The organism is Anaerolineales bacterium, from assembly GCA_015075625.1.
Taxonomy (GTDB): domain Bacteria; phylum Chloroflexota; class Anaerolineae; order Aggregatilineales; family UBA2796; genus UBA2796.
The window spans coordinates 115343-831881 of the sequence record JABTTZ010000003.1; the positions used below are offsets into that span (position 1 = coordinate 115343).

The 716539-nt window shown below is 56.2% G+C and carries 597 protein-coding genes, 4 tRNA genes, 2 other RNA genes, 7 pseudogenes and 1 riboswitch (1 of these 611 only partly in view); of the genes and pseudogenes, 284 read left to right on the top strand and 326 right to left on the bottom strand.

What is annotated here, in order from left to right; translation table 11 throughout:
* From HS103_14730 to HS103_14765, 8 genes are all read right to left on the bottom strand, one after another.
* Window positions 1-98, bottom strand: partial view of a hypothetical protein gene (locus HS103_14730; protein ID MBE7514053.1) — the 5' portion only. 208 nt of this gene lie to the left of the window's left edge; only the first 98 of its 306 coding nucleotides appear in the window; its start codon is at window positions 96-98; its stop codon lies off the left edge, out of view.
* Window positions 99-131: 33 nt separating this feature from the next.
* Entirely contained in the window at window positions 132-1043 is a 912-nt protein-coding gene (locus HS103_14735) for a peptidylprolyl isomerase (protein ID MBE7514054.1), read from the bottom strand.
* 161 nt (window positions 1044-1204) lie between these two features.
* Complete coding sequence (lysA, locus tag HS103_14740) at window positions 1205-2443, bottom strand: diaminopimelate decarboxylase (protein MBE7514055.1); 1239 nt, start codon at window positions 2441-2443, stop codon at window positions 1205-1207.
* Window positions 2440-3216 (bottom strand): alpha/beta hydrolase, encoded by a 777-nt coding sequence (locus HS103_14745; protein ID MBE7514056.1) that lies wholly within the window; start codon window positions 3214-3216, stop codon window positions 2440-2442. The genes lysA and HS103_14745 overlap by 4 nt, the downstream gene beginning before the upstream one ends.
* A 163-nt stretch (window positions 3217-3379) precedes the next feature.
* Window positions 3380-4939, bottom strand: a complete 1560-nt coding sequence (locus tag HS103_14750; GenBank protein ID MBE7514057.1) for a hypothetical protein — start codon at window positions 4937-4939, stop codon at window positions 3380-3382.
* A gap of 89 nt (window positions 4940-5028) precedes the next feature.
* Window positions 5029-5388 carry a hypothetical protein gene (locus HS103_14755; protein MBE7514058.1) on the bottom strand — a complete coding sequence of 120 codons (360 nt, stop codon included), beginning with the start codon at window positions 5386-5388 and terminating at the stop codon, window positions 5029-5031.
* 116 nt (window positions 5389-5504) lie between these two features.
* Window positions 5505-6173: a response regulator transcription factor gene (locus HS103_14760; GenBank protein MBE7514059.1), complete on the bottom strand. Its 669-nt coding sequence runs from the start codon at window positions 6171-6173 to the stop codon at window positions 5505-5507.
* Between the two features lie 125 nt (window positions 6174-6298).
* Window positions 6299-7453 carry an SMP-30/gluconolactonase/LRE family protein gene (locus HS103_14765; GenBank protein ID MBE7514060.1) on the bottom strand — a complete coding sequence of 385 codons (1155 nt, stop codon included), beginning with the start codon at window positions 7451-7453 and terminating at the stop codon, window positions 6299-6301.
* On the opposite strand from HS103_14765, the gene HS103_14770 reads away from it, so the two are divergent.
* The 3 genes from HS103_14770 (at window position 7441) to HS103_14780 (ending at window position 12393) form a co-directional block, all read left to right on the top strand.
* A complete protein-coding gene (locus tag HS103_14770) occupies window positions 7441-8088 on the top strand; it encodes a hypothetical protein (GenBank protein ID MBE7514061.1) in 648 nt (215 codons plus the stop codon). The genes HS103_14765 and HS103_14770 overlap by 13 nt on opposite strands.
* 94 nt (window positions 8089-8182) lie before the next feature.
* Complete coding sequence (locus tag HS103_14775; protein MBE7514062.1) at window positions 8183-9220, top strand: hypothetical protein; 1038 nt, start codon at window positions 8183-8185, stop codon at window positions 9218-9220.
* A 17-nt stretch (window positions 9221-9237) separates the two neighbouring features.
* Window positions 9238-12393 (top strand): glycosyltransferase, encoded by a 3156-nt coding sequence (locus HS103_14780; GenBank protein ID MBE7514063.1) that lies wholly within the window; start codon window positions 9238-9240, stop codon window positions 12391-12393.
* Window positions 12394-12506: 113 nt separating this feature from the next.
* Here HS103_14780 and HS103_14785 read toward each other — a convergent pair whose 3' ends face one another.
* Both HS103_14785 and dcm read right to left on the bottom strand, forming a co-directional pair.
* Window positions 12507-14495 (bottom strand): glycosyltransferase family 39 protein, encoded by a 1989-nt coding sequence (locus tag HS103_14785; GenBank protein MBE7514064.1) that lies wholly within the window; start codon window positions 14493-14495, stop codon window positions 12507-12509.
* Window positions 14488-15594 carry a DNA (cytosine-5-)-methyltransferase gene (gene dcm / locus HS103_14790; GenBank protein ID MBE7514065.1) on the bottom strand — a complete coding sequence of 369 codons (1107 nt, stop codon included), beginning with the start codon at window positions 15592-15594 and terminating at the stop codon, window positions 14488-14490. The genes HS103_14785 and dcm overlap by 8 nt, the downstream gene beginning before the upstream one ends.
* 173 nt (window positions 15595-15767) lie before the next feature.
* Between dcm and HS103_14795 the strand changes: the two genes are divergently transcribed.
* Entirely contained in the window at window positions 15768-16142 is a 375-nt protein-coding gene (locus HS103_14795) for a transposase (protein ID MBE7514066.1), read from the top strand.
* Between the two features lie 17 nt (window positions 16143-16159).
* On the opposite strand, the gene corA is transcribed toward HS103_14795, so the two are convergent.
* From corA to HS103_14820, 5 genes are all read right to left on the bottom strand, one after another.
* Window positions 16160-17143 carry a magnesium/cobalt transporter CorA gene (gene corA, locus HS103_14800; GenBank protein MBE7514067.1) on the bottom strand — a complete coding sequence of 328 codons (984 nt, stop codon included), beginning with the start codon at window positions 17141-17143 and terminating at the stop codon, window positions 16160-16162.
* Window positions 17144-17229: 86 nt separating this feature from the next.
* The gene (locus HS103_14805; GenBank protein MBE7514068.1) at window positions 17230-17931 is read right to left on the bottom strand and encodes a DUF1461 domain-containing protein; all 702 of its coding nucleotides are present in this window, start codon (window positions 17929-17931) and stop codon (window positions 17230-17232) included.
* Between the two features lie 19 nt (window positions 17932-17950).
* Window positions 17951-20251, bottom strand: coding sequence for a PD40 domain-containing protein (locus HS103_14810; GenBank protein ID MBE7514069.1), 2301 nt, complete (start codon window positions 20249-20251; stop codon window positions 17951-17953).
* A gap of 28 nt (window positions 20252-20279) precedes the next feature.
* Window positions 20280-20999: an esterase family protein gene (locus HS103_14815; protein ID MBE7514070.1), complete on the bottom strand. Its 720-nt coding sequence runs from the start codon at window positions 20997-20999 to the stop codon at window positions 20280-20282.
* Between the two features lie 38 nt (window positions 21000-21037).
* The gene (locus HS103_14820) at window positions 21038-21475 is read right to left on the bottom strand and encodes a DUF5519 family protein (protein MBE7514071.1); all 438 of its coding nucleotides are present in this window, start codon (window positions 21473-21475) and stop codon (window positions 21038-21040) included.
* Between the two features lie 77 nt (window positions 21476-21552).
* On the opposite strand from HS103_14820, the gene HS103_14825 reads away from it, so the two are divergent.
* The 11 genes from HS103_14825 (at window position 21553) to HS103_14875 (ending at window position 31591) form a co-directional block, all read left to right on the top strand.
* Window positions 21553-21837, top strand: coding sequence for an HU family DNA-binding protein (locus HS103_14825; GenBank protein ID MBE7514072.1), 285 nt, complete (start codon window positions 21553-21555; stop codon window positions 21835-21837).
* A 137-nt stretch (window positions 21838-21974) separates the two neighbouring features.
* The gene (locus HS103_14830) at window positions 21975-22832 is read left to right on the top strand and encodes an isoaspartyl peptidase/L-asparaginase (GenBank protein MBE7514073.1); all 858 of its coding nucleotides are present in this window, start codon (window positions 21975-21977) and stop codon (window positions 22830-22832) included.
* 30 nt (window positions 22833-22862) lie between these two features.
* Window positions 22863-24143, top strand: a complete 1281-nt coding sequence (locus HS103_14835; GenBank protein ID MBE7514074.1) for an MFS transporter — start codon at window positions 22863-22865, stop codon at window positions 24141-24143.
* A 430-nt stretch (window positions 24144-24573) separates the two neighbouring features.
* Complete coding sequence (locus tag HS103_14840) at window positions 24574-26493, top strand: serine/threonine-protein kinase (protein MBE7514075.1); 1920 nt, start codon at window positions 24574-24576, stop codon at window positions 26491-26493.
* Between the two features lie 14 nt (window positions 26494-26507).
* Window positions 26508-27695 carry a protein phosphatase 2C domain-containing protein gene (locus HS103_14845; protein MBE7514076.1) on the top strand — a complete coding sequence of 396 codons (1188 nt, stop codon included), beginning with the start codon at window positions 26508-26510 and terminating at the stop codon, window positions 27693-27695.
* A gap of 21 nt (window positions 27696-27716) precedes the next feature.
* Window positions 27717-29198 carry a VWA domain-containing protein gene (locus HS103_14850; GenBank protein ID MBE7514077.1) on the top strand — a complete coding sequence of 494 codons (1482 nt, stop codon included), beginning with the start codon at window positions 27717-27719 and terminating at the stop codon, window positions 29196-29198.
* On the top strand, window positions 29198-29728 hold the full coding sequence (locus tag HS103_14855) for an FHA domain-containing protein (GenBank protein ID MBE7514078.1): 531 nt from the start codon (window positions 29198-29200) through the stop codon (window positions 29726-29728). The genes HS103_14850 and HS103_14855 overlap by 1 nt, the downstream gene beginning before the upstream one ends.
* A gap of 52 nt (window positions 29729-29780) precedes the next feature.
* Window positions 29781-30023: a hypothetical protein gene (locus HS103_14860; protein ID MBE7514079.1), complete on the top strand. Its 243-nt coding sequence runs from the start codon at window positions 29781-29783 to the stop codon at window positions 30021-30023.
* A gap of 21 nt (window positions 30024-30044) precedes the next feature.
* Window positions 30045-30782, top strand: a complete 738-nt coding sequence (locus HS103_14865) for a response regulator transcription factor (GenBank protein MBE7514080.1) — start codon at window positions 30045-30047, stop codon at window positions 30780-30782.
* Window positions 30783-30861: 79 nt separating this feature from the next.
* Window positions 30862-30940: transfer RNA gene (locus HS103_14870), tRNA-Leu, on the top strand.
* Between the two features lie 195 nt (window positions 30941-31135).
* Window positions 31136-31591 carry a DUF3291 domain-containing protein gene (locus HS103_14875; protein ID MBE7514081.1) on the top strand — a complete coding sequence of 152 codons (456 nt, stop codon included), beginning with the start codon at window positions 31136-31138 and terminating at the stop codon, window positions 31589-31591.
* Window positions 31592-31775: 184 nt separating this feature from the next.
* On the opposite strand, the gene HS103_14880 is transcribed toward HS103_14875, so the two are convergent.
* From HS103_14880 to HS103_14905, 6 genes are all read right to left on the bottom strand, one after another.
* On the bottom strand, window positions 31776-32714 hold the full coding sequence (locus HS103_14880) for an acetylxylan esterase (protein MBE7514082.1): 939 nt from the start codon (window positions 32712-32714) through the stop codon (window positions 31776-31778).
* Entirely contained in the window at window positions 32678-36244 is a 3567-nt protein-coding gene (locus tag HS103_14885) for a protein kinase (protein ID MBE7514083.1), read from the bottom strand. Before HS103_14885 ends, HS103_14880 begins: the two co-directional genes overlap by 37 nt.
* 21 nt (window positions 36245-36265) lie before the next feature.
* Window positions 36266-37855, bottom strand: coding sequence for a LysM peptidoglycan-binding domain-containing protein (locus tag HS103_14890; GenBank protein ID MBE7514084.1), 1590 nt, complete (start codon window positions 37853-37855; stop codon window positions 36266-36268).
* 2 nt (window positions 37856-37857) lie between these two features.
* Window positions 37858-38868 carry an esterase gene (locus HS103_14895; protein MBE7514085.1) on the bottom strand — a complete coding sequence of 337 codons (1011 nt, stop codon included), beginning with the start codon at window positions 38866-38868 and terminating at the stop codon, window positions 37858-37860.
* A gap of 595 nt (window positions 38869-39463) precedes the next feature.
* A complete protein-coding gene (locus tag HS103_14900; protein ID MBE7514086.1) occupies window positions 39464-40669 on the bottom strand; it encodes an NAD(P)/FAD-dependent oxidoreductase in 1206 nt (401 codons plus the stop codon).
* A complete protein-coding gene (locus tag HS103_14905) occupies window positions 40662-40925 on the bottom strand; it encodes a 4Fe-4S binding protein (GenBank protein ID MBE7514087.1) in 264 nt (87 codons plus the stop codon). The genes HS103_14900 and HS103_14905 overlap by 8 nt, the downstream gene beginning before the upstream one ends.
* Window positions 40926-41053: 128 nt before the next feature.
* Here HS103_14905 and rnpB point away from each other — a divergent pair.
* Window positions 41054-41413, top strand: an RNA gene (rnpB, locus tag HS103_14910) — RNase P RNA component class A.
* A gap of 478 nt (window positions 41414-41891) precedes the next feature.
* Here the strand turns inward: rnpB and HS103_14915 are convergent.
* Window positions 41892-44015, bottom strand: coding sequence for a wax ester/triacylglycerol synthase family O-acyltransferase (locus HS103_14915; GenBank protein MBE7514088.1), 2124 nt, complete (start codon window positions 44013-44015; stop codon window positions 41892-41894).
* A gap of 130 nt (window positions 44016-44145) precedes the next feature.
* A complete protein-coding gene (locus HS103_14920) occupies window positions 44146-45279 on the bottom strand; it encodes a patatin-like phospholipase family protein (protein ID MBE7514089.1) in 1134 nt (377 codons plus the stop codon).
* Window positions 45280-45587: 308 nt separating this feature from the next.
* On the opposite strand from HS103_14920, the gene HS103_14925 reads away from it, so the two are divergent.
* Complete coding sequence (locus tag HS103_14925; GenBank protein MBE7514090.1) at window positions 45588-46751, top strand: acyl-CoA dehydrogenase family protein; 1164 nt, start codon at window positions 45588-45590, stop codon at window positions 46749-46751.
* A gap of 273 nt (window positions 46752-47024) precedes the next feature.
* Here the strand turns inward: HS103_14925 and HS103_14930 are convergent, their stop codons facing one another.
* Window positions 47025-47153, bottom strand: coding sequence for an HNH endonuclease (locus HS103_14930; protein MBE7514091.1), 129 nt, complete (start codon window positions 47151-47153; stop codon window positions 47025-47027).
* A gap of 584 nt (window positions 47154-47737) precedes the next feature.
* Between HS103_14930 and mtnA the strand changes: the two genes are divergently transcribed.
* From mtnA to HS103_14945, 3 genes are all read left to right on the top strand, one after another.
* Complete coding sequence (gene mtnA / locus HS103_14935; GenBank protein MBE7514092.1) at window positions 47738-48775, top strand: S-methyl-5-thioribose-1-phosphate isomerase; 1038 nt, start codon at window positions 47738-47740, stop codon at window positions 48773-48775.
* Between the two features lie 96 nt (window positions 48776-48871).
* Entirely contained in the window at window positions 48872-50743 is a 1872-nt protein-coding gene (locus HS103_14940; GenBank protein MBE7514093.1) for an alpha-amylase, read from the top strand.
* Between the two features lie 79 nt (window positions 50744-50822).
* Window positions 50823-51584, top strand: a complete 762-nt coding sequence (locus HS103_14945) for a hypothetical protein (protein ID MBE7514094.1) — start codon at window positions 50823-50825, stop codon at window positions 51582-51584.
* A 7-nt stretch (window positions 51585-51591) separates the two neighbouring features.
* Here the strand turns inward: HS103_14945 and HS103_14950 are convergent, their stop codons facing one another.
* The gene (locus HS103_14950; protein MBE7514095.1) at window positions 51592-52443 is read right to left on the bottom strand and encodes a PHP domain-containing protein; all 852 of its coding nucleotides are present in this window, start codon (window positions 52441-52443) and stop codon (window positions 51592-51594) included.
* A gap of 12 nt (window positions 52444-52455) precedes the next feature.
* Window positions 52456-52731: a stage V sporulation protein S gene (locus HS103_14955; GenBank protein ID MBE7514096.1), complete on the bottom strand. Its 276-nt coding sequence runs from the start codon at window positions 52729-52731 to the stop codon at window positions 52456-52458.
* Between the two features lie 349 nt (window positions 52732-53080).
* Between HS103_14955 and HS103_14960 the strand changes: the two genes are divergently transcribed.
* The 4 genes from HS103_14960 (at window position 53081) to HS103_14975 (ending at window position 58455) form a co-directional block, all read left to right on the top strand.
* On the top strand, window positions 53081-54403 hold the full coding sequence (locus HS103_14960) for a tetratricopeptide repeat protein (protein ID MBE7514097.1): 1323 nt from the start codon (window positions 53081-53083) through the stop codon (window positions 54401-54403).
* 96 nt (window positions 54404-54499) lie between these two features.
* Complete coding sequence (gene rsmG, locus HS103_14965; GenBank protein MBE7514098.1) at window positions 54500-55219, top strand: 16S rRNA (guanine(527)-N(7))-methyltransferase RsmG; 720 nt, start codon at window positions 54500-54502, stop codon at window positions 55217-55219.
* Between the two features lie 86 nt (window positions 55220-55305).
* The gene (locus HS103_14970) at window positions 55306-57579 is read left to right on the top strand and encodes a trypsin-like peptidase domain-containing protein (protein MBE7514099.1); all 2274 of its coding nucleotides are present in this window, start codon (window positions 55306-55308) and stop codon (window positions 57577-57579) included.
* Window positions 57580-57774: 195 nt separating this feature from the next.
* Window positions 57775-58455: a response regulator transcription factor gene (locus HS103_14975; GenBank protein MBE7514100.1), complete on the top strand. Its 681-nt coding sequence runs from the start codon at window positions 57775-57777 to the stop codon at window positions 58453-58455.
* A gap of 224 nt (window positions 58456-58679) precedes the next feature.
* Here HS103_14975 and HS103_14980 read toward each other — a convergent pair whose 3' ends face one another.
* Window positions 58680-58973, bottom strand: a complete 294-nt coding sequence (locus HS103_14980) for a hypothetical protein (protein ID MBE7514101.1) — start codon at window positions 58971-58973, stop codon at window positions 58680-58682.
* A gap of 468 nt (window positions 58974-59441) precedes the next feature.
* On the opposite strand from HS103_14980, the gene HS103_14985 reads away from it, so the two are divergent.
* Both HS103_14985 and HS103_14990 read left to right on the top strand, forming a co-directional pair.
* A complete protein-coding gene (locus HS103_14985; protein ID MBE7514102.1) occupies window positions 59442-60626 on the top strand; it encodes a HEAT repeat domain-containing protein in 1185 nt (394 codons plus the stop codon).
* 122 nt (window positions 60627-60748) lie between these two features.
* Complete coding sequence (locus HS103_14990; protein ID MBE7514103.1) at window positions 60749-63523, top strand: cation-transporting P-type ATPase; 2775 nt, start codon at window positions 60749-60751, stop codon at window positions 63521-63523.
* Window positions 63524-63714: 191 nt separating this feature from the next.
* On the opposite strand, the gene HS103_14995 is transcribed toward HS103_14990, so the two are convergent.
* Window positions 63715-65649, bottom strand: a complete 1935-nt coding sequence (locus tag HS103_14995; GenBank protein ID MBE7514104.1) for a LysM peptidoglycan-binding domain-containing protein — start codon at window positions 65647-65649, stop codon at window positions 63715-63717.
* Entirely contained in the window at window positions 65646-66326 is a 681-nt protein-coding gene (locus HS103_15000) for a sigma-70 family RNA polymerase sigma factor (GenBank protein MBE7514105.1), read from the bottom strand. Before HS103_15000 ends, HS103_14995 begins: the two co-directional genes overlap by 4 nt.
* 231 nt (window positions 66327-66557) lie before the next feature.
* On the opposite strand from HS103_15000, the gene HS103_15005 reads away from it, so the two are divergent.
* Entirely contained in the window at window positions 66558-67181 is a 624-nt protein-coding gene (locus HS103_15005) for an NAD(P)H-dependent oxidoreductase (protein MBE7514106.1), read from the top strand.
* 223 nt (window positions 67182-67404) lie between these two features.
* Here the strand turns inward: HS103_15005 and HS103_15010 are convergent, their stop codons facing one another.
* From HS103_15010 to HS103_15020, 3 genes are all read right to left on the bottom strand, one after another.
* The gene (locus HS103_15010) at window positions 67405-69429 is read right to left on the bottom strand and encodes an ABC-F family ATP-binding cassette domain-containing protein (GenBank protein MBE7514107.1); all 2025 of its coding nucleotides are present in this window, start codon (window positions 69427-69429) and stop codon (window positions 67405-67407) included.
* A gap of 84 nt (window positions 69430-69513) precedes the next feature.
* Window positions 69514-70971 (bottom strand): hypothetical protein, encoded by a 1458-nt coding sequence (locus tag HS103_15015; protein ID MBE7514108.1) that lies wholly within the window; start codon window positions 70969-70971, stop codon window positions 69514-69516.
* Entirely contained in the window at window positions 70971-71306 is a 336-nt protein-coding gene (locus HS103_15020; GenBank protein ID MBE7514109.1) for a hypothetical protein, read from the bottom strand. Before HS103_15020 ends, HS103_15015 begins: the two co-directional genes overlap by 1 nt.
* 435 nt (window positions 71307-71741) lie before the next feature.
* Between HS103_15020 and HS103_15025 the strand changes: the two genes are divergently transcribed.
* The 3 genes from HS103_15025 (at window position 71742) to HS103_15035 (ending at window position 74614) form a co-directional block, all read left to right on the top strand.
* Window positions 71742-72449 (top strand): response regulator transcription factor, encoded by a 708-nt coding sequence (locus tag HS103_15025; GenBank protein ID MBE7514110.1) that lies wholly within the window; start codon window positions 71742-71744, stop codon window positions 72447-72449.
* Window positions 72446-73984, top strand: coding sequence for a HAMP domain-containing protein (locus tag HS103_15030; GenBank protein MBE7514111.1), 1539 nt, complete (start codon window positions 72446-72448; stop codon window positions 73982-73984). Before HS103_15025 ends, HS103_15030 begins: the two co-directional genes overlap by 4 nt.
* 102 nt (window positions 73985-74086) lie before the next feature.
* The gene (locus HS103_15035; GenBank protein MBE7514112.1) at window positions 74087-74614 is read left to right on the top strand and encodes a rhodanese-like domain-containing protein; all 528 of its coding nucleotides are present in this window, start codon (window positions 74087-74089) and stop codon (window positions 74612-74614) included.
* 56 nt (window positions 74615-74670) lie between these two features.
* On the opposite strand, the gene HS103_15040 is transcribed toward HS103_15035, so the two are convergent.
* The 4 genes from HS103_15040 to HS103_15055 all read right to left on the bottom strand — a co-directional run bounded on the left by HS103_15040 (window position 74671) and on the right by HS103_15055 (window position 79958).
* Complete coding sequence (locus tag HS103_15040; GenBank protein MBE7514113.1) at window positions 74671-75552, bottom strand: class I SAM-dependent methyltransferase; 882 nt, start codon at window positions 75550-75552, stop codon at window positions 74671-74673.
* Between the two features lie 104 nt (window positions 75553-75656).
* Window positions 75657-76529 carry a hypothetical protein gene (locus tag HS103_15045; protein ID MBE7514114.1) on the bottom strand — a complete coding sequence of 291 codons (873 nt, stop codon included), beginning with the start codon at window positions 76527-76529 and terminating at the stop codon, window positions 75657-75659.
* A gap of 148 nt (window positions 76530-76677) precedes the next feature.
* Window positions 76678-78660, bottom strand: a complete 1983-nt coding sequence (locus HS103_15050) for a redoxin domain-containing protein (GenBank protein MBE7514115.1) — start codon at window positions 78658-78660, stop codon at window positions 76678-76680.
* A 344-nt stretch (window positions 78661-79004) separates the two neighbouring features.
* Window positions 79005-79958 carry a YHYH protein gene (locus HS103_15055; GenBank protein ID MBE7514116.1) on the bottom strand — a complete coding sequence of 318 codons (954 nt, stop codon included), beginning with the start codon at window positions 79956-79958 and terminating at the stop codon, window positions 79005-79007.
* A gap of 378 nt (window positions 79959-80336) precedes the next feature.
* On the opposite strand from HS103_15055, the gene HS103_15060 reads away from it, so the two are divergent.
* Window positions 80337-83879, top strand: coding sequence for an AAA family ATPase (locus HS103_15060; GenBank protein MBE7514117.1), 3543 nt, complete (start codon window positions 80337-80339; stop codon window positions 83877-83879).
* A 220-nt stretch (window positions 83880-84099) separates the two neighbouring features.
* Here the strand turns inward: HS103_15060 and HS103_15065 are convergent, their stop codons facing one another.
* Window positions 84100-84690: a hypothetical protein gene (locus HS103_15065; GenBank protein ID MBE7514118.1), complete on the bottom strand. Its 591-nt coding sequence runs from the start codon at window positions 84688-84690 to the stop codon at window positions 84100-84102.
* Window positions 84687-85352, bottom strand: coding sequence for a hypothetical protein (locus tag HS103_15070; protein MBE7514119.1), 666 nt, complete (start codon window positions 85350-85352; stop codon window positions 84687-84689). Before HS103_15070 ends, HS103_15065 begins: the two co-directional genes overlap by 4 nt.
* Window positions 85353-85466: 114 nt before the next feature.
* Between HS103_15070 and HS103_15075 the strand changes: the two genes are divergently transcribed.
* Entirely contained in the window at window positions 85467-87050 is a 1584-nt protein-coding gene (locus HS103_15075; protein ID MBE7514120.1) for a G5 domain-containing protein, read from the top strand.
* Window positions 87051-87127: 77 nt separating this feature from the next.
* Here HS103_15075 and cmr6 read toward each other — a convergent pair whose 3' ends face one another.
* From cmr6 to HS103_15125, 10 genes are all read right to left on the bottom strand, one after another.
* Window positions 87128-88120: a type III-B CRISPR module RAMP protein Cmr6 gene (cmr6, locus tag HS103_15080; protein ID MBE7514121.1), complete on the bottom strand. Its 993-nt coding sequence runs from the start codon at window positions 88118-88120 to the stop codon at window positions 87128-87130.
* A gap of 5 nt (window positions 88121-88125) precedes the next feature.
* Entirely contained in the window at window positions 88126-88485 is a 360-nt protein-coding gene (gene cmr5 / locus HS103_15085) for a type III-B CRISPR module-associated protein Cmr5 (GenBank protein MBE7514122.1), read from the bottom strand.
* A gap of 7 nt (window positions 88486-88492) precedes the next feature.
* A complete protein-coding gene (cmr4, locus tag HS103_15090) occupies window positions 88493-89368 on the bottom strand; it encodes a type III-B CRISPR module RAMP protein Cmr4 (protein ID MBE7514123.1) in 876 nt (291 codons plus the stop codon).
* Window positions 89369-89403: 35 nt separating this feature from the next.
* The gene (gene cmr3 / locus HS103_15095) at window positions 89404-90549 is read right to left on the bottom strand and encodes a type III-B CRISPR module-associated protein Cmr3 (protein ID MBE7514124.1); all 1146 of its coding nucleotides are present in this window, start codon (window positions 90547-90549) and stop codon (window positions 89404-89406) included.
* Window positions 90546-92096 (bottom strand): type III-B CRISPR-associated protein Cas10/Cmr2, encoded by a 1551-nt coding sequence (cas10, locus tag HS103_15100; GenBank protein ID MBE7514125.1) that lies wholly within the window; start codon window positions 92094-92096, stop codon window positions 90546-90548. Before cas10 ends, cmr3 begins: the two co-directional genes overlap by 4 nt.
* Complete coding sequence (gene cmr1 / locus HS103_15105; GenBank protein MBE7514126.1) at window positions 92093-93010, bottom strand: type III-B CRISPR module RAMP protein Cmr1; 918 nt, start codon at window positions 93008-93010, stop codon at window positions 92093-92095. Before cmr1 ends, cas10 begins: the two co-directional genes overlap by 4 nt.
* 7 nt (window positions 93011-93017) lie before the next feature.
* The gene (locus tag HS103_15110; protein MBE7514127.1) at window positions 93018-93779 is read right to left on the bottom strand and encodes a hypothetical protein; all 762 of its coding nucleotides are present in this window, start codon (window positions 93777-93779) and stop codon (window positions 93018-93020) included.
* 64 nt (window positions 93780-93843) lie between these two features.
* Window positions 93844-94965 carry a putative CRISPR-associated protein gene (locus HS103_15115; protein MBE7514128.1) on the bottom strand — a complete coding sequence of 374 codons (1122 nt, stop codon included), beginning with the start codon at window positions 94963-94965 and terminating at the stop codon, window positions 93844-93846.
* A 12-nt stretch (window positions 94966-94977) separates the two neighbouring features.
* Window positions 94978-95358, bottom strand: coding sequence for a hypothetical protein (locus HS103_15120; GenBank protein ID MBE7514129.1), 381 nt, complete (start codon window positions 95356-95358; stop codon window positions 94978-94980).
* A 258-nt stretch (window positions 95359-95616) separates the two neighbouring features.
* Window positions 95617-97431, bottom strand: coding sequence for a chloride channel protein (locus HS103_15125; GenBank protein MBE7514130.1), 1815 nt, complete (start codon window positions 97429-97431; stop codon window positions 95617-95619).
* Between the two features lie 220 nt (window positions 97432-97651).
* Between HS103_15125 and HS103_15130 the strand changes: the two genes are divergently transcribed.
* On the top strand, window positions 97652-98212 hold the full coding sequence (locus HS103_15130) for a zinc ribbon domain-containing protein (GenBank protein MBE7514131.1): 561 nt from the start codon (window positions 97652-97654) through the stop codon (window positions 98210-98212).
* A 10-nt stretch (window positions 98213-98222) separates the two neighbouring features.
* On the opposite strand, the gene HS103_15135 is transcribed toward HS103_15130, so the two are convergent.
* From HS103_15135 to HS103_15200, 14 genes and pseudogenes are all read right to left on the bottom strand, one after another.
* Complete coding sequence (locus HS103_15135) at window positions 98223-99731, bottom strand: hypothetical protein (GenBank protein ID MBE7514132.1); 1509 nt, start codon at window positions 99729-99731, stop codon at window positions 98223-98225.
* A 111-nt stretch (window positions 99732-99842) separates the two neighbouring features.
* On the bottom strand, window positions 99843-100319 hold the full coding sequence (locus HS103_15140; GenBank protein ID MBE7514133.1) for a Na+/H+ antiporter subunit E: 477 nt from the start codon (window positions 100317-100319) through the stop codon (window positions 99843-99845).
* Complete coding sequence (locus HS103_15145) at window positions 100316-101830, bottom strand: Na+/H+ antiporter subunit D (protein ID MBE7514134.1); 1515 nt, start codon at window positions 101828-101830, stop codon at window positions 100316-100318. The genes HS103_15140 and HS103_15145 overlap by 4 nt, the downstream gene beginning before the upstream one ends.
* Window positions 101818-102162 (bottom strand): NADH-quinone oxidoreductase subunit K, encoded by a 345-nt coding sequence (locus HS103_15150; protein ID MBE7514135.1) that lies wholly within the window; start codon window positions 102160-102162, stop codon window positions 101818-101820. Before HS103_15150 ends, HS103_15145 begins: the two co-directional genes overlap by 13 nt.
* Before the next feature lie 7 nt (window positions 102163-102169).
* Window positions 102170-102679 carry a Na(+)/H(+) antiporter subunit B gene (locus HS103_15155; protein MBE7514136.1) on the bottom strand — a complete coding sequence of 170 codons (510 nt, stop codon included), beginning with the start codon at window positions 102677-102679 and terminating at the stop codon, window positions 102170-102172.
* 61 nt (window positions 102680-102740) lie between these two features.
* Window positions 102741-105221, bottom strand: a complete 2481-nt coding sequence (locus HS103_15160; GenBank protein ID MBE7514137.1) for a DUF4040 domain-containing protein — start codon at window positions 105219-105221, stop codon at window positions 102741-102743.
* A gap of 3 nt (window positions 105222-105224) precedes the next feature.
* The gene (locus HS103_15165; protein ID MBE7514138.1) at window positions 105225-105809 is read right to left on the bottom strand and encodes a histidine phosphatase family protein; all 585 of its coding nucleotides are present in this window, start codon (window positions 105807-105809) and stop codon (window positions 105225-105227) included.
* Window positions 105790-107259, bottom strand: coding sequence for a carbohydrate kinase (locus HS103_15170; protein MBE7514139.1), 1470 nt, complete (start codon window positions 107257-107259; stop codon window positions 105790-105792). Before HS103_15170 ends, HS103_15165 begins: the two co-directional genes overlap by 20 nt.
* 419 nt (window positions 107260-107678) lie before the next feature.
* Window positions 107679-108849 (bottom strand): annotated as a pseudogene (locus HS103_15175) (DUF4433 domain-containing protein).
* A gap of 137 nt (window positions 108850-108986) precedes the next feature.
* On the bottom strand, window positions 108987-109976 hold the full coding sequence (locus tag HS103_15180; protein MBE7514140.1) for a protein translocase subunit SecF: 990 nt from the start codon (window positions 109974-109976) through the stop codon (window positions 108987-108989).
* An 11-nt stretch (window positions 109977-109987) separates the two neighbouring features.
* On the bottom strand, window positions 109988-111793 hold the full coding sequence (gene secD / locus HS103_15185) for a protein translocase subunit SecD (GenBank protein ID MBE7514141.1): 1806 nt from the start codon (window positions 111791-111793) through the stop codon (window positions 109988-109990).
* A gap of 86 nt (window positions 111794-111879) precedes the next feature.
* On the bottom strand, window positions 111880-112236 hold the full coding sequence (locus tag HS103_15190; protein ID MBE7514142.1) for a hypothetical protein: 357 nt from the start codon (window positions 112234-112236) through the stop codon (window positions 111880-111882).
* Window positions 112237-112508: 272 nt separating this feature from the next.
* Window positions 112509-114185: a hypothetical protein gene (locus HS103_15195; protein MBE7514143.1), complete on the bottom strand. Its 1677-nt coding sequence runs from the start codon at window positions 114183-114185 to the stop codon at window positions 112509-112511.
* Window positions 114186-114356: 171 nt separating this feature from the next.
* On the bottom strand, window positions 114357-117368 hold the full coding sequence (locus HS103_15200) for a glycine--tRNA ligase subunit beta (GenBank protein ID MBE7514144.1): 3012 nt from the start codon (window positions 117366-117368) through the stop codon (window positions 114357-114359).
* 171 nt (window positions 117369-117539) lie between these two features.
* Between HS103_15200 and HS103_15205 the strand changes: the two genes are divergently transcribed.
* A complete protein-coding gene (locus HS103_15205) occupies window positions 117540-118733 on the top strand; it encodes a S41 family peptidase (GenBank protein MBE7514145.1) in 1194 nt (397 codons plus the stop codon).
* A 96-nt stretch (window positions 118734-118829) separates the two neighbouring features.
* Here HS103_15205 and HS103_15210 read toward each other — a convergent pair whose 3' ends face one another.
* Both HS103_15210 and HS103_15215 read right to left on the bottom strand, forming a co-directional pair.
* Complete coding sequence (locus tag HS103_15210) at window positions 118830-119732, bottom strand: hypothetical protein (protein ID MBE7514146.1); 903 nt, start codon at window positions 119730-119732, stop codon at window positions 118830-118832.
* Window positions 119732-120157: a PspC domain-containing protein gene (locus HS103_15215; GenBank protein ID MBE7514147.1), complete on the bottom strand. Its 426-nt coding sequence runs from the start codon at window positions 120155-120157 to the stop codon at window positions 119732-119734. Before HS103_15215 ends, HS103_15210 begins: the two co-directional genes overlap by 1 nt.
* 107 nt (window positions 120158-120264) lie before the next feature.
* Here HS103_15215 and HS103_15220 point away from each other — a divergent pair, with 107 nt between their 5' ends.
* Window positions 120265-121191 carry a carbohydrate kinase gene (locus HS103_15220; protein ID MBE7514148.1) on the top strand — a complete coding sequence of 309 codons (927 nt, stop codon included), beginning with the start codon at window positions 120265-120267 and terminating at the stop codon, window positions 121189-121191.
* Between the two features lie 28 nt (window positions 121192-121219).
* Here HS103_15220 and HS103_15225 read toward each other — a convergent pair whose 3' ends face one another.
* The 5 genes from HS103_15225 to acs form a co-directional block, all read right to left on the bottom strand.
* Window positions 121220-122017, bottom strand: a complete 798-nt coding sequence (locus tag HS103_15225; GenBank protein MBE7514149.1) for an alpha/beta hydrolase — start codon at window positions 122015-122017, stop codon at window positions 121220-121222.
* Between the two features lie 108 nt (window positions 122018-122125).
* Window positions 122126-122668, bottom strand: coding sequence for an ATP/GTP-binding protein (locus HS103_15230; GenBank protein ID MBE7514150.1), 543 nt, complete (start codon window positions 122666-122668; stop codon window positions 122126-122128).
* Between the two features lie 37 nt (window positions 122669-122705).
* On the bottom strand, window positions 122706-123590 hold the full coding sequence (locus HS103_15235) for a DUF4388 domain-containing protein (protein ID MBE7514151.1): 885 nt from the start codon (window positions 123588-123590) through the stop codon (window positions 122706-122708).
* Between the two features lie 118 nt (window positions 123591-123708).
* A complete protein-coding gene (locus HS103_15240) occupies window positions 123709-124554 on the bottom strand; it encodes an undecaprenyl-diphosphate phosphatase (GenBank protein ID MBE7514152.1) in 846 nt (281 codons plus the stop codon).
* A 150-nt stretch (window positions 124555-124704) separates the two neighbouring features.
* Window positions 124705-126660, bottom strand: a complete 1956-nt coding sequence (acs, locus tag HS103_15245; GenBank protein ID MBE7514153.1) for an acetate--CoA ligase — start codon at window positions 126658-126660, stop codon at window positions 124705-124707.
* Window positions 126661-126793: 133 nt separating this feature from the next.
* Here acs and HS103_15250 point away from each other — a divergent pair, with 133 nt between their 5' ends.
* Together HS103_15250 and HS103_15255 are read left to right on the top strand one after the other, a co-directional pair.
* Window positions 126794-127579 carry a hypothetical protein gene (locus tag HS103_15250; GenBank protein ID MBE7514154.1) on the top strand — a complete coding sequence of 262 codons (786 nt, stop codon included), beginning with the start codon at window positions 126794-126796 and terminating at the stop codon, window positions 127577-127579.
* Window positions 127580-127664: 85 nt separating this feature from the next.
* Window positions 127665-127749: transfer RNA gene (locus tag HS103_15255), tRNA-Leu, on the top strand.
* Window positions 127750-127826: 77 nt separating this feature from the next.
* Here HS103_15255 and HS103_15260 read toward each other — a convergent pair.
* Together HS103_15260 and HS103_15265 are read right to left on the bottom strand one after the other, a co-directional pair.
* Window positions 127827-128243 (bottom strand): hypothetical protein, encoded by a 417-nt coding sequence (locus HS103_15260; GenBank protein MBE7514155.1) that lies wholly within the window; start codon window positions 128241-128243, stop codon window positions 127827-127829.
* A 172-nt stretch (window positions 128244-128415) separates the two neighbouring features.
* Window positions 128416-129084 carry a PspA/IM30 family protein gene (locus tag HS103_15265; GenBank protein MBE7514156.1) on the bottom strand — a complete coding sequence of 223 codons (669 nt, stop codon included), beginning with the start codon at window positions 129082-129084 and terminating at the stop codon, window positions 128416-128418.
* Window positions 129085-129212: 128 nt separating this feature from the next.
* On the opposite strand from HS103_15265, the gene HS103_15270 reads away from it, so the two are divergent.
* The 19 genes from HS103_15270 (at window position 129213) to HS103_15360 (ending at window position 150347) form a co-directional block, all read left to right on the top strand.
* Window positions 129213-130178 carry an MBL fold metallo-hydrolase gene (locus HS103_15270; protein ID MBE7514157.1) on the top strand — a complete coding sequence of 322 codons (966 nt, stop codon included), beginning with the start codon at window positions 129213-129215 and terminating at the stop codon, window positions 130176-130178.
* A complete protein-coding gene (locus tag HS103_15275; GenBank protein MBE7514158.1) occupies window positions 130175-130699 on the top strand; it encodes a CopD family protein in 525 nt (174 codons plus the stop codon). The genes HS103_15270 and HS103_15275 overlap by 4 nt, the downstream gene beginning before the upstream one ends.
* Before the next feature lie 26 nt (window positions 130700-130725).
* Window positions 130726-132801 (top strand): glycosyltransferase family 39 protein, encoded by a 2076-nt coding sequence (locus HS103_15280; protein ID MBE7514159.1) that lies wholly within the window; start codon window positions 130726-130728, stop codon window positions 132799-132801.
* A gap of 7 nt (window positions 132802-132808) precedes the next feature.
* Window positions 132809-133810 carry an MBL fold metallo-hydrolase gene (locus tag HS103_15285; GenBank protein MBE7514160.1) on the top strand — a complete coding sequence of 334 codons (1002 nt, stop codon included), beginning with the start codon at window positions 132809-132811 and terminating at the stop codon, window positions 133808-133810.
* Complete coding sequence (locus HS103_15290) at window positions 133811-134059, top strand: hypothetical protein (protein ID MBE7514161.1); 249 nt, start codon at window positions 133811-133813, stop codon at window positions 134057-134059. It abuts the gene before it with no gap.
* 218 nt (window positions 134060-134277) lie between these two features.
* Window positions 134278-135288, top strand: coding sequence for a hypothetical protein (locus HS103_15295; GenBank protein MBE7514162.1), 1011 nt, complete (start codon window positions 134278-134280; stop codon window positions 135286-135288).
* A gap of 325 nt (window positions 135289-135613) precedes the next feature.
* On the top strand, window positions 135614-138196 hold the full coding sequence (locus tag HS103_15300) for an FAD-binding oxidoreductase (protein MBE7514163.1): 2583 nt from the start codon (window positions 135614-135616) through the stop codon (window positions 138194-138196).
* A gap of 10 nt (window positions 138197-138206) precedes the next feature.
* A complete protein-coding gene (locus HS103_15305; GenBank protein MBE7514164.1) occupies window positions 138207-138512 on the top strand; it encodes a DUF503 domain-containing protein in 306 nt (101 codons plus the stop codon).
* Between the two features lie 21 nt (window positions 138513-138533).
* Window positions 138534-139868, top strand: coding sequence for an ATP-binding protein (locus HS103_15310; GenBank protein MBE7514165.1), 1335 nt, complete (start codon window positions 138534-138536; stop codon window positions 139866-139868).
* On the top strand, window positions 139858-140778 hold the full coding sequence (locus HS103_15315) for a DNA-processing protein DprA (GenBank protein MBE7514166.1): 921 nt from the start codon (window positions 139858-139860) through the stop codon (window positions 140776-140778). The genes HS103_15310 and HS103_15315 overlap by 11 nt, the downstream gene beginning before the upstream one ends.
* Window positions 140775-141401, top strand: a complete 627-nt coding sequence (locus HS103_15320; protein MBE7514167.1) for a response regulator transcription factor — start codon at window positions 140775-140777, stop codon at window positions 141399-141401. Before HS103_15315 ends, HS103_15320 begins: the two co-directional genes overlap by 4 nt.
* Before the next feature lie 39 nt (window positions 141402-141440).
* Entirely contained in the window at window positions 141441-143741 is a 2301-nt protein-coding gene (locus HS103_15325; GenBank protein ID MBE7514168.1) for an SUMF1/EgtB/PvdO family nonheme iron enzyme, read from the top strand.
* 301 nt (window positions 143742-144042) lie between these two features.
* Window positions 144043-144330, top strand: a complete 288-nt coding sequence (locus tag HS103_15330; protein MBE7514169.1) for a 30S ribosomal protein S6 — start codon at window positions 144043-144045, stop codon at window positions 144328-144330.
* Window positions 144331-144354: 24 nt separating this feature from the next.
* Window positions 144355-144753: a single-stranded DNA-binding protein gene (gene ssb / locus HS103_15335; protein ID MBE7514170.1), complete on the top strand. Its 399-nt coding sequence runs from the start codon at window positions 144355-144357 to the stop codon at window positions 144751-144753.
* 18 nt (window positions 144754-144771) lie between these two features.
* Window positions 144772-145104 carry a 30S ribosomal protein S18 gene (locus HS103_15340; GenBank protein MBE7514171.1) on the top strand — a complete coding sequence of 111 codons (333 nt, stop codon included), beginning with the start codon at window positions 144772-144774 and terminating at the stop codon, window positions 145102-145104.
* 15 nt (window positions 145105-145119) lie between these two features.
* A complete protein-coding gene (locus HS103_15345; protein ID MBE7514172.1) occupies window positions 145120-146433 on the top strand; it encodes a peptidylprolyl isomerase in 1314 nt (437 codons plus the stop codon).
* A 154-nt stretch (window positions 146434-146587) separates the two neighbouring features.
* Window positions 146588-147790: a hypothetical protein gene (locus HS103_15350; GenBank protein ID MBE7514173.1), complete on the top strand. Its 1203-nt coding sequence runs from the start codon at window positions 146588-146590 to the stop codon at window positions 147788-147790.
* Between the two features lie 202 nt (window positions 147791-147992).
* On the top strand, window positions 147993-148781 hold the full coding sequence (locus HS103_15355; protein ID MBE7514174.1) for a PhzF family phenazine biosynthesis protein: 789 nt from the start codon (window positions 147993-147995) through the stop codon (window positions 148779-148781).
* Between the two features lie 231 nt (window positions 148782-149012).
* On the top strand, window positions 149013-150347 hold the full coding sequence (locus tag HS103_15360; protein ID MBE7514175.1) for a pyridoxal phosphate-dependent aminotransferase: 1335 nt from the start codon (window positions 149013-149015) through the stop codon (window positions 150345-150347).
* Between the two features lie 14 nt (window positions 150348-150361).
* On the opposite strand, the gene HS103_15365 is transcribed toward HS103_15360, so the two are convergent.
* A complete protein-coding gene (locus tag HS103_15365) occupies window positions 150362-151189 on the bottom strand; it encodes a class I SAM-dependent methyltransferase (GenBank protein MBE7514176.1) in 828 nt (275 codons plus the stop codon).
* 424 nt (window positions 151190-151613) lie between these two features.
* On the opposite strand from HS103_15365, the gene HS103_15370 reads away from it, so the two are divergent.
* On the top strand, window positions 151614-153815 hold the full coding sequence (locus HS103_15370; protein ID MBE7514177.1) for a bifunctional (p)ppGpp synthetase/guanosine-3',5'-bis(diphosphate) 3'-pyrophosphohydrolase: 2202 nt from the start codon (window positions 151614-151616) through the stop codon (window positions 153813-153815).
* On the opposite strand, the gene HS103_15375 is transcribed toward HS103_15370, so the two are convergent.
* Window positions 153790-154278, bottom strand: a complete 489-nt coding sequence (locus HS103_15375; GenBank protein MBE7514178.1) for a universal stress protein — start codon at window positions 154276-154278, stop codon at window positions 153790-153792. The genes HS103_15370 and HS103_15375 overlap by 26 nt on opposite strands.
* A gap of 204 nt (window positions 154279-154482) precedes the next feature.
* On the opposite strand from HS103_15375, the gene mnmA reads away from it, so the two are divergent.
* The 15 genes from mnmA (at window position 154483) to nuoH (ending at window position 167763) form a co-directional block, all read left to right on the top strand.
* Entirely contained in the window at window positions 154483-155583 is a 1101-nt protein-coding gene (gene mnmA / locus HS103_15380) for a tRNA 2-thiouridine(34) synthase MnmA (GenBank protein ID MBE7514179.1), read from the top strand.
* Window positions 155584-155703: 120 nt separating this feature from the next.
* The gene (gene rplS / locus HS103_15385) at window positions 155704-156087 is read left to right on the top strand and encodes a 50S ribosomal protein L19 (GenBank protein ID MBE7514180.1); all 384 of its coding nucleotides are present in this window, start codon (window positions 155704-155706) and stop codon (window positions 156085-156087) included.
* An 8-nt stretch (window positions 156088-156095) separates the two neighbouring features.
* Window positions 156096-156854, top strand: a complete 759-nt coding sequence (locus HS103_15390) for a gamma-glutamyl-gamma-aminobutyrate hydrolase family protein (protein MBE7514181.1) — start codon at window positions 156096-156098, stop codon at window positions 156852-156854.
* A gap of 16 nt (window positions 156855-156870) precedes the next feature.
* Window positions 156871-157725 carry a glutamate racemase gene (murI, locus tag HS103_15395; protein MBE7514182.1) on the top strand — a complete coding sequence of 285 codons (855 nt, stop codon included), beginning with the start codon at window positions 156871-156873 and terminating at the stop codon, window positions 157723-157725.
* Window positions 157726-157880: 155 nt separating this feature from the next.
* Window positions 157881-158237, top strand: coding sequence for an NADH-quinone oxidoreductase subunit A (locus HS103_15400; protein MBE7514183.1), 357 nt, complete (start codon window positions 157881-157883; stop codon window positions 158235-158237).
* The gene (locus HS103_15405) at window positions 158228-158713 is read left to right on the top strand and encodes an NADH-quinone oxidoreductase subunit B (protein ID MBE7514184.1); all 486 of its coding nucleotides are present in this window, start codon (window positions 158228-158230) and stop codon (window positions 158711-158713) included. Before HS103_15400 ends, HS103_15405 begins: the two co-directional genes overlap by 10 nt.
* A 7-nt stretch (window positions 158714-158720) precedes the next feature.
* Entirely contained in the window at window positions 158721-159257 is a 537-nt protein-coding gene (locus HS103_15410) for an NADH-quinone oxidoreductase subunit C (protein MBE7514185.1), read from the top strand.
* A 5-nt stretch (window positions 159258-159262) separates the two neighbouring features.
* Window positions 159263-160531: an NADH-quinone oxidoreductase subunit D gene (locus HS103_15415; protein ID MBE7514186.1), complete on the top strand. Its 1269-nt coding sequence runs from the start codon at window positions 159263-159265 to the stop codon at window positions 160529-160531.
* A gap of 42 nt (window positions 160532-160573) precedes the next feature.
* The gene (locus HS103_15420; GenBank protein MBE7514187.1) at window positions 160574-161092 is read left to right on the top strand and encodes an NAD(P)H-dependent oxidoreductase subunit E; all 519 of its coding nucleotides are present in this window, start codon (window positions 160574-160576) and stop codon (window positions 161090-161092) included.
* A gap of 9 nt (window positions 161093-161101) precedes the next feature.
* Complete coding sequence (locus tag HS103_15425) at window positions 161102-161539, top strand: GNAT family N-acetyltransferase (GenBank protein ID MBE7514188.1); 438 nt, start codon at window positions 161102-161104, stop codon at window positions 161537-161539.
* A 6-nt stretch (window positions 161540-161545) separates the two neighbouring features.
* Window positions 161546-162016 carry a hypothetical protein gene (locus tag HS103_15430; GenBank protein MBE7514189.1) on the top strand — a complete coding sequence of 157 codons (471 nt, stop codon included), beginning with the start codon at window positions 161546-161548 and terminating at the stop codon, window positions 162014-162016.
* Window positions 162006-163298 carry an NADH-quinone oxidoreductase subunit NuoF gene (gene nuoF, locus HS103_15435; protein MBE7514190.1) on the top strand — a complete coding sequence of 431 codons (1293 nt, stop codon included), beginning with the start codon at window positions 162006-162008 and terminating at the stop codon, window positions 163296-163298. Before HS103_15430 ends, nuoF begins: the two co-directional genes overlap by 11 nt.
* A gap of 38 nt (window positions 163299-163336) precedes the next feature.
* Window positions 163337-163918: a hypothetical protein gene (locus tag HS103_15440; protein MBE7514191.1), complete on the top strand. Its 582-nt coding sequence runs from the start codon at window positions 163337-163339 to the stop codon at window positions 163916-163918.
* Between the two features lie 36 nt (window positions 163919-163954).
* Window positions 163955-166444: an NADH-quinone oxidoreductase subunit NuoG gene (gene nuoG / locus HS103_15445; GenBank protein ID MBE7514192.1), complete on the top strand. Its 2490-nt coding sequence runs from the start codon at window positions 163955-163957 to the stop codon at window positions 166442-166444.
* Complete coding sequence (gene nuoH / locus HS103_15450; GenBank protein ID MBE7514193.1) at window positions 166441-167763, top strand: NADH-quinone oxidoreductase subunit NuoH; 1323 nt, start codon at window positions 166441-166443, stop codon at window positions 167761-167763. The genes nuoG and nuoH overlap by 4 nt, the downstream gene beginning before the upstream one ends.
* Before the next feature lie 89 nt (window positions 167764-167852).
* Here the strand turns inward: nuoH and HS103_15455 are convergent, their stop codons facing one another.
* The 6 genes from HS103_15455 to ligA all read right to left on the bottom strand — a co-directional run bounded on the left by HS103_15455 (window position 167853) and on the right by ligA (window position 176199).
* Window positions 167853-168914 carry a toll/interleukin-1 receptor domain-containing protein gene (locus HS103_15455; GenBank protein ID MBE7514194.1) on the bottom strand — a complete coding sequence of 354 codons (1062 nt, stop codon included), beginning with the start codon at window positions 168912-168914 and terminating at the stop codon, window positions 167853-167855.
* Between the two features lie 152 nt (window positions 168915-169066).
* Complete coding sequence (locus HS103_15460; protein ID MBE7514195.1) at window positions 169067-170194, bottom strand: glycosyltransferase family 4 protein; 1128 nt, start codon at window positions 170192-170194, stop codon at window positions 169067-169069.
* A gap of 36 nt (window positions 170195-170230) precedes the next feature.
* Window positions 170231-170854, bottom strand: coding sequence for a GtrA family protein (locus HS103_15465; protein MBE7514196.1), 624 nt, complete (start codon window positions 170852-170854; stop codon window positions 170231-170233).
* Window positions 170832-172280 carry an O-antigen ligase family protein gene (locus HS103_15470; GenBank protein MBE7514197.1) on the bottom strand — a complete coding sequence of 483 codons (1449 nt, stop codon included), beginning with the start codon at window positions 172278-172280 and terminating at the stop codon, window positions 170832-170834. Before HS103_15470 ends, HS103_15465 begins: the two co-directional genes overlap by 23 nt.
* Window positions 172281-172433: 153 nt before the next feature.
* Window positions 172434-173846, bottom strand: coding sequence for a glutamine synthetase (locus HS103_15475; GenBank protein ID MBE7514198.1), 1413 nt, complete (start codon window positions 173844-173846; stop codon window positions 172434-172436).
* A gap of 340 nt (window positions 173847-174186) precedes the next feature.
* Entirely contained in the window at window positions 174187-176199 is a 2013-nt protein-coding gene (gene ligA, locus HS103_15480) for an NAD-dependent DNA ligase LigA (GenBank protein ID MBE7514199.1), read from the bottom strand.
* Window positions 176200-176314: 115 nt separating this feature from the next.
* Between ligA and HS103_15485 the strand changes: the two genes are divergently transcribed.
* Window positions 176315-177037 carry a metal-dependent transcriptional regulator gene (locus tag HS103_15485; protein MBE7514200.1) on the top strand — a complete coding sequence of 241 codons (723 nt, stop codon included), beginning with the start codon at window positions 176315-176317 and terminating at the stop codon, window positions 177035-177037.
* Window positions 177038-177141: 104 nt separating this feature from the next.
* On the opposite strand, the gene HS103_15490 is transcribed toward HS103_15485, so the two are convergent.
* From HS103_15490 to HS103_15500, 3 genes are all read right to left on the bottom strand, one after another.
* Window positions 177142-177816, bottom strand: coding sequence for a hypothetical protein (locus tag HS103_15490; protein MBE7514201.1), 675 nt, complete (start codon window positions 177814-177816; stop codon window positions 177142-177144).
* Between the two features lie 223 nt (window positions 177817-178039).
* On the bottom strand, window positions 178040-181408 hold the full coding sequence (pulA, locus tag HS103_15495; protein MBE7514202.1) for a pullulanase-type alpha-1,6-glucosidase: 3369 nt from the start codon (window positions 181406-181408) through the stop codon (window positions 178040-178042).
* Between the two features lie 194 nt (window positions 181409-181602).
* Window positions 181603-182166, bottom strand: a complete 564-nt coding sequence (locus tag HS103_15500; GenBank protein ID MBE7514203.1) for a LysM peptidoglycan-binding domain-containing protein — start codon at window positions 182164-182166, stop codon at window positions 181603-181605.
* Window positions 182167-182756: 590 nt separating this feature from the next.
* On the opposite strand from HS103_15500, the gene HS103_15505 reads away from it, so the two are divergent.
* From HS103_15505 to HS103_15550, 10 genes are all read left to right on the top strand, one after another.
* The gene (locus tag HS103_15505; GenBank protein ID MBE7514204.1) at window positions 182757-183698 is read left to right on the top strand and encodes a prolyl oligopeptidase family serine peptidase; all 942 of its coding nucleotides are present in this window, start codon (window positions 182757-182759) and stop codon (window positions 183696-183698) included.
* A 467-nt stretch (window positions 183699-184165) separates the two neighbouring features.
* Entirely contained in the window at window positions 184166-185920 is a 1755-nt protein-coding gene (locus tag HS103_15510) for a GAF domain-containing protein (protein ID MBE7514205.1), read from the top strand.
* A 5-nt stretch (window positions 185921-185925) separates the two neighbouring features.
* Complete coding sequence (locus HS103_15515; protein ID MBE7514206.1) at window positions 185926-187662, top strand: GAF domain-containing protein; 1737 nt, start codon at window positions 185926-185928, stop codon at window positions 187660-187662.
* On the top strand, window positions 187655-188404 hold the full coding sequence (locus tag HS103_15520; GenBank protein ID MBE7514207.1) for a WecB/TagA/CpsF family glycosyltransferase: 750 nt from the start codon (window positions 187655-187657) through the stop codon (window positions 188402-188404). The genes HS103_15515 and HS103_15520 overlap by 8 nt, the downstream gene beginning before the upstream one ends.
* Window positions 188405-188740: 336 nt before the next feature.
* Window positions 188741-188956 carry a helix-turn-helix domain-containing protein gene (locus HS103_15525; GenBank protein ID MBE7514208.1) on the top strand — a complete coding sequence of 72 codons (216 nt, stop codon included), beginning with the start codon at window positions 188741-188743 and terminating at the stop codon, window positions 188954-188956.
* Between the two features lie 123 nt (window positions 188957-189079).
* Window positions 189080-189481, top strand: coding sequence for a hypothetical protein (locus HS103_15530; protein MBE7514209.1), 402 nt, complete (start codon window positions 189080-189082; stop codon window positions 189479-189481).
* Between the two features lie 175 nt (window positions 189482-189656).
* Window positions 189657-189923: a hypothetical protein gene (locus HS103_15535; protein MBE7514210.1), complete on the top strand. Its 267-nt coding sequence runs from the start codon at window positions 189657-189659 to the stop codon at window positions 189921-189923.
* 46 nt (window positions 189924-189969) lie between these two features.
* Window positions 189970-190215, top strand: coding sequence for a hypothetical protein (locus tag HS103_15540; protein ID MBE7514211.1), 246 nt, complete (start codon window positions 189970-189972; stop codon window positions 190213-190215).
* A gap of 516 nt (window positions 190216-190731) precedes the next feature.
* A complete protein-coding gene (locus HS103_15545; GenBank protein MBE7514212.1) occupies window positions 190732-191754 on the top strand; it encodes a site-specific DNA-methyltransferase in 1023 nt (340 codons plus the stop codon).
* Between the two features lie 29 nt (window positions 191755-191783).
* Window positions 191784-192887 carry a hypothetical protein gene (locus tag HS103_15550; protein MBE7514213.1) on the top strand — a complete coding sequence of 368 codons (1104 nt, stop codon included), beginning with the start codon at window positions 191784-191786 and terminating at the stop codon, window positions 192885-192887.
* Window positions 192888-192894: 7 nt separating this feature from the next.
* On the opposite strand, the gene HS103_15555 is transcribed toward HS103_15550, so the two are convergent.
* From HS103_15555 to HS103_15595, 9 genes are all read right to left on the bottom strand, one after another.
* Complete coding sequence (locus tag HS103_15555) at window positions 192895-194046, bottom strand: glycerate kinase (GenBank protein MBE7514214.1); 1152 nt, start codon at window positions 194044-194046, stop codon at window positions 192895-192897.
* Window positions 194047-194109: 63 nt separating this feature from the next.
* A complete protein-coding gene (locus HS103_15560) occupies window positions 194110-195474 on the bottom strand; it encodes a hypothetical protein (GenBank protein MBE7514215.1) in 1365 nt (454 codons plus the stop codon).
* Window positions 195471-196889, bottom strand: coding sequence for a hypothetical protein (locus tag HS103_15565; protein ID MBE7514216.1), 1419 nt, complete (start codon window positions 196887-196889; stop codon window positions 195471-195473). Before HS103_15565 ends, HS103_15560 begins: the two co-directional genes overlap by 4 nt.
* A gap of 8 nt (window positions 196890-196897) precedes the next feature.
* On the bottom strand, window positions 196898-197950 hold the full coding sequence (locus HS103_15570; GenBank protein ID MBE7514217.1) for an SIS domain-containing protein: 1053 nt from the start codon (window positions 197948-197950) through the stop codon (window positions 196898-196900).
* 156 nt (window positions 197951-198106) lie between these two features.
* Complete coding sequence (locus HS103_15575) at window positions 198107-199267, bottom strand: DUF1343 domain-containing protein (protein ID MBE7514218.1); 1161 nt, start codon at window positions 199265-199267, stop codon at window positions 198107-198109.
* The gene (locus tag HS103_15580; GenBank protein MBE7514219.1) at window positions 199264-199449 is read right to left on the bottom strand and encodes a hypothetical protein; all 186 of its coding nucleotides are present in this window, start codon (window positions 199447-199449) and stop codon (window positions 199264-199266) included. The genes HS103_15575 and HS103_15580 overlap by 4 nt, the downstream gene beginning before the upstream one ends.
* The gene (locus tag HS103_15585) at window positions 199442-200479 is read right to left on the bottom strand and encodes an ABC transporter ATP-binding protein (protein ID MBE7514220.1); all 1038 of its coding nucleotides are present in this window, start codon (window positions 200477-200479) and stop codon (window positions 199442-199444) included. The genes HS103_15580 and HS103_15585 overlap by 8 nt, the downstream gene beginning before the upstream one ends.
* A complete protein-coding gene (locus tag HS103_15590; protein ID MBE7514221.1) occupies window positions 200476-201453 on the bottom strand; it encodes an ABC transporter ATP-binding protein in 978 nt (325 codons plus the stop codon). Before HS103_15590 ends, HS103_15585 begins: the two co-directional genes overlap by 4 nt.
* 353 nt (window positions 201454-201806) lie before the next feature.
* Window positions 201807-202829 (bottom strand): 1-acyl-sn-glycerol-3-phosphate acyltransferase, encoded by a 1023-nt coding sequence (locus HS103_15595; protein ID MBE7514222.1) that lies wholly within the window; start codon window positions 202827-202829, stop codon window positions 201807-201809.
* 297 nt (window positions 202830-203126) lie between these two features.
* Here HS103_15595 and HS103_15600 point away from each other — a divergent pair, with 297 nt between their 5' ends.
* Complete coding sequence (locus HS103_15600) at window positions 203127-205001, top strand: immune inhibitor A (GenBank protein ID MBE7514223.1); 1875 nt, start codon at window positions 203127-203129, stop codon at window positions 204999-205001.
* Window positions 205002-205016: 15 nt separating this feature from the next.
* Here the strand turns inward: HS103_15600 and HS103_15605 are convergent, their stop codons facing one another.
* From HS103_15605 to HS103_15620, 4 genes are all read right to left on the bottom strand, one after another.
* Window positions 205017-206765 (bottom strand): CapA family protein, encoded by a 1749-nt coding sequence (locus HS103_15605; GenBank protein ID MBE7514224.1) that lies wholly within the window; start codon window positions 206763-206765, stop codon window positions 205017-205019.
* A gap of 158 nt (window positions 206766-206923) precedes the next feature.
* The gene (locus HS103_15610; protein MBE7514225.1) at window positions 206924-207934 is read right to left on the bottom strand and encodes a CPBP family intramembrane metalloprotease; all 1011 of its coding nucleotides are present in this window, start codon (window positions 207932-207934) and stop codon (window positions 206924-206926) included.
* Window positions 207935-208119: 185 nt separating this feature from the next.
* Window positions 208120-209247 (bottom strand): o-succinylbenzoate synthase, encoded by a 1128-nt coding sequence (gene menC / locus HS103_15615; GenBank protein ID MBE7514226.1) that lies wholly within the window; start codon window positions 209245-209247, stop codon window positions 208120-208122.
* 385 nt (window positions 209248-209632) lie between these two features.
* Window positions 209633-210073: a hypothetical protein gene (locus HS103_15620; GenBank protein MBE7514227.1), complete on the bottom strand. Its 441-nt coding sequence runs from the start codon at window positions 210071-210073 to the stop codon at window positions 209633-209635.
* A 227-nt stretch (window positions 210074-210300) separates the two neighbouring features.
* Here HS103_15620 and HS103_15625 point away from each other — a divergent pair, with 227 nt between their 5' ends.
* From HS103_15625 to HS103_15655, 7 genes are all read left to right on the top strand, one after another.
* Window positions 210301-212628, top strand: a complete 2328-nt coding sequence (locus tag HS103_15625; protein ID MBE7514228.1) for a GAF domain-containing protein — start codon at window positions 210301-210303, stop codon at window positions 212626-212628.
* 121 nt (window positions 212629-212749) lie between these two features.
* Entirely contained in the window at window positions 212750-213286 is a 537-nt protein-coding gene (locus tag HS103_15630; GenBank protein ID MBE7514229.1) for a hypothetical protein, read from the top strand.
* Between the two features lie 16 nt (window positions 213287-213302).
* Complete coding sequence (locus HS103_15635) at window positions 213303-214349, top strand: COX15/CtaA family protein (GenBank protein MBE7514230.1); 1047 nt, start codon at window positions 213303-213305, stop codon at window positions 214347-214349.
* The gene (locus HS103_15640) at window positions 214244-215182 is read left to right on the top strand and encodes a protoheme IX farnesyltransferase (protein ID MBE7514231.1); all 939 of its coding nucleotides are present in this window, start codon (window positions 214244-214246) and stop codon (window positions 215180-215182) included. The genes HS103_15635 and HS103_15640 overlap by 106 nt, the downstream gene beginning before the upstream one ends.
* A gap of 3 nt (window positions 215183-215185) precedes the next feature.
* Window positions 215186-215665, top strand: a complete 480-nt coding sequence (locus tag HS103_15645; protein ID MBE7514232.1) for a hypothetical protein — start codon at window positions 215186-215188, stop codon at window positions 215663-215665.
* A 34-nt stretch (window positions 215666-215699) separates the two neighbouring features.
* Complete coding sequence (gene ftsY / locus HS103_15650; protein ID MBE7514233.1) at window positions 215700-216581, top strand: signal recognition particle-docking protein FtsY; 882 nt, start codon at window positions 215700-215702, stop codon at window positions 216579-216581.
* Window positions 216578-217486, top strand: coding sequence for a hypothetical protein (locus HS103_15655; protein MBE7514234.1), 909 nt, complete (start codon window positions 216578-216580; stop codon window positions 217484-217486). Before ftsY ends, HS103_15655 begins: the two co-directional genes overlap by 4 nt.
* Before the next feature lie 38 nt (window positions 217487-217524).
* On the opposite strand, the gene HS103_15660 is transcribed toward HS103_15655, so the two are convergent.
* The gene (locus tag HS103_15660; protein ID MBE7514235.1) at window positions 217525-218094 is read right to left on the bottom strand and encodes a hypothetical protein; all 570 of its coding nucleotides are present in this window, start codon (window positions 218092-218094) and stop codon (window positions 217525-217527) included.
* Between the two features lie 400 nt (window positions 218095-218494).
* Complete coding sequence (gene galE / locus HS103_15665; protein ID MBE7514236.1) at window positions 218495-219487, bottom strand: UDP-glucose 4-epimerase GalE; 993 nt, start codon at window positions 219485-219487, stop codon at window positions 218495-218497.
* A gap of 106 nt (window positions 219488-219593) precedes the next feature.
* Between galE and HS103_15670 the strand changes: the two genes are divergently transcribed.
* The 3 genes from HS103_15670 to HS103_15680 all read left to right on the top strand — a co-directional run bounded on the left by HS103_15670 (window position 219594) and on the right by HS103_15680 (window position 223498).
* Window positions 219594-220508, top strand: a complete 915-nt coding sequence (locus HS103_15670; GenBank protein MBE7514237.1) for an MBL fold metallo-hydrolase — start codon at window positions 219594-219596, stop codon at window positions 220506-220508.
* A 127-nt stretch (window positions 220509-220635) separates the two neighbouring features.
* Entirely contained in the window at window positions 220636-222594 is a 1959-nt protein-coding gene (locus tag HS103_15675; protein MBE7514238.1) for a sugar ABC transporter permease, read from the top strand.
* Window positions 222587-223498 carry a carbohydrate ABC transporter permease gene (locus tag HS103_15680; protein ID MBE7514239.1) on the top strand — a complete coding sequence of 304 codons (912 nt, stop codon included), beginning with the start codon at window positions 222587-222589 and terminating at the stop codon, window positions 223496-223498. Before HS103_15675 ends, HS103_15680 begins: the two co-directional genes overlap by 8 nt.
* Window positions 223499-223627: 129 nt before the next feature.
* Here the strand turns inward: HS103_15680 and HS103_15685 are convergent, their stop codons facing one another.
* From HS103_15685 to HS103_15695, 3 genes are read right to left on the bottom strand one after another with little or no spacing between them, the layout of a single operon-like run.
* The gene (locus HS103_15685; protein MBE7514240.1) at window positions 223628-224794 is read right to left on the bottom strand and encodes a glycosyltransferase family 4 protein; all 1167 of its coding nucleotides are present in this window, start codon (window positions 224792-224794) and stop codon (window positions 223628-223630) included.
* Window positions 224791-225354, bottom strand: a complete 564-nt coding sequence (locus HS103_15690; GenBank protein ID MBE7514241.1) for a hypothetical protein — start codon at window positions 225352-225354, stop codon at window positions 224791-224793. Before HS103_15690 ends, HS103_15685 begins: the two co-directional genes overlap by 4 nt.
* Window positions 225355-225371: 17 nt before the next feature.
* Window positions 225372-225938, bottom strand: coding sequence for a hypothetical protein (locus HS103_15695; GenBank protein MBE7514242.1), 567 nt, complete (start codon window positions 225936-225938; stop codon window positions 225372-225374).
* 82 nt (window positions 225939-226020) lie between these two features.
* Here HS103_15695 and HS103_15700 point away from each other — a divergent pair, with 82 nt between their 5' ends.
* The 4 genes from HS103_15700 to cdd all read left to right on the top strand — a co-directional run bounded on the left by HS103_15700 (window position 226021) and on the right by cdd (window position 229836).
* The gene (locus tag HS103_15700) at window positions 226021-226314 is read left to right on the top strand and encodes a zinc ribbon domain-containing protein (GenBank protein ID MBE7514243.1); all 294 of its coding nucleotides are present in this window, start codon (window positions 226021-226023) and stop codon (window positions 226312-226314) included.
* Window positions 226315-226691: 377 nt separating this feature from the next.
* Window positions 226692-228026, top strand: coding sequence for a bifunctional UDP-N-acetylglucosamine diphosphorylase/glucosamine-1-phosphate N-acetyltransferase GlmU (glmU, locus tag HS103_15705; protein MBE7514244.1), 1335 nt, complete (start codon window positions 226692-226694; stop codon window positions 228024-228026).
* 5 nt (window positions 228027-228031) lie between these two features.
* On the top strand, window positions 228032-229435 hold the full coding sequence (locus HS103_15710; protein MBE7514245.1) for an HlyC/CorC family transporter: 1404 nt from the start codon (window positions 228032-228034) through the stop codon (window positions 229433-229435).
* Window positions 229436-229437: 2 nt separating this feature from the next.
* Window positions 229438-229836 (top strand): cytidine deaminase, encoded by a 399-nt coding sequence (gene cdd / locus HS103_15715; protein MBE7514246.1) that lies wholly within the window; start codon window positions 229438-229440, stop codon window positions 229834-229836.
* 193 nt (window positions 229837-230029) lie between these two features.
* On the opposite strand, the gene HS103_15720 is transcribed toward cdd, so the two are convergent.
* Window positions 230030-231076 (bottom strand): S1 RNA-binding domain-containing protein, encoded by a 1047-nt coding sequence (locus HS103_15720; protein ID MBE7514247.1) that lies wholly within the window; start codon window positions 231074-231076, stop codon window positions 230030-230032.
* A gap of 276 nt (window positions 231077-231352) precedes the next feature.
* Here HS103_15720 and HS103_15725 point away from each other — a divergent pair, with 276 nt between their 5' ends.
* The 4 genes from HS103_15725 (at window position 231353) to HS103_15740 (ending at window position 237271) form a co-directional block, all read left to right on the top strand.
* Window positions 231353-231781, top strand: a complete 429-nt coding sequence (locus HS103_15725) for an IS5 family transposase (protein MBE7514248.1) — start codon at window positions 231353-231355, stop codon at window positions 231779-231781.
* A 242-nt stretch (window positions 231782-232023) separates the two neighbouring features.
* On the top strand, window positions 232024-233148 hold the full coding sequence (locus HS103_15730; GenBank protein ID MBE7514249.1) for a hypothetical protein: 1125 nt from the start codon (window positions 232024-232026) through the stop codon (window positions 233146-233148).
* A gap of 54 nt (window positions 233149-233202) precedes the next feature.
* A complete protein-coding gene (locus HS103_15735) occupies window positions 233203-236007 on the top strand; it encodes a hypothetical protein (protein ID MBE7514250.1) in 2805 nt (934 codons plus the stop codon).
* 298 nt (window positions 236008-236305) lie between these two features.
* Window positions 236306-237271: a DUF3592 domain-containing protein gene (locus tag HS103_15740; GenBank protein ID MBE7514251.1), complete on the top strand. Its 966-nt coding sequence runs from the start codon at window positions 236306-236308 to the stop codon at window positions 237269-237271.
* A gap of 73 nt (window positions 237272-237344) precedes the next feature.
* Here HS103_15740 and HS103_15745 read toward each other — a convergent pair whose 3' ends face one another.
* The 4 genes from HS103_15745 to rseP are packed head-to-tail and all read right to left on the bottom strand — an operon-like array spanning window position 237345 to window position 241336.
* Window positions 237345-238676, bottom strand: a complete 1332-nt coding sequence (locus HS103_15745) for a hypothetical protein (protein ID MBE7514252.1) — start codon at window positions 238674-238676, stop codon at window positions 237345-237347.
* A gap of 5 nt (window positions 238677-238681) precedes the next feature.
* On the bottom strand, window positions 238682-238957 hold the full coding sequence (locus HS103_15750; protein ID MBE7514253.1) for an acylphosphatase: 276 nt from the start codon (window positions 238955-238957) through the stop codon (window positions 238682-238684).
* On the bottom strand, window positions 238958-239881 hold the full coding sequence (locus HS103_15755) for a HEAT repeat domain-containing protein (protein MBE7514254.1): 924 nt from the start codon (window positions 239879-239881) through the stop codon (window positions 238958-238960). It lies immediately after the preceding gene.
* Between the two features lie 24 nt (window positions 239882-239905).
* Window positions 239906-241336, bottom strand: coding sequence for an RIP metalloprotease RseP (gene rseP, locus HS103_15760; GenBank protein MBE7514255.1), 1431 nt, complete (start codon window positions 241334-241336; stop codon window positions 239906-239908).
* Between the two features lie 606 nt (window positions 241337-241942).
* On the opposite strand from rseP, the gene HS103_15765 reads away from it, so the two are divergent.
* The 3 genes from HS103_15765 to HS103_15775 are packed head-to-tail and all read left to right on the top strand — an operon-like array spanning window position 241943 to window position 246537.
* The gene (locus HS103_15765) at window positions 241943-244888 is read left to right on the top strand and encodes an ABC transporter permease (protein MBE7514256.1); all 2946 of its coding nucleotides are present in this window, start codon (window positions 241943-241945) and stop codon (window positions 244886-244888) included.
* Window positions 244889-245776, top strand: a complete 888-nt coding sequence (locus HS103_15770) for an ABC transporter ATP-binding protein (GenBank protein MBE7514257.1) — start codon at window positions 244889-244891, stop codon at window positions 245774-245776.
* Window positions 245776-246537: an ABC transporter ATP-binding protein gene (locus HS103_15775; protein ID MBE7514258.1), complete on the top strand. Its 762-nt coding sequence runs from the start codon at window positions 245776-245778 to the stop codon at window positions 246535-246537. Before HS103_15770 ends, HS103_15775 begins: the two co-directional genes overlap by 1 nt.
* On the opposite strand, the gene HS103_15780 is transcribed toward HS103_15775, so the two are convergent.
* Together HS103_15780 and rocD are read right to left on the bottom strand one after the other, a co-directional pair.
* Window positions 246534-247493 (bottom strand): twin-arginine translocation signal domain-containing protein, encoded by a 960-nt coding sequence (locus tag HS103_15780; protein ID MBE7514259.1) that lies wholly within the window; start codon window positions 247491-247493, stop codon window positions 246534-246536. The genes HS103_15775 and HS103_15780 overlap by 4 nt on opposite strands.
* Before the next feature lie 248 nt (window positions 247494-247741).
* Entirely contained in the window at window positions 247742-248980 is a 1239-nt protein-coding gene (gene rocD / locus HS103_15785; GenBank protein MBE7514260.1) for an ornithine--oxo-acid transaminase, read from the bottom strand.
* Between the two features lie 69 nt (window positions 248981-249049).
* Between rocD and HS103_15790 the strand changes: the two genes are divergently transcribed.
* The 7 genes and pseudogenes from HS103_15790 to HS103_15820 all read left to right on the top strand — a co-directional run bounded on the left by HS103_15790 (window position 249050) and on the right by HS103_15820 (window position 255069).
* Window positions 249050-249598, top strand: a complete 549-nt coding sequence (locus HS103_15790; GenBank protein MBE7514261.1) for a cob(I)yrinic acid a,c-diamide adenosyltransferase — start codon at window positions 249050-249052, stop codon at window positions 249596-249598.
* A gap of 103 nt (window positions 249599-249701) precedes the next feature.
* Complete coding sequence (locus HS103_15795) at window positions 249702-251690, top strand: amidohydrolase family protein (GenBank protein ID MBE7514262.1); 1989 nt, start codon at window positions 249702-249704, stop codon at window positions 251688-251690.
* A gap of 43 nt (window positions 251691-251733) precedes the next feature.
* Entirely contained in the window at window positions 251734-252387 is a 654-nt protein-coding gene (locus tag HS103_15800; protein ID MBE7514263.1) for an FHA domain-containing protein, read from the top strand.
* Between the two features lie 48 nt (window positions 252388-252435).
* The gene (locus tag HS103_15805) at window positions 252436-252672 is read left to right on the top strand and encodes a hypothetical protein (protein MBE7514264.1); all 237 of its coding nucleotides are present in this window, start codon (window positions 252436-252438) and stop codon (window positions 252670-252672) included.
* Window positions 252659-253081 (top strand): annotated as a pseudogene (locus HS103_15810) (hypothetical protein). The gene HS103_15805 and the pseudogene HS103_15810 overlap by 14 nt, the downstream one beginning before the upstream one ends.
* A gap of 136 nt (window positions 253082-253217) precedes the next feature.
* Window positions 253218-253472: a hypothetical protein gene (locus HS103_15815; protein ID MBE7514265.1), complete on the top strand. Its 255-nt coding sequence runs from the start codon at window positions 253218-253220 to the stop codon at window positions 253470-253472.
* Window positions 253473-253974: 502 nt separating this feature from the next.
* Window positions 253975-255069 (top strand): site-specific DNA-methyltransferase, encoded by a 1095-nt coding sequence (locus tag HS103_15820; GenBank protein MBE7514266.1) that lies wholly within the window; start codon window positions 253975-253977, stop codon window positions 255067-255069.
* A gap of 21 nt (window positions 255070-255090) precedes the next feature.
* On the opposite strand, the gene HS103_15825 is transcribed toward HS103_15820, so the two are convergent.
* The gene (locus HS103_15825) at window positions 255091-256005 is read right to left on the bottom strand and encodes an IS982 family transposase (protein MBE7514267.1); all 915 of its coding nucleotides are present in this window, start codon (window positions 256003-256005) and stop codon (window positions 255091-255093) included.
* Window positions 256006-256181: 176 nt separating this feature from the next.
* Between HS103_15825 and HS103_15830 the strand changes: the two genes are divergently transcribed.
* From HS103_15830 to HS103_15870, 9 genes are all read left to right on the top strand, one after another.
* Complete coding sequence (locus HS103_15830; protein MBE7514268.1) at window positions 256182-256874, top strand: hypothetical protein; 693 nt, start codon at window positions 256182-256184, stop codon at window positions 256872-256874.
* A gap of 98 nt (window positions 256875-256972) precedes the next feature.
* Window positions 256973-257215: a hypothetical protein gene (locus tag HS103_15835; GenBank protein MBE7514269.1), complete on the top strand. Its 243-nt coding sequence runs from the start codon at window positions 256973-256975 to the stop codon at window positions 257213-257215.
* A 197-nt stretch (window positions 257216-257412) separates the two neighbouring features.
* Window positions 257413-258336, top strand: a complete 924-nt coding sequence (locus HS103_15840; GenBank protein MBE7514270.1) for a restriction endonuclease — start codon at window positions 257413-257415, stop codon at window positions 258334-258336.
* Between the two features lie 310 nt (window positions 258337-258646).
* A complete protein-coding gene (thrC, locus tag HS103_15845) occupies window positions 258647-260371 on the top strand; it encodes a threonine synthase (GenBank protein MBE7514271.1) in 1725 nt (574 codons plus the stop codon).
* Window positions 260372-260376: 5 nt separating this feature from the next.
* On the top strand, window positions 260377-261630 hold the full coding sequence (locus HS103_15850) for a hybrid sensor histidine kinase/response regulator (GenBank protein MBE7514272.1): 1254 nt from the start codon (window positions 260377-260379) through the stop codon (window positions 261628-261630).
* 178 nt (window positions 261631-261808) lie between these two features.
* Window positions 261809-264202 carry an SUMF1/EgtB/PvdO family nonheme iron enzyme gene (locus HS103_15855; protein ID MBE7514273.1) on the top strand — a complete coding sequence of 798 codons (2394 nt, stop codon included), beginning with the start codon at window positions 261809-261811 and terminating at the stop codon, window positions 264200-264202.
* Window positions 264203-264403: 201 nt separating this feature from the next.
* On the top strand, window positions 264404-265273 hold the full coding sequence (locus tag HS103_15860; GenBank protein MBE7514274.1) for a M23 family metallopeptidase: 870 nt from the start codon (window positions 264404-264406) through the stop codon (window positions 265271-265273).
* A 130-nt stretch (window positions 265274-265403) separates the two neighbouring features.
* Window positions 265404-266474, top strand: coding sequence for a GTP-binding protein (locus HS103_15865; protein ID MBE7514275.1), 1071 nt, complete (start codon window positions 265404-265406; stop codon window positions 266472-266474).
* 312 nt (window positions 266475-266786) lie between these two features.
* On the top strand, window positions 266787-268709 hold the full coding sequence (locus HS103_15870; GenBank protein MBE7514276.1) for a hypothetical protein: 1923 nt from the start codon (window positions 266787-266789) through the stop codon (window positions 268707-268709).
* A 181-nt stretch (window positions 268710-268890) separates the two neighbouring features.
* Here the strand turns inward: HS103_15870 and HS103_15875 are convergent, their stop codons facing one another.
* From HS103_15875 to HS103_15885, 3 genes are read right to left on the bottom strand one after another with little or no spacing between them, the layout of a single operon-like run.
* On the bottom strand, window positions 268891-269274 hold the full coding sequence (locus HS103_15875; GenBank protein ID MBE7514277.1) for a response regulator: 384 nt from the start codon (window positions 269272-269274) through the stop codon (window positions 268891-268893).
* Between the two features lie 9 nt (window positions 269275-269283).
* Window positions 269284-270411: a hypothetical protein gene (locus HS103_15880; GenBank protein MBE7514278.1), complete on the bottom strand. Its 1128-nt coding sequence runs from the start codon at window positions 270409-270411 to the stop codon at window positions 269284-269286.
* A gap of 8 nt (window positions 270412-270419) precedes the next feature.
* Window positions 270420-275096, bottom strand: coding sequence for a hypothetical protein (locus HS103_15885; protein MBE7514279.1), 4677 nt, complete (start codon window positions 275094-275096; stop codon window positions 270420-270422).
* A 222-nt stretch (window positions 275097-275318) separates the two neighbouring features.
* On the opposite strand from HS103_15885, the gene HS103_15890 reads away from it, so the two are divergent.
* The 4 genes from HS103_15890 (at window position 275319) to HS103_15905 (ending at window position 278681) form a co-directional block, all read left to right on the top strand.
* Window positions 275319-276476 carry an amidohydrolase gene (locus HS103_15890; protein ID MBE7514280.1) on the top strand — a complete coding sequence of 386 codons (1158 nt, stop codon included), beginning with the start codon at window positions 275319-275321 and terminating at the stop codon, window positions 276474-276476.
* Window positions 276457-276972 carry a gamma-glutamylcyclotransferase gene (locus tag HS103_15895; protein MBE7514281.1) on the top strand — a complete coding sequence of 172 codons (516 nt, stop codon included), beginning with the start codon at window positions 276457-276459 and terminating at the stop codon, window positions 276970-276972. Before HS103_15890 ends, HS103_15895 begins: the two co-directional genes overlap by 20 nt.
* Window positions 276973-277047: 75 nt before the next feature.
* Window positions 277048-277695 (top strand): hypothetical protein, encoded by a 648-nt coding sequence (locus HS103_15900; GenBank protein MBE7514282.1) that lies wholly within the window; start codon window positions 277048-277050, stop codon window positions 277693-277695.
* Window positions 277692-278681: an ABC transporter substrate-binding protein gene (locus tag HS103_15905; protein ID MBE7514283.1), complete on the top strand. Its 990-nt coding sequence runs from the start codon at window positions 277692-277694 to the stop codon at window positions 278679-278681. Before HS103_15900 ends, HS103_15905 begins: the two co-directional genes overlap by 4 nt.
* Before the next feature lie 76 nt (window positions 278682-278757).
* Here the strand turns inward: HS103_15905 and HS103_15910 are convergent, their stop codons facing one another.
* The gene (locus HS103_15910) at window positions 278758-279945 is read right to left on the bottom strand and encodes an RNA-directed DNA polymerase (GenBank protein MBE7514284.1); all 1188 of its coding nucleotides are present in this window, start codon (window positions 279943-279945) and stop codon (window positions 278758-278760) included.
* Window positions 279946-280276: 331 nt separating this feature from the next.
* On the opposite strand from HS103_15910, the gene HS103_15915 reads away from it, so the two are divergent.
* From HS103_15915 to HS103_15925, 3 genes are all read left to right on the top strand, one after another.
* Window positions 280277-280996 (top strand): DUF4231 domain-containing protein, encoded by a 720-nt coding sequence (locus HS103_15915; protein ID MBE7514285.1) that lies wholly within the window; start codon window positions 280277-280279, stop codon window positions 280994-280996.
* Window positions 280993-281682 (top strand): hypothetical protein, encoded by a 690-nt coding sequence (locus HS103_15920; protein MBE7514286.1) that lies wholly within the window; start codon window positions 280993-280995, stop codon window positions 281680-281682. The genes HS103_15915 and HS103_15920 overlap by 4 nt, the downstream gene beginning before the upstream one ends.
* Window positions 281683-281743: 61 nt before the next feature.
* Window positions 281744-282544: an enoyl-CoA hydratase/isomerase family protein gene (locus HS103_15925; protein ID MBE7514287.1), complete on the top strand. Its 801-nt coding sequence runs from the start codon at window positions 281744-281746 to the stop codon at window positions 282542-282544.
* A 311-nt stretch (window positions 282545-282855) separates the two neighbouring features.
* Here the strand turns inward: HS103_15925 and HS103_15930 are convergent, their stop codons facing one another.
* Window positions 282856-283323, bottom strand: coding sequence for a WD40 repeat domain-containing protein (locus HS103_15930; protein ID MBE7514288.1), 468 nt, complete (start codon window positions 283321-283323; stop codon window positions 282856-282858).
* Between the two features lie 123 nt (window positions 283324-283446).
* On the opposite strand from HS103_15930, the gene recJ reads away from it, so the two are divergent.
* The 9 genes from recJ (at window position 283447) to HS103_15975 (ending at window position 290838) form a co-directional block, all read left to right on the top strand.
* Window positions 283447-285174: a single-stranded-DNA-specific exonuclease RecJ gene (gene recJ / locus HS103_15935; GenBank protein MBE7514289.1), complete on the top strand. Its 1728-nt coding sequence runs from the start codon at window positions 283447-283449 to the stop codon at window positions 285172-285174.
* 110 nt (window positions 285175-285284) lie between these two features.
* A complete protein-coding gene (locus HS103_15940; protein ID MBE7514290.1) occupies window positions 285285-285719 on the top strand; it encodes a hypothetical protein in 435 nt (144 codons plus the stop codon).
* A 45-nt stretch (window positions 285720-285764) separates the two neighbouring features.
* Window positions 285765-286502 carry a class I SAM-dependent methyltransferase gene (locus HS103_15945; GenBank protein ID MBE7514291.1) on the top strand — a complete coding sequence of 246 codons (738 nt, stop codon included), beginning with the start codon at window positions 285765-285767 and terminating at the stop codon, window positions 286500-286502.
* Between the two features lie 143 nt (window positions 286503-286645).
* The gene (locus HS103_15950) at window positions 286646-287401 is read left to right on the top strand and encodes an AAA family ATPase (protein ID MBE7514292.1); all 756 of its coding nucleotides are present in this window, start codon (window positions 286646-286648) and stop codon (window positions 287399-287401) included.
* Between the two features lie 3 nt (window positions 287402-287404).
* On the top strand, window positions 287405-287761 hold the full coding sequence (locus tag HS103_15955) for a carotenoid oxygenase family protein (protein MBE7514293.1): 357 nt from the start codon (window positions 287405-287407) through the stop codon (window positions 287759-287761).
* Complete coding sequence (locus tag HS103_15960; protein MBE7514294.1) at window positions 287758-287895, top strand: carotenoid oxygenase family protein; 138 nt, start codon at window positions 287758-287760, stop codon at window positions 287893-287895. Before HS103_15955 ends, HS103_15960 begins: the two co-directional genes overlap by 4 nt.
* Window positions 287896-288047: 152 nt before the next feature.
* A complete protein-coding gene (locus tag HS103_15965; protein ID MBE7514295.1) occupies window positions 288048-288782 on the top strand; it encodes a PIG-L family deacetylase in 735 nt (244 codons plus the stop codon).
* A gap of 74 nt (window positions 288783-288856) precedes the next feature.
* Complete coding sequence (gene purB / locus HS103_15970; protein ID MBE7514296.1) at window positions 288857-290257, top strand: adenylosuccinate lyase; 1401 nt, start codon at window positions 288857-288859, stop codon at window positions 290255-290257.
* Entirely contained in the window at window positions 290254-290838 is a 585-nt protein-coding gene (locus HS103_15975; GenBank protein MBE7514297.1) for a hypothetical protein, read from the top strand. The genes purB and HS103_15975 overlap by 4 nt, the downstream gene beginning before the upstream one ends.
* Here HS103_15975 and HS103_15980 read toward each other — a convergent pair.
* From HS103_15980 to HS103_16005, 6 genes are all read right to left on the bottom strand, one after another.
* Window positions 290807-292177, bottom strand: coding sequence for a hypothetical protein (locus HS103_15980; protein ID MBE7514298.1), 1371 nt, complete (start codon window positions 292175-292177; stop codon window positions 290807-290809). The genes HS103_15975 and HS103_15980 overlap by 32 nt on opposite strands.
* Before the next feature lie 149 nt (window positions 292178-292326).
* A complete protein-coding gene (locus HS103_15985) occupies window positions 292327-293106 on the bottom strand; it encodes a biotin--[acetyl-CoA-carboxylase] ligase (protein MBE7514299.1) in 780 nt (259 codons plus the stop codon).
* Window positions 293107-293112: 6 nt separating this feature from the next.
* Entirely contained in the window at window positions 293113-294513 is a 1401-nt protein-coding gene (locus tag HS103_15990) for a trypsin-like peptidase domain-containing protein (GenBank protein MBE7514300.1), read from the bottom strand.
* 439 nt (window positions 294514-294952) lie between these two features.
* Window positions 294953-296083: a glycosyltransferase gene (locus tag HS103_15995; protein ID MBE7514301.1), complete on the bottom strand. Its 1131-nt coding sequence runs from the start codon at window positions 296081-296083 to the stop codon at window positions 294953-294955.
* 12 nt (window positions 296084-296095) lie between these two features.
* Window positions 296096-297280 carry a M28 family peptidase gene (locus HS103_16000; protein ID MBE7514302.1) on the bottom strand — a complete coding sequence of 395 codons (1185 nt, stop codon included), beginning with the start codon at window positions 297278-297280 and terminating at the stop codon, window positions 296096-296098.
* Window positions 297281-297337: 57 nt separating this feature from the next.
* Window positions 297338-298486, bottom strand: a complete 1149-nt coding sequence (locus tag HS103_16005) for a hypothetical protein (protein MBE7514303.1) — start codon at window positions 298484-298486, stop codon at window positions 297338-297340.
* 329 nt (window positions 298487-298815) lie between these two features.
* Between HS103_16005 and HS103_16010 the strand changes: the two genes are divergently transcribed.
* Window positions 298816-299904: a glycosyltransferase family 4 protein gene (locus HS103_16010; protein ID MBE7514304.1), complete on the top strand. Its 1089-nt coding sequence runs from the start codon at window positions 298816-298818 to the stop codon at window positions 299902-299904.
* A gap of 203 nt (window positions 299905-300107) precedes the next feature.
* Window positions 300108-301457 (top strand): acetyl ornithine aminotransferase family protein, encoded by a 1350-nt coding sequence (locus HS103_16015; protein MBE7514305.1) that lies wholly within the window; start codon window positions 300108-300110, stop codon window positions 301455-301457.
* A 137-nt stretch (window positions 301458-301594) separates the two neighbouring features.
* Here HS103_16015 and HS103_16020 read toward each other — a convergent pair whose 3' ends face one another.
* On the bottom strand, window positions 301595-302380 hold the full coding sequence (locus HS103_16020) for a PD40 domain-containing protein (protein ID MBE7514306.1): 786 nt from the start codon (window positions 302378-302380) through the stop codon (window positions 301595-301597).
* A 17-nt stretch (window positions 302381-302397) separates the two neighbouring features.
* Window positions 302398-303621, bottom strand: a complete 1224-nt coding sequence (locus HS103_16025) for a WXG100 family type VII secretion target (GenBank protein ID MBE7514307.1) — start codon at window positions 303619-303621, stop codon at window positions 302398-302400.
* 243 nt (window positions 303622-303864) lie between these two features.
* Here HS103_16025 and HS103_16030 point away from each other — a divergent pair, with 243 nt between their 5' ends.
* Window positions 303865-304731 (top strand): alpha/beta hydrolase, encoded by an 867-nt coding sequence (locus HS103_16030; protein MBE7514308.1) that lies wholly within the window; start codon window positions 303865-303867, stop codon window positions 304729-304731.
* Window positions 304731-306554 (top strand): GAF domain-containing sensor histidine kinase, encoded by a 1824-nt coding sequence (locus HS103_16035; protein ID MBE7514309.1) that lies wholly within the window; start codon window positions 304731-304733, stop codon window positions 306552-306554. Before HS103_16030 ends, HS103_16035 begins: the two co-directional genes overlap by 1 nt.
* Before the next feature lie 42 nt (window positions 306555-306596).
* On the opposite strand, the gene HS103_16040 is transcribed toward HS103_16035, so the two are convergent.
* The 7 genes from HS103_16040 to HS103_16070 form a co-directional block, all read right to left on the bottom strand.
* On the bottom strand, window positions 306597-307388 hold the full coding sequence (locus tag HS103_16040) for a glutaminyl-peptide cyclotransferase (GenBank protein MBE7514310.1): 792 nt from the start codon (window positions 307386-307388) through the stop codon (window positions 306597-306599).
* 119 nt (window positions 307389-307507) lie between these two features.
* Complete coding sequence (locus HS103_16045; GenBank protein ID MBE7514311.1) at window positions 307508-308953, bottom strand: cystathionine beta-synthase; 1446 nt, start codon at window positions 308951-308953, stop codon at window positions 307508-307510.
* Between the two features lie 13 nt (window positions 308954-308966).
* Window positions 308967-310130 (bottom strand): cystathionine gamma-synthase, encoded by a 1164-nt coding sequence (locus tag HS103_16050; protein MBE7514312.1) that lies wholly within the window; start codon window positions 310128-310130, stop codon window positions 308967-308969.
* Window positions 310131-310276: 146 nt separating this feature from the next.
* Window positions 310277-311386, bottom strand: a complete 1110-nt coding sequence (locus tag HS103_16055; GenBank protein MBE7514313.1) for a hypothetical protein — start codon at window positions 311384-311386, stop codon at window positions 310277-310279.
* A gap of 101 nt (window positions 311387-311487) precedes the next feature.
* The gene (locus tag HS103_16060) at window positions 311488-312465 is read right to left on the bottom strand and encodes an ABC transporter permease (GenBank protein MBE7514314.1); all 978 of its coding nucleotides are present in this window, start codon (window positions 312463-312465) and stop codon (window positions 311488-311490) included.
* A gap of 26 nt (window positions 312466-312491) precedes the next feature.
* Window positions 312492-313526, bottom strand: coding sequence for an ABC transporter permease (locus HS103_16065; GenBank protein ID MBE7514315.1), 1035 nt, complete (start codon window positions 313524-313526; stop codon window positions 312492-312494).
* Window positions 313527-313662: 136 nt separating this feature from the next.
* Window positions 313663-315357, bottom strand: a complete 1695-nt coding sequence (locus HS103_16070; GenBank protein ID MBE7514316.1) for a peptide ABC transporter substrate-binding protein — start codon at window positions 315355-315357, stop codon at window positions 313663-313665.
* Window positions 315358-315496: 139 nt separating this feature from the next.
* Here HS103_16070 and HS103_16075 point away from each other — a divergent pair, with 139 nt between their 5' ends.
* Complete coding sequence (locus HS103_16075) at window positions 315497-315940, top strand: hypothetical protein (protein ID MBE7514317.1); 444 nt, start codon at window positions 315497-315499, stop codon at window positions 315938-315940.
* Between the two features lie 25 nt (window positions 315941-315965).
* Here HS103_16075 and HS103_16080 read toward each other — a convergent pair whose 3' ends face one another.
* Both HS103_16080 and HS103_16085 read right to left on the bottom strand, forming a co-directional pair.
* A complete protein-coding gene (locus HS103_16080) occupies window positions 315966-316643 on the bottom strand; it encodes a tetratricopeptide repeat protein (GenBank protein MBE7514318.1) in 678 nt (225 codons plus the stop codon).
* Window positions 316640-321091, bottom strand: coding sequence for a GAF domain-containing protein (locus HS103_16085; protein ID MBE7514319.1), 4452 nt, complete (start codon window positions 321089-321091; stop codon window positions 316640-316642). The genes HS103_16080 and HS103_16085 overlap by 4 nt, the downstream gene beginning before the upstream one ends.
* Window positions 321092-321524: 433 nt before the next feature.
* Here HS103_16085 and HS103_16090 point away from each other — a divergent pair, with 433 nt between their 5' ends.
* The 5 genes from HS103_16090 (at window position 321525) to HS103_16110 (ending at window position 325580) form a co-directional block, all read left to right on the top strand.
* Window positions 321525-322871, top strand: a complete 1347-nt coding sequence (locus tag HS103_16090; GenBank protein ID MBE7514320.1) for a CCA tRNA nucleotidyltransferase — start codon at window positions 321525-321527, stop codon at window positions 322869-322871.
* A 13-nt stretch (window positions 322872-322884) separates the two neighbouring features.
* The gene (locus HS103_16095; protein MBE7514321.1) at window positions 322885-323418 is read left to right on the top strand and encodes a GNAT family N-acetyltransferase; all 534 of its coding nucleotides are present in this window, start codon (window positions 322885-322887) and stop codon (window positions 323416-323418) included.
* A gap of 32 nt (window positions 323419-323450) precedes the next feature.
* Window positions 323451-323813 (top strand): hypothetical protein, encoded by a 363-nt coding sequence (locus tag HS103_16100; GenBank protein ID MBE7514322.1) that lies wholly within the window; start codon window positions 323451-323453, stop codon window positions 323811-323813.
* 15 nt (window positions 323814-323828) lie between these two features.
* The gene (locus HS103_16105) at window positions 323829-324251 is read left to right on the top strand and encodes a hypothetical protein (GenBank protein ID MBE7514323.1); all 423 of its coding nucleotides are present in this window, start codon (window positions 323829-323831) and stop codon (window positions 324249-324251) included.
* 150 nt (window positions 324252-324401) lie between these two features.
* The gene (locus tag HS103_16110) at window positions 324402-325580 is read left to right on the top strand and encodes an inositol-3-phosphate synthase (GenBank protein ID MBE7514324.1); all 1179 of its coding nucleotides are present in this window, start codon (window positions 324402-324404) and stop codon (window positions 325578-325580) included.
* 66 nt (window positions 325581-325646) lie between these two features.
* Here HS103_16110 and HS103_16115 read toward each other — a convergent pair whose 3' ends face one another.
* Both HS103_16115 and HS103_16120 read right to left on the bottom strand, forming a co-directional pair.
* Window positions 325647-326420 carry an NAD-dependent deacylase gene (locus HS103_16115; protein MBE7514325.1) on the bottom strand — a complete coding sequence of 258 codons (774 nt, stop codon included), beginning with the start codon at window positions 326418-326420 and terminating at the stop codon, window positions 325647-325649.
* Between the two features lie 5 nt (window positions 326421-326425).
* Entirely contained in the window at window positions 326426-327571 is a 1146-nt protein-coding gene (locus HS103_16120; GenBank protein MBE7514326.1) for a tyrosine--tRNA ligase, read from the bottom strand.
* Between the two features lie 122 nt (window positions 327572-327693).
* Here HS103_16120 and HS103_16125 point away from each other — a divergent pair, with 122 nt between their 5' ends.
* Window positions 327694-330486: a hypothetical protein gene (locus HS103_16125; GenBank protein MBE7514327.1), complete on the top strand. Its 2793-nt coding sequence runs from the start codon at window positions 327694-327696 to the stop codon at window positions 330484-330486.
* A 325-nt stretch (window positions 330487-330811) separates the two neighbouring features.
* Window positions 330812-331351, top strand: a complete 540-nt coding sequence (locus HS103_16130) for a cyclic nucleotide-binding domain-containing protein (protein ID MBE7514328.1) — start codon at window positions 330812-330814, stop codon at window positions 331349-331351.
* 294 nt (window positions 331352-331645) lie between these two features.
* On the opposite strand, the gene HS103_16135 is transcribed toward HS103_16130, so the two are convergent.
* On the bottom strand, window positions 331646-332599 hold the full coding sequence (locus HS103_16135) for an SH3 domain-containing protein (GenBank protein ID MBE7514329.1): 954 nt from the start codon (window positions 332597-332599) through the stop codon (window positions 331646-331648).
* A 129-nt stretch (window positions 332600-332728) separates the two neighbouring features.
* Between HS103_16135 and HS103_16140 the strand changes: the two genes are divergently transcribed.
* Window positions 332729-333214, top strand: coding sequence for an NUDIX hydrolase (locus HS103_16140; protein MBE7514330.1), 486 nt, complete (start codon window positions 332729-332731; stop codon window positions 333212-333214).
* Between the two features lie 10 nt (window positions 333215-333224).
* Here the strand turns inward: HS103_16140 and galK are convergent, their stop codons facing one another.
* From galK to HS103_16160, 4 genes are read right to left on the bottom strand one after another with little or no spacing between them, the layout of a single operon-like run.
* Complete coding sequence (gene galK / locus HS103_16145; GenBank protein MBE7514331.1) at window positions 333225-334406, bottom strand: galactokinase; 1182 nt, start codon at window positions 334404-334406, stop codon at window positions 333225-333227.
* A 19-nt stretch (window positions 334407-334425) separates the two neighbouring features.
* Window positions 334426-335001, bottom strand: coding sequence for a hypothetical protein (locus HS103_16150; GenBank protein ID MBE7514332.1), 576 nt, complete (start codon window positions 334999-335001; stop codon window positions 334426-334428).
* Between the two features lie 28 nt (window positions 335002-335029).
* Window positions 335030-336136, bottom strand: a complete 1107-nt coding sequence (locus HS103_16155) for a hypothetical protein (GenBank protein MBE7514333.1) — start codon at window positions 336134-336136, stop codon at window positions 335030-335032.
* The gene (locus HS103_16160) at window positions 336133-336531 is read right to left on the bottom strand and encodes a hypothetical protein (GenBank protein ID MBE7514334.1); all 399 of its coding nucleotides are present in this window, start codon (window positions 336529-336531) and stop codon (window positions 336133-336135) included. The genes HS103_16155 and HS103_16160 overlap by 4 nt, the downstream gene beginning before the upstream one ends.
* A gap of 138 nt (window positions 336532-336669) precedes the next feature.
* Here HS103_16160 and hisH (HS103_16165) point away from each other — a divergent pair, with 138 nt between their 5' ends.
* Window positions 336670-337266, top strand: coding sequence for an imidazole glycerol phosphate synthase subunit HisH (hisH, locus tag HS103_16165; GenBank protein MBE7514335.1), 597 nt, complete (start codon window positions 336670-336672; stop codon window positions 337264-337266).
* A gap of 27 nt (window positions 337267-337293) precedes the next feature.
* The gene (hisA, locus tag HS103_16170) at window positions 337294-338016 is read left to right on the top strand and encodes a 1-(5-phosphoribosyl)-5-[(5-phosphoribosylamino)methylideneamino]imidazole-4-carboxamide isomerase (GenBank protein ID MBE7514336.1); all 723 of its coding nucleotides are present in this window, start codon (window positions 337294-337296) and stop codon (window positions 338014-338016) included.
* Window positions 338017-338093: 77 nt separating this feature from the next.
* Here the strand turns inward: hisA and HS103_16175 are convergent, their stop codons facing one another.
* A complete protein-coding gene (locus HS103_16175) occupies window positions 338094-339194 on the bottom strand; it encodes a hypothetical protein (protein ID MBE7514337.1) in 1101 nt (366 codons plus the stop codon).
* 494 nt (window positions 339195-339688) lie between these two features.
* On the opposite strand from HS103_16175, the gene HS103_16180 reads away from it, so the two are divergent.
* The 4 genes from HS103_16180 (at window position 339689) to HS103_16195 (ending at window position 342982) form a co-directional block, all read left to right on the top strand.
* Complete coding sequence (locus HS103_16180) at window positions 339689-340873, top strand: glycine C-acetyltransferase (protein MBE7514338.1); 1185 nt, start codon at window positions 339689-339691, stop codon at window positions 340871-340873.
* Between the two features lie 241 nt (window positions 340874-341114).
* The gene (locus HS103_16185; protein ID MBE7514339.1) at window positions 341115-341507 is read left to right on the top strand and encodes a hypothetical protein; all 393 of its coding nucleotides are present in this window, start codon (window positions 341115-341117) and stop codon (window positions 341505-341507) included.
* A 109-nt stretch (window positions 341508-341616) separates the two neighbouring features.
* Window positions 341617-342036, top strand: coding sequence for an STAS/SEC14 domain-containing protein (locus HS103_16190; GenBank protein MBE7514340.1), 420 nt, complete (start codon window positions 341617-341619; stop codon window positions 342034-342036).
* Window position 342037: 1 nt separating this feature from the next.
* A complete protein-coding gene (locus tag HS103_16195; protein MBE7514341.1) occupies window positions 342038-342982 on the top strand; it encodes a GNAT family N-acetyltransferase in 945 nt (314 codons plus the stop codon).
* Window positions 342983-342993: 11 nt separating this feature from the next.
* Here HS103_16195 and HS103_16200 read toward each other — a convergent pair whose 3' ends face one another.
* The 3 genes from HS103_16200 to phoU all read right to left on the bottom strand — a co-directional run bounded on the left by HS103_16200 (window position 342994) and on the right by phoU (window position 345171).
* Window positions 342994-344034 (bottom strand): serine/threonine protein kinase, encoded by a 1041-nt coding sequence (locus HS103_16200; protein ID MBE7514342.1) that lies wholly within the window; start codon window positions 344032-344034, stop codon window positions 342994-342996.
* Window positions 344035-344099: 65 nt separating this feature from the next.
* A complete protein-coding gene (locus HS103_16205) occupies window positions 344100-344438 on the bottom strand; it encodes a hypothetical protein (protein ID MBE7514343.1) in 339 nt (112 codons plus the stop codon).
* Window positions 344439-344517: 79 nt separating this feature from the next.
* Window positions 344518-345171 carry a phosphate signaling complex protein PhoU gene (gene phoU / locus HS103_16210; GenBank protein MBE7514344.1) on the bottom strand — a complete coding sequence of 218 codons (654 nt, stop codon included), beginning with the start codon at window positions 345169-345171 and terminating at the stop codon, window positions 344518-344520.
* Window positions 345172-346075: 904 nt separating this feature from the next.
* On the opposite strand from phoU, the gene HS103_16215 reads away from it, so the two are divergent.
* The 3 genes from HS103_16215 (at window position 346076) to HS103_16225 (ending at window position 348793) form a co-directional block, all read left to right on the top strand.
* The gene (locus tag HS103_16215; protein MBE7514345.1) at window positions 346076-347260 is read left to right on the top strand and encodes a peptidoglycan bridge formation glycyltransferase FemA/FemB family protein; all 1185 of its coding nucleotides are present in this window, start codon (window positions 346076-346078) and stop codon (window positions 347258-347260) included.
* On the top strand, window positions 347257-348333 hold the full coding sequence (locus tag HS103_16220; protein ID MBE7514346.1) for a peptidoglycan bridge formation glycyltransferase FemA/FemB family protein: 1077 nt from the start codon (window positions 347257-347259) through the stop codon (window positions 348331-348333). Before HS103_16215 ends, HS103_16220 begins: the two co-directional genes overlap by 4 nt.
* Window positions 348334-348493: 160 nt before the next feature.
* Window positions 348494-348793: an IS5 family transposase gene (locus tag HS103_16225; protein ID MBE7514347.1), complete on the top strand. Its 300-nt coding sequence runs from the start codon at window positions 348494-348496 to the stop codon at window positions 348791-348793.
* Window positions 348794-349049: 256 nt separating this feature from the next.
* On the opposite strand, the gene HS103_16230 is transcribed toward HS103_16225, so the two are convergent.
* From HS103_16230 to HS103_16305, 16 genes are all read right to left on the bottom strand, one after another.
* The gene (locus tag HS103_16230; GenBank protein ID MBE7514348.1) at window positions 349050-349292 is read right to left on the bottom strand and encodes a hypothetical protein; all 243 of its coding nucleotides are present in this window, start codon (window positions 349290-349292) and stop codon (window positions 349050-349052) included.
* Window positions 349293-349296: 4 nt separating this feature from the next.
* Window positions 349297-349650 carry a hypothetical protein gene (locus HS103_16235; protein MBE7514349.1) on the bottom strand — a complete coding sequence of 118 codons (354 nt, stop codon included), beginning with the start codon at window positions 349648-349650 and terminating at the stop codon, window positions 349297-349299.
* 14 nt (window positions 349651-349664) lie between these two features.
* The gene (locus HS103_16240) at window positions 349665-350552 is read right to left on the bottom strand and encodes a hypothetical protein (protein MBE7514350.1); all 888 of its coding nucleotides are present in this window, start codon (window positions 350550-350552) and stop codon (window positions 349665-349667) included.
* Between the two features lie 4 nt (window positions 350553-350556).
* Window positions 350557-352200, bottom strand: a complete 1644-nt coding sequence (locus tag HS103_16245) for a DUF262 domain-containing protein (protein ID MBE7514351.1) — start codon at window positions 352198-352200, stop codon at window positions 350557-350559.
* Window positions 352201-352295: 95 nt separating this feature from the next.
* Window positions 352296-352835, bottom strand: coding sequence for a hypothetical protein (locus tag HS103_16250; protein MBE7514352.1), 540 nt, complete (start codon window positions 352833-352835; stop codon window positions 352296-352298).
* Window positions 352810-353442 (bottom strand): hypothetical protein, encoded by a 633-nt coding sequence (locus HS103_16255; GenBank protein MBE7514353.1) that lies wholly within the window; start codon window positions 353440-353442, stop codon window positions 352810-352812. The genes HS103_16250 and HS103_16255 overlap by 26 nt, the downstream gene beginning before the upstream one ends.
* A gap of 36 nt (window positions 353443-353478) precedes the next feature.
* On the bottom strand, window positions 353479-354486 hold the full coding sequence (locus HS103_16260; protein MBE7514354.1) for a hypothetical protein: 1008 nt from the start codon (window positions 354484-354486) through the stop codon (window positions 353479-353481).
* A gap of 37 nt (window positions 354487-354523) precedes the next feature.
* Window positions 354524-355423, bottom strand: a complete 900-nt coding sequence (locus tag HS103_16265; GenBank protein MBE7514355.1) for a hypothetical protein — start codon at window positions 355421-355423, stop codon at window positions 354524-354526.
* Between the two features lie 14 nt (window positions 355424-355437).
* On the bottom strand, window positions 355438-356310 hold the full coding sequence (locus tag HS103_16270; protein MBE7514356.1) for a hypothetical protein: 873 nt from the start codon (window positions 356308-356310) through the stop codon (window positions 355438-355440).
* A gap of 20 nt (window positions 356311-356330) precedes the next feature.
* On the bottom strand, window positions 356331-357995 hold the full coding sequence (locus HS103_16275; protein MBE7514357.1) for a WD40 repeat domain-containing protein: 1665 nt from the start codon (window positions 357993-357995) through the stop codon (window positions 356331-356333).
* Window positions 357996-358089: 94 nt separating this feature from the next.
* A complete protein-coding gene (locus HS103_16280; protein ID MBE7514358.1) occupies window positions 358090-359016 on the bottom strand; it encodes a hypothetical protein in 927 nt (308 codons plus the stop codon).
* A 14-nt stretch (window positions 359017-359030) separates the two neighbouring features.
* A complete protein-coding gene (locus tag HS103_16285; protein MBE7514359.1) occupies window positions 359031-360251 on the bottom strand; it encodes a hypothetical protein in 1221 nt (406 codons plus the stop codon).
* A gap of 26 nt (window positions 360252-360277) precedes the next feature.
* Entirely contained in the window at window positions 360278-361228 is a 951-nt protein-coding gene (locus HS103_16290; GenBank protein MBE7514360.1) for a GNAT family N-acetyltransferase, read from the bottom strand.
* 146 nt (window positions 361229-361374) lie between these two features.
* Window positions 361375-362025, bottom strand: a complete 651-nt coding sequence (locus HS103_16295) for a hypothetical protein (protein MBE7514361.1) — start codon at window positions 362023-362025, stop codon at window positions 361375-361377.
* Window positions 362026-362398: 373 nt separating this feature from the next.
* Window positions 362399-362569, bottom strand: a complete 171-nt coding sequence (locus HS103_16300) for a hypothetical protein (protein MBE7514362.1) — start codon at window positions 362567-362569, stop codon at window positions 362399-362401.
* Window positions 362569-363399, bottom strand: a complete 831-nt coding sequence (locus HS103_16305; GenBank protein MBE7514363.1) for a site-specific DNA-methyltransferase — start codon at window positions 363397-363399, stop codon at window positions 362569-362571. The genes HS103_16300 and HS103_16305 overlap by 1 nt, the downstream gene beginning before the upstream one ends.
* A gap of 140 nt (window positions 363400-363539) precedes the next feature.
* Here HS103_16305 and HS103_16310 point away from each other — a divergent pair, with 140 nt between their 5' ends.
* Both HS103_16310 and HS103_16315 read left to right on the top strand, forming a co-directional pair.
* Window positions 363540-365411: a protein kinase gene (locus HS103_16310; protein ID MBE7514364.1), complete on the top strand. Its 1872-nt coding sequence runs from the start codon at window positions 363540-363542 to the stop codon at window positions 365409-365411.
* A gap of 90 nt (window positions 365412-365501) precedes the next feature.
* Window positions 365502-366950 carry a tetratricopeptide repeat protein gene (locus HS103_16315; GenBank protein ID MBE7514365.1) on the top strand — a complete coding sequence of 483 codons (1449 nt, stop codon included), beginning with the start codon at window positions 365502-365504 and terminating at the stop codon, window positions 366948-366950.
* Between the two features lie 268 nt (window positions 366951-367218).
* Here the strand turns inward: HS103_16315 and HS103_16320 are convergent, their stop codons facing one another.
* The gene (locus HS103_16320; protein MBE7514366.1) at window positions 367219-367521 is read right to left on the bottom strand and encodes a Zn-ribbon domain-containing OB-fold protein; all 303 of its coding nucleotides are present in this window, start codon (window positions 367519-367521) and stop codon (window positions 367219-367221) included.
* 21 nt (window positions 367522-367542) lie between these two features.
* Complete coding sequence (locus HS103_16325) at window positions 367543-367734, bottom strand: hypothetical protein (protein ID MBE7514367.1); 192 nt, start codon at window positions 367732-367734, stop codon at window positions 367543-367545.
* Window positions 367735-367958: 224 nt separating this feature from the next.
* Here HS103_16325 and HS103_16330 point away from each other — a divergent pair, with 224 nt between their 5' ends.
* From HS103_16330 to HS103_16340, 3 genes are read left to right on the top strand one after another with little or no spacing between them, the layout of a single operon-like run.
* Complete coding sequence (locus HS103_16330; protein MBE7514368.1) at window positions 367959-369158, top strand: multicopper oxidase domain-containing protein; 1200 nt, start codon at window positions 367959-367961, stop codon at window positions 369156-369158.
* Window positions 369155-370360 carry a metal transporter gene (locus tag HS103_16335; GenBank protein ID MBE7514369.1) on the top strand — a complete coding sequence of 402 codons (1206 nt, stop codon included), beginning with the start codon at window positions 369155-369157 and terminating at the stop codon, window positions 370358-370360. The genes HS103_16330 and HS103_16335 overlap by 4 nt, the downstream gene beginning before the upstream one ends.
* A gap of 19 nt (window positions 370361-370379) precedes the next feature.
* Window positions 370380-371111 (top strand): YceI family protein, encoded by a 732-nt coding sequence (locus HS103_16340; GenBank protein MBE7514370.1) that lies wholly within the window; start codon window positions 370380-370382, stop codon window positions 371109-371111.
* A gap of 215 nt (window positions 371112-371326) precedes the next feature.
* On the opposite strand, the gene HS103_16345 is transcribed toward HS103_16340, so the two are convergent.
* From HS103_16345 to HS103_16380, 8 genes are all read right to left on the bottom strand, one after another.
* Window positions 371327-372802, bottom strand: coding sequence for an amidohydrolase family protein (locus HS103_16345; GenBank protein MBE7514371.1), 1476 nt, complete (start codon window positions 372800-372802; stop codon window positions 371327-371329).
* Between the two features lie 268 nt (window positions 372803-373070).
* On the bottom strand, window positions 373071-374099 hold the full coding sequence (locus tag HS103_16350) for a TIGR03842 family LLM class F420-dependent oxidoreductase (GenBank protein MBE7514372.1): 1029 nt from the start codon (window positions 374097-374099) through the stop codon (window positions 373071-373073).
* 159 nt (window positions 374100-374258) lie between these two features.
* Window positions 374259-375122, bottom strand: coding sequence for an acyltransferase (locus HS103_16355; protein ID MBE7514373.1), 864 nt, complete (start codon window positions 375120-375122; stop codon window positions 374259-374261).
* Between the two features lie 60 nt (window positions 375123-375182).
* Window positions 375183-375407, bottom strand: a complete 225-nt coding sequence (locus tag HS103_16360) for a type II toxin-antitoxin system HicB family antitoxin (protein MBE7514374.1) — start codon at window positions 375405-375407, stop codon at window positions 375183-375185.
* On the bottom strand, window positions 375404-375667 hold the full coding sequence (locus HS103_16365; protein MBE7514375.1) for a type II toxin-antitoxin system HicA family toxin: 264 nt from the start codon (window positions 375665-375667) through the stop codon (window positions 375404-375406). The genes HS103_16360 and HS103_16365 overlap by 4 nt, the downstream gene beginning before the upstream one ends.
* Window positions 375668-375683: 16 nt before the next feature.
* Window positions 375684-376037, bottom strand: coding sequence for a hypothetical protein (locus HS103_16370; GenBank protein ID MBE7514376.1), 354 nt, complete (start codon window positions 376035-376037; stop codon window positions 375684-375686).
* Window positions 376038-376408: 371 nt separating this feature from the next.
* Complete coding sequence (locus HS103_16375) at window positions 376409-377860, bottom strand: CoA-acylating methylmalonate-semialdehyde dehydrogenase (GenBank protein MBE7514377.1); 1452 nt, start codon at window positions 377858-377860, stop codon at window positions 376409-376411.
* Between the two features lie 86 nt (window positions 377861-377946).
* Entirely contained in the window at window positions 377947-379290 is a 1344-nt protein-coding gene (locus HS103_16380; protein MBE7514378.1) for an aminotransferase class III-fold pyridoxal phosphate-dependent enzyme, read from the bottom strand.
* 151 nt (window positions 379291-379441) lie between these two features.
* Between HS103_16380 and HS103_16385 the strand changes: the two genes are divergently transcribed.
* Window positions 379442-381124 carry an ABC transporter permease gene (locus HS103_16385; protein MBE7514379.1) on the top strand — a complete coding sequence of 561 codons (1683 nt, stop codon included), beginning with the start codon at window positions 379442-379444 and terminating at the stop codon, window positions 381122-381124.
* A 726-nt stretch (window positions 381125-381850) separates the two neighbouring features.
* On the opposite strand, the gene HS103_16390 is transcribed toward HS103_16385, so the two are convergent.
* The 6 genes from HS103_16390 to HS103_16415 all read right to left on the bottom strand — a co-directional run bounded on the left by HS103_16390 (window position 381851) and on the right by HS103_16415 (window position 387684).
* Complete coding sequence (locus HS103_16390) at window positions 381851-383008, bottom strand: glycosyltransferase (protein MBE7514380.1); 1158 nt, start codon at window positions 383006-383008, stop codon at window positions 381851-381853.
* A gap of 9 nt (window positions 383009-383017) precedes the next feature.
* On the bottom strand, window positions 383018-384031 hold the full coding sequence (locus HS103_16395; GenBank protein MBE7514381.1) for an AAA family ATPase: 1014 nt from the start codon (window positions 384029-384031) through the stop codon (window positions 383018-383020).
* Between the two features lie 3 nt (window positions 384032-384034).
* Window positions 384035-384610 carry a hypothetical protein gene (locus HS103_16400; protein ID MBE7514382.1) on the bottom strand — a complete coding sequence of 192 codons (576 nt, stop codon included), beginning with the start codon at window positions 384608-384610 and terminating at the stop codon, window positions 384035-384037.
* A 154-nt stretch (window positions 384611-384764) separates the two neighbouring features.
* A complete protein-coding gene (pfkA, locus tag HS103_16405) occupies window positions 384765-385736 on the bottom strand; it encodes a 6-phosphofructokinase (GenBank protein ID MBE7514383.1) in 972 nt (323 codons plus the stop codon).
* Window positions 385737-385897: 161 nt separating this feature from the next.
* Window positions 385898-387025 carry a DNA polymerase III subunit beta gene (gene dnaN, locus HS103_16410; GenBank protein ID MBE7514384.1) on the bottom strand — a complete coding sequence of 376 codons (1128 nt, stop codon included), beginning with the start codon at window positions 387023-387025 and terminating at the stop codon, window positions 385898-385900.
* 122 nt (window positions 387026-387147) lie between these two features.
* On the bottom strand, window positions 387148-387684 hold the full coding sequence (locus HS103_16415) for a hypothetical protein (GenBank protein MBE7514385.1): 537 nt from the start codon (window positions 387682-387684) through the stop codon (window positions 387148-387150).
* A gap of 50 nt (window positions 387685-387734) precedes the next feature.
* Here HS103_16415 and HS103_16420 point away from each other — a divergent pair, with 50 nt between their 5' ends.
* On the top strand, window positions 387735-389243 hold the full coding sequence (locus tag HS103_16420; protein MBE7514386.1) for a glycosyltransferase family 39 protein: 1509 nt from the start codon (window positions 387735-387737) through the stop codon (window positions 389241-389243).
* Window positions 389244-389668: 425 nt separating this feature from the next.
* Here HS103_16420 and HS103_16425 read toward each other — a convergent pair whose 3' ends face one another.
* From HS103_16425 to pseB, 7 genes are all read right to left on the bottom strand, one after another.
* Window positions 389669-390382: a glycosyltransferase family protein gene (locus HS103_16425; protein ID MBE7514387.1), complete on the bottom strand. Its 714-nt coding sequence runs from the start codon at window positions 390380-390382 to the stop codon at window positions 389669-389671.
* Between the two features lie 41 nt (window positions 390383-390423).
* Window positions 390424-391053 (bottom strand): methyltransferase domain-containing protein, encoded by a 630-nt coding sequence (locus HS103_16430; protein ID MBE7514388.1) that lies wholly within the window; start codon window positions 391051-391053, stop codon window positions 390424-390426.
* 18 nt (window positions 391054-391071) lie between these two features.
* The gene (gene hisF, locus HS103_16435; protein ID MBE7514389.1) at window positions 391072-391830 is read right to left on the bottom strand and encodes an imidazole glycerol phosphate synthase subunit HisF; all 759 of its coding nucleotides are present in this window, start codon (window positions 391828-391830) and stop codon (window positions 391072-391074) included.
* Between the two features lie 92 nt (window positions 391831-391922).
* The gene (hisH, locus tag HS103_16440) at window positions 391923-392540 is read right to left on the bottom strand and encodes an imidazole glycerol phosphate synthase subunit HisH (GenBank protein MBE7514390.1); all 618 of its coding nucleotides are present in this window, start codon (window positions 392538-392540) and stop codon (window positions 391923-391925) included.
* Window positions 392541-392543: 3 nt separating this feature from the next.
* Window positions 392544-393704: an N-acetyl sugar amidotransferase gene (locus HS103_16445; GenBank protein ID MBE7514391.1), complete on the bottom strand. Its 1161-nt coding sequence runs from the start codon at window positions 393702-393704 to the stop codon at window positions 392544-392546.
* A gap of 15 nt (window positions 393705-393719) precedes the next feature.
* Window positions 393720-394913: a UDP-4-amino-4,6-dideoxy-N-acetyl-beta-L-altrosamine transaminase gene (gene pseC, locus HS103_16450; protein ID MBE7514392.1), complete on the bottom strand. Its 1194-nt coding sequence runs from the start codon at window positions 394911-394913 to the stop codon at window positions 393720-393722.
* The gene (gene pseB / locus HS103_16455; protein MBE7514393.1) at window positions 394906-395952 is read right to left on the bottom strand and encodes a UDP-N-acetylglucosamine 4,6-dehydratase (inverting); all 1047 of its coding nucleotides are present in this window, start codon (window positions 395950-395952) and stop codon (window positions 394906-394908) included. The genes pseC and pseB overlap by 8 nt, the downstream gene beginning before the upstream one ends.
* Before the next feature lie 253 nt (window positions 395953-396205).
* Between pseB and HS103_16460 the strand changes: the two genes are divergently transcribed.
* Window positions 396206-399178: a transglycosylase domain-containing protein gene (locus HS103_16460; protein MBE7514394.1), complete on the top strand. Its 2973-nt coding sequence runs from the start codon at window positions 396206-396208 to the stop codon at window positions 399176-399178.
* A 107-nt stretch (window positions 399179-399285) separates the two neighbouring features.
* On the opposite strand, the gene HS103_16465 is transcribed toward HS103_16460, so the two are convergent.
* Window positions 399286-400980: a glycosyltransferase family 39 protein gene (locus HS103_16465; GenBank protein MBE7514395.1), complete on the bottom strand. Its 1695-nt coding sequence runs from the start codon at window positions 400978-400980 to the stop codon at window positions 399286-399288.
* A 211-nt stretch (window positions 400981-401191) separates the two neighbouring features.
* Here HS103_16465 and HS103_16470 point away from each other — a divergent pair.
* From HS103_16470 to HS103_16490, 5 genes are all read left to right on the top strand, one after another.
* Window positions 401192-401264: transfer RNA gene (locus HS103_16470), tRNA-Arg, on the top strand.
* A 296-nt stretch (window positions 401265-401560) separates the two neighbouring features.
* Window positions 401561-402763: a bifunctional glutamate N-acetyltransferase/amino-acid acetyltransferase ArgJ gene (gene argJ, locus HS103_16475; GenBank protein MBE7514396.1), complete on the top strand. Its 1203-nt coding sequence runs from the start codon at window positions 401561-401563 to the stop codon at window positions 402761-402763.
* On the top strand, window positions 402760-403302 hold the full coding sequence (locus tag HS103_16480; protein ID MBE7514397.1) for a GNAT family N-acetyltransferase: 543 nt from the start codon (window positions 402760-402762) through the stop codon (window positions 403300-403302). The genes argJ and HS103_16480 overlap by 4 nt, the downstream gene beginning before the upstream one ends.
* A 27-nt stretch (window positions 403303-403329) precedes the next feature.
* Window positions 403330-404724 (top strand): argininosuccinate lyase, encoded by a 1395-nt coding sequence (gene argH, locus HS103_16485; GenBank protein MBE7514398.1) that lies wholly within the window; start codon window positions 403330-403332, stop codon window positions 404722-404724.
* Window positions 404725-404980: 256 nt separating this feature from the next.
* Window positions 404981-405271 (top strand): 4a-hydroxytetrahydrobiopterin dehydratase, encoded by a 291-nt coding sequence (locus tag HS103_16490; protein ID MBE7514399.1) that lies wholly within the window; start codon window positions 404981-404983, stop codon window positions 405269-405271.
* A gap of 26 nt (window positions 405272-405297) precedes the next feature.
* On the opposite strand, the gene HS103_16495 is transcribed toward HS103_16490, so the two are convergent.
* The gene (locus HS103_16495; protein MBE7514400.1) at window positions 405298-406533 is read right to left on the bottom strand and encodes a DUF2088 domain-containing protein; all 1236 of its coding nucleotides are present in this window, start codon (window positions 406531-406533) and stop codon (window positions 405298-405300) included.
* Window positions 406534-406734: 201 nt separating this feature from the next.
* Between HS103_16495 and HS103_16500 the strand changes: the two genes are divergently transcribed.
* Both HS103_16500 and HS103_16505 read left to right on the top strand, forming a co-directional pair.
* Window positions 406735-407673: a hypothetical protein gene (locus HS103_16500; protein MBE7514401.1), complete on the top strand. Its 939-nt coding sequence runs from the start codon at window positions 406735-406737 to the stop codon at window positions 407671-407673.
* Between the two features lie 138 nt (window positions 407674-407811).
* The gene (locus tag HS103_16505; protein MBE7514402.1) at window positions 407812-409158 is read left to right on the top strand and encodes a hypothetical protein; all 1347 of its coding nucleotides are present in this window, start codon (window positions 407812-407814) and stop codon (window positions 409156-409158) included.
* A gap of 263 nt (window positions 409159-409421) precedes the next feature.
* Here the strand turns inward: HS103_16505 and HS103_16510 are convergent, their stop codons facing one another.
* Entirely contained in the window at window positions 409422-409958 is a 537-nt protein-coding gene (locus HS103_16510; protein ID MBE7514403.1) for a GNAT family N-acetyltransferase, read from the bottom strand.
* Window positions 409959-410054: 96 nt separating this feature from the next.
* A complete protein-coding gene (locus tag HS103_16515) occupies window positions 410055-413087 on the bottom strand; it encodes a DUF87 domain-containing protein (GenBank protein ID MBE7514404.1) in 3033 nt (1010 codons plus the stop codon).
* A gap of 251 nt (window positions 413088-413338) precedes the next feature.
* On the opposite strand from HS103_16515, the gene HS103_16520 reads away from it, so the two are divergent.
* The 5 genes from HS103_16520 to HS103_16540 all read left to right on the top strand — a co-directional run bounded on the left by HS103_16520 (window position 413339) and on the right by HS103_16540 (window position 418886).
* Window positions 413339-414826: a DUF1800 domain-containing protein gene (locus HS103_16520; GenBank protein ID MBE7514405.1), complete on the top strand. Its 1488-nt coding sequence runs from the start codon at window positions 413339-413341 to the stop codon at window positions 414824-414826.
* A gap of 23 nt (window positions 414827-414849) precedes the next feature.
* The gene (locus tag HS103_16525) at window positions 414850-416118 is read left to right on the top strand and encodes a DUF1501 domain-containing protein (GenBank protein MBE7514406.1); all 1269 of its coding nucleotides are present in this window, start codon (window positions 414850-414852) and stop codon (window positions 416116-416118) included.
* A gap of 246 nt (window positions 416119-416364) precedes the next feature.
* Complete coding sequence (gene prmC, locus HS103_16530; protein MBE7514407.1) at window positions 416365-417225, top strand: peptide chain release factor N(5)-glutamine methyltransferase; 861 nt, start codon at window positions 416365-416367, stop codon at window positions 417223-417225.
* A gap of 141 nt (window positions 417226-417366) precedes the next feature.
* Window positions 417367-417945 (top strand): GTP-binding protein, encoded by a 579-nt coding sequence (locus tag HS103_16535; protein ID MBE7514408.1) that lies wholly within the window; start codon window positions 417367-417369, stop codon window positions 417943-417945.
* A gap of 29 nt (window positions 417946-417974) precedes the next feature.
* Window positions 417975-418886: a hypothetical protein gene (locus HS103_16540; GenBank protein ID MBE7514409.1), complete on the top strand. Its 912-nt coding sequence runs from the start codon at window positions 417975-417977 to the stop codon at window positions 418884-418886.
* A gap of 486 nt (window positions 418887-419372) precedes the next feature.
* On the opposite strand, the gene HS103_16545 is transcribed toward HS103_16540, so the two are convergent.
* The 4 genes from HS103_16545 to HS103_16560 all read right to left on the bottom strand — a co-directional run bounded on the left by HS103_16545 (window position 419373) and on the right by HS103_16560 (window position 423625).
* Entirely contained in the window at window positions 419373-420440 is a 1068-nt protein-coding gene (locus tag HS103_16545) for a WXG100 family type VII secretion target (GenBank protein ID MBE7514410.1), read from the bottom strand.
* A 121-nt stretch (window positions 420441-420561) separates the two neighbouring features.
* Entirely contained in the window at window positions 420562-421764 is a 1203-nt protein-coding gene (locus tag HS103_16550) for an NAD-dependent epimerase/dehydratase family protein (GenBank protein MBE7514411.1), read from the bottom strand.
* Window positions 421765-421951: 187 nt separating this feature from the next.
* Complete coding sequence (locus HS103_16555; GenBank protein MBE7514412.1) at window positions 421952-423328, bottom strand: pyridoxal-phosphate dependent enzyme; 1377 nt, start codon at window positions 423326-423328, stop codon at window positions 421952-421954.
* A gap of 24 nt (window positions 423329-423352) precedes the next feature.
* Window positions 423353-423625 carry a hypothetical protein gene (locus HS103_16560; GenBank protein ID MBE7514413.1) on the bottom strand — a complete coding sequence of 91 codons (273 nt, stop codon included), beginning with the start codon at window positions 423623-423625 and terminating at the stop codon, window positions 423353-423355.
* Window positions 423626-423945: 320 nt separating this feature from the next.
* Here HS103_16560 and HS103_16565 point away from each other — a divergent pair, with 320 nt between their 5' ends.
* The 11 genes from HS103_16565 (at window position 423946) to HS103_16615 (ending at window position 434831) form a co-directional block, all read left to right on the top strand.
* Window positions 423946-424191: a hypothetical protein gene (locus HS103_16565; GenBank protein MBE7514414.1), complete on the top strand. Its 246-nt coding sequence runs from the start codon at window positions 423946-423948 to the stop codon at window positions 424189-424191.
* Between the two features lie 18 nt (window positions 424192-424209).
* Window positions 424210-425433 (top strand): glycosyltransferase family 4 protein, encoded by a 1224-nt coding sequence (locus HS103_16570; GenBank protein ID MBE7514415.1) that lies wholly within the window; start codon window positions 424210-424212, stop codon window positions 425431-425433.
* A 14-nt stretch (window positions 425434-425447) separates the two neighbouring features.
* Window positions 425448-425909, top strand: coding sequence for a hypothetical protein (locus HS103_16575; GenBank protein ID MBE7514416.1), 462 nt, complete (start codon window positions 425448-425450; stop codon window positions 425907-425909).
* Window positions 425910-427364, top strand: a complete 1455-nt coding sequence (locus HS103_16580) for a hypothetical protein (GenBank protein ID MBE7514417.1) — start codon at window positions 425910-425912, stop codon at window positions 427362-427364. It begins immediately after the preceding gene.
* A gap of 477 nt (window positions 427365-427841) precedes the next feature.
* A complete protein-coding gene (locus tag HS103_16585; GenBank protein ID MBE7514418.1) occupies window positions 427842-428753 on the top strand; it encodes an ABC transporter ATP-binding protein in 912 nt (303 codons plus the stop codon).
* A 215-nt stretch (window positions 428754-428968) separates the two neighbouring features.
* Entirely contained in the window at window positions 428969-429706 is a 738-nt protein-coding gene (locus HS103_16590) for an ABC transporter permease (protein ID MBE7514419.1), read from the top strand.
* A gap of 44 nt (window positions 429707-429750) precedes the next feature.
* On the top strand, window positions 429751-430959 hold the full coding sequence (locus tag HS103_16595; GenBank protein MBE7514420.1) for a sensor histidine kinase: 1209 nt from the start codon (window positions 429751-429753) through the stop codon (window positions 430957-430959).
* 180 nt (window positions 430960-431139) lie between these two features.
* The gene (locus HS103_16600; GenBank protein MBE7514421.1) at window positions 431140-431775 is read left to right on the top strand and encodes a response regulator transcription factor; all 636 of its coding nucleotides are present in this window, start codon (window positions 431140-431142) and stop codon (window positions 431773-431775) included.
* An 18-nt stretch (window positions 431776-431793) separates the two neighbouring features.
* Complete coding sequence (locus HS103_16605) at window positions 431794-431967, top strand: hypothetical protein (protein MBE7514422.1); 174 nt, start codon at window positions 431794-431796, stop codon at window positions 431965-431967.
* Window positions 431968-432610: 643 nt separating this feature from the next.
* The gene (locus HS103_16610; protein ID MBE7514423.1) at window positions 432611-433870 is read left to right on the top strand and encodes a hypothetical protein; all 1260 of its coding nucleotides are present in this window, start codon (window positions 432611-432613) and stop codon (window positions 433868-433870) included.
* A 37-nt stretch (window positions 433871-433907) separates the two neighbouring features.
* A complete protein-coding gene (locus HS103_16615; GenBank protein MBE7514424.1) occupies window positions 433908-434831 on the top strand; it encodes a class I SAM-dependent methyltransferase in 924 nt (307 codons plus the stop codon).
* Between the two features lie 11 nt (window positions 434832-434842).
* On the opposite strand, the gene minE is transcribed toward HS103_16615, so the two are convergent.
* Genes minE through minC form a run of 3 tightly spaced genes read right to left on the bottom strand, consistent with a single transcriptional unit; the run spans window position 434843 to window position 436738 of the window.
* Window positions 434843-435136, bottom strand: coding sequence for a cell division topological specificity factor MinE (minE, locus tag HS103_16620; protein ID MBE7514425.1), 294 nt, complete (start codon window positions 435134-435136; stop codon window positions 434843-434845).
* A 20-nt stretch (window positions 435137-435156) separates the two neighbouring features.
* The gene (minD, locus tag HS103_16625) at window positions 435157-435996 is read right to left on the bottom strand and encodes a septum site-determining protein MinD (GenBank protein ID MBE7514426.1); all 840 of its coding nucleotides are present in this window, start codon (window positions 435994-435996) and stop codon (window positions 435157-435159) included.
* Between the two features lie 58 nt (window positions 435997-436054).
* Complete coding sequence (gene minC / locus HS103_16630) at window positions 436055-436738, bottom strand: septum site-determining protein MinC (GenBank protein MBE7514427.1); 684 nt, start codon at window positions 436736-436738, stop codon at window positions 436055-436057.
* A 163-nt stretch (window positions 436739-436901) separates the two neighbouring features.
* Between minC and HS103_16635 the strand changes: the two genes are divergently transcribed.
* A complete protein-coding gene (locus tag HS103_16635; GenBank protein MBE7514428.1) occupies window positions 436902-438449 on the top strand; it encodes a PAS domain S-box protein in 1548 nt (515 codons plus the stop codon).
* A gap of 11 nt (window positions 438450-438460) precedes the next feature.
* Window positions 438461-440296: a DNA mismatch repair endonuclease MutL gene (gene mutL, locus HS103_16640; protein ID MBE7514429.1), complete on the top strand. Its 1836-nt coding sequence runs from the start codon at window positions 438461-438463 to the stop codon at window positions 440294-440296.
* A gap of 9 nt (window positions 440297-440305) precedes the next feature.
* Here mutL and ggt read toward each other — a convergent pair whose 3' ends face one another.
* The 13 genes from ggt to HS103_16705 all read right to left on the bottom strand — a co-directional run bounded on the left by ggt (window position 440306) and on the right by HS103_16705 (window position 457594).
* Window positions 440306-441919 carry a gamma-glutamyltransferase gene (gene ggt, locus HS103_16645; protein MBE7514430.1) on the bottom strand — a complete coding sequence of 538 codons (1614 nt, stop codon included), beginning with the start codon at window positions 441917-441919 and terminating at the stop codon, window positions 440306-440308.
* An 80-nt stretch (window positions 441920-441999) separates the two neighbouring features.
* Window positions 442000-443256 (bottom strand): kynureninase, encoded by a 1257-nt coding sequence (gene kynU, locus HS103_16650; protein MBE7514431.1) that lies wholly within the window; start codon window positions 443254-443256, stop codon window positions 442000-442002.
* 7 nt (window positions 443257-443263) lie between these two features.
* A complete protein-coding gene (locus HS103_16655) occupies window positions 443264-446737 on the bottom strand; it encodes a GAF domain-containing protein (GenBank protein MBE7514432.1) in 3474 nt (1157 codons plus the stop codon).
* A gap of 16 nt (window positions 446738-446753) precedes the next feature.
* Entirely contained in the window at window positions 446754-447542 is a 789-nt protein-coding gene (locus HS103_16660) for an anti-sigma factor antagonist (protein MBE7514433.1), read from the bottom strand.
* A 23-nt stretch (window positions 447543-447565) separates the two neighbouring features.
* Window positions 447566-447898, bottom strand: coding sequence for an STAS domain-containing protein (locus HS103_16665; protein MBE7514434.1), 333 nt, complete (start codon window positions 447896-447898; stop codon window positions 447566-447568).
* 66 nt (window positions 447899-447964) lie between these two features.
* A complete protein-coding gene (locus tag HS103_16670) occupies window positions 447965-448978 on the bottom strand; it encodes an endonuclease/exonuclease/phosphatase family protein (GenBank protein ID MBE7514435.1) in 1014 nt (337 codons plus the stop codon).
* 30 nt (window positions 448979-449008) lie between these two features.
* The gene (locus tag HS103_16675) at window positions 449009-450934 is read right to left on the bottom strand and encodes a TIGR03960 family B12-binding radical SAM protein (GenBank protein MBE7514436.1); all 1926 of its coding nucleotides are present in this window, start codon (window positions 450932-450934) and stop codon (window positions 449009-449011) included.
* A gap of 60 nt (window positions 450935-450994) precedes the next feature.
* Window positions 450995-452035: a L,D-transpeptidase gene (locus HS103_16680; protein ID MBE7514437.1), complete on the bottom strand. Its 1041-nt coding sequence runs from the start codon at window positions 452033-452035 to the stop codon at window positions 450995-450997.
* 48 nt (window positions 452036-452083) lie between these two features.
* On the bottom strand, window positions 452084-453142 hold the full coding sequence (rlmN, locus tag HS103_16685; GenBank protein MBE7514438.1) for a 23S rRNA (adenine(2503)-C(2))-methyltransferase RlmN: 1059 nt from the start codon (window positions 453140-453142) through the stop codon (window positions 452084-452086).
* A gap of 89 nt (window positions 453143-453231) precedes the next feature.
* Complete coding sequence (locus HS103_16690; protein MBE7514439.1) at window positions 453232-454701, bottom strand: sugar transferase; 1470 nt, start codon at window positions 454699-454701, stop codon at window positions 453232-453234.
* A complete protein-coding gene (locus HS103_16695) occupies window positions 454698-455813 on the bottom strand; it encodes a glycosyltransferase family 4 protein (GenBank protein MBE7514440.1) in 1116 nt (371 codons plus the stop codon). The genes HS103_16690 and HS103_16695 overlap by 4 nt, the downstream gene beginning before the upstream one ends.
* A gap of 1 nt (window position 455814) precedes the next feature.
* The gene (locus tag HS103_16700) at window positions 455815-456708 is read right to left on the bottom strand and encodes a branched-chain amino acid ABC transporter permease (GenBank protein ID MBE7514441.1); all 894 of its coding nucleotides are present in this window, start codon (window positions 456706-456708) and stop codon (window positions 455815-455817) included.
* Entirely contained in the window at window positions 456701-457594 is an 894-nt protein-coding gene (locus HS103_16705) for a branched-chain amino acid ABC transporter permease (protein MBE7514442.1), read from the bottom strand. The genes HS103_16700 and HS103_16705 overlap by 8 nt, the downstream gene beginning before the upstream one ends.
* A 536-nt stretch (window positions 457595-458130) precedes the next feature.
* A riboswitch (SAM riboswitch) is annotated at window positions 458131-458268 on the top strand.
* Window positions 458269-458411: 143 nt separating this feature from the next.
* Between HS103_16705 and HS103_16710 the strand changes: the two genes are divergently transcribed.
* The 3 genes from HS103_16710 to HS103_16720 all read left to right on the top strand — a co-directional run bounded on the left by HS103_16710 (window position 458412) and on the right by HS103_16720 (window position 461472).
* Entirely contained in the window at window positions 458412-458990 is a 579-nt protein-coding gene (locus HS103_16710; GenBank protein ID MBE7514443.1) for a hypothetical protein, read from the top strand.
* Entirely contained in the window at window positions 458896-459348 is a 453-nt protein-coding gene (locus HS103_16715; protein ID MBE7514444.1) for an ACT domain-containing protein, read from the top strand. Before HS103_16710 ends, HS103_16715 begins: the two co-directional genes overlap by 95 nt.
* 84 nt (window positions 459349-459432) lie before the next feature.
* Complete coding sequence (locus HS103_16720; protein MBE7514445.1) at window positions 459433-461472, top strand: PD40 domain-containing protein; 2040 nt, start codon at window positions 459433-459435, stop codon at window positions 461470-461472.
* A gap of 739 nt (window positions 461473-462211) precedes the next feature.
* On the opposite strand, the gene HS103_16725 is transcribed toward HS103_16720, so the two are convergent.
* Complete coding sequence (locus HS103_16725) at window positions 462212-463543, bottom strand: HAMP domain-containing histidine kinase (GenBank protein MBE7514446.1); 1332 nt, start codon at window positions 463541-463543, stop codon at window positions 462212-462214.
* The gene (locus HS103_16730; GenBank protein MBE7514447.1) at window positions 463521-463877 is read right to left on the bottom strand and encodes a response regulator; all 357 of its coding nucleotides are present in this window, start codon (window positions 463875-463877) and stop codon (window positions 463521-463523) included. The genes HS103_16725 and HS103_16730 overlap by 23 nt, the downstream gene beginning before the upstream one ends.
* A 163-nt stretch (window positions 463878-464040) precedes the next feature.
* Here HS103_16730 and HS103_16735 point away from each other — a divergent pair, with 163 nt between their 5' ends.
* Together HS103_16735 and ppc are read left to right on the top strand one after the other, a co-directional pair.
* Window positions 464041-464580, top strand: a complete 540-nt coding sequence (locus HS103_16735; GenBank protein ID MBE7514448.1) for a sortase — start codon at window positions 464041-464043, stop codon at window positions 464578-464580.
* Window positions 464577-467282, top strand: a complete 2706-nt coding sequence (gene ppc / locus HS103_16740; GenBank protein MBE7514449.1) for a phosphoenolpyruvate carboxylase — start codon at window positions 464577-464579, stop codon at window positions 467280-467282. The genes HS103_16735 and ppc overlap by 4 nt, the downstream gene beginning before the upstream one ends.
* 46 nt (window positions 467283-467328) lie before the next feature.
* Here the strand turns inward: ppc and HS103_16745 are convergent, their stop codons facing one another.
* The 3 genes from HS103_16745 to HS103_16755 form a co-directional block, all read right to left on the bottom strand.
* Window positions 467329-467964 carry a hypothetical protein gene (locus tag HS103_16745; GenBank protein MBE7514450.1) on the bottom strand — a complete coding sequence of 212 codons (636 nt, stop codon included), beginning with the start codon at window positions 467962-467964 and terminating at the stop codon, window positions 467329-467331.
* A gap of 151 nt (window positions 467965-468115) precedes the next feature.
* On the bottom strand, window positions 468116-468742 hold the full coding sequence (locus HS103_16750) for a nitroreductase family protein (GenBank protein ID MBE7514451.1): 627 nt from the start codon (window positions 468740-468742) through the stop codon (window positions 468116-468118).
* A gap of 119 nt (window positions 468743-468861) precedes the next feature.
* Window positions 468862-469449, bottom strand: a complete 588-nt coding sequence (locus tag HS103_16755) for a TetR/AcrR family transcriptional regulator (GenBank protein ID MBE7514452.1) — start codon at window positions 469447-469449, stop codon at window positions 468862-468864.
* Window positions 469450-469589: 140 nt separating this feature from the next.
* Here HS103_16755 and HS103_16760 point away from each other — a divergent pair.
* Window positions 469590-469662 (top strand) — tRNA-Lys (locus tag HS103_16760).
* A 58-nt stretch (window positions 469663-469720) separates the two neighbouring features.
* Here HS103_16760 and HS103_16765 read toward each other — a convergent pair.
* From HS103_16765 to HS103_16795, 7 genes are all read right to left on the bottom strand, one after another.
* Window positions 469721-470617, bottom strand: a complete 897-nt coding sequence (locus tag HS103_16765) for a tyrosine-type recombinase/integrase (GenBank protein MBE7514453.1) — start codon at window positions 470615-470617, stop codon at window positions 469721-469723.
* Window positions 470614-471309, bottom strand: a complete 696-nt coding sequence (locus HS103_16770) for a DNA cytosine methyltransferase (GenBank protein MBE7514454.1) — start codon at window positions 471307-471309, stop codon at window positions 470614-470616. The genes HS103_16765 and HS103_16770 overlap by 4 nt, the downstream gene beginning before the upstream one ends.
* A complete protein-coding gene (locus tag HS103_16775) occupies window positions 471306-472007 on the bottom strand; it encodes a hypothetical protein (protein MBE7514455.1) in 702 nt (233 codons plus the stop codon). Before HS103_16775 ends, HS103_16770 begins: the two co-directional genes overlap by 4 nt.
* Before the next feature lie 123 nt (window positions 472008-472130).
* Complete coding sequence (locus HS103_16780; protein ID MBE7514456.1) at window positions 472131-474335, bottom strand: bifunctional DNA primase/polymerase; 2205 nt, start codon at window positions 474333-474335, stop codon at window positions 472131-472133.
* Between the two features lie 262 nt (window positions 474336-474597).
* Window positions 474598-475176 (bottom strand): 3'-5' exonuclease, encoded by a 579-nt coding sequence (locus HS103_16785; protein MBE7514457.1) that lies wholly within the window; start codon window positions 475174-475176, stop codon window positions 474598-474600.
* Entirely contained in the window at window positions 475124-475540 is a 417-nt protein-coding gene (locus tag HS103_16790) for a hypothetical protein (protein ID MBE7514458.1), read from the bottom strand. The genes HS103_16785 and HS103_16790 overlap by 53 nt, the downstream gene beginning before the upstream one ends.
* Before the next feature lie 85 nt (window positions 475541-475625).
* Window positions 475626-475787, bottom strand: coding sequence for a helix-turn-helix domain-containing protein (locus tag HS103_16795; GenBank protein MBE7514459.1), 162 nt, complete (start codon window positions 475785-475787; stop codon window positions 475626-475628).
* A 146-nt stretch (window positions 475788-475933) separates the two neighbouring features.
* On the opposite strand from HS103_16795, the gene HS103_16800 reads away from it, so the two are divergent.
* The gene (locus HS103_16800; GenBank protein ID MBE7514460.1) at window positions 475934-476260 is read left to right on the top strand and encodes a helix-turn-helix transcriptional regulator; all 327 of its coding nucleotides are present in this window, start codon (window positions 475934-475936) and stop codon (window positions 476258-476260) included.
* Window positions 476261-476674: 414 nt separating this feature from the next.
* Here HS103_16800 and HS103_16805 read toward each other — a convergent pair whose 3' ends face one another.
* The 3 genes from HS103_16805 to HS103_16815 all read right to left on the bottom strand — a co-directional run bounded on the left by HS103_16805 (window position 476675) and on the right by HS103_16815 (window position 479312).
* Window positions 476675-476908, bottom strand: coding sequence for a hypothetical protein (locus HS103_16805; protein MBE7514461.1), 234 nt, complete (start codon window positions 476906-476908; stop codon window positions 476675-476677).
* A gap of 7 nt (window positions 476909-476915) precedes the next feature.
* Window positions 476916-478112, bottom strand: coding sequence for a collagen-like protein (locus HS103_16810; GenBank protein MBE7514462.1), 1197 nt, complete (start codon window positions 478110-478112; stop codon window positions 476916-476918).
* Between the two features lie 249 nt (window positions 478113-478361).
* The gene (locus HS103_16815) at window positions 478362-479312 is read right to left on the bottom strand and encodes a hypothetical protein (protein MBE7514463.1); all 951 of its coding nucleotides are present in this window, start codon (window positions 479310-479312) and stop codon (window positions 478362-478364) included.
* 400 nt (window positions 479313-479712) lie between these two features.
* Between HS103_16815 and HS103_16820 the strand changes: the two genes are divergently transcribed.
* A complete protein-coding gene (locus HS103_16820) occupies window positions 479713-480972 on the top strand; it encodes an MFS transporter (protein MBE7514464.1) in 1260 nt (419 codons plus the stop codon).
* 8 nt (window positions 480973-480980) lie between these two features.
* On the opposite strand, the gene HS103_16825 is transcribed toward HS103_16820, so the two are convergent.
* The 3 genes from HS103_16825 to HS103_16835 all read right to left on the bottom strand — a co-directional run bounded on the left by HS103_16825 (window position 480981) and on the right by HS103_16835 (window position 484975).
* Window positions 480981-481433: a nuclear transport factor 2 family protein gene (locus HS103_16825; protein ID MBE7514465.1), complete on the bottom strand. Its 453-nt coding sequence runs from the start codon at window positions 481431-481433 to the stop codon at window positions 480981-480983.
* A 110-nt stretch (window positions 481434-481543) separates the two neighbouring features.
* Window positions 481544-483337, bottom strand: coding sequence for an SH3 domain-containing protein (locus tag HS103_16830; GenBank protein MBE7514466.1), 1794 nt, complete (start codon window positions 483335-483337; stop codon window positions 481544-481546).
* Window positions 483338-483616: 279 nt separating this feature from the next.
* Window positions 483617-484975, bottom strand: a complete 1359-nt coding sequence (locus HS103_16835; protein ID MBE7514467.1) for an SH3 domain-containing protein — start codon at window positions 484973-484975, stop codon at window positions 483617-483619.
* A 164-nt stretch (window positions 484976-485139) separates the two neighbouring features.
* Here HS103_16835 and HS103_16840 point away from each other — a divergent pair, with 164 nt between their 5' ends.
* Window positions 485140-485814: a hypothetical protein gene (locus HS103_16840; protein MBE7514468.1), complete on the top strand. Its 675-nt coding sequence runs from the start codon at window positions 485140-485142 to the stop codon at window positions 485812-485814.
* A gap of 119 nt (window positions 485815-485933) precedes the next feature.
* Window positions 485934-487043, top strand: coding sequence for an aspartate-semialdehyde dehydrogenase (gene asd, locus HS103_16845; GenBank protein ID MBE7514469.1), 1110 nt, complete (start codon window positions 485934-485936; stop codon window positions 487041-487043).
* A gap of 104 nt (window positions 487044-487147) precedes the next feature.
* Here the strand turns inward: asd and HS103_16850 are convergent, their stop codons facing one another.
* Both HS103_16850 and aroE read right to left on the bottom strand, forming a co-directional pair.
* The gene (locus tag HS103_16850) at window positions 487148-487750 is read right to left on the bottom strand and encodes a DUF4203 domain-containing protein (protein MBE7514470.1); all 603 of its coding nucleotides are present in this window, start codon (window positions 487748-487750) and stop codon (window positions 487148-487150) included.
* Window positions 487751-487774: 24 nt separating this feature from the next.
* On the bottom strand, window positions 487775-488635 hold the full coding sequence (gene aroE, locus HS103_16855; GenBank protein MBE7514471.1) for a shikimate dehydrogenase: 861 nt from the start codon (window positions 488633-488635) through the stop codon (window positions 487775-487777).
* A gap of 148 nt (window positions 488636-488783) precedes the next feature.
* Between aroE and HS103_16860 the strand changes: the two are divergent.
* Window positions 488784-489134 (top strand): annotated as a pseudogene (locus HS103_16860) (LysM peptidoglycan-binding domain-containing protein).
* Window positions 489135-490408: 1274 nt separating this feature from the next.
* Here HS103_16860 and HS103_16865 read toward each other — a convergent pair.
* Entirely contained in the window at window positions 490409-491746 is a 1338-nt protein-coding gene (locus HS103_16865) for a winged helix-turn-helix domain-containing protein (GenBank protein MBE7514472.1), read from the bottom strand.
* 111 nt (window positions 491747-491857) lie between these two features.
* Between HS103_16865 and HS103_16870 the strand changes: the two genes are divergently transcribed.
* Window positions 491858-492703, top strand: a complete 846-nt coding sequence (locus HS103_16870) for a TatD family hydrolase (protein ID MBE7514473.1) — start codon at window positions 491858-491860, stop codon at window positions 492701-492703.
* On the top strand, window positions 492675-493484 hold the full coding sequence (locus HS103_16875; protein ID MBE7514474.1) for a lipoate--protein ligase family protein: 810 nt from the start codon (window positions 492675-492677) through the stop codon (window positions 493482-493484). Before HS103_16870 ends, HS103_16875 begins: the two co-directional genes overlap by 29 nt.
* Before the next feature lie 30 nt (window positions 493485-493514).
* Here the strand turns inward: HS103_16875 and HS103_16880 are convergent, their stop codons facing one another.
* The 13 genes from HS103_16880 to HS103_16940 form a co-directional block, all read right to left on the bottom strand.
* Complete coding sequence (locus tag HS103_16880; GenBank protein ID MBE7514475.1) at window positions 493515-493985, bottom strand: hypothetical protein; 471 nt, start codon at window positions 493983-493985, stop codon at window positions 493515-493517.
* Between the two features lie 100 nt (window positions 493986-494085).
* Entirely contained in the window at window positions 494086-494988 is a 903-nt protein-coding gene (locus HS103_16885; protein MBE7514476.1) for a hypothetical protein, read from the bottom strand.
* 36 nt (window positions 494989-495024) lie between these two features.
* Window positions 495025-496128, bottom strand: coding sequence for a hypothetical protein (locus HS103_16890; protein MBE7514477.1), 1104 nt, complete (start codon window positions 496126-496128; stop codon window positions 495025-495027).
* 3 nt (window positions 496129-496131) lie between these two features.
* Window positions 496132-497883, bottom strand: coding sequence for a glutamate mutase L (locus tag HS103_16895; GenBank protein ID MBE7514478.1), 1752 nt, complete (start codon window positions 497881-497883; stop codon window positions 496132-496134).
* 6 nt (window positions 497884-497889) lie between these two features.
* Window positions 497890-498546, bottom strand: coding sequence for a hypothetical protein (locus HS103_16900; GenBank protein MBE7514479.1), 657 nt, complete (start codon window positions 498544-498546; stop codon window positions 497890-497892).
* Between the two features lie 9 nt (window positions 498547-498555).
* Window positions 498556-502017, bottom strand: a complete 3462-nt coding sequence (locus tag HS103_16905) for a hypothetical protein (GenBank protein ID MBE7514480.1) — start codon at window positions 502015-502017, stop codon at window positions 498556-498558.
* Between the two features lie 3 nt (window positions 502018-502020).
* On the bottom strand, window positions 502021-502707 hold the full coding sequence (locus tag HS103_16910) for a hypothetical protein (GenBank protein ID MBE7514481.1): 687 nt from the start codon (window positions 502705-502707) through the stop codon (window positions 502021-502023).
* Entirely contained in the window at window positions 502707-503438 is a 732-nt protein-coding gene (locus HS103_16915; GenBank protein MBE7514482.1) for a hypothetical protein, read from the bottom strand. The genes HS103_16910 and HS103_16915 overlap by 1 nt, the downstream gene beginning before the upstream one ends.
* A complete protein-coding gene (locus HS103_16920; protein MBE7514483.1) occupies window positions 503439-503720 on the bottom strand; it encodes a hypothetical protein in 282 nt (93 codons plus the stop codon).
* 236 nt (window positions 503721-503956) lie between these two features.
* Window positions 503957-505438, bottom strand: coding sequence for a PLP-dependent aminotransferase family protein (locus tag HS103_16925; GenBank protein MBE7514484.1), 1482 nt, complete (start codon window positions 505436-505438; stop codon window positions 503957-503959).
* Between the two features lie 15 nt (window positions 505439-505453).
* Complete coding sequence (locus HS103_16930; GenBank protein MBE7514485.1) at window positions 505454-505990, bottom strand: roadblock/LC7 domain-containing protein; 537 nt, start codon at window positions 505988-505990, stop codon at window positions 505454-505456.
* Window positions 505991-506089: 99 nt separating this feature from the next.
* Window positions 506090-507232 carry a DNA-protecting protein DprA gene (gene dprA / locus HS103_16935; GenBank protein ID MBE7514486.1) on the bottom strand — a complete coding sequence of 381 codons (1143 nt, stop codon included), beginning with the start codon at window positions 507230-507232 and terminating at the stop codon, window positions 506090-506092.
* A 15-nt stretch (window positions 507233-507247) separates the two neighbouring features.
* Window positions 507248-509278, bottom strand: a complete 2031-nt coding sequence (locus tag HS103_16940; GenBank protein ID MBE7514487.1) for a hypothetical protein — start codon at window positions 509276-509278, stop codon at window positions 507248-507250.
* Window positions 509279-509391: 113 nt separating this feature from the next.
* Between HS103_16940 and HS103_16945 the strand changes: the two genes are divergently transcribed.
* The 4 genes from HS103_16945 to HS103_16960 all read left to right on the top strand — a co-directional run bounded on the left by HS103_16945 (window position 509392) and on the right by HS103_16960 (window position 514717).
* Window positions 509392-510816: an NAD-dependent succinate-semialdehyde dehydrogenase gene (locus HS103_16945; protein MBE7514488.1), complete on the top strand. Its 1425-nt coding sequence runs from the start codon at window positions 509392-509394 to the stop codon at window positions 510814-510816.
* A gap of 87 nt (window positions 510817-510903) precedes the next feature.
* Window positions 510904-513255: a hypothetical protein gene (locus tag HS103_16950; protein ID MBE7514489.1), complete on the top strand. Its 2352-nt coding sequence runs from the start codon at window positions 510904-510906 to the stop codon at window positions 513253-513255.
* Entirely contained in the window at window positions 513246-513860 is a 615-nt protein-coding gene (locus tag HS103_16955; GenBank protein ID MBE7514490.1) for a ComEA family DNA-binding protein, read from the top strand. The genes HS103_16950 and HS103_16955 overlap by 10 nt, the downstream gene beginning before the upstream one ends.
* Before the next feature lie 44 nt (window positions 513861-513904).
* Complete coding sequence (locus HS103_16960) at window positions 513905-514717, top strand: methyltransferase domain-containing protein (protein ID MBE7514491.1); 813 nt, start codon at window positions 513905-513907, stop codon at window positions 514715-514717.
* Between the two features lie 5 nt (window positions 514718-514722).
* Here HS103_16960 and HS103_16965 read toward each other — a convergent pair whose 3' ends face one another.
* A complete protein-coding gene (locus tag HS103_16965) occupies window positions 514723-515121 on the bottom strand; it encodes a hypothetical protein (GenBank protein MBE7514492.1) in 399 nt (132 codons plus the stop codon).
* A 139-nt stretch (window positions 515122-515260) separates the two neighbouring features.
* The gene (locus HS103_16970; protein MBE7514493.1) at window positions 515261-515485 is read right to left on the bottom strand and encodes a hypothetical protein; all 225 of its coding nucleotides are present in this window, start codon (window positions 515483-515485) and stop codon (window positions 515261-515263) included.
* Between the two features lie 273 nt (window positions 515486-515758).
* Between HS103_16970 and HS103_16975 the strand changes: the two genes are divergently transcribed.
* The 6 genes from HS103_16975 to HS103_17000 all read left to right on the top strand — a co-directional run bounded on the left by HS103_16975 (window position 515759) and on the right by HS103_17000 (window position 525541).
* The gene (locus HS103_16975) at window positions 515759-516646 is read left to right on the top strand and encodes an alpha/beta hydrolase (protein ID MBE7514494.1); all 888 of its coding nucleotides are present in this window, start codon (window positions 515759-515761) and stop codon (window positions 516644-516646) included.
* A 315-nt stretch (window positions 516647-516961) separates the two neighbouring features.
* On the top strand, window positions 516962-518263 hold the full coding sequence (gene eno / locus HS103_16980; protein MBE7514495.1) for a phosphopyruvate hydratase: 1302 nt from the start codon (window positions 516962-516964) through the stop codon (window positions 518261-518263).
* Between the two features lie 4 nt (window positions 518264-518267).
* Window positions 518268-519770 (top strand): pyruvate kinase, encoded by a 1503-nt coding sequence (gene pyk / locus HS103_16985; GenBank protein ID MBE7514496.1) that lies wholly within the window; start codon window positions 518268-518270, stop codon window positions 519768-519770.
* 325 nt (window positions 519771-520095) lie between these two features.
* Window positions 520096-521208: a hypothetical protein gene (locus tag HS103_16990; GenBank protein ID MBE7514497.1), complete on the top strand. Its 1113-nt coding sequence runs from the start codon at window positions 520096-520098 to the stop codon at window positions 521206-521208.
* Window positions 521208-522593 (top strand): hypothetical protein, encoded by a 1386-nt coding sequence (locus tag HS103_16995; GenBank protein ID MBE7514498.1) that lies wholly within the window; start codon window positions 521208-521210, stop codon window positions 522591-522593. Before HS103_16990 ends, HS103_16995 begins: the two co-directional genes overlap by 1 nt.
* Window positions 522594-522604: 11 nt before the next feature.
* On the top strand, window positions 522605-525541 hold the full coding sequence (locus tag HS103_17000; GenBank protein MBE7514499.1) for a DNA translocase FtsK: 2937 nt from the start codon (window positions 522605-522607) through the stop codon (window positions 525539-525541).
* Between the two features lie 35 nt (window positions 525542-525576).
* Here HS103_17000 and HS103_17005 read toward each other — a convergent pair whose 3' ends face one another.
* The 8 genes from HS103_17005 to HS103_17040 all read right to left on the bottom strand — a co-directional run bounded on the left by HS103_17005 (window position 525577) and on the right by HS103_17040 (window position 532539).
* Entirely contained in the window at window positions 525577-525945 is a 369-nt protein-coding gene (locus HS103_17005) for a hypothetical protein (protein ID MBE7514500.1), read from the bottom strand.
* Window positions 525942-526235 (bottom strand): hypothetical protein, encoded by a 294-nt coding sequence (locus tag HS103_17010; protein ID MBE7514501.1) that lies wholly within the window; start codon window positions 526233-526235, stop codon window positions 525942-525944. The genes HS103_17005 and HS103_17010 overlap by 4 nt, the downstream gene beginning before the upstream one ends.
* A gap of 52 nt (window positions 526236-526287) precedes the next feature.
* Window positions 526288-526785 carry a hypothetical protein gene (locus HS103_17015; GenBank protein MBE7514502.1) on the bottom strand — a complete coding sequence of 166 codons (498 nt, stop codon included), beginning with the start codon at window positions 526783-526785 and terminating at the stop codon, window positions 526288-526290.
* A gap of 94 nt (window positions 526786-526879) precedes the next feature.
* Complete coding sequence (locus HS103_17020) at window positions 526880-527707, bottom strand: PD-(D/E)XK nuclease family protein (GenBank protein MBE7514503.1); 828 nt, start codon at window positions 527705-527707, stop codon at window positions 526880-526882.
* A 415-nt stretch (window positions 527708-528122) separates the two neighbouring features.
* Window positions 528123-528944: a sulfite exporter TauE/SafE family protein gene (locus HS103_17025; GenBank protein MBE7514504.1), complete on the bottom strand. Its 822-nt coding sequence runs from the start codon at window positions 528942-528944 to the stop codon at window positions 528123-528125.
* Window positions 528932-530341 (bottom strand): MBL fold metallo-hydrolase, encoded by a 1410-nt coding sequence (locus HS103_17030; protein MBE7514505.1) that lies wholly within the window; start codon window positions 530339-530341, stop codon window positions 528932-528934. Before HS103_17030 ends, HS103_17025 begins: the two co-directional genes overlap by 13 nt.
* Window positions 530342-530536: 195 nt before the next feature.
* Window positions 530537-531805, bottom strand: coding sequence for an imidazolonepropionase (locus HS103_17035; GenBank protein ID MBE7514506.1), 1269 nt, complete (start codon window positions 531803-531805; stop codon window positions 530537-530539).
* A 29-nt stretch (window positions 531806-531834) separates the two neighbouring features.
* A complete protein-coding gene (locus HS103_17040; protein MBE7514507.1) occupies window positions 531835-532539 on the bottom strand; it encodes a hypothetical protein in 705 nt (234 codons plus the stop codon).
* 85 nt (window positions 532540-532624) lie between these two features.
* On the opposite strand from HS103_17040, the gene HS103_17045 reads away from it, so the two are divergent.
* Entirely contained in the window at window positions 532625-533758 is a 1134-nt protein-coding gene (locus HS103_17045) for a glycosyltransferase family 4 protein (GenBank protein MBE7514508.1), read from the top strand.
* A gap of 44 nt (window positions 533759-533802) precedes the next feature.
* Here the strand turns inward: HS103_17045 and HS103_17050 are convergent, their stop codons facing one another.
* Both HS103_17050 and HS103_17055 read right to left on the bottom strand, forming a co-directional pair.
* Window positions 533803-535050 carry an NYN domain-containing protein gene (locus HS103_17050; GenBank protein MBE7514509.1) on the bottom strand — a complete coding sequence of 416 codons (1248 nt, stop codon included), beginning with the start codon at window positions 535048-535050 and terminating at the stop codon, window positions 533803-533805.
* A 213-nt stretch (window positions 535051-535263) separates the two neighbouring features.
* Window positions 535264-536187, bottom strand: a complete 924-nt coding sequence (locus tag HS103_17055; protein ID MBE7514510.1) for an SUMF1/EgtB/PvdO family nonheme iron enzyme — start codon at window positions 536185-536187, stop codon at window positions 535264-535266.
* Between the two features lie 86 nt (window positions 536188-536273).
* On the opposite strand from HS103_17055, the gene HS103_17060 reads away from it, so the two are divergent.
* The gene (locus tag HS103_17060; protein MBE7514511.1) at window positions 536274-537569 is read left to right on the top strand and encodes a helix-turn-helix transcriptional regulator; all 1296 of its coding nucleotides are present in this window, start codon (window positions 536274-536276) and stop codon (window positions 537567-537569) included.
* Window positions 537570-537800: 231 nt separating this feature from the next.
* Entirely contained in the window at window positions 537801-538604 is an 804-nt protein-coding gene (locus HS103_17065) for an alpha/beta fold hydrolase (GenBank protein ID MBE7514512.1), read from the top strand.
* A gap of 109 nt (window positions 538605-538713) precedes the next feature.
* Here the strand turns inward: HS103_17065 and HS103_17070 are convergent, their stop codons facing one another.
* The 3 genes from HS103_17070 to HS103_17080 all read right to left on the bottom strand — a co-directional run bounded on the left by HS103_17070 (window position 538714) and on the right by HS103_17080 (window position 542179).
* Window positions 538714-540135, bottom strand: coding sequence for a hypothetical protein (locus HS103_17070; GenBank protein MBE7514513.1), 1422 nt, complete (start codon window positions 540133-540135; stop codon window positions 538714-538716).
* A gap of 140 nt (window positions 540136-540275) precedes the next feature.
* Window positions 540276-541583: an aspartate--tRNA(Asn) ligase gene (aspS, locus tag HS103_17075; GenBank protein ID MBE7514514.1), complete on the bottom strand. Its 1308-nt coding sequence runs from the start codon at window positions 541581-541583 to the stop codon at window positions 540276-540278.
* Window positions 541584-541822: 239 nt separating this feature from the next.
* Entirely contained in the window at window positions 541823-542179 is a 357-nt protein-coding gene (locus HS103_17080; GenBank protein MBE7514515.1) for a hypothetical protein, read from the bottom strand.
* Window positions 542180-542321: 142 nt separating this feature from the next.
* On the opposite strand from HS103_17080, the gene HS103_17085 reads away from it, so the two are divergent.
* On the top strand, window positions 542322-543002 hold the full coding sequence (locus HS103_17085) for an FHA domain-containing protein (protein ID MBE7514516.1): 681 nt from the start codon (window positions 542322-542324) through the stop codon (window positions 543000-543002).
* 74 nt (window positions 543003-543076) lie between these two features.
* Here the strand turns inward: HS103_17085 and HS103_17090 are convergent, their stop codons facing one another.
* The gene (locus HS103_17090) at window positions 543077-544258 is read right to left on the bottom strand and encodes a phosphotransferase (protein MBE7514517.1); all 1182 of its coding nucleotides are present in this window, start codon (window positions 544256-544258) and stop codon (window positions 543077-543079) included.
* A gap of 180 nt (window positions 544259-544438) precedes the next feature.
* Here HS103_17090 and HS103_17095 point away from each other — a divergent pair, with 180 nt between their 5' ends.
* The 5 genes from HS103_17095 to HS103_17115 all read left to right on the top strand — a co-directional run bounded on the left by HS103_17095 (window position 544439) and on the right by HS103_17115 (window position 550784).
* A complete protein-coding gene (locus tag HS103_17095; GenBank protein ID MBE7514518.1) occupies window positions 544439-545335 on the top strand; it encodes a trypsin-like peptidase domain-containing protein in 897 nt (298 codons plus the stop codon).
* Window positions 545335-546006 (top strand): trypsin-like peptidase domain-containing protein, encoded by a 672-nt coding sequence (locus tag HS103_17100; protein ID MBE7514519.1) that lies wholly within the window; start codon window positions 545335-545337, stop codon window positions 546004-546006. The genes HS103_17095 and HS103_17100 overlap by 1 nt, the downstream gene beginning before the upstream one ends.
* A 117-nt stretch (window positions 546007-546123) precedes the next feature.
* On the top strand, window positions 546124-546750 hold the full coding sequence (locus HS103_17105) for a sigma-70 family RNA polymerase sigma factor (GenBank protein ID MBE7514520.1): 627 nt from the start codon (window positions 546124-546126) through the stop codon (window positions 546748-546750).
* Between the two features lie 28 nt (window positions 546751-546778).
* Window positions 546779-548071 carry a hypothetical protein gene (locus HS103_17110; GenBank protein ID MBE7514521.1) on the top strand — a complete coding sequence of 431 codons (1293 nt, stop codon included), beginning with the start codon at window positions 546779-546781 and terminating at the stop codon, window positions 548069-548071.
* Between the two features lie 379 nt (window positions 548072-548450).
* A complete protein-coding gene (locus HS103_17115; protein ID MBE7514522.1) occupies window positions 548451-550784 on the top strand; it encodes a hypothetical protein in 2334 nt (777 codons plus the stop codon).
* Between the two features lie 60 nt (window positions 550785-550844).
* On the opposite strand, the gene HS103_17120 is transcribed toward HS103_17115, so the two are convergent.
* A complete protein-coding gene (locus HS103_17120) occupies window positions 550845-551642 on the bottom strand; it encodes a thioredoxin domain-containing protein (protein ID MBE7514523.1) in 798 nt (265 codons plus the stop codon).
* 109 nt (window positions 551643-551751) lie between these two features.
* Here HS103_17120 and HS103_17125 point away from each other — a divergent pair, with 109 nt between their 5' ends.
* On the top strand, window positions 551752-553068 hold the full coding sequence (locus HS103_17125; protein ID MBE7514524.1) for a thymidine phosphorylase: 1317 nt from the start codon (window positions 551752-551754) through the stop codon (window positions 553066-553068).
* Between the two features lie 30 nt (window positions 553069-553098).
* Window positions 553099-556575: a protein kinase gene (locus HS103_17130; protein ID MBE7514525.1), complete on the top strand. Its 3477-nt coding sequence runs from the start codon at window positions 553099-553101 to the stop codon at window positions 556573-556575.
* 149 nt (window positions 556576-556724) lie between these two features.
* Here HS103_17130 and HS103_17135 read toward each other — a convergent pair whose 3' ends face one another.
* Window positions 556725-558113 carry an alpha/beta hydrolase gene (locus HS103_17135; GenBank protein MBE7514526.1) on the bottom strand — a complete coding sequence of 463 codons (1389 nt, stop codon included), beginning with the start codon at window positions 558111-558113 and terminating at the stop codon, window positions 556725-556727.
* 232 nt (window positions 558114-558345) lie between these two features.
* Here HS103_17135 and HS103_17140 point away from each other — a divergent pair, with 232 nt between their 5' ends.
* The 6 genes from HS103_17140 to HS103_17165 all read left to right on the top strand — a co-directional run bounded on the left by HS103_17140 (window position 558346) and on the right by HS103_17165 (window position 565473).
* Window positions 558346-559119: a 16S rRNA (uracil(1498)-N(3))-methyltransferase gene (locus HS103_17140; protein ID MBE7514527.1), complete on the top strand. Its 774-nt coding sequence runs from the start codon at window positions 558346-558348 to the stop codon at window positions 559117-559119.
* Window positions 559120-559182: 63 nt separating this feature from the next.
* Window positions 559183-561375: a hypothetical protein gene (locus HS103_17145; GenBank protein MBE7514528.1), complete on the top strand. Its 2193-nt coding sequence runs from the start codon at window positions 559183-559185 to the stop codon at window positions 561373-561375.
* Window positions 561376-561567: 192 nt separating this feature from the next.
* A complete protein-coding gene (locus HS103_17150; protein MBE7514529.1) occupies window positions 561568-562299 on the top strand; it encodes a Bax inhibitor-1/YccA family protein in 732 nt (243 codons plus the stop codon).
* 338 nt (window positions 562300-562637) lie between these two features.
* A complete protein-coding gene (locus HS103_17155) occupies window positions 562638-562889 on the top strand; it encodes a hypothetical protein (GenBank protein MBE7514530.1) in 252 nt (83 codons plus the stop codon).
* A gap of 436 nt (window positions 562890-563325) precedes the next feature.
* Window positions 563326-563739: a CoA-binding protein gene (locus tag HS103_17160; GenBank protein MBE7514531.1), complete on the top strand. Its 414-nt coding sequence runs from the start codon at window positions 563326-563328 to the stop codon at window positions 563737-563739.
* The gene (locus HS103_17165) at window positions 563740-565473 is read left to right on the top strand and encodes a fibronectin-binding domain-containing protein (GenBank protein MBE7514532.1); all 1734 of its coding nucleotides are present in this window, start codon (window positions 563740-563742) and stop codon (window positions 565471-565473) included. It abuts the gene before it with no gap.
* Here HS103_17165 and HS103_17170 read toward each other — a convergent pair.
* The 5 genes from HS103_17170 to HS103_17190 are packed head-to-tail and all read right to left on the bottom strand — an operon-like array spanning window position 565388 to window position 570667.
* A complete protein-coding gene (locus tag HS103_17170) occupies window positions 565388-566167 on the bottom strand; it encodes a prolipoprotein diacylglyceryl transferase (protein ID MBE7514533.1) in 780 nt (259 codons plus the stop codon). The genes HS103_17165 and HS103_17170 overlap by 86 nt on opposite strands.
* A complete protein-coding gene (locus HS103_17175; GenBank protein MBE7514534.1) occupies window positions 566164-566814 on the bottom strand; it encodes a flavin reductase family protein in 651 nt (216 codons plus the stop codon). The genes HS103_17170 and HS103_17175 overlap by 4 nt, the downstream gene beginning before the upstream one ends.
* 54 nt (window positions 566815-566868) lie before the next feature.
* The gene (locus HS103_17180) at window positions 566869-568260 is read right to left on the bottom strand and encodes a DUF2791 family P-loop domain-containing protein (protein ID MBE7514535.1); all 1392 of its coding nucleotides are present in this window, start codon (window positions 568258-568260) and stop codon (window positions 566869-566871) included.
* Between the two features lie 23 nt (window positions 568261-568283).
* Window positions 568284-569594: a DUF2791 family P-loop domain-containing protein gene (locus HS103_17185; GenBank protein ID MBE7514536.1), complete on the bottom strand. Its 1311-nt coding sequence runs from the start codon at window positions 569592-569594 to the stop codon at window positions 568284-568286.
* 5 nt (window positions 569595-569599) lie between these two features.
* Window positions 569600-570667, bottom strand: a complete 1068-nt coding sequence (locus tag HS103_17190) for a hypothetical protein (protein MBE7514537.1) — start codon at window positions 570665-570667, stop codon at window positions 569600-569602.
* 579 nt (window positions 570668-571246) lie between these two features.
* Between HS103_17190 and hflX the strand changes: the two genes are divergently transcribed.
* Together hflX and HS103_17200 are read left to right on the top strand one after the other, a co-directional pair.
* A complete protein-coding gene (gene hflX / locus HS103_17195) occupies window positions 571247-572581 on the top strand; it encodes a GTPase HflX (protein MBE7514538.1) in 1335 nt (444 codons plus the stop codon).
* Between the two features lie 53 nt (window positions 572582-572634).
* Complete coding sequence (locus HS103_17200; GenBank protein ID MBE7514539.1) at window positions 572635-572907, top strand: hypothetical protein; 273 nt, start codon at window positions 572635-572637, stop codon at window positions 572905-572907.
* Window positions 572908-573132: 225 nt separating this feature from the next.
* Here the strand turns inward: HS103_17200 and HS103_17205 are convergent, their stop codons facing one another.
* From HS103_17205 to HS103_17230, 6 genes are all read right to left on the bottom strand, one after another.
* Window positions 573133-573849 carry a DUF4013 domain-containing protein gene (locus HS103_17205; GenBank protein ID MBE7514540.1) on the bottom strand — a complete coding sequence of 239 codons (717 nt, stop codon included), beginning with the start codon at window positions 573847-573849 and terminating at the stop codon, window positions 573133-573135.
* The gene (locus HS103_17210; protein MBE7514541.1) at window positions 573849-574451 is read right to left on the bottom strand and encodes a TlpA family protein disulfide reductase; all 603 of its coding nucleotides are present in this window, start codon (window positions 574449-574451) and stop codon (window positions 573849-573851) included. The genes HS103_17205 and HS103_17210 overlap by 1 nt, the downstream gene beginning before the upstream one ends.
* Window positions 574452-574455: 4 nt before the next feature.
* The gene (locus tag HS103_17215; GenBank protein ID MBE7514542.1) at window positions 574456-575925 is read right to left on the bottom strand and encodes a cyclic nucleotide-binding domain-containing protein; all 1470 of its coding nucleotides are present in this window, start codon (window positions 575923-575925) and stop codon (window positions 574456-574458) included.
* Between the two features lie 33 nt (window positions 575926-575958).
* The gene (locus tag HS103_17220) at window positions 575959-576783 is read right to left on the bottom strand and encodes a hypothetical protein (protein MBE7514543.1); all 825 of its coding nucleotides are present in this window, start codon (window positions 576781-576783) and stop codon (window positions 575959-575961) included.
* A 33-nt stretch (window positions 576784-576816) separates the two neighbouring features.
* Window positions 576817-577200: a hypothetical protein gene (locus HS103_17225; protein ID MBE7514544.1), complete on the bottom strand. Its 384-nt coding sequence runs from the start codon at window positions 577198-577200 to the stop codon at window positions 576817-576819.
* Window positions 577201-577359: 159 nt separating this feature from the next.
* Window positions 577360-581976, bottom strand: coding sequence for a DNA-directed RNA polymerase subunit beta' (locus tag HS103_17230; protein ID MBE7514545.1), 4617 nt, complete (start codon window positions 581974-581976; stop codon window positions 577360-577362).
* Between the two features lie 434 nt (window positions 581977-582410).
* Here HS103_17230 and HS103_17235 point away from each other — a divergent pair, with 434 nt between their 5' ends.
* From HS103_17235 to HS103_17260, 6 genes are all read left to right on the top strand, one after another.
* Window positions 582411-583355 (top strand): iron-containing alcohol dehydrogenase, encoded by a 945-nt coding sequence (locus HS103_17235; protein ID MBE7514546.1) that lies wholly within the window; start codon window positions 582411-582413, stop codon window positions 583353-583355.
* Window positions 583356-583402: 47 nt separating this feature from the next.
* Entirely contained in the window at window positions 583403-584692 is a 1290-nt protein-coding gene (locus tag HS103_17240; GenBank protein MBE7514547.1) for a HEAT repeat domain-containing protein, read from the top strand.
* 49 nt (window positions 584693-584741) lie between these two features.
* Window positions 584742-584840, top strand: an RNA gene (gene ffs, locus HS103_17245) — signal recognition particle sRNA small type.
* Between the two features lie 25 nt (window positions 584841-584865).
* Window positions 584866-586044, top strand: a complete 1179-nt coding sequence (locus HS103_17250) for a DUF348 domain-containing protein (GenBank protein MBE7514548.1) — start codon at window positions 584866-584868, stop codon at window positions 586042-586044.
* Window positions 586045-586211: 167 nt separating this feature from the next.
* Window positions 586212-587012, top strand: coding sequence for a ribosomal RNA small subunit methyltransferase A (gene rsmA, locus HS103_17255; GenBank protein ID MBE7514549.1), 801 nt, complete (start codon window positions 586212-586214; stop codon window positions 587010-587012).
* Between the two features lie 275 nt (window positions 587013-587287).
* Window positions 587288-588175: a hypothetical protein gene (locus tag HS103_17260; protein ID MBE7514550.1), complete on the top strand. Its 888-nt coding sequence runs from the start codon at window positions 587288-587290 to the stop codon at window positions 588173-588175.
* A 360-nt stretch (window positions 588176-588535) separates the two neighbouring features.
* On the opposite strand, the gene HS103_17265 is transcribed toward HS103_17260, so the two are convergent.
* Window positions 588536-588787, bottom strand: a complete 252-nt coding sequence (locus HS103_17265; GenBank protein ID MBE7514551.1) for a hypothetical protein — start codon at window positions 588785-588787, stop codon at window positions 588536-588538.
* 323 nt (window positions 588788-589110) lie between these two features.
* Here HS103_17265 and HS103_17270 point away from each other — a divergent pair, with 323 nt between their 5' ends.
* A complete protein-coding gene (locus HS103_17270) occupies window positions 589111-590148 on the top strand; it encodes an ABC transporter substrate-binding protein (protein ID MBE7514552.1) in 1038 nt (345 codons plus the stop codon).
* A gap of 90 nt (window positions 590149-590238) precedes the next feature.
* Here HS103_17270 and HS103_17275 read toward each other — a convergent pair whose 3' ends face one another.
* From HS103_17275 to HS103_17315, 9 genes are all read right to left on the bottom strand, one after another.
* Window positions 590239-591972, bottom strand: a complete 1734-nt coding sequence (locus HS103_17275; GenBank protein ID MBE7514553.1) for a serine hydrolase — start codon at window positions 591970-591972, stop codon at window positions 590239-590241.
* 118 nt (window positions 591973-592090) lie between these two features.
* On the bottom strand, window positions 592091-592921 hold the full coding sequence (locus tag HS103_17280; GenBank protein MBE7514554.1) for a helix-turn-helix domain-containing protein: 831 nt from the start codon (window positions 592919-592921) through the stop codon (window positions 592091-592093).
* A 296-nt stretch (window positions 592922-593217) separates the two neighbouring features.
* Window positions 593218-594768 carry a bifunctional phosphoribosylaminoimidazolecarboxamide formyltransferase/IMP cyclohydrolase gene (purH, locus tag HS103_17285; protein MBE7514555.1) on the bottom strand — a complete coding sequence of 517 codons (1551 nt, stop codon included), beginning with the start codon at window positions 594766-594768 and terminating at the stop codon, window positions 593218-593220.
* Window positions 594769-594774: 6 nt separating this feature from the next.
* The gene (locus tag HS103_17290; protein ID MBE7514556.1) at window positions 594775-595233 is read right to left on the bottom strand and encodes a GNAT family N-acetyltransferase; all 459 of its coding nucleotides are present in this window, start codon (window positions 595231-595233) and stop codon (window positions 594775-594777) included.
* A gap of 18 nt (window positions 595234-595251) precedes the next feature.
* Window positions 595252-597525, bottom strand: coding sequence for an NADP-dependent malic enzyme (locus tag HS103_17295; protein MBE7514557.1), 2274 nt, complete (start codon window positions 597523-597525; stop codon window positions 595252-595254).
* Between the two features lie 141 nt (window positions 597526-597666).
* Complete coding sequence (locus tag HS103_17300) at window positions 597667-599544, bottom strand: peptidoglycan DD-metalloendopeptidase family protein (protein ID MBE7514558.1); 1878 nt, start codon at window positions 599542-599544, stop codon at window positions 597667-597669.
* Window positions 599545-599568: 24 nt separating this feature from the next.
* On the bottom strand, window positions 599569-600408 hold the full coding sequence (locus HS103_17305) for a hypothetical protein (GenBank protein ID MBE7514559.1): 840 nt from the start codon (window positions 600406-600408) through the stop codon (window positions 599569-599571).
* 190 nt (window positions 600409-600598) lie between these two features.
* Window positions 600599-602494 (bottom strand): hypothetical protein, encoded by a 1896-nt coding sequence (locus tag HS103_17310; protein MBE7514560.1) that lies wholly within the window; start codon window positions 602492-602494, stop codon window positions 600599-600601.
* A 136-nt stretch (window positions 602495-602630) separates the two neighbouring features.
* Window positions 602631-604235, bottom strand: coding sequence for a hypothetical protein (locus tag HS103_17315; GenBank protein ID MBE7514561.1), 1605 nt, complete (start codon window positions 604233-604235; stop codon window positions 602631-602633).
* Window positions 604236-604507: 272 nt separating this feature from the next.
* On the opposite strand from HS103_17315, the gene HS103_17320 reads away from it, so the two are divergent.
* Both HS103_17320 and HS103_17325 read left to right on the top strand, forming a co-directional pair.
* Entirely contained in the window at window positions 604508-605722 is a 1215-nt protein-coding gene (locus tag HS103_17320; protein MBE7514562.1) for a hypothetical protein, read from the top strand.
* Between the two features lie 223 nt (window positions 605723-605945).
* Complete coding sequence (locus HS103_17325) at window positions 605946-607097, top strand: deoxyguanosinetriphosphate triphosphohydrolase (protein ID MBE7514563.1); 1152 nt, start codon at window positions 605946-605948, stop codon at window positions 607095-607097.
* On the opposite strand, the gene lgt is transcribed toward HS103_17325, so the two are convergent.
* Both lgt and HS103_17335 read right to left on the bottom strand, forming a co-directional pair.
* Window positions 607098-607928 (bottom strand): prolipoprotein diacylglyceryl transferase, encoded by an 831-nt coding sequence (gene lgt, locus HS103_17330; protein ID MBE7514564.1) that lies wholly within the window; start codon window positions 607926-607928, stop codon window positions 607098-607100.
* A gap of 129 nt (window positions 607929-608057) precedes the next feature.
* Window positions 608058-609905: an ABC transporter substrate-binding protein gene (locus tag HS103_17335; protein MBE7514565.1), complete on the bottom strand. Its 1848-nt coding sequence runs from the start codon at window positions 609903-609905 to the stop codon at window positions 608058-608060.
* Between the two features lie 289 nt (window positions 609906-610194).
* Between HS103_17335 and HS103_17340 the strand changes: the two genes are divergently transcribed.
* From HS103_17340 to HS103_17350, 3 genes are all read left to right on the top strand, one after another.
* Window positions 610195-611460, top strand: a complete 1266-nt coding sequence (locus HS103_17340; GenBank protein MBE7514566.1) for a glycosyltransferase family 4 protein — start codon at window positions 610195-610197, stop codon at window positions 611458-611460.
* Window positions 611457-613283: a glucosyl-3-phosphoglycerate synthase gene (locus HS103_17345; GenBank protein ID MBE7514567.1), complete on the top strand. Its 1827-nt coding sequence runs from the start codon at window positions 611457-611459 to the stop codon at window positions 613281-613283. The genes HS103_17340 and HS103_17345 overlap by 4 nt, the downstream gene beginning before the upstream one ends.
* 101 nt (window positions 613284-613384) lie before the next feature.
* On the top strand, window positions 613385-613972 hold the full coding sequence (locus HS103_17350) for a DoxX family membrane protein (GenBank protein MBE7514568.1): 588 nt from the start codon (window positions 613385-613387) through the stop codon (window positions 613970-613972).
* 438 nt (window positions 613973-614410) lie between these two features.
* Here the strand turns inward: HS103_17350 and HS103_17355 are convergent, their stop codons facing one another.
* From HS103_17355 to HS103_17375, 5 genes are all read right to left on the bottom strand, one after another.
* Window positions 614411-614662, bottom strand: coding sequence for a hypothetical protein (locus tag HS103_17355; protein ID MBE7514569.1), 252 nt, complete (start codon window positions 614660-614662; stop codon window positions 614411-614413).
* A 159-nt stretch (window positions 614663-614821) separates the two neighbouring features.
* Window positions 614822-614965, bottom strand: a complete 144-nt coding sequence (locus HS103_17360; GenBank protein ID MBE7514570.1) for a hypothetical protein — start codon at window positions 614963-614965, stop codon at window positions 614822-614824.
* A 191-nt stretch (window positions 614966-615156) separates the two neighbouring features.
* On the bottom strand, window positions 615157-616275 hold the full coding sequence (locus tag HS103_17365; GenBank protein MBE7514571.1) for a site-2 protease family protein: 1119 nt from the start codon (window positions 616273-616275) through the stop codon (window positions 615157-615159).
* Between the two features lie 232 nt (window positions 616276-616507).
* Window positions 616508-616708 (bottom strand): hypothetical protein, encoded by a 201-nt coding sequence (locus HS103_17370; protein ID MBE7514572.1) that lies wholly within the window; start codon window positions 616706-616708, stop codon window positions 616508-616510.
* A 107-nt stretch (window positions 616709-616815) separates the two neighbouring features.
* On the bottom strand, window positions 616816-617154 hold the full coding sequence (locus HS103_17375; GenBank protein MBE7514573.1) for a hypothetical protein: 339 nt from the start codon (window positions 617152-617154) through the stop codon (window positions 616816-616818).
* Window positions 617155-617733: 579 nt separating this feature from the next.
* On the opposite strand from HS103_17375, the gene HS103_17380 reads away from it, so the two are divergent.
* Window positions 617734-618381 carry a hypothetical protein gene (locus HS103_17380; protein ID MBE7514574.1) on the top strand — a complete coding sequence of 216 codons (648 nt, stop codon included), beginning with the start codon at window positions 617734-617736 and terminating at the stop codon, window positions 618379-618381.
* A gap of 219 nt (window positions 618382-618600) precedes the next feature.
* Here the strand turns inward: HS103_17380 and HS103_17385 are convergent, their stop codons facing one another.
* Window positions 618601-619839, bottom strand: a complete 1239-nt coding sequence (locus HS103_17385) for an MFS transporter (GenBank protein ID MBE7514575.1) — start codon at window positions 619837-619839, stop codon at window positions 618601-618603.
* Between the two features lie 418 nt (window positions 619840-620257).
* On the opposite strand from HS103_17385, the gene HS103_17390 reads away from it, so the two are divergent.
* The 8 genes and pseudogenes from HS103_17390 (at window position 620258) to HS103_17425 (ending at window position 630550) form a co-directional block, all read left to right on the top strand.
* Window positions 620258-621688, top strand: coding sequence for a peptidoglycan DD-metalloendopeptidase family protein (locus HS103_17390; GenBank protein ID MBE7514576.1), 1431 nt, complete (start codon window positions 620258-620260; stop codon window positions 621686-621688).
* Window positions 621689-622261: 573 nt separating this feature from the next.
* A complete protein-coding gene (locus tag HS103_17395) occupies window positions 622262-622477 on the top strand; it encodes a hypothetical protein (GenBank protein MBE7514577.1) in 216 nt (71 codons plus the stop codon).
* Window positions 622478-622496: 19 nt separating this feature from the next.
* Window positions 622497-623978 (top strand): amidophosphoribosyltransferase, encoded by a 1482-nt coding sequence (purF, locus tag HS103_17400; protein MBE7514578.1) that lies wholly within the window; start codon window positions 622497-622499, stop codon window positions 623976-623978.
* A pseudogene (gene purD / locus HS103_17405) lies at window positions 623975-625234 on the top strand (phosphoribosylamine--glycine ligase). The gene purF and the pseudogene purD overlap by 4 nt, the downstream one beginning before the upstream one ends.
* 1049 nt (window positions 625235-626283) lie before the next feature.
* On the top strand, window positions 626284-626889 hold the full coding sequence (gene purN, locus HS103_17410) for a phosphoribosylglycinamide formyltransferase (GenBank protein MBE7514579.1): 606 nt from the start codon (window positions 626284-626286) through the stop codon (window positions 626887-626889).
* Complete coding sequence (gene purK, locus HS103_17415; protein ID MBE7514580.1) at window positions 626886-628529, top strand: 5-(carboxyamino)imidazole ribonucleotide synthase; 1644 nt, start codon at window positions 626886-626888, stop codon at window positions 628527-628529. The genes purN and purK overlap by 4 nt, the downstream gene beginning before the upstream one ends.
* A gap of 5 nt (window positions 628530-628534) precedes the next feature.
* Window positions 628535-629596 carry a glycosyltransferase family 4 protein gene (locus tag HS103_17420; GenBank protein ID MBE7514581.1) on the top strand — a complete coding sequence of 354 codons (1062 nt, stop codon included), beginning with the start codon at window positions 628535-628537 and terminating at the stop codon, window positions 629594-629596.
* 24 nt (window positions 629597-629620) lie between these two features.
* Window positions 629621-630550 (top strand): glycosyltransferase family 2 protein, encoded by a 930-nt coding sequence (locus HS103_17425; GenBank protein ID MBE7514582.1) that lies wholly within the window; start codon window positions 629621-629623, stop codon window positions 630548-630550.
* 212 nt (window positions 630551-630762) lie between these two features.
* Here HS103_17425 and HS103_17430 read toward each other — a convergent pair whose 3' ends face one another.
* From HS103_17430 to HS103_17440, 3 genes are read right to left on the bottom strand one after another with little or no spacing between them, the layout of a single operon-like run.
* Window positions 630763-631599, bottom strand: a complete 837-nt coding sequence (locus tag HS103_17430) for a hypothetical protein (GenBank protein ID MBE7514583.1) — start codon at window positions 631597-631599, stop codon at window positions 630763-630765.
* Window positions 631575-632762: an anhydro-N-acetylmuramic acid kinase gene (locus tag HS103_17435; protein MBE7514584.1), complete on the bottom strand. Its 1188-nt coding sequence runs from the start codon at window positions 632760-632762 to the stop codon at window positions 631575-631577. Before HS103_17435 ends, HS103_17430 begins: the two co-directional genes overlap by 25 nt.
* Window positions 632762-633088, bottom strand: coding sequence for a helix-turn-helix transcriptional regulator (locus tag HS103_17440; protein MBE7514585.1), 327 nt, complete (start codon window positions 633086-633088; stop codon window positions 632762-632764). Before HS103_17440 ends, HS103_17435 begins: the two co-directional genes overlap by 1 nt.
* A 182-nt stretch (window positions 633089-633270) precedes the next feature.
* Between HS103_17440 and HS103_17445 the strand changes: the two genes are divergently transcribed.
* Both HS103_17445 and HS103_17450 read left to right on the top strand, forming a co-directional pair.
* A complete protein-coding gene (locus tag HS103_17445; protein ID MBE7514586.1) occupies window positions 633271-633495 on the top strand; it encodes a hypothetical protein in 225 nt (74 codons plus the stop codon).
* A gap of 17 nt (window positions 633496-633512) precedes the next feature.
* The gene (locus HS103_17450; GenBank protein ID MBE7514587.1) at window positions 633513-633779 is read left to right on the top strand and encodes a hypothetical protein; all 267 of its coding nucleotides are present in this window, start codon (window positions 633513-633515) and stop codon (window positions 633777-633779) included.
* 61 nt (window positions 633780-633840) lie between these two features.
* On the opposite strand, the gene HS103_17455 is transcribed toward HS103_17450, so the two are convergent.
* The 8 genes from HS103_17455 to rnc all read right to left on the bottom strand — a co-directional run bounded on the left by HS103_17455 (window position 633841) and on the right by rnc (window position 651018).
* Window positions 633841-636684 carry a bifunctional transaldolase/phosoglucose isomerase gene (locus HS103_17455; protein MBE7514588.1) on the bottom strand — a complete coding sequence of 948 codons (2844 nt, stop codon included), beginning with the start codon at window positions 636682-636684 and terminating at the stop codon, window positions 633841-633843.
* Between the two features lie 251 nt (window positions 636685-636935).
* Window positions 636936-640463, bottom strand: coding sequence for a hypothetical protein (locus tag HS103_17460; protein MBE7514589.1), 3528 nt, complete (start codon window positions 640461-640463; stop codon window positions 636936-636938).
* 68 nt (window positions 640464-640531) lie between these two features.
* Window positions 640532-642316 carry an SDR family NAD(P)-dependent oxidoreductase gene (locus HS103_17465; protein ID MBE7514590.1) on the bottom strand — a complete coding sequence of 595 codons (1785 nt, stop codon included), beginning with the start codon at window positions 642314-642316 and terminating at the stop codon, window positions 640532-640534.
* Between the two features lie 127 nt (window positions 642317-642443).
* Window positions 642444-643136, bottom strand: coding sequence for a hypothetical protein (locus HS103_17470; GenBank protein ID MBE7514591.1), 693 nt, complete (start codon window positions 643134-643136; stop codon window positions 642444-642446).
* 89 nt (window positions 643137-643225) lie between these two features.
* Window positions 643226-647569, bottom strand: coding sequence for an acyltransferase domain-containing protein (locus HS103_17475; protein MBE7514592.1), 4344 nt, complete (start codon window positions 647567-647569; stop codon window positions 643226-643228).
* A gap of 332 nt (window positions 647570-647901) precedes the next feature.
* The gene (locus tag HS103_17480) at window positions 647902-649320 is read right to left on the bottom strand and encodes a transporter substrate-binding domain-containing protein (protein ID MBE7514593.1); all 1419 of its coding nucleotides are present in this window, start codon (window positions 649318-649320) and stop codon (window positions 647902-647904) included.
* A 75-nt stretch (window positions 649321-649395) separates the two neighbouring features.
* Window positions 649396-650256, bottom strand: coding sequence for an SDR family oxidoreductase (locus HS103_17485; protein MBE7514594.1), 861 nt, complete (start codon window positions 650254-650256; stop codon window positions 649396-649398).
* A 24-nt stretch (window positions 650257-650280) separates the two neighbouring features.
* Window positions 650281-651018, bottom strand: coding sequence for a ribonuclease III (gene rnc, locus HS103_17490; protein ID MBE7514595.1), 738 nt, complete (start codon window positions 651016-651018; stop codon window positions 650281-650283).
* A gap of 241 nt (window positions 651019-651259) precedes the next feature.
* Here rnc and uvrB point away from each other — a divergent pair, with 241 nt between their 5' ends.
* Window positions 651260-653326 carry an excinuclease ABC subunit UvrB gene (uvrB, locus tag HS103_17495; protein ID MBE7514596.1) on the top strand — a complete coding sequence of 689 codons (2067 nt, stop codon included), beginning with the start codon at window positions 651260-651262 and terminating at the stop codon, window positions 653324-653326.
* A gap of 65 nt (window positions 653327-653391) precedes the next feature.
* A complete protein-coding gene (locus HS103_17500; protein ID MBE7514597.1) occupies window positions 653392-653916 on the top strand; it encodes a DinB family protein in 525 nt (174 codons plus the stop codon).
* Between the two features lie 64 nt (window positions 653917-653980).
* Here the strand turns inward: HS103_17500 and HS103_17505 are convergent, their stop codons facing one another.
* On the bottom strand, window positions 653981-655204 hold the full coding sequence (locus HS103_17505; GenBank protein ID MBE7514598.1) for a S41 family peptidase: 1224 nt from the start codon (window positions 655202-655204) through the stop codon (window positions 653981-653983).
* A gap of 11 nt (window positions 655205-655215) precedes the next feature.
* Window positions 655216-656442, bottom strand: coding sequence for a hypothetical protein (locus HS103_17510; protein MBE7514599.1), 1227 nt, complete (start codon window positions 656440-656442; stop codon window positions 655216-655218).
* Window positions 656443-656543: 101 nt separating this feature from the next.
* Between HS103_17510 and HS103_17515 the strand changes: the two genes are divergently transcribed.
* Together HS103_17515 and HS103_17520 are read left to right on the top strand one after the other, a co-directional pair.
* The gene (locus HS103_17515; GenBank protein MBE7514600.1) at window positions 656544-657902 is read left to right on the top strand and encodes an AAA family ATPase; all 1359 of its coding nucleotides are present in this window, start codon (window positions 656544-656546) and stop codon (window positions 657900-657902) included.
* A gap of 213 nt (window positions 657903-658115) precedes the next feature.
* Complete coding sequence (locus HS103_17520; protein ID MBE7514601.1) at window positions 658116-658949, top strand: hypothetical protein; 834 nt, start codon at window positions 658116-658118, stop codon at window positions 658947-658949.
* An 87-nt stretch (window positions 658950-659036) separates the two neighbouring features.
* On the opposite strand, the gene HS103_17525 is transcribed toward HS103_17520, so the two are convergent.
* The 3 genes from HS103_17525 to HS103_17535 all read right to left on the bottom strand — a co-directional run bounded on the left by HS103_17525 (window position 659037) and on the right by HS103_17535 (window position 660810).
* Window positions 659037-659810 (bottom strand): acylneuraminate cytidylyltransferase family protein, encoded by a 774-nt coding sequence (locus HS103_17525; protein ID MBE7514602.1) that lies wholly within the window; start codon window positions 659808-659810, stop codon window positions 659037-659039.
* 141 nt (window positions 659811-659951) lie between these two features.
* Window positions 659952-660233: an FkbM family methyltransferase gene (locus HS103_17530; GenBank protein ID MBE7514603.1), complete on the bottom strand. Its 282-nt coding sequence runs from the start codon at window positions 660231-660233 to the stop codon at window positions 659952-659954.
* The gene (locus tag HS103_17535; protein ID MBE7514604.1) at window positions 660214-660810 is read right to left on the bottom strand and encodes an FkbM family methyltransferase; all 597 of its coding nucleotides are present in this window, start codon (window positions 660808-660810) and stop codon (window positions 660214-660216) included. The genes HS103_17530 and HS103_17535 overlap by 20 nt, the downstream gene beginning before the upstream one ends.
* Before the next feature lie 845 nt (window positions 660811-661655).
* Between HS103_17535 and HS103_17540 the strand changes: the two genes are divergently transcribed.
* A complete protein-coding gene (locus HS103_17540) occupies window positions 661656-662510 on the top strand; it encodes a purine-nucleoside phosphorylase (GenBank protein ID MBE7514605.1) in 855 nt (284 codons plus the stop codon).
* Window positions 662507-664135, top strand: coding sequence for a hypothetical protein (locus HS103_17545; GenBank protein MBE7514606.1), 1629 nt, complete (start codon window positions 662507-662509; stop codon window positions 664133-664135). The genes HS103_17540 and HS103_17545 overlap by 4 nt, the downstream gene beginning before the upstream one ends.
* A gap of 69 nt (window positions 664136-664204) precedes the next feature.
* Here the strand turns inward: HS103_17545 and HS103_17550 are convergent, their stop codons facing one another.
* The 6 genes and pseudogenes from HS103_17550 to HS103_17575 all read right to left on the bottom strand — a co-directional run bounded on the left by HS103_17550 (window position 664205) and on the right by HS103_17575 (window position 671562).
* The gene (locus tag HS103_17550; protein MBE7514607.1) at window positions 664205-665755 is read right to left on the bottom strand and encodes an NADH-quinone oxidoreductase subunit N; all 1551 of its coding nucleotides are present in this window, start codon (window positions 665753-665755) and stop codon (window positions 664205-664207) included.
* 20 nt (window positions 665756-665775) lie between these two features.
* Window positions 665776-667437, bottom strand: a complete 1662-nt coding sequence (locus HS103_17555; GenBank protein ID MBE7514608.1) for an NADH-quinone oxidoreductase subunit M — start codon at window positions 667435-667437, stop codon at window positions 665776-665778.
* Window positions 667438-667461: 24 nt separating this feature from the next.
* Window positions 667462-669207 (bottom strand): hypothetical protein, encoded by a 1746-nt coding sequence (locus HS103_17560; GenBank protein MBE7514609.1) that lies wholly within the window; start codon window positions 669205-669207, stop codon window positions 667462-667464.
* Window positions 669208-669711 (bottom strand): annotated as a pseudogene (locus tag HS103_17565) (NADH-quinone oxidoreductase subunit L).
* A 120-nt stretch (window positions 669712-669831) separates the two neighbouring features.
* On the bottom strand, window positions 669832-670146 hold the full coding sequence (gene nuoK / locus HS103_17570; protein MBE7514610.1) for an NADH-quinone oxidoreductase subunit NuoK: 315 nt from the start codon (window positions 670144-670146) through the stop codon (window positions 669832-669834).
* A 129-nt stretch (window positions 670147-670275) separates the two neighbouring features.
* On the bottom strand, window positions 670276-671562 hold the full coding sequence (locus HS103_17575; GenBank protein MBE7514611.1) for an NADH-quinone oxidoreductase subunit J: 1287 nt from the start codon (window positions 671560-671562) through the stop codon (window positions 670276-670278).
* Window positions 671563-671810: 248 nt separating this feature from the next.
* On the opposite strand from HS103_17575, the pseudogene HS103_17580 reads away from it, so the two are divergent.
* The 5 genes and pseudogenes from HS103_17580 to HS103_17600 all read left to right on the top strand — a co-directional run bounded on the left by HS103_17580 (window position 671811) and on the right by HS103_17600 (window position 676852).
* Window positions 671811-672806 (top strand): annotated as a pseudogene (locus HS103_17580) (transposase).
* A 597-nt stretch (window positions 672807-673403) separates the two neighbouring features.
* On the top strand, window positions 673404-674399 hold the full coding sequence (locus tag HS103_17585) for a GDP-mannose 4,6-dehydratase (GenBank protein ID MBE7514612.1): 996 nt from the start codon (window positions 673404-673406) through the stop codon (window positions 674397-674399).
* Complete coding sequence (locus HS103_17590; protein ID MBE7514613.1) at window positions 674396-675325, top strand: hypothetical protein; 930 nt, start codon at window positions 674396-674398, stop codon at window positions 675323-675325. The genes HS103_17585 and HS103_17590 overlap by 4 nt, the downstream gene beginning before the upstream one ends.
* Complete coding sequence (locus tag HS103_17595; protein ID MBE7514614.1) at window positions 675325-676314, top strand: glycosyltransferase; 990 nt, start codon at window positions 675325-675327, stop codon at window positions 676312-676314. The genes HS103_17590 and HS103_17595 overlap by 1 nt, the downstream gene beginning before the upstream one ends.
* Window positions 676315-676339: 25 nt before the next feature.
* A complete protein-coding gene (locus HS103_17600) occupies window positions 676340-676852 on the top strand; it encodes a MogA/MoaB family molybdenum cofactor biosynthesis protein (GenBank protein ID MBE7514615.1) in 513 nt (170 codons plus the stop codon).
* 22 nt (window positions 676853-676874) lie between these two features.
* On the opposite strand, the gene uvrC is transcribed toward HS103_17600, so the two are convergent.
* The 3 genes from uvrC to cphA all read right to left on the bottom strand — a co-directional run bounded on the left by uvrC (window position 676875) and on the right by cphA (window position 682626).
* Window positions 676875-678755 (bottom strand): excinuclease ABC subunit UvrC, encoded by a 1881-nt coding sequence (uvrC, locus tag HS103_17605; GenBank protein MBE7514616.1) that lies wholly within the window; start codon window positions 678753-678755, stop codon window positions 676875-676877.
* A gap of 133 nt (window positions 678756-678888) precedes the next feature.
* Entirely contained in the window at window positions 678889-679767 is an 879-nt protein-coding gene (locus tag HS103_17610; GenBank protein MBE7514617.1) for a TerB family tellurite resistance protein, read from the bottom strand.
* A gap of 123 nt (window positions 679768-679890) precedes the next feature.
* Window positions 679891-682626 carry a cyanophycin synthetase gene (gene cphA, locus HS103_17615; GenBank protein ID MBE7514618.1) on the bottom strand — a complete coding sequence of 912 codons (2736 nt, stop codon included), beginning with the start codon at window positions 682624-682626 and terminating at the stop codon, window positions 679891-679893.
* A gap of 199 nt (window positions 682627-682825) precedes the next feature.
* Here cphA and HS103_17620 point away from each other — a divergent pair, with 199 nt between their 5' ends.
* Window positions 682826-683359, top strand: a complete 534-nt coding sequence (locus tag HS103_17620; protein ID MBE7514619.1) for a dihydrofolate reductase — start codon at window positions 682826-682828, stop codon at window positions 683357-683359.
* Window positions 683360-683386: 27 nt separating this feature from the next.
* On the opposite strand, the gene HS103_17625 is transcribed toward HS103_17620, so the two are convergent.
* On the bottom strand, window positions 683387-684571 hold the full coding sequence (locus HS103_17625) for an excisionase (protein MBE7514620.1): 1185 nt from the start codon (window positions 684569-684571) through the stop codon (window positions 683387-683389).
* 100 nt (window positions 684572-684671) lie between these two features.
* Between HS103_17625 and HS103_17630 the strand changes: the two genes are divergently transcribed.
* Window positions 684672-685997 carry a pyruvate carboxyltransferase gene (locus HS103_17630; GenBank protein ID MBE7514621.1) on the top strand — a complete coding sequence of 442 codons (1326 nt, stop codon included), beginning with the start codon at window positions 684672-684674 and terminating at the stop codon, window positions 685995-685997.
* A 45-nt stretch (window positions 685998-686042) separates the two neighbouring features.
* Here HS103_17630 and HS103_17635 read toward each other — a convergent pair whose 3' ends face one another.
* From HS103_17635 to fbp, 4 genes are all read right to left on the bottom strand, one after another.
* Complete coding sequence (locus HS103_17635) at window positions 686043-686426, bottom strand: RidA family protein (GenBank protein MBE7514622.1); 384 nt, start codon at window positions 686424-686426, stop codon at window positions 686043-686045.
* Window positions 686419-687087 carry a guanylate kinase gene (gene gmk, locus HS103_17640; GenBank protein MBE7514623.1) on the bottom strand — a complete coding sequence of 223 codons (669 nt, stop codon included), beginning with the start codon at window positions 687085-687087 and terminating at the stop codon, window positions 686419-686421. The genes HS103_17635 and gmk overlap by 8 nt, the downstream gene beginning before the upstream one ends.
* 76 nt (window positions 687088-687163) lie before the next feature.
* Window positions 687164-688249, bottom strand: a complete 1086-nt coding sequence (mutY, locus tag HS103_17645) for an A/G-specific adenine glycosylase (GenBank protein ID MBE7514624.1) — start codon at window positions 688247-688249, stop codon at window positions 687164-687166.
* 296 nt (window positions 688250-688545) lie between these two features.
* Window positions 688546-689607 (bottom strand): class 1 fructose-bisphosphatase, encoded by a 1062-nt coding sequence (gene fbp, locus HS103_17650; GenBank protein ID MBE7514625.1) that lies wholly within the window; start codon window positions 689605-689607, stop codon window positions 688546-688548.
* A gap of 106 nt (window positions 689608-689713) precedes the next feature.
* Here fbp and HS103_17655 point away from each other — a divergent pair, with 106 nt between their 5' ends.
* Window positions 689714-690640 (top strand): hypothetical protein, encoded by a 927-nt coding sequence (locus HS103_17655; GenBank protein MBE7514626.1) that lies wholly within the window; start codon window positions 689714-689716, stop codon window positions 690638-690640.
* Between the two features lie 434 nt (window positions 690641-691074).
* Here the strand turns inward: HS103_17655 and HS103_17660 are convergent, their stop codons facing one another.
* Window positions 691075-692115: a rod shape-determining protein gene (locus HS103_17660; GenBank protein MBE7514627.1), complete on the bottom strand. Its 1041-nt coding sequence runs from the start codon at window positions 692113-692115 to the stop codon at window positions 691075-691077.
* Window positions 692116-692494: 379 nt separating this feature from the next.
* On the opposite strand from HS103_17660, the gene HS103_17665 reads away from it, so the two are divergent.
* Window positions 692495-692878 carry a DUF4260 family protein gene (locus HS103_17665; protein MBE7514628.1) on the top strand — a complete coding sequence of 128 codons (384 nt, stop codon included), beginning with the start codon at window positions 692495-692497 and terminating at the stop codon, window positions 692876-692878.
* A 2-nt stretch (window positions 692879-692880) separates the two neighbouring features.
* Window positions 692881-693444 carry a TetR/AcrR family transcriptional regulator gene (locus tag HS103_17670; protein MBE7514629.1) on the top strand — a complete coding sequence of 188 codons (564 nt, stop codon included), beginning with the start codon at window positions 692881-692883 and terminating at the stop codon, window positions 693442-693444.
* A gap of 29 nt (window positions 693445-693473) precedes the next feature.
* Here the strand turns inward: HS103_17670 and HS103_17675 are convergent, their stop codons facing one another.
* Both HS103_17675 and rpiA read right to left on the bottom strand, forming a co-directional pair.
* On the bottom strand, window positions 693474-693884 hold the full coding sequence (locus HS103_17675; GenBank protein ID MBE7514630.1) for a hypothetical protein: 411 nt from the start codon (window positions 693882-693884) through the stop codon (window positions 693474-693476).
* Window positions 693884-694603 carry a ribose-5-phosphate isomerase RpiA gene (gene rpiA, locus HS103_17680; protein MBE7514631.1) on the bottom strand — a complete coding sequence of 240 codons (720 nt, stop codon included), beginning with the start codon at window positions 694601-694603 and terminating at the stop codon, window positions 693884-693886. Before rpiA ends, HS103_17675 begins: the two co-directional genes overlap by 1 nt.
* Window positions 694604-694687: 84 nt before the next feature.
* On the opposite strand from rpiA, the gene HS103_17685 reads away from it, so the two are divergent.
* From HS103_17685 to HS103_17720, 8 genes are all read left to right on the top strand, one after another.
* Window positions 694688-695158 (top strand): NAD(P)-binding protein, encoded by a 471-nt coding sequence (locus tag HS103_17685; GenBank protein ID MBE7514632.1) that lies wholly within the window; start codon window positions 694688-694690, stop codon window positions 695156-695158.
* 47 nt (window positions 695159-695205) lie between these two features.
* Window positions 695206-695862, top strand: a complete 657-nt coding sequence (locus HS103_17690) for an SGNH/GDSL hydrolase family protein (GenBank protein ID MBE7514633.1) — start codon at window positions 695206-695208, stop codon at window positions 695860-695862.
* Window positions 695863-696523: 661 nt separating this feature from the next.
* Window positions 696524-697483 carry a glycosyltransferase family 2 protein gene (locus HS103_17695; GenBank protein MBE7514634.1) on the top strand — a complete coding sequence of 320 codons (960 nt, stop codon included), beginning with the start codon at window positions 696524-696526 and terminating at the stop codon, window positions 697481-697483.
* A 5-nt stretch (window positions 697484-697488) separates the two neighbouring features.
* Entirely contained in the window at window positions 697489-698637 is a 1149-nt protein-coding gene (locus HS103_17700; protein ID MBE7514635.1) for a glycosyltransferase family 4 protein, read from the top strand.
* A gap of 61 nt (window positions 698638-698698) precedes the next feature.
* The gene (locus tag HS103_17705; GenBank protein MBE7514636.1) at window positions 698699-701062 is read left to right on the top strand and encodes a DUF2142 domain-containing protein; all 2364 of its coding nucleotides are present in this window, start codon (window positions 698699-698701) and stop codon (window positions 701060-701062) included.
* Between the two features lie 382 nt (window positions 701063-701444).
* The gene (locus HS103_17710; GenBank protein MBE7514637.1) at window positions 701445-703304 is read left to right on the top strand and encodes a family 20 glycosylhydrolase; all 1860 of its coding nucleotides are present in this window, start codon (window positions 701445-701447) and stop codon (window positions 703302-703304) included.
* A gap of 192 nt (window positions 703305-703496) precedes the next feature.
* Entirely contained in the window at window positions 703497-704594 is a 1098-nt protein-coding gene (locus HS103_17715; GenBank protein ID MBE7514638.1) for a beta-lactamase family protein, read from the top strand.
* Window positions 704595-704968: 374 nt separating this feature from the next.
* Window positions 704969-705229, top strand: coding sequence for a hypothetical protein (locus HS103_17720; protein MBE7514639.1), 261 nt, complete (start codon window positions 704969-704971; stop codon window positions 705227-705229).
* A 275-nt stretch (window positions 705230-705504) separates the two neighbouring features.
* Here HS103_17720 and HS103_17725 read toward each other — a convergent pair.
* From HS103_17725 to HS103_17745, 5 genes and pseudogenes are all read right to left on the bottom strand, one after another.
* Window positions 705505-706165: pseudogene (locus tag HS103_17725) on the bottom strand (aldo/keto reductase).
* Window positions 706098-707066 (bottom strand): aldo/keto reductase, encoded by a 969-nt coding sequence (locus HS103_17730; protein ID MBE7514640.1) that lies wholly within the window; start codon window positions 707064-707066, stop codon window positions 706098-706100. Before HS103_17730 ends, HS103_17725 begins: the two are co-directional and overlap by 68 nt.
* Before the next feature lie 20 nt (window positions 707067-707086).
* Window positions 707087-707392, bottom strand: coding sequence for an SDR family oxidoreductase (locus HS103_17735; protein ID MBE7514641.1), 306 nt, complete (start codon window positions 707390-707392; stop codon window positions 707087-707089).
* 309 nt (window positions 707393-707701) lie between these two features.
* The gene (locus HS103_17740; GenBank protein ID MBE7514642.1) at window positions 707702-708106 is read right to left on the bottom strand and encodes a VOC family protein; all 405 of its coding nucleotides are present in this window, start codon (window positions 708104-708106) and stop codon (window positions 707702-707704) included.
* Window positions 708107-708283: 177 nt separating this feature from the next.
* Window positions 708284-710068, bottom strand: coding sequence for a hypothetical protein (locus HS103_17745; GenBank protein MBE7514643.1), 1785 nt, complete (start codon window positions 710066-710068; stop codon window positions 708284-708286).
* A gap of 75 nt (window positions 710069-710143) precedes the next feature.
* Here HS103_17745 and HS103_17750 point away from each other — a divergent pair, with 75 nt between their 5' ends.
* From HS103_17750 to HS103_17760, 3 genes are all read left to right on the top strand, one after another.
* Complete coding sequence (locus HS103_17750; GenBank protein ID MBE7514644.1) at window positions 710144-710875, top strand: response regulator transcription factor; 732 nt, start codon at window positions 710144-710146, stop codon at window positions 710873-710875.
* A 61-nt stretch (window positions 710876-710936) separates the two neighbouring features.
* Window positions 710937-712664, top strand: a complete 1728-nt coding sequence (locus tag HS103_17755) for a HAMP domain-containing histidine kinase (GenBank protein ID MBE7514645.1) — start codon at window positions 710937-710939, stop codon at window positions 712662-712664.
* A 61-nt stretch (window positions 712665-712725) separates the two neighbouring features.
* On the top strand, window positions 712726-713292 hold the full coding sequence (locus HS103_17760; GenBank protein MBE7514646.1) for a hypothetical protein: 567 nt from the start codon (window positions 712726-712728) through the stop codon (window positions 713290-713292).
* Window positions 713293-713392: 100 nt separating this feature from the next.
* Here HS103_17760 and HS103_17765 read toward each other — a convergent pair whose 3' ends face one another.
* The 3 genes from HS103_17765 to add are packed head-to-tail and all read right to left on the bottom strand — an operon-like array spanning window position 713393 to window position 716390.
* Window positions 713393-714349, bottom strand: a complete 957-nt coding sequence (locus HS103_17765; GenBank protein ID MBE7514647.1) for a hypothetical protein — start codon at window positions 714347-714349, stop codon at window positions 713393-713395.
* A 54-nt stretch (window positions 714350-714403) separates the two neighbouring features.
* Window positions 714404-715255 (bottom strand): MBL fold metallo-hydrolase, encoded by an 852-nt coding sequence (locus tag HS103_17770; protein ID MBE7514648.1) that lies wholly within the window; start codon window positions 715253-715255, stop codon window positions 714404-714406.
* 28 nt (window positions 715256-715283) lie between these two features.
* Entirely contained in the window at window positions 715284-716390 is a 1107-nt protein-coding gene (gene add / locus HS103_17775) for an adenosine deaminase (GenBank protein ID MBE7514649.1), read from the bottom strand.
* Window positions 716391-716539: the final 149 nt, after the last annotated feature.

Sequence of the window (716539 nt, forward strand, 5' to 3'; positions counted from 1 at the left end):
AAGAGCAAAATCGAACACAGGCAAATAAAGACGGTCAGCCCGATGAAGACCAACGTCACTGTGTTGTAGAACCCATCGTTCCCGGATCGTGCCGTCATCGAACCCCGCCCCCTTGTGTATGCGTGTGTGTGCTAAATAAACCGCTCAATCTGCGCTTTGGTGACGAGGGCTTGCAGCCACGCCTCAAAAGCCGTCTCGCTCAGGCGAAAACATGTTTCCTGATCGATAGGACGATCTGACGCCCGTTCAAGCGTCTGGATGATATGATAACCCAACTCGCTCTTTACGGGGGCGCTGAATGTATTCATTGGTTGGGTAAAGGCGGTATCTTCCACAATGGGTTGAAGCAACTGCCCCCGCGCAAACCAACCAAGATCGCCGCCCACGTCGCGCGTCGTCACGTCCAACGAGAACTGCCTTGCTAGGGCAACAAAATCGCCGCCCTTCATCAGTTGATCGTACAATGCTTTCGCCACACTTTCCTCTAGAACGAGGATATGCCGCGCCCGAACTTGCTCCACCGCAAGGCAGGTGTTCGCTGTGACAACATCGCGCATTTTTTGGGTGATCAGCGCCGAGCGCAAAACGCCCCGAAAATCGTCCTCGCTAAGGCGATCCGCCGCCAACTGTGCCAGCCAGTTTTCGCGGTTTCCGGCAATACCGACCATCACGGCGATTTCGGCGTCCACTTCCGCCTCCGTCACTGTAATCTGCTGAATGGCTGCCGCTTGCTCAATCAACACCTGCTGGATGAGCGTCTCTAGGACAATAGCGCGAAAGGCGGGGAGATCAAGGGGCGGCGCTTCTCCGGCGAAACTTAAGCCTTCCAAACGCCGATTCGTCTCGTGATCGAGGGTGGACATCAAAATTGCTTGTCCGTTCACCGTTGCCGCAACGGGATCAGGTGTCCCTTGCGCCGCCGCCAAACGAGGATAGCCCACAATGGACACAGCGAGAAGAAACATCCCCACCCCAATCACGGCGCGGGTTAGGAAACGAACGGTCAAGGCTGAGGCTGCGATTCGGTAAAGGGTGAGATTCAAGCAGGATTACTCCCCAAAAAGGATGCGCTGGACGACGGCGCAAGTATAGCGCGGCATAGCATCCATGCAAGCGGCACTACTGCATTGCCAGAGTGCGGCACTCTATGAGCGTTGGGGGTTCTGTTCTGTCCGGTTGCCGCACCCCTTAGTGTTTACATTGTTTACAGCCCTTCCTCAAGAGCGACCAAATCATCCCATGTTTCGCGGCGACGTGCTATCCGCCACTGCCCCCCTTCGGCAACGATCTCTGGTGGGCGGGGACGGGCGTTGTAGGTTGACCCCATCACCGCTCCATACGCTCCGGCGTGCAGCACAGCTAAAATATCCCCTTCCTTCAGAGGATGGAGGGCTACCCGCGCCCGCAGCACATCGGCGCTCTCGCACACCGGACCAACAATTTGGGTGGGGATCAACGTAGAATCAGCCATACCCTGACGTTCATAAAGGGGTAAGACGCCGTGTGTTGCTCCGTAGAGCGCCGGACGAATCAACTCCGTCATGCCGCCGTCGGTGACGGCAAGGCACGCCACATCGCCTCCGCCGGGCTTTAGGTATTGCACCGTGATCAGCAGGACACCCACATCAGCAGCGATGTACCGCCCGGGCTCAAGGATCAGATGGATGGTTCGCCCACGCAGCAGGGGGCGAACCGCCTCGGCAAAGGTCTCGATTGAGGGGACGCTCTCGCCCATATAGGCAACGGGAAAGCCCCCCCCTAAATCAAGCGTGTGAAGAAAGGGGTGTGCCTCAAAAAGAGGTAAGACTGCCTGAAGTGCTTCCGCTGTTCGTGTCGCATTGCCCACCTGACTGCCAATATGGATGTGCAGTCCAGCAATATCAAGGTGCGTCCGCAGGGATTCATCCGCCAAGATCGCCTTTGCCTCGTCAAGGGCGATCCCAAACTTGGAGGCGGCGTGACCGGTATCAATGTAACTGTGGGTATCGGCGTGAACATCGGGGTTCAGGCGCAGGGCGACGCGGGGGTGCTTGCCCGCTGCTTGTGCTACCGCTGCCAAACGGCGGAATTCGCCGCTACTCTCCACGTTGATCCAGCCAATGCCCATACCTACTGCGTACTCAAGTTCGGCGCGTGTTTTCCCGACGCCAGCAAAAACAATCTGGTCGGGACGCGCCCCCCCCCGCCGCGCCCGAAAAATCTCTCCGGCAGAGACGGCATCTAGCCCGCAGCCCATGCCTACCAGCGCCCGAATCAGAGCAAGATTGGCATTTGCCTTCAGGCTGTAATGGATCTCCGCTTCAGGAAATGCCGCCTGTAAGCGGCGGACATTTTCTCCCACTCGATCTAGGTCATAGATGTAGCAGGGTGTCCCCACCGCAGAGGCAATCGCTGCCAGCGAAACGCCGCCAGCGTGCAGCACCCCTTCGTGATAGGCGATCATGACTTATCCACGTCCTTCAAAAAGGCGCGGTAGGCGGCAATGAATGCCTCTGGCTGCTCACTATGAATGGCATGACCAGCCCCTTTGAACGCCTCCAAACGGCGGATCATCTTTTCCCGTGCGGCTTGGCGGATGAACCGCTCTCCGGCAACGATGGGGTTCAACGTGTCATGCTCGCCAAGCATCAAAAACAGCGGGCAGAGGATTTCCGAGGCACGCCCCAAACTGAGATCGCCGCCCGCCTCAATCATGGCGGCGAACCCTTCCACCCACGCCCGATGCCAACTGTACACATCCTGTCCGGGATGCTTTGCCTCTAAGCTGGTGTCAAACCAACTGGGCATTTTGCCCTGCCGAGCGCGTTGGGCGGCATCCAAGCCAAACGCGCCCACAGCCCCCCATGCCATCACCGAGCGGCATAAATCAGGGCGCATAATGGGCATCAGCAGCGCCACCTCGCCGCCATCGCTAAAGCCGGCAATATGGACATCCTTCAGGCTGATTTCATCGAGAAAGGCGCACATGACGCCCGCATCCCGAAAGTAAAAATCCTGGGGAAAGGTGCGGTGGGGGGGGACACTGTTTCCATAGCCCGGGAGGTCAGGGAGAATACACTGATACTCTGGCAGGGATTCAGCAACGGAGAGTAGATCGCGCCCGACATCCGTCCAGCCATGCATAAGCAGCAGCGGACGCCCCTCCCCAACGGTTTGGTAGTAAATGGTGTGATTGAGTGCTTCGATGGTTGGCATGAGGACACCTAATGAGTTCATAATGGTCTTCATTATAGATCAAGGCGCTATCACGCCAATCTCTCAATTTTGAGGGGAAACAAAGGACGGATGGGCGGTTTCGTGCCTTGCCCCTTACCCCATTCCGTAGGAACGCCCCCTAGAGTGTCCGGCGGGCGGTGGTGTTGGAGCCGCTCAGGTCTATTTAGCCCGATTCCGCCTCGGACATACTTTCCGCAAGGGCAATCAGAGCAGATTCCGCTGCCGCCAAGCGTGTCGTTTCGCCCTCCACCCATCCGCGCAGCGCGTCTGCCAGCGCCCGCCCTTCAGCAATCATGGGCGTCACCGAGGTGGGGCTTGCCCCTCCCAGTCCCCTTCGGCTAGCGACAATGCGCAGCGGGTCCTGGGCGTCGCGGACGGCATCAGCGGGGAGGGCGAGCGTCCGCCCAATGGTTACCTGCGCTGCCGCATCAAGCGCCTCGGTGGTGAGGATCGGATCGCTCTCGGTGGGGATGCCCATCTCCAGCATGGTGCGGATCGCGTAGCCAATAACCTTATGCGCCGTGCGTGGATCAAGCCCCGCCGCCTCGCTGAGGTAATCGCCCAAATCGGTTGCCCCGCTGAAACCCGCCCCTGCCCGCGCCGACAGCCGCTCCGTGTGAAACTCTGCCCGTTTCAGAAGCCCGCTCATCAGGCTGATCACCCGCGTTGTTAGGTCAAGGGCGCGGGGGACTTCGCCATAGGGAAAGAGGCGATTATCCGGCTGCCCAGAGGGGGTCATGTTCGTAGCAATCACGCTCTGCAAAATGGTTGGGACATGCCGCGCCGCCCCGCGCACATAGGCAAGGCTGTAGGGGTTTTTCTTCTGGGGCATGATCACACTCGTCCGCGAGTGGGCGTCGGCAAGCGTCAGATAGCCGAATTCTTCGGTGGCAAAGAGGTACAAATCCTCGGCAAGGCGATCCGCTGTGACAAGCATCGCCACCGCCGCCGCCAAAATCTCTACTGGAATATCGGCTTGCCACATGGCATCCCGCGTATGGGTGATCACTCCCCCAAAGCCAAGCAGCGCCGCCACCCGCCCGCGATTCAACGCCAAGCGTGAGCCATTCACACTGCCGCCCCCCGCCGCACACTCGTTGGCGTTGGCATAGGCGCTCTGCACCCGCCGCATATCCCGACACAAGGGCATGGCAAAAGTCAGCAGGTAATGGGCAAGCGTAGTTGGGTGCGCTTTTTGGAGGTAGGTGTAATCGGGCATGAGCGTCTCGCGGTGGCGCTCTGCCAGTGTGCAGAGTGTCGCCAAGAGATCGCCCAACGCCCCCGCCAGCTTGAGCAGCCCCTCCCGCACGACAATTTGGTAGCCAACGGTGGAGGATTCCCGCCGCGCCCGCCCCGCCCGCAGCCAACCATCAAACCCCTGTTCACGCTCGGTCGGGGGCATCACCTCGCGTAGTTTCTGCTCCCGATTTGTGTAAATATCACCAAAGATGGGGTCGTAGGGAAATTCATCGGGTGGAATCGCGTGAAGAGTGAGTAGCCCTCGGAGCAACGCCGCCCCCGCATCTTGGGGGAGCAAGCCTTCTTCCTTGAGCATAATCACGTAGGCTAGGTCGGTTAGGCTCATCGCCTGATAAAGGAGCGGACCATCCCCGACCTCGTGGGCAAAGGCGGTATTTAGAAGTTCTTCGGCGGGCTGTTCCTTCAGGCGTGAGCCAACGCCCATATGCCCGCTCTGCCGTGCCTTATCGCGGTTATCGGTCATACCCCTATCACCCTGTGATCACCTTATGAGGACGCCTCGCCGGAAACGTCGTGAGGCTGTCGCTGATTGCGGCTGATAAGGGGACTATTCTAGACCGCCGCCCGCACCTCACGCAACCGTTGGAGGTAGGTTTGCAGTGTTGCGATCACCGCCTCAAAGGGGACGGTGACGTGATCGCGGTATGTTTCCACCCCTAAGTTGGATATTTCAGGGCGATCCAAGTAGATGTTGTAATAGCCCGCCCCTTCAAAATCAAGATGGACTCGTTGGCTGGTGTTGTGGGGGGAAAGCGTCAGCGTCAGGTGCGTCAAGCCCGGCTCTATATCAGCGAACATGGGCGCGTTTTGCAGCAGGGGGATCACCTTCAGCAGCGCCATGACATAGGGGGCGTAACGGGTGTTATGGAGTAAGAGATTGAGGTATTCCGTAATGCGCGACCAGTCTTTCATGGGATGTTCCTTTGCGGCAGCACAAGCGAACGGGACGAGTATATATAGCGGTTGGCTCTAGCCCGCTGTCATTCCAGCGGGAGAAAAAACGGATATAGTGTGGGGCATCAGATCCCTTAGCGCCGCAAAAAATCAATGCTGACGGTGTAACCCCGTCCATGTGCCGAGATGATGATTTTCGGGCGGTCTGGGTCGCGTTCGATTTTGCGCCGCAGGTTGCGAATATGGTTGCGGACGAGCGCCGGATCGCCATCGCCGTGCGGGTAATGCCACACCACATGAAGGAGATCAAGGGCGGTCAGATATTCCCCCCGCCGCTGGCAAAGCATATCCAGCAGATCGAATTCAGTGGGCGTTAGATCAACTATGTTGCCATCTAGACGCGCCGAACGGGAGGCTGTGTCAAGGTGCAGCGGTGGGACACGGCCCGATACCCCACGCCGCAAGAGCGCCCGCACCCGTGCCGCCAACTCCCGCCCATTGATCGGCTTCCGTAGGCAATCATCGCCACCAGCATCCAAACAGGCAGCAACACTCTCCCCATTCGATTCCTCGATCAGGCACAAAATGGGCATCCGGTTGTACCCACCCATCGTCCGCAACCGGGCGCATATGGTGGCACAGTCATAGCGCATTCCACCACTATCCACAATGGCAAGGGCAGGGGACTCGGACGGCAAGGCATCCAAGTGGAGCGCATGTCTTGTGCGGAAATCCCCTCCTAGTGATCCCTGGAGGGTTTCAACAAAAGGTTTATCCCCGCTGACGATCAAAATAGTCGCCATGCCCGTGCGTACCTCAGTGGGATTTTCCAGAGTTGGTGCAGTGTACTGTGATGCTATCATGATTTGAAGTATAGAGGATTATCCTATGCATTATTGTGAAAAGTTTGTGAATTCTAAATAGGGAATTACCCCAAAAAACGAATTCTGTAAATTTTCCCCTGCGCCACACCAATATAAAGCCAGCCGCGCCCATCGATGGCAAGCCCCGTCAGGCGATAGGGGTAAAAACTCGTGCGGATCAGCGCCGCATCAGAGGGGGTTCGCCCGGTGACGGGTAAAAAGCGTTCGCTGCGGCGGGTAGCCAGATCAAGGCTGATAATCTCGTAGCCAGCAATTTCTGGGGCGTTCCACGATCCGGCAAGGGCAACCATCAAACGCCCTTGCAGCGCCGGAAACGATGCGCCGTCATAGATCATCATGCCCATGGGGGCGCTTTGCGGGGGCAAGGTGATGAATGGCTCACCGAGGGGGTAAGGTGGCGTCCCACTCAGCGTAATTTGGTACATGGCTGCCGGAACGCCTGCGGGCAAATCGTCTGCAATGTAGAGGGAATTCCCAACCCACGCCAGATCGAAGGGGTGGCGCAGCCCCCTCGCAATCACTTCTGGCGCACCGCGATGGTCAGGATCGAGCCGCAAAAGCGCCCCGCGATCCCCTGCCTCGTCAGGGGGACACGTCTCACAGGCAACGCCCATCCCCACATAAAGCATCCCGTCAGGGGCGATCCGCACATTACCAAAACCATAGCCCGCGCCATCGGAGGGCGATTCATAGAGCGTTGTCAGCACCCCTGTGCGGCTCACAGCGAAGATGCGCCGCGTACCGCTGATATAAAAGCGATCCCGCTGCCCGTCATAGGTCAACCCATAGGGCATTTCAGGGAGATCGCCAAGAAACGTCTCCGGCGGGCTGAAATTTCCCGCCTGATCGGAGATCAGACGGGCGATACGCCGCCCGCCGGAGTCGGCAAAATAGAGTGTCCCATCGGGGGTGAAGGTCAGCGCGGCAGCCCCTACCGTCCCCGGAACTGCCCATCCTTCGGCAAGAATTTCCACACAAAGCGTCTCTGTTGGGCGGAACAGCCAGCGCACCGGATTCTCACAGGGGAGGGCAGCCCCATGAACAGCTACAGGATAGGCGCACAGGAAACCACCTAAGCAAGCCAATATGATGGCATATAGACGGCGCAGGTTCTTGTCTCCCACCAGTAAACGGGCTATAGTCTGCCCCTTATTGGCAGATGAGCATTGAAGCACTGAGGCATAGTGTGGCACGATCACGGTCTTTCACTTTCCGGGCAGGCGGGTTGGGCTATCTGGTCGCCTTCGCTGTGTTTTACCATTATGCCATTCGCCCGCGTATTTTGTCTGTAGGGGTGGAAGGCGACGAGGCGACCTGCCCACTTCCCGGCGATGCGTTTGTGACGATTCCTAGCTACCAAACGACCCGCGCCCTCACCGTTCACGCCCCGCCAGCGGCGGTATGGGGCTGGTTAGCGCAGCTTGGGCGCAAGGGGACGGGCTTTTACGGGTTGGACGCGCTCACCAACAATGGGCAGCCAAGCGCCGCCTACCTCCGCCATGACCTCCCCCCGCTCAGCATCGGCATGAGCATGGATGGCGGCTATGAGGTGCTGGACGTTTCTCCTGCCGAGTGGCTCGTTTATGGGAGCTTCGGGTTATCCACGCCCATTGGGCAGCCCATGTCGCAAACCGTGAGTTTCAACCTTACTCCCCATCCTGAAGGGACGCGGCTGATCCGCCGTGTGCGAGGGTATGTCTTGGGGCGCTTGGGGAAACCCTACAGTCGCCTCTTGGAGGTGATCGATCATTTCGAGGGGACTGTCCAAATGGACAACCTTCGCACACGGGCGGAGGTCATGGCAAGCCTCGTGAAAGCCCCCACCTCCCCATAGGAGCGATCCTAGGAGGTGACCCACTCTGATGATCCCCTCATCGTTCATTTCTCAGGTACAATGAGCGCCCATGCGAACGGAAGGCGCATGATTCATGCTCAAACTTTTCTACGCCCAACTGCCAGAATTTGCCCGCCCCACCCACCCCGTGATGCGCTACCTTTTACTGCGCGAGGGGCGAAAAGCCGGACGCGGAGCGCGGCTGCTGCGCTTCATTCTCATTGGAGGGATGGTCGGCTTGTTAGCGGCAATCAGCTATATTGTTGCCACGCGCTTTGGGCAAGGGGCGCTCCCTCGTGTGAACCCCCACGAAAATCTGTACCTTGCCTTGTATTGGGGCTTGGTGATTTTGCATGTCCTCTTACGGCTTTTTGCCCTGAACGGGACGGTGGGGGGCATTGCCGCTGAAAAACAATTTGGGACGTGGGAGACGCTGAAAGTGACAACGGATGGGGCGCTGCTGACCCTTCGGGCGCGGTGGTCGATGGTCTTTTACCGCCTCGGTCTGCTGCTGACCATTATCACCGTTGCACGGCTGGTCTTTATTGGCGTGGCGCTCTTTAACCTCGTCTCCATTCAGGGGCATTACCTCGATAACATGCTTTCTGGCACAACGCCTCTTGGACAGCCAAGCCTGATGGATAGCTCTATCCTGAGCGGTGTCCTGATCCTCGCTATGATGTTCACGGCGGCGCTGATCGCCCCCTTCACCGCCGTCGCCTTTGACGCCGCGCTAGGGACGCTGATCGGGACGTTTACACGGGGACGCATCGGCGGCTTGTTGGGGCAATTGTTCCTCATGCTGCTACGGGTTGCCATTGTCGCTTGGGCGCTGTGGGTGGGGGCGGCGGCACTCTCGCTCTCGCCCTTTCCCGAACTGCTCGCCTCGTTAAACCCTAGCGGGGGGGCATCCTCGCTGATGGGTGTCTTGGGGGCATTTTTCGGGATTGCCGAAGGCGATTTAGGCTTGACGGCGCTCCACTTGCCCCATGTCCAGCGGATGTGGGCGGATTATGATAACGGGGTCTTTATCGGGGTTGCCTTCTTGGGCTATGTCTTGCTTCAAGCGCTGCTGGCAAACCTGATCATGGCGTGGGCAGGGCGGCGGGCAATCCGCGCTGAGAAGGGGTAGGGTAGGATACAGTCACCATGTCGCAAGAGATCATCGCCGCCCTTGAAGAGCGTGTTCACGAACTGGAAAAAGCCCTTTTCCTCAGCCAAGAGGAAATCGCCCATCTCACGGAAAATGCCCTCTCCCGCGAGGATCACATCCGCCGTCGGGAAACCTCTATCCTTGCGCTGTATACCGAGATAGAGGCACTCAGCGAGGCACACGCCGCTGAACGGGATGCCCTCCAAGCGCGACTGGAGATGCTTCGTCTAACGTTGGAACAGAAAGACCTCGCCCTGAGCGAGGGGGCGTTCTACGCTGAATCCCTTGAGGCAGCGCGGTTGGAAAAAGAAGATGAGATGGAAGCACTCCGCCGTCAGCTTGCCGGCGTGACGAAGGTGGCGGCAAAACGCCACGCGCCGCCCGTCCTTCTTCCCCCTAACCGCAACCCAACGCACGACGGCTCAATTCCCGCTGAGGCAACGCTTGTTTGCACTGTTGCCGCCAAAAATTACCTTGCCGCTGTGCGCGTCTTTATGGCGTCTCTCCAAGCCTATAACCCCGCTGTTGTGCCGATTTTGCTTTTGGTCGATGAACCAGACGGGGCGTTTGACCCTGCCGTCGAGCCGTATCATATCCTTCAGGCAAAGGACATTGGCATTCCCAATTGGGATCACTTCACATTCAAATACGATGTGCTGGAACTCAGCACAGCGGTGAAGCCCTACCTGATGGAATACCTCTTTGATACCTACGATGCGGCGAACGTGATCTACTTCGATCCCGATATTCAGGTGTTCGGCAGTTTGGATCGGCTGCGGCGCGTGTTGGAAAGTTACATGTGTGTCCTGACGCCGCACATCACCGCCCCACTAACCGATGATCGCCACCCGAATGAACTGACGTTCCTTAGGGTGGGGACGTACAACCTCGGTTTTTGCGCCCTCAGCAAGCGCGGCGCGTGGCGCGATCTTCTCCGCTGGTGGCAAGAGCGACTCTACACGCAATGCACCCGCGAGGTAGACAAGGGGTTGTTTACCGACCAACACTGGATGGATTTTGCCCCCTCGCTGTTCCCCGGCGTCTATGTCCTGCGCGATGTCGGGTACAACGTCGCCTATTGGAACATTGCCACCCGTCCTCTCCAATGGGGAACAGCAGGCTACCTTGTCGGGGAATACCCTCTGATCTTCATGCACTTCAGCGGCTTTGAGCCGGATGAACCGGATTCGCTTTCCAAACATCAGGATCGCTTTCGCCTTTCCGAGCTTGCCCCGCCCTACCAAGAGTGTTTTTGGGAGTATGTAGCTCATCTGACGGCGCACGATTACTACACCACGCGCACCTATTCGTATGGCTTCGAGCGCTTCCCCGATGGAGTGCCCATCCCCGCGCAGCTTCGGGCGTGCCTGCGCACGACAGACCCTTACGGGCGGCGGTGGCAGAACCCCTATGACCTAACGGGGCGACGGACGTTTCGGGAATGGGCGACCCATCCCACACAGGGTTTTCGGTTCGTCTCGCCCCTCATGCTGCGCCTGTATGAGGAGCGCGTTGACCTTCAGCGGGCGTTTCCTGCCATTCCCGGCAGCGATGAGGAGGCATACGCCCGCTGGTGGGTGAACGAATCGGAGACGATCTCGCTCTTTCACCCCGTCTACAAGCGCCCTATCCTAGAGGCGCTGGCGATGTTCGCCCACTATACCCCCTCGGCGGACTTCATCGCCGCAACGCCCATCAGGTCCTTCCGCCAACGCCTTACCGATGCGGCAGCCTACTACCGTCGCTATCCGGTGGAGGTCAGACCGTACATCGACACGCGAAATTCCATGCCAAGCGCCTACAGCGGTCCGCGTGGGGGGGTCTATGGGACGGTCAGCCGCGCCTTGCGCCGCTTGGGTCTCATCCGTCTTGCGCGGCGCGTGATCGGGCTGCGGCTGATCCTCACCACGCGCTATTTCTTTGCCGAACGGGTCATTGATGTCCCCCACAAACCGGTGTTGTCCTCGCCGCGCCCGCCCGCACCCCCCCCACCGCCCGCAGTAGAAACGCCGCGCAAGGTGAAGAACCTCGGCATGGGGGTGAATATCGTCGGCTATGCGTACTCTGAAACGGGCGTGGGACAGCAAGCGCGAAACATGATCCGCGCCTTCGCCCATGAAAGCTATCCCCTCTCCGTTGAGGTCATTGATGATCCCGACTCAGACCGCGCCCGCAAACAAGACCGCATGGCAGCGACCTTCCCACAGGGCATGGCGCACGGCATATCGGTCTTTCACGCCAATGCCGATATGACCTATGCTGTGCGCAACATCCTTCCGACGGCAACCTACGAGGGACGTTACAACATTGGCTATTGGTCGTGGGAGCTAAGTACCTTCCCCACCCATTGGGATGAGGCATTCGCTATCTATGATGAAATATGGACGCCGAGCAGCTTCATCCAGAGCGCCGTCGCCGCCCGCAGCCCGCTGCCTATCTTTCGCACGCCGCCCTCGATTGAACCCGCCGTCCCACAGGGAATCACGCGGGATCATTTGCGGTTGCCGGAAGGGGCGTTTATCGTCCTCTTTATCTTTGATGCCTTCAGCATCTTCGAGCGAAAGAACCCTCTCGCCCTCGTGGATGCCTTTGAATCTGCCTTCACTGCCGACGAGCGCCGTTCCGATGTGCGCCTCGTGATCAAGGCGAACAATCTGCACACCATCCCTGAACAGCGGGCAGCCCTGAAAGCGCGGTTGAAGGATGTCAACGGGATTCTGTTGGAGGGCTACCTAAGCCGTGAGGAAACAAACGCTCTACTCAAAAGCTGCAACGTCTATGCCTCGCTCCATCGCAGCGAAGGCTATGGGCTAACCTGCGCCGAGGCAATGTATTGGGGGCGCCCCGTTGTGGCAACGGGCTATTCCGGCAACCTTGATTTTATGACGCCGGGCAACAGCCACCTTGTCCCCTATCGTCTTGTGCCGCTGGAGCGGGATTACCCGCCCTACGATGCGGGCGGTGTTTGGGCAGAGCCAGATAGTGCCGCCGCCGGACGTCTGCTGCGCGATGTGTTCTGCCACCCAGAGGATGCCGAACTGCGCGGCGCACAAGCCGCCGCTGACATACGGGCATGGAACAGCCCTGCCACTGTTGGCAAACTTATGGTGGAGCGCTTGCAGTTGATTCGGAGGCGGTTTGCCACAGAATGATCCTTCCTCTCCTGAGGGGGCAGGGGGTGAGGATATCTCCCCTGTGTTCAGCCTCGCGCGAACATGCGGGGCGGGGGACACTGCATGATCTCGAATGGTGAACCAAGCACGGCTCAGGGCTGCTCAAACCGAACAGTCAGGCTTTGCCCAATAACCGCCCCGCTCCCATCAACGACATTCTCACTGTAAAACGCCCGTCCATCGGGGGTATCGTCAAAGGTATATAACCCCAACTGCACCCCCTGAATCTCCCCGACGCGACTGGTATCGGCAAGGCAATACGTGCGAGTGAACAAATCGCCCACGCGCCAGTAGCGCCCGTTCCAAAATGTTCCATCCGCCTGCCCAATGCGCTCACCGGCGGCGTTCACAAAATGGACGGCAGCATTGAAAAAATCGGACTTGACGCTTGTTTTGGGCGAGGGCAGCACCCACAACGTCTCCAAACAGCCCTGTGCCGCTGCCCACTGTGTCCCTAAGAGGCGCACGCCGTTGGCAAAGCCTGGGAGCGTCGGGATCATCGTGTAGGGGCTGGTGTCAAGGCTGCCGCTGCGTTCTTCTAGGCGGAAACATGCTTCTGGTTCTCCGTTATCCAAACGACGGCGAGCAGGGAAAACCTCACCTATCCCGGCGCATCCATCGCGCAGCAAAAGCGCCCCTCCCGGCGGATAAGCATCCATGCCCTTATCAAGGAAACGCCGTTCGGGGAGATCATACAAGAGGACATTCCAAACGCTTGCTTGCTCATTGTAGCCCACGAACTGCCCATCCAACGCCGCCAAAACCTGTGTCGGGTTGTTTGCGTAAATTGCCTCCCGAACGGGCATGTAATAACCGAGGGGAATCCCAAACGCGCCCGTTGTGGCGTAGGTATTCAGGAAATTCAAGAGGGCGATCACATACCACAGGCTAAGCGTGACGACGACTGCCGCCGTCGCGCCGAACACACCCCACCCAATAAGGCGGGATCGGGCGGGAAACCGCTGAAGTATATCCCGCACCGCGCTCCCTAAAAGAATGTACGCCGCTGGAAACATCGGAATCAAATAGTGGGCATACATGGGTGTCCATGTAGGGGTGAACGCCAGCGGCGGAACAACCACCCACAACAGAAGCACTCGGTCTATCGTAGCATGGGCATCCCGCCGCCGGAGACTCCGTGCCGCAGCCCACAGCGCCGCGCCAACCACTGCCGTCGAGAGGGCATGAAAGATCGGGTAGGCGGGGGGGACTGTTTTCAGAAATTCGCCGTACATTTCTGCACCGGCAAAGGCGTGAATTTCTGCCCCGCCAATGGTCAGCCAAGCCTCTTGCCAAGCCTGAGCGCTCAGCGTCAGCGGGCGGCGCTCCCCTCGTGGGGCAAGGATGCGCCCTACCGTCTCTGGGTTGAGAAGGGATGCCCGCACTGCACCCACTGCATAGGGAAGCACCGCCAACCCCGCGAGGACGATGCTCAGCCAAAACGCCCGCGAAAGCCGCTTACGCCCTGCCCACACCATATAGAGCGTGGCAGGGATCAGGACGAACGCGGCGTAATGGATTTGTCCGGTAACTGCCAAGAGGGGTAGGTGAACCCACTGCGCCCATTTCTTCCCCTCAATAAAGCCCAAGACTCCCGTGAAGATCACCCCCACAACAAATGGCGGGAGCATCTCTTGCGCCCAGATCTTGCGCGAAAACATGACCGACCAGGGGGCGGCGGCAAAGATCACGCCGGCAAAGATTGCCGCCGTGACGCCGTAATAGCGGCGGGCAAAAAGGTAGGTAAAGGCGACAGCAATCACGTTCAGCAGCCCGATGTACTGCGTCGCCACGCGGGGATCGCTGCTCAGCAGGTAGGGCAGCGCCAAAATGTAGACATTCACGGGGGCGTTGCGCACGCCAACTGAGGAATCGATTCCCAAGAGGGGAAAATCCCGTCCGCGTGCCATGTCCAGCGCCATAAGGGAGAGATTCGCCTCGTCTTGTTTAAATTCGACCGCGCCCGGCATTCCCATGCGCAGTGCGGCAGCAAGGAGGATGATCCCAATGAAGGCGAGCCACTCAAGGCGCGTTGGGCGGGTGGTGTAGGGGGTGATTGGGTTTGTCGTTGTGTTAGTCATTGTCTACAGCGGGCAATCCCTCAAAGGCTTGGCGGACAGTCTTAAATGGTGGGCGTCCAAACAGGTCTCCTGATCGGCTGTGGGTTGGTTCGGGCAAACTCGCCTGTACATCTAGCCCTTTTTTTGTGCCAAAAAAGATCAAGCGGTGACGCTTTTGAGCATTCCCATAATAAGCAGAATTCAAGACGCGGTGATCGACGTCGTAACCTAGTTGATCCATCCTATGAAGGATGGTTTCAAGCAGTTTTCCTTTGGCAATTGCCTTCAGGTTGGAGACATTTTCCATTAGGAAAAGTGGGGGCGAAATATCCTCCACAAAGCGAAGAAATTCAAAAATGAGTTCACCGCGTGGATCATATGTTCCTTGTTGTTTTCCCGCTTGGCTAAACGCCTGACAAGGCGGTCCGCCATAGATCAACGAAATCGCAGAGCGATCAACCCCACAAGCCTCTAAAATGGTGCGGGGAGAGAGCCTTTCAATGGCTTCTTGAAAGACGCGCATGGTGTCGCCAAAGTACCCACGCAAGGTAGCACAGCGATCTTTTTCATGTTCCACACAAGCCACGGTTTGCCACCGTTCACTTCCCGCGCCACGCACCTGATGGGCGGCAACGTCCAACCCCCCTGCCCCACTAAACAGGCTGAGGGCAGAAAAGACGGCTTGTTTCGGTACTAGGTTACTAGCCACCCTCAAGAGGGCATCGAACAAGGCTCGTCCTAACTCAATTGGAACGGCATCCCCTACTTGCTGCTGAACACTAGTCACTGTTCCTTTGAACTCAAGATCATCAGGAAAACCCTGCAAGCGTGCCGCTTCGCGGGGGGTGATGAACCGATCTTCAAAAGGATGGACAAATTTGTTGTAGATATACCCCGTTACTGTCAATGAGGGTTGATCAGGATCAAGACGGATCATCCGCAAATTGGGACCGCCTTGCCGTGTCGGATCATCGTTCACATAAAACCGAAAACTGTCATGCCACAGCGCCTCAGGCAAATCCTGCATTTTTTGCCCAATCTTCAAGGCTTGGATACGACTGAGAACGGTTACCCCCGCTTTACGCGCTTGGTGGTTTGTGATTGTTTTTGGTTTATCCATAGCCCCTACTCAAAACGTAAATAAATCATTGATCCAGAGATCATGAGAGATTATTTCAGTTAGGGTGACAATACCATCAAAGAGATTATAGAACCCTTTCGTAGGGGCTTCATTCTCTGGAGGAAAGTATAATGACCCCCGAAAACGAGACCACAAGCTAAGGTGGAAAAAGTATAATCAGATTAGCTTGTGGAGGACAGGAAATAAGTGGAAAACGCAGACAACATAGCGACGAGTTCAAATTCAAAGTAGCCCTGGAAGCGAGCAAAGGGCATAAGACCGTCAACGAACTTGCCAGTGAGTACAAACTGCATCCGACTCAGATCAGCAGTTGGAAGAAACTGCTGCTAGAGGAAGGAGCAGGGGTGTTCAGCCGCAATACAAGTTCCAGGCAGCAGGAGCAGTCCGTGCGTGAGGCGGAACTTTATGAACAGATTGGGCGGCTCAAGATGGAACTGGAGTGGCTGAAAAAAAGCTGCCCAGTTCAGTTGAGAGGAGGCGTATACTGTATCGTACGCGCCGCCCCTAACGCATGGGCGATCTACTGATCCGGTCTAGCCATGCCTCACAGCCACCCCTTCTTCCGAAAGAAGTAGACCAATCCCAGGGCAATAGCAACCATCAGCCCTAAGGCGAAGGGATAGCCATTTCCCCAACGAAGTTCGGGCATGATATCGAAGTTCATCCCGTACACCCCCGCCACAAGCGTCACCGACATGAGGATGATTGAGCTTGCCGTCAGCACGCGCATCGTCTGATTCATCCGGTTGGAGGCAATCGAAAGGTAGGAATCCAACGCGCTGCTTAGCAGGTCGCGGTAGGTATCGATGCTGTCAATCACCCGGACAATGTGATCGTAGACGTCTTGAAAATAGACAATGGCTTCCAACTCAATGATCGGCTTTTCCCGCCGCAAGAGGACGTTCACCACATCACGGGCGGGGGCAACCACCCGCCGCATGGCAAGCAAATCTTTTTTCAGCGAGAATAGTTCGGGAAGTGCCTTCTCATCAAAGCTCTCGAAGATGCGCCCTTCAATGCCCTCCACCACTTCAGCAAGTTGGTCGATCACCGGAAAATAGTTATCGACAATGGCATCCATCAAGGCATAAATCACCCCGCCAATGTGATGCCCTACCACCTGATGGTTGTTTTGCCAGCGCTGCACGGTCTGCTCAACTTCGGGAATCTGCCCCTTGTGGACGGTGACGAGGTAATTTTTTCCGACAAACATCGCCACTTGACGGACGCCGATCATCTTATCTTTCGGGTCGTGTGCCGCCGCCGGGCGGTAACGCACCGCATAAAAGACGATGAAATAGTAACCCTCATAGCTATCGATCTTCGGCTTTTGGGGGTGAATGGCGTCTTCGAGGGCGAGAGGATGAAAGTTGAATACCTCCCGCAGGCGTTTCAAATCCTCGTTGTCGGCGTGTTCAATGTCGTACCAAACAAGGTTGCCCGGCTCAGCAATGACCTCTGCAAGATGATTCGGGTCGGTAATTGGGCGGGCTTCCCCCGCTGCGGTGGTCAGGATGATGTGGTGCATACGGTAGCGGTATCCCCTCCCCAACGTAGGGCTATGGCAGAATCATTCTAACATTCTTTGGCGCGGGATTTCTAGGGGGTCTGCTTTTAAACCCCGTCGTGGTCACTAGAGGTCTTTCCCACTCGCCGCCCCCACCACACCGCCCCACCGATGAGCGCCCCCGCGCCTATCGCGACGATCAGCCCTAAGCTGAGCGCCGCGTTTTGCCAAAAGGGAATCGGAAACAGGCGAATCAACCCATCCGAATAGCGAAACTGCCACGTTCCCGGCGCAAAAAAGAGATCGTGAAACCTATTGAAAAACTGATTCCAATCGATCAAGATATAAACGATCAGGGCGGCGAGGAGGATGAGTGCCAGCCCCCCCCCGCCGACCATCCCCCGCCGCAGCATTTGCCGTTTTGCCGCGCCGCCCAGCGGGAGGAGAAAAAATATCAGCACGCCCACCATGAACACCCCCAACCCCACCTGAAATGCTGTGTTCATAACGACCTTCACATCAACCATATGCCCTAGTTCACGTTCGTTGAAAAGGATCTGTCCATCAGCGCTGCTCAGGCGGCGCAGGACATCAACATCCTCCCCTGAAAGAAGGTAGTCAACGGCATTCACCGCAAACTGACGGCGTTCCTCGGTGGTGAACCCATACGGATCGGGGGCGATGTTCGGGAAGGCATAGACAAGCCGCGTGTAGGCAGGCGTCACGAGGAGGCGAATCCCGCCCAAAACAAGAAAGAGCGGGATGGTCAGGGTGAAAAATGCGGTGAGACTATGCTTTAGCCGGGTCATTGCAGGCGGGTTGTGTCCCTTAGGGTGTGCGCGAACGCGGCGTGTTTGTCGGCGGGGCAGAGCCAAAGGGCGAGGTGGGGGGTGGGGTTGCCGTTGCCCCCGGTGTTTGGAAGGGTGTCCAGGTTGGCGGTGGGCTGGCGGTGGCGGAAGGCGTGCGGGTGAGGTTCGTCCCTCCGCCCAACGATGCCCCTCCCGTCGGCGTTGGGGCGGGTGCAGAGCCATTCCCTCCCCACACAATCCCACTCGTCTCGGCAACCATCTGCCCCTCGCCAACAACGCCCCGCAGCAGCGGCAGCCACCACACTTGTGTGGCGGGCGCTTGGCGCAGCAGTTCCGTCGCCGCAACATTGTTCAGGAAGGCATCAATCAACGGCGCGGCGCTTTCCGTCAGGGTGAACAAAATGCCCGTCCCGTCAGGACTCGGTGCGATCCGCCCGATTCCGTAGCCGCGTCCGGCATAGAGTTCTTTTGCCGCGCTTTTGACCAAATCAAGCTGAAAGAGTTGGACATCGTACAGTCCCACGCGGAAATCCCACGTCCCGAAATATGCCATCCCTCGTGCCTGTTCTGTCGGCTCGTTGGCAGGGAGTTCTTCGCGCAGCGTTGACCACGCTACATAGACATAGGCGGGGTTTGTATCCCACGCCAGTGCTGTGATCGTTTTTCCCTCTGGGACATTCAGCAGGGTTTTCACCGTTTTATCGGCAACCGTGATTGCCACCAGCGCCGGCGCGGGCGAATTCACAGCGCCAAGGAGCGTCTCCCCGTTTGGGGAGAGCGCCGGAAGGTAAACAAGTTCCGCGATCTGTTCGGGAACGCCGCCCGCTGCCGGAAGGCTCATGACGCCCCGCCCGCAATTCCCAGAGATGTAGATATAGCCCGTCTTTGCCCATGCCAAGAGTGGGCGTGCTGCGCCGGTGATCGGGTAGCCCGCCTCCGCCGCCATAAGCCGCGCCGCCGGATCGGGCGAGGGCGCAGAGCAGCTCGTTTTCACCGCCCCCGCGCTGCCGATTTCGCGCACTGTCCCTGTCTCGATATTGAGCGCCCGAATCGTCCAGCTTGAGGCTTGCAGAATATTCCCGACAACAAAGGCGATCTCCCGCCCATCGGGACTCCATGCGGGTGGGTAACCGTACCCCACACTGGTGACGAGTTCCCCTGCGACGACCCGCGCCGCCCCAAAGGTGGGCGAAGCAAGGATTAGTGTGCGGGCGTTAGGGTCAATATAGGCAAGTGCGTCCCCACGCGGGGAGACGGTCACCTCGCGGTAAGGGTTTGCCGTCGTCGCCCCGCCGCTGATCGGCTTGCCCGGAAGGTCAACCAGCGTCCCCACATAGACATTCCCCCCGAAGATGTGCGCAAGAAGGGCAAGCGGGGAGGTAGCCGGGGGCAGGCGCGGCGCATCGATCACCCCCGCCGCTACCGTCGTCGGACCGAAGCGGTTCAGCATCTCGGCAAAGGCGTTCGTCCAAAGGGGGTAATCCGTCTGCGGGGCAAACTGAATCACGCGGTAGGCGTTCCCATAGGCGACGAACATCGTCACCCGAAACTGGCGAATCGTCCCATCGGCACAAGGGGCAATGTAGAAGGCGCTCAAGCCGCTGCGCCGGACGGGGGTGCGTCCGGCGGTGAATTCCGCCCGCGTCACGGCGGGGGTGTAGTCATCCAGCAGCGTGCTTGGGGTGTTTTCTCCGGCTGCACCCAGAAAGGCGGCGAACATCCCCGCCCCAGCACAAACGGGCGTTGGCGATGCCCCAAAATACACCTCACCGCCGCCGCGATCCGTCACCCGCCACTCGTTTGGGTAGGCAATGGTGTACTGTGTCGCCCGAAAGAGCGCTAGAGGGATCATCGTGGGGGTGGGCGGAAGGGTAGGCGTGAAGGTATCTTCTATCGTCGGCGAGGTGGGAAAGGTCGCCGTGATCACGATCTCGCCGCTTAGCGTTGGGGTGGCGGTTGCGCCCGCCGAAATCGCTGCACAAATGACGATCCGATCCCCGCTGCGGCTGGTGCGCATGTCATAGGTGATCGCCGCGATGGTCAGTTTGACCTTCCAACCGGGGACAATCACTTGGGCATAGTTCTCCCCAGCAAGTGGGCAGCCTAAAGAGGTATCGCTGAAGTCCGCCGCCTCATAGGTGTAGGAATCAATGGTCGTGACGGGGATTCCCAACTGACTGCTCAGGTATTGAATGAGCTTGATCAGAAGCTCTTGGGAAGGAGCGTCTTGGGCAGCGGCGCGGCTGAAGGCGGCAAAGGTGATCAGGCAGGTGGCGGCAAGGATCACCACTCGCCGTACAAGGTGTTGACTGTGGCTCATGTCTTTAGTTCGCAATCTCATCAGCGCTCTAATCATGACCACCAATGTAGGCGGCGATCATCTGCTGCCAATAGGGCCAATCATGCGCCCACCCATCCCATTCGCGCAGGGCGTTGCCAATTCCCTTGTTCCAGAGCGTTCCCGACATTTCACGGGCGCTGTGAATCAGGCGATCTTCTTTGCCGCCCGCCATGATGATGTCAATCCGCCGCATGTGTTCTAGACGGTCATGGTTGTGTTCGTTGGGGATGAACTGGATCGGATTGTTGAAATAGACATTATCATCGGAGTAGCCGCCCGTGAAACGGCGAATGTCATAGACGCCGCTCAGGGCGACGATGCGCCCCGTTTGTTCGGGGTACTTCAAGCCAAAGGTCATGGCGTGGTAGGCGCCAAAGCTCGCCCCGGTGTAGATCATGAAGGGGTTGCTGTTCTTTTGGCGGGTCAGCGGCAGCACCTCGTTGTGGATATACCAGAAATACTGTGTGTGGCGGTAGGCACGTCCGCTTGGGTGCGCCCACCGTGCGTACCAACTCTCGCTGTCGATGCTGTCGATGCAGTAAAGTTGGAGGAATCCGTTTTCGATCTGGTGGCTGAGCGTGCCGATCATCCCCCGATCTTCCCACTCGAAAAATTTCCCCATCGAAGAGGGAAACACAAGGACACGCGCCCCGGCATGACCAAACACAAGCATTTCCATATCCCGATTCAGGGACGGGCTGTACCAGCGATGATATTCACGATTCATGGCAAAAATACCCACTCTATCCATTGTGAGAGGCGGCGTTAATCCGCGTCGGTAGTGGAGTCCATTTTATCTTGTGCGATCAAGGGGCGCATTGAATCGGAGAGATTCAGGTGGGCAAGCATCGTTTTTACGTCGGCGTGAATCACCCGATCCCGCTTGATTCGTTTCTGAACATAAGCAAGCTGAAACAGCCACAAAGCCCGTTCACTGTCCCCCTCCTCCCGAATATAAAAGCTGATCCAGCCCGTTTTGGGCAGAAGATGGTGTGCCTCGGCACGCCCTTCGGCAAGCAGCGCCTCACGGATGGCACGGCTGAACAGGATGTCCACCATCCCATTGCGGTGAAAATGCCCAAGTTCAACCGCCCCCAAACGGAATTCCGTCCCCCCGAAGCGGTGGGGGGCTGCGCTGACACCTTCCCACCCGCCAACGGTTTCGCGGATCGTCGTTAGGGCGCTTATCAGATCGTTTGGCATGGAAAATCCCCTTGTATCATGTATAATCCCCAACGCACACAGCTAATGATTGAGGAGTTTTTTGAATGTCGAAGACGATTACCAAAACCGATCTCATCGCTCAGGTGGCAAAAGACGCGGACGTGACTAAAGACGCTGCTGCCACCATCGTCAACGCTATCCTTGAGAGTATTGTGGATGCGCTGAAAAAAGGCGAAAAAGTGACGTTGACCGGCTTCGGGACGTTTGAAGTGCGTAACACCGCTGCCCGCACTGGGACCAACCCGCGCACAAAAGAAAAAATTCAAATCCCTGCTGGTAAGCGCGTCAGCTTTGGCGTTGGAACCACCCTTCGTGAGGCGGTGAGCGGCAAAGGCAAGTAGTCCTACCTCAGTTTTCAGTGTTGCACCGTCCCCGACGGTAGTGAACGGCGGCTGCCACAGCCGCCGTTCATGATCGTGGCTGAAATCGTACATTCTCTAAAACCTACAACCGCTATCTTTTATGAAAGAACACACCAATGCCCATTAGTTTAATTGTTCACGGCGGAGCGGGGATGCACGCCGATGCCGATTTTGCCGCCGTTCAAGAGACCTGTTTACAAGCGGTCAGCGCCGGGCGGAGTCTGCTGCTTGCCGGAAAAAGCGCCCTCGATGCCGTCGAAGCTGCCGTGCGCGTCCTTGAAGATGCGCCTGTCTTCAATGCGGGCTATGGCGCGGTCTTGAATGCCGAGGGTGTTGCTGAGATGGACGCGCTGGTGATGGAAGGGGCGAAACACCGTGTTGGGGCGCTAGGGGCAGTGCGGCGTATCAAAAACCCCGTCTCGGCGGCACGCTTGGTCATGGAACGCTCGCCCCATCATCTCTTGGTCGGTGAAGGTGCAGAGCAGTTTGCCGCCGCGCAGGGGGTGACTCTTGTCCAGCCAGAGTCGATGATCGCCCCCAACCGCCTGAATGACCCCTTCAACGAGGGCGGTGATACCGTTGGGGCGGTGGCGCTGGACGCTGAGGGACATATTGCTGTCGCTGTCAGCACGGGGGGGATTCGGGGAAAACTCCCCGGACGGGTGGGCGATTCGCCGCTGCCCGGCGCCGGCGCGTGGGCGGATGATCCGCTTGGTGGGGCATGTTCCACTGGGTGGGGCGAGACGATCATCCGTTCCCTTTTGAGCGTGCGTGCGGTAGACCTTTTAGCAACACACCCTACGGCTCAAAGCGCTGCTGATGCGGTCATGCCCATCTTCGCCCGTTATGATGGCGATGGGGGTTTGATTATGGTTGATAAAGCGGGCGGGGTGGGCTTTGCCCATAACACACCGCTGATGCCTGTTGCTTGGTTTGAAGGGGAGATGCTCCACGTCGTTATGCGCCGATCCTAACGCACCAGTTCAGCAGGTGATGCAGCCTTCATGTCACAGATCACGCAGTCCATCACAAAGTTTATCGCCCGCCCCTCGGAAATTCCTTCGGATGTTGAACTCCACAACCGCCGCTTGCTTTATATCGAAATTCTCTTCGCTGGCGTCTTAGGCGGCGTTATTACCTTTAATGCCACCTTCGCCGTTCGCTTGGGGGCAACCAAAGAACACATTGCCCTGCTCAACAGCATCCCGGCGTTGGTGGCAGCACTGTTCAGCATCCCTACGGCGTTGTTCGTCCAGCGGCGGGTGAACCGCGAGCGGTGGATTTTCCGCAGTTTGTTTGCCTTGCGTCTGGGCTATGGCTTGTTGGCAGCCGTCCCCCTTCTGTTTGGGGCAACGCAAACGGCGGCGGTTGCTGTCGTGATCTGGATCATTCTGCTGAACATCCCGACGATCTTCTTTCAAAATGGCTTTCAGGCGCTCCTAGCAGAGCTTGTCCCCTCCGAGCGGCGGGCGATGGTCTTTTCCATGCGCACGGCTATCTGGTCAGCCGTCGTCGTCGTCACTTCCATCCTTGCTGGGCAGTGGCTGGATTGGATCGCCTTTCCGCTCAATTTTATGATTCTCTACGGCTTCGGCTTTCTTGTGGCGATGGGCAGCAATTGGCTCGTTGGCAACCTGATCATCCCCCCTCGCAAAACGACAATGATCGCCCTCTCCAAAAAAGGGCAGTCCGCCCCCGCCGCGCTCCCCACTGAACGCGCCCGCCTGACGACGCCCGTTGCTCGTTTGCTCTTTAATACCGGCATTTACCAATCCGGGTTGTGGCTTTCCAATGGCTTGTTCGCTGTCTTTTATATCGAAATCCTCCATGCCTCCAATGGCTGGATCGGCTTGAATCTGGCGGTGGGAAGTTTTGGCGTCGTGCTTGGGAATTTTCTATGGGCGCGTCTGCTGCGGCGGCGCTCTATGACGTGGGGATTAAAACGGGCGATTCTATTCACGTGGTTTTTCCCTATAGGTGTGGCAGTTTTTCCCTACTTCGATACCATTTTGATTCTGAATTTGCTGGTGAACTTGGGTCATCCGGGTGTCGAACTCTGCACGATTAGCCTGATGATGAAAGTAGGCAGCGACGAAACGCGCACCGTCTACATGAGTTGGTACAACACGGTGATCCAGATCAGCGCCTTTGTTGCTCCCCTTGTGGGGGTGTGGATCGCCCAACGCTATGGGATTCAGGTGGCATTTTTGATTGCCTCTCTGCTGCGCATCATCGGGGCGACACTTTTTTATGTTCGTCCAGTGGTCGAATCCAGCGGGGGATAGATATAGATTTTGTTGACGGTTTTGGGTCAGAACCCCTATCCCTCCCGGTTATTGCGTAGCAGTCGCCTTTCCCCGCACGCATAGAAAGGGGGAGAGATTCCCTCTCGCTGTTAGGGGGTGGGGGCAAGCCCCGAAGGGGTGGTTACTCCTAGCCCGCTGCTTTAGCGGCGGGCGCTCACGCACGGCGATGGGCGCCATGCGTTGCGCCCCTACAGGAATGACATGCCAACAGAACTTAGACACCTCGGTGCTTTGGCGTCTCTCTTAGGCTGACATAGTTACCGGACATGCCTGATAGTGAGCGGGGCTTTAAAAAACCACTGGGGCATGTCCGCAAACCTCCAAATTGCGCCTACCCTCATTACCCCTTATAATGGTCACATCATCACTCTCCCGTCAACATCAGCAATTATTCTCAGGGGTGGGCGCGATGGTTGAAACTCAAAAGTTCGCGGGCGATAACAAGCGCCCACAAGGGACAGACGGCGCTCTGCAAGTGGGCGCTGTTCTCAATAACCGCTACAAAATCACCGGCGTCCTCGGCGTCGGCGGGATGGGGTCGGTCTACCTCGCCCGCGATATGAATTTCCCAACGGTGACGCGCAACGTCGCCGTGAAGGAAATGCTCAACCTTGCCACCGACCCCCAACTACGGGAAGTCACCGTGCGCAACTTCGAGCGCGAGGCGAATATCCTTGCTGATTTGAACCATCCAGCAATTCCTAAGATTTACGACTACTTCTCTAGCCGAGATCGCGCTTACCTGGTGATGGAATACATCAACGGGAAAGACCTCGAAGCGATTGTGAACAGCGTTCAAGACTTCCTGCCCTATCCGATGGTCAAGAAGTGGACTCTGGAACTCTGCGACGTGCTGAGCTACCTCCACACTCGCGGCGAACCGATCATCTTCCGCGATATGAAGCCCTCCAACGTCATGATCGACGCCTACGGGCTTGTCCGCCTGATTGACTTCGGCATCGCTAAAGCCTTCCAGAGCGACCAGAAAAAAGGGACACAGATCGGCACGGAGGGCTACTCCCCCCCCGAACAATACAAAGGCGAGGCAACCCCCGCTGGCGATATTTATGCGCTAGGGGCGACGATCCATCACATCCTCACCCGCCGCGATCCACGCCTTGAGCCGCCCTTCAGCTTTATGGAGCGGATGGTGCGTGACATCAACCCCAACGTCCCAGAGGGGTTCGCTAAAATCATCACGCAGGCACTTGCCTATAACCCCTTAGAGCGGTTCACCAACGCCACTGAGATGAAGGCTGCCATTGAGGAACTGGACAAAATCAGCGCCCCTTCCGTCCAAACCGGGGCGCGAACCCAGTTCATCAGCGGGACGACAACCTTTGATAACGAAGTGAGCAAGGGCGGCGTCCAAGCCGTCTGGAAATTCCGCGTTGAAGATGAACTGCGTTCCTCCCCTGTTCATTACAAAGGGATGCTCTACGTCACCGCCTATGACAACAACCTCTATGCCCTGAACGCCGCTGATGGGGCATTCAAGTGGAAATTCCCCACCGAAAACGGCATTTCAACGACGCCCGGCATTGCCCCCGACGAAAATTTGATCATTTTTGGCTCGGAAGATGGTAACCTCTACGCTGTTGACCTGCGCACAGGGAAAGTTCAATGGACACACCGCACCGATGGTCCGATTCGCGGTTCGGTGGCAATCGAACATGGGCATATCTTCTTTGGCAGCGACGATGCCAAACTCTATGCCATTCGCCTCATGAACGGGCGCTTGGCATGGAAGTATGAAGGCGCTGGCGCCATCCGCAGCCGCCCCGCCGTCACTGATGATCGGATTGTCTTTGGCATTGAAAGTGGCGAAGTGATCGGGCTTGATCTCTCTGGGGCGCTGAAGTGGAAGTTTAAAGCGAAACGGGCAGTCACTGCCTCCCCGCTCATCCACGACCAAATTGCCTATGTGGGGTCGATGGACGCCCATATCTATGCGATTGACGTGCAAACAGGGTGGGGTATCTGGCGCGTCCGCACCCAAAATGCTGTCCTGTCCACCCCTGCCATCAACGGGCGGGCGCTCTATGTCGGCTCGGCAGATGGGTATATGTATGCTCTTGATGTGGCGGCAAATGGGCGTGAGTTATGGAAATACAAGACGGATGGGCAAGTCATTGGCTCACCCGTCGTTGCTGATAACCAAATCTACTTTGGTGGCATTGATACCTATATCTACAGCCTTGAACCGAAAAAGGGCAATCTCCGTTGGAAATACCAGACAAACGGTGCGATCACCGCATCGCCCTGCATTGTTGGGAACATGCTCTACATCGGCTCAACTGATAAACATGTGTACGCTTTAAACGTCTAAATTCGGGGGAATTCATGAGCCTTTTCCGCCGCCTTTTTGGTCCGCGGGACACCACCGACGACACCAAGCAGCTTCGCAAGCCAAAGACTGGGACGCTTTCCCCTGTTGTTGAGCCAAGTGGCGCCGTTGTCATCACCCCACCCGGTATGACTGTAGATACGTCTCGCCCAGAGCCCGTCGTTGCCTCGCCGGACGCCAAAACACCGATTGTGGGGACGCCCCTCACCGCAGCCAGTGCCGAGTCGCCCTTGGTTATCCCTATCACCCCCGCAGGGGCGGCGGCAATCGCCACCCCCCCGGACGGAACACCAGCAAAGCCAAGCGGCGGGGCAACCGCCGAACTTGCTGATATTTCCCATATCACTACCGAAGTTCCCCTCATCATTGGGGCAACGCGCAAACTGGAAGATGTGGTCACACCAGCGACGCCCAACCGCCACCTCATCTATGGGATGAGTACCGATGTGGGCGTCGTCCGCACGAATAACCAAGATTCCCTCTACACGATGTTCAGCACCCATATGACAACCAGCCACGCGCCGGATTTTGGGTTGTTTGTCGTTGCCGATGGGATGGGTGGGCATTTGGATGGCGAACGCGCTTCCGCCATTGCCACCCAAGTGATTGCCCAATCGATCCTGAATGAGTTTTATCTCAAGCTCATCGCCAGCAAAAATGAAGATGATCGCCCGATGATTGCCGATGTTCTGACGAATGCCGTCCTGAAGGCGAATGATGCAGTGGCAGACCAAATCCCCGATGGCGGGACGACGGTCACTGCCGTTGCCGTCCTCGGCGAATGGGCATATGTGGCGCACGTTGGCGACAGCCGTGCCTATCTGCTTACGCGGGAGGGGGCGGATCAAATCACGCGGGATCACTCCCTCGTCCAGCGCCTTATCGAGCTTGATCAACTGACCCCTGAAGATGCTCAGTTCCACCCACAGCGAAATGTTTTGTATCGGGCGTTGGGGCAGGGCGAGCAGTTGGATATTGATACTGCCACCCGCCGCCTTCCCCCCGGCTCACGTCTGCTGTTGTGCAGCGACGGCTTGTGGGGGCAAGTCCCAGAAGATGTCTTGCTCAGCTTGGTAAAAGCCTCTCCCACGCCGCAAGAGGCGTGTGATAAACTGGTCGCAGTTGCGAACGAGCGCGGTGGAAACGATAATGTTACCGTAATCCTTGTGCAAATTCCCGGCTAGCCAGAAAAGCGTGAGCGAGCGATGAGCGCATACGACCTTTATACCGTGTTAGGCGTCAACCCGAACGCGCTAGATGATGATATTCGGCGCGTCTTTCGGCACGCCAGTTTGCGCCTTCATCCTGATGTCAATAAAAACCCAGGGGCGTTAAACCAATTCAAAGACATTTCGGCTGCCTATCAGGTTCTCACCGACCCCGCACAGCGCCGCCAATACGATCAGAAGTTGACGGAAAGCACCCCCCCCCGCCAATATTTCGCCTTGCGCGTCACCCCCAGCAAGCGCACGCTCTTGGCAATGAACGAGCCGCAAGTTCTTTATCTGCTGATCGAACTCGTTCCAGACCGCACCATTGAGCGCACGAAACTGGCGACGCCCACTAATGTTGCCCTTGTTATTGATCGCAGTACCTCCATGAATGGCGTCCGCTTAGAGCGCACAAAGTACGCCGCCCACCAGATCATCGATCAACTCAGCGACACCGATGTTGTCTCCGTCGTCGCCTTCAGTGATCGCGCCGAAACGCTCGTCAAAGCTGCCCCCCTTGTCGAGAAAAACGCCGCCAAAGTCCAGGTGACAACGATGTCTGCCAGCGGCGGCACGGAGATTTTTCAGGGGCTTTCAGCCGGCTACGAGGAAATCAAGCGCTATTTGGGGCGCAATTTTGCCAACCATATCATTCTGATCACCGATGGGCGCACCTTTGGCGATGAACCCCAATGCCTAGAGCTTGCCGAACAAGCCCGCAAAGATGGTATTGGGATTAGCGCGATGGGCTTTGGCGAGGAATGGAACGATGTCTTTCTGGACCAGTTGGCAAGCGCAACGGGCGGCACCTCGGAGTACATCAAATCGCCTAGCTCTGTCGTCAAGTTTCTCAACGAGCGCATCCGCTCCTTGGGCGGTTCCTTTGCCGAACGGGTGACGCTCTCCCTTGCCCCCGACCCCGATATGAAGATCGAATCGGCGTTCCGCCTTGTCCCCAACCCCCAACCAATGAGTGTGGAGAGCGATCCACTTCATTTGGGGCAGATGCAGCCGAAGGCAAACCTCAGTGTCTTGGTGCAATTGCAAATGCCCCCCTTGAAACATGCCGGCTTTCGCAGCCTGTTACGGATTCAAGCCAGCGGCGATATTCTGTGGGATCAGCGGGCGCTCCATCAGGTGGTTGCCGATACCTCCATTGAGATCCGCGAGGATGCCGAACCAGAAGAACCACCAGTGACCATCATTGACGCACTGGGCAAGCTGACTCTCTATAAAATGCAGCAGAGGGCTGCCGAAGCGCTTGCCAAAGGCGATGTGAAAGAAGCCACCCGAAAGCTCGAAAATCTGGCGACGCGCCTTTTGGAGGCGGGTCAACAAGACCTTGCCAACGCCGCAATGAGCGAGGCACGCCGCGTCAGTCAGACGAATGCCCTTTCAGAAGAAGGACAAAAGCGCCTGAAATATGGCACCCGAACGCTCCTTCAGTCTGGGGCGAATGGAAAGGATTCGTTCTGATGAGGACCTGTCCGTATTGCGCCAGCAATAACCGCGAGGGCATCTTTTTCTGCGAAGAGTGTGGGCAAGTTCTCTTTGGCGAGAACGCCGTCACCAAAACCCACCAACTCCCGGGCGGCGGACGCACCACAAGTTTTCCCGAAGGCAGCAAAAACAATTGGGGAACAGCACGCTTCACCCGTGAGGCGGCGATCATGCTCCATATCAAGGACAACCCCACCCCCATCCAGATTAACCCAGAGAGCGAGACAACCATCGGGCGCAGCGACGTCGGCAGCCCCACCCGTCCAACGGTGGATATGACCCCTTACGGCGCTTACGAAAATGGCGTCTCCCGCCTTCATGCCGTCATCCGGCGCGGCGAGGATACGCTTACCCTTGTCGATTTGGGCAGTGTCAACGGCACGCACCTAAACGGGCAGCGCCTGAATCCCAACCAGCCCCGCGTCCTGCGCGATGGCGATGAGATTCGCTTTGGCAAGCTGACCTGTCATATCTTTTTCAAGATGGTTGAACCACACACGCCCTAAATCACCGTACAATCAGCCCTGAGTAAACAGATAAAAAGGATACTTCACCATCATGGCGATTTTGCTCTATGTTCACTTGGAAAAAACTGAACCATTTCTTTTGGAGGTAGAGGAACTTCCCAACGTCACCGATACCCTGCTCATCGGCAAGCACCCGCGCCGCTTGGACAACAAATCGGTGTCTTATATGCGTGACGATGTGAATCTCGTGATCCTCCCCTTCTCGCAGATCAGCTTTCTAGAAGTGCTGCCGACGGGTCAGGAAGAAGATATTTTCAAGCCCTTCCGCGAATAAGATTGACAAAGGCACAGGTCTATGTCTAGCAGCAAACGCGCCCCCAACCGCGAGAAACAACGTATCCTCGTCGTGGATGACGAACCACGCATGATCACCTTCATTCGGATGAACCTTGAATTGGAAGGTTTTCAGGTTGTTGAGGCGCATGACGGCATGGCTGCACTCGACGCCCTCCGTACCCAACTACCCGATCTCGCCCTGCTGGATGTTATGATGCCCCGCTTGGATGGCTTTGAGGTCTTGCGTATGATGCGCGAGTTCTCCACCGTCCCCGTGATTATGCTGACGGCAAAGGGCGAGGAAGATGATCGCGTTCGGGGCTTGGAACTAGGGGCGGATGATTACATTACCAAGCCCTTCAGCCCCCGTGAGTTGGTCAGCCGCGTCCGTGCCGTCTTGCGCCGCATTGAATCGGCGGGGACAGCGCCGGAAAACGCTGTCCTCAAAATTGATGACCGCCTCAGCGTCGATTGGAATAGGCGCGAAGTTGTCGTCGCCGGAAAACATATCAAACTGCGCCCGACAGAATACCGCTTGCTCTACCATCTGATCGAAAATGCCGGCTGGACAGTGACCCATGAGCAGCTTTTGGCAAAGGTGTGGGGCTATGAATACCGCGACGAAACCCACTACGTCCGCCTTTATGTGAATTACCTGCGCGAGAAGATTGAGGAAGACGCGGCGAATCCAAAATATATCCAAACGGAACGCGGCGTCGGCTATCGCTTTGTCGATTTCAAGCACGAAATGGCATAGTCCATAAACGGGCATAGGGCGCAGCGCGACAAAGCGCCCTTGACCCCTAAACCGTTTGCCAGTATACTTTCATCACCTTGCCGGAGTGGCGGAATGGCAGACGCAAACGACTCAAACTCGTTCGGGAAACCGTGTGGGTTCGACTCCCACCTCCGGCACAACCTAAAACACCCCCTGACCACCGCAGGGGGTGCTTTATTTTCCCCCTTAGCCAAGCGAGGGGCAGGGCATGTGCGGGCGACCTGCGGGGTTGTCCCCTCGTGCCGCATCTTGTTTTTCCAAGCCCCGTAGGGGTGGTCATGCTTAGCCCGCTGCTAAAGCAGCGGGCACCCACACAACATGAGGATCATTGTATGTCCATCTACCACCTTGCCCAATTGAATATTGCCACCCTCCGCGTCCCGACCACCGATCCGATGATCGCTGACTTCATGACGCTCCTCGATCATGTTAATGCGCTGGCAGAACAAACCCCGGGCTTTGTTTGGCGGTTCAAGACCGAAGGCGGCAGCGCTGTGGATGCGCAGTTTTTTGAAAACCCGCTGGTGATTATCAATTTCTCCGTGTGGGAGACGATTGACGCCCTCTTTGCCTTCACCTACAACAACCCTGACCATCTGGGGGTTTTCCGCCGCCGCTTGGAGTGGTTCGAGAAACACGAGGCGCCGAGCCTCGTCATGTGGTGGATTCCCGCCGGCACAACCCCGACGGTAGAAGAAGGCAAAAAACGCCTCGCCCTTCTGCGCGAAAAGGGGACAACTGCCGACGCCTTCACCTTCAAACAGCGTTTCCCGCCGCCCGCACCGTAGGGGTGCGTGGTATGCGCCCGTGTTGTCCCCGCCGCTAAAGCAGCGGGCTGAAAGTAGCCACCCCTTCGGGGCTTGGAAAGCAAAAAATAGCATCCCCTACCCCCTGTAGAGATGCATGGGATGCGCCCGCTGCCCACTCGTGCTAAAGTAGCGGATTGCGATCAGGCGATCAGGGAAAATGCCCTCACAACCATGTGGCGAGAAAGCGCATCACCTCGCCGCGCATTGCCACCGTCTCAAAATGCCCCGTCTGCGAGCGCACGAGCCGCCACGCGCCCTCTGCCCCTAGCCCCTTGTACACCTCGTGCAGGGCGGCGTCAATGCGATCCAACCCCGCTGGCGGGGTCAGCGGATCATCATTTCCGGCAAGGCTTAGGTGCGGGCGGGGGGCGATCAGAGCGTTGATCGACGCTGTGGTGAAATGCTTCAACAGCGACGGCACGTAATAGTACACGCCGTGACCATCCAACCCCCGCGCCGCGATCAGTGCCTCGAAATCTGTCAGGCAGCACAGATCAACACAGACGCGCAGCCGTTCATCCAGCGCCGCCAGCCACCAGGCCATTGTGCTGCCCATCGAAAGCCCAAGCGTCCCTATCCGCGCCGCGTCCACATCGGGGCGCGTCGTCAGGTAATCCACCGCCCGCAGCGAATCGTAGACCATCATCCCCCAGAGGGTCTGCCCCCGCCACAACATCAGCTTGAATAGTTCGCTCTCGGTTCGTCCGCGCCGTTCCCCAAAACCCCAGTGATCAAGACACAGCGCCGCATAGCCCGCGCCCGTCAGCGCCGCCGCATAGGGTGGGTTGTGCCATGCCGCTCGCCCGTTGATCAATTCCCGTTTGCCAGTCAGGTAATCGTTGCCATGCGCGTGGTTGTAAAGCAGACAGGGGATACGTCCCACCGCCTGATCGGGCTTCACAAACAGGGCAGGCACAGGCTCTACCCCGTTCAAATCAAGCAGCAGATAGTCCATACTGTACCCATCATGGTCTGTCGTTTCAAGGCACGTCGCCGTGAGTGGACGATGGCGCTCCGGCAGATCGCCCAGAAGGGTATAGAGCAGGGCGCGGGCGTCAGCGGGGGTTATAGAACCACCTCCCCGCCCGTCATTGCCAGCCATTCGCGCTGAATGTTCCCATAAAGCGGGACGCGCTCGAAAAAGGCATTCTGTGAATCAAGATCGCCCACCCCCGCCGCGTAACCGGAAAGGCGTTCATAGGCACGCTTGAGCAGCGCATCGACGCGAGAATCACCCACCGCCCGCCCCACCCGATAACACGTTAGACAGAGACGAAGAACATCATCCCCGCTGAGATCATCGCGGGCGTTCATCACCCCAATGAGCGGATCGAGTAAAGTAAAAGCGGCTTCCGCGTCTCCGCGCCGCATGGCTATCTCTGCCAAACCTCCCCGCGCCTCCCCCTCTTGAAGTGTCTGATCCGTGCCAGTGGTGATCTCCCCACTCAGGCGCAGCCCCTCCTGAAAGGCGGCTTCGGCAGCGGACAGGTCGCCACACTCAAGGCGCAGAAAGCCGATGCGCACCACGCTCAAGAGCATCAAGTGCAAGCTCATCCGTGTTTTTGCTAACGAGAACGCTTCTTCGGCATAGGGGAGGGCGCTTTCCGCTTGCCCTCGCAGCATAAGCAGTCCGGCGTAGGTGACCAACAGAAATACCTGAAGTTGCATCCCGCCCGATGCCCTTGCCAGCATCAACCCTCGTTCAAAATAGGGCTGCCCTTTTTCCAGATCACCTAACAGGCGGTAAATATCCAAAAGAGTCAGGCAGGACGCCCCCTCCCCAAAACGATCCCCAATCGAACTGTTCGCCGCATTCGCCTCGCGATAGCGTTCCTCCGCCAAGCGCAGATCGCCGCGCATCATTGCCGCCCCACCCATGACCATCAAAATCCAGCCTTCGCCCCATCGATCTCCGGCATAGCGGGAAAGGCGGAGCGCCTCGCGTGCCTTCTGTGCCGCCTCCACCACGTTTCCAATGCTGAAATCAACCTGAGCGCCGAGTGCCATTGCCCATGCCTCGGCAACCAAATCGCCGCCTTCTTTTGCCATCCTCAAGGCGGTTTGAAGATACCCCTGCGCCTCGCTGAAGCGCCCTATATCGTGCAGCGTATAACCATACGCCCGCATCCCGTTGTATTCCAGTGTCCGGTTGCCAATCTGCCGTGCCAGGGTGATCATCTCTTGGAGAGATTCAAGGGATTTTTGATACTGCCCCCCGCGCCGCAAGATGCGCCCCTCGTGGTAGCGCCCCTGCGCGACCAAATCGGGTATATTGCCCCCGCTCCCCAACTGAAACACCTGATTCGCGTGGTGCAGCGAGAGGGCGAAGTTGCCGATCATCTCATAATAGTTTGCCCACCCCACATGCATGCTGGCATCGTGGCGGGCATCCCCGATGATCTCTGCAAGGGTCGTCATCATTTCTAAATCGTTGCGCTGGGCGTCCAATTCGCCAATGCGTCCTAAGACACCCTCCCGCTGGCTAAGAATCTCAAACCGTTCGGCGTGATCGTCTGGGGGGGTTAGCGCCAATGCACGATTCAACAGGCGGATTGCTTCAGCATTCGTATAGCGTTCCGCCGCCTGCACGCCAGCGCGTTTGGCATAGTAGCGCTCTTTTTCATCGTTGCCCGCCGCCGCATAGTGATGGTAGAGAGCGGCGTAGTGCGGGGCAAGATCATCGCTATAGGCATCTTCAATGCCCATCGCCAAGTGCTCGTGAAGTCCCGCCTTTTCACCCTCCTCAAGGGCGGCAAGGACGCCTTCTCGCAGTTTGTCATGGCTGAACCGCCAGCGTTCTTCCTGAATTTCGAGGACGGCAGCCTCGGCACATTGCCCCAACCACCCCTCTGGCGCGGTCAAGCCCAACGCCCCCAACAGGCGCAAATCGATGAAGCGTCCCGCCAGCGCCGCCAAGACAAGGAATGGATAGGCATCGGCGGGGACACGCCCCAAGCGCCGCCGCACAACCGCTTGCAGCCGATCTGTGGTGATCCCCATCCGTAGCGTGACCTGCCCAATCCGATCCAACTGTCCGGCATCTTCGGCAAGGGCGCGAATGATCTCCACAAGGAAGAACACGTTCCCTTCCGTCTCACGGATGATGTAATCCAAAACGGGCGGTTGAATCCCCGCCCGCCCAATGATCGATTCTGTCAGGGCGCTGATTGTCGTCTCATCCAAACGGGGCAGGATCAGCTGTTCCATGCCGGGGAAGGCGGCGGGGAGGCGTCCTTCTTCATCGGTGCGATAGGTGGCAAGGATCACCATCCGCCGCAGGGGGGTTGTCTCCACCAGCCAGCGCAACAGATCAAGGCTGTTGGCATCCGCCCACTGAATATCATCAAGGGTGATCAATACAGGCGTCGTCTGTTTTGCCAACAGCGCAGCAAGAGTGTTGTAAAGACGTGCGCGTCCCTGAACAGCGGGCAGGTCTGGGATCACTGCTGGCGTAACGTCTGTCAGGCGCAGCACATCGGGGGCAACCTCACTGAGGACAGCAACTTCAACGGGCGTCAGCGGCGCGTTCAGCACCAAACGCCGCACGACCTCTCGCCAGAGTTGGAAGGGGGCATTTTGCTGGTCTGCCACCTCCCCTGCTGCTACAAGGATGCCTTTCACCAGCGCCCGAATACGAATTTCCCCCACAAGGCGGGATTTTCCCACCCCGCTTTCCCCGCCGATGAGCCACGCGCTGCCATCGCCGCTTTCAATGGCGTGCAGGGCGCTGCTCAGCGTGGCAAGTTGTGCCGCCCGCCCAACGAACCGCGCCGCTTGGAGAAAACTTTCGCGGGTTGCCCCTGTTTCCAGCGGCACCAAGCCTGCGGTGGCGGCGCTTAAGCGTTGGAGCGTGTCAAGCGCACCTGCCGGACGCTCCAACGGATTCTTTGCCATCAACATGGCGATCACCCCGCGCACAGCATCGGGGGCATCCACCTCAGCCATATTCGGCGTCCCAGTCAAAATCGCATCAATCAAGCCTGAGGCGGTGTCCATCTGAAAGGGATGCTTCCCGCTCAGCAGTTCATAGGCAATGACGCCCACTGCGTACAAATCGGCGGCGATGGTGGACATTTTTCCTCTGAGGACTTCCGGGGCAATGTAGGCAAGTGTCCCCGCCGCCCCCGGTGTGATCCCTTCAAGGAGGGACGCCAAGCCAAAATCAACAACCTTAACGCTCCCCTCCGCGATCAAGACATTCTGTGGTTTTAAGTCGCGGTGCAAAATGCCGTGACGGTGCAGATAGGCAAGTGCCTGCAATATCTGGGCAATCAGGGTCAGCTTTTCGGCAAGGGGGCGGTTCGCCCCGTAATCGGTGATCGTTTGCGGGCTGTCGATCACCGTCATCGTGTAATAGGGCGATCCTTCGGCGTCAAAGCCAAAATCCAACACACTGATGATGTGCGGGTGGCGCAAGCGGGCAAGCGTCTGAAACTCATGGACGAGCGTCACACGCATCGAGGTTGGAGTGTCATCTTCAGCAACGGCTTGGCTGTGCAGCCGTTTCAAGGCAACTGCTGTCCCGTTCAGTCGATCATAGGCACGAAAGACAATACCCATTCCCCCCGCCCCAAGGCGGTCTTCGATCAGGTAGCGGCGAGGTAGTTGTATGGAAGTCGTTGTCAGCGTCACAGCGGGATTCCTAAAGAAACACTACCACGAAATTTGATTCGCTGGATCGTCGCGCCCTTGCATCGCCCGCCGAATCTGCCCTTCTTTTTGGAGCGACCCATCATAGACAATCCGATCACTTTTCAACGTCCAACCGCTCATGACAAAAGGCGGTGCGGCAACCCCAGGCAGGCAGGCAAAACAATCCGCGACGATCCATTCCCCATTATAGCGGCGAGAGACGTGCGCATGTGTGGCGATGGAGTTCAAGAAAAACCCCTCGCACGAGGGATGCCCGATGCGCTCTCCAACTTGGACGATCTTCCCCGCCGGAACGCGCTCGAAGGCGGCAACATGAAGGTAAACCAGCGTCCAGCCCGTGCGCTCGTCGCCGTCCATGTCCAGATCAATGATGACGACCCCATCATCACTGCGGACGACGACGCCCGCTGCCATTGCCGTTGTCCAATTGGGCGAAACGTAGCAGTAGCCCTGGGTGAAAATCACCTCATCAGGCGGCGCGGGCGGGGCAAAATCTGCCGCGCTCCAACCCGTCGCCCGTGCATCCCATCCCCCATGCGGACCAGAGGTCAGAAACCACGTCTCTCCGGGTGGAAAGGGGAAAAGGAAATCAGGCTGGCGCAACTCTGGGGGAACAAGTGGCTCAATGGCAAGGGCGAAGGGGTCGCCAAACATACTCAGATAGGTGGTGAAGAATCCCGCCGTGCTGACATCCCTCAGCCACCCCGCCCGATCCCGCGCTGTCCGCGCAAGGAAATACTGTACGCCGACCGTCCCCCCGTTTAAATCGGGGGCGAACGCCAAACGTCCCTTATCGGGCAGTTCAAGGGCGCGAAAGCCCCGTGTCCGCCACCCATAATAGCCCTCGTTCAGTTGGTTCACCGCCCACGCTACCTGATTAAACAATCCGGCAAGGCGTTCGTCTTTATGCCCCATCGGGTAGGTGAAGGCATCCCCACGCGGGATGGGGTTCGTCAGCCACCCGCCGCGATATTCCAAAAGTGCCAGAAGCAAGCGCGGGTTCACGCTGGCAGCGCGGGCATGAAAAGCGATGATCTCCGCCCCGCTCAGGTAGCGCCCACTGACCTCCTCCGAATAGACGCGGATGAAGCCCGGTTGGTATTTCACGTAGGCAGCCACATCAAAACCCCGTGCCGCTGGTGAATTCACTAATTCGCTGTCGGGGATCAGTTTCATATTCGGCGTCATCTGCGCCGGAGTTGCCGGTAGGTAAAGCCGCTGCCCGATGATCAGGGGCGTTGTCTCGGTCAGTCCGGCGTTCAGGGCAAGCAGTTCGGGGAGGTCGATTCCATACAGGAACGCCAGTCCAGAGAGCGTATCCCCCGCCTGAATGGTGTATTCGATCACGGCGCGGGTGGGCTGGACGGTGGGATTCGGCGTTGGCTGGATGGGGATCGCGGTGGGTTGGTTGGGAGTGGGCGTGGGGCGGAAGGGATTCGGCAGTCCCCCATCCAGTGTGGGGATGGGCGTCAAGGCGGGGGTCGCCGTGACATAAACAACCTCTGGTTGGGTGATTGCACACGCCATGATCGTTGCCATCAGCGGGGCAAAGCCAACCACGATGAGGACGCCAACGCGAAACGGACGCACCCTCATGACTCCAACAGCGCCCGCACAAGGATAGGCAGCGAGACATCGTAGCGGTACTGCGTGTGGCGGTGTCCCGCCGGATAGCTCTCGTATATATGCCGGATGCCAAGCCGATCCAGCGTGCGGTGGAACAGCCGCGCCCCAACTTGCAAGTTGTATTCGTCATAGGCGCCGCAATCAATGACAAGCGCCCTCAGTTCGCGGAGACTCTCGGCGTGGGTGGGCGTTACCACCATCCGCAGCGGGTCATAGGGCAAGCAGCGCTCCCAAACGTCCTCGCGCAGCGCCCCTAGATCGTCTATGGGGAGGTCAAAGCCGAAGGGCGCAGCGGGATTCTGGGCAAGGACGCTCAACGCGGCAATGGGTGCGGCAAGGTCAAAAAACGCCTGCTGTTTCGGAGTGAGCGCCCGTGCCTCGTTTAAGAAGCCTTCCAACCCGTTGAATCCCGCCAGCAGACGATCCATTTTTGCGAATTCGGGCAGCAGCGAGAACTCAAAATAGAGATCGGCGCTGTGTGCCGCCACCGCTTGGAAAAGCCCCCGCCGCCGCATGGCAAAGACCAGCGCCGCATAGCCGCCGCTGCTGCGCCCCATCACGGCACGGCGATCCGGTAGAAGGGGGTAGCGCCCCTCCACAAAGGGGAGGATTTCCTCCAAAAGGTATGTCTCGTAATTGCCAAGAAGGGGCGAATTCAGGTGCAGCGATCCGCCGAGCGCCGTCCATGTGTCGGGCAGCACCATGACGAAGGGTGGACATGCCCCGCTCAGGATCAGCCGATCCGCTTGCTGATCGACTCCCTCGCCCCACCCTCGCCAATTCAGAAGGCTTTGCGCCGTGTTCCCGTGACTGGGGAGCATCAGGACAAGGGGATAGCGCTGTGCGGGATCGTAGGCGGGCGGCAGGTAAACGAACAATTCGCGTTCGTGCGGGTCGCCCATGCGATTCCCTTTTAGGGCGCTGCTGCTGATCCAGTGACGCTCTACGCGCCCGCGTGTAGGGGGTGAGGTGATCATGATGGGCAATTATAGCCCAAGTTCGACGCGGCTTGAAGGCAAAGGAATGCGCGGCAAGTGGAAGGGGAAAGACGGGTTTGATCCCTCCTCAGCCCCTTGTGCAAGAGGGAGCTAGGGGGTGAGGACGCATTGCCAAGCCCCGAAGGGGTGGCTGCTTTCAGCCCGCCGCTTTAAAGGCTTGTCCGGGAAGGAAAAGAAGGTATCACCCATGTACAATCCAAGACAACACCTAAAAGATTGACCAATGGCTATAGATACCTTCTTCACCGAATTATAGGGGTAGGATTTACGCAATTGAACCTCTTTACTGCATATTCATGGAAAGGGGACGTTTGAGGGGGAAACCCCCTCAAAACCTCTTTTCCCCTTTCTCCCACTGGGAAAAGCGGGTACACGCCGAAGGCGGGTCGCCGGGGGATGAGGGCAAGTGCGTAACGCCTAAGGTGATGTCCGTGAACGCTTTGCAGCGCATCGATCCGTTTCAAGCCGTTGGACGACCACCGCTCCTGCCACTTTACTGACCTAGTTACCGGACAAGACCTTTAGCTTTGGGACAAGTGGTTGGATCACCGACGTGAGAAGGCGGAGATTGTCCCTACTTCAAGATCAGCCCCGTTGCAATGAGCGCTTGTGCTTGAATTAACATGAGTGGGTGGTGACGGAACACCGCTATCAGGACTTGCCCCAGACTCATCTGCTCTAGGGGAAGTATCGAAACCGTCCGCACAAGGGCGCTCAGTTTATCGTCTTCCATCCGGCAAATCATCTTACGCAGTTGATAGAGCGCGGTGTGTTGGACGTGAAAGCGTTCGTGCCAAAGGTGTTCATACTCGCGTAATGCCACCACCGACACATCGCCTTCGTGAATCGCCTTCACTGCAACCTGAGCCGCCATCTCCGCCCCAATCATCCCTAGATTGATCCCCCCTGCCGTCAGCGGATCGGCTTGATGGGCAGCATCGCCCACCGCCATGACGCCATCAGCCACCATTCGTTTCAACGCGCCGGTTGTGGGAATCCCACCCGCCACCGTCCCTAGAATATTCGCTTTGGGAAAGTGCTTTGCCACAAAACGATCCAGATAGCCCTGCGCCGTTACCCCATCGGCAACATCTGCCCCAATGACAATGCCCACATTGGCGGCATCGTCCCCTTTGGGAAAGACCCATAAATAGCCGCTTGGCGCTTGGGCATGCCCCAAATGGTATTCGCAGAGGGTGGGTGTGATGCGCCCCCCAAGACCAACAAGAAGGTACTGAAAACCGACATAGAAATCGGACATCGGCGGGACAGTCTTTAGCCCCGCCCACCGTGCCACCTGCGATTCTGTGCCATCAGCGGCGATGACAATCTGAGCAGAAACGTTGTAGGTCTTTCCCATACTCCGCAGACGAACGCCCACCGTTCGCCCGCTGTCATCCGTCAGCAGCCCTTCGGCTTGCGTTCGTGTGCGTACCTGCGCCCCTGCCCGTGCGGCAAGGTTTGCCAAGTCCCAATCAAAAACTTTGCGGTCCACAATCAGGGTGGGTTCGGTGGGGGGCAAAATAACGAAATCGCCCTCTGGGTTGTAAACAGCATAGGAGTCAATACGGGCGTTGACCCATTTATCGTTTATATCAATGTAAGGGCGAGTAATCTCCGCTCCAATCGCCTCGGCACAGCGCACCGGAACGCCAATCTCTTGCCGTTTTTCAATCAGAAGAACGCGCAAGCCTGCTTCGGCGCTGCGCCGTGCTGCCACTGAACCCGCCGGGCCCGCGCCAACCACCACCACATCGTAAGCATCTTTTAACTCAGGCATGGGGCGACTCTCCCGGATCGTCGCCGTTCACCGTAGCGGCGGGGACTTTATGAAGGGCATGAACAGGGCACATGGCAATGCACCGCTCACAGCGCGTACAGGTCTCGTGATCGATGCTTAAATGGGCATTCTCTAAAAATATAGAATCGGGCGGGCAAACTGCAACGCACGCGCTACAGTAGTAACACAAATTGCGATCCACGCCGACGATGAAGGTGTGTTGATGGGGGTGGGGAGGGCGATTGCGCTTGAACATAATCGTTCCATCCTCAAGGTACTGTAAACCACTATCACTATACCATGATCTATTCTCAAAATGACTACGATGTACCCTTGTAAATACCTCTCCCAATGATCCCGTTCCTCTGTTACAATGGGATGGCTCAAGCTCACCTCGGTGATCGCGCCCCGTTTCGGCGGGGTGAGGAAAGTCCGCTCTCCATAGAGCGCGGTGCTGGCGAATCGCCAGGCGGGGTAACCCGACGGCAAAGTGCCACAGAGAAGTGCAGTGCTGTCGCAAGGCAGCGAGGGTGAAACGGTGGTGTAAGAGACCACCAGCGCCGCCAGCAATGGCGACGGCTAGGCAAACCCCACCGGGAGCAAGGTCAAGCAGAAGTGAGGGGCGGCTCGTCCCGTTATCAACTTCGGGTAGACTGCTAGAGGCGTCCGGGTAACCGGCGTCCCAGAGAGATGATCACCACCCTGCAAAGGGGACAGAAAGCGGCTTATCGGTGGGCTTGGGCAATTTTCACCTAGGGGCTTCTGCATAGCGTTCCCGCCGCCAAAAGGCTTGTTCGGGAACTAAGTCAATAAAGTGGCATGAGCGGTGGTGCGTCCAACGGCTTGAAACGGATCGATGCGCTGCAAAGCGTTCAGGGACATCACCTTAGGCGTTACGCACTTGTCCTCATCCCCCGGCGACCCGCCTTCGGCGTGTACCCGCTTCTCCCACTGGGAGAAGCGGGAAAAGAGGGTTTGAGGGGGCTTCTCCCTCAATCCACCCCTTTTGATGAATACGCAGTAAAGAGGTTCAATTGCGTAAATCCTATCCCTATAATTCGGTGAAGAAGGTATCCATAACCATTGGTCGATCCGTTTAGTGTTGTCTTGGATTGTACATGGGCGATACCTTCTTTTCCTTCCGAAACAAGCCTTTTCGCGGCGGGTGTAACCGGCGACTAGGGGGCGTCCCTACGGAGGGAGGGCGTCTTTCCCGCTTTCCTCAAATATTTTTCGCGCAGTTCAAGAGTTCCTGCGCCGATTGGGTGAAGGGCAGCAAACGTGGCATAGAACCTTTCACCAGTCTCAGCTTCCCACGCATAATCAGCGCGAGCGGGGCGGCTTTCCCCTTCAAAACATCGCTCCACGTGGCAAAATCCCCTTCAATGACAAAGGCAGCTTCGCCCTTTGCTTCGGCGGGCGTCAGCGCACGAGCGGCACGACACTCCCCTTTATGGAGGTCGAGGATGACCGCCACCGCTTCGGGGTAGTCTTCTTCCGGCGTGGCGTGCAAGACGAATGCTAACGACCCCGCCTCCCATCGGGTCGATGCCCGCCGGTAGGACTCGCTGGCATTGATCGCCTTCATGTAACCCTTTGCCCACCCATCGGTGAAGAGACGCGGTTTCTCCGCTTTTTCCTCTTGGGCAAGGGTGGGAGTCTCCTGATCGAAGGCGTCCCCCGATGCGGATTCCGATGCCTCCGTTTCCTCGGATCGCTCAGTGGTGGGCTGCCCATTCTGCCCATTTGCATAGCCCTCGCTCAGCGCCGCTGATCCGTCCGCAATCTCTACAGTGGTGACAGACTCGCGAGTTTCGATGCGCTCTGGGTCGCTGGTAGCTGATGAGGCGCTTGCTTTTGCCGGAACACTTTCCGGTTTCTCGATCTTTTCCGTTTTTTCCGTTCGGGTGCGGCTCAGGACGATAGGCTCCATCTCAGGGACGCCCGCCGCTGCCCTTAGCGTCTTGTACGTTTCGTAGACGAGATTCCGCAGGTCGTTCACCTCTGGAACAATCGCCATATCGGCAACAAGGGTCATGGCGATGCGCTGGTTATAGCTGGCAATCACTGTCGCCAAGCCCATTGAGGGGTTCAGCGGGAAGAATCCAAAGGTATTCAGCAGGCGGTGACCCAACAGATACATGGGGATTTGCGGACCCGCTACGTTTGTACACCACATATGGGCAGCAAGGCTAAAGACAACAGGCGCTGCCTTCCAGATCAGTGGTTGCAGCCACGATGCGGCAAGCGAGGGCATCGTCAACACCATGTCGAGCGTTGTCGAAAGGGATGAATCCTTCATGACAGTAGTGTATTCCGAAACAAGGCGCAGCCGTTCCAACGGGTCGCTCAGATTGAAGGGAATATCCACTGGCAGCACGGCAATGCGGTTGCCGTATTCTTCCTTTTCCGCCTCAGAGCGCATACTGACTGGCACGAGGACGCGCAGCGAGTCCTGCCCGCCGCTGCCCCCTCGCTGGCGGACGTATGCCTCCACCGCGCCGGAGAGAATCGTCAGCATGACATCGTTCACGGAGACTTTTCGCGCCGATTTAATCGCTTTCACTTCCGCCAACGAAAAATCTGCCCAAGCAATCGTCTGCCGTCCGCTGTTCGTCCCATTAATCGGGAGCGGGCGCAGCAGTTGCATGTTATCGCTGGCAACATTTGCCATGCCAGTGAACATCTTGCGACGGTTGTTTTTATCGCTGATTGTTGAGCCGATGGTTGAAACGTCCTCAGCAATTTTGCGGACGATTCGCCAGCGGTTGGGCAGCGATTGCAAGATAGCATCAACCACCAACTGCGGCTGGCTCGGCATGGGCGGCGGGTCGTAGACGGGCTTTCGCGGGATGGGCGAGGGATTGGGGGTCAGATCAAACAGCAGCGTAAAGAGATCAATTGCGGCCAAGCCATCAACCATGCAGTGATGAATCTTGAACAGAATCGCCGTTCGATCTCCCTGCAACCCCTCGATCAGGTGAATCTCCCACAGCGGCTTGGAGCGATCCAACATCCCCGAAACAAGCCGCCCCGCCATATCTTGAAGCTGATGCTCATCCCCCGGCGCGGGGAGTTCATGCCAATAGACATGTTTAGCGATGTTGAAATCGGGATCGTAGACCCATGTGGGCTGCCCCAAATTGAGCGGCGCTTGAACCAGTTTTTGTTGGTAGATCGGGATTTGATGAATACGGGCGTCCAACATGCGGCGGAGGGGATCGAAGGGGATTTTTCCCTCAAAGAAGGTCAACGCGCCGATGTTCATTGGCGTTTGCGGGCTATCTACGTAATAAAACGCCGAATCCACCGGTCCCAAAACCTGACCGTGTTTGCTGCGTGGCACGGCTACTTACCTCTCGTAAAAAATAAGGAAGGGCGATCACGTCTGACGATCCGCTGTGATCGTCAGATGTATCTATTGTACCTCATTCAAGCGAACACTTCGCACGCCCTTCAGCCGATCAATGGGCGTTCTAATTCCTTCGCGCTTTGGCATCGGGAAGTGGTAATGATCCCTTGCCGTTGCCGTTTGTCCCATTCCGTCCATGTTCGCGGTAGCTTGTTTCGCCCGTCACCTGCCCAAGCGCTTTCAGGGCGGCAATCTCTCCGGCATCAATCAATTTCCGTTGAATATCCGGGCTGAAGGCGAAATCTGGCGCTTTGAAAATAGCGATATCATCGGGGTCGGGGTGTATCCAGATCAGTTGTTTATGGGGGTTTTGCTGCTCATAGAGGGTGCGCCAAATGCTGATTCGTTCGTGGAAGGCAATGTTCGTCGCCTGCCGTACTACGTTCAGCCAGCCCATGTCGCGGATGGAAGTCTCGCCCTCAAGGTGCAGCGGCTGATAGGTATAGCTGATGATCACGCGATCTGCCAGCCGGACACCAATATCGGCGGAGAGCGTTTGCTTGATCTCGCCATCGATGTAATTGCGCCCCTTGATCTTCATCGGCTCGAACAAGCCCGGGATTGCCGTAGACGCCCGCACCGCCTTGTGAATAGGGACATCGGTCATGAAATCGTTCTGGTCGTCGGTGAAGTTGTAAATGCCGTTAAAGACCGCACGCCGTCCATCATCCAGACCCGTCCCCGTGACGTACAGATCGATCTCGGTATCGGCAAAATCGGTGGAGCGCAGCGCATCGCGGATCAGTGTTTCCAGCGCGGCATTATCGAAAAACCCGTCAAGGTGTTCTTGGCTGTTGATCACGGTGTCCATGAATTCCGCCACAATGTCTTTTCCAATCAGGCGTGGCAGCCCAAGCAGAAAGCGCAGTCCGGCAAGGTAGGTTGTCAGCCCCTGACGGGCAATTTCAGGCAGTTTTGCCCGAAACAACATGTTCGAGGTCAGCGTATGCACCCATGTATCGAACTTGGCAAAATAGACATCCTTCTGATACAAGGTGGCGATCATCGCGTCTACGGGAGCGCCCGTTGCAAGGAATGCGCCGATCACTGCCCCCGCACTGCTGCCTACAATGGAGGTTACTGGTTCATTGCGAAGCGCTTTCAAAACGCCGAGGTGGAAATAGAAGGCTTTGTTTGCGCCGCCGCTGAGGACGAGTGCCGTCCCCGTCTTGGGGCGAAGTTGAGGAATATCACGCATGGCGGGCAAAAAATCTCCAAAAAAACAACACGGTCTAAAGGTTTATACGCGGAAAGGTGGGACGAGTCGCACCAAAACCGCGCAACTCTGATTTGATTGTAGCATTCTATCCCGTTTCAAGAGAAATGGGCGTCACATAGTTCAATCGATTTGAGGTTTTTCCCCGCATCCCCTCCCCATAGGAATACACTGCAGCGCGTCTGCTCACCCCCTTGCCTCGGAAGGGCTATAATGGACGGGCAACGTCCTGAAAAGAATCATCAAGAGGTTTTAACGCTGCTATGGATGCACACGCCGCCCCCCTTTCGTTGAACTTACAACTTACCGAGGAACACGAGGTATTGCGCCGCACCGTGCGCGATTTCGCCAAGAAGAAAATTCTCCCCGTCGCCGCCCATTTTGACGAAACGGGCGATTTCCCTCTCGCCATCATTCGGGAAATGGGCGCGATGGGTTTGATGGGCATTGAAATCCCCGAAGAATACGGCGGTGCGGGGATGGATACCATTGCCTACGTCTTGGCGATGGAAGAAATTGCCAAAGCCGACGCCGCCACCAGCACGATCATGAGCGTCAACAACAGTTTGTTTTGCTATGCCCTTTACAAGTTTGGCTCAGAGCAGCAAAAAACATCGTACCTGCGGGCCGTTGCCAGCGGCGAAAAGATCGGTGCATACAGCCTGACCGAGCCGATGAGCGGCAGCGATGCTGGTTCGATGAAAAGCCGTGCTGTCCTTAACGAGGCGAAAACCCATTACGTCATCAACGGGCGTAAAAGTTGGGTTACCTCCGGTCCCGTTGCCGATTATGTCCTACTTTTCACCATGACCGAGCCAGACAAAGGGCATAACGGGATCACCGCCTTTTTGGTTGAAACGACGCAGCCCGGCTTTGCGCCCGGCAAAAAAGAGCCAAAACTTGGCATTCGCGCCAGCGCTACCAGCGAACTCATCTTTGAGGATCACTTTGTCCCAGTAGAGAATGTCGTTGGTGAGGTGGGCAAGGGATTCCGCATTGCTATGACCGTCCTAGACGCTGGACGGATCGGCATTGCCTCCCAAGCGTTGGGCATTGCCGAAGCTGCCTACGAAGCCTCTATCGAGTACTGCCGCACCCGCGAGGCGTTTGGTGCGCCCATCGGCACATTCCAAATGATCCAAGCGAAAATTGCCGATATGAAAACGCGCATTGAGGCATCCCGCCTGCTGATCTACAACGCGGCACTGGCGAAAGAGCGTGGCAAAACAACGGGCGAACGCTTCACTACCGAGGCAAGCATGGCGAAACTCTTTGCCAGCGAAACGGCGATGTTCTGCGCTCATGCCGCTGTCCAGATTCATGGTGGGATGGGCTACAGCAAAGAAATGCCCGTCGAGCGCTACTTCCGCGATGCGAAGATCACCGAAATTTACGAGGGGACAAGCGAAATCCAGCGCCTCGTCATTGCCCGCAGCGAGCTAGGGCTGCGCTAGGGGGCTGTCGCCCGGCCCCCGCCCCCTGTAGGGACGCCCCCAGGGGCGTCCGCCCGTCCCCTTGTAGGGGGGTTGCGCCCCGATGCCACCCATCACCATGAATTCTTAGACCCCTTGTGGCAAGAAATCGACAGGGATTGACATTGATATATCTCTCGCCTAGAATCCAATTGTTCAGTTGCCCCCGTAGCTCAGAGGATAGAGCGACGGTCTTCTCTTATGGGGCTTGATGCGAGAAATCTCATCAATGTAAGTAGTCAAATTCGGTGAAGGCTAAAGGGACAAAAGATGGTTGTCGAGTTCCCAATGATGATTGGGACATAAAGCCATCAAGTTATCAATGGCATTGATCTCTGAGAGCAAGGAATCAGGAAAAAACTCGATATAGATCGTATATGACAAACTTCGTAATGCCTGTCGTATCCACATATGGCACAACATTGCGGTTTGCTAGAGCGACGATAGAGTTGTCTCGCCCATGATCTGATTTGAGAATTAACCTGATACCTTCTTTTGCCTTGAATACTTGATAGCGTTATCGTTTCTAGTCGCCTCAGAAACTCATTTCCATGTCGTTTTGCCAGCAAGGTTTGTAGTATGTTCTACCTCTAAAGTAAGGATTGCCACAACAACCACAAGCCGCACTTTGGCTTCTTTTAGGGAAAAGACTGTTGTTGTGAGTGCTGCACATGACCTTGAGCAAAATTTCGGATTTAGTGTTTCTGTACCACAGACAAGACAATGCATACTGTCTCCATGTTAATACCGAGCCAAGTAATCGGAACAAAGGACTCATGATAGTCCTGTTTCGTTTAAAGGTGTAGAGACTAGACGGCTACCACCTAAAAAACCTTTTACGAGGGTGCATGGTGAAGGTATAGTCCACAGAGTGTGGAAACACACACAAATGTGAAACCGCAGGTCACAGGTTCGAATCCTGTCGGGGGCATATCCTCAACCCACCGCCAAAGGAGTCCTCACATCGCATGACCATCCGAACCATCGCGTGGCACGCTGGGCGCGTCCAGATGATTGACCAACGCCTTTTGCCCTGGACGTTCACTGTTAACGAATACAGCGATTACCGCGAGGTGATCACCGCGATCAAAGAGATGGTCATACGAGGGGCGCCCGCCATTGGCGCAGCGGGGGCGTTTGCCCTTGCCCTTGCCGCCCAAAGCAGCCCCGCCGCCGATCTGCCCACTCTTCGCGCCGATCTGGAAGTCCCCGCTATCGAGATCAGCGCCGCCCGCCCTACGGCGATCAATCTGAGGTGGGCAGTAGATGCCATGATGCGCCACGTCCGCACAGGCGATCACCCCACCGCCGATGCCCTCCGCACCGCCCTAGTTGCCGAAGCATGCCGCATTGCCGATGACGATGTGGCGATCAACCGCCAGATGGGGGCGCACGGCGCAGCGCTCGTTCAGCGCGGCTGGACGGTGTTGCATCACTGCAACACAGGATCGTTGGCGACGGTGGATTACGGCACGGCATTGGGTGTCATTCGCACCGCCCACGAGGACGGCAAAGAGATTCGCGCTGTGCTAACGGAAACCCGCCCTCGGATGCAAGGGGCGCGGCTCAGCGCGTGGGAACTCAACGAATATGGCGTCCCTTTCGTGATCATCCCTGATTCAGCGGCGGCGTCTACCATGGGGCGGGGGGAGATCAACGCTGTGTTCGTCGGGGCAGATCGTGTGGCGCTGAACGGTGATACGGCGAACAAAATCGGGACATATATGCTGGCGATCTTGGCGAAGGAACACGGTATCCCCTTCTATGTTGTCGCTCCAACCAGTACCATTGACCTCGCCACACCGGATGGGGACGCCATTCCGATTGAAGAACGGGGCGGCGATGAAGTCCGTCAGCCCTATGGCAATCCCCTAATCCCCGATCATTTTCCCGTCCGTAACCCCGCCTTTGATGTCACCCCTGCCCGTTACATTACCGGAATCGTCACCGAATATGGTGTCGCCCGCCCGCCGTATAACTTAGCTGCCCTCCCTCGCACCCCGTAGGGACGCCGATTGGGGCGTCCGTCCTCCCCGCCCATTCGCGCTCCCCTCCCATTCACCCTATAATGCGCCCATATCGACAGCGAAGGGGGACTCTTTATGGCAGCGGTCAATCCACAGGCATCCACCAATGGGATGGATGCTGTATTCGTCAGCATGAGCGATTTTATTTTTGGGACGTTAGCAACCGACGACCTCCGACTTGCCAGCCTCCGGCAAGCCGCCGCTGGATTGCTCCATGATCAGACCATCCTCCCCCGCGACCCGAAACCGCAGCAGCCGCTCACCATCCATGCCAGCGCCGGACCAGATGCGGCGGTGAACGATGTGTTCATCCATTACACAACCGATGGCAGCCTCCCGGAGATCGGTGGGGGGACAACGCGCACTGTTGCCGCCATGCGGGCGGGGACAACATGGGACACCTTCTTATGGGGCTATGTCCGCCATTACAGCGGTGAGATTCCCGGACAGCCAGAGGGGACGATCCTTCGCTATCGGCTCAGCGGGGTCACTGCCGATGGGCAGCGCCTATGGGCCCAAGACAGCATGAAACGCGGCGTCTTTTCGGTGGCGGTGGATCGCTACCGCGTCCCTGCGTGGGTGCAAGATGCCGTGATCTATCATATCTTTGTGGATCGCTTCGCCCCATCCTATGGGCGCGAGTTCGCCTCCCCCCAAAAACTTGATGGCTTCTTTGGCGGCACCCTGCGCGGCATTACCGAACACCTCGATTACCTTGCCGATCTCGGTGTGAACACCCTCTGGCTCTCACCGCTCATGCCTAGCCCCTCCCATCACGGCTATGATTCCACCAACTTTCGCGGCATCGAGCCGCGCTATGGGACAAAATCAGATTTGAAGGCGCTGATCAGCGAGATTCACCGCCGAGGGATGCGCATTCTTCTCGACTTTGTGCCGAACCATACCTCGAACACCCATCCCTTTTTTGAATCTGCCCTCGCCAACCCCGAATCGCCCTACGCCTCGTATTACACCTTTACCAACCACCCCGACGAATACGACACTTTTTTTGGGGTGAAAACCCTCCCCAAGCTCAACAATGATTCCCCTGCCGCCCGCCGCTATGTCATTGAGAGCGCCGTCTATTGGTTGGAGGAATTCGGCATTGATGGCTTCCGGTTAGATCACGCCCAAGGACCCAGCCACGATTTTTGGACGGATTACTACACGGCGGTGAAGAAAGCGAACCCCGACAGCCTCCATTTCGGCGAGATTGTCGAACCGCCCACCACGCTGCTCAGTTACGAGGGCGTCCTCGATGGGGTCTTGGATTTCAACGCCTTGCAAATGATCCGCCGCTTGTTCGCCTATGGGTCGCTGGATGCTGCTGGCTTTGAGCAGTTTCAGGCGGCACATGAAAATTTCTTCACAGGCAAAAACTTTTCGCGCTTTAGTTTCCTTGATAACCACGACATGAATCGCTTCCTGTGGGCGGCGCAAGGGGATACCCGCCGTTTGAAACAGGCGGCAGTCTGCCAATTCACCCTCGGCGCGACGCCCATCGTCTATTACGGAACAGAGGTTGGGCTGAGCCAGCAGCGCGATATTCGGCAAGGCGACTTTGGTATCTTGGAGGAGTCTCGCCTGCCGATGATTTGGGACGCCACCAAGCGCGATAACGACCTTCTCGCCTTCTACAAAATGCTGATCGGGCTGCGCAAAAAATCCACCGCCTTGCGGATGGGGACGCGCTCCGCCTTTTGTGTAGACCCGGCGACGGGGCGCTATGGATTCCTCAGGCGTGGCGGCTCCGAGACAATCTTGGTTGCCTTCAACGTCTCCGATGAGCCGCAGGTGATCGATCTGCCTAGCGTGACGTGGGTCGATGCCTTCAGCGAAGCGCAGGTCTCGCGGCGGGCAACCATCGAACCACGCGGCTTTTTGCTGGCAAAACAGGCAGAAAATCAGGGCAAAAAGACCGATTCGCAGACGACGAAGCAGGTTTGAGCGGGCGGTTCGCTAAGGGGTGAGGGTGAGGTAACATCTACTCTCTGTGCGGTAATCGAGCCAACCTAACTGAGGACCCATGTTCACGAATACACTGAAGGCAAAACTAAACGCGGGCGAGACGGTCTACGGACTATTTTCGCGCTACACCGATGCCGAACTGATCGAAGTGATCGGTTATGCAGCGTGGGATTTTATCGTCTTTGATGGCGAACACAGCGTCATGGAAGCCCGCGATGTGCTGGCGATGACCCGCGCCGCCGAACTGCGCGGCGTGACGCCCATCGCTCGCGTTCCTACGAACCAACCGGCAACGATCCTCCGCTTTTTGGATACGGGTGTTCACGGGATTCATGTCCCCTGGGTGAACACCGCCGCCGAAGCGGAAGCGGTGATGCGGGCGGTGAAGTACCACCCACGCGGCAGCCGAGGCTTGGCGGGCGTCCGCGCCAACGACTATGGGTTTGGTGATCCCTTTGGGGTGGCGATCCAAAAAGCGAACACCGAAACGCTCGCCATCATCCACATTGAGACGATTCAGGCGGTGGATGCCCTCCCCGACATCCTCGCCATTCCCGATCTCGATGTGATCTTCATCGGACCCAACGATCTCGCCCACTCAATGGGCTTGGCGGGGCAGTTGGCGCACGCGGAGGTGGTCGCCGTGATGCGCCGCATTGCCGACGCCGTGACGAAAACAGAGAAGAAATTGGGGATCATGGTACGCGATGGGGCAGGGGCGCGGCAATGGCGCGATTGGGGCGCACGGTACATCACCGTCAGCGTCGAATCGCTGATCATGCCCGCCTTTCGCGGCTACCTGAACGATGTGCGGGGCTAGACTCTGGTTAAGGGATCACGCCGCGCTGCCGTAGGAGCGTGATCACGTTCAAATCGTTTGGAAACGCCACCGAGCCGATCCGCGCTTTGCCATCCCCTTCACGGCGGTGGAAATCGCTTCCGACGGTCATCCATAGGTTGTGTTCGGCTGCTTTTGCCCGCAGTTCGTTAATCAGCGAGGCGGGGTGTTCGGGGTAATAGACTTCCACCCCGTCCAGCCCCTCACTGATCATTTCCGCTAGGTAGGGGCGATAATCGCTGTACCGTCCGGGATGCGCCATGACCGCCACCCCGCCCGCTTCGTGAATGGCACGGATTGCCTCGGCAGAAGGCAGCGGGTGATGGGCTTCATAGGCGGGCTTACTATCGCCAATGTAGCGATCAAACGCCTCTTGGATTGATCCCACATGTCCCAAACTGAGCATCGCCCGTGCAATGTGGGGTCTGCCCAAGACAGATCGCCCGCCACCTTTTTCGGCAATGCTTAGGACATTCTCAATGGGGACGGAAATCCCCATCCGTTCAAGGTTGTTCAGAATCCGCACGACGCGGCTGACACGAGCATCGCGCAATTCGTTCAAAAGGCGACTCAACGCTGTATCGCGCAAATCGACAAAATAGCCCAAGATATGCCGATCTGCCCGTGTATCCTCGGCGCTCAATTCGACGCCGGCAATGACCCGCAGAGGCGTTCCCTCAGCGGCGGCTTGCGCCCGTGCCACACCATCCGTTGTGTCGTGGTCGGTGAGGGCAATCACATCGAGTGCATTGGTCAGGGCGATCTCAACCACCTCTTCGGGGGTATAAACCCCGTCTGAGGCGGTGCTGTGCATATGAAGATCGATCCGTAGAGAGGGCATAAGATGCGGGAACTACTCCGTGACAATGCGTGGTTCAATGATCAATCGCAGCGCGGTGCGCTCTTGTTCCTCAATGATCACTTCTGTAAAGTAAGGGATGCAAATGACATCAATCCCGTCATCAGCAAGATAGCCCCGTGCAATGGCAGCCGCCTTGATCGCCTGATTGACCGCCCCAGCGCCAATTGCTTGTATTTCCGCCCGTTTATGTTCACGTACTACCCCTGCAATTGCCCCGGCAACTGCCGTTGAGCGAGACCGCGCAGAGACTTTAATAATATCTACCATGAAATGTCCTTCCCTCCGCACCAAGTCCACCCAACTAATGTAGTGTACCTTGAACTTTATCACAAGGGCGAATTTCAAGGGAGGGCAACTTATCCTGTTAGGGATTAACATCTAACCATAACTAGGGTGGTTGACATTCTAACCCGCCATCCCGCCCGCCCCCCCGTAGAGACGCCCCCTGGGGCGTTCGCGCCCCACCCCCCTCAGCCCTGTTCTACAGGGGAAGGGGACAGAGAGGTCGCTCCTGTTCCCCCTTGCCCATCCCTTTCATGTTTCTTTCTAGGGCAAGCGGCGGTACACTTTGACGATCCGTTAATTCTTAACGTGCCACATGCCGAGGTCACCGCCCATGACGAACGGAACATCCGAACCCGACCCTCTAAGTGAGGTAAAGACATGCCTCAGCCAAGCACTCCAAAGCTATCGCAAAGTCAATCTTGATGATGGGATCGCCCTTTGCCGCCGCGCCATTGAGCTTGCCGTAGCAAGCGCTGATCCAACCCGCGATGCGCTCATCGATATCGCCCGCCGCCGGATCGTTGAATGTTTGGATCGCGCCAACCGCTTTGCCGAGGCAATTCAAGAAATTGAGGTGTGGACTGCCGCTACCCCCCGCACCGAGGGACGCGCCGAAGCGCTGGCGCTTCGGGCACGGCTCACCTACCGTCAGGGCGATCCTGTTGGGGCGCTGCGCTATATAGAAGAAGGGATTCGCCTTGCTGAGGCAGTCTCCTACCAACCAGGGATGGGGATGCTGCTCCGTATTCGCGCCGACCTTCTCTGGATGCAAGGGAACATCGAGACGGCGTTGGGGGTGGCGCAACAGGCGCTTGCCATTTATGAAGGGCTGGATGATCTTGACGGGCGAGCGCGAACGCTCAACAGCGTCTCGGCTGTCTATCACATGATGGGCAACCACCACCGCTCAATCAAATATGCCCTCCGTGCGGTCTCCATCCTTGAGGCAATCCAAGATGTCACCGGACTGCGCGTTGTCTACAGCAACCTCGGGGAATCGTACCAGCGCTTGTATGCGATGGAAAAAGCGTTGTATTACCACGAAAAGGCGATGGCGCTAAGCGGTTCTGCCGTCCATGCTGACCTGATCCGCAATTTGGGTGTTGATCTCGTCGCCGTTGGGCGTGTGGAGGAAGGTCTGGGACGCCTCCGCGAGGCGCTCGCCATTTCGCGCAATATCAAAGAAAACGACATGATCATGCAGTCCCTTCACAGCCTATCTGAGGCACTGCTTGGCACAGGGGCGGTGACAGAGGCGCACAGCTTGGCACAAGAAGCGCTCGATATGGCAACGCCCATCAATGCCCCCCGCCATATCATCCGGGCGCGGCTGAACTTGGGACGGGCGGCACACACGGCGGGCGAGAAAGAGAAGGCACAAGACCACCTTCATGAAGGGTTTATCGTCGCCCAAAATGCCAATGACAAAACGATGATCTGGCAGGCGCACGCCGCCCTTGCCGAGGTGTTGAGCGCTGATCAGCCAGAGATTGCCCGCGTTCATGCTGGCATTGCCGCCGATATGATCAACATCATGCTCAATTCAATTGAGGACGACGCCCTTCAACAGACCTTTCGCACCGCGCCGCCCATCGCCAAAGTCTTAGGGATGATCGCCCCGCCGCGACGCACACGCCCGTTGACGACGTACTAGGGCGGGGTTATGCAGGCGCATACCATGCGCCTCTACACGGGGGGGTTTGAAAACGATAGTAGCAGCCACGCGCAAACAGTGATAACGTTTCAACCTATGCAACTTGAAAAACTGACAGCGGCTGCCCGCGATATGTTTGGGGTTGACCTCTCGGCGGAACAGCGGACGGCATTCGCCCTTTATGCCGAGGAATTGATCGCGTGGAACAAGGCGCGGGCAAACCTCACAGCGATCACCGATCCAGAAGGCATCGAAATCCGCCACTTCCTTGACTCGCTGTCCATCCTTCGCGCCGTGAACGTCCCTCCCAACGCCCGCGTGATCGATGTCGGGACGGGAGCGGGCTTTCCGGGTCTGCCGCTGAAGATTATCCAGCCAAGCCTTCAGCTTGCCCTCTTGGAGGCAACGGGGAAAAAGATCGCCTTTCTGGAACATCTTGTGGGGGCGCTGAAGATCAGCGGTGTCTCGTTCGTTAACCTGCGGGCGGAGGAAGCCGGACAAGCAGCGGCGCACCGCGAAAGTTACGATCTTGTCTTGGCGCGGGCAGTGGCGCATATGCCAATCTTGGTCGAATATCTGCTGCCGCTGTGCAAACTAGGCGGCAAGTGCATCGCCATGAAGGGTGAGAGCGCCATTGCCGAGGCGCACCATGCCGAAAACGCCCTCCGTGTTTTGGGAGGAAAATTGCTGAACGTTCATCCGGTGGAACTCCCAGGCGTTGCCGAGACTCATTACCTTGTCGTTTTTGGCAAGGTGGCGGCAACCCCGCCGGGCTTTCCCCGCAAGCCGGGGATACCAAGCAAAAAACCACTGTAGGAAACCACTGTAAACTATCATCAATGCGACTTCTTGCAAGGTGGGGATTCCCCCCCAACAACAGCCAACAAAGGTACGGAGGGTTCATGGTTAGGCTCATTAGGCGTGTGTTTTTGGCGTGGTTGGTGATTGTCAACCTCATCATACCCCTTCCTACCCAACACACCCACGCCCAGAGCGCCTTTGACCCCGAAAACACCCGCCGTGCCACTGTCCAGATTTTACAGGTGTTCACCAACCCTGTCGGGGCAACGGTCATCACCTGTGTGGGGTCGGGGACACTCGTCAGCACTGACGGGTTGATCCTGACAAACGCCCATGTGGTGCTGCCCATTGGCGGCTGCCGCTCAGAACGGCTGATTATCGCCCTCACCATTCGCTTGGACGAAGCGCCCGTACCCACCTATTATGCAGAGGTGGTCAATTACAACATTGGGTGGGATTTAGCCGTCTTGCGCATCACCGATACGATTGATGATCTCCCTGTGAATCGGGCGGCGCTAGCACTCCCCTTTGTAGAATTGGGCGATTCTGAGGCGGTGCGCTTGGACAGCACCCTTGAATTCGTTGGCTATGCGGCGCCCGAACGAGAGGCAACGGCGGAGGCGGTGAGCAGCATTGTGCGCGGTACAGTGAGCGGCTTCACCGCCGAGGCACGGGTGGGAAATCGGGCATGGATCAAAACCCGTGCTGCCATTCCGGGCGGCATGACGGGGGGCGGCGCTTATGACATTACGACGGGGCACTTGATCGGTATTCCCACCGTTGAACCGGTCAGCAGCGGCGGCGCTGAGGGGGAACAGCCCACTTGCCGACGTATTCAGGATTCTAACGGCGATGGGCGTGTCGATACAAACGATGTATGTATTCCGGTCAGCGGCTTTATCAATGCGATGCGTCCTGCACGTCTGGCACGCGGACTGATCCTCGCCGCCCGCTTGGGTATCACCCCCGACTTTCAGCAGCCGCTGACCCTCGGCGGGCAGCGGGAGGGCGATCCGACCTTTGCCCGCCTGTTTTTTGCCTCTGGCGTTGATCTGGGCGGGATGCCAACGACAATTGTTCAAGCCGTCCCAACGGGAATCAGCAGCCTTTACCTCTTTTTTGATTACGCCAACATGACCGATGGGATGATCTACGAGATGCGCGTCCTGCGCGATGGGCTTGCCGACCCCACCTTCAGTCTTGCGCCAGCAACATGGAGCGGCGGCGGAACGGGCTTGTGGTACATCGGCAGTACGGCGCAGGTCTATCCCAACGGGGAGTATGAGTTTTTGTTGTTTATCGAAGGGGTGCGCGTTGCCTCGGCTGCTATCAGCGTGGGCGGTGTGGCAGAGGCACGCCCAGAGTTTTCCAACATTGTCTTTGGTGTGCTGAGTCTGGAAAATCAATTGGTTAGCGCAGGAAACGTCCTCCCCGTCAGCCCGACAATTAACGCCGAATTTGCCTACAACAACCTCCGTGATGGGCTGACATGGCGGCAGGTGTGGTATTTCGACGGCTTAGAGATTGCCAATGGGGTTGGCACATGGACGGGCGGAGCCAATGGGAAACTTGCCGTGAACGCCAGTGGAACACCCGAAATACCTCTTCAGGCGGGGCGCTACCGTCTTGAACTCTCTATTGAAGAACGTCTAGCGGCGACGGCGGATTTTATCATGGCGGGGGCGCAGATTGCCTATAACACAGAAATTTTCACGAACCTGACCTTTGCCACAGAATTGAATGGACGTGGTGAGCCAAGTGGCGTGGTCGGAACAACGCTCCCCGACACCGTTCAACAGATGTACGCTCTCTTTGATTGGCGTGATGTTGCCGTTGGAACGCCCTTCACATGGCGCTGGACAGTGGATAACAATCCCCTCTTTGAAGTTACTCAGCCATGGCAAGAATCCTTGATCGGATCGCAGGGGTGGGTGCGCCTGACTGCGCCGGCCCGCTTGCCAAGTGGCTCATACAAGCTGGAACTGTTGCTTGCCGGCGAAGTGAAGGGCGCGGTGACGGCACGGGTGGGTTTGGGACAGCTTCCGGTAGAGATTTTCCGTGTGGCAGAAGGGGCAACCCTGCGCGGGACAATCCTTGATGCGGAGACGAAAGCGGGAATTTTCGGGGCGACAATCATTATCCTTAAGGTGGAGGTCGATGTCCGCGACTTCACATGGCAAATGTCCGAGGTGTATGGGATCGCTTTCACCGATTCGGAGGGAAATTTCGCCATGACCACTCCGCTTGTCCGCGAGGAAATCTATAGCATCATTGTCACAGCGGGGGGATACCTCCCGATGGCGTCGGATGGTTTAGCTGTTCCCCAAGACCCAAACACACCCTTTGAACTGCGATTGGAGATGAATCGCGATTGACGCGAACCGCTTGCGGGGGATGGCGGACAGGGTGGGGCATATGATGCACCCCTATGCATCCCTATCTAGAAAGAGTCATCGCACAGTCCGATCTTGATCGTTAACATAGGATGATCTAGAGTTGGATGCGCTGGCTTTGAACAGCCCATAGGTAACTCTATTTCGACACATTCAGAGGTAGCCAAGACCCCATTCGTGAACATTCTAATCCTCGGTGATGATGTAAAATCGGTCAACATCCTAACCTTCATCCTCCGCCAAGAGGGTTATGATGTTTCCAGCATTGTTGATCCGGCACAGATTGAACGGGTGTGGACGGATCAACTAACCGACTTATTGATCCTTGATGAGGCAGAGATCGACGGGAATTTGATCCGGCAAATTGAGATGATTCGGGGGGGATCGTCAGTGGCGATGATGCTGCTCTCGCCGCCTGTTGATGAATATGACCTAATTAGTGCTTACGAAGCGGGGATTGATGATTTCCTCGTTAAGCCTTACAGTTACCAACTCTTTCTTGCCCATGTCAACGCTCAACTGCGGCGGGCGCGTACTGTCCCTAGCTCGCTTGTTCCCAATCTGACAGCGGCGAATGTCAGCCTTGATCCCGAACGACATACCGTCACGCTGCCCAACGGGAATTCAAAACAGTTGACAAACCTTGAATTTCGCCTAATGTACAGCTTGGTCGTCAACCGAGGGCATGTCCTCAGCACAGAAACCCTCATAGAGAAGGTGTGGGGGTATACGGGCGAGGGAGACAAAAACCTGCTCAAGAGTTTGATTAGTCGTCTGCGCAGCAAAGTGGAAACCACCCGCGACCCAAAACTGATCACCACCGTCCCCGGTGTTGGTTATATGTTCAGCCCCGATTAATCTGGAGAGCGAGTAGCCCAATGGAGCATCCCTACATGGTGCGGGGTATTAGGTTCTGTTGAAATAGGAAACCCAGTGATTCTACCGCTAAAAAGCACTGGGTTGAGATCAATCATTCCTTAGGAGCTTGAACACTATAAATGACAGAGCAGAATGCCCCTTTCCCCCATCAGGCTTGAGGGGGAAAGGGTGCTAGTTCACCGCGCATTCTGGTAGGCTTCTCGTTACTGCACTTCTGTGGGCGCAGAGACCTCCACCATGCCTTTCAAAATGCGTTCCAGCGCCACCGTATGGCTGCTCCAGCCGTGAGTCTGGAAAAATTTTGAGGTGCAGTGCCACCGTCCGTTTTCATAGGTGACGGTGTGGGTGTTGTTATCCCCTTCAAAATTTGCTGTAAACCGTGTAAAAGTGACCCGCTCTGGCTGTTGGGTATATTTCTTTGCCTTTTCCACTTGGCTGATGCTGGCAGACCCTGCCGCGCTTGGCTTGCTCCCGTCGTGGCTGACGGGCGTGATCATGTCTTTCAGAATACCTTCTAAGGCAACGGTGTGGCTGCTCCAGCCGTGCTGTTGAAAGAAGCTCGATGTACAGCCCCACAACCCTCCATCATAGGTGATCGTATGGGTGTTGTTATCGCCCACCATGCGTACTTCAAAGGCACTAAATTTGATCCGGTGGCGCTCCTCAGCGTAAAATTTCGCTTTGGCGATCTGCCCGATCATCCCGTAGTCCATGATTACCGACTCCTTTTCTAATGGTCTATGCCAAACGCAATGCCGTTCTACGAACACATTCAACCCACACCAAGCCAACTCAACAAAAAAGGCACGGGGCGTGTTGCCTCCGTGCCTTTCAAGCGTTCACCGTTACAATCAGTGATGATTTATCGGGAATCCTCATAAAAAACCTGCATAAATTACTTTTTACACCATTAAGAGGAGTATAAGGCAACTTTAAGGGCGAGTCAAGCAAAGGGGCTGGCAAGGATGACAAACGACACACCGATCAATGACATCACCGGATATGAGCCACGCCTTTCCGAGGCACACAGCCAAGAGGGAGCGCGGCGGCTCTCCCTGCGGGCAATAGCGACCATGCTCAACACGCTCCCCCCAGAGTCGATTGCGCTGGATGTGGCAGAGGCGGCGCTGCGCAGCCCATCCTTTTTCGTCCGTTATGGGGCAGCATCGTTGTTGGAAAAACGAGGGGATCGGGATGCACGGTTGGTCTTTGAGCGCGTCCTTTCCAATGGTGAAACGCCGGCACGGGCATCGGTGGCGCGGCACTTGGGAGGCTTCAGCTACAGCAGCATCCAGCCCCTCATAGAGCGAGCGCTAGGCGACCCTGAAGAGGCTGTGCGCGAAGGCGTGATCTATTCCCTGTGCGAGATAGGCGAGCCGCACGCCTATGAACGTCTGGCGGCGGCACTTGAAAAGGAGACCGATAACGTCCGTTTTGCGGCGGCGTGGGGGCTGCGCGAAAATGGCGACCCGCTGGCAGTTCCGGCGCTGGCAGCGGCATTGAAGGCAAGCGACCCTGATATTCGGGTTATGGTCTTGGAGGCATTGGGCGTCAACGGCAGCCCGCAAGCCATATCGGTAACGCGAGCGGCGCTCCTTGATCCCGATCCTGATGTGCAGTATGCGGCAGCGCTCACGCTGCTTGAACTAAGCGGCGAGTATGCCCTTCCCGAACTGATCGCTATGATCGCGGAGTGGCGGGGAGGCGCACGAGAGGCAATTTTACGCGGCTTGTTCCATGCGACGAATTATTTAGGGATTGACCTCACCAACAACGACCAAACCCCAGAGTTAATCAACGTTCTGCGCACAGTCTTGGACGATCCCGATCCCACCCCACGCAAGGCGGCGGTTTGGCTGCTCTCGTGGATTCGTGTGGCGGAGACAACCATCATGATTGATGATCTCTATGAACGGGAGGACGATCCGGCGGTGCGGGCGCATATCGTCCGCGTCGCCGTTAGTCTGATGACCCCGCGTGCCGAGGCAATTTTAGAGGCGGCGCTAAACGCTCCACAGGAAATCGTCCGCGATACGGCGCTTCAGATTATGGCGGCACGGCGGACGGGAAACGTCTCCACCTTTGACGAGACGGATACAAAGCGGCACGGCTTGCTCACCCCGCGTTTGGGCGATGAGGAGATCGGCTGACGGTGTAACGCCACATATTTCACCCATTTTTGGGGTATTCATTTCTCGTCTTAGCGGGATTCAGGTATCCTTAAGGGATTATCTTCTTGATATACCCTAGTACAAGCAGGCTATTCACAGTTATGACTCACCAACCATCCACCCCCCTTCCAGCCACGATGGATAGTTCAATCGCAGCACAGCCCATCTTGCCATGGTGGGCTTTTTCCGAGGAGGAGGTGATTGCCCAGCACGCCACTGATCCGATAAACGGCTTGACCGATGCCGAAGCCTCGACACGCCTTGCCAAATATGGCGAGAACGCCCTCCCCGAAGAAGAAAAGGAATCCTTCCTTGCCAGCCTGATTGACGCCCTGACCGATCCATTGGCAATCGTCCTGACTGTCGCCGCCATTTTGAGCGCGGGGATTGGCATTGCCCAAGGAGAACCGGATAAGCTCCAGCAGGCGGGCTGGATCATGGGTATTGTTGTCTTTATGACAATCATCGGTTATGTGGTGGATCGTTCCGCCGACAACGCCCTTGCCAAACTTAAGGAAATGCAGCAAATCCCGGCGCACATTGTCCGCAATGGGAAGCGCATTGAGATCAACGCGGAAAAGGTTGTCCCGGGTGATGTGCTGACCCTGAAACAAGGGGATCGCGTTCCGGCGGATGCCCGCATTATTCAGGCAACCGATGCCACAGCGGGGGAAGCCGTCTTAACGGGCGAACCGGAAACGGAAAAGCATACGGGCGTCCTTGAAGAAGAAGCGCTGATCAAAGATCGGAGCAACATGCTCCATATGGGGACGTTCATCGAAGGCGGTGATGTGCGGGCGGTAGTCACCAACACGGGCATGGCAACCGAATTTGGCAAGATTTACAAAGAACTTCAAGAGGCGGAAAAGACGGATACGCCCCTTCAGCGGCAGTTAGAAAAACTAGGCAATTTCATCCTCGTGGGGACGCTCGTCATCTGCGTCCTTGTTGTCCTGATCTATGTCGTTGTCCAGAAATATGCTATTTTGGATGCGCTGATTGTTGCCGTTGCCCTCGCCATTGCCTTCATCCCCGAAGCGCTCGGCGCGATCATCACCATTGCTCTTGCCCTCGGTGTGCGCGAGATGGTCGGCAAGAAGGCGATCATCCGCAAGCTGTACGCGGCAGAGGGGCTTGGCTCGGTGAGCATCGTCTGTACAGATAAGACGGGGACGATCACCTTCAACAAAATGACGGCGACGCACGTCTGGACGCCCGATACCGGAGAAGTGCGTCTTGAGGCGGCGGAGATCAAGAACCGCTCGAAGGAATTCAGGCGGCTGCTGGATGTTGCCCGTCTGTGCAACAACCTGAAAGATGGCACAGAGCGGGCGCTAGGGAAGCTGGCGGAGATGGCGGGCTTTGTGATGAACGAAGAACGCTTGCTCAGCCGCGTTGGACTCGTCCCCTTCAACAGCGCCCGTAAGATGATGAGTACGCTTGACCACGACGGCGACGGGACGCACACCCTCCATGCGAAGGGGGCGCCGGAAGTCCTCTTGTATCGCTGTGCAACGGTCATTGAGGGTGGCAAGGCAATCCCGCTGACGGACGACAAACGCAAACGCATTCAGGTTCAGGTGCTGCGCTTTGAGCGCGAAGGCTACCGTGTTTTGGCATTTGCCGAACGGGAATTTGACGTGCTGCCCCCGGAAGTAAACGACAGCGTGGAGGAAAATCTGGTCTTTGTGGGGCTAATCGCCATCTCCGACCCGCCGCGTAGTGAGGTGAAACAAACCGTCCAACATCTGCGCGAGGCGCACATTACGGCGAAGATGATCACTGGTGACAGCGCTAATACGGCGCTTTCCATCGCCCGTGAGGTGGGGATTGTCTCTGCCGAGGCAACCTCGCACGATGTCATTGACGGGGTAGAAATGCGCCGCTATACGGAAAAGGGCGCCGACAACCTGACCCCAGAGGAACTTGCCCGCCTTGTCAAGACGAATGTCTATGCGCGTGTCTCCCCCTCGGACAAAGTGACCATTGTGCGCGGCTTGCAGCGGGCAGGGCACCTGACGGCAATGACGGGTGACGGTGTGAACGACGCCGCAAGCCTGAAACAGGCGGATGTGGGCATCGCTATGGCGGATGGGACAGAGCTTGCCAAAGAAGTGAGCGATGTGATCCTGACCGGCACATACAGCGCAATTGGGGCTGCCGTCCAAGTGGGGCGGACAATTCTCTACCGCGCACGGCTGTACATTCACGCCCTACTCAGCACGAACGGGTCGGAGGTTGGGGCGTTCATTGTGGCGGCATTGGCGGGTTTCCCCGTCCCGCTGACGGCGATTCAACTGTTGGTGATCAACCTGCTTGGCGATTCGTGGCTGAGCATTGCCCTTGCTGCCGAGAAAGAAGAACCGGATGTCATGCAGCAGCCGCCGCGCCCCTCGACAGAGCCAGTGATCACGCGCTACATGTGGTTCAGCATCGGCTTGCAGAGCATCGTGGTGACGATTTTGCTGACAATCACCTTCCTGATTGCCCGCAACTACACGCGCTCGATTGGGCTGGCGGATACCGATGGGGTGGCGCTGGCAATGCAGCAAACAGCAACCTTCACCATGTTCATGATCCAGAAAATTCTACGGAGCGCCTTCACCGCCCGCAGCTTGCGCTTTAACCTGTGGGAAATTGGCGTGTTTAGCAATCGCTGGAGTTTGATTGCAGCAGTGATCACGATAGGGATTGCCTTCGCCGCGATTTACATCCTCCCTGTTGGGATGAACACGGCGGCGATGGTCTTGTTCCCGACGTTGTTCCTCTTGGGGTTGATCCCGCCCATTGTGGAGGAAGCGGTCAAATTTGGGCGGAAGTTCTTTGTGAAGCCGTTGGTGGTGACGGTAGTTCCCGCCCCCGCACAGAAGGCGTAGGGCGAGGTAGGGTGGAAAGGGCGACCTCGTGTGGTCGCTCATTCCACCCGCCGCTACCTAAAGGGAGGGCTGAAATCAGCCACCTCTTCGGGGCTTAAAACCCCATTCACCGCACCCGTCTTACCCCCTTCGCCTATGTACAGATTGAGGAGGTTCTGTCTTTATGCCCCAGAGGATCGCCTCGACAAAGCTCACTCCCCCACTTGCACCGTGAAGGATGCCTCTACTCCCGCCGCTGCGCCGTAGACCGCCACTGTATAGCGCCTACCTGCTTTCAGCGGCACACCGAGCAGTTCAGGATCACGCCCCGCCCCGCCATCACGATCCATGCAAAAGACCTGATCGTAGACATGGCAGCCGTTCACATAACTTCGGTAGAGGTTTGTCCCCTCGTTTAGCTCGATGAAAAGAAGCTGTAGATCAGCATTCCCTTCGGCGCTTACAGTGACTCCATACTCTCCATCGCGTTCGGGGGTGAAGGTGTAGAGCGCCACCGGGCGGTCTGTCGTCAGGTTGCCCTTGACGGGCGTTTCAGCGCGAAGGGTAGGAATGTTGGTGAACTGATACAAACTCAGAGTGAACTGCCCTTCTGTCGAAGGATCGTTCGTCGTGACCTGAAGAACCACCTCATCACCCGCTTTTGCGTGGAGGAACACACCATATTCATCGACAGGCATGGCGTCACCGGCAGAGCCGCCCCCCCCACCACCGCCGCCACTGCCACCTTGTCCGGGAGCGTTGACCGAATAGCCAAGATCAATGAGGAGCGGGTGATTGGTCGTCTGGAGCAGGGCAAAGACAAGCCCTTCTGCCTCTGCCCGTGTGGTGAAGGTGATCTGGGTTGAACCGGGGGCAAACTGCGCTTGGTATGTGCTGTTCATTCCCATTGAGATGACCTGAGGAGGGGCGATGGGGGCGGTGGCGCTGATGATGCAGTTCGGAATGATCACCTGCTGTCCAACCTGAAGTGGGCTCGGATACATTCCCTGAAGAAAATCGATCGTCACGCCGAATTGGGCGGCAATAGAAATCAGGGTGTCGCCCGCCTGAACGGTGTAGACACAGTTCATTCCTGTTGCGGGGTTGCCGCTGATGGGCGTCGCGGTGGGGAGAGCGGTTGCCATCGGGAGCAGCGCCGCCCCGCCAAGCGTTGTCAGGGTAAAGGTTTCGGCATTGTAGATGAAGGTGACGCCTGTTGGGGCGCTGGCATAGCTACCATCAGGATTCAAGGCAATCGCGGTGACCCCGTACTGTCCTGAGGTGGGCAGTATCGAAACATGAAAGGACGGCGAGGTGGGGTAAACCCCCGAAAGGATCGTCGTTTGGGATGCGGCATCGGTCAGCCACAAGTAGACTGTTGCGGGGAGCGGCTGCGGAACAACCCGTCCAATGCCTTCTATCCTCATAGGAATGGTGAAGGTGTTCTCTGCCGGATTTGTCTGTAGGATAGGACCAAGCGTGATCCGTGCTGTACCCGCTTCAAGGATGGGCGCGGGGAGCGTCCCGCCGCTGATGATCACCGTCCCGCCGGGGACAACCGTAGGCGGTAAGAGGGTAGCAAAGGGTGTTGAGGTGGGCAGAGGGGTGGGCGTTGGTGTGGTTGCCTGCCCCGCCGCGCCGGGGAGGGTCTGCCCCCGCCCGTCTTTCGGGCGAGGTATGCCGGAGAGTGCCGCCGCGCCGAACAAGATAAGAGTCAGGGCTGCCACAAGGGAAAGGGTGAACGCGCTCCCTGGGATGTGCGCACGACGCGCATGTGGTGCGCTTGGTGATGGGTAGGCTAAAACGGTCATGGGATTATCCTTAGCTAAGCCCGCTCGTGAGTCGTCCATGTAAAGGGAGGGGTGACCAACGTGGTTTGTTGTGTTCCTCTCCCCTGACGAAGGCGGAATCAGGGCGGGGGAAGGTTGATGTTGTGCTGCCTTATGAAGGGCGTGCAGCCAAAGCGCCGTCTGCTTGCTTGGCGTCAGGGCTGCCGCACCCGCCTCGGTAAGCGCCCGCGCCATCGCCGCCACCGCCGGATCAAGTTCTGACGGGGGAGCGGTGTTTAGGTCGTGGCGCAAACGGTCTAGGTAAGCGTCCAAAGCGATCTCTGCGATCTCTTGGGCGCGAGTGTATTTCTCAGTCATTCATTCCTCTCCTCCACGCCAAGAGTGTCTCGATAGCGATCCCGTAAGGTGCTGATGATCCGGCTGAGCGCGGTACGCACCGTGCCGGGACGTTTGCCGATCACCGTCCCGATTTCCTCGGCTGTCAGCCCCCCTGATACCTTCAACCAGATGAGTTCTTGCTGCTCATCGGGAAGTTGTGCAACCAACGCCCGTATTGCGGCGCTCTCCAGTGTTTCGATCACCACCTGATCGGGGGGCGGTGCCGGGTCGGGGAGCACCTCTGCCGCGCTGAGATCGGCAGCGGGGTGACGCCCACACTGTTTGTGATGGTTGATCACGGTGTGGCGGGCGATGGTGAACAGCCACGCCGCCACCCCACCCCCACGATAGCTGACCAGCCCGGTGAGGGCGCGGGTGAAGATGGTGCTGGTCAGATCATCCGCTTCGTGAGGGTCGCCCACCCGCCGCAGGCAGTAGGCATAAACGCGCTTGGCGTAGCGCTCGTAGATCGGCGCAAAATGACGCAGATCGGTGCGAGCGGCATGGAGGATTGCCACCTCGTCAAGGGGTGGGGGGGCGGGGGATTCCTCCATCCGTTCCGCCTCCGCGTCCCTCAGGTAAAAGCGCTTCAGTGGAAAGCGTGCTGCCGTGCTGATAGGTCGTCTCCCTTCGGCGTGCCGTCGGTTTTTGAACACGTGTCTACCCTTTAAGACAACCTTTCCGCAAAAATGTTACAAAGATGAGAGGGGATTGGAAGATAATTTTTCGATCTAGCAAAAGTGCCAAATGAATCGTGTAAGGCACTTGCTATACTCATCTGCGGTCATGAAGGGATTGAGATTCGGCACGATAGACGCATCACCACGATTCATCGCTCCCCCCCCGCAGACAAAACTCTCGATCCCCATTTTCGTAGGGGGATAGTCATGGAACTCCTTCATCTAGTGGCAACGCCACGCACCGGTCATTCAAACACGCTTCGGATTTCAAACGCTTTTATTGAGGCGTTGATCGGGAAATACCCCGATCTAACGATCACGACGATGGATTTATTCCATCACGATGTGCCAGCCATGGCGGGTGATAAGATTGAGGCAAAGTATCTGCTGATGCAAGGCAGCGCGATCAAACCCTCCATGACGACGACATGGACAGAAATTGAGGGGTACATCGCCGGGTTCATGCGGGCAGATATGTACCTGATCAGCGCCCCAATGTGGAATCTTGGTATCCCCTTCACCCTCAAATACTACATTGATACGATTGTTCAGCCCGGGTATCTGTTTAAGTACCTTCCAGACGGTACGCCGGTTGGCTTAGCAAAGGGGAAAATGGTCATTGTCAAGACCTCTGGCGGGGATTATTCCGCCCCGCCGATGAATCAATTTGACTTCCACGAGCCGTATCTGAAAGGAATTTTTGGCTTTTGTGGGATTCGGGATATTCATGTGATTCGGGCGGGGTTGATGGATGTGAATCCTGATTTGCGGGAAAAGAGCCTCTGCCACGCTATTGAGGAGCAGATTCCGGCGGTATTAAAGCATCTTTAAGGCACTGCTTTCACAGGGGGTGTTGGGGCGATTCCTGTCTGGTCGCCCCGCCGAAGCGAGTTAAGATTACCCCTCTCATAGTACGATTTTTAGGTCAACCCCTCACCCCCTAGTCCCCTCAATCCGCCGGGCGGAAGGGGGTGGGGTCATTATGGTTAGGCATCTTCACCCGAATTTACGGATAGGCGCTTAGTATTGGCGATCACGCTACTATTCTGCCTCTTCACCCCTCTGCCAGCGCCGACCACTCCGCCATTTTTTCGTCCATCACCGCATGGGCATCGTTGTAGGCGGCGCTCAGCGTTCGCACCTGATCAATGTTCCCCGCTGCGCTAGCTGCTTCCAACTCAGCAGTCAATTGAGCAATCTCTGTCTCCAGTTGGGTAATCTGCGCCTCTGCCGCTGCAATGCGCTTCTCTCGTTCGCGGGGGGATAGCTCTTTCCCCTTTCCCTGGGTGCCATGATTTCCCTGAGCGCCGTTCGTCGCGCTGATGCCCTTCCCCATGCGGGCGGCTTTTTCCGCCTCGCGCCGCGCCTCGCGCAGGGCAACGTACTCTTGGTATGTCCCATCAAAGGGGGTGAACATCCCCGGCTCCACAGCCCAAATTTGCGTGGCGAGGGCGTCAATCAGGTAGCGATCATGGCTGACCAAGAGAATCGTTCCCTCAAAGCGATCCAACATCGCTTGGAGAACTTCTTGAGCGGGGATGTCCAAGTGGTTCGTCGGCTCGTCTAGGAGCAGCAGGTTTGCCCCTTCAAGGGCAAGTTTCGCCAGCGCCACCCGCCCGCGCTCACCGCCGCTGAGCGTCTCAATGGGGCGAAACACATCCTCTCCGGTGAACAGGAAATTGGCAAGATAATCCCGTGCCTCGCTGATTGGCAGGTTGCGCACCGTCAGCAGTTCGTCCAAGATACTCCGTTTGGGGTTCAGGCGTTCGTGAGCCTGTGCAAAATACCCCATCGTCACCTGTGCGCCGCGCTTGCTCTCCCCCGCGAGGGGGCGCAGTTCACCGAGGAGTGTCTTGAGGAAGGTCGATTTTCCCACGCCATTCGGTCCGATGATCGCCGCCGTCTCGCCTCGGTAGAGTGTGAGATCGGGAACGGTGAACAGGGCTTTCTCGGCGCTATAGCCAACCCGCAGTCCTCGTGTCATGAGGACTTTATCCCCACTGCGCAGGGTCGATTTCATGGTCAGGCGCAAACTGGATGATTGCGGGCGAACGCTTGCCGGCTTGAACGCTTTGATCGCCGTTTCCGCCTCGGCAACGGTGAAGGTGCGCACCCCACCGATCCCCGTCTGCGACCAACTTTTTGCCGCCTTGTAATCCACAACGCCCATCTGCTGAATGGCGACTAAATCACGGCTCAGACGGCGCAGGCGCCCATATGCCTGCGCATTGGTCGAGGCGCGGACGATGTTCTTTTTGATGTAATCAAGCTCACCCAGCAGCCGCGCCCGTTCTACCTCAAAGGTTTCCATCCGCTGCTGCCAGCGTTCTTCCCGTTGGCGAAGGTAGGCGCTGTAGTTCCCCTTGTAAGATTCGACAACGCCCCAATCCAATTCCCAAATCGTTGTCACAACGCGATCCATAAAGTACCGGTCATGGCTGACGACAAGGAGCGCACCCTCCCACGAATTCAAAAAGGATTCCAGCCACTCTACTGCGGCAATATCAAGGTGATTTGTTGGCTCGTCTAAGATCAGCAGAGATGGTTTTTCGAGGAGCAAACGGGCGAGGAGGGCGCGGGTTTGCTGCCCCCCCGAAAGCGTTTGAAGGGTGCGTTCGTAATGCTCCGCCGTGAAGCCCAACCCTTGCAACACGTGGCGAATGCGCGTTTCATAATCGTAGCCGCCCGCCAGATCAAAGGCGTGTTGCACTTCCCCATAGCGGCTGAGTAGGTCAGCATCATCAGGGCGTTCTGCCATCTCATGAGCAAGATCGACAAGCTGCGCCTCTTGCTGGCGTATCTCTACAAAGGCGGTGAGCATTTCTTCCCAAATGGTGCGGTTGCTGTCGAATTCGGCACGCTGCGGAAGGTAGCCCATGCTCAGCCCTCGCGCCCGTGTCACCGCCCCGCTCGAAGGGGTATCCAAGCCGATCAAGATGCGGATCAGGGTCGATTTTCCTGCCCCATTCGGACCCACAAGGGCAACCTTTGCCCCATGTGGCAGGTCAATATCGAGATCGGTGAAAATGTCGTCGGCGCCAAAGGCTTTGCTCAGATGGGTTGCTTTTAGAATAGACATAGGGATAGAGACATTAACATCATGCTTAGAATCACGGGGTTAGGATAGCGTTCTCGTTCTCGTGTCTATTCTACCTCACCCTGTCTAGCCGAAGCGCCGCCCATGAATTGCCCGTTCGTCAAGGACTGCCCCCACATCGTCCGCCGAAGTGAAGGGCAGCATGTCGATCCATACGTTCGGGTAACGGTCTGCGATCTGCGCCCGCAAGAAGGTGGACATCTCCGGCGCGGTGAGAATCGTCACCCCAACGCTTTTTTCGTGGGGGATGTTCGCTAGGTACTCCACCGAGGGGAGGATCGTCGGCTTGAAGCGTTCCCAATAGGCACGCCCTCGCTGGAAGAACCACGCCGGGCTGAAGCCGGGAGCGAGGATCAGAAAATGGTAGTTGGGCGACCCGTGAATTGGACCCGGACCACGCTGCACGGCGAGAGGATCAATCCCGCCGAGGGGATCAAGGGCTGGCACGCTTTTGTAACGGGGGGGCGTCTGCGCCAAGCGGGGGACCGCCGGCAGCACCCCGCCCGGATTGGCGAAATACTCATCTTCCTTCCACAGAGTAACCCCAAAAAACCATGGGGGAGCGGAATCGACAATCCAATTGAACATAGCAACCGTCGCCTCCCCGTGACTGTGCCACGTATAACCCGGGAAGCGCGTATCTAGCCGATGGTGATCGCCCGCCGACATCGGGACGGGCGTCAGCCCGCCTTCCGTCCCCACGACAGGGATCGCCCCGCCACCAAACATGGTCAGAAACTTGTACATGAAGGCATGACCCATCCCACACAAGCCGATGGGGTCGCCGTTGGGCTGGTCGGGCGGACCGGAATAGGCGGTGAGACCAGGTTTATCCATTTGGGTGATTGGATCATAGGGGTATTCAAAGCGCCAGCCGCCCTCATTGGCATTTTGCGCCCCCGCCGGGCGCGGATCGAGCGGACCCGCCCCTTCCTGATAAAAGTGGTTGTAAAAGTAGGGGTGTGTCGCCACCCACAGCCCATTATTGGCAATAGCGCGGAAGCGATCAAAGTGGTTATCGGCAAGGTAGAGCATCATTGCGTTGAGCCAGCCGGGGGCATCGTAATGCCGACCAATCGATTCTGAAAGCGCCGGAAATGCCGGATAGCCCCCCATGTTGATGATGATCTCGGCAAAGTTCAGCCAGTTCATCATGATCGGGATGATTGTCCCCGCCATGTCGCGGTAATCGGGCAAAAAGCCCTCTTGCCATTCGTTATCGAGATTCGGCTCGTTGTAAAACTCGAACCAACGCACACCAATGTTGTAATAGGCACGCCAAATGCCGACCAGATCGTTCGTTGGGGCACCGGCACCAAAACGCGGACGCCAAACACGCACAATCGGCGTGATGTTTCGGCGCAGCATCTCTTGGACGTTATCAAGGTAGTCGGGACCAATGGTGACCAGTTTTGCCCACCCCATCCCCGTTTGGCTGAGGGCGTCAATGCTCATTCGCGAGGCGGCGCTGAAGTTATGCATCCCGCGTGGGTTGCGCGACCATTGATATTCATTCAAAAGCATTAGGAAGATTCCTCTAAAAGACCAAAACGCTGCCCAAATTCTGCCCGTCCATCGAGCGTCAATTTCAGATCGCGGACGACATCGTACACCAGCGGATCAAGCTCAAGGCGGGGAAAGCGCTTTTTCACCTCCGCCAGCACCGTAGGGGCAAGATCGCGCCGCATAAGAACGGTCAGCACCGTCCGTTTCCCTCGCGGCAGATGATCGATCAGATCAAGGGCGCTGATGACGATGGGGCGAAACCGTTCCCAATAGTGCTGCGCCGCGTCAAAGAGCCAATCAGCGCTGAGCGCCGCTGGAAGGTAGAGAAAATGATAATCAGGAGCTTTTGCCACGTGCTGAGCCTCATCGTTGCTAGATAGTAACGGTTATAGCGGGTTATCGCTTCTTTGGCGATTCATCGCTTGGGAACAATTTTTTGATGCGCACGCGCTTAGGGATCGCCTGTTCGATTGCTCGATTGATCGAGAAGGTATGTTTCCAAACTCCGAAGGGGGGACTGAGAGCAACCGTCCTATTAAACCTAGACGTTACACAGTTGCCTCATCCCCCTCACCGCAGAATTTCTCCCCTTTCCCTGTGTGCGGGGAAAGGAGACGGGGGATAGGAGTTCTTCTAGAAATTTTCTTGACGAACTACGCACGTTACGTTGCACCATTGGTTTATTAAGGGAGGGATCATCCAAACACGCAGCCTGATTCCCACCTGCCATCGTTCTGCCGCCGTTTTGCCATACAATTGATCTATCCTACGCTTGGAGGATTCGTGATATGGCACAGCGCATTTTGGTGGTGGAGGATGAACCGGGAGTTAGCAACCTGCTGGCATACAACCTACGAAAAGCGCACTATGAGGTAGAACTTGCTGTTGATGGACGCCAAGCCCTTGCGATGGTGCGCAGCGCTATGCCTGATCTGATTGTGCTTGATCTGATGCTGCCGGAGATGGACGGGCTTGAGGTCTGCCGCGAAATCCGCCGGACAAGCCACGTCCCGATCATCATCCTGACTGCACAAGGGGAGGAGATTGACCGCGTGGTGGGGCTTGAATTGGGTGCGGATGATTACGTCTGTAAGCCGTTCAGTGTCCGAGAACTCTTGGCGCGGATAAAAGCCGTTCTGCGCCGCCTTCCTGATCTGCCACAAGCCTCTTCCCAACCACCCGCAGCTGTCTCCGTTCAAGGCACGTTACGCCTTGATGCCGAGCGGCGTGAGGTCTTTCTAGGGGATACCCTTTTAGACCTCAGCAAATTGGAATTTGATCTGCTCCACTGGCTGCTGATGCATCCGGGCAGGGTCTTTACCCGTGAGGAACTGTTAGAACAGATATGGGGCTACGCTTACACAGGGGATACCCGCACCGTTGACAGCAGCATCAAACGGCTTCGGTCCAAACTACGTGCCGCCGATCCCCGTGTGGATTACCTTGTGGCAGTGCGCGGTATTGGCTATAAGTTCAGTCAGGAGGACGGGGCATGATCTCTTTGGGGCGTCTGCTAACCCTCAGCTATTTCGTGATTGTCCTGCTCAGCTTTGCGCTGATCGCGCCATTGGCTTGGGTATTGTTGGAACAAACCTATCTGGAGACGCAGCAGGCGAACATTTTGGCGCAGGCGCGTCTGGCTGCCCAAGCGGTGCAATCTGCTGCACCGCCCCCCGCCATCCCCTACTCGCAGTCGGCAAACATTCTGCCTGGTATTCACACGCACATCATCGACTCAGAATCAGGCAAGGTCTCCGATCAACCTCTGCCCGGCATTTATACGACGATGCTTGCCGAGGAGGGTCCGGTACTCATTGCCTTACAAAGTGCGCCAAAGGTCAGCCAAGCAAATATCGCGCCGCTTCCCCCACTGGCGCAAAACAAATCGGGGACTCTCTCCCCGCAAGAACTATTCAGCCGCCCTGAAATTAGGGTAGCCTTCGCCGGGCAGCCTGCCACCGCTATTCGCGCTGTCCTAGATGGGCGGCGGGTGCTGTATGCCGCCGTGCCGATAATCGCTGCGGAAGGGGACATCACTCGCATTGTCTATATTGCCATGCCGCTTCCGCCAAGCGGTTGGGCGGCGCTTGCACCCTCTGCCCGCTGGCAGATCGCCGGACTTATCCTGTTAGTTCTGCTGCTGACTGCTCTTTTGGGGTGGGGGTTTTCGCGGGGGTTGGCGCGTTCGCTACGGCAGATCAGCAAGGCGGCAAACCACGTAGCAGCGGGCAATCTCAACGAGCATCTGATCACCAATTCGGCTGTCTCCGATCTGCGTGCCTTGAGCCGCGCCTTTAATGAGATGACGGAAAGTTTGCGCCGTGCTGACCACATGAAAATGGCATTTGTAGCTGATGTGAGTCATGAACTGCGCACCCCGTTAACGGTGATCAAGGGGACGATGGAAACCTTGCAAGATGGCGGAGTGGATGACCTTAGCGCACGAGAGGGATTCCTCAGCGCCGCTGCTGAGGAAACCGAGCGGCTGATCGATCTGGTCAATGGGCTGCTCACCCTTGCCCGCGCCGATGGCGGCGGCTTGAATCTGCACCTAGCGGCGCTTAATCTGACTGCCCTAGCCCAAACGCGGGTAGCTCATTTTCAAGGGATTGCCGCCAAGAAAGGGATTCGCCTGAGCGTCCGTCCGCTGTCGATGCACGCTACCGATCAACCGGTCTGTGTATGGGCGGATTCGGGACGGATTACACAAGTTCTTAATAATCTGCTGGACAATGCCCTTCGTTATTCCCGACGGGGGGATTCCGTTGAGGTGGTCGTTACGCCGGGGAAAACGCAGGTCACTTGCGCTGTGGTGGACAGTGGGCAAGGGATTGCCGCCGCTCACCTTCCCTTTTTATTCAACCGCTTCTACCGCGTGGATGGCTCGCGGAATCGGAATTTGGGCGGCAGCGGGTTAGGTTTAGCCATCAGCCGTGCGATTATCGAAACGCACGGCGGGACAATCGGCGTCCAAAGTCGTGAAGGGGAGGGGACAACCCTAACGTTCATCTTACCAACGCCACCAACATGAACGCCATCAACCTGTTCATGAAGTGTGCTTCTGCTGCCCTCAGGCTGCCTTCATCGTTAGCTAGGATGGAGCAAAAGATCATCTAGCAGCAGGAGCAACCCGATGATTCCCCGATTTTTCCTTGTGGCATTGGTGATGATGAGTGTTTTCAGCTTTATCCGCATCCATGGCGAACAAGCCGATACGCTGAACCCCGCAATTGATATGAATGGCTATTTGAGCATTTCGGAAGAAGCCGCCCGGCACCGTGAACAGCGACGGCTTTCCGAACGCGACTTTATTGAGATGAGCCGTGAGGCAGGAACGGTGATCCTTGATGCCCGCAGCAAAGAACGTTACGATGAACTGCATATCAAAGGGGCGGTCAACCTGAGTTTTTCCGATATTACGGTGGAGAGTTTGCAGCGGATGTTCCCAGACCGGAACACGCGCATCCTCATTTATTGCAACAATAACTTCTTAGGGGCAGAACAGCCCTTCCCCTCGAAAATGGCTACCGCCTCGTTGAACCTTTCCACCTATATCGCCCTGTACACCTATGGCTATCGGAATGTTTACGAGTTGGGACCGCTGATTGACATCGACGCTTCGATCCTTCCCTTTGAAGGGACGTGGCTTACCACGCGGTAAGCTCGCAGCTTTAGCGGCGGGCGATATGAGGGGTGCGGACGCGCCGTAGCGCGTCCCTACACTCGTTTTGCCAAGAGACGAATCCATTTCCCCTTGTGGCTGTAGCGAAAGTGCTGGAAATTCCAGCGCTCTAAAAAGCGGGGCGGTTGGGCTAAGAGACGCGCTTGTACGCGGCGGGTTAGGTTTTGAAGGCGGGTATCAGAGACCCCGCAGAGGGAGACCTTCACGATAGCGAATCCCCCCCGTTCAAAGAGGCGCACCAATGATTCTTGCGTATAGAAGACGAGATGAGGGGCGTCATCAAGGGCGGCGGCAATGTGGGTATCGTTGGGGACTTCGCAAAAGATATACCCAGTGGGGCTTAGGAGCGCCCGCACCTGAGCCAAAAAGTGATGCGGATTGGGCATGTGTTCCAACAAATGGGAAAAGGCGATCAGCGACCATTCCCCCTGTGCCTCGCGCAGATGATCCAAGATCGTATGCCCCTGTGCGGTGAGGCGGGCGCGGCTGTGGGTGTCCAATTCCACCGCCGTTGTCGCCACTGTGCCGCGCCGCTGCACCTCATCAAGGAAGAAGCCGTACCCCGCTCCCACATCAAGGCAGCGCTCAAAAGGGCGGGTGCGGCGATCTTCGCCCGCACTGTAGTGTTCGATGAAGTCAAGTTGGGCGCGTGCGCGTGCCATCATCCCATCCCATGGGTTATTTGTGTCCTCAAGACGGCGGTCACTCTCGTGCGAGCGGTAGGCAGTTGTATAATAGGTGTCAAGCGTCGCTTGGGTCGGCATGGGGTGAGCAAACGACACACCGCACGCCGCACATTGGACTAGGGTCAACGCCCCAAAATAGTCAACATCCGCCGCTTTTGTGGTTCGGTAGGGGCGCAGTGCCGCCGTGTTGGGCGATTGGCAAACAAGGCAAGGCGTGGATTCAGGTGTCATTGGTATAGTTCACCAAATTCTCAATGGGGTTGCAACGCAATCTAAAGGGCGATGGGTGCGGGCGCTCCCTGTAATTGCCCTACATCCACATAAATTATAAAGGACTACTCCTGCCCCTCACCAAAAGCCCCACTAAAATCCTCTTTGGTGAAGCCCTTCGCCACCTCACCCGTTGTTGCATAGCGATAGAGCGCCGCCTGAAAGACCGCGCTGAGCGCCCCGGCAAGGATCGCCAACGCCCCATAGATGAGCAGCAGCAGTGTTGCCCCTAACACCGTCAAAATACCAGAGCGTGCGCCGAAGATAATCACAATCATGGGCAGCCCCGGAAAGACCGCCAACGCCAACGCAATGATCCCAAAGGCGGCGGAAATGCTGAGCCGTGTTTGGAGGTTATGTCCCCACGCCTTTCGTAGCAGGCTGACGCTCCGTTTCAGAGCCTCTATGGGATTCAGTTTTTCGGTAACGAGGATGGGAATCACCAGCGTCGTGGCGACACCCCACGCCGTCCCCCCCAGCACCGCTTGTACGCCTGAGCCAATACCTGTGCTGCGCTCCTCTTTGAGGAAGCGCATAACCATCCCCACCGAGCCAGCCATCAGCCCATAGCCGAGGATTGACCGAAAGCGCTCACGGGCAACCTTCAGTCCGTCCTCCAACCTGGGGTTACCCCCCTCCAAGCGGATGAGCGCCGCCCCAACGAGCGCCGCATTGGAAAAGACGACGATCACATAGGTGACGATATAGAACAGAATCACGACGAACAGGGTCGTCAGGATTTGCCCTAAGGTGATCGTGTTCCGTGTGGCAATGTTTTGGAGCAACCCTGAGCCAAAAAGGGGCAGGGCAAAGACGATGATAATGGCGATGAGCGCCCCACCAGAGATGAGCGGGAGTGCCAGTAGTTCAGGGTCTTTGCGCAGCACCTCGGCGCTTGCCTTAACCAACATCCAACTCCGGCGAAAGGTTTGGATCATGGGGATGCGTCCCTTCGGGTATAGAGTCCTTCGAGAGGGACTAGTGTAGCCGGAACGCCTCCATCTCACCATGAGTCCCCATTCGTAGGGACACGCTCTCGCACATTCGCCTGATCCCGCCACAAAAAGGGTGCATCGAAGGTGCGGGTTAATTCCCTCCCAGACTGCCCTCCGGCAGCACAGGGGGAATCACCTTATGGTTCACGGTGACGGTCGGCGCACCGCCCACCGTCACCGTCAGCGGGACGACAAAACGATAGCTTGCCGGAAAACACAGCGACTCATTGACCGCCTCGCAGTAGAATACATCAGCATCCACCGTTACCTCAGCGCTGCCTTCTTGGAAGGTCACTGGCATGGTGACGGGTTCTTCTGGGGCGAGAATCATTCGGTTGTTCTCTGTTGGGGCAACGCTGACGATGGGTGTATTCGTATAGACCACCATCCGAAAGGGCGCTTGCCCGTTCATTTTATAGCCTTCGGGAAGGGTGATGTTCACGACAACCGTCCCCGCACCGGGGGCGGCGGTGACCGGATCAAGGCGGAACACCTCCCCGAAAAACTCACCCGGACTGCTTGTCCCTGCCCCACCCGCAGCGGAGGCGTCCTTCAAGAGAGCGGTTTCGTCGGGAAAGGTGAGTGTGGTTGTTTGGCGGGTGGTTAGATCAATGATGCGGATTAGGCTGTTGTTCGTATCGGCAACGTAGAGTTTCCCCGCCGCATAGCTGATCCCGCCCGGTTCGTCAAACCGCGCATCTGCTCCCGTTTGCCCATCCTGAAAGCCCGCCTCGCTGCCCGCAAAGGTCAGGCTTTCCCGCGTTGTTGGGTCAATGACCTTGATCTTGCTGTTGTAGGTATCGGCAACGTAGAGCTTGCCATCTTCGGCATAGACGACACCGAGGGCGTGTTGAAGGCGCACAGCGTCACCCACGCCATCGACATCGCCAAAATCGAACAAGCCCGTCCCAACAAGGGTTGTCACACCGCCCACCGCCGGATCAAGTGCCGCCCGCCGAATCGCACTTGCTTCAGAATCGGCAAAGTAAAGGTACGTACCGTCAGTCGTGATCCCGCTTGGTTGGGCAAGAAGACTCTCGCGGTGAACGCCGTCCACCAAGCCTTCCTGCCCGCTGCCAACAAAGGGCTGCACCTCGCCAGCGGCAATGTCCATCACCCACAACTGATGATGCCCCGCCATGGCAATATAGAGTTTCCCTCCATAGAACACAACGTCCCAGGGGGAATTGAGGGGCGTTTCCAGCGCCGCGCCGCCGCGCAGACGGGATTCAAAGGTGTTCGCCTGCGTCCCTGTGCCAGCAATGGTCGTCACCGCACCTGCCGCCAGATCAACAGCGCGAAGGGCGTGGTTGCCCGTATCCGCAACGTAGAGTATCGTCCCATCCAGCGCCATGCCGTGCGGGTAATCAAAGCGTGCTGTGGCGTAATCGCCGTCGGTGAATCCCTCCGCCCGCCCCCCGATCACCGCTTGTACGGCATAAGTATCCAGCGCAGCGACGATGAGGCGGTTGTTGTTGCTATCTGCGATGAACAGACGGTTTCCAAGCGGGTCGGCAAGGACTTTGCCGGGGAAGGCAAGCGCGGTGGCAGCCCGTTTTTCTGTTTCGGGGTTCAGGGGCAGCGCCGTGCGGTTGATTTCCCCTAGGGCGTCGAACTCGGCAATCATGTCCGCGATCACCGGTTGCAGCGCATCGTACACACCTTCGCCACTGTAATAACCGAGAACTTTGCCACGTGGATCAATCAGCATGGAGGTGGGCCACGCCCGTACCGCGTAGGTTTGCCAAATGACGAACTCGTGATCGTTCACGACAGGGTGTTCCACGCCATAGCGCTGGACAATGCGGCGGATGTTCTCTGTTTGCCCTTCGTTCTCAAACTTTGCCGAATGAACGCCGATCACGACAAGTTCGCTAGGGAATTCTGCCTCCAACCGTTTCAGATCGGGGATGATATGGATGCAGTTGATGCAGCCATACGTCCAGAAATCGAGCAAGACAACTTTCCCCCTTAGCGCCCGCAAGGTGAGTGGGGCATCAACATTGATCCAATCCATGCCGGCGGGAAATTCGGGGGCGTTTACCTTGCCTGCATAGCGTTGGGCGGGGGTCATTGTTGGCTCTCCTGTGGGGTTATCTTGCGCCCGCATGGGCGTCGCGCTGGCAATGAAGAACAGGCTAATCAGGCAAAAAAGGGCAAGAGGAAAGGCGATCCAGCGTTTCATACGATTCATGGGATAGTCCACACTAGGCGATTAGGGCAGATAGCGAGGATTATACAAAACGTACATGAGCCTATGGTGAATATCCGCGCTGAATGACACATCGCTACGGGGCGGGCGGATGTGTAGGGGAGACCCTCTAACCCCTGCCTCTTGCCCCCCTTGGCGGTCTGGGGGGCAAGAGGGCGAGGGCGTCTTTCAGCCCGCTGCTGTCGCGGCGGGCGCGACAGCATTAATTAACGCCGAGGCGGACGCCCACCACCACCGGGGGGCGGGGGAGGTGGGTTACCACCACCACCGCCGGAAGGCGGATTACCCCCACCCGGTCCCCCCGCCTGCCCACCGCCGCCAGCGTTACCCGGGTTCATCGGCGCATCGCTACCGCCCGTCGCCGTGCCGTGGTAGCAGCCCATAAAGTAGGGGAAGGTTGCCGTTGCAAAGTAACGGTAGCTGCCATCAGGCATCATCATCCCATTGCATTGATCCAGATCGCCTGAGCCAGCAACATAGCTGTGTGCTTCCCACGCCGCCTTCACATTCTTCGTCCGCTGCCAACTGCTGCGCACCACCTGCACATTTGTACAAGCGGCATCGGCGCAGAGGTAGGGGGCATAAATGGCATAGCCATCAAAGCTATAGCCGAGAATCTTATTTGTCGGTTTCCCTTCAGCAGGGAGCAAGCAGACGGGCTGCGCATGAAGGTGATAGATACCCCCGGGCGCGGTATGCCCCCCACAAAAATCGAGCAGCCCATCGAGATACGGATCGCCAAAGCCCAAGTCTTGCGCCTCGTTCGGACCGGTGATCATCATCCCGTTGATCGCCACCGCGACGGATCCCAACAAGGGAAGTTTCCCCGGCGTCGCCGCGACGGTGGGAGTCAAGGGGATGCGGTAGGTCAGATTTTGCGCTTTCAGTGCGTTCGGCGTGATCTGTACGAACTCGTAATTGGGAATCCCGTTGGAACGGACGGTCATCATCGCCTCATCACAGGTGACGCTCAGTTCCGGCGCGGGGTAGCCCTTCGGTTGGTAGGTGGAGACATCCAAAAACGCCCCCGATGGACATTCAGCAGCAGCGGGAAGGGGATCGCCAACGGAAACGACAGGCGCGACGGCAAATGCCCCGCTTGGCACAGCAGCCCCCAACAAGACAACAACCACAATAGTAAGCCAACGTTTGCGGATCATGAGAACACCCCTTCTGATACCCCTATGAAACGGATAAATACTGCGTATGAGTGTATGGTGTTTGAGATGAAGATGTGATGAAGATTGTGCAAGGGATGTATTGCCGAGGTGTAGCAATGGTGTTGCAAAGTGATCTGAAACCTGTAAAAAAAGGAACACCAGACGGGATTAAGGCGTCAGGTAGTCAACCAAAACCGCCGTCGAGGGTACACCCCGCTGCGGCGGATGGTATGCGCCCATGGACATCGACTCCCAATCTGGGGATAGAGTGTCTTTTAGAAATCTTCCTGACAATCGCTAGGATCATAAGACAATACGTTCCTCTGTATGCATCCTCATGTAGAATACTCTTATGCCCGTTGAAGGTTAGGGATATTCATGACCGCTCTCGCTGCCACCAATAACCTTATATCTATTGCCGATATTCGCTATCGCCGTCTCGAAAAAATTGGCGAGGGCGGTATGGGGACGGTCTACCGCGTCTATGATCGGCTTTCTAACAAGGTCTTGGCGCTCAAGACTGTCTCCACCGCTGGCGAACAACACTGGATGCACTCCCGTTTCTCCACGAGTGATCGCACCGATAGCCAAACCAGCCTACGCCTTGCCCTTGCCCACGAGTTCCAAACGCTTGCCTCGCTGCGCCACCCGAACATCGTCAGCGTGACCGATTACGGCTTCAACACCGACAAAAACGCTTACTTCACGATGGAAATTCTGGATGGCGGCGAAGACATTGTCACCGCAGCGGGGAAAATACCCCTCGCCGGACGGGTTAGCTTGCTGATCCAGATGTTTGAGGCGCTTGCCTATGTCCACCGCCGAGGGCTGCTCCACCGCGACCTAAAGCCAGCAAATGTCCTCGTCTTTGAGGGCGTTGTAAAGGTCATTGATTTTGGGCTGTCCGTCATGGGCGATGCCGAGAGCGGCACATCGGGGACGCTCTACTACATGCCGCCCGAAATGCTTAGCGGCTTGCGTGCCTCGGCAGCCTCTGATCTCTATGCAGCGGGCGTTATTGGCTATGAAATGCTCACCGGACACCATCCCTTCCCTACCGAGAGTCTTTCGACATTCATGGTGGCGGCGCTCAGCGAACTGCCCGATCTGCGCGAGATTGATCCCGCCCTCCAAGACATTATCGCCGTGCTGCTCAGCAAAATGCCCGCAGACCGCCCCGCCAGCGCCAGCGAAGTGATTCATGCTTTGCGCGTCGCCTTTCCCGATACAGCGGCGGGCATTGCCGAATCGATCCGCGAGAGCTACCTGCAATCCGCCCCTTTTGTTGGGCGGGCGGAAGAACAGAACAAACTATTCACGGCTATGGAGGAATTGCTTGGCGGGCGCGGATCGGCGTGGCTGATCGGCGGCGAGAGCGGGGTGGGCAAATCGCGCTTGCTTGACCAAGTGCGTGTGAGGGCGCTCATTGCCGGGGCGCTTGTCTTGCGCGGTCAGGCGGCAAGCGGCGGGCGGATGCCTTACCAAACATGGCGCGATACGCTACGCTGGTTGGCGCTGCTGACTGATCCCAAGACTTTAGAGGCAAGCATCCTCAAGCCGCTTGTCCCCGATATTGACATGCTTCTAGAGCGCCAGATTCCCCCCCCACCGCCCCTTTCGCCCATCGCCGCCAAAGCGCGGCTCATAGCGACGATCACCGATATTGTCAGCCGCCAACCCTACCCGATTGTCCTGATCGTTGAGGACGTGCAATGGGCGGGGGCGCAAAGCCTCGATTTGCTGAATGCGTTTGTCCGCCTGAGTGCCTCGCATCCTTTATTGGTTTTGGGCAATTACCGCGACGACGAAGCGCCGCAGTTGGCAGTGCAGTTGGCGGCAATGCACCACCTAAAGTTAGGACGCCTTCTCCCCGCCCAGATCACCGCCCTAAGCCGTGCCATGATCGGTGAGGTGGAACAGATGGATCACGTCCTTGAACTCCTTCAGCGGGAGACGGAAGGGAATGTCTTCTTCCTTGTGGAGGTTGTCCGGGCGCTGGCGCTGGAAGCGGGTGATCTGAGCAAGATTGGTGAGCGCACCCTTCCGGCGCATGTCTTTACTGGTGGGGTGAATAAACTGCTTGAGCGGCGCTTGGCGGCGCTCCCTTTGGAGAGCCGTCATTTGCTCCGGTTGGCGGCAGTGGCGGGGCGGGCGCTTGATCTCGATGTACTGCGCGTTATGAGCGATCCTAAGTGGCTGGATCATTGGCTCACACTCTGTCAGGATGCAGCTGTTTTAGAATATCATGAGGGGGCGTGGCGTTTTGCCCATGACAAACTCCGCGAGAGTATCCTCCGTGAGATGGACGTGGATCAACTGAGCGCCTTGCACCGCCGCATTGCCGAAGCGATGCAAAAACGTTATGGGGCGGATACCGCCCATGCCTCTAGCCTAGCCTACCATTGGGGCGAGGCGGGCGACCTTCCCAAAGAGGGGTATTACGCCGGACTCGCTGGCGAATATGCCTTGCAAAATGGCGCGTATCAAGAATCTGTGGTGTTTCTAGAAAAGGCGTTGAATCAAGACGTTACTCTCACCCCCGACCCTGAGCAGCGCAAACATCTTCCCCGTGCGGAGCGGGAACGTGCCTTAGGGCAAGCATATTATGGGTTGGGAAATCTGGGAAAGGCGCGGGAGCATGGCTCACAGGCGCTTCTTTACTTGGGGCGGAAACTCCCCGAAGGGCGGGGGGGGGTCTCAGCGCTGATCCGTGCCTTTGCGCGGCAGTCTGCGCACCGCATCGGAGTCATCCCAAAAGTGCTGGGAGAGGTACGCCCCATTCACGAAGCGGTGCGCGTCTATGGCTTAATTGGGGAAATTTCCTATTTCACCGCCGAGCCACTTCTGGGGGTGTACTGTGTCTTGGGCATGACGAACCTTGCCGAGTCCATTCCGCCGACGCCAGAGCTTGCCCGCGCCTATGTGAACATGGGCATTGCCATGCAATTGATTGGCTTTCCCAAACGGGCGCGGCGTTATGTAGAGCGGGCGCTGGAGGTTGGCACAGGGCTGAGCGAAAAAGCAATGTATGCGCAGGTCTTAAACCTTGCCGGCGTCTGGCATGTGGGAATGGGCGAATGGGCGGAGGCGCAAACCTATTTTGAGAAGGGGCGCGATCTTGCCCACGAGATTGGAGACCGCCGCGAGTGGATTACCTCGTACACAACACTTGGCGTCATGTGCCACTATCAGGGACGCTACCACGATTCAATGCTCCTGAACAGCACTGCCTACGAACACGCCACCCAACTGGGCAACAAGCAGCAGCAGGGGTGGGGCATGTACACGAAAGCGGAGAGCGAATACCGTTGGGGACGCTTTGCCGAAGCGCTCAAAAGCTATGAAAAGTCGATGGAATACGTTGTCGGGGATATTCGCCGCTCGTCCGAAGCACGGGTAGCGGGCGGGCGGGCAATCTGTTACATGGGGTTAGGGGATTACGACAGCGCCATCCGTGAAGTGGAACAGATGCGCAGTCTATTAGGGAAAACCAGCCCAACGGTCTATTCCATGCTGGATGCCTATTCCAGTTGGGGCGATGTTTATCTGCGCTTGGCAGAGAGAGCGGAAAAAGCGGGCGAAACACCGTCCCCTGCTCATCTTGAACAGGCGGCAGCGGGCTGCAAACTTCTGAAGCGCTTTGGCAAGATTTACCCCGTTGGGCGGGCGCGGGCGAGGCTTTGGGCGGGGCGCTATGAGCGCTTGGTTGGCAAGCGAGATACCGCGCTGAGTGAGATGCTGGAGGCGGCAGCAGATGGAAAAGCTCTGGCAATGCCCTACGAGGAAGCATTGGCGCGGTATTACGCGGGGGTGTTTGGGTCGCCAGATACCCGTCAGCAATTGCAAACAGCACAAGCGATCTTTGAACGGCTTGACGCACAGGCAGATGTGGCAAAATGTGCAGCAGTATTGGGCGCGTGAGGCGGGCTGAGGCGCGGGGCTAAAAGGCATGTCCGTAACCGGGTCAGCCTAAGAGAGACGCCAAAGCACCGAGATGTCTAGGCTCTGTTGGCAGTGTCATTGGGCTAGGGGTAACCACCCCTTCGGAGTTGCCCCCACCCCATAATAGAGAAGGCATCTTTCCCCCTTTCCCTGTCTACGGGAAAAGGGTGCAAGGGGGAGCGACCCGATAGGGTCGCCCCTACTCTGTCAGCGCTCGGTAGGCACGCATTGCCGTGAAGCCCCGCCAGCGCATGACGGGTGGGGAAAACAAAAAACCTGAGCGCGACATAGCGATTTTCACGACGGGATCAAAGGGGGAAAGACGATCCCTATCGGTCAGTTTCAGATGGATGTAGCTGCGCCGCGAATCATAGAGCAGCCACACTGACGCCGGATCGCGCACCTCCGTATGCACGGCGTCGGGAGCGCCCCAATCGCGCAGGACATCGTACATGGGGTAGGGTTGGACGAGAAAGACTGTTGTGATCAGTTCCCCCGCGTTCCCAATGTAAATGACGATGCGCTCCCCGGCAAAGACAACCATCCGCTCTCCGGCGATCTCTTGCACCGTCTGACGGGCTGCCGGATGGCGCTCGACAAGCTGTACTGCTTGCAAAAACGAACTGTCGAACTGAATTCCAAACAAACAGAAACGGGCACAGACTGCCCCATTGGGGGCGGTGAAGATGGGCTGAGCGAGGGTGTTGCGGCGGGCGAGGGCGATTCCTCCGCCAAGTGCCGCGCTGAGGACGATCAGCAGTGCGGCGAGGAAGGCGCTCAGGCGTTTCATGGATAGGCGGCGGTTATCAAGTAAAGCCGCAGCTCGCGGAAACCACCCCAGGGGACGGTGGCAAGCAGGATGCCTCGCCATGCCTCGTTGAACATCGGTTGGGTGCTGATGCCGAGGAAGGTGAGCGGGTCGGCGGGGTTTAGGCGGTCGGCGGTGGCGTTCCCGCTGAGGACGACGCCCTGTGCTGGGTAAAAAAGACGGACGTGCCGCCGGTTTTGGCGGGCAAGCTGAAGCTGATGCGGCGTTCCAATCTGGGCGAGGGCGTGTCCAAAGGTGGCGGCGTGAAAAAGCGGGGCGGCGTCCGCAGGGAAGGAGAGGCTGATCGACCCTACACGGTTGTTTTCCCCTTGCAAAATCGTGATATCGAACGCCGCACCGTGAAAATCGAGCAGAGCGCCGCCAGCACGGGCGTTCACGCTGCCATAGCGGGTCAGTGGGTGCGCCCGCAGAAGTCCCTCACTGGCAAGATAAGCGGTTTCTCCGGGGATGATCCCAAACAGGCACAGCGCCGCGCAAGGCTGCCCATTGGCGGTGGTGAACACGGCGGCGAAATCAGGCGTGAGGCGGCTGCCGATGACCCGTGCGGCAAAGGTCATGCCGAGCAAGGCGAAGGCGAGGCTGATGGTGAACTTGAGCAAACGTCCCATGCCAATCATGAGCATACCCATCATAACCCATAGGGGGAGTATGCCACGCCTGCGAAGGGAGGGGAAGGGGGCAATGTGCCTCTCCTCAATGGGTGGTGAAATGTCCGCCCTTTGTGTACACTTTTTTCTATGAAACACTCCCTTGTTCTCCCCTTTATTGCCTTGCTTGTGCTGCTTGCTGCCTGCGATAACAGCACGGATGCCAGCGCTATTCGCGTGCGGGTGCGCGTCGATGGCACAGAGCGCGTCCTCACTAGCAGCGAATCAATGTCTGTGCGCCAGCTTTTACAAAAAGAAAACATCCGCACCGGCGACTTGGATCGGCTGAACCCCAGTGATTTCACGCCTATTTTGGACGGGATGGTGATCACCATTGTCCGCGTGGAAAACCGCGCTGAATGTCTGGAAGAAGATATGCCCTACGCCACCGAGACGATGAAAACGCCTGATCTACCGCCCGGCGATTCCCGTGTCTTGCGTCCGGGCGTCAGCGGGCGCAGCCGTGTCTGTTTCGATGTCATTTTGGAGGACGGCGTAGAGAAATCACGGGCGCAGAGCAGCCGCACCATCTTGATCCCGCCAACGAGTCAAATCTTGGCGGTGGGCGTCGATAGCTCCCGTATTGAGCCGCGCCCTATCGTCGGGCTAATCACCTATCTCAGCGGGGGGCAGGCGCGGTACATCACCGAGAGCAGCACGAATCAAGGGACGCTTCCGACGGGCGGGGCGCTGGATGGGCGGGTGTTCGCCGTCTCCCCGTCGGGGCGGCAGCTTCTCTACACACGGACGCCCGACGAGGCGGATCCGCGCTTGGCAAACACGTTGTGGCTGCTGTTGGACAGCGGTAATCCGAACAGCGAGCCGATTCGCCTGATCTTGGAGAACATCCTGACGGCGGATTGGATTCCGAGCAAGACCTTCACCTTCAGCTATTCGACGCTCCAGCCGCGCAGCGAACCGCCCGGCTATCAGGCGCTCAACGATCTGTATGTCGCCCGTGTGGACAGCACAAACGGGCGCATCCTCCGCGCCGACCCAATCATCAAGCCGAATCCGCTGACGGTCTACGGCTTGTGGGGGAATCGCTTCGCGTGGTCGCCCGATGGCGAGCGCTTGGCTTGGGCGGGGGCGGAAGGGGTAGGGGTAGTTGACCTGACGAGCGGCATTTACGAGAAGGTGATTTCGTTCTCCGTCTACACGACAACGCTTTCCAACGGCTGGCTGTGGCTGCCCAATGTGGCGTGGTCGCCGGAGGGGGCGTTCCTAACGGCAAGCGTGCATGGAGCGCCGTTGGGGGAAGAAAGCCGCGAGACGAGTCCGGTCTTTGATATTGCCGCCGCCTCCGCCGATGGGGGGATTCGCGTTCCTGCCCTACGTCCCAAAGCGGGGATGTGGGCGTCGCCCGTCTATTCGCCCGCGCCGCGTGGGGGGCTTGCCTACCTTCAGGCACGCAGCCCGATTGATAGCGTCAGCAGCGAGTACGATCTGGTCTTAGCGGATCGGGATGGGAGCAACCCAAAGGTACTGTTCCCCGGCGCGGGGAAGGCGGGTATCCGCCCGCTGGAGGATGGCAGCGATCTGGCGTGGAGTCCCGACGGGCGCGAGATGGCGGTGATCTATCAGGGGGATATTTACCTTGTTGATGTAGAGAGCGGGCGGGCGACGAGCGTCACGGTGGTGGGCAACGCCAGCCACCCACGTTGGGTGCGTTAGGGGAGGGGGCGCAGCGCTGCGCCCCCGATTGGGTCATTTTTTCTTGCTGGTATCAATCTGCTGACAGAGGAGGGCGTTTACTTCGGAAGTACATTAAAGACGCCGTACCCCGCTGCCGTTTTCGCCCCAATGCCCAACTCATTGAGCGCAGCTTGCAGCCATCCTGTGACGGTATCCAGCGGGGGGGTATGCCCTTTCCGCGCCGCAACCGCAAAGGCAAACGTGACACCATGGGTGACGGTCAGGAAGGGGACAGGAACAGGATACTCGGCATCGTGCGGCGCCCCATTGCCTTGATAGTAGCTGTTGAAGTGCGGCGTCATCACATCAACCTTAAAAAGCTTTCCTTGCTTGGGAAGCCCTTCGACCCCGGCGATAACTGCATCGAAAAAGACGCACGTTCCGGCGGCATCTTGGCTGCCAAACACCTCGGCATAGGCGCGTGCAGCGGGATCATCCTCAAGCCCCTTGCGGTCAAGCTTAGAAACAGCGTGTAGAAGCTCTCCCCACATTTTCTCCCGATCTTCTTTCACACCTGCCAATGCCGCGTCTAAGAGATCAAGGTGGGAAGACAATTTTCCCTCGTTTAACTCTTTGCTGTTGAGCAGGGAGATATTGAACTGCGCGGCAATGGTGAGCAGCGCATAGGCGCGGGTCAGTCCCTTAAGGGCGCTGCCCGGGATGATGGGCAGACCACAGACGTGCTGTACGGTCAGCCCAAATTCCATCGGACCCTTTCCGCCCAAACCGACAATCAACCGTCCTAACGAACGTGCCGTAAAGCGTGCTGCTCCTTGCGTTCTTTGCTGCCAACGGGCATACTGCGCCTTGAGGAGGGTTTGCCATGCACTGTTGCGCCCCAAATCAAACTGCTGGCAAACCACCTCCTGAAGCCAGCCATCGCGGTATTTCCGTTTGTCGCCCTTATCGTTGGGACGCCAATTCAGATTATTCGTGATTGCCTCCTGTGGCACATAGCGCCCCAAAAGTAAACTGAGGTTCACGCATTTCCCAACCCTGTCGTCGTTGATCAAGCCTCTGGAGTCTTCGGGGACAAGATAGGTTGCCATCGGGTTCACTCTTGCCCTTCAGCAAAGCGTTTTAGCCAGAGCAGATAGGCAAGTACTTCCGCCGTCGCCCGGCGGTAGTCTGCGGTGTTCTTCGTCAGCAGGGTTTCCAAAAGGGTTTGCCCTTGCCAGCCAAGCTCTTTCAAAACCCATGAGGAAAGGTGCCTATTCAAGGCGTTGTGTTCGTCTTTTCCTTTTGCCTGAAGAAATGCCAACGATGCTCCCAAACCATCCCGTTGGACGTTTGCGGCGAATCCTTTCACCAGTGAGGGGTATTCCTTGATCTTTTTGGCGCTCTGAACATCTTTCCAGGCTTGTGCTGCCCGCTTTTGCTGAAGGGTTTGTTGGTTAGAGGGTTGGTTCGTCATAGCAGCCTCACTTTACCCAACGCAAGGCAACCATGCCCTGCCCCGTCGTTTCATCACCGCCTAGTTGAATCCCTGAAGGCACAGAGGTGGTGAGCCAATTAGACACATCACTGCTGGTTTTCAAACGATTGCTGCTGCCGCGTGGTTTACGCGCCACAATGTGACTGAATAAAAGGGAATCCGCTGGCAGCGACTCGGTTGTCCACAAAGCGCCATGGGCAACGGTTTTTGTCTCCACCTCCAGTTTAACATGGGTAGCAATTTCGGTGCTGTTTTGCACAAAGTCGCGGAAGGCGTTATCCGGCAGCAGAACAAGACTGCTTTGAACTTTCTCGTGCCAATAGCTGTAGGCATCCCCGGCGGGAAAGGCGTTCTGCGCCAGCCATTGGGCAACCTTTGTTAGTTTGGCGTCTTCCTTAGCCGCAAAGGCGAACTCCTCTAAGACGACATGCCCATTGGCATCGACGGCTTTACCCGAACGCAGTGCCTTGTCTTCCTCCAACGCGCCAAAGGTGAAATCCGGAAGCCCTTGCGCACCCACTGCTTGCAACGAGCGCCCCAAACGGGAAAGGGCAAGCGGACTAGTCACATAGGCGAAGATGCCCACCAATGAACGCACCGGAAAGAGCGCGATCCGCGCCTCGCCCACCGAGATTGCCCCGGCGTGATCGGCGGCGTTGTTCGTTTCGGGACCAAACACAGTGTTCACCTCGTTTGTATCTGTGGCTTGGCTGCGTAAGGCGCCTTTCACGCCGCTGCCTTGCACAATAGGAAACTGCGTCGCCCGCTCGCGTTGAATGGGCAGGTCTACGGTGGAAACGCTCGATCCCGTCCCGGCATGGAGCGGGGACTCGGTATAGAAAAACAAGACCAACGAGTTCATTGATTAAATTACTCCCTCTGATCGTTCAGGATGATTTACCACGCGGACAGGACAAATCCACCATAGCCCATAGCGCCGTAATCTGGTTCACCGGGCGGCGTCTCGGTAAAGGGGCGGGTGAAGGGCGCTGCCCCCTCAAAGTAATAAACAGTGCCAGCGGGGACGAATGCCCGCATCGGTTTCGGTTTTTTCTGCGCCAAATCCCACCCACTGATGGAAATCGGCTTGCTGACGAGGGCGCTGACTAAATGAGCATCTGGACCAACCCATGTTTCCCAACCCGCCTCGGCGGGGTACCACCCCCCGGAAAAATAGGCAGGGGTGGTCAGAATAACCTTGATGCGCCCCGGACGTACCGAGGGAAAGGCTGGCGGCGGCGGCACTTCGCGGTAGAAGGCACTGCGCCCCTCCCCACCTATTAGAAAAACCCCCGGCGTCAGGAGTTTGACCGCCTCATCATTGATGCCAATGAGCAGCCCCACCTGATCATCCGGTGCTTTTGTTAGCGGACGGACGAATTCGGCGCTGTAGAGCAGCCCTGTCTTTGCTTTGCGGATATCGTGCGCCATGCCTAAGCCAATTTTTTCCTCGGTGTGAACGAGATCAGCCTTTTTGTGAACGGTGGTGGGGGTGCTGCCTTTTAGATATGCCTGTACGTCGTTTTCGTCCAACCACCCCTCCACTGGCTTCCACTCAAAGGGATTTCCCTCAGAGTCACTGCCCGCCAGTGGGGAGACAGGATGCCACTGATCAAAAGGAAGGTTGGTGACCCCTTCCGGCACAGTTTCAACCGCTGGTGCGGCAATGCTGTAGACGAGTGATTTAGTCGTTGAGTCCTCCGCCTGCATCAGGTCGTTGGGGGCGGGCAAAAGCCGACTCACCTTTCCTTTCACCGATCGTGCGATATAGGGTCCGGCAAGGGACAACGCCCCTAACGAAGCGAAATGATCATTACCTCCGGGCAGCCCAATCGCTTTTATCAGCGCCGGATCAACACGACCCTCCTTGTACGCCTCAAAATCAACGCCGGCTTGCTCAAGGATGCTGGTGCGGATCACGCCCGCTATCGTCTGGGGATAGGGGGGAAAGACACTGCGGGCAACAAACGCCTGCCCCGCCGCAAAGGGGCGCGATTCACGGAACATCCACACATCGTGCGCTTCTAAGAACAACCACTTCATGAGCGTACCCCTCCTGAGGCAAGCAGCCGCGCCAAGATCAACCAAGCGCCCAAGCGATCCCATCCCTGCGCCTCGCCAAGTGCGGCAAGTTGAGGGGCAAGATCATTGATCCGCTCTTTCATATCCCCTGCTTTGCTGCTGATGCGGCGTTTCAACAGGCGGCGCAGTTCCGCTTCCCGTGCTTCGGGAGGTAGGGCAGTGTTCCCTTGCGTTGGAAATGCCTCAGCAATGGTCAAGATGTCATAGCCAATGCTGGATGAAAGCCAGTCCTGTTCGCGATCAAAGGCACGTTGCAATTGTTCCATCAAGCCGCTGATCTGATCCCACTTAGCGCCCATCGCTCGGATCGCAGTGGAGCGGCTGTCCCGAATGACCACCGCATCGCGCCCAAAGTCATTTTTGGCGCTCTTTTCCGCTGCCCGCGCTTCATCCATGACACTATCAAGGGGGAGGTGCGTTTTCATGAGGGCAATGCCAGCACTAGCGGTGACTGCCCCGTTCATTACTTCGGCAAGAGCAAGGCGCAGTTTATTGGCGCAAGGGAGCGCCGTCTTCAGCGGCAAAAGTGCCAAAACATCATCGCCCCCGGCGTAAATCAGCACGCCCTTGTGTTCGGTAACAATGTCGGGAACAGACTGTTGAGCAAAGACGGCAAGATTATAGGAAATTTCCTGATGTTTGGCTTTTGTTCGGCATTGGGAAAGCGTTTTTCCCATGCGATCCCCGTCCATATGCAGCACAGCGAGGTAGAGCGGTGTCTCCTCGTCTTTTTTAGGCGGCGGCGCACCAGCACGGGCAACACGTTCCACATCGGCAATGCCTTCAATGGTGCCATCTTCACCACGCAGATCAGGGACAGCCCACTGCCCCACGCGCTTGATCAGCGCCAGCGCCCCAAGCTGCTCATTTTTGCGGATGACCATATGATCATCCCTGCCATCAGGACTCCAATAACGCTTTAGAGTCTCCGCATTACGGAGGGTATCCCAGAACTTGCCATCGTTGGAAAGTGCTGCCCCTGCCCCCGTGAGGGTGCATTTGAATTCCGCCACATCGTCCAACTGGGTGAAATTCCGCAGTTGGCGGCGGATCGCCAGTGCCTTTGATGCCTGTGTGTAAGAGTTTCCATGCTCTTGGGGATCATACGGAACACACACCCAGAAGCATTCCAGCCAGTCCTTCGTCTGTGCCTTGAAGCGATTTGTCCATTCGCCATCCCCCAAGCGATCCCACAACCACTGCTCTACGCGGTTGACAATCTCCTCAAGCCAATAGGTGCGGATTGCTTTCTCCACCTCTGCGCCCAGTGTGCCATCCTCACTGAGGAAGGCGAAGCGATGCGGAATAGCACGGGGAAGGTCGCCCTCCCCATCCATCGCCGGGAAAATCATCGTCTCGCTGGTGACCCCGCGCTGTTGGGCATGGCGAATGCCAGCACGGGCAAGCAGGCTGAGCAAGCGGCTGCCGACGTACAAATCCTGGGTGCGCCGCGCGGCGGCAATGAAAGACTGCACGGGTCCAATTTGGAACAGGTACAAATGGGTCATTTCAATTCACCTCCCCATACGGTCTCCCCATCCCAAAGCTCAGTCGCATCGCGCATAAAATTGTTTAGCACCTTCCAATCAATGGGCGATCTCTGAACTTCAGAGCGCATCACGGTAAGGATAGGGATATAGTGCTTCCCAACTTTGCGCATCTGGGCGATCAAGGGCGAGGCACGCCGCCCCTGCATGGCGTAACCAAAATTCCGCTCAGCGTTGCGGTATTTCTCTGTGCGGAGCAGCTTTTGGAACAAATCGATCATCAAGGGCTGCCATTCCCTATACTCGGTTGTCTTGCCCACAATCACCCAACTATGCTGAGGATGTAGGGTGGGAAAGGGTGGGGGTGGGACGCTTTGTGAAGGGGAATTCTTGATGAAACTCTGAAGGTAATATTCCATAGACGCGATTAGCTTATCGGCAGAGGAAAAATCCACGATCTCGCGATTATTGACATTATCGCGATTATTGACATTAAACGCCCCAAACATGCGCCGTGAACGCTTGCCAAGCCCTCCCAACAAAAACCATGTATAGAGCGCCCGCTGGAAGGCATTGGGGATCTTTACGCCGGGACGGGTGACCACCTGAAGATCGAACGTTTGCCCCTGTTTAAATGCCTTTGCTAGCGATTTTCCATTGCTGCGGTGGGGGAGCATGGATGTCTCAACGGTTTCTAGGCGGTTCATTTCATACAGGCGAATGGACACCTGCGATCCCCGCTCCGTAGAGCCGAACACGTTTCTTTCCCGCTCACGGAGCGTTTCTAAGTTGGCGTCCTTCGCCCCTTCAATGGCGCGAAACCAGTAGCGAAGCTGCCCCCGCACAGAGGCGGCACGCAGTTCCGGCTCTTGTTGATATGCCCCATAGAGAAAAAGGGGTGACGTTATCCCCAACGGATGATTTTCGGATGCCATAAGGCGGTTACTCCCATCCTTTCATAATCTTGATCAACGCCAAGCGCACGTCGCGGATTTTCTCCCCAAAGTCAAAGACCGTGCGCACGGTGTCGTAAATGATTTGCAAATGGTTTTGCACCGTCTTGATCGACAGCACCAACAAATCCGCAATTTGCTGGTCGCTGTAGTCCTCGTGCGCCGCCAGCGCATTGGCAACCCGATGCTGAGCGGGCGTCAGCCGCGAGAGCAGCATCTCTTTGCGGTTCAGCCGCCGCCGCAGATGCTCAGTGATGTCCTCGCGGGTGAGCGCCTCCAACGTTGTTGGCGCAAAACGCGAGGGCAAAAAGGGCAGCGCCGCCACCTGCACTCGCCCCCGATCTGCGATGGGGACATGGTAAGCATTCGTCGCCATGATGTCTTTCGGCGTCAGCACCGTCCACACCTGATCATATTCATCCAGCAGCAGCGAGGCGGCGTAGACGGCGTAGACGCTCATCGCTTTGCGCCCGCCCGCCACCATTAGATGAATTGTGTACTCCTGCTGTTTGTAGGCAAGCAGCGCATCCAGCACGCCGTAAAAATACGCCTCGGCGGAGGAATCATCCTCAATATCCAGCAGCGGATTCCCGCCGAGGTCATAGATTTCATGGCTGTCCACAGGCAGTTCCGGGTAGGCGCGGGCTATCTCTGCCTGCAAATCGCGCAGTGGCGCGGCAATGCCCGAACGTTCCGGGTCGGTGTGCAGCAGCCCGATCCGTTCATAGGTGTAGCGTTCCCAGGGCGTCAAAGGCGACGGTCACTGCCTGCGGACGCTGCCCAATAGTGGCAAGGTGAGGTGGGGCATGAGGAGGTCACTGCTCCCAGTACAGTTGATTCAATTGATCGGCTGCCCATGCCAATTGCTCAGCAGTGGGTGATTCCACACTCGTGAGGATTTCAAACCGAGCGCCATAATCGTTCCGGTATGTGCCAACAAGTTTCCCTTCGTAGGCATAGAAATCCCCTTTGATGGCTTTTTGTTTGTGATAGGGGAGCGAATGGGCGGTTTTGATCCATGCCACCTCTCGACAGACTTTTTCGACAAATGGTTTGAAGCCATTGGGGTAGTGATCATCACGGAAGCGAGGGGGCGTTTTTTCTCCATCTTTGACGGGCGGCAGTTGACGGTCACGAGGGTAGGCCGCCCGAAACCCGGTCAGGTAAATTTGCCCAACAGCGCCTAATCCAAAGACATTCTCGCCATCAATTTCGTATTCTTCAAGCAGCACACGAATCTTGTCGTCAAGTTCGTGAATCTCATTCAGGGTGAGCGTGTCGTTGCGCTCAAAACGGGCAAGTAACCCAGCATTCTCCCCCAAGATGCTGTAATCAAAGGAGATCGGCATCGGTGGAATGGTGATGATCTCAGAAAAACGCTCATGCCGGTACAGGACAGGAATACTTAATGCCTGCCCAAAAACAACGGCAATAGCGATTTGCGCCTTGTAGCCGCCAGTGGCGTCAATGATGATCCTCTCGGCGCCATATTTCTCAACCAAATCCCCAATTTGCCTCACCAAGTTCCGCAGCCCAAATGTCCTGAACCGTGCGGGGTTTTCATCCTGAAGCCCTTCAATAGGATAAGAATCCACGCTTTGGATGTCCTTGAGACCGCGTTCGATGTAGTAATTCTCTAGGAGCTTGCCCATGTTTTTGCCATCTTCGGTATCCGAGACTAGAAAACAAAGATGGTTTAAGGTGACCCGTCCGCGCCTCACTGCCTCGTCAATGGAGTTGATCTCTGCGCCGCAAATGCGTGCCGCTGGCGGAATTTTGACTAGTTCGCTGGCAAGCCGCGACCACTGTTTTGCGGCTAAGTGTTCCTTCAATATGTCGTGGGTTTCTTTTGAAATTCCGTTCCCTTCATTGAATTGCCCTTTGATATTGGCAAAAAGGCTTGTTCCAACGGTGCTGATTAGGCAATTTGCGGACATGTAAAAGATCCTTTAGCGCCGCGCACGGGCGGCATTCCGAACGGAATCCAAATTGATGATCTCTCCAACCTCAAACGTACTTACCACCGCCCCCGCCACTGGACGTAGCCGGATAATCGTGGGAAAGCGCCCCATCCGTCCGTGCAGTTCCGCCAGCACAATAGCGGTGATGAAATTCAGCGCGGGTGGCACAATCAGCCACGCCTCTTTTTGCCACTCGTCGGGGGTGATCGCCAAATCATCGATCATCGTTACAACTTGTGGGGTGAATTCTTTTTCTAGATCAAACTGAACGCGCACATCCCGTATTTCCTGTGCTATTAACTCCGTTAATGTCTCAAGTTGATGTATTTGTGCATCGGTTAAAGGATGTGAAAAATTAATCACTTTCATAGGAATGTCTACTATTCCGTGCAATGTTTGCTTGCTATAAAGGATACCATTCCAATCCAGTATCTCACAAATAGACCTTCAGCACATGGGTATTTACCCCCAAAAAACGTCTCCCTCTGGAGGGAGGGTATGGGATTAGGATATAAACCGGGGTCGCAAGCTGGATAAAGGCGAGGAGGTAGCAGCAGTAGCAGCAATGAGTTCGTTACACCCGGCAGTCTCTTGGCGGCTGCCCGGTGTAACCACAAGAGGAGCGATTTACGCTTTGGATGAGGCGCGATACAGCCACCCTGGTTCGCGCACATTTTCCTCGTGAAGGCGCTTCAACCTTGCCCCAAGAATATCTGCACGGCCTAAATAGCCGAGCAGTTTTCGGGGGTTTTCGCGGCCAACGACGGGAAGGCGTCCAATATCGTTTTGAAGCATTTTGCTTAAGGCCGTGTGTATGGTTTCGTCGGGATAGGCGACTAATAATGTGCGCGTGCCCGCATCAAGGACGGTCAGCGCCGTGCTGTCGTTTCGTTCCAGCCCGCGCAGAATATCCCCCCGTGTGATGATCCCAACAAGGCTGCCCTCTGAATCAATAAGGCTAATCCCCTGGCGATGCGTCAACTGCGCATCTCCGGTTGCGATACGTTCGGCTAATTCCGCAAGCGGCATCGTGCTGGAAACATAGGGTGCGTTGCGATCCATGACTTCGGAAACGAGAACCTGCTGCATGACATCCGCTTCGTATTCTTGATGAATGCGTAAACCGCGCCGCGCCAGCTTTTCCGTCATGATTGAATTGCGCATGAATTGCAAGGCAACCAGATCGGCGATCACACAGACGAGCATCAACGGCAAAATAGCGTTGTAGTCACGTGTGATTTCAAAAGCAAAAATGATGAAGGAGAAGGTTGCACGGGAGGCCGCACCAAAGACGGCAGCCATACCCACCAGGGCATAGGCGCCGGGAGATAGATTTGCGCTTGGGATGAGCGCGTTAACCAACAAAGCAAACGAAGCGCCCAGTGCCGCCCCAACGAGAAAGGTGGGCGCTAGAAGCCCGCCGGATGTCCCTGAGCCGAGTGTGATGTAGAGGACGATGCTCTTGAATATGATCAGGCCGAGCAGCACGGCGATGGAGAATTGGTTATTCAGGATGCCAGAAATTGTTTGATAGCCAACGCCCAGTACTTGCGGCACAAAATAGCCGATGACCCCCAGCGCCAATCCACCGATTGCCGGCCACCACATCGAATCAATGGGCAGGCGCTCGAACAGGTCTTCTACCCAGTAGAGGATTTTGCTATGACCAACCGCAAAAACACCGCAGATCAACCCAAGGATGATGTAGAAGGGCAGGCCAGAGGGAATTCCAAAATCAAGCGGGCTGACCGTGAACATAGGCCCACGCCCGATCAACCCCAAATGCACGGTGGTGGCAAGCGTGCTAGCAATGACCAGCGGGATGAATGAGCGTGCTTTGAATTCAAACAAAAGCAGTTCAATCGCTAGGATGACTGCCGCGATAGGGGTGCTGAAGGTCGCTGCCATGCCCGCTGCCGCACCACAAGCGAGCAGTACTTTTCGTTCGGCGGCGGTCACATGAATGAACTGTCCCATGATTGAGCCAATTGCGCCCCCCGTCTGAATGATTGGCCCTTCAGCCCCAAACGGCCCGCCAGTGCCGATAGCAACTGCTGCCGAGAGCGGTTTGAGGAGCGCGACATGCGGCTTAATTTTGCTGTTGTTGATGCGCACAGCCTCCATTGCTTCCGGTATCCCATGACCGCGAATTTTCGATGATCCATATTTCGCCATCACCCCAATGATTACTCCCCCGATGACAGGGACGATGATGACCAATATTCCGAGGTTGTGTTTCGCCAGGTCGGGGATTTCGGTAGCCACTCGCTGATAAAAGACGAGGTTGCTGATCAACCCAATGAGCGATACCAGAAAAAACGCGACGACCCCGGCGATGACGCCAATGATGGCCGCGAGTACGGATAGATAGACAAGGCGCAAATTAGCGCTGCGTGCAGACACATTCTCGGCCTGCGTGTCAAGATTTATGCGCTCGGACATTACCTTCTCCAACAAACCAAAAAATCGGACGATGTATCCTAATCCCTCTGACCTTTTAAGTCAATGGATAATTAGGGGGGGGAAGCGCCATCCCACCCAAAGCCCATTCCCGCAACTTTGCTGGCTCGGCTAACGTAGAGAAAGATTAGGCGATGGTGATTAAAGCGGATGAATCCTTAGTCCGCAGAACAATAGTCCGAAGTAAGATAGGGAGAGAACAATGGCAAAATCTGAGCAGCGGACGCTTCTGAGCAGCGATGGCGAATTAAACCTTGGGGAGCAGTCCGAGGTGGTCTATTGCAACGCCTGTGGCACGGCAAACGCTACCAGCGCGGCATTTTGCCGCAAATGTGGGCATAACCTTGAAGAACAAGAAGCCGATATGGTGGGCGTTGCCGCGCTTGGCTCGCGGCTTGGCATAGGGGGGAAGGCAAAGCACGATCAGGAGGCTGCCCCCGTCCGCCGCCGCAACCCGGGCGAAGACCTTCCTGTGCAGATTACGACGCTTGTCGGGGTGGCGGCAATGTCCATCACCGCCTTCATCCGTGATCAAGGCGTGGCGGTGATCCCAATCCTCATTGCGTGGATGATTGCCGAAATCGCCCGCAGCCAAAGCAAACAACCGATTGGTGGGGTCAATGTCCCGATCAACGTGACGCTCGTGTGTATCGTCACCGCTCTGTCGATGGCGGCGCTGATCACCGGTCAGGGCGCGGCGGTGATTCTGATCTCGATTGTTTGGATGATCCTCGAAATCATCCGCTCGCAGACACCCGCATAGGAACAGGGCATCAGGGGGTGCGTTGAAAAATAGCGGTGAGGGGATCGCTGTGTATCTCCTGCCACCCTTCCGTGCGGCGCAGCGCCTCCGCCAGCAGGCTGTCGCGCTCAATCACAGCGAGGGTGATTCCATACTTAGCGAACGTTGCTTCCCACCCCTGCCCTTGTGCTGCCTTTAACCATTCCCGAAGGAAAGCGTCGTCGTACAAATCCGTCCGCCCATCGACAAAAACGGGGTACTCCGGCGCGGCGAACATCAGGTAGCCGCCCCAATTGTAGCTGTTGAACAGCACCCCTTCTGGTTTGGCGCGGCGTAGAAAGTCTGCCGCCTCCACCGGCAGCGCCGCCCGTGTTGCCGCCTCTACGCCAGCCGGCAGAAGGGTCGCTGCAATCTTCAAGCCCGCGCCGAGGCACACCAGTGCCAAAAGCAGCCAATTGAGCAGGAGCATCCCCCTTCGCGCTGGACGGGGGCGTGTCATGCGCCAGCCGTGATCGGCTAACCATGCCGTCCCATGACGGGCGAGGATCGGGGTGGCGACGAGGGCGAAGGTGGAAACGTTGCGCCCCGCATAGAGTGCCATGAAGCACGTCCCGCACAGCAAGGTGAGGTCGCTCCATTCTGCCCGTTTGCCGGAAACGCCCAACGCTGTGATCGTCCCTAACAGGAGGATTAAAAAGCCCCATGTCTCCCGCCCATGAAAGTTTGGCGATGCCCACTCTTGGATGAAATCTTGCAGCGCCCCAATACCAAAGGTGCGAAATGGATAGCCCCACATCTGCGTCGTATTCGGGTTGAGGACGAGAACGACGGCGGCGATCACCGTGAACACGACAAGCCGTCCAAGCGCCGCCCACGAGAGGACGGCTGGATTTTTACTATCGAAAAGCCGCCCCAAGACCTCCCCAATAAGGAAGCCACCGATCAGGATGAAGCCTATCGAAAAGCCTCCGTGCAGATTGACCCAAAAGACCATAAAGACGGGGATCAGCCACAGCCGATCCACCTTCTGTCGTTTGTAAAGGTGCAGTAAATAAAGCAGCGCCCCGCTGAAGGCGAAGCTCATCATCTGCGGACGCGCTGACCAAAAGACCGCCGCTGCCGCTGCCCCAAAGACGATCACAAAGGCACGGATGAAGACATCGCCATCGCTCATCAGGAAGGCGAACGCCATGCCCGCCGTCGCCAGCGCCGCCGTGTAGAGCGCCAAACCCCATACACCCGCGCCCTCCGGACCCCCAAACAGATTGTAGGCGGCAGTCATGATCACCTGCGCCCCCCAACTGTGATCGATCCAAGGGGTGTTCAACCGCGTATGAGAGAAGGGATCGGTCAGCGGAATCTGACCGTTGGCAGCCATCCAATTACCTGTTCGCAAGTGCCACCACGTATCCGTATCCGTCGGGATGCGCACCGCCATAGCAAAGAGCAAGACGAATAGGATCGCCCCGGCAAGGCGGCGGGTATTCAGTGTGCCGATGATCCCGATACGCGGGCGGGTGGCTGAAGGCATTGTTGTCATAGTGCGTCCCTCACACAGATCTAAAGTAGGGACGCGCTACAGCGCGTCCCGCGTCGATTATCCGCAATGACGTTTTGTGAGCAGGTTTTGTAGTCCACCGCCCTCCCTCTCTTAGCGCAAGGTCTGCAACAAGCGCCGCTCCAACCCATCTTTGATGCTCTGCTTCATATGTGCCGGATCAGGCACATTGATGCAATGGACATACAGCACCCGCCGATCTGGGGAGATATCCACCCCCAACGTGCCGGGAGTCATGCTGAGTAGGCTGTTCAAAAGGACGATCTCCAAATCGGTTTCGGCGTCCAGCGGCAGGGCAATGATCCCGGGTTTCATCGTCCTTCGGTCACGGAACACCCATCGCGCCACATCCAATGTAGAGGTTGCCAGCAGCCACAAATAATAGAAAATAAACCCAATCCAGCGCCCTAGGCGTAGCGTGTAACTGCGTGCTTCTGGGGAGACCCCGGACAACAGCCACAACAAGAGATAGCCAATGATAAAGCCGCCCACAATATCAATCGGGCGGAGTTGCTGAAACGCCGCCCACAACAGCGCCAATAGGAGGTTCACCAGCAGCAGATTTCTCATGGAATTACCTCCGGCATGACCGCCCGAATGTATGTCTGATGGTTAATCACCACTGCCGCCGCCGAATCTGAGGCGGCAAAGAGCGAATCAGCAAACAGCCCCACAACAATCATCAAGACAACCAAGGTTGTCGCCACGCCCATCGTCACCCGCCGTGTCCAGGGGGCAGAACCGCGTGGGATCGGCGCATTTTCGGGGAGGGGCTTCCAGTAGCACTCATCCCAAATTTTGATCATCGAGTAGAAGGTGAGCAAACTGACGACAAAGCCAACAGCAACTAAGCCATACTGCCCCGCCTCCAAACCCGCCCGCAGAATCGCCATCTTCGCCCAAAAGCCCGCTAAGGGGGGAATCCCCGCCAGCGAGAAGGCGGCAATCAGAAAGACAAGCGCCGTATAGGGGTGCGATTTTGCCACATTCCCCAACTTGGTCAGGTTATACGTTCCCCGCTGCTGGTAAACTGCCCCGGCAATGAAAAAGAGTGCCGTCTTTGCCAAAATGACATGCACCATGAAGAAGATCGCCCCAGAAAGCGCAGTGGGCGTAAAAAGGGCGATACCCATCAGAAGATACCCAATCTGGCTGATGATGTGGAACGAGAGCAGCCGCCGTACATCTGTTTGGGCAATTGCGCCGAGAACGCCGGTGATCATCGTCAGCGCAGCCACCACCTGTAAGGCAGGCTGAAGGTACACGAGGTCACGCGGGAAGCACAGCGCCACCACCCGCCACATTGAATACACGCCAACTTTCGTCAGCAGCGCTCCCAAAATGGCGGTGACGGCAACCGGCGGCGTGTGGTAAGACGCCGGCAGCCAAAAGAACAAGGGAAAGACTGCCGCCTTGATCCCAAAAGCAATCAAAAACAGCGCCGCGATCACCGTTGTAATTCCGGGTGTACTGCTGTTTGCTGCGGCTATCCGTTCAGCAAGATGGGCAAGGTTCAGCGTCCCAACGACGGCATAGGTCAGACCTATCGTCGTCAGGAAGATCATCGAACTGATCAGATTCAAGGTGACATACTTCAAGCCACCAGCAATCTGCCCCCGTTCACCGCCGAGCGTCAACAAGACGAAGGACGCCATAAGCATCACCTCGAACGAGACATAGAGCGTGAACAAGTCGCCCGTGATGAAGGCGAGGTTGATCCCCATAATGAGGAAGGCGAGTAGGGGGAAAAAGGCAAAGCGCTGGCGGTTAGCGTCTATCGACGCCGCGCTGTAAATTGCGCCGGTGAAGGCAATGATGGCGGTGATCGTGATCATGATCGCGCTCAGCGGGTCGATCACGATAGCGATTCCGTAGGGAGCGTCGTATGCGCCCATGATCGAGCGCTGAATGCCCGCCTCACCAACGCGATAGAGCAGCCAAAGACAAGCGGCAAGGTTGACTCCAAAACCGACGATGGCAACCACCTGCCGCTGCGCCCGATCCCGAATCAGGCCAGAGATACCAATCCCCAAGGGAATGAGCAAAGGGAGGATAACCAGTGGGTTATTCATTCTTCCCATTCCCGATCCACTAGAGCATCCAGATCGTCGCCTCGTGCCACCTGACTCGCACGGTAAGCAAGCGTGAGGGTGAACGCCATGACACCAAAGCTGATCACAATTGCTGTCAAAATTAAGGCGGAGGGGAGCGGATCAGCCATTGTCTCTGGTGATCCCATATCAACAATGGGCAGCCCGCGCTTGCTAAGGTCGCCCATCGAAAACAAAAATAGATTTGCCCCATAGGTGAGCAGGGAAAGCCCGACAACCAGGCGGACGAAACTGCGCCGCAGCATGATATAGAGTCCCGTCGCCATCAGCGCACCCACCGTCAGGGCAAAAATCAAAAGCATCCCATCCTCACTTTCCGTCTTTTCGTTTCCCCTGATCCAGGGGGTAGCCACTGACTGGGGGCTGGGGGGGATCGTCATCTTCCGGCGTCCAGGGCTTCTCACCTTCCTCCGCCATAGCGAGGACGATTGCCGAGGTCACCCCAATTACAGTGATGTACACGCCAAAGTCAAAGAGGGCGGGTGTGCCAAGCTCCAGCTTGCCCAAACTGGGAATTTCTGGTTTTTGCCACAGTGCTGTCAAGAACGTCCCGCGAAAGATCAAGCCAAGCAGTCCGGCAATCGCGGCAATCCCGACACCAAAAAACATCGTCCGTAGAAAGTCGATCTGAATGCGCTCGCGAGTCGTCTTCGCCCCAAACGCCAACGCCAAAAGAACGATGGCGCTGGCGGCGACCAACCCGCCAATGAAGCCCCCGCCCGGCTCGTTGTGTCCGCGCAGCATGAAATAGAACGAAAAAAGGAGTAAGACGGGCGTCATGACCCGTGCCATAAAGCGTAAAAACATCGAATCGATCATGGGGTGTTCCTTTCATTCTCTGCCTCGTCGCCTTCTTCATTCTCGAAGAGTTCATCCATACTTATGTCTGTGATTCCGACGGGGTGGGCAGCGAGAAATGAAACTCCTCAGCAACAGGGACGGGCTCCAACTCGTCCAGATGGACGCCGCGCCCTTGGCGGCTTGGGCGAAAACGCAACAAGGCAGTAACCCCTATGCCCGCAATGAGCAACACCGTAATCTCACCGAGGGTATCCAACCCGCGAAAGTCAACGATGATCACGTTGACAATGTTTTTCCCCTGTCCAAACGGATAGGCGTTCTTAATGTAATAAGAAGCAATGCTCGGCGCAAGGGCGTTAGCATGGGCAACCAAGATCAATAGTGTTACCGTCAGACCAAACGCGCCGGCAACCAGCGCATCCCGAAACTGTCGGGAACGGCTCGGTTTGAACATGAATACATCAGGCAAAAAGTGAAAGGCAAGAATAAACAATGCCAGCGAAATGACATCGACCATCAGGTTTGTAAAGGCGAGGTCGGGCGCTCCAAAAATGGCGAAGATCAACGAGATCATCGCTCCCCCTAACCCCATGACGATGATCGCCGCAAGGCGTGTTGGCGCGAACAAAATACCTATGGTGTCGATGATAATCAGGGCGCAGATGATCGCCAGTTCCGGCTCAAACCCGCGCAAAGCAACCTCTCGAATCCGATCCAAACTCCCTGCATCCCAGCCTAAGGTTAGCATCACAAGGACAGTTCCCACCATGACCAACACGGCGGTGACAATGCCCTCGCGGATCAGACTTGGCTGCACGCGGTAGGTAACCGCCCGTGCTGTGTTGGGGAGCGCCGTGAAGAACAACCATTTGTAAACGCCCACCGGGTTGAATTCTGGGAGCAGCCGCAACGTGATGAAGATGCGCTGGCGAAGGCTGAAAATTGCCGCCCCAAGCCCGATGGCAATCATACTGAGGATGAGTGGAAGGTTGATCCCCTCGTAAAGCTGGAGGTCAACCGCCGTCGGCTTGCCATAGATGGCGCTCACCGCCCTAGTGAGCAGGGGCGATAGAGCAGGCAAAAACGCTAAAGGCAACGCTAGACTTAGAATGCCCGGCGTCAGCGCCCCAACCAACATGGGGATCGGGGCTTCGTGGGGATGTTTCGCTTCGCCATGCCCCGCCGGGTGATCGTCTCCGTGCGGTTGTGGGGGCGGTGGGGTGGAGCGCCGCCCCACAAAAGTATCATAGGCAATGCGCCCCGCCACCCCCACATGGAATGCCGAGCCAACAACGGCGACGACCACCCACAGAACTTGCAGCGGCGGCACAAAGGATTCCGAAAGGGCGGCAACCTTCAGCGTTTCTTTCCCCAAAAAGCCCAACAGTGGTGGAATACCTGCCATACCAAGCGCCCCAATGACCGCCGCCGCCGCTGTGAAGGGCATCGGGCGGGCGAGTCCGCCAATGGCGGCGAGCTTGTCCATATCCCGCGTTCCGGTAGCGTGATCGACACTACCAGCCACTAAAAAAAGGGCGCTTTTGTAAAGGGCGTGCGCCAACAGCCCAACGACGAGTGCTTTTGCCCCGTCTTTTGTCCCCGCCCCTTGCAGCGCTACCAAAATGCCCAACCAACTGACTGTGCTGTAGGCGAGGATCGCCTTCATATCGCGCTGACGAAGGGCAATCACTACCCCATAGAGGAAAGTGATCAATCCAACGCTGGTGATCAGTACTTGCCAAGCTGTCGTTCCATTGAGAACGACGCCTAACCGCGCCAAGAGGAACACCCCCGCCTTGACCATCGTTGCCGAGTGGAGATAGGCGCTGGCGGGTGTGGGCGCTTCCATTGCTCCGGGCAGCCAAAAATGGAGCGGGAATTGGGCGCTTTTGGCAAACGCCCCCAACGCCACCAAGGTCAGGATCAGCAGGTAGTGCGAACTCTCGCGGATCACACCCGGATTGCTGAGCAGTGTTCGCACATCAAACGTGCCAGCAGCGATCCCGATCAGCAAAACACCCGCTAACAGCGATAACCCACCCGCACCGGTGATGAGAAGGGCTTGTTTTGCCCCATCACGGGCATGTTTTTTCTCGTGTTTGAAACCGATTAGTAAAAACGAGGTGACGCTCGTCAGTTCCCAAAACATGAACAACTGCAACAGATTCCCGCTGAGAACAACCCCCAACATGGCGGTCATAAAGAGCAAGGTTAGGGTGCAGAAGCGAGTGTAGTCGCCTATCTCGTGAAAATAGCCCCCTGCATAGATCAGAATCAGCGCCCCAACCCCGCTGATGATCAAGGCAAACAGGAGCGCCAAGCCATCGGCATAAAAGCTGAGCGTGACGCCCATGCGTGCCACCCATGCCCACTCCGCACTGAGTGGATCACCGCCCACCAGCGAGAGGAAATAGACAAAAGCGAGAGCGGGGATAAGCACCACCCATCCCACCAGCCATGGTTTTTTACGGGCGGTTGTTTTGGGAACGATCAGATCAAACCCGGTAAGCGCTAGTGCGCCGAGGACGGGGGCAAAAACAGCAAGAACTAATGACGTCATCCGTTACTCCCCAATGCTCATGACACGCTCGATAATCTGCCCGTCGGGAAGGCTGACGACGACATAGGCGGGTAAACCCAGACCACGCCAAAAGGAAAAGGCGTCTATTCCCGCGAGGCGGGCGATATAGAGGCTCATCACTGTGCCATGTGTCACCACCGCTACATTCCAACCGGGGTGTGCCTCCATGATCCCGTTCAGCGTATTATTGAACCGCCGATAGGCAGCGTCTGCCGTCTCTGCGCCAAAGACAAGCTGGCTTGGATTTTGGAAAAAATGCGCAACCTGTGCCTCAAACTGCTCCACCGTATCATACCAACCAACATTTGGGCGGGCATGTTCGTGCAACCCCTCGCTCGTCTTGACTGGTTTTCCCAAATCAGCAGCGATGATCTGCCCCGTTTCCATCGCCTTGATCTCCGTGCTGGTAACGACCAAATCGGGGTAATGGGGGGTGATCCGCTTTGCCAATTGGTGACAGCGCAGCCGCCCCACGTCGGAGAGCGTCCACTGCGTCGCCTGCCAATCGGGGACGATCTTTGGATGCGAGTGGCGGATCAAAATCAGGTTACGCTGTGGCGTGTACATCACTGAACCTCTCGTACAAACGGTGTTGACGCTCGGCGGCGGCACGGTATAGGGCGTGTTTCTCCGCCGCCGGATGAATCAAAGGTAACCCCTGTTTCTCATTGGAAAGTAGAGATTGTAATCTAGTTGCCAAACAAACTGCGCCGCGAAGGGTCGCTTCACGTTCCCCCCGTTGCAAGGGGAGATTGAGTGCATCGGTGAGAATGTTCACCCACAGCGCCGATCCGCTTGGCGCACCACTGACAACCCCCACCAGATTTTTTTTGGCAAGGAAGGGGCGCATCCGATCCAAAATTGCCGCATAGCGTAAGGCAACGGCTTCTAGCGCCGCCCGCAAAAGGTGAGCGAAAGTCGTCTCCGGGGTCATCCCCATAAACACAGCGGGGGCATCGCTATGCCAGCCCGGGGCGCGTTCGCCCGTCAGAAAGGGGAGAATCGTCAGTCCGTGTGCATCGGGCGGCATCCCTTCCGCCGCTGCCAGCACGTCGGCGTCGATCCCACCGATCAGGCGATCTAACCATGCATACAGGCTGCCCACATCGTTCAACGCCCCGCCGATCAAAGATCGCGTTCGATCAACGGCATAGGCAAACAACCCCGACGGGGCGGGCGGGCATCCGGGGAGCATTAGCCGCAGCGCTCCACTTGTCCCCAATGCCACCGCAAGGCGATCCGCCGTTGTGCAGCCCGACCCCACGCTGGAGGCAACCCCATCAGCAACAAAGGGAAAGATTGGTATTCCCTCTAAGAGGCGTCCCGCCTCACCCAAAACAACCTCCCATTCAGGGCGCACGCCGATCACTGGCGCGTCAGACACCTCCGAGAAGCCCGCCGCAGTGACAGGGAGGTCGGCAAAGGTCGCCGCATCCCATGAATTTGTGCGGCGGTTCAGCAGCCCGCTCCACGAGGCGGCGCTCAGGCTAATGCGCCGGACGCCCGTCAGGGCGTGAAGCAGGTAATCGCCAAGCCCAAACCAACGCGGAATCTGTGCCACATTCTCGCCTTCGGCAAGCCACCACAAGCGAATCGGCGCATAGCTTGGGTGGGGGTAGCAGCCCGTCCGTTCGGTGTAGGCGGCGGGATCGCTGATACGTGCGGCAAAGTGCGCCCCCCGCCGATCCGCGTAGGTGTAGATAGGCGTCAGCGGATAGCCGGTTTTGTCGGCGCCGAGCAAACTGCCAACAAGGGTTGCCCCGCAGACCGCCCGTAGCGTCACACCTGCTGCCTGAGCGCGGGCAAGGATGGTCGCAAGCACCTCTCGAAAGGTGGCAAGCACTTCATGGGGGTCAACCTCCGCCCCGCCATCTGGGGAGTGGGTGAGCGTATGTTTCCGCTGTTCAGGGGTAAAACCCGCTTCGCTCCCATCGGCGTAACAGATCGTCGCCCGCAGCGAGGACGATCCAATGTCAAAAGCAAGGACAAAATCATGGGGGCTTAAGGGAATCATCATAAGCATACTGTACCCTATCTGAAAGACAACTTTGGGGGTATCTAGGAATTTTGACAAGGCAGGTGAGAGTGTACGCTATTGGTTCAGAACCTCTATCCCCCTGCCCCCTTTCCCCGCAGACAGGGAAAGGGGGCAGGGGCGGGCGGACGCCTCAGGGTTCCTCCCTACGGGGTGCGGGCGGGATGGCGCGTCAAAATATCAATATAGGCTAGGGTCTGTTGACCGTGTAATTCCCGTAGGGGCGCCATACCTTGCGCCCATCGCCGCCCGCCGCTAAAGCAGCGGGCTAGGAGTAGCCACCCCTTCGGGGCTTGGAAGGCATTGTCGCACCGGTTGTTCTACACCTCTTCACCCCAAAGGACTTTTTTGTTTGCACTTAGGGCAGCGAAAAGTGTGGCACATGTACAGGATAGGTAGGGCTACGTTTCCAACAAAAACACCCCGGTAAGCTGTTCTGGTGGAATATCTTGTTCACGTGGCAGGTAGATATACACAGGAATAGGAAGTTTTGCCATATATCGGCACAGCAAGCGCCCAACATCCTCCCACCGCAATTTTCCCTCGCCACACCCTAAGGCAGGGAGCGCCAACGAGGTGATCCCCTCTGTTTCATAGTGGGTGATAATCCATTCTAACCCGCGTTCAATCCCCTCAATATCAGAATGTTCCCGCCAGTGGCGTTTTGTTGGAAACAATAAAAACCATTTGGCGTTGTTTACCTTCCAATTGGGGCTGCCCCCTCTCCCCAAGTTCATCGTCAAGGAATGTCTCCCACTTGTAGAGATAGGGTGTTCCCATCGTAAGGGGATTCTTTTTGCTTTTGCATTGATCTTGGTAGACGACGAACACATCGGGAAATTGGTATTTTGCTCTGGAGGCAAGCCCTTTACCCATGATCCCAACCGTGTTTACACTAATCGTCAGTGTTTGCGCCTGAGAAAAGAATATATCTCCATTCACTAAGGCTAGATGCTTGGTCAGTGGAATCGTTGTATGAGGGGCGAAAAAGAGATTCGGTTCGGGCGTAACGGTGATATCTTTCTTCGGAAAGGGAAATTTTTCCCTCACGGACTGAGATGCCACATAAATTCCCTCAATAAATTTGGCAGGTATCCTGTCGGGGACAAGACATTCTGCCATGATTTTTCGCTTGGAGCCATCGTTAGAAGACCAGTACGCCTCGTCCATCAGGGGTTTATAGGTGGCAACAATGGGCAACCCTTCATTGGGCGGCAAAATATCGGAATCGCCACTGGCGGCATTTCCAGTGGTGACAAATACACCGGGCAAATTCAGGATTTTTGCAGAGATACTCAAAACAACGATTTCTTCCTCGGATAGTTCCCGAAGGACGCGGTAAAGCATTACATTTCGGGCGTGGAAATACACATTGGCGTAGTCCCATAATGAGCGATCATCAGGCATTTTCCGTTTCTGGCGCTGAGTGACGATTTGCTCATCATAGATTCCCGCAGTGGGGATATGCTCCTTCGCCACAAGCACATGTGACAAAATACCCCGTTCTAAGATGGAAGGGACATTATTGATGTGTGTGATGTAATAAAATGCTTTGGGGGCAACGTTCGCCATGTGTGTGATTGCCTTATACCTGCCACACGAACAGCCAAATTGTACATATGCTCTGTTTTGTGGCAAGCTGTCGAAGATTGTGAGAGGTATTGAATGGGGCGCCAACCCTTAAGCCAGCGCCCGGCAAACCAAATTCCTTACGCCGCACGCGCCTTGCGGTTGACAAAGGGGATTTCGCCCTTCTCCCAGGAGACGAGCAGCGGCACAGCAATGAAGATCGAACTATACGTCCCGCTGAGCAAGCCCACCACTAAGACGCCCACAAACTGCCGAATTTGCCCCCCACCAATAAGGAACATCGACAAGAGGATGAACGCCACTGCTAATTGGGTCATCAGCGAACGCTGCACCGTCTCCAAGACGGAACGGTTCACGATCAGTTCAAACGGCTCCCCGCGACGACGCGCGTCGTTTTCACGGATGCGGTCAAACAAGACGATGGTGTCTTGGACCGAGTAGCCAACGACAGTCAGCACCGCCGTCAGGAATAACGCATCGGCCTCCCAACCGACAATCAGCCCGGCGATAGACATGGCGCTGATGATCACGAGGATGTCGTGAATCATTGCCGAGAGCGCACACACCCCGAAACGGAAGGAGTTTTTCAACTGCCGGAAGGCGAAGATGATCCAGCCCAAAACGACGATGCTGGCAAAGATGGTAGCAACCAGCGCTGCTGTCGTCACCTCGCCGCCAATCGTCGGTGAGACGGTGGCATAGTTCTCGCGGAAGTGAAGCTCGTCAAAAGCGAGATTTTTCGAGTCCCCAAGTTCCTTCAAGCCGGCGGCGAGTTTATCGATTGTCGCCAGATCGTTGCCAGTGAAATTCGCCCGTACCTGCCAATTTTGGACGGTGGTCAAGCCCACCTGCTGCGCGATCACGTCTGTCAAGCCGACGTTTTCAAAGACGGTTTCAAGGTCAGTGCCAAGAACGGTGTCCGGCGTTTTTCCTTCGATAACCCGAAACTGTGGCTCAAAGAGAGTCCCGCCAACAAAATCGATGCTCAGCCGGACGATGGAACGCTCCGGGTAGGTGCGCGTTGAGATGACCATCGCCACGATTCCGGCAGTGATGACCAGCGCTGAAAAGAGGAAGTACCAACGGCGATGTTGGACAAAATTAATCATGGTCGCCTTCCTTATTGCCCAAATAGGTTCATGGTCTTGGCACGTTCGCCAAGCAAGGAGAGAAGTACATTGAGGAACACGCGGGTGACAATCACCGCTGTGAATAGGTTAAAAACCAAGCCGAGGATCAGCGTGACGGCAAAGCCGCGTACCGCCGATGCCCCAAACTGCCCACCGAAGAAGTACAAAATGGCGGCGATCATGATCGTGGAGACGTTCGAGTCGCGGATGGTGACCCATGCGCGGGAAAAGCCTAGTTCTAACGCCCGATTCAACTGCCGTCCGCCGCGTAGTTCTTCCTTGATGCGCTCAAAGATCAAGATGTTGCCGTCTACGGCGCTCCCAATCGAGATCAAGAAGCCGGTGATTGCCGAGAGAGTCAGCGTCACAGGGATGTATTTGTAGAGGGCAAAGTTCATCATCCCAAAGAGGATTAGGGCGAGGCTTGCCGCTAAGCCACCAACACGGTAGTAGAGGATCAGGAACAGGAAGACGGCGATCAAGCCGACAACACCTGCCCGCACCGAGTCATTGACACTCTCCGCGCCGAGGCTGGCGCCGACCTGCTCACGGGAGACAATCGTCAAAGAAACAGGCAGCGCACCGGAACGCAGTTGCAAGCCCAATGTCCGCGCTTCTTCAAGGGTGAAATTCCCCTGAATGATCCCCTCGCTATCAAGCTGCGCTTGGATTTCTGGGGCGCTCAGCACCTCACCGTCAAGGACAATTGCCATCGGCTGCCCAATGTTTGCACCGGTAAAACTGCCGAAGTTCTTTGCTTCTGGGTTGCCGGTGTCCAATTGGAAGTAGACGACATATTGGTTCTGCGCCTGCCCACCGACACGCGGTTCCGCCGCTTTGAGCGCCGCCCCGGTCATGATTGTGTTAAAAGGCTGTCCCGTGCAGGGATTCGTGGCACGGTTGTTGGGCGTCCCCGGTACATCGCTTGGAACAGGGGTTGCTTCAGCGGTAGGGGCTGCCGTCGTCTCCGCCGTTGCGCTTGCTGTCGGCTCGGCGGTAGCGGCAGCCGTCGGCTCATTGGTTGCCGCCGCCGTTGATGCCGCTGTAGCCTCTGACGTTGCCGTTGCTGTAGGGACTGCCGTCGCTTCTGTCGTTGGGCTTGCTGCTGACTCAGTAGCAGCCGCCGTCGCTGTCACGGCAGCCTCCGTTGTGGACACCGTTGTTGGCTGGGCAGTGTTTTCGCTGGTCGCCGCTGTGGTGGCGGCAGTTGTTGGGACAGCCGTCGCCTCCGCCGTTGTCGCAGCGGTAGCGGCTGCCGTTGCAGGGGTTGTCGCAGCAGCGGTTGCCTCTGCTGTTGCCGCTGCAGTGACGGCAGCGGTTGCTTCCGCCGTCGCCGTTGGGGTGACGCCCGTCAGACCGCGCCCCAACTGTACCTGACGATCCGTGAGGATGAACGTTCCGGCGGGGGGCATTTGCGCCGTACAGCCGCCAATAGCGCTGAAATCGACAAATTCCAAGAGCGCTGTTTGCTGAATGATGTCAATCGCTTTTTGCGGGTCTTGAACACCGGGGAGTTCAACAATCATCCGATTTGTGCCGGCGACCTGAACAGCAGCTTCCGCCACACCGAGGGCGTTCACACGGCGTTCGATAACACGCCGTGCTTCCGCCATTTGTTCGGCGGTGACGTTGACATCATCGGCGGACATAAGGACACGCAAGCCACCTTGAATATCCAGACCGAGGCGCGTCTCAATCGGACGCCCAAAGAGTCCGGGGTTAGGCAGCAGCATATAGATGCACAAGAGGGCAATGGCGGCGATCACCGCCAGCCACGGGAGGGTGTATTTTTGCATGGCAAATCCTCTGAACAAGTGTTACGAGAACAAAACGAGTGTGGATAAGACGCCCTCCACAAGGGGAGAGCATAACAAACGGAGGGTTAGCGCGTGGGTGGGGCGCGGGTCGTCGGGGTGATTCCGCTGGCAGGGGAAGGAAGGGTGATAGTCTGCGCAGTCAGGCGGGTAAATGTCTCGGTGTAGGCAAGACGCAGGGCGGATGCCCGCAGAAGGGGTGTCGGATTCGTCGGCGAGGTTGGCTTGCCGGGGAGGTCAATCCCCGCTTCGCGCAGCATAAAAACGGCAGTGGGCAGCCATGTACCGAGCGTTGGCAGCGTTTCCCCATCGGGTGTTTCGGAGGGAGCGGCTTCAGCGGAAAGTGATGGCGAATCGCCTCCCCAACGCACCACGAGAAGTGCGGCGGTGAGCATCACCAGCCAGGATCGATACCGCTTGTTCACGTTTTGCCCTACCACCCCAAAGAGACTAGCAAATGCATTTATCGAAAGGTCTTATCTACAGAGCGTTGGCAATTATGCTTGTTTGGGATGGATTGTGCAAGGGTGTGCGAAGAATCGGAGATGCCCGCCTTGACTCGTTGCGGCGTTAGGCTGTCGCCCTCAGCCCCCTAGCCCCCTTCTCCCGCAAGGAGAAGGGGGATACCACACAGACCATCACAGCGTTAGAGGCGTTTTGGGCGGGGGGGGATGAGGGCAAAAGATAATACGTTCTGTTATTTGTAACCCAACTCACGGGACGGAGTTGATGAACTTACCCAATCTAACGGTTCACTAAAATTAGAACCCTTCATAAATGGCGCATACTTACCTTCATAGCCGATAGCCTTAAGCAACATGCGGATAAGGATATCGACTAAATGGGGAATGATCGCTTCAAATTCTTGGCGTGTCTCAGGTTTATGAATGTCTTTATAACCTATTCTATGCATAGTCCTATTGCGATAATCACTTACTTTTCTGGCCCAATCATCACTATTTCCATAATACTTAGAAACCACATCACGATCCACAAACTTTAAAAGGGTTAAAAGAGCGATCAATTTATCTCCAAAGGACGTTCTCTTTTGTAGAGGTTGACTACAGACACTATCGGCAACTTTTTCAATGGTTCTACGTTCGTCGGGAGTGCTTTCTAGCTGTTTTATCTTATCAGCAGTTTCTTTGAGTATATCTTTTATGCTACGAATCTGTTCTTCCGTAAGGGATATCTTTATGGGATGTATTTTTTCTTCAATATTGTAATGTGTGAAAAGTTCATCAAAAGCAGTGAATAGATAGTAGAAAACTTGGGTAGTATCTTCGCCTGAAATGGCTAAGGCAGCATTATCTGAGGCTTTATGAATAGCGCTTTGAAGTACTGCATTTGACTGTGATGCTTGAGTCAGCAAGCGTCCAAGTCCGCCTTGATGAATCAAATCATCAATGATTGGACGCCCACGCCCGTATGTATATCGCCCCAAATTAGCGTGAATGCGGTAAACCAAACCGCCATTTTCGTCACGAAATTCAATCCAAGATGCTCCTACATGTCGCCCTGTAGCGAGACTTAATGTGGGCAATAAAACATCGGCGGGATGCGTTTCATCTGATTCAGATTTAGAAGAACATACTCCGACCATCACACTTGTTACCCCTAATCGTGCTACCCCATTGGCTAAGTCTTGTGTGATTTGGTTGTAGTCGGGAAGTCGTTCAATAAATGCAAGTTCATTATTATAACAGAAGGCAACAACAAGGCTCATCGCCGTCAAATTATGCCTTACCCACGCTTTATCTTCTTCCGAAGTCTCGGAGCTTAAAAAGTCATCTATCTTCTTCGTTACGGGGAAAATCCGCAAAGGATGTTGTTTCAAATTTTTATGATTGTTAGCTTTTATAACACCAAATGAAAGGTGCAAATTTAAATTAATACAGGGTAACATCCAATATTTTGCATTACCTTTCGATTTATTGTTTACACTATAGGTCGCCACGTCTACATATAAGCGAATCATTGCACGAATAGGATCCCATGTATAGTTAGATATCTTCTCTGAAGTTAGTTTATCTCCCTCAGTGGTCTTGAGAGTCATTGATGTGATTGAGTTATTTGTTGGTGGAGGTATAGGTATTACACACATCTCAGATGACAACTTGCTCTCTACTCGAACACCTGATATAAGCCAATCTCGGCTCAGTATAGATTGGGGTTCATTTGGTTCATTCTCATTTCCCCACTCTCTAATTTCAAGAACTACACTCATATCCCCTACATGATTAACTTCGCAAATCATTTTCCCTTCAACCCAACCTTGTGGATTAGAAAATTCAATACGACCATCACCAACATAGGTCAATGTCTTTGAAAACCATGTGCTTGGCTGCGGAAGATAATCTTGAAGATTGGTCATGATGCTTTTGATTGTCCTACGATTGCTAAGGTCTGTTTGCAACCTATCTCCCCGGCGCTAAAGCAGCGGGCTGAAAGCAGATTTTTTGATTTCTTCTGATCTCAGCCGGCTGCTTAGCACTGGGATCACGCCCTTTATCCTATCAACATCCCCTAATCTAAACTACTGCGCTTAGAACCCCTTCAGCTTACTGAGGTCGGCGCGTCCCTTTGCCAACAATCCCACATAGTGCAGCAAGGCAAGACGGTTTTCCCGCACCTCTGGAACGTTATCCATGACCAGCACCTTGTCGAAGAACGTCGTCACGGCGGGGACAATTTCCTGAAACGCCCGCAAGAAGGCGTCCACCGAGGGGGTTTGCCCAAGTGCCGTCCGCGCCGCTTTTGCCGCCTCATAAAGTGCGGCAGATTCCGCCGGAGTGAGCGTCTCTGGCTTTAGAGTTAGCCCTCCCTGATCGCGGGTGATCCGCACACAGCGGGCGAAGGAATCAAGCGTCAGCGACCAATCTGGACGGACGACCCATTTGGCAAGGGCTTGGGCGTTCAAAAGCGCCTGATAGGGCGTGTGGGCTTGCTCTGCCAAGACCGCCGCCACAACATCGTAAGGCAAGCCGTATTCCTCGCGGAGAAGAATTTCCAACCGCCCGCTGATGAAGGTCAGCACCTCGTGCTGTACCTCTGCCGTCAGCGGAAGGGGCTGTTCTGCCGCGATCACCGCCACCGCCCCTCTCAAGTCAAGGTCAAGCTGGTTGTGAATGACGGTCTGAACAATGCCCAATGCCGCCCGCCGCAAGGCAAACGGATCGGCGGAGGCGGTTGGCGCTAAACCCACGCCAAACAAGCCCACCAAACTATCGAGGCGATCTGCCAGCGCAAGCAGGATGCCCGCCGGAGTTTCCGCTAAGCGCCCACCCGCGCTCTTGGGAAGATAGCTCTCGTAGATCGCCGTTGCCACCTCTGGGCGCTGCCCCTCCAAAAGGGCGTATTCGCGCCCCATGACCCCCTCTAGGGAGGTCATCTCAACGACCATCTGCGTTGCCTGATCCGCCCGCATCAGCGGCGCGGCAAGTTCCGCCATGTGCAGCGATCCGGCATCCACTCCCAAAAGCCCGCCAAGCGGCGTGACTACGCGGATGATGCGCTGTGTTTTGTCATAGATCGACCCTAGTTTTTCCTGAAAGGTCATCGTTCGCAGCCGATCTATGCGCTCGCCAAGTGCTTTTTTGCGATCTTCACGGAAGAAGAATTCGGCGTCGGAAAAACGGGCGGTGAGGACATGCTCATTGCCCGTGATCACATCCTGAAGGTGCTGATCCGTTCCGTTGCGGACGGCGATGAAATAGGGGAGCAGCGCTCCATCCTTCCCCTGCACGGGAAAATAGCGCTGTTTCTTGCGCATCACCGTGATCAGCACATCGCGGGGGAGGGCGAGGTAGGCGCTGTTGAATGTCCCGCGCATCGGCGTGGGCTGTTCTACAAGGTTTGCCACCTCATCCAGAAGTGCCTCGTCGGGGATGATCACCCCGCCAACCTCGGCTGCCAGACGCTCAACACCAGTAAGGATCGCCCGCCGCCGTTCCTCGCGGGAGAGGATGATCCCGGCTGTGCTCATCTCGCGGCGGTAATCGCTCAGGTTGTTCACATGAATTTTGGGCGACCCTGCCGGACGTGTCCCCCGTGTGATCGTCGCGCTGTCCAAAGCGGCGTACTGAAAGCTGACGACGGCTTCACCCAAGAGCGCCACCAGCCAGCGAATTGGGCGGGAAAAGGCAATACCTGTCTCGTTCCAACGCATAGTATCTGTGAAGGTGATTTTGGCGATGAACTCTGGGAGCGCCTCGGCAAGGACTTCGCCCGCCGCCCGCCCACTCAGGCTGACTGCTGCTGCCGCATAAAGCCCCCCCTCTAGTTCGGTGGGTTTTAGAAGGATCGGGTCGATCCCTTGTTTGCGGGCAAAGCCCAAGCCCGCTGCCGTTGGTTTGCCATCCTTGTCAAAGGCAATCTCTGCACGGGGACCGCGAACAAGGCGCTCTTCATCCGGCTGCCGAGGGCTGACATTGCGGGCAATGAGGACAAGGCGGCGTGGCGTGGCGTGTATTTCGATTCCCTCATGACTCAGCCGCAGATCGGCAAACAGAGCGGGGGCGTTCCGCTCCATGTGGGCAATCGCCGTGTTCACATCATCAGCGGGGAGTTCCTCAACGCCTATTTCCAAGAGAAAGTCGGCGGCTTGGCTTGCCCCGCCCCGGCTGACCCGCGCTGTTGGCGAGGGGGATTCGCGGGCGACCAGCCATGATGTTCCATTCGTCATCAAGGGGAATTCCAAGCGCTGACGCTGTTCCAAATAGGCTTTGGAGATCGTGCGGGTCATCGCCGCCATGCGCCGGAAATAGCCCGCCCGCTCGGTGACACCAATCGCCCCTCGCGTATCGAGAACATTGAACAGGTGGCTGCACTTCAAGACATAATCATAGGCGGGAATGACCAATCCGGCGTCAAGAGCGCGTTTGTGTTCGCGCTCATAGGTGTCATAGACTGCTTTCAAGCCCTCCACATCCGCCACCTCAAAATAGTAGCGGCAGTGTTCAATCTCGCTTTGCAAAAAGACATCGCGGTAGAGAATGTCGTTTGTCCACTGAATATCCCATGCGGCGCGTTTCCCTTGCAGGGCAAGGACAATCCGTTCCAAGCCATAGGTGATCTCAACACTCACGGGGTCAAGGCGCAGCCCGCCCGCCTGTTGGAAGTAGGTGTATTGGGTGATCTCTTGCCCATCTAGCCAGACCTCCCACCCCAAACCCCATGCGCCAAGCGCCGGACTTTTCCAGTTATCTTCGACAAAGCGCACATCGTGATGATCGAGATCAAGCCCAATGGCTTTCAGGGATTCCAAGTACAGTTCTTGGGGGTTGCCCGGATCAGGCTTAAGGATCACCTGATATTGGTAGTAGGCTTGCATCCGGTTGGGGTTTTCGCCATAGCGTCCATCGTCGGGGCGAACGCTTGGCTCAACATAGGCAACGCGCCAGGGTTCGGGACCCAAAACACGCAAAAGCGTTGCCGGGTTGCCCGTCCCCGCCCCAACCTGAATATTATATGGCTGCCACAGCAAACAGCCCTGTTCACCCCAAAAGCGGTGCAGGGTCATGATCACATCTTGAAAGAGACTCGACGGTGAGGACATGCGGCGGTACTTTCCTTTCCTGTGCAGGACGAATTATAGCCGATTGTGAGCAGATATTGAGGGTAGAATACTCTCGCCCCTCTCTCCAAACCTTTAACTTGGTGTCCTCCCACTGCCCCTCAATCGATCTATAATTGATCCATCACGTTGTTTTTTGGGATTATTTAGGGCATGAAAAAAGCACCCCGCCTTATCGGATTGATCCTGGCGTTTAGCCTCGTCTTTGGCGCTGGCTATTTCGCTGGCAGCACGTCACCTGTTGGTGTCACGCAAGCACAACAACCCTCCGAGACGGAGGCGACCTTTGCCCCTTTTTGGGAAGTGTGGACTATCCTCAAACAGCGCTTTCTCTATACAGAGCGCATGGATGATACCGGTCTTATGGAGGCAGCCCTCAATGGGTTGGTCAATTCGCTTGGTGATGAGAACACCGCCTACATGAGTCCGGCGGTCTACAGTGACCTGACCAACCGCCTTTCGGGTGAATATGAAGGAATTGGGGCAACGGTGCGCAAGGACGAGAAAACGGGTGGTGTCTATATCGTTTCCACGACGCCCGGATCGCCCGCCCGTGCGCAGCTTCGACAGGGCGATATCATCCTCAGTGTGAACGGAAACGACATCACTGGGGTGACGATCACCGAGGCGGTCAGCCAAATACGCGGACCGGAAGGGACATTTGTCGAATTGAGCGTCTTGCGCCGTGAGGGTGGCGAGATCGAGACGCTTCGTGTCCAACGAGCAAAGATCAAGCGGGAGATTGTCACTGCTACCGTTTTTGAAGGCAATATCGGCTACATCGGCATCTCGTCCTTTGCCGAGAGCGTTCCTGAGGATATGGCACGGGCGCTGCGTGAGATGAACGCCAACAGCCTCAATGGGTTGATTCTTGATATGCGCAATGATCCGGGTGGGGGGTTGCAGACGGCGATTGATGTGGCGAGTTTTTTCCTTGAAGACGGCACGGTGATCATCCAGCGAGGGCGCACCAAAGAACAAACGGTGAATTGGGCAGTCTCGCGAGAGGCTATCGCCCCCGATGTGCCGCTCGTGGTGATTTTGAACCAAGCCAGCGCCAGCGCCAGCGAACTGGTTGCCGGGGCGCTCCAAGACCGGGGACGGGCAAAGGTGGTTGGGACGTACTCCTTTGGAAAGGGATCGATCCAACAATGGCTGCAACTGAGCAATGGCGGTGGGATTCGCGTCACCATTGCCGAGTTTTTCAAGCCTTCCGGCGGGGTGATCAACCATATTGGCATTCTCCCCAATGTCTTTGTCGGTTGGACGGAAGATCAGGCAGTGGACATGCCCTGGTACGATCCGCAAATCAGTGAGGCAATCATGCTGCTGCGCGGGGAGTTCTAATCGGTAAGGCATTGCGCGGGGACCTCATCTCCTTACCCCCCTTTCCATAAGGCAGAGGGGGCAAGGAGTATGAATAACCAAGGGGGGAATGGTCTATTACTGAATCACGATCGCGCTGCCCTCAATGGTCACTTGCATTTGGGCATCCGTCTTAGGAACGAGGACGTTATCAATGCGTAGGGTATAACGTTCATTGGGGAAATGCGGGGTGGATGCACCGCCACCGCGTAGGGCGATCTGCGCGGCAATTGTTGACGGAATGGTGATTTGGACTGCTCCACGTGGGGCAATGAGGTCACCGATCACGCCTGGAAGGGCGGGAAAGGTTGCCTTGATGCTCCCTTGACCTGTTCGCAGGGAGACGCCGCGAAACGCCAGTGTTTCTCCTTCAAATCCAATATCCCCATCTGTACCGATTACCGTCAGCGTTTCAAAGGTCGTTCCTTCGGGCAGAAAAAGGGTCAAACGCCCACGCCCCACCTGATCCAACAAGGGGACAGCGCTCCGCGATCGCTCAATGAGGGTGAAGGTCGCCGTTGTGCCGCTCACCTGAAAATCTGCTGTGACAAGGCTCTCTAAACTGCCCGTAAATATCCCTGTGATGCGTCTGTCGCCAGCAGGGGCGGGTTTAATGGTAATTTCGGTGCGCCCCATCGTCACTGTCGCCGTGATCGTCCTGATTTCCGGCAAAACAGTGAAAGCGATGGGTTCGCTGTAATCCTCCCGAAATTCCCCACTTTGGCGGTTATAGGCGATCACCGCAACGCCCACCACAAAGATGCCTGTCAATCCAACAGCAAGGGCGTTCCCAAAACGCACCCGCCGTCCAATCAGAAGCATCAACCCAAGCATGATGAGGATCGCCGGATAGCCTCGCCCAAGCAAATCGCCCATAACAGGCGGCAGACGGTTTAACGACGCCAACAACCACACAAATGCCGCACCGAGGATCACCACCCCCGGCACAGCCGCAGAGAGCAAATCGCGTCCACGCACCATCAGGCAATCCCCCGCAGATGTTTAACCAAGACAACAACGCCAACGAGCGCCATCATTGCCGGAGAGAGCAGATCGCCACCGCCAGTGGCATCAAGGACACCGGTTTGCTTTGCCAAGACGATGATCCCGACAAGGATCGCCAACCCACCGAGGATCAGAACGCCTTCTGGGCGGGGCTGGTGGGGTATTGGCGCTTCACCGGGGCGCACCAATGGCGGCAGATCCGCGATCCTCTGCGCGGGCATAATCACCCATAAAAGAAGGTAGAGTAAGAGGGCGAAACTGAACATCGTCAGGGAGAGGGCGGCAAACGCCGCACGCACCCACCATGCGCTAATGCCTAATGTCGCGCCCATGCCGCCACAGACGCCCCCCAAGATGCGGTTGATTTGGCTGCGACGCAGCCGAGTGCGGTAGACATTCATGAGCAGGATTGTAACGTGGAAGAATCCCCTGAGCAATGCACAGGTTCGCCCTTTTGGGTATAGTTTCCCGGCGGTGAGGGACAGCCTACGGAAAGGTGGTTATAGGCATGGTCGAAGTCGTTGCCTTAGGTGAACTTCTGATCGATTTGGTCAGCACAAAAAAAGATGTAGGGCTTTACGATGCGCCAGCCTTTGAACCGAAAGCGGGCGGCGCACCAGCCAATGTAGCAGTGGGCGTCCGGCGTTTGGGGCGAACTTCGGCATTTATTGGCAAAGTTGGCGGGGATGATTTTGGACGCGGACTGCGGCGAACCTTAGACGCGGAGCGGGTGGATACGCGAGGATTGATTGACGATCCAGAAGCGCTGACGACGCTCGCCCTTGTTTCCCACAATACAAAAGGCGATCCCGCCTTTGCCTTTTTTGAGGGAGCGCACCTCAACCTCACCCCCGCCGATTTGGATGCCGATTTGATCCGACGGGCGCACATCTTCCATTTTGGATCGGTCACGCTCACCCGCCCACCGGCAAGTACAGCAACGTTGGAGGCGCTCAAGATTGCTAAAAGTGCGCGAGTGATCACGTCCTTTGATATTAATTGGCGTCCAGCGGTGTGGCATGGCAAGGGCATTGAGGCTGCCGCAGCCCCCCTTCAAGAGGTCGATGTGATCAAAATGAATGAGGGCGAGTTAACCCTTGTCACAGGCATTGACGAACCGCGTGTCGCCTTACGGCGTCTCGATGTTCCCGCTCGTTTGGTGCTGATCACACTGGGAGAAAAGGGGTGTTTGTTTCGCTTGAAGGGGGAGGTGGGGATTGCCAATGCCCCCCAAGTGCGAGAGGTAATCGATGCCACCGGTGCGGGGGATGCCTTCACTGCGGCTATCCTCGCCGGGTTACCCTCTAATTTGGATGCGCTGAGCATGGACTCGCTGAAAGCATTAGCAACCCGCGCCTGCCGCGCCGGGGCATTGACCACCACCCGCCGAGGGGCAATTCCCGCCCTGCCTACCATTGCTGAGTTAGGCGAGTGAGGCTTAAGGGAAGGTCAACGGCAAGGAATTAAGGTGCTTTTGCCTTCAGAAAATCGCGCACATCGCGGATGAGGCGATCTGGCTCGTCCATCATCGGCATATGACCGGAGTTGTTGTACATGGCGATTTGGGCGGTGGGAACGCTTCCCTTCAGCGCCTTGCCCTGATTCGGATGGACGATGTAATCCCATTTTCCGTAAATGCCGAGGGTCGGTGTGTGAATCTTCGCCAATTCGGGGCGGAGATCTGTGCGGCGCAGGGTGCCGATGCTGGTGAAGAAGGAATGCATCGAGATTTCGTGATTCTCGCTTTTGACCATCCGGTAAAGCGCCCGCCCCTGACGGGTGGCAAGAAAACACGTTAAGAGGGTGAAGAAGTTGAGCATCGGTGGCAGTTTGAAGAGCAAGCCCGCGAGTTGGGGAACGCCAGAGAGTTTCAAGAGGAAATGGAGCGATGCCCCATGAATGGGCGAGCCAATGACCACCACCTTCACAATTTTTTCTGGGTAGCGAATCGCCGTACTAAGGGCAACGGTGCCACCCATTGAATGCCCCACCAGCGGCGCACGGACAATACCCAGATTGTCGATGAAGGAATTCACCATATCGACATAGTTATCGACGGTGTAGGTATGTCCTTTGGTTGGGTCGGATTCCCCGAATCCCCAGAAATCGAGTGCGTAGGTGCGGAATTCTTTCCCCAACGCCTCAATTGTTTGCCGCCAGACCGCCCATGATTCCATCCAGCCATGGAGCAAGATCACAGGACGCCCGCGCCCAAAGGCTTCGTAATGGATAATTCCCTGGTCGGTGACCATTGATGTCACGGGGGGGCTTCCTCGTCAGTGTTGGCTGCGCCAGCGTGTTTGGGTATGGTGGTCAGCCGAAGGCAGTAGACTCCGGCTGTGGCTTGCGTTGAACGGAGCGTTCAGCGTCTAGGTGTCCATCTCCTCAAGGATGGAGTAAAGCAGTTCTAGTAGCACCGTTTTTACCATATCCTTATCGCGTGCCACACAGGGGAGAAGTTTAACATTCTCCTCAATGCGGAGGGCAATACGGAGGTCATCAGCGGGCCACGCCTCATCAAGGTCTTGCTTATTTGCCGCCACCACATAGGGTGTTGGGGCATAGGCACGGAAGGTTTCCAGAATTGCCTTTGCCTCGCGGAAGGTTTCTGGTTTTGTGCTATCGACCATGACGACAAAGCCTAACATCCCCTCCGCTAAGATTTCCCACATGAAATCGAAGCGGCGCTGTCCGGGTGTACCAAAAAGATACAAAACGAGTTCATCGTCAATGGTGATCCGCCCGAAGTCCATCGCCACCGTTGTATCGGTTTTGACTAACGCCTCAGCCGTGCCGGGCGTCACTTCTTTCTCGGTAGAAACAACGTCAATCTCGCTGATTGAGCGGATAAACTCGGTCTTCCCCGAAGCATAGGGTCCGGTGATAACCATTTTCACGGTTTGCGTCGCCATAGTTCCTGCCCCGCTTTTCTCGTGTTTTGCCCAAAAACTAAAGGTTCTTGATCCGATCAATCAGCTTCGTGATCACCGGACGCTGTGGGGTATTTGCCACAGGCTTGGTCGGCTTCACCGTCGATTTTGGCGGTTCAGCAGGTTTCACCAATTCCACCAGCCCCGCGTTCAGCAGCCCATAGACAATTTGGCGAATTTGCATATCGGTCATGTTACAGGCTTTGGCAATCTGGCGAATCGAATTTTTGGGGTTGATGAACGAAACAACCCGCCATTCTTCTACGCCAAGCTGGATTTTCTTAAGTTTCTCGCCCGGCGCTTCGGGAAACCGCAAAGCAAAATCGAGGTTGGGAAGTTCCTTCGCCAACTGATCCAGTTCACGCATCCTGAGTGTGCCTTGAATGATCACGTTCTCCAAATCAATGGGAACGGTGATCCGTCCGGGCGGGGGCATTTCCCCTTCCTCAAAAATGAACGGCTCTTTCGTCCACGTCATGACATCATAGACAATATCCAGCGTATGCTGCTGAACGCTTTGCATAATGTCCACTTGGGAGACATAGTTGGCGTTGATCAAGAGCAGGGCAAGCGCTTTATCGGTGGCGTTTGCCGCACGTTCGCGGATCACGCGGTACTGCTGGTCATTTAATTTATTTGACTTGTGCAATACCGTAGCGAGGTGGCTATCCCGTTCGGTCATTTGGGCAAAAACTAATTTTCCCTCGCGGAAGGCAACACGGGATCGCTCTGCACCGGGAAGGACTTCCGGGCGTTTTGTCTCGCCATCGCCCATGATGATCTCTTTGCCCGTTGGAACACCAGCGAACAACTTCAGTGTGCCAGTTTTTTTGGCAAGGTTGATCAGGTGCAGCAATTGGGTAGTGTGAAGGTCTTGTAGTGTTCCCTTGAGTTGTCTGGGCATTGTGCCGTCCTTGCCTCTGCCGGGAAATTGTCCGTGTGCGCCGTGACTGTTGGCGATTATACATGCGCCCTCTACGCAAGTCAAACGAGGGGGCGCAAGCCGCGTAAGAGGTACAGGCTTACCCCACAAAGGTTGTGCTGAACAGCGCCAAAAGGATAATCACCCCGCCGGCGATGATCCGGTAGATACCAAACAGCCGAAAATCGCCGTTGGCAACATAGTGCAGCAGCCACCCCACCGCAGTGTAGGCAACGATGAAAGCAGCCACCGTCCCAACGAAAAAGAGCGGCAGATGCACCCCTACAATATATCCCTTGCGCAGCGCAGAGACTATTTCATAGACCGTTGCCACGCCAAGCGTTGGAAGGGCTAAATAGAATGAGAAAACCGTCGCCATACGACGATCTAACCCCGTCAGCAGCCCACCGACGATGGACGCCCCCGAACGGGAGACACCCGGAATGAGCGCCGCCATTTGCGCTATTCCAATGAGGAGGGCATGGCGAAAAGTGATCTTTTCGCGCAGAAAGACCGTCGGTGTCAGCGGCTTACGCTCCACCCACAACAGTACCGCCCCGCCCACCACAAGCGCGATTCCCACCACAAGGGGGGAAAACAGGACTTGCTTGATCCAATCTCGCAGTAGAAACCCAACGGCAGCAGCCGGCAGGAAGGCAATCAGAAGGTAGAGCCAAAAACGACGTGTTGGCTCGCTTTTGGGGAGTTGGCGCATTTGTTGCAGAAGATCAACACGGTAGAAAAGCAGCAAGGCGAGGATTGCCCCAAGCTGAATGAAAATACTGAAGGTATCGGCAAACGCCTTGCGATCCACCACACCGAACCCCTCCGAGGGGAAGTGCAGCACGGCACTGGCGACGATCAGGTGTCCGTTAGAGGAAACAGGCAAAAACTCTGTGATTCCTTCGACAATGCCGAGAATCAGCGCATAGAGGTAATCAATCATAATGTTCCTAGTTAGGGTTAGACTTTGAAAGGTTAGCCATTATCCCCCGCGAGGGGTAAAACCCCAACCCCTGTAGCGGGCGCAGACCATACGCCGGCGCCAACGCTCTATCGCCCGCCGCTAAAGCAGCGGGCTGAGATCATCCCCTGGCTAATCTTCGAGTGTGCTGATGTCCCCTTCGGGCAGTCCAAGCGCCCGCGAACGCAGAACACGCCGCATGATTTTGCCACTGCGCGTTTTGGGGAGCGCCTTTACAAATTCGATCTTGGCAGGGACGGCAATTGGACCGACTTCTTGCCGGACGTGATTTTTCAGATCTTCCTCAAGTTTTGAACTGCCCTCATAGCCATTGCGCAAAATGCAGAAGGCGTGAATGATGTTCCCTTTCAGTTCATCGGGCAAGCCAATGGCGGCGGACTCGGCAACGGCTGGATGGCTGACCAAGCCGCTCTCCACCTCGGCTGTGCCAAGCCGGTAGCCGCTCACTTTGATCACATCATCAATTCGCCCAATGATCCACAAATAGCCATCTTCATCGCGCCGTGCCGAATCGCCCGTCAGATACCAACCGGGGAACCGACTCCAATACTGCGTTTTGTAGCGCTCTGGATCGCCAAAAACCGTTCGCAACATACCGGGCCAGGGCTTCTTGACAACCAGCAAGCCATCCTCTCCCGTTGCGACAGAGTTTCCGTCCTCGTCAACAACATCTACCTCAACGCCTGGGAAGGGGCGCGTGGCACTGCCTGGTTTTAAGGGCGAGGTTGGGACAGGGGTGATCATGAATCCGCCCGTCTCGGTCTGCCACCATGTGTCCATAATTGGGCAGCGCTTCCCCCCGATCACCTCGTAGTACCACTTCCACGCTTCGGGGTTGATCGGCTCGCCAACGGACCCCAAAAGACGCAGCGAGGAAAGATCATGACGGTTGGGCCACGCTGACCCAAAGCGCATCAAGCCCCGAATGGCGGTGGGAGCGGCATACATCGCGGTGATCCCGTAATATTCAATGAGTTTCCACCAGCGGTTGGGATAGGGATGGGTGGGTGCACCCTCATACATAAAACTGGTTGCACCGAGGATACATGGCGCATAGACAATGTAACTATGCCCTGTGATCCAGCCCGGATCAGCAGCGCACCACCAACGGTCTTCGTCTTTTAGGTCAAAGACAAGGCGGAGCGTTGTACTGGTATAGACCTGATAGCCGCCGTGCGTATGAAGAATCCCCTTCGGTTTACCTGTCGTCCCCGATGTATAGAGGATGAACAGCGGGTCTTCCGCATCCATAATCTCGGTTTCGCATTTGGGGGAGGCGATGGGGAGGGTCATCAGGTCGTGCCACCAGAAATCCCGATCCGGCTCCATGTGAACATCATGCCCCGTCCGTTTATAGACGACAACATGTTCAACCACCGGACTGCGCCGGACGGCTTCATCGGCAATCTTCTTCAGTTCGACAATCTGCCCGCGCAACCATGCCCCATCTTGAGTGACTAAAACGCGGCTTTGGGCGTCCTCAATGCGCTCGGCTAAAGCCCGTTCGGAAAACCCGCCATAGACGACGCTATGAACAGCGCCGATCTTGGCACAGGCAAGCATAGCAATCATGAGTTCGGGAACGCGCCCCATATAAATCGTGACGCGATCCCCTTTTTTCACACCCATACTGCGGAGGATGCTCCCAAACCGGTTGACTTCTTGCCATAGACGGTAATAGCTGAACGTTCGCCGCTCGCCCGCTTCCCCTTCCCAAATAAGGGCAAGTTTGTTCCGCCGCCAGGTGTTCACATGCCTATCGAGGGCGTTCATAGCGATGTTTGTTTTGCCGCCGACAAACCATTTGTAAAAAGGCGGGTTGGAGTCGTCAAGGACTTTATCCCAACGTTTATACCAATCGAGTGACTCGGCTGCCTCTGCCCAAAACGCTAAGGGGTCACGCTCGGCACGCTCATAAAGGGCATCATAATCACTGATATATGCCTGCTTGCGCACAGCCTCGGAGGGGTAATACCACTCTTGTTGGGTGGCAGGTGCATTTGAATCCGTCACAGGAGGACTCCTTTTTTGAGACAAAAACTTTCTTAAATTCCCGAAAATCGCCATAATTTTAGGCGGGACTGAGAAGGAAGGCAACGGCAAACCTTCACCAACAAGTGACTTTGGCGAGATTGCCGAGGAAATCAAACAGTCATTCTATTTCATTCGCGGTCATTCTACATTTTCAGCGGGGGCAGGTGTGCGAATCAACTCTAGTGTTAGTTGGTGGTGGTGGTGGGTTGGCATGGGTCTTTTGGCGGTGACAGGGTGCAGTGCTGGAAATGGCAATTCGTCCACAATGCCTACCGCCACTTTGACCTTGTTTACCTTCAAGCACACTACGCCAACGCCGCGTCCCACGCTGTTTTTCCTCCGCACACCGACCCTGTATGCCACAAGTATGATGCCCTTGCCGCTCCTCACGCTTCATCAGCCAAGCTGCTATCACACGCCCATGGGCGGGATGTGGTGTTTAGGGCTTGTGCAAAACACCCTTCTTACACCGGTGGAAAGCATTACGCTGCGTGTCTATCTGCTCAATACAGAGGGCATTCCGCTTACCGATCAGACACTACAGATTGCCCACAGCCAGATTTCCCCCAAAGGGGCATCCCCTTATGGCATTCTGTTTGAATCTATCCCAACCGAAAGCCTCGGCGGTGTTGCCGTCCTAACGGGTGGGCGGGAGGTGGCTTGGCAAGTGAGTCCAACCCTCCGCGCCGATATTGTGAGCCGCGAACAACGCGAGACACTCCATCGTGTGCGTGGGCGGGTGACCAACGTTGGGCGGATAGATGCGCACTATGTAGAAGTGATTGTGACCCTCTTTGATGCCGATCGGCGCGTTACGGGCTATCGACAATGGCGACCTGCACCGGAAACCGTCTTGAGCATTGGGGCGACAGTTGACTTTGACCTAGAAGTCATCGCCTTGAGGACGGGAACGATGGAGATCACCGTCAGCGCAGAGGCGCGTCCTGGGTAGCTATTCTATAGGCAGCCACACAGCGCCCTATGTGACCTACCATTGACAACTTTTCTGCGCCGACTATAATACCAACTAAACACAAGCCGTGGTGGCGGAACTGGCAGACGCGCATGGTTGAGGGCCATGTCTTTAACGAGGTGGAGGTTCGAGTCCTCTCCACGGCACCAAAACGAACATCCTTTAGGGAAAACGAAAAAGAGCGCTTGGCGCTCTTTTTTCGTTGCGGTGATTGTGTTGGTAGCCCCTATTGCGGCGAGGTATCGGCGCGTTTCAGGTGTGCCAACATACTGGAAAGTTTTTTAGGTTGTGTGGGTGGCTCTGCCAACCCAAACGTCACCAAAAGTTCACTTTCTGTCGCTGCCACCGTCACTTTACGAATACGAGCCAAGGCATTAGCAAGGTCGTTCAATTCCACTGCAAGCACTGGACTGGAACTGACCACCCCAACCTGACCCACAAGGGGGTGTTGAAACAACCGGAAGAACAACATCTTCAGGTTTTGGTGGAGTGCCGTTGCAAAGGTCATATCAACAATCAGGGTCACAGGCGTTTTCTGCTGAAGCAGATGGGTCTGGACTGCCTGACCAACTTCAAGGGCGCTTACATGTCCATTGAGACGGACTGTGAGAACCCCTCCGATAAGAGTAACCTGCTGTGTCACGTCGTTTCTCCTTCATACCTGCACTTGATTGGAGATGACAACAAATAGTCACCAGCATGAGGCGTTGCGATCTGTGACACTACAGACAAGCATAGGTCATTTAGGCGTGGGGTGAAATAGTATCTTTGTCATGCCTCCTTCGTTTCTTCTCTTGCATTTCCTTTCTGAATTTTTAGCCCAACCCCAGACGGGCGCGGCGTTCTTCCAACTGCGCTTCTAGCGTGGCATCGGCAATCTCGTTTTCCACTTGGCTGGACAGGCGGCTGGTTGCCACCTCCAAACGAGAGTCAGCGAGATCGAGTTCTGTTTTCACTTTTTCCACAATCTGCGCGGCACGCCCATCGGAGATTTTCTCAATATCTTTGATTGAGCGGGCGGCAAGGTTCTTGCTCTTGACGAGTTGGAGAAGTGTCACGACCTGATCGCGCTGGCTTTTCAAGACATCGACCTTAGCGCCGAGGATTTGAACGACCTCGGTAAGCGTGTCGAAGGCGCGTTTTTGCCGTTCATACTGCTCTTTATAGGTATGAGCAATGTCCATCTGGTTGTTCATGCGCATCATAAGCGCCTTTGCCACACTCTCTTTGCTCGTTTTGAGTGCGGTGTCAATTTGGAGATCGAGTTTTGCCGCTTCGTCTGCTGCCTCATCGTATTTTCGCTGGAGGGTGCTGACCGTAGCCCGCAGATCGATGAGTGCCTCACGCACCATTGTCATGCTGCCTTCGGCTTGGCGAATGTACTCATCAAAGACGCCAATACTGTTCGCCTCTAATGCGCGATCCATGATACCATGAAGGGTAGCCGAGACGAGAATCCCTAGTTTTTGAAAAATAGACGCCATGTATGCGTGTTCCTTTGTGGGCGTTCGTGCCTTGCTGTCGATTGTAGCATGTCCCCTCTGCAACATACCCCCTTGAATTTCATGCTACACTCATGAGCGAGATCACGGCATTTTGAACGGGAAAAACCATGCAGATCACATTTTGGGGTGCGCGGGGGTCGATCCCTTCCCCACTGACAAACACAGACCTACGAGAAAAAATCCGCCAAGCCTTGTTTGGCGCTGTCGGGGTTGATCTGACCGATCATAAGGCGGTGGATCGTTACCTTGAACACCTCCCACAGCGCATTAGCAGCACAGCGGGGGGAAACACAACCTGTATGGAACTACGGGTGGGGGACAACCTTTTTATCCTTGATTGCGGATCGGGGATGCGCCCTTTGGGAAACCGTCTCATGCAGGGGGCATTTGGGAGAGGACAAGGTGAGGCGCATGTGTTTATCAGCCACACCCATTGGGATCATATGCAAGGCTTTCCTTTTTTCATCCCCGCCTATGTGCCGGGGAACAAGCTGCACTTTCACAGCCCTTTCCCCGATCTGAAAACCCGTTTTGCCGACCAGCAGAGGGAAATTTATTACCCCGTCTCTTTAGAATACATGCGCTCTAGCTTAACGTGGGACATTCTTGATCCCCATGAAACCTTCAAGGTGGCGGGGGTTGATGTGCGTATGATTTTGCTCTCGCACCCAGGCGGCGCATATGCCTATCGCTTTACCCACGAGGGGAAATCGATTGTCTATGCCACCGACGGCGAATACCATCGCATGGATACGGACAGCACGACACGCTATGTTGAATTTTTCAAGGACGCCGATCTGCTCATCTTTGATGCGCAGTACCGCTTTGAACAGGTCATTGAAGACCGCCGCGATTGGGGTCACAGCACACCGAAGATGGGCGCAGAATTGGCGTACCGTGCCGGTGTGAAACGTCTTGCCCTCACCCACCACGACCCTACCTCTACCGATGACATGCTTTGGGATGCGGTTGCCGAGGCGTATAGCTACCTTGCCTTCCGTAACAAGGGGCGGGCAACCCCCCAAGCAACGGAAGTGATTCTTGCCCAAGAGGGAACAACGGTAGAGGTGTGATGCTTGATCCCCTCCACATTCTCAGTCTGATCTTTCACCTTCTCGCCACCGTCATATGGGTTGGTGGGCTGCTCTTGATGACCATCCTGTTGCTCCCCGAAATTCAGGCGTTGATCGCGGCACGGAAGGATGACAACGAAACGTCAACACTGGTGCGCTTCTTGGATCGCTTCCGGCGGCGGTTCTACCCCCTTGCTAATCTCAGCTTGGGAGTCTTGATTGTCACTGGAATTTACCAGATGGAGCGCAGTCCATACTATGATGGCGTGTTGGGATTGAACAATGATTGGTCACGCGCTATATTCGTGAAACACCTTGCTGTGCTTGGCATGGTGGGCATTGGGGCAATTATGCAGTTCAGCCTCATCCCCGCCCTTGACCGCGCCGCCCTTCTGCGCCAGCGCGGAAAAGATGCTCCTGAGTTAGAACGGCTGCGGGTGCGCGAACGGCACCTAATCCAACTGAATACTGCCTTAGGTGTTTTTGTCCTGATTTGTACAGCGGCAGCATCGTCGCTGTGAACCCTCGATAAAGGATTACCAGACCTGTGTATGTTCCAAAGCGATTTATGCTCTCGCCAGGGATGGAGCGATTCATTATCCTCCTCGTCTTGCTGATCGCCGCGGCGCTGCGCATTCTCGACCTCACACGCCTTCCCAACGGCTACAACGATGAGGAAATTACCACCCTCTATTTTTCCGCCCTTGCCCGTGAAGGGGAGGTTGCCTCGTTTTACCGCCTTCCCAACGAGGAAGCCGGACGGGAGGGCTTATACCCCCTCCTCACGGCGCTAGGGGTTAATGTTCTTGGTACGGGGCGTTTGCCTTATCGGGTGATTCCTTTTGCTGCCGGGCTGCTTAGCATCGCCCTTGCCTATGCGCTCGGACGGCGCTTATTCGGCGGCACAGCGGGAATCATCGCCGCCTTAGCGCTGGCAGTCAACCATTGGCATATCATTCTTTCCCGAACAGCCACCCGCGAAAGCCTGATTTTGCCGCTTTTCTTGGGTATTTTGATTCTGACCGCAAGAGCATTTCACCTGCGCCAACAGATTACCCCCGCCGCCCCGCTGACAGCGACGTATGCCGCCTTAGGCATCCTGCTTGGGGTTGCCATTTACGTCCATTGGATCGCCTTGCTGTTTCCCTTTCTGGTCGTCATCTATGCGTTCTATTTAATCGTCACCCGCCAGCCCATCTCGCGGCGCAGCTCTGGTTATGTGATCTTCGCCTTTGTGGTGGGGGTTATCGTGGCGATTCCGTATATGGCATCGGCACTCCGCGCAACGGCACAAAGCGCTGCCCATACCTGGTGGTTGATCCGCCCAGAGAGCGTGGGAGATTTTTTTCGTTCTGCCTACAGCGCTCTGATCAGCATCGGCACGTTAGGCGACCCCAATCCGGCGCGGAATGTCCCCGGCGAAGGGCTGGTACGCATAACCGGCGTGATCCTTTTTATCTTTGGTGTTGGCGCTGCCTTGCGCATCCGCCGCAACGCGGCTACGGCACTTGCCAGCCTCGCCCTTGTGGTCGGTATGTTTCCCGATATGTGGTCACACGGGGCGCCGAATTTTGCCCACAGCACGGGCGGGCTTGCCGGCATTGTTTTGCTTATGGGCTATGGCGGTGCGGCGCTCTTGAACTGGCTTACCTATCGGGCGCGGGTGGGCTACGCTTTTGCTGCCTTGCTTTTCCTGAGCAGCGTAGGGGTCTACCTTAGTGGGCGTGAACTTTACCTTTGGGGCGAACGTCCCGATGTGAATGCTGCCTATCGGGGAGGGTTGGGAGCATTGGCAACCTACATTGATTACACCACCCCTGAACGCAGCACAACGGTTTGTTCGTTCACCCTGGGCGATCCCTCGTTGAATGCCATTGAACCCCTAACCTATGACCTATTCACCCGCGATTCGACCCTACTTCCTCTCATGGTAAACCGTCGCAATGCTGCCCTCCGCTTCAGCAATTGCCTAACCGCAGTGGCGCTTACCGATGGCGGCGGGCAACAAACAATCGCTTTTGCTGACCCCAAAGCCCCTGCCCAACTTGCTCCGGCGGTGACGGAATGGCTGGCAAATGCCCAGACAATCCCCGTGCGGAGCGCCCCCGGCGGCGGTGTTTTACACATCGACGCTCGGCAAATCGTTGCCGATACCTTTGGGCAAACAACACAGAGCATCATCAGCTATGCCCCAGAAACGGCGGGTGGGGAATTTGTTCTCGCCCCGCTTCCCCTGCGAATGGGGGGCTATCTCACCTTTCAGGGCTACCGGCTTTCCCCGCCGCCCTATCGTCCGGGCAGCACCTTGACCATCACCACCTATTGGCGGGCAGATGGCGAACAAGTGCCTGGGCTGCGGTTCTTTGCCCATGTCTTGCGAAACCCCTTCACCGAGCCGGTCTTGCAAAATGATCTTTTCGATGTTGATCCCTCTCTGCTGCGAGATCGGGATGTTTTTCTTCAGGTGATTACGATCCCCCTTCCCGCCGATTTCCCGCTTGGTGACTACTGGCTTTCTATCGGTGCGTACAGCGCCCTAGACGACAGCCGAGTCGTCGTTTATGATGGAGAGACCGTGCGCGGCAGCCGCTTGTTTCTGAATAAAATCACCGTCGCACCCTAAACTGCTGATGTTTGAACTGCTTTTTCTGGGGACATCCGCCTCTGCCCCTTCTGTCCATCGGGGCTTATCGGCACATCTGCTGACGGTTGAGAACTCTCACTACCGCTTCTTAATCGACTGTGGTGAGGGGACACAACGGCAAATTTTGCGCAGCGGGATCGGATTCAAGCGGCTGAACCGCGTCTTGATCACCCACAGCCACCTTGATCACATTTTGGGGCTTGCCGGGCTATTTTCAACACTGCTACGTTGGGAAGAATTAAGCGAATTTGAGATTTACGGCAGCCGCTATGCGCTGGATCGTGTCCATCAATTGATATATGGGATCGTCTTGCACGGTGAACCGCCACCCGTCCCCGTCCACCTGATCGACCTCAAAGAAGGGATGTTCTTTGAGGATGACCTGTTCACAGTGAGCGCCTTCCCCGTCAGTCACCGAGGACCAGGCTGTTTAGGGTATGTGTTTCAAGAAAAACCACGCCGGCGCTTCCGCCAAGAAACGGCAACAGCGCTTGGTGTTCCCTTTGGTCCTGAACGGGCTCGTTTGGTGCGTGGCGAGGCAGTGACTTTAACCGATGGGCGCGTCATTTATCCCAACGATGTATTAGATGCAGAAGTCCCAGGCGCTCGCTATATTCACACTGGGGATATTGGGCGGGTTGAGCCGATTCTGAGTCATGTGCAAGGGGCAACAGCGCTGGTGATTGAAGCCACGTATCTTGAAGAAGATGCTCTCCTTGCTGACCAATTCGGACATATGACCGCCGCCCGTGCCGCCCATTTTGCTCATCAAGCCGGCGTAGAGGCATTGATCCTCACCCATATTTCGCGCCGCAGCCGCGAACGGGACATCCTTGCTGAGGCGCAGGCAATTTTCCCCAATACCTATGTCGCACGCGATTTTGACCGCTTTTCGATTCGCAAGGATCGCCCCGTAGAAAAGCTCAAGCGAGAGCGTGCCACCGCCGAACTGAGTGAACCTAGTGACCCTCTTGAGGATGAAGTGTAGATGCGTGTGCCGTATTGCCATGTCTGCGAGAGCGATCCAACCGAAAAACAAAAATATGGGGAGAGCGGATTGGCGGAAGGAGAATATTGCCCAGTCTGTTTTCGCCCCTTTTGCCGCCACCACAGCGGGATCGTCCGCTGGCGCTGGAAGGACTCCCGCGAGGCAGACAGCGCCCGTATTTGCATCGAGTGTAAGCGGGCATATAGCCACCGCAGTTGGGATGCTGTGCGGCGGGAGTGGATTAGCTGAACGAGCCGCATTTCCCACGATATAGAGAGGGAATCTTTTTGATTTGAACATACCCTTTCTACCAGGAATGATTAAAAGACTCTATATAAGTGTTAAATCCTGTAATCACGCCAAATTCAACGCTTGCATGGAGGTTTGTGATGGAATACACTTAGAGACTGGTTGCTAGGTTTTGTCTAGAATGCAACCTCTAGGTGTTGTTGCAAGGAGTCCAAGCGATGAAAAAGATGTTTCGGCTCGCCCTGCTGGTGGTGATGATGGCGTTCATGGTGATGCCCATCCTCAGCGTGAAGGCGCAAGACTGTCCCGAAGGCGTCACCGGCGCTGATTGCGACCTGTTGACGGCAGCGGGAAAAGCTCAATATACCTCGTTCACCATTGATTCCTATACAGTGGGGATCAACGTCAAGGGTGCCCCGACAGGTGATGTCGTTGTTGATGTCAAGGGCAGCGGCGCCATTGATGGCAGCAAACTGATGCCCGGCGGCACGATGCTTACCGACACGACAGAAATCTTGAAAGCACTGCTTATGGTGCTGACGATTGACGCGAAGGTCGATGCTAGTGGGAAGAGCCAAGCGGGTACGATTGAAGTTCGCTTTGTCGATGGCGTCGCCTACTTCAAGGCGTCTATGCAAGGCGATACATGGTTCAAGGCAGATGTTGAGAAACTGCTCGCCGCTGGTGGTGGGATGGGCATGAACCCCGCCGATATGGTCGATATGGGCAGCAATGCCGCCCTCACCGAGGCGCTCAACGCCCTGACGAAGCTCTCCGGCGTTGCCACGACCACCGTCACCGATGGTCCCGAAATTGGCGGCGTTAAGACCCGTCAGTTCACGACAGAAATCAATGTCGCCGCGTTGGTCAATGGCTTGCTTGGTCCGGATTTCCGCGCCCAGTTGAAGACCCTTGCCGGGCAGTTCGGCGCTCCCATTGACGATGCGGCGTTGGCGCAGCTTTCCGGTGTGGTGACGATGTTCGAGCCGCTCTTGAAGGCGACGAAGATCAGCGCTGTTCAGTACATCGGCGTCGATGACAAGCTCGTTTATGGTGCGGATTTGATGTTCGCCACAACGGTGGACGCCATGACCGGCGCCATGTTCGGCTTGACAAACGCGCTCAGTGTGGACATTAACTTCTCGATTCGGCTTTCCGGCGTGAACAAGCCGGTCACCGTTGAGCCAGTGGCAGATGCCACCGATCTTCCCCTTCCGGGATCGAACTAAGCGTTAACAGGCTCATCTAGAAGGATAAAAAGGGGGGCAGATGTTATGTCTGCCTCCTTTTGATTCCCCTAGTCTCTCATCATTAGGACTTACGCAGTTGAACCTGTTTTCCCTGTATTCATCGAAAGGGGCAGTTTGAGGGGGCTTCCCCTCAAAACCTCTTTTCCCCCTTCTCCCTTAGGGAGAAGGGGGTAGGGGGATAAGGGCAAGTGCGTAACTCCTAATCATATACCCTGATAGCATAGTTGGAATATTAGGGAAAAGTTGGCACAACCCATGGCGAACAAAACCAATCCCCCTTCCGATGGTGTGCGAAAAAGGATGTGTGAAAGCGCCTACAGCATTTTTCAACGAGATTGTCCCCTTAGCAGTTGACAGCCCCGCTTATCACGATATACTTGCCGATGGGCAGGCGGTGGCGATCAAGGGAAACCGAACGACGCCCGTCCTTCTTGTAAGAAGGCTGGTTGCAGTTCAACCAGTGAGGGTACTGCAATCAATAATGACCACCCTAGCCGATACACTGACTACCTACGCGCCGCACCTCCCACCCGCCCTGATCACCCCCGACGCAGCGGCAGAGATGCTGCGCATCGCTGGTTACTTCCCTCATTCGCTTGCCTCGATTTTCGTCCTTGAACATCGCCTTGCTTCTGATAATCCCCAACTAGACCTATCTTTCTGCATTCGGCGCGGGGATGATGGGCTGTCTATTCTCTCTGGAGGAATTCCCGCCGAATGGCTGATCTCCCCGGCGTGGGCAGGCGCGGCGGCATTTTGCCAACGATGGGCGGATACATCCTCAACACTCCACCGCGAGATTGGGCATGTTTGGTTTGAATTCGACGCAGCGGGTGGGGGTATCCCCCAGCCCGGACTTTATTTCGGGACACCTTTCGAGGGCGACACCATGCGCCATTGGCGGGGTGATTTGGGATGGCTTACCGACGAGGCGCTTCTTCTCTTGCGTGGAGCGGCGCTTCCCGATAGGCTTGTGGCAACCTTGCAGCGTTGTATCGGGACACTTCCCGATGTTGGCGGCGAAATTTTCGAGGTGGGGATGATGCTCTCCCGCGATCCCGATTTTGTTCGCCTGTGTCTGACGCATATCCCCTCGACGCGCATCCCTGATTATTTGGCAGCAGTGGGGTGGACGGGTGATTTTGCGGCAGTGCGCCATGCCCTTTCTCTTTTAGAGGGGGCAGATTCGGTGGAACTCTACATTGATGTCGGGACGGCGCTCCTCCCCCGTGCCGGCTTGGAGGCACGCCTGACCCCCGGCAAAAGCGCGACAGCGGAAGACGCCGCCGCCCGCTGGCAAACCCTGTTGGATCGCCTTGTGGAGGCGGGTTTGGCTGCGCCGGACAAAGGGGCGGGTATGTTGGCATGGGAGGGTGCCACCACCGGAACCCTCCCCGGCGAGACAGCCCCCGCCCGTCTGTGGCGGATGATCAGCCATATCAAGATCGTCATTGCCCCGCAGCGTCCCCTAGAGGCAAAAGGCTACCTCTCCATGTTCAGCCAGCCCCTACCCCCCCGCAAGCGCCCTCCACAGGGAATCACCATTGGCAAGGATCACCCTCTTGTGACGGCACTACGGGCGGGGGTAAACGGGGAGGTCAGCCCGCCGGGATCGCTCTACGTCCGCGATTTCAGCCGCTTACAGCGCAAACCACTTGCCGTCAGCGTAAAAACAACCGCCACCGAGGATGTAATCCATACCCTAAAAACAGCCTATGCCTCGAAGTTCCCTGTTTACGTGCGCGGGGCGGGCTACAGCGCAGCGCCCATCCCCGATCACCTGATCGCCCTGATCAACAACCGTCCCCCCGCCCCCGAATTCGATCTGACCGAAAGGGGGACGGTGATCGTCAGCGGACGAACCCGCCTGAACGACCTTGAACAGGCACTTCATGGATATGGACGCTCTCTGCCCGCCTTACCCGCCTTGCAGTTTGTCTCTGTGGGAGGCTGGCTTTCCGCCGGAGGCTATGGCTTGCGCTCTCACAAGCACGGGGCGGGCATTGATTCTGTGCGCCGCTTGCACCTGATCGGTTCGGAGGGTGTGGGGCGCTGGTGTGCGCCCGATGATCCCGATGATGGGGCTGATTTATTCCGGTACGCCCTCGGCGGTTTCGGGGCATTCGGGGTCATTGATCAGGCTGAACTGCTGACGATTCCCTATCAACCCTACACAACAATGCTCTTTTACGACGATGGAATCACCCCGGTAGCCATGTGTGAAGCATTGATTTCTCAGGCAACGGCGGGGGAAAATGCCCCTGATGTCTTGCGCGGGTGGATTCTTCCTTCCGGTGCGGCGGGCTTTGGGTTAGGTTTTGAACATGCCCAACGGGATACCCTCCCTCAGTCCCTACGCCAGCGTGATCCCCTGCCCCGCGAGGAAAAAATCGGGACGTTTGAGGACTACCAACGGATCGTTCACGAGTCCGTTGCCGAACACCTTGTGACAACCCGTGAACACCACCACCTTTGGGCAGATTACCTTTTAAGTGCGGACGCGCTGCGGGTTGTCGTCACCGCCATTATGGGGCAGCACGCCGCGCTTGCACCCTATTTATACGTTGTCCGCGCTGCCGCTGTGAAGCGCCCCGCTGGACAATCACTACCCCTTGCCGCGCATCATCAGGGCAAGGCGACGGTGCAATACCTTATCGGCGTCTATGCGGATGTTCCCGCTGATGATGCGGGGGGGGGGCAAACTGTCCAAACCGCCCTCCAAACCCTTCAAGAGGCAGTGATCGAGGCGGGCGGGCAGATTGGCTTATGGGGGTATCACACGCTGAATCGGGCAGCAGTTCGCACGCATTACCCTGCTGCGGGAAGTGATATCTTTAAGACACTGCGAGGGAAGTTCACCCCTCTCATCGTTTCGGGAGTATGGTAAACTAGAAGGTATGATCATTGGCGTATGTACACTTGAACTCTACCTCCCACAATCAGAGTCCCTAAAAGATAAACGGAGTGCTTTGAAAGGCTTGATCAGCCGCCTTCAGCGTGAATTTACCGTGAGTGCAGCGGAGATCGATTTCAACGATGCCCGCCGTTCGGCATTGATCGGTGTGGCGCTTGTTTCCAACAGCGCCGTTCATGTCCAGCAGTTGCTCGCCAATCTCGTCCGCTGGCTGGAAGAAAACCGTCCCGACCTTGATCTCCTTCAGCATCGTGTTGAGATCATGCATGTTACCCCAATGACCGACTAGCGAAAGAACAGGATGCCGACCATGGCTAAAAAAGTCGAAAACGAGAAAAGCACCCTTCAGAAACTCCGCTATGAGGTGTTGGTGGATTGGGCGGCGACGGAGTGGGAACGCCTTTACCCAGGCGCACCGTTCATGGCACTATGGGCGTCGGATAACTGCGGGAACAACCGCGCCCGCGAACGAGTACAACCCGGGCGCAAACTGCGCGGCAAAGTGCGCTATACGGGGATTGAAACCCTGAACTGCCCTCACGTTGTGCCGATCAGCGATTACCGCCTGCCTGGTCCCCGCCCGCTCTTGGATGAGTCGGTTGGGGCGTGGCATTTTCAGTTCACCGGCGATGGCGGCGCTTGTTTTGGGGCGATCTACGTCAGTTCTTACTATGAGGACGGCGACAAATGCATGGTGTCTGTCGCCCTCATTCCCCCAGATCGGGTTGATCCTTGGGTGCAATTTGAAGTTCTCTGTAACCAAGCGGCGCGTCACCTTGAACGTAGTCAGCGCGTCTACATCATCGGCGGGGAGAACGGTTCCTTCAAGCCAACAGTGGAGTGGGATCAGGTGATCCTGCCGGAATCGATCAAAGCCGACCTGCGGGCGGAGATGGAAACCTTCTTCAACGAAGGCGTCGATATTTACAAGCAGTTGAACCTTGCGCCTTTCCGTAAGCTGCTCTTGGTGGGACCGCCCGGCACGGGAAAAACAACCCTCTGTGCGGCGTTGGCGAAACTCGCCCTGAATCAGAAGCGCGTTGTCGTCTACGTCTCCGGCGCGGATGATGATGGGGCGTCCTTCCGCAAGATCCACCATGCCCTCAATGTCGTCAGCGAGGCGCGTTTCCCAGTACTATTGATTGTGGAAGAAATTGATGTCTACCTGCGTAAGGAAGACAAGGCGCAAATTTTGAACGTCTTAGACGGTCTGGAATCGCCAAACAACCCGCGCGGGGCGCTGTTGATTGCCACGACGAACTATCCAGAGGTCATTGACGAGCGCATTGCCAAACGTCCGGGGCGCGTGGATCGGATTATCCACATCCCCACCATCCAAGATGGCGATCAGGCGGCGCGGATGCTCCAACGCTACATGGCGACCCAGTGGTCGGAAGACCACCGCGCTGTGGTGGACGATCTGATTGGGCAAACCGGCGCGTTCGTCCGCGAAGTGGCACTCTATGCGCGGATGCTTGCTGCGCACAACCGTGAGACAATCGTCTCGGTGAACATCCTTCGCCAGTCGGTGAACAGCCTCTCCAGCCAATTGGCAACGGGATACGATCTGCGCCCCAAGCGCGAGATGGGGTTTGGGGCAACTGCCGCCAGTGGACGCCGCCGCAACGGGACGGATGGCAACTGATCTCGCTGATGCCTTTGATCCGGCGGACGCCGAGCGCCTTCTTGCGATTGGGCTGGCGCTGACGCCAAGCGTCGGCTTGACAGTGATCAACCGGCTGCGAGCGCATTTTGGGACATTGCTGGCTGCCCACAGCGCCGCCCTGTCTGAACTTCAGAGGGTAGCGGGTGTGGGCAGTGCCTTATCCGTGCGGATTAAAGCGGTGAACCCCTCCGAGATCGCCACGTCTCTCCAGCGATGGGAAAAGGCGGGGATTCGTCTGATGATGATTGATGATTTTCACCTCCAACGCGCCTACCCCATTCCCCTTTTTCGCTTGAAATACCCCCCGCCAACTGTGTTCTTTCGCGGAAATCTGAGCAGTACGTTTATGATGGGGCGCGGCGTTGCCATTGTTGGCACACGGGAATCGACAGCGCCACTGGAACACCTTGCCTATGACTATGCCACTGTCTTAGCGAAAGCAACTATCCCCATCATCAGCGGGTTGGCATACGGCATAGATGCTGCCGCTCACAAAGGGGCGCTTGCCGAGAGGGGCTATACGGCTGCCATTCTTGGCAGTGGCATCACCGACGATACGCTCTACCCGCCAGCGCATCGCCGCTTGGGGCAGGACATCCTCGCCCAAGGTGTTCTCCTTTGCGAGGTAAATCCAGAAGCCTCTCCCGCACGGGAGACCCTTGTCTACCGCAACCGCTTGATTGCCGCCTTCAGCCGAGCGCTGATCGTTATTGCGGCGGGGGCATCTAGCGGAGCGCTTTATGCCGCCCATGCCGCCCATGACATGCATATTCCTGTTTTTGCCGCGCCACAGGGTGGGGAAGGCTGCCAAAAACTCTTGGCTGATTATGCCGATCCCCTTCCCGCTGATCCGACGGTATTTTTGGCACATCTTAATACCCGCCCATGATTCCTGATCGTTCCCTTGAGGTGCGCCTGTTCATCATCGCCGCGAATCCCTTAGCGCGGATCGGGATGGGCGCTATGGTGGAGCGTGTTGGCGGGGTGATCGTCGTGGGAGAGGCATCACCCGATCCCGATTTGGCTGATCTGATCGCTACCCACACACCCGATGCCCTCCTTTGGGATGCCGATGGCGGCGGGATCGACCTGCTCCCTACACTGGAGGGAATTCCACCCACCATCGCCCTTGTTGCTGATTCCAATCAGGCAGCAGAGGCATGGACGGTAGGCGTGCGCGGAATCATCACCCGCAGTACGCCTCCAGAGCGCATTGTTGCCGCGCTACGGGCGGTGGTAGAGGGCTTAGCTGTCTTTGACCCCGCTTTGGCTGCGGCGCTCTTTCCCTCCACGCCGCATGAATCCCCTACCACAGAGGGATTGACCACCCGCGAACGCGAGGTCTTAACTCTGATCGCTGAGGGCTTACCAAACAAAACCATTGCCGGACGTTTGGGCATTAGTGAGAACACCGTGAAATTCCATGTGAATGCCGTGATGAGCAAATTAGGCGTCCAAAGCCGCACAGAGGCGGTGGTCAAAGCCGTGCGGCTAGGATGGTTCGCGCTATAATGAGCGGTGGGCTTTTTTCTGCATCAACGGCGGTTCAGCATGTCGGACATGATTGGGCGGCGGCTCGGTGATTATGAGATCAACGGACTCCTCGGACGGGGAGGGATGGCAACGGTCTACCGCGCCCGCCAACTGAGTGTTGAACGCGATGTAGCCATTAAAATCATCAAACCCGATGTCTCCAGCAGTACCAGCCTCGAAGAATTCATCGCCCGCTTCAAGCGCGAGGCGCAGACGATTGCTAAACTGAGTCACCCACACATCCTCAAACTATTTGATTACGGGCAGTCAGATGAACTCATTTACCTTGTCACCGAACTGCTGCCCGGCGGCACGCTTGCCGACCAGATCAGACAGCAGCGGCTGACTCCGGCAGAGGCAACCACATACATCGATCAGATTGCAAAGGCACTTGATTACGCCCACAAACGGGGAATTGTCCACCGCGATCTGAAACCGCAAAATGTCCTCTTTGATGAAGATGGGAACGCCTTCCTCACCGATTTCGGCATTGCCAAAGTGTTGAATGCGGCAACATCGCTCACGAACACAGGGACGGCAATGGGGACGCCCGCCTACATGCCGCCAGAACAGTGGCAAAACCTCGCCCTTGATGCCCGTGCCGATGTCTACGCACTAGGGATCATGGTGTTCGAGATGTTGACTGGGAAACTCCCCTTCAACGCCGATACCCCCTTCCAGATGATGTATGCTCATGTCAACGAAACACCGCTCTCTGTACGTGGGGTGCGGGGTGACCTCCCCGATAATATTGAGGCAGTCATTGCCAAAGCGCTCAGTAAAAATCGGGAAGATCGCTATCAAAGCGCTGGCGCCTTTGCCGAAGCGTTTCGGATTACGCTCAGCGGAACATTTTCCATTCCCCAAGCGCCGGAGATTACCACCACGCTCCCCCCTGAAGCACAAGGGGAATCATCCTCCGCCGAGGAGGTGTTTGATTTTCCCATGCGGGGTGGGGGGCGAATTCCCTTGATTGTCGGGGTGATTGGCATCCTCGCTGTGTTTGGGATCGTTGTGATCCTCTCTGGGCGGGACGGCGGGAGTGGCGCGACGACAGCAACAGGAACGGAGCATCCCACAAGCGCGGCGAGTCTCACCATGAGGGTGGCGGCGATACAGCCTAGTGAAACTCCCACCGCCACCCCCACTGCCACCCCAACGGAGACGGGAACACCGCTCCCCATCCCGACGGCGACGATCCTCCCAACGGTGACAGTGGATAGCACCGCACCTATCGCCACACAACAGGCAATGGCAACTCAGACGGTGGTGAATCAAACACAGACGGCAATAGGTTGGACAGCCACGCCAACGATTCTTCCCTCACTCACGGCAACCTTCACCTTCACACACACCGCCTTGCCCACCCTAACCTCTGCGGCAACCTTCACCCCTACCTTAACGGCAACCTTCACAAGCACCTTTACGGCGACGCCCACAGAAACATTCACGGCGACTGCCACCCACACGGCAACGACGCTGGCGACGATCACGCCCCTGCCCACCGCCACGCCCTATTTTTCGGTGGGACGCAGCCATGCCGAATGGACGCCAATGCAGCGCACAGTTGGCGGTGTGCCTATGGCCTATGTTCCGGCGGGGTGTTTTCTGATGGGCAGCAGCGATGCGCAGATTGATGCGGCAGTGGCGCTGATCAAGCCCTTTTTTCCGCGTGTTAGCCGAGAGAGTTTCACCGATGAATTACCCCACCATGAGGTGTGCTTTAACGCGCCATTTTGGATTGATCTCTATGAGGTGACCAATGCTCAATTTGCCACCTTTGGCGGAAAAGCAGGGCGGGCAAGTGCGGCAGTGGGCGACGATTTCCCCCGTGAGTCGATCACATGGCTAGAGGCGCGAGATTTTTGCGCGGCACGCGGCGCACGTCTGCCCACTGAAGCAGAATGGGAATATGCCGCACGCGGCTCGGAAGGATGGGTTTTTCCATGGGGAGAGACCTTTGACGGGAGTCGTCTTAATTATTGTGATGCGCTTTGTGCGAATACGTGGAAGGACAGCACCGTAGACGATGGCTTTGCCGGCATTGCACCGGTGGGGCGTTATCCGAGCGGGATAAGTTGGGTGGGAACGTATGATCAAAGCGGGAATGTGTGGGAATGGGTCAGCACTATCTACCGCCCCTATCCCTACACGCCCGCTGATGGGCGTGAAGGGTTGTTGGAACTTGTTGAGCCACGCAGCCTTCGTGGTGGATCGTGGCTGAACGCTGGCGGTGACACCCGTGCCGCCTTACGGAATAGGGCAGCCACCCGCGAGGTCAGCGAGGATGTTGGTTTCCGCTGCGCCCGCGATTTTTAAGATGGGCGATGCCATGGCTCAAAGAGCGGTTCACCCTTCTTGCCAAGCTCTGCAAGGGTGGCTGAGCGCACCCTGATGTTTCACTTTGGGGATGCGTGGCAAGGATACCCCTAGCCTTTTGATCCTCGGTTTTGCCCGCCGCCGCTGCATTTCTCTGTATTCGCCCTTGCGCGGGGAGGAAACCTCATGTACACTTTCGCCGCTCATATGCCTGACGCCTGTCAGGACGCTTTCCGCCCCCAATAGCGTGAGACAACCAACGAACAGTCGGGGCAACTCCGAGGAAAGAGGATAAATTGCTATGCGTCCCTATGAATTAACGTTCATCATCGCGCCTGATGTTGACGAGCAAGGCATCACTGCCATTGTCGATCAGGTCAAGGGCTGGATCACCGCCGCCAACGGCACCCACACGAAAACCGACACCTGGGGTCGGCGGCGCTTGGAATACCCCATTGCCCGCTTCAACGAAGGTTATTATGTCTTTTTGAATTTTGACAGCGAACCTGCCGCCCTGACGGAATTGGATCGCAACCTTCGCCTCGAACAAAAGGTGATCCGCCATTTGGTCATCCGCGCCGACGTATAACGGCTAGGGCAGAGGAACGCTATGATGCTGCGAGGGTTCATCAAAGTCGAGATGCTTGGCATCCTCGGACGCGACCCCGAAATGCGTTACACCCCTAGCGGGCGTGCTGTCACCAGTTTTAGCGTTGTTGCCAGCCGAAGTTGGACAACGGCAGACGGTGAACGCCGCGAACACCACGAATGGGTGAATATTGTGGCGTGGGGAAAATTGGCGGAAATCTGCAAAACACATCTCAAAAAAGACCAGCAAGTGTATGTCGAAGGGCGCTTGCAAACGCGCCGTTGGACGAACGATGAAGGCAAACAGCAAGTTCAGATCGAAGTTGTTGCCGATGATATGTATGTGGTGGGCGAACGGCGGATGGGCATAGAGTATGCCGATGCCGACGAGAGCGCACACGACGACGGCGATTACCCATTCTAAGCGAGGAACAACCAAATCATGACCGATGATAATCGTGAACCACGCGGTCCACGCCGCTACGAAAGTGACAACAGCGAAGGTGAAGGCTACGAGAGCAGTGACCGTCCCAGTGGCGGTTATGGCGGGCGGGGTCGCCGCCGTGTCTATAACCAACGCTTGGAAAAGACGGATGTTGAACTTTACAAAGATATTGAAACGCTCCGTCGTTTCCTGACAGATCGCGGGCAGATTCGCCCCCGCCGTCAAACCGGACTGTGCGCCCGTGATCAACGGCGCTTGGCAGTGGCGGTGAAGCGGGCGCGGCATTTGGCGCTGCTCCCCTTTGTGGCTGATGGCACACGGCACGAATAAGAAAGTAGTTCGCGCATGTCTAAATCCAGAGAGAAGACGACGGCGCAGCCAACGCCGCCTAAGCCGGATGACGGACGGGTTTACAAATCCCGCGCCGAACGCGAAGCCGAGGTTGCCCGTTGGGTAATGCTCGGCATTGGCGCGTTGGTCGCCCTGATTGGCTTGATCTTGTTTGTGGCGGTTTTGGTTGACGGGGTGATTCGCCCCAACCAACCCGTTGCCTCGGTCAAAGGGGAAGGGATCAGCGCCCGCGAGTTCAACCGCCGCAACAGTTTTGAGCGCTACCTTGCTGGTATCCAGATCGCGCCCATTGCCCAAAGCCAATTTGCCTCCCAAATCCTCTCCAACCCGCAGTACGGTCCCTATGCTGATCTGTACAATGGGCTGCGCTTTCCCACCTCTGGCGGGCAGCAGACGATTGCCACTATGGTGGAGGCAAAAATCATCGCCCAATATGCGCGGGAAAACAATATCAGCGTGACCGAGGCGGAGATCGACGCTGAAATCTTCAAATACTTCAGCTTCGATCCGAATCCCTCCACCGCCACACCAACCACCGAGCCGACGCTCACCCTGACGCCATTGGTTTCCCCCACGCCGACAGAAACACCGACGCCCTCCCCCGAACCTTCAGCGACGGCGACTCCGACCTTTACCCCTTTCCCAACGGGCATACCGACAGCAACGCCCGGCGCCACTGAGCAGTTCACAACCTTTGATGACAATCGCAAGAATTACATCAAAGAGGCGACGGCGCTCTCTGGCTACGGTGAGGCGGAAATCCGCACTTACTTTGCCGAGCAAGCCCTGCGCGAAAAAGTGCGCAAGATCATCATCGGTGAGACGGCGATGATCCAGCCCCAAGTGCAGATTCGTCATATCTTGCTGAAATCGAAAGAGGAGGCTGAGGACGTGCTGAAGGCGCTTCAAGCGGGCGAACCGTTTGCGGCGTTGGCGGCGGCGCTTAGCCAAGACCCCGGAAGCCAAAACACCGGCGGCTTTTACGATTGGACGCTGAAAGGGCAATACGTTCCCGAATTTGATGACGCCGTGTGGAACGGTGAGATCGGGGCGATCCTCGGTCCCATCGACACCAGCGCGAACGGCGCTCAGTACGGTTGGCATGTGATTCAGGTCTTGGGGCGTGAAGAGCGCCCGATCACGGAATCCCAAAAAGGGCAGATCGAGGACAAGAAATTCCAAGACTGGCTGACCGCCCAACGGACAGAACGCGGGGTGACGCAGGATGACATTTTGTGGCGGACATGGGTTGCCAGCCGCCCCACACTAGAGGAGATGGGTATTCCCTCGAATCTCGTCGGACAGTAGCCGTCTGACTGCGGTATTCAGAGAAGTTCACAAAGCGCACTCGCCCAAAGCGAGAGAAGCGCGATAAGATCAGAAGGGCGGGTAGCTACCCGCCCTTTTGTATCTTTAGGGAAACATTATTTTGGGGTGAACTATCGGGAAAAGGCAACTTCCTATGATCACCGATCTGCGCCGCCGCTATAACGCCGCGTTCACCGAGGAACGCTATAACGCCTACATTGCCGACATCAACAGCGCCCTTCGCTACCCAATGGATTTCCACCTGTGCGAAACCCCGCTGTTTCTCCCCCGCCCACTGATGGCGGAACTTGTACAGGCATCGCTGAGCCTGACGCGCCTTGTCAGCACGCCGGACTACCTTGCCCGTGCCGAGAGCGCTATCCCGCCGGGTTTGAACGTCCCCGGCGAAATCCCTCGCAACCACTTCATTCAGTATGATTTTGCCCTATGCTATGGCGAGGACGGGCAGATTGTCCCCCGTCTGATCGAATTGCAGGGCTTTCCCACCCTGTTTGGCTTTCAATGGCTTTTGGCAACGAAAACCCGCGACCATTTCGAGATCGTCCGTGATCTACTCTATTACGCAAACGGGCATACGGAACAGAGCTACCTTGACTTGTTTCGGCGGGCGGTGGTTGCTGATCACGACCCCGAAAACGTCATTCTGATGGAGATTCACCCCGAAGAACAAAAGACGCGGATCGATTTTGCGGCAACGGAGAAGCTGCTTGGTATCCACACCGTTTGCCTCACAAAGGTGCTGAAGCGGGGGACGAAATTAGCCTATAAGGACGAAAAAGGGCGCGAGATTCCGATCACACGGATTTACAACCGCGTCATTTTTGATGAGCTAGAGCGCCACAACCACGATGGGCAGTACCGCCTCACCGATGAGGTTGATGTCACCTGGGCGGGACACCCCAACTGGTTTTTCAAACTGAGCAAATACTCGCTCCCACTGATCCAGTCGTCCTACGTGCCAGAGGCGCACTTCCTCAGCGATCTGACAACCCATCCTCATGATCTTTCTGATTTCGTACTGAAACCGCTCTATTCCTACTCTGGTATTGGCGTGGAGTTGGATGTCACGCCGGAACGGTTGAACGTCATTCCCCTTGATCAGCGGGGTGATTACATCCTCCAGCGGAAAATTGATTACGCTCCCGTCGTGGAAACACCCGATGATCCCGCCCGTGCCGAGATTCGGCTGATGCTGATCTGGCTTGACGATGCACCACAGCCAGAGGTGGTGGCAACCCTCGTTCGGATGAGCAAGGGGCGGATGATGGGAACGCGCTACAACAAAGATCGGCGTTGGGTTGGCTCTACATTGGCGTACTACCCCCAAGATGAATAGACGTCACTTCAAAATTTGAATTTGTCACTTGGCTCCCCTCACCTCTCCCTCTCCCACGCAAGCGGGGAGAGGGAGGGAATGAAGCCCCTCAACCCCTTGTGGAAGAGCGGGTACACGCCGAAGATGGTACACAGGGGGTACGGGCAACTCCGTAACGCTTAACAGTTAGAAGGTTAAAGATCGTTCAAGGAATAAGGAGCTTATGTCCCAATCAATCGTACAAGTGGATGCTTTCACGGATACTCCTTTCGCCGGAAACCCAGCAGCGGTGTGCTTGTTAACCGCCCCCCGCGATGCGGAATGGATGCAACATGTTGCCCGCGAGATGAATCTCTCGGAGACGGCATTTTTGTATCCAGAGGATGATGGATTTCGGTTGCGCTGGTTTACGCCTATTGTTGAGGTGCCACTTTGTGGTCATGCGACGCTGGCGAGCGCCCACGTCCTCTATGAGACGAAGGCGTTAGACGCCGCCGTCACCGCTCGCTTTTTTACACTCAGTGGCGAATTGCGTGCCACAAAAAACGGCGATTGGATCACCCTTGATTTTCCCTCTCGTCCGGTCACGCCCCGACGTTCCCCTTTCGATATTGCCGCTGCATTGGGGGCGCCCGTCCTCAATATAGCCGGCAATGACCATCAGCGATGGCTTGCCGAGGTTGAATCGGAAGAAGTGCTGCGAGCGCTGACACCGAATTTTGCCGCCATGATGGGCGTCTACGGCGTCATTGCCACTTGCCGGGCGACAACGCCCGGCTTCGACTTTATGTCGCGCTTCTTTGCGCCGAGCATTGGCATTAATGAGGACCCCGTCACTGGCGGGGCGCACTGCTCATTGACGCCCTACTGGGCTGAGGCGTTGGGCAAAACGGAGATGGTTGGCTACCAAGCCTCAGCACGGGTCGGTGTGGTACGGGTGCGTTTAGCCGACGAGCGCGTTTACCTCAGTGGACAAGCCCTTACCGTGCTGCGCGGGGAGCTTACTCTATAGCATGATCTGCTATCAATGCCGAATACTTATATGTTCCATGAGAATGTATGCCTCGTTTGGGTGGTAGTGGCACTTCCCATTTTGGCTAACATTCCTCCTGTTTACGGACAACCCGTAACGCCTTGCAAGGCAAGGTCTTTCGCCCTGCCCGACGCTGTGCGAACCTACCATTGACGTAGTCCCCTTCTCTCGCCACAATTCCTGAACGAATTTCCAAAAGGAGTTACGCTCGTGACGACCCTCTCGGTTTCGACCAACACACCAATATTTACTGTGCCGGACTCAGCCCTTGTCCCCGTCAACAGCTTCCCGGCGTCCCAAGTGCCGATTCCCCAATCGCGGATGTTTGTGATCAAACAACTTCTCGCCAAGTATCGGGAGACACATCCGGGCGTTCCCGCCTACGATGCCTCGCAAGGCGATGGGGGGGCAAGCCTGCCCGGTGTCCCAACCCATCTGTTGGAACGCGCTTTTGAACTGCTAAAACAAAATGGCACCGCCTACGATCCGCCGGTGGGGATCATGCCCTTTCGGAAGGCGACAGCAGAACAGTATTGGCGCTTTGAGGGGCAAACGGGCTACAGCGCTGAGAATATCGCCGCAGTGGACGGCGGGCGCGATGGCTTGGAAAAAATTTACGAGGCGATGATCTGGCTTGGGACGGGGCGCATCGGTGATGTGCTGCTCGTCTCCCGCGTTCCCTGGATCAGCTATAACTGGGGATCGTATGGCATCGGCTTGAATGTGCTGCTCGCCCCGGGTGATCCGGCGCACGGTTGGGAGTATACTGAGGACGGTTTGGCAGCAAGCGTTGAGTTTTGCCAAACGCACGGCGATGGGCGGCGGATTGCTGGTGTCGTGATCACCTCCCCCGATAACCCAACGGGGCGCTGCCTCACCCCCGAACGTCAGATTGCTTTGGCAAAAAAGGCGATTTCGTTGGGTATTCCCTTCGTCCTTTTCGATTGGATTTACAACCAAGTGACGGAAGGCGAACCCGCCGACATTAACAAGGTGCTGCTTGCCTTTGACGAGGCAGACCGCAAAAAGCTGATCTTCCTCGATGGCATCACCAAATCACTGGGCGGCTCGAACATCCGCAATGCCCACATTGTCGCCTCGAAAGAGGTGATCGCCTTCGTCACCAGCCGCGCCTCACACGGCGTTATGCCCAACTATTTTGGGCAAGCGGTGGCAATTGCCGCCTATGAATATGGTTTTCGCAAGGCGGCAGAGCCAATCATCGGGACAACGAATGCCAGCCGAAAAGTTGTTCGGGAGTTTCTGAAGGCGAATGGCTACCACGCCATCATTGGCGATGGCGGGTACTATGCCTTCATCGACTGCGGCGAGGCAATGGCAGCCGGAAATATCCCCGACTCGCCAGAGCTGATTGAATACATGGCAGAAAACTACGGAATCACCGCCATTGCCGGAAGTTACTTCTCCGACGCCGGACGGAATTGGATTCGGTTTTCCTACGCGCTCCCCGTCGAAACAACAAAGGCAGCGCTAGAACACTTTGATCAGGCGCTCAAGGCACTTAAGACAGGGGCACGGGCGTAAGCGTAAAGCAGACCTTACCGTTTCCAGACTACGGCAAACACTTCCCGCTGAAAAAACCATCGGAAGGGCGGCACCTTGAACGCCGCCCGTCTGACCATATCAATCACTAGTGGGTTTTGCCTTCCCTGTGGGGGAGAGTCCAACCAGACACGCCCCACAAACCCCGCCTTTGCCAATATTCGTCGCATACTCAGGATGGACTGCTCGTTAACATGGACATGTTGATTATGATCGACAAGGAAAGCGCGGGGGTCTGCCGGATAGTTTTGCCCCTGCCCAATGACGCGCCGGAATGCCCTCACAACAGGGTAGGCGTAGCGGTCATACCAGACGTTTGGTGCGGTGTGAATGATTAATTTTCCGTCTGCCTTCAAGCAGCGGCGAATTTCTAAGAGCGCGGCATGAAGTTCCCAGGGGTGGAGGTGTTCCACAACATCAAAGAGCAAAGCCCGGTCAAAGGCGGCGGTGGGAAAGGGGAGCGCTTTTGCATCTGCCTGCCCGACGCCGGTCCCCCCCACTGCGCCGCTTGTGTTGTCGATCACATCACGGCTAAGCTGGACAGCAACAGGGGCATAATCAATGCCATAGGCGTTTGCCCCTAGCCGTGCGCAGTGGCGCAAAATTTCTCCGCGCCCGCAGCCCACGTCAAGGATGTTCATCCCCGGCGCAATGCTGGCAATGGCAAAGGCAGCGCTCAGGCGGCGGGAGAGGTGTTCGCCCTCACTGGCGACAAATTCATCATACCCTTCGCAGGCGGTGAGGAAATAATCCTCTGTGTAGAGATCGGGCGAAACTGGCTTTTCGAGTTTTTGATTGAGGTCATGGTGCGTCATGGCGTCCATTGTACCGCACCGCAGACATTCCCTTCACCAATCATTTTCGCCGCAGGGCATATGTGATAAATGGCGATAGAACGTAACGTTTTAACGCCAGGCGATGCGTAGAAGCCGTTTCAAACTTTAGGGTTGTCGTTTGGCTCCCCTGACCCCTTTCCCCGTAGACAACTGAGACGGGTCGCAGGGGGATGAGAGGGCTGTTCGTATCGTCTATAAGATCGTGTCGCCCTCAGCGCAAAAAGCGGAGGGAGCAGGGTGAGAGGAAACCCCTTTGAAAATCTTGATTACTCTTTACTCCTTGCACAAGTAAGGGGTTAGAGAACGGAGGGTTCGGGGATAGCAAGATAACGCAAGGTTCATCAAGGTAACGCAAGATTAATTTTGCAAAACTGAGGCTATAATTAAAATTATAGTTTGGAGTATATGCGTTATGATCCACACTGGCGTAGAAACCTATCCCGCTGAACTCGACAAAATCTTCAAGAACGTCCCCGCTCTCACGCCTGTAGATAGGCAGTTCATTTTCAAAGCCTACGAACGGGCAGAAAAAGCCCACACTGGGGCAGTCCGTGCCTCTGGTGAACCTTTCATCAGCCACCCAATGGAAGTGGCACGCATCCTCTCCGAACTAAAAATGGATGCGCCGACCCTTGCCGCCGCCATTCTTCATGATGTTGTTGAAGATACACCCGTTGAACTCACCGCCCTTGAACATGAATTTGGCTTGGAAACTGCCCAATTGGTGAACGGGGTGACCAAGCTGGATAAGCTCCCTACCGATACGCAAGGGATGCGTGGTGGGAAAGCGGGTGATCGGGATATTGAAACGCTCCGCAAGATTTTTCTGGCAATGAGCAACGACATTCGCGTCGTTCTGATCAAATTGGCAGATCGCCTCCATAACATGCGCACGCTTGGTCACCTGAAGCCAGAAAAGCAGCAGCGCATGGCAAAAGAGACGATGGATATTTTTGCGCCGCTGGCAAACCGTCTGGGTATGTGGCAGATCAAATGGGAATTGGAAGACCTTTCCTTTCGCTACCTTTATCCCGAAGCCTACAAGATGATTGCCGATCACCTTGCCGAACGGCGGGTTGACCGCGAAAAGTATATGGAGCGCGTTAAGGCGCGTTTGAATGCGGAACTGCTGAAAGAAGGGATTACCGCCACGATTAGCGCCCGCCCCAAACATATTTACTCCATTTGGAAAAAGATGGAGCGCAAAAAGACGGGCTTTGACGAAATTTACGATGTGCGTGCTGTCCGCGTGATTGTGGAAGATCAAGCCACCTGTTATCAGGTTTTGGGCGTTGTCCACAATCTGTGGAAGCCGATTCCTAAAGAGTTTGATGATTACATCGCCGCTCCCAAAGACAACTTCTACCGCAGCTTACACACAGCCGTCTTTGATGATGAGATCGGCAGAAAGCCTCTCGAAATCCAGATTCGCACGCGAGAAATGCACGAACACGCCGAATATGGCATTGCCGCTCACTGGCGCTACAAAGAAGGGGCGCGGCACGATGAAGAATTTGAAAAGCGCCTTGAATACATGCGCCGCATGATGGATTTTGACGATGCAGAGACCAACAATAACGCGGCGGAATATGTCAACGCCATGAAATCGGATGTGTTCCGAAGCCGTGTGTATGTTTTTTCGCCAAAGGGTGATATTTTTGACCTTCCTGCTGGCTCGACACCGGTTGATTTTGCCTACCATGTCCATACTGAGATTGGGCATCGCTGCCGAGGGGCAAAAGTGAATGGGGCGCTGGTGGGCTTGGATTACGAATTAAAACCCGGAGATCGTGTTGAGATTAACACCACTAAACGGGGCGGTCCTAGCCTTGATTGGTTGAATCCAGACCTTGCCTACATTGCCACCAACCGCGCACGGAGTAAGATACGCGAGTGGTTCAAGCACCAAGGCATTGATAAGAACATCGCCAATGGACGCAGCATTGTTGATAAAGAATTAAAACGGCTTGGCTTGGGGGCAACCTCACAGGAGTCTGTCGCTAGCTTGTTCAATTTCAACCGCATGGAGGATTTTCTTGCGGCAGTGGGGCGCGGTGATATTACAGGGGCGCAGATCGCCTCCCGTGTTTTGGAAGCAGAACGGCAAGCAAAAGCGGCAAACCCGCCGGATATGCTCTCTCCCAATGCCGAACCCCGCCGCTATCCCGTCAACGATCCTGAGGGTATTCATGTTGATGGGAATCACGGCATGGCGATCAATTTGGCGCGTTGTTGTAACCCGGTGCGTGGCGATGCGATCATCGGCTATGTAACACGTGGACGCGGGGTGACTATTCACCGCTACGATTGCCCAAATAGTCCCATTAGGACAGAGGCGGAACGCTTGATCAAGGTGAATTGGGGTCCGGCAAACGGAAAAACTTACCCCGTCCCGATCATTGTCACCGCCTATGACCGGGACGGGCTTATGGGCGATGTGGGAAGCGTCGTCGCCGCTGAGGGCATTAATATGTCCTCGGTGAGCATCACCACCCGTAACAGCGTCGCCACCTTCTTCCTTACCCTAGAGTTGGAAGATATTGGAAGGGTTTCGCGCATCCTCGCCAAAATTGAACAACTCCCCAATGTTATTGAGGCGCGGCGGCGGCTATAGGGATAATCAACACTGGGCAAGGCGCACGGCGCAGCACTCCTTCTGCCACGCTCCCTAACGCCAAGCGGCTGAACCCTGTGCGCCCGTGTGACGCCATGATAACAATCTCCATGCCTCCTTCGGCAACGGTCACAATCTCGTCAATCGGGTTGCCAGCGCGTACCTCAGTGATCACCTCATAGCCTTTGCTCTGGAGCATCTCCGCCAATTGGGTGAGATAATCTCGCCGTGCAGCAACATATTCCTGATGTTTTGCCAGTGCATCCGGGGTGAACTGAACATCGATCATCCCAAAGGGCTGCGCCAATGCTGTTGCCAACGCCGAAACTTCGCTCACGGGGTCTTCGGTGACGACAGAGAGTAAATGAATCCGCCCGCCCGGTGTGGTAACCCTTGTGGCATGCTGGATGGCACTCTCGGCAAACTGTGATCCATCTAGGGTAACAAGCACTCGTTCATACATATGCCGCCTCCTCACCGTCCACTATCCTTGTGAACATTATAGTCCTAGAGATACCCGTTGTTGGTCATACGCTCATGATGACATTCGTCACCTGTGAAAGGGAAACCCCTCTTTTCCTTAATCCTTCAACCTTTTAGGTTTCCCTCTTTTCATTTGGGGGTGATCCCCCTATGATCAGCCCAAGCGTTTAGAGGAATTTTGCTGATGGGTACAAAGCGTACACGGGTGGTTGTCGCCATGAGCGGCGGCGTTGATAGCTCTGTTGCGGCAGCGCTTCTGGTGGAGCAGGGCTACGAAGTGATCGGGATCATGATGCGCCTTTGGGCAGAGGACGGTGACAAGGCTCACGGGCATAACCGCTGCTGTACGCCCGACCAAATGTCCGATGCCAACCTGATTGCCGATGCCTTAAACATTCCATTCTATGTGCTGGATACCCGCTCAGTTTTTAAGAGCGCCATTGTTCAGTTTTGGGTGGAAGGCTATGCGAAGGGTGTTACGCCAAATCCTTGCTTGGAGTGCAATCGCCATATTCGCTTTGAATGGCTACTGAACAACGCCCTTGCCCTGAACGCCGATTTTCTGGCGACGGGGCATTACGCCCGTATTCGACGCGATGACTATGGGCGTGCGTCTCTTTTAAAGGGACTGGATGAGACAAAAGATCAGAGTTATGTCCTCAGTGTAATGGGACAGACACAGCTTTCTCGCGTCATGTTTCCTATTGGGGAGTATGCTAAGCCCGCCGTCCGTGAGCTTGCGGCTAAGTATGGGTTATCTGTCGCCTCGAAGGGGGATAGCCAGGACTTGTGTTTCCTTGCTGATGGCGATTATCGACGCTTTCTGCGCGACCATAGTACAGCGTTCGTCGGTGAGCAGATCAGTACACCCGGTCCAATTCGTACCCGCGATGGGCGCGTGCTTGGGCAGCACAGCGGACTCCCCGATTATACGATTGGGCAGCGCAAGGGGTTAGGGCTTGCCACTGCCGAGCCGCTCTATGTCATTGGGATGGACAGCACTCAGAACACTCTAATCGTTGGCGAAAAGAGCGAATTAGGACGCGATCACCTCACGGCGGCGCGGGTGAATTGGATCAGCGGCGAACCACCCACCGAATCGATTCGCGCTGAGGTCAAAATTCGCTACAAAGCAGCCCCTGCTCCAGTGACGATAATGCCCCTTCCCAACGCCCGCGCCGAGGTGCGCTTTGATCACCCCGTGCGGGATATTACACCCGGTCAGGGGGCAGTCTTTTATCAGGGGGATGTTTGTTTGGGGGGTGGAATCATTGAACGCGGCTAAAACTGTGGCTAAACCTATTGACAAATAGCTTGTTCGTGGTTCGCCCTGTCCCTTCCGCTCAGCCCCTGCTATAATGCCGCTTTTGCACTAGCCAAAGAAGTCTCAGAGGGTCTAACCATCATGTCTGACACGTTGTTAAAAGCATTCGATGCCCCAGAGCGGGGCTTTCCCAAAATCGCCTCTGGCGATACGGTGCGCGTCCATGTAAAGATCATCGAAGGGGATAAATCCCGTATTCAGGTCTTTCAAGGGGTGATCATTCGCCATCACGGTGGTGGGCAGAATGAATTGTTCACCGTCCGGCGCGTTGCCAGTCACGGCGTTGGCGTGGAACGTACCTTCCTCTACCGCAGCCCGCGTATTGATAAGATTGAAGTTCTCCGTCACGGTAAAGTCCGTCGCGCCCAGTTGTACTACATGCGCAATCTAAGCGGCAAGGCGGCACGCCTGAAAGAACGTCGTTCCGACATCGTAGTAAGCACAGACGCTGGCGAGGATAGCTAAACGCTTCTATGGTTGTGCCTGTCTCAAAACGCCCGCTTATCGGGATTATTGCGGCGCTCCACCATGAACATGGGGTGGCGTTTTACGGGTTGTTGCCCGCCTATGCAAACGCAGTAGCGCGGGCAGGTGGACTACCACTGCTCATCGTCCCGACCATTGATGAGGCATCCTTACGGGCAACCTATGAACGCCTTGATGGGGTTCTCATGGCGGGCGGCGCGGATGTTGATCCAGCGCTCTATGGAATGCCCCAAAACCCCTCGGCATTTCGTGTTTATGGAGTAGATACTGCCCGCGACAGCGCCGAATCAGAGGTGGTGAAGTGGGCGTTTCGGGATGACAAACCCTTTTTGGGTATTTGCCGAGGGGCGCAGATTGCCAATGTCGCCCTCGGTGGCTCGCTCTATCGGGATATTGAACGGGAATTCCCCGGTGGTGGTGGGGTAAAACACGATTTATGGGGCGTTTTTCCCCGCGATCATTACGGACATACCATCACCCTAAACGCTGAAAGTCGCTTGGCAGAAGTCCTTGACGGGGCGACCACCCTCCCCGTGAACAGCCTTCACCATCAGGCATTGCGTGATGTCGCTGCCCCGCTGCGGGTGGTGGCGCTTGCCGAAGATGGTGTCATTGAAGGCGTTGAATCGGCAACCTCACGATTTTTCCTCGCCGTTCAGTGGCATCCCGAAGAACTGACTGAGAAAAGTGAGCCGATGCTTGGTCTGTTCAAGGCATTTGTCACCGCTGCTGGATCAGCCAGATAGGGAGTCAACATTCATCATGAGTGACCCACGTCCGATTGGTTTACTTGATTCCGGCGTGGGTGGACTTTCTGTTCTGCGGGAAGTGCGCCGCGAACTCCCCGCAGAAACACTGATCTACATTGCGGATCAGGCACATCTTCCCTATGGCATACGCCCCCTCGCTGAGATTCGCGCCCTTGTTGCCCCACTTGCTGAGCGCCTGATTGTCCACTGTGACTGCAAACTTCTCATTGTCGCTTGCAACGCGGCGAACACCGCTGCCTTGCACAGCCTTCGGGCGATGTATCCTGAGACACCTATCGTGGGTATGGAAGTTGCCGTGAAACCCGCCGCCGAACAAACCCAAACGGGAGTGATCGGCGTCATCACCACGCAAGCGACGGCGGAAGGGGAACTGCTCTCGGCGGTGGTGGATCGTTTCGCCCGCCATGTGCAGGTACTCGTAGCGGCTTGCCCAGAATTCGTCACCCTTGCCGAAGACGGCGCACCGGACACCCCCGCCAGCCGCGCCCTCATTGAGCGCACGCTTGCTCCCTTGAAAGCCGCTGGCATCGATCAACTGGTCATGGGCTGTACTCATTTTCCCTTCTTGATGCCGCTCTTGCGCACCAGTTTAGGGGAGAGCGTGAGGATAGTCGATCCTGCCCCTGCGGTGGCACGGCAAACCCAACGTGTTTTAGCGAGTTTGGAGCGCCTTTGCGACAGCGACACACCCGGAAGGACACACTACAGCACGACGGGCGACCCCACCCGTTTCGCGGCGCTCATTACCACCCTCATTGGCGAGCCACATCCTATTGTACAAGCCACCCAAACGCTCTCTCTTTCCCCCTATGGTTCACCTATATCATCCCCATCTAATTCGGGTTAAAATGAGCAGATAGGTGGGTGTTTCTGTGTCGGTTTTTCCCACAGAAACGCTGTTGACGGCATTTTGACACTTTTTGGGGGACGTGTTATCCTCGTTGATAACTTGCTCCGAATTTCTCAATCAACGAATTTACCGACCAGTCCGGGAGCGAAACCGTGCTAGATCAATACGCACCCGTAGCGGTGCTGCTTATCCTCACTACTGTTGTGGCGATTATCGTTCTCTTTATCTCGCGCACACTCGGTCCATTCAAACCCAATTCCCGCAAACTTGAACCCTATGAGTCGGGGATGGTGCCGATTGGTCCGGCGATGCGCCGGATGCCTGTCAAGTTCTACCTGATTGCCGTCCTGTTCATCCTCTTTGATATTGAAGTGATGTTCTTTCTGCCCTTTGCCATTGCCCTGCGTGAATTAGGGCTGCTGGCGCTACTGGCAATGACCATCTTTATTGTGATCCTCGAAATCGGGCATTTTTATGCGTGGAAGAAAGGGGCGTTGGAATGGGAGTAACAGCAAAGCTAGGCAATCTCGGCGTGGTCACTACCACGTTGGAATCGGTGATTAATTGGGGGCGCACAAACTCCATGTGGCCCATGCTCTTTGGCTTGGCGTGCTGCGCTATTGAGATGATGAGTACACAAGCCCCTAGCTACGACGCTTCGCGCTTTGGGATGGAATTGATGCGCCCTAGCCCACGCCAAAGCGATTTGATGATCGTTGCTGGGCGTGTCACCCGCAAAATGGCGCCCGTCTTGCGCCAACTCTACGACCAAATGCCTAGCCCAAAGTGGGTTGTGGCAATGGGCGACTGTGCCTCGTGCGGGGGTATCTTTAACAATTACGCAGTTGTACAAGGCGTTGATGAGATCGTCCCTGTCGATGTTTATGTGGCGGGCTGCCCGCCGCGCCCGGAACAATTGATTCACGGCTTGATGACCCTTCACGAGAAGATCAAGGGCGAGCGGATTTTGGATTGGGCAAAGTAACCGAACAATGACCACACAAAAGGCACTTGACCCTGTAGAATTGGCACGTCTGACCTTAAAAGAGGCGGTGCTGGACGTTATTGAATTTCGCGGGGAGACGACGATTGTCATTGACCGCGATCACATCGTAGACGCTTGCGCTTTCTTCAAAGAGACCGAAGGCTTGGAGTACATCTACCTTTCGGATATCGCCGGAATCGATTACTACCAACAAGAGCCATCGGAACGGCGTTTTGCGGCAAATTACCACCTCTATTCGTTCGCCTATAACCGCCGCCTGCGCCTGAAGGTCTACGCTCCCGAAGATGATCCGCGCATCCCCAGTGTGTCCAGCGTTTACCCCGCTGCCGATTGGGAAGAACGCGAGGCATACGATATGTTTGGGATTCTCTTTGAGGGGCATCCCAGTTTGCGGCGCGTTCTCATGCCCGATGATTGGGATGGGCATCCACAGCGGAAAGATTACCCGCTTGGCTACGAACAAGTTCAGTTCTCCTTCAATTTCGATGATATTGACCGCCTGAAGCCCTACGCGAAGGAATAACCCGTATGGTACAGAAACCCCAAATCGCCAGCGGTCATGAAGGCTACACCGAATGGCAAGGGACAGTTGCCGAATTAAAGGGACTGGTTTCCGAACGCGCCATGACCGGCGAGACAATGCTGCTGAACATGGGACCGCAGCACCCTAGCACGCACGGCGTCTTACGCTTGCTCCTTGAGCTTGATGGGGAGATCGTCGTCTCGTGCATTCCCGATGTGGGCTTTCTCCACACGGGCATCGAGAAATCGATGGAATCGAAAACGTGGGAACAAGCAATCACCATGACGGATCGCATGGATTACCTGAATCCGATGGGGAATAACCTGACCTACTGCTTGGCAATGGAAAAAATTGCCGAGTTGGACGTTCCCGAACGGGCGCAGGTCATTCGGGTGATCCTTGCTGAACTGACGCGCATCAACAGCCACCTTGTTTGGTTGGGGACTCACTGCCTCGATATGGGAGCGATGTCCGTGTTCCTTTACGCCATGCGCGAACGGGAAATGATCCTCGATATGTTCGAGATGGTCAGCGGGCAGCGGATGATGAGTACTTACTTCCGCCCCGGTGGGTTGTGGCGGGATATTCCCGCCGAGTTTGTCCCCGCGTTGGAGAAGTTCCTTGCTTATTTCCCCGCCAAAGTTGGTGAATATGAGACGCTGTTGGTCGAAAATCCGTTGTGGATTGACCGCACACAAGGGATCGGCGTCCTAACGCCCGAAGATGCCATTGCCTTTGGCTGTTCGGGTCCAACCCTGCGCGGCAGCGGGGTGAACTGGGATTTGCGCAAGGTGCAGCCTTACATGGGCTACGAAACCTACGATTTCGATATTCCCCTTGGCGAACACGGCGATGTCTATGATCGCTTCTACATTCGCGTGCAGGAACTCTATCAATGTGTGCGGATCATCAAGCAGGCGTTGGCGCGGCTGAAACCGGGACCCTTCCGCAGCAACAATCGGAAGTATGTACCGCCCCCGCGTGCCGAACTAGGGCGCAGCATGGAGGCGGTGATCCATCACTTCAAACTGTGGACAGAGGGCTTCAGCCTCCCGAAGGGGGAAGTCTACGTTGCTATCGAAAGTCCGCGTGGGGAGTTGGGTTGTTTCCTTTCCAGTGATGGGGGAAACCGTCCCTATCGCGTCCATTTCCGCACACCGTCCTACGTCCATGTCATGGGCGTGCTGCCTTTCCTTGCCAAACAGGGCTTTCTTGCCGATCTGGTCGGGATCATCGGCAGCACGGATATTGTGTTGGGGGATTGTGATCGATAGGCATTGATCGGTCTTATCTAGGGCAAACAAGGGAATACCGCTTTGTTGAAAGAAAAATATCAGGCGCGAATCGACGCCATTTTCGCCAAATATCCAGATAAACGCTCAGCGATCATGCCACTGCTGTACGTTGCCCAACAGGAATACGGTTGGGTGACGCCGGAATCGATTGTCGAGGTTGCCGATCTGTGTGAGATCGACCCAACCCAGGTGAAATCGATTGCGGGCTTTTACAGCATGTACCGCGAATCGCCCAAGGGGGCGTATTGGTTGCAGGTGTGTACCGATTTACCCTGCGCGCTGCTCGGTGCGGATAAATTTCACCATGATTTGCTTGACCATCTGGGGATTCACGAGGGCGAAACAACCGCCGATGGGCTGTTCACCGTTGAGCATGTCATGTGCCTTGCCGCCTGTGACCGCGCCCCCATGCTCCAGTGTAATTTCCATTTCCATGAACATTTAGATATGGAAAAGATGAAGGCACTCCTTGATCAGTGGCGCTCTGACGCAGCCGGTGAACCCGCCGCTGAGAACAAACCCGCCAAAAAGAAAAAGTAGCACTTGGCTATGAACGATCCGATCACCATTCGCCATCTAAGCACCGCTGATTATGAGGCGATTTGCGAGGTGTGGGCTGCCTCTGGCTTGCCCTACAAACCCACCGGACGCGAAAGCCGCGAGGCGTTCACGACACAAATGGCATCCGACGTTCAGGATGCGCTCGGCGCAGAGATAGCGGGTGAACTTGTTGGCGTCGTCCTTGCCACCCACGACAGCCGCAAGGGATGGATCAACCGCCTTGCGGTGGCAAAGAGGCATCAACGCAAGGGCGTTGGACGAGCATTGATCGAGGCAGCAGAGGCAGCGCTACGGGCAAAAGGGCTGACGGTGATTGCCGCCCTTGTCGAGCATTACAACGAGGCAAGTTTTGCCCTTTTCCAAGCGGCGGGGTTTCACGTACACGAGACGTATTACCTGAGCAAGCGCGACAGTCAGGACGTGTGAGTAGCGGTGGATGAGCAAGAAATCAGCCGAGAGGTCGTGCGGGGAACACTCGTCATCGCCCTCATCGGTGCAGCCGTGACGATTATTACCTTGCTTTTGCTGCCCTTTCCCACGGCGGCAACAGACGATATGCCGCTGACGACAATGCCCCTGTTGCAGCGCATTGGAGAGCAGGTGATAAAAGGGCAAGTCTCACCCGTCACGGCACTTGATGTAACAGCGTTTCTGGGGATTCTGGCTGCCTTAGCTTGTGCAATGGTGGCGTGGTTGAATGGCTCACGCCTTGCCCTCTTTGGTTTGGTGGCGGTGGGGGCGCTTGGCTTGGCATATGTGGCGGGCATGTCTATCCCCTTTGTGGGACCCTTGGCGGGTGTTTGTGGCTATGCGCTGATTCTGATTGGCGGAGCGCTTGGATTGGCTGTGACCGGGGACGGAAAAGACAAGGTTGAGCAACAGGAAAAACAGTATGCCGAATAATCTACTGCGCGAAAAAGACATCCCCGGCATCGGGACGTATGAAACGTATATCAAGCACGGCGGCTATGACGGGCTGAAAAAAGCACTGAGCATGAAACCCGATGAGGTGATCGCCCTCGTCAAGGATTCCAACCTGCGTGGGCGGGGAGGGGCGGGCTTTTCCACTGGGATGAAATGGAGTTTCGTCCCCAAAACGGAGGGTCCGAAATACATCACCGTGAACGCCGATGAATCAGAACCCGGGACGTTCAAAGACCGTCAAATTCTTGAATTCAACTTTCAACAGATGTTGGAAGGGACACTGATCGCCGCCTATGCTGTCCAGGCGACGGCAATCTACATCTACGCACGGGGAGAGTTCTGGGATATTGCCCCTCATATGGAGGCGGAGATCGAGAAGGCGCGGGCGGGCGGGATGCTTGGCAAGAATATTGGCGGCGGGAATTGGAGTTGCGAGGTTTACGTCCATCTCGGCGCGGGGGCGTATATTTGTGGCGAGGAAAGCGCCCTCCTTAACAGCATTGAGGGAAAACTTGGGCAGCCGCGCCCCCGCCCACCCTTCCCCGCCGTTGCTGGTTTGTACAATAAACCAACGGTGATCAACAATGTGGAGACATTGGCAAACGTTCCCCTCATCCTCGTCAATGGGGCAGTATGGTTTAAGGGCATTGGCACGGAAAAAAGCCCCGGCACGAAGATTTTCTGCATGAGTGGGCATGTGGAAAAACCCGGCAACTATGAGTTCCCCTTAGGGATCACGTTCCGCCAACTTCTAGAGGCGGCAGGTGGCGTGAAGGGCGGCAAAAAGCTGAAGGCGATCCTCCCTTCTGGGGCGTCCGGTCCGCTTCTTCCGGCGACGGATAAAGTGTTGGACACTCCCCTGACCTATGAAGATGTTGCTGCGCTAGGATCAGTGTTGGGGTCAGCCTCGGTGATCATCCTTGACGAAGATACCGATATGGTCTGGGCAGCGCTCAAGATGATCCGCTTTTTCAAGCATGAAAGCTGCGGGAAATGCACACCCTGTCGAGAGGGGACATACTGGCTGGAAAAACGCATGAGCGCTCTCTATAACCATCAGGCAGCCTCGGAGGATGTGACACTCATCGAGAGTGTCGCCACCCAAATGATGGGCAAAAGCCTGTGTGCCTTAGGTGATTTCGCCACCAGCCCAATTTTGAGCGCCTTAAAGCATTGGCGTGAAGAATTTGTTGCCTATGCCAAAGCAACAACGCCCGCCAAACCACCTGCCAAAGAGAAGGTCGTTGCCGGGCGGGGTTAACGTTCAGTCCACAGCCCATCGAAGGCATAGAAACGATCATGGATGATCCATCACCACCCCAGACGCCGAAGGTCGTCGCCGGGACGCCATATCACCAGCCGACACACACCTCGGAGATGGAGACGCGCCCGCTGAAGGCCGAAGCCCTTGCACGGGAAGTGCGTTTGATCGATGTTGAACCGCTGCCCGGGGGGGATGAGAGCGATATTATCCTTCAAGAGGATGATCAGGCAGCCCCGCAGGCTGAGCTTGAGGATTTACTGCGGTTGAGCGAACCGCGCCCTGAAGCCGACGACACAGGGAAATACCTCCCCACCGAGCGCCTGCGGAAGCCAGAATCTCCCCTGAAGGCGCGGGTGCGGACGCTCACCGAGGGAATAGCAACCCACCCCGACGCGCCTGCCAATTACGTCATTCGCGGCGAACTTCTTCTTGAGGCGGGGGATGATGAGGCGGCAGCGGCAGATTTTACGAACGCCTTGACCCGTATTGAAAAGGCTGAAAAGAGCCTCAATTGGGGGTATATTTATCAGCACCTTGCCGAACGCGCAGCGGCGGGGTTGCGGGAAATTGCCTATGGGCAGCAGCGCAGCAACAGAACAACCAAAGCAAAGCGATAACGTTCACAGGATTCCGACGGAGCGAAGCAAACACCTATGTCCGAGACCGTCAGGTTATACATCGACGGCGTTGAACACCGCGTGCCGAAGGGGGCGAATCTGGTGGACGCCGCAAAAATGGTCGGGAATGATGTTCCCGTTTTCTGCTACCATCCCAAACTTGCCCCGGTGGGTATGTGCCGGATGTGCCTTGTCGAATTGGGTGGGGCAGATTTTGATAAGGAAAAGGGTGATTTCAAGCGCACAGAGAGCGGCGAAATTGCTTTCCGCTGGCAGCCTCGCCTTGCGACGGCGTGTACCACTTTTGTCACTGATGGCATGGCGATTCGCACGACGACGGATCAGGTACAAACCGCCCGCGACGACATCATTGAATTCTTGCTGACCAGCCATCCGCTGGATTGTCCTGTTTGCGATAAGGGGGGGGAATGTCCCCTCCAAAATCTGACGATGCAGCACGGCGCGGGTGAAAGCCGCTTTGTTTTTGACGAAAAGCAGCACCTTGCCAAACATTATCCGCTTGGCGACCTGATCTACCTCGATAGGGAGCGCTGCATCCAATGCGCCCGCTGCACACGCTTTCAGGAAGAACTTGTTGGCGATGCGGTGCTGGCGTTCCATGAGCGTGGACGTCGCTTGCAGATCGTCACCACAAGTACACCGGCTTTCGACACCTATTTCAGCGGCAACACAACGGATATTTGCCCTGTTGGGGCGCTGACAACGGCGGACTTCCGCTTCGGGGCGCGTCCGTGGGAACTGACCGAAGTGCCAAGTATCTGCCCGCATTGTGCAGTAGGTTGCAACACAAGCGCCAGCACGCGGTTGGATCGGGAGGCAGGCGGTAAGACGATTGTCAAGCGCATCATGCCCCGCCAAAACGAAGGCGTCAACGAGATATGGATTTGTGATAAAGGGCGCTTTGGACACCATCACAGCCGCCATGCCGAGCGGCTTACAAAACCGCTGATCCGGCAGGGCGGGAAACTTATCCCCACAACATGGGAAAAGGCGCTCAGCGCGATTGCTGAACGCCTTGCCGCCGCCGATGGGAACGTAGGGGCAATTGCTGGAGCAACACTTTCCAACGAAGACCTCTGGGAACTGCGTGGCTTAGTCGAAGGCGTTGGTGGCACACAACTAGGCGTTTACCCCTACCGCATGACAGGCGCAGAGATCGTCTGCAAGGTCGGTTTGGGCGTTGGCTCAAACTTCAAAGATATGGGCAAGGGGACAACGATCCTCGTCATTGCCTCTGATCTTTCTGAAGAAGCCCCCGTCTGGTATCTGCGGGTGAAAACGGCAGGAGATCGCGGGGCGCAAATCATCACGGTGAATGCCCGCCCAACAGAACTGGATCGCTTTGCCAAGAAGCAAATTCGCTACAGCTATGGCGGTGAGATCGCAGCGGTGAAAGCACTGCTCGATGAAAGCGCCATAAAAGAGGCGACAAACCTCGTCATCCTCGTTGGTGGTGAGGGGCTGGATCGGGCTGGACATGCCGGTGTAATGCAGGCGGCGGGAAACGTCCTCCTCAGCACGGGGCATGTGGGGAAGGCAAACAATGGACTCCTCGCGGTGTGGGCAGGGGCGAACACGCAAGGCGCGTTTGACCTCGGCTATAGCAGCGAGGCGACGGAAGCACTCCTCAGCAATCCTCCGTCGGTGCTGTTCCTTGCTGATGCTGATATTCTCGGTGAGGATGCCGCCCATGCAGGCTTTTTAAGCGGTGCGGAGGGGGCGTTCACTGTCGTTAGCGAGTTGTTCCTCACCAAGACGGCAGCGGCGGCGGATGTCGTTTTGCCCCGTCAGAGTTTTGCCGAGCGGGACGGGACGTTCACGAATGGCGAACGTCGTGTTCAGCGCTTCTATACAGCGCAGCCTGCCCTTGACGGCACACGCCCAGATTGGAAGGTCTTTGCCGAGATCAGCAAACTTCGTCACGGGGCAAAGCCAAAACTCTCCACCGCAGCGGTTATGAAAGCAATCAGCGAGGCACTTCCGCTCTATGCCGGAATGACCTACGGCAAATTGGGAGAGGTGACAAAACAGTACCCTGATGTGGGCGGCGAGAATTTATACTACGGCGGCACAGCCTACGAGAACACGGGCGGTTTGGGCGTCCAATGGCAAACGGATGCCGATAAGGGCGAAAAGATCAGTATTGCCATGCCCGCCGTTGGGAAACTGACAAAACTGAAGGACGGCGAAACGCTGATTGTGCCGGTTACCGAACTCTATGATCGTAAGCCGACCTTCGCCGCCAGCAGCGCTCTGATGCACTCGCATATCCCCGCGCCCTATATTGTGATCAACAAGGCGACGGCTGAGGCGCTTGGTGTCACAGAGGGTGAGAGCCTGAGCCTAAGCTGTGGCAGCGTGACGGGCGAGTATGCCGTCCGTGTGGACGATGCCACACCGAAGCAAGTTGCCTATGTTGCCCGTCATTTGAACCCGAATACCCCCGCCCCTGCCACCCCGATGGTGGGCGCTCTGCGGAAAGTTGAGGTCGCGCAGCCCGCATGATTGACGCAAACCTGATCATTGAGTGTTCAGCCGCCGCCGGGTGTGGCACGCTCCGCGCCATTATCCTGAGCGTGTTGATTTTCTTCACGCTGCTGACCGGCTTTGCTTATACCACCCTTCTAGAGCGGCGCTTTATCGCGTGGATTCAACACCGTGTTGGACCGAACCGCGCCGGTCCCGGTGGGCTGTTGTTCCCGCTGGCAGATGCCGTGAAATTGTTCTTCAAAGAAGATGTGACCCCCACTGGCGCAGATCGTGTCGTTTATCTGATCGCTCCGGCGCTGAAGGTCATTCCCTCAATCTTGGTCGTCGCTGTGATTCCCTTGGGTCCGCCCATCCTCATCCCATGGTTTGATGGCTTGTGGTATCGCGTTCCCTTGCACTTGATCGATGTCAATGTGGGGGTGTTGTTCATCCTGGCGTGGCTCAGTTTGGGGACGTATGGCATCGTCCTTGCCGGGTGGGCAAGCAACAACAAGTACAGCATGTTGGGCGGGCTGCGTGCCACTGCCCAAATGTTGAGCTACGAACTGAGCATGGGAACGGCAATGGCTGTCCCCATCCTCATCACCAGTTCAATGAAGATGTCTACGATCATCGAGGCGCAAAATAACCCGCAAGTCTTTGGTTGGTTCGTCTTTCAAAACCCTGTCGCCGCCATCATCCTGATCATTGCGCTGCTGGCGGAGGTCAACCGCGCTCCCTTTGACCTTCCCGAAGCCGAACAAGAACTGACCGCTGGCTACCATACGGAATACAGCGGGATGAAATTCGCCTTGTTCTTCATGGCGGAATACATCAGCATGATCTCCGTGAGCATGATTGCGGTGGCATTCTTCTTCGGCGGCTACCACTTCTTCTTGGTCGATCAAGTGCCGATCCTGGGTCCGCTGGTCTTTATCGTCAAGGTAATCTTGTTCCTGTGCGGGATGATCTGGATTCGGGCGACCTTGCCGCGCATCCGCTATGACCGTCTGATGAGTCTCGGTTGGAAAGTCCTCTTTCCGTTGGCGCTGGCGGCGGTGGCGTGGACGGCAGTGGCACTCGTCCTCGGTGATGCACTTGGCAGCCCCGCTGTTTATATCCTGATCATGCTTGGCGCCTCAGGAATCACGTTGGGCGTGCTGTTCTCGCTGCTCAATCGATCCAAAGCAATGGACGAAGGCGAGTATGTCGTTTTGGGCAAGCGCGGTGCCGGCTGGGCAATCATGAGCATCATCGGCGGGTTAGTGGCAATTCCTGTCGGAATTTTCAAATTCCTCGGTCAGCAAGTGAGCAATGCCCAGGTTGTTCTAAAGGATGAAAAGCCTGTCAATTAACCTATTATTCGTTGAGATGGGTGACCCTGCGGGGTCGCCCCGACGCCCCCAACCGCAACCTCGGATCACTAAACCCTTTTCCCTCTGGCTTATGTCTGGCTCAGGATAAAGAGCAGAAACAGCACCCCCACCAAGCCCACCGCAACAATGATTGGCACCCAACGGGGCAGCGAATGTTCGGGGGGGAAAGGGATTGTGTCTGAGGAGAGCAGTGGCTTCGGGCGGGTTTTGTCCGAACGTCGTAACACAAGCATTGCTTTTGTTCGCCCATCAAGGGAACTGCGCGTCTCAACAAGGTGCGGGGGGAGGGTTTTTGCTCCGGCGGTTGTCCCGATTGCCGTCTCAATCAGGCTGACGGGGACGGGGCGCTTGAGAATCCCCTCGGCTGGGGTGCGTTCAGAGGGAAACTGCTGCGCATACCCGTTTGGGTCGTAGGTCAGCCCAAAAAGCGCTCGATAGGCACGCCACGCGGCGCGGAGGGTTGCCTCGTTCGCCGTCGATTCAAGGGCGATGATCTTATCATAGGCGGCGGTGCGTTCAAAGTCTCGACGTGTCTCCGCCATCCGTTCTATGGCAATCTTCCCCGCCCCTTCAGGGTCTACCTTAATCACTTGTTGAAAGAGCTTCTCTGCCGAGGTGAGATCGCTGGCGGCAATCGCTTCTTCGGCAGCAGCAAGGACTTCAAAGACGTGTATGGGAGCGCGGGCTTCTGGTTGGGAGGGGCGTGGCGGAAGGGGTGTTGTTGGGGGAAATTCACCGCGCAGCGCACGTACCTCAACACGCCCTAAGACGTTCAACACCCGTGCGAGGGCAAGATCAAGAGAGATATTCATAATATCGGTGAACTGAATCGGGCGCAAGACAGGGTGAATCTCGCATGGCTTCAGCAAAAGGGGCAACACAGGTTTGTTCAAGGCAAGGGCGTAGTGCATCTCTGCTGCGCAGTAGATCGATTCTGCGCTGCGTGGGGTAAGGGCGATCACGAAACAATCAGATCGTTCAATTTCGCTCAGAATCACTCGCCACCATAAATCCGCCCCAACCAGACGGCGATCAAACCAAATTGTATGGGGCGACTCGCTGTGGAGGCGATCCACAAGGTCGGCAATCAGTGTTCTGTCGTCACGCGAGTAGCTAATGAAAATGTTCACTGTGTATCCGGTCTTGCCCTAAACCGGATTCTAACCGAATTCAGCAAAAACGGGTGTAATGAATTGAGGTGTAGTTAACGAGAGAAGAAATTAAGCCGTAAGCCGTACACGCCAGACCCTTCTCCCAATCCTTCCTGTGCCTTAATCCTTGCTCAGGAACGCCGCTCAAAGCGCCGGTACACTTCACGGAGTTGCTTGGCAGCAGCATCCCATGTGAAGCGGCTGGCTTGGGCATAGCCGCGCTCAATCAGCCCCGCCCGTAGGGTGTCATCGCGCAGGAGAACCTCTAACCCTGCCCGGATGGAGTCCACCTGAAGGGGATCGACCAACAGAGCCGCATCACCGGCAACCTCCCCCAGTGAGGACACCCCCGCCGTGAGAACGGGTGTCCCGCAGGCGAATGCCTCTAGAATAGGCAGCCCGAATCCTTCATAAAGGGAAGGGAATGCCAATAGCCGCGCCCCCGTATAGAGCGCCGGAAGGTCGGCATCCTCGGCAAAGCCGATGAAGTGGACGCGCTCCGTCAACCCTTGTGCAGCCACTGTCGCATAAATCGGGTCTTGCAGCCAGCCGCGCCCTCCGGCAATGACAAGATGCACATCGGCAAGATCAGGCGGCAGCGCGGCAAGGGCTTCAATCAGACGGGCATAGTTTTTGCGCGGCTGAACCGTCCCCACCGCCAAGATGTAAGGCGACGCCCCGATGCGATATTTTTCGCGCAGCGCTGCCTCAAGCGCTGTTGGGCAAAATCGGGGATTCACCCCTGAATACAACACTTCAATTTTTGCTTCCGGCAGTTTGTAGAGGTCAATCAAATCATCTTTGGTGGCGTGCGAATCGGCAAGAACGTAATCAGCACGGCGGGCAGAACGCGGCACAACGACATCAAGGTAGGCTTTTAGACTTGGTGGGGCGGCTTCTGGCACGCGAACAAACGATAGATCGTGAACTGTGAGGACGGTAGGTGTGCTAGGGAGGGTGGGGGGGAGGACAAAATCGGTAGCATGGTAGAGGCGCACCCTACCAACCCATGTTTCCACAGGAATCGGCAAGCGAAGGCGATGCCAAAAGCGGAAAAACCATTCCGGCGTGATGCGCGTTGCCGCCCATCGAAAATTACCGCCAGGAAGGGTGGGGAGGGGCTTTCGACCTGCTCCCTGTACATACAAGCGATAGGTTGTTTCGCTATCCTGATGAGCAAGGGCAGTGATTAACTCGCGAACATACCGTCCAATTCCCGCCCCCTGTTCGTAGGCGGCGGTGTAATCAATCCCGATCATGGAAGGGAGTCCGTTTGGTGGCTACTGTGGACGTTTCTAGGGGGTGTCAGTCGTTGTATTTACCTTGTCCACATCGCTGTAGGTGATCTTGCGATTGGCGGCGAAGTTCCACGCAGCAACAATGACTAACGAGAGCATCACCGCCCCATTTGCTCCAATTTTGAATAAGGTTTTGTCTTCAATCGCCCATTTCATGCTGTGGGAAAAGTTCGTCACCGCATTGGCAAAGGGAACGGTCAAATTCGCCACAATGAAGGCGCGAATCGCCAACCCAATCACACTCAAAATGAAGAACATCACCAGTTGGTGAACAATGGCACGGGAACGCGAATCAGGGTATGTCCAATAGCGATTCCAAAAGAAGTTGCTGCATACAGCAACCGTAAAGCCTACCGAGCTTGCCAAGAGAACTTTGTTCGTCTCGCCATCCTGCACATGAAAAATAATCATGAGAAGGTTCGTCAGACCCAGATCGATCACCGCCCCTAAGGCGCCGACAAACAAGAATTTGATGAACCGCTCAATATCCGCTGCCCACACCCCGCCAATGCGACGGCTAAATTTGCGAATGTAGCCGTCCCGGTCATTCAGGCGGGTTAAAAAGCCGCCCTGTTTGGGTTGTGGTGAAAGGTGGGAATCATGTGCCATCGTATTCGTCACGTTCTAGAACTCTCCCGCTGTGCAGCAAGACTGTAATTAAACCAAGCATTGCCCCGATATGCAAGAATAAATTATTGACAAACAGCTTGTCGAATAGACTATGGACGGCAAGATGGACCCAAACCCCCAACAAACCGAGAGCAATGCCGCGCTCAGGGTCAGCCAAGCGAAGCGCCCGCAGCGTCAGCATGAGGTAGGCAAGCCACATCCCCACATAAGCTGCTAACCCAACGATCCCTGTCTCTGCCAAAACGTTCAGGTAGTAATTATGGGCATGACCAAGCGCCATGCTCCAATTCATGAGGGCATAGGCGGGGTAGGCTGCCTCATAGCCGCCAAAACCCACCCCCACCAGCGGATGATCATTTGCCATGCCGAGCGCTGCTTGCCAATGCGCCAAGCGTTCGATCACGGCATAATTATCATCGTTGATCGCCCGTCCGCGCACATCCTCAATGCCCGTTAGGTCTTGGGCAAAGTCGGTAATCCGCGCCACCAACGAGGCGGGCGCAAGCCCACTGACGACGCTTAGCGCAACGCCACCAATTACAAACACAAGGAGTAAAACCCCCATCCAGCGTTTTCGTGGCGCACAAAGTAATAACATGAGTATTGCAGAAGCAAAACCGAGCCACGCCCCACGACTCCACGAGACGATTAACCCGCCGCCGATGAATGCCGCCGCCGCCAATGTCAGGGCTGCCCATGCCGCAAAACGGGCATTGCGTTTTCGCCACGCCGCCGCCGCCAAACCATAGCTCATTCCTAAGGCAAGCGGGAGCGTTAGCCCCATGAATGCACCAAAGGGGTTTGGCTGCCCGAACGTTCCAAAGGCGCGAAAGTAGCGAAATTCCAAAATCCACAGATGCGGCGCACCCGACCCACCGCGAAATTGGTAAATGCCGAGCAGCGCCTGCCCTGATGCGGCGATGAGCAGCGTCCCCGCCACCCACCACCCCCCCCCCGACGAGCCAACGAGCGCCATGACGAGCAGAATTTCCACCCATTTGATCAGTTCGTTCACCGTCGCTGAGGGGGAAACCGCCCCCCACAGGCTGAGCGCCGCAGCAAACAGGAAGGCGCAGAGTGGAAGATAGACGCCCGACCAGCGCAGTCCGATGCGCCGCTGATCGGCAATGCTGCGCATAAGCCATGCGGCAAGGGTGATGAGGAGGGCAATCTGCCCCACATCAAGGGGGAGTTTCAACGCCGCTTCAGTTTCGATGAGTGTTTTGAGGGGGGCAACGATCAAGGTGACTGTCAGACCGATGCGCGGGTCAATGAGCGTGACAATCAGCAGCCCCATACCACCGATTAGGACAAGGGCGGGCAAGGGCGGAAGGAGTCCGGCGATCAGCCCAAGCCCTATGGCGGGAAGCAGCCATAGGAATGAAACCGGTGGGCGAGGGAAGTTGAGGGTTCGCATGGTTGTTCCCTAGCGTAAGTTAGATTTCTGCACAGTCCTTTCCTATCCTAACAGAAATAAAAATCCCGCCCAGTGTTGAACCACTGGACGGCGATAACAGACACCCCAAACTCTGCGTTCAACCCGGCGCGTTGGCGTCGGGGCAGGTGTGACCTAGAACTGATTCCAGAGCAGCTGATTTGCCACTTCGTGGTGGTACTGCACCTCAGGAATCTTGACCAGCGTCCCTAAGCGGCGGGCGCAGCGATCCGCTGAGGCTTCCTTAAGCGCAGTAAACTTATCCTGAAGTTCCGCGCCCAACAGTTCGCGGACGTACTTGCTGGCACGGAAGTTATCAATCGCATCATAGATGTTATCGGGCAAAATGGCGTTGCGGGCAACCTTGCCTTCTTTTCCATCCAGCCCCGTCTTGAAGAACGTATAGATCGCCAGATAGGGGTTTGCATCGGGAGCGATAGAACGCACTTCCACGCGGGCAGAACGCTCATTCCCAATCGGGATGCGCACCATCGAGCCGCGATCCACTGGCGAAGACTTGATCTGGTTCGGCGCTTCAAAATGCGGATCAAGACGGCGGTAGCTGTTCACGCTGCTGTTTAAGATCAGGCAAATGTCATTCCCAACGGTCAGAATCCGCTGGATGAAGGCGTGCGCCATTGCCGAGATTTTGTGTTCCCCATGAGCATCCCAAAACAGGTTTTCCTTGCCTTTACTCACCGACATGTTCGTGTGCATTCCACTCCCATTGATCCCGACGACGGGCTTGGGGAGGAAACTGGCGGTCATATCCAGTTTGTGGGCAACCTGCCGGCACAACAGCTTGTATAGCTGAATCTGATCAGCGGCAATGCTTGCCTCGCTGTAGCCATAGTTCATCTCGAACTGGGAAGGGGCAACCTCTGGATGGTCTTTCTCGTTGGCAAAGCCCATCGCCCGCTGAACTTCGGCGGCGGTGTCGATGAACAAGCGCAGCGGATCGCTTGGCAGCGAGTGGTAGTACCCGCCCTGTGCCACAAACTCAAACGCGCCGGTTGTGGCATATGCCTGTTCCGCATTGCGTCCCTTGAACAAGAAGCCTTCAATTTCATTGGCAGCGTTACAGGTGTAGCCATCCCGATCATAAAGTTCCTTCAGATAGCGCTTGAGGCGGGAACGCATATCCGCCGCGTAGGGTGTGCCATCTTTTTCCAAGACTTCGCTAAAGACCAACACCTTACCGGGTCCAAAGAAATCGGAAGGCAGCCAGTAAAATGCCGACCAATCCACCGCCAAACGCAGGTCGGATTCGCTCTGCGCCGAAAAGCCCCGGATGGACGATCCATCAAAGGTCAGATTGTCCGCCGACTTCAGAAGGAACTTCTTGTCGTAATCCAGCATGTGCAGCCGCCCTTCAAGGTCGGTGAAGCACAAGGTCACGGCTTTGATGCCCTTTGTATCAGCAAGGTACTTCATCCGCGAATCGCGCAGATCATCTGCCGTTTTGCGGGCAAGGCGCTCCGCTTTCGCTGCCAGATTCAGTTCTTCGAGTTCGTCGTAGGGGATTTCGAGAAAATTACGGAGAGTCATGGCGTTTTTGCTCATTTCATCCATGTCTGAGTGTGAAAAACGTCACGAGTCTACCATTGTAGAGGGTAAAGGAGTTTGGTCAGGTTGCATGAATTTCTATCGTCATTTTGCCCGAATTTTCTCCGTCAAGTTACCGAAATGGGCAAAAATGGCATAAAAGATATGCTCAAAGAGGGATATCGAAGGACGTTGTGTCAAAAACAGGGGGTGTCGCCATTATTTTTTTGATACACACAACTCCTCGGTGCATCATGGATTATGTCTTGCCCCACCATGTTGGCTGACCATCGTGTTCGTGGCGGGGGCAAACGACGCTAAATGAATGAATTCCCCCCATTTTTCAGGGGATCAATGCCTTCAACCCCGCCTCATCAAGGATTGTTATGCCTAACGCCTCTGCCTTCTCTCGTTTGCTTCCGACATTTTCACCAGCGACGACATAACTCGTCTTTTTGCTGACGCTGCCGCTCACCTTTCCGCCGTTTGCTTCGATCAGCGCTTGCGCCTCGTCACGAGTCATTGTTGGCAGTGTGCCGGTGAGGACGAAGGTTAATCCGGTAAGCGCTTCTGAGCGCATGGCGGCGGGGGTATTTGCCGTCATCGTGACGCCTGCTTCCCGAAGACGGGCGATTTTATCTCTGTGTTCGGCATCCTGAAACCATGCTACAACCCCGCCGGCGATGGACGGACCAATACCACCAATCGTTTGCAGATCGTCGGTGGTTGCCGTCATAAGCGCATCTAGGGAGGGGAAGTGCTTCACCAGCAGCTTTGCCACTGTTGTTCCCACACCGGAAATGCCCAACGCCATGAGGACGCTCTCCAGAGGACGAGTCTTTGCCGCCGCCAAACTCGTCATGAGGTTTTGTATTTTTAAGTCGGCGTAGCCCTCTAACTCGGCAAGCTGTTCGGGGGTGAGCCGAAATAGATCAGCTTCATCTTGAATCAGCCCTTTTTCCAGCAGTTGGCGAATGCCTTTCTCTGCCAACCCCTCAATATCCAAGCCCCCTTTACTGGCAAAATACTCAATCTCACGGGCGACGCGCTCTGGGCAGCGCGGGTTGCTGCAATAATAGGCAACCTCGCCCTCAGTATGTGCCACTGGTGATTGGCAAAAGGGGCAGACTGTCGGTGGGGTGATGGGCATCTCCGCACCGCTGCGTGCTTCAACGAGGGGTCCGATCACGAAGGGAATGACCTCCCCCGCCCGCTTGATCTGGACGCGATCCCCCAAGCGAACATCTTTCCGCGCTACATCCTCAAAGTTGTTCAAGGTTGCCTGTCTGATCGTCGCCCCGCTGACGAAAACAGGTTCAAGCTCGGCGTTGGGAGTGAGGACGCCCGTCCGTCCCACGCTGACGCTGACGCTGATTAAGCGTGTGGTGACCACCTCTGGGGGGAATTTGTAGGCAACTGCGCCGCGTGGGTTTTTGCCCACAACACCAAGCGCGTTGTAGGTGGCGAAATCATCAATCTTGATCACCAGCCCATCAATCTCGTAGGGGAGGCTGTGCCGCTGTCCTTCAAACGCCTCAACATAGGCGATTAGGGCGTCTAGATGATCAAAGCGGCGAATGTCCTCGCCGACGCGAAACCCAAGCGCCCGCAAAAGCGTAAGAGTCTCCCATTGGGTGCGCGGCGTTGTGCCATCGGGGGCATCAACAATCCCAAAGGCGTAGAACGTTAAAGGGCGGGCGGCAGTGATCGCTGGATCAAGCTGTTTGAGAGCACCGCTTGCTGTGTTGCGCGGGTTGATGAAGCGCGTCTCACCTTGCGCCCGCATGGACTCTTGAAAGGCTTTGAAATCGTCCTTGTGAATGACAACTTCCCCGCGCACGACAAGCGGGGAGGGCGGAACAACCTGCCCACTGGGTGGAATCTTCACGGGGACGCTGCGAATGGTGCGGACGTTCGCCGTCACATCATCGCCCGTGTACCCGTCGCCCCGCGTCGCGCCGAGGGTTAGCTGTCCAGCGGTGTAGGTCAGCGCTACCGTCAGCCCATCGAATTTCGGTTCAACGACATATGCCAGGCGTGCCGAGGTATCTAGCAGCTTATCAATCCGCGCCCGCCACGCCCGAATCTCATCGGCGGTGTATGCCTTGCCAAGCGAGAGCATCGGCGCAGGGTGGGTGATCTTTGGCAGGCGTTCATCCAGATCGCTCCCCACCCGCTGCGTTGGCGAATCGGGCGTGATGAGTTCTGGGTAAGCCTTTTCAAGGGCATCGAGTTCATCGAAAAGGGCGTCAAATTCGGCGTCCGAGATGATCGGCGTCCCAAGCACATAATAGCGGTGGCTGTGATCGCGCAGTTGCGCCCGAAGGTCTTCGGCGCGGTGGCGAAGGGCGTCCATTGTGGGGGTAGGTTGATCGGTCATTGCACCTCAGAATGGTTTGTGGCAATGGTACAATGAATTGTAACCCAATTCAAAACAGGCGTTCGGAAGGACAATCCCTGTGAACGACGATATGCGCGGTGCGTGGCGCACAAAAGCCGTTGAGGACTTTCTGAAACAGGTCTATCTGCTTGAGCAGCAGATTGCCCCTGTGCCGACAACGCTTCTAGCCGAGGCATTGAACATTGCCGCTCCCTCCGTCACCGATATGATCAAGCGCTTATCCGGCGCGGCGGACGACAAGGAGAAAAAAGAAGGGAAAAAGCCAGAGGCAATCCCCCCACAACTGCTGATCTATACGCCCTATCAAGGCGTGCAGTTGACCGATTTGGGAAAACGGATTGCCCTCGAAATGGTGCGTCACCACCGCTTGTTAGAACTTTACCTGACCCAAAAATTAGGCTATGCGTGGGATGAAGTCCATGAAGAAGCAGACCGGCTGGAACACCATATTTCGGAGCGGCTGGAAGCGCGGATTGACGATGCGCTTGGCAACCCGCAGATTGACCCACACGGCGACCCGATTCCGGCGTTGGACGGGACGATCTCAACCCAAACGCTGATCCTTCTTTCTGATATGTCCCTCAGCCGCCCCTGTGAGGTGAGCCGCATCATCGACCAAACGCCAGAAGTCCTCCGCTATTTTGCCGATCTGGGTTTGGTCATTGGGGTTGCCGTTACGCTCCACGAGCGGGCGCCGCTCAACGACACGCTCCGCATTCAGATCGGTGGGGGCGATGAACGGGTGACGATCAGCACCCAAGTGGCACGAAAAGTGTTGGTCATTTGCGGGTAGGCGTGATCCTCACCCCCCTGCTCCCTTTGCCGTACACAGGGAAAAGGGAGAAATGCTGCGGGCGGGGGGGTGAGGGCTGTCTCTTTCTATAGTTACCGTGATTGCTAGTCAGAGATGATGTTAGTCAAAGCCAGCGCAAGCAAGGTAGCGTGGGCTTTCAAGTCAAAGCCGTGGTTGGTACGAGCATGAAGATGTTGGATGCCCATCGCCTCCATTTGAGTGTAGACCGTTTCAATGCGCTTGCGATACAGCCGCAGGTCATACTCGTCGGCCCAAGAATTGGGGGTCAAATCCTGCTCCGACGCGGGCAACAGGTCAAAACTGACCGGAACCCCGTCGGAAATACAAATCAGGTGCAAGCGCCAGCCAAAGAACTTCTCCTTCTTGGTGGCGCAATAGCCACAGAAAGCCTTCCTGCGAACCTTCTTGCCGTGCGACGCTCGCGCCCGTTTGCATACCGGCAGGGGCATACTATCAATGATAAAGGCTTCGCCTTGGGTGTAGATGGCAGTCACCACGCTGATGATCCCATACAGCCAGTCTCGCAGCGCGTGCAAGCGGCGGTTGAACCGTGACACACTCAGACCATGCACATACCCCAAACGGGTTAAGACGCACAAACTCCATTCATGATGATTCCGGAAATACTTCGCTGCGATCACGCCCACCGTCAAAATCTCCGCTGCCGTGCCGGTGGCTCGGCAGTCATCGGCATATCCATACGCTTTCAGAATATCATCGATCACCACATATATCGTTACAATATACCTGTCGTTCATGTCGCTCCCTCGTTTCATGGTTGTCTGGTAACTTCCATTCTAACGAGTCCGCCATGAACGACTTCAACTAGCAATCACGATGTATGCTATAAACGGCAAGCTTCCGCAGGTTTACTGGTTAGGAAAGGTCACATTAGAAGCATAGGAGTAGTCCACCACAAAGGTAGATAGTGGTTTCACCCCAAGCCCCCTCTCCGTTTGGAGAGGGGACTCACGAATTCTCTTACTTCTTCATCACAAAGACCGCCGCCGTCCGTGCTGGCACGGTTAGGGTGGCGCTCTCCGCGTTGAAGTTGCTGCCCTTCACAACCTCATCTGTGCTGGCGGCTAAGATCGGGTGAAGCTCTAGCGAGAGCGCACCGAATGCCGTGTTTGTGTAGGATTTTTCCGCTTTCGTCACGTTGATCATAATGACCAGCGCCGCATACGGATCGTCCAAACTGCCATCGGTGTTATCCAAAACGACGACCAACACACCGGGGATTTGCTCCGTCCCTGTGTTCAAGAATTTCACATGCTTTTGGATTTCTTCTGCCGTGCGCAGCCGGAACAGGCGCGAACTCTGACGAACCGCCAGCGTCTCGCGGAAGTGATCCGCCGCCCGCAGAATGTCCGCTTTCGCCGGTTTTAGGGCGGAGTTGCCCAAAAGCGGCTGCACAATATCCCACATCTCTTTGTTCTTATCGGCAGTCGGCAAGCCCGCCCCAAAGTTGTTTGTCTCATAGGTGAAATCGAGGCGGTTAAACCAATCGCCGGAATCGTAGCTATCCCGATCCATCGACTTCGAGCGCAGCAAGTCCATCCCCGCATGGACAAACGGCACACCCTGACTGTAAAGGACGATGCTCACACCGAGGTTTTGCATCCGCACACGGTCTGCCATGCTCGTTTCGACGGGCGCTTTGTAGGCGATCATGTCCCAGAGCGTCTCGTTATCGTGCTTTTCGGCATAAACGATGTTTTCTTGGGGATCGTCGGCGTATCCGGCAGGCGCTCCGTTGTAGTCAATCTCCGCGCCGGTGACGGTCTTTCCTTCGCGGTTTTCAAACGTATAGCCGCGCAGATTGCCCGCCATGCCCACCCGAATTTGATCGGCAAAGAGCAGCAAACGGGCGAGTTGTTCGTCTGGCGTCCCCTGATCGGTGGTCGCGTTTGGATCATCCCACAAGCCGTTCACAAAGCCTTGCTTTTGCCGATCCCCAAAGGGTGATCCGCCTCGCACGGCATCCCGCAGGCGATCATTGAACGTCCCAATGCCCGTCCCCGCCATATTGATTTGGGTGGCGTTTTCACCGCGCTGGTTGTTCCCCACCTCCCCAAAGTTCCAGCCCTCACCATAGACGTAAATGGCTTTGCCGTCTACACCGCTGTTTTCGATGGTCAGCCCGTCCAGCCGTTCGCGGAGTTTGACCATGTTCGCCTTCATGTGGTGCCCCATCAGGTCAAAACGGAAGGCGTCAATTTTGTATTCCGTCGCCCAGAAAAGCACCGAATCGATCAGCAGTTTTTCCATCATCAGATGTTCAGAGGCGGTGTTTTCGCAGCAGGTGGAACGCTCGACCTTCCCCTCGAAGTTGAGGCGGTGGTAGTAGCCGGGGACGATTTTATCGAGGACGGATTTTTCGTTTTGCCCGCTGGCATTTGTGTGGTTGTAGACGACATCCATCACCACCCGTAAGCCCGTCGCGTTGATCGCCTTCACCGCCTCGCGCAGTTCAAGAATGCGCGTGGTCCCATCTGGGTTTGTGCTATAACTGCCTTCCGGCGTATTGTAATGGTAGGGATCGTAGCCCCAGTTGAAGCCATCCAACGCCCGATTGTTATTCACCAATTCTTGCTGCCGCGCCGAATCGGGCGGGAAACGCTGCAAGAGTTGGAACAAGACTTCTTGCCGTTTTGTCTTGTCTTCCTCAACAGTGGCAATATCAAAGAAGGGCAGCAGGTGAAGGTGCGTCAAGCCCGCCTTCGCCAAACCTGCCAGGTGTTTCATCCCGTTCGACTCGCTCACCGTGAAGGCGGCGAATGTCCCCCTCAGCGCCTCTGGGACGGTTTCATCAAAGATGCTGAAATCGCGGATATGGAGTTCGTAGATCACGCTGTCTTCGGGGGCGGCAAGGGCGGGCTTCACCACGCTTGCCCACCCTTCCGGCTGAAGATCGGCGTCGTTGAGGTTCACCATCTGCGAACGACGGCTGTTCATACTCAGGCTGACCGTATAGGGGTCGGTGACGCGGTTCACCTCTACCGCGTTCGTGGCGGGTGTAAAGACCGTCACCTCATAGAGAAAGTAGTGTCCCTTCCAATCGGCATCGCCCATCACCGACCAAACGCCCGTCGCTTCGTCACGGGCAAGCGAAGTGGCAATTTCGACATCGCCTGTCGAATCGGGGTAGATCAGGAGTGACACATTCCGTGCGGTGGGCGCCCACAGGCGGAGCGTTGGCACATCACCATCCCACGTCACCCCAAGCGGCACATCGGCAGCGGCGCTGTAAAGATCGTCCAAGACGCCGGGGATTTGCAATCCACTGACATCGAGGAGCGTTCCATCGGGGGCGGTGGCGGAAACGTATAACTGCCCCATCAGCAGCGGCGCGACAATCCCCCGATCTGCGCCGGGGAGGATGAGCGGCGTCAGGGCTGCCAAGTGGGGGAATTTCGCGGCGGTTTCGGCGCTCACACCCGCCTCACTGAGGACGAGGGGGAAGGTTTGCCCGCCAGCGACTTTATCCGGCTCAAGGGTCATGGCAGCGTTGGCATCGTAATGGAGCGTGTAGATTGTATCCTCTGCCGCGCCCTTTGCCTTCCAAAGGATTGTATCAAGGCTCACCCAGTGAGCTTGGTAGGTGCGCTGGCGGGGTGCGCCCTCCACATTGACAGTGATGATTTTCGTCTCTTTGTCCCACTCAAAAAAAACAGGCTTGTTATCGGTGGGGACGGTGAAGCTGATGTTTGAGCCATCTCGCGCACCGTTTGAGCCGTAATTCTCCCCCCACGACTCATTGATAGCGACTTTCATCTCGTAATCGCCCGCCTTCAAGCCCGACACAGAAAGGGTGTATTTGCCATCCCCGTCGGGGTCTTGCAACCACGAGCGTAGGCAGGAAGGATCCCAATCGCCAGCGACGCCGCTTTTGGAGCAGCCGATCTCGCTCTGATAGCTTCCCGGCGCAGTGGCAATGATGCTGTTGACATTATCGGTGATCCAGTGGGTTTTGTGGTCATAGTAGAAACTGACTTTGCTATCGCGGCTGAGGCTGAGCGTGATATTTGCCCCACCTGCCGCCGCGCCCGCACCGTAGTTTTCGTCCCATGTTTTGTTCAGGGCGGCTTTGTATTCGTAATCGCCCGCTTTCAAGTTGAACGCGGCATACCACACATCATCTTCCTCATCGTATTTAAGAAAGGTTGCTTCACACTCCGGCTGCCAATCGCCTGGGCAGCCAAGCTGTGCTTGGATCGTGCCAGCAATGGTGACGCTGGTTGGGGCGTCGCCCTGCGCGGTGACCATCCGTGCGGCGGGGGAAAACAGCCCCGCTGCCGCAAGGGATACGATCAGGAGCAGAAGGAGACCATTAAGGTAACGTTTCATGCGCTAAACTCCACCGTGTAAGAAACTGTTCGTTTGGCGTGCTGACACAGGCACGCACGCTGATCATAGCGCATGAGTGGCGTCCCGGACGAACATGGAGAAGGGGATTTAGGCATTTTTCCAGTACTTTGGGACTGAGGGAATTCTGGGCGCATGATCATGCGCCCATGAAGTCACTGAGAAGGTGGGGATCGTTACGATGCGGGCAGACGCAAACACGCTCCCATATAAAGGGCTACGCCCGGCGGGGGATTAATCCACACCAGATCGACACTGTTCGCCCCCACCAACCTTACAGCATACCAACCCTTGCTCCGCTGTGCGGCGACAAGGTGCGTTCCGGCGCTGAATATGCCGCCCTCCGTCCCATTGGGAGCATCGTAATAGGCAACGGAACGATACAGCGTGATGGCACAAGCCAGCTTATCTCCGTTTGGCGTAGGCTGCGGCGCGGCGGGTGATCCCAAACCGGGGATTGTCAAGCGCCGTCCGACGACGAGGACATTCGCATTCGTGATCCTGTTTGTGCTTTGCAAGGTGCTGAGGGTGACCCCAAAGCGGGCGGCAATGGCACTCAGGTAATCCCCTGCCGCCACCGTGTAGACATTGCCCACAAGCGCCCCTGTGGCGTTGCGACGCACCCCGCGATCATAAATGTCTGTCGGGGTAGGTGCGTTTCCACCATCCTGAGCGGCAGCGGGCAGGGGTGTCAGCGCAAGGCTGACGATGATGAATAAGGCGAGGATAAAACGAGCCATAGGTAAACCCGCGCTCCGTAGATTGCTTGTGATCATTCTATAGGAAAGACGATCTTGGCTAGGAAAAAGTTTCCCAAGCGTTGGGTGGGCGTAGGGCGTTAGTCGAAGAGGGGGAGTTGGGTGGTGGAAGGCTCACGGCGTTTTGGGGAATAGAAAACACCCAAAACAACCCATGTGTTATAGGGGAAAATTGTTCCCATAAAAAATCGGGTATCTTTTTTAGGTGAACAAGGGAAGTTTGCGGAGCGGTTTTTGTGGTTCGCCAAACAATTTGAGTTGATCAAAGAGGTTTTGCCACTCTGGTTTCCATTCTGGATCACTTGGCGTGATTTCCTATCCGGAATTCGGGTTGGGCGCACAATGCCTAAGGAGGTTTATCAACTTCATAGCGACGTTTCCACATTAGGACTTACGCAGTTGAACGTGTTTCCCCTGTATTCATCGAAAGGGGTAGTTTGAGGGAAAGCCCCTCCCCCCTTCTCCCCAAAGGGTAAGCGTGTAAATCCTACCCTTCTTTGCCCCCTCTTTTCCTATCTGCGCTACACTTCCCCTATGAAATAAGCCTTTTTAAGTGAGTATTAACCATCCTTATGAAAACGTTGCGGCGCATCGCCCTTCTGTTCGTTGTCCTTGTCGTCTTTGTTGGCTACCCTATTGTCTCGCTGCTTGGCTACAACACGCTCTCAATCAGCAACCGCAAATATCCCCCCCTAACGCCAGACATTCCTTACGAGGATGTCACCTTCCCCACACGGGAAGGCGGCTACAACGTTCACGCTTTTTATATGCCGGGTAAGCCCGATTTTCCGGCGATCATTGCCGTGCATGGCTGGCGGGGGTCGCGCCATTCCGAGAACGATATAAAACGGAACACAGCACTGGCGGGCGAGGGCTATACTGTCCTTGCCGTTGACCTTGCCGACAGCGGCGGGGACACGGTAGGCAATGGGCGACTGGCTATGGGCTATGAGGAACGTTACGATGTCCTCGGCGCGTTCGATTACCTCTTGAGTCGTGGCTTTGCCCCAGATCGGATAGGGCTGTGGGGCGTTTCGATGGGCGCTTCCACAAGCCTTCTTGCCGCACAGATTGAACCGCGCCTTCGTGCCGTGATTGCCGACAGCGGCTATACCCGCGCCGATACGATTGCCTCTGAACAGGCGGAATCCTTTGGCTTTCCCCGTATCATCGTCCCCGGCGGGATGCTGTGGGGGGTGGTCCTAACCGGAAAAGCCATCTGGACGACGGCGGCAATCGAGGCGGGGAAAGATTTCGCTGCAAACAAGCAGGCTATTCAGTTGGTGCATTGCACAACCGATAGCTTCATTGTCGTCCGCCATGCCGATGATCTGCTGGCAGCCTATCAAGCGGCGGGTGTTGACGTTGATCTTTGGAAAATTGACTGTGTAGGGCAGCAGAATCCTCCCCCCGGAACGACAAATAATCGGCACGGGATCGGCTACTTTGAGCAGCCTGAAGAATATATGCGGCGGCTGAATGCCTTCTTCGCCGCCCATCTGGGAAAAGGCTAAACCATATAGGCGGTACACGCTTTCCCTCATTTCCCTAGTAGTCCACCACATTGAAAAGGCGGGCTGACGTATGATCCCGCCGCTAAAGCAGCGGGCTGAAAACAGCCACCCCTTCGGGGCTTAAAAGGCATATCCGTATGGACTTTTCCGTCGCCCCCACCCCAAAGGGCTTTTTTGTTTGTACTTAGTAGTCCACCACACAGATAAGGAGAGATAGACTGACCCAACAACCCCACCCCTCGCCCTTCCCCGTAAACGGAGAGGAGGAAGGAATTCTCTCCCTTTCCCCGTAGACAGGGAAAGGGGGCGGGGGGCTAGGGGTTCTGAATTAAAAACGTCAACAGAACCTAACCCCCTTCTCCCGTTGGGAAAAGGGGGCAGTACCCCCACCAACCTAACCTCACTTTGCCTCAGCATGGCAATCCATTATAATGAGAGTTGCCCATCGCTTGGAGCAATCTTTCGCCATGACCGACACAACCACTACCATCACTCCGTTTGAGGTAGAGACCCTTCGCACCCTCTTGAAAGATGTCAGCGGGTTAGAGGGCATTTTGCGGGCAGAACGCTCGAAACTGCAAAAACTGGGGATGAGCCTCCCCCCGGGTACACTGGCTGGTTTGCAAGCCGTCCGTGCCGAATTTGAGGCGCTTCTAAAACACCACGAAACAAACCTTGTCGAACTCAGCCGCCTGCGTGAATTAAGCCGTACAGCCGCCCTGATCAATTCCACCCTCGATCTGAACGATGTCCTCAACGAAGTCATGGACACAGTGATCTCTTTGACCCGTGCCGAGCGCGGCTATGTCGTTCTAAAAAACCCCGAAACAGGCGAGTTGGAATTTCGCGTGGCGCGGGATGTGGAACACCGCACTATGAGCGCCGACGAACTGATCGTCAGCAAGACGGTGATCGGCGGTGTTGCCAAGACGGGGATTCCGGTCGTCACCACCAACGCCGAACACGACCCCCGCTTTGAAAACGAGAAAAGCATCGTCAACTATGCCCTGCGCAGCATCCTGTGTGTACCGCTCATCCTGAAAGGGACGATCACGGGCGTTGTCTATACCGATAACCGTGTCAAACAGGGGTTGTTTGGCGAACAAGAGATGACCATGCTTCAGACCTTTGCCAACCAAGCGGCGGTTGCCATTGAAAACGCCCGCTTGTATGAGCGCCTTCAGGCAAACATCGGGGAGATCACGGCGATCAACAACCTGCTCGATAATGTCTTTGCCTCTATCAGCAGCGGGATCATCACCGTTGATGCCGAGGGCATTATCAGCCAAGTAAACGACGCCGCCTGCCATATTCTAGCGCTGTCGTCCGCCTGTGTGGGGCAGCCAATCTGGTCGCAGTGGGAGATGATCCATGCCGAAACGCTGCGGACGATCTTGGAAGATGGCATCGATGAATCGATTGAGATCGAGGCAGAGATTGCCGGACGTGGGCTGGTCAGCCTTGCCCTTCGCCTTAGCCCTCTCTATGGCTCTGGCGAGGCGATTGAGGGTGTGGTTATCGTTGTGGACGATCTCACCGAAAGCAAACAACGCGAGGCAAAGCTAGAGGTTGTGCGCCGTTACCTTCCTCCGGCAATGGTCGATAATATCCACAGCATTGATCGGCTTGGTTTGGGTGGGGAACGCCGTTATATCACAACGATCTATGTCGATGTGCGCAATTTCAACCAACTTTCGCGGGAACTCTCTCCACAAGACTTCATGAACGTCCTGAACCGCTACCTCACCGTTGCTTCCGATGAGATCATCAAACAAACCGGCGTCATTGATAAATACATGGGGAGCGAGGTCATGGGTTTATTCAACACCCAATTGAACCCCGCCGAAACCGATCACCCCTGGCGTGGGCTGCACGCCGCCCTTAATGCGGCAGATGAGTATGTCAAGTTCTACCGTCAGCAAGGCGAACCAGATGATGCCCTTTATTTTCGGATCGGTATTCATGCCGGCATTGCTACATTGGGGAATGTGGGGAGCGAAGAACGCCGCGAATTTACCGCCATTGGGGATGCCATTAACCTCACCCACCGCCTTCTCGAAAACGCCAACACGGGTGAGATCATGATCAGCGACGAAACATGGGAGGCGTGCCGCGAACACCACCGCGCCCTGCCGCCTTATTTTAAGGTGGGCGACCCCGAACAGCTTTACGTGAAAGGACGCCGCGAACCGATCACTGTCCGGCGGATCAAGCGGCTTTAAACGCTATGCCAACCACACTAAACCTTAACATCAACGAATCCTATTCACGGATCGGGACGAATGTTCGCACTCTTGCCGGAATGCTGCGGGCGCAGCGCGACCTCCTTGCCCAACGTGGGCTTGATATTGGCAAGGAGGCTATGGAAGGGCTAAACGCCTTTGCCGCCGATCTGGACAAAGTAACCCCCGACTTGATCAAATCCATGACCGAGCTAGATCAACTGCGCGAATTGGCGCGGACGACTCAAGTGACGAGTTCTGGAATGGATGTTAATCAAGTCCTCTCCGATGTGATCGATACCGTGATCACCCTCACAAAGGCAGAGCGCGGCTATATTGTCCTCAAAAACCCCGAAACTGAGGAGTTGGAGTTCAAATTTGCCCGCAACATGCGCCAAGCTGATCTCACCGAGGACGAACTGATCGTCAGCCGGACTGTCGTCGCCCGCGTTGCCGAATCTGGGCAGGCGATTGTCTCCACAAATGCCCAAGAAGACCCTCGCTTTGCCGGATCGTTGAGCATCGCTGGCTACATGCTGCGCAGCATCCTCTGCGTGCCGCTCATCCGTAAGGGGCTGGTCATTGGCGTTATCTATGCCGATAACCGCCTCCATCAGGGTATTTTCGGGGCGCATGAGGAACAGCTTGTCAGCGCCTTTGCCAACCAAGCGGCAATTGCCATTGAAAACGTTCGCCTCTTTGAACAACTGCGGGCAACACTCGCGGATATTACGGCAATCCGTGACTTTATGGATAACGTCTTCGCCTCCATCGGCAGCGGCGTGATCACCACAGACCGCCAAGATGCGATCCAAACATTGAACCGGGCGGCGGCAAAAATACTCGATGTGCTAGAGGGCGAAGCGGCGCGTGGGCAGCCGCTCATGACCGTTTTCCCCCCTATGTACGATGGCTTTGAACGCCTGATTCACGAGGTGCGCGATTACAACCGCACCCAAGCGGTAGAAGTTGAACCTGTCTTGAGTGGACGGGGGCAGGTGAATCTCAATTTGAAACTCAGCCCCTTTAAGGATTCCCACGCCGAAACACAAGGGGTCGCCATTGTGCTGGATGACCTGACCGCTGTGAAGCAGCAGCAGGCACAGTTGAGCGTCCTCCGCCGCTATCTAACCCCTGCCATGTTGGACAACATCCAGACCATTGCCGAGTTGGAATTGGGCGGTGTGGAGCGCGAAATCTCGGTCATTTCGTGCGATGTGCGCGGCTTCACCTCCTTTAGCGAGCGTATTCCCCCCGAACAGGTCATGGCGATTGTCAACCGCTACATGACGGTGAGCAGTGATGCCATTCACGAATATTCCGGAATCATTGATAAATTCATGGGTGATGCAGTGGTGGGACTTTTTAACACGCAGTTAAATACCCTTGAGGATCACGCCGAACGGGCTGTCCTAACCGCCTTGCGGATGGTGGAAAAAGTCCGCGCCCTCCACGAGTCGCTGCCCCCCGAACAGCGCCTCAGCTATGGGATCGGCGTCCATACGGGCTTGGCAATTTTGGGCAATGTTGGCAGCCCTAGCCGTAAGGAATTTACCGCCATTGGGGAGACGCTGGAATTTGCCAAACTGCTGCAAGAAAACTGTCAGGGCGGCGAGATCATGATCAGCACCGTCACCTATGAGCGGGTGAGCAAGGTTATCAAGGCTGAGCCAGCTCTGCCGCGCAAAATGAAGGAAACGCTCGAATTTTCCATGATGTATCAGGTCAAGGGGCGTGCCTGATTCAGTGTGGGTGACTATCTTTGGCATCCGCACCACAGCGCAGACCTTTGCCGACGCCCTCAGCCAACTGACAACATGGAGCGCCGACCCCATTGGACGGCGTTATGTATGCACCTGTCCGGTCTATACCTTGATGCGCGGCGTAGACGACCCCGCCGTTGGTGCGGCGCTGCGCCACGCCGACATGGTGACTGCCGATGGTATGCCCCTTGTTTGGGTGCAGCGCCATCGGGGATTTCCCCACGCTGAACGTGTGTATGGACCCGATCTGGTCTGGGGACTCTGCGAACGGACGGCGGAATCACCCCTTCGGCACGCTTTTTGGGGCGGCTTGCCGGGGATTCCTGAACGGATGGCGGCAGTGCTGGTGAAAACCTATCCCGGACTGCATGTCGCTGGTGCGGTCTCCCCTCCGGTACGCCCCCTTGAAAACCAGCCCGATGCAGCAGTCATTACACAACTTAACGCCCTAAATGCTGATGTTCTATGGGTGGGTTTGGGGTCGCCCAAGCAAGATCAATTCATGGCGCTCTACCGCCCCTATTTAACCGCCCCCCTGCTCATTGGAGTGGGCGCGGCGTTTGATCTGATCGCTGGTGTACGCCGCCAAGCCCCCCGTTGGATGCAGCGCAGCGGCTTAGAGTGGGTATTTCGCTTGGGACAGGAACCGCGCCGCTTGTGGCGGCGCTACCTGCTCTACAATGTGCGCTTTGTGTGGCGGCTGTGGCGAGAAAAGCCCTAAATTGGCAGCTAAAACCGCTGCCTGTGTCAATTCGTAATCAACATAGATGGTATGCAGTTGCCCTCACCCCCTAGCCCCTTGTGAGGAGAGGGGGAATCAGGTTTTTGAGGGAGCTTCCCCCTCACACGACCTCTTTTGATGAATACAAGGCAAACCCCTTCAACCGCGTAAGCCCTACAACATATTCCCCCCTTCTATCTCGTCCTTTTTTCTGTTATACTGTAAAAATTGACCTCTTATGACCTCTTGTTAGTCGTAGAGAGGTGTTCGCACGAAAAATTGGTGCTTGACACCAAGGTTAGAGCCGTGTTAGAGTCACGGAGGTTGGAGTAACCCATGGCGGAAGGCAAAGATCGTAAGCAGCCTATCAACCCTCAAGCGGTGTACAGCCGTCAAGAGGCAGCGGAGGCGCTAGGGGTCAGCCTGAGTACGCTGAAGAAACTCATCAACGCGGGGCATCTCCGCGTGAGCCAACCAGACGGTATCAGGCGAATCTTCATCCGGGGCGAGAGTATTCTCGCTATGTTGGAGCAAACCGTTCTCGAACGGTAAATCCTGAAGATCGTTTTGTCCGCTGAGATCAATTCATCACTCGTAAATAGTCCCGTCAGACACTGACGAGGAACAAGCGCTAAAGAGGTAGACCAATGTTAGATAGCATGAGAGGAGGTCACGGTGGTTCGCAACATTAACACAGTTGTCACGCTTCGTGGCGACTCGCTCATGAATGTTGGTCTTATCGCCCGTCCGTTGCCCGCCAATGCCGAGGGCGGAGTCCGCCAAGAACCCACCGTCAGTGGCTTCATGGGTGGCTCGTTGATGAGTTTGCGCTCCTTCACCCCCAACGATGGAATCATCCGGTGGAATGTGGGGATGGCAAATGGCACAAGCGCCAACGCAGGCAAGACAGCAAAGACGCGCTTACCGATAAGCGACGACGATCCAAAACCAATCGTCAAGGGGTACACAAAAAAGGCATTTTGCCAGACGTACCCAGAGTTCCTTACCAATCAGCGATCCGACGTTCCGGCGACAGACCGGATGAAACGAGGGAGGCGCACACAAAGCGTGTGCTAGGGCGCTTCTCCCAGTTTCTACCCGCCGCTTCATGAGATGCAAGCAACGGGGACGTAGGATCGATGAGACCTACGTCCCCGTTTTTGTTTCTGGTCATGGGGACGTGTCAAGGCAGTGAAGACAGATACTTTCACCCGACAAGCAGCGGTGTGCAAAAACAGGGAGCAACCCAACCATGATGACGAATAGCTTAGACATTCGAGTCTTCCAAACGCTTTTCACCGAAGACCGTTTCGCCTCCCTTTTTCGGACGGTAGATCGGCTGCACGATGTCGTTTCAGAAGGCAAGCTGGAGCAGGTAACCAACCTCTCCCCAGAGGAGGTGCTAGGGTGGTTAAGAGATATCACCTATACCCTCAACGAAACCATACGCGAGTTAGAGGAAGGCGAACACCATGAGGCAGATAATCTCTACCAACGGTTGTTCAACCTTGTACCGTAGACCCACCGATAGGTGCTTTGGTTTACGGAGAGATGGAGTAAAGGTCATGCAGTTCGGTAGTCAGCAATCAAAGGAAACCCCAAGCAATATTGGCGACGGCGATGAAGGGGCTGATGAGGTGGGGCTGTGGTTTATTGAAAACCGCGCCACCGTATGCAAAGGCAATCAACGCGCCAGTCATTACATAGGGGAACGGTTGTACGGCTATCGTGCGGTGGGCAAAACAGGTTCGCAGCGGGAAAACAGTCCTCGCCAAACCAATGCCCAACCTCCTCGCAAGGAACGTCACTAGGCAAGACTATTGCCAACGTCGCAAGGCAACACGCGGCGGGTGCGTTCCAAAACGAGGCAGCACGAGACACTGTGTTAACCGTTTATCGGAACCACCCGCAGCCTGTAAAGGCGGAAACGCCCGACAGACTGCCTTGCGAACGAACAATCTCATATCATAGTCGCTTGGCGGCGACGCACCTTAATGGTAGACCCGCAGATGTGCGCTTGGGACGCGATGAACTGGTAGTATTCGCGCCCATCTGCCCGTGACGACACACGGCAACAACAGCAGCGTCAACGCCCTCCCGACCACTCAACGGGAGAGAAACAATTTGAGCCACAATGTACTCTGTTTCACGAACGACATCTGTAAACGATATAACCGGAACACCTCCGGTGGTCTGCCGAGACTTCGGGTGCGACAGCAGGGGTGTTGGCGAGCCAACGGCGGATCGCCTCCCCGGAGGTGAGCTTGGCGGGGACAGGGCGCGTGCGTCCCTGTCCCCTTTTTTTCGGGTTGCGCTATACTTCGTATATGAATGCTTCCACGCCTTTACCCTATTGTGATCAAATCATCTGTGGCGATAGTTACCAGTTGTTGGGCGATCTTCCCTCTGGCAGCATCGATTTAGTGATTACCTCGCCACCTTACTACCAACAACGTGATTATGGTGGCGGGGTGGGTAACGAGGCAACGCCAGAGGCATATATTCAGGCGCTTATGATGATCTTTGAAGCCTGTGTGCGCGTGATCAAACCAACGGGAAGCATCGTTTGGAATCTGGGTGATAAGTACGAAAAAAGCAGCTTGCTCCTCATGCCTTATCGCTTTGCCCAACGCGCAGTGGCACACACCGGGGTTAGGTTGGTGAATACAATTACATGGGTGAAGGCAAATCCAACTCCGCGCCAATTCAAACGCCGGCTTGTCAGCAGTACAGAACCCTTTTTCCATTTTGTCAAAACGGATCAGTATCAGTATTTCCCAGAAGCGTTCCAAACCAGCGCCCCAAACCCTACAATGCCCAAAAAGAATCACAACGCAGGACGCCGTATTGGGCAAAAGTATAAGGCATTGATTGAGGGATCAGACCTAACCCCGGCGCAAAAAGCAATGGCTGAAGACGAATTGGCAAAAGTCATTTCTGAGGTGCATCAGGGGGAAATTGAAGGGTTTCGGATGAAAATTCGGGGAATTCATGCTGAACCCTTTGGTGGGCAGGAAGGCGGACGGAAAATTCAATTGGAGCGGAATGGATTCACGATTATTCGTATCTATGGTGAGCCGCTCAAGCGTGATGTGATTATGACCCCTGTCGAGTCGCTTAAGGGTAACCCTCACCCGGCAACCTTCCCTACCCTCCTTGTGGAAGAATTTTTGAGGCTGCTGACAAACCCGGATGACATTGTTCTTGACCCCTTTATGGGGTCGGGAACAACCGGTGTGGCGGCTATCCAAACCCGACGACACTATCTTGGGTTCGACATTAACCCTGATTATTGTGCCTATGCAACCACGCGTATTGAAGAAACTGGGCAGCAAATTCGTCTATGGTAAGTGATGTCCCCACTCCTGAGGAGATTCTCATGGCAGCCCTTCAGCAAGCTCGTTCGGATGGGGAGAGAATGCTTGCTGCCCTGCCCTCCCCTGTTGGTGATAATCTCCGTACCCTTACCGCACATGCCGAGAGTCAAAAGGCAGTTTTGGGAGTGCTGCTTACCTCAGCAACTTACAAAAGCCTTTATCCCACGCAAGATATTCGCTACCATCAAGAGAAACTACTCAATGGCTATTCGGGGCGGACATTTGACACACGCTATACTACCCCATTCTTAAAAACATATTTTCCCCGCTATGCGATGTCCGAGTCAGCATGGTTAACTCGATCCCTTGAACAACCACACCCATTTACCATGGATTTTCCGGGGCGCATCCAACAATCCGCTGTCAAAGCTGCTTTTTTGGCATTGATCGATTATCTTGAACAGGTCCCGTCTGATGCTTTCCCCATTATTGTTGGGTTATTTGTCCTTTTGATCCGAGAGCAAGTCGCAGATGTCATGTTATCGCCAGCCGCCATTCCCACGCAGATTGGCATCAACGATATTGTTCATGTGGTTAATCAACATATTCATGCCCCTTACAAAGGTAGGGGCGCCTCACGTTTGCCTGTTTTAGCCCTTTATGCCCTGTACCGTTTAATTGTCATCGACGTAAAAAGGTATGAAGGTGTCCTTGTCCACCCCCTAACACAGCATACCGCACCGGATACGCAATCACATACACTAGGAGATATAGAACTCATTCGCCCCGATTCAACATGTTTTGAGGCGGTAGAAGTTAAACATAGAAAACCTATCACAGCCGATATGGTGAAAGCCGCATCTCAGAAGATTGGAACTCAGCGTATTGAACGGTATTACATTCTCACCACCCATACGCCCGATGTTATAGATACCGAGTCGGTGCAGCACGCGCTTGAGGAAGCAAAACGTTATAGCGTATGCCAGATTATCGTTAATGGGGTGATTCCAACCCTAAAATATGCCTTACGACTCGTTCGTGATCCAGCGCAGTTTTTACCGCACTATTCAGCCATCCTTGTCGAGGAATTTCAACGCGGTAGCACCATTAAACGTCAGCATATTGTCACATGGCAGGATATTCAACGAGGTATCATAGCCCGATAGGACATTCTCAACGTTGGGATAGGGCGTCGGTGAGCATCCCCACCTGCGCTGCTGCTGATTCTAACCATACTGCCGCCTGTGCCATCGATTCCTTCAGGGCTGCCGGATGAGGTGCAATGCCAAAGGCAGCGGCAATGCCTAGCTTCCGTAGCGCCTCTGGGGTCATGTTGAGCGCCCCACAAAAGGCGATCACAGGGACGCCAACCGCTGCTGCGGCTGACGCCACTGCCTGAACCGCTTTTCCCCCCGCTGTTTGCCCGTCCAGCTTTCCCTCACCGGTGATCACCAACGCGGCGCGGGCAATCCGTTCGGCGTATCCCAAGCGACGAAGGATCGCCATCCCGCCCGGCTCAAGCGCCGCACCAACCCCCGCCAGCCCGCCCCCAAAACCACCCGCTGCCCCACCGCCGGAGAGCATGGCAATCTCTGCGCCGAGATCACGCTGCACTATGGCTGCGAAATGGCGTAGGTTCAGTTCCAACTCGGCGCAGAGCGTTGGAGAGGCGCCCTTCTGCGGGGCAAAGGTGAACGATGCGCCGCGCTCTCCGATAAGCGGGTTATCCACATCGCACAAGATGGTGATCGACATGCCCGCCAGCCGCGCCCGTAAATCGTCCGCCTCAATCCGTGCCAGTCGCCCCAACCCACCCCCACCCAATGCAATCGAATTCCCCTCGGCATCAAGCAACCGCGCCCCCAACGCCATGAGCGCCCCCGCCCCGCCATCATTTGTGGCGCTTCCGCCAATCCCAATCAAGAGCGAACGGCAGCCCCGTTCGAGAGCGGCACGGATGAGTTCCCCCGTCCCGTAGGTTGTTGTTTGGGCGGGATCGCGTCGTGCCGGGGGGAGGATTTCCAAGCCCGACGCCCGTGCCAACTCGATGATCGCCGTTGTGCCATCGGCGACTATCCCAATCTCAGCCTCGGCAGCCTCGCCATCAGCGCGGGTGCAAGGGAGGGTGATTCGCTCCCCGCCTAACCCGTGCAGCAAGACATCCAATGTGCCATCGCCGCCATCCGCCATCGGCAACAGGTCGATCTCAAAGGGCGTCCCCGTCAGGCGGGCGGCACGTTCCAATCCGGCACGGATTGCCTCACAAGCGGCGAAGGCACTCAGGCTTCCGCGAAAGGCGTTGGGAGCAGCGGCAATCCTGATCATAGCGGCGTACATCCTTTCGTGGCTTTGTTTTGCCCACCGAAGTTCGGAGAGCAGACAAGCGCCTTAACGTGGAGCATCCTTCATGTGTTCCCATACCGCATCGGCAATGCGCCGCAGTGACTCCACGCCGCCCGCCGCCATTGCCCGCGTTGTATGGGCGCTTGGGATGTCCAGCGGGCGACGGGCGCTGATCCATGCCCACAGCGCCGCTTCGTCAGTCAAAAGCGGCTGATCGCCAAGCAGTTCTGCATAATGGACGGGGTAAGGCGGATCAAGGGGCAAACATGCCGTTGGAATACCCGCATACTCAGGAAACTGCATCGAACTGTAATCGTGGAGCGCCCCATCGGCAAAGGCACAGGTCGTTTCAAACGATTCATCGGCTGGAATCGGCTCGGCAGCACCTTCATAGGCGGCGCGGCTGGCGGGGTTTGTCGTTGAGGGGTGAAAGCGGACGAACCAACGCCGTCCTTCCGCAGCCGCTGCCCGTAGCCACCCCGCTGCTCGTTCGTGATAGGCGGGCGAGAGGTTCGGGGCAAAAAAGACGAGGGCAACTTCCCCTTCTCGTATATGGTGGCGCTCTCGGCTCTCACGGCGCTGTTCGGCGCTGATGGTGAAGGCGCGTGGCGAACCGCTGAGCGCGATTCGCTCTGCCACCACCCCTTGCCCCTTATACCATACCTGATCCACCTCTCCCCACACACAGATCGTTTTCGCCATAAGCGGATGGTGCAGCCACCCCTGCCCCAAAAAGCCGTGCTGGACAACAATGACGGGAATCTTTAGCCGTTGGGCAGCCGCCGCGAACGCCCGACTGCGCGGGTGATATTCGCTGTCCATGACGATAGCACGGGGGCGGGTCTGCATTGCCCGAAGCGCATTCTCGGCGGTGCGGAACATCCCCCACGCAATGGCGGCTTGGCTCCACAACCAACGCTGGAAGGGGCGCTGCTCCAAGCCGAAGGCGGTGGCGATGCGATCCGCACTAGGGCGTAGGTTTGTTCGCAGCAGGGCAGCGCCGTTTCGTGGGGTCAAGGCACGCAGAATGTCACGTTTTTGTGGAGGACGAAGCGTGGCTTTCTCAGTGGCGATTCCCCTTTGGCGAATCGTGTCCAGAAGGGGCGCATGTTGGGCGACGATCCGCGCATGATCCCATTCCACAATGAGCAGCGCCTCGGCGGGGGGCATCTGCGCCTGATAGGACATGCCAATGAGCGCCGTTCGGAACGCCGCCCATCGAGAAGCATGCCGATAATTGTGCGTATTTAGGCACTCTGAGAAAAACGGAAGGCGCAACGCCCCGGAAACATCATAGCCATCATACCTCCCTAGCACAATGCTCCCCGCCGCAGCGATAAACCGCGCCATGAGGTCATCCGCTTGGCGGTCATTGGGAAATTGAGGGGGTGTTGGTAAGGGTGTGGTCATAGGTAGCTGCCGATGATCCTTGCGATGCGCTCTCCGGCGCTGCCATCCAGCCTCCCCGCTTCGCGCTCGCGAATGGTGCGGCGTCCGGCGGCATCCAGCGAGGGGTTTTCCAAATAGGCGTTGATCTGGGCAATTGCCTGATCGGGCGTGTGTGCCAATCGGACGCCCCCACTGGCAACAATCGGGCGCATGTCGGAGCGATCATAGTAACGGCGGGCGGATAACCCCGCTGGCGTCTCGGCGGGCAGATCGTAATAAATCCCGACAGAGGGTTTATCGAGGATCGCTGAATCAACGAACATGGTTCCCGAAATGTTCACTTGCACATCTTGATAGGCAAGCGTTGCCAAGTGAAGGGGTTCATCCTCAAGGATCAAGCGGATCACATTTGCCTCGTGTTCGGGGCTGTTCACTGGATAGCTTGTTGGCGGCGGGTAAATGGCTACGCCCGGGTAGGTATGATGGAGCAGGGGGACATTTGCCCCAAAGCCACGCGGATGCCCCCGTACAAGCATCTGCGCTCCGCGCACGAACGTACCATCGCGCAGCGCATCGGCAAGATGCTGGACGATATGAATTTCATGGCGAATCAAGCCCGGCGTTGCCGTCGTATAGACGATCAAGGGGCGGGCGGGATCAAGCCCCACGTGCTGAAAAAACGCATCGCGGCTCAGACGGTAGGCAGGGTTCAGGTGGCGATCAAACTGCGGCGATCCGGTCACATGAATCGGCTTCCCGCGTAGTTCGGGGTACATATGGCAGAGGAACTCTCGCGTTGTCTCCGCCCAAACAAGGTAGGCGTCGGCATCGGGGAGGTGCATGATCTTTGCCGCAAGGTTATCGCGGCTGCGAATCATGAGGATCGTTGGGATAGACAGCCGCCGCGCCGCTGCCATGAGCGCCATTTCCCGCCACCCGTCCTGAGAAAACGAGACAACCACCCGCGCATCGAGGTCACGCAGAAGGCGCTCGTAATCCGCCATGATCGGGTGCGCAGAGAGCGCCGCCATAAGCGCCCGCCGCCCCGCTTGTGCCTGCCCCAAACGTCCGGCTGCCCAATAGCCCGCCATCCGCATGGCGGCGCGGGCAAGGCTGGCACGGCGGCGGAGGGGGTTCGTCAGGTTGGCGGTGGTGCTGCTTTTGCGAAAGTCTTGCCACTGAGTCGCCGGATCGTAGTAGCATTTGCGGGCGTAGTAAGTACGCTCCATAAGGCGGTAGAGCGGCGGATCGCGGCGGGGGTCAAACTCCAACAAACAGCCGATCTCCACGCCGCTTGGCGCGGTCTGCACCGCCCCGGCATATTGATGCGGATCGACCAACGCCACGACGCGACTCCCCGCAAGGCGCTCCCCAAGATTGCCATTGCGGACGTTGCGCAAGGCAAGAAAACTATCACAGCCAATCACAACAGCCATCGAAGGGCTTATCCCTTCATCAATTCGACTTCAACAAGTTCGCAGACGGCGTGCCACGCCACAAGGTGCAGTTCCTGGATGCGCGGGGTAAGCGCGGCGGGGGCGATGAAACACACCTCGCAGAGCGCCGCCATCGTTCCGCCTGCGCCTCCGGTGAAGCCAATGGTGTGCGCTCCCTTTGCCTGTGCTGCCTCCAAGCCGCGAATCACGTTTGGCGATTTGCCGCTAGTGCTGATCCCCACGACGACATCCCCCGCTTTGGCAAGGGCGCGAACTTGCCGCGAAAATACCTCCTCAAATGCCCAGTCGTTCCCGACGGCGGTGAGGATCGAGGTGTCTGTGGTCAGAGCGATTGCCGCAAAGGGCTGTGATTCCTTCAAAAAGCGCCCGACCAACTCGCCTGCAACGTGCTGCGCATCGGCGGCGCTGCCGCCATTCCCAAAGAGGAAAATCGTGTTTCCGCCGCGAATGGCGCGAATCATCATCACGGCTACGGCGGAAAGGGTGGGGATCGATTCGCTCACCAGCCGTTCGTGGGCGGCAATGCTCTCGCTAATGATCCGGCGGAATTCGCCCCTCAGGTCAAGGGCGGCGTCCTCACGAAGGCGCAGGACGAGTCGCGCCGCTTCTGCCGCTGCCCCCTCACCACCCCGCGCCTTAAGGATGCGTTTTGCCGCCGCCTGAGCCGCAGGGGTGGCGTTCGTCGGGGCAAGTCCGAGTCCGGCGGCACGGAGCGCGGGGGCGTCCCGATCTGAATCGCCCACATAACAGACAGCGCTCAGAGGGACGTTGTGTGCCGCCGCCAGTTCGGTCAGGGCGGGGAGTTTGTCCTTTGCCCCGCTGATCACGCTCTCTACACCGAAACGGGCGGCAAAGGCTGCCACCATCTCGCCCGACTCTCCGGTGAGGAAGGCAAGCGGAATTCCGGCGCGTTTCAGGGCGTGAAGGGCGTCCAAATCATGAAAGTGAATGTGTTTTGTTTCCGCTGTCTCCTGCGCGGTGAGCGCAGCGCGTCCGTCGGTGAGAACACCGTCAATGTCAAAGACGATTAGAGCGATCACAGGGTATGGGACTCTCCACCAATGGGGTTAAACCGTTGTCCACACCGTCGATAAATTCTAAGTGGACTGGTTGAAGTACCCACCTATCTTAACGCACGCTGACAAGGGGCGCATCCCTGAGGCATATTCCTCCCGCCTCATGCCCTCAAACAAAGGTTAATACAGCAGAAAATCCGCCCGTTCTGCCTGAAAGATGCGGGCAATGTCCGCCCATTCTGCTGTGATGTCCTTCACCGAGACGCCCTGATCCAACTGCCCCCGGACGGCGCTTGAGCCAATCAACCGGTCAAAATGAAACGTGCCATGCATCGAAGGCAGCCACGCGAAAGAATCAGGATACATCAGGCGGATTTCGCGGATGACTGTCAGCCATGTTTCAAACGGGTAAAATTTTGAGGTATCGGTAATATGAACATGGACACCGCCGCACGAACGCCCCGCCCATTTGCTCCCCGTTGGCTGGAAACGATGGGGGCGAAAGCGCACCCCCCCAAGCGCAAGATCATTCAGCCGATTTGCGAGGGGATAGGGATCAATGAAGCCCGCCCCCACAACCTCAAAGGGATGTGCTGTGCCGCGCCCTTCGGAAAGCGACGTTCCTTCCAAAAGGCACGCGCCCGGGTAATGCTGGACAGTGGTGAACGTTGGCATATTCGGGGAGGGGGGAATCCAAACGCGCCCAGTGTCATGCCATGTTGTCTCCCGCGTCCAGCCCTTGCAGGGGATGACAGTCAGTTTGGGAGGCGTGGCGATATAGCGGGTGTTGATATATACCGCCAACTCCCCCAGAGTCAGCCCGTGCTGGATGGGTATGGGAAAACGCCCGACAATGGACGACAGCCCGGGCTCAAGCAGCCCTCCCCAAATCGTCGCCCCACCCAATGGATTGGGGCGGTCTAGCAAGATAATTTCGACGCCAGCCGCGCCCGCCGCTTCCAAAATATAGGTCAGCGTCCAAAGGTAGGTGTAGTAGCGAACCCCCACATCTTGAATATCGCAAACAAGCGCCTCTAAGCCGGAGAGTTGGCTTGGCGTGGGGCGAAAGGTTGACCCATAGAGGCTAAAAATGGGGATTCCCGTGCGCGGATCGGTATCGTGGTGAATGTGGATGCCGTCTGGGGTTGCCGCCGCAAAGCCGTGTTCGGGGGCAAAGAGGGCAGCAATCTTCATTCCCGATGTCTCAGTGAGAATACGGTAGGTGGGAACAAAACGGGAGTCTACCGCATTCAGGTTGGTGAACAAGCCAATAACGCGCCCTCGGAGGGGGGCGAAAGCTTGTTCTTGCAAAACATCAATACCATACAGCAGAGAACTCACGAAGACTCCTTCATCCATCGCGCCACTAGGATGACAGTGATGATCAACACCCCTCCAATTATGGCACTACACAGGCTGACAATAAAGGGCGCTGTTCCCGGACGATTCATGAACATCAGAACAATGCCACCGCCGCCCACCAAAACACCAATGGCAAGATAGCCTTTCAGCGCCTCACGCATGGGGTTCGCTGTGTGCCGTAAGGAAACCATCGTGGGTGAGCGGGGTACAGGCAACCAACTGTCCGGTTTGCGGGGCGGGGGTTAGGATAGGAATCTCGCCATTGCACATCCCCGGCACAAAATATGGGCAGCGGGGGTGAAAAGCACAGCCAGATGGAATTGCCGTGAGGCTAGGAATATCCTCACTGCGGAGAGCAATTTGTTGTTTCCGGCGCGTAATGTCGGGGTCTGCTTCGGGGACGGCGGAGAGCAGCGCCCGTGTATAGGGATGGGCGGGGTGCGCGATCACCTCTGGCGTCCGCCCGATTTCGACAATACGCCCCAAATACATCACGGCGATACGCCCCTCCCAGGCAAAATACTTCGCCAGCGCCAGATCATGGGTGATGAACACAATCGCAAGGTTAAGCCGCTCCCGCAGGGCATGGAGCATTTTCAAAATGCCGATGCGGATGCTCACATCGACCATGCTCACCGCCTCATCCGCCACAATTAGGCGGGGGTTGACGGTGAGCGCACGGGCGATGCTTACCCGCTGGCGCTGCCCGCCGCTCAGTTGGTGGGGGTATTTATTGACCATATCCCCCGGCGGGGTGAGGTCAACAAGGGTGAGCAGTTCCCAGACGCGGCGGCGCAGTTCGGCACGATCCTTCACCATCCAGTGGCGGCGGAGTGGATAGCTGAGGATTTGCCCAATGGTGTGTGTTGGGTTGAGCGAGGCGAAGGGGTCTTGATGGACAATCTGCAACTCGCGGCGCAGCTTTGCCCGTGCCGCCCGCCCACGATAGGCGCTGGCTGGTTGTCCCTCAATGCGGATTTCGCCCGCCGTAGGACGAAGCAAGCCGGCGATAATCTTGCCTGTTGTCGTCTTGCCACAGCCACTTTCGCCCACAAGACAAAGTATTTCGTTGGGAAAGACCTCAAGGGTAATGTCTTGAAGGACGGGGATCACCTTGCGCTGGCGTTCAAAGGTGCGCTGCACCTTTATCAAGGAGACAAGCGGTGTTGGGGCATCGGTGATGGCGGTCATGATAACACCTTTCGGCGCGTGGCAAGTACCTGATCAGCGTGATAGCAGGCAACGCTGTGTTGTTCGCCCGTGTATTCCAGAGGAGGTGGCGTCAGCGCACATTCGGCGGTGGCAAAACGGCAGCGGGCATGGAATTTACACCCCTCTGGCGGCTCAATGAGATCAGGGGGGCTGCCCGGAATGCTCTCCAGTTTTTCCGATCCGGCGCTTAGGCGGGGGGCAGCTTCTAGCAAGCCAAGCGTGTAGGCGTGGCGTGGGTAGTAAAAGACATCCTCGACGGGTCCCTGTTCGATGATTTCGCCCGCGTACATGGTGGCAATCGTATCGGCAATTTCTGCCGCCACCGCCAGATCGTGGCTGATGAAGATGATGCTGAACTTGAATTCATCGCGCAGGCGCTTCAGTACCTCAATGATGCTGCGCTGCGTTAGAATATCGACGGCGGTAGTTGGCTCGTCCATGAGGACAACTTGTGGCTGCAAAAGCAGACTCATCGCCAACAAAACGCGCTGGCGCATCCCGCCGGAAAGTTCGTGAGGATAGGCATTGAACACACGCTGTGGGTCTAGGCGCACCTTCGCAAAAAGGGTCAGAGCGCGTTCCTTTGCCTCGCGGCGGCTTAGACCGTGCGCGTCAGCGGTGTCATAGACCATTGCCGAAATACGAATGACCGGATTCAGGCTGTTGAGCGCCCCCTGAAAGACCATCGAACATTCTGCCCAAAGGAATCGGCGGAGAGCGTCGTTATTGAGATCACGAATGTCGATCTTCTCGCCGCTGCGCTTGGTGTAGATCAGTTTTCCAGTATCAATCGTGGCATTTTTAGGCAGTTGGCGGATCAGACCGAGGGTGAGCGTGGATTTGCCGCAGCCGGATTCGCCAATCAGAGCGAGGGTTTCGCCTAAATGAAGGTCAAACGAGACGTTGCTGACGGCACGTACTCGCCCCCGCCGCGCAAGGTAGCTGACGGACATATCCTGAACGCTGAGGACAACGGGTTGTGAATAAATGGTTGAAACAGTCACAAAAAAGCACTTTCTGTAAAACGCGCTATTACGTTCTTGCCCTCACCTGCCTAGCTCCCTTCTTTTGCCGGAGAGGGAGACATTTAGGCAGCGAGGGGACATCCATCATAATACGAATGTACACTCTCCTTGATGATAACACGAATGACACCTGCCCCCCTTTCCCGTAGACGGCAAGAGGGAATATCACCCCCTTCGATGTTATGCAGTTGCCCTCGTCCCTCTCCCCCCTTCGATGTAGGGACGCCCCCTGGGGCGTCCGCCCGCCGTGTCTATGGGATGCGCAAGGCGGTAGGATGGTGTTAGCGCGTGGTGGGTTTAAGCGTGATTCCAGTGACGGCGGGATCGTTCGCCAGCCCCATAAGTCCCTCTAGGGCGTCGGAGATATCGCGAGTTTTCTCCACACCGAGGCGGTACTCAAGGTAGTCCCGCAGGGAGGGCGACTGCGTACTTTTGAGGCTGCGAATAGCAAGTTTGACCGTTGCCGGAGGGAAGCGCGTCCCCGGATAGCGGAGCGGATCGAGGGGGAGTCCGGCATTTTTGATGAAGGGATTCAACAAATTGGGCTTGGACATAAATTCCCCTAGCGCGGCACGTCCGGGGAGGTTGGTCATTTTCGGTTCACTGCCGCGCCAGACTTCTGTCCACACGTCGTAACGACGGCGCTCTTGGGTGTCATACCATTGTTGATCGGGTCCGGGGAGCAGGCGGTAAATGCGCCGCATGAGGTCGTGAGTAGCTTCTTCCAACACAGCGTCGCGCTCGGCACGGAAGGGGGTGGGGATAGGGGGAATCACCTCGCCAAAGGTGAGGCTTACTTCAGGGCGTCGAAGGCGGTAGACATCGCCCCAAATGCGGTAAACGCCGCCAATGCCAACGGGCAGAATAGGCGTCTGGGTGATCATGGAGAGGTAAACCGTCCCCGTCTTTGCATCGGTGATCGGCTTTTCCCATGTGCCGCCTTCGGGGAAAATGACGAGAATACCGCCGCCCTTTAGAATGTCTGTCATGCGCCGCACGGCGTCTAGTTCTAAGCTGGCAGCCCGTTTGACGCGAATAGTGCGACTCCAGGCAACGATCAGATTGCCGGGAAAGAGCAAACGGAAATCGCCCGGCGCGGCATACTCTGTATCGGGCGGAAGGTAGTTTCCAACGATTGCCCCATCAAAGCCGGAAAGGTGATTGGCGGCGACGATGAGCGGTCCCCGTGTGGGGATGTTTTTCTCGCCAGCGACATTCATCCGTAAGAGTGTCGTCATGTTGAACGTCACCCATGCCCGCATGACCGCTTGCATCAAGGTGATCTGCCGCGTCTCGCTTGCCATGTTGGGTCGTCCTCGCCAAGTTCTATGAATCACCCGCAGAGCAACCACGCCTGATCCTACCGGAAAAAGAGGCGTCGCGCCAAATTCGGTAAGGGTATGAGGAAACGGGCGTCTCATGGCATACTAGTAATTAACCTCATGGATAGTTATTGGTTTCACCCCAACCCCCTCCCCGTAAACGGAGAGGAGGAACGAATTCTCCCCCTTTCCCTGTCTACGTGGAAAGGGGGCGGGGGGACAGGGGTTCTTCTGGAAATCCACTGTAGCGAGGTGCTAAGGGTTAAAGGAGAAATCGCTATGCGTGTCTATCGTCGCTATCGCCAGATTGTGGGGGCTGCCCTTGTGGTGTGGCTTGCCGCTGCCGCCCTTTCGCCCTTTCCTAGCCGCGCCCAAGATAGCGCGGCGCAGCGCACCTATGCAATTTTGGAAGGGACGGACATTCCGGCGCGGGATCGCCTCTCTCTGGCGGTGCGCTTGTTGGGCATCCCGCCGGAGGCGCTTAGCCGCGTCTTGCCCCCCGAACCCCGCTACACGATTGGCGAGCGCACCGAATTCACCGCCGTTAACCTTGACACGGCGCGGCGCTTTACGGTAAAGGCGGAACTGATTTACCTAACGCCCCACACGGCAATTTGGCTTGAAGATGGTGTGAGCGTGGATCGGAAAAAATTCAAAGCGAGCGCCGATCACTTTGAGACAACCATTTACCCGCGCCTCCATGCCTTGTTTGGGACAGAGGATATACCCGGAATAGACAATGATCCCCGTCTGCACATCCTTCATGCCCATCATTTGGGGAGCGGGGTAGGGGCATATTACGACCCCGACAGCGAATTTCCCCGCCTTGTTCAGCCGGGCAGCAACGAACGGCAGATGTTCTTCGTCAACCTTGACACAATGGGTGAATTCCTCGGCGGGGAGATTTACGAGGGAGTCTTGGCGCACGAATTTCAGCACATGATCCACCACCACGCCGACCTAAACGAGAGCAGTTGGCTGGACGAAGGGTTGGCAGAGCTTGCCTCGGCGTTGGCGGGCTACGATCAGGCAAGCTACAGCGCGGCAGCCTTTCTCAGCGCCCCCAACGATTCGCTGAATGATTGGCAAGGGAGCAATATTGATTATGGGGCGGGGTTTCTGTTCACCGCCTATTTTCACAGCCGTTTTGGGGATACCCCCTTGCGGCACTTGGTGGAAAACCCGCTGAATGGGCTGGCGGGCGTGCGCGATGTGCTGAGCCTTCAACGGGGCGGCGAACTGCTGACTCTAGAAGAATTTTTTGGCGATTGGGCGGCGTCGCTCATCGTAAAGGATTACGCCCCGATCTATACGAATTTGCCCTTCAAACTCCCTCCCACAAATGCCCCACGCCTTGCCGTTGGGGTGGATCAGCCCCTCCCCATTTTGCCCTTTGCGCCCTTGCTACAGCGTGTTGATGTCCCCGCACGCTATGAATTCACGTTCAGCGGCTCGGCTACGCTCCCCTTACTGCCCATCACCATACCAGCGGGGAGAACGTTTTGGTGGAGCAACCGCGCTGATGAAAGCGAAGCGACCCTGACGCGCCGCTTTGATTTGCGTGGGGTAACCTCTGCCACACTCGTCTTTGGTCAAGGGTACATGATTGAGCAAGGATGGGATTACGCCTATGTGCAAGCCTCTACCGATGGGGGCGTGACCTGGAAAGCGCTGCCTGGAACGCGCACCGAACCGCGCAGCGATAACAACCCTTACGGAGATGCCTATAACGGCGAGGGGGTGTGGGCGACAGAGCGCGTTGATCTGAGCGCCTATGCCGGTGGAGAGGTGCTGATTCGCTTTGTTTACCTGACCGATGCGGGGACGCTCTGGGAGGGGATGGTTATTGATAACATCGCCGTGCCGGAGATTGGCTATTTTACCGATGCCGAGACGGATGATGGCGGGTGGTTAGCAGAGGGGTGGGTGCGCGTAGAAAATGTTCTCCCCACCAACTACCTGATTCAGGCAATTACCATTCGGCGCGATGGCACAACACAGGTTGACAAGGTGGTCAATGGGGGCGTGGAGGGACGCTATACGTTTACCGTTGGTGATGCGGTGGAGAAGGTTGTTTTTGTCTTCTCAAATGTGACGGAATATACAACCTTGCCTGCTGAGGGGCGTTATACGCTGCGACGGGTAGTGGACTGACCCTGTTCGGATAGGCTAGGGTTGAAGGGGGACGGCGCTAAAGACAGCGCTGAGGAAACCTGCCCGTTCTTTTTCCGTCATGGGGCGGGGACGGGCATAATCTTCGATCAAGCCGGTGAATAGCTCGGTGCTGATATGCCGCCCATTATAGATGATCAATTTATCGGCAAACATCTGCCGTGTGCCGAGGGAAAACATCTGATCAAAAAAGAGATTCCCGATCCCGTAATGAATGAATGCACCGTAAGCAAAGCCGAAGCCTTGCGGGTGGTGCGCCTGACTGCCGAGGATGACAGACGCGCCCATTTGGGCATATTTTTGGAAAAATGCCTTCTGTACGGCGGGGACGCTGTATTCATAGAGTTCTTGGTATTGGATAGTCATTACGACGAGGTAGCCAGAATCGCGCAGGCGGGGGATTTCCACCGCCAAAAACGCATCGTCACAGACGGCTGCGCCGGGGCGTTTCTCCGCTGCCCACGCGCCGGGCGGACCCACCGGATTACAGCCGAGGAAGGCGAGGTTGTTCCCGTTGTGGGTGATCAGCAGAGCTTTGCGGGCGTCGTCTGTGTTGCGTCCCCCGCCAAAATAGGGCATGTTGTTGGCGTCGTAGAGATCAAGCGAGTGGCTGAGGGCGGCTGTCCCCCAATCGTTGACGTGATTCCCCGTCAGTTCAACAACGCCAAGGCGAATCCCTTTCAGCAAATCGAAGTATTTATCCCGCGAGCAGAAAGTGAGCGAGGCAGAATTGGGGTCGGGATAGGGGCAATCGGTGGCAAAAGCAACCTCGTTGCTGGTGTGGAGGATGTCCGCACCGGCTAAAAAAGGGGCAATATCGCGGGCGGGGTAGGCGACGCCGTTGATCTCCATTTGGTAGGCGGTTGCCCGCGTCAGCGCTGTGACGCCCGTCACAATGAGGGTGGTCAGACGGCTGAGATCGCGGTTTGTGGGCAGCCAGCGTCCCGTGCTGTTGATCAATGCGGCGGCTTCGTTCACCAATGCCGCATCACCAAGCAGTCCGAAGGTTTCCTTAAGCTGCCATTGGTTCATATCAAGCGTGCTGTCAAGGATGTTCAGCCCGTCTACAGTGAGCGCCTTCAGCGTCTTGTCCAGCTTGTCATAGGGAATCATCCCCCAAGCGTTAGGCGTTCCCCAGATCGTCGTTGCCAGTTGATCAGGGGCGACAACGCGCACGGGGAAGTTTTGCGGCGGCGCCCCGTAGGTGATTGTCAGCCAATAGTAGATTGTCGCCGTCGTGACGAAAACGGGGGTTTGCCCGTTCGTTAGGTAAGAAACAGCGCTGAGATCGCCGCGCCAATAGCGCAGAATATCATTAAAACCGATATTGCCCGCCACTGTGTCAAAGCGGACGACGGGAACGTAAACCCACAGCGCCATCAGCGGGGAGGACTGCCCACCACGCAAGCTCGTAAGCTGAACTTGCACCTCGGCGCCCGTCGCGCTGCTCAGCCGCCCTTGCTGAAGGAGCATCGTCAGCGGGGTTTGCAATTCTGCCGGCACGTTGAGCGCAATGTAGGTGCGGATTGTTCCTGTGAAGGCGATGGCGGTAGGAACATCCGTCGGGGGGATGATGGCGGTGGGGACAAGCTCAGAGAGGGGGGTAGGCGGAAACGCTGGAATCGGTGTGGCAAAGGGCGCGATACCCTCTGTGGTGGGCGGGGCAAGGGTGGGCGTGGCGACCCGCGCCCCGGCACGGGCAAAGCACCCCGTCAGGCTGAGCAGCGCGACGATTAGACCTATCATGCGAAGCACCCGCATTATCGCCCCCCTTTCCAGAGAAAAACGTTAAAAACAGCTATTTTGAGGGGGCGTCCCCCTCAACCTGCCTTTTAGCAAAAAATAGGCTAAACGACGATCAGCGGCGCTTTCCGCGCCGCTTTCCGCGCCGCTTGTGAGTTCTGTTAGCGATAGCGCTGCAAGAGTTCGAGCGCCACACGGGTATAGACCAAGAGCGCCAATGGGACGTAATTGTACAAGAAGTGGCAGATGATTGCCGTCGTCGTATTGTAGCGCCGCCGCAGATGGGCAAAGCCAAGCGCGGCGACGAAGATGATCAGCGCCGCCGGAGTAAGCGTGTATTGGGTGTGGATTGCCACAAAGAAAAGCGTGGTGGGGAAAAACCCAAAGACGGGCTGAAGCGTCCCCCGAAAGGCGATTTCCTCCCCCACCGCCGCGCTGAGCGCGATGAAAAACGCCATGACCAGCGTATCGATCCCTTCGCCAATCAAAGCGCTGAGGGCGGTTTGTTCATCAAGCAGTTCAGTGGGCGTTAGCAGCGACCACAGCGTACCGGCGATATAGACGATCACAAAGAGGAAGAACGCCATGTTGACGCTCGCTCTGACCTCCCGAAAGGTCGGTGCGCGTAAGCCAAGCCGTGCCACCACCTCGCGCAGTGTTCTCCGTGTGCCAAAGCCGACCCCAAGCGCCGCTATCCCAATGAGAATTCCCATCTGGGTGAGCAGCGCACTCGGACTGATGAGACCCGTGCTGCCGCCCGTTGGCGATGTGTATTGCGCCGCCAACCCGGAAAGCCCGCCCGCCAGCGCCACCGTTAGGATACTGTTCCCCACCAAGAGAATCAGGAACACAAGCGCGGTGAGATGGAGCGGTGAGGCGGGATCGAACCCTTCGCCATTGGGGGCGGCGCCCTTTACCGGAAAAAAGCGGCTAAGGCGCACCCGCACCGCCGGATGGATGACCAGCGCTGCCCCGCCGCCGATGATCAGGGCGAGGGCGAGCGTGAAGGGCGTCCCTTGCGTCGGCAGAAAACCATAAACGGCGACGAACACAACGGTCACCCCAAGCAAGGCGGCGGTTAAGAGGCGGCGTGCGCCCTCACTTCCCCCTTCGGCATGGTTGGCGAGGATCACAAGCGCGGCAAGAATGGTGAGTATGAGATAAAGCGGCATGAGGAGGATTGTAGCGCAGAATCGGGGGAGTCGGTGGGGTTATATGGCGATCATTTTCACCGCGCCCCGTCACGCCCAACTCGCCACCACCGCCGGAGGAAGGGATAATGGGGGAGGGTGGGGTTAAGGATCGCCGCCATTCCCCTCAGCCCTCACGTGGGTTGAGGGGGAGGCAGGGCAAGGGCTTACGCCAGCGCTGCGTAGTTTGCCTTTGCCTCAGCAAGCCGCGCCGCATTCACCTGAACGCCCAAGCCGATGGCAGTCAGCACATCAATCGTTGAGTCCTCTTGATTCAGTTCAAAAATTTCCTCGGTAAGGTCGGGATCATAGTAACGCTTTGTCGCGCTAAGGTCGCTTGGTAGGGTGACGCCCGGGAGCGACGCCAACGCCAAATTTGCCGAACGCCCAACCCCTGTCTCCAACATCCCGCCAATCCATAGCGGGACACCGTTCTCGTAACAAAAGGCGTGCAGATTGAGCGATTCCATCAAGCCCCCTACCCGTGCCGATTTCAAATTAATGATTTTCCCCGCCCCGATCTCAATAGCAAGCCGCGCATCGTCCGTGTTATGGATGCTCTCATCAAGGCAAATTGGCGTCCCAATTTGGGGCTGAAGTTTGCTGTGCTGGTAAATATCCATATGACCAAGAGGCTGCTCGATCATCATCAAGTTCAAATCGTCCATCTGCCTGAACAGCGGAATATCGCTCAGGGTATAGGCGCTGTTAGCATCTGCCATGAGCAGAATCGTTGGGTATGTCGTGCGCACCGCCCGCAGCAGATCGATATCCCACCCGGGTTTGATCTTCAGCTTGATCCGCCGATAGCCTTCGTTCAGTCGTTTTTCGATGATCGCCAGGGTCGCCTCAATGCTCGGTTGAATCCCGATGCTAACGCCTACCTCGGCGCGGGTTTTGCGTTCCAACCCCCCCCCAAGCTCCGCCAAAAGAGCGCCGAGAGATTGCCCCCGTTCCGTCGCTACGGCTGCGTAAAAAGCAGCCTCCAAGCCCATCCGCGCCATAGGGTGTCCGCGATAGGCACGCAAGCCGCTTAGATTGCGCTTGCCAATCACAGCGGGGATGAAGAAATCGCCCAGAATGTGTTCCGCTGTCCCAATCGTTTCGTAGCTGTAGCCGGGCGACCACGCCGCAACAACCTCGCCCCATGCGGCAACGCCGCTTTCAAGGGTGAGTTCAAGCAGTGTTGCCGCCCGCAGCGAATCGCGCTCGGCATCGTTGCCAAAACTGGTGATCAAGACTTCCACCATCGGCATGGCAATGTGATGCATTGTGACGCTTTTGATGGGAGACATCGATTCTAAAAGAGGAATCATTGAGGGTATCCTTACTATTGGGTTTAATACACAGACCGCGCTGATGAGGTATATATAGCGAATTAACGTAAAATTCCCCGTGTGGGGGTGGGAATGCCCCCACACGGCATCATTTTCCCTGCCTACAAGGCTTGTCCACGAACTAGGGTGTGTTGACGTGCAACCTCAGTGATCCCGCCCGCGCCTTCGTAGTCCGCGCTTTCCCCCCCCTTTCCCTGTCTACGGGGAAGGGCGACTGCTGCACAGTAACCGGGGGGGGATAGGGGTTCTGAACCAAAACCGTCAACACAGCCGAGTTTGGTCACTTTTGAGGTTGAGGGTTCCCCTTCTTGGCAGATGCTCCTTTTCTAGTTGTGGACACGCCTTACAACCCCAAGCGTCCCTTTAGGTCGCTGAGGAATGCGCTTTCTGCCTCGGAAATTTTCTGCCCACTGCCAAAGATTCCCCCACCAGCGGCACTGGCGAACCGTTCTGCCAGTTCATAGATGAACTGCTTCACCTGCTTGCCTTGCTCGCCACTGTCCTTCAAAATACCATCCAACCCACCAAGTGCTTGGGTGGTTTGCAGCACATCGAAGTGCTTCACGTCAAAAGATTGTCCCATCTCCCCAATTTGGTCGGGGAGCGCCTTCAACAAGCCCTCAACGAGAGCATTGCCCTTGAATTTTTCCTGCGCTTCGGAGAGAAATTTTCCCAATGCCCCCGCCTCGCGGAGCTTGCCAACTAGCCCCGCATCACCAACCTTCATCAGGCTGCCGAGAACAAGCTGAACGATAGGGATGATCTGCGCAATCGTCTGATCCATGAGGGTATTCCTTTCCTGTGAAATTACCATTCATAGTGGGAATCATAGAGCAAGTGAAAAAAATATGCGAGTGACGTTTCACCCTCTTTCATTGTGATTATCTTAACGATCTTCCTGCTATCGTCTTTTGCTTTACGACACCTTTGTGATCGACATTCAGTTGAATTCTTCCTATAGTGATAGGGAGTTCGATGAAAAACGCTTCATTGCCTTGTGGAGAGTCCATCATGGCACTATCTGCTACCAGCCCTATTCATACTCAGGAACAGCGCCGCGCTCGCGATTTGGAGACCGTCGCCCGTCTCAGCTTAGCGGTGACGACGATTCTGGATCGAGATACCTTGCTCCAGACCGTTTCCAACATGGCGAAAGAGAGTTTCAACCTGTACCACGCTCATATCTATGTCTATGAGGAAAAAACACGCCAGCTTATTTTGGCAGCAGGGGCGGGCGAAATCGGGCGAATTATGAAGGCGGAGCGGCGCTCGATTGCACTCGATCATCCTCATTCGATTGTGGCACGGGCAGGGCGGACGGGGACAAGCGTCGTCGTCAACGATGTCACCCAGTCATTGGACTTTTTACCTAATCCACTTCTTCCTAATACCCGCGCAGAGCTTGCCGTGCCGCTTATGGTGGGGCAGCGTTTGTATGGCGTCTTGGATGTGCAATCGAGCGAAGTCGATCACTTCACCGATCAAGATCGCCAAATCAAGACCATTTTAGGATCGCAGATTGCCGTTGCTCTCCAAAACGCGGAAACCTTTCAACAGATGCAGGCGGAACATGCCCTTGCCGCAGATCGGCTGAAAACGGCGCACGTATTAAACCGTATCACGACAGAAATTCGCGATGCGGAAAATGAAGAGCGTCTGTTTGAGATTATCCTCACCGAGCTTCTCAACACATTAGGGAGTGATAACGCAGTATTCTCCCGTTACAACGCTCAGGCAGATACATGGACTGGTTATGTTGGCGCAGGGGCAGGCATGACAAGCGCACAGGCAAAGGGATTCACCGCTCCAGGGGGCGATTACCCGCATGGCATAGAGGCGATCACCAGTAAGACGGTCATTGCCATAGACAATGCCAGTGTCTATGCAGACTTTTCCCCTCGTTACCTTAAAGAGGGCGACACTGGCATCAAATCGGTCTTGGTCATTCCGGTGCTCTCCGACGAGAGTGTATTCGGAGCAATCTTTCTGAATTTCACGACGAACGCCCATCTCTTCACCGAAGATGAGCGTCTTTTCGCCCACAGCGTGACTGACCAACTTAACCTCGGTTTGGAGCGGCGAAAAGCAGAAGAAGCCCTTGATCAGCGTGCCATTGCCCTCGCAACGGTGGCACAGGTGAGCGCGGCAATGACCCAGATTCTCGATCTGGACGAACTCTTAGATCAGGTCGTCACCCTGACGAATGACCAGTTTGAACTCTACCACTCGCAAGTGTATCTTTTGGATGAGGCAGGGGAGAATCTTGTCCTTACCGCTGGATCGGGCGAGGCGGGGCGTATCATGCGCGAAAGACACCACGCCATTACCCTAAACAATCCTATTTCGATTGTGGCGTTGGCAGCACGAGACTTGCGCAGTGTTGTCGTCAATGATGTTCATGCCTCTCCCACCTTTTTGCCCAATCCCCTGTTGCCCAAGACACGTGCTGAATTGGCGCTGCCTTTGATTGTAGGAGATCGATTGATCGGCATTTTGGACGTTCAGAGGGAAAGGAAAGATGCCTTCACTCATGATGATGTCGTCGTCAAATCGACCCTTGCCGACCAAATTGCGGTTGCCGTGCAGAATGCCACGCTCTACCGCGAACAAGTGCGTACCGCCGAAGAAGCGCGTAAATTTGACCGCTTGAAGAACGAGTTCCTCGCCTCGATGAGCCACGAACTGCGCACGCCGTTGAACTCGATCATCGGCTATGCAGAGGTGATGTTGGATGGCATTGATGGCGAACTGCCCTCCGAAGCGGTGGAAGATGTACAAGCGATCTATGGCAGCGGCAAACACTTGCTAGAGATGATCAACGATATTCTTGATCTGGCAAAAATCGAGGCGGGACGCATGGAGCTTGACCTCGAAACCGTTGATCTGCGGACGGTGACTCAGGAGGTTTACCGGACAGCAACGATCTTGCTCAAGGACTCTGTTGAGCTAGAGATGATCTTTCCTGTGATGCTGCCACCTGTCTATGCAGATAAGATTCGCCTGCGCCAGATCTTGCAGAATCTTGTCAGCAACGCAGTGAAATTCACCGACGAGGGCGAGATTCGCATCAGCGCCGAGTATGACTCAGTGGGCGGGCGGGTGATCACCCATGTTCGGGATTCGGGCATTGGTATTGCTGCCGATAACCTCAGCGCGATTTTTGAGCAGTTCCGGCAGGTGGATGGCTCATCGACACGGCGGGCAGGCGGAACGGGCATGGGATTGGCAATCACCCGCCGCTTGGTGGAGATGCAAGGGGGTGAAATTTGGGTGGAAAGCGAACTAGGGAAAGGGACGCTTTTCTCCTTTAGTATGCCAATTGCGGCGAAGAAGGTATAAAACACCCCCAGGAGAGGGCGCAGGGCTAAAAGGCTTGTCCACAACTAGGTCAGCCTAAGAGAGACGCCAAAGCACCGAGGGGTCTAGGCTCTGTTGGCAGTGTAATTCTCGTAGGGGCGCCATGCCGTGCGTCCCTACGGAGATCACAATCTCAACACTCCCTAGCCACACGCCCCGCTTGTGCGATAAAATACACCGTCAGGAATACCGTTTGCTGCCACAGCTTTTCGATTGGGGGATTATTTTCGTGAAACGTGCTATACCGCTGCTTCTTGGGGTTCTGCTTGGCGTGGTTCTTTTAGTGACACTCGCCACCGGACAAGTACCCGGCGTGCGCGGTCAGACAAGCAACCCCGAAGGGTCTACACTGTATGCCACCGGACAGCAAGGGTTGATTTTCTTCATCTATACGGGGATCATCCTCGGTGGGGTGATCACCAATGGCATTTTGATCGCTGGCGTAATGTGGTGGCTAAATCGCAGTGTGAAGCGGGCGAAAGCGCAAACACCATCTGCGTTTTCCTTCAGTCTAAACCCTGCCAAACCTAACAGCATTGGGGCGGTGTTGGTCAAAAACCCGATGCTTGTGGTGGGCGGGCTGGTGACAGTGATCGTTATCGCTGCTCTTGTTTTGGTGATCACCGGGGCAATCGGCTAGATTGGGCGAGGGTCTTATGAAGGCTGCCAGCTATTTCAGCGGGGATCGCGGGTTCGGGCGCTTGGCGTTTGGTGCGGCGCTCGTCACCTTTATCATGATCACCATTGGGGCAATTACACGGGTCAGCGAATCGGGGTATGGGTGCGGTCCGTATTGGCTAACATGCAACGGGGAGATCATCCCCACCGTCTATACCCTTGAGACGGCAATCGAGTTTGGGCATCGGCTGTTCGCGCTGATTGTCGGCGGGTTCAGCCTTGCCGTGTTGATCCGCGCCCGACGTACCTACGCCGGCATCCCTCGTCTAACCATCCCTGCATACCTCGGATTTCTGCTCTTTTTAGTGCAGTCCGCGCTTGGCGGGCTGACGGTGGCGCTCTACCGTGATGCGCCGGATCGCCAGTGGCAGAGTGTCCTCTTTCATCTCGCCGTTAGTATGCTGATCATGGCGTGTTATGTTATCCTCTGGGTCAACGCTCGCAGTCTGATTGCCGAGTCACCCCTTCAGACGTTGGTTAAAACACCCCGCCCGTTGATCTCGGTAAACGCCTTGGGGCTGACGTCTGCGATGAGCTTTCTGGTGGCGATTGTTGGGGCGGCGGTGCGCGGCACGCAGGCGATGAAAGCCTGTGTGGGCTTTCCGCTCTGCGATGGCGAACTACTTCCCGTGAATCAGGGCGCACTCCAGATGTTGAATATGACACACCGCCTTGCCGCTGGCGGCTTAGGGGTGCTTCTTCTGCTGCTTATCGTCCAAGTGATCCTCGGAGGGGGCGAGGTGTCGCCACCGCTGCGCCGGGCGCTTTTCCTCGCCGGAGGGGTTTACCTTCTCCAAGCGGGGTTGGGGGCGCTGATTGTGCTGACCGATGATCGCACGTGGTTGCTCATTTCCCGCAGTCTACACGTTACCTTTGCCGCCGGCACCTGGGCGGTGATCATTACAGCGAGTTCTTTAGCATGGCTACACGTATCGCCCAACCGCCTTCCACTGCCCACGAACACGGGCGAGAGGTCATCCACCCCCCACCGCGAGGGAGCGCCCTCGGCGCTTATCTCCAGCTAGCCAAGCCGCGCATCGTTCTGCTGCTCGTCTTTACGACGGTCACGGCAATGGTTGTCGCCGCAAAGGGGGAGGCGCTCCCGCCGCTTCTCTTGGCGGCAACGATTATCGGCGGGGCATTGGCGGCTGGGGGCGCCAGCGCCTTAAACCAGTATATTGACCGCGACATGGATCACCTCATGGCGCGGACGCGCCACAGACCGATTCCCTCTGGACGGATCACCCCTCTGAACGCCTTGCTTTTTGGCTTGGCACTCTGCGCGTGGTCGGTGGCAATCCTCGGCACATTTGTAAATTGGTTGGCAGCAGCGCTCGCCCTGATTGGGGCAATTTACTATGTCGTTGTCTATACGCTGCTGCTGAAGCGGAATACCGTCCTGAACATCCTGATTGGGGGTGGGGCGGGGGCAATGCCCGTTTTGGTGGGGTGGGCAGCGGTGACGGGGACTCTGGCGCCGGGGGCATTTTTGCTCTTTGCCATTGTCTTTTACTGGACGCCGCCCCATTCGTGGGCGCTGGCGCTGCTGGTGAATAAAGACTACACCGCCGCAAATGTCCCCATGATGCCCGTCGCACGGGGGGAAGACGCCGCCCGTGTGCAGATTTTCCTCTACAGCATTCAACTGGTGGCGCTCTCACTCTTGCCCATTCCCTTTCGCTTGCTCGGTGGGTTCTATCTCGTCACGGCGGGGCTGCTTGGCGTGGGCATGATCCTTGAGGCACTCCGCCTGCTGCGGACGAAAAGCGGCGCACAAGCCCGCCGCACGTATAAGTATTCAACCTTCTATCTCGCCTTACTCTTTTTGGCGATGATCCTTGACCTAATTATCTTCTAACCTATGCAAACACCATCATCACCAGCCGTCCCGTCTCTTAGCGGGGTGATTAGCGCCCTTGCCCTGATTTTCATCTTCATCTTTAGTGGGCTGGCTGTGAGCGTTTTTGGGGAGGTCTCTGCACAGCGCTCAACGCTGCGCGGAGCAGCCCCTATCAATGCGCCATCCTTTGCCGCTGAGGTGGAGGAGCGAGTTGCCCGCGCCGATCCAAAGCGGGGAGATGCGTTTTTCAAGCAGTATGCGTGCAGCGCGTGCCACCTTGTGGATCGCAATTTGGTTGGGCCCATGATTATCGGGATGGGCGAACGCGCTGCCAGCCGCCGTCCGAATTACAGCGCCGCCGCCTACCTCTACGAAGCGATTGTCGCCCCCAACGCTTATGTGGTGAAGGATTTCGCGGCGGGAGTTATGCTTCAAAACTTCAAAGAAACCATCCCTGAATCAGCCTTGTATGATCTGATCGCCTGGCTGATCACCCAATAAGGATAAACAGACTGTGAGTGATTACCGCAAGGGCATGGAGAAAACCCGACGGGGGTTTTTTGGAAGGTTGGCAAATACCTTTGCCAAATCGACGATCACCCCTGATGATTGGGACGAGATCGAGGCAATCCTCCTTCAGGCAGATGTGGGGGCAGCGACGACAGAACGCCTTATGGAAAGCCTGCGCACCCGCCACCGCAAAGAAGGACTAAAAACGCCCCAACAGCTCCATGTCGGTTTAAAAGCCGAACTCCGCGCCCTATTGAAACCCCCCACCCCGATGAACATCGCTGGACGTGATCTCTCGGTGATTTTGATTGTGGGGGTGAACGGATCGGGCAAGACGACGACCATTGGCAAACTGGCAAACCGCCTTGCTAACAACAACCGCAAAGTGATGCTTGCCGCCGGGGATACCTTCCGCGCTGCCGCTGTTGAGCAGCTTCAACTCTGGGGGCAGCGGGCAAATGTCCCTGTCATTGCCGGAGCGCCCAACGCCGACCCGGGATCTGTTGTCTTTGATGCGATCAGCGCCGCCAAGTCACGCGGACACGATATTTTACTGGTGGATACCGCCGGACGGCTGCAAACGAAATACAACCTGATGGAAGAACTGCGCAAAATCAAGGGTGTCATGAGCAAGGTTGTCCCCGATGCCCCCCATGAGGTGCTGATTGTCCTTGACGGGACAACAGGGCAGAATGCGCTTCTTCAGGCAAAGGGCTTTAGCGAAACCGTGCAGCTTACGGGCGTCATTGTGACGAAACTAGACAGCACGGCAAAAGGGGGGATGCTGTTCGCCATTCAGCAAGAGATGGGCTTGCCCATTCACTATGTTGGCTTGGGCGAGGGGGTGTATGATTTGATCTTATTCAACCCCGATGCCTTTGTTGATGGACTCGTGGAGGAATCATGAGTACCGTGCGCCACAGCTTTGATATACGCCCCCTAAAGCACGTTGAGGATTTGGAAAGGGTTGTCACCCTGCAAAAGATGACCGAGGGGCAAGACACCTCAGCCATTCATCGCCACCTGTTGATCTCGTTTGTTCATAACGGTGGGTTGGTCATGGGGGCGAGTCACGAAGGGCAGATGGTCGGCTATTTGATAAGCTATTTGGGTATCGAAAGCCCAGAGGCAGACCGCCCCGCCATGGCGAATCTGAAGCTCGTCTCCCAGCGGATGGGCGTCCTCCCCGAATTCCGCGATCATGGGGTGGGCTATGAATTGAAACTGGCACAGCGCCGCTGGGCGATTGAACAAGGGATTCGCCTTGTGACATGGACGTTTGATCCGCTCAAAAGCCGGAATGCCTATTTCAATATTCGCAAATTGGGGGCAATCTCTCAGGAATACCAGCGCGACTACTATGCTGCCACGCCTGATACGGTGAACGCCGAGACGACGGATCGCCTTGTCGTGGAGTGGTGGGTTACTCATAACCGTGTCGAACAGCGCCTTAGCCGCAGACGCGCCGCCCTGACGATTACCCAATATGTGGAGGGCAATACCCCCGTCCTGAACCCCACAACGCTTGGCAGCGATGGCTTTGTCCGCCCGGCATGGCGGATCAACATGCCGATGAGCAAGTTGGGCTTGGTGGAGATTCCCGACAACTGGGAGGAGATGAAAAAGGCGGATCGCCCTCTTGCCGATGAGTGGCGGGCGCACACGCGGGAGGCGCTGGAATCACTGCTCTATGCGGGGTACACCATCACCGATGTTCTGCATGGGAGTCATGAAGACCGCACGCGCACCTTTTATGTGGTAAGCCATGTGGATCGGGCTGATTTGCGCACCACACCCTTTAACAGCAATTAACAAGAGGGGGCGAGGGGAAGCCCCCTCACCCCACCGTATCACACCACCGTGTAAGGAATCTTTTGCCCCTTCAGCAGCGCCTCGGCAAGGGTGGCAGTGACGATGCGATAGGCGGGTTTATGGGTGCGATCATAGGGCGGCGAGTGCGTCACCGCCGACCATGACTCCGCCGCCCGCACGCGCCCTACAAGGGCAACCGTTCGCACCGAAAAGCGGTTTCCAAGCGGTTCGTTGGGGGCGGTCAACCCCTGAAAAATTGCCCACCACGCCGCCATAACCTCCATCCGCCCCTCGCCCTGTCGGGATGTTTCGATATACGCATCGAGCAGTTTGGGGAGGCTGCCCCGTTGGGCAAGGTAAGGGCGCAAATGGACGCGGACAATCTCCCCAGTGGGGTGGACGCTCTCTACAAATGGATCACTTGTATTAGGAGTCAGGATGTGACATTCTTCATCCAGCCATTCGCGGGCAGCGCGTTTATTCTCAATCACCTGCCCCGTCCCAAAAACACCCTGATGCAGCAGCTTGTAGACATCGAGTACATCAATCGCTGTGTAGCGCCGTGTATGGGTGAGAATCAATGCCCTGACTGCTTCTTCATCTGCCATGCTAAGATGCCTTTTGTGCGTAAGCTGCTCTATAACCCATTTAGGCTAAGGCTAAACTGTGCAAATGATACCGTGCGGTTGTGAAATGCGCGTTAAACGAGGTTAAGATCGGGTGAACGACTAATCGTCCGCCACAAACGTCCTTTGGGCTGAGGAAGGTAGAACAACCGGTGCGACGATGCCTTTCAAGCCCCGAAGGGGTGGCTGCTTTCAGCCCGCTGCTTTAGCGGCGGGATCATAAGCGATCCCGCCTGTTCAATGTGGTGATACTTAGGGTGGGAAATTCTCTGCCTCTCCTCCTCTGCATTGAATCATCGACCACCTTCTTTCAATCCCTGACCGAATCGCCCCATACGCTCATATTGGTGGTAAGCCTTTTAGCGCTGTCGATGCTTTCCCCTTAATTATAGCCATTGGGATGCGATTGATGCCATGCCCACGCACTCTTGATAATGTCCTCCAGCGCGGGGAAACGCGGTGTCCACCCCAATTCATCGTTGATCTTCTCTGACGAGGCAACAAGGGTGGGCGCATCCCCCAGACGGCGCGGCGTTTCAACGGCGGGTAGATCATGCCCGGTCACGGCGCGGGCGGTATCGATAACCTCACGAACGCTGTAGCCGCGCCCATTTCCTAAGTTGTAGGTCATTGATTCCCGCTCATCAATCGCCCCCACCGCCAGCACATGCGCCTCAGCCAGATCGCGCACATGAACGTAATCGCGGACGCACGTCCCATCATAGGTGGGGTAATCCGTCCCATAGATGGCAATCGTCGGGCGCTGCCCCAGGGGAACTTGGAGCGCCAGCGGGATGAGATGCGTTTCGGGGGTATGTGCCTCCCCGCGAATCGCCCGCCCATCGCTATCAAGGGTTGCCCCACAGGCATTAAAATAGCGCAAAATGCAGTACTTTAAGCCCACCTGACGGTGATACCAACGAATCATCCCCTCAATCATCAGTTTTGTCTCCCCGTACACATTTGCCGGGGCATAGGGATCGTCCTCGTTAAGAGTGGCGTTCTTGCTGGCATACACAGCGGCGGTGCTGGAAAAAACAAGCCGTTTCACGTTATGGGTCAGCATCGCCTCAAAAAGGTTCTGGCTGTACGCCACATTGTTGGTGAAGTAAAGGCTTGGCTTAACCATGCTCTCGCCCGCCTCGATTAGCGCAGCAAAATGCGCCACTGCATCGAACTTCCCCATCTGGAACAGCGTATCAAGCGCCGCTTTATCAGCAAGATCGCCGCGCACAAAGGCTGCCCCCAACGGAATGGCTGCCTGATGCCCCCGCGAGAGGTTATCAAAGACGGTGACGGTATGCCCTGCCTCTAGAAATGCGGCGGCGGTAGTTGAACCGATGTAGCCGGCCCCGCCGACGACCAATACATGCATAGGGTTGAATCCTCCTGTTACGGTCATTTTAACCCACTGCGCTACAATTCCCTCAGTAACTCATCGCACCCGATCATTGATCATTAACGAAAGAGAGTGATTCCCGATGGCGTTTGAGATCGTCACCCTTGCCCCATCGATCTACCACCTTCAAAGCGGGGCGAACATGGGCGTTCTTGCTGATTCTGACGGACGCGCCTTGCTCATCGACACTGGGTTGGATGAGGACGCCGGACGCCGCATCAAAAACGCCCTTGCCAAGTTGAATCTCACCCTAGCCGCGGTGATCTTAACGCACGGACACAGCGACCATTTCGGCGGGACGGACTACCTGCGCCGCAACCTGGCTCCCTTTCCCGTCTATGCCCCGCCCATAGAAGCTGCCTTTATCACCTACAGCAGCCTAGAGTCCATCATGCTTTCAGCCGGTGCCCTTCCTTTTGATCAGCTTGTAGGGAAATTTACCAAAGCGCCCGCCTGTAAAGTCGATCACGAAGTGGCGTTGGGCGAAGTGCGCCTTGCCGGGTTCGGGGTGGAGATTATTCCCCTCGCCGGACATTCGCCCAACATGATCGGGGTGCGGGCGGGCAATGTCTTGTTCTGTGCCGATGCTCTTCTCCCTCTCGCCACGCTCCAAAAATACCCCATTCCGTTCACTGTTCACATTGGTAAGGCGCTCGCTGTGTTGGATCGTCTGCTAGAGTGTGTCGATCAGGGGGTGATCCTTGCGCCCGGACATGGTGTCCATCTTGCGGCGGGCGAGGCAAAGGTGGTGATCGCCGCCAATCGGGAGACACTTCTACGCATTGTGACTGCCGTCGAAAACCGCTTACGAGAATCCCCCGCCGATGAAGGAACGCTGACTCAAACGGTCTGTCAAAAACTGGGCGATCCCTTAGCCAGTGCCGTTGGATACTCCCTTGCCCGGACGACCATTCAAGCGGCGCTGGTCTACCTTTATGAGAGTGGGCGTGTTCGGGTCATCACCGGAGGGAAATGCCTTTGGGCAAGTGCGAGTTAGTTCTATCGTTTTGCCCAGTGGTTTAACCTAGTGTTAAAACCATCTCTGTAGCCCTTTAATATAGGGCGCGGCATAATCAACACTCAACGTCTGCCAAACGTTCAGCAATCGCTCAAAAGGGGGGTCTATGACCACCACCGCCGCCGCCCGCACGCGGGAGAATGTGACCACATCTCCGGCAAAAACGGTCAGCAAGCGCCGCGCCAACTTTAATGAGGGGGCGTTGGGGCTGCTTTTCGTCGCGCCCGTCGCTATCATCACCCTTGTTTTCCAGTTGTTTCCCGTCCTCTACGGGTTTTACATGAGTATGCAGGGGGGGGTGATTATCCCCGACGGCTTTGTCGGGCTAAAACACTACGCTCGCGCTGTAGGCAGCCTCGCCTATATGCTGATCCTTGTTTTGGCATTTGTAGCAGGCGCAGCCGCCTTCACCTACTATCGGCGGGGGAGACTATCTCAGCAGGAAGGGAAAGGGGATTTCTTCGCCTATTTGCTTCCCGGCTTCCTCGGTGGTGCGGGGATCATTGGCGGGGTTCTGATCACCTTTTTCTTGAACATCACCTACGCACTTCCGGCAATCCTTGTTGTGATTGTCGCCTTCGCCTGGTTTCAAACCCTAAATAACCGCGATGGCAGCGAGAAGGGCGGGGCGGCTTATGTCGTCGGCGCGCTGGCGGTGGGGATGGGAACGATCAGCGCCATTGGCTTGACCCTGTTCACCTTTTCCGAACTCTACGGCGCTTTGATGCCCTACCTTACCGTATTAGAAAAGCTGATCACAAACAAAAACCACGCTTATATTTTTCCCCTTCTCCCCCAATTCATCGCCTTTGGCAGCATGTTGGCATGTGTGGCTGGGATCATTTACCTCACCGAGCGCCGTCGTCTTATAGAGCGCGAAACGCAGCCGGGGCTTTTTGCCCTTGCTGGAACAATCCGGCTGGTGTTGGGATTCATCATCTCTCTACTGCTTGGTTTCCTTGTGGGCGCACAAGAAGCACTCATTGAATCTGTGCTGAGCTTGACGGGAATCACCAACGCCGATGTGCGGGCGCTCTCTTTACAGTTAACCGGAACGCGCTTCAGCCTAGAGACCATGCTGAACGGGATTCGGGCATGGAATGAGGTTTTCTCCATGCTTGTGGGGATCATGTCTATCGGCTTGGCGTGGTATGTCTGGGGGCTTTCCCGCCGCCGCGAAACGACGCTTGGCATGGTGGGGGCGATCCTCATGTCCATCTTCCTGATGGGCGGCGGCGTCTTGTTTTTAGGGATTCTCCCCGGAGCAGGGTCGGCGGGCGATCCCGAATTCTTCCAATCCATGCTGCGGACGTTCAGCTACGCCATTATGACTGTCCCCATCCAATTGGTGTTGGGGCTGCTCTTAGCCTACATGCTCTATTATGAGGTGCGTTGGGGAAAGTCCCTCTATCGGATTGTTTTCTTTATGCCCTACATTGCTCCGGCTGTGGTGACGGCAGCGGTCTTCTCTCAGATTTTTTCCCTGCGCGAGGCTGCCCCTGCCAACCAATTTGTCCAAGCATTGGGCTTTCCCCCTCTGGAGTGGCTGCGCACACCAAAAGGCATCTTCCAAATCCTTGCCGAACACATCGGCGGGGCAAACACACGCCTTCCCGATTTTTTGGTCGGACCAAGCCTTCCCCTTGTCTCGGCCTCAATCTATGCCATTTGGGTGTTCAGCGGCTACAATGCCGTCATCTTCATGGCAGGTTTGGGAAACGTCCCCAAAGACATGTACGAAGCGGCACAGGTCGATGGGGCGGGGCGCTGGGCAACCTTTCGCCAGATTATCTTCCCGCTAATCTCGCCCACGACGTTTTTCCTGACCGTCCTCGCCGTGATTGGCACACTGCGGGCATTCACCCATATCTGGGTGCTGCGCCAAGAGGCGGCGCGGGGGGCGATGGACACTACCACCGTCTACATCTACACGATCTTGATCGAAACCTCGCAAATCAAAACACGTCCTTTTGCGGCGGCGCTCTCATTTTTGCTCTTTGGCGTGATTCTGATCATGACGATCATCCAAAACCGGCTTTCAAAGGATCGGGTGTTTTATGGCTGATATAACCTTTGGCAACCCCGCTGCCCGCAAACCGGGCAAGGTCAACTCGTTCAGGGTGATCGTCTATGCCGTTGTCACACTGGCTGCCTTCATCTACATTGCCCCCTTTGTTTGGATGACGGCGAAGTCGTTCCAAACCCAATTGGAAGCCGGCTCAACAAAACTTCTTCCGGCAAATGTCCAATGGCAAAATTACACCGATGTGTGGAACGGCTCAGAGGAAATTAGCCGCTCGCGGAAGTTTGGGCAGTACCTCGCCAACACGCTGAAAATTGAGGCGCTGACGATTGTCCTTCAAACGACGATCTCGATCCTTGCCGCCTATGCCTTTGCCAAAATGCGTTTTCCGGGGCGCAACTTCATGTTCGCCATGCTGCTGACGACCCTCTTTGTGCCAAGTATCATCCTTATTGTACCAAATCTGGTCATCGTCACACGCATCAGCCAGGCTTTTGAAGCGATTAACCCCGCCCTAAAATGGATGAATAATTGGCCCGTGTTGGTCATTCCCTTCCTCTCCAACACGTTTTCGATCTTCTTGCTGCGGCAGTTTTTCTTGCAAATTCCCGACGAATTGTGGGATGCGGCGCGGATCGATGGCGCAGGGCATTTGCGATATCTCTGGCGGGTGGTTGTCCCCATCTCCCGCGCTCCCATTGCCACGACGATTCTGTTCACTTTCATCGCCGTGTGGAGCGCCTTTGAGTGGCCCCTCTTGGTTTTGCAAGGCAACCCCGAATGGACGCCTATTTCGCTGGCGTTGTCGCAATTCCGAGGCGATGGGGGGGAGCGCACTCATTTGCTCATGGCGGCGGCGGTGGTCGCTCTGATGCCAATCATGATCTTGTACTTCTTCACCCAAAAGCAGTTTACACAGGGAATCACCACAACGGGCTTGAAGTGACCGGTGAGTCATGACTAACCCACCCTTTCCCCCTCCTTGTAATCGGAGGGGGGTGTCAGGACGCATACCCCCTGCCGAGATCAGCGATTCGTCTTTCCCCTGTTTTCAGCCCCGTCCTTTAGGGCGGGGTCACGCGGACGCCCAGTGGGCGCCCTCCGCACGGTGACTCAAAAGCACCTCCGTATAGACCGCCCTCACCCGTGCGGCTGCCTTGTCCCACGTCATGGTTTCGGCAAAGGTTCGCCCCGCCCCGCCCATCTTCTGCCGTAAGGCGGAATCCCTTAACAGCCGGATGGCTGCCTGTGCAAGGGCATCAGGATCATTTTGAGGGATGAGAAATCCCGTTTCTCCGTCACGAATAGCATCTTCTGCGCCGTTGTTTTGCGTCCCGATGACGGGCAAGCCTGCGGCGCTTGCTTCGAGATATACCAAACCAAAGCCCTCAAATTGGTTGCCAATACTTACGGCGGGCAAGGCAAACACTGCCGCCTTTTGCATCGTCTCTGCCACCGCCGAATCATCCATCCGCCCCATCAGCCGAACGTGATCCGCTAACCCTAGCTCGGCAATTTGCCTGTGCAGGGATTGCGTGTATCCCACATCGGCGCGATCATTCCCGATGATCAGGGCGCGGACGTTGGGAATCACAGCGCGAATGGCGGGCATGGCAGCGATCAAGACATGCAAACCTTTTCGCGCTTTTACTTGCCCTAGTGTGATGATCACGGGCTGTTCATCATCGAAGTGCGAAGCCGATGGCACATGAAGGCGGGCGGCATCAATCCCATTTGTAATGACCACTGTTTGGGCAGTGGGAATCGCCATGTGGACGTGGCGCTCTGTGTGGCGGCTGACGCAGATGATTTGCGCACGGCGGTAAGCGTGCCGGTAGATCGCCCCAACCCACCGCCCGCCCGCCGTTTGGGGAAGGTAGGTACCATGCGCGGTGACGACGAGGGGTTGGCGCAAAAAGCCCGCCGCTAGGGTATACGGTTCAGCGACGACATGAACGAGATCGCATCCTTTCACGGCACGCCCCACAGCGGGGAGAGCGAGAAATTGCCTTAGGGTTGAAAAACGGCGTGGCGGGGTTAGGCTTGGCAAAAGGCGGTGATAACTCGCGAGGGGAAGATCAGGATCAGCGGGAGCATCCCGCGCCGTGATCAACGTGACCGCGACGCCCTGTACCGAGAGTGCCTCAATGAGATCGCGGGTATAACGCCCCCAACCGTGCAAGGCAAGGGGGGCGGCGGCAAAAAAGGCGGCACGGATAAGGGGCGGATTGAATGTGGTCAATCGCCCCCCAACAAATCTTCGATCCGAGCAATCAAGTTATCGAGTTCTTCCATCTCCCGCTCAATGGCGTAAAGCAGTTGCAGAAATACCTCCCGTGCGCTGGCGGGTTGGGTTGCCACTGAGCCGAGGACGCGCATCATGGCATCTGTCCCTAGGGCTGTTCCCACCCGATCAGGCTGTATAGCATTGGGAAGGTCTTGCTTATTCGCCGCAAGGATGATCGGCAGCAAGGCATAGCCTCGGCATGTCCCAATCATTTTCTGGGTAAGTTCCCACGAGGGGACATCGGTGCTATCGACCATAACGATGTAGCCCAAGAGATCACGCGGGTCAATCTCCAACAGGGGATCGAAGCGCATTCCATCTACCGGGGCAAGAACGCACAGATCAAGTTCAATATCTACATGGTAGACGCGATACTCAATGGCAAGTTCTTCATCAATGAAAAAATCGTCCTCATTGCCTAACGAAGCAACAAGGCTGGTCTTGCCTGCGCCATCAGCACCTGTGACGTAGACATAAAGGGTTTGTACATCGCTTTCCGCACCGGTATCGGTCATGTCCTACGCCGTTCGGGTTAGTTATTGCCCAGATTCCACACATCAACACGCTGCCACGCAGACCCAACGATTTTGATCACCCATCCCGCACTTGTACTCAGATATGTGCGTTCGGAGACGGGGTGAATGAGAAGGGTGAACGCCTGCGAGGGATTCCAGGCAAAGCCAAGACGATCCCGCAACCCAGAGGTTTCCCGCCACACTTTGCCGAATCCCCGTATGGGTTGCTGCTGCCCGGGCGGTGGCACAAGCGAGGGGTCTGTATCGGTCATCCCCTCTGCCCAGGTGTCGCTATAGAGTTCCACCGAGCCGCCCAAACCAGAACCGCTGGAATCGACCAAGACATAAATTTGGCGGGTATCTTGCGCCCACACCATATAGCCGAATTGAAAGCGCTGGATAGAGCCGCCCGTAATGCGCGGATCACCGGCAAAAACTGCGAATGGCGTGGGCGTAGCCGAGCCACCTTGCGCGGCGGGGTGGAGTGTTGCCGGGGCAATGACGACCATCCCCAACACAGCGACAAAACCAACCATAAGCAACGTTAAAGCGATCCGATTTTGGCGTCGCATTGTATGAAGCATAATACCCAAGCCCTCCCAAACGGCGTAAAATCAGTGGAGGAAGTGTACCGCAAATCACAAGGGTTGGGAAAGGACGGGATCAATGCCCCGCTACGATTATGTCTGTGATACCTGCGCGGTAGAGTTTGAGGCGCGTCACGGCTTTGATGACCCTCCGCCACCTTGCCCAAACGGGCATACCACCGTCCACCGCGTGATTCGCAGCGCACCCCGTGTGATGCATGGAATGGCAGCCGCAGCCAGTAAAAACGCCACCAAAGAGGAATTGCAAGCGAAGTGGGCGGAAGAAACCCCCAAACTGCGCAAACAGATTGCTAACAAACTAGGGGAAGATGCGGCAGCCAGTGTTCCAACGCTGAACAAGTCGTTTGATTAGGGTGTGTTGCCATGGTAACCCCAGTGATCCCACCGCTAAAGCAGCGGGCTGAAAGTAGCCACCCCTTCGGGACTTGAAACCCCTAACCCCGTAAACAGAGCGAGGGAATCGCTCCCCCTTTCCCTGCGTATGGGGAAGGGGGGCAGGGGGATAGGGGTTCTTCTATCTTTCCCCGCCTGCGGCAAAGGCGTTCGCTCCCTGGGATAATCGAACGGATTCGCCGCTGCACGAGCGAGGCGAGCGTATACCAGTCGCCCCTATCGAGATTTGGGGCGCAGTGTGCTACAATGAATCCTGTTTAGCATGAAGGATCAGATGTGAGTGACTCCCCCGAATCATTGGCATGTGTCGTCCTTGCGGCGGGCGCCGGGACACGCATGAAATCTGAGATGGCAAAGGTCTTGCACCCCGTTGGCGGCAAACCGATGGTCGTCCGCGCCGTTGAGAGCGCCGAAAAGGTTGGCGCCGCCCGCTTATTGGTCATTGTTGGGCAAGATGCCGAAGGCGTCAAAGCGGCAGTCGGCGGGCGGGCAGAATTTGCCACCCAAGCGCCGCTTTTGGGGACGGGTCATGCCCTGATGCAAGCGGCGGATGCCCTGCGCGGGGCGACAGAGTACGTCGCCGTGACTTACGCCGATATGCCCCTGCTGCGCCCCGAAACACTGAACCGCCTGTATACTGCTGCCCGCGAATCGACGGCGACCATCGCCCTCCTAACGATCACTGTCCCCGACCCACGTGGCTTCGGGCGGATTGTGCGTGGCGAGGGCGGCTCGGTGGCTGCCATTATCGAAGATCATGAGGCGACACCCGCCCAAAAGGCAATCGGTGAATTGAACGTGGGCGTCTATGTGTTCCGCGCCACGTGGCTGTGGGATGCGCTTCTGAAGGTGCAGCCGAAAGCAAAGGGCGAGTATTATCTGACTGACCTCATTGAGATCGCCACTGCGGAGGGATTGACCGTTGAGGGCATTGCCTGCGACGACCCCGACGAGGTGATCGGCGTGAACAACCGCCTTCATCTCAGCGAGGTTGAGGCTGCGTTGCGTCGGCGGGTAAACCGCCATTGGATGTTGGAAGGCGTTACCCTGATCGACCCCGCCACCACCTACATTCATGAGGATGTCACCATCGGGCGCGATACCGTGATTCATCCCAATACCAGCTTGCAAGGTAAGACGGCTATCGGTATGGGCTGTCAATTGGGACCGAACAGCGTGATCCGTGACAGCCAGATTGGGGCGGCGTGTGTTGTCGATAACAGCGTGGTCGAATCGGCAACGATGGAAGATGGCTGTCAGATCGGACCCTTTGGGCATTTGCGCCCGAAGGCGTACCTTGAGGCAGGCGTTCACATGGGGAATTTTGGCGAGGTCAAAAATGCTCGTTTAGGGCGCGGCACGCGGATGGGGCATTTCAGCTACATTGGCGATGCCCATATTGGGGCAGATGTGAACATCGGCGCGGGGACGATCACGGTGAATTTTGATGGGGTGCGCAAAAACACGACCATCGTTGGCGACCACGCCTTCATCGGCAGCGATACGATGCTCATTGCCCCCGTCGAGATTGGCGAAAATGCCCGCACCGCCGCTGGTTCTGTCGTCACCAAAAATGTTCCAACGGGGCATATTGCCATTGGCGTTCCGGCTCGGATGCGCCGTATTGCCACTCCCGAAAGCCAACCAACAGAGGAAACAACACCTAAATAACCCCTATGGATCCAAGCGACAGTACGGCTGGTTTAGTCGCCCTCCTTGCACTCATCATCGTCCACGCGCTCTTTTCCGCCATGTATTCTTCGGTGATTCAAGCCCGCAAGCAGCAGATGAAAATACTGGCGGAGGCGGGCAACCGTCGGGCGGTAAGGGTGCTTGCTATCACGGAGGATTCGACACGGTTGATCACCACCCAAAGTGTGATCAACATCCTCGCCTATTTTGCGGCGGCGGGGTTGATCACGCTGGGGGTTGCCCGCCCGCTGGTGCAAAGCCTTGCCCAGGGGGGGGTGAATCGTACCTTGATGGTCGTCACCATTTACCCCCTGACGTGGATCGTTGGGGGGATCATCGTTTTTACTCTGACGGATTTGATCCCTGCCAGTGTTGCCGAAGCCCGCGCCGAAAGTTGGGCAATGTCTTCGGTGGGCGTTGTTAGCCTCTCTCTGACCCTGTTTGCGCCGTTCTCGCGCTTGCTGATCACGCTCAGCAGCCGCTTTGCCGCCTCGGTGGGGGGTGGGCAGCGCGTCCCCTACATCACCGAGGAGGAGATCAAGCACATGGTCGACGCCGGACAGGAAGGCGGCGCGATTGAGGACGAAGAAAAGGAGATGATCTACTCGATCTTGCAATTCAACGACAAGGTGGTGCGCGAGATCATGATCCCGCGCATCGATATTGAGGCGGTGGATGTGCAGACCGACTGGCGGGAAGGGCTGAACGCGATCACCGAAAAAGGGCATTCGCGTGTTCCCGTCTATGAAGAAAGCATCGATAAGATCATCGGCGTCCTCTATGCTAAAGACCTGCTAAACGTCTTGGGGCGCGATCCGAAGACGATGAAACCGCTGCGGGAGATGCTCCGTCCGGCGCACTTTGTTCCCGAATCAAAACGCGCCAGCGCCTTGCTTGCTGAACTGCAAAAGAGCAAAATTCACATGGCGATTGTCATTGATGAGTTTGGTGGCACAGCGGGCTTGGTGACCATTGAGGACTTGCTAGAAGAAATCGTGGGGGAGATTCAAGATGAATTTGACCACGAGGAAGAAGCGGAGGTTCAGGCGATTAGCGAGACAGAATTCCTCTTTGATGCAGGCATCAGCCTTGACGAGGTGAATGACCTACTGGACAGCGACCTTTCTACCGACGAAAGCGATACACTAGGGGGGTATATTTTCTCGGCGTTGGGGCGCGTCCCCGTGTCGGGCGATCACTTTGAGGCGGATAGTTTGAGGGTCACTGTCGAAACGGTGGATGGGCGGCGTATCCGGCGCGTCCGCGTGGTCAAGCTGCCCCCGCCAACCGAGGGGATGGACGACGGCGAGAGCGGCAAATCCGCCCGCGCTACCCAATCGATTCCGAGTCTCTCCGACCCAACAACGGAGGCAAAAGGCAGCCGATGATGATGATCAACGAAACACTGGCAGCACTTGTAGCGAAAGCGGCAGAGGGGCGCAGCCGCGCCTATATCCCCTACTCGCATTACGCGGTGGGGGCGGCACTCCTAGACGAGGATGGAACAATCTACACCGGCTGCAATGTCGAAAACGCCAGCTATGGCGGGACAATCTGCGCCGAACGGACGGCGCTGGTAAAGGCGGTTAGCGAGGGGGCGCGGCGCTTCACGACGATCTGTGTGATGACCGAGAATGGCGGATCGCCGTGCGGGATATGCCGACAGGTACTCTACGAATTCAACCCCGATATGAGCGTGATCCTCGCCAGCCCAAGCGGGGCGATTGTGAAGATTTATACGCTGCGCGACCTGCTCCCCGATGGGTTTGGGGCGGAGAAACTCCCCTAAAGGGGTGGGGGGGGGATGCAGTGTGGGGCTTCAAGGCGTGTCCGTAACTAGAACATATTTCAAAAACCCCTATTCCCCCTACCCCCTCAGCCCCGCTTGCAAGGAAAGGGGGGGAGATTCCCTCATTATGGGGCGGGGGCAAGCCCCGAAGGGGTGGTTACTCCTAGCCCGCTGCTTTAGCGGCGGGCGCATCTTAATCCTGCCCATAGCTATACGGGCTAGGCTGCTCATAAAGGCGGAGGCTCAACCCCAAGCGGCGCGAACGCCCATCAATGTTCAACACGCGGACGCGGACATGTTCGCCTTCCCGAACGACATTGCGCGGGTGCAGAAAACTCCCCTCGGCAAGCTCAGAGATGTGGATCAGTCCTTCTAGCCCTTCTTCCACGCGGGTGAACGCCCCGAAATCAACGACATTCGTGATCACCCCTTCGATAATCTGCCCAATCGTATAGCGGCGCTCCACCGTCTCCCAGGGGTCGGGTTGAAGGCGCTTCAGGCTCAGCGCGACGCGCCCCGCCTCTTGATTGATCTCCATGACATGGACGCGCACATACTGACCGCGCACCAAAATATCCTCAGGGTGGTTAACACGCCCCCAACTCAGTTCGCTGATGTGGATCAAGCCTTCGACGCCGCCCAGATCAACGAACGCGCCAAAATCACAGAGGTTTGTCACCGTGCCGCTGCACACATCGCCCTGTTGAAGGTGATCCAGCAGTTGGGCGCGTGTCCCCGCCGCCACTTGCGCCGCCCGCTCCGAAAGAATCAGGCGGTTGTTAAGAATATCCAGTTCGATCACGCGCAGGTGAAGGGAAATGCCAACCCGTGCGGCAAGCTCTGCCCGCCGCGCCGAGCTATCGGGCATGACCGGAAAATTGAGCAGTTGGCTGGCGGGGACAAAGCCGCGCAGGGCGTTCCACTCCACCAATAAGCCGCCTCGGTTATGCCCGATCACGGGGAGTTCAATCACGCCATCCTCAACGTACACTTTGCGGGCGATCTCCCAATCATCGGCAGTGGCGAAGGGGCGTCCCGGCGTGGATGCTTCCAGTTCGTGCCAATCGTCATGACGGCGGGTGTGGGGGAGTTCGGTTTCATCCTCTTGGAGAAGAGATGCCCAATAACTTTCATCGGGGGGCGGCGGCACATAATCGGCGTGGTCAGTGTCCCGTCCATGTGTTTGTGTGCTGCGTGTGGGGCGATTTGTCCCGTAATGTGTACTATTTGACCTGTTCATCCAAACCCTTACCGCCTTCGCTCAACCCAATCTCATCGCTACCGTTATGAAATCGGAATTATAGGGGAGGGGAAAGAGGCTTGTCAATTAACAGCCTGTAGGGTATTGCCTCCTATTGGGCGTTCATGGATTGTTAGTAGATTATGGATATTTTGTCAGAATGGGGTGTCGCCCCCCAACGCCACATTGATAGGGGTGATCAGCCTTGTGCTACCTTATCTTAGGGCAATTGTGTAGAACCTATTTCAAAATAGTCATTGAAGCTAAAATAGAAGCATGAGCAGACATGATTTAAGCGATGAACAATGGGCGGTGGTTGAACCGCTCATTCCCAAGAAAATGGGTAAACGAGGTCGTCCGCGAAACGACGACCGCCAGACGTTGAACGGCATTCTGTATGTGCTGAAAACAGGCTGTGCTTGGCGAGACCTGCCCAAGGAGTACGGCTCGGACAGCACGTGCTGGCGACGGTTGAATGAGTGGTCGCTCGACGGGACATGGGAGCGGATTTGGCGCACGTTCCTGGGCCGGCTGGATGGCGTAGGCAAGACCAAAGTCGGCAAAGGGGCGAAGGTCATGACCGTGGTCGATGGGAACGGGTTGCCCATCGGCTTGCATGTGGACAGCGCCCAACCCCATAAGCTGAAAGATGATATGAACACGTACCATTTAAGGTCTGCCTCCGAGGATATTTTTCTCCCATAATTCCCCCACCGAGTAATCTTCTAGCCACGTTTGAAAGTCAGCCTTATCCAGCCGGTTGAAGATAGATACACCGTTCTTGCGTTCGACAACGATCAACGTATTAACCGAACGGAGATTAAAGAAAGATTTTACCCCATTCCATGCATCGCCACTTAACATTAGCCATCTATCAGACTGTACGCCATGTTTTTCCTAATATTTCGCCCCGCCCTCTGTTGAAATCTTGCGTTATGATTCTGCCCATGCGCTACCGATTCGTTCTTCTTCTGTTTCTCCTCCTTGCCCTTCCCCGTCCCGCACAGGGGCAGGGCGATAATACGATCCTCTATGGGCAAACTGTCAGCGGAAAACTGGATAATGCTACGCCGCGCCTTGTCTATACCTTTCAGGGAACGGCGGGCGAGATCATTGATGCCAACCTGACGCGGGGGAGCGGCGATCTTGATCCGGTGGTGATCCTTCTCAGTGCGGCGGGCGAGGTGATCACCCATAATGATGATGGCGGCGGCGGCTTAGCCGCGGCAATCCGAGGGGCGGCGCTCCCCGCAGACGGGGCATACTTCATCGTTGTCGCCCGTTTTGGGGAAACCTTAGGGACGACAGCGGGCAATTTTTCGCTCACCCTTCAGCGCATTGGCGTGGCAAGTGATCCCGCCCTCATTTCGGGCGGAGCGCAGCCCATCGGCTTTGATCAGGCGATGGTTGAGGCGCTAGGCGACACCACCCCGCAGCGTTTGTACAGTTTTGCTGCCTTGCGCGGCGATATTATCACGATTGAGTTGAATCGGATTTCCGGCGATCTCGATCCCGTGCTTATTTTTGCCGACGCCGAAGGTCACGTGATTCTGATTAACGATGAAGACCCTCAAAGCGCTGGAACGCTTGACGCTGCTATCCGTGATTTTCGCATCGGAAAATCGGGCAATTACCTGATTGGCGTAGAGCGTTTCGGGGGGGCGGCGGGGACAACACAAGGGGCATTCGCCCTCAGCCTGACGCGGCGGGCGGATGATCAGCTTGGCTTTACGCCCGAACTTGCCGAACAGATTGAAATCGGGGAAATAAAAACGGGCGAGATCAGCGATGCGGCAGTCGCCCGTTACTACCTTCTGACAGTGGCGGCGGGCGATGTCCTCACCATTGAAGCGCGGCGCGGCGGCGGTGGGCTTGACCCAACCGTGACCCTCCTCGATATTCGTTTGCGGGTGGCGGCACAGCAAGATAGCGGAGCGCGAGGACGTTTCGCCCGTATCACAGCGTTTCGCATCCCAACATCGGGCGCCTATGTGATCGTCGTCTCGCGCTTTGGCGGGGAGGCGGGGCGCACGAACGGTGGGTACGTGTTGACGGTGAAAACGGGTGACTAAACGGCACGCCGATTCTCACTGGAATGCTACTTTATTCAAAGGAACAATAGTGTTGTGACTCGCCTTCGGTTTCTTGCCCTCGCCACAGCCATCATCCTTCTGAGTGCGGTGTTGCGTCTCGCTGATTTGGATCGTTACCCGCCCGGTCTTCATTACGATGAGGCGGCGGATATGCTCTTAGGGCGGGATACTGCCTTTTATGGCTACAACCCCTTTCCCGTCGTCACCGCCTATTCAGGGCGGGAAGCGCTCTTTTACTACCTCTCTGTCCCACTTTTGGGAATTTTCGGGACGCACGTCATGGCGACGCGCCTGACAAGCGCCTTCCTCGGTATTCTGACAGTGGCGGCGACTATCGCCCTCGGAAAGACGCTTTTTCGAGGGCAGCGGGGACGTTTCGCCCTCCCGCTTTGGGCGGGGGGCTTTTTGGCGGTGAATGGGGCGCAGGTGTGGCTGACACGGCAGGGGTTTCGCACCAGCCCGCAGCCCCTTCTCGAAGCGCTTTCCTTGTGGTGTCTCGTCGTTGGGCTGAACAAGATCATCGTCCACCCCGCCATCCCCATCAAACGTATTCCCAGTAGTCTCTTTTGGCTTGCCGCTGCTGGATTCTTCGGCGGGGCGGCGCTTTATGTCTACATGGCGGCGCGTGTCTTTCCCTTGTGGCTGCTGCTGCCTATTGGCTATGTGATCCTCATTGACAGGGAGCGGCGCGGGCGCTTGATTCGGGCGACGCTGGTTGTTTTGGGGGCGATGGGAATCGTCGCCTTGCCCATTGCCTTGTTTTACCTGAATCACGCCGATGTCCTCTTAGATCGCTTGGCGCAGCTTGCCCCCGGCGGGAAAACGGTCACGCTGATGGACAGTCTGCGCCTGCACCTAGAGATGTTTTTCCTGCGGGGTGATCCGCTCCTCCGCTACAACCTCTATCCTGGACGTCCCTGGTTTGACCCGATCAGTGGCGGGTTATTTGTGATCGGCTTCATTGCAGCGGTGATCGTCCTCCTGCGGCGGGGGCAAGGCATAGGGCAGCGTTTGGCGGCGGTATTTGTCATTCTCTGTCCGCTGCTGATCGCGCCGAGTGTGATCGCTGTCGGTGGATTGCCGCCTAGCCATATGCGCTCGGTGGGCATGGTGCCGTTGGTGTTCTTCCTTCCAGCGTGGGGGGCGGTGGCGCTGTGGGAAAGCCTCCCCCGTCTTAGGGGGGAGACAGTTCAGCGGCGTTTGGGGGCGCTTTTAGGCGGCATTCTGATCCTCGCTCTTGCCCTGAACACATGGGGGGATTACCAAGCGTGGGGGCAAAACCCACAGGTTTTCTATGATTCAAATGGCGATTACGCCCTCGCCGCCCATTGGCTGGAAAAAAATCACCGTCCGCGAGAAATCATTTACATTGCTTCGGAATATTACAACCACCCGACGATCCTCGCCGCGAATATCCCCCATCATCAAGTGCGCTGGCTTATGGCAGATCAGATGATCGTACCCCCCTCCGACGGGGGAACAACACAAGAAGCGCTCTATATCTTTCCGAAAGCTGTGGGGGTGAATTTCTTCGTGCCGCCGGTGAACATCACCCGCTTGACAGGCGTTGATGGGCAAACAGCAGTGACGATTTACTATCTTCCCAAAGGGGATATAAACTGGTTTCAAGAAGAAACTGCCCCTAGCTCCATGACCTTTGGCGGTGTTCTCCGCCGCTGGCAAGGTATAAGCATAGCTGAGGGGGAGACACCGGGGACGCTCACGCTCGCTAGTTCATGGCGCATCCTGCAAACGCCAGATCGAGACGATCTAGCGCCCGTTTTTCGGCTGGTCGATGCGGCTGATCCACAGCGGGAAATCGTCCGCGCCAACCCGTACATAGAGCAGACGCGGCGTTGGCTGCCCACCGAAACGCTGCGCCTGTCAACGCGACTCTCGCTTCCGTCGGGGTTGCCGCCGGGGGACTATCGTCTACAGGTGGCGTGGGTGGGGCGCACCGATCCCACCCATTACCTCCCAGTATTGGATGGGGAGGGGGCATTTCGCGGCATTTGGGAGGAAGGCGGCGTCTATTCCCGCCGGAAGGGGGACACCGCGCCGGAGGGGTTCACCCTTCCAGCAGCGGCGGTTCGCCTGAGCAGCGGCTTGGTCATTCTACGCCCACCAGACTATCCAGCGGAAGTTGAGCAAGGGGCTAGGTTGCCCCTCACAGTGGATTGGTACGCCGAGACTATCCCCAGCGATCTTGGTGAGGTGACGATCACTGCCACGGGGACGACAGAAGGAACGCCGCTCACCCTCTATAGGAGGGAGGGGGCGTTCCCCTTTAGAGAATGGGCGGCAAGGCAAATCGTCACGGCGCACTATGCTGTTCCCATTCCAACGGAAATGCCAGCGGGAGGGTATATGCTGACGCTGCATGTGGGAGTAGAAAACTACGATCTGGGCGGGTTAGAGGTAATCCGGGTGGAGCGCGATTTCACCCCGCCGGAAAACCCCGCCCCGGTGATCTATACCTTTGGCGGGCAAATTGATCTCGTCGCTCACACCATCCAGCGCGAGGGGGAGAGCCTCCGCCTTGATCTGATCTGGCAGGCACGGGCGATCCCTGAGCAAGATTACACCACCTTTGTCCATGTCATCAATGCCGATGGACGGCTTGATAACCAGCAAGACAAGCCGCCATCCCGCCCAACCTCGCGCTGGATTATCGGTGAATACATCCGTGACACCTACATCGTGCAGCCGGGCGCAGAAGGCTATACGATTCGCATTGGGCTGTATGTTCAGGACAACGGGCTGCGCCTCCCCGTAACGCTTGTGGATGGAACGCCCGTCGGGGATTTCGTCGCTTTTCCATCGTCGGCAGTGAAGTAGAAGGATCGACGGCGCAAATGGGCGCGTTCTCACCCCCTAATAAGGAGGGGATTCCCCTTCCCCCAAAACGGGTGTAGAGTATGACAGACACATTCAGCGCATCATCATTATATGATCTCACCTCACGCAGTTGGCTTTGTTTCCCCTGTGTTTTGGCAAAGGGGTAGCGTGAGGGGAAAGTCCCCTCAAAAATAGGATTCCTCCTTCTCCCCAAAGGGAAAAGGAGGCTAGGGGGATGAGGGGTGCGTAAGGTGAGTTGTGATCTCTTTGAACCTGCGCAGGCACAGGAGGCTTGGCAATGTTTCAGCCCTATGACACGGACAAGACCGAAAAACCAGAGGCGAAGGAAAAGCCAAAGGTGATTATGAGCAGTTCCCCGTTTGAGGATTCCCCCAAACGGAAGGCATCGCCAACCGTAGAATCACTCGATTGGCTCGGTCAACTGCGTGAAAAATATGAGCCAACCATTGAAGGGCAGCGAAGCGAACAAACTAAAAGCGCCTCGTATGGAACGGATTACAGTGGGTCCGCGGCTGACAAAGTGCCGCCGAACGCCTTTTTCCTTGTGCCGAAACAAGCCTCCTTTCCCCAAACCCGCAAACTGACCTCGAGCGGCGGGATGGCACTGGTTGTGTTCGGGTTTATTTTTATGGTCGCCTTAGGTGGGATGTGGCTTTATGATACCATCCGGGCGAACGCCCGCACCACAAATGGGGTGACAACGACAGCAACGGTGACGAGCCGCACCACCTCGCGGGGGAGTAAAGGTGGCACAACCTACTATATCCATTACCAGTTCCGTGCTGGCAATGAGCGAGACATTACGATTAAAGAAGCCGTAAATAGCTCGCTATATTCCCGTGTCTCCAACGGCTCAACGCTTCAGGTACGTTATGCGAAAGATGATCCCTATAATGCCCACCTTGTTGAGAATAGCTACACCAACGGCATGGTGATCGCCGGAATCGTTGGATTTCTTGTTGGTGTCCCGATGTTCTTCGGAGGCATTGTTACTTTTAGGCGGCATAAACGCCTCGAACGGCGGGGGATGGTGCTTGCCGGAAGGCTGACACAGATTCGCGGATCAAGCAGCAAATCTGGCTATACCGTCACCGCCAAATATACCGCCCAAACGCCGGATGGACAGACGCTGAAGGGATCATCAAGCGCAAATCGTAACGACCTTCGCAAGCAGTCGTTCCCGCCGGTGGGAACAGCCGTCGTTGTTGTTTGGGATGGAAACAAAGCACATCGAATGCTTTAAGGTGTAGCCCATACGTCACCCACCCCTATCCTCTGTGGGCGCATGGTATGCGCCCTACACCGCCGTACCCTCGTTAGCGCCTTCCCACCAGCGCCAAATCCGCCACCACTGCATCATAGGCATGACCGGACGCATAGACCTTCAGACGGATGATTTTTTCAGGGCGCTTGTTTTCGGGGAGCAGGCTGAGCAAATCACCGGAATCATAGAGATACCATGTGTCTGGGGTCAGCTTTTCATGGTCTTGCAGGCAGGTATCACAGATCAGCGGGTTGCTATCGACAGGGGGGCGTAGGGCATAAAAGCCGTGCCGCCAAAACTGCGGTTCGTTGGGGGTATTTCCCTTTGCCAAATATTCCAATTCCAGCATAACCGGACATTCCGAGCCGCGAATCCCGCAGGTGGTGACATCCTGAAGGCGTATCTTAATGGCGGCGCGAAGCGAAAGGGAAGCGTAACCGGTCACATCCAGAGGAATATCAGGGGTCAGCCCAAAGGTATAACTACAGCGGCTCTCGGCGTGATCCAAACCCTCCCCGATGCGCCGCATCCTCAACACGACGGCGTTGTTGTAAAGCGTTCGCCCAATCGCCCCTTGCGGTTCGTTTTGTTTATTTGCCTGGCTTGTACACGCCCACCCAATGGGTAGGGCGGAATTTGTCTCAATATCGCTTAAGCTACCAAAATTCGCGTTCAAGAGTTCGTCGTTGACACCCTGCGCCGCAAAGACTTGGGCATTTTCGTTCTCGCCCTGAGCAATAATGAACTGCCCGCTGCTGACAGGGCTTTCACCCCCATTCACGGCATAAAGGGCAGCGACACCCTCCCACGCGGTAAGGATCGTTCGCCCTTCAACAACCTCTAAGCGGAACTTTCCGGCTTGGCTGAACCGCGCCTCTCCCGATGGGGTGCGGATGGTCATCCGTAAGGGATGGGCAAGGTTAGGGGGTATTTCCACCGCAAAGCGTCCCGCCGCCGCCCCAAAGCTGATCTCATAGCCGCCGCTGCTCCACTCAAAGCGAGGACGCACCCCGTTGTTAAGGGTGATTGTGCTTTCTTGGAGTAGGTAGAGGGTGGCGATCACGCGCTCGGCATAATTATCTTGGATAATCACCTGTCCCTGTGTGCCGGAATCGAGAAGAAAGAGGGTGTTGGCACCGACGCGCTCAGTTCGTCCGATAACGGTACTTGTTCCATCGGGAAGGCGAATATCCACCCGCCCTCGGCTGACGGCAAGAGTCATGTCCATGTCGATTTGCGACTCGAACAAAAACCAGTGGGCGAACGCCGCCCCGCTGACCGACAAGGCGCAAAAGACGACAAAGCCCGCCAAAAGAATCACCCAAGCCACCGCTTGCGGATGGCTCAGGTGGTACGGTTTGGCGGTCTTAACGGTTGAAGTCATCGCGTCTAGGTATAACGAATCTCAAAACTGGCAAAGGAGGATTCCGTCTCATGAGGGGTGATTACGACGTTCTTCACCATCGCGTTTGCCGGACCGCGCCACAGGCGTTGGGTGAAATCCCCTAAGGCGTCGGGGCTTCCCGTCGCCGTGATTGCCACCCCCCCATCAGAAAGGTTGCTCACCCACCCGGTGAGCTTAAGGCGTGTGGCTTGTGTGCGCGTCCAAGCGCGGTAGCCCACCCCTTGGACAATTCCTTCCACCCGCACAGAGATCGTTGGCATCTAAAACACCAACCCGCTGCCCAAGCTGACATTGGCAAGGGCATCTTCGATCATCTCCATGAGCGCATCATCGTCAATGTCCTCGGCATACTCGATCATCTCATCAAGCAGGCGGCGTGCCTCCCCGCCGCCGATCTCCCCCAACGCCCAAATGGACATTTCCATCAATTGGCGATCCCCACCTTGTAGGTTGGGGGCAATCTGGCTGACGGCTTCTTCTAGTTCAAGCTCGCCGGCTGCCCGAATTGCCTCATAGCGCATGGCGGAATCACTGTTACCCAACTCGCGGACGACAACCCGCGCCCATTTTTCATCACAAGAACGCCCCATCGCATAGACCGCGCTGGTCTGGAGCGGTAAATCTCCTGAGTCATAGGCGTCACGGATGAGGGCATCGACTTCCTCTCGGCTGGAGTTGGCAACCGCCTCCAACGCCCGACGGCGCACCTCTGTATCAACGCTCTTGTTTTTGTACAGCCGCAGGGCAAGGTTTTCTGCTTGACGAGAGAGCATCTTACTGAACGTTCCTAACTCGCCAGCGAGGATAAATCGTCCCAACGCACTAAGTGCCGCCGCCCGTACACGCACGGAAAGATCAACCGAGGCAATGGGCAGCAGGGCGTGAAAGGTGAGCGCTGATTCATCTTGGGCGCTTGCCTCGATTGCCGCATAACGGACGTTCTCGTTTAAGTCCGTCATGGCAAGGCGGTTAATCACGCCAAAATCGGTATCAAAATCCGATTCGCTGATGTCGGCAATATGGCGCATCAGCTTTTGACGGCGCTCAAGGGGTATCTCCCCCCACGCCGTTAGAAGTGCCTCACGTTCCTTGTCCTCAAGGTTAGAGAGGCGGCGGACAAGACTCTTCGTCAGGGTTATTTCCGAATCCTTCAAGGTACGGATCACATCGTCAAAGTGAAGCACACCGCGCTCTCTATTCCCTCATCTCTAGCGAATGATTTGTCCAATAGGGTTAACAATATCGTTGATAATCAAGAGGACGAACAACGCCAAGATGATCATCAACCCAACAAAGTGAATCATCCCTTCCCGTTCGGGGTTCATCGGCTTCCGGCGCAAAAGTTCGATGATGACAAAGAGAATTCGTCCACCATCAAAGCCCGGGATGGGCAGCAGATTCGTGAAGCCTAGCGCGATGCTGATCAGGGCGGCAAAGTTCAAAATCCAGTGTGGACGCCGTTCTTCTATGGAGGCTTGCAGCGCCTGAGAGCCGATCTGGGAAATACCGACGATGCTGACCGGACGTGCCTCTTGGATTGTCCGCAGCCCGCGTACCAATTCAACAGGGAAAGTGATCAGTTGATTGAGGATCGCCCCTGTTCGCGTAATGCCGTAATTGACAGCATCGCCAAAGCCCAAGCGGGTGATCCCGCCATTTGTGCTGTCTAACACTGCCAGCCCAAAGTTTTGATTGTATTCCAGTGCCTTTTCGGAGAGGAAAATCCCTACACGCCCTTGATTTTCAGGGGGGGTCTCGCGCGGGGTGACCTCAACCACCTTTTCCTCGCCCTTACGGACAATCGTGATCGGCGTCAGCTTGCCCGCATTTTCTTCGACCAGTTTTTGAAGTGTTTCGTTCGTTGAAACAGGCGTCCCGTTCACAGCAAGGATAATATCACCTTGTTCAAAGACGCCAGCGGCGGGGGAATCTTTCGCTGTGCCAGTGACAATGGGGTTTTGTCGAGGGCGCACCGCGTCTGTCGGTTGGATGGTCAGGTCGCGCCGTTCGCCGTTGCGTTCAATGGTGACGGTGACGGGCTTTCCCGCGCTCTCGTTCAGTGCTGCTGTGACAGCGTTAGCGTCCGTGACCAGCGTCCCATTCACGGCGACCACCAAATCCCCAAAAACGAAGCCGGATGTTCCCGCCGGAGAGGTGATGCTTGCCCCAGCAACGATAGGGGCGGGGGAGGGGATACCAATCAGCGCGGCGACGACCAAAATGACGAAGCCAGCGATGAAGTTCATCGTAGACCCCGCCGCTAAAAAGAGCATCCGCGACCACGGACCGACATCCATAACGCCCTTGATCGGCTGCTTCGACTTTTTGGCAACTTCTGCCAACTCTGCTTGGTAGATTGTGTAGGCTGCCTTTTCCGCCTCGGTTGCCTCGGCGCTCAGGGGGCGAACGAAATCCTCCCCAAGCGGGCGGACAAAGCCGCCGATGGGCAGCCAGTTCAGGCTGTAGATTGTCCCATTTCGTTCAAAGAGTTTCACGGCGCGGGGGGGAAAGCCAATCCCAAACTCCAACACGGTGACGCCCACAATCCGGCAGGCAATGAAATGCCCCCATTCGTGAATGATGATCAGGGGACCAAGCACAATGAGGAAGGCGATAACCGAGAGAATAAACGAATCCATAGGTTTTGTGTTCCGCGTTTAGGCGCATCAAAACAAGGCACTTGGCGCTTTGCTTTGGTGGTCAAGGATGGTAATTCAAGGACAGTGACGCCAATTATACTGTATAGAGAAAGCGCGTGGCAATGAAGATTGGCTGAGAGCCGATTGTTACCATCTCACTACACCGATAGGCGAGGGTAGTGGCGAGGACACTGGGATAATCCCTATAATCCCACCACTTCAATGGGTTCGGCGCTAGTAGTCCATCAGGAAGATAACCATAGAAAGAGATAGTCCTCATCCCCCTGCCCCCTTCTCCCTCCGGGAGAAGGGGGGAACTGAGGTCTTTGAGGGGGCTTCCCCCTCACCCTCTTGCCCGCAGCATTTCTCCCCTTTCCCTGTGTACGGGGAAAGGGGACTGCTGCGCAGTAATCGGGGGATAGGGGTTCTTTAGAAATTTTCCTGACGAACTACTAGTTATCCTTGATTCGCAGTTGAATCGAAGCGTGCCGAGATGTACAATGCTCCTTTGCCAGTGACTTGTTTACCTGTTGGCTAAGGCTGAGGGCGAGACAACCCAAACACACGCCCACGAAGCACCTATGCCCTGTTTTTCAGGATGAACCCTTGAATCTCTCTCTTGTTCTTCGCCGTGTCAGGCGTTTGCCTCGTCAGCTTGCGGCGCTCACGCTGGCGGTCTGCCTCGTCACTGGGTTTTTCGCCCTTGCCCCGCTCTACGTGCGGGTGATGGTACAGGCGGGCTTGCTCCATGAGTTTGAGTCCTTCCCCGTAGCAGACCGCGCTCTCACCTTGATCAGCCCGACGCCCTACGCCCCCGCTGCGTGGGACACGCTCAATGCGTCTATTGCTGATTTAAACGACGGTCTGATCCGCGTCAGCCGCTCTGGGTCACCCTTTGGCGGTTTTGCCCTCAACTATGGTGAACCAACAACAGAACTCAGCGGACGTTCGGAATTTCGCCACTACGCCTTTGCTTTTTCCGATATGGCGACGCGCTTTCGGCTGCTCGATGGGCGCTTTCCCCAACGGCTTGCCCCGCCCGACGACCCCGCCCGCCAAGCGCTGACGTCCGAAGATCAGATCGCCAAAGGGGTGGGCATTTACTCCCTCGGTGAGGTGGAGGCAGTGATCACCCCGCTGGTTGCCGAACGGTCTCGCTACGAGATCGGGACGCGCTTCGTCATTGGCGAGCGCCCGGGCGATCATGTGGTCGTCCATGTCGTCGGCATTGTCGAAGCCGTCGATCTAACCGACCCCCTGTGGGATTCCAACCGCGCCGCCCTTGAAGGGGAGATCATCGAGACGGGGCTGACCACCCGTGCTTACAATATGGCGTTCATCGTTACCGAGGGCGCGTATACAGACTGGGTGGCGCGGGCAACCCGCACAAACAACCGCGACAACAACAGCTTTTTGTGGCGCGTCGCCCTGAATGTGAACGCTATCAATGCTGATAACATTGCCGACACCCAAGAAAACCTTCGGAATGTGATTGCCAAGATCGGCGCAGAGTACCCAGGGTTGCTCAGCTTTGCCCCGATTTTGAAGCTGCTTGATGCCTATCGAGAGTCGGTCAGCCGCGCCGAACTGCCCGTCATTTTGCTGGCGGGTGCCGTTCTGGTCATGATGCTGTACCATCTGGTGGCAACGGTCAGCTTGTTTTTGGAACAGCAGCGCGAAGAATGGGCGTCGCTCAGCAGCCGAGGGGCGGGCGTGGGGCAGTTGATGTCCCTTCAGGGCTTGACGATGGCGATTTTATGTCTGATCGGGTTCATCCTCGGACCGTTGGTCGCCCTTCTCATTTTACAATTCTTGCTGGTTGCCAGCCCCCTTTTCGCGGCGACGGGTGGTGTCGCCCCCATCAGTGGGATTCCCCGTTCGGCAGTGATCCTCAGCGGGATTGCTGCCGTCGCCTCACTGGTTATGCTCACCTTGCCGGCGCTTTCGGCGGCACGACGCAGTTTGGCAGAGTTCAAGCAGATTGCCGCCCGCCCGCCGGATCGCCCCCTGTGGGCGCGGTATGGGCTGGACATCATCTTTATCCTCGTTGGACTCGGCTTCATCGCCCGCTTGTTGTTCTTCATTGAGGGCGATTTAGGGGGGACGCTCGCCCTTCTTTTCAGCAATCCGGGCGCGTTGATTCGCCTTCTCCTCGACAGCGCAACGCGAACGGGCGGCTTGGGCGACCCCTTCAACCTCGTTGGACCCGCTTTATTTCTCACAGGGATAGCCCTGCTGTGGTTGCGGCTGTTCCCGCTGGTGGTGCGCCTTGTGGGAGCGCCCTTCCGGCGGAGCAATGGGCTGACCTCGCCTCTTTCAGTCTGGACGGTAGAGCGCGATCCTGGGCATTACGGACAGCTTGTGCTGCTGCTGATTGGGACACTGGCGCTTGGCACAGCGGCATTGGCGCTGAACGCCACCCGTGACGGGGGAACATGGGCGCAAGCACGGCAGGATACCGGCGGGACGGTGCGCATCGACCTCGACCTTGCCAATGGCGGGCGGATGGATGCGGCAAATTGGGCGGCGCTTCCCGACGTGCGGGCGGCGACGACACTCACCCGCTATAACTCGGCGCCGCTTGGCGGCGAGGAGCAGTTTTCCTTCGTCGGGATCACGCCCGCCCAGATCGCGGACATCTTTCCCGAATATGCCTCTATACTCCACCCCCTAACAACCGTGATTCCGACCACCTTTCAAGAGTTTGATCGCCAGTTGGGAAAGAGTGTTTCTAAGACGATTTACCCCGCTATCCTCTCTGAAAAAATGGCGATGGAGGCAGGACGGCAGTTCCGTGATGATCGCCTTCCCCTGATGATGGGGAGTTTCGGCAGTGTCGGTGTGCTGCTGCCCGATAACACACGCCATACGGTGATCTATCTGGTCGTCGGCATCGTGCGCGATTTCCCCACGTTGGGGGCGAACGACCAATTTTTGATCATGAACGAGGGTTACCTGATGCAGGCGTTCAATGCCAATATCAGTGTGCCGCTGGCATACCGCGCCGTGCCAAACCAAATCTGGCTGGATTTGACCACACGAGTGTCCACCCCCGCCCTAGTAAACGCCCTCAATACCCTTAAGGGGGTCAAGGTCACCTGGGCATCGGATCGTTATGAGGCGCTGCTGAGAGAACCCCTTCCGGCGGCGGCGGCGGGGATGCTTTTTGCTGGTTTTTGGGTATCGTTAGCGCTCAGTCTGCTTGATTTTGGCTTTTATTTGGCGGTGACGGCACGGCGGCGTTCGTTGGGCTTTGCCGTGCTGCGGGCGCTTGGCTGGAATGCAAACCGCATTTGGGCGCAGTTAATTACCGAACATACCGTTCTTGTCCTTCCGGCGTTGATCGTGGGCATCCTTTTGGGAGGGGCATTGGCGTATGTCATTGTGCCATTCTTGCGGCTTGTGGGCGGGGCAACGTTGGTTCTCCCCCTACCGGCGCTGCTGATGCTCATGGTGGTGATGATCCTCAGCTTTGCTGTGCTTACCTTTGGTGCGGCGTGGTGGCTGCGTCGCTTAAATATCAATCAAGTGTTGCGATTGGGTGAAGAATAAATGGCTCAAGACTCACAAGGCGCACCCTTTATTGAGTGCGAAAATTTGGTGAAAATTTATAAGGTTGCCGATCTCGAAGTCGTCGCTTTGCAGGGCATTGATCTGCGCATTGGTCAGGGCGAAATGATGGCGCTGGTTGGTCCGAGTGGGTCGGGAAAGTCCACCCTCATGAACATCCTCGGCGGGCTAGATAAGCCTACCGCAGGGCGTGTCCATGTGGGCGAACACAACCTGCTTGATCTCAAGCGTGTGGAGCAAGTCCTCTATCGCCGTCGGGAGGTGGGCTTCGTCTGGCAGCAAACGGCGCGAAACCTTCTCCCTTACCTGACGGCGCTGGAAAATGTTGAACTCCCCATGGCGCTTGACGGTGTGAGGGTGAAGGTGCGCCGCGCCCGCGCCCGCGATCTCTTGGAGCGCGTCGGCTTGGGACACCGCCTTACCCACCGCCCAGATCGGCTTTCCGGTGGCGAACAGCAGCGCGTTTCGATTGCGGTGGCAATGGCAAACCACCCCCGCCTGTTGCTTGCCGATGAACCAACCGGCGAGGTCGATAGCGAAGCGGCTGACCAGATTTTTAAGGCGCTGCGCGATTTCAACCGCGAGGAGAACGTGACGATCATCATTGTCACCCACGATATGCACGTCTCGGCGCGGGTGGATCGCGTTGTGGGGATGCGCGATGGACGGACAAGTATCGAAATTCTGCGGGATCGGGATGGCTCTGGGGCAACCACCCGCGAACAAGAATACGCCATTGTGGATCGTGCTGGACGGCTGCAACTGCCGCAAAGTTATATGGAAACCCTCGGTCTGGCGGAGCGGGCAAAGGTACAGCTTCGGGAAGATCACATTGGCGTTTACCCCGATGATCAAGAGAGGCTGAATTGATGACAACTGCCACCCGTTCCCAAAGCGACTCCCACCCATACAGCGATCCTTCTGCTCAGGAAAGCGCAGCGAATCCCGTCATTGAGGTTCAAAACCTCTCCCATATCTATCACCTGCAAGGGGAAGATGTTCACGCCGTGAATCAGGTGAATTTGGCGATTTACCCGGGACGTATGACCGCCATTGTGGGGCGTTCGGGAAGCGGCAAGACAACCCTGCTGAACCTGATTGCCGGCTTGGATACCCCCACCCAAGGGGATGTGGTGATCCTCGGCAAGCGCCTGCGCGATTTGGATGAAAATGCCCGCCTTACACTCCGCCGCGAAACGCTTGGCTTTGTCTTTCAAAGTTTCGGGCTGCTGCCCCTGCTGACGGCGGCGGAAAATATTGGCGTACCGCTGCGGATGCGCAATGCCCCCCGCAAAGAACGCGAGACAGCCATCGCAGAGGCGCTCGAATGGGTGGGGTTAACCCGCCGCAGTCACCATCGCCCCTATGAATTAAGTGGTGGGGAACAGCAGCGCGTTGCCATTGCCCGCTGCCTTGCCGCCAAGCCGCAGATTGTCCTTGCCGACGAACCTACCGGTCAGTTGGATAGTGCCACAGGACGGCGTATCCTTGATCTGCTGCGGCGGCTGGTGGTAGAGCGCGGCGTGACAATGGTCATTGTCAGCCATGATCCGCTGGTCATGGCAGAAGCCGATATTGTCCACGAACTGCGCGATGGGCGCTTGATTGAGACACGCTATAAGGGGCGTTAGCGAACGCTGATTGGGAGTTCGCCTCGCCCATCCACCAGCGCGTAAAGCGCCCGTGCCGCAAAAGTGGATAGTTCGATGCGTTCTCGCTCTAACGATGTGCCGCGTTCGCCAAAACGGTTGTGCCAATACGCCCCGCTAACCGGGATGGATAGGCTGCCTGCACCCTCAACAATCATCAATGATGGGCGAAAATACGATATACCGCTCACCACTCCACTGGGTGCAACGACGCGCAGAATCCCCTCTAAGGGGGCGCTCAGCCAGCTATAGGTTGCCGCCTCACCGATCTTCCGTCCCCCATCGTAGAGGGTCAGCCGCGCCTGCGCTCTGTCGATGATCGCGGCGGGCTGGGCAAGGGCAGTCCCCGCCAACGGGTAAGGGGCGAGATGCGCAGCGGGCAGCCAACCATACCCCGCCGGACTGCCCGCCACAAGCGAAACCGAATACCACCGCATCCCGTAATCATCGATCAGCGTCTCATGGACGATGACAACCATCCCAAAATAAAGCCGCTCTAAGATCGGTGCGGCGGTGGCGCAGTATTGACGAATGGCGCTGAACGGCGCGATCACCTCCCCATATGTCCCTTCGGTGAGCGCTGGTGGGGGTGTGTAGGGAAGGATAAGCTGGAGGCGATCCCTCTGGACATAGCCCACTGGCAGCCGATACCATGCACCGTCCTCTGACAAGGCGCTGATGGCGTGTACGCTGTCCGCCGGAAGTGTTTCGGTCAGGGGGGCTGTGGTGGATGGTGCGGCGTGGGCAGTGTGTGTGGCAAAGGCACGCCCGAAAAGGGGTGTATCGGTGGGGAGTCCGAGCGTCCCCCGAAGGATGGCGGCGTTGGGATGGGCGGGGGCTGGTTCGGCGGTGATCTGGAAGGGTGGCATGGCAATGGCGGCTGCCGCTATGCCAGATCGTTTTAGAAATGTCCGACGCGATAGGCGGTTGAACACCATACCCTGATCCTCCGTCTAGAACGCAACGCTAGGATCATTGTATCCCAACTTGAACGCTATACTCCGTTTGTCTTGGGCAGCGTTCTCCCTACGCTAGAGACTAGTCGTCTGTCAGGAAGGCAACTATAGAATCGGCTACCCCTCATCCCCCTCGCCCGCAGAATTTCTCCCTTTCCCCGTAAACAGGGAAAGGGGGCAGGGGGGATAGGGGTTCTTTTAGAAATCTTCCTGATGGACTTATAGGTAGATTACGCCATCATCAGCACTGGCTCAATCCGCGCTATCGCCCAGTCAATTTCGTCATGGGTGATCACCAACGGCGGGGCAAAGCGGATCGTGTTCACATGGGTTTCCTTCGCCAAGATGCCCCGATCCCGCAGCGCCTCGCAGAACCGCCGTGCGCCGTTTGCCTCTGCCCTTAATTCAACCCCAATAAGCAAACCACGTCCACGCACTTCTTTGATGTGCGGACTCTGGATTGCCCGCAGCCGTTCCTGAAAGTACGCGCCCATCGTCGCCGCGTTTTCAGCAAGATTTTCGTCTATCAAGACGCGCAGCGCTGCCCGTGCCACCGCCGCCGCCATTGGGTTTCCGCCGAAGGTGCTGCCATGATCGCCCGGGTTGAAAACAAGCATCACCTCATCATCCGCCAGCACTGCCGAGACGGGGTAAAACCCACCAGAGAGTGCCTTGCCGAGGATCACCACATCGGCGCGGACATCTTCATAATTCTGTACAAGCCAACGTCCGGTGCGGCATAACCCTGTCTGAATTTCGTCGTTGATCCACAACACGCGGTGCTGCTTGCAAATCTCCGCCACGCGCCGCAAGTAGCCCTCCGGCGGGACAATCACGCCATTTTCGCCCTGAATCGGCTCCATCAGAAAGCCGACAGTGTTCGGGGTAATGGCGGCGGCAAGGGCATTGGCATCCCCGTATGGAATTGCCTTAAAACCGGGGGTAAAGGGGGCGAACCCATCACGATATTGTGGTTCGCTGCTGAAGCTGATGATCGTCGTCGTCCGCCCGTGAAAATTCCCATCGCAGACGATGATTTCCGCCATGCCATCCGGCACGCCCTTCACTTTGTAGCCCCATTTTCGCGCCATTTTAATGGCGGTTTCCACCGCCTCTGCGCCGCTGTTCATGGGAAGCGCCCGCTGGTAGCCAAGCGTATCGCAAAGTTCTTTGTAAAAAGGTCCTAATTGATCGTTGCGGAATGCCCGCGCCGTAAGCGTCACCCGCCCCGCCTGATCGATTAACGCCTGCCGAATTTTTGGGTGGGCATGTCCCTGATTCACCGCAGAATAGGCGCTGAGGCAGTCAAGGTAGCGGTTGCCCTCGACATCGGTCACCCAGACGCCCGCCCCCTCGTGAATAACCACGTCCAGCGGGTGATAGTTATGCGCCCCATAGCGTTCTTCTAAAGTAATGTAGTGTTCGGCGCGTTCTACCGTCGTCTCGCCCTGTTCGCGGTGCTTGTTCATGCCTTAACCTCCAAGATTATATATAATCTTATAGTACACGAGTTTTTACTGAATGGAAAGAGGCATCCCATGAAAATTTACACACGGACGGGCGATGAGGGCGAGACGAGTCTGTTTGCGGGGGGGCGCGTGCGCAAAGACCACCTGCGCGTAGAGACGTATGGCACGGTAGATGAACTGAATTCCCTGCTTGGCTTGGCGCGAGCGCAGCACCTCCCCTCGGCGGCTGATGGATGGGTGGAGACGATCCAAAATGATCTCTTTACCTTAGGGGCAGATCTGGCAACACCACTGGAGAGCAATCCGGCGTGGTTGGTACGGATGACCGCCGCCCCAATCACCGCCCTAGAGGAAGGGATCGACAAAATGGACGCTGATCTTGCGCCGCTGAAAGCATTCATTTTGCCCGGAGGGACTCTGGCGGCGGCGGCGATCCATGTGGCGCGGACGGTCTGCCGCCGTGCCGAGCGGCTGTGTGTTGCCTTAGCCGCAGAGGGCGGCACGAATCCAGAGGCACTCCGTTACCTAAACCGTTTGTCCGATTATCTGTTCACCCTTGCCCGTTGGGTGAACCTTCAGGCGGGTGAGGCGGAAACAAAATGGGCAGTGCGGGGGTGATCCCCCCTTCCCTCACAGCGAACTAACCCCGAAAAGGGGATTTTGGGCTACAATGCGAAGTTAACGACAAACAAGACGCTAACGACGCGGGGTAGACTGCTTTATGGAGCGCGTGGATACGATTTTGTCAGGTGGCTACGTCCTGACGATGAACGAGGGCTACGATTCCTATACAAACGGCGCGGTAGCTATCCGCGATGGCGTCATTGTGGCGGTGGGTCCGGCGGAGGAAATCCAACGCCACTACACCGCCGCTGATCTCGTCTTGTGTGAGGATCAAGTGATTATGCCTGGGTTGGTGAACAGCCACACCCATGCGGCAATGACCCTTCTACGTGGGTTGGCGGACGACCTACGCTTGGATGTGTGGCTCATGGGCTACATGATGCCCACCGAGGCGCATTTTGTGACGCCCGAATTTTGCCGCTTGGGGACGCTCCTCGCCTGTGCAGAGATGATCCGTTCGGGAATCACGATGTTCGCTGACATGTACTATTTCGAGTCGCATGTTGCCGCCGCCACCGCCGAGGCGGGCTTGCGCGGCGTCTTAGGGCAGAGCGTCTTAAAATTCCCCACCCCCGATGCCCCCAGTTACGAGGATGGCATTGCCGCTACACGGCGTTTTATTGAGGAATGGAAGGGACACCCTCTCATTGTGCCGGCAATTGCCCCCCACGCTCCCTACACCTGCACGGATGATATTCTCCTCGCCTGTGCGGAGGTCGCTCGCGATTATGATGTGCCGCTGCTGATCCACATTTCGGAAACCAAATTAGAGGTAGAGGACAGCCGTGAGGAATTTGGGATGCCCGTCGTCCCCCGCGTGAAGAAACTGGGGTTGGTCGATGTGAAAATGCTGGCGGCACACTGTGTCCATATCGACAGTGGCGAAATCCGCACACTGGCGAAACACAATGTAGGCGTCGCCCACTGCCCAACAAGCAATCTGAAACTTGCCAGCGGGATTGCCCCCGTTGTGGAGATGCTAGAACGGGCGATGAATGTGGGCATTGGGACGGACGGACCCGCCAGCAACAACGACCTTGATATGTTTGAGGAAGTGCGTCTTGCGGCGATCTTGGCGAAAGGGGCAACCCTGAACCCCGTTGTAGTTCCGGCAAAGCAAGCCTTGGCGATGGCAACCCGTTTGGGGGCGCAGGCAATGCACATGGGCGATATGACCGGCAGTTTGGAGGTGGGCAAGCGGGCGGATGTGATCACCGTGCGGCGGGCGACACTCCATAACACGCCGACCTTCTCCCGCGATCCTGATGCCGTCTACAGCCAGATTGTCTATGCCGGAAAAAGCACCGATGTTCAGCATGTGATGGTCAACGGCAAATGGCTGATGCAGGATCAGCGCGTGCTGACGGTGGATGAAGCGGCAGTGATGCGTGAGGCAAGAGATTTGGCGTTGCAAATCGATGCCTTCCTCGTCGCCCGCGAGGGGAATGTCCTGAATAAACTGATTGCCATTGGCGGCGTAGAGCAAACGGAAAGTTTTGAGATTCAAGTGAAGGCACACCTTCCCGAAGCAGAAGATGCCGAGGCGCTTTTTGCCGCCCTCTTTGAGGAAACAACCGTACAAATTGTCCGGCAGACGCACTACCGGCAGTATGACACCTATTTCATGTTTCTTGACGCCACACAGGGGCGTGTGCGCTACCGCGAGGATGATGCGCTGGATAAGGATGGGAACGTGGAGAGCGTCCGTACACGGCTGACCTACACAACACCGAGCAAAGAAGTGGAGTTTGAGCAAGATGTCTTGTTGAGCCGCTCCCGATTCATTGCGGCAGCGAACCGCCCCCTGCGCTTTTACCGCGAATATTTCCGCCCCAACGAAGAACGTGCTATCCAAAAAGAGCGCCGCCGCTGGCATATTCTCTATAAGGGCGTCTTATTCTATGTGAACGCCGATAAAATGATCGCCCCAGAGATGGCAGGGTTGTTCGTTGAGATCAAGAGCCAAACATGGTCGCGCAGTGACGCTGATTACAAAGCAAAACTGATCAGCGAATTACTTGCCATGTTGAACCTAACCCCCGAAAAACGGATTCGTAAAGAGTATGTTGAGTTGGCGCTGATTTAACCTGCCCTAGCCAAAGCTGTCCTTCAGAGAGGAACGCAACGCCATGTCGGGACTGCCAGAAAACCCAATTTTGATCATCAGCAGCGGGGGCAACGCGGGTCAGCGCTGCGCGATCAAAACACAGACTTTCCTCATCGGACGTGATCCATCCTGTGAGCTTTCGCTGAACGAGCGAGAAATTTCGCGTCACCACGCGAAAATCACCCAAGAAGGAGAGCGTTTCATCCTCCATGATTTGGAGAGTAAGAATGGGACATGGGTGAATGGCGAGCAGCTGCAAGGGCAGCGCGACCTTGAAGATGGCGATGAGATTGTGCTAGGGAAGGTGGTGCGCATCACCTTCACCGAGTCGGAATCCACCGCCCCCTACAACCCTGAAAATGCCCCCTTTGACGGGAAACTCCGGCTAGAACGGGAATCGCGGCGGGTATTCGTGGATGAACGGGAAGTAAATCCCCCCTTGAGTCTGCCGCAGTACCGGTTGTTGGAACTGCTCTTTGATGCGCGGGGTGCAATCTGCACGCGGGATCAGGTGGTGCGGGCGGTGTGGCCCGATGCAATCAGTGAGGGGGTCAGCGAGCAGGCGATTGATGCGCTGGTGCGGCGGCTGCGGGATCGAATTCGGGAGTTAGATTCCTCGCATGAGTACATCGTCACCGCACGGGGGCATGGCTTTCGGCTGGACAACGAGGGGTGAGAAGGGCTGGTCAGGGGTGGTAACGAATGGGAAAGGAATCAGATTGGGATGACACTTCAAGAGGTTCTGCAAGAGGCAAAAAACCTTTCCATCAAAGATCGTCAGGAACTCATTAAACTTCTGGTCGATACTCTGATAATGGAGAACATAACACCTCCCTCATTAGAAACTTTCCTTAACCCTGATGTGGCACACGAGGTATGGTCTCCTTACGACTCATTTAAGGCTGCCCAACAATTGCAAGACATGCTAGATGCGTACCGCCGTGAACCTGCCCAATCGTGAACAGTATCCGTACCGTGAAGCACATGATTCACAGGGTCAGTCGCTGTTTCGCCCGCTGATCCCGATCAGGCTGCAAAATGGAGAGAAGTCAGCTACAGCACTTGGACTGCTGGATACTGGTGCGACCATCAATGTACTTCCATTTAACATTGGGCTTGAACTGGGTTTCTTGTGGGTAGAACAATCCCATTCCATTGAGCTAACAGGCAATTTGGGGCAGTATGAGGCACGCGGCGTTCTCGTCGTTGGGAACATTGGGTAATTCTTGCCAGTGCCACTCGTGTTTGCGTGGACACATGTAAAAAACATCCCGCTTATTTTAGGGCAGGTGAATTTCTTTGCCGAGTCCGATGTGTGTTTTTTCTCGGCACAAAAGATATTCGAGATCGGGACAAAACAGATTGGCTAGATGGTGTAAGGAATACGTTTTCCAACGAGAGTCCATACCTTCAGCGTACAATTAGGATGAGCGGAGGGCAGTACACTCTCACCGTTCTGAGGGTGGCTTCGCACACGCATCAGAGCAAGGGTAAGGAAGACTAAGGATGCCGGCTGAAATAATCTTACTTCTCCTTGGTACAGTGCTAACTGCGCTGGGCTGGGGGGCAAAAACGCCCTATGAGCGATTTACGACCCGTCCTCGCATACTGGCACGCCTGTTTTTCCGGCGAGGAACACAAGATGGAATAAGTAGAATCCCATTAATCATTTTTGATGTGATCAATTATGGGGAAAAGCCTGTTGTCATTGTGGAACTCCAAGTCCTCATCGCCAAGACGTTTTTATTCGCAGAGGCTTAATCGGAATCCCCATTCGCAAAGAGTCAATTGGTATGGGTGATCTTCGGGGAAACAGCCATTTGCCCTACAACCTGCACCCAGGTGAAACACTGTCCTTTCAGTGTGATATGGAACGTTTTGGGCGTGTATTGATCGACAGTAATGCACCTCAAAATGGACGATTTCAATCCGTTTTTTTGACGCGGCTCGGAAGAAGTACCGTTCGAGATGGTCGATGTACACTCTTGGCGAGATCGTAAGCCCTGAAATTAAGAGAGATATCGTTTGAGAGGGACAATGAACCAGACTCATTGACCTCTTCTGTTGGCTAGTTAAGGGAGGAGTGGAGGCGATAAGGGTCACTATAAGTCTATATTTCGTGCCTCAATCGCCATCCATGTGTCTTGATCCGATCTAAAGGACGAACAGATGCGCTATAATGTGCATACAATCTCGGTAAGTAATAGGGCTGCTTGGTGTGAAATTACGATCAGGAAATTCAGGGTTTGACGTTTCTGCACCAATTGACCAGATTTTGAAGGGTGATTGCCGAGAAATACTTGATCAACTTCCCGAAAAATCTGTTGATTTGATATTTGCTGACCCTCCGTACAACTTACAACTGCAAAACGCGCTATTGCGACCTAATTTAACCGAAGTGGATGCGGTTGATGACGAGTGGGATCAATTCGGTGATTTTGCGACCTATGATCAGTTTGCCCGCGAGTGGTTGACTGGCTGTCGTCGCATCCTTAAGGATACAGGAACGCTTTGGGTCATCGGTTCCTATCACAACATCTATCGCGTTGGGAGCATCTTGCAAGATTTGGGCTATTGGTTTCTTAATGATGTTGTTTGGGTTAAGACCAATCCTATGCCCAATTTCCGTGGTGTGCGCTTTACAAATGCGCATGAGACTCTATTATGGTGCAAGAAATCAAAGGATCAAAAGCGCTACACGTTCAATTACCACGCAATGAAAATGGCAAATGATGAGAAACAAATGCGCAGTGATTGGGAACTTGCACTTTGTACAGGTAGTGAGCGTCTCACAGTAAATGGGGAGAAATTACACACAACCCAAAAACCCGAATCCTTGCTCTACCGTGTTCTACTATCAAGTTCTAATCCAGGTGATGTTGTGCTTGATCCGTTCTTCGGTACAGGCACCACCGGCGCAGTTGCCAAGAAACTGGGTAGACATTTTATAGGTATTGAGCGCGAAGAGAAATATATCCGAGGTGCTCAAACTAGAATAGATTCTATACCTGCACCTTTGATGGTTGACGACGAAGTATTTGGAAAGTTCGAAACGAAACGCTCAGCACCACGCCTTGCATTTTCAACGCTGTTAGAAAATGGATTGCTCGTTCCAGGTCAGACATTGTATTTCAATCGCCACCCGGATAAGACTGCCACAGTATTGGCAGATGGGTCTCTACGGTCACTGAATGGGGAACGTGGATCTATCCACAAAATTGGTGTGCTCGTTGGTGCTTTGTCTGCGTGCAATGGCTGGGAACACTGGTATTATGAATCAGAACAGGGCGAGCTTCAAGTGGTCGATGTCTTGAGAGAACAAATTAGGAAAGCACAACGGGCGAATGGAACAAAATAGTATCATACGTCTTATGTGAAATTAAAAAGCATGAACAGATGACCATTGAAAAGTCTGGACATGAATGCCATAGCGAAGGCGCAACAAGTATTTGAGCAAGTGAGCAGTGACTTTGGCAATCAGGCGGGTGGTCAAGCCCAGCACCGTCTTCGCCAACAGACGCTCCAAGTTGCGTCCCGTATTCTGAAGTTCGTGAAATACCCCTTCAATCCGCTCACGCACACGGTTGAGCAACTGCTCAAAGCCGTCAGGATGTTGGATTTTCTGGTTCTTGCGCTTGGGGGTCAGCAAAGTGTTGCCCGTTCGCTGCTGAATTTGGGCTTGCCACTCGCCCCCGACAAACCCTTTATCGCCCAAGATTTCAGCGTTGGACACTTCATCAAGGATCGTTTCAGCCGCTTGTCTTTCCTCGGTGTTGGCGGACACCAGATCGTAGACGACAGGAATACCGTCCAGCGTCGCAATCAACACCAGTGTGTAGCCGAAATAGTGCAAGTTGCGACTGGCGCAATACCCGTAATCTGCACTGCCTCGAAAGTCGCTGCGGGCTTTGCTCCGTTTGTAAGCCAACACCGGCACGGGCTTGGTATCAATCAAGTATTTGTCGGCTTGTCCCACGCCCAATTCCATCAACCACTCCCGACGCAACGCTTCCACCAAATGCCGCAGTCCCCGTGCCCGTCGATTAAACTGACTTTGGTCAAGCAACTGCGGAAACAGGGGCAAGTAATTGGCACGGATGAACGCCAGATATTGCATCTCAGCAGGATAGGGGATGTAATCCTCTGCCACCATCAGCGTCATTCCCTCACTGTCACTGAAACTGGGCTTGCGTCCCACTTTCCCCTTCATCATCCTGCCTCCTCTCGCTTGATACCAATCATCAATCAGCACAAAGATGATGGTCAACAGCGTTTCAAGGTCTATACTGGTCATGGGTTGTTTTCCTTTGATGGTTTGTTTGGTAACTTCCCATCTTGGCAAACACCTCTTTTTGTCAACTACATTTCACATAGAGCGTATAATAGGTAAATCTAGCTCTTTCGGTAAAGATTGGTTTACCATCCCTACCAGCGAGCACTGCTAAATTCTAGGCAACAAGGAAAAGATCGATGTCAGAATCAAAAATCACACACGGGTTGCTTCATTCTACGATCCTACAATTTATTATTGATAAAGGGTTTGCCCCAGAAGTTGCTGAATTAGCTTCAATGCTGAACGTCACAGAACCAGAAATCATCGAGGCATTGAAGGCGTTACAGAATTATCACGGGGTTGTCCTGCACCCGAATGAGGCTCGGATATGGGTCGTACACCCGTTTTCTCTGGCTCCCACCAACTTCACGGTTCGCACAGTTGATAAAGAATATTGGGGTAACTGCGCCTGGTGTTCACTTGGAGTTGCGGCACTTCTGAACCGCGATGTCACCATTACCACCGTATTAGGCGCTGATCGACACCAAATTGATATACATATCCGGGATGGTGAACTGGTTGAAAGTAACTTTTACGTTCATTTCCCAATCCCGATGACAAAAGCCTGGGATAATGTCATCTATACTTGTAGCACAATGCTACTGTTTGAAAGTGCGTCAGATGTTGAACGATGGAGCCAACAGCATCGTATTGCACGAGGTGATGTTCAATCGATACAGAATATATGGAACTTTGCTAAGGTCTGGTATGGAAATCATCTCAATCCCCAGTGGGAAAAATGGACGAATCGGCAAGCTTTAGATATTTTTGAGCAATTTGGACTGACTCACGATATTTGGCACATCCCCGCATCGGAGACTCGCTTCTAAACCTATAAATACCTGGTCGAAACTGGGCATTTCTTCGGTATTGAAGTTGTAGGGACGCCTGTCTGCTGGAACATTAATCCCCTATTGTTTTGGAAACCATGCGTCGAAATCATCTGGTTGCGTGCCTGATCCGGTTCGATGATCTGGGCGAGATTTACAATGCACTCAATGACCTGAAAAAATCCGCCGCGAACCGCTTACGGCTTGAGATTTTTGCGGGTTCGGTATTGTGCAAGGTGGAAGAAGGCAGCGGAACGAGCTATCAAGAAGTACAGGGTGGGGCTACGCACAATCGTGATTTTGCTGTCGAAAATATGCAGCGATATTTGGCATATACTTGAAGAAAACAGTACATATTCTTTGGGACTTCCGGTCATACAATTAACCAGCAAGACCCCACATATTCACCGGATTCAGCGTACAATTGGGATGAGCGGCGGTCAGTCCACGCTCACGGCTCTGGGGTTGACTTCTCGCATGCATTAGACAACGAGGGGTGAGAAGGGCGGTTCTTTTTTCCACTTTGAGGAGAGTTCCAATGGCGGTGCCAGATTTCCAATCCTACATGACACCTTTGCTGAATCTATTGAGCGATGGTCAAGAACACAAAATAACCGATATATCAGAGGCGCTTGTACACCATTTTCAACTCACTGAGGATGACCTGAATGATCTTATCCCAAGCGGACGCAAAAGCCGCCATTATGATCGGGTAGGTTGGGCAGCCACCTATATGAAACAAGCTGGGCTGCTCTCATCTCCAAGCCGTGCGTGGTATAAGATTACCGAACGTGGCTTGGGGTTGGTGCAATCGGGTACAAACATTAATAACGATGTACTGGATCAGTTTCCTGAGTTTGTGAATTTTAAAACGCGCTCCAGAGTGAGTAACTCGTATCAAAAAGCAAACGTTGTGCATTCAACAAACCTATCTCATGTATCCCTCTCGCCCGATGAAACGCTTGAATTAGTTTCTCAAGAACTTCGCAATGCGCTGGCTATTGACCTGCTAGAAAGGTTGAATCAGGGTTCTCCCCAATTTTTCGAGCAAGTCGTTATCGATCTGCTCTTAGCGATGGGATACGGCGGATCGCACCGTGATGCAGCAAGGCGAGTTGGTCAGTCTGGCGATGGCGGGATCGACGGCATTATTAACGAGGATCGATTGGGGTTGGATGTTGTTTACATTCAGGCAAAACGCTGGCAGGGGAATATTGGGGCGAGAGAATTACGGGACTTCGTGGGGAGCTTGGATGACAAAAGAACAACAAAAGGCGTGTTCATAACGACCTCACAATTCACTCGTGAGGCTCAAGACTATGTGGCTCGAAGTTCTAAACGTATTGTCCTTATTGATGGCGAGGAACTTGCTCAACTGATGATTGACTTCAATGTTGGGGTGGCAGCGCGAAAAACGTATGTCATAAAGCGAATTGATGAGGATTATTTCAGCGAAGAGTAGTCTTTGCTGATGCTTAATGAGCCGAGTCGTTGTCCCCTACACGCCACCCATTCTGCGCCTTCAGCGTACAATTAGGATTAGCGGAGGGCAGTACACGCTCACGGTTCTAGGGTTGACTTCTCGCACGCATTAGACAATGCGGGGTGAGGAATGAGTTTCTTTTGCTACACTTCTTAGGAGATTTCAATCCGGTACAACCATTAACGAAGATGTCCTGGGGGCAGCTTCACGTACACGCCAACCCGCCCCCCTACGCCCCAGCGAAACCCTTTTTGAGATGATCCTGCTATCTCAGAAACCGTGATCTTCCATGCAAGGGGTGTTACAATCACACTTTAATTTGCCGTTTGCCAACCCTTCGGCGCAGGAATACCCATCGTTGAGTGTCTTACCAACTTCCCCAAAACGAATTGTCCTTGAATGTGTTCACTGCGGGACGGAACATCCCTATGAACGCCCCCTAGCCGCTTGCCCTGTCTGTGGGGAGAACGTCCTCAAGGCACGCTATGACCTTACCGCCCTCAGACGCAGCGGGTGGATCGACACGATCATGCGCCGTGAACCCGGCTTGTGGCGCTACCACGAACTCTTGCCCCTTTTTGATACAGAAAAAATTGTCAGTTTGGGCGAGGGGGGGACGCCCCTTTTGCATGCCCGCAACCTCGGTGATGTCCTCGGTTTGAAACACCTTTACATCAAAGACGAACGGCAAGGACCCACCGCCTCATTCAAAGATCGGCAAGCCTCTGTCGCCATCTCGGTGATGGTTGAGCAGGGTGTACGCGAGGCGGTGGTTGCCTCTACGGGAAACGTTGCCATCGCCTATTCAGCGTTTGCGGCGCGGGCGGGCATCAAAATTTGGGCGTTCCTCACCAGCATGGTGCCAGGCGAGAAAATGCGCGAGGTCGCCATTTACGGCGGCGAGGTGATCAAGGTCACGGGAACGTATGACCAAACGAAAGTCGTTGCCAACAGCTTCGCCAAGAGCAAAGGGCTTTATGTAGACCGAGGGATCAAATCGATTGCGGCGGTGGAGAGCATGAAAACGCTCGCCTTTGAGATCGCCCAACAGCTTGGCTGGCGCTCCCCAGATTGGTTCATTCAGGCGGTCAGCGGGGGGATGGGACCCATCGGAGTGGCAAAGGGCTTTGAGGAACTGCTGGCTTTGGGAATGGTCGATAAAGTGCCGGCATTGGGGATCATCCAATCCACTGGCTGCGCCCCGATGGTTCATGCCTACAAGCAGGGGCGGCGCGTGGCCACCCCAATTGAGAATCCGCAGACGGTGATCGCCACCCTCTCAACGGGCGATCCCGGACGCGGGCATGAACTGCTCTTTGACCTGATCACGCAGCACGGCGGGACCATGGAAGACGCCAGCGACGAGGAAGCCTTCACCACCACGAAACTGTTGGCAAAGACGGAAGGGCTTTCGGTTGAGCCAGCGACGGCGGTTGCCTTTGCCGGCTTGGTGAAACTTGTCAAACGGGGAATCATCAAGCCCGATGATGTTGTCGTTATGAACTGCTCTGGGCATACCTTCCCTGTCGAAAAGCAAATCTTGGGCGACCAGTATGCTCGCTCGGTGGATGTTACCGCCCAATCGGGGCGGATCAGCCTCCCTGCCGAGGGGCTGCTGGCAGCACTTCAACAGATGGAAGACCGCGTTCGGAAGGTCGTCGTTATCGAGGACAACCCCGACGCTGGACGCTTGATCCGGCGCATCCTCATGGCGCAAGGCAATTATGAAGTTCATCTTGCCACTGGCGGGGCGGAAGGCGTCGTCATTGTCGAGCGCGAAAAACCCGATGTCGTGATCACCGATCTGATGATGCCCGATATTGACGGTTTCCGCGTGATCAACGCCCTGAAAGCAGACCCACGCACGGCGGATATTCCGATCATTGTCCTCACGGCGAAGGATTTGACCGTTCAAGAGCGGGAAACCCTCAGTGGGCAGATTGAGCGTTTGCTGCAAAAGGGAACGTTCATGGACGAAGACTTGTTGAAAAGCATTATCGAGGCGATCCACTGAGCGCTATGAAAAAAATCCTCTATATCGAAGATGATCTGGGCAGTCAAACGTTGGTTCAACGGCTGCTTGCTCACGCTGGCTACAAAGTCAGCGTCGCCTCGCGGGGGTTGGATGGCATTGACGCCGCCTTTCGCGATGTCCCCGACCTGATCCTAATGGACATTAACCTTCCCGATCTCTCTGGGCGCGAGGTGACCACCCGTCTCCGCGCCGATGCCCGCTTTAAAGAGATTCCCATCGTCGCCATGACCGCGCAAGCACAAGCCGGCGAGCGGGAAAAAGCGCTTGCCTCTGGGATGAACGGCTACATCAACAAGCCCATTGATATTGACGCCCTCCCCGATCAGGTTGATCAATACCTGAAAGGACGGCGTGATTTCCTCGCCGTAGAGATGCAGTTAGAGGCGTCGCGGGCGTTCAGCCAAGAGGTGGTCGCCCGTCTGGAGGGGAAAATCCGCGAGTTGGAACAAAACAACGCCGAACTCCGGCGTGTCGATAAGATCAAAGAAGATTTTATCCAATTGACGGCGCACGAACTGCGCACACCGATGACCCTCGTCTTTGGCTACAGCCGCCTGCTGCAAGAATCGGCGGTGGTGAAGAAATTAAAAGAAGAAAGCGCCGACACAAAACTCTTTATTGATGGGCTGGTCGATGCCATAGAGCGCATGTCCAGCGTGATCAACGAGATTGTCACCGTGTCGCGGATCGCCACCGGACGGGTGGAGTTGGCAATCGGTCCCGTCCAACTGCCCAAGTTGATCGAAGCGGCGATCACCCAATACACGCAGACGATGCGCAACCGCAACCAAACGGTCAGCTACGACGGACGGCAGTTCCCCAACCTGATTCAGGTGGATGCCGATTTGCTCCGTCTGGCGATGGGGAACTTGATCAGCAATGCGGTGAAATATACGCCCGATGGTGGCGCGATCTACATCACCGGCAAGACGATTGGCACAACGGTGATGATCACCATCCGCGATACGGGCATAGGCATTGACCGCGAAGACCAAAAACGTATTTTTGAGCATTTTTACACGGCGGGCGATGTCTCCCTCCATTCCACCAGCAAGACCGCGTTTCGCGGCGGCGGGTTGGGCATTGGCTTAGGCATTTGCCGAGGGATCATTGAGGCGCACGGCGGGCGAATTTGGGTGGAGAGTGAAGGGCGCGATGAACAGCGTTTGCCCGGCAGCACCTTTTTTGTTGAACTGCCGATGCAGGCGCGGGCGAAGGTGCAAACGGTAATTGGCTGATCGTCCCGCCCACCTCTCTGTCTGGACGCACACGAGGGTGCGCCCAGACAAAACCCACACAACCCCACACCTCACAAGGCGTCCCCCCCATCGTCAACGTGATCCCTTGCCGCAAAGACAATCTTTTATGGTATAGTTTTTGTCACATCGTTAGGGTGCTGCCATTCCTAAATTAACCATGCCACACTTTGTTGACTTTGACCTAATCCTTGATCCCGACCCGAACGATCCTGAGCGCGTTATTATCACCGCTCAGACGTTGAACGCCACACAGCAAGCCTCCTTTGCCTTTCCCTACAACGGCGTGATGCTTGAAACACGCCTCGATAAATTGGAGAAACTGCTTAGTAAAGGGACGCGCGCCTTCAACCTTGCCTCTGCGCCGAATGTCCCTGAACGGGAACGCCCTGTGCGGGAATTGGCGGTGGCGATGTTCGAGTCCCTGCTGCCGGGGGAACTGCGAGCGCTTTATCGACAGGCGCACAATTACGTTCACCACCAACAACTCGACGGGGTACGTCTGCGCTTGCGGATCAACACTCCGCAGTGGAACAGCTTGCCATGGGAATTTATGTATGATCCAGACAGCTCATGTTATGTGGGCGTCAAGAGCAATACACCGATCATTCGCTTGCCTGAACTCCGCCAGCCGCCGCCGCCGCTCACGGTGGAGGGGACGCTCCGCATTTTGGCGATGATCGCCAACCCCGATGATCCTCACTTAGATCGGTTGAATGTGGAGCGCGAGCGTGAACGCCTACAACAGGCAATCCACGGCACGGCAATCGAGGTGGAGTGGATCGCGGGGACGGTGGATGCCTTGGCAAACGCCCTCACCAATGGGCAGCGTTGGCATGTTTTCCATTACATTGGACATGGCGGCTTTGACGAACGAAACGGCGGACTCCTTGCCTTTGAAAATGCAGAGGGAAAGGTCTATCCCTACCGCGCCGAACATTTGAAAAACCGCCTGACAGGGCATCCTAGCCTTCGCTTTGCCTTTCTCAACTGTTGCATGAGTGGCACAACGGGCAAGGCGGATGTATTCAGCAGCACGGCGGCAACCCTCATTCGGGGCGGGTTGACGGGCGTTTTGGCGATGCAATTTGAGGTGAGCGATAACGGGGCGATCCGCTTTGCCGAACAGCTTTATCAGGGGCTGGTGAAGGGTCAGCGTCTAGAAACCACCGTCACCGAAGCCCGTTTGCGCCTCAGCGAATTGGAAAGCTTTGAGTGGGGGACGCCTGTCCTCTACCTTGCCTCCCCCGACGGGGTATTGTTTACGGTGCAGACTACAGGGCAGCCCACCCAGAACCCCATCCCCGCCGCAGTACCTGCTGCCCCACCGCCTTCTTCGCATCCCCGCTTGCCGGATACAGAGAGCAGTGGGACGGCTGCCGAGGACCCCCTCCGGCTGTTCAATGAGGCAAGCGCCTGTGTAGAGGGCGAACGCTACAGCGAGGCAACTGCCCTCTACGAACGGCTTTTGGGGTGGGCGCCTCCCTTCCGTGAGCGGCAGGTACGCGCCCTCTTGAAGCAGGCGGAAGAACTTCTTGCCGAACAAGAGAAGGCACGCGCTGCGCAGAAACGGCTGGAAGAAGCAAAAGAACGTTTTTCGGACTTGGAAACCTTCGTCGGGCTTGCCCGAACAGAGAACGCCAAAGCGCACGCCCGCGAGGAGATTCAGCAGTTCTTAGCGGATTACCCCGAATACAAGACCGACGCCAACGTCTTGGCGCTGTGGGAGAGGGTGAAACCGCCCCCACCGCCGCCCCCCCCCGAACCCGCCCCGGGCACGCGGATGACCGACGAGAAAGGGGTAATCATGGTCTACGTCCCGCCGGGGACGTTCCAAATGGGGAGCAGCAATGATGATGACGAGCAGCCGATCCGTCCGGTGACCATTGAACGGGGCTTCTGGCTTGACCTGACGCCGGTGACAAACGCCTCCTATGCCCAATTCATCACGGACGGCGGCTACAAAACGGAAACATACTGGACGCCCGGCGGCTGGGCATGGCGGAAAACGGCGAACAAGACCGCACCGAGGGACTACGACGGCTTCACCGCCCCCCAGCAGCCCCGCGTGGGGGTGACATGGTTCGAGGCAGATGCTTACTGCCGATGGCGAGGTGGACGGCTGCCCACCGAGGCGGAATGGGAATGGGCAGCGCGGGGAGAAAGGAGTCTCGTTTACCCTTGGGGAAATGACTTCAAGCGCGATAGCAGCGTGGTGATCTATCGTGAGAATTCTGGCGAAAAAAGCCACCCTGTGGGGGAGGGGATACGGGTGGCGGGGGCGTCATGGGTGGGGGCGTTGGACATGAGCGGGAATGTGTGGGAGTGGATAAGCAGCCTCTACACCCCATACCCTTACGACGGCAATGACGGGCGCGAGGCGGACACCGGAGACCGCACGGATGTTCGGCGCGTGCTGCGGGGCGGGTCTTGGAACAACAATCAAGACAACGTTCGCGCTGCGAATCGGAACAGGAACAACCCTACCAACCAGAACAACAATAGGGGGTTCCGTCTTGCCCGACCTTGCACCTACGAAACAAGCGTAAGCTGAGATACCGAAGGTCTCTCGACGTTCGGGGCGGCGTTTTATGTAAGAGTGCCGGCTGTTCCCGCCCCCCCAAGTGGGCAAATAGAAAAGAGCGCCGCCTGTTCTGGTAGCCCGCACGGGTGAACGTTCAGGCGGCGCATTTTTTTGGTATCATTCTCTTGTCTCCCGACAACATCGTATCCTATGCTGAGGTCTGTTCTCTCTATGCGCCGTGTGATTGTTAGTGTTCTCGCTGTTACCCTCTTTCTGGGGATTCTGAGTCGAACAACCGCCCAACCCCAAGTGACCGTCGCCACCCAATTTGACTTCATCCGCCAGGGGCATGTGGGGGTTGTTACCCTTAGTGGGGCGGATGTAGCGGGGGGAATCATCCTCACGCTGGATCGCGCCTACCCGTTTTTTCCCACCAGTACAGGGTTTGCCGCGCTGCTTGCCGTGCCGCTTGACCAAAAGCTGAGCAAAGAGTACCCGATGACCGTCACCGTCTACCTGACGAACGGCGAGACGATCACCTCGGAAAGCCTGCTGCGGGTCGAATCCGGCGAATACATCAGCGAGAAATCGTTTGTCCTGCCCAAAGATAAAGTCTATTTGCTTGATCTCGGAATTCAAACGAACGAGGATTACCGCCTAAGATCGATCTATGGGATGATCACGGCGGAAAAATTTTGGGAGGGACGCTTCAATGTCCCTCTCTCAACAACGACAACCTCGCCCTTTGGCAGCGTGCGGACATTCAATGACGGCACAGCACGCCGGCATACAGGGGTTGATTTCAGGGTGGGCGCTGGGGTGCCAATTGCGACGGCAGCAAGTGGGCGAGTTGTGTTTGCCCGCGCTCTTGATATTCACGGAAACAGCATCATCATCGATCACGGTTGGGGGGTATTCTCCTCCTACTCTCATCTGAGCGAGATGTACGTTGTGCCTGGACAGATTGTCTTGCAGGGGGAGATGATCGGCTTGACGGGGAACACCGGACGCAGCACCGGCGCGCACCTTCACTGGGAAATTGCCGTGAATGGGCTTTGGGTTAGCCCGCTTGATTTTCTTCAGGTGACACTCCCCAATTAAACGGCGTGAGCTGAATACCGCCCTCAGCTCTCGGTCTAATTTTATCGATAGACGCAAGATTGATAAGAGCGGCAAAACTACTTCAAACTAGTTGCTAGTGATCGGTACGATAGGGGGCAGCACAGCTCGCATGTTAACACCCATCCCAATCACCGTCCTTTCGGGCTTCCTCGGCGCGGGGAAAACAACCCTCCTGAACCGCATCCTGAACGCCGATCACGGGCTGCGGATCGCCGTCCTCGTCAACGATTTTGGGGCGATCAACATTGATGCTCAGCTTGTTGTGGGGGTCAGCGATGGCGAGATGGTCAATCTTGCCAATGGCTGCATTTGCTGCACCATTCGGGATGATCTACTGCGGGAAGTATTACGCCTGCTGGATTTGCCAATACCTCCCGAATACATCATCGTGGAGACAAGCGGCGTCTCCGACCCGCTTTCTGTGGCGCAGACCTTTCAGCTTCCGGCGCTGCGGGAGCGCTTATTCCTCGACAGCATCATCGCTGTGATGGACGCTGAACAGTTCAGCGAACTAAAAGGTAAAAATGCTCTACTCGCCTATGAGCAGCTCACCGTTGCCGACATTATCGTGATCAATAAGGTTGATTTGGTAACGCCGGAAACGCTGAAAACGATCCGCCGCGAATGGCTTTATCCCCAAGCGCGGGTGTTGGAGGCAGTTCAGGGCGCTGTGCCGCTCTCGCTGCTCTTGGGCGTTGGGGCGTTTGATCCCGAACGCCACGTTGGGCGGCGGGCAAAAGATGTTCATATTCACGAGGTAGGCGCAGCGGTGGATCATGATCACGAGGCGGATCATCTTGATCATCCCGATCACACCGAGGTTTTTGAGTCGTGGAGTTGGCGCTGTACAGAGCCGCTTTCGCTAAAAGCGCTGGAAAAAGCGACGAAAACGCTCCCGCCGAGCATCTACCGAGCGAAGGGCATCCTTTGGCTGGAGGATGCGCCGGAGACACAAGCGCTGCTGCATGTGGTGGGGACGCGAGTCTCGTTGGTTACGGGACGCCCCTGGGGGAAGGAAACGCCCGCCTCGCAGATCGTGGTGATCGGGTCGCCGGGGGCGTTCAGCGCGGAGAGTCTGACCGAGCGCTTCGAGAAAACCCGCGCCTCGCGCCAGCCGCAATCCCTAGCAAAGATGATCCTCGGCGGGGCGGTGACATGGCTGCGGGGGAAGGATTCATAAGAGGGCGCGGAACACGCCCGCCGCGAAAGCAGCGGGCTAAACATAACCGCCCCTACGGGGCTTGGAAGGCAAACGCGGTACCTGTCTTTGATTTTTAGCCCCAACGGGGTGATCATTTCTAGTGCGGTGGCTTCAGCCCCGCGCTCTTCTCCCCCAGTAAACTGTTCTATATGCCGCAACGAGAAAACCCTGCTTTCAACCTGGCGCTTCAGTGCCGGGGAATGCCGCACGCCACGATCACCGTATACAGGGTAAAATAGAGCCATCATGAGGCGCTAATTTATTCGGATTCTACAGGATTCACCCTGCGATTTGAAATACCAGCAGTCCCTCTTACCCATCGTCCTAATCACTCTTTTGGCGGTTTTTCTACGCCTTCAGAATCTCGGCGCGGTTGAACACAACGTTGATCACGCTTACCCAATCTCGCAAGCGCTGCACAGCCTAGAACAAGGGGTATTTCCGATCACCGCACAGGGGACATCCGTCCTCTTTGCCAACCCGCCTCTGACGGGCTACCTTTTTCTCGTCCCCTTGAGCCTGAGCCGCTCTCCCTACGGCGTGTACCTTTTTGTGATCGCCCTGAACACGCTGGCTGTGCCGCTGAGTTATGTAACGGCGCGGCGCTTGCTGCCACGAGGGGATGGGTTCGCGCTGATTGTCGCCTTCTTGGTGGCGGTTAACCCTTGGGTGGTCGAGTATTCGCGAACAACATGGGTACAGTGTTTGCTCCCCTTTGGGGTGATGCTCGTCTTTTGGCTGTTTGTGCCGCTTTGGTTGGGAGAAGCGCCCCATCCCCGGCGGCGCTTTCTATTCGGCTGCGCGGGGCTGGCGGCGCTGAGCCAAACCTATCTGTTGGCATTCGCCCTAATCGCCCCTGTCGCCTTGCTCTGCCTAGTACACCACCGGCGGATTACCGTCCGAACCGCGTTTATTGGGGCGCTGATGGTGATTATTCCAGGGGTGATCTATGGGGCGGGGTTGATCGCTGATGGGGAAAACACGCTCAACCGCATCCGTGACTTTGGCGGGGACGGGCTGCGCTTTCGTACAGAGGCATGGGCGCACCTTGCCCGCCTAACAACAGGGTGGGAATATGCCGCCACACGCGGATTGGATGCTCCCGCCGGACGCGCCGACGCCGTGACGCGCTTCAATTTGGGGGAGCTTGCCAACGGGGTAGGGATTGCCCTCATGGTGATCGGCGCGGCTGCCTATCTCCGCAGCGGGCGAAGGGATTTTAGCCAAACGGGAATCCTCGTTGTTTGGGGGGGGCTGCTGCCTCTGCTTATGACGGCGGTCTCCCGCCCCGTCCATCCTTTTTACCTTCTACTGACTCTTCCGGTAGGGACGATCCTCGCCGTGCGGGGGATGCACACTCTTTATGAGGGCGCAGCGCGATTCAAGATGGGGAGGGCGACAGCGTTTGCCGGATTAGCAGCGTTGACGTGGTTCGGCGTCCTCTCTGGGGTGAACGTGGTGCGTTATGCCGAGGAAACACTGATCACGCCGGGCGTTGATGGGTTCAACGCTTTGCCCCTTCAAGACGGCGTGGCGCTGGCGGCACACTTTGCCCCCCTTTTGGGGGAGGTGGGGACGATTCACGTGAAGGCAGATGGGCGAATGATGGAAAGTTTCGCCGGACGGACATTTTGGCTTGATCCCGATGTCGATACGGCACGGGGGACAACCATCGCCGCTGATGGGACGCTTTACCTTCTTTGGCGAGGGGAGGGGCACCCTCCACCGGACTTGACGATTCCTGATGAGACTGCCAGTTATGTACTATCCGATGGGGAGGCGATAGACGCCTACCGCGTGGGGTGGTCGCCGCCACCCTCCATAGAGCAGTGGCAGGGCATATCCAGCGACGGGGGGCTGATCCCGGTTTGGGCAAAGGCAAGTACGCTGCTGGCGGGGCAAGCGGGCGAGGTGGCGATGGTCTGGGCAGTGGTGAGCCTTCCTCCAGAGCGGGCAGCGTACCTTTACTCACCCTTTGTCCATCTTTATGATGGGGAGGGAAAGCGGGTTCTGATTGCCGACGGCGCAGTGACGCCCGGAGCGCTCTGGCGGGTGGGCGATCTTCAGTACAAACGGCTGACCTTTGCAATTCCAGCCGAGGCAGCGCCACCGTTTCGCCTTATGATGGGACACTACGACGGCGTTCACGGGCGCAGCCTGATCTTGCGCTTTCCCGATGGGCGTGAGGACGCCGTGATTGCGATCAAGCCTTAACCCCGCTCCGCAGCGCTGAGCGGGTCTAGTCGTCCACCACCATGATTTCTAAAAGACCCCCCTTCAAAGACGTGATTCCCCCTTCTCCCGCAGGGGGAGCGGGTACACGCCGAAGGCGGGTCGCCGGGGGATGAGGGCTGTCTCTTTCTATAGTTACCTTCATGGCGGATTAATAGGATGATCAGGGCGTGATCAGGGAAAAGAGCGAGACGACGCCGATGATTTCATCGGTGGAAAAGGGCTTCACCAAGTAAGCGTCTACGTGGAGGTTTTTCGCCGCTTTGCCGTGCGCTTCTGTTGCCGAAATGACGATCACGGGGACTTGCCCCAACACGGGATCAGCGTCCAACCATGCGGCAACGCCCCATCCATCAATGTTAGGCATGTTCAGATCAAGCAAAATCATGGCAGGCAGTTTGCGAGCATCACGCGCCAACGACAGGTATTGAATCACAGCGCGACCATCAGCAAACGAGTTCACCTCAAAGCCTTCCTCGGTGAGGACAATTTCCAACAATTCGCGGAGCAGTTCATCATCCTCGGCAATCACAATATGTTTACGCATGACACCCCCTCACGGTATTGCCCGTAAGTTTAACATTTCATTGATTTTATTCAGCAAGCGGCGCAATTCTGCCTCCAGCGTATCGGTGATTCCCTCGGCAATGGCTGCCTCACGCAGCATCTCACGGGCATCCCGAATAGCATCTTGCCCCTCGCGGAGTTTTGTCAGCCCCTCGCGGAGATTGGCGCGGATGGGCTTGAGCGGGTCGTTATCGGAAAGGGCGTTCCAGCCGAATTCCTTTGCGGCACGATTCCAGCCGCTGAGAAAATCCTCGATGGTGGCAATGCCCCGCCGCGCCCCGCGCTGAAGGAGGTCTTGAATGGCGGGGCTGAGGGTTGGCTCAACGGCAAAATCCAACTGACTGATGTCGTTGTAGCGGCTCTCTACGCCGGCTTGGTCGGCGGGCTGAGGGAGCAGCGCCCCTTTGCGCGGGGACAGTCCGGTGAAAATAGGGTAAAGGACGCCCACACAAAGGTTGGTTAGGTCGGCTGCCACCTGCTGTGCTAAGACGGTTGGGCTGCTCTCGATGAGGCGAGAACTGTTCCAATCAATGATCATCAAGCGCCGCCCATCCCAATAGACGTGTTCCAGTTTGTGATCAAGGTAGACAATCCGCTGGCGGTGCGCTTCACGCAGGACGCCAGCAAATTGATAGGCGAGATCAAGCCCTTCCTCGGTGGGCAAGCGCCACCGTGTGCCCGGGGCGTTCGGCTTCATGAGGTAAAGCAGGCTCTCTGTGCGGGGTAGTTGTTCGAGGGCGAGGTAAGGACGCCAACCCTTTCCGGCATATTTGAACGCCCCCTGACGAAAGAGATCGACATTCAGCCCAAAGGATTCGATCTGCCCGCCACGTGGGAGGTCGTCGGGGGCGTCGAGGTAGCCGCAATCGAGCAAGCGGACAACCGAAGGGGAAACCGCCATGCGGACGAGCAGGTCTGCCTCGTTGATGAACGCCATCGCCTCCATGCGCGGCTGCCCATCGGCAATGGCGTGTTCGGCACGCATCACTTTGAAGGCGACGATCCGCGAGTCACGCTTATCGACGGCATCATAGACCCGCGCATAGTGACCCGGCGCAAAGGTGTCAATCGTGTTTCCGAGAGCGTAGACGGTAGTCAGCAGCGGCACAAGATTCATCCCTTCCCTTAGGGTGTGAGGGGGGCGTTGATCTGAACGCGAATCGTCTTGACTTCCACCACAACGCCGCCCGTCGCTACATAGAGGTAGATGTTCAAGGGGACGTTGGGCGGGAAAATGGCTGTGGATTGCCCTAAAAGCTGCCCATCAAGGTAGAGCGAAAGGGTTCTATCGGCGTTCCGTTCGATGCTAAAGGAGATTGAGCCGTTGTTGGCGGGAAGCTGTGTCTTGCGCAGGAAACGGGCGTTCAGGCTGATCCCCATATCCAAAATCCCTTCCTGAACAAGCCGCGCCTCCACAGACGCCCGCTGCCCTTGCAGCGATTCAAAACCGCCGCCGAAATAGACCAAGCCATTAGCGACAAGGTTTTTGTCGTAGGTCAGCAGTTCCATCGAGATATCCAGCCGTTTGATGTACTGTGCCGCCTCCGTGCCAATCAGTGGGGTGAGCAGGTCGGGTCCGATGCGGATGAGGGGGGCGCGTCCGCCGCGTACTTCGGGGCTGCCGATCAACCATTTTCCATCGCGCTCATAAAACCAGCCGGTGTCCCACGTCCGCGCAGAGGGCGAGAGTTCGCTTAGTTTAGGGAGCAGATCGTAGACGCCGCTTGACGCATCGGGCGGGATGGTGGGAAGGATCACCCCCGGGAGGGTGGGGGCGGGTGATCCGGCAATTCCGGCGACGAGAGTTGGCGGCAGGCTAGGGGTGACCATCGCCATGACCGTTGAGATCGAGACGAGTTCGCCCGTTGGGATGGGTGTTCCACGTGTTGGGGTGGGGACGGGCTGTTCGCTCGTGGCGCTTGGGGGGATGGGGGAGGCAACCAGCGGGAGTGGTGTTTCGCTGGGGAGGGGGGTATTTTGGGGAAAGAGCGTGTTTGTTGGCGCTGGCACGGCGTCGCTGGGTGTGGTAGGGACAAACCCTAGCGCACCATCCCGCGTCAAGAGGATTGCCGTTGGGGTCTGATCCCCTAATTCCCCGCTTCGGTTTTGGCTGGCGGCGAAGGCGGCAAGGACTGCACCAATGGCGACTAAGACGCCGATAATCAAGATGGGGGGCAGCCCCCGCCGCGAGGGGCGACGCTCCCGGCGGCGTTCTTCCACGCGGAGAAACGCCTCCGGCTCAGAGACACCCTTAGCAGAAGAAGCACCGCGTGCTGGCGGCGGGGGCTGGCTGATCGGTGTGCTGGTAGATCGTCCCTCGCGCCCCCGTTTTTCCGCTGCGGCGGGGCTAGCAGCGGTGGGCGTGACGGATGCCTCTGCGGTGGTGGGCTGCGCTGGACTAGGAACGGTGAAGGGGACGCGCTCCATCTCGCGGCTTGCCCGCGCCTCGCGCCGCGCCCGCCGGGAGCGATCCGAGAGAAAATCGGGGACAGCGAAGTCCCCTTCTGGGGTTTCAATGCGCTCTGCCCGTTCAAGGCGATCAGGGCGTCCGCGCCGTTCGGGGCGCTCTGTCACTGGGGGTTCGATGGTCGGTTCGATAATCACTGGCGGCGGGGGTTCGGGTTCGGGGTCGGGCGTTGCCTCAGCAACCTCCCGCCAATGGCGGAAAATGGGCAGGGCAGGCTGGCGGGCAATGAACAGGGAGGCAAAATAGCCTTCCATGAGGCGCAGTTTATCCTCACGAAACAGGTTTGGGGCGGTGTACGCCTCAACCATACCCTTATAGGTTTCCCCCCATTGGCGAAGCTGGGCGGTATAGCCCTCACCGAGATCACGGCGGGTGAGGTCAACAATTTTTTGGTGAGCCTCTAAGACGGCAGGGTTAGGGGCATCGGCGGGCATGAGCGCCTCTTGTTCGATCACGCGCCGTGCGCCCGCCGCGATCTCGGCTGAATCGGCAAGGGTTTGCAGCCACCCTCGGAAGGGGCTGAGGTCTTTGTTCAAAAAGCCCTGAGCCATGTTCACGCGCTCAATGGCGGCATCAATCAATTGTTTGGCGGGGCGAAATTCGCCATCTTGCCAGCGGCGGAGGGCATCTTCCAAGCCGCGAATCGCCTGATCGAGTGCTTCCAATTGGGCGACGGCGAGGGGGGCGCGGACTGCCTGCCGTGCGGCGACAACCTGATCGACGCGGCGCACCTCGTTGATTGCCCGCACCGCGTCAAGGATCAACTGACGGCGGACGATGCTTTCTTCCAACATCTGGTAAGCGGGGTGCAAGCGGTAAGGGGCAAAGGTTTTGGCAGCGGCATCTTTCCAAATTTCGGCGTTTTCAAAATCTTCCCCGCCAATGGCGACCATCCCGCGCAAGATGTAATCGAAGAACAACAAGCGGACGCCAGCGGCGCTCGTCTCACGGAGGGGATCAATAACGCCTTTGCCCATCGCCTTGAGGTAAATGCTCATATTGGGCATTTGGGCGGCAAAGGTGCTGCGAATTTGTTCTTCTTCTGGGAGGAACAGGGCGATAATCCGGCGCTGTGTCGCTTCAATATGGGCGGTAGATGAACTACCTTCGCGCTCTAACCAGCGATCCAGCACCTCGCTGAGGCTGACCAAGCGGCGTGCTGCCAAGCGTTCCGCCTCGCTTTGTGCGGCATCTGCTGCCCGTTTGCCCGCTTGGAGAGCGTCCGCCGTCTTGCCGCGATCCCACGCTTCCCAGCCTTCCGCCAGCGCCTTCCCAAGTACGGCGTTGGGGCTGAGCGCTTCGGCGTGCGGGATTTCATCAATGCCCCGCTGATAGTCCTCGAACCACGCCCCAAGTGCCGGATTCAGCGCCCGAACGCCCTCGCCCGCCACCCGACAGGCGTCTAGCGCTGGACGCTTGCCCCCGAGGGCAAGGGCATCTACCAAACGCCCCCACGCTGCCAGCGCTGAATCGAGTCCTTTTAAGAGGGGCTGAAAGGTGCTGTCTCGGACATCACCACTGTAGGGGGTAAGAACCGTCCGCGCTCGCTCTAGATAGTCCCCGATTCCATCGATAGCCTCAGCAGGGGCATAGGTGCGGAGGGCGGCGAGATCGTCATGAAGGGCGGTAAAAAAGGTATTCACGCCCTCAAAGCCACTTTGGAGGGGATCAATCGCCGCCGCCGCATAGAGGGCATTCCCCGCCCGCGAGGAATCGCTGAGGACATTGGCGAGGGCGACTTCGAGCAGTTCCACGATGTGTTCCGCCGCCTGCCGCGCCCGTCCGCCTACTTCAGCAAGCCCTGTTTTTCCGCTTGTTTTTAAATCGCCTTCAACGGCACTGAGGACATCGGCGGTGTGTTCGTAGAGCCGCCGCAGCGCTCCCGCCCCGCTGGTGGTCAGTGGGGTTTCCAATTTGCGCAAGAGGGTACGCACCGTCTGAAGCAGCTTGGGCGCGTCGCCGGCGTGGTTGAGTTCCTCATCGAGGCGGACGAGATGCGGGCGTAAGAGGACGATCCCCGGCACGCGCCGCGCCAAGCGTTCTGCCAACAAAAAGCCGCCCAGTCGTCCGTTGGCACGGACATCGGGAGTGGTGATCAGCGTTCGGGCAGCCCCTTGCGAATCGCCGCGAAAGAGGGCTTCTAAGGCGGGGGTAAGTCCCTCTGGAATGACCGTCCCGCCTGTACCTGCCTGCGATTCCAATTCTTCACAGACATCGCCCAAATAGAGCAAGAGGGGGGACGCGCCGATCTCGGCATGGTCTGGGTTGGCGGCGGCTTCACGGGCGATCATCGATTCCACCAGCGCCGATGCGCCGGCAAAATTGCCGCTCTCAATATAAATGCGCACGGCGTCAAGGTCGCCCTGCATTTCAATATGGCGCAGACGCGCTTCTGCCTCGGCACGGAGGTTGCGAAGGCGCGGGTAGCCGGGATCGCTTTGGGCGGCTTCGGTAAGGGTGGCGATTAGTTCTTCCAGTTCCAGTTTGCTGGTGGCGTTGGGCAACCGCGTCCGCACACGTTCGACCAAGAGATCACGCCCTTTTTGGATGGGGCGGCGCACCTCGGCAAGGTCTTGGCGCAAGGGCGCAATATCGAGGTAGCGAACGCCGGGTTCGCTGCTAACGGCGCGATTGATGATCGCCTTCAGGCGTGGGGAAAGTGCCTCGTTGAGGTCGTTGGCGGGGTCGGGGCGTCCCATCTCTAGGCGATGCCCACCAGAGAGGACGAAATAGATCAACTGACCCACCTGCTGAATATCCGCCGCTTTGGTGATGTGCTGTCCGGCATGTTGGGAATCGAGGAACACCGCGTTTCCCCAATCGATCAGTTTGAGGGTGTATCCCTCTTGATCCCAAAAGAGGTGCTTGGCATCGACATCGTTATAGACGATGTTTCGGTCATGTGCCGCCTGAAGAAGATCGCACAGACCATCCAAGATATTCAGAAATTCCAATGGGGGGAGTGCCTCGCCAGCGGCGGAGAGGCGCAAGGTGAGCGCTTCTAAGGTCTCGCCCTGTGCCATGTCCATGACGATATAGTGATGGCTCTGCCCGCCGACGCGAAACGTCCCGCTGTGACGCAGTTCGCACAGAAGGGGGTGTCCGGCAAGGGCTTCAAGGGCGCGGCGCTCGTTCAGGATGCTCACTTCCTGTCCGGCGCGGATGGGGGGCGCGTCTTGAAGGGCGGGGCGTTTGATCACGACGGGGGCATTGCCGTCCAGCGTGTCATAGGCGCGGAGGGTTTCCCCCGAACGCCCACGCGGGTAAATATGATCGTAGCGATAGCGGTTGTCGAACAGGCTGTCGGGACGACGCCCAGTGACGGGGCGCGGCATGAGTACTCCCTGAAGATTGATATATCGCGCCTATTGTAGCGGGGATCAGCGGGGATTCAAACCAACGCGGATTTTCGGGTGTGGCGAGGCAAAAGAGAGAGGTGACTATCATTTGAGCTATCGCTCTACGGCGATTGTCGGGCGTCGGCTATAATTGCTTCATGGATAGACACACAGACAAACAGGGATAATCCTATGGATTGGATGCTCCGCGCACAGATGCTGCGCGACGAATTGGTTGCCCAACGGCGCGATTTGCACCGCCACCCAGAGATTGCCTTTGAAGAAGTACGCACAGCGGGGGTGGTGGCACGGGAACTCTCTGGGCTTGGCTTGGAGGTGATTACCGGTGTAGGGAAAACCGGTGTGATTGGGATTTTGGAGGGGGCAGCGGAGGGTCCGACGGTTCTTATTCGCTGCGATATGGATGCTTTGCCTGTTCAGGAAATGATGAATACGGCGTATATCTCCGGTACGCCGGGGAAAATGCACGCCTGTGGGCATGATGGGCATACAGCGATTGGCTTGGCGGTGGCGAAGATGCTCAGCGAACACCGGGAACAGCTTGCCGGACGGGTGAAATTCATCTTTCAGCCCGCCGAAGAACTCGCCCTCGGCGCACAGGCGATGATTAGGGATGGGGCATTGGACGCGCCGACCCCCTCGATCAGTTTGGGGCTGCACCTTTGGTCGGAGCTTCCCACCGGAACAGTGAGCGTGACGGAGGGGGCAGCCTTTGCCGCCGCAAATGATTTCCAAATCATCATCCGGGGGAAGGGCGGTCACGGGGCAATGCCCCATCAAACCCGCGATCCCATCGTCGCCGGCACGCAGATCGTTGGGGCGATGCAGACGATTGTCAGCCGTTCGGTGGATGGGTTGGAGACCGCCGTCGTCTCTGTGTGCGGCTTTCACAGCGGTCACGCCCACAATGTGATTCCCGACTCGGCGGAACTGTTCGGGACGTTCCGCACCTATCAGCGGCACTTGGTAGACCTGATTGAGACGCGCATCCATGAGATTGCGACGGGGATTGCGGCGGTGAATGGCTGCACGGCAGAGGTCGTTGTGAACCGGCTGACGCCACCCTTGATCAACGATGCGGCGACGAATGCCCGCCTGAGTGATCTGTTTCAAACGATGCCAGCGGCAACACCGCTCACGGTGATTGATTCGGCGCGGACGATGGCGAGCGAGGATATGGCATTCTGGCTGGAGCGTGCGCCCGGTACCTATTTCTTTGTTGGCGCACGGAACGAGGGACGAGGGATTACCTACCCACACCATCACCCGCAGTTTGATATTGATGAGGACGCCCTTCCGATTGCGGCGGGGCTGTTGGCAGCGGCGGCAGCGAGCTATGTCTACCGAGGGGGATAGCTCAGATGAAGCATCATCCACAACGCCACGACGGGCGCTGCGTCCGAAACGCCAGCGGGCGCGGGAGTGGCTGCAATACCCGTTTTTTGTCTACGGCACGCTGCGGCGGGGACAGCCGAATTACGAAACCTACCTTGCCGGCGCAACAATCAGTGAACGTCCGGCGCGGCTGATGGGCGCGGCGCTTTACTCGGTGGGGCATTTCCCGGTGCTGGTAGAGGCAGGAGAATCGTCTTCGGTGGTTGGGGAATGGATAGTGATTCACCCAACACTGCACGTCCAAGTGCGGCGGCGCTTGGATCGCCTTGAGGGATGTGAGGCGGGACGGGAGACGTGGTTGTTTCGCCGCGTCCGACGGCGCGTTCAGCTTGAGGGAATGGGGGGCGGGGCAGAATCAGAGGCATGGCTTTATCTAGGCGATCCCGCCGTTTTGCGCCTGTATCCTCACGTTCACCTACCCGATGGCGATTGGCTGGCGTGGCTGAAGACACGGTAACGCATAACGGTAACACGTAGAGGATAATCAGAGGATGATCCCATTGGGATTGCCCACCAAGATGAGAGGTTTTGTATGCCCATCGTACCTCCCCTCCGCTGGCGTGACGGCGGTGGGTGGCTGATCCTTCGTAGCTATGGCGACTTGAATGATCCGATCACCCTTGATTTGGATACGCAAACGCTGACGAAGATTGCACGGGGCGAACCCCTTGCCTACCTTTGGGCGGGCGGCGACATTGAGGACGCTGACACCCACCTTGACCTTTTGGAAGACCTCGGCGCCCCAACGGGCTATCTCGTTGATTTGTTGACAGAGGACGATGAGACAATCACCGCCCAATTGAAGGACGCGGGGTTGATCATCCTCGGTGATGGCGATGAGCGGACTCTTCGCTCGGCATTGGTGGGCGCAGCGGAGGCAGCGCTAATGACAGCCTTTCGGCGGGAGGGAGTGATTTTGGGTATTGGGGCGGGGGCGCGGGTTTTGGGATCGCTGCTGCTGACACACGGCGCGGGGTTGGGGTGGGTGGCAGGGGCGTGTATCCTGACCGATTACGATTTGACCAGTGCGGGGGATATGGCAGCCGTGCTGCTGAACAACCCCGGCACCTATGGGATTGGGATCGGCGCGGGGGCGGGGTTGGTGTTGGGTGGCGATGGTCAGATTGAGGTGTGGGGGACGGGCAAAGTGACCGTCACCCTGGGAGGAAATCCGAAATGAGCGGGAAAGTCGATCCCATCGATTCAAACGACGCCTACGATCCGAATGATCCGGCACTGGAGAGCTATACGCAGCGGGTAAAGGTGGAACGCCCTGTGCCGTTTGTGCCGCAGCGAGTGGTTTCCCTTGTCCCTAGTGTGACCGAAACCCTTTTTGATCTCGATTTGGGAGATCGTTTGGTGGGGGTGACGGAGTACTGTACCCGTCCAGCGGAAAAAATAGCGGCGGCACGGCTGCCCCGCGTGGGGGGGACAAAAAACCCCGACATTAGGGCAATCCTTGCGCTGCGCCCTGATCTGGTCATAGTAAACCGTGAAGAAAACCGCAAGCCCGATGCGGACGCGCTTAACGAGGCGGGAATCACGACATGGGTGACCGAGCCGAACACCGTCCGCGAGGCGGTGGAACTGCTCTGGCAGATCATGGATGTCTTTGAATATGCGGCAATGACGCACCGCGTGCGGATGATCCACATCACCTATGAGGCGACACGCCGCTATATGAACGAGGAAACGGACCTCCCTTTGGTGAAAACCTTCGTTCCGATCTGGCACGATCCGCTGATGACCTTCAACCAACATACCTATATTCACGATTTGCTGTTCACCTGTGGGGCGCTGAATGTGTTTGCTGAACGGGAACGGGCATTTCCCCTCGCCGCTGATCAGGGGAAGGCTGATCCCCTCCCACCGGATGATCCGCGTATCACTGGACGGGATATACGCTACCCTCGCGTCACAATGGAGGAAGTGATCGCCGCTCAACCAGAGTTAATCTTGCTGCCGGATGAGCCGTATCCATTTGGGGAGGCGGAATTGGAGGCGTATAGCGCGATACTTGCCAAGACGCCCGCAGTGAAAAATGGGCATATTTACTTGGTGGATGGCTCGTTCCTAACATGGCACGGGACGCGCCTTGCCTATGCACTGAACGACCTTCCACCGCTAATTGCCCGTGTACGGGGGGCGGTGGAAGGGGCGGAGTAAATGCGCCCCTACGAGGTTTTGCGTAGGGTATTACGGTACAGAGAGGACGCTGGCGCGGGAACGGACCCCCCTGTGCTTAGCTATCGGACAGGGCTACTAACTGTCCCCGAAAGGTAGCGGCGAGGTCGGGCGCGGTTTGCCCGATATGGGCGATCAACCCAAGCACGTAGCCGCGAAAGTTTGGATGGTTCATCCGGTTTTGGGCGTTTAACCCCGTCTGCGCTGCGTTATGAAGAATTGCCCGCACCTGACGGCGCATCTGGCGGGGGGTATTCACTTTATCGTTGACAACCAACCCGGTGACAATCTGGCGCTGCCCGCGCTGGTAAAAGCGTGTCTTTTTTGGATGGACAGTGAACCCTTCAGCGGCGATGATATGCCCCGCTGTTTTCATCAGTTTGAACAGAACATCCCGATCCTCGCCAGAAAAGGTGAGATCGTCGGCGTAGCGGGTGTAGGTGACACCGCGTTTCACCGCCAAACCCGCCAAGCGTTTATCCAAGCGGCGGGCGGCAAGGTTTGCCAGCGCGGGACTCGTTGGCGCACCTTGTACCAACGCACGGGGGCTAAGTCCAGCATAGTAGGGACGATCTGGGCGCTGAATCATTTCGCGGTCACTTTCCGTGCAAAGTAACGCCAACACCGAGGCGATGGTGTAGCCATAGCCCAATCCAGTGAACAAGCCGCGCACCCGCCGAAAGGTGATTGAGGGAAAGAACTCCTTTAGGTCAAGGTTAAGGACAAAAGGCTTACCGGCATGGGGGCTGGCATTCGTCACGATGTTTCGTCCCTTCCGAAAGCCGTGTGCTGGCTCGGTAAGCACAATTTTATTCAAGATCTCAGCAAGAATTTTACGTTGGATTGCCTTCAAGCCTGTTTTAGGGGCAAGGATTACCCGCTGCCCGCCGCTCCGTTTGGGAAGAACATAGCGCACATAATGGTAGACGCTGCTGGTCGTTTGGTTGTAGGTGTACCAGCGCAAACGGGAGAGCTCGACGTTCAGCCACTCTGCCAATGCTTTTTCGTTTTTCAGGATGGGGAGGTTTTGGGCGGTGAGTTTTTTTTCGTTTAGCGCACGGCGGCTCAGGTTTTGGCTGTTTAAGCCCACCCCAAAATAGCGACGATCTCGACGGCGGCGTTCGCGGCGCTGCTGTTCGCGTTCGGCACGCCATTCGGATTGTTCGCTACGCCAATCGGCTGAACGCCATTGGAGTTCCTCATCCGTGTAACTCAGCCGCCAAGCCCGTAGCGCATCGGATGTCATGTCCGCTCCTCTGAAATAAATTTTGTTCAGTTAGGAAAAAAACAGGTCACACAATGTTGGCGCGGGTTACTATCACGAGTCTTGGAGCAGGACACCACTTGTTCGAGAGCGGTGTCCTGTGACGAAGTGATGGGGCTAGTGTCCCGCCGCGACGTAACATCGCAGCATTCTGGCTAACCACGCTTGGTCTTGTGTGACCTATTTAGAACAAGTGTATCGTTATATGAAAAAATGTCAAGAGGGGAGTTTTCGACGTGAAGATATTCGTTTGACTCTGGTTTGACTCTGGTCTACCATTGCCGAATGAGCCATCCATGAGAGGTGTGATTCCATGACGAACGCGCCAACCGCCGAAAATGGCGGAAACCTCCCTGAGGCAAGCCCTCCCCTCGCCGCACCGTCGGCTAACCCACCAGATGCCATGAACCGCCGTCCGATCACGCAGCAAGCGCGGAACTATCGGCGTTATTGGCCCGCGTGGATGAAGCAAATGCCCTATTTACGCCTTCCCGCGCCAAAGGATGATTTCTCCCTGATTGATCGGGCAGAGATGCGCAAGGTGTTGGGCGATACCGCGCCGGAGGTGATTCGCGCTATCGAGCGCGATCTTGACCTGCTGGAAGCAGACGTGAGCAAGCTGTTCAGCCGCCGTGACGCCCAAGCTGCCCAATATCAAAACCGCTTTCGGCTCTACCAAGTGGGCTATATCATCCTCGCCATGATAGCCACACTCTTAGGTTCGCTGATGGTTTTAGCCCTGAATAATGAACCGCGTTGGGTGCCGGTGATTGGCTTTGGCGAGACGGTGATCGCATTGTTAGCAACATTTTTGGCAAGCCTTTCTGGGCGGGGGGAAAACCCCCTCAGCGCGTGGCTGGATAACCGCCGCCGCGCCGAAAACCTTCGCCGCGAATTCTTTCGCTACCTGATGAAATTACCGCCCTACGACGCTCTGAACGGGGCAGCACGGCGAACGACACTCTCGAAACGGGCAGCGTTGATCAATCAGGGGCAAATGCCCGATATAGGCACGAATGGGAAGGACTCATGAGCGACCAACCAACCAGACCACGCGCCAACGAACTTCCTCAACAGCCGATTCAGGACAGCCAACTGGTGCAAGATCGGCGTTACATGGAAGCACTGAACAAGCTGTTCAATCGGTTTGCCGTTGAAGATCAGCGCGTGTACTACGAATATGCCATTGAGCGCAACCGACGGGCTGGCTCACAGGTGAGTTTGATACGGGCGTTTACCGCGTTTGTAGCGGGCTTTGCGGCGGCGCTGACTGCCCTTTTGGTGCAGTCGGTGTTTGTTCCGGGGGCGCAATGCACGATGGACACCGCCGGAATTTCGTATTGTGATACGATGAAGTTCCTCGTCTCGCTGACGACCCTGATCGCCGTTATTGCCCCTGCCATTGGCTCAGCCTTTAACGGACTTTCCGATTTGTACCAGTGGGATCGGCAGGTGGGGATGTTCACCTCGGCATTGGAAAGCCTTGTCGTCGCTGATGCCTACTCCCCCGATTCGGAGGAAGCGGACACCTACTATCGCGCCTCGTTAAGCGCCTTTGCGCAAGGGACGCTGGAGGTTATGGAGAGCGAAACGGCGCAGTGGGGGCAGCTTGTCCGCACGCCGGAACAAATCGAAAAATTCCTTGCCGAGTCGCTGGCGCGTCAGCAGCAGGTGATCAATGCCGCTGCTGAGCAGCGATTCAGCCCACCGCAGGGGTAGTGAGGAAAAGGACGATTCTTTTACGGATTGAAATCCCCTATACAACGGGGAAAGGGAGATTATGAGCGAGCCATTTCTGATTACCACAGAGGGCGGAGTCCGCACGCTGACCTTCAACCGCCCTGAGATTCGGAACGCCCTTGACAAGGACACGGCAAATTGGCTGCGGGATGCCGTCGATGAGGCAGAGAAAAGCCCTGAGGTGCGGGTGATCGTTGTCACAGGGGCGGGCGGGGCGTTTGGGTCGGGGGCAGATATGCGGGCGGCGATGGCAATCAGCCCAACGCCCACCGATGCCCACCGCATTTTGACTGAATCGTTTGCTCCGGCAATTCGGGCGCTGTGGGAGTGTCCGCTTCCGGTGATTGCCGCAGTGGACGGTGTGGCGGCGGGGATAAGCTGCGATCTGGCGCTGGCGTGCGATCTGCGCTTGCTCTCAACACGGGGGGCGTTTATGGAATCCTTCATCCGCTTGGGGTTGATTCCTGATGGCGGAGGGACGTTTCTGCTCCCGCGCTTGGTTGGGTTGGGGCGGGCGCTGGAGATGATGTATTTTGGGGATAAGATTGAGGCACAAGAGGCACTTGCCCTCGGTTTAGCGAATAAAGTGTTTCCCCTTGAGACGTTCGAGGCAGAGGTTGCCGCCTATGCCAGCCGTTTGGCGGGGCAGTCCCCACAGGCGCTTTGGCGCGGCAAACGGGCGATGAAGGCGGCGCTCTTAGAGGGGGACTTGAGGGCGGCACAGTCCCGTGAGGCGTCGGAACAATTAGCGATCCTCAGCGGCGAGGATGGCTTTGAAGGGTTTGCCGCTTTTTTGGAAAAACGGCAGCCCGTATGGAAATGGAAGCGGGGCGAGCTGTAGGGCTTACATAATTGAACTTGTTTACCCTCTATTCATCGAAAGGGACGGGTTGAGGGGAAAGTCCCTTCAAAAAGCTGATTTCCCCCTTTGCCCTCAGTGGGCTAGGCTGTGTTGACATTTGGGGTTCTTTAGAAATTTTCTCGATGGTCTACTAGGGCGACTCGATCAGGTCGTCCTTGATGTATCAGACGAAATGAGACAGACCAGATGAGAGCGTCGTTTTAAGGGGTTTTGGCGGCACCCCAAATCGTTATGCTTCGGGTGATCTTCGTGTGCCTTGTGGGTTAGGGATCGTCCAATAGGAAACGGCGTTAAGGAGGGGGGGTATCCTGAAGGGGGTCATTTCCCCGCTGGGGGCATCCATAGCCCGCATAGGGAATCCGTTTTAGGATTTCGCCTGTTGCCGCCTTCCAGACAACGAGATCGGTTTTGCTTGTCGTGACGATGCTGTCCCCATCGGGATTCCAACGCACCCAGGGGGGTGTCGTGCTATCGCGCTGCATCCACATCATTTGCCCACTCAGGGCGTCCCAAACACCTGCCCGCCCATCCACATAGGCGATGGCGATTTGCGCCCCATTCGGGATCCAATCAAGGGAGATGGCGGGCGTGGTATCGGCACTAACAGGGCTAGGGACTTTTTTGGTAAAGGGGATGTCTTCCAGCCAAAATTGCCGTACAAAGCGATAAGGCGATTCTTGCGCCATACTTGGGCGCGGGTTTGTGCTGCCACCAATCCCCATAAAGACGAGACTTAGAATCAGAGTAAGTTTACGCATAATCAAGGTGTTTCTTTCTGTGGGATGTAGTTTCATGGCAGACCTTCCCAGAAGGGGTAAGCTATTCATTCTACCTCAACGGTAGGAACGCACGGTGGAGCGTCCTATGCTACAATAACGCCTATGGCTACCCAGAAACGTTGGCGTTTTGCTCCCCTCCCCCCCCATGGGGTTATTGCTGATTACGAAACATGCGGGATACATCCCATCCTTGCCCAAATTTTATACCAGCGCGGGTTTACCGACCCCACCGAGGCACAGGCGTTTCTGAGAGGCGAATCCTCCCTGGGTGACCCTTTCAAACTAAAAGGAATGGCGGCAGCCGTCGCTCGTATTCGGACGGCAATCAAACGCCGCGAGGTGATCATCGTCTATGGCGACTTTGACGCTGATGGGGTAACCAGTACGGCGCTTCTTGTCAGTGTGCTGCGGGCGCTAGGGGCGAACGTCCGAGAATACATCCCAGATCGCGTTGACGAAGGTTACGGATTGAACGATGCCGCCCTCATTGCGCTGGCGAAGGCAGGGGCGAAGTTGGTCATCACCGTTGACTGTGGGATTCGTTCCCTTCATGAGGTGGAGACGGGAATTCGCGCCGGGTTGGATATGATCGTTACCGATCATCACTCGGTTGGTCTGGAGATTCCGCGAGCCACTGCTGTGATTAACCCCAAACAAGCGGGCTGCAAGGGCGAGCCAATGTTGGCAGGGGTGGGCGTCACCTTTAAATTGGCGTCAGCACTGATCAAAGCGGCGATCCAGCAGGATCGCTGGCAGCCGACAATCACCCCTGATGATCTTCTCGATCTCGTGGCGCTTGGAACGGTTGCCGATCTTGTGCCGCTGGATCGCCCGGAAAACCGCGCCCTCGTCGCTGGCGGACTGGCACGCTTACGGGAGGCAAAGCGCCCCGGCGTTCGCGCCCTTTTAGATGCGGCGGGGCTTGCCCCCGATAAGGTGGATACCACCGCCATTGGCTTTATCCTTGCCCCTCGGATCAATGCGGCGGGGCGGCTGAGACACGCACGGTTGGCGTATGAGCTTTTGATTAGCGACGATCCCTTGTTTCTTAGCGAACGGGCAAAACAACTTAGTGACCTCAACGAGGAACGACAGCGGCTCACCCGCCAGATGCACGATTTTGCCCGCACCCATGCCGGACTCGATGTTTTGGAACGGGGGACGGCTGTTCCGCTCATCTTCGCTGCTGACGCTGACTTTATTCAGGGGATTGTGGGCTTGGTTGCCGGACGCCTGACGGAGGAATTTTACCGCCCGTCGATAGTCGTCCACTACGACGCCGAAAAAGGGGAAAGTCATGGATCGTGCCGCAGCATTGCGGAGTTTGACATCACCGCCGCCCTTGATCAATGTGCTGATCTGCTGATCCGGCATGGCGGACATGCTCAGGCGGCGGGTTTTGCTATTCACAATGACAATCTCCCTCACTTTCGGGAACACATGATGGGCATAGCCGAGGCATCCCTGCGCGGGCTGACGCTCCAACCGAGCCTCGCCATTGATGCCGATATTCCCCTTGCGGCGGCGGATGGGGCGCTCTACGAGGCATTGCAACTGCTCCAACCATGCGGAAATTCCATGACTGTGCCGATCCTCAGTTCGCGGCGACTAAAGGTGTTGGAGGCGCGGGGAGTGGGCAAAGACAATGCTCATCTGAAACTGAGTTTTACCGATGGCAAGCTCATCCGGCATGGGATCGCTTTTCGGATGGGGGAACGTGCCGAAGGATTGCCCCCCTTGATCGACCTTGCCTACGAACTTGTGCTGAATGAGTGGAACGGAAATCAGCGGTTGGAGTTCATCATCCAAGATATTCGTCCCTCAGAGTGAGTGCGGCATATGGAAGATTAGGAAGGAATCGGTTAGAATACCCTTTGTTTCATGAAACTGCCGTGTTTATGATATGACGCCGCCGTGACATAAGCGAGGGGGACGCCCGCATGACAGGCACATCCAAGCAAGAGCAATTTGAAAATGCCGTGCGTGACCTGATGACCGCCTTCGATGTGGAGCGCCCGCCCGTCCCTATCGAGGTCATGCTAAAGCGCCCCAAACCCGGTATGTGGCAAGAAGTCAACCTGAGCGAACTATCCCTCTCATTCATTTCTGTAAAACACCAGCACAGCCCCCGTATGTCTGTTGCCCGCCTTTTGGCACGGCATATCTGCCGCAGCCCCTGGGGGTTGGAGCGCGGGTTGGACGAATATGCAAACAACGATGATGATATTCGGATGTTTGCGCGGGCAATTGTCATGCCCTTTTTTATGCTGGCGGAAGTGTCCCTGAACAGCCGTGTTCCGGCGGCACTTGTCACCCGCTTTGAAGTCCCCGACGACGATGCAGCCCAACGGTTGATTGATCTGGGGTTTGCTTAAATCGCTCTATAGAGCTTTCTGCATCATGGATCAAGGGTATTACGTGTGGATGCTCGCACTATCGCCTATCTGAATGAATTGAATCAAGCCTTTTATAAACAAATTGTCGAGAATTTTGACGAATCACGCGGGCGGGCATGGGCTGGTTGGGCGCGAATTCTGCCTTATGTGTCAGGGATCACACCGCTCCGTGTTTTAGATGCTGGCTGCGGCAACGGGCGCTTAGGACGTTTCCTCTCTCGCCACCTCAGCACACCCATTCACTATCATGGAATTGATTACATCGAGGAACTCCTTACAGCGGCACGGGAAGCCTTTGCCGCACGAGGTATCCTCCCCGACGCCCGCCTAGAAGTGTGCGACATCCTAACCAACCCGCCCGGCAGCGGGGTATATGATGTGGTGGCGCTGATGGGCGTGCTGCACCACATCCCCGGCGGGGAAAGCCGTGCGGCGCTGCTCAGCGCCCTTGCCGAACGTGTGTCCGTAGGGGGCGTGTTTGTCTTTACGGCGTGGTGCTTTTATGATTATCCGCGTTTCCGCGAACGGCTGCTCCCAATCCCCACCGGTTATGCCACAGAGACGGGCGATTTTCTCATGGATTGGCGGCGGGGACATGCCGCACAGACAGCACTGCGTTACTGTCATCATGTGGACGAGACAGAATACGCGGCGTTGATAGCAAGGTCGACGGCACAAGGGCTGACAGCAGTCGCTACCTTTCGTGCCGATGGGCATACAGAGGATAGTAACCGTTATGCTATCTTACAGCGTTTGCGGTGAGATAACGATAAAAAACGTGGGGCTATTCCTCCCCTAAACAATGCCATTCTTCGCCCATTTTCCCCTTTCGATGCTAAACGGACAATTTTCGACTATACTTCTTTCTATCGGGATCGTGCCGCACTGCTGCGAAGGGATCGGATGTGTCGAAGATTCTCTGTCTTCATTCCATGCGCGATAACGTTGGGAAAACAACGGTTGTGACGAACATCGCCGCCCTTATGGTGGCACGCGGAAAACGTGTTTGTCTGGTAGATGCGGATTTTCGTAAGCCCTCGCTGCATAAGGCGTTTGGCTTGTCTGAGAGCGATCTCCCTCGTTCGCTCAGCGATTTTCTTCTCGGTTCAGAGCCGATCAGCGCCGCCGTTTATGACATTACCAACCGCTTTGGCAAAATGGCGAAAGGGCGTGTTTATCTCATTCCGGCACACGGGGCGACCAGCCAAGCCAGTACGATCCAAGCGCGGGGCTACGATCCGAACCAAGTGAAAGAAGGTTTGGATTACCTTGCCGGCGTGCTGGACATTGATTATTTCATCATTGATGCCCGCGCCGGTTTGGATGAGCAGACGCTCCCTCTCTACGCTATCACCGACATATTGGCGGTTATCCTCATGCTGAACGCTGAAGATTTTCAAGGAACAGGGGTGTTGACCGAAGTTGCCGAGAAAATCGCTGTCCCCTTAGTGACCATCCTCGTCAACGATGTTCCCGATTCGTTCGATCCCAACAACATCCGCGCCGAGATGGAGCGCGTGTACAAGCTAAAGCCTGCTGCTATCATTCCCCACGTTGATCTTCCCGAAGGCAAATCCGGTATTCCAGCAATTGATTTTCCCTACAGCCCGATGGTGGTTGCCATTGGCGGTTTGGCAAAGCTCGTTATGGAATGGGGATAACACATGGATCGACTTGCCCCCACCCCGACAAACGCCGACAAGAAGGCGGATTACACGGTTGGCTTTACCGATCAAACCGCCGAACTGCGGCTGGAGAGCCTCCCCACGCAAGGGGATATTCCCCACTGGCTGCGGGGGACGCTGATCCGCAACAGTCCGGGGAAATTTTGGGCGGGAACTGAGGAGATGCACCATTGGTTTGATGGGCTGGCAATGCCCCATAGCTTTATGGATCAACTGGTCAAGGTCGATGCCCAAACAGGCAAAACGACGATCTGGGCAGCGCCGAATTGTCACCCAGGTGAGCCTGTTTTCGTCCCTGCACCCAACGCCCAGGAGGAAGATGATGGGGTGACTTGACCGTTGCGGTAAATCCGGCGGCGGGACATTCGTCCTTAATCATCCTTGATGCGAAAACGTTCACCGAGCGTGGGCGTGCCAATGTGCCGATCCACCTCCCTTTGGGGTTTCACGGGAGTTTCTTCGAGAAATAGGAAACGAAATCCCTGCCCTCATCATACCCTGTGTCCCGTTGGAGCATCGTCCGAAAGACGGCTGCCTCTCAGCGCGTCGAATCATGCGCGAAAAATCACCTTCTCCAGAATGAGGGCTGCTCCTTATGCCGTCTTATACACCAAAACGGGCGATGGTTATCGTTGCCCACCCGGATGATATTGAGTTTAGCTGTGCGGGGACAATTGCCCGTTGGGTGCGCGAAGGGGCGGAGGTCTGTTACGTCCTCTGCACCAGTGGGGATGTGGGCATTGCCACCCCCGGTATGACGAACGCCGAAGCAACACGCATTCGCGAGGCAGAACAAACAGCGGCAGCAGAGGTTGTTGGGGTACATAACGTGGTCTACCTGCGCGAGCCAGATGGCATGTTAGAGGCAACCCTCCACCTGCGCAAGCGGCTTGTGCGGGAAATTCGGCGGTTTAAACCAGATACGGTGATTGTCGGTGATCCCCAGCAGTTGTGGTCGGTGGGGGAGGGGTATATCAACCACCCCGATCATCGCGCCGCCTCTCTTGCCGCAGTGGATGCCATTTTTCCAGCAGCGGGGCAGCCAAATCTGTTTCAAGAATTAGAGTCAGAAGGGCTGACCGCCCATAAGGTTCACAAAGTCTATGTTCTCTCGTGGGAAAAGGCGACGACATGGGTGAACATCACCGACACGATTGATCTGAAGGTTGAAGCGCTCAAAAAGCATGTCAGTCAGATGGGCGATTGGGATGTGGCGACAGAGATCAAAAAGTGGGCGGCGGAGATTGGCAAAGGGCATGAGATGGATTATGCCGAGGGGTTCCGCGTGATCACCTTTGAGGATGCTCTCGCAAAAGAAGCACCCGCCTCCACAGAGGCAGAAACTGTCGCTGGCTGATTCCCTCTGAGCATTTATGGTTTGTCTCTGTGGCGTTCGTTGAGGACGCCACCACAACAAAGGATGTCCTCTCCATGACGTTTTCCCACAATACGATGCTCAGCCCCTTTACGTGGCGCTATGGCTCAGAGTCAATGCGTGCGCTGTGGTCGGAGGTTCATGGACGGCGGCTCTGGCGGCAGTTGTGGGTAGCACTGGCGACGGCACAGCACGAGATTGGCTTGGTGACACAGGCGCAGCGTGATGACCTTCGCGCGCATGTCGATGAGATCAATATAGAGCGAGCGCACGCTATCGAGGCGGAAATTAAACATGACCTCATGGCGGAAGTGCGCACCTATGCCGAACAATGCCCGATTGGGGGGGGAATCATCCATCTCGGCGCAACGAGCATGGATATTGAAGACAACGCGACAGCGCTCCGCTTGCGGGATTCGCTGACGATGGTGATTGATCGTCTTGCGGGCGTCTTGCGGACGCTGGCAACGTTGATTGACGCTCATGCAGAGATGCTCTGCATTGCCTACACGCATCTTCAGCCCGCCTCGCTCACGACGCTAGGCTATCGCTTGGCAAATTATGGGCAAGACCTCCTTGCGGGATGGGAACACCTTCGCCAAGCACGGCGCGATCTGCGTGGAAAAGGATTTAAGGGTGCGGTAGGGACATTGGCAACCTATGCCCACCTCGTCGCTGATCAGGGTGTCACAGCGGCGCAGCTTGAGGGGCGGATCATGGCGCTGATCGGCTTGGAGGCGTTTCCCGTCGCCACCCAAACCTATACCCGCCGCCAAGATTGGGTTATCCTCTGCGCTCTTGCCGATGTGGGCATGACCGCCTACCGTTTCGCCTTCGATCTCCGCTTGCTGCAATCGCCCCCCTTTGGGGAATGGGCAGAGCCATTCGGCGCGGCGCAGGTTGGCTCTAGCGCCATGCCCTTCAAGCGCAACCCGATCAATGCCGAAAATATGGATAGCCTCGCCCGCTACCTTGCCGCTTTGCCAAGCGTGGCGTGGGACAACGCCGCCCACAGCCTTCTTGAACGGACACTGGACGACTCGGCAAACCGGCGGGTGATCCTCCCCGAAGGATTTCTCGCCTGTGAGGAAATTCTCATCCGCTTAGAGCGGCTTGTGCGCGGACTGCGTCTTGATGATCGCGCCATTCACGAGAACGTTCAGCGTTATGGTGTGTTCAGCGTCACCGAGCGCTTGCTTATGGAGGCGGTCAAAAGTGGCGGAGATCGCCAGATGCTCCATGAGGTGATCCGCGAACACAGCCTTGCCGCATGGGCAGCCCTGTGCGATGGAAGAGCCAACCCGCTGGTGGATTTGTTGTGCGGAGATGAGCAAATAACTCAACTGCTGCCGGTAGAGAGGGTGCGGGCGCTTATGCAGCCGGATGGTTTTGTTGGGGAAGCGCCACAGCGAGCGCGGGCAATGGCGGTGACGATCCGCGAAGCGGTGGGGGTATGATTGACCTTCCCTCCGATATATTCCAATGTGGGCATTTCCGCTATGAATCCGGCGATCACGGTGATGTATGGCTGAATCTGGATCGGCTTTTCGTGGATGCCCGCCGGATGCGCGGGTGGGCGCTGACTCTCGCGGATGTTTTGTCGCCCACCACCCCTCAGGTCATTGTGGGGGCGCTGACGGGCGGGGCGTTTCTAGCGAACGTTCTTGCTGCCGAGATGGGTGTGGCGTTCGTTTTTAGCCAACGGGTTGTCCTTGAGGGTGGGGAAGTGCGCTACCGAATTCCCGACACGCTGCGAGAGACACTGCATGGGAAAACGTGCCTTCTCGTTGACGATGCGATTAATGCAGGATCGGCGCTGCGGGGGACGCTGGCGGATGTTCTCACCTGTGGGGGGCGGATCGTTGGGATAGGAAGTCTGATCGTCATGGGTGAGGCGGCGGAACGCATTGCCGCTGAACAAGGTGTCCCGTTTCAAGCGTTGGCGCGGGTTGAGCGGCAGATGTGGCGGGCGGAACACTGTCCCCTTTGTGCTAACGGTGTTCCCCTTACACCGAGCGCCGCCACGTCCCCTCAATAAAGGCAAAGACGAGGGCGGCGGGTGTCCCCTCTACGGTTACGGCGACATAGGCGCGGGGAATCCCATCATTGCCCATCGCAATCCGAACACTCTGAACTTGCCCCGTTGCCGCGCCTGGGTTTGCTAAACGATCCCGCAGCAGAACTGCCGCAGCGGGGTTTTGGGTATCCCAAAGGGGGATGACCGCCCCCTGATCCCCCCGCGATAGAAGGGTTTTTTCCACATCCAAGCGCCACTGGAAAAATGGATGCCAATCCACCGCGAGGAGATCAATCGGCTGTCCAACAACCTCGGCTGCAATCTGAATCATGCGCTCTGGGGTGAGCGCCGCCGCCAATTTTGCTACAGCGGACGCGCCATAGCTTGCCTGATAGCTTGCCATGAACGCCATGCGGAGCGGATCGCCACGCTCGGTGAGGGATGCCGCCGCCCATTCGATTACCCCACTGCGCAGCCATGCCGCATCAAGAGTCCCTTCGTTTTGCCATGCCCCGCCTGCCACCACGTCGTTGAACATCGCCTCCGCCAATTTTTGAGCAATGGCATCTTCCAATGCTTGTGGCATGTCCGCATCGGCACGCGCCCGATCAAATATAGCGAGGGGCGAGGGGATAATCAGGCGGTTTGGATCGCTGGTATCCCACGCCAAAGCAGCGGAGGGATCGGGGGCAACGTGGAGAGTCATCGGGTCACTAGGTTGGCAATCCAGTACGATACAGCCCGCCGTCCACCACCGGTTGGCGCGATTTGCGAGCGCTTCACCGAGGCGGACATCAAGGGCGTAAAAGGTGACGGTGATCGGCGTGCCTGGGCGGGTGATCAACTCCCCCCAAAAGGTGTAATCCGCCGGAACATGCCGCCACCCATCGCTGTAGCGCCAATAAAACCAAACTGTCTCGAAGGGGACATTGTTCACTATTTCGCCAAGCACCACCCGCCCACGCGGACCGTCAATGACGAGATCGTGAATTGCCCCCGTCAGGGTGAGATTTGCCGTCGTTTTTTGATCTTGGTAGCGTTGAAAGCGTTCACTTTGGGCGGTGAACCACGCATCGCTGGCGCTTCGTTGAAGAGCAATAAAATCAGGGTAGTTCCCAATGCGCAGCGCGGCAATCTCTGCCTCTATGGTGTCTGTTAGGTCTTGGCGAATCCGATCATCGACATAGCGCAGACGCCCCAAAAGCGCCCCACCAATTCCCCCCACAAGAACGATCATAAATGTGGTGAGAGCAATTATCCGCCGCCGAGAACGTCGCCGTATCTTCCGCCCGTCGGGGTCTTCGCCAAGTCGCTTGTGGATGCGCTCGGTTTCAATGTGCCAATCCAGTTTAACGCCCAAAAGTGCTCGCTATCCTAGGGTGTGTTGACGTTTTGGTTCAGAACCCTAATCCCCCAGCCCCCCTTCCCCGCACGCTGAGAAAGGGGAGAAATCTTGTGGGCGAGGGGATGAGGGCTATCTCTTTCTATGATTACCTTCTTGACGGTCTACTAGCTCTGTAAGGTCACATCGCCGGCAATAATGCGGTGATCCGCACCGGAATCATCGCGGACAATCAACGCCCCTTCTTCGTCAACATCCTGTGCCAGCCCCTGAATTGCCCATGTGTCATCCCCGCTAAGACGGACACTAACGCGCTGCCCAAGTGTGGTCAGGCGTCCACGCCAGGCATTAAAGAGAGAGCGCTCGCCAATTCGCGCCGCCCAATGATCAACACGTTTTAGGAGGCGATCTGCAAGGTCTGTGCGGTGGATGGAGACACCCGTCACCCGCTCGATACTAGTGGCAGCGGTTGCCAATGCCGTTCCGGTGAAATCGATGCGCACATTCAAGCCAATGCCTAACACAACCCCAACAAGACGATCACCCTCCCACACTGCCTCAGCAAGGATACCCGCCACCTTGCGCCCCACCAGCAGCACATCGTTGGGATATTTTAAGCCGATCATCTCCATAGGCAGGCTAGGGACGGTGGCGAGAGCCTCGGCTACCGAGACTGCCCCCACCATCGTCGCCCGCCCAAGTTTGGAGGGAGCAACCTCCGGGCGAAGAATCACACTCATCAGAATAGCTGTACCGGGGGGGGCGTTCCATGTGCGCTGAAACCGTCCGCGCCCTGTGGTTTGTTCGTCAGCAATGACCACCGCTCCGGCGGGCGCACCCTCTAATAACCAGGCGCGGGCGTGGTCATTTGTGCTGTCGATTTGGGGAAAAAAGCGAAATGGACGCAACCCTAAGACAGCATCCAGCGACTCTTGGCTCAAAGGCATAGGTGGTTACTCCGCTGGGCGTGCTTCTAGTGTGATGTCAACCTCAACAAGCGTTGCTCCGCGATAAAGTGTGAGAGTGACAACATCTCCCGGCGAGGTGTTCGCCACGAGATAGCCAATCAATTGATCAAAATCGCGGATGGGGACACTGTTGATGGCAATAATAATATCACCGCCAATCGTCACATTCACCCCGCGAATGACTACCGTTCGGCTGCCCCCTTGCAAGCCAGCACGGGCAGCAGGCGAATTGGGGACAACATCGCTGACCAAGACCCCATAATCTACCGGAAGGGCATAGAGTTCGGCAAGTGAGGCAACGGTGATCCCGCTTAAGCCTGTATTTTGAGGGCTGATCGCCGTGATTCCCAACCACGTGTAGTCCGCCCGCCCTTTGCTAATCAACTGGGGGATGACGCGCTTGACGGTATTCACTGGCACGGCGAACCCAATGCCCTGAAATATCCCTGTTTCGCTGCGGATCGCCGTGTTGACGCCAATCACCTCGCCATAAAGATTCAGGAGAGGTCCGCCGGAATTGCCCGGATTAATCTGAGCGTCCGTTTGGATAATCGAGGGATTCTGATAAGCTGTGCGCGTCCGGGGGCTGATCATTCGGGCGGAATTCAGGGTGCGTCCGGTGGCACTGATCACCCCCGTCGTCATCGAACTGAGCAAGCCAAAGGGGTTGCCAATGGCAATCACCGTTTGCCCCACTTTTAAATCTGAGGAATCACCCAGAGAGAGAGGGAAAAGGTGACGGGCATCAATCTTTACTTGGATTACGGCGAGATCGCTGTAATTATCAATACCAATGATTGCAGCACTGGCGGAATAGCCATCGCGGAAGGTGACATCGATCCGTGTGGCATCCCGAACAACATGGGCATTCGTGATGATATAACCCTGCATATCATAGACAAACCCCGATCCGCTGGAATCAGCTTCGTCAAAGGTGTTCGCTGTCACCACCTCAACATTGACGACAGAGGACTCGGCACGGGCAAACACATTGATCAGGGTTTGTTGGTACGCCTCGGCTTGGGAGACAATAAAGGGGGGAACAGGTGTTGGTGTCGGCACTTGTGCCGAGGCAAAACCACCTTCAACCTCGACGGGGCGCATATTCGCACTCAGAGCGGTGGTTTCTCCCCACCCTTTGGCGCTTGGTGTGGTTAGCGGAATGTTCGTGAACAGGGCAGCACTGGCAAGCGCCAACGCGGTGAATGCTCCTATACTAAAGCGCACCATCGTTCCAAGCCATGTTCTGGGGTGAGGCTCACTGCTATCGGCGCTATATCCCTCATCCCATCCCTCTAACCAATGGGATTCATTTTCCTCTGTATAAGGATCATGATGGTCATAGGCGTCATAGCTGCTGCGGGGTGTTGGGTTGTCGTCATTCATGCGGTCACCGCCCTCACTCATCCAACAATGTGCATCGCCTATTCATTGCCCCTTAAAACCCCGACACCTCGTTTTGGGGAGAGAAGGCGCTCTTTGCATTCTGGGTAGGTTGGGGGTAGGCTCACCATGCTGGTGGGAATCTTGGTCTATTGTCACCAATACACCCACCCGTGCTAGTCTAGAGCTTGAGCCATTTTATCACCCTTCATTGGATGTACAAATACCATTTATACGTTGCTAACTAAGGATGCTTTTTGAGTTTACATGATTAAAGATACCCTAACCTCACGTACCCTCCCTGACTAGGCTGTGTTGACGTTTTGGTTCAGAACCCCTATCCCCCCTACCCCCTTTCCCCGTACACAGGGAAAGGGGAGAAATTCTGCGGGCGAGGGGGTGCGGGCTGTTTCTTTCTATGGTTCCCCTCAATGATGGTCTACTAGGGGCGGGCGGCGGCTTGGATCACCTCGGCAATGCGCCAAACCGCATCGGGTTGGGCAATCCGGACGAGATTTGCTGAGAGTTCCTTCAGCCGTGAGCCGTCATCGCTGAAAAGCTCGGCAACTGCCGCTGCTGCTCGTTCTGCTCCCGGCGCATAAACCCCCGCCCCGCGTTCAATAACATAATCAATGTTGGGCGTTTCTTGGTGGGGGATAGCCCCATTCAGGATGAGCGGCAGTCCCATTGCTGCCGCCTCAGTGATCGTTGCCGGTCCCGCCTTCGTGATGATTACATCGGCGGCACGCATGAAGGCGGGCATGGTCTCCACAAACCCATAAAGGTGCGCCTTATGCCGCCATTGAATTCCCTCCAATGCCGTTTTCATTTCGGCGTTGCGCCCTGCCACAATGACCAATTCGCAGGGGGTGTCCAAAGCGTCCACCGCTTGCGCCGTCTCCACAAGGGGACCCATCCCATCACCGCCCGCCACCATGAGAACGATCCGCGCCTTGGCTGACCAGCCCAACGCCGCCCGCGCTTCTGCCTTTGTTTGGGTTATTTTTGTAAATTTGGGGTGGATCGGCGCTCCGGTAATGATCATCTGTGCTTCGGGAATACCTAAGGCTTTTCCCCGCGCAAAGGCGCGATCTGTTGGCACACAACACCGCAGCGGACGGGGGTCATACCATAAGACGGTGGGCAGCGCCCAATCGGTAATCACCGTAACAAAGGGAATCGCGGCGTTCATCCGGCGGAGCGCCTGCACCGCCGGGCGGACGAACACACTATGGACGCAGACGACGACATCGGCGGGATAATCGGTGTACATCCGCCTCATCCGTCCCGACATGAAGGCGCAGTAAGCGGCACTGATCGGCTTCAACCGAAAGAGGCGATCATTCAGCCAATACTGCGCCCCATAGCTGCGCGGACTGGCGTTCACCCACGCTGTGTAGGTGGTGGGCATTCGGTTGAACGGCGGCGGAAAATACTCTTTCCACACATCAACCGACGCGAAGGTATATCCGCCGGGAGTGGTCTCCTCTAGGGCAGCTTGAATGGCGCGGGCGGCGGCGCGATGCCCGCCACCTGTATCGGACATGAGGAAAAGAAGGCGTTGTGGGGTCATGATCACTTGGTATCAGTCGTTTAGTGTGTCGATCTCAGCCATGACCGCCCATGTGTACTGTGCGGCGCGGGCAAGCGTCCCAGGCTCAATGCGATCCAGTTGATCCGTCTCCCGATGCCAATTGGGGAGGTAGCCTTCGGCGTTATAGCCAGCGATGCACAAGGCATGATACCCCTCGCGGACGAGCGGCGCGACTTCCTCAACAATCACCATGTCCCGCCCACAGACATTGAGCGTGGGGTGTTTCTGTGCCGCTTTGCCGGCTGCCGCCGCCATGATTGGCGAGGGGCGATAGTCGTTGAAGGCGCTGACGCCGTGTTTTGTTACATAAGCGATGTTCCCCGCGCCAACCATCTCTAAATCGAGGAAATAGCTGCGATGCTTCGAGGGAGCATAGTCCTTGAGGTATGCCTGAAGTCCGTAACAGCCGACTTCTTCGCAGCCTGTGAACAGAAGGGTCACTTCTGTATGCTGAAGGGGAGCTTCGCGCAGCGCCGCCGCCACACCAAGCAGCACACTGACCGCCGTCGCGTTGTCGTTTGCCCCTTCAATATGCGGGGCGGGGCTGTTCACGATGAACAGATTAGGTACAAGCGATGCGCCCACCACCCACACCCATTTTGGTAGGCGCGGTTTCCGCCGCAGCGCCGAGCGAATCATGAGCGCCCCACCGAGGATTGAGCCAGCAAGGGAGACGGTGTTCAAGGGTCTCATCAGGTAGGTGGGGGTGGGGGGAAACAAAGGGAGTGCCTGATTGGTGTCTAAATGTCCCACCAAGAACAAACGCCGTTTCACCTCACCACTTGGCGGGATGGTGGCGATCACATTTTGGCTGTCTCCGGTGGCAACCAATCGTTGGATGGGGTGAGCGGTTGCCCCCAACAGATCACGGATGCCTAACGCCCCGGCGATCCACGCCGCACCGCCGATGAGACGCCCTAAGCGCCCGCCAAGCGCCCCAAGAAGGACGCCGCCGGCTGCCAGACCCATCAAGGGAACAGCGCTCTCGGCAATGCTACGTTGGCTTTTGAAAGGCTGTTCAGTAACAGCGCTGATCCCTAGCGCTGCCAATTCCTTTTTGACATACTCCGCCGCCAGTTTTTCACGGGGGGAACATGGCGGACGCGGACCAATATCCTTGCAAAGCACCGTCATATGGCGCATCAGCAATTCAGCGCGGAACGTGGGGTTATTCATGAAGACTGTCCCTTTGAGCGAGGATGTTCCCGGCGGCAACGCACCGGGAGGTGGTGGCTAATAACGTTTTACAATTGCCTTATAGGCGGTGGGCTGGCGGTACTGGAGGGTTTGGAATTCCTCCCGATAGCGACGCACCTCGTCAAGGTCAATACGGGCGATACAGTACCCCTCAGAGGCGCTGAGTGCCTTGCGTTCCGTGCTGCGGCGGACGGGTTCGCTCGTCTCGCTGTGGCGATCCAAGCCCAAGACCTTTGCCGGTTCAGAAGCTTTCTCGGCAGCGGTGTCGGTCTTTTCGACGGCTTTTGCCTCGTCTTTTTCCGCCTTTGGGGAGGTCTCCTCCTTTAGGGTGACGCCATCTTTTTTCGCTTCGTCCGCCTCTTTCGCCTTCTTATCTGCCTCGCGTTTCGCTTCCATTGCCGCTTCCAAAACCGCCTTCGATTCCTTCAGCGAGGCAATTTCTTTCTGCATGGCGTCGGCTTCGCGCTGCATCTCTTTGCGGCGGTCTGCTTCCACTTCTAAGGCGGCAAGGGCTTTCCCACGCGGGTTCACAATGAGACTTTCCCCGCCGAAGGTCATCGTCACATCTTCCCCTACGCGGTTGGCGGCGGCGACGAACAGCGCGTTCTCGTAGGCACGGCTGCGGGCATAGGTCTTAAATTCATCAATTGCCGAGGCTTCCCAACTCGTCAGGCAGCAGATCAACTCTGCCCCTTCTAAGGCGAGGGTACGTGCCACTTCGGGATGTGCCAAATCCCACCCCAACATCAAGCCCACTTTGCCGATCTCGCGGGTGTCGAAAACGGGGATTTTGAATCCCTCCCGAAAGGACATCCGTTCCTCACCGCGCAGGTGGACTTTGTTGTACGTCCCGACCAATTCCCCTTCCGGTCCAACGAGAACTGCCGTGTTGTAGAGGATGCTTTCGACCTTTTCTTTTGTCGCCAGACCGAAGGCGATGAAGATACCAATATCCGCCGCCCGCTGAGCAATCAGGTTGATCGCCGGACCCGGCACGCGCTGGGCAATCTCCGTGAACTGGACACCCAATTCATAGCCGCTGGTGGCAAGTTCGGGGAAAACAATCAGATCAACCTTCTGTTGAGCGGTGATCGTGGAGATGAAATCGGACATCTTCACGAGGTTGTTCTCGGTGCTGCCGACTTCGGGTTTCATCTGGACGGTAGCTACGGTTATCTCTCGCATTGAACGCTGAGTCCTTCGATCATCAGGTTATCGTTAAATTGCGAACGTCTGTTCACACCTTGATTGTACCACACATTCCGCATTTTGCAGTACCTTTTTGAGGGGAAAGCGCGTTATAGAGCGTTGTTTTTGTATAACCCTCTCAAACTTGCGATAATTAGAGTGGTGATCCCGCCGCTAAAGTAGCCACCCCTTCGGGGCTTGGAAACCCCCACCCCGTAGGGAATCGCGCCCCGTTTCCCCGCTTGCAGGGAAACGGGGCAGGGGGGATAGGGGTTCTGGGCGAAAAACGTCAACAGAACCTACTCCGATTCGAGGTGAGGGTTAAGATGCATATTGGAATCGTGACCTCGTGGGCAACTGACGTGATTGACGGCAGTGGCACAGCTGTGTTTTTCAATAGTTTTCTTGGTGGGCTGCGCGAACAGGGCGTTCAGGTTGAGGTGATCGCCCCCAATTTTGACAGCACCGATTACCTCACGGTGACGCTCCAACGCTTTTTATTCAATGCCGAACTACGCACCGACCCACGTCTTCGGGATATGGATGTGATCATTGGCTTTGATTATGATGGCTACGCCCTTGACGCGGCAACGCGCCCGCCATTGATCGTCTCTGCCCACTGCCTGTACGCCGATGTCGTCCCCTGGGAGCGCGACCCGATACGGACCATGGTCATGGCGCAAGGGTTCTACGACCAAGTAAACATGGAACGTGGCGACCATGTGACCGTTGCCAGCGCCTATGGAAAACAGCGCATCCAAGAATTATACGGGATTCCAGCGGAAAAGATCACCGTGATCCCGCATGGCTTTCACCACCCCTCGTGGTTTCCCTATGCCGAAGGCGAATCTCACCAAGCAAACGATCATCCGGTGATCCTTGCTGTGGGGAAGATGTTCCCTCGGAAGCGGATTGAACTTTTGTTGCGGGCAATTCCCATCTTGCAGATGGCGTACCCTGATGTTGAGGTGCGTATTGTCGGGAACGGCTTGGAGTGGGATTCCCTCCACGAACTGGCAGCGACCTTGAAGGTCGAAGAGAACCTGACCTGGCTTTCCCACCTCAGCGATGATCGCGCCTTTGCCCGTGAGTGGCAAAGAGCGGATGTGTTCTGCCACCCTAGCAGCCAAGAGAGCTTTGGCTATGTCTATCTAGAAGCAATGGCGCTTGGCAAGCCCATTGTGGCGACGAACGCCAGTGCTGCCCCAGAGGTGGTGGGCGATGCTGGACTGCTTGTGCCGCCGGAAAACCCAGAGGCGTTGGCGGAGGGCATTCTAACCTTTTTGAACGATACCGCACTGCGGGAAACCTATGGGCAGCGCGGGAAAGAGCGCGTGCGGCGTTTTACAGAAAAGGCGATGATCGATGGCTATCTGGGGCTGCTGAATACGCTCACCCATGAGCCTATTGGATAGCAGCGTCCTTCTCGTTCGATAAAAAGGCATTCCATAACCTCACCCATTACCAACCAGCGCATGTAAGGGGTGAGGTAAACCAGCATCAAAACCCCATAACTCAGCCCCGATCTTCCCCGAATCGTTCCCCCGATCTATAATTTTGACATCATCGGCGCTAGAAATGACAAAAAATTTCTAAAAACGGACTTTGGAGGCTTTCCATGGGGTTCACACCCGGCAAAAAATCACGCGCTATCTTGGATCGGGATCAGCAGGTTATCTCCCCCTCGTACACACGGGGCTATCCGTTCGTCATGGGGCGCGGGCGTGGCGCGGAGGTTTGGGACGCCGACGGGGAACGTTTTCTTGACTTCACCACCGGAATCGCCGTCACCGCCACTGGACACAGCCACCCATCGGTGGTCAAGGCAATTCAGGACCAGGCGGAGAAATTTCTCCACATGTCGGGGACGGACTTTTATTACGAGACTCAGGTAGAGCTTGCCGAAAAACTGAGCGCCATTGCCCCCTTTGGCGGCGAACCGGCTATGGTGTTCTTTGGCAACAGCGGCACCGAAGGGATTGAGGCGGCGCTGAAACTTGCCCGTTACCACACCAAACGCCCCCAATACATCACCTTTATGGGCGGCTTTCACGGGCGGACGATGGGCAGCCTTAGCCTGACCGGAAGTAAATACGTCCAGCGTAAGGGTTTTTTCCCCACGATGCCGGGCGTCACCCATATTCCCTTTGCCGATGCCTTCCGCCCTGTGTTGAATATGGAGGGATTCACGGATTATGGGGAGCGCGTTATTGACTATCTTGAAAATACGGTCTTTCGCACGATTGTCCCCGCCCAGGAAGTCGCTGCCGTTTTGGTGGAGTCCATTCAGGGCGAGGGCGGCTATGTTGTCCCCACGCCGGGTTTCTTCCCCGCCCTTCGTGCCTTGTGTGATAAGCACGGTATTTTATTGATTATTGACGAAGTGCAGGCGGGCATTGGGCGGACGGGAAAATGGTGGGGCATTGAGCATTTCGATGTCCACCCCGACATCATCGTCAGCGCGAAGGGGCTTGCCAGCGGAATGCCGCTAGGGGCGATGATTGCCCGCAAAAGTGTCATGACCTGGACGCCCGGCGCTCATGCCAGCACCTTCGGGGGGAATCCGGTCTGTTGTGCGGCGGCGTTGGCAACCCTAAAACTGCTTGAGGAGGGGTTGATCGAAAGCGCCGCACAGATGGGCGATTACCTAATGGGGAAACTGACCGCGATGCAGGCTCGCTTTCCCTTCATTGGGCAGGTGCGCGGCAAGGGGCTGATGATTGGCTTGGATTTCGTGACACAGCCCGGGATGACGACCCCAGATCGGGATTGTCGTGATGCGGTGGTGGACGCCGCCTTCGAGGAACGCTTGCTGCTGCTAGGGGCAGGTCAGAGTGCGCTTCGGATCATCCCGCCGCTGAATATCAGCCGCGAACACGCCGACGAGGGGCTGGCGATCTTGGAGCGGGTGTTGACGCAGGTTGCCCACACCTACCATCCGCATCTCGTCCGCGAGTATGGGGCGTAGGGTCCGCTGATTGCCGGTGATGCGTCGATGTGTAGGGACGCGCTGCGGCGCGTCCGTGATGTTCCCCTGTGGATAGATTGTCAGAAGGCGGACGCCCCAGGGGGCGTCCCTACAAAACCCCTACGACGAAAACCATCTTACCCCTCAAACCACCACGCCGGCTCACGCTCGCCATCGGAGGTTAAACCCCGCATTCCACTCCCATCGGCATAGATCAGATGGATAGAGTGAACGTCCTTCTCTACCCGCTCAAAGGCGAGGTAATTCCCGCCCGGTCCCCATGTGGGGTGGTGCGCATCAACGCCCGCTGGCGTGATCTGTTGAAGGTCGCTCCCATCGGTGTTCATGGTCATGATCGCCCAGTGTTCGCCCCCTTCGAGAAAGCGCTCAAAGGCGATGCGCGTTCCATCGGGGCTGTAGCTTGGGGCGTGGTTGTATCGTCCGGCGCGGGTCAACTGTGCTACCGCTGTTGGGCAGTTCTGATCATCTAGGCATTTCAAATCAACGGTGCAGATGTGTTTCTCGCCGTCGATCACGCCAACAAAGGCAATCTGCTGCTGATCGGGGTGACAGGCTGCCTGTATGGAGAGATTTCCCAACGGAAGAAACTGTATCTTGTCCGTCTCTAGGCTGTGGAGGTGGATACCCGTCCCCTGAATATCATAGAGCATCAGCCGCCCGCTCGGATGCCAAACGGGGAAGGCTGCCGGTTGATCGATGGGGCTGACGGGGCGGGAGCGCATGTCCTCCAAGCGCACCGCCATGATCACGCTGCTGGCATAGGCGACGAACGTCCCCTCAGGATGCCACGTTGGGCTGTGCATTTGCTGTGACCCGTCATCAATGACGGTAACACCCCCGCTTTCAATATCGAGGATATGGAGTACCCCGTTTTTCGTGTAGGCAAGTCTGCCAAGTGTCATAACGTGCTTTGTCCTCGTTAGCGCCGATCAAAGTTTCTGCCGAAGAAGTCCACGACGATAGGACGTATTTCGGGGGCGTCGTAGTTGTAGTGATTTGTGCCGGTGGGAATGGTGATCGTCTTGCCAAAGGGGAGGTTGATCACCTTTACGCTGTCTGTCCCTTGCATGTTATACGACTGCACGGGGAAATGTCCGGCGTTCAGTTTGCTGTGACCCGTCGCATCGCCATAGCCAAAGAATTCATGGACATTGAGCGCCTGATCGTTGGGGGTATAGGTTTGCCCCATCCGCTTGATCTCCGTCCCTAGCGAGCTATTGTAACGCCCACCGGGTTCAAAGAAATCGTTGTTGACGGCGGCTTGCACGGCAAGGTAATTATCGACCTTCACATTGGCAGTGGCGACGCCCTCCATAAACATCCGGTTGCCCAAACTGTGGGCGACAACATTCACGCTGCTTTCGGGATGGAAGGTGTTGTACTGTTCCAAAAGCTGTCCGAAGCGCTGCCCGGTGCTGATGGCGCTTGTGTTCGCCTCGGCATAGCCGGCGTCTTTGGCAAATTTGATACTGCTGGACGCCCAATCGACACCGACAATGACAGGACGCTGCTCTGGCGGCAAATGCCCATACTGCTTGGAGTACCAATCCGCCGCGTTGATGTACCCCGCCTTTGCTTCGGCATCGCTCACGTTGTAACCGTGCGCCATGAAAATCACCGGGCGTCCGCCTGTGTTCAACTCGCGGATGAACTTTTGGGCGTCAAAATTGGGGTTATCCATATCGAGAAGATACAGCGGGACGGCGCCGTTTGTTACGGGCGGGAAGGCGCTGGTCACCTCACCCGGTTTGCGCGTGGGCGGGGCAGGCGCGTTGGGATTCGTCCCGCCGCTTGGTCCACCGCTGCCATTCGCCCCTGAACCCGTCCCATTTGCGCCGCCTTGCCCGCCGAAAAGCCGCCCGGCGTCATCCTCCGCCTCGTGAAAGACCTGAATGATCTTTCCCGTCGCCCCGCTCGCTTCCTGAAGGACATTATCAAGGCGGTAAAAACCGGGGAAGATAATTTCACGCATCTCGTTGACAAAACGAGTAGCCCCTTCGCCCACCCAGCCTCCGGCGGCAAGGGCATCTACACACGACTGAACCGTTTTTGTTAAATTGCTGACCTCATTGGCGTGTTGTTGAAAGGTTTTAACGATTTTCGCCAATTCGTCGTACCGACTTTGAATAATCTGTGCTGTCATAAAACCGCCTTCTCGCGTTGTTCACAACCCAACCTGAGATTGCTCAATCATGCCTCATCCGCATGATTGTGATGATCTTGTTATACTGTATCACAACAATGTTGAAATTTGCCTCCCACAGGGTGCATATTCAGGGCGTTTGGTGGGTGTGTTTTACAATTTCCAGACACCTTTGATCGGATTAGGCTACAATTACAAGCGGATCAAGCACGCTTAAATAACGTCCAACATTATGCTGCTGTCATGATGAATCCTCCCGATCACGAAACGTATCGCGTCCTCGCCCACCGGTCCCTGATCCAACTCCGTGATTGGCGGGGGGGAGCGCCGCCCGTCGTCTTTCTGCACAGCATCACTGCAAATAGCTTATTAGCGCTCCGTTTGGGGGCGCTGCTCTCCCCTCGCTGGCGGGTGATCGCCCCTGATTTACGTGGGCGCGGTGGGAGCGATGCCCCGTTTGGCGAATACAGCCCGCAGGGGCATGTAAAGGATATGCTGGCGGTGCTGGACACCCTCGGTATCGAGACCTTCATCCTTGCCGGACATTCCTTCGGGGCAATGCTCAGCGTCCTCATCGCCGCGCACCACCCAGAGCGGGTGGCAAAAGTGATCCTTTTTGATGGGGGCGCATCGCCCGATCCAACCGCTGCCCAAGCCCTGACGCTCTACTATGATTCGATTCCCTACCGCTACCCAGATAGCGATGCCTATGTGAATCGCTTCAAGGGATCACCCCTTTACCAACCCTGGACAGACGAATTGGAAGCACTTATCCGCAGCAACCTCACCCTTCAGCCAGATGGGACGTACATCCGCAGCATTGCCCGCTATGTTTTGGAGGCAGAGCGCAAACCGGAAAATCTGGTACAGTTGGCAGAACTAGACGCGCTGCACGCAAAGATTGCCTGTCCAGTCTTGATCGTTCGTGCGGGTATGGGGATGTTCAGCGTGGACGATCCGCTGCTGAGCGAGGATATCTTAGCCAAAATGGTCAAGGCATTTCCCAACGCCCGCGCCGTGACCATTCCTGATGCGGGGCATACTAGCCTGATGACAATTCCTAGCACCATCCGCGATCAGGCGTTGATCACATTTTTGGAGCGAGCATAATGGGCGCAAGTTTCGGTGACCACGCACAAGGGCAAGACCTGCGGGGGCAAGATTTACGCGAACAAATTGACGAACTGCGCATGTTCCAACAGATCGATCAGGAATTGGGAGCGACGCTTGATCTCACCCGTGTCTTGACCCTGACGATGGATTGGGCGCTGCGCCGGACAGGTGCCGCCGCTGGCATGTATTGCACCCTGACCACCGATGGCAGCGGCTTGATCCCCGAAGTAACGCTTGGCTACCCCCCAGAAGCGCTCCCTTTTAGCACCGAACACCCCCTTCCCTTAAGCAAAGGTGTGGCAGGACAAGCCGCGCAGACGAAAACCATTCAAGTGGTGATCTCTGATGCAGAAGCAGTCGAACAGCGCCCCTTACTCCCCGGTGGACGGGCGGAAATTGCCCTTCCGTTGGAACTGCGCGGGAGTTTGCTTGGCATTTTGATGCTCCACAGTACAACGACAGACAGCTTTACGCCGACGAATGTCGCCTTCCTAGAGCGCCTTGCCGGGCGGGCAGCCATCGCCCTTGATCATGCCCGTCTTTACCGCGAGGCAGAACGCCAAGCCGACGAAATGGCGGCACTTTTCGCCGCCAGCCGTCTGATCACCGCCAGCTTGGAACGCGATGCGGCATTGGCAAACGCGGCGCAATCGATTGCCACCGTCTTGCGCGTTTCCAGCAGCCTGATCTTAGATTTTCGCCCCCTTGTCAACCAACTGGTGATCACTGCCGCCTACCGCCTCCCCACTGCACGGGCAACCGATTCCCTCCCACCCATTGGGGAAATTATTGAGTTAGAGAACATTCCCGAATATCAGGTGGTGGTTAAAAACCAACGTCCACTGGCATTGACGATTACCGATGGACGCCTTTCCGCCGGGTTGAAGGCGTTCATGATTCTGCGTCGCTATAAGGCGATCCTCCTTGCCCCTTTGATCGTCGTCAGTGGGGCGCAGACGATCAATGCTGATGTGATCGGGGTGATTGTTGCCGGAGAGGGGCGAACAGAGCGCGTTTTCACCCCCGACGAACTCCAAATTGGCGAGGCGCTTAGCAGCCTGATCGCCTCCTCACTGCGCCAAGTTAAGCTCTATGCCGATGTGCGCGAGTTGGAAGGGATTAAGACGCAGATGATCAAGATGGCGTCACACGACCTTCGCAACCCGCTGGGGAATGTCATGGGCTACTTCGATCTCCTCACACGGCTGACCAGACCGCGCCTAAGCGCCGACGAAGTGACCTTTGTTGGCTACATTGACCGATCCTTACAACAGATGAAAGCCCTTTTGGAAGATTTGCTGGAACTGGAACGCATCGAGAGCGAACGCGGTGTATCGTGGGTAAACGTTGATCTTGCCGCCCTGCTAGACGACATCATCCTAGAGCAGAGCAGCAGCGCCCTACTGAAAAAGCACACCCTCACCGTAAAAAAAGAACCCGGTGCGTTCAACGCCTTTGGCAGCAAGCGCCAAATTCGCCAAGCGATTGCCAACCTGATCAGCAATGCCATTAAATACACCCCCGATACTGGGGTGATCACCGTCCGCATGTACGCCCAAAACAAGCGGCTGATTGTCGAAGTTCAAGACAACGGCTATGGCATCAGCAAAGAACGGCAGGCGCGGCTTTTCCAAAGTTTCTACCGCGCCCACGAACCGGGGACAGAACACATCACAGGGACGGGCTTGGGCTTGAGCCTAGTCAAGAGCGTCATTGAACAGCACGGCGGGGAAGTGGGTGTCACCAGCGAGGCGGGTGTAGGCAGCACCTTTACCCTGTGGCTGCCCTTGGCTGCTGCGCTGCGGGCAAAGAGCGGCTAACCCCTGTCGTCCCTATCGAACGAAGGGGTTCGCCGTGTGCGATCAACGAGGGACGAATTCCACCTCGAACAACTTCCCCCAATATTTTCCGGTGATGTAAAACGTCTTTCGTTCGGGGTTATAGGCAATTCCGTTCAGTACCGCCCCGCCATCCATCATCGCCCGTTCCGGCGGGGAGAGCAGCCCAGAGGCGTCGATCTCCGCCGTAACCGCACCGCTCTTTTTGTTGATCTGGATGATGCGGTCTTCAAACCAAATATTGGCATAAACCGAATCCCCAACACATTCCAGTTCGTTGAGGCGCATCACGGGTCGCCCGTCGCTGACAACCAAAACGCGGCGAAGCTCAGCAAAGGTGGTGGGATCGCGGGCGACAAGGTAGGGCGATCCATCGCTCATGTAAAGGGATTCGCCATCGTAACACAACCCCCACCCCTCGCCCTCGTAAGCAAATGTCTCTACCAGATTGAACGTCTCCCGATCATAGGCAAATGCCTTACCCTCGCGCCATGTGATTTGAATCAGCCGATCCCCAACAAGCGCTAACCCCTCCGCAAAATAGTCCGGGGGCAAATCGAGCCGCTTCAATACCTCCCCTGTTTCTGGCTGAACCAGCCGGAGCGTGGACTCTCGATACTGTCCGCCGCTCTCATAAAACAATCCGTTGTAAAGCAGCAAGCCTTGTGTGTAACTGGTGGAATCGTGTGAGTAGGTATTTAGGATGCGTGTGATGAGGCGCTGTGGGGGGACTGCCCGTTTCGCCAGATTATTCAACGCCTCGCAGCCCGTGAGTAGGACAACCATACAAACGAGAATTAGAAAACGGCGGTGCATAAGACTCTAGGACTCTTTCAGAAGTGCGCTTTCTCGATAGTTTCAGCGCGTCTGTGATAGTCTATCCGTCACACACCCGCTGAATATGATCCCCAACACATAGGGGTGTAATCAGGTGATCAGCCCATCTGGGCGGTCAGGTAACTGAGCAAGTCGATCTTCGTCAGAATACCGAGCGGGCGGCGATCTTGGACGCTATCGGGGACGACCACCGCCACCGGGCTGGTATTAAAAACGCTCATCACCGCTTCCAGCGGCATATCGGGCGTCACGGTGGCAATATCCGTATCAATGACCGCCAGTGTTCCAATGGGTTGGTCGCCCGCCCCAATCTGGCTACCCAAGAGGTATTTGAGCAAGCTCACTTCGGAGACCAAACCAAGCAGCCCGCCTTGATCATCCATAACAGGCAATTGCGAGACATCGTTTTCTTTCATCATGGCGACGACCTCCCCCACCCGTGAATGGTTATGGACGGCGATCAAATCGCGGTGCGGCTTGCTGTTCAGCACGTCGCGCACATGCGCCTCTGAGCTAACGGGGTCCAGAAAGCGGTTTTGGCGCATCCACTCATCATCGAAGACCTTGCCCAAGTTGCGGTAGCCAGAATCCGGCAGCAAGACGACAACGAGCTTCTCGTGACCGAGGCTGTTTTCTGTCGCATAGCGCATCGCCCCCACAACGGCGCTTCCCGATGAGCCGCCGCCAAAAATACCTTCTTCTCTCACCAAGCGGCGAGCCATTAGGAACGACTCTTTATCGGCAACAGTAACCATATCATCAATAACACTGAAGTCATAAATGGAGGGGATGAAATCCTCGCCAATGCCTTCAATTTTATACGAGTGCGCTTCCCCCATCTGTCCTGTTTTGAAGAACTCGCGGAGGATTGATCCGAGTGGATCGACGCCGACGATTTGAACTTTTGGGTTTTGTTCCTTCAGGTAGCGCCCCACCCCAGTAATCGTGCCGCCCGTCCCCATCCCACAGACAAACACATCAATCTTACCCGCCGTCTGCCGCCACAGTTCGGGTCCTGTTGTCCGGTAATGGGTTTCCGGGTTCGCCGGATTATGGTATTGGTTGGCAAGCATGGCGTTGGGCGTTTCGGTGGCAATCTGCCGCGCTACACTGTAGTAGCTGCGCGGGTCTTCGGGCATCACATCGGTGGGTGTCACCACTACCCGCGCCCCAAACGCCCGCAACTGCTTGATCTTCTCGATAGACTGCTTATCGGGCAAGACGAACACGCACTTGTAACCCTTGATGGCGGCGGCAATTGCCAGCCCCACCCCCGTGTTCCCTGAGGTTGCTTCAACAATCGTCCCGCCGGGCTTGATCTGCCCTTTCGCTTCGGCGTCCTCAATCATGGCAATGCCAATGCGGTCTTTGACCGAGCCACCAGGATTGAAGAATTCCACCTTTGCCACAATATCGGCGTGAACGCCCCGTGTCACACGGCTAAGACGGACAAGCGGCGTTTCTCCCATTGTCTCTAGGATAGAATTTTTAATGTCTGGTGTCCCCGCAAGGGGTGGCGCGGTCACTGTGGATTGCTGCGTCATAATGAGTTTCTCCCTAAGCCCCTTCCAACGCCTGACGAAGATCGGCAATCAGATCATCAATGTGTTCGATGCCCACACTCAGGCGCACCAAACCGGGATCAACGGCGAAGTCGCTGGCGGCGGTGCTGGCGTGAGTCATGCTGTAAGGGTGTTCAATGAGGCTTTCCACACCGCCAAGACTTTCCGCTAAGCCAAAGAGGTGCGTCCGCGAGACAAAGCGTTTACCCGCCTCCGTCCCCCCATGCAGCACAAGGCTGATCATCCCGCCGAAATCACGCATTTGCCGCTTGGCAAGGTCATACTGAGGGTGGCTTTCCAAGCCCGGATAGTAGACCTCCCGAATGGCGGGGTGGTCTTCCAAAAAGCGGGCGATTTTCAGTGCGTTGGCGCTGTGCCGTTCCATGCGCAAGCCAAGCGTTTTCAAGCCCCGCAGCACGAGGAAGCAATCCATCGGACCCGGCACCGCGCCCGCCGCATTTTGGAGGAATTTTAACTGCCGAAAGTGGTCTTCATCACGGATCATGAGCGCTCCACCGACGACATCGCTATGCCCGCCGATGTATTTCGTTGTGCTGTGAATGACAATATCCGCCCCAAAACGGATGGGCTGCTGCAAAGCGGGGCTGGCAAAGGTGTTATCCACCACAACCAACGCGCCGGCTTCGTGGGCGATCTCGGCAATCTTCGCAATATCCACCAGCACCAAGCGGGGGTTGGTGGGCGTCTCTAGCCAGATCATTTTTGTGTTTGGTTGCAACGCCGCCCGCAGCGATTCGGCGTTTGTCAGATCAAGCCAACGGAAGTTGACTCCATAACGCCGCCACACTTTGTCGGCAAGGCGGTACGTCCCCCCATACACATCATTGATGGCGATCATCTCGTCGCCCGCATTCAGAAGTTTGAAGATCGTATCAATGGCTGCCATACCACTGGCAAACGCCAAGCCATAGGGTGCGGCTTCTAAGGCGGCAAGGCAATCTTCCAGCGCCTTCCGGGTGGGGTTATCCGTCCGGCTGTATTCGTACCCCTTATGAACGGCGGGTGCGGCTTGAACATAGGTAGAGGTCTGATAAATGGGGGTCATAATTGCCCCGGTGGTGGGGTCTGGTGACTGCCCGGCATGAATGGCAAGCGTGTCAAAATGAAGTGAATCGTGATCTTTTTTTACGTCGGTCATGAAAAATCTCCTGAGGACGATTGTACCCTACCCCTTCAAGGGGGGTCACGCGATTGAACGTGTTTATCCTGCCTTCATCGAAAAGGGTAGGGGGATGAGGGCAGATGCCTAACGCCTATAGCATCCTGAGAGAATAAAAATGGCAATCACCCGAACAAGACCATCCCCCATAAAATCCAGAGAGGGGCATAGCGCAGCGGGCGACGTGAACGTCCCCACTGTGCGCAGAGCGCCGCATAAAGCAGAAAACTGATCACCAGTCCGGGCAAAAAGCGGATGATGCCGAACGGCTCACGAAAGGTCGAAAACGGCACGGTGAGGATCAAAGCGGCGTTCAGAAAAACGAGGATGACATAAGGCTGCCAGCGGCGCTGAAGAAGGTCAACGCCGGAGGCAATCAAGGCGTAGATCGTTGGAATGACGACACCGATGATCAAATACGGCGCGAAATAGAGAAAGACGGGGAGACTCTCAGCCGCGATGCGCCAAATGCCATTAAAGGGGATGATCTCGAAGCCCGTTGCCCCCGCCCCGCCAGAGCCGATCCCAAAGCGTCCAAGCCAAAGGTACAGCACGACCTGCCAAAGGGCAAAAGGAACGAAGGCGATCACACCGAGATGAAAGGCATCTCGCCCCCGCCGCTGCGAGAGATAGGCGAGGATATAACCCGCAGCGAAAAACAGGGTGGGTTCTTTCGCCAACGCCGCCAGCGCGAAAAAGACTGCCTGAAACCCTAAACGTCCCCGTTCCCCAAACAAAATGGCGAGAAGGACAAGCCCATAGGCAAGCGGTTCGGTTGTCCCCGCCCGTGTTGCCGCCACGACCCCAGCAAACAAGCCATAAGTCAGGGCGTGCCAACGGTTAACACCCTGCGCGGCAAGCAAGCGTTCCAGCGCCATGACGCCGACAACCAGCATAATCACATCAATCCCTACGATCACCCAGGGGAGAAGGGCATCATTGCCCAAGCTGAGCAGTCTTGCCAGAACGGGATGTAAAATCCGCTGGTAACGGTAGGCGGGATCATCAATCTGGAACTGCTGAAGTTCCACCGCGCCAAGCGGATCGCGGGCGATAAAGTAGGTGAACTGTCCATCATAGCCTTTCCCTTCGGTGCGCACAGGGAAAATGAATTCCCAAACGCCGCGCCCATTAAAGGCGTAAACAGCGCCAAGATAGAGCATCACCACGATAAACACGATATGGGCGGGGCGAATTCGCGCCAAAATACGGGCGAGGGCGGGCGGTAGGGTCATGGGTATTGCTCAAGGGTCTTAACAGCGTCTGGAAAGGAGGAAGTACGGCAAGGGGAGTAATCCCGACGGGTGCGTGCCGGCGGGATCACCCTCAACGGATTCTAGCGGTTGAGGCTCTTGGGATCAAAGGCATCACGCAAGCCATCACCGAGGAAGTTAATTCCCAAAACGGTGAGCATGATGAACAATGCCGGGAAGAACCAATACCACCAAATGCCCAAACTCAAGAATTCGTTGGCGTCAGCGATGATGCTGCCCCACGTTGCCGTTGGTGGGCGAACGCCCAAGCCCAAGAACCCCAAATAGGCTTCCAGAAGGATTGCCGACGCCACGCCAAGCGTTGCCGAGACGATGATTGGGGCAATGCAGTTAGGAAGAACATGGCGCATCAAGATGCGGCTAGGGGGCAGCCCTAAGGATCGTGCCGCCGTGATGTATTCTTGTTCCTTAATGGACAGCACCACTGAGCGCACGATACGGGCAAGGCGCATCCAACTGGTCAAGCCGATGACAAAGATCATCACAACAAGGGTGTTGCTAAATTCCCGATCCCCAATCCGAAAGTCTGAAATTTTATCCGATAACAACTTCACACTGATCAGCGCAATCAAAATTTGGGGAATACTCAACATGGCGTCCACAACGCGCATTAAGAGGGAATCGATAATCCCCCCCAGATAACCCGCCAGCAAGCCAATGCCAACCCCAACGACGATCTGCACGGTGACGGCAGTGATGGCGATGAACAGCGAGATTTGCCCGCCATAGATAGTGCGGATGAAAATATCGCGCCCGATACGATCCGTCCCAAAGGCATATGCCTCTGAAGGCGCTTGCAAACGGCTCTCTGGCACATTGAAATTGGAGTCTTTTTCGCTGTAGACAAACGATCCAATGATCACATAGAGCAGAATTGCCGTCAGCAGCCCGGCGCCAACCATTGCCATGCGGTGCTTGCGCAGGCGCTTCAAACTGCGCCCTAGGTTCGATTGTGCCGCCCCTTTGTCGTCTGCCTTAAGATTCAGAATCGGCGCTTCCGGTGGGGTCGTGTCCCGTTCAGGATGCGAGATAGTGGTCATAATAGATTCCCTTTAACGTCTCGTCTCTAATTGAACCGGATGCGCGGATCAAACCATGTATAGACAATATCGGTGATGATCTGGAAGACGATTACCGCCACACTGAGGAGCATCAGGATCAGCATCATCACGTTGAAATCGGAGCGCTCTAGGCTTTCCGTAAAGAGCCGTCCCATGCCGGGCCACGCAAAGATTCGCTCGGTGACCACTGCCCCGGCGAGGAGCAAGGGAATATCCAAGCCAATGAGCGTGACAAGGGGGAGCGCCGCATTTTTGACAGCATGAAGGCGCACAACGCGGCTTTCAAACATCCCTTTGGAGCGAGCAGTACGGATGTAATCTTGGGTCATCACTTCCAACATGGACGAACGGACAAAGCGCACATAACCCGCCAGTTGGATTGCTACCAAGCAGAAGGTGGGCATGATCATGTAAGGGAAGACGTTGGCAAATGTTTTTGGAGCGCCCGGTTCCCCCATGCCGCCAATTGGCAAGCCATCTAGCCCCCAGCGATCAAACTGCACCCCAAATATGTAAATACACATGAGGGCAATAAAGAAGATGGGCATTGAATAGAAGAAAAACGACAGTCCAGTGACAAGGTTGTCAAACAGCGAATATTGGTAGATTGCTGAGAAAATACCTATCAAAATAGCGAGGATAACGGTGATGATAAATGCCGGCACCATTAGCAAGAGCGTATTCGGTAGACGCTCTTGAATACGCCGGATCGCCGGTGTGCGGGTGATGATTGAATTGCCAAATTCCCCACGTAAAACACCCTTGCGCGTTCCCGCTTCCATAAGCGTCCCATCGCCGCGCACATCGACCATCTGCCAATCGTTGCCGATTAGCCACGTGAGGTATTGCATATAGATGGGCTGATCCAACCCCAAACGGCGGCGGATTTCCTCCCGCTGTTGGGCGTTGGGCTTGTTGCGTGCCTCGCCAAACACCGCCAGCGGGTCGCCTACGGCATTGATCAGCACAAACAAAATAATACTGACAATGAACAGGAGGGGAATGGCTTCGATTACCCGCCGGACAATGAATTTGACCATGCGCTGCCGCCTTGTCCAAAAAATTCTGCACGAAAATGATCTTTTGGGTTGATGTCTAGATATGAAACAGGGACGAGTTTCCCCGCCCCTGTCGTTCACCTCAACGGACTCCTTTGCAGGAGTCCCTATAAGGTGCTTAGTTCAGCTTCCAGTTCACGATGTCGAAGAATTGGTTGCCCACGCCCGACCCAATGCGGGGGGCTTCAGCAAACTTCGACTTCAGGATGCCGTAGATGTCCCCACGCGGGAACAGCAGGATGACCGGTACATCGTTTGCCAAGATTTCTTGAATCTTATCGGCGGCTTCCTGAGCAGCCTTCGCATCGGAGGATGTCTTCGTGATTTCCACGAGTTTATCCATCTCCTCATTGCAATAGCCGCTGTAGTTGTTGCCCGCCGGGTTGTCATCCGTGATCCGTTGGGCGCAGGTCAGTTCCTCGTCCACAGAAACGTTCACGATGTTCGTCAGAACGGTGTTGTTGGCGTATTCGCCGAGGTCAAACTGACCCGTCGCCAGCGTCCCACCATTGGCGAACTGACCGAAGTAGTCCGTCGAGGGGAAGCCTGCCAGCACGGTCTTTACGCCAATTTCAGCAAGGTCTTGTTGGAGAACAGCAATGTTCGCCTGCCGCCAGCCAGCACTCGTGCTGTTCATGCGCAGTTCGAGTTTCACGCCGTCTTTTTCACGGACACCATCGGCACCAAGCACCCAGCCCGCTTCGTCGAGCAGCCTGGCAGCTTCTTCAACATTGCGCCCAACGGTCGTGATGTTCTTGTTCTCGTAAGGCGTTCCGGCATACAGCGAGTCAGTGACAGTTGTCGTCCCACCGAGCAGTTCGGTAACGATCTTCTCACGGTTCATCGCCAAGCGGAGTGCCTGACGCACCTTGACATCACGCAGCGCGGGGTGTCCGGCACCGGGGAAGTCTTCGGGACGCATGTTAATGGTCATTTTTTCGATATAGCCACCGAAGACCTGAACGACCTGAATATCAGGGCTGAGGGCACCGAGTGTACCAGCATCTGCCTGAGCAACGTTCGTCAGGAATTGGACATCGCCCGCCGCCAGAGCAGCCTTCGCTGTCTCAATGTCGGGGAAGATGCGCAGGACGAGACGATCAATGCTCGGCGCGCCGCCCACATAGTTTTCGTTCGGGACGTAGGTCAAGGCTTCGCCACGCGCCCATTCCGCCAGCTTGAAGGGTCCGCTGAAGACGGTGGGGTTCTGGTTTTCTTCTGCCTGCTCTAACGTGCCTTCGGCTTCAAAGACGGGCTTGTAGACATGCGCTGGCAGAACAGCGGGCAGCCCTTCATTGGAAAGGTGCTTGGCGGGGAAGGGCTGAACGTCCTTGAAGGTCAGCTTGACCGTCAGATCGTCCACCTGCTCCACCGATTCCAACGCCGCAGCAGTGCTGGCGGCTTGGGCAAAGTTGTTCTTCTTTTCCATGATCATCTGGAAGGTGAACACGACATCTGCCGCCGTCAGAGGCGCACCATCGCTCCACTTCAGATCGGGTTTCAACTTGACAGTGTAGGACTTCAAGTCAGCGGCGATCCCGCCGTTCTCAACGGTGGGAACTTCGGCAATCAAGACGGGGACGGGCGTGCCGTTCTCGTCAATGTCGTAGAGCGTAGCGACGCACAAGTCCATCGCCCATTGCCCAAACGCCATTGCCGAATAATACCCGTTGAGGGTATCCGGCTCTTGGGAGAAGCCAACAACCAAGACCTTCTCACTTTGCGCACGCACATTGCTGACGACGGGAAGTGCCGCCACCAAAAGCGCAGCTGCAAGAGCGAGGGTAAGGAAGAATTTGATACGAGAGTTCACGTTCTTTGACCCTTTCTGCAAAATGTACTTCTTTCGGGGCGTTTTAAGGAATTTACCCCGGTGGCGCATATTCTCACAGATGCGTAACGATTTTGCAAGCCTTATGCGTCTAAAGCGATAGTTAAGATATACTTTTCTGATGAGCGAATCATTAGAAAGTTCGTTTGGGGCGATCCTTGAACAGGTTGGGGGCGAGGCGTTCAAAGCAGCGGGATACACGCTTGATGCCAATTCACTCCAGCAAGGGCGAGGCTTATACCGCTATCAGAAGGCGCTTCCCGACGGGGCAACCGCCTACCTTGAGTTTCAGGTGTTGAATTACGGTGGGCAAGCCCCCTCCCGTTTTCGGCTCTCGCTCTTACGCAATCGTGGCGTTGAGGCACGCGATAACAGCGATCCGGCGCGGGTGGAGATCACCCTAAGTCGCTTGCTGTGGGATCAGTTTACCGTCCGTGTTTTAGACGGTGCTGATCATTGGTGGCTGTTCCGCACCTCGCACGAATTGGGAATGGCGATTGCCGCCGCGGGAAAGCTGCTCTTTGGCTTTGGGATTCCCTGGCTAGAGGGGACACTGATGCCATAGCCGTCCGATCCTCAAGGGGATGGTGTTACGATTTTCCGCGTATCGGTTTGGGGGGCGTTCGCGGCGGACGGGGATTCGTTGTATCCGTCTCCCTCGTGCGTTCTTTTTTAGGAAGTTTGCCGTCGATCTCTTTTTTCCACAGTTTCGCTTCCCGCGTCCGTTTGTCATTGGCGGGGAAGTACATAAGCGCCTTTTCGATGGACTCACTCGCCCGTTCAAAATCATTGTTATAGAAGGCGGCAGCGGCGCGGTAGTACCATATCTCTGGGCGGCGCGGCTTGAACTTCAGCGCGGTATCAAAGGCGAGGAGCGCCTCTGCCATATAGCCTTCTTTATACTTCAGAATACCCATCCCATAATGGGCAAGCCAATCACGACGGCTCATCTTGAGCGCATAGGCGAAATCGGCAGCCGCACCCGTCACTTCTCCCCGCGTGATGTAATACATGCCCCGTGTGCTGTAATAGGGTCCGAAACGGGGGTCAAGGTAAATTGCCTCGGAAATATCCAAAAGGGCATTTTCAAGGTCGCCCTCATCATAATGTTTTAGGCTGCGCATGTAGTATTGTTCGGCGGTGATGCGGCTCACCCGTGCTGGAGTGTTGTCGGGGGTACTGCCCTCGGCTGGAATAAACGCCGCTTGGCTGGTCGTTTTGGCAGGGGTGGGTTTCACAGGCGGTGGCGGCAGCGGTTTGTTCGTCATTCGCCTTCCTCCACATGGGTGCGCGGGATCAGCGGCAGCCGAAAGGCAAACCGCGCCCCGCCTTCCGGTCCACTATCCACCCAAATACGCCCGCCGTGTGCTTCCACAGCAAGACGGCAGAAGGTCAAGCCAATGCCGCTCCCGCGCCTTCCGCGAATGTTTGACCCTGGCACTTGGACGAACATTTCAAAAATGCGAGTTCGGTAATCAGGCGGGACACCTTTTCCCGTATCGGTTACGGAGATGCGCAGCGCTGGCTCATCGTTGGGAGCGCTAGGCGGGAGCAGCGCGGTTTCCAAGCGGACTTCCCCGTTTTTGGGTGTGTGGCGGAGCGCGTTTTCAACAAGATTGGTCAACACCCGCCGAATCAATTCTGTATCCGCTGTGATGAGGGGAACATCGGCGGGGACGAGACTCAAGAGCCGGATATCTTCTGCCTTTGCCAGCGTAAGTTTTGCATTGACAATCCCTTCGGCAATATGATGCAGGTTGCATACCTCGCGCCGAGGGATGAGCGCCCCCTCTTGGAGTTTGTTAATGTCAAGGAGCGTATCAACGAGTCGTCGCCCATCTTGGGTGCTGGAAAGGGCAACATCAAGGAGCGTTTCAAGGTCGGCATCGCCAATGAGTTGGACAATCTCTTTCGCCATCATCACCGAGGTTTGGATATTCCCTAAGGGGCTGAGCAGATCGTGATGCACCATGCGGGTCAGGCTCTCTTGCATTTCTTTGAGGGCTTTTTCCTCGGTAATATCACGCAGCACGATTAGGCGTCCATTCAACCGCCCCTCGTTGGTAAACACAGGGAGTGTCGTTTCCTCGATCTCGCGGGGTTGTTTGCCGCCAAAGCTATATTCGCGACGAGTCGGGGTACTGGGTGTGGCGCGAATTGTCTGAAGAATGTTCTGCAGTTGGCTTTTCCAAAAAGCAATGTTTGGCGAGCCAATCTCTGCTGGCGCACGGGCGGCAACCCGTAGAATGTTTTTCCCCGTCATCTTGCCTAGCGGATAACCGAGGAGGTGTTCGGCGGCGGGGTTGACCAGCGCCACACGCCCCTGCGCATCGACAAGAATCACGCCATTTTGCGCCCAATCTAAAACGAGTTTCATCCGATCCCGCGCCAGACGAACTTCGTCAAACAAGCGGGCATTTTCAATGGCAATAGCTGCCTGACCGGTGATCAATTCAAAGAGCCGTATGTCAATATCGGTGAAGTGATGAACGTCCCGATAGGTGATCACCATGACGCCAATGACGCGATCCCCGCGTTTGATAGGAAGGCGGGCAATCCCTGTGTAATTCTGATTATCGGGGGAGAGCGTCGGCTCAAATTGGCGAATATCTGGGATCAGGAGCATTTTTCCATCGCGGGCAACCTGATAGGTACGCCCACGCCGATTTGGATGCTTTGCCTCTACATTTTGCCGCCCATCCAGCCACAAGCTGGCGCTGAACTGAAGGCGATCTTCCGTGTTTTCATAGAGGTAAATATGAACATCTTTGGCGTGCGAGATGATCAGCGTGTATTCGGCAATCAAATCCAAAACATCCCGAATCGTCGTCGCTGAGATGAGTTCCAACGAGAAATTGCGCAGTTTGACAAGCGTCCCAATTTGGGTATCGCGTTCCTCGAACAACTGGGCATTGTGAATGGCAATGGCGGCGTGCGCCGTCAGATTGGTGATGAATCGTTCATGAGTCTCGCCAAAGGCATTGGGGGTTCGGCTTTCCAGCGAGATCGCGCCTATGGCAGTGTTGTCTTGGAGGATAGGCACACACAATTGTGTTCGTATCCCCGGCACGGCAGAGGGAAGATAATCGTTATCGTGGCGAACATCGTGGACATGAACCATGTGCTTTTCGCGCAAGGTTCGCCCGATGATCCCACGTCCGGCGTCAATCAGGGCGGTCACCGTTGCCGAACTGCTCACCCCGCGCTGGCGCTCCACCAAACTAAGGCGATCCGGCGACTCCGGCAAACGGAGGGCAATTCCGGCAAGGTCAGCGCCGGTGGCATTCAGGGCAGCGTTCAGAACATCGCCAATGACCGAATCGAGATCAAGCGCCCCCGAAATCTTGCGCGAGATCAGTTCAATGGTGGTCAGTTCATTTACCCGCTGCTCAAGCGCCATATCCATTTGGTTGAACAACTGCGCGTTGCGGATAGCGCTGGCGGCTTGGTTCACCATCGCCTCAATCAATTGCCCTTCACCGGGGGCTTGGCTGTGTTCGGTTTCATGCCCAATGAGGATCAACCCAAAAACGGTCTCCCCGCTAATCATGGGAATCAGTTGGGCGTGGTGTATTTTTGCCCGCCGCAGCATCTCTACATCGTCAGCATTTTGGGGCAGCGTGATCGGTGCCGCACTGCGAATGGCTTTCATTGCCGAGGTAGAGGCGGGGGTAATCGACTCAAGGGCAATTCCCCGCGCCCCAATACAGCGCAAACTGCCATCGGGGTCTATCAGTTGAAGGGAAAGCGCATTGGGAGCAGCCACTCTCGCTAAGGCATCAAAAACCGTCTCGGTGACGCGGACAAGATCAAGCGAAGCGTTGAACATCCGCGAGGATTCGTATAACTGGGTAAGCTGCCCAGCCCGATTTTGGGTATCCCGATGGAGACGGGCGTTAGCAATGGCAGCCACCACCTGATTCGCCAAGGTGGACATGATCTCCAGTTCAGATTGGGTGAAGGTATGCGCCTCGGTATAGAAGACGGCGAGGAAGCCAACCCCCTGCGCACCGGTCACCAGAGGGACCGCCATCAAGCCCATGTAGCCTTCGACCTCGGCAAGGGTTCGCCAGCCGCGCCCGCGTGGGTCGCTGTGAACGTTGGCTATTGCCATAGGCTCACCACGCCGAAGGAATTCTAAGGGTCCGCGCCTATCCCCGCGTGAAATCTCCCGCAGTTGGGCGGTGAAATCTTCGCCCAAGCCGATGGAGTATGCCAAACGCAAGGCGGATTCCGATTCGTCATTGAGGAACACGCCAACTTTATCGGCAAAGCCGACCTCAATAACGACATTGCAAATGCTGTGCAGCACCGTTTGAAGATCTAGCGAGGCATTGACCAACGAGGAGATATGATTTAGGAGGGCGAGTTTATCCGCCATCTCGTAAACACGGTTGTAAAGGTTCGCATTGCGCAGCGCAGCAGCGGCTTGGGTTGCCACCGTGGCGAGGACTGTTGCCCCATACTCTCCAAAGGCATTTGGATCGGTATTGCTTTGGATCGAGATCACCCCAAAGGTTTCGTTATCCGCCCGCAGCGGGACTGCGGCAAAGCAGACCGTGCCAGAACCAAAGGGCTGCATCCCCATCTCAATCAAACGCTGGCGGACATCCTCAATGGTGCCTTGAATGAAAAGGGGCTTTCCGGTACGGATCACATATTCGGTGATCCCGTTGGTCATTTGGCGCGGTTCCCACGCTTGGCGAATACCGTTGAACATTGCCAGTGGGAAGCTAATCACATCCGTTTCATGGTCAACAAGGGCAATATAAAAGAGCGGCGCCCCAACGAGGGCGTGAATCTGTTCGTAAATCTTTTGCATCAGGTCTTCGGGGGCAAGCGTTGCCGAAAGCGCCTGACCGATGCGGTTGATCGTCGCCATTTCCTCAATGCGCTGCTCCAATTCGCGGCGGGAGCTTTCCGCTGAACGGAACAGGGCGGCAATGAGAAGGCTGCCCATCGAGAGGAGGATGAACCCCGGAAGTTGCCCATCATTCAAGCTGAGCGCTTCCAAAAGGGCGATGGGCATGGCGAATAGTTCGATCAGAAAAAAACGGAACAGCGTTTGCACAAGGCGCTGTGACCCGCGCATCATCGGCAGTGGCGTGCAGAGCAAAATAATGGTCACATAAAGCAGCGCACGGGCAAAAAAGAGGAGAATAAACAGGCTGAAGGAACTAGGCAATAGCGTAATGGCGGGCAGTTCCCCCCCCAACCGAGCATACAGCCATCCAGCTAAAAGGGTGGACACAGCGCTTGCGCCGCCGTTAAAAAGACAAGAGATAACCGCTTGGGAGAGGGTGTGTTGGGTAAGCGTCAGCCGTTTGCCAAGCAGCCCCCGCCCTACTTCAAACAGCGCCGCCCCAAGAAAGCACACCGTAAGAGTGGGCATCTCCCCAAAGGAAAGGAATAACGCCATCGGCGCTACATTTTGAAAGCCAGTGTAAATCCCTGCCTGTACCCGAAACGAAAGCAGCGACAACCCAGCATACATCAGCGCATAAAAGAGAATTCCACCCACTGTAGGTCCGGTGAGCGGTAAGGATTGTTCTTTTGGAAAGAGGAGGATAGGGATTAAAACCGCCAAACCGGTAAGGAAAATTGCCATTGGGAGACGGGGAAGAATCGCCCGTGCCGCACCTTTGGCGGGTGGCGGTTCAGCCGCGAGTACAAGTTTACCCGCATAGGTTTCGGACGGCGTGATTCGTTGTCCCATAGCGAATTAATTGTACATGTATCTACAGATTTTTGCTGATCGTTTTTGATTACACCAATGCATTGTCCACATTAAGCCAACCATTCTCAGTAACACACCTTAGGCAGGTGGGGTTGCTTCCCCTGTGCTTTGACAAAGAAGCAGCGCGAGGGGAAAGCCCCCTCAAAAACCGGATTTTCCCCTCTCCCGCGTAGCAGGAGAGAGGGCTAGGGGATGAGGGTTACCTTCTCAGGTGCAATAGATACAAGGATAGATACATAGCGCATTTTCAAGACGATTGTCCCTTAGGGATGGATATGCCGGCTCATCGCGCTATACTTATCGATTGGGGCAAGTTGTGGTGATCAAAGGATAAAACAACTCCGCTCGTTACTTCTTGTAAGAAAATTGGTTACCATTCAACCAGCAAGATTCCTGCACTTAAGATTGAGGCATGATCGATCTACCCGCCCTGATCCGCGAACGTTTGCCCCTCGGCACAACCCACCTTCTCGAAATTCTCGCTGCGGAGGGGGAACGGATGGGGGTTGAGGTCTATATTGTTGGTGGATTTGTCCGCGATCTTCTTTGGGGAACGCCCAAACTTGATCTAGACATCCTGATCGTCGGGGATGCTCATGCCTTTGGCGATTCCTTTGCGGCACGTTTTGATGGGCAATGGCACAAGCATATCCCCTTTGGTACGGGGCGCTGGCTGCCCGGCAAAGAAACCCCACAGCGAACAGGAATTCCCCGTTCAGAACTTCCTCTTTTTTTCGATTTTGTCATGGCGCGGCGGGAAACCTATAGCCGTCCGGCGGCGCTCCCCACCGTAGAAGGCGGCAGCCTTGCCGATGATCTGTTTCGCCGCGATTTCACCATCAACACACTTGCCATGCGCCTCAGCCCGCCGCCCTTTGGGGCGCTGAGCGATCCTCATGGCGGTTTGGCAGATTTCAGGGCGAAGGTGATTCGTGTCTTGCATGATCGCAGTTTCATCGATGACCCCACGCGCTTGTTTCGAGCGGCACGCTTTATGGTGCGCCTTGATTTCACCCTTGAGCCACACACAGCGGGCTTAATTCCGCCCGCTTTGTCCGTTGTGAATGCCCTCACCTCGGCACGGATTCGCCATGAACTCGACCTCATTTTTCAGGAAGCGTTTCCTGAACGGGTAATGCATATCCTCAATCAATGGGGTGTCTTAGGCAATCTTCACAAAGGATTAGTGTTTCATGAGGAGATGGCAAATCACTTTGCCCAAGCGCGAGAGTTTGTGAAAGACCCACCAGCGGGCATGAGTCCTCCCCCTCTTGCTGCGCTGTTGTGGGCGTTGTGGGGGAGATTCGTGGCTGATCCGGCAGCCTTTGCCGCACGCCTGGCGTTGGATCGTCAAACGACACAGCTTTTGATGGCTGTTCACAAAGCAGTGACACTGTTTCCGGCGTTGGATGAGGCGGCGCTGACGCCGAGTGCGGTGGTTGCCCTGATTGAGTCGGTTAAGGAAGGCGTATCTGAAACTCTTTATGCGGCGATGCTCCTTCTTTCCCCTACCCCTCTTGTCAAGCGTCATGTCGTTTGCTATGCTACACAATGGCGTTTCACCTACGCTCACCTGACGGGTGACGATCTGTTGGCAATGGGTGTCCCACGCGGACAACAGATTGGGGTCTATCTCCAACGGCTGCGGACGGCGCGTTTAGACGGTCTGCTAAAAAGCACGGACGATGCCCCCCAAGCCACAGAGGAACGCACATTGGTAAGGCAGTGGTTGGCTGAGGAAAAAACAGACCAGTCTTAGTTTGTATGACCCTATGACCAGCACCACCCCACGTACTTTGAATATCCAACTTCAGATCACCTTTCGGCTTGCCGTGAAAGACGATTTGCCCAAGTTGGAATGGGGTGGGGAATACAAGCACTTCCGGCGCGTCTTTCAGCGCACCTACGAAGAACAGCTTGCCGGTGAACGGCTCATGCTCTTGGCAATCTGCAATGATTACCCCATCGGGCAAGTCTTTATGCAGCTTGAAAGTTGGGATCGGATGTTCTGGGACTTTCGCAAACGGGGCTATTTTTACTCCGTGCGTGTCATGGAGGCATTCCGAGGGATGGGCTTAGGGACGGCAATTCTGCATGAGGCTGAGCAGGTGTTGATCGAACGGGATTACCATTCCGTCAGCATCGCCGCCGCACACACAAACACTGGCGCACGCCGTCTTTACGAACGCAATGGCTATCGTGTTGTTGCTGAAGATTCTGGGCGGTGGAGCTATGTCGATCACGAGGGACGGACACAGCAGGTGAACGAACCGTGCTGGATACTCGAAAAAACACTCCGTCCATAACACTTGAGACTAGGTAGAGGTAGACACTGACTATGACGATGAAACCAACGATCAGCAAAGACACCATGCGCGATGTGCGGATTGTTCGCTGGCGGGGTGGGCAGCACCCTACACAGCAGACGATCAGCGGGCAGATGGAGCGCGAAGGGTTACGCCCTTATGCGTGTGCACACGGACCGAATGCCCGCCTTCCGATTCGCAGTCACGGCTTTCACAAAGTCCTCTATTGTGTGGAAGGCGCTTTGGAGATCGTTTTCCCCGATATGGAACAGCGTTTGATCATGCGCCCCGGTGATCGCCTCGAAATCCCTCGTGGGACTCGTTATGCAGGAATCATCAGTATTCATGGCGCACGGCTTTTAGAAAGCGTCGCTGTTACTTCCCTGTTGTCCTAACCCCCCACCTTCCTAATGAACACACCTCGCCGCCCTGACGATACCGACGACACCCCGCCGGATGATCTCTCGCGGCGGGTGCTGCTCCCCAAAGCGCCGCCACCTTTCACCGTAAACAGAGGATGGCTGTTCATCGTTGCCGCGCTGATCATCCTCGCCGTTGGGCTGGTCTTGATTAACCTCAACGTCCTTCCCCCTGTGGTGATGACCTGGCTTCCCCTTGTCGTCCTCCTTCCCGCGCTTTTGATCATCCTCATTGCGGTTGCCCGCCGTAGCCCGCGTGGGGTGCTTGGTGGGGCTGCCCTTCTGGGCATTGCCCTTAGTTTGCTTTTGGCTGCGCAAGGCGTTGCCGCAGTGGGATCTACCCTCGTGGGGATTACGCTGGTCACTGTTGGGGCGGGGTTGTTCTTGCGCGGGTTGCTGCTGCGCGGGGCATAGAATCGTACCCCTCGGCGTCTTGTCTCAACCCCTTTCTTGTGTTCTTCTTGCACACTATCGGGTAAGGTTCATATCCTTTAACGCATCCAATAGAATACGCGAGAGATAAAATGCGCCCTCTATTGGGTGCGCCTGTATTGGGAGGTCTGTGTGAGTAAAAAAGTACGTGTAGCGATCATCGGCGTGGGGAACTGTGCCTCCTCACTGGTACAGGGTGTCCATTATTACCGTGATCGGAAGGTGGGTGATTTGGTGCCCGGGTTGATGCATGTCGAACTCGGCGGCTACCACATCCGTGATATTGAATTCTCCGCCGCCATTGATATTGACGCGGATAAAGTAGGGAAAGACCTCAGCGAGGCAATCTGGGCGGGGCAGAACAATACAGTCAAGTTCACCGATGTCCCTTTCCTCAATGTTACTGTGCAGCGCGGAACAACGCTGGACGGGTTGGGGAAATACCTCTCACAGCGCATTGATGAAGCCCCCGGTGAGCCAGTGGATTTGGTGACGCTCCTCCGCGAGACGCGCACCGATGTCGTCGTCAACTACCTACCAGTGGGAAGCGAACAAGCGACACGCCACTATGTGGAACAGATTCTAGAGGCGGGCTGCGCCTTTGTGAACTGTATCCCCGTTTTTATTGCCCGCGAACCGGAATGGCAGCAGAAATTTGCTGAGCGTCGTCTACCGCTCATTGGCGACGACATTAAAAGTCAGGTGGGGGCAACCATCGTCCACCGCCAATTGGTGAATCTGTTCAAAGAGCGCGGCGTGATTGTCGAACGGACCAGCCAACTAAATGTCGGCGGGAACATGGACTTCTACAACATGTTGGAACGCTCCCGCTTGGAGAGCAAGAAAACAAGCAAAACGAACGCCGTCACCAGCCAACTGCCTTACGATCTGGGCGAGGAAAATGTTCATGTCGGTCCAAGCGATTACGTGGCGTGGCTGACAGATCGGAAATGGGCGCATATTCGGATTGAGGGGCGCACCTTTGGCGATGTGCCACTTAACCTTGAACTGAAATTGGAAGTGTGGGATAGCCCCAACAGTGCCGGCGTCGTCATTGACGCTGTGCGCTGCGCCAAACTGGGCTTGGATCGCGGCTTGTACGGCACGTTGGAAGGTCCTTCCGCCTACTTCATGAAATCACCGCCTATTCAGCACGCTGATGATCTGGCGCACGATCTGACGGAGGCTTTTATCGCTGGTGACCCGAAAGCGAACCTTGTCCAGACCGGCGACGACGTTTTTACGCTGGCGACGAATGGGGCGAATGGGCATTACCCCGCCAACGGCAAAAACAGCAACGGGCATTCCTAATCCCGCTTAGACACCCCCTTGACAGGTGTCAGGGGGGGCTACCTGCACGCGCATCAGATTATCAGATTATTCCTCTAGCAAACGCACCAATTCGGGAAGTGCCTCTCCTGATGGAGCGCGAATCACCACATCTGCCATCGCCTCAATCTCGTCTGGGAATGGGTTGACATCAATGACCGTCGCCTTCCCCCACCGTTTCGCTGTATAGGGCAGTGAGGCGGCGGGCTGAACCATCCCCGACGTACCAACCACCAGCAACACATCACAGGTTTGTGCCAAATTCGCCGCCCGATGTAATGCCTCAGCGGGCAGGGCTTCGGTAAACCAGACAATATCGGGGCGGACATAGGCAGTTGTGCAATGCGGACAGCGGGGCGGGACTTCCGCCTGATCCCACTCGAAGGAATCAAGATCAACGGATGTGGGCGCACCCTGACAATCGGCAAAGCACTTGAATTTTGTGATATTCCCATGCAGTTCGATCACATCGGTGCTGCCTGCGGATCGGTGCAAGCCGTCTACATTTTGGGTGATCACGACGACCTTGCCAAAGAGGGATTCCATCCTGACAAGGGCGTAATGCCCCGGATTCGGGGTGACCTTTTTCAGCATATCACGACGATAGGCGTACCACTCCCAAACCAAGCGTGGATTGCGGCGGAAGGCATCTGGTGTGGCAAGCTCTTGAGGGTCGTAACGCGCCCATAAACCCTCTTGGGCGTCGCGGAAGGTTGGCACGCCCGATTCCTTCGAGACACCCGCCCCGGTGAGAACGACAACCTGTTTTGCCCCTCGAAGTGCGTCCGCCGCCTGGCGAAGGGCATTCGCAAAATCATTGATAGGTGTCACGCCAACAGCCCCTCTAGCTCCGCCATCATCTCGCTGTGTTCGGCAAAAATACGGCGCACCGGTTCAAGCAAGACGATCAGCGCCTCTGCCAAACCGCCCTTCAAATCCATCACATGGAGGCTGCCATCGGCATAGGCGGCTTTGAGATCATCGAGCGTTTGGTAGTGGACGTTGCCGCCGTTTTCCGGTTTCCGCTCAATGGTTAAGCCGTCTGGCTGGTTATTAAACACGAGGTGGTGCGCCCAATCGAGGACGGGGTTGAATTCCATCCCTTCGTTGGCGGGCGGACAAAATGCCTTCCGAATCTTCTTGCGAATCTCGTCCGGTGTGTCATGAATAAAGACTGCCGAGGCGGGTTTCGATTTGCTCATTTTCATCTGGGTGCGCAGTTCGCGCAGCCGTTCTTCGTTAACGGGCCACTCTGGGGGTTTTGCCAAGCCAAGCAGCAAGTGATGGTGAATGGCTATCGGCTTCATTTTCTTGCCGCTGGCATCCGTCATGGGCGAAATCGTCAGCGCGTTTGCCACGTCACGGGCGATCACATGTGCCTTGCGCTGATCGATCCCACCTTGTGCGATGTGCGCTTCCAACATAAACACATCGGTCACTTGCATGGGCGGGTAGATCAGCTTGGCAAAATCAATCGATTCGCCCTCCGTGCGCCCCATGATGCTGATGCTGCGCACGATGCGGTTGAGCGTTGTGTTTTTGCTTACATCGACCAATGTTTCCCAGTAGCGATCATTGTGATGGTAGAACTCTGAGCCGAGGACGAATTCGAGATCGTCGGGGTTTCCCTCTAGTGCGGCGAGGCACGCCCGCAACCCAACCTGAAAATACCCCCGCGCAATGTACTTGATCTTCTCTCGATCTCCGCCCAGTTTGTCGTTGATCCAGGTGTGCCAATCGGCAAGCAAGACGCGGCATTTCACACCGGCGTGTTGCAAATCGCGCACCTTTTGCATACACATCAGCCCCGTGCCGAGGTGAAGTTTTCCCGAAATTTCCAAGCCAATGTAGTGTTGGAGCGTCATCCCCTGATCGAGCAAAGCGGGGAGTTCCTCCGCGCCAATGACTTCCTCAAGATTGCGCGTGATCAACGCAACGCGCTCAGCAGTGGTCAAGGTCGGTGTAGCCGTCATGGGGTCTCCAAGAAGTGAATCGATCTGGGCAAATAGTATGTTCATTATAGCGGGGTGGGTATAATCCTCGGTAGAGTCACTTTGCCTCACAAACGCCCCACACAGAGAACGGAAAAACCTTTATGCGTGGTCTATTGGTTGCTATCGATCTGGAAACGACAGGCTTGGATGCCCGTACCGATCAGATTATTGAGGTTGGCGCGGCGAAATTCCAAGATGGCGAAATGATCGAAACCTATACGACCCTTGTTGACCCCGGCGTGCCGCTCTCGCCGCGCATCACGGAGATCACTGGGATCAAATCGACGGATTTATATGGCGCTCCTAAGATTGTGGAGGTGCTGCCGCGCCTCATCCGTTTTGTGGGGGATGCGCCACTGGTCGGGCATAATGTCGATTTCGACCTGCGCTTCTTGCACAAACAGAAAGTTCTTCTAGCAAACCCTGCCATTGATACCTATGAGCTGGCGGCGGTGCTGCTCCCAACGGCGGCACGCTATAACTTGAACGCGCTTATGCAGCTAATGAATATTGAGCCTGAAGGGGCGTATCACCGCGCCCTCACCGATGCCATTGCCGATGGGCGGCTTTATTTCGCCTTTTGGCAAAAGCTCTTGAAAGAATTGCCCATTGGCGTCCTTCGGGAGATCGCTTCCCTTGCCGCGCCGCTGCCATGGAAAGGGACGCTCGCCTTTCAAGCGGCGGCGGCGGTGCGCGAGGGCGAACGTCCCGCTGCCCAAGATGTCGTGGCAAAGGCATTTAGCACCCCTGCCCCCGCGCCGCAAGCATTAACGCCTAGCGATACCGTCATTCCCGATATTGAGACGCTCTCGCTGAACCTTGCCTTTGCCCTCCCTGAGGACACCCCCCCCGCCGACTTTGATTCCCAAGCATGGATGCTGCGGGCGGTGACTGGTGCCTATCAAGGAAACGGAAAGGTCTTGATCGAAGCAGACGCGGGCAACCCTGCCGCATACCTACTGCCAGCCGTAGCCTGGGCGCGGCGCGGTGTGCGCACCCTGATCGCGGTGGGGACAAAACGGCGGCGGCGCGATCTGCTTGCCCCTCATGGAGGGATTGCGGCGGCTCTGAAAGCGTTGAACGCCGAGGATATTCGCGTCGCCGCCATCCGCCCGCGTGGGGAATACCTCTGCCCCGCTCAGGTCAACCAAATGCGGGCGCACGGAGCAACGACGAACGATGAACTACGCCTTCTTGCCAAAACACTGGTCTATTTGGCGCTTGGCGGGCGGGCGGCGGAAGAAGAACTCTCTGTGCGCGGGCTGAGCGAAGTCTTGGCCTGGACGCAGTTAAACGCGGGCGGCTGCACGGGTGAACGCTGCGAATCCCTGATGAAGGGTGTTTGCCCCCTCCATCGTGATCGTCAGGCGGCGCAAGGGGCGCACCTCTTGATCACCGATCACAAGACGCTGGCGGCGGATAAGGCAAATACCGATCCCTTGATTCCCCCCGCCCCCCGCCTGATTGTAGACGAGGCGCGTCTCTTTGAGGATAACGGCACGGACGCCCTTCGGTTTCGGCTGGATGCGCAGAAGATCAAACGGGAGATGCTCACCCTCGGCAGGCGAGATCGCGGCTTGCTTGGGGCGATCCTCACCATTGGGGAGGGAACACTCCCCGAAAAAACCTTCAGCGGCTTGGCAAACGGGATTGGGAATCTGGCCGATGCCTCTGCCGATATGCTTCACCAAATGGATATTCTCTTTGCTGCCATTCGCCATTTCCTTGAAAACACGGCGGACGCCCGCCCCAACGAATTCTCTGCACAGGTGATCCTCACCAATGGGCTGCGGGGAAAAGCGCCCTACAGCGCCGTCAACGCCGCTTGGGAGACGCTTGGGGAGTACATGAAGGCGCTCACCGATGTGTTGCCCAGTTTGGTGGGGCGCTTGCGGACGCTCCACGAAAAGCACATCCTCCCCCGTTTTATCGAGATCGCCGCTGGCTTGGAACGCCTGATCACGATGATCGATACCTATCACCGTTGGCTGGAGTCCTTCATCGTCGGGCGCGACACGAACGCCATTTACTGGGCGGAGATCATGCCCGGCAGCGAACGTCCGGGGATGCTGCTGCATAGTGCGCCGCTGAGCCTTGCGGCGTTGTTTACGCGCCACATTGCCGCCAACACAGAGACAACCATCCTGACCGATACGCGGCTGCGTGTCGGTGGCGAGATCAGCTACCTACAAAAACGATTGGGCGTCCTCGATTTTGATCTGCAAACGATTCCCTCCCCCGCCGCCGCCGCACCAACGATCCTCCTCTACACCCCCTCGGATATTGCCGAGAGTAAGCAAGCGGACGCCTATCAAAAACAGATCGCCAAAGGGATCATCGAATTGGCGGCGGGCGTGCCTGGACGCATCCTTGTTATGTTCACCGGCGTGACGCAGCTTCGCCAAACCTCACAGGCGGTTGCCCCCCGTTTGGCGTTGGGCAATATCCCACTCCTGAATCAGGCGGATGGCACACAGCAAAGCAGTCTGATTGAGCAGTTCCGCTCAGTAGATCGGGCGGTGCTGCTGGCTACCCGATGGTTGTGGGAAGATGCCGATTTGCCACCCGATGAGATTGCCGCGTTGATCATTATCCGCCTCCCCTTCGCCCCTCCCGGTGAGCCGATCATTGCCGCACGGGGCGATACTTACGGTCATGAGGCGATGGTTGATTACACGATTCCTCATGCGGTGCTGCGCTTCCGGGGCGATTGTGATGGGTTTCTTCAGGGGCGGCGTGGGCGAGGCGTTTTAGCTGTCTTTGATAAACGCTTGATCACAAAGGAATATGGATCGGCGTTTGTGGATTCCCTTCCCCCCGCCCGCGCTGTTTCTGGGGCGCTGGCAGAACTCCCCGAAAAGGCGCGGCTGTGGCTGGCGGGCGAGGCGGTGTAGGATTCGGGTAGGGGTGGTGCTGTGTGAATAACTATCTCACCTTACGCAGTGGAATGTGTTTACCTCGTATGCATGGATAAGGGGTAGATTGAGGGGGGAAACCCCCTCAAAAAATGCATTCCCCCTCGTGTAGTGGGAAAGGGAGTGAGGGTCTGTGCGTAAGGTGAGTAACTATTGCGCTTGGCTGCATGGGCTGAATTCTCGTGATTTACCCCATCCTGGCTCCCCCCACATCACCTAACCAGAATCGGGTACAATCCAAGATGATTGCAACCTGAATTGATCCCACATAATCACCTTAAAGGGGGCGCACCGCGCTGAGGCTATGCGAAAAGTACTGTATATCTTGGGGCAGTTGAACGACGAAGATGTGGAATGGCTGGCAGAGGTGGGGCGGCGCGTTGATCTTGACCCCGGTGCAGTGTTGATCAAAGAGGGATCACGTCTCACCGAACTTCATATTGTTCTCAGCGGTGTCTTAGCCATCTCTGCTCAGGGGCGGGCGTTGGCAACACTTGGCGCGGGCGAGATGCTCGGTGAGGTGTCCTTCGTTGATTCCCGCCCCACTTCGGCAACGGTGACGGTGGTGAACAAAAGCCGCGTCCTGTCTATCCCCATCCCTGATCTTCATTCTAAGTTGGGCAGCGACCCCGAATTTTCCTCACGATTCTATCGCGCCCTCGCTGTTTTCTTGGCATATCGCCTGCGCGACTCAACGGTCATGCTTGGCTATAGCTCCGGGCAAGGACCGATTGACCGCACGAAAGATGCCAGCGATGAACTTGATGATAACGTCATGGACACCCTTTGGTTGGCGGGCAGCCGCTTTGAGCGCCTCTTAAAGCGGTTGGATAGCGCGGGCTAGTAGTCCATCAAGAAGATTCCTAAAAGAACCCCAATCCCTCTGCCCCCTTTCTCCGCGTGCGGGGAAAGGGGGAAAGACGAACGGCGTCTTTTGCCTTTTAAGCCCCGAAGGGGTGGTTACTTTTAGCCCGCTGCTTTAGTAGCGGCGGGCGCTCACGGGCGGCGATGGACGCAATGCCTTGCGCCCCTACGAGAATGACACGAATTGCCTTCCTGACGGACTACTAGTCGCCGCCTCTAGACTTCCCCTCTGTCGTATATCCAGAAAGACGGAGTGGTGCTTGTGCGGTATGGTCTATCCAACAATCGGCAGATCGCGCAGGCTGACTCCTTCAAGCGTGATGTAGGCGGTTGAAACCCACCCCGAAATACCCTTATAGGTGATCAATACCCACCCGCCCGTTGTATTACGCCCATAGACGGGGAGGATATTTCGCGCCGGAACACGCCCAATGCGGACAAATGCCGTTGAGGGTCCAAGCCGAATATTCAAGTTATAGCGTATACGGGCGGTGGCAAGCGCTGGTCCGGGTAAGACAGCCCCCGTCACCTGTTGGCTGCGATCAATCCGATCTGGCATGAGGCGCAGCGCGGCGACATCCCCTTCCCAATCCCCACGACGCACCCAGACCAAATTTTCCCCACCGACATAAAGTGCTACCCACGAGGAATCGGCGTTCCGATAGAGGGCGGTGAATTCCCGTTTGGCGGGAACGGTTAGGGGCAGTGGGTCGCTATCCGGCGCGGGGTAGAGGATGCTCTCTGTGCGCGTCGTCCCTTTTACCCCCTCCGCCAAAAATTCGGCAAGACGTGCCGCCGGATTTGCCGCCGGAAAGCACATACTCTCGGTGGCAAGCTCTGCCACCACCCGAAGCGGGCGAGCGATCATATCGGTATCAATGACACGGAAGCGAAGCGGGTTTGCCGTAGGCACAGCCCCTGCCACAAAGGGCAAACTGACGACGAACGCCTGATCGCTCACCCCCACTTGCCGTGCCGAATCTTCGCTGTAGAGAAGCTGCCCTCTGCCATCGATCACCTCGAAACGAAAGCGGTCAAACCCATCTTGATCAAGGGTGACGCCCGTCACTGCCACATCCACCGAGAAGGTGCGACAAGACGCCTGAAAGCGCTTGATCGATGCCATGGGGGCGGCGGCATTGGCGGCGCTCAGCGGGGCTGCTGTCAGTAGCAGCGCGGCGATAAGAAGGTACGTCAGGCGGACACGTCCGATGCGTAGAGTGGGCATCATCAATCCCTTTCAACACAAGATTTTCATGAGAGTTTACAGGGAAACCCCTATTCATACCTGACGCTTGCCCACCGTCCCCCGTTATAATGAGCGCCGATTGTTTACCAGGAAGGCATTGTCTTTTCTATGCAGCGAATCAATTTTTGCCCTTGTTGTGGGGCAGCCATCAGCGAAGGCGAACTGTTTGGACATCTCCGCCAATACTGTTCGGCTTGCGATTACATTCACTACCTAGACCCCAAAGTAGCGGCGGCGATCTTCCTTGAAGTGGATGGACAGGTGCTGCTGGTGCAGCGCGGCGTTGACCCCGAACGGGGCAAATGGGCGCTTCCGGCAGGGTTTGTCGAGCGCGACGAAGACCCCGCCCTTGCCGCCGCCCGTGAGATGTTGGAAGAAACCGGACTGATGGTCACCATCAGCGGGCTGCTGAATGTGTTGTTTGATAGGGGCGTGATCGTTTGCGTCTATGGGGCGACCATTACAGGGGGAACGCTCCAAGCCATGGACGATGTTACCGATGTGGGGTGGTTTCGCCCCAATGACATTCCCACCCTTGCCTTTGCCAGCACCCACCAATTGGTTGGCGACTGGCAAGCTCGCCAAAAAGCGTGATCCGCATCGCTCAGACCAAGGCGACACCGCTCCCCGCGCCGGGTTTTGCCTTATAGACCGTCGGCGTCCGTCCGGTGATAGCCTCGTATGCGGCTGCCACCCGTTCCCCAAAGAGCGCCGCCAGATCGTCCTCGACAAGGGCGATCACCGCGCCACCAAAGCCGCCGCCCATCATTCGCGCCCCGTAACATCCCCCTTCGCGCTGCGCCAAATATGCCATGATGTCCAACTCCTTGATGCTCACCTCGTAAAGGTCGCTCAGGCTGACATGGCTTTCGTTCAGCAGCCGCCCCGCCGTCGGCATATCGCCCCGTTCCAGTGCCGCCACCGCTGCTAATGTACGAGCGTTTTCGTGGATGGCGTGCGCCGCACGGAGGCGGTGTGGCGTTGTTTGTGTCAGCGCGGGGAGTTTGCCGATGTCCCGTAGAAACATATCCGGCGTCACATCACGCAGCGCCTTCACCCCAAACAGCGTTGCGGCTTCCTCGCTATGCCGACGGCGGGCAGCGTATTCGCTATCGACCAATTCACGTCGCGTCGCCGTATCGAGCGTTAGGATCGACACCCCCGCCGGAATTGGCACGGGCGTTAGGGTGGGGAGACCGCTTTCCGGGAGGCGGCAATCGATCAAGATGGCGTGTCCGGCTTGCCCCACCGCCGAGATCATCTGATCCATAATCCCTGAGGGAATCCCCACAAACTGATTCTCAACATCGACGCCCAAAAGCGCCTTATGGGGCTGGGAAAGGGGAATCGCCAACATCGCGGTGATCACTTCCACCATGGCCACTTCCACCGCCGCCGAGGAACTGAACCCACCGCCGCGTGGCACATTCCCAATGATCGCCATATCCATCCCCCGCAGGGTATACCCGCGCTTGCCGAGGATGAAGGGGACACCACGCGGATAGCGCGTCCAATGGGGAAGGGTGGGGTCTTGGAGGGTATCTAGCGTGAAGGTGCTAAATCCATTGTAATCGAGGGAGAGGACGTTAATGACCCGATCCTCGCGGAGGCGTGCGGCAACATAAATGAGCTTATCAATGGCTGCCGGCAAAACATAGCCATCGCTGTAATCGACATGCTCTCCAATCAGATTCACACGCCCCGGCGCATAGCCGAGATGCGTAGGGGCATAGCCATACTGTTTTTCAAAAGCGGCGCGAACAGCACCAGCGAGATCAGTCAACATAGGCGTGAAGAAATCCTTTCTAAGGTAATTTTGGACTCTTGGGTTTACTCGCTGGCGCAACGGCTGCTTTGCGGCGGCGTCTCGTCGGTGTGTTTCGCCGTTTACGCGCCGTTGGTCTGCTCCCCCCCCGTGCCTTAAGCCGTTTTGCCCTTGCCACTGCCCATTCTTCTAAATCTTGCAGCGATTCGGCAAGATAGACGTTCAGACGGGTAAATTGCGCTTTCAATGCCGCTGCGTGGCTGCTCACTAGTTTTCGCGCACGCATCGAGGCATCTTCCATAGAGTTGGAGAGCGCATCATCGCCAAATTCGGCGGCGAGGTCAAGGTACAGCCCAAATGCCTGCTTGCGCTTCATGGCGCTAAGGGCAACCCACCCACTTTCGGCAAGGCTGGCAAGGCTGGCGGTGTCGGGCAGAATCGCCATGACAATCACCCGCGCCTCTTGGAGCGCTTGCACCTCTTGGCGGCGGGCGCGTTCGTCCCACTCCCCTACAGCCGGATCAAAACAGGTAATGCCTGCCTCGGCACACGCTGCCTTGATCGGCTCACGCCAGCCGCTGCGCCCGATTGTTCCCATTAAGAAAATATCGATCATCCGCCTCCCCCTCCCGATTTCCCCGATCCTACACCCCAAATTCACTCTGCACGAGTTCTAATGTTCCTACGATTCCCGATAACTCGCTGATCAATACAACAGCCCGAAGCGCCTGTCGAACATCCATAAAGCGCACGGCACGCCGAAAACTTTCGGGCAGCGAGGCAATCTCCCCTCGAATATGATCAATGTTTGGGGCGGCAGCGACGATAATCAGGCGTTGGACGGTGGGGTTGTTCTGCGCCCGCTGCAAATTCAAAATGAGCGAATCGACCGATCCTCGCCGCTGCACCTCAAAGACATAGGTGATCACCCCCAGATTACCGATCCGCGTCTGCCAAACGACATCCACCCGCGATCCCCGCGCAATCGTTTTCTCTTTTTCGGCGCTAAAGCCAAGCCACTGCCCAATGTTGACAAGGTGTTCCACCACCTCATCATGATCAAAATCCGGTGCGGCGTCCTCTGTGGGGGGCGCGGGCGGTGCTTCCGGCGGTGTCAGGCGCTCTCGCGCTGTTTCCCAGACGGCAAACAAAAAGTAGTTCACGCCGAGGTAATCCAATTCCTCAATGCGGTGAGCGGCGAGTTCTGCCTGAAGTGCGGCTAAGAGATCGTTGAAGGCGCTGTACTCCGCCCCACTGATCTGCGCTTTGCGGAGGGCGGGAAATGCCTCGCGGAACCCGAGCAGGTCAAGCGCTGCCCGCGCCATATCGTTCCATAAACCACACTGTTCAGGGTGAACGAACGCCAAAATCTCGGTGATGGACGCCGCGCCAAGCCCTTTCACTGCCCGCCGGAAGGCATCGTAGCGGGCGGGGAGCGCCGCCTTGCCCCACAATACATTTCGTAAGGCATCAATCAGGACGGGAAGGGTGTTCTCGCGGATCAGCTTCTCCACAAGGTAGCCCTTGTTCCCCCACAGGCGGCTTGACCACAACGCGCTAATCACTTGCCCAAATTCCAACTCCCCCATCGTCCGCAGCGCCTCTAGGGAGAGCAATCCGCTGTAGAGTTCCCGACGGGCGCGGTATTCAAGGATATTGGCATCCGTCTCGGCGTCGTCAAGGTAACGACGAAAGACAGGCACGAAACGGGCAATAGCTTCTTGTTGCAGGGGAGAAAGGCGCGTCGTCACCGGTGGGCACTCCCGCTGAGCCATCCCCTACGGAGGGTAACCCACCAAAGGGGGATAAGAAGAAGGCTGCTCAGCGCGAGATGAAAGCCGACGAGCGTTCGGTCATAGTCGGCACGGAGAAAGGGGGCGGTCAGCAGCAGACCGCTGAACGCATAGCCGGTTAGGAAGGGAGCGGTTACCCGCAGCCCCCACCGCCGCCGCCAAAGGTAGCCATAACAGGTGATTCCCAAAACACTTCCCCATCCAGCGTTGAAGGTAAGGCGACCCCAAAGGGGAAAGGCGCTAGATAACGTTGGATAGAGTGGCGCATCCTGCACCGCCCCCCAAACGCCGATCCAAAGGGCAAGGGATGCCCCGCCAAGCAGCACAGCAATCCACAATGGGCGATCATTCATGGCGTGGATTTTACCTGATCAGAGGAGGGAGGGGATACCAGGTTAGGAGCAAAAGCAGCTATCGCTGGCAACCTGCCCCACATTGATCCTTTCGCCGCTCTGCGGTATTGTTTCGGATATCTATCAGGAACATACACAATGATCGTCGTCATTGACTCCGGTGTTGCCAATTTGCGCAGCGTGGCTAACGCGCTGAACTTCCTCGGTGCATCGATGCACATCACCGATACCCCCGCCGAACTGACCCGCGCCGATAAAATCATCCTTCCCGGCGTTGGCGCGTTTGAGGCGGGGATGAATACTCTCCGCGCCCGCCACTTTATTAATCCGCTGCGAGAGTATGCGGCGCGTGGCGTGCCGATCCTCGGCATTTGCTTGGGGATGCAGTTGATTTTTGAGCGTAGTGAGGAAATGGGCGATCATGAAGGCTTAGGCTTGATTCCGGGCAGCGTGGTTCGTTTCCCACCAGGGGAAAAAGTGCCGCATATGGGCTGGAATCAACTCACTATCCAGCGCGAGTCGCCCCTTGTGGTGGGGATCAACGATGGCGCTTATGCTTACTTCGTCCACAGCTACTATGCCCAAACTGCCCCGGAGCATGTCATTGCTGCCTGTGCGTACTCGGTTAGCTTTCCGGCGGTGGTGGCGCGGGGCAATGTCTATGGAGCGCAATTTCACCCCGAAAAAAGCCAAACGACGGGGTTACAATTGCTCCGTAACTTTATGGTCATGTAACCCACACAGGAAAGAAGGGGACGGACGATGATCATCTACCCGGCTCTTGATCTACGCGGGGGGAAGGTAGTTCGCCTCAAGCAAGGCAATCCAAACCAACAAACTGTCTACAGCGACGACCCTATCCATGTCGCAGACCGTTGGATTGCCGCAGGCGCAGAGTGGCTTCATGTGGTGAACCTTGACGGCGCGTTTGACGAGGAGAACGGCAACGAACAAATCGTTGAGGAGCTTTGTGCAACCGGCGTCCCAATCCAGTTCGGCGGCGGGTTACGCAGCCTTGAAGATATTGCCCGCGCCTTTGATCTGGGCGTCACCCGCGTTGTCTTGGGAACAATGGCAGTCCAAGACCCGGGCAGTGTTGAGGCGACCATTGCCCGCTGGCATCCTGACGCGGTGGCAGTAGCCCTCGATGCCCGCGATGGAATCGTCACCATGCGTGGCTGGCAAGAAAACGCCGGCATTACAGCGCTCGATCTCGGCAAACGCATGACGGCACTAGGGGCGCGGCATGCCCTTTACACCGATGTCAGCCGTGATGGGGAGCTTTCCGGCGTGAATGTAGCGGCAACAGTGACCCTTGCCCGTGAAACAGGCTTGCAGGTCATTGCCAGTGGTGGTGTCACCTCTCACGGGGATGTCGTCGCCTTGCAGGAAAGCGCCCATGTCGCCGGCTGTATCTTAGGGACAGCCCTTTACGAAGGGTTGGTTGATCTGGCAGAAGCCATTCGTTTAGCGCGGGGCGAATAGCTTCCTTATTTTGGCAAAGGCATCCATCCGCCTATCTCTTAGGGTGATGGATGCCGGATATACGCTTAGGGCAAGGGCTACCGCCGAACCCCTTCAAGTCGCAGCAGCGTTGTGCTGTTCATCAAATCAGTCAGCTTGGCAGGCAGTTCCTCTAACAACGTCGTCTTATCCTCCGCCTTTAGGCGAGGGGTCTCTCCGTTGGAAAGGCGTTCGATCTGCCGCGTGATGTCTGTTGTGGCGGCAGCGATGATTGTCGCTGGATCAACGCCCTTTTCGGTGGCAATCTGCGCCAACGATTTTCCCTCGCGCAGTTGGGGTAAAAGCGCCCGTTGGGTCAAGCCTGTCGCCTTCGCTGTCTGGGCGATCAGAGCGGTGCTGTAGCGTAGTTCAAAAAGGCGTAGAAAACGATTTTCCGTTCCTTCTTCCTTCCTCGCCTCGCCTCGCTTGATCACCTCGTTCAAGACCCGTTCTAAGAGCGCGTCAAGACGGGCGGTGATTGCATCGGCAGTTTCTTGAGTCAGTTTTCCCTCGGCAGCAGCTTTTCGGATCGCCTCTACAACGACGGGTTTCACCGCTGCCTGAATTGCGCTCAGTTCACCCCCTTTTTCCTTAATCACCGCCGCCAGAGTCTTTCCCCCCACAAGCTCCCGAAGAAGGTCTTCAGGGGTCATCTCCAGACTGGTGGCAACTGCCTGAACAATTTCGGTGAGGAAGGCGTTCAATGCCTGACGGGGCGTATCCCCACCCCCTGCACGACGGGCGATCTCGGCAATGTTCCCCGATGTAACGCGGCTGATCGCCCGGTCAAGGCTGGCAATGAGCGTTTCACTTTGGGCTTGGGTCAGTGTTCCGGCGGTTACGGCTGTCTCAATCCTCTCCGTGACGGCGCTCTTGACCGCCGCCTTCACCGCCTTGAAATCACCGCCTTTTTCGGTGACAAGTTTTTCTAGCGAAGTTCCGCTGAGAACTTCTAGCAAAAGCTCTGCCTCTGTCAAGCCCGTAGCTTCCGTCGTAGCGCGGATCAGCGCCGTGACGATCTCCCGCAAGAGGGGAAAGCCAGTCTCCGGCGCTTGGGCGTGGGCGGGTTTCGGTGCGGCAATCATACCAAAGAGCATGGCGCAAAGAAGGACGAACGTTAGCCCTATTAAAGGGCGTTTTCCTGTAGGTAAGGGGATCATTGGTTAGCCTCCGTCTTGAATTGCTATCAACCTGAAGGGGCAGGTTTCCCTTACCGTTTAGTCTGTCGGCAATGTGTAAACAGGGTGTTATCGGCAGATGAGAAATAGCCTTTTCTGCGTCGTTTGGAGAATCACGAAGGGCGCATCCGTGAACCCTTTTCTCATGGTTTCGGCATCACAATTTTTTCACAAATTCTTCACATAGTTAACGTTCACAACTTCACCAACGAAATCTCAATGAAATTCTCAATGGTTGACCTTGAACGTTGACCAAAGCTCCCTATAATGGTGGGTGTAGCAATCGTAAAGAACTTTTCAAAAAGTAGAAAAAACTTGGCGAAAAGATTGGCGAATAAAGTTACGTTAGTCAACTTAGATATTCGCCCCGATTAATAGAGAGTTACAAACCAAAAGTTCCGCTCTCCGAAAAACAGCCCAGCAATGGGCTGTTTCTTTTTGCCTAAACCTCTCACACCATACTAAGGATACCTCTCATGACCTCTACTAAAACTGCTTGGATCGAAACGGAGATGAACGCCCTCGCCGCACAGGGGCTACAAATACACATCCGCACCATTGAAAGCCCGCAGGGAGCGTGGTTAACCGTTGACGGAAAAAAGGTTTTAAACCTTTGCTCCAACAATTATTTGGGCTTGGCGAATGATCCGCGTCTGGCGGCGGGGGCAAAAGCTGCCATAGAAACACATGGGGTTGGTCCCGCTGCCGTGCGCAGCATCGCCGGGACGATGGATATTCACCTTGCTCTTGAACGACGCTTGGCACACTTCAAAGGCGTTGAGGCGGCAGTGACCTTCCAAAGCGGGTTCAATGCCAATCTCGCCGTGATTCCAGCCCTTGTGGGGAAGGGTGATGTGATCTTTTCCGATGAGTTGAATCACGCCAGCATCATCGATGGGGCGCGTCTCAGCCGCGCTGAGATCATCCGCTTTAAGCACGCCGACCCTGCCGACCTTCGCCGCCAGATTGAGGCGACGAAAACAGAGGGGCGGCGGTTGATTATCAGCGATGGCGTGTTCAGCATGGATGGTGATATTGCCCCCCTTCCCGCCCTTTACGAAATAGCCCGCGAGTATGATATTCTACTTATGGTGGACGATGCGCACGGCGAGGGTGTTTTGGGGCGCGGCGGGCGCGGCATTGTCGATCATTTCGGCTTGCATGGGAAGGTTGATGTTGAGGTGGGGACGATGAGTAAGGCGTTTGGGGTGGTCGGCGGCGTGGTTGCTGGCTCGCAGTTGCTCTGCGATTGGCTGCGGCAGCGGGCACGTCCTTTCCTATTCAGCAGCGCCATGACCGCCCCCGATGTTGGCGCGTGCCTTGCCGCCCTAGATGTATTGGAAGAAAGCACCGAATTGGTGGATCGCCTCTGGGCAAATGCACGCCTTTTTCAACAAGAAATGCGCCGCCTCGGTTTTGATACGGGCGCAACAGCAACGCCAATCACGCCCGTTATGCTTGGGGAAGCGCCCCTTGCTCAGGCATTTAGCAAGGCACTTTTTGAAAAAGGCATTTTTGCGATGGCGATTGGCTTTCCCACAGTGGCAAAGGGCATGGCGCGAATTCGCGTCATGAGCAGCGCCGCCCACACCCCTTCTGATATGGAATTCGCCTTGGAAACGTTCGCCGCCGTCGGGCGGGAGTTGGGCGTCATTGTCTAGGCGAATTTTGTATAATAGGTGTGAGGTAAATTTAGTGCGCCCACCATGTGCAGGCGTTCTTTCAAAATAAGCCTAAGCCCACCCCCTAGCCTCCTCCTCGTAATTGGAGAGGAGGAAGGCATTCGCCCCCTTTCCTTGCAGGCAGGGAAAGAGGATAGAGAGATAGGGGTTTTGAAATGGCGTTTCTAAACAAGCCAATAAGCCCAAACCATCATTGCTCACACTATAGAGGGACGAAAAAATGCCTATTACAATGGCGTTGGAAGAAGGGAATCGCATTCTGCGTGTGACATTTGCCTCCCCCTGGACGGTGGAGGAAATGATCCAATTTTCCCCTCAGGCGGCGGCTTGGTATGATGCCGCGCCAAAACCCATTCATTCTTTGCTCGATATTCGGCAGGCGCTGCCTATTCCGCCGCGCATTTTGCAACTGGGCAATACTCCCGGTATGAATAACCCGAAAGCAGGCATTATTGCCGTCTTTGGGGGGCGAGGTGTTGTACGTGTTTTTGCCGATGTGTATATCAAAATCTCGCGCACAAACAAACTGCGTTTTTTTGATACGGAGATGGAAGCGCTTACCTATCTCCGCGAGGTGCTTGCGGCGGAGGAATCTGATGAAGCGACGAAATAATGTGTGTGTTAGGGTATTTGATTAAGGCAATTATTGAGAAGTCTAAGAGGTACAATCAGATCGTAATCATCGGTTAGTGAATAGCGTTAGCATAGCTTAAGGATTGATCGTGACCGTCACAATGACCCTTGAGGAAGAAAATCGTATTTTACGAGTTACATTCATTTCCCCCTGGACGGCGGATGAGATGGTGCGTAACTTTCCCCAAGCAAAGCAGTGGTACGACGATGCCACGCACCCCATTCATATGCTGATCGATATGCGCCAAAACCGCTACGCCCCACCGGGGGCGCTCCGCGCCCGCGAAGCGCCCGGTCTTACCCACCCTAAGGCAGGAATTGCGGCTGTTTTTGGGGCAAGCACGCTGATCCGCATGTTGGGTGAAGTTGTGATGCGTGTAGCACGTTCGGAGAATTTGAAATTCTTTGATACGGAAGCGTTGGCGCTGGCGTACCTGCGAGGGGTGATCGCTGCTGAACACCCCCAACCCGCGACGCCGCTATCTGAGGCAGAAAAATCACCTGTGTGAGATGATCACTATGACACCCTTCCCTTCATTGTGGACACCCCGCCCCTACCGTAGTGAGGATTTTCCCGCTCTTCTTGAGGCGCATCGGCTCTCTGTCGGGGCAGATCGCGGACGCCTTTACAATGATGCCACCCTCCAACACCTGATCACCCCACCACCGGAGGTACGCAGTGGGCTGATCGTCGTCCCACTGGACACTTCATCGGAGGTTGCTGGCTGGTTATGGTGGGAAGTACAAGGGGATCGCGCCGTCCGCATGGAAGGATTTGTTGCGCCGGCATTTCGACGGAAGGGCGTCGGGACAGCCCTTTTGGAAGGGGCGGAACGTGACCTGACATGGCGTGTTCCCGGCGCATCGCTCGCGTTGCGCACCTATGCCGATCTGACGGGCGCTGTGGCGCTTTTCCATGCGGCGGGCTACATCCCTCGGCGGCACTTTAACCGCATGACCGTCGCGCTGGATCGGCGGTGGGAGGCAGTAGCCCTTGAAGGTGTCCATTTTGAAACCTTCCAGCGCGATCACTTGGAACGCCTTGTCGATGCCGATAACGCCATTTTTTCCGACCATTGGGGATCACAGCCGCAGACCATCGAAGGCTTTGCCCGCGCTCAAATTGAGATGCGCCCTCATGATCCGCAGTTGTGGGTGTTGGCGCTCACAGGCGAGACGATTGTTGCTGAATGTCTGGCACATACCAGTCAAGAGGCTGCCCCCGGCGAACGGGAAGGCTATATCGCCCATCTTGGTGTTCGGCGCGAATGGCGTGGAAAGGGTTTGGGGCGGGCAATCCTCTGTGAAGGGTTAAATCGGCTGCGGGCTGCGGGCTACCAAATCGCAAGCCTGATGGTCGATGCTGACAATGCGCCAGCGGTGAATCTCTATCGCGGGGTGGGGATGGATGTTGTCCGCGTCCGGGTCAATTTCGGTAAGACGTTGGGGGGTTAGCCGCCCCCGTCTCAACGCTTCATAATCAAGGTGATCAGCAAATAACCTGCCGTCAGCAGCAGCACTGCCACAGATAATTCCAGCACAATAACAAACCAGCGCCCAGAGCGTGCCTGTTTGGGGGCGGGCGTTTGGTGTTCGCGTTGGTTAACCTCTGGTCGCTTCGCTGCTGCCGCTTTCGGCGTGCCGCCCGGTGTGGCGTGATCGAAGATCAGCGTGCGCAGTTCCTCTGGTGCGCCCACCCCAGGCGGGCGTGGCTTGATCGCCGGGCGTGTGTTCCGCTCCCTTTCGGGCAAGGCAAGCACAGCGCGGGTGAATTGTTGGGCAAAGCCGCCCGCCGTCGCCGGACGCGCCGAGGGAAGTTTTGCCAACGCCGTGAGAGGGACATCATCTAAGGCGGCGGGTAAATCGCTATTGAGAGCGCTTGCCGGTGGGGGCGTTCCCGTCCGCTGCATCTCAATCAGGACGGATAGACTTGGTGCGCTGAACGGGCGGTGTCCGGTCAAAAGCTCATAGAGAATCACTCCCAAAGCGTACACTTCTGTTCGGCTGCTAGGCGGTGCCCCGCTGATCAATTCCGGCGCCATGTAGGCGGGCGTCCCAAAAATATCGCCATCCCCGGTGATGCTCGTATGGGCGGCAATCGAGGTCGCCAAGCCAAAATCGCTCAGGTAAATATGCCCGTGTTTATCCATCAATAAGTTCGAAGGCTTCAAATCGGTATGGAAATACCCCTGACTATGGGCGTAATCGAGGGCAAAGGCGATCTCGGTGAGCAGTTGCACCGCTTCTTGGGGCGTGTAAAGCTGCCGTGATAAACGATCTGCCACCGACCCTGACTCAAAATAAGGCATGACAAGATAGGATTCGTCGGGCGTCAGGGCGTAATCCAGCAGGCGGACGATGTACGGGTGGCTTACCTGTTGCAGCGCGAGAATTTCGCGCTCAAAGCGGGCGAGGAGGATCGGGGTCGTTTGCCCACTCTCCGTAAAGACTTTCACCGCAACTGCCTTGTTCGTCGTCGTGTCTAGACAGCGGTAGACCTTCGACATGCCGCCTGTCCCTATCAACTTCTGGGGTTGATAGCGCCCCCCAAAACGTGTCTGATGAGTCGCTGTCATGTCGCGGACTCAGGGTGCGTCTCACGGTATGTTTCGTAGGTGGCTTCGTCGGTCAACACCCCTCCTTTGAGGGCGGAATCAATCAACACCCGTGACCGATCAAAGGTCAGTTCCACCTCAATCCGGTCATAGGAGGGTTTCCCCACCAGCGTTTTCCGCACGAAATAGCCCTTGTCGTCATCCGTCAAAGACAGATCATTGTTCAGGTTGATCTGAAGGGGATAGATATGCCCCGTGCTGTGGGATTTGATATAGAAGGTGGTGCGGGGCGATCCCCCGGCAGGGCGTCCGCCGCCGCCTGTGAGGAGGCGCATCAGTGTTTTTAGAATGGTCATGGTGGCTACCCTCGTTTGCTTTTTATTGTAGCGCAGAGGGCGGTGATAGGGCGATCCCATCAAAATTCTCTGACAGGCGTCAGATTTCTTTCAGTTCCCCCGTTGTAACATAAATTGCCCGCTCACAAATGTTGGTCGCCCGATCCCCTATCCGCTCATAGTTATGGGCAACCCACAGCAGCAGCGTTGCCCGTTCAATCACGGCAGGGGTAGCCATCATCAGGGTGATCAGGTCATCATACACTTTTCGGTTCAGCAGATCCACCTGATCGTCGCGCTCAATGACTTGTTCAGCTAGCAGGATCGTTCGTTCGTCAAATGCCTTCACCGCTTGCCCTACCATCCAACGGCTGATCTCCGCCATTTGTGGCAACGCCACTAATGGGGAAAGCGCCGGTGCATCGGCAATACGCAAGACAAGCCTTGCCACACCCGCGGCGTGGTCGCCAATCCGTTCCAAATTGGTGGCAACACTCACCGTTCCAACCACAATCCGTAAATCTGTGCTATTGGGCTGTTGAGTGGCAAGCAAGTTGTAGCAGGATTCTTCAATGGTAAAGCGCAGACGGTTGATCGCATCGTCGCTGGCGTTAATCTGCTGAGCAAGCGCCATATCCCGATCCACAAGGGCATAGGCGCTGCGGGCAATTGCCTGATCAACCATACTGGCAAGCCGTAACAGATCATCCCGTATCTCAATGAGTTTTTTATCAAGGATAATCCGTCCCGCCATAAGAAAATGCCTTGTTGGAAAAGAATTTACATTCTTTACTATAGGGGATTTTTTATTAAGGAACAAGGGCAAAATAACCCCGTATAGGCTATAGTCTCCGACCATCGTTTCCCCGCACGCGGAGAAAAGGGGAGAATACCTTCCCCCTCTCCGTAGGGGCGACCCGGTATGGTCGCCCGCCGCTAAAGCAATGGGCCAAAAGCAACCACCCCTTCGGGGCTTAGAAGGCAAAAGGCATCATTCGGCGTTCCCCTCAAACTGCCCCTTTGTCAAGACATACCGAAACACAGGGGAAACAAATCCAACGGCGTAAGGTGAGTGAGTAAGATACAATCAAGGGGATGTAACCCAACCCACCACCGAGGGATCGCATGAGTCAGACAGATCTCAGCAGCCGTCTGAACGAGGCAATCGCGCATATTCAGGGACGCCAGTTGAACGAGGCGCGGACGATCCTTCGTGACCTCAGCACGCAGTACCCCTATGTGGAGGCAGTTTGGCTGTGGCTTTCGGCGGCAACCGAGGGCGAGGAACGCCTTGCCGCGTTGCATCGCGTGTTGGCGCTCAACCCTGCTAACGAAAAAGCGCGTTCGGCGTTGGTTGCTCTCACGGGTGATCCCGCCTCGCTGCCGCCGATCCCTGTCGCGCCGCCGCCGCCCCCACCCAAAGAACGAGTCCCGCTGAAACTGGATGAAGGCACCGTCGCCACGATTGAAACATGGCTGATTATTGCCTTGATTGGCGTGGTCGCCTTTGTGTTGGTGCTGCTTGGGGGGACGATCTTGCGCCCGATCTTGAACCCGCCAACGGAGACGCCCACGCCAACCTTTACGCGGACGCCTGCCCCGCCGACGCCGACCGTCCCCACCGAGACACCGCGCCCAACCCTCACCCTGCCGCCTTCGTGGACACCGCGCCCGACGATCACGCCGCGCCCGACGCGGACACTTGCCCCGACGCTGACACCGCGCCCCTCGAACACGCCGGTGGTCACCCCAACGCGTACCTTGACGCCGACGTTCACCCCGCCGCCAACGCGAACGCCGCTTCCGCCCACCGAAACGCCAACGGTGGTGGTGTCCTTCTGATGGGCGATGCGGCATGGAATCGCTTTGTGGAGATGCATCCCGACGGGCATCTGTTGCAACTGGCGGATTGGGGGCGGCTAAAGGCGGACTTTGGCTGGCAATTCGAGATTGCCCATGTGGGAGACGCCGGAGCGCTCATTCTCTATCGTCCGCTGCCGCTGCGGATGGGGATGCTTGCCTACCTACCTGCCGCGCCGCTCTTTAGCCCTGACGAGGCGGTGAACGCCGCACTCTGGCGGGAGATTGCCCAGAAGGCGCGGCGGCGGCGAGCAGCCTTCGTGAAGGCTGAGCCGTGCAATTGGTATCGCCCCCGCCCCGACCTTCCCGGACGGTTGGAACGCGCCGGATTCCTCCCTAGCCCACAGACCGTCCAACCACCGCGCACCGTCGTGATCGACCTGAGCGGGAGTGAACAGGACATCCTGAAACGGATGAATCAATCGACGCGGCGGAAGTGCAACATGGCAGAAAAGCAGGACGTGGCGGTACGGGTGGGGACGGCAGCAGATGTGGCGAGTTTCACCGCTTTGATAGATATCACAGGGGTGCGGAACAAGTTTGGCGTTCACGAACCCGCCTACTACAAACGTGCCTACGATCTTTTTGCGCCATCGGGACATGCGGCGCTCTTGATTGCCGCCCACGCCGGACAAGACCTTGCTGGCGTGATGGTGTTTCGTTGTGGGGAGAACGCCTATTACTTGTATGGGGCGTCCTCCAACGCCGAGCGCCAGCGCATGGCGACCTACATCCTTCAGTGGGAGGCGATCCGGTGGGCGCGGGCGGGCGGGGCGCGGCGCTACGATTTGTGGGGCGTTCCCGATGCGGATGAGGCGACCCTTGAGGCGGAATTCGAGGGGCGGAGCGATGGCTTGTGGGGCGTGTATGGCTTTAAGCGCGGCTTTGGCGGGCGCATCGTGCGCAGCGTCGGGGCGTGGGACAAGGCATTGAATCCGGTCATTTATGCGGCGTACCGCTGGTATCTGAGGCGGCGGGCATGACCTACCGTATGCTGCCCTACAGCGGATCGGATTGGAATGGGCTGATCCTGCGCCTGCCGCACAGTCACATTTTGCAAAGCGCCGAATGGGGGGCGTTCAAACAGATTACGGGCTGGAAAGCGGCGCGGTACGTTCTCTACGATGCGGCGCATCAGATCAGTGGTGCGGCGCAAGTGCTGACGCGGCACGTGGGCCCCTTGGCGATGATGTATGCCCCGCGTGCGCCGCTGGTCAGCCATACCGATCACGCCGCGTTCGAGGCACTGCTGGTAGGCTTAGAACGCATTGCCCGCCGCCAGCCGACGGTGCAGATCAAGATTGATCCTGATGTGGTCATTGGGCGGGGTGTCCCCGGTGAGGCGGACGCCACTGAGGACGCCAACGGGTTAGCGCTGTGTGCGACGCTCAGGCGGCGGGGGTGGCGCTTTTCGGCGGAACAAGTTCAGTTTCGTAACACAATTCTGATCGACCTCACCCACAGCGAGGACGACCTGCTGAAGGCGATGGGGAGCGGAAAGCGGCGGAAGGTGGGCTATGGGGCGCGGCATGGGGTGACGATCCGTGCTGCAACATTGGACGATCTTCCGCTGCTTTACCGGCTGTATGCGGAGACGGGAAGCCGGAACGGGTTTACCACCCGCCCCTACGAGTATTACCTGAGCGAGTGGGGGATGCTGATGCGGGCGGGGATGGCGCACGCCCTGATTGCCGAAGTGAACGGGCAGCCCGTTGCCCATGTGATTTTGTTCCTATTTGGGGAAACATGCCTCTATTTCACGGGGGCAAGCGTCAGTGATAACGAGGTGCGCAAACTGATGCCCGCCGACATGCTCCAGTGGGAGGCGATGCGCTATGCGAAGGGGCGCGGCTGCACGGTCTATGACCTGTGGGGCGCTCCCAATGAGTTTGCTGAAGGCGATTCGATGTGGGGGGTGTTCGGTTTCAAACGCGATTTTGGCGGGGTGATCACGCGGCACATGGGGGCGTGGGATTACGCCCCATATCCGGCGCTCTATACGCTTTACACCCGCATCATGCCGCGCCTGTTGAACGCCATGCGGCGGCGAGGGTAGGAAGGCGGTTTGGGTCGTCCACCGTTGGTTGAAAGACGATGTGGTCGTTGCTGTGGGGGTCTCGGTTGTAAGAGTGCATATTTTAGGGTTTGAACTGCCCAGTTTGTAGCCCAACCCTCGGCAAGCCTAGGGCGTGTCTACAAAGTGGTAAAATGAGAGAATGAGACGTTATGAATTAACCGGCGAAGAGTGGGCAAGGATTGAGCCATTGCTGCCGACCCAGAAACCGAGAACGGGGCGACCCAACACGGATCATCGGCAAGTGGTGAACGACATCCTGTGGGTGCTCAAGAGTGGGGCGCCATGGCGAGATTTGCCAGAACGCTATGGGAAAGTGGGGACGGTCAGCAGCAGTTTTTATCGGTGGGTGGGGGCTGGGGTCTGGCAACGAGTGCTGGAGGTACTGCACGCCCAAGCCGATGAGCAGGGTCGAGTGGATTGGGAATTGCACAGGCACTAGTGGATGCTAGCGGCGTCAAGCGTCGCACTCCCCGTCGTCCGCCTAAACGACCCCAGCGGATCGTAGCCGATAAAGTCTATAACTCCCGCGCTTTCCGTCAGTTTCTGCGCCGGGGTGGGATTCGTTCAACCCTAATTGCCCAAGCCTGTCGCTGCGGCAATCCATACGGCACACCCTGGACAACCTTTGTGGGAGATCGTGCCAAACAGGGAGCGGGTATTGGGGCTGCCCTTGCTCCACTCGCTGTTTTTGCCCCTCACATCACAGCTTCGTTGATGGTGTTGGCACTCGATTTTATGAGGTGAGACTGAGGGATACCTCGCTCATCAACGAAAGGACGAAGTTCATACCAGTCAGTCCGTTTTCGATAGGCGATATTTTGGATCATGAATTCATCACCATTCTGAAGGTCGCCAAAACGGACAGCCTGTCCGACAGGAAAATCAGCACGTGGTTTGTTGGCTGTCTTAGCTATCACGAAGCTATCTTTACCGCTCATCGCATTAATCTATCTCCTCGTATAACAAAAAAGTATAAGCGAAGATTCCAAGCAGCCCGCCCAAAACAGCCCACACGATGCCTGCTAAAATCGAGCCGATCTGTTCTGTTAACAAGCCAACTGAAATCAACAAAGCTATGGCACTGAGCCAGTGTGGTACAAATCCCAACCTGTGCTTTCCCTGTGCAAGGAGAATGAATGTTAATGGCGTGAATTTGGACACGCTCATCAGGGTGGCAGTAAACACCAGAAAACCTGCTGCCAGCCACCAGTGATCGGAAAGCCAGACGCGCTTTTCAGGCGAAGCAGCGCCTATCCATGCACCAAGCAGCCCACCTGCAAGGGTAAAAATGGACACGCAACCTGACTTGATTAGTGGTACTCGTCAAAGAAGCCGAACAATTTCTCAAAGGCTTCATTCTCGATCTGGATAGCATCGCCGTACAGTTCCTCAATCTGATGTTGAAGAAACAGCCCGCCATTCAGATACGGCACATCACCGAGCAGGCGGCAAATCGGGGCAGGATGTTCTTTCTTCGCAAATCCTTCAAAGAATAAGGGGCAGAGGAAGTCACGATAAAAATTGCCGTCTATTTGAGAAAGGCGATTACGGAGGTAATCCACGTCGCCATCCAGAAAGCCCTTTTTCTGCACAAAATAGATGAACATCAGGCGGTTGAGCATCACCGACGCATACCAGCGCTGGAAATCCTCATCAGGGATACCTTCAATGAATGCCAGAAACGCATCATGCTGGTGCTTGAAGCGGTCATAAAATCGCCGGGTCACACGCTCCATATCGAAGGCAACCCGTACACGACTGGTCACATCGACGATAGTGAGGTCTTCTTCTTCATCCAGACTGAAGGCGATGCCTGCCAGAATTTGCGCGATGTTCTCGCCGGACTGCCCTTTGTAATACTGACGCTCCCGGTTGGCAAGGGGTTTGCCTGTCTCACGCCGCACCCACTGCCAGACCTGCTGATTGTTCTGGGTATCACTGTAGATAATGATGTTCTCGCGGTGCGCCTTCGCCACCTGCTGCTCAATCTTGCGGCGCAGCTTGTATTCAGGGATGTCGGCGATATGCAAGGCGACCATGCCCCGCTTTTCAGCAAAGGCATTCAGCGTCACGCGGCTGCCATCAGCAACGACTTCAAACTGGTTCCGCTGCTGGTCCCAGCCAAGTTCATCAATGAACAGGTCTTCAAAGCGGAAATCCTGGATGTGTGTACGTATGCGGGTGATGTTGACAGTCATAGGTTTACAGGTTTCCCCTCAATTCAGCCAGATAAGCGTTCCCCGCTGCTGTTAATTCAACAGCACGCTTTTCAAGCCAAGTTTTATAGTTACTGGCAGAGGTGGTACGAATATCATTACTGATGAATTGCTGTTCGAGTTTAGTTGGCGTAATCTTGTAACGTTCAATGTAGTCCATCGGATCCTTATCTCGGATACGAATGTTAATGGTCTGTCCGATGGCAGCAATATTGGCAATTGTATCAATATCTTCTTCTTGGAAACCTTCCCGTTCTAATAATTTGACGGGAAAAACATGGTGCCATTGAGGGCTGAAACTTGCCAATACTTCATTTTTGTCGAAACCAATGCGATCTCCGGCTTCATTCCAATCAGCTGCCTTATTATGGTAAACCAGAAGGTAGAGCAGGAAACGTCCAAATCGACTCGAACGGTAGCTTTCGTAGAAAAAGTTCGTGTCAAGCTGCTTTTCATGGTCAAACTCACTGAGCAAACCAGCCAAAGCAACTTGTACGGTTGTCGCATTACTGATATGTCGCAAATCTTCTTCTAGAGTGGTTGCACTTGATCCGCTGTAACGCCGGAAACGAGATGCTTGTAAGAACCAGTAAAGCATGGGTTCAAAAGGAGTATCAGGAAACTTATCAATCAATGCCATTAAAACAACCAGGGCGTTTTCGGTTGGCATTAAGCTACTGCTCAAAATACCATATTCTCGAAAACGTTTTATTGCCTTTCCCCATGCTTCTTTGGTTGCTGTCCAAGCATTAGTGATATTCGGCGAACTCCAAAAATCGTCGTTGATTTCTTTAAAACGAACCTTCTTCGTGCCAATGCCCGTCAATGTGCGGAACAATAAGTTGGGGTCGATATCAAAACCCGCCTCAGCAAGGAGTCTCAGGTAAGGCAAGAAATTGTCACGTACCCACGTTGGGTTTTTAGCTGCGACAATTCCTAAATAAATATCTGCCTCCGTAACGCGCGTCCCTTTACTGTTCATCCGCGAGAAAATCTCTACAACATCTTCCAAATCATGGTCAACAGTGATGGTGACTATCTTCTGCTTGCGAATTTCACTTACGCTGGATAAACGAGCATATACATCCATTTGATCTTGACCATCACATAAACCATTGGCTTTGATTTCTCGTGCTAAGGTTTTGATAACTTCCTGACCTTGCTTGCTATCTGGATCTACATTGAGCAACTCGGATATGGGGATATACCGCCGCTTTTTATCCTTTTTGATAACGGCATTTGCGACAGTAAAATGTGGTGCAGTATCTGTGTCAACGTCAAAACGAATATCATACTTGGCAAGAGTTTCTTTCCAGTTTTCACTCGATTCCCACCAATATGGTTTCCCTCCAAACAAAATACAAAGAGCCGTTGTACGTTGCTGTCCGTCAACCACCCAAAAGTTATGAGGACGACCATCTACCGCAGTACGTTCCTGAGTGCCATTTGGACTCTGCCAGATCAGAACGCTCCCTACGGGATAACTTAACCAGAGCGACTCGATAAGATCACGAACTTGAGGTGCTTTCCATATAAAACCACGTTGAAACTCAGGGACGCTCCAATCGTGATTTACAGCCTTGTCGATAATCTGCCAAATCGCAATGTCACCATGAGAATTTGTCGGCATTGGGCAATCCTTACTTGTGTTGTTAAATTTACGCTGTGGCGTAGACGGTCTCTCGCACTTATCCAAAATAATGCGTTTCTCAGCTCCATAAGAGTTCAGTCGCCAGATAGCCTTAAACTACAAATAATGCGGGGTTCCTGAAACCCTGTTTCGCCGCCGTGGACAATGCACAGGCGGTCATCTTCGCGCAAGCTCATAACCAGTTCTGCCAGCGTTTCATCACTGATACCAGCTTTCAACTGGCGGTTGAGGGTATCCACTGCTGTCTGGCGCAGCGGATAGCGGTAAATCTCATCAACGGCTTTATACAGTCCGCGTGCTTTGCACTCTGCTTCAAACAGTGTCGCTCGCTGCGTTGCCGCATAATGTTTCAGCCGCTCATAAGTGCGGAAGCGTGCGCCACTGGGTCTCCCAAGTTGCCCACCAACCGGGCTATTGTGCTGACTCTCAATGATCTGCCGGATACCTGTCTGTACCGCATTATGGTGATAATCAGTACGCGGCAAAGCGGGTGATTCCGGCGCACACCGGGCGGCGTTCAGGATTTCAAACTGCGACTCGCTGACAATTTCGCCCTGCGGATTGATCCATGCAAGCATATCATTGCCGTCATTGGTGCGGAGATAGACCAGCACCCCTTCCGGCTCTTTCGGGTTCGAGATGTGGTAGCGTGTCGAAAAGCTGACGGGAGCCATCTGCGTGATGTGCCAGATTGACCAGTGTCTGATGGCGCAACCGCAGTAGTCGCAGGATTTGCCCAACCGCCTCCATAAACAACTCTTCGGTCTGTTCCGAGTCATGGAGCGTGCCTGCCATCAGCCGCAGCACCTGCGAGAGCGTATCACCCTGTGGCAGAGGAACAGCATGGAGCAGATGCGTCATGTCAAAGGGGATACCCAGGAAATCAGCCATCTCCGCAATGAACGCCGGACTGAGCATCAGCAGCAAAAGTCGGGCATCATCGTCAGCGCGTGGTAAAGGGTCGAGCCTGTATGGTTGATCGGGGGCTGCGTCTGTGAGGAACAGATAATAGCTGCTGTCTATCACCGTATTAGCGCAGGCAAGGATAGTTTCTCCCAATGGACAAACAATAAACGCATGTCCCAATCGTGGCAGACTCATACGGTGGGGAATATCGCCATACCAGATTGCATTCAGAGGCGACACCGGAGTATCGACGGCATCTATCGCAGGCAAAGGAGCGGTCAAAATAATCATATCGTGTTCACGGTAAGCATTCATGAGTCAGAATCGCCGTGTTACACGATGCAGTCTGAGTTACAGGCGATAGAGATGAATCATACCGGAAATATCACCCACCGCCAGCAGCGCTTTGTCGGGAGACCAGGCGAGCGCCGCTGGTGTGATTTTGGATAGCCCAGCATGGCGAAACGCTTTTTCATTCGCGTATTCTTCTCCGACTACCATATCGACAATGCCAATGTAGGGTTTGGCTTTGCCAGTCAGCGTTTTCGTCCATGCCCAGTAAATGACCTGCTGATTATCACCTGACCACATTGGAAGAATCGGTACATCATCGTAGAAGCCCCAGTCCCGAAAAATTTCTTTGCCTGTTGAGCTTTCATAGATGCTAAAGTTCCGCTTTTCGTCACCGTCGCCGCCGTGATAATAACCGCGCAGCGCGTAGAATTGACCATTGGGACTGATGTGTAGCTCCGCTAAAGCCTGAATACCGGGGCGATACAGACACAAACGGTTTCCCGTGAAGACATCCCAAACCTCCACTACGGTGACATTTTGCGGCAGGACTTTGTCTCTGGAAATCCTGAAAGGATGACGCTTCGGCTTAGGCTCATCCACAATCACGACGGCTGTTTGCCCGTTCGCACTCAACTGAACATAGGTGATGACAGGACACGAAACCTTAACCACTTTGTCGCCTAAGAACAATCGATTGCCTTCCGCCCTGATCCCTATCGTAAAATCAGCGTTCCATGCCGTTAATGGGTTCGCAGGGATGTGCTGTATGCGTGTCTGATGGCGCATGGCAATATCCCACACTGACACGTTTAAGCCTTCAGGTGCCTTAGCACTATCAATCAACACGAGGGTACTGCTATCGGTACCCCAGCGTAGCTCTGTCACTGTGCCTGTTTCCAGAATCACATCGGGCGCAGCATTTACCCCGGCTTGGTTGTCGATGAGGGTATAGATCGATACGCAGTTCGTGGGATGGTTGACCGCGAACTGCCCGCCATCAGGACTCCAGCATAGCACCACGAGATGACCGCCAGTTGTTTTGTCTAGTTTGCTGATGCGTTTCATAAAGCAATGCATTCCAAAATAAGACGGGAGAGGCTGGTCAACTAGTCGATCCCGTCAGCTTGAGCAATCCCTTGCGGTTGGTTGTGCGCCAGTCATAAAATTCCACCTCTTTGTTTTCCAGAAGCAGCGCAATATGGCGGTTGTCAGGATAGAATTCGGCGGCACAAATATCGTGTTGTGTAGTCAGGGTAGCTAACAGCAGACTCGCTTGATAGAGTTCCACCCGATTACGGTCAGTGTGGATAGCTACCACAGATGGAAATTCCGCCTCGTTGACGGCGACAAAACGTCCGGCAATTCGACCATTAGTAAGGTCAAAGACTTGTACTGCCTTACCTGCATATATGTCCCATAAAGTCCGGTGCTGATTCGTATTTTCCACCAGCAGGATGTGTCCTGACATTTGGAGTACGGGTTGATTGGCTGCGCAGTTGACCGAAAACTCAAAATGCGGTCTGCCACCTAAATGCAGGCAGTAGCCACGCGCCCATTCTCCCCAGGTGCTATCACCAGCGACAGTTACAGCAACAAAACCACCATCCTGTGATAAACAGGCATTACTGAAGTATGGGTTTCCACTTGATGTATCAACAAGTTCGGATAGCTGAACGGTGACAACTACTTCACTTTGCAGCACATCAAAGACTTCAATCGAACGGCGTTTCAAACGCAAACTGCAACGTTGCCCTGGCAGGTAATCGTGGGAAAGAATCGAATCGTTAGAACGGTAGCTTTCTTTGAACAGGTCAAATAGCTGGAATCTGTTGCCAGTTGATTCCAACAGAAAAGACCTTCCATCTTTTGCCATTCCAATCAGTTTGCCATCATGCTGGTGCAAGAGATAGCGATCTTGCAGACGCCAGAACTGTATCTGGTGTGCGTTCGCATAAATCAAAGTACTTCCATCTGGTGTGAAGCGAATTATTGGAATTGTCATGGTCTGATTGCGACTTATCTCTCCGGTGCTTGTAATTCATCCACCACTGCCAGCGTCTCGATGTCATAAATGCGGATGCTGTGATCCTTCAGCAGAATAGCAATCCGGTTTCCACCGGGGTGAAACGCGCCCGCCAGTATTTTTTGGGACTCCTCAATTTCGCGCTTCTGCTCATCCTCATAAAAATGCCATGTTTTCCAGCCACAATGCACCAGAACATGCCGCTGCTGCACTGGGCTGACGGCGATGAACTCGCCAGTACATTGAAATTGACGTATTGGTTTGCCATTGGTCAAGATGAGAGAAGTAGCAGCGGGGGTAGAAACTGCCAGCAGCGGGTATGGCTCGCAGAACATGACGATTGGTATATAAATGAAGCGATTTACTGGAAAGTCGAACTTCTTCTGAAACTGACCATCCTCACCTCGCTCAAAACACATCCCCCATGCGGTATCCTGCCCTCCAACATCCATAATAAAGGCAATCGCCAATAAATGCCCATCGGGTGACAATGACCAGTTATCACAAGCGCCAAATTCTAACTGAAGCATGGTATGCATTTTAGGTAACTCAAGCCCAAGTGCATCGCGAAAGGTCAGGGTAAGCCCGTTCGCCTCGATCAGGTAGCGCTGGTTGGCGGCGTAGCCTGCGGGAGTGAGCGTTGATACAGCAATTTGTGTTCCTGTATCACTCTGCCACGCGCTGAATGATTTACTCTCTTTATCATAGGTGAGAAAGGTCTGACCATCGCGGGCAATCCCCACTAACCTGCCAGGGCATTCCGCTACAAACTGCTGATTGTGCCAGACGCGAACTGATGTGTATCCACCATGAAACAGGAGGCTGCCATCGCCGCTCGAATACAGTGTATTGATTGGTTGCATCATAGCCTCATAGCCTCCCAGTTTTATGGCATATTCTTTGGGGTGTCAAGTTGCAGTTTGCCTGCCAGTCGCCCTGTTTTCACTTTTCGTATCTCGATGCCACCACTTTTCAACGCGACGGCGAGTCTTTCACCGTTCGGGTGAAATTCGATCTCAAGCGCTTGTGATGCCAGCTTGATCCGTCGCACAGCGCTGTCTGGCTGTTCCATATCCCGCAGGCTAATGCTGCTGTCGAAGCGGGTCTCTGCCAGCAGCATCTCAACAGGGTGAGCGCAAACGACACTGAACCCGGAGGGCAGTTCATGTATTCGTGTTCGGTTGCCAGTGGTGAGGTCATAGATATTCAGGGTTGACCCATATGGACTCATCAACCAATGATGTTCACGCGAGAAGAAAAGGTATGATGGGAAACCGTCTCTACCGCCGTCAAAATGGTAGGCTTCTTGCCCATCGTCCAGCCGCACACAGACACCACCGTTCCAATCGAAACCACCACCGCTCACATAGTAGATAATCGCAAGATGCTGGTTATCAGGAGCGATCAGCCAGTTTTCCAGAATCGCATCTTCATGGATCGTCGTCTGGAGATCAATCGTTCTTGAAGGTATAACCCCAAAGACATCATCCAACCGAATGAGATGCCGGTAGCGGTCTGCCATCCCATGAAACCGCTGGTGCAGGGGATAGGTATCCGGTGATATACTGGCAAAGCCCAACGGTTCGCACCGCACAGCATCCCACAGGGTAAATTGCGGTTCAGGGATTGGGTCTGTCAGAAAAGTTTGTCGCCCTTCGCCCGAACGGGCTGCAATGTCGCGTTTTACCCAATCCTGATCCATAAGGCGGGTGATGAAGGTTTTTCCATCGTCGGCGATTCCAAACAACTCACCGTCAGCCACCCCGCGCAGGCGGGCATTCTCGACATCCCACACGAACACCTGCTGCTGAACCGAATGAAGCAGCGTCGCCCCATCACGACTAAAAGCCAGATTCTTCAACAGCGCGGCGGGACTGGCAAAACGCGGCACATCAGTGGTCTGTCGCATCCTTATCCTATCCTTGTCTCGCAATGACACCCAATAATTCGAGGGGTCATGTTCCCTTGAAGCATCACTCCATGTGAAATCACAACGGCTCTTTTGTGCGCCGCCGACAAGATGTGCCGCAAGGCTGAATACCCGTTTCCGTGCTTCATCTGTAAGCTCTATTTGCGAAATTTCTTCCTCAGGTAGTGAGCGAATAAATACCTGTTTGCGTTTTACAGACAGAACCAGACAACTCGTCCGCAAAACGACCACCTCACCATCGGCGCGTTTCCAGATCACATCACGGAAATAGTGGATCTTATATTCTGGCGGCTGGATAAGGGCTGCTTTTCCACGTTGAGTTGCCGCATCCTCACGGTAGTATTCCCAGCTTTTGCCGTGTAATGGTTTATCGCCGCCTTCGAGTGTTGCTGCAATACGTTCGGCATGTTTTCTGGAGTCTGGCATAACTCCCGCTAAGGGAATTTCCTCCTGTATGCCCATGCTGAGTCGATAAGGGGGATCGCCGGGCAGGAAGTCACAATGCCAACGGACAATCAGGACATCCCCATTGGCTCGTTTGACCACTGTATCGTAGTAATCATAGTACTTGTCACTCTTATCGATGTAATCGAAGGGGTCAATATGCTCATCTTGTGTCATGATGTTTTGTCTTTCAGATTACGACCTTCCTCATGTGAGCAATGCAATTCTGGACACCCTTCTTCATACCGTTCGATACTTCAAGCCTGCCGGACTAAAACCCCAGACGACTTAACGCCGTAGTCCGAAAACCCATCAACGCGCGCAGATATGGAATACCATCCCCAACAGCATTCATTTCTTCGCGCCAATCCTCAGCATCTACGAGTATGTCCAGGACTCGTGACTCTACGTCTGCACCCTTCAGAAACGCCAACGCAACTGCCCCTGCCAGTTGGAACAGATGCGGCTGTGCTGAATCGAGTGTGTTTTGAACAATGGTTTCGATCAAATCATGGTCTGGAACGTGTAACAACCCGGCAGTTAGTGCCGCTGTTGATCGGGTTTCAATAGAAGGATGAGTGGAAAGCAGTCTAATGAGGACGGGTAAGGCATCTCGGTGTATGTCGGGAAACCAGGGGATACTGGATATAGCATATCTTGCCACAGCAGGATCATTGTCCATGCCTAACGTCAGTAGCTCATGAGCATAGTTTGACATTGCGATATAAGCATCGCGTTCCCAGATAAGAGCCAGCTTATCTAACATCGCAGCATTATCGCCCAATTGTTTATCTTCGGTATCATACATGGTTGCCGTTATGTGGTGGTATTCGGCTGCAATCATGCTTTGAACAGGATCAAATCGCCGGGAGGGATAAGGCAGTGTGGAATCATCCAGCCAGTTATCCCCAAGAGTAATGCGAAACATACAGGTCATCACTGAACTGCGATCCGGGGTAGAAGTATCTTTCACCAGTTCACACAGGAACGGGACTGCAAAATGACTGGCTTCCCATCGAGTACCCTGGTGGGCAAGGTTGTTCGTGAGGTCGTAGCACGCCCGTCTGCGAACCTCGTCATCCGGCGAGGTTAATGCACGAATGAGCTCCGGTATATCGGCTGCCGCCCCGTATGCATGGAAGTAGTGGCTCCAGTTGATGGCATCAAGCTCATCTAACATATGAAATTCCTGATTCACAAGAGCTAACACCTCTATGATACAAGTGTCGCTTTCCCATAGGGGTTTTCTGTTTCATCGCTGTAATACGCATAACTTTTGCCATAAATGAGCGCATCCCCACCGTCCAGCGCTGCGGCGATACGTTCCGTATTTGCTTGCGATTCTGGAGTTAACGTAGATAACGGAATTTCTTCTCGTGCTGCGATTGCCAACAGATCGGGCGGTTGACCGGGAAGGAAATCACCGTGATGCCGAATAATGCGTAGCTCACCACTGGCGTTCTTTGCTACCAGATCGTAGAAATCAGCATATTTGCTGCTGGTATCAACATATTCCATCGGTTCGATGCACGGCGGTTTTAGGTTTTCCCCCTCTTTTAACATGCGTTGATAGGCTTCTTCTTGCCTCTGTTGTAGTTGGGGCAAAAAATCCCGAAATTTTTGCATCGTCCAATAGGTTGCCTGTTCCGCAAATTTCCCACTTTTGTAACTATAGCCATGCCGCACCCCCTTGATTGCCCGATAGGGGAATTCGATTGCATTGAAGGCGTTGAGTCTTTGAGTGGTCGGGTCAATCCAGAACAATTTACCTTTACGCCACCATCGCTCTAAATCCCAGACTTCAGGCTGATCTTGGACCTGCTCCCAGTACAGACTGGGGCGTGTATCTGCCCATGTGACATACCGAAGCGGCTGTCCGCCTGTCCATTCCATCAGTCGGCGGTGACGAACTGCGGCAGCGTTCTGAGCATAGTAGGTCAGCAGATAGAGTGTGTAGGTTGGGACAAATGTTTCCCCATCAATGCGACAAATTGGCAGGCTGTGCAGCACCACCCGTGATTCAAGGTCATCTGGTAGCAAACAGGGGGAGATGAAGGGAACTTCGGGTTCTGTGCTTTGTAAGTGACCACCGTACAGCTCACGCTTTCGGGGTTTCATGCGATTTAGATTGAGAAAGCCATGTACAGCGGTAAAGTGTTCGCAAGTATGATTCCCATTCGGACTGTAGCGCAATGTGTCGCCGTAAAAACTGAAACGCGACCGAGAATAGAGACTGTAAAGATCAATCTGCTGGCGATAAGGTTCATCGCAAAATGGACAGATGGATAGGGTATGTTCAGGAATAATGTGCCAATAGTAAACGAAATCGTTGTCCCATTCATCCATCTCAGCTTCCACTTTACTTTGATAGCTGCCGGTGTTGGTCATCGCTTTGAATTGGTGATTGACCTGTGCTTGAAACTCTTTTACCATGCCAAAATCCTTAAGTTGGTATACTTTTAATAGGACTTTTTGATTACCTCCATGCTTCTGGTATCAATCTCTTTTTCATAGATATATTCATTATCATCAAATTCCATGCCGACTTTTTTGAACAGGGATTGGGCTGGTTGATTGTCGTGTCGCGTAATCAGCATAATCCGGTTTGCCCCCTGAGTTCGCAGATGCTCAAAGGCATGCAGCATGAGGAACTGCGCCAGTTTAAGGTGCTGAAATGGAGGCTGAGTCTCAATGTAGTCAATCCAGCCAGCACGCTGCTGATTCTGTGCCCACTCAGCCCGACTAAATGAACATTCCAGATAAGCCGCCAACTGTCCATCAGGTGCTTTCACAATGAAATGCTGATATTCCCTGTTATGCAGCAAAGCGCGCTGATGTTCAATTGTTACTGGCGTGAATCCATATGTGGCTTGATAAGCCTCCAAATCCGCCTCGGTCAGCGGCAGTAGTTGAAAACCGTCGGGGAGATTGGTGGATGTCGATAGAGTATCAAGTGCCATCGTCATATAAACATTGTAGCCTGCGGTATTGCGGCTGAATCCCTGAGCTTCAAGCAGGTATATGTCATGTTCCATAGTTCGTTGCAGTAGGAAAACAGAAAGAGACAACTTCGTGGCTTTTTCGAGTGATTCAACCCCTGTACGCCCAATCGCCCAGTCCAACATAGCCGATGGCAATTCTGTTTCCAGCATATCAGGATGCAAAATCCGTTCCAGGGCATAGTAAGTACCTTCGCGCTGACGCTTCCATAATAAAGCACAGGCTGTTAAGTTGTTTTCGGTATCTTCCCACAGCCGTATATCCTGTTCGAGATCCCAGACACGGGAATCGAGCAGAAGCTGTAACCGCCAGACTGTAGGATAACGCATTACATTGCCACCAGTACGGTAAGCCAGAAGCAATTGTATTATTTTTTCCTGATCACCGGGCATAAACGAGCGTGTTGTCATAATGACTGTCTCCATAAGTGAGGTGCAAGCTAATGATCTATAGTGTCCCTTCGCTCTAGCCACTTCAATGCTTCTTTACGAATCTCGACATCCCTAGACTGTAGCTCTGCAAGGCGTTGTTCAAACGTCACAGCTTCCTCCAATCATCATGTAACTTCCGGGTGTCGTTTATCCCACCAGTTGAAGCCGATCCGCATGGCAAAAATCAACAGGATTACCAGTAAACCAGAAAACCGATCACCAAACGCAGTGGAGAAATTGAGAAACACGATGAGCATATTTCCCATATGAAACACCGTATACACGATGCCATAACGGATGATTCCCGAACGAGTGAACCGGGTCGCACGCGGGTCAAAAAGCGAGATGAATACCCCAAGTGCAAGCCCATACCCACAGCCGTCCAGTACGCCGAGCGCTGCCCGCCGTGTTGTGTTGATGACGATTTCATCAGCAGCCATCGGGACAAGCCACCGCAGCATCTCTGCATCGACCACCACATAATAAAATGCTGTGATCACTGCCGTCAGATACATGGTGAACAAAATCGTGCGCCAGTCGATGTGCCACTTTTTACGGCTGTCGGTGAACAGATAGGCGGCTGCGGTAACTACTGCAATAATGAAACTGAACAATCCGCCTAAAATCAGATCGCGTTCGATAGCTGCTGCATCGCCCCCAGCAAGTCCAGTCCGAATTGCGAATCCAAAACAGCCGAGAATCGGCGCAAGGGGAATAAGCAAGATTACTGTACGCAATCGGTAGCCAAAATGTTCAGTTGTTGTTTTTGCCTGCAAACAGACAGACTCCGGGATTGAGTTTGCTCTCCATCTATTTTATGACGAAATGAGTATCAAAGACTTGCGAAAAACTGCTAAAACCGTAAGCCATCAATGTGTATCAAAGTCTGTTAAGAAGATGTATTTTGAGCAGGCTGGTGTCGGATAACTGACCAGACTCGATACAATATTGTTGAAGTATAAAAGAGTGCAGACAGCATGACATCACCAAATATCCATACACCACTTACAACGAACGAAAAACAACTGGTTGATGTTCTACTGCCCCATATGACGAATCGCCAAACCCGTAGAACACTGGTCGAAAGGGCATTGTTTCGCTGTCTTGTATCGTTGCAACACATGACTTGGAACGGTAATCCCTACAACGTTACAGTTCGTCTAATTCGTCTACGCGTATATCTTTAGCGACGAACAGATAAGGGTTTTTCCTTTTGAGTAGCGTATCCAAACGGAGGCGCTGCAAGCCCTTCAACCGCGCTGCGTGAAACTCGCCAATATGCGCTTCGACGTAGGCTTGCACATCTGCCAAAGACAGCATCAGAACAACCTTGCTGGTTCTTCGGCAATCTCGCGCTGCGCCAATTCAAAGTAATCGGGCAGAATCTCAATCCCAATCCCGCTGCGGCGTAAGCGTTTTGCCACGCGGATCGCCGTCCCCGATCCCATAAACGGATCAAGCACGGTGTCATATTCGCGGGTGAACAGCTTGATAAACCATTCAGGGAGCGCTTCGGGAAATGCCGCGCTGTGATTCTTATTGCGCGTTTCTGTTGCCATATGGAGGACATTCGTCGGGTACACTTTATCCCGTTCCAGCCAATTCGCCACGCGCTTGCCAAACCCGCTGCCCACTTTGGAGGTATCTCGTACTTTGTCTGTCTCGCTCAGGTTTTTCAGGCGTTTCTCTGCCCAATCCCCCATCGGGATCATCACCTCGTCCTGATACATGGCAAACTGGCGCTGTTTGTTGAATTGCAGCAAGCGTTCCCACGAATCCCGAAAGCGATTCGACCACTTCCCCGGATAGCTATTTTTCTTGTGCCACACAAATTCTTCCGTCCAAAGCCACCCTTGTTTGCGCATGGCAAGGATCAGTTCCAAGACATAGGTGTGCCGCTCCCCATCAACGACTTTCTCTTTGATGTTGAGGATGAACGTCCCTGTCGGTTTCAAAACGCGAAGAAGTTCTTGGGAGATCGGTAAAAACCACGCCACATAGGCATCCGGCGGCACACCACCATAGGTTGCCTTGCGGTTATCGGCGTAGGGTGGGGAGGTGATGATCAGGTCAATGCTGTTCTCTTGGCGCGTTTTCAGCACATCCAGACAATCCCCCAAAATGAGGTCTATCGTCACTACATCACTCATTGTGACCCATCCCCTCACTCATCCTCATCCTCTCTATCGCCTCTTGGGTAATGTCCCCTAGTGTACCTTATTCGCTTACGCACACACGCACAGGGTACTCTTCTTGCCTCTCCTCTGAAGTCTCGCCATAATTATTCGGCATGATCAGCCCACACCTATCCACAACACCCCTCGCCACCTTTGGCAACCGCTACCGCATTGGCGATACGCTTGGCATTGGCGGGATGGGCGCAGTCTACCGCGCCATAGACCGCCTCACCGGACGCAGCGTGGCGATCAAGCGTGTTCTTATGGCGACAGAGCGCTTGCAATTCTCCCAGTCTACCGGCGCACGTGATCTGCGGCTTGCCCTCACCCAAGAATTCCGCACCCTTGCCAGCCTTCGCCACCCGCACATCATCAATGTTATTGACTACGGCTTTGACTCCGGCGGGCTGCCCTTCTATACGATGGAGTTGGTGGAAGGCGCACAGAACATCCTTCACTATGGGTTGGAAAAACTCCTTGAGCGCCGCTTGGAACTGCTTGCCCAAGTCCTCTTGGCGTTGGCATACCTTCACCGGCGGGGGATCATCCACCGCGATATAAAGCCCGACAACATCCTCATCGATCAGGATGAGGTTAAGGTGCTGGATTTCGGCTTAGCCATTGCCCGCACCGATCTCCCTCTCGAATCCGAGACGGTGGGGACGCTTGCCTACATTGCCCCCGAAATGCTCAGCGGCAAACCAGCGATAGAGGCAAGCGATCTCTATTCCGTTGGCATGATCGCCTATGAACTGCTCAGCGGGCGCTATCCCTTTGACAAAGAAGAATTCGCCAAACTCACCGTCGCTGTCCTCCACGAAACACCCTCTTGGGAAGGTATTCCCCCTCACCTTCAACCCCTTTTGGCAACGCTTCTCCAAAAAGACCCCGCCAAGCGCTATCAAGATGCCTATGCCGTGTTGGATGAATTACAGCGGATCGCCGGCGTGACCATCCCCCGCGAAAATGCCGTGATCCGCGAGAGCTTTCTTCAGGCAGCCGCCTTTGTGGGGCGCGAAAAAGAAATGACTACCCTCATCGCCGCACTCCACCGTGCCAAAGAAGGCAAAGGAAGTGCGTGGCTGCTCGGAGGGGAATCCGGCGTGGGCAAAACACGTCTTCTTGATGAACTGCGTATTCGGGCATTGGTCGAGGGGGCGCTTGTTGTTCGCGGCAACGCCATTCCCGAATCAGCGGTGAGCGATGTGCTTTGGCGAGAGCCAATCCGCCGCCTTGTGCTGAACATCGAACTCACCCCCAGCCATGCGGCGGTCTTACAAACCCTCATCCCCGATCTGCAAACCCTGACCGAGGTCACCCCAACGGAGACGATCCCCGAAGGGATGGAGCGCCGCGAACGCTTGAAATCGGCTGTCTTTGAAGTCTTTCGCGCCCAGCCACACCCCCTTGTTCTCATCTTGGAAGACCTTCAATGGGCGGGCAACCTTGATCTCTTAAAAACGCTCCTCGAACAGGTCACCGCCCATCCCTGGCTCATTGTGGCGAACTTCCGCGACGATGAAGTCCCCTCTCTCCCCGCCAAACTCCCCGAAATGACTTTTATGAAGGTACTGCGTCTCGATAAACAGGCAATCACCGCGCTCAGCGTCAGTATGCTTGGCACAGCCGGTGACGCCCCACCCGTCATTGATCTGCTTGAGCGGGAGACAGAGGGCAATGTGTTTTTCATTGTCGAGGTCGTTCGCGCCCTTGCCGAACGCGCCGGACAGCTGAGCGATATTGCCAATCAGACTCTTCCCCGTCAAGTCTTTTCGGGGGGCATTCAGACCGTCGTCCGGCGGCGTTTGGAGCGTGTCCCCGTTTGGGCAAAAACCCTACTGGAATTGGCGGCGGTGCGTGGGCGCATAGTGGATGTTCCCCTCATGGAATGGATCGTCCGCCAGACGCTCAACATGCCCACTGTCTCCGCGTGGCTGATGGCATGTACGGGCGCCTCGGTGATGGTCATCCGCGAGGAACAGTAGGGCTTCAGCCACGACAAAATCCGTGAGGCGATCCTTGCCGATCTCCCATCAGAGCGCCGCCGCACCCACCATACCGACATTGGGCGGGCATTGGAAAGCGTCCATAATGCCTCCCCCTATTTTGCCACCATTGCCTACCACTATCGCATGGCGGGCGAGGGGCGGCGCGAACTAGATTACCTGATTCCAGCGGCACGGGCGGTAAACGCCAGCAACGACCCGACAGAGGTGAAAAAGATTGCAGATCGCGCCTTTGCCCTGTTAGAAACCCTCCAGATCGTCCTCCCTCCGGCAGAGATGAATGATCTCTATGATATGGCGGGGTGGTCGGCGCTTTACCTCGGTGATGCCGCGAAAGCTGATCAGTATTTCCAAGCGCAGTTCAACAAGGCAGAGGCGATTCATCACCCCTATTTCAAAGCCGATGCGCTTGGCAACCTCTCCTCCGTCGCTTGGCAGATTGGCGATTACGCCGCCTCGCTCGATTACGCCACCCAAGCCCTTGATCTTTACATCACCCTCCGCGATCCATTCGGTATGGCGCAGGCACGCAACAAGATCGGTGCGCTGCAGCGCCTTCTTGGTGATTTGAACGGCGCTTACGAGAGCGGCATCGAGGCGCTTGCCCTCTACCAATCGATTGACAACACCTTTGGCATGTCCGAGGCGTACCACAACCTCGGCTTGGTTGCCCAACTCCAAGGCGATTTCACGGCGGCGCTCCAGCATTTCACGGCGACGCTCACCCTCCAACGGAGCGGCGGCAACACCATGAACCTGAAATACACCCTTAACGCGCTAGGGATCATCAGCGCCACCGTCGGAAACTACGCGCAGGCAGAGACGTACCTTCTGGAAAGCCTTGCCCTATCGCGGCGGGCAAATGTCCAGCGCCAAATGAGCAACACGCTTTGCAACTTGGGCAATATCACCCTCCGGCAAGGCAACATCCCACAGGCATTCGCCTATCTGAAGGAGGCGGTGGGGATTGCCGAGACAATTGCCAACAATCGCATCATCTCATGGGGGAAAGAACGCCTCAGCGTGATCGCCATTATGGAGGGCAGGGTTGAGTATGCCGCTGTGCTGCTTCAAGACGGTTTAGCGGTTGCTGAAAGGACAGGGGAATCATGGCTGATTGCCAATGCACAGGCGGGGTTGGGCTATCTCGCTGTGAAACAAGGGCATCTGCGGGAGGGGTTGACGCACTACCAACAAGCCCTTGCCATTGCCCACGCGCTGCGGATGATCCCAACGGCGCTCGTCTATATGGCTCATATGGCGTGGGTTTTCGCCCTGCGCGGTGAGCCAGAACGGGCGGCGAAACTCTATGGTTTCATTGAGGGGCATAAGGCGCTCAACAGCGAGGCGCGTGAGGCGCTGTCCCTCGTCCTCCCAGAGATTCTTCTCGATCTGGAGGATGAAGCGTTTCTCGCCGCGAAAGCGCAAGGTCAGTCTATTCCCTTTGATGCACACGCCGAGGCGCTCTTAAACGAGGCTGACCCCAACAATCTAGTAGACGACCACAGTAATTTCTAAAGAACCCCTATCCCCCCCGGTTACTGCGCAGCAGTCGCCTTTCCCTGTATACCGGGAAAGGGGGAGAAAGTCCCTCTCTTTGTTTACGGGGTAGGGTTTCCAAGCTCCGAAGGGGTGGTTACTCTTAGCCCGCTGCTTTAGCGGCGGGATCACTGGGATTACAATATCAACACAACCTCGATGGATAGGGGGGTGAAACAGTCCCAAAACAAAAAGAGCGGGTCGCCTGACCCGCTCTCGCCTTTTCTCTTGGTGCGCCTACGTTGGCTCAGCCCCGCTCCACCAGAGGGCGGAATTTATAGCCATAGACAATCGGCGCACTTGCCCCATCATTACGCAGCCGCCGTGTGACCATCTCTACAGGCATCCCGATTTCCGGTGCGCCCTCAAGGTCGGTCAGTTGCGCCGTGATCATCGGACCTTCGTCTAACTTCACCAGCGCTAAAACATAAGGGGCTTGTCCCTCAAAGCCTTCTGGCGCGTCTTGGATCAGTGTGTAGCTGTAGACTTCACCTCGTCCGGTAAGCGGAACTTCCGTCAGGCGGTGTGCGTCTGTCCGTGTGTCGGTCATGCGTGACCCCCTACGAACGCCTTAGCGTCCGGCTTTTTGCAGTTCCGCTTGCGCCATGCGTGGCAGACGAGTCACTTCGGTGGCTTCGACAGCCGCTGTTGGCTGTGGTGCGGTGCTGCGCGGCGGGAAGGCAATGACGCCCGTCGCCTCGTCACGAACTGCCACCAATTGATACCGCTGCTTATTCAGTCGCCAGTTTTGCGGAACATTCATGATCGTAAATCCTCGTTAGTCGCCTTATCGCTTTCGATGAGCGTGGTTGCTTGTGTTATTGCTCACAAAGATAACAGGTTGAGCCTATCAAAACCTATCACAGACACCCCAAAAGCTATCCGAAAGCCCCGCAACGCGCCTCTATCTTAGATTGCCTCTTTACATTTTTTTAGGCTGACCTAAAATAGAAACCAGAAAATTCATTATCACCTTGTGAGGGTTGTATGGACGATTCAGACGTAGGCGGCAATCCATCTGTCAGTCGCCGTAAATTCATTGGCTTGAGCGCCGGTGCGACAGCCGTCACCTTAGGGGCGGGCTTGTTAGGGCGCTCGGCAAAGGCACAAACTGCTCAACCCGGCTCCTCCCTAATTCCCCCCGATGCGATCTGTGGTGATTCAACGACACGCCCGCAAATCCCCCCCGCGCAAGGGCATAGCGGGCATGGAACACAAATGCTGCTGGGACGTGTCGATCATGAACGCAACGGCTTTGATCCGATGGACATGCTCGTTGACTGGGATTACGGCAAGGTCAGCACCCTGCCCGATGGACGGACGCTCCGTGAGTACGAATTCTCGGCGGGCGAACACGAGATTGAGATTGCGCCGGGGGTGTTCTTCCCCGCGTGGAGCTATAACGGGCGGGTGCCGGGTCCGACCATTCGCTGCACCGAAGGGGACCTGATTCGGGTCACCTTCTCCAACTTCAGCACCCACCCCCACACCATCCATTTTCACGGTTTTCACAAAGCGGATATGGACGGCGTGCCGGGCATTGGTGCGGGGGAAATTCAACCGGGGCAATCCTTCACCTATGAATTTGACGCCGATCCCTTCGGCTGCCATCTCTACCACTGCCACGCCACACCGCTCAAGCGGCACATTCACAAGGGGATGTATGGTGCGTTCATCATTGATCCCAAGCCCGGACGCCCCCCCGCCCGCGAATTCATGATGATGATGAACGCCTTTGACACCAATTTTGACAGCGCCAACGAAATCTATGCCGTGAATACGGTGGGGCATGAGTTTATGCACCGCCCGATCCCGGTGAAGGTCGGCGAACTCGTGCGGATTTACCTGATCAATATCATTGAGTTTGATCTCATCAATTCCTTCCACCTCCACGCGAATTTTTTTGACTATTACGATACCGGCACAACCCGCCAGCCCACACTCCGCATGGTCGATACGATCATGCAGGCTCAGGGACAGCGTGGAATTCTGGAATTCAAATTCCGTTGGGCAGGCAAATTTATGTTCCATGCCCATGTTAGCGAGTTTGCCGAATTGGGCTGGATGGGCTTCTTCAACGCGGTGGAGCCAGACAAGTTTGACGACGCCTTAGCCCTTGCCGAGGTGGACGCCGAATGGGACAAGCGATCCGTCAGCGGCAGCACCACACCCCCGGAGGCATCATGAATACCCAATCACAGCCAGAGGCAGCCCCGCCACCGGAAAGGTTGTCAGGGACAGTTTGGCTCTTGGCGCTCATTCCCTTCATTCTCTTGGGCGTCGTTCTCGCTTACCTTGTGGCGACGGGCGGCGGGCTAACGGAATTGGCGGGTCCACCTGTGGAAAAAATCACCATCCAGCGGATCACCTTGCCCGAAGCGGGCATCATCCGTGTGGAGGTGATCAACGATGGTCCCCAAGAAGTGACCATTCCCCAAGTCTTGGTCGATGACGCCTATTTTTACTTCACCGTAGAGCCCTCCACAACCATCCCGCGCCTCGGACGCGCCACCTTCACCATTCCCTACCCCTGGGTGAACCAAGAGTCACACACAGTGGGCTTGATCACCTCGCTAGGGACGACCTTTGTCGGGGTTATTGGGGCTGCCGTCCAAACCCCCCAACCCTCCGCCACGCTCTTTGCCCAGTTTGGCTTGGTGGGCTTGTATGTGGGCATTGTCCCAATCTTTTTGGGCTTGTTGTGGTATCCCTTCATGCGCCGCCTCAGCCGCCAAGCGATCAACTTCATCCTAGCGCTGACCGTTGGCTTGTTGGTCTACCTCGCCATTGGCACCTGGTTAGATGCCAACGAATTCGCCGCAACACTGCCCGCCTTTTGGCAGGGCGTGCCGCTGGTCATCTTCATTGGCGTTATCACCTTGGGCGGTTTGCTTGCCTTTGGCAGTATGGGCAAAGGTAAGGAAAGCACCCCGCTCGGTATCTCTTATCGGATTGCTATTGGCATTGGCTTGCATAATCTGGGCGAAGGGCTGGCGATTGGCGCGGCGTTTGCTCTCGGTTCGGCGGCATTGGGGACATTCCTCGTGTTAGGCTTCACCCTTCACAACATTACCGAAGGCGTTGGGATTGCCGCCCCTATTGTCCGCAAAAACCCGGGACTGCGGCATTTTGCCCTTCTCTTGTTGGTCAGCGGCGGACCCGCTATTGTGGGAACATGGTTCGGCGGCTTTGCTTTCGATCCCGTCTTGGCGACCGTTTTTCTTGCCGTTGGCGTGGGGGCGATTTTGCAAGTGGTCTGGGAAGTAGGGCGGCTTGTTGCCCGTGATACCCTGGCGCTTGGCAAGCCTCTGATCAATTGGGTGAATCTATGCGGGGTTGTCGTCGGTCTTGCCCTGATGTATTTCACGGCATTTTTCGTCAAATTCTAAACGCAGAGGCATCCTAATCATGGAGAACATTCTTCCTTCCAAGCCATCAGGCATCTCGTCAAAACTCGTGCGGACGGGGATCGTCCTCGCCGCCTTGATCCTCATTGGTGGATTGAGCCTGTTCACCTTTGTCTGGCTCTCCGGCGGCAGCGGACAGCCCAGTGGCGACCTAAACACCATTGCCCCCTTGCAATTGACAGAGACGCAAACCTTATTTCGTCTTGTCGCAGCGGAATCCGAAGTCCGTTTTGTCATTCAGGAAACGCTCCTCGGCATGCCGACAACGGTAGTCGGCGTCACGAATCAGGTAGCCGGCGAGATTGGTGTTGACCTGAACTCGCCCGCGAAATCCCAATTAGGCGGGATTCGGATCAATGTGCGCACCCTAAAAACCGATAATGAGATTCGGAATCGGGCGCTGCGTGGGCAAATTTTGCACTCGAATGAGGATCAGTACGAATTCGCCGTCTTTACCCCCACAAAGCTCATCGGCTTGCCAGAGACGAATCAGGTGGGCGTGCTGCCGAAATTCCAGATTGAGGGCGTGTTAGCGCTGCATGGCGTTTCCCATTCGGTGACCTTTGAGGCAGAAATTACCACATTGGCAGCAGCGCGGATCACCGGGCGGGCAGTGGCAACCATTGCCTACCGTGACTTCAAGGTGAGTATTCCCGCTGTGGCAGGGGTGGCAAATGTGGGCGAAACCGTTCGCTTGGAAATTGATTTCACGGCGATCTCGCACGCATCCTAACCTATCAGAGCGCACACCATGCGCCCTGATAACTACTAGGGCTTACGCAGTTAAACGTGTTTACCCTGTATTCATCGAAAGGGGAAGTTTGAGGGGGCTTACCCCTCAAAAAATGGATCCCCCCTTCTCCCAGTGGGAGAAGGGGGTACACGCCGAAGGCGGGTCGCAGGGGGATGAGTGCAACTGTGTAACGTCTAAACTACGTGAGGTGGGCGTCACATCACCGGTGCGTGCGGCTTGCGGTGGATGAACCGCCCGCCGCCGTTTTCGCCCAACCACGCCTCACCATCGACAATCTTTTTCCCACGCAGAAAGACCATCGCTGGTTTCCCGCGCACTTTCATCCCCTCATAAACGATGTAATCCGTTCGCATATGGGTGTTTTTCACGCTCAGGGTGTGCCGTGCCTTCGGGTCCCACACAACCAGATCAGCATCACTGCCAACGGAGATTGTCCCCTTTTTGGGGTACATCCCGAAAATCTTGGCGGGGTTCGTGCAGAGCAGTTCAACAAAGCGATTCGCTGAAATGCGCCCCTGATTCACCCCGTGTTCCCACATCATCATCATCCGTTCTTCCAGACCGGGCATCCCGTTGGGAATCTTGGCGAAGTTTCCCTTGCCCAATTCCTTACCCGGGCGACGGTTGCCCGCCTTTGCCTTCTCAAATTTATCCCAGTCTTTGTTGCCATGCTTGTCCAGCCAGCCTTTCCAATCGCCCTGCCCACCTTCCAACCAGAAATTACAATGATCGGTGCTGACGGCTTGCAGTGTGCTGTCTTTCACCGCCTGCCACAGCACCTTCTGATCATGTACGGTGCGGATGGGCGGCGAACAGACGAATTTTGCCCCTTCAAAGCCCGCCGCACCGAGATGCTTTTCCGCCGTCAGGAAGAAATACTGCGTACACGACTCGCCCATCACCGGGTAGCCAAGCGCCCGTCCGCGCCGCAGCGCTTCTACGGCTGGCTCACAGGTCATATGGACGACATACAAGGCGCAGCCCGTCAGCCCCGCCATGACGACGGCGCGGTTTGTTGCCTCGCCCTCAATCTCCGGCGGGCGCGAGTGAGCGTGATAAATGGGGTCGGTCTTTCCCGCCGCCAGCAGCGCGGGGGTCAGCGATGCCTCCACATCACCGTTTTCAGCATGAACCATGACGATCATCCCGTGTTCGGCAGCGGTGCGCATCGTCTTAAACAGCGTCGTATCGTCAATCTGGAACACGTTTTTATAGGCCATGAACAGTTTCAGGCTGGTGACGCCCTCATCAAGTAAGGTGGGAATTTCCGCCAACACCTCGTCGCGCAGATCAGTGACGGCGAGATGAAAGCCGTAATCAATGTTGGCAATCTTCGCCTTTTCCCGCCATGTTGTCAGTCCATCATGAAGGCTGCCGCCCTTCGGCTGGATCACAAAGTCAATGTGCGAGGTTGTCCCTCCGAAAGCGGCGGCACGGTGTCCCGTCTCAAAGTCATCGTTGGAAATCGTCCCCCCAAAGGGAAGATCAAGGTGTGTATGAACATCAATCCCACCCGGGATCAGGTATTTCCCCTTGCAGTTGACAACCTCATGCCCTTTCGTCGGAAGATTCTTCCCAATCAGTGTGACGATTTCCCCTTCAACGAGGACATCCGCTTCTACCGTCTCGGCGGCGGTAATCACCGTGCCGCCCTTGAATACAATACCCATAATGACTATCTCTCCCTATAAAAACGATCAAAAGTGGACACTCTGTAAAGCATCCGCACGGTCATTTTAGTAGATCATCAAGAAGGTAACCATAGAATGGGATAGCCCTCATCCCCCTAACCCCCTTCTCCCTACCGGAGAAGGGGGAATCAGGTCTTTGAGGGGGCTTCTCCCTAACCCCCTCGCCCGCAGAATTTCTCCCCTGTCCGTGTGTACGGGGAAAGGGAGCGGGGGATAGGGGTTCTTTAGAAATGACTGTGGTCAACCACTAGTGTGTTTTTGCTGCCGCCGATTTTTGGAAATGGGGCAGGACATGCTCGGCATATTCAGCGACGATCCGTTCTTCCTCCCCGCACATTAGGTAGATGTTGAACTGGGTCACTCCCGCTGCTTCAAGTTCCTTCAGTTTTTGGACATGCGCCGCCGCGTCGCCCAACAGCCCAAAGGAATCGATAATCTCGTTGGAGATGAAGTCAAGGTGATCGGCATCTTTATCGGCATGGTGGCGGTAATCGTAGCCCTTCCGCCCCTCAATATAATCGGTCAGGCGGCTCGGAATGTCCCCTGCCCCGCCCTTCCCATACTTATCGACAATATCGGCAACATGGTTGCCCACCATCGCCGGGAACCAACGGGTTTGCGCCCGCGCTTTACCCATATCGCCCACCCACGCCGGCGCTGCCGACATCACCTTAAAGTTCGCCATATCGCGTCCGGCTGCCTTGCCCGCTGCTTTCGCTTGGTCGGCAAACCACTTTACCAGCCATGGATCTGCCAGTTGGATGATCAAGCCATCGCCTGCCTCGCCTGCACCTTTCAGGGCTTTCGGTCCATAGGCGGCAATCCACACTGGAAGTTCATAGCCTTCCGCCCAGGGAATATCCACTGGTGCCACATCATCGGCATAGGTGACGCCCTCGCCGCGCACCATCTTTTTCAGTGCGTCGGCAAATTCGACCATCGTTTCGATGGTCATTGGCTTGCGTCCCATCACCCGCCGCGAGGAATCGCCCCGCCCAATGCCCACATCAAACCGTCCGCCGCTTTGCATAGCAAGCGTCGCATACATGCTCGCCGCCACCGACCAATCGCGCACACCGGGGTTTGTCACACATGGACCAAAACGCATATGGTCGGTGTGTTCCATACACATTGCCATTGTCACATAACAATCGCGCCAGAGGATGTGCGAATCGAAGAACCAAGCATAACGAAAGCCAGCCACCTCTGCCTGCTTGCAAAGCGCCACCGTGCGTTTGGGAGAAATATCCCCTTTGAACGTAATCGCAAATTCCATCCTGTTTATCCTTAATCTCTAGATATTCTTTACGGCGTTAACTTTACACCGTAAAGAATATAAAAAGTTAACACCGTTAACTTTACGCCGTTTAGAAAACCACATTTAAGGGTTTGAACGGAAAACCAGACGTCGCGTAGGGCGTCCCTACAACGATCATTACGGCTTCACCGGAACAGTCGCCTCGACCAGCGGCGCATATTGATCGGGGCGGCGGTTGAAATAGAAGTGCCAAGTGTTGCGCACCTCTTGGATCATGTCCATATCGAGATCGCGCACGATCAATTCCTCGTTGCGGTCACTACCCACCTCGCCCACGAACTGCCCACGCGGATTGCAGAAATAGCTTTCGCCATAAAAATCATCGTCACCGAGGGGTTCAATGCCCACGCGGTTGATCGTCCCCACGTAGTAGGTGTTGAAGATGGCATGTGCCGTTTGTTCGATGCGCCACAGGTGTTGGCTTAGCCCCCGCGAGGTGGCAGAGGGGATAAAGACGATCTCCGCGCCGTTTAAGCCAAGCGCCCGCGCCCCTTCGGGGAAGTGCCGATCATGGCAGATGTAAACGCCGACCCTGCCAACGGCAGTATCAAAGACGGGGTAGCCGAGGTTGCCCGGACGGAAGTAGAACTTTTCCCAGAAACCGGGCAGTTGAGGGATGTGTGTTTTGCGATATTTGCCCTTGTATGTCCCGTCGGCGTCGATGACGGCGGCGGTGTTGTAATAGACGCCAACGCCCTCTTGCTCGTACATGGGGACAACCAAGACCATCTTCAATTCTTGGGCAAGTTTCTGCATCCGTTCGGTGGTCGGTCCGTCGGGGATTAGCTCTGTGTAGGCAAAGTATTCGGGCTTCTGAACTTGGCAGAAGTAGGGACCGTAAAACAATTCCTGAAAACACATGACTTGTGCGCCCTGATCGGCTGCTTTACGGGCATAATCGATGTGTTTGGCGATCATCGATTCCTTGTCACCCGTCCATGTTGCCTGAACCAGTGCGCCGCGAACGATTCGTTTGCTCATTGGGGAGGTCTCCTCATGGTTTCTAAATAAGAACTCTAGTGGTTGTTCATGGTAGGTAGATTATGCGCCTTGAACAAGATAAATTGCGGGTCGATAGCGTGGTTCAGGAATGGGATAGCCTTCTTTTTCGGCGACTTCTAACCAGAGAGTTTGGGCGATCATCACTTCCGCCACTGCTTCTTCCGGTGTTTCCCCATGTGCTGAACAGGGGAACAAATCAGGAATATCCGCAATGTAACAGGCATCTTCTTCACTGTAGAAGACATTGATATGATAGCGTTTCATTCCGCATCCTCATCGTCCAAATGGAGATCGTATTGCTCGACCAGACGCAATAACTGGTGTGCTTGATAGATTTTTGCCTTATTCTGTAAAGGTTGAACAGGAAAGGGTCGTTGAATTTTGGGATGCCCAAAGACATGATGACTTCCATTCACACGCTTCAAGATAAAGCCGAAACCTATCAAGAGGGCAATAAAATCCTCAAACCGAATATTTTGTGACCCCGCCAAAATCTGTTTGAGGGTTTTCTGGTTGCGGCTCATGGTGTGCTGTGACTAATCACCCCTCCCCGTATTCCCGCCCGCAGCGCTCCAGCGCCCGCTGCGCCTCTTTCGCGTTGATCTTTGGGGCGACCTCGGCGTAAAAGCGGGCGGCGGTCTGTCCGGCTGCCGTCACTGCCGTCGGGGACGTATCGGCAAGGTTAAGGGTGTAATCCGCTTCGTTCAGCCCATCGATGGGTTCTAGGGTGATCTCCACCACGTTTTCGCGGCGGACACGCTCCAAACGCACCCGCCGGTTTTCGGCGGCAGTGGCACGCTCTGCATCACCAGCAGCGGTGTAGTAATCGCGGAGTGTTTCCTCCAAGCCAATGGCAAAGGTGAGGATTGCCCCGAAGGTGTTCAACGACGACATAGTGCCTCTGATTATAGTTATAGACGTTACGCAGTTGCTCGCATCCCTAAGTACGACCACATTGAAAACACGGGGTAGAGACCCCCACCCTCTGCGACCCGCCTTCGGCATGTATCCGTTTCCGGTAAACGGAGAGGGGGATTTTCCCCCTTCTCCCCTACAACTCGCCTCTCCGTAGGGGTGACCTTGTGTGGTCGCCCGCCGCTAAAGCAGCGGGCTAAGAATGACCACCCCTTCGGGGCTTAGAAGGCAAAAGACGCCGTTCGTCTTTCCCCCTTTCCCTGTCTACGGGGAAAGGGGCGGGGGATAGGGGTTCTTTGGGAAGTTTTCCTGATGAACTACCGGGCTTTTGGACGCCCTACAAGGTGTCCCTACAACCAGCGCTCGATCAAAATCTTCCGATCTGTGTAGAACTCAATGGCGTCCTGCCCCTGCCCGTGTAGATCGCCAAAGAAAGATTCCTTTTGCCCGCCAAAGGGGAAGGATGCTGTCGCTGCTGCCACCCCGATATTCACACCGATGTTTCCGGCGCGGACGCGGTATTTGAACTCGCGGGCATATTTCCCACTGGCGGTGAAGATGCTGGCGGCGTTCCCATAGCGGCTTTGGTTGATGATCGTCACCGCACTCTCGAAATCTGGGACATGCATCACCAAGAGGACGGGTCCGAAGATTTCATCGCGGGCAACGGTCATTTCGGAAGTCACTCTATCAAGGATGGTCGGTCCGACAAATGAGCCGTTCTCGTAACCCTCCACCTTTTTCCCACGCCCATCCAAAAGGGGCGCTGCCCCTTCGCGGATGCCATCCTCAACCATCTTTTCGATCCGTTCCTTTGCCGCGCCGGAAATGACCGTCCCCATTTGGGTGGTCTCTGCCAAGCCATAGCCGACGCGCAGAGTGCTTGCCCGTTTGAGCAGTTCTGCCTTCAAGGGTTCGTAGGCATCGCCCACCGCGACGACCACCGACCCCGCCAAACAGCGCTGTCCGGCGCAGCCGAACGCTGATCCGATGATGTTGGTGACGCTCGCTTCCATGTTCGCATCGGGCATAATGGCGATGTAATTCTTCGCCCCGCCTTGCGCCTGAACGCGCTTGCCGTGCTTGGCGCACGTCTCGTAGACAATCTTGGCGACGGGTGTTGAGCCGACGAACGAGACACCGATGATGTCGGGGTGTTCCATCACCGCTATAGACGCCTCCTTCCCGCCTTGCACAAGGTTGACAACCCCTTCGGGAAGGTCGAGAGCGTCCAGCACCTCAAAGAGAAGCTGCATACTGATCGGCGTTTGGGGCGAGGGTTTCAAGACGAAGGTATTCCCTGTCGTGATCGCCGTTGGCAAGAACCACAGCGGGACCATCGCCGGAAAATTGAAGGGCGTGATTGCCGCATAGACGCCGAGCGGCTGGCGTTCGGCGGTTTCGTCAATCCCGGTGCTGATGTCCTCTGTTTTATAGCCGCGCATGAGCGCCGGAACGCCCGCCGCGAAATCGATGCTCTCAATGCCCCGCCGCACCTCGCCGCGTGCTTCGTCTTTCGTTTTCCCGTTTTCCTTGACGACCATTGCCGTGAATTCTTCAAAACGCGCCTCGATTGCCGCCTTTAGGCGGAACATGTATTGGGCGCGGCTGAGGACGGGCGTGCTGCGCCATTCCTCAAAGGCGGCAGCAGCAGCCTTCACCGCCTTGTCCACATCGGCACGGGGAGAATCGGGACATTCGGCAAGCAGTTCACAGGTGGCGGGGTTTTGCACAGGCGTGTAATGTGTTGCACTAGAGTCCACCCACCGTCCATTAATGTAGTTTTTCAATTTCGTTGTCATAGGGGATTGCCTTTATCTCGTTACTTTTACGTTCTATCGTGAGGGGCATATACCATACACCCCAACAGACTCCGCCCAAATGGGCTTTATGTTTTGCCTGTGTAATACGAATCGATCTGGCTGAGGGCGGCGTCAAGAATGGCGATGCCCTCGTCAATCTGGGCTTCGCTAATGATCAGCGGCGGGCAGTTGAAGATCATGTTCCAGCGGACAAGCGTACTCAGCCCGTTTGCCTTCAGCGCCGCTGCAACGGTCTTCATTGGGTCGGAGAGCGGCTTGTTATACTCGCTCATCGGCTCACGGCTGTGGCGGTCTTTGACAATCTCCAACACCTGATGAAGCCCCGTCCCCCGAATCTCACCCACACAGGGGTGTTTTTCCGCGAGGTCGGTCAGCTTTTGCCGGAGAACCTTGCCCATCGCGGCAGAGCGGCTGATCAGGTTTTCGCTCTGGTAGACCTCAATATTTGCCACGCCTGCGGCACAGGCAAGGGCATGGGCGCTGTAGGTCAGCCCTGCCCAAAGCGTGTTTTTATCGAAATATTCAGCAATTTTGGCGCTGAGGATCGTCCCACCGAGGGGGATATAGCCGCTGGTAATCCCTTTGGCAAAGACGAGAATATCGGGCGTCACATCGGGGTAATGGTTGATCCCGAACCATTCGCCTGTGCGCCCAAAACCGCTCATCACCTCATCGGCAATAAGCAGAATCCCGTACTTTCGGCAGAGTTCCCCAATCCGCGTCCAGAAGGTGGCGCTTGGCTGCATCACCCCGCTAGAGCCGCTGTAGCCCTCTAAGAGGATCGCCGCGCAGTATTCGGGACCCTCCATCTGGATGATTTCCTCGATCATATCGGCAATGACGAGATCACCTTCCTCTTGGGTTCGCCCCCGATAGGCAGGGCTGCGGTAGCTATACGGATCGGGGAAGCGGACGATCCCAGGGATGCCCGGCTCGTTTGCCAGACGGCGCGGATCACCGCCAGCGGTTGCCGCCCCGAACGTCCCACCGTGATAGGAACGGTAGCGGGTGAGGATTTTTGGGCGTCCGGTGAACAACCGCGCCGCTTTCATAGCATTTTCTATGCCATCTGTGCCGCCATTGCTGAACAAGGTTTTCGTCAGCGTGCCTGGGGTGATCTCTGCCAAAAGCGCACCGAGGCGGGCGCGGGGTTCGGTTGTCCCAGAGGGTTCAACATAGGTCAGCTTTGCCACTTGTTCTTGAATGGCTTGAATCACATGGGGGTGGCTGTGACCGATGTTCACATTGACCAGTTGGGACGACCAATCAAGGTAGCGCTTGCCGTTCATATCCCAAACATAAACGCCCTCGGCACGTTCATAGGGGATGGGAGTCCACGCCCCCTGTGCCGACCAACTGACGAGGGTGTGAGCTTTGCTCTGTTCAACAATCTCTGCGTAGTTCCACATGAGGTAAAAAATGTCTCCAATCTAAAAAGCGTCCATCTTAGGGTAGTACCTCACCACAGTACTGTTTAGAAGAATCCCAGTGGTTAGTACCGTAATCGTTCTATAGTACAGCAAAATTGGGGAATGGGGGGTACGATTGAGGGAATGACCCTTGAGCGCCTTTAAACAAACCATGACAAACCTTGCTATCAGCCTCTCCAAAATGCCCGCTCGTCTTAGCCTGCGTCGCCTAACGATCCGTTTGTTCTGCGTGGGGGCGGCGGTCTTATTGGCGATCATCGCCTATCGTTCGTACACTGCGCCGCCCGATTCCCCGTTGGTGACGGATTCGACGCTTGGCGAATTGGGGGCATGGGTGGCGGGGCGGGTGGGCGATGCTGCCCCAGAGTACAGCGCTCTGATCATAAAGACGATGCTCCTGATCCAAGCCGGACTTGCAGCACTTGGGGTGGGGATGATTGGGATCGCCCTCCTCCGTTTTGAACGCGGGAATGCTGTGCGCTCGCTCCTCCTTGTGGCGTTGATTCTGGCGGATGTGCTGATCTTTCTCGTTCCCGTGTTAGAAGGGGATTCGACGGCATTCCTCGTCCAGACGGCGATCTTCTTTTTGTTGGTGGGGCTGCTCATTGCGCCGGGGAAGGCGACGAAGGTTTTGGGCTTCATCGTCGTCCTCTCGGCACTGCTCTTGGGGTGGGAGGTGTTCAAAGGCTTTGCCGCTGCGGTGGACTATAAAATCACGCTGCCCCTGCCCGCCTACAGCGTGACCACCTATCCTGACATAGACGCAGCGCTGGACACGCTCCAAAGCGGCGTGATCGATGCCGTGATTGTCGATAAAAAGGTGATCGATCCGCTCGTTCCGGCGGCGGATGCGGCGAACATGGGCGATCTTCCCCACCCAAGCTTGCGCTATCTGACGCGCTTTGAGGGTGAGCCGCGTCAGCTTACCTTGCCTCTGATTCCGCCCTTCCCGAAGCGTTCTGTGGTTATCGTGCGGGGGGACGAGGTGGGACGTTATACCTCTGTTGCCGATTTGGTTGGCTCACCGTTGGGGACGGTGGCGGGCGATTTTGCTGAGGGAAAGTTTCTCTATCTGCCCCGCCAATGGCAGCTTGTGGAGCTAAGCATCGGGAACGACCTGAAACTGCCCCATTTGCAAGTGATTGCCGAGTCGCTGCTGCAACCGGCACGGCGCAACGGACCGGATTTGCTGCTGAGCATTTTGATCGACTCGGCGCGGGTGACGTGGGGCAAGGCGATTGTCGGCTTTCTGTTAGGGGTGGCGCTGGGCTTCCTGTTGGGATCGGTCTTTGCCCATTCGCGGCTGTTGGAGCGCGGGCTGCTGCCCTATGTTGTTGCCTCGCAGACCGTCCCCATCCTCGCTATCGCGCCGATGGTTGTCATCTGGCTGAAGGATCAGTTTTGGTCGGTGGCGATCATCGCCGCTTACCTCACCTTCTTTCCGGTGACGATCAACACGCTGCGGGGGCTGCGTTCGCCCAACCCAAATTCGCTGGAATTGATGCACACTTACGCCGCCTCGCGGTGGGCGATCTTTTGGAAACTGCGTTTCCCCTCCGCGCTGCCGTACATCTTCACCGCCTTGAAGGTTTCGGCAACGGCAAGCGTCGTGGGGACGATCATTGGCGAACTGCCATCGGGCATTGGCGATGGGTTGGGGCGAGCGATCCTGAACTTTAATCAGTATTACGCGACGGGACCGGAAAAACTATGGGCGGCGATCTTCATTGCCGCCTTGTTGGGGATCACCTTTTTCCTCATTGTGGCGGCGGTGGAAGCGGTGGTACTCCCCAAGACGATGCGCGAGGGGTAAGGGAGAGCGTTTTCGGGTAGGGGCTACGCCCATGCACCCCCTCAAAACCAGAAATTCAGGATTCAGAACCAGTGGGCGAAAGAACGAGCGCAGCGAAACTCAACAAAGTCGTACTCGTTGGAAGGGCTGCCCCTGACCCGATTCGTGCTGCGAACGAAGTCATCATGGTAGCGCTACGCCACGCCACGCAGTATACGCAGCACGGAGGTGCTATCTCCGGTGTCCGCGGCGGGGGAGATCGGTATCCGCCTAATTGCTGTCGCGTCCAGCCTGTCCCCCTTTGGTCGCAAATTGCTCGTTCGTCACCTCGTATTGGTCGATCCAAAACGGTTATGTGATGCACACCTCATGGATCGGCTTTTCGTCCTCCCTAGCCTCGCTCCTCATTCTGAAACAGCCTACCGGCACCAACCCCATCGCCACATCATTGAAGTCGCGCTGGACGGGCGTCCACACTGTATTGGATGTACCTATTGGAAACAATGCCGGTAGTGGCGTTTGCGTAAAGGCAAGGGTAGGAGTTTCCGTTGGATTCACAATTACTTATCGTATTTGCCTAGGAATGCATTGACGCTTTTGTCGATGTTTCCTCCCATGCCGCCTTTGCCCAAAATTCCGATGATCTGGTAATCGCCAATGCGCTGCCCAATGAGGTCTGCCATTATGCACCACCATTGGTGAGATCGGTATGCTGAGGGGAAGTATAACCAACAGGGGATTCAGAGATCAATTCTGGTAGGCGGCGATCATCGCCTTCGCCACGACCTCCCACGTGAACGCACGCCGCACCCATGCCCGCGCCCGGTTCCCACATTCGCGCCGCTTGTTGGGGTCAGCAAGCGCCTCGCGAAGCGCCCCCGCCACGCCCTCAACGGTACGCTCTACCAGCCAGCCAGCCCCTTCGGTGGTGACCTCTGGTAGGTTACAGCCCGGTGTGAGGATCAGCGCTTGTCCTCCCGCCATCGCCTCCAACGCTGCCATACTCAGCCCTTCGCCAACGGCGGGCAAGACGAACACATCGGCTGCTTTGAGTGCCGCCAAGCGATCCGCCCCGCTGAGCATTCCGGCAAAAATCACCCGCCCCGAAACGCCTTCCGCCTCGGCAAGCTGACGGGCAGACGACTCGTAGCCAGCGTCCGGTCCGGCGATCAGTAAGCGGGCGTCAGGATCATGGGGCGCCGCCCGCGCAAAGGCGGGAATGAGGAATTGAAGCCCTTTTCGTTCGTGCAGGCGACCCAGAAAGAGGATCACCGTCCCCGCACCCAAGCCATACTGCGCCCGCAGATCAAGGGAAGAAGCATCAATCTGTTGGGGGAGATCAGCCGCCACCCCGTTGGGGACAATGGCGATCTCTGGCAGGGGAAGGCGAAAGGATGTCCACAGCGCCCGCACCTCGTCTGCCTCCGCCCCGGTGAGGGCGATCAGGCGCGTCATTTTCTGGGCAAGTCTACGCCCGAAAAGGCGATCCCATGCCCGCTTGAAGCCCGCCCGTCCCGCCCCATAACCGAGCGTCCCGTGCGGCGAACATACAATGGGCGCAAGGCGGCGATCCAGCAAGAGGTTTTCGATGGTGCGCCATTCGTGGAGGTGGATCACGTCGGGGGGTGACGCCGCCGCCACCTCATAGAGCGTTCGGCGGAAGCCAAGCGGGGTGGCAAGGTTATACCGCGCACGAAGGGCATGGCTCAGGTTGCGGCAGCGAATGACCTCTACACCGTCTATCGTTTCGCGGCGGATAGGCGTGCGGGCGTCGAAGGTGAGCGCATCCGTCGTCAGCACAGCAACCTCATGCCCCGCCTCGGCTTGCGCCCGCGCCAAGCCGTTGAGTGCGGCGACGACACCCCCAAATGCCCATGCGGGGGCGTAATAGGGGGCAATGTGCAAAAGATTCAGTTAAGGCGAACCGGGCGGCGCATCGTAGAGCCGCAGGCGCGGAATATCAAGGGTTAAGACTTCGAGGGCAAGACGAGTGTTCACATTCGCCCCCAGATAGCCCACCGTGCGGCGAACGGCACGTACCAGACGGAAGGCATCGTCTAGGCTGATTGTGCGGGCAATCTGATCAAGGGTGTGCCGCCGATCCCGATTGACGATAGGCGTTGTCGTGTTCGCCGTCAGGAGCAGGACATCCCGCCAATAACTTGTCCATAAGTCCAAAATAGCGGGGAGATCGTCTTTGTTTTTTGCCAGCGCCTCGGCAAGGGCAAAACGCCCCACGCGATCACTTTGAATCGCCTTTTCCAAATCGGCAATCCACGCGGTGCGCCGCGCTTGAAGGTCGGCATCGTCGCTGGCACGCACCGCCCATCCCAAGCGCCCGGCGGAAAGCTGCGCCAAGAGCGCCGCCTTGTCGGGGTCTACCCCCCAGTGGGTGATCAACGCCTCTCGAATGGCGGGGGGTGGTACGGGGCGAAGCACCAACGGCTGGCAGCGCGAGCGGATGGTTGGCAGCAAGCCGTCTGTCGTATCGGCGGTGATCAGGATCAAGACGTAAGGGGGTGGTTCTTCAAGGGTTTTGAGCAAGGCATCCATCGCCGCGCCGCTTGCCTCGTGAAAGCGGCGCAGGATCATCACCCGATGGCGCCCCTCCAGCGGGCGCAGGGAAAGGCTTTGCACCATCTCCCGCACTTGGTCAATCTTCAGCGTCCCTTCGTTTGCGCTGATGGTGGTAACATCACTATGGGCGTGCCGCTCAATGAGGGTGCAGGAACGACACTGTCCACAAGGGCGCCCCGCCGCCGCTGTGCAGTTGACTGCTGCCGCCAAGCGCCGCGCCAATGTTGTCTTGCCAATTTCGGCGGGTCCGGTGATCAGGTAAGCGTGGCGCAGCCGCCCCGCCTTCAGCGCTTGGGTCAGTTGGTGAACTGCCCACCCATGCCCCACCATACCCCATTCCGTATGGTACATCGCTCAGTTCCCCCATCCCAACCGTTCCAACGCATCAGGAATGACCAAATCGCGGGCGCGAAGATCAATAACGAGGACGCCCTGCCCCGCCGCGCACGCCCGTTCGTGAAAGCGCCACACGGTGGGGAGCGTCTCTCGCAGACGGCGGACTTGCTTGCGCAAAAAGGCGGCGTAGCGCGGATCACGGCTGCTGGCACGGATGTGCCGCACCGCTGCATCGGGATCATCGCCAAGCGCCGCCGCCAGAAAGGTCAGGTGCAGCCGAACGGCGGCGGGGGGGAGGCTGGTGAGGAAAAGCTGCGGCGGAAAGGGCTGATCATCGGCGGGGACGGTGATCTCTAAGAGAGAAAGGGAGTGCGCCGCCACCTCGGAGAGTTCAAGCCGATCCGTGCCATATTTCGCGCCGATCTCGGCAAGCCCCTGCGCCACCGCCTGAACCGCCTCGTAATCAAACGCTTCGGGATAGTCTGACCAGTAGCCACGTGCGCGGGGACCCACCACCTCTCCTTCGTGAGCGGTGATCAGGGTGTGGTGTTCTTGAAGAACCTCTGGCACAACGGCGTAATAGAGAATACCCATCCCTTACGATCCTCTCTTTTTCCTAAGGGGCATTTTCTTTGCATCGTTAAGGTAACGGCGTAAAGAAAATGTCGAAAATCTTACGGCGTTACGTTACCAGTGTTCCCCGAACAGAATCATCTATGACTCAATGATGAATGAGCGTGATAGGCGGCTATTGCGCCAAAATGTCCGCCAAGCGCAGCAAGTTAGGGTCAATGCCTTTCGTTTTTCCGGCAATCTCTTTTAGAGGCGTGGTGATCATTTGCCCACCCTTCGATCCGGCTAAGACGCCGTACTGACCGTTCGCCATTGCTTCCACCGCCATTGCTCCTAGACGGGCAGCCAGAGTGCGATCAAAGGCAAAGGGTGCGCCGCCGCGCTGAACATGCCCAAGGGTGAGCGCCCGCATCTCAAAACCGAGGTCATCGCCAGAGGTTTTGAAATGATCAATGAGGGCATCGGTGTTGTGCTTTGCCCCCTCTGCCACAACAACCAGCGCGTGAGATTTGCCGCGCTTGTAGGCGGCTCGAATCGTCTCGGCAATTTGTTGGGGGGTTGTTTCAATTTCGGGAATGACGATCATCTCCGCGCCGCCAGCAATGCCCGCCATAAGCGCCAAATAGCCGCAGTCACGCCCCATGACCTCCACCAGAAATGCCCGCCGATGGGACGAGGCGGTAACTTTCAAGCGGTCAATCGATTCAAGGGCAATGTTCAGGGCGGTATCCACGCCGATGGTGATGTCTGAGCCGACGAGATCGTTATCAATTGTGGAGGCGACGCCGTTGACCGGAAAGCCCATCTCATAAAGGGTATTGGCGCCTGTTTGCGAGCCGTTGCCGCCAATGACGAATAAGCCGTGAATGCCGTGCCGTTCAAGGTTTGCCAGCGCCTTTTTGCGCCCATCTTCTGTTTTGAATTCCAAACAGCGGGCGCTGCCGAGCATTGTCCCACCCAGTTGAATAATCCCGCCGACACGTCGGGCATCAAGAGGGATAAGGTTATCTTCGACCAAACCACGATAGCCTTCCTGAACGCCGAAAACCTCCCACCCTTGTGCCAGAGAGACTCGCGTTAGGGCGCGGATTGCCGCGTTCATGCCGGGGGCGTCCCCCCCACTGGTCAGGATCGCCACACGTTGTATCGTCGCCATGCGGGGTTATCTTGTGTCCTCTCGGTAAAGCTAAGCGTATAAAGAGATTGTACCAGTGGGGAGCGAGAAACACCCCCTTTCCCCTTAGACAGGGAAAGGGGATGGGGGGATTGGGGTTCTTCTAGAAGGACGACTAGGGCTACTCCATAGGGCTACCGCACGCTCATGGGCATCACCACATAGACAAAATCGGAACGTCCCTCGGGCTTGATCACGCCCGGGTTTGCTGCTGTGTTCGTCTCCAGAACAAGTTGATCGTTATCCATCACGGCGAGGACATCAATCAGATAGCGCACGTTGAAGGCGATCTCCACCCCTCCCCCACTGACCAATGCTTCAATCTGCCCTTCGCTGCTGCCTTGTTCCTGTGCCTCAGAACGCATGAACACCTGACCAGCGCCACTGCCCCCGGTTTCTACCCGCAGGCGCGAGGTATTGTTCGTCTCACGGGCGAATATCTCCGTAAAGCGGCAGATGCGCAAAAAGTCTGAGGTTTGCATGGTCGTTTTTGTCGCGCTTGATTTGGGAATCAGCGCCTCCACATCGGGGAACTTGCCATCCACCAGTTGCGAGACGACATCCGTATTATCAACATAAAACATGACCTGATTGCGCGATCCGGCGACGGAAATATACATGCTCCCCGTCGCTCCCCCAATGATGCGGCTCAGTTCAGCCAGCGTCCGCGCTGGCACGATCACTGAAATCGGGCTGCTCACGCTTTGTTCAAGCTGTGTCGTGCGCATCGCCATCCGGTAGCCATCGGCGGAGGTCATCACGCAGCGGTTGCCCTCAAAGCGCACGAGGACACCCATCAGCACCGGACGGTTATCATCCTTCGCTGCGGCAAAAACAACCTGATCGATCATTGATTGGAACAGCGGCGCGGCGATCTCGATTCCATTTTCGGTGTCGGTGGCGGGGACGGCGGGAAATTCATCGGCGCTTATCCCGTTGATCTCTGTTTTCCACGTCCCACAGATGATCTTCAACGTGTTTGTGGCGGTGTCCACCTCCATATCGACCCGTTCGGGGGGAAGCTGATTGATGAACTCACTGATCAGTTTCGAGGGGACGGTGATCGCCCCTTCTTGATCGACCTTTGCCCCCACGCGGGCAGTAATCCCTAGTTCGAGGTTGTTCCCCGATACATGGAGTCGCCCATCTTCGGCGTTCAGCAGCACATTAAGCAAAACGGGGTTTGTCGCACGGGTTGACACAGCGCGAGCGGTGATGTTCAGCCCCTTTGCCAGATTTTCTTGGAGGACGGATACTTTCATGGGATGGTTGCACCTGAATGTGAATATATGTTCGTATGGGGAATTATACAGGACTTACCAAGCGGCGCAAAAAGCCCCGCCATTGGCGTAAAACGCAGGGGAACTAGTGATTCTCACCCTCTCTAAGAATTGGAACTAGCCCGTTCTCGCAGCCGCAGAAACACCTCAATAACCCCCATCGCTAGGGCGAGGAAAAACGCAATTGGGGCGGTCAAACTGCGCGTCAGTTGCAGCCACATGGCGGTGACGGCGAACATCCCAAACCACATGCTTTGCCGCAGGAGCACGCCACTCGTCGCGGGCGTGTAGCGGCTGAGGCGCTGATTCAGATACCACACGAAGGGGATCACCGTTCCCGTCACTGCCAAAAAGAGCAAGATGAAGAACAGCCAACGGGGGAACGCCAACGGGGGGGAGGTATGTACCAGACGGACGAGCAGCACCCACCCCATCCCTGCCATAATTCCGCCAGCAATGAGCGCTCCGTTTTGGTCGGCACGAAGGCGCTTTCGGCGGAGGTGCTGCGCCAAACGTGCCGCGCTCACCTCGGCAGAGACGGATTTCTTACTTGGTGTTGCCGCGGTGGATGGCAGCCCCGTGGAAGGGATCGGCGTGCTGCTTGGGATGGAACTCGGTTGGGGTTGGGGTGTCTCGCTCATAAAATGCTATTATACCTAATCGTACCTATCGTTTCCTGAGGTGACTTCTTTTGATTATCTCTCCCCGGCGTGCCATCTGGACTGCCGCCGCGCTGCTCTTTCTTTATTGGCTGACACGCACCTATGCCCTAACCGTCTTTCCTCTCTTTCTGGATGAAGCCTCGCACCTCACCCGCGCTCAGGGGGTCTGGAGGGGCAGCCCCTTTTACCTCTTGGAGACGGGCAAGGCGCTTGCCCCTTACCTTGCCGCGCTCTTTTACCCCTTCAGCGGGGCGGTTTTTATCGGGCGCTATGCGGTGATCCTCCTCGGTGTGCTTGGCTTGGCGGCGGGTTATGGCGTTGGGCGGGCGCTCCATTCGCGGGGGGCGGGGATCCTGCTCATGGCGCTTTGGATTGGCGCACCACATCTCTTTTTCTTCGAGCGTATGACGCTTGTCGATACGACAATTGGTGCAATGGCAATGGTCGCTCTTTGGTGGGCGATTCGGGCGCTGCGTTCGGGGCGCCCCTTTGCTGCCGTCCTCTGCGGGGCTGCCCTCGCCCTGACTGTCTTTGCCAAACTGACCGGACTGGTCTTTCTGCTGCTGCCTATTCTGGCTGCCCTGTTCATCACCGAAAAACCGTTCCGTCTTCGCCTTCGCCAAGCGGGAATCGCCCTCCTCGTCGCGGGGGTGATCCTTGCTCCTGCCGCCCTGTATATTCTCTCCCAAAAGGCAGACCCCACCGGACAAAGCACCGCCCTCACCTCCCTTGATCCGGCATCTCTCCCCCAACGGGCGGGGGGCAATATCGCCGCCATCGCCAACGCCTTCCGCATCTACTATGGCGACCTCTTCCTGATCATCGCCGCCCTGACGGTGATCGGCTTTGTCCTCACCGCGCCGCGCCGCGCCCTCCTGCTGATCGGCGGGTTTCTGCTGCCCCTTGCGGCGATCTCGCTCACGGCGAATTCCCTTTGGCTGCGCTACACAACCCCCGCCGCGCCGTTTTTGCTTTTGATCGTCGTCATTGGTGCCGCCGTGCAGATCGACGCCGTAGCGCGGGCGAACAGGGCGGCGGAAAAACCCTTTGCCCTTGCCACCTTGTGGGCTGCTCCGCTCATGTGGATTGCTTTCTGGGGGCTGCCCTTCATGATAACCGCCTACGGCGACCCCGCCGCCTTACGGCTGCCCGAAGGGGATCGCGCTGAGTACATCACATGGATTCCCGGGGGGTTTGGGATTGCCGAGGCGTCGGCGTGGTTCAGCCACACACAGACGCCGATCACCGTCATTGGGACGGCGGTGAACTGCCACGCCGCACGCTTGATGACGGCTTCCACCGCCCCCGTAACCTTCTATTGCCCCCCCCTCGATTGGGGCGGGCGGGTCTATGCCCCCATCGTCGCCCTGATCAGCGAGCGGTTGGCGGCGGGTGAGGATGTTTACCTTCTGACCGAAGATAAGAAGCCCCCCACCTTGCCCAATGCGGCAATTCCCGCCGAGCGCGAGGAAATGATCACCTTCCAGCGCCCGGGCGGGCGGAACACGGTGCGCATCTATCGACTGAGAGAGCGTTAACGCCCTCTCCCTCCTCTAGATTCTGTTGACAGTGTAATTTCGGTAGGGGCGCCATGCCTTGCGCCCACCGCCGGATGTCGCCCGCCGCTAAAGAAGCGGGCTGAAGGGAACCACCCCTTCGGGGCTTGGAAGGCAAAACGCGGCACTTGTCTTTGATTCTAGCTCCAACGGGGTGATTAGTCCTCGTGTGGGTGTTTTAACCCCGCACCCGTCACCGCCCGTGAGCGCCCACCGCTAAAGCAGCGGGCTAGGAGTAACCTCCCCCTTCGGGGCTTGCCCCCACCCCCTCGCCTGGAGAATCTCTCCTCCTTTCTCCGCGTGCAGGGAAAGGGGGTGGGGGGGATTGGGGTTCTTTTAGAAATCTCTGTGGTGAGGTACTTAGCGTGGCAGCTTGAAATGCGCCATTCTGAACAACTGCCACGCAATCAAGGCGTTGGCGGCGTCCATGTTGTCACTTCGGCGTTGATCGCCATAAGATGGGGGGTAGCGCGGACGTAAGCGAGAATCTCCCTGTAGGGGGCAATGCGCTCCGCCAAGCCAAGTTCCTCATACAGCCGTTTGATCAGCGTCAAATCGGCGGGGGTGTCCACCGTCCAACGCAGGTCGCTGTTATCTTGGGCGTCCACCACATCCCGCCGCAGGAACAAATCGGGGCGTTCCGAACGCAGAAACACGGTGACATGCTCACGGGCGGCGGGGGAACGCCCCAAACGATCCATCCGAGAGAGGGTATCGTACCAGAACGCCTCTACATCCAGCCCGCGTGGGTAGCTGCGCTCAATCACATTGCTGGCGTAATCGCAACCCTCCACCGGATCGGTTAGCGCGGCAATGACGTGATCGGTCACTTCGGGGTCAATGAGCGGACAATCGGACGTCAGGCGAAGGACGACCTCGGCGTTTGCTTGGCGGGCAGCCCCAACATAACGCCCTAAAACGTCCTGCTCATCGCCGCGAAACCACCCCACCCCTTCCTGTCGGGCAAGCTCAAGGAGGGGATCATCGGTGGCGTTCGTCGTCGTAGCGATCACGATGTCGTCCACAGCGCGGCACGCCTGCAAACGCCGAATCTGATGGGCGATCAGCGGGCGTCCGGCAACCTCCGCCAGGACTTTTCCCGGCAACCGTGTAGAAGTCATTCGCGCCTGAATGATCGCAACCCGCTTCATGAGGATCGGGCTTACCCCTGTTTCTCAAAAACCCAGTACGTCACATCGTCCCAGCCCTGATCGCGCCCCAAAAAACCTTTTTCCAAGAGGCGCAGTTCGGGAAATAGTTCGGCATAGAGCCGCCCAAAATCACGCTTGATCAGCGCCCCGCTTTGCCCCCGATAGGGAACTTCTGTTGGCTGTTCGGCGTAATACTCGCCGCACACGACATAACGCCGCGAGCAGCGGACGATCTCTGCCATCACAAGGGGCAGCGTGCTATCCGGTTGGTGGATTAGAACGCCCATTGTAAAGGTCAGGTCAAACCAGCGATCCCGAAAGGGGAGTTCGCGGGCGGGGCTGTAAATCCCGTTTACTCCGGGTACGTTCTCGCGCAAGTGGGCGAGTGCCTTCAGGTTGACATCAATGCCATAGACTTCGTGGGCGGGCGTGTGCTGCGCCACCCAACGGAGGTTGCCGCCGAGGTTGCAGCCGACCTCCAGCACGCGCCTTGCCGGGTACTTTTGGGCGATCATTGCCCAGAAGGGCGCACGCGGCTCGCCCGCCGCGATGTTCCGATCTACATAAGCGTCCCCGAAATCCCCCTGCCAGAGAGCTTCTAAGCGTGTTGTTTCCGCTTGGGTGGTCGATTTCTCATTCATAGCTCATCCTTTTAGATATTACAACCGGACACGGAAACCCTGCCCGTTGAGGTAGCGTTTTGCCTCTAATGGGGTTTGTTGGGTGAAGTGAAAGATGCTTGCCGCCGCCACTGCCGACGCCCCACCCTCGCGCAAGACAGCCGCCATATGTTCATAGCTGCCCGCCCCGCCAGAGGCAATCACCGGGATGGAGACGGCATCGCTCACCGCACGGGTGAGCGCCACATCGTAACCGGTCATCGTCCCGTCGCGGTCTATTGAGGTGAGCAGAATTTCGCCCGCGCCAAGGCTCACCATCTGCTGCGCCACCGCTACCGGATCGCGTCCGGTGGGGCGCGTCCCCGAATGGGTGTAGACTTCGCAGCGCCCGTCTGGGTGGCGCTTCACATCGAGCGAGACAACGGCACACTGCGAGCCGTACCGTTCGGCAATCTCGCGGATCAGGTCCGGCGTTTCAAGGGCGGCGGTGTTCACCGCCACCTTATCCGCACCAACGTGCAGCAGCCGCCCCACTTGGTCAATCGTCCGCACCCCGCCGCCTACGGTCAGCGGCATGAAACATTCATCGGCAAGCTCATCCACCGTGCTGTAGTCTGGCGGACGCCCCTCGCGGGTGGCGGTGATGTCTACAAAGACAAGCTCATCCACCTCTCGCATATTATAAACCTTGATCGCCTGCATCGCGCTGCCCACCCGCCGCCACGAGTCAAAGCCGACGCCCTTCACCAAGCCAACATCTTTGAACAAGAGCGTGGGCATCACCCGAATTTTGAGCATGGGTTTCCTTTTTTGCGCGTTCGCCTTACACCGTTCACTAAACACTGTTAGGGTTTATCGTTTTTAACGGTGTTACGTTAACGCCGTTACGTTTACAGCGTTAAGAAATTCCGTAAGACCTGGAAGCCAACCTTCTGGCTTTTTTCAGGGTGAAATTGGACGGCGTGAATCCAATCACGCTGGATTGCCGAGACGAACTGCCCACAGTAAGGCGTGTGAGCGACGATCTCCGCCGCGTTATCGGGGCGGATGTGGTAGCTGTGGACAAAGTAAAAATCGCGCCCGGAGGCAATCCCCCGAAAAAGCGGCGTTTCGCGCTCGAAATGGACTTCATTCCAGCCGATGTGCGGGATGCGCCGCTCCGTCGGCGTTGGGGTGAAGCGCTCCACCCGTCCGGCAATCCATCCCAACCCGCTTGATTCGCCGCCCTCTGTGCCAATGGCGGCAAGAAGTTGCAAGCCGAGACAAATCCCCAAAAAAGGAATTTGCTTGCCGACGACCTGTTCGCCCAACACTTCGTCCAAGCCGCCCGCTTTCAGGTTGCGCATGGCATCCCGAAAGGCGCCAACGCCGGGCAGGATGATATGGGTCGCCCGTTCAATGTCGGCTGCCTGATCGGTGATGATCGCCTTTCCGCCGCAGTCTTCAATCGCCCGTGCCACCGAGTCAAGATTGCACAGTCCATAATCAATGATCGCCGCGGTTGCCATGCCCTAAGCCTCGTTATCGTAGATCACTTTGGTCAGGTTGCCGTCGGTATCCTTGATCAGATTCCCACGTGAATCGCACAGGAACAGCTTTTTATTCGTGAATCGATCACAGACGCGGACGAATTCATCATAGGTCATCCCAATTGCCTTGAGGACGATCTCTAGGGGATAGCCTAAATAGGTACTGGGGAATTTGCCATCGTGCATCCGCACCAAGCGGATACCATCCTCGCGGGAGAGCCGCCCGCGCCGAATGTGCAAACAGGCGAGGTCGGTTGCCCGCCCAAAGCCATATTTGAGGAATTTGAAGTAGTCGTGAATGCCCGTTTGGATGTTATCGAGATTCTCGTAATTGACGAGCGACCCCTCAACGGGACGATCCAGCGTGCGGAAGCCGTGCGCTTGGGCGATGAGGGCGTTCCCGTAGCCATCCCAGGGGAGGTAGTAACCGAGGAACAAGCCGGTGACGCCGGTGCGCTGAAGCGCCTCGTCCGAGGGGTAGGTGTATTGGATCAGATCGCGTTCGGTAATGCCCTCTTGCCCGATCAGGTCGGAGACACGCAAGCCAAGCAAACCGCCAAATTCCTCTAGCCAGCGGCGGGTGAGGACGCTATCTTCAGCGGCGGCAGCGGGTCCGCCATACTCGTTCTGGGAGTTCTCGCCCCAGACGAGCAAGGGGACATTCACCTGAGTGGCAACCCGCACCGGAACGGTGAAGATGGAGACGTGTTCCGTCCACGAAATATCGCCCACTTGGGTGAGCGCCAAGCGGTTGATTTTGCGCCGGACGACGGGGTTCAGCGAAACCTCGATATAATCGACGCCGAGGCGTTTGATATTTTCGATGTTGTGCCGCCCAATCTCCGAAAGCTGATCGGTGGTGGCAGTGACACAGAGGGGGTTCATCCCCAATTCCAACATACGGATGGTCTGAAAATGGCTATCTTTGCCGCCGCTGACGGGGATGATGCAGTCGTAATTCGAGCCATCCTTCGAGCGGTAGCGATCCAGCACGGTGAGCAATTCGTGTTTGCGTTGATTCCAATCCACGACCTTGCGGCGTTCGTAGCTTCGGCAGGCATTACAAATCCCATCCTCATCAAGGTGCAGGTCGGGCTTTGTATCGGGCATGACACAGCGTTTGCAGTAACGAAGGGCTGCCATTGGTGGGTGTGACTCCTAAGCATCCATGAGAGCGGGCAATTTGGCGAAGGCAGCGACGACATCCGCCGTGTCATCCGCCGTCATTTGGGGGAACATCGGCAGCGAGAGAATCTGCTCATAGGCGGCTTCGGCAACCGGACAAAGCCCCACCCCTGTGCCGAGATGATTCTGGTAGTAGGGATGCAAATGGACGGGAACATAATGGACATTCACCCCGATGTTTTCGGCACGCAGCGCGGCGAATACATCGGCACGGCTGACGCCAAGCTGGGCGGTATCGACGCGCACAACGTAAAGGTGATAACCATGCGTTCGATCTGAATAGGTGTGAAGGGGTTGGATATAGGGCAGTTCGCTGAACGCCTCATCATATAGGGCGGCAAGTTCCTGACGGCGGGCGACGGATGCCGCCAACTTGCGCAGTTGGCTGATCCCTAAGGCACACTGAAAATCGGTGATGCGGTAGTTGTAGCCGAGTTCAACCATCTCGTAGAAAAAGCCGCCAGTGAGGGCGCGTTGACGATGGTCGGTGGTGATGCCGTGATTGCGGAAGATGCGCATTTGGCGGGCGAATTCGGGATCATCGGTGGTGATCACCCCACCCTCGCCCGTCGTGATGTGCTTCACGGGGTGCAGGCTGAAGGTGCTGAGATCAGCCAGTGTCCCAACGGGTTTTTTATGATAGCTGCCGCCAATAGCATGGCAGGCATCCGCCACCAGAGGCAGCCGGTGTTGGTTGGCAAGGGCGCGTAACTCGGCGTAATGGCAGGGCTGTCCGGCATAATCAACGGCGATGATCGCCTTTGTGCGGGGGGTGATCTTGGCGGCAACCTGATCGGGGTCGATCAGAAGGCTGTCGGGGAGGACATCGGCAAAGACGGGCGTCCCCCCTTGATAGAGGACGCAATTGGCGCTGGCGGCAAAGGTCATGGGGGGGACAATTACCTCATCGCCCGCGCCAATGCCGAGGGCGAACATGGCGGCATGGAGCGCCGCCGTCCCATTGCTGACCGCGACGGCTTCCTTTGCCCCCACAGCGGCGGCAAAAGCGACTTCAAATTCGCCCACTTTCGGTCCCGTCGTCAGCCAATCGGAGCGCAAGACCTCGACAACGGCGGCAATATCGGCATCATCTATATCTTGGCGTCCATAGGGCAAAACGGACTGGCGGACGGGTGTGCCGCCGCGAAGGGCGAGGGGGTTAGGCATGATCGTCCATTCCTCCGGCAATCATCGCGTGCAAATCGGCGACACTTAACCATTGCGTGTTTGTGTGGCTGCTGTAAGAGAACCCTTCAGGGCAAGGCGTCCCGCCCGCCCGCTGGCGATAGCGTGCCGGGTCTGTCCATTCCTGATGCGGGGGGAGAATGGCGAAATGGTCATCGAATTCTAGCGTGTCGCGGGCGTCGTCCTCTGGGATCATTACCTCGTGGAGTTTTTCGCCTGGGCGAATGCCGGTGATTGTCGTCTGGCATTCGGGGGCGATTGCCTTTGCCAAATCCATGATGTTCATGCTCGGCAGTTTGGGGACGTAAATTTCGCCGCCTTGCATCCATATGAGGACATTCAAGACGAGTTCGACGCCCTGCTGAAGGGTGATCCAAAAGCGTGTCATGCGCGGATCGGTGATGGGGAGTATTCCGCTTTGGCGCATTTTCTCGAAAAAGGGGATGACACTCCCCCGACTGCCGACGACATTGCCATAGCGAACGACGCTAAAGCGTGTGCCGCCGCCGCCTGCATAGTTGTTAGCGGCAATAAAGAGTTTATCTGAACAGAGTTTTGTTGCCCCATAGAGATTGATGGGGTTGGCGGCTTTGTCCGTGCTGAGGGCGACCACTTGGCTGACGCCGCAATCAATGGCGGCATCAATGACGTTCGCCGCGCCGATGATGTTCGTCTTGATCGCCTCGAAGGGGTTGTATTCGGCAGCAGGAACTTGCTTGAGAGCGGCAGCATGAATGACTAGATCAACGCCCCGGAAGGCGCGGATAAGGCGATCCCGATCCCGCACATCGCCAATGAAGTAACGGACGTTTTCACCGCGAATCGTCTGCTGCATCTCGAACTGTTTCAGTTCATCGCGACTGAAGATGATCAAGCGTTTGGGCGTGAAATGACGGAGGATTGTTTCGGTGAACTTTTTTCCAAATGATCCCGTCCCGCCGGTGATTAGCACGCTCTTGTTGTGAAAGAGGTCGATCAGTTGAGGAAAGTGTTTTGTTTCAAGCCGTGGTGTGTGATTCATCCAGTAACCTTGCACTGTGAGAGGGTGCGCATCATGAAGCCATTGTGATCGACGTTGAAAGGTAATAAGTTTACCCTGAAATTGGGTATTGAGTAAGGGGCGAATGACGATCTAGAACGATGTGACCTCGGCGCGGAAAGATTTGTGTGCAGCAAGGGTAGGATAGATTGGGAAACGTACCCCACCCGCCTACGAAACGTGGGGTAGGCTCATGCTACAATGGGGGGAGAGGATTCAACACCCGGAAAACGCCATGAACCAGCCCAACACGCCCTCCCGTTTTGATGACCGCGAACATCAGGTTGTGCCCGGGAGGACGCTTTCTTCTCCACCGCCGGGCAGCACCCCCCACCCATTAGGGATGCCACCACCCAATGTTGACCCATTACTGGTTGTTTATGGGCGAACGCCCGGCACACCGCCGCCGCCGCCGCCCCGCCGCCGCCGTCGGAATATTGCCTGTTTGGGGTGTGCGTCCGTCTTTCTGTTAAGCGTCGTCACGATGCTTTGCGGCGGGTTGATCATCATCAATACGGTGTGGAACAGCTTTAACGAACTGCTCACCGAACGAATCGCCACAATTTTGCCGGAGACGAACAACACCTTTCAAACCACCCGCATCTATGATCGCTATGGCAACGAACTGTATCAATTGATCGATGAGGGGCGGCGGACGAAAGTGACCCTCGCTGAGATAGCGAAAGTCATGATTGATGCGACCATCGCCGTTGAGGATGCTAGTTTTTACGAGAATCCGGGTGTTGATGTGCAAGGGATTTTTCGGGCGGGGTTGGGCTATTTCACGGGGAGCGAGGCGGGCGGGGGCAGCACGATCACACAGCAGTTGATTCGCAACATCGCCTTTGAGTACGAATATCGCACCGAACGCTCTGCCCGCCGCAAAGTGGAAGAAATTCTCTTGGCGCTGGTGCTGACGCAGCAGAAATCGAAAGATGAGATTCTGGAGATGTACCTGAATATCATCTATTATGGCAATCTGGCATATGGGGCGGAGGCGGCGGCGCAAACGTATTTTGGCAAATCGGCAAAGGCGCTGACGCTTGGCGAGGCGGCACTCATTGCCGGACTGCCGCAAAGCCCCGCCACACTAGACCCCTTCAGCCCCGATCCAGCGGTGCAGCGGGCTGTGTTAAACCGCCGCCGGATTGTCCTTGACCTGATGCTGAGCCGCAAGAAGATTGATCAGGCACAATATACACAGGCGCTTGGCGAACCGCTGATCCTTGCCGACCCGAATATCAGTTTGAAATCACCCCATTTCACACTTTACGCACAGCAAGAATTGAAAGACCTCTTGCCCGCGATCAACATCCCCGCCGCCTATCTGACAACGGGGGGACTCTCTGTTTACACAACGCTTGACCCCAACGCGCAAGAGCTTGCCGAACGGGTGGCGCGGGCGCAGGTGGCGGGGATCAAAGTTCCTAACAATGCGAACAATGCCGCTGTCGTCATTCTGAAAGCAGGGACGGGTGAGGTCTTGGCAATGTTGGGGAGCGTCGATTACAAGGATGATACGATTGACGGGCGGGTGAACATGGCAACCGCCCCCCGCCAGCCGGGAAGTTCGATCAAACCGCTGACCTATGCCGCTGCTATGGAACGAGGCTTGAGCGCCGCCAGCGTTCTTTGGGATGTGGAAACCCGTCTGAGCAGCCCGGGTGCGCCCGTCTATGCGCCCGTGAATTATGATCGCGCCTTCCATGGACCAGTGCGCATCCGCGAAGCGCTGGCGCGTTCGTACAACGTCCCGGCTGTACTGACACTGCGCCAGATTGGAGTCGAATCGCTCTTAGCCTATGCTGTGCGGGTGGGAATTAAGAGTTTGGGGATAGATTCCTCGAAATACGGTCTGGCGCTCACCTTAGGCGGTGGGGAAGTGACACCTCTGGAATTGGCGAGCGCCTACGCTGTTTTTGCCAATGAGGGGAATTATATCGCCCCAACGAGCATCCTGTGCGTTGTGAACAACGAGAAGATCATCATCTATCAACTGAACAATGGCTGTGCCGGAAGGGGGACGCTGGCGGAGCGGAGTATCAGCGCGGGGACAGCGCCGCGCCTTGTCCTTGACCCGCGCATTGCCTTTGTGATCAGCGATATTCTTGCTGATAACCGCGCACGGACGGCGGCAATGGGGGCGAACTCCCCCTTACGGACGGATGGCATCATCACCTCGGTGAAAACCGGCACAACGGACGACTTCCGCGATAACTGGACGATGGGCTACACGAAAAACGTCGTCGTGGGGGTGTGGGTGGGCAATGCCGATAACGCGAAGATGCGCGGCACAACGGGCTTGACCGGCGCAGCGCCAATCTGGAATGAGGTTATGCGCGGCGTTTATGCTGATGGACGCATCCTTGATGCACTCAAGATCAACGGTGGGCTGCGCCCCGATGATCTTGTCCCGCCCATTGGCGTTTCGCAGCGGCAGTTGTGCGATTTGGGGAGCATCGTTGAGCCAACGCTGGACTGCCCCCCCGGACGGCGGGAGTGGATTTTGGACACGCCGCCTTTGATCCCCGACGAAAACGGCAATCTCGGCGCGTATGGCGTTCCGCAGTTTGCCCCAACGGGCGTTCCGGGGAACGGTCCGTATCTTGAGGATATCGATCCCGGTGTGGTGAAGGCGCTCGTCCGTCCGATTGATCCAAATCTGGCGGCGTTGATCGCGTCGGGGGGAGGGGGCGTCTCGCCCTACTGCCTCGTCCCACGAGAAGTACAAGGGCAAGTCCCCGATGCGAAGCTGCAAGTGTTTATCAAACCGCCAAAGTTTGAAGATGAAGACCCCGCTGCCCGCCAATATGCGGCGGGGCGGGGGCTGGCGATGCTGCCGCGCCTACCTTGCACAGCGGATATGCTGCTTGCCGCGCCGGTCTATGCCGGCGCGGGCATCACGGCGATGATCACCTCGCCCGGAGCGGGGGAAACCGTCAGCGGGACGGTGTATGTGGGTGGGACGGCGGCTTGGAATCCCGGAGGTGCGGCATTTTACAAGTTAGAGATTCAGGGTCCGCAGTTCCCAAATTGGACAACCTTTGCCGGACCGGTGAGCAGTCCGGTGATCAACGGCGGGTTGGGCAATTTTGGTTCGGCGGGGCTGATGCCCGGATTGTATATGATTCGGATCGTCGTCGTGGGGAACGATTACAACCACGCCGCAGAGAGTATGCCCATCCCGATCAATGTGACGGGGGGATAGGGAACGGGCAAATCAGGTTAGGGTGTGTTGACAGTGTAACCCCAGTGATTCCGCCGCTGAAAAACAGCGGGATCATGCGTTATCCCGCCTTTTCATTGTGTTTGTACTTAGGGGATGGTCACAGTCCCCACCGTGATGTACTCGCCACCATTGACGGAAAGGGGAGCGGGATCGGCGTAGAAGTAGACCTTTACGCCCACCGCATATGTCCCCGCTGGAAGTGTTTTACGGAGGGTGTGGCTGTCAAAATAGAGACCCCCCGGCGTCCATGCTGAGGTGCTGCCGCTGAGCGGTGGGGCGTCGTCTTGATCGACCAATGCACCGGCGGCGTCAAGGATAAACACCGAGATGCTGTAATCCAACGCCGGTGGTTTCTGCGTCCCCCACAGCAGATTTACCCGCGTTTCGCCCGTTGGTAGGTGGCTGATGCCTACCCGCTGTAAGAGGAACATCTCCCCAAAAGCCGCCACTGTTTCCCCCGAATTGCGCTCATAACGGTAGACATAGATCGGGTCGTCACGGATGTATTCCGTTTTTGTGAAGACTCGGCTGTAGCCGTGTTGTGGGAAAAAGTCTAACAGTTTATCGAGGTTTTGCCCCTTATATGCCAGCCAAAACGCGGGCTTGTCTTGGAGGTAGGCGAGAAGGTAGGCGAAGTAATCAGCGCCGTACTGCTCGCGCCATTCCCACATGGAGACCAGCGGCAAAGCGGCGGGATCGGCGTTGAGCGCCCGCCCAATGTGGTAACGCAGCGCCATATCGTCCACCCACACATCCATGAGGATCGATTCGTCGTCCTCACGGAGGGTAAGCACGTCCGTTGCCACCTCGCGCCAGGGCGGTTTGAGGCGGTAAGCGTCCACCGTGAACAGGCTGGTGGTGACAAAAACAACCAGTAAAAAGAGCCGCGCCGTCCGTTCCAAATTCATGAATCCGACGGCGATCATAACGGCGATAGGAGGGGTGACGACGAGAAAATTTTGGGTGGTCAGGATCGGGAAACGTCGATCAATGAGGAAGATCAGGATGGTAGGGAGGATCACCCAGAGGGCGAGGTAGAGCTTCCGACGAATCCCATGCAGAGTGATCCGCACGCCGTCTTTTAGGTAAAAGATGGTGAGTAGCCCCAAGAGCATCAATCCAATGGTGATCCCAAAGTGAGAGCCAACCAGATCGCCACGCACCATTGCCAATGTGTCGGGCGTTTGGGCATAGGTCGATTGAAAAATACGCGGACGGGTATAGCGGACGAGCGCTTGGTTAATGAACACAAACGCCCAGGGTAGCCACGCGCTGCCGATGAGAGCGAGGCGGAAGAACACATCCGGCAGGCGGCGGAAGGGGCGCAGGCAAAGGAGGGCATACACCCCCTGAACAAGCAGGACGAACGCACCGAGGTAATGGGTGTAGAGCAAGGCGACGGAGGTGGCGAACCAGGCGATGCCGCTCCCCCGCGCCGGACGGCGGGCATAGCGCAAAAAATAGAGCGAGGAAAGCGCGGCAAACGCCGCCAACTGGGTGTAATGGCGCACCTCGCGAGCGAGCATAATATCGTTATCGGTGAGTGCTAAGATCAGCGCGGCGAGGACGCCCGTCCCTGATCCAAATTGATCGGCAGTAAGGCGGTAGACGGCGGCAATGGTCAGCAGTGACCAAAAGGTGGAGAGCAAGCGGGTCATGATCTCGCTGTTGCCAACGGCATCCATCCATGCCCGAATGAGGATGAAATAGAGCGGCGGGTGTTGATCCTCAATCATGGTGAGGGTCACCTCGGCGGGGGTTGGTCCTTTAGCAAGGAGCATCGTCCAACCTTCATCCGCCCAAAAGGACTCGCGGGTGATGTCCCACAGGCGAAGAAAGAGGGCAAAAAGCAGAATGAGGGCGAGGAGAAGGAAAACGCGGCGCGGTGTGATGGTCGGTTTCTCCGGCTAGGGGAACGCATGGTGCGAAGTGTAGCACAATCGCCCTTGACATGCCTTTGAGTTGTGCTATCCTAAGCGTAGAAATTCCTTTGTGCCTGTAGCTCAGTGGATAGAGCGCTTGCCTACGGAGCAAGATGTCGGGGGTTCGAATCCCTCCAGGCACGCAACAGCACCATTGCCTTCCGTCCAAGAATCCATTCAAAAAATCCTCGCCCTCCTCTACAAAAACGCGCCCAATCCTCAATGGCAAACGTTCGAAAGACGGCTAAGAAACGCCGAGATTTTCCAACGTTGCCTTGCCGGAGAAGACTCCGTTGTTCTAGCACGTGCCTTTAGCCTGTCAGATCGGCGCATACGCGCCATCAACCCCGTCCCTTTAACCCTCCCCTCCTAGCGTTTCCTGCCACTCTGATTTACACTCTCACGCCGTCGCACACCATCCACAAAGGCAAACAACCCAATGGCTCAGCTTACCCTTCCGGTGAAAGGGTTTCGGACGGCGGCGGTGGACGCCGGACTGTACGCCAGCTTTGGCAAGCCCACCCGCCCCGACCTGACCCTTGTCGCCGCAGATCGCCCTTGTACAGCGGCGGGCATGTTCACGACGAACCGCGTCAAAGCAGCGCCAGTGATTCTTGATGAATCGCGCCTGAAAACACACGCCGCAGACATTCGTGCCGTGTTGATCAACACCGCCTCGGCAAACGCCAGCACGGGCGCTGATGGGCTGAAACATGCGGAACTCACGGCGGGATGGGCTGCCCATGCCCTCGGCTGCCGCCCTGAACAGGTTCTGGTCATGTCCACTGGTGTGATCGGCGTTCATCTCCCCATGGCGCAGATGGACTCCGGCATTACAAAGGCGGCGGCGGCGCTCAGCGGGGATCAATGGGACGATGCCGCCCGCGCCATTATGACAACGGATACACGCCCCAAAATGGCAACGGTGGTCACCCCTTCTGGGTATACCATCACGGGCATTGCCAAAGGCGCGGGGATGATCGCCCCCAACATGGCAACGATGCTCTCGCTGATTCTGACCGATGCCCAGATTGCCCCCAATGACCTCCAAACAGCGCTCCACGCGGCGGTGAAGGTGTCCTTTAACCGGATTGTCGTGGATGGCGACATGAGTACGAACGATACGGTTCTCGTCCTTGCCAGCGGCGCCAGCGGGCGGACGATCAGCGGGGGGGAGACGCCCGATTACAGCGCCTTTGTCGATCATCTCACTCATGTTTGCGCCTCCCTTGCCGAACAGATCGTCCGCGACGGGGAAGGGGCGACGAAATTCATTCACCTCACCGTCAGCGGCGCCGCCGCCGAAGCGGACGCCCTTCAGGTGGCGAATACGATTGCCACCTCTGCTCTGGTTAAGACGGCGTTTTATGGCGGCGATCCGAATTGGGGGCGTATCCTCGCCGCAGCGGGGCGTTCTGGGGTCGCCCTTGACCAAATGAAACTCTCGCTCTGGTATGACGATCTCGCTTTGGTCAGCGCCGGAACACCGCTGAAGTACGACGAGGCGAAGGCAAAAGAGATCGCGGGGCAGGCAAACATCAACGTTCGCCTTGATCTGGGTATGGGTGAGGCAAGCGCCATTGTCTACACTTGTGATCTCAGCCACGATTATGTGAGCATCAACGGGCATTACCGGACGTGAGCGAACGGTTGCATATTGGGACATTTCCCCTAAGCAGCAGGGCGGATCGAGAGCGTGCCGCCGCCCTGTTGGTTGCCGAGTTGTTCTACGATCCTCGTGATGCCGTTGACGAGGTTGAGGAAGCCTGTGCTGAAGATCGGTTGTGCTTTGCCGCTCACCTTGATGGGTATCTTGTTGGTTGGATCGCCGGAAACGCGGGCTATGATGGGCGCGTCTGGGAACTGCATCCCCTTGTCGTTGCCAAAGAAACCCAACGTCAGGGGATTGGCACGGCGCTTGTCCGGGCGCTTGAAGATGCCGCCCACGCCAAAGGGGGAATCACGATTTGGCTTGGAACGGACGACGAACAGGGGCAGACAACGCTCGCTGGCGTTGATATCTACCCCAATCTACCTGCACATTTAGCCACCGTGAAGGCGGTGCGCCCTCATCCAATGACCTTTTACCAGCGGCTTGGCTACACCGTGATCGGGGTCATCCCCGACGCAAACGGAATCGGAAAACCGGATATTTTGCTTGGAAAGCGGATTGTACGATAACCCATGACCGACCCCACTACCGATCCTATGACGAACTCGCACACCCTTTGGGCGGGACGCTATGAAACCGCCGCTGCCGACGCCGTGCGTCATCTGAATGATTCCTACCCCTTTGATAAACGGCTGTATGCCAGCGATATTGCGTGCAGCATTGCCTACGCCAAGGCGCTGCGGGGGGTCAACATCCTCACCGAAGCCGAATACAGCGCCATCTGTGAGGGGTTGGGGCGCGTGAAGGCGGAATTTGAGGGGGGGACATTCCAACCCGCTGCGGGGGATGAGGACATTCATACCGCAGTGGAACGCCGCCTGACAGAATTGATCGGCGCACCGGCTGGAAAGCTCCACACCGGACGCAGCCGCAACGATCAGGTGGCGACGGATGTTCGCCATTGGCAAGCGGCGGCGATTGACCGCATCATTGCCCTGACCACCGCCTTGCAGCGGGCGATCTTAGACCAAGCACAGCAGCACGCCGAAACGCTGATGCCCGGCTATACGCACCTTCGCGCTGCGCAGCCGATTACCGCCGGACACTGGTGGATGAGCTATTTCTGGATGCTCAGCCGTGATGTGACACGCTGGCAAGCGGCGAAAGAGGCAACGCTCACCAGCCCGCTTGGATCAGGGGCGCTGGCGGGGACGCCCTACCCGGTTGATCGCCATGCCCTTGCGGAAGCAATGGGCTTTCTGCGCCCCTCGATGAACAGCCTCGATGCTGTCGCAGATCGGGATTTTATCAGCGGCTTTCTCTATATCGCCGCCCTGATGATGACACACCTCAGCCGCTTTGCCGAGGATGTCATTTGGTTTAGCAGCGCAGGTTTCAACTTCCTGAGTCTGGACGAACGCTACACAACCGGATCAAGCCTGATGCCACAAAAGCAAAACCCCGATGTCTTAGAACTGACACGCGGCAAGGCGGGGCGCATTGCCGGACACCTAAGCGGTCTGCTCAACACCCTGAAGGGCTTGCCAACGGGCTATAACAAAGACCTTCAGGAGGACAAAGAACCCCTTTTCGATACGGCAGATACGTTGGAGACACTGCTCCCCGCCTTGATTGGGACGGTGGCGACGATGCGCATGAACGCCGACGCTATGGCGGCAGCATTGGATGAAGGGATGTTGGCAACCGACCTTGCCGATTACCTTGTGGGGAAGGGCGTCCCCTTCCGCGAGGCGCACGGGTTGGTGGGGCGGGCGGTGCGTCAGGGGCTTGAGCAAGGCGTGCCGCTCTCGAAACTGCCTCTTTCCGCCTATCAAGCAATCAGCCCCTTTTATCAGGCTGATCTGTACGCCGTGTTTGATTTTACCCGCAGCGTCGGGCGGCGGGCGGCAGTGGGCGGCACTGCGCCGGAATCGGTGCGGACGCAGATCAAGACGGCAGAGGGTTGGCTAGCGACGCTTGAGCGGCGCTAAGCTGTGTACAAGCAAAACGAGGTTTGTTGACATGCTTGGATCAGACCTCCTACCCCTCCCGGTCACTGCGCAGCAGTCGCCTTTTCCCGCTTGCAGGGAAAGGGAGGAAGATTCCCTGTCTCTGTTTACGAGGTGGGGGTTAGGGTTTCCAAGCCCCGAAGGCGTGATCATTTCTAGCGCGGCGGCTTCAGCCCCGCGCTACACCGCACCCTACCATACATACTATAAAGATCGAGAATTCTCTTGGAGGTGAACGATGCCCTTACAAAAATTGACCGACCAGGATATTCAGAGCTATCTTGCCCAAACGGAAGGATGGGCGCTTGATCCACAGACGGGGGAGATCACCCGCACCTACACCTTTAAGGATTTCACTTTAGCCCTCGCCTTTGTCGGCTTGGTGGGCTACCTTGCCGAAAAAGCCGGACACCACCCCGATATGCTGATCACCTATAACAAGGTGAAACTCGCGTTGGTGACACACGATGCGGGCGGTCTGACGGAAAAAGATTTTGCCCTTGCGCGGCAGGTCAACGGGCTGGTCTAAGGGATTTTACGTCCGGCGGGGGTGGGTCAGCGCTCCAGACGGTAGAGCATTTCCCCCGCCTTTGGCACAACGAGAATCCCATCTTCTTCGCGTCCCCTCAGCGCCGCCAGATCAACCGATTCAGGATTACGATAGCCCAGATTGTGGGCGGCGCAGCGCTCTGCCGAAATTCCCGTCGCCAGCGTGACGCGGATGCGCGGCTGTTCGCCCGCCGCCGGATCATAGGTACCGATCCCGCGCAGATGCGTGCTGTGTGCTAAGACGCCGCCCGGATAGCCCTTGAAACGTTCCCACTGTTTGACGAAGTAATCGCGGACGTGGTAGCCAATTTCTGCCAAAAGCCGCCCATGGGTGTAGCTGAATTCGGTGATGTGCGGGGCATAGATCACCACCTCGCCCCCCTCGGCAACGATGGGTTCAACCTTGTACATCCCCTTTGCCGCCGTCCAAATGTCATCGTACATCGTAGGCATGACGGAGATCACCTGCTGGAAGGGACGCGGCACATAGCGAACGTGGATATCTGCCGAGAGTGCCGCCGCTTGCGCCCACGCCTCATCCATCGTCCCGCCAAAAAGCCCGACGAGATCGTTTCCCCCGGGCTGGACGACCATAGCCAAACAGGTTTTGGGCGTTGGGATGAAGGCTGCGGCGCGGTTGATCAAGGCACGGACGGGCGTGATCCCCACCGTCCCGATGATTGCATAGCTGGTGATTAGCGCACCAAGCCAATGGGAGAGGTTGATCACCTCTGCCCCACCAACGCCGGGAAAAAAATACTTGTTCCCGCCGGAAAAACCAGCGACTTCGTGGGGAAATACTGCCCCGCAAACGAGAAGATGATCGTATTCAGTAACCAGCCGATTCACCCGCACCTCAACCGTCTCGGTCAAGAGACCGCCGCTGAGCGCGGCGATCTCGCTGGAGGGGATTGTCCCTAGATGGGCAAAGGTTTCAACATACATCCAATCGTGGTTGAGAACACGTACATTGGCATAATCCCCCTCGCCCGGGATCGCCCCCACCAAGCGGCTGATCTGTTCGGGCGTCAGCGGTTGGTGTGTGCCGAGGGCAATCAGATAGTCAAGAGCGGCGACACGGGGCAGAAGTGCCGCGCTGATCAGCCTAAACAAGAGAGGAATATCGCCGCTGCGTGTCCCATCGGGAATCAGGACGAGGATGCGCCGCCCATCAAGGGGAAGCGGGTCAAGCGTGGCATGGACGATGGCGTTTATCTGGTCGGCGGTCAGGGTGGCATACATGGGTGTCAATTCCCGTGCGCTGTTAGGTAGGGTCTGATCCTACCATAGGTTTGCCCCACTGCCTGCAAGCCCCTACGCAGATTGCCGCTGCTTGGTATAATCGCCCCTGTAGACTATATCCTTATCTAAATGTGCGTCATTGTGAATCTAGGTCATTGTGTGCTTGCCTCAAGGTGAATTTTTAGGAAAGGCTTTTTGATTATGGCTACCGAACCGTTGAAAATTGGGCTTCTGGTTGGGCGTGAATGGTCGTTTCCCCCCGCCTTTATTGACGAAGTGAATCGCCGCAGCGCGGGTGTCACCGCCGAGTTTGTCAAACTGGGCGGCACACGAATGAACGAACCCGTCCCCTACCGCGTGATTATTGACCGTATCTCTCACGAAGTCCCCTATTACCGCTCTTATCTGAAAAACGCCGCCCTGCAAGGGGCAAAGGTGATCAACGATCCTTTTATGTGGACAGCGGACGATAAATATTTTGACTCCGGATTAGCAATGAAACTGGGCGTTGCCCACCCCAAAACAATGGTGCTGCCGAATAAAGAGTACATTCCGGGCATTGTCCATGAGGAAAGCCTGCGCAACCTGATGTACCCGCTTGATTGGAATTGGATTGTCGATTACGTGGGGATGCCCTGTGTTCTCAAAGATGCGCACGGCGGCGGCTGGCGGGATGTCTATGTCTGCCATTCGATGGACGAATTGATCTGGCGTTACGATCACGCTGGCTTGCTGACAATGGTTGTTCAGGAATTCATCGCGTGGGATAACTATGCCCGCTGCATGTGCTTAGGGCAAGAGACGGTTCATGTCATGAAATATGACCCCCGCGCCCGCCATTACCACGAACACCACGATTTCGCGCCGGCGCTTTACGAACGCTTGGAGGGCGATTCGCTCAAATTGGTGAAGGCGCTCGGCTACGATATGAACACCGTCGAATTCGCCATTAAAGATGGCATTCCCTATGCCATTGACTTCATGAACCCCGCCCCCGATATGGATGTCAATTCGTTGGGACGTGTCCACTTTGATTGGTGCGTCCAGAATATGGCAGATATGTGCATCCGGCTGGCGAAATCGGATGCCAGCACCGCCTCCCGCTATGAATGGGGGCGGCAGATTGCGCCGAAAAAATAGAGGCGCACACTGAGCCGCTCATCGTTGGTGAGGGCAGCGGCGTAAGGTGTTCCCGTTCTCTGAATCTGAACGTTGCCCGGTGCGTTCGCGCCGGGTCGTGGTAATTCATACACCCCTTCAGCGCATAAAGGAAACCGCATGATCCGAGACGCCATTGCCCTTTATAACGATCTTCTCGATGATCACAGCGCGTTGGAGGCACAAGCCTCCCTGAACAGCAAGCTCCAAAAGCGGCGGCTGTTTTTTGGCGCACGCCCCATCTGCACTGTCCTACGCCCTGTTTTTTATTACCCCGACCAATGGGCATACCTCAAACACGAGACAGAGGTTTTGCTTGGCGCGTTTGGGCGGGCGCATCAGGCGTGCATGGCAGATGCTGCCCTGCGGGCGGAACTTGATCTTGAACCCTATGAGGAAGAACTCTTTCGCCTAGAGATTGGCTACGAGGCGCCATGGACGACTTCCCGCCTCGATTCCTTCTACGATCCCGATGCCAAGCGCCTGCGCTTTGTTGAATACAACGCCGAGACGCCCGCCGGCATGGGTTACTGTGACGAACTCTCCGATGCCTTCCTTGAATTAGAGGTGTTCCGCCGCTTTGGGCTAACTTACACGATTCGCAGTTTTACAGCGGTGCGCAGCCTGATTGCCACGCTTCTGGACTCGTGGCGGCAATACGGGGGCATAGGGCAGCCCCAAGTAGGAATCATCGATTGGTCGGATGTGCCAACGCTCAATGAGCATGAGATTATTCGGGATGCCTTTGCCGAACGGGGCATCAAGGCACAGCTTGCCGACCCCCGCAATCTAGAGTACCGTCAGGGGGCGCTCTGGATCGGAGATTTTCGGATCGACCTCATCTATAAGCGCGTCCTGTGCAGCGAGTTAATCCACCGCATGGGCATGGAAAACCCGATTGTCCATGCCCTGCGCGATAAGGCGGTCATGATGACGAACGCCTTCAGCGCCAAGCTGATGGCGAAGAAGGCGAGCTTTGCTATTCTCAGCGACGAACGTCACGCCCACCTCTTTACCGAGGCACAGCAAGCGGCAATCGAGGCACATATCCCCTGGACGCGGCGGGTGACAGACCGCAAAACAGTCTATCAGGGAAAATCGGTTGATCTGCTGACCTTTGCCGCCGAGAATCGGGATCGCTTCGTCCTCAAACCGAACGACGAATACGGCGGGAAGGGTGTGATCATTGGGTGGGAAAACAGTGCCGAGGACTGGGCGGCAGCGCTGAATGATGCCTTATTATCCCCCCATGTCGTACAGGAAAAGGTAGACGCCGCCTACGAGGATTTTCCAACGGTGGTTGATGGAAAGCTGAACATCGCCCCGCGCCTTGTGGACGCCGATCCTTACATCTATCAGGGGCGGACGGTGAGCGGCTGCCTGACGCGCCTTTCTTCCGTGACCCTTTTGAATGTCACGGCGGGGGGCGGATCGCTCGCCCCCACCTTTGTCATTGAACGACGCTAGGGACGAGGGGGGAGAGCGTTCCCCCCTCAACACACCCTAAAAGGCGTGTCCGGTAAGGAAAAGAAGGTATCGTCTATGGACAATCCAAGACAACACCAAAGGGATTGAACAATGGCTATGGATACCGTCTTCACCGAATTATACGTGTAAACGTTATACAGTCGCCCTGATCCCCCTGCCCCTTTCTCCCACAGGGAGAAGGGGGTGGGGGATAGGGGTTCTTTAGAAATCACTGTGGTCAACCACGAGTTTCCGGACAAGCCCTAAAGCGTTACCGACATGATCAACAGGTCATGGGTGCGTTCGTCGCGGGTTTTCACCCACTCTTGTAACACCGCCTCCGCCCGAAAACCGATCTGCTCCATCACCTCGCGGGCGCGGCGGTCTTCGCTGGCGACATAAGCAACCACCTTATCCAAGCCAAGCGTGCGGGCAAAAACGATCAATTCCTTTGCCAGCGCCGATGCCAACCCCCGCCGCCGATACATGCTGCTGACGAGGACGCGCAGTTCCGCCAAATGGCGATTCCAAAACAACTGGTTGTAATGAAGGGAGCCATAAGCAGCAATGTTACCCCGCTCTTCGACAAGGATGGTGATCGTCCGGTCTTTTTCAATATCGTGAATCCACTCATCCACCGCCTCTGGTTGGGTCACATCGCGCCGCATAAAAAGCGTGTCGTTTTCGGGGAGGTGGGAGACGAAATTCACGACGCTGTGGCGGTCTTTCGCCGTCATAAGGCGAAGGGTGAACGCCGTCCCATTCAAAGTGACTGTCTTGGGAAAATCATTTTCTGCCATCGGAACGCAATACCTTTTTTATCTGTGAATGATCGGATTATCGTTTCTACCCCCCCTCGACGTTAACCCGCCGAGGGGAATCTTGTCCCTACTGGACTATTGCCCAAAGGCGGCAAGGATGATTCCCTGCCCGCTAATGCCCACATACCACGCCGGAATCCAGCCGATGCCGAATGCTTCTATCGCTATGTCTTTTTTGAAGGGGCGGACGGCGTATTCCTCCAACTGACCAGCGATCTTCGTCCATTTGTCGTTGATGCCCTTCAACGCCTCGGCAAGCTGGTTTTGCGTCGCCTCAATCTCGTCCTCAATGAGCGAGAGTGTGCGCTCTGTTGTGTCCATGCCCACTTGCGCTTGTGTTTTGTAGCGGCGGGCGCGGCTCATCCGGCTGAGCGTGTAACTCGTCCGTCCGCGCATCAAACTCATCACCGCCTCGCCGGTGGTGAACAAGTCTTCACGCTTCAATTCATCCAAAACACGCTTGTCGGCGTTCAGTTCCGCCGCCTTTTTCTGAAGTTTGATCTCCAGCACGGCGAGGAGCTTATCATACTTCGCGGCGGTGGTGTCAATTTCGGCATCGCGTGCCTCACGCGCCTTTTGCGCCACGCGGTTGGCAAACGAGACACGGTTTTCCGTCGTCATGCTGTACATGTCTAGGGTGCTGTTGTAAAGCAGCTTTAACTGTGCCGTTCGCGCCACATAATCGAGCGCCTCAGCACGAAGGGTCGTCATGCGCTTGGGGTCGGTTAAGCCCCCGCCAAGCGACCCATAGGCGGCTTCGCCAACGGCGCTGTAGGCAAGCTGATCAACGGCTACTGCGGGCGCTTGGTAATCGTTCCAGCGCACCAGCCCGGATGCCTGCACATTCGGGATGTGGAATGCCCAAAATTGTTCCGCCTCTGCCCCCGACTTTTTATCCAGATAGCGAATTCCCATCTGTGCCAATAAGACAGGTTGGTAGAGCAAGATCGACCCCTCATAACGCCCCATATTCCCCGTCCGCCGCACCGCCTCTTGGACGGAAATGGTCACGGGCAAAAAGTATTGGGCGATGGAGGACGGCAAGACGGGTGGCGAATTGAAAAATCCATTGGGCAAGGTCGCTTCCGACGCTGCTGGTGAGGGTGGGGTGTTAGCGGGCGGCGGCATGTTTGGCGGCATAGAGACCGCGCCCATCGGCTGTGTTGCGCTCCCTATTTCCCCTGCCGGACGTGGCGTTGGGGTGTTGGTTGGCTCTAACCAGAACGGTGTTGCTCCGGTGTTCCCTGTTGGGGCGGGGGTTGTGGGGGGGACGGTGGGCGGCGCAGTGGGTGGTAGAGAGGCGGGCGCTTCCTCGTTCAGCCGATCCAGAAAATTCTTCTTGGGCGCGGCGGATGGTTTCGACTCGGCAGCCAGACGATCCAAGAAATTGCCTGTGGGAGCAGCGTTCGTTGGCGGAACGCTTCCCCCACCTCCCACAGCCGGGGCGGAGTGGGCGTTGTCCTCAGGGAGTTCGGCGGGCGGTGGCGGCACATCCGAGGGGGCAAGCGTCCCCACCCGCGAGCCACCGCCGCTCATGCTTGGCGAGGGATTCGCCGCTGCCGCAAAAAACGGCGTCCCAGAGAGCGGCTGCTGCGGGGGGAGGGCGGCGGATTGTCCGACACTGCCCGATGGTTGATATTGATAGCCATCTTGGGGTGGGGTAATTTGCGCTGTATCCAGCCCCAACATCCGCCGCTGATCTGCCATCAGCGTCCGTATTTGCTGGCGGGTCAGCGGACCGCGAAGGTAGCTCATTGCCCACCGGCTCTGAACAAGGAGCGACCCCTCCCCGTTATGGACGTTGTGCAGCAAAAAGACACGCGGCGAGAGGTTCGAGAGCAGCTTATCCATCTCTTGTAGATTCAGCGTATTCCCCGCCGTGCTAACCGCCTCTAAGCCGCTGAGGACGCGCTTTTTATCGTTTTCCGTCTGGAGCTTGCCAATAAACCATGATCCGGCATTGGAGAGGCTTTTGTAATCGAGATCGCCCGGGTTTTGGGTTGCCAAGATCAGCCCAATGCCAAAGGCACGCCCTTGTTTCAACAAGCGGAGCAAGGGGTCTTTTGTGGGGGGGTTGCGCGGGGCGGGCGGTATATGCCCAAAGACCTCATCAAAATAGACAATCGAACGGAGGCTGGTTGTCCCGCTGAGGGTGCGCATCCACGCCAAGACGTTCTCCGTCAAAAGGGTGATGATGAACGCCCGCTCCGCGTCGTTCAGGTGGGCAAGGTAGAAGATCGAGACCCGCGCTTTGCCCTCTGCGGTGTAAAGCAGCCGCCGCATATCGAGTGGCTCACCGGTGATCCACGTCTGGAAGGACGGCGAGGCGATGATGTTGTTCAACTCTTGGGCAAGTTTGAAGCGATCTTTTTCCTTGAAGAAGGTGTTCACATCAAAGACACCGAGGCGGTCAAAGGGCGGGTTTTGCACCTGCATGATGATGTCTTCAAGGGTCAGGTCGCGCCCGTTGCGCCAAGCGTGTTCAAAGATGTTCGAGATCAGGACGTGTTCTTTATCTTTAACGGGGTTCACATTCTTGCCCACCAACCCCAGCAAGGCGCGTACCAAGCCGCTGATTTGCTCGCGGTGGAATTCGTCGTTGCCTTCCCACCCATCACGGGGGGCTTGCAGCGAGGCAAGGATGCTGACGGGCAAGCCGGCATCCGACCCAGGGGTATAGATGCTGAACTGTGCAGCGTTTTTCAGGGCGGCAATCCGCCCAGAGCCAATCCCCCAACTTGCCAAGCCATCTTTCCATGTTTTGGCGACATCGGCGGCAAACTCGCCCACATCCATGCGGGCGCGTTGAGCATCGCTCTCGTTCACCCAGGGGGCAAAATCTTGCGGGCGCAGTTCGGGGAAGGTGAGCAGCAAATTGGTAATGTCGCCCTTTGGGTCAATGATCAGGGCGGGGATGTTATCGAGGACGGCTTCTTCCAACAGGGAGATGCACATCCCTGTTTTGCCGCTGCCCGTCATCCCGACGACAACAGCATGAGTCGTTAAATCCCGCGAGTCGTAGTAAACGACTTCATCAAGGAGTTTGTTCGTCGTTTGATCGTAGCGTTTGCCGAGGTAGAACGTCGTCGGCGCTTCAATAAATGGCATGGCTTATTTTGTCCTTCAGGCACGCACGAGGTAGGGAGATCGTACCACGTCTAGAACACTTGCGCCACCACGTGTTCCCTCGCTCTTAGCAAACGGCACAGGGAGGCGCCTTTGCAGAGTGCTGCGTTCCATCCCACCACACAAAATTCTTACCACCACATCACACTTTCATCACACATTCGGGTGATGATTACGATATAAGCAGCACATAAGCGACATCGCCCGATGAAGGAGTCCACAAGGAGTCCACGATGAATCGACGCCATTTTTTGAAAGCACTCGCCGGAGCAGGGGCGGCGCTGGCTGGCTCAAACGTGATTCCCGCCCTCGCCCGTCCTGATCTTCCCGCCCCACTGCGTACTCCCACGCCCTATGCCGAACGCGAACCAATCAACCACGTGCTGAATCGGTGGGGGTTTGGGGCGCGTCCGGGGCAGGCGGATCGCGTCCGCCAGATGGGAATCGAAGCGTATCTTGAGGAACAGCTAAACCCCGCTGCCCTTCCCGATCCCCTTGCTGAGCGGATCACGGGCAACCTCTTGACGCTTGACCTCAGCGTTCCAGAGCTTTTCGCCCTCGGCAAGGGGCAGGGCGAGATTGCCGCTGAACTGATCATCGCCACGCTTGCCCGCGCCGTCTACAGCGAACGCCAGCTTTACGAGGTGATGGTCAATTTTTGGTCAGAGCATTTCTCAATCTACATTGGCAAAGGGATAATCCCCTACCTGAAAACAAGGGATGACTGCGACGTGATCCGCACGCACGCCCTCGGCAACTTCCGCGATCTCCTCGGCGCGTCGGCAAAGAGTCCGGCAATGCTTGTTTACCTTGATAACGCCAGCAGCCGCAAAGAACACCCCAACGAGAATTACGCCCGCGAAGTGATGGAACTGCACACGATTACCATTGGGAATTACAGCGAAGACGATGTGAAAGAGGTTGCCCGCGCCTTCACTGGCTGGACGGTAGCACGCGGGCGTGGCGAGTACCTCTATAACCCAAACCGCCATGACGACGGAGCAAAGACCGTCATTGGGACGCACATCCCTGCGGGCGGTGGCGAGCAAGACGGCGAGATAATCCTTGATCTTTTGGCGCTTCACCCCGCCACCGCTGCCCATATCGCCAGCAAATTGTGCCGCCGCTTCATTGGCGATAGTCCCTCGGAAGGGGCGATTAAAGCCGTGGCGAACGCCTTCATCGCTAGCGGCGGCGAGATCAAGCCCGTCTTGCGGACGCTTTTCGCCCTGCCCGAATTTTGGGGCGCCCCGCCAAAGTACAAGCGTCCCTTTGAATATGTTGTCTCCGTGCTGCGCGGCGTGAACGCCGAGATTCACGGCTCTGCCGGTAGGCGCAATTCGCCCATCGGAGAGGCATTGGAGATCATGGGGCATGTTCCCTTCAACCACCCCACCCCCGATGGGTATAGCGATGTTGGCGCGGATTGGCTGACGAACTTGCTGCCACGCTGGAATTTCGCCGTTCTAAGCGCCTACAACGAAATACCGGGCTTCGCCGTCGATTTGGTAGGGAACGCCACCGACAGCGGTGCTGCCAACGATTTTGAAAGCCTCGCCAATTTCTATATATCGACTCTCTTGGGGCGTACCCTGACCCCCGACGAGTACAGGGCGATCTACAGTTTCGCCATTCGCAATGGGGCGGAGTCGCTGAAAGACCGCGCTCTCTCAGAAACAGTGGCGCTCATTGCCGCCTCGCCCGCCTTTCAGTATCGCTAGGTAGCGCTAAGAGGATTATTCCCATGATCAACCGTCACCTGAGCCGTCGGGATATGCTCCAACGGAGCGCGGCGCTTTCGGCATTGGCGTCGGCATCGATGATTATGCCCGCCTGGATGCCCCGTTTGTCGTTTTCTTCCAACGCCCTGCGGGGCGACATCCTCGTCTGCATCTTCCTGCGCGGCGGCGCAGACGGCTTAAACCTGATCGTCCCACACGGCGAGAAGGCATACTATGCCGCCCGCCCAACGCTGGCAGTTCCCCGCCCGGACGATACCCATGCCGAGTCGCCCAAGCGGGCGCTTGATCTAGACGGATTCTTCGGGCTGAATCCTTTGCTTGCGCCGCTGCACCCGATCTTTACGCAAGGGCATCTCACCGCCATTCACGCCGCCGGATCGCCCGACCCAACACGCTCCCATTTTGACGCGATGAGCTACATGGAACGGGGGACACCGGGCAGCTATGACCTCAGCAGCGGGTGGATCGGGCGGCATCTTGCCACCTTAGACACCCAAAATGACTCCGCAGTACGGGCGGTGGGGTGGGGAACGGCGCTTCAGGCATCGCTGCGCGGGTTCGTCAACGCCGTTTCGCTCAAATCGATTGTCGATTACCACCTTGCCGGTGATCAGGCGGCGGCGGCGGATATGCTCACCGCGTTGAACACGCTCTACACCACCAGCCCAGAGGCGCTTGGCGTGGCGGCGGCGCAAACGCAGGGCGTTCTAGACCTTGTGGGGAAACTCAACGTCGCCAGCTATGTTCCGGCAAACGGGGCGCGATACACACGGACGAACGAATTTGATCTTGCCCTGATGCAGACCGCCGCGCTGATCAAAGCCGAGGTGGGGATGGAAGTCGCCGCGATTGATCTGGGCGGGTGGGATACCCATGAAGATCAAACGGACAGCCACGCCCGCGATCTGCCCATTTTGGCGAATGGGCTGGCGGCATTCTATGCCGATTTAGGCGATCTAATGGGAAAGGTGACTGTCGTGATCATGTCCGAGTTTGGGCGGCGGCTGCAAGAAAACGGCAGCAATGGCACCGATCACGGGCATGGAAACATGATGATGGTCATGGGCGGCAGTGTGGCAAAGACGCCCGTGATCAGCCAGTGGCCCGGACTTCAACCAGAGCAGTTGAACCGAGGCGACTTAGCAATCACGATGGATTACCGCGATGTTCTCAGCGAAATTTTAAGCGTCCGGTTGGGCAATCCCCACATCCGCGAGGTTTTTCCCAATTTCACCCCAACCGAGCGCGGCGTGGTGCGTGGATCAGCCTAAGTGTTTCGTTTGGTTGTGGTGCTGCGGGGGCGGGGAAGAACATATCCCTACCCACCTTGCCCCTTTTCCCCACAGGCGGGCAAAGGGGGATGACTGAATACAAACACAATGAAAAGGCGGGATAACGCATGATCCCGCTGCTTTAGCGGTGGGCGCTCCCGCACAATTTTAGGATGCTGGTATGATTAGCCTATGACCCAACGGAAGTTGCCCTGTCTGCCGCGTTCGTCATAGGATATTTTGGCAATGCCTCTCCCTGATTCTGCCCACACCACGCGCACCATTGGAGATGCGCTGGCTGCCGCCCGCACCGCCCTCATGGGGCATAGCAATGCCCCTCGCCTCGACTCCGAGCGCCTTCTGGCGCATGTTTTGGCAAAGCCCCGCGAACACCTCATCGCCCATGATCATCTACCGCTTGCCACGCACGACCTAAGCACCTACGAAAAACTCATTGCCCTTCGCCTCAAGGGGATGCCCCTCCCCTATTTGCTTGGTGTGCGCCCTTTCTATGATCGTTTTTTTCGGGTGAACAGCCATGTGTTGATTCCCCGCCAAGAGACTGAGGGGCTTGTAGAGGCGGCGTTGGCGTGGATACGGCAGGAAAAAGGCGGGCGAGCAAGGATCATCGATGTCGGTACAGGCAGCGGGATCATAGCCGTCACGCTGGCGGCGCACTTGCCTGAATCTATGGTAATCGGGGCAGATATTTCAGCGGCGGCGCTCAGCGTTGCCTACACAAACGGCGCAGAACTACCCAACCTTGCCTTTCTCCAAGCCGATTTGCTCGCCCCTGTTTATGAACGGTTCAATCTGATTGCGGCAAATCTTCCGTATATTGCTACGGCGGATATGAGCCTCCTTGAGGTTGCCCACTTTGAGCCGCATATCGCCCTTGATGGGGGGGGGGACGGGCTGCACCTGATCCGGCGCTTGCTGGCAATGCTCCCTACGCGGATTACCTCACCCGGACTGATCCTCTTAGAACATGGCGCCGATCAGGGGGCAGCGGTGCGGGTGCTGGCAGAACAAACCTTTCCTAAAGGGCGGATTTCGACACTGCGCGACATGGCGGGGCTGGATCGCATTGCTCAGATTCTGGTTTGAAGTGAGTACGAATATCCTAACGAATGCCATAACAAAAGCGTTCGCCGCCATAATCAATGCTATGATGCTCTGTTTAAGGATTCAACAAGGATGATCTCTATCCGGTGAATGCTTGGAGACGGAACTATAAGGTTTAGACGTATGGTTGCTGCACGTTGGGACTGGACATTGAGCGATCTATTACAGCCACAGATGGACAACGCCCCCGTCTTTAAAATCACCCTGATTGGGGCAGAGCGGGTGGGGAAAAGCCTCCTCGTAACGACCTACATTAACGAATTAGGAACGGATTTTCGCCATGTTAGCGAGGGGACGGATTTACGGACAACCGTCGTAAATGCACCCCGCCACCAAGCACAGATCACGCTTTGGGATATGGCAGGGCGGGACCGCTATCACCGCCTGCGCGATCAGATTTTTGTCGGGGCGCACGCCGTCGCCCTCATCTATGATGTCACCTCACCGTCGTCCTTCTTTGATCTCATGTCGTGGCGTGATACGATTCAGGGCATTGCCCCCCGCGTGCCAATGATCGTGATTGGGAATAAAATAGATTTGCCAACGGTTGTCCCCCCAGAGGAAGTACGGGGTTGGTCAGAAGCCAATGGCTTAACTTTCTGGCTGACCAGCGCCGTAACTGGCGAGGGAGTCATGAACGCCTTTGAGCATCTTTCTGACATTGCCGCCCTAGAATACAAACGGCGCGGCGCGGGCGGCTAACACCAATAGGAGTGAGGGAGTGAGGGGTAGTGCCAGACGAACCGCGTACCTTATTGCGTAAGTTGCTGAAACGAGCAGAGGCGCTCTCCGCCGCCACAAATGGCAGCGATCCCCTTCCGTTGTTTACATCCTCTGCTGCATCTACGTTTCCGGCGGCGGCAGCTCCTACCAACGCGCCAGATGCTGTTTTGGTCTCGCCGGTGCGCCCTATCCCACCCCCTAGCGAGCCAACACCACCCACCGAACCCATCCCCCCCAAACCGCGTGTTACCCAAGTGGTTGACCTCGCCACACTCCCACCGACAATCACCACCCTGGAAGACCGCCTCAAAGCAGAAACGGCTTTGGAGCAACTGCGCGAAAAGACCGCCGCTGTCGCTGCCGAATTCTCACAGGGGAAAATCAACCGGGCGCAGTTTCTCGCCCTGTATGCCCATTACAACGAAAAGCGGGAGATTATCGAGAAACTTTTGGCACGCGATCCCGATACAAACGCTTGGCAAAGCGTTGCTAAGCCGGGGAACACGACCTTTCTTCGCGCCCATTTTGAGGCGCGGGTGCTTTCTTACACCATCTATGAGCAGAAACCGCCCAACACAGGGCAGGTCTTGACAACGCAGGGCAAACCCCCGCCCGACCCCGAACTTGCCGGAAAAATCATCAAGGCAATTGGGATGGTCGTCAGCGCCAACAAACCGCTCCAAGCGCAGCGCAAAGAGATTGACAACGGGCGCTGGTTGATCTTTGCGCCGGGCGAGTTCACCACAGCGATGGGTGTTTTCTCGCTAGAGCCATCCAACCGCCAATTGACACTCATTCAAGATATACACCGCGATTTTGAGAAGGCAAACCGCCCAACCCTTGCGCGGGGGATTCGGGCGCTCGATCAGCTTGTTTTTCCCCATCGGGCGTTATTCAACAAAGGAAGTGAGGGTGCTTAACCTATATGGCTGAACCAGAACCACAGGGCTGCATAGGGGTGATTCGAGGCGTCTTTCGCTGGTTTTCGGGGGTGCTGCTTTTGATCGTTATGCTTGGGGTGATCGTCGCCAGCTAGGGCGTGTTGACACTGTAAATTCAGTGAGACCGGCGCTAAAAGGCATGTCTGTAACTAGGTGAGACTGAGAGAGCAGCCAATGCACCGAGGGGTCTAGGCTTTGTTGGCAGTGTCATTTTCGTAGGGGCGACAAGCCTTGCGCCCAGCGCTGTCCGTGAACGCCCGCCGCTAAAGCAGCGGGCTAGGAGTAACCACCCCTGCGGGGCTTGCCCCTATACCGGAGAGAAGGATTCTCTCCCCCTTTCCCTATCTACGAGGAAAGGCGACTGCTCCGCAGTAACCGGGGGGATAGGGGTTCTGAACCAAAACCCTCACCACCCCCCCAAGTTGGGACGCCATGCCTTGCGCCCAGCGCTGTCCGTGAACGCCCCTACTTCAGGCGGATCAACTGAACTTGGATATTTCCCCCCACCCCGGCACGCACCTTCACCTTGTACAAACCAATCGAATGATCATTGTTGTAGGCGGCTTTAAGCTGTGAGTTGTAGAAATCCTCATACGTTTTGCCATAGCCACGATCATTCAAGATGAATTTCACATTGGCGTGGTTGAAAATCCCATTTTCGCTATAAGCAACGGCATCGCGCATGGCATATTCGCGGGTGTGCGCCCGAATTTCGGTGTTCACCGATTCTTGGAGGATCGCTTGCATCCGGTTGACCGCTCCGGCGGATAAGAGATCGCCCGTACCGGGGGCGTTCATGCGCCCTGCCTGATAATCATAAGCGTGCTGCATTTCGTGGGCGATTGTGCGGGCAAGCATCATCGCGTTGCCCGGAGCGTAAAGGCGTGCCGTAGAGACGGTGATCGTGCGGCTGGCATTGTCCGTCTGCCCGGCGGCATCGCTCACATTGGCAAAGGTAACCGTCCATGAGCGGTGTGCGGGCGCGTGAGGATCGCCAATCGACGTCCCATCGGGCAAGGTGAAACGCATTCCGGCGTTTGTAATGTCGTTGACAAGCGCCGCCCCTGCCGCCGAATTGTTGATGTGGTTTACTGCGGTGGGAATATTATCCATCAGAGAGCGGCGCACATCGGTAGTGAACACGCTTCCGAAGGTATCTCGCACATCGGAGAAAACACTGTCGTTCTTCAGGTTGGCAACAAGGGGACGATTTGCCAAAAAGGTCTCTGGCTGCCCCTGAAAGAGCCGCCCCGCCTCGTCTTCCGCCTCTTGAAAGGCTTGGACAATCTTCCGTGTGGCGCTTATCGCCTCTGTCAGAACACCTTGAAGGCGTTTCAACCCAGGCAAAACAAGATCGTTCATTTCCTTTAGGTAGGTCTGCGCCCCTTTGCCCACCCATGCGCCCTCAGAGATGGTTTGGCTAATTTTGGTGAGTGCTTCGATGAGGTTTTGAACACCATCCGCCCGCCGCTTGAAAAGCGCACTAATCGCTGTTAATTTTTCGTAATCCGCTTGAATCTTTCGCGCTGGCATCGTCTGTGAACTCCCTCCTAACTGTAAATACTACCCCGCTTTTTCGTGCTGACGGATCGCCCCAAATAAAAACAGGGGGCAAGTTGCCCCCTGTTTTTCGCAAACTGTTATATCTTTGTGATTAGCTCTTTACGCCTTCGCGTTCAACGATCTCCATCTTATGTCCCTGATCACCCTTCTTCCAGGTGATTTTGGGGATAATCGCATCGGGGATCACGCGATCTTTGTACTGGATGATGCGCTTGATCATGCTGTTGACCAGTTCGTCCGAGAGGTAGTGCGGTTTCAAGCCAAGATCAAGCAGGCGTGTATGTTTGGCGTTGTAGTAGTGTTCTTCCATCTCAACGCGGGGGTTCTCGTAGTGAGCAACTTCCACATTTAGCCCAAGCGCCTTCCCTGCATCGCGAATCTTATGGGCAAGGTCGCGGACGGAGAACTGCTCAGTAAATTGGTTAAAGACGCGGAATTCCTTTGCCGCTGGCGGGTTCATTGTCGTCAGTTCGACGCATTGCAGCGTATCGCGGACGTTTAGGTAACCGCGTGTTTGCCCACCTTTTCCGTAGATGGTGAGGGGTATTCCCAAGACAGCTTGGACACAAAAGCGATTGAGCGCTGTGCCGAACGCTTCATCATAATCAAAGCGCGTCGTCAAACGTTCGTCCATGTCGCCTTCTTCGGTGGCAATACCGTAGACAACACCCTGATTCAAATCTGTAGAGCGCAAACCCCAGATACGACAGGCGAAATGAATATTATGTGTATCGTGGACTTTCGTCAGGTGGTACATCGACCCCGGTTGTTTTGGGAAGGGAAGGCGGTCTTTGCGCCCGTTGATCTCCAGATCGAGCCAGCCTTCCTCAATATCAATGTTCGGCGTGCCGTACTCGCCCATTGTCCCCAACTTCACCAGATGGGCATCGGGGGTGTGGTCGCGCATGGCATAGAGGACATGCAGGTTGCCAATCACGTTGTTTTGGTGGGTGAAGACGGCGTGATGGACATCGATCATGGAGTAGGGGGCGCTAGGGATTTCCCCGTAATGAATCACCGTTTCGGGGCGAAATTCGCGGAAAATATGATCGACAAACGCCCAATTCTGAAGATCGCCAATATAGCTGGCAATGTGTTTGCCGGTGAGGTCTTTCCATACCTTAAGACGTTCGGGCAGGGGGCGGATGGGGGTCAGACTGTCTGTGCCGCGTTCCATATGCAGGCGGCGGCGCAGATAGTTATCGACGACGGCAACCTCATGCCCGCGTTTCGAGAAATGCATGGCGGTACTCCAACCGAGGTAGCCATCGCCGCCGAGAATCAAAATACGCATGGGTTCGTATGCTCCGTTTATAGTGTTTCGTGATTTAGTCTTGGTTGTCTTGTGTTTATCTCATCTGCCGTTACAAACCCCGCCGAGGCAAAGGGGTTGCCGTGCTTAGTAGTATGAATTCTCACACAGTTCGCCCAAAGAGGGTAGGGCGAACCGCGTTTTGTGAATGTATGCCGTAGGGGGTTGCTCAGCGGCGTGTGGCGAGCAGCCGCTCATCAATGACGGCGACAAGTGCCTGATGTTCTTCCCACCAGGTGGGGTCTTTTTGGGCGTCCAGTTCCTCTACCGTCTTGCCTTGCTGTTCAACCCATGTGTAATACTTCAGGTTGTGCCAGCGGGCGCGTGCATTTCGCGTCCCATCTTGCACCCAATCTGGGGCGCAGCCATAAAAAACACCCTCCACGCGCCCCACTGCCGCCGCCTCGTCCAGCCACCCGTAAGCGCCGCGCATAGCGTCCATGACGCTGTGATAGCGATCCAGCCCATCGGTAGCAATGGTGGCAACGACCTGCCCTTTGCCCAAGCCGTAATACTTCGCCGTTTTAATCGCGCCGAGGACGTTACACACACCCGAAATGCCGAAGGCGTGCGCCAAAACATTCACCACCGCCGGATCAACCCCATAGCGGCGGATCAATGTCTCTTGTCCAGTTTCCTCGGCAAATAGCTGCAGCCCCTTTTTACACGCCATGTCGTCAATGCACATCAGGGCATCCATGTTATTCACATTGTGAATCCATGTCACATGCTTATCCCCAATGCCTTGAATATCGTGCGTGCCGTAGCCATTGTTGTAAAGGGTGGGACATTGGATCGGCTCTAGCCCAACGATGCGGTGTCCGGGGAAGGCTTGTTTCAGGCAATCTCCGGCGGCAATTGTCCCCGCGCTGCCCATTGCCGAGCAAAAAGCATCCATGCGCCCGTTTCCAATACCGCGTTCTTGCAAAATGGCGGCGAGTTCAACAAGGGTATTTCCGGTCACATGGTAATGAAAGCGGTAGTTCCCCATGACCTCAAACTGATTCAGGATGCGGATGGTGGGGTCCGCCGCCCGCAGTTCTTTCGTTTTATCGTAAATTTCTTTGACATTGCTTTCTGACCCAACAGTTTTGATCACCCGTCCACCGTAGCCTTCGATGCGCTCAAAGCGTTCGCGGCTCATCCCTTCGGGCAGCACAACGACGCTCTGGCAGCCCATTCGCCCGCCGACCCATGCCCCACCAATGCCATAATTTCCGGTGGAGGGCCACACAAGGGTATGCTTCGTCGGATCCACTTCGCCAAAAAGCGTTTTTTCGACTAGAACGGAATAAGCCGCCCCTACTTTGTGGCTTCCGGTGGGAAAGTGCTGCGCATAGAGGACGACAATCTCGCAATCTACGCCAGTGATGCTTTGGGGCAAGACAACGTGGTAAATCTCGTCGCTGGTGTCCCGCCAGGTGATGTTATAGAGATTGAGTGGGTCAAGCGGCGCATCGCGGAGCGCCGCTGCTGCTCGTTGGCGAAGGGCAGGGTCAATTTTTGCCGGATGGAGCATTTCTTCAAAGGTGGGTCCGCTGATCATGAGACTCTTTCTGAGGATGTGTGATTATTCGTCAAACAAACTGCGTTCAAGCGCTTTCATGCGGTTATAAATCAGATCACGCAAGTCGGCAAGTTCACGATAACGGACAAATTCCTCATCAGAGAGGTCTTCACTATGCCCCCCATGCAGTTGCAATAGGGCGTCAATCTGCTGATCGAGTGCCTCAAACTCAAGGCTTGCCTTATTATATTCCGCCGCCCGCGCCGCTGGCTCACTGGGCAAATCAGGCGGGTCGTGCGGGGTGGGGGTCGGGTTTGGACGGGCGCGGCGTCTCACGGGCGATCTCCCTGACCAATAGGACGAAATGATCTGAACAATCTGTTTGAACAATCTGTTTGTACTTTACAACGAAACGCTAACCTGCGCTATGCGGAAACCCTACGGATGGCGAATGATGCGCGTCTAAAATTGCCCCAGATGCACGCCTTCAACGGGCTGAAAATGCGCTCTGAGCGGCGATTCTCGATCTGGGAAGGGGCGCTCATCGCTTGCCCAAACAAATCACAGATATATCTTAAAAAGGTATAGAATCTCTCAAGAGATAGAAAAAATACTATAATCGAAACGACTTGGGTTGCTATGTGTGGGGGTGATGTATGGACACGGCAATTTTGGATTGGCAGCGTTTTGATACGATGTGGATTGCCGATAAAAATGAACTGTCGTTCTCTATCCGTTGGCTGAACGGCGGCTGGCATTGGCGGGCGATCTATTCGGTTGGCGCATCGGAGACAGCGCAGCTTGCCGGCGACAATAAACGCGATCAGCCGCAGGGCTATCTCTCTGCCCAAGATGCGATGCGAGCCGCCGAGCGCTGGTATCAGGTTTTGAGCGGGAATTGATTCATCGCTCCCTCATCGATGCCCCATCGTCTTCGCGTCCTTGCCTCCCATCCCGTTCAGTATCACGTCCCCTACTACCGTGCGCTGATCGCCGCCGGAATCGATCTGGCAGTAGGCTATTTTCACCCAGGCACAGCAGCGGGTGTCGCCTATGATCGCGGCTTTGGGCGTGCCTTTCGTTGGGATGTTGATCTGCTCTCTGGAGTCCCCCATCATTTTTTTTCTCAAACAAGCGGGGATTACTCGCGGCGGGCGCAGATGCGTGCCGCGCCTGCGCTGCTTCGCTGGGCGCTGGCTGAGCGGCGAACGCCGCTGCTCTTGGTAGGCTGGTTTGCCCCTCTTGCCTATGCCGCGTGGCTGGCGCGAACGGGACTGAGGATGCCCACCCTTCTGTTTACGGAAACAACCCCCCGCACCTGGGCGCGGCAGCCTAAACCCCGCTGGCGGGCGGCGCTCACCAGTGGGTTGTGTCGGCGGGCGGCGGCGTGCCTTGCCATTGGGACAGAAAATGCCCGCTTTTATAAAGAGCGCGGCGTCGCCCCGCAGCGAATTTTTCGCACCCCCTATAGCATTGACAATGAACGCTTTGCGGCGAGGGCAGCCACCCTTCGCCATGAGCGCCACGCCCTGTGTACCCAATATGGGCTTGATCCGGCACTTCCCACCTTTGTGTTCTGTGGGAAGTTTGAGCCGGTCAAACGCCCGCTGCTGCTTTTGGAGGCATACCTTGCGGCAGGGCTGGCGGAAAAAGCGCAGCTTGTTTATGTGGGCGATGGCGCTCTCCGCCCGGCATTGGCAGCGCGAATCGAGGCAGCGGGGGCAAAAAATGTCCACCTGATCGGCTTTTTGAATCAATCCGAGATGCCTGCCGCCTACGTCCTCGGTGAAGTGTTGTGTTTGGTCAGCGAGGCAGAGACGTGGGGGCTTGTCGTGAACGAGGCGCTCGCCTGCGGGCGTCCGGTGATCGTCACGGCGGGGGTTGGCTGCGCGGCGGATTTGGTGGATGGGGCGAACGGGTGGCGCAGCCCGCAGCCCTCACCACATGACGGCGCGATTCCACCGGGATACCCCAACCAGGGAGCAATTCACGCGCTGGCGAAGACGCTCCAAAAAGCATGGGGCGCCCGTGATCAATGGGAGCGCATGGGCGCGGCGGGTCAGGTGCGGGTGGCGGCGCACACCTTCACACAGATGGCACAGGGGACGGTGGCAGCGTTAGAATTTCTAAGGACGAATTACTGAGATGATGAACCACCATGATCCCCACAACCTGCTCCCACTGCGGCGCACCCTTACCCGATCAGACTCAGGGTGAGAACACTTGTGATGCCTACCTTCATCAGATGCTCTTTTGGGAACAAGAAACCCCCATACTTGGTGTTGTCCATCACCTTATGGTGCTGTGCTACCACCTTCAACACCCTCACCACTATTCCACAGCGGGGCTTGCCCACGCGAAAACGCTCTTAAAATCCTTTTTAGCGGGCGAAAGCACGGAAACCATTCGCCGCCGCCAGCGAGAAGCCGTGAATTCCAGCAAGCGGCGCTGGACGGTGACGGCGCGAGCGGGCGACGAGGGGCGCTATGATCCGCCTGTCGCTTGGTCATATCGGGCGGCGGATGTCGTCGCGGCGGGCAAAGAGGCTTACATCGCCAGTGTGCGGGCGTGGGCGGCAGCGCTGCAGGATGATCTCCACACGTCAGGGCATTGGGAATAAATGCGCCATCGTCTGCGGGCTGGTTTTGGATTGACGGGTGTGATCCTTGCCCTGAACCTAATCGTCACCCTGATCAGCGTCCCCATTTTCGTCCGGCATTGGGGCGAGGCAGCCTATGGCGAATGGGTTGCCCTGACCAACCTCACGCTCAGTCTGAGCCTGCTCCATTTTGGCGTTCAGAACTACGTCACAAACCGCCTGATCACCGCCTATAAAAATGGTGATCTGCCCAACGGAACACGAGTCTTTCGGGCGGGTGTGCGCCTTTACACGCTTTTTGCCGCCACTGCCTGCCTGATCACAGTGGGGATTGCCGCTGCGCCGGAAACGCTCACCAGCCTACGCATCGTTGTGATACCCCCCGCCGAGGGGCAGGGAATCATCCTTTTACAAGGGGGGATGGTTGCCCTCGCGCTGGTTATTGGCTACCTCCTGATCGTCCTGATTGCCGTAGAGCGTTACCCTCGCCGCCTGCTCTACAGCATTGGGGAGATCGCCGCACGGGGCTATGCGCCGCTCATGGTTGCGCTTTTCGGCGGAACACCCCTCGGCGCGGCGACGGCGATGTTGGCATTAACCATCGGCTATGGCGTCCTCGGTGGGTGGGAGGTGCGCCGCCACTCGCCATTTCCGCTTGGCTGGCGGGGTGTCACCTGGGGGGAGGCGGCGCGATTACTTCCGCCCTCCTGTCAATTTTTCGCCGTCGCCCTCCTCCAAATGCTGATCACCTCCGGCGTCATTCTGATTTTGGCGTCGGCGGCAGGCGGGGAAGCGGTGGCAGCCTTCAACGCGGCGCTCATCCTGACGAACCTTGCCCGCAGCATCATCGGGCAGTTCTTGAACACGGTCTATCCAGAGGTGGCGGGGGTGGCGGCGACAGAGGCGGGGCGGGCGCGTCTGGCGGATTGGTATGTGGTGATCCTGAAATGGGCGTGCGCCGTCTGTTGGCTGGTAGCGGCGGGGGTGGCAGCCTTTGGAGTGGATGTCGTGCGGCTTTGGACGGGCAGCGACACGCTTTCTGATGGCGGGCTGAATCTGCTTTTAGCGTTGGCGTTGGCGCTCAATGCACCGTTGTTGGTGATTCGTATGTTTGGCTTTGCCCTTACTCGTCAAGGGGCGCTCCTCCGTGTGGAGGCGCTTGGCGCGGGAATTACCCTCACGGTGGGGATTGTCCTTGCGGCGGCAGATGGGGCACGGGGGATGGCGGCTGCCCTCTGTGTGGGGGGAATTATCGGGGCGCCCCTTGCTATTTGGGTGGGGGCGCGTTGGACGGAAACATCTGCCCGCCGTTTGCGGCGTGAACTCTGGCGGGGCTTGCCCATTGCCGCGCTCGTTTTTGGTTTGAGTCCCGTCCTCGCGCTGACATCGGGAATTGTCACCCGCGCCGCCCTCCTCGTGGCGATGAGTGCAGTGGGGGCGGTGTGGCTGAGAACAGGCGTGTCGAGAGAGACATAACCCCAGAACAACCGACACTCTAGGTTCTGTTGACAGTGTAATTCCCGTAGGGGCGCCATGCCTTGCGCCCAGCGCCGCCTGTGAGCGCCCGCCGCTAAAGCAGCGAGCTAGGCACAGCCACCCCTTCGGGGCTTGGAAACCCTAATCCCCACCCCATAAACAAAGAGAGGGACTCTCTCCCCCTTTCCCTGTCTACGGGGAAAGGCGGCAGGGGGATAGGGGTTCTGAACCAAAACGTCAACACAGCCTACTTTAGCAGAGACATGCCGCCTATCAACCGAATGGTTGATCCATCAGCCGCGTTTGGTTGACATCTCCTTCCACCCATCAGTATCTCAATTTTCAATCTGTAAGTTGATTTCAAATCGTCTCTATGCGCGTATTCTTAGCCTATTGCTCTGATAGCAATTGTGGCGCACCAGCAATCCTTCTAGCCGCAGATAATCAATCGAAATCAGGCAATTTTAAGGAGCAACGATGTCAAACGTAATTGAAGTCCACAATCTGCAAAAATCATACGGACACGTGGTCGCCGTTGGCGGGGTATCTTTCTCCGTTCAAAAGGGAGAAATCTTCAGTATTGTTGGACCCAACGGTGCCGGTAAAACGACAATCATCGAAACAATCATCGGGCTGCGCAAAGCGGATGGCGGTCAAATCTCGGTTTTAGGGCTTGATCCGCAGCAAGATGCACGAGAACTGAGCAATCGAATCGGTACACAATTGCAGCAGTCCGCCTTACCAGATCGTATGAAAGTGTGGGAAGCACTTGATCTGTACGCTTCATTTTATGAACGAACCATCCCCTGGGAACCCCTTCTTGAGCAGTGGGGATTAGGCGACAAACGCAACGCTCAATTTGCAAACCTATCCGGTGGGCAGAAGCAGCGGTTGTTCATTTGTCTGGCACTACTCAATGACCCGGAAATCGTCTTCCTCGATGAACTTACGACGGGGCTTGATCCGCAGTCGCGGCGGGCAACATGGGAGCTAGTCACCGCCATTCGCAACCAGGGCAAAACCGTCATGGTGATCTCACACTATATGGATGAAGTGGAAGAACTTGCTGATCGGGTGGCAATCATCGATCACGGACAACTCATCGCACTCGATACACCCGCCAACTTAATCGCTGAACTTCATGGCGAAACTAGGGTGCAATTCACTTCTTCAAACGGTTTTGAGCCAAATCAATTGAGCGGGGTGGAGGGGGTCACCTCAGTATCTCAGGATCAGAATCACATCATCGTGAGCGGTTATGGTCCACTTCTGGCACGGGTCGCAGCGACATTAGCTCAGCAGAATGTTACTCCTGCCGATTTGCGCGTGGATCATTCAAACCTTGAAGACGTATTTCTAGCATTGACTGGCAAGGCAATCAGAAGCTAAGTGTCTATCCGTAAATTATAGGTAACGTTTAGGGCAAACCCTCACCACCCTTATGTTGATGGCATTCAGGAAAAGATGCGGTGCTTGCCAAGTGTATCTTTCTTAGCACTACCCTGATTACAAGCCAAACCCGAACTTACGGATAGGTTCTAAGTCAATTTGGGGACACGTTTCAGCCATGTCTACACCCAATCTACCCAATGAAGGAGAAAATCATGAAAGCGTTTGTCAAACTCACTCATTCAGAATTGAAATTGCAGATGCGTGAACCTATGGCGGTCTTCTTTACCGTCGTATTCCCCGTCATGCTGCTTGTTCTATTCGGGACTATATTTGGAAATGAAGCCGATGAGCGATTAAGCGGATATGGTCGGATGGATCTTTCCGTACCGGGCTATATTGGCATGATTATTGGAACGATAGGTATGTTGGGTATTCCAGTAAGTTTAGCCAATTACCGTCACTTGGGCATTTTGCGGCGCTTGCGGGCTACGCCTGTTCAATCGGGAACGGTGTTATGGTCTCACGTTGTTACGCAGGTGGTCATTGCCTTCGTGGGTATTGCTCTATTGTTCGTGGCGGGGTTGGCATTTTATGATCTACGCGCACCGGATGGACACGCCATGATTATTCCAGCTATCGTGATTGGCGCACTCAGTTTCTTCGCGGTAGGGTTTGTCCTTGCCGGTGTCATGCCGACGGCACGAACAGCCCAGGCTGTAGGAATGGCAATCTTTTATCCGATGTTGTTCCTATCTGGCGCGGCGATGCCACGTTTCATCATGCCTGAGATCGTACAGGATATAAGCCAGTTGCTACCACTCACCCATGTCGTTATGCTGATCGAAGACTTGTGGCTGTACGGAACATGGAACTTAACCTCACTGACAGTCGTTGTAACGATGTTTGTCCTCGGACTGATTGTGTCCCGTCGCACATTCCGCTGGGAGTAACGTAAAATGGCGAATAGTCCACATAACGAACCGAGTAGACTGTGGTGAGCGACTCACCTCAAAACACGACGGATGTATGGGAAAAATTAGGTTGGCTATGGAATACACTGTTCTATCTAGCCATCCTAATCTCATCGATCTTTATGTTGACCGATGATGACCTGAATGCGCCGCTATGGGTGGGGTTACTGTTAGCGGCGATCCTGATCCTGTGGCACTGGCTTGGTCTAAAGGTAACGTTCAAAGGATATAGCACTTGGAACCAGCATATACGCCCACGATTTATAGTCATTATGGGCGATATCGTGCTTTGGTACGTGCTGCTTACAATCTCCCCTGCGTTTTATTTCGTCTTGTTTGGATTTGGACTGATCTTCTACCTTTTGCCGATCCCGTATGCTGTATTTGCTACGCTCAGCGTAATGACGGGGGTTATTTATAAGCAAGCTGCGGATAGTGGAGCAGGTCTAAGGTTAACTGACCCACTCATTTGGATCTTTGGGCTTACGGGTGTCAGCGCAGTTGCTATGGGGGTATGGATTTCAGCAATTGTTGGACAAAGCACCCGCCGCAAGGATTTAATCAATCAACTCGAACAGACTCAAGCCGAATTGGTCGCCTCCGAACACCGCAGCGGCATCCTAGAAGAACGACAACGCCTCGCCCGCGAAATTCACGACACACTCGCTCAGGGATTTACAAGTATTGTGATGCACTTAGAAGCTGCCGATCAAGCCCTTTCAGATAATCCAGATACGTTGAAGAAACATTTGGATCGCGCTAGGGAAACAGCACGAAACAGCTTAGACCAAGCGCGGCGTGTCGTACATGATTTGCGTCCAGACCTACTTGAACAGTTCTCATTGCCGGATGCCCTTAAGCGGGTTACGGATCGCTGGTCGGAGACAACCGATATAAAAGCCACCACCACCATCACAGGCGATCTTATCCCGCTACATCCTAATATCGAAGTCATTCTACTTCGGGCAGCACAGGAGAGCTTAACGAACATTCACAAACACGCGCACGCCACCAGCGTCCAGCTTACGGTCTCTTATATGGAGGATGTTATTATTCTGGATGTAAAAGATAATGGTATAGGGCTAAACAATGCCCCAAAGTCACCGCTATCAGGCGGCTACGGGCTAGGAGCAATGAAAGAGCGCGTGAAGCAGTATGGCGGTTCTGTGGAAGTCGAAAGTGAACCCGGAGAAGGCACCACAGTGGTTGTCACAATACCCCTATCGGATTGAACAATTAGGACTTACGCAGTTGAACGTGTTTCCCCTGTATTCATCGAAAAGGGCAGTTTGAGGGGGAAGTCCCCTCAAAACCTCTTTTTCCCTTCTTCCTCAGGGAGAAGGGGGTAGGGGGATAAGCGTACAAGTGCGTAACTCTTAACAATATCAGAGTACATATAAGCGTCGGAAAATATGGATACCATAAAGATACTGATTGCAGATGACCATCCAGTCGTTCGTGAAGGCTTAGCGGGGATGCTTGCGGGGCAGCCCGATTTTGAGGTAGTCGGTTTGGCAGCAGATGGTGAGGCTGCGGTGAACCTCTATACAGCGCTTCAACCTGATGTTGTGCTGATGGATTTACAGCTTCCCAAGCTCGATGGTGTTGGTGCTATCCACGCTATTCGCGAGGCGAATTCCGAGGCGAATATTCTTGTCCTCACGACCTATGATTCGGATGCCGATATTGTCCGTGCCATTGAAGCTGGCGCTACTGGCTATTTACTTAAGGACACTCCCCGAGAGGACTTGTTTCGTGCTATACGTGCCGTAGCCGCTGGCGATTCTGTACTCGCACCGACAGTGGCTAACCGTGTTATGTCCCGGCTGCGCACCCCGACAGAAGAGAAGCTGAGCGCACGTGAGATTGAAGTGTTGGAATTGGTAGCAAAGGGCGCAAGCAACAAAGAAATCAGCAAATCAATGAGCATTAGTGTCGCCACTGTCAAAACGCATCTTATCCATATTTATGGCAAATTAGGCGTGGATGATCGCACCGCTGCGGTCACAACCGCACTTGAGCAACGTATCATTACCTTGAATCGGTGAAAGATGGGAATTGCCGGCATGGAAGAAACGGCTATCTCGAACGCTCCGCCACCGTCCGCCCTACTCCCAACTCACCCCGCAGACGAAGACCAACTCGACATCAACCCACATCCATTCGCCACCCGTCCCATCGTGGCAAAGGGGGTCGCCACCACCGCCGAAGGGTGGCGTGGGAGTCCGTGTAGGGGTTGAGGTGGGAGTTGCCGTTGAGGTTTTCGATGGGCTTGGCGTTGGGGTTGCTGTGGGGGCGAGGGCGGTTTGGGTGTTGAAGTACCTTTGTGTAGATTTAGCATCATTCGTAAGCCAAGATCGTACATACGCCTAATGTGAAAGGGAAAAGGCTTGTAGATCAAAACCAAAGTGACGGGCGAGCAGATGCTTGAGAACTAAATGAGTGACTTTGAGGGTAAGGCGGGCGGTCAAGCCACGCACGGTATTGGCATGTAAGCGCTCAAGGTTGCGTCGGGTGTTCTGGAGTTGGTGAAAGGCACCTTCGATACGCTCGCGTGCGCTAGCGAGGAGCGCATCCAGCAGGGGATGATTTTGGTGGGCTTGGTTTGCCCTTCAACAACACCCGTCCTTCCCGTTGATACCAATCGTCCACCAGCATATAAATCGTAGTAAAAAGCCTTTCCAAGTCTATCCTTGTCATGGGAATGGATCCGATTGACTGTAGACGTACCTTCAATCTTGCGACCTATTCCCCTTTTCGTCAACTTCATTCCACACCAGACGTTTCGGTGCATTTGTTTACCCTACGTCAGTCCTATTTCTATAGATTAATAGGGGGTAACTCCTCGCAGCGGGGGGGCAAACGTGCGGTAAAATACCGCTCATGAATACATCGAACAAAGCTATCCTCCCCATTCGCCGTCGATTGGTCGCTAGTTTGGCGGCACTGCTCCTATTCGGACTTTTCACCGTAGGGGGATTCGCCCTGTACAACGCGAATCCCCCGGTGTGGCATTCTTTTCCCTCCATTGGCTATGGTGTTCATGCCTTCCTGTGGTGGGACGAAACAACCCGCGTCCGCGATCTGGAATTCATACGCCAGATGCGCTTTCAGTATGTGAAACAAATTTTTGGTTGGAAAGATATTTTCCCCGCGCCAAACCTACCGGCGGCATGGACGCATGCTGATGTCCTGATGGACGAAGCGGATTACCGAGGGATTCAGGTGATTGCCCGCTTGGGCAAACCACCTGAATCAGCCATCCGCCCCGCCGGACACGCCCTAGAAATGCCGCCATTTGACGAAACTGCCTTCGGTGAATTCTGTGGGGCGGTGGCGGCGCGTTACAAAGGGCGCATCAAGGGCTATCAGGTTTGGAACGAACCGAACTTGGATCGGGAATGGGGAGATCGCCCCCCGAATGCCGCCGCGTATGTGAAACTGCTGGCGGCGTGCCATACTGCTATTAAACGTGTCGATCCCGCTGCTGTCGTGATCACAGCGGGGCTTGCCCCTACCGGAACATGGACAGAACAGGCTATTCCCGACGACATTTACCTAAAGGCGATGTACGCGGCGGGGGCAGCGGGCTATTATGATGTGTTGGGGGTGAACGCGCCGGGCTATAAATCGCCACCGGAAACCGCACCAGACGATCCTGCTCTGAATGGGCAGCGCTGGCAAGCCTTTCGCCACGTTGAGGACATTCGCCAGATCATGCGCGATCAAGGTGAGGGACATAAACAGATCGCCATTTTGGAGATGGGCTGGACAGTGGATGACCGCGACACGATTACAACCCCAACAGGGGAGGTGATTCCCAACCCCTACCGCTGGCACGCTGTGACCGAATCAGAGCAGGCAGATTACCTTGTCCGGGCGTATGATTATGCCGGAAAACACTGGCGTCCATGGATCAGTCTGATGATCACGATTTACATTGCTGATATAAGCTGGACAGCAGAGAACGAAGAATACTGGTGGGCGTTGACGCTCCCCGGTTACACCCCCTTGGTGCGGGAATCGTTCATTGCGCTGGCAAACAGCGCCCGCTATATCAACGACGCTGTTACCCCCCCCATCGGCGGAGCGGATAACCCCTACCAACCCCTGCCGCCGCGCCCAACGGGCACACCAAAATGACCGCTTATAGGCGTACCATGTCCCGATGAATCCTGATGTGCGTAGCCCGATGCCGCTTGAGACGCCCGCTTGCCCGCTCTGTGGAACGGCGGACTATGTGACGGTGGTACACACCCTCTCCGTGCGTGATCCACGCCCCGCCGTGAGCGCCACCTACCCTTTACAGCTTGTTCGCTGCCAACGCTGTACGATGGTTTACCTCTCGCCACGCCCCATCCAAGCGGTAATGGGTTGGTTCTATCCTGAGGAAACCTACCATGCCCACCAGACTTCGAGGGGCATCAAAGGGGCGATCAGCGCATGGCGCACACACGGGGCGGCAAAAGCCATCTTACGTGGGGTATCCGGCACTGCCCATGTGTTAGAGGTGGGCTGTGGACGAGGTGAACTGCTTGCTGCGCTCCGCCAAAGAGGAGCGCTAGTTATGGGCATTGAGCCTGGGCGTGGGGCAGCCGCAGCCGCCCTTGAGCAAGGGTTGGATGTTCATCTAGGGACGGTGGAAACTGTCCCTCTCCCCCGCGCCACATTTGACCGGATCATCATGAAATATGCCCTCGAACATGTCCCCGATCCGCTTAATACATTGCGCCGCTTGGCCGCGGCATTGAAGCCCAACGGGACGATTACCTTGTGGCTGCCGAACGCTGATTCATGGGAGGCTCATTTTTTTGGGGCAGATTGGCGAGGCTATGACCCACCGCGCCACCTGACGATCTTCACCCCAGCAACAATCGAACAATGCTGCTTAGAGGCGGGGTTGCGTGTTACAGCGCTTACCTACAGCCCTGTCCCTAACGATTGGGCGGGGAGTGCGCGAATTCGTCAGACGAGCGAGCGTCCGCCCTGGTCGGGGGCGATGGGAAGTGCAGCGGGGTTGGCACTCTGGTTTCCGCTCAGCCTCTTGGCGGCATTCATGCGCCGCGCTGGTCGGATGCGCGTTGTGTGCAGCCACTCCGCTTAATTAGTTGGCACTCAGGCATCGTCGGAGTCATCGTCCTGTAATTTTTTCGTCGTCCCCCGCAGCAGAGGAATATCCGCCACCAACCAATTATCGCGCTGGCGCTGCTCAAGGTTAATCTCCACCTTGTCGCGGGCGATCTTCACATATTTGGAGATGACGGCAAGGATTTCTTCTTTCATCTCTTGCAGTTGCTCTGGTGTCAGGTCGGCACGATCCGTGACAAGAACAAGCTGCAACCGTTCTTTCGCCGTCTGCGCACTTCCCTGATTGCGCCGTCCGAGCAGACGTTCCCAAAATCCCGGCATAATGGTGACTCCCTTCCCGCCTACTGACCGCTGAACAGCTTGGAGAGGCGCCGCAGAAAGCCGCCCTGTGCTGCCCCACTACGTCCCCCATGAAGGGGAATCGATTCGCCCATCAAGCGGCGGGCAATCTGCTGAAAGGCTGCACCGGCTTTCGATGTCAGGTCAGGTGTACCCTTGTTGCCAGCGATCAAGACATTCTCATCATCAGGGACGATCCCAATTAGATCAATGGAGAGCATATCGCGCACATCGTCTTCAGAGAGCATCTCCCCTCGGCGCATCATCTCTTGTTTTGCGCGATTGATAATCAACCGTATTTGGGGCGGCTTTGGCTCAATTGCCTCCAACAACCCGATGACCCGATCCGCATCCCGAACAGCGGAGACTTCAGGATTCGTCACCACCAAGACTTCACGAGCAGGAGTCACGGCGTTCTTGAAGCCGCGTTCGATCCCCGCCGGACTGTCGATCAGGATGAAATCGTACCGAGGACGCGCCATCTCCATATTGGCATCCTCCTCGCGCAGCGCCTCAAGGTCGCGGACGATGCCCACCATCTGTGTGGGACTGACCGCCGTCTTATCACGGTCTTGTGCCGCCGGAATCACCGAGAGGTTGGGGAATACCTTGTGCCGGATGATCGCTTGAGGCAATTGGACACGCCCTTCGACCACATCGACCAGATCGTGGCGGATGCGGTTTTCCACGCCCAAAATGAGGTCAAGGTTGCGCAAGCCAATATCGGCATCAATGCAGATAACGCGCTGGTTCAGCCCAACCAGCGCCGCCGATAGATTGGCGGTGACGGTGGTTTTTCCCACGCCCCCTTTGCCACTGGTGATTGTAATGACACGCGCCACAAGGTCCCCCTTCAGCTTGTCCTCAAGATGCCCCATTCACAGCGATCCGGCTGTATGCCTAACCTTCCCACGACTCAGCAATGATCCGCCCCCCCCGCACAAGGGCAATCTCTGGGCGCGGGCGACGGCGTTTTTCGGGCGGCGAGACGGTGATGTATCCCGCTATCCGTAACTGTGTTGGGGCAAGGTCAAGGGCGCACACAAACGCCGTTTCATCGCCAAGCGCCCCGGCATGAACCAAACCACGAATTCGCCCCCAGACAATGACGTTCCCACCAGCGATAATCTCTGCGCCGGGGTTCACATCACCAAACACAGTTACATGCCCTTCAAAGCGCACTGTCCGCCCATTGCGAAGTGTTTGATTGAGGAACATCCCCGCTGCGCCATGCACTTCCGAACTGACTTCTGGCGCTTCCAACCCCTCGGAGGCAGCGACCAAGGCGGTCTCTAGACGCATTTCACGGGCGGTCTTTTGCGTCGTCCCGCTGCTGCTGATGATTGCCCAAACGGTGATCTCGCGCCGCTGTAAGCCTAGCTTGATGCGCTCCATCTCGTGGGGCAGCACCGGGCGTCCACCAAGATCAAGGGCGACTCGCGCTCCCTTAAAAAAGCCCTGATTTTCATCAATCCGAGCCAGTAACCGATCTGCCAACGCATCCCATGATTCATCAGAGGTGAGCGTGATCAGCAACCCCTCCCGAATTCCTTTGATGGCAATGGCGTCGTCGCGTGCTGACATATCCTACGCTATCCTCTTGTTTCCGCTCAGGTGAGTTTAATTGTGAACAGACAGGGAGTCAAACCAACTCCCCCTATCATTATGAATTGCGCTATACTCCCCGTTTGATCTAGTTGATCAACCTGTTCTGCCAACGAATCGCCAACACGAGAGACATAGTTCCATGAGCAGCACACCATCCCTTGATGCGCTTGACGATCTGCGCCAACAAGTGCAGCAGTACCGTGACGAGCAAACCGTGTTGACCGAGATCAGCATCCGCCTTGCACGCGGCGGGGCATTGGATGCCCTTTTGCCCGATTGTGCGGCGGCAGCTTGGCGCGGCTTAAATGCCGAAGGAGTCCGTCTTTTGCTCAATGACGGAACAGCACACACAGCCGGAAGCGGTGCGGCGGGCATGGCAACCTATGATCGTGTTATAGGGGCAGCCATCAACGGCGACATGTTAGAGGTTACGGACAAAAACGCCCCCACCCCCGAATTGAGCCACGTTGTGCAAAGCTATCCAACGGTGCTTGCCTTTCCGCTGATGGCACATGGGGAACGCTATGGAACACTTTGGGCTGCCTATGGAAAAACACATCCAATCACCCCCGCAGAACGCTCCTTCGGCTTGATCCTGAGCGCCCATATTGCTGTTGCTATTGCCAACGCTCGTGCCTTTGAAGCAGCACGGCGCGGGCGTGGGCAAGTGGCTGCTATTCTTGCCAGCAGCGTTGACCCAATGATGGTTTGTACCTTAGACGGCATGATCACCCTTCTGAATCCGGCGGCAGAACAGGCATTTGGGATCAGCGCCTCAGAAGTCATGGGGAAACACATCGACAGCGTGATCAAAGACGCCGAGCCACTCGTCAATTTGCTCAAAGGCAGTGGCGCAGAGAGTATTGAATGGAGCAGCAGCACCGAACGGTTCTTTGCCCCGCGTGTTTCCGAGGTGCGCGATGACGGCGGCATGACTGGACGTGTCCTCGTTTTGCGCGACATCACACGGTATGTTCGTCTGCGCGAAAACCAAGCCGATTTCGCCAGTACCATTTCCCATGATATGCGCCTCCCGCTCACCTCGATGCGCGGTTGGCTAGATATGCTCCCTATGGCAGGGGCATTAAACGAACGGCAATCGGGGATGATTGAGAAGATTTACAGCGGCATTCTGCATATCAGCGATCTTGTGGAGAAAATTCACGATGCCAGCCGCTTCGATCCCGAAGGGAACTACGTCCTCAGCCGCGAGCCGATGGACATTGCCCAGATGGTGACGGATACCGCCAACACACACCGCCAGCCCGCCGAACAGAAAAAGCTCACCTTTACGCTGGATGTCGCCCCCGATCTTCCCGTTTTGATGCTGGATGAAGGGATGAAACGCGCCGTCAGCAACCTGATCGACAATGCCATTAAATACACCCCCGAAGGTGGCACAGTGACGATCAGTGCGAAACTTGCCGATGGAAAAGTAGCCATCAGCGTCAAAGATAGCGGTTTGGGTATTTCTGCCGAACATCAAACAAAGCTCTTTGAGCGGTTTTCCCGCGTCCGGCGTAAGGAATTCGAGCGCATCAAGGGTAGCGGTTTAGGGTTGTACAATGTCAAACGCATTGCCCAACGGCATTACGGAGACGCCACGCTGAAAAGCGCCGAGGGGAAAGGCAGCGAGTTCACGATCATCATCCCTCTTGAAGGTGAGAACCTGATCGGGGCAAGGTAGCGCCTAACCCCATGCCTATTCGCGTTCTCTCTGAGATTGTTGCTGCCCAGATTGCGGCGGGAGAGGTGGTTGAACGCCCCGCTTCCGTCGTTAAGGAATTGATCGAAAACGCCCTCGATGCTGGCGCACGCACCATCCGTGTGGAGATCGAAGGGGGCGGACGGCGGCTGATCCGCATCACCGATGACGGATCGGGTATTCCCGCTGATGAGATTGAAACCGCCTTCATCCGCCACGCCACCAGCAAACTCCAAACCATTGACGACCTCGATTCGATCCACACCCTCGGTTTTCGCGGGGAGGCATTGGCAAGCATTGCCGCCGTCGCCCATCTCACGGCGCTTTCGCGCACTATGACGGCGAGTGCCGGGGCGCGGCTGAAGATCGAAGGGGGGATGATCGCTGAGCGCGGCGCGGCGGGCGCACCTGTTGGCACGGTGATCACCGTTGAACATCTCTTTTACAACACGCCCGCTCGTCTCAAATTTTTGAAGGCGGATTCCACCGAACGCCGCCACATCGATACAATCCTTGCCCGCTACGCAATGGCGTACCCCAATGTTCGCTTCACTTTGTCCCAAGATGGGCGCGTCAGCTTTACCACGTCGGGAAACGGTGATCTTGCTGATGTCTTGGTGGAGGCATTGGGCTTGGAGATCATGCGCGATATGGTCGCTGTCTCACCCTTGCCGCCCCCCCGTCCCGATCTCCCAGAGATCGCCGTCTACGGGTACACCAGCCTTCCGCACCTTAACCGCAACACGCGGGGGCATATCACGCTCTTTGTCAACGGGCGCAGCATCCAAGACAGCAGCCTGACCTATGCCACTGCCCAAGCCTATCACACGCTGATGCCTGCGGATCGCTACCCGATCAGTGTCCTCTTGATCACCCTCGATCCCTCCGAGGTTGATGTGAACGTTCATCCGACGAAAGCCGAAGTGCGCTTTCGCTCCCCGGATGCAGTCTTTGGGGCGGTACAGCGTGCTGTTCGCCGTGTTGTGATCAGCCGTGCCACCGTTCCCACCTATGGCGGCGTGTCTCCCACCGACGCGGAGGGAATCGATACCCCTGCCCCATGGCGAACCGCCTCAGAAGGGATGTCTACCCCATCTGGGGCGACAAGCAACACCCCCGAACAGCTTGATTTTGAGTTTCCTTCCTACAGCGCCGGACGGTACGCCACACAGATCACCCCGCCCCGCGCAAAGACCGAGTACGAACCGCTCCGCGAGGAGGACATGCCGCCCGCTGACCTCCCCCGCCGGACGCTGCCGCCGATGCGCGTGATCGGACAGTTGGCGGCAACGTACATCCTCGCGGAGGGTCCCGCCGCCCTTTATCTTGTTGATCAGCACGCCGCGCACGAACGTATCCTCTATGAACAGTACATGCGTGAATTCCAAAGCCGTCAGATGGTGACGCAGCAGACCTTAGAGGGAATCACTGTCCAGTTGACGCCAGCATCGGCTCGCTTAGCGGAGGAATATGCCGCTTCTCTCAACGCGGTGGGCTTTGCCCTTGAGCCGTTTGGGGGGACCACCTATCGGATACGCGCCATTCCTGCTGCCCTTGCCCGCACCGATCCTGTCGAAGCCGTGATCGCCGTCTTGGGCGACTTGGAGCGCGGACTTCCCCCCGGAGAGCGCGAAATTGAAGGGCAAATTGTCAAAAAGGCGTGCAAGGCGGGGGCGATTAAAGCCGGACAAGTCCTCAGCTTTGAGGAGATGGGAACGCTCATGCGCCTTTTGGAGCGCTGCGAACACCCCCGCACCTGCCCACACGGACGTCCGACGATGATCCTACTCACCTCGGATCAATTGGCAAAGGAATTTGGGCGTACATAGAGCAGAACACTAAAACGCTGCCACCGTCCCATCCTTACGCGGATCGCAGCCGCCGAACAATACGCCCGACTCTGGATCGCGGCGGATAATATCACCACTCCCAAAGAGACCGCGCCCCTGACCACTCACCGGGCGGATCGGGTGACCAAGCGCCGCTAGTTGCGCCATTGCCGAGACGGGAAGCCCTTCTTCCAGCGCAATCACACTCTCTGCCGTCCCATCCATCAGACAGAAACGGGGGCGGTTCAGCGCCTCTTGCGGATTTAGGTCGTCATCGACCATCGCGGCAATGACTTGGACATGCCCCTGTGGCTGCATGAATCCACCCATCACCCCGAAACTTGCCCAAAGCGCACCATCCCGCGTCGCCATCCCTGGAATGATCGTGTGATAGGGGCGCTTCCCCGGCGCAAGAGCATTGGGATGGTCGGGATCAAGACTGAAAAGCGCCGCCCGATTTTGCAAGAAAACGCCCGTCCCCTCAGCGACGATCCCTGAGCCAAACCCCATGTACAGGCTGTTGATGAACGAGCAAGCATTCCCCTCTCCATCAACCACTGTCAGATATACCGTATCGGAGGAAGTCGGCGGTGCCCCATAACTGGGCGGCTGCATTGCCCGATCTGGGCGAATCGCCACACGGCGCTGCGCCGCATAGTCTTTGGAGAGCAAATATTCGAGCGGGGCGGGGTTTGTCGCTGGATCAGCAACGTAGTGGCGGGTATCGGCAAAGGCGATGCGCATTGCCTCAATCATGAGGTGCAGCCGCTCTGGGGAATCTGCGGCAAGGGCAGCCAGATCGTACCCCTCAAGGATATTGAGTGCCTCTAATGCGGCTAACCCTTGCCCATTCGGTGGACATTCCCACACGGTGATCCCGCGATAGGTAGTCTGAATGGGTGTTTCCCATGTGGAGCGGTGATCGCGTAAATCGTCCACCGCCATCACCCCGCCAAGCGCCTCCAGCGTTTTGGCGATAGCTTGGGCGGGCTCCCCCTCGTAAAATGCCGCCGCACCACCTTCCGCAATTATCCGCAGCGTCTTTGCCAAATCGGGCAGGCGGATGATCTCCCCGGCGCGGGGGGCGCGTCCGTTCGGGAGGTATGCCGCCGTGCCATGCCCTCTTTTCAGCAACCCTTCTGCCACCCCTCCCCACGAGGCGGCAAAGACGGGATGTACAGGGTAGCCTGCCGCCGCGTGATGAATCGCCTCCGCCAAGACCTCGCGGAGGGTCATCCGCCCGTACCGTGCCAAGAGATCAGCCCACCCCGCCACCGTCCCCGGCACGCTGACCGCATGGGGATGATGAATTGGCATTGCCGTAAACCCCTCTCTCCCCATGAAATCAAGGGTTAGGGCGCGAGGGGCGCGTCCACTTCCATTCAGGGCAGTGATCTGACGGGTTTTCGCCTCGTAATAAAGGGCGAAGCAATCCCCCCCGATGCCCGTTGAGGCAGGTTCAGTCACAGCGAGGACAGCGGCGGCGGCAATGGCAGCATCGGCGGCATTCCCCCCCGCCCGCAAGATCATCACCCCGGCGTTGGCGGCAAGAGGGTTGCTGGTAGAGACCATCCCCCGCCGCCCAACGACCATCGAACGGCGGCTGTTGAAATCAAAGGACATAGGACGCATGGCAAATCTACCTTCAAGAGCTAGTGAGCGGGAGTATTCTGGGGCTAGAGCATGACACTGTTTTGCCCGCGTTAGGTCACTGCCGCCTGTTGTTTGAATGTCGGGCTATCCCACGCCTGCGTCGTAACAATCGACACAAGCGTTTCTGCCGCCTCCCATACCTCGCTGTAACGAAGATAGAGCGGCGCAAACCCAAAACGGAGAATATCCGGGGCGCGAAAATCGCCTACCACGCCCTGTGCAATGAGCGCCTGAATGATGGCGTAGCCCGCCGCCTGTTCAGAGTGGCGGAAACAAACTTGACTCCCCCGTCTGGCGCTATCCTCTGGGCTTGCCAAATCTAACTCCGGGCAGCCCGCCCGCACCTGGTCGATAAACAAATCAGTCATCTGCACGGATTTCTGGCGGAGCAGCGTCCTATCCGCCCGCAGCATGAGGTCAACGCCACATTCAAGGGCGGTCATGCTCAAGACGGCTTGTGTCCCTACCAACGCCCGCGCCGCGCCTTCTGCGGGAGCGTAATAAGGATCGAAGGCGAAGGGATGGGCGTGTCCCATCCAGCCAGAGAGGGGCTGCCGAAAGCCCGCCTGATGCCGCTCTGGGACAACCAAAAAGGCGGGCGCACCTGGTCCCCCATTCAGATATTTATAGCCACAGCCAACAGCGAAGTCCGCTCCCGCCGCGTTCAAATCGACAGGGACAGCCCCGGCGCTGTGCGCCAAATCCCAAATAATGAGCGCCCCCTGTGCATGAGCATGGGCAGTGAGCGCTGCCATGTCGTGCATTGCGCCGGTGCGGTAATTCACATGGGTGAGCAGGACGACAGCCGTTTCCGTGGTAATCGCAGTGGGCAGATCGGCTGCCTGAACAAGGCGCAGATCATACCCGCCGCCAAGCAGATCAATGACCCCTTGTGCCATGTACAAATCAGTAGGGAAATTGTCGATTTCCGAGACGATCACCCGCCGCTCTGGACGAAGGCGAAGGGCGGCGACGAGTGTTTTGAACACATTCACCGAGGTCGAATCGGCAACAACGACCTCCCCCGATGCAGCCCCAATCAGGCGGGCGATTTTATCCCCCACGCGGCGGGGCATTTCGTACCAACCCGCCTGATTCCACCCCCGGACAAGCAGCATCCCCCATTCCTCACGAATGGCTGCCTCTAGACGGGCGGGCGTCCCTTTCGGGAGCGCCCCCAACGAGTTTCCATCAAGGTAAATTACGTTCGGTGGAAGGATGAATTCATCCCGAAACGGGGCTAAGGGATCGCTGGCATCAAGCGCCTCGGCGTCGGCACGACTCAACGGGCGCGAGGGGTGGCTCATAGGGACTTCACTCCATCATTGGCGGGTTGACAGGCTTCAACATCGGCTTTTCCATCGGTGGGCGTCCGGTGCGCTTTTCACCGAGGCGTTTCAAGACAATCAAGGTGAGGTCATCAAATTGGGGGACAGAGCCGCTGAACTCATCAACACCGCGCATGACGCGATCTGTGATTTCTTGGGCGCTCAGCGTCCGATGTGTCAAAACGGTAGATTGCAACCCTACAACGCCGAATTCAGCGTTATCAGCACGCAGCGCATCGGTGATACCATCCGTGTAGGCGACCATGATATCTCCCGGCTCAAGGATAATGCGTCGCTTTTCTAGGCGCATCGTCTCCACCACGCCAAGTGCAATACCCTTTCCAGATAGTTCCGCCGTAGCACCCTCACTGTTGATCACCAACGGCGGATTATGCCCCATACAGGCGTAGACAATCTCCCCGGTGCGGGGGTCCCACACGCCGTACCAGACCGTGACGAATAAATCCGTCCGGCTATCAGAAAGGAGAAGTTGGTTCACCCGCAGCATGGTTTCCACCGGATCGGTGCGGGTGAAAGCGGCAGCGCGGATGTTCGTCCGGCACAGCGCCATAAAGAGCGCCGCCGGAACGCCCTTATCGGCAACATCGGCAATGACGATCCCGATTCGATTTTCTTTCAGAGGGATAAAGTCGTAGAAATCACCGCCAACCTGCCGTGCGGCGCGGTAGAAGGTTGCTAACTCCCACCCTCTGGGAGAGGGAAGTTTATCGGGGAGGAAACTGCGCTGGATGCCTTGCGCCACTTCCAGTTCCCGCTCCAAGCGCTGCTGCTGGTTGACCTGTTCTTGAAGGCGTGCCGTCTCTAGGGCTAATGCTGCTTGGTGGGCAATCCCGCTCAGAATCTTCAGCCGTTGGTGGCGGTTGCCCGGTTCGCCTAAGGCGGGACGCTCCACCAGCATCACCCCAATGAGGACGCCTTTCGCCACAAAGGGTAGGGCAACAACAGTTTTTACCTCCAACAAGGCAACGAGTTCAGCCGGCAGTTGGGCGCGAGGGTGTTTGCTGATCTCTGGATCGGGATCATCATCATCGCCAGTCAGGATCAATGCCGTCCCGTGTGTCAGCATAGCAAGAGCAAAGGGGTGATCCTCATCCAGAGTAAACGTTTTGAAGATGGTTTCCCCTTCGGTGGACAGCCCGTATGCCGAGACACCATAAAATTGCCGATCTTCTGCACGGTATTCAAGAATCACACACCACGACACACCGACAAGCATCGGCGTCAGGCGGGTGAGCGTATCGAACGTTCCGACAAGATCAAGCGTACTATTGACGGACTCGGCAACGGAAAGAAGTGCTGTCGTCACCCACGCTTCTTCTTGTTGGGCGGCGAAAAGCTGCGCCCCTTCAATGGCAAGCGCTGCCTGATTGGCAAAGGTATTGATGATCTCAATATCCTCGGCGTTGAATTGATCCGGCCCGATCCGTTCGACGGCAAGCAAACCGATCTCCCGCCCACCAACCTGCATTGGCGCATAGAGGCGATCTTGCCCACTTTCGGCAATCATCGGGTCGGGTAGTTCCATCCGCCGCAGCAATTCCCACATTTGGTCGATCACTGGGCGGCGTCCGTCCGCCTCGCCTAAGATACATTGCCCCAAGACCTCTGCTTCGTTGACGACGCCGCGCACCGCCCGCACAACGTAATCCACCCGTTCTTCCCCCCGCCGCAGCAAGATGAGGGCAGCCTCGTAATCAACGACGCGCTCTAAACTTCCCAACAACCCATCAAGGACACTCTGAAGGTCTAAGGAGGAGACGAGGACGGCGCTCACTTCACGAAGTGTTTCGGCAAGGATACGACGGCGTGTTTCGGTGGCAAACAACCCGGCATTCCGAATGCCAATCGCCACTGTATCCGCCAGCGCTTGGACAAGCGTCACATCTTCGGGGGTAAATGCTTCTCGATCTGTACTCTGAATATCGAAAACACCGAGTGTCCGGTTGTTCAAGGCAATGGGAACGGTCATCTCGCTGCGGGTATCTTCAATCCCCGGTGCCGTCACATAGCGCTCGTCACGCCCTACATCGCCGCTGATCAGGGCGTGTCCCGTTCGCGCCACCCAGGGGATGAATCCATTATCGTTCAGATTGTAGGAAAGCTGCTCAATCGACCACCGGGCGCTGTGAGCGCCGCTCCCGCTGCGAAAGACAATCCGTTCCCCACTGCGCAAAAAGAGGTGAACGCGATCATAGCCAAAGTAATCGGAGACGAGATCGACCACCTCATCAAGTAGATCGTTCACGTCCAAAATGGAGACCACTGCCCGCGATGCTTCAGCGACGGCATTCAGCCGCTCAGCTTGCCGCCGTGCCGCATCGAAGGTTTCCGCCTCTTGGATCGCCAGCGCCAACTGCCCGGCAAGCGATTCCAACGTGAAGGCGTCATCATCCTTGAAGGCGTCCAATTGATCGCTTTGCACATCCAGAACGCCCAAAACGCGCCGCTCAATCATGAGCGGCAGGCAAAATTCAGAGCGTGTTTTGGGCAGGGCAGCAAGCGGCAAGTAACGAGAGTCCTTGCTGACATCGGGGACGATAATCGCCCCCGCTTGGCTATAGGCTGCCCCCGCCAAGCCCTCTCCGGGCTTCAAGGCAAAGGCGCGTCGATCAAAGTCATTTTGGCTGCTGGCGCGTAGACGCACCTCATCCCGATGCGGATCGTAGGTGTAGACATTCACCGCATAGTAATTGAAGGTATTGTGAACAAGGGTGACAATCTGCCGAAACAGATTAGGGAGCGGCTGGACGGCGGTCAGTTGGCGGGTCACCTCGCTGATCACGCGCAGTTGGTCGGCACGGGTGCGGGCTTGGCGGTAAAGTTGGGCGTTTTTAATAGCGCTGGCAATTTGGTTGGCAATCACCGTCAACAAACGCAACTGCTCATCACTAAAGGAGTCGGCTTGATCGCTCTGGACGGCAATTACCCCAATTCCCTCCCCGCCGACAAGAAGTGGCACAAAGAGCGCCGAACGGGGGGGATTCACGCTGTCGTAGCTTGGTTGGGCGGGCAATGCTTCCCACTCGCGGACAAAATCGCCTACCCGTATCCCGCTCCCCGTCTTACGCACCCAACCAATCAAGCCGCTGGATGCCCCACCGAGGAATCGCTGGGGGGGAAGGCGTTCGCCATCGCGCACCCACACTCTGATCGCGTAATCATCATTCTCGAACAAGCCAAGCTGAAAATTCCGTGTATCAACAATGCGCGAGGCTTGTTGATAGACGAGTTCATTCAGGGCATCGGGGCGAAGCTGCGCACCGAGGATTGCCCGCCCAATGCCCACCAACATTTCCAAATCGGGTCGGGATGCGCTCTGTTCGGCGCGTTCCCGCCCGCGTTTTAAGCCTCGGATATAGCCAACAAGCAAGCCAACCGTCAGCATTCCGACGGTCAGCAAACTGACGGCAACAATGACGACGACTAGGTTGAGTTCCACAGCCGAAATCCGAAGGCTAGGCAGACAAGATGGCAGCTACCGCATCTTGCGCGGTGGGTTTGATGATGAATAATGTGTCGAATCCCGACATTTCAAAGGTTTCTTGAACGCGGGGCTTGAGTCCGGCAAGGGTAATTCCCCCATTCAGCGCTTGTAAACGGCGTAAGGCACTGAGCAGCGCCTTTAGCCCTGTGCTGGAGATGTAGGTTACACCGTCCATATCAACGACAATTCGCCGCTGCCCAGCGCTGATCTGGCTGGTGAGTGCCGCTTCTAACTGCCGTCCAACAGATGAATCCACCCGCCCAACAGGTGCCATGACCAGCACCCCGTCGTCGGTTGTATAGACGGTAAAAGGTGTGGGCGTTTCTGGCATAACACGCTCGCCTTCCCCCCGTTTCACCATGGTCAACACATTATGCCCATTCTTATAGGCGTAATGGACAGCGTTCATCGTTTTTGTGATGAAATACCACCCCAACCCGCCCGGTTCACGGTTTTCCAGTGGGCTATTTGTATCCGGCGCCGGAAGCGTTGTTGGGTCAAAGGGGGCGCTTTCATCAGCGACGATCATCGTCAATTGAGCGGGTTGAAGACGAAGGATCAATTCAATCGTATAATCGTCCCCACCGCCGCCATAGCCATGCTCAATGATGTTTGTACACCATTCATCCACCGCCATTTGACAGTGGTAGGAGGCACGATCATCCAGCCCAACCGTGTTTGCCGCTTCTGCTACGAAATCACAGGCGAGTAGAACACGCTCCAAAACGCCCGGAATTACCAACCGTCGTTCTTCAGCCATGAGGGGCATCTCACCTGCCGGCGCTAGAAGCTGCCGACTGCTTCCACTTGAGTCATAAAGACTTGGAAGATCATGTTCAAGCCCGCCAATTCAAGGACTTCTTTCGCCCGTGCCGAGGGGCTGGCAATCCGAATATCGCCGTTGTTGCTGCGGATTTTCTTCACCGCAGCGACCATCTCGCGCAGCCCGGCGCTGCTCATGTACTCCACACCGCTTAAATCAAGGACAAGCATCGTGCGCCCGGCATCGATTTGTTCATTCAGAGAATCACCCAATTTATTTGCATTGGTACTGTCCACACGTCCGCTCACTTCAATCAAAACAACGCGGCGCATTTCAGAAACATTGATGTGCATAAGGATGTCTCTCCCCAAAAAAGCCTATACCATAATGCTGGCGGCATTATAACATACAGAATACGCTTAGCGCCCAAAAGCAACAATGACCGGATGGTGATCCGAGCCACCCGTATCTTCGCCCACATGGGCAGAGAGCGCCCGCAGTCCGCCCCGATAAAAGATATGATCCAGCCGCACAAGCAAGGGGATGGGCAAGGGTGAGCCTCTCCCACGCGGAAGACTCTGCGGCGTTTGCCAGTTGGGAAAGGTCAATCCCAAGCCATAGCCCACCTCGCGGTAAGCGTCGCTCATGACCGCCGCAATCTCAGCATAGACATTCGTCTGGTCATTCAGATTCATGTCCCCTGCCATGATTACAATGCCATGTTCCGCCTTCACCCGCGCCAAAAGGTAGCCCACCTCACGGGCGCGAGGTTCGGCATCGAAAAGAACCCCCACCATCCCAGGATGGACAGGGTGGACGTTGTAGATTACCACATCCCCTGCCGGCGTAGCGATCACAACGCGCTGCTGCCCCTGACGGTTTGGAATGTCGGCGTGGGTAAAGTAACGATCCTCGCGAATGGGAAATTTGCTCAGGACGCCTTGCCCATCGGTACGCAGTGTGCCATGTAAGGCACGGTATGGGTACTGCCCCGCCAAATCGCGCTCAAGCTGTGCGGCAAGGGCATCGCTCAGTTCTTGCAAGCAAACAATATCGGCATCCATCTCGGCAATCACCCGCACCATCGGCGCAAGGTGAACATCCTCGGCGTGCAGGTTATAGGTCATCAGCGTAAATGAAGCCGTTTCGGGAGGCAGGGTGGGGCTTTGACGAAGGTACAGTCCGCCATAGGTAAGGATGAATTCTAGGGCAGGAAGCGCCGCCCCCCACGCCACCCGCCGCCGCCGAAAAAGGATTGCCAATGGCAAAACAATCAGCCCCGGCAGCATCAGCCAATGGGCAAAGCTGTTCAGGAAACCAATCGGGGCAAAGGCAATATCGCTCACAAAGCGGCGGGCAATCAAAAAAAGAGCGGCGGCGACACTGTACAAACCACCTGTTGCCCATAAGAGGCGCGAGACGAAAGGGATCATGAGTGCGTTGAAATGTCCTCGCCTTCCTGATTAGCCACTCGTCAGAGGAATCACCTCGCCTAGATCGCGCCCGCGCAAATGCTTGGGAACAACAGGCGGACATTCCCATGCTTCGGCGGGGGTGTTCATCCGCGTCTGGGTAAATTTGGGCAAAATCCCGCAAGCAAAGCATTGGTCGCGGCAGTCTACCCGCGTTTCCCCCCGCTGGGACATCAGATAATCATCGAGCAGGAATTTCTTCTTCACCGCCACATCAAGATGTTCCCATGGGAAGATTTCATCAAGAGGGCGTGTGCGTTGGGTGTAGAACGTCATGTCTAGCCCACAGGCAGCAAACGCCGTCTCCCATGTCTCGAACGAGAAATGATCTTGCCAAGCGTCAAACCTTGCCCCGTGTTCCCATGCGTGCCGAATCACCCGCCCCAAACGCCGATCTCCCCGACTGAGGAACGCCTCAAAGACGGTTTCCTTCGGGTTGTTCCAGCGCAGGTGCAGCCCGTTTCCTTTCACCTGATCTTTCAAGAGACGTTGTTTGGCGTAAACCTGATCCAGTGTATCGCAGGCGACCCACTGAAAGGGTGTGTGCGGCTTGGGAACGAACGTACTCACACTCACGTTGAGCGTCGCCCGATTCCCGTGAAAAGCACGCCCCTCTTGAAGGACACGTTTGGAAAGATCGATGATCGCTTGCACATCGTCCAGCGTTTCGGAGGGGTGTCCGATCATGAAATAGAGCTTGATTGTCCGCCATCCGCGCTTGTAGATTTCCCGTGCCGTCGTCAAGACCTGTTCATCAGGGACATATTTGTTGATGATGTCGCGCATCTTCTCTGTGGCGGCTTCCGGCGCAAGCGTGAACCCGCTCCGCCGTGTATCTTTGAGGGCGTCCATCAAATCGGCAGACATGCTTTCGATGCGCAGACTTGGCAGCCCAATACTCAAGCCCTGTGCGCCCCATTCATCCCCAATAAGCGTCACAAGGTCTTTCACGTTTGTATAGTCTGAGGACGACAAACTGAGAAGTCCGATTTCCTCAAACCCTGTGTTCGCCACAATCTCGCCCACCGCCTGAACGACCTCGGCAACGGAGCGTTCCCGCACCGGACGGGTGACCATACCCGCGTGGCAAAAGCGGCAGCCCCGTGTACAGCCGCGCATGATCTCAATGGGGGCGCGGTTGTGAACGGTATCGACGTTCGGGACAATAAACTTTGTGAAGGGGGGCGGCAAAATCGGGACGATTCGTTTTAAGATTTTTGCGGGAGCATCCGACATGTTCGGCGTGATTGCCTGCACCCGCCCATCGGCATGATAAGCAACATCATAGAAACTAGGGATGTAAAGCCCCTCCACCCTTGCCAACTGCCGAAGCTGTTCGCGGCGGGGCTGCCCCTTCGTCGCCATGAGGATGCGGGCAATATCAAGGATGATCTCCTCGCCCTCGCCAATGACGAATGCATCGATAAAATCTGCCATCGGTTCGGGGTTGAAACAGGCATGACCACCAGCGATCACCAACGGGTAGCGTTCATCGCGCTCTGCGGCGAGGATAGGCATTCCCGCCAGATCGAGCATCGTCAGCGCGTTGGTGAAAAGCTGTTCGTAGGGAAGGCTGATCCCTAACAGGTCAAAGGCACGAATAGCATGTTTCGTCTCTAGGCTGTAGAGCGGAATATCTGCCCGCCGCATGGCATCTTCCATATCCACCCAGGGGCTGTAGACGCGCTCTGCCAGCATATCGGGCTGCTTGTTATAGACATCGTAAAGCAGCATCAACCCCAGATTCGACATACCGAGGTCGTAAATGTCAGGGAAGGCAAGGGCGGCGCGGAAGGGTGTTGTCTGCCAATCCTTGACGACTTGATTGTACTCGCCACCGACATAGCGCCCCGGCTTCGTCACCGAGCGCAAGACGCGATCCAGTTTTCGTTCAATCTGTTCAGGGGATGGAATCACAGTAAACCTCACGACGCGCTTACGAACAATACAGAGAATCTAGAGACAACCATGATTGTATCAGCCTTTGCTGCTATCCCAGACAATCACCCGCGCTTGGGGTTGAGGGGTTGTCCACTCCCAAAGAAACCGCGCATCCGAGATCGTCAGATTGACACAGCCATGACTGCGCTTGAAGCCAAACCCATCATGCCAATAGACAGCGTGAAAACCGACCTCGCCCGTAAAAAACATGGCATAGGGAACGGCGGGGAGGGAGTACCCATCTGCCTCGCCCATCGACCCGCGCAGGTTTGTCCGCTCTAAGCGCTGGTAAATCTGAAAGCTCCCTGCCGGCGTACTTGTATTGCTCAAGCCAGTGGAGACAAGCGTCCCCCCAACGAGCCGATCCCCCTCGTAATAATGGGCGGTTTGTTCATAGAGATCAACAGCGATCCACCGCTCGCCGGCTTGTGGGGTGTATTGTGGGCGGCGGGTGGGGTCGATCAGGGCGATCTTGCGCTGCTCAATCCACTGCCCGGGTGCAATGAGATACCACGTCCAGCCGCCCTTTTTCACCGCCGCATAAAGGGTCACCAACGTGTAGCGTTTGACCACCGCCCACTCAGCGCGGGTTACACCGCCGGGGATATGGGCGGGAATGGACGCTTGCAAGACCCACGCCACAGGGTAGCGAGGCACTTCGTCAAAGGTGACTCCGGCAAACTCTGAGGCAAAGGTTTTCGTCAGATCGGTGATCCGAATCCACGTCCCATCGCGCAGCTTGGCAAAGCCATCTTTGACCCCGTACAAACTGACAAAATTCGTCCCATCACCAGCGCCCCCCACCGCAGCCCCGTTTGGCGCGTCATAGAGGGGAGCGCCAGCAGTGACGCGGTAAAAGGTGTACCCATCAACTTCCTTCACATTCACAGTGATAGGGGTTACTTTGGGCGCGGGGTAGGCGTTTATCGCCGCCAAAAGCGCCTCATATTGAGCGGTGGGTAACCCGTGTGTACAGCCGGGGAGCGTTTCCGCCGCGGTGCAGTCCTGTGCGGCTGCCGGAATTGTCGGCAGGATAAGGGCAGCCAACAGAAACACAGCAAAAAGACGTTTGACCATGAGTCCAATCCATCCTAAACTAGCACAAGAGTCGTTCAGGGGAGGGCATTACCCCTGTTTGCGGCGTTCACGCTCCATGACTTGCGTTTTCAACTGCCCACAGCCCGCCTGAATATCAATCCCACGCCGGACGCGCACCGTACTGGTGATTCCATGTCGGGTCAGTTCGGCTTGAAAGGCATCGACCCGATCTAGGTCAGAAGGTGCGCCATCGTAGCCGCCTGTTGGGTTGAGGGGAATCATGTTGACATGACAGAGCAGACCCTTAAGCAGTGTCCCTAAGCGTGCTGCTTGCTCAATCGTGTCGTTCTCGCCGCGAATGAGCGCCCATTCAAAGGTCACCCGCCGCCCAATTTTGCTGACATAATAACGCGCCGCGCTGATCACATCGGCAATGGGATGGCGGCGGTTGACAGGTAAAAGGGCATTCCGCTCCTCATCGGTTGCCGCGTGAAGGCTGATCGCCAGCCCCACCTGCAACCCCTCATCAGCAAAGCGGCGCATTGCGGGGACAAGCCCCACCGTACTGAGCGTGATGTGCCGCGCCCCAATGTTCAGCCCGTCTGGATCGTGCAGCTTGTGGATTGCCTTTAGGGTGTTTTCGTAATTATGGAGCGGCTCGCCCATGCCCATCAAGACGATATTGCTCAGCCGATCCCCCTGCCCTTCCAACAAGCGGGCGAAGTGAAGCGCCTGCTGGACAATCTCTCCATCGGTGAGGTGGCGGGCAAAGCCCATTTGCCCTGTGGCGCAGAAAACACAGCCCATCGCACAGCCGGCTTGGGTAGAAATGCACGCCGTCCGCCGCCCATCGTCATATTCCATGAGGACGCTCTCAATCAACTGCCCATCGGGGAGGCGAAAAAGGCGTTTCACCGTTTGCCCGTCAATGGAAAGTTGATCGCTGACAAGGGTGAGCGTGCCGATCACGGTTTCCGCCGCTAAACGCTCTCGAAGCGCTTTGGGAAGGTTCGTCATCGCCTCAAAGGTTTCAACCTTGTTTTGGTAAAGCCACGCCCATAGCTGCTTGGCGCGGTAGACGGGCTGTTCCCACCCCTTCAGAAGGTCAGTCAGAGCGGGTAGATCAAGGTCATAAAGGGTGATCATATCGGGGTCTCTACATCGTCACGATAGGCGATCCTATCACAGGATTAGGCAGATTGTTAGGGGCTGAGCGCTGATTTTATGCTACACGCTCAATACGCGCCATTTCCTAGTAAGACATTCGGAATCGTCCGCAGCAAGATTTGCATATCCAACCCTAGCGACCAGTTCTCAATGTAGTAGATGTCCAGCAAACATTGTTCCTCAAAGGGGATTTTGCTCCGCCCGCTGACTTGCCACAGCCCCGTAATCCCCGGCAGCGTGTTCAGCCGCTGCCGCTGCCATGCTTCGTAAAGTTCTACCTCGTCGGGCGTTGGCGGGCGCGGTCCGATAATGCTCATCTCCCCGCGCAGCACGTTGATCAGATTGGGAAGTTCGTCTAGGCTTGTCCGGCGCAGCCAGCGCCCCACCCGCGTCCGGCGCGGATCGTTTACTAATTTGGGGCGTTTGGGGTCAGCCCCTGTTGTGCGGATCAATTCGGCGTGCATCTTGTCTGCACCGGGAATCATCGTCCGAAATTTGATCATCTGGAAGGGGCGCCCATCTTTCCCGATCCGTTTTTGGCTGTAAAAGATCGCCCCCCGCGAATCAAGCCAGACAGAGAGGGAAATCAAGCCCATAATGGGGAGCAAAAACGGCAAACTCAGAGCAATCAGCACCAGATCGAGGGCGCGTTTCGTGGCATATTCCGTTGGGTTCATGCGTACTGCACTGCGCAAGCCTAAAAGGGGTATCCCCTCCAAACTCTCGGCATGAATGTGGCTCATCCCTAATTGAAACAGATCAGGGACAACCCGACAAACAATGTTGTGCGCTTCGCAATCGCGCACAACGGCGATAATTTTATCGCGAGCATCCCATGGCAAGGCGACAATCACAAGGTCAGCTTCGCGCCCCTTGAGCAACCCTTCTAGATTGCTCAGGTCGCCTAACCCCTTTAAGCGCCCCATGTCCACTTGACCGCGTTCGGGGTTGTCGTCAAGATAGCCAACGGGGATGTAACTGAGATCGGGCTTTGCCAGTAGCGCGCTGAGAACAGTCCGCCCGACATGCCCCGCTCCCACCAGCAGAACGCGCTCCAACCCAATATTGCGGCGGCGCATTGCCTGCCGAATCAGGCGGTAGACAAGGCGAGCCAGCGCTAACAGAAAAACAGTGATCCCCGCCGCCATGATCAGCAAAAGGCGGGAAAAACCACGTGGTTGGAGCAAGAAACTGAGCGCCATAATCAACACAGTGGCGATTCCTGCCCCGTTAATCAGGCGGTAGATTTCTTCTGTCCAGGTGCGTCCGCGTTCCATGCGGTAAAGCCCGGTGATAGGCGGCACAATGACCAAGAGAATGGCGAAGATCAGTGCGTAAGGGATAAAACTAGCAAAGGGCGAAAACAGCGCTTCATCCACCGGGCGGATAATCTGCCATGTGTAGCGAAGAAGGTATGCCACCCCAAAGGCGGTCAAAACAAGGACAAAATCGATCAGGGGCAAGGCACGGAAATAGCGCCGCGCCCAATCAATCTTGCCGTTAGAGGGAGCGGTGGTTGGCTGTTCGTGGACAATCATGGTTGAAACGCTTGTTTATAACTGGCTACCGTTTGGCGGGCGGTGTTTTCCCATGTGAACTGCGCTGCTCGCATCCGTGCTGCTTCGCCTTGCGCCCTTCGCCATGCCCGATCCTGAATCATCTGGTGAAGTGCCGCCGTCCATGCCGAAATATCGTCGGGGGGAAGGGCTGCGCCTGTCTCGCCTACGGCTTCGGGCAAACTGGAGACATTGGAGACGAAGGCGGGCGTCCCGCACGCCATTGCCTCTGTGACGGGCATCCCCCACCCTTCAAAAACAGAAGGATAGACGAACGCATCGGCGGCATTGTACCAAAAAATGAGTGCCTCATCAGGCACATAACCCGGGAGAAGCACCCACCGCCGCAGATCGTGGGCGTCCAATGTCGCCTCAATCGCTGCCAAGCCCCACCCCGCACCCCCCGCCAAAACAAGCGGAATACGATCCTTCTCAGGGAGCGCCGCATATGCCCGCAGCAGCATTGGGAGATTTTTGCGCGGTTCAAGCGTCCCCACAAAAAGCAAAAAGCGTTCTGGTAAGCCCATACGCTCTCGCCATGTGGCAATCTCAGCGATTGGTAGGGGCGCAAAACGAGAGTCCACACCGGGAATGGCGAGGTCAATCTTTTCCTTTGGCACACCCAACAATTCCCTTAGATCGGTGGCAGTGGATTGGGAAATCGCCATGATCCGCCGCGCCCGCCGACAGCTAAGCCGTGTGAATGTCCGCAGATAGAGTCGCCGCGAGGCAGGCAGCCCCTCTGGGTAACGCAGGAAGGTTAGATCGTAAACAGTCAGCACAAAAGGGCGCGGCATAACCAGCGGGGCGACAAATGCCAACTCGTGGACGAGATCACAGCCGCTCAGTTGGAAGGGTTGAATGACCTGTTCCCACAGGATGCGGCGCAAGGGGCGCTCTGCCACCCAACGCGCCCGCCGAATTATGAAGGCTGGATTGCTTGGTGGATCGCCCGCCCCAACGAAAACCGTACCGCGCAGGTCGGGAGCAGCGGCGGGAAGATGGGCGAGAAGATTCTGAATATAGCCGTGAATCCCCGCCCGACGGTAATTTGCTCCCGATGCCAGCAGATGTGCGTTAAGTCCAATATGCATATCAGCTAGGGTGTTCCCGATGCTTGCCCCGTCGTCGCCATGTAGCGGGGTTGAACAAACCAACCAACCCGCTTGGCAAGTAAATGATCACCAACAGAAGCGCTGCTCCAATCAACACGCCGCGCCATTGTTGAGAAAAACGCAGCACCTCTGGCAAAGCGCGGAGGGCAAACCCGCCCAAAATTGGACCAACAAAAACGGATGTCCCCCCCAAGACGGCAAAAGCGAGGATGTTCACCGCTTGGGTGAACCCGAAATCATCGGGCTTGATGGTGCGGGAGAGGAAGGTATGAAAAACCCCTGCCAAACCTGCCAACGCCGCGCTGAGCATGAACACGCCAACCTTTGCATAGACGACGTTGATACCCATCGTTGCCGCCGCCCGTTCATCCTGACGGATTGCCGCCATACCCCGCCCAAAACGCGAGCGATGCAGTCGGATAATGAAGTAGCCGACGACGACGACGGCAAAGACAAGATGAGCGGTGTTCACCAGCACGGGGAGGTCTTTCAAACCTTGCCCCCCACCAATAATAACGCGGTCTTTTATCCCACTAACGCCCGCCGCAATATCATCCACATTGAGAGCTAAAATACGCACCACCTCCCCAAAGCCGATGGTGGCAATGGCGAGATAAATATCGCGTAGACGTAAGACGGGCAAGCCAATAGGAAGGGCGATCAGAGCGCAGATGAGCGGGGCGACGAGAAAGGTGAGTTCAAAGGGGACATTAAAATAGCGCCACGCAACGGCGCTGACGTATGCGCCAATGGACATGAACCCCGCATTTGCCAGCGAGAACATTCCCGTGTAAAGCGTTAGATAGATGCTCAACCCAAGCAGGGCATCCCGCAGCATCTGGTTAAAGACAACCTCTTGGTAGGGGCTAAGCACGGGTCACGTCTTTCTGCCCAATCAACCCCTGTGGGCGGACAATGAGCATAAGGAAAAGAATGACAAAGACTACCGCGTCGCGGTAGTTGCTGCCCCCTACGGCAACGCTCAGGCGCTCTAACCCAGAGACGGTAAACCCACCCAAAACCGCGCCGGGGATGCTCCCCATCCCGCCAAGGATAATTGCCGTCAAGCCCTTCAGTGCCACTTGATCGCCCATGAACGGCAGCACCGAGTTATACGTTAGCCCATAAAGCATTCCGGCAATTCCCGCCAACGCTCCGGCAAGGAAGAATGTGCTGGCGAAGATGCGTCCGACGTTCACCCCTAATAATGAGGCTGTACGGGCATTGAACGCCACCGCCCGCATCGCCTGACCAAGTTTCGTTCGGGTGACGATGAGGTTTAAGAGGCTCATCAACACGAGCGCCGTCACCAACACAATGACCTGAATCAGCGTCACGCGGAAGGGTAAGCCGGGAATTGCGCCAGCGGGAAGGATATCGAAGGGGAAGCGGCGCGGATCGGGCGTGAAAACAAGTTGGGCGATGCTCACCAGCAGAGTTGCTGCGCCAATACTGGCGATCAGTTGGGCAATACGCGGGGCATTCCGGCGGCGCAGCGGGCGAAATGCCACCGTATCCACAGCAACGCCGAGCACCCCCGCCCCAATCATGGCAATCGGAAAGGCAATCAGCAGCGGGAGTTTCCATTCAAGGACGCTGTATAACCCGAAATAAGCGCCCCACATGAATACCGCGCTGTGGGCAAGGTTCAGCGTGCCGAGGATGCTGAACACAAGGGCATAACCGAGGGCAAACAGGCTGTAAATTGCACCGAGGGCAACCGCGTTGGCAACTTGTTGAAGGAATTCGTTGGCGATCATGAAAGAAGGGTTTTCTGAACATCGGTATGAATTAGGCGAATCAGTGAATGCATCCAGTCGATCAAAACCGATCACGACTAGGGAGCATACTCACCTCAATGCCCCTGATAGTTTACACCAAGCCCAGCAAACTCGTAAGCGTCGGGGCTAGGTTCTGTTGACAGTGTAATCCCAGTGATCCCGCCTTACGTTCTAAAAGAGGATGGATTCCTTATTATGAATCATTCTATAGTTTGTAGTAGCCATAGGGGGTGTGGATATGTGGATAACTCCCTCAAAATCTGCCTGAACCCGCATGGTGAGGGGGAAAAGTTTTCAACACCCTATGTTGAAAACTCGCCAAGTTTTCAACACTTTCCACAAGTTTGTTTGGGTTGATCGATGGTGGGGAAGAGATGTGTTGAAAAGTGCCAAAGTTATCCACAGGTTTTCAACACAAAAGGGTGAGTTTTCAACAGGTTTTCAACACCTTAAAACGTACCCCTCCGAATTCAACCCCCGCTTGCCTTTCTCCACCATCCTATGTTATACTCTCTCGTGGACATCAGGAGCGGTTCGGGAAACATCCGAACCCGGCAACCTGGGACGGACACCCCAAGGTGCTATCCCGCGAAGACTCGCGGGGATGCGGCTTTTTGAAGGATTTTCCTTCGTGAGCAAACCAAGTGTCTGAACGATGCCGACCATCACACGCCTACAACCCCTGATTGTCCGGGATTGTGGGCGTTTTTGTTTGTTGAGGGAAGGTCGGTGTCGCCTCCCACAGGCTTGCCTCCTGATCACTGAACCGAATCACCTATGACACGGAGCAGAGATCATGAGTCAGCAGATTTTTCTCAGCAGCGCTTATACCTTGATTGGTGTGGATCGTTTCGGGATCGGTAATCCTCCCGACCTTACCGGACGGGCGTACCTCGCCGCCGCCGAAGCGAACGTGACGCCTTTGGTCATGTCGCAGGCGTGCGCAACGGGCAATTTTTGCCTTGTTGTACCTCAAGAGGGGGCATTTGCCTTACTGGATTCGCTGCGGGCGAATTTTCAAGAAGAAATTACTACGATTTGGGCGCGGTTCGATGTGGCACTTCTTCGCGCTCCGTTCACCGCAGTGGAGGCACTCGGTGCGGCGGGAGTGAATCTTCTCTTTATTCATTCCGCGGGCATAGGCGAGGCGTGGCTTGCCCTTGCCAATGACGATCTCCCCCGCGCCGAACAAGTACTACACCCGCTAGTCACCTCATGCTATACTGGTTCTACTCATCCTACCGATGCCGAAAACACGGTTACAACCCACATCCAACACCATGCCTCATACCTTCACCCTGATCGCTCTGCCCGGAACTTACGCCGTGTGCCGCCTGCGGGCGAATGCGCCCCTTCCGGCGTGGGTGCGTATTGATGATTCCGGCGGCTTCGTCTCCGTCACCCGCACACCAGAGGAACTCTCTCTTGTTGTGTCCGATGCCGCCCTACCACCGGGGCTGCGAACGGAGGATGCGGCAGGTAGTTACGAGGTTTTTGAGGATCATCCTGATCTCAAAGCAGAACGAGGCTGGACAGCGCTGCGCATCGCCGGAACGCTCGATTTTGGGATGACGGGCGTCCTTGCTGCGCTCACCGGCGTTTTAGCGCCGGTGGGGATCACCGTTTTCACCATCTCCACCTATGACACCGATTATCTCTTTGTGCGCCACGAGAGCCTAGAGCGGGCGGCGCGTGTTCTCCGTTTAGAGGGGCATACCATTGATGTAGGCTGACGCCTTTCCCACGCTCAAGCACCGCTCACTTTCTAGACCCTTCGCAGCGTTATAATCAGGGCTATGGAAAGGGTTATAGCGATTATGCGAACACGCTCGTACAGCGTTTTTCTCTTGGCACTGTGTTCCTTAGCACTGTGTTTATCGGGTTTTCCTACACAACCACCCATTGCGGCAGCGCAGCCGCTCGATCCCCCTTTATTCCTCCTTATGGATGGCGATTTATGGGCGTACAACGAGGCGTCTACGACGCTCACCCAACTCACCCGTTGGGGCTATAACCAGACCCCCGTTGTCTCGCCTGATGGTCGCCGTGTCGCCTATGCTTCAACCGCCGAAATAGCGATTGAGGCGCTCCGGCGCTATGGGGAAACACCGAACATCCCCCCCGCCAATATCTGGATTTGGGATGTCGCCAGCGGGACAGCGACGCGCATTGCCCAACAGCCCGCCAATGCCTCGTTCGGTATGGGCTACCAAACGGAAACCTTCGTTCGCCGCAGTACGCCCGCATGGTCGCCCGATGGGACGATGTTGGCATGGGTAGAGGAGACCGTTACCCAAACAACCACTGGTGGGCAGGCAAGCCTACAGGCAGTCCCCCAACTAACCATCTATGATTTTCGGGTGAATGCCGCTCGCGCCGTCGTTCCTATTGATAACCGCAGTATGCCCGTTGGAATCCCGCAGTGGGGGAAATCAGGTATCGCGCTGCGGCTGCCTCAGACGGGGGCATCCGATACCCCTGGGGATCGCTTCATCGCCTACAATGACGCCGGATTAAAGACCTTCGATCTCGTCCTTCCGCCTGTTACAGGGTCCTTCATTCTCGATTATGGGTGGGTGAATCAGATTGGACAGGAATACCTCGGTGCTGCCTATCAAAACGGCTCATGGACGCTGATCAATCCGGCAAATGCCACGACCCTAAAAGCAACCGGTGTTCCAGAACTTTACAGCCTTCGTGCGCCGTCGGGCGTCTCGGCGCGGTGGTCACCACGCAGCATGGGCTTCAGTTGGATTGCAACGGGGAATGGGCAAGATGTGGCGCTTAGCACCTTCAGCGGCGTTCCCAGCCAGTTTGCCCTTGCCCCATCTGGTCAGGCATTGGCATATATTGCTGATGCGGTCTATCTTTTGCGGGGGGGAAAGACCATTCGTATTCCTGGTACAGAGCGGGTGGCAACAAACCGCCTTGCCTATCTGACATGGGGCGCGATGGGCTATCGCGCCACAACCTATCCCATTGCCCAACCACCTCCCATCCAAGCGACGCTTACGCCGTTCACTGGGGCATGTGCGGGGGCGCCCCCCGCACGCCTAACGGTGGGGATGGTCGGGCGGGTGATCGTTGATCCGCAGAATCGCCCCAATGCCTTGAATAGTCAACCCTCGCCGCCTTCCCGCGATCCCAACAGTGTTCGCTTGGGGAGTATTCCGGCAGGCGGCGTTTTCACCGTGCGGAATGGTCCGATCTGCAAGGCGGGTTATCTCTGGTGGTTGGTCAGCTACAACGACCAACTTGGTTGGACGGCAGAGGGCGAAGGTACAACCTATTGGCTAGAGCCGCACACAGGCGCCCCACCTTCCGCTTGCGCCCCGAATTTGCCCCCTCGGTTACAGATTGGCGGACGGGCGCGAGTGACACCGGGGGTTGCCAACGCAGTACGCACCGCGCCCTCTACCCAAGAGACGATTAGCCAAGTGGCGGGGGCAATTCCCGGCGGGGCGATTTTCAATGTTCTCAATGGTCCACTGTGTGGGGATGGGTATACGTGGTGGCAGGTCGAATACCTCGGCGTGCGCGGGTGGACGCCAGAGGGCGAGGGGTTCACCTATTGGGTAGAGCCGCTCTACTGTGGGTTTGATCTCCCCTCACGGTTGGTGATCGGTCAACAGGCACGAGTGACACCCGGGCTGCCCAATGCGCTACGTACACAACCCTCTACTGATGAGGCGATCAGTGCCGTCCTCGCGCCGATTCCTGGTGGGGGTGTTTTTACGGTGTTGGCAGGTCCACGCTGTGGGGATGGCTTGGTGTGGTGGCAAGTGAATTACAATGGCTTGCTCGGTTGGACACCAGAGGGGGAGAAATCCACCTATTGGCTAGAACCCGTAAACTAATCGCCATCGTGCGGGCAAAGGAGTCTTATGCCATCGCATATCTTCACTGGAAAGTTGATGCACAGCCGCCGCGCCGACACAACACACTATTTCGTCTATGGTGTGTATATGCTGGCGCTCGATCTGGATGATTTACCGCGCTTTAATGCTGATATGCCTGGGTTCGGTTACAACCGCCGCGCCCTCGTCAGCATCCATGACCGCGATCATCTTCCCGATGTGCATGGAAAGCGCGTCCCTCTGCGAGAGATGGTGCTATCCCATATGGAAAAGGCAGGGATCGCCCTCGGTGACGCCCCCAAACTGTATATGGTGACGAATCCGCGCATCGCTGGCTACTGTTTCAACCCGCTGACCGTCTATTATGCCTACCGTGCCGATTCGCCCGACCTTGCCGCCATTCTTATGGAGGTGAACAACACGCATGGGGAACAGCACCCCTATGTGATGCACGCCGGGACGGAGATTCCCCCCAAACGCCCCGAAGAAACGCGCTTGAACATGCGCCGCTATAGCGCTCAGAAAGCCTTTTTTGTGTCGCCCTTCATCCCGATGGATGCCACCTACGAGCTTTCTGCAACGGCGGTCAATGGGGAGGGTGGGACGCTGATTGTTCATTTGGATGAATTTTGGGATGGCAAACAGCAGTTCACGGCACGGTTGTGGGGGGAAACTATCCCACTGACGCCCGCCGCGCTGCGCGGGGTGCTGCTTCGCTATCCCTTTATGACCTTGAAGGTCATTGGGGCAATCCATTGGGAAGGGTTGAAATTGCTGTGGAAGAGGACCCCTTATCGGGCATGGCGGGGCTGGCGGGATCGCTGGCGTGTGGAACGCTCTGATCAACAGGCTGAATCGGGAGCGTGACTATGAAGGCACTCCCCATCCCTAAGGCGCTTTGAAGGGTGATGTCCCCGCCATGGAGCCGCGCCAACTGGCGGGCAATATCCAACCCCAACCCTACCCCCGAACTTTGGCGATCCCGTTTCACAAAGGGGACAAAGACCATCTCATGTTCATCTTCAGGGATGCCTGCTCCGGTATCACGCACGGTGATGAGGAGCGTTGTTCCGCGTGCCTGTGTCTCGATGTGGATTGTCCCCGTCTCGGTGTATTTTGCGGCGTTCACGGCAAGGTTGCGGATGATCTGCCGCAACCGCAGTTCATCCGCGATCAAGGGCGGTAGGGCAGGGGCAAGGTTCAGCTTTAGTTGGACGGAAGGTTTCAGGCTGTCCCGCACCTCTCCGGCAATTGCCGTACACAGATCATTCACAGCGCACAGGGTGGGATGGAGTTTCATTTTTCCAGTGGCAAGATGGGCGCTGTCGAGCAGATCGCTCACCAAGTGATTGAGTTGTTCGCCTTCCTCTACCAGCTGCTGAAGATATTCCCCATGTGTAGGGGACAACTCTGCCCGCCGAAGCAGTTTGGCAAAGCCCAAGACCGAATTCAACGGGGTACGCAGTTCGTGGCTCACCCTCGCCAGAAACTGCTGGCTGCGTTGGGTGACTTCTTGGGCAACATGCACTGTGTTCAGTTCTACGGCGAGGCGGTTTAAGAACCGTAACGTTTGAAAGGTCAGGGTGGCAATCAGAATGTTGTAGCTGACCAAGATCAGGCGGCGCGGGTTAAGCTGAGGGACAACGGGCAAGATCTCATACATCAGACTGACCCAAAACGCCAAGACACAAACCGTCTGGACGAACAACCGGCGCCGTCCGCTCAACATCATTGCGGCGAAGGTATAGGGGAGCATGAACGAGATAGAGGTGACACCCCCTAAGCCATCGACAAGCATCCCCTGAAAGAGAAACCCCCCAACAATGCCCAGTAACCAAAGATCGGTAGCGGCGCGTAACTGGGCAACGATCAAGAGAAAAAAGCTGATCACAACGGGAATGAGGTAAATTCGCGCAAAGGCAATCGCTTGAAGTTCAGCCGAAAGCCAGAGGATAACCAACCCGATGAGGACAAGGGTGATCTGCCCCGACCAATAGCGGCGAATACGTTCGCTGGCTTGCCCTTTGACGGCATCGGGAAGTTCCCCCTCATCCGGCAAGGGTACGTTCAATAATCTGCGCCACATAGGTTGGGTCTAATGGTTTTGCCAAATACGAATCGATGCGGGTGCCTAAGGTTGCCCCATCCACCGCCTCGGCATAGGCAGAAACAAGGACTGCCGGAGCAGGGTGCGCCGTTTTCAACGCTGTGATAAGCGTTATCCCATCGGTGTCGGGAAGATCGAGATCAACAATGTAGAGCGCCGGACGTTCGGTATGGGCAAGCCGGAGCGCCTCTGTCCCCGTTCCCGCCGTGATCAGGCGGTGCGTCGTAAATTCAGCGATGATTGCCCGCATGAGCAGTTGTGCCGGAGGGTGATCTTCCACATAGAGTATTGTTGGCATGGTAGAGAAAAGTGTATCACAGGGCGAACAAACGCGGCGTCTGCCTCGCCAGAATTCCTTTTGTGCCGCTCCACATTGAATATCTTTCCCCACCTGCGCTAGAATCCTTATTTAGCATTCTCTCCCAATACGGCTATGTTGGGATGTGTGGTGGAGGTAGCCGATGCAAAAGCGATTTCGTATCCTTATTGCCCTTTGCGGGCTGGCTCTGGCGTTGTTTCCTACGCTGCCTATCAGCGGGCAAACGGGCAAAAAAACGCCCGAATTCCGCCTTCTCATCCCAGTGATCCAAGTTGATGTGCCGATCATTACCGCCCGCCGCACCCGCACAAGTTGGAGCGTGGCGCGGCTTGGCACGAAATATGCCGGACATTTAGAAGGGATGAGACTCCCCGGCAAGGGAGGGAACATCGGGATCGCTGCGCACGTTGAACTCTCGGCAACGAAACCCGGACCCTTCATCGATCTCGATCAACTCGTCGTGGGTGATGTGATCATCGTTCGCTATGGGGATGTTGATCATGTTTATGAAGTGTCCTCCACGTTTACCGTCAAACCAACGGACATTGAATTTGTTGCCGCTACGCCCTACGAGGTGCTGACTCTGATCACCTGTGAGAGTGACGGAAGCGGCACAGCGCGTGGGCGGTATGCCCTGCGCCGGATTGTCCGAGCGCTGCCACAAGGAAGCCAACCAGAATGACTGCAACCGGAGAATTTCCTGCTGTGACGAATGCTGCCTCTCCCGATGTGAACCCCCTCAGCGCTGATATTCGCTTTCTCGGCGGGTTGTTAGGCGACGTGATTCGGGCGCAGCATGGTGAAGCGAGTTTTCAACTTGTTGAGCGTATCCGTACCTTTGCCCGCGCCCGCCGCCGAGGGGATGCCGCTGCCGGAGATGCGTTGACAGCAGAGATCGCCGCCCTTGATCTCGATTCATTGCGCGTTTTGATCAAAGCATTCAGCAATTATTTTCAACTGATTAACATTGCCGAAGATCAACAGCGGATTCGCGTCCTGCGCGGGCGGGAGGTAGAGGGGACGATCAAGGAATCGATTGAAAGCGCCGTCCGCACCCTTCATGCCGATGGGTTAGATGCCACTGCTATGCGCAAACTGCTCAGGACGGTCAGCCTAAGATTTGTCCTCACCGCGCACCCCTCCGAGGCGAAGCGCAAAGAGGTTCTGCTCAAACTGCGGGCGATTGCCCAAACCCTAAGCGCCTACAACACAAATGGACTGCTCCCCCGCGAACGGCGCGAACGCGAACTGAATTTGATTGAAGTGATCGAGGAACTCTGGCAAACGCGCCCCACCCGCGCCGCCCGCGCCACCGTCATGGATGAGGTTGATTTTGGCATGTACTTCATGACCTCGGTGGTCATGGAGTCAGCAGCCGATACCTATGCCGAATTAGAGACAACGCTGAACGCACTTTACCCCGGTGAAGAATGGTCGGATATGCCGCTTATTTTGCGTTATGCCAGTTGGATCGGTGGGGATCGGGATGGCAATCCGAACGTGACCGATACCGTCACACTGGAAACGATCACTGTCATGCGCCGTGCCGCCCGCGAGGTCTATCTGCGGGAGATCGCTACCCTGCGCGATCACCTGACCCAAGCAACCAGTGAAGTGGGCGTCTCTGAACCATTGTTAGCGGCGCTGAAAGGCATTGAGAGCGACCTAGCCGCGAAATACCCGGGCGAACCATACCGCCAAATGATGAGTCACATTCACGAGCGCCTGAGCACCGATGGCTATGTGAGTGGGGATGACCTCCTCAGCGATCTTTGTCTTGTTCGGGACAGTTTGGATGCGAACCGAGGATGGAAAGTGGCGCAGGGTGGTTTAGGGCGGCTGATTCGCAAAGTGATGGTTTTTGGTTTGCACCTTGCTCCCCTCGAAGTTCGTGAGGATGCACGACGTTTCACGGCAGCGCTTGATGAAATTTTTGGGACGTATGGACAGCCCTATCTATCACTTTCTGAGGAAGAACGGCAGGCACTCTTGAATCGGGAGATTGGGGAGAAGCGTCCACTGTTCCCGCTTGAGCCGGATTTTTCGGAGGGAACGAATCAGGTGATTGCCCTCTGGCGGATGATCGGACGGGCGCACCGGCGTTTTGGTAAGGCGTGTATTGATACCGTCCTTGCCAGTATGTCCCAATCACCGAGCGATGTTTTGGCGATGCTTTTGTTTGCCCGCGAGGTAGGTATCCAACGTGATGTTGACCTTGCCCCCCTCTTTGAGACCATTGACGATCTTCAGGCTGCGCCGGCGATCATGCGAACCCTTTATACGAATCCGCATTATCGGGCGTACCTTACCGAGCGCGGGGATCGCCAACAGATCATGTTGGGCTATTCCGATAGCAACAAAGACGGTGGCTATCTCGCCTCAAATTGGAATCTGTACACGGCACAAGATGCCCTTGCCCGCGTGTGCAAGGAATATGGCATAGCCCTTGAACTCTTTCATGGGCGGGGGGGGAGCATCGGGCGGGGCGGAGGACCGACCCACCAGACGATTCTTGCTGCCCCACCTACCTCCCGTCCGGGGCGGATCAAGATCACCGAACAAGGGGAAGTGATCGCCTATCGCTACAGCAACCCGCAGATTGCCCGACGGCATTTAGGACAGGTGTTGAATGCAGTCATCCTCACCGGACAGCCGGCAACGGGTGGCGAAACCTTGCCAGAGACATGGCGTGGGGCAATGGATACTCTTGCTAACGAGGGAAAAACCGCCTATCGGAATCTGGTCTATGAGACACCCGGATTTTTGGACTATTGGTCGCAAGCGACACCCATTGATGAACTCTCAAATTTACCCATTAGTTCGCGCCCAGCACGGCGGCGAAAGGGCGGGTTTGACGGACTGCGGGCGATTCCATGGGTGTTTTCCTGGATGCAGTGTCGGGCGATCATTCCGAGTTGGTATGGGATTGGGACGGCAGTAGCAGCTTACACACAACAAATACCAGAGGGCATGGCGACACTGCAAACGATGTACCGTGAGTGGTCGTTTTTCAATGTCCTTGTCCAAAACACGGAATTGGATTTGGCGAAAGCAGATATGGACATCGCCGCCCTCTATGCCGGATTGGTTGGAGATGTTGCTATACGGGAGTCCATTTACAGCCGGATACGGGAAGAACATACCCGCTCTTGCGAGGCGATCTGTACGATCAGTGGGCAGACATCGCTCTTAGAAAATGTCCCCGTCATTCAGCGCTCGATTGAGCGACGAAACCCCTATGTCGATCCTTTGAATTTCATTCAGGTGGCGCTTCTACGCCGTCTGCGTGACCTCCCCCCCGAAGCGAGTGAACGTGATGGATATATGGAGGCGGCATTGGCGACGATTAACGGGATTGCGGCGGGGATGAAAACGACGGGTTGAGGTTGCTCCGTGAAGGCAGCCTCAACCGATAACGGTGTTGTGCCACCTAGTCGACACAGGTCGTTGGGATATAGCCGTTCTGCTCCCCACTTACGAAAATTTCCGTCCATGCCTGTCCAACCGCATCCAGTTTGGGAATGGGGCTGACAAACCATGTTTGCCTGCTTTGGATCACCGAGCCGTTCTTGACAGGACTGCCACCTGGGGCGTCAAAGACCGCAATGGTGCAGGTGATGGTATGCAAGACAAATGAAGCGGGGATGGGGCGTCCAGGGTTATCGACTACAGGGGGGACGCTTGTCTCTCTTGGGGTGAATGTCCCCGCGCAGCTATCCGTATGGGCAAAGAAGAATTCCTGATCGAAGTCGTCAGGGCTAGGGCTTGATGACCCAAAAACATAGTAGCGAAGCAATGTTCCCTCATTATAGGCGGGGACATACAATCCCGCGCCGAACCCCCCACTGATCGAAGGGGTGGTATAGGTAAGATCGGTGTGTCCGTTTTCGGTGTTGACGATCATAAGGATAACGTAGGGGGCGTTGGTTGTGCCGCTGGCGAATAAGCCATCGCACTTCCATTTAACGTAATCCAAATCGACTTCGGCATGTACCTTGCCCGCCGGTTGAACAGTGTTGGCAAGGATGAGGGCAAACACAACAACGAGAAGCGATAGCCTTTTCATGAGATTCCTCCAAACGAATTAAGACGAACGATAGTGAGAATGTGATAAGGACATACCAACTGGGCGGGCAGCCTATGACCGCCACAAAATGACCTTCTGTGGGTCAAAGGGTTTTGGGGTACGCATCACCTCCTTTATGGGATACCCACAATCAAACAGCCATCAAGCTCATACTCCTGCGAGGCAAACCCGAACAAGGTACAAAAGGCTGGATCACTGTTGAGGGATGAGGTAAGGGATATGGGCTGAAAGGCAAGCCCATTGCACTCGCCATGAACCACATGTTTTGTAGGCAGTGGGCAAGGGACTGCCACTCTAAATCGCGGACAACAAGCGGGACGCGCTTCTGTTCGGCGACAATGCGGTAATAGGGAGCATTCGCCATGTGGAGGAAATGTCTACGTTGGGTTTCGGCGTGGTTGGCGAGCAGCGCTGTTTGATCGTAAACGGCTAAGGGGAGTGTTCGTCCTATCCGCAGGCGATCCGTTAGACGCATGGCACGACGGACAATCCCAAAACGGCTGATGTGCGCTATCCGGCGGGCATGTTTGAGAAACAAGGCATGGACAGCCTCTCGCGCCTCTGATCCACGTTGAAGGGCGATAAAACGGCGGAGGGCAGTTTTGGTATCCACGCCCAGAATTGCATAAGGGGCGTAGAAGCCAGCCCTAATAATCTCCTCAATAAGTGTTTGAGGCGGAACTTCGGGGGCAAAGTGGCGCACCGTATGGCGCGTCGTGATAAGTTCATAGAGCGTTTCAGCAGGTGTGGTTGGCATGATCATCTCACGTTGATAATTGATTGCTCGCTCATTAAAAGGATATAAAAAAGGTGTCTGAACAAGAGACACCACAATGATTTCGGAAGCCACTGTGTAGAGAGCGCCTTAGAAGGGAACTAACCCCCTTTTTCGGGAGCGATACTTGCCCAAAGGACACTGATTACGCCATGGATCAAGTCTTCCACAATAGGGATCGGCGCGTCTTGTAAAATCTCGAGCAGGCTCAAACTGGTTGCCGTGCCAAAAATCACTTGGGCTACTGCTGCGGGATCGCAGGGACGAAGGCGTCCGAGACTTACCTCCTCCCCAATGAAAAGCGCCAAACGAAGGGCATCGGTAAGGGCGACATCTTTCACGGTCTCAGCGTGATCGGGACGGCGTATCGACCACGCGATCATCACTTTAGGTAATCTTTCCCGCGTTGTGCGGTAGATATGATGGGCGATGTGCGCTAGGTTTGCTCTGAGATCACCCTTGCCAAGCAGTTTGTCGAGTTCGTCCACCCAAATCGCCGTTATTGGGTGATCGTTCATGGCGGCGAAAAAGAGCGCCTCTTTCGTGGGAAAGCGTTTGAAGATCGATCCTGATGAAACGCCAGCACGGGCGGCAATATCGGCGGTAGATGCCTCGAATCCCTCGGCTAGGAAGATTTCGCGGGCAGCGGCTAGAATTTGGTTATCTGTGATTGTTTGTTTGCGTGCCATGTTTATAATTATTGAGCAATCAATTATTTTTGTCAAGAAGGGAATTTTTCGCAGTTTTCAAAGGGAGATTGTGTGAGACAGGCTGTAGGCAAATTTGGTATTGACAGAGACAATCTGGCTGAGTATCATGAACATGGTTCGCTTCCGTAGCTCAATTGGCAGAGCAGTTGACTCTTAATCAATTGGTTAGAGGTTCGAGTCCTCTCGGAAGCATTCTCACAGTGCGGGTAAATCCAGGTTCGGGTTTACCCGCATTTGCTTAAAAGGTCACTCAATCAGCATCAGCACTACTAGAACGCCCAAACACGGTCTTTAAGGGGCTGTGAAGGTCATGCCGCGCCGCTATCTCATCACTATCATAAACCGCATAGTGCGCCGCCGTCGTAGATACGTCGGCATGACCTAAGAGTGTTGCCAGTGTTGCCAGATCGCCACCCTGTCTGAGGTATTCCCGTGCCGCAAAGTGCCGGAAACTATGGATATTATACCGCCCTTTGATCCCCGCCCGTTTTGCCAACCTCATAAGCAGTTGACGCAACCCCCAATAGGTCAGAGGATCACCCTTCGATGTACAGAAGAGCGCCACACCGTGTTTAGGGCGTGCCATTAGGTAGGTTTTCAGGACACTCATCGTCAGCCTTGTGTAGGGGACGGGGCGCTTTTTCCCAAACTTCTCTTTGACGATTGCCCGCCGCTTTGTCAGGTCAAGATCGTCAATCTTTAGGGTGAGCAAGCCCCCCGCACGGATACCTGTGTCCGCCAACATGAGGATGATTGCCCTATCCCGCGCCCCGATCCATCCCCCACCACACGCCTGATAGATCGCTTTTAGGTCAGCCGGGGAAATCGCTCTAGGGTGGGGTGTGGGGCGACCTGGTTTCTTAATCCCCCCCATTGGGTTCACCTTCCCTGTTTCCCGTTCAACCCATGCCCAGAATGCCCGCAAGGCTACACTGTAGCCTGATATTGTTGCCTTGCTCGCTGTTTTTGAGCGTAGGGCGATCATCAATTCACGCATATCAGGGGTGCTGATCTGACCTACATTAACGTTGCCATAGTTATCAGAGAGAGGTTTCAACATTGCCCTATACCACTTCAGCGTTTTGGGGTCTGTGCCGTCCGCTTGCTTTGCCTCTAGGAAGTTCTGAATCGCGTTCATGGTCTTCATTCTAACTCCCAGAGAGAATGCTGTATGCCAACCTTTGGTGTCACGAGCGCCAGCTTCTCATGAATCCCAGTGTTAAGGAGTTTCATGAGTTGAAGCCCGATGAATTGGGTGTATGCCGGGGGGATCGCCTCAAAAAGTTGCCGTTTATTGGTGATCCAATCAATTCCCATCGCCTGAGAAGCTGCCCTTTTGTTGGTCAGGTTTCCCGCTACAGACACATAGCCAGCCCCAATGCGTTCGTTTTTGCATGAGCAACGTTGCTTAGTTTTTTGGAGACGGACATTACTTTCAAACAAGCGATGTCTAAAAACCCCCAACCCGAACATCGTTCCACACAGGCACAAGCCGCCTCGGATGGGCGACCCTTGCACATTCTCAATGATGAACGGTTTCCCGCTCGCCACCAACATTGCCTTTGTTTGGTGATATAGGTCAGGATAGACCTTGCCCCATTTGCGGGCTAAAGCTGATGCACGACTGTAAACATGGCAAGGTGGGGAGGCATGGATCACGTCATAGCTTAGAAGCGCCTCATAATCCATACTGAGGGCGTCCATTTGCAAAAAAGGGAAAGGATAATTGGGTTGCGGCTTAACATCGACACCTGTTACCTGAAAACCCGCCCGCGCATAGCCCATTGCCGCGCCGCCCCCCCCACAAAACAAGTCCAATAGTTTAAACCGGTTACTCATGATTCCACCTCCGCATGAATCGCCGCACAGTGCCGACTATGCGCCCGCAATGCGTTATCCGCATTCCGTTTGGTTTGGTACATCCCGTGCCACTCGCAGCACGGGCATTTTACGTGATAGGCGTCCGCTTCCTCCGTTTGTATGTTTTTTTCTAAGGGTACAACTTTCTCAACAACCATGAGCGCATTTGTCACGTCAGGGACGGGTATAGAGGGGGTTGTAGGGAGCGCATTATCATTGCGCTCTCGGTGCACCCCCCCTGACAAGGTGTAGAGCGTGGTAGACAGGGGTAACAGCGCGGGGACGATCCAGATTGCTGAATCTCTGAGAAGGGTCGCCACCCCGCCCCACGACTGACGCACGCCGGGGGCAAGTTCCAATGCGGGCATGTGGTGGATCATGTATGTCCATTGGAGATAATATGTCGCAATGGCAAAGACAATGAACGTCACATATCGTGTTGGGGTACGTTGCCCCGCCCGTATTTCCGCGCTGGTGGCAATCTGTCCCACGTCCATAGCAAAAGCGATTAGGAGCGCTGGTATCAGCCAAAAAAGATAAGGGAGCAATCCATCTGTGTGAATATCGGGTTGCGCCCCCGTAAAGAGTGTTCCCAGACTCCATGTAGAGTGAACAAGTGCCGCGAGTCCCGTTGCCAAAATGAATGGCTGTTCAGTCAGATGTTTAGAGAGTTTCATGGTGTACCTTTTCTCTAAAGTGGCGCTAGTGGCGTATAGGGGTCATTTCTGGGTATTTCTCCTGTGATTTTTTTAATTGAGTGTAATTTCCCAAAAAGCCCCCTGATGCGCCACATGCGCCACTTACTTTTTTGCGAGAGGGAGTCCAATGCCAAGCCAGGTACGAGTCCCCGTCGTTCCTTTATGGGGCTTGAATCCCCGTTCCTGAAGACGTAAGCCAAGTTGCCGCTTACTCATGGCACGCTCCCCAACGTCTTCACACCATGAGGAATATTGTTTGTAGAGGGCATGGGCGGTTGCAACCGCGTTCGGGGAGAGTTCGCACGATTCACGGATGAACTCAGCAAGAACGTCCATCTCGGAGCGGTAATCGGCGGTAGCTTCACGGATACGTTTGGGGTCATTTAGCCCATGTGCTTGCCATTTGCGGCAGCCATCAAGCGCCCAATTGAGTATCCCCGGCAATTCCGCCCGCAGCTTCTCAGTCAGGTTGGGATCGCGCCCTTCAGGGGGGATGGTCACGGTGAACGGGATCAGGCGAATCCGTCGCCAAATGCCTTCATCTGTCCCCTTCACAAGGGGCTTGTGATTACCATACATCCAGAGTTTGTGAGTTGGGGTGAACTCAAAAAACTCCTGATGCAGAAAACGGGCGACGATGCGATCTCCCCCGGTAAGGTCTTTGATCACTGCTTCTGCCAATCTCTGTCCTTCCTCAGTTTCACGGGCAACCACCATGCGCATCCCCTTCAACCGCGCCACATCATTTGGCACGCCCTTCCCTTCACGGTTCATGAGGGTCTCGGTAGGGGTTTTCACGGTGTATTCCCCCATGAGGCTGATGAGGGTTTCAATGAAGGTGGATTTTCCGTTTTTTCCCGTTCCTATCATAAAGAAAAGGGATTGCTCCCCCACGTCGCCCGTCAGGGTGTAGCCCACCGCCCGCTGGAGGAATTCAATCATGTCGTCATCCCCCGCCATGACGACCCGGAGGAACTTGACCCATGTAGCGCATGTAGCGCGGGGGTCATAATCTACTTCCAAGCGCCGGGAAATGAGATTTTTGGGGTCGTGTGCGGCGGCTTGCCCGGTGCGAAGGTCAATCGTCATATTCCGACAATTCAAAAGCCAATGATTCCCGTCTAGCGCATCGGGCTTTACGGCAATCGTCTTTTCCGTTTTGCACAGGGAAATCATGTTTTCTAACCGTGAGCGCGACTCGCTGTTCAGAGCATGTTTCACAAGCGCCCGACGCTCTTTATCGTCGGTTATGTCAGATGCTTCCCCATACATGCTCATAACGGTCTTTTTCGCCGCCCGCATGATCCCGCCCGTTTCATCCTTGCCCCATCGTGTCCCATCCCAGACATACCATTGCCCATAGGCATTGACATAGCGCAAGCGCTCCCCGTACAGTTTGACCATGCGCCGGGCATTCCCTAAATCTGTCAGGTTCATGGTTTCGTCCAGAGAAGGTTGTTTGTCAGGGGTAGGGGATTTATCTTGCGAAAAGGCGAGCTTACGGGGCGTTGCCTTGCCTGACTCAATCCCCGATTTTATCGTCGCCGTAATTTCCGCCTCGCCTAATCCTATCGCCAGCGCCGCGCCTTCCAACGCCTTGAATACGTCAAATTCTCGGATCATCCCTGATGGGACAAGTTGCCCCAAGTTGAATGCCGCCGTGTTTAGGGTGTTATTTCGTTCCCCCTCTTGGGCATTTATAAGAGTGTTTATTTCACGGTCAAAGGCGGCGGCAATATAGGCGGCGGGATCGCGTACTTCCTCCCCCGCCCGTCCCCCCTTCCCTTTTGGCAGGGCGGCGCGGCGTTCCTTCATCGTCAGAAGGTCTAGCAGCCAACCCGGAGCGGCGGCGGGGGCAACATCGTGTATCCATTTGTAGTGAATACCCGACGGGTGCAGTGAGGGTGGGGCGACCACATACCCACCATCCCCCCGAATGTCGCAACCGGGCAAGAGTCCCGTCCGATTCCCGATTGCCAGACCATCGGGGTAGGCAAAGTATAGATGGTAGCCCCGTGCTGTTTTGACGGTCATGGTCACGGGCAAGCCCCGCGCCGCCACGTCTTGATATGCCTCTTCGGTGTCGCAGTCTAAAACGAACATCCCAGACATTTTTCCAGTGACAATCCCGATGTTGGGGAGCGGCTCGCCCTGAAACCAGGCGATGATTTCAGCGGGGGTTGCCCGCCGTGTCCGCTGATAGGTTTTTAGATCGAATCCCTTGATGGGCGTCTTATCGCCCGCCGAAAGGGGAATCACTGAAAACCTATCAAGGAGCTTCGTGGCTGCGTACAAAACATGGTTCATCTTTTCCTCGCTGGGCGGATAATGGGAATGCGATATTTTTTCGCCATTTCCCCACATGCCCTCGCCGCTCGGCGGCGGGCATTGGGGGCTTTTATGATTGGGTCCGGGTCTGTAAATCGATGGGTTAATTCAACTTCCCCTAAGACGAGGATTACAAGCCATGTGCTTTGATAGCCGCACGATTCTTGCTCATACGAGCAAAATCCTTTTGCGGCTATCTCTTCATCATCTATATGGAAAAGGGGAAGTTGGAAACTCATCTTTATCTGAAAATATGGTTCATGAGCGAGAGGGTCATTTGGCAATCGCCCAATGCTGAATGGGCATCTCGAAAAGGGAGACTTTGTTGGCGCATGGCACTTGTCAGTTTGTGCCAACGCCATGAACGATGATAATCGTTCCAATCCCCCAGATATTCCGCGTATGCCAACATAGCGCAGTGGTATCGCGCTATGTCCCATGCTTCCTTTATTTGGTGTACCCCATCGGAGGACCGTAACATTTTCACATCGTATTGAGCGTTGTAGATGATTACGTCCCGCTCTGTCAGAATCCCCCGTATAGCCCCCCGAATTGCTGTCCACAAGGGAGCGTCCAACACATCCCGATCCGTTATCCCGTGTACCGCCGCCGCGTCGTCAGGTATGCTGTACACGGGTCGGATACGGGTATTGAGTAGGGAATTTCCTAGATGGTCAATAATCGCTATTTCAACGATTTCAGACCCGTACCCTAGCCCGGTAGTTTCGGTGTCCAAAACAATAAAGTTTTGGCTTTCCCAGACCGTCTTAAGCATTTTTAGAGACATAATCACCTTCCAATTCATAGGTGTACACGTCATAGAGGTCACCTTCAGCCGCAATGTAAGCGTTCAGCGCCGTCATGCACGCCCGGAACGCCCGTTGCCAATTCAGTTCCCCCGACAGAGAGAAATCTTTTTTTTGCGATAGTGCGATCAGCGTTTCCTGCGCTGATCGCCAGGCGGCGCGATACCCCGCCAGGCACTCAGGCGTATCGTAGGGGGCGACAAGCCAATCTTCTGCATCCTGCTCGTAGCCAAATGGGTACAACATCGGTAAATCCTCCACTTCAAGGACTCCAAAACTGACAAGACCTCCAGTCGCTTCAGTTAGAAGCTGCCCCTCCATGCAGGATGAGCAAAAACCGTTTAGACTCCCATCCTGACCGCATCGCTGACACTTCATAGTTCCTCCCTTGCTTTTGCCCACCCACGCCAACCCACAATCTCGCCCCTCACCTAGCGGATTATGGATTGGTGTGGAGGGGCAACTACTTCTTGCGGGTCCTCACCAGCTTCGCCACCTTCACTACTCGATACCCGTTGCGGGCAAGCCACCATTGGACGGACGTGTAAGACACGCCCAATTCACGCGCCGCCGCACGGATTGACCCGCCGCGCTCTACTGCCTTTTTCAACGCTTGAATGTTCAATGTCTTTCCTGTCACTAGATAATCACGACACAAATGGCGTGTCGGTGCGTATAAAAAATAACGCCATTTGCGTCATGAATAATATACGCCTGATATGGCGGTTGTGTCAAGTGGTCAAATCAGGGTAATCTTTCTTAGGGGTAAAAATGGCTCTCAGTGACAGGATAAAAACTACCCGCGAACTGCGAAAACTTTCTCAACAGGATTTGGCAGATCGGACGGGTATAAGCGTTAGACAGATTCTGAGATATGAAAACGGGGATAGTGATCCTACCGCCGCCGTACTTTCACGGATTGCGCGGGAATTGGAAGTAAGCGCTGACTATCTATTGGGTTTTGTGGATAACCCTACTGAGCATGTCCGTGAAGAGGATTTGACACCCGATGAACGTGAGCTAGTTTTCGCATACAAAAACAAACGATATAAGGAATTAATTTTACTACTTGCCGGACTGATAAAGGGTGAAAATTAGCTTGATAAGGCGTCGTACAGCATTGCGCTGTGCGCTGTTTAGAGAGCGATACCATCTGACCAAAAGCAGTATTTCTGTATTCATGCACACATAGTAGTACGCACGTTCTATATTTGCAAGTCATTTGAATAGGGGTAGAGTAAGGTTGTACCTCTGTATTGGAGGATTGATCCATGACCCCTGAAACCATCCTAAAAAAATGCCCTGTATGTCAGGGCGAAAACCTTGTATGGGGCGTTGTTCCCGCTGTAAGCACGGCTTTTTACTTTCGACCTAGAGGGGCAAGTTTAGGGCAACAGGTCAAAGATTTGCTTAGGGCAAGCAGTCTTTTGGCATGGCGGAAAGGCGTTGATACATGCCTATGTCAGGATTGCGGCTATTTGATGCATTTTGCCGTTCTTCCCAAAAAGTGATTTAAAGCTCCTGTTCTGTCTTTTTATCGCGGACAGACGTATCGTAGTGGGCTGTGGCGCGGTAAACAATCGTTTCTTTGACAAGTTCGTAGAGGCGTGCATTGAGTAGGTCTAGGCGCTCCTGATATTTTGACGCCTGATCTTGACGTTCCTTGCGCTCCTGAAACCACGCCATGATGAAGACGCCCCCTACCACGAAATTCGACGCGATACTGGCAATTTGTTCCGGTGTCATTCTTTTCCTATTCTCCTGGCGCCCATAGCCGTATACTGTCAATTCCCACATACAGGTCTACGCCCCAACAATTCGACACTGAAATGCGGTAATCACCCACACTTAGTTCGTTGTCAAATATTATGGTTCGCTCTGTCCAACCCGATAGATTTTCAATCAAATCTGCTTTGATAAGGTTGCCTTGAGCATCGCTCACGCTCCATTCAACATTAAGTCTGTTGTTATATATTTTTGCCGTGATTTTTTCGACTGGTCTATCTACAGTAAAGTCAACGAATATTGTTGTTTGGTTTGTACAGTCGTTCGGGCTGCTTACGATTGTTGACTTATACCACCGCGATCCCCCATCACCCCCGCTTTCTTGGATCACACCAAGTCCGATTGATGGTGGAGTTGTGTACGGGTATGTGACAGGATCGAAAGTGATTATGCGCGGCTCAATAACATCAGCGCAGCCGCACCCTGAACAATCGTATACGGCGTAAATCCCACTTTGGGACGCCGCTTGTAAGCCAACTAGTCCCAACGTTTCCATGAATAGCCTGAATTCGTTTATGAGCGCTTGATTCGGGTCATAAATGACCCCAGATACAGCGTCTAGTACGTCTTGGATGTTTTCTTCTGTGACACCTCGATCTGGCGTGACGGCGCAGTAGATCGCACAGGCTATATCGCTCCATAGAGCAGCATCATCCAATGCATTCTGAAGAGATGGGAGATCGCTTAAGAATAGAGCATTAACAAATCTTTTCGCTGCGTCAGACACTGCGGAAATCAAGACGCCGACAACCGGAAGTTTCTCTGCTAGCTTAACCCCCATGAGGCTTTCTATTATGTCAATAACTGTTTCATTTCTTGATTTTTGACCCTCACGTGCCTCAATAATAAGCCCTACAACCTTCTTGATAATCCCCTCTGCTAAAAAACCCGCCACATTGCACGAATCCTGATCATCCTCTCCTGTACTTTCGGGCAAGGGAAACGTCGTTCCATCAGCACCCTTATCACCCTTATCCCCTTTTTCGCCTTGTGCGCCGGGGATGCCTTGCTCCCCCTGTATACCACGTTCCCCTTGCTCTCCCTGTATGCCACGCTCTCCTTGTACCCCCTGAGCGCCACAAGTGGAGAAATCACCAATGGGTATCCATGCCCCATCAGAGAAAATCTGTAGCTCACACCCCATAACGCGAATGTCTTCAATCATTGTGCAAGCGTCCTGCTGAAAGATGCTAATCAAGTTCCCCGCTCGACGGGTAGCAAGGGTGATCTCTTCAATTGTTCCCTGATAAGTTTGGGGCGCTAGAAGGGACGTAAGCGCCCCTAGAATGTAGGGGCGCCAGGCACGGTTGAATGTAACACAGATAAGATCGCCCGGATCGTTTGGTTCGATTCCGGGCGGCGTTACAGGGAGAGGGAAGGGTGCTTGTGGAAAGACGACGATACTCACGGAATCTCACTTCCGAAATCGTTTGGTTGCTTTCACAAGCGCTGTTAGGTCATTCTCATACCTGTCCGATGGTGCTACCGCTGGATCGTCAATGTCTGCCGCAATCCCATTCAAAATCGCGTCCCGCAACGCTTGCACAGCGGTATCGCCGGTGTTCACGCTATCGCCCTCAAAGAGGGCTGGAGTAAAGGAAGGGATATAAATCCCGTGCGAGTAACTGGTCCCCGCTGCGGTAAAGTTGAACAATGCGCCTTTCTGTACCTCGCAATAAGCGACAGGGACAGTATCTAAGCCGCCCGGTAAGCTTAACCCAAACTCCAAACTGGCACTGACAATGATTCCGTCAATCACATCATCAAGGGCAGTTGCAAGCACATTCGCCAACTGCTGAAAACGCGCAAGGGTGATCCCCGTGCTAGGGATATGAAAAGGGACGCTATAGGTATCGCCGTCGGCATCCCGAACGGAAAAGGAAATAACACTGATAGCCATTTTATCCTCCGTGTGAACTCCCCCGATTGGCGCTTGCACATACGATAGCGCCATCCAAGCAATTGAGGATGTGACATTTTGTGGGCTGATACCTGCATTTACAATATCAACACGTTTAACCACACCTGCATTGCCAGACGGAATGGGCAACGACACCCAATTCGCAACTGTACTGAACAAGTCATATGCGCCAATATTGAGACCATCTATAAAGACATCAACTAGGGAACCTTCTGGCGAATTGAAAAAAAGCATATCAAACGAATCAGCAATGACGTAGAGTGTTGCCGCAGCGCCGGGGATACCCGTTGCAGCCGCAGCACTTCCTAGCCCTACGCCCGCGTAATATGCCCATGATTTGTTTTCGCCAGCGATAAAGTCAGTTGCCACGCGCCAACCCACATTCAAGATAGGACCCGCCAGTGCAGCCCGAATATCAAAAATTTCATAGGGTTGGTAGATCACGAATCGTCCTCGCCGCGATTTCATGCGAACGCGGCAAGCGTACAGGAGTTCTAGGTGACAATCAAGATGAGTTGGGAGGTAATTAGGGGAAAATGTGCAAGTTTCTCTTAATCAATTGGTTAGAGGTTCGAGTCCTCTCGGAAGCACTTTGCCCCGTCGCCATATAGGTAGATGGGGCTTTTTCTTGTGTTGAACGTGTTTACCCTGTATTCACCGAAAGGGGTAGGTTGAGCGCAAGCGCATAACGCCTTGTAAAAAGTCTGGTTGTAGTCTAACCCGCAAGGGTACTGCTATAGCGATAACCCGTCAGCCCGATAAGCCCTCAGGGTAAGATTCCCCTAGCTCTCACCGTCCATAACGAGCGCCAACACATGTCTAACACAGCGAGGCTACCCCACCCGTGCAATCCCTCACGCAGTTATTTGCCCGCCCCAACCATGCTCCCGCCACATCAGGACACCGCCTTGTCTGGGCGGTCAGTTTGGGTCACTTAGCCAACGACATTTGTATGTCCACTGGACCGGTCACGATGACCTTCCTTGCCACCTACATCTTGAAGATTAGCCCCATTCAAGTGGGATTGGCGATCAGCCTGCGCGAGTTTATCGGCGCAGTCTCGCAGCCCTTTTTCGGCTGGCTTACAGATCGCAGCGGGGGGCGAATTCAAGCCCCATCCGGTGTTTTGTGGGTTGCCCTGATGACACTCTGCGCCATCTTCCTTGCCATGACCGGAAACTTTTACCTGACGCTGATTCCCTATGCGCTGGCGGCAGTGGGAAGCGGGGCGTTTCACCCCGTTGGGGCAATGCACGCCTCTGGCTTGAAACAAAGCGGGTCGGCACGGAACACCGCTTATTTTTTCCTTGCCGGGCAGACGGGGCTTGCCATGGGACCGCTGTTGGCGGGGTTGCTTTTGGATAACGCACTGCGTGCCAGCGGTGGCGAACCTGCACCGATGCATATGCTACCCATGCTCTCCCTACTGGTGCTGGTACTGCCTGCGGTGATCTTCATGGGGTTAAGCCTTCCCAACCGCAGCACTTATGCCAATGCCCAGAAAGCAACCGTTGGCGAAAGCGTCAATGTGTGGCAATCCCTGAAAGCGGTAGGGTGGGGGACATTGGCGCTGTTGGGCGTATTTATCATTCTCCGCAGCATCGTCCATTTGGGAACAGCAAATTTCCTCCCTTTCATTTTTGCTGATAAGGGGTGGCAACCTAGCGAATATGGGGGGATAACGAGCTTATTTTGGATTTCCTCCGCCGTTGCGGGGGTCATCTTTGGGCGGTTGGCAGATCGCTTTGACCGCCGCCGTGTGATTGCCATCAGCCTTGTCCTTGCCGCGCCGTTGGTCGTCCTTTTGCCACTGATTGACTCAAAGATAGCGCTGGTGGTGGCCATGGCAACCGGCGCCATGGCGGGTGGGGCATTTCCGGCGGTGGTTGTTGTTGCCCAAAGTTTGCTGCCGGGGAGTAAGGGATTTGCTTCTGGGTTGATTCTCGGCGCGATCTTTGCGACGGGGGCGGGGGGAAGTCAGGTGTTGGGTGTTCTTATTGACCGGATCGGGTTTTCCGGGGCATTTCAGGTGGTGGGAGTCATCGCCCTGATCGCCGCCGGCGTCGCGCTGCTGCTACCGCATCGTTTTTCAGGCAAGGGGTGAGGGATAACTCATCCCGCAATTGGGGCAGCCTTAGCCTCGCTAACGCCCGCTGCGGATTGAACGTCCAGGGCGGCTGCCAACTTTTGGGTGTCTTCATACAGGCGCATCTGGGCAATCTGTCCCCACTTCAAACGGATGAATTGGGCAACCTCGTTGGTATAGAGTTGCCCATTTTTGAGGGTGGCGCTGACCTGAAATTGAACAGCGATGGGTGTATCCCAGGGCAACCCCTGAATCACCACACCGCGCACCGTGAACTGAATACCGGGAAAGATTCGATAAAGGCGTGTATACCACTGCCCAATACCATCGCGGCTGTGGCGCTCCCCGCCGAGGGATAAATCGCCAGCGACATGGTGGTAAGCCGAGGGGCTAAACTGCCTCACTATCGCCTCGTAATCGCCCTGATTGAGCTTTTGGAAGTTACTCAGCAGTTTCCGCCGAACAATGGTGTGATACACAGATAGAATCTCCGTTCATCGATCCGCCCATAGCGTTGCTAAGTTCATCATCCCCTTCCTCTCTCATCATAACGTGCGGGGAGAGAGGAAAGAGCGTGAGAACAGTCAATCTATCCCGTGATCGGGACGCTCACCAACGTACCAGAGACGATGATCACGTAGGGCGCGTAAACCCACCCTGTATATGCCCCAAAACGCACTTGCAGCCAAGTGTTGTTGCTGTTGCGCCCGATGATGTCTACCACAGTTCCCCATTCCAAAATACCTTGTGTGGGGTAAGCGTTGCTCGGTCCTGTGCGCAGTTGCAAGCCGCTGATCAGCTTGCCGCGGACGCCGGTGGGGATGGGGTTGGGCGGTGGGGTGACCCCGCCAATGGGCAGTGTCAGGATTGACCCGCTGAGGATGCGCAGATAGGGTGCATAGACCCATCCGGCAATTCCCGTTTGGGTTGCCATACGCACCCATGAACCATCGGCGTTGCGCTCATACAACTGCATAAGCGTCCCGCGCGGGATGCTCGTCAGACGTGGGTAGCTGACGCCCGGTCCGATACGGACGTTCAAGGCACTGGCAAAATCGACCATTGCCGTTGTCCCCGTCAGGTTGGGAGGGGGCTGCCCGCCAAAGGGGTAGAGGATCGGTTGCTGCCCATCGGGGGGAGTCCACGTGAGGAAGGTGACGCCCTGACCGCGATCTTGGAAGTATTCGAGGCGGAGCGTGTGACAGCCAGAGGCAAGATTCACCGTTGCTTGGTAGGTCGTTGCTGCCTGCAAACGCCATTGATCAATGATGAGGATGTTATCGACAAACAGCCGCGCCCCATCGTCAACAGTGAGGAAGAAGGTCGTTGGGCGTCCAAAGCCACAGACACGGCGCGTCCAACGGGCGCTGAAGTTCTCCCGCACCCCAGATGTCGGCGGCTGATTCGTCCATGTGGCATTAATCCCGCTCCGTCCTTCGTTGCGGGTAAAGCCCGGCGATCCACTCAGGTGCTGGTTGGGGAAATATTCAGCATACCACTCGTCGCTTTGGATGGGGGGACCAATTGCCAGATCGTAGGTGAGGCGGGCGGTTGCCTCACCAAAGAAATGGCTGTATTCAACGCGCAAGGTGTGGAGTCCCGCCCCAATCGCCACATCAATGCTATATGCCGTAAGGGGTTGGTCAAACCAGCGGTCAATGATCAATATGTCATCAATAAAAAGGCGCACCCCGCCCTTGCCAGCAAGCAAGAAGCGATACGTTGCCGCGCTGAAAGGGAACGTCCCCGTCCAGCGAGCGCTGAAGTTATCAGCGTAAATGAAGGGATCGGGCGAGCCAAAGCCCCAAAAGTAATTGATCGCATACTCATAGCGGGTGATCGTTGGGTAGCCAGAGAGGTACGGGTTATTGAAGTACTGAGCCGTCCAAGCCGAACTAGGCGTTTGCACCAAATCCCACGAGACCGCGATTCGCGCCTCACCCTGCGCCTGATAGTAATCGACGCGCAGGGAGTGATTGCCCGTCGCTAGGGTGTAGTTCACATAGTAGGTCGTCGCTGCTTGGTCGCGCCATGCATCAAGAATCAAAATACCATCTACAAAAACGCGCACGCCGTCGTCAGCGGTGATGGTGAAGCGGTAGGTTCCGGCGTTGAAATATTGGATAGACTGCCACGAGGCTGACCAATAGGTAGAACCAATGCCCACGCCGGGGGGATTGAACCCCCAGTTGAAAACGACAGCCGGATCGATCCGGTAAAAGACAGGCGCTCCCGAAAGCGTTGGATTTCCGTAATAAGCCCCTGTCCAGTTTGAACCCGTCTCGGCACGAGCAGGGGGTGGGGCAGTAAGCGCCCCAAACGCGCAGACAATAATCAGCGCTATACGCACGACACGGGCGAGTCTTGCACTCCGGTTTTTCATGCCACCCCATCCCCTCTCTGAATAAAACTTCCTCCATTCTACACCACTCGCAAGGAGAACGTGTTATTCATGCATCCAACGCGCCAAGAGATCGTTATGGTGTCGTAGGTTGTCATGAAGATGTGGCGTTGACTAGAGGGTAAAGGGCAGCGTGATTGTGGAGTATGAGGGGGAAAGATTTTGTCTTTGTGCCGGTAGGGTAGGGGCGACCACATATGATCATTCCTACCCTGTGCAAGAGAAAGTGACGGCGCACACGATGCGCCCCTACCGGACAGCCTAACGACGCATCACCCGTCCAAGCGTATCACACGCCGGGCAGCCACCGCCGGGGCGGATAATGGCAAAGCCCCCTTGAGGGTCTTCGCCATAGTAATTGAAATCGACGTTGAAAATGATCATCAGGCGAACTTTTCCTGAGTTAGAGGCACGTACTGCCGCTTGCGCCAGCCACGCCGCATGTTCGCCTACATCCGTTCCCGCCGCCCACGCAAAGCCACCGGGCAACGGCGGGTAGCCCTCAGAGGTGAGGTAGCCAAGCTCGGTGAAACAGGCTTTTTTCCCGCCAAAGCCCTTTAAGCCCCGCGCCAACATCGTATCAAAATAGCGCGTTGGGTAGTTATCTCCGCGTGGGTCGCCGCTCCGTTGGGTAGGGCTGACGATTCCTTCGTTGTAATGGATACCGATGCAATCGGCATAACGCCCCGCACCTGCCGCCGCCATACCCGCCGTGTAGCGATCATCGTTCCAAACACGATCCGTCCCAAAGGCACCCTCCGCGCCGGTTGGGGCAGGCGCACCAGTAATCACTATGGTGCCCGGATTATTCGCCTTGATCGCGTTGTAAGCCTTCGCCAAAAGGCGGACGTACAGGGCGGGGTCGATGTAGCCTTGCGCCCATTCGCGGTCAATATTCTGCTCGTTCCAGATTTCGATAGCATCCGCGCCATTACGGGCAAGTTCGCCCACATAACCAGCATAGACATCATGGTAGGCGTCGTTCATCACCTGCCCTTTGTCACCGATCACGGAAAGAAGAATTCGGAAGCCATTGGCGTGTGCTTCCCCGATCATCCCAATCGCACCACCATCCCCAGCATGTGCCTGCCGTTTCACCCATGTCATGCCCGCTGTGCGCATGGCATTCACTGTTCCACCACCTAAACCGTAGACTTGCCCGCCCAATTCAAAGCCGCCGGAGACAGATCCCCGCACCACTGGGGCGGGAAGGCTGCCACCATCCCCGCTTGGTGGGGGTGTGCTATCGCCACCGCTTGCCGCCGAAGCGGGTTCGGCAGGGGCGCTCGTCGGGGCGTCAGCGGGCGTTACGGGGAGGACGGCAATTCCAGTTGAGGAGGTGATCTGAATGTAATTGAGTGCCACCCAACCCGTCAGCCCGCCGGAAACGCCGTAGCCCCAGTTGCGGTCTTGGCTTTTCCCGCTCAAAACGATCTCTGCCCCTTTAGGAAGGGTTGTAATTTTGGTGGCGCGGCTGTTGGGCTGCGCACGCATGTTCAGCGAACTGGCGGTGACGATGGCAGTTACCGTCTCTTGGGCGGTAGCAAGACCCATCCCAGAGAAAAGCAAGGCAATGATGATAAACAGCGCGAAGAACCGCGCAACATAACGATGATCCATTGAAAAAACCCCTCAACACATGATCAAATCGAACAGTGTGGGGATTATACCATTCGTGGGTTTGTGTTCAGGTGGAAAAGTGCGCTATTGTTAGCAGGGAGACACCATCGCTGCACAGGTTGAACACAGTTAAACACCATTAAACACAGTTTAGAGAGGGCGCCATGTACGAAGACCTTGCCAAAGATCGTTTATTGGAGACGGAAAACCTGACCGACGCCCTTGATAGTGAAGCGGGCGATTGGTTGTTGAATTGGGGAATCAGCCAAATTCCACGGATGCTGAACGATGTAACGGACGAAGCCGCCGCGAACGAGAAAATTTCTGGGCTGATGCGCGTTATGCGCACGCTAAACGGGCTTGGTGCAGACGCCCCCGAACGCCCGGCAGAAGAGTTAAGCGAGGCGATTCAAGCTTTTTTAGAGGGTCATCAAGGCATCGTTTCGGTAGGGAAACCCTTCGCCGCTGCGCCGATCATGAATACGGTGGATGGTGGTTTTGAAGGCAATAACGAGGGAAAATCAGCCAGCGGGTTAGCCAGCGCAATTGCCGGAAAAACACCCCTAGAAGCGTTGAAGCTGATCACGGCGATAGTCACTCCCAACGAAGCGCCGCCGCCATCGGAAGTGCCTGTGCCTGCCCAAGCTGAATCTGATCCGGCTGCACCATTTGCGGCAATGAACCTGATTGCCCAAGCCATCCAAGCAACGATGCCGCCTGCGGACTCTGTGACATCACCTGTGGAAACATCAGATGCGGAGTCACCATCTTCCCGCCGCGCTCAAGGGGATAGCGGAAAAGTGAGCGAGGGTTGGGGAAAACCACCCAAAGACGATTAGCCTTTTGCACCCTGATAAGGGAATAGCGGGGATACCCTGCGTTTGTGAGCTTTCCTAATTGCCACGCCTCATCCGCCTGTGCTATCGTGATCATTCTTGCACAGAGGAGAACTTAGATCATGAGTTATGGTACATCAAATGGGCATCCGCCGCGTCAAAAATTAGGGGTTGCTGTTTTAGGGGCAACAGGGACGGTAGGACAGCGCTTTATTCAACTGCTTGCCGATCATCCATGGTTCACGGTGACGGAAGTTGCCGCATCGGAGCGCAGTGCTGGAAAACCCTATGAGGAAGCGTGCCAATGGAAGCTCCCCGGCGCTATTCCGGCAGATGTTGCCCGTTTGAAAGTACTGCCCTTAGAGGCAGCGTTTACCGCCCCGATCATTATGTCTGCACTCCCAGGCGAGGTGGCAAAATACCTTGAACCAGCACTAGCAGCCGCCGGACATTTGGTATCTTCAAACACCAGTGCCAACCGGATGGGGCAGGATATTCCTTTGCTGCTGCCGGAGATCAACGCCGATCACGTTCGCCTTATCGATGCGCAGCGGGCGCGGGGTTGGGCGGGCGGGCTGGTCACCATGTCCAATTGCACGATTGTTGGGGTGGTTATGGCGCTTGCCCCGCTGCGCCGTTTTGGTATTGAGCGGGTGAACCTCGTCAGTATGCAGGCGATCAGCGGCGCGGGCTACCCCGGTGTTTCCTCTTTTGACATCCTCGATAATGTAATTCCCTACATTGGCGGGGAAGAAGACAAAGCGGAAAGCGAGCCGAAGAAAATCTTAGGGGCGCTGGCGGAGGGTGAAATCAACGCCTTCGCGATGGACATCAGTGCCGCTTGCCACCGCGTCCCCGTCATGGATGGGCATACCGTTGCTGTCTCAGTGGGTTTTCGCCAAAGACCCACCGAAGCCGAGATACGCCAAGCGTGGGAAACCTTCTCTGGGCATCCATTGTCGGCAGCCTTACCCAGCCACCCCGCACCGGTGATTGCCTATGTTGAGGAATCAGATCGCCCCCAACCACGACGGGATCGGGACAGCGGGCGGGGCATGACGACAACGATTGGACGGTTACGCCCTTGCTCTGTTCTCGATTACAAATTCGTCACTCTTTCCCATAATACAATTCGCGGTGCGGCAGGCGGGGCGATTCTGAATGCGGAACTTCTTGTAATGCAAGGGTATGCCAGCCATTTTGAAACGGCTACTGCGCTGGAGGCAAACTAGGGTGGCGCGGGGCTGAAGCCGTCGCGCTAAGGATAATCACCCCGTTGGGGCTTGAAGGCAAGCCGGTTGTTTTTGCCTTCCAAGCCCCTAAAAGGTGACCAGAGTCACCGCTGCCGTGACTGAACAAGAAACCCAAAGGTTGCCAAGACAATCCAGATGATCAAAATGACAATGCCGCTGGTGTTCGTCTGCGTCATGGTGGCGAGATTATCCACCGTGTAAACGCGAGTTGTATTGCCAGAGGTTAACCCCAACAAGACCAGCCCACCGATAACCATGAGCGCCGAACCAGTGACCGCCGTACTCAATTTGATGATGATCTTCGCCGCCGCAAACGAGAGCAGCGCCCCAATAACCGCCAGAACGATGATGATGATAGTCGTTGTTGTCTGATCCAACCGCAGCAGTTGGGTACTGATCATGAACCCCACCACTGCGCCAAGAAGCAAACCCGCTAACAAAACAGCGATCCGCCACAACCAAAAGAAAATCAACCCAAAGAGGATGCCCAACCCAAGCGCGGCAATGACCTTGATAATTGTTTCGGGGTTGTTCTGGGTGAGCGCCAACCCTAAGGTTGCCCCAAAGAGAAAGCCAATGAGCGTGAGGTATTGGCGAAACACACGATAGCCAAAAAAGCACGCCACAACGCCAAAAACAACATTCAGAAGGGCGAACAGAGTCACAAGTGATGAATCAATAATCATACAATCCCCCTAGCGATGATTGCCTTACCCAAGTTCAAGCCGTGTTACACACACAGCACGCATCACCTCAATATTCGGGCGACGCCCCGTCCAGACCTCAAAGGCTGCTGCCCCCTGATAGACGAGCATTCCCACCCCACCCACAGTGGTTAAGCCGGCGGCTTTCGCATCGCGCATGAGACGGGTTTCTAAGGGGCGATAGACGGTATCATAAACGGTTGCCCCCGCCGGAAATGGAACATCCTCCACCCAAGGGGTGCGATCCACACTGGGAAACATGCCCACTGGCGTTGTATTCACAATGAGGGTTGCCCCGACGCTGATCGTCCCCAATTGGTCTGGGGAGGCAGCGCTCACCTTGCTCCCCGACCATGATTTCTTCAAAAATTCGACAAGTGTATCGGCGTGTTCGGCGGTGCGGTTGACAAAAATGACCTCACACCCCGAACGAACCAGCCCAGAGCCAACTGCCCGCGCCGCGCCCCCCGCACCGAGGACAATCACTTTTGCCCCTGAGCCAATCTTGACACGATTGGCGGCAATATCGGCAAGAAACCCCGTCATATCAGTGTTTAGCCCTTCCAGTTTACCCGTTGCGTTATCAATGCGGACGGTGTTCACCGCCCCAACGATTTTCACGGCATCGGTGATTGAATCCAAGAAGGGGATGATACTCACTTTGTGAGGGACCGTCACGTTTACGCCGCGAAAGCCGAGGGCGCTTAGCCCGCGCACCGCATCGGGGAGTTTTTCGGGATGGACAAGTAGGGGCAGATAGCGCCAATTTAGACCTAGATTTTCGAGGGCGGCGTTCTGCATGAGGGGAGAGAGGGTATGGGCAATTGGATAACCCATCACCCCAAGAAGTTGCGTTTGACCATCCATCGTTTACGCTTTGCCCCTCATCATCCTAAGCCTAATATCGTAGCCTGTTTACCTTGTGCGTATGGCATGGGGAAGTCTAACACAAAAGGCGCTTTATTCCTCTAGACGTTAAGGCTCTTACCCTCTCCGTCTAGCAGATTGCGAATCCATGCTATACTTGCCCAAGAACCTAGAGCGCAGACCGCTTATCGGGGATACGCACGGCGGCGCTCTTGTGTGCGATCCAATTTCTAAGGGAGGACACGTCATGCGTCGTCTTGTACTCGTTTCGCTTGTGGCACTTTTGGTCATGGCATCCATTGGCATTGCCACCCCCGCACAAGCCCAAACCCCCGGACAGCAGCTCCATACCGTTCAACGGGGCGAAAACCTTTTCCGTATTGGGCTGAAATATGGTGTGTCTGCCGCCGCAATCGCCCAAGCCAACCGCATTTCAAACCCGAACTTGATTTATGTTGGGCAAGTCCTTGTCATTCCACCCGGCGGGACGACTCCTCCGGTGGTCACCCCCCCACCGCCCACCCCTCCCCCCCCCGCAGCGACGACCTATACCGTCCAGCGTGGGGATTGGTTGGCGAAGATTGCCCGTCAGTTTGGGGTTTCGGTAACCGCCCTTGCTAGCCTGAACAATATTGTGAATGTCAACCTGATCTACCCCGGACAGGTGTTGAAAATCCCTGCTGGTGGGACGCCCAACCCGAATCCAAATCCCAATCCCAACCCGAACCCAAATCCGAATCCGAATCCCAACCCAAATCCAATCACAGGCTTTGAATTGGGCGGACAGGTGCTAGATTTGAATGGAAACACACAAGCCGTCTTGCAAAGCGCGAAGATGGCATGGGTGAAGTTCCAAGTTCAGAATGGCGACGGGAATGCTGCCAACATCATCGCCAACGCGAAGGGGCTAGGCTTCAAGGTCATGGTTGGCGTTGTGGGGGATAAGAATCAGGTTTTGAACCCGCAATACCAAGATGGCTATGCGAACTATGTGAAAAGCCTTGCCGCTGCTGGCGCAGATGCGATTCAAGTTTGGAACGAGATGAACATTGACCGCGAATGGCCGCAAGGGCAGATCAACGCCGCGCTGTATGTCGGTTTGCTTCAAAAGGCACACACCGCGATCAAAGCGGGCAATGGTGCAACGCTGGTGATCACCGGCGCTCCCGCCCCAACCGGCGCGGAAGGCGCATTTGGGCGCGATAAGGTTCAAAACGACGACACCTACTACCGCGATATGGCGTTGGCGGGTGCGGGAAACTTTGCCGATTGCATCGGCGTCCACTACAACGAAGGGATCGTCCCGCCCACCCAAACCAGCGGCGACCCGCGTGGGGATAATTACCCAACGCGCTATCTGCCGACGATGTTGGCGCGGGCGCTTCAGAATTTCCCCGGTAAGGCGGCGTGCTTCAGCGAGTTGGGCTACCTCTCGCCGGAAGGGTATGGTCCTCTGCCCGGTGGGTTCTCGTGGGCGGCAAACACAACGGCACAGCAGCAAGCGCAGTACTTGGGGCAAGCCGTAGCCTATCTGCGCAACAGCGGGAAAGTCCGCTTGATGATTGTCTTCAACATCGACTTCACCCGCTATGATGATGATCCGCAGGCAGGCTATGCCATTATCCGTCCGGGAAATGTGTGCATCGCCTGTGCCACCATTTCGGCGGCAATGCCTTAGGGCAGGGACTTGCTATGGTCTAAAGCCGTAATGGAAAGGCGACCTCTTGTGGTCGCCCGTTGGGAGCGCCAAAAGGCGCTCCCTTTTGTGCTGCGCTAGGCTTTCTTTGTTTTTTTTGCTTTGCCCCCACCGCTTTCTTTTGAGTGATCACTCATTTCGGTACGAAGTGCCGCCCCAAACGCTGGCGGATAGCTTGCCTCAATGGTCAGGGTCTCTGCCCCGTGAAACGCCATAAAATCACGCATCGCCTCTGCTATCGCTGCAATCATTGGCTCCGTGATGGTGATATCCGGTTCAAGATGAAGCGCCCGTAAAATCAAGACCTTTGTTTTGCGCTCTAGTTTGGGGTCAAAGCGCCCGATGAGCGCATCGCGGTAAAGGATAGGCAGCGAGAAATAGCCCCACCGCCGTTGGGGGGCAGGCTTGTAACATTCAAGTGTTTGGGTGAATCCCCAAAAAAGCTCATCACGACGGGTTGCCCAAAACAGGTTGTCAAACGGGGTGAGAAAGGTCGTATGCTCAGCGTGAAGCGACCCCTCGGCAATCGCCTCTAAGGTCGGCAGATTGTCCCGATGGACGATCAGCGTTTCTTCCTTACCGCCCATTACGGACCCTTGCACTGTCACTAGTTCGCCTGTCTCAATCAGATCACGAATGATCCCACGTCCTTCGGGGCGTTTTACACGGAGGTAATCTGAGGCGTGATCAGGCTTGCACACACCCAATGCCCGCGCCCCGCGCAGGATGAGAAAGCGGCGCATTGCTTCTGGGGTCGGCTCACTGGTATCCACCCATGTGGGCAGCACACGTTCTTGAAGATCGTAGACTCGCTGAAATTTTTCGCGTCGGGTGACCATCGTCTCCCCGATGTTGTAGAGCCGCTCAAGGGCAATCTTGGCTGGTTTCCAATTCCACCATGACCCACCGCGATGCCGTTTGTCCTCAAAATCGGACGCCCGCAGGGCGCCTTCCGCTTCGATCCGCGTGCGAACATGACCGACAAGCGCTCGATTTTCGTCCTTTTCTGCCCATGTCTCCCACCATTTATTGCGCCCTTCGCGGAATTGTCGCATCAGCGGCAAACGGTAGCGATAATCTTTCAGGGGGATCAGACAGGCTTCTTTCAGCCAATATTCAAAAAGCTGCCGATCTGTCCCTTTGCCATCTGTGCCAAACGCGACCTGATCGAGATGGGCGGGATCGTAACGCCCAACGCGGCTGAATAGGCATAAATACTGACTGCGGTGTACCATTTGGAGGGTGTCAATCTGAACACAGCCAAGCTGATCGACAACGCCGAAAATCCGTTCGTGGGTGGGCGACGCAGTAGGGGGCGTTCCCAACCCCTGTGCGTGCAGCGCCAACGCACGAAGGGCGCTCAACGAGTAAATGGGGCGGTTTTTTGTGGTGCGGCGCGGTTTTGGCGTAGACATAAACGACTCACTTCGGTATGATCACAGTAGAAACGTGCGTTCTATTGTAACCGACCTTTGTCTTAAACTGAATACCAACACCATGATGGGACATACCTTGTGAATAATTCTGTGGATCGCCTTGATCGCTTAATTGATACCCATTGTCATCTTGATTTCGAGGCATTTGATACAGATCGCCCAGAAGTGATCGCACGGGCAGCGGCAGCAGGGGTGACGCGCCTCATCATCCCCGCCATCAACGCGGAGTCGGGGGCGGCAGCGCTTCATCTTGCCGCCACCTATCCGGGGATTTACGTGGGCGTGGGCATCCATCCTAATGATACAAAGGACTATGATCCCGCTTTGCTCGTCTCCATTGGCGAACAGGCGCGTGAGGCAAAATGCTGCGCCATTGGGGAGATTGGGCTGGATTATTACCGCGATTGGAGTCCAAAGGCAGACCAGCGCCGCGCCTTTGAAGATCATTTGATGTTGGCGGCGGCGGTGGGCAAGCCAGTGATCATTCACAACCGCGAGGCAGCCGAGGATGTGATCGCTATTCTACGGGCATGGATTGGGGGATTAGATGGCGATTTACGGGCGCGTCCGGGCGTTCTCCATTCGTTTTCCGCCTCATGGGAGATCGCTGAACAAGCGCTTGATTTGGGGTTTTATCTGGGCTTTACAGGTCCGGTCACCTTCAAAAATGCTGAGGACACTCGCCGGATTGCCGCCGCTGCGCCCTTGGAGCGAATCTTAGTGGAGACGGATGCCCCCTATCTAACCCCGCATCCGCATCGAGGGCAGCGCAACGAACCACGCTATGTTCGCCTTGTTGCTGAGCGTCTGGCGGCACTGCGAAACATGTCTGACGCGGATTTTTTTGCCCTGACGACGGGCAACGCCGAGCGTCTGTTTCAACTGCCAATTGTCGCTAGAGCCGAAGATGTCACGGTTAATGCGCCTGATCATTGATCCCCCTTCGGATGGGGCAACGCAGATGGCAACCGATGAGGCGATTTTAATGGCGGTGGCGCGGGGAGAGCAGCCCCCAACGCTCCGTCTTTACCGTTGGTCGCCGCCATGCCTCTCATTGGGTTATGGACAGCCCCTCTCTGATATTGACAGAGGACGTGTGGCGGCGCGGGGGTGGGGACTTGTCCGCCGTTTGACGGGGGGGCGGGCGATTCTGCACTATGATGAGCTGACCTACAGCATCAGCTTACCCGCCGATCACCCCCTTGCGGCGGGGTCGATTGTGACAAGTTACCGCCGCCTGAGCGCGGCACTGCTAGAAGCGATGCGACGGTTGGGCTTACCTGCTGCCGCAGAACCTAGCCCCGATGGGGTGACGCTTGGGGCAGTCTGCATCGAAGTCCCCTCGAACTATGAGATCACCAGTGGCGGGCGCAAGCTGATTGGCAGCGCCCAAGCCCGCAAACATGGCGGCGTCATCCAACATGGCTCCTTACCCTTGCAGGGTGATCCTGGCTTGATTAGCGAGGGGCTGCGTTTCACCAACGAGGTAGAACGGGCGGCGGCGGCGGAGCGTGTCCGCGAACGGGCGACGACAATCATGGCGAGTGTGGGTCAGGTGGTGGGGTGGGAACGGGCTGCTGAAGCGGTAATCGATAGTTTTGCCGCATGTTTTGGGATCACCATGCAGCCTGCCCATCTGAGTGAGGCTGAACGGATTGCCCTTCAAACGCTGCGCAACTCACGTTACGGATCGGCAGCATGGACGGAACGCTTTTGAGCGGTGTAAACAGGGGCGAAACGGCAAAGGTTACTTTTCCCCTTGCTTAATGACCTTACCTTCGCTAGATGGTTCGCCCTCAATTTCCTCTAGTTCGCCATCGTGGGTGAGGCGCATTGCCCGCTTGCGTTTTTCCGCCCCTGATTCATCCTCGCCAAGCAGCATTCGCGCCATAATCGCACCCATCGCCCGATCTCGCATCTGGCGCTGCCCCCAATTTGTCTCAAGGATGATCATGATGAATTGGAACAGCAGTCCGACGCCCCACCCCACATTGAGCATAATCGCCGCTGCTGAAACCCAATCCGTCTCGTTGCCGGGAAAATTCATCCCATTTAACGGGCTATGCCCGGCTCGGATGAGAACAATCCACGCAAATATGGAAAAGCCAACAAACATCAATGCATTCACGCCGAACAAAATCCAGCGGGTGAGCGCTTTTTGGCGGCGGATGGACACCTCCACTTGACGGCGGAGTTCTTGTTTGTCGATATTCTCCATGTGAGAATGCTCCTACGGGTGGCTCTTAGAACAAAACGGGGCGGTGTCTGTCATCCCGCCCCGACACATATGTCTAGCTATCTACGGCAGAAGACAGGTCTTAGCGCCTCACGCGCAGCCGCCGTGCGGCTACGATTACCCCCACCAAACCGAGTGCCGCCAAAGCAAAGAGCGGTAGGTTATTCGGCGTGGCGTCACCAACACCCACATCGTCAAAGAACCCACCTTGTGGGAGCGCCGTTGCCGTTGGGCTAGGGGTTTGTGTTGGGGTGCCCGGCGTTCCCGGAGAGGTGGGGGTTCCCGGCGTGCCAACCTGAATGGTGATAATCACCGGCGGCGTTTGGTCTGTATTGGGCGGAAGGGTGGCGATGGTAGGGGGGGGCGTTGTGCCAATTGGACCAGATGCCGTCAGGGTTAGTCCGGCGTTACGGGTGGCAATGGCGTTCAGCGTCCCCGCCAATTCTGTTGGGTTTAGGGTGAGCGCCCGCAGCGTCATATCGAGCGATTCCTGAGTCATCGTTAACTGGTTGCTTAGGGAATCTTCAGTCCCTTTAATGGCAGCCGCCGTGCCAGCAAGATCAACCGTCGGAGAGGGAGTGTTTGTGTTCGTTGGCGTATTCGTTGGTGATGGCGTAAAGGTGTACGTTGAAGTTGGCGTACTGGTTGGTGTGGGTGTGAAGGAAAGGGCGATTTGTGTCAGCGTGAGGAAGCGATTGACCTCATCATTGGTTGCGTTGATGGCGCTGATCGTCCCTTGACGTTCTACCCGAATGCGACTTTCTTCCACCGCCACAAGGAGGATGATCACGATGCCGATCAGGATCAGCAACACGAGCAACCCGGCGATGAGGAAGAAGCGCGTGTTGCGGCGCGGCGGCAACCCACCAGCAATAGGCATTTCATCGCCGTTGCCATTTCCGCCTGTCCCACCGCGTCCAGCGTCTCCCTCAAACTCGTCGAAGTCGCTGAAGTCGAAGATATCGTTCTCGTTCTGATTGGTCATGGTCCCTCCCCCTTGAGGGGTAGCCGCAATCTCTGCTTAACTTCTCCCCGCCTCTAGCGGGCGTCCGAGCAGTTCAAGGTTCGCCAACGGCACGAAGACGACCTCTCCACTCGTTAATTGGACTTCTGCACCCAGCGCCAACAAGCCATTTTCTAATGGACGTGGGCTGGTAGGCAGGCGGTAAACACGCCCCGAATGTCCGGCATGGGGCGCCCGTGTCAGCCGCACTGTCGCGCCCACCACCACTGGTTGATTGATCTCTGGCGCAGGTGGTTTCGCCGTTGTACTCAGTGGTACGGTAATGTCTGGACGGGCAAGTGACCAACGTCCCGATGTGCGGGCATCAATACCTGCTGGGCGGTTGGCGTTACCCCGCAGGACATTGTACACGATCTCTGACATTGGGTGATCGCCAAAGCCTTCTGTGAGCAAAACTGGGAAGGGCTGCCGCAAGGCAATCTCCCGTAGGGCAGAGGGCATACTCGGCGCAACGAGGGCAGCCAGTTCACGGTTTTGGGCAATTGTAAAAACGCTTAAACTGGTAATCGGCTTGGTCAAGATGATCGCCGTTCCTTGAACGCGCTGCACCATATCATCACCGCCAGCAAGGGATTCAATGCCGCCTTCCGGCTCAAGGGTAAGCGTGGCGTAAGCCTCTTTGCCGTTTCCCCACCCGCCTTGCACAAACGCACCGATGGTTTCCACCGTGACGCTTGTTTCACCTTTTACCGAACTGATGCTCCCCGGTAGAAGCGCCCGCACCTCAACATCCACCGGATCGCGGCGAAGGATAACATTGGTCCCATCCAAACGTATAAAAACCGCTGGAATAGGCGAGGACATAACCTTTTCCCGCCGTCCAGAGCCAAGCGAAAAGATGGGCTGCCCATCTTGGATACGCTCACCGGGGCGAACTTGCAAAACGTCTTGGGAGATCAGCGATGGATCATTGATGCCAAGCGCCGCCAGCGCATCCAAAATGACAAAATCTCCCGGTTGGCTACCGGACAAGACAACAGTATCGGGCTGGACGGGCGCACCCTGCCGCACTTGGGCTTTTCCAGAGGCGCCAGGGGGGAAAGCGCGTTCCTTGCGAATGACGGTTGCCCCCAAGACAAGTGTCTGTGCCGGATAGTACATTGTTTATCCCATCGCCTGTGCCACGCCATTGTACCAAGCGCTAAGGAGTGCCTCGCGCTTTGTGTCGTCACGGGGGAGTGTCAATGGTCGTCCGCGCCCATCGCAGATGAGACCAAGCACCCCACCTTCTGTCTCAAAGGTTACTCGCCGTCGCCCATCAAGCGTTAGCCCCCGACTGAGTTTTACCGTGATCTTTGCTTTCTGTCCAACAGGGAGGGCAATCACCCTTACCGCCCCTGCGGGGATAGCTCGATTCACCTCTCGCCCGTTGGCATATTTGATCAGGATTTCCATCGCTGTCCCCCCAGTCGGGCGTCCATCTGGGCAGATCGCAGTGCCGCTGAGTAGGGCATTTGAATCCAAGAGTTGGACAGCGGCAGCCGTATCCGTATATGCCATAGCGCCGAGGGCTGGCATCACCCCATAGGGATCAAGCCGCAGCGGAAAGACTCCTACCGCCCCAAGTGCATCGAGAATGAGGAGCGCCCCTAGATGGGGGTTGTCTCCCATCGCTAAAACACCCCCTCCGGCAATGATAGGCATCCCTGCGACGAGGACATCGCCACCTATTCCCCATTCAGGGCGGGCGGCGATCACTGTTTGGCGGAGCGCTTCGCGGGCAAAAGCAAAATCAACATCCATCTCGCGCCGCGTCTGAGGGATCGTTGCCGGATGTAGGAGGCGATTAAGGGCAATATCGGTGAACGCCGTTGAGGTCAATTCTGTCCCTAACCAACGGTTCAAATTCGCTACACCAATTGCCCGCACGGCTTCGCTAATGCTTGCACCAATCCCTAAATCAGGGCGGATTGCGGTGTGGACACGCCCCTTGAATCCGGCAATCACCGTCGTCATGGCGCTTCCCACATCAAGGTAGAGCGCTCCATTGGGATTTTCAGGCTGTTCGCCTAACAACCGCAAGACATTGCCCACTGCTTGGGCAGTTGGTAAGACCCCAACATCACTCAAATCTTTCAGTTCTTCAAACCCGCCAACCCCGGCGGCACGGTATTCGCCATAGGCAATGGCAAGCTCCAAAACAGCCGGTTCAAGCACTTCCATCGTCAGGTTGGGGCGCACATTGCGGGCAAGGAATAGGCGACACTCGCCGCTGAGGGTTTCGACCACATCCTGATGAAGTGACTCGTTCCCAGCGTAGAGAACGGTGGGTTTAGGATCAGGCGCAAGCAGGACGGCATAGCGCACCGTCTGAAGCAAGTTGTAGACTGGCGCAACTGCTCCGCCATTCGTCCCACCGACAATGAAGATCACATCGGGTTCACGGCGAAGGATCATATTCAGTTGGGTTTCGGCGGAGCGAAGATCGTCTAGGCTGAGGGTTTCGACAACCTCCGCATACGTGCCGCGTAGAACTTTCACCGCGCTGGCGAGGCTGAGATCAGGCGTCAACCCGACAAGCATGACACGCATCGGACGCCCAGCGCTAGCGGTAGCAAGGAATGACCGCGCCCCGCTGCCGTCTCGCGTCCCTCGCAGAAGGAGGTTGTTCTCGGCATCCATGAAATAGCGCCCAGTCTGGCTCGTCATTTCATCAAGCGCCCGCCGCAAGCCAACACCGACATCCCCAATAGGGGCGTTGGCTGTGGTCAGTACCTGCGCCCGCGCTGTTAGACGATAAGCGTTTTCCACAACATCAAACAACATGACACGGGTGTGGGCGCTGCCCACATCGGCGGCAAGGATTGCCCCAGTGGTTGAGGTGTTTGCTTTACGGGCGCGTAATGCCGTCGTCATGGGCGGTTACCTTCCTAACCCCAAAAGCCGATCCGCGATCACACTGGTTAGCACGGTGAGCGAAGACAAGATGAGCAGACCATATGCCGCGCCCATCGTCACAGCGATGAATGCCTGCCCGATACGTCCACTAACGCGGATAGGAAGCCACATCCGCGCTTCTCCATCTGGACGGCGCGAGCCGATGTAGGTGAAATAGAGCAGCACGGTAACCGTTCCGGCAAGGACAATAAACCCATCGACAATATTCAGCGGCGTCCAGCCTCGAATTGTCCCTTCGATAAGAGGAATGAGCGTCCCTGTCACTGCCCCCCAAACGGCGATTCCTACGCCAACACCAAGGACGAGCGCCAGCCCGAATGTACCGAGCATTCCTAATCTGCCCCGTGTACTGCGCAAGAGCAGGAGGAGTCCGATTAGGAAAGGAATTGCTCCCAAGACAAGCCGTGCGGGCTGCATCGGTTGGGCAAGGATGGTTTGGTTCAGCCATGGGATGACGATGCTCTCTACCGCAGTGATGAGGGCAAACCCCGCCGCCGCCCCCACTAAAGCATGGACGGCAAGGCGGTAGAGAAAATTATCCGCCAGTAAATAGCTGAAAATAGCGAGAGTGAGAACCACCCCGGCAATGGCAGCGATGCGATCCATCGTTTCAGGCGACATAGGTTTCCTTTAGCGCCGTCGGCGTCCGGCGTTCAATGCCCCAATAATGATCCCGATAAACACAATCAACGCAGTAACCAGTGAGGCTAAGCTGAGACTTTGCCAGCGTTGGGCGGCACGTTGGACATTGGCTTCCCCGCCCATTTCGGCGCTTAGATTGCGAAGCTCGCGGTAAATGAGCGCGTCACGCAGCCCACTAAGGGGACCCAAGATACGCCCGACGCCATTCGGCGCACTAGCATAGCTGCGAGTTACCGCCGCGCTTGCCGCCGATGTAATAAATGCCACACGGAACGCGCCGTTTGCTGCTCCGGCAAGACGATACTGTTCTACCCACGTGCGGACATCCTCTTGCGTCTCAGCAAGAACAAAAACAGGGGTATTGCGCAGACTGCTTATCTCAGAATCTGTGACGCCGCTTGGCTGACCGTTGACATCTGAGGCAAAGAGGTAATTTCGCCAGAAGCCCGGCGCGTTCACCGCACTCGCCAAACTTTGAACACCCAAGGCGCCGCCGGGAAGATAGGCAAGGACGAGCGATGCATTCAAGCCGCTCATTTGTCCGGCAATCTGGCGGGCGCGTAAAACGCCAGCCGGTGTTGTGCTGACAAAAATGGGACGCGCCCCTTTCCGTACTATATCTGCCACGATCAAACGAGCGAGTTCATCGAGTTCTCCGGCAGCAGTAGGGGCATACTCAAAAGCAACCAGAACGGCTTGACCGCCTTGAAGGACGTCTATTGTCTCTGTCACCTCGGCAAAATCAGCTTGTTGGGCAGCAGACAGGGCGGCAAACGTGGGCATCGGCGCAATGGTCAGCCCACGCACAAAGAAGGGTAAAACAACTGCCGCAGCCAAAAGCAGCGTGACGAGAATGCGGTCCAATTTAGGGGCTGCCCGTGTGCGGGCAATGGGCGAGGCGCCCATGACGGTTTCTGTATCGATGCGGTTCATCAATACATCGTCTTGCGCGTTCAACAAGGTTTGTAAGGCTTGGATGCGCTTCGTTTGAAGGTCGGTAAAGGTCAACTTCCCGATGTTGGTAGCATTGGGGACAACCCCGCCAAACGTTGCTGCCGGGAGAATGGCATCACTGATTCCAGACAGCGCCCCGCTTGGCGCTGGCGCTTCCGGCGCGGGCTTTTCTCGGTAAAGTTTCACCCGCTCTCGGAGAAGTTTCGCCTCATTAGGAAGATCCGCAGCGGGCGAATCCTTCAGTTTGATTTGTTGATCGCCAATCCGCAAGACCACTGGCAAATCGGCGGCACGGGCATCAACCACCCAATCGGGAATCGAAGGAGCAGCCTCGATCAGGCGTTCAGAGGCGGCAGGAGGAGTCTCTGGCGGGAGGGGAATCGCCAATTTGGGAAGTGCTGCGGTGGGGTGTTTGGGGAGGTTTACAGTGGGCGGGGCAGCCTCCAACGTCAGGCTGAAATCCTCACTGGCTTGGGCTATATCGTCCAACATGGAGGCATTAAGCGTCTCCGAGGGCGGCATGTTCGGTGAATCGGCAAAACTGAACTCAGCGTCAAAATCAATCTGGGGTAGGGCGGTCTCTGGTATGGCTAGGATATCGTTCAATGCACCAGAGGCAGGCAGGTTGAGAAGGGCATCAATATCAACCCCGCTGGTGTCAAGTTCCGGCAAGCCGGATGCTCTGGGCATGCTAGGCATCGGACGGGGAATGTCTGGCGGTTCGTCATCACTGCTAAACAGGGCAGCAAGGGGGTCGTCCTCATCGGCTGCTGCCGGAGGCGCCATAGAAGGCGAGGGGGCTTGCCCAACACTTTCCATATCAACGGTTGCCAGCCAGTCCAGTTGATCGAAATCGAGGTCGGCGGCATCCGCAGCAGGGGCAGAGGTCTCCGCCGCTCCCATCAGTTCAGCGGGGACACCCGGCACGTCGCGCATCCACTCTGGGAGGTCGGCGTCGGTGATTCCCGTCAGCGCTTCTATATCCGGCATATCTGCGTCGGAATCGTCCGCCGCTATCTCGCCAATGCCCAGAATGTCCATATCCAACCCCTCAAGGAGATCGGGAGCATTCGCTAATTCATGTATCTGTGACTCGGTGGGCATCGGCACATCGCCCGGCTGTGGGGCAGAGTCCGCGGCGAGGAACTGCTCTGGGGCAATATACCCACTGACAAGATCGGTTTCTTCGCCGTGCATCCAGTCCGGTTCTGGAAATTCGGCGGTGATGTTAGGCTGTTCTGGCAGTTTGTTCGTATTGGTGATCCACGATTGCGGTGGTGCGGCGGGTAATCCCGGCGGGGCAAGGGAAACTGGCGTCTCTGTAATCCATGGTGGAATGTCTTCTTTGCCCCCATTATCAGAGGCGGAATCACCCTTGAAGAAATCAGGCAGATCATCGGTCATGGGCAGAGCCGACGGCGCTGGATCCGCAAAGGGATCGGCGTCATCCAGTCTGCTGGGAAGTTCGCCCGTCTCGCCGGGTTTGAAAATATCGGCTAAGCCGTAATCGGGTATGGTTGTGGTAGAGGTGATGCGCCCCGGCGCAGCAGGGGGAGATTCGGCGGGACGATCCCCAAAAAGGTCAAGGAGATCGTCATCAACAGGCAAGGGATCAAGCCCTGATGCGCTATCTATTGGGAGGGTAAACGGATCATGAGCATCGGGGGGTGAGTCTGCACCAGATACATCCCACGCCAACGGTTCATCAAAGGAGGATATGGCGTCTTGGGGAAGGGCTATGGCTGCTGCTCCTTCGCCAAACAGGGCTTCAAGATCGTCTAGCGATCCCTCTCCACCTTGTTCAGGAATAGGCTGTATGACTGCGGCGAAGGGATCATCCTCTGGTGTCAAGGAAAGATCGCTTGCCGCGCTGGTGAGATCGCCACTGGCGAGGTCTGCCTCTGTGATAGCAAACATCTCAGAGGTGCTAAGCGCGGCGAAGGGATCGGCATCAAGGGGCAAATCGCCTTCTCCAAAACCCGTCTCGCCAGAGATTGGGCGCAGCCCAAAATCGGACAGTGGATCGGCGGCTTCAACGATCTCACCAGCATCCTCAGCAGAGAGGAAATCGGCAAAATTCTCTGACTCCGAGGCGTCGATCTCGAAGGCATCGGGTGTCATAGTCTCTGGGGCAATGCGCTGCCCAAAGGCGTTCAGATTAATATTCTGCCAGAGGTCGCTCACGGAGGCTTCATCGCCCATCCGTGAGGCAGCCGCAGGCTTGCTCGCTGGATCGCCACCCGTCCAGGGGACATACCCCTGACTAGGTGCGCTGCGCCCTTTCCGCCCGACTTCAACCACCCAGGGAACAGCCTGCCACGAGGTGCTGCGCAGTTGCGACCCAATTTCGGGGGGAAGACGTTTGTTCCATGGGAGAGCGCCCACCGCTGTGAGCATTCCCGTCGCCCGCTTGCCACCATAGGTGATGCCAGCCGTCTTCAACCAAGCTGGCAAATCCTCATCATCAAAAAGGGGGCGATCCAAGCGATCCGTCATGAGTTACTCCCCGAAGGTTCGATCTTGCCCAACGAATACCCGCGCCCCGACAATCACGACACCGAGCGCCACTCCGATTAGCAGCCCACGCATCCCGCCATTGACGGGGACAGCCAAAAGCCACTCGCGGACTGTCGTCAGGAAGGTAAAGCCGCCAAAGGTGCTGTAGCCAGCGACAACAATGATTAAGGAGAGGGCAAAAAGCAGCGTCCAAAGCGTCAGCCGACGGCGAAGCAAGCGATAGGCGGCATAGACGAGAAAGAAAAACAATAACCCCGCCAATGCCGATTCAACAGATGTTTGCAAAACATCGTATAAGGTGAGCGAGAGCGGTTTGGTCGGGAGGGTCGTGGGGTTGGCGTTTGCTGCCGTAAGCCGCTCAACAAGGCGCACGCCAACAACAGCGACCAATGTGATTACAGTGATTACACCGTAGAGATTTGCCGGAAACTTTTCGCCCCCGCGCAGGTTCGCGCCAATCAAATTAAGAATGCCGAGGATGATCGCCACTGCTGCCGTGACGCTGATTAGCTGGATGAGGACATTCCCCACCCCACCCACGCTGCCGCGAAGATCAGGGGTGGGCGGTTCAAGGGTGAATAAGGTCAAGAGCATGACCGCCCCGGTGAGCGCAGCGAGAATTGCCACCCCAAAACGAAAGCGGCGCGGTGCGGTGGATCGATTCGCCATTAGAACGCTACCCCTAAACCGGAGAGTAACCCAAAGAGAAGAATCAAAATGACAATGGCAAAGCGGAGACTATCCATAGCGACAATGCTTCCCACGTCCCGCCTGCCAATCTTTTCATAAGCATTGCCAAGATAAAGTTCTTCGCCAAAGAGGGGGTTATCGGCAATGACATATGCGACGGACTGCCCTTCGATGAGATCGCTGTGAGCGACCAGCCCTCGATCATAGCGGGTCGCATTTTCGCCAATCAGGATCAGCTCTGCACCAAACCGCCCGGTGATCACATTGGCCACATAGTCGCCTTCCAGAAGCGCTGCCCCAACCCCCGCCGCAAATGCGAGAGAGAGTGACCCCGATGGATACCAACGGGCGAATGTGCCTCGGAAACGATCTTCTGCCCCGCGCAGACGCATTGCGCGGCGAAGGCGATCTTGTGCCAAGACGAGAGTCAAGGGATCACTCGTTGTCACCCTAACAGGAAATTCGGCGTGGGCGGTACGCAGTGCGGCTTGATAGGCAATCTCCGATCCGGCTAAGACCGATCCCGCGCCGACGCCGCCCAAGGTTCCGCTGCCTAGCGAGACATGCGCCCCGCGTCCCCCCTCTACTGCGCCACTCAAGATACGTGCCGCCGCCTCAAATCCCGGCACACGCCTCAAGGCAATATTTCGCGCTCGCGCCCCGGCGATTATTGTGAGGAAAACAGCGAGAATTAAGACCACATAGAGCATCTACGCTTCCTCACCTTCTTGGTCATCATGATCAAGTGTCGCCCGTAGCCAACGTATCCCGGCGGGATCGGAAAGCAGCCGCGCCAGATCGCTGATCTCTTGGGGAGGGAAAAACAGATTCAAGACAGGCTGTGCAGCATAGAGCATTTGCCCGCCAAGAACCCCTAACGGAAGCGCCGCCCCAAGAAAGACTCCCGCAAATCCCATACCGCGCCCCGCCGACCAATGGCGAAGGCGAAGGCGAAGGCGTTCTAGGCGTTCGGGAGGAATCACGGTGATCACGTTGTGCAGAACCGATCTGTGAAAAGAATGAACGGCGAGGAGTATAGCACGCGGATGAAAAAGCGGAAAACACGGCAGTGTTCGTTAGAAAAGACAAACAAAAATAGCCGAGATTCATTTAGAAAAGATCGGATACTTTACGTCTAATTATGAGAAGGTCGTGACGTTTGGGGTTCAGAACCTCCTTGCCCCTTTTTTCTGTATATAGGGAAAGGGGGGATATATTCGAGCGTACTTTATAAGATAGGCGTGCCGCGCCGTCCCCCTAACGCTGAAGCCAGTTCGCGCCACGCGGCACCTAAGCGCTGCATTCCTTCCTCAATTTGTGTGGGGGGTTGGGCGGCGAAATTTAGGCGCAGGTAATACGCACTTTCGGGATCGATATCATCGGTGTAGAACATTGCCCCAATAGCAAAAGTGACCCCATGTTGAATCGCACTCATATAGAGATCTGTGGCAGTAGGACCATCCATTGGAAGGCGAATCCAAAGATACATCCCTCCCGGTGGTTCGTTGAAGGTAGCTTCGCTTGGCAAGTGCCGCCGTGCTGCCGCCAATGCAATATTGCGTCGTTCGCGGCACGCCCGTCGGACACGATCCAAATGCCCAACCAATGCCCCGCTTGCCAAAAAATAGTGCATTGCCCGCTGATTTAACCCGGGCGTGCAAATATCCGCCGCTTGTTTCACGCGCAAGGTGCGTTCCCATGCCGCCCCTTGTGTAATGAGATAGCCAATCCGTGTACCGGGGAGGACGACCTTCGAGAAGCCGCTGGCGTGAATGACGATTCCCGTCTCATCAAGCGCCTTCAACGGTGGAGGGGGATCGGCGCTATAGCTTAGTTCGTGATATACACTGTCTTCAAGAATAGGGATGCTATGCTCAACGGCGATCCGCACAAGATGACGGCGGCGGTGGAGGGGCATGACTGTCCCTGTTGGGTTGTGATGTGTAGGCGCTATGTAAATCAGGCGAGGCTTGTGAGTGTTAATTGCCGCATCCAAAAGATCGGTGCGCAGTCCGTGATCATCCATCGGTACGCCAATGACGCCGACCCGCCGAATTCGGCAAATATCCAAAATGCCTAAATAGGTAGGATTTGTCGTCAACAAAATATCGCCTTCGGTGAGCAGCGCTTGAATTGCCAAATCAAGCGCTTGTTGGCAGCCACCGGTGATCAACACCTGATCTGGGGTGCAGCGAATTCCTAATGCAGCACTGTATTGGCTGACAATTTCTCGTAGAGGGTGATAGCCCTCGGTTTCCTCATAAGCGACGGCAGTTGCACCATCGCGCCGGAGGACATGATTGATCGCGGCTTGAATGGCACTTACGGGGAGAAATTCCTCAGCCGGTGCGCCGCCACTGAAGGCGATCATGCCTGGTTTCCCGGCAAGGCGATAGACGGATTGGTTAATAGGGTTCGCCGCGATAGAGGGAAGCGTCCGTGCATCACCCCCTCCACCAGCGGCGGCAGCGGTGATGAACGTTCCTCGCCCGGGGCGTGCCTCAACCAAGCCTGCCTCTTGGAGGTAAGCATAGGCATTCACAATACTGATGCGACTAACATCAAGCATTTGGGCAAGATCGCGGCTGGGGGGCAGACGTTCGCCCGGACGAAGGATGCCCTCGGCAATCTGCGCTTTGATCAGGCGAATAACCTGTTGGTAAAGGGGTTCAACACTGTGTTTATCAACGGTGAGGTGGAAGGTGGTCATAGACACCTCCTCGCCTTAGACGCCAGCAAGATCATTGGGGTCACGCGGTTCACGTCGATTGCCGCGATTTTGCCTATCGCCACCCGCTGCCAACCAGTTAGAAACAGACTCGATTAGGTCTTGGACATCAAATTCATCAAAGGGGGATGACTTCCGTTGGGAACGCTCAGGGAGCGACTGGGGAGATTGTAGCTGGTTCAGCGCGTTGGTGATTGTGCTTTCGGGAATGTTACGGAGTGTTTGTTGTATGGTCGTTGTGATTGCTTCAAGGGGGGCGTTGACACCGGTTAGGAGAATTAAATAGTAGGCAGCCCCGCAGGGTATAACAAGGATATGCCCGTCTTGTGTGGTCAATTGGAGCAAGTGCATCTCACCACGTCCGAGGGCATCGGCAAGCCCGCGAGCTAAGACCTCTGCGGCACGGATCATTGAAGCCACGCGGCGAGCCTCACTGCCAATCCGATTGGAAGTCGCCACTAAGCGCCCTGTCTGATCCACAAGCAGTGCCACATCGACATGTGGACTGTGGGTAAGGTCGTAAAACCAGTCCATGAAAAATGCCCCCTACACGTCTCTTGTTTCATTATAATGCAGGCGATCAAGAGTTCTGCCTTGCTGAGATACCCCCTTATGCTTAGCCCCCTATGTAAACTACACTGGCAACCCATAGATCAAGACCCCTACTTGATCCACTTGCCCCATAAGTTCTAAGATGCTGAGCGTTGCTGTCACCTCGGCAATGGGCAAGCCGCACCCCAGCGCCACATCATTTACATGTGCCGCGCCCTGCTTTAAATAGGTGAGAATCGTTTTTTCTGTTGGTGTTAGGGCACCTTTAGGTGGTTTGGAGATAGGTACAGGCGGCGAAGGCATACTCACAGGGACACTTTGATGATGACGAGAGGGTGAGGGTGTTCCCAAGCCAAAAGCATTCAAGACATCCTCTACGCTTGTAATGACCCCTGCCCCTTCTTGAATGAGCCTGTTTGTCCCAACGCTGGCGGGTGAAAGGGCATTCCCCGGCACTGCGAATACGTCCCGCCCTTGCTCTAATGCGGCGTCCGTCGTATGCCGCGTTCCCGTTCGCCCCCCTGCCTCCACAACCAATACCGCCCGCGCTAACCCGCTGATGATGCGAGCGCGTGGGGGAAAACTTTTATCGGTGATCAGCGCTCCGGGGGGGCGTTCAGAAACAAGCGCCCCCTGCGCGGCAATCATCGCCGCGAGATCGCTGTGATCTTTAGGAATCGGTTCAGTCACACCACCGGGGAGTACCGCAATCGTCCGCCCGCCTGCCTCCAATGCGGCATGGTGGGCATAACCATCGATCCCATGCGCCAAGCCGCTGATGATGGTCACCCCTGCTGCTGCCACGCCGAAGGCAATGCGCCGTGTCATACCCTTTCCATACTCCGTTGCTAAGCGAGTCCCCACGATGGCAAGCGCATTTCTATCGGCTGGGGTAAGCGTTCCTTTTACATAAAGGACGAACGGTGGATCAGGAATCTCCCGCAGCAAGGAAGGGTAGGTTTCATCGGTGAGGATGAGGGGTGTAACGCCTTGTTTTTCGAGCCCACGAAGGAACGTTTCAGGGTGAAAGGTACGACGCTCTACAGCGAGGTTTGCCAGCGCACGCGATTCCACACCGAGGCGGTAAAGCGCCTCGGTGGGGGCGCCCCATGCTGCCTCCGCATTGCCAAAGTGGGTAAGAAGGGTGCGAAAGGTTGCCCCTCCAATCCCCTTAACGCGGCTAAAGCCAACCCAATAGCCGCGCTCTAGCGCCTGATCTGCCACATGCCACCACCTCTCTCAATCGGATTGCCACCCATATAAGGTATAGCCCCCCATCCCGTCCGACCAGATCAGGCGAAGCGCTCCCACTGCCTCCCGAAACTGACGGTTCGCCGTTAGGAAACGCCCGGTCTGCCCAATGTAGAAATTCAACCCGGCGTCATGCACCAAGAGATAGCCTTCGCCCGCGGCTTGCCATTGGGCAAAAACCGTTTCTGGCGTCCCCGTCCCCAACGCCCGTACCCAATGGTCAAGCAAGACATCTGGTAGACAGCGCACCGCTGCCGGGCAGTAAAACCCACGTGGCTCCCACATCAGCCGGACGATGCTCCCCGGTGGAAGCGTCGCCAACTGCGCCATTGCCACCGTATAACTTCCCATGTTCCGTGTGAGGTAGGCGGGACGATCTCCATTCAAGAGATAGGCGGGAACGCCATCCGTCATGGTTTTGTCTACAAGTTCAACCGCATGAAAAACGAGTGTGAGGAGGAATAGCGCCCGCACAATGAACCCCACATCAAACGGTTTACGGGGTGTATTCACCAACCCATGAAAGGTTATCCCCCCGAGGATAGCTGCCGCCCCAAAGCCCATGCTCATCAGACGTGTTTGCATCCCCACAGGCGAGAGAACTGCCGCCACCGCCCAAAACAAGAGGATCGGGGCGGCGAATATGAAGGTAGTTCGCCCAGCCGCCCGCCCGCCATTGCCGATCCAACGCCAAACCCCGATCAACAAAAGAGGCAATGCCAAAAGCCACGCTCCGGCGGTGAAAAAATAAGACCCACCCGGGAGGACGGCGCTTTTCTCTACACCAAAAACGGTGGCGGCGAGGGGCAACATGGGTAGCTGCCAAAGCCCACCACTTTCGACCAACCCAACCTCTGCTGTGGCAAAGGTGCGCGTTCGTTCCGCATCCCAATTCAGCCCATTGAACACAAGCGGGTAAACAGGGTTGCCATAGAGCGTCATGCCCTTGATTGCCCATGGGAGGTAAATCAGGGTGATGATCGCGCCGATCAGTGCAACGCGCCGAAATATCGCTTGATAGTCGCGCCCGGTGGTGAAGATCACAACGGTAATCACAGCAAGAATTAAGCCCGCCCCAGTGTATTTTGTGGCAAAGGCGAATCCCGCATACACGCCTGCGGCGACCAACCAACGCCCCCCTTGATTCTTTTCCCCATCTCGCCATGCGCCGAGGGCGACGAGCGCCGCCGTCCCATAGGCAAACAGCGCCAGATCAACATACGCCCATCCCATCAGCAGCCACAAACTGTATGCCGTCAGGGGAAGAAGTCCGGCGAGCCAGCCCGCCGCCACCGTCGTCTGACGGCGGACATAGCCGGCGCCGAGCATGATCCCATACATGCCAAACAAAAAATGGATCGGCGCGGCGGCGGAATCACTGCCAAACATACCCACTGCCAGCCCATAGACGACTTCGGCATTTTGGGGGAAGCCAAAATAGGCATTTTCGGGATGCGCCGCGATTCGCCCCTCAGCGAGGTAGGTTTGTGGGGCGCTGAGGTGGTAAGCAAGGGAATCCCACGCCAGAGGGGGGGCGAGGGCGTGCATAGCGGCAGTCACGGTGAACAAGGTGGCAAAGCCCGCAATCAGGCGCAGCCAAGCCGTATTCGCCGTTTGCAACGCGCTGTTTATTGCCCGCCACAAACCGCTGAGCCAGCCAAACAAGGCAGGAAAGGTGAGGATGGTCAATCCAAGCAGTGTCATCCAGATAGCGGCGGAGGTATACGCACCGATCATTCCCAGCGCCCACCCAACAAGACCCATCCCGCCCAAGCCGATTGTCCCCTCAAGGGCGATACGTTCGGCGCGGGTGAGCCGCTCCAGCCGAAGGGAGCGCAAAAGCCTCCGCCCAACGCCGCCAGACACGGCGGCAACCAGCGCCGTGCTGAGCAGATCACGGCAGAGCGCGAGGAAGGCAGCGGCTTGGGGTAAGGTGATCGGTTTGTGCGCCCAATAGTATGCGGCAAGCAGCGCCAACACTGCGCCGAGGGTGAGTGTGTAGGTTAATGTTCGCCGCACAAGCCGTTTCCTTTGCTCATTGGTTCAGTACATTCAGTCTATCGCTCTGAGGTAGAATCCCTTCAAAGTTGGCATGTCTTCGTGGAGACGTTCACATGAATTTTACCTTCAAAATGCTCATTGATGGCGCATGGGTAGACGCCCAAAATGGCAAAACATGGGAGGTGATTAACCCCGCCGATGAATCGGTGATCGCCACTGTTCCCTTTGGCGATGCTGCTGATGCGCACCTCGCCATTGCCGCCGCTGCCCGCGCTCAAAGCGGGTGGGCAGCGATGACCGCCTATGAACGGGGTGAGGTACTCGAACGCACCGCCGCGCTGATCCGCGAAAACATCACCGATCTCGCCCTGATCATGACCCGTGAGGCGGGAAAGCCCCTTGCCGAATCGAAAGGGGAGTGGAACGCCAGCGCTGATCTTTTTGATTGGTTTGCCGAGGAAGGCAAACGCGCCTATGGGAGGCTGATCCCCGCCCGCCGCAAAGATCGCCGCCTGATGACGATTCCCACCCCCGTTGGTGTTGTCGGGGCAATCACCGCATGGAATTTTCCAGCGCTGCTTCTAGCACGAAAGATCAGCGCATCGTTGGCGGCGGGCTGTAGTGTGGTTGCCCGTCCAAGCGAGCTAACGCCCATGACGGGCATGGCAATAGCAGGGATTCTTGTGGCGGCGGGTGTTCCGGCAGGCGTTGTGAACCTTGTGAACGGCGATCCGGCAGGGATTGGCGAGGCATTCTGTACAAGCCCGCTGATGAACAAGATCAGTTTCACCGGATCACAGCGCGTCGGGCGCATCCTGATGGCACAAGCAGCGGGAACACTAAAACGATTTTCGTTAGAATTGGGAGGGAATGCGCCTGTTCTCGTCTTTCCCGATGCTGATCCCGAAAAGGCGGCGCGGCTGGTGGGTATTGGAAAATTTCGCAACAGTGGGCAGGTGTGCATCGCCCCCAATCGGGTTTATGTTCACCACAGCCGCTACGAAGAATTTGTTGATGCCAGCAAGCATTACGCGGAGTCGCTGCGGTTAGGCGAAGGGACAGGCGGCGGCGTCACGGTGGGTCCGATGGTCAGTGCGGGCGGGCGGGCGAAAATCGAAGCGCTCGTCGCTGATGCAGTGAGCAAAGGGGCGCGTATCGTCACGGGCGGCACACGCCCCGATGCCCTGACGACGGGCTATTTTTATCGCCCCACTGTCCTCACCGACATTACGGGGGATATGGCGCTCCATAATGAGGAAATTTTCGGACCCATCTTGCCAATCAACACCTTTGGGACGGTGGAAGAAGGGCTGAAATTGGCAAATGAGACGCCCTACGGTCTTGCCGCTTACGTGATCACCGATGACATGGAAACAGCGATCCGCGCCTATGAGGGACTGCGCTTTGGGGTTATCGGGGTCAACGAAACTGTTCCGGCGACGGCAGAAGCGCCTTTTGGCGGCTTGAAACAGAGCGGCTATGGGCATGAAGGCGGGGTAGAGGGTTTGCAGGCATACATGGATACAAAGTTCGTCTCCATCACCTTGAAAGGGTAAAGGGGGTGTAAGACAACCTACATTGTTTGCAGACCGTCCGGCGGGTACAATCGCTTTTGATTTCATACTCGGAGATGATCATTACGCATGGCGACGCTACAAAACCAGCTTGCCGATCTGCGCCAACGCCTTCAGGCACTCCCCGCAGACGCCCGTCCCGCCGAACTAACGCCCTTAGAGGCAGAGGCGCGTTCTCTGCTCATCGCCAGCAAAAACACGCCCTTTGAGGACGAGGCGAAAGGGTTGCTTGCCGATCTCGCCCGTCGCACTGCTGCGCCCACCCCAGAAATTGCCTCTATCCGCAGCCTGATCCGTCGGGCGCGAATTCGGATGGAGATGGCAGCCGGCGATGATGATGTGGACGAAGCCATTGATATTCTTGGCGAGGCGTTGGGGCAGGATGTTGATAACGGCGATGTGCTGTCCCTTTTGGCACAAGCAGCCGAGCGAAGCGCTCAACACGAGATGAAAGTGCGTGATTTGCTGGATCGCTATGGGATTACCTACGAACCGCCTCCCCCAGATCGCCCTACCTTCCCCCCCCCGCAAACACCCTCTTACCAACCAACCGACCCAGAGGGGGATTCCCCCCCAGTGGATTACCCGCCGCCTATGCCCGCCCGCAGCGGAGGCAACGGCAATACGCTAGAAACACTGATGGCAGAAGCGGCTCAGGCGTATTACGCAGGGGATTATCAGCGGACGATTGAGGTGGTCAACCGTGTTTTAGCCGCACAGCCAGAGAATGCCGCCGCCCTTGATTACCGCCAAAAATCGGAGGACAACCTGATTCGGGGTATTGTCCCTGATCATCGGATTCCCTTTGACGCCCGTGTTGCCTATAACCGAGCGAATTCCCTCGTTCGGGCGGGAAATTACGAAGAAGCGCGGCGGCTTTACCGCGAAGCCCGCGATATTGCCGAACGTGCCGGAATCTTGAGTTGGAAAGATGCTGAACAAGCGCTCCTTGATATTGAGGATTTGGCGCTGGCGCGGGAACTCCTTGCCGATGGGGATCGCTTGTTGGCGAATGACGATTGGAACGAGGCGCTCCATAAATATGAGGGGGCGCTGCGCGTCGTGCCGAGCGATCCAATGGCGCAGGATCGCATTGATCAAGTGAAGCAGGTGCAAGAGCAGTACGACAAGGCGTCCGTCGCCCTAAACATGATGACAGGCAGTTTGCCAGATCGGGTGACGAACCTTCAAAACCTTTTAAATACCCTTGCCGCGCTCCGGCAGGTTTTGCCCGGGAGCGCCCGGTTGCGCGTTATGGCAGAGGAAGCGGCGCGGCGTATTCAGACGGTGAAAGCGCAGTTGATCGATCAGGGCAAGGGAGCGCTCACCCGTGCTGACAGCGCGACCACGCTAGATGAAAAATACCGCCTTGTGGGGGAAGCCGTCCGCGCCTTTGAGACGGCGACGACGATTGATCCGGGCGATACAGCGCTTAGTCAGGATGTTCAAGCGGCACGCCAAGCCGAGGCACAGACTGCCGAAGCGCGGGGGATTATTGAGCGGGCAGCGGCGTTGATCCTCCAAAATTTTGACAACGAACTATTCCAAGCGCGGAATATGTTGGCGGGCTTACGAAACCATGCCCAAGACCCCAAATATCGGGCGGTGGTGGGCGATTTGTTGATGCATTTCGTGGATCGCGTCGAGGCGGCGATTGACCGGGGGGATATTCCGACGGCGGAGCGCTGGCTGGCACTGGCGAAAGATGAACCCTTCCGAACATTGGGACGGCGTTCTGAACTGCTCCAACTGGACGATGAAATTCGGGGGTTGCAGCGCCGCCGCGCCGTTCGCAATGGGGTGATGGTGTTGAGCATCGTCATCTTGTTAGGGTTTATCGCCTTCCTAACGCGAGGCGTGTGGCTACCATTGGTCACCGCCCCCACCGAGACGATCACCCCGACAGTGACCTATACGCCATCTGCCTCCCCCACCCCTAGCGATACCCCGACGGCATCGCATACGCCGACAGATACCAGTACGCCCACGGCAACCTTCACCCCCACCGATACACCCACAGCGACGAATACCCACACGCCTTCACACACGCCGACAGCGACCTTCACGCCGACAGATACGAGTACACCAACGGCAACCTTCACACCCACCGACACGCCAACCCCGACGTTCACGCCATCGATCACCCTGACGCCCTCGGCGACCTTTACGCCGTCGATTACACCAACCCCGCGCATCCGCTGTGTGGTCACGACAACTGCGCCCACCCTGATTTATGCCGAACCAACCCTTGCTGGTACCCGTGTTGGGACGATTCCGGTTGGGCAGCAGTTGAACGTGATCGGAATTCGGGCGGTGGATGGTTTTGCGTGGTATTTTGTCGATTACCGAATTCAAGATAGCAGTGTGAGCGGTTGGGTGCAGGCAAGCCGCGTCCGCGAAGTAGGGGGTGTGTGCCAGTAATGCCCATCTTGGAGCGCTTTAAATACCCAATCTTGCTTGGGGTTGGGGTGATGATCGCTATTGGCGTGGTGGCGCTGCTCACCTATGAGCCGCCCGCCGTCGCCATCACCATTTACCCGCCCGCACCCTCGGCAACCCCACCGCCAACGGATATTCCTCCACCCACAAACACCCCCGCACCGTTGTTGATTTACGTTACGGGGGCAGTGCAGCGCTCCAACGAAACATACGCCCTCCCGAAAGGCAGCCGTGTGCAAGATGCCATTCAAGCAGCGGGGGGCTATACAACAGATGCTGACCCAAGAGCGCTAAATCCGGTGCGTCTTTTGCGTGATGGCGAACAGATTGATGTCCCCAAGATCGGGGCGAACCTTCCCACCGCGACCCCACGTGGGACAGCCTCTATCGATGATCCGGTCTATATCAACACGGCTGATCTTCAGGAATTGACGCGCTTGCCTGGTGTGGGAGAGACCCTTGCCAAAGCAATTTTGACCTATCGGGAGCAGCACGGAGCATTCAAAGCGATGGCGGATTTAGACGCTGTGCCGGGCATAGGGGCGGGACGTTTGGCACAGTGGGAGGGATTGATTATCTTTGAGTGATACCATCGATTATGAATGGGGAACACAGGTATCCGATAAACACGATGAGGCATCCCCCTCTTAGCAATTCTGGAGCAGCCTTTGATGCCCTTGCCGCCAATTACGACGTTGAGGCGGTGAATCATCTTGTCTCGCGGTGGATTCGGGAAATTGTTTGGGAGCGTTTGGGGCGGCTTTTCCCACCGGGAAGCACTGTCTTAGAGATTGGCTGTGGGACAGGTGAGGATGCCTTGTTTTTGGCAAGACAGGGTGTTCATGTGGTGGCTACCGACGCTGCGCCGATGATGCTAGAACAAACCGCACAAAAAGCACAAGATGCCGGTCTTAATCATCTGATCGAAACACGCCAGCTTGATTTGACTGATGCGGCGGTGTGGGCGCTCCCCACAGGGGGCTTTGACGGCGTTCACTCGAATTATGGCGTCCTCAACTGCATTGGGGAATGGTCACCCCTTGCTAAATGCTTGACAAGGGCAGTACGCCCGGGCGGGCGAATGGGCTTTGCGGTGATGGGACGTTTTTGTTTGATTGAAACCGTCTGGAGCATCCGCCACCGTCAGTTTGATCAGGCACAGCGCCGTTGGAGCGGGCGATCTACAGCGACCATCGGCGGGGTGACGTTTCCCGTTTATTACCCCTCCCCGAAGCGCCTTTCGAGGGCGTTTAGAGAGGCTGGTTTTCGTCAGCGCCACTTGCTTGGGTTAGGCGTCTGTTTGCCGCCGAGCGATCTGTATGTGGGGTTGGCAAAACGCCCCCGATTGGGGGCATGGCTGCGACGCATGGAAAGTATTCTCGCGCCGCTCCCCGTTTTTCGGACGCTAGGCGATCATTATTGGATCGAATTTACCCGCTGTTGATCACCTCATTTCATCCCGCAATACGTCCACACGCCGTTTTCCTGAAGGGCTTTGTATTGGCGTGCGCCCAAGTCCAGTGTACGTGATTCGCCCGCGTAAGTGGTCGTCATAGACCCCGTGCAGCTAACAAGGGTGAATTCGCCATCGACTGCGCCGGTGGTGCAAGACAAGCCCGTGATCTCTGCTTGCATGGGTTTGAAACTGGCGGCAGTATCGCGCCCTTCTTGTTCCCGCGCCTTGCAGACAAGGGGGAGAATCGCATTTTCGTCACCGCCCGTGCGGGTGCGGAGGAAGTTTTCAATGGCGGCGGCGGGTGAAGCCTCGGTGGGTGAGGTGCTGTTTGCGTTGTTACAGGCGGCGAGAATGAGCATGAGGGCGAGAACAACAACGATTCGAGCGTGCATAACGATTGGCTATCTCCTTTGTGAACGACCCCGCAGATGATACCATACTCCCCCTTGAGTCCCCCTCCGCCCTGTTTGTTAGAGCAAGAGGGGAGAAGGGAGCGGGTTATTGAGAGATTGCCCTGCGGAATTACCCGGATTAGCCCTTTAATCTGCGTGGATCAAGGGCATCCCCCAATCCATCGCCTACAAAATTGATGCTGAGGACGGCGATCACGATCAGAATACCAGCATATATCCACATCCAGGGGGTGGTGGCAAGGTAATCGTAGCCAATCTGCATCATGTTTCCCCATGTTGGTGTTTTGCTATCCACCCCCAAGCCCAAAAAGCTGACATAGAGTGTTAAGGGTGAGGTGGTCATAGCGCCCTCTTTTAGGAATAGCAAATACGCGGATCGAACCATGTGTAGGCAATATCGGTCAGTAGTTGGAACACAATCACCGAGACGGTGGTAAGGATGAGGATTCCTACAAATCCAAGCCAATCAGCGTGATCACCATGAGGAAAGTTCCTTCAAACGAACTACCAGCGCGACATATAAAATGCCAATGCTATACTCGTCATATCAATTCTTTTCGACGAGCCATCAGGTAGATTATATATAATCCTCATTGAGTCAAGAAGGTGGTTTCTTATGCGACATCAGGTTAAGACGATAACTTTGCGGGATGGGGTACGCATGGCGTATCAGGTGTGGCAGCCAGAGGGTGCGGTGCGGGGGACATTGATTCTTGTCCATGGGGTGGGTGAACACGGGGGGCGCTATGGGCATGTTGCCGAGTATTTTATCGAGCAGGGGTATGCTTGTTATGCACTGGATCACCGAGGACACGGGCGGAATGCCACTGCTGCACCGGGGTTGGCGATGGGATATTTCCCAAGCCTTGCCGAAGTCGTTGATGATCTTCATGAGTTTGTTGGCGAGGTAAACAAAGCACGCCCCGCCAACCGCCCCGTGTTCATGATTGGGCATAGCATGGGAGGGTTGGTAACGCTTTATTACCTGATTCGCCACCATCCGCCGCCAAGCCTGATACGCGGCGTGGTGACCTCCGGCGCGGCGCTTGATGTGGGGGATGGAACGCCCATCCTGCAAAAATCACTCCTCTTGAACATCATTAGCCCACTTTTCCCAAAGTTTGGGGTGCAGGCAATCCCGCCAGAGTATGTCTCCCGCGATGTGGCAACGGTGGAAGGATATAAGACCGATCCCCTCGTCTTTCATGGGAAGGTTTTTGCGCGTGTTGCGGCAGAGTTGTTTCGAGGGTGTGCTTACGTAAAGGAAAATCTTGCCAAAATTACCTTACCCATGCTCATTTTGCATGGTGGGGAGGATAAGGTTGTCAGCCCCAAGTGTGCGTCAATCCTTCACGCTGGAATCAGCAGCCCCAATAAGCAAATGAAACTTTACGAGGGGTTGTATCACGAGATATTCAATGAGCCAGAGCGGAATCGCGTCATGGGCGATGTGTGGGTGTGGCTGGCAGCGCACGGCGCAACGGGGGAATTAAAGAAGGGCTAAGTACAGCCACAGTGAAAAGGCAGCATGGCGCATGATCCCGACGCTAATGCGTCGGGCTGAAAGCAGCCGCCCCTTCGAGGCTTGAAAGGCATTAATCGCGCAGGTTTTTCTACGTTCTTCACCACAAAGGATTTTTGTGGTGGTATTTAGGCGTGCTGGATAGCACAGCCACGTAAGTGGGCAAAACCACCGTAGGTCGCAGAGAAAACTCCCCCAGCGCCCTTTTGGACAGACCGCCCTAACCCCGTTTTCCTCACATGGTCTATAATCCCCGCGTAGCAAAGAACCCGAACACCTAATAGGGGGCGAACACCAATGTTGACAATTGAAACGATCTTGGCACGCGAAGTCCTCGACTCGCGTGGGAATCCAACGGTAGAAGTTGAAGTGTATTTAGAGGATGGCACGAGCGGTCACGCGATTGTGCCAAGCGGTGCCAGCACAGGTGAACACGAAGCCGTTGAACTACGGGATGGGGATAAAGGTCGCTATGGGGGTAAGGGCGTTCTGAAGGCAGTGGATGCCATCAACCTTCAGATTGCCGAGGAATTGGAAGGGCTGGATGCGATGGATCAGATGTCTATCGACCAGATGCTAATTGACCTTGACGGCACGCCAAACAAAGGCAACCTTGGCGCGAACGCTATTCTTGCTGTGTCGTTGGCGGTGGCGAAGGCGGCGGCAAACGGCTTAGGGCTGCCCCTTTATCGCTACCTTGGCGGTGTGTATGCCCATGTGCTGCCCGTCCCGATGATGAACATCATGAATGGGGGCAAGCACGCCTCCAACAGCACCGATTTTCAAGAATTTATGATCATGCCCGTTGGCGCCCCCACCTATGGCGAAGGCTTGCGCTGGGGGGTGGAGATTTATCACAGCCTGAAGAAGGTGCTGCATGATAAGGGCGTTTCCACAACGGTGGGCGATGAGGGTGGTTTTGCCCCGAGCGACATTAAGAGCAACGCCAGCGCTATTGAGTTCATTCTCACCGCCGTTGAAAAAGCAGGCTACAGCCTCGGTGATCAAATTATGTTGGCGCTTGACCCAGCTGCCAGTGAAATTTATCAGGGTGGGATGTACCACCTAACACGGGATGGCGTTGTCCTTTCCCCCGATGAGATGGCGGGATATTGGGTGGATTGGGTGAACAAATACCCGATCATCTCCCTTGAGGATGGCTTGGCGGAGAACGACTGGGAAACATGGGCGAAACTGACCGCCGCCATTGGGGATCGCGTTCAGATCGTGGGGGACGATTTGCTCGTCACAAATACAGAACGGGTCGCCCGTGCCATTCGGGAGAAAGCCTGTAATTCCCTGCTGTGCAAAGTGAATCAGATCGGCACACTCACTGAGTCTATTGCCGCCAGCCAGATGAGCCAACGGGCAAATTGGTCGGTGGTCGTCAGCCACCGCAGCGGCGAGAGCGAAGATGCAACCATCGCTGATCTGGTCGTTGCCCTCAACGCTGGGCAGATCAAGACCGGTGCGCCCGCCCGTTCAGACCGGGTGGCGAAATACAACCAACTTCTGCGCCTTGAAGAACACCTTGATACAGCCGCCGCCTATGCCGGGTGGGGCGCCTTTGCCCACCTGAGCGGGCGAGAGGGAGCGTAAGCGCGTGGTCAGGAAATTTGACGTTAAACGAACGAAGATCGTCTGTACGATTGGACCGAAATCCTCGGACGAGGCAACCCTGCGGGAGATGATCCGCTTAGGGATGGACGTGGCGCGGATCAACTTTAGTCATGGGGATTATGCCACCCACCAACGGAATATTGAGACCATCCGCCGCATCGCCGCCGAAGAAGGCGCGGTGGTGGCGGTCATGGCAGACTTGCAGGGACCGAAAATCCGCTTGGGGATGCTTGCCAACGAACCTATCTTGATCAAGCACGGCGATCAGTTGACGCTGACCACAAACCCCGATGCCGACGGCACGAACATGGTTTTTCCCTTGCCTCACCCCGAATTTCTGCAAGATGTCAAAGAGGGGCAGCGCCTTCTGCTGGATGATGGAAACTTCCAATTCCAAGTTTTGGCACGGCAGGGTGATGATGTTCTCTGTAAAGTGATTGTTGGTGGAGAAATCCGCAGTCGGAAGGGTGTCAGCGCCCCGGAATCGAAACTGAAGATGTCCGCCCTGACGCCAAAAGATATTGAAGATGTGAAATTTGCCATGGGGGTAGGCGTCGATTATGTCGCCATGTCCTTTGTCCGCAGCGCCAATGACATGCGCGAGCTTCGCTGGCTGTGCAAACACAGTGGCGAGGACGATATTGCCCTGATCGCCAAGATTGAAAAACAGGATGCCCTTCAAAATTTTGAGGAAATCCTCGCTGAGTCGGATGGAATCATGGTGGCGCGGGGTGATTTGGGAGTAGAGACGCCCGCCGAAGCCGTTCCGATCCATCAAAAAGAGATCATCCGCAGGTGCAATGCGGCGGGTAAACCGGTGATCACCGCGACGCAGATGCTCCAATCGATGACGGAAAACCCTCGCCCCACCCGCGCCGAGGCAAGTGACGTGGCGAACGCTATCCTTGACGGGACGGATGCGGTCATGCTCTCCAACGAGACCGCCGCAGGCGATTTCCCAGTGGAAGCGGTCAAAACGATGGCGACCATCGCGCTGATGACCGAAAAGCACTATGCGGAACTCTCGCATGAGTACCAGCGCCCGCAGCAAACCGTGGTGACGCCGCTGAACCTTGTGGACGACCCGGAAAATATCTCCATCGCCACCAGCCGCGCCGCCAGCCTGATCGCGGATTCGTTGAATGCCCGCCTGATTGTGACGGCAAGTTATACTGGGACAACGGCACGGCTCATCGCCCGCACGCGCCCCCGAACGTCGATTCTGTGTGCCACGACAAACGAACTCACTTGCCGCCGGCTCGCCCTTGTGTGGGGGGTATACCCTATGCTTGTGCCGCAGTTCACGTCAATTGACGAGATGATCGCTAAGATCGTCGGGACAGCACACGATGCCGATATGGTGCAGTGGGGTGATACGCTTGTCTTGATCGCTGGTGTGCCGTTTGGCTTGGTTGGGCAGGCAAATTTCCTAAAAATTCATCGTGTTGGAGAGGCATCAGAAGTCCCCGCTCCGGTGGGTGGGTAAGTATCTATTCGTAACTTAAAAGGTGAACCGTAGGGGCAATCCCTCACCCCCTAGCCCCTCTCCCGCTGTGCGGGAGAGGGGGAGTAATATCTTTTTCGGGAGGGGCTGCGCCCCTCCCGTACCCCTCATGGAGGAGGCAGGCATTTTGCCAAGAGGGACGCTTACACCTCACCGCCGAGATTTACGGATAGGCTCTAACACCGTTCCCGTTCGAGGACTGCCTTCGCTTTGCATGGGCGCACCGCTGTTGTGTGCGCTTAGTAGATCACGGCGGCGGTTTGTGGCATACTAGAAAGAATCATCTAGTCCGCTGGAGAGGTTGCCCGTGACCGCCCGAACGCCCACCCCCAAACCCGAAGAAACCCCCATCTCCACCGACTCAGTGGGGAGTTCCGAACTACCCTCGGAAGTGACCATCCCTGAGATCATCGTTGATCCCAAACCACGCCGGGGCGATACCTCGATCTTGGGTGCAGCGCGAACAGAGGGGGTGGAGGTCTTCATTGCTCCCGACACCGTGATAGATGAAGCCCGTTTGCGAACGCTGACTGATCCCTTTCGGCGTTCTGGACAGGCACGCCCTCCAGCGAGTGAGATCATTCGCCCCGACGCCATTCGGAATACAACCATGCTGCGGCAGTTTGTCACCCAAGAGCGGCTGAACGCCCTTTGGAAGAAAATCGAAGACCTTCAACGCGAGGTGGTGAAGCATGTCACCGCAGACCGCACCAACACAGACGCTTATCAGCTTGACCTTCTTTTTGCCAGTTCACTCCTCTTGCAATCAAGCGCCAATTACGAGGAAGCACGGCAGATAGCCTATCGGATCGAGTCCGATTTGGCACGGGAAGATCACATCAGGGCGAACATTATCAAATATCGCCCCCGTCTCCTTGCCTATTACCTGATCTGCGCTCTAATCGTCCTCCTTGCCTTCAGTTTGGATGCCAACTACCGCGCCTTGGTGCCTGACACCCTCGGTATTTTGAAAATGGCATGGCTGCCGATCATGTTTGGGGCGCTTGGGGCAATCTTCAACGGGATGATGGCGATTCACGAACACACCACCATTGAGCATAATTTCGACCCGATTCACGTCAGTTGGTATATTCTGAACCCCTTTATGGGGGCGATTATGGGCATTGTCGTCTTGATTTTCTTCGCCGTAACCAGCAACACCTTCAACACGCAAACGCCTGATTACAGCCAATCTGCGCCGCTGGTGATCTGGCTTTTGGCGTTTGCGGTGGGCTGGCAGCAAAATCTCGTCTTTCGCTTGCTAAACCGCTTCCTCAAAACCTTCCTCGGTGATGATAAAACGGCGCAGCGGACTCCGGCATCGCAAGTGACCGTTGCCCCGCCCTCCGGCATCAGTCCGATGGATGCAGCACTGTTGAACGAACTACAACGGCTGCGCGGTGGGGGCGAGAACCGCTGATGCGCCTTTCGCCTGTGCTTACCGTATTGTCTGCCCTCGCTGCTGTTGTTCTCTTTGGGCTTGTTGGGGCGCCTCTCATTGCGCCGAATCGACCCTTGTTGGAAAACGTTGCCTTCAGCGTGAATATCATTAGCCCCAATGCTGATGGCGATTCTGACCTGACGAAGATTCGCTACACCGTGAACAAAACGGCGCGGGTGAGCGTTGTTTTTACCGAGACGACAACCGGGGAAACTTTCCGCTTCCGTGACGAGGCAACCCGCGCCCCAAATACCTATGAAGTGTTGTTTAGCGGTGTTGTAGAGGGTTACACCTTACCAGATGAACGCATAGAGGGGGTTATTGAGCGGCGGCTGATCCCCAATGGACTCTACCGTTGGACGCTGACGACAACCACAGAGACGGGCGAGATGTCCAGTGTTGAGGGTGACTTGACGATCAGCGGCGTCGATTCGCGCCTACCCGCTTTAACAACCTTTGAAGTGTCCCCCAAAGAATTCACCCCAAACCAAGATGGCTATGATGATCGGGTAAGTATCAATCTGACACTGGAAAAGCCAGCGACGCTCACTGTCTGGTTGGAAAACGATACGAATGGTCCGTATTACATCGCTGAGCGGGTGATTGCAGCAGCAACGGCGGACGGGGCGGGCGCACGGGAATTTGATTACGATGGCGGCGTTGATAACAACATGACCCCGCCCCCTGATGGCGAGTATCGCCTGATCGCCGTTGCCCAAGATGCCGAAGGGCAGCGCGTTCGTCGGGAGACGACGATTCAACTGCGGGATGGGGGCTTGCCCAATGCCGAGATTGTCGCCCAGAGCAGTGGGCGCACAGTGACATGGGCAGCCAGCACATGGGAAGATCGTTTTTTCCATGATCGCCAGACGCGGGGCGCTTTAGTTGAGCCGCCGCTCACGGTGCAATCCACCCAAGCACAGATTAGCCTTCCACAAGGAGACTTGCTGGTCTTTGCCATGACCGTTTCTAATTATGGCACGACGCCCATTCGCACCATTGGACCGTTCCCCGGCACAGCTTACAGCTATGATCAGACGGATGCGGCAATGACCGCCCCCGAAAGGCGAGAGGCGTTCAGCGGTGCGTGGCGGGTGGGTGTCCAGTGTGAACGCTCGGAATCATCTTACCCCTGGCGGTGGGCGTTAGGGTCGCCAGACGCCCTGACAACGGTTGAGCGTGATGGTGAAACGCTTTATTACCTTCTGCCAGGGCAAAAGGCGCTTGTTTGGGGTGCGGTGCGCATGACGCGCCTGATCCCCACCCGCAACCCCCAAAAATGTTTTGCCGCCCTGATTCATGAAGATGTGGCGATTCCACCCCGCCAGAACCGTATTGGCGAAATTGACGTGCGGCTAGAGTAAAGGCTTTGCGCATGGCAAAACAACCCGCCGCTCCCCCAACCAGGAAACCGACGCCGGTAGGGGCTTCTAAAGCGCCCCCCAAGAGCGGAACACCAAAAACACCACGCAAGCGGCGGAATGTCCCCCCGCCTGATTTGCTGATCCCCAAACGACAGCAAGGACACCCGCTAAAACTGGTTGCCCAGACGCACAAAGCCGGACAGCCCGATCCCTTCTTACGCCGCCTTGTGCGCACCCCACGCACCACCATACGGGAAATGATCCTGAATCGGGCGGCGTGGGTCGACGATCTGGCTGCCATTGGCTTGATTTTAGTTGGGACGGTCTCTGCCCTGGCGTTGATCAACTTGCAGCCAATTGAACGCTCCTCCCTGTCCGATTACTGGGGCGATTTTTTGAGTCAGTTGTTTGGGCGTTTTGGAGCAATTCTTTTTTCTGGTTTTCTTGTTGGTGGCGGCATCTTGATTGTCCTGCCCCGTTTGGGGATTGTTTTTGACCTGACATGGCGGCGCATCTTGGGGACAGAACTCGCCTTTGCTGGCTTGTTGGCGACGATTCACCTGCTTGCCCGCGATAACGAACCCCGCGCCCTTGCCCGCAGCGGGTTGGGCGGAGGGCATGTGGGGTGGGCGCTTGGTGAGATTGCCAACCGTTTTCTGGGATCGGCGTTGGCAACCTTCCTGTTTCTCGCCCTGACGATTCTCGGCATCAGCATGGTCATTGGGATTCGGCGGAAACACATCCGCAGCGGGGCAAAGCGCCTAAGTACGAGTTTAGAACGTGTTAGCATGGTTGCGCAGGCGGTTGCCAATGCGTCGCGTTCAAATTTGCCCCGTCCGCGCTTGCCCAGTGCAGTGGGGAACTTGAGAACACGCTTAAGCGACTTAAGGCGTCGTCCAGCGCAAGCCACACCCATGCCAACGATGACACCGCCTCCCTCTCCCCCTCCGCCATTGAAGCCTTCCATTACAAGTACAGATGAGGAAGGGTATCGCTCTCCCTACATACCAACCGGGACTCCCGCCGCCCCTGTCTATACGCCTCCACCCGAAGAACGGGCTGTGGAGCAAGATGGAACAATCGTCCCTCGTCCGGCTGCTATCGCGCCGACGTATGGGCGTTCCCCCGCCTCAAAGCCCGTTGCTGAACCGATAGCCGAACCCATGACGCCGCGCAAACTTTCGCCGCTGCCGACACCAAGCCTGATGCCAACGGCTGTTCCAACGGACGATGCGGACGATACGCTCATCCCGCCCTCACCTATCCCGCCAAAATCAACGCCGGTTGCCCCTGCTGCAATCAGCCGCGCCATAGGGAAAACCTCTCCGCGCCCCGAACCGCTGCCGCGTCGAATCCGGCATTTTACGGTGGAAGATTTTAAGGAAGTCAAATACCCCTACACACGTCCCGTTGGGCTGCCGCCCCTGACACTCCTCAATGATACAGAACTCTCGCCGCCAAGCGAGGAGGAGATCAACGGGAACGCCCGCATTATCGAGAACACCCTCCTTGATTTCGATCTGGATGTGGAAGTCGTTGACGCAAAAATCGGACCCACCGTCACCCAATATGCGGTGCAGCCCTTCCGAGAGGTGACAAACACGTCCGGGGAGGTCGTCACGCAGCGCGTTCGGGTCAACAAGATCGTCTCACTTGCCAGCGATTTGGGTTTGGCGTTGGCGGCAAAACGGCTGCGGATTCAACCTTACGTTCCCGGTTTCTCTTATATGGGTATTGAAGTTCCCAACCGCAGTCCCTCTATTGTGGCGCTCCGTCCTTTGATGGAGACGGAAGCCTTCGCCCGCGCCTACCTGAAACCCGATCCCGATGCACCGGGAGGCGTTCGCCAAGCGCCGTTGGTTGTCCCGCTAGGGCGAGATGTCTCTGGTGAGCCAGTGATCATGGATTTGGCGCTGATGCCCCATTTGCTCATTGCCGGAACGACAGGATCGGGAAAATCCGTCTGTATCACGGCGACGATTGCCGCATTGATCATGAACAACACGCCCGAACGCTTGAAACTCATCTTGCTTGATCCCAAGATGGTTGAACTGACCCGTTTCAATGGATTGCCCCACCTTTTGGGTCCCGTTGAGACGGATCATGAGCGGATTATTGGTGTTTTGCGTTGGGCAACACGAGAGATGGATCGGCGTTACAAACTCTTAGAAACAGAGGCGGCACGCAACATTGAAGCCTATAACCGAGCGTTGGGCGCGGCGCGGATAGAGGAACACCTTCCCTACATTGTGATCCTTGTGGATGAGATCGGTGATCTGATGCTCTCGCGCCCAGAGGAAATGGAACGGACGGTGACCCGCCTTGCGCAGATGGCACGCGCTGTTGGGATGCATCTGATGGTTGCCACCCAACGCCCTAGTGTGGACATTATCACGGGGTTGATCAAGGCAAATTTCCCAGCGCGAATTTCCTTCAGCGTTGTCTCAAATACCGATTCGCGGGTTATCTTGGATGCCCCCGGCGCGGAAACGCTCATCGGACGGGGCGACATGCTCTACCTTGCCCCCGATGCGGCGGTGGCGCGGCGCGTGCAAGGGGCGTTTCTCTCCGATGCGGAGATCGATGGCTTGGTTGCCTATTGGAAAGACTGGGCAGCGCAACAGCAAGCCGCTGGCGCACCGCCGCCCGAACAAGCCCCATGGGAACGGGGCATGACGCGGCGGGAAGCCCTCTCTGAAACGGAATCCATGTTGGAGGAAGCCATTTCGGTTGTCGTCCGCGTGGGGGAGGCGTCTACATCCTTGATCCAACGCCAACTGAACATCCCTTACGTTCGTGCGGCGCAGATTATGGATTTGCTCAACCAGTTGGGGATTTTGGGGGGAATTAAAGAGGATGGGCGAACGCGGGAAGTGACCCTGAAGCAAGGGACAGACCCTTACCGCAAGCTGATGGCGAAAGTGAAGAAAAACGAAGGCGCGGGCTAAAAGGGGCAACAAAGAAGGTTGCCCCGCCAAACCACTCACCCTCTTCCCTTGCGGGTGACCATGTACCAGAGCGCGTCGCGGCTGCGGAGCGCCGAATCACGCTGCCAGCGTAATACCTTGATCAGGTGATTATAGCTCTCCACCCCGCCGTTAAATGCCTTGATCTGTACCTCGGCTTGGGCAATCTTGACATCGGCACAGGCAAAGCCTCTTTGAATAGCCCTCAGATCGAACATGGTTGTCTCTAACTGCTGAATGGCTGCCGCCAGACTTTCCCGCGCCTCGTGGATTGCCTCTGCCAGTGTCTCGCGGCGGGTTGCTTCGGCAAGGTAATCCGTCACTGGATCAGCATCCTCGTCGTCGTAATCATGGTAATCATGGGGATCGGGGCGTGGGATTCTCATTGCCACCCCTCCGCCCGTATGGGGAACACTTTTTTCGTGATCGTCAGCGCCGCTCGAAGTTCGGTGTCCATCTCCTCCCGCGTGCGGAAGGGAATTCCGGTCAGCCGTTCCAGCGCGGCAAAACTGAACTGCCCTTCCCCAACCTGATCCCGACAAAGGTAAGGAAAATTATCCTCAACCTCAAACAACCCAAAATCAACAGCAATTTGGGGCGGGCAAACGACACATCTTGCTGGCAGAAGTCCGGCGATGCGCAGCGCAGGTAAACACAGTTGCCTTTCAAGCCCCAAAGGGGTGGTTATCCTCAGCCCGCTGCTTTACCGGCGGGCGATAGGGGCGTCCCTACGGGATGCGGGTCACCGTTGAGAGCGGGGCGGGGCGGGGCGTTCGGGTGGGGGTTTTTGTCGGCTGGCTTGGGTAAATCACACTCTCGTGCATGTACCCAACGCGGGGGATTGGCTCACCGGGATCAAGGTTGATCTCGTACCATTCCGGCGCTGTGAGAGAGCGCCCCCACACGCAGAATTTGGCGTATTGATAAGGACGTTCCAGCGTCTCACATTCCTCGCTAGGGCATTTGCGCACCCGCGCCCGAACCACTGTCACATAAAATTCCAGGCAAGCAGGCTGCGGGGTGGGGGTGGTGAAGATGTAATTCAAGGAGCGAAGGGTAGGCGCTTCTGTTAGGGTGATCGCTGGCAGTTCGGGGGTTAGGGTGGGGAAATCACCGCCCGTCTCGACAAAATCGACGACGCCGCGCAGCAAGAAGGCAAACCCTCCACCCAACAGCAGCAGAATCAGCACTCCCCACCAAAACGAATGTCCCTGTGTTTCCCGCATAGCATCCTACGCCACATGTCCGCACGTGCCGACACTTTATCACAGTTCGGGGTTGTTTCGAGCGTTTCTCAGCGAACCCTGAGCAAGCGGCGCATCACAAGACAAAATCCTGGCTGTCTGCATCAACGGCTAAAACCCCGCGCAGTTCGTCCACATCGGGATAGGTTTCGGCAATCTCATCAATGCCGCCTGCCTTCACCCCGCGCCCACACAGGGAACGGTATTGGCATAGACGGCACAAACGCTCATTTTCGGTCAGAGGAAACACCGTCACATCGAGGGTCAAAAGGCGTGTAATTACCGCGTCAAGATAGCGCCTGTCCTCGTCCATACGCTCTGCGTTGTAGGAGAAAGTTTCTGTTGCCCCACCATCTTCGGCAAACCAATAGACCAACTGCACCTGTTCAGGGGCAACGTGTCGTCCGATGAGTCCGGCTGACGCCTCAACGAAGAGAAGTGGGTAAAGAATCGTCTGTAGACGGCGATTCAACAGTTTGAGCGGTGTTCGCTTGGAGGTTTTCCAATCGAGGATCACCACTGTGCCATCGGCATCATAGGCAAGCAGATCGAAGGTTGCTGTGAAGCGCTGATCCCCCAAGCGGGCGGACAGTGTGATCTCTGGACGACGGTGAGTGCTTGGAATATTGGGGGGCGGGTTTGCCTCAAATGCCGCCCACCAACGCCCTAACGGAGATGCCCAATCAAGGGGCGGAAGGGGCGCTCCACGCCAATAGCGCTCCATTCGTAAATGAAAGCGCTTGCCCAATTCGGCGGCATCTTCTGTCGCCATGAGTGGTTCGGCAGCGGGGGCAGGATAATCCTGCTCCATGAGGTAGCGGAGTTGAAAACGACGGGCGCAATCCACAAAATCTTGAAGGCTTGATTGACTAAAGTGAAAAGCAGGTGGCAGTTGGCGTGTCATAAGGGTTATCGTGATCTGTCCGTTCAGTGTCTAGCGGTAAATTATAGGTAACGTTTAGGGCAAACCCTCACCCCCTAGCCCCCTCTCCCCTCATGGGCTGAGGAGGGATTATCTTGTGAGGGGGGCTGCCCCTCGCAAGCCCTTTCTTGATTAGGACTTACACAGTTGAACATGTTTACCCCGTATTCATCGAAAGAGGTAGATTAAGGGGGAAGCCCCCTCAAAACCTCTTTTCCCCCATCTCCCTGAGGGAGATGGGGGTAGGGGATGAGGGCAAGAGCGCAACCCCTATTGATGATATTTGGAGAAACATGCCATGCTTACTAACGGTATGTTTCTCAGCACTGCTCTGATTACAAGCCAAATCCGAAGTTGTCGATAGATTGTTAGGGCATATCCCTTGTTTTGAGGAAGGCTACCTCAAGAGCGCACCGATATTTCCCACAAACAAGACCAGCCCCAACCCTGTCACAAAGAGGGCAAAAAGGGCACGAAGGCGTTCGGGGTCGGTGTGTTGTCCTAGTTTTGCCCCAAACACCGCCCCCACAATTCCAGCGACGGCAAAAACCCCAACAATGTGCAGATCAATCGCCACATTGTTCAACTGCCCTAAAAATCCGGCAAGGCTGTTCATTGTAATGATCATCATCGATGTGCTAACGGCATAATTCATCGGTAGGTGAAGGATCATCACAAGGGTGGGAACGATCAGAAAGCCTCCCCCAACACCTAACAACCCTGTCAGCAAGCCAACACCCATCCCACTTCCAAGAACGACACGAACATCCAACGGGCTATCGGGGGGGGGCGGAGCGGATTTAAGCACTGCCCCGGTCAGGATGCCAACGCCCGGTTCAGGGTGAGCCATTGGACGGCGGCGCAACATCAACCCGCCGATGAGGATCATCAGCACCGCAAACATGACCATTCGCAGAGCAGGTGGGAGCGCTTTAGAAAAACTTGCCCCCCAATAGGCAGCAACCATCCCCGCCCCGCCAAACAAAATAGCGATGCGCCAATTGACCGTCCCTTGTGCGCGGTGGAGAAGCACCCCCGCTGCGCTGGTTGTCCCAACGATAATCAAGGATGTGGTTGTCGCTGCTTGAAGCGGCAGCCCAACAATATAGACAAGGGCGGGAACAGTGAGAATCGCGCCGCCCCCACCAAGAAAGCCTAAGATTGTGCCGATCACAACGCCCAAACTGCTATGCAGAACGAATGCAATTATGCCGGGCATACTGCCGTCCGAAAAGCGTGTTCCCAAACCCGTTTCCCCTCGCCAAGCGTGACAACATTCGTGAAACCCTTCGCCCGCAGCCAACTGGCGGCGATCTGCGAACGGTAGCCGCTGCTGCATTGGGCGACAATGAGGTGATCTTTGGGAAGGGCGTCTAGGCGAAGGGGGAGATCGCCAAGCGGGAGGTGCTGCGCTCCAGCGATATGCCCTTCGCAGAATTCACTTTGCCCACGCACATCAAGGATGGTGATTACTTCTGAGGGCAGGCGTGCGGCAAGCTCTGGGACAGTAATCGTTGGGAGTGTTTCACCCTCATCAAGAATTCTATCGGCAAGGGCGTACCCGCTCACCTGATCAACGCCGATTCCCCGCAAAGCGGTGAGCATGTCGGGAAGGACAGCACCCCGATCAAGAATCAGGTAGGTGGGGCGGGTGTAATCCACAAACCAACCGACATAGGTGGTGAAGTTGCGGCTGGCTGCCGGAATACTGATCGTCCCCGGTAGGTGGGCTTCGGCAAAATCATTCCGTGCGCGGAGGTCAATCACCAGATCGCCGTTCTGGATCGCCGCACGCAGGGCGGTTTTGTCCATTGGTGCGGGGTGAGGGAGCGTGCGCAGCAGGGCTGCCCCCGCTTTGTTCACGCTCTTCATTTGGGCAAAGTAGCGCGGGGCTTCTGGCTGCCCATCTAAAAGCCAGCGGACGAACGCATCCTCATCGGTGAATTGGAAGGCAGGGTTAAACAGCTTTTCGTAGCCAAGCGTTGTTGAGGGAATTGCGCCTAGCGCCTTGCCACAAGCGCTTCCCGCGCCGTGTCCGGGCAAAATTTGAAGGTAATCAGGGAGACTCTTAAACCGCTGGACAGTATGGAACTGCTGGCGTGCGCCGGGGTCTTTTGTTCCGCTGATGCCCGCTGCCACTTCGAGCAAATCGGGGCGACCCACATCACCCACAAAGAGAAAGTCGCCGGTGAAGATACCCATTGGCTTATCGGCGGCGGCGGTATCGGTGAACTGAAAACTGAGGTGCTCAGGGGTGTGTCCGGGAGTGTGCAGCACTTCGATGCGCACATTACCAACCATGAAGGTATCGCCATCATAGAGAAGCCGTACATTTGGGGCGTGGGCATCAGCATATTTCCAATCGGCGTCGCCCATATCGCTGAGGTAGAGCGTTGCTCCGGTGATAGCGGCAAGCTCACGCACGCCGCTGACGAAATCGGCGTGGATGTGCGTTTCGGTGACATGGGTGATCCGCAGCCCCTCTTGGTCGGCAAGGGCAAGGTAGGGCGTGATATCTCGTGCGGGGTCGATCACGAGTGCCTCGCCCGTCGCCGCACAGCCTACAAGGTAGGATGCTTGGGCGAGGCGATCATCATAAAAATAGGCTAAACGCATGGATGAGGGTCCTGTTGAGTCTTTATGGAGAGTCTAACACCAAAGAATCATTTTTTGTGCGCTAAAGGCTATAATGAACTCGATTCAAAGGCGAATTCAATCCAATCAAGGCAAAATCGGGATTATATGTTACGCAGTTACCCCCGCGCCTTTGAAGAACACAGGGAAATTATGCCGGCTGGGCTAGGTTGGTGCTTAACTCTGGTAGGCGATCTCGCCGTCTTTTATGACCGTGTGGGCTAAATTTCCACCAAAACGATACGCCAAAAAGCGGTAATCTTCGGCATCCCAAAGGACGAGATCGGCTTTCTTGCCAACCTCGATACTACCCACTTGATCACCGCGATCTACGGCAAAGGCGGCGTTGATTGTGGCAGCGGCAAGGGATTGTGCGGGCGTCATCCCCAAATTTCGTGCTGCCAACGCCAAGACAAACTGCATGTTCTCACACCAGGCGGTGCCGGGGTTGCAATCCGTTCCTAAGGCAACCACCGCCCCGGCTTCGATCAAAGCGCGGGCGGGGGCGGTGTTGGTGATTCCCAAGCCAAACGGCGTGGCGGGCAGCAAGGTAGCGATTGTCTCCGATGCCGCGAGTAAACGCACCTGATCCACTGGCGTTACCAAGAGATGATCCACACTCCGTGCGCCGGCTGCTACGGCGAGAGGAACACCGCCGAGAGCGGCAAACTCATCAGCGTGTAACCGGGGGGTCATCCCCGCCATTCGCGCCATCTCAAAAATACGTTCTGTTTGGGCAACGCTGAAAGCGCCTTGCTCGCAAAAAACATCGCAATAAAGAATGCCCGGATAGAGTTCTGCCTTCCAAACGGCTACCTTCGGGATCATCTCATTCACAATCAGATCGACATAGCCATCACTATCCTCGGCAAACTCTGGAGGAATATCGTGCGCCCCCATAAAGGTGGGGACAAGATCGATGCGCTGCTCCATATCTAGCAAAGCAATAGCGTTCAGTAGCGTGATCTCAGTCGCCGTGTTTAAGCCGTAACCGGTCTTACATTCAAGGGTGGTTGTCCCATGCTGAAGGGCGCGAAGAAGGCGCGGCGCGGTTTGGTTGATCAACGATTCTAAGGTGGCGGCGCGGGTTTCGCGGACAGTCCGGTTAATTCCCCCCCCTGCCGCATTAATTTCCATATAGGTTGCCCCGTTGATGCGCTGTTCCAGTTCGGCAGCGCGATCCCCTGCCCACACCATATGGGTGTGGGGATCGACCAACCCCGGTGTGACCAAGCGCCCTTCGGCATCGGTGATCGCGTTGGGGGAGTAGGCGGCAAGAACTGCCTCGCGTTCGCCAACGGCAACAATTCGCCCATGAAGCATGGCAACAGCGGCGTTTTGAATCAACCCTAAATCGCCCAAATATTCCCCACGCTGGGGTTTCCCCTCATGAGCAGGCATGACACACAACTGCCCAATCCGATCCACAATTCGATCAACAATCATTGGCATATTGACTCTCTCCTAGAAAAAATCTATTGGGGCAGATCATACTGACTGCCAACAGATGGTTCTTCCTCATCAACATAGGGAAGGGGTGCTGTTCGGCGGACGTTTACCCGCGTCAAAATGGGAATATCATCTTCTTGGAGCGGGACGCCGAATTCCTCCGCATGGGGGTGATCATGATCATCACTTAGGGGGGGAAGGGCATCATCTGTCCGGCGGTGGATAAAGGCGCCAAAGATGACCATCCCTATTCCCCCGACAATGACTATCGCCAGCAACGCCCCTAACGCCGCTACCCCCAGACGGACAGGGAGCGTGAGCGGAATATAAAGAATAGATTCCTGTACTGCTGGCGCGGCTAGACGTACTGCACCAAGTTCCCGCGTCAGTCGTTCCGCCGCCCCAAGCTGCAAGACAACCGCCTCTGACGCGCTATACTCTGGGTGACTCACATGCAAGGTGTATTGAGCGGGAGGAACGCCCTCAAAACAAAATGGAGCGGGAGCAATGGTCACATGGTTTGCTACGACCACGTTGGCGATGTTTCGCAAGGTGACATTCATCGCCATGAGCGCTTCTTCGCCCGCATCCCGAACGCCGTTCTCGTTCGTATCACCGTAAGCAACGACGCAGATTGTCCCCATTTCCCCGCCTTGTGCGGCGATGGGGCGCGGCAGCAGCAATCCAACGGCAAGGAACAGCCCCAAACAAACACATGCACGCTTCATCATCACATCCACACCCTCAAACTTGGCAAGGGATTATAGCACGGGCGGGCTTTCCCTTCCCCACGTCCACCCTACGAGAGGACTACCCATGCGCGTTCTGATGATTTCCAAAGCCTGTGTGGTGGGTATTTACCAACGAAAATTGGAGCAGATCGCCGCACTTGGCGTTGACCTGATGCTTGTTGTGCCACCCGTTTGGGCGGATAAAAGTGGGGCGATTCCGCTTGAACGCGCTCATATGAAGGGGTATCAGGTGGCGGTGATTCCTCCGCGTTTCAATGGAAACTACCATCTTCATGTCTACCCTGGGTTGGGTCGCCTGATCCAAGAGTGGCAACCAGACATCGTTCATAGTGATGAAGAACCTTACAATCTCGCCACATGGCAAGCGCTCTGGCACGCCCGACGAATCGGGGCAAAAACGCTTTATTTTAGTTGGCAGAACATCTGCCGCCGTTACCCGCCGCCTTTTTCGTGGGGGGAGCGATGGGTCTTGTATCGTGCTGATCAGGGCATTATGGGAACAGAAAGTGCCGCAGAGGTCTTTCGAGCAAAAGGGCATCGCGGCGGGTTGACGGTGATCCCGCAGTTTGGCGTTGATTTGGCAGATTTTCCTTTCCGTCCGCACACCATTGACCCACAGGGGGAAAGGGACGGCGCGGAACGAGTCGTCGGCTTTATTGGAAGGCTTGTTCCCGAAAAGGGCGTTGATCTCTTGCTGCGGGCGGCGCAGGAGGTGATCGCGGGAGGGCAAGCAATTCGTCTTATGATCGTTGGGCAAGGGAGCGAACGGGAAGCCCTAGAACGCTTGGCGGCGACACTTGGCATTGCTGAACAAGTGACCTTTTTCGGGCATGTGCCGTCGCTGCAAATGCCCACCCTTTACCCCCAATTGGATGTCCTCTGTTTGCCCTCACGGACGCTGCCAACATGGAAAGAGCAGTTCGGGCGGGTGATCCTAGAGGCAATGGCATCGGGTGTCCCGGTCATTGGCTCAGACAGTGGGGCAATTCCCGATGTGATTGGGGATGCAGGCGTTATTGTCCCAGAGGAAAACCCGCACGCCCTAGCTGAAGCGCTGCGGGGGCTACTCTCCGATCCAGCGCGACACGCTGATCTTGCCCAGAAGGGGCGGGCGCGGGTAGAGGCGTACTTCACCCATCAACGCATTGCCGAGGCGACAGTGCGCGTTTACGAACGCCTTTGGCGGAAGCCTTTATGAGGGCAACTGCGTAACGCCCAGCCTTCATTTTACTCAGCCGCTGGTTAGGTAATGCGATTAATCAGGATTTCAAAAATGCTGCCTTTCACTCTATGTGGAATCAGTCCGGGATTATCCTTGCTTATTTCTTCAAGCACTTTTTGAAGTTTCGATGACCCTTTATAGCGAATAGGGGTAACTGGAAACAAATCCTTCAATGCCTGACCGATAGACGTTGGTTTTACCCACCCCCCTGTGCTTTCTACGTTCGGGTTTTTAACGACACTGACATATGCCGCCAAAACCATGTAAAGCCCAATCTCTTGAGGCAATCGCAGGCGATGAGACACTGGCTTTGTATCCGATTGCTCCTCAATTTCAAACCATTTGGGGAACACAGTGGCGAAAGATGTCACCATCATTGCCACTTCTTTTGAACTCAATTGAGCGTTCGTAGGTTGTTTTTTGACCTCAGCCATCAAGGCGGGCAGTTGAATCCATCCATCATTTGTTTGTGAAGACGCGGGAATGCTTTGATGTGCGTTAATCAACGCTCTCAGAAACAGAGAATCAAAAGGGCTTTTGGGAGGCGGTTCGGTGTTTGGCTGCGTATTTACGGCTGGCGAGGGTGCTAGTTTTTTTTCGTTCCCACTAGGTGTGGGCTTAGTCTGTACCGAAGGCGAGGCGGCGGTTGGCTTCTTATTGTCGCCATTGGCTGTGGACGGTGCGGGCTTGGTCTGTACCGAAGGTATTGTTTCTACCGGTTTGTTTTGGGTAACATCTGGGTCCGGCGGCACTATCTCATCGAACTCGAGAAAGCGTGAACAAGCGCTGCGAAGGGTTGGCGGTGTATTCTTTTCGCCAATCCCTAACACATACTTGCCCTCATTTTTGAGTCGCGTTGCCAATGCCGTATAATCGGAGTCACTAGCGATGATGCAAAAGTGTGTAATATCTTTTTGGGTGTAGTGCATCTCCATGACATCAATCACAAGGGAGATATCAACACTATTTTTACCTGATCCGGTATTGCTTGGCACCCAAACGGGATGTATTCCGTGCTGTCCAGCAGTTTTCTCCCACTGATCCAGTGAGTTTTTACCAAAAAAGACCTTCGCCATACGAGGGTTTAGATTCTTTTTTAGCTTTTTCCATACCTCTATAAATCGTGTCGTGGATATGTTGTCCCCATCAATGAAAACGGCAAAGACAGGATTGGGTGAAGACATAGGGCGGCGCACAGCTTTCACTGATACAGAGAAACTGCCTATAATATTACCCCCCCCAATACAAAAATCAAGATGGGAAATCATACAGGGTTGTCCTTACCCCTTCTCCTATTAGCGCTGCGCAGCAGGGAGAGGGGGCAAGGGGTGAAAGCTGTGAAGGATTTTCCTAGTACAACCACAATGAACAGGCAGCATAATAGCACATGATCCCGCCGCTAAAGAGCAGCGGGCTGAAAGCAGCCACCCCTTCGGGGCTTGGAATGCGTCCCATCCCCCACTATCCGCCAAGCCTGAATCTCATGGTTGTTTCTCCGCGATGCTTTCCTCCAAAGGCGTCACGATGCGGAAGCCAATATGGTGATCTTGATAGTTGGGCGGGTCTTCAAAGTGTTTGTACGCGGAACGGGCAACAAAGCCATTGCTCCCCCACCAGCCACCTTTTTCCATCTTCCTCAGTCCGCTTTCGGGGCCTGTTGGATCCTCTTTGATCTTCAACCGAGGGTAATCCGCGCTTAGCCAGTCTGCCACCCATTCCATCGCATTGCCCGCCATATCATGAGCGCCAACCCAACTAATACCCTCTGGATAGCTCCCTACCGGCATTGGCGCTTTTGTCCCCACCACATTCGCTTTTAGAGGGTCAAACTCGTTCCCCCAGGGGTACATCAGGGATTCCGTCCCCCGTGCAGCAAATTCCCATTCCGCCTCTGTAGGCAATCGTCCACCCCGCCAATGAGCATAGGCTTCCGCCTCGTACCATGTAACGCACAGACGGGGGAAATCATCCTCGCTAAATTCACAGGGGAGGGGGAGTTTCGAGACGTTCTGTCGCTTTAGCCACTTCAATCCGTCTGGTGACCAGTGAGCCTCTGTTGTGTACCCGCCATCCTCCACAAATGCCCCATATGCCTTGTTCGTCACTTCATACGTATCGATCCAATAGCCCTTCGTCAAGCATGTTTCACGGGCGGGGGATTCATATTGGAGCGCACTTGCCACCCATGACGGCGCATTCAGTGTTTTGATCAACGCCTGTGCCTCTTTGTAATCTGTCCCCATGATAAAACAGCCCGGCGGAACAAAGACTTGGGCAATGCCTTTATCATCGGTGCGGCTGTCTCCCGCGCTTGGTGTATCCCCCATTACTCGCCGGCCTCCTGTGATCACGATAATGCTCATTATCGTCACTAATATTCCCAAACTGACCTGTCGGCGGTTCATATTCTCTCCTTGCTTGTCCGTACCGTTCAGGAAATACTATCCTGACCGGTAATTCTGATCGCCATCCGGCAAGAAAGTGGCACAGAGTGGCACACCGAGGTGATACGATTGCGAGCGCCTTTGCCTCCCAATTAAAGGCATATATAGCCAACGCCGGGGTAAACGCCAGTGAGCTTGCCCGCCAAGCCGGGCTGCCCCGCCGCACCGTAGCAAACTGGCTCAACGGCGAAGCCCGCCGCCCCCGCTATTGGGAAGATGTTCTCAAGATTGCACGCAGCCTTGCCCTAACCACAGCCCAAACAGATGATCTGCTCCATTGTGCCGGCTTTCCCTCCCTAGTCCATTTGCGCCGTCATTCCCCTCACCACCCCCTTCTAAAAGAGCGCACAGTGCAGGCGTTGGAGGGTGAATTAGGTGGATGGGTGATCGCCATCTTAGGTGAGAGCGAAGGGCGTTTGTTGGGAGACCTTCCCCCCACCAAAGCAGTTTATATCTTAGAACATACCCTTTACCTTGCCGAAGTTCTGGGACGGACTGAGTTCAATACGCGCTTGCGACTGGAATTAGGGATGTGCCTGTATGCTTTAGGACGCTACAGGGATGCCTATCAAGCATTTGCCGCTACCCTACACTGTGCATCCGGCTATCCACTGGGCGAAATCGTTGCTCAGGCACTCCCCATGATATTATGGACGTTAGCTCAGAGCGATTTTGCGGCAGCCGAAGGGGATTCCTACGCGGGCATGTTAGAGAGACTCTACCCTGATCTGGAAGATGAACCGGTACGCCTACGCGGGCTGAACGCGCTTGGCATGTGGGCAGCCTACCGCAGGCACTATGGGGATGCAGAACAGTATTATACGGCATTACAGGTGTTGGCAGAGGGGGTGGCAAGCCCCGAAGGTGAACGCTATGGACTGATCGCCTTGAATAACCTGGGTGATCTTTTTGCCCGTTGTCATGATCTTGCCCGTGCTGAAAACTATTTCGAGCAAGCCAGTGCCTATGTTGAGCGTTATCCGGCATTGCTCCCCGCCGCCGTGCCTCTCTGGGTGAATCGCGGTATAGCCCAAAGCAGCCAAGGGCATTATGCAGCGGCTCTTATTTATTTTGACCGTGCGGCATCCTACTGTGTGATGGAGAAAACCCCCTCTCTCGCCTTCGTGATCACCGTCAATCGCGGTGATGCGCTCCTTCATCAGAGGGATATGCGTGGCGCTGCGGCAGCCTTTGAGCAAGCACAAGACTTTAGTGAGGCAGGCGCAAGTCCTGAGATAGATGTATTGGTCACAGGGGTGATCACCGCATTCAAAAACGGCGAAGGCGATCACCTGCTGATTGATCAAGGTTACAACAAGGTGATCGCTTACACCCGCCGTTAGTAGGTAACCATGATTCTTAGAGCCTATTTCGGAGTTGGTGTGTGAGTGCTGTTATCACCACAGGGGTGGTGAGGGGCAGCGCCCCTCAGAGGAATAATCCCCCCTCGCCTCCTGTGTGGGCGAGGGGGTGTGCCTACCGTTCACATGGTTCAGACGGATAGATACTTAGGATGTGTTGCTGAAACATGGTATACTTTCTAGAACGAATTTTCTATTGGCGAGAGCGAATCGATGCCTACCTTAGCACACAATGGCGGAGAGATTTATTATGAGGTTGCCGGTGAAGGGTCGCCGCTTGTTCTCATTCATGCTGGCGTTGCCGATCAGACGATGTGGGATTACCAGTGGACAGCGTTCACAGCGCGTCACAGAACGATTCGCTATGACACACGGGGATGGGGAAAAACGACCAGCACGGATGTTACCTTCTCCAATCGGGATGATTTGCGGGCGCTGCTCGATCATCTAGGGGTAGCGAAGGCAGCCGTGATGGGCGTCTCTCGTGGGGGGCAAATTGCCACCGATTTCACCCTTGAATTCCCCGAACGGGTTTCAGCGCTCATCCCTGTGGCGGCAGGTTTAGGCGGATTTGAAGCCCCCGTAACGCCTGCCGAAGAAGCTCTTTTTGCCGCCGCTGAAGCTGCTGGAGAAAGAAAGGCATGGGACGAACTGACCGATCTGGAAGTCCAAATTTGGGTGCAAGGACCTTACCGCCGCCCAAATGAGGTCGATTCGGCTGTATTAGACCATGCCCGACGGATGATTCGAGGGAGTTACGCCCTTCACGAGAGTGAGACGCTCACGCCAATCACCCTAACTCCTCCGGCTGTTGGGCGGCTTGCGGAGATTGCTTGCCCAACCCTTGTCATTTGGGGCGATAAAGATGTCAGCGAGGTCGCAGCAAACTGTGAAGCACTCGTGGCGGGGATCGCCGGAGCGCGGAAGGTGATACTCCCCAATGCAGCGCACTTGCCGAATATGGAATACCCGGAGAAATTTGCTGAAATGGTGCTGAGTTTCTTGGGGAGTATTTAAGCGGTAATTGGGGAAGGGCGCGTAGGTCGATAGACGTATGCGTCCTTGATGTCACTATGCAGCAGGCGATCCAGTTGGATCGCCCGTTCTGATTGTCCCTAAGCGCAGGTTAGGGGATAACGCTCGCCAACTTTGCGCAGGCGGGGCAAGACCGATCCCGACGGATGATCGCGTAGCCCGCCATGGGGTCGCCACCATCGAAGACGGGGAAGTCCACGTTCCAGACGATCATCAAGCGGACGCGGTTTGCCGCAGACAGCACGGCTGCCTCAGCTAACCAATCGCGCTGGTTAGCAATCGTCACGTTTTGCGCCCAAGCAAAACCACCGGGCAGCGCCCCGTAGCCTTCCGGCGTCAGGTAGCCAAGCTCCGTAAAGCAGGCACGTTCGCCCGGGAAGGACGCCAAGCCACGCGCCAACATCGTCCCGAAGTAACGGGTTGGGTAGTTATCACGGGGGTCGCCGCTGGATTGACCAGGGCTGACGATGCCTTCGTTATAGTGCAAGCCGATGCAATCCGCATACTGACCAGCACCCGCCGCCGCCATTTCCGCCATGTACACATCGTCGTTCCAGAAGGCAGCAGATTTGCCACCCGCCGCGCCGCCGGTGGGGGCGGGCGCACCGCTGATCACGATGGTATTCGGGTTAGCGGCTTTGATGGCGGCATATGCCTTCGCCAAAAGTTGCGTGTAGACTTGCGGGCTAATCTGCCCATTGGGCCACTCGCGGTCAAGGTTCTGCTCGTTCCACACCTCAATCGCATCAGCGCCGGCTGCGGCAAGGCTGCCCACCCACGCGGCATATTCCGTGTGGTAGTTCGGGTCCATAGCGCGACTCTTATCGCCTACCACGCCAAGCATAATCTTGAACCCATTCGCCTTGGCTTGGCTGATGTAGGACGGACCCTCACCGCCGCGAACCTGCTTCTTCACCCAACGCATCTTGGCTTCCTTCATGCGTTGGACGGTGTTCGCGTTCAATTCCTGAGCGTGACCGCCCAATTCAAAATCGCCAGAGACAACCGACCCCGTGCCACCCGAAATCGGGCTGCCCGATGCGCCAGTTCCGGCGATGCCGCAATCGTAGACCTTCGAGAGGTCAATCTTCACGCGGATGTCGTAGATATTGCTATCACCGAGGGGCTGAATGGTGATTTTATAGCCCGGCGTATCCCCCTTGATGGAGGTTTCGCCGGAAACCTGACAGCCCAACGTCGTGTCGGGGAACATGAGCAAGTCCCATGTCCAGTTGGTGACATACTTCAGGTTTTTGTTGATCTTCTTTGTCAGGTAGGCGCGGGCGGCATTAAATGCCTGCCACTCTGGAGGGGCTGCCGTTGCCCCAGCGGGCGGCGCGGCGACGGGCGGCTCAACGGGTTGAGCGCCACCCCCTACCGGGGTTGCCGTGATGATAACAATAGCAGGGGTCGAATTTCCCTGTGCGCCAACATGCCCTACCGACGGCGCGATCATGAGCATGACCACCGCGCAGAACATTCCAACAACTGCGAAAATACGTGCCAGTTTCAACGTTTCCTCCAATACAACCTACACTTCAAGAGCAAAGTGGAGGGGTTTTCGGCGGTAAAGGATACCCTAGAAACGCCTCCTGTGTCGAGTGTGAATTCATCAGATGCTCACACGGTGGGCAAACGTCAGGATTGCGTAGGTTACGGCGTTAGGCGGTTAATGTCACGCGGGAACAGCACCGCGCTGCGGACATTTTCCAAGCCCAAAAGCTGTGTTACAAAGCGCTCTGAGCCAATGGCAAAGCCGCCATGTGGGGGCATTCCAAATTTGAACGCCTCAAAGTAATGCTGAAAAGCGTCCAGCGCATATTTGAAGCGCCCCGCCGCCTCAAGATAATCCTCATGCTTATGGAGGCGCTGCCCACCCGTGACCAGTTCCACCCCTCGAAAAAGGAGGTCAAAGCTGTTTGAGTAACGCGGATCGGCGGGGTTGGGGTGTGTATAGAAAGGGCGTTTCACCATCGGGTAACCGGTGACGAAAAGAAAATCGCTGCCATAGGTTTCCTTTGCCCATTTGCCTAAGATGCGCTCATGTTCGGGAGCAAGGTCAGGCTCACCGAGGGCATCTTTCACCCCAAATTGATCATGAAGCATCTGCTGTGCGTCGGGAAAGTAAATATGCGGGACGTTTTCAGGCAGCATTGGCATGTCCACCTCAAGGAGGGAGAGTTCCGCCGCGCAATGGGTTTGGAGGTAGATCAGAATCCCCCGCACTGTTTCAGCAAGCATTGCCATCACATCAAAATGATCGCGGATGAATCCGAACTCCACATCGAGGCTGACATACTCGTTCAGGTGGCGGCTGGTGGCGTGCGGTTCGGCGCGGAACACCGGTCCAACCTCATAAACGCGCTCAAAAACACCGACCATAATTTGCTTATAGAACTGCGGGCTTTGGGCAAGGTATGCCGTCCGTCCGAAATACTCCACCGGAAACACGTTTGCCCCGCTCTCTGTTGCCGAGGCAACGAGTTTCGGGGTTTGAATCTCCGTAAAGCCTTTCCCTTGCAGAGTCTCGCGGAACCCGCGCATAACACCCGCAAGCAGGCGTACCACCGCCCGCCGCTCCAATGCCCGGTGTCCAAACACAGCATGATCAAGGAAAACAGGTAGCGATGCCCGGACACGATCTTTGTACAAGGCAAAGGGGGCAGCCTCCCGCACCGGAGTGATCACCTCTAAGACGGGATCAAAGAGTTCATAGCCGCCCGGCGCTTGCGCATTCTCTACCACACGTCCCGTCACAGCAAGGATCGTCTCCACATGAAGACCATCTAAGGGAGTGAGCGCCTCTGCCGAGGCGACGGCTTGGGCAACGCCCGTCCGGTCTCGGATGATCACGAAATTGACGCCACCCAACGCCCGCAGCCGGTGCAGCCAGCCGACGATGCGCACGGTTTCCCCAACGTGCTGCCCAATTTCCGCTGTATAGGTTCGTTCCAACGTCATGCGCGACAAGCCCCCATATATCTGTTTTGTCAGCCATATTTGTGAATGAAAGCGCAATGTAGCACACACAGAAGGGCGGCGTCAATTGGCAATGAGGGGATCGGAAGGGATCGCCACGCCAGTAGCCCACCGACGATCTTCTCAGCGCCATGTAACACGTTCAACGGGGTAAGTCGTAGTACGAATAGCCGTTCATCGATTGCCATGGGGATAGGCTGCCAACGGCACCGTAACCTTCGTTAATCTTTCAACCCGATCACCTTGATCTCATCGCTTGAACCGGGAGGATTATAACGTCCGATGAGCGCCCAAAAGATAAAATTCAAGACCAACGCCCAGACCACTGCCGTATTCACCGTCGCATAGGCGATCATCTCCTGCCGCGCCCGAAAATTGAGTCCCAAACACATGATCGGAAAGGGGAGCGTACATTCGTTTGTGATGCGGTAGATGCCATAGCCAGAGACAATCGGCGCGGCGAACAGAATCAGGATGATGAACGTGGCAAACCGGCGGTTTTTCTCCGCCCGTTGGATGAGAAAGACCAACAAGGTAAACAAGGCGGTCAGCAGCAGCACACCGCTGGAATGAATCACGCTTAGTACGCTCCATCTGTGCAAACAATCACAAAGATACTGTAGATTATAATGCGAGACGCCCGCACTTGCTCTGAAATCGTGTACAATGAAAGCGCCACAGAGAAACACGCCACAAAGAAACAAGGGAGCAGCACCGTCCATGCCTGAAGGTCTCGCTAAAATTTCATGGGACGACCCGCAGACCCAAGAGAAGCGTGAATTCGTCCTCGTTGAGGGCGCCACCGCCAGCATCGGACGCGCCCCAGAAAATGACATCAGTATTCCCGAACGGCATGTCAGCCGCCAACACGCTGTTGTCGCCTTTCGGGATGGCGTGTTCACCATCACCGATTTAGGCAGCGCCAACGGGACATTTGTCAACGACCAACGCCTTAGTGCGCCATTCCCCCTTGCGCATGGCGACCAAATTCGGCTCTACGTCCCCCAAATGTCATTTAGCGCGATTGTCACTGAGGAGGAGCAAGAATTCGCCCGCAAGACGGGGACGATCATTGTTCCGGCTATCGGCACAGGGCGACCCAAACTGATCGCCACGAATGGTCCCCACGAAGGCTCAGAGTTCACGCTTGCCGAAGACATTATCACCATTGGGCGCTCAACAGTGGACGCAGCATGGGATATTTCGCTCTCAGACCGTGCCGTGAGCCGCCCGCACTGCCGCCTGACGAAAAAAGGGGAGATGTGGGTTCTGATGGATTTGGGAAGCGCCAACGGGACGGTGCTGAACGGGAATACTGTTGGGGCGCAGCCCATCCCCCTGAAGGATGGCGATGTGGTGAAGGTGGGGGAATCGACATTGATGTTCCGCTTGGCAAAATAACAAAGAGCATCCCCTTTCTAAAAACCCTCAACGCTTTTAGGTTGAGGGTTATCTCATGCTTGGTTAAGCTGCCATCATTCCGCTCTCATGCCCACTTGGACAACATAACTCAACCCCAACAACGCCACCTCTGGCGAAAATTTAGCCCGATCAGCCAAGTTCATCGTCAGCAAAGGGCAGCACAGCAGAGCGGCGCTCAGCAGGTCGTCATAGTAGGCGCGGGGCGTCTTGTCAATCTGGGTGAGATGGTCAACCAGCGGGAGGTAGACTCGCTCGATCTTGCTTTGCTTGAACATCCCCCGAATCAACGAGGGGCGGTAGTCATGTTCGATGGTGAGCGTCTGCCCATCGTCGTGGAGGGTTATCGTGAGGGCTGCCCCCACCTCTGCCGGATGGTACATCCAGGTTGCCGCCGTGTTGTGAAAAAGCGGCTTTGCTAAATCCAACAGGGGCGAATGGCGTCCGCCAAAGGCTGGATCGAAGTAGAGCAGCCCCTCAGCGGTGAAAAACACATTTCCATTGTGGGCATCGCCATGTCCCACCACCGACCAGCCATGCTTGGCGGGAGTTAGCAGGCGTCGGGCGTCGCCCAGCGCCTCGCCAAGTGTCCTCTCAAATGCCGTCCCGTTGATCACCCACCGCCGCTCTAGAATGTCCTCCCATAGAAGGGTTTCCCCGTTGGGAAGGGTGAAGGGTTTCCCCGCGTAAAATTCCTGATAACGGCTTCCGGCAAGGCGGTGATGGAACAACTGATGAATGGGCGCGTTTGCCGCGTCGCTATCAACCTGCCATTGGAGCGTGTTCAGGTAAATCTGAAGAAGGGTATCATCGGCGGCGTGCTGCGCGGCGGCAAGGGCGTGCAGATCGTCCCGCTCACCGCGCTCCAAAGCACGTGCTACATCAAAGACAGAGGGCGACTCGATCACGTCGTAGATCAGAACTTGCCGTCCATAGTCGGTGGAGGCACGGATCGGTTTGAGGATGGGATAACCCGCCTCGGCAAGCAGATCGCTGTTGTAATATTCGCTGACGACGCTCCCTGGCTCCACATGGGATTTGAAGAACAGCCGCCGCCCATCGCTGAGCGTCAGAAAGCCATTGAAGGAATTCAGCGAGACGGCAAGCGGGCGTAGCTCCACGTGAAACGCCATGAGATCGGGAAAGGTCTCCCGCACAAAGGCGAGCAGAAGCGCCTCGGCAGCGGGTTTATCGGTGAATTGGAGCGCTTGTATCTGGCGAAGGCGCGAATCGGACATGAGTACCTGTGCTGAACGTTTAAGTATCGGTGGCGCATAATCGTTGTAACAGAGATTGTAGCCTATCGCTCTCCCCCCACCCAAACGGGTAGGGTGTCCCTCTGCGAACGGGGGATACCTACCACCCGCCGCTTAGCGTATCCTTTGCCTAATGTACAAACGAAACAAGGGATACCCCCCATGTCTGATATGGTGAAATCACTCTCTGATGCCCTCGCCGCCAGCGTTGCCACCACCGGGCAAAGCATCCTTCGTATGGAAACCCGCCGCCGGATGCCTGCTACGGGCGTCGCCTACCGCGCCGATGGCGTGATCGTGACCTCTAACCACGTCGTAGACCGCGACGATAACCTTCGTGTTGGCTTGCCCAATGGCGATACCGTTGAAGCGAAGCTCATCGGGCGTGACCCCTCTACTGACCTCGCCCTGCTGAAAGTGGAGGGCGTGACGCTCACCCCACCGGCATGGGCAGATGTCAAGGACATTAAAGTAGGACACCTCGTCCTTGCCCTCGGACGCCCCGGACGGGAAGTAACGGCAACACTGGGCGTCGTCAGCGCCTTTGAATCCGCAGAGAAGATGCGCATCGGGGCGCAGTTGGATTACTACCTGCAAACGGATGTGACCATGTATCCGGGCTTTTCCGGCGGGGCGCTGCTCAGCGCCAGCGGACATGTCTACGGGATCAACACCTCCGCCCTTATGGATGGCGTGAGTCTGACGATCACGACGGCGACCATCGTCCGCGTTGCCGAACACCTTCTAAAGCACGGCAAGATGAGTCGCGGCTTCCTCGGTGTGGGGACACAACCCGTCAAGCTCCCCGCGCTGGTGGCAGAGGCGCTCAAGCAAGAGACGGGCTTGATGGTGATGACCGTCGAGAGCGACAGTCCCGCTGAAAAGGGCGGCTTGTTCCTCGGTGATACGCTCGTCTCGCTGGAAGGAAAGGCGCTCCACACCCCGGAAACGCTGCGGGGGATGCTCAGCAGCGAGATGGTCGGGCGGGCAATAACGCTCCGCGTCTTGCGCGGTGGGCAGCTTCAGGATGTCAGTGTGACGATTGGAGAGCGCAAATAATGGATGGTTTTGAGATTGGGCGGGCGCTCAACGAGAGCCTCGCCGCCATTTCGGGAGCAGCCCGCCGCAGCTTGGTGCAGATCAGCAGCGGGCAGGGAATGCGTCAGGGGGCGGGGGCGGGGATGATCTGGCACAAAGATGGGGTGATCGTCACCAATGCCCACGTCGTTGGGCGCGGGAATGTGCAAGTGACCCTTCCCGATGGGGAAACCGTCAGCGCTCGGCTGATCGCCGCTGACCCAGAGCGCGATCTTGCCGCCTTGCACATTGATGCCCACGATCTGGCGACAGCCCGTGCCGCCACCGCGCCTGCCCTGCCCGGACAATGGGTGACGGCAGTGGGACACCCCTGGGGGGTGTTGGGCGCGTCTACCAGCGGGATTGTGATCGGCACGGGGCGCGAATTCCCCGACATGATGCCGATGGCGAAGGATTGGGTGATCGCCAGTTTGCGGATGCGCCCGGGTCATTCGGGCGGGGCGCTTGTCGATGCCGAAGGGCATGTCGTGGGGATCAATACCATGATCACCGGACCGACCATCGGCTTGGCAATTCCGGTCAGCGCTGTGCAGACCTTCCTTGATCAGGTGATTGGCGGGATCGCCCTGCCACCCCACACTGAGGCGGATGGTGATCTGAACGTAGACGAGCAATTTTTGGACATTCTCTAACGTCCACTCACGCACCGATCCGCAGCCCTCAGGGGTGAGGGTTGGTGCGTCTCCCCTTTCAAGACGCAATCCGGTGCTATAATCCCCTCTCGGTCAGACCTTCCGACGGGATGGGGCATGGACGACGAACACGACGAACAGGCGCTCATTGCAGCGGCGCGGCGGGGGACGGTGGAGGCATTCAACGCCTTGATCGAACGCCATCAGCGCCGCGCCTATAATCTTGCCTATCGTCTGATTGGTGATCCCGACGCGGCAGCGGATGCCACCCAAGAGGCGGTCATTGCCGCCTATAACAATTTAGGCAGTTATCGGGGCGGTAGTTTTCGCGGCTGGCTGATGCGCATTGTGACGAATACCAGCTATGATGAACTCCGCCGCCGCAAGCGCCGTCCTACCCTTTCCACCGACCAAATTGACCCCGACGACCCCGAACGGGCATCGGACATCACCTTCCTTGCCGACCCTGACGATGAACCCGAGGAAGTAGCGCTCCGCCACGCTTTAAACGATGTGATTCAAGCCTGTTTGGATGGGCTTAGTGTGGAGTTTCGCATGGTTGCCGTTCTTGCTGATGTGCAAGGCTATGATTACAGCGAGATTGCCGCGATTGTGAACACCTCACTAGGGACGGTCAAATCGCGCCTGAGCCGCGCCCGTGAACGTCTGCGGACGTGTCTGCAAGGGGCGGGGGAACTTTTGCCCGCCCGCTTTCGTCTACGGGATCAGAACACAACGGACTAACCCAAAATCAGGGTAAACCACGAACACCATGACGACCCCGCCCACCCGATCCCCTTTTGAGCCGCAGCCGCCCGCTGATGAGGAACTCATCTCGGCATACCTTGACGACGCCTTGCGGACGGCGGATCGGGCTGCCTTTGAACAGCGCCTTGCAGCCGAGGCAAACTTACGGGCGCTCTATGATGCCTACCACGAGACTCGGGCGATTTTGCGGGCTGCCCCAGAGGTGGCACTCCCGCGTTCGTTCCTTCTGAATCCGGCAGAGTTTCGCCGTGTCACGCCATGGTGGGCGCGGTATGAGGCGCTCCGCTTGATGAGTACAGTAGGGGCGGCAGCAGCCGTCCTGTTGATCACCGTTGGGGTCTTGCTCTCTGGAACGCCTTCCGCGCCGTCTCCCATGCCTTCCTCGGCGGGCGTGGCACTTCTGGCTACGGAAACCCCTCTAGAAACGGTGACCACCACAAGGGCAGAAAGCGTAGAAACGGCAGAAGGCGTTGGGGAAATGCTTCTTGAAAGCACAGCAGCCACCCCCGCCGGAAATATCGTCGGAATTCCCCCTTCGATGCCTACGGTGCTGCCCTCAATGCCCCCCCTAGCCACCATGCCCCCCTTCCCTAGCCCTACAGGGCAATCGAATGTGGGGCGTTCCGGTATTTTCGATGGTACGGCGTCACCCTTTCCTCTGCCAACGACAACGATGCTTCTCAAGGCAAGCGAGGAAAGCCTGCCGCCCGCTCCGGGTTATTCCGCCACAACTATGGGCTATGCCTATCCCACCGAGACATACGAGGGAATAGACTTTTCCTTTAAGAGTCCCACGCCAGCAGCCACCTTTACCAAGACTGCTGCCCCGCCGTCGGGGGGAAATCTTTCCGCCATCACCAACACGCCACCCTTAACCATCACCAGCCCCGCCCGCCTTATGCATACTGCCACCCCTACCATAAATCCGGGCGGAGCCGCCTTCGCTGACCCCTCCCTAGAGTCACCTGCCGCGCCGATGATGGGCGCAGCGGGCGGGGCTGCCGAAGATAGTACGGATGAAAGCGAAACACCGCCCTCGCCCTCCCTTCAAGGGGATCGAACGACACCAGCGGCTGACCTCATGGCACAAGAGACGGCAACCTTAGGGATAGAGAGGGAAGCCACCGAAGCCGCCGCCCCCGCCGATCTCACCACCCCTGTTGGCGACGATAAGGGGCGTGTCACCCGCCGCGAGGTGGAAGTGAATATTGGGGCGCGGCTGCTGATCGTCGGCGGCATCAGTGTGGGGATTCTCTCCCTGACTGTGCTGCTCATTCTTATTGGGCGACGGCGGTGATCGCTTTGCTCACGCCCTTGCTCAGTCCGTTACCTAGTACCCGACGACACAAATCGTTATAGCTCCCCTCACCGCCGCGCAAACGGGGAGGGGGATAGGGATTCTTTAGGAAATTTTTTGACGAACTACTAAGTACCGTCACAAAAGTCCTTTGGGGTAAAGAAGGTAGAACAATCGGTGCAGCGATGCCTTTTAAGCCCCGAAGGGGTGGCTGTTTTCAGCCCGCTGCTAAAGCAGCGGGATCATGCGTTATCCCGCCTTTTCATTGTGTTTGTACTTAGACGCTCTCATTCATGAGTCCTTGCCGAATCTTCCTTGCCACTTCACCATACCGCGCTAAGATTGCCCTATTCGGATGGTTACTGTGGGCGGATTCAGGATGCAAAAGCGGCTACTTCCCTTTCAAGGTCCCCGTTTGGTGATCTTCACTGGCGTAATCATCGTCATCTTTGCCTTGCTGATCCTGCGCACCTACCACCTTCAATTTGTTGAATACGATAGCTCGCTGGCGGCGGCGCGAGAAAACAGCGTTCAGAGTGTCCCACTCCCCGCGCCACGCGGCGTCATTTATGACCGCTATGGCAAAGCGTTGGCGCTGAATGCTCCGGCGTTCAATGTCTCGATTACCCCCGCCGCCTTGCCTGATGATGAAAACGAGACACTGCGTGTCTTGAACCGTCTTGCTGCCTTGATTGAAGTGCCAGCGACCCGTGCGGCGGCGGATGCTGCTGGAAAGCGGTTTGTCGTCAGCTTACAGGAAATGGTCATTGTTGGGCAAGGGATCGCCCCCTATCGCCCCGTGATCGTCGCCAGTGATGTCCCGCAAGGGATTGCCCAGACGATTCTTGAAGATATTGCCAACCTTCCCGGCGTCCGGGTGGAGGCGATCTCCGTGCGGCAGTATCCCAGTGGGTCTACCACTGCGCAAATTGTGGGGTATCTTGGACCCATCGGCGCAGAAGAAGCAGACAAACTCCGCGAACAGGGCTATAACCCCTCGTTTGAGCGGGTGGGGTACGCCGGTGTGGAGGCTTACCTTGATGAAGAACTCTCTGGAAAACGCGGGTTGTTAACGCAGACGGTAGACGTGGCAGGCTTGCCAATCACCGTTATCCAGCGCGATCCGCCCGTCGCCGGGCGCAATATCCGCCTGACACTCGATCTCACCCTGCAAAAATTTGCCGAACAGCAGCTTCAAGATCGGATCAACATCATCAATGCCGAAGCGCAGAAACTTCAAACCCTCTCCGGCGTTGTGATTGCCATGAATCCACAAACGGGCGAAATCTTGGCGATGGTCAGCTTACCTACCTATGACAACACGCGCTTTGCCCGTTCGATTGACGGCGAATACTACCTGCGTATTGCCAAAGAGCCGCAAACGCCGCTGGTAAACCATGCCATTCAGTCGCTCTACCCGCCGGGATCGGTTTGGAAGTTGATTTCCGCCGCTGGAATCCTTCAGGAGAAGGTGATCGCCGCCGATTACCAACTCTATGATGGGGGGGACTTGTTCATCGAAAACAAGTTTGCGGTGGGGGATATTGGGCAACGGCAGCGCTTTGTCTGTTGGCTGCGCACGGGGCATCAACGGGTAGATATGGTACACGGTATTGCCTGGAGTTGCGATGTCTATTTTTACCAAGTTGGGGGCGGCAACCCCGATCCAAATTTGGTGGCGCTGCGCCCAGGCGGGCTTGGTATCCGCGATTTATACCGCTATGCTACAGCGCTCAATATTGGCGTGGAGACAGGCATTGAACTGCCCTACGAAAACCCGGGACAAATGCCCGATGAAACATGGAAACGCCGTGTCTATGGCGAAAGTTGGTCTACGGGGGATACCTACAATGCCGCCTTCGGGCAGGGGTATGTCGTCACCTCCCCGATTCAACTTCTTTCGGCAACCTCCGCTCTGATGAACGGCGGAACGCTCTACCAACCGACGATCATCCGCGAATGGCTTGATGCCGAAGGGAATGTCATTATTCCCTTCACGCCGCGTGTTCACCGCACCGTAACCCTCCCTCCGGTGGGACAGCCTATTATCCTGAACCTAAAAGAGGACATGCTGATTCGAGGGAAAAACAGCCTTGCCTGCACCTGCGAACCCCGCAGCCCCTACCGCAACCCGGAAAACCCAGATTACGATCCCAACCTACAGCAGTGTACTGATGACTTCGTAAAAAATTATCGCGGGCAAGTCAATCACCACGAATTCGGCGTGATCGATTACCAAGTGAACATCCCCTATGGCTATATTTTCGGAGGGGTCTGTAATCAACGGCAGATTAATGACAGTCTCTACAGCAACTATCAGCCACCGTTCGTTGCCCAGGAATACATTCGGATCATTGAACAGGGAATGTACGAAGCCGTCATGAATCCCGAAGGGACGGCAAAAACAGCCGCCCTGGGTTACATCCAAGTGGGTGGCAAAACTGGCACAGCAGAATATTGCGACGATATTGCCTTTGCCTTAGGGTTATGCAAACAAGGAGAGTGGCCCTCTCATGCGTGGTATGTTGGCTATGCGCCCTTTGAGAACCCCGAAATTGCGGTGATTGCCTTTGTCTACAATGCAGGGGAGGGATCGAAAAACTCGCTGCCCATCGTCAAAAATGTGATCGACTGCTACTTTCGCCTTAAAACAGAGCGCGGGCGGCTTGGGGCGAATGCCGATCTGCCCCCGTGCAATATTCCGCAGCAGTGACCGTAAGCCGTTAGAATGGGGTGCAACAAGCCATCTGCACCCCACTCAACTGGACGGACGTTAAGGGTTTTGGGCGATGAGTTCAGCAACCATCTGCGCCGTAACCCCCGACGGAAAATCTTGCCCGTTCACTTTGAAATAGTGCAACGTCACCCCGCCATCCAACGAATACATGAGCGTTGGCGTGCCGGAAATTTTGGCGCTTTTCGCCATTGACAGCCCACTTTCCAAAACGGGGAAGGCTTTTTGTTCGGTGACACAACTTTGGAGTTTGGGGAAGTCCAAGTCTCTTGCCGTCACTATCTCCTCAATCACCGCCCACGATAACCCCTGTCGTCCCTGCAACTCGTAAAGGGCATCGTGCATCTTCCAATACCCCCCTTGCTGATCGGCACAAATCGCCACATTCGCTGCGAAAAAAGAGGCATCTTCGACATCAAAAAAAAGCGTGACCATTGCCAGCCGTGCCTTCCCCGTATCAACCTGCTCTTTGATAATCGTATTGATCACCGGGGCATAGTTTTTGCAGTGGGAACAGCCAAAGTTCATAAATTCCACCAGCAGCACCTTTGCCTCTGGACTCCCAATGACGGGTAAGCCAGTGACCAAGTTGGACATCACGCGGGAGGGGGGGACGGTGGCATTCGCCTCTGGAAGCCCTGCGGTTGTGGGCGATTGCTGCGCAAAAACGACAACGGCCGCCAGCAATCCAGCAAAAAGCACGCCCACTGTCCCCAAGACAACCAAGACAAGGCGCGGATCATAGGGGCGCTCGGTTCGTTTGGGGTTCAGCGGCGCGATCACTGGTTCAGCAGGGGGTGGGGTGGATGACTCAGGCGGATTGATGGGCGTGAACATGGTTTGTGTCTTTCGTTGAATTTCTCATCTACGAATCTAACGTATTGCCAACTACCGTCAAGCTATAATAGGATGTGCGCCAGACGTTCTTAGGAGTTATTTAGCCATCATGCGTGCCGTCGATATTATTGCCCACAAACGGGATGGGGGAGAACTCAGCAGCGAAGAAATCGCCTTCTTCATTGAGGGGTACACCAGAGGAACAATTACCGATTATCAGGCATCGGCATGGCTCATGGCAGTCTATTGGCGGGGAATGACCGAACGCGAGATCGTTGATCTGACGAACGCTATGGCACACAGTGGCGATGTCCTTGATTTTACGAACATCCTCCCCATCGTCGTTGATAAACATTCCTCCGGTGGGGTTGGGGATAAAACGACCTTGATTGTCCTCCCTATTGTAGCCGCTTGTGGGGTGCCAGTGGCAAAGATGAGCGGGCGCGGCTTGGGCTATTCGGGGGGGACAATCGATAAATTGGAAGCCATCCCCGGCTATCGAGTGATTCTTTCCGAAGATGAATTTATCCAGCAAGTGAAAAAAATCGGAATCGTCCTCACCAGCCAAAGCGCAAATCTTGCCCCCGCCGATGGGAAATTGTATGCCCTACGGGATGTAACCGCCACTGTCCCAAGCCTGCCCCTCATCGCCAGCAGCATCATGAGCAAAAAGATCGCGGCAGGCGCTCAGGCAATTGTCCTTGATGTCAAGGTGGGCATGGGCGCATTTATGCCCACTATTGAAGAAGCGCGGGTGTTGGCAAAGATGATGGTTGGCATTGGGCGTGGTGTGGGACGGCAAACGGTTGCCATGCTCTCCGATATGAACCAACCCCTAGGAAGCGCCGTAGGGAACGCCCTAGAGGTTGCCGAAGCTGTAGAGTGCCTTCACAACAAGGGGGCGCAAGACCTCCGCGACCACTGCCTGACCGTCGCCGCCTATATGCTGTGGCTGGCGAATGGTGGCAAGCCCGATGATGATATTCAAACCTATACCCGCCAAGCCTCGGATAAGCTCCGCAGCGGGGCTGCGTTCGAGAAATTTGTCACCTTGATCAAGGCACAAGGGGGCGATCCGAAGGTGATTAACGATCCCTCTCTGTTATCCAAAGCCCGTTATACAGAAACCCTCACCGCCACCCGCGATGGTTATGTGCGCCAGATTAACGCCCTTCATGTGGGAATGGCGGCGGTGGAACTTGGGGCGGGGCGAGCGCGTAAAGATGATTCTATCGATCATGCGGTGGGAATCATCGTCCATAAGAAAGTGGGCGAGACGATTATGGTGGGAGAGCCAACCTTCACCATTCACGCCAACGACACAACCAAACTCGCACGGGCGAAGCAGATGCTGCACAACACCCTTGTTTACAGCGACCAAGCAACGCTGCCCTTGCCAACCTTCTACGATATTTTCACCGATTAAATACCGCTTAGGCTGTGGGGGGATTGCACTATGGAGCGCATTGGGGCATACACACTCATCGACATCATTGGCTTGGGCGGCATGGCAACCGTCTATCGTGCCAAACGGGATGCGGATACCACAGAGATTGCCCTCAAGGTCATTCGTGGCGAGATGGCGGCGGAAAAAGGCATTGCCGCACGCTTTGATCGCGAAGCGCAGACGATGTTGGCGCTTAAGCACCCCCACATCCTGACCGTCTACGAACACGGCACAGTTGATGCAATGCTTTATCTTGCCGAAGAACTTCTCCCCGGTACAGGGCTGCTAGGCTTGATTCGGGAGCGGAAGATCGCCCTCGATCAGGCAAATCGACTCATTGGGCAAATTGCCTCTGCCCTGATCTATGCCCATGAGCTGGGGGTGATTCACCGCGACCTAAAGCCGCATAACATCCTCTTGCGGGGGAATGGCGATGCCGTGCTGACCGATTTTGGCTTAGCCCGCCTCCTTGATGAAGATGCGGCGGCAAAGACGGCGCTCACCCAGACCGGAGCGCAAATTGGGACGCCTGCTTACATGCCCCCCGAACAATGGGTGGGTGATGCCGCCGATGTCCGCTCTGATGTCTATGCCTTCGGCTTGCTCATTTACGAGATTTTGACCGGAGAGCAAGCCTTCAAAGGCGAAAATGCCTACGATTTGATGCATAAACACCTCTACATGCCCCCACCGACCTTGCGCAAGGATCGCCCCGATCTGCCTGTTGGGGTAGATGCTGTTGTACGGCGGGCGCTGGCGAAAGAGCGCCACGAGCGCTATCAGACTGTTCAGGAACTCTACGATGCCTACAAACTTGCCTTCCTCGGCGTGACGCTACCACACTATGCCGAAAAAGGCGCTGATATGATGACGCGCATTGTCAGCCCCTCTCAGGCAAAGAAGCAAGAGGCACGGGCAATTGCCGATCTTGAAGCCGAACTCGCCCGTCAAAACCCAACCCCCTCACGTTCTACACAAACGATCAATCTGCTCCCCCAAGATGTGAGCGGGCGGTATCTAGGGCGTTCGCGGGAGGTTGGCGATATTATCAGTCTGATCCGCGAACGCGCCCGCCTGATCAGTATCTATGGGCGTGGCGGGGTAGGCAAGACCGCCCTCGCCTGCAAAGCCCTGACCGATCTCATGGATTCATCCTTGCACCCTGATGGGGTTGTCTCCCTGAGCGCAATCAGCACAGGGATCAGCTTGGATCGCATCCTAACCGGCTTTGGAAAGCTGCTTGGCGGCTCGGATCAACTGCTGATGGAATTTCTCAGCCGTGATGCCAGCACTCCACCGGCTCAAAAAGCAAACGCCTTGCTCGAAAAGTTAGAGGGCGGGCGCTATGTTCTGCTGCTCGATAACCTCGAAACACTGCAAACCCCCGGCTCGGGCGAACTAACCGATGCTGGCTTAAACGCTTTTCTGGAAACAGCGCTAGAGCGGGGCGGCAGTTTATCCATCCTCATCACCAGCCGTGAACCACTGGCACTCCCCCGCCTTCTCAAAACGTGGGAACGCCTGATCCCCCTTGACGAGGGCTTAGCGCGGGCGGATGCTATTGCCTTGCTCCGCGCCTTTGACCCCGATGGGGCAGCGGGCTTGCAAGAGGCAAGCGAGGACGCCCTCGGAAAGTTAGTGGATCGAGCGGGGGGCTTTCCCCGTGCGTTGGAGGCAATCGCTGGTCTGCTTTTGGAAGACCCATTGCTCTCTGTCGATTCGCTCGTCAGTGACATGACCTTGATCACCTCGGAGGTCGTTCCCCTGATTGTCAAACAGGCGATTTCACGGTTGACACCAGAGGCAGTGCGCGTCATGGAGGCATTGGCGGTCTTGGAATTTCCCGCCCCCCAAAGCGCGGTGGAATACATGCTTGCACCCTATATGGATACGACCTCTATGCGGGCGATTTTGGCGCGGCTGGTGCGTGGCTACTTCGTGGGATTCAATCGCGCAACAGGGCATTTCTCGCTGCACCCGATTGATCGAGACTATTGTTACAACGCGATCACCGTAGGGGAATCGGGCGACTCACGTCTTAATCCCCCTCCCTATTCACGGGTGGCGCTGCATGGGCGGGCGGCGGAGTACTACCGCCGTTTGGTAAAGCCCCGTGATCAGTGGCGTAACGTGGAAACGATCAGCCCCCAGATCAACGCAATTTACCACCTGACAAAAGCGGGCGAATATGACGAGGCGCACCGCGTGTTGATAACCATTGACAAGTACCATCTTTGGGAGTGGGGGCAAATTGATACCCTCGAAAAACTTTACACGCCACTGGTGGGAAAGGTCATTGACCCCCATTTGTCTCGGCAGATGCGCTTGCGGATGAACATGTATTACTACTTCTGGGAGAAACCAGCAGAACATGAACGGCTCACCCGTGAACTGATTGCCGAAGCGCACGCCGCCGGGGATACCCAGAGCGAGGCAGAAGCCTATGACGATCTCGGACAGGCGCTGCGGTTGGTGTCCCAATTGCCAGCAGGGGTTGCCGCCCACCAAAAGGCGTATGAACTTCAACGCCAACTAGGAAATCGCTTAGGGCAGGCGGAGTCGCTCGGCGGGATTGGCTCAACGCTTGCCTTTATCGATCCCTCGAATGCTGTCCAGCCGTTGGAAGAAGCCCTCGCCATTCAACGGGAATACAACAATCCGGGAAACATCTCGTATCTGCTCATTGAGCTTGCCGATGTCTATACCGATCTCGGTGATCTAAAAAAAGCCCATGCCTGTGCCAGCGAAGCCTTAGAAGTGGCAGAGGGCAGCAGCCCGATGAACATCATCCGGGCGATGGGCGTGCTGAGCCAAACCTATGTCTATATGGGGCTTTACGATCAGGCGATTGCGTTGGCGAAGCGTGCGATGAGCGATGCCCAAAAATACCCGCCCATGCGCGGCGTGCGCGATGTGCTGATTGTCATGGCACAGTCCTACATGATTCAGGCGGAATTAACACGCGGGAACACCGCAGAAGCATTGGCAATCGTGCAGCAGATTTCCAAAGACCTTTTATACGATCTTCGGGATGCCGCCCCTGCCCACTTCATTCGCCTGACCTCAGCCTTGGCGTTTCTTTTTGAGGGCGATTTAGCCACCGTACAGCGGCTTATGGCGATCTATGACAGCATCTCAAGGGGGGTGTTTTTCTCCATCATTGGAGCGTTTTACCTCTATATCCACGCCTTCTTGGGAAATAGCGAAACGGTGCGCCGCCAGTTTGATATTGTGATGGCAAACATCAATCCAGCAGGTGCGCAGTATTATATGTTGGACGTGTGGAAGGCGCTTTTGGCTGCTATCAAGATGGTGATTGGCGGTGAAGTTGAGGATGCGCTCGAACGCTATGGCAAGGTTATTCCGACGATGCCCAAAGGAATTCGGGCGATGCACGAATCGCTTATTTCCCGTCTTGCCGAACGAACAAGCCATCCCGACCTGATGCGGGTAAAGGCAGAAATTTTCGGGGTAACTGTGTCCTAAACACGGCTACCCTCCATACCCTAACCCCTTTCTCTCATTGGGAGAAAGGGGTATGAGAGGGTTGAGGAGGAATCCCCCTCAACCTACCCCTTTTGTAAACCACAGGGTAAACGAAACCAAGCGCGTAAGGTCTAGGCGAATCGTCTTGATCACTGCGTTTGGAAGTAAACGACCATCTCCGCCACACAAGACATATCCAGTGTGGCAGTGGGATTCGCCAAGAACGCTGCCAAGATCGAATCTGGGCAGGGGTCGTAGTCGGAGATGCCGTGTGTCAGATTCGGAAACTCCACGTAGGTTGCATTGGGGAGCGTTTCCGCCGCCTTCTTCGCCCATTCTGGGGGTGTCAGCGGGTCGAAATGACCCACCAACATCAAGACGGGTATATCGCTCTTTACTGCCTCATTTTCAAGGGGGTCACCCGGCGTCACCGCCCAGTTTTCGCAATCGCTAAACTCCCGAACAATGATCTTCTCCAAGCTGGCTTTCATTGCCTCTGGTGCATCACTAATCAGGGCAATCCCTTTTTCTTTGCTGTTGAAAGGAAATTCCTCACTACATTCCACCGAAAGACGTGCGCCCTCGGCATCAGAAGTATCCCCTTCGGAGGGCTGCGCTGGCTGGAGCATGGAACGTCCGGGAATGTGGTTGTTCCCCGCCAGGGGGTTGATCCCCATGACCAGAGGGAGAAAGTCGTAGTTGCCCATAGCAAAGAGCGCCAGCAAACCGGGGATGGCGGGGATAATATCTTCCCCCCCCAGACCGAGGTAAAGGCGGTCAATAATATCGTCCCCAGTGACGATGAATTTGAGCGGTTTACCCGTCTCGATACTTTGCCCTTCCACCTCCTGTGGTTCGGCGTTCAGATCAGTGACGACCTTGTAGAAAATCTGATCCAACCCCGGAAAGGTACTCCCGCACGCCTCATCTGCGGCACAGGCATCCCAAAGGCGTTGGAAGGCAGAGAGCATCAATACACCAATCGATTCTATCGAATTCACATTCGGGGGGTAGATCGAATCGAGGACGACGGCGCGAATCCCTTCTGGGTGGTCGCGCATCAGCGTAAGGGCGAGGCGCGTTCCATAGGAAATTCCCAACACATCCCATGATTCATAGCCGAGGGCAAGGCGTAGGTCAGCAATATCGGCGGCACTCTCGCGGCTGTTATAGCCATCCAGATCAATGCCGGACTTGATAAGGCGATCATGGCACGCCCGGACATCCTCCGGCGGGGCAGGAAAGCCCTTCCCTTCCATTTCGGGGCAGTTCAGGTTGGGTTCGCTGAAGCCCGTCCCGCGTTGATCGATCATGACAAAATCATAAGGAACGGTGATTTCGCTCTGAAGCCACGCGCCCAACTGCATCGTTGCGCTCCCGCCTGGTCCACCGGCAAGGTAAACAACGGGTTGCGGGTTGGGTTGGTCACTTTTGATTACGGCAACAAAAATCTTGATTGTTCGGCTGTTGGGGTTTCGCCGGTTTTCGGGAACGGTTAAGTACCCACATTCAACTGGTGCGCCAAAGGCAGCGTCCATGGGGCAACGAACTGTTTCATAAACCGGCTTTTGTGCATCAGCACGCGGGAGAGGGGTTACCCCTAATGGTGAGATCACTACCATCGCAAGCAGCAACCATTTCAAAAGGGTTTGTACCCGAAATTGGCTTGCCCTCGTTACAATTGCAGTATGCATCATCTGAATCATGACTGGACTCCTTGAGGTTCGGAGATGATGCTACCACAAGATTCAAACGAAATGATCACGAACTATGCACCGTTTTTATATCCACCCCACCTTTCGTCAGGGTGAGGTGATTACCTTTCCCACAGAGATTGCCCACCAACTCCATCGTGTCCTGCGGATGCGTCCCCATGAGACGGTGATTGCCTTTGATGGCTCTGGTGTGGACTATGTGGTGCGGCTGGCGGTGGTCGAACGAGGGGAGGCACTTGGGCAAATCATTGGCGAACGCCCCGGACGGAGCGAACCACCTGTTGCCATCACACTCTATCAAAGTTTGCTTAAACGAGATAATTTTGAATGGGCGTTGGCGAAGTGTACCGAGGTAGGCGTGGCAAAGATCGTCCCTATCATCAGCCAGCGAACGATCCGCCACGAACGAAGCGAGGAGGGGCGGCGCGAAAAACAGCAGGAACATCGCCATGAGCGCTGGCGGCGGGTGATCGTTGAGGCAGTGGAACAGTGTGAACGCTCGGTTGTCCCTACGCTTTCCGAAACAATCCCTTTTGAAAAGGCAATTCAGGGCGGGCAAGGTGAGGAACACTACAATGTGCGTCTGCTTTGTTACGAAAGCGAAGAAAAAATTACGCTGAAAACTGTCCTCGCCGCGTATCATCGCCAACGCGCTCAGGCGACCCCTAAAATCGCCATCATCATTGGACCAGAAGGCGGTTTCACCGAAGAAGAAGTGCGTGCGGCAAGGGATGCAGGTTGGCAATCTGTCTCACTTGGGGGGCAAATTTTGCGGGCAGAGACAGCGGGCGTTGTGGCAGCAGCCTGTATTTTGTACGAATGGCGGTAAGCGCCGTCTTTGTTATAATTGCCTCACCCATCGCACATTCAGCCCCGTAAGGATACGCTCATTATGAGATTAGCCCGCCAAGTCCTGTTCGTTTTCCTGCTGGTTACTTTAGCGATTCCACCCCGAACAACCAACGCCCAAACAGGCAACACGGCAACAATCAGTGCCTCAGAAGTGGAGGTCTTGCTTCCGTCGGGCTGGAACATCTCTTTTGCGGGGGGGCAAAGTGTGGGCATTGCCAACGCGACCACCGTTCGCGCTAATGGTGAGCAAATCACACAGACGCGGGTAGGGGCAGCCGAATCGTTCCTCACCTTTGTTGGCTTACAACCGCAGCGCAATTTACAGACAAGCGCCACCTCTGCCGCCCGCAGCCTAACAAATTTCCTTGCCGGACGCAGCCGCACAGAAACCATTGATGGGGTGGCAGTTGCTGTTGTTGAACTGACGCCCCTCAGCGGGGGGCGCGGCATCACCTCAGCCGTCTACCTTATTGGCGATGGGGAGGGTGCGTTTTTGACAATTTTCTTCAGCGGGTCGCCTGCCCAATACACAAACGATAAAGATACCGCGATCCGCGTCGCCGCCTCAGTGAAACCCGCTAGAGCCTCTGAGGTTTTGAAAGAAACCGTCAATGTCCGCCCTACCCCTAACGCGACCCTTTTAAGCCAAGAGGTGAGCGGGACGGGTTGGAAAATGCGCCTCCCCGCCACCTTTAAGCCGCTCACTAGTTTGTCGGAGATGGGCGAGATGGCAAGCCTGAGCAATTTACTGGGGTATGGGGCATATGTTGGACCATCCAGCTACCCCAATAGCACTCTTGTCATCTTTGTCATACCCTCTAGCGCTCCAGCAGTAGGGGTGCGGTTTTCCCTCGTACAAGCATTCGCGGACATGTCTGGCGGATTGGGCTATAACCGAGGTCCCGTCCTTCAACGTAACCTAAATGGGCGCTTGGCGGCGGTCATGGAGGAAGGAACATTCTTCACCGTCTCGCTGATGGGTGTCGCCGTGAAAACGGACAATGATGATGTGAACTCGCTGGTTGTTTGGCTTTCCGGCGATGTCCCGCCGAAACCGTTTACGGCGAAGGAACAGGAAATTATCTACAGCATTGCTGCGTCAGTGGAATCGACGCGGACGGTACGCCCCGCCGCAGAAACAGCAAGCGGGGGCGGGGAAAGTGGCTCTGGTGGGGGTACAAGCAGTGGGGCAAGCGTTGAATCGACTCCGATTGCTTATGGCGAAGAAATGACGGTGACGATCCCTGCCCAGACGAGTATCTACCTCCGCTTCAGCGGAAAAAAGGGCGATGTCGCCTTTGCACGGGGAAAGGTTGATGATGCCGTTGTGAGTCTAGGGCTGTATAGGGAATCGATGCGTATTCTGGATGACAGCGCTCCCTATGCCCCTTATCAAAATACCTCTGTTGTTTTGCCCGAAGATGGCGTGTACCTGATCAAAGTCCAAAATTTCATGCGCAGGGAGGTGAAAATCCCCCTCAGCCTGACGCAGCTTATCCCCGATGAGGGGGTGACGACGGGCGGCGTGCTGAGCCTTGAACAGCCCGTGACGAAATACATCGGCGCTTATGAAGAAGACTCATGGCAGTATGTGGCGCGGGCGGGGGAAACGCTTTATGTTGCCTTCAATGGTGTGGGAACGCTGAATTTTCGCGCCCAAAGCGGGCAGTACATCGGGCAACATTTTGGGTTTAAGTTTGCCGAAGCGCCCTACAAGATCGTTGTCAAAACAAATACGACTATCCAAATCGGCATCAAAAGTGCCTCGGCGCAGCTCTACACCTTGAAACTTTCGGCAGCGGAGACAGTGACTGCTGAGACGGGGCAGGTATCGGAGACACCGCCTAGCTCGCCCGCCGAACGAGGTGGGGAAAGTTCTGCCCTTGTTCCGCCTGCCACCCCAATCGTGAATCCCGACGAACGCGGCGGGGAAAGCTCTAGCATCTCCCCTACAGCACAACCAGCCGCGATAAACTGTCCGGGGAGTCTCCCCTCGCGGTTGATTGTTGGGGGTGAGGCGCACGTCCTTCCGGGCGAGTCGAACAACCTTCGCTCCGGTGCAGGGCGGAACTTTCGGGTGCTGCTGGCGATTCCGGCAGGTGGGGTGATGCGCGTTTTGGACGGTCCCACCTGTGCAGGCGGCTTCGCGTGGTGGCGGGTCAACTATCGCGGGACCATTGGCTGGACGGTGGAAAGTGGCGATGGCGTCTATTGGGTAGAGTCACTCCGCTAAGCCTGTTGCTTTCTGTAACGTTGCCAACCGTGCTGTATGATCTCTCTAGGTGTTGTGTAGAACACCCCTTTTCTTGGGGGATTCTTATGCACTACAGATGGTGGTGTTTGTGAAAATGCCTTTATAATATGAGGTGACGTAAACTCCCTTTTGGGGGATGATGTGTGGTAATGAACAAATGTGGAGGTTGCAATGGGATTCTCTACCTATTCGGAATCGCGTGCTGAGGTCAGCAGCCTCGATTTCTCAAAAATCATGCGTGCGGTGTACCTATGGCTGGCGATTGGCTTGAGCGTAGGGTTCGGCATTGCCCTTATGATGCGTACCGCCGGACAAGCGGCGATTGCCTCTGGCGATCCGACGAAATTTGCCCTGTTTAGCCCCGGTGTGATGCTCGTTACAGGCATTGCCTACATTGTGTTGGCAATTGCCTTCCAGCCCCTGGTAATGCGTTCCAAGCCTGCCATTGGCTCGGTTCTCTATCTTGCCCTGACGGTTGTCTTTGGCTTGATGATCTCCGTGACGCTGACCTTCTATTCGGATCGGGCGATCATCGCGGCGTTCGCGGCAACGGCGGGTATGTTCGGCGTTATGTCCATTCTGGGCTACACAACGAAAATGGACTTGTCGAAAATTGGCTCGGTGTTGATCATGGCGTTGATCGGCTTGGTCATTGCCAGCATCATCAACATCTTCCTAAAAAGCCCTGCCCTCTATTGGCTAATTACCTATGCGGGTGTGATCATCTTTGCCGGATTGACGGCATGGGACACCCAGAAGATCAAGCAAACGGCGGCTGAGGTGGCAGTGACGAATGACGGCGCAATGGCGCAGCGTGTAGCGCTCATCGGGGCGTTCACCCTCTTCTTGGACTTCGTGAACTTGTTCCTCTACTTGCTGCGCATCTTCGGCAGCCGCGACTAACCCTTCAAAAGGGGGGTATCCCTTCCCATTGCTTGGGAGAATGGGTGAATAAAAAACGGCGGGCAATAGCCCCGCCGTTTTTTATTGTGTGGGATATTTATAGGATAAGCCGGCAAAAGTATCCTCAGCGCCAAAACACTGGGGCAAGATAGTTTGTTGGGGTTAACAAAGCAATTGCCAAGAACGTATTTCAAAAAAAACTATCCCCTACCTCCTTTCCCTGCAAGCGGGGAAAGGGGGTAAACAACCCCTCTCTGTGTTAGGGCTGAGGAGAGGACATGTTTTCAAGTGAACCTTATGTCTGGGATAAAGGGTAATCCTAAACACAAGGTTTGGCGTTGAACAACTTGCACGAAGTAGCGCAAGCCTTCCCGAAACAAGCTCCAGAGCCGCCGGAACGACCCGTCGGGACGACGAACGAGCGGTTGGGCGATACCAGCAGCAACGGCTTGGCTGCCGAGGGCGACCATCCACGTGTAGGCAATGGTCAACAGAACCAGCCGGTTGGCGATATGCTGCTTCCAGCAGGGCGCGAATCATCTCCACCTGTCCTTCGGCAAAAAAGGCTGTTAGGTCGAGCGCTTTATTAGCGAGCCAGCGGCGAAAGCGCCGCGCCGTACTCTCTACCTGTTCTCCGCAACTCGCCGCCCGCGCAATCGCTCCTTGCTGACAGTTCTCCGCTTGAATCACCCCATAGCTAAACAGGCTTACATTTTGCTGCTGCCAACCATTGAAACACGGTAGATGGGCTGACAAGTGCTGCTCTAATTGGTACAGTAGTTTGTAGTTCATCGTTCCTCACTGGGTTTCTTGGTCGATTTCCAGTTTGAACGATGAACTCTCTATTTTTCAACCCGCCTTCCAAACATATCCTCTCCTCAGCCGTAGACAGGGAAAGGGGAGAAATTCTGCGGGCAAGGGGGACAGGGGGTGAGAGCAATTGCATAACAGATGCGGTTTGGTAAGAGTTACCCCCCGATGGGGCGTCCAAAGGGTAATGATGGCTTCAATAAGGATAAGATCAGGATGCCTCTCACCCAGAATGAGGATTTGAAAACAATCCTCAGCGAGACAAAGACAATCGCTGTTGTCGGTTGGTCGAACAAAGCGAACCGCCCTAGCAACGAGGTTGCTGCCTATCTAACATCTGCTGGCTACAGTGTCTATCACGTGAATCCGGTGATCGCCTCGACGCCGGAACAGCCCGTCTATGCGACGCTTGCCGAGGTTCCCGTCCCGATTGATGTGGTGGACGTGTTCCGCCGTTCAGAGGATGTCCCCGATGTGGTGGAGGCAGCAATCCGTGTGGGGGCAAACGTTGTTTGGATGCAGGAGGGAATCACAAATGACGCCGCTGCGCAGCGTGCCGAAGATGCCGGGTTGAAGGTCGTCCAAGATCGCTGTATGAAGATAACACACCGAAAACTGATGGGCAGCTAAATGCATTTTGACGTATTCACCATTGCCGCACTCGTCCGCGAGTTCAACGAGATACTCGTTGGGGGAAAGGTGCAAGATACCCTTGAATTGGGCAGTGAGGCACTTGGTCTGGAAATTTACGCGGCGCACCAACGCCAATACCTGATCGTCAGTGCCGATCAGCAAACCGCCCGCGTTCATCTAGTGAGGGAGCGTGTCCGGCGGGGGGTAGAAAACCCCTCCCCCATTGGACTTATGCTGCGCCGCTATGTGGAAGGCGGGCGTTTTGTGAGCGCCTCTCAACCGGATTGGGAACGTGTTATGCGCCTTGAGTTCGTTGGGGCGGAGGGCGCACTGACGCTGATTGCCGAGCCGATGGAACGACGGGGGAATATCCTCCTGCTGCGGGATGGAATCATCATGGATTGCGTCCGGCGGGTGGGCGCTGATGAAAACCGCTTTCGGGTGAGTTTGCCCGGTCACCCCTACAATCCGCCGCCGCCGCAAAGCCTGAAACGCGCCCCAACCACACTGACCCTTGCCGACCTCAGCGAGAGACTAGACGCCGACCCAGGCAAACTGGCATGGCGCGTGCTGACCGAAAGCCTTTTAGGGTTCAGCCCCACACTGGCAAAAGAGGTGATCTATCGGGCAGCGGGGCGTGTGGATGGGGTGCGGGCGGGAGATGTAAGCACCCGCGCTTTGTTAGGCGTGATCGACGGGCTGGTTGGCGCGCTTATGGCGGGGCAGTTCACCCCCGGTGTGTGCCGCCAGAACGGGGAAATCTCTGCCTTTGCCGCTTATGAATTGACCTTCCTCCCCGGTTGGGAGAAGCGCGAATCGATGAGCGCGGCGCTGGCAGATTACTACGGTGCGCCCGTTGGCGAGGAAGCCTATGAAAATGCCAAAGCGCCCGTCCGCGCCCAACTAAACGAAGCGCTGGAAAAGGTGTCCCGTCGCGTTGAATCGCTCCAACAGCAAACCCGCGATGATCGGGAGCGGGAGCGGCTGCGCCAAAGTGGGGAATTGATCCTCGCCTACCAATATCAGGTGGGGAAGGGGCAGACGATGCTCAGCGCTCAGTATGATTTTGACGCACCGCCGTTGGAGATCGCCATCGATCCCCGCCTGACGTCCGTCGAAAACGCAAAGGCGTATTTTGAGCGCTACGAAAAGGCAAAGCGTGCCGCTGCTGAGATTCCCGCCCTCTTGAAGGCGGCACAGGCAGAATTGGACTATCTGCGGCAACTCGATACGGATGTGACGCTTGCCGCGAATTACCCAGAGATTGGCGAGGTGCAAGAGATTCTCCAAGCGCATGGCTATTGGCGGGGAGCGCGGCACGCTCACCCACGCGGGGGGAAATCAGCGCCGTTGAAAATTGCTACTGGAGAAGGGTTTGTCATTTGGGTGGGGCGCAATTCCCGCCAGAATGACGAGGTGACCTTTGGCAAAGGGCGTCCAGAGGATATATGGCTGCACGCACGGGGTGTACCGGGTGCGCATGTGATCATCAAGAGCGGAGGGCGCAGCGTCCCGCTTGGGGTGTTACAACGGGCGGCGAACCTTGCCGCCTATTACAGCGCGTCAAGGGCAGAGGGGCGCGTGTTGGTCGATGTGACCGAACGCCGCCATGTGCGGAAGATGCGCGGCGGCAAGGCGGGGATGGTCACCTATCGGAATGAACAGCCGATGGAGGCGATTCCGGCGGAGGCAAAGACCGAGAAAGCCGATACCACCACCACGCCCCGCTGAGGGCAAAGAGGGCGCACATCGCTTGGGAGATGTTTACCCCACTAATAAGGGACACATTATCTCGGAAGAATTCAAGGATAAACCGTCCGCCGCCGTAGAGGATGAGGTAGAGCGCGGCAATACGCCCGCTGTCCTTCCCATCCGGTGTGGGGGCAATGCGCCGCCTGAGAATCATCAAGGCAACAAAGACAGCCGCCCCCAACGCCGATTCCCATGCCCAGAGGCGGGGTAAATCCCCATTCGCCCCAATGCCCCAGTAGCCGATACTCTGCCCAAGTGCCAGCGCGGGCGCAGCGAGATCAAACCAGCGGGCGGCGGGCTGTTTCAGATAGTGGGCAAAGCGCCAGAGCATGAACGCGCCGCCGAGGAGCGCCCCCAAAAAACCTAAACCACCCGCCCACACCGCTACCGCACCTTGATTCAGATCAAAGAAGTGGGTGATCTGCCAGCCCGCATCACGCCCGATGAGGACGGCGGACTGCGGGGGGAACACAACATACCACGCCCGCGCCCCCAACAAGGCACCGGGGACGATCCATGCCAGTGCCCGCCAGACAACCCCACGCGGCAAGCCAGCCTCTTTTGCCAAGCGCCCCGCCAGCCCCGTGCTAACAAGCACCGCTGTGATGAGGAACAAGCCGAACCAGCGGAGGGTAACGCTTCCGAACTGAACGCCATCGAGGGTGAAGGTCATGGTTGCTCTTGTTTTGTCTCGTGACGAAACGCCTCCATGAGCGGCAGACCATCCACGAGGCGGTTGAGCAGAACGAATTCTTTCTTTCCCGCCCGCGCCACCGGATTAACCTTGAGAACATCAACATACCCCTCGGCTGGATTGGGCAGCACATCGGGGTGGATATGAAAGCGCAGCACTTCGCAAATGACAAGAGTATTGCGCGAAGGGGCGGGCATGGGGTGAATCTCGCGCACGGCACATTCGAGGGCGATCTTTGCCTCGGCTATGCGGGGCGGGCGGACGACCTCTGAGGGGAGAGCTGTCAGGCGAGTTTCGTTGAATTCATCGATCTCGGAGGGAAATTCTAAGCCGCTGAGTTCTATTTGGGGGATGAGCGATTCATCGCCAATGTGAATGACACATTCGGAGACGGCACGAAGGTTGTTGAGGGTATCTTTCACCCGTCCATCGCGGTAGACGCCGACGGAAAAGACGACCATCGGCGGGAGGGAACTCATCGCGTTGAAGTAGCTGAAGGCGGCAAGGTTGCGGATGCCCTCGGCGCTGAGGGTAGACACCCACGCCACAGGGCGTGGGGTGATGGTGGTGGTGATCAGGTTGTAAACGACGTTTGGTTGGAGCGTCTGTGGGTCAAAGGTGAGCAATAGGATGACCTCATGAGAAGATGAACGGACACCTTCTCAATTGTAACAAAGAGGTTACGCTAACCCCTTCTCTAATTCCCGTTGGAGGCGATTCGGATCGTAATCTTGATGAACGTACATGAGATCACAAATGGTTACTGCCAAACGGATCAATTCGCGGATATTGATTTGGCGATTTTTAAGGCTTCGTGAGAGCAACGCAGAGGTTTCCCTGAGAAGATTTTGGTAGCGTTCTTTGGACGGGTTGCGATAGTCAAAGGCAACGCTATGATAGCGTAGAACCATCTTCAGAAATTTATCAATGTCTTCTTTCAAAAAGCGATTGTCTAAACGAACGACCTGAGAGGGGGTAAGCCATACTTCAACGGGCATCCGACTTTCGCTTTCGGTGGAGGCGAACAAAAAGAGGAGGTGTGCGTCGTCGGTGAAATTGACCGGATAATCCGCCCGCAGGTGATTGGGAATGGTCTCAGGATCGATCAAGCTGGCAGAGGGTCCCATCGCAGCGTGAATAAGCGCTTTGAAGAAGGCATCGGCACGCTCTCGCTGGGCTGTTTTCAAAAGTGAATAATGTTCGGACTCGTCAATCAAGACCACCAATCCGGCATAGCCAAGAGAGGCAGCTAAAGCGCTTATGGCTGTCAAGAGGTAGGCATATTGACGCGCCACCTCGCCGTTGACATAGAGAGGTGGCGGTTTTTTGAAGAATTGCCGCATGGCAGCCGTAGGTTTGATTTGAGCGCTGAGCCAATAAGCGATGTCTTCGGCAGCTTGGGCATTGTCACACAGGGATAAGGATTCAAGGGCTAGACATAGCGGGCAATCATCAATAGGACTGCGGTTCACAAAGGCACCGAGTTGATGAGGACTTTCTAGCGCCTTTTGCAAAAGGGGTTTCAAGCCGCCTTCATCATGATCCGGGTAGCGAAGCGAGGCGATCAGAGATCGATAAATCTCGCGTGCCTTGCCCGGCGGCACTTCAACGAGATCAAGGCTGGTATTGGCAACCAAAAAATTTTTTTCAAGGGCTTTCTGGGCGGTTAGCTCAACAAAATGGCTTTTCCCAAAACCATAGTCAGCAATGACTGCCATTGCCTCGCCGCCGTGTTCCAATGCCCGTGCGATGGCACGATCAAGGCTTGTTTGTTCTGCCTCCAAGCCAATGGTGAGGTCTTTGACCTGTTTTATCGGGACGACACCCGCACGCAGCGCCTCTAACGTCTGACGATTCAGGAATTGATCGGTTTGGGGTGGTGGAGGGACAGGATGATACCCGTTGTGGGTTGGGATATGGGCGTGAATGGACTCCGCCTCGAATTCATGGGAATGGAGGCGATAGCGCTGTCCTGAGGCGAACTTCACTTCCCAAATATAGCCACCCATAATGCTTTTGAGAAGGATGCCTTCACCAAGAGTAGGGTGTTTCACCCGACGTGCGGTTGTCATGATGGACGTTCCTGCTTCATCGTCTACGCATTATCGGCGTCAGGATATTCAGTCAATGCATCGCCCTCGCCCTGAATGATCTTTTGGGCGTCGCTGCTATTCAGCCTTTGTTCACCTTCTTCTTTTTGTCGAAACCATTCCCCAACCAACGCCTTGACGAATAACCGTCGATGGCTAATGGCTAAAAATGATTTCATGGAGGCTTCAGCAAGCACCATGATGTTTTGGGTTTGTATCTCGTGATTCATGGACGTGCCAAAGGCAACCTCGAAGATGGGAAGTAATTTTTGCCCAATCTGATTAAGCAGATCGGTATCAGCCATATCCAAATGGTCAAGGTTGATCTGGGGGCTGAAGGGGTTGGAGCGGGAAAAATAGCCGGGTGCTTGCACACGCTGCTGAAGGGCGGGGTATTTAGGAATCACATTATGGATGAAATCTGGGGGAACAGCATAGACAAAGAGCGTTCCGGGTAAATCATCCCGACAGCGATCAATGACTTCCCGCAGGTTGTCTGTGGCAGCCTTTTCCGCTTTACCACTAAGGCTCAACATACGATCCCCTTCGTCAAAGAGGAGCGCCAAGCCATTACAACCAAAGACACGCACCATTTGGCAAAGAGAGCGGAGCATTTTAAAGGCATTGTTTTTGGTGATCTTTTCCGTCACCCCAATCTGCCGGAGTTCCTTCATGTCATCAGGGCTGCTCTCCTCGCCATGCAGCCAACGCTGAAGGGCATCCAGTTTTACCTCCCCATTTCCCAAAAGAGCATCCACATAGCCAATGATCGCTTTATGGTAGCTGAGGCTATCGCTTGGCGTGGTGAGAAGGGTTTGCCGAAGTGCCTGAATATCCGGTAAGGACAGCACCGCCTCGTCGTACAGATTCATTCCATGCGGGCTGACAATGCGCCGTAGTGTCCCTTCAATGAAACGGGTTATGCCACGCTCATCGTCATCATCACCCTCACTGTTATGACGAATCATGGCGGAGGCGACTGCCCCGTACACTCGTTTTTGATCGTCGTAGGGGCATTCTTTAGGGCTAAGGTCAACCTTGCTAACAACGAAATTTCGCGCCCATGCCAAATCCCTTAGACAGTATAAGAAGTGTGATTTGCCACTTCCATAATCGCCCACAACAAGTTTAAAAACCGCCCCACCATCCGCCAAATAGGAGGAGAGGTAATGTTTATCGAGGGCATCTAAAATGGATTCGTTCCCTACGTTGTAGTAGCTTACTCCCCTGCCTAGTGGCGTGCCGGATTGCCCTAAGACCTCAATGATTTGGCGGGCAAGTCTTGGTTCGGGGGCTTCGGGCATTTCAATCACCATGAGGTTTATTTACCCTCTTTCTGAAAGACAAGATCGCCAACATAACGTCCATCATGGGGAGCGTTTCCGCTAACTACCCATACACTACGTTCAGCATTATCGGTGTTCGCTTTGATCGCCACATGAATAACGGCTTGGAAGCCCTTATAGGCTAAGGGTTGGTGGGCAAGATAACGATCTAAATCATAGGCAAATTGGGCGCGGGTGTAGTCCACAAAGCTATGTTTACTGGGGACAGCCCGAAAGGTTTTCGCTTGACGGAGCAAGACCATCTCAAAATAGCACTCCACGATGTTTGCCCGTAGATCAGCCCCCTCGCGCCGACCACGCACCGTATTCCATGCCTCGTAAAGGTGACGTATCCATGTTGTGCCATCTTCAGGGCGATTGATAATGGCTTTTTGTTCACGCTCATAGGCTTTAATCAAGCCATCGACGCTGAGCGGAAGCCCCTTTGCCACAACCTCTTTGCCATAGCTCAGGGTTGCTTTGCGTTTGATGAAATCAACACTAATCTCGAATCGCCCAATGGTCATGGTGGGCGGTCTACCACCGAGTTCTAACCCTTTTTCGGCAAGGGCATCGCGCAGCGCAGCGCCAAACATCGTGCCGAGCGCCCGCTGCCCTTCTTCCAATTCGCCTTCGATCTCTCTAAACACATCGGGCAAGGCAGCATCGGTAATTTTTATTTTTTTCAGCGACTCATAAGTTTTGCCGAGCTTGACGACATCAGGATATTCGCCACGTAATGCCACTTCAAGATTACGAAGGGAAGCAACAAATGTACTGAGCGTTTTGATCTCTCGTTTAAGTTCAGGCACTAAGGGGTCAATGACTGTTTCTTTTAACTGTATATCGGCTAGACGCTGCGCTGTGCTTTGGGCTTTGCTCAGAGCCGTTTCAGAATTCAGGACGGGTGTGTACGCTGTGTAATCATTAAAGGCTTTCTGGGCTTTAGTCGATGACTTGAACGTGGTTTCGAGGGCAGTGAGAAGTGTGGTCGCAGATTTTGCCTGTTGTGCATAGGTTTCGCGCAGAGTGGCTAAGGTTTCGCGCAGTACAGTTGATGGCATAGAGAGTTTTCCTGTGTGTCACATAGCAAAAGTTTAGACTATAACTGAACGTGTGTCAACGAAATAGATACAGGTCAGTTTTGTCTGAGAGGGTATACGGAAAGAGGTGTAATGGGTAAAGAGGAAAAGATAAAGGGAAACAAGATGGCACACAAAGCCTACCTAAGTGACCTGAGCGATGCTGAATGGGCTATTCTAGAGTCATTGATACCAGCCCCCAAAAGGGGTGGTTGTCTAGCCAAGCAGAGTCGGCGGGAAATTGTGAATGCCATACAGTGATCCCGCCGCTAAAGCAGCGGGCTGAAAGCAGCCACCCCTTCGGGGCTTGGAACCCCTACCCCCGTAAACAGAGAGCGGGACTCTCTCCCTCTGTCCCTGTGTACTAGGACAAGGGGGAGGGGGTTCTTCTAGAAATGACTGTGAGAGGCACTAGCCTGAGAACCTATCACGTAAAGACGATGGAGGAGATCATTGTCCTATCACCCGTTTCGGCGCTAGTGCTATCTGCGGTTTTGACGGTTTACAGGTCGCCCTCTCTCGTCCTACAATACAAGAGATCGCTTGGATGGAGAATTCTTTATGTCACTTTATGACCTTACGAACGAAAACGCCGAACGCGGCTACCTTGTGGCGGCGGAGGTGAAACAATCTCGCCCCCTCATCCGGGCGGAAGATTCCCTTGACGAGTTAGCACTGCTGGCAAAGACCGCTGGAATCACTGTCGTTGGGCAAGCCGTCCAACACCTGCGCCAGATCGACCCCTCTACCTATATTGGGTCGGGGAAGGTGCAAGAAATCTATGAGGATGTCCAGCGTTTGAACGCCACTATCGTCCTTTTTGATGATGAGCTGTCCCCCCGCCACCAGCGCGAGTTGGAGGCGGTTTTTGGCGAATCGATCAAGGTGTTGGATCGCTCGGCGTTGATTTTGGACATCTTCGCCCAACACGCCCGCACACGGGAAGGGGCGCTTCAGGTTGAACTTGCCCAGTACGAATACCGCCTTCCGCGGCTGACACGGCAGTGGACGCACTTGGCACGGCAGGCGGGCGGCGGCGGTGGACGCGGCGGGAACGCCGGCGTGGGCTTACGCGGACCCGGTGAAACGCAGCTTGAGGTTGACCGGCGGGACATCAGCCGCCGCATCAGCAAGCTAAAAGAAGACCTTGAAGAGGTTCGCGCTCACCGCCAGCGCCACCGCGCCCAACGAGTGCGGCAAGGCGTTCCGGTGGTTGCCCTTGTGGGCTATACGAACGCCGGAAAGTCTACACTGCTGAATCGCTTGACAGGGGCGGATGTTTATGCGGCAAACCAACTCTTTGCCACGCTTGACCCAACAACGCGCCAATTAGCCCTGCCCGGTGGCAAGAACGTGCTGCTTTCCGATACGGTAGGGTTCATCCAAAAACTACCCACGACGCTGATTGCCGCCTTCCGCGCCACCTTAGAAGAAGTGGTGGCGGCAGATGTGATCATTCATGTGGTCGATGCGTCTCACCCTATGATGCGCGAACAGATTGAGACGGTGGAAGATACGTTGGCGCAGATCGAGACACCAAACCTGCCGCTCATTCTGGTGCTGAACAAGATCGACGCGCTTGAGGGGCAACCAACGCCCGATCTGAGCGGCTTTGGGGGGACGGATCGCTACAGCCGCTATGCGGCGGTTGTGCCGCTTTCGGCGCGGACGGGAACAGGGACGGAGGGGCTGCTAACGGAGATCGCTCAGGTGTTGCAAGAAGCGCTGATCGCTGTACACGTGACGCTGCCCTATCAGCGCGGCGATCTGGTTGCCTTGATTCACGATCAAGGCGTAGTGAACGAGGAAAGCCATACGGAGACGGGTGTCGTCATTGATGCCCATGTCCCCCCACGCCTTGCAGCGATTTTGGCAGAGGTCAAAATCACGGCATAATTAGAGTGTTATGCCAAGATGATTCAGGGCGCCTTTGAAGGGGACACCGTGCGATGATTAAACGACTTATCAGCGGGATCGACAAATCCCCTCGCCTCGCTGCGATCCTGAAGTGGTTTCGGACGACCCTTCCCGCCCGCCGGGGGCTTATGCTCTTTGTGGCAATGGGGGTGATCTTTCTCAGTTTGATCGTCCATATTCTGTGGGTGATCAGCGGGAGCGTTTTCCTTGCCATCTGCGGCTTTGTTTTGCTGCACTTTGCCGTTATAGGAGGCTTCTTCGGCATCTTGCTGGGAGAGGCGCTAGGGCGGGGCTATCGGGAATAGCGCAAAATACTATTGCAGTATCCTCACTGGTTGGGCTGCAACTAGCCTTCTTACAAGAAGGGCGGGCGTCGTTCGTTTACCCCTTAGATCACCACCCCCTAGTCCATCGGTAAGTACATCGTGATAAGTGGGGCTGTCAACCACTATGGGATCTATCTCCTTGAAAAATGCTGTAGGTCAATTCCCTAGCCCTTGCTCCTAGATGGAGTAGGGGTTGAATACCCTTCAGGCGGCGAGTGCCGCCATCCCCAAAAAGTAGGCGTTCGCCAAGAATGCCAGGGTGAGCATGGCGATATACCCTAAGAGGGCAAGTGCCAAGAAGATCAGGGCGATGAGGACGGCAAGGGTTGACGCTGTTGCCACAACGCTGAGAGCGAATAGAAACAGCGCCCCGGCAACAACCGAGAGTAAGATGAGTAGAAACGTCAGCAGCGTCTCATAGAGAAACAGCATTCCAAATACAGCACGCCCCCCCCGTGCGTCGCGCAGGCGCTCACCAATGGTCACATAGCTGGCAAACTGATCGCGTTGGGCAAAGCGTGTATGCCCCGTCCAGAGGACATAAGACATAAGCAGGCTGTAAAGCGCAGCAAGGGCAAAGCCCACACACCGCAGCGCCTCAAACCCACCGCCAACGCGCCCCCCCAAGACGAGCGAAACTCCAGTCAGACAGCCAATCAGAAACAAAGCAGGGATCAGATAAAAGGCTGTGGCAGCAATGCTCAGTAAGCCGCGCACGGCAATATCTGCCCAATCCCCCCATCCGGGCAAGGGTAAATCGCTCCCGCGAGCGATGTTGCGTGCGGTGGTCACCGCATAGCCAGACCAAAGAATGATATTCAGCCCCGGAACAAAGCCAACGACAAGGAAAATCAGTAATTTCTGCGCCCATTGGGGGTCTTCAAAGGGGTAGGTTACGGAGCGTCCAATATCAAACTGCATCAGCGTCGTTCCGCCATAGCCTTCAGATAACCGTCAAGGTCATCCGCCCGCAAGCCACCAATATGACGGTAGCGCACAACCCCTTCTGGATCAATGAAGTAGGTCATGGGGAGATTGACGCCCCCGTAATTTGTTGTCACCCGCCCATCAGTGTCCATCGCCACCGACATGGAGAGGTTAAGTTCCGTCATAAACTCACGAATGGTGGGGGCATCCTCAGCGCGGTTGATGGTGATCAGGCGAACGCCGCCCGGGACATCATTCGCCGCCGCGAACGTGCCATCCTGAAAGGACTGTAAGAGGGGCATTTCCTCTTTGCAGGGCAAGCACCATGTTGCCCATAGGTTGACGATCACCCACCCCCCGCGATAAGTGCCGAGATCAATCGTTGTCCCCTCTAGGGAGGCAAGCTGAAAGGGAGGGGCAGGTTTGTCTATCAGACTGAAGACGGCAAAGGTGGCGGCAGGGGGGGTGGGCGTTAGTGTCGCCCCCCCACTACCGCCGCTGATTAAAATCGCCGTGAACATCGCCAAAATCGGCATGATCAGAAAGATCACAAGGATAGGGCGTGGACGGTAAGGTGGGTAAGGGTGATTGCTCATGTCCTCACGATTTTAACGCATTCGATTTGACTTGCGCCAAGACTGCCTCCGTCAAGAGCGTAAAGGATTCTGGGATGGGAGCGGGTGCGCCAATGGGTGGAATGGTTTCCACATAGGGTAGATCGATCTCTATCCCCTCAGGAGCGGGCATCGTCTGATGTTCGGGTTTTGTCCGTTTTAGGATATGGCGCACGTGGAGATGTGCCATCGGCATAATTTTACTAAAGAAAGCCATGAATTTCTCGAAGCGCCCGACATTATCAGGGTCGGGGGTGCGCACGACAACGACCTGATCGGCATAGGGTGTCAGGTAGCAGATGATCTCTTCTGTCCAGCCGGGGACACCGATCACCAAGTTTTTGTAGCGGTTTACCAAACTTTCATAAACAAGGGTTGCCCGCATCGGCGCAGGCATAGCGGCAAAACCGGGGTTAATGATCGCCTCATAGCCGCTGGCGTGCCGCACCCGTTCGGTGATGGGGGGGATGCCATAGACTCCAGCGAGGCGTTGGGCATCAGGATGCTCTGTATAGGCGGTGGGTTCACCCGTTCCCTCAGCAATGGCACGGGCAAGCGTCGCGGCAAGGGTTGTTAGCCCTACCCCCAACCCCACGCCAATGACTAAAACAAGGTGCGTCCCCATCACCTTGCTGTAGTGGGCATCGTCGTGAATGTACCGCCCGACGATCATCCGTACCAACTCAATGCCTACATTCGGATAACGCCCCATGAGGGCAAAAACATCCGCCCGCTTCAAAAAGACCGTCTCCACTGGCGTAAGCGCCGTTGCCGAGACCCCCGCCATGCTTGCTTGGTCAGGGAGCAAGCTATATGTGCCGAACATTTCCCCAGAGCGCAAGAAGGCAAGCGCCCGCTGTGTAGTTCGGGCGGGCAAGCGCCGAGTGATCCCGACCAAGCCATTTTTGATCAGGTAAAGGTGTTCGCTCGGTTTGCCTTGTTCTTGAATGATCTCACCGGGTTGGAAGCGGCGTTCGCCTAGCAAGCGGGCAACCTCGCGGAGATGATCTTCGTTCAAGCCCCGGAAAAGGGAAGTCTGCTTGAGAAAGGTCATGTGATCGAGATCAACCTTCGTCCAAATTTCGCTGGAAAGCCCGACGGGTCCACGGCGCACCGTCCCCCGCATATGGACATGGTATTCCTTGCCGTTCGCCCCCTCAAGAACTTGAATGTAGTCGGCGCTGAGGAGTTCGGTGATCTGAGCCTCTAGGGATGCCTCATCACTGCCAAAAGACGCCGCCAACTCGGCGAGGGTTGCCCCCTTTTTGCGGGAGAGCCAATTCACAATTTTGCGCTGGGGGGCGGGCAAAGCGAGCAGATCAAGGGGGGTAATGCCCCCTGCCGAAGCAGGTGCGGAAGATGGGGCGGGCGTCTCAGCGGCGTTGGCGGCGTTTGGGTCTGGCGCAGGCTGGCGCTTGCCCAGCAAACTGCTTAATAAATCATCGCGGTTTGTCATCGAAAGCCCCCTGTCGATGGTGATTGATGGTTGCTATGGTTGGTCGTTTAGTTTTTTTCCACTTTTTTTGGTCAATTTTTGATCGCGGGGATGATGTTCCATCGGGCGCGACGGGCGTGTAGAATCGTCGCTTTGCGGATCATCAAGTGCGGTGAAGCGCATGAACGCACGCTCCAACGGACTCATTTCTTCGGGAAAATCGGTATCATCATGAAGTTCCATGATGCGATAGCCCTCTTTGATATAACTGCGAATGGTGTGCGGGCTAATGCCCATTTCGTCAGCGGCAAGCTGTGCGGGCATACCTTCCACCACACAAAGCCAAAGCGCCTGCCGGATGCGTTCCGTCATTTCGGGGAACTCACGTTCGTGGGGGAGCAGTTTCGCCTCTTGCAGCCATGCCTCGTTGGGAGGGGTGTTTGCTTGGACGCTCTCGGTGATCATAAAACGGCGGTGTTTTACGGCATAAATCACCGCCCCAACCAGTTTTAAGCGAAGGTCATTACGCACCAAAAAGCCCATGGCGCCAGCTTGGTGCGCCGCGGCTGCCCATGCGGAATCGGGGTGGTGGGCAATACACAATACAAGCAGATCGCGCACCATTCCCCGAAACCGTTGGATCGTCTCCGCCAACCCATCGGGATCGGCAAAAAGGTGAATGTCTAGGATGAGGATATTGGGATGTTCAATGGGCGAGATCGATTTCAAGAAATCAAATGCCGCCTCCACCGTCTCTGGGATGGCGATCACCCGTGTGCGGCGATCCCACGCCAAATAACTATTTATGGCGCGGCTGGCATAGAAATCCCAAACGAGAACCATCACCTTTAGGTTGAGGTAAATTGTGCTGTTTAGCATAGCGTGGTGATTATCTTCCTCGCCCGTCGTTACCTAATCCCGAACGCGCTCGGCACGGCGCAAATCAGATGGGTTAATCTCCAGCAATACAGCGCCGCAATCGCGGCAGGCTACCGCATCCAATTTGAGAAGTCCCTTCCATGGGCGGAGGTTGAAGATAGAGTTTAGCCAATTCAGGCTCAGCTTGCGGGGGGCAAAGCGCACCTGTTCAAATTTATCGCTGTAATCGACAACGATCCCCCGCGCCAAATTGGTTGACCCACAGCGAACGCACATGAACCGTTCGGGAATCACTCGGTGGGTTACATAGGGATTTCCCCCCGGTGCAACCTCCTCCTCCGGCAGTTCGGGCAGTTCTGGTATGTCCGGCATGTCGGGTGTGTCGTCGGTATAGGGTGGAGCGGGCTTTTCGGTCATGACGAAAACCTTCCTGTTTTCATGTCTTACAGGCGAGTATCTCTAGTGTACCTTACCCCGCAAGAGTTTGCTGTTTTAGGGAAATAAAAAAGACAGGGCGTTCATGCCCTGTCTTTTTATGTTAGGTTGGTAGCCGTGTACTAAGGCGCGGGTGAAGGGTTAGCTGCCCATCTCGCCATCGTCCAAACCGGGCGAGTCGGAGATCAGGTCAAGATCGATCTCGGCATCTTTATCCAACGCGCCCTGACTTTCCAAGGTGGCATTAGGGGCGATCCGTTCGCGGTCTTGATAGGTGTGGAAGCCCGTCCCAGCAGGGATCAACTTCCCAATGATCACGTTTTCCTTCAAGCCATACAGACGGTCTTCCTTGCCTTCAATTGCCGCCCCCGCCAACACTTTGATCGTGTGTTGGAAGCTGGATGCAGACAGGAAACTATCTGTGCTGAGGGCGCACTTCGTGATTCCTAACAAAACGGGAACACCCGCTGCGGGTTCTTTCCCCTCGTTGATCAGTTTGTCGTTTGTCTCCAAGAGGATCAGCCGATCAATGAGTTCACCGGGGAGCAGATCGCTGCCGCCGCTCTTGGTTAGCTGCACCCGCGAGAGCATTTTACGGATCATGATCTCAAAGTGCTTATCGGCAATGTTCACACCCTGATTGCGGTAGACATCTTGCACCTCGGAGAGCAGGTACAACTCACAGGCAGCCGACCCTTGAATACGCAAGATGCGGTGGGGGTTTTTCGACCCCTCAGTGATCGGATCACCCGCTTTAAGCTGTGCGCCATCAAAGGCTTTTGCCGTCAGACGGGCGCTAGAGGGGATTTCGTAAGAAACTTCCTCACGCCGTTCATAGCGGATGTACAGCGTATGCCCTTCGATGTGGGTTATGCCGGTCATCTTGGCGACAAGGGAGCCAACAACATTCCCCTCGTTATCGATCTGGTGGGCGAGGACTTGCCCCTCCTTGATCTCTTGCTCATCTTCTACCACCAGTTCCCAATCGATAGGAATATGGTGTTCCTCGTTGAACATCTCGCTGTTGATGACGATTGCCTTACGGACGCCATCTTCCTTGACGATGCGCAGCACGCCGTCAATATCGGTCATGACGGCTTCGCCCTTCGGCTTCTTCCGCGCCTCAAAGAGTTCCTCAACGCGGGGGAGACCGCTGGTGATGTCACCGGAGGCTTGCGCCGTCCCGCCTGTGTGGAAGGTGCGGAGCGTCAATTGCGTTCCCGGCTCGCCAATGGATTGGGCCGCGACGATGCCGACGGCTGAGCCAATTTCGACCAGTTCGCCGCGTCCCATATCCCGCCCATAGCAGTGCGCACAAATCCCATGAATCAGGGCGCAGGTCAGCGGGCTGCGGACATCAATTTCTTCGAGACCGGAGGCGGCAAGCTCATCGGCTTTGTCTTCATCGATCATCCCGTTGCGTTCGATGATCAACTCGCCGGTCTCTGGATGGTAGTGGCTCTTTGCCGCACAGCGTCCCATGATCCGCTCTTGGAGGGATTGCCCGGCGACATTTTCGGATTTATGGATGGTTAGACATTGATCCGTTCCGCAGTCGAGGCGGTTGACGATCACATCTTGCGCCACATCGACCAAGCGGCGAGTCAGGTAGCCAGCGTCAGCAGTACGCAGGGCTGTATCTGCCAAGCCCTTCCGCGCCCCGTGTGTGGAGATGAAGTATTCCAACGCCGTCAGCCCCATACGGAAGTGGCTGCGGATGGGGAGTTCGATGATACGCCCGGAGGGGTCTGCCATGAGACCGCGCATCCCCGCCAACTGCGTAATCGGACCAAAGCCACCTTTTGTTGACCCCGAAATTGCCATGATCGCCACCGGACCAAAGGGATCAATCGTGTCTTTGATGATGTCACCCAGTTTGTCACGGGCGACGTTCCATGTATTGACAGCCTTTTGGTAGCGTTCTTCGTCGGTCATCAGACCGCGCTTGTAGTCCCGATCTGCATATTCAATGTCGGCGTTGGCGCTGCTGATGATCTCGTCGCGCTCTACCGGAATGGTAATGTCTGAGACGGCAATGGTCGTCCCAGAGATGGTGGCATAGTGGAAGCCAATGTCTTTGATGGCGTCTACTACATCGGTGGTCACGTCGGAACCGAATTTCTGGTAGCACCTCGCTACGAGTGTTTGCAGCTGCTTTTTGCCCATCGTATCTTGGACAAAGCGCAGTTCGTCAGGCAAAATTCGGTTAAAAATTGCCCGCCCAATAGTTGTGATTTCTGGCTTTGGCTGGGCTAACCCCTTGTCATAGTAGTTGCCAAGTAGGATTGGCGTGTGCAGACCAACCACCCCCAAGCCATAGAGGTATTCCGCCTCATCCATATCGGCAACCATCTGCCGCTCATGGAGATTGGCGATGTCTAACTTGGCATAGGTGGGGTCTTTCGCCTGCATCTTTTGGAAGTCGTAGGCATTAAAGACGGCAACATCGATCTTGCCTTCCAACAAGGCATTCAGCAGGTTGACCTCGCCAGAGATCGGCTTGCCGGCTTTTTTGCCCGGTTCAGGGGGGGGCGGCGCACTGGGTCTGAAGATGATGATCTCGTTGCCCAGATCAAGCTCATAGCGTTCCACCCACCGATGCCCAGAGGTGTTGTAGGCAGCGCCAACTTTATAGCCCTTCCCACGAACATCGGCAAGGTGGCGGAAGGGTTTCGTTTTCCCTTTCAAGGCGATCAAGTCGGCAGTGGGGTCCATCGTCAGGTAATACGCGCCCAGTACCATATCCTTTGAAGGACCAACGACGGGCTGACCGTCGGCGGGCTTCAACAGGTTTTTCGTGCTGAGCATGAGACGACGGGCTTCTTCAACCGCCTTTGTCGAAAGCGGCACATGGACAGCCATTTGGTCACCATCGAAGTCAGCATTGAACGCCGAGCAGACGAGGGGGTGAATTTGGATCGCCTTGCCCTCAACAAGCTGCGGCTCAAACGCCTGAATGCCGAGGCGATGGAGCGTGGGGGCGCGGTTGAGCAGCACTGGACGCTCTTTGATCACTTCCTCAAGAACTTCCCATACTTCGGGGCGTTCCTTTTCGATCAGGCGGCGGGCACCCTTCACATTGCTGATATAGCCATACTTGACGAGTTTGCTGATCACAAAGGGGCGATACAGTTCAAGTGCCATCGTCTTGGGCAAGCCACATTGGTGGAGCTTCAGCTTGGGACCAATGACGATCACCGAACGCCCAGAGTAATCGACACGCTTTCCGAGCAGGTTGCGGCGGAAACGCCCCTTCTTGCCTTTCAGCATATCTGAGAGCGATTTCAGTTCGCGGCGTCCGCGACGGCTGAGCGCCTTCCCGCGCTGGCTGTTATCGACCAAGCTATCGACGGCTTCTTGCAACATGCGTTTTTCGTTGCGAACAATGACATCCGGGGCGCCGAGTTCCATGAGCCGTTTCAGACGGTTGTTGCGGTTGATCACACGGCGGTAGAGATCGTTCAGATCGCTGGTGGCAAAGCGCCCCCCATCCAACTGCACCATTGGGCGCAGATCGGGCGGGATGACCGGCAGGATGGTCATGATCATCCATTCGGGGCGATTCCGGCTCTTACGCAAACTTTCCACCACGCGCAGGCGCTTTGTCGCCTTCTTTTTGCGCTGCTTCGATTTTGAGGAACGTACATCGTCCCACAATTCAACAGCGAGTTTCTCAAGGTTCATGTTCTTCAAGATTTCATGGAACGCCTCAGCGCCCATATCCGCCTTGAACACATTCCCATATTTCGCCTTCAGTTCGCGGTAACGCCCATCGGTGAGGAAGGTGAGAACTTGGAAATTGGCGAGTTCTTGCCGTGCCTCAATTGCCAACCCACGCGCCCGCGTCATTTTTGTGTTCGTCTGCCCTTGCAGCGCCTCAATCTGGCTGGCGGCTTCGGCAGAGCGTTCATCGGCAACAACATCAAGCTGCGCCATCTCTTGTTGGCGGCGTTCCTCAATCTCGACTTGGATTTCGCTGAGGCGGGCAGAGACGACGCGCTGAATACGGCTGAGGACTTCGTTGGTAATCACCTCGCCAGAATCAACGACAAGCTCGCTGGCACTCTCAAAGAGAATCGGGTCAGAAAGCGTCTGCCCGCGCATGTTCTCCACACGGCGCTGGAGAAGTTGGGCTTCTTTCATCACATCTTCGATGAGGCTGTTCTGCTCATCGTTGAAACGTTCGTTAATGGCGTCAATCTGCCCTTGAATCTCGCCAAGTCGCTCGTCGCGGTTGGTTTTGATCGCCTCGATTTGCCCGCCGATGTTGGCGTTTGCCTCTGTCTCTTGGCGGGAAAGTTCCTCGTCAATGCGCTTGAGGGCGCGGCCGCGGGCTTCCTCATCAATGTAGGTGATCACATATTGGGCAAAATACAAGACGCGATCCAAGTTGCGGCGGCTGACATCCAGCAGCAGCCCCATATAGCTAGGGACGCGGCGCGTGTACCAGACATGGGCAACGGGGGCGGCAAGTTTGATATGCCCCATGCGCTCACGGCGGACGGCAGCACGGGTCACTTCGACACCGCACTTATCACAGATCACGCCTTTATAGCGGACATTCTTATACTTGCCGCAGTAACACTGCCAGTCTTTCGTCGGACCAAAAATCGCCTCGCAAAAGAGACCGTCTTTTTCGGGGCGCAGCCGTCGGTAGTTGATCGTCTCTGGCTTCAGCACTTCACCATAAGACCATGATTGAATGGTTTCTGGTGAAGCCAAACTGATGCGCAGTGCGCTAAAATCTTTCGCCTCCAACGTGGCTTCCTCCTTGCGCTCGACGGATACGGGTATAGGTTAGTGGCTCGGACATTTCTCTATTTGCAACCGGAAACGCCCAACGGATTCACCGCTGGGGTGGTGACGCTTAACTGAAAAAGCGGTGTGCATGGGCATATGAAATGCAAAAACAGCACATGGAGTCTAGTTTTCCAGCGCCCTCAGTGTGGAGATGATAAGCGTATTCCGCCGTTTGCATCGTAACCACAAGATGATATTCACTTTTCTCGAAATGTCAAGCCTGAGGATTGAAAGAAGTCTGTACTTGTGAAAGGCTAGCACGCCCTTCACAATGGACTTTCACAGTTACGTTTGTCCAAACGACTCCCCCCCGAATATGTGGCAATCCGGCGCAACCTGATCTACACTGTCCAGTAGGTTGCCAAGCGCTTTATACGCACGGAGCGTACTTCATGCCCCGGATCATTTATCAATCCCTCAGCAGTGTTAACGAGATGCGCCTTACAGCGTTGATCACCAAACCTGAATGGACACACTACCGGGCAGCGTTAAACCTCCCACTTGTCGTTCAAGCTGAACCCACGACGGGTGGTAGCGCCTACCTTGATTATCTAGCTGCGAATTTGCCCTCGGCGGTGGCGGTCATTTACGCGCTTGGTGAGGGGACTATGCTCGATATTGGGCGCGAGGTTGCCCACCGGAGCGGAAAGCCGCTCGTTCTCGTCCCAACGATGATTAACGATGATCGTGTGCTAAGAGCCGGCGAGGGCGACACGGTGATTCTTGATCTGGAGGTGATCAGCGCAGCGCCTAGCGATCAACGCGGAGCGGGTATTGTCGATGTTTTGTCTATCGTCACTGCTCTGATGGATTGGGGCTATGCGGCACAGAAAAATCAGCTTCCGCCAACGCAGCCATTTTCGGCATGGGGGGCGGGTATTGCCGCCGGGATTGTCCAGCAGGCGCTTAAGTTAGCGCCTGGGATTGGCAAAGGTGAGGTAGACAGTCTCAAGGGATTAATCACGCTCCTTGCCCTAACAGCGACACTGGATAACCACTTGGGACATCGGCGGGCATCGCAAGGGGCTGAACACCTTTTGGCAGATCTGCTCAGCAAGCAGCCGTCATCAGAAGGGCTACCCTATGCTGAACGGTTGGCGGCGGGTATCTTAATCACTTCGGCGCTGCATAACCGTGATGTTGCCCCCCTAAAAGGGGCGTTGGAAGCAGCCGGTGTTCGTTCTAGCGCTGTGAAAAAAGCCGAGGCATTAGCCGCCCTTTGGGATGCCCCCAGTGCCGTTAGAACGCTGAACGCCCCCCCCACAATTTTGAACGATCTCGAGGCAAACCCGGAAAAATTGGCTGAAACGCTGGCAAAAAGCACATTAAGCATCTGACAAGTGTCTGATAAATGGTGTCCTAAGCGGCTGAGATAGGGAATCCCATGCCCATCCCTGTACCGAATATTTGGCAGTTACAAACACGCGGTGATGTGGACGCGCTGAGCGAGGCACTTCGCCACCCCGACTCTGGCACACGGCGAGGGGCGGCAGCGGCACTGCGGGCGCTTGGCGCGTGGCAAGCTGTGCCAGCCTTGCAAGCCGCCCTAGCCGTGGAAAACGATTGGCAAGTTCACGCGGCACTTACGGCTGCCATCGATTACCTTGATTACGATATTCATATCGAAACCTTAATTCGGAACAAAGATGTACGCGGGCTATCGAAGATGCTGAACAGCAACCGCGCTGAGGATATTATCACCGCCTGCCGTGCCTTAGGGTCGATTGGCGAAAAGCTCGCCGTAGAACCGCTCGTCATGGTCTTTCGCAACCCCATGCTCCCCGCCCGTGTTCGTTTGGAATCAGCCGAAGCGCTGCTGAAGCTAAAGAACCCACCGGCGGTTGTCACCCTTTTGGGGGCGCTGCGCCGTGATGATTGGCAAGTGCGCCGCAATGCAGCCGGTGTTTTAGGGCAGCTTGGCGCAAATTGGGCGCTTGACCCGCTGATCAAGGCTTTGGAGGATGTTCACCCCAGTGTGCGTCGCACGGCGGCAGCCGCCCTTCGGCGCATTGGCACATCGGAAGCGCTGGAAGCGGTAGAGCGTTATGAGCGGACGCTGCTCCCCGAAGATGTAGATGCCGAGACAAGCGACGAAGCCACCCTCGGCGAAGCCCGTTCCACCGAGCCAAAACCACCCACCGCCGCACAAGCAGCAACGGAATCACAGCGCAAGAAACTTTCTGACATTATCACCAACTTGCGGGCAAATTTTGCCTCCGAAAAAGACGCCGGTACAGGGAATCTGGGTGATGGCGGAAAATCGGCAGAGAAAAGCAGCGAGGATGGGGCAGCGATCAAAAAGCGCGACACCCAACCCCTTCCCCGCCCCGGCACCAGCCCCTTAAACCGCGAGACAAAGCCGAGACCACCGGGGCAGCTTGGGCAGCCAGCAGTGATCAGCGGGGGGATGCCCTCTGTTGTAAATGACACGCCGCCCACCAAGAAGAAAACGACGGACAAACTGCCTGACTTACCCAGTGAACCCGCCAAACCACGCTACGATCCCGCCAATCTTCCTAAAACGGGACGGCTGCCCTCGTTACCGCCTGTCCCTAGCCAAGCCGATTCCCCTCGCGTGGTTCGTTCGGGGACGGGAACACTGACCCCGCCGGGTGGTGGGACGGGGAAATTGAACGATGACCTGCCGCCTGGGGAGAAACCCAAACCCGATTAGCGTGCGGTTTGACAACCCTTCCCCGCTCTGTTATCATGACTTGTGATGAGGTTGGGTCCTGCGCGGCGGAGTCCTCGAACCGCGTCAGGTCCTGACGGAAGCAGCGCTAAGGGGTATACTCCGGGTGCCGCAGGGGTGCCTGACCTCATCAATTTCAACCCGTGAGGAGTAGGTTGGATACCCAAACACCTATGGAAATGCCTCACCCACCCCGCAGCGAAACCCGTCAGGGCATCCGTCAAGAGAATCGTCAACCATCCGAAAAAGACTACACGCCGCGCCCGCCTTTACGCCCATTTCTCCTCTTGGCAGCGGCTTTTATCCTACTGTTCCTTCTTGCTGGTGTTGGTGTTTATGTGTTGAGTGCGCGTCTGCTTACGCTGGTGATAGACGGCGAAGCACGGAGTTTGCGTACCCATCAGACAACAGTGGGGGCGTTTTTGCGGGAAGTGGGAATCTATCTAGACCCTGTGGATCGCCTGATGCCCGATGGTGCTGAGCCAATCACACCGAACATGACGATCATCATAGGCAAAGCACGCCCCATCCTTGTTTCTGCTGACGGGGCAAGCCAACGCCTGCTGACCCATGCGCGGCGTATCCCAGATATCCTCACCGAAGCGGGCGTCATGCTCCGCAAGGCAGATCGTCTCTTTGCCAATGGGTCTTTGCTGATTGCAGATAGCCGCGAGTTGCCCGCAGAAGCCGTTCCAGTATCGCTGCGAGTCGTTCGCGCCCGCCCACTGAGCATTCGTGACGGGGAACGCCTGACGACGCACATCACTGCTGCTGATACCGTTGGCGAGGCGCTTGCCGAAGCAGGCATAACGTTGACACTGGCAGATGAGATTCGCCCCATCCCTGAAACGTTGATCACAGATGGGTTGGTGGTGGAGATTGTCCGTGCGGTTGCCTTCAGTGTGCAGGTTGATGGTGAGATGCTGACGACCTACGCCCGTGCCGATACCATCGGTGAAGGATTGGCAAAGACAGGGATCGCGCTGATCGGCTTGGACTATACCATCCCTAAAGAGGACACACCGCTTACGGCGGGAATGCGCGTGCGCATTGTGCGGGTGACGGAGATCGATGAGGTTGAGGCGCGGGAAATTGACTTCCCCACCGTTATGCAGCCGGATACGACACTCCCCCCAAACGAGACTCGCGTCATCCAAAACGGGGAAAAGGGCATTGAGGAACGGCGCGTTCGGGTGCGGAAGGAAGACGGTGTAGAAGTTCACCGTTCTATGCCCCAGTTGGTGGTTGTCCGTCCCCCACGAGAGGCGATCATCGCGGTCGGGGCAACGCCTGCACTTTACAGCACAGAAACACCCACACCAACAACACCGTGAGGCACTGGCGAAAAACCACGAACGCCCCACCGCGAAACGAGTAAGAGCGTTTGCTTGGATCGTGTGGAACAGCGCTTTAGAAAGTTTGCCAATCCTCATCAGGGTGATTCGCTACCATGTGTGGGAGGCTTAGAATGCACGCGAAATACCTCTTGGATAGCCACGACATTGCTCCGAAGAAAAGTCTGGGGCAAAACTTTCTTCACGACCCGCATGCGTTAGGGAAGATCGTTGCCGCTGCGGAACTAACCTCGGACGAAGCCGTTTTGGAGATTGGCGCGGGGACAGGGGCGCTGACTGTGCCTCTAGCGCAGACGAATGCGCCGATCACTGCGGTGGAGATTGACGAACGGTTAATCCCCATCCTTGCCCAACAGCTTGCCGACTTTCCCAATGTGCGCATTGTTCATACCGATATTTTGGATCACGATCCAGCCCGTTTGGTGGGGGAGATGCCCTATGTCGTGGTGGCAAATTTGCCCTATTACATCACGAGTCTCATTTTACGGGGGCTGTTGGAACGTGCCAGCCGAAAACCGCGCCGCCTTGTCCTGACCATTCAGCAAGAGGTAGCCGAGCGGATCACCGCCAAACCCGGCGATATGAGCCTACTGGCAGTGAGCGTCCAGTTTTACGGCGTTCCCAAGATTGTTGGACGGATCAGCGCCGGAGCATTTTTTCCTCGCCCAGAGGTTGATTCGGCAATCCTTCGGGTTGACCTTCATCCCACGCCTGCCATCGCCATTGACGAGGCGGCTTTTTTCACCGTTGTACGGGCGGGCTTTGCCCAAAAACGCAAACAATTGAAAAACGCCCTCGGCAGCGGATTAGGCATTTCCCATCCAGAGGCGGCGGCGATCCTGACCGCAGCGGGGATTGATCCGGCACGACGGGCAGAGACATTAACCTTGCCCGAATGGGGTGCGGTGACGACGGTAGCAACACAGACCTTGCCCGCACTGTCTTAGTATCTTAGCATCTATTCGTAAACGAAACGTGAAGCATAGGAGTAAACCCTTCACCCCCTAACCCCTCTCCCGCTGTGCGGGAGAGGGGAGATAACGTTTTTTGGGAGAGGCGCTGCCCTCCCCCACCCCTTAGAGAGGAGGCAGTTGCCAAGAGGGGAGGCTCACACCTCACAACCGAATTTACGGATAGGCTCTTAACCTATTCCTGTAATGTACATATAAATACACAGAGTGTATAAAACGCTAATCAACTGGAGCAGAGGAGTCCCTTCACTATGACTGATAGCACAGAGGCGCTAAACCGCTTCAACACCCTTCACAGCAAGGCGAAAAACATTCTCGATGGAGTGTCTCTATCGGGGATTACGAACGACCTGAAAGAGACGATGACTGCCGTCATGCGTCTGCCTACCGAAATTCAACGGGCGCGGGGGCGCGGGTATACCGTCCAGCCCGAATTAGAGGGACGCGCCCGTGAATTCGTTCAGTTGTGGGAGCGCCTTAGCCGAGAGGCGACCAGCCTGATCGAAACGGAAGGGTTCGTCTTGCGCAATGAGGCACGGCAGGTCGAAATCATCATTGCCCAATCGGGCTTTGCTCAGAACAACCCCACTGAGCTTGACCGCCTGGGGAGTCTGTTGGAACGAGAGATCGCTGATGCCGAGGGGAAGATTGAGGAGTCAGAGCGCCGCATCCGCAATCATTACGAGCCAACCCAAAACGAGATCACCCAACTTGTTGAGCAACTCACGGACATTCACTGGTTTCTCGATCACCTTGCCGAGGCAACCTTTACCCTAAACAGCGGCGAGAGCCTCGTCATGGCGGCGACTGCCGAATGGGTGGCGACGGGCAAAGGCAAGGATGATCCCGATGGCATTCTCTTTCTCACCGATAAGCGCCTGATCTTTGAGCAGAAAGAAACCACCGGCAAAACATTGGGGATGTTTGGCGGGAAAAAGGTGCAGGAAGTGAAATGGGATGTGCCGCTCTCTCAAGTAGAGGCGGTCAGCACAGAGCGAAAGGGACTGCTTGGCGGCAAAGACATGATCACCCTGACGCTGCGTTCTGGCGCACCGCTGGCGACGATTACGCTTGAGGTGAAGGGGAAGGCAAAGAATACCATTTGGGCAGAGCAAATCAAGAAACAGATGGGGAGTTAACCCTAAGCGGTATCCACAGACTACCAGTCATTTCAAAACCCCGCCCCTTGCCCCCTCCCCATTCATGGCTGAGGAGAGGACATATTTGGAAGGCGGGTTGAAAAATAGGGAGTTCATCGTTCAAACTGGAAATCGACCAAGAAACCCAGTGAGGAACGATGAACTACAAACTACTGTACCAATTAGAGCAGCACTTGTCAGCCCATCTACCGTGTTTCAATAGTTGGCAGCCGCAAAATGTAAGCCTGTTTAGCTATGGGGTGATTCAAGCGGAGAGCTGTCAGCAAGGAGCGATTGCGCGGGCGGTGAGTTGCGGGGAGCAGGTAGAGAGTACGGCGCGGCGCTTTCGCCGCTGGCTCGCTAATAAAGCGCTCGACCTAACAGCCTTTTTTGCCGAAGGACAGGTGGAGATGATTCGCGCCCTGCTGGAAGCAGCATCTCGCCAACCGGCTGGTTCTGTTGACCATTGCCTACACATGGGTGGTCGCCCTCGGCAGCCAAGCCGTTGCTGCTGGCATCGCCCAACCGCTCGTTCGTCGTCCCGACGGGTCGTTCCGGCGGCTCTGGAGCTTGTTTCGGGAAGGCTTGCGCTACTTCGTGCAAGTTGTTCAACGCCAAACCTTGTGTTTAGGATTACCCTTTATCCCAGACATAAGGTTTACTTGAAAACATGTCCTCTCCTCAGCCCTAACACAGAGAGGGACAACAAGGGGTGGGATTTTGAAATGCTTTGTATTTTTTAGCACCGAACTTCATTCCTCACCCCTCTCCAGCACAGGCGAATTATTACACATTTGAAACCCCTTTTTCCGCCGCGTTTTCGTTGTTGTTCTCTCCCCTTGCCTTGCTTTGTGAAAAGGCGTACAATACAATTTAGAACATTCAAAACTTTTTGAACGTTGTGGAAAATCACATTCACCATTGGAGAACGAACGATGGTCAAACGTCTAGGGTTGCTTATGTTGGCGGCGCTTGTGTTGCTGAGCGCCGTGCGGAATACAACGGCACAAAGCGGGATGGAAAAAGTTCGCTTGGGCTATGTCCCCGTAATGATTTACGCCCCTCTTTTCATCGCCGCAGAGCGCGGCTACTTCACCGCAGAAGGGATTGAGGTTGAACTGCTTCCCATTCAGGGGGGCAGTGATTCCGTCGTCCAGTTGGCGGCGGGAAATTTTGATGTTGCCGTTGGCGGTGTGGGGGCTGGTCTGTTGAATGCCGCCCATCAGGGGTTGGAATTTAAGATCGTCGCCCCAATGCACACCGAGCGTCCGCCGCTTGCCAGCCCACTAGTCATCTCCAGCAAGCGTGTCGATGAAATCAAAAGCGTTGCCGACCTCAAAGGCAAAAAAGTATCCATCAATGCGACAGGCGCTGCGACGGAATACTGGGTCTATTCTGCCCTGACCAAAGCGGGTTTGACGATGAACGACATCACGCTGACAACCGTTGGTTTCCGCGATGTTCCGGCGGCATTGGAAAGCGGCAGCGTTGATGCGTCCATCTTGGGTGAGCCGCTGGTGACACTCCAAAAGGATGCAGGCGTGGTAAGTGTCCTCGCTGAGGATTTTGTCGATGGCATTACCGTCACCTACCTCTACATGGGACTGCCCATTCTGAATGACCGTCCAGCGGTGGCTGAGGGGTTTGTGCGAGCCTATTTGAAGGCACTTCGTGACCTTCAGGGTGAGGGCTGGTTGAACCCAGAGAGCGCGGCGATCATCGAAAAATACACGAACGTTCCGGCGGCGGTTGCCCTGCGGGCAAACCGTCCCTACTACGATCCAAATGGGGTTGTTCCCGCCGAGGATATTGAGGAATTGCAGCGCTATTTCCTCACTCGTGATGTATTGGAATATACCGAGACGCAAGATATAACACAATTCATCGATACGTCGTTGGTGGAAAAAGCTGTTGAAGCGTTGGGCGAATACACCGACCCCGCCGCTACACCGGAAGCGACTAAAGCTCCCTAGAGCATCGTAAGCAGGGGGGTAAAACGGGGTGAGATAGGGGCGGGTCTTCAACAGTCGCCCCTAATTTTATTCCCGTTATCGAGTGATCCTTTAACGTGGTTTGAAGCTCGGCGGAATGGGATCAACACCGCAGGCTGGATAGCCATAACAGGCATCGGGGAGAATGTATCCGTTTTCATCAAAGCGCCCGCTGCGAATATTGTTCAGGTCAAGGAGAGTGGATTGATTGGGATTGGGCATAACACAATCCACCGCCCCTAGAGGGTTATCAGGAATACGTGGGGTTACTTCCGGTGTCCCCGGATTGAAGAAGTTATAGACAATGCGCGAAACGCCTTCCATAACCTCCCAGGGAAGGAGCGTCCCAATGCCTGATTCGCTCGCCTTCGATTCCCACATATAAGCAACCAGAATGTAATTCCCCGCTGGCGAATAGACAATTGCCGCGTCAGAGACATTCGCGCCAGTGTTTGCCGTGCCACCCCATCCATTTTTGTGAGCAACCTTCGTCCCACGTGGCACGCCCAGTTCAATCAACCGCCCGATGATATTCCCGCTGAGGAGTTCAACCATCTGTTGGCACTCCAACTGAGTGAACGCCTCTGGTTGGGCGGCGGCTAAGCCGCTCCCATATTCGGCGCAGTCATAGATCATCTGGAGCATCCTCGCCATGTCTTGCGGCGTCGTGCGTGACCACAAATCCGGTTTGGCGTCATAGAGGGGGTTAGGCACGGGCGGCGGCGTGTTTGTGAGCGACCAAACATAATTTGGATCACCGACATAAAGCGGGGCATTGATAAAGGTATAGGTTGCCCCTAGTGCCGTCACCGTCTCGGTGACTTGCTTCAAGCCATCGGCAAGTTTTGCCCGCGCATTTCCGCCCTGCCCCGGAATCTGCAAGAGAAAATTGGAGGCGCTGTTTGCGCTACACAAGATCGAGGCGCCCATCAACCATTTCACATCATTATCGGGGGCAAATGCCAGCTTGCTAAAGATATTGATCAGAATGGGAATTTTGATCGTACTCATCGCGCTGTAAGCAATATCTGGATTGATCCACATTTCCTCCCCAGTTTGGAGGTCGATCACCCCGATACTGCCTAGTGTGCTGGGACCATCAGGCTCAAAGGTCATTGTCTGCATATAGGCATGAAGCGCCCCCTCAAGAGTCTTCATGTCCGCCCGCCTTCCTCCCTCATTTTGCATGGGAAGGGCAACTTGGCGTTCGGTGGGTCGGTAGAGTGTCTCGCGGATGAGGTCTATCGCCTTATCTATATCGAGACGAAGCCCGGATGACCCGGTGTTAAAGGTGAATGTATTGAGGTCAAACCCTGCCCGCCCTGCCACCTGATCATAGCGAACGGCAACATTTGTGAGAAACTCTCGCAGACGCGCCTCGGAATAATCAGCACTTAAGGCAACTTCCACGGGGGCAGTAGGCTGCTGCCAGAGGAAATTCCAAAAATCCGTCCAATAATTCGAGTTATTCACTAAGCGCGAGCGAATTTCTTCTTGCATCTGGGCGCTGTTCACCCGAAAGCCAATATCCGAAGGGTAAAGCAAGATGGGGTGTCCCTGATAGGTTAGGGCAATAGGCTGCTCATACACATTTTGCCATGTTGCCGCCGCCTCAGAAAGTGTTAAGCCCGTAACGGGAACACCCGCTACGGTAATATCCGTTTGGAGCTTGTCGCGGCTGAGGGAGAAATTCGTCAGTTGGACAGCAAAGACGATCAATGCGGCAATGAGGCAGCCGCCAGAGAGGAGGGGGAGAAACGGTAACCGTACCCCGCGTTCTTTCGTACCAAGCCCTGTGAGTGACATGGAGAAGATTGTACCGATTTTGCGGCGGTTAGCAGGAAAAGATTCACCGGATGTTTAGCTGAGGATCGTTTTTTCCCTGTGAGGCGCAAGGGACTGCGCCTCACAACGTCATTCAAGGTTAGGAGGCAACCCCGGCACAGAGAATTTCCTGTGCTTTTAGGGCGAGGTGTAGATTTAAGCGTACATCGGCATCCTCTAGATCGAGGCAGGTGATCTCAGCAATGCGGTTCAGCCGATAGGCAAGCGTGTTCCGATGGATACCCAAGACATTGGCGGTGAGTGCGGTGTTGCCATTGTTGGCGAAATATGCCCGCAGTGTCGCCAAGAGATCGCTGTGCTGACGCGAGTCATAGGTAATCAACTCCGCCAACCAATTATCGCAAAAACGCTGCAAAGACAGGGGATTGTGTGTTGAGCGCAGCAGGTTGAACAAACTGGAGTTGCCAAAAAACGTCGTCCGCGATTCGCTGTTCAATTCCCCGCTCAATTGAAGGGCATCTTCCGCTTCATGGAAGGAGTGCCGCAAGCCATCCATCCCTTGGGCAGGTCGCCCAACGCCACAATGAATGTCCACATCGCCAAAACGGATGGAAAGCTGCTTACGAATCACTTCTGTTTTCAACTTCAAACGGGCAGATTGCTGCGGGTCTTCCACTGGGTGAAACAAGACGGCAGTCCCTTGCCCATAGAGAGCAACGGGTCCGCAAATGTTTCGTCGGACTGCTTCGGTTTGGAGCGTCGTCACAAATTGAGTGGGATTCACCGCAACTTTTCGCTCTGGGCGATAGAGAACAACAGCATAGTAGAGATCAGCCTGAAAGCCCGCGCTCTCCAACGTCGTCGTATCAAGGCTTTCACCTCCCAACCAGAGCGACAACCAATCGCTGCGCACCGGGCGGGGCGCTGCCAGACGTGGATTTGACGATGGTAAATAGTGTTGGTCAGCCACAGACGGTTTCTCCCAACTTCCACAGAAGAATCGCTTCTTGAACCTAAGCATCATTCTAAAAGCCCTTCATGGGGAGGGGGTGTGGGCAATGTGTTCAAAGTTTCACGAGTCGTACTGTGCAAGATGCACAAGAGGCAACATGAGCAAGTAGATTTGCCTTTGCTCACGATTTATTGTTAGGCGTTATGCTGTATTCATCGAAAGGGGGCGTGAGGGGGAAACCCCCTCATCCCCCTCACCCCCTTCTCCCCATGTGGGAAATGGGGCTGAGGGGGATGAGGGCAACTGAGTAAGGCTTAATGCCGAAAGTGTCTGATCCCTGTAAAAATCATGGCGATGTCCGCCTCATCTGCGGCGGCGATCACATCGGCATCCCGCACAGAGCCACCCGGTGCAATCACAGCGGTGATCCCTGCCTCAGCGCCAACCTGTAATCCATCGGCAAAGGGAAAGAAGGCATCGGATGCCATTACCGCCCCGTGGGCTTTCTCACCCGCTTTGCCCACCGCAAGGCGAGCCGCATCAACGCGGCTGGGCAGCCCACCACCGATCCCTAACGTCGTTTGGGCGTTGGCGATCACAATCGCGTTTGATTTCACCGCTTGAACGGCATTCCACGCAAAACGAAGGGCGTTCATTTCGGTATCGGATGGGGCGCGTTTGGTGACGACTCGCCACTGGGCATCATGTGGGTCGCCGCGATCTATCGTTTGGATAAGGACACCGCCGCGCACTGCCCGCAGTTCTACATGGGCAAGAGCGCGGGGGGGGAGGTGATCCTCCATACGCAAAAGACGGCAGTTGCGGCGGTTGGTGGCGAGTAGTTCCTGTGCCAACGAGGTGAAATCTGGGGCGGCGATTGCCTCCACAAAGAGATCGCCCATCGCCGCCACAAAGTCATCATCGACAATCTGGTTGACGGCGATCACCCCCCCAAAGGCGGACATGGGATCGCTGGCAACGGCATCTTGGAGGGCGACGGCAAGGTTTGTATTCACCGCAATCCCCGCCGGATTCATGTGTTTGACAATGACGACTGCTGGCGTCCTAAAGCTCTCCACAGCCCGCCATGCGGCGTCAAGGTCAAGCAGGTTGTTGTAGGAAAGCGCTTTGCCGCCGAGGACTTTCCCGCCAAGCGCCCCTTTGCTGGCGGGGTAGGCATAAAACGCGCCCTTTTGATGGGGGTTTTCGCCATAACGTAAGGGATGCGTTTTCCGCAGATCAAGGCGAATCACATCAGGTAGTTCGGCATCCGCTCCGGGGGCTGGTTGATCATGTTCGCTGTCGCCCAAATACTCCGCGATCAAGGAGTCATATTCGCGGGTGAGAGCGAATGCCTTCGCCGCCAACCCGCGCCGCATGGTCGGCTCAAGAACCCCCATCATCTTGTAAATGGCGAAGGCGTGTTCATAGTCGTGTGGGTCGCTGAGGACAACGACGCGCTCAAAGTTTTTTGCCGCTGCCCGCAGCAGGCTGACTCCGCCAATATCGATCTGCTCAATCGCCTCGGCAAGAGTGACATTTGCCTTCGCTATGGTCTCTTTGAAGGGGTAAAGATTGCAGATTACAAGATCAATGGGGCGGTAGCCAAGCGTTGCCAATTCGGGCAAATCCCCTTCACGGGCAAGGATTCCAGCATAAATTGCTGGATGAAGGGTTTTTACCCGCCCGCCAAACATTTCGGGGACTCCGGTGAGCGTTTCCACCGGGGTGACGGCGATTCCAGCATCGGTGAGTGCCTTCGCCGTGCCGCCGCTGGCGACCAAATCCCATCCCATCTGGGCAAGGAGGGGGGCATATTCCGCTAAACCCGTTTTATCGTAAACACTGATCAGTGCAGTGGGCATAACGCGCTAACTATCCTTCATAGGGGTGTCAAAATTCAACACATACACAGCTTCACCATCTTCGATTGTACCAGTATCGACAAACCCTAAACTGGCATACAGCGTTCGGGCGGGTTCGTTCTCTGGCACAAAACTGATGTGAATGGCGGGCGTGGCGTGGCGCTCGCGCATTTCTTGGATAATGAGCGGGAGGGCTGTCCGCCCATAGCCACGCCGCTGATGATCGGCGGCGATCATAAACCGCACAACCCACCAGCGGGGATCGTCCGGGGCGCTGCCATAGAGGACAAACCCAACAAGTGTCTCATCGTCGTAAATTGCCCGCGCTGTTCCCCACCCTTCATAGGCGATGAGCAAGAGCGAATGCCAATTGGGGGCAACATAGTGTTCCTGACCAGCTTTCAAGGGCAGGCGGCATACCGCCGCCCAATTGTCTTTCGTCACCTCATGGAGTTGGATCGCCATTGTCCCATCCTGTCCAGATCATGCCATAAATCCTTTTTTGATCGTCCGGTTGTGGGCATCCATGACCGCAACAGAGGTAATCGCCACAATATCATCCACCGAATCGCCATTTTGCAGGACATGAACCGGCGCCCCTATCCCCAAAAGGACGGGTCCGATTGCCTGTGCGCCACCCAGACTAGAGAGGAGTTTATAAGCAGTATTGGCGCTCTCCAAATCTGGAAAAACAAGGACGTTGGCATCCATCACACGGCTGAAAGGGAAACGCCCGACCATCATCTCCGCCGAAACGGCCACATCGGCTTGCACTTCACCGTCAATCACAAGGTCGGGGCGCTTTTTCCGCACCAGCGTGACGGCATCGCGCACTTTGTTGCTCAGGGGGTGATGAGTGCTGCCAAAATTGCTGAACGAGAGCATAGCGATACGTGGGGTGAGATCAAGGTCTTTGGCAAAATCTGCCGCCAAAATAGCAATTTCGGCAAGTTGTTCGGCATCTGGCTCGATATTCACCGTTGCGTCAGTGAATAAGTAGATTTTCTCATTGGCGATCATGACATACACACCGCTGGCGAATTTGACGCCCGGTTGGGTATGGAAAATTTGAAGGGCAGGGCGAATCACCTCTGGGTATTCATAGGTCAAGCCGCTGATGTAAACATCGGCGTCCCCTTGATGAACCATCATTGCCCCATACACATTTGCCGTCCGCAGGGCTTGTTCCGCCATTTGACGGCTGACGCCGCGCCGCTGGCGAAGGGTGTAGTATGCCTCTGTGTAGGCATTCAATGTTTCCGAGGTTGCTGGATCAACAATCTGCGGGCGGAAGCCATCTAAGCCCAATTCGCGGACTGCCTCGCGGATCACATCTCGTCGTCCGATCAAGATCGGCTGCCCAATGCCTTCATCAGCAATAATCGCCGCCGCACGGATGATTTTTAGTTCCTCGCCCTCGCCAAAGACAACGCGCTTTTTCCCGCCCATTTTTGCTTTTTGCATCATTTCGATGCGGAAGCGCTGCCCACGTCCACGCCGAGCGGTGAGCATTTCGCGGTACTCATCCAAATCAAGCTGGCGACGGGCGACGCCTGTCTCCATAGCCGCCTTCGCCACCGCCGGCGCAACATAGGTCAACACACGGGGATCAAGCGGTTTCGGAATCAGGTATTCATCGCTGAATTTGAGGGAGGTTTTTCCGTAAGCGTTTAGGACGCTATCCGGCACATCCTCGTGAGTGAGTTCAGCAAGGGCATAGGCAGCGGCGAGCTTCATTTCCTCGTTGATCGTTCGGGCGCGAACATCCAGCGCCCCTCGGAAAATGAACGGAAAGCCGAGGACATTGTTCACTTGGTTGGGAAGGTCGCTGCGTCCAGTGGCGATCAGTGCGTCGGGGCGTACTTCCCGCGCCAATTCATACTTGATCTCTGGATCGGGATTCGCCAATGTAAAGAGAATGGGGCGTTCTGCCATGCTCTCCAGCATATGCGGCGTGACAATATCTGCCGAACTTAAGCCGAGGAACATATCTGCCCCGTTGAGCGCATCCTCAAGGGTGCGGGCATCGGTGTCGTTGGCAAAGGGCGCTTTGTACTCGTTCATATTCTCGGAGCGCCCGCTGAAGATAACCCCTTTGGAATCTACCATCAGCATGTTTTGGGGGTCCATCCCCAGTTTGATGTAGAGAAGCGCCGTAGAGATTGCCGAAGCGCCCGCGCCGGAAATGACCAATTTCAAGTCTTCAATCTTTTTCCCGACAATGCGGAGTGCATTCAAGAGGGCAGCGCTGCTGATGATTGCTGTGCCATGCTGATCGTCATGAAAGACCGGAATATCCAGCATCTCCCGTAGGCGGCGCTCGATATAGAAACATTCTGGGGCGCGAATATCTTCAAGGTTGATTCCCCCAAACGTAGGGGCGAGGGCGCGGCATATTTCAATGATCGCGTCGGGATCAAGGGTATCTAATTCAATATCAAAGACATCGACATCGGCAAACACCTTAAAGAGGACGCCTTTTCCCTCCATAACGGGTTTGCTGGCAAGAGCGCCAAGATTGCCCAAACCGAGAATTGCCGTCCCATTGCTTACAACGGCAACCAGATTGCCGCGTGCGGTGTAATCAAAGGCTTTGTCGGGGTCTCCCTTGATCGCCTTGACCACCTCCGCCACGCCGGGCGAATAGGCGAGAGAGAGATCACGTTGGGTAGCGAGAGGTTTTGTGGGGCGAACTTCAATTTTTCCGGCGCGTCCACGAGTGTGGTATTCAAAGACATCTTCGGGTGTGATAGACATGATGTGTCTTCCTGAGGGTAGACTTTCTAACCTCAGTGAGTATATCCCTAATTGTGTTCTTAAGGGTGGATGATGTGTGTCTAATCGTGAAGGGAGCGGCTTGTAGGGAAAGCCCCTACAAGCCTTTTTTCCGACGGCGGGTTAGGGTTTGGGGGGGCGGTTGGCGGTGATGAACCCTTTGGGGTTGAGGTAATCACGCTGGATGCGTCCAGCATCTAGCCAAGGCCAATCGCCCGGCGCTGTCTCGAAAATTCGTGTAGGGCTAATGTCATAGTGCAAATGAGGCGCGTTTTGGAAAACGCCAAAGGCATCGCCTATATCCGCGATATGCTGCCCCCGCGAGACACGATCTCCCGCTTTCACTTGCATGTTCTCCACATGCCCATAGCGGCTGTAGACAATCTTCCCCGTCGTGATCTGCGGATCGTGGCGGATAATGACTACATTGCCCCAACTGCCCCAATTCGGCGCTTTGCCCGCCCGCTGCGCATAGACCACTTCCCCAGAGGCAACAGCGTAAATCTGCTGTCCCTTCGTCTTGCCCCGTTTGCTGACGAGATCATCGCCTGTGTGGAGCGATTCCCGCCCCAAAAGGGCATAGCGCACCGCATAGCCTAGCGTCAATAACCACGTTGGCGGATATGGCGTCCCGCTGTAAATGGCATTCCGTTCGGGGTCTAAGCCCACCGGCGCATCAAACCCATCGGCAACATAGCGGGGCGGACGCTGCCAGCCGATCACCTGCCGCCAGCGGATCGCATCAAACACAACTTCCCGTCCGGCTTCGCCAGTGAGGTCGTTCAGAAAGACGATACCCGTATTCGGTTTTGTAATGTCAAATTGATATACGCCCAACGATGCCCACGCTGAATCAAGTTTTGTCTGGGGAATGGCAACTTCCAGATCCCCCGGCTGCCCAACAATACCGTTTATTTTGTAGCGAGCATTGTTCGTCGTCCCATGCTGGGAGGGAATGAAGGCGCTGATCTCATAAAACCCGCTGGCGGGGAGGCGCGGTTCGTAGCGCACCCAAACGCGGCTGCTGAAGGGCGAACTGGTGAAATAGCGGCTTGTCCAGCCTTCCTCGTTTGTAAAACTACGCAGCGGGCTTGGCGCACCGTCATAGGTTCCCTCGCGGTAGCCACCATCATTCGGCTTGACTACAACTTCCGCGCCATAGCGCCCCACCCCAACGGGCGTCCCCTGATCGCCGCCGGGGACACTGCCATCAATATTGACATTGACAGGTGGAAACAGCGCTTTGTTCAGTGTGCCAAAGCGAAACCAACTGAGTCCCGGCGTTTTGTAAGTTTCGAGGGCGATCACGCGGGCGCGATCCATCCCATCGGCAGTGATCTTATCGCCGCGCCCCTGAAACCCCTGTAAAACGGGAATGAGGGGAATGCCATAACTGCCCCATCGTCCATATGCCTGCTGAAAGCCGGAATCCGGCGTCAAGCCGAACTCTGCCCAATAGATTTGAGGATGGACGCTGTTTAAGAAAGGGCGCCATTCGTCAGGGAAAATCGGGTCGTAGTGCCAGGGGCGCGGGTCAACGCTCATCCCAATGTGAAAATCAGCCGGCACGCCGCTTTTCAAACGGAGCATGAAAGGGCGGATGGCGGCACGCCCACCGCTGAAGTACCCCTCAAACGGCTCAACATCCAAAATGAGCGATTTCACGCCGGGACGCTTACAGGCTTGAATCAAGAAATCCGCTTCAGCGGTGGGGTTCTTTCCGTAGGGGATTGCCCATGCATGAAAATCCAGCCCAACAGCGGCGAGCTTGCTCACCCAACGGTCAATATCTGCCAGCGAACGAATGGCGAGGTCGGGCTTGGGGTCGCCCGCACCGAGATTGCCGATCCACTGGCTGCCCTCGCCAATCTTGACGAACAGGGCATCCACCGCCGGGGCATAGGTGCGGATGGTATCGATCAACTCATCCAGGGTGTTTTCGCCAACGGTACGCCCATGAACATACCACAGGGCGACTTTCCCATCATAGGGGGTGGGCATAAGGCTGTTCTCCTGAAGGGACGGCTAATTTCCAGTCAAATCCTTATAGTCGCGGCGGGTGATTAGGTTCGCTTGCAGCGCAGCGTCGGGGTTTGCCTTGATGTAGCGCTGGACAGCCTGATTCGCCATGTGGTTAGGGGGATAGGTCTCTTCCAGCCCTTTGATCCACTCCACCACAGATGGCTCGTGAATGATGATCTCACCGAGATAATCGACGCCCGCCGCCAGGAAATATTCAGCGGCATCGTCGGTATCCCCCATCAGGGTGAGCATCCGATCTAAGACGGCTTTCCAATCGCGGCTGTCATGGAGGTAGGAGAGGAGGCGCAACGCATGGTAAGAAACACCCTGATCAAGGTCGTGAATCAAGCGCCGTGCGGTATCTGCCACCTCACGCGGCAGCCCCCGCCGCGAAGACCGTCCGGCATCGCGCAGAAGGGCGTACTTTACTTCGGGGATTTCGGTGGGCATGAGCAGAATCTGATTCACCAATGCCGAGGCTTCGTCATAATAGCCATCGAGCATCGAAAACAAAATTTGGAATTGTTCGGCGGCGTTGGTGCGCATCACCGGATTGGGGTGGCGCAGCAGCTTTAGCATCAGCTTGTGGTTTCGGCGCTGGATAGCGATCTCAAGGATATTCAGGGGGTATTCCAATTTCCCCCCCCGCGCAATGGGGGCAATCCAGTGTTCCGCTGCCAGCGCCTCAATGTGTTCCATGGGCAGCGCTTCATGGAGATTCGCCTGTTTTGCCTGTTTCGCTACATCAATAACAAACCGTTCGGGGTCATTGCGTAATTTTGCCGATTGGCGTGCTTGATGGGCGATATTTTCGAGCTTATCGAGAGCAACTGTGTTTGTCATAGCCATTAACCGTAAATCAACAATGGGAATCGCCGCTGCCAGTCTGAAAGTAGCGATCTAAAGAACAAAGAGCCGCCGATCAAAACACCCCTATAATAGCCTACAATGGGCTGAAGCGCCTTGACCCTACTTCGTCTACGTCCAGTACCCCCATTCCACGCCCCTCACCACAGGGCTATGGAATTCTACCTTAACGTACCTCATAGACCCGCGCCCCATCTGACTCAAACACCAATTTTAAATAGGGGAGATCATCGGTTGGCACACCATAAGCGGCGGCTTCGGGGAGCGGCAGACGCCAACGGTACATCTCACGAAGTGCTACCGGGTTGCCAAACACTTGCGGGACAATGACATAGTTAACCCCGTATTGGTGCAGCAAGGCTGCGTTTTCCGGCGCGGCGGGATCGCGCCAAAAGGCTTTGAGGGCGGCTTGCCGTGCCTCTACGATCTCCGTCCCGCGAAAGAAGGGTTGCGGACGAAAATACACAGTCTGTCGGGCAGTAATGACCGGAATCCAATCCCCTTCATGGGGACCGGGATGATTCAAAATCAGGGTATCGCGGGGGGTGTTCTCTCGCAGCCACGTTGCCGCTCGAACATCGGCATAGCTGGCGAACGCCCCAAACATCTGAAAGGCGGTGCTTTTACTCCACGTTGTAAGCGCCTGCGCATTGGCACCAACGAGGATACCAATCAGCATGATTCCCCCAATGAGCGGGAGGCTGAAGCGCCGCACCCATGCGGTGGTTCTTTCTACGCCAAGTCGATCTGTAATCCACAACAAGGCGATTGCGGCGAAATATAGGTAGGGAATGATCGCCCCATGCCACGCCACACTAAAGGGGTAATCGTACTTGAAAATAGGCAGCCAACCGAGGATTGCCCGCGTGATCCCGATGCTGCTGTTATCCAAAATCAAGAGAATCCAGACCAACATGAGGTTATCAACCGTGTTACGCCGCCGCAGAGCGATCCACATGCCGCCGAGGGCAAAGGGGACGATCACCACCCCTTGATAAACGGTTAAGACGAGGAGATGTGCCAGATCGGTATGGAAGGGGGAGGCAATATCCGAGGTTAAGAGCGGTGCAAGCTGTGCCAGCCATGGCAGCAACCCGATGAATGCCAAGCCGGGGATGCCGGCTGCCAAGCCAAGCCAACGGGGAAAGAATTCCCGAAAAATAGGGCGCGGCTTGGTAAACCACAACCCGATTAACCAGGGGACATAGCCAAACATGAGGATGATGGTCATATCCGGTTGGGAGAGCGGCACAGCCCCTAAGCAAAGCACTGCGGCAAAAAAATCGGCACGCCGCCCTTCGCGGTGAAAACGTAAGGCAAAGGTGAGAAAGGCAAGGCTAAAGACCAACCCCAACAAGGCGGTAAAGTGGGAATCGAGATAGGCGCTGAAGAGTCCCCCGCTTAGCAAGGCGGCGATCCCAAAGACAATGCCCATCCGGCGGGATTCCCCTGGATCGAGTTCATTGCCAAAATCGTAGGCAATCCAAACAAATAAGATAGCGAGGACAGCCCCCACCGCAAACTGAATGGTGTGGATGCCAGCGTTCAACCGCGCCCCTAGATAGGCGATAATTGCCGGAAAGCCGGGCGAATACAAGTAGCTGATCTCTGGATGGAAGGGGGCTAGGGTCGTCAGACTGCCGCTGTCACGTAGGGTTAGACTGAGGACGCCAAAGCCTTGTGCGTCAGTATCCAACGGCACAGGCAAGATGAGGGCGGGCAAGGTAAAAAGAAAGGCGACAAGGGCAAAAAAAGCGAGTTCACGGGGACCCGCCCATCCACTGTAGGTGCGCGTGCCGCCTTCTGCCTCTGTACGGAACATACCCGCCGAGAGCGTCCCCGTGAAGAAAATGCCAACAATGGCAGCAAACCACATGTAATCGATGAGCAGTGTATCCCAACCGAAAAGAGCGGCGAGGAAGATTCCGCCCGTTGTGATGAAGGCAAGGGTGAGCGCTCCGGCAAGCCCCACGCGAGGCCCATAGGTTGGCAAGGCAGGGGAGAGCATTGCGCCCGCCCCAAAAATCACCGAGGCAAAGACAAACAAGACAAATATAGGCATAGAGTCAGCCGTTCAGTCCATAGTCAATTCAGGGTAACACAGCGGAGTGCAATTTTAGCGAACGTATCTAAACCTGAGTGAACACAGGGGCATTGATCCCCCCCGCTGTTAGGGGCAGCGGGGGAGGTACGCCAACCTATTGGCACGCCTTAGGGACTTTACCAAGCCCCGGCGCGGTGGGCAAATAGGCGGCGCTGAAGGCAGTGACCGTTGAGACAAGCCCCATAAAAATGGGCGCTTTCCCCGGCGGCTGCACACTGAAGGAAAGCTGCTCATCACGCCCGCGCACGGCATACAACACCGTGCCATCCGCCAGCCACTGAATTTCATAGAGATTATCCGCAGCGGGCGGCACAAAGTCTGAGCGGCTATCCCCATTAATGCCCAAATAGGCTACGCGGGTGTCCGGTGTGGTGTAGACAATCCCCTTGCTGTCCGGCGTCCAATTAAAGAGATACTGGACAGGCGGCAGCGTTTGAATCACTTGCCCACTTGCTGGGTTTTGGATACGCCAGCGCGACCCCACCCCAACGAGGAGCATTTTGCCATCTGGCGAGGGAATCACGTAATCATCGGCGCTGATCTCCGGCGGCACACCCATATTTTGGGGTTGCCCAATGAGCGGGACAAACCACAACCGCCCGGCAATAGGATCGTTTGGCGGGGTTTCTTCCGCATAGGGGATATAGGTGTAGAAGCCCTTCCCATCCGTCGCCCACGAAATTGCCGGAGGGAGCATGGCGCGAATGTCGCCAATACCCAACTTGGGGACGAATTCAAGAAGGGCGGGTGGCTCATCCGTCTCTGTGGCAGGGTATTTGACCATGTCGTTGGCGCTTAGCAAGACAACGCTGGTACGTTGGGTGTTGCGCCGAACCCCGTCACGGGGTTGGTTGCCGCGATCCACGCGGAAGGGTTGTGTCAAGCCATCAAGGGGGAGACTAAAGATAGGGTAGCTGTACTCGTCGTCGCGAATGTCTTCAATCTCTACGCCTGCAATATTTGTCCCCGGAATCCATGTTACACGGCGGGGATAAGCGTCTTGTTCTAAGGCAAAGGTTGTGGCGTCTGCCATAAGCGCCATTTGCCCAGTGAGCAGTTCCACCCAATAAATCCCGTTGTAGGTGGTAACCAGTGCCGCCGTGCCATCAGGGGCAAGGTCAACACTGAGCGGGGGCGGGTTGAACTGGGCGACGATGCGCGGCGGACCGAAGTTATCGGAATAGGACAACGACCCATCCGCTCCGGCAAAAATAGCCCGAAACGTCCCCCCGCTAACCGTTTCCCCTTCTGGGATTGCCGTTGGCAGCGGGGAAACGTTGGGCTGAATACAGCGCAAGAGGGGTAAGATCGTACTGGGCAACGGAGTAGGGACCTCCCCCGTGAATGGCTCAAGAACGTAATCCACACCAACGGATTCAGCGATCCACCCCTTCAAATCGCCAAGCTGTCCTTGCCACCACCGCCCCCCTTCAAAAGTGCAAGTGAACTCGCCGCTGACGGTGAGTACTGTTCCCATCGGCAGATAGCGCAGCACAGGGGCTTGAATAGCGGGGTCTGGTTTGAGGTAAGCGCCGGGGATAAAGGGGCTGTTTGAGCCAACGACTAATGCCATTCCGCCATCGGCAAGGCGCGATTCGGGCAAGCCATCACAATCGCTATTTTGAGCGCGGGTGGGGAGGTTACTCCCGACCATCGCCCAGAAAAGAACACTTATCACCATCAGGCGTTGTAAGATCATTTTAGGTTGCTACCCTCCACCTCAATCACCGTAAGCAAGGCACAAAAGAGACTGAATCTTGACGAGATTCGTACAATTTGCCGATCTAAACAAGCCCCATTCATGATACCATACGATGATGGACTAAAACGCATCTAGTTATATCCGTTGAGGCGTATTATCTTCGCTATGGGGTGGGTGCATTTTTGTGAGAAATCTGATATGCTAGAAAATGTGGTATTATTCAGGTCTCACGTCGTCAGGCAAACTTTGCAAAAAGGGTGAGTGGCTTTATGAAGATCAACCGTCTTGCCAAGCCGATCAGCGTCATGTTGATCACGGCAGCGTTGATGATGACCTTGCTGCCGTCAATGATCACGCCGCGAGCGCAGAGCTTTTCGGCTACATTGACGCCTATTGCTGGGCTTGTGCAGGTTCTTCCCATGGGACAAACCGAATGGAAGACCGTTACCAAAACTACCCTTTTAAATCAGGGTGATCAGGTGCGCACAGGCAGTACAGGGATCGGAAACATCAATGTTGTCTCCGGTATCGAAGTCGATATTTATCCTGTGACCGTTGTTGAACTCCATGATTTGCGTCTGGGAGACAGCACGCGCCAAGGGATGGTGTTCAATCTATTCCATCTTGTTGGGGCGGTGTTCATGAAGGTCGATATGGAAGTGACCGCTCGTGACCGCATTGAAACAACATTGCCTTTGGCAGGCGTTAAGGTTGAGGGGACAAAGTGGTATACCTTTGTCACCCCTAAGATGGACGCGCTTGTTGTTCCCGCCGAAGACCAGGTAACCATTCGCGGCGTCACCGGCTCGCGCTATGTCATTGACCCTGAAGAAGCCTATTGGGTCTTCGTCACAGCGCAATCGAACCCGCTTGTTTGTACCGCAGATTTCCTCCGTCGCGGCATTGGCGAACGGTTGATCTCCGAAAAGAAAGCCGGGGCAGCCGATGTAACCGGCTTGCGCGATCACTTGAAGGAAGACCTCATCCGCAATGTGAATCCGCAGTACCGCAACTTCCTGCACGATCAATTGAACATCCCCCAAGAAGACTTCATCACGATGACTCTTGAGGATGAAGACACGGCGTTGAAAGACCTTGTGCCGTTGATCGATAAGTTCGATGCGAAGGGCGAGCGTCTGCCGAAGTTCTTAGAGATTTACCGCGATTTCTGGTCAACCTATTGGACACAGGTTCAAGATACCCCCATGGCGCTGGAAACCTGCGGAAATAACGTAGAGGACGCCGGCGAAACCGAGGACAACTGCGAAAACGACTTCAATTTCAAGCCCTACTGCGGTAACGGCTTCTGCGAGACAGATCGTTTCCGCCCCGGTATCTTGGGTGAGTCTTCGATCAACTGCCCCGATGACTGCCGGATCGGTGGCGGGCTGGATCAAAGCTGCGCGTTGGTCACTAACAACCTTCTGAACCCGCCCCCGCCAACAGGCGGTGGTCGTCCGACGCCTTCTGGTGTAGGGCGCTAATAAACCCACTGAGTTTAGATGGTGAATAAAAAGGGCGAGTCGTGAGACTCGCCTTTTTGTTTTGTCACGTAAATCCCTTTGGATTCCCGCCAACAGAATCAGGTTAATCCCACACCCTCTGGAAAAGAGTGATCATGTTTCATGAAGATCGCTTCCCACACCGTGTAATGTTGCTACGAATCATCGGAATCAGTGTAAGATTGCCGAAAAGGAACGGTGATTTATGCCTCGCATCACAACCCGCGCCTCATTGGAAGAGCGCGAATTGGCAACCCTTGCCCCTTATGCACTCACCGCACAGGGAAGCGCCGGACGTCGCCACCCCGAGCCAGAAGACCCTCACCGCACGGCATTTCAACGGGATCGGGATCGCATCCTCCACACAACAGCATTTCGGCGCTTGGAATACAAAACACAAGTTTTCGTCAACTATGAAGGGGATTACTATCGCACGCGCCTGACCCACTCTTTGGAAGTGGCACAGATTGGGCGAACCATTGCACGGGCGCTTGGCGCAAACGAAGATCTGGTGGAGGGGATTTGCCTCTCGCACGATCTCGGACACTCCCCGTTCGGTCACGCCGGGGAGGATGTGCTAAACCATCTTATGCGCGATCACGGCGGGTTTAACCACAACGTGCAGAGCTACCGCATCGTGACCAAACTAGAACGGCGCTACCCTGGCTGGCAGGGCTTAAATCTGACCCATGAGCTTTTGGAAGGCATTGCCAAACATGAGACGGATTATGATGTCAGCGCCGTTGCCGATTTTGATGCCCACTTGCGTGGCAGTCTAGAAGCACAGATTGCCAATGTTGCTGATGAGCTTGCCTATAATGCGCATGATTTGGACGACGGCTTGCGGGCAGGCTTGCTCCGTGTAGAGCAGATTCAACCTCTGGCAATCTGGGCGCTGATAGGGCAAACAATCACAACAACCGGATTCGATGATGTGGCACGTCACCAAATTCATCGGGCGTTGATTAGTGCCTTACTAGAGGATGTGGTGACGACGACGGCGGCGGCAATTGAGGGGGCAAAGGTGGTCACCCCGCTCGATATTCAACGCCTGTCCGCGAATGTGATCGGCTATAGTCCGGCGCTTGCCGAGGCAAACCGCGAACTGAAACGGTTTCTCTATGAGAATCTCTACTATCACTATCGTGTGATTCGGATGACAGTGAAAGCAAGGCGTTTCCTCAGCGAGTTGTTTGCATCCTACGCTGCTGAGCCAAAACAACTCCCCCCAGAAACGCAGCGGCATATCGAGAGCAAAGGACTGTACCGAACGATCTGCGATTACATTGCTGGCATGACAGATCGTTATGCACTCCAAGAATGGGAACGCCTGAACGATCCCTTCACACGCACCTGATTATTCAGCGGGAATCCCTTCTGCGGTAGAGGATTCCCGCCCACCTATGCGCTGGCGAATGAGAATCACCCCGCCAGCGAGGATGAATACAAGGAAGGAAATAACTTGTGCCGTTGTTAGCCCGCCGCCAAGCGTGTGGCTATCGAGACGGACAAAATCGAGCAAGAAGCGGATCAGTGCGTAGGACATCAAGTAGAGCAAAATAACTGCGCCGTTCCGCAAGCGCTTTCCCCAACGGCGATCCACATAGATCAGGATCAAGCACGTCGCCACCATCCATAGTGACTCATAGAGGAACAATGGGTGGAAGCGCTCAAACGACTCGTATCCAGGGAGGCGGTTGGTGCGATCAATGCTGATCGCCCAGGGAAGGTCGCTTGGTGCGCCGTAAAGTTCCTGATTGACAAAATTGCCCCACCGCCCGATTGCCTGCCCAAGCGCCATTCCGGGCGCAATGACATCCAACCAACGGATGATCGGCTCTTTCTGGCGCAGTCCGTAGATTACAATCCCCAAAAAGCCGCCGAGGATCGCCCCATAAATACCCAAGCCGCCCTTCCAAATGGCAAGGATTTCCAGTGGGTTTTGGAGGTAGTGTTCCGTCGTCAAGCCGCTGGCGGGTGAGGGCGTCAGCACATGGTAGAGTCGCGCCCCAATCAGTCCCGGCAGAAGCGCCCAGAAAAAGCCGTTCCAGATGTGTTCCGTGTTCAACCCGCGCCGCGCCGCCCGCTGTGCGGTGAGCCACAATCCGGCAAGCATCCCGGCGATCAAAAAAAGAGCGTAAAAGCGAATGTAGATCGGACCCACGTGGATACCGAGCGAATCGATCATGATCTGGTGTTGTCCTTGTTACAAAGGGCGGGCGACCCCCAAAGGTCGCCCGTGATGTCTATACCTTGATTTTACACGCTAGAGCGGGCGCACGAACCTGTACGCCCACTGAATCTATGTTCGTGATGGTTACGGCTGCAACTCGTAGGTGATTTCCGGCTTGTTGTTTGCCTCCCCAGAAGGACCTTCATCGACCTGAAGATTGAGGTCAAGGACGATGGCGATCTTAAAGACGCCCCCACCAGTGACCCCTGCATAGGGGATGTTCACGGTGACTTGCTGCCCGGCAGCCAACCCAGAAAGGTTTGTTGCCCCAAAAACGCCACCCGGATCAAAGGCGGCGGCAATGGCAAAGGGACCAGCATCGCGCCCGCCTGCATTGCGGATCGTCGCCGTTAGGGTGAAGGGCTGCCCACTCTTGAGCGGGTATGGCGAGAGTGAGGCGTTCACCAAAACGATGTCTGCGAAGGGAGCGAGGGTCGGCGTTGCCGTTGCTGCCGGTGTAGGCGTTGGCGGGACGGGAACAACGGGCAGTGAGAACAGATCGCCAAAGATGCTGACTAGATTCGGATCGCTGGAAATCCAGCCCTGCTGCCCACCAAAATTGATTGTGTACCACAAGCGATCCGGCGATGCGCCGAACAATTGAACTTGCTGCCCGCGTTGCAGCGCTCCAATCGGTGGGTTGTAGTTTGTGCCGGGTCCGGAACGAATGTTGAGCCGATCACTGATCACCGTCGCCACAACGCCCGCTGGCGTGGCGGTGGGGATTGCCGTCGGTGGGAGGGCGAGGGTGGGCGTAGCCAGCGGGACGAACGGTGTAGCGGTAGGGATCACCTCGGCAACGAGGGACTGCCGTTGATTGTTATCATAACGGGCAACGAGGATCGGACCACCGCTCACATTCGTGCGGATAACATATGCCCCACTGGTCAGTTCGCCATTCCCCGCACTGGGGTTCAGCGTCCCTTGCAGCCCGCTAAAGGGCGGCTGACGAAGCAACCCCGCCAAAAGCGCCCCCGGCTCACTGCCGGCAAAGTTGATCGCCTGTAAGAGCAGTGATGCGCTGTCATAGGCTGCGGCGGAGAGCGAATCGGGGACATCGGCAAAGGCGGCGACGTAATCTTGGATAAAGTCATTGCTGACGAGGGTTCGCGCCGCCACCGTCCAACCGGTGACGCCATAAATACCCCCGCGCAGATCGGGCTTGACGCCCCGTAGGAAGGCGCGATCATCGGCGCGATCTGTGGCGAAATTCCCTATAAACCCGCTTGCCCGCAGCGCGTTGTAGAGTTCTACCAATTGCTCTGGTGTGCCGAAGGCAGCAATCGTATCTGGCTGGCTTTGCAGCAAGACGGGGATGGCCTCGCTGACAGGGCGGGCGGGGTCTTGGAGGACAACGTTCGCACTGATACTGCGGGAGGCAAAGGCGGCAACGAGCGCCCCCGTTGCCGAGGCAGCCCCAGCCCCGCCCTGATAAATGGCGATCCGTGTCGCCCGTGCCTCACTGATCAGGGCATCGGCAAGGGCATTCATACGGAAGCTGTCGTTCGCCCGGCTGCGTTGGACAAATCCCCCCACACGGACGATGCTGCTCGTCGCACCAGTGAAGACGGGGACGCCAGAGACGGATAAGATGATTGAGGAATCGGCTGCCAATTGATCTTCATCGGGTCCGAAAATGGCAATCGCGCCGAGTTGCTTCAACTGATCGACAGCAGCTTGCACCGCACCGCCAGCATCAACAGCGACAACCCGCAAGTTGTAGGGCGTCCCATTCGGGAGCGTCAACCCTGCGGCATTTGCTTGTTCGGTCAAGAGCGAGACGCCGCGCAGCGTAGGACCATCAATTGCCCCAATGACACCTATGGTGAGGGTCTGTCCGGCTTGTGTGGCACGGATGGGTGTGGGCAGTGCCGTCCCGCCGATCAGGGCGGTCAGGATCACAACCAATAGGACGATACGTAATTTAGCCATGAAACGCTGTCTCCTTTTGGAAGGTGTCTTTGTATTGTATTGACCGTCTCAAGCGGAGAGAGGTGTTGGACGCTTGCCCACCCCTTTCCCTACGGGATACCGCCCTGTCAAATGTGCCACAACGAGGGGAGAAATGGACGGCTGCCAATTGGGTCATTGGTTTATCATTATAGCCTGTATCGTCATAGGGCGCATGGCGGGTGCAAGGCGGCTGCGACACATTGTTTGAATTTCGTTTAGAGATTCGCTATACTCCCACTCCCGTTCATCTTCAATTCACGGAGGTGATTTGACGGAAATAGCGATCTTGCATTACGCTGCTCCTCCTACGGTGGGTGGCGTCGAGACAACCATCGCCCACCATGCACGGGGACTCCGCCGCATGGGGTATCGTGTGCGGCTTATTGCCGGTGCGCCAAGCAGTTGGGACGCCTCCGAAACATCCATTCCCCTTCTTGTAGACTCACGCTTCAGTTCAAGTGATGCTCATGTTTTGGCACTCAAACGCGATTTAGATCGCGGTATTGTCCCAGAGGGATTTAGTGCGTTTCAAAAGGAGGTGACGAATGCCCTACGCGATGCGCTGCGTGGCTGCCCAATTTGTATTGCGCATAACGTCCCCACGCTGCACAAAAATTTGGCGCTTAGCGCCGCATTGGAAACCCTTTGCCAAGAAGGGGCGATCCGCCTCATTGCGTGGTGTCATGATCTGGCATGGACAAACGATCTCTACGCCCCAGAGCTCCATCCCGGTGAGGCATGGGACGTGATTCGCCGAAGTTGGGTGGGAACACGTTATGTAACGGTTTCAGAGGCGCGTCGGCAAGAAGTGGCTCGGCTGCTCGACTTACCCCCGCCATCGGTAATGGTCATTCCCCCAGGGGTTGACTTAGTGGCGTTCCTTCACTGGACGCCTGCCATGCAGCACCTTGCAGAGATGCTGAACCTCCCCGCTGCGGACGTTATTCTACTCTTGCCTGCCCGCCTCACCCGCCGTAAAAACATCGCCCTCGCGCTGAGCGTCTTAGCCCATCTACGCCGCCTTTCAGGGGCAGATGTGCGGTTGGTGGTGACCGGTCCGCCGGGGGCGCACAACCCCGCCAACCCGGGTTATTTGGGAGAACTTCTCAATCAGCGGGCGGCGCTCGGTTTAGAGGACTCCGCCCACTTCCTCTATGCTCTCGGTGAAGGCGATACCCCCTTCATCCCCGACGATGCCACCCTTGCCAACCTATATGGGCTTGCCGATGCGTTATTCTTCCCCTCTACACAAGAAGGGTTCGGCATCCCCATGTTGGAAGCGGGGCTTGTTGGCTTGCCCATTTTCTGCGCCGATTTGCCCCCTCTACGAGAAACGGGCGGCGAGACAGCCACCTATTTTGATCCTGTAAACGCCGCTCCTCAAGACCTTGCGGCAGCAATTTGGAACGCTTTGCGTACTAATCCACTGCACACAATGCGCGTCCGCGTGCGACAGCACTATTGCTGGGAGGCGATTCTCCGCAACCACCTACACCCCTTGATTCAGTCTCTTTTGGAGGATACGGATAGATGATCGCACCAACCAACCTTGCGCGTATCGATGATGCGCGTTCAGAGGCTCAGCGCGTGATGCTTGTTTTGGAAGATGAAACCGATCTGAGCGCTTGGGTGCGCCTTGCCACTGCCCTTTGCGCCTCTAGCGGCGAAATCCATCTACGGGGAGTGATCACGATTCCCGAAGGGACATCGCTAAGCGAAGGGGCAACCCGCGCCCGGAACTTCCGTGAGGCGCTCGATCAGGTTGCCCGTGATTTGCCGCTGGTGCATGATGAAGCACTGGTCACGGTGGATCACCACCCGATGGATCGCTTGATCCCCGAAATCAGCACCCGTCAGATTGATTTGGTGATTGTCCGTTGGGTTGCGCCGGATATGCTTGTTGGTGGCGTGCCGGTTGATGATGTCTTGCGGCGCGTCCCTTGCGATCTTGTTTTGTTGAACCGTGTCCCCGAAGAATCAAGCGCTCCCGTGCTGCTCTCTCTGCGCGGCGGTCCGAATATTGGGCTTGGGCTGCGGGTGGCAAAGGCGCTCGCAGAACAGGCGACAATCACCGTCTTTCATGCGGCGGATACGGCTCAGACGATCCCTAACCTAAGTGGGATCATGCGTGCTGACCCGCAGATTACGCGCACAGTAACGCTGATCAGCCAGGTGGCACGAGGGATTCTCCATGAGGCGCATACCCACAAGGCAATTGTTATGGGGGCAACCTTTCGTCAGCCTCAGTTTGCCACCAGCACAACCAGCCCCATTTTTAGCAAGATTTTTGAGGTGGTAACAATTCCTGTGGCGATGGTTCGCGCTTACCAACCAGAAGCAGAAGCCTTTCATGTCCCGCGCCGTGCGCCAAAGGCAAAGCCTGCTGAAACGCTCTCCGTGCGTGTGGATCGCTGGTTTGCCGAGAATACCTTTCACAGCCGTGAGTTTGTCGATGTTGCCGCGTTGGTTGCCCTGAAAGAGCGGCAAAACCTCACAATCAGCTTGTGTCTGCCCGCCCTGAATGAGGAAGGGACGGTGGGCAATGTCATCACAACGATGAAAAAGGCACTCATGGAGGATTTTCCCCTCCTAGATGAGATCGTCCTGATTGACAGCCAATCGACTGATCAGACCGTCGCCATAGCCGAATCATTGGGCATACCTGTTTACAAACATCCCGATCTGCTGCCGGAGATGGGATCGTATGTGGGCAAGGGCGAGGCGCTCTGGAAAAGCCTCTCGGTGTTGAAGGGTGATCTGATTGCGTGGATCGATACCGACATCACGAACATTCACCCGCGTTTTGTCTATGGCTTGTTAGGACCGCTGCTCAAACGACAGGCAATTCAGTATGTGAAAGGGTTTTATCAGCGCCCGTTAACGATTGGGGATACCCTCCATGCGGTTGGCGGGGGGCGCGTCACGGAGTTGGTCGCCCGACCTTTGCTAAATCTGTTTTACCCAGAGCTATCAGGGATTATCCAGCCGCTCTCTGGGGAGTATGCCGGACGGCGCAGCGCCCTTCAGCAGATGCCGTTTTTCAGCGGCTATGGTGTGGAGACAGGGCTTCTCATCGACCTTCACGAGCGCTTTGGATTGGAGGGAATTGCACAGGTAGACCTAGAGGAACGCATCCATTACAACCAACCGCTGATGGGCCTTAGCAAAATGTCATTTGCCATTCATCAGGTGTTTATCGCCCGTATTGAGCAGCGCTATGGGGTAGAACTGCTTGACAGGGCAAACCGCAGCATGAAGTTAATCATTCATGAACCAGAGCGCTTTGCCCTTGATGTTGCCGAGATACGGGATGTTGAACGCCCACCCATTGCCAACCTGAACCTCGTGTCAGTTTAGGTGAGGATTGTCCACATTTGGCATGACCAATGTCAGGCAAAAGCCTGATAGGATGTAAACACCCCTTAAGGATAGAACCGCAGTATCAGGAGGATTCAATCATGGCACAGGTACAGCATCAGGTTGCCACCAAAGGTGGCGTAATGATCGAAAATCCACCGTTGGCTCGCTTCCTTTTTGAAGACACCCGCTTCGCATGGTTTTGGGCAATTGTCCGCGTGGCACTAGGGATTCAATGGTTGCAATCTGGGTGGGGAAAATTGAGTACCCCAGCATGGATGCAAACAGGTGATGCCTTGAAAGGGTTCTGGGAGCGTGCCGCCGCCATTCCCGAAGGTGGGCGTCCCCCAATTATCTTTGATTGGTATCGGGATTTCATTCAAGGGTTGTTGAATGCCGGGGCGTACACATGGTTCGCCAAGCTGATTACCTTTGGCGAAATTGCCATTGGCGCAGCACTTATCCTCGGTGCGTTCACCGGTATTGCCGCCTTCTTTGGGGCATTCATGAACTGGAACTTTATCATGGCGGGGACGGCAAGCAGCAACGCGCTTTTGGCACTGGGAGCGCTGTTCCTCATCTTGGCATGGAAAACTGCTGGCTGGTGGGGCTTGGATCGGTTCTTGCTCCCCCGTTTGGGAACGCCATGGTCGCCACGCAAGCCAAAATCAGAGGGCGGCGGCGACTAAGCGCTTTTTCCCCTCAACACTAAACCTCTACTTTGCTTAGCCCCCTTTCCCCATGTGTGAGAAAGGGTTTTTTCTTCTAAGGCATATTTTGCCAATGAATTCAAGTCATTTCAAAACCCTGCCCCTTGCCCCCTCTCCATTCATGGCTGAGGAGAGGACATATTTGGAAGGCGGGTTGAAAAATAGGGAGTTCATCGTTCAAACTGGAAATCGACCAAGAAACCCAGTGAGGAACGATGAACTACAAACTACTGTACCAATTAGAGCAGCACTTGTCAGCCCATCTACCGTGTTTCAATAGTTGGCAGCCGTAAAATGTAAGCTTGTTTAGCTATGGGGTGATCCAAACGGAGAGCTATCAGCAAGGAGCGATTGCGCGGGCGGTGAGTTGCGGGGAACAGGTAGAGAGTACGGCGCGGCGCTTTCGCCGCTGGCTCGCTAATAAAGCGCTCGACCTGACAGCCTTTTTCGCCGAAGGACAAGTGGAGATGATTCGCGCCCTGCTGGAAGCATCATATCGCCAACCGGCTGGTTCTGTTGACCATTGTCTACACGTGGGTGGTCGCCCTCGGCAGCCAAGCCGTTGCTGTTGGCATTGCCCAACCGCTCGTTCGTCGTCCCGACGGGTCGTTCCGGCGGCTCTGGAGCTTGTTTCGGGAAGGCTTGCGCTACTTCGTGCAAGTTGTTCAACGCCAAACCTTATGTCTAGGATTACCCTTTATCCCAGACATAAGGTTTACTTGAAAACATGTCCTCTCCCCAGCCCTCCACCGTGAAGTTCCGCACGCTTGCGGCACGCACGATGAACTCTAGGTGGGCTTCTCAGTCACAGACCGTAGCCCACACGCACTATCCCGCTCCCGCCCCCCATTTGTCGCTCTCTTTGTCTTCAAATACGTTCGCACGCCGTTCTGCCTCTGCTCCCACCCACACTCGCTGCGCCACCACCCCCAACGGCACCCCAAGTTCGCTCACCGCCAAGATGCTATGCACAAACAGCCCTCATCCTTTCCTTTGACGAGTTTCAGTACCCTCAACGGGCTGGACGTGGTTGCAACTGGCTGCAATACCTTCAGGAAAGGGTATGTCTCCCCGATGATCATCGCTTTATAAAACGGTATATCAGGAAGGGATTTGCGAACCCCCCCCGAAAACGCCCTGTTTTGCCCCCTTCAACGATCTTGTCAGGTTCGGTAAATAATATCGCGGCGGTTCAACATCCCCACAAATTGTTCCCCGGCATACACTGGGGCGTGATTCACCTTGCCCGTGTCCAATGCCTTCAGGGTTGTCTCTAGGTCGTCCTCCACACCGACGAGGATCAACTGCTCACGAGGGATCATGTACTCGCCAACGCGGTGCTTGCCCCACTCCAAGCGGGGCAGATGCTCAATCTGGGCAAGGGTGATCATCCCCTGGAGGGCATCGCCGACCATGACCGGGAACGCCTGATCGTGGGCATGGTCAAGGTAACGCCAGGCAAAAATGGCAAGGCGCATGTCGGGATCGATGATCGGGATGTGCGAACGCATCACCCGCTGAACGCTCAGGTCGGCGGGTTTAGTCAGGGGCATCCCCCCACCCACTGTGCGGTAGCTCAGCAGCGAGAGGGTGTAGAGGTAAAAACCTGTCATAGCGATCAGCACGGCACTGATCACCCCACCCTGCACGAAAATGGCAAAACCAAAGAGCATGATCCCGCCCGCCACCCACTGACCGGCGCGGCTGGCGGCAGTCGTCGCCCGGCGATAGCTGCCCCACCGCCACCACAACAGCGCCCGCAGCACGCGCCCGCCATCGAGCGGAAAGCCGGGCAGTAGGTTGAAGATCGCCAGCGTCATGTTCACCGCCGAAAGCCACCCACAGGCGACCCCCGCTATTCCGGGCAGCCACGCGGCAACCTGAAAAAAAACGGCGAGGAACAAACTGGAGAGCGGTCCGGCAAGGGCGATCCAGAATTCGTGTTCGGGGCGCTCCGGCTCACGGGTGATCTGCGCCTGCCCACCGAAGATGTTTAAGACGACCCGCGCCACCGGCACGTGGTAGCGCTGTGCCATCAGCACATGCGCCATCTCGTGCCAAAGGACAGAGGCGACCAGCAGCGCCGAGGCGATCCCTCCGGCAAGCCATGCCGCCAGCGGGGAATGGTCTGCCACCGCACGGGGGAAAATCTGCGTCGCCAGAGTCAGGGCGACAATTCCCGCAATGATCAGCAGGCTTGGATCAACGCGAATCTCCACCCCACCGAGGTCGCCTAAGCGCCAGCCGCCGCGCATCCGCCGAATCTGCTGCCCTCTTGCCATGTCTAATCTGCTCCCCACCCGATAACGTGTGCGTTGGCGTCTAGGGGATGATTTGTTTCTGATGATCGTTAATGATACATGGGATTCGCCGTGAACGGCGATCTATGCCTCCCTCTTTGATCTCTGTCCATGCCTGATTCTTACCCTGCTTACTGATTACGCTCTGGCGTCGGTTCGGTGGGTTTCGATGCCACAGCACCTTCGCCGCATTCTAGTAACCGTTGGTGCTAGTTCACAGAGCAAACTGAGCAAGATGATAAAGGCGATCCATGGGATCAGCCTCCAGTTGTAAAGTGCGATTGAGTCCGAGCAGCACCTTGAACATAGCAGCCACATAGACTAGACGAGCGTCAAAATGGGTAGGAGAGCGATGAAAGACCTTTTTCAAGCTGCAAACAGTCGTCACCAGCGAGAGTGCGGTTTCCACCAACATGAGTGCGTTCCAAGTCCCTCACCGACAAAGCTTGAGATTGGACAGAATACCCTCGGCGGCGTTGAAGCCGGTGTCGGACAGCACGATGCTCACCTCTTCCAACGCCTTCACCAGGGGCAAGAGCCTCCGGTCATGGACATTTGCTGTATCCCATACCCAACTGACACCCTGCCCATCGCATTAATCAGCCAACACAACTTCATGCCCACCATCCAGCGCCCGTTGGATTTGCCTTTCTTGCCGATTTGCCCCTCACTACACCCTTCGCGGATGGGATGGATCCATTCGATGCCATAGCTATCGATGACGGTGAAGAGACTCGGTTCCGCCAGAAAACCCTGACACCAATCCCGATGTGTACGCAGCAGGCGCTGCAAGCGCATGCGATAGGGCAGTCCCGCCGAACAGCCCATCGAAATCGCGCGCCAGCCAGCGGTAGAAGGCACGAAAGTAGCCTCCTTTGAGGGCAACCAGCACCCCAATCGTGACCAGTTCACTCCGATACTGCTTAGCTCGCGCGTGTTTGGGCACATTGGGCATCCGCTCATCTATCGCATAGAACACAGCGATGATAAGCTCTTCCGTAGTTACGGTGCATACTCCCTACAGTTGGATGACTATCGGTTGTATGCTGTCCGTGACCTTTTTTCAACTAGCACCAACGGTTAGTAAAGGAGGCATCTATGCCGGGTTTTCTCGCTATCGGAAATGTCAGGATTCCGCCTATCACATTTTCCTGAACGATAATAACTATCTCAAAAAAATATCGTAAATAACGCTAACGAAGGGCTAAATTGTGGGAAAATAGGTGTATAGTACTCCTATAGAACTTATGCCAGTTGAACTTGTTTACCCTATATTCATCGAAAGAGGCAGTTTGAGGGTAAGCCCGCAATTTATGCACTAATAGGTTTTGCGCGGTTGCCCCATTTGTCTCTGATCTGCCAAACGAGCAGATTGAGTGAGAAATGAGGATGATCACGTAAATCCCTAATTTGTATGTTCATGCTATGAGGTATACAACGATGAAACGAATTTTGTTCACCTGTGCTATCGTCGCCCTCCTGATTACGGTATCGTTTGGTGGCGCACAGTCTGCTGCTGCCCAAAGCGAGTATCTCGTCATGACCTACCCCGGAGGGGCGATTTGTACGTCAACGTTCATTTTTATGCCGTTCTATATCGAAAGCTATCTGGATGCTCCAACTCCCTTTTCTGAAACAGGTTACGTCAATGGCGTCGCAGTTTACAGCCTTAACGGGGTACAATCCGCTGGCTTTTCTTCCTACCTAGGTAATGTTCCTTTTGGCTTCGCCCCACCTGAGGAATTTCCCTATACCTTTCAAGTAATTGCCGACTTCAACGGCAAATTCGTTGTCACGATCAATGGGGTTTGTTATGGCGAAGGGCAAGAACCCGTCGTCAGTTTTGCTGATAGCGTTGCTGAGGGGCGTTCTCCCGATGCCTCGTTTGAACTGCGCTATATCACCTGCACAACAGGTCTCTATGATATGCCTGCTGGCAAGCAATTAGAAACGGGCGAATTTGTCAAAGAGGGACAGACATGGTTTGTCAACCCCACGCCAGTCAAAGGCGCAGACGGTCGCTCGTGGACGGAAATTTTCGTTAGCGGAGCGCGAAACGCCTATCTACCAACTGCCTGTGTAGGATAACCGACAGGCGGGCGCATACCATACGTCCTTACGGAGTGTGGGGGAGGGCATCTTTTGCTTTCAAGCCCCGTAGGGGTGGTCCGTCTTAGCCCGCTGCTTTGGCGGCGGGCGCTATGATGAGGGCGGATGAGGGCGCGACTCACACTGCCTTTTTGATGAATATGGGGCAAGCAGGTTCAACTGTGTACGTTCTGCCCTCTGTGTGATGAGTTGCCCTCGCTAGGCTGTGGCTACTTTGGGCTCTGGTTTTACGCTGATCCGCAGCGCTAACCCCGCCGCCACCAAACCCAATACGGCTGCTGAAATAAAAATCAGGTGGTAATCGCCCAAGAGATCGCGGAAAAAGCCTCCCGCATAGCTGGCAACCCCCGCCCCGATCATGTGAGAACAAAATATCCAACCGTAGATCAGACTCAACGACTGCCGTCCGAAACGTTTTACGGTGAGGTTCACCGTTGGGGGGACAGTGGCAACCCAATCTAGCCCATAAATGATTGAGAAAATAAGCATCCCTTGCATTTCAAGGACAAAGGGCAAAAACGCCAGCGAGACGCCCCGAAACCCGTAGTAAATTGCCAATAAGCGACGGTTGTCATAGCGATCACTCAGCCAACCAGAGGCAAGAGTCCCAAAAATATTCATTACCCCCATGATCGCCAGCGCATAACTGATGTCTCCTTGGACGAAGCCGTGTTCTAAGGTGTGGGGGAGCAAGTGAGTCCCGATCAAGCCGTTCGTTGTATAGCCACAGATGAAGAAACTCCCCGCCAAAAGCCAAAAATCGCGGGTGCGAAGCGCCTCACGAAGGGAGGTTTTCCGCATATCCAGTTGGAGCGTTGCTGGCGTCACCCCGCCAACAGGCTCTAATTTCATTCCCTCTGGATGGTTGCGCATGAGCAGAAACACACAGGGAATCAAGATCGCAGAGACGATCCCAATCAGGGTGAGGACAGCACGCCAACCGGAGCTTGAGCCCAAGGCGATCAGGCTAGGGACAAAGATCAACTGCCCGGTGGCTGATGCTGCGCTGAAGATGCCGAGGACGATCCCCCGATATTTGTTGAACCAATTGAGGGCGGTGGTAGCCCCCAATGTTCCTGATAACATCCCTGTGGCAACACCGACAACCACCCCCCAAAGGAGATGCAACTGCCAAAGGGTATTTATCCCCGTCAGAAGGAACAAGCCTGCTGCATTCAGCGTCAAACCGACGAGCATGACCCGACGCACCCCTAAACGTCCCACCAGCAGCCCACCAAGCGGCGCCCCAAAGCCAAAGACGAACAAACTAATGGCAACGGCGAAGGATACTTCCGAGCGCGTCCAGAGGAATTCTCCCTCGAGGGGCTTGATGATGATGCTAGGTGCAGTGCGTGTTCCCGCCGAGGTAAGCAAGACGCAGAAGGTGATCAAAACGACGACAAAGGCATAGTGAAACCGGCGCGTTGGGAGAGGCATTGACGGTCTTTCTTCGCGTATAAGGGGACATTGCCCGACACAAGATTCAAGTGGACTGATCAAAGGATAAATCCCCACAGGTTTAGATGTCAATCAAAATAGGATAGAAAAAAGTGATAGCGTTTATCATTCATAGCGAACTTAGGCGTCTCGTTCTCTCCTACAGCATTTTTCAAGGAGATTGACCCCTTAGTGGTCAACAGCCCTGCTTATCACGATATACTTACCAATGGGCTAGGGGGTGGTGATCAAGGGGTAAACGAACGACGCTCGCCCTTCTTGTAAGAAGGCTGGTTGCAGTCTAACCAGTGAGGGTACTGCAATAAATGTCTAAACATCCTCTCACCCCCTGCCCTTGCCAGACCGTCCTGAATCCGGTAGGATGCGCCTTCGATCTTTCGGTTGGAGTTAGCCCTTTATGGTTGATCATACTGATCACAACGCCTCTCATGAGCATGATTCGCTTGATCCATTGGCGGTGAACGAACCGCTTTATGATCCCAACGACACCCCACCACGTGGCACAAGTACAGCAAAAACTCCGGCACGAGGGTTGAACATGACCACCCTCTTGCCCGCTGCCCCTGCTGCCCCCAAGACGAATCCCTCATTGCGGATGGAACGCTTGGAAGATACCACTCCGCGCAGACTGCGTGCGGGGGGCGGATTCAATTTGCTCATTTTGGGAGCAGCGGCGATCATCACGATCATTGCGGCGGGGGTTTACCTGACGCAAACTACCAGCACGCCGCCCCTTCCGACAGCGGTAGTGGAGGCACACCCCACCGCCACAGAAGCACTTAGCACAGCAACGAACCCTCCCCCGCCAACGGATGCGCCCTCGCCCATCCCCCCATCACCTATTCCAGTGGCAGCACTGGAGGATAACACCGTCCCGCCCGATGTCGTCGCTGAACTCTTGCGCCAACCGGGAATCACCGCCCCGCCTGCGGACGCCTTTTTTCGGATGCAAAACCCGTATACGATTGCCCCTGTGCGGGCGCGAAGCGGGGTGATTAGTTACCGCATTCGCCCCGGCGATAATCTGGACAAAATCGCCGCCTATTTTGGGCTATCCCTTGATACGCTCATCTGGAATAACGATGGCATTTATGTCAACCGGCTGATCCCGGGCGAAGAACTCAAAATCATGCCCGAAAACGGGATTCTCTATAAGACGACGGGGGAGGAAAGCCTGCAATCCATTGCCGATAAATTCAAAGTCTCCCCCTACGCGATTATTGACTCAGAGTACAACCCACACCTGCAACGGACCCGTCCGGCAACTTTGCTCACACCGGGGATTGAGGTCTTTGCGCCGGGCGGCGTTAGTGATAAAAAGGCAATCTATTGGGACCCAGGGATTGAGTACGCGGGGGGGACAAACGAGGTCGATGAGAAAGGGCGTCCGCGCTCCCTCGGCGGGACGGTCTCCTTTGGCGGGGGTCCCGGATCGTGCGGGGCGCAGCCCAATGTGGGTGGATCGGGATCATTCGCCATCCCCTTGCCGCCCACCTACACCGTTCAGCGGGGGTTCACCAGCTATCACAGCGGAATTGACCTTTCTACGGCGACAGGGACAACCGTATTTGCCGCCGATGGGGGGACGGTCATCTTTGCCGGTTGGAGCAACTGGGGGTATGGAAACGCCATTGTCCTTGCACACGGGCGCTTTCTGACGCTGTACGGGCATCTCAACGCGATCAATGTTAGCTGTGGGCAGTCTGTTGGGCGCGGCGCACCGATTGGCGCAGTGGGCAGTACAGGCAATTCCAGCGGACCACACCTCCATTTTGAGGTTCGTGTTGGGCAGCAGCCGGATAATCCAGAAAATTATCTCGCTTTCTAACGTCCCTTCCAATAAGGGCGTATCTTATGCGCCGAACGCAATCGCCCGATGTTAAAAGGCTTGTCCGGTAAGAAAAAGAAGGTGTTGCCTATGGACAATCCAAGACACCAACAAGAGCATTGAACAATGGCTATGGCTACCTTCTTCACCGAATGATACGTGTAAATGTTACACAGTTGCCCTCATGCCCCTGCCCCCTTTTCTCTGTGGGAGAAGGGGAAATCACGTTTTTGAGGGGGCTTCCCCCTCACCCCCTCGCCGCATAAATTCTCCCCCTTTCCCTGCCTACGGGGAAAGGCAACTGCTGCGCAGTAACCGGGGAGGATAGGGGTTCTTTAGAAATCACTGTGGTCAACCACTAGTTCCCGGATAAGCCTTAAACCGTCAGGACTAAGACTGACCAGGGCTGCCGGGCTTGAAGGCATTTGCCCCTTTGTAGATACTGCGCCTCACCCTAATGGTGGGGTTGTGCTGTGAGCAAGCTGTCTAGTCTCGTGATGCAATGTGCCATTGCTCCCCCATTCCCCCGCGCCTCTTTTCCGCTATAATTTCCTAAACGAGGGAGGGTGACCAATGACAAACCTTGATGATCTGCGTAATGAAGTCCTCACCGACGAATTTGAGACTCAATTTGATGTTCGTGAACGGCGTGTCACAGAAGTCAGCGATGGGCGCATCTTCGGTATGACGGCGGGCGAACGGATGATTCTTTCCGTGATTTTATTCCTTGCCGTCAGCGTGATGAGCGTTGCCGTCTTATTCATGACGAATACGATTCGGCTGCCGTAGCTGTCCCTTGCCAAACATCGTGCAGCGGCGTGATCTAGAAACTCTGGACAAGCCCCGTGAAGAATGCGGGGTTTTTGGGATTTTCGCGCCTGTCCTCGATGTGGCGCGGATTTCGTTTTTTGCTCTCTATGCCCTTCAGCACCGGGGGCAAGAAGGGGCGGGGATCGTCACCTGTGATGGGCGCTCTGCCTACACCCATAAGGGGATGGGCTTGGTGGCACAGGTCTTTAACGAAGACAATCTCCGTCCCCTGAAAGGCTACCTTGCCATTGGGCATACCCGCTATTCCACGACGGGCGGTTCGCATCTACGCAACGTTCAGCCCTACCTTGTGGAGACAACACACGGACCACTTGGCGTAGCCCATAACGGCAATCTGACAAACGCCCTTGATTTGCGCCGTAAACTTCTGGAACGGGGCGTTGGGCTGACCTCCACCACCGATACGGAAGTGATCGTTCAGATGCTTGCTGCACCCGTCCCAGAAGTAGACCCCGCCAAAGGGCTGGATATATGGACGGCACGTATTCAGGCGTTTATGGCGGTGGCAGAAGGCGCGTATTCCCTGACTATCCTCACCCGCAATGCGATCTATACCGTGCGCGATCCACATGGGCTGCGCCCGCTTTGCTTAGGGAAAATGGAAGGTGGGTTCGTCGTCGCCTCGGAAACGTGCGCCCTCTCCACGATTGGTGCAACGTATGTCCGCGAGGTTGAACCGGGCGAGATCGTCAAAATTGACAAACAAGGCTTTACCTCGATTCGTGCGCTCACGGCAAAAAAGCATGCGCTGTGCATCTTTGAGTACGTGTACTTCGCCCGCCCCGATTCGATCCTCGAAGATCAGGTGATCCACGAGGTGCGCCAACGGATGGGGCAGCAGCTTGCCCGCGAAGCGCCCGCCAACGCCGATATTGTCGTCCCTGTACCGGATAGCGCCACTCCCGCCGCATTGGGCTACAGCGCCGAATCTGGGCTGCCCTTTACCGATGGGCTGATCAAAAATCGCTATATCGGGCGGACGTTCATCCAACCGGATGATCACCTTCGTAAGTTGGGCGTCCATTTGAAATACAACCCACTGCCAAGCAACCTGAAAGGGAAACGTGTCGTCTTGGTGGACGATTCAATTGTGCGGGGGAATACCTCCGGTCCGCTGGTGCAGCTTCTGCGGGATGGCGGTGCGGCAGAGGTTCACGTTCGGGTGTCTTCGCCCCCCGTGCGTCACCCCTGTTTCATGGGCGTGGATATGGCAACGTACAAGGAATTGATCGCGGACAAACTCGATATTGAGGGTATTCGGGCGCATATCGGCGCGGACAGCCTCGATTACCTCAGCCTTGCGGGGATGTTGACAGCAGTTCGGGCAGCACTTCCCACCCAAGAAGAACGTCACTGTACGGCGTGTTTCTCTGGTCAATATCCCGTTCACATCCCACAATGGTTGTTCACCGATGATCGAGAAAAGCTCGTCTTTGAGGAATCGTGGGGCGCATCATGAAGGTGCTGGTTATTGGTGGCGGGGGGCGCGAACATGCCCTTGTGTGGGCGCTGGCAAAATCCCCACAGGTCAGCCGTCTGTATGCCGCCTCCGGCAACGGCGGGACGGCGGCACTCGCTGAAAATGTTCCCATCCCCGCCGATGATCTTCCCGCTCTTTTAGCCTTTGCCCTTCGGGAAGGAATTGCCTATACCGTTGTCGGACCGGAGGCGCCGCTTGCCGCTGGGATTGTGGATCGCTTTCAAGAGGCTGGTTTAGCCATTTTTGGTCCGACAAAAGCGGCGGCACGGCTGGAATCATCGAAGGTGTTCGCCAAAACCTTCATGCGCGAGGAAGGGATTCCCACCGCCCCCTTCGCCGTGTTCACAAATTTGGGCGAGGCGCTCGATTATGTGGAGACGGCTGCTCATCGCCTTGTGGTGAAGGCGTCTGGCTTGGCGGCGGGGAAGGGTGTGATCGTCTGCGACAGCCGCGAAGAGGCAGCCGCAGCCGTGCGGCGGATGCTGCTTTTGAAGGAGTTTGGCGCGGCGGGCGAGGAGATTGTCATTGAGGAGTGTTTGACGGGCGCGGAACTCTCGGTGATGGCGTTTTGCGATGGCGAAACGATTGCCCTTATGCCCCCCGCCCGTGACCACAAGCGCGTTGGGGATGGCGATCAGGGGGCAAATACTGGCGGGATGGGCGCGTTTTCCCCTGTGCCGGGAATCACCCCGGAACAGCTAGGAGAGATACAGGATCGGGTGATTCTTCCGGTGGTGCGCGGCATGGCGCGGCGGGGGACACCTTTTCAGGGCGTGTTGTATGCTGGCATTATGCTGACCCCAAAGGGAATCAGCGTGTTGGAGTTCAATACCCGCTTTGGCGATCCCGAAACACAGGTGGTTCTCCCTCTTTTGAAAGGCGATCTACTTGAGGTATTGACCGCCTGTAACACTGGAAAGCTTGCCGCTCTCCCCATCGTTTGGCAGGCGGGATCATGCGCGACGGTGGTTGCCGCTGCCCCCGGCTACCCTAACACCTACCCTACTGGGGCGCCGATTACCCTCCCCGACGCCTATCCCCCACATACCATGTTTTTTCAGGCGGGAACAGCACTTAAGGAACGGCAGCTTGTCACGGCGGGGGGGCGTGTTCTCTCCGTCAGCGGGCGGGGAGCAACCTTAGAGCAAGCGCTGGCGCGTGCTTATGCCGGAATGGATGCCGTTCACTTTGAGGGGATGCACTATCGGCGGGATATTGGCAAGACAAGCCTCATCTCTAATTCTTCTGCGCAGGAAGGGGAAACTCGAAGCGCTGAGGTCAGCGCTTATGCGGTTGCTGGAGTCAGCATCGATGCCGGAAATCAGGCAACACGGCTGATGTCCGCTGCGGTGAAAGCGACCTATAATGCGCATGTCCTTGCTGGCATTGGTTCGTTTGGTGGTTTGTATTCGGCGGCAGCGCTGAAAGATATGTCTGCGCCTATCTTGGTTGCCTCCACCGACGGCGTAGGAACAAAAACAAAAGTCGCCGCGCAGCTTGGACGGTGGGACACCATCGGACAAGACCTTGTAAACCACTGCTTGAATGATATTTTGGTGCAGGGAGCGCGCCCGCTTTTTTTCCTCGATTACGTTGCCTCTGCCAAACTTCACCCCGAACGGATGGCGGCGGTGGTCGGCGGTGTGGCAGCCGCTTGCCGTGCAGCAGACTGCGCCCTGATCGGCGGCGAGACGGCGGAGATGCCCGGCGTCTATCACGAGGGGGAGATCGATCTTGTAGGGACAGTCATTGGCGTGGTGGAACGCGCTCACCTTATTGACGGCAGCACGATTGAAGCGGGCGATGTGATCCTCGGCTTGCCCTCAGCGGGCTTGCACACAAACGGCTATTCGCTGGCGCGGCGTGCCCTCGCTGATCTCGATTGGCGCACGCCCCATCCCGACCTTGAAGGGGAATCAGTGGGAGATGTTCTTTTGCGTGTCCACCGTCCGTATGGGGCGTCCGTTGCTGCGCTGCAACGGGCGGGTGTCACCATTCGCGGCTTAGCGCATATCACTGGCGGGGGACTGCTTGAAAACCCACCGCGTATTTTTCCGCCCGGATTAGGGGCAACGATCCGGCGTGCAGCGTGGATTGTGCCGCCCATCTTCCGCCTCATCGAGCGCGTTGGAAAGGTGGACCCGCTGGAGATGTACCGCGTCTTTAACATGGGTATTGGCATGATCGCTGTGGTCCCACCGGAGCAAGCGGAGCGGGCGTTGGCGGCACTCCCCGCAGCCTACCGCATTGGGCAGATCGTGCGCGGGACGGGGGTGATGCTCACATGAGCCGCCCCCGCCTTGTTGTCCTGATCTCCGGCAACGGATCGAATTTGCAGGCATTGATAGACGCTGTGCGGGATGGACACCTCCCCGCTGAGATCGTCCTCGTCGTCTCCAACCGCAAAGATGCCTACGGACTTATACGGGCGCAAACCGCAAGCATCCCCACCCATTACGCTCCCCTGAAACCCTACACCGATTCTGGGCGTGGGCGCGAAGCCTATGACGCCGATTTAGCGGCAGTGGTACACGCCCATCAGCCCGATGTGATCGTCTGCGCCGGATGGATGCATGTCTTCACGCCGGTTTTCTTAGATGCTTTCCCCCATCGGGTGATTAACCTCCATCCTGCCTTGCCGGGTATGTTCTCCGGTACAGAGGCAATTCGACGGGCATTTGAGGCATACCAACGCGAGGACATCAACATGACGGGCTGCATGGTGCATGAGGTGATCCCAGAGGTTGACGCCGGAGCGGTGATCGCCAGTATGGACGTCCCCATTTATGAGGACGACACGCTGGCAGACTTGGAAGCGCGGATGCACAACGCCGAACACGGGCTAATTGTGCGGGCGGTTCGCATCGTTTTGGAGCAGATCAGCGAATGACGCCTTTTCCCACGATTGGTATTCTCGGCGGCGGACAGTTGGGCTGGATGCTCGGCTTTGCAGCAAAGCGGATAGGGTTCACTCTCGCCATCCTTGACCCCGATCCGAACTGTCCGGCAAGCCAAATCGCAGATCGACTCGTCGTAGGCTCATTTCGTGATCCGGCGGCGATCCGCGACCTTGCCGCTGGCTGCGATGTAATCACCGTTGAGATTGAACACGTCGATACCGAGACGTTAGCGGCGCTGGAAGCGTCAGGGGTCAGTGTTCAGCCCTCGGCAGGGACGATTCGCCTGATCCAAGACAAATACCTCCAAAAGACTCATCTTGCCGCAGCGGGCGTACCGCTCCCTCCCTTTCGGATGGTGGCATCCGACACCGATCTAGAGGCGGCATGTGAATCGTTTGGTGTGCCGCTCATGCTGAAAACACGCCGCCTTGCCTATGACGGGCGCGGCAATGCCGTGATCGAAACGCAGGCAGAACTTGAAAAGGTCGTGGAAACCCTCGGCGGCTACGATCAGGGCTTGTATGTAGAGGGCTGGATCCCTTTTGAGCGCGAACTCGCCGTGATGGTTGTGCGGACGCTGGATGGATCGCTACAAACGTTCCCCGTTGTGGAGACGATCCATCGCCGGAACATCTGCCATGTGGTGATCGCTCCCGCCCCTATCTCAACCATCCTTCAGCGTGAAGCGGAGCGGGTGGCACGCTTGGCGGTGGGAGCATTCGGCGGGGCGGGCATTTTTGGGGTGGAAATGTTCCTCACCGAAGCGGGGCGGGTGCTGGTCAATGAGGTTGCCCCCCGTCCACACAATTCCGGGCATTACACTCTAGAGGCGTGCCACACCAGCCAGTTTGAGGCGCATCTGAGGGCAATCACAGAACAGCCGCTTGGCGCGGCGGGCTTGAAGGTTGGGGCAGCAGCAATGGTGAACCTCCTTGGGGCAGCCGTGCCGGAGGCAACCCTCACCCTTTTGGAGGCGGCTCGAAACATCCCCGGCGCAGCACTTTATTGGTATGGCAAGGCGCTGCGGGCAAACCGCAAGGTTGGTCATGTGACACTCACCGGAGGCGATTACAGCGAGATCGCCGCCCCGCTGGAACACCTCTCCGGCGTCACCATCACGCCGCCACCGCAGGTGGGGATCATCATGGGCAGCGATTCCGACCTCCCCACGATGCGCGAGGCGGCGCTCATTCTCCGGGATTTCGGGATTCATTTTGAGATCAACATCGTCTCCGCCCACCGCACCCCAGAGCGGATGGTGGCGTATGCCAAAACTGCCCACGAACGCGGCTTGAAGGTGATCATCGCCGGAGCGGGCGGCGCGGCACACCTGCCGGGGATGGTCGCCGCGCTGACTCCCCTCCCTGTAATCGGTGTCCCCGTCGCAATTGGTCACCTGAACGGGCAAGATGCCCTTTTGAGTATCGTCCAAATGCCAAAGGGAATTCCCGTAGCAACGGTGGCAATTGGCAACGCGGCAAATGCCGGACTCTTGGCAGTACGCCTTTTGGCGGCGGCGAACCCCTCCCTTTTGGAGAAGATGATCGCCTACCAACAAGGGCTTGCCGAAATGGTCATGGCGAAGGCTGATACACTGACCGCACAGGGGTGGGATCACCCTTTTCAGTAGCCTTTATGACGACGAAACTCACCGCATCCCGCTTTCTTGTTATGGCACGGCATTTTTCCACTCATGCGGCTCATTCCGGGCTGCTGCCCCTTGTTGCCGGACTGCCCCACACCCAGATCAAAGGGCGAGAGCGTAGCCTGTGGCGCTATCCCTCCCGCTTTCAGTGGTTTCGCCAAAGGGTGTTCGAGAAGTCCCGCCACCTTTACGGGCATCAAAGCGCCTCGCGAGAGACCGGCGCGATCCTGCGCATGGCACGTTCACGTTCGCCGGGGCTGGTCATGTACCTTTGGGGGGATTTTGATTATCTATATGGCGGGCGTTTTGCCCGACGCTTTGGCTGGCAGACGGCGGCTTGGTTTCACACCGTTCCGGCGCTTTTGCCACAGTTCATCCCCGCTCCACAATCGCTTCGTTATCTTGATCTCGTTTTTTGCGTCAGCCGTTCACAGATTCCCTTTTTTCAGCAGCATCTCCCCGCTGAGCGTGTTCACTTCTTGCCGCTTGGTGTCGATACGGACTATTTCACACCGGATGAGACGATACCCTACCGCCCGTTGTGTTTGTTCGTCGGCTCAACGCTGCGCGATTACGCCCTGTTCAAAGCCGTTTGCGAGCGGATTAGGGCGCAACTTCCCACTGTTGAATTGATCGCCGTGCTGCCCCCCAAAGCCGTGAAGCGGATGCCCGATATTCCGGGACTGCTGATCCAAACAGAGGTGAATGACGACACCCTGCGCCATTACTACCGCACGGCGAGTCTGCTGCTGCTCCCTTTGGAAGATTGCAGTTCGAGTATTTCCCTGACGGAATCAATCGCCTGTGGGACGCCCGTCGTCACGAATCGGGTGGGCGGCGTCCCTGATTATCTTGATGAGTCCTGCGCGTTTCTCCACCCGCCGGGGGACGCCGAAGGCATGGCGGAGTCGGCACTCTGCCTGCTCACGGACTCTGTCTTGAATCAACGGATGCGCCATGCTGCCCGCGCTCATGCTTTGAATTTTTCATGGGAGAAAATACAAGCAAGGTTGTTGGCACTCTATCAAGAGGTTTTGGGGGTCGTCCCCTGACGCGCCCCGCGCTACACTCATACCATGACGAGTCGTGATTCCTTTGCCAAACCTCCCCCACCGCCCGCCGATGCGCCGCGTGTGGTTGCCGTGATCCCCGCCTTTAACGAGGATCGTTTCATCGCCAGCGTGATCCTCAAAACGCGCCGGTTTGTCGATCAGGTGGTTGTTGTTGATGATGGCTCTAGCGACGAAACGGCATGGATTGCTGAACAATGTGGCGCGGTAGTGATCCGCCAGCCAAAGAATTTGGGCAAGGCGGCGGCAGTGAACGTTGGGTTGGCAACGGCACGCGAGCGCGGGGCGGCGGTGGTTATTCTGATTGATGCCGATGGGCAGCAAAACCCGAATGACATTCCAGCGATGATCGCCCCGATTCAAGCAGGGAAGGCAGATATTGTCGTTGGGTCACGCTTTTTGGGGGATAAAAGCCAAACTCCGGCGTGGCGCATTGTGGGGCAGCAGGCGCTGACCATTGCCACAAATGTTGCCTCTGGTGTCCCGCTCACCGATTCCCAAAGCGGGTTTCGCGCCCTTTCTCGTCGGGCGTTGGAGGCATTTCATTTCCGCACCAGCGGGTTTTCCATCGAATCGGAAATGCAATTTTTGATCCGCGAACACAACTTTGTGGCGGCGGAAGTGCCAATCATTGTCAATTATGATGAAGCACCGAAACGCAACCCCTTTAAGCATGGCTTGCAAGTTCTTAATGGGATCATTCAGATGGTCAGCCAAAACCGCCCGCTGTTCTTCTTTGGCGGTATTGGCGGGGCAATTCTGCTTTTTGGCTTGTTGGTAGGGATTCGCTTGGTAAACCAATACAACGCCGATCCTGAGCCAAAACTAGCGGTGGGGACGGCGTTGATCGCGGTAGCAGCATCAATCATCGGGATGTTGACGGTGTTCACGGGGATCATTTTGCACGCCATTCGCGCCGCCATTCATGATCGGTGATTGCCTAGCACATCTTCTGAAAAATTTGACGCACTAGAGCGTTCATAGAGAGCGGTAAATCAGGCGCAGTTGCCCTCATCCCCCTAGCCCCCTTCCCCCGCAAGGGGAAGGGGAACTAGGATTTTTGTGAGGGGGCATCCCCCTCACACACTCCCTTCCGACACATACAGAATATATAGGGTCAACAGGGGAAGCCCTATCGGGACAAAAATCTAAAAGTGACGATGCTTCTGCGCGTAGATTCGATAGCCCTCTAAGGCATTGTCTAATGGCGTCCACAGCCCCCCACTGGTTAGGTGACAAGCCGTCAACGGCAGACGGTAGCGGTATGCCCGCAGTGTTGCCGCCATGAGGTCGCGGGGGAGCAGAATCGTCAGCATAGCATCGTCGGGATCAAGGTAGACCAACCGAGGGAGGTCGCCCGCTGCCAGTTGGCTGGTGAGGATTGCCCGCTCCATCTCGCGCAGGGCGAACGCCCCCGCCGCCGCCTCAAACCCCTCACGCGGGGTAGGGATCGGATCATAGGGGGAGATGGGGCGGAGCGCTTCCCCCCGCCGCTCACCATAGCGGACTTGCCCCAAAAACCAACAATCGGTGACACCCAATGCCCGATAACCAGCATGACGGGTATCCCATTCCGCCGCGCTGTTATTTGCCTGTTGAAATTCAAGGGCAAAGCGCCCCACTGTTCCCTCTGCTGCTGCTTCTATGTAGACATCTGCCCGCTGCTCACCAAGCCGCCACTCTAATGCGGCAAGGGTTGACTTAAGGCGAAAGTGATCGTAAAGCGCCCATTTTCCAGCGCGGTGCGAGTCCGTCTCTGCTTCGCCATGCCCATTTGTGCAGGCGGCAAGGTGGGCAAAGTGGTGCAAACGCACCGCTCCAGCTTTCAAAATGACTGCGCCATCACACTCTGGGCAGCGGAGGAGTCCGGCATCCGAAAGGGCTCGGATCGCCTCGGTGGGCTGATCGCCAATGGTGAGGATCGCCTTCGTATCGGCGCGGCGGGCGGTGAGTGTGGTTGTTAGGCTGTCGTGGGTGCTGACCATGTGCGTTGAATTAGATCAGAATAATTGCGCCCGGGTGTGATTTGCCCCAACACGGTGGCGTGATGCGCTCCGGTAAGGGCGGGGTGTGTGCCGGAGCGGGCGTGCCATGTTTCGTGAGCAAGCAGCGCAAAGACAAGCGCCTCTTTGTTATCACTATCCAAGCCAATATGTTCATGGGTGTGGAGGGGGATATCCCCCAAGAGCGTCCGCAGATGAGCGACGAGGACGGGGTTGCGCGTCCCCCCTCCACCGAGGATTACCTCCCCCAATGGGGCAGGGGCAAAGCGTTGATAGGCGTTAGTGATGCTGGCGGCGGTGAGCTTCGTTAGGGTGGCGATCACGTCGGCGTCGGATAGCCCCCGTTCCCGCCCCTCAGAGCGCCATGCCGCCGCCAACGCTGCCGAAAATAACTCGCGCCCTGTCGTTTTCGGCGGGCGGCGGGAAAAATAGGGGTGGGTCAAAAGCGCCGCTAACCATTCCTCATCGATGCGCCCAGAGGCGGCGATGTGTCCGTCGAGGTCATAGCCCTGTGCGCCAGCGGTAATCGTCGTGACAAGAGAATCGATCAAGGCATTGCCCGGTCCCGTGTCAAAGGCAAGCGGATCGCTTTGCGTATCGCTGAGGGGCGGTAGAAAGGTGACATTCCCAATGCCGCCAATGTTCTGCGCCGCCCGCCAGTGGGTGGGGTGGCGCAAGAGCAGCCAATCGGCATAGCCCGTCAGTGGTGCGCCTTGTCCGCCAGCTGCAACATCGCGGGGGCGGAAGTTTGCCACGGTCGTGATCCCCGTCCGTTCGGCAATCACGGAGGCTTCGCCAATTTGGAGGGTGGCGCTCACTGTCCCATCCTCCCTGACGGCGTGCCAGACAGTCTGCCCATGAGAGCCGATCAGATCAACCGCCTCAGGGGTGATTCCCGCAGCGGCAATTACGGCGAGGGCGGCAGCGGCGAAAGCCTCGCCTACGGCGACGTTCAGTTCGCACAGGGCGTCGATCCGCCCCGGCGCGTAGGCGGCGAGGACGGCAGAACGAAGGTCGGCGGGGTAGGGGATGGTGAGCGCATGGCGGATCATAGCGCTCAGGCGAGGCGGTGTACCAGATATCTCACACAGGGCAGCGTCGATTCCATCGGCGGATGTGCCGGACATCAAGCCAACGATGCGCATTAGCCGTCCTTAAGACGTTCTGCCACAAAATGCAAAACGCCCGCCCACCCGCCATGACGGTAGGCGTCTACAAGGTCAGCTTCAGGCGCATCTAATTTAGCCATTTCGTAGCTTTGATCCGGTGTGTGGGACAATCCCAAGAGGTAATCCGTACTAACGCCTAACACTTCAGCAAACTTCACCAAATTCCCAATAGAAGGTTCGCTACGTCCGCCCTCATAACGGTTGATTACCACGTTGGAAATTCCAGTACGCCGTGATAACTCCACCTGAGACATGCCTTTTTCTTCACGGGTTGCTCGAAGGCGGTTTATTCGGAAGGTCATAGCTGGGGGCTTAACAAGCATTTTCAATCTATGGCATTGTATCGATACAGTTTAAGTTGAACTATATATGCATAAGAGGCAGCAAGGCAACGTTCCCAAAATACCCTTGCTGCCACCAGTCCCTTGAAGGAGGGATGATGAAAATTCTACCACATTTTGTTTGGCGTGTACGTCGCCCACTGATGACCATTGGACTTTTAGCGATTGGTGCAGCCTTGCAGAAACACGCTGTGTATGAAGAAGGCGAATTCGCCGCTTATAAACAGCATCTTAACGCCCAAACAGAAGAAACACCGGCTCACCTTCGCCGCAAATACGAGGATCATGCCGAGGGTATGGCGCGAATCGATCACATCCGAATGATGCTTGGGTTAGCTCCAGACGGGATAGAAACGGAGCTACCATAATGAACTACATGCGTCTATTGAGACACAAAATTGAGACGTTGACGGCACAGATTGCCGCCCTTGAAGGGGAATGTGCTTATTTGCTGGCGAAATTTGATGTTGAACAAGCCGCACATACGGCGTACCGCGAACGCATTGCCGCGTTGGAGGCGGAACTTGCGGGTGTGAAACGTTCAAGGGATTACTACCGGACAATGAACGACCTTAATTTAGCGGAAAACCGCGATCTGCGTGATCAACTGCGCGGCAACCCCTACAACGACGATTTCTATAACGAGAGCTAACCTTCTGCCAGAGAGGGCGACTATTCGCCGTCGCCCTCTGTTGATCGGTGTGTCTGTATGTCTACTGTTGCTTTTCAGCTAGGGCGTCGATGGCTGCCTCTATCGCACGCAGTCCAGCAGAAACATCTTTCCCACAATGCAAGCGAATGATCCGCATCCCCTGATTTTGGAAGATCTCAAAATCACCGTCTGCCTGTACCGCCCGCAACACGCCAAAGGTGTAGCGTTCGCCGGGAATGGCAATGTCCGGCGCGGTGTCCGTCGTCAGTTGGACGAAAACGCCCTTTCCAGAACCACCCTTATGCATCTGACCAACCGTGTGCAAACTACGCGGGAAGATATTCACCATGACTGCCCGCTTCAGGACATGCCGCGCCCGCCGTTGAATGTCGTTCAGGGTGGCTGTCTGCGCTACATCGGGATTAAAAAAGGGCATGAAAACGACGTAATCGCCAGAGCGTGCCAAGGAGAAAAACGCCGCCAGCGCCCCGACCAACGCTGATCCGCGATATGCACGCTGCGCAGCAAGATCACGGAGCAAACGCCCCATGCCCTCTTCGGCAATCAAACGCAGCCCTCCTTCGGTTTGTTGGGGGGCGTGTTTGGGGAGCGTCCTCGTTGTAGCATAATCATCGAGAAGGCGGTGAATAAGCCGCCGGCTCTCGTCCACATTCGGCGTGGCAAATGGATTCACCCCTAAGACCATCGCTGCCACCACCGTCGCAAACTGCCACCGGAAAAACTCTGCCCCAACATCTGTCCTATCGCGCAGGGTGAGGGTCACCATGGGGTGTCCGGCTTCGCGTAGCCGTTGAGCGCTTTCATCGGGGTTCTCCGTTGAATTCTCTAGGCGAAGGTAGACAAAGAGGCGATCATCGTCGTAATCGTGCGGCATTCCCGGCGTTGGCGCAACGACGGGGATCACACTTTTGCCGTCTTTTCCCAAGCCCTCGGCAATGAGCGGCTCAATCCACAGGCAAAGAGGGGCAATCTCCGGCGCGGCAAGTAATGCCAGTTTGTCCCTGCCCTGCAATGCCATCGTCCCCATGAGCGCCCCTAGCCACAGTCCGGGGTGGTTGTTGCCCATGACGCCCGCCGCACACGCCGTCTGCATCTCTGCGCCAGCACTCAAGACCCCTTGCACATCGATCCCACACAGCGCCGCTGGCAGCAAGCCATAGTAACTGAGTGCGGCATAAGCGCCGACCAAATGAGGCGGACAAAGGAATATCTCACGAGCGCCCAAACGCCGCGCCTCTGTTTCAAGGGGGCTGCCCGCCTCGGTAATGGCAATGAGATGAGCGCCTGCCCCGCCCTCTGGAAATTTCGCCACAACGTAACGGAGAAGGGCAAGCGTTTCGATTGCCTTTCCCGAACGGGAGGACACGACGACACAGGTCGTCACCATGTCCAGCTTGCGCTCCGCCTTCGCAATCGCGATGGGGTCATTTGTATCGAGGATAACCAGTTCGGGGGCGTCTGGCTGGCTGCCAAATATCTCCCAAAGCGTCTCGCCTGTCAGAATACTGCCACCCATCCCAATGAGGAGAATATGGGTAATGCCCTCGGCACGAAGTTCATTTCGGAGGGCAACCATGCGCTGTACATCCGTCCGCCCATCGGTAGGCAAAAAGAGCCATGCCAAGCGGTTGGAAAGCGCCTCGGCATCATCGGGAGAGGGTTTCCACAACAGCGGATCACGCGCCCAGGTGCGGGTGATGCTCAACTGCCCGCGCAAGCGTTTCATCGCTGATTCCACCAAGCCCTGATAGACCCCCAAAACAAGCGACTGCCGTTTCATGAACCCGCTCATGAGCGTCTTGCGTTTGCCATCGACACGGGTGATCAATTTGCGGAAGGCATCGCCAAAAAGTTCTTCCTCGTCGCCTTGCAAGCGGCGGGCGATCAGTTCCAAATCGATCTCTAATTCTTCCGCCCGTTTAAGCGTTTCGGCGGCGGTGGGCATATCCAAGGCGGGTATTTCTGGCGGCGGCGGATGGGCGGCGAAGGCATCTAGTGTCTGGCGGGTGGTGAGGATATACGTATCCGCACTGCCTACCATATTAAGGTACTCTGTTTTTGCAATGGTCGGCGCGTTGGGGTCAACAGCGCCCCACAGGATGGGCTGGATGTGCGCTCCCGCTTCCCGCAGACGGGCAAAGCGTTCGCCATAGAAAAATTCTTGAAAGCGATCATAGGCGCGGCGGGCATTGGCAGCAGCAACCTTCCCTAACAGGGCGCTGTAGAGTGTGGTACGGTGAATATCGGCGCGGCTCTGCGCCATACGGATGGAGTTCTCCAAACTGTGATTCACCAACCCCTCGACGCGGGCAAGGTCAACTTGGACAACCGAGGCAACCTCACGAACGTTTTCTCCGGCAAGGGCGCGGCGTTCTAAGGCGCGGATGTAGCATTCGGCAACATGAACATAGCCCCGCAGCGAAAACACCCCGCTGATGTGGATATTCACACCGCTAAAAAGCGCTTCCTCAATTGCTGTCAGGTTCGTTGGTTTGCCGAGGATGGTGATCATTAAGTTGGGGCGGTTTACCCCCCGAAAAACGCGAATTGCCTCACTGAGGAGCGTTTCAGGGCGTTCGGTGTGCGTGGGGGGCAAATCCACACAGACGAATCCCCCCCTTCCCTCGGAGGATTCATACAGGGGGCGGAGGAGGTCTGCCGCGGCTTGGAGATCGTCGGTCAGAAGGCGGCGGAGCGCGGTGAGGGATTCACTTTCCAGCAGTGTCCCCAAGTCGTCATCATATGCCGTCCCCTCGCCAATGGCGCGTTCGAGGACAGTGGGGTTTGCCGTAAACCCGATAATGCCCTGCCGAATCAGGCGTTCCATTGCCCCAGAGCGGATCAGATCACGGCTGAATTCGTTGTACCAAAGGTTATATGTCATGGGAAAACGTTTTTTGAAGTATTTATTGATTGATTGCAGTACCCTCACTGGTTGGACGGCAACCAGCCTTCTTACAAAAAGGACGGGCGTCGTTCGTTTCCCCCGTGATCACCACCGCCTAGCCCATCGGTAAGTCTATCGTGATATGCGGGACTGTCAACCACGAAGGGGTCAATCGCTTTGAAAAATACAGTGGGATACGGCTTAAGCATACCGCACCCCGTACCTCTTATCATGGGAAGAGGTTAGGCTCACCCCTCTCGAATCGCCACCGCCGCATCGATCATTTCGTAAATACGCAAGCCGTCATCCCGCCACAGGCTGCCATCTCCAACGAGGACAATCCCATCGTCATGCTGCTCTATCCGCTTGATGTGAACTTCCTTCCAGATGCGCTTGTTTAGCCGTGTGACCTGACCACGATAGCGCCACACCGTTTTATGTCCCGCCGCTTGCGCAAAGTGTGGCGCACGCAGCCCCACCCCCAAGCCCAGCGCCAACGCATACGCCTGCATCCCCTGAAGGGTTGCCTCCACACCGAGCGATCCAGGCATCACCGGGTCTTGGTAAAAGTGATTGGTGAAGAACCAGTCGCCATGTTCGATGTTTTCCTGCACATAGAGATAGCCTTGCCCATACTTTCCCCCGTTGGGGACGATAGACACCCCGTCAACAAAATCCAACTGCCCCCCAGAGAGGCGATACTGCGGCTTTCCTACCGGGGCGCTGTGCAAGCGGGGGAGATCAAGCGCCGTCGCCGTCATGCCCGAACTTTCCAGCCATGTCGGGACAGGCTTACCTTTATCCAACCCAACCTGATTCGCCATTGCCTCTGCCGTGAAACAGCCAAACGAGGCGCTCCCCTCGTAAAATGGCTCTCCCTCGGTGGAGAGGGCAAAGGTGAACTTTTGCAAGATGATTCCCTGCATTGTAATGGAGGATGTCATCGTGACGTGGTTTGTAATCGTCTTTCCGCGCAGATCAAGATCGCGGTGAAGAATCCCGTCGCCATCAAGGTTGCGGAAGTAAAAATCGAGATCGGGGTAGACGAGCGTCGATCCCAAATAGGCAGAGAGGAAGCCGCAGAGTTGAAGCGCCATCTCCATATAAACGGAATAGGGCGTGCCGCCGCCAGCGTTATCACGGACAAACCAGGGGTGATCCGGCACATCGTATTCACTGACAATTCGTGAGCCAGCAGCAAGATCGTGCCGTTTCCCATGAATTTCGGTGATGCGGCTGACGAGCAGCAAATCGCCATTGGGAATACGTGGGGCGCGGCGGTCACGGTAGATGCTGTATTCCTCGCCAAAACAGCGGACAACATCACCGAGGGCGAATTCATGTATATCTGCCTCGGTGAAAATAGCAGGTTTGCGCACTCGAATCAACTGCCCGCTAGAGACGCGCACCGCCTCTCCCTCGCTGGAAGGGTCGGATGTAGGGGGAGGGAGTGCTGCTGGCGACGAGGCAGCAGCACTCCACTCTCCGCTTAGGTGGGGTTGAGGCGCTTTCCCCGCCTGAAGTTGCTCAACCAAATCGCGCAGGGCTTCCGTCCGCCCGGCAAGGTAAGCGGCATGATTGCCATGCGCCGTGCCAACATCAAGGGCTTGGCGCGGCTGATCGCCAAGCGTCTGGTAGAGCGGGGCAAGCGTAAGCGGGACGCGCTGGGCGACCAAGCGCGCCAAAAGGCGTACCAGCCCTGTCTTGTCATCAACCCCCGGTTGGTTGGCGGCAACGGCAACATGAGGACGAACTCCTAGTGTTTCCGTCACCCAACGGGCGCAGGCGTTACGTGGTCCGATCTCAATGAAAATTCGCGCTCCGTCGTCATAGACGCGGCGGACAAGGCGCGGAAAATCAAGCAGTTTCACCGCCGCACGGCTGATGTTATGCCCCAAAACACCCTGATCCAAGACCGTTGGCGCGTAATCGGCAGAGGCATAGAAGGTGACTCCGGCGGGGCGCTCATAGACGGGGCGGTGATGGAGGGTGAAAAAGTGAGCGTAATCTGGCACGGCGGGTTCGCAGTGCATAACCATGCTGAAGGGGGCTTTCATATGTTCGCCCTTCAGCGCCTCCAAAATGCGTTTGCAGGCAGCCGGATCACCAGCGATGGTCACCTCGTTGGGCGTGTTGATATGCGTCAGAAAGACGCGAGGTTCGCGCTCCAAGAGGGGAATCACTGCTTCCGGCGAAGCGGCGATGAAATAGACTGCCCAAAAATCATCAGGGGCGTTATCTGGGACGCCAAAGACAGCACGGACGGTTTCCTTACGCCCAAAAAGGCGTGTCCACAAGGGGGATTCGTGAAGGTGAACACTTCCCGCATCGCCGTCTTTCCAGACGCCCATTCCCCATAACATGCTGCCTTCACCAAGGCTGTAACCAAAGGCGCGGGTGGGAGCAATTTGGAAGGTATCTCGCAAGACGCGGCTCATGATGGTGGCGAATGTCATCCCCGCTTCCATCATAGCAGGGGGTGTCCCCTCTAGTTTTTCACGGAAAAGCCGCCAATCTTTTGTGCTGGATTTTGCCAACGTTCGCATGTAAAGCGCCCGATCCCCTACCGAGCGCCCTAGATCACTCGTTGCATCGCGCAGCGCCCCATAGAGATCGGGGACGAGGTGAAAGAGGTCTTGCCCCATGCGTGGATAGGCGCTGAATGCACCCGGATAGACAAAGGCAACTTCCCCCCGCAGCGGTGCGGCGCTAAAGCTGCTACCAGCAGGGGTTGTCCATGTGCCACCCTCGCTAAACGCTTTGGGAACGCCCGTCCGTGCTAAGGCGATCTCCTTACGCAGCCCATCGGCATTGGCGGCGACGAGGGCAACGACGAAGGATGGATCGCTCATAAGTTCATAACGACGGTATTGGTCGCTTGCCACAGGGAGCAGATCAGAGGCGCTATTTAGCGCCGTTTCAAGTCCATCCAAGCCGTTGAGTACAGCGGCGGCGTTTTCCCCCCCAACGAGGAATAAATACGGCGGAGCGGTAGCAAGTGCGGAATCAAGGTCGTCTGTGTAAGGGACACCTACTGCCTGTTCCAAAACAGCGTGCGCCGCCGCTCCAAAGCTCACGGCGGCACGGCGTGTACGGTCAAGCCACGCCTTCGATGCACTTAGTGTATAAAAGGGCGTTCCTCCCCAGAGTTCAGGGCGTTCCGGTGCTTTCCATGCGGGCAAGGCAGGCAAGAACCATCCCGCCACCGCCAGCACCCCTCGAATCAGCCCTAGCATCCCTCCATAACCGCCGCCCACCGCACAGGTCAAATCGCTATGCTGGTAGATAGGGGCAATCACCCCCATTTCCGTGAAGGATTCCGGTACCATGTGGGTGAGTTCAAGGTAACCAATGTGGGCAGGTGTGACCCCTGCCCGTGCCAGTGCCTCAGCGGGCATCATGGCGATCGAACGTAGAATCGCGTAAGCGGGCGCCCCCTCGGCGCGGCTCAGGGCAACAGCGCCGCCTGTGTGCGGATCATCGGAGACGAGGATCACCGTATCAAATGTCCCCACCCCTAACCATCTAGCCGCTTCTATAAGGGCGTTTGGGACATCCCCCGCAGTGGCAATCTCGCCAACACGCCCGGTGGGGGTATGTCTGGCGGCATCTTGAAGGGCGCGGGCGACGAGATCAGCCTTGTTGGGCTGTTCTCTAACAGGATTAAGGGCGGCATACATGGCGTTCATGAACGCCGCTGGAGTCATCCCCGGCACGGCAATGCCCACAATAGCAAGCGGCACACCGCCGGGAAGGGTTAAGGGGTCTGAGGTCATAGCTAAGGTATCTCGCAATCCGTCCCATCCGCACAGGGCGAACAAGGGTAGAGAATAGGGCTTTAGGTTTAGGTAAGCGGTGGTCTATTGACGAATGGTGCAGGTTGAATTGGTGCGGGAAGGGTGTTCTTAAAGAACATCTCAATCAGCCGTTTGTTGAGGGTGATCTCCGAGGCATCCACCGCAATATAGATAACGCCCTGTTCATCATGGATATTCAGGTTACAAGTCACATTTGTTTCGGTGATCTTCGTCGGCTCTAGGGTGACGTAGAACGGTATGCCAAAAGGAATGTCGCGGTAGACGCGGGATTCCCCCGTCGCCAGTGGAAGGCTGCCCATCTCGTAGGTCAGCCGCGCAAAGATTCCCAAACTTTGCAGTGCCACATCCACCGCATAGTGGTTGAACGCTCCCACCGGAAACTGTCCCTGATAGGGCAGCGGTACGGGATCAAGGTAACACGCCATCGTCGTGCGCGTCGTATCCATATTGAGGACGGTCTGCACGCCGCGAAAGCTCCAGCCATGAAAGACGATTTTCGTCTCATAGAGAGGCAGTCCAGCGATATTCGCCCGATTTTCCAAATCCATCCGAGAGAAAACGGGCGCAGGGGGACGCTCCCGAAGAAGGATGGGGTCAACCTGATAGTGATAGCGCAGTTTCCCCTCCGCTGTGCGGCTGCTGATTTTCGCCTCAAAGGTGATCCGTTCGGCGTCTTTGCTTGTCTCGCGCAGTTCGAGAGTGTATTCGGGGGCGAGGGTCTCGTCAAAGACGATTCCCTTCAGAACTTTATAGCTTTTGTAGCCGTAAAAGCGGTAGCCCGGGTAAAGCCCCTCAATCGTGTTCGCTACCCACGAAATGGCACACACCATTGGCAAGACAGCGTTTCCATTGACAACGTGATCACAGAGGAAGGGGTTATCTTCCAGCCGGATCGCCCGCTTCACCTGATAACTTTGCAGCGGTGTATCGGTCAGAGCGGGCGGCGGGAGGGCGATTCCGCTGCCAATGACGATTTGTGCATCCGCCCCTGTGCCGAGGTCAAGCTCCTCGATCAGCATATCTGCCCCAGCGCGTTCGGGGATCAAGGTGATGTTATTCTGGGCGAAGAACTGCTTCAGTGCCGGACTGACCATGCCCCCTTCCCACGGACCCCAATCCACAGCGAGGACGCGACATTCCGGCGCGTCATGGCGGAGGCGATAGGCAGTTTTGTTCAGAACTTCGTTTGCCAGCGCGTAATCTGCCTGCCCCGCATTGCCGAAAAAGCCCGCCACGCTGGAAAAGAGGACGACATGGCGCAGCGCGGAGAGACTTACCGCCGCCAGCATATTCTCCAACCCGCGCACTTTTGCGGCATAGACGGTTTCATAATCCTTTTCCGTCTTTTGTTCGATGCGCTTATCCGCCAAATTGCCTGCGCCGTGCAAAATTCCGCTCACCGTTCCCAGTTGGGACTCAGCGCTGCTGACGGCGGTGCGGATGGACGCCGGATCGGTCACATCGGCGCTGTAATAGAGCGCCCGCCCGCCCGCCGCCTGAATCGCTTCCAACGTGGCGATGATCTCGCGCCGTGCTGTGATCGCGTTGAACTGCTTTTGGATTAAGGCGGGTGTTGGTTTTTCCCCCGCGGCAGAGATCGCCGCCATGATTGCCTTTTTCAATCCAGCGTCGTCGCTGATTCCCGCCGCAAACGCTGGTTCGGGGGCGCTGATGTCCGAACGTCCGAGGAGGATGAAGGCACAGCGGTACTGCTCCGCCATGCGGATCACACAGGTTGCCGTGATCCCGCGCCCACCGCCACTGACAAGGAATACGGCAGCAGGTGTGATTGAGGTGATTCGTGATGTCAAAAGACGTTCTATCCTATTCTGTAGGAAGGATGCAGTCTGCTTGCTCATAAAGAACCCGGCACAAACGCGCCGGGCTAAGAGCAGTCATTCATGTTACCGAAGGGCGCAATTGCGCCCATACTTCGGCTTAGGCAGGGGTTAGCTGTTCTGTCGCCAGCGTCACACGCCCACCGGCGCCTATACCAACCTCTACCGCTCCCCGATTGGGGTCGTGTAGTTCAGCAAGGATGGCGGCGTTGGCAGCTTCTGGTGAAAGTGTCGGGGCAAGGTCAAGCGCCCGACAGAAAACGCCCGTCCATTCCAGATTGACCGTTTTCGTGATGCCATTCAGCCCGCCTGCCAATGCCGGGTAGCCAACGCCGCCCATCCCTAACCACCCATCCATCCGGGTGACGGTCATGAACACCGTCCGCCCATGTCGCGCCGCCTCATTCAACGGCGTTTTTAGATGCTTGGCAAGGAAGAACACACCCTTCACCAGTCGCCCGTCGTGGTCAGGAAACAAGCCGTTCCCCAAACCAACGGGGTGAATATACAGGAAGACGCTGATCGCTCCCTCATTCCCGCTGATGGTGTTCACCAGCGTCCCCAATGCTGCATCGCTGAGATCAGCGGCACGATAGCGATTGATGCCCGCCGGATAACTCTCCCCGCGCTCCCACAGATCAAGGATGACCACGCGCCACCCCATCGCTTGTAGCGAGGCTGCCAAGCGTGGGTCGGGGTCGCCCGCCAACAGACAAACGGACCCCGGCTGTGGGGCAAACACAAGCATATCGGGCGTTGGCAGATAACGCAGCCGCACATCCATCCGATCCACACCGTGATTCGTCCGGCGCGTTGGCGGTGGGGGTGCGCTGTCTGGGCGGGAGGGCGGTTCGGCGCTGACCGTGACCGCCTCAGCCGCCCCTAGTGTAAAGGGCTAGGGACGCCACCCCCAATGTGGGCGTTCATGTACTCGACAATCTGACCGAGTGTGCGCAGTTCGGCAAGTTCTTCCGGCTTCAATTGGGGTAGTTCGGGGAATTGATCGCGCATGGCGCCGAGGATTTCGACGCGCTTGATCGAGTCGATCCCCAAGTCCGCTTCAATATCCATGCCAAGTTCAAGCGTTTCCGCCGGATAGCCCGTCTTTTCGCTGACGACATTCAATAGCGCCTCACTGAGTGCTTTTGCCATCCCCGCATTTGCCGGCGCAGAAACGGCGTAACCGTTAGGCGTTGGTAGAGGGGCAGTACTTGCCGCCACGCTTGCCGTGCTGATACTTGGCACACTCACCGCGCCGCTGATATGGGCGTTCATGTACTCGACAATCTGACCAAGTGTGCGCAGTTCGGCAAGTTCTTCCGGCTTCAATTGGGGCAATTCGGGGAATTGATCGCGCATAGCGCCGAGGATTTCGACGCGCTTGATCGAGTCGATCCCCAAGTCTGCCTCAATATCCATGCCAAGCTCAAGCGTTTCTGCTGGATAGCCTGTTTTCTCGCTGACGACGTTCAGCAGCGCCTCGCTGAGTGCTTTTGCCATCCCCGCATTGACAATGGGGGCTGCGGCAACAGGCGCTACCATAACGGGGGCTACCACGGGTGCGGCGGCGGGGGGTGAAACAACCACCGGCGCGGGCATAGGCGTTGGTTTCGCCTCCATTGTTGGTGCGGGTGGGGGCATGGACGGCGCAGCGGGAACAGCGGGGGTGGAGACAATCGCTGGTGTTGGGATGGGAGTTGGTTTCGCCTCCGCCTTCGGCGGTATAGGCATTGGTGGGGCTACTGGGATTGCCGCCGCAATGGGCAAGGGAGGCGGAGTAGAGGCAGCGATAGGCGTCCCACCCGCTAATGCCCCAGAGAGCGCGGCATAGCCCGCCCGAATGATCTCCACGTAAGCGTTCAACTGATCCGCTTGGCGGGCAATGTAGGATTCATGCGCCCGGAGTGTTTCCGCTTGTTGTTCGCGGAAAAGGGCAATGCCCTTCATCACAGCATCGATCACCCCCGGCGCTGGGTTTTGCGCGGCAAGCGTCGCCTGATTCTGCACCAATTGGAAGAAAAGGCTCATCGCCTCGGCTTGGTGCTTGAGGTACTGCTCCTGAAGGCGTGTCATATCGGCTTGCTGTGCGCTGAAGGAAGTAATGCCGCGCTCTAAAGTTGTCAAAACATCCCCCGCAGGGATAGGTGATGGAGAGGGTTGCGTATATGCAGCATGACTCCCATTCACAATGGGTGCCGTTTTCATCTCAGGTATCACAGGCGCAGTCATGGGCGCGGTCATGGTTACAGTCTCCATCACGGGTTTGGCGGGTATCTCCTCGGCGGGTTTTGCCGGGGGCGGGGTCACAGTGTTCACAGGGAGCGGGGCGGTGGGCGTTTGGCTCAGAAGGCTGAGCTTCCAACCGTCATTCATCAAATCGCGGGATGCTTTGCGGGTTTTCTCGCTGATGTAATTTGACCCGCCGATCTTCACCTGCATTCCCTTTTTCTTGGGAAGCGATGCAGGGGGGGCTGCCATGTAGGGATCAATCTGCCCCATCTTGACGCCCAACACACGCAGATAGGCAACGCCCTCGCGGAACTGCCGATCCGCATCTTTCTGGCGGCTGCTATTGAGGGCAACTACGCGGTGTGGACGCTCACCCAGAATATCTTTTACAAGGTTGGTCAGTACAGAACGCGGACCGACCTCCACAAAGACGAAACCGCCATCGTTGTAGATGTTCTCAATCTGCGCCCGGAATTGCACCGCTTGCAAGATGTGATCCGCCAACATGCCTTGCATGGTGGCAGGTTCGTGGGAGTAGGGCAGTCCTGTTGCGTTGGCATAGACGGGGACAGACGCCCGCCGGAAAGTGACGCCTCGCACGGCTGCGGCAAAGGGCGCGTGGGCATGACCAACCAACGGCGTATGGAAGGCGGCAGAGACTTGCAAGGGGGTGGTCTTGTAGCCCTTCGTCCCTAAATGCTGCGCGGCGCTTGTCACGGCGCTTTTCGCCCCGGCGATCACCGCCTGTGTGGAGGAATTGTGGTTGGCAACACGAACGCCAGTAAACACCCCCAACTCGGCAGGGAGGGCGGTAATCTGTGTTGGTGTGCCAGTCACGGCGATCATTGTTCCCGCCTCAAAGGTTGGGCCAGCGGGGGGCGACATTGCCTTCCCCCGTGCGCGGACGAGGGCGAAATAATCCTCGTCGCTGAGCGCACCGGCTGCCCAAAGGGCAGAAAGTTCGCCAAAGCTGTGTCCGGCAAGGAAATGCGCCTTAAAACCCGCTTTTGCCAAGAGCCGCCACATGCCGGCGGATACAGCGCCAATAGCAGGTTGGGCATATTCTGTGCGCTGCAATGCGTCGTTTTGGGCGTTGCGAACGGCTTCCTCAAAGGTGGGCGGCGGAAATACCACGTCGGAGAGGGTCTCCGCCCCATCACGGGCAAAGTGTCCATCCAACGCGGCGAAGGTCTCACGCAGTTCGGGGAAATTCAAGGCAAGTTCACGCGCCATCTCCACATACTGCGACCCCTGACCGGGAAAGAGGGCGACGACACGCCCATTGAGTTCCAACCCAAATTTACGGTAATAAATGCCCTTCGGGTGGGTCAGTTCCTCAACGTCCGGCTTAGCGCGGAGCATGTCCAGCGCGGTTTTGATCATTTCAGCAGTTTCGATGGGGGTTGCCGCCGCAAAGCCGATCCGCGCATGGTTCAAGGGAATATCTGGTTTTCCCGTGACGAGTTCACGGTAGACCTGTGCGGCGTTTTCGGCATTCAGCGCGGCAATCCGCGCCTCTGCTTCGCGGATCAGATCGGCAGGGCTTGCCGCATCGATCACGATGGGCTGTACGGCACGGTTGAGGCGATATTGTCCCCGTTGTTCGCCCTGATATTCTTCAACGACAACATGGAAGTTTGTTCCCCCAAAGCCGAAGGCACTCACTCCAGCGCGGCGCGGCATTCCATCACGAGTAATCCAGGGACGCGCTTCCGTGTTCAAATAAAGCGGCGAGTCTTGAATCCCCAATTTCGGATTTGGCTCACTGATGTTGATCATCGGCGGCAAGATTTTGTGATGGAGGGCGAGGACGATCTTGATTAAGCCCGCCGCACCTGCCGCCGCTTTCGTATGCCCAATCTGAGATTTCACACTACCGAGGGCGATCCGCCCTTTGTGGGGGGTGAATTCCTTGAAAGTGCGGGCAATCGTCTGTGCCTCGGTCAGGTCGCCCGCCACCGTCCCCGTGCCGTGCGCCTCGATCAAGCCAACCGCATCGGGCGTGAAACCAGCATCGTCGTAGGCACGGCGTAGGGCGCGTTCTTGCCCCTCGCCACGCGGGGCGTAGATGCTCTTGTAGCGCCCATCGCTGGATGTTCCAAGCCCTTTGATCACGGCGTAGATGCGATCCCCATCGCGTTCGGCATCTGCCAACCGCTTGAGGACAACCATCCCGACGCCCTCACCCACCATCATCCCGCTCGATTCGGTGTCAAAGGGGCGCGGACGATCCCCCTTCGAGAAGGCGGGCGTCTTACTGAAGCACATATACATGAAGATGGAGTTGTCGGTATCAACCCCGCCGGTGATCATCATGTCGGCACGGTGGCTGACCAATTCCAGAACTGCCAAATTCACGGCACTTAGGGAACTGGCACAAGCGGCATCAAGGACAGTATTCGTCCCGCCAAGGTCAAAGCGGTTGGCAACCCGCCCAGAGACAACATTCCCCAACGCGCCGGGGAAGGCGTTCTCCTCCCATTTGACATATGCCGCCTTCATCTTTTCCACAATCACCGGAATATCGCCTTCCGGCACGCCCACGCTGCGCAGCACACGCATCCAAATGGGGTATTGCAAGCGGGAATTGAGCGGGCTAATCAATTTTTGCCCGCCGCCCACCCCCAAGACAACACCCGTCCGCTCCCGAATGTGATCGGCGGCGTTCATGTAGCCGGCGTCAATGAGGGCATCCCGTGCCACGACAAGCGATATCAACTGGGAAGTATCAGTCACTTCCAGAATGTTCGGGGGCAGACCAAATTCCAGCGGATCGAAGTCAATTTCAGGGAGGAAGCCGCCGCGTTTACAGTAGGTCTTGTCAGGGGCGGTGGGGTCGGGATCATAATAGTCATCAATGCGCCAGTGGGTTTCCGGCACATCAATGATGCTATCCACTTTCCGCAAGATATTATCCCAATAACTGGTGAGGTCAGGCGCTTGCGGGAAGACGGACGCCATACCAACGACGGCGATGGGATTCCGGTGTAATTTCATCGGTTACAATATACTCCAACATTGCCCATGCAGGGTGCGGCGGGCGGGTGTTCATCTGAGGGGTATAAACCCCGTATTGATCTATTCGTTCTGATGAGGCGATCTGTACCGCACAATCTTAGCCGGAATCGCGCCCCTTTTACAGGGGCAAGCCACATCGATTGTATTAGGACTTGCGCCATTGAACGTGTTTCCCCTGTGTTCATCGAAAAGGGCAACTTGCGAGGAACGCGGACAAGGGCGTAACGCCTATCACGTATAAAAAACGCCCCCATCTTTTCTAAAGACGGGGGCGTTTTACTATCGGCTAGTCGTAGTCAGACAGACTGCGTTTACGGCTTGACGCCAACGCTGCCCTTGCGGAATTCCTTCACGGGCGCATCACCGAGGTACTTCTTGTAGATGTCCTCATAGGTACCGTCTTTGATCACTTCCTCAAGCGCGGCGTTCACCTTGTCGATCAGTTCTGTGCATTCCAAGCGCATGGCAATCCCATAGTATTCCACCGTAAAGGGATCGCCCGTCACGACGAGATCACGCTCTGGACGGTTCAGGATCAACGTCAGCGAGACGACGTTATCGTTCACCACTGCGTCCACGTCTTTGTTCGCCAACGCTGCGAATGCTTCGGGAGCAGTCTGGTATTCCTTGATTGTCACATCCTTGATGTTTTTGGCGGCTTCCGCACCTGTCGTCCCAAGTTGGACCCCAATCGTCTTGCCAGCCAAATCACCAACGACTTTGATCGTCTCGGCGTCTGCTGTCCGCACGATGATCACTTGTCCGGCGGCGAAGTACGGATTCGAGAAGGCAACTGTTTTCTGTCGTTCCTCGGTGATCGTCGCAGCGCTGATGACGAGATCAAACTGACCAGCGGCGAGATTGATGAAGATCGGGTCAAATGCGGCGTTCTCGTATTTCAACGTGAAGCCAGCCTTCGCACCGATGGCATTCAACAAATCAATGTCGAACCCTTCAATCACGTTCGTCGTCGTGTTGATGTTCTCAAAAGGCGGGTAGGCGGCGTCTGTGCCGACGACCAATTCACCTGTTGAGCGGCAAGCTGTCGCAGGGGCAGCTACCGTCGGGGCGCTTGCCGCTGCTGTTTTACGGGCGGCGGCTGTTGCCGTTGCATATTCGATGATCTTCGTTCCGGCAGCATTCAAGGTCGGCTCGTAGATCGAAGTGGTCGCTGTTGCTGTCGGCGGGACGGGCGTTGCTGTCGGCGGGACAGGCGTTTCTGTCGGCGGGACGGGCGTTTCTGTCGGCGGGACGGGCGTTGCTGTCGGCGGGACGGGCGTTTCTGTCGGCGGGACAGGCGTATTCGACGCCACAACCGCTACCTCGGTTGGCTTTTCGGTGGGCTTCTCCGTTGCCTTCTCAGTGGGGGCGCTTGTTGCTTCCACAGTGGGCGCACTCACTGGCTCGGTTGCCTTCTCAGTGGGGACGCTTGTTGCTTCCACAGTGGGCGCACTCACTGGCTCGGTTGCCGCCTCAGTGGGGGCGCTTGTTGCTTCCACAGTGGGCGCACTCACTGGCTCGGTTGCCGCCTCAGTGGGGGCAGCGGTTGCCGCCGTTGTCGGGGCTGTCGTTGCTGCTTCCGTAGGAACTTCCGTTGGAGTAGCCGTTGCTGCTTCCGCCGTTGCTGTTGGACGGGGTGTCACTGTCGGGGCGGGGCTACCGCAGCCGGTGACGATCAGGGCAAAGGCTGCTACCAAAAGCAGCATGAGTGAATAACGTTTCTGATGCATGTATTGTCCCCCTCAATGAATCACGTTCGAAGAAAGGCGTAGACGCCCCTTATCTAACATACCAAGCTATGTTTGTCAATCTTTTGCTTGTGCTGATGCTGACTCCCCCCGAAATTTTGCTAATGCTTCGTCTACAGTGAGCAGCTTTGTTTTCAGGACAAGCTGTGCCTTGCTCACATCGAGCGTCAGATCGGCAGGGCGTCCGGTGGATTCAGCCGAGATTGCCTCAATGTAACGTTCAGGATCGTAATCAAACGCTTCGAGTATCTTCCAGCCTAGCTCTAGGCGGGTGATCGATTCTGCCCCAGCAACATTCAAAATCCCTTTAACAATGCTTTCGCCAAGCTCCAGAAGTGCCTCGGCAAGGGTTTCCGTCCAAATTGGACAGCGGTATTCATCGCTGAATAATTTCACCCGCTCGCCCTTCTGAATACGCTCCAACATCCAATCCACCTGTTTATTGCCTGCTACAAAATCGTAGATCAGGCTGGTGCGTACTACGGTATCGGCAACGCCCTCCATCTCCGCCTTTGCCAAGCCGTAGGTCGAAAGCGGGGAGGGTGGATCGTCGTCCTTGTAAGGGGCTTTCGTCCCATCAAAAATCATGTCCGTAGAAAGGAAAATCAACCGTGTTGTTTTGGGGCAGAGATCGCGGAGGTTAAACGCCGTCGTCAGGATGCTCCCTCGCAAATTTGGCGTATTCAGCGGTGGGACTGCCGTATGAAAGACGACATCCGGCTGCACCTCGTCTAGAAGGGCAGCCAACGCCTCCCGATCTGTGAGGTCAATCTTTGCTGGCGTCCCCGCGACAATTCGTTCCGGGCGGGTGAGGTAGGTTGCCGTCACCGCATAGCCCACCGCCGCCGCTTTACGGCAAAGTGTCCCCCCTAAATCCCCACTTCCCCCCGTCACCAAAACTTTTTTTCCTGCCGTCACGTCTGCGCGTCCTTACGTTGGAGCCTAATTGGAGTCCCTCAATTGTAACGCAGCCAATGCCGCTTTCGCCGCCATCATTGCTGCTGCTTGTTTGCTGCGCCCTTTTCCTGCACCCCAGAATTCGCCTTGCACAAAAATATGGCAAGTGAATTCTGGGGCATGTTCTGACCCTTCTATAGCGACTTCGCGGTATTCGGGCAGCACGCCCCACCGTCTTTGCACCCATTCCTGAAGGGTACTGCGTGGGTCTTTTAGCCCTTCATCGTGGAGTGCCGCGACGGGTGTTGCCTCAAAGAGAGGGCGGAGGAATTGGCGCACCGCCGCCAACCCTTGATCAAGGTACAGCGCGGCAAGGATCGCTTCAAAGGCGCTGCTGAGGTTGCGCGGGCGCTTTCGCCCTTCATTTTTTACCTCGCCCTTCCCCATCAGAAGCATCGTCCCCAACTCAAACTGCTCGGCAAAGGTGGCAAGACGTTCATTGCGGACGATACCCGTCCGCAGTTCGGTAAGCGTCCCCTCACGGGCGAGAGGCAACCGTTCGTGCAGCCATTCTGCCGCCAGCAGATACAAGACGGCATCACCGAGGAATTCCAAGCGCTGGTTATCAGCGAGTGTTGTTTGAGTGTCCTCATTGGTATAGGATTTATGAACAAGCGCTTCTTGCAACCAGCGCAGATCGCGGAAAGTCAGTCCTAAGCGGGCAGCAAAGGCGGGAAGCTGCCTCGTTAATTCATCGGGCGAAGTGGGTGAGGTGTAGGGCATGTCCATTCAGATCAGTAGGGCTTAGGGATTCCTCAACGATGTGTCAACACTATACCATTGGGAAAAAGATGTAGGCAAGCCGCAGGCTGAGTCCTATGGCGGGTTAGGGGTTTGCCGCGCACTCTCTGCCCTCTCATCATCTTGATCGTCAGCAAACGATGCGCCGGGGTTTCCTCTTGCCAGAACCTTTTTTGTTCGATAAAATAAAACATTCGTTCGGCGTTCAGAGGAGCGGGAGTGTATGTCGCCCAATCGTTTTGAACTGGTGTCCGATTACAAACCCACTGGCGACCAACCACAAGCGATCACCACGCTGGTGCAGGGTCTTGAGCAGAACTTAAAACATCAAATTTTGCTAGGGGCGACAGGGACTGGCAAAACCTATACGATTGCCAATGTAGTTGCCGAGGTGAACCGCCCCACCCTGATCCTTGCCCATAATAAAACGCTGGCGGCGCAGCTTTATGCCGAGTTCAAAGAGTTCTTCCCGCGCAACGCCGTTGAGTATTTTGTCAGTTACTATGATTACTACCAACCAGAAGCATATGTCCCCCGTCTTGATCTTTACGTTGAGAAGGAATCCGACATCAACGAGGAGATTGAACGGCTGCGTTTGGCATCGGCAGTGGCGTTGCTGACGCGGCGCGATGTGTTGATTGTTGCCTCCGTATCGTGCATCTACGGCTTTGGTAGCCCTCAGGCGTGGGAGCGATCCATCCTCCCTGTCCGCGTTGGGCAGACGATTCGCCGTAACGATTTTCTCCGCGATCTCGTTGATATTCTCTACCAGCGCAACGACCTTGATCCCAAACGCGGTTCGTTCCGCGTGCGGGGCGATACACTCGAAATTTTCCCCGCCTACACAGAAACTGCCTACCGTATCGCCCTCTTTGGCGATGAGGTCGAACGGATTGTCCACTACGACCCGCTGACGGGCGAAATCCTCGAAGACCTTGAGGAATACAAAATCTTTCCGGCACGCGCCTATGTGACCGAGGAGGAGACGCTGAAACACGCCATCCGCGATATTGAGGTTGAGCTAGACGAACGGCTTGCCGAATTGGAGCGAGAAGGGAAACTGCTTGAGGCACAACGACTCAAGCAGCGGACGCTCTACGATTTAGAGATGCTGCGCGAGATTGGCACATGCAGCGGTGTCGAGAATTATAGCCGCCACTTTGACCGCCGTGCGGTGGGATCGCCGCCCTACTGCTTGCTTGATTACTTCCCCGAAGATTACCTTCTGGTCATTGATGAGAGTCATATTTCTGTCCCGCAAGTGCGCGGGATGTACAGTGGGGATCGTTCGCGCAAGACGACGCTTGTTGATTATGGCTTTCGCCTTCCCTGTGCGTTGGATAACCGCCCCCTAAACTTCGAGGAATTCGAGGCGCGTTCGGGGCAAATCATCTATACGAGTGCCACCCCCGGACCTTACGAGTACCAACATCAGGAGCAGATTGCCCAACAGGTGATCCGCCCCACCGGAATCGTTGATCCACAGGTGAATGTCCGTCCCATCGAGGGGCAGGTCGATAACCTTCTCAAAGAGATCAGCGCCCGCGTTGTGAAGGGCGAGCGCACTCTTGTGACGACCCTCACCAAACGCATGGCGGAAGACCTCAGCGAATACCTCACCGAGATGGGGATTCGCGTTCACTACCTCCACAGTGAAATCGACACAATTCAACGGATTGAGATTCTGCGTGATCTGCGCCTCGGCGTTTATGATGTTGTGGTCGGGATCAACCTTTTGCGGGAAGGGTTGGATTTGCCCGAAGTCTCCCTTGTGGCAATTTTGGATGCTGACAAAGAGGGCTTCTTGCGTTCGGATACCTCCCTCATCCAAACGATTGGACGGGCGGCACGCCATGTGAACGGGCAAGTGATTATGTACGCAGATCGCATGACGGACTCTATGAGGCGGGCACTGGAAGAAACAACCCGTCGGCGGGCGATCCAAGAGGCATACAATCAAGAACACGGCATCACCCCCCAGACGATCATCAAAGAGGTGCGCGATCTGACAGACCGCGTGAAGGCACAAGTTGCCGAGAGCGACCAGCGGGCAAAAGACAGCGATCAAGACATTCAGCCGCAAGACCTCTCCAAAGCCGAACTCGATAAGCTGGTTCGGGAGTTGGAAAAAGCGATGAAGCAAGCGGCGAAAGACTTGGAATTCGAGAAAGCCGCCGCCCTGCGGGATCAGGTCATCGAACTACGGCGGATCATGGTACTCAAAGCCGACGATGAATCCTTGCAGGCTGTTGGCGCAGCGAACGATTTGTTTGATGGAGTCGAAGAGTGACGTACTCCCCATGCCTTCAGGCAGGGATTTTACGGTGTAAACAGATAAATTAGGAGACAGGATGTATGACCACCACACTTGATAAAGCCACCGCACAAGCAAACCTAAAAGTAGGACGGGCGCGGCTGTGGGCATTTATTGATGCCCTTCCCCCCGCCGCGTTCACCGCCAAACATGATCCGGCGGGCTGGCGTATCCAAGATCACCTGATCCATCTTGCCCTGTGGGAAAAGAGCTTCGTGGCGATGCTTCGCCGTGAACCGCGCTTTCCGGCGATGGGCATTGATGAAGAATGGCTGAAATCGCTTGGGAACCCCCCCAACACCGATGATCTAATTAACGATGTCTTGTTTAAGGCGCACCGCGATAAAACAACGGCGGAAGTCCTCGCCACCTTACGCGCTGAGCAAGCGGCGCTTGATGCGGCGCTTGATGCCCTCAGCGATGAGGAATTGCAGCGCGATTTCGATTACTTCCAACCTCACCTTGCCCCCTCTGGGGCAAGCAGCAAGCCAACGATTCTACGCATCAGCGGCTACACCTATGAACACTACGACGAGCATATCCCCTGGATGCAGGCGTTGCTCTAGCTCTGATCCTATCCCCCTCAGTCCAAATGATTGAGGGGAACAGCCATTTCCCACACCCGCCGGACTAGAACGCCCCAACGGTTGCGTAAATGTAGGCAATAGCGTGTTTGAGGATCACATCCTCTTTCGCCCCATCGGGAACGCTCACCGCGAGATCGGGCATCAACCCACCCGCGTTGCCCTCACTTGCCTCCAGCGGCGTTTCGTTGGGGGTGTACCATGCCCCGCTGGTCACCCGAAGCTGCGATCCGTCGCTCAGACGGTAGATCGTCTGCACCGATCCTTTCCCAAAGGTGCGTCCGCCAATCAACATGGCACGCCCACGATCTTTCAACGCGCCGGCAACCACTTCGGCGGCGCTGGCGCTATTGCCGTTGACGAGTACGATCAGCGCAATGGACTCCGCTATCTCGCCCGATTTGCTGGTAAAGCGTTTCACCTCTCCGCTGACAACCTTTTCCGTAGCCACCAACCCTTCTGGGAGGAATAAATCGGCAATGTCTATTGCTCCGTCCAACCACCCGCCCGGGTTATCGCGCATATCGAAGATCAGCGCACGGGGGTTCAGGGGCAACAGGCGTTCTAATTCACGACGAATATCCGCCGGAGCGGTTTGGTTGAAAATATCAAAGCCAATGTAGGCGATGTCTGTCCCCTCAAGGATTGTCCCATAAACATTAATCTGCCCCCGTGTGACGATGACCTCAAAGGGCGCGGCAGCCTCCTTCCGTCGGATGGTCAGGGTGACCGTTGTCCCCAATTCACCTCGGATCATATCTGCTGCCGCATTGGTTTCCATCCCTTTGACGGGAGTTCCGTTCACGGCGATAATGACATCGCCGGCGCGAATGCCCGCTTGGGCGGCATACCACCCCAAGAGCGCTTCGACAATCTCAATTTCACCCTCGGCGGTGGGGGCAATCCGCACACCGATACCACCCAATGCCCCTTGCATCACACGCACCTCGGTTTCGGCGGCGACAGGTTCAAGCAGCATCGTGTATTTATCGTTCAGAGTCCCGATCATGCCGTGAATGGCTGCCCGTGCGCGTGTTTCGCCATTGGGCAGCGGCTTATAGAAGGCGCGTTCGATGATCGTCCATGCTTCTGCGATCAAACTGCTGCCGCCACTCGTTTGCGTGGGGCTGCCGAGGAAATATCCGGCGATAAACGATCCCAATGCCGTCACCATGAGGGCAACGATAACCACACTGACCATAATCCCTCCGCGCAGGGCGGTGTTACGGGGAGGAGGGGTTCTTGAATCCGATTGATGATCCCAAAACATAGCTTACGCTCCTAACCCGTTTTTTTCCGAAGTTCGCGGATCGCCTCGCCAATTTCCACTTCACGCCCGTTCTGGTCCGGAATCATGGCAATATCCGGCGTCATTCCTATCCCATCAAGCGGCGTCCCACTCGGCGGGAAAAATTCCCCGGTTGTGATATGGATTGAGGATTTATCCGCAAGTTGGAAAATGAGTTGAATCGACCATTTGCCATAGGTTTTTTGCCCAATGGTCAACGCACGCCTGTTATCCCTCAGCGCCCCAGCGACCAGTTCCGCCGCGCTTGCCGACCCCTCATTGACGAGGACAATCAGGGGAATGTCCAGTTCCTTCTGGCTGATTTTCTCACTGTTGCTGACGGGATATTCTTTTGTCCCGTTTTTCGTCCGTTCAGAGAGGACAAGCGCATCATCGGGCAAGAAGGCGCTGGCAACTTGGATCGATTCCAAAAGTAGCCCGCCCGGGTTGTTCCGCAGATCGAGAATTAATCCCTTAACCTCCGCGTCGCGCAGGTCTGCGAGGGCGTTGTTGAGTTCCTCTGGTGTGCGTGCGGTGAAGCGCAAGATTTGGATATAGCCGTAATCGGATGCCTCTGCCAAGACGCGCCAGATCACCGAGGGGACTTCAATCGTCTCAAAGAGGATGAAAAATTCGGCAGTGATCCCCTCATTACGCTCAACGATGATCCGCACGCCGCTGCCGTCCTTAACCTCCCCGCGCAAAAGCTGATCCGCTGCATCGGAAGGGGTTGTCAGGGGGATGTCTTGACCGTTCACGGTGAGCAGAATATCGCCATCCCTCACACCTGCCCGCGCCGCCGGGCTGTTGGGGAAGGGATAGAGGCGGAAGCGCGCCTGATCATCCCGCTTGAGCAAGACGCCAATCCCACCATAAACGCCGGCTAGAACGTTCGACTCGCTGGCGGCGACGGGCGGCTCTATGAAGAATGTTTGCCGATCTCCAAGCGTTGTGATTAAACCCCGAATTGCCCCATACTCCAGTGCCGTCCGTTCGGGAAGGGGGCGGAGGAAGTGTTCCTCAATCAGCCTTTGCGCCTGCGCCAAAAGGGGGTACGACCCAGGCGCGGGTTGGTTCGCGCCGTCACCTGTAGCGAGTGTATGGCTAGCCGCAAGAGAGGGCAGCGCCCCTCGAAAATAAAACCCCGCCGCAAAGATAGCGCTGATTACGACGCCCGCAATCAAACCGCGTAGAAGCGTCAGAGGAACTGAACGTCTCATAAGATAATCCACTTTTCTTCCTATCGCTGAAGTGGATTCTATCACAGCGCCGTGCTATGCTAGGAGGAATATTCTGCCCGACGCTGTGTGCGAGGTTAACGATGCTCACCCGAATTGAGATCAACGGCTTCAAGTCGTTTCAGGATTTCGCCCTCGATTTGCACCCCTTTCATGTTTTTATTGGGGGAAATGGCGTCGGGAAAACAAATTTATTCGAGGCGATTCATTTGATTGCTGCCCTTGCTCATGAACGCACGGCGGAGGAAGCCTTTCGTAAGGGGCGCGGGGCAATCAGCGAACTGTTCACCCTGTTTCCCGACGGCACACGCGCCAAACGAATCGCCTTTGCCGTAGAGATGCTCACCGAACGGACGATCAATCTAAACGGGTTAGAGGCGGAAAAGGCACGGGCGGTGTTGTCCTCACGGCTGCGTTATGAGGTGACGCTGGAAAGCCGCATCGAAAACGGGCGGGAGCGCGTTTATGTTGTACGGGAGGCGCTGCTGCCCATCAAGGAAGCCGATGATACATGGGCAAAAGAGATACTCTCCACCAAAGCGCGAAAAGCATACATCGTCCGCGAAAAACGCCCACCCTATATCGAAACGGTGGACGGCGAGGGCGGTAAACCGACGATCTACCGCAACCAAGATGCGCCCGGCGGTGGACGCGAGGGAACGCTGGTGGGGGCGCTGGAACGCACCTGCCTTAGCACAGCAAACGCCCTCCGCTATCCGACAATTCACGCGGCAAGGGAGGAAATGAGCCGTTGGCGATTCCTCAGCCTGAACCCCGCCAGCCTTCGCCAGCCGGTTGGGAAAACCGCCCCTGATACGCTGCTCCCCAATGGCTCGAATATGACGGCGGTATTGAAACGCTTGAGTGGCACAACGGGGCTTCTTGAGACGATCAGCAAAGATTTGGCGATATTCATCCCAACGGTGAGTAAGATTCTGCTCACGCCGATCCTCGGTGAGGATGATGCTGAGGAAACGCTCCTTGAGATAGAGACGACGGACAAGGGACGTTTTTCTTCACGGGTGCTGTCGGATGGCACACTGCGTTTGCTGACGTTAATCACCCTGAAACGCGACCCCCGCCATCAGGGGGTGATCACCTTTGAGGAACCGGAAAACGGCGTTCAGCCGATGCGCCTGCGCCAAATTGTGGATGTTTTGTTTGCGCTTGCCAGCGACCCCGAACGCGAATATGATGCCGATCCACGCCCCGTCCTCCGTCAGGTGATCATCAACACCCATTCACCAAATTTGTTGGCGCATGTCCCCGGGGATTCCGTTTCGTTTATGCAGATGAAGCCAACCGAAAAGGGGCGCACCACCCGCGTGATCCCCGTCCGCCCGGAGATGTTTCCCGACGAAAACGGGCGCTACCTGACGTGGGAACAGGTCACACAAGCGCTCGATGAAAGCACCCGTAAAGACGATCCGCCTGGATTATAGTCATCTGTGCGGGGTGGTTAGGGAAACCCCCGCGTCAACTCGCTCTACAACCGAGTCGCAAAAGGAAAATTACCCTATAATCGTGATCAGTATGGCAAGCGTGGGGTGGGAATCGATCTCCCGTTGCCCTTCCGTCATGTGAACAGTGATTACGTTTGGGGTACAACAGGATGAGCGTTTCGCGTGCAGCAACCTCTGGAAAGGGGCGCGGCTATGGCTAAAAGACTCTTTTTTCGTACCTTTCGCCTTGGGCTAATGATCCTTATCATCGGCACACTAGGCATGGGGGGAGGGCTGACGGTGAGGGCGCAAAGCGGCAACAGCCTTCCGCCAGCAATTGTCTACTTCACAGCAGATTTGCCGCTGGTAAAACTCACCGATATTGAGGCGGGGACGGCATCTGCTGCGCTTTCGTGGCAGACCGTTGGGATCACCAGCAGTTATCGCGTTCAGCTTTACTTTTTCCGCATCAGCGGATGGGAGCTGCTCACGCCCGATGCCCTTCCCGGCGCAGGGGTGGCAAAGGTCGTCGTTCCGGCAACGCTTGATTTCGCGCCGCCCGCCTTCCGCCTGACCATAGAAAATCAGGCACGGGTCGTCGTTAGTCAACAGATCGTCGTTATTCCTTACGATCCCAGTCAAGAGAGTTTAGGGACAGTTATTGAGGAATTCCGCACCGAGCGCGACACGGTGAATTACAATTTGCTTTCCTTAGGGCAAGAACGCGTTGTCGTGACGTGGCGGGTGGCGAACCGTTCGCCGCTTTCCAACCTCATTTTTGAGCAAGTCTTGCCTGATGGCTCAACGCGCAGCATCGAACTGCCGCGCCTTAGCCGCTGGATTAGTTCCAGTGGGCAGGGGTTGGTTGCCCCCGCGCTGCCCTCGGCGGAGAGTGCCGCCATTACTATTCGCTTGCGGGTGGTCGATTACCGAACGGGCGATACCCGTACCCAACAGGATGTGATCCTCCCTGTCATACGGGGTGGGGCTGCCCAACCAACCGTTCCCGCCGTTCAGCTTCAGCCCACCGCCACCAGTGGGCAGTAATCGAGCCGCCCTTTCACCGCATTTTGTCGGGGCGACCCTCTGTGATCGCCCCCGTTCTACCAACACCCACACCCAATATCGGGCAACTTAAACAGGATGCCGCTCTCCACCGGGGAGTGCCTCGTCGTTTGGCGGGAGACCGGCTTGCTGCCGTTGAAGTGCCGCCTCTACCGCCGGAATGTTTTCGGGGTAATCCAACTCAAAGAGGGTTTCCTCCACCACAAAGGGAAGGACATGATCGCCCCACATAGACTGTTTCTCTAAAATGGCGCGGGGACGAATCACATCGACATAGCCATTTTGCCAATAGACTTTCGGCAGGCGCTGGCGCGGAATCGATTGCGAATCAGGAATGCCCTCGATGCGTAAGATGGGTTTCATAAAACCGTCCTCGCCAATCTGCCACATCTTGTAAGGGGTTTGGAGGGCAAGGGCAACAGAGCGCACGGCGTCTGCTTCTGGATGGGCAAGGAGCAGATCAATTGCCGCATCAATAAGCGCCACCCGCCGGACGGGACCCGTCGGACGAAGGTGGACGACGGCATCGGGCAAACGCCCTTCATGGGCTTGCAACCAGAGCAGCGCATGGCGAAACACATCGCTATCGGGCGAGAGGTCTTGGGCATATTCCGCCGGACGTAGAAAAGGAACATCGCCCCCCCACGCTTTGGCAACCTCAGCAATTTCGGCGTCATCGGTGCTGACAAGCGCCCGCGAGATATGGCGGGACTCTATGGCGTGTTGGATCGAATAGGCGATCACTGGCTTGCCGGCAAGGATCATGATGTTTTTGCGCGGAATCCCTTTGGAGCCGCCCCGTGCCGGAATCAGAGCAATAATAGAGGGGGAGGTGGTCGTCATGAGTACGAGAAGTGTTCTCTGTCTTTCTTGTTTTGCCAAACGCCAAATCAAAGCATGTCAGGGATTATCCGGCAAACCGTAGAGAAAAACCATGCCTGAATCAGGTTTGGCTAAAAGCGGCAACAAAGGCTTCGGCAGTTTCTAGCAGCAGTCCCTCCTTGGGGGTGGGCTATTCTCGTCTGTGCTTTTGAGGCACAGGGCAAACCGAAAGCCGGTCTTCCATGCGTGCAAACCGAGATCACCTAACACAAGGTGGGCGAGTTCGGCAAAGGAACTTCCGACATCTTCTAACAGGGTGGCGTGAACCTCCAAAAGCATGACGAACCGAAGGCTGTTCGTAATAGCTGTTTTTGACCCCCGTAAAACCTGCGCTTCAAAGCCCTCGCAATCGACCTTGAGCGCGTCAATGGAGGAAAAAATGATCGTCTAGAGCAATGCGGGGAACGGTGATCGTGTCGGTTTCAGCCTGTGCGGTGTTCTTTACCGCAGCGGAGTAATTCGTATCGCTCGCAGGTAAGAACACCTCACCAGCCACTTCCCCCACAACGGCATGGCGCACCGTAGCATGTGTAAGTCCGTTGGCGCGGATGGTTTGCTCCACCAACGCCACATAAGAAGGGATAGCCTCGTAAGCGACGACCTTCCCCCTTTCCCCTGTTTTCAGCGCTATTTCCACCATATAATCGCCAACATGCGCCCTCACATCAACACACAGCGCCCCAGCAGAGATATAGGGCAAGAAGATCAGCCGCTGCGGAACTTCCGTCCCGTAAATAAGGCGAGAAGGCATTCCGATACCATCCATCAGGCGCATCACCAAGACATAGGGTCCGATGAGTAGATTGTAGGAAACAGTATAAGGGCGTGGCTTGCGACCAAAAAGGCGGATAAAGAGTGGCGATAAGGCACGTAAATAGTATCCATAGAAAAGTTTCCAGAGCGCAAACTCAACCCGATTCCGTTTTCTCGTGTTCAAAACTTGCTTTGGTGGGATCGTCATGTTCGCTTTCTTGTTAACGCTTGAATCGGGAAGGAAATGGGCAAATAGCGTCTTGCGAGGGTGTTACCCCTTACAAAACCCTTTTCATAAATTTAGATAGACATTACACGGTTGCCCTCAATCCCCTGCGATCCCCCTTCGGCGCGTACCCCCTTCTCCCACTGGGAGAAGGGGGTATCCATTTTTTTGAGGGGGAAGCCCTCTCAGACATCCCCTTCCGATGAATATGGGGTAAACCAGTTCAACTGCGTAAGTTCTATTACCCATTGGTGTTCAGTTCGCGCATGATCACGGCAGCAAGATCGGGTTCATCTTTCGCAAGCAGGAGTGTCAATTTTTGTGTCATAAGCCATCCCATTTTGGGGAATCATAACCCAACATCAGATGAGCCGCCTTTTCACCAACCCCGAAGCCAATTCTACAAGTCGGTTCAAAACCCCACCCCTTGTCCCGCTTGTGGGGCTGAAGGGGCGACAGCGGCTTTTTCCCTCGTTCCCTTACGACCCGCCTTCGGTGTGTCCCTACTTCTCACACATCGGCGAAGGGCGACTTGGCGCGGTAACCTCCCTCCACGATCCAATCTGGGGGGTGGGGGGACATCCCCCAAAACAAAGCCCCTTCTCTCCCACAGTGTGGGAGAGAAGGGGGAAAGGGGGATGAGAGGGCTGTTCGCATCGTCTATGAGTTCGTGTCGCCCCCTTCTCCCTAAGGAAGAGGGAACTAGGGGGTGAGGGCACCACATAAAGTCTATATCTTTCGGTCTTGTCTCACCCCCCACCAATAACCCTGTGTGGGCTATAATTCTTCGGTGGACGTTCGACACACCCCATATTAAAGGTTTATCTATGTCATTTGACGATTACACCCTTGATGATTACCGCGCCGCTGCGGATTACATTCGGACGCAAACGCACCTCACACCGACCATCGCGGTGATCCTCGGTTCGGGGTTAGGTAGCTTTGCCGATTCGCTGGAAAATGCGATCAGCATCCCTTTCAGCGATATTCCCGGTTATGCCTATTCAGAAGTGATTGGGCATAAAAACCGCGTGGTGATCGGCACGCTGGCTGGCAAGACAATCCTTGCCCAACAGGGGCGCATCCACTTTTATGAAGGATGGTCGATGGCGCATGTGGCGTTTCCCATGCGGATGATGAGTCTGCTCGGTGTGGAAACGGTGGTGATCACGAACGCTGCTGGCGGGCTGAATCCAAGCTATGCTCCGGGCGATCTCATGCTGATCAGCGATCACATTAATTTGTTAGGGCTGGTGGGCAATAACCCCCTCATTGGGCGGAATATTGACGAATTTGGGACGCGCTTTCCCGAACTGACCGTTGCTTACGATAAGCACTTGCGGCAGCTTGCCCGCAAGGTGGCAATTGAAAACGGGATCACCCTGCGCGAAGGTATCTACATCGGCTTATCGGGCCCGATGTTTGAGACGCCTGCCGAGATACGCATGTTACGCTTGATGGGCGCGGACGCGGTGGGCATGTCTACGGTGAACGAGGTGACGGCTGCCCGCCATGCCGGAATGCGGATCTTAGGCTTTTCAGGAATCACGAACAAGACTGTTGATGATCCCGAAAATCCAAATGTGGTGAATCACGAAGAAGTCCTTGATGTGGGAGCGCGTAAGATTGTCCCCAACCTGTTGACGCTTTTGCGTGGTGTGCTGCTGGCACTCCCTGAATGATCACAGTGAACGCCGTTCTGCGTCGTCCCCTCCTGTGGCTGATTGTGTTCATCATTACCAGCGGGGTGGGGACTGCCTTGCGTAGCACGTTTCCCCAAGACGCGGACAATTATATCCCTTACCGCTTTGCGGCGAATCTTCGGGATGGCTATGGGCTGGTCTATCGCTTGGCGGGCGAAGCCGATGTGACAACGTTCCCTCTCGTTCCGGGGATAATCGCAGGGTTGGCGAACGTTGGGCTTGCCCCTCCCGCTGGCGGACTATTGGTTGTAGGGCTGAGCCTTGCCCTCGCCGGTTTTTTGTTAGCGCGTTTGAGCGGAAATCGGTGGTCGGTGGGTGTGGTGTATATCACTGTTGGGCTGCTCTATCCCGCCGTGACGCTCCAGCCGATGATCGCCCTCGGTGTGGGGGCTGTTTGGTTGGCAGCACGCAAGCAGTGGGCGTTTGCTGGCGTGCTGCTTGGCTTGGCGCTGCTCACCGATCCTTATGCCATTCCCCTCGCTCTCTTGTTGATCGTCGTTGCTATTGCCGAATCATGGCGGTCACTTTGGCGGCTTGCCCTCCCTACCAGTGGGCTTGTTGGAGTCGGCTTTGGCACTCTTATGTTGGTTTACCAGCCAGCGCGAATTGTCTACGCCGCTGCCTTCGGACTTCCCTTGTTCACCTTCTTTGTTGGGTTGGGGGTGGTCATTGTCTATCGCCTAAAACGCCCAGCCATACCGCCTGTTGAGACAACACTTGCCCTTTGGGGGGTGATCGCTGTCGTTAGCGGGGCATTGAGCCGGCAGTTTCCCACCATGATGCTTGTTTTGGCACTTGTGATACTGCTCTTTAATGTGCCTATGGCTGCGGCGCTTCGTTGGGGTATGGCGAGTTTTATTGTCGTTGGTGAAGTGGTGTTTTTCCTCATCTTTACACCGTTGTTCGCCAGCCCGCAGAATGGTATGGGGGCATGGCTTTCCACGCAACTGAGCCGTGAGACACTTCTAGCGACGGATCAACTGGGGCAAACCGCCTACGACGCTGGAACGCGCATCCTCGATCTGAGCGGGCAAATTGGGGCGCTTAACCGCTCATCTATTGCTCTTGCCTTTCTCAGCCAATATGCGCCGGATGCTATTGCCTCGGTTGGTGTAGCGCCAGAGGGTTTGGCGGGACTCTATGCTCCAGTGAATGAGTTTGCTTTAGGAACATCAGAAACACTGACTGTTTATTTTCGCGTGGTGAATTGGTCGGCCATCGTTGATCACCCCGTTGAGATCAATTTTTCTGAATCTGTTGGGCGCTCTGATCTGCGCTTGGTTGGTGTGGGGCTTGGCGATCCCCTCCATCCGGGCGAGTATGTTCGCGTTCGGCTTGATTGGGAAACAGCTTATCCAGCAACGTTTCAAGGGGAATTCGCCCTTAAGCTCGACCTCTTAGACGCAGCCTTCAGTGGCTACGCGCCGGGCGTTGTGACGACTATTCCAGCGGCAAATTGGGGAAAGGGGCGTTTCAGCACATGGCATGTCATGGTTTTGCCAAAGGACACGCCAACAGGGGCGGCGGCGCTGTGGCTAAACCTGACGGTTCGCGGGGGAAATTTGCCGCCAGTGAAGGTTGCCGAAGTCCAAATTGCGCCATAAATATGGCGGGCGACCCTGTGTGGTCGCCCGCCGGAGATTCTGATTGTACCTTTCCTTTGTGAGAAAGGCTTACTTTAGCGCCACGATGGTGACACCTTCTACCAAGCCTGCCAAGAGCGGCAAAACGATGCCCGCCCCCAACACAGCAATGGCACAGACGCTAATCGTCGCTACGAGCGTGCGCGGAGTGAAGGCTGTTCCCTCCCCGCTCTCAAACCAGACGGTGACGATGACTCGTAGATAGTATGCCGCGCTGACGACACTGGTGATCACGCCGATCACGGCGAGGAGAGTCAGCCCAGCGTTGATCGAGGCGGCGAAGATAAACCACTTCCCCACAAAGCCAGCCGTCAGCGGAATCCCCGTCAGGCTGAGCATAAAGATTGTCATTGCCCCGCCGAGGATCGGATGCTGCGCCCCCAAGCCCGCCAGGTTGCTGATCTCTGTGCCGCTTCCGTCGGCGCGTTCAACGGTCATGGCGACGGCAAACGCCCCCACATTGGTGAAGGCATAGGCAACAAGGTAAACAAGCGCTCCACGCAGCGCATCTTGTGCCAGTGTGAAACGCACCGTCGTATCCCCGAATTCGTTAGCAACCACCTGAAACGATCCGGCTGCCGCCACCGCCATAAGGATATATCCGGCGTGGGCGATGCTGGAATATGCCAGCATCCGCTTGAGGTCTTTCTGGACAAGCGCGACAACATTTCCCACGATCATCGTCACGGCGGCGATCACAACGATCAGGTCTTGCCACGCCGCTGGAACGATCACCATCTGCCCAGGCTCAACGGCGGTTGTCCCCACCACGAAGGAGGGAAGGGCAATGATGAAGAACCGCAAGAGCGCAGCAAAGCCGCCGATTTTTGCCGCCACACTCATGTAGGCGGTGACGGGGGTCGGTGCCCCCTGATACACATCGGGCGTCCAGAGATGAAACGGCACAGCGGCGATCTTGAACCCCAAACTGACGAAAATCAAGCCCGTACCAAGCAGAAGCAAGGCGGGCGAGGTGAGCGTGCCAATTTGGACGCGCTCAAAGATCGTGCTGAGCGTTGTGCTGCCCGCTGCGCCGTAGACAAGCGCTGTCCCATAGACGAAGAAACCGCTGGAAAACGCCCCTAGCAGGAAGTACTTCATCGCCCCTTCTTCAGAGCGGAGGTCGGGGCGACGAAAGCCAACCAAGATATACAGGGGGATCGAGAGCAGTTCCAGCCCGATCAGGACGATCACCAGATCGCCCGCCGACCCCATGATCATCGCTCCCGCCGCCGTCATCAGGAGCAGAGGATAATACTCCCCGCGCTCAATCCCCGCTCGTTGCAGGTAGTCACGAGCGGCAAAGACACTAAGCAGCGCCGTGAGCAAGGCGGCGATATTGACCACCGCAGTGAAGCCATCCGCCCGAAATGCCCCGAAAAATGCCGTTGTTGACGTTTGGTTAAAGGTGAGGATGGTTACGGCAAGGGAGACGACAATCCCCGCCACCGCAGACCAAAACACCCGCCCTTTGCGTTCCTTGGGCAGCAGCGCTTCCACGACGATCAAGATCGACGCACCTAGCGCTAACAAGAGGGCGGGCAGTGCCGCCCCCGCATTCAAACTACTTGTATCGACCATGATGTACGTACCCGTTCCGTCTATTCTTGCGCCGCGACGGGTTCACCGCCGGGGACGTACCGTTGAAGTTCGGCGGAGAGCGCCCCGGCTGAGGCATCCATCGCCGTGAAAAAGGGACGCGGGGCAAGCCCAATGACGAATGCCGCAATGACGACGATCACCAATGCGGCAATCTCATTCCACAGCAGCGGCGGGTATGCCTTTGCCGTGCCCGCCAAGTCCTCTGCGCCATGATCCCCATGCCCGTGAGCATTGTGTGCGTGTTCGGCTGCGGTATGTTCACCATGGTCGCTGTGCGCCTCATCCGCGTGCGCCTCAGCCGGGGCGCGGTACTCGCCCATGAACACCTTGTTCCACATATAGAGCAAGTAAACAGCCGCCATAATGACGCCGAGCGTGGCGAGAAGCGTGAACCAAAAGCCGAGGACAGGCGAGCCGAACGCTCCCAAAAGAATAGTGAACTCCCCAACAAAGCCGTTCAGCCCTGGCAGCCCCATGCTGGAAAGCAAGATCACAAGGCTTAAGCCGCTGAACACAGGGAGGACTTTCCAAATGCCGCCAAAGGCGTTGATGTCTTTTGTGTGGCGACGCTCATAGAGCATTCCGACGAGCAAGAACAGCCCGCCCGTACTGATCCCGTGATTGATCATCTGGAGTGTTGCCCCTTGAATACCCGCCGCGTTGAGGGCGAAAATCCCCAAAACGACGAACCCCAAGTGGCTGATTGAGGAATAGGCGACGAGCTTTTTTACGTCCGTTTGGGCATAGCTGACCCACGCGCCATAGATGATTCCAATCACCGCAAGGATGGCAATCAGCGGGGCGAGGTCAACGCTCATTTTGGGGAAGAACCCCAAGCAGAAACGCACCAGACCATACGTCCCCAGTTTCAAGAGGACGCCAGCCAGAATCACCGAACCAGCGGTAGGGGCTTGAACGTGCGCATCCGGCAGCCACGAATGAAGGGGGAAAATCGGCACTTTGATAGCAAAGGCGATGAAGAAACCCAAGAACAACAAGAGTTCCGTCGGACCCACCGGGAAGGCACTGGCATTCGTCGCCGCTGCTGCTTGGACGGTCGCCGTGATCATCTGGACGTTGAACGTCCCAAAATGGTTGCCCATCCAAAGGATCGCCACAAGCATCAAGATCGACCCTGCCATCGTGTAGAGAAAGAACTTCACGGCGGCGTAAATACGCTGTTCCGATCCCCAAATGCCGACGATGAAATACATCGGCACAAGGCTGACTTCCCAGAAGATATAGAACAGGAACAAGTCCTGTGCGACGAAAACGCCGATCATGGCGAATTCAAGGAGCATCAGGAAACTGTAGAAAAGGCGTTCCTGTTTCTTGATGTAAGACATCGAGAACAAGATCGCCAGCGGCATGATGAAACCCGTCAGGACAACCAAGAGAATGCTCAGCCCATCCACGCCAACATAATAGCTGATCGTGTAATTGCCAAGTTTGAACCATTCCCAAAGATGTTCGTGCTGCAAACCGGCTTTCGTCGTATCAAACGACGCCCACAAAACAAGCGTCGCCGCCAGTGTCACCAGCGAAAAGCCGAGCGCGTACCATTTGATCCGTTCCTCTCGCCCCCGTGTTAGAAACAGGATCGGGAACAACCCGATCACCGGGAGAAAGAGCGTCAGTGAGACCAATAATTCAGATTTCATGTTTCCCGTATTTCCCCCGGAAAGTTACCGTCCCGCCCGCAACAAGGGCAGGAGGATCAAGACGATCACGACAAGAGCGCCGACCAAAAAGGTGAAGATATAGGTGCGCACATAGCCCGTTGAAAACCCGCGCAGCCGCCCCCCTAACAACCCCGCCCATTCGCCAATGCGCAGGAATCCCCGATCAATTGCGCCACGATCCACCGGATTTGCCAAGAACGTACTCGCCCGCTTGTAGGTATCACGGATCAGTGTATTGTGAACGCGATCATGCCAGAATTCCCAGTCCAGTTTGTTTGCCAGCCATGCCGAGAGCCGGTTGTAGGGGTTCTCGATCAGCCGGAAATAGGTTTCGTCCCAGTAGAGCTTGGCGTTTGCCAAACGGAAGTAGGGGCGTGTTGCCCCGCGTTCTAGCTTGTCTTTGCCCTTCTCGGTAAGCGGGTTCGCCCCATAGAAGCGATCTGCCAGTAGGATAGCAGCGACGGCTACCACTGTTGCTGTCACCGCTAAAATTAGGTTGAATTCCAACCCCTTTGTATAAGGAACGCTGTGTTCCAACCACAAGGTAAGAATCTCTGGTGGCACAAGCGGAAGGCTAAAGCCTAGGGGAATGTTCAACAGCCCACCAAAGATGGACAGCACAGCGAGGACGATGAGTGGGAAGGTCATCAGGGCGACGCTCTCTGGGGCGTGTTCAGCGGCGGCGGTACGCGGTTTACCGAGGAAGACAAGGCGGATTTGCCGCCACATATAAAACGCCGTCATAAACGCCGCCGCAAGGAGCAGCCCAAGGGCGATGAAGCCTTCAACCTTGCCATCGTTGAAGCCGCTGTTGAACGCCTTCCCTAGAATCTCATCCTTCGACCAAAAGCCAGAGAGCGGGAAAATACCTGCCAATGCCAGCGTCCCGATCAGGTATGTCCAAAAGGTGATCGGCATCCGCTTGCGCAGCCCGCCCATGTTTCGCATGTCTTGAGGATCGAAGGCTTCGTCCTCGTGATGCTCCCCATCTGACCCATGCCCGTGATCATCGGCGTGGGCGTGGTGGTGTCCGTGTTCCATCGCGTGAATGACCGACCCCGACCCCAAGAACAAGAGCGCCTTAAAGAAGGCGTGTGTCACCAGATGGAACATCCCTGCCGCATAACCACCCAACCCAACCGCAGCGACCATGAACCCCAACTGACTCACAGTGGAGTAGGCGAGGACTTTCTTAATATCCCACTGCCCTAAAGCGACAAACCCTGCCATAAGCGCCGTTGCCGACCCAATAAGGGTGACGACAGCGGAGGAGATTGGCGCGGCATGGAAGAACACGCTGGAGCGTGTCACAAGGTAAATGCCCGCCGTGACCATCGTCGCCGCATGGATGAGCGCCGAGACAGGCGTTGGACCCGCCATAGCATCGGGCAGCCAAACAAAGAGAGGAATTTGGGCGCTTTTGCCTGTGACCCCTAAGACCATAAAGAGGGTGATGATCGTCAGAACGCTTTCCAGTGGGAGGGTGAACGGTCCAAAGTGGACAATATGCCCGCCCTTTGCCAAAAGGTCTTCGGTCTGCCCAAAGATACCTTTAGCGGTGACACTCTCATTGTGTGAGTCCGTCTCACCATGCCCACCTTCAGCGGGTGCTGCTTCGCTGTGACTATCCCCGCTTGTTCCTTCGGCAGGGGCAACCTCTGCGCCATGCCCCCCCGCCACATGAAGGACTTCCCCGGGCTTGTAGTAATCGAGCGTACCGAATGTCCAAAAGGTGAGGAAGATCGCCATGAGGAAGCCGAAATCGCCCACGCGGTTGACGATGAACGCCTTCCGCGCTGCGTTGCTGTTTCGCCAGCCCTCGCCCTTCTTTTTGTCGAACCAAAAGCCGATGAGGAGGAAGGAACACAAGCCCACCCCTTCCCAACCCACAAAGGTGACCAGAAAATTGTTCCCCGTAACAAGAATGAGCATGAAGCCGAGGAACATATTCAGGTAGACGAAAAAGCGGGGGAAACGTGAATCGCCATGCATGTACCCAATGGCATAGATATGGATAAGTGTGCCGATTCCCGTGATGACCAGCATCATCGTCAGACTCAGCGTATCCACCCGAAGCTGCCATGGGATGTTCAGCGCGGCGGAGGGGATATACAGCCAGCTATCGAGGATCGGCGGGGTGACAACGACTCCCTCGTAGCCAAAATTAGGCATGGCAACGGTCATCGTCGCGGCGATGATGAAGGCGATTCCCGCCGCGCCGCTGGCAAGCGTGCCAACCATGCGTTCACTCATGTATCTTCCCAAAAACAAATTGATCACCGCTCCGGCGAAGGGGATCAAGATGATCAGGGGAACGAGTGCTGCGAAATTTTCCATGTTTGAGCGGAAGCCCCCTTAACGGTTGTGGCTCAATTAGCCCTTCATCGTGTTCAGTTCGTCAATATCAATCGTTTTCTTCGTCTTGAAGATCGCCACAATCAGCGCCAAACCAACGGCGACCTCGGCAGCGGCAATACTGATCACAAAAAAGACGGTCATCTGACCGCCCATATTGCCCCACTGACGGGCAAAGGCGACCAGCGCTAAGTTTGCCGCGTTCAGCATCAACTCAATCGACATGAAGATCAAAATCGCATTGCGCCGGACAAGGACGCCCACAATCCCCAAAATAAAGAGGACGGCGCTCAGGATAACGAAATATTCTGTTGGCAGCGTTGGCGGTTGCATACCCTTAGTCTCTATTCCTTAGTTCCGGTGCGAACCAGCGGATTTTTTCTCACATCAGTCATCTGCATCCAGATGAAGATGAAAACGATCCAAACCTCCCTAACCTCTCGCCTCTTGGTGAGAGGAGGGTTAATCTGTTGCCGTCTCTAGCGGCTCTGGGGCGGTCTGTTTTGCCGCCTCTGCGCTTGCCGAAAGACTCCGATTCATGCGCTTGACTACCGGGCTAACTACCAGGCGCTGCCGAACGCGCCGTACCACCTCCTCACGGGTGAGCAGGATCGATCCTACCATCGTGGCGAGGAGCAAGACGGCGATCAATTCAAATGCCAACAGGTAGGTTGTCAGAAGGTCGCGCCCGATGGATTGAGGGCTGCCGAATGCCTCACGGGTTTTCACCGATCCCTCAACATGAAAGACCGTTGCCTTCGTGAGCGGCGCTCCCGATATGCCTGGCACAATTTCGTTGAGGGCGATGAACATCTCGTGCGTTTTGCGCGTTCCTCGGAAGGATTCAATGGTGCGGATTTCCGCTGCGCCCTGTTTGATCTCAAAGTAGTATGTCCCCTCAGTAAGAACCACCGTTGGAGCAGACTCCCCATAATTGAGGGCAGGGACGATCACCGTTGGGTTGGCAGGGTCGGCACGGTTGATCTGCAACAGGGAGAGCGATCCACGTTCGGGAAGGGCATGAACGAAGGTCATTCGCCACGTCCCCTCATCCTCAAGGGTATCGCGGTTAGTGGGAACAGCGATCACTCGCGGCGAGCCAAGTGTGCCGCCCACGACAAAGGTCGTTTCCTCACCGTCTGCCAGCGCTAGCGGAACAGCAAGGAGCGGAACTGCCCCCGTCGTTATCGGGTTTGCGCATTCTGCCACACCTTCGGCACAAGCAGGGAACACCAACAGGTTATATGTCCCCGCCTTAACCTCGTTAAAGGGGGAGGCGTGTTTGAAGGTAAGCCCTTCGGCAGCCCGTTCAGCGTTCAGATACACATCAACCTTTGGGGCATCGGCTATGCCATGCACAAAGCGAATATCAGGAGCGCGAGAAACGGGTTTTAAAAGACCAATGTTGCTCTGGGCAATGGCGACAAAGGCGATGATCAGAAAGACCGTCCCTAAGCCCACCGCTCCGGTTGAAACCCATGTGTAGCGGGGTGTTCCCCCCCCAAGACGTTCCGAGCCAAGCAACATGATTACAAACATGAACAAAACCATGATCGCGCCGGCATAGACAGTGATTTGCACCATCGCCAAGAAAGGCGCGTTCAACATAAGGTAGAAAAACGCCACGCACAACAGGTTCGTGACCAAGAACAGCGCTGCGTGAACCGCATTTCGGCTCACCAGCATGAGCGCCGCTGAGAAGATCGCCACTGCTGCGACGAGGATAAAGAGTACGAGTTCTACCGTCATATCGGGCGAAGCCGTCCTAAAATTTCGTTGTGAGGATCGTTATCGTTTGTTCAGTTTAGCGCAAAGTGAGAAGGAAGGGCAAATATTCCCCATCGCTCCAATGGCAGGGTGATTATCGTGCCTTGTGTGGCGAAAAAACAGGGTGATTTTCTGCCCGTGCTTTTTCTAGGGGGGGTGATTCGATGCATTTCCTTTGTGTCCTTAGGACTTTCGCTTGCAAGGCAAATTGCTGATATTGTAGAAGCACGATAAGCAAACGCCAATACATTGAGTACCTGATAAGTACACCTGGCAACTATACATGCAGTAATCTGGCTGAACATCTGGAAGCGATGAGCCATGATGCTGTCAGTGATTATTGGCAAAGAGACAAGCTGACTGCCCGACATTTGTGGGGATTTGGTCGGGGCTTTGTTGAAGGACAGTGAAAGGGCTTAGTTGATCGTCGATGATAGCGTGCAGAATAAGCAGTATTGGCGCAAGATAGAGTGAGTGAAAAGCAATATAGTGGCGCAGAACATGGTCTGGTGCGTGGTATCGGCGTCGTGAATCCCGTGCATAGCGATGGTACTGACTTTTACCCGATTGATTACCGCATCTATGCTCCTGAAGCGGATGGCAAGACCAAAAGGATCACTTCCGTGAAATGGTCTTAAATGCCCTGATGGACAAGGGTATCCACGCCAAGACCCTACTGTTTGATAGCTGGTATGCCCCGTGATAATTTGAAGTTGATTCATCGCGCTGGTCGTTACTTTGTGACCACGCTCAAAGCCAATCGTATGGTGAGTTTGAGTAAAGCGAGCGGCTCTATTCATTTGGAGGCGATTGAATGGACAAGCGACGCCGTAGAGCATGGTCTGTCGGTTAAGCTGAAGGAAGTTCCCTTTTATGTGCAGTTATTCAAGCTAGTTGCCCCAAACGGTGACATTGAATGGGTGATTACAAACCAGCCCCCAGGCACTTTCTCCAAGTCCGACATTCAAGACGCGAATGCCGTGCGTTGGCAGATTGAGCAACTGCATCGGGAACTCAAACAATCGACCGGGAGTGAAAAGTGCGAGTGCCGCAAAGCGCGTTCACAACGCAACCATCTGGCTTGTTGTTATCACGCCTAGCTCTCGCTGAAAGTTAAGGCTCACCAATTAGGCAAGAGCCTTTACGCGGCACAGCGAGATTTATTCCGCGACTATTTGCGGGCAGAGTTACGCTCACCACGCCTTTCTGCCTTTGGCATCAACTAAAGCGAAAGTCCTAAGATGGTAAACTGCTGCTCTTACGGCAAACGCATCATCCTTTCAAGGGTTATTGGAATTTGCCTGCCGGTTATGCTGAACGTCTAATGTGAAAGGGAAAAGGCTTGTAGATCAAAACCAAAGTGACGGGCGAGCAGATGCTTGAGAACTAAATGAGTGACTTTGAGGGTAAGGCGGGCGGTCAAGCCACGCACAGTATTGGCAAGTAAGCGCTCAAGGTTGCGTCCGGTGTTCTGGAGTTGGTGAAAGGCACCTTCCATACGTTCGCGTGCGCTAGCGAGGAGCGCATCCAGCAGGGGATGATTTTGGTGGGCTTGGTTTGCCCTTCAATAACACCCGTCCTTCCCGTTGATACCAATCGTCCACCAGTATATAAATCGTAGTAAAAAGCCTTTCCAAGTCTATCCTTGTCATGGGAATGGTTCCGATTGACTGTAGGCGTACCTTCAATCTTGCGACCCATTCCCCTTTTCGTCAACTTCATTCCACATCAGACGTTATAGATAAACACTGTCAGCAAATTCCCCCTATACTGGTACAAGTTGGTCGCCCTTTGGCGTAGGAACATTCAGCGGAGTGCCTAGTATGACTGACCTTCAGCCCACGTTTGCGGGGAGACATGTCCTCATCACCGGCGGGATCGGTTTTTTGGGGAGTAATCTTGCCATTCGCCTCGTTGAGTTGGGGGCAGAAGTTACCCTTGCCGATGCGATGATCCCTGGGTATGGAGGGAATCTGTTCAACATTGCGCCCATCCGCACGCAGGTGACGGTGAATTTTTGCGACATCCGCGACGAAAATGCTATGAATTACCTTGTTCAAGGGCAAGACTATGTGTTTCACCTCGCTGGGCAGGTGGATCACATCCTGAGCCTTTCCAACCCCTTTCCCGATATTGACATGAACGTGAAAGGGACGGCGGTGATCATGGAAGCGTGTAAGCGCTACAACCCTGCTGCTCGCGTCATTTACAGCGGAACGCGGGGGCAGTACGGGGCGGCGGTGACCCTCCCCGTCAGCGAGGAGTCGCCCACCTATCCCAAAGGAATTTACGAGATCACGCGCCTGACGGCAGAGAAAATTACACAGGTCTACCACGAGGTTCATGGCATTAAGGCGCTCTCGCTGCGGTTGACGAATATTTACGGGGAACGCGCCCAAATGAGACACCCGCGCTATGGGGTGGCAAATTGGTTCGTGCGCCTTGCCATTGATGATGAGACGATTCAAGTCTTTGGGGATGGGCAGATCAAACGCGATTTTCTCTATGTGGACGATTGTGTAGAGGCGATGCTGGCGTGTGCCGCGTGTGAGGCAGCCTATGGGGAAATCTTCAACGTCGGGGTGGACGAGCCGACAAATTTTCTCCAACTGGTCGAGGCGATCCTTGCCGCCGCCGGAACGGGCAAGTGGGCATTTGCCCCCTTTTCCCCAGAGCGAAAAGCGCAAGAACCGGGTGATTTTTACTCGGATATCTCGAAAATCAAGCGCATTGTCGGCTGGCAGCCACGTACCTCCCTCCATGACGGGCTGACGAAAACAATCGCCTTTTACCGCGCACACAAGGTACATTACTGGTGATTTCCTTTCGTGACTGTCGCCCTGAAATCATCGACTGGCTACCAAGTGTCCTGAGCGGCTCTCCGCACGATTTTGTACGCCGCTTGAACATTGAGGCAGATCGCGCCTTATGGATCGATTCGCTCTGTGGCGACCTTCCCCCTGAGGATGATCTACGCCTGATTGTTGGTGGGGGAGAGGGGCGAATCGCCCTTTTTGCAGAGCGCCTCCCCTGGGACTCGTCGTTCTTTGGCTATGGCGTGGCGCGTCTGAATTGGATTGCCGGAAGGGGTGACACAGCCGCCGCTCTGAACGCTCTCTGTGAGACGGCACAGCGGCGGGGGGTGCGCTATCTGTTCACCCCCATTCCACCCACCCATCTCAGCGGGATTCAGGCGCTCTGTGCGGCAGGCTTCACGCTGATTGAGACGCGCCACACCTACCATCGGGACTTGGCGGGCTTTGATCACCCTCGTTATCCCTGTCGGGTGGCAACGGTGATGGACATACCGACCTTAGCCGCCGCCGCACGGGAGGCGGTAAACCCTTTTGATCGCTTTCACGCCGATCCATTCCTCCGCCGCGCCGATGTGGATCGTCTCATGGAAACGTGGGTAGAGGCATCGCTTTTACGGGGGTTTGCCGATGTGACCATTGTTCCCGATGTCCCCCACCCCCAAGCGTTTACAACAGTGCGCTACCACCGTGATCGGTGGGAGGCATGGGGAGTGCGTTTGGCACAGGCAGCCGTCTTAACTGCTGTTGCACCGGAGTTTCGCGGATGGTATCGAAAACTCATCACCGAAATCACCCACCACCTCATCGCCCTCGGCGTCGATCATGCCTACCTAACGACACAAATCACAAACGGGGCGGTGATCCATGTTTTGGAGGGGTTGGGTTATCATTTTGGAAAAGGTGAGCATATCTTCCGGGTGATTCTCTGATGACACTGCTTTCAATCGTCGTTCCGGTCTTTCACAACGCACCAAGCCTTCCCGATCTCTATACACGATTTGCCGAGATTGCCGAGCGCAACCCTGACGATACCTTTGAATTTATCTTTGTGGACGATGGCTCTAAGGACAACTCCTTTGCTGTCCTCAGCGATCTTGCCGCAGCGGATAGCCGCACGCGGATTGTGAAACTCTCGCGGAATTTTGGCTCAAACGCGGCAATCCTTGCTGGCTTAAGCCATGCGCGGGGGGATGCCGTCGCCGCCATTGCCGCCGACTTGCAAGACCCCCCTGAACTCATCCATGAGATGATCGGGCATTGGCGGGAAGGGCGAAAGGTGATCCTCGCCGCACGGGAGGGGCGCGATGATCCCGGACTCACCTCGATCATGGCGGATATTTTTTATGGGTTATTCCGCCGCTTTGCGATCAAAACCATGCCCCAACGGGGGTTTGACTTTTTCCTCATTGACCGTCAGTTGGTTGATCATGTCAAGGCAATCCAAGAAAATAATGCCTATCTGATGGGCTTGATTCTCTGGCTTGGCTTCGATCCTCTAGTGATCTACTACAACCGCCGCGCCCGCGAGAAAAAATATGGGCAGTCGATGTGGACATTGGCAAAAAAACTCAAGTATTTTGTCGATTCGTTTGTGGCGTTCTCCTATGTCCCTGTGCGAGCGGCATCACTGATTGGGATCAGTCTGAGTGTGTTAGGGTTGTTGTATGCGGTGTTTGTGATCATCACCCGCATGATCCGAGGTATTCCCGTCGAGGGCTGGACAAGCCTGATGGTCGTTTTGCTCATCGTCTCCGGGGCGCAGATGATCATGATCGGGATTTTGGGGGAATACCTCTGGCGCAACCTTGACGAGACGCGCAAACGCCCACGTTTTATTGTGGAGCGCGTTATTGAAGGCGAGGAAGCGCGTCACGAAGCACTGAGCAAGGGGCGGGGAACTACCGAACACCAACCATAAGAGGGAGCAGGGAGAGCAATTACCTATGGGCGCAGTAGACCACCGAGAAAAAGCAGGCAAGGGCGCGGTTGTGCTTGCCCTTGTCACCGTTAGCGATACGCGGACGCCAGAAACAGATGTGAATGGAACCTACCTCCGCGAGCGATTCGAGGGCTTAGGGCATGTCATTGCGGGCTACGCCATTGTGAAGGACGAACCGGATCAGGTTGCGGCTGTCTTGGACGAGATGACCGCCATTCCTGCCGTTCAGATCGTGATCTTCAACGGTGGGACGGGCATTGCCCCCCGCGACACCACCTATGACATTATCGCCCGCGCCCTGACAAAGACACTCCCGGGCTTTGGCGAACTATTCCGCCTGTTGAGCTACCAAGAGGTTGGTGCAGCGGCGATGTTGAGTCGGGCGACAGCGGGTGTCTATCGGGGAAAAGTCGTTTTTAGCACGCCCGGATCGCCCAATGCCGTTCAGGTTGCGGTGGAAAAGTTGATTCTGCCAGAATTGAACCACCTTGCCTGGGAAGTCGCCCGGAAAGGGTAACTGCGCCTTCTCCAATAGTGGCTTAAAGAGACTCTTTGATCTTCTCCGCCAGCGCCCGGCTGATGCCCGGCACCGTCATGAGTTCATCCAGCGTTGCCGCACGTATTCGGTCAATGTCTTTGCCAAACGCATTCAAGAGCGCCTTACGCTTGGAGGGACCGACACCGGAAATGCTTTCGAGGCGGCTGACAAGACCTTTTTTCGCCCGTTGAGCGCGGTTGGCGGTGATCGCAAAACGGTGCGCCTCATCCCTTATCCGCTGGACGAGGAACAACGATTCTGAACGGCGCGGCAGCATAACCGACTCGGCGCGTCCGGGGAGGAACAATTCCTCATGCTGTTTTGCCAACCCAACAATCGGCACCTTATCCAATAAGTGAAACTGTTTTAGCACCTCAATACCAATGCCAAGCTGCCCCTTGCCACCGTCTAAGATCAGCAGATCAGGGAGTAAGCGCCATGTCTCGTCATTGTCTTTTTGCCCCGGTGCAGTGTTGGGCTTTGAGACGCCATCGGCATAGCGTTGAAAGCGGCGGGTGAGCGCCTCTCGCATGGATTGAAAATCATTCGGTTCACCTGTTGTCGTCACCGTGCGAATGTTGAACTTTCGGTATTCCACTTTGCGGGGCACGCCCTGAACAAAGACGACGCGGCTGGCAACCGTCGCCGTACCTTGCAAGGTGCTAATGTCGAAACACTCGATGCGGTTCGGCGGGGTGGGGAGTTCCAACGCTGCTTGAAGTTCGCTCATGGCTGCCGTCTGCTTGTTTGTATCCGCCGCCCACTGCGCCCGCAGCATGGCGAGCGTTTCCTTCGCGTTCTCGGCGGCAATGCCCACCAATTCTGCCTTGTTTCCTCTGCGCGGTGCGGTGATGGTGACTTTCTTCCCGCCGCGTTTATCGCGCAGCCATTGTTCGAGAAGTTTTGACTCGGCAACCTGTTCCGGTAAAAGGACTTCCTCTGGAATGGTCGCCGCGTTTTCGTAAAACTGAAGGACGAAATTCCGCAAAATTTCGGCGTCCGTCGTCTCGTCCGCGCCGTCCAGAAGAAAATACTCTTTCCCAATCAGTTTCCCGCCGCGAATGAACAGGACTTGCACACATGTATCTGTTTTCTCTTGGGCAAAGGCGATCACATCGTTATCGACATCGTTGGGCATGACGACCTTTTGCCGTTCAACAATGCGCTCCATCGCCCGCAGACGGTCACGAAGGGCGGCGGCACGCTCAAAATTAAGCGCCTCGGCTGCCTCCGCCATATCACGGCGCATATCCTTGATGATCGCGTCGCTGTGACCGCTCAGAAAGTCCATCAGGTGTTGGATGTTTGCGCGGTAGCGCTCCCGATCCACGTTGCCAATACAGGGCGCGTTGCACAGTTTGATGTCGTAATACAGGCATGCCCGATCATCCTTCCCGCTGATGTCTCGATCACAGGTGAGGTAAGGAAATGCCCGCCGTAGGACATCCAACGTCTCCCGCACCGACCATGCCGAGGTATACGGACCAAAATAACGGCTGCCATCTTGATCCATCCGTCGGGTGAGTTCCACCGTCGGAAAATCTTTCGCCCATCGGACGGCAATATACGGGTAGCGTTTGTCGTCTTTAAAGCGAATGTTGAATTTGGGTTGATGTTCACGGATAAGGTGATATTCGGTATGCAGCGCGGCGATTTCGCTTGGCAAGACAATGAAATCAATATGGCGAATCGATTCGCGCAGGCGGAGCGTTTTCGGATCGGTTACATGGCTGTCGAAGTAGCTGCGAACGCGGCTGTGAAGGTCAATCGCCTTGCCAACATAAATAATGACGCCGGAGGCATCACGCATGAGGTAACACCCCGGCTTATGGGGAAGGTTTTTTAGCAGGCTCAGAAGGTGGTCGGAGGGTGTAAAAACCATCATGCCCCCTTGGCTAGGGTGTGTTACCTTACCCCCGCGCTAAAGCACGGGGTTGCGATCAACAGAAACTAACCATCTGCATTCAGTCTGTGTGGAAATGCGTTGCAGACATTCCCTAAGTCATCAAGGGTGATTAGCGCGGCTTGCCGTCTACGGTACGCACCCGCGCCATGTATTTATTAAAGACCTGTTCCCCTTGCGCGTCGCTAATCTGCAAGGTTTGGAGCAGTTCCTTCATCACCTCAATCTCGGCGCTGGAAATATCGGCATCGCTGGTGGCAACAGCGGCGGCATATTCAAAGGCTTGTAAGCGCACGGTTGGCTGGGTGATGATCTGCGCCAAAATGTCGCTCATGAAGGCGCGGCGGTTGGTGGCATCTAGCAAAAACCGATCATGGATGTTCAGCGCCATATCGAAGGTCAGCCCGAATTGGAGGTCATTCAGGGCGGCGATAGGCTCTAAGAGCGCCCGTTCGCGCTGAACGCTTTGCACTTCGCTATCGTCTACCTTGCCGTCGGCAGAGACGATCACCAAACCGAGGACGGCAGCCGCCAACGCCTGATGCAGCCCCCGAAAGTTTGCCAAGACTGTGTTTTGAACGGTTTCTACGTCCACACTGAACAAATTGAACGCCACGCGGATCATTTCCAGAAAGGCAGTCTCCTGAGCATCAAGGTTCAAATCCGCCATCGCCAGCGCGTAGAGGTAGCCATACAGGGCGAGGCGCTGATCGGGAAGGGTGACCACCGGCGCAAGCATCTCGCGGGAAAAACGGTTCAGGTCAGCGGCGGGCATATTCTGGCTGACGAATGTCACTGCTTTGTCGAAGGCGATCTGGAAGCCCCCCTCGTTCAGATCACCGAGGGGTGGAAATTCATCCCGAAAGAGGGAGATCACCCGCTTTTCTACGTCAAGCAAATCGCCATCAAGGGTGGTCAGGGTGACGGCGGCAGCAAGGGCGGCGTCGATTGGCGACCCAAGCGGGCTGGTAATTTTGTTCAGGAAGGTCATGGCTTGCTGTCCTCACAGAGCGTCGGCGGTACATCTGTGTAAAGTATACCCTCCCTTTTGACTCCTTGCCCCCTCTCTGGCAGAATAGAGCCTATTCCGAACGTGTGTTTCCATACCTGAGGATCAGCCCATGACAACGCCCCGCCACCCGACAGGCGTCCCCTCCGGCGGGAGAGGTTGTTTCGTCTCAACCAGCCAACGGCGGTAGACCTCTGGTTCGCGGTATTTTGTGATCAACTTCCATGCCCCGCTGACATCATCGCCAAAGACGACGACAATATCGCCCGATTCCGCCATATCCAACGCCGTCCGAATGGCATCGAATTCGTTTAAGACGATCTGAATCCTCTCTGGATCAAAGCCTTTTTCAACCACAGCCTCCCGCAGCAGTCCAGCAATGCTCCCCGCCTGCCGTCCGCGTGTATTCCAATCTTCTTTGATGATTAAGTAATCGTAAGCGGCGGCGGCGGCATAGCCAACCTCTTTAATATCCCCGTCACGCCGATCCCCCGGCGCCGCAATCACCCCGATTTTTCGTCCGGTGATGCGCAAAGACTGGACGAATTCGGCAACGGCACGCATCGCCGCCGGATTGTGGGCGTAATCGAAAATCACCTTGAAGGGGTATTCCTCAAAAATATTCATCCGTCCGGGCGTTTGGTAAAACGTGGTGGTGAAGGTCTTCAGACCGAGGCGGATCATTTCCACATTGACACCCATACAATATGCCACCGCCGCTGCTGCCATTGCGTTGGCAATGTTGAACCGCGCCCGCCCCTCGAAGGTTGCGGGAATCAGATGCGCCCACAGCAGGGGAATATGTTTTCCCTCATCATAAAGGGTGAGCATCTCACCATTGATCCCTTGCTCAAGGCTGATTGCCCGCCCACCGCCCCGGACATGATCGCGCACGAGATCATTTTTAGAATCCAGTGTGAACCAGCAAACATTCCCATCGCAGTAACGCCCCATGCCGCGTGTCATTGGATCGTCGGCGTTCAGCACGCCCCACCCATCATCGGCAACGGATTCAATGACAACCTGCTTCATATCGGCAAGCTGTTCAAGGGTTTCAATGCCTCCCAAACCGAGGTGGTCGCCTTGCACATTCAACACTGCCCCCACATGGCAGCGGTCAAAACCCAGCCCCTCGCGGACAATGCCCCCGCGCGCCGTCTCCAAAACGGCACAATCAACATTCGGCTCACGGAGGACGACGCGGGCGCTCCAGGGCCCGGTCATATCCCCACGCAGGATCGCCTCGCCATTGACATAGATACCGTCTGTCGTCGTCATGCCGGGGTTCATCCCCGCCAGTTTCATAATATGCCCAACCATGCGCGTGGTGGTTGTCTTGCCATTGGTACCAGTGATGGCGCACAGCGGAATGCGGGCGGGCGTTCCGGGGGGAAAGAGCATATCAATAACCGCGCCAGCAACATCGCGTGGTTTCCCCTCGCTTGGCGCAACGTGCATCCGAAAGCCCGGTCCGGCGTTCACTTCGACAATCCCACCGCCAACCTCGGTATAAGGGCGGGAAATATCTGGGGAGATGAAGTCAACGCCGCCAATATCCAGCCCGATCACCTGAATAGCCCGTTCTGCCATTTGGATGTTTTCGTAATGGATATCGTCGGTGCGGTCAATTGCCGTGCCGCCTGTGCTGAGATTGCCCGTCTGCCGGAGGAAAAACACCTCATCAATGGCAAGGATGGTCTCCAACGTATAACCCGTCAACGCCAAAAGCCGTACCGCCTGATCATCAATCTCCAAGCGGGTCAGAATTTTCTCATGCCCAATGCCCCGCCGAGGGTCCTGATTGACACGATCCACAAGCTCGCGGATGGTGTGTGTTCCATCGCCCACCACATGCCCCGGCACACGTTCAGCCGCAGCGACGACCTTCCCCCCAACAACCAAAATTCGGTAATCGCGCCCGGTAACATACTGCTCAATGACAACGCGAGAGGATTCTTCCGCCGCCAGTTGGTAGCCAATGCGAACATCTTCAGGGGAGCGCAAATTGATTGAGACGCCGCGCCCATGATTTCCATCATAGGGTTTGGTCACAACGGGATACCCAATATCTTCCGCCGCACTGATCGCCTCGGTTTCATCGGCAACGAGGGTTTGGCGTGGAACGGGAAGTCCGGCATCGCGCAGCATTCGGCTGGTCAGCGCCTTATCTTGGGCGATCCCTACAGCGATATGCCCCGTTCGGCTGGTTACTGTCGCTTCGATCCGTTTTTGATAACGCCCCTGCCCAAATTGGATCAGGCTGTGTTCGTTCAGGCGAATCCAGGGTACGCCGCGCCGCTCCGCCGCCTGTACTAAGGATAGCGTACTTGGACCCAGGGCTTTTTCTTTTGCCAGTTCAACAAATGCCTCAAACTTGCCTAAATAGTTGAACCATATCCGCTCGGTTTCGCTCATCCCGCTTGGAATCGTTGGCGGGATGAGCCAGCGGACGAGATCAACGGCGAGTTCGCCCGCCGCCAGACCGACCTCCTCCTCGGCAAATTCGTAGATCACCATGTAATGCCCCGGCGTGTTCAGGCTGCGCGTCTTTCCACGACTGACGGGCGACCCGGCAAGGCATTGCAATTCAATGGCGATATGTTCGATCACATGCCCGATCCATGTCGTTTCGCGCATCCGCCGGACAAACCCCCCCGGTACGCCATACGAACAGCCGTGTTCCTCTAAGGTGGGCATGGTCGCCAGAAGGTTATCAATGAAACCGGGAATTTTTGTTGTTGGGTAGTCTTCTAAATCTTCAATATCAAGATCAAGGCGAACAACTGGGCGGTATTCGTAAAGATTTGGACCTCGGTAGACTTTTTTGTTGAGGATTTTCATGTGTGGCGATCCCTCTTTTGGTACATCTGAGGATACCATAGGAACGAGATCGGCGGCGAAAAACGGCAGCCCTTGTCGGACTGGCTTTTGCACCTGTCCTCGGACGCAGAGTGTGTGATATCGTTTTTTTCAAGACGCGCTGCTTTTCTCAGATTACAATGCACCTATTGATGATGAAGAACACAGAAAGGCTGAACTTATGCGAAAACTCGTGGTCACCGAATTCCTATCCCTTGATGGTGTGATGGAAAACCCCGCTTGGACGGCGCCCTATTGGAATGACGAGATAGCGCAGTTCAAAACCGAGGAAGATTCGACTGTCGATGCCTTACTTCTAGGGCGCATCACCTATCAGGGCTTTGCTGCTGCGTGGCCCACAAGCGATGACGAAGGAGCGCCCTTCATGAACAACGTTCGCAAATACGTGGTGTCAACGACACTCACGAAGGCAGAATGGAACAACTCTCAGCTAATCAGGGCAAATGTCGTTCAGGAAATCTCCACCCTAAAGCAGCAGGACGGTCAGGATATTCTCGTCTACGGCAGCGCCACCCTTGTACAAACCCTCATGCAGCATCATCTCGTCGATAGCTATCGGTTTCTTGTCTATCCGGTAGTTCTGGGCAAGGGTAAGCGGCTTTTTCACGAGGGGACAATGGCCACGCTGACCCTTGTGAGAACGCAATCCCTCAGTTCAGGGGTGGCGGCGCTTGTCTATGAGCCGGTGCGGTAGACTCATTGAGTCCCTTAGGAAAACGTCTCACCCCTCTTGGGGCGGCACGCCGGTATAGGTAGCGCGGGGACGAATCATCGTCCCCGTAGCGGCTTGTTCTAGGGCATGGGCAATCCATCCCGCCGCCCGCCCCAACGCAAAGAGGGCAAACGCCGCCCCTAAGGGCAGGTTCAGCGCCCGTTCAAAAATCACAAGGGCGCAGTCAATCGTTGGTGCGTCGGGGATGTGCCTTTGCAAAAGGGCGAGAGTTGTCAGATCATCCGTCAGGCGTTTGCTGGCGTGATTCCCCTCCAAATATGCCAACAAGCACCGCGCACGCGGATCGCCCTCTGGGTAGAGTGGATGCCCAAAGCCCGGCAGACCATCCCCACGCGCCAACCGTTCCCCTATGAGTGCGCTCCGCCCATCGTGATCGTGTGCGGTATCAATCTCTCGAAACATCGCCGCCACCCGCGCTGTATGCCCGCCATGATTTCCCCCGCTGAGCGCCGCCAAACCACTCGCTACCGCCGCATAGAGGCTTGCTCCTGTGCTGGCAACGATTCGAGCGGCGAAGGAGGATGCATTCAACTCGTGATCGGCACAGAGGATCAATGCGGCATTGATCGCCGCTGGCGAAACACCCCATGCAGCCCCTACGTGATCGGCAATCTGCCCCGTTGGAAGGGCGGGAAAAGCCACTGCCCGCGTCAAAACCTTCAGAATCCGCCCTCCCACCGCGATCGGGTTTCGCGCCGCTGATGCCCCCCAATCCCCTTCTGCCGAGAGCGCAAGGGCGATCTGCATGTTCGCTAGAAAACGTCCGGCACGGAGTCCGTCGGGAGGGAATACGGGCGGTTCGGAGTCTTGCCAACGGTCAAAATCGCCCGTCCATAACAGCGCGGCAACCTGTTCAAAAGACCGCGCACCAACGAGAAACTCCACCCCATACCCCCGATAATACAACCCGTTCTCTGTGATCAAGGTGAGGGCGGAATCAAGGACGGGTGTCCCCCAGTGAAGGGCAGCGTGGGCAGTCTTTGCCGGATCGCTGCGATGTTCCTTGCGCTCAAGAAGTTTCTGCACATCCTCGGCAAGATAACGCCGCACCCGTTTTGATTCAGAAACCGCTTCGCTGCGGATCAACCCTCGGCTAACATAGGCATAAAGCGTGGCGGCGGTCACCTTTAACCGAGCAGAGGCTTCTTGTGCGGTGAGGTATTTCTTAGCCAAGCAACTTTCCTTACACGTTATATGTTGATTTTCTCATCAAGATTGACAATCTATTTTATCGCGCTTATCCTGAACAAAACATAGCACATGAGTCTTTCCCATGATCCCTGATCCACAGACCCCAGAGTATTTTCTAGAAAGTTTCCCCCGCGATGCCTTTCCCCAGTATGTGTGGACAGAACGCCCGGTGAACTTACCCTTGCAGGTATGGACAACAGAGACGACACACCGCGACGGTCAGCAGGGCGGGTTACCTTTGAGTGTTGACCAAAGCCTGACGATTTACGACATACTGTGCCAGTTTACGGGAGAGAGTGGGGCAATCCGCCAAGCGGAATTTTTTGCCTACCGCCCCTCGGATCGGGCGGCATTAGAGGGGGCATTGGAGCGCTATCGGGATGGGGCGCCGATTGAACCAACAACATGGATTCGTGCCACCAGCAAGGACGTTGATCTGATTAAAACCCTCGGCGTGCGCGAGACGGGGATGCTTGCTTCGGCATCGGATTATCATACCTTTCACAAATTTACTCCCGGCGGGCGCAAGCAGGCAGCACAAACCTACCTTGACGCCGTGCGCGTAACCGTCGATGCCGGAATTCGCCCCCGCTTACACCTTGAGGATGCCACCCGCGCCCCGCTCGATTTTATCCTGCCCTTTGTAGAGGCTGTGCAAGCGATCTGTGCGCCCTATGGTCTCACCCCAAAATTCCGCGTCTGCGATACGATGGGCTTGGGACTGCCGGATGCTGACGTTGCCTTGCCGCGCTCTATTCCCCGCCTTTTTCGGGCGCTGCGGGCGGCGGGGCTGACCCCAGAAATGCTCGAATTTCACCCCCACAACGACACATGGCTCGTTGTTCCCAACTGCCTTGCGGCAATTCGTGAAGGGTGTGCTGTGATCAACGGCACTGCGTTGGGGAAGGGCGAACGGACGGGAAATGCCCCACTAGAGGCGATTTTGATGCACCTGATGGGGATGGGCTTCTTTGCCCAAAATGCGCCGAATTTCAAAGCGCTAAATGCCCTTGCCGCGCTCTACCAAACGATGGGGGAAGAACTGCCACCTAAATATCCGCTCTATGGACGGGATGCCCACCGCACCCGCGCCGGCGTTCATGCCGATGGACTGAATAAATTTTGGTGGATGTATGCCCCCTTCAATGTTCCGGCGCTGCTAGGGCGTCCGTTGGAGGTATCGCTTACCAAAGAGAGTGGCAGTGCTGGCGTGATTTTCTTGATTCGGCAGCATCTCGGGATCACCTTAACGAAAGATGATCCACAAATCATGGCGATTCAGGCGTGGGTGACGGGGGAATTTGAGGGTGGGCGGCAAACAAGCATCGAATGGGAAGAGCTTGCCGCGCTGGTTGACGCCACCCTGATGAAAAACCACCCAATACAGAGTGATTCTGAGCGCGTTTGAAAGGGCGCGACGTATGTTTATGTCTATGTGTGCGCCCATCCCGCGCTACACCATAGCAATGACTTCAATTTCCACCAGCACACCACGCGGCAGATTCAAATTGCCTACGGTGGTGCGGGCAGGAGGGGCATCGGGAAAGAATTCGGCGTAGACGACATTCATCGCCTGAAAATCGCCCATATCGTGAAGGTAGACAGTTGTTTTGACTACCTTTCCCAAACCTGATCCGGCGGCTTCGAGAACAGCTTTGATGTTTGTCAAGACTTGGCGTGTCTCGGCAGAAATGCCGCCTTTGACGACCTCCATTGTCGCCGGATCAAAGCCCGTCTGTCCAGCGCAGAACACAAACCCATTGGCAATCACCGCCTGCGAGTACGGACCAATCGCTTTGGGGGCATGTTCGGTGTGAACAATACGACGCTCAGTCATGATTATCTTCCTTTGTTTTGTAAGGGGCATCTCCGGCATTGGGGGCGTGGTGGAGGACAATCGCCCGCACCTCTGCCGCACAACGCTCCACATTGTCATTGACAACGCGGTAATCGCTCTCTGTCGCCCGCGAAAGCTCATATTGAGCGCGGGCATGACGTTGCAAAATTTCCGCTTCGGTTGCCTCGCCACGTTCGCGCATCCGATCCAAGAGCGCCTGTTCAGTGGGAGGGAGGATGAAGATGGTCACAACGTGGTTGGGAAAGGCAGCCTTCAACGCCACTGCGCCTTTTACATCAATATCAGAGACGAGCAAATCGCCGCGAGCGAGGCTTTCTTCCACCGGACGGCGCACTGCCCCGTAGAATTTGCCTGGGTGAACTTCTTCGTATTCCAGCAGTTCACCGCCATCACGCATGGCGCTGAAGCGCTCTACACTGACGAAAAAATGATCAATGCCCTCCCGTTCGCCTTCGCGGGGGGGACGGGTGGTGGCGGTAGGCATCCGCTGCAAGCGAGGGAAATCGTGCATGATGCGCTTGATCACGGTGTTCTTGCCGACCCCGGCGGGACCAACAAAGACGAAGATCACACCGCGTCCGTAAGAGTCTGATGAATCCATGATGATCACGGGTAGGGTTGGGGTCTGTAGGTTGCTCATGATCCTAATTTTAACAGCATTTTATGGTAACAGAGGTATACCATTCGGCGCTTTCCCTACGTTATAGATTTTCCTCTCAATTTTTTGGGGAGGAGCGCCCCAACAAGACCTCAATCATGCGCCGATCTGCCCGCGCCAGCGCATAGTGATCGACCTCCGCCGGCGTCACCCATGCCGCTGCGATATACCTTGTGAGGGCGATCTCGCCACCGAGATAGCGGCAGCGGTGGGCATGAAGGGTGATCCGAAAATGGCTGAAGGCGTGTTTTACGGTTGCCAGTACATCCCCGATCTCAACCTGAATCCCGCATTGCTCAGAGAGCGCCCGCGCTAAAGTCTCCCCAAGCGATTCGTCCCCCTCGCGGAATGCGGCTGGAAATTCCCACAAGCCGCCAAGCAATCCCTTCAGAGGGCGTTGAGCAATGAGAAACCGTCCGGCGGCGTCATAAATGACCCCGGACGCAACATCCCGATGAGGGGTTTTCGCCTTGCGTGCTTTCACAGGGCGTTCCCCTTGTGTGTTGTTGGCATGGGCGCGGCAAAAGGTCTGTACCGGACAGTTGGGGCAATCTGGCGAACGGGGGGTACAAATCCGGCTGCCCAATTCCATCATCGCCTGATTGTGATCGCCCGGGCGTTCTGCCTCGGCAATCAACCCCTCGGCAAGCGCCCATAGGTGGCGCTGTGTAGCTGACATCGTGACATCAGCGGGGAGGTCGTAAAGCCGTGCCAAAACGCGAATGACATTTCCATCAAGGACGGCGACGCGCTCCCCAAAAACAATGCTGGCAACTGCCGCCGCCGTATAACGCCCCACACCGGGGAGGTTTTGCAGCAGTGCGGCGGTTTGTGGGAACTGTCCCCCGCCAGCAGCGACGATCTGTGCGGCGCGATGCATGTTGCGAGCGCGGCTGTAATAACCCAAACCTTCCCACAACTTCAAGACCTGATCCAGCGGAGCAGCGGCAAGGGCATGAACCGTTGGGTAAGCGGCAGCGAATTTCTCGTAATAGGGGACAACGGTGGCGCTCTGCGTTTGTTGAAGCATGACTTCCGAAAGCCAGACGCGGTAGGGATCACGGGTGTGCCGCCAGGGACGATCTGACGCATCCCGAACAAACCATGGTGCCAATGCTGCTGCAAACGAATGAGAATCAATCATCTGGGTATGATACTCTAGTAGACCACCACATAAATTTCTAAGGATATAAACGCGCCAATACAGCCAGTAAATCGGCAATCTCTAGATCACTTTTTCCGGCATCGCTCCATAACCCCATTTGATCTCGACGCACCACTCGCACCTTGTTGCTGCTGCCTTTGACCACCCCTTCCAGTTCTTCTCGTTCTGCCTCGCTCAGGTGAATTGGATAGTTTTGTTTACCTCCTCTTTTGCGGTTCCTTTCCTCTCAATCCTTCTAAGATGCCCTTTTATTGACTTATTTGTGTGGTCGTCTACTAGCCAGCGAAAACCATCTCCCGATAGGTGCGGTAGGCGGCACACCACTCATGATCATGGGTCTGAATCAAGCGCTCCGCTTGCTCTACCAACCCGCGATCCCCAATGAACAAAGGAACGCGCTGGTGAAGTTCGTGCGGCTGAATATCTAAAATATCGCCTAGACCGTCGGAGGCATACCCGCCGGCTTGTCCGGCAATGAACGCCAACGGCGCACATTCATAGATCAAGCGCAGCTTGCCAGCAGGCTTTTGGGGGTCGCGCAGATCACCCGGGTAAATGTAGACGCCGCCCTTCAAGAGAATCCGGTGAAAATCTGCCACCAATGCCCCCATATAACGTCCATCAAGCGGCTTGCGGGTGTCATCACCCACTGCCCTAATCCAATTCAGATAGGCTTTTACGCCGTCCGTCCAATACTTTTCGTTGCCCTGATTACAACCATAATATTTTGGTTTGTTGGGGAGGCGAATATCGGGATGGCTGAGCAGAAACTCGCCCACTGAGGGATCGAGGGTGAAGCCATCAACCCCCTGACCGGTGCTGTAGACCATCATCGTACTTGGACCATAGACGATATAGCCCGCCGCGACGATCTTCCGCCCGCTTTGCATCACATCCTCTTGCGTTCCCCGCTCATCAGCGCTTATCTTCCGGTGAATGGCGAAGATCGTCCCGATGCTGGCGTTCACATCGACATTACCCGATCCATCTAAGGGATCGTAAACAAGGACATATTTCCCCACCGGAAAACGTTCGGGGATGGGTAGAATATGCTCGTTTTCTTCCGATGCCATGACGCATAACCGTCCGGTATGATCATTCATGCGGAAAATGGTTTGGTCGGCAAAGACATCCAGTTTCATCTGTTCCTCGCCCTGCACATTGGTACTGCCATACGCGCCGAGGATGTTCACCAAGCCAGCGCGGGTGGTCTCGCGGGCGATGAGTTTTCCAGCAAGGGCAATATCATAGAGCAGTTGGGTGAGCGCCCCCGACGCATTGGGGTGTTCTTTTTGTTTTTCCAATATGTGACGTTCGATGGTCATTAAAGCGGACATAAACGAAACTCCTAAAAAATTGAGGGTGTATTCGGCGCTCCAAAATGCGCTCATGTGCGTATAGAGAGTATAAGTTCATGAATCATACCCAATCAGAAAGGTACTTATGCAAGATTCACCCAAACACCTCCCCCCGACTCACCCTTCTGTGGAACGTCGGCTGCCGGGAAAATTGGCAAATTGGCTGCCTTTTTTGCGCCATGAGGCAAAAGTTGAAGAACTGATCACCAGTGTTGCTGATGATTCTACCCTCCCGCGCACATTTTTGGAGATCAACGCCCTTCCCTCGGCACAAAAGCACGCCATTTACCGCGCCTTGCTGCCCGATGTCCTGCTCGAACGGTACCAGATCGATCCGATAACGCTCTCACGGGATGGTGAGCCGTTGGTTTTTTTCTCTTGCCCAGAAGGAAGTTTCAGTTTAGAAGCAGCCATTTGGCGCAGCACGACGGATCGAGACCCCGTAACCTATGTTCATCTTGCCGATGGGACGAACTATCAGGTGCGTGTCTTGTTCGTCCAATACAATGATCCTGAGTCACCCCGCTTTGATACCGATATGACGCCCGACGGCGAACCAACCTACTTTGGAACTCTCCGCCGCAACATCGACGCCGAACGCGCTGCGCTGGTGGCGGGCTTAGCCCCCGGACAGGTACGGAAGGGGTTAGCCCTTTTTCGAGAGTTTTTGCCCAATTTCGAGCGTTTCGTAGGGCGGATGGGACATGAGATGTACTTCTTAGAACCCCTCGCCTACCACACGGCGATTCTCTTTGAGCGGATGGGCTTTGGCTATGTACAAGGGCAAAAAGAGATGGAGACGATTCATCAGGGGTTTCAACCCGGTGGGGCGCTCCACGCCCAGTTAACGACCACAAGCCCCTTTCGGGGGAAAGAGGCATGGCGTACCGTGCGCGGGCGCTCGTGGGCGATCCATGATGGCATTTTGGGGCGTGCCTATGATGGGATAGAGATGTACAAGCAGTTGGGGAAAGGCTTGGGTGTGGATACCGCGCCGGGGGTGGCGTGGTAATTTCGTGTGTATTTGGAGCGTGTTCTGTTGACGTTTTTGGTTCAGAACCCCTATCCCCCGTAGGCAGGGAAAGGGGGGAGACGAACGGCATCTTTTGCCTTTTAAGCCCCGTAGGGGGGGTACTCATAGCCCGCTGCTTTAGCGGCGGGCGCAATGCCAACAGAACCCCTATCCCTCTCTCCCCTCAGCGCCTAGCGGGAGAGGAGCTAGGGGGTTAGGGTTGTGCGTAAGGTGGGTTATTATATGCCTCAATAATTTGCTGCGGGAAGTCCATCACAGACTGTACAACAGAGAGTAGACTGCCGCGACGTTCCGCTTCTTTGCGAGCATGATCAGATAGACAACACCCTGGTTCGGTCACTTCTCCCCCATCCGGGTTTCCCTTCTGAAGGTTGCGGCGTATCGCCTTGGTTGCCCTCTTGTGCCAAAAGCCCCTAATGCTGCGTGCTGCCCCGCTCCAAGCCAACCAACAGACTGCGTAAGTTATCATAATCTTCCAAGATGCGCCCCGCCCCGCGTGCCACACAGGTCATGGCATCTTCCGCCAGCCACACGCGCACCTTGATCTCGTTGGCGACGCGCTCGCACAAGCCCTTTAATTGGCTGCCCCCACCCGCCATGCAAATACCGCTCTCCATGAGGTCGGCAATCAGTTCGGGGGGCGTCTCGTCCAGTGCATCGCGGATGGTATCAACAATGACCTCCACCGACCCCGCCAGCGCCTCGCGCAGTTCAATCGAACTGACCTCCACCGCTTTCGGCAAGCCAGAGACGAGATCGCGTCCGCGCAGGACAAGCGTGCGTTCCTCTGGGAGCGGGTATGCCGACCCAGCCTCCATCTTGGCACGTTCAGCCGTGCGTTCGCCAATGAGCAAGCTGTGTTTGGAGCGCATGTATTGGATGATATCTTCATCCATTTCGTCGCCCGCAACGCGGATGGAGCGGCTGATCACGATCCCGCCGAGGGAGAACACGGCAACTTCCGTCGTCCCCCCCCCAATATCGACCACCATGCTCCCCCGCGTTTCTTGGAGGGGCAGCCCCGCGCCAATGGCAGCGGCGACGGGTTCTTCGATCAGGAATGCCTCCCGTGCGCCAGCGCTGATTGTCGCATCGTAGACGGCACGTTTTTCCACCTCAGTGACGCCGCTTGGAATCCCAACGACGACACGCGGGCGGGGCATTGGCACCCAGCTTTGTTCGTGAGCTTTTTGGATGAAGTAATGGAGCATCCCTTCGGTGATCTCAAATTCGGAGATCACACCATCGCGCAGGGGGCGCACAACAAGGATATGGGAAGGTGCTTTGCCGCCCATCTCCTTTGCCTCTTGCCCATAGGTAATTGGGCGACGGGTTTTCTTTTCAATCGCCGCATAGGAAGGTTCGTTAATCACGATCCCCTTGCCGCGCACACAGACGAGGGTATTCGCCGTGCCGAGATCAATCCCAATGTCGAGCGAGAACAGTCCAAGCAACCAATCCAGCGGGCTAACCAATGGTTATAAACTCCTGCGATGCGTGCCGCTGCTTCCGGGGTGGGCGCGTCTGGGTTCAGCCTAACAACACTAAGGTAGTGTACCAACATAACCAAGCCAACGGCGCATTATACTCTGTTGTGTGCGGAATGTTCAAAACGGCGCGATTCTTTGCTGAACTATTCATCATCACACCCCCCCCCTCCCCGACCTATCCCCTTTCTTTTGCAGACAAGGGGGAGATGGCGCGGCGGGGGGTAGGGCGCATTTCCAAGCCCCGTAGGAAGGCGCGTGGGCGTTCACCCTTGACATCACACGAAAGACTATTATAATTAGTTTTAAAGACTATCGTCAATAGTTTTCATTGGAGGCTGTTCCCATGACCCCTACCCCTGCAACGCTGCTGCGCCTGAGCGCCCCGCGCCTTTTGCTGCACAGCGAAGGGCTGCTGTTGTTCCTTGCCGCTGTCACCGCCTATGCGCACCTGCGGGGGAGTTTGCTGTTATTTATCGCGCTGCTCCTTGTGCCAGATATGGGAATGCTTGGCTACCTGCGCAGCCCTGTCTTAGGAAGTTTCACCTATAACCTCGTCCACACGTTTGCCCTGCCATCGTTCCTTTTGTTTGGGTCACTCATAGGGGAATCTCTACTGGGAGTGCAGATTGCCCTCATTTGGTTTGCTCATATTGGGATGGATCGGGCGGTGGGGTATGGCTTAAAATATGGGCGGGAATTCAAAGCGACACATATGGAACGTCTGTAACTATGCCTTATCCCTCGCAAGTGAACGCCGCACAGATCATCCAAAAGGCAGCGGAGATGATCGCCCTTGAGGGAAGCCAGGCGCTCTCACTGGCGCACTTGGCGGCGGGGTTGGGGATCAAAGCGCCATCGCTCTACCGCTACTTTCCTAGCAAGGATACCCTGCTGAAGGCGGTCAATACGGCGACGCTCTCGGCGCTTTTTGAAGCGCTGATGAAGCCTCTTGACGAGGGGCAGCCCCCCCCCGAAACCATGCTGAGCGTGGCGCGGGCGCAGCGCCGTTTTGCCCATGCCAACCCCCTGCTGTACCACATGGCGTTCAGCGCGAACGCCCCCGATACGCAGATCGACGCCGCCGCCGCCGAACAGGGGGCGCTCCCCTTACAGGCATGTATCGCGCAAATCAGCGGGGAGGCAGATTCGCTCTCGGCGCTGCGGGGGCTTCTCTCGCTGCTGCACGGGTTCATCAGCCTCGAACTTGCCGGGCAGTTCCGGCGCGGCGGCGATCTCGATCAGGCGTTTGAATTTGCCGTCCAAACCTACCTGATTGGTGTGGCAAAGGCGTGATCTGATCCCTGTTCACCGTAATGGGCTGTTCAATCCACGACATAACGTGCCATGACGCCCACCACCCACCCAATGATCACCGCAACCGCCAGCCATGACGATTGCGTTTGGGCAAGGAACAGAACCGCCCCAATGACGACCAATAAAATGACGATCTCCATAAACATTTCGGGGGGCGTCAGCGGCTGGCGGATTTTTACCGTATCGGGTGTTTTTGCTTTGTCTGTCTTGCCTTTCGCCGCTCCCCGCAAGGGGTAGTGCAGTTCAGCCTCTACCTCCTGGGTGGCAAGTTCATCCCCGCACGAGCGGCAAAAACGAGCAGAGGGATGATTCGCCCCGCCACAATGGATGCAGTAGATAGTTTCAGGGGCGTTGTGCAGGGGCAGCGGATCGTGCAGTTCGCCATCGGCGGCGAGGGCACGTTTTGTCGTCTTTGCCATTAGGATACCTCGTTTGGTTTGGGTGGTGGGGTGAGCGTTGTCAAGCCATCGCGTCCGGCAAGAATCACCGTTGTTGTCATGCCCAGAAACAAGCCATGCTCTACGACGCCGGTAATCCCTTTAAGCCTTTCGGCAAGGCGGCGCGGATCATTGAGTGGAGGAAACCGACAGTCGAGGATCAGATTGCCCTGATCGGTGAGGAAGGGTGTGTTGAGGGCGGTCATCCGCTTGGCAATGATTCCCCCCAAGCGGCTGATGCGCTCAGCAGTAGCATGCCAGCCAAACGAAACGACCTCAATGGGGATCGCCCACGTTGTCCCTAACTGAGGGACATACTTTGTGCTGTCAGCGACGATGATCACCTGATTGCTGAGGGTGGCGACGATCTTCTCGCGCAGCAGCGCTCCCCCGCCCCCCTTAATCAGATTCAATGCCGTGTCGATCTCGTCTGCGCCGTCAATGGTCAGGTCGATGCGCTGTTTCCCAAGGTCATCCTCAAGCAAGAGGGGAATCCGTAGGGTTCTTGCCTCCGATTCGGTTTGTTTGGAGGTGGGGACACCGGTGACATCCTTCAACGCACCGCTCTGGAGGCGGGCGGCAATGCGGCGCACCGCCCAGATTGCCGTTGAACCCGTCCCCAAGCCAACCAGCATCCCCGATTGGACGGATTCGGCAGCGGCCTGCCCCGCCTGTTTTTTGAGATCATCGATCATAACCATTATGTGGTGTGTTAGACTCCCTTATGCGTGCGATTTTATCATCCCTCTACGCAAAGATAGAATCTAAGTTCTACGACACTAGCCATTGTTGGGGCGGGGGCTGCCGGATTGAGCGCCGCCTATACGCTTGCCAGTGCGGGAAAGCGCGATGTGGTGATCTTCGAGAAAAGCCGGGGGCTAAGTGGGCGGGCAGCGACCCGCTGGCACAATCTGCCCGCCGGACGCGCCTACATTGATCATGGGGCGCAGTATCTGAAACACGACAAGCCCGGACATTTACCGGTAGGCTATTCGGCGCTCGTCGTCCAGATGGGGGCGGCATACAGCCTTGAGCAGGATGAGCGGGATAAAGAGGACAACCTGAAGGAGATTGCGGCGTTAACTTTGGCACTGCTTGGGGTTGACCTGACTACGCCGGATTTCAGCGATCTGCAACAATGGCGCTACGCGATTCCTGATGTGCTGGTGACACCGGAATCAGTCAACGGCGTGCTGCCCGGACTGTGGTTCGCAGGCGATTCCCTGCGCGGGGGAGCGTTCACCAAGCGGCGGTAGGGACGGCGATCTTGCGCGGCAGGGGGGAATGATCTACGATCAACGGCATGAGCGAACTAAACGTCATAAACCCCCTTATCTTCAAAGCGCATCAGCGCCTTGTGTTCATTGGTGATAGCATCACCGATGCCAACCGGACGGGGGCGGATGCCCCCTTCGGAAATGGGTATGTGAGCATGGTACGGGCGTTTCTGATTGCCCGCTACCCGGAATTGAACCTAACGGTGATCAACAAAGGGGTGGGCGGGAATACCGTTCGTCACCTTGCCCAACGGTGGGAACGGGATGTGATTGCCGAACGCCCTCATTGGTTGGCGGTGATGATCGGGATCAACGATGTCTGGCGGCACTTCACCAGCACCCCCGGCGAAGCCGTCCCCATTGACGAGTATCAGCGTGTTTTACGCGGGCTGCTCCAACGGGCGCGAGAGGCAACACGGGCGAACCTAATCCTGCTGACTCCGTACATGATTGAGCCGACGAAAAGCAACCCAATGCGCCAACTGATGGATGTCTATGGGCGCGTGGTTGATTTGATCGGGCGGGAGTTTGGGGCGGTCATGGTGCGCACGCAGGACGCCTGGGATCGCGTCTTGGCAAGTACGCCACCCACCTTTTGGTCACAAGACAAAATCCATCCCACGCCAGCAGGTCATGCCGTAATTGCCAACGCCTTGTTAAATGCCGTGAACTTCCGTCTGTAGGGACGCCCCCTGGGCGTCCACACCCTACAGGGCGTCAATATAGTGACCTACTCCGTCAGCTAAAGCAGGCGGCTTCTTGCGAAGCCCCGCGCCATAGCAGCGGCTTCTCAGGCTGCGCATGACCCAACGGTCTACGTTAGCACCTGACCGCCTGATCCAGGCGGACTTTATTTGTATCAGTTTGCTGCCGTATCCTCTTGGGAATTGCAGTATGGCATGAATAATGTCAACCAAGCGACAGCGCCACGCGGCGCAGAATTGTTGATCAAAAACAAGCACCCTTCCCCTTAAACCTCACCCTTGCTATTGTAGAACTTTTGTGCTATACTCTCTCCCGAAACACTGCGCAGTGTTGTTTCGTTCCCAAAAAGCATACCGAACGGTATCACCTTCCCAAAGGTTACGCCAGCACCTTTCCAAGCGACCTAGCCCGCCTAAGTAGCCACCAAGCCCGACTTCCCCTCTCCCAAAGGAGAGAGGGCAGGGGGGGTAGGGAGGCGGAACGACGGCAAGACCGAGTTCGTCCAGCGGTGAATGTCGCCCGTCGGGGTGCTGCCCCCTACGAAACACCCACACTCAGCCTACCCCCACGCGGGGTGGGCTGTTTGTGCTGCCTTTCCACCCCCCCGCGAATAAATCCCGCTGTGGTACAATTCCTCCCATGCCGATTCAACCGTACACCGCGCCGGAAACGCCCGATCTCTCTATCCTGATCGTCGCTTGGAATGTCCGTGACGATCTCTGCGCTTGCCTTCAGTCCATCCGCAGCAGCGTGGAGGATCCACCCCTCCGCGTCGAGGTGATCGTTGTCGATTCAGCGAGCGCTGACGGCACAGGCGAGATGATCGAGCGCGACTATCCCGCCGTTCATTACCTTCCTCATGCAGAAAATATCGGCTTCACACGGGGGAACAACCTTGCCTTGCAAACGGCGCGAGGGCGCTTTTTGCTGCTGCTCAACCCCGATACGCTCATCCTCGGCGCGGCGCTTCAGACGCTCACCGCCTACCTTGAGGCGCATCCCACCGTTGGCATTGTCGGACCGCAAACCCTGAACACCGATGGCAGCCATCAATCGACGCGGCGGCGCTTCCCAACGCTGCTGACTGCGTTTTTCGAGAGTACTTGGCTGCAACCCTTTGCCCCCCGCCGCTTGCTGGATCGCTATTACGTCCGCGATCTCCCCGACGAGGCAGCCGGCGCAGTCGATTGGGTACAGGGATCGGCACTCATGGCGCGGCGCGAGGTCTACACCCAAATCGGCGGGCTAGACGAAGGCTACATCATGTACAGCGAGGAAATGGACTGGTGCCAACGCGCCCGTGCCGCCGGATGGGGCGTCGCTTACCTCGGCGCGGCGCGGATCATCCATCACGGCGGACGCAGCACCGAACAAGTCCGCGCTGCCAGCCATGTTTACTTTCAGCAGAGCAAGATTCGTTACTTTCGCAAGGTTCACGGACGACCCTCCGCGTGGCTTCTGCGTACCTTTTTGATCCTCATTTACGGGCAGCAGGTCATTCTAGAGGGGCTGAAGGGGCTGGTGGGGCATAAACGCCCCTTGCGGCGGGAGCGTGTCCGCCTCTATTGGCAGGTCATCCGCGCTCTGAGTGGGGTGTAGCCACCGTGCGTATCGCCATGATCACGGGGGAATACCCGCCTATGGAAGGTGGCGTTGGCGCGTTCACACGGGAACTGGCGCGGGCGCTGGCGGCAGCGGGGCATGAGCCGCACATCCTCACCGATCAGCGGGCGGCGGGGGCGGCGGATCGCGGTATTCATCATCACCCCCGCGTACAGAACTGGAATCGCGCCTTCCTCAGCGGCGGCGTCGGGCGTTGGCTCAGGAAAATCGCTCCGGCGGTGGTCAACCTCCAATACGAGGCGGCGGCGTTCGGCATGTCCGGCGCGGTGAACCTCGCCCCACTCTGGCTGCCCTCCCTTCCCCTCATCACCACCTTTCACGATCTCTTGCCCCCTTACCTTTTTCCCAAAGCGGGCGGGCTTCGCCAACGGGCGGTTTTTTTCTTGGCGCGGCGCTCGGCGGCGGTGATTGCCACGAATGGCGCGGATGAATCGGCGTTACGCGCAGCGGGCTGCCAGAACCTACGTCTGATCCCAATTGGCTCAAACATCCCCGATTCCCCCCCGCCAGACTATGATCGGGGGGCATGGCGATCCCGTCTGAACACTCCCCCGCAGACCTTCCTTGTCGGCTATTTCGGCTTTCTGAACGCCACCAAAGGGATGGACACCCTCTTACACGGCGTGCGCGGCGCATTGGCGGGCGTGCCTGATCTCCGTCTGCTGCTCATTGGCGGGCGCACAGGGACGAGCGATGCCGCCAACGCTGCTATCGCCGATGCCATCGATGGGCAAATTGCCGCGCTTGGCTTGGGGGAGCGTGTGATCCGCACCGGGTTTGTGGACGAGGCGGCGGTCAGCGCCCACCTCCATGCCTGCGATACCCTCGTCTTGCCCTACAGCGATGGCGTTTCCTACCGTCGGGGGAGTTTCATGGCGGGCTTGGCGCACGGCTGCCCCATCGTCACCACACACCCCCGCAAAGTCTTGCCTGAACTACACAATGGCGAAAACGTCACCCTCATCCCGCCCGATGATCCCGCCGCCCTCGCTGCTACCCTGCGCACCCTCGCCGCCGATCCCGATCTGCGCTCCCGCCTGGGCGCGGGGGCAAGGGTGCTTTCGCAGCGTTTTGGTTGGGAATCGATTGCCGCACAAACGGCGGCGCTCTTTGCCGAGACAGTCACATGATTCGCTTTCTTTCGCGCCCATCATGCGAATTCCGAACAACCCTGAAGGCATAGAACCTCGAATGATGAATCGTCTCCTAAAACGCCCCTTGCCCGCTCTGCTTGCTGCTTACCTTGCCCTTGCCACACTCTACAGCATTGTTACGCCTGTTTTCGAGGCGTCCGATGAACTATGGCATTACCCCATGGTGCGCTACATGGCGCAAAACAGTTTGGGGCTGCCCCTTCAGACCCCGGGCGTTGCGACGACGTGGCGTCAGGAGGGCAGCCAACCACCCCTCTATTACATGATGGCGGCACTCCTCACGGGCTGGATCGATACCTCTGACATGGATTCCGTCAGGCGCATCAACCCCCACGCTGATATTGGCGTGATCGTCCCTGACGAAAACGCTAACATGACCATCCACAACCCGGCGGTGCGCGGGTTCCCCTGGCGCGGGACGGCGCTGGCGGTGCATTTGGCACGCTTTCTGTCCGTCCTCCTCGGCGCGGTGACTGTTCTCATGACCTACCGTCTGGCGGCGGAACTATTTCCCCCGCCATCCTTTCCCCCCTGGCTAACCCTGCTGGCCGGCGTGTTCACCGCCTTCAACCCCATGTTTCTGTTCATCAGTGGCAGCGTGAACAACGACAACCTTGCCAATGCCCTCGCTGCCGCGTTGCTCGTCCAGATTGTCCGCCTCCTCAAACGCACCGATCTCCCCACCCTCCGCGAATTAATTTGGCTCGGTGTCCTCGCTGGCGCGGGGATGCTGGCAAAGTTCAACATTGGCTTCTTGCTTCCGATTATTGCCCTTGCCCTGGGGATGTTGGCGCTGCGGCGGCGTGATCTCCGCTTTTTCCTCCGCGCCGCGCTGGTCACTGGCGGGCTGACGATCCTCATCGCGGGCTGGTGGTATCTGCGCAATTGGCAGCTTTATGGCGACCCCACAGGCTTAAATGTGTTCATCCAAATCGTTGGGGCGCGTCCCATTCCGGCGAACGCCGCCCAGTTATGGGCAGAGCGCCACACCTTCCTCATGAGCTATTGGGGCTTTTTCGGCGGCGTCAATGTCCCCCTTCCCGATGCGCTCTATACCGGATTCAACCTGATCGCGCTGATCGCCGTTGGGGGCGTGTTGGCGGTGGGTATTGTCAGTCGGCACACCCTGACCGAGATCGCCGCACCGGGGAGGTCGGCGCTTCTATTCGGACGCGCCCTAACGGTGGGCTGGATTGCCGTCTTGTTCCTCGGTTTGCTGCGCTGGACGAGCGAAACATGGGCATCACAAGGGCGGCTCATGTTCAGCGCCATTGCCCCGCTCAGCCTTTGGCTGGCAGTGGGGCTGTGGGGGTTGGGGCGTTTGACTCCGCTGCTCCATTGGCGCATCGGCTTTGTGGCGGGCTGGTGGTTTGCCGTCACCGCTATCTTTGCCCCGCTGGTCATTGCCCGCGCCTATGACGACCCCTATGCCGGGGAAGCCATTCCCTATTATTACGCTGTCGCACCCGCCTCAACCTTCAACACGGCAACCTTTCGAGAGCCGGGCAGCACCGCCCCCGCCATTGAACTGCGCTATTCTGGCAATTTCAAGGCTGCCCGTCCGGGGCAATATGTCACCTTTTGCGCCACCTTTGCCATCCGCCCCGGCTTTCACCTCACGCGGGATTGGAGTCTGTTTGTCCATGTTGAAACGCTCTCCGGCGTCATCCTCGCCCAACGGGATGTTTATCCTGGGCAGGGCTTGTGGGCAACTTCTCTCCTTTCCACAAGCCCACAGCGCCGCTGGTGCAACCGTATCGCCGTTCAAATCCCTGACTACGCCTATGTCCCAACCCCCATCGGCTTGAATAACATCCGGCTTTTTCTCGGTTTTTATGACCTGAAAACGGGCGAGCGAATGCCCGTCCACATTCAGCCCGCCTTTGGCAGACCCAGCGAGGCAACGCGGGTACAGATCAGCACGGGGCGGCTAGACCCCCGCACGGCAGGCGCGAAAACGCCCAACCCAATGGCGGTCAATTTTGGCGGCGAAATCGAACTGATTGGCTATGAGGTAAATCCGTCCTCTCTAACGGCGGCGGCGGGCGAGGCTGTCGAGGTGACGCTTTATTGGCGACGGCTGCGCCCGCTGACGAACGATTACCGCGTCTTTGTTCAGCTTCTCCAGCCGAACACGACGAATGTGTTTGCCGCCAGCGATGCCATGCCCGCCGGATGGTCGCGCCCAACAACCACATGGGCGGAGGGAGAGATCATCCGCGATACGCATACCCTAACCATTCGCCCCGACGCCCCGCCGGAAACATGGCAGATCGTCGCCGGAGCATACCTTCCAGGCGAGGCGCAAACCTTCCAACGTCTGCGTATCGTCACCCCCGATGGGGGACAGGCAGAAGATTATGTCAGTTTGGCACGCTTTAAAATCCTCCCGTCCCCGTAGGGCGCCCCCGTGTGGTGACCCCCGCCCAACGTTAAACAGTTTGTCCGGTAACTAGAGTCTGTTGAGGGTGTAATCCCTTCAGGAGCGCTAAAGCAGCGGGCTAAGGCTAATCACCCCTTCGGAGCTTGCCCCCACCTCGTAAACAGAGACAGGGACTCTCGCCCCCTTTCCCTGCTTGCAAGGAAAGGGAGCAGGGGGGATAGAGGTTCTGTCTTTAAGCCCCAACGGAGTGGTCAGCCCTAGCACGGCGGCTTTAGCCCCACGCCCTTATTCTCGGAGAGAACTCAACATCGCCGCGTCTTTTTCAAGTTCCCCTATGCCGCTTTGCCCGATTCTGGTTAGAATGGTCAGGCACGTATAATTACGAACGGACTCAGCCGAAATGAGCGATCTGATCCTTCTCCCCCAACCTCAAAAATTAACCTATGCTCCGGGCGAACATATCATCACCGGGCAAAAACTGATTGCCATCTCGGATACCGAATACCTTTTTAGCGCTCAACGGCTGCGGGCGGCGCTCCAAAAGATTGGCTTGCACTGGGATATTGTCGTCGTCAACACAGCGCTGCCGCCCGAACAGGTCGGCGTCTATCTGATGCAGTTCGACTACGGTGGGACATTTGCCAAAACCCCTTGGTATGAACTCTCGATTGTCCCCTCGCACATCGTGATCACGGGCGACGAACGCCCTGAATCGGTCTGGTATGGCGTCTGTACGCTCATCCAACTAATCGAACAGTTTGGGCGCAAACTCCCCTGTCTAAACATTGAGGATTACCCCGACTTTCAACGGCGTGGCGTCATGTTGGACATCAGCCGCGACAAAGTGCCGACGATGGAGACTCTCTACGCGCTGGTCGATATGCTGGCAGGTTGGAAGGTGAACGAGATTCAACTCTACACCGAACATACCTTTGCCTACCGCGCTCACCCTGTCGTCTGGGAACATGCCTCCCCTATGACCAGTGAGCAGATCATGGAGTTGGATCGCTTCTGTCGCGAACGCTACATTGATCTCGTCCCCAACCAGAATAGTTTTGGGCATATGCACCGCTGGCTAATGCACGATAGATACCGCCCACTGGCAGAAGTCCCTGAAGGTCTTAATTGGGCGCTGTTCCTGACGCCCCGCCCCTTCACCATCTCTCCGGCGGTGGCGGGCAGCATCCACCTGATCAACGGACTCTACGAGGAACTTCTCCCCCATTTCACCAGTCCCTATTTCAATGTGGGCTGCGATGAAACCTTTGACCTCGGTCAGGGGCGCAGCGCCGATCTGATCAAGGCGCAGGGGAAAGGGCGTGTCTACCTCAATTTTCTGCTCCAAATTTACAAACTGGTCAAAAAACACGGGCGGACGATGATGTTCTGGGGCGACATCATCAAAAATCACCCCGAACTGATCAGCGAACTCCCCGCCGATTCGATTCCCCTAGAGTGGGGCTATGAGGCGGGTCACCCCTTTGACACCGATGGCGAAAAGTTTGCCAAAGCCGGGTTAAAGTATTACGTCTGTCCAGGTACGTCCTCGTGGCTCAGCCTGATCGGGCGGACGGACAACATGCTTGGCAACCTCCGCAACGCCGCCGAAAACGGCAAAAAGCACGGTGCGTTCGGCTACCTGATCACCGACTGGGGCGATTACGGGCATTGGCAGCCCCTTCCCGTCAGCTATGCCGGCTTTGCCTATGGTGCAGCGCTGGCGTGGGGGGTGGAAACGAACTTGGGGATCAACCTTGCGGCGGCGCTGGATGCCTATGCCTTTCGGGATGAGGCGCGGGTTATGGGGCAATTGGCGCTTGATCTCGGCAATGCCTACCTTCTCTCTGACGATTTACCTCATCTGAATGGAGCGCATATGGTGCGGGCGCTGTTCAACCGCTTGGACGATATTCGGACAAAGCCCTGGGCAGCCGGCATGACCGCGCCCGCCGCCGTCTCTCCGGCAAAGATTCGCGCCGCAATGTGGGAAGTGGATCGCCTTGCCGCCCGTTTGGAAAATGCCCGCCCCACCGACCCACTGGTACTTCCCGAATACCGCGTCGCCATTGGCTTGTGGAAACACGGCTGCAAGCGGCTGCTGCTTGCTGCTGGCGATCCCTCCATTACCCTAGAGAACATGGCGACGGATTTACGACGCCTGCTCTCCGATTATGCTGCGCAGTGGATGGCACGCAACCGCACCGGAAACCTCGGTGATAGCACAGCGCGGCTGATGCGCCTGTTTGGGGAATACGAGTGATCCCCCTACCCTTCTAACTTTGGGGCGGGAAAGAAGTCGTCGCCTAGCGCTAAAACGACCACTAGGCGACGATGAGAGGAACCCAAACCCTACGTTCCGCCTGTTCGCGTTAGCGCCGAGGATGCCGAATGTCCTCATGATTCCTCTTTTTCAATCTCGTTGTAGTTCGCTGGCGTAAAAAGACACAAAACCATGCACACCTTACAAAACCTGCTCACTGATTCGCTTGGGGCGGTCTATACGGCAGCATCCGTCGAAATCCGCCACCGCAACGCCGTGATCTACCGCGCCCAATTCGGCACCACAGACCGCGAGGGCGATCTACTGAACGGCGCTCCGGTGAAGAAAGACACCCTCTTTGACCTCGCCTCGCTCACGAAATTGTTCACCACGACGGCGTTCCTCCGCTTGGTAGAGGCGGGGCGGGTCAAGATCGATACCCCCCTCAGCGATATCTTGCCCGAATTCAGCGGGGCGCGTCCCATTCGCCCCTACGATGATCCGCTGAATCTCGGTCAGATGGTGAGCGTTGTCCCCCCCACGACAGAGACGGTAGACGCCAGCGCCATCACCTTTCGGCAGGTGTTAAGCCATTCCAGCGGCTTGCCCGCGTGGGTGAACCTCCGCCTTGCCGCGACGGAGGCAGAGCGCCGCCAGATGATCCTCGAATCCCCCTTTGCTTACCCCTCTGGCTCGCGGGTGGTTTACAGTGACGTTGGGTTTATGCTGCTCGGCTTGGCTATTGAGAAAATCACCGATGCGCCGCTGAAAAGCGCCCTGAATCGCCTCGTCATCCGTCCGCTGGAGATGGACGCCCGCTTTGGCAAAATTGCGGAGAATGTCCCGCCGACAGAATTTGATCAGGCATGGCGTGGGCGGCGCGTCTGGGGCGAAGTTCACGATGAAAACGCGGCGACACTGAACGGCATCGCCGGACACGCCGGATTGTTCGGCACGGCGTCGGACTGCGCCACATTGGGGCAAATTTACCTCTCCGAAGGAGGCGGGTTCATTGGCAAACGCTTGGCGCGGGAGGCAACGACACACCAGATCGCGGATCGCGGCTTGGGCTGGATGATGCGCAGCGCGGAGGGGTCAAGCAGCGGGCAGTTTTTCAGCGCAGAAAGCTATGGGCATACAGGGTTTGTGGGGACATCGCTCTGGGTAGACCCCGGGCGGAAAATTGTTGCTGCGCTGCTGACGAACAACGTGTTCTTCGGGCGCGACAAAACGGCGATTCTCGCCTTCCGTCCCCGTTTTCACGATGCGCTGATCGAGGCGTTGGGGTGAGGCAGGCGACCACAGGGGATCGCCCCGACAAGAGGGGCGGCGCTGATCGGTGAGTCGTTGTCGCTATCCTCTTATTTCAGCAAATACCAAACAAAAAAATGGGAAGCACACTTTCAATAGCATGAGTCTTCCCCAAATATACTAGAATTTATTTCAAAAATCCCTATCCCCCTACCCTCTTTCCCCGCTTGCGGGGAAAGAGGATGAACAAATTCTATCTGTTTATAGGGAGGGACAAGGGGTGGGGTTTTGAAATGACTTGTAATGATTACGAACTGATGCAGACTTTATGCGCAAAGATGTGGCGCAGATTGACGAGAGCAAAAGCAATGTGATGAGCCGCCAAAACGTGCGCCACTTTGCGGTCAAAGCGTGTGAGTAAAGCTCGAAACTTAGCAATCCTAGACCCCTCGGTTCTTTGGCGACTTCACCACAGTTCCACAGATGAAGTGGTCCCGATAGCTTGGTCTGAAACCCTTGCTGGGGAGCTTCAGAATGTAGGGCAATCCTATGGGCTGTATATCTATGAAGGTGATAACCACAACATTTCTACCAACTTTACTGCGGCGATGCAGCGTACTATGGCTTTCTTCAACGTGTTCGTAAGCGGGTCAAACGCATCAAATTACTTCTGATCTTTCGTGAGCCATATTGCCCTGAAATATGAGGGTGTATGCCATTTCGACTTCAACCTCAATCTATATAGGAGTTACGCACTTGCCCTTATCCCCCTACCCCCTTCTCCCTTAGGGAGAAGGGGGAAAAGAGGTTTTGAGGGGAAGTCCCCTCAAACTGCCCCTTTCGATGAATACAGGGAAAACAGGTTCAACTGCGTAAGTCCTACTATATTTCAGGGCATGTCTCAATAGGTCATCCAAATTTTGATGCGTTTACCCTAGCTTGATCTTGCTTATGTGTTGAGTCTGGCTTGACCCAACCGCTTCACCATTGCCGGGTCACGATGATCGAAGAAACTGCTGGTCTTGGTGTCGAGCGTGGCGATTGCCGCCATATCCTCAGCGCTGAGTTCAACATCGAACACATCGAAGTTCTCTTCGATCCGTGCCTTCCGAACGGACTTCGGAATTGCCACGACACCGCGCTGCGTCAGCCAGCGTACAATGATTTGCGCCACCGTTTTGTGGTGTCTCTCCGCGATGGAACGCAGCAGGTCGTTTTGGAAAATGTTGTGCTTGCCTTCGGCAAACGGACCCCCAGGATTCGATCTGCACCCCGTTGTTCTGCAAGAATTTCTGGGTGTCGATTTGCTGATGAAATGGATGGGTTTCAATCTGGTTGACCATCGGCACAACCGCATTGTGTACGATCAGATCCATGACGCGATCCGGGTAGAAGTTGCTCACACCGATGGCGCGTATCCAACCCTCTCGATACAGGTCTTCCATCGCTCGCCATGCGCCGTAAACATCGCCAAAGGGTCGATGAATCAGAAATAAATCCAGATATTCCAATTGCAGACGTTGCAAGGAGCGTTCGACGGCTCTAATAGCGATGACCCACGACGGAAATCGCTGCCATAGCGGTCTTGATCTCAGCGAGATCGTGGTCAGTCAACGCGATGTTCACCGCGCCGTTGTTTTCATTCAGGCGTTCGATCCTGCGGCTGCCCGGAATCGGCACAATCCAGGGTTTCTGAGCGAGCAACCACGCCAGCGCGATCTGTGCTGGTGTCGCCTGATACTCGGCACCAATCTGCTCCAGCAGATCGACCACCACTCGGTTGGCTTTCATCGCTTCCTGCGTAAAACGCGGGTTGCGTGCACGGATGTCGTTCTCGGCAAAGGTCGCGTTCTCATCAATTTTTCCGGTCAAATACCCCCGCCCCAGCGGACTGTACGGCACCAGACCAATGCCCAATTCTTCACAGGTGGGCAGGATTTCTGCCTCGATAGGAGTCCACCAGATGGAATACTCGCTTTGCAGCGCCGCGACGGGCTGAACAGCGTGCGCCCGGCGAATAGTTGGCGCGTCGGATTCTGATAACCCGAAGTGTTTGACCTTGCCTTCCTGGATGAGGTCTTTCACCGCGCCGGCAACATCTTCAATCGGCACGTTTGGGTCGGGACGATGTTGATAGAACAGGTCAATCGCCTCAACCCGAAGGCGCTTGAGCGACGCTTCAGCCACTCGCTTAATCTGTTCGGGACGACTGTCGAGACCCGCAGACGGATGGGGACCCTTTTCTCCATCGTGTTTGAACCCGAATTTGGTAGCGATCACGACCTGACCGCGAAATGGCTCCAGTGCTTCACCCACCAAGTCCTCGTTGGTGAATGGACCATAAACTTCCGCCGTGTCGAAGAAGGTGATGCCCCGATCCACTGCCGCATGCAGCAATTCGATCATCTCCTGCCGAGTACCAATCGGCGCATCCCCGAAGGTCATTCGCATACAGCCCAGACCAAGCGCCGAGACTTCCAGACCACTGTTTCCAAGTTGACGTGTTTGCATGGTAATTGCTCTCCTTTTAATTACAGACGACCAGCACGCATAGCGGCGATGACACCCCCATCGATGAGCAAATCGCTCCCGGTGATAAAATTGGCTTCGGCGAGATACGCAGCGGCAGACGCAATTTCATCCGTCGTGCCAACACGCTTTGCTGCCGATGTTCTGATCACTGCTTGATACCGTTCGTGCCCCGGACCTTCCATTTCCTCTTTTGCCAGAGGCGTTAAGATGATGCCCGGACTTATCGCGTTGAGGCGTGCGCCCCGATCCCCCCATTCCACGCTGGCATACTGGACACGCAGGGTGTTGGCACGCTTGGACATCATATACGCCGCGCCAGAATCCGATACAGCCCCGCTTATCACGATATACTTGGTGATGGGCAGGCGGTGGCGATCAAGGGAAACGAACGACGCCCGTCCTTCTTGTAAGAAGGCTGGTTGCAGTCCAACCAGTGAGGGTACTGCAATAAATACCAACAAGCCAAGCCAACACCAGAAATCCTACCGCAGATTGTAGAACGATTGAACCGTTAATCTAAGGTGGACTTTACACATGCGCCAATAAAGGGTAAAGAGGGGAAAACAGGGGGTGGGCGCAGCAGATGCGCCCCTACACAATGACCTCGCCGGACGCTACCCGCCCGTTGAAAGCGGCTGGTTGATCTCGATCAGCGTCCCTTCGGGGTCACAAAAATGCGCGGTGCGCAATGCCCACACGGGGCGATCTGTTGGTGGTGCGATCATTGCCACACCCTTGCCTTCCAACTCGCGCACGGTCTCATCGACATTATTCACCTCAAAAGAGAGCAGCAGGCGATCCTTTCCGGCGCTCATCTCCGGTTCGTCTCCCTTCCCAACAGCCTCCGCCATCATCCGCCGATCATACAAAGCAATGAAGGTATCCCCTGCGGAAAGTTCAACGTACACGCTGCCCTCCTCATCAAAACGGGCGCCAAAGCCCAAAATATCCCGATAAAAGCGGGTACAAGCACTTACATCGTTCACCAAAAGGCGGGTACTATGCAGCTTTAAACGCACTCACCAACCCTCCCTATCGTGTGTGCCGATTACAGAACAATTGTATCACGGAAAGGCGCGGCGAGTCAAGGGGAATCTTGCGATAAATAGAAGGGAAATCGCACCAAAATAATCCCCAAAAGCGCCTCTCAAAATTCGCACAGATGATCAGACAAGACGATCCGTTGAGAGGCTGAATCAGGGCGCTTGCGTCGCCAAAATTTGCCCGGTGGGGAAGGGTGGCGGCGTCACCGATGGCGGCGGCGTGGCGGTGGCAGTCGGCGTGAAGGTTGCGGTGGCAGTGGGCGTGAAGGTTGCCGTTGGATTTGGGGTAAGGCTCATCGTGGCGGTGGCTGTTGGCGTTAGGCTAGCGGTGGTCGCTGCCGTTTGAGACGGTGTGTAGCTTAGACTGGGCGTGAAGGTGGGGCTAGGCGTTGCCGTCTGGCTGACGGTGAAGGTTGCTGTTGGGGTCAGTGTTTGGGATGCTGTCGCCGTTTGAGAAGGCGTTGCCGTTGCTGTGCGGGTGGGGGTGAAGGTGTAGGTATGGGTGGGGGTGAAGGTTGCTGTGTTGGTCACCGTCGCTGTGGGCAGGGCGACGAACGTTTGGGTTAGTCCAAGCATACGCTGCGTCGCTTGCACATCAAGCGGCAGAGTCAGGGTTGGCGCTTCGCTGCTGATGCCCGCCTCCATTCCCCCCACACGAAAGAGGACGAACACCGCCCCAATCAAGATGAGCGCCATGAGCAGCAGCGGGGCGATCAAGCGGCGTGGTTCGGGGCGATCCGCAGGGAGTGTGGTGGGCGGCGCCCCCGTTGACTCCCGCTGTAACCAGATATGATAGAGTCCGGCAACGAAGGTGTAATGCCCCGCTTTTGGCGTGCGGACGATGTTTCCATATTCTAAGGCACGAAGGGTGGCGGCAATCTCGGCGTCATCGGGAGGGGTATCCATTTGGGCAAAGAGCCACCCGCGAATCGCCTCTAGGGTGACGGGCAGCCCGCCATTCGCTTGGATCAGCGTGCTGAGCGTGTGCAAGGCGAGTGAGCCATAGGGAATTGCCGTTGTCAATGTCTCGCGCAGAAAATCATCCGCAACAAAAATGGCATGAGGGAGAATTGTTTCTACATCGGCAAGGGTTATATCAGCGCTGTGGTTGCGGGCAAAGGAATGATCCCAAAGCTGATCACCTATGACCGTCAGCAGATAGGGGTGTCCCCCCCCCATACTCAAGATTCCCTCTAGAGCGTCGTCCGTCACTGTATAGAGAGAGGCAACAGGCTCGCTGATCAGGCGTTTTGCCGCCGCATCGGAGAGCGGCGCTAAGCGCAGGCGCAGCAGTGGATTCGCGGCAAGGGGGAAATCCATCAGCGCTGGCTCAGCGTCGGAATCAACGGCGAACACAAAAGCCAATCGCTCATCCTCTCCCAGCGCCTCAGAGAGCGCCGCCATCCATGCTGAGGGCAGCGGGTAGCGCCCCTCACGCTGATCGAGGCGATCTATTAGAAAGACAATCCGCCGCAGCCGTCGATCCACCGTCACAAGGGGGGCGAAATAGGTCTCAACGAACCATGCCGCCCATTGGTGGGGGTCGGTGGGGAACACCGAAGGCAGGGGCGGCGGACGAAACACCCCGTTCGCGGCTCGCTCCACAGCCTCTGCTCCAACATAAGTCAGCCGTTCATGGAGTGCCTGTACCAGAGCTTCTTCATCGCTCACCTCAAACCACACCTCCGCCATATCGCCCAGATCAAGGTAAGCGGGGAGGTAGCGCCGCTCAATGTGGGCGGGGGTGTTCAGCAGGATGGACGTTTTGCCAATTTTTCGGCTGCCTATGAGCAGCGGCACACAGGGGACTGCCCCCCCCGCTAGATAGCCGCGAATCAGAGCGAAAGCGTCGTCCTGACCAACAAACACCTCTGGCGACGCCGGGCGCGTGTGGTTATAAACGTTGAAAGGCGTGGGGGAAGGTTTTTCGCTAAACATCGTCACCCATTGTACCGCAAACCGTCTACACCAAACCTTCATGAGTTCTTCACGGCTCTATGCTACACTTTTGGTATGCCAAAGACTCGTGTACTGATCATTGAAGATCAACCTAAAATAGCCGGATGGCTTGCCCGCTTTCTTGAAGATGCTGGCTTCGAGGCGCTGCGGGCGGATGACGGACGGACAGGCTTGCAGACTGTCTGGAGCGAAAAGCCAGAGGTCATTGTCCTCGATTTGATGCTCCCCGATATGGATGGTTTGGATGTCTGTCGTTTCATCCGCCAGCGCTCCGATGCCTTCATCCTTATGCTGACTGCCCGTGCCGAGGAAACAGACCGTCTCATCGGGTTGGAAATTGGCGCAGATGATTACATCACGAAGCCGTTCAGCCCGCGCGAGGTGGTCGCCCGCATCCGGTCTCTGCTGCGCCGTGCCAGTGGCGATCTGGTCCGCCAAGATCGCCCGATCAGCCATGAGGGGCTGCTGCTCGACCCGCCGCGCCGCGCTGTCACTCGCGATGGGGTGGTGATCAACCTGACCCCGACAGAATTTGACATGCTCTACACAATGATGCGTCAGCCGGGCGTCCCTTTCAGCCGCGAACGCCTGATCAATGAGGCGCTTGGCTACGATTACGCTGGTTATGAACGGACGGTGGATGTTCACATTCGCAACCTGCGGCGGAAAATTGAACGGGATACGGCAAACCCCCGTTATATTCAGACGGTCTTTGGCGTTGGCTACCGGTTTGGTGGTCTTGGGGATGAATCCTCGCCGGAGGAAGCGCCCACCTCGAATCCCTAACTATGGCGGATCGTCCGTGTTCCCGATGCCGCTGCGTCGGGCTTAGGCTAAAGTGTGCGGTATGAAACTTCCCCTTGGAGCGCAGATTGGGCGGGCATTACGAAGCCTTCGCGCGCAGGTGATCCTGAGCTACCTTCCACTGGTGATTGTTCCCGTTGTCGTGATAGGAAGCGTAGCGCAAGGGGTGGCAGCGCGGGGCTTTGATGTTCTTGTGCGGGCGGATGCTCGCCAATACATGGATAACGTCATGCCCTGTCTCAGCGCCTATTACGAAACCTTTGGGGCATGGACGGGACTGAATGGCATTTTTGCCGGAGAGGGAACAAGCGTCGTCGTCGTCAGCGAACGCCGCCTCCGTCCTGAAACTGGAGGGGGGCAGCCCCCTGTTGGACATACCCTGAAGGAATCCCTCGCCCTAATCATCACTTCCGGCTTGCCGCAATGCATTGTTGTCATCGAGAGCGGTATTAGGACTGCCCCACCAAGCCAGAACCCCTTTGGCGAAGGGGTGGGAAATCCACCGTATGGGGGGGCAACACCCCTTCCAGGCGGAGAGGGCGTCGCCCTGCCGGTGAACCCACCGATGAATCCCCTTCCGGGTATGGGCGAAATGGGCGGCGGCGGGCAGCCTCCCTATCGACGCGGCGGGGGGATAGGGCAGCCCTTTGCGCTCTCGCCTGATGCCCTCTTGATCTTAGACACAGCAGGGACGATCATCGCCACGACACCGAACGCCGCTCCCTACATTGGACGCTCATTGGAAGACCCCAATTTCCTCGGCGCGGGCATTTATGTTCGTGGACAGCTTGTTGGGCGGGTGGCGGTGGGGATGGCGCTTGGGGCAATGAGCGAGGCGCAGCGCGAGACATTGGGGGCAATCAGCAGCGGGGTGCTGGCGGCAGCCCTGATCAGCGGACTTTTGGCGCTTGGGTTTGGGGTGATTCTCTCGTGGCGGATCAGCACCCCGCTCCGTCACCTCATGGCAGGCGTCCGGCGGTTGGCGGCGGGTGAATGGAATACGCCTATCGAGCGCGGGGCAAGAGGCGAATTTGGCGATCTGACGGACGCCTTCAACGGCATGGCAGGGGAGATCACTCGCCAGCAAAAGTTAAACAGGCAGATGGTTGGGGATATTGCCCACGATTTGCGCACGCCCCTTTCGGTGATGATGTTAGAAATTGAGGCGATTGAAGCCGGCTACCAAACGCCCACCGAAGCCGCCGCCGCGCTCCGCGAGGAAGTCGGTTGGTTGAGCCGTATGGTGGACGATCTCCGTTTGCTCTCCCTGATGGATGCCGACCAAATCACGCTCCAACGGGAGAATGTCCCCATGGGTGACTTTCTCCGTTCGATTCACGATTTTTGGGCAACAGCGGCGGAATCGGAAGGGCGCACGATGCGTCTAGACCTTCCCAACGCCCTTCCGACGGTGGATGTCGACCCCTCCCGCTTGCGGCAGATCATTAGCAACCTGATCGATAACGCCTTGCGCCACACCCGCCCGGGCGATGCGATCACCCTTTCTGGGCGCGTGGGCGAGGGCGCTATGATTGTGGCAGTCAGCGACGAGGGCGAAGGCATTGCCCCCGACGCGCTCCCCCATATTTTTGATCGCTTCTACCGCGCAGATCGCTCGCGGCAGCACCACCCCGATGGCTGGAAACGCGATGGGAGCGGGCTAGGCTTGAGCATCACCAAACGGCTGGTCGAACTTCATCAAGGTGCGATTCACGTCCAAAGCACCCTGGGGCGGGGGACAATCTTCACCGTCCACTTCCCGTTAACCTGAGCGGTGTGCTACGATCTCTCGTAAACAGCATCACAAGTTGCACGAAAGATCACCAACCGTCATGAATCCTGCTATGATGAAACGCGCCGGACTGCTCATTGGCGTCCTTGTTTGTGGTGTACTTGCCTTTGAACTGACGATGACCTTCCTGCGCCAGCGCACCGTTTCCATCACCATCCGCACCACCGGATCAGCGGTGACGGTCCCCACCCCGTTCCCCCTGACGGGCGATGCCACCCCGACGCCCATCCCTGAAGATGCTCGGCAGATTGGGGAAAGCAATGTTGGCAGCACGATCTTCATTGCCCGTGATGGTGTTGTGCTGCTTGATGTGACATGGGATTACCGCATTGGTCCGCGTTTTCCGCCGACACTGATCCGCGCTGATGTGACTGATGGTCAAGGGGGGATTGTTGCCGCCCACAGCCACACGATCACCTGTGATCAGGTGAACGCGCTCGCCTGTTCGGGGGTGGCGACGATCTCGCTCACCTTCAATGAACAGGATGGCGTTGGCGAGGGCGGGCTTTGGCAAACGGGGCGCTATATGCTCAACATCACCCGCGCCTATGCCGGGCTGCGTCCAGAGATCATTCTCCGCCGTGAAGTGACGGTGATCAACGAGTGAATCAGGCGAAAGCCCAATTCGCCCGCACCCCGGTAGGGCGGCTATGCCCCTCTCTCAGTTGCTGAAAGGAGCTAAAAGGGGCGGGCGTCAGGGGAGGCGCTCACCCCTGCCCGGCTGCCCCACGCTTTGCCGCACCCTCTGCCCCACCGAGGCTTTCGGCGCCAGTTTGATCGGCTTGTTCGGCAAGGCGGTCTGAGCGGCTGCGCGAATCGGCGGGAAGGTTGCTGATGCCATACTCCGTGTGCGAATACACATCGTCCATGGCGGCGATCATGTCTTCCAGCGAGGCAACCTCGTTGCGAATTTGATCCTGCAAGCGCCGCGCCCCAGAGCTATCGAGTTCCTTCACATCCATCAACTGCATTTTGGCGTGGACGGCGCTCAGTTGGGCAATGGTCGAATCCATCTTGATTTCAATGCGCTTGACGAGGGCGGCAACCCGATTCAAGTCCCCCGCCAGTGATTCCTTAATCTCCAACGCCCGCTGCAATTCTGCCTTTACGGTGGGGTCTTCCTCAAGGCTCAAGCGGCGCTTCAACGCCTGAATTTCCGTTGGCACTTGGCGGCGATCCCGCTCAATGATCGGATTCGACTCAAAGGTATCGATGCTCTTGGCAAGGCGGTAGATGCTCTCGATCCAGTCGTTGATTTGGCTGGCAGTGTCATCAAGGGCAACGCGCATGGCGCTGCTCTGCTTGCCAACGAACTCATCAATGATGCGCTTGTATTCAAGTGCCTTCACCAACTGTTGGCGGGCATAGAGATTCCGAATATCGCCGGGGTCGAACTGCTCTTTGAGGATGCGCAAGTTCGCCTGTTCGCGTGCTTTCGGATCGGTCAGCGTCGCCACAAGGTAGATCACCTCGATCACCCCCCCAATTGCCAACCACAACCAGTTTGCCATCCCCGGAAAAAGCTGAATACCGGAAAAAAAAGCAATGATCGTCAAGCCAATGGTGATTGCACTCGGTGCGGTGAAAAAAGCATCGCTCAGCATCGCCCGAAAAGTATTCATCCGTATGTCGTCAATTGGGCTGCGCTTGTCATCTCTTGCCATAATAGGGGGACGTCCTTTTCGCTGTTCGTCAGGGTTTATTAGGGTTTATGATGGTTAATCATGGGCGGTGACGGTGGGGGTGATTCGATAGCGCTCTCCCGTTTGAGAGAGATACCCAGCCTTCACCTTTGGATCGTGCTGGCTGATCAGCAAGGCGCGGTGTTCCAGCACCCAAGCTTGCCATTTTCGCTTGGTCTCTAAAGTCACCAACGGCTCGGTATCGTAGCTCGTCATCCAGCTAAGCCGCTCGAAGTGAATCATATAACTTGCCAAATCGCTCAGAAATAAGGCGTGCTGCCCCTCGCTGCTGAGCAGGATCGATTGGTGACCGGGCGTATGACCGGGCGTTACAACGCCGCGCACACCGGGCAAAATGTCGGTGTCCCCATCCAATAAGGTCATCTGCCCACAGTCAAGCAGCGGTTGGAAATTCGGCTCGTAGTAGGTGCTGCGCGTCCGTTCATTCGTGTGGGTGGCGTCCTCATACTCTCGCCGCTGCACGTAATAGTGAGCGTTGGGAAAGGTCGGCTCAATCCCCTTGGCGGTAAAGAGGGTGTTCCCCGAACAATGATCGGCGTGCAAGTGCGTGTTAATGACCATATCGATCTGGTCAGGGGCAACCCCTTGCCGCGCTAACCCCTCCAGAAGGGTCTCGCTGCGCAGCAGCCCCCAATTCTCCTTCATTTTATCGGTCAGCTTATCGCCTAAGCCCGTATCCACGAGAATTAGCTTCCCGTGCGCCCGAATCAAGAGGCAGGTCAGGGTCATGGGGATTTGGTTTTCCGCGTTTGGCTGAAGGTAATCGCGGTAAAGCGCACGCGGGACAAGCCCAAAGGGACCGCCGGCATCGACATGAACTGTGCCATCGGTGAGAAAGTAGAGTTGGAAAGCGCCTAAGTGAATCATAGGTGAATCATATCACGTCTGTTGCGTGTTAATCTGTGTGTTCAGGTATTCCTCTATCGGCAGACGGGGCGAGATTGCCCCCTTCATCGGCTATCACATGATCGCTCTGCTGGCTTGCTATCTGAATACGTTCAATGAGGGCGGCACGTTCCATCTCAGGAAGAAATGCCGCCTCTGCTGCCGTTTGGGTCAGACTCTGAAGAACGTCTAGTGTCCAGCCATGTGCTATCGCCGTCCGATAATATTCCTCGCTAAGCGTCACATCGCAGATCGCCGGATCGTCAGTGTTCAGCGTCACCCGCAAGCCGGCTGCCATCATGCGCTGGATGGGGTGGTCCTTCAGCGAGGGGACAACGCCGCTCTGGATATTGCTGGTGGGGCAGACCTCAAAGACAACGCCCATTTCCGCCGCCAGAGCAACCGTCAGTTCATCCTCAAAAATCCTGACCCCATGCCCAATCCGCCGTGCGCCCATCGCCTCAATCGCATAGCGAATGTTGTGGGCGCCATCCCACTCCCCCCCGTGCAAGGAGACAAACATTCCGGCGCGGCGTGCCTCCCGAAACAGATTGCGAAAGGGCGCAGCGGGAAACCCGCGCTCTTGCCCGCACAGATCGACGGCGACAATTCCGCGCTGCTGTTGATCGAGAGCCGCTTGGATCGATTCCTCGGCGTCGCTGAGGCTCTCGTGGCGGTTCACGGCGACAATCAGACGAACCTCAATACTGCGTCCAGCCATGCCATCGCGCACGCCATCACACACCCACGTAACCACATCGGGAAAGGTGAACCCCCCTGCCCGTCCCAATGCCTTTGGGGTGAAGCGCAGTTCCATATACCGAATGTTATCGGCGGCGGCGTCCTCCACCGCCTCCCGCGCCGCACGATAAACGACCTCTGGGGCGCAGTAAAACCCCCGCAAAACGGCAAACTTGGAGAGGAAATGATCGGCAGTCCTCGGCGCGCCGGGCATCACTTGCACATAGGGGCGCAGTAACTCGGCGCGGTTGGAGGGGACATCTAGGGCGTATTGTTCGGCAACCTCGGCAAGGGTGGTCAGACGAATCGACCCCTCCAAATGGCGGTGGAGTTCGATCTTGGGCATGGCGGCAATGGTGGCGCGTAAATCTGGCACAATAGTCCCCTTGCAGATGGTAGAACAAATTGTACCACCGTGAGCATAGGCGTGCTGGCTTTACGCACTAGCACCTCGCCACAGCGATAGGGAAGGTTTTCCCCCTCTCCCCCCTTCCGTGTGCTGAGCGGGCAGCAACAGGGTAAATG

Coding starts and splice junctions, on each gene's coding strand:
- HS103_15700 (MBE7514243.1), top strand. CDS start 226,021: ATGCCCCGCTACGATTATGTCTGTGATACCTGCGCGGTAGAGTTTGAG.
- HS103_16890 (MBE7514477.1), bottom strand. CDS start 496,128: ATGTACTATCCGGCACAGACACTTGTCTTGGGGGCAACCGTCATTCGC.
- HS103_17210 (MBE7514541.1), bottom strand. CDS start 574,451: ATGAGCAATCACCCTTACCCACCTTACCGTCCACGCCCTATCCTTGTG.
- HS103_16995 (MBE7514498.1), top strand. CDS start 521,208: ATGCGCCTTTCGCCTGTGCTTACCGTATTGTCTGCCCTCGCTGCTGTT.
- HS103_16605 (MBE7514422.1), top strand. CDS start 431,794: ATGGAAGAAACGGCTATCTCGAACGCTCCGCCACCGTCCGCCCTACTC.
- HS103_15510 (MBE7514205.1), top strand. CDS start 184,166: ATGACCGACACAACCACTACCATCACTCCGTTTGAGGTAGAGACCCTT.
- HS103_15975 (MBE7514297.1), top strand. CDS start 290,254: ATGATTGACCTTCCCTCCGATATATTCCAATGTGGGCATTTCCGCTAT.
- HS103_15710 (MBE7514245.1), top strand. CDS start 228,032: ATGGATCCAAGCGACAGTACGGCTGGTTTAGTCGCCCTCCTTGCACTC.
- rsmG (MBE7514098.1), top strand. CDS start 54,500: ATGCAACTTGAAAAACTGACAGCGGCTGCCCGCGATATGTTTGGGGTT.
- HS103_16150 (MBE7514332.1), bottom strand. CDS start 335,001: ATGATCGATATTTTCTTAATGGGAACAATCGGGCGCAGCGGCTGGCGT.
- HS103_14850 (MBE7514077.1), top strand. CDS start 27,717: ATGAGCGCATACGACCTTTATACCGTGTTAGGCGTCAACCCGAACGCG.
- HS103_17035 (MBE7514506.1), bottom strand. CDS start 531,805: ATGATTGTTGATCGAATTGTGGATCGGATTGGGCAGTTGTGTGTCATG.
- HS103_17170 (MBE7514533.1), bottom strand. CDS start 566,167: ATGACCTTCACCCTCGATGGCGTTCAGTTCGGAAGCGTTACCCTCCGC.
- HS103_15150 (MBE7514135.1), bottom strand. CDS start 102,162: ATGCTTTTGATTTTTGCCCTGACGGTGGGTGCGCTGATGGCGACGGGA.
- cdd (MBE7514246.1), top strand. CDS start 229,438: ATGATCAACGAAACACTGGCAGCACTTGTAGCGAAAGCGGCAGAGGGG.
- HS103_16565 (MBE7514414.1), top strand. CDS start 423,946: ATGGACACGGCAATTTTGGATTGGCAGCGTTTTGATACGATGTGGATT.
- cphA (MBE7514618.1), bottom strand. CDS start 682,626: ATGAAAATCCTCAACAAAAAAGTCTACCGAGGTCCAAATCTTTACGAA.
- HS103_15670 (MBE7514237.1), top strand. CDS start 219,594: ATGGCGTTTGAGATCGTCACCCTTGCCCCATCGATCTACCACCTTCAA.
- HS103_17350 (MBE7514568.1), top strand. CDS start 613,385: ATGGCACAGGTACAGCATCAGGTTGCCACCAAAGGTGGCGTAATGATC.
- purB (MBE7514296.1), top strand. CDS start 288,857: ATGACGTTTTCCCACAATACGATGCTCAGCCCCTTTACGTGGCGCTAT.
- HS103_15720 (MBE7514247.1), bottom strand. CDS start 231,076: ATGAACAGGTCAAATAGTACACATTACGGGACAAATCGCCCCACACGC.
- HS103_17100 (MBE7514519.1), top strand. CDS start 545,335: ATGGATGGTTTTGAGATTGGGCGGGCGCTCAACGAGAGCCTCGCCGCC.
- HS103_16320 (MBE7514366.1), bottom strand. CDS start 367,521: ATGACCGACACACGGACAGACGCACACCGCCTGACGGAAGTTCCGCTT.
- HS103_16610 (MBE7514423.1), top strand. CDS start 432,611: ATGAATACATCGAACAAAGCTATCCTCCCCATTCGCCGTCGATTGGTC.
- HS103_15025 (MBE7514110.1), top strand. CDS start 71,742: ATGGCACAGCGCATTTTGGTGGTGGAGGATGAACCGGGAGTTAGCAAC.
- HS103_14865 (MBE7514080.1), top strand. CDS start 30,045: ATGTCTAGCAGCAAACGCGCCCCCAACCGCGAGAAACAACGTATCCTC.
- HS103_15235 (MBE7514151.1), bottom strand. CDS start 123,590: ATGCCCAGACAACTCAAGGGAACACTACAAGACCTTCACACTACCCAA.
- HS103_17015 (MBE7514502.1), bottom strand. CDS start 526,785: ATGCGGGAAACACAGGGACATTCGTTTTGGTGGGGAGTGCTGATTCTG.
- galK (MBE7514331.1), bottom strand. CDS start 334,406: ATGTTGACTGATCTCGCTGGTGCTGTTCGCGCCGCTTTTGAAAAACAG.
- HS103_17235 (MBE7514546.1), top strand. CDS start 582,411: ATGCCCCGGATCATTTATCAATCCCTCAGCAGTGTTAACGAGATGCGC.
- HS103_15305 (MBE7514164.1), top strand. CDS start 138,207: ATGATCATTGGCGTATGTACACTTGAACTCTACCTCCCACAATCAGAG.
- HS103_15180 (MBE7514140.1), bottom strand. CDS start 109,976: ATGATTAATTTTGTCCAACATCGCCGTTGGTACTTCCTCTTTTCAGCG.
- HS103_15370 (MBE7514177.1), top strand. CDS start 151,614: ATGATCCACACTGGCGTAGAAACCTATCCCGCTGAACTCGACAAAATC.
- HS103_16120 (MBE7514326.1), bottom strand. CDS start 327,571: ATGACGGCTACACCGACCTTGACCACTGCTGAGCGCGTTGCGTTGATC.
- HS103_15835 (MBE7514269.1), top strand. CDS start 256,973: ATGCGTCGAAATCATCTGGTTGCGTGCCTGATCCGGTTCGATGATCTG.
- HS103_16500 (MBE7514401.1), top strand. CDS start 406,735: ATGGCTACCGAACCGTTGAAAATTGGGCTTCTGGTTGGGCGTGAATGG.
- HS103_17020 (MBE7514503.1), bottom strand. CDS start 527,707: ATGACACGCCAACTGCCACCTGCTTTTCACTTTAGTCAATCAAGCCTT.
- HS103_14900 (MBE7514086.1), bottom strand. CDS start 40,669: ATGCCTGAGTTAAAAGATGCTTACGATGTGGTGGTGGTTGGCGCGGGC.
- ligA (MBE7514199.1), bottom strand. CDS start 176,199: ATGGACGCCCTTCGCCACCGCGCCGAAGACCTTCGGGCGCAACTGCGC.
- HS103_17165 (MBE7514532.1), top strand. CDS start 563,740: ATGCATTTTGACGTATTCACCATTGCCGCACTCGTCCGCGAGTTCAAC.
- HS103_16545 (MBE7514410.1), bottom strand. CDS start 420,440: ATGCCAGCGCGAAAGATTCAAGCGGATTACGAAAAATTAACAGCGATT.
- HS103_15120 (MBE7514129.1), bottom strand. CDS start 95,358: ATGAAAGTGATTAATTTTTCACATCCTTTAACCGATGCACAAATACAT.
- HS103_16865 (MBE7514472.1), bottom strand. CDS start 491,746: ATGTCTACGCCAAAACCGCGCCGCACCACAAAAAACCGCCCCATTTAC.
- HS103_16535 (MBE7514408.1), top strand. CDS start 417,367: ATGGTTGCTGCACGTTGGGACTGGACATTGAGCGATCTATTACAGCCA.
- HS103_14855 (MBE7514078.1), top strand. CDS start 29,198: ATGAGGACCTGTCCGTATTGCGCCAGCAATAACCGCGAGGGCATCTTT.
- HS103_16415 (MBE7514385.1), bottom strand. CDS start 387,684: ATGAGCGAGACACCCCAACCCCAACCGAGTTCCATCCCAAGCAGCACG.
- HS103_16055 (MBE7514313.1), bottom strand. CDS start 311,386: ATGACCCTACCGCCCGCCCTCGCCCGTATTTTGGCGCGAATTCGCCCC.
- HS103_15145 (MBE7514134.1), bottom strand. CDS start 101,830: ATGGGAAGAATGAATAACCCACTGGTTATCCTCCCTTTGCTCATTCCC.
- HS103_16680 (MBE7514437.1), bottom strand. CDS start 452,035: ATGGTCAAACGTCTTTTTGCTGTGTTTCTGTTGGCTGCCCTTATCCTG.
- HS103_16040 (MBE7514310.1), bottom strand. CDS start 307,388: ATGCACCGCCGTTTTCTAATTCTCGTTTGTATGGTTGTCCTACTCACG.
- corA (MBE7514067.1), bottom strand. CDS start 17,143: ATGCACCACATCATCCTGACCACCGCAGCGGGGGAAGCCCGCCCAATT.
- HS103_16245 (MBE7514351.1), bottom strand. CDS start 352,200: ATGCCGACAAATTCTCATGGTGACATTGCGATTTGGCAGATTATCGAC.
- HS103_17705 (MBE7514636.1), top strand. CDS start 698,699: ATGATGAATCGTCTCCTAAAACGCCCCTTGCCCGCTCTGCTTGCTGCT.
- HS103_16850 (MBE7514470.1), bottom strand. CDS start 487,750: ATGATTATTGATTCATCACTTGTGACTCTGTTCGCCCTTCTGAATGTT.
- rplS (MBE7514180.1), top strand. CDS start 155,704: ATGTCTGACACGTTGTTAAAAGCATTCGATGCCCCAGAGCGGGGCTTT.
- HS103_16665 (MBE7514434.1), bottom strand. CDS start 447,898: ATGCACATCAATGTTTCTGAAATGCGCCGCGTTGTTTTGATTGAAGTG.
- HS103_16130 (MBE7514328.1), top strand. CDS start 330,812: ATGCGAAAAGTACTGTATATCTTGGGGCAGTTGAACGACGAAGATGTG.
- HS103_15985 (MBE7514299.1), bottom strand. CDS start 293,106: ATGCCTTTGAGCCAAGAGTCGCTGGATGCTGTCTTAGGGTTGCGTCCA.
- HS103_16915 (MBE7514482.1), bottom strand. CDS start 503,438: ATGCTCTATGTGGTCTTAATTCTCGCTGTTTTCCTCACAATAATCGCC.
- HS103_15880 (MBE7514278.1), bottom strand. CDS start 270,411: ATGAATCTTGTGCCGCTGCTGACTACCGTCTACGCTCTCGGAAACACG.
- HS103_15200 (MBE7514144.1), bottom strand. CDS start 117,368: ATGTCCTCACCGTCGAGTCTCTTTCAAGATGTGATCATGACCCTGCAC.
- cas10 (MBE7514125.1), bottom strand. CDS start 92,096: ATGACCCATTTGTACCTGTTCCAAATTGGACCCGTGCAGTCTTTCATT.
- HS103_17370 (MBE7514572.1), bottom strand. CDS start 616,708: ATGTTGGTGGAAACCGCACTCTCGCTGGTGACGACTGTTTGCAGCTTG.
- HS103_16755 (MBE7514452.1), bottom strand. CDS start 469,449: ATGGCACGCAAACAAACAATCACAGATAACCAAATTCTAGCCGCTGCC.
- HS103_16835 (MBE7514467.1), bottom strand. CDS start 484,975: ATGGATCATCGTTATGTTGCGCGGTTCTTCGCGCTGTTTATCATCATT.
- HS103_15515 (MBE7514206.1), top strand. CDS start 185,926: ATGCCAACCACACTAAACCTTAACATCAACGAATCCTATTCACGGATC.
- HS103_16705 (MBE7514442.1), bottom strand. CDS start 457,594: ATGATCGCCAACGAATTCCTTCAACAAGTTGCCAACGCGGTTGCCCTC.
- HS103_17425 (MBE7514582.1), top strand. CDS start 629,621: ATGACGAGTCGTGATTCCTTTGCCAAACCTCCCCCACCGCCCGCCGAT.
- HS103_16770 (MBE7514454.1), bottom strand. CDS start 471,309: ATGAGTAACCGGTTTAAACTATTGGACTTGTTTTGTGGGGGGGGCGGC.
- HS103_15725 (MBE7514248.1), top strand. CDS start 231,353: ATGAGCAGACATGATTTAAGCGATGAACAATGGGCGGTGGTTGAACCG.
- HS103_17220 (MBE7514543.1), bottom strand. CDS start 576,783: ATGCTAAACAGCACAATTTACCTCAACCTAAAGGTGATGGTTCTCGTT.
- HS103_16465 (MBE7514395.1), bottom strand. CDS start 400,980: ATGCTCCTTGCTAAAGGACCAACCCCCGCCGAGGTGACCCTCACCATG.
- HS103_16300 (MBE7514362.1), bottom strand. CDS start 362,569: ATGCTGTCTTTGGCAGATGTGCAAGCCTACGTCGAAGCGCATATTGGC.
- HS103_17595 (MBE7514614.1), top strand. CDS start 675,325: ATGACACTGCTTTCAATCGTCGTTCCGGTCTTTCACAACGCACCAAGC.
- HS103_16775 (MBE7514455.1), bottom strand. CDS start 472,007: ATGAAACTCTCTAAACATCTGACTGAACAGCCATTCATTTTGGCAACG.
- HS103_17185 (MBE7514536.1), bottom strand. CDS start 569,594: ATGGTGATTGAAATGCCCGAAGCCCCCGAACCAAGACTTGCCCGCCAA.
- HS103_16230 (MBE7514348.1), bottom strand. CDS start 349,292: ATGAGCGGTAAAGATAGCTTCGTGATAGCTAAGACAGCCAACAAACCA.
- HS103_16335 (MBE7514369.1), top strand. CDS start 369,155: ATGAATACCCAATCACAGCCAGAGGCAGCCCCGCCACCGGAAAGGTTG.
- HS103_16375 (MBE7514377.1), bottom strand. CDS start 377,860: ATGACAACGAAATTGAAAAACTACATTAATGGACGGTGGGTGGACTCT.
- HS103_15745 (MBE7514252.1), bottom strand. CDS start 238,676: ATGACTTCAACCGTTAAGACCGCCAAACCGTACCACCTGAGCCATCCG.
- HS103_15330 (MBE7514169.1), top strand. CDS start 144,043: ATGCGTCCCTATGAATTAACGTTCATCATCGCGCCTGATGTTGACGAG.
- HS103_17000 (MBE7514499.1), top strand. CDS start 522,605: ATGGCAAAACAACCCGCCGCTCCCCCAACCAGGAAACCGACGCCGGTA.
- HS103_16425 (MBE7514387.1), bottom strand. CDS start 390,382: ATGACTTCTACACGGTTGCCGGGAAAAGTCCTGGCGGAGGTTGCCGGA.
- HS103_17180 (MBE7514535.1), bottom strand. CDS start 568,260: ATGACAACCGCACGTCGGGTGAAACACCCTACTCTTGGTGAAGGCATC.
- HS103_16360 (MBE7514374.1), bottom strand. CDS start 375,407: ATGAAACGCTATCATATCAATGTCTTCTACAGTGAAGAAGATGCCTGT.
- HS103_16000 (MBE7514302.1), bottom strand. CDS start 297,280: ATGAATAACCCCACGTTCCGCGCTGAATTGCTGATGCGCCATATGACG.
- HS103_16180 (MBE7514338.1), top strand. CDS start 339,689: ATGACCTCTACTAAAACTGCTTGGATCGAAACGGAGATGAACGCCCTC.
- HS103_16830 (MBE7514466.1), bottom strand. CDS start 483,337: ATGAAAAACCGGAGTGCAAGACTCGCCCGTGTCGTGCGTATAGCGCTG.
- HS103_15340 (MBE7514171.1), top strand. CDS start 144,772: ATGACCGATGATAATCGTGAACCACGCGGTCCACGCCGCTACGAAAGT.
- HS103_14980 (MBE7514101.1), bottom strand. CDS start 58,973: ATGATCACGCCCGTCAGCCACGACGGGAGCAAGCCAAGCGCGGCAGGG.
- HS103_16525 (MBE7514406.1), top strand. CDS start 414,850: ATGATCAACCGTCACCTGAGCCGTCGGGATATGCTCCAACGGAGCGCG.
- galE (MBE7514236.1), bottom strand. CDS start 219,487: ATGCATGTATTGGTCGTCGGCGGGGCCGGCTACATCGGTTCAACTACC.
- HS103_15590 (MBE7514221.1), bottom strand. CDS start 201,453: ATGTCCGTCAGCTACCTTGCGCGGCGGGGGCGAGTACGTGCCGTCAGC.
- HS103_14995 (MBE7514104.1), bottom strand. CDS start 65,649: ATGACTGAGAAATACACTCGCGCCCAAGAGATCGCAGAGATCGCTTTG.
- HS103_16730 (MBE7514447.1), bottom strand. CDS start 463,877: ATGCCAACAATACTCTATGTGGAAGATCACCCTCCGGCACAACTGCTC.
- HS103_16800 (MBE7514460.1), top strand. CDS start 475,934: ATGGCTCTCAGTGACAGGATAAAAACTACCCGCGAACTGCGAAAACTT.
- HS103_14805 (MBE7514068.1), bottom strand. CDS start 17,931: ATGACCCGGCTAAAGCATAGTCTCACCGCATTTTTCACCCTGACCATC.
- HS103_17620 (MBE7514619.1), top strand. CDS start 682,826: ATGCGAAAACTCGTGGTCACCGAATTCCTATCCCTTGATGGTGTGATG.
- pseC (MBE7514392.1), bottom strand. CDS start 394,913: ATGCCTAACCCCCTCGCCCTTCGCGGCGGCACACCCGTCCGCCAGTCC.
- HS103_17435 (MBE7514584.1), bottom strand. CDS start 632,762: ATGCGCATCGTTGGCTTGATGTCCGGCACATCCGCCGATGGAATCGAC.
- HS103_15490 (MBE7514201.1), bottom strand. CDS start 177,816: ATGAACGACAGGTATATTGTAACGATATATGTGGTGATCGATGATATT.
- HS103_15005 (MBE7514106.1), top strand. CDS start 66,558: ATGGAACTCCTTCATCTAGTGGCAACGCCACGCACCGGTCATTCAAAC.
- HS103_15925 (MBE7514287.1), top strand. CDS start 281,744: ATGAGCGAGCCATTTCTGATTACCACAGAGGGCGGAGTCCGCACGCTG.
- menC (MBE7514226.1), bottom strand. CDS start 209,247: ATGTCTCCCATCAAAAGCGTCACAATGCATCACATTGCCATGCCGATG.
- HS103_14860 (MBE7514079.1), top strand. CDS start 29,781: ATGGCGATTTTGCTCTATGTTCACTTGGAAAAAACTGAACCATTTCTT.
- HS103_15740 (MBE7514251.1), top strand. CDS start 236,306: ATGTTTCAGCCCTATGACACGGACAAGACCGAAAAACCAGAGGCGAAG.
- HS103_17240 (MBE7514547.1), top strand. CDS start 583,403: ATGCCCATCCCTGTACCGAATATTTGGCAGTTACAAACACGCGGTGAT.
- hflX (MBE7514538.1), top strand. CDS start 571,247: ATGTCACTTTATGACCTTACGAACGAAAACGCCGAACGCGGCTACCTT.
- HS103_15830 (MBE7514268.1), top strand. CDS start 256,182: ATGTCAGAATCAAAAATCACACACGGGTTGCTTCATTCTACGATCCTA.
- HS103_15850 (MBE7514272.1), top strand. CDS start 260,377: ATGAAAAAAATCCTCTATATCGAAGATGATCTGGGCAGTCAAACGTTG.
- HS103_17390 (MBE7514576.1), top strand. CDS start 620,258: ATGGTTGATCATACTGATCACAACGCCTCTCATGAGCATGATTCGCTT.
- HS103_15885 (MBE7514279.1), bottom strand. CDS start 275,096: ATGCCGCGCCCCGTCACTGGGCGTCGTCCCGACAGCCTGTTCGACAAC.
- HS103_15505 (MBE7514204.1), top strand. CDS start 182,757: ATGAAAACGTTGCGGCGCATCGCCCTTCTGTTCGTTGTCCTTGTCGTC.
- hisF (MBE7514389.1), bottom strand. CDS start 391,830: ATGCTCAAAATTCGGGTGATGCCCACGCTCTTGTTCAAAGATGTTGGC.
- HS103_17770 (MBE7514648.1), bottom strand. CDS start 715,255: ATGATTCACTTAGGCGCTTTCCAACTCTACTTTCTCACCGATGGCACA.
- HS103_15155 (MBE7514136.1), bottom strand. CDS start 102,679: ATGATCGATTCGATGTTTTTACGCTTTATGGCACGGGTCATGACGCCC.
- acs (MBE7514153.1), bottom strand. CDS start 126,660: ATGGCGATTTTCGGGAATTTAAGAAAGTTTTTGTCTCAAAAAAGGAGT.
- HS103_15525 (MBE7514208.1), top strand. CDS start 188,741: ATGGCGGAAGGCAAAGATCGTAAGCAGCCTATCAACCCTCAAGCGGTG.
- HS103_15550 (MBE7514213.1), top strand. CDS start 191,784: ATGGCAGCCCTTCAGCAAGCTCGTTCGGATGGGGAGAGAATGCTTGCT.
- HS103_15910 (MBE7514284.1), bottom strand. CDS start 279,945: ATGACATCCGATGCGCTACGGGCTTGGCGGCTGAGTTACACGGATGAG.
- HS103_16045 (MBE7514311.1), bottom strand. CDS start 308,953: ATGACGCAGCAATCCACAGTGACCGCGCCACCCCTTGCGGGGACACCA.
- HS103_15325 (MBE7514168.1), top strand. CDS start 141,441: ATGTCGGACATGATTGGGCGGCGGCTCGGTGATTATGAGATCAACGGA.
- HS103_15655 (MBE7514234.1), top strand. CDS start 216,578: ATGAGTACCGTGCGCCACAGCTTTGATATACGCCCCCTAAAGCACGTT.
- HS103_17305 (MBE7514559.1), bottom strand. CDS start 600,408: ATGACAAACACAGTTGCTCTCGATAAGCTCGAAAATATCGCCCATCAA.
- ftsY (MBE7514233.1), top strand. CDS start 215,700: ATGGAGAAAACCCGACGGGGGTTTTTTGGAAGGTTGGCAAATACCTTT.
- HS103_16505 (MBE7514402.1), top strand. CDS start 407,812: ATGATCCGAGACGCCATTGCCCTTTATAACGATCTTCTCGATGATCAC.
- HS103_15795 (MBE7514262.1), top strand. CDS start 249,702: ATGGAGCGCGTGGATACGATTTTGTCAGGTGGCTACGTCCTGACGATG.
- HS103_14950 (MBE7514095.1), bottom strand. CDS start 52,443: ATGCCCTCTCTACGGATCGATCTTCATATGCACAGCACCGCCTCAGAC.
- cmr6 (MBE7514121.1), bottom strand. CDS start 88,120: ATGGCAACCTATCTTGTCCCCGAAGACTCCAGAGGCTTGATCAACGAC.
- HS103_17710 (MBE7514637.1), top strand. CDS start 701,445: ATGAGCGATCTGATCCTTCTCCCCCAACCTCAAAAATTAACCTATGCT.
- HS103_16340 (MBE7514370.1), top strand. CDS start 370,380: ATGGAGAACATTCTTCCTTCCAAGCCATCAGGCATCTCGTCAAAACTC.
- HS103_17610 (MBE7514617.1), bottom strand. CDS start 679,767: ATGACCTTCCTGAACAAAATTACCAGCCCGCTTGGGTCGCCAATCGAC.
- HS103_17385 (MBE7514575.1), bottom strand. CDS start 619,839: ATGCCTCTCCCAACGCGCCGGTTTCACTATGCCTTTGTCGTCGTTTTG.
- HS103_15770 (MBE7514257.1), top strand. CDS start 244,889: ATGGCTCAAGACTCACAAGGCGCACCCTTTATTGAGTGCGAAAATTTG.
- pseB (MBE7514393.1), bottom strand. CDS start 395,952: ATGAATCACACACCACGGCTTGAAACAAAACACTTTCCTCAACTGATC.
- HS103_14970 (MBE7514099.1), top strand. CDS start 55,306: ATGGTTAGGCTCATTAGGCGTGTGTTTTTGGCGTGGTTGGTGATTGTC.
- HS103_15855 (MBE7514273.1), top strand. CDS start 261,809: ATGCCACACTTTGTTGACTTTGACCTAATCCTTGATCCCGACCCGAAC.
- HS103_17065 (MBE7514512.1), top strand. CDS start 537,801: ATGCCTACCTTAGCACACAATGGCGGAGAGATTTATTATGAGGTTGCC.
- HS103_16285 (MBE7514359.1), bottom strand. CDS start 360,251: ATGGTAAAAGAGTTTCAAGCACAGGTCAATCACCAATTCAAAGCGATG.
- HS103_16080 (MBE7514318.1), bottom strand. CDS start 316,643: ATGACGAACAAACCGCTGCCGCCACCGCCTGTGAAACCCACCCCTGCC.
- HS103_17085 (MBE7514516.1), top strand. CDS start 542,322: ATGCCTGAAGGTCTCGCTAAAATTTCATGGGACGACCCGCAGACCCAA.
- HS103_16395 (MBE7514381.1), bottom strand. CDS start 384,031: ATGTACCATACGGAATGGGGTATGGTGGGGCATGGGTGGGCAGTTCAC.
- HS103_14755 (MBE7514058.1), bottom strand. CDS start 5,388: ATGAAAGACTGGTCGCGCATTACGGAATACCTCAATCTCTTACTCCAT.
- HS103_16005 (MBE7514303.1), bottom strand. CDS start 298,486: ATGCGAGAGATAACCGTAGCTACCGTCCAGATGAAACCCGAAGTCGGC.
- mutY (MBE7514624.1), bottom strand. CDS start 688,249: ATGATTGATTCTCATTCGTTTGCAGCAGCATTGGCACCATGGTTTGTT.
- HS103_15230 (MBE7514150.1), bottom strand. CDS start 122,668: ATGGCGACGCAAACCGTGAAAATGGTTATCACCGGACCCTATGCTTCG.
- HS103_15195 (MBE7514143.1), bottom strand. CDS start 114,185: ATGACCAATCTTCAAGATTATCTTCCGCAGCCAAGCACATGGTTTTCA.
- aspS (MBE7514514.1), bottom strand. CDS start 541,583: ATGACGTTGGAACGAACCTATACAGCGGAAATTGGGCAGCACGTTGGG.
- HS103_15645 (MBE7514232.1), top strand. CDS start 215,186: ATGCAAACACCATCATCACCAGCCGTCCCGTCTCTTAGCGGGGTGATT.
- nuoF (MBE7514190.1), top strand. CDS start 162,006: ATGCCGAATAATCTACTGCGCGAAAAAGACATCCCCGGCATCGGGACG.
- HS103_15805 (MBE7514264.1), top strand. CDS start 252,436: ATGACACTTCAAGAGGTTCTGCAAGAGGCAAAAAACCTTTCCATCAAA.
- HS103_17460 (MBE7514589.1), bottom strand. CDS start 640,463: ATGACCTCAGACCCCTTAACCCTTCCCGGCGGTGTGCCGCTTGCTATT.
- HS103_15290 (MBE7514161.1), top strand. CDS start 133,811: ATGCGTGTGCCGTATTGCCATGTCTGCGAGAGCGATCCAACCGAAAAA.
- HS103_16965 (MBE7514492.1), bottom strand. CDS start 515,121: ATGCACGCTCGAATCGTTGTTGTTCTCGCCCTCATGCTCATTCTCGCC.
- argH (MBE7514398.1), top strand. CDS start 403,330: ATGACGAACTCGCACACCCTTTGGGCGGGACGCTATGAAACCGCCGCT.
- HS103_14835 (MBE7514074.1), top strand. CDS start 22,863: ATGTCACAGATCACGCAGTCCATCACAAAGTTTATCGCCCGCCCCTCG.
- HS103_17365 (MBE7514571.1), bottom strand. CDS start 616,275: ATGGCAAGAGGGCAGCAGATTCGGCGGATGCGCGGCGGCTGGCGCTTA.
- HS103_17395 (MBE7514577.1), top strand. CDS start 622,262: ATGACAAACCTTGATGATCTGCGTAATGAAGTCCTCACCGACGAATTT.
- HS103_17090 (MBE7514517.1), bottom strand. CDS start 544,258: ATGTCCGATTCGCGCCTTCGCCAGATACAAGCGCTCCAATTCACCGAT.
- HS103_15930 (MBE7514288.1), bottom strand. CDS start 283,323: ATGCGTAAACTTACTCTGATTCTAAGTCTCGTCTTTATGGGGATTGGT.
- HS103_16515 (MBE7514404.1), bottom strand. CDS start 413,087: ATGCCATTTATTGAAGCGCCGACGACGTTCTACCTCGGCAAACGCTAC.
- HS103_17050 (MBE7514509.1), bottom strand. CDS start 535,050: ATGATTTCCCATCTTGATTTTTGTATTGGGGGGGGTAATATTATAGGC.
- HS103_17115 (MBE7514522.1), top strand. CDS start 548,451: ATGCAAAAGCGGCTACTTCCCTTTCAAGGTCCCCGTTTGGTGATCTTC.
- HS103_15800 (MBE7514263.1), top strand. CDS start 251,734: ATGTCGGGACTGCCAGAAAACCCAATTTTGATCATCAGCAGCGGGGGC.
- HS103_17755 (MBE7514645.1), top strand. CDS start 710,937: ATGAAACTTCCCCTTGGAGCGCAGATTGGGCGGGCATTACGAAGCCTT.
- HS103_16220 (MBE7514346.1), top strand. CDS start 347,257: ATGACCTACCGTATGCTGCCCTACAGCGGATCGGATTGGAATGGGCTG.
- HS103_16355 (MBE7514373.1), bottom strand. CDS start 375,122: ATGAGCAAACGAATCGTTCGCGGCGCACTGGTTCAGGCAACATGGACG.
- HS103_15365 (MBE7514176.1), bottom strand. CDS start 151,189: ATGGACGCCATGACGCACCATGACCTCAATCAAAAACTCGAAAAGCCA.
- HS103_15775 (MBE7514258.1), top strand. CDS start 245,776: ATGACAACTGCCACCCGTTCCCAAAGCGACTCCCACCCATACAGCGAT.
- HS103_14810 (MBE7514069.1), bottom strand. CDS start 20,251: ATGAGCCACAGTCAACACCTTGTACGGCGAGTGGTGATCCTTGCCGCC.
- murI (MBE7514182.1), top strand. CDS start 156,871: ATGAGTGACCCACGTCCGATTGGTTTACTTGATTCCGGCGTGGGTGGA.
- HS103_16950 (MBE7514489.1), top strand. CDS start 510,904: ATGGCGACGCTACAAAACCAGCTTGCCGATCTGCGCCAACGCCTTCAG.
- rnc (MBE7514595.1), bottom strand. CDS start 651,018: ATGCCCTACACCTCACCCACTTCGCCCGATGAATTAACGAGGCAGCTT.
- HS103_16195 (MBE7514341.1), top strand. CDS start 342,038: ATGATCACTATGACACCCTTCCCTTCATTGTGGACACCCCGCCCCTAC.
- HS103_16570 (MBE7514415.1), top strand. CDS start 424,210: ATGCCCCATCGTCTTCGCGTCCTTGCCTCCCATCCCGTTCAGTATCAC.
- HS103_16925 (MBE7514484.1), bottom strand. CDS start 505,438: ATGACCACCTTCCACCTCACCGTTGATAAACACAGTGTTGAACCCCTT.
- HS103_16495 (MBE7514400.1), bottom strand. CDS start 406,533: ATGTATGCCACCCTGACCGCCGACCAGATAAACGCCATCGTCCATGCC.
- HS103_15620 (MBE7514227.1), bottom strand. CDS start 210,073: ATGGATCAGACGATTGCGCAGATCATCCCTATCGTTCAGCTTGTTCTC.
- HS103_17260 (MBE7514550.1), top strand. CDS start 587,288: ATGACTGATAGCACAGAGGCGCTAAACCGCTTCAACACCCTTCACAGC.
- HS103_15295 (MBE7514162.1), top strand. CDS start 134,278: ATGAAAAAGATGTTTCGGCTCGCCCTGCTGGTGGTGATGATGGCGTTC.
- HS103_17535 (MBE7514604.1), bottom strand. CDS start 660,810: ATGACGATCCCACCAAAGCAAGTTTTGAACACGAGAAAACGGAATCGG.
- secD (MBE7514141.1), bottom strand. CDS start 111,793: ATGCAAAAATACACCCTCCCGTGGCTGGCGGTGATCGCCGCCATTGCC.
- HS103_15240 (MBE7514152.1), bottom strand. CDS start 124,554: ATGATTGATTACCTCTATGCGCTGATTCTCGGCATTGTCGAAGGAATC.
- HS103_16670 (MBE7514435.1), bottom strand. CDS start 448,978: ATGATCCCTTTCGTCTCGCGCCTCTTATGGGCAACAGGTGGTTTGTAC.
- HS103_17520 (MBE7514601.1), top strand. CDS start 658,116: ATGGCTAAAAGACTCTTTTTTCGTACCTTTCGCCTTGGGCTAATGATC.
- nuoG (MBE7514192.1), top strand. CDS start 163,955: ATGTCCGAGACCGTCAGGTTATACATCGACGGCGTTGAACACCGCGTG.
- HS103_14750 (MBE7514057.1), bottom strand. CDS start 4,939: ATGACCGATAACCGCGATAAGGCACGGCAGAGCGGGCATATGGGCGTT.
- HS103_15165 (MBE7514138.1), bottom strand. CDS start 105,809: ATGTACACGCCACAGCGTAACCTGATTTTGATCCGCCACTCGCATCCA.
- HS103_16010 (MBE7514304.1), top strand. CDS start 298,816: ATGCATATTGGAATCGTGACCTCGTGGGCAACTGACGTGATTGACGGC.
- HS103_15440 (MBE7514191.1), top strand. CDS start 163,337: ATGGATGATCCATCACCACCCCAGACGCCGAAGGTCGTCGCCGGGACG.
- glmU (MBE7514244.1), top strand. CDS start 226,692: ATGAAATCTGAGATGGCAAAGGTCTTGCACCCCGTTGGCGGCAAACCG.
- HS103_15135 (MBE7514132.1), bottom strand. CDS start 99,731: ATGACAACAATGCCTTCAGCCACCCGCCCGCGTATCGGGATCATCGGC.
- HS103_15355 (MBE7514174.1), top strand. CDS start 147,993: ATGTCCCAATCAATCGTACAAGTGGATGCTTTCACGGATACTCCTTTC.
- HS103_15475 (MBE7514198.1), bottom strand. CDS start 173,846: ATGACTCTCCGTAATTTTCTCGAAATCCCCTACGACGAACTCGAAGAA.
- HS103_17575 (MBE7514611.1), bottom strand. CDS start 671,562: ATGACGGTAGAACTCGTACTCTTTATCCTCGTCGCAGCAGTGGCGATC.
- HS103_15990 (MBE7514300.1), bottom strand. CDS start 294,513: ATGAATGACGACAACCCAACACCCCGCAGCAGCTATGACGCCTATGAC.
- HS103_16060 (MBE7514314.1), bottom strand. CDS start 312,465: ATGACCACTATCTCGCATCCTGAACGGGACACGACCCCACCGGAAGCG.
- HS103_14990 (MBE7514103.1), top strand. CDS start 60,749: ATGACTCACCAACCATCCACCCCCCTTCCAGCCACGATGGATAGTTCA.
- HS103_16310 (MBE7514364.1), top strand. CDS start 363,540: ATGATCAGCCCACACCTATCCACAACACCCCTCGCCACCTTTGGCAAC.
- HS103_16430 (MBE7514388.1), bottom strand. CDS start 391,053: ATGAATGAGAAATCGACCACCCAAGCGGAAACAACACGCTTAGAAGCT.
- HS103_17130 (MBE7514525.1), top strand. CDS start 553,099: ATGGAGCGCATTGGGGCATACACACTCATCGACATCATTGGCTTGGGC.
- HS103_17135 (MBE7514526.1), bottom strand. CDS start 558,113: ATGGACGCTGCCTTTGGCGCACCAGTTGAATGTGGGTACTTAACCGTT.
- HS103_17635 (MBE7514622.1), bottom strand. CDS start 686,426: ATGACTGAGCGTCGTATTGTTCACACCGAACATGCCCCCAAAGCGATT.
- HS103_15895 (MBE7514281.1), top strand. CDS start 276,457: ATGTCTACCGAGGGGGATAGCTCAGATGAAGCATCATCCACAACGCCA.
- HS103_16105 (MBE7514323.1), top strand. CDS start 323,829: ATGAACACACCTCGCCGCCCTGACGATACCGACGACACCCCGCCGGAT.
- minE (MBE7514425.1), bottom strand. CDS start 435,136: ATGCCGGGATTTTGGGAACGTCTGCTCGGACGGCGCAATCAGGGAAGT.
- HS103_14760 (MBE7514059.1), bottom strand. CDS start 6,173: ATGGCGACTATTTTGATCGTCAGCGGGGATAAACCTTTTGTTGAAACC.
- HS103_17585 (MBE7514612.1), top strand. CDS start 673,404: ATGACTGACCTTCAGCCCACGTTTGCGGGGAGACATGTCCTCATCACC.
- HS103_15690 (MBE7514241.1), bottom strand. CDS start 225,354: ATGACCGATACCGGTGCGGAAAGCGATGTACAAACCCTTTATGTCTAC.
- HS103_17545 (MBE7514606.1), top strand. CDS start 662,507: ATGATCACAGTGAACGCCGTTCTGCGTCGTCCCCTCCTGTGGCTGATT.
- HS103_16710 (MBE7514443.1), top strand. CDS start 458,412: ATGAGTCAGCAGATTTTTCTCAGCAGCGCTTATACCTTGATTGGTGTG.
- HS103_16905 (MBE7514480.1), bottom strand. CDS start 502,017: ATGACGGATCGCTTGGATCGCCCCCTTTTTGATGATGAGGATTTGCCA.
- HS103_15865 (MBE7514275.1), top strand. CDS start 265,404: ATGTTAACACCCATCCCAATCACCGTCCTTTCGGGCTTCCTCGGCGCG.
- HS103_17445 (MBE7514586.1), top strand. CDS start 633,271: ATGACCATTGGACTTTTAGCGATTGGTGCAGCCTTGCAGAAACACGCT.
- HS103_15115 (MBE7514128.1), bottom strand. CDS start 94,965: ATGTCCGCAAATTGCCTAATCAGCACCGTTGGAACAAGCCTTTTTGCC.
- uvrB (MBE7514596.1), top strand. CDS start 651,260: ATGTCGCCCAATCGTTTTGAACTGGTGTCCGATTACAAACCCACTGGC.
- HS103_17630 (MBE7514621.1), top strand. CDS start 684,672: ATGATCCCTGATCCACAGACCCCAGAGTATTTTCTAGAAAGTTTCCCC.
- HS103_15485 (MBE7514200.1), top strand. CDS start 176,315: ATGCGCGGTGCGTGGCGCACAAAAGCCGTTGAGGACTTTCTGAAACAG.
- HS103_16175 (MBE7514337.1), bottom strand. CDS start 339,194: ATGATCCCCTTACCTACAGGAAAACGCCCTTTAATAGGGCTAACGTTC.
- kynU (MBE7514431.1), bottom strand. CDS start 443,256: ATGAGCCACCCCTCGCGCCCGTTGAGTCGTGCCGACGCCGAGGCGCTT.
- HS103_15790 (MBE7514261.1), top strand. CDS start 249,050: ATGAAAATTTACACACGGACGGGCGATGAGGGCGAGACGAGTCTGTTT.
- HS103_15995 (MBE7514301.1), bottom strand. CDS start 296,083: ATGACCCCACAACGCCTTCTTTTCCTCATGTCCGATACAGGTGGCGGG.
- HS103_17670 (MBE7514629.1), top strand. CDS start 692,881: ATGCCTTATCCCTCGCAAGTGAACGCCGCACAGATCATCCAAAAGGCA.
- HS103_16265 (MBE7514355.1), bottom strand. CDS start 355,423: ATGACAATTCCAATAATTCGCTTCACACCAGATGGAAGTACTTTGATT.
- HS103_14830 (MBE7514073.1), top strand. CDS start 21,975: ATGCCCATTAGTTTAATTGTTCACGGCGGAGCGGGGATGCACGCCGAT.
- HS103_16975 (MBE7514494.1), top strand. CDS start 515,759: ATGCGACATCAGGTTAAGACGATAACTTTGCGGGATGGGGTACGCATG.
- HS103_15595 (MBE7514222.1), bottom strand. CDS start 202,829: ATGGCAAGCGAGACGCGGCAGATCACCTTGATGCAAGCGGTCATGCGG.
- HS103_15750 (MBE7514253.1), bottom strand. CDS start 238,957: ATGCCAACGATCTCTGTGCGGGTGGAAGGAATTGTCCAAGGGGTGGGC.
- HS103_16100 (MBE7514322.1), top strand. CDS start 323,451: ATGACGATGAAACCAACGATCAGCAAAGACACCATGCGCGATGTGCGG.
- HS103_16790 (MBE7514458.1), bottom strand. CDS start 475,540: ATGAAGTGTCAGCGATGCGGTCAGGATGGGAGTCTAAACGGTTTTTGC.
- minC (MBE7514427.1), bottom strand. CDS start 436,738: ATGTCAGCACGCGACGACGCCATTGCCATCAAAGGAATTCGGGAGGGG.
- HS103_15060 (MBE7514117.1), top strand. CDS start 80,337: ATGACCGCTCTCGCTGCCACCAATAACCTTATATCTATTGCCGATATT.
- HS103_15660 (MBE7514235.1), bottom strand. CDS start 218,094: ATGGCAGATGAAGAAGCAGTCAGGGCATTGATTCTCACCCATACACGG.
- HS103_16015 (MBE7514305.1), top strand. CDS start 300,108: ATGGGGTTCACACCCGGCAAAAAATCACGCGCTATCTTGGATCGGGAT.
- HS103_16805 (MBE7514461.1), bottom strand. CDS start 476,908: ATGACACCGGAACAAATTGCCAGTATCGCGTCGAATTTCGTGGTAGGG.
- HS103_17315 (MBE7514561.1), bottom strand. CDS start 604,235: ATGATCTTACAACGCCTGATGGTGATAAGTGTTCTTTTCTGGGCGATG.
- HS103_15040 (MBE7514113.1), bottom strand. CDS start 75,552: ATGACACCTGAATCCACGCCTTGCCTTGTTTGCCAATCGCCCAACACG.
- HS103_16095 (MBE7514321.1), top strand. CDS start 322,885: ATGACCAGCACCACCCCACGTACTTTGAATATCCAACTTCAGATCACC.
- HS103_16225 (MBE7514347.1), top strand. CDS start 348,494: ATGAGACGTTATGAATTAACCGGCGAAGAGTGGGCAAGGATTGAGCCA.
- phoU (MBE7514344.1), bottom strand. CDS start 345,171: ATGGCGGGACGGATTATCCTTGATAAAAAACTCATTGAGATACGGGAT.
- HS103_17310 (MBE7514560.1), bottom strand. CDS start 602,494: ATGCCTATATTTGTCTTGTTTGTCTTTGCCTCGGTGATTTTTGGGGCG.
- HS103_17150 (MBE7514529.1), top strand. CDS start 561,568: ATGGGATTCTCTACCTATTCGGAATCGCGTGCTGAGGTCAGCAGCCTC.
- HS103_16020 (MBE7514306.1), bottom strand. CDS start 302,380: ATGACACTTGGCAGACTTGCCTACACGAAAAACGGGGTACTCCATATC.
- eno (MBE7514495.1), top strand. CDS start 516,962: ATGTTGACAATTGAAACGATCTTGGCACGCGAAGTCCTCGACTCGCGT.
- HS103_15900 (MBE7514282.1), top strand. CDS start 277,048: ATGCCCATCGTACCTCCCCTCCGCTGGCGTGACGGCGGTGGGTGGCTG.
- HS103_15315 (MBE7514166.1), top strand. CDS start 139,858: ATGGCAACTGATCTCGCTGATGCCTTTGATCCGGCGGACGCCGAGCGC.
- HS103_16945 (MBE7514488.1), top strand. CDS start 509,392: ATGCTCATTGATGGCGCATGGGTAGACGCCCAAAATGGCAAAACATGG.
- HS103_15625 (MBE7514228.1), top strand. CDS start 210,301: ATGGCACTATCTGCTACCAGCCCTATTCATACTCAGGAACAGCGCCGC.
- HS103_17735 (MBE7514641.1), bottom strand. CDS start 707,392: ATGATGTCCAAGCGTGCCAACACCCTGCGTGTCCAGTATGCCAGCGTG.
- gmk (MBE7514623.1), bottom strand. CDS start 687,087: ATGAGCAACCTACAGACCCCAACCCTACCCGTGATCATCATGGATTCA.
- HS103_16185 (MBE7514339.1), top strand. CDS start 341,115: ATGCCTATTACAATGGCGTTGGAAGAAGGGAATCGCATTCTGCGTGTG.
- argJ (MBE7514396.1), top strand. CDS start 401,561: ATGGCTCAGCTTACCCTTCCGGTGAAAGGGTTTCGGACGGCGGCGGTG.
- ppc (MBE7514449.1), top strand. CDS start 464,577: ATGACTGCAACCGGAGAATTTCCTGCTGTGACGAATGCTGCCTCTCCC.
- nuoK (MBE7514610.1), bottom strand. CDS start 670,146: ATGCAACCGCCAACGCTGCCAACAGAATATTTCGTTATCCTGAGCGCC.
- HS103_16930 (MBE7514485.1), bottom strand. CDS start 505,990: ATGGACTGGTTTTACGACCTTACCCACAGTCCACATGTCGATGTGGCA.
- HS103_15205 (MBE7514145.1), top strand. CDS start 117,540: ATGAAAAAAGCACCCCGCCTTATCGGATTGATCCTGGCGTTTAGCCTC.
- HS103_16715 (MBE7514444.1), top strand. CDS start 458,896: ATGCCTCATACCTTCACCCTGATCGCTCTGCCCGGAACTTACGCCGTG.
- HS103_15410 (MBE7514185.1), top strand. CDS start 158,721: ATGACCACACAAAAGGCACTTGACCCTGTAGAATTGGCACGTCTGACC.
- HS103_17345 (MBE7514567.1), top strand. CDS start 611,457: ATGATCGCACCAACCAACCTTGCGCGTATCGATGATGCGCGTTCAGAG.
- pulA (MBE7514202.1), bottom strand. CDS start 181,408: ATGAAACGTTACCTTAATGGTCTCCTTCTGCTCCTGATCGTATCCCTT.
- HS103_17510 (MBE7514599.1), bottom strand. CDS start 656,442: ATGAGACGTTCAGTTCCTCTGACGCTTCTACGCGGTTTGATTGCGGGC.
- HS103_15545 (MBE7514212.1), top strand. CDS start 190,732: ATGAATGCTTCCACGCCTTTACCCTATTGTGATCAAATCATCTGTGGC.
- HS103_16490 (MBE7514399.1), top strand. CDS start 404,981: ATGCCCTTACAAAAATTGACCGACCAGGATATTCAGAGCTATCTTGCC.
- HS103_17455 (MBE7514588.1), bottom strand. CDS start 636,684: ATGACATATAACCTTTGGTACAACGAATTCAGCCGTGATCTGATCCGC.
- HS103_14780 (MBE7514063.1), top strand. CDS start 9,238: ATGTCGCAAGAGATCATCGCCGCCCTTGAAGAGCGTGTTCACGAACTG.
- HS103_17225 (MBE7514544.1), bottom strand. CDS start 577,200: ATGACCGAAAAGCCCGCTCCACCCTATACCGACGACACACCCGACATG.
- HS103_17145 (MBE7514528.1), top strand. CDS start 559,183: ATGAGATTAGCCCGCCAAGTCCTGTTCGTTTTCCTGCTGGTTACTTTA.
- HS103_15630 (MBE7514229.1), top strand. CDS start 212,750: ATGCCGTGCGTCCCTACGGAGATCACAATCTCAACACTCCCTAGCCAC.
- HS103_16590 (MBE7514419.1), top strand. CDS start 428,969: ATGAAAGCGTTTGTCAAACTCACTCATTCAGAATTGAAATTGCAGATG.
- rocD (MBE7514260.1), bottom strand. CDS start 248,980: ATGAACAAGCACCGCGAACAGGGCGAGACGACGGTAGAACGCGCCGAA.
- HS103_16520 (MBE7514405.1), top strand. CDS start 413,339: ATGAATCGACGCCATTTTTTGAAAGCACTCGCCGGAGCAGGGGCGGCG.
- HS103_15010 (MBE7514107.1), bottom strand. CDS start 69,429: ATGTCTATTCTAAAAGCAACCCATCTGAGCAAAGCCTTTGGCGCCGAC.
- HS103_14920 (MBE7514089.1), bottom strand. CDS start 45,279: ATGCGTGATATTCCTCAACTTCGCCCCAAGACGGGGACGGCACTCGTC.
- HS103_14905 (MBE7514087.1), bottom strand. CDS start 40,925: ATGTTCAAGCGCAATCGCCCTCCCCACCCCCATCAACACACCTTCATC.
- HS103_15270 (MBE7514157.1), top strand. CDS start 129,213: ATGCAGATCACATTTTGGGGTGCGCGGGGGTCGATCCCTTCCCCACTG.
- HS103_15265 (MBE7514156.1), bottom strand. CDS start 129,084: ATGGCGTCTATTTTTCAAAAACTAGGGATTCTCGTCTCGGCTACCCTT.
- HS103_15825 (MBE7514267.1), bottom strand. CDS start 256,005: ATGACCAGTATAGACCTTGAAACGCTGTTGACCATCATCTTTGTGCTG.
- HS103_15160 (MBE7514137.1), bottom strand. CDS start 105,221: ATGACGTCATTAGTTCTTGCTGTTTTTGCCCCCGTCCTCGGCGCACTA.
- HS103_17600 (MBE7514615.1), top strand. CDS start 676,340: ATGGGCGCAGTAGACCACCGAGAAAAAGCAGGCAAGGGCGCGGTTGTG.
- HS103_17730 (MBE7514640.1), bottom strand. CDS start 707,066: ATGCAAACACGTCAACTTGGAAACAGTGGTCTGGAAGTCTCGGCGCTT.
- HS103_17440 (MBE7514585.1), bottom strand. CDS start 633,088: ATGACCTTCCGAATAAACCGCCTTCGAGCAACCCGTGAAGAAAAAGGC.
- HS103_17295 (MBE7514557.1), bottom strand. CDS start 597,525: ATGTCTATCACACCCGAAGATGTCTTTGAATACCACACTCGTGGACGC.
- HS103_15065 (MBE7514118.1), bottom strand. CDS start 84,690: ATGAAACGCCTGAGCGCCTTCCTCGCCGCACTGCTGATCGTCCTCAGC.
- HS103_15875 (MBE7514277.1), bottom strand. CDS start 269,274: ATGCGTAAACATATTGTGATTGCCGAGGATGATGAACTGCTCCGCGAA.
- rseP (MBE7514255.1), bottom strand. CDS start 241,336: ATGGATTCGTTTATTCTCTCGGTTATCGCCTTCCTCATTGTGCTTGGT.
- HS103_15920 (MBE7514286.1), top strand. CDS start 280,993: ATGAGCGACCAACCAACCAGACCACGCGCCAACGAACTTCCTCAACAG.
- HS103_14960 (MBE7514097.1), top strand. CDS start 53,081: ATGACGAACGGAACATCCGAACCCGACCCTCTAAGTGAGGTAAAGACA.
- HS103_16135 (MBE7514329.1), bottom strand. CDS start 332,599: ATGCCCACTCTACGCATCGGACGTGTCCGCCTGACGTACCTTCTTATC.
- HS103_16885 (MBE7514476.1), bottom strand. CDS start 494,988: ATGACCAATCAGAACGAGAACGATATCTTCGACTTCAGCGACTTCGAC.
- dnaN (MBE7514384.1), bottom strand. CDS start 387,025: ATGAAAGTATCCGTCCTCCAAGAAAATCTGGCAAAGGGGCTGAACATC.
- HS103_16140 (MBE7514330.1), top strand. CDS start 332,729: ATGCAGCGAATCAATTTTTGCCCTTGTTGTGGGGCAGCCATCAGCGAA.
- HS103_16035 (MBE7514309.1), top strand. CDS start 304,731: ATGGGCGCAAGTTTCGGTGACCACGCACAAGGGCAAGACCTGCGGGGG.
- HS103_17025 (MBE7514504.1), bottom strand. CDS start 528,944: ATGCCCGGCATAATTGCATTCGTTCTGCATAGCAGTTTGGGCGTTGTG.
- HS103_16380 (MBE7514378.1), bottom strand. CDS start 379,290: ATGTGGAACTACGCAGAGATTGTTGAACAGAGCAAAGCTCACACCCTC.
- HS103_15460 (MBE7514195.1), bottom strand. CDS start 170,194: ATGATCGGGATTGATTACACCGCCGCCTACGAACAGGGGGCGGGAATT.
- HS103_15860 (MBE7514274.1), top strand. CDS start 264,404: ATGCGCCGTGTGATTGTTAGTGTTCTCGCTGTTACCCTCTTTCTGGGG.
- HS103_15540 (MBE7514211.1), top strand. CDS start 189,970: ATGCAGTTCGGTAGTCAGCAATCAAAGGAAACCCCAAGCAATATTGGC.
- HS103_17275 (MBE7514553.1), bottom strand. CDS start 591,972: ATGTCACTCACAGGGCTTGGTACGAAAGAACGCGGGGTACGGTTACCG.
- HS103_17760 (MBE7514646.1), top strand. CDS start 712,726: ATGAATCCTGCTATGATGAAACGCGCCGGACTGCTCATTGGCGTCCTT.
- HS103_15580 (MBE7514219.1), bottom strand. CDS start 199,449: ATGCGTGAGGCGCTGAAAGGCTATCTTGCCATTGGTGTTTTGGTGGGC.
- HS103_17335 (MBE7514565.1), bottom strand. CDS start 609,905: ATGGCTAAATTACGTATCGTCCTATTGGTTGTGATCCTGACCGCCCTG.
- HS103_15045 (MBE7514114.1), bottom strand. CDS start 76,529: ATGATCCAAACCTTTCGCCGGAGTTGGATGTTGGTTAAGGCAAGCGCC.
- HS103_17655 (MBE7514626.1), top strand. CDS start 689,714: ATGCAAGATTCACCCAAACACCTCCCCCCGACTCACCCTTCTGTGGAA.
- HS103_15285 (MBE7514160.1), top strand. CDS start 132,809: ATGTTTGAACTGCTTTTTCTGGGGACATCCGCCTCTGCCCCTTCTGTC.
- HS103_16750 (MBE7514451.1), bottom strand. CDS start 468,742: ATGCCAACCACACCTGCTGAAACGCTCTATGAACTTATCACGACGCGC.
- dcm (MBE7514065.1), bottom strand. CDS start 15,594: ATGGATAAACCAAAAACAATCACAAACCACCAAGCGCGTAAAGCGGGG.
- HS103_15055 (MBE7514116.1), bottom strand. CDS start 79,958: ATGATCCGCAAACGTTGGCTTACTATTGTGGTTGTTGTCTTGTTGGGG.
- HS103_15780 (MBE7514259.1), bottom strand. CDS start 247,493: ATGGTGTTCAACCGCCTATCGCGTCGGACATTTCTAAAACGATCTGGC.
- HS103_17125 (MBE7514524.1), top strand. CDS start 551,752: ATGCGTGCCGTCGATATTATTGCCCACAAACGGGATGGGGGAGAACTC.
- HS103_16765 (MBE7514453.1), bottom strand. CDS start 470,617: ATGAAGACCATGAACGCGATTCAGAACTTCCTAGAGGCAAAGCAAGCG.
- HS103_16330 (MBE7514368.1), top strand. CDS start 367,959: ATGGACGATTCAGACGTAGGCGGCAATCCATCTGTCAGTCGCCGTAAA.
- HS103_17695 (MBE7514634.1), top strand. CDS start 696,524: ATGCCGATTCAACCGTACACCGCGCCGGAAACGCCCGATCTCTCTATC.
- HS103_16445 (MBE7514391.1), bottom strand. CDS start 393,704: ATGGCAGCCCTTCGTTACTGCAAACGCTGTGTCATGCCCGATACAAAG.
- HS103_17205 (MBE7514540.1), bottom strand. CDS start 573,849: ATGCAGTTTGATATTGGACGCTCCGTAACCTACCCCTTTGAAGACCCC.
- HS103_16635 (MBE7514428.1), top strand. CDS start 436,902: ATGAGCAGCACACCATCCCTTGATGCGCTTGACGATCTGCGCCAACAA.
- HS103_15560 (MBE7514215.1), bottom strand. CDS start 195,474: ATGACCACACCCTTACCAACACCCCCTCAATTTCCCAATGACCGCCAA.
- HS103_17745 (MBE7514643.1), bottom strand. CDS start 710,068: ATGTTTAGCGAAAAACCTTCCCCCACGCCTTTCAACGTTTATAACCAC.
- HS103_16240 (MBE7514350.1), bottom strand. CDS start 350,552: ATGACTGTCAACATCACCCGCATACGTACACACATCCAGGATTTCCGC.
- HS103_15955 (MBE7514293.1), top strand. CDS start 287,405: ATGGATCGACTTGCCCCCACCCCGACAAACGCCGACAAGAAGGCGGAT.
- lysA (MBE7514055.1), bottom strand. CDS start 2,443: ATGATCGCCTATCACGAAGGGGTGCTGCACGCTGGCGGCGTTTCGCTG.
- HS103_16745 (MBE7514450.1), bottom strand. CDS start 467,964: ATGAAAAGGCTATCGCTTCTCGTTGTTGTGTTTGCCCTCATCCTTGCC.
- HS103_16510 (MBE7514403.1), bottom strand. CDS start 409,958: ATGGCAGAAAATGATTTTCCCAAGACAGTCACTTTGAATGGGACGGCG.
- HS103_16255 (MBE7514353.1), bottom strand. CDS start 353,442: ATGAATGCTTACCGTGAACACGATATGATTATTTTGACCGCTCCTTTG.
- HS103_16895 (MBE7514478.1), bottom strand. CDS start 497,883: ATGACGACGGCATTACGCGCCCGTAAAGCAAACACCTCAACCACTGGG.
- HS103_17140 (MBE7514527.1), top strand. CDS start 558,346: ATGCACCGTTTTTATATCCACCCCACCTTTCGTCAGGGTGAGGTGATT.
- lgt (MBE7514564.1), bottom strand. CDS start 607,928: ATGATCGATTCGCTCGGTATCCACGTGGGTCCGATCTACATTCGCTTT.
- HS103_15075 (MBE7514120.1), top strand. CDS start 85,467: ATGAAACACTCCCTTGTTCTCCCCTTTATTGCCTTGCTTGTGCTGCTT.
- HS103_15375 (MBE7514178.1), bottom strand. CDS start 154,278: ATGTATGAACGAGTGCTTGTTACCCTAGATGGATCACAGTTTGCCGAG.
- HS103_15695 (MBE7514242.1), bottom strand. CDS start 225,938: ATGCTTCATACAATGCGACGCCAAAATCGGATCGCTTTAACGTTGCTT.
- HS103_17475 (MBE7514592.1), bottom strand. CDS start 647,569: ATGAAATTACACCGGAATCCCATCGCCGTCGTTGGTATGGCGTCCGTC.
- hisH (MBE7514335.1), top strand. CDS start 336,670: ATGATCGTCGTCATTGACTCCGGTGTTGCCAATTTGCGCAGCGTGGCT.
- HS103_17765 (MBE7514647.1), bottom strand. CDS start 714,349: ATGGCAAGAGATGACAAGCGCAGCCCAATTGACGACATACGGATGAAT.
- HS103_16065 (MBE7514315.1), bottom strand. CDS start 313,526: ATGGTCAAATTCATTGTCCGGCGGGTAATCGAAGCCATTCCCCTCCTG.
- HS103_16720 (MBE7514445.1), top strand. CDS start 459,433: ATGCGAACACGCTCGTACAGCGTTTTTCTCTTGGCACTGTGTTCCTTA.
- HS103_16275 (MBE7514357.1), bottom strand. CDS start 357,995: ATGACACAAGATGAGCATATTGACCCCTTCGATTACATCGATAAGAGT.
- HS103_16690 (MBE7514439.1), bottom strand. CDS start 454,701: ATGATTGTCCACGAACAGCCAACCACCGCTCCCTCTAACGGCAAGATT.
- cmr1 (MBE7514126.1), bottom strand. CDS start 93,010: ATGGCATCCGAAAATCATCCGTTGGGGATAACGTCACCCCTTTTTCTC.
- HS103_15345 (MBE7514172.1), top strand. CDS start 145,120: ATGTCTAAATCCAGAGAGAAGACGACGGCGCAGCCAACGCCGCCTAAG.
- asd (MBE7514469.1), top strand. CDS start 485,934: ATGAGTTATGGTACATCAAATGGGCATCCGCCGCGTCAAAAATTAGGG.
- HS103_17480 (MBE7514593.1), bottom strand. CDS start 649,320: ATGCATCAGAAACGTTATTCACTCATGCTGCTTTTGGTAGCAGCCTTT.
- HS103_15125 (MBE7514130.1), bottom strand. CDS start 97,431: ATGTCCGAGCGCATAAATCTTGACACGCAGGCCGAGAATGTGTCTGCA.
- HS103_16550 (MBE7514411.1), bottom strand. CDS start 421,764: ATGCGTATTTTGATTCTCGGCGGCGATGGCTACCTCGGTTGGAGTACC.
- aroE (MBE7514471.1), bottom strand. CDS start 488,635: ATGGATGGTCAAACGCAACTTCTTGGGGTGATGGGTTATCCAATTGCC.
- purK (MBE7514580.1), top strand. CDS start 626,886: ATGACGCCTTTTCCCACGATTGGTATTCTCGGCGGCGGACAGTTGGGC.
- HS103_17500 (MBE7514597.1), top strand. CDS start 653,392: ATGACCACCACACTTGATAAAGCCACCGCACAAGCAAACCTAAAAGTA.
- HS103_15730 (MBE7514249.1), top strand. CDS start 232,024: ATGCGCTACCGATTCGTTCTTCTTCTGTTTCTCCTCCTTGCCCTTCCC.
- uvrC (MBE7514616.1), bottom strand. CDS start 678,755: ATGGTTTTTACACCCTCCGACCACCTTCTGAGCCTGCTAAAAAACCTT.
- HS103_17095 (MBE7514518.1), top strand. CDS start 544,439: ATGTCTGATATGGTGAAATCACTCTCTGATGCCCTCGCCGCCAGCGTT.
- HS103_17690 (MBE7514633.1), top strand. CDS start 695,206: ATGAGCGAACTAAACGTCATAAACCCCCTTATCTTCAAAGCGCATCAG.
- HS103_14845 (MBE7514076.1), top strand. CDS start 26,508: ATGAGCCTTTTCCGCCGCCTTTTTGGTCCGCGGGACACCACCGACGAC.
- HS103_14745 (MBE7514056.1), bottom strand. CDS start 3,216: ATGAACTCATTAGGTGTCCTCATGCCAACCATCGAAGCACTCAATCAC.
- HS103_15015 (MBE7514108.1), bottom strand. CDS start 70,971: ATGCTTTTGAATGAATATCAATGGTCGCGCAACCCACGCGGGATGCAT.
- HS103_15215 (MBE7514147.1), bottom strand. CDS start 120,157: ATGAATGTCTACCGCACTCGGCTGCGTCGCAGCCAAATCAACCGCATC.
- HS103_14940 (MBE7514093.1), top strand. CDS start 48,872: ATGGCAGCGGTCAATCCACAGGCATCCACCAATGGGATGGATGCTGTA.
- HS103_17160 (MBE7514531.1), top strand. CDS start 563,326: ATGCCTCTCACCCAGAATGAGGATTTGAAAACAATCCTCAGCGAGACA.
- HS103_16555 (MBE7514412.1), bottom strand. CDS start 423,328: ATGATCAGCGGACCCACCTTTGAAGAAATGCTCCATCCGGCAAAAATT.
- HS103_14820 (MBE7514071.1), bottom strand. CDS start 21,475: ATGCCAAACGATCTGATAAGCGCCCTAACGACGATCCGCGAAACCGTT.
- HS103_15610 (MBE7514225.1), bottom strand. CDS start 207,934: ATGCCGCTTTATCTCATACTCACCATTCTTGCCGCGCTTGTGATCCTC.
- HS103_16600 (MBE7514421.1), top strand. CDS start 431,140: ATGGATACCATAAAGATACTGATTGCAGATGACCATCCAGTCGTTCGT.
- HS103_15500 (MBE7514203.1), bottom strand. CDS start 182,166: ATGGCTCGTTTTATCCTCGCCTTATTCATCATCGTCAGCCTTGCGCTG.
- HS103_14875 (MBE7514081.1), top strand. CDS start 31,136: ATGTCCATCTACCACCTTGCCCAATTGAATATTGCCACCCTCCGCGTC.
- HS103_16085 (MBE7514319.1), bottom strand. CDS start 321,091: ATGGGACAACGAATCACGCCGTCCGAAACCTATGCGGGTAAACTTGTA.
- HS103_15030 (MBE7514111.1), top strand. CDS start 72,446: ATGATCTCTTTGGGGCGTCTGCTAACCCTCAGCTATTTCGTGATTGTC.
- HS103_16030 (MBE7514308.1), top strand. CDS start 303,865: ATGATGAATCCTCCCGATCACGAAACGTATCGCGTCCTCGCCCACCGG.
- purN (MBE7514579.1), top strand. CDS start 626,284: ATGAGCCGCCCCCGCCTTGTTGTCCTGATCTCCGGCAACGGATCGAAT.
- HS103_17540 (MBE7514605.1), top strand. CDS start 661,656: ATGTCATTTGACGATTACACCCTTGATGATTACCGCGCCGCTGCGGAT.
- HS103_15425 (MBE7514188.1), top strand. CDS start 161,102: ATGAACGATCCGATCACCATTCGCCATCTAAGCACCGCTGATTATGAG.
- HS103_17560 (MBE7514609.1), bottom strand. CDS start 669,207: ATGGCGATCTTCCTCACCTTTTGGACATTCGGTACGCTCGATTACTAC.
- HS103_17040 (MBE7514507.1), bottom strand. CDS start 532,539: ATGATGAAGCGTGCATGTGTTTGTTTGGGGCTGTTCCTTGCCGTTGGA.
- HS103_15070 (MBE7514119.1), bottom strand. CDS start 85,352: ATGCTCATGATTGGCATGGGACGTTTGCTCAAGTTCACCATCAGCCTC.
- HS103_17110 (MBE7514521.1), top strand. CDS start 546,779: ATGACGACCCCGCCCACCCGATCCCCTTTTGAGCCGCAGCCGCCCGCT.
- HS103_17715 (MBE7514638.1), top strand. CDS start 703,497: ATGCACACCTTACAAAACCTGCTCACTGATTCGCTTGGGGCGGTCTAT.
- HS103_15680 (MBE7514239.1), top strand. CDS start 222,587: ATGGCTGATATAACCTTTGGCAACCCCGCTGCCCGCAAACCGGGCAAG.
- HS103_17105 (MBE7514520.1), top strand. CDS start 546,124: ATGGACGACGAACACGACGAACAGGCGCTCATTGCAGCGGCGCGGCGG.
- fbp (MBE7514625.1), bottom strand. CDS start 689,607: ATGTCCGCTTTAATGACCATCGAACGTCACATATTGGAAAAACAAAAA.
- HS103_16205 (MBE7514343.1), bottom strand. CDS start 344,438: ATGACCATTCTAAAAACACTGATGCGCCTCCTCACAGGCGGCGGCGGA.
- HS103_15605 (MBE7514224.1), bottom strand. CDS start 206,765: ATGATAGGTCTAATCGTCGCGCTGCTCAGCCTGACGGGGTGCTTTGCC.
- HS103_17665 (MBE7514628.1), top strand. CDS start 692,495: ATGACCCCTACCCCTGCAACGCTGCTGCGCCTGAGCGCCCCGCGCCTT.
- HS103_15915 (MBE7514285.1), top strand. CDS start 280,277: ATGACGAACGCGCCAACCGCCGAAAATGGCGGAAACCTCCCTGAGGCA.
- HS103_16840 (MBE7514468.1), top strand. CDS start 485,140: ATGTACGAAGACCTTGCCAAAGATCGTTTATTGGAGACGGAAAACCTG.
- HS103_16345 (MBE7514371.1), bottom strand. CDS start 372,802: ATGGGTATTGTATTCAAGGGCGGCACGGTGATTACCGCCGCCGAGACG.
- HS103_16575 (MBE7514416.1), top strand. CDS start 425,448: ATGATCCCCACAACCTGCTCCCACTGCGGCGCACCCTTACCCGATCAG.
- HS103_15585 (MBE7514220.1), bottom strand. CDS start 200,479: ATGACCGCCATCACCGATGCCCCAACACCGCTTGTCTCCTTGATAAAG.
- HS103_15940 (MBE7514290.1), top strand. CDS start 285,285: ATGACAGGCACATCCAAGCAAGAGCAATTTGAAAATGCCGTGCGTGAC.
- rpiA (MBE7514631.1), bottom strand. CDS start 694,603: ATGGTTATGATCGATGATCTCAAAAAACAGGCGGGGCAGGCCGCTGCC.
- HS103_16370 (MBE7514376.1), bottom strand. CDS start 376,037: ATGTCGTCGTTGAACACCTTCGGGGCAATCCTCACCTTTGCCATTGGC.
- HS103_16695 (MBE7514440.1), bottom strand. CDS start 455,813: ATGCATATTGGACTTAACGCACATCTGCTGGCATCGGGAGCAAATTAC.
- HS103_16260 (MBE7514354.1), bottom strand. CDS start 354,486: ATGAAACGCATCAGCAAACTAGACAAAACAACTGGCGGTCATCTCGTG.
- HS103_15140 (MBE7514133.1), bottom strand. CDS start 100,319: ATGAGAAATCTGCTGCTGGTGAACCTCCTATTGGCGCTGTTGTGGGCG.
- HS103_17320 (MBE7514562.1), top strand. CDS start 604,508: ATGAAGATCAACCGTCTTGCCAAGCCGATCAGCGTCATGTTGATCACG.
- HS103_15170 (MBE7514139.1), bottom strand. CDS start 107,259: ATGATGATTCCCTTAAGCCCCCATGATTTTGTCCTTGCTTTTGACATT.
- HS103_17030 (MBE7514505.1), bottom strand. CDS start 530,341: ATGCGTTTAGCCTATTTTTATGATGATCGCCTCGCCCAAGCATCCTAC.
- nuoH (MBE7514193.1), top strand. CDS start 166,441: ATGATTGACGCAAACCTGATCATTGAGTGTTCAGCCGCCGCCGGGTGT.
- ggt (MBE7514430.1), bottom strand. CDS start 441,919: ATGTCCTTTGATTTCAACAGCCGCCGTTCGATGGTCGTTGGGCGGCGG.
- hisA (MBE7514336.1), top strand. CDS start 337,294: ATGATCATCTACCCGGCTCTTGATCTACGCGGGGGGAAGGTAGTTCGC.
- HS103_15840 (MBE7514270.1), top strand. CDS start 257,413: ATGGCGGTGCCAGATTTCCAATCCTACATGACACCTTTGCTGAATCTA.
- HS103_17380 (MBE7514574.1), top strand. CDS start 617,734: ATGAAACGAATTTTGTTCACCTGTGCTATCGTCGCCCTCCTGATTACG.
- HS103_17555 (MBE7514608.1), bottom strand. CDS start 667,437: ATGAAATCTGAATTATTGGTCTCACTGACGCTCTTTCTCCCGGTGATC.
- HS103_14985 (MBE7514102.1), top strand. CDS start 59,442: ATGACAAACGACACACCGATCAATGACATCACCGGATATGAGCCACGC.
- HS103_16580 (MBE7514417.1), top strand. CDS start 425,910: ATGCGCCATCGTCTGCGGGCTGGTTTTGGATTGACGGGTGTGATCCTT.
- HS103_15600 (MBE7514223.1), top strand. CDS start 203,127: ATGCGTGTCTATCGTCGCTATCGCCAGATTGTGGGGGCTGCCCTTGTG.
- HS103_17045 (MBE7514508.1), top strand. CDS start 532,625: ATGCGCGTTCTGATGATTTCCAAAGCCTGTGTGGTGGGTATTTACCAA.
- HS103_15565 (MBE7514216.1), bottom strand. CDS start 196,889: ATGGCTGTTGTGATTGGCTGTGATAGTTTTCTTGCCTTGCGCAACGTC.
- prmC (MBE7514407.1), top strand. CDS start 416,365: ATGCCTCTCCCTGATTCTGCCCACACCACGCGCACCATTGGAGATGCG.
- HS103_17190 (MBE7514537.1), bottom strand. CDS start 570,667: ATGCCATCAACTGTACTGCGCGAAACCTTAGCCACTCTGCGCGAAACC.
- HS103_15635 (MBE7514230.1), top strand. CDS start 213,303: ATGAAGGCTGCCAGCTATTTCAGCGGGGATCGCGGGTTCGGGCGCTTG.
- HS103_15815 (MBE7514265.1), top strand. CDS start 253,218: ATGCCGGCTGAAATAATCTTACTTCTCCTTGGTACAGTGCTAACTGCG.
- HS103_16270 (MBE7514356.1), bottom strand. CDS start 356,310: ATGATGCAACCAATCAATACACTGTATTCGAGCGGCGATGGCAGCCTC.
- HS103_17750 (MBE7514644.1), top strand. CDS start 710,144: ATGCCAAAGACTCGTGTACTGATCATTGAAGATCAACCTAAAATAGCC.
- HS103_16875 (MBE7514474.1), top strand. CDS start 492,675: ATGTCACGGTTAATGCGCCTGATCATTGATCCCCCTTCGGATGGGGCA.
- HS103_15555 (MBE7514214.1), bottom strand. CDS start 194,046: ATGATCAGGATTGCCGCTGCTCCCAACGCCTTTCGCGGAAGCCTGAGT.
- HS103_14880 (MBE7514082.1), bottom strand. CDS start 32,714: ATGGCTGGCAATGACGGGCGGGGAGGTGGTTCTATAACCCCCGCTGAC.
- HS103_16090 (MBE7514320.1), top strand. CDS start 321,525: ATGATCGATCTACCCGCCCTGATCCGCGAACGTTTGCCCCTCGGCACA.
- ssb (MBE7514170.1), top strand. CDS start 144,355: ATGCTGCGAGGGTTCATCAAAGTCGAGATGCTTGGCATCCTCGGACGC.
- HS103_16400 (MBE7514382.1), bottom strand. CDS start 384,610: ATGGGTATTCTCTATTACGCCGTTGTGCCAGAGGTTCTTCAAGAACAC.
- cmr4 (MBE7514123.1), bottom strand. CDS start 89,368: ATGAACTCGTTGGTCTTGTTTTTCTATACCGAGTCCCCGCTCCATGCC.
- HS103_14840 (MBE7514075.1), top strand. CDS start 24,574: ATGGTTGAAACTCAAAAGTTCGCGGGCGATAACAAGCGCCCACAAGGG.
- purH (MBE7514555.1), bottom strand. CDS start 594,768: ATGCCCACTGCACTGATCAGTGTTTACGATAAAACGGGTTTAGCGGAA.
- HS103_16050 (MBE7514312.1), bottom strand. CDS start 310,130: ATGACCGACGTAAAAAAAGATCACGATTCACTTCATTTTGACACGCTT.
- HS103_17430 (MBE7514583.1), bottom strand. CDS start 631,599: ATGGTCAGCACCCACGACAGCCTAACAACCACACTCACCGCCCGCCGC.
- HS103_15415 (MBE7514186.1), top strand. CDS start 159,263: ATGGTACAGAAACCCCAAATCGCCAGCGGTCATGAAGGCTACACCGAA.
- cmr3 (MBE7514124.1), bottom strand. CDS start 90,549: ATGAAGTGGTTGTTCTTAGAAGCGCACGATGTGTGGATGTTCCGTGAA.
- HS103_16125 (MBE7514327.1), top strand. CDS start 327,694: ATGCGTGGTCTATTGGTTGCTATCGATCTGGAAACGACAGGCTTGGAT.
- HS103_15470 (MBE7514197.1), bottom strand. CDS start 172,280: ATGCGAACCCTCAACTTCCCTCGCCCACCGGTTTCATTCCTATGGCTG.
- HS103_17505 (MBE7514598.1), bottom strand. CDS start 655,204: ATGTTTTGGGATCATCAATCGGATTCAAGAACCCCTCCTCCCCGTAAC.
- HS103_16735 (MBE7514448.1), top strand. CDS start 464,041: ATGCAAAAGCGATTTCGTATCCTTATTGCCCTTTGCGGGCTGGCTCTG.
- HS103_15905 (MBE7514283.1), top strand. CDS start 277,692: ATGAGCGGGAAAGTCGATCCCATCGATTCAAACGACGCCTACGATCCG.
- HS103_15220 (MBE7514148.1), top strand. CDS start 120,265: ATGGTCGAAGTCGTTGCCTTAGGTGAACTTCTGATCGATTTGGTCAGC.
- HS103_17120 (MBE7514523.1), bottom strand. CDS start 551,642: ATGTTCACGCCCATCAATCCGCCTGAGTCATCCACCCCACCCCCTGCT.
- HS103_15390 (MBE7514181.1), top strand. CDS start 156,096: ATGGTTGTGCCTGTCTCAAAACGCCCGCTTATCGGGATTATTGCGGCG.
- HS103_15350 (MBE7514173.1), top strand. CDS start 146,588: ATGATCACCGATCTGCGCCGCCGCTATAACGCCGCGTTCACCGAGGAA.
- HS103_15405 (MBE7514184.1), top strand. CDS start 158,228: ATGGGAGTAACAGCAAAGCTAGGCAATCTCGGCGTGGTCACTACCACG.
- HS103_15535 (MBE7514210.1), top strand. CDS start 189,657: ATGATGACGAATAGCTTAGACATTCGAGTCTTCCAAACGCTTTTCACC.
- HS103_17215 (MBE7514542.1), bottom strand. CDS start 575,925: ATGACAAACCGCGATGATTTATTAAGCAGTTTGCTGGGCAAGCGCCAG.
- HS103_16460 (MBE7514394.1), top strand. CDS start 396,206: ATGAACCAGCCCAACACGCCCTCCCGTTTTGATGACCGCGAACATCAG.
- HS103_14945 (MBE7514094.1), top strand. CDS start 50,823: ATGTTCACGAATACACTGAAGGCAAAACTAAACGCGGGCGAGACGGTC.
- HS103_16350 (MBE7514372.1), bottom strand. CDS start 374,099: ATGGAATTTGCGATTACGTTCAAAGGGGATATTTCTCCCAAACGCACG.
- HS103_16960 (MBE7514491.1), top strand. CDS start 513,905: ATGAGGCATCCCCCTCTTAGCAATTCTGGAGCAGCCTTTGATGCCCTT.
- HS103_16660 (MBE7514433.1), bottom strand. CDS start 447,542: ATGGCTGAAGAACGACGGTTGGTAATTCCGGGCGTTTTGGAGCGTGTT.
- HS103_16325 (MBE7514367.1), bottom strand. CDS start 367,734: ATGAATGTTCCGCAAAACTGGCGACTGAATAAGCAGCGGTATCAATTG.
- mutL (MBE7514429.1), top strand. CDS start 438,461: ATGCCTATTCGCGTTCTCTCTGAGATTGTTGCTGCCCAGATTGCGGCG.
- HS103_16290 (MBE7514360.1), bottom strand. CDS start 361,228: ATGACAACACGCTCGTTTATGCCCGGTGATCAGGAAAAAATAATACAA.
- HS103_17675 (MBE7514630.1), bottom strand. CDS start 693,884: ATGGCAAAGACGACAAAACGTGCCCTCGCCGCCGATGGCGAACTGCAC.
- mnmA (MBE7514179.1), top strand. CDS start 154,483: ATGGGTACAAAGCGTACACGGGTGGTTGTCGCCATGAGCGGCGGCGTT.
- HS103_14955 (MBE7514096.1), bottom strand. CDS start 52,731: ATGGTAGATATTATTAAAGTCTCTGCGCGGTCTCGCTCAACGGCAGTT.
- rlmN (MBE7514438.1), bottom strand. CDS start 453,142: ATGATCACCCTTTATGACCTTGATCTACCCGCTCTGACTGACCTTCTG.
- HS103_17270 (MBE7514552.1), top strand. CDS start 589,111: ATGGTCAAACGTCTAGGGTTGCTTATGTTGGCGGCGCTTGTGTTGCTG.
- HS103_17525 (MBE7514602.1), bottom strand. CDS start 659,810: ATGACGACCACCTCCCCCTCTATTATTGCTCTGATTCCGGCACGGGGC.
- HS103_15320 (MBE7514167.1), top strand. CDS start 140,775: ATGATTCCTGATCGTTCCCTTGAGGTGCGCCTGTTCATCATCGCCGCG.
- HS103_15310 (MBE7514165.1), top strand. CDS start 138,534: ATGGCTAAAAAAGTCGAAAACGAGAAAAGCACCCTTCAGAAACTCCGC.
- HS103_15035 (MBE7514112.1), top strand. CDS start 74,087: ATGATTCCCCGATTTTTCCTTGTGGCATTGGTGATGATGAGTGTTTTC.
- HS103_16200 (MBE7514342.1), bottom strand. CDS start 344,034: ATGTCGAAGGTCTACCGCTGTCTAGACACGACGACGAACAAGGCAGTT.
- HS103_16780 (MBE7514456.1), bottom strand. CDS start 474,335: ATGAACCATGTTTTGTACGCAGCCACGAAGCTCCTTGATAGGTTTTCA.
- HS103_17200 (MBE7514539.1), top strand. CDS start 572,635: ATGATTAAACGACTTATCAGCGGGATCGACAAATCCCCTCGCCTCGCT.
- HS103_16025 (MBE7514307.1), bottom strand. CDS start 303,621: ATGACAGCACAGATTATTCAAAGTCGGTACGACGAATTGGCGAAAATC.
- HS103_17550 (MBE7514607.1), bottom strand. CDS start 665,755: ATGGTCGATACAAGTAGTTTGAATGCGGGGGCGGCACTGCCCGCCCTC.
- HS103_17005 (MBE7514500.1), bottom strand. CDS start 525,945: ATGAGAATCCCACGCCCCGATCCCCATGATTACCATGATTACGACGAC.
- HS103_15640 (MBE7514231.1), top strand. CDS start 214,244: ATGGCTACACGTATCGCCCAACCGCCTTCCACTGCCCACGAACACGGG.
- HS103_16365 (MBE7514375.1), bottom strand. CDS start 375,667: ATGAGCCGCAACCAGAAAACCCTCAAACAGATTTTGGCGGGGTCACAA.
- HS103_16785 (MBE7514457.1), bottom strand. CDS start 475,176: ATGACGTGTACACCTATGAATTGGAAGGTGATTATGTCTCTAAAAATG.
- HS103_16810 (MBE7514462.1), bottom strand. CDS start 478,112: ATGATTGAAGACATTCGCGTTATGGGGTGTGAGCTACAGATTTTCTCT.
- HS103_15130 (MBE7514131.1), top strand. CDS start 97,652: ATGGCAAAATCTGAGCAGCGGACGCTTCTGAGCAGCGATGGCGAATTA.
- recJ (MBE7514289.1), top strand. CDS start 283,447: ATGGCTACCCAGAAACGTTGGCGTTTTGCTCCCCTCCCCCCCCATGGG.
- HS103_15210 (MBE7514146.1), bottom strand. CDS start 119,732: ATGGTGCGTGGACGCGATTTGCTCTCTGCGGCTGTGCCGGGGGTGGTG.
- HS103_14785 (MBE7514064.1), bottom strand. CDS start 14,495: ATGACTAACACAACGACAAACCCAATCACCCCCTACACCACCCGCCCA.
- HS103_14895 (MBE7514085.1), bottom strand. CDS start 38,868: ATGATCACCTCACCCCCTACACGCGGGCGCGTAGAGCGTCACTGGATC.
- HS103_14775 (MBE7514062.1), top strand. CDS start 8,183: ATGCTCAAACTTTTCTACGCCCAACTGCCAGAATTTGCCCGCCCCACC.
- thrC (MBE7514271.1), top strand. CDS start 258,647: ATGCAAGGGGTGTTACAATCACACTTTAATTTGCCGTTTGCCAACCCT.
- HS103_17055 (MBE7514510.1), bottom strand. CDS start 536,187: ATGAACCGCCGACAGGTCAGTTTGGGAATATTAGTGACGATAATGAGC.
- HS103_15675 (MBE7514238.1), top strand. CDS start 220,636: ATGACCACCACCGCCGCCGCCCGCACGCGGGAGAATGTGACCACATCT.
- HS103_16160 (MBE7514334.1), bottom strand. CDS start 336,531: ATGAATGATCGCCCATTGTGGATTGCTGTGCTGCTTGGCGGGGCATCC.
- HS103_17290 (MBE7514556.1), bottom strand. CDS start 595,233: ATGGCGATCCAACTCCATGAGGTGACGAAAGACAATTGGGCGGCGGTA.
- HS103_16900 (MBE7514479.1), bottom strand. CDS start 498,546: ATGTCGCCTGAAACGATGGATCGCATCGCTGCCATTGCCGGGGTGGTT.
- HS103_14815 (MBE7514070.1), bottom strand. CDS start 20,999: ATGAATCGTGAATATCATCGCTGGTACAGCCCGTCCCTGAATCGGGAT.
- mtnA (MBE7514092.1), top strand. CDS start 47,738: ATGACCATCCGAACCATCGCGTGGCACGCTGGGCGCGTCCAGATGATT.
- HS103_16305 (MBE7514363.1), bottom strand. CDS start 363,399: ATGAGTGATGTAGTGACGATAGACCTCATTTTGGGGGATTGTCTGGAT.
- HS103_16880 (MBE7514475.1), bottom strand. CDS start 493,985: ATGGAGAATATCGACAAACAAGAACTCCGCCGTCAAGTGGAGGTGTCC.
- HS103_16585 (MBE7514418.1), top strand. CDS start 427,842: ATGTCAAACGTAATTGAAGTCCACAATCTGCAAAAATCATACGGACAC.
- HS103_15965 (MBE7514295.1), top strand. CDS start 288,048: ATGGTTATCGTTGCCCACCCGGATGATATTGAGTTTAGCTGTGCGGGG.
- HS103_17515 (MBE7514600.1), top strand. CDS start 656,544: ATGCTCACCCGAATTGAGATCAACGGCTTCAAGTCGTTTCAGGATTTC.
- HS103_16075 (MBE7514317.1), top strand. CDS start 315,497: ATGAGCGAATCATTAGAAAGTTCGTTTGGGGCGATCCTTGAACAGGTT.
- HS103_16970 (MBE7514493.1), bottom strand. CDS start 515,485: ATGACCACCTCACCCTTAACACTCTATGTCAGCTTTTTGGGCTTGGGG.
- cmr5 (MBE7514122.1), bottom strand. CDS start 88,485: ATGACGAACCAACCCTCTAACCAACAAACCCTTCAGCAAAAGCGGGCA.
- HS103_16910 (MBE7514481.1), bottom strand. CDS start 502,707: ATGGCGAATCGATCCACCGCACCGCGCCGCTTTCGTTTTGGGGTGGCA.
- hisH (MBE7514390.1), bottom strand. CDS start 392,540: ATGGCAACCGCGGCGATCATTGATTATGGACTGTGCAATCTTGACTCG.
- HS103_17325 (MBE7514563.1), top strand. CDS start 605,946: ATGCCTCGCATCACAACCCGCGCCTCATTGGAAGAGCGCGAATTGGCA.
- HS103_17420 (MBE7514581.1), top strand. CDS start 628,535: ATGACGACGAAACTCACCGCATCCCGCTTTCTTGTTATGGCACGGCAT.
- HS103_15050 (MBE7514115.1), bottom strand. CDS start 78,660: ATGACCCCCGCCCAACGCTATGCAGGCAAGGTAAACGCCCCCGAATTT.
- HS103_17300 (MBE7514558.1), bottom strand. CDS start 599,544: ATGCCCACCCCCTATGATGGGAAAGTCGCCCTGTGGTATGTTCATGGG.